This window comes from Alteriqipengyuania triglochinis (assembly GCF_054655655.1).
In genome coordinates, this window is the sequence record NZ_BAAHNC010000001.1 from 108,763 (window position 1) to 1,007,478 (window position 898,716).

The window sequence follows — 898,716 nt, forward strand, 5'->3', positions numbered from 1 at the left end:
GGATCGTGGAGGTGCCGATGCTCTCGTAACTGATCCAGCGGAACAGCTCGCCGAAGCCGGGGATGTCCTTGTCTTTCACTTGCTCGAGCGCTTCGGGCGTCACGTCGCGCCCGGTCAGGCCCGTGCCGCCCGTGGTGATGACGCAATCGACATCGACGCTGGCGATGAAGCGGCGTAGCAGCTCGTAGATTTCATGCGCGTCGTCGGGGCTGATCGTCCGTTCGATCAGGATATGGCCGGCATCGCGCACACGCGCCTCCAGCAGATCGCCCGAGGTATCGGTCGATGGGTCGCGCGTGTCCGATACCGTCACCAGCGCGATGCCGATGGGGGTGAACTCGCGGCTTTCGTCGATTGCCATCGCCCGGTCAGCGCTGCGTGAAGCGTTGCGAGGACGGGGTCGCTTCGGGGAAGCCCGGCCAGCGGTTCATCGCCAGCGCCTGCCTGCTGGGCGAGGGGGCGGCCGCCTGCCGCTCGTACATCCAGTAGTTCCGCGTGACGATCGCGACATAGCCGCGCGTTTCCCAATAGGGAATCGATTCCATGTAGAGCAGGGGGTCGCCCTGGTCGCGGACCTCGGTATTCCAGCGGCCGATGGGGGTGAGGCCGGCATTATAGGCGGCCATGATCTTGGGCAGCTTGCCTTCGGTGTAGGAATGGTCGCGCAGCATCTGCAGGTGCCGCTGGCCAAAGGCGAGGTTGACCTCGGGCTGGTTGAGCGAGCGTGGATTGGTGCTGACGCCCAGGCTCGGCCCGTGGTCCTGCGCGGCGGCGGGCATGATCTGCATTAGGCCGCGCGCGCCCGCCGGGCTGACCACGGCGGCACGGAAGTTCGATTCCTGCAGGGCGTGGGCGTAGGCGAGCGCGGGGTCGACCTGCCAGCCGGTCACCGGCTCCCACCGCGCCACGGGGAAGCGCAGTGCCGGATCCGGCCGGCCGCCGCGCGGGGCGTTGTGCGCCATCCACAGCTGTGTGGAGGGCAGGCCCAGTTCGCGCGCGAGGCGCGAGAGCGCCGTGAATTCCGACGGATCGCCGATCCGGGCCTGGTGGCGCAGGACCTCGTCGGCGAGGTCGTCCTGCCCGATCTGCGCGAGCGCGACCGCAACCCGCACGTTCGCTTCCCCGTTCAGGGTCCGCCAGTCGGCTTCGCTCAGGTCGGGCGTCTCGCCTGCGCGCGGCAGCTGCTGGCCGAGCTGTTCGCGGGCGAGCATGCCGTAGAGCGTTTCATCCATCATCGCCGCGCCGCGCAACCGCTCGGTCGCCTTTTCGGGCTCACGGCAGCGGATATAGGCGCGGCTGGCCCAGTAATAGCTGGCCGCCGCAAGCTCGGGGTTGATCGCGCTCGCGCCCGCGCGCTCGAACCCGTCGGCGGCGGTCGCGCAATCGCCCATCCGCCACGAGGCGAGGCCGATCACCCAGTCGCCTTCGGGCACCCACGGGCCGCTGCCCTCGCGCACGGTGCGCGCCATCGCAAGCGCGGCGGCGTCGTTGTTCTCGATGTAGTAGCTCCACGCGACGCGGCGCCGCCATTCGGCGCGCGCTTCGCTGCTGAGCCCCGCGTCCACCCCGTCGAGCAGCTGGCGGGCACCGTCGGGATCGTCATTGCTGATCCGGTCGAGGATCGCCGCCTTGATATCGCCGGGCATCGTCCCGTCGTCGATATCGCGCGGCAGGATGCGCTTGCTGGCATAGCCCTGCGGCACGAAGCTCTGTTCCTGCGGCAGGTAGGGCGCGCTCATCAGGCCGCGCTTCAGCGCCAGGTCGGTGATCTGCTGCGCCTGCGGCAGGCTGCTCCCCTTGGCGAGCCATTCCTGCAGTCGAGGCAATTCGATCCGCGGGCTGTTCGCGTCGAGATAATATTCCGCCAGCGCCACCAGTTTGAGAGGTTCGTCACCCCGCTGGGCAAGCAGGCTTTCGACGTCGTTCCAGTTGCCATCCTCGAGCGCGGCGAAGACGCGGGCGTAGAACTGCCGGTCGGCCTCGTTCAGGACCTGCGGGATATTCTGGCTGGCGGCGCGGGCGCGGAAATAGTCCGCCGCGGTCGGCACGCTGCCGTTCTGGGCGAGCGCGGGCGTCGCGACGCCCAGGGTGGCGAGCGCGGCGGTAAGGGGGATGAGGATGCGATTCATCGGGTCTTTTCGGTCCAGTCGAGCCATCTGTTCCAGGTCTGTGCGCGCTTTGCCGGGCTGCGCAGGAGGGTCTGCAAGTCCGGTATCGCGAAGGCCGCTGCCTTAGCAGAGCCGGATTCGATTGTGGTTAACACAGCGGGTTCCTGCGCCGCAGCGTGTGCCATCAGCGACCAGACGCGATTTCCGCAGCCGATGATCCGTTCCGGGCGCACCAGCCCGATATGGTGGAGCAGCAGCGCGCCGTATCCCGCCTCGCCGACCGCTTCCCAGTCGGGCCGCAGGTTATGGCGTGGCAGGATGCTGGCGAGATAGCGTGCGTCCGGCGCAAAGCCCATCGCGCGCAGCATGTTGGCGGCAACCGTTCCGGCCGGCCCTTCGAGCAGCGCCTCACGATCATCCGCCAGCGGCTGGTCGACGATCAGCATGACCTGCGCCCCGGCGGTCCCGCGCGGCGCAATGCGCGGATAGGCACCGGGCGGATCGAGCGTGTCGCTCTCCATCCACCAGCCATGAAAATTATCGAGCGTGTCGGGCCAGTGCTCCGGATCGCCCGGATGCGCGCCCTGCGTTTCGGCATCGAGGAATCGCGACAGCGCTCCGCGAGCGTGTGCGGGTGCTGGTGCGTCAGCCGGGGTGGGGGACGGCGCTTCCGCTACGGCAGCGGCGGGATCCGGCGCGGCTTCGGGCTTGCGCAGCCAGCCGTCGGGGGCGTCCGACACGTGTTCTTCCACGCCCGCTTCGCGCCACCAGTCGAGCGTGGCGGAGAAGGCTTCGCGTATCGCGTTGGGTTCGGAGGAAATTTGGGGCATCCCGAGGGGGGTCTTGACCTGTGGCGCGCAGGCAATCAAGTCGGAAGCAACGAGAATACTGCCGGGAAAGGGCATTGAGGGCACTATGAGCGAACGTGAATCCATGCCGTGCGATGTGCTGGTGGTCGGTGGAGGCCCCGCCGGGCTCTCCGCAGCCATCCGCCTGAAGCAGATCAACGAGGATCTGGAAGTCGTCGTACTCGAAAAGGGCTCCGAAATCGGGGCGCATATCCTTTCGGGCGTCGTTCACGATCCCAAGGCGCTGAACGAACTGTTCCCCGACTGGCGCGATATGGACTGCCCGATCGGCGAAGTCCCGGTGACCGACAACTGGCACTGGATGCTGCGCAAGAACGGCAAGTTCCCGATGCCCCACGCGCTGATGCCGCCGCTGATGAGCAACAAGGGCAACTATGCCGGCAGTCTCGCCAACCTCACCCGCTGGCTGGGCGAGCAGGCCGAGGGCATGGGTGTGATGGTATTCCCCGGCTTCCCGGCCGCCGAAGTGCTGTACGACGATAATGGCGCAGTCGCCGGCGTGGTGACGCAGGACATGGGCATCGCTGGCGATGGTTCGAAGAAGGACGACTGGCAGCCGGGCATGGAAATCCATGCCAAGTACACGCTGTTCGCCGAAGGTGCGCGCGGCAGCCTGACCAAGCAGCTCAAGGCGAAGTACGACCTCGAGAAGGATTGCCAGCCGCAGACCTATGGCCTGGGCATGAAGGAATTGTGGGAAATCGATCCCGAGAAGCATGTTCCGGGCCGGGTGATCCACACGCAGGGCTGGCCGCTCGACAATGACAGCTGGGGCGGCGGCTTCCTCTACCATATCGGCGACAACCAGGTTGCGCTCGGCTTCGTGGTCGCGCTCGATTACGCCAACCCGTACCTCTCGCCCTACCAGGAATTCCAGCGCTGGAAGCACCACCCCGATATCTGCGCGATCATCGAGGGTGGCAAGCGCGTGGCCTATGGCGCTCGCGTGATCAACGAAGGCGGCTGGCAAAGCGTGCCGCAGCTCGCCTTCCCGGGCGGCGCGCTGGTCGGCTGTTCGGCGGGCTTCGTCAACGTGCCCCGGATCAAGGGCAGCCACACCGCGATGAAGAGCGGGATGCTGGCCGCCGAAAGCGTCGCTGCAGCGATCGCTGCAGGCAAGGAGCACACCCAGCTCGACGAATATGACGAGGCGGTGCGGACCAGCTGGATCGCGACCGAGCTGAAGAAGGTGAAGAACGCGCAGCCCGCGATCGCGAAGCTGGGCGGCGACCTGGGCACGGTGATGGCGGGCATCGACATGTGGATGCGCACGCTCAAGATCGGCCTGCCGTTCACTCTTAAGCACACCCCCGACTACAAGCACACGCAGCGCGCCGACCTGCACGATCCGATCGTCTATCCCAAGCCCGACGGCGAAATCAGTTTCGATCGCCTGACCAGCGTGGCCTACAGCTTCACCAACCACGCCGAAGACCAGCCCAAGCACCTCAAGGTGCTGGACATGGAGCTGCAGAAGGAAAGCGAGTTGGGCGTCTATGCCGGCCTCTCCCAGCGCTACTGCCCGGCGGGCGTTTACGAATGGGTGACGGACGAGGATACGGGCGAAGACAAGTTCGTCATCAACGCCCAGAACTGCGTCCACTGCAAGACCTGCGACATCAAGGACCCGAACCAGAACATCGTCTGGACCGTGCCCGAAGGCGGCGGCGGGCCGAACTATCCGAATATGTGAGGCTGGACAGAGCGGTTCGCATAACGCCGGATCTATCTCGTGGATCGTTGGCCGGGGAATATGATCAATGTCCGTTGTCTCGCTTATTGAAGCCGAACGAAATCGGTATGTTGCGTACTTTGAATCTGTTGTCGCTGACTTCGCGTCTTCCCCCCAAGATGTAGTCCGGGAACTGCTGGTCGCGGTGAACACCGAAACATTGCCGTACCCTTACAGATATCTCCGCGCCGACCTGGTGTCCAAAACCGACGACAATTCGCCGGTATTCCATGAGATTTGGCTTGATCCGGCCTCAGGTTCCGCAGCACGGGGCTTTCAACTCGGTCCGGTCCGTATTGAGATTTACCCGTTTACCTGGTGCTCAGTTCAGATCGCCTTCGACCGACCGCTTCAGGACCTGAATAAGTTTGAGGCGTTTGTAACGCATTTGTTAGACATCGCAGATGAATCGACCGATCCTCTGCGGGTTGCGAACGCAATTCATTCAGTAACGCCAATCGAAAACACTGGTGATCTCTGGTATTTCACAGTCGACTTTGGAACTGCTTCTGCCGATGCCTTGCTGGATATGATTGATTTCCTGGCAAATGAGGCGATGGCCGACCGTATAATTATCCAAAGCCAGTCAGGGGAATGAACGAAACCGCCTACGCCAAGCTCAACCTTGCGCTGCATGTCCGCAGGCGGCGTGAGGATGGCTATCATGAACTGGAGACGCTGTTCGCCTTCTGCGAGCATGGCGATGTGCTGAGTGCTTTGCCTGCGGAGGCGGATAGCTTGCAGGTGGTCGGCGAGTTCGCCGATGTGCTCCAACCTTCGCTCCCCTCCGTTGGGGGAGGGGCCGGGGGTGGGGGCTCTGCCGCAGCAACCGAAGCGCACCCCCCTCCCAACCTCTCCCCTCAAGAGGGCAGGAATAATGCGGACAACCTCGTTGCGCGCGCGCTCAATGCGCTGCCGCATCCTGACGGCCTATCCATCACCCTCGAAAAGAACCTCCCCGTCGCGGCGGGGCTCGGCGGGGGCTCGGCGGATGCTGGCGCCGTTTTCAGGCTGGTCGAGCAGCGCTACGGCCTGCCCGACGACTGGCAGCGCCGTGCTCTGGAACTCGGCGCGGATGTGCCTGCCTGCGTGCGCTCCGAAATGGCGGTCGGGCGCGGGGTGGGGGAGGAGCTTGCCCCGCTCGAAAACGATCTCGCGGGTACGCCCGTGCTACTGGTCAATCCGCGCATCGCGCTCTCGACCGGGCCGGTATTCGCGGCATGGGACCAGTTCGATCGCGGTCCGCTGCCACAGGGCACCGCGCGCGAGATCGCGTTGCAGGGGCGCAACGATCTGGAACAGCCCGCGATCTCGATCTGCCCGACGATTGCGCAGGTGCTTCGATCGCTTGGTGCGACCTCGCCGCTGCTCGCGCGCATGTCCGGTTCGGGCGCGACCTGTTTCGCGCTCTATGAGGATGCCGAGATGCGTGACGCGGCCGAGCGGGAGATCGCCTTACGACAGCCGGGGTGGTGGAGGATGACGAGCGTTCTTAGATAGAACCGCATGAACGAAGCGCATACTCCCTTCATCCGCATTGGAACTCCCACACGCGGCGGCGTCATCGCCATCGCCGACCACGCCAGCAACGCTGTGCCCGAGGGTATCGAGCTCGGCCTGCCGCCAGAGCTGATGGAAGAGCATATCGCGATCGACATCGGGACGGCAGGCGTGGCCGAGCGGCTGGCGCGCAAGCACGCAATCGCGGCGCAGATCGCGCAGGTCAGCCGCCTGGTGATCGATCTGCATCGCAACGAAGGCGACGATGGCCTCGTCGCAATCACCAGCGACGGGCACACCATTCCCGGCAATATCGGCGCGGATATCGAACGGCGCACGGCGCTCTATCACCGCCCCTATCACGAGGCGTTCGCGCAGATGGTGGCCGAGACCCAGCCTTCGCTGATCCTCGCGATCCACAGCTTCACGCCGCAGATGGCCTCGACCGGGGAGCAGCGCCCGTGGGATATCGGCCTGCTCTACAATCAGGACGATCGCGCGGCGCGCGTCGCGATCGATTCCCTCACCGATATGGGCTTCACCGTCGGCGATAACGAGCCCTATTCGGGCAAGCAGCTCAACGCCACGATGGACCGCCATGCGGAAGCCAACGGCATTCCCTATCTGACGATCGAGCTGCGGCAGGATCATGTCGCGCGCGAGAGCCACCAGGCCGTGTGGGCAGACCGGATCGCGCAGGTCGCACAGGACTTGCAGGCCGTTCTCGGCACGATCTGATCGTGGCAACGCAATAATTACCATTTGCCGCTAGCACCGGCGGCTCTCCGGGTCGCAGGAGACGATCAAGCCGGGCCGGGCGAAGCCGAGGGCAAGCCGCCCCCGGCAGGCGCAAGCGGAAAGGGCCACGAAGATGCGAATTGTCGGTGCCCTTTGCCTTGCCGGGCTGGCTCTGGCGATTGCCGGATGCGACGCGCAGGCCGTGCCCGATGGCTCTGCCGACGCGCGATCCGCCACCGCGGCCGGACCTGGCCCTTTCACCATTCCCTGCGCGCTCGATGGCGCCGAAAATTTCGAGAGCACCTGCAGCGTGGAACGCCAAACGATGGACGATGCGGTGCTGCTGGCGGTAATCCATCCCGATGGCGGTTTCCGCCGGTTCGAGCAATTGCCGGACGGTGCAGGCCTCGCAGCGGTTGCAGGCGCGGACACAGTGGCGCAAACGCTCGCGGGTGACACACTCGAAATCGCCCTCGCCGGAAACCGATACCGCTTCCCCGCCGCCCGCAAGTAGCGCGCCGGAGCAGGTCCTCACCACTGCGCAGATGCGCGATGCCGAAACGGCGCTGTTCGACAGCGGGGTGGAGGAATGGGCGCTGATGCAGCGCGCCGGGCAGGGCGCGGCCGAGTGGATCGCGCGGCTCGCAGCAGGCAATCCGGTCACGATCCTGTGCGGCCCCGGCAATAATGGCGGCGACGGCTATGTCGCGGCCGCTGCGCTCAAAGCGCGCGGCGTGCCCGTTCAGGTGGTGGCGCCAATCGAGGCCAAGACCGAGCAGGCCCGACAGGCTGCAAGCACCTTCGATGGCGATGTACGCGAAAATGGCGAGGGGCTGCACGGCGCGGTCTTCGTCGATGCGCTGTTCGGCATCGGTCTCTCGCGTCCCCTGTCCGAGGATCTGCGCGCGCTGCTGGCAGGGCTGCGCGCTGCGCACCGCCTCGCGGTCGCGCTCGACGTGCCGAGCGGGGTCGATGCGGACGGTGGGAGCGGGCCTGACAATCTGCCGGCCTACGACCTTACGCTTTCCTTCGGCGCCTGGAAGCCTGCGCATTTCACGGGCGATGCTCTCGGCAAGCTCGGCGCGGTGCGGCTGGTGGAGATCGGGGTGCCCGACCGGGGTGGAACAATGCACCTGTCGCTGCCGCAGCCGCTCGCCACGCCAGCTTACGATGCGCACAAATATACGCGCGGGCTGGTCGCGGTGGTGGGCGGCGCGATGCCGGGCGCAGGCCTGCTCGCCTCGCGCGCAGCCGCGCTGGCGGGGGCGGGGTACGTCAAATGGATGAGCGATCACGATCATCCCGGCCATTCGCCGGACCTCGTGCGCGACGATTCCCCGCTCGGCGATGCGCTGGGCGACGATCGCATTTCCGCGCTGCTCGTCGGCCCCGGTCTGGGCCGCGACGATGAAGCCGAGGTGCGGCTCGCGGCGGCGCTGGCTGCGGGCAAGCCGATGGTGCTCGATGCGGATGCTCTGCATCTGCTGACGCCCGACATGCTGCGCGGTGGCGACCAAGCCATTCTTCTCACTCCGCACGAGGGCGAGCTTTCGCGCCTGTGTGACGCCTTCAAGGTGGGCGGTGACACCAAACGGGAGCGTGCGACGGCCCTCGCGAAAGCCAGCGGTGCCGCCGTGCTCGCCAAAGGTGCCGACACCGTGCTCGCAGCGGGCGATCGGGTGCGCTTCTTCTCGCCCGGTTCGCGCTGGCTCTCGGTCGCGGGGAGCGGCGATGTGCTGGCAGGGATCTGCGCCGCGCGGCTCGCGGTGACGGGCGACGTACTTAGCGGGACGTGCGAGGCGGTACACCTGCATGGCCGTGCCGCGCGTCTCGCCGGAGCCGGCTTTACCGCCGCGATGCTGGCCGAGTCGGTCCATCAGGCACTGGGAGAAGCGCTGTGAGCGACACCGTCGTCCGGATCGCCGCCAAGGGCGATGGCCTGACGCAAAGCGGCCGCCACATCGCGGGCGCCGTGCCGGGCGACGAGATCGCGCCCGATGGCACGATCATGCCCGGCCCGCATCATGTCGACCCGCCATGCCGCCACTTCCCGCAATGCGGCGGGTGCCAGCTCCAGATGGCGGACGAGACCGCGCTGGCGCAATTCGTGAGGGAGCGGGTCGCCTTCGCGGCCGAATCGCAGGGGGTGGAGGCGGAGACGCTCGCCCCCGCGCACCTTTCGCCGCCGCGCAGCCGTCGCCGGGCGACGCTGCACGCTGCGCGGCTGGGCAAGAAGATCGTCATCGGCTTTCGCGAGGGCGGTTCGCACCGGATCGTCGACATGGCCGAATGCCACATCCTCGCGCCCGAGCTCTTCGCGCTGGTTTCGCCCCTGCGCGTCTTGCTGGCCCAGTGGCCGGGCAAGCTGGCCGCCGACATCCAGCTGACCCGGATCGACCGCGGCGTGGCCGTGGAGATCAAGGGCATTTCCGCCGAAAATCTCGCCCAGACCGAGGCCTTGCTCGAATTCGCCCGCGATCACGCGCTGGCACGCCTCTCTATCGACGAGGGCTTCGGGCCCGAGCCTGTGTGGGAGCCTCAGCCGGCGACGATCACGCTCGGCGGGGTGCCAGTCGGCTTCCCTCACGGCGCGTTCCTCCAGGCGACCGACGATGGCGAGGCGGCACTGCTGGCGGCTGCGCGCGATTGGTGCGGCGAGGCGCGCACCATCGCCGACCTGTTTTCGGGATTGGGGACCTTCGCCTTCGCGCTCGCGGGTCCGGCAAAGGTGCTGGCGGCGGAAGCCGACCGGGCCGCGCATCTCGCCTGCCAGGCCGCTGCGCGCCAATCGGGCAGGCCGCTCCATGCGCTCCACCGCGACCTGTTCCGCGATCCGCTGACGGCTGACGAACTCTCGCGCTTCGATTGCATCCTGCTCGATCCGCCGCGCGCAGGCGCGCGCAGCCAGATCGACCGGATTGCCGAAAGCACCGCCTCGCGCGTGGTCTATATCAGCTGCAATCCGCAAAGCTGGTCGCGCGATGCCAAGCGGCTCGCCGATGCGGGGTTCCGGCTGGCCGAACTGCGCCCGGTGGGCCAGTTCCGCTGGTCCACCCACGTCGAACTGGCGAGCCTGTTCCTGCGCGACTAGGCGCGCAGGGCTTCGAGAATTCGGGCTTCGAGCCATGCACGCGACTCCGGCTCGACAAAGGCGTGGCTGGCGCCCTTGCAGCGGGCAATGCGCGAATCTTCTGCCGGCCAGGCGCTGTCGAACACCTGTGCGGTGCGATCCGCTTCCGCCAGCAGGATGTGCACCGGCCCGTCGAAGCGGGCGAGTTCGCGCTGCATGCGGCTGGCGAGGTTGCTGGCGGCCGGGGCGGGGCGCAGCGTGCGCAGCAGCCCGCCGCCGAGCTTGCGCAGGTTGACCCCGCCGCTCAGCAGGCGCGCAACCTCGCGCGGATTGCGCAGCTTTTCGGCGTAGCGCGCGCGGATCGCAGCGGGCGGCGGCGTGCCGTCTTCGTCGTCTTCGATAGTCCACGGGTTGGAGAGAACCAGCCCGTCGCAACCCGCGCCACCCGCCAGCATCAGGGCGCTGGCGGCGTCGCAATTGCCGAGGCCGATCACGCGGTTCACCTGAGGGGTGATCGCACGGAATGCTTCCAGCGCGGCGCGGATATCGGGCTCCGACTGTTCGAAGCCGAGGTTCTCGCCCTCGCTGTCACCGACCCCGCGCCGGTCGTAGCGGAAGACGGGGAAGCCGCGCTTGGCAATGGTCTGTGCCAGCCGCGCCTGTCCACGGAAGGCACCGCTGCGAATCTCGTTGCCGCCGCTCACCAGCAGCAGCCCGGTGGTCAGCGGCGCGGTGTCCAGCGTGGCCGCCAGCGTGCTGCCTTCGCAGGCGAAGGTGAGGTGCAGGCGTTTCATACAGGATGGTTCATCGTGTTGGCGATGGTCGCGGCGAGCGCGTTGGCCTGGGCGGCGTCATGGTCCGGCTCCGCCCGCAGCCACAGGGGACGCCCGCCGACGGTTTCCTGGTCGATTAAGGCGACGCCTTCTTCGCGCGGTGCCAGCTCGGCCTGCTCCAGCGCGGTGAACATGGGCGCACCCAGTTGCCATCCGGCAAGTGCGATCCCTTCGCTCCTGCCCAAGGCCTCGATCTCTTCGCGTGTCTCGGCATCGCCCGCTTCCTTGCTGGCGATGATTCGCGCGCGGACCATATTGCGCAGGATTTTCGCGCCATCCTGCGGTGCGTAGTCCCATCCGGGAAGCCCTGCGGGCCGCAGCAGCGCGCCGCCGCGGACCGTCAGCACGGCGGTCGCGCGGAAATGCCGGGCCGCCGCAGCTGCGCTTTCGCGCCAACCGTCGAGCGTCTGCTCTGCCAGGATAGCGAGGCTCTCGTTGCAACCGGGCAGGTCGGGCAGCACGCTGTCGATGCCCGCGGAATCGAGCCGTCGCATGACCTCCACGATCAGGTGCCGCAGCTTGTTCGCTTCTTCGAAAAGGGGCGGCAGGACCACCAGCCGCTTCTCGCGCCCGCCTTCGAACACCAGCGCGGCTTCCGCACGTGTGCCGTCATCGGCTGTCGGGCAGGGCCATTCGACGAATCGCGCGGGCGTGGTCATACCCCGGACATGCTATTGGCTGGCAGTCTTCGCCTCGGCGAGCGTGAGCAGGCCGCCATATGTCTCCAGATGATCGCCGTCGATCTCGTCATCCTCGATGATGATGTCGAACCGGTCTTCGATCTCGGTGAGTAGGTCGGCGACGGCCTGGCTGTCCAGTTCGGGCAGGTGGCCGAACAGGCCGCTATCGGGCGTCAATTCTTCGATCCGTTCCTCGGACAGGCCGAGCACGTCGCGCAGAATCGCACGAAGCGTCTGGTCGATCTTGGTCCGGGAAGGGCCGGTCGGGTCCGTCGGCGCTGAGGTCTGGGCGGTCATCTTTACCGTAAAACTGCCGTGAAAGTGGCGGCTGCCTAGCGCCGGGGCCGCGCGCTGGCAAGGATGCTGCGGATCCGGCGCTTGGCCAGCGGCATCCACGCCGCCGGTTGCGCAGGGTCCAGCGCGTCGAGCCGGAAGCGCGGGCGGACCTGTTCCATCCAGTCCGCCTTGTAGGCATCGCTGCCGGTGCCAAAGTCGACGAGGTGCACACGATCGCGGTCGATCACATGTTCGAACAGGGCTGCGGAGAGCGTGGTGCCGGGCGAAATCGGCTTGGCGCTTTCCAGATGGGCCAGCTTGTGGATGTAGGCGACGCCATCCTCGACCGTCCAGAACTGCGCGGCGACCGGCGTTCCCTCCGCACGGGCGACGCCGAGGCGGATCCGCCCTGCCGCGCCTTCGGCATTGGCGAAACGGCGCAGCAGTTCGCCTTCGTCCTCGCGCGGCTTCCAGCTTTCGGCGTAGATCGTTTCGTATGCATCCCAGAGGCTTGCATCGAAATGCTCGACGATTTCGACCTCGACCTTCCTGGCCTTGCGCTTGAGCGTGGTGCGCAGGCGACCGGGGCGGCTGTCCCAGTAATCCGCGAAACTGCGGCCGTTCACCGGCAGCACGTGGTTCTCGTCGCACCGGGTCAGCGCGACCGCCCATCCGGCCCTGCGGAAGGCGCGCTCCAGTCGGGTGGCCGAGCCATCTTCGTCGGGCAGGGGGGAAAGGGTCACGCGTGCCGCCTCGCGCTTCAGGTCGCGCGCCAGCCGTTCGAGCAGCGCATCACCTTCGATCCCGGCGGGTGCGGCAGGTCGCCAGGTGAAAGAGTACCAGTTGCGCAGCGATTCGATCCGCCCGTCCACGCGATGGAGGGCCATGCCCGCGACAGCGCCATTCTGCGCGGTCTCGGCCCGGAATGCGCCGGGGCGGGCCTCGGCAAGCAGCGCGAACCATTCGACGCGGTCGAACGGCGATACGGGCGCGGCTACACCTGCGGTGTGCTGCGATTCCCGCACGCCGTCAGTTTGCACGCCTGCGGCTTGCACAATGGTAACCTCCTTGTGATAGCCAGCTGCTTCCGCGTTCACGAGGCCCGACACTCCCATCTCCATGACCCAGCCCGACCCGACCCCTCAACCGCTCGATCGTCTCGTCGATCGCGGCGCGGATGCCGACCCTGCTTTGGTCTTGCGTGAAGCCACCCTTAGCTATGCCGACTTAAGAACCCGTGTCGGTCAGCTGGCGTCATGGCTGCGATCGCAGGTGGCCGAGCCGGAGGCGCGGGTCGCCTCGTGGGGCGCGAAGGGCGAACTGACCTGCCTGCTGCCGCTGGCCGCGCCGCGGGCGGGGCTGGTTCACGTTCCCGTCAATCCCATGCTCAAACGCGCGCAGGTGGCGCATATTCTGGCAGACAGCGGTGCGAGCCTGCTGGTCGGCACGCCAGCGCGGCTGGGCACGCTGGAGCCGGGCGACGCGCTGGAAGGCTGCGCGGTGGTGGAAGAGGGCGCCGCGCTGGATGCCTCGCGCGCCTGCGACGCCATGCGGCCATCGCAGGCCGATCCGAACGATCTCGCTGCGATTCTCTACACCTCGGGTTCGACCGGCAAGCCCAAGGGCGTGGTCCTGAGCCATGCGAACATGTGGCTCGGCGCGGTCAGCGTGGCGCATTATCTCGGCCTTCGAAGCCATGACGTCACGCTCGCGGTCTTGCCGCTGGCGTTCGATTACGGCCAGAACCAGCTGTTTTCGAGCTGGTATGCGGGCGCCAGCGTCGTCCCGCTCGATTACCTGATGCCGCGCGATGTCACCAAGGCGGTGGCGAAGCATGGCGTCACCACGCTCGCCGCCGTGCCGCCGCTATGGCGCCAGCTGGTTGAGGCGAAGTGGGAGAGTGGCGCGGGCGACAGCCTGAAGCGCCTCACCAATTCGGGCGGCGCGCTGACGCCGGACCTGATCAAGGCGATGCGCGCAACCTGGCCCCAAGCCGACATCTACCCGATGTACGGCCTGACCGAGGCGTTTCGCTCAACCTTCCTCGATCCCTCGCTCGTCGCCACGCACCCTACCTCGATGGGCACGGCCGTGCCTTTTGCCGAGGTGCTGGTGGTGAACGCAGCAGGAGGCCCTGCCACGCCGGGCGAGGAGGGCGAGCTCGTTCATTGCGGGCCGCTGGTGGCGCAAGGATACTGGCAGGACCCCGCGCGCACGGCGGAGCGGTTCAAGCCGGCTCCCGCGCATTCCGAATACGGCGGAATGGCGGTGTTTTCGGGCGACTATGTAAGGCGCGCGGAGGATGGGCTGCTGTATTTCGTGGGGCGGCGCGACGCGATGATCAAGAGTGCGGGCAACCGGATCAGCCCGCAAGAGGTCGAGGATGCGGCGCTGGCCACCGGGCTGGTCGCCGATGCGGTCGCGTTCGGCGTTCCGGACGACAGGCTGGGGCAGGCGGTGCATCTGGTGGTGCGCGGCGATGCAGCGCAGCAGAATGGCCTGCGCAGCGCGTTGAAACGCGATCTGCCCAGCTTCATGCAGCCGCATGCGATCGAATGGCGCGAAAGCCTGCCGCTCAATCCCAATGGCAAGATTGATCGCGCCGCACTCTACCGCGAGATTTCGGAAAGGGCTGCCGCATGAGCCGCCGCGAAGCACGCAATAGCGGCCCCAAGCCGCTCGGCCCGATCCCGGCGGGATACGTGGCGAAGGATGGCGAACTTGCCATTGGCGGCCGGACCGCAAGCGAGCTGGCCGAAGAAGCGGGCGACACGCCGCTGTTCGTCTATTCGCGCGACTTGCTGGGTACCCGCATGGCGCAGCTGCGGGCGGTTATGCCGGAACGGCTGGCGATCCATTATGCGGTGAAGGCCAACCCTCACCCCGAGGTGATCCGCCACATGGCAGGGCTGGTCGACGGGTTCGACCTCGCCTCGGGCGGCGAACTTGCGATCCTGCAAGGTGTCGGCATCGATGGCGCACACATCAGTTTCGCCGGGCCGGGCAAGCGTCCGCGCGAGATTCGCGCGGCGATCGCAGCGGGCGTGACGCTCAATTGCGAAAGCGAGACCGAGGCGGCGCGCGCTCTGGAAATCGGCGCGCAGCTTGGCGTGCAGCCCAGGGTTGCGGTGCGGGTGAACCCCGATTTCGACATGCGCGGATCGGGCATGAAGATGGGCGGCGGGGCCAAGCAGTTCGGGCTCGATGCGGAGCGCGTGCCGGCACTGATCGCGACACTGATCGCGGGCGGGGCGGACTGGCGCGGCCTGCACATCTATACCGGTAGCCAGACGCTGGAGGCCGATGCGGTGATCGAGACACAGGGCCATGTGCTTGATCTGGCCGCACGGATCGCGCGCGAGGTGGGCCAACCGTGCCCCGCGCTCAATCTCGGTGGCGGCTTCGGCATTCCCTATTTCGCTGGCAACGAGCCGCTCGACATCGCCGCCGTCGGCGCCGCGTTAGGCGAGCGCTTTGCAGACCTGCCCGCCGAACTGGCCGAGACCGATATGGCGATCGAACTGGGCCGGTATCTTGTTGGCGAGGCGGGGGTGTACCTCACCCGGATCATCGACCGGAAGGAGAGCCATGGCGAGATCTTCCTGATCACCGACGGTGGGCTGCACCACCAGCTGGCGGCCTCGGGGAATTTCGGTGCCGTCGTGCGGCGCAATTACCCGCTCGCAATCGCCACCAGGTTCGACGCGCAATCTGTTGAAATCGCGAATGTTGTCGGGTGCCTTTGTACGCCGCTGGACCGGCTGGCGGACCGGGCCGAACTGCCCCGCGCCGAGGTGGGCGATCTCGTCGCGGTGTTCTGCGCCGGGGCCTACGGAGCGAGCGCATCGCCGATGCATTTCCTCGGCCAGGGGCCTGCGATCGAGATGCTGATCTAGCGCATCTCTCCGGAAAGGGGTGTCGGGACGACCAGGACCCGTCGCGTTAACACTTCGCACGCGCGTGTCCCGCAGCGGGACCGGGTAAAGACCGGGCGATTGGCTAACGGGATATTCACCCTTTTTCGCGAGGAACGATCCCAAATCGTCGGCCAGATGAATCGCGCGCTTCGCAGGCGGGCAATCCGGCGGACACGAACGGAAGGATCGATCCCATGCGCAATGGCGCGTTTGCGAAATTTGTCGGCCTCGTGCTCGGCCTTGCCGCCCTTGCAGGGTGCATGGGTGCCGGCGGGCCGGAGCTGCCCCCGGCGGACTTCGTCGCCACGCAGGAAGGGCCGAGCCAGGAATATGTGATCGGTCCGCTCGACGAATTGTCTATCAATGTCTGGCGCAATCCGGAACTCAGCGCGCAAAACGTGCAGGTCCGCCCCGACGGGCGCATCTCGATACCGCTCGTCACGGACATGCCCGCCGTGGGCAAGACCCCGGCCATGCTGCAGGAGGATATCCGCCTGCACCTGTCGCAGTTCATCGAACAGCCGATCGTGTCGGTGATCGTGAACAAGTTCGCGGGCACGTTCAGCCAGCAGGTGCGCATCATCGGCGCGACCGAGAAGCCCGCATCGATCCCCTACCGCGCCAATATGACGGTGCTCGACGCGATGATCGCGGTCGGCGGGCTGAGCGAATTCGCCGCCGGCAACCGCGCCAAGCTGATCCGCTTCGACCCGCGCCTCGGCCGGCAGCGTGAATATTCGCTGCGTCTGAACGATCTGCTGCGGCGAGGCGACAGCAAGGCGAACGTGATGCTCGCGCCGGGGGATGTGATCATCATCCCCGAAAGCATGTTCTAGGGGAGCGCCGCGGAAGTGAACGAACTCTTCGACGAGGTACGCTCGGCGCTGTATTCCGCCTGGAGCCGCAAATGGCTGGCTCTGGGCGTGGCGTGGGCCGTGTGTCTGGCGGGCTGGCTGTTCGTCGCTTCCATTCCCAACACGTATGAGAGCCACGCGAAGATTTTCGTGCAGCTGGACGATCTGCTGTCGAAGCAGATCGGCATCGCGGGCAGCGACATGACCGACATCGCGCGTGTGCGCCAGCGGCTCACCAGCGCTTCCACGCTCGGGCGGGTGGTCGAAACGACCCGGCTGGGCAAGGGCATTACGACACCGCGCGGCATGGAGCGCGCGATCGGCGGCCTTGCGCAAAACGTGAAGGTGAAGAGCGAGCAGGATAATCTTTTTGAGATTACCGCGCAGATGGGTCACGCCAATCTGACCGACCGCGAGAATGCCGAACTGGCGCAGGATGTCGTGAACAAGCTGCTCGAGACCTTCTACGACGAGAATGTCGCGGGCACACGCGGCGAAGTGAGTTCCGCGCTCGAACTGCTCGACCAGCAGCTGGATCAGCGCGCGGCGGAGCTGGAAAAGGCCGAGGCGCGGCGGACCGCATTCGAGGCCGAACATCCCGAGCTGATCGGCGGCGCGGCAGGCATTTCGACCAAGCTGCAATCGGCGCGTACCGAAATGCGCGGCGTCGAAGCCGATCTGGCCGCTGCGCAAAGCGCCCTGGCGGCGATCAACGGGCAGCTCGCAAGCACCCCCAAAACCATTCAGGGCATGGGCGGCAATGGCGGCGGCAGCGCGCTCCAGCAGGCGGAAACGCAGGTGGCGCAGCTGCGCGCACGCGGACTGAAGAACAGCCATCCGGACATGCAGGCGGCCCTGCGGCAGGTACAGCTGATGCGGCAGATGGGCGGCGATGCTGCGGCACCGAGCGGCATGCCCAATCCGGCCTACAGCTCGCTCGTCTCGATCCGGGCGGAACGGCAGGCCAACGTACAGGCGCTGCTCGCCCGCAAGGCGGCGTTGCAGGCGGACATTTCGATGACGATGGCCGATCAGGTGAGCGAGCCGGCGCTGGCCGCAGACGCACAGCGGATCGGCCGCGATTACGAGGTGCTCAAGAAGAAGTACGACGAGCTTTTGCAGGACCGCGAGGAAATCCAGCTGCGCAGCCAGGTCGAAGCCGAACGCAGCTCGTTCCGGTTCGACGTGATCGATGCGCCCGCCGTATCGACGCGGCCTGCGGCACCCAACCGGCCGCTGCTGCTGATTGCGGTCGCGGTGATCGGGGTTGGGGCAGGGCTGGGATCGGCGATCGCGCTGACCTTGCTGCGCTCCACCTTCTCGACCAGCGCTGGGCTCAAGAAAGCGCTCGGCCTGCCGGTCATCGGCACGATCACGCGGACCGTGCCGCCTGTGCGCCAGGCGGCGGAGGCCCGCAAACTGCGCCTGTTCTTCGCGGGCAGCGGCGTGCTGGCGGCCCTGCTGGTGGTCCTGCTGGGCATCGAGTTCATCCAGGTTGGCCAAGTGGTGGCGTGAGGAAGCTGATATGACCGAACATCGCCCCATCAAGCCGGCCGAAGAGGACAAGGCCAAGGACGAACGCAGCTCCCTGCTGGAGCGGGCGAGCGGTGCCTTCGGCCTCGACAATCTGGGTGCTGCGCCCATGCCGACGAGCTTCGACGAAGTGCCGATGAAGCGCGCACGGCCCCTGCGCAAGGCGCACCCGACCGACGAAAGCGCGCCGCAGGCAGAATCCGCATCGGCACCCGCGCCCCCCGTTCCGGTCGAGCCGGCGGCGGATGAAGCCCGGCTGCCGGTGCCTGCACGGCCCGCTGCGCCGACACCTGCCGTGATCGACGCCGACGCAAGGGCGATTGCGCTGGCGGGTGAGACGGTGAGTGTCGACTATGCCCGCCTGCGGGAGCGCGGATTCATCGACCCGAACGGCCAGTCCTCGTCGCTGGCGGAGGAATTCCGCATCGTGAAGCGTCAGGTTCTGGAGGCTGCGCGCCTTGCGGGCACGGGCCGCGCGCGCCGCATTCTCATTACCTCGCCGCACCAGAACGAGGGCAAGACCTTCTGCGCGGTCAACCTCGCGCTGTCGCTGGCGGCGGAGCGCGATCTGGAAGTGGTCCTGGTCGACGCCGACATCGCCAACCCCTCGCTCAAGGAGGTGTTCGGCCTGCCCGAGCGCGCTGGCCTGATGGATGTTCTCGCCGATGAGGAGTGCCCGGTGGAGCGCAATGTCCTCCAGACCGACATTCCCGGCCTGTTCCTGCTGCCGCCGGGGCGCGAGCCCAGCCACGCGAGCGAGGCGCTGGCCAGCCGTCGCACGGCCGAGGTGTTCGAACGCCTGACCGCGCAGGCCCCCAATCGCATCGTGCTGGTCGACAGCCCGCCCGCGCTCGCCGCGTCGCCCGCAGCCGAGCTTGCCAAGCATGTCGGCCAGACGATCCTCGTCGCGCGGGCCGACCGTACTGCCAAGACCGCGCTGGAAGACGCCGCCCAGCTGCTGGCTGCGTGCCCGGACATCAAGCTCGTCCTCAATGGCGCGAATTTCAGCCCCAGCGGTCGCCGCTTCGGGAGCTATCAAGGATGAGGTATCCTGCCATGACCCGTCTGCCCGTTGTCGCCGCGCTGCTGGCCGGCGGGGCCCTGCTGCCTGCGCCCGCGCTCGCCCAGTACTGGGGCGACGACGAGGTGACGTCCAGCGGATCCACCAGCCAGCAGGGGCAGGCCCCGTCGGGCTATCCCGCGCAGGGCGATGGATATGGCGACGGTTACGGCGAGGCATCCGGCGATGGTGCGCGTCCGACCGGCGCCCCGGTCCGCCAGCGGCTGCAGATCGATCCCTATATCGAGGCGGCGCAGGTTTACACGCGCGAGATTTCGCCCGGCGGCGATGATGCCGCCTATGCGCAGGTTGCCGCGGGCGTCGACGCGTCGGTCCAGGGACGCCGCGGCGGCGGCTCCGTCTCGCTGCGTTACGACCGGGTCATCAGCTATGGCGACGACCAGGCGGACGCCGACGCGGTGACCGGCATCGCGCGCGGATACGCCGCGCTGGCGCCCGGCCTGCAGGTGGAGGCGGGCGGTCTCGCCGCGCGCACCCGGACCAACGGCGGTGGTGCGGCCATTGCCAGCGGCCAGCCGATCGATCCCGATAACGAGGCGCGGATCTATTCGGCCTATGCCGGGCCGACATATTCCTCCCGCGTGGGCGCGGCGGATGTCTCCGCCAGCTACCGCTTCGGGTACAACCGGGTGGAAGAGCCAGCCGTGGGCGCGGTCGACAATACGCTGACCCCGATCGACGTGGCGCAGGAAACCTATGTCCATTCGGCCAACGCGCGCGTCGGCGTCGCTCCGGGCAGGGTCCTGCCGGTGGGCATGGCCGTGGGCGGTGGCGCCTATCAGGAGGAAATCTCCAATTCGGACCAGCGGGTGCGCGACTTCTACGCGCGCGGCGATGTTACCGTGCCGGTGGGGCCCACGCTCGCCGTGGTCGGCGGGGCGGGCTACGAATATGTCGAGATTTCCAACCGCGATGTCGTGCGCGACGCCGATGGCGATCCCGTCGTCGGCTCCGACGGCCGGTTCCAGACCGACGAGAACAGCCCGCGCAGGATCGCCTTCGAGACCGAGGGCCTGATCTGGGATGTCGGCGTAGTCTGGAAGCCTTCGCGCCGGACCCAGCTGGAGGCACATTACGGCCGCCGCTACGACAGCGATACCTATTACGGTACGTTCTCGTGGCAGCCGTCCTCGCGCACCTCGATCAACGCTTCGGTGTATGATTCGGTGAGCGGCTTCGGCGGCGCAATCACCAATGGGCTGGCGAACCTGCCGAGCGGTTTCTTGGCTTCGCGCAATGGGCTGACCGGAGACTTCACCGGCTGCGTCAGCGGTACCGATGCCGATGGTTCGACAGGGTGCCTCGGCGGTGCGCTGTCCTCCATCCGCGGAGCGGCGTTCCGCAACCGTGGCGGGCAGATTGCCTTTTCGAATCAGCGTGGCCGGATCAGCACCGGACTTGCCCTCGGTTACGACCGGCGCACCTTCTTCGGGGCGGAGGGGACCGCACTGGCCGCCGCCAACGGCGTCGTCGACGAAAGCTACTACGGCAATGCCTCGCTCGGCGTCGCGCTCGATTCGCTCTCCGCGCTCAGCGTGAATGGCTATGCCAGCTATTACGACCCGAGCGGCGCCGAACTGAGCGACGCTCTGCTGCTGGGCGTTTCGGCAGCCTATTCGCGGACGCTCTTCCGCAGTCTGTCCGCCCGCGCCGCCGTGTCGCTCGACGCTATCGACAGCGACACCGTGGACCAAAGCAATGCCTCGGCCCTTCTCGGCCTCCGTTACGACTTCTAGCTACCCAGGGAACCGCACTTCACCATGTTCGACCAGTATTACGGTTTCACGGGCCGCCCCTTCCAGCTGACGCCCGACCCGAAATTCTATTTCGAGAGCATCACGCATCGAAAGGCACTGAGCTATCTCGGGTACGGGATGGCGCAGGGCGAAGGCTTCATCGTCATCACCGGCGAGATCGGATCGGGCAAGTCGACGATGGTTGCCCACCTGATGAAGAAGGTGGATCCGAACCAGATGACCGTGGGCCAGGTGGTGACCAGCAACCTCGACGGGTCAGAGCTGGTCCACCTCGTCGCGCAGAGCTTCGGGCTGGATGTCGCCGGGCAGGACAAGGCGAGCGCGCTGGGCGCGATCGAGGCGTTCCTGCACGAGGAAGCCCGGGATGGTCGCCGCTGCCTGCTGATCGTCGACGAGGCGCAGAACCTCAGCTTCGAGGCGCTGGAAGAACTGCGGATGATGAGCAACTTCCAGCTCGGTTCGCATCCTCTGCTCCAGCAGCTGCTGTTGGGCCAGCCGGAATTCAAGCAGATGCTCGCTCAGCACGACCGGCTCGAGCAGCTGCGCCAACGCGTGATTGCGGCGCATCATCTGCGGCCGATGGAGGTGCAGGAAATCGCGCCCTATATCGAGCATCGGCTGGGGCTGGTGAACTGGCAGGGCAACCCGTCGTTCGAACCCAGGATATTCCCCGCGATCTATGAAGCGAGCGGCGGCATTCCGCGCCGGGTCAACCAGATCGCCACCCGCCTGCTGCTGATGGGCGCGGTCGAACAGCGCAGCCAGATCGACTGCGCAATGCTGAGCCAGGTCGTCGATGAAATGGAGCGGGACAACCGCAGCGACGAGGAAGGCGAGGGCAAGCGACCCTTTGCGAACCCGGCCCGGGATACCGCGCCGGCTCCTGCCCCTGCTCCGGCACCGACCCGGAACTTCTCTGCGCCGGCCTCTGCGCCGGCCTCTGCGCTTGACCCTACACCTACACCTACACCGGCACCGACGCCGGACCCCGCACCGACGCCGGCGCCAGCCCCTTCCGATGACAAGCCGGACCGCCCGGAGGGCGAACAGGTCGACGATCTGCGCGCCGCCATCGCCATGCTGTCACGCGCGATCGAGGGTTCGCCGCGCGCCGACGGCGATCTCGCGCAGCGCGTGAAAACGCTCGAAGCGCGCCTCGAAGAGCAGGAGCAGAGCGTGCGTTATCTCCTCCAGCTGCTGATCGAATGGCTCGACAAGGATGGCCGCCGGAAGGACGACCGGGCGGCCTGACCATGGACCTCGCGCCTGCCCATCAGCCTCGGTCCCCCGGGATCGTCAACGGCCTGTCGGTCGATGTCGAGGACTGGTTCCAGGTGGGCGCGTTCGAGACCACGATCGCGCGCGCCGACTGGGACGGGTGCGATCTGCGGGTGGAGCGCAACGTGGATGCGATCCTCGCGCTGTTCGATCGGGCGGGCGTGAAGGCAACCTTCTTCACCCTCGGCTGGATCGCGGAGCGCGTGCCGCAGACCATCCGCAGGATCGCCGAGGCAGGTCACGAAATTGCCAGCCATGGTTACGATCACCAGCGCGTGTTCACCATGAATCCGGCTGCCTTCGCCGAGGACCTGCGCAGGTCGCGCGGCATTCTGGAGGATACGGGCGGGACGAAAGTGACCGGCTACCGCGCGCCCAGCTTCTCGATCGATGCGCGCAACCCGTGGGCGCATGAAGAACTGGCGGCGCAGGGCTATGCCTATTCCTCCAGCGTCGCGCCGATCGCGCACGACCATTACGGCTGGCGCGAGGCGCCGCGCTTCGCTTTCCGGCCGGTCGAGGGAGCGGACCTTGTCGAGCTGCCGGTGACCACCGCAATGCTGCGCGGTCGCAGGCTGGCGGCGGGCGGAGGCGGGTTCTTCCGCACGCTGCCCTATGCATTTTCCCGCTGGGCGATCTCTCAGGTCAATCGCGAGGAGGGCGCCCCGGCGATCTTCTATTTTCACCCGTGGGAGGTCGATCCCGGCCAGCCGCGCGTGACGGGCGCGCCGCTGCGCTCGCGCTTGCGCCACTACACCAACCTGACGCGCATGGAGGCCAAGCTGGAGCGGCTGCTGCGCGATTTCGCATGGGGCCGGGTGGACGAGGTGGCCGGAGCGGTCACGCTTCCGACCCACCGGGAGGCGGCATGAACGCGCCTTTCCGACCCGATGCGGCGTCCGACGCCACGCTCCTGCGCCGTGCCGATCTGCACGATGCGCAGGAGGCCGCCCGGATCTCTGCATTCGTGCACGAGCAGGGCGGGAGCCCGTTCCATCTGCCCGAGTGGCTGACCGCCATAGAGCGCGGGACCGGCCAGCGAGCATGCGGCTTCGTGGCGGACCGCGAGGGGCGGCTGATCGGCTGGCTGCCGCTGACGCTGGTCCATTCGCTACTTTTCGGGCGTGCGCTCGTCTCCAGCGGCTTTGCGGTCGATGGCGGAGCGCTGGCCGGGGATACGCAGACGGCTGAGGCGCTGGCCGACGCGGCGAGCGAATTTGCGCTGCGCCAGTCGTGTACGGAAGTCGAACTGCGTGGCGGAGCGCTCCCGGCGGGCTGGGAGACGATTGCCGGCAAGCACAGCGGCTTCGTGTGCGACCTGGCGCAGGACGACGAGGCGCAGCTTGCCGCGATCCCGCGCAAGCAGCGCGCCGAAATCCGCAAGAGCCTGAACAACTCGCTGACGATCACCATCGGGACGCAGGAGCGCGACCGCGCTGCGCACTATGCCTGCTACGCTGCCAGCGTGCACAATCTGGGCACGCCGGTCTTCCCGCGCAGCCTGTTCGACGCGGTGCTCGAAGGCTTCGGCGATCGCGCCGACATCCTCACCGTATGGGAAGGGGACCAGCCGCTCGCCAGCGTGCTGTCGCTCTATCATGGCGGCACGGTCTATCCCTTCTGGGGCGGCGGCGTGTGGCGCGCGCGTGAAACCCGCGCGAACGAGCGGATGTATTACGCGCTGATGTGCCATGCGCGTGCCGAGAAGGCGTGCGAACGGTTCGATTTCGGTCGTTCGAAGACCGGTAGCGGGCCGTATTCCTACAAGAAGAACTGGGGCTTCGATCCGCAGCCGCTCACCTATGCGCGGTGGTCCGCACCGGGCGAAAGCCCGCGCGATGTCGATCCGACGAGCGATGCCTATGCGCGCAAGATCGCCTTGTGGAAGAAACTCCCGCTGCCGGTGGCGAACCGGATCGGCCCCATTATTGCGAAAGGTCTGGCCTGATGGGCGAAACCCTCTTCCTCGCGCATCGCGTGCCGTTCCCGCCCGATCGCGGCGACAAGATCCGCTCGCACCACATCTTGCGCGCGCTGGCAGAGCTGGGTCCGGTGCATGTCGGCACGTTCGACGATGGGTCGGGCTATGGCGACCAGTTCCTCTCCGGCATTGCGGCTAGCCATTTCCTCGTCCCGCAGCGCAAGTCCGACATGCGCGCCGCTGCGCAGGCGATGGTGCGCGGCCAGCCGGTCAGCCTCACCGCCTTCGCCCATGACGGGCTGCGCAAGTGGGTGGAACAGGTGCTAAACTATCGGCCGATCGATGCGATCTACGTGTTCTCGGGCCAGATGGCGCAATATCTCCCGCCGCACTTTCCGGGCCGCAGCGTGCTCGACCTGTGCGACGTCGATAGCGCGAAGTTCGAAGCCTATGGCGATAACGGACACGGGCCGAAGGCGTGGGTCCATGCGCGCGAGGGACGGTTGTTGCGCGCGGCGGAGGAACGGTTCGCCCGGACCGCCGATACCACGCTGCTGATCAGCGAGAACGAGGCGAACCTGTTTCGCACGCGCGTCCACGGCATGGACCAGATCGATCTCAAGGTGATGCGCAACGGGATCGATGCGGAGTTCTTCGCGCCCGGTGCCGTGGCCGCGCAGCCTGCGCTCTACGGGGCGGGGCCGAACATCGTCTTCACCGGGCAGATGGACTATGCGCCCAATGTTGTTGCGGTCGAGCGGATGGCCCAGCGCATCCTGCCCGGCATCCGCGACGTTCATTCGCAGGCCGAATTCCATATCGTGGGCCGCGCGCCGACGGCTGGCGTCAGGGCGCTGGGCAGGCGGCCGGGCGTGACCGTGTGGGGCGAGGTCGACGATGTGCGGCCCTTCCTTGCCGAGGCGGACCTCGTCGCGGCGCCGCTCACCATCGCGCGCGGCATCCAGAACAAGGTGCTCGAAGCAATGGCGATGGCCCGGCCGGTGCTGCTGTCGCCCGAAGCCGCCACCGGCATCGATGCCGAGGACGGCGTGCATTTCGCGGTGGCCGAGGGGGATCGCATGATGGTCGGCCGTGCGCTTGCCCTGTTCGACGATCGCGCCAAGGCGCAGGCCATGGGTGAGGCGGCGCGCGGCTTCGTGCTGGACCGGCAGAGCTGGCCCGCGATGCTTGCGGGACTGGGCGAGATGCTGCGCCCGCCTCAGGCATCGAATGGAGCCCCGGTACGCAATGCCGCGTAAGGCGCTTCGCCAGCGCCGCTCCTCGGGTCTTGGCGCCGCGTTCCGCCGCGTTCCTGCGGCGTGGGCGCGCGCGCTCGGCTGGCTTGCGCTGGCCTGGACCGCCGCGATCCTGCTGACCGCGCCGCAATGGCTCGACATGGCGCACCAGTGGCTGACCGTTTCGGCCTATCAGCACATCCTGTTCATTCCGCCGATCATCGGCTGGCTCGTCTGGAACCGCCGCGAGGTGCTGGGGCCGATGGTCCCGCGAGCATGGTGGCCGGGCCTGCCGCTCGTCATGGGCGCACTCGCGATATGGCTGGTCGGATCGCTGACCTCGATCGACATCGTCGCGCAGGCGGGCGCGGTGCTTGTTATCCAGACGATCGCGTTTGCGCTGCTCGGCCCGCGTGTCGGCCTGGTCCTGCTTTTCCCGCTGGGCTTCGCGGCATTCCTCGTGCCTTTCGGGGAGGAGATCGTGCCCCCCCTGCAGATGCTGACGGCCGAGATGACCATTGCGCTGACCCATCTCAGCGGCATCCCGGCCGAGATCGAAGGGGTCTTCATCGATACCCCTGCCGGCCTGTTCGAGGTGGCGGAGGCCTGCGCCGGCGTTCAGTTCGTGGTCGCGATGGTGACGCTGGGCGTATTGGCCGCCAAGCTCGGCATGCGCCGCTGGCCGCGCCGGATCGCGCTGATGGCCCTGTGCGTCGTCGTGCCGATCCTTGCCAACGGGGTGCGCGCGTGGGGCACCATCGCGATCGCGCAGGTCATCGGAGCCGAGCGTGCGGGTGGGGTCGATCACATCATCTACGGCTGGGTGTTTTTCGCGCTTGTGGTGGCGCTGGTTCTCGCCCTGGCATGGCGCTGGTTCGACCGCGACCCGCAGGCCGAAGCGCAATCGAGTGCGATCTGGGCCACGCATCCTTTCGCCGATGCGCTCGATCGCCTTCCCGCACTGGGAAGCACGCTGGCGCCGCTGCTCGTCTCGCTCATCCTTCTGGTCGGTCTCTGGGGCGGGCTGGCACGCGCGTCCGAGAGTGCAGCACCGGTGCCGGTCGCGCCGCAGATCGATGGCTGGACGCGCGTCGATATGCCATCTTCCCCCGACTGGCAGCCGCGCGCCACCTCGGCGAGCGAAGCCGTCCAAGCGATCTATCGCGATGGGGAGGGGCACACGGTAGACCTCTATCTTGCCGCCTATAGCGGGGAGGCGGACCCGACTGTAGCAAGCGAGGGGGCGGTGCCGCCCGATACCGCCTGGCGACGCCTCGGCCCGACATCGGCGCCACGGGCAATGCGCGGGGACGAATTGCTGGCCTATGGGGTCGACCGCAGGATTGCCTGGACTAGTTATGTCGCATCGGGTCGCGCCACCTCGGACCCCCTCGCCGTGCGGCTGTCAGGGCTCGGCGACCGATTGCGGCTGCGCGCACAGCCGCGCTGGCTGGTCATCATCTCCGCGACCAGCGGCCCCGACGGTAACGCGCCCGAAAGCCTGCGACTTTTCCACGAGTCCTCGGGCGGAGCGGCAGCGCTGGTGAAGTCTTCTATACCACGCTAGGGGGGGCCCGATGTGCGGAATTGCCGGCCTCTCCTCGCGCGATCCTCACGCAGCGATCGATCGTGAAGTCCTTTTGGAAATGCGGGACGCGATGGTTCATCGCGGTCCCGATGGCGCGGGCCTGTGGCTGGCCGATGGGGTTGGGCTCGCCCACCGGCGTCTGTCGGTCATCGATGTAGAAGGCTCCCCCCAGCCGATGCATTCGCCCGACCAGCAGGCCGTGATCGTCTTCAACGGTGAAATCTACAATTACCGCTCGCTGCGGCGCGAACTTCTGCAGGTCGGCCACGATTTCAAAACCGATGGCGACACCGAAGTCATCCTGGCAGCGTGGCGCGAATGGGGCCCCGATTGCCTGAAGCGTCTCGACGGCATGTTCGCGTTCGCGATCTATGATCGACCTACGCGCAAGCTCTTCCTCGCGCGCGACCGCTTCGGCGTGAAACCGCTGTTCACTGCGACCCTGCCCGACGGAACCTTCGCGTTCGCTTCCGAACTCAAGAGTTTGCTCGAACATCCCTCGATCGAGAGGCGGATCGATCCGTTCGCGATCGAGGATTACTTCGCATGGGGCTATGTTCCCGACCATCGTTCGATCCTGACCGGGGTGCAGAAACTGCCCGCCGGGCACTATCGCATCGTGGAGCACGGGAAAGCCCTCGGCCCGCCTGTGCAATGGTACGACATCAGCTTTGTCGAGCGCCACAGCATGCACGAGGCGGACGAGGCGGAAGAGATCCTGCAGCGGCTGCATGATGCGGTCGAGGCGCGGATGGTGAGCGATGTGCCGATCGGCGCATTCCTCTCCGGCGGCGTCGACAGTTCCACAGTCGTCGCACTGATGTCCGAATTTTCGGACTTCCCGGTGACGACCTGTTCGATCGGATTCGACGTTCCCGAACTGGACGAGACCGCCCATGCGCGACGGATCGCGGAAATGTTCGCGACCGATCATCATGAACGACTGGTGGATCCGGCGATGTTCGACCGGCTGAGCCGACTGGCCGACATGTTCGACGAACCCTTCGCCGATGCCTCCGCGCTGCCGACTGCCGAAGTCTGTGCGCTCGCGCGTGAACATGTGACGGTCGCACTTTCGGGCGACGGCGCGGACGAGGCCTTTGCCGGCTATCGCCGCCACGTCTTCCATTCGGTGGAAGAGCGCGCGCGCAATTCCGTCCCGCTGGGCGCCCGCCGGGCCGTTCTCGGCCCGATGGCTGCGCTTTACCCCAAGGCGGACTGGGCCCCGCGTCCCTTTCGGGCCAAGGCCACATTACAGGCGCTCTCCATGTCGGGGGACGAGGCATATGCCCGCGCCCTGTGCGTTATGCAGCCGTCCGCCCGCGCACGCATCTTTTCGTCAAAGATGCAACGCGAGCTGGGCGGATACCGGGCCGAACAGCCGCTGCTCCAACTGATGCGCAATGCGCCCGCCCGGGACGGGCTCGACCGCGCGCAATATGCCGACCTCAAGTTCTGGCTGCCAGGCGATATCCTGACCAAGGTCGACCGAACCAGCATGGCGGTGAGCCTCGAAGCGCGTGAACCCCTGCTCGACCACCACCTGGTCGAATTCGCCGCCTCCCTGCCGCTGTCTCGCCGCATATCCGGCAGGGAAGGAAAGCTTGCGCTGAAGCGGGCGATGGCGGGCGAACTGCCACGCGATATCCTTTACCGCGCCAAACAGGGCTTCGTGATGCCGATCGCCCACTGGTTTCGGACCGATCTCAAGGATGCGGCCCGCGCCGCTACCCGCAGCGAGTATCTTCTCGACACCGGCTGGTTCAATGCCGAAGCGCTCGCCAAGCTGGCAGAAGAGCACATCGCGGGGCGTCGCGATTACGCCCGCGAGCTGTGGCAACTGCTGATGCTGGAGCGCAGCCTCCGCCAACTCGCCGCCTAGGACCATATCTTCCGCGCGACAGGGCGTGAGTCTTTCGAGCAACATTTTGACTCGGCTCATCGCAAAAATGACCCAGAATTGGGCTTATGGTAAATAAATCGTTGCCGCGGAGTCCGCTGGAGGGGTAGTTTCCAGCACGGGGCACGAATTCATGCCGTAGTCAGGCGAGCGGGGGTCGCAGTGAACCGTATCAGCACCGATTTCGAACAGCACATCATCCTCGACGAAGCGGGTGATCCGATCATCAATCGGGCCACGCCCAGGATTTCACCCGCACTCTTCGCCCTGCGCGAACTGCGGGTCGAATATGATAGCGATACCAAGGCGCTGTGGACTCACATGCTGCCCAAGGGACGGCCCAGTTTTACTCCGTCGATGCTCGCCGATTTCGAAAGCTGGCAGGATCTGATCGAACGGAGCTTCGGCCCGGAGGACCTGCGCTTCCTCGTGCTGGGCAGCCATGCGCCGGGCGTGTTCTGCTATGGCGGAGACCTTGCGTTGTTCCGCGAGCTCATCATCTCCGGCGATCGCGAGGCGCTGGTGAACTACGGCCACCGCTGCTGCCGGATACTCCACCGCAACCTCGCCACGCTCGGTCTGCCGCTCATCACGATCGGGATGGTGCAGGGCGATGCGCTGGGCGGCGGATTGGAGGCGCTGCTGTCGTTCGACTTCATCATTGCCGAGGAAAGCGCCACTTTCGGTCTGCCGGAGATCATGTTCGGCCTGTTCCCCGGAATGGGCGCCCATGCTTTCCTCACCCGCCAGCTCGGCAGTGTTGCGGCCGAACGGCTGGTGACCTCGGGCAGGAGCCTGTCCGCGCACGAGATGCGCGATCTGGGAGTCATCCACGAGGTCGTGCCCGACGGGCAGGGCGAAGCGGCGGTGCAAAGCTTCATCGAGAAGAACACCCGCCGTCACGCGGGCCTGCTCGGTTCGCGCCGGGCGACCAAGCGGACCTGGAACCTCTCGCTCGAAGAGCTGACCGAGATCACCGAGATCTGGGCCGAGACCGCGCTCAAGCTGAGCGAGCGCGATCTCAAGCTGATGGGCCGGCTGGCGGACAAGCAGCGCCGGTCCGCCGTGAAAACGCCAGAGCCGGCCTGATCCGCTAGCGCGAGTCGACCAGCACCACTTCGGCGTCTTCCAGCGCCTCCACTGTCAGCACGCCCTCGTCCTTCGCCGCGATCCCGTCTCGAGGCGCGGCTTCCACGCCGTTGACGCGAATGCGACCGGTCGGCGCGACCAAGTACTGATGGCGTCCGGGTACGGCCTGCCACTCAGCAGTCTGCCCGGCCTTCAGCGTTGCCGCCGCGACCTTGGCATCGGCACGGATGGAGAGCGCGTCATCGGCTTCGGGCGTGCCGCTGGCCAGCACTTCGAACCCGCCGTCGCGGCTTGCCTTGGGGAAGGCGCGCTGGTCCCAGGCGGGGGCCTCGCCCTGGCTGTCCGGCAGGATCCAGATCTGGAAGATCGTGGTCGTCTCGTCCTCGTCATTGAATTCGGCATGGCGAATGCCGGTGCCCGCGCTCATCACCTGAACGTCGCCGGCGGCCGTGCGGCCCTTGTTGCCGAGCGAATCCTGGTGCGTGATCGCGCCGCTGCGCACGAAGGTGACGATTTCCATGTTGTCGTGCGGGTGGGGCGGAAAGCCGCTCTTCGCCGCAATCGTATCGTCGTTCCACACGCGGATGCGGCCCCAGCCCATACGGGCGGGATCGTAATAGTTGGCGAAACTGAAGTGGTGTTTGGCGTCGAGCCAGCCGTGGTTGGCAGCGCCAAGGCTGTCGAAGGGACGAAGTTCGATCATCGTCTATTCCTGCATCGGCGGGGAAGAATGGCCGCCGGAATGGCGCCGATCTAGGGCGTTCCGCCCCCGTTTCAATACGGCCCTTGCGTCACTGCGCCGGGATCACTCGGGGCCGTGGCCCTTCGCCATGTAGTCCGCGCTCTGCATTTCGCGCAGGCGGCTCACCGTGCGTTCGAACTCGAAGCTGCCGTCGCCTGCCGGATAGAGCGCTTCGGGCTCCGCCGCTGCGGTGGCAAACAGCTTCACCTTGTGTTCGTAGAGCGCATCGATCAGCTTGGTGAAGCGGATCGCCTCGTTGCGGTTTTCCGGGCTGAGGATCGGAATGCCGACCACGATCGCCGTGTGGAAGGCGCGCGCGATCGCGAGGTAGTCGGCCGAGCCGCGGTTCTCCCCGCACAGTCGCTTGAAGCTGAACACGCCGACGCCCTTCAGGCTCTTTGGAACGTGCAGGCTTCGCCCGCCCCCCAGATCGATTTCTCCGCTGGGCACATGGGCCGCATCTTCCGGTTCGTAATCGGTGAGGCGGAAGAACGCTTCGCGCACCTGCGCGGTGGCCGTGTCGCCGAGCGGCACGTGCCAGCTCTCCATCCCGCCGAGCCGGTCCATCCGATAGTCGGTCGGCCCATTGAGCGAGAGCGTGTCGAGCTCACGCTCGACCAGTTCGATGAAGGGCACGAACAGCGATCGGTTGAGCCCGTCCTTGTAGAGGTCGTGGGGAGGGCGGTTGCTGGTGGTGACGATGGTGACGCCGTGATCCTCGATCAGCGGGGTGAACAGCCGCGCCATGATCGCGGCATCGGCGGTGTTGTTCACCACCATCTCGTCGAAGGCGAGGCAGCGGGCGTCTTCTGCGATGCGGGCGGCGACACGACGGACCGGTCCTTCCGCCTTCTTCGCGCGCTCTTCCGCAATCATCGCATCGACTTCCAGCATGAAGGCGTGGAAATGGACCCGGCGTTTGCGATCGACTTCGAGGCATTCGAAGAACAGGTCCATCAGCATGGACTTGCCCCGTCCGACGCCGCCCCACATGTACAGGCCGCGCACCGGCTGCGCCTTCTTGCCCAGCAATCCGCCGAGCAGCCCCTTGCGCGAACTGCCCGATTCCAGATCGCTCTGCACGCGCTCCAGCTCGACCACCGCCGCTCGCTGGTCGGCATCCTCGCGCAGTTCGCCGGCGGCCAGAAGCTCTTCGTATCGGGTCAGAACGCTTGTCACGTGGCGGGCTTGTCCTTGGATGAGCGCTTGCGGATGATGCCGGAATAGCTGGCAACCACGTTGTCTTCCTGCACGACCTGTCCGCGCACGAAGACCATGCGGCCCGTCTCGCGTACGATCTCGGACACGGCATCGAGTGGTTTTTCAGGGTCGCCCGCGCCGACGAATTGCGTGGAAAGCTCCAGCGTCAGCGACGGGCCGGGTTCGCCGCCGCCCACCACATGCACCGTGGCGAACAGCGCGATGTCGATCAGGCCGAGAATGGTCGCCCCGTGGAGCATACCCTGCAGGTTGGTATGCCTGTGTTCGGGCACCATGCGCAGGCGACACGCATCGCCTTCCCGCCGGGTGACGAGATCGCCCATGACGACCCCGTTGAACCGCGTCTTGTCGTGCGGGTTCCAGCTAAACCAGCCGTCACCGCCCGGGATTTCCCGGTAGTCGAAGAACGGGTGGGTGCGCGGCACGCTCAGACGGCGCGTTCGGCCATCATCTTCTTTGTTTCGGCGATCGCCTTGGCCGGGCTGAGGCCCTTGGGGCACACGTTCGCGCAGTTCATGATCGTGTGGCAGCGATACAGGCGATACGGGTCTTCCAGCTGGTCGAGCCGTTCGCCGGTCATTTCGTCACGGCTGTCGGCCAGCCAGCGGTAGGCCTGCAGCAGGATCGCCGGGCCGAGGAATTTGTCGCTGTTCCACCAGTAGCTGGGGCACGCGGTCGAGCAGCAGGCGCACAGGATGCACTCGTACAACCCGTCGAGGTTCTCGCGTTCTTCCGGGCTCTGCAGCCGTTCCTTGCCGCTCGGCGTCGGGGTGACGGTCTGCAGCCAGGGACGGATAGAGGCATACTGCGCGTAGAAATGCGTGAAATCGGGGACGAGGTCCTTCACCACTTCCATGTGCGGCAGCGGCGTGATGCGGATTTCGCCGCCCAGATCCTCGATCGCGGTGGTGCAGGCCAGCGCGTTCGAACCGTTGATGTTCATCGCGCACGAACCGCAGATGCCTTCGCGGCACGACCGGCGGAAGGTCAGCGTCGGGTCGATCTCGTTCTTGATCTTGAACAGCGCGTCCAGAACCATCGGGCCGCAGGCATCCAGATCGACCTCGAACCGGTCGTAATGCGGGTTGTTGCCGCTGTCCGGGTCGTAACGGTAGATCTTGAATTTCTTGACCCGCCCGGCGCCCTCGGCCGCAGGGTGCACCTTGCCCTTGTCGCGGATCTTGGAGTTTTTAGGGAGGGTAAAGGTCGCCATGGGAAAATCCTGAGTTCTGCTTGGCTCTCACCTAGCGCCTGCGGCGCAAGGTGCAAGGGCACTAAAGCCTGTCTGTGCGCATTGCCTGACACACCTGACACAGTGTCTTAAGCGAGAAAACCCCGGCGGCCGATCCGCAGGAGGTACCGAAGGGGCAGTGCGGGAGGTTTAGGCGCGATGGCGGATGTAGGACAGGCGATAGAACGCGCGATCGTCTTCGGGGCGAGCGGGGGCATCGGTGCGGCGCTAATAGACCGCCTGATCGCGCGCGGGGCGGGCCATGTGGTGGCCGCGTCGCGCGATCGACCCGCCGCGTTGCCGGCTGTGGCGCAGTGGGTCCGTTTGGATTTCGATGACGAGGACAGCATCGCGGCCGCGGCGGCACAGGTGGGCGGCCCACTCGACTGCGTGATCGTGGCGACTGGCGTGCTCAGCCTGCGGGACAGTGGGCCGGAGCGCAGTTACAAGCAGGTTCAAGCAGACGCGATGGCGAGGGTGTTCCACCTCAACACCATCGGCCCCGCCTTGATCGCGAGGCATTTCCTGCCGCTGCTGCCGCGCGATCGGCGCGCCGTGTTCGCAGCGCTTTCCGCGCGGGTAGGCTCGATCTCGGACAACCGGATCGGCGGATGGCATTCCTATCGGGCAAGCAAGGCGGCGCTCAACATGCTGGTGCGCAATTACGCTATCGAGCTGAGGCGCACGCACAGAGAGGCGATCTGCGTGGCGCTCCATCCGGGTACGGTCGATACCGCGCTGTCCGAACCATTCCAGGCGAACCTGCCCGAAGGCCAGCTCACTGCGCCCGCGGCGGCGGCCGACAATCTTCTGGGCGTGCTCGACGGGCTGACCCCGGAAGACAGCGGCCAGCTGTTCGATTGGGCAGGAAAGCGCGTGGAGTTTTGAGTCTGCCCTCCAAAAGGCCATCACCCTGAACTTGTTTCAGGGTCGAGCGCGCAGACGGGCGGGAGCGTCGCAATCGCGGAGTAATCTGGTGCGAGGCTGCGCCTCGGACATCCGATGCCGCACGGGCCGATGGCTGATTCTGAAACGAGTTCAGGATGACCGACGGGGCTGTACCTAAACCCCTGCCTGCCGCGCGGTCTCGATGATCGCGGCGGCAAAGCCTTCGGGATCGTCTTCCTGGATGAAGTGATGCCCCTTCAGCGTGCGGTGCAGCGGATTGCCCTTGGCCCCCGGCACGCGCGCGCGGAATTTTGCATCGCCGCCGCGCGTGATCGGGTCGCGATCCGAAAAGGCGCAGGTGAACGGCTTGTCGAACCGTTCCAGCGCTTCCCACGCCTTGCGCTGATCCGGCACTGCCGCGTTCTGCCCTAGCGGGACGAGCGAGGGGAACATGCGAGCGCCCGCCTTGCTTGCGCGGGTGGGGAAGGGCGCGTCGTAGGCCGCGATCTCCGCCCTGCTCAACTCGCGCGCGGTCGCCCGCTGGAGGATTTTGCTGATCGGAAACACCGGGCTGTAGCGCGAGAACCTGCGCCACTTGCCGAACGCGGGTGGCGGAGTTTCGCCCGCCGGCAGCCCGCCATTCGACAGCACCACGGCGGCAAAGGCGTCGGGCGTGTCGGCGACCAGCCGCAGCCCGACGAGCGAGCCCCAGTCCTGGCAGGCGAGCACGACGTTCTGCAGCTCCATCGCATCCAACCAGTCGCGCATCCACGCGACGTGCAGGGCATAGGAATAGGCGCTCTTGCGTGTCAGCTTGTCGGACTTGCCGAACCCGATCAGGTCGGGGGCCAGCACGCGGTAGCCCGCTTCGACGACGGGGCCGATCATGTGGCGGTAGAGATAGCTCCAGCTCGGCTCGCCATGCATCATCAGCACGGGGGGCGCATCGCGCGGCCCCTCGTCGATATAGTGCACCCGAAGCCCTTCGCGCAGCGTGTAATAGTGCGGCTTGAAGGGGAAGTCGGGAAGGTTGGCGAAACGGCTGTCCGGCGTGCGGTAGGCGAGGGTCATCGACGATGACCCCCGTGAGTTTCCTGCCGCACGCCGTGCATATTGTGCCGTGCCATCAGGCGTTGCCGATCAGGCGCCGAAGGTGCGCTGCCACCAGCCGCGACGCGGCTTGCCGTCCGCATCATTGCCGTCCTCGTCATCGCCATCGTCGCCGGCAGTGGGCGTGGGAGCAGGCACCGGAGTCGGAGTTGGCGTCGGAGCCGGAGTGGGCGACTTGTCGGCCGCTTCCTGCGGTTCGCTCGGCGTGTCCTCGGGCCCTGCGACGACGGCGATATCGTCGGTCAGCTGCTCCTTGGTGTCCTTCTTGGCTGCAGGCTTGCGGGCACGCGAAGCGGGCTTTTTGGCGGGAGCTTTCTTCTCGCCAGCCTCGGCCTTATCGGCCTTGCCGCCCTTATCCGCGCTGTCTTCGCCTTCGGTCGCCTTCTTGGCGCGGCTGCGACGCTTGGGTGCGGGCTTTTCCTCACCCTTGTTTTCGCCCGTGTTATCGCCAGCCGTTTCTTCTGCAGGCTTGTCTTCGGCCTTCTTGGCACGGCTGCGACGCTTGGGGGCGGGTTTCTGCTCCGCCTGGTCGTCGGCCTTGTCGTCAGGCTTGCCCTCGCTCACTTCGCCATCGGCCTTGGGTTCGGCCTTCTTGGCGCGCGAACGGCGCTTCGGCTTCTCCTGCTGCTCGTCGCCCTCGGCAGTGGCGGCGTCGGCAGTCGCGGGCGCATCGTCGGGTCCTGCGACCACGGCCATGTCTTCCACGACATGTTCGGAGATCTCCTCCTGCGCTTCGCTGGGCGAGGTGTCGTCGTGCTTCTTGCGCCGGCCCCGGCCGCCACGGCTGCGGCGCTTCTTCGGCTTGTCGTCGCCATCATCATGCGACGAATCGTCCGACCCGCCTTCATTCGAACGGTTGTCGTTCGAACTGCCGTCGTTCGAGCGGTCGTCGTCGGACCGGTCATCCGACTGATCGTCCGGATTCTCGCCGTTCTCGTTCTCGTTTTCGTTGTCGCGGCGCTTGTTGCGGCCACGTCCGCCACGCCGACGCCGGCGCTTCTTTTTCGGGCGACCGTCTTCATCGTTGCCGTCGTCCGAATTGTCGCGCGAGCGGCGGCTCCGCTCGTTGCGGTTGTCGCCGTCATCGTCGTCATCATCGTCGGAGTCGGCCTCGTCCTCGATGTCGTCCTCGGCATCGTCGATCACGATCGGTTCGAACTTGGGCGCTTCGGTCGGCTTGGGACCGGAGCTGGAGACGCTCATCTTGGCGCCTTCGTCCTCGCCTTCGGGGACGATCTCGACCTTGACGCCGTAGCGCTCCTCGATCTCGACCAGGTCGGCGCGCTTCTCGTTCAGCAGGTAGACCGCCGCCTCGGTGCTGGCCGACAGGGTGATGATGGTACCCTTGCCCTTGGCCGCTTCGTCTTCGATCAGGCGCAGCGCGGAAAGGCCCGCGCTGGATGCCGTGCGAACCAGGCCGGTGCCGTCGCAGTGCGGGCATTCGCGGGTGGTCGCCTCGAGCACGCCGGTGCGGAGGCGCTGGCGGCTCATTTCCATCAGGCCGAAGCCGGAAATGCGGCCGACCTGGATGCGCGCGCGGTCGTTCTTGAGCGCGTCCTTCATCGCGCGCTCGACCTTCCGGACGTTGGAATTGTAATCCATGTCGATGAAGTCGATCACGACCAGCCCGGCCATGTCGCGCAGGCGCAGCTGGCGGGCGATTTCCTTCGCCGCTTCGAGGTTGGTCGCGGTCGCGGTCTGCTCGATCCCGTGTTCCTTGGTGGAGCGGCCCGAGTTGATGTCGATCGAGACCAGCGCCTCGGTCGGGTTGATCACGAGATAGCCACCCGACTTCAGCTGCACCACCGGCTCGTACATCGCACGCAACTGGTCCTCCGCGCCGTAGCGCTGGAACAGCGGCACGGGGTCCGAATAGGCTTTCACCCGCCGCGCGTGGCTGGGCATCAGCAATTTCATGAAGGCGCGGGCGGACTTGTAGCCTTCCTCACCTTCTACGATCACCTCTTCGATCTCGCGGTTGTAGATGTCGCGGATCGCGCGCTTGATGAGGTCGCTGTCCGAATGGATCAGCGATGGCGCGCTGGAGCCCAGCGTACGTTCGCGAATCTCGTCCCACAGGCGCGCGAGATAGTCGAAGTCGCGCTTGATCTCGGTCTTGGTGCGGCTGAGACCCGCAGTGCGCACGATGAGGCCCATCGAACGCGGCAGGTTGAGATCGCCGACGATCGTCTTGAGCCGCTTGCGGTCGCTCGCGGAAGAAATCTTGCGCGAAATGCCGCCGCCATGGCTGCTGTTGGGCATCAGCACCGTGTAGCGCCCGGCGAGGCTGAGATAGGTGGTCAGCGCCGCGCCCTTGTTGCCGCGCTCTTCCTTCACGACCTGGACGAGCAGCACCTGGCGGCGCTGGATGACGTCCTGGATCTTGTAACGGCGACGCAGCGCCTGGCGCCTGGCGCGAGCCTCATCGACTTCCTTCGCGCGGCTGCGGTTGCCCTGGCCCTGACGGCGCGGGCCGCCACGGCCCTTGCGGCGACCGCGGCGGCCGCCATTATTGTCGGACGCATCGTCGTCGTCGTCGGAATCATCGTCGTCGTCATCGGAGGAAAGCTGGCCTTCCTCGATCGTCGAGACCTTGTCCTTGTCGGACGTGTCGATTTCTTCAAGCCCGTCTTCGGCGAGGTCTTCGGCGAGCGCTTCGGAGGATTCCTCGTCCTCGGCGTCGTATTCGTCGCCCGGCAGGTGGCCTGCGTCTTCCTCTTCGTCGCGCAGACGCTCTTCCTCGGCCGCGGCTTCCGCCTCTTCGGCGAGCAGTGCGTCGCGGTCTTCCTTGGGGATCTGATAGTAATCCGGGTGAATCTCGCTGAAGGCGAGGAACCCGTGGCGGTTGCCGCCGAAATCGACGAAGGCTGCCTGGAGAGAAGGTTCTACCCGCGTTACTTTCGCGAGGTAGATATTGCCCTTGATCTGCTTGTGTTCAGCCGATTCGAAGTCGAATTCTTCTATCCGGTTGCCTTTGAGAACGGCCACACGGGTTTCTTCCGTGTGGCGCGCATCGATAAGCATGCGCTGTGCCATGTATAAGTCTCCACGCGCTTCGCGCGCCGTAGCTGCCCTGGGGGCCGGTCGCGGCGAAACGCGTTATCTGTGATGAAAAATCGCTCGGCCGTGCGGCCCGCGCGTGATGGGAAATCCGTCGCCGGCCGCTTGCGGGGCCTGCGGGGAGCGTATGTGTCTGCGGCCAGGTGCCTGTCTGCCTGCACGCGTGCCATCTTGTCGGCAGCGTGCCCGGCCCCCGCAATGCACAGGTCCGCGCGGCCGTGAGGCCTGGCGGTTTCAAGTGTGCGGGGAGTGCGCATTGGTCGCATCAACCTGTAATCTTCGTGGGCGACCGCGAGAACAAAATGCCGCGCGGCCATTCGTGTTGTCCCGATCGCCATGCACCCGCAGGAGTGAATATTTCGCTCCGTTCAAGGGTCTGGCGCCTCGTGACCCATTATGGCTAGCATCGTGTGCAAGGTGCGGCAACTCTATTGCGCTGCCGACCTGCGGCCTTTTACACGACAGGCCACATGGCGCGGTTCTTCCAAATCCTGGCGATCTTCCTGCTGCCGGTCCTGCTGGTGGGTGGATTGCGTGTTTTCGGGTTTACCCTGCCGGTGCCGCACTTGGGCCGCGACTATGTGATCGGCATGGTCCTGCCCGAGGCGGGGCAGCCGGTCGACCTGCCCGAAATCTACGGCCCGGCCGACAAGTCGCGCCCCCTCGTGCTGATCGACGCGGGCCACGGAGGGAAGGACCCCGGCACGGTTGCAGGCGACAGGTTCGAGAAGGACGTCGTGCTCGAACTCGCCCTCGCCGTGAAGGACCGCCTGATAGAAGAGGGCGGTATTCGCGTCGCCCTCACACGCGAGGACGATACTTTCCTCGTACTGCAGGAACGCCCCGAAATCGCCCGGCGGATGAATGCCGACCTGTTCATCTCGATTCACGCGGACAGCGCGGGCGACGCAAGCAGCGCCTCCGGCGCGAGCATTTACACCTTGTCGAGCGAGGCATCGAGCGAAGCGGCCGCCCGCTTCGCCAACCGCGAGAACAATGCCGACCTGCTGAACGGCGTGGTGGTCAAGAACCAGAGCGATCCGGTGAACGACATCCTCGTCGAACTCTCGCAGCGCCGGGTGCAGGAGACCAGCCGCGAGTTCGCCGAGCTGATCGAGCGGGAAGGGCGGGGCAGGCACCGCTTCCACTCGCAAACCCAGCGCGCCGCCGCACTTGCCGTGCTGCGTGCGCCCGATGTGCCCGCGGTGCTGTTCGAAGTCGGCTTCCTGACCAACGCCGATGATGCGGCGCAGCTCTCTTCCCAAGAGGGGCAACGCGAGTTCTCCGAATTCGTCGCGCGGGCGATCCGCGTCTTCTTCGCCCGCCAGTCGGCGAGCTAGAGCGGCCACGCGTGCACCGCCCGACAATGTTCACGTTTGGTTATGGCGATCTGCGCGAGGGGCGTGCTAAGGGCGCTGCCGCATCATGACCGAAACCAACGTCGAACCTAACCGTTACCGCGTCCAGCGCGGATCGTCGGACGCCTTTGCCGAGTTCCGGCAGACCTGGCACGATAACTGGGCCGTGCGCTGGATCGTCTATGGCACCGCCGCGCTGCTGGTGCTGTTCGCGGTCGCGTGGTTCCTGATCGGGCGCGACCTGCCCGATGCCACCGCCCTGCAGGATTACGAGACCCCGCTGCCCACCGTGGTGCGCGGCAATGACGGCGAGATCGTGGGCACCTATGCCCGCGACCGCCGCGTTCAGCTCGACTTCGGCGATTTTCCCGAACCGCTGATCAACGCGTTCCTCTCCGCCGAGGACGAGACTTTCTGGAGCCATAACGGCGTCGACATTACCGGTACGCTCAACGCCGTGCTCGACTATGCGCGCAAGGCGGGGACGGACGAGCGCGCGGTCGGCGGTTCCACCATCACCCAGCAGGTCGCCAAGAACGTGCTGCTGAGCGATGAGTACTCGGTCACCCGCAAGCTGCGCGAAATGCTGGTTGCGCGCCGGATCGAGCAGACGCTGACCAAGCAGGAAATCCTCACGCTCTACCTCAACGAAATCCCGCTGGGGCGGCGCAGCTTCGGGGTCCAGGCCGCCGCGCGCGCCTATTTCGACAAGGATGTCGGCGATCTCGAGCTGAACGAGATGGCGTTCCTCGCGATCCTGCCCAAGGCGCCCGAGCGCTATGGGCGCGAGCGGTACGAGGACATGGCCATCCAGCGCCGCAACTGGGTGCTTGGCCAGATGGAAGAAAATGGCTGGGCCACGCCGCAGCAGGTCGCAGAGGCGAAGGCCAAGCCGCTGGGGCTGACCTCGGGCGCGGGCTCGATCCGCAATGCGGATGCAGGCTATTTCATCGAAGCGGTCCGTCGCGAACTGCTCGACCGTTTCGGCGAGACCGCCGACGACGGGCCCAACAGCGTCTATGCGGGCGGCCTGTGGGTGCGCACCTCGCTCGACCTCGATTATCAGGACGCGGCGCGCGATGCGCTGCGCAAGGGCATGCTGCGTTACCACGGGTCGCGTGGCTGGAGTGGCCCTGTCGCGACGCTCGACCCCAGCAAGGGCGACCTGGGCAGCCAGCTGGCCAGCGCCAATATCGGGATCAATTACGAAGACTGGCGCACGGCGGTGTTCACCGGCTCGGGCGCGATCGCCTTCGCCGACGGGCAGAGTAGCACGCTGACCGGCGCCCCCGGATCGCTGCAACCCGGCGACGTGATCGCGGTGCGCCCGTCGGGCAATGCATGGCGCGTGGCGATCATCCCCGATGCCTCCGGCGGGCTGATCGCCGAGGACCCGCAGACCGGCCGCATCCTCGCGATGCAGGGCGGGTTCGACAGCCGCCTCGAAAGCTTCAATCGGGCGACCCAGGCCGAACGCCAGCCCGGTTCGACCATCAAGCCCTTCGTCTATGCCGCCGGGCTGGACCAGGGCATGACCCCTGCGACCCAGATCGAGAACGGCTCCTTCTGCGCCTACCAGGGCGCGCAGCTGGGTGAGAAGTGTTTCCGTGGCGGGCGCGGCGGGACCTACCCGATGCGTTACGGGCTCGAGCAGTCGCAGAACATCATGACGGTTCACATCGCGAACGATGCGGGCATGCCCAACGTCATCAAGACCTACGAGAAGGTCGGCATCGGATCCTACGATCCGTATCTCGCCTTTGCGCTGGGCGCGGGCGAGACGACGGTCGAAAAGATGGTCAACGCCTATTCGACGCTGGCCAACCACGGTCGCTACAATGACCCGACCGTGATCGACTACGTGCAGGACCGGCGCGGCAAGGTGATCTGGCGCGCCGACGAGCGCGCCTGCGAAGGCTGCAACAGCGCCGAATGGGACGGCTCGGCCATGCCGCGCCTCGGCCCCAAGGGGCGCCAGGTGATCGACGCGCGGACCTCCTTCCAGGTGACTCACATGCTCGAAGGCGTGATCACCCGGGGCACGGCCAAGGTGCTGCGCGACCAGAACCTGCCGCTGTTCGGCAAGACCGGAACGACCACCGGGCCCAAGGACGTGTGGTTCATCGGCGGGACACAGCAGCTGATGGTCGGCACCTATCTGGGCTTCGACCAGCCGCGCAACATGGGTGGTTACGCGCAGGGCGGCACGGTGGCGGCCCCGATCGTGAAGACCTTCATCGAGGAAACGCGCGATCGCTGGCGCGACAACCCGCCCGTCGCCCCCGCAGGGGTGCGCATGGTGCGGATCGACCGGCGCACCGGCGGGCGCGTGTTCGATGCGTGGCCGGGTACGGAAGACAATGCGGCGATCATCTGGGAGGCTTTCAAGCCCGATACCGAGCCACCCCGGTCCACCCGCGCGTCGGAAATCGCGGCCCAGCGGCAGGAGCTGCTCGACCTCATCCGCCGTGCACGGCGGGCCGAAGCGAGCCTCAGCCGGGCGGCCGAACGCGAGGAGCCGCCGGAGAATTTCGCCGAGGAGCAGGGCGGCATCTACTAGCCGCCCGTCGTCCCCCGGCGGCATCGCGCCTTGCCATGCGAGGCAGCCACGCCTAGCGCTGCCTGCCCATTTTCGGAGACTTTGCCATGCGTGCCGAAGGGCAGGCCCATATCGACCGGATCGAAGCCGCGCTGGCGCTGGTGCGCCAGTCGCTGGACTGGGAGCGCGCGCTGCGCGAGCTGGACGAGCTCAACGCCCGGGTCGAGGACCCGACCTTGTGGGACGATCCCAAGCAGGCGCAGGCGATCATGCGCGAGCAGAAGCGGCTCGAAAGCGCGATCGGCACGGTCAATACAATCTCGTCGGAAATGTCCGACGCGATCGAATTCGTCGAGATGGGCGAGGCCGAGGGCGATGACGATGTCATCAACGAAGGACTGACCAGCCTCGAAAAGCTCGCCGCGCGCGCCGATGCCGACAAGGTTCAGGCGCTGCTCTCGGGCGAGGCGGACGCGAACGACGCCTATCTGGAAGTGCATGCCGGCGCCGGCGGGACGGAGAGCCAGGACTGGGCAGAAATGCTCATGCGGATGTATGTCCGCTGGGCCGAAAAGCGCGGCTTCAAGGTCGAGACTGTCGAATATCAGGCGGGCGAGCAGGCGGGTATCAAGTCGGTCACGCTGCTGATCAAGGGCGAGAACGCCTATGGCTACGCCAAGACCGAAAGCGGTGTGCACCGCCTCGTGCGGATCAGCCCTTACGACAGCTCAGCGCGGCGGCACACCTCGTTCAGTTCGGTCTGGGTCTATCCGGTGATCGACGACGATATCGAGATCGAGATCAACGAAAGCGACCTCAAGATCGATACCTACCGCGCGTCGGGCGCGGGCGGGCAGCACGTCAACACGACCGATTCGGCCGTCCGCATAACCCACCAGCCGACCGGCATCGTGGTCGCCAGCCAGAATGATCGCAGCCAGCACAAGAACCGCGCGACCGCGATGAACATGCTCAAGGCGCGCCTGTTCGAACGCGAGATGGCGGAACGCGAGGCGGCGGCTTCGGGCGAGTATCAGGAAAAGACGGAAATTGGCTGGGGCCATCAGATCCGCAGTTACGTCCTCCAGCCGTACCAGATGGTGAAGGACCTGCGCACGGGCGAAACCTCGACCGCACCGGGCGACGTGCTCGACGGCGCGATCGACCCGTTCATCTCCGCCGCTCTGGCGCAGCGCGTGACGGGCGAGGCGGTCGACGTGGAAGACGTCGAGTAAAGTCAAAACCCGCTTTGCCAAGCGGGCGATGCGCGGTTAAGTGCCGCCCACGATGATGGCGAGGCTCGGTCCCCTGTTCTTTGCATGTGCGGCGCTCGCTCTCACGGGCTGCGGCGGCGGCGAGTCCGATTCCGACAGGCCAGAGACCGCCCGCGCTTTCCCCGAACCCGACCGCCCGGTGTCCGATCTTGGCGCCAACGAGTTTTCGAACGAGGATGCGCGCGACAGCCAGGGCGAAGCGCAGAAAGTGATGGACATGGCCGCGATCCAGGCGGGCATGACCGTGGCCGATATCGGCGCAGGCGAAGGCTATTACACCATCCGCCTGGGCGAGCGCGTGGGGGAGAACGGCCGGGTGCTGGCGCAGGATATCGACCGCAGCGCGCTCGAACGGCTCGGCCGCCGCGTGGAGCGGGAGCGGCTCGACAATGTTTCGATCAAGCTGGGCGCGCAGGACGATCCGCGCCTGCCCGACGACAGTTTCGACCGGGTCTTCCTTGTCCACATGTACCACGAGGTGGCCGAACCTTACGCATTCCTGTGGCGCCTGTGGCCGGCGCTGGTAGAAAACGGCAAGGTGATCGTGGTCGATATCGACCGACCCACCGACCGCCACGGGATTGCGCCCGCGCTGCTCGCCTGCGAGTTCGAGCGGGTCGGCTACCGGCTCGACCGGATCGAGCAGGGTCCCGAACTCGCGGGGTACTATGCACAGTTCAGTCGCGGCGCTACAAGGCCCGGACCAGACGAAATCGTGCCCTGTACGGGGCAGAAAAGCGCGGCCGATGCCGCTAGTGGCAATGCCGAAGGTACGGCGCGCGCAGCTCAATAATTGGAAGTTTGATGGCATTTAAAGGACTGCGACCAATCCAGTACGGCGGTCGCGAGGTTTGGCCGCTGATTGAAGGCGGGAAGGGCGTTTCGGCGACCAATCACGCAAGTTCGGGCGCATGGGCCGCCGCGGGCGGCATCGGCACCGTGTCTGCGGTCAACGCCGACAGCTACGACGAGGATGGCAATCCCATTCCGCAGGTCTACCCGCAGGCCACGCGCAAGGAACGCTTCGAACAGCTGGTCCGCTATGCGATCGACGGTGCGACCGAGCAGGTCAATCGCGCTTACGAGATCGCCGATGGCAAAGGCGCGATCAACATCAATGTCCTGTGGGAACAGGGCGGCGCGCAAGCCGTGCTCGAAGGCGTGCTGGACAATTGCGCCGACAAGATCACCGGCGTCACCTGCGGCGCGGGCATGCCTTACAAGCTGGCCGAGATCGCCGCGCGGTACAACGTGCACTATCTGCCGATCGTGAGCTCTGCCCGCGCCTTCCGCGCGCTGTGGAAGCGTAGCTATTCAAAGGTGCCGGACCTGCTGGCGGCGGTGGTCTATGAAGACCCGTGGCTGGCAGGCGGGCACAATGGCCTGTCCAATGCCGAAGACCCGACCAAGCCCGAAGACCCCTATCCGCGCGTGAAGGCACTGCGCGACACGATGCGCAAGGAAGGCGTCTCGGAAGAGACCGCCATCGTCATGGCCGGCGGCGTGTGGTTCCTGCGCGAGTGGGAAGAGTGGATCGACAATCCCGAGCTGGGCAAGATCGCCTTCCAGTTCGGCACGCGGCCCCTGCTGACCGAGGAAAGCCCGATCCCGCAGGTGTGGAAAGACATGCTGCGCACGGTCGAGCCGGGCGACGTGCTGCTGCACAAATTCTCGCCCACCGGGTTCTATTCCAGCGCGGTGAAGACGCCGTTCCTCTATGATCTGATGCACCGCAGCGAGCGGCAGATCCCGATCTTCAAGCGCGACGAGGAAGAGGGCACGATCCCGCTGTCGGATCACGGCAAGGCGAAGTATTTCTTCGTGCACCCCGGCGACCAGCGCAAGGCGCAGGCGTGGATGCACGAAGGCTTTACCGAAGCGCTCAAGACGCCCGACAGCACGGTGGTCTTCGTGACCCCGGAAAGCGCCGAGCAGATCCGCGCCGACCAGCAGGGCTGCATGGGCTGCCTGTCGCACTGCCAGTTTTCGAGCTGGAAGGATCATGACGATCACACGACCGGCCGCCTCGCCGATCCGCGCAGCTTCTGCATCCAGAAGACTTTGCAGGATATCGCGCATGGCGGTGACCCGGACGAAAACCTCGCCTTCGCCGGTCACGCAGCCTATCGTTTCAAGCTGGACCCGTTCTATTCCAATAACTTCACCCCCACCGTGAAGCAGTTGGTGGATCGCATCCTGACCGGAGATTGACCCGATGGCCAAGCCGAAAGACGCGATGCGAGATGACCATCTGGCACCGCCTTTCGGCTATTGGCTCCGCGAACTGCCGAACCTGCCGAAAATCTGGTCGAGCCCGATCCGGCGCGTGCGCCTGCCCCAAGGCGTGAAGCCTGCACCGAAGGACGCGCCGCGCCCTCCGGTGTTGATCATCCCCGGGATCATGTCGAACGACAGTGCGACCTCGCTCATGCGGCGCACGCTCGATGCGGCGGGCTACGACCCTTATCCTGCGCGGATCAGCGCGATGATGACGGGCATTACGGAAGCCTTCTTCGCCCGCGCGGAGGCCCGGCTCGACGAGGTTTATGAGCTGACCGGGCAGAAGGTCGCGCTGATCGGGATCAGCCTGGGCGGCCTCTACGCTCGCGTGCTGGCGCAGCGACACCCGGAAAAGGTTGCGCTGGTGATGACGCTGGGCACGCCGTTTTCGGGAGACCGGCGCGCGAACAACGCATGGCGGCTGTACGAGGCGATGAACGATCACAAGGTCGATGATCCGCCGCTGAGCGATGATCCCCGCCAGAAGCCTCCGGTGCGCACCATCGCGATCTGGTCCCCCCACGACGGGATTGTCGCGCCGGCCTGTTCGCGCGGGGAAGAAGGGGAGTGCGACCGGGCGATCGAAGTGCCCGAGCGGCATTTCGAATTTTCCGCCAGCCGCGCTTCGATCGAACGGATCCTCGCTATTCTGGACGAGGAACTGCCGCTAGCGGGCTAATCGCCAGCGTCCTCGCCGAAATGCCAGCCCCGCTCGCCATGACGGGTCATGTCCAGCCCTGCGATCTCGTGCTTCTTCTTGACCCGCATGGGGGCGACGATGCCGATCGCCAGCGCGAGGATGCCGGTCAGCACCGCGCTCCACAGCGCGACCACCGCGATCCCCACGGCCTGCGCGCCAAGCTGGCCGAGCGGGCTCATGCCTTCCGGATAGCCCGTGCCGCCCAGAGCGGAGGACACGAACAGGCCCAGCAGCAGCGTGCCGACAATGCCACCGGCTCCATGCACCGCGAACACGCCTAGCGAATCGTCGATGCCCCATTTGCGAACCTGCAATATCGCCGCGTAGCAGACGACCGAGGCGAGCGCCCCGAACAGGATCGCCGCACCGGGCGAGATATAGACGGCCGCTGGCGAGATTGCCGTAAGTCCGGCAAAGGCGCCGGTCGCCCAGCCGAATGTCGTCGCCTTGCCAAAATTGATCCGCTCGATCAGCAGCCAGACCAGTGCAGCGATGCTCGCGGCGACGTGGGTATTGATGATCGCGGTCGAGGCATCGTCGGTCGCGGCGAGCGCGGATCCGCCGCTCATGCCGAACCAGCCGACCCACAGCATTGCGGCGCCGACCATGGTCAGGGCGGGCGCATGAGGGGGCATGGGCGTGTCGGGAAAGCCCCGACGCTTGCCCATCATGATCGCGACGATCAGTGCGGAAACGCCTGCCGTGGTGTGCACCGCCAGTCCGCCCGCGAAATCGAGAGTGCCGACACTGCTCGCCAGCCAGCCGCCACCCCAGACCCAGTGGGCGACAGGGGCGTAGACGAGCAGGCTCCAGGCGGCGCAGAAGACCACGACCCATGTGAAGCGCGCCCGGTCCACCCACGCGCCGATCATCAGCGCGGCGGCGAAGATCGCGAAGGCCATCTGGAGCGATACGAAGGCGCTTTCGGGGATGGTCGTGCCGATGCGCACATTGGTCAGCTCGATCAGCATCCACGCGCGACCATCGCCGATCCAGCCGTTTCCGGCATTTCCGAACGCGAGCGTGTAGCCAAGGATAACCCACAGCACAGACACGATGCAGGCCACCGCGCCGGTCTGCAGCGCGACCGAAAGGACGTTCTTCGCACGAACCTGCCCGCCGTAGAACAGCGCAAGGCCGGGCAGCGTCATCATCAGGACGAGCGCGCAGGACGCGAGGATCCAGGCCGTATCGCCCGTATCGTTGGCGACGAGCTCACCGATTTCCTGTGCCGAGGCAGGGGCGCCGAACAGAGCGGCGAGCAAGAGCGGACCTGCAATGCTGCGGCTGCGGATAAGATCGATCATGTGCCTTCGGCCCCCGGTATCGGCGCGCCCCGGAATCGGGTGCCGGCGCGCATTCGGCAAGGGCTTAGCGGGAAATGTCCGTATATCCGGTAAACCCGATGGTTAATCGGTGGGCGCGATCAGATCAGCGCGTCGAGCACCTGGTCGGGCGGGCGATGGCCGTCGGCCCAGAAGCGGATATTCGCGATCACTTTCTCGCCCGATGCAGCCCGTCCTTCCGCCGTGGCGGAGCCGATATGGGGCAGGGTCATGACATTGGGATGGGCGAGCAGGCGCGGATCGACCGCGGGCTCGTCCGGGTAGACGTCCAGTCCGGCCCCCGCGAGGTGGCCGCTTTCCAGCGCGCCGACCAGCGCGTCCTGATCCACCAGATCGCCGCGCGCGGTGTTGATCAGACAGGCGTCGGGTTTCATCCGCGAGATCGCCTGCGCGTCGATCATGTGGTGGCTCTCCGGATTGGACGGACAGTGCAGGGTGAGGATGTCGGTCTGGGCCAGCAGTTCGTCGAGACTCTCGACATAGGTCGCACCGAACATCCGCTCGATCGCCCCGGGCAGCCGCTTGCGATTGTGATAGACGATGTCGAGCCCGAAGGCCTTGGCGCGGTGCGCGACCGCTTGGCCGATCCGGCCCATGCCGACGATGCCAAGTGTCTTGCCCGCCAGCTTGCGGCCAAGCAGCGCGGTGGGTGCCCAGCCGCTCCATTCGCCGCTGCGTATGAGCGACACGCCCTCGCGCATCCGGCGCGGCACCCCGATGATCAGCGCCAAGGCGAGGTCGGCGGTATCCTCGGTAAAGACGCTCGGCGTGTTGGTCACTGTTATACGCCTGGCTGCCGCGGCCTTCAGATCGATATGGTCGGTCCCCGCGCCGAAGCTGGCGATCAGGCCCAGCCGGTCGCCCGCCTGTGCCATCATCTCGGCGTCGATCCGGTCGGTCACGGTTGGGACGAGCACGTCGGTCTCGTTCATCGCCTCGATCAGTTGCTCGCGCGTCAGGGGCGCGTCGCGTTCGTTGAAGCGGCAGTCGAACAGCTCGCCCATGCGGGCCTCGATCTGAGGAGAGAGCGCGCGGGTGACGATAACGCGGGGCGTACCCTCGATGCGGCGGGTGGATTTGTCGGATGTGCTGGCCATTGCGCCTGCCTGCTTGGCGCGTGGGGCAGGGGTGGTCAAGCGGGCGCTAAGCCAGCTTGCCAGCGAGCGGCGCGATGCGGTAATCTTCGCCCCTATGCTGAGACGCGCCACATTGCTCGCCACGGGCCTTACCATCCTCGCCGCGACGCCGGCCGACGCTCAGAACAGGGATACGCCCTATTGGGCGACGATCGACGTGACGGAAGCCTACATGCGCGTGGGGCCGAGCCAGGAATACCGGATCGAATGGGTCTACAAGCGCAAGGGGCTGCCGGTGAAGGTGCTGCGCATGCGCGATGGCTGGCGTCTGGTGGAAGACCCGGACGGCGCCAAGGGCTGGATCGCGGCACGGCTGCTCAGCCGCAAACGCGGCGCGATCGTGACAGGTGCCGATCTGGTGGAAATGCGCGCGGACGATAGTGCCGGATCGCCGGTCAAATGGCGTCTGGAGCCTGGCGTCGTCGGCGAGCTTGGGACTTGCGAGGCCAGCTGGTGCGAATTCTCGGTCGGGGAGCACAACGGCTTCGTCGAGGCGAGCCGTCTGTGGGGACCGGGCGAGCCCTGAAGCCCCATCAATCGTAAAATAAATGCCGCCCGCCCTGCGGCAGGGCGAGCGGCCGATCCCTTTCGGTCGTGTTCTAGACCATCTCTACCGCAACGGCGGTGGCTTCGCCGCCACCGATGCACAGCGATGCGATGCCGCGCTTCTTGCCCTGCTGCTTGAGCGCGTTGAGCAACGTTACGATGATCCGCGTGCCGCTGGCGCCGATCGGGTGGCCCAGCGCCGTGCCGCCGCCGTTCACGTTGATCTTGTCGTGCGGGATGCCGATGTCGCGCATCGCGAACATCGCCACGCAGGCAAATGCCTCGTTCACTTCCCACAGGTCGACGTCGTCCGCGTTCCAGCCGGTCTGTTCGAGCAGTTTCTCGATCGCGCCGATCGGCGCGACGGTGAACTTGCTCGGCTCCTGGGCGTGCGCGGCGAGGCCGACGATCTTGGCTACCGGCGTCTGGCCGTTTTCCTTGGCCACGCTTTCGCGGCTGAGGACTACGGCCGCTGCGCCGTCCGAAATGCTCGACGAGGTCGCCGCGGTGATCGTGCCATCCTTGGCGAAGGCGGGGCGCAGGGTCGGGATCTTGTCGGGCTTGCCCTTGCCGGGCGCTTCGTCATGCTCGACCAGAGTTTCGCCCTTGCGGGTCACGATCGCCACTGGAACGACCTCGCCATCGAAGGCGCCGCTTTCGATCGCGGCATTGGCGCGGCGCAGCGATTCGATGGAATAGTCGTCCATTTCCTCGCGCGTCAGCTGATATTCGTTGGCGGTGTCCTGCGCGAAGGTGCCCATCGCGCGGCCTTCCTCGTAGGCATCTTCCAGCCCGTCGAGGAACATGTGGTCGTACGCAGTGTCATGGCCGAGCCGTGCGCCGCTGCGGTGCTTCTTGAGCAGGTAGGGGGCGTTGGTCATGCTCTCCATGCCCCCGGCAACCACGTAGTTCACGGTGCCGCTGGCAAGTGCTTCGGAGCCCATGATGACGGTCTGCATGCCGCTGCCGCAGACCTTGTTCACCGTGGTCGCCTGGACCGACTTGGGCAGGCCGGCCTTGATCGACGCCTGGCGCGCGGGGGCCTGGCCGAGGCCGGCGGGCAGGACGCAGCCCATGTAGGTGCGGTCGAAGCTTTCCACCGGCACGCCCGAGCGGTCCACCGCCGCCTTCACCGCCGTCGCGCCCAGATCGGTCGCAGTGGCATCGGCCAGCGCGCCCTGCATGCTCCCCATCGGGGTGCGCGCGTAGGAAAGGATGACGATCGGGTCGGCGGAAGAAAACTGGGCCATGGGTGTGTGCGTGCCTCTCTGCTTGTTGCAACTCTTTGGCGTGATGTCGCGTTCGATGTAATAAGCCAGCCAAGAAACACAATCGGAGAGCCGTGACATGAGCGATACCTCGCCCCAGACCCTTGAGCGCATTCTTGAAACGCAGCGCAGGGCCTTCACCGCGGCGCGGCCCGAGCCGCTCTCTGTCCGGCGCGACCGGATCAAGCGGGCGATGTCGATCCTCTCCGAACACGGCGAATCGCTGGCCGAGGCTATGAACACGGACTTCGGCAGCCGCAGCCACGAAGGTTCGATGATGACGGACATCGTCAGCACGATCGGCTTCGGCAAATATTGCCTCAAGAACCTCGATCACTGGGCCGCGCCCGACAAGCGATCGGTCCGGTTCCCGCTGGGCCTGATGGGCGCGAAGGCGGAGGTCCGCTACGAACCCAAGGGCGTGATCGGGATCATGAGCCCGTGGAATTTCCCGGTGAACTTGAGCTTCGGACCGCTGATGCAGGTGCTGGCGGCGGGCAACCGCGCGATGATCAAGCCGAGCGAGTTCACCCCCGCGACGAGCGAGCGGATGCGCGAACTGGTGGGCGATCTGTTCGACGAGAGCGAAGTGGCGGTGGTAACCGGCGGGCCCGATGTGGCGCAGGCGTTCTCCTCGCTGCGGTTCGACCATCTCGTTTTCACCGGATCGACCGAAACCGGCCGCAAGGTAATGGAGGCTGCGGCGAAGAACCTCGTCCCCGTCACGCTGGAACTGGGCGGCAAGAGCCCCACGATTATCGGCAAGGGCGCGGACCTTACCCGTGCGGGGGAACGGATTGCGCTGGGCAAGATGCTCAACGCGGGCCAGATCTGCCTTGCGCCCGATTATCTGCTGGTGCCCGAGGATCAGGAGGAAGGCGTGGTCGCCGCCGTCCAGCTCGGCGTGCATGAGATGTACCCGACGCTGCTCGATAATGATGATTATACGGCGGTGATTTCCGACAAGCATTTCGAACGGCTCAAGGGAATCGTCGAAGATGCGAAGGCCAAGGGGGCCGAGGTGACGGTGGTGAACCCTGCGAACGAAAGCTTCGTCAGCGCCAATACCCGCAAGATGCCGCTCACCATCCTGCGCGGCGTCACCGACGACATGCAGGCGATGCAGGAAGAAATCTTCGGCCCCGTCCTGCCGGTGAAGACCTACAAGGCGATCGACGAGGCGGTCGATTATATCAATGATCACGATCGCCCGCTGGGGCTCTATTATTTCGGCAGCGACAGCACGGAGCGCGAGCGGGTGCTGGAGCGCACGATCTCGGGCGGGGTGACCGTCAACGACGTGATCTTCCACATTTCGGTGGACGACATGCCTTTCGGCGGGGTCGGCCCGTCGGGCATCGGGTCTTATCACGGGCCCGAAGGTTTCCGCGAATTCAGCCACGCCCGCAGCATCTACCAGCAGCCGAAAATCGACATTGCCAAGCTGGCGGGGCTCAAGCCGCCCTATGGTGATACCGCGAAGAAGGCGATCGCGCGCGAGATGAAGTAGGAACGCGCGTACGATTGTTGCGAAAAAACCAACGGGAGTTGCGCCGCAGGCTCCCTTGCGCCGCGGCGGCGTGCGCCCTAGAGGCATGCCGCGAAAGCCAGACTTTTGGAATCACGCGTGATCGACCTCGAACAATACCTGCCCATCCTCCTGTTTATCGGCGTCGCCCTGGCGATTTCGTGCGTCTTCGTGTTCCTGCCGATGGGCGTTTCCCGCCTCACCGGTACGCACAACCCGACGGCGGAAAAGCTGAGCGAGTATGAATGCGGCTTCCCCGCGTTCGAGGAACCGCGCAGCCAGTTCGACGTGCGTTTCTACCTGGTGGCGATCCTGTTCATCATCTTCGATCTCGAAGCGGCCTTCCTGTTTCCCTGGGCGGTCAGCCTCGATTTGACCGGATGGACGGGCTGGGCGACCATGATGGTCTTTATCGGCGAGCTTGCCATCGGGCTGGCCTATGCATGGAAAGTGGGCGCGCTGGAGTGGGAGTAGTCCCCGGTTTCGGCAGGCCCGATTGGATTTGACATGAGCGAGAACCAGACGATCACCCCTGCGGGCCGCGACCCGCACCTGCAGCCCACGGCGCAGCCGGGCGAGGTGCGTGCGCCCGACCAGGACTATTTCAACGCTCTGCAGACCGAGGTGAACGACAAGGGCTTCCTCGTCACGTCGACGGAAGAGATCTTCCAGTGGGCGCGCACGGGCAGCCTGTGGTGGATGACCTTCGGCCTTGCGTGCTGCGCGGTGGAGATGATCCACGTCAACATGCCGCGCTACGACATGGAGCGGTTCGGCGTCGCCCCGCGCGCCTCGCCGCGGCAGAGCGACGTGATGATCGTCGCGGGCACGCTGTGCAACAAGATGGCGCCTGCGCTGCGCAAGGTCTACGACCAGATGTCGAACCCCAAGTACGTCATCTCGATGGGCAGCTGCGCCAATGGCGGCGGCTATTACCACTATTCCTACAGCGTCGTGCGCGGCTGCGACCGGATCGTGCCGGTCGATATCTACGTGCCCGGGTGCCCGCCGACCGCAGAGGCGTTGCTTTACGGCGTAATGCAGCTGCAGCGGAAGATCCGCCGCAGCGGGACGGTGGAGCGCTAGGATGGCCGTTCTCCACTCCGCCCCCCGGTTTACCCGCATTGACGGGCTGAAGGATACGCTTTCCGGCGCACTCGGCGCGATGCTGGTCGAGGCGCGCGAAGAGCACGGCGAGCTGTCGCTGACTGTGCAACGCGACCGGATCGAGGACGCGCTGCGTCTGCTACGGGACGATCACGGCTACCAGCAGCTGATGGAGATCGCCGGGGTCGACTACCCGAGCCGCGCGGAGCGGTTCGAAGTTGTCTACATGCTTCTCTCGCTCACGCAGAACAGTCGCATTATGGTGAAGGTATCAGCTGCCGAGGCGACGCCGGTGCCGACCGTGACGACGCTCTGGCCCAATGCGGGCTGGCTCGAACGCGAGGTGTTCGACATGTTCGGCGTGGTCTTCGCAGGCAATGCGGACCTGCGCCGCATCCTGACCGACTACGGCTTCGAAGGGCATCCCTTCCGCAAGGACTTCCCGCTGACGGGCTATGTCGAACTGCGCTATTCCGAAGAGGAGCAGCGCGTCGTCTACGAACCGGTCGAGCTGGCGCAGGACCTGCGCAGCTTCGATTTCCTCTCCCCGTGGGAGGGTGCGGATTACGTCCTGCCGGGCGACGAGAAGGCGGAGACCCCGCCGGTCGACGAATCCAAGACGACCGATTCGCCCAAGGAAACCGGCGCCGGCAAGAAAACCGACGAGAAGGCCGACGAGAAGGTCAGCAAGGGCGCGCCTGCCGAGGAAGGCACCGGCGAGGACCGCACGCCTGCACCCGAGCCGACCGAGGATCGTCCCGACCGGCCCGAACGCAAGGGCGATGCGAAGGATACCGCTGCGGCAACGCAGCCCAAGGCGAAGAACAAGGATTGATCCGCTACGGCAGGCGATTGCGCGCTGTCCGTGAGATAACGCGACGATGGAGAAGGTTTGGATGAGAACATTGCCGATGCTTTTCGCCGCAATCCTTCTTGCGGCCTGCTCGCAGGGTGAAGACACCGCGCAAGGTAGCGACGATTTCGCCGCGCGTGTCGCTGTAGGCGAGGGTGAGCCCGCGCCGCAGGGCAGCGTTGCCGCAGCCGACAGCACCGTGGCGCGCACGTCCGCCGCGCCCGAAGGAGCGGACCCGATGGAGCTCGAAAAGCTGGGCAATATCGGCCGCGTCGATCTCGGCCCGCGCGACGGGGGCTGCACCTTCTCGCAGGGCGGCACCGAGATGCTGCTGGTCGGCGCGCCCAACGATGCCGCCGTGCAGGGCAGGGGCGTGATCCGCGTCGGCGGCGAGTTGGTCAACATGACCGCGCAGGACGGCGGGCTCGATGCGATCTACGCCGGGCCCACGCTGACGGCGGAAGGGCTGACCGTGAAGATCGTCCCCGCAGCGGGCGAGGGCACGGTGCGGACCGCCGACCTCTACGTCGCGGCGGACGGCAAGCAGCGCAAGTTTGCCAGCGGGCAATGGGCCTGCGGATAGGAAACGAGATGGCACACGGACTGACGATCGAGGAATCGCCGACCACCGGCGACGAGAAGATCAGCAACTACACGATCAACTTCGGCCCGCAGCACCCTGCGGCGCACGGCGTGCTGCGCATGGTGATGGAGCTCGACGGCGAGATCGTCGAGCGCGTGGACCCGCATGTCGGCCTGCTGCATCGCGGCACTGAGAAGCTGATCGAGCACAAGACCTACCTGCAGGCGCTGCCCTACTTCGACCGGCTCGATTACTGTTCACCGCTCTGCCAGGAGCATTCCTACGTCCTCGCGATCGAGAAGCTGCTCAATCTCGAAGTCCCGATCCGCGCCCAGTATCTGCGGGTGCTGTTCGCCGAGCTGACGCGCATGTCGAACCACTTCCTCAACATCGGCGCGCACGTGATGGATGTCGGCGCGATGACGCCGAACCTGTGGATTTTCGAGCTGCGCGAAGACTGCATGAACTTCTTCGAGCGGGCAAGCGGTGCGCGAATGCACTCCGCCTGGTTCCGCCCCGGCGGCGTGCACCAGGACGTGCCCGAGAAGCTGCTGGTCGATATCGGCGAATGGCTCGACAACCGCGTGCCCGAACTGTTCGGCGACGCGATGAGCCTTGTGATGGACAACCGCATCTTCAAGCAGCGCAACGTCGACATCGCCGTCGTCAGCCGCGAAGACGCGATCAAGTGGGGCTTCTCCGGCCCGATGCTGCGCGCCGCGGGTGTGCCGTGGGACCTGCGCAAGGCGCAGCCCTACGATGTGTACGACCGGATGGATTTCGAGGTGCCCGTGGGCACCAATTCGGACTGCTATGACCGCTTCATGGTCCGCGTGCAGGAAGTCTACCAGAGCGCCAAGATCATCAAGCAGTGCCTTGCCGAGATGCCGTCCGGCCCGATTGCTTCGGACGACCGCAAGGTGGTGCCGCCCAAGCGCGGCGAGATGAAGCAGTCGATGGAAGCGCTGATCCACCACTTCAAGCTCTACACCGAAGGCTTCCACGTGCCTGCGGGCGAAGTCTACGTCGCGACCGAGAGCCCCAAGGGCGAATTCGGCGTGTACCTGGTCAGCGACGGGTCGAACAAACCCTACCGCTGCAAGATCCGCCCAACCGCGTTCTCGCACCTGCAGGCGATGGACATGATGACCAAGGGCCACATGCTGCCCGACGCCACCGCCATCCTCGGTGCGATCGACGTCGTGTTCGGGGAGTGCGACCGGTGAGTAAAAAGACCTCATTTGAATTTGGTGGCTTGATCGTTGCGTTTGTCCTGATGGCTTATCTGCTAGGCGACATCGCCGGTTTCTGGGAATCTTCACTTGTGTATTCGATGGCTCTAGTCTTCCTCGGATTGCTTTCGTTCGGTCTTGCGAAGCATTTCTCAAACCGGGAGATGCAAAATGGCTGATCGTTCAACCGCACCCGACACCCCCGAACTGCGCGAGCGCTGGGGTAATTTCGCCTTCAACGCGGCCTATGAGGCGAGGGCGAAGAAGGCGCTCGCCCGCTATCCCGAAGGGCGCCAGAAATCGGCGGTTATGCCGTTGCTCGACCTTGCCCAGCGGCAGGTCGGCGAGGAAACCGATACGCAAGGCTGGCTGCCGCTGCCGGTGATCGAGTATGTCGCGAACTATCTCGACATGCCAGTGATCCGCGTGCTCGAGGTCGCGACCTTCTACTTCATGTACAACCTCAAGCCCGTGGGGAAGTACCACGTGCAGGTGTGCGGCACGACGCCGTGCATGCTGCGCGGCAGCGACGACATCATCGCCGCGTGCAAGGCGCATGGCATGAAGAAGGGCGAAGTGTCCGAGGACGGCCTGTGGACACTCACCGAAGTCGAATGCATGGGCAATTGCGCAACCGCGCCGATGGTTCAGATCAACGACGACAACTATGAAGACCTGACGCCCGAACGGCTCGACGCCGTGCTCGACGCGCTGGCCAAGGGCGAACAGCCCAAGACGGGCACGCAGGAGCCCGGTCGCCACACGTCCGAACCGAGCGGCGGGCCGACCACGCTGAAGGACATGGTCACCGAGAACCACGATTACCGGGGCGAATGGTGATGGGTGGGGCTGCCAAGAAAGGATTTCCGGTCATCGGGTTCGTCTTCCTGGTGCTTGCACTGGTAAACGCGCTCAGAGGCGACGACTGGGTCGTGTGGATCGCCCTGGGTATCGTGTTCGGAGGCCTGGGTATTTTCAGCCGCGGCAAGCAGACCGACGAGGTGCGCAATGGAAACTAACATCGTCACCATCGTCGTCGCGCTGATCGCCATTGCCATCGCGTGGAAGGTGCTGAGCGGTATTTTCAAGACGCTCGCGCTGCTTGCGATCCTCGCCGTGGCGGCCTTTGTTGTGTTTGGAGTTATGGCATGAGCCTGGCCGATAAGGACCGCATTTTCACCAACCTCTACGGCTTCCAGTCCGCGGGCCTGAAGGCCGCGCAGGCGCGTGGCGACTGGGACGATACCAAGGCGCTGCTCGCCAAGGGGCAGGACGCGATCATCGAGGATGTGAAGGCTTCGGGCCTGCGCGGGCGCGGCGGCGCGGGCTTCCCGACCGGCATGAAGTGGTCCTTCATGCCCAAGGAAAGCAAGGACGGCCGGCCCAGCTTCCTCGTGATCAATGCCGACGAATCCGAACCCGGTTCGTGCAAGGACCGCGAGATCATGCGGCATGATCCGCACAAGCTGATCGAAGGCGCTCTGGTCGCGGGCTTCGCGATGCGCGCGCGGGCGGCCTATATCTACATTCGCGGCGAATATATCCGCGAGGCGGAGACGCTGCAGAAGGCGATCGACGAGGCGTATGACGCCGGCCTGATCGGCAAGAATGCGAGCGGTTCGGGCTACGACTACGACGTCTTCCTGCACCGTGGTGCAGGAGCGTATATCTGCGGCGAGGAAACCGCTCTGATCGAAAGCCTCGAAGGCAAGAAGGGTCAGCCGCGGCTCAAACCGCCGTTCCCGGCGGGTGCGGGCCTCTATGGCTGTCCCACGACGGTGAACAATGTTGAGAGCATCGCGGTCGTGCCCACGATCCTGCGGCGCGGCCCCTCGTGGTTCGCGGGCTTCGGGCGCGAGAAGAACCAGGGTACCAAGCTGTTCCAGATCAGCGGGCATGTCGAAAAGCCCTGCGTGGTCGAGGAAGAGATGGGCATTCCCTTCCGCGAACTGATCGAACGGCATTGCGGCGGCATTCGCGGCGGGTGGGACAACCTGCTGGCGGTGATCCCGGGCGGTTCGTCCGTTCCGCTGGTCCCGGCCGAACAGATCATGGACGCGCCGATGGATTTCGACGGGCTGAAGGAGCTGGGCTCCGGTCTCGGCACCGCCGCCGTGATCGTGATGGACAAGTCGACCGATATCGTCCGCGCGATTTCGCGCATCAGCTACTTCTACAAGCACGAGAGCTGCGGCCAGTGCACGCCCTGCCGCGAAGGCACCGGGTGGATGTGGCGCGTGATGAAGCGGCTCGAGACGGGCGATGCCGATCTTGACGAGATCGATATGCTCCACACCGTCACCAAGCAGGTGGAAGGCCACACGATCTGCGCGCTGGGTGATGCCGCCGCGTGGCCGATCCAGGGCCTGATCCGCCATTTCCGCCCCGAGCTCGAGCGGCGGATCAACGAACGCGAAAACACTCTGCAGGAAGCTGCCGAATAATGCCTAAAGTCACCGTAGACGGACAGGAAATCGACGCGCCCGAAGGCGCGACCGTGCTGCAGGCGTGCGAGCTTGCGGGCAAGGAAATCCCGCGTTTCTGCTATCACGAACGCCTGAGCATCGCGGGCAATTGCCGCATGTGCCTGGTCGAAGTGAAGCCCGGGCCGCCCAAGCCGCAGGCAAGCTGTGCGCTGCCCGCGACCGAAGGGCAGGAAATCCGCACCGACAGCGAAATGGTGCGTGCGGCGCGTGAAGGGGTGATGGAGTTTCTCCTCATCAACCACCCGCTCGATTGCCCGATCTGCGACCAGGGCGGCGAATGCGACCTGCAGGACCAGGCAATGTATTACGGCCGCGGCGCGTCTCGCTATCACGAAAACAAGCGTGCGGTGACCGAGAAGTACATGGGCCCGCTGATCAAGACGATCATGACCCGCTGCATCCACTGCACCCGCTGCGTGCGCTTCTCCGAAGAAATCGCGGGCGTGGACGAGATCGGCGCGCTCTATCGCGGCGAAGACATGCAGATCACGACCTATCTCGAAAAGGCGGCTAGCCACGAAATGAGCGCCAACGTGATCGACCTGTGCCCGGTCGGTGCGCTCACCAGCCGCCCCTATGCCTACGAGGCGCGGCCGTGGGAGCTGAAGAAGACGCTGAGCATCGACGTGTCCGATGCGGTCGGCGCGAATATCCGGCTCGACAGCCGCGGCCGCGAAGTCATGCGCGCGCTTCCCCGGATCAACGACGACGTCAACGAAGAGTGGATCTCGGACAAGGCGCGCTACCAGGTCGAAGGCCTGACGCGGCGTCGGCTTGACCAGGTGTGGATGCGCGCCGTGGGGGGCGATAACGCGGGCAAGCTGCAACGCGCGAGCTGGGAAGAGGCGTTCGACGCGATCGTGAATGCGGCGAAGCAGGGTGGCGAAGGCTCGATCGCAGCGGTCGCGGGCGATCTGGTCGATTGCGAGACGATGTTCGCTGCCAAGCGTCTGCTGGCCGAACTCGGTTCGGACAAGCTCGAAGGGCGCCAGACCGGGCTCGACTACGATTGCTCCAGCCTCGCCGGGATCGCCTTCAACTCGACGCTGGCCGGGATCGAAACCGCCGATGCGATCCTGATCGTCGGCAGCCAGGTCCGCCACGAGGCGCCGCTGATCAATGTCCGCCTGCGCAAGGCGGCGAAGCGCGGGGCGAAGATCTTCGTGGTCGGGCCCGAGTGGGACACGACCTTTGCCTGTGAATTCCTCGGCGAGGATGCGGGCCTGCTGCACGACCTGCCGGGCCATGTCGGCGAAGCGTTCAAGGACGCGAGCCGTCCCGCGATCATCGTCGGCCCTGGTGGCCTTGCGGCGAACGCGCTGCATCCGGCGCTGGCGCTGGCGGGCGAGTGGAACCTGGTTCGCGACATCGACGGAGAGGCCTGGAACGGCTTCAACGTGATCCACACCGCTGCTTCGCGAATGGGCGGGGTAATGCTCGGCTACGCGCAGAAGGGCGGCATCAAGGACATCGTCGATGCAGCGCCTGCGGTGCTCCTGTCGCTGGGCGCCGATTCGCTCGATTTCGGCGCGTTTGAGAAGAGCCTGAAGGTCTATATTGGCCACCATGGCGACGCGGGCGCGCATGCGGCGGATATCATCCTGCCTGCAGCCTCCTATGCGGAGAAGGACGGGACCTACGTCAACACCGAAGGTCGCGTACAATTCGCCGAGAAGGCGGTGTTTGCTCCCGGTGACGCGCGCGAAGACTGGACAATCCTGCGTGCGCTGGCCGATGCCTTCGGTGTGACCGTCGGGTTCGACAGCTTCGCACAGCTTCAGTCGGCAATGATCGAGGCCGTGCCCGCTCTGGGCGAGGAAGGCATCGCGCCGCTGGGCACGCTGCCCAAAGGCAAGAAGACGCCCAAGGCGAAGGGTGCAATCGCTTACCCGATCACGGACTTCTACCTTACCAACCCCATTGCCCGCGCGAGCGAGACGATGCAGCGCTGCTCGGCCGAACTGGTCCATGGCGAAGACATGTTGGAGGCCGCGGAATGACCGACTTCTTCCAATCCCTCGGCATGAACTACGAATGGGCGTGGTTCGTCGCGACCATCGTGGGTATCCTGCTGATCGCGCTGCCGGTGATGCTGGCGGTTGCTTACGTCATCCTGATCGACCGCAAGGTCTGGGCCGCGATCAACTTGCGGCGCGGGCCCAACGTGGTCGGCCCCTTCGGGCTGCTGCAAAGCTTTGCTGACGGGCTGAAGGTGTTCCTGCAGGAAACCATCATCCCGAGCGCGGCGAACAAGGGCATCTTCATCATCGCGCCGATCGTGACCTTTACGGTCGCGCTAGCGGCATGGGCGGTGATACCCTTCGCGGATGGCTGGGTGCTGGCGGACATTAATGTCGGCCTGCTCTACATCCTCGCGATCAGCTCTCTGTCGGTATACGGCGTTGTGATGGCCGGGTGGGCGTCCAACTCCAAATACCCGTTCTTCTCCGCCATGCGCGCCGCCGCGCAGATGATCTCGTACGAGGTCTCGATCGGCTTCATTCTCGTGTGCGTCGTGTTGTGGGCGGGCAGCTTCAACCTGACCGCCATCGTCGAGGCGCAGCGTGGCCATGCCTTCGGTATCGTCAACGGGTTCTATTTCAACCTGATGCTGTTCCCGATGTGGGTGGTGTTCTTCATCAGCTCGCTGGCGGAAACGCAGCGCGTCCCGTTCGACCTGACCGAGGCGGAGAGCGAGCTGGTCGCAGGCTACCAGACCGAATATTCCAGCATGGCCTTCGCGCTCTATTGGCTGGGTGAATATGCCAACATCCTGCTGATGTGCAGCCTCAACACGCTGCTGTTCTTCGGTGGCTGGCTGCCTCCGATCGACTGGGCACCGCTGTACCTGGTGCCCGGCTTCATCTGGTTCTTCCTGAAGACGCTGTTCTTCTTCTTCTGCTTCAGCTGGGTCATGGCGACCGTACCGCGCTACCGCTACGACCAGCTGATGCGGCTTGGCTGGAAGGTCTTCCTGCCGATGAGCCTGATCTTCGTTTTCGTCATCAGCGGTTACCTGATGGCCACCGGACACTTCGGAACCCCCTCATGAGTATCGCCCAGACCATCAAGGCCTTCACCCTCTGGGAATTCGTGAAGGCCCACGCGCTGACCCTGAAGTATCTCTTCAAGCCCAAGGTCACGATCAACTACCCGTACGAGAAGAACCCGATTTCTCCTCGGTTCCGGGGCGAGCATGCGCTGCGCCGCTATCCCAATGGGGAAGAGCGCTGCATCGCGTGCAAGCTTTGCGAGGCGGTGTGCCCCGCGCAGGCGATCACCATCGAGTCGGAACCGCGGGCCGACGGCAGCCGCCGCACCACGCGCTACGACATCGACATGACGAAGTGCATCTATTGCGGTTTCTGCCAGGAAGCGTGCCCGGTGGATGCGATCGTCGAAGGGCCGAACTTCGAATATTCCACGGAAACCCGCGAGGAATTGCTCTACGACAAGGCCAAGCTGCTCGCCAATGGTGACAAATGGGAACGCGCCATCGCGGCGAACCTTGAAGCCGACGCGCCCTACCGCTAGGCGCTCCGCACAAGTGGGGCACCAATGAACCAACCTCTCGTCGCTCCTGCGCAGGCAGGGGCCCAGCTAACGGACATGGATTGCATGACGACAGCTTACATGGACCTTCGCCTGCGCGAGGGTGACGATCAGGGAAAATCGTCATGATTCAGGCCATAGCCTTTTACCTTTTCGCGTTTCTCGTGATCGCCAGCGGCGTGCTGACGATCATGAGCCGCAACCCCGTGCATTCGGTGCTGTGGCTGATCCTTGCATTCTTCAACGCGGCGGGCCTGATGGTCCTGCTGGGCGCGGAATTCATCGCCATGCTGCTGGTCGTCGTTTACGTCGGCGCCGTGGCGGTGCTCTTCCTGTTCGTGGTCATGATGCTCGACGTCGACATGGCGGAGCTGCGCGCCGGGTTCATCAAGAACTTCCCGCTGGGCATCGCGATTGCGCTGGTGCTGCTGGCGGAGCTGGTGCTGGGCATCGGTGCGCTGCAGGCCGGCGCGCTGGAGCTGGGCACGGCGAGCGGTGCGAATGCGCCCGACCTGGCACGCAGCAATATCGAGAATGTCGGCGCGCTGCTCTATTCCAGGTACGTCTTCGTGTTCGAGGCGGCGGGCCTGATCCTGCTGGTGGCGATGATCGGTGCGATCGTGCTGACCCACCGCGACCTCAAGACCACACGCGGCCACCAGAACATCACAAAGCAGGTTCGTCGCAACCCGAAGGAAGCAACGCAGATGAAACGGCCCACCGTGGGCGAGGGGGTCGAGCTGTGATCGGCATCGAGCATTACATCATCGTCAGCGCGATCCTGTTCGTGCTTGGCGTGCTGGGGATCTTCCTCAACCGCAAGAACGTGATCGTCATCCTGATGGCGATCGAGCTGATCCTGCTGGCGGTGAACATCAACCTCGTCGCGTTCAGCTCCTTCCTCGGCGACCTGACCGGCCAGATCTTCGCGATGTTCGTGTTGACCGTGGCGGCGGGCGAAGCGGCCATCGGCCTCGCGATCCTCGTCATCTTCTTCCGTGATCGCGGTACGATCGCGGTCGACGATGTGAACCGGATGAAGGGCTGAACCACCCGTGCAGTCTTCGATCCTCATCATCGTATTCCTGCCGCTGCTCGCGGCGATTGTCGCCGGCCTGTTCGGTGGGGCGCTTGGCAAAACCGTGTCCAAGGTCATCACGACCGGCGGGCTGTTCGTCTCCTGCGCGCTTAGCTGGCCGATCTTCCTCGCCTTCCTCGGCGGTGGAGCGGAGGCGCAGGTCGTACCCGTGCTGCAGTGGGTTGCCTCGGGCGACCTCAGCTTCGACTGGGCCCTGCGCGTCGACACGCTGACCGCGGTCATGCTGGTGGTAATCACCAGCGTTTCGGCGCTCGTCCACCTCTATTCGTGGGGGTACATGGACGAGGACCCGTCGCAGCAGCGCTTCTTCGCGTATCTGAGCCTGTTCACCTTCGCGATGCTGATGCTGGTGACGGCTGACAACCTCGTGCAGATGTTCTTCGGATGGGAAGGCGTCGGCTTGGCGTCCTACCTTCTGATCGGCTTCTGGTACCACAAGCCGTCCGCCAACGCCGCAGCGATCAAGGCCTTCGTGGTCAACCGCGTGGGCGACCTAGGCTTCATGCTCGGCATTTTCGGCACCTTCCTCGTGTTTGGCACGGTATCGATTCCCGAAATCCTCGAGATGGCTCCGGCGATGAGCGGCAGCAGCATCACGTTCATGGGCATGCGCCTGATGACGATGGATATCCTTTGTATCCTCCTGTTCATCGGCGCGATGGGCAAATCCGCGCAGCTTGGGCTGCACACTTGGCTGCCCGATGCGATGGAAGGCCCGACCCCGGTGTCGGCCCTGATCCACGCCGCGACCATGGTGACCGCAGGCGTGTTCATGGTCTGCCGCTTGTCGCCGATGTTCGAAACCGCACCGGTCGCGCTGACGATCGTGACGGTAGTCGGCGGCGCGACCTGCCTGTTCGCGGCGACGATCGGCACCACGCAGTGGGACATCAAGCGTGTCATCGCCTATTCGACCTGTTCGCAGCTGGGCTACATGTTCTTCGCTGCTGGCGTCGGCGCCTACGGTGTGGCGATGTTCCACCTGTTCACGCATGCTTTCTTCAAGGCGTTGCTGTTCCTCGGCGCGGGCGCGGTGATCCATGCGATGCACCACGAGCAGGACATGCGCTATTACGGCGCGCTGCGTAAGCGGATCCCGATCACTTTCTGGGCGATGGTGGCGGGTACGCTGGCCATTACCGGCGTCGGCATCATCGACGTGTTCGGCTTCGCAGGCTTCTATTCGAAGGACGCGATCCTCGAAGCGGCGTTCGCCCGCGGGACCGCTGCATCGAACTTCGCTTTCTGGGCGGGCGCGTTCGCGGCACTGCTGACCAGCTTCTACTCCTGGCGCCTCATGTTCCTGACCTTCTGGGGCAAGCCGCGCTGGGCCGATAGCGAGCATATCCAGCACGCCGTCCATCACGGGCATGACGAACCTGAAGATCACAATCCTGCGGCGCAGGAAGACGCAGGCGAAAGCGTTGCGCACCACGTTCCCTCGACCGAGGAGAATGACGGCACGGCGGGTTATCACCCGCACGAGGCGCCGTGGGTCATGCTTCTTCCGCTGGTCGTGCTCAGCCTCGGTGCGGTGTTCGCTGGCTTCGTGTTCTACGAACCCTTCGTGGATTCCAAGGAGTTCTGGGACGGCGCGATCTTCTTCAACTACGATCTCGTCCACTCGATGCACGGCGTTCCGCTGTGGGTGAAGCTGACCGCGACGGTGGCCATGCTGCTCGGGCTGCTGACCGCCTGGCTTGCCTATATTCGCAACCCGAAACTGCCTGCTGCGGCGGCAGACCAGCTGGGGCCGATCTACCGCCTGTTCCTGAACAAGTGGTACTTCGACGAGCTGTATAACTTCCTGTTCGTCCGGCCCGCATTCTGGTTCGGCCGGGTGTTCTGGAAGCAGCTGGATATTGGTGTGATCGACCGCTTCGGGCCCGATGGCGCGGCCTGGGTGGTCAAGCAGGGCGCGGCGGGTGCCAAGCGCATCCAGTCGGGCATGCTCAACACCTATGCTCTGATCATGCTCCTGGGCCTGATCGCCGCCGTTACCTGGGTACTGCTGTGATGGAAGGCTTTCCCATTCTCTCGATCATGCTTGCCGTACCGCTGGTCGCAGCGGTGCTCTGCCTGTTTTCGAACGCGACCAATGCTCGCTGGATCGCGCTGATCGCCACGCTTGTCGATCTGGCCTTGGGCATCGCCCTGTGGCTGAATTTCGACATTGGCGGCGCGCAGTGGCAGTTCACCGAACGCGCGAACCTGTTTGCGGGCTTCGAATACAAGCTGGGCATCGATGGCATCGCCCTGATGCTGATCATGCTCAGCGTTTTCCTGATGCCGATCTGCATCCTCGCCAGCTGGACGAGCGTAACCAAGCGGGTCGGCGAATACATGGCGGCGTTCCTCGTCATGGAACTGCTGATGATCGGCGTGTTCGCGGCGCAGGACATCCTGCTGTTCTACATCTTCTTCGAAGCCGGCCTGATCCCGATGTACCTAATCATCGGCATCTGGGGCGGGACGGACCGTAAATACGCCAGCTACAAGTTCTTCCTCTACACGCTGCTCGGCTCGGTCGTGATGCTGATCGCGATGCTGTGGATGATGAGCACGGCGGGCACCAGCGACATCCCGACGCTGCTGCAGTACGATTTCTCCCCGCAAGCGCAGACCTGGCTGTGGCTCGCCTTCTTCGCCAGCTTCGCGGTGAAGATGCCGATGTGGCCGGTCCACACGTGGCTTCCCGCCGCGCACGTCCAGGCTCCGACCGCAGGCTCGGTTATCCTGGCAGGCGTGCTGCTGAAGCTGGGTGGCTACGGCTTCATCCGTTTCAGCCTCCCGATGTTCCCCGAAGCATCCGCGCAGTTCGTCTGGCTGATCTTCGGTCTCAGCATGATCGCGGTGGTCGTCACCAGCCTGATCGCGCTGGTCCAGCAGGACATGAAGAAGCTGATCGCCTATTCTTCGGTCGCCCACATGGCGATCGTGACGGCGGGCCTGTTCGCGTTCAACGTGCAGGGCCTCGAAGGGGCGATGGTCATGATGCTGAGCCACGGCCTCGTCTCTGGCGCGCTGTTCCTGTGCGTCGGCGTGATCTACGACCGGCTGCATACCCGCGAAATCTCCCGTTACGGCGGGCTTGCAACGAACATGCCCCGCTACGCGCTGTTCTTCCTGCTGTTCACCATGGCGGCCATTGGTCTGCCGGGGACGAGCGGCTTCGTGGCCGAGTTCGTGAGCCTTGCGGGTATCTACAAGGCATCGAGCGCGACCACCTTCGTGCTGACGACGGGCATCATCCTTGGCGCCGGGTACATGCTGTACCTCTATCGCCGGGTGGTCTTCGGCGTGCAGAAGAACGAAGACGCTGCTGCCATGCCCGATCTGAACGTTCGCGAATGGCTGATGCTGGCGCCGGTGGCCGCCGCCGTCCTGTGGATGGGCGTCTATCCGGAGAGCTTTATTGCACCGATGCGCAGCGACATTGCTGCGATCGAAGCGCGGATCGCGCGCGCCGCCCCAGCGGGCGACGCGGCGCTGGTCGCAGGCGAACCGCGCGAACATGCCGCCAACTACCTCCCGCATGAAGGCGGTGGCGCGGGCGAACACGGTACCGATGAAGGGGGCGCAGTGGCGTCCGAGGGCGAACACTAATGGACTACGCGACTTCCTTTGCCCTTGTGATTCCAGAGCTGGTGCTGACCGGCTCCGGCCTGATCCTGCTGCTGATCGCCGCCTTCGGGGGAGAGAAGACGGGCCGTCTCGTGTCGATCCTGGCCGCTGTCGCGCTGGGTGGGGCTGCCTCCCTGTCGATCCCGGCGCTCACCGAAAGTGCGGGCGGCGTATCGGCGATGGCCTTCTACGGGCAGATCAGCGCCGACGCCTTCGCGGCCTTTGCCAAGCTCCTGATCTTCATCGCGGCGATCGGTTGCCTGATGGTCGCGCCCGGCTTCTTCGCCGCGCGCCGCGCGATGAAGCCCGAATATCCCGTGCTGGTCCTGTTCGCCGCGCTCGGCATGAGCATCATGGTTTCCGCAACGGATCTGATGACGCTGTATATCGGGCTCGAACTGAACAGCCTCGCCGCGTATGTGCTGGCCAGTTTCCTGCGCAACGACAGCCGTTCGGCAGAGGCGGGCCTCAAGTATTTCGTGCTCGGCGCGCTGGCCAGCGGCATCCTGCTATACGGGATTAGCCTGACCTACGGTTTCACCGGTACCACGAGTTTCGCGGGCATCCGCGCCGCGCAGGAGGCCGGGCTTTCGACCGGCGCGCTGTTCGGCCTGATCTTCGTGCTGGCGGGCCTCGCCTTCAAGATCAGCGCGGTGCCGTTCCACATGTGGACTCCCGACGTGTACGAAGGTGCGCCGACGCCGGTGACGACCTTCTTCGCGACCGCGCCCAAGGTGGCGGCGATTGCGCTGACCGCGCGCGTCGCGCTCGACGCCTTCGGTTCGCAGACCGACGCATGGCGTCAGATCGTCATCTTCGCCGCCCTCGCTTCGATCGTCGTCGGTGCGCTGGGGGCGATCGGGCAGAGCAATCTCAAGCGTCTGATGGCCTATTCCTCCATCAACAACGTCGGCTTCATCCTGATCGGCTTGGCTGCTGCCAATGCCGACGGCGCCAGCGCGATGCTGTACTACCTCGCGATCTATGTCGTGATGTCGCTCGGCAGCTTCGTCGCGATCTTGATGCTGCGCAATGGCGACGGCGAGTATCTGGAAGGTCTGGATGACATTGCCGGTCTTTCTTCGACCCGTCCCCTGATCGCGCTGTGCCTCGCGGCGTTCATGTTCAGCTTGGCCGGGATCCCGCCGCTGATGGGCTTCTTCGCCAAGGTGGCGGTGTTCAACGCGGTGGTGGAGGCAGGTCTCCTGCCGCTCGCGGTAATCGGCATCGCGGCCAGCGTGATCGGTGCGTTCTATTACCTCAAGGTCGTGAAGGTCATGTATTTCGACGAGCCTGCGGGCCGTGCGACCAAGAGCGGGACCGCTTCGCAATGGGCGATCCTCGCGCTGTGCGCGCTGCTGATCTCCCCGCTCGGCCTGCTGCTGACGCGCGGGCTCGAGATGATGACCGACACTGCGGCTGCCGGGCTGTTCGCGGGCGTCTGACGCGCGCGGCGCTGACGAGGTCTTGATCCGCACCATACCTGAAACCGGCTCCACCAATGCCGATCTGCTGGACGCGCTGCGTTCCGGCGAGGGCTGGGCCGAGGGCGACTGGCTCGTCGCCGACCGGCAGAGCGCGGGGCGGGGCAGGCAGGGCCGTGGCTGGCACGACGGGCACGGCAACTTCATGGGCTCGACCGTCGTCCGCATGGCGGCGGGTCAGCCGCCCGCACATACGCTCGCGCTGGTCGTCGGCGTGGCGCTGTACGAGACGGTGCTGGGCTTCGTCGATGCGGCGCAGTGCCCGCTGCAGCTCAAGTGGCCCAATGACCTGCTGGTGCGCCGGGCCAAGCTTTCGGGCATCCTGCTCGAGGCGAGCGGCGATGCGGTGGTGGTCGGGGTCGGCGTCAATCTGGTTGCTGCGCCCGATCTGCCCGACCGGCCTTCGGTTGCGCTGACCGCGTTCGGCCCCGCGCCGGACCGTGATGCCTTCGCCGCCAGCCTTTCCGCGCATTTCGCGACCGAGCTGGAGCGCTGGCGGACCTACGGCCTTGAACCGCTCCTTCGCAGCTGGCTCGCCGCGGGCATGCCCGAGGGCACGCCAGTCGGTGTTCACGAGCCCGACGGGAGCCGGGCAGAGGGCCGGTTTGGAGGACTGGAACCGGACGGATCGATGCGGCTGCGCTTGGCCGATGGTTCGGTGCATGTCATTCATGCAGGCGACGTGATGCTGGCGGAGGATAGCTGATGCTTCTCGCAATCGATGTGGGCAACACCAACCTCGTCTTCGCGCTGTTCGACGGGGATACCCTTCGCGCGCGCTGGCGCATCTCCACCGACGGGCGGCGCACGGGCGATGAATACGCCGTGTGGCTGTTTCAGCTGCTGGGGATCGAGGGCGTCGCCCGCGAGGATATCACCCACATCATCTTCGGCTCGGTCGTGCCCCGGGCGGACCACAACCTTTCTGTCCTGTGCGAGAGATATTTCGGCATCGTCCCGATCGTCGCAGGGCGGGGTGCCGCTTCGTGGGATTTCGAGATCGATGTCGACCTGCCGAGCTCGCTGGGCGCGGACCGCGCGCTCAACTGCATCGCGGCGCATGCGCTGGTGGGGGGCGACATGATCGTGGTCGATTTCGGCACCGCGACCAAGTTCGAGGTGGTCGACTATCATGGCGCGTACAAGGGCGGGATCATCGCGCCCGGGATCAACCTTTCGCTCGATGCGCTGGTAGGCAAGACCGCCAAGCTTCCCAGGATCGCCATCGGCGCGCCCTCGACCGACAGCGTGATCGGCCGCAACACCGAGGATCAGATGCAGATCGGGGTGTTCTGGGGCTACGTCGCGATGATGGAAGGCCTGATCGGGCGGATGAAGAAAGAGATCGGCCGCCCGACCAAGGTGGTCGCGACCGGCGGCCTGTCGGTCTTGTTCGACGACCATACAGACATATTTGATGTGGTAGACACAGATCTGACGATCCGTGGCCTGCACCTGCTCGCCAAACGGACGATCAGCAAAGGATGATATGAAAAAGAACTTCAAGCCGGAGAACGAACTCCTCTTCCTCGCCCTTGGCGGATCGGGCGAGATCGGGATGAACGTCAACCTCTACGGCTGTGATGGCAAGTGGCTGATGGTCGACCTGGGCATGACCTTCGGCGCCAACGAATACCCCGGCATCGAACTGGTTTTCGCCGACCTCGAATTCATCGAAGACCGCGTCAAGGATCTGATGGGTATTGTCATTACCCATGCCCACGAGGATCACATTGGCGCGGTCCCGTACTTCGCCGCCGATCTGGGCGTGCCGCTGTACGCCACCCCCTTCACCGCAGAGCTCGTCCGCCGCAAGCTGCAGGAGGCCGATCTGGTCGACGAGGTGCCGCTGCACATCGTGCGCGAAGGCGATGAGGACATGCAGATCGGGCCTTTCGGGATCCGGTATCTGCCGCTTGCGCACTCGATCGCGGAAGGCAACGCACTGCTGATCGACACGCCTTACGGACGCGTCTTCCATACCGGCGACTGGAAGCTGGACGAAGACCCCATCATCGGCGAACCGACCACCGAAGAAGAGCTGCGCTCCATCGGCGAAGAGGGCGTGCTGGCGCTGGTGTGCGACAGTACCAATGTCTTCAATCCCGAACCGAGCGGCTCCGAAGGCGCGGTCTTCAAGGGCCTGCTCGAGGAGGTCCGGAACTGGCCGGACCGGCGGGTGGTGGTGACCACCTTCGCCTCCAACGTCGCGCGCCTCCATACGCTGGGCGAGATCGCCAAGGAGACGGGGCGCGAAGTTGTGGTCGCCGGCCGTTCGCTCGACCGGATCATAGAGGTCAGCCAGGCCAACGGCTACCTCACCGATTTTCCCGATCGGGTTGACTGGAACACCGCGATGAACATGCCGCGCGGCAAGGTCCTGATCGTTGCGACCGGCGGGCAGGGCGAACCGCGCGCCGCGCTGGGCCGGATGGCGGACAAGAACCATCCGCTGGAACTGTCGCGTGGCGATGTGGTGCTGTTCTCCAGCCGCCAGATCCCCGGCAACGAGATTGCGATCGGCAAGGTGATGAACCAGCTGGCCGAGCGCGGGATCGAAATGGTGACCGATCGCCAGAGCATGATCCACGTTTCGGGCCATCCGGGGCGCCCCGAACTGCAGGCACTCTACGAATGGCTCAAGCCCGAGATACTGGTCCCGGTCCATGGCGAAGTGCGCCACATGCAGGAACAGGCGCGGCTCGGCCTTGCCGAAGGTATTCCGCACGCCGTGTTCCAGAAGAACGGCGATATCGTGAGCCTTGCGCCGGGCGAACCGGGCAAGATCGGCCAGGTGCCGACCGGCCGCCTCGTGCTGGACGGAGACATCATCGTGCCCGCCGATGGCAGCGCGGTGACCGAGCGGCGACGTCTCGCCCGCGATGGCGTGCTGATCGTCGTGGTCGGCTCCAGCGGCAAGCCCCAAGCGAAGCCCGAGGTGACGATGCGTGCGCTGGGCATGCCGCTGGACGAGGACTTCCCCGATTTCGTTGCCGAGGCGACGCGTGACGTGCAGGAAGCGCTGCGGCGGCTTCGCGGGCGCGATGCGAAAGACGCCGGTGCCCGGCAGGAGGCTGTTCGGCTCGCCGCACGCCGGGCCGCCAATCGCTGGTCCGGCAAGCGCCCGCAGGTGCAGGTCGTGATGGTGGAGGACTGACGTGAGCCCTTGGTCGATCCTGGCGATCTACTTTCTGGTATGGATCTTCGTCGCCTTCGTGATGCTGCCCTTCGGAGTCCGCACGCACGAGGAGATGGGGCTGGAACTGACGCCGGGGCAGGCTGAAAGCGCGCCCGCCAATTTCCGGCCGGGCAGGCTCGCCCTGCGCGCGGCCGTGATCGCCGCATTTCTGACCGCGCTTTGGGTGATGAACTGGGAGCATGGCTGGGTCACCCGCCATGCTTTCGATTTCCTGCTGCCGCCGGGACAGCGGGGCGACTAGCTGAAGGCTAGCTCGTCCGCAGCCGTTCCAGCGCCTGCGCCATCGCGACGTAGAGCTTGCCGACTTCCGAGCCGAGCAGCGTCACTGCCAGCGCATTGCCATCGCGGGTGGAGAGCAGCGTGCGCAGCATCGCCTCGAAATCGTGGATATAGCGGTTCACATGGGCGCGGAAATCGTCGTCCTCGTCGTACAGTTCGGCAATCTCGCGGGCCTGACGATTGTCTAGCAGGCGCACCGCGCGGCGGGTGAAGACCCCGCGATCGCCGCGCAGGTAGCTTGCCCAGGCGATGTCAGACACCTCGCTCGAAAGCGATTTCGCAATATCGATGGCGTTCGAATTGAGGCTTTCGGTGATGAGCGCCACGCGCCGGGCGAAGTCGTTGTCGACCTGTTCCTCGGCCCGTTCGCGCGCGACAGAGACACGGTTTTCGAGATTGCCTGCCAGTTCGTTCACCAGCGATAGCTGGTCGCGCAGCTGGCGGGCGGCGTCGCGGGCCGCCTGCGCCGACCGCTCGGTCGCCTTGCGCAGTTCGTCCAGCGCTTCGTCGGCCTGCGCACGAATGGCGGAACCGACCGCGTCGGCGGCATTCTCGCCGATCCGGGCCCCGATATCGCGGCCATCGTCGCTCGCGTACCGGTCGAGAGCCCTGCGTGCCTTATCGGCGGCGCTTTCCAGCTGTTCCACCGCTTCGGAAATCCGCCGGGTGGTTGCTTCGGACACCACTCCTGCTTCCTCGTCCAGCAGGGCGAGCGAGGTGCGCAGCGAAGCGATGTTCTCGGTCATCGTGTCGCGCGTTTTGGCCAGGCGATCGTCGATCCGGTCGGCGACGCTGAAGATTTCCTCGCCCTGGTCGCGGGTCTCTACGATGTATGCAGAGAGGCGTTCGCTGCGCTCCGCGCCTTCGTCGATCGTCCGCCGCAGCTTGTCGCCGCTTTCGCGCAGGGCCGCCAGCCGATCCTCGGCGGCTTCCATCGCGCCCGGCAGTACCTCGCGGCTGTGTTTCGCGCTCGCCTGGATAAGTTCGAGCAGCCGGACACCCGCTTCGGTCGCTTCCTTCAGCGTATCGTGCAGCGCGTCGAGCTGGCTGCCCCCGCTGGCGAGACGTTTCTCGATAGTGTCGGTCGCATCGAGCAGGATGTCGCGCGACGAGGAGGCGTTCGCTGCGATGTCGGCAATGCGATCGCTCGCCTCGGCCAGCCGATCGGCAGCGGAGGTGCTGTCTTCGGCAATTTCGCGCGCGACCGCCCGGTGCTTTTCGTGCCGTTCTTCCAGTGCGGTGTCGATGGCGGTGAGGCGGGCCTCCAGCTCGCCCAGCGCACGTCGCTCCAGATCTTCCATGCTGGTGCGCCGTTCGGAGACCCACTGGCCGAAATCCTTGTCGCGCGCGCGCATCGATTCATCGATCGCGACGGCTTCGTCGCGGAGCGAAGCGAGGCGGTCCTGTGCGGAGCCCATCGCCTTTTCGTCGATCTCCTGCACCTCGCCGATGGCCTCGGCCAGCCGTTCGCGCAGCGTCTCGATCCGCGCCTGCGCAGCGGCGAGGGCTTCCACCTCGCGCCCGTCGAGCTCGCTGCGGAAGCTTTCGCTCTGTTCGCGCAGCGTGGTGAAGCGCGCATCGGCCATGGCCTCGAGCTCGGAAACGCGATCGCCGAGCGTGGTCAGCGTCCGGTCGACCTGAGAGCGGAAATGATCCACATGCCGTTCGCCCGCCTCGCCGAATTCATTGAGCTTTTCGAGCCCGCTGCTCAGCCCCTCGAGCGCGCCCTGCGCCCGCTCGCCGACGGAACCGACCGCATTGGCCGCGTCGCGCGAGGCATTGGTGATCACCGGCAGGTGGTCGCGCAGGCGCGCCATGTTGCCCAGCGCGGTTTCGGAGACCCTGGCGATCCGTTCGACCTCTTCGCCATTCTCGGCCACCAGCGCCTCGATCCGGTCGGCATTCTGCGACAGGCGCGAGGCAGCGACGCGTCCGTGCGATTCCAGCTCGCGCGTCTGCTGGGTCAGGAATTCGCGGGCGAGGCCCAGTTCGCGGTTGATCGTGACCAGCCGCGTTTCGAGTTCGGCAACGTCGCCCGCCGCGGCTCTGGCGGCTGCACGGAACCGGGCGCTCTGGCGGCCGAGGCGCTGGCTCGCGGCGAACCACGCGAACAGGATGAGCAGCGCGGGCACCGACCATTCGGCGATCGCCGCGCTCCAGCCATCGGGGCCGAGCGATCCAAAACTCGCGATCCCGCGCGCCATGATGAACAGCACCGTCCAGCCGAGCAGAGCAAGCAGCGCAATGGCGGTGGCGATGGGGCTGGCGAAGAGGGGCATCCGCTCGGCAGCAGGGTCGTCCCCGCCCACAAACCACTCTTCATCGGAGTGGATGGGGCCCGTGTCCGCAGCTTCCGGCACATTGTCGCCAGCGCTGGTGGCGCCGTTTTCCTCGACTGCCCTGATAGACGAATTTCCGGTCATATCCCGCGACCTATCACCTTTCCTGCCCCGTTAAACCCCGCCTTAACCCTCCGGTCCATAGGGAAGAGCTTATGGCCATCGAAAATGCTGCCTTTACCGCGACGCTCGCCGCAGCCGCGGGGGACGATCCGGAGCTCCTGACCGAGCTGCGCGGAGCGTTTCGCGATAGCCTGGCCCAGCAGATCGATCTTCTGCGCCGGTCGCGCTGCGATGGCAATTGGCTGATCGCGGCCCAGCGGATCAAGGGGCTGGCGGCAAGCTTCCATGCGGGGGAACTGATCGTGCTGGCGCAGGGCGCGATCGATGCGGCACCCGGCGATCCCGTCGCCCTGCGCAAGCTCGGCGGCTTCCTGGCAGATTTCGACCGAGTTTCGGCCGCCTGACCGGATCTCGGGCCCTGTCCAACCCTTGGACGGAGGCTGTTTTTCCCTAAATCGCCTAGCGAAAACCACGTAAGCGGGCATGCATGGCGCATTCGCTTGTGCTAGATGCCTGCGCCAGTCGGTCAGGGATAATTTGCCCTTAACGATAACGGGCTAAGCAGGGACGGTGATAGACGGCCAGATGACCAGCGTGCCGGACAGGATCCCGGAGACGATGCGCGAAGACCAGCCGGTCGGCGCGGACCTGCGTGCCGAACTGGCGCGCGGGGACATGGCGCTGTCCACGCTCACCCCGGTCCTGACCCATTTCCTCAACACCCAGGATCGTTCGCTGTTCAGCGATTCGATTATCGCCCGCGTGCGGGGCATGCTGCGAAGCGCCTCGTTCCGCCTGCTGCGCGTCGAAGCGGAGGAGATCGGGGCGAACGATGTGTTCGTCTATGCCGAGGCCCGAACCGACGCCCTCGCGGAGGAACTGGCACGCCATGCCTCCTTCCTCGGCCATTGCCACGCGCTCGCCATCGAATGGCAGCTGGCCGACCGGCTGCGCCGCCGTAACGGGATCGATCCGGTGCTCTCGCCCCTGCTGCAGTCGTTGATCGGGTCGGACGAGGCGGAACTGGCGGATGCGGCGATGGGCACTCTGGCTGCGCAGGCCCGCTTCATCGAACAGCAGAAGCGGATGGAGATGCCGCTCGCCGAGCTACCCGAAGACCAGTTCGTCAACATGGTCGGGGTCTGGTGCCGCCAGCGCGAGGATGTCGATGAAGATCTTGCGACCAGGGTGGAGGATCGCATCCGCCGGATGCGCGCCGAGAGCGAGCCACGCCTCTCCCTGCTGGATCGCACGGTAGCGGGCTTGCGCGCGCGGGCGGGCGCCGCCCTTTCGCTGGCCCATGCCGGCGCGGCGGTGTTCCTGACGGCGCTGGCGCACAAGGCCGGGCAGGAACGCGATGTCGCCGTGGTTTCGACGAATGATCGCCAGCTCGTCCGCTTTGCTCTCTCGTTACGCGCGGCGGGGCTCAGCGCGGCCGAAGCGCGCGCGCAGCTGCGCTGCCTCCACCCGGACGCGAGCATGCCCGCAAGTATCGAACGGGTCGGTTCGGCGGATGCCCGGGCACTCCTGGAATCATCGCCCTACGGGCATGTAGAGTAAGCCGACATGCCACAGGACGAACAGACCTACATCGCGCGTGCGCGCACCGATGCGAAGGACCGGCTGATCGCGGCCGACGAACCGCTTGCTGCACTTCAGCGTCGCTGCGGCGGGGAGATTCCCGGAACGATCGCCATACCCGAACTGCGCGAGCAGGTGCGCAAGGCACGCCGTACCAATCTGCGCCTCGGCCGGACGATCCATGCCTTCGACGGTTCGGACCGGATCAAGTCCTGGATGGAGATCATCCCTGCCGACGAGGGGACGCAGCCCGATGCCGACGGGTCTTCGGGCTGTTCCATCGGCATCGTCACGTGGCAGGCTGCGCCCCCGCCGATCGAGCGGGACGACGATGCCGCTGCGCGCCGCGACGCGATCGACGATGCTCTTGCGGAACTGCACGCCCGGCTCGACCCGCAGCAGCGCGTGCTGACCGTGCATACGGAGGCGGAAGACCTCCAGCCGCTCTACAGGCGCATGAGCGCAAATCTGGGTCAGCCGTGGACCGATTTCGTCAATATAGAGGGAAGTCAGCACGCGCAGCCATTGCACTGGCGGCTGATCGACCAGGCGCGCGTTTCGATTGAGGACAGCCCGCGTAACTGGACCGTACGCCTGATCCCGCTGGGCGAGCCGAACCCGGGTTCGCAAGGCTTCGAGCTGTATCTGATCGCCAACCGCGCATGGGTGCGGCGCGAGCAGCGCCGCGACCGGCGGGCCGACGATGGCGCATCGGTCGGTCGTGATCTCACGCCGATCCTGCGCCAACCGATCGCGCGCATCGTGGCCAATGCCGAGACCATCCGTTCGCGCCTCGCCGGACCCTTGGGGGACGAATACAGCGATTACGCCCGCGACATCGTCAACGCAGGCCAGCACCTGTTGTCCCTGGTCGACGATCTGACGGATCTCGAAGTGGTGGAAGCCGACGGGTTTCGCGCTGCGCCCGATCCCATCGATCTGGCGGACGTCGCCCAGCGGGCCGCGGGTATCCTGGCGGTTCGCGCGCAGGAAAAGTCGATCGGGATCGCAGCGCCGCCTGCCGGCCAGAGCCAGCCTGCGATCGCCGAGTTTCGCCGCGTCCTGCAGGTCCTGCTCAATCTTATCGGCAATGCCATTCGTTATTCGCCCGAAGACTCGACCATCACGATCTCGCTCGGCGAGGAAGGGGGCGAGGCAAAGGTTTCGGTGACCGACGAAGGCCCGGGGCTCGATGCACAGGCGCAGCGGATCGTGTTCGACAAGTTCGAACGGCTCGGCCGCGGCGATGGTGGCGGGTCCGGGCTGGGACTTTACATTTCCAAGCGCCTCGCGCAAGCGATGGGGGGCGACCTCACCGTCGATAGCAAGCCGGACGAGGGCGCGACCTTCACGCTCACGGTGCCAGCCGGACGCTGACAGCAAAAAGGCCGCAGCTTTCGCCGCGGCCCTTTTTTACATCATATCGCCGTGGATCAGCGCTTGTCCACCGGCACGTAATCGCGCTGCGTCGGCCCGGTGTAGAGCTGGCGCGGACGGCCGATGACCTGGGCGGGGTCCGAAATCATTTCGTTCCACTGCGCCACCCAGCCGACGGTACGAGCAAGGGCGAACAGCGCGGTGAACATCGTGGTCGGGAAGCCGATCGCCGACAGGATGATGCCCGAGTAGAAATCGACGTTCGGGAACAGCTTCTTCTCGATGAAGTAGGGATCGTTCAGCGCCATCTCCTCCAGACGAAGCGCGGTTTCGAACACCGGATCGTCGACCTTGAGCGCGTTGAACACTTCGCGCACGGTTTCCTGCATCACGGTCGCGCGCGGATCGTAGTTCTTGTACACGCGGTGGCCGAAGCCCATCAGGCGGAACGGATCGTCCTTGTCCTTCGCACGCTCGATATAGTGCGGGATCTTGTCGGGCGTGCCGATCTCGCGCAGCATGTTGAGCGCCGCTTCGTTGGCGCCGCCGTGGGCGGGGCCCCACAGGCAGGCAATGCCCGCCGCGATGCACGCGAACGGGTTCGCACCCGACGAGCCGGCGAGCCGCACGGTGCTGGTCGAAGCATTCTGTTCGTGATCGGCGTGGAGGATGAAGATCCGGTCCATCGCCTTCTCGACCTCGGGGATCACCTCGTATTCCTCGGCCGGAACACCGAAGGTCATGCGCAGGAAATTGCCCGTGTAGCTGAGCGAGTTGTCCGGCTGCAGGAACGGCTGGCCGATCGAGTACTTGTAAGCCCAGGCTGCGATCGTCGGCATCTTCGCGATCAGGCGGTGGCTGCTGATCTTGCGGTGCTCGGGATCGGAGATGTCGGTGCTGTCATGGTAGAACGCGGACAGCGCGCCGACCACGCCGCACATGATCGCCATCGGGTGCGCGTCGCGGCGGAAGCCCTGGTAGAACTGGCGCAGCTGATCGTGCAGCATCGTGTGCCGGGTGATCGTGTAGGTGAACTCGTCGAGCTCTTCCTGCTTGGGCAGCTCGTCGTTCAGCAGCAGGTAGGCGGTTTCCATGAAGCTGGACTGTTCGGCCAGCTGGCCGATCGGGTAGCCACGGTGCAGCAGCACGCCTTCTTCGCCATCGATGAAGGTCAGCGCGCTTTCGCAGCTCGCGGTCGACTTGAAGCCCGGGTCGTAGGTGAACTTCCCTGTCGAGCCGTAGAATTTGCGGATATCCATGACCTCGGGGCCGCAGGTGCCTTCCAGCACCGGGAAGTCCTGGGTCGTGCCGCCGATTTCCAGTTTTGCGTTGGTGTCTGCCATGGAGGTCTCCTTCAATCCTGTGTGCGGTTCGCCGAAACAGCCTGCGCTTCGATCCGCGCGAGCGACTCCTCTTTGCCGAGGAGGGCGAGAACGTCGAAAATTCCGGGGCTCGTGGTCGTCCCGGTGAGGGCAGCGCGAAGCGGCTGGGCAAGCTTTCCGAGCCCCAGTTCGAGCCGCTCTGCAAGCGATTTGGTAGTGGCTTCCAGCGCCTCGATTGTCCAGTCGTTTTCGGCCTTCAGACAGGCATGAACCTCGGCCAGACGGGCACGCGCCTCGTCGTCGAGCAGTGCAGCGGCCTTGTCGGTCAGTTCGAGCGGGCGCCGGAGGAACAGGAACCGGGCGTTGTCGGCCAGTTCGTGGGTGTCTTTCGCGCGGATCTTGAGCACGGGCATCGCGCGAGCCAGCAGATCGCGGTCGATCTCGCCCGCCACATCGCCTGCCAGTTCCCCGGCAACAAGGCCCGCAAGACGGGTGTCGTCGGCCTCGCGAATGTAGTGGCCGTTGAGGTTCTGCAGCTTCTTGATGTCGAAGCGCGCGGGGCTGCGCCCCACACCGTCGAGGTCGAACAGCTCGATCGCCTCGGCTTGCGTGATTTCCTCGCGGTCGCCGTGGCCCCAGCCGAGGCGAAGCAGGTAGTTAAACAGCGCTTCGGGCAGAATGCCCAGTTCGTCGCGATAGGCTTCCACGCCCACCGCGCCATGGCGCTTGGAAAGCTTGGCGCCGTCGCTGCCGTGGATCAGCGGGACGTGGGCATAAACCGGATCGGGCCAGTTGCCCTCGATCTCGTGCATCGCGCGATAAATCGGCAGCTGGCGGAAGGCGTTGTTGAGATGGTCGTCGCCGCGGATGACATGGGTCACGCCCATGTCGTGGTCGTCGACCACCACTGCCAGCATGTAGGTCGGCGTGCCGTCCGCGCGCAGCAGGATGTAGTCGTCGATCTCTTCGTTCTTGACCGTCACGCGGCCCTGAACGGCGTCTTCGATCGCCGTTTCGCCGTTCTTGGGCACCTTCAGGCGGACAGTGAAGGGCATGCCCTCCTGTTCCGGGCCGGGCTCGCGGTCGCGCCAGCGCCCGTCATAGCGCATCGGCTGCTTGTTGGCCCGCTGCTCTGCGCGCATCGCCTCGAGTTCCTCGGAGGTGGCGTAGCACCGGTAGGCATGGGCGTTTTCAAGGAGCGTGTTCGCGACCTCGGCATGGCGATCGGCGCGCTGCGACTGGAACACGGTATCGCCATCGAAATCGAGGCCGAGCCAGTCGAGACCTTCGATGATCTTGTCGATCGCGTCCTGGTTGGAGCGCTTCTTGTCCGTATCCTCGATGCGGAGCAGCGCCTTGCCGCCGTGATGCCGCGCGAAGAGCCAGTTGAACAAGGCCGTGCGTGCGCCGCCCAGATGCAGATAGCCGGTCGGCGATGGTGCGAAGCGGGTAATGATCGTGCCGGTTTCGCTTGCCATCGAAGCGCGCTTCCTTTCCATTTCCGTGCATGGCTGCGCAGCACCTATCCGATGCAACGACCCGGGCCGACAGACGATCCGAAACCGGTGCGGATGCGAGCAATGGTGCAGCGCAGCGGCGGCTTTGGCAGGCTGATGGGCGCATGTCCAGCCTGCTCGCAAGACTGCCGCTCGCAGCGGATGGAGCGCTGGGGCGGGCGGGGCTGGAGCGCGGGCCGTGGCTGGTGGTGGCGGTGATCGCAGGCATCGCCATGTGGTTCGCCCTGGCTGCTCCGCAGGCATGGCTGCTTGCCGCTACGGCAGCGCTGGGCTGCGCGGTCTGTGGGGCGATCCTGCTGCGGTTCGGGCGGGTGCCCGACCTCGCGCTGGCGCTGCTCGCGCTGGGGCTGGCAATGGCTTTCGGGATCGGCCTGATCTGGGCACGCTCGGCCACGGTCGGCGCGCCCGCCATCGAATATCCTCAGATACGAACGATCAATGCGCGCATTCTCGAGCGGGAGGAGCAGCCGGCGCGCGATCGTATCCGCCTGGTCGTCGCGGCGCGCGATGCGGAGACCGGCGAGGCGATCAAGCTGAGGATCAATGTGCCGCTGGATCGGGCGCAATCGGACATGCAACGCGGTGCGGTCGTCCGTCTGACCGCTCGCCTGATGCCGCCTGCCGCGCCGCTGGTGCCCGGCGGATATGATTTCGCCCGAACGGCCTGGTTCGAAGGACTGGCCGCGACCGGATCCGCCGTCGGCGAGATCGAGCTGGTCGAACCGGCCCCTCCGGGCTGGGGCGGGATCGCCGGGATCCAGCGGCGGCTTTCCGCGCATGTTCGCCAGCAACTGGGCGGATCGGCCGGGACCATCGCCGCCGCTTTCGCCAGCGGTGACCGGGGGGCCATTGCCGAGGCGGACGAGGATGCGATGCGCGACGCAGGGCTCACTCACCTGCTTTCCATCAGCGGGCTGCATGTGAGCGCGGTGATCGCGGCGTCCTACATCCTTGCGCTCAAGCTGCTGGCGCTGTGGCCGTGGCTGGCCCTGCGGGTTCGGCTGCCGGTGGTCGCGGCCGCGATCGGGGCGCTGGCAGGAGTAGGATACACGCTGCTCACCGGCGCGGAGGTGCCGACGGTGCGCAGCTGCGCGGCGGCGGTACTGGTGCTGATCGCGCTCGCCCTGGGGCGCGAGCCGCTGACCTTCCGGCTGCTGGCGGTGGCGGCGGGCCTCGTGCTGCTGCTGTGGCCGGAAAGTGTTGCGGGGCCGAGCTTCCAGATGAGCTTTGCCGCCGTGCTTGCGATCGTGGCGCTGCACAACAGCGCGCCCGTCCGCGCGTTTCTGGCCCCGCGCGAAGAGCCCTGGTGGATGCGCCCGGTGCGCGGCGGAGCGATGCTGCTGGTGACCGGCTTCGTGATCGAGATCGCGCTGATGCCGATTGTCCTGTTCCATTTCCACCGGGCCGGGATGTACGGCGCGTTCGCCAACATGATCGGCATTCCGCTGGTAACCTTCGTTTCGATGCCGCTCATCGCCCTCGCGCTGGTCGCCGACATCGTTGGCCTCGGCGCGCCGGCCTGGTGGCTGGTGGGCAAGTCGCTGGACCTGTTGCTGGGCATTGCGCATTTCACCGCGAGCCAGCCTGGTGCGGTCAAGCTGGCGCCGCATATGGGCGGCCTTGCCTTCTTCGCGTTCGTGGCGGGTGGCTTGTGGCTCGCGCTGTGGAGCGGCCGCGCCCGGTTCTGGGGGTTCGCGCCGGTTGCCGTCGCGACCATCCTCACCATCGCGACGCCGCGGCCCGATGTGCTGGTCTCGCGCGACGGGCGTGACGTCGGCATCCTCGAGGATGGCGAGCTCCTGACATTGCGGGAGAGCCGGTCTTCCTACGCCACCGATACGCTGGCCGAGCTGGGCGCCATGGACGGCCCGCCCGTCCCGCTGGCTCAATGGCCGGGTGCCCAGTGCAGCCCTGAATTCTGCGTCGCGAGCGTCGAGCGGGAAGGGCTGGTCACGCACCTGCTGCTGGCACGCGGTCGGGAATACGTGACCGAGCGCGACCTTGCCGCAGCCTGCGCGCGGGTCGACATCGTGGTGGCGGACCGCTGGCTGCCGCGCAGCTGCCGGCCACGCTGGCTCAAGGCCGATCGGCGGATGCTCGATAAGACGGGTGGTCTCGCCATTCGCTTTGCTTCACGCGAGGTCGAGACGGTGGCCGAAGGGCAGGGCGCCCATGGCTGGTGGCACGGGCAGGGCGGCGTGGAGCGCGAACCGAGGTCCGCGCCCCGCACCGGCAATCAGTGATAGCGGCGCAGCAGCCCCGCCAGCTTGCCCTGAACCTGGACTGCGCGGCTGTCGTAGACCTGCGGCTCGTAGCTCGCGTTGGCGGGGTCGAGGCGCACCCGGCCGCCTTCGCGCCAGAGGTACTTGAGCGTCGCTTCCTCGTTCTCGACCAGCGCGACCACGATGTCGCCATCGCGCGCGGTGTCGGACTTGCGGATCAGCGCATAGTCGCCATCGAAAATGCCGGCCTCGATCATTGAGTCGCCGGACACTTCCAGCGCGAAGTGCTCGCCCGGGCCGAGCAGGGCTGCGGGGACGGGCAGGCTCTGGTGATCCTCCAGCGCCTCGATCGGGGCACCGGCGGCGATCCGCCCGTGGAGCGGTATCTCGATGACATCGTTCGCCGCCTCGGGCAGGCTGGCGGGTACGTTGGTGGTGCGCGCCCCCGCATCATTGGCGGCCTTGGGCATCGAGCCGGCGACCGCGCTCTCGGGCAGTTTCAGCACTTCGAGTGCGCGTGCCCGGTTCGGCAGGCGGCGGATGAAGCCACGTTCTTCCAGAGCGGAAATCAGCCGATGGACGCCCGACTTGCTCTTGAGGTCGAGCGCATCCTTCATTTCCTCGAAAGAGGGCGAGATGCCGGTATCTTCCAGACGCTCATGAATAAACCTGAGCAATTCATGCTGTTTTGCCGTCAACATCGCGTGCACTCTCCGCGTAACCTGTTCGCACAAACGCGAACGAATGCGGAACAATTAGGCAACCCTTTTTTCCAAGTCAAGCATATCCGCCACTTTCCAGCAGGTAGCATGGAACCGATGCTCCCGCTGCGGATGCTTGTGCCTGCGCAGCCCGGTCGACCAGCAGCTGGGCATGGGCGAGCGGAAGGAGGGCGGAACTGTCCTGCACCCCGGCCGGAACCACGCCCGCGCCGGTCCACGACGCGCGCATGAACTCGCGCCTCGTGCCTCCGCGCGGCAAGCTTTCTGCCAGCGGCATCGAGATGGGGCGGGGCAGGCAATGGGCGGCCCCGGCAAGCTTGCGGATCGCGGGTGCCATGAACAGGAAGCCGGTGACGAAGCTGGACACGGGATTGCCCGGCAGGCCGAGCACCACCGTCTGCCCGCGCGTCGCGACCAGCAGCGGCTTGCCCGGCTTGATCGCCACCCGCCAGAAATCGAGCGAAAAGCCCGCCGCTTCGAGCGCCGGCTTGACGAGATCGTGCGGCCCGACCGATGCACCGCCACTGATCACCACCAGCGCGGCATCTTCGCTTGCGGCAAGGATGGTGCGGGTAATCTCTTTCGCATCGTCGGACACCGGGCCGAGCCGGCGCACCATGGCCCCGGCCTTGTGCGCCATCTCCCCCAGCATGGCGCCGTTGGTCGACGGGATCTGATCTGCCGTGCAGCTGGCCGGATCGGCGCATAGCTCGTCGCCACACTCGATGACCGCCACGCGCGGCGCATCGTACGCGACCACGTCGCCCACGCCGCCTGCACGCGCGAGCGCGATCTGCGCGGAGCCGATGCGCGTGCCGCGCTCCAGCAGCGTATTGCTCGCCGCGAAATCGAAGCCCGCACGGCGGATGTAAATTGGCGTTGGCGGCTCGGTCGCGAAGAGGCGATCATCCTCGAGCCGCGCATTTTCCTGGATGAGCACGGCGTCGGTATTGAGCGGCATCCGTGCACCGGTCGAGATGCGCACCGCCATGCCGTTGCTCGCGACCTTCGGAAAGGGGGCGCCCGCGCGCGATTCTCCGACAATATCCCACGGGCCGTCGCCCGCCGTCGCGTAGCCGTCCATCGCCGAGAGGTCCGCGGCGGGCTGGCCGCGGCGCGCGATGACCGGCTCGGCAAGGAAGCGTCCGGCGGCGTCTTCCACCGCAAGGCTCTTCGAGGCACGCGGTTCGAGCAGCGCGAGCAGCCGAGCCTGGGCGTCCTCCAGTTCCAGCGGCGCACTCATGCCGGTACCCCGTCCGCGTGCCAGTCTCCCGATTTGCCGCCGGTCTTGGCCAGCAGCCGGACCTGTTCGATCACCATGCTCTTGTCGAGCGCCTTGGCCATGTCGTAGATCGTCAGCAGCGCGATATTGCAGGCAACCATCGCCTCCATCTCCACGCCGGTCTTCCCGGTGAGCGAGGCGGTCGCGGTGACTCGCACGGCGTACTCTTCAACCGTGCACTCCACGCTCACGCTATCGAGCGAGAGGGGATGGCACAGCGGGATGAGCTCGCCGGTCTTCTTGGCGGCCATGATCCCGGCGATGCGCGCGGCGGCGAGAACATCGCCCTTGGGCACGTTGCCATCGCGAATGGCAGTGAGCGCGGTTGCGTTCATCGCGATCCGCCCCTCGGCCACTGCCGTCCGCGCGGTTTCGCGCTTGCCGCCGACATCGACCATGCGCGCGGCACCGTTTTCGTCGAGATGGGTGAGGGCGCTCACATCATCGCTCCCGCGTGGCCCCTGACACACCTGACACAGTGTCCAGGGGAGAAAAACCTGCCCCTGCGGATTGCGCCTGAAGGCAGGCGGTACGGGCGGGATGTGGGCTGAAATGCAGTCATCCGCCGAACATGCCACGGGCGTCGGCTGTAGGACAGCCTCAGCGTATCAGCAGGTCGCGCGTTGCGGCTTCCACATCGGCCTGTCGCATCAGGCTCTCGCCGACGAGGAAGCCCTTGGCGCCCGCCGCTTCGAGCCGGGCGCAGTCGGCGGCGGTGGCGATGCCGCTTTCGGAGATGAGGAACGCGCCTTCGGGCGCGAGCGGGATCAGCGCCTCGGTGGTGGCGATGTCCGTTTCGAAGCTGCGAAGGTCGCGGTTGTTGATGCCGATCAGCCGCGACTTGAGCGTGTGCGCGCGCTCCATCTCGGCGGCGTCGTGGACCTCCACCAGCACGTCCATATCGAGTTCGAGCGCGGCCGCTTCGATCTCGGCTGCCTGCTGGTCGGTGAGTGCGGCGACGATGATCAGGATCGCGTCCGCACCCATCGCGCGGGCCTCGCCACACTGCCACGGATCGACCATGAAGTCCTTGCGCAGCGCGGGGAGGGCGCAGGCTTTGCGCGCGGCGATGAGGTAGTCGGCGTGGCCCTGGAAATAGGGCGCGTCGGTGAGGACCGAGAGGCAGCTTGCGCCCGCAGCGGCATAAGCCTGCGCGTGTTCGGCGGGCTGAAAATCCTCGCGGATCAGCCCCTTGGAGGGCGAAGCTTTCTTGATTTCTGCGATCAGCGCGCGGTGACCATCCGCATGGGTCGTGCGTAGCGCAGCCTCGAACCCGCGCGGCGGGGCCTGCGCGGTGATTTGCGCTATCAGTTCGCTGACTTGCGTGGCGGACTGCCGCTCTCGCACTTCGTCGCGCTTGGTGGCGCAGATTTCTTCGAGTTTGTTCATATCAAACTATCGTCACACCCGCGAAAGCGGGGGCCATATGGCGGTGGTGCACATTCGACGGGCTCATCTGGATTTCCGCCTTCGCGGGAATGACGAAAAAGGGAAGGCCGCGAGTCACTTCGCCAACGCGATCCAGCGCTCAAGGAGCCGCTGCGCGCCACCGCTGTCGATCGCTTCGGCAGCAGTAGCCACCCCGTCTTTCCAGTCCTCGGTCTCTCCCGCCGCGATCAGCGCGGCGGCGGAGTTGAACAGCACTGCGTCGCGATACGGCCCCGGCGTTCCTTGCAGCAAGGCGCTCAATGCCTTGGCGTTATGCTGCGGATCGCCGCCGCGAATGGCTTCGACCGGCGCGTGTTCGAGGCCCGCCATGCCCGCATCGACGCGCTTCATCGCGAATTCGTGGCCGCTCACGTCCGCCATCTCGTTCCCCGCGGCGAGGCTCAGCTCGTCGAGCCCTTCATCGCCCGAAACGATCAGCGTGCGTTCGGTGCCGAGGCGCGCGGCGGCCTCGCCATAGATCGGGACATAGCCGGGGCGCGCGATGCCGATCAGCTGGCGCTTCACGCCCACCGGGTTCGACAGTGGCCCCATGAGGTTGAAGATCGTGCGGCGGCCCAGTTTCTTGCGGATCGGCTGAATACGCCGCATCGCCGGATGGTGGTTGGGCGCGAAGAGGAAGCAGATGCCGATCTCGTTCAGCGTCTTTTCCGCCGTGCGCCCGGCGGCTTCCATGTCGAGGCCGAGCACCTCCAGCGTGTCCGCCACGCCCGAGAGCGAGGAGATAGCCCGGTTTCCGTGCCGCGCCACCGGCACGCCGCAGGCCGCGACCACCAAACCCACGGCGGTCGAGACGTTGAGCGTGTGGTGCCCGTCGCCGCCGGTGCCGCACACGTCGATCGCATTGTCCGGCCCGTCGACCGGGATGTAACGTGCGCGCAATGCTCGCGCCGCGCCCGCGATCTCGTCGGCGGTTTCGCTGCGCTCGGTCATCGCGAGCAGGAAGCGGGCGATTTCCTGATCGGTGGCTTCCCCGTCGAGGATCCAGCCAAAGACCTCCTCGGCCTCGGCCTCGTTCATGTGCGGAACGGCGAGCGGGAGGGACTTCATGCCGCCTGCCTTTCGCGCGCTTGGATGCCGCAAATGGCAAGGAAATTGGCGAGCAGCGCGTGGCCGTGCTGTGTAGCGATGCTTTCCGGGTGGAACTGGACGCCGTGGATCGGCAGCTCGGCATGGCGGAAACCCATCACGCTGGTGCCGTCGAGCCCGGGCGTTTCGCTGGTCGCGTTGACCTGCAATGTGTTCGGAATATCCTCGACCACCAGCGAGTGATAGCGGGTGGCGTCGAAGGGGCTGGGGAGCCCGGAAAACACGCCGCTGCCGTCATGCGTCACCGCGCTGGTCTTGCCATGCATCAGCCCGCCCTGAACCACGCGCCCGCCGAAATGCTGCCCGATCGCCTGATGGCCGAGGCACACACCCAGCAGCGGGAGTCTCGCATCGGCGCAGGCCGCCACGGTATCGAGCGTGATGCCCGCCTCGTTCGGCGTACGCGGGCCGGGGGAGAGGAGGATACCCTTCGCCCCGCCGCCCACCGCCTCGCGCGCGGTGATGGCGTCGTTGCGCTCCACCCGTACCTCGGCGCCCAGTTCCTGCAGGTAGTGGACCAGGTTGAAGGTGAAGCTGTCGTAATTGTCGATGACGAGGATCATTCAAGAGGCTCTGTGCCATGTTCGCGCTTCGACAGGCTCAGCACGAACGGGTTTGCTTGGAAGTGTCCCTATCCGCTCGTCCTGAGCTTGTCGAAGGGCGAGTGGATAGGGTGGACGATCAGCCCGCCAGCTTGTCCGTCGCGCGCACGAGCCCGTCGATGATCCCCGGCTCGCTGGCCGAGTGGCCTGCGTCGTGGACGATCCACAGCTCGACCTCGGGCCAGGCCTTCTTTAGATCCCATGCGGAGGTCGGCGGGGTGCAGATGTCGTGGCGGCCCTGCACGATGATGCCGGGAATGCCTTGCAGCTTGCCCACGTCGCGCAGCAGCTGGTTTTCTTCCAGCCAGAACTTCTCGCGGAAGAAATGCGCCGCGATGCGCGCCATGGGGACGGCCTTGGCGGCGTCGGCGTAATCCTCGACCAGTTCGGGCTTGGGCAGCAGCGTGGCGACCTGGCCTTCCCACACCGACCATGCGCGCGCGGCCTCGTGCTTCGCATCCTCGTCGTCGCCCGTCAGGCGCTGGTAGAAGGCGTCGATCAGTTTGCCGCGCTCGGCTTCCGGGATGACGGAGACGAAATCGTCCCACGCCTCGGCCATGATCTCGCTCGCGCCATAGCGGTACAGCCAGTCGAGCTCCTTCTGGCGGCCGAGGAACACGCCGCGCAGCACGATCTCAGTGGTCCGCTGCGGGTAGGTCTGCGCATAGGCGAGCGCTAACGTAGCGCCCCAGCTGCCGCCGAACACCTGCCATCCCTCGTGCCCGCACATCTGGCGCAAGCGCTCGATATCCTCGACGATGCGCCAGGTGTCGTTGTTCTCGATCTCCGCGAAGGGCGTCGACTTGCCGCAGCCGCGCTGATCGAACAGCAGGACGTCGTATTTCTCCGGGTCCCACTGGCGGCGATGGACAGGGCCCATCCCGCCGCCCGGGCCGCCGTGGAGGAACACCGCGGGCTTCGCGCCCGGCGTGCCGACACGCTCGTAATACAGCGAGTGCCCTTCGCCGACATCGAGCATGCCGGTCTCGTAAGGTTCGATTTCGGGATAGAGCGTGCGTTCGTATTCCATCATCATTCCTTGAATTCGACGACCACCAGCGGGCCCAGATCGGCGCGGGTATCCATCCGGCCGCGCGCAGGATCCCACAGGCTGGACACGCTGCCATCGAGATAGAGCGCGTTGGGCGTCTTCGCCACGTCGCGGAAGAAGCGTGCGAACTGGCCGAAACTGACAGGGCGGTTGGTGATCACGAAGTGCGCCTTGCCAGCCTGATCCACGCCCACGCCGTTGCGGATACGCTTGGAGGGGCCATCGTCCGAGATATCCGGGTGCAGCTTGCCGTCGATCAGCAGCATCGGGCCGCTCTGCGTGCCGAAATCGGGGCGGTCGCCCACGGTGCTGTAGAAATTGTCGCTGGTCTTGATCCGCCACGTGCCGCCGGTGCCGTAGAAGACGCCGTTGGGCTTCATGTGGAAATTGCCCGACCCGTCGTTGCGGTTGAGCTCCTGCAGACGTTCGCGGTTCTCGACGTAATAGCCGATCGGCTTGCCTTCGCCGTCGTACATGCCCGCATTCATTGCGAAAGCGACGCGCGGCGCGTCCTTGGCGCGCGAGGACGAGAACTTGGCAAGGCTGCGGTAGGGCGGGGAGCCGAGCGCCATGCGTACGCGATGTTCGGCCGGGTCGGCGACGCAGTGGGTGAAGACGACGTCCTCGAAGCGTACCGGCTCGCAGGCCGAATCCTCCGGCGTGCCGGTTTCGCTGGGCGTCGGCGTGGGGGTCGGCGAAGGCTCCGCCTTCTGCGGTGCGTTGCTGGCGACCTCGACGCCCTTTTCACCGCTGATATCGGTTCGGATCACCGGCTCGCCCGGCTGCGACTGTTCGCAGGCGGGGAGGGCGAGGAGCGCAAGCGCGAGGATCGAGGTGGACCGCAATGTCACTGGCCGAACCCCACTTCGTTCGCGACGCGCGCCGCTTCGCGTGCGGCGGCAAGCAGGGCACCTGCCTTAGCCTCGCATTCGCGCTGTTCGGAGGCCGGATCGCTGTCGGCGACGATGCCCGCTCCGGCGGTCACGTGCAGCGTGCCGTCCTTCACCAGTCCGGTGCGCAGCACGATGCATGAATCGAAGCTTCCATCCGGCGCGAAATAGCCGACGCCGCCCGCGTAGGGCCCGCGCTTTTCGGCCTCCAGCTCGGCGATGATCTCGCACGCGCGCAGCTTGGGCGCGCCGCTGACGGTGCCTGCGGGGAAGCCCGCAAACAGCGCGTCGAGCGCGTCCTTTCCGGCATCGAGACGGCCCTGAACATTGCTGACGATGTGCATCACGTGACTATAGCGTTCCACCATGAAGCTGTCCGTCACCTCGACGGATCCTGCCTGCGCCACGCGTCCCACATCATTGCGCCCGAGGTCGAGCAGCATGAGGTGTTCCGCCCGCTCTTTGGGGTCGGCGAGCAGTTCGCGCTCCGCCGCACGATCCTTCTCGGGCGTCGCGCCGCGCGGGCGCGTGCCCGCGATCGGGCGGACCGTGACCTCGTCGTCGCGCAACCGCACGAGGATTTCCGGGCTGGAGCCGACGAGACCGACATCGGGCAGGTCGAGCAGATAGAGGAAGGGCGAGGGATTGATCCGCCGCAACGCGCGGTAGAGGTCCATCGCGGAATGCGCGAAGGGCGCGGTGAAGCGCTGGGCGAGCACGACCTGGAAGATGTCGCCCGCGACGATGTAGTCCTGCGCCTTCGCCACCCGCGCCGCGTAATCGCCCGCGTCCACGGTCGGCTGAAACCGGACCTCCTCGGGCGAAAGCCCCGCGCCCGTATCGGGTCGGCGAGGGCGCTGGGGCACGGGCTGCGACAGGCGCCGCAGCGCTTCGCCGATCCGCTCTCCCGCTGCGTCGAGCGCCAGCTCGACATCGGTCTCGGACGGCCAGACCGGCGCGATCACGAACACTTCGTCGGTCAGCGCATCGAAGACCAGCACCAGCCCGGGGCGGGTGAAGACCATGTCGGGCAAGCCCAGCGGATCGTCGCTCGCCCGGGGCAGCTTTTCAACCAGGGCGATCGTCTCGTAGCCGAAATAGCCTACCAGCAGCGCGAGCGCGGGCGGCAGGTCGTCGGGCGTCGGCATCGCGATTTCGCCGAGCAGGCCGCGAAGCGCGGCCAGCCCGTCCCCTTCGACCGGGGTAAAGGCATCGCGGTCGCGCCGCCAGTCGCGGTTGATCTGCGCGGTTTCGCCATCGGCGCGCAGCACGAGGTCGGGGTCGAGCCCGAGCATCGAGTATCGCCCCCGGATCTCCCCGCCTTCGACCGATTCGAGCAGGAAGTCTCCGCGGCCCTCTTCCATCAGCGCACAGGCCGCGCCGACCGGGGTCAGCGTATCGGCGATGTGGCGCTGCCAGACGAGTGCCGGGAGGTTCTGCGACAGCCGTTCGCGAGCTGCGTCGAGATTGCGCGTCACGCTCAGTTTGCTGTCTGGCCGGTCAGCTCGCGGCGCACCGCGTCGATCGCTTCCGGGTTCCGCTCGACGCCGACCACGCCCTGAATCGCCTTGCGCAGCTGGTCGCTATATTCGCGCGAGAGGATTTCGCCGTAACCGGAGCGTGCCTGGGCAATCAGGGGATCGTCGTTTTCGATCTTGCCGGCGGTGATCTCGTCCAGCGCGACGAGGAAGAAGCCCTGGTTGTTCGGCGCGGCAATGCGCTTGGCAGAGCCTTCCGTCATCGAGAACATCAGCGCGACCGGCGGATTGGGGCGCTGCTGCCGCATCAGCTCTTCACGCGTCACGTTCAGCGGCCGTGCCGGGGGCAGGGGTTTGTCCTCCGCGCGCATCGCGGCGGCCAGCGTGCTGCCCGAAGCGACCCGCTTGAGGATGCGATCGGCGGCCTTCTTCGCCGCTTTCGATCCTTCGTCCAGCTTCCACACCAGTTCGACCTCTTCGCGGATGTCCTTGAGCGGCGGGGCGGCGGACGGCGTGATCGAGGCGGCCTCGTAGAGGACGAAAGCCTGTCCGGCCTCGGCGATCTGCGGGCGGCCTTCCTGCATCTGGAAAACCGTCTGCACCAGCGGCTGGACGGCTTCGGGCACGGTTTCGCCCTGTGCGCCATTGAAGATCGCGCCCGATGCGGTGATCGGCCGGGTGGTTTCGATCTCGAGGTCGAGATCGTCCGCGACCTGGCGGAGCGATTCACCGCTGTTGAGCCGGCTTTCCACTTCCGCTGCGAACTCGCTGATGACGCGCCGCTGTTTCTCGGCGCGGATCGTCTGCTCGATTTCGGGCCGGGCCTCGGCGAGCGAACGGGCGGGGATGGAGGTGACGTCATCGATCCGCACGACATGGAAGCCGAGCGGACTGCGCGCGATTTCGGCGACCGTCCCTTCATCGGCGGCGAACACGGCGCTGGCGACCGCGCCGTTCACCTGCTGGGCGTAATCCTCGCGCGGGATCGGGCCGACTTCGGACGGCTCGAGCCCCGCCTCGCTGGCGACCGATGCGATCGACGTGCCGTTCGCGACCCGCTGGCGGAAGCTTTCCGCAGCCTGCCGGGTGGGCACGATCAGCTGGGTGAAGGTGCGTTCCTCGCTCGCGCTGTAGAGATCGGCGTTCTCTTCGTAGCGCGCGCGAATTTCGGCGTCGGTCGGGGTGGCGCGGTCGCCCAGCGCATCGGTGCCGAACACTGCGTAGCGAACCGTGCGCCGCTCCGGCAGGACGAAGTCGGAGCGGTTGGCGCGGTAATATTCCTGCAGCTGCTTGTCGCTCGGCCCCTTCTCGGGAACGAACAGTTCGGACGGGACGATGGCGATCGAACCTTCGCGTCGCTCGCGCAGCTGGGCGGCGTAGCGCTTGATGATCGAGTCGGGCAGCTTGGCGCCGAAGGCAGCGGGGATCAGCACCTGCCGCGCGACGAGGCCGTCGGTCAGGTCTTCGCGGACCACGGCATCGGTCAGCCCCTGGCTGCGGATCGCCTGGCGGTAGGTATCTTCACTGAAGTTGCCGTCCGGCCCGCGGAAGGCGGGAATCTGGATGATCTCGCTGTTGACCAGGTTCTCGCCCGCGCGCAGCCCCAGCATGCGACCGAATTCGGTGATCGAAACCCGTTCCAGGAGCGTATCGAGCACCTGCGAAAGACCGCCTTCCTCGACGAACCCTTCCATCGACAGGGTCGGGTCGTTGGCCTGCACCTGCCGCAGGGCATTGCTGGCCGACTCGCGCAGGTCCGCCGTTGTCAGCTCTTCGTCCCCGACCACGGCCACGTTGTTGGTGCCCGACAGGCCGCCGAAAGTGCCCGTATTGCCGATGTCGCCGGCCGCGAAGGCCAGCGCGATCAGTACCAGGAAGCCAATCGTGACCCCAAGGCCGAGCTTGGACTGGAAGAAGGAGCGGAAGAAATTGATCATCGATTGATGGGCCTTGGCGATTCAGAAGGGGCGATTCAGGAGAGTATTGCCCATAGGGGGTGGCGGGCGCGCACCGCAAACGGCACGCGCACACCGTTTGGCGCGATCCTTAATTCGCCAGCCCTATCGCCGCAAGGCGCGCGTGGGCCTTTCGGGACACGCTGGCAGGGAAATCGTCCGCGGGGGTTTTGACTGTCCGCCAGTCCTTCGCTACCGACCCGCTTCTGCGTTGCGGGCGAAATGCCGCGTCGCGAACCAAGATACCGAAAAACAGCAGGATACTTTCCGAAATGGCGCAACGCCCTTTCATCGTTGGCAATTGGAAGATGCATGGCACCCGCGCCATGCTGTCCGAAGCGCGCGCGATCGACCGCGCCGCACAGCGTCTGATGCAGGTGGAGATCGCTCTCGCTCCGCCGTTCACGCTCATCCACCCCGTCCGGCGCGAGGCCGAGCAGATCGGCGTCGGCGCGCAGGACTGCCATCCCGCAGATGGCGGTGCCTATACCGGCGATATTTCCGCCGCGATGGTGGCCGATGCGGGCGCGGGATTCGTCATTCTCGGCCATAGCGAACGGCGCGAGAGCCATGGCGAGAAGGACAAGCTGATCGCCGAAAAGGGTGCGGCCGCGCTCGATGCAGGGCTCAAGCTCATCCTGTGCTGCGGCGAACCGCTCGACAAGCGCGAGGCGGGCAAGGCGGTCGATCACGTGCTGCGCCAGATCAAGGCGTCGCTTCCCGAACAGATCGAAGAGCCGGGCGAGAAGCTGACCATTGCCTACGAACCCATCTGGGCCATCGGCAGCGGCAAGGCGGCGGGGCCCGACGAAATCGTCGAGATGCACACCGCGATCCGCGAGTTCCTGGTCAAGACCTTCGGCGAGGAAGACGGCGCGGCCATTCGCATCATCTATGGCGGATCGGTCAATGCGGAGAACGCTGCGGAGATCATGTCGTGCGACGAGGTGAACGGCGCGCTGGTCGGCGGGGCGAGCCTGTCCGCCGAAAGCTTCATGAATATCGTGCTGGCGGTGCAGGAAGTCATCGCCAACAGAGACTGACCGGTACGGGCACGCTTGCGTGCGGGCCCGCCAGTTCCTAGCTCTCTCCCCATCATTTCTCGAAAGCGGTAACCTTCGATGTTTCTCTTCCTCACCGTTCTGCAGGCCCTGATCGCGGCGTCACTGGTCGGCGTCATCCTGATGCAGCGTTCCGAAGGCGGGGGCCTTGGCATCGGTGGCGGCGGTTCGCCCGGCGGAATGATGAGCGCGCGCGGTGCGGCGGACTTCCTGACCCGCGCCACCCGGTGGCTGGCGGCGGTGTTCGTCGTCCTGTCGATCGTGATGGCCGCGATTGCGGTCGACATGTCGGGCGGCGATGCGATCGAATCGACGCTCGATCGCAACGTGACCGCTCCTGTTCCTGCCGATCCGCTGGCCGAAGACGGTCCGCTCGATAGCGAAGGGCTCGACGGCGATCCGCCGGTCGATTCGGTCCCGCAGGGCGACGATAGCGCGGCAGCAGATCCGCTCGAAGGCGCAACCGAGTAAAATTCCAACGCAAATGCGGGGATTGAGCGTGCATTCGCGCCGCGATGGCTTGCGCTCGCCCGCACTCGACACGTAAGGGCCAAATCCCATGGCGCGGTATATTTTCATCACCGGCGGCGTGGTCTCGTCGCTCGGCAAAGGTCTCATGGCGGCATCGCTCGGCGCGTTGCTGCAGGCGCGCGGCTACAAGGTCCGCATCCGCAAGTTCGATCCTTACCTGAACGTCGATCCGGGCACGATGAGCCCGTATCAGCACGGCGAGGTCTACGTGACCGACGACGGGGCGGAGACCGATCTCGACCTGGGGCACTACGAACGCTTCACCGGCGTGTCGGCGCACCAGGGCGACAACATCACTTCGGGCCGGGTCTATCAGGACATCATCGCCAAGGAACGGCGCGGCGACTACCTCGGCGCGACCGTCCAGGTGGTTCCCCACGTCACCGATGCGATCAAGGCGTTCGCGCTGGCCGATCAGGGCGATCACGATTTCATCCTGTGCGAGATCGGCGGGACGGTCGGCGACATCGAATCGCTGCCCTTCATGGAAGCGATCCGCCAGCTCAGGAACGAACTGGAGCCGATGCAGACGCTCAGCGTGCACGTCACGCTGGTGCCCTACATCGCCGCGGCGGGCGAGCTGAAGACCAAGCCGACGCAGCACTCGGTCCGCGAACTCGCCGCGCTCGGCATCAAGCCCGACATCCTGCTGTGCCGGTCCGAGCATTTCCTGCCCGAGGCCGAGCGGCGCAAGATCGCCAATTTCTGCAACGTGCGGCCCGAAGCGGTCATCCCCGCGCTCGACGCGAAGTCGATCTACGCGGTGCCGCTGCAGTACCACCAGGAAGGCCTCGACCGCGAAGTGCTGCGCGGGTTCGGCATTTCCGACGCGCCCGAGCCCGATCTGGCCCCCTGGCGCGAGGTGACCGATCGCTACTTCTACCCTGAAGGCGAAGTGACGATCGGCGTGGTCGGCAAATATGTCGGCCTGAAAGACGCGTACAAATCGCTCAACGAGGCGCTGATCCACGGCGGCATGGCGAACAAGGCCAAGGTCCACCTCAAGTGGATCGACGCCGAAGTGTTCGAGCGCGATCCGTCCGAGATCGTCGCCGAGCTGGAGCCGCTGCACGGCATTCTCGTGCCCGGCGGCTTCGGCGAGCGCGGGAGCGAGGGCAAGATCGCCAGCGTGCGCTTCGCGCGCGAGCGCAAGGTGCCGTTCTTCGGCATCTGCCTCGGCATGCAGATGGCCTGCATCGAGAGCGCGCGCGCGGCGGGTGTCGCCAATGCATCCTCGACCGAGTTCGGCGAGACGGACGAGCCCGTCGTGGGCATCATCACCGAATGGATGACCAAGGAAGGTCTGGAAACCCGCGCTGCCGACGGAGACCTCGGCGGTACGATGCGGCTCGGCGCCTATGAGGCGAAGCTGTCCGAAGGGAGCCGCATTGGCGAGATCTACGGCGGTGCGAGCGAGATTTCCGAACGCCATCGCCACCGCTACGAGGTGAACAACGCCTACCGCGAGCGGCTCGAGAATGACGGTCTGGTCTTCTCCGGCATGTCGCCCGACGGCCTGCTGCCCGAAATCGTCGAACGGCCCGACCATCCGTGGTTCGTGGGGGTTCAGTTCCACCCGGAACTGAAGTCGCGCCCGTTCGATCCGCACCCGCTGTTCGCAGGCTTCGTGGCCGCTGCACTCCGGCAGTCGCGGCTCGTCTAGGCGTAGACTGGGCTTACAAAGCATAGCCTGAACTGCATTGGGCTATGCTTAAATCGAAGCCCTCTTTATCTTTATCCTGTTTTGCGCCATAGCTCACGACGCACGCGTTGTGGGGGCAACGCTTCTTGGGTGTTTCCTTTAAGAGCTTGTCCCGGGTTTGACCGTCTTCTGCGACCCGGACGGGCAGACCCGGCCAAGGCGGCCTATGCCGTGGGGCGGCTCCTTGCGGGGTCGCCCCAAACACTCACGAAATTCGTCGAAAAAAGAAAACCCGCCCCGTCATCTGTGATGAGGGGCGGGCCGGATTGTCGGTGTTTGGCGTGTTGCCTTAGGCGGCGTCGCGATCCGAATCGGTTTCCGATCCGTCCACGATGCTTAGCGAGGTAGCCTGCTGGCCGTTGATCGCGATTTTCTTCGGCTTCATGGCCTCAGGCACTTCGCGCACCAGGTCGATCACCAGGAGACCATCGGCCAGATCGGCGTTGGAAACGCGGACGTGATCGGCCAGTTCGAAGCGCCGCTCGAACCCGCGGTTCGCGATGCCGACATGGAGCATCTCGCTCTCCTCGCTCCGCGCTTCTTCCTGCTTGCGACCGGTGACGGTCAGCAGGTTCTGCTGGGCGGTGATGTCGATATCGTCTGCGCGGAAGCCCGCGAGCGCCAGCGTGATGCGGAAATCATCGTCGCCGCGCTTCTCGATGTTGAAAGGGGGATAATTGTCGCCGGAATTGCGGACCGAACTTTCGAGCAGGTCGAACAGGTGATCGAAGCCAACGGTGCTGCGGCGATAGGGGGTGAAGTCGATACGTGCCATTGAAACAAATCCTCCATTGAGCGATTCTGTCAGTTACATGGTGTCCGCAGCGACCCGTTATGGCATCGCCGGACACATCGAATGTAGGGAGCGCCCCGATGGGTGCAAGAGCTCCCTCGCAGCGCAAAAAGAAGGATTTTACCAGTGGCAGCGAACGTCGATATCTACACCAAGTTCGGTTGCGGTTACTGCTTCCGCGCCAAATCGCTGCTCGAGAAGAAGGGCGTCGATTTCAACGAGTACGACATCACCATGGGCGGCGAAAAGAAGGACGAGATGCAGCAGCGCGCGCCGAATGCGCGCACCGTGCCGCAGATCTTCATCGGCGATACCCACGTCGGCGGGTCGGACGAGCTCCATGCGCTGGAGCGCGAGGGCAAGCTCGACGCGCTGCTGGAAGGCTGACGCGGATCTCAGGATGAGCAAGCTTGCCGTCTTCCAGATGACCTCGGGCATCGACCCGCAGGCCAATGCCGATGCTCTAACCGATGCCATGGCCGAGGCGCGCAAGGGCGGGGCGGACCTGCTGTTCGCGCCCGAAATGGCGCTGTTGCTCGACCGGGATCGCAAGCGCGCCGCCGAGACGATGGCGAGCGATGGCTATGCCGGATTGGTCGATCGGTTGTGCGCTGCTGCGCGCGAACACGCGATCTGGGCGAGCTTCGGCCTGCCGGTCCGGCTGGCAAACGGGATGCTCGCCAACCGCTCCCTGCTGATTGCGTCCACGGGCGAAATCGCGGGCCGGTACGACAAGCTGCACATGTTCGACGTCGACCTCGATAGTGGCGAGAGCTGGCGCGAATCCAACGCCTACCAGCCGGGCGAGGCGCTGTCGGTGACCGGGGACACGCCGGTGGGGCGGCTCGGCCTCACGATCTGCTACGATATTCGCTTTCCCGCGCTGTTCGACGCGCTGGGACGCGCAAAGTGCGACATGATTGCGATTCCGGCCGCGTTCACCGTGCCCACCGGCTCTGCCCACTGGCACACGCTGGTGCGGGCACGGGCGATCGAGGCGAGCGCCTTCGTGGTCGCCGCCGCACAGGTGGGCGAGCATGCCGATGGCCGCAGAACCTACGGCCACTCGCTGGTGGTCGATCCGTGGGGGGAGGTTCTGCTCGACATGGGCGATGAAGCCGGTGTCGGTTTTGCGCAGATCGATGCCGAGCGGATTGCGAAGGTGCGCGCGCAGGTGCCCAGCCTTGCCAATCGGCGCGCGATTCCTGATCGGGCGCAGCCATGATCGTGTTCGACCTTTCCTGCGATGCGGGCCATCGATTCGAAGGCTGGTTCCGCTCGTCCTCCGCGTTCGAGGATCAGGGCGCAAAGGGCCTGCTCGCGTGTCCGCAATGCGGATCGGCCGATGTGGCCAAGGCCCCGATGGCGCCAGCCGTGCCCGCCAAGGGCAATGCTGCGCGTGCTACGGTCGCGGAGGCGGACGACTCCAGAGACGAGGTCGCCAGCCAGGGCGGGGCGATTCCGCCCGCGCTGCGCGAGGCGATGCAGAAGCTGGCGCAAATCCAGGCCGATACGATCAAGGACAGCACCTATGTCGGCGATCGTTTCGCCGAGGAAAGCCGCGCGATGCATTATGGCGAGAAGGACGCGGCGCTGATCCACGGCAAGGCCGATGCCAGGCAAGCGCGCGAATTGCTGGAAGAGGGAATTGCCCTTGCTCCGCTGCTGATCCCGTTCACCCCGCCCGAAGAGACCAACTAAGCAGGATTGCAGGCTGGCGGAGGGCTGGCTAATGCTGCTGCCGGCGCGCCCGTAGCTCAGTCGGATAGAGCATCAGATTCCTAATCTGGGGGCCACAGGTTCGAATCCTGTCGGGCGCACCATCATTCCGGCATGCGGGGGCGCAGGCATGACTCACAAATTCACCCGGGGTCTTTCGTGGCTCGCCCTGCTGCTGGCGGCCTGCGCGACGATCGCTGCGTTTACCGGGATGACGCTGGCGCGCTACGACACGATTGGTAAGCTTGAGGGCTTTGGTTACCTCGTAAACTCGGTGCCTTTCGCGCTCGCCGCGCTCGTCATCGGTCTGATCGCGCTGCTCCTCAACTGGCGCACAGGATGGCCCGCGCGCCGCGCCGCGACGCTCGGTTTCCTGATCGCACTGGGCTTCGTCGGAACCGTGGGGATCCGTGTCGCAATGGGGGCCGATGCGCCGATGATCCACGATGCGAGCACCGACCTTGCCGATGTGCCGCAATTCGAGGCGATTACCCTGCCGGACGACAATATGCGCGGGCTGATGGAGCCGTCCGAGTGGGTTAAGCTGCACCAAATCGGCTACCCGGACCTGCGCAGCGTCGTGCTCGATCGCCCGGTTGAACAGACGATCCGCGATGCCGAGACGCTGGCGGCGGCACGCGGGTGGACAATCCGTGCCGTATCCCCGGATGAAGGCCGCCTCGAAGCGACCGCCTACGCCTCTTACATCCGGTTCGAGGATGAGGTCGTCATCCGCGTACGCCCCGACGGGCCGGGCCGCAGCCTCGTCGATATGCGTTCGGTCAGCCGGGTGGGGGTGGGCGACCTCGGGGTGAACGCCCAGCGCATCCACGACTTTCTCGAAGATCTCGCAGCGGTGAGATAGCCGGCGAGCGCGGCTTACTCCGCGCTCTCGCCCGGCTCACGCCCCAGCGGAACCCGCTCCTTGAAGGTGTGGGTGACATAGGGGAAGGGAATCTCGATCCCTGCTTCGTCCAGCCCGCGCTTGATCGCGCGCACGACCTTATCCTTCGATTGCCACCCATCGCGCGGGGTAGAGCCGGCGTGCCAGCGCACGAGGAAATCCACCGAGCTGGAGTTGAAGGTGGTCGCGAAGATGTCGACGCCCTTGTCCATCTCGATCCCTTCGACGGCTTCCACCGCCTGGCGGATCACCTCGGCCGCGTGGTCCAGATCGGTGTCGTAAGAGACGCCGGCGATCACTTCGTGGCGGCGCAGGTTCTCGTCGGTCAGGATCTCGACCGGGTTCTTGAAGATCATCGAGTTGGGCACGATCGTCAGCTCGCCCGACAGCTTGCGCACGTGCGTTTCCCGAAGGGTGATGTGCTCCACCTTGCCCTTGATCCCCTCGCACTCGATCACGTCGCCGATGCGCATCTTCTCGCGCAGCATGATGAGCACGCCGGCGAGGAAATTCTCGAAGATGTCCTGAAATGCGAAGCCTATGGCGACCGCGCCGATGCCTAGCCCGGCAATCAGGCTGGCGGGGGTCATGCCCGGCATGACCACGATCAGCGCGATCATCAGCCCGATGATCCAGATGCCCAGCTTCACGACGGTGTCGATCAGGTTCTGGAGCGAGGGGCGCATCTCGGTCTTGCCGATCGCGCCGCCGACCGCGCGCACCGCGATGCGGGCGACGATCCAAGTGATCAGCAGAATTACGACGGCAATGGCAATGTTGGGGAGGGCGCGGATGAAGCCCTCCGCCATGTCGACCAGCTGGTCCTGCAACGTGCCCAGCGTGTTGACGTTTTGGTCGTAGGTCTCGCCCGCGGGCGTGGTGTTCGGTACGCTCATGAAACTCCCCGTTTTGCGCCACTAACGGCGCAAAAGCGGGGCAGGTTCCGGAATGCCCGAAAGCCGGTATCGCAGATTCGGGCTACTCGCCCTTGGCCTTGGCGTGCTCGCCGCGCGCGATTTCGTGCAGCCAGGCGGCGTGCTGCGGGGCCTTTTTGGTCTCGCTCCATTCGTCGAGCATTGGCATGGCGACGCGCTTGAGTTCGGCATACTGCTCGTCCGTGCCGATATCGGCAGCCAGTTCCACGCGGTGGCCATTGGGGTCGAAGAAATAGATCGACTTGAAGATGCCGTGGTGCGTCGGGCCGAGCACGTCGATGCCGAGGCCTTCGATGTGATCCTTTGCGCCGACCAGCGCATCCTCGTCCGCGACCTTGAAGGCCAGGTGCTGCACCCATTGCGGCGTATTCTCGTCGCGGCCCATGTCCTTCTGGTTGGGCAGCTCGAAGAAGGCGAGGATGTTGCCATTTCCCGCGTCGAGGAAGACATGCATGTACGGATCGTACTCGCCGGTGGAGGGCACATGGTCCTCCGAAAAGGCGCTGGTATATTCCATACCCAGCACCTTCTCGTACCACTCGACCGTCTCTTTAGCGTCTTTGCAGCGGTAGGCGGCGTGGTGCACGCCGCCCAGTTTTACGGGGTGGCTCGCTTCGTTCATTCTGCTGGCTCGGACACGGTCTTCGCGTCTTCGACATTCAACACACCGCGGCGCACCTGATCGCGCTCCATGCTTTCGAACAGGGCCTTGAAGTTGCCTTCGCCGAAGCCTTCGTCACCCTTGCGCTGGATGAACTCGAAGAACACCGGGCCGACCTGCGCTTCTGCAAAGATCTGCAGGAGCAGGCGGGGCTGGCCGCCTTCGGTCGTCCCGTCGAGCAGGATGCCGCGGGTCTTCAGTTCCTCAACCGGCTGGCCGTGATCGGGCAGGCGGCCGGGCAGCATTTCGTAATAGGTTTCGGGCGGTGCGGTCATGAACGGCACGCCGAATTCCTTGAGCTTGTCCCACGCCGCGATAAGATCGTCGCAGATCAGGGCGATGTGCTGGATGCCTTCACCGTTGAATTCGCGCAGGAATTCCTCGATCTGGCCGCCGCCGCCTTTGGCTTCCTCGTTGAGCGGGATGCGGATCTTGCCGTCGGGCGCGGTCAGCGCCTTCGAGGTCAGGCCGGTATATTCGCCCTTGATGTCGAAAAAGCGAATTTCCTGGAAGTTGAACAGGTTTTCGTACCAGTCGGCCCAGTACTTCATCCGTCCGCCGTAGACGTTGTGCGTCAGGTGGTCGATCCGCTGGAAGCCCGCGCCTTCGGGGAATTTCTCGACTCCGTCGAGATATTCGAAATCGATGTCGTAGATCGACAGATCGTCCGCGCCTTCATCGGCATAGCGATCGATGATGTAGATCAGCGCGCCGCCGATGCCCCTGATCGCGGGGATCGAGAGTTCCATCGGGCCGGTCTGCGTATCGACCGGCTCTGCGCCGGCATCCATCAGCCGGGCCCAGGCTTCGGCGGCGTCCTTCACGCGGAAACCCATGCCGCAGGCGGCCGGGCCATGCTCGCGGGCGAAATACCACGCCGCGCTCATCGGTTCGTAATTGGTGACGAGATTGATGTTGCCCTGGCGCCAGAGCTGCACATCCTTCGAACGGTGGTTGGCGACGTGGGTGAAGCCCATCGCCTCGAACACCGGCTCAAGCGTGCCCTTTTCGGGGGCGCAGAATTCCACGAACTCGAAGCCGTCGAGGCCCACGGGGTTTTCGAACAGGTCCGCCATATCGGCATCCTCCATCACAATGCGTTGTTTCGTGACGGGCGGAGGCAGCTCATAGTCGGGGAGGCGCGCCCATCGATGGCGTCGAGCTAGGTCTGCCGCGTCCGCCTGTCAATGTTAGGGAACGGGCGGGCAGGGCGTGCGGTTCCGTGGGCGCAGGGCGGAAATCCGTGCGGTCGGCACCTTCCGGTTCGAAGGCGCGCAATTGGGACTTGCCTGGGGCGAGTCCTTGTGATTCAAGGGAAACCAATGAACATCGCCAAGCAGATGACTGCCAAACAGGCTATCCTCAAAAAGAGCCGCGCCGCCCGGCGGGAACGGGTGACGCAGGGGCTCGCGCTCGCCGCACTGCTGCTGATGGGCGGCATGGCGATTGCGGGGCCCAGCGGAATTTTCGCGTGGAGCGATGCGTCCAACGCGCTCGCCCAGCGCGAGGCGCGGATCGCTGCGCTGCGAGAACAGCGCGACGGGCTGCGCCAGCGGGTCGACGCACTCGACCCGGACAACGCCGATCCGGACATGGTGGTGGAAATGATGCGGCGTAATCTCAATGTCGTGCACCCGGACGAGGTGATCCTGCCCAAGCCGGACTCGCCTGCGAAGCGCGATTGACCGGCTGATCGGGCCGCCGCCGTTGACGGATCGGGACGATCGGCGGTAATTTTGCCCCGACCCAATCATCCCGCACCCCCCAATCGCTGCGCAACCATTGCAAGCTTGCTGACGTTACGTCATGGGCGTTGGCGAATATGGTCGCCAGCCTGCGAAGGAGCATCACTTGGCCAAGAAACCCGCCACGAACAACAAGGCCCCGCAGGGCGAAAACCTGGCTGCGATCGACGATCCCGATTTCGCGCTGAACTCGCTGCAGGACGCGTTCGAGAAGAACAAGACCTTCGACGCGAGCGACGATCAGATGCTGCGTTTCTACGAGCAGATGCTGCTGATCCGCCGTTTCGAGGAACGCGCGGGCCAGCTATACGGCCTCGGCCTGATCGGCGGCTTCTGCCACCTCTATATCGGCCAGGAAGCGGTTGCGATCGGGCTTCAGTCCGCGCTCGACAACGACAAGGACTCGGTCATCACGGGCTATCGTGACCATGGCCACATGCTGGCTTATGGGATCGATCCCAAGGTGATCATGGCGGAGCTGACCGGCCGCCAGGCCGGCATCTCCAAGGGCAAGGGCGGCTCGATGCACATGTTCAGCACCGAGCATAAGTTCTATGGCGGGCACGGCATCGTCGGCGCGCAGGTGCCGCTGGGCGCAGGGCTGGCCTTTGCGCACAAGTACAACGAGGACGGCGGCATGACGCTCGCCTATTTCGGCGACGGGGCTGCCAACCAGGGCCAGGTGTACGAAGCGTTCAACATGGCCGCGCTGTGGAACCTGCCGATCTGCTTCGTCGTGGAAGACAACCAGTACGCGATGGGCACCGCGACCAAGCGCAGCTCCGCCGAAACGCGCTTCTACCGCCGCGGTACGAGCTTCCGCATTCCCGGCATGGAAGTCGACGGCATGAACGTGCTGGAGGTCCGCCAGGCCGCCGAAGTCGCGTTCAAGCATGTGCGCGAGGGCAACGGCCCGGTGCTGATGGAGTGCAACACCTACCGCTACCGCGGGCACTCGATGTCCGACCCGGCGAAATACCGCACCCGCGAAGAGGTGCAGGACCAGAAGGATCACCACGACCCGATCGAGCGGATCAAGAAGACGCTGATCGAGCAGGGCAAGAGCGAGGACGAGTTGAAGGAGATCGACAAGGGCATCCGTTCGCGGGTTTCCGAAGCCGCGGACTTTGCGGAGAATTCGCCCGAGCCGGAAGGCAAGGAACTCTACACCGATGTTCTGGTGGAGGAGTATTGAGCGATGGCAACCGAACTGAAGATGCCCGCGCTTTCCCCGACGATGGAAGAAGGCACCCTCTCCAAGTGGCTCAAGTCCGAAGGTGACAAGATCGAGATCGGCGACATCATCGCGGAGATCGAGACCGACAAGGCGACGATGGAATTCGAAGCAGTCGACGAAGGCACGCTGGCCAAGATTCTCGTCGAGGAAGGCACCGAAGGCGTATCTGTAGGTGCGGTCATCGCGATGATGGCCGACGAAGGCGAGGATGTCGGCGATGTCGAAGCGCCCGCCGCCAAGTCCGATGACGCATCCGGCGAGAAGGACGATGTGGAAGGCGAGGGCAAGGATGTCGGGCGCGAACCGTCCGAGGCCGACGTGACCGACACCGCCGAGAAGCCGACCCGCTCGCCGGCCAGCGATCCTGCGATCCCCGAAGGAACCAGCATGGTCTCGACCAGCGTGCGCGAAGCTCTGCGCGACGCCATGGCCGAAGAAATGCGCCGGGACGAGCGCGTGTTCGTGATGGGCGAGGAAGTCGCCGAGTATCAGGGCGCCTACAAGGTCACGCAGGGTCTGCTCGACGAATTCGGCGCGCGCCGCGTGGTCGATACGCCGATCACCGAATACGGCTTTGCCGGGCTGGGCACGGGCGCAGCGATGGGCGGTCTGCGCCCGATCGTCGAGTTCATGACCTTCAACTTCGCGATGCAGGCGATCGATCACATCGTGAACTCGGCTGCGAAGACCAACTATATGAGCGGTGGCCAGATGCGCTGCCCGATCGTGTTCCGCGGGCCCAACGGTGCAGCATCGCGCGTCGGTGCGCAGCACAGCCAGAACTACGGACCGTGGTACGCCAGCGTCCCCGGTCTGATCGTGATCGCGCCCTACGACGCGGCCGATGCCAAGGGCCTGATGAAGGCCGCGATCCGTTCCGAAGATCCGGTCGTCTTCCTCGAAAACGAGCTGGTCTATGGCCGCAGCTTCGACGTGCCCGATATGGAGGATTATGTCCTTCCCATCGGCAAGGCGCGGATCGTGCGCGAAGGCAGCGATGTCACAATCGTCAGCTACTCGATCGCGGTCGGCCTGGCGCTCGAAGCGGCGGAGAAGCTGGCCGAGGACGGTATCGACGCCGAGGTGATCGACCTGCGCACGCTCCGCCCGCTCGACCGGGAAACCGTGCTCGAAAGCCTGAAGAAGACCAACCGCATGGTCGTGGCCGAAGAAGGCTGGCCGACCTGCTCGATTGCGTCGGAAATCGTCTCGATCTGCATGGAAGAGGGATTCGACTATCTCGATGCGCCCGTCCTGCGGGTCACCAACGAGGACGTGCCGCTGCCCTACGCCGCCAATCTCGAAGCGATGGCGCTGATCGACACGCCATCGATCGTGAAGGCGGTCAAGAAGGTCTGCTACGTCGAGGAATAGGCGGGACAAAGTGGCTGGCGGGCGTCTGTGCCCGTCAGTCGCGCCGACTGACGCTCGTCCAGAGCGTCAGTGGCAATGATAACCATCCTTCTTGGTGGTGTGGCACACGCCTGGTGCGGCATTGTCGTTATAGGGACCGCCAGGCGAAGGCGAAGGCGAAGGTGACGGCGATGGGGCGTTGCAGGTGGCCGGTGTCACCCCAGAGACGGGATAGAGCCCGCCGTTGGCGCCCGCGGTATCGCGCCGTTCGCGCACCATCATCGATGCGAACTCGGTGATTTCGATACTGGGGACCAGTTCGGCGGAGACCAGCGGGCGGTACTCGTAGTAGATTTCCACGAACATCGTCACCCCGTCGGGCTGCACCTCCGCCTGCCTGCCGTCAGGGCCGATCCCGTCGAGATTGGTCTTCCGGTCGTCATAGGGCGAATCATACGTCTTGCCGCCCTTGCAGCGCTGCCAGCGGATTTGCGCCTTGTTGTTCGGATTGTTCCCGGACATCGGTTCAAGACTGGTCACGACGATCCGGCCGCGGTCGTAGAGAGCGAGGCCGCCTGCCTGCAGTTCCGCCCCGTCCATCAGGTCGAGAATATCGGATTCGTAGACCTTCTTCGCCTCGCGCGGCCCGCCCACGCCGACGCGCGCGGCGTTGTCTGCCAGGTGCAGGGCAAGCTGGCTCAGCCGCATCCGGGTCGTGATGTAATTGGCCAGTTCCGCCCCGGTCAGCGTCAGCGTCAGCAACACCGGCAGGGCGATTGCGAACTCCATCAATGCGAGGCCGCTGCGGTCCTGCGCAAGATCGCGGAGCCTGCGAAGCCTGCGGGCAATCGAGACGATCATGGGCAGTTCTTCCACACGGGCTCGGCGTAGCTGCCCTGTTCGTTGTAGGGCTGGTTGCGCAGGATCGTGGACGCGGTGACGGTCCGCTTCTGGCTGCCGTTGATCATCTTCCAGAGCGGAAACAGCGCATCATATTTGACGGTCACAGTGTAATACACTGCATCCTTTGCGCCGCCCTGGCCCTGATTGCCGCCGTCATCGTCCCACACGTTATTGCCGTTGGCGTCCTCGTACGCCTCGCCTCCGTTGCAGCGACCATTGCCGTCGGTATCATTGAAGGTTTCGGGCTTGGCCGCTTTCGCCTCGGCGAAGCTACGATAGTAGCGGCGGTCGAAATCGACATCCGCGCTTTTCACAAGTTTGAGGACCTGGGATTCGACCCTGTCGTCGAGCGCGTCCTGGGCGCTGGTGTTCGAACTGGTCTCCAGCGTGGAATCGCGCCCGGCCTTCTGCATGATTCCTTCGGTCACCGTGCGCAGGTAAAGCGCATGTCCGATGTCGAATGCGCCCATCAGCATCAGGCACAGGACCGGCGCGACGATCGCGAATTCGACCAGCGCAGCGCCAGTCTCCTCGTCCCGGAGACGGCGAAGAAGGGCGCGGGGCCTCACCGCGTCAGCCTCAGCTGTGAAATGTCGTCCGCGATTTTCTTGAATGTCTTTTCGAGCTCGGCGGAATCTGCCGCGTGGAAGTAATATGTGTCGGCCGTCGCACATTTCTTGAGGCGCGTTTCGGTATCATTGCGAGTGCCGTCGCCATAGGACACCACCCACAAGGTGATACCCTCCGGGGTCATGTTCTTGATCTCGTTGCACAGCGCCTTGAAGCGATCATTGACCTGTTCGTTATAATTGTTGCCCTTGGTTGTTCGCTGGTCGAACCAGCCAACGCCGTATGCGGTGTAGTCGTAGTTATTTGCTACAGTATCCCCATCGGTCATGAAGATGATGTGCCGGTCGATCTCGCCGCCCTTCGGCGTCAACTTGTTTTCCGACTGGAAAATGCCATTGGCCGAGATAAGCCGGGCACCCCAGAGCAGGCCGATATCGTGGTACGTGTTGCCGTTGGGCGTAAGGCTGTCGACGTAGTCTTCAAACTTTCCCGCGTCGGGCCATTCCTGAAGCTTCCTCGCTTCCGTTGGGCAGTAATCGGCGGGTTGGCCGTATTCATCGTTGGTGTTTTCTATCGGATCTCGCTCAAACCTATTCGACTCCCTTGGGTCGGGAGAACCTCGCGTATAAATAAGGCTGGGCAGCGCGGGGGCCCAGCGCGTCCGGTCGCTGGTGGGTGCCAGGTCGATCTGGAGATCATATGCGCCCGAAGGTATCGGCCAGTAATTGCCGGACCGCACCGTCTCGCGTTCCTCGATGCATCCGGCCCAGTCCACGGTCCGCGTGAAATCTCCGCCGATCGTGACTGTCGCGGATTTCGGCTCGCCGGTTTTGAAATCGCCGATCTTGAAGCCGCTCACGTCGACGGTGAACTTATTGTATGTGTACGTCGCAGCCGTGCGTTCGCGCTTATTGTATCGGCATGTCCACCAGTCACGTTCGATACGTTGGTATTGTTCCGTCCACGTATTCTGCTGGTTGCAGGATGTCCAGTCAGTCTCGTACCACTCACCCCAAGGTCCGTATGGTATTATCGTCTTGCGCGTCTGATAGTCGTGGGTGTTCTTGAAATAGGAAGCCGGCACCAAGCGACCGACATTCACATTCGTGTTGTAAGGCACGAAACCGAAGCGGATCTGCACATCGTTGCTCGTGCCGCCACTCGGCGTGCCAGTCGCGCAATTCGCCTCTGTGTCGCGCCGGGCGACGATTTCGTAAAAGCATTTGACCGAATTCTTCAGGCTGTCGATCTTCTTCGTGTACTCACCCGAGATTCTGTCGTTCATCGATCCGGTCACGTCGAGCACGAACATGATGTCTGTGTTCGGCAGGCGCATTTCGGCGTCGCAGGTGACGGTCATGGTCTCCTGCTGGATCCCGAAAATGCTCATCAGGCTCATCGGCACGTCGGCCGAAGCATTGCCGGTGACCTTGCCCGCGCTTTCGACAAAGGTGCGGGTCATATCCCTGGACCCGTACGCGTCGGACGCGATGTTCGCGTCGAAGAACTTTTCCGCCGCGCGCCGCGGAGCATAGTTGGACTGGCTCCACTGGCCGCTACCCATGGCCTTGCGCCCGGCAAGCGCGCCGGCGTCGCACGCGTGCTGAAGGCGCGTCTTGATGATGTAGAGCCGGCTCATGTCGACCGCACCGCCCACGATCCCTATCAGCGGGATCATTGCAGCGGCTGCCAGCGCAAGGGTGTTGCCCGCGACATCGCGGCGCAGGCGCATCAGAAAATTCACGTCTGCCTTTCCCTTATCGTCGATGGCAACGGCTCTCTCCACCCATAATAGCGGGCGATGTGCGCCTATTGACCGATCGGGGTTGAAGCGAGGTTAAGACCCGAGCATTGCAATCACCGTGGAAAGCCCGAAAAACCCGGCCCATTCGTCGTTACGAGACGATCCTGCGATCATCCTGGCGCTTGCCTACGCGCGGCGGACGGACCGGCCCGTGTTCGAAGATCTCTTCGCGCTCGACCGGCGGCTGGCCGACGCGGTGCGCCAGGCGAGCGAGCCGATCATCGCGCAGCTCAAGCTGGCCTGGTGGCGCGACCGGTTCGCGCAGGATCGCACGGACTGGCCCAGGGGCGAGCCCTTGCTGGCGCGGATGGCGCAATGGGATGCGGATGTCGCGCAGCTCGGTGAGCTGGTCGATGGCTGGGAAGCCCTGCTGGCCGAAGGACCGCTGGGTAAGGAGGCGATCGCCGCCTTCGGGCGCGGGCGTGCGAAGGCCTGGGCCGTGGCGGCGCAGGCGCTGGGCCAGCGGGGGGCTTCGCCAACCGATCATGCGGCGCTGCTGTGGTCCTCGGCCGATCTTGCGCAGCACTGCTCGTCGCCGGAAGATGCAGGTCGTGTTCGAACCCTGGCGCGCAAGCAGACCTTGTCAGAGCGGCCCGGCCCGCGCCTTCCGCGTACCTTGCGGCCGTTCGCGGTGCTCGGTGCGCTCGGCGGGCGCAGCCTCGCGGGCGAACGCCCTATCCTGGGCGGCCCAGGCGACTTCCTCGCCGCGGTCCGTGCAGGTATGCTAGGGCGCTGAGACGATAGCGAACAGGGCGGGGGGATACGCCGATGAAGGGACAGGGGCTGGACCGTCTGGTGCTGGGAACGGTGCTGGGCCTCGCAATGGCCGGGATCGGCCTCTTCTGGTGGCAGGGGCGCGCCCAGGTGGAGGAAGCCGCACCGCCTCCGCCCGAGCCGGTCGAACTTCCGGCCGAGCCGACCCTGCCACAGGCCGATGTCGCGGACATGACGGGCCCCGCGCCGCCGCAGGCGACCGAGCTCACTCGCGAAGAGCGCCGCTTCTTCCGCTATGATCGCAACCGCGACCGCAAGATCACCCGCAACGAAATGCTCTCCAGCCGGACCGACGCGTTCCGCAAGCTCGACAGGGACGGTAACAACCTGCTGACCTTCGAAGAATGGGCGGTCGCCACGGCGGAGCGGTTCGATGGCGCCGACGCGGATGGCGACCGGGTGCTGAGCCAGGCCGAGTTCGCGACCACCGCACCCAGCCGCAAGCCGAAAAAGCCGCGCTGCAGCTGCTAGGCGGGCACGCGCTCGCGCGCCGCAAGCCAGTCACCCAGATCCGCCTTTGCGCGGCTCGTATAGGCTTCCTTGCGCTGCTTCTTCTTCACCTCGTGCAGCGGCGGGAAGAGGCCGAAATTGACGTTCATCGGCTGGAAGGTGTCGGCCTCCGCATCGCCAGTGACGTGGCTTAGCAGCGCACCCAGCGCGGTGGTGGCGGGGGGTAGGGTCCAGTCTTCCCCACGATGCTCCGCCGCGGCCATCAGGCCTGCCATCAGACCGATTGCCGAACTTTCGACATAGCCTTCGCACCCGGTGATCTGCCCGGCGAAGCGGATATGCCCCGCGTTCTTGAGCCTCAGCTGCCGGTCGAGCACGAGCGGAGAATTGATGAAGGTGTTGCGGTGCAGCCCGCCCAGCCGCGCGAACTCGGCATTCTCGAGCCCCGGAATGGTGCGGAACAGCTCCACCTGCGCGCCGTATTTGAGCTTGGTCTGGAAGCCGACCATGTTCCACAGCGTGCCGTGCTTGTTGTCCTGCCGCAGCTGGACGACCGCATAGGGCCAGCGGCCCTGCGGATGCTCTTCGGTGGTGTCGTAGGGATTATCGAGCCCGACGCCCTTCATCGGGCCGTAGCGCAGGGTCTCGATCCCGCGCTCCGCCATCACCTCGATCGGCATGCAGCCGTCGAAATAGGGGGTGTCTGCCTCCCATTGCTTGAATTCGGTCTTTTCGCCGTCGACCAGCGCCTGCACGAAGGTTTCGTACTGCTCCTTCGTCATCGGGCAGTTGATGTAGTCGCCATCCTCGTTGCTCGCCTCGGTCCGCTTGTTCCAGCGGCTCTGGATCCAGCACTTGCTCATGTCGATCGAATCGCGATGGACGATCGGGGCGATCGCATCGAAGAACGCCAGACGGTCCTCACCGGTCGCCTCGACGATGCTGCCCGCCAGTGTCTGCGCGGTCAGCGGACCGGTCGCGACGATAGTGAGGCCCGCGTCGGGCAGGGTATCGATCCGCTCGCGCACGATCTCGATATTCGGATGGTTCGCCAGCGTGCGCTCGACCTCTTCGGAGAACACATCGCGATCGACCGCCATCGCCGATCCGGCCGGAACCCGGGCTTTCTCGCCCGCCGCCATCACGATGGAGTCGAGGCGGCGCATCTCGTCGTGCAGCAGGCCGACCGCGTTCTTGTCGCTGTCGTCGGAGCGGAAGGAGTTGGAACAGACCAGTTCGGCCAGCCCGTCGGTCTGGTGTGCGGGCGTCATCTCGCCGCCACGCTCTTCGGGGGCGCCCCGCATCTCGGAGAGGCGCACCTTCAGCCCGGCCTGCGCCAGTTGCCACGCCGCTTCGCTGCCTGCGAGGCCGCCACCGATGATGTGTATGTCGTATTTCATCCCGCGCACGTAGTCGCTGGCCGACGAAAGTTCAAAGGACGGTAGCGGGTCGATCGTCCGCGCGTTAGACGATGCCGCCATGCCGCGCCGCGCCCTTGTCCAGAGTCGCCCCTGGTTTGCCCTGAGCCTGCTTGCTGCGATCGTCTTCCCCTTCGCGGAGGACACCGCGCTGGGCGGCGTCTGGTTGATGCTTCTCAAGACAAGCGCGGTCGGCTTTCTCGCGCTCTATGCCGCGCAACGCGCCAAGGGACTTAGGGCGGGGTTGTTCGTTTCGGCACTGGCGCTGAGTGCGCAGGGCGATTTCGCGATAGAATTGTCCTTCACCGCCGGAGGCATCGCCTTCCTTGCCAGCCACATCTGCGCGATCCTGTTCTATCGCCGCTACCTGCGCCCGGAGCCGAGCGTGACGGCCACCTGGGGCACGCTCGTCCTGCTGGTGGCCGTGCCGGCTGTCTCGTGGTGGCTCAGCGGCGATATGTTCGTCGCGCTCTACAGCGTCGGGCTGGGCGGTATGGCGATGGCCGCATGGCTCAGCCTGTTCCCGCAATGGCGGGTCGGGCTGGGCGCGCTGCTGTTCGTCGTCTCGGACTGGCTGATCTTCAGCCGCCTCGGGCCGTACGACCTTGCCCCGGTCCCCGACCTGCTGATCTGGCCGTGCTACTATATCGGCCAGTTGCTGATCGCGACCGGGGTGGTCCAGACGCTCCGCCGGTTTCGGCGCTAACGCCTACACGTCGGTCGGCGTCGGATCGTCGCGGTCGAGCGTGGTGTGCGGGCTGGTGGTCTGATCCTCGCGCGCCATGCGCTCGTCCATGATTGCCGCCTCCGCGTCGTTCTCGGGATCGGCATCCTCGTCGATCCGCGCCGCGCCGACGATATGCTCGCCCTTGGCGACGTCGAACACCTTCACGCCCGAAGAGCCACGACCGTAGATCGACCAGCCCTTGTGGTTCTCGAACCCGTCGGGGATGAGATGGCGGAAATCGATCGGCAGGCGGATCAGCTTGGCCTGATCGGTCACCAGCATCAGCTGCATGCCGTGACGCACGGGGAAGCTGGCCACCACGGGCCCGTTGCGGCTCGCGTCGCTCGGCTCGCCGATATTGGTGATGCCCTGGCCCCCGCGGCCGATCGTGCGATATTCGTAGGCCGAGGATATCTTGCCGTAGCCATTCGCGGTGAGGGTCAGGATGAACTCCTCGTTCTCTTCCATCGCCTGCGCCAGATCGGCGTCGAGCGTGTGGTCGGTGTCGTTGTTCTTCCACACCGCACCGCGCAGATACGCCTCGCGCGTCTCCATGTCGTGGCTGAGCGGATGAAGCACCGCGAGGCTGACGACCTTGTCGCCTTCCTTCAGCTTCATGCCCCGAACGCCGATGCCGGTGCGGCTCTTGGTCTCGCGCGCGTCGGTGGCGGCGAAGCGGATCGCCTTGCCCGCGTCGGAGGCGAGGAAGATTTCCTGCTCCTCGTTCAACAGACGCACCCCGATCAGCCGGTCGCCGCTGCCTTCGACGAAGCCCATCGCGTATTTCCCGTTCGACGGGATGTTCGTGAAGGCATCCATCGAATTGCGGCGGACCATGCCCTGTTCGGTCGCGAAGACGATGTTGAGCTTGCTCCACTCGGCCTCGTCCTGCGGCAGGGGAAGCACGTTGGTCACGCGCTCGTCCTCGCCCAGCGGCAGCAGGTTGACCATCGGGCGGCCCTTGGTGGTCGGGCTACCTTCGGGCAGTTTCCAGACCTTGAGGCGATAGACGCGGCCTTCGCTGGTGAAGAACAGCACCGGATTGTGCGTGCTGGTGACGAACATCTCGACCACCGCATCCTCGTCCTTCGTCGCCATCGAGCTGCGGCCCTTGCCGCCGCGCGCCTGCGCACGGAAGGCGTGCAAGGGCGTGCGCTTGATGTAACCGCCGTGGGTGACGGTGACGACCATGTCTTCCTGCTCGATCAGGTCTTCGTCGTCGACGCCGTCCCACGCAGGTGCGATCTCGGACATGCGCGGCGTCGCGTACTGATCGCGGATGGCCTGCAATTCCTCGCGCATGACCTGGTACAGCTTGCGCCGGTCGGCGAGGATCGAAAGGTAGTATTCGATCTGGGTCGCCAGTTCCTTCAGCTCGTCGCCGATCTCGTCGCGGCCGAGTGCGGTCAGGCGGTGCAGCCGCAGGTCGAGGATCGCCTTCACCTGCCGTTCGGACAGGCGATAGGTCCCGCCATGCTCGTCCGAGGACGGCTCGATCGCTTCGACCAGCGCGATATACTGCGCGATGTCGCCGATCGGCCATTCCTTGCGCAGCAGCTTTCCGCGCGCTTCGGCGGGGTTGGAGGCGCCGCGGATGATCGCCACGACCTCGTCGAGGTTCGAGACCGCGACCACCAGGCCGAGCAAGATATGCGCCCGGTCGCGCGCCTTGTTCAGTTCGAACTTGGTGCGCCGCGTGATGACCTGTTCGCGGAACTGGATGAACGCCTGGATGATGTCGCGCAGGGACAGGACTTCAGGCCGCCCGCCACGGATCGCGAGCATGTTGGCCGGGAAGCTCGCCTGCGCCGGGGAATAGCGCCACAGCTGGTTGAGCACGACCTCGGGCGAGGCATCGCGCTTCAGGTCCACGACGACGCGCACGCCCTCGCGGCTGGATTCGTCGCGGATGTCCGAAATGCCTTCGATCCGCTTTTCCTTCGCGGCATCGGCGATCCGCTCGACCAGCATGTTCTTGCCGACCTGATAGGGAATCGAGGTAAGCACGATGCTCTGCCGGTCGTTGCGGCCGGTCTCGATCTCGTGCCGCGCGCGCATCATGATCGAACCGCGCCCGGTCAGGTAGGCGGAGCGAGCGCCGGACTGGCCCAGGATCAGCGGCGCGGTGGGGAAATCGGGGCCGGGGATGTATTCGATCAGCTCTTCCGACGTGATACCGGGATTGGCCATGTAGGCCATGCAGCCGTCGATCACTTCGCCAAGATTATGCGGCGGAACATTGGTGGCCATGCCGACCGCGATCCCGCCCGCGCCATTGACCAGCAGGTTGGGGAAGCCGGCGGGCAGGACGGTCGGCTCTTCGCGCGAACCGTCATAGTTCTCTGCGAAATCGACGGTGTCCTTGTCGAGATCGTCGAGCAGGGCATTGGCGACCTTTTCCAGCCGCGCCTCGGTATAACGCATCGAGGCGGGCGGATCGGGGTCCATGCTGCCGAAGTTGCCCTGGCCGTCGATCAGCGGAACCCGCATCGACCAGCTCTGCGTCATGCGTGCGAGCGCGTCGTAGATCGCGCTGTCGCCGTGGGGGTGGTAGTTACCCATCACGTCGCCGACGATCTTGGCGCTCTTGCGGTAGGGCCGCCCGGCGACGAAGCCGCCTTCCTGGCTGGCGAAGAGAATGCGGCGATGGACCGGCTTCAGACCGTCGCGCACATCGGGCAGGGCGCGGCTCACGATCACGCTCATCGCGTAATCGAGATAGCTCGTCTTCATCTCATCGACGATGTCGATGCGGTCGTACTCGCCCATGGGGCTGGGCGGGCTCAGGGTGTCGGTATCGTCGCTCAAGGAAAATCCGCTCTTTTGTAATTTTAGCGACCGCTCTGCGGCGGGGTGCCGGGAAGGTTAGGGGAAAGCCGCCACAGGTGCCAGCAACTGCGCTGCAAGATGGGGGATGCGAACGTGTTTTTCCACATTTTCCGCCACTTTAGGCCGCGGATTTCCTGTCCGTGCCATTCAAGCGGCGTTCAACGCACATGACGCACTGTCTGGACGTTCGCGAGGCACTATCGCATGGGCCGCGCGTTATTCCCATAACACAAGCACTATCCGGTTTGCGCGTCGACGCGCGACCCCAACAGGAGAGACACATGGCAACCTTCACACGAACTTCGCGGAAAGCCTCGCGCCTCGCGCTCGCAGCGGCGCTCATGGGTGCCGGCGCGCTCGGCGTGGCTGGCCTCGGCACGCCCGCGGTCGCTCAGAAGAAGGACAAGCAGGAAACCAAGGCGAAGTATTCCGAAGGCTTCGTCAAGGCGTTCGGCCCGATCGACGAGGCCGTGAAGGGTGAAAACCCCGATTATGCCGCGCTGCTGACGCAGGCGCGCGCCGCCCAGAGCTCGATCGAAACGGGCGCGGATCGCTTCGCGTTCGGCAGCACGCTCGAAAAGATCGGCGCGCAGACCAAAGATACCGCGGTGCGCCGCGAAGGTATGGAAATGATGCTGGAAAGCGGTCTCGTTCCGCCCGAAGCCCTGCCGCAATATACCTATATCGCAGGCCAGCTTGCCTTCAATGACGAAGACTATCTCGTCGCACGCGAGCGGGTGCAGAAGGCGCTGGAACTGGGTTACGAAGATCCGCAGGCCGAAACCCTGATCGCCGCCACCTTCACTCGCACCGACGATTCGCAAGGCGCTCTTCGCTACTACGCGCAGCAGATCAACACCCAGGTCGGCGCGGGCCAGAAGCCCAGCGAGGATTCCCTCAAGCGCGCGTTCCAGATCGCTGCGAACAACGACTATCTCGACGATGCGTCGGCCTTCGCAAGGCTGCTGGTCGAATATTATCCAAGCGAGATCTATTGGGCCAATGCGATCGCGATGGAGCGTAATTCGGCCCGCTATACCGAAGCCGAACTGCTGGATCTGATGCGGCTGCTGCGCACCACGGGGGGGATGAGCAATGCACGCGACTACGCCGATTACATCGACGCCGCGAACTACCGCAGGCTTCCTGCCGAAGTCTCGGCGGTGGCAAACGAAGGGGTGAGTGCCGGCGTGTTGCAGTCGGGCGATACCTTCGTGCGTGAAGCGATGACCGAATCGGAGAACCGCATTTCGGGGCTGCGCTCCGACCTCGCCGAGCTTGAGCGCGATGCCAGGGCTTCGGGTGCGGAGGCGAGCCTGGCGCTGGCCACGGGTGACGTCTATCTGAACTTCGATGAGCCGTCCAAGGCGGCCGAGCTGTACGAAGTCGCGCTCTCGCGCCCGGGGGTCGAAACGGCCACCGCGCTGACGCGCCTCGGCATCGCTCAGGTCAAGATGGGCGACTATGCCGCTGCGCAGGCGACGCTCGACAAGGTCGACGGCAATCGCAAGAACATTGCCGACCTGTGGGCGAGCTATGCCAAGCAGCAGGCTTCCGGTTCCGCGACCGTCGCGGGCTAATCGCTCACTTTTCTTCGGGGAACCCAATGCTGGCGGCGCGGAAAGGGATGCCTTTCCGCGCCGCCTTTGCGTTCAGCGCAGGCGCTTGACGTAAACCTGGTTGTCGCCGCGCGTTTCGACGGCGAAATTGTCGAACGTATCGAACATTTCCTTCAGGCTTTTGAAGCCGTAGTTGCGAACGTCGAAGCTGGACCGGTTGCCCGCGATCTGGCCGAGCTGGGAGAGGCGCGCGAAGCCGCCTTCGCCCTTCGCTTCGGAATAGGCGGCGGTGATCAGTTCGAGCAGGTCGTCGTCGACCACGTCGGAAACGATCGCGGACCCCTTCTTGCGCTCGTTCGAACGGTCTGCCGCATTGGTCGCGATCAGCTTGCGGATGTCGATGAAGCGCGTGCACACCGACTGGAAGGCCATAGGCGTCTTGGCTTCACCGAAACCGTAGACGACGATCCCGTCCTGCCGCAGGCGCGTGACCAGCGGGGTGAAATCGCTGTCCGAGGTCATGATGCCGAACCCGTCGACCTTGCCCTGGTACAGGAGGTCGATCGCATCGATGGTCATCGCCATGTCGGTCGCGTTCTTGCCGCGCGTTACATCGAACTGCTGCTGCGGGCGGATGCCGAACTTGTTGGTGATCTTGTCCCAGCGCGAAAGGTTGTCCTTCGCGAAATTCCCGTAGGCGCGGCGGATATTGACCTGCCCCAGCTCCGCCATGACGGTCAGCACGGGGTCGATACCGTCGGGCGTCGTGTTGTCGGCGTCGATCAGCAGGGCGATGTTTTTGAGGGTTGTGTCAGACATGCCCCGCACATGGGCGAGCGGACGCGGGCTGGCAAGGCACGGCTTCATTACCTCGCAAGCGTGGCGCGGCCCATTGCCTCGCAGCGGTGCGGGCCCTAGATGGCGCTGCATGAACGATCTGTCCTCCGCACCCGCCCCGGAAGAGAACCGCGCCCCGCGTGCACGCAAGCCTGACTGGATCCGGGTGAAAGCCCCGGTGAGCAAGGGCTATCAGGAAACGCGCCGCCTGATGCGCGATCTCGGCCTCAACACCGTGTGCGAGGAGGCGGCCTGCCCCAATATCGGCGAGTGTTGGGAGAAGAAGCACGCCACCGTCATGATCCTGGGCGATGTCTGCACCCGCGCCTGCGCGTTCTGCAACGTCAAGACCGGGATGCCGCGCCTCGTCGATCCGATGGAGCCGGAAAACGTCGCCATTGCAGCGGGGAAGATGGGTCTTGAACACATCGTCATCACCAGCGTGGACCGCGACGACCTGCCCGACGGCGGGGCGGGCCAGTTCGTCAAGGTGATCCAGGCGCTGCGGCGCGAAACCCCCGGCACCACGATCGAAATCCTGACCCCCGATTTCCGCGGCAAGATGCGCCCCGCGATCGAGGCGATCTGCGAAGCGGGCCCGGACGTGTTCAACCACAATCTGGAAACCGTGCCGCGGCTCTATCCCACGATCCGCCCCGGGGCGCGATACTACGCCTCGCTTCGCCTGCTTGAAGAAGTGAAGGTGCACGATCCGCTGATCTTCACCAAGTCCGGCATCATGCTGGGGCTGGGCGAACAGCGGCTGGAAGTGCATCAGGTGATGGACGACATGCGCAGCGCGGGCGTCGATTTCATCACGATGGGCCAGTATCTCCAGCCGACGCCCAGACACGCCAAGGTCGAGGATTTCGTGACCCCCAAGGCGTTCGACGCGTTCGGTTCGATCGCGCGCGCCAAGGGCTTCCTGCAGGTCGCATCGAGCCCGCTCACCCGCTCGAGCTATCACGCGGGCGACGATTTCGCGCAGATGAAGGCCGCCCGCGAAGAGCGTCTGGCCCGTGAGGCTGCACGCGCCGAGGCTGGCTGATGCCCGGCATCCACCAGAAGCGCACGCTGCCCTACACGCCGGAGCAGATGTACGACCTCGTCGCGGACGTGAAGGCCTATCCCGAGTTCCTGCCGTGGGTGATCGCGACCCGGATCAAGTCCGACAGCGAAACAGAAATGGTTGCCGACATGGTGGTGGGCTTCAAGGCGATCCGTGAGAAGTTCACCTCGCGGGTCGAGAAGCACCGGCCCGAGGCGATCAATGTCCACTATGTCGACGGTCCGCTCAGCGATCTCGACAACGACTGGAATTTCAGGGCGGTGGAGGGTGGCTGCGAGATCGACTTCCGGGTCGATTTCACCTTCAAGAACAGGATTTTCGAGGCGCTTGCCGGGGCCTATTTCGACCGTGCCTTTCGCCGCATGATGACCGCTTTCGAAGAGCGCGCGCGCGACCTTTACGGCAGCAGCAGCTCCAGCGCGCAAAGCGTCGCCTGACGGCGGATTTCGCCTCGGCCAAGGTCGCCGAACGACCTGAGTTCGCCCTCCGGTTCGCCATCATCGCCGCGCCGTGCGCGGGCGAAGACCACCGTGCCGACCGGCTTGGTGGCGGTTCCGCCGCCGGGCCCAGCCACTCCGCTTATCGCCACTGCGATATCCGCATCGCTGTTCGCGAGTGCGCCCTGTGCCATCGCCCACACGCATGCGATGGAGACCGCCCCGAAGGTTTCGATAATGTCCTGCGAGACGTCGAGCAGTTCGATCTTGGCTTCGTTCGAATAGGTCACGAAGCCACGGTCGAGGACCGAGGATGAGCCGGAAATCTCGGTGAGCGCACCGCACACCAGCCCGCCCGTGCAGCTTTCTGCCACCGCGACCTTGCGTCCCGCATCGCGATTTGCCGCGACGACGCGGGTGGCGAGTTCGATGACATCGTCGGGGAGGAGCGAATCGGTCATTGCGCGGGGCAGATCTGCAACTTGTCGTCGCCGTCGGCAACCAGGCCGAGGATGGTCGACATCAGACCGCCATAGTTTTCAGGCGGGAGGGGGGCGAGCAGTGGCAGCACCGCCTCGATATCGCCACAGGTTGCAGGCTTGATCTCTTCGGCAATCATCTGGGTCGCCATGGCATCGACGAAGGGGCGCAATTCCTCGCCCTTCATCTCCATGAGCATCTCGACCACACCGCTCATGTAAGGCTTCGCCTCCTGCGCGCCCTCGCTGTTCTTGCTGCTCTCGCTTTCGATGAAGCCGAACAGAATACGTCGCATTCCCGGCCATGCCTCATCGCGCAATGGCTCGAAGCGCTGTCCGAGTTCGGCACTTTCGCCGAGAACGAAGCTGTCTTCCTGCAGCACTTTGGCGCACTTCGTCCGCAATCCGTCGAGGAACAGCGGCATGGCATAGGTCGTCGCATCCGCGAGATCTGCCCGCGCAATGCACTGCGGACCCTGCGCCATCACCGGTTGCGAGAGCGCGAGGAACGCGGCCGCAGCGGCAAGCGATCGAGTGGCGATCTTCATGCGAAATCTTCCCTGACAAGCGTTGCCGTGGCCTGCGCGGCAATACCTTCCCCGCGCCCCGTAAAGCCGAGCTTTTCGGTCGTCGTCGCTTTTACGCTTACCGCGTCGGCCTGAACAGCCGCCAATTCGGCGATCTTTTCACGCATCGCGTCCTTGTGCGGGCCGATCTTCGGCGCTTCGCAGATGATTGTCAGGTCCAGATTGCCGATCCGGTAGCCCGCCTCGCTCGCCAGCGAGACCGCGTGGGCGAGGAACTGGCCTGAGGATGCCCCCCGCCACCGCTCGTCGCTGGGCGGGAAATGCGTGCCGATGTCGCCGTTGCCGATCGCGCCGAGAACCGCGTCGACCAGCGCGTGTAGTGCCACATCGGCGTCGCTGTGCCCGGCAAGGCCCTTGTCGTGATCGATCTTCAGCCCGCCGAGCCACAGCTCCTCGCCTTCGGCAAGGCGATGAACGTCGAACCCGGTTCCGGTCCGTACGGGAGGTGCCTGCATCGCGAAATCCTCTGCGAAGGTAAGTTTGGCGAGCCGTTCGTCGCCCGCCACGAGGGCCACGGTGCCGCCATTCGAACGCAGGACCTGCGCATCGTCGGTCGGCTCGCTGGCGTCGTCCCACGCCCGGTGGGCGTGCAGGATGTCGGCATAGCGAAAGCCCTGCGGCGTCTGCACGCGGGCAAGGGCGGCGCGATCTTCCTGGCCGGTCATCACCCCATCCCTGGACCGCGCGATGGTGTCCACCACCGGCATTGCGGGAATGGCGCCGGGATGATCGTCCAGCGCGGCGAGCACGCGGTCGATCACCGGATGGGGCAGGGTGGGGCGCGCGGCGTCGTGGATCAGCACACGCTCCGGCGCGTCGCCTGCCAGTGCTTCCAGCCCTGCGGAAACCGAGGCGCGGCGGGTGTCGCCGCCATCGACGAGGATGATCGAGTCGAGCCCCGCCAGAGCGTCGCGGGCGCGATCGGCCGCATCGGAGGCGATCGCGACCACCAGCGGCTCGGCCCCGGCGGCCAGCAGCGCTACTGCCGAATGGCGCAGCACGGCCTTGCCGCGCCAGCGGACATATTGTTTCGGGATCGCCTGTCCGGCGCGGGTGCCGGTGCCCGCCGCGACGATGATCGCGGCGAAACGCGCCGGGTTTGCGGGAGTGTGACGGAGGTTGGCCATCGGTGCCGGGGCTACGCGCTTGCGGGAGGCGCGGCAATCCACTATTTGGCGCGCTTCCCCATGCTTGAAGTTCCAACCCCTCCCTCGGCTCCGAAGCCGATCGCCATCGGTGACGTGCGCGTCGCAACGCCCGTGATTCTTGCGCCCATGACCGGCGTAACGGACATGCCTTTCCGCACGCTGGTGCGTCGCTATGGCTCCGGCCTCAACGTGACCGAGATGATCGCCAGCGAGGCTGCGATCCGTGAGACTCGCCAGAGTGTCCAGAAAGCCGCGTGGGACCGGATCGAGGAACCGGTCAGCATGCAGCTGGTCGGCTGCGATCCGGCGAGCATGGCCGAGGCTGCGAAATTGCAGGAAAGCAACGGCGCGGCGATCATCGACATCAATTTCGGCTGCCCGGTGCGCAAGGTCGTCGGCCAGCTGGCGGGCAGCGCGCTGATGCGCGAGGTGCCGCTGGCGACCAAGCTGATGGAAGCGACGGTCAAGGCGGTCGATGTGCCGGTGACCGTGAAGATGCGCATGGGCTGGGATCACGCCAGCCTCAATGCGCCCGAACTGGCGCGGATTGCGGAGGATCTGGGTGTGAAGATGATCACCGTCCACGGCCGCACGCGCAACCAGATGTACAAGGGCAGCGCCGACTGGTCCTTCATCGCCAAGGTGAAGGAGGCGGTGAACATTCCCGTGATCGTCAACGGCGATATCTGTTCGATCGACGATGCGGCACAGGCGCTGGAGCAATCGGGTGCGGACGGGCTGATGATCGGGCGCGGTGCCTATGGCCGCCCATGGCTGCTCGGCCAGGTGATGCACTGGTGGCAGACGGGAGAGAAGCGGGCCGATCCGCCGCTGAACGAGCAATATGCCGTCGTGGTGGAGCATTTCCGCCGGATGCTCGACCACTACACCCCCGAAGTCGGGGTGAAGATCGCGCGCAAGCATCTGGGCTGGTACGTGAAAGGTCTCTACGGCTCGTCCGAGTTCCGCAAGGCGGTCAACTTCATCGACGATCCGGCGCAGGTACTGGGCGAGATCGAGCGCTTCTACGAGCCGTTTCTGGTACGCAGCGCTGCCTGAGCCACGGCACGCCCGTCCGCAAATCTGCGAAGCGTTGCCGATTTGCGACGCGAGGTGCGCGGTGCCGGGGTTTGTAACTTGTATTCCGGCAACAGCGATGTTGTAACTTCGCAACGATGACGGTTTCCACGACAAGGACGATACGCGGTTCGAGATTCGCGCGCAGGCTCGTCGTGGTCTCGCGCCGCGCCAACCTGTTCGGCTGGCTCGAGATCGGCGCGGCCGTCGCCCTCGCGATCATGGTATTCGCCACGTGGACGGCCTTTACCGGCACGGCGGAAGGGGAGACGAGCCTGCTGCCCACGCAACAGGTTTCCATCCTGCTGGTCGGCACGCTCCTGCCGGCCATGGCCCTGCTGGTGCTGCTGGGCCGCAGGCTGGCCTTGCGGCGCGCTGCGGGCAGCACGGCCCGGCTCCACGTGCGCCTCGTTTTCGTGTTTTCCCTCATCGCTGCCGTGCCGACGTTGCTGGTGGCGGTGTTTGCTGCCGTACTGTTCCAGTCGGGCGTGGACTTCTGGTTTTCCAGTAGTTCGCGCGGCCTGTTCGAAAATACCAACAGGCTGGCCGAAGGCTTCTTTCAGCAGAACCAGCTGGAGGTTTCGCAGGAAACGCGGACGATGGCGGGGGACATGCTCTACCTGCTTCAGGGGCGTCAGGCCGCCGACCTGGCCGATCGCGACTTCCTCGAAGACTACACCTACCAGATGCAAGCCCGCGAGATCAGCGAAAGCGCCATTCTTCAGGCATTCGACAATGGAACCGTGAACACGGCAGTGGCGATCGGCCTGGTCGAAGGAAACGATCCGGCGAAGGTTGGCGAGCGCGCGATCCCGCGCCTGAACGAAGGCGAGACCGACGTGGTCTACGCCAATGAGGAGCGGATCGAGGCGGTGACCCCGATCGACCGGACGGCGGGTATCTACCTCTACAATGCCCGCAACGTGGAGGTGTTGTCGTTCAACAACTTCCAACAAGCCACCGATATCATGGCGCAGTATCAGCAGCTTACGCAAAGGGCGCGCGCGCTCCAGCTGCGTTTCAACCTCGCGCTGTTCTTCGTCAGCCTCGCGCTGGTCGGCTTCGCCGTGTGGTTCGCGCTGCGCTTTGCCGACCGGCAGGTGGAACCGCTGACCGATCTCGTCGCGGCCGCGCGCAAGGTGGGGGCGGGCAATTTCTCCCTGCGCATCGAAGGGCGCACCGGGGCGGACGAGATCGGCCTGCTCAACCGCGCCTTCAACCGAATGACCGCCCAGCTCGAAGCGCAGACCGACGATCTGATGCAGGCCAACCGCCAGCTGGAAGAGCGGCGCGCCTTCATCGAAGCGGTGCTCGAATCGATGAGTGCGGGCATCGTCTCGATCGACCGCGACGGGGTGATCCAGTTGATGAACACCTCGGCCCGCACGCTGCTGTTCGACGACGAGGAGAGCGAAGGGCGGGGCAGGGCCTTTGCCGGCGTCGCGCCCCAGATTGCGGCACTGCTGGAACAGGGGGCGCGCAGCGGGATCGTAACCGTCAACAAGGGGGCGGACCTGTTGACCCTCGCGGTGCGGATCGCGCCCGCCACCGGCGGCCATGTTATCACCTTCGAGGATATTACCCGCCAGCTGCTCGACCAACGCCGGGCGGCATGGTCCGATGTGGCGCGGCGGATCGCGCACGAAATCAAGAACCCGCTCACTCCGATCCAGCTCGCGACCGAGCGCCTGAAGCGCCGTTATCGCAAGCAGGTGGTCGAGGACGGCGAGCTGTTCGACGAGCTGACCAGCACCATCGTGCGGCAGGTCGGTGCCCTGCGCACGATGGTGGACGAATTTTCCTCCTTCGCGCGGCTGCCCAAGCCGGTTTTCCGGGACGAGGACGCACTCGATCTCGTGCGGCAGGCGGTCTTCCTGCAGGAGGTGGCGCATCAGGACATCGCCTTCGGCCTCGAGACGCCGGGCGGCCAGATCTCTCTCAGCTGCGATAGGCACCAGTTCGGCCAGGCGATGACCAACGTACTGAAGAACGCGGTCGAGGCGGTCCAGGCACGCGCCGCCGAAGAGGGCGAGGGTTTTGCCGGTCGGATCGGAGTGACGATTTCGCCGGACGAGGACTTTGTGGACGTCTGCGTCGCCGACAATGGTGTAGGCCTGCCGGCCGACCGCGACCGGATTGCCGAACCTTACGTGACGACACGTGAGAAGGGCACCGGGCTCGGCCTCGCGATCGTCAGCAAGATCGTAGAGGAACACGGGGGCGAAATGACCTTTGCGCCCGTTGCGGAAGGGGGGACCGAGGTGGTCTTGCGCTTCGCCCGAGACCCCGAACCTGCGGCGGAGGACACGGCCGCATGATCCAATTGCACCAAACGAGGAGACGCTGATGGCGCTCGATATTCTGGTTGTCGACGACGAACGCGACATCCGCGAGCTGGTTTCCGGCGTGCTGAGCGATGAAGGCTACGAATGCCGGACGGCAGGCGACAGCGACACCGCGCTGCGCATGGTCGACGAACGCCGGCCCAGCCTCGTCCTGCTCGACGTGTGGCTCCACGGAAGCCCGATGGACGGGCTCGAGGTGCTCGATGCGATCAAGGCGCGCGAGCCCGAGCTGCCGGTCATCATCTTCTCCGGCCACGGCAATATCGACACCGCCGTCTCCGCCGTCAGCCGCGGGGCGATGGATTTCATCGAAAAGCCCTTCGAGACCGAGCGGCTGATCCTGCTGGTCGAACGGGCGACCGAGACCGAACGGCTGCGGCGCGAAAACACGCGGCTCAAGCAGGACAATAGCGGGGCAGGGGAGGAGTTTACCGGCAATTCCGCACCCGTGAACCAGGTCCGCGCGACGCTGAAACGCGTCGCCAATACCGGCAGCAGGGTGCTGATCAGCGGGCCGGCCGGGTCGGGCAAGGAGGTCGCGGCCCGCCTGCTGCACAGCTGGAGCCAGCGGGCATCGGGGGCCTTCGTCATCGTCAATTCGGCGCGGATCACCTCCGAGCGGTTCGAACAGGAGCTGTTCGGGGAAGAAGCGGACGGCAAGCTGGTGCGGCCCGGCCTGCTGGAGACGGCCGATGGCGGGACACTGTATCTCGACGAGGTGGCCGACATGCCGCTGTCGACGCAGGCGCGGATCCTGCGTGTGCTGACCGAGCAGAGCTTCGTGCGCGTCGGTGGCAACCGGCAGATCGGGGTCGATGTGCGGGTGGTGTCCTCCACCTCGCGCGATTTGCAGAGGGAGATCGAGGAAGGGCGCTTCCGCGAAGACCTGTTCTACCGTCTCAACGTGGTCCCGGTCGAAATCCCGTCGCTGGCCGACCGGCGCGACGATATTCCCGCACTCGCGACGCATTTCTTCGCGCGTTACGCCGCCGAGCAGGGCCTTGCCCCGCCGGAGGTGAGCGAAGAGGCGCTGGCCGCGCTGCAGGCCTACGACTGGCCCGGCAATGTCCGCGAACTGCGCAATGTGGTCGAGCGCACCGTAATCCTGAGCCCGCGAGACAAGATGAACGTGATCGAGCCCGACATGCTGCCGGGCGAAATCACCGAAGGCGGCGGCAAGGGCGGGATCGGCCTTTCCGGCCTGATGGGCGTCCCCCTGCGCGAGGCGCGCGAGGAGTTCGAACGTGAATATCTCGCCATCCAGATCCGGCGGTTCTCGGGCAATATCTCCAAGACCGCCAGTTTCATCGGGATGGAGCGTTCGGCCTTGCACCGGAAGCTCAAGATCCTGGGGATGACCGATCGCAAGGACGAGGATTGAGATACGGGCGTACGGGTCGTGAACTTGAAGCGCGCGGGCAGGTCTGGCTAAGCCCTTGGCGATGAACGACAAGGCTGCGAGGCCGGAACGCTACGGCGAGGCGCGCATTTTTTTGTTAGCTGTGCGGTTGTCAGCAAGGCAGCAGCACCCGATTTGAGCGACGCGGCAACGCCCATTCTCAGTGCCGCCAAGAACAGGAACAGGGTCATGCCCGAAGGAAAAACGCTCTCGATCCGCACCAAGGCAACGCCAGAGGTCGAACCGGAGGATGCGCCGCGCGTCCGCAAACCGGCGCCGGCACCTGCGCGTGCCAGGGCGAAGAAAGCTCCCGACGACAAGCATCCCGGCCTGCAGGACAGTTTCCTGAACATCCTCCGCCGGGAAAAGGCGGCGGTGACGGTCTTCCTCGTCAAGGGCGTGAAGCTGCAGGGCATCATAACTTGGTTCGACAATTTTTCGCTCCTGCTGCGGCGCGATGGGCAGTCGCAGCTGGTCTACAAGCACGCGATCAGCACGATCATGCCCGCCCAGCCGATGGACGCGGAGCAGTTCTCCAGTCAGGAGGGCGGAAAGAAGCAGCGCCAGCTGCAGGACGTCTTCCTCGGCCGGGTGAGCGAGGCCGAGGTGCAGGTCACCATGTTTCTCGTCAATGGCGTGATGCTGCAGGGCCGGATCGCCGCCTACGACCTTTTTTGCACCCTGCTGGAACGCGATGGTTACGTCCAGCTGGCCTACAAGCACGCCGTTTCCACCATCCAGCCTGCCGAACCGGTCGACCTGAGCGACTGGGAAGATGCCGATGACGGCGACGACGATTGACGGGATACTGCTAGATTTTCGAAGATGACCTTGAAGGCGAGGTGACGCGCGGGGCACGTGCGCTCGTCGTGTGCCCGGACATTCGTGGAGCCGCCCAGGATCTGCCCGCGCAGGAGCGGCTTGCGGAAGCGATCGGCCTTGCCAACGCGATCGGTATTGTGGTCGCCGAAAGCTATATCCAGCCGGTGCGCGACGTGCGTCCGGCAACGCTGTTCGGGGCGGGGCAGGTCGAGAAGATCGCAGCCGACGTGGAACTCTCCGAGGCGGAGCTCGTGATCGTCGATGGTGCGCTCACCGCGATCCAGCAGCGTACGCTCGAAGAGACGATAAAGCGCAAGGTCATCGACCGGACGGGCCTGATCCTTGAGATTTTCGGCGAGCGCGCCGCGACCGCCGAGGGCCGTCTGCAGGTGGAACTCGCCCATCTCGATTATCAAGCGAGCCGTCTGGTGCGCAGCTGGACCCACCTGGAACGTCAGCGCGGCGGCTATGGCTTCCTCGGCGGCCCGGGCGAGACCCAGATCGAAGCCGACCGCCGGATGATCCGCACGCGTATGGCGCGCCTGCGCAAGGAACTGGAACAGGTCCGTAAGACCCGCGCGCTCCATCGCGAGCGCCGGACCCGCGCGCCTTGGCCGGTCATCGCGCTGGTCGGCTATACCAACGCGGGCAAGTCGACCATTTTCAACCGCCTGACGGGCGCCGACGTGATGGCCGAAGACCTGCTGTTCGCCACGCTTGATCCCACCATGCGGGCGATCGGCCTGCCGGGGGTCGAGAAGGCGATCCTGTCCGACACGGTGGGCTTCATCTCCGATCTGCCGACCCAGCTAGTGGCCGCATTCCGCGCCACGCTGGAAGAAGTCACCAATGCCGACCTGATCCTGCACGTGCGCGACATCGCCAACCCGTCGAGCGCGGCGCAGAAGCGCCAGGTGCTCGAGGTGCTGCGCGGTCTGGGCGTCGTCGGCGAAGCGCCCGAAGAGGCGGTGGATGGGGCGAACCAGCCAAGCGTGATCCCGATCCTCGAGGTCTGGAACAAGTGGGACCTGCTGGCCGAGGACGCGCGCGACGACCTTGCCGTGCGGGCGGAAGAAGACGAAGGCGTCGTGCCGCTTTCCGCCGAAACCGGGTTCAACATGGACGCGCTCGAAGCGCGGATTGCGCAGATTCTGACGCGAAGCGCGACGGTGCGTGAATTCGTGCTGCCGGTCTCGGCGGGCCGCGAGATCGCGTGGCTCCATGCGCATGGCGATGTGCTCGAAGAGGAAGAGATCGCCAGCGGGGAAGGGGAGCCGCGCCAGCGCATCCTCGTCCGGCTCGGCCCGAAAGAACTCGGGCAGTTCGAGAGTTTCGACGTCGATTCAGCCGCCGGCTGAGTTCGCCTTTTCGGTTCGCTTTACCGCCTGCCATAGCGCTTCCTGGGCCTCGAGATCGAGCTGCGCGAATTCACCCTCGGCGAGCGTTTCCATCCCGCGGTAGCGCCGTTCGAACTTGTCGTTGGCGGCACGCAGCGCGCCCTCGGGCTGGATGCCGTGGGCGCGGACCAGATTGACCGCCGCAAACAGCAGATCGCCGGCTTCCTCTTCGCGCGTCGCGTCGTCTGCATCGGCCAGCTCGCGCGCTTCTTCCGCCACCTTGGCTGCCGCGCCCGAGGGATCGGGCCAGTCGAAGCCATCGCGCGCAGCGCGTTTCTGTAGCTTTTCCGCGCGCAGAAGCGCGGGAAGGGCGCGGGCGACCCCGTCCATCGCGCTTGCCTGGCCCTTGGCTTCGCGTTCCTGCGCCTTGAGCTCTTCCCACCGGGATTCGTCCATGACGCCATCGGCCGCGCCGAAGATATGCGGATGGCGGGCTTCCATCTTGTCCGAAATGCTCTGCGCGACATCATCGAAGGCGAACAGCCCGCGCTCCTCCGCCATGCGCGCGTGGAACACCACCTGGAGCAGCAGGTCGCCCAGTTCTTCGCGCAGCTCCGCCATGGCGTCACGCTCGATTGCGTCGGCGACCTCGTAGGCCTCCTCGATCGTATAGGGCGCGATCGTCGCGAAATCCTGCGCCAGATCCCACTCGCAGCCGCGTTCGGGATCGCGCAGCCGCGCCATGATGGAAAGCAGGCGGTCGATCTGCGAAGGTTCGGTCTTGCTCATGGCAGGGGCATAGGCTGGCCGAGCCCAAGCGTCAGCACATCCATTAGATGGATAATATATATTATGTTAAATTGCGAATGGGCTCGCGCGGGATCGTGTGCGGCCATCGGCCGCAATGTGGGAAAGCGTGTTCCTAACGCACCATCGTCACGAGCATCATCAGTCCGGTGATGATGACGGCCCAGATCAGTGCGTGGCGAAGCGACGTCTTCCAGTTGAGACCGTGCGACGCGAAAGCCGTGACAGCCAAGACGAGCCAGCCGACCAGCGCGATGGTCTGCACGACCTCGAATTCGTTCATGGCGACACCTGCAGCCCGTCATAACCAACGATGACACCCTTCGGAACTTCGGTCGACAAAGTCTTGTAATCCATGCTTTTATCGAGATGCGTCAGGACAAGCTTACGCACCCCGCAGCGTTTCCCGAGCTCGAGTGCCATTGCGAGGTTCGCATGGGTCGGATGCTCCTCGCGTCGCAGGCAATCGCAGACCAGCACGTCGACGCCATCGAACAGCGTCAGCATCTCGCTGGTTATTTCACTGAAATCAGTGGCATAGCCGATGGACTTGCCGTCGAATCCGAACCTGTAGCCGGTGCTTCTCGCAGGCCCGTGCGGCATGACGCACCAGCCCACGGTGAAGCCCGCGAACAGCCGCAGACGATCGAGCGTCTCCAGCTTCACGATCGTAGGATAACCGTGCTCGCCCGCAAAGACATAGCTGAACCGCGCGCGCAGGCGCCGGACGGTTTCTTCGACGCCATAGCCGGGCAGCGGGCCGCTGCGCCCGTATCGCAGCGCGCGCAGATCGTCGATTCCGTGGCAGTGGTCGGCATGGTCGTGGGTCCAGAAGACGCCGTCGATGCTGTCGATCCCGCACCGCAGGAACTGCTCGCGCAGATCGGGCGGCGTATCGACCAGCAGCCGTGCGCCCTCGTCGTTCTCGATCAGCACGGAAACGCGCGTGCGGCGGTTGCGCGGTTCGGATGGATCGCACGCGCCCCAGTCGCCATTGATGCGCGGGACGCCGGTCGACGTGCCCGAGCCGAGCAGTGTGACCTTCACGCCGTTGCCCGCGTCTTAGCGAACAGCGCGTGGAAATTACGCGTCGTCTGCTCGCCGAGATCCTCCACGCTGGTATCGCGCAAATCCGCCACGAATTGGGCGGTATTGGCGACGTAGGCGGGCTCGCAGGTCTTGCCGCGGTGCGGCACCGGGGCGAGGAAGGGACTGTCGGTTTCAACCAGCAGGCGGTCTGCGGGAATTGTCTTCACGACCTCCTGCAGGTCTTTGGCATTCTTGAAGGTCACGATGCCCGAGATCGAAATCGACAGGCCGAGATCCAGCACGCGCTGGCCGAATGCGGCCGATGCGGTGAAGCAGTGGATGAGGGCGGGATAGCCCCCCTTCCCCATCTCTTCCTCGAGGATCGCGGCGGTATCTTCTTCCGCGTCGCGCGTGTGGATGATCAGCGGCAACCCGGTCAATCGCGCGACGTCGATATGCATGCGGAACAATGCCTTCTGCACGTCGCGATCCGACTTGTCGTAAAAGTAATCGAGCCCGGTCTCGCCGATCCCGACCACCTTGGGGTGCCGGGTCGCCTCCAGCAGCGTTTCGCGCGCCAGGTCGGCATGCTCATCGGCATTGTGCGGATGGATGCCGACACTGGCCCAGACGTCGTCCTCGCGCGCTGCGGTGGCCACGACTTGGTCCCATTCGGCCTGCTTCGTCGAGATGTTGAGAAAACCCTGTACGCCGGCCTCGCGCGCCCGCGTCAGCACTTCGCCCTGGTTGTCGACCAGACCTTCGTATTCGAGATGGCAGTGGCTATCGATCAGCATCAGCCGGCCTCCCCATCTTCCGCAGGCGCCTCCGGCAACTCGAGCCGCGGGAACAGCGGGTCGGGCTTGGGCACGCGGTAGCCGGTGGCGATCAGCGCGCCATACCAGCCCTCGTCCGCCAGATCGGCGTAGCTCCGCGCGTCTTCGGCAATTCCCAGCATGGTCAGCAGGTGGCCTGCCTTCTCCGGAATGACAGGCTGGATCGCTATGGCCAAGTCGCGCAACGCGATGAACAGCGTCTGGAGCACGGTGCGCATCCGCTCCGGATCGGTCTTCTTGAGCGCCCAGGGCGCCTGTTCGTCGACATACTGGTTGCAGGCGTAAACCGCCTTCATCCACGCGTCGATGCCGACAGAAAATGCCAGCTTTTCAAACTCTTCCGGCAAGGACTTGCGAACCGCCGCCTGTACGGTGCCCAGCAGGTCCTTGTCGTCGCCATTCGGCTCGTATGCACCCAGTTCGCCATCGAGGTTCTTGGCGATCATCGAGAGCGTGCGCTGCGCCAGATTGCCGAAACTATTGGCCAGTTCCGCATTGGCGCGTGTGACGATCGCTTCGGGCGAATAGCTGCCGTCCTGCCCGAAGGCGATCTCGCGCATCAGGAAGTAGCGGACGGCATCGACGCCGAACTGGTCGGCGAGCACCATCGGGTCAGTCACGTTGCCGAGCGACTTGCTCTCCTTCTGCCCGCGGTTGAGCAGGAAGCCGTGGCCGAAGACCTGTTTGGGCAGTTCCACGCCCGCGCTCATCAGGAAGGCGGGCCAGTAGACCGTGTGGAAGCGCACGATATCCTTGCCGATCAGGTGCAGGTCAGCGGGCCAGTACTTCCAGTCCGCGCCCTCTTCCGGGTAGCCGAGCCCGCTGATGTAGTTGGTCAGCGCGTCGACCCACACGTACATCACGTGGTCTTCGCTGCCGGGCACCTTTACCCCCCAGTCGAAGCTGGTGCGGCTGACCGAAAGATCGCGCAGTCCACCCTCGACGAAGCGCATCACCTCGTTCCGGCGGCTGTCGGGCTGGATGAAATCGGGCTGCCGATTGTAGAGGTCCAGCAGCTTGTCCTGGTATTTCGAGAGGCGGAAGAACCAGCTTTCCTCCACCGTCCATTCGACCGGAGTGCCCTGCGGGGAAAGCTTCTCCCCGCCCTGCCCCTCAACAAGTTCCTTCTCGTCGTAGAAGGCCTCGTCGCGAACCGAGTACCAGCCCTCGTACCGATCGAGATACAGGTCGCCGCGCTCTTCCATCTTGCGCCACAGCGCCTGGCTGGCGGTGTGGTGATCGGGCTCGGTCGTGCGGATGAAGCGGTCGTAGGAAGTGTTCAGCCGGTCGAACAGGCGCTGGAAATGTGCGCTCATCTCGTCGGCGAGCTCTCGCGGGGTCTTGCCTTCGTCCTGCGCCTTGCGGGCCATTTTGAGCCCGTGCTCGTCGGTGCCGGTCTGGAAGCGCACGTCGCGGCCCTTGAGCCGCTGGAATCGGGCAATGACGTCGGCGGCCACGGTCTCGTAGGCATGGCCGATATGCGGCTTGCCGTTGGGATAGTGGATCGCGGTGGTGATATAGTAGGGATCAGACATTGGCGGTGGCTCTATGCGGGGCAGCCGAGGCGAGCAAGGTGCCGATTTCCATTGCTAGGAAGCCGGGGTCGAAATTGTAGCTTTTCGCCTGGCCTGAAATGGTCACCAGTCGGGCATGCGCATCGACCAGTGCAGGAATGTCGAGACCGTCGGGTTGCTCCAGCTTTTGCGCAAGAACCGTGCGCGCAAGATCCAGCGTCGTCGCGAGCCGCGCACGATCGGGCCGTGCGCCGATTTCCTCGCCCAGCTTGCCGCGCAAGACGAAGTCCGGATCGCCCTCTGCCGCAATTTTGCGCATCAGTGCCTCGGCCGGGCCAAGTTCCTGCGCGAGGAAAGCGATCCCCGCGCCGGGTGCACCGCCGCTCGCCCGCGCCGCAAGCGCGATATCGGCCGGATCGGCCATCTCGTCCTCGGCGCGCAACACCTCTTCCACCCGCGCTGGCGGCAGCGTGTTGAAGCGCAGGATGCGCGCGCGTGAGCGGATCGTGGGGAGCAGCAACCCGGGGCGATGGGTCACCAGCAGGAAGAACGTCCCCTGTGGCGGCTCTTCGAGGCTCTTGAGCAGCGCATTGGCGGCGTTGCGCTCCAGATCGTCCGCCGGGTCGATGATGATCGCGCGCCGGTCGCCAAGGGTCGGGCGGGTGTTGAGCCGCGCCTGCATCGTGCGCACCTGCTCGATCGAGATATTACGCTTGGTCTCGAACGGCTCGCCCTTTTCCTGCTTGCGCGCTTCCTTGTCGTCCTTCGGCAGATGCGTCAGCAGCTGGATGTCGGGGTCGTTCTCCGCAACCGGAGCCTCTCTCCCGATGGCGACCAGTTCGCTCGCCGCGGCGCGTGCGAAGTCATGCTTGCCCAGCCCCCGTCGGCCCGCGAGAATCCACGCGTGGTGCATGCGCGGGCTGGCGAGCGCTGCGCGCCATTCGCGCCACTGGCCTGCGTGGAATTCGTTCACGAAACCGCCGCTAGCAGGGCTTCGACATGCGGCATGATCGCGGCGTGCACCTCGTCCTGCGTGCCCGAGGCATCGATCTGGACAATTGTCTCGTCACCCTGCGCAAGCCCTGCGAAGCCCCGCGCCACATCGCCATGGTAGCGTTCGTTGCGGCCGCCGATGGCATCCGCCTTGTCCCCGTCGCGCCTGCGCAGCCGCTCGGCCACGTCATCTCCCGGCGCTTCGAGCAGGAAGGTGAGGCATGGCGTCAGCCCGCCACTGCCGATCCGGTGCAATTCGCGAACCTCGGCATCGCCGAGCCCCCCCGCGAGGCCCTGGTACGCACGGCTCGACAGGACGAAGCGATCGCACACGACCCACTTGCCTGACAGCAGTGCCGGCTTGATCGCTTTGGCGACATGGTCCGATCGGGCAGCGGCGAACAGCAGGGCTTCGGCCTGCACCTGCCAGCCCGTGCCGGGCGGATCCAGCAGCAGCTTGCGGATCGTTTCCGCACCCGGCGTGCCACCGGGTTCGCGGGTCAGCAGCGAATCGATCCCGCGCTGCGCCAGCGCATCGACCAGACGCTTCGCTTGGGTCGACTTACCAACGCCTTCACCGCCTTCGAACGCGATGAAACGCGCCCTTATCGCTTCTTGGGTGCCGTATTCCTTCATCGCAGCAGCCCCGTAAAGCCGTTGGCTATGCGGCGGAAAATGCCCGCCTCCTCGATGTCCTGCGCGGCATAGAGCGGGACGGTCGAACGCTCCATTCCGGGCACCGCGATTTCCAGCGAGGCGACCGCTTCGCCCTGCCGGATCGGCGCACGCAACGGCCCGTCGTAGCGCACCGTCAGCGTCGGATTGGCATTGTCGCCGCGCGGCATGGCAACGCGGATATCCTGCGCCGCAACGAGCTTCACCTCGGCGACGCTGCCGTTCTGGACCTGCGCGACAGCCGCGGTCTGTCCGCGTTTTGCGAGCAGGCGGCTGTCGAAGGCGGAGAAGCCCCACTCGATGAAGTCGCGCGCTGCGCGATCGCGCTCGTAGCCGCGGTCCGCGCCGGCGACGACCATGACCAGCCGCCGGCCCTCACGCTCGGCCGTGCCGAGGAAGCCGTAGCCTGCCTGGTCGGTGTAGCCGGTCTTCATCCCGTCCGCGCCATCGACGCGGCCGGTGATCGGATCGTGGTTGTCCTGCGCGATGCCATAGGCCTTCAGGCCGCGGCGACCGAAGTAGAAATCGAACTTCTCGGGATGGTGGCGCACGATCTGCTTGGCCAATGTAGCGAGATCCCGCGCGGTGGTGAAGGTGCCCCCCTCGTCCGGCCAGCCATTGGGGGTCGAGAAATAGCTGTCGTGCATGCCGATGCGGTGCGCGGTCGCGTTCATCCGCCCGGTCCAGTTCTCCACACTGCCGGCTGCGCCCTCTGCCAGCACGACCGATGCATCGTTGGCGGAGACGGTCGTGATCCCGATGAGCAGCTGCTGCACCGTGGGCCTGGCGCGCGCGGGCAGGAACAGGGTGGAGCCCTTCTGGTGCCATTCGTCGAAGGTGGCGTCGCGGTAGGGGATGCGCTGGTCGGGCCGCAGCTTGCCGCCGGCCAGCATGTCGAAGGCCACCAGAGTGGTCATCACCTTGGTGATCGATGCCGGGACGAACCGCCGGTCGATATCGCGCGCGTACAGCGTCTGCCCGCTCGAAAGGTCGACCATGTAGGCGATCGGCGCCTGCTCGGGCGTCGGTGGGGCCGGCTCTGCCTGAAGGCCGGCCGGCAAGACGAGTGCCATCGCGGCAAGCAGGGCTGCCGCACGCTGTCGCCTCGCCAATACTCCCGGCAATGTCGTGCTCCTGATACAGCGGCCGGAGCCGCAATCAGGCGGCGTACGCGGCGGTTATCCGCTCGTGTCTACGAAAGCGTCCCTATAGCCCGCCGCGCGCGCTTTGGCGAGGGCCGCATCGGCTTCTCCACGAGTCACGTAGGGCCCCATGCGGACCCGGAGATACTGACCGGAGCGGACGACGAAGCCCGCCAGCTGGTCGGCTGCGTCGATGGCATTGTTCCTGCTGGAAAAAGACGCGACCTGTACGATGTAGCGCCCCGTCCGCGGCGCCGGGCGAGCGACCTGCGCGGGGGCGACCCGCGGCGCAGGTGCGGGCGCGGTGCGCTGCGGAGCGGGCGCTTGCCGCGTCTCGCGCGGCAGGCGCGCGACTTCGACCGGTCCCGGCCGGGCCGCCGCACCGGTCGGTGTTTCCCCGATCGGGGGCAGTGCATAGGTGGTGCGGGCGGCAGGCTCGGCCGGTGAAGTGGGGTAATCGTCGGCATCGTCGACCACGGCGGTCGAGGGCCCGGGTTCGACCTGTGCGAAAGCCTGGTCGAAGGATTCGTCGAGAGAATCGGACGCATCGGCCGACGCCGCCGGACCGCGCGGCGCAAGGCTGGAAGCTCCTGCGGCCGGTAGCTGCTTGCGCAGCACGGCAAGCAGGGTGTCCGGTGTGTCGAGACGGTTTCCGGCGGGCTTGCCCGAACGCAGGGCGGCACGTTCATACTCAGGCGGGTTCACCCGGCGGATGCGGACCGGCGCGCCCTCCCTCACGCCCAGCTCCTGCGCGGCGCTCTGGGACAGGCCGACGACCCGGCTTGCGGTCATCGGGCCGCGCCGCTCGGCCCGGGCGAGGATCGTGCGCCCGGTGTCGAGCGCGGTCAGCTCGACATAGCTCGGCAGCGGAAGCGTCTTGTGCGAGACGGTCACTCCGCCCGCATCGGTCATATCGAGCGTGGCGTAGCCCACGGCGTCGTAGCTGAGCACGTCTTCGGGGGTGAAGGTCTGCCCGTCGACCACGAAGGGCTCGCCCAGAACCTGCGGATAGTCCGCCTGCGGACCGATCGTGGCTGCCGCAGGCGTCGGCACGGCGCGGTCCACCGCGTAGTAATCGGTCGCCGGGGCGAGGCCGTTATCGCCCGAGCCGGCGGCGCATGAGCCCAGCGTGGCCAGCAACGCGAACCCCACGGGCAGTTTCATCACATTATCGGGCAATCTCATCGGCTAGCAGCCCCACACTCATCGCGTAGTAATTGGAGCAGTTATATTCGAGGATAACGCGATAATTTGAGGTTAACAGCCACGCAGGGGCCCCCGGGCCATCGGGCTGGAACAGGCTGACCAGCGTGTCCGACGGCAGGCCGCTATAGGGCGTCACACCCAGCGCGCGCCATTCGGCGACGGTTTTCCACTGGCTGTGCCGCTCGTGCACGCGCGGGCAGACCGGCGCGACAAGTTCTGTGCGATAGGCATCGACGTTAAAGCCGCTCGGCACGCTGGCCCGCACGCCCCAGGGAATGCCCGGGCGCCAGCCCGCATCCTGGAAATAGCGTGCGATCGAGGCCATCGTATCGGCCTGATTGGTGAAGATATTCGCCATCCCGTCGCCGTCGCCATCGGTGGCGAGGCGCAGGTAGACGCTCGGCAGGAATTGCGGATTGCCGAAGGCTCCGGCCCAGCTGCCGACCAGCCGATCGCGCGAATAACCCTTGTCCGCCACCTTCAGCAGCGCGATGAATTCGCTTTCGAATAGCGCGCGGCGCCGCCCTTCCCATGCGAGAGTGGCGAGCGAGCGGGCGAGATCGAAATTGCCCCGATAGCCGCCGTAATTCGTCTCGTGCCCCCAGATCGCGATGATGATTTCGGGCGGTACGCCGTATTGCTGGCGGATCGGGCCGTGAAGCCGGGTCGTCTCGTTATAGACAGCGCGCCCGCCGTTGATGCGCGCCGTATCGACGTGCCGGTCGAGATAGGGCTGCAGGGGCGGGTAGCCCGGAGAGGAGGACGAGCCGGGCTGCCCCTGGTCCAGCTCGATCACCCGCGGATTGGGCGTCAGGTCCGACGTCATGCGCTGGATCGTGGCTTCGCTGACACCTTCGGCCCTCGCCTTCGCGATCACGAGCTGCATATAGGCGTCGAAAGGCATATCCTGCGCGGCGGCGGGGACGGCGGAGAGCGCGGAGCAAGCGGCTGCCAGCGCGAGGATCGGGCGGGGGAATTTCATGCGCATTTGTCTGTCATACCAAAGGTTACTCGCCAATGACCCAGAGGGTCCCGCGATCGATTGTCTGACCTGGCGTGACAAATGCGGGCCGAAGCGTTAGCCGACATTCCGCACAAGGACAGGTGGCCGAGTGGTTTAAGGCAGCGGTCTTGAAAACCGCCGTGGGTTTACGCTCACCGTGGGTTCGAATCCCACCCTGTCCGCCATCATTTGACGTCGCGGCAACTCGCCTCGCTCCAGCCTCCGGGAGGACGGCGGGTCGAGCACCCGCTCCTTCCCTAGAGGCCGTGCTTCGCGCCGAGTTGTGACCCTGCACCTTTGCTGGGTTGATAAATGTTAAGCGGGAGCCCTCCCATCGCCGTCCGGCATATGCCAGTGACCACACTGGGGAGAATACTAATGCTTCGTTGGGCTATCATCTTTCTGATTATCGCGCTGGTCGCTGCCGTGTTGGGCTTCGGCGGTATCGCCGGGGTTTCGTCCAACATCGCGTGGATCCTGTTCGTGGTCTTCCTGATCCTCGCGGTGATCGCATTCCTGCGCCGCAAAGCGTAATCTGAAAGAAACAGGAACGGCGGCGCGATCAGTCCGACTGGTCGCGCCGCTTGTCCTTGTTCACCAGCGACTGCGCGTCACGTTCGTCCGCCGGATAATCCTCCGGCTTGGCGGAACCTTGGTTCATCAGCGCGCGATGCTCGTGCGTGATTTCGCTGTCGTTCTTGCCATTGGGCTTGTCGCCGCGGGGCGGCGTTTTCTTTTCTTCGCTCATACGCACCCAACGCCCGGCGACCCGCCGGTTTCCCATAATCAGATGTGCAGCGCGCGTCCGTAGCTGGCGAGCACGCTTTCGTGCATCGATTCCGAGATCGTCGGGTGCGGGAAGACCGTCTGCATCAGTTCCGCTTCCGTGGTCTCCAGCGTCTTGCCGACGACGAAGCCCTGGATCATCTCGGTCACTTCCGCGCCCACCATGTGCGCGCCCAGCAGTTCGCCGGTCTTGGCGTCGAACACGGTCTTGGTGAAGCCTTCGGCCTCGCCCAAAGCGATCGCCTTGCCGTTGCCGATGAAGGGGAAGGTGCCCGCCTTCACGTCGTAGCCGGCTTCCTTCGCTTTTTCCTCGGTCAGGCCGACGCTGGCGATCTGCGGGTGACAATAGGTGCAGCCCGGGATGTTGCGACGGTCGAGCGGGTGCGGGTGGACATCCTTGTCGCCCAGCTCCTGCGCGATCGCTTCGGCCGCGGTCACGCCCTCGTGGCTCGCCTTGTGCGCCAGCCACGGCCCCGGCGTGCAATCGCCGATCGCCCACAGGCCCTTGCTCTTGGTGCGGCCATAGTCGTCGACCTGAATGAAGCCCTTCTCCATCTCGGCAAGCTTTTCCAACCCGATATTCTCGGTATTGGGCACGATCCCGATGGCGGTGATGCAGTGCGAGAATTCGCTCTCGCTCACCTTGCCGTCCTTGTCCTTGATCTTGGCCTTCACGCCCTTGCCGTCTGCCTTGATGTCTTCGACACCCGCGCCGGTCATGATCGTGATGCCCTGCTTGGTCAGGCTCTTGTGAAGGAAGGCGGAGACGTCCTTGTCTTCCACCGGCACGATCCGGTCGAGCATTTCGACCACGGTCACGTCCACGCCCATGTCGTTGTAGAAGCTGGCGAATTCGATCCCGATCGCGCCCGATCCGATCACCAGCAGTTTCTTCGGCATGTCCTTGGGCGTCATCGCGTGGCGATAGGTCCAGATCCGTTCGCCGTCGGCCTTGGCGAAAGGCAGGTCGCGCGCCCGCGCGCCGGTGGCGACGATGATGTGCTTCGCCTCCAGCTTCTCTTCACCCTTCTCGCCTGTGACCGTCAGCGAGGTAGGGCCGGTCAGCTTACCCTCGCCCATATGCACCGCGATCTTGTTCTTCTTCATCAGGTGCGTGACGCCCTGGTTGAGCTGCTTGGCCACGCCGCGCGAGCGCTTCACCACGGCTTCCAGATCGGCCTCGATTGCGCCCGCGATCTTCAGGCCGTAATCCTTCGCGTTCTGCGCATAATGCAGGATTTCGGCCGAGCGCAGCAGCGCCTTGGTCGGGATGCAGCCCCAGTTGAGGCAGATCCCGCCGAGCAGCTCGCGCTCCACGATGGCGACCTTCAGCCCCAGCTGCGCCCCGCGAATCGCGGCGACGTAGCCGCCCGGTCCGCTGCCCAGAACGATAAGGTCGTATTTCTCAGCCATGGAAGCCTCTTGCTGGTTTGTCTGACACGCCTGACACAGGGGTCAGGCGCTAAAAATGTGCCACCCGACAGGCGGCGGAAAACGGTCGGCGAGAGATGCAGGTCAGCGCCTCAGCCATCATTGTCCGATGAAGGCGTCGCGGCCGCGGCGGCCTGCATGCGCACGGGGCGCGGATTGCCATCGTCGTCGGCGAGCACGAACACGAAGGTGCCCTTGCACACCAGCTTGGTCTCTTCGCCATGGCGCGCGCGAGCGATGCCTTCGGCGGCGATCGTGATCGAGGTGTTCCCCTCTTTCACGATCTCGCAGTAGATATTGAGCTCGTCACCCAGCGCCATTGCGGCGGGGAAGCCGAAATCGCTCGCGGCGACCACATTCGCGCGGCCCTGCCCTTCGCGGCTCGCCAGCGAACCGGCACCGAGCGCCATCTGGCTCATCAGCCACCCGCCGAACACGCCCCCATAGGGGTTCATGTCGGTCGGCATCGCGGTGACGCGGATCTGGGGTTGGGCCTCGGTCATCATCCTGCCACGATGGTGACGAAATCCGCCTGGACCCAGCCCTGCGCACAGGGGCCGGTGTAATTGGTCGGCTCCGACACGGGCTCTTCGATGCCGCATTCCTGCGCCTCGTCCGAATTGTCGTAGACGATGCCGTACCAGCCCCCGCTTTCGCCGCAGATATGGACGCCCTGCCCGGCATCGAGCCGATCACGCTCCTTCACATCAAGGCTCGGCGCGTCGCGTACAGAGAGATAGGTTTCGCCCGCCGCATCGAGGCCGGTCACTTCGCCGTAGCTGGCACACGAATCGGCATCGGGGCCATTGGTGCCGATCCGGATCGGCATCGGGATGGGGCCGTCGTAAGGCGTGGCGGAGGCTCCGGCGGTCTGCGCGTCAGGCGCGGGTTCTTCTTCCGTACCATCCGCAGGTGCCCGCTCGCACGCGGCGAGCGAGAGCGCCAGAGTGGTGAGTGTGGCGAGTGCGATCCTCACAGCATCATCCCCATCGGCTGTTCGCACATCTGCTTGAAGGCTTCCATCAGCTGCGCGCCTTCCGCACCGTCGATCGCGCGGTGATCGAACGAGCCCGAGGCGGTCATGATCGTCGCCGGAGCAATCTGCCCGTCGACCACCCATGGGCGCTGCTCGCCGGCGCCGACCGCCATGATCATGCCCTGCGGCGGGTTGATGACCGCGTCGAACTGCTTGATCCCGAACATGCCGAGGTTGGAAATGCTGGCGGTGCCGCCCTGGTATTCGTGCGGCTGCAGCTTGCCTTCGCGCGCCTTGCCCGCGAGGTCCTTCATCTCGGTCGCGATCTCCGCGAGGCTCTTGCGATCGGCACCACGGATGATCGGGGTGATGAGGCCCTTGGGCGAGGCCACCGCGACCGAGATATCCGCCCGATTGTAACGATGCAGCGTGTCGCCCTGGAAGCTGACATGCGCCTGCGGGGTGCGCATCAGCGCCTTGGCCAGCGCCTTGATCAGCAGGTCGTTGACCGACAGCTTCACGCCTTCGGCCTCCAGCATCGCGTTCAGATCCTTGCGCGCGGCGAGCAGCGCGTCGAGCCGGATGTCCACGCTGAGGTAATAGTGCGGCACTTCCTGCTTGGCGGCGGTAAGCCGCTTGGCGACGACCTTGCGCACGCCCGAGAGCTTTTCCTCGTTGAACGGCGCGTCGCCGTCCATCGCGGCGTCGACCGGGCCTGCGACCGCGCCGGGCTTCGCCTCGCTCGCGGGTCGACCGACCTGTGCATCCTCGACGTCGGCCTTCACGATTCGCCCGTGCGGCCCGCTTCCCTTCACATCGGTGAGGTCGAGGCCCTTCTGGTCCGCGATACGCCGGGCGAGCGGGGAGGCGAACACGCGGTCGCCGCTTTCATCGGTCGGCGCGGGGCCCGCCTTGCCGCTTTCGGGGACCGTGCCGGTCTTGCCGGTATTCTTGGCCCGGGTCGGCTCGGCACTCTCGCGCGGCTGCGCCTTGGCAGGTTCGCTCGCGGTTTCGTCACCGGCGGCCTTCTCGGCTTTGCCGCCGGGCTGTGCCGCGTCCTCATCGGCAGCGGGGGCGGCCTTGGCGGCGTCTTCCACGCTCTCGCCCTCGCCCGCCATCATCGCGATGACCGTGCCGACGGCGACGCCCTCGGTCCCCTCGGCCACTTCGATCGAGGCGATGGTGCCTTCGTCGACCGCCTCGAATTCCATCGTCGCCTTGTCGGTTTCGATCTCGGCCAGGAGGTCGCCGGCTGATACCGTGTCGCCTTCCTTCACCAGCCATTTGGCCAGCGTCCCCTCCTCCATCGTCGGTGAAAGCGCGGGCATCTTGATCGGTGTGGGCATTTACGTGTCCTGCAATCTGCGTCAGCTTTGACCGCGCCGTAGCGGCAACCGGCCCTTTGCCTCGCTTTGGCCAATTTGGGCACACGGGGCAAGCGCCTTGCCATCATTACGAATTTGTGCCGAAAGCGGGGCCGGGAGATTTCCAATGGGTAAATACCTGGTCATCATCGACGAGACGAAGGAAGCGCGTAAGGCGCTGCGCTTCGCCATGCGCTGGGCGGAATCGAGCGGCGGGTCGGTGCAGATCCTCGCCATCGTCCAGCCGCAGAATTTCAACGCTTTCGGCGGCGTGCAGGCGACGATCGAGCAGGAGGCGCGCGACCGGGCGGAGGCTATCGCCACCAGCGCGGCGGGCAACGTCTTTTCCGAAAGCGGCAAGATGCCGAACATCGCGGTGAAGGTGGGCGATGGCGACCGGATCGTACGCGAATACCTCGCCGAGAACCCCGATGTGCTGGCGCTCGTGCTGGGTGCCGCATCGGAGGGCCCGCCGGGGCCGCTTGTCCACCACTTTTCCGCCAACCCGGGCGGCCTGCCCTGCCCGCTCGTGATCCTGCCGGGCTCGCTGACCACCGAAGACGTGGACCGGATCGGCGGAGCCTGACCGTTTCGGGGCCTGCCACGGTCAGGTCGCGGTGCCGCGCACCGGATAGTCATCCTCCCGAACGAATTCGATCGCATCGAGCAGGTCGTCGAGCGGCGGGCGGGCGAAAGGCCCGCTCTGCACATCCTCGAAATAAAGAGTGCGGTCGGGCCGGATCAGGAACAGGCCGGGTTCGGAAAACAGCTCGGGCTCGTCGCTTTCCGGGCGCTTTTCCGATAGGAACAGGCCCCACTCGCGCGCCTGCTCTTCGGACAGGTTGTAGGCGAGGGGGAGGTCGTGCGTCGCCCACTCCTCGTGCGCGACCATAGCGCGGTCCTTGCTGTCCATCGAGATCGCGAAGGGTGCGACGCCGAGCGTGGTGAACTTCTCCAGCTTGCCGCCCAGCTCTTCGAGATATTTCTTGCAGATCGGGCAGTGACTGCCGCGATAGAAGACCAGCATGGTGAAGGCGTCGGGCTTCTGCTTGGCGAGCTGGAAACGCGCCTCGATCGTGAGTTCGAGGTCGAGATTGGGGACTTTGCGGCCGGGGACGAGCGTGGGCATGAGGCGTTCTCCTTTGCCCTACCAACGGGGCCCCGCTCGCCCGCGTTCCCCCATGCTTTAGCCGGTATGCGCGGCCCGTATCACTTCTTCTTGCGCCCCTGGTGGCGGATATTGCCCGGCCGACCGCGCTTGCCGACCTGGTGCTTGCCGGCCTTGTCTTTCCTTGGGCCATCCTTCTTGGGACCGCCCTTCCGGGGCCCATCCTTGCGCGGCCCCTTGGGCGTGCTGCGCAGCGGGCGCCCCTCGCGAGCCTTGGAGGCATCGCCGCCGGGCACTTCGAAGCGCAGTGCGCCGGTCAGCGCATTGGCCTCGACCAGCTTCATCTCGAGCCGCTGCCCGGTTTCATAGCGGGTGCCCGTGTCCGACCCGACCAGCGCCTTGGCCGCCTCGTCGAAATGGAAATACTCGTCGCCGATGGTGGAGATCGGCACCAGCCCGTCGCCGCCCAGCCCCACGATGGTGGCGAAGAAGCCGAAGTTCTGCACGCCGGTGATCCGCGTTTCGAAGGTTTCGCCCACCCGGCCTGCCAGCCATGCCGCGACATAGCGGTCGATCGTATCGCGCTCTGCCTCCATTGCGCGGCGCTCTGTCCGGCTGATCGCCTCGCTGATCTTGCCCATATCGCTGCGGTCGACATCGCTCAGCCCGCTGCTCTCGGGCAGTTTGCCCTTCGGTTTGGGCTGCTCGAGCTTGAAGGCATCGACCAGTGCGCGGTGCACCAGCAGGTCGGCATAGCGGCGGATCGGCGAGGTGAAGTGCGCATAACTGCCCAGCGAGAGACCGAAATGCCCCTGATTGTCCGGCCCGTAATAGGCCTGCGTCTGCGTGCGCAGCACCGCTTCCATCAGCAGCGCCTTTTCCTGCTCGTCTGACACATCCTTCAGGAAGCGGTTGAACAGCGTGGGCGTGATCACCTGCCCCATGGCAAGTTTCATATCGAGCGTGCCGAGATATTCCTTCAGGGCCAGCAGCTTCTCGCGGCTCGGCTGTTCGTGAACGCGGTAGACGACGGGCGAGTTCTTGTTCTCCAGCGCCTTAGCCGCCGCGACATTGGCCGCGATCATGAATTCCTCGACCACGCGGTGCGCGTCGAGTCGTTCGCGGATCGCGATTTCCTTGATCCCGCCCTCCTCGTCGAGGATCACGCGCCGCTCGGGCAGATCGAGGTCGAGCGGGTCGCGCGCCTCGCGCGCTTTCCACAGCGCTCCCCAGGCTTTCCACAGGTTGTCCAGCTTTTCGTCCCCGACGGACTCGTCGATCCGCCGCTGCGCTTCCTCGTAGGCGATCACCTCCGCGATTCGTACGATCGCGCGGGTAAAGCGCCAGTCGAGCAGCTTGCCCTTGGCGGAAATCCGCAGGTGGCAGACCATCGCCGCGCGGTCTTCGTCCGCCCGTAGCGAACACACGTCGGCGGAGAGCACCTCGGGCAGCATCGGCACGACCCGGTCGGGGAAATAGACCGAATTGCCGCGCTTCCTCGCTTCCTTGTCGAGCGCGCTGCCCGGCCGGACATAGTGCGAGACATCGGCGATCGCGATGATCGCGCGGAAGCCGCCCTCGTTGTCCTGCGCCGTATCGGGTTCGGCCCAGATCGCGTCATCGTGGTCGCGCGCGTCCGCCGGGTCGATTGCGATGATCGGCACATGGCGCAGGTCTTCACGCGTATCGGCGGAGACGGGCAGCTTTGCCGCCAGCTGCGCCTCGTCGAGGACTTCCTGCGGGAAGACGTGGGGGATGCCCTGCTTGGCAATCGCGATCATGGAGAAGCTGTTGGGGGCCAGCGGATCGCCGAGCACCTCGGTCACCCGCACGCCCGCGCGCGGGCCGCGCCCGGTCGGCTCTGCGGAGACCAGCTGCCCTTCCTCGGCCGTGCCGACATCGGAGATGGGCGAGGAATTGCGCACCTTCTTGTCGACCGGAGCAAGCCAGAACTTGCCGCGCCCGTCCTTCTCGACCACGCCGATAAGGCCCTCCGTCTGCTGGGCGAGCTTCTTCATCGGATGCGCGCGCCAGCCGCGGGGCGTTTCCTCGGTGCGGGCGAGCACGCGGTCATTGACCTTGAGCGCGGGCATGCCTTTCGAGCCGCGCCCGCGCGATTTTTCCACGATGGTGAGGCGCGGCGGCTTGGCGCCGTCGTCGGGCTCCCACTTCTCGGGCACGGCGACCGGCTCGCCATCTTCGATCTCGACCACGCGCAGCACGGTGACCTTGGGGATGCCGCCCATGCGGTGATAGGCGGTCTTCTTGCCGTCGATCAGGCCTTCCTCGGCCATGTCCTTCAGCAGTTTCTTGAGCGCGATCTTCTCCTGCCCCTTCAGCCCGAAGGCCTTGGCGATCTCGCGCTTGCCGACCGTGCTATCGGAGGTCTGGATGAATTCGAGGACCTGCTTCTGCGTCGGCAGGCCATGGGGGTGCTTGGGTTTTGCGTTTCGAGCCATATGGGCCCGCACCTAGCAGATGCGGAGGCTATTCGTCGCCTTCTTCCTTGCCGACCGGCGCGAATTGCCCGGCGGGGACCGCGCTGGCGACGGGCGAGCACAGGCCGCCAGCGGCGCAGGCGCTGACACCGAAGAACCAGTCGTCGCCGCGAACGCCGTCGAGCACGATCGAGAAGTCCGCGCCCTGCGGCTCCATCTCCGCGAGGTGCGTTCGTACCGGGCGTGGGGGGTGCGAACGCACCACGCGTGCGGGCTCGGCGGGCCATGCAGGATCCATCGTGCGCCGCTGGAAAAGTCGGTACTCCTCTGCCCCCGGCACTTCGTCCCACTCCACGAGAGTATCGGTGCGGACCGCGGCCTGTGCGACGGGCGCGGGCGGCGGTGGCGTGCGGGAAAGAGCGTCGGCGACGCGCACGTTCAGCTCGGTGACGCGGGCGAGGTAGGCGAAGTCCATCTCGTCGATCGTATCGCCGTAGTCCGTCCCGTCTTCGGTGCGCAGGTCCTGATGCTGGTGGTCGTAATCCTCCACCCCGACGGTGAAGCGCACCGCAGGATAGCCTGCTTCGAGGAAGCGGATCTGGTCGCCGCCGCGGCCCATCCGGTCGACCCGCCAGATCTGCCGCACGTCGAGGCTCCCCTCTTTCCCATTTGCCAGACGATCGATGAAGCGCGAAAGATTGCGGCTCGGGCTGTCGTTTTCGCCCCCGTCGCGGCGCTGCGCTGCGCGGATATCGTCGGTCAGATCGGCGCGCGGTCCTTCTGAGAACACGCGCACTACATCGGGCTCGCAATAGCCGTCCGCCCCGCACGAATTGCCGACGATGTCGTTGTTGAGCACCGCCTTGACGTCCCAGCCTTGCTCGACCGCATAATCCGCCATCAGCTGCCCGCCATAGAGCCCCTGCTCCTCGCCCGAGAGCAGCGCGTACACGATGGTGACGGGGTACTGCTGCTGGCTGAGAACCCGCGCGGCCTCGATCGCGAGCGCGGTGCCCGAACCATCGTCGTTGGCGCCGGGGGCTTCGGCTTGGGCATCCATCACGTCGCTCGCGCGGCTGTCGATATGGCCCTGGATGATGATGACCTCACCCGGCCGTTCACTCCCACGCTGGATCGCGACCGCGTTGCGTAGCCGCGTGGGCTGCGGAATGCGCCGCCCGTCGACGGTGGTTTCGGGCGCGACCACGGTGAGGCAGCCGCCGCAGTCGGCGGAGATCGCCCGGAAGGTTTCGAGCCCCCAGTCGACCGCCGCGCCAATGCCGCGCTCAGGATTGTCCTGTTCGGAGAGGGTATGGCGGGTGCCGAAGGCGACCAGCCGCTCCACATCGGCGCGCAGGCGCTCCTGCGAAACATCCTCCGCCGGATCTGGCGCAGGAGTTCCCGGTTGCGCGGCCAGCGGTGCGGTGGAAACGAGCAGGGCGGCGGCGAGGATGCGTTTTTTCATCCGCACACAACAGCTTGCTCGCGGCCCTGGGTCAAGGTGCCTCTTGGTGGGCGCGCTAGTCGGCGGCCCGCGTCGGGATGAGGCCGCACACGATCACGACGAGATAGCCGATATAGGCGACCATGCCGAGGCCGGGATCGGCCGCAGCCTCGTTCATCGCCTGCTGGTCACCGCTCATCATCAGGGCCTGCATTTCCTGCACGCCCGCCACGCTCGCATAGGCAGCGATCAGCGTGGTAATGACCGGGATTACCGCGATGAGTACGGGCAGCCCTGCATCGCGCAGGCGGCGCACGAAGGACGCGATCAGCAGGACCAGACCGATGAGCGAGATTGCCACGCCGATCCAGGCCTGCGTGCCAAGGCTGCCCGCCATGCTGCGCATCATCTCTGCCTGGATCTGCGCCTGGTCCACCTCTCCCGAAGCGGCCTGGAACGCGGTGCCCATCGATCCTGCGGCAAACACGATCCCGGAAATGAAGCTGATCGCGAAGGTGATGACGACGATCAGCAACACCCACCACCAGAACAGCGTGCGGCTGTCCCGACCCGAAAAGTTCGTCAGGTTCGCAAACCCGTGCCTGATCGCATTGCCCATGAAATTCCCCCCAAAAAATCAGTATGCGCGTGCGACGTAAATCCGCTCTACCGCCGGCTCTCCGGTGAAGATGCAGGCGCCGTCGGCAGGTGCCGTGTCGCGCGGCACGTTGCGCACGGTCAGCTTTTCGGCCTTGAGCCGCTCGACGACCTTCTCCAGCGTATCGCCGGTCGGTTTCGACCACTGCACCTCGACCCAGCCGGGATACTTGCCGTTGCTGGCGAAGAACTCGACCACGCCATCCCAGCTGTCGATCCCGGTCGCGATATTGGCATCGCGGCGTTGGGCGGCCTGCGCGAAAAGTGCCTGCTGGATGTCGCCGAGCAGGCCGGGAATGGTCTCACCCGCACTCTCGCGCGTCAGCGCCTGCGAGTTGAGCTTGCCGGTTTCCATGTCCCACAGATCATCGCGGCGGATCAGCGTAACCACGCCGTTCTCCATGTCGCGTCCGCCGACTTCGACGATGACGGGCGCGCCCTTGCGGACCCAGTCCCACCGCTTCTGCGCAGGCTTGCCGGGCTTGGTGTCGAGCAGCACGCGGACCGGCTCGCCCAGCGCCTGCTGGCCGGTCAGGGTGGCGCGCAGCGCTTCGCAATATTCGATCAGCGCAGCATCATCGTCATTGCCGCGCAGCATCGGCAGGATCACGACCTGCCACGGCGCGATCCGGGGCGGCACACGCAGCCCGTCATCGTCGCCATGGGTCATGATGACACCGCCGATCAGCCGGGTCGAAACGCCCCAACTGGTGGTGTGTGCGAACTGCTCGCCGCCTTCCTGCGCCTGGTACTTGATGCCCGATGCCTTGGCGAAATTGGTGCCGAGATAGTGGCTCGTGCCAGCCTGCAGCGCCTTGCCGTCCTGCATCATCGCCTCGATCGACCACGTCTCGACCGCGCCGGGGAAACGCTCATGCTCGGGCTTTTCGCCCGCGATTACCGGCAGCGCGAGATCGTCCTCGGCCATCCCGCGATAGACTTCGAGCATGGTCAGCGTGTGGTCCTTCGCCTCCTCGGGCGTGGCGTGCGCAGTGTGCCCTTCCTGCCAGAGGAATTCGCTGGTGCGCAGGAACATGCGCGTGCGCATTTCCCACCGGACCACGTTGGCCCACTGGTTGAGTTTGAGCGGCAGGTCGCGCCAGCTCTGCACCCAGCGCGCCATCGCATCGCCGATGATCGTTTCGGACGTGGGCCGCACCACCAGCGGCTCTTCCAGCTTCGCTTCGGGATCGGGGATCAGCCCGCCCTTCCCGTCCGCGATCAGGCGGTGGTGCGTGACGACTGCCATTTCCTTGGCGAAGCCTTCGACATGGTCGGCCTCGCGCTCGAAGTTGCTCAGCGGGATGAACAGCGGGAAATAGGCATTGTCGTGGCCGGTCGCCTTGATCCGGTCGTCGAGCAGGCGCTGGATACGTTCCCAGATGCCGTAGCCCCACGGCTTGATGACCATGCAGCCGCGCACCCCCGATTCCTCGGCCATCTGCCCTTCGGCAATGGCGGCCTGATACCAGGCGGCGAAGTCGTCTTCGCGTTTGACGGAAAGGGCGTGACGGATCTTGGACACTGGGATTTTGCCTTGCTCATGAAGCGCCGCAGACCCGCACATACTCGTGCTGAGCCTGTCGAAGCACTGCGTTTTCTTCGGACGCCGCTCTTAGGAAGAAGGACCACCCTTCGACAAGCTCAGGGTGAGGGGATGGTCCGTTTTTCCTACTTGCCGAGTTCGTCGAGCTTTTTCTGCATCGCGGCCATCTGGTCGCGCATCGAGGCAAGCTCCTGCGCGGTATCGTCGGCCTTGGCCTCGGACCGCGCCGCGCCCCTGCCCGCGCCGCCCTGTCCGGTGAACGCGTCGGTCGCCGCGCGCATCATAGCAAGGTTGGTCTCGGCCATCTTGGCCAGCGGATTGCCTGCCATTCCGCTCTGCCATGCCTCGGCAATCTTCGCCTGGTTGGCGCGGAAATTGGCCATGCTCGCTTCGAGATAGCTCGGCATCATCGATTGCATCGAATTGCCGTACATCGAGATCAGGTCGCGCAGGAAGCTGACCGGGAGGATATGCTCGCCATTGGCCTCTTCCTCGACGATGATCTGGGTCAGGATCGAATGGGTGATGTCGTCCCCGCTCTTCGCGTCGACGACCGTGAATTCGACGCCCTCGCGGGTCATCTTCGCCAGATCCTCCAGCGTGATGTAGCTCGAACTATCGGTATTGTAGAGCCGACGATTGGCGTATTTCTTGATGACGATCGGGTCGCCTTCGACATGTTTCTTGTTGGCCATGAACGCGATCGGGCTCCACATTAATGCTGCGCAGCATCTCGCTTAGCATTTGCAGCATCCTAAGCGCAATCCGCGCTGATATTCCTGCCGAAGCGGGTTCCGAGGACGGTCAGCAATTCGTACTGCGACAGGCCCGAATATTGTGCAGCATCGGGCAGGTGATAGGGCACGTCGAGCCAGTCGCCGACCGCAAGATCTGGGCTCGGGCCAAGGTCCACCACGACCATGTCCATCGAAACCTTGCCGAGCAGCGGGAGACGACGCCCGCCGTGGGTGAGGAAGCCGCGCGCCCCCCAGCTGCGCAGGAAACCGTCGGCATAGCCGAGCGAGACCGTGCCGACGCGCATCGGCCGCTCGGCGGTGAATTCGCGGTTGTAGCCTACGGTCTCGCCCGCGCCCAGTTCGTGCACATGGATGATAGCCGCCTGCGGATAGGCGACTTGCCGGATATGATCGGCGAGCCCGGGCGTCGGCACGCCGCCATACAGCGCAAGGCCGGGCCGCGTGAGGTCGCAGTGATAATCGGCTCCCAGCGCGATGCCGGCGCTGTTGGCAAGGCTCGTCTCGCGGTGCGGAATGCGCGCCTGTGCTGCGCGAAACGCCGCGAGTTGCTGCGCATTGGCAGGCGTGTCCTCTTCGGCGGATGAAAGGTGCGACATCAGCACCTGCACATCGAGTACGGCGAGCGCCGGATCGTCGAGTTCGGCCAAGGTAACGCCAAGGCGATTGATCCCGGTATCGACCATCAGGTTGCAGGCGCCGCCACCCGCCTGAGCCCACAGCCGCGCCTGATGGAGCGAGTTGATGACGGGTCGCACGCCGGTTGCCCTGGCGTAAGCCGCTTCGCCCGCGTTGATCGGCCCATGCAGCACAGAGAGCTGCTCGGGTGCCACGAAGCGCAGCACCGGCGCGACCTCGCTCCAGTGCGCGACGAAGAAATCGCGTGCGCCTGCCTCGATCAGTGCGGGCACGCAGTTCTCCACGCCGAGGCCGTAGCAATCGGCCTTCACCGCCGCCCCGGCGCGGGCGGGCTTCGATAGCGCATCGAGCGCGCGCCAGTTGGCGGCGAGCGCATCGGTATCGATTGCGAGGCGAAGAGTCGGCGGAGGGGGTTCGGGGAATGCGGTCACCGATCCTCGAAATCACGTGGCGGCCCGCTCGGCAAGCCCCACCATGCGACAAGCAGCCCAAAAGCCATCACAACCCAGCAATACCACAGCCCTGCATAGGCATTGCCGGTGCTGGCGACGATGTATCCGGCGATCAGTGGCAGGAACCCGCCAAGATAGCCGGCGCCGATATGGTAGGGGATCGACATCGAGGAATAACGGATCTTGGGCGGAAACATCTCGGCCAGCAGCGCGGCGACCGATCCGTAGGTCAGTGCGGAAAGCATACCGAGGCAGCACAGCAGCGCGACGATCCCGATCAGATTGGCAAGCGGCGGGTACTGCGTGGAGAAATCATAGCCCCGATCCTCCAGCGCCGATCGCAATGCATTCCTGCGGTTCGCATCGTCCGCCAGATCGATCATCAGCGCCGCGCTTCCCGCATCGACCCGCGCGGGGCCGATGTCCCGCCCGATGTCGTAGTTCACGCCGAGGGCGGTGAGGTCGGACAGCAGCCGCCCGCAGGCGGTCGCCTGAACATCCGCGAAAGGATCGAATTCGCACCCCTCGCCAGAGACCATGACCGGCACCTCGCGCGAGCTTTGCGCAAGGCTGGGATTGCTGAGCGCACCCAGCCCCCAGAAGATCGGAAACACCAAAAGCAAAGTCGCGACCGCGCCGATGATGATCGGCTTCTTGCGGCCCACCCTGTCGGACCAGCGCCCGACGAGGACGTAGAAGCTCATCGAGATAAGGCCCGAGACCAGCATCAGAATCTCGGTCACCCCCTCGTCCACCCGCATCGGCCCGCGCAGGAACGACAGGCCGTAGAAAAAGGCGGTGTACCAGATCACCGTCAGCACGCCCGCCACGCCGAACAACGCGACGAAGATGCGCCGCTTGTTGCCGGGGTAGGTGAAGCTTTCGACGAAGGGATTGCCGCTGGTCTCGCCCGCCTCCTTCATCGCCTGGAAGACCGGGCTTTCGGAGAGCTTGAGCCGCATCCACAGCGAGACGAGCAGCAGCACGATTGAGAGCAGGAAGGGCACACGCCAGCCCCATGCGGCGAAATCGTCCGGTGGAATGATCGCGCGGCAGCTCAGCACCACGGCGATCGAGAGGACGAACCCGCCGACCACGCTCGCCTGGATGAAGCTGGTGTAGAAGCCGCGCTTTTCCGGCGGCGCGTGCTCGGCGACGTAGATTGCCGCGCCGCCATATTCACCGCCGAGGGCGAGACCCTGCAGGACGCGGAATGCGATGACGATGATCGGTGCCGCGATACCGATGCTCGCCGCGCCGGGTATCAGGCCCACGCCCGCGGTGGCGATGCCCATCAGGGTCACGGTGACGAGGAAGGTATATTTGCGCCCCAGCCGGTCGCCGAGGAAGCCGAAGAGGATTGCGCCGAGTGGACGGAAGCCGAAGCCGACTGCAAATCCCGCCCACACGAGAAGGATTTGCAGCGTTTCGTTTCCACTTGGGAAGAAGGCCGCGCCGATAAGGCTCGCAAGCGTGCCGTAGATGAAGAAATCGTACCACTCGAAGATTGTCCCGGCGCTCGACGCGCCGATTACAAGGCCGATTTCGCGTCTGGTCGGCTCACGCGGAGTGGCCGTGGCGGCTGGCGCGCTCATTTCTGCAATTTCCCCTCGGCTATATTTATAGCGGGGAAGACTAGCGCGCTGTCTGCTCCTTGCAAAGCGCTTGGACGGCTGCCTTCCAGGGCAGCATGATCGCGCCGTGGCGCGCCGGAAATGCCACCGCAGGAGCCAGCACGGCGATGCCCGGCCAACGCGGTTGTATCGCCCCGCCGTCCAGCCAGGTCTCGATCTCGCCCAGCGCGGCGAGCATTTCCTCCGGCCCGCGTCCGCGTGCCTCGCGCGCGAAGATGGCGGCCGACGCTTGCCCGATGGCGCAGGCCGCCGCCGTCAGGCCGATCGTCTCCACCCGGCCCGCCTCGTCCAGCGCAAGGTCGAGCGTCAGCGTGCCGCCGCAGGTGCGCGAGCGGACTTCGGCACTCGCATCGGGATCGGGCAGGCGGGGATAGTCGCCCAGCTCGACCGCGAGGGCCAGAATTTCAGGGGTGTAGAGCTTGGTCAAATGCCGCTCGGCTCCGCCCCGTCATCCTCGCGCAGGGACTCTCGTTGCTCGCTGATATAGCTCACCATTTCCTCGCTACCCGCATTGATCGAAGGGTAGGTGCGCGCCGTTACGATCCACGAGGGACGGCCTTCGTAGCCCCAGATCGTATCATAGCCGAGCACCAGCAGCGCGAACCCGAGCACCACGATGATCGCGCCCTTCACTGCACCGAAGCCGAAGCCGAGCACCCGGTCGAGCGGGCCGAGCATCGATTCGCGCGCTCTCCTGCCGAAGAACGAGGCGATCAGCTTCATCGCTGCATAAGGGATCAGCAACAGCAGCGCGAAGGCGAGGATCGCCGAAGGGGTTGGCGTGCCGATGTGCGGTTCGAGCAATTGCTGTACCGGCGTGTGCAGGTTCTGGATCGCCAGGATGGCAAGAATCCATGCGGCAAGCGACAGGATTTCCTGCACGAAACCACGCATGAAGCCGCCCGCTGCGGTGACCGCGACGATCAGCAGCACGATGATGTCGAAACCGGTCATAACCGCGCCCGTACCATGAATTCCCTACTGCATCACCCGATCGACCAGCTGGGAAAGCTGCCTAAATCCCCCGAATTGAATGTCCAGTGAAGCCTTTTCTTCACGCAGCGGGCCATACGCGCTCGAAAAGCCAAGCTTGGCCGCTTCGCGCAGCCGCAGGCCGGAGTGGGCGACGGGGCGGATTTCGCCTGCCAGCGAGACTTCGCCGAACCAGACGGACCTGTCGGGCAGCGGCTTGTCCGCGAGCGCGGAAACCAACGCGGCGGCCACTGCAAGATCCGCCGCCGGGTCCGCCAGCCGGTAACCACCCGCCACGTTGAGGTAGACCTCCGCCGCGCTGAAATTGAGGCCGCAGCGCGATTCGAGAACCGCCAGCAGCATCGCGAGGCGGCCATTGTCCCACCCAACCACCGCGCGGCGGGGTGTGGCACCCGATTGCAGCCGTACGATCAGCGCCTGAATCTCGACCAGAACGGGCCTGGTTCCCTCCATCGCAGGGAACACCGCGCTGCCTGCCAGCGGCGCGTCACGCCCGGAGAGGAACAGCATCGATGGGTTCTCGACCTCTTCCAGCCCCTCCTGCGCCATTGCGAAGACGCCGATCTCGTCGACCGCGCCGTACCGGTTCTTGAGCGCGCGCAGGATGCGGTACTGGTGGCTGCGCTCCCCCTCGAAGCTCATCACCACGTCGACCATGTGTTCGAGCACGCGGGGCCCCGCGATGCTGCCGTCCTTGGTTACATGGCCGACCAGCACCAGCGCAGTGCCCTGCTCCTTGGCGTAGCGGATCAGTTCGAACGCACAGCCGCGCACCTGGCTGACCGTGCCTGGCGCGCCCTCGATCGTGTCCGAGTACATCGTCTGGATCGAATCGACGATCAGCAGGTCGGGCGGATCGCCAGCGCCGAGCGTCGTCAGGATGTCGCGCACATTGGTGCTGGAGGCGAGCCGGACGGGTGCATCCGCCAGCCCCAGCCGCTCGGCCCGCAGGCGCACCTGCGCCGAAGCTTCTTCCCCGCTGACATAGACGACATCGCCGCGTTTGCGCGCGATCGCCCCGGCGGTCTGGAGCAGCAAGGTCGACTTGCCGATCCCTGGATCGCCGCCGATCAGGATCGCCGCGCCGGGTACCAGCCCGCCACCCAGCGCCCGGTCAAATTCCTTGAGGCCCGTCGTCTCCCGCCTGGGCGGCTCCACCGCATCGGAGAGCGAGACGAATTCGAGGCGTCTCCCGCCGCCCGAAAGATCGTGTTTCTGGCTGAATACGGTTGCGGGCGCATCCTCCACCAGCGTGTTCCATTCCGAACAGTCGGCGCATTGCCCCTGCCATCGCGGGGAGACGCTGCCGCAGTTCTGGCAGACATAGCGTTTCTTAGGCTTGGCCATGGGCGGGGAACTAAGCAGAACATTTGCGGAACGCAAGTTGCTTTCCAGCGCCCTCCCCCGCTAGGCATGTCGGCATGCGTCAGAAGGAACTGAGGATCGGGCTCGTCTGCTACGGCGGGGTGAGCCTTGCCGTCTACATGCACGGCGTCACCAAGGAAGTGTGGAACCTCGCCCGGGCAAGCCGGGCCTTCCATTCCGACGCCCCCAGGATGAGCGGCGTCGCGGGTGCCTATCGCGACCTGCTCGACTTGCTTGCGGACCAGCACGAGCTGCGCCTGCGGGTGCTGCCCGACATCATGAGCGGGGCGAGCGCGGGCGGGATCAATGCCGTCTTCCTCGCCCAGGCGATCTATTCGGGCCGCTCGCTCGAACCGCTGACAGACCTGTGGCTCGACAATGCGGATATCGACCGGCTGACGGCGGAGGATGCGCGCATGGGCTGGCGCTTCGCCAAGGTCTGGGCACAGCCGCTTGCCAATTTCGTGCTGCGGCGACCAGGCAACCTCGTTTCCGAGAGCGTCGCCCCCGAAACCCGCGAGGAAGTACGCGAGAAGGTTTCCAAGCTGGTGCGCGGGCGCTGGTTCCAGCCGCCCTTTTCGGGTGAGACGATGTCGCGCATGCTGATCGAGGCGCTCGACGCGATGGACGCCACGCTGGCGGACGGGCCGCTGCTGCCGCCCGATCACCCGATCGACCTCTACGTCCCGACGACCGATTTCCACGGATATCTGTCGCGCCTGCGGCTCAACAGCCCGCCGGTGGTGCGCGAGAGCGAGCATCGCATGCCGATCGGCTTTACCGCCAAGACGCCCGATGTGTCCGGCGCGTGGCTGGCCGACCCGCTCGAACTGGCGTTCGCCGCGCGGGCGACCGCCAGTTTCCCCGGCGCTTTCCCGCCGCTGCAAGTGAGCGAGATCGACGCCCTGGCAAAGGAACGCGATCACGACTGGACCAATCGCGGCGCCTTCCTCAAGCGGGTCATGCCAGCCCATTTCGAGGATGAAACGATCGACGGCGTCTCGCTGATCGACGGGTCCGTGCTGGTCAACCGCCCCTTCGAAGGAGCGATCGACGCGCTGCGCGGGCGGCCCGCCGTGCGCGAGGTGGAGCGGCGCTTCGCCTATATCGATCCCCGGCCCGAACGCTACCAGCGCGACGAGGACCGCAAGCATGCGCCCGTCGGCTTCTTCGAGAACATTTTCGGATCGCTATCGACCCTCCCGCGCGAGCAGCCGATCCGCGACAACCTGGAATCGATTGCCGAGCAGTCGCGCCATGCCGCGCGCCTCCAGTCGATGATCGCGGAGCTTCGCCCGCAGGTGGAAGGGGCGGTCGAAAAGCTTTTCGACCGCACGGTCTTCTTCGATCGCCCCACCCCCAGGCGGCTCGGCAACTGGCGGCAAAAGGCGCAGCAGGCGGCGGCCGAGCAGGCGGGCTATACCTTTGCGGGCTACGCCGAGCTCAAGTTCGTCGGCATCCTCGAACGCCTTGCCGAACTGGTGAAGCGCGCTGCGCCGAAGGATGCCGAAAGCGACACGCAGCTGATCGCGTCGCGGCTGCGCGATGCGCTGCGCGAGCGCGGTCTGGAAAGTCTGGCCGGAGCCAGTGGCGGGGCGAGCCCCGAGGCGGTTGCGTTCTTCCGCAGCTTCGATCTCGCCTACCGCATCCGTCGCCTGCGCCTGCTCGCGCGCCGGACCGCGCGCGACTGGGAGGCGGATCCCGACATTCCGAACGACGCGCTCGATCATGCGCGCGAGGCCATCTACGCGATCCTCGCCGAATATTTCGAGCGCGACGGGGTCGGCCCGCTGGGGTCTGAATTTCCGGGAATCGCGCGCGAGGTGATTGCGGAGCCGGGCGAGGTGCTCGACCATGTGGCCGCCAAACGCGACCTCATGGAACTCGATATGCGCAGCGAAGCCGCGCTGTGCCTCGCGCTCAGCGACATGCCGCGCGAGCTGCGGCGGCGGATGATGTACGCCTATCTCGGCTTCCCGTTCTACGACGTGGCGACGCTACCGATCCTCGGTACGCAGGGGATGAACGAGTTCGAGCCGGTGAAGGTCGACCGGATCAGCCCCGAAGATGCGCAGGCGATCCGCGAAGGCGGGGCCAGCGCCACCTTGCGCGGGATCGAATTCTACGATTTCGGCGCGTTCTTCAGCCGCGCCTACCGCGAGAACGACTATCTTTGGGGCCGCCTGCACGGGTGCGAGCGGCTGATCGACATCGTGCTGTCGACCAGCGACAAGCTGGTCACCTTCGAGGAACGGCGCGAGATCCTGCGCCGTTCCTTCCTCGCCATTATCGAGGAAGAACGCAGCGCCCTGCGCTGTTCGGACGCCTTGCTCGACGAGCTCCACGCGGAGATCGAAGCGCGTATGGCGATCTGACCGGACGGGTCCCGCAGCATCCGCTCAGCAGCGGATGCCGTAGGACTAGGTTCGGAAACTAGGCCCCGAAGGCATCCTTGATCCGGTCGAAGAAGCCACGGCTTTCCGGGCATTCTTCCCCGGTTTCGGTCTCGCGGAATTCTTCGAGGATGTCGCGCTGCTTCTTGGAAAGCTTGGTCGGCGTCTCGACCGTGATCTCCGCCACCAGGTCGCCCCGCCCGCGCCCTTGCAGCACCGGCATGCCCGCGCCGCGACGGCGCAGCTGCTTGCCCGACTGGATGCCCGCGGGAATATCGATCGTGTTGCTCGACCCGTCGAGGTCGGGAATGTCGACCGTGCCGCCGAGTGCAGCGGTGGTGAAGCTGATCGGCACACGCGCGATCAGGTTCGATCCCTCGCGCCCGAACACGGCGTGCTGGCGGACGTGGATGAAGATGTAGAGATCGCCCGAGGGCGCGCCCCGCGGCCCCGCCTCGCCCTTGCCGGACAGGCGGATGCGGGTGCCCGTGTCGACCCCGGGCGGAATGTCGACCGAGAGCGATTGCGGCGCATCGACGCGCCCGTCGCCGCGGCAATTGCGGCACGGGCTTTCGATCACCTCGCCGCGGCCGGCGCAGTTGGGGCACGGACGCTCGACCACGAACAGGCCCTGCTGCGCGCGGACCTTGCCGTAGCCTGCGCACATGTTGCAGGTGCGCGTGCCGGTGCCCGGCTCCGCGCCGCTGCCGGTGCAGACATCGCATTGCTGCGAGACTTCGATCTCGATCGTGGTCGACTTGCCGTGGAAAGCCTCTTCGAGCGTGATTTCAAGGTCGTAGCGCAGATCCGCGCCGCGCCGTGCGCCCTGGCGCATCCCGCCGCCGAAAGCGCTGCCGAAGATCGTTTCGAAAATATCGCCGATATCGCCGAAATCGGCGTGATGGCCGCCGTGGCCACCGCTCCCGCCCTGCTGGAAGGCGGCGTGTCCGTACTGGTCGTAGGCGGCGCGTTTTTGCGGGTCCTTGAGAACCTCGTAGGCGGCACCGACCGCCTTGAAGCGCGCCTCCGCCTCGGGATCGCCCGGATTGCGGTCCGGATGGTACTTCATCGCCATCTTGCGATAGGCGGCCTTGATCGCGGCGGCGTCCGCGTCGCGCGACACGCCGAGCAGTTCGTAAAGATCGGGTTCGGAAGCCATTATTCAGAGCACCGGTGCAGCAAGCGTGAGCGGGCCCGCGCAGACCTTGTGGCCTGCGCGGTGCCCGTTTTTCATGACAGTCCGGCTCAGGACCGGTCGGCGTTGTCGCTGTCGCCAGCGCCGTCGTCGACCTCGGAGAACTCTGCATCGACTACGTCGTCGTCCTGCGAGGACGCGGCATCCGCATCGGAACCGCCCGCCGCAGCTTCGCCGCCGCTGGCCTGTTCCTTCTCGTAGATCTGCTGGCCCATCTTCATGGCCACTTCGGTCAGCGCCTGCGCCTTGGCATTGATCGCGTCGACATCGTCGCCTTCGAGCGCGGTCTTGGCTTCCGCGATCGCGGCTTCGACATCGGACTTGAGCGAAGCGTCGATCTTGTCGCCGTTCTCCTGAACCTGCTTCTCCGTCGCATGGACCAGGTTATCCGCCTGGTTGCGCGCTTCGGCAGCTTCGCGCCGCTTCTTGTCTTCCTCGGCGAAACGCTCGGCGTCCTTAACCATCGATTCGATATCGCTGTCGTTGAGACCACCCGAGGCCTGGATGCGGATCTGCTGTTCCTTGCCCGTGCCCTTGTCCTTGGCGGACACGTTCACGATGCCGTTGGCGTCGATGTCGAAGGTGACTTCCACCTGCGGCACGCCGCGCGGTGCGGGCGGAATGCCGACGAGGTCGAACTGGCCGAGCAGCTTGTTGTCGCCCGCCATCTCGCGCTCGCCCTGGAACACGCGGATCGTCACCGCCTGCTGGTTGTCCTCGGCGGTCGAGTAGACCTGCGTCTTCTTGGTCGGGATCGTCGTGTTGCGGTCGATCATCTTGGTCATGATCCCGCCCAGCGTTTCGATGCCGAGCGAAAGCGGCGTCACGTCGAGGAGGAGCACGTCCTTGACGTCGCCCTGCAACACGCCCGCCTGAATGGCGGCGCCCATGGCAACGACTTCGTCCGGGTTCACGCCGGTGTGCGGCTTCTTGCCGAAGAACTCTTCCACGACTTCGCGGACCTTGGGCATGCGGGTCATCCCGCCGACCAGGATCACTTCGTCGACTTCACCGGTCTTCAGGCCAGCGTCTTCGAGCGCCTTCTTGCACGGGTCGAGCGTGCGCTTGACCAGATCGCCGACGAGCTGTTCCAGCTTCGAGCGGGTCAGCGTTTCGACGAGGTGCAGCGGCGTGGAGCTGCCGCCTTCCATGCGTGCGGTGATGAAGGGCAGGTTGACTTCGGTCTGCTGCGCGCTCGAAAGCTCGATCTTCGCCTTTTCGGCGGCTTCCTTCAGGCGCTGCAGGGCCAGCTTGTCGGTCTTCAAATCCATGTTTTCCTTGGATTTGAACTGGTCGGCCAGATATTCGACGATCGCGCTGTCGAAGTCTTCGCCGCCCAGGAAGGTGTCGCCGTTGGTCGACTTCACCTCGAACACGCCGTCGCCGACTTCGAGGATCGAGATGTCGAACGTACCGCCGCCAAGGTCGTAGACCGCGATGGTCTTGTTCTCGTCCTTGTCGAGGCCGTAGGCGAGCGCGGCAGCCGTCGGCTCGTTGATGATGCGCAGGACTTCGAGGCCTGCGATCTGGCCGGCGTCCTTGGTCGCCTGGCGCTGCGCGTCGTTGAAGTAGGCAGGTACGGTGATGACCGCCTGCGTGACGTTCTCACCGAGATAGCTCTCGGCGGTTTCCTTCATCTTCTGCAGGATGAAGGCGGAAATCTGGCTGGGCGAATATTCGTTGCCGCCCGCTTCGACCCATGCATCGCCGTTGTTGCCCTTGACGATGTCGTAGGGGACGAGCTCCATGTCCTTCTTGGTCATGGGATCTTCGAACCGGCGCCCGATCAGGCGCTTCACCGCGAAGACGGTGTTGTCCGGGTTGGTGACCGCCTGACGCTTGGCCGGCTGGCCGATGAGGCGTTCGCTGTCCTTCGTGAACGCGACGATCGACGGCGTCGTGCGCGCGCCTTCCGCATTCTCGATGACCTTGGGCTTGCCCCCGTCCATGACCGCGACACACGAGTTCGTCGTACCGAGGTCGATACCGATTACTTTTGCCATGATACCCCGCATCCTAATTGGCTTCGTTGGACACTGCCATGCGCGCCACCCCATCCAAGGGCGATGACGCTCGGCAGCTCAGTTGAGCCGCGGATATAGGTGCGCTTGTCCTTGGCACAAGAGACGGTTGCGCCTAGTCGTGCGGCGGGACGTTTAAGAGGGAGCTGCCTGACATGAAATCGATTTACGCCGCTATCGCCCTTGGCCTTGGCACCATTGCCGTCGCGGGCTGTTCCGAAGCACCTGCCGAAACCGAAGAACCGGCCGCACCGCTTGCCGCCAGCAATGCACAGCTGTTCCTGCCTGCGGTGGAGGGCAATCCGGGGGTCGTCTATTTCGACCTCGCAAACGATAGCGATCGTGCGATTTCGGTTCGCCGCGCAGACGTGGAAGGATCCGCAAGGGCCGAACTCCACGATTACATGGAATACGACGATTCCGAGATGGGATCGATCGGGCAGGTCACGGTGCAGCCCGGCGAAACCGCCTCGTTCGAACCGGGCGAGCAGCACGTCATGGTGTACGAGCTCGATCCCTCGCTGCAAGCGGGCGGCAAGGCCCGGGTCACGCTGACGATGGTCGGCGGGAAGACCATGGATTTCGACGCCGACATCATGCCGGCCGACGCGGAGCGCTGATCGCATCCAGTCGACGCGCGTCATGGACCATCCCGTAGTTGCCGAGGCGCACGACAAGCCCGTTGCTCCCTGCCCCGCAGGCGGGGAGCGGCGGCTGACCACCGGCGAAATTGCGCTGGCGCGCAGCGTGTTCGGCACCGCGATCGATTACGCCAAGGTGACGATCCGGCGCCGCAAGTGGGCGTTCTTCCAGCCGAAGAACACGACGATGGCCCCGCGCGGGCACCTGCATTTCCACCCCGACGCGGCAGGATATTGCGACGATTTCTCCGCCGGAAATCACCACCGGCAAGGCCACTTCATCCACGAGATGACGCATGTGTGGCAGACCCAGACCAAGGGCGAATGGTACCTGCCGCTCCACCGCCATCCGTGGTGCCGCTACGATTACAGCCTCAAACCTGGGTGGAGTCTCGACAAATACGGGATCGAGCAGCAGGCCGAAATCGTGAAACACGCTTTCTGGCTGAGGAACGGCGTACGCGTGGCGGGGATCGCCGACCGCGAAGCCTATGATCTCCTTGTCCGTTTTCCCGGAGCGGGTGCGTGACCGAGTTCGAGTTCATCTTTGCGCTCTATGCGCTCGTCCTCGGCCTTTCGCTGGTCGAGATCCTCTCCGGCCTCGGGCGCACGCTTGAAATCCGGTTTGCCAGGGACGCGAGCGGGGAGCGCTTTTCGATCGGTTGGCTGACCCCGCTGCTGGCGGTGTTCGTCATTCTCGACCTGCTCTCGTTCTGGAGCTTCGCCTGGAGCGTGCAGAACCGGGTTGCCGTAAATTCTGCCACCCTGCTGGGCGTGGTCGGCTTTGCGAGCGCCTATTACCTCGCCGCGCGGCTCGTCTTCCCGAGCGATCCGGAGCGGTTTCGTGACCTCGACACGCATTATTTTCGCGTCTGCCGCACGGTAATGGCCATGCTGATCGGGCTGGTTGCGGTGCAGTGGGCCTATCTGCTCAGCCTGCCGCAGGTGCTCGACCAGCTGCTGACGCCGGCGATCGTCGGTTCGACCGTCCTGTTCGTGGCGATGATGGCAGTCCTGCTTGTCGTGCGAAACCGGCGGGTCCATGCGATCGTGCTGGTGGCGCTGATCATCCGGTATCTCGCGGTCTACCTCACTTGAAAAGCCTCATATGAAAAGGCCGCCCCTGCGGGACGGCCCTTCCACTTTGCTTCTCAGCTTAGCGTTAGCGCTTAGCGCGGATCGGCCGGATAACCGCGCGTTCCGAAGCAATCCTCGTCGAGATAGCCGTCGCGGTCGTAACCGTCGCAATTGTCGTTCTTGTCGACGAAATAGCCGGCAAGGGCACCGGCGGCGGCCCCCGCAAGCGCATAGCGCGCCACATCCCCACCGGTGATGGCGGCGATGCCGGCCCCAACGGCTGCGCCGCCGATGCCGCCTTCGGCGGAGTAGTTTTCCGCACACGCGCTGAGCGACAGGGCGGAAATCATGGCAACGAGGATAAGGGCAATACGGGATTTCATGGGGTGTCTCCTCTGAACTTCGTACTCAACAAAGTTCCACACCCGCTCCCGGTTCCGCCCTTCCCCTCAGTCCGGCTTTTTCGCGACACCGACCAGCGCAGGCCGCAGCAGCCTATCCCGGATGAGATAGCCCGCCTGCATTTCCTGAATCACGGTGCCCGGTTCGGCATCCTCGTTCGGGATTTCCATCATCGCCTGATGAACATTCGGGTCGAGCGGCAGGCCCATCGCCGCCACCCGCGTTACGCCGTGCTGGCTGAAAACACGGTCCAGCTCGCGCTGGGTCGCCTCGATCCCGGCGACCAGGCTCTTGAACTTGGCGTCCTCGCGCAGATCCTCGGGGATGGAATCGATCGCGCGCACGAGATTGTCCGACACCGACAGGATGTCGCGGGCGAACCCGGTCGCGGCATAGGCGCGGGTATCGGCCACGTCCTTTTCGAGCCGGCGGCGCACGTTCTGCGTCTCGGCGCGGGCATAGAGGACTTCCTGCCGCGCGGTTTCCAGCTCGTCGTTCAGCCTGGCGATGGTTTCGGCAGGTTTGTCGGCGGCACCATCATCATCCTCGCTCTGGTCGCGAAGATGTTCGGGCACGCCAGCCAGCTCCTTCTCCGCTTCCTCGTCCAGATGGTCGCGGCCGCGTACGGGCTCGTCGTCTTGCTTGTTTTCGTCTTGCATAGGTCTTCGTGAATTGCCCTGTTAGCCGGTCAATCGGCCCAGTGATTGTGCGGTGAAATCGACCATGGGAACGATGCGCGCGTAGTTCAAGCGCGTGGGGCCAATAACCCCCAGCACGCCCACGATGTTCCCGTCCCGGTCGCGGAAGGGGGAGGCGATAACAGAGGAACCGCTGAGCGCGAAGAGGCGATTTTCACTGCCGATGTAGATGCGCGTCGCCTGCGCTTCGCGCGCGCGCTCCAGCACCTGCGCCACCGCCTGCTTGTTCTCCAGCTCGTCGAGCAGCTGGCGCACGCGCTCGACATCGCCGACCGCCTCGTCGTCGAGCAGCTTGGCCTGCCCGCGCACGATCAGCACCGGACTGCGATCGGGCGCCTCGCTCCACATGGCGATCCCGCGCTGGACGAGGTTCTGGCTGGCTTCGTCGAGCGCGCTGCGCCCGCTGGCGATCTCGCGCTCGATATCCCCCAGCGCTTCGCCGAGGCTGCGATTGGCGAGCCGGGCGGAAAGATAGTTCGAGGCCTGGTCCAGCGTGGAGCCATCCACCCCGTCCAGTTCGATCAGGCGGTTCTCGACCTGGCCACTGGCGTCGACCAGTACGGCAAGCGCGCGCCTTGCATCGAGCGGGACGAAGCTCATCTGCGCCAGTCGCCGCTCGGCCGTGGGCACGAACACCATGCCCGCCGCGCCCGACAGGTCCGAGAGCATGGCACTCGCCGCCTCCAGCCTCTGTTCGAGCGGGCCGGGATCGCCCAGCTTGGTCTCGATCGCGCGCCGCTCCTCGGCGCTCGGCTGCGTGATCTGCATCATCCCGTCGACGAACAGGCGCAGCCCGCTCTCGGTCGGTTTGCGGCCGGCGGAAACATGCGGTGCGGCCAGCAGGCCGAGCTTTTCGAGATCCGCCAGCACCGAGCGGATCGAGGCGGGCGACAGGTCGACCGCCCCGCCCTCGGCCAATGTCTTTGAGCCGACCGGCTGCCCCGTCGCCAGGTACTGCTCCACCACCACGCGGAAAATATCGCGCGTGCGGGTGGTCAGTTCGGTGAGGGGCGGTGTGCTCATTCTGGCTATCTAGTGTCGCAACGCGATCATTCGTACCCGGCGTATTGCTGGCGGTTCTCGTCGGTGCCGACCAGATCTGCCAGCGGCAGTTCCTGCCACGCCTTGTACAGCGCCTCGCGGTTCTGGGTCAGGCCGGGCTGGCGGCATCCCATGTACCAGTCGAGAGTGACCGGTTCGGCCCCGGCTTCATGCCAAGTGATCTTCACCGAAGGGGAATCGGTTGCCACCGGACCGTCGCAATTCTCGTACCCGTATTGCACCGACTCTTCGGGCCGGAACGGCGCAATGCGATCGAAGAACGCCGCGACCTCTTCCGGGCTCGCGGAAAACGCCGCCGTTCCCTGCTCCTTCACGAAGCGTTCGCCATCGTAGGTGCCCTTGCCGTCCGCCGACACGGACATCGAAAAGGACGGGCAGAAGCCGAAGCACGGCGTAACCGTGTAGTCGACGGAGGCGGGCGGTGGGGCGCTTCCGTCGCCCATGCCCGGGGTCGCACACCCGGCAAGAGCCAAGGTCAGGGCGCAGATCGGAACGGTCTTGAGCATGGAGGGCCTTTCATTCTTGTTCTGCGCCTAGCTTGCAGCGAGTCCACTGGCCACCCGATGAATAGGCCGCTACGGCGCGTGCGAACAATAGAGACCAGAGGAAAACCCCATGCGACCTTCCGGCCGCGCGCCCGATCAGATGCGCGCTATTTCAATCGAAACCGGCTTCACCAAGCACGCCGAGGGCAGCTGCCTGATCAGCTTCGGCGACACCCGCGTGCTGTGCACCGCGAGCGTGGAAAACTCCGTGCCGCCATGGATGCGCGGCAAGGGCGCAGGCTGGGTCACCGGCGAATATTCGATGCTCCCGCGCGCCACGCACACCCGTGGCAGCCGTGAGGCGGCACGCGGCAAGCAGTCGGGTAGAACGCAGGAAATTCAGCGCCTTATCGGGCGCTCCTTGCGCGCAGTCGTAGACATGAAGAAGCTCGGCGAACGTCAGATCACGCTCGATTGCGACGTGATCCAGGCCGATGGCGGCACGCGCACCGCGGCAATTTCAGGCGCGTGGGTCGCGCTGCGTCTGGCGATCGATGGCCTCAAGAAATCGGGCGCGATTGTGGAAGACCCGATCACGGGGAAGATCGCCGCGGTTTCCTGCGGCGTCTACAAGGGCACGCCGGTGCTCGACCTCGATTACGACGAGGACAGCTCGGCCGATGCCGACGCCAACTTCGTCCTGATCGAAGGCGGCCAGATCGCCGAAGTCCAGGCCACCGCCGAAGGCGCGACCTATGACGAAGAAGCGCTGCTGCGCCTCCTGCGCCTTGCGCAGATGGGCTGCGGCGAAATCTTCAAGGCGCAGGACGCGGCGGTGCGGGGATGACTTTCCCCACTCCTCGTCATCCCCGCGAAGGCGGGGATCCAGATAAGCTATCCGCTGGTCGGCAAACTTACATGGGCCCCTGCTTTCGCAGGGAGGACGAAAGGGATTGGAAATGACCAGACGCATCGGTTCGGGCAAGCTCGTCATCGCGACGCATAATGCAGGCAAGCTGAAAGAGATTTCGGCCCTGCTCGCGCCCTACGGGGTCGAGTGCCTGTCCGCCGGATCGCTCGGCCTGCCCGAGCCGAAGGAGACGGGCACGACCTTCGTCGAGAATGCCCTGCTCAAGGCGCGGGCGGCGGCGGAAGCCTCGGGCATCGTCAGCCTCGCCGACGACAGCGGCCTGTCGGTCGCGGCGCTGGGCGAGAGGCCCGGCGTCTACACCGCCGACTGGGCGGAACGGCAGTGGTTCGAAGGCGAACCGGGCCGCGACTGGTACATGGCGATGGGCAAGGTCGAAGGCCTGCTCGCACAGCAGGGCCCCGACGTCGACCGCAGCGCGGCGTTCCATTGCGTGCTCGCCCTCGCCTGGCCCGACGGCGAGCATGCGGTGTACGAAGGCACCGCCCCCGGCTCGCTCACCTGGCCGCCGCGCGGCGAGCTGGGCTTCGGCTATGATCCGGTGTTCGTGCCCGAAGGCCGCGAACAGACCTTCGCGCAGATCGATCCGGACGAGAAGCACCGGATCAGCCACCGGGCGGATGCCTTCGCCAAGCTGGTCGCAGAGCAGTTCGGCCAATAGAAAACGCCGATTGAACACGGGGCGCGCTGGCCTTTGCGGTCTGCGCCCCCTAGATTCGCGTCATGCCTGCTGCGGACGATCTTGCGCTCTATATCCACTGGCCCTTCTGCCTGAAGAAGTGCCCCTATTGCGACTTCAACAGCCATGTTCGCGACAATGTGGACGCCGATGCATGGCAGACCGCGCTGCTGGCGGATCTCGCATACGAGCATGCGCAGACCGGCCGCCGCCGCGTAGGGTCGATTTTCTTCGGCGGCGGCACGCCATCGCTGATGCCGCCAGCACTGGCGGGCGCGCTGATCGACCAGGCTGAGCACCTGTGGGGCCTCGCCCCCGATGCCGAGATCACGCTGGAGGCCAACCCCACCTCCTACGAAGCCCGCAAGTTCGCGGACTTCCGCGCCGCCGGGGTCAACCGCGTGTCGCTGGGCGTGCAGTCGCTCCATGACGAGGCGCTCGCCTTCCTCGGTCGCGAACACAGCGCCGCCGAAGCGATGGCGGCGCTCGCGGGCGCGCAGAGCCTGTTCGGCCGCGTGACCTTCGACCTGATCTATGCCCGCCCCGGACAGACCGCGGCGGGATGGGAAGCGGAACTGGCGCGCGCCCTTTCCTTCGGGACCGAGCATCTCTCGCTCTACCAGCTGACGATCGAGCCGGGCACGGGCTTCGCCGGAGCCGTCGCACGCGGTCGCCTGATCCCGATGGATGCCGACGACGCGGCCGATCTGTTCGCGCAGACGCAGGAGCAGACGGCGGCGGCGGGTCTGCCCGCGTACGAAATCAGCAACCACGCGCGCGCCGGCGCGCAGAGCCACCACAACCTGACCTACTGGCGTTACGGCGACTATGTCGGCATCGGCCCGGGCGCGCATGGCCGTCGCGGCGGCATGGCGACGATCCGCCACAAGAAGCCCGAAGCCTTCCTCCGCCGGATTGCGGAGAATGGCCACGGCATGGCCGAAGAGCACGCGCTGGGCCGCGAAGAGCAGTTGAGCGAGGCCCTGCTGATGGGCCTGCGCCTCGCCGAGGGGATCGATCTCGCCGCGCTCGCCAAGCGGTTCGGCACCGCGCCAGATGCGCTGATCGATGGCGGGCGCGCCGCCTTCTACGCCGATCTTGGCTTCGTAGAGCAGGACGGCGACCGGATCACGATCACGCCGCAGGGCATGCCGCTGCTCGATGCGCTGCTTGCCGAACTGGTCCCGGCGGATCTGTGCGCGGCATGAGCAGCGTGCTCACCCGCTGGGAACGCCACCTTGCGGACGAGCGCCGGCTGTCCCCCCATACCGTACGCGCTTACGTGCGCGCGGCGGAGCGTTTGCTGGAGGCGACCGGACTGGGCGACTGGCAGAAAATCGCCGCACTGGAGGCCCCTGCCCTGCGCGCACAGCTGGCCCGCCGCCGCGCCGATGGCCTCTCCAACCGTTCGGCCGCGCGCGAGCTGTCTTCGCTGCGCGCATTCCTTGCCTTCGCCCGGCGCGAAGCGGGGGTGGCCGATGCACAGGCACCGCGCCTGCGCGGGCCGCGGATCAAGCGCACCCTCCCCCGGCCGGTGACGCCGGACGAGGCGGTCCATATCGCGGAAAAAGTTGGCGAGAAGCGGCGCGAGGAGTGGACCGGCCTGCGCGACCGTGCGGTGCTGCTGCTGCTCTATGGTGCAGGAATGCGACTGGGCGAGGCGCTTTCGCTCACCGGAGAGCATGCCGCGCCGGGCGAAACGCTCCGTGTGACCGGCAAGGGCGGGAAGACGCGGGTGGTGCCGATCCTGCCGGTGATCCGCGAGGCGCTCGCCACCTATGTCGCCGCCTGCCCGCACGATCTTGCTCCCGACAAGCCCTTGTTCCGGGGTACACGCGGCGGTCCGCTGTCGCCCGGCCTCGTGCAGAAGGCGATGGCCGAGGTGCGCGCCGAGATCGGCCTGCCCGCCAATGCGACGCCCCATGCGCTGCGCCACTCCTTTGCGTCCCACCTGCTGGGTGCTGGGGCGGATCTCAGGAGCCTGCAGGAACTGCTCGGCCACGCGAGCCTCGGCTCGACGCAGATCTATACCGAGGTCGATTCAGCGCGCCTGCTCGACACCTATCGCAACGCGCATCCGCGCGAGAAACGCAGCTAGCGCTCGGCGCGCGGCTTCCACGTATACAGCCGCCAGCCATAGGCTGCCGCAGCGAGCAGCAGCGAACCGATCACGATCCACCCGACCAGATCCTGCACCTGCGCGAAAGTGCCGACCAGCCAGCGCATGCCGTAGATCAGAAAGGCATTCCAGATCGCCGCGCCTGCCGTGGTGAAGACCAGGAATTTCCAGAGGTTCATGTGCGCGAGCCCCGCGGGGAGGGAGATCATCGTGCGCATAACCGGGAAGAACCGCAGGAAGAAGACCGCCCATTCGCCGCGCCGCTTGAAGAAGCGCGAGGCGCGCTCGATGTCTTCCCATTCCAGCGTCAGCCACCGGCCCCAGCGTTCGATGAAGGGCCCCAGTTTCTCGTAGCCGATCCGGTCCCCGAACCAGAACCACCCATAATTGCCGGCGACCGTGCCCAGCGTGGCGAAGATGAGCAGAGGCCAGAAGCTCATGGTGCCATTCTCTATGGCGAGCGAGCCTGCGCCCATGATCGCCTCGGACGGAAGCGGGGGGAAGATGTTTTCGAGGGCCATGAGAATGGCGATGCCGAAATAGCCGAGCCGCTCGACGATGGAGACAATGATCTCGTCCATGGGGCACCAATGCACGGGAGGCTGGAAAGTTACGAGAGCAGCCGACAGATTTTTTGCGCAACGGGAAATCAGCTTGCCGCTGACAAAGCACGTTTCATCGCTCGTTCACATCGGTTCATCGATAGAATTGCACGGTTGGTCGCTCTAGCGACACGGTCAATGGGGGCCGCGCCGCGCCGGCCTGTGAGGAGAACGAGGAATGGCCGGGTTTGTCGAAGACAATCGTTTCGTGGTGCTGGGGTCGGTGGCGATCGTGATGGTCGGCCTGATGGGAAGCGGTTTCCTGCTCGGCGACGGCTTGCGCCGCGCGAAGGAGGCCGACCGCGAGGTGACCGTAAAGGGCGTGTCGGAGCGCGACGTTACTGCGGACATCGCCACCTGGTCGATCCGGTTCTCCGACACCGGCAATGATCTGGCCAGCGTGCAGGGTTCGGTCGACCGGCAGGCGCAGGCGGTGCGCAAGTTCTTTATCGATTCAGGCTTCAAGCCCAGCGATTTCACCGACAGCGACATCTCGCTGATGCGCGACCAGCCGCGCGACTCCTATGGTAACCCGCTGCCCGAGAACCTGACCGTCTCGCGCACGATCCAGCTGCGCACGAATGACGTCATGAAGGCACGGGCGGCTTATGCGAAACAGGCGGACCTGCTGCGCGCCGGGGTCGAGATGGGCGGCGGATCGGTCAACTACACCTTCACCGGCCTGAACGGGCTGAAGCCGGAGATGATCGCCGAGGCCAACCGCAGCGCCCGCGAAAGCGCGCAGCAATTCGCGAACGACAGCGGCGCATCGGTCGGCAAGATCAAGACCGCCAGCCAGGGCTATTTCTCGATCAGCGCGCGCGACGGGGTGGACTGCGAATACTGTGACTCGAGCGGCGCGAACACGCCGTTCCAGAAGGTCCGCGTGGTGACGACTGTGGCGTATGAGCTGAACTGAATCTCCTCCCCCTTCAGGGGGAGGTCGGGTGCGGGTGTACTGCGGCCGATGGCCGGGAGCCCCCTCCCCCAACCCCTCCCCATTAGGGAGGGGAGTTTGATCGTTACATCGCCGCGTGCCGCCGCTCGGTCGTATCCCACAGCGCGCCCGCAGTGTCGGTACCGTTGAAACGGTCGATCGCAACGATGCCGGTGGGCGAGGTGACGTTGATCTCGGTCAGCCACTCGCCGCCGATCACGTCGATCCCCACGAACACGAGGCCGCGCCGCTTCAGCTCCGGCCCCATCGCGGCGCAGATTTCTTCCTCGCGCGCGGTCAGGCCTGCGGCTTCGGCCGATCCGCCCTGCGCGAGGTTGGAGCGGAACTCGCCTTCGCCCGGCTTGCGGTTGATCGCGCCCGCGACTTCGCCGTCGACCAGCACGATGCGCTTGTCGCCCTCGCTGACGGTGGGGAGGAACGCCTGCACCATGTGCGCCTCGGGCCACTGGTTGTCGAAGACTTCGGACAGCGCAGAGAGGTTGGTACCTTGCTCGTCGATCTTGAAGATCGCCTTGCCGCCATTGCCGTGCAGCGGCTTTACCACGACCGCGCCGTGTTTCTTCTGGAATGCCTGAATGTCAGCCAGCCTGCGCGCGATCAGCGTGGGCGGCATGAAGCGCGCGTAATCGAGGACGAACATCTTTTCCGGCGCATTCACCACTTCGCGCGGATCATTGACCACCAGCGTGGTGCCCTTGAGCCGGTCGAGCAGGAAGGCGGCGGTGATGTAGCCCAGATCGAACGGCGGGTCCTGCCGCAGCCAGATGACATCGATGTCCCTGGCGAGGTCGATCACCCGCCTCTCGCCAAGCCATTGGTAGTGATCGCCCTCCACGCGCTGGACGCGTAAAGGTCGCGCGAAGGCGGTGATCTTGCCGGCGGGCGAGCCGTCGCTTTCCCACGCGAGGCTCTTCACATCGTAGTGCCAAACCTCGTGCCCGCGCTCCTGCGCCGAAAGCATCAGCGCGAAACTGGAATCGCCCGCGATCTTGACGCTTTCGATCGGGTCCATCTGGAAGGCGGTGCGTAAGGTCATAATTGCTCCATTCGTCACCCCTGCGAAGGCAGGGGTCCAGGTACGCGTGCCTGGTTGTGCATCGGGTGAGGTCGGCTGGGCCCCTGCCTGCGCAGGGGCGACGGCCGGTTCATGGCATCCAGGCGTTGGCGATGTGGCGAGGCTGCGCGCCGGGTGCAAGCAGGATCACGTCGATCCGGATATCCTCGCCATTGGTGGCATACTCGTGTGCCACCGCGCCCACCGCTGCGGCGACCCGCGCCAGCCGCCGCTCGTCGATCGCAAGGTCGAGGTCGGGAACGGCGCGTCGCCATTTCACCTCGACGAAGGCGATCAGGTTCTCGCGGCGCGCGATCAGGTCGATTTCGCCGAGCTTCGTCTTGCGGCGGCGCGCTACGATCTCCCACCCCTCGCCCTCCAGCCAGCGGGCAGCCTCTTCCTCCCCGCCGCGACCGGCCTTCTCGGCCCGCTCGCGTTTCGCACTCATCCGCGCAATTCCATCGCGCGGGCATAGAGCGTCTTGCGATCCGCGCCGGTCGCCTTGGCGACCTTGGCCGCGGCCTGCGAAGCCTTCTCGGTCTTTAAAGCCTCTCGCAGCAAGGCATCGACATCCTCCGCGCTTGCCTCGGTCTCGTGTGGCGGCTCGACCAGCAGCACGATCTCGCCCTTCGGAGGCTTCGCTTCGTAATGCGCAATCAGCGCGGCCGGAGTATCGACCCGGCATTCCTCGTGCATCTTGGTCAGTTCGCGGGCCACGCCGACCCGGCGGCCGGGCAGCACCTCGGCGATCGCCGCCAGCGCCTTGGCCAGCCGCCCCGCGCTCTCGTAGAACAGGAGGGTCGCATCGATCCCGCCGAGTTCGGCCAGCATGTCGGCCCGCGCTTTCTCCTTCACCGGCAGGAAGCCTGCGAACAGGAAGCGGTCGCTCGGCAAGCCGGCCAGCGTGATCGCGGCGATGGCGGCGCACGGGCCGGGGATCGTCTGCACTTCGATGCCCGCCTCGCGCGCAGCATTCACCAGCCGGTATCCCGGATCGGAGATCAGTGGCGTGCCCGCATCGCTTACCAGCGCCACCGCGCGGTTCTGCATGCTTTCGACCAGCCTTGTCCGGTCGCGCTCGTCGGCATGGTCGTTGTAGCGCCACAGGGGTTTCGACAGCCCGAGGTGGCGCATGAGCTTGCCCGTCACGCGCGTATCCTCGCACGCGACACCATCGCACCGCGAAAGCACGTCGACTGCCCGCAAGGTAATGTCGTTCAGATTGCCAATCGGCGTCGCGACGATATAGAGGCCCGGCGCAAGGGCGGCGTTCAAGCTGGCGTCGCTGCTGTTTTCCACTTTTGCTGCCATGGACCAATCGAGGGGATTTTCGCAAGCATGACCGGCCCCACCAAAGTGAATTTCGGCTCCGGCTTTTTGCATGTGCGGCGTTTGCTGCTCGCGCTGGGCGCGGGCCTGCTGCTCGCAGGGTGCCAGATCATTCCCCAGGTAGACGGTCCTCGCACTCCCCCTCCGCCGACCGGCCAGTCCGGCGGCACCTCCACTCCCGGCCCGATTACCGGCGACGATTCGCGCAGTCCGCCGCCCATTCCCCGCGACCGGCCCGCGCCGCTCCCGCAGGACGGGTCGCGCCACAGGATTGCGCTGCTGGTGCCGACCAGCGGCGACAACGCGCGGGTCGGCCAGGCGATCGCCAACGCGACGACCATGGCCCTGCTCGACACCAATGCCGAAAACCTGCGGATCACTACCTATGATACGGGCGCCGATCCGCGCGGCGCGGCGCAGCGCGCGATTGCCGATGGCAACCAGCTGATCCTCGGCCCGCTGCTCGGCGGCAACGTGGCCGACGTGGTGGCGGAGGCCCGCCCGGCAGGCATTCCGCTGATTTCCTTCTCCAACGATATCAGCGTTGCTTCGCCCAACGTCTATCTGATGGGTCTGTCGCCCTCGCAATCGGTCGCGCGCACGGTCGATGTGGCGCGTGCCCAGGGCGCCCGGGATTACGGCGCGCTCGTGCCGGAGGGCGAATATGGCCGCCAGGCCGAGCTCGCTTTGATCGAGGCGCTGCGCGATGTCGGCGGGACGCTGGTCGCGACCGAACGCTATTCGCGCAACGAAGGCTCCGCCGCCAGCGCCGCCCGGCGGCTGCGCGCACGCGGCGGGTTCGACACCGTGTTGATCGCGGACAGCCCACGGCTTGCGATCGTCGCCGCTGCCGAACTGCGTGACGAGACCGGGGCCGGTCCGCGCCTGCTCGGCACCGAATTGTGGAGCGGCGAGAGCGCCATTCCCGCAGCCGGCGTCATGGATGGCGCGCTGTTCGCGGCGCTTTCCGACGGGCGGTATCGCAACTTCTCGGAAAGCTACCGCAGCCGGTTCGGCAATTCGCCCTACCGGATCGCGACGCTCGGCTACGACAGCGTGCTGCTGGCCCTGCGCGTTGCGGGCGGGAATACCTGGCGGCCCGGCACGCCCTTCCCCACGCGCGAACTGACCGCGCAGGGCGGGTTCCTCGGCCTCGATGGCGCCTTCCGCTTCCGGCCCAATGGGACCGCACAGCGCGCGCTGGAAGTGCGTGAGGTGCGCGACGGGCAGGTCGTGGTCGTCGCCCCCGCGCCGGACGCATTCTGAGGCCGGATCGCCTGCGACCATTGAATCTGCGGAAAGGGGCGGGTTGCGGCTTGTGAAGCGACGCGCCCGCGCCCACTGTTTGTTCCATGTCCGATGATCTGTTCGACGGTACGCCGACCTCCAGCGGCGATTACGATTCCTCCTCCATCGAGGTGCTCGAGGGGCTCGAGCCCGTGCGCCGCCGCCCCGGCATGTATATCGGCGGGACCGACGACCGCGCGCTGCACCATCTCGCCGCCGAAGTGCTCGACAACGCGATGGACGAGGCGGTGGCGGGCCACGCGAGCCGGATCGAGGTCAAACTGGAAGAAGGAAACCGGCTGAGCATCGCGGACAACGGCCGCGGCATGCCGGTGGACGAGCACCCCAAATATCCGGGCATGTCGACGCTCGAAGTCATCATGTCGAAGCTTCACTCGGGCGGGAAGTTCTCGGGCAAGGCCTATGCGACCAGCGGCGGCCTGCACGGCGTCGGCGTCAGCGTGGTCAACGCCCTGTCGGATCACACGCGGGTCGAGGTTGCGCGCGACAAGACGCTTTACGCTCAGGAGTTCTCCAAGGGGCAAACGCTCGGCCCGATCGAAGAGATCGGGGCGACGCCCAACCGGCGCGGCACGACGGTCAGTTTCACGCCCGACCCGGAGATCTTCGGCTCGCGCCAGTTCAGCGCCAAACGCCTGTTCCAGCTCGCCCGGTCGAAGGCCTACCTGTTCGCCGGGGTCGAAATCCGCTGGAAATGCGCCGAAAGCCTTGCGGGCGAAGACGTCCCTGCCGAGGAGACCTTCAAGTTCCCCGGCGGGCTGGCCGATCACCTCGCGCAGCGGATCAACGGCCGCGAGTGCGTCACCGCAGAACCCTTCGCCGGAAGCCAGGATTTTCCCGAGATCGACGGCACCTCGCAGGGCCGGGTCGAATGGGCGATCGCCTGGCCGCTTTTCTCCGAAGGTGCGACCAGCTGGTACTGCAACACCGTGCCGACGCCCGATGGAGGCACGCACGAACAGGGCCTGCGGTCCGCGCTGACCAAGGCTTTGCGCGCCTTCGGCGATCTCGTGGGCCAGAAGAAGGCCAAGGATATCTCGGCCGATGACGTGATGACCGGCGCCGAAGTGCTGCTGTCCGTCTTCATCCGCGATCCGCAGTTCCAGAGCCAGACCAAGGACCGGCTGACCTCGCCCGAGGCTGCCAAACTGGTCGAGAACGCGGTGCGCGACCATTTCGACCACTTCCTCACCGATAATATGGAGCGCGGCAAGGCGCTGCTGGGTGAGGTGATGGAGCGCATGGACGAGCGCCTGCGCCGCCGGGCCGAGCGCGAGGTAAAGCGCAAGACCGCCACGAACGCCAAGAAGCTGCGCCTGCCCGGCAAGCTGACCGACTGTTCGGGGGAAACGGGTGCGGAGACCGAACTGTTCATCGTCGAGGGCGATTCCGCAGGCGGCAGCGCCAAGCAGGCGCGCGACCGCAAAACGCAGGCGATCCTGCCGATCCGCGGCAAGATCCTCAACGTCGCCAGCGCCTCTGCCGACAAGATCCGCGCCAACAGCGAGATCGCGGACCTCATCCTCGCGCTCGGCTGCGGCACCCGCAAGGATTGCGACGCCGATCAGCTACGCTACGACCGCGTGGTCATCATGACCGACGCCGATGTCGACGGCGCGCATATTGCGACTCTGCTGATGACGTTCTTCTTCCAGGAAATGCCCGACCTCGTGCGCAAGGGGCACCTCTTCCTCGCCCAGCCGCCGCTCTACCGCCTGACTGCCGGCAAGGAGAGCCGGTATGCGCGAGACGAAGAGCACCGGCGCGAGCTGGAAGAGACCGTTTTCAAGGGCAAGAAAATCGAGATTTCGCGCTTCAAGGGTCTCGGCGAAATGAACCCCGCGCAGCTGCGCGAGACCACCATGCACCCCGACAGCCGCAGCCTGATCCGCATCACCCTGCCGACCGAGTTCGAAGATCGCGCGGTGGTGAAGGAACTGGTCGGCCAGCTGATGGGCCGCAATCCGGAGCATCGCTTCCAGTTCATCCAGAACAAGGCGGGCGATCTGGATCGCGAGCTGATCGATGCGTAACGAACATGAGGATTTCGGCCAGTGGCCCGACGACCACAAGGATGATATCATCTATGGCGGCCGTCGCCTCTCGAGAGGCGACAGTTCGCTATCGGATTGGGAAATGCCCGACACGGCGTACCGACCTGTACCGATCGTATGGTTCACCGGTGCGTTTTTCATTCATTTCATCGTCGGCTGCCTGCTTCTTGTAATCGTGCCGACGAAGTTACCCGCTATTTCCACGGCATTGTGCGGACTTCTGGCCGCAGCTGTGGCAAAATGGACATGGGACCGCGGGATGAGTTCGGCAGGGACGGGATGGAAGGCCGCGACCCTGATCATGTTGTCCTTCAACGTTTTCCTCATGGCTGTGATTGCCTACAGTGTGTAAAAGTCTTCGCCCCTTGTAAGAAATCCCCCCGCTCGGCGACTAAAGGGGCATGACCGGGCAACAGGCCACTCTTTACCACCAGGCGGGCGAGCAGTTCGCCCCTGCCATCGCGCGGCTCGCGCGGGCCATGGAACGCGATGCCGACAAGGCTCGCGATCTGGAGCAGGACATCCACCTCGAACTGTGGCGAAGTTTCGCCCGCTTCGATGGCAACTGCGCGCTCAAGACCTGGGTCTTCCGCGTCGCGCATAATGTCGCGGCCGATCATGTCGGTCGGGCCAGCCGCAAGCCAGCGACCGTCGATATCGACGAAGTCGAGACGCGGCCCGCCCTCGATGCCGATGAAACGGCCGCAGCAGACGCGCACGCCCTCACCCGGCTCCACGCGATCATCCGCACCCTCCCGCTGCTCGACGCGCAGGTCATCCTGCTGTGGCTCGAAGGCCATTCGGGGGCGGAGATTGGAGAGGTTACGGGGCTCACGAGCGGTGCCGTCGCCACCCGTCTTTCGCGGCTGAGGGACAAGCTCGCCGCGCAATTTGAACTTCCGGAGGTCGACCATGACCGATGATCTCAGGCACATCTGGCAGGCCGAAAGCGCTGCCCAAACCTTCACCGATCCCGAGGAACTCGTGAGGCGCAGTACCGGCTTCGAACGGACCATCCGCCGCCGCAACCTGATCGAGTATGTAGCGGGCGCCCTGCTGCTGTGCCTTGAGGTGCCCGCCTTCGTCATGTTCGTTGCGATCGGCGAGCCTATGATGGCAGGCGCCATGGTCCTGATGGCCCTCGGCACGCTGTTGGTGCTGTGGAACCAGTACAAGCGCGCATCGATGCAGCGCCGCCGCCCCGAAGAGGACTGTCGCAGCCACCTCGTCTCGCAATATCGCCGTCAAGCCGAGGCGCTGCGCACGGTGCCGCTGTGGTATATCGGGCCGCTGCTGCCCGGCGTGCTGGGCGTCTACGGAACGGTCGTTTTCAAGGCGATCGGCGAGGTCGATGCGTGGGACATCCTCGCAGAGATGGGACCGCCCTTCGGCGCGACCCTCGCCTTCTTCGGCTTCGTCATCTGGCTCAACCTGCGCGCCGCGCGCAGCCTCCGGCGTCAGGCCGAGGAACTGGAGGCGGCGTGACGCCCCGCCCCGCCCTAGTCTTCGTGCGCGGTATGGATGTGCAGATGTCCTTCGAGGGTCCTGTGCACCGGGCACTTGTCGGCGATCTCGATCAGCCTGTCGCGATGCTCGGCGGTCAGATCGTCGCCCAGAAGCGTGATCGTGCGGTGGAGCGCCTGGACCTGGTTGCCTTCCTCTTCGCAGTGGTCGCAGTCCTTCCCGTGGTCGCGATCGTGCGTCACCGCCACCCGCGCACCCTCGAACGGCAGGCCCTTGCGCTCGGCATACATCTTCATCGTCATCGCGGTGCAGGTGCCCAGCGCGGCGAGCAGCAGGTCGTAGGGTGTGGGCCCGGTATCGTCGCCGCCATAGCTGGTCGGCTCGTCGGCGACGAAGCGATGCCCGGGTGTGTGCACCTCGGTGCCGAACTTGCCATGACCGGTGCATGCGACGACGCCCTTCTCCGGCATTGGCCAGTCCTGCCGCATCGGGATGTAACGCGCGCCCCAAGCGGCGATCATGTCGGCGATGAAATGCGCGTCATCGGGATTGGTCAGCAGGTGATCGGCCCCGGCGAGGCTGACGAAGCTCTTGGGATGCTTGGCCGCCTCGAACAGGGTGCCGGCATTCTCGATCCCGACGATCTCGTCGGTCGGCGAATGAGCGATCAGGATCGGCAGCTTCAGGCGCGCGACTTCGGCAGGCAGTTCGATCGCGCGGGTCTTGGCGAGAAATTCGCGGCTCAGCTGGAACGAGCGCCCCGCGATCGTCACCTCGCCCTGCCCGTCGCGCTCGATTGCGGCAAGGTCGCCCTTGATGTTGCCGAGCACGTGCGGAACGTCGGCCGGAGCCCCAATAGTGGCGATCGCCGCGATCCGGTCGCGCCCGATCATGTCGGCCGCCGCGAGCACCGCCGCCCCGCCAAGGCTGTGGCCGATGAGCAGGATCTTCCCGCCGAAGCGATCGCACAGGTGCCCCGCCGATTCGACGAGGTCTTCGACATCGCTGGCGAAGCCCGCGCGGCCGAAATCGCCGCCACTGCCGCCCAGTCCCGTGAAATCGAACCGCAGGCAGGCAATCCCCTGCCGCGCCAGCGCGCGCGTCACTTCCACCGCCGCGCGGCTCTGCTTCGTGCAGGTGAAGCAATGCGCGAACAGCGCCACGCCGCGCACGAGCCCGGTGGGCATTTCCAGCGATCCCGCCAGTTCATAGCCGCGAGCGCTGGGGATGGTGATCGGTTCGGTCGGCATTGGTCGGATGGCTCCAGCAGAAGATTGAGCTGGGATTTAGTCGTTTCGCTAAATCCCGTAATTTGTTAATAGGTTCGGAAAGGGAGGACTATCATGCAGGTCAAGACAACGCGCGCAATGATGATGGGTGCCGTGCTGGCGCTGGGAACGCTCGGCACAGTGGCAACGCCGGCCCACGCGCAGGAGATACAGGCCGGAGCGCCCGCCGAAGCGACGAAGTTCGAAACCCGCGCGGCCGATATCGTGAGCCTGATCAACGGCGACAAGAAGGCAGAGGAGGTCATCGCGGACATCTTCCTCGCCGAAGTCTCGGCAGAGCAATTCGCCGAAATCAGTGCGCAATTGAAGGCACAGTTTGGTGCCGTCGTCGGCGTAGAAAGCGTCGATCCCGTGAACGCCGATGGCGCAAACATTACCCTGCGGTTCGAAAAAGCGCTCGTCGGTGGGCCAATGAATCTTCAGGCTTCGCCTCCCTTTCTGGTGGACGGGCTCCTGCTGAACGACATCAAGCCGGTTGCCAGTGGCGCCGAGAGCATTTCGGCGGATATGGAAGAGCTATCGGGCGACGCGGCAGCGTGGTTCGGGCCTCTCGATGGCGATCCCGTCTTCACCTATGGCGATAGGACGAAGCCTTTCGCCATCGGTTCCACCTTCAAGCTCTACGTGCTCGCCGCCCTTTCGCGCGCGGTGAGCGAGGGACGCCTCGCATGGGACGATGTTGTGGCCCTCGACGCCAAGAGCTTTCCCAGCGGGGTGATGCAGACCTGGCCCGACGGTGCGCCGGTGACGCTGCAAACCGCGGCGACGCTGATGATCTCGATCAGCGACAACACCGCGACCGATCTGGTCATGCGCACCGTAGGGCGCGAGGCGGTTGAGAAGGAAATGCGCGCAAGCGGGCATTCCGATCTCGGCAAGACGCTGCCTTTCCTGACCACCCGCGAGATGTTCGTCCTCAAGTCGGGCGACCTTGGCGAAGCCTACGCCCAGGCCGACGAGGCGCAGCGGCGCGCGATGCTCGGCTCGCTCGACCTCAAGGACATCGACGAGGCGCGGTTTCTCGAAACCTTCACCTCGGGCACGCCGGTGCTGATCGAGGATATCGAGTGGTTTGCCAGCATGAACGACCAGCTGGCGCTGATGCGCATGCTGGCCGCCCTGCCCGGGGATACCGCGCGGCGGATCATGGCCGTGAACCCCGTGTTCGAAGAGGACGAGACCGCGAACTGGGACTATATCGGCTACAAGGGCGGGTCCGAAGCCGGCGTGCTCAACATGACCTGGCTGCTGAGGGACAAGGCGGGCCGCTGGCATATGCTCGCGATCAGCCAGATGGACACGGCGAGCGAGGTCGACACCTCGATCCTGCTGCTGATGGCGAAGCGGATCCTCGCGCTGGCCGAGTGACTTCGCCCCCTTGCGAGGCGTCGCCTGTCCCCGTAGCAGGTTTCCAAACGAGACTTGAAAGGTGGGGCATGGAACGCTTCGAAGGCACGCAGGACTATATCGCGACCGACGATCTGAAGGTGGCGGTCAACGCGGCGGTGACGCTGCGCCGACCGCTGCTGGTCAAGGGCGAACCGGGCACCGGCAAGACGGTGCTGGCGCACGAAATTGCCAAGGCGGTGAATGCTCCGCTGATCGAGTGGAACGTGAAGTCCACCACCAAGGCGCACCAGGGCCTCTATGAATACGACGCGGTCGCCCGCCTGCGCGACGGCCAGCTGGGCGACGAGCGCGTCCACGATATCTCGAACTACATCAAGAAGGGCAAGCTGTGGGAGGCGTTCGAGGCGCCCGAGCTGCCGGTGCTGCTGATCGACGAGATCGACAAGGCCGATATCGAGTTCCCTAACGACCTGCTGCAAGAGCTCGACCGGATGAGCTTCGACGTTTACGAAACGCAGCAGCGGATCGAGGCGAAGGAACGCCCGATCGTGGTCATCACCTCGAACAACGAGAAGGAGCTGCCCGACGCCTTCCTGCGCCGCTGCTTCTTCCACTACATCTCCTTCCCCGACCGCGAGACGATGCGCGAGATCATCGAGGTGCACTTCCCCGGCATCCAGAAGAACCTCGTCTCCAAGGCGATGGAAATCTTCTACGACATCCGCGACGTGCCCGGCCTCAAGAAGAAGCCCAGCACCAGCGAACTGCTCGACTGGCTCAAGCTGCTGCTGAACGAGGACATGCCGGTCGAGGTGCTGCAGGACGCGAACCCCAACAAGGCGATCCCCCCGCTGCACGGCGCGCTGCTGAAGAACGAACAGGACGTAATGCTGTTCGAACGCCTCGCCTTCATGTCGCGGCGGCAGAGCTGAGTTCTGCCGAGCCACTGCTGACGGCCGCTTCCCCTCCCTTTCCGCGAAGAGCAGGTCCGCACATCAGGCCGTCGGAAGATCGGCCCGCTAGCTGACGGGGAAGCAGTCGCCTCCCGAACGTTTGATCGATACGCATGTGGCCCGGGCCCCCGGCCCGGTCACCCGCAAACGATAATATTGGCGAGAATTGACGACAGCCGGGATGATGACCTTCTGGTAGCGATCGAGTTCGGGATACCGGGTTTTGATGCGCGACCAATAGGCCTCGGCTTCGCCGGGGCTCCCTTTGGCCGCCAGCTGGATCGTCGGTCCGCTGACGCGCGGTCGCGCCTGCTCCAGCAGGTCGACCGGACGCTTGATGGTCGCATCGGCCACCGCACCTGTAACCAGCTCATCTTCTCCGAAGAGTTCGGGCGTAACTGCCGCTAATTCTGGCATGTCCTGACCCGCCAACTGCGGCAGAGGCGGCTCGCGCCGTTGCACCAGGTGGCCGCGCTCCCCCGGAAGCGGCGCGGGCATGTTGAGCGCAACCCTTTGGGCCTGCGAAACCGATCCGACCGGCAGATCGGTCACGACCACCGCAGTGGTCTGCGGCCGGGTCAGGCTGAACAAGGCCCGCGCGACATCCTTCGGCAGGCGGATGCAGCCGTGCGACGCAGGATACCCCGGCAGCCGCCCCGCATGGATCGCAATCCCGCCCCATGTCAGCCGCTGCATGTGCGGCATCGGTGCGTTCGAATAGATGTTGGAGCGGTGATGGACGCGTTTCTGCAGGATCGGGAACAGGCCCGCAGGGGTTTCCTTACCCCGCTTGCCGGTCGAGACGGGCGAGGAATCCCACAGCTCGCCATCCTGGAACACGTACATCTGCTGCGACGGCTTGCTGATCACGATCAGCACCCCCGATTTCAGAACTTGGGCGACCGCCGGCGGCAGGGTCGCCCCGCCCACCCTGGTCGCGGTTGCGGCAGGAGGCGGAGGCGTCGGCGAAGGCGGAACCTCCTGTACCACGGGGCTCGACACATAAACGATATTGTCGGTCGCGCTGGCCGGACTGTCGATGCGCGAAAGATACCCCATCGGATTCAACTGGAAAAACGCCACCGCCAGAACGGTCGCCAAGCCGATTATGGTAAATCCCCCTTTAACCATGTTTCCGCTTTTGAACCGCTGGCCGATTCGGTTCAATGCGATTCCCGGCCCGATCGCGATTGGGAGGCGGCCTGTTGCCCCATTCCCTCCATCATCCTAGGCATGCAGGCTGCTGAAGGAGCGGTTGCCAGTGTTTTTGAATTTCGTCGACGAACTGCGCGCGGCAGGCATTTCCGCGAGCCTGAAAGAGCATCTCACCCTGCTCGAGGCGCTCGACAAGGATGTGATCGAGCAGACGCCCGAGGCGTTCTACTACCTCGCGCGCGCCACTTTCGTGAAGGACGAAGGCCTGCTCGACCGGTTCGACCAGGTGTTTTCCAAGGTCTTCAAGGGGATCATGACCGATTACGGCCAGGAACAGGTCGACATCCCGGAAGACTGGCTGAAGGCAATCGCCGAAAAATACCTCACCGAAGAGGAAATGGCCAAGATCGAGAAGATGGGCTCGTGGGACGAGCTCATGGATACGCTCAAGAAGCGCCTGGAAGAGCAGAAGGAGCGGCACGAGGGCGGCAACAAGTGGATCGGCACGGGCGGCACCTCGCCCTTCGGCCACTCGGGCTACCACCCGGAAGGCGTCCGGATCGGTGGCGAGTCGAAGAACAAGCGTGCCGTCAAAGTGTGGGAAAAGCGCGAGTTCAAGAACCTCGACAACACCAAGGAACTGGGCACCCGCAACATCAAGATGGCGCTGCGTCGCCTGCGCCGTTTCGCGCGCGAAGGCGCGGCGGACGAGCTGGATATCGACCGCACGATCCGCGGCACCGCCAAGCAGGGCTGGCTCGACATCCACATGCGTCCCGAGCGGCGCAATGCGGTAAAACTGCTGCTGTTCCTCGACGTCGGCGGGTCGATGGACCCCTTCATCAAGGTCACCGAAGAGCTGTTCAGCGCGGCCACGTCCGAGTTCAAGAATCTCGAATTTTTCTACTTCCACAACTGCCTCTACGAAGGCGTGTGGAAGGACAACCGCCGCCGCTGGCAGGAGCGGACCAAGACCTGGGACATCCTCCACAAGTTCGGCCACGACTACAAAATCGTGTTCGTCGGCGATGCCGCGATGAGCCCGTACGAGATTTCGCATCCCGGCGGCTCGGTCGAGCACATGAACGAGGAGGCGGGCGCCACCTGGATGCAGCGGATGACCAATACCTATCCGGCGACCGTCTGGCTCAACCCGATCCCCGAACGGCAGTGGAATTACTCGCAATCGACCAGCATGATAAAGCGACTGGTCAATGACCGGATGTATCCGCTCACACTCGACGGGCTGGACGACGCGATGCGCGAGTTGAGCCGCAAGCAAGGCTAGGGTATACTGCGCGGCTGAGGAGAGACCCCAATGCGTATCGCCATCGTACTTGCCGCGCCTCTGGTCATGGGCTTCGCACCGGCCGAGCAGGCCCCGGTTTCGCCGGAGGCGCTGCCCTTCGACATGCCCGGCTATTCGAAGCCTGCCCCGCTCGCCACGGGCGGCCTCAAGGATTTCGTGAACCGCGCCACCTGCCGCGACACGATCGAGCAGGCGCGCGAGGAAAGCGGCCAGCCCAAGCTGGAAACGCAGCCTGCCGAGGCAGCCGAGCCGCTGCTCTACAAGGCGGTCGACCGCGATGTGGACGGGTGCGACGTGCTGGTAATGACCGACGATATGGACGATATCCGCCCGGTGCCTGAAGGCGGCCCCGCGGTGATCCGGCGTGCCGACGCAAACTGATCGTTCGATCTGTCTGCATAGGTACTGGAAATGTCAGCCCGTAGTTCTGCGGTTTTGTTGTTTGCCATTTTGACAGCTTGCTCGAGCGATGGCGGATATGATGCCGACGCGCTTCGCATGGCAGTTCCGACCGATCCGAGCGATCAGATTGATGGCATCGACACGACCGCATTTGCTGGCCCCGGTGTAGTCTGCGGGGGCGCTTTTGCGATTGCTCTGGAACCGGGTGAAGTTCTTGAGCGGTATGATCGTCAGATGGATTTCTTCACATACCGTCTATTCGACCTAGAGAGATCGGCTGTTATTTATGAGGGCACTGCTCCGCAAGAAGCGGATTTGGTCATAGAAGCTCAAGAAAAATGGCCGACGAAGATCGCCCTCCACCTCAAAGATGGTGGCTATAGCAAAGATCTTAGTAAACGGGTGTTCGTAAGGGGTAGTTTCCCTGCGGTCTGCCGAAACCAAATCACAAGTGATAACTAGGCTTCACGGCGCGAGCCGCTTCCAGCAGATTCGCGCCCGGCTCGAAGCCTTCGATCCCGGTGAAGGCTGGCGGCTGTGGATCTACGAATTCCTGCTGTTCGGCTTCAAGCAGGGCTGGGCCTGCCTGTTTGGCGGCCTCCTTCTCACGCTGCTGCTGGCGACGCATTTCCTCTATCCCGCTGACGCCCCCCTCGCCCGCTACGATTTCCTGACGCTCGCGGCGCTGGCGATCCAGCTCGGCATGCTCGCCTTACGGCTGGAGACGTGGGACGAGGCGAAGGTGATCCTGATCTTCCACGTGGTCGGCACCGCGATGGAGGTGTTCAAGACCTATGCCGGGTCGTGGGTCTATCCCGAGCCTTCGCTGCTCAGGATTGCGGGCGTGCCGCTGTTCTCCGGCTTCATGTACGCCGCGGTGGGCAGCTATATCGCGCGGGTGTGGCGGATCTTCGATTTCCGCTTTGCCCATTACCCGCCGCGCTGGGCGACATGGCTGTTGGCGGTCGGGGTCTATGCCAACTTCTTCCTCCACCATTACTGGCTCGACCTGCGCTGGCTGCTGTTCGGCGCGACGGCGCTGATCTTCTGGCGCACGAGCGTGCATTTCCGCAATTTCCGCGTCCATCGCTGGATGCCGCTTCTGCTCGGCTTCGGGCTGGTTGCGCTGTTCATCTGGTTTGCCGAGAACATCGGCACATTCGCGCGCGCCTGGTCTTACCCCGGGCAGGAGACGGGCTGGAAGATGGTCAGCCTCGCCAAGTTCGGCAGCTGGTACCTGCTGATGATCATCAGCTTCGTGCTGGTCGCGCTGGTGCAGCCGATCCGTCGGCCGGACAAATCGACGCACGGTCATGCGAAACCGATGGCGGAAGCCCCCGCACGCGCCTAAGGCGGCGCGCAATGGACGCCCAGCTGCTGGTCATCTGCCTGTTGACCTTCGTCATCCACCTGATCGGAACGCTGGCCTATGCCGCCCGCATCGCAGGCGTGCGCACGCGCCGCATCGCGATGAGCTTCGCGCTCTTCAACGTTCTCGTGCTGGTTTCGCGCACCGCCAACGGCTTCCTCGGCCCCTTCCTTGCCAAGCGGGTGGAGAACCGCATGCAGTTCGGCGGGGGCGAGGCGCTGGTCGCGGATTTCCGGATGGTGCTGGTCTCGGCCAGCCTCGCGGTGCTGATCGGGATCGTGCTGGTGCCGACCGCGCAGCGCCTGTTCGCGGTCGCGATCGGCCATTTCCAGCACCATCGCTCGATGGGGCGGATGCTGCTGCGCACCGCCTCGCCCACCGGGCTCAGGGTCATCCGCGAATCGATCGCCGCGCCCGCGCGCGGGACCTTTACCGGGCTGGGCAAGCCGCGCGGGGTCAGCTGGAGCGTGCTGGTCGCCAACGCGCTGGCGCAGGCGCTGCTGGTGGTGGGCGTGCTCGCCTCGATCTACGCGGGCTATCTCAACCCCGAATTCCGGGTGACCGCATCGCAGCTTTCCGCGGTGATCAACGGCGTCGCGACGATCCTGCTCTTCGCGCTGATCGATCCGCAGGTCTCCGTGATGACCGACGACGTGGTCGACGGGAAGACGAGCGAGGCGGAGTTCCGCCGCACGATCGTGTGGATCAGCTTCAGCCGCCTTGCGGGCACGCTGATCGCGCAGGCTGTGTTCGTGCCCGGCGCGCTGGCCGTGGCGTGGATCGCGGGCGCGTTCTGATCCCGGCTCAGTAGAGCAGGTGCCGCGCGACGCTATCGCGCCACTCGGTTTCGTCATTGGTCGCCATGCGATCCAGATCGACCGGCGAGGCGGCGGGATCGTCAACCCATTCGCGCAGTGCGGGGCCGCCGTTGATAACGTCGATCGCCAGCCGGTCGAGCTCGTATTCGTAAGGAAAATCGCGCCAGAGATCGTAATCCGGGTAGAGCGTCCGGATCGCCTTGAACGCCAGCGCCTGCAACCGCCACGGGCGGAATTGCGCATGGTCGTAGAACGGGCCCTCGGCGTGGATCATCAGCCCGTTGCACAGCGTGCCGGCGTGCTTGTGGAAGGTGGGCTCGAACCAGCATTCGCGGATCGCGCAGCCCTTGAGCCAGTGCGGCGAGATCCGCTGCATCTCGGCCAGCACGGCCTTCGCGTCGACATCGGGCGCGCCGAACAGAACCTCGAGCGGGCGGGTCGTCCCCCTGCCCTCGCTCAGCGTCGTGCCCTCCAGCATCACCGTGCCTGCATAGGCGCGCGCCATGTTGACGTTGGCGGCATTGGGCGACGGGTTGATCCAGACCCGGTCCTGCGGCCAGCCCTTCCCCGGCCCGGCGGGCTGCCAGCCATCCATCGCGATCACCCGGTAATCGACGTCGAGCCCGAAGTGGTCGATGAACCAGTGCCCCATTTCGCCCATCGTCACGCCGTGCCGCATCGGCATGGGGCCGGCTCCGACGAAGCTTTCCTCCCCCGGCACCAGCAGCGTGCCTTCCGCCGGACGCCCTGCGGGGTTGGGCCGGTCGAGCACCCACACGCTCTTGCCGCTCTTCGCTGCCTCTTCGAGCAGGTAGAGCAGCGTGGTGACGAAGGTGTAGATCCGGCAGCCGAGATCCTGCAGGTCGAACAGGAACACATCCGCGCTCGACATCATCTGACCCGTGGGGCGGCGGACCTCGCCGTAAAGGCTGAACACCGGGATATTGTAGACGGGGTCGGTTTCGTCCGCCGTCTCCACCATATTGTCCTGCTTGTCGCCCTTCAGCCCGTGCTGCGGGCCGAACGCGCTGGAAACATTCACCCCCGCAGCGACCAGCGCATCGAGGCTGTGTTCGAGCGACTCAGTGACCGACGCCGGATGAGCAACCAGCGCGACCCGTTTGCCTTCCAGGGGCTTGCGTAGGTCCGGCTCTGACAGGAGGCGGTCGATTCCGAATTTCATGGTGCGTGAGGTGCCGCAAGGCGCGCGGTGAAGCAAGCAGGATCGTGGAAATCCGGCGCATCCGAGCCGTGCGCGAGCGCCCAGTAGCTTTTGCGGCCGCCGTGCTCCTCGATCACGCAGGTCAGACCCATGCTGCACGCGAGCGGTGGCAGCCCGCCCGTCGGGATTGCTGCATCGAAGATCGTGGAACTGCCCTCGCCGCCAATCCTGCACTGGGGCTCGCGCGGCATCGGGCGCGGCTTCATCTCCTCGCGCCGGTCGGTGAAATCATACGCATTCCACCGGAGGGAGGGAGAGAGGTTGAACTCGGCGTAGGCCGGCCCGTCGCCCGGCATCAGGAACAGCTCGAAACAGGTGGTCTTCCAGAGCTCGTCCGCCCTGCCCGGGCCGGCCAGCGGCGGGAGGACAAGCTGCTCCGCCCCCGCGACCCGCCAGCTGAGCCGCAACCAGTCGCGATCGCTCCTGTCCAGCCGAGTTGCCACCTGCGTGACCTCGAGCGGCGGAAAAGCGGGATGCGGGGCCAACCGATACGTTTCCATGCCGCCCCTTACCTGCTAGCGCGCCGATCGTCATGAGCAACTACACATCCGATCTGCTGCGCCTGCTGGAAGAGCGCGGCTATATCCACCAGGTCACCGATGCGGCGGGCCTTGATGCGCGGGCCAGCAAGGGCATCGTGCCGGGCTATGTCGGCTTCGACGCGACGGCGCCTTCGCTGCATGTCGGCAATCTTGTGTCGATCATGCTGCTTCGCCGCCTGCAACAGGCGGGCCACAAGCCGGTCGTGCTGATGGGTGGAGGCACCACGCGGATCGGCGACCCGACGGGCAAGGACGAGGTCCGCAAGATGCTGACCGACGAAGAGATCGAGGGCAATATCGCCTCGATCCGGACCGCGTTCGAGAATCTGCTGACCTTCGGCGACGGGCCGACCGACGCGGTGATGGTGAACAACCACGACTGGCTGCGCGAGATCGGTTATATCGAGATGCTGCAGAAGGTCGGCACGCATTTCACCGTCAACCGCATGCTGTCGTTCGATTCGGTGCGGCTGCGGCTGGAACGCGAACAGCCGATGACCTTCCTCGAATTCAATTACATGATCCTGCAGGGGTACGATTTCCGCCATCTCAACCAGGAGATGGGCGTCTCCCTGCAGATGGGCGGCAGCGACCAGTGGGGCAATATCGTCAATGGCGTAGAGCTGGCACGCCGGATGGACGGCGAGGAAGTGTTCGGGCTGACGACACCGCTGATCACTCGCGCCGACGGGACCAAGATGGGCAAGTCGGTCGCGGGCGCGGTCTGGCTCAACGAGGACATGCTGCCGGGCTACGATTTCTGGCAGTTCTGGCGCAATACCGACGACCGCGACGTGGGCCGCTTCCTGCGCCTGTTCACCGATATCCCGCTGGAGGAGATCGAGCGGCTCGAACGGCTCGAGGGAGCCGAGATCAACGATGCCAAGGTCGCGCTGGCCAATGCGGTCACCGCGCTTGTCCGGGGCGAGGACGCGGCCGCGAAGGCGGAAGCAACCGCGCGCGACACCTTCGCCGGCGGCGCGGGCGGCGATCTGCCGACCCTGGCGGTAGGCGATGGCATGGCGCTGCCCGCCGCGCTCACCGCGATCGGCTTCACCGCGTCCAACAAGGAAGCGAAGCGCAAGATCGCCGAAGGCGCGGTGCGGGTGGACGATGAGGTCCAGAACGATGCCGCGAGCATCCTGACGGTTGCGGATGGTGCACAAAAGCGCCTGTCGCTCGGCCGCAAGAAACACGGGATCGTCACGCGGTAAATCGCCCGGTTTGCGCCGTTCGTCTCGATTCAGGACAGGGCGGTTTAACCGAACGTCAGCCTTTTGAAACGATAACCGGTCGCGGAGACTGGGCCGGATCGGCCCGTGGAGGAATTTATACGGTGGCTTCGCATCTCAGCGTGACCGATCAGCGCGCTTCGGTCCGGCATCCGGTCGACTACAACGTCATCGCCGATTATTTCGGCCGTGGCGACGTACCCTTTCACATCAGCAATGTGTCGGCCAACGGCTTCATGATCGACAACGCGACCGGCGGAAACCGCGGGGACCGGGTGATCGTCAGCTTCCCGATCATCGGTCGGATCGAGGCTTACCTGATCTGGACCAAGGACAACCGTGCGGGCTTCCAGTTCGAACGGATCATCCGGGTGGACGATTTCCTCGAACTGATCGACCAGCTGCAGCCCAATCCGCGCCTGCGCCGCCCCCGCTGATCCCGGCGGGCCCCACCAGCCTGGCCCCACCAGCCAGGCCCAAGCAGCGCTTGATCCCACCCATCGAGAATTTGCTTTTATCGCCGTGATGCGCCTGTCATGGCGTACCGCGTGAACGACGCCGAAACCGCACCCCAAGCCTCTCCCCTGCGAATCCATAATTTCCGCGCGTATCTGCTCGCGCGGTTCTCGATGATCGTCGGGCAGTACGCCATGATGCTCATCATCGGATGGCAGACCTACACGATCGCGCGCGGCAATGGCCTCAACGCGTTCGAGGCGTCGGGCCAGCTCGCGCTGATCGGGCTGCTGCAGTTCCTGCCGCTGTTCGTGCTCTCGCCCTTCTCCGGCCTCGCGGCGGATCGCTTCAACCGCAAGACCGTGTCGCGCCTGACCATCGGCCTCCAGTTCCTGGGCGCGGCCTACCTCGCGTGGACGACCTATTCCGGGCATATCGACCTGCCATCCCTGTTCTCGGTCGCGGTGCTGCTGGGCGTGGTGCGCGCGTTCAACGGCCCTGCATTGTCCGCCCTCGCCCCCAACCTCGTTCCCAAGGCGATCCTGCCCAACGCCATCGCACTGTCCTCCATCGCGTGGCAGACCGGGATGATCGTCGGCCCGGCGGTCGGCGGCTACGCCTACGACGCACTGCCCGCCCTGCCCTACATGGTCGCATCGGGGCTGTTCCTGGTCTCGATCATCGCGATCAGCACGATCGGCAAGGTGCCGCGCTCGCCGATCAATGGGGCCCAGCATCCGATCGGGCAGATCGTCGATGGCTGGCGCTACGTGATCCATAACAAGATGGTGCTCGGCGCGATCACGCTCGACCTGATGGCGGTGTTCCTCGCCGGCGCGACCGCGCTGTTCCCGCCTTTCGCCCACGACATCCTGAAGGTGGGCGAGACCGGCCTCGCGCAGCTCGCCGCCGCCCCCGCGATCGGCGCGGCGGTGACCGCGCTGTGGTTCAGCTTCCGCCCGCTTAAGACAAATGTCGGGCCCAAGATGCTGTGGGCGGTGGCTGCCTTCGGTGTCGCCACCATCGTCTTCGGCTTCTCGCGCTTCATGCCGCTGAGCCTTGCGATGCTGGTGATCGTGGGCGCGGCGGACATGTTCAGCGTCTATATTCGCCAGTCGCTGATCCAGCTTCACACGCCGGACGAGAAGCGCGGGCGCGTCTCCTCCGCCAGCCTGCTGACGATCAGCGCGTCGAACGAGGGCGGCGATGCCTTCTCCGGCTTCCTCGCCAGCGTCATCGGCCCGGCAGGCGCGGTGATTTTCGGCGGGGTCGGCGCGATCGTGACCGTCGCGATGTGGAGTCGGATATTCCCCGTTCTGCGACACACCCGGACCTTCGACCCGCCTGCATCGTTGGAAGAGGAAACCCCTGAACAGACCTTGCAGGAGAAGATCCCATGAAAGCCGACTCGATCCTCGAAACCATCGGCAACACGCCGCATATCCGCCTCTCGCGCCTGTTCCCCGACCATGAGGTCTGGGTGAAGAGCGAACGCGCGAACCCCGGCGGTTCGATCAAGGACCGCATCGCACTCGCGATGGTCGAGGATGCGGAGAAGGCCGGCAAGCTCAAGCCCGGCGGCACGATTATCGAGCCGACCAGTGGCAACACCGGCATCGGCCTCGCGATGGTCGCCGCGGTCAAGGGCTACAAGCTGGTGCTGGTGATGCCCGAGAGCATGAGCCTCGAACGCCGCCGCCTGATGCTCGCCTATGGCGCCACCTTCGACCTGACGCCCAAGGAAGGCGGCATGAAGGGAGCCATCAGCCGCGCGCAGGAACTGGTCGAGCAGGACTCCAGCGCCTGGATGCCCAGCCAGTTCGATAACGACAGCAACTGGCAGGTCCATGCCCGCACCACCGCCAAGGAAATCCTCGGCGATTTCACCGACCGTCCGATCGATGCGATGATCACCGGCGTGGGAACCGGGGGCCACCTGACCGGCTGCGCCGAAGAACTGAAGCGGCACTGGCCCGAGATGAAGGCATGGGCGGTCGAACCGGCAGGCTCCCCCGTCATCAGCGGCGGCGAGCCCGGTCCGCACCCGATCCAGGGCATCGGCGCGGGGTTCGTGCCTGAGAACCTGCACACGAAATCGATCGACGGCGCGATCCAGGTCGATCCCGAGGATGCCAAGGACATGGCCCGCCGCGCGGCGAGCGAGGAAGGCATGCTGGTCGGCATCTCCAGCGGCGCCACGCTCGCCGCGATCGCGAAGAAGCTGCCCGACCTCGCAGAAGGCTCGCGCGTCCTCGGCTTCAACTACGACACCGGCGAGCGCTATCTGTCGGTGCCGGACTTCCTGCCGGAGGCGTGACCCTTACCCCCTCCCCCGCGCGGGGGAGGGTCGGGGTGGGGGCGTTCGGCACTCACTGCCCGTGCCGTACACCCACCCCCAACCCCTCCCTCAAGGGAGGGGAGTTTTTTCAGACATCCCTCCCGATCACGAGCCGCAACGGCCCGTCGAAAAACGGCTGCCTGCGCAGGGCCCCGTGTTTCTCGTCCCAGCGCCCGCTTTGCAGGTCGGCGGCGAGCGCCGCCTCGAAGCGTTCCACCGCTTCCCGGGGCACGAGGCTCCAGCTTGAACAGGCGAGGCGTGCGTTCTCGTCGAGAAATGCCTCGGGTCGCCCGTAATACGCCTCGTTAAAGCCGTCCCGGCAGTCGAGCGGCACCGGCACATTCTCGACCACCACCTCGCCGCCCAACGCGGCAGCGATGCGCTCCAGCGACGGGAAACGGCTTGCCTCGATCTCCCGAACCTCGGGGATGTACTCGGCCAGCCAGTAATCCATCATCGCCGCAGGATCGCACACCAGCAGGACCACGGGCCCGCGCGTCACCCGCCGCATCTCGGCAAGCCCCGCCTCGAGGCCGGACCACTGGTGGGCCGTCACCGATGCCATCGACGCATCGAAGCTCCGATCCTCGAACGGCAGGTTTTCCGCGACGGCGTCGATCGCCCGTGCGAGGTGCGCAGGCCGCTGCGCCCGCATCGCGGCCGAGGGCTCGACCGCGGTGACCGCGCAGTGCGTGGGCTCGTAGGAACCCGTACCGGCGCCGACGTTCAGCACGGTCTTCGCATCGCCGAGCGCGCGATGGATCTGCGCCGCGATCACCGGATCGGGCTGGCGGTAGCGGCTGTAGGTCCCGCCGATCTCGCCGTAGTCGACATCTCCCGCGCTGCCATCGCTTCCTCGTACTCGGCTCACGCCCGTGCCCTCTCTGTAGTCCCGGCTGCGATTTTCCTACTCGCCCCGCCGCTGCTAGCTTCGCATCGGCTCTTTCAACCCTGAATCAAACGAATAACGCGGGATGCCCTTTGTTGAGGGCACCCCGCGTGTGTACTTCATCAACTAAGTCCCAGCGTGACGCTGCGACTCGGGCGTCAGGCGGCCGTGGCGAAGGCCTCTTCGCCCAGCGCCATCATCGACTCGCTGCCGCTTTCGATCTTGCGGCGCAGCGCGCCGGCATCGGGCACGAAGCGGTCGGCGAAGTAGCGCGCTGTGGCGACCTTGCCTTCGTAGTATGCCTTGTCGGTATCGCCCTCGGCCAGCGCAGCCTTGGCGACGCGGGCCATCTTCACCCACATCAGCATGAGGCAGGTGATGCCCATGATGTGCATGTAGTGGTGGGCGCCTGCGCCCAGGTGGTTGGGGTTGGCCATCGCGTTCTGCATGAACCACATGGTGGCGGCCTTCTGTTCGCCAACCGCCTTCTCGAGCCCTTCGGCGAGCTCGGACATGCCCTCTTCGTCCTTGGCTGCGGCGACTTCATCGTCGACCAGCTTGAAGAACGCCTGCACCGCGCGGCCGCCATGCTGGGCGAGCTTACGCCCGCACAGGTCCATCGCCTGCACGCCATTGGTGCCTTCGTAGATCATCGCGATGCGCGCATCGCGGACGAACTGCTCCATGCCCCACTCGGCGATGTAGCCGTGGCCGCCGTAGACCTGCTGCATGTTGTTGGCGACGTCGTAGCCCTTGTCGGTACCGTAGCCCTTGATGACCGGGGTCATCAGCCCGACGAGGTCATCCGCGAGCTGCTTCTCGTCCTCGTCCTGCAGAGCGTGGCTGAGATCCTGCTGCAGCGCGGTCCACAATGCGAAAGCGCGCATGCCTTCGTTGAAGGCCTTGGCGTCCATCAGCATGCGGCGCACGTCGGGGTGGACGAAGATCGGATCGGCCTTCTCGTCCGGCTCGGCCGGACCGGTCAGCGCGCGGCCCTGACGGCGGTCGAGCGCGTAGGTCACGGCGTTCTGGTAGGACACTTCGGCCTGGCTGAGGCCCTGGATGCCAACGCCGAGGCGCGCCGCGTTCATCATGATGAACATCGCGGCGAGACCCTTGTTCTCCTCGCCGACCATCCAGCCCTTCGCTTCGTCATAGTTCATGACGCAGGTCGAGTTGCCGTGGATGCCCATCTTGTGCTCGATCGAGCCGCACATTACGCCGTTGCGATCGCCGATCGAGCCGTCGTCGTTGACGAGGAACTTGGGCACCACGAACAGCGAGATACCCTTGGAGGAATCGGGCGCGCCCGGCGTCTTCGCCAGCACCAGGTGGATGATGTTTTCCGCCATGTCGTGCTCACCGGCGGAGATGAAGATCTTGGTGCCGGTGATCGAATAGCTGCCATCGTCCTGCGGCTCCGCCTTGGTACGGATGAGGCCCAGATCGGTGCCGCAATGCGGCTCGGTCAGGTTCATGGTGCCGGTCCATTCGCAGGACACCATCTTGGGCAGGTACTTTTCCTTCTGCTCCTGGCTGCCCTTGGCGATCAACGCCGAAATGGCGCCGTTCGTCAGGCCCGGGTACATGCCGAAGGACTGGTTGGCGGAAGAGATCATCTCTTCCATCGCGAAGGCGACACAATGCGGAAGGCCCTGCCCGCCGAATTCCTCGGGCATGGAAAGCGTGCCCCAACCCGCCTCGCGGAACTGGTCGAATGCCTCCTTGAAGCCGGTCGGCGTGGTCACCGAGCCGTCATCGTGCCGCGTGCAGCCTTCCTGATCGCCGATCTGGTTGAGCGGCTGAAGGACTTCGGCGGTGAACTTGCCCGCCTCGTCGATGATCGAGGTCACCATGTCGGTGCTCGCGTTCTCGAAGCCGGGCAGGTTGGCGTAGCTTTCAAGCTTCAGCATCTCATTGATGATGAAGCGAAAGTCGCGGGTGGGGGCGGTATAGCTGGGCATCAGGATGTCCTTTGCGGATGGGGGATTTTGGTGGTTAGTCCTGTTCGATCTCTTCGATATGATCGATGAAATCGGTCAATTCGGTGATCGAGGAATCGATATCGTCGCGCTGCTGCTTGAGCTTGGCGACATGCGCACGGCACCGCTCCAGCGTGACACGGCGCTGTTCGACGCGGCCATCGCCAAGATCGTAGAGATCGATCATCTCCTTGATCTCGGCCAGGCTGAAGCCGACGTTCTTGGCGCGCATGATCCAGGCGAGGCGCGCGCGGTCGCGCTTGGAGTAAATCCGCGACAGCCCGTTACGGGTCGGCGCGATCAGACCTTCGTCCTCGTAGAAGCGCAATGCGCGTGCAGTGCAGTCGAATTCCGCCGTAAGATCGGAAATCGAGTAGGATTCGCGCTCCTGCGCATCGGGCCGGTCGAGATGGGCACCTGCGCCGCGGTAGGAGCTTTTGACGGTGGCTTGGCTCATACCCTCTATTTAGTGCCCTTTACGTAAAGGTCAATCTGAAACCGGTTTGAGTCGCCCATTCGTGTCCAGCTTGCGGTAGAAACAGGTCCGCGCGCCGGTGTGGCAGGCCGGACCGGCCGGCTCGGCCACGATCACGAGCGCATCCTGATCGCAGTCGACCCTGATCTCCTGCACACGCAGAACGTTGCCGCTCGTCTCGCCCTTGCACCAAAGAGTCCCGCGCGACCGCGAGTGGAAATGCGCCAACCCCGTCTCGCGGGTCGCGTCGAGCGCCTCCTGATCGAGGTGGGCAACCATCAGCACCTCCCGGGTCGCCGCATCCAAGACCACACCGGTGAGCAGCCCGTCGGCCCCGAACTTCGGCATGAAGCTATCGCCGGTTTCTCGCGCGTCGGCATCGCTCTGGCCCATGGTTTGCAATCCTTTCGTAACTCGTGCGGTCCGTGGCCATGTTGTTGCCAAAGCACAACACCAAGACGTGATTCCTTTCAATTTCACAACGAGAGCGTTGCAAGCAGCCACCGGTTTGGAAAGACTGCGTTCTGTGGCCGGAGACGGTCACCCTTCAGGCCGAGGCGCCGCGCAGACGCGCCGGGTTCAGGGGGAACATCGCCGGATGGGGGTTTTTCCGGCGATGTCACGACGAGGGTTTTGGGTTGCGGTTCGGCTTTTCGGGGGAACGGCCGGGCAACCCATGAAAAATTCGTCACGCGGCGCCCGGGATCGATCAGGTCCCGGGCGTTTCGCTTTTTGGGTCGGCGACACGCGCGAAGCACGCGATACGCACGCTTCGGGCCCCTGCATCGAGCAGCGCCGCGGTGCAGGCAGAACTCGTCGCCCCGCTTGTCAGCACATCGTCGACCAGAATCATGTCACTACCCCGGATTCGGGGCGCGGCCTTGCTGCTGACGGCAATCGCATCGCGCAGCATGCGCGCCCTCGCCACCCGGCCCAGCCCGCCGAGCTTCGGAGTCGCGCGCGTTCGCCGCAGCCCGTCGACCAGCACCACGTGCCCCGTCTGGTGCGCGATCGCCTGGGCGAGCAGCGCCGCCTGATTGAAGCCGCGTCCCCAGAGACGCCGGGGATGCAGCGGCACCGGTACGAGCAGGGCGTGCGCTGGCGCATCCGACAGCTTGCTCGCGATCAGCCTGCCCATCAGCTTTGCGAGCCCGATCCGCTTGCCGTGCTTGTAGCGCAGGACGAGCTGGCGCGCCGCCTCGTTGTAGAGCGCGGCTGCCGCGATCCCCGCGTGGCGTGGAGGATGGGCGCTGCAGGAACCGCACACACTCTCGACCGCTGCCGAGGGTAACGGTATCTGGCATCGCGCACAGCCAGGCTCTCCCGGCAGGCCCAGCTGGGCCCAGCAATCGGCGCACAGCCCCGGCCCGGCGGCCACCCCCTCCCCGCACAACGGACAACGCGGCGGGTAGACGAAATCGACCAGCGGGCCGAGCGCTCGCGCGGTTGTGCCGATCATCATCCGCCTCCCGCTTGCAACTCGCCGCCCGGCCCGCCACCTGTCGCGAGATGAGCGCCTCCCCCATTCCGCAGATCTTTTCGCAAACCCGCCGTGCGACACGCTGGCAGCGGATGCGTGCGCTCCAGCAGCACGACGATGCGCCGCGCTTCATTCAGGAGGCGATGGTCGAGGAGATCGTTGACCGGCTCGCCTTCATGCGGTTCGAGCCGCAGACCGCATTGATTCTCGGCGACGCCCATCGTGCGCTCGACACACATCTGCCTGATAGCACCATCACGCACGCCGCGCCGGACACGATCGACGAGGAAGCGCCCGTTCCCGACGGCTCCTACGACCTTATTGCCAGCCTCGGCCTGCTCGACACGATCAACGACCTGCCCGGTGCGCTGGTCCACATGCGCCGCGCGTTGACGCCCAACGGCATCGCCATCGCGATCCTCCATGCGGCGGGCAGCCTCGATCCGCTGCGCCGCGCGATGCTTGCCGCCGAGCCCGACCGCCCTGCCCCCCGCATGCATCCGATGGTCGATGCCCGCGGGGCGAGCGCTGTGCTGAGCCGGGCGGGCTTTGTGCGCCATGTGGTCGACACGCCGCTGCCCATCACCGCGCGCTACGGCTCGCTCGACCGTCTGGTGGCGGACCTGAGGGCGCAGGGCATGGGCAACGTGCTGCGTCAGTCCGGCCCGCCGCTGGGGCGCGGCGCACTCGAACGGGCCCGCGCCGCCTTCCTCGACCACGCCGACCCGGACGGCAAGGTGCCGGTCACCTTCGAAATGGTCGCGCTGACCGGTTGGGCGTAACCGACCGCGCGCCATCGTCAGTCCTTGCGGAGCGCCGAAGCCTTCAGCGCAGCCTGGGCCGCCGCGAGCCGCGCGATCGGGACGCGGAAGGGAGAGGCGCTGACATAGTCGAGCCCCACCTTCTCGCAGAACCCGATGCTGGCGGGATCGCCGCCGTGTTCACCGCAAATGCCGAGCTTGATGTCGCGCCGCGTTGCGCGCCCGCGCTCGGCGGCGATCTCGACCAGTTGGCCCACGCCATCAATATCGAGGCTGACGAACGGGTCGCGGGCGAAGATGCCGCGGTCGACATAGGTGTTGAGGAACCGCCCCGCATCGTCGCGGCTGAGGCCCAGGGTCGTCTGCGTGAGGTCGTTGGTGCCGAAGCTGAAGAAGCGCGCTTCCTCGGCAATCTCGCCCGCCATCAGCGCGGCGCGCGGCAGTTCGATCATCGTGCCGACCAGATATTCGACCCGCGTGCCCTTCTCCGCAAACACGTCTTCCGCCACGCGGTTCACCAGCGCGCGCAAGATTTCCAGCTCGCGCTTGGTGGCGACCAGCGGGATCATCACTTCGGGCAGCGGCGCCTCACCGCTCTTTTCCTTCACCGCGCACACCGCTTCGAAGATGGCGCGCGCCTGCATCTCGTAGATTTCGGGGAAGGTGATGCCGAGGCGGCAGCCGCGATGGCCCAGCATCGGGTTGAACTCGTGCAGCTCCGCCACCCGGCGCTTCAGGCGCTCCTCATCCATCCCCGTCGCTTCGGCCAGTTCGGCGAAATCGCCGTCGTCGGACGGCAGGAATTCATGCAGCGGCGGATCGAGCAGGCGGATCGTGCACGGCAGCCCTGCCATCACTTCGAAGATCGCCTCGAAATCGCTGCGCTGTTCGGGCAGCAGCTTGGCGAGCGCCGCGCGGCGGGCATCCTCGCGTTCGGCCAGGATCATTTCGCGCACCGCCATGATCCGGTCGGCGTCGAAGAACATATGCTCGGTCCGGCACAGGCCGATGCCTTCCGCACCGAAGCTGCGCGCTGTCTTGCAGTCCTCGGGCGTTTCGGCGTTGGTGCGCACGCCCATCCGGCGCGCTTCGTCGGCCCATTCCATGACCTTGGCGAAATCGCCCGCCAGCTCGGGCTCGATCGTGTCGACCTGGCCGCGCATCACCTGACCGTTCCCGCCGTCGAGCGTGATGATATCGCCTTCGGACAACTCGGCCTGGCCGATCCGCACGGTCCGCGCCTTGCGGTCGATCGAGACGCCGCTGGCGCCCGAGACGCAGGGACGGCCCATGCCGCGAGCGACCACGGCCGCGTGGCTCGTCATCCCGCCGCGTGCGGTCAGGATGCCCTTGGCGGCGTGCATCCCGTGGATGTCTTCGGGACTGGTCTCGACCCGCACGAGGATCACCGCATCGCCGCGATTGGACCACAGCTCTGCCGTGTCCGCATCGAGCGCGATCTTTCCGCTCGCCGCGCCGGGCGAAGCAGGCAGGCCGGTCGCCAGAATATCGCGCGGAGCTTCGGGGTCGAGCGTGGGGTGGAGCAGCTGATCCAATGCCATCGGATCAATCCGCAGCACCGCCGTCTTGCGGTCGATCAGCCCCTCGCCTTCCATCTCCACCGCCATCTTCAGCGCAGCCTTGGCGGTGCGCTTGCCATTGCGGGTCTGGAGGAGGAACAGCTGGCCCTGCTGCACCGTGAACTCGATATCCTGCATGTCCTTGTAGTGCTTTTCGAGCAGGTCGAACACGTGGGCGAGCTCTGCGTAGGCATCGGGCATCGCCTCTTCCATGCTCTGCTTGTCGGCCCCGGCTTCCTCGCGCCGCGCCTTGGTGAGGTATTGCGGCGTGCGGATGCCCGCGACCACATCCTCACCCTGCGCGTTCACCAGCCATTCGCCGTAATAGTACTTCTCGCCGGTCGAGGGATCGCGGGTGAAGGCGACGCCGGTCGCGCTGTCGTCACCCATATTGCCGAACACCATCGCCTGCACGTTCACGGCCGTGCCGAGATCGTGCGGAATGTCGTTCAACCGGCGGTAGATCTTCGCCCGCTCGCTGTCCCAGCTTTCGAACACCGCGCGGATCGCGCCCCACAGCTGCGTATCGACATCCTGCGGGAACGGCTTGTCCTGCTCGCGCTCGACGATCTTGAGGTATTCGCCGACCAGCGTTTCCCAGTGTTCGGCCTGCATCTCGGTATCCGAGAAGAAGCCGTGATCCTCGCGCATGATCTCCAGCGCTTCCTCGAACAGGCCGTGATCGATGCCGAGCACGACATCCGAGTACATCTGGATGAACCGGCGGTAGCTGTCCCACGCAAAGCGCGCGTCGCCGCTCGTCTGGGCGAGGCCCTTCACCGTCTCGTCGTTGAGGCCGAGGTTGAGGACCGTGTCCATCATCCCGGGCATCGAGATCGCCGCGCCCGAGCGCACCGAGACGAGCAGCGGATCGGCCGCATCGCCCAGCGTCTTGCCCACGGTCGCTTCGACATGGGCGACGCCCCTGGCCACCGCATCCTGCAGCCCGTTCGAGAAGTCCCCGCCAAGGTCCAGATAACGCAGGCATTCCTCGGTCGTAATCGTGAAACCGGGGGGAACCGGCAGACCGATGCTGGCCATTTCGGCAAGGTTCGCGCCCTTGCCGCCGGTGATGGTCTTGTCCTTCTGGCGCGAGTCCGAATGGTCTGCGTTGCCGCCGAAGTGGTAGACTGTCTGGGTCATGGCGATGCGATGTTCCTTGTCGATCACTGCTGCTTACACTTTTGCTGACGGGAGGGTGACACGTGTCACCCATGTGTCACCCTGAGCAAAGCCTTGTATTACAACACCAATCTGCCCTCAGGGTGACAGATGGCGCTTTTCGGTACGCTTACCCCTCGATCTTCGAGAAATCGGCCACCTTGTGCACTGCGTCGCGGAAACGCGCGAGCAAGGCAAGACGGGCCGATCGCTTGGCGGCGTCTTCGTCATTCACGGTCACACTGTCAAAGAACGCATCGATCGGCGCACGCAAGCTGGCGAGCGCGGCCATCGCGCCTTCGAAGTCCTCGGCCTCGATAGCGGTGGCAGCTTTCGGCTCGGCTGAATCGAGCGCGTCGATCAGGTCCTTTTCGGCAGGTTCGGGCGTGTAGGACAGCGATTTCGCACCCTTGCGCCGCTCTTCCAGCTGCGCAGCGACGATGTCCTTCATGTCCGGATCGTCGACCAGCACCAGCGGGTCTTCCTCGCCCGTATGCGGGGCTTCGTCCTCGCCCTGCCAGCCTTCCTTCTTGAGGATGTTCGCCGCGCGCTTATAGCCCGCGAGCAGGTTGGTCCCGTCCTCGGTTTCCATGAATGCCTGGAGCGCGTGGACGCGGGCGAGCAGGCGAACGAGATCGTCTTCCCCGCCGAGTGCGAACACCGCGTCGATCAGGTCGTGACGGACTCCGGCTTCGCGCTGCTGGACCTTGAGGCGGTCGGCGAAGAAGTCGAGGAGGTCCATGAAGCTTGTTCTGACCAAGTCGTATTTGCGCTTGCTCGCGTACTCCAGTCGCCCCTTGAGGTCGCCCCAACTTTCGGTTTCGAGAATATGGTTCACGTCAAAGACGTTCATATCTCCGATGAAGCGGATGGTTAAATCATTGTACTGCCGCTTTACCTTAGTGTCGGGATCATAAGTTTTAGGGATATCGAGTGCAGCGGAAAGCCAACGCCATGCGGCTTCCGTTAGATTGAGCCGATATCCGGAGGCGGTTAGAATTGAATTCACTGCAAGCGCTGCTCGACGAAGCGCAAAAGGATCCTTCGATCCGGTAGGGCGCTCTTCAGCAAAATAGAATGCGAACAGCGTATCCAGCTTGTCCGCCAGACTCACCGCCACAGTCACCGGAGCAGTCGGCACATCGTCGCCCTGCCCGACCGGCTTGTAGTGATCGCGGATCGCGTCGGCGACGGCATCGGGCATGCCCTCGGCGCGGGCGTAGTAGCCCCCCATCAAGCCTTGCAGCTCGGGGAATTCGCCGACCATCTCGGTGACGAGATCGGCCTTGCACAGCTTGGCAGCATCTTCTGCCATCTGCGCCAATTCCTCTTTCGTCACCCCCGCGGAGGCGGGGGTCCCGCTTCCTTCCGCGCCCGCATCCGAAGAAGCGGGACCCCGGATCAGGTCCGGGGTGACGATCCCCTCTTCCACCAGCCAGCGGGCGAGCTTCGCCACACGCTCGACCTTGTCAGCGACGGTGCCGAGCTTCTCGTGGAAGGTGATGCGCCTCAGCCCCTCGGCGTGCTGTGCCAGCGTCTTCTTGCGGTCCACATCCCAGAAGAAACGCGCGTCGGAAAGCCGCGCGGCGAGCACCTTGCGGTTGCCGTCGACGATTCTCTCGCCGCCGTCTTCCGCCTCGATATTGGCGGTGCAGATGAATGCGTTGGCGAGCTGGCCTGTGCTGTCCTCGCACACGAAATACTTCTGGTTGACCCGCGCGGTGAGCTGGATCGTCTCGGGCGGAACTTCGAGGAAATCCTCCTCGAACCGGCCCAGCAGCGGGATCGGCCATTCGGTCAGCCCGGCATTTTCGACCACCAGCCCTTCGTCCTCGACAAGGCTAAGCCCCGCTTCGGACGCGACCTTCGCCGCGCCTTCGCGGATCAGCGCGGCGCGTTCCTCGTGGTCGACGATCACGTGGGCAGCGCGCAGCTTCACCGCATAGTCGTCCGCATCGCCGATGGTGATGTCGCCCGAGTGGTGGAAGCGGTGCCCCAGCGTGACCGCGCCCGACGTGACACCATGCACTTCGCATTCGACCACGTCGTCACCCAGCAGTGCGACGATGCCCGACAGCGGGCGGACCCAGCGCATGCTCTCGGTGGAGATCGACGCCGCGCCCCAGCGCATCGACTTGGGCCATGCGAAGTCGCGGATGATCGTGGGGATTGCTTCGGCCAGCACATCGCGCACCGCCCTGCCCGGCGTGTCGATCACCGCGAAATAGGTCTCGCGGCCTTTCACGTTGCGCACCTCCAGCTGGTCGCGCGTGACGCCGTTCTTCCGGCAGAACCCGTCCACCGCCTGATCGGGAGCGCCCACCGGCGGCCCCTTGGCCTCTTCGCTGACGGCCTGCGTCTCGGTCGGCAGCCCGCGCGCGATCAGGGCGAGGCGGCGCGGTGTGGACCACACGGTAACCTCGCCCATCGCGACGGCCGCCGCTTCCATTTCGCGGCGGAACAGCTTTTCGAGCTCGGCGCGCGCACCCGCCTGCATCCGCGCGGGGATTTCTTCGGAGCGCAGTTCGAGGAGGAAATCGGTCATCGGCCCGCCTCCGTCGCCCCTGCGAAGGCAGGGGCCCAACCGGGCGCAGTGGCACGGGCTTCAAACGTCATCTGGACCCCCGCCTGCGCGGGGGTGACGGTGTTGGGAATGGAAATCACAGCGACCACTCCGGATATTTCTCGGCCCACTCGGGCGCTTTCAGCTCGGCGTATTTCTCGCAGGAGCCGCGTGCCAGATCGCGCACGCGGCCCATGTAGCTCGCGCGTTCCTGCACGGAGATCACGCCGCGCGCCTGCAGCAGGTTGAAGATGTGGCTCGCCTCCACCGCCTGCTCGTAGGCGGCGATGGGGACGTTGGCGTCGAGCGCGTTGCGGCATTCTGCTTCGGCCTTGGCGAAGAGGTCGAACAGCGCGTCGGTCTCGGCGACCTCGAAGTTCCACTTCGACATCTGTTTCTCGTTTTCGAGAAACACGTCGCCATAGGTCGTCCCGCGGCCGTTGAAGTTCAGGTCGTACACATTGTCGACGCCCTGGATGTACATCGCAAGCCGCTCGAGCCCGTAGGTCAGCTCGCCCGCAACCGGTTTGCAGTCGAAGCCGCCCATCTGCTGGAAATAGGTGAACTGGGTGACTTCCATACCGTCGCACCAGACCTCCCAGCCCAGGCCCCAGGCGCCGAGCGTGGGCGATTCCCAGTCATCCTCGACGAAGCGGATATCGTGCCCCAGCGGATCGATCCCGATCACCCGCAGCGATTCCAGATAGAGGTTCTGGATGTCGGGCGGGCTCGGCTTCAGAATCACTTGGTACTGGTAATAGTGCTGCAGCCGGTTCGGGTTCTCGCCATAGCGGCCATCCGTAGGCCGGCGGCACGGCTGCACGAAGGCGGCGTTCCACGGCTCGGGCCCTAGCGCGCGCAGGGTGGTTGCGGTGTGGAAGGTGCCTGCCCCCATCCGCATGTCGTAGGGTTGCAGGATCACGCATCCATTGGCGCTCCAGAAATCGTGGAGCGCGAGGATCATGTCCTGAAAGCTGGTGGTCGGATCGCGGGTCGTCATCGTGCCAGTGGCCATGGCGAAGGCCGTGCGAAGCGTCAACGGGCGCGCGTGCGGGGAGCGGCTTGAATGGCGGGATTTGGTGCAGGACATAGTCGCCGAGCGTAAAATGGACGCAGAGGCCATAAATTTAAAAACTAGTATTTCAATTGCTTAGGCGAAATTCCGAGTCAGTTTTGTCGCGCCGGCACGACCTTTTGTCAGGATGTGTTGACATGGACAGCGAATCGCGACATAAAGTCAGCACAACCTGACATAACGGAAGGTTGGCCCGACCACTGGACCCAATATCCAAGATGGAGTGATACCAATGAAGATCCGTTTCGCAGTTCTCGCCACCGCCCTCACCGCTCTCGCCATTTCCGGCGCGACCCCTGCCGCAGCTGCCGGTCGTTCAATCTCGGTCGCCACGAGCGATCTCGACCTGTCCGCCAGTGCCGATCGCGCCACGCTGAATCGCCGGATCGAAACCGCCGCCCGCATGGCATGCGACAGCGGCGCCCGCGATGCGGCCTCGCTGCGGGCGGAGCGTGAATGCCGCACAACGGCGGTCGCCGAGGCTTCGACCAAAGCGAAAATCGCCATCGCCAGCGCACGTGAAACCCGTCTCGCGACGATCGCTCTCGACCCCGAGGCGTAAGGAGCGAGGATGTGGTGGTCGGGCGTCCCTGCCCCAACAGGGTTCGTCCGACCGTCCCTCGACCATACTTGCCGGAGAAAAAGATCATGCAAATCGAGATCGATCTTAAGAACTCGCCCCTGGGCAAAGCCGCACTAGTCCTCGCGACGATTTTCCTCGCCGGCTACGGCGCGGGCAATATCGCCGCCAAGCTGGTGCTCGCGGCCCCCTTCTGATGGCTGACAAGAGCACCCTCGTCCGGCGGCACACGGTCGCCTGCTGGCTGGCGCTACTGGGTTTTGCGGCCTGGTCGACAACGGATCTCCTGGGTGCGCCGGATGCCTTCGCTTTCGTGGGGCTCGTCGTCCTGCTGCCGGCGATCATCGTGATGTTCGCGACCCGAAAGGCGGACGAATATGTCGCCTCGCTCTGGGCCGCCGGCGCGAATACTGCCTTCCTCGTCGGCGTTGCCTACCTCGTCTTCGCACCTTTCACCGTGGGTTTCTATGGCGGCCTGACCGGCAACGAAGAGGCGGCAACCTTCCCTGCAGAATATGCGAGTGCCGTCGTGCTTGGCGCGTTCTTTCTCGGCTATTTCATCAAGCGTTTCCGCGGTTTCTGATGCGGGCCGCCCATCGCATTCCCATTCATTCCGTCCTCTCTTGAGAAAGCAACATATGATGACCCGTTTCGCCCCAGCCGTTTCGTCCAACCGCAAATCGCGCGCGGTGTATATCGCGCTCATGTCGGCGTGGATCGTCCTGATGCTGCTCAACCACACCTACTGAGGTGCAATCGTGAAGAACGGCCTCTTGGTTTCGCGCGGTTCCGGAAGACAGAGACCGGATCGAGGCAGCCGCGCGCTTCGATCCGCCGCGACTGGCCGACCGGTGTGCGCCCCCGCTTCGCAAACGGATGATTGCTGATGCCCTACGATCCCAACGCCCTCACTGCCGAAGGTCGCAGCTTCCAGTTCAAGATCATGTGGCTGGGGCTCGTCACGACGATCGCCTGCCTGGTCCAGTATTTCCTGGCTCCCGATCTTCTGTGGCTGAACATCGGATACGGGATCATGATGGGCGCGCTTGGCAACGCCGTGTTCTCCTACAGGTCAGACGACTATTTTCGCGCGCAGTGCCATGTGGGGATGAGTTGGAGCACCGCTGTGCTTGCGATCTATCTGTTCGTCCTCACCATATTGCGGGTTTCGGACATCGCATTCGTGTCGGGCTATCGCGCCGTTGCCGATGGCGAGGTGGAGCGCATCCCTATGACCGCTGCCGGTTACACCAATGATGCCAGCCTGCTGGCCATGCTGCTCGCCCTCGCCTTCTATTGCGGCTTCGCATTCGCGATGCTGCGTGACCGGTTCCTGATGGGAGGCGATGAGGAATGATCGAGAAGCCACAGAAAACTCATGAATTTCGCTATCGGCTCTATTTCTGGCTGATGGATGCGTGCCTGGTCGGCGTTGCGATCGGGTCGATCGATGCGATCCTGGATAGCGGTTTCGGTGTCCACGAGTTCGGTCTGACCGCCGCACAGAGCTTGCCCATCGTGATTCTCGTCAATCTTTTCAGCTTTATCGTTCCCGTCTTCCTGATGGTCGCAAAATTCATGCGGGACGAATACGCAGACCAGCTTTGGCGCCGTTCCGTAGTCGTGCTTGCCTATGTGGCTGCGACCGTTCCGCTGACAATCCTGCTCATCGAGAATATTGCATTTTTTGCGCTTGGCCAGCCTGAAAAGGCGCCTGGCTGGCTGAGATGGTGGGTCGATGAGCTTCCATTGAGGCTCGCGGTCCTGCAAATCTGGCAAAGCTACGTTCTGATCTTCGTCGCGATATTCCAGTTCCTTCGCTGGAGGGACTCGCGTTGAGGAATCGCCTCAAAGTCCTGCGCGCTGAACGCGACTGGAGTCAGGCCGAACTGGCCGGACGGCTCGACGTGTCGCGCCAGGCGGTCAATGCGATCGAGACGGGCAAGCACGACCCCTCGCTGGGGCTCGCGTTCAAGATTTCACGCCTGTTCGATATGCCGATCGAGGACGTTTTTCAGGATGATGACTCATGAGCATGGATACCGACAAATTTCGCGAAGATGAGTTCTCGCCCAAACGCTATTGGTTCCATCTCGCCCTGTGGTCGCTCGCCCTGATTATTCCCCTTACCGCCATCGTGGTGGTGGTGGTCGCGATCAGGAGCTATCTCGATGAAGGAGCGGTTGGCGACCTCTGGACCGCTCTGATCGCAGGTGTAATCTTCGCGGTTGTGGCCTATCCTCTGTGGAAGACGGCGCCCGACTTCACGATGGGCGAACCGCATACGCCCCGCGGCAACCGGGTGCGCTGGCAAATTGCAGCCATCGTGATTGTCGGGATCGCCGCCTCGGTCCCGATCACGACCACGGACCCCGGCGGCGACGCGCTCTGGAGCAATTCGCCTTTGCCCCCAGTGCGCGCGCTGATTGCCTGCATACTGTGGGGTATAGCGATGCCCGTGCTGATCCTGTTCGGTCGTCGCAATGCGGACGAGCACGCCCGTGCTTCCCATGACTTCGCGATGATGGTCGGCGGGCAGGTCTTTACACTCGTCACCCCGATCTGGTGGATTGGCTGGCGCGGCGGTTTCCTGCCCGAACCCGATGCCATGCAGCTGTTCGTCGCCTTCCTCGCCATCGTCTTGATCGCCAATATGTGGAAGCTGTATAAATGACCGCCGACGAGAACACTACAGGATCCGGCGAGGAGCGGCTGAAGGTTCGCCGCCACCGCTTCATTCGGTACTTTGTCATCGCAATCGCGCTCAGTGCGCTTGCCGGGTTGCTGAGTGGCGCGCTCTCGAAGTTTTACGAGGCGGGCGACGTGCCGCTGTGGGTTCCCGTTCTCGCCTGCCTGACAGTCGTGGTGGGCCTCGTCTGGGCCACCTGGGACTACTTCAGGCGGATCGACGAGCTCGATCTGATGGATAACCTGTGGGCCCATACCATCGGGCTTTATGGTGGGATCATCGCGTTCGGCGTCTGGTTCTTCCTTGCCGATCTGGGCGTGGCGGAAACGCCGAACGCGCTCGCCATCGTCGCCGTCGCATTGATCGTCACTTTTGCAGCCTACGGGTTGCGCAAGCTGGGCCTGCGCTGATGCAGGTCTCCTCCCTCACCGATACGAACCTGCATCCTGAAAACAGCAGCAAAGGACACGTTATGACCAGCATGATGAAAAAGCTCGCCGCCGGCTGCGCCGCCATCGCCCTCTCCTTCGGAACCGCGGCCTGCGCGCAGGAGGCGAACACCTCCGATGTAGCATCTGCCTCGACCGCGATCGCCGACAGCGGATCGGGTGCCCCCGCCCTATGGCGCGTCGCCGACGAGGACACGACGATCTACATCTTCGGTACGGTCCATGCCCTGCCCGACGATGTCGAATGGTATTCCGGCCCGGTGAAGACCGCGCTGGATGAAAGCGACACGCTGGTGACCGAGGTCGATATGACCCCCGGTGCGCAAGCCGAAATCGGCGCGCTGGTCGGGCAGATCGCTGTCCTTCCCGAAGACACCACCCTGCGCAGCCTGCTGACCGACGAGCAGCGCCTGGTCTACGAAGCGACGCTGACCGACATGGGCCTGCCGGTGGCCGCTCTCGACCGCCTGGAGCCGTGGATGGCCGCGCTGTCGATCTCGCAGATCGCCCTGCAGCAGGCGGGCATTACCGGCGAGAACGGAACCGAAAAGGTGCTGGAAGGGATCGTGGGCGAGGCCAAGGGCCGCGACGCACTCGAAACGGCGGCCTTCCAGCTCGCCATTTTCGACGAGCTGCCGCAGGAAGCGCAGATCGACTACCTCATGGAAATGATCGCCGAAATCGATCAGATGGTGCCGATGCTTCAGGAGATCATCGGCGAATGGTCCGAAGGCGACGTCGCGCAGCTGGGCGCGCTGATGAACGAGGCGCTCGAGGCCGATCCGGTGCTCGCCGAGCGGTTGCTCTATGCGCGCAACGCCAACTGGGCGGTGTGGATCGACGACCGGCTCGATGCACCCGGCACGATCTTCATGGCCGTGGGCGCGGGCCACATGGCCGGCAACCAGAAACTGCAGGACAAGCTGGCCGCACGCGGCATCGAAATGGTCCGCGTACAGTAGCAGCCAGGGCCGGCACGGGTCTCACTTCAGCAAGGGAAAACGCCTATGTTTCGCGCAGCCATTCTCGCGCTCGTCGCCTGTCTGACCGCTGCCTGCGGGCAGCCGGATCAGCAGCGGCAGGGCGAAGGTGACGCCGCCAATCCCTTGCTGTGGGAGATTGCCCGCGCCGATGGCGATGGCGAAGATGAAGGTGAAGGTGAAGGCACCGTCGAGGGCTGGTTGCTGGGTACGATCCATGCCCTGCCCGACGGTGCCGACTGGCGCGGCCCGGCGATCGACCGGGCCGTGGCCGAGGCCGATGTGCTGGCGGTGGAAATCGCGGATGTGGCGGACCCAAAGGCCATGTCGAGTGTGTTCATGGCACTCGCCTTTTCGGCAGGCCAGCCACCGCTAACCGCGCGCGTTCCCGCCGACCAGCGCGAACAGCTTGCCGGGCTGGTCGATGAAACGAGCTACCGGCTGGAGGATTTCGGGCATATCGAAAGCTGGGGCGCGGCGCTGATCCTGTCGCAGGCAGTGCGTAACAACAATGCCAGGACGAGCAACGGGATCGACCGTGCCCTGATCCGCGATTTCGGGCGGCGGCAGGTGGTCGAGCTGGAAGGCGCGCGTGCCCAGTTCGAGGCGTTCGACGGTCTTTCCGAACCCGCGCAGCGCGCGATGCTGACCGCCATCGTCGAGGAATCGGAGGCCGATGAGGCCGCCACGATGCGCCCGATCAAGCTGTATCTTGCAGGCGATGCCGACGGGCTCGACCAGTTGAGCCGCGAAGGCATGCTCGGCACGGCGGAAATCCGCGAGGCGCTGCTCACGCGCCGCAATGCTGAATGGGTGCCCAGGATCGAGACATTGCTGGCCGCAGACGCGCGGCCGCTGGTTGCGGTGGGCGCAGCGCACATGGTTGGCGACGACGGACTTGTCGCGCTGCTCAGGGCGAAGGGCTACCGGGTGACCCGGCTGCGCTGATCGCGCTTGCTTTCCCGCCGCTTTGCCCGTAACAGCGCGCGCTTCGGCGCCATGTGCATCCCTGGAGGCGTGGCGGACCGAAGCAGATATCAGCATTTCGAAAGGTAGTATACGATGAGCGACGCTCTGACCCTGCCGGCCGAGACGCGCGACCGGGCTGGCAAGGGAGCCTCCCGGGCACTGCGTCGCGAAGGCCGTGTCCCCGCCGTAATCTATGGCGGCAAGGAAGAACCCATGCCGATCCACGTCGAAGAACGCGAACTCGTTCGCCAGCTCGACCTGGGCCACTTCATGAACTCGATCATCGAGATCGAAATCGGCGGCAAGAAGGTGCGCACCCTGCCTAAGGACGTTGCGCTCCACCCCGTCTCCGACCGGCCCGAGCATGTCGACTTCCTGCGCCTCTCCAAGGGTGCAAAGGTGGATGTGAGCGTCCCCGTCGTGTTCGCCGACGAAGAAGAATCGCCCGGCCTCAAGAAGGGCGGCGTTCTCAACGTGGTCCGTCACGAGCTGGAACTGGTCTGCGAAGCGGACAAGATCCCCGGCGAGATCACGATCAGCGTCAAGGGCAAGGAAGTCGGCGACTCGATCCACATCAGCGAAGTCGATCTGCCTGCAGGCAGCACTTCGGCGATTACCGATCGCGACTTCACGATCGCCACGCTGGTTGCTCCGTCCGCCCTCAAGAAGGCCGAAGGCGCCGAGGGTGAAGACGAAGTCACCGAAACCGAGGTGATCGAGCAGCACGCCGAGACCGTGATGGGCGAAGACGACCAGGTCGTCGACGGCGAATAAGCCGAATTTCACGAACAGCGCGAGCGCCGGGCATCCTGCAAGGGGATGTCCGGCGTTTTGCTTTTAAAGCGACCTGTCCTTTTGACCGGGAGCGCAAAAATCCGCTGGCGGCAGGGTGACGCCGCCCCGTTGCCGCTCTAAAGCCCCACCCCATGCAAATCTGGACCGGCCTCGGCAATCCCGGACCGCGCTACGCGCTCCACCGGCACAATATCGGCTTCATGGCGTGCGACGTCATGGCCGAAACGCATGACTTCGGCCCCGTCCAGAAGAAGTTCCAGGGCTGGATCCAGGAAGGCCGCATCGGCAACGAGAAGGTCCTGCTGCTGAAGCCCGCCACCTTCATGAACGAAAGCGGGCGCTCGGTCGCCGAGGCGATGCGCTTCTACAAGCTGGAGCCCGATGCGCTGACCGTGTTCCACGACGAGCTCGACCTCGCGCCGTTCAAAGTGAAGGTGCGCACGGGCGGCGGGCTGGCCGGCCACAATGGGCTGCGCTCCATCAACCAGCACCTCGGCCCCGATTTCCGCCGCGTGCGCATCGGCATCGGCCATCCCGGCCACAAGGACCGGGTGACCGGCCACGTGCTGGGCAATTACGCCAAGGCCGAGATGGACGATCTGGCTGACATGCTGGGCGCGATGGCAAGCGAGGCGCAATGGCTGGCCGAGGGCGACGACGCACGCTTCATGAACGACGTCGCGCTCAGGATGCAGGATTGAAGCGGACCATGCCGGGCCGCGGTACCGTGCTTGTCCTGCTGACCGCGCAAACGCTGTTCTTCGCCGTGATCGGCCTGGCACTCTGGGTGTTGTCGGGCCGCCCCGCCCGTTCCTTCGTCACCTTCGGGTCGGACGAGTTCGTTGCCGGAGGGCTGCTTGCCGCAGTCCTGATCGTGCTGGCGGCGGCGACCTTCTACGGCCTGCCGAAGCTCGCCGAATACCTCGTGCGGGCACAGGCGGATAACTTCGCCTTCCTCGAAAAGCCGCTGCCCTTCCCCGCCGTCATCTGGGTCTCGCTGGGTGCAGGAATCGGCGAGGAAGCGCTGTTTCGCGGCGGCGTGCAGACGCTCGCGGGCGATTACATCGCCGCACCGCTCGCCATTGCCTTCGCCGCGGTGCTCTTCGCAGTCGTCCACTTTGCCAGGCCAGTGGTCGCAGCGATCATCTTCGCGATCGGGATCCTCTTTGGGTGCGTATTCTGGATGACCGGCTCGCTGCTGACGGTGATGCTGGCCCATGCGCTCTACGATGTGTTCGCCTTGTGGTACGTCCAAAAGGAGATGCACCGGCTCCGCGTGTTTGCGGGTAAGGAGGTATCGAGCGACGAGCCGATCACGGAGTAGACCATGCCCCAGCTATCCCGCCGTAGCCTGTTGGCCGGAGCCGCCGCGACCGGCGTGCTGACTGCCACGGCCGCCCGCGCTCAGCGCGACCTTGCAGCCACCACGCCTAATCTTTTCGGCAAGAGCGTGCTCATCACCGGGTGCTCCTCGGGCTTCGGACGCCTCGGCGCGGAGCATTACGCGCGTCTCGGCGCGAAGGTTTTCGCAACCATGCGCGGCCTCCCTCGGCCCGAGGGCGAGGAACTGCGGGCGCTGGCCGCCGATGAGGATCTCGACATCACCGTCCTCGAGATCGACGTCCTGTCCGATGCGCAGGTGGCGGCAGGCGTCGCCGAGGCGGAGCGGCTCAACGGCGGCGGGATCGACGTGCTGGTCAACAATGCCGGGATCGGCATTTCCGGCCCCATCGAAGTGCAGGACATGGAGGCCACCGACCTGATCTTCGGCACCAACGTGCTCGGCGCGCACCGCATGGCGCGGGCGGTTCTGCCGGGGATGCGCAGGAAGGGCGGCGGGCTGATCGTGCCGATCTCCAGCCAGCTGGGCCGTGTGATCCTCCCCTATTCGGGCCACTACTCGCCCACCAAGTTCGCACTGGAAGCGATGAGCGAGGTGATGGCCTACGAGCTGGTGCCGCATAATATCGAGGTCTCGATCATCGAGCCCGGCGGCTATCCCACGCAGGTCTGGGTCAATCGCAATATCTACACTGCCGCGCTGAAGGAGCGGGCGCAGGATATCCACACCGACGGCTACCCTCAGGTGGTCGCCAGCATGGGGACCGAAGACGGATCGGGCCGCAGCGCGGACCCGATGGATGTGCCCCGCGCGATCGCGCAGATCATCGCCATGCCGATGGGCACCCGCCCGCTTCGCACCGAAGTGCATCCGGGCACGAAACCGCAGATGAAGATCAACGACGTCACCGCGCAAACGCAGGTCGGGTGGCTCGGCGAATCCGGCTACGGTCCGCTCATCAAGGCGGTGCACAACGTCGAGTGATCCGTCGACCGCTTCGCTAGACAACGGCACGGGGGCTAGGCACGGGCGGGTGCGGGCGTTACTTGCGGGCGAGCTTCATCACACCATGGCGGGCCCGATGCCCGCCTGTCCGGACCAAGGATCATCATGGGTTTCAAATGCGGTATCGTGGGCCTGCCCAATGTCGGCAAGTCGACGCTGTTCAATGCTCTGACCGAGACGCAGGCCGCGCAGGCTGCGAACTATCCCTTCTGCACGATCGAGCCCAACGTGGGCCAGGTCGCGGTGCCCGACGATCGGCTCGACAAGATTGCGGCCATCGGGGGCAGCGCGAAGATCATCCACACCCAGCTGGCGTTCGTCGACATTGCGGGCCTCGTGAAGGGTGCCAGCAAGGGCGAGGGCCTCGGCAACCAGTTCCTCGCGAACATCCGCGAGGTCGATGCGATCGTCCACGTGCTGCGCTGCTTCGAGGATGACGACATCCAGCATGTGAACAACAAGGTCGACCCCATCGCCGATGCCGAAGTGGTCGAGACCGAGCTGATGCTCGCCGATCTCGAAAGCGTCGAGAAGCGGGTCGAAAATGCCAAGCGGCGCGCGACCAGCGGCGACAAGGAGGCCAAGGCGCTTGCCAGCGTGCTCGGGCAGGCGCTCGACCTGCTCAAGGACGGCAAGCCTGCCCGTCTGGTCGAGCCGGGTGACGACGAGGAAGCGCGCCTGTTCGAACAGGCCCAGCTGCTGACCGCCAAGCCGGTGCTCTACGTGTGCAACGTGGCCGAGGAAGACGCGGCCGAAGGCAATGCGCTGTCCAAGCTGGTCGCCGAGAAGGCCGAAGCCGAAGGAGCCCAGTCGGTGGTCGTCTCCGCTGCGATCGAGGCTGAGCTGGTCGAGATGGAGGCCGCGGACCGCAGCGAATACCTGAACGAACTGGGCCTCGAAGAAAGCGGCCTCGCGAAGATCATCCGCGCCGGGTACAAGCTTCTCGGCCTGCAGACCTTCTTCACTGTCGGCCCCAAGGAAGCCCGTGCGTGGACCTTCCCCGCCGGGGCCAAGGCACCGCAGGCGGCGGGCGAGATCCACACCGATTTCGAACGCGGCTTCATCCGTGCCGAAACCATCGCCTACGAGGATTACATCGCGCTAGGCGGTGAAGCCGGTGCCAAGGAAGCGGGCAAGCTGCGGCAGGAGGGCAAGGAATACCTCGTGCAGGACGGCGACATCATGATGTTCAAGTTCAACGTGTGACGCGCAGGCCCACCGCATCGGCGTTTGCCCTTGGAGTGCTGATGCTCGGCTTCGCGTGGGGCACCTTCACCCACGCGCTCGACTTCGTCACCTACGGCTGGATGCCCTACCGCATGGCGGCCCCGGCGATGAACGCCTTCTGGAATGCGCTGGTATTCCTCGATGCGATCGTGCTGGCCCTGCTGGTTTCGCCGTGGCGGCGCATCGCGCTGTGCGCGGCGGCCTTGCTCATGATCGGCGATGTCGGCGTGAACAGCTACGCCGCCTTCGTGCTCGGCCTGGAGGGGGTCGACGTGGGGGTGGCGGTTCAGGCCGCGTTCCTCGGCTTTATCATCGGCGCGCTGCCATTCCTGTGGCCGCGCGCCGAACGCGACGACCGGGCCGGCCCGCCTTTCTCGGCACCATAGTGCCTGATCGCCGTTGGATCGAAAACAACGGCAGAAACAGGGGCTCACACAACATGGTCGATAAATCCGAGAAGTTCAGCTGGCTCGTACGCGTGGGCTATTTCAGCCGCGCGATCCTTTATACCGTGGTCGGGTTGATCGCGCTGACCAGTGCGGGCCGCATCGCCGAAGGTACGGCAGGTATCTTCAAGGCGATCGAGGATTTCCCGGCCGGGGCTGCAATCCTGTGGATCATGGTGCTGGGCCTGTTCGGCTATGCCCTGTTCCGCTTCTGCTCGCCACTGTTCGATATCGAGAACGAAGGCGCGGACGCCAAGGGCTGGGGCAAGCGGATCGGCCATGCGGGTAGCGCGATCGGTCACCTTGCGCTTGCGTGGTCGGCCTTCAAGTTCGCGACCGACAGCAATTCCGGCGGCGGCGGCGCACAGGAAGCGGCAGCCGGTGTGCTGGGCGTCCAGTTCGGCGGCATCCTGCTCGGCCTGCTGGGCCTGACCTTCTTCATCGCGGCCTTCAGCCAGGGCAAGAAGGGCATCACCGGCAGCTTCATGAACCGGATCAGCCCGCAGGCACCCGACTTTACGCGGTGGATCGGCGGCGCGGGCTATCTCGCGCGTGCAATCGTGTTCGTCGTCATCGGATGGTCGCTGGTGAGCGCCGGCTTCATGTCCGGGGGCAGCGATCAGGTGAAGACCATCGGCGATGCGCTGGCGAGCCTTGCCGATGATGGCATCTGGTTCACCATCACCGCCGTAGGCCTGCTGCTGTTCGGCCTCTTCAGCTTCATCCTTGCCCGCTACCGGATCATTCCGGACCTGGGTTCGGACGGCAAGGTGCCGGAATTCCGCGCCGGGTAACAACGCCCTGGACTTGTAACACGAACGCCCTAGCGGGTCTGGCATGACGATGATTGCCAGGCTCGCCGGGGCGCTTCTGTTTGCAGCGCTCGCCGCTTTTCCGACCTTTGCAGGCGCCCAGCCCGCTGCCGTACAATCCGCGCCCGCGCAGGCCGCGCAAGGCCGGGCGCAAGACCGGCCGGTGACCATCCTGATCTCGATCGACGGGTTCCGTGCCGATTACCTCGATCGCGGTCTTACCCCGAACCTCTCGGCCCTTGCGGCGCGCGGCGTCACCGCACCGATGCAGCCGTCCTTTCCGACCAAGACCTTCCCCAATCACTATACCATCGTGACGGGCCTGCGCCCCGATCGTCACGGCATCGTTTCGAACAACATGCTCGATCCGCGGCGTCCGGACGTGCGCTTCAGCCTGGGTAATCCGGGCCAGGCGCTCGATCCCTTCTGGTGGGAGGAAAGCGAGCCGCTGTGGATCACCGCGGAGCGCGCTGGCATCCGTACCGCCACCGAATTCTGGCCCGGCAGCGAGGTTGCGATCCACGATCTACGCCCGTCGGACTGGCACCGGTTCGACGAGCACGTGACCAACCGCCAGCGCGTGGAAACCGTGCTCGACTGGATGCGCCGTCCGGCCGATGTCCGCCCGGAATTCGTCACGCTCTATTTCGATATCGTCGACACCCAGGGCCATCGCTTCGGCCCCGATAGCGCGGAGCTGAACGCGGCGCTCGCCGAGGTGGACAGCCAAATCGGCTATCTGACAGGCGGTCTCGCCGCGATCGACCGGGCGGCCGACATCGTCGTCGTCTCGGACCACGGCATGCGCGCGGTGGACGAAGCGCGGGTCATCCAACTCGACGACATGCTCGATCCGCAAAGCTACCTGCTGATCGACGGAGGCCCCTTCGCATCGATCGAGCCTGCGGCGGGCACCGACCGGATCGTCTACGAGGCTCTTCTGACCCCACACGACCATATGAGGTGCTGGGAGCGTGAGGATATTCCCGCGCGGTTCGCCTATGGGCGCAACCCGCGCGTCGGCGCGATCCTGTGCCTCGCCGATCCGGGCTGGCTTATCATCCAGGGCACGCCGCCCCATCCGGTGGCGGGCGGCAGCCATGGTTGGGACAATGCGGACCCGCAGATGCAGGCGCTCTTCATCGCGGCGGGCCCGCGTCTGTCCGCCACGACGCCGGTGACCAGTCTCGAGAATGTCGATGTCTACGCGCTGCTCGCCGCGCTGGTAGGGGTACCCCCCTGCCCCATGACGGCGACGATGATGCGCTGGTGCTGTTCGCGCCCTGACTGGAGTTCTCGCCCCCGCTTGAATAATACCCCTGTGGGGTATATTTCGGTGCCATGGCAAAGACCGCAAAACTCCACCGCATGGTGATGGAAAAGCACGTGTGCCCCTACGGCACGAAGTCCAAGTGGCTGCTCGAAAAGGCCGGCTACGAGGTCGAGGACCATCACCTGACGACCCGCGAACAAACCGATGCGTTCAAGGAAAAGCACGGGGTGAAGACCACCCCCCAGACCTTTGTCGATGGCGAGCGGATCGGCGGATACGAGGCGCTGCGCAAGTTCCTCGGCAAGTCGGTCAAGGATCCGGACGAGACCAGCTATCGCCCCGTCCTCGCGGTGTTCGCGGTGGCGGCGGCGCTCGCCGTCTCGCTCAGCCTCGGGCTGGGCGAGACGGGCGTGCGCACGGCGGAGTGGTTCGTCGCGTTCTCGATGGCAATGCTCGCGATGCTCAAGCTGCAGGATGTCGAACAGTTTTCGACCATGTTCGTGGGTTACGACCTGCTCGGCCGCAAATTCGTGCCCTACGCCTATGCCTACCCCTACCTCGAGGCGGCGGCGGCGGTGTTGATGGCCGGGCGCATCCTGCCGTGGCTTTCCATCCCCATCGCGCTCTTCATCGGGACGGTCGGCGCGGTCAGCGTGTTCTACGCGGTCTATGTGCAGAAGCGCGAGATCAAGTGCGCCTGCGTCGGCGGGGGCAGCAACGTCCCGCTCGGCTTCGTTTCGCTGACCGAAAACCTCGCCATGATTGCCATGGGAATCTGGATGCTGCTACGCCCCGCGCTCTGAACAGCGAAGGGCGCGTAGCATGCAGTATTTCGAGGATCTGGAAGTCGGCACCAGGGTCTCTTTCGGCCATTACGAGGTGACCCGCGAGGAAGTGCTCGAGTTCGCCTCCAAGTACGACCCGCAACCCTTCCACCTCGATGACGAGGCGGCGGCGAAGACGCATTTCGGCCGGATCTCGGCCAGCGGATGGCATACCTGCGCGATGACCATGAGCATGATGGTCGCACAGTTTTCCAAGGATAAGGCCGCCTCGCTCGGCTCGCCCGGGATCGACCAGCTGCGCTGGATCAAGCCGGTCTATCCCGGCGATACGCTCAGGGTGGAATCCGAACTGATCGAGAAGCGCCAGAGCAGGTCGAAGCCGCACATGGGCTTCACCAAGAACCGCCAGACCGTGTTCAACCAGCACGACGAGCCGGTGATGGAGATGGTCTCCAACGGCATCATAGAAGTGCGCAATCCCCAGGGCTAGCCTCCGCAGGAGACCCGGCCCTCACCCCCGGCCACCGGGCGGTCGTAGCCGTCGACCACCGCGATCTTCGCAGGCGCCGTCCAGAAGCCTTCACCCTCGCCGTCTTCCCGTGCTCCATCGTCGATATCGATGCGCAGCGAATATTCGCGGCCGTCGTACTTGACGTTCGTGCCCAGGGGGCCCGCAGCGCTGCCCGCATCGGGGGCGAGCCGGTGCACGCTGCCTTCGAACTTCAGGAAGCCGCCCTTCCCGCCCATGATGAAGGCGGGCTCTTCCCCGCGCCCTGCGTAGAAGGAACAGCCCGCACCTTCGCCCAGCGCGGGATTATGGGCGATGTCGTCGGCCCCGATGGGCTGGAGTCGTAGAGGGATCGGCGGCGGGGTCTGCTGAGCGATCACCTGCGAGATCGCCTCCGCATCGGCCCGCTCCTGCTCCGCGCTCTTTTCCGCAGATCCGTCACCGCAAGCCGAAAGCCCCAGCGCGACGAGCAGCCCCATCGGCATTGCCCAGCCTGTTTCCCGTCCCATCAATGTCTCCCGAACAGTTTTTCGACTTCTTCCATGCTCAGCTTCACCCAGGTCGGGCGGCCGTGATTGCACTGGCCCGATCGCGGGGTGCGCTCCATCTCGCGCAGCAGGGCGTTCATTTCCTCGACCCGCAAGGTGCGCCCCGCCCTGACCGAGCCGTGGCAGGCCATGGTCGCGAGGACATATTCGATCTTCTCGTTCAAGAGCAGCGATCCGCCTCCGCCCCCGTTGGACGTGTCGACCCCGTTGGTGGCGAGGTCGTCCGCAATGTCGCGCAGCAGCGCGTGGGGATCGGCCTTCGGCAGCGCGTGCGGCAGGCTGCGCACCAGCATCGCGGCGGGCCCGAACCGCTCGACCGCGAGGCCGAGCCGGTCGAGATCTCCGGCAATTGCTTCGAGCCGGTCGCACTCGGTTTCGGACAGTTCGACCACCTCGGGCATCAGCAGGGCCTGGCTGCGTGCGGCGGCCTCGCTCGCCCCGGCGGTACGAAGCCGCTCCAGCATCAGCCGCTCGTGCGCGGCGTGCTGGTCGACCAGCACGAGGCCGTCGGCAGCTTCGGCGACGATATAGGTATTGGCGACCTGCCCGCGCGCAATGCCGAGCGGGTGCTCGGGTGCAGGCTCGGCGGTGTCGTCCGCCTCGATCGCGCGGCCCGAAGGCAGCGCGTCGGACGACGAGCGATGGCCCCAGTCCATGCGCGGCTCGCGCACCGATGCGGCGCGCCCTGCGGCGAGACCATCGAAGATCGAGCGTGCCTCGCCGCTCGCCTCGGTGCCGGCCGAGCCGGAAGCGAACGGCGCGACCGGCTCCGCCTGCCATTTCGCCATGGCGGAGGCATCGGGTGCCTGCGCGCTGCGCTTGTCGCCCGTCGCCAGTGCGGCGCGCAGGCCGCCCACGATCATGCCGCGCACGCCCTGAGGATCGCGGAAGCGCACCTCGCTCTTGGCCGGGTGGACGTTCACATCGACGTCTTCGGGCGGCAGGTCGAGGAACAGCGCCAGCACCGCGTGCCGATCGCGCGCAAGCATTTCGGCATAGGCCCCCCGCACTGCGCCCACCAGCAGCCGGTCCTTCACCGGGCGGCCGTTGACGAACAGGTACTGGTGATCCGCCACGCCCCGGTTGTAGGTCGGCAGTCCTGCAATGCCAGTGAGCGTCATCTCTCCTCTTGCGAGGTCGATCGGCACGCAGTTGTCCTTGAGATCGCGCGAGACGAGGCGGACCACACGCTCAGGCAGTTCCTCGCCGCGTTGCAGCTGGAGGATGCGGCGGCCGTTGTTGGAGAAGATGAAGCCGATGTCGGGCCGGGCCATGGCGAGGCGGCGCACGATGTCCTGGCAGGCGGCATATTCGCTGCGCGGCGTGCGCAGGAACTTGCGCCGGGCGGGCACCTCGCGGAAGAAATCCTCGATCCGCGCGCGGGTGCCGGGTGGAATGGCGGCCGGCTTCGCCTCGATGACGCGGCCATGGTCCACCACGCGGCGCCAGCCTGCATCGGCATCGTGCGGGCGGCTTTCGAGCGTGAAACGCGCGACGCTGGCAATGCTCGGCAGCGCCTCGCCCCGGAAGCCGAGCGTCGCGACCCGTTCGAGCGCATGGCCATCGCCGACCAGTTCCTCGGGCAGTTTGGAGGTCGCATGCCGTTCCAGCGCGAGAGCGAGGGCCGCCTCGTCCATCCCACAGCCATCGTCGACCACCTCGATGGCACCGATGCCGCCATCTTCCAGTGCAATGGTGATGCGAGTCGCGCCTGCGTCGATCGCGTTTTCGAGCAGCTCCTTGAGCGCGGCGGCAGGACGTTCGATTACCTCGCCCGCGGCGATGCGATTGATGAGCGCTTCTGGCAGTCGTCTGATCGTGGGCATTCCACGCGATGTAGCCAAGGCGGTGGAAAAATTCGACGGGCCCCACGAACTTACGCCCGTTTTTTGCTTAAAGGCGTCGCGTTTTTCGTTAGGGGACGCTAGGGGCCTTGTTCTGGTGGACTCGCACCAATGGCCCGTCCCTTCAACCTCTGAAAAGGCCGACCGCAAGATCGGCACGGAAGCATACTACCTATGGGTTTCTTCTCGAATCTTCTGAAGTTCGGCACTCAGAACATGGCGATCGATCTCGGCACCGCGAATACGCTGGTTTACGTGCCCGATCAGGGAATCATCCTCAACGAGCCTTCCGTGGTCGCGATCGAGACCCTCAACGGGATCAAGCGGGTCAAGGCCGTGGGCGACGATGCCAAGATGATGATGGGCAAGACGCCCGACTCGATCGAAGCGATCCGCCCGCTGCGTGATGGCGTCATCGCCGACATCGAAATCGCGGAAGAGATGATCAAGCACTTCATCCGCAAGGTGCACGGCAAGAAGAGCCTGTTCCGCTATCCCGAAATCACCATCTGCGTCCCCTCGGGCTCGACCTCGGTCGAGCGGCGCGCGATCCGCGACGCGGCCAGCAATGCGGGCGCCAGCGCGGTGTATCTGATTCTCGAGCCGATGGCCGCTGCGATCGGCGCGGACATGCCGGTTACCGAACCGGTCGGTTCGATGGTCGTCGATATCGGCGGCGGCACGACCGAAGTCGCGGTGCTCTCGCTGCGCGGCCTCGCCTACACCACGAGCGTGCGGACCGGCGGCGACAAGATGGACGAAGCGATCGTCTCCTACGTTCGCCGACACCACAACCTGCTGATCGGCGAATCGACCGCCGAACGGATCAAGAAGGACTACGGCGTGGCCGTGGCCCCCGCCGACGGGATCGGCGAAGCGATCACGATCAAGGGCCGCGACCTGGTCAATGGTGTTCCGAAAGAGATCACCATCAACCAGTCGCATATCGCCGAAGCCCTTTCCGAGCCTATCGGTGCGATCGTCGAAGGCGTTCGAATCGCACTCGAAAACACCGCGCCCGAACTCGCTGCCGACATCGTGGACCAGGGCATCGTCCTGACCGGTGGCGGCGCGCTGATCACCGGGCTGGACGAACATCTGCGCGAAGAGACGGGCCTTCCGGTCAGCATCGCGGAAGATCCGCTCTCTTGCGTGGCGGTCGGCACCGGTCGCGCCATGGAAGATCCGATCTACCGCGGCGTGTTGATGACGGCGTAAGGGAACCGGGCCCTTACCGGACGGAGGTTGTATGCCCCTGTCGGGGTCGAAACAGAGGATTTCAGGGCATTCCAAGAAGGCCCAGTTCGGGGCCTTTACGGGCTACGTGCTGGTGGTGCTCGCCATCCTTCTCGGCATCATCCTGCTCGCCATCTCGCTGATCCAGCCCGCGTCCTTCAACGGACTGCGCGGCCTGTTCTCCGATGCGACGTCGCCCGCTGCGCAGGTTTCGGCCAGCACGCGCAGCGGCGGACGCGGCTTCGTGGAATCGGTGCAGGGCTATCTCGAGGCGGGCCAGCAGAACGCCGAACTCAAGAAAGAGGTCGAGATCGCGCGCATCCGCCTGGCGGAAGCGCGTGCGGTCGAGCAGGAGAACGCGCGTCTCAAGGCCCTGCTCGGCCTGCGCGAGACCGATGTCGCACCGGTTGCGGTCGCACGGCTCGTCGGATCGAGCAGCGTGAGCACGCGGCGCTTCGCCTATCTGGGTGCAGGGCGTGCCGATGGCGTCCGGCCCGGCATGCCCGTGCGCAGCGAGCGCGGGATCGTGGGCCGCGTGCTGGAGGCTTCGCGCCATTCCGCGCGCGTCCTGCTGATCACCGATAGCGAAAGCGTGCTGCCGGTGCGCAGGGCGGGCGACAACACCGTGGCCTTTGCCGAAGGGCGCGGCGACGGCCTGATCAATATCCGCCTCATCAATCTCGGCATCAATCCGCTCGAACGCGGCGACGTGTTCGTCACCAGCGGCGCGGGTGGACTGTATCGGCCGGGCATCGCGGTCGCCATCGTCACCCGCCTGACCGACGATGGTGCGGTCGCCCGGATCATCAGCAATCCGGCGGCGACCGATTACGTGGCGATCGAGCCGATCTGGCAGCCCGCGGCCAGGCGCGCGGTCAACACGCCGATCGAGGAAGCGATCGGGTCCAACGAAACCGTGGCCGAAGACGACGATGCGGAGGGCACCCGCGATCCGGGTATGGTAACGCCATGATCGAACGGCGCGGCGCAAGTGCACGCCAGATCAACCGCGACCATTCGCCCTTCCTGCTGGTGTTCGTGCCGTGGGCGACGATCATGCTCGCCTCCTTCCTCCAGAGCATTCCGATCGCAACCGCGGGGCCGCTGCTGCCGCCCATCGGCTTCCTGTTCCTGCTCGCGTGGCGGCTGCTGCGGCCGGGCGTGCTGCCGATCTGGTCGGGCATCATCTTCGGCATGTGGGACGATCTGTTCAGTGGCCAGCCATTCGGCTCCGCTATACTCCTGTTTTCGGCGGCGATGCTGACGATCGAGTTGATCGACATCCGCTTCCCGTGGCGCGGTTTTGCGCAGGACTGGCTGATCGCAGCCGCGATCGTGGTGGTCTATATCCTCGTCTCGACGCTGGTCTCGGGCAGCCGGCTCAGCCTGCCGCTCTTCGCCGTCATCGTCCCCCAATTGCTGCTATCGATCATCGCCTACCCCTTCATCGCCTTCATCGTCTCCCGCCTCGACAAGCTTCGCCTCATGCGTTTCCGGACCGCCGTCTGATGCCCTTCGGACTCACCAAGCAAGTGCTCAACGAAAGCACGCTGACCAACAGTTTCGACCGGCGCAGCTTCGTGCTCGGCGTCGGCGGGCTGTCGGTCGGCATGCTGCTGGCCGGACGGATGGGCTATCTCGCGATCGCGGAGAACGACAAGTACAAGGTCGAAAGCGAGAGCAACCGGGTCAACCTGTCGCTGATCCCGCCGCGGCGGGGCTGGATCCTGGACCGCAACGGCGCCCCCCTCGCCTCCAACCAAGCCGACTTCCGCGTCGATATCATTCCCGAGCGGCTGCAGGACGAGGACCGCGAGCTGGAGACGCTCGGCACCCTGCTGAAGCTCGACGACGCGAAGATGCGCGACCTGCGCAAGAAGATCGAGGAATCGGCCGGCTATGCGCCGATCGAGGTCGCCAGCGGGCTCGACTACGATCAGTTTGCAGCCGTGAGCATTCGGCTGCCCGAACTGCCCGGCGTCGTCCCCCAGCGCGGCTTTTCGCGCTATTACCCCACCGGCCCTTCGGTCGGCCACCTGCTCGGCTATGTCGGCGCGGCGAGCCGCGAGGAGTTCGAGGAAGATCGCAACCCGCTGCTGATCACACCGGGATACAAGATCGGCAAGGACGGGATCGAAAAGCAGTTCGAGCAGGTCCTGCGCGGCAAGCCCGGCGCGCGCCGTGTGGAGGTCACTGCCTCAGGCCGGATCGTACGCGATCTGAGCACCCGGCCCGATGTCCAGGGCGATCCCGTTCAGCTTACGATTGACGGCCCGCTGCAGGATTACGCCGCGCGCCGCCTCGGGCTCGAGAGCGGGTCGGTAGTCGTGATGGATTGCCGCAGCGGCGACCTGCTGTGCATGGCATCGATGCCCAGCTTCGACCCCAACAGCTTTTCCGACGGGATCGGCAGCGTCGAATATGCGATGCTGAGCGAGAACGATCGGGTTCCGCTGCGCAACAAGGTGCTCAAAGGCCTCTACCCGCCCGGCTCCACCGTCAAGCCGATGCACGCGATGGCCTTCATGCACGAAGGGATCGACCCCAACGAGTCGATCATGTGTGGCGGCGGGCGACGGATCGGCAACCGCTTCTTCAACTGCTGGAGCAACCACGGCCGGGTCGACATGGCCAAGGGCATCTACCAGTCGTGCGACAGCTATTTCTACCACTTCGCGCAGAAGGTCGGGTTCGACAAGGTGGCCGCCTATGCCCGCCAGTTCGGCCTCGGACAGGAATTCGATCTGCCGGTGGCGAGCCAGTTCTACGGCACCGTGCCCGATCCGGCGTGGAAGCTGAAGAAATACGACCAGAAGTGGCAGCCCTACGATACGGTCAATGCCTCGATCGGTCAGGGCTACTACCTGACCAGCCCGTTGCAACTGGCAGTGATGGCGACGCGCATTGCCACCGGCCGCCATTTCGAGCCGGCCCTGATCAAGACCGACAAACGCAAGCCAGCGCCCTCGCTCGACTTTCAGGCGGACCAGATCGCCTATATCCGCAAGGCGATGAGCGACGTCGTAAACGGCCCCGGCACCGCCGGACGCGCGCGTCTGCCGATCGACGATGTGCTGATCGCGGGCAAGACGGGGACGGCGCAGGTCGTCTCGCTCAGCGTGTCGAACGGGAAGACCGGCCCGTGGAAGTACCGCGACCACGGCCTCTTCATTTTCTTCGCCCCGTTCGACAACCCGCGCTATGCCGGCGCAGTGGTGATCGAGCATGGCGGCGGTTCTGGTGCGGCCTATCCGATCGCCCGCGATGTGATGACCTTCATGTTCGACCCGCAAAAGGGCATGGACGCCCTGCGCGCGCTTGAAAAGGAATGGGGCGGCACCGCCCAGCAGCGGCTCCAGAATCGCTACGCCGAATATGCGCGCGCTGCGGGCGAGACGGTTCCGCCCAGCGCCCCGCTCGACCATGAGATACAGGCGCGGGTCGATGCCGAAGCCCGGATCGAGGCGCAGCGCAGCGAAGCCTTCGCGCGCGACAATCCGCGCCGTGCCCGCCGCCCCGATCCCGGCGCAACGGACTCCGCCGGCGCACCGTCGCAGGAAGAAACGCAATGAGTTCGGTCATCCCCGCCCCCATCGCGCGCCAGCCCTGGTCTATGCTGTTCCCGCTGCTCCTGCTGACCTGTTTCGGATCGGCGGTCCTCTATTCCGCCGCCGGAGGCAGCTTCTCGCCCTATGCCGACACGCACCTGCTGCGCTTCGGAATTTTCGTGGTCGTCGCGCTCGTGATTTCGGCCATGCCGCGCGATTTCGTCAAGTTCGCGGCCTACCCCTCCTACATCATCATCCTGCTGCTGTTGCTCGCGGTGGAAGCGGCCGGGGCCATGGGCGGCGGCAGCCAGCGCTGGCTCGAGGTCGGACCGATCCGCATCCAGCCCTCCGAACTCATGAAGCCGGCCATCGCGCTCGCGCTTGCGCGTTTCTACGATACGCTGCCCACAGGCATGATAGGATCGTGGCGCGCGCTGGTGCCCGCAGGCGTCATCATCGCCCTGCCCGTCGGCCTGGTACTGATGCAGCCCGATCTCGGCACCGCGCTCGCGATCCTGTTCTCCGGCGCGGTGGTCATGTTCCTCGCCGGCCTGCCGCTAAGCTGGTTCCTCGGCGCGGGGGCCGCCGGAGCGATCGCGGTCCCGCTGGCCTACAGCTTCGCGCTCAAGCCCTATCAGCAGCGCCGCGTGACGACCTTCATGGACCCGGAGAGCGATCCCCTGGGCAGCGGCTATCACATCACCCAGTCGAAGATCGCGATCGGCTCGGGCGGTTTTTCCGGCAAGGGCTTCAACGAAGGTTCGCAGAGCCACCTGCAGTACCTGCCCGAGCCGCATACCGACTTCGTCTTCGCCACGATGGCGGAGGAATGGGGCTTCCTTGGCGGGTTGTTCGTGATCGTGTCCTTCGGCCTGATCCTCTACTGGGGCCTCAAGGTCGCCCGCAACGCGCAGAATCGCTTCGACCGCCTGCTGGCCGCAGGCATGGTGGCGACGATGTTCTTCTACATCGCGATCAACCTGCTGATGGTGATGGGCCTCGCGCCCGTCGTCGGCATTCCCCTGCCCTTCATGAGCCATGGCGGGTCCTCGATGATGACCAACATGCTGTGCATCGGCGCGCTGATGATGGTCTATCGCTGGCACACGCAAGGCCGCAGCGGGGGCCTGATGGCGAGCTGATCGCGTTCGTGTCGAAAAAGGGGTTGCACGTTTCGCCAGAGGCTCTATTTGCACCGCTCCGCCGACGAATCGGCACGCGGTTTTGCCCGCATGTGGACGCATAGCTCAGTTGGTAGAGCAGCTGACTCTTAATCAGCGGGTCCTAGGTTCGAACCCTAGTGCGTCCACCATTCCCCCTCCTCGCAAGACCGTCCGGCGGGATGCTTTCTCGCCTCGCCGATCGCATTGCTGAAACCTCCGCCAGTCTACTAGCGGCACGGTTATCGGTCTTAGTGGGGGCACTGATCTCGTCAGAGATTCCGCGGGCGCTACGCCGAGGCGGCAGCCGGTAGCGTTATCTCGCATATCGGCATTCCAGTAAGCGCCGTTTTCCACTCTTTCGGTGCGGAGTCCGCGATGGCCGGATCGTCGGTTTGAATACCAGAAGAGGGACCATGTCGGTTTACACATCCCGCGATGGAAATGGCGGCATCTCTTGTTCCGGCAGCGACCACGAGAAGTTCAGATCTATGCGCCTTTCCGATGCTCGCGCAGGGAATTCGGGCATATTGTGCAGGTGCACAACTACTCGCGAGTAACCACCTTCGTAAGCCCTGACTCCGTGACAGAAAGACGCGTTCTATACTGCGGCATGATTGCCCGTCCGTGTATAAAATGACAGCTTCTGAAATGCAGTGGGATTGACATCGTAACTATAATACGCGTAACCCCGATGATAGCGCTACCAAGGAATAATACCGACGAGCGCTTGGGCCATTTATCGGCCATGGGGAGAATTGGGATGCTTGAACCAGTGCGCCGCGCTGCGCGTAATAAGAATAGTTTTTCCGGGAGCCGTTCGGTCGGCTGGAAAGCCGGCGTGTCGTGTCTTGCGATCGCCTGCATGGCCGGGCCTGCCCTTGCTCAGGATTCGGGCGAAGCGGATCAGCCACTCGAAGAAGAAAACGTCATCGTGGTGAGCGGGATCAGGGCCAGCCTCGATCGTGCAATCGACATCAAGCGCAATGCCAGCGGCGTCGTCGATGCCATTTCGGCCGAAGACATCGGCAAGTTTCCCGACACGAACCTGGCGGAATCGCTCCAGCGGATCCCGGGCGTGTCGATCAACCGCGTCAATGGCGAAGGCTCGCAGGTGACCGTTCGCGGTTTCGGCCCGCAATTCAACCTCGTGACGGTCAACGGACGCCAGCTCGCGACCTCCTTCGTCAACGCAGCCGGTGGCGACGGCGACGTCGATTTCGCCCGCGCGACCAGTCGCTCCTTTGATTTCAACAATCTTGCGTCGGAAGGCGTCCAGCGCCTTGAAGTCTACAAGACGGGCCGCGCCGCGATTCCGTCGGGCGGCATCGGTGCGGCGATCAACATCGTCACCACCCGGCCTCTCGATGTGGTGGGCGAAGGCCTGCGGGGAAGCATCGGCGCGAAGGCGCTCTACGATCTCAGCAACGACGATTTCCGCGTCGACCCCGAGCTTTCGGGCGTCATCACGTGGACCGATCCGGAAGAGACGTTCGGGGTGTCGCTGTTCGGTGCCTACCAGAAGCGCGAGAGTACGGCCGCGAGTGCCACCTCGAACGACTGGAACATCACGCCGTTCTCGTCCTTCCCGGGCCGCAGCCCGACCACCGAGGTGAGCGGCGCACCGGAAGATCCGGAAACGCTGGTCGCGGTGCCGAACGACAGCCGGTATCACTATTCCGAGCTCGAGCGCGAACGGATCAACGCCTCGGCGACGGTCCAGTTTCGTGCGTCCGACACGCTCACCTTCACCGCCGATGGCCTGTATGCACGCAACGATCTGAACGAAGAGCGCTCGGACCAGACGAACTGGTTCAACCGCCCGTTCGATTCGATCACCTTCGATAATACCGATGCCGTGCCGACCGCGGTCTTTATCAGCGAGGGCAGCGGGTACGGCACGAAGGATCTCGGCATGGAGCAGAACTATCGCTCCACGCGGACCGAGCTCTATTCACTCGGGCTCAATGCGGAATGGGAAATTGCCTACGGCCTGACCCTGACGCTGGACGGCAACCACTCCGAATCGGAATCGAGCCCGAATGCCGCGAATGGCGCCAGCTCCACGCTGGTGTCTTTCGGCGCCCCCGTGGTCGACGCGCACTCGGTCGATTACAGCGGCAAGATCCCGCAACAAAGCTGGGTCCTGAACGATGGCGGTGCGGGCACCGACGGCATTCTCGGCACGGCGGACGATCGCGGCAACAACAACGGCGTCCTCGATATCGGGGATCTGGGTACGCAGGTTCAGCGCACCAATGCGGCGAACCAGCGCCAGCGGGTCGACCAGGTCAGTGCGAACCTGGGCTGGGAGTTCGAAGGCGACAGCCGCTTCGACATCGGCATGAGCTACATCGACTCGCAGATGACCAGCGCCCGCGTGCAGACGCAGCAGACGCTGGGCGACTGGGGGATCAACAATGTCGGTGACGTGGAAGCGATCGCCGGCGACCTGATCGAACAGTACTGCCTTTCCTGCCAGTTCGATGAGTACAACGCCACCAATGCGGACATCGCTTTCCGTGGCAATGCGGTCGACCTCTATCAGGCCTTCGCCTCTTATTACGAAGGTCTGGGCAATCCCATCAACGTCACCAGCAACGACTATGACGAGGTGTCGGAGAAGATATTCGCGCTCTATGCCCAGGTCACCTGGGATGGCGAACTCTTCGGCCGCCCGGCCGCGCTCGTCGCGGGTGCCCGGTTCGAGAATACCGAGGTCGATTCGCTGGCCGTGGTCGCCGCACCGGAGCGTATCGAGTGGGACTCCGATAACGACTTCACCGTCGTCATCGGCGACAGCACGACCGACCTGACGGCCAATGGCAGCTACAACAACCTGCTCCCGGCCTTCGATTTCCGGATCGAACCTATGGACGACGTGGTTGCCCGCATCTCGTACAGCAAGACGCTGGCACGGGCCGATTACGGCAACCTGTTCGCTTCGCAATCGGCAGGTGCGCCCAACCGGCCTGTTGCGCTTGGCGGGGTGACCGGCGGCTCTCAGGGCGATCCCAACCTGCTTCCGTTGGTATCCGATAACTTCGATGTCTCGCTGGAATGGTACTTCGCGCCGTCCAGCTATGTTTCGGGCGCATTCTTCTTCAAGGATGTGAAGAACTTCGTCGGGGTCGGCCGTACCGGGATCAACCTGTTCGGCCTGCGCGATCCGTCCTCGGGCGCGCCCGGGACCCGGTCGGGCGATGCCCTGGCCGAGATCGAGCGTCTGGGCGCGGTGCTGAGCGATGTGAGCCTGTTCACGCTAACCGCGCTGATCGATGCCAATGGCGGCGATGTGGCTGCGGCTTCGGCGCAGTTCCAGGCCAACCTCGGGCCGAACGGCCAACTGGACCAGGCATTCGTCGATACCATCCTCGCCGAGCGGGACATCATCGCGAATGGCGAGGACCCGCTGTTCGAATTCGATGTGACGACGCCGATCAACAACCAGAACGGCAACATCCACGGGTTCGAAATCCAGGGCCAGCACTTCTTCGGTACGACCGGTTTCGGCGTGTCGGGGTCGTTCACCAAGGTCTACGGCGACGTCAATGTGGACATCCTTTCGGATCCCAGCACCAACGTCTATGCGCTCGTCGGTCTCGCCGACAGTTTCAACGTGACGGCGATCTACGAACAGGGCCCGCTATCGAGCCGGGTCGCGTACAACTGGCGCGACAAGTTCCTTGCGGGCGTCAACCGCGGGGGTGGCCGCAGCCCGGTGTTCTTCGAGCCGTTCGGCACGCTGGATGCCAACGTCAGCTACGATGTTAACGACAGCTTCTCCGTCTCGCTGGAGGCAATCAATATCCTCAGCGAGCCAGTGCGTTCCTATGGCCGCGACGAGAAGCAGCTGTGGTTTGCTCAAGAGCTGAAGCCACGCATCTTCCTCGGCGCGCGCTATCGTTTCTGAACATCTCCCGACTTGGGCCGCTACGCGAGTAGCGGCCCATTTTTGTTTCTTGAGCCCGACGTTCATGCGCGGCACAACCGTGCATGGAAAGAGGAGGTCGCCTGGGCATCGATGACCATGGAATTGCTGAACAACGTCGGTCATCATGACCTGCGAATCGTCACTGCGCGTGATCGACAGCCCGATGAGGCGGTCAACCAGGTCCTCGCTCTTCCCTCAGAGTTCGAAGCTCTCCAGCGCCATTATCCGATCGTCTTCCGCAAGAGCGCGGAAGGGCCGCTTCGCCCGGTCGCCATTCTCGGCCTCGATCGCGACGAGAATCTTTTCCTCGCAGAGGATGGCTCTTGGGATGCCAGTATCTACATCCCCGCAGCCCTACGTCGCGGGCCATTCGCGATCGCCGAGGATCAGGCAGGCGAACCGAAGATACTCGTCGATATCGATGACACGCGCCTTTCTCGCTCCGAGGGGACGCCGATATTCCTCCCTCACGGGGGCAATTCGCCCTACCTCGAAGAAATCGCCGAGGTGCTGCGCACGATCTATACCGGGCAAGCCATGCTCGACGGGCTGATGACGGCACTGGAGCGACTGGAGCTTCTGCGCCCGGTCGATCTCCACGTGCGCGTGTCCGAGGACGAGGTGTTTGCCATCTCGCAAGTCTTGGTCATCGACCGCGAGCGTTTGGCGAACCTCGGCGGCGCCGACCTGGAAGCCTTGCACCGGGACGACTTGCTGGCGCCCGTGTTCTTTGCTGCCGCATCGCTCGACAACATCCAGCGCCTCGCAAATCGCAAGGCGCAGGCCGGCGGTGCTTCGACGCATACCGGAGCATGACGAAGGCCCCCACCCCGGCGCGGCGTCTGGCGAATGTCCCGGCTGACGCCATCCCGTTCGGCGATCTCTTCGCTGCGCAGGAACCTGTGGTGATGGAAGGTCTGGCGTCCAACTGGCCGCTGGTCGAACAGGGGCGCAAGTCGCCCGGGGCGGCGGTGCGGTATCTGACGCAGTTCGGGTCGGGTCAGGCGGTCACGGTCTTCCACAGCCCCGAGGGCGAAGGCGGGCGCCTGCACTACGGCCCCGGCGGGCGCGGCATGAATTTCACGGCGGGCCGCGCCGATTTCGCGGACACGCTGGCCGCGATGATCGCGAATGTGGATGGTGACGTGCGCTATATCGGATCGACCGATATCGACCGGTTTCTGCCCGGCCTGCGACAGGCGAACGACCTGCCGCTCGATCATCCCGATTTCGCGCATCGCCCGCCGCTGGCGAGCATATGGATAGGCAACGGCACCATTGTCCCTGCGCATTACGACATCTCGAACAACCTTGCCTGCTGCATGGTCGGGCACCGGCGTTTCACGCTCTTCCCACCCGACCAGGTCGCCAACCTGTACCCCGGCCCGCTCGACCCGACGCCCGCAGGGCAGGTGGTCAGCATGGTCGATTTCCGCGCGCCCGACCTCGACGCGTTTCCGCGTTTCGAACAGGCGCTCGAAAACGCGATCGTCGCCGAACTCGCGCCGGGCGACGTGCTCTTCTACCCGGCCCTGTGGTGGCATCAGGTCGAGGCGCTCGACGCGTTCAACGTGATGATCAACTACTGGTGGAATGCCGTGCCCGCCCACATCGATACGCCCGAGACGACGCTGCTTCATGCGCTCCTCAGCCTGCGCGACCGGCCCGAGCACGAGAAGCGCGGATGGGCTGCGCTGTTCGACTACTACGTCTTCGGCAAGGCGGAACGCGCCGGTGCGCACCTGCCCGAAGATGCGCGCGGTCCGCTGGGCCCGATGACCGATCTCGAGGCGCGCAAGCTGCGCGCGCGCCTGCTCCATCGCCTCAACCGCTAACCGGATACATTCATGACGGATCGGCAGAGAATCAGAAACGTCGTCATTGCCGGCGGCGGAACCGCGGGATGGACGGTCGCGGCGGCCCTGGCGAAGAACCTAGGGCAGGCCCTCAATATCACGCTCGTCGAATCGGACGAGATCGGCACGGTCGGCGTGGGGGAATCGACCATCCCCACCGCGCGCCGCTTCCACGAACTGGTCGGCGTCGACGAGCGGAATTTCGTCAAGGCCACGGGTGCCAGCTTCAAGCTCGGCATCCTGTTCGAAGGCTGGGGCGTCGAGGAGGAGAGGTATTTCCATTCCTTCGGCACCACCGGGCGATCGACGTGGCTGGCGGACTTCCACCATATCTGGCTGCGCGCGAAGGAGCTGGGGCTGGCCGAGCCCTTCGGCCACTATTGTACCGAGCATCAGGCGGCGCTTGCCGGCAAGTTCGCGGGCGGCCCCGACACCCCTCTCAACTACGCGTACCACCTCGATGCGACCGCCTACGGTAAGTTCATGCGAAGCCATGCCGAGAGCCTTGGCGTCTCGCGCCGCGAGGGCCGGATCGCGCGGGTCGAGCGCAGGCCCGGGAACGGGCATATCGCAGCGCTCGAACTGGAGAATGGCCAGCGGGTCGAAGGTGATCTCTTCATCGATTGCACCGGCTTTCGTGCGCTGCTGATCGAACAGGAACTCGAGACCGGCTTCGAGGACTGGAGCCAATGGCTGCCCACCGACAGGGCGCTGGCGGTGCAGACAGAACGCGTCGGGCCCGCCCAGCCCTACACGCGGGCATCGGCCCACGCGGCAGGCTGGCAATGGCGCATCCCGCTCCAGGATCGCGTCGGCAACGGCCTGGTCTATTGCAGCGAATTCCTGTCCGACGACGCCGCAAGTGCGATGCTGAAGGATCGAACCGAAGGCGCGTTCACGACCGAGCCGCGCCTCATCCGCTTCCGCACCGGAATGCGGCGCAAGGTGTGGAACGGCAACTGCATCGCGGTCGGCCTGACCGCGGGCTTCGTCGAACCGCTCGAATCGACCAGCATCCATCTGATCATGATCGCCGCCATCCGGCTGCTGCAATTCTTCCCGGTGAACGACATCTCCCCCGCGATGGTCGAGCGGTTCAACGATGTGTCGCGCCGCGAACTGGAGCATGTGCGCGACTTCATCATCCTCCACTACTGTCTCAACCGCCGGGACGAACCCTTTTGGCGGCGGCAGGCGGAAATGGACCTTCCGCCCAGCCTGCAGGAAAGGATCGCCGCGTTCCGCGAACGGGGCCATGCATATCAGGACCAGGACGAGCTGTTCCGCGTCGATTCCTGGGCGCAGGTCATGCTGGGTCAGGGGCTCGTTCCCGAAGCCTACCATCCCTTTGCGGGCCTGATCGGCACCGAAGACCTGGAGCGCTCGCTAGGCGCGCTCGCCCAGGGTTCGAAGCAGCTCAGCGCCAGATTGCCCGGACACGACGAGTACCTGAAGTCCTTCCTTGGCTGAGTAGCTGCCTGCCCGACCGCCCGCGCCGAATCAGAACCAGGCGCGGACGCCCAGCACCACCTTCAGTCCATCCGGGTCTTCCCCCGCAGCGCGCGCAATGTCGGCGGTTTCGCCCAGCTTGGCTTCGTATTCCACGCCGACATAGGGCGCGAATTCGCGGACGATTTCGTAGCGCAGGCGCAGCCCCGGCTCGACCTTGGTGACGCCTGCGCCGATTTCGCGCTCCGGAATATCCTGCGCGGCGAACTCTGCTTCGATCCGGGGCTGGAGGATCAAGCGCTGCGTGATCTTCTGGTCGTATTCGGCTTCGGCGCGCGCGGTCAGGTCGCCGCGGTCGGAGAGGAACAGCGCCCCGTCGACATGGAACATGTAGGGCGCAATCCCCGCGACGCCGAGGACGAGGTGTGTGCGGTTATCGGGTTCGGGATCGAACCTCACACCCGCCTGCAAATCGAAGAAGGGGCCGATCGCGCGGCTGTAGAGCGCCTGGATCTCGGCATCCTCCAGTTCGCCATCGAAGGCACCCTCGCCCTCGGTCTTGAGCACGAAGCGGTTGAGATCGCCGCCGTACCAGGCTTGCGCATCCCACAGGTAGCCGGTCTCGTCCCCATCGACGGGAATGCGTGCCTCGAGCCGCTCGACCAGCACCATGCCGGTAGTCATGCCGCCATTTCCGCGCGCGAGTTCCCCGCGCGCGGGCGCCATTGCGTCTTCGCCCCAGATCGCATCGGCGGCATGACGCGGCCCCTCCAGCGCACGGGTGGGAACGGCATCTTCCGGAGCGGCTCCCCGCGCGGCCTTGCCGGTCATCGCTGCGTGAGAGCCATGGTCCATCCCTGCCATGCCATCGTCCATCGCCGGGGCCGGTTCGCTCTCTTCCTGCTTACCGCACTGCTCGGGCGGCAGATGCCCCATCGCGCAGTGATCCATCTCGGGCGCGGGCTCGCTCTTGCTGCCATGCCCCGAATGATCCTGCGCGGCGAGCGGAGCGGGCAGCAGCACGGCTCCGGCGAGAAGCATCGCACGGATCATGCGCCGTCTCCTGCGGGGAACGGGCGCACCGTCACCACCTGCATCATGCCGGCATGCATGTGGTAGAGCAGGTGGCAGTGGAAGGCCCAGTCACCCGGCTCGTTCGCGGTCAGGTCGAAGGTCGCGGTGCCGCCCGGCTGGACGACCACGGTGTGCTTCAGCGGCTGGTGCATGTGGTCAGCGCCATTGACCAGTTCGAAGAAATGGCCGTGCAGGTGGATCGGGTGCGCCATCATCGTGTCGTTGACGAGCGTTACGCGCACGCGCTCGTCGAACCCGAAGCGGATCGGATCGTCGGTGACGGCGGTGAATTTCCTGCCGTCGAAGCTCCACATGTAGCGTTCCATGTTGCCGGTGAGATGGATGCGCATCTCCCGGTCCACCTCGCGGTGCGGGTTCATTCGCTTCGCCTTGAGATCGGTATAGCGCAGCACGCGGTGCTTGACCGCGTCGAGGCCGAGGCCTGGGAAATCCATCCGGTCCATCGGCATGGGCGAAACCATGTCGAGCCCGGGGCCAACCTTTACATCGTCCGGCAGGGTGGAGGTATCGCGCATGGAGTGATCCATGCCTTCCATACCGGCCATGCCGCCGTGATCCATCATGCCCATGTCGGCCATGGTCAGCGTCACCGGCTCGCGCAGCGGCGGAGGCGTGGCGGTGTGCCCCGCATGCGAAGTCAGGCTGGCAACACCCATGCCGCTGCGGTCCATTGCCTCGGCGACGATCGCATGGCTGCCGTCGGGCGGGCTGACGATCACGTCGTAGGTTTCCGCGACGCCGATCTGGAACTCGTCCACCTCGACCTCGTCGACATCCTGCCCGTCGGCGGCGATCACCGTCATGGGCACGCCGGGGATGCGCACATTGAAGAACGTCATCGCCGATCCGTTGATAATCCGCAGCCGCACGCGCTCGCCTGCACGGAACGCAAATTGCAGGTCGTCTGCCGGGCCGTGGCCGTTGACGAGGAAGGTGTAGGTGCTGCCTGTCACGTCCGAGATGTCGCGCGGGTTCATCCGCATCTGGCCCCACATGCGGCGCATTGCGCCGGACATCTCGCCCTCGGTCGCGGTCTGCATCTGGGTGTTGAAGTAGTGCTCGCCCACCTTGAGCTTGCGCATGATCTCGTGCGGATGGATCGGGGTGAACTCGCTCAACAGCACTACGTAATCGCGGTCGTAGCGCGGGTCCGGATCGGCGCTTTCGACCACGATCGGGCCGTAGTGCCCGGCCTGTTCCTGCAAGCCCGAGTGCGAGTGCCACCAATAGGTGCCGCTCTGCCGGATCGGAAATTCATAGGTGAAGCGCTCGCCCGGGCGAATGCCGGGGAAGCTGACGCCGGGCACGCCGTCGAACTGGAACGGCACCAGCAGGCCGTGCCAGTGGATCGAGCTGTCTTCCTCGAGGCCGTTGGTGACGTGCAGCCGAACATTCTGCCCTTCGCGCAGGCGGATCAGCGGGCCGGGCACCGTCCCGTTTACCGCCACCGCATGGCCAGACCGCCCTCCGGTGGTGAAGTGGTGGTTGCCGATGGCAAGCTCGATATCCTCGCCCGAGACTTCGCCGAAACCGTTTGCGGCATGGCCGAGCGATGCGCCGCGCGCCCAGGCGGGCATGGGCAGCGCGCTGGCTGCGGCAAAGGCGGCAGTGCTCTGGACAAAGCGGCGGCGGGAGATGGGGGGCATGGCGTCTTGCAAATGATTGATCCTGTGCCACAACTTATATATACCCCCATGGGGTATGACAACTGGACCTAGGGCCATGGCTGAAACCAAGCTTTCCAAAGCCGGATCTGCAGACGCGAAAAGCGCCAAGATCAACCGGCTCAACCGCATCGCCGGGCAGGTGCGCGGGCTCGCGCAGATGATCGAGGACGACCGGTACTGCATCGATATCCTGCACCAGATGCAGGCGGTCAAATCCGCCCTCGCCAAGGTCGAGACCCAGGTGCTGAAGGATCACGCCGCCTGCTGCGTGGCCGAAGCGATCGCGAGCGGGGACGAGGCCGACCAGCGCGAGAAGTTCGAAGAACTGGTCGAACTGTTCGCCAAGGCACGCTGAGCGAGCGGCATCCTCGCGGTGTGATACGCTTCGCTTGTCATCACATCACAATGTGATAATCGCCCCGCCATGAGCGAATCGACCATTGACCGCGTCCGCACCGCCATCGCCTCCGGGAAGATGACGCGTGCCGCCCTTGCCCGCGCGGCAGGGCTTCATGCCAACACGCTGCGCGACTGCACCGAACCCGACTGGAACCCGACGAGCGAGACGCTGCGCAAGCTCGATGCGTTTCTCGACGCGCAGGAAGACGCGCCCGTGCTCGTCGGGATCGAGGAGATCATCGAGGAAGCGCGCAACGGCCGCATGTTCGTGCTGGTCGACGACGAGGATCGCGAGAACGAAGGCGATCTCGTGATCCCCGCGCAGATGGCGACGCCCGATGCGGTCAACTTCATGGCGACCCATGGTCGGGGCCTCATCTGCCTCACACTGCAACGCCAGCGGGTCGAGGCGCTCGGCCTCGAACTTATGAGCCGCAGCAATGGCAGCCGTCACGAAACCGCCTTCACCGTCAGCATCGAAGCGCGCGAAGGTGTCACCACCGGCATCAGTGCGGCGGACCGCGCGCGGACTATCGCGGTCGCGATCGACCCGACGCGCGGCGCGCAGGACATCGTCACGCCCGGCCATGTCTTCCCGCTGATCGCGCGCGATGGCGGCGTGCTGGTCCGCGCGGGTCATACCGAAGCCGCGGTCGACATCTCGCGCCTCGCCGGGCTCAATCCCTCGGGCGTGATCTGCGAGATCATGAACGAGGATGGCACGATGGCCCGCCTCGACAATCTGATCGACTTCGCGCGTCGCCACAGGCTCAAGATCGGGACGATCCGCGACCTGATCGAATACCGGATGAAGCACGATCATCTGGTGGAGCGCGCGGGCGAAAGCAGCTTTACCAGCCAGCACGGCGGCGAATGGCGCGCAATCAACTATCGCAGCACGGTCGACGGCAGCGTTTCCGTGGTGCTCCAGAAGGGCCGCGTGCTGCCCGATCAGCCCACGCTCGTCCGCATGCACCGCATCTCGCTGTTCGACGACGTGCTGGGCCGCGAGGGCGACCGGCGCGACACGCTCCAGCGCGCGATGCGCGTGATGGGCGAGGAAGGCAGCGGGCTGATCGTGTGCCTGATGCCCGGCCAGCCCGAAAACCTGCGCCGCGAGGTGGCAGGCACGCCCGAACCGGGCGAGACCCTGCGCGAATACGGCATCGGCGCGCAGATCCTTGCCGATCTCGGCGTGTCCGAGATGACCCTGCTTTCCAATTCCCACCGCAATGTCGTCGGCATCGAAGGCTATGGCATCACCGTGGTGGGTGAACGCCCTATTCCGGAGTAATTCTGTGGCCAAATTTCTTATCGTCGAAGCGCGTTTCTACGCCGAGCTCAACGACAAGCTGATCGAAGGCGCGCGCGCCGCATTGACCGAGGCGGGGCACGAGGCCGATGTCCTGACCGTCCCCGGCGCGCTCGAAATCCCCGGCGCCATCGCGCTGGCGGCGGAGAGCGGGCAGTACGATGGCTTCGTCGCCATCGGCGTGGTGATCCGGGGCGAGACCTATCATTTCGAGATCGTCGCGGGCGAAAGTGCGCGCGCGATCATGGCGTTGACGATGGACGGGATTGCCATTGGCAACGGCATCATCACGGTTGAGAACGAGATCCAGGCGCGGGTCCGCGCCGACCCGGCGCAGAAGGACAAGGGCGGCGAAGCGGCCAAGGCCGCGGTCGCGCTGCTCGACATCGCGGGCAAGTTCGCCCGCTGATCGACGGGTCCCGCAGGTGGCGGAGGCGGTGCTGGCCGCCCCCGCCCTTGCGGACTTTACCAGACCTTCACGCGCTTTTCGGGCGGCAGGTACAGCTTGTCGCCTTCTTTCACGTCGAACGCCTTGTACCAGGCATCCATGTTGCGCACGGTCAGCGCGCGGTATTGACCCGGCGCGTGGCCATCGGTCGCGATCCGCTGGCGCAGCGCCTCTTCGCGCATCTTGGTCGCCCAGGTCTGCGCATAGGCGATGAAGAAACGCTGATCGCCAGTGAAGCCGTCGATCACCGGCGCTTCCTTCCCGCCGAGCGAGGCGTGATAGGCGTCGTACGCAGCCTGGAGCCCTGCGATGTCGGCGATATTTTCGCCCAGTGTCAGCTTGCCCTTCACGTTCAGGCCGGGGAACGGCTCGTAGGTGTCGTACTGGTCGGCGAGCGCGGTGCCCGCTTCCTCGAACTTCTTACGGTCGGCATCGGTCCACCAGTCGCGCATTGCGCCGGTGGAATCGAATTCCGCACCGTTATTGTCGAAGCTGTGGCTGATCTCGTGGCCGATCACCGCGCCGATCGCGCCGTAATTATAGGCCGGGTCCGCTTCGGGATCGAAGAATGGGGGCTGCAGGATCGCGGCGGGGAAGTTCAGCGCGTTCTGCACCGGCAGGTTCACCGCGTTGACCAGCTGCGCGTTCATCCACCACTCGCGCTTGTCGAGCGGCTTACCCACCTTGGCGAGCTGCTGGCGATAGCGCAGCTGTTCCGCAGCCTGCACGTCAGCATAGGCATTGCCGTCGGCAATGTTCAGCGTGCCGTAGTCGGTCCACTCGTCGGGATAACCGACGCCGACCGCCATGGTCTCGACCTTCTTCTTGGCCTCGGCCTTGGTCTCGGGCGCCATCCACTCGACCGCTTCGATACGATCGGCAAAGGCATCCTTGATATTGTCGACCATGCCCTGGATCTCGGCCTTGGCCGAAGCGGGGAAGTACTTCTCGACGTAGAGCTTGCCCAGCGCATCGCCCATATATGCGTTGACCGCAGCCAGCGCGCGCTTGTCGCGCGGGCGCTGTTCCTGCGTGCCGTACAGCTTCTTGCCATAGAAATCGAAGCTCAGCCGGTCGAGCTTGGTCGGCAACACGGCGGTGTTGGCGTTGATCTGGTGGAACACGAGCCAATCCTTCCACGCCTCCAGCGGCTCGCTTTCGACGAGTTTGGAAAGCCCGGTGATGGCGCTGGGGTGATAGGCGTCGAAGGTCTCGAAACCGCCCAGCTGCGCGGCCCGGAAGAAGGCGTCCCAGTCCATGCCGGGGGCCTTCGCCTTGAAGTCATCGTGCGACCAGAGCGAGCTGGCGGTCGCCCAGTCGTCGCTATCCTCGCGGCTGACGTGCGCCTTGGCGATCTTCATTTCCAGATCGTAGATGCGCTTCGCCCTCGCTTCGGCATCCGCGACATTCGCTTCGCTCAGCAGCTGTGCGATATAGGCCTTATAGTCGCTGCGCAGGCCGGCCATCTTGGCGTCGGACGAGAGGTAATATTCGCGCTCGGGCATGCCGAGGCCGCCCTGCAGGATATAGGGGACCACCTCCCCGCCCTTCAGCGCCTGCGTCACGAAGACGCCGAACAGATTCTCGGTCTCGAAATCGGTCGCGTTGAGCGGGTCGACATCAGCCCGCACCTGGCTGCCGAGCACCTTCGCAAGCTGCTTTTTGTCCGAAATGCCTTCGAACCGCTTCAGGTCGTTCTGGATCGGCTTCATGCCCGCGGCATCGATCGCCTTGGTGTCGAGATAGGCCTCGTAGAACGTCTTCACCTTGGCCGCGTCGCTGTCCGGCTCGGGATCGGACTTGACGATCTCGTCGATCAGCGCGGCGAGGTTCTTCTCGGTCTGCTGGTCCGCGATGTAGAACCCGCCCACGCTGGACCGGTCCGCCGGAATCTCGGTCTCGTCGTACCATTTGCCATCGGCGTAGCGGAAGAAGTCGTCCCCCGGACTGGCCGAGGTGTCCATCCAGTCGGTGCGGATGCCAAGCTCGGTACCGGGCGTGGTGGCGACTTCGCTGCCGTCGATATTCTGGCAGGCGACGGGGCCCAGCGTGGCGACGGCGGTGCCGAGCATCAGCGCGGCGATAAGGCGTGTTTTCATTGAAAATCCTCGCGGCCCGGCGGCGTGTCGGGTCTTCTGCGAGGGCCGATCTACCCCCCGGTCTTCACCGTCGCAATCGCGGCTTGTCGAATGAACGGCGGGCTTGGTCGAAAATCCGCGCCCGCCATCCGTCCGCTCTTAACGCGCCAGGCGCCCGAAGCAGGCGTGGCCCGCATAATGCGCGCTGTCGCCCAGCTCTTCCTCGATCCGGATCAGCTGGTTGTACTTGGCAAGCCGGTCCGACCGGGCGAGGCTGCCGGTCTTGATCTGCCCGCAGTTCGTCGCGACCGCGAGGTCGGCGATGGTCGAATCCTCGGTCTCGCCCGAACGGTGGCTCATCACGGCGGTGTAGCCCGCACGATGCGCGATATCGACCGCGTCGAGCGTTTCGGACAGCGTGCCGATCTGGTTCACCTTCACCAGCAGCGAATTGGCGAGGCCGCGGGAAATGCCGTCGCGCAGGCGGGCGGGATTGGTCACGAACAGGTCGTCGCCGACCAGCTGGACTGTGTCGCCGATCTTGTCGGTCAGCGCCTTCCAGCCTTCGAAGTCGTCTTCGGCCATGCCGTCTTCGATCGAGCGGATCGGATAGTCGTTGCACAGCGCGGCGAGGTAGTCCGCCATATCGCTCGCACCGTAAGTCGTCCCCTCGCCCGAGAGGACGTACTGCCCGTCCTTGAAGTATTCGGTCGCCGCGCAGTCGAGCGCGAGTGCGATATCGCTGCCCGGGGTGAACCCGGCCTTCTCGATCGACTGCATGATGAGATCGAGCGCATCGCGCGTGCTGCCGATGTTCGGCGCGAAACCGCCTTCGTCACCCACCGAGGTCGACAGACCGCGCGAGCTCAGCTCTTTCTTGAGCGTGTGGAACACTTCCGCGCCCCAGCGCACCGCCTCGGCCAGCGTTTCCGCGCCGACCGGCATGATCATGAATTCCTGGATGTCGATCGGATTATCGGCATGTTCGCCGCCGTTGATGATGTTCATCATCGGCACCGGCAGGACATGCGCCGACACCCCGCCGACATAGCTGTAGAGCGGCAGGCCGCGCGCATTGGCGCCCGCCTTGGCGATGGCAAGGCTGGTGCCGAGCAGCGCGTTCGCACCGAGCCGGCCCTTGTTCTCCGTCCCGTCGAGCGCGATCAGCATCGTGTCGACGTCGCGCTGGTCTTCGGCATCAATGCCCAGCAGTGCATCGGTAATCTCGCCGTTGACGGCATCGATCGCCTTGAGGACGCCCTTGCCGAGATAGCGGTCGGCATCGCCGTCGCGCAGCTCCACCGCCTCGTGCGCACCGGTCGATGCGCCGGAGGGAACGGCGGCACGGCCAAAGCTTCCGTCTTCCAGCAGACAATCCACTTCAACGGTGGGATTGCCTCGGCTGTCGAGAATTTCACGCGCATGCAGATCGATGATGGCAGTCATTTGGCCTCCGCTCGGACTATGCTGATCGGGCCGGGGAAATACCCGTCCGGCCCTTGTCTGGCGCGCGGCTTATGCGGTGGAACGAACCCATGCAAGCTGCGTTGCAAAATGGAGGACGGCACAAGTTTTGGGCCTGTCGAATATTAATTGCAAAAAGAGGGAAATCCCATGGCTACTAACGACAAGACGACTGAAACCGGCGCCGTTCCCCTGACGACCGACGCTGCAGGCGCTGCAACCGGCTCCGCCGAAGCGCAGGGCGTCGGCGGTAAGGAAGAAGCCAAGTCGCACTTCAATTCCGCTGTCGACGAAGCCAAGGCTGGTGCGCAGGCACTGCGCGGCGAAGCTGCCACCCGCGCGCAGGCCTACAAGGAACAGGCCAGTGCAAAGGGTTCGGCCTATGCCGACCAGGCGAAGGCCAAGGGCGGCGAACTGGCGGTCGAGGGTAAGCACAAGGCGAGCGAAGCGCTGACCTCGCTTAGCCGCGTGGTCGCGGAAAACGCGGTGAAGATCGACGACAACTTCGGCCCCAAATATGGCGACCATGCGCGCAACGCGGCGCGCAGCCTGCAGGACGCCGCAGCCCATATCGACACCAAATCCTACGACGAACTGGGTGACGAGGCGCGCGAATTCGTCAAGAAGAACCCCGGCCTTTCGGTCGGAATGGCCGCTTTCGGCGGTTACGTCCTCGCACGCATCTTCCGGCGCTGAGCTGGGCCGGCTGAGAAGGGGTCGTGCCGGATGTCACAGATCATATGCCGCTAAATCGTGAAGGCACTGCTGCGCCACATGGCACAGCGGTGCCTCCGATTTCGGATACCACGCGCGCGGACGAGGAGCCTTTGGGCTCCCTGTTCGACGATGCCTATGCGCTTTACGAAGACGGGCGCACCTATGTCGAAGCCGAAGTCGCCTTCCAGAAATCGCGCGCAAGCTATGCTTCGCGCGAGACGGGATCGGGCATCGTCTTCGCCCTCGGTGCGCTTGCCTTTCTTCATCTTGCGCTGATCGGCCTCGTCGTCGGTCTCATCATCGCGCTCGCGCCGATCATCGGGCCCTTAGTGGCGACCGCCGTGGTCGTTGGCACGTTGCTGGTGCTGATGGCGATCGTGGGGCTCGTCGCGCGGTCGCGCTTCCAGCGGGTAAGCCGCGCCTTCAAGGAGGACCGGCCATGAACCCGCGCAAGCTCCGCATGGAAGAAGACCGCGCGCTGCGCGATGCCGCCCGTGCGCTGGTGAAGGATGATGTCGATCACCTGAAGGGCGATGTCGAAGAAAAGGGGATCGGCGCGCGGATTGCCAGTTCCGCCCTGCTCGGAGCGGGCGACATCTTCGCCGAAGGTAAGGAGCTGGTCGATAAGCACAAACCCGCATCCTACGGCGTCGGGGCGATCGTCGCGATGATCCTCGGCTGGTGGGCGTTCGGCGGGTCCGACAAATCGGACAACGAGGACTATGCGTGGGACGAAATCGATTGATTCGCTGCGCAACTCCGGAACTCTAAGCCCCTCCCAGCGCTTGATTAATAACGCACACACCGGTTGGAGACCAAGCATGAGCACCCAGGAACAGCGCGACGAACTACGCCGCAAGATCGAAGAAAGCGAACGCCGCAACGAAGAGCGCAGCATCGCCGACATGGCGCGCGACGCCACCGACACGGCGACCGAATTCGTCAAGGCGCACCCGATCCTGACGGTCAGCGCGGTCGCCCTGATCGGTCTCGCGATAGGTTCGCGCACACGCAAGGGTCGCGAACTGACCGGTCGTGCGGCAGGCTTTGCCGATCACCTGGCCGATATCGGTCTCGCCTATGCCTCCGGCATGGCCGGCAAGGTGAGCGATGCGACCCGCCATAGCGGCGACCGTCTGGTCGATTTCGGCGACGACGTTGCCTATGGCAGCCGTACCGCACGCCGCAATGCCCACTATTTCGCAGAGCGCCAGAAGGACGCCGCGCGCCACGCAGGCCGTCGCGCCGCGCGCAAGGCAGGCCGGGGCTATCGCGATCTCAAGAGCGCCCTTCCCTTCTAGGATCGAACAGCACCCGGTCGTAAGGGATTGTCCCTTGTGAGACGTTGTTGTTTTTGAGCCCGCACGCGTTAATGCGTGCGGGCTTTTTCACATCCAGCAGAGAGTCCCCCGATGTCCGAGAATACCGTTCAGGAAACCACCAGCCCGCAGCTGCTCCATCTGGTGATGGGCGGGCGGGTCAAAGACCCGCGCTCGGTCGAGTTTCAGGATCCCGAGAGCATCCATGTGGTCGGCGTCTTCAGCAGCTACGAACAGGCCGAGGAAGCCTGGCGCGCAAATGCCCAGCGCACGGTCGACGATGCGGAAATGAAGTACGTGATCGTCCATATTCACAAGCTGCTCGAACCCGCGGCCTGAGAGCTGCGTGCCCTATCGTATCCGCCTCTTCCGCGAGGATGACGCGGATGCGCTGGCCGCGCTTGCCGTGCGTTCGATCGAACAGATCGGACCGCGCGCCTATTTGCCTGCGCAGGTCGCAGCATGGGCGGGCCGTCATGGCGATGCGGCGCGCTTTGTCGAGCGAGCGCGCGCCGGGCACATTATACTGCTAGCCGTCGACGAAAACGATGCGGCCTGCGCCTACGCACTCCTGGAATCGACTGCGGAGGCCGGTGGCCATCTCGACCACCTTTATTGCGACCCGGCGCATACCCGCCGCGGGCTGGCCGAGCGCTTGCTGACCGAGGCCGAGACACAAGCGCGCGCAATGGGCGCACGGCGTCTCTATAGCGAGGCGAGCGAACTCGCCCGGCCCGCTCTCGAACGGGCCAGCTACCTCGTCACGCACAGACGCGACTTCGAAGTGGACGGCGTGCCGATCCACAATTTCGCGATGGAAAAATCGCTCGCCTGAACGCGCGGGTGCGCGCGCAGGCGGGCAATCCTACAGGAATTCGATCTTGTCGAGCAGGTAGAACTTGTCGCCCGAAGGGACCGTCACCTCAATCTCCTCGCCCACCTTCTTGCCGATCAATGCGCGGCCAAGAGGCGAGTTGTAGGATATGCGGCCCGATTTCGCGTCCGCTTCGGTCTGTCCGACAATCTGGTATTTCACCGGCTTGTCGTCCTCGTCGAGCAGGGTCACGGTCGCGCCGAACACCACCTTGTCGCCCGAAAGGGTCGTCGGATCGATGATCTGCGCACGGGTCACCCGGTCCTCGATCTCGGCGATCTGCGCCTCGACCTGGCCCTGCCGCTCCTTCGCGGCGTGATATTCGGCGTTTTCCGAAAGATCGCCATGTGCACGCGCTTCTTCAATCGCGTCGACGATTTTCGGACGTTCCGCGCGCAGGGCTTTCAGATCGGCGGTGAGCCGCTCATAGCCTTCTGCCAGCATCGGAACTTTTTCCATGGGTACCCCCGATCTATCCAAATTGGCCCTGTTGAGGCTCTTTTCCCGAAAGTCCGCCCCTGCCGCGCCCTTGCGGGGCGGTAAGACGAGGAGGAGTTTTCGGGAGAAGTACCGTCGTCAGGTCGCCGAATAATAGGACTGCAAGGACCGAACTTCAAGCGTGTGCGATGCAAGGGCGGTGATCGCCTCCACAGCTGCGCGTCCGGCAGAGGCCGTCGTGAAGTACGGCACCTTGTGTTCCAGCGCGCCGGCCCGGATCGACTGGCTGTCTCTCAGCGACTGCCAGCCCTCGGTCGTGTTGAGAATCAGGTCGATCTCGCCATCGATGATCCGGTCGACGATATGCGGCCGGCCTTGGGCAACCTTGTTGACCTGCGTGACCGGCAGACCCTGGTCGCTCAGGAAATCGTGCGTGCCGCCGGTGGCCACGATTTCGAACCCGGCATCCACCAGGCCGCGTACCGCATCCACGATCGTGGGCTTGTCGCTATCCTTGACCGAGACGAAGGCCCGGCCCTCGCGCGGCAGCATCATCCCTGCGCCCAGCTGGGCCTTGGCGAAGGCCATCGCGAAATCGCGGTCGAGCCCCATCACCTCACCGGTCGATTTCATCTCGGGCGAAAGGACGGGGTCCACGCCGGGGAAGCGGCCCCACGGGAACACCGCTTCCTTGACCGCAACATAGTCCAGCTCGCGATTGATCGGCGGCAGGTCGGCCAGCTTCTCGCCCGCCATGATCCGCGCCGCGTACTTGGCGATCGGCTGCCCGATGGTCTTGGCGACGAAGGGCACCGTACGGCTCGCGCGCGGATTGACCTCGATCAGGTAGACCTCGCCATCCTTGATCGCGAACTGCGCGTTCATCAGCCCGACGACCTTCAATTCGCGCGCCAGCGCTTCGGACTGCCGCTCGATCTCCTCGACAACTTGCGGGTCCAGCGAATAGGGCGGCAGGGTGCAGGCACTGTCGCCGGAGTGTACGCCCGCCTCCTCGACATGCTGCATCACGCCGGCGACGACGATATCCGTCCCGTCGCACAGCACATCGACATCGCATTCGATCGCATCGCGCAAATACTGGTCGACCAGCACGGGGCTCTCGCCCGACACCTTCACCGCGCTGGCGATGTAGTCATCCAGCTGGGCCTCGGAATCGACCACCTGCATCGCGCTGCCGCCGAGCACGTAGGACGGGCGCAGCAGCACGGGGTAGCCGATGGTGCGTGCCGCGGCGGCGGCCTCGTCGCGGCTCTTGGCGATGCCGTTCTCGGGCTGTTTGAGCTTCAGCTTGTTGACCAGCTTGGCAAACCGCTCCCGGTCTTCGGCGAGGTCGATCGCGTCGGGGCTGGTGCCGAGGATGGGAATACCCTCGTCCTCCAGCGCCTGCGCCAGCTTGAGCGGGGTTTGCCCGCCATACTGGACGATCACGCCGACCAGCTCGCCCTGCACCATCTCGCGGCTGAGGATTTCGAGCACGTCCTCCGCCGTCAGCGGCTCGAAATAGAGGCGGTCCGAGGTGTCGTAGTCGGTCGAGACGGTCTCGGGATTGCAGTTGACCATGATGGTCTCGAACCCGGCCTCGCTCAGCGCGAAGCAGGCATGGACGCAGCAATAGTCGAACTCGATGCCCTGCCCGATCCGGTTGGGCCCGCCGCCGAGGATCACGATCTTGCGGCGGTCGGAGGGGTCGGATTCATCGGCCGGAGCGCCGAATGCGGGCGCCTCGTAGGTCGAGTACATGTAAGGCGTGGCGGCCTCGAACTCGGCGGCGCAGCTGTCGATCCGCTTGTAGACTGGCAGCACGCCCAGCTTGTGGCGCAACTGGCGGACTTCGGCCGCGCTGGTCGCGCCGGCCATCGCCTGCATCGCGTCGTGCAGGAGGCCCGAACGCGCAGCGACCTGGCCGCGCGGCGCGCCGACCGACTGGACCGCCAGGCGCGCAAGCTGCGCGTCCGAGAAGCCGAGCGCCTTCAGCCTGCGCAGGTCCGCCGCCTCGCGCGGAAGGCCGTCGGCGGCGACGCCCTTCTCGGCCTCGATGATCGCCTCGATCTGGCTCAGGAACCACGGGTCGTAGGTGGTCGTTTCGCGGATCGTCTCGAACGGGATCCCGGCGCGGAAGGCCTGCCCGATGCCGAGCAGGCGGCTCGGCGTGCGGCGGCTGATCGCGGCAAGGATCTGGTCGTGCGAGGCATCTTCCAGCTCTTCCACCGGGTCCAGCCCATCCAGCCCGGTTTCGAGCCCGCGTAGCGCCTTCTGCAGGCTTTCCGCAAAGCAGCGCCCGATCGCCATGACCTCGCCAACCGATTTCATCGCGGTCGACAGAACAGGCTCGGCCCCCTTGAACTTCTCGAACGCGAAGCGGGGAATCTTGGTAACGACATAGTCGATCGTCGGCTCGAAACTGGCGGGCGTGGCGCCGGTAATCTCATTGGTGATCTCGTCGAGCGTGTAGCCCACCGCCAGCTTCGCCGCGACGCGTGCGATGGGGAAGCCGGTCGCCTTGGACGCTAGAGCGGATGAACGCGAAACGCGCGGGTTCATCTCGATCACGATCAGGCGGCCGTCCTTGGGATTGACCGCGAACTGCACGTTCGAGCCGCCCGTCTCGACGCCGATCTCGCGCAGCACCGCGATGCTGGCGGAGCGCATGATCTGGTATTCCTTGTCGGTCAGCGTCAGCGCGGGCGCGACGGTGATCGAATCGCCCGTGTGCACGCCCATCGGATCGACGTTCTCGATAGAGCAGATGATGATGCAGTTGTCCTTGCGATCGCGGACAACCTCCATCTCGTATTCTTTCCACCCGAGCAGCGATTCCTCGATCAGCACCTCGGTCGTCGGGCTGGCGTCGAGGCCGGAGCGCACGATCTGCTCGAACTCCGCCTTGTTGTAGGCGATGCCCCCGCCCGTGCCGCCCAGGGTGAAGCTGGGACGGATGATCGCAGGCAGGCCGGTGAAGTCGAGCGCATCGAGACTGCGCTGGATACCCGCGGCGACGTATTTCTCCTTGCGGCGCTGCTCCCCGCGGCGCCATTCGGTCTCGAACTTCGCCAGTTCATCGCCGGAAAGGTCGGCGGCGCGGCGCGTGTATTCGGCGCGGTCCTCGGCCAGCAGATCATCGGCATTGATCGTGCGCGAGCGGGCGCTTTCCAGCCCGATCTTGTCCATCGCCTCGCGGAAGCGCTGGCGGTTCTCCGCCTTGTCGATCGCGTCGGCATCGGCGCCGATCATCTGCACCCGGTGCCGCTCCAGCGCGCCGCTTTCGAACAGCTTGAGCGCGCAGTTCAATGCGGTCTGCCCGCCCATCGTGGGCAGCAGCGCGTCAGGCTTTTCCTTGGCGATGATCTTCTCGACCACCTCGGGCGTGATCGGCTCGATATAGGTCGCGTCGGCGAACTCGGGATCGGTCATGATCGTCGCCGGGTTCGAATTGACGAGGATGACGCGATAGCCCTCCTCCTTCAGCGCCTTGATCGCCTGCGTGCCCGAGTAATCGAACTCGCACGCCTGCCCGATGATGATGGGCCCCGCGCCGATGACGAGGATGGAGGAAATGTCGGTACGTTTGGGCATTAGTTTTGCCTCTGAATTGTAGTAAATCGCCGCAAGGAAATTCCATCGCGAAGCCGCTTGCAGCCCGCGCCGATCGCTTGCGTGAATGATACTTTCTGGGACGAATTGACCCTAAAGAGCGTCATGTCATTTGTCCTGAAGACCTCGGTATCGCCCTCCGGTTCGCTCTCCAGAAACTCCTGTTCGTTGAAGCCGTCAGAGGCGCCTTCAACGACAACGACAGAATGCTTCCCGCTCTTTGCCGGGTTCGATCCCCAGAACCGCTCGATCGCCCCGTCGCCTAAAGCAGTTATCTCGTAAGTGAAACTGGCATCGACCGCCTCCTCCGGAGACGAGAACGTCTGGCTCTTTAGCCTTTCCAGACACTGATCCTCGGTAACGACATCATCGGTATCGAAATTCCTGTTGGAAGTGATTGTGGTCGTCGGAACCGCGTTTTCGGAACAAGCCGAAACCGAGGCGACTATGATCAGGGCACTGGTGAGGCTGATACGGATCACCCCAGCATCCCCACAAACTTCTCGAAGAGGTAGAAACTGTCCTGCGGCCCCGGCGATGCCTCGGGGTGGTACTGCACCCCGAATGCCCGCTTGCCCGTAATCGCGATCCCACAATTGGTGCCGTCGAACAGCGAGACGTGCGTCTGCTCGACGCCGGCGGGCAGCGTGTCGCCGTCGACCGCAAAGCCGTGGTTCATGCTGGTGATCTCGACCAGGCCGGTCGCATCGCCCCACCCTTCGCCGACGCGCTGGACGGGGTGGTTCGCGCCGCGGTGGCCCTGGAACATTTTCGACGTTTTCGCGCCCGCAGCCAGCCCCAGCAACTGATGCCCGAGACAGATGCCAAAGATCGGAATGTCACGCTCGAGCAGACCCTGGATCACCGGCACCGCATAGACGCCGGTCGCAGCCGGATCGCCGGGGCCGTTGGAAAGGAACACGCCGTCGGGTTCGTGCGCCAGCACTTCCTCCAGCGTCGTTTCCGCAGGCACCACCGTCACCCGCGCGCCCGCGCGAACGAGCTGGCGGAAGATATTGTCCTTCGCGCCGAAGTCGATCGCGACGACGTGCGGCTTCTCCGCCGCGCTCTCGCTGTAACCCTTGCCCAGTTCCCACGCGCCGCCGCGCCAGCCTTCGTGCGCCTTGCGCGATACCCGGCGGGCGAGGTCCATGCCTTCGAGCCCAGGCCACCCGCGCGCCATTTCGAGCAGGGCGACCATGTCGAAAAGCCCGTCCTTGCTGTGCGAGATCACTGCGTTGGGCGCGCCGTTCAGGCGGATCAGGCGGGTCAGCGCGCGCGTGTCCACACCCGCAAGGCCGATCTTGCCCTCGGCCTTGAGCCACGTATCGAGATCCTCGGTCGAACGGAAATTGCTCGGCCCCGTGGGCACTTCGCGCATCACGCAGCCGACCGCGCTTTCGACCTTGCTCTCAATGTCTTCGGGGTTCGCCCCGACATTGCCGATATGCGGGAAAGTGAAGGTGACGATCTGCCCGGCATAGCTCGGGTCGGTCATCACTTCCTGGTATCCGGTCATCGAGGTGTTGAAGCACACCTCGCCCACGGCGGAGCCTTCCGCCCCGCATCCGATTCCCCACAGGGCCGTGCCATCGGCCAGCAACAGAACCCCCGTTGCTCCTGAAGGCTGCGCAGGGGTGATGTCGGCTGAAGCCATGGGCTTATCCGTTCCTCGTAAAAAGTGTTTCCGGCGATGTGCGCTAAGCCATCCGGCTAGGCCCACGGTCCCGACCCGTCAAGCGCCCAACCCGCCCTTTTGTGCATCGGCGGTTGGCAATCGGAACATTTGTTATATGCGGGCGTCTGTTGAGTCAGACACAAAGGTAAATCGGCAAACCATGATACGCGAGACGATCCAGAAGGAAGTCATCGCCGCGATGAAGGGCGGCAACAAGGAACGCACGGCCGCGCTCCGGCTGATCCAGGCGAAGATCAAGGACCGGGATATCGAACAGCGCACCGCCAAGGGCGAGGTGAACGACGACGAGCTCGTGACCGACGTCCTTCTCAAGATGGCGAAGCAGCGCAAGGAATCGATCGCGATGTACCGCGATGGCGGGCGCGACGAACTGGCAGAGAAGGAAGAATACGAACTCTCGGTGATCGAGGAGTTCCTCCCCAGGCAGATGGACGAAGCCGAAACCCGCGCCGCGATCGACCAAGTGAAGACCGATCTGGGCGCGGCCGACATCAAGTCGATGGGCAAGGTCATGGCCGAACTGAAGACGCGCCACGGCGCCACGCTCGATATGACGCGGACCAGCGGCTGGGTGAAGGAAGCCCTCTCGTGAGGCGGGGGCTCGCCTTGCCTGTCGCGCTCGCGCTGTGTGCGGGGCTCCCGGCATGTTCGGACGAGCCCGACACCGCGGCCCCTGCGCCCACGCCCACCGCCAGCGCGACCAGCGATGCGCCCTCCGATCCGCGAAGCCTCGTGGCGGCGGACTTTGGCGAGCTCGACCTTGGCGCGAAGATCGAAGGGCCCGTCGGCCCCGAGGTCGAGGCATCGATCGTGTTCGATCAGCGCTCGATCGGTGACATCGTCAGCTATGTCGCCTGTCCCTCCGAATACCGGGACGAGTGCAATCCGGAAGATCTGCCCGAGGGCACGATCTACACCTATGTCCACACAATCCGCCCCGGCGTGGACGACCCGAACGATCCGCCCTTCAACCGCCCCGTCGGCCTCGACGAGGTGCAGATGGCGACCGCCTTCGCCACGCTGCGCGAAGCGAGCGGCTTCACCGGCGCGATCGGTTACGACCGCGACGAGGTGGCCAAGGCGCTCGGCCCCGATGGCCGAATCCGCGTGCTCGACGACAATGGCACGCTCGTCTGGCGTGTGGTGGGCGGCGATGGCTGGGGCACGGGTGAACAGATCACCTTCTTCTGGCAGAGCACGCTGCCGCCCGAAGGCCCGGCGGAGGTCTTCTCGCTGCGCGCGGACGAGAAGATTGGCCTTGCATCCGGCCCCTTCCCGCCCCGCGAGGATAAGGCCAAAGACGCCGCCGCCGACTAGGAAATGGCGGATGGTCGACCGCGAAGGCTAGCGTGCAAGACCGCGCGCATCTAAGGTCCGCTACGCGATGGCGCTTTCCCCACAATGGCTCGATCAGCTGCGGACCCGTGTGACGCTGTCCAGCGTCATCATGCGGACGACCAAGCTGCAGCGCGCAGGGCGCGAATGGAAGGCGTGCTGTCCGTTCCATGACGAGAAGACGCCCAGCTTCACGGTCAACGACCAGAAGGGCTTCTACCACTGCTTCGGCTGCGGCGCGCATGGCGATGTGATTCGCTGGATGACCGACCAGCGCGGCCTCACCTTCATGGATGCGGTGAAGGAACTCGCGGTGCAGGCGGGGATGGAAATGCCCGCGCCCGACCCGCAGGAAGCGCGCAAGGCCAAGCGGCGCGCCGGGCTTCACGATGCGATGGGCGCGGCGCAGGAATTCTTCGTGCGCGAACTGGCGGGCCCGCGCGGCAATGCGGCGCGCGACTACCTTGCCAAGCGCGGCTTCTCACCGGCGATCATGCGCGAATTCGGCTTCGGCTATGCCCCCGACGAACGGCAGGCGATGGCCCAGGCGCTCGGCTCCCTGCCCCCGCAGCTGCTGGTCGAAGGCGGGCTGCGTATCGCGATCGACGGCAAGGAGCCGTACGACCGTTTCCGCGACCGGCTGATGCTGCCGATCCACGATGTGCGCGGACGGGTGATCGCGTTCGGCGGGCGCATCCTGACGGCGAAGGAAGGCGCGCCCAAGTACCTCAACTCGCCCGAAACGCCGTTGTTCGACAAGGGCCGCACGCTTTACAACATTCACCGTGCCAGCCCGGCTTCGCGCAAGAGCGACCGGATCATCGTGGTCGAAGGCTATATGGATGTCATCGCGCTCGCGAATGCGGGGCTCGCGGAAGGCGTCGCCCCGCTCGGCACCGCGCTGACCGAGAATCACATTGCGGAGCTGTGGCGGCACGTCCCCTGCCCCATCCTGTGCTTCGACGGTGACGCCGCCGGCCAGCGCGCTGTGCGCCGCGCGATCGAGCGTGCGCTGCCGCTGCTGGGACCCGGCCACTCCCTCGCGATTGCATGGCTGCCCGCCGGGCTCGATCCGGACGACCTCATCAAGGCCAAGGGCGTCGCGGCGTTCGAAAAAATTCTTGGCGATGCGCAGCCGCTGCTCGAGGCGCTGTGGACGCTGGAGGCGCGCGCCGCGCCGCTCGATACGCCCGAGGCGAAGGCCGGGCTGAAGGCGCGGCTGATGGCCCATATCGAGTCGATCGAAGAGCCCGACGTACGCGCGCTCTATCGCCGCGACCTGCTCGACAAATTTTCCGCCTTTGCCTTCCCGAAGCGCGAAAAACCGCCGTTTCAGCCGCGCAAGCAATGGCGCCGCGATGCGCCCGAACCGCTCTCCCCGGAGCTTGCGAAGCGCCTCGCCAACCTCGCCGAAGGCGGCCAGCGCCAGCGTCTCCTGGCCGAAGTCATGGGCCATCTTGCTGCCTTTCCCGAACTCGTCGAAGGCCATCGCGAAGCCCTGGGCGAACTCGCGGAAATCGACCCCGCGACGATTTCTTTGCTCGATCCTGTGCTCGAACGCGCGGAAACGCTTGAAGCCGACGACAAAAAGGCCATATTCGATCCGCGCTGGGGCTCCCGGTCCGCTGAACAATCCGCACCTGGCTTGTCTAGAGAAGCCAAAGATGCAGCGACCGCGCGCGAAGACCTGGCCGAAGCCATCGAGTTGCTGGTCGAAGGACCGGCGCTCGAGAAAGCATTGGCCGCTGCGACGGAGCGTTTCGAACACGATCCCGAAGGCGCGTTCGCCGAACAACAGCGTCTGCTCAAGCGGAAGCTGGCTTTCGACGCACGCTTGAGCCAGATGGCGACGAGGCGGATCGCGAGAGCGACACCGGCAAGAGATTCAAAAGCCGTTGCGGCTTCACCGGAAGATGGTGAACGCATCGGACAGAAAACGGATTAGCAGAGGCCCATGGCGTCGGACGCGAAAACCCAAGAAACCGAAGATGCACCCCTGATCGATCTCAACGAGGCATCGATCAAGAAGCTCATCACCAAGGCGAAGAAGCGCGGCTACGTTACGTATGACGAGCTGAACGAAGCGCTGCCGCAGGGCGAGATGAGCTCGGACCAGATCGAGGATATCCAGGCCGCGATCTCCGAAATGGGCGTGCAGATCGTCGAATCGGACGACGAGGTCGAGGCGGAAAAGGACGAAGTCGAGGAAATCGCCCCCGATTCGACCGCCAAGAAGGACGCCAAGCCCGCCGCCGCCGCGCCCAAGAAGACCGTCGATGCCCGCACCGACGATCCCGTCCGCATGTATCTGCGCGAGATGGGTGCGGTCGAACTGCTCAGCCGCGAGGGCGAAATCGCCATCGCGAAGCGGATCGAGGCCGGTCGCGACACGATGATCATCGGGCTGTGCGAAAGCCCGATCACCTTCCACGCCATCATCCAGTGGTCCGACGCGCTCAACGAAGGTGAAATGCAGCTGCGCGAGATCCTCGATCTCGACGCGATGCTCTCCAAGGAACCTCCCGTCGACAAGATGGAGGAGGAGAACGAGGACGACAGCGGCGAGATTTCCGAGGAAACCGCCGGGCCGACGATCCGCGAAGACGACGAGGATGACGACGAGTCGGAAGACGGCGACGAGGACGGCGATGGTGAAACCAAGCGCCGCGACGACGACGAAGAAGAAGACAATACGATGTCGCTGGCCCAGATGGAGGCCGCGCTCAAGCCCGACGCGCTGGAGCGTTTCGCGCGCATCACCGACCTGTTCAAGAAGTTCGAGAAACTTCAGGGCGAACGCGTCGACACGCTGGGCCGCGGCGACGTGTTCCCGGCGGCGAAGGAAAAGAAGTACGAGGACCTGCGCGAGCAGCTGACGGCGGAAGTCGAAAGCGTGCAGTTCCACGCGACCAAGATCGAATTCTTGGTCGACAACCTCTACGCCTTCAACCGCCGCCTGACCGCGCTGGGCGGCCAGATGCTGCGCCTGGCGGAGCGTCACAAGATCAAGCGGATCGACTTCCTCGATGCCTATCTCGGCAACGAGATGGACGACGACTGGCTGACCAGTCGCACCAAGGACAAGAAATGGGGCGCCTTCGCCGAGAAGGAAGCCGATTCGATCGAGCGCATCCGTCAGGAAATCAGCGACATCGCCAGCCAGACCGGCATGGCGTTGCCGGAATTCCGCCGGATCGTGAACATGGTCCAGAAGGGCGAGCGTGAGGCGCGCATTGCCAAGAAGGAAATGGTCGAGGCGAACCTGCGCCTCGTGATTTCCATCGCCAAGAAATACACCAACCGCGGGCTGCAGTTCCTCGACCTGATCCAGGAAGGGAACATCGGCCTGATGAAGGCGGTCGACAAGTTCGAATACCGCCGCGGTTACAAGTTCAGCACCTATGCGACCTGGTGGATCCGGCAGGCGATCACCCGCTCGATCGCCGACCAGGCGCGCACGATCCGCATTCCGGTCCACATGATCGAGACGATCAACAAGCTGGTTCGGACTTCGCGCCAGTTCCTGCACGAGCAGGGCCGCGAGCCCACGCCCGAGGAAATGGCCGAGCGTCTTTCGATGCCGCTCGAAAAGGTGCGCAAGGTGATGAAGATCGCCAAGGAGCCGATCAGCCTCGAAACGCCGATCGGTGACGAGGAAGATTCGCACCTAGGCGATTTCATCGAGGACAAGAACGCGATCATCCCCGTCGATGCCGCGATCCAGAGCAACCTCAAGGAAACCGTCACCCGCGTGCTCGCCAGCCTGACGCCGCGCGAAGAACGCGTGCTGCGCATGCGCTTCGGCATCGGGATGAACACCGATCACACGCTGGAAGAAGTCGGCCAGCAGTTCAGCGTGACGCGCGAACGTATCCGCCAGATCGAGGCCAAGGCGCTGCGCAAGCTCAAGCACCCGAGCCGCAGCCGCAAGATGCGCAGCTTCCTCGATCAGTAGCAATCAAGAGGCCCCGGCAACCCCGGGGCCTTTTTCTATCCTACTTCAGCCACCCAGCTGTCGGCGCTTTGGCTCAGACATTGCTGGTGAGAAGGTACTGATTGGCTCTCACGAAGGGCATCGGCTTGGCAAAGTGGTATCCCTGCCCATACCGCACCCCCAAGTCGCACAGGCTTTCCAGCTCTTCCGCACGCTCGATCCCTTCGGCGACGACATCGCTTCCGATAGCGTTCGCGAAGTGAACGATCGCGGAAGCGAGTGCCTGGCGCGCCGGATCTATATCGATGTTCGTCGTCAGGCTCATGTCGAGCTTGAGCAGGTCCGGCGCGAGATCGACCAGATAGCGCAGGCCTGCATAACCCGCACCGACATCGTCGATTGCGATCTTGGCGTAGGGCCTGATTTCCTTCAGCGCGGCAGCCAGCTTCGCGAAGTCCCCCACCTGCTCGTGCTCCGTTACTTCGAGCACGATCCGCGCATTGCCGGCTTCTTCCAGAGCCCGCGCGACGCGACCGCTCATGATGGCTTCGGGTGATGCGTTGATCGAGATGTAGAGGTCGCCCGGCATCTTCGCGGCTTCGGCCAGCGCCGTTTCCAGCGCGAGCATCTCCAGGTCTGTGCCCAGTTGCACGCTCTTCGCCTGATGGAACCAGTCAGCGGGCGTTCGCCCGGTTGCGCAATCGAACCGGGCGAGGCACTCGAAACCAGCAACGCTTTTCGCGTGCAGGTCGTGAATGGGCTGCAACACGATGCTCAGCGACCGCTCGGCGATGACATTCTCGACCATACGCTGCGTGACCAGGCGCTGCTCGTCCCGGGCCAGGGTCGACTCGATCTGTTCTGCGGCTAGCTGGCCGAATGCGCGCAGGACGTCCATGTCGCGCTGGGTGATGCTGCGATCGGCATCTCGGCTGACGCAGCAGAAACTGCCGAACACGCTGCCGTCCGAAAGGCGCAGCGGGACGTTGAGATGCATGCCCACGGGCAGCATGTCCGTAATCGGCAGTTCGCGGGCGAACGGGATTTCCTGCGCATCATGGATCAGTTCAGGCAGGCGCCCTTCGAGGATGTGCCAGCAGAAGCTGTCCTTGCACGGTTCGCGAAATCCCGCGCCCATCGGTAGTTCGAGCTCGGTATCGACATGCATCAGTTCGCGCTGGTCGTCATCGACATAGCGCCCCACAAAGGCGATTTCCGCATCGAGATGCTGCCGCGCTGCCTTCAGGATCCGCTTGATGGAATCGTTCTCGATCGCCTCGAACCGGAGAGGCTGCGTATCGTCGGGAATGGCCACGGCAAGATTCTTGGTCATGCCATTCCGATACGGCGTAAATCTCTAAAACTGGTGAACTTTACCCCTTGCCCTGCACCATGATCTCGATGCCCCGCAGGGCAATGGCCGTGGTGATCGACCGCATGCCCGATCTGATGGAAAGGCTCGTCGCGAGGCGCGAAGCGGAGCAGACGGGCGAGTAACCGCTCTTAGCGCCACCCTCCGATTTATTGCCGCGCAGTTCGTGGATGCGGGCCTAGATGCGGGTAGCGCCCGAGCGCGCCAGCGACTATGTGCCCCTCCATGCGTATTGCGATAGCTTCAGACCATGCCGCGCTCGACATGAAGGCGGCGCTCCACGAATGGCTTGTCGAGAAGGGGCACGAGGTTGCAGACCTTGGCCCGCACACTCCCGACAGCGTCGATTATCCCGATTACGGGTACAAGCTGGCCAGTGTCGTGGCCGATGGAACCGCCATGCGCGGGATCGCCCTGTGCGGCAGCGGTATCGGCATTTCGATGGCGGTAAATCGCAATCCCGGCGTGCGCTGCGCGCTGGTGTCCGAACAGCTGTCCGCTCAACTTTCACGCGAACACAACGATGCTAACGTCATCGCGATGGGCGCGCGGCTGATCGGGATCGAGCAGGCCAAGGCCTGCGTGCAGACCTTCCTCGAAACGGCGTTCGCCGGCGATCGTCACCAGCGCCGCGTCGACAAACTCTCCAACCCCACCGCTACCGAAAGCGCCTGACACCATGGCCACACAGACCGCGCCCGCCACTGCCCAGACCCGCGATCCGATGGACCGCTTCTGGCACGATTCGCTCGCCGATGCCGATCCTGAGATCGCCGCCGCAATCGACAGCGAATTGGGCCGCCAGCGCGACAAGATCGAGCTGATCGCGTCGGAAAACATCGCCAGCAGCGCGGTGCTGGAGGCTGCGGGCAGCGTGTTCACCAACAAGTATGCCGAAGGCTATCCGGGCAAGCGCTATTACGGCGGCTGCGAATATGCCGACGTGATCGAAACGCTCGCGATCGACCGCGCGAAGGAGCTGTTCGGCTGCGAGTTTGCAAATGTGCAGCCCAACTCGGGCAGCCAGATGAACCAGGCCGTGTTCCTCGCCATGCTGCAGCCGGGCGACACCTTCATGGGGCTGGACCTCAATTCGGGCGGGCACCTGACGCACGGGTCGCCGGTCAACATGAGCGGCAAGTGGTTCAACCCGGTGGCCTACGGCGTGCGCGAAGGCGACGAGCTGATCGACATGGACACGGTCGCGGCCACGGCGCGCGAGCACAAGCCCAAGCTGATCATCTGTGGCGGCACCGCCTATTCGCGGACCTGGGATTTCCCGGCGTTTCGCAAGATCGCGGACGAAGTGGGCGCGATCCTGCTGTGCGACATGAGCCATATTTCCGGCCTCGTCGCGGGCGGCGCGCACCCTTCCCCCTTCCCGCATTGCGACATCGTCACCACCACGACGCACAAGAGCCTGCGTGGCCCCCGTTCGGGCGTGATCCTGTGGAACGACGAGAAGTATTCCAAGCCGCTCAACATGGCGGTCTTCCCCGGCATGCAGGGCGGCCCGCTGATGCACATCGTCGCGGCCAAGGCCGTTGCCTTCCGCGAGGCGCTGCGGCCCGATTTCAAGGATTATGCGCAGCGCGTGGTCGAGAACGCGCGCGCCCTTGCCCAGAGCCTGGAGACGCACGGCCTGCGGATCGTCTCGGGCGGGACGGACAACCACTCGATGCTGGTGGACCTCTCCGCCAAGGACGTCACCGGCAAGGATGCAGAGAAAGGCCTCGATCGCGCCTACCTCACCTGCAACAAGAACGGCATCCCGTTCGACACACGCAGCCCCTTCGTCACTAGCGGTCTTCGCCTCGGCAGCCCGGCGGGCACGACGCGCGGTTTCGGCACCGACGAGTTCACCAAGATCGGCGAACTGATCGCGCGCGTGATCGAAGGGCTGGCAAAGAACGGCCCCGAAGGCGATGCGCAGATCGAACAGGCCGTACGCGCCGAAGTCGGCGAGCTGTGCGCGGCATTTCCCGTGTATCCCGGACGATAGGAGCAGCCCCCATGGACGAACGTGAACCCGGCAACGGGCAGGACTGGGTCGAAGATGCCCGCACCGAAGTTTCCGGCATGTTGAAGGACGGGATGCAGCATCCTTCCACCAAGCCCGTGCTAACCGGCGCGGCCGTGGGCGCGGTCGGCGCGGCGATCCTCCCGCTGGTCACCTGGCCGGTCGGCCTCGCGGCAGGGGCCGGCTACATGCTCTATCGCCGGATCAAGCGCTGAGCGAGAAACCCGTCATCGTTCTCGTCCGCCCGCAACTGGGCGAGAATATCGGCAAAGCGGCGCGCGCAATGGCCAATTTCGGCCTTGGCGAGATGCGGCTCGTCACCCCGCGCGACGGCTGGCCCAACCCTTCGGCCGGGCCTGCCGCGGCGGGAGCGGACTTCATTCTCGACCGGGCGCAGGTGTTTGAAAGCACGGCCGAGGCGGTGGCCGACTGCGCGCATGTTTTCGCCACCACCGTGCGCAAGCGCGGCGTGACAAAGCCGGTGGTGACACCGGAAGAGGCGGCCGACGCGATCCACGCCGAACCCGGCCGCAGCGCGTTTCTCTTCGGGCCCGAACGATCGGGGCTCGAGACCGAGGATGTGGCGCTGGCCCGCACCATCGTGACCGTGCCGATCGATCCCGATTTCGGATCGCTTAACCTCGCGCAGGCGGTCATTCTATGCGCCTATGAATGGTCCAAGCGACGCGGGCTGGCGCAGCCCCCCAAGGAAGACCTGCTGCCACCCGGCCCGCAGGAAGAGCTCGACGGGCTGATCGCCCATCTCGAGCGGATGCTTGAGCCCAAAGGCTATTTCCTGCCGCCCAACAGGGCCGAGGCGACGCGGCGCACCCTGCGCGGCGTGCTGACCAAGCCGGGCTGGAACCATCTGGAGCTGCGGACCCTGCGCGGGGTTCTGTCCTCGCTCGAAAGAGGGCCGAAGCCGGACTGAAAGCTTTTGTCGCCGCAGGAAGAGCGTGATCGTCGGCCGTGGCCGCCCGGTTACGCCCGCCGGCCGTCCCACTCCACCATTTCATAGGCGATCGACGTTTCGACCAGCGCGTCCCAGATGTCGCCCAGCGCCTCTTCGGGAAGGTTCTCGCGCCGCGCATCCTCGCGCACATTGGCGATCACTTCTGCCTTGCGGGCCTCGTCGCGCACATGCCCACGCTCGGGCTTGATCCGTGCGGCGGCGCGCATGTAGCCGAAGCGGACTGCAATCATGCGCATCAGCTCACGGTCGAGCGCGTCGACTCCCGCGCGCACCTCGGCCATGGTTTCGCAATCTTCGGGCGGCTTCACGGTTTCGTTCATCGCAATGGCCTCTGCCCTGACGGCGTGATCCTGTCTATCCCTTGACCCGCGCACGAATATTGCTATGTGCGCGCTTCGCTTCGCGAGCTTTCCTAAAAGCCTCACGAGATTGGCCCCGCACCCCGGTGAAGCGGTGGCCGCGACGTGGATGTCCTCCCGTCGGTGCGATGCCGGGTTCGATGCCTGACTTCAGTTCGATTCTCGGATTGCGGGGCAGGTCAGCAAATTGAAGGAATGGATTATGTCGAAGCGCAAAAGCGCCAAGTACAAACTTGATCGTCGCATGGGCGAGAACATCTGGGGTCGCCCGAATTCGCCCGTCAACAAGCGTTCCTACGGCCCGGGCCAGCACGGCCAGCGCCGCAAGGGCAAGATGTCCGACTTCGGCCTGCAGCTGCGCGCCAAGCAGAAGCTCAAGGGCTACTACGGCGACGTGACCGAAAAGCAGTTCAAGCGCACCTACAAGGACGCCGCGTCCATGAAGGGCGACACCGGCCAGAACCTGATCGGCCTGCTCGAACAGCGCCTCGACATGGTCGTCTATCGCGCCAAGTTCGCACCGACGATCTTCGCCGCGCGCCAGCTGGTCAACCACGGCCACATCACCGTCAACGGCAGCAAGTGCAACATTCCGAGCCGCCGCGTAATGGTTGGCGACGTGATCGGCCTGGGCGGCAAGGCCAAGGACATGGCGCTGGTCATCGAAGCGCAGAGCCTGCCCGAGCGTGACATTCCCGATTATGTCGCGCCCGAAGGCGACGACAAGGTGACCTTCACCCGCGTTCCCAAGCTGGACGAGGTGCCCTACCCCGTCACGATGGAACCCAACCTGATCGTCGAATTCTATTCGCGCTGATCGGTTCGATACGGCAACAAGCCAAGCGAGGGCGGTCCATCTGGGCCGCCCTTTCTTTTTGCGACGAACGGACGTGAAATCAGACGGTTAGAGGGAACGGCCGGGGCAATCCGGCATTCGCCAAGTGCGATGATCCAGTACCGATTTCTGACCCCCAAACGCCGCGGCAAATGGTATTCCACACTCGGCCAGGCACAGGCCGGCGCGAGGGCCATCGGCGCGGGATTTCTCGACCCCGGCGGCACCTTCGTTCCCTATCGCGGAACGGTGCTGGAAATGCGTGAAAAGCCGTGACCCGGCGTCAGCGTCGCGCGCGCCCGAAGGCGTAGCGGAAACTCCACCACAAAAGCAGAACGTTGAGCGCGCTCAGCGCGATGCCCCAGAACCAGTAGGGTAGCAGCAGAGCATCGGCGATCGCGCCGGTGTCGGAGACCTGCGGCCTGCCATCCAGCGTGCCGCCTTCGGTGAACAGGTAGCCCGACTGCGCCCACACGCTGATGATCGCCTGCACGCCCAGCAGCTGGATTGCGAAGCGCTGCTGGTCGGCATGGGCCTGGCGCGCAACCAGTAGGATCGCCAGCCCCATCGGCACCAGCACGGCCCATCCGGTGATACTGCGGACCCAGATCGCGGTGGTCAGGATCAGCGCCGCGCCGAGCGCTGCCAGCGCGATCTGCGTGCCCTTGAGCGTGCGCGACGAGGCGATCAGCGCCGCGCCAGCCAAGGCGGGGCCGATCGGCCCGCCGGCAGCGATGATCGCATCCTCCACCACATTGCGGCCGGGCGATACCTCGGACACTGCAACGCCCGAGCCGTCGGGATAAATCACGAGGTGATCGAACCTTTCGCCCATGAAAATCGCGGCGATCCCGTGTCCCATCTCGTGGAACCAGGTCGTCAAGATGGTAAAGGGGTAGAGCAGCAGCGCGCCAAACGGCGTGCTCCAGAGCATGATCGAGCCGAGGCCGAGGATCACGAGCAGCGCGACCCTTTTCTGCCGATCCTGTTCTGCGAAGTACGAACTCATCCCTTGCGAAGATAGGTATCGCGAAAACCGGCTGCAAAGGTGGCGAACCTGTCCTGCGCAATCGCCTCGCGCATGGTCGCCATCAGCTGCTGGTAGAAACCGATATTATGCTCGGTCAGCAGGATCGCGCCCAGCATCTCGCCCGACTTGATGAGGTGATGCAGGTAAGCGCGGGAGTAGGTCGTACAGGTGGGGCAGGTGCAGCGTTCGTCGAGAGGGCCGGTGTCTTCGGCAAAGCGCGCATTGCGCAGGTTGAGCGGCCCGTTCCAGGTGAACGCCTGCCCGTTGCGGCCCGACCGGGTCGGCAGCACGCAATCGAACATGTCCACGCCACGCTCCACCGCGCCGACCAGATCATCCGGCTTGCCGACACCCATGAGGTACCGCGGGGCCTCAACAGGCAGCTGGCCAGGCGCAAAGTCGAGCGTGGCGAACATCGCCTCCTGCCCTTCCCCCACGGCGAGGCCGCCAATGGCATAGCCGTCGAACCCGATCTCGGTCAGCGCGTCGGCGGAGCGCCTGCGCAAATGCTCGTCGAGTGCGCCCTGCTGGATACCGAACAACGCCGCACGGATCGCGTGTTCGCCACCGGCATCGAAGGCATCGCGGCTCCGCTTTGCCCAGCGCATCGACATTTCCATGCTCGCCTCGATCTCGGCCATGGGGCGATCGGCCCGCGGGCACTCATCGAAGGCCATCACGATATCGCTGCCGAGCAGGCGCTGGATCTCCATGCTCCTTTCGGGCGTGAGCATGTGTTTGCTGCCGTCGAGATGGCTGCGGAATTCCACGCCTTCCTCGGTCAGCTTGTTGAGGTCGGACAGGCTCATCACCTGGTAGCCGCCGCTGTCGGTCAGGATCGGGCGATCCCAGTTCATGAATGCGTGCAATCCGCCCAGCTTGGCCACCCGCTCCGCCCCCGGGCGCAGCATCAGGTGGTACGTATTGCCGAGGATGATGTCCGCCCCCGCTGCGCGCACGGCCTCGGGCTTCATGCCCTTCACCGTGGCTGCCGTGCCGACGGGCATGAAGGCGGGGGTGCGGATCTCTCCGCGCAGCATGCGGATCGTGCCGGTGCGCGCGGCACCGCTGGTGGCGGAGATCGTAAAATCGAAACGTGTCGTCATCGGCCAGTCCGCTAGTGCAGCATTCAACGTGAGTCGATGCATGCGTTCACGCATTGCTCACTGCTGCAGGGGCAGAGGTCGGGTTCTACTGCAAAGGTATAGCCCAAAGATGTTCCGCCAGATCGCCGCCGCCACCTGCCTGCTGGCGGTCGGCTCCACCGCCGCCGCACAAACGCAGGCGCGACCCTGCATCACCGCAGTGGAGAACGAGGCGGTGGTCGCCTACGTCATGCCCGATCTGATCGGTGCGCTGGAGAATCGTTGCGGGCGCGTACTGCCTGCCGATGCATTTCTCGGCACGGGATCTGCAGCGCTCCAGAAGAAGCTTCAGCCGCAGGCGAGCCGCGCCTGGCCCAGCGCTCGCAAGGCAGCGCAGAGGATCACGGGAACGCCAGTGCCGGTCGAGGGGCCGCTCGCGAATATAGCCAAAAGTGCGCTCGCACCGGCTGCCGCGCTATCTATCGCGCAGGGCTTCGATGCGGAGCGCTGCCGGATCGCCGATCGCCTGCTCGCCGAACTCGCGTCACTGCCGGCCGAAAACCTCGCGCGCGTGATGGCACTGTTCCTCGAACTGGGCAGCGCGACGAGTGAGGATGTGCCGTTCCGCGTCTGCCCCTGACGCCGGCGCATTGCCCAATAAAAAAGGGGCCGCCCATCCTTCCGGACAGGCAGCCCCGAGAAGCTCTGGCCGAATGCCTTAGAACTTGAAGCCAACGCCAGCGGTGGCACGCAGCGTGTCGAACGAGATTGTGTCGACGTTCACACGGACCACGGCCTTGCCCAGCGGCACATCGACGCCAGCGCCGACGAGGTAGTCGCTGAACGTGTCGTCGAGATTGGCGGGGATCGCCGATTCATCGACATTCAGGATCTTGGCGTAGTCGAGCTCCACCCACTGGTAGCCGCCACGGACATAGACCTTGGTGCCGGTTTCGGTACGATATCCGAAACGGGCCGAAGCGCCGTAGTCCGAATCGATAGCGTCGGTACCGAGGTTCAGGTTGCCTTCGACACCGGCGAACAGGTTGTCGCTAACCGGGAAGTCGACAGAGGCGAAAGCGCCGAAAATCGGGCTGCCATCGTCGACCGAAATGCCGGTCAGGTCTTCGACTTCGTCGGAAATGCCGAGATCGTGGTAACCGGCAGTCGCGCCAATGGTCACTTCTGCGGCGCTTTCGTCCTGGGCGAATGCAGCGGAGGGAAGAATCGCAACGGCAAACGCTGCCGCGACGTAATATACGGATTTCATTATTACTTTATATCCTTAAAAGATACCGTCATTATGACGATAGAGCCGGGTTATTCGGATCGTCCAACGTCCACAATACTTCCAAATGAGCGGGAGTTATTTTAACTCGACCCTGTTGCGCGATGACAACACTGTGATTATCTGCGAAAAGAAAGTCGTTGTCATTACGGTGCACCGTCTATGCTTACGCTTGACCCAGCAGAATGAAGGCTAGCGATTCCCTGCCAATGCAGGCCGGGCCGTGCCTTCTGGGTAACGATCCGATCAGAACCCGTAGACGAGCGTGAAGCGCGTTAGCGTATCGGTTTTTTCCTGGTTCGGGCGCACGGCGCTGTTGTATTCCAGCTGGTACGACAGCCGCGAACGCAGGCGGTCGTTGATCTTGAAATCGATCCCGCTGAGCAGGTTGAGCGTGGTGTTGCCGCTCTCGACGATCACCAGTGCTTCGCCGCCAGTCTCGGTCACGGCGTTGGCATCCTGCGAAAAGGTGACGCGGTCGGCGATCTTCCAGTCGAAGTCGGCACCGAACAGCGCGGCGAGCCTGTCCAGACTGACCCCGTCGGTCCGCTCGGTCACGCGGTAGGCCGGGCCCGCCTTGATCGAAAGCGTCGCGGAATCGCTTTGGATCAGCGTGTAGCCCACCCCGCCCGACACCGCGTAGCGATGGTCGAACCCTTGGAACCGGTCATGCTCGTACTGGGCGAGGCCATAGGCGAACAGGTTTTCGCCCATCTGGAAGCGCGGTTCGTAGGCCACCAGATACCGCTCGCGACTGGTGACGCCGTTCGAGCGCTGGTAATCGGCCGTCGCACGCAGGGCATGCGTCCAGTCGATCCCTTCGCGCTTCATCGTCACCGCGACCGAAAGCCCGGTGTCCTCGCTGTTGCCGGTGGACACGAAAGCGCCGACCTGCCCTTCCCCGCTCCACAGGTCGAGCACGCCGGCCTGGCGGATCTCTTCCTGCTTGTGTTCCTCGGCAAGCCGCTGCGCCTCGGCCTGGTCGGCGCGCCAGGCCGATTCGATTTCCTTGATCTCGTCGACGCTAGCCGGCTGGGTCTGCTTGGCCAGCTCGAGCACCGTCTCGATCTTCTTTGCATCGCCCGTGGCCATCGCCGCATCGATCATCGCCTGCACATCGGGCGGAATCGCGGCGGTGGCGGGGGTGGCAATCAGGCAGACGCCGGCGGTGGCGAGCAAGGCAGGTCGGAACATGGCGTCGGGGAATAACCGCTCAATCGCGCAATCGCCAGCCAGTCTTGAAGATGTACGCGATCACCGCGACGCATCCGGCCAGGAAGGCGCAGGTAATGCCGAGCGAGACCCAGATGCTGACGTCGGCCGATCCGTAGAATGTCCAGCGCAGCCCGCTGACGAGATAGACGATCGGGTTGATCAGCGCGATCTGGTTCCACGGTTCGGGCAGCTGGTCGATCGAGTAGAAGGTGCCGCCGAGGAAGGTCAGCGGGGTCAGGATCAGCAGCGGGATGATGCCCAGCTTCTCGAAACTGTCGGCCCAGATGCCGAGGATGAAGCCGAACAGGCTGAAGGCCGAGGCGACCAGCACGATGTAAAACAACGCGTAGACCGGGTGCGCGATCGAATAATCGATGAACAGCCGCGCCGTCAGAAGGATGACTGCAGCGAGGATCAGGCTCTTGGTCGCCGCCGCGCCGACGAACCCGGCGAGCGTTTCTGCCACGCCCACGGGTGCGCTGAGCAGTTCGTAGATCGTGCCGGTGAAGCGCGGCATGTAGATGCCGAAGCTGGAATTGCTGGTCGTCTCGCCCAGCAGGGTCAGCATCAGCAGGCCGGGGATGATGAAGGCACCGTAATCGACCGAGCCGACATCGGGCATCCGGTCGCCGATCGCGGAGCCGAAGACGAGGATGTAGAGCGAGGTGGTGAGCACCGGAGCGAGCACGGACTGGAACGCCGTGCGCAGGAAACGCCACAGCTCGCGCCGATAGATAGACCATGCGGATCGTGCGTTGAAGATCATGCCGCTGCGTCCTCTTCCTCGCCCAGCAGCGAGACGAAAATGTCTTCCAGGCTGCTTTCACGAATGTCGATCCCGACATAGTCGATCCCGCTCGCGATCAGTGCCTTGGTCAGGTCGGCCACTTCCTCGCGGCCCTTGCCCGTACCGTCGCCGCCGCGATAGCAGATCGTGCGCCCGTCCTCCTGCAGCTCGACCGGGAAGGCGGAGATCGCCGGCGGCAGCGCAGCGACCGGATCGGCGAGCGTCACATGCGCTTCGGTCCGCCCGAGCCGGGCCATCATCGCGTCCTTCTGGTCCACCATCAGGATCTTGCCGCCGCGGATCACGCCGACCCGGTCGGCCATTTCCTCGGCTTCCTCGATATAATGCGTGGTCAGGATCACGGTGACGCCGCGCGCGCGCATCGCGTCGATCTGGTGCCACATGTCCTTGCGCAGTTCGACATCGACGCCCGCGGTCGGCTCGTCGAGGAACAGCAGGTCGGGCTCGTGCGCCATCGCCTTGGCGATCAGCACGCGCCGCTTCATCCCGCCGGAAAGCTCCATAATGCGATTGTTGCGCTTGTCCCACAGGCTCAGCGAGCGCAGAATTTCCTCGATCCGCGCCGGGTCGGGCGCAAGGCCGAACAGGCCGCGCGAATATTCCACCGCGTGCAGCACCGGCTCGAACATGTCGGTGCTCAGTTCCTGCGGCACCAGCCCGATCCGCGCGCGGGCCTTCCGCCAGTTACCCTGCAGATCGTGGCCGAAGGCGCGCATCGTTCCCGACGTCGGCCGGACCAGTCCGCACACGGCGCCGATCAGCGTCGTCTTGCCCGCGCCATTAGGCCCGAGCAGCGCAAAAATCTCGCCGCGATTGATGGTCAGATCGACATCGTCGAGCGCCTTGAGCCCTCCGGAGTAAATCTTGGTGAGGCCGGACAGCTCTAGGATCGGATCGGACATGAGCGCCTATTTGGCCGAACCGGAAGGTTTTACAAGAGAACCCGATCGAAGGTTGCGCGGCTTTCGATCGATACCGGCCAGACGGCGCCGGTGTAAGCCCTTGGCACTATTGAAAGATGGTGAGCTGACGCCGGAGGATTACCCCGGCAGCAGCAGCGAGGAATCGCCGTAGGAATAGAAGCGGTACTCGTTCGCGATGGCGTGGGCGTACACCTCCATCATCCGTTCGCGCCCCATCAGGGCGCTGACCAGCATCATGAGGGTCGATTTGGGCAGGTGGAAATTGGTCATCAGCCCGTCGACCGCACGGAAGCGGTAGCCGGGGGTGATGAAAATGTCGGTATCGCCCGAGAACGCCTGGATCGTGTGGGCGCCTTCTCCAGCCCCCGAGCCGGAGGCGGCAGCGCTTTCGAGCAGGCGCAGGCTGGTGGTGCCCACCGCGATCACCCGGCGGCCCTCGGCACGTGCGGCGTTCAGCCGATCGGCGGTGTCGGGCGCGATCTCGCCCCATTCCGCGTGCATCCTGTGCGCGGCGGTATCCTCCGCCTTCACCGGCAGGAAGGTGCCCGCACCGACATGCAGCGTGAGCGTTTCGCGCCCGATCCCTGCCGCATCGAGCCGCGCGACGAGGTCGGGCGTGAAATGGAGCGCGGCGGTGGGCGCGGCGACAGCGCCCGGCTTGTCCGCGAACAGCGTCTGGTAATCGTCCGCATCCCGCGCGTCGGTCGTCCGGCGCTGGGCGATGTACGGGGGCAGCGGCATCGCGCCCGCGCGCTGGAGCAGCACCTCGACCGGTTCCTCCCCCTCGAAGGCGAGGGACCAGCTGCCGTCATCGCCGCGCGTTTCGGCAATGGCGGAAACGCCTTCGGGAAACGCGATCCGGTCGCCCGCGCGCAGGCGTTTGGCATTGCGCACGAAGGCCTGCCAGCGGCGCGCGTCGATCCGCTTGTGGAGCGTCGCGCCGATCGCCGCCCCGCTCGCGCCTTCACGGATACGCTCGCCTTCCAGCTGCGCCGGGATCACGCGGGTATCGTTGAAGACCAGCACGTCGCCTTCGCGCAGCAGGTCGGGCAGGTCGCACACCTGCCGGTCGGCGAAGGGCGCGTTGCCATCCACCACCAGCATTTTCGCAGAATCGCGCGGGCTGACCGGGCGCAACGCGATGCGATCGGCCGGCAGTTCGAAATCGAACAGGTCGACCTTCATCGTCAGACGCCCATCACTAGCAGGAGGTCACGGCCCCGGACGGCGCCGGGACGCGCGATCGTCATTCCCCGGTCGGCGCGTTCAGCTGATCGCCGATGATGGAGACGGGCTCTTCCGCCTGGCGCAGCTGCGCAGGGCTCGGCGCGGGACGGTTGTCCGCCGCGATCGATGCCTGGACGATACGGGTCGGGTTGCCGGGCGGCTCGCCGCGCGCGATCGCATCGACTGCATCCATCCCGGCGATCACCCGGCCGAAATTGGTGTAGTTCTTGTCAAGGCTGAAGCGCGGGTAGAACACGATGAAGAACTGGCTGTTCGCGCTGTTCACATCATTGCCGAGCCGCGCCATCGAAACCGTACCGCGCACGTGCGGCATCGGGTTGAATTCCTCGTTCAGGTCGGGGAGCTGCGAACCGCCCTGCCCCGTGCCCGTCGGGTCGCCGGTCTGCGCCATGAAACCGTCGATCACGCGGTGGAAAACAACCCCGTCGTAGAAGCCCTGCCGGGCAAGCGTTTTGATCCGCTCGACATGAGCGGGCGCCCAGTCGGGCATCAGCCGGATCGCCACGCGCTGCCCGTTGGAGAGGTCGAGGAACAGAATGTCCTCGCGATCTTCCTGCAGGCTGTAATTGATCGGCGCATAGGACATTGCGGAGCGCGGTGCCGGTGCTGCCTCGGCCTCGGCCGCGACATCGGCCGCATCCTGCGCCTGGGCGGAGGTTGCGGCCAGCGCCATCAGCGCTGCGGCGGAAAGAATGGTCTTGAACATGGTTCTCACGGATGAAATTCCTGAATTGCCGGGGCGATACAAACCCGGCGCTGTCCGCGCAATGAACGATTTGGCGCGCGCCGCGCGCGTCAGTAGTCGCCTTTCATGCCGATCTTCTCGACCCGGGCGACCACATCCTCGCGCACCGACGGGCTGACGAAGGCCGAAATGTCCCCGCCATAGACCGCGATTTCCTTCACCAGCTTGGACGCGATCGGCTGCAGCGAGACATCCGCCATCAGGAACACCGTCTCGATATCGTCGTCGAGCTGCTGGTTCATGCCCGCCATCTGGTATTCGTATTCGAAGTCCGCGACTGCGCGCAGGCCGCGCACGATCACGTTGGCACCTTGCGCGTTGGCGAACTTCATCAGCAAAGCATTGAAGCCGACCACCTCGACATTGCCGATGTCCATCGCCGCCACCTCGCGCTCGACCATGGCGAGGCGTTCGTCCGTTTCGAACATCGGGTTCTTGGACGGGTTGGTGGTCACCCCGATGATCAGCCGGTCGACGAGCCGCGAGGCGCGGCGGATGATGTCCGCATGGCCCAGCGTGATCGGGTCGAAAGTGCCCGGATAGATGCCTATGCGTTCGCTCACCGGTCTCTCTCCACAATATACCGCGCCAGGTCGCACAGGACGCCCGCGTCCCCGCCGTAATGCGCGAGGTGCCCGCAGGCCTGTTCGACCAGCGCCCTGGCCTGGCTGCGCGCGCCATCCGCGCCCATCAGCGAGACGAAGGTCTGCTTGCCCTGTTCCTCGTCCTTGCGCAGCGCCTTGCCCGCCTTGTCCTCGTCCCCTTCATGGTCGAGCAGGTCGTCGGCGATCTGGAAGGCAAGGCCGATATCGCGCGCATAGTTGATCAGCGGGCTGCGCGCATCGGGCGGCACCCGGCCGAGGATCGCGCCCATCTCCACGCTCGCGGTCAGCAGCGCGCCGGTCTTCAATTGTTGCAGGCGGGTGATCGTGTGCAGATCGTACGTCGTGCTGTCGGCGGCCATGTCCATCGCCTGGCCGCCCGCCATGCCGCCCATCCCGCTCGCAAGGGCGAGGCAGCGGACCAGTTCGGCCTGGATGAAGGGATCGGCCGACACGCCCTCGAAGGTCAGGATTTCGAACGCCAGCGCATGCAGCGCGTCGCCCGCCAGCACCGCGGTCGCTTCGTCGAACGCCTTGTGCAGCGTGGCCTTGCCGCGCCGCATGTCGTCATCGTCCATGCATGGCAGATCGTCGTGGATGAGCGAATAGACGTGGATCGATTCGACCGCCGCGCCCGCCAGCACCGCGGCCTTACGCGAGACGCCCAGCATCGTCGCGGTGGCGACCAGCAGCAGCGGGCGCACCCGCTTGCCGCCGCCGATGGCGGCGTAGCGCATCGCCTCGAACAGCGGTGCGCGCGTATCGTCGGGTACGGGCAGCAGGCCGTCGAACGCCTCGTCGACCTCGGTCTGGATCGTGGCAAGCGCCACCTTCAGCCGCGCGCCGTTGGTATCCTCGAAGTCCATCTCAGGCGCCCCTCACCCTCGCCGTCAGTCCGCGCCGTCGAAGGTTTTCGTACCGCTCGGCTGACCGCTGGAATCGAGCACGATCGCCTCGATCCGGGCCTGCGCGGCGTCGAGCCGGGCCTGGCAATGCGCGCGCAGCTTCTCGCCGCGTTCGTAGAGCGTGATCGACTGATCGAGCGGAACCTCGCCGTCCTCCAGCTGGCGCACGACCTGCTGGAGCGCACGAAGCGCCTCTTCGAAGCTCATTTCGGAAATGTTGGGAGTGTTGTCCTCGGTCATCGCGGGCGAGCATTGACGGGGTGCCGGTGGCGGGTCAAGCAGAGCGATGCGGCGCTGGGGGAGGAACGCACATGTTTATCGGGCACTTCGCCCCCGCCTTCGTGGCAGCGGCGGTGACGCCGGCCAAGCCGCGGCTGGGAATGTATTTCCTCGCAGCACAACTGGTCGACTGGGCGTTTTTCCTGTTCGTGCTGATCGGCGTGGAAGACCTGCGGATCGTGCCGGGCATCACCGCGATGAACCCGCTGGACCTGTATCACATGCCCTATACGCACAGCCTGCTGGGCAGCGCGGGCTTTGCGCTCGGCTTTGCGCTGCTGGCGCTGGTCACAACACGCGACAGGCTGGCGAGCCTGCTGGCGGGCACGGTGGTGCTCTCGCACTGGCTGCTCGACCTGCTGGTCCATCGCCCCGACCTCACGCTCGCCGGCGATCCCCCGAAATTCGGCCTGGGCCTCTGGAACATTCCGGCGATCGAGATGCCGCTTGAGCTGCTGCTGACCTTCGGCGCGATGGCGTGGTTCATCTCCCGCACGCGCGGCTATCTGCTGCCCGCGCTCCTCCTCGCCGGGCTGTTGTTGGCTCTCCAGGCGGTCAACTGGTTCGGCCCGGAGCCGGATGCGGTGACGGGTGCGCTGGCCTATACCGGGTTCTTCGCCTTCGGCCTCCTGACGCTGGCCGCATCGTGGCTCGGCCAAAAGAGGCGTGTGAAACCCCGAGACGGGGGACTGGCGCTCAAACGCGGAGCGGTTTAAGCGGCCTCGCATGGCTACCAACGCATCCCAGATCACCCCCGAAGTCGTCGAGCAGCACGGGCTGAGCCCCGAGGAATACGAGCGCGTGTTGAACGCTCTCGGCCGCGAGCCCAACCTGCTCGAACTCGGCATATTCTCCGTGATGTGGAGCGAGCATTGCTCGTACAAATCCTCTCGTCTGCACCTCAAGAAGCTGCCGACCGAGGCCGATTGGGTCATCTGCGGCCCGGGCGAGAATGCGGGCGTGATCGATATTGGCGACGGTCAGGCGGCGATCTTCAAGATGGAGTCGCACAACCACCCATCGTATATCGAACCCTATCAGGGCGCGGCGACGGGCGTGGGCGGCATCCTGCGCGATGTCTTCACCATGGGCGCGCGGCCGGTGGCCAATGCCAACGCGCTACGCTTCGGGCGACCCGATCATCCGAAGATGAAGCATCTGGTCCAGGGCGTGGTTGCGGGGATCGGCGGCTACGGCAATTGCGTGGGCGTGCCGACCGTTGCAGGCGAGACCAATTTCGACCCCGCATACGACGGCAATATCCTCGTCAACGCGATGACTGTGGGCGTCGCGGACGCGGACAAGATTTTTTATTCTGCCGCGACCGGCGTGGGCAATCCCATCGTCTATGTCGGCTCCAAGACCGGGCGCGACGGCATCCACGGGGCGACCATGGCGAGCGCGGATTTCGAGGAAGATGCCGAAGCCAAGCGCCCCACGGTGCAGGTGGGCGACCCCTTCACCGAGAAGCTGCTGATCGAAGCTTGCCTCGAACTGATGGCGACCGACGCGATCGTCGCGATTCAGGATATGGGCGCGGCGGGGCTGACCAGCTCCAGCGTCGAGATGGCCACCAACGGCAAGGTGGGCATCCGGCTCAAGATGGACGACGTGCCCCAGCGCGAAGAGGGCATGACCCCTTACGAAATGATGCTGAGCGAGAGCCAGGAGCGGATGCTCATGGTCCTCAAGCCCGGCAAGGAAGACATGGCCCGCGCCATCTTCGAGAAGTGGGAACTGGACTTCGCGGTGATCGGCGAAGTGACCGAGCCCGGTCCGTCCGGGGGCCGCATGGTGCTCGAATTCGAAGGCGAGACCGTGTGCGACATTCCGCTCGGGCCCTTGGCCGACGATGCGCCGCTCTATGACCGGCCTTACCTGCCGCTCGACGAGTACAAGACCTGGGCGAAAATCACGCCCATGAAAAACGTGCCCGACAGCGAGGATGTCGGCGCGGACCTGCTTAAGTTGATGGGCAGCCCCGCCCTCGCCTCGCGTCGGTGGATTTCGCAGCAATATGACAGCCAGGTCGGCGCGGACACGCTCCAGACCGGCGGCGATGCGGGCGTGGTGCGCGTGCACGGCACGAAGAAGGCGCTGGCGATCAGCACCGATTGCACCCCGCGCTATGTCTACGCGAACCCCTTCGAAGGCGGCAAGCAGGCGGTCGCGGAAGCCTACCGCAACCTGTGCGCAGTCGGCGCGAAGCCGCTCGCGATCACCAATTGCCTCAACTTCGCCAACCCCCAGCGGCCCGAGATCATGGCACAGATCGTCCACGCGCTGGACGGCATGGGCGAGGCGTGCCGCACGCTCGACTTCCCCGTCGTGAGCGGCAATGTGTCGCTCTATAACGAGAGCAAGGCGACCGGCGGCGGCTCCGCCATCCTGCCCACGCCCGCCATCGGCGGAGTCGGGCTGATTGCCGATTACGACAAGCTCGCCAGCATCGGCTTCAAGAGCGAGGGCGACGCGATCTATCTCGTCGCACCCGAGTTCTGGGCCAAGCCCGATCCGGTCCGCTCGCACCTCGGCAAGTCGCTGTGGCTCAAGGAAGTGCACGGCCGCGACGAAGGCCGCGCGCCGCCGGTCGACCTGCTGGCAGAGCGTGGCGCGGGCCAGATCGTGCTCAAGCTGATCGACGAAGGCCTGCTGAGCGCAGTGCACGATTGCTCGGACGGCGGCCTCGCCGTGACGCTGGCGGAAATGGCGCTTGCGGGCGGCGTAGGTGCGGACGTCACCGCGAACGACGCCTACACGAGCGCCCAATGGTGGTTCGGGGAGGACCAGAGCCGCTACGTCATCACCGTCAGCCCGGACAAGGTCGAGGCGTTCAACGCCATCGTCGCCGAGGGGCCCGAGAGCGAAGCGGCTGCGCTGGTGGGCTTCCGGCGGCTGGGCACGGTCGGCGGCGACAGCCTGCTGGGCGTCAAAGTCGAAGACCTGCGCGCTGCAAACGAAGCGTTCTTCCAGGAGTGGATGGAGGGGTAGTCACCGCCCCTCCCCCCGTCCGCAGGTGACGATCAGGCGACGGCCTGCGCGCCCTCTTCGGCGGGCGGATTGCCCAGCAGGTCGTAGGGATCAATCCCTTCTTCGCGCCAGACGCGATGGCATTCGCGATACCAGTGCGGTTCGGGAATATTGAGCATCCGGCGCGCTTTGGTGAGATCGGTCGCCAGAAGTTCGCGGATCGACATGCCGACCAGCGCGGGGCACGCGGTGCCCGTCTTCTGCGCCTGCCGCACCGCCTTCAGCACCGGTGCCCGGCTGCCCTTCACGTTCTGCTTGATGTTGAGCGCGCCGGCATAACCGATCAGCAGGTGGCCATGGCTGGGCTGCTGGCCGTAGGTGAACAGCAGCACGCACTGCTCGCCCAGCGCATCGCGCCCGTAGCCGGTCAGAACATGCATCAGGTCATGCGTGTCGCGGCTGCGGAAGCCGAACCATTCGACCAGATCGCCGAACCGGCGCCGGCCCAGCTTGTCGGCCTCTGCCACCAGCCCGGCGGCAGAGAGCCCTTCACGCTCCATGAAATCGCAGTAGGCATGCGCGACGGTGCCCCTGGGCAGCTGGCGCAGAGCGTCATGATCATCGAGGATCGGCGGCAGATAAGGCTCTTCCGCGCGCAGTCGCTCGCCCCGCTCGCTCAACGTCAGTTCGCGGACGCGCGGCATAAAGCTCTTGTGCGGCAGGGCCTCGAAGATGCGGAAGACATGGCTGGTGTCTTCCTTGTCCTTCAGCAGTTCGCGGAAATGGTGGATCGCGGTCAGCGGCCGGTATTTCGGAACGGGTCGCTCCGGATGACGCAACAGCGTTCCGTCGCGCGCAGCCTCGACCGCGTCGGAAATAGAGATGACAGGCTTGGCTTCGCTCATGACGGCATTCCTTACTGACATCGGTGTAAATAGTCGATGCGCGCGGAAGTTCCAAGCCCTATCTCATCACCCACCTTGCGCGATCGATCCCGAGCAGCAGGAGCATCGCGGTCAGGTTCTCGCCATCGATCCAGCCATTGGCTGCGGCGCGCGTCTGGGGCTTGGCGCGGTAGGCCATGCCGTAATCGGCCGCGACCAGCATCGGGGTATCGTTCGCCCCGTCGCCCAGCGCCAGCGTGCGCGCGTTCTCACCCAGCTGCGCCGCTTCCTCGCGCAGGGTGCGTTCCTTGGTCGAACTGTCGCAGATCGGCTCCTGCACCTCACCGCTCAACGTGCCATCGGCGACCAGCAGGCGATTGCCGACGACCCGGTCGAATCCAAGCCGCTCGGCAACCGGATCGGCGAAGCGGTGGAAGCCGCCTGTAACAAGCACGCAGCGCGCGCCGTGCGCCTTGAGCGTCGCGATCAGCGTGGCCGCGCCGGGGGACGGAGCAATCCGTTCCGTTAGGCAGCGCGCGATCGCATCTTCATCGAGCCCCTTCAGCAGCGCCACCCGCTCTTTGAGCGCACCCTCGAAATCCAGTTCGCCGCGCATTGCGCGTTCGGTGATCTCGGCCACCTTCGGCTTGACCCCCGCGAAGTCGGCCAGCTCGTCGATGCATTCCTGGCCGATCATGGTCGAATCCATGTCGCTGACCAGCAGGCCCGGAATGCGGATCGTATCGTCGGCGAAGAGCGCGGCACCCGGGGCCAGATGCTGTTGGACCAGCGGCGCGACCACTTCCCGCGTGCCTTCGGGGATCGCGATTTCGAGCACTTCGCCGCAGTGATCGAGCATGGATGCCCCGGCAAGCGGCTGGCCAGCGTTGGCCAATGCACTTTCCAGTGCGGTGAGACTTGCCTCGGACGGCACTGGCTCTGCTAGGACGCGGGCGATGAGCACGAATGCATTCTCCGAAACTGCGGCAAAGGCGCCACTTGCGCTCATCGCAGGGCCGACGGCCAGCGGCAAGAGCGGGCTCGCGCTCGACCTGGCAGACAAACTCGGCGCGCGCGGACGCACGGGCGTGATCGTCAATGCCGACAGCGCGCAGGTCTATGCCGATCTCGACGTGCTCAGCGCGCGGCCTCCGGCCGAAGATCTCGCGCGGGCCGAACATCGCCTCTACGGTGCGTGGGACGGTGCGCAGGCGTGCTCGGCAGCCGAGTGGGCCGAGGCTGCGAAGCGCGAGATTGCCGCCATCCACCAGGCAGGGGCGGTGCCGATCCTCGTTGGCGGGACCGGGCTCTACATCCGCACGCTGCTCGACGGGATCGCACCGGTCCCCACCATCCCCGCCCATGTCCGCGATGCGGTGCGCGCGATGCCGACCGCCGAAGCCTATGCCGAGCTAGCGCTCGAGGATCCGGCGAGCCACGCGCGGCTCGATGCCGCCGATTCGCAGCGGATTGCGCGCGCACTGGAGGTGGTCCGGGCGACCGGGCTGACGCTGGGCGAATGGCAGCAACGCAAGGAAGGCGGGATCGGTGACGACGTTGCCCTCGCCCCGGTCATCCTCCTGCCCGAACGGAGCGAACTTTACCGCCGGTGCGACATCCGCTTCGAGGCGATGATGGATCAGGGCGCGGTGGCCGAGGTCGATGCGCTGCTCGCGCGCGATCTTGCCCCCGATCTGCCGGTGATGCGGGCGATTGGCGTGCGCGAGATTGGCGGCCTGCTGCGCGGCGAGCTGTCGCGTGAAGAAGCGATTGCGAAGGGCCAGCAGGCGACCCGAAACTACGCCAAGCGGCAATATACCTGGCTGCGGCACCAGCCCCCGCAGGACTGGCCGCGCGTGGCGAACACCGCAGACGCGCTCTCTGTGTTGGGTTGAGGCCCTTTCCTACCGGGCCATGATGCGGCAGGCTCTCTTCTATGGATCTGCTTCACAAAGAAGCGACCGGACAGAGGATGCTTTTGATGTGTCGTGTGGCGATCGCGGAAGGTGACACGTCGTATCGTGGATACGCCCGCAATCCCTTGATCCAGGGGGATGCACACAGCCCGGCGAATTTCAAAAATGCACCCCGTCCGTGTGCCACACCTGGACAGGAGACCGCATGACCGCGCGCGAAGAGATACTCGATCCCGATCTGCCGATCGTCGATCCTCATCATCACCTTTGGGATCTGCGCCCGCTGATCCCGGTCTTCCCCGAACCGCGCCACCCCTTCATCGAAACCGTCGCGCGCTCTGCCTACTACACCTTCGACCAGTTCGCCGCCGATACCGGCAGCGGCCACCGGATCGTCGGCACCGTCTTCATGGAATGCGGCGCCTTCTACGATGCGGCGCGCAGCGAAGCGATGAAGGTGGTCGGCGAGGTCGAGTTCGCGCGCGGGGTCGCCGCGCAGGGAGCGAGCGGCCTGTATGGCGAGGTGCGGCCCTGCGCCGGGATCGTCGGCCACGCAGACCTGCGTCAGGGTGCTGGCGCGGGCGCGGTGCTCGATGCGCTGGCCGAGGCGGGCGGCGCGCGCTTCAAGGGCATCCGTCATGCCGGTGCGTGGGATGCGGACCCCACCGTTCTTGGCCCCGCGTTCCACCATCCCGAAGGCCTTTATCGCAACGCGGCCTTCCGTGAGGGCTTCGCCGAACTTGGCAAGCGCGGGCTGAGCTTCGACGCCTGGGTTCTCGAGCCCCAGTTGGACGATGTGATAGACCTTGCGCGCGCCTTCCCCGAGCAGGCCATCGTGCTCGACCATTGCGGCACGCCTTTGGGAAGCGCCTGCTACAGCGGCCAGCTGGACGAGCATTTCGAGCGCTGGCGCGCCTCTATCCGCGAACTCGCCGCCTGCCAGAATGTGGTCGTGAAGCTCGGCGGGCTGGCGATGTCCTTCTGCGGCATGCCGCCCGATGGGCCGACCGAGAGCGTCTCCTCGCAAGACCTTGCGGAGATGTGGCGGCCCTACGTGGAAACCTGCATCGACGCCTTCGGCCCGGATCGCGCGATGTTCGAAAGCAACTACCCGGTCGACAAGTGGGCAGGCAGCTATGCGACGCTCTGGAACGCCTTGAAGCGGCTCGCGTCCGGGGCATCTTCGGACGAAAAGCGCGCGCTGTTCTCCGGCACGGCGGCGCGGGTCTACCGCCTCAAAGGGCTGCCCGGGTTGACGTAACGGCAATCTCGACAGGGGCGAACCCTGCGCATAGACCCCACCCAAACACATTGTCCGGAGAGAACATCAATGCCCCTTCCCGCACCGTTCGATCGCCTTCGCCTGCCCATCATCGGTTCGCCGATGTTCATCGTGTCAGGCCCCGAACTGGTCATCGCGCAGTGCAAGGCGGGGATCGTCGGCAGCTTCCCGGCGCTCAACGCGCGGCCCTCTGGCGTGCTCGACGAATGGCTGCACCGGATCACGGAAGAGCTGGCGGCGCATAACCGCGACAATCCCGATCGCCCCGCCGCACCCTTCGCGGTCAACCAGATCGTCCACCGCTCCAACGCTCGGCTCGAGGAAGACATGCAGGTGTGCGAGAAGTGGCAGGTGCCGCTCGTCATCACCTCATTGGGCGCGCGCGAGGAAGTCTTCCAGGCGGTCGAAAACTGGGGCGGGATCACGCTGCACGACGTCATCAACAACCGCTTCGCCCACAAGGCGATCGAAAAGGGCGCGACCGGGCTGATCCCGGTCGCCGCCGGGGCCGGTGGCCATGCTGGCACGCTCTCGCCCTTTGCCCTGATGCAGGAAATCCGCGAGTGGTTCGACGGGCTGATCGCGCTTTCCGGCTCGATCGCCAGCGGACGCTCGGTCCTCGCGGCGCAGGCCATGGGCGCCGATTTCGGCTATATCGGCAGCGCCTTCATCGCGACCGAGGAAGCCAACGCGGAACAGGGCTACAAGCAGGGCATCGTCGATGGCAGCGCGGACGGCATCGTCTACACCAACCTCTTCACAGGGGTACACGGCAACTACCTGCGCAGCTCGATCGAGGCGGCGGGGCTGGACCCGGACAACCTGCCGGAGAGCGATCCGTCGAAGATGAACTTCGGCAGCGGCGGCAATTCCAAGGCCAAAGCATGGAAGGACATCTGGGGTTCGGGCCAAGGCGTCGGCGCGGTCAAGAATGTCGCGAGCGTGGCCGATATGGTCGACCGGCTGGAGCGGGAGTACAAGGACGCCAAGGCCGCGCTGGACGAGGCGTCGAGGCCTTACTGAGCGCCCTCCCGCGCGGCATCGCGCGGTCAGCCGGGCCAGACCCGCAGGAAACGCCGGTTGCCCGACGGCTCGAGCCGCAGGGGATAGCCTTGGGGCGCTGCCAGTTCCACGCTGCGCTCCTGCATCCCGGCGTAGAACAGGTGGGTGAAGATCAGCCGTGCAAGGGCCGCCTCGTCGCCTTGCAGCAAGGGCGCTTCGATGCGGAACTCCTGCCCGGTGAAGTAGGCGAGGCCGTGACTCTGCAGCGCCCCGTCGAGCGTCAGGCGGAAGCTCGCCAGCAGGTTGACCGGAACGTCGGCCCGCGCATCCCATGCGCGCAGATGGGCGGCGACCTGTGCGCTCTCCATGGCGATGCCGCCGGGCACCCAGCACAGACCCTGCGCGCCGAAGGTCGTGGCGATGGCATTGCCGAGGCGAAACCACTCGCGCAGGATCGTGAGGCTGCGCCTGCCCGCCGCGATATGTGGCCCGAGGCGAAGCGAGCTTGCATGCGTGACCGATCGTCTGGCCGCCTGGTCGATCACGTCGCCGTCGCCGATGTCGGGCACCGGTACGGACGGTCCGGGCGCCAGTCCGACGAGGTCGAACCCCAGCCCCGCCCTCTGCAACGAAAGCCCGTCCGGCGGGGCGATATCGACCTGGTGCCCATAATGGACCAGATCGGGCCCGAGCGCATCGACCAGTCCGGCGATCCGCTCGTGCGCGCGCACCTGCCGCAAGGTCGGCCGCGTATTGCGCGGGAACAGGATCAGCAGATCGTCGCCGATCTCCGGCGCGGCGTGCAGCTTGCGGTCTTCCGACATGCGCGCCTCCCTCCCTTCCTGACGTCCGTTGGCGGGCGGACCTTTGCGCAAGTCCCGCACGCGCGTCGAGAGGCAGGGGCGCGGTTTACTCCGAATTGGAGCGATCTGCGTCGATCCGCCGGTTCAGAAAACTCCCATGGAGAGCCCTTCGGCCATCGCCTCGCCCAGCGCCGCGCATTCGTCCAACCGGTTTTGTGGCACAGATTTGGGGGCAAGAATGGCTTCAGGGGTCTGCGCGTCCATGTTGATGATGATCGGATCCGCCACCCGCTTGAGCCGCCAGCCCGTGGCAATCCGGTCGATCTGCGCCTGCGCGCCCTCTCCGTCGGACCCGGCGGAGATGGCGGTGGCGAAGGCGCGCCCCTCGATCCGGCCGAGCACGGGGTAATAGCAGCGGTCGAACATCTCCTTCATCATGCCGCTCATGCTCGCGAGATTTTCGGGGCAGACGAACAGGTAGCCACCCGCCCCCAGCAGATCGTCAGGCTGGGCATCCGCAGCGGCAAACAACCGCGCAGTCTCGCCCGCGCCTTGTGCGGCAGCCTGCGCCATCGCCTCGCTCGCGCCCGTACGGCTGTGCCAGATGATAAGCAGGGTCGTATCGGCCATGCGCCCAACCTCGGCCCGGCCTGTCGAAAGTCAACCGCCGCGCGCTATGATGCGCAGGTCGGGCGCGCTAGTATCGGATGATGGCCACCACAGCTCCCACACATGTTTTCGGCGTCGAACGCTCGCTGGCAGGGCGCAGCTGGCGCTGGCGCGGCGGGCGCAACCAGTACGAAGGCGCAGCGGCCGGGCTCGGCGACGATATCCTGACCCAGCTCTTGCTCGCCCGCGGCGTGACGCGCGACGATCTCGACCGGCAGCGCGATCCCAAGCTGGCCGCCTTCCTGCCCGATCCGGCGATCTTCCAAGACATGGAGGTCGCCGCAGAGCGTCTGGCGCAGGCGATCCTGACGCGCGAGACCGTGACGATCTACGGCGATTACGACGTCGACGGCGCGACCTCCGCCGCCTTGCTGATTCGCCTGTTCCGCATGCTGGGCCACCAGGCCGGCTACTACATCCCCGACCGACTGCTGGAAGGCTACGGCCCAAGCGGCGAGGCGCTGGTCCAGCTGGGCAAGCAGGGCTCCAGCCTCGTGGTCACCGTCGATTGCGGTGCCATGGCGCATGAAGCACTGGCGGCGGCTCGCGATGCGGGCGTCGACGTGATCGTGATCGATCATCACAAATGCTCGCCCGAACGGCCCGCCGCAGTCGCGCTGGTCAATCCGAATCGGCTGGACGAGGCCGACGCCGCTGCGGCTCACGGCCATCTTGCCGCAGTCGGCGTGGCCTTCCTCGTAGCCATCGCGCTGGTCCGCAAACTGCGAGAGGGCGGCTATTTCGCATCACACAAGGAGCCGGATCTGCGCGCCCTGCTCGATCTGGTGGCGTTGGGCACGGTCGCCGATGTCGCGGCGCTGCACGGGCTCAACCGGGCCTTCGTCTCGCAGGGCCTCAAGGTGATGGCCAAGCGCGCCAATACCGGAATGAGCGCGCTGATCGACGCGAGCCGCCTTACCCGCGCCCCGGTGGCGTCCGATCTCGGCTTCGCGCTCGGCCCGCGAATCAATGCCGGGGGCCGGGTCGGCGAATCGACCCTGGGCGTGCGGCTGCTGACGACCGAAGATCCTGAAGAAGCCGCGCAGATCGCAGCCCAGCTCTCGCAACTGAACGAGGACCGCCGCACGATCGAGGCTGAAGTGCAGGAAGCGAGCGAGGCACAGCTGCCGCGCCAGGCGAATCGCAGCCTGCGAATCGTTCACGGCGAAGGCTGGCACCCCGGCGTGATCGGCATCGTCGCCGGGCGAATCAAGGAAAAGACCGGACGGCCGACGCTGGTGATCGCACGCGATCGCGAATCGGGGCTTGGCAAAGGCTCGGGCCGCTCGATCCCCGGGGTCGATCTGGGGGCGGCAATCATGGCGGCGCGGGAAGAAGGCCTGCTCGAGGCGGGCGGCGGCCATGCGATGGCGGCGGGCCTGACAGTGCGCGAGGACAAGATCGAGGCACTGGAGGAATGGCTCGAGGCACGGCTCGAAAGGCAGGTCGCGGCGGCCAGCGCCGAAGCTTCGCTCGGATTCGATCTCTCGCTCGGCCCTCGCGGCCTGACGGTCGATCTTGTCGAAACGCTCGAGCGGGGCGGGCCCTACGGCATGGGCTGGCCCGGCCCGCGCCTCGCCATCGGCCCGGTGCATGTGGTCAAGGTCGATCGCGTGGGAACGGACCATGTCCGGCTTGTCGCCGGATCGCGCGATGGCGGGTCGATCAAGGCGATCGCCTTCCGCATTGCCGATACCGACTGGGGGCAGGCCCTCCTCGCCCTTCATCCGGGTACGAAGCTGTGGCTCGCTGGCCGTGCGAAGGTCGACACTTGGGCCAATACGCCGCGTGCGGAACTGCATCTGGAGGACGCAGCTCTGGTCGAAGGATAAAATTGCAAAAACCGGGCTTGACCGTTTTGGCCGCCCCCCCTAGATGCGCGGCTCGCTTCGGCGCTAACGGCTTTTTCGCCGCTTCGCCATGAAGCTTCTTCGGATGTGGCCCCTTCGTCTAGCGGTTAGGACGCGGCCCTTTCACGGCTGAAACACGGGTTCGATTCCCGTAGGGGTCACCATCCGGAATGGCCGGCACTCGGTGCCGGCCCATTACCCCCACAACAGACCACTCCCCGCCCTCGCCCCCGAGAGATCGGGCGGCGCTATCGCTTTTCGGGGAGCCACCGCAACCGGCACTGGCGCACGCGCGCGAAACGCCCTAGGCGCCCCTCCATGCACAAGCCGCTCGCATTCCCGTGGCCCGGCATCGTGATCGCCACCTGCAGCGCGCTGTTGCTGATGCTCGCGGGCATCCCTGTCGCCTATGCGCTCGCCGTGTGGCTGGTCTGGGCGCTGACGCTGTGGATCAGTCAGCCGCCCGAGCGGAAGGTGGCTGTCGATTCGCGGGCCGAGGGCCTGTCGCGCGAGAGCCTGACCGAGATGATCGAGCACGCGCACTCCCCCCTGCTGCTGACCGATCGCAAGCGCGTGGTCATCGCCAATGCCTCGGCCCGACGCCTGCTCGGCCCGCACGTGATCGGACAGGACGTGCGCGTCGCGATCCGGCACCCGCGCGCCATCGCGCTGATGGATGGCGAACGGCACGGCGAGGCGATCGTGACCGGGCTCGTGCGGCGCAAGGACGTATGGCGGGTCAGCCGTTACGAGATCGACGACCGCACCGCCGTCATCGAACTCATTTCCAAGACCGCCGAATCGGACGTCAGCCGCGCGCATACCGACTTTGTGGCCAATGCCAGCCACGAACTGCGCACGCCGCTTTCCTCGATCATCGGCTATGTCGAAACGCTCAGCGAACATCCCGAGGATATCGACGAGCATACAGCGCGCAAATTCCTCGACACGATCCACCGCGAGGCGCGGCGCCTGCAGAATCTGGTCAGCGACCTGATGTCGCTTTCGCGCGTGGAGGCGGAGAAGCACGACCGGCCGGACACCGCGGTCGATCTCAATTCTCTGGTCGAGCGTGCGGCGCGTGAAGGTGCCGGGATCGAACGGGCGGGCCGGATCACTTTCGAGGCGGATGGCGATTATCTCGTGCTGGGTGATTCGCAGCAGCTCGAACAGCTGGTGCGCAATCTGGTCGACAATGCGCTGAAATATGGCGGGCCCGATGCGCCGGTCAGCGTGCGCCTTAGCGAATCAGCTCTGGGCGAAGCGAGGCTGGAGGTCGAGGATCGCGGCGAAGGGATCGAGCCCGAGCACATCCCGCACCTCACCCGCCGATTCTATCGCACCGATCCCGGCCGCAGTCGCCTCTCGGGCGGCACGGGCTTGGGGCTTGCCATCGTCAAGCACATCATCGAACGCCACCACGGACGGCTCGATATCGACAGCGAGGTCGGGCGCGGGACGATCGTGACCGTCAGGCTGCCGCGCGAAAGACTAAGCGAAAGCGATCTGCCGACACCGGAATTACCCAAGCCGGACGCCACCAACGAAACCACGAATGCGACGGAGGAACCGCGATTGTCATGAGACTGCCACATAGTTTCAACAACGGGGTTTGCATGCCGCTTGCCGAGCGGCAATTCAGGTGATTTCTGGACGAACACACGGGGGCATAGTCGCATGGGCGATACCAAGCCCCCGCAGGACGTAAGGGGTCCGCCCACAGCATGTCTCCCGCTTTTCTGTTCTTACTTGCCATCGGCCTCGGCCTTGCCGGGTGGCTCGCCGGCCGCGCGAGGGCGCGGGCGTTCGACCGTACGCCCGATGCGCCGCGAATCGTGTCGCGCCCGGGCTACCACGCATGGTTCGTGGCGATCTGGGTCGCCGCGCCGCTGGCGCTGTTCGCGCTGGTGTGGAGCGTGCTCTCGCCCGTTCTGGTCGAACAATGGGTCCTCGCCTCGCCCGCGGCCCAGGATCTTCCGGCCTTCGGCTTCCAGCGCCAGTCCATCTTGGCGGAAGCGCGCGCAGTGGCGAACGGCAATGCCGACGCGGTGTTCAATCCCGCAGCGCAGGCCCTGATCGAACCGTTCCGCGAAGCGAGCCAGTTCTATAGCTTCGTCGGCCTCGCTTTCGGGCTGGTGATGGCGATCATCCTCGGCCTGTGGGCTTTCAGCCGCCTGAAACCGCAATTCACCGCCCGGGTGAAGGTGGAACGCATCGTGATGGGCGTGCTGCTGTTCGCATCGCTGGTCGCCATCCTGACTACGTTCGGCATCCTTGCCAGCCTGGTGTTCGAGACGATCCGCTTCTTCGGCATGGTCTCGCCGATCGATTTCCTCTTCGGCCTGAGCTGGAATCCGGACCCGATGGCCAATCCTGCCGCACCGCAGGGCGATCGCTACGGCGCGATTCCGCTGTTCTGGGGCACGATCTTCATCGGCGCGATCATCGCCATGATCGTCGCGATCCCGCTCGGCATGATGAGCGCGATTTACCTGACCCAGTATGCCAGCACGCGCTGGCGCAAGATCATCAAGCCCGCGCTGGAGGTGCTCGCCGGCGTCCCGACCGTGGTTTACGGCTATTTCGCCGCGCTCACCGTGGCCCCGGCAATCCGCGATGCGGCGCAGGCGGTGGGCATCACCAACGCCTCGTCCGAAAGCGCGCTGGCCGCGGGCCTCGTAATGGGAGTGATGATCATTCCCTTCGTCTCTTCGATGGCGGACGACAGCATCGCCGCCGTACCCGGTTCCATGCGGGACGGCAGCCTGGCGATGGGTGCAACCAAGTCCGAAACGATCAAGAAGGTGCTGATCCCCGCGGCGCTTCCGGGCATCGTCGGCGGCGTCATGCTGGCGGTCAGCCGCGCGATCGGCGAGACGATGATCGTGGTGATGGCGGCCTCCACCGCCGCCAACCTGACGGGCAATCCGCTCGAAGCGATGACCACCGTCACGGTCCAGATCGTCGCCCTGCTGACGGGCGAGGGAAGCTTCGACCATCCCGCAACGCTCAGCGCCTTCGCGCTCGGCTTCGTGCTGTTCATGGTGACGCTGCTGCTGAACTTCATCGCCTTGCGCGTCGTGAAACGCTTCAGGGAGGCGTATGAGTAATGAGTGATCCTGCAGCACTCGAGGGCGGACGGCCCACCCGCTCGGAGGCGTTCGAGAAACGCCTCAAGAAGCGCTACGCCTCGGAGAAGCGTTTCAAGCTGTTCGGCCTGTTCGCGATCCTGGTGTCGATCGCGATCCTGTTCATCCTGCTCGGCAACATGACCATCAACGGGGTCGGCGGCTTCCAGCGCGCCGAGCTCGAGGTGCCGATCGACTTTTCCGCATCGGGCCTTGCGGGCGACGAAGCGACGCTCAGCCAGCCCACCGCCGTCCAGACACTGGAAATGCAGGGCCTGCCGCAGATCGTCGCCTACTCGGCCGAACAGGCACTGGGCGAGGCGGGCGCCGCGCAACTGAGCGAGGATGCTTGGCGCCAGGTGGCTGAGGAGCTACGCGGCAATCCGTCGCTGATCCAGGGGCAGGAGAGCTTCTGGCTGCCGGCCAGCGGCGATCTTGCCATGGGCCTCGACGGCGAAGGTTCGGCCGAGATGCAGGCGCTCGCCGCACGGCTGGTGAGCGAGGGCCGTCTCGCCAAGCGGCTGGACTGGGGCTTCCTCGTCCGTTCCGACGCGACCGATCCGCAACAGGTCGGGGTTTGGGGCGCGCTCAAGGGGTCGATCCTGACAATGATCGTCACCCTCGTCCTAGCCTTCCCGATCGGCGTGCTGTCAGCGCTCTATCTGGAAGAATACGCGCCGAAGAACCGCTGGACCGAAATCATCGAGGTATCGATCAACAATCTTGCTGCGGTGCCTTCGATCATCTTCGGCCTGCTCGGCCTAGCGGTGTTCCTGTGGATCTTCCCCAATATGCGCTCCGCCCCGCTCATCGGCGGCATGACATTGGCGCTGATGACCATGCCGGTGATCGTCATTTCGGGCCGCAACGCGATCAAGGCGGTGCCGCCGTCGATTCGCGACGGCGCGCTGGCGGTCGGCGCATCGCCCGTGCAGGTGGTGTTTCACCATGTCCTGCCGCTCGCCCTGCCCGGCATCCTTACCGGCACCATCATCGGCATGGCCCGCGCGCTGGGCGAAACCGCGCCGCTCCTGCTGATCGGCATGCGCGCCTTCGTGGCGACCCCGCCTGACGGGTTCACTTCGCCCGCCACCGTGCTGCCGGTGCAGATATTCCTATGGTCGGACGAAATCGACCGCGGCTTCATTGAGCGGACCAGCGCGGCGATCATCGTCCTGCTGGTGTTCCTGCTCGTCATGAACGCCCTCGCCATCTACCTGCGTAACAAGTTCGAGAAAACCTGGTGACCGTAATTCACGACATGGACGACAAGGCCGAGACCAAGATGCGCGCCCGCAATGTCTCCGTTTACTACGGGGACAAGAAGGCCATCGACGACGTCTCGATCGACATTCCGATCAAGTTCGTCACCGCTTTCATCGGGCCGTCGGGCTGCGGGAAGTCGACCTTCCTGCGCACGCTCAACCGCATGAACGACACGATCGCCTCCGCGCGGGTCGAGGGCACTATCGAGCTCGACGGAGAGAACATCTATTCCAGCGGCATGGATGTGGTGCAGCTGCGCGCACGCGTCGGGATGGTCTTCCAGAAGCCCAACCCCTTCCCCAAGTCGATCTACGAAAACATCGCCTATGGCCCCAAGATCCACGGCCTGGCGGACAGCAAGAGCGAACTGGACGAAATCGTCGAGCGTTCGCTCCAGCGCGCAGGTCTGTGGAACGAGGTGAAGGACCGGCTCGGCGAATCGGGCACCGCGCTTTCGGGCGGGCAGCAGCAGCGCCTGTGCATCGCCCGCGCGATCGCGGTCGACCCCGAGGTCATCCTGATGGACGAGCCGGCCTCCGCGCTTGATCCAATCGCGACCGCCAAGATCGAGGAACTGATCGACGAACTCGCGGGCCGCTACGCCATCGTGATCGTCACCCACTCGATGCAGCAGGCTGCCCGCGTGTCGCAGCGAACCGCTTTCTTCCACCTCGGAAAGATGGTGGAATACGGACCCACTGACGAGATTTTCACCAATCCGCGCGAAGAACGCACCAAGGATTACATCACGGGACGTTACGGATGAACGCCGAGCACACCGTCAAAGCCTTCGACGAAGACATCACGCGCCTGCGCGGCCTCATCACCGAGATGGGCGGCCTGGCGGAGACTGCGCTCGAAGGTTCGCTCGACGCGCTTATCCGCGGCGACGAGGATTTGGCGGAACGCATCGTCTCGGACGATCGCAAGCTCGACCTGCTGGAAGCCGAAGTCGACAAGCTGGCGGTCAAGATCATTGCCCTGCGCGCCCCGATGGCGGACGACTTGCGCGAAGTGATCGCCGCGCTCAAGATCGCGGGCGTGGTCGAGCGGATCGGCGACTATTCGAAGAACATCGCCAAGCGCGTCGGCCGGATCGAAGGGCGCACCCGGTTCGAACCGCTGACCCTGCTGCCCGCCATGGGCGAGGTCGCGGCGGAGATGGTTCACGACGTACTCACCGCGTATGCCGCACGCGACCCTGCACTGGCGCGCGAGGTGATCGCGTCGGACAAGAAGGTCGATGCCTTCTACAATTCCGTTTTCCGCAATCTTGTCAGCCACATGGTCGAGAATCCTGCGACCATTTCAAGTGCTGCGCAGCTGCTGTTCGTGGCCCGCAATATCGAGCGTATCGGCGACCATGCCACCAATGTTGCCGAAATGGTCTATTTCGCCGCGACCGGCTCCTACCCACTCGACGACGACGGTTGACTCCGGTTCGCCGCGTTCTACCACCCAGTAAATCCATCGATTAGCGAGAGTTCCCAGTGCCTTCAGCCAAGCTGATCCTCGTCGAAGACGATCCGGCGCTTGCCGAACTTCTCGAATTCCGGTTCGCCAACGAAGGCTATCAGGTCCGCGTCACCGCCGATGGCGACGAAGCGCTGCTGATGGCGAGCGAGGACGTGCCCGACCTCATCATTCTCGACTGGATGATTGAAGGGACCAGCGGGATCGAAGTATGCCGCCGCCTGCGCCGCGACAAGGAAACCGCGCACGTCCCCATCATCATGCTGACCGCGCGAGAGGCCGAGGATGACCGGGTGCGCGGCCTGGAAACCGGTGCGGACGATTATCTGACCAAGCCGTTCTCCCCGCGCGAACTGCTCGCACGCGTCGCCGCCGTCATGCGCCGCATCCGCCCTGCCCTGGCAGGCGAGACGATCGAAGTGGGCGACATCCGGCTCGATCCGGTGGCGCACAAGGTAGAGCGGCGTGGCCACAGCCTGCAGCTTGGCCCGACCGAATACCGTCTGCTCAAGTTCTTCATGGAAAGCCCGGGCCGGGTCTTCAGCCGTGGCCAGCTGCTCGACGGGGTCTGGGGCACGGGGAGCGACATCGAGCTGCGGACGGTCGACGTGCACATCCGGCGGCTGCGCAAGGCGCTCGAACAGGAAGGCTCGAAAGACCCGATCCGGACCGTACGTTCGGCCGGATACGCACTCGAAGCGGTGTGAAGATGTTGCGTTACGCCGTCCCGGGCCTGCTAATCGCCATATGGGTCGCGACACTGTTCCTCCCGGCCGTGACGGTCGAACACGTCAATGAAGATCAGACATTCCCGGGATTGTCGGTCATGCTCCTTGGCATGTTTCTTGGCTGGGCGATCTTTCAGTTCGCTGCCTTTGCCAACCCGGTGTTCCTTTTCGCTCTCGGATATGGCGCCTGGCGCGGTGATGCGGCGGGGCGGAGGATGATGCGGGGCTTCGCAGTGCTTCTTATGCTTGCCATCGTGAGTGCGGCATTCTGGCGCATTCTGCCCGACGATTCCGGTCCCAATCCCATTATCGCCCATCATGCGGGATTTTATCTCTGGTTAGCGGTCATGGCATGCGCGGCCCTGTGGCTGTGGTTCACGGCGCCGCGCCCGCAGGAGACCTAACGACACACCCCGCCGAAACCCCTGCCTTGCTGGTCGAGGTGGAAGTGATCGGCATGGGCCGCATTGTAATCGGGAGACAGGACCGTGCCGAAACTCGCGCACGCGCCATCACGCACCGCGCGCAGGTAGCGCGCCTTGTCGCCATCGCCCTGCCAGTCATTCACCAAAGATATCCGCGTGCCGTCTTCCAGCACGAAGCCCGCAATGTCGATCGCATTGGCGGTCGCATGCTCGCTCCAAGGCCCTTCGTCGCGGCCGTAAAGGCGGCGGCAACTGAAGCTGCCGAAATGCTCGATCCGGGCGACATCGTGCCCGAAAATCTCCTGGGCAGCGGGCTGCACGCTGTCGCGCCGCCAGATCTCCAGCGCAGCGGCCATCGCGCAGGTCGTGTCGGGCCGCGCGCCCGCATAGGGAAAGTCATCGAGCCGGGTGCGGTTGTCGCGCAGGCATGGTGCCTCGCCCGCCGGGTCGAGCGCGGTGAACGCGACCTCGCTGCGCTCCAGCACCGCGCGGCATTGGGCCGGATCGTCGCGCAGGGCGAGGATCTTCGCCTGCGCCGTCCAGCCAGGCGGGTCGCGCAGGTCGAGAGGCGCCCACGGATTGCTGCCGGGATTCGCCGCCAGCCACCCTCGCCCGCCGACCAGCAGTGCGAGCAGCAGGAGCGCGGCAATCCATCGCTTATCGTCGGCGAAGTCGGGTGCGGGGCGCGCGATCCGGGCATTGCGTGCGAGACGTTCGAGGAGGCGGAAGCGTTCGGCCATCCTCAATGAAAGTCGCGCGATTTGGGAATGATCCGGACATTGCGCGGATGGCTGCCGGTATTGGGCAGTTCGTCGATCAGGTCGCGCGGGCGGATCGCGCCTTCGCGAGCCGGATCGTCGGCCCCATCGCGCAGATCGTCGCGCGGGTTGATCTTGCCGCTCGGCAGCGGGCTGTTCACATGGTCCGCGCGCGCCAGCTGGTAATTCAGCGTGTCTTCGGAAAGCCGGGCGAGCATGTGCGTCGCGTCGGTCATGTGGTGGGCGATGACGTGGATCACCTCGTCGTCGTACTCCACCCGGCCACGCACCTCCATTAGCCGCGATCCCATCACCACCTTGCGCTGCTTTTCCTTGAGGTCGGGCCACACGACGAGGTTCACCACCCCCGTTTCGTCCTCCAGCGTGATGAAGCACACGCCCTTGGCGCTGCCCGGCCGCTGGCGGATCAGCACCACGCCCGCAACCTGCACCATGCTGCGGAACTTGCGTGTCCGCAGGTCGCAGGCCCGCACGAAGCCGCGCTGCGCAAGGTCGGCGCGCAGGAAGGCCATCGGATGCGCCTTCAGGCTGAGGCGGGTGGTCTGATAATCGGCGACCACTTCTTCGCTGAGCGGCATGACGGGCAGCGCGGTGCGCGCTTTCTCCGCCCCCTCGTCGCGCTCGTCCGCCGCGCGGAACAGCGGTAGGTCGGGCGATGCAATCAGGCTGCGCGCATCCCACAGCGCCTGGCGCCGCGGCAGGCTGAGCGACTGGAAGGCGTCGGCACTGGCGAGCCGCTCGACATGCGAGGGAGCAAGCCCCGCGCGGTCGCGCAGCTCGGCGACATCGCGGTAGGGGCCGTTCTCGACCCGCTCCGCCACCAGCTTGGCCGCGACATGCTCGGGCAGGCCGTCGATCTGGCGTAGGCCGAGGCGCAGGGCGATGTGCTTGTCGAGTCGGCCCTTGTCCGCCCCTTCCTCGCTTCCCTCGTCATCATCCCTGTTGCCATCACCTTCCCCGTCATTCCCGCGAAGGCGGGGATCCAGATGAGAGTTGCGATCTTCGGATAGGGCAGCTGGGCCCCTGCCTTCGCAGGGGCGACGGCTGACGTTTTTGGCAAGCTCCCGCCGCATATCCTCCAAAGTACAATCCCAGTCCGAAGCGTTCACATCCGCCGGCAGCACCGCAACGCCATGCTCGGCCACATCGCGCACGATCTGCGCGGGCGCGTAAAAGCCCATCGGTTGCGAGTTGAGCAGAGCGCACGCAAAGGCCGCCGGGTAGTGGCACTTGAGCCAGCTCGACACATAGACGAGGTGCGCAAAGCTGGCCGCGTGACTCTCCGGAAAGCCATATTCCCCGAAACCCTTGATCTGGTCGAAGCAGCGCTGCGAGAAGTCGGGGTCGTAGCCGCGCTCTATCATGCGCCCGACCATCATTTCCTCATGCGCGTGTACCATTCCCCGGCTGCGGAACGTGGCCATCGCCCGGCGCAGGCGATTGGCCTCTGCCGGAGAGAATTTGGCCGCATCGATGGCGATTTTCATCGCCTGTTCCTGAAAGATCGGCACCCCGAAAGTACGCCCGAGGATCGAGGAAAGCTCGTCTGACGGACCATGCTCGGGCGCGGGCGCAGGAAGCTGGAAATCGGTCTTTCCCGCGCGCGCCAATCGCCGCTGCTTGAGATAGGGGTGGACCATATCGCCCTGGATCGGGCCGGGGCGCACAATCGCGACCTGAACCACCAGATCGTAGAATTGGCGCGGTTGAAGGCGCGGCAGCATGTTCATTTGCGCCCTGCTCTCGACCTGGAATACGCCGAGCGAATCGCCCTTGCACAGCATGTCGTACACCGCCGGATCCTCCTGCGGGACGGTGGCGAGCGTCAGCGGCCGGTCGTAGTGGTCCTCAAGCAGGTCGAGGCACTTGCGAATACAGGTCAGCATCCCGAGCGCGAGCACATCGACTTTGAAGATGCCAAGATCGTCGATGTCGTCCTTGTCCCATTCGATGAAACTGCGATCGGGCATTGCGCCATTGCCGATCGGCACGGTCTCGTTCAGCAACCCATCGGTGAGGATAAAACCACCCACATGCTGGCTAAGATGCCGTGGCATTCCAATCATTTGGCTAGTGAGCGTGAGAACCCGCCTCAGGTGAGGATCGGTAATATCCATACCCGTTTCCGCCACGTGATCCTCGCCGATCTCGCGTCCCCAGGCACCCCACACGGTGCGTGCGAGGGATGCGGTGACGTCTTCCGACAGGCCCATCGCCTTGCCCACCTCGCGGATCGCCATACGCGGGCGATAGTGAATCACCGTGGCGCACAGCCCGGCGCGGTGCCGCCCATACTCCCTGTAAATGTGCTGGATGACTTCCTCGCGCCGCTCATGCTCGAAATCGACGTCGATATCGGGCGGCTCGCTGCGCTCTTCGGAAAGAAACCGGTCGAACAATAGCTGGTGCTCGGCAGGATCGACACTGGTGATGCCGAGGCAGAAGCACACGGCGGAATTGGCCGCACTGCCGCGCCCTTGGCACAGGATCGGTGGCGTCTGACTACGCGCGAAATCGACGATTTCCTTGATAGTGAGGAAATAGGGGGCGAGATCGAGTTTGCCGATCAGCTCCAACTCGTACTCAAGCGTGGCCTTAACTTTGGCAGGTATCTCATTGGAATAGCGCCAGTTTGCACCCTGCCACGTCTGCCTCTCCAGATATTGCTGCGGGGTCATGCCATCCGGATAGGCACGCCTTGGATATTCGTATTGCAACTGGTCGAGGCTGAAACTGCAGGCATCGGCGATATCGCGTGACGCCATGATTGCATGCGGCCAGCGCGCGAACAGGCGGACCATCTCTTCGGGCGATTTCAAGTGCCGTTCGGCGTTGGCGTGGAGCAGGTGCCCCGCGGCTTCCACGGTCGTCTTGTGGCGGATTGCCGTCATGACGTCATTCAACGGACGCCGCTCGGGCGCGTGGTAATGGACATCATTGGTGGCGAGCAGCGACAGGCTGTGCTCGCGCGCCATCGCGTCGAGCCGGTCGATCCGGGCGATATCGTCTCCGCGATAGAGGTAGGCGGCGGCAAGATGGCGCAGTGTGGGGAGTTGCGCGGTCAGGTGGGGAAGGAGCTTCGACAACGCGCCGGTGACCTCTTGGTCCGGAAAGCCCGATTCGACGCTTGGAAACGGCACGACGTTGCTCGGCACCGCAATCGTGAACTCGACATCCAGATCGCCGGGAGGCAGCAGCACCAGCTGCACATCCTCGCTATGCGCGGCGAGCATCGCGAGTGATATCTCGCACACGCCCTTGCCTTGCCACCCGCCGCCCAGCGTCTGCATCCGTCCGGCGGAGATCAGCCTGCACAACCGCCCATAGGCGGCGCGATCGCGCGGGAAAGCGAGGAAAGCCAGGCTCTCGACCGTCTCGATCCGTGTGCCAATAACCGGTCGTACTTTCACCCTCTTCGCCTCGGTATGTACGCGCACCACACCCGCCATGGTGTTGGCATCGGCAATGCCGAGCGCGTCGTAGCCGAGCGCGCGCGCGGTCAGCACCAGATCGACCGCGTCCGAACTGCCGCGCAGGAAGCTGAAGCACGAGACGAGCCCCAGTTCGACGAAAGGCGCGTGCGACGGCGGATCGACGTCATCGGGGTCGATCTCTATCCGGCGCTTGTCGGGGGTGAGCGGTGCCTCGGGCATGGTCGCACCCTCGCATCATCCCTGCGCAGGCAGGGATCCATCCACCCTCACCGACCGGCGCGAGGTGAACTGGACCCCCGCCCTCGCGGGGGTGATGGGATAGAGGGAGTTTCTCATTGCCCGGCCAGCTCCGCCAACCGCGCACGCACTGCGGCGAGGTCGGTATCGAACAGCGCGGCCTGTTTTTCGCGCGCCTCGCCATCGAGACGCAGGAGGTAGGAAGGGTGCGCGGTGACCCACAGCTCGCTTGCCCCCAGTCCATCAATGGCGTCCAGCGGAATGGCCTGCCCACGAACCTTGGAAATGCTCACCGTCTTGCCTAGCATCCCGCGCGCAGCACTCGCGCCCATGGCGAGCACCAGCTTGGGCTTCACCAAGTCGCGCTCGCTCTCGATCCACCAGCGGCAGGTGTCGATCTCCTTGGCGGTGGGCGACTGGTGCAGCCGCCGCTTGCCGCGCATCGTGAACTTGAAGTGCTTGACCGCATTGGTGACGTAGGCCGCACCGCGGTCGATACCCGCGCGTTCCAGATGCACGTCGAGCAGTTGCCCGGCGGGACCGACGAAGGGCCGCCCCTCTTGGTCCTCATGATCGCCCGGCTGCTCGCCCACGATCATCAGCGCCGCATCGGAAGGCCCCTCGCCCATCACCGCGCGGTTTTCGAGACAGCCGATCGGGCATTTGCGGCATCCCTCGATCGCAGCGCCGATCGCCTCCAGGCTTTCGGGACGTACGCCGTCATCGCGTTCGCCCGCTGCCACCATGGCGCTTTCGCGCTGCTGCGCACCCGCGATCAGTTCCGGGATAAGCGCGGCCTCCGGCAGGTTCTTCCAGTATTTGCGCGGCATCTCGGAAAGCATCGCGCCCACCTTCAGCCGTGCGGGATTGAAGATCGACGCGTAATAGGTGCGCCACAGGTCCTCGACCGGGTCGCCGTGGGGCGCGTCAGATTTTTGCGCGGGCGGCCCTTCGCGCATCTTCTCGCCATCCCAGTGGAGTGTGCCCTGCGGGGTCAGGATCGACCAGCGCATGCTCGCGAAACGGCGTCTGAAGAAGCCCGCATTGGCGCGCAGGATATGATGCTCGGGCTCGAACCACGCGATGTAGTGCTCTTCGCCGCTTTCCTCTTCCACCTGCCGGAAGCGGACGAAGGCGTGCATCTTATGGCTGTCGCGCCGCACGTTCTTGTCGAGTTCCTCCACGCGGCGGACATCCGGATCGGCTTTGTCCTCCATGATCTGCGGATTGCGCTGGAGCCGCCAGAGCAGGCGATAGAGCAGCGCGAAACGCGCGGGATCGCGATGCAGCGCGGCGTTCTGCGCGAGGCTGAGGTAGCGCTTGCTGGCGCGGACCGGAGGGGCATCGGCGGGTGGCTCTGGCAGGCGCATGCCGCCGCTCGAAAAGAGATCGCCGCTGCCGCCCGGCTCGACCCAGGCGAGCTTGTCGGGCGGGATATCGCACTGGATCAGCGCGCGCGCCCGCTCGCGCCAGAAGGCGAAGTCGTCGCTGCGCGGCAGCTGGACGGTGTAGTGCGCGTGGGGCTTGACGTGTTGGAGCGCGGTCATGAGGTCTCCCCCAAATCGTCACCCCCGCGCAGGCGGGGGTCCGGATGACGCTGCCGCTCCAGGCCACCTGTGTTATCTGGGTCCCTGCCTGCGCAGGGGTGACGGGAGAAGATGGTCATGCCGCGAACAGCTCCAGCTGCTCGGTCTTCGGCGCGAGCAGGCTGCGCAGGTCGGCGCGGTCGGTCAGCAGGGTGGGCCGCCAGTCGACCGTGCAGATAAAGGGCCGCACCTTGGTCAGCGACACGGTCAGCCGCGCCACATCGTCGAGGCGCAAGGTCCGGTGACGGCGCGAGGCGAGGATGCGCTGCACCGCCTTCACGCCCAGCCCCGGCACGCGCAGCAGATCCTCGCGGCTCGCGCGGTTGACGTCGACCGGGAAGCGCTCGCGAAACTTGAGCGCCCAGGCGAGCTTTGGGTCGATATCGAGCGGCAAATTCCCGTCGACCCCGGTCGCCTGCATAATCTCCTGCGGGCGGTAATCGTAGAACCGCATAAGCCAGTCGGACTGGTAGAGGCGGTGCTCGCGGATCAGCGGCGGGCGCTTCAGGGGCAGCACGGCCGAGGCATCGGGGATCGGCGAGAAGGCGCTGTAATAGACGCGGCGCAGGCCGAAACTGTCGTAGAGGCGGCTCGCCCGGCCTACGATATCCGCATCGCTCGCCGCATCGGCACCGACGATCATCTGGGTCGACTGGCCCGCGGGCGCGAAGCGCGGCGCGTGTTTGAAGCGCTTCTTCGCATCCTTCGCCTCGACGATGTCGCTGCTGGTCTTGCCCAGCGCGCCCTCGATCTGGCGCGCATTCTTGTCCGGCGCGAGACGCGTCAGCCCGGCATCGGTCGGGAGTTCGACATTGATCGAGACGCGATCGGCATAGAACCCGGCGCGGTGAATGATCTCCGGGTCCGCCTCGGGGATCGTCTTCAGGTGGATATAGCCGCGAAAATCATGCTCCTCGCGCAAGATCCGCGCGGCTTCCACGATCATCTCCATCGTGTGGTCGGAGCTCTTGATGATGCCCGAGGAAAGGAACAGCCCCTCGATATAATTGCGGCGATAGAAGCTGAGTGTCAGGTCCGCGACTTCCTGCGGCGTGAAGCGCGCGCGCCGCACGTTCGAGCTCTTGCGGTTGATGCAGTAGTGGCAATCGAAGATGCAGTGATTGGTCAGCAGCACCTTGAGCAGCGAGATGCACCGCCCGTCGGGCGCGTAGGCGTGGCAGATGCCCATCCCCTCGGTCGAGCCGATCCCGCCCTTGGTGCTGTTGCGCTTCGCCGTGCCCGACGACGCGCAGGAGGCATCGTATTTCGCCGCATCGGCGAGAATCTTCAGCCTGTCGAGGATCGGTGCGGAGCCCATATGTTCTTTATATGTTCACTTCCAGCCGATGACCAGACCCGTTGGCCCGGAACATAAAAAAACGATTTCAGCCGCTTGGCCTTATACACAGCTGCGAGGCATGATATTGCTCTTGCATCGACAATCGCGCATGATCCGATTGAAGGGGAGACAGAATGAACGATCTTTCGATCAATTCCGGTCTCGGCAATCGCCTGTGGCGGGTCGCATTGTGGGGGGCTTTCGTCGCCATTCTCATCGCGCCGCTCGCGGCGATGCAATTTACCGGCGAAGTGCACTGGACCTTTGGGGACTTCGGCATGGCGGCGCTGCTTTTGGGCACAACCGCGCTCGCCATCGAATTCGCGATCCGCAATATCGGGCGGCCGACATTTTGTGTCGCAACGGTTCTCGCGATTCTCGTGGCGCTGGTGCTTGTATGGGCAGAGCTTGCGGTGGGCGTGTTCGGAACCCCGTTCGCAGGCAGCTGACCGGCACCCTTCGCGCGCCTGGCATCAGGCGCAAAGCCCCTGCATGAACCATTCGGGCGCCCCTCCGCGCCCGTCTCCGGCAATGCCATAGCGATAGATCCAGTACCGCCGCCCGGCATCGTCCTCGATCCGGTAATAGTCGCGCAGGCGGGCAGTGCCGCGTTCGCGCCACCACTCGGGCGCGATCCGTTCGGGCCCCTCAACCCGGGCAACCTCGTGCACCTCGCCCCGCCAGCGAAACCTCTGCGGATAGCCATCAGGAGTCGCGTAGAGCACCGCGATGGGTTCTGCCCGGTCGAGCAGCTTGAGAGGCCTTGCATGGAAGCGCAGCTCGTCCTGCGCGGGCGGTTCGGGCTCAAGCGGCGGCTGCCAGCGCTGCGCGCGTTCGGGCACATGGCTGCCGCGCAGGATCGGGCGGCTGACGGCCCTGGCCCCGAGCCGGGTGGTCAGCCGGTCGACGAAGGCGGACAGCGAGGTGCCGTGGCGTTCGGCGGCCGCTTCCATATCGGCCTGGTCTGCGGCCACGGGCTCGGCCCAGCTGGCGCGCAAGCGAACCAGCTCGATCCCGAACCCCGCGTCGATATCGGCCAGCTTTTCCCCGAAGAGCCGCACAATATGCGCCGGGTCGCGCGTGGCGGCGGCCAGCTCTAGCGTTCTGACCACGACTTCCCCGTCGACCCGCCACAGCCCGAGGTCGAGGCGGCGCGCGCCCTGCCCCGCTCCTTCGAGTTCGCGGACCATGTCGCCGGCCAGATCGGCCAGCACGGTATCGAGCAGCGCGCGGTGGCGGATCGGCTCCATCAGACGGCGCTGCACCAGCGGCACCGATTGCGGTACGACCGGCAGCAGCGGTTCCGGCACCCGGCCGTGAAGTTGGTCCATCCGGAGCAGCGGGTTGGCGGCGGGCGACTTGCGGTTGCGGAAGCGGCGATGCAGCGCGTCGCGGCCAACCGTGCCCAGCTCGCCTAGCCGCTTGAGGCCGAGCCGCCGCAGCACGGTGAGCACGTCGTCGTCGAGCCGCAAGGCGGCGGCCGGCAGTTCGGACAGGCGTGCCTCCATGTCGTCCTGAGGCGCAAGAATGCTGCGATTCGGCCCGTAATGCGCCAGCGCCCACGCCGCGCCGGCGGTGGGCGCGATCGCCGCGCGGATTGCGAAGCCGCGCGTATCGAAGGCGTGATGCACATCCGCCAGCAGCTTCGCCTCGCCGCCGAACAGGTGCGCGACCGCAGTGACATCGACCAGCAGCCCGTCGGGCGGATCGAGCGCCGACCACGGCCCCCATCGACGCGCCCAGGCGGCAAGCTTTTCCAGCGCGACCAGATCGCCTGCCGGATCACCCGGCACGGCGGCGATGGATGGGCACAGCGTGCGCGCATCGGCGAGCATGGTGCCGGTCCGCGCGCCTGCCTGCCGCGCAGCGCCGTTCATGGCCTGAATGCGCGGACCATGCGCGGTCTCGGTAATCAGGACTAGCGGCTGCGCATCGGCACCTTCACCGTGCGGGCAGCCCTCACCAAGCCGCCAGCGGTCGATCGCGAAAGCGGCGAGCCAGATCGAGAGGATGCGACGGGGCGGTGCCATGCTCAACCAAGAACCCTCTCCCCATTCGGGGAGAGGATGGCGACGCTTGCTCCGAAGGAGCTAGCAAAGCCTGAAGAGGGGGATGCGGCGTTCGAAGCCTCAGTCCGCCCCTCTCCAACTTCGGCTAGGCCGCTACGCGACCAAACCTTCGTATCCTCTCCCCGCACGGGGAAAGGGATCTGCCGCTCCACCACCAGTTTACCGCCATCCTCGCTCAACCGCCATGTGCCCGGCGGATGGCTGCGTGCGCGGAACAATTCGGCCTGCCACGCTGGAACGCCCGGTGCCTGCTGGTTCCATTGCGGCTTTGCCGAGGGTGCAGACTGCACCGCCCATCGCTGCCGCGCGGAGGAAAGATCGCGCGTGCCGTCGAGCCGCACCAGCGTCAGCGGGACGCCGTGCCGTTCCGCCGCCAGCGTCAGCCGGCGCGACGCGGTGAAATCGAGCGCGCGCGCAGCCCCGGCGATCTCGCCGATCACAAAGGCAACATCGCGGCAACGCACCGCCTCTTCCAGCGCAAACAGCGCGTCCTCGTCTTTCTCGACCAGCACATGGATCAGGCGATGTCGAAGCTCTTGCGGCAGACCGGGGCGGAACGGGCGGCCGCCGCTCTTCACCGCGGCGCGGGTCTGCACCCACACCACCGCCCGGCGATCTTCCGCCTCCTCCGCCTCCCCTCGCGCACGACAGCGCCATGCATCGCGCGCAAGCGCGAGCGCCGCTCCCGCCCCGCTCCCCTCGCGCGAGGAGGCGAAAATCTCGACCTGTGCAACCGCGCCCAGCCCCGGCCGCCAGCGTCCTTCGCGGGCGACGCGGGCAAGCCCGGCGGCTGTATCGAGAGCAGGTATGGGAAGGTCTGGGATCATAGCGGAACGACTCATTTGTTCTTATTATGTTCCTATCCGCCCGCTTCGGCAAGCCTCCGAAGACTACCGTCCTTCGTCCATGTCGAAACAATCTCCCCACTTCGTCCGTTGCAAACCCAAAGGAGACGATAATGCGATACAAAGAAGGCAACGCCGACGAACTGCGCAAAAAATTCTGGAAGGCCCTGGCCGACAGTTCCTTCCTGTTCCTCCAGCTCGATAGCGACCCGAAGAGCGCGGTGCCGATGTCGGCGCAGCTCGACAAGGATGCCAACAGCTCGATCTGGTTCTTCACCCACACCAAGAGCGATTTCGCCAAGTTGGGCGCGGCGACCGCGACCTTCGAAGGCGAAGATCACGACATGTTCGCGCGCTTCCACGGCACGCTGGTGAAGGAAACGAGCAAGGAACGCTTCGACCAGTTCTGGAACAACTTCGTCGAAGCCTGGTATGATGGCGGCAAGGACGATCCCGACATCCTGTTCCTGCGCATGGACCTGGGCGATGCCGAGATCTGGAACGGCGACATGAACCTGCTCGAAGTCGGCAAGATGGCGCTGGGCATGAACGTCCATGAGGACGCAGAGAAGAAGCACGTCAAGGAAACGTCGCTGTAAGGCTGGCTTTCATCGACCGTCAGAAGGGGCGCCGCTCACCAGAGCAGCGCCCCTTTTTCATGCCTCACGCAGACGCAGACGGAGGATCGATCGGGACCAGCGCAGGCTCGCCCGCCACATCGTCCACTACTTCCACGATCCCGCGCGCCAGATGGCTGCGCGAACGGCTGTAGGCGAAATAGATCACGATCCCGATCAGCCCCCATCCGGGCAGGAACAGCATCGCCTCGATCGGCAGGTTGAGGAACAGGAATACGCACCCTGCGATGGTCAGCGGCGCGATCACCCATGCCAGCGGCACCCGGAAAGCCCGCGTCCGGGCCGGATCACGCCGCCGCAACACCAGCAGCGCAACCGCTACCATCATGAAGGCGTAGAGCGTGCCCGCATTGGAAATATCGGCTAGCTTGCCGACCGGGAAAAACGCCGCACCCAACGCCACGGCACCCCCGGTCAGCATGGTGACGACATGCGGCGTCCGGAACTTGGGATGCACCCGGCTGAGCCTCTCCGGCAGCAGACCGTCGCGCGCCATCACGAAGAAGATGCGCGTCTGCCCATAGATCAGCACCAGGATAACCGATGGCAGCGCCAGGAAGGCAGCGATGCCGAGAAGGTTGCCAACGCCCGACCATCCGATCTGGCGCAACACATGCGCCAGCGCCTCGTTGGAGCAGACCAGCGGCAGCTGGTCGGCCGCATAGGTCGCGCATTGGCGGGCCAGCTCCTCCGACCCGGCAGGAAACGGCACGCCATTCGGGCCCATGATCGGCTGCCCGCCAATCGTGCCGATCGCACCGGCCGCGACCAGGATATAAAACACCGTGCAGAACAGCAGCGATCCGACGAGGCCGATCGGCACATTGCGCTGCGGGTTCTTGGTCTCCTCCGCTGCGGTGGAGACCGCATCGAAACCGACATAGGCGAAGAAGATCGTCGCCGCCGCACCGACCGCGCCCAATCCCGAACCGAACCCACCGAACACGCCGGCTGGCAGGAACGGATTGAAATGGCTCGCATCGAAGGAGGGGCTGGCGAAGGTCAGCGCGATAAACGCGGTCAGCGCGGCGACCTTGATGAGGACCAGCACTGCGTTGACCTTCGCGCTCTCGCTGGTGCCGACCACCAGCAGGCCGGTCACCAGCAGCGCAATGATGAGCGCGGGCAGGTTGATCAGCCCGCCCGGTGCACCGCCCAGAACCAACGGCCCGGCAGCAAGCCACGGCGGCAGCTGGACGCCGAGTATCTCGTTAAGGAAGGTCCCGCTGAAATAGCCCGACCAGCCGACCGACACCGCGGCGGCCGCGATCGCATATTCCATGATCAGCGCCCAGCCCACGGTCCAGGCGAGAACCTCGCCCACGCTGGCGTAGCTATAGGTATAGGCGGACCCCGCGACCGGGATCATCGAGGCGATCTCGGCATAGCAGAGCGCTGCGATGATGCAGACCGCCCCCGCAATCGCGAAGGCGAGCATGAGGCCGGGACCGGCCTTCTGCGCACCTGCCGCCGTCAGAACGAAAATCCCGGTGCCGATCACGCAGCCAATGCCGAACAGCATCAACTGGAACCAGCCGAGAGTACGATGGAGAGACTTATTCTCCGCCGTCGCCAGAATAGCGTCGAGCGGCTTCACGCGGCCGAAAATCATGGGCGCAGATCCACGGTCCGGTTGCGAGACCCCCTCGCCCTGCCGACCGCGTCTGCGCCAATATTACAACTCGAAGACCTCGGGAAGCCGGATTCTTGCTCAGCCGAGCAGGCTGGGGAACAAACCCGTGAGCAGAATGGTCGCCACGGCGAGCGGACACAGCCATGCAAGCAGGAAGCGCCACAGCACAAAGACCGGTGCGGAGAGCCCGGTGGTCGCCGCCAGCAGCCGCCGATCTGCCTTCCAGCCGATGAAGATCGAGGTCAGCAGCGCGCCGAGCGGCAGCATGATCTTGCCGGTAAACCCGTCGACCGTGTCAAGGATATCGGTTTCCGCGAAGATCGGCCAGAACGACAGGGGCCGCACATCCGACCACACGTTATAGCCCAGAAGACAGGCGATCCCGATCACGAAGGCGCCCCCGCCGAAGATCAGGGCGGACATGGTCCGGCTCCAGCCAAGCTCGCCGATCCCGTAGGCAGTCGGCACTTCCAGCAGTGAGATCGAGCTCGTCACTGCGGCGACCAGAACGAGGATGAAGAACAGCAGCCCGATGAGCGAGCCGGCCGGCATCGCTTCGAAGGCGAAGGGCAGCGTCTGGAACACCAGCGTGGGACCCGCCGCAGGGTCGAGACCAACCGCAAATACGATCGGGAAGATCATCAGCCCGGCGATCAGCGCCACGGCGGTATCGGCGATCGCGATGGTCACTGCGGTCGATCCCAGCGGCGTGCCTTCGCGGATGTAGGAGCCATAGGTAATGATCCCCGCCACCCCGAGCGAGAGCGAGAACAGCGCCTGCCCCAGCGCGGAATTCATCACATCCGGGGTCAGGCGCGACCAGTCGGGCGTGAACAGGAAGGCTGCCGCCTCGCTCACATCACCGACGATGGCGCCATAAATGGTGATCCCAATCAGCAGCACGAAGAAGGCAGGCATCAGCCAGGTCGCAGCCTTCTCGATCCCGCCGGAAACGCCGCGCGCCACAATGAACAGCGTCGCGCCCATAAAGGCGAAGTGCATCGCGATCAGCAGGCCGGGATTGGCGAACAGGTCGGTCAGGCGGGTGGCGATCTCTTCCTGGCTCTGCCCCTCCAGCGCGCCACGGAACGGATCGCCCGCCGCGACCGCCGAGGCGAAGTCGCCCGCGAAGACGCCGGCATAGTAAAGCACCCAGCCCGCGACGACCGAATAGAACGATACGATCAGGAACGCCGCCAGCGCACCGATCGCGCCGAAAGAGACCCACCCTCTCGACACCCGCGATTGCTGCGCAACCCGCCGGATCGATCCGATCGCGTCGGTCTGTCCCGCGCGGCCGATGAAGATTTCCGCCAGCAGCAGAGGTAGGCCTAGCAGGAAGACGCAGCCGATGTAGAAGATCACGAAGGCCCCGCCCCCGCTCTCGCCAGCCAGAGTGGGGAAGCGCCACAGATTGCCGAGGCCAACCGCAGCACCGATCGCAGCAAGAATGAATGCCGAGCGTGAGGACCAGCCCTCACCCGTCGAAGTTGCGACCATCGAAAATCTCTCCCTACCGTCTTGATGGGAACGGCATGCCCTGTGCGTCGGCGACGCTTCTGCAATGATTTTGCGCTCGCGCCAAGACCTGCGCTTTGCGTTTGCCCCACAGTCGGTCTAGCAAGCGCCTCATGTCGACAACCTTCCAGATCGATACGGCCACGAGCCGCGCGACCCCCACCCCGCAGCCGATGAAGCGGCTCACGGTCCCCAAGATCCAGAACCGCAAGGCGGACGGGCAGACCGTGGAACCGCTGGTCATGCTCACCGCATACACAGCGCGGCAGGCGCAACTGCTCGACGAGCATTGCGATCTGCTTCTGGTGGGAGATTCGCTAGGGCAGGTTATCTATGGCCTGCCCTCCACCCTCCAGGTGACTCTCGACATGATGTGCGCGCACGGCGCTGCAGTCGTGCGCGGCAGCTATCACTCGGTGGTCGTGGTCGACATGCCTTTCGGCGCGTACGAGGCAAGCCCCCAGCAGGCCTTCGAAAGCGCGAGCCGGATCATGGCCGAAACCGGCTGCGCGGCGGTGAAGCTTGAAGGCGGCGAGGCGATGGCGGAGACGATCAGCTTCCTCTCCCAGCGCGGCATCCCGGTGATGGCGCATATCGGCCTGACCCCGCAGGCGGTCAACGCGCTGGGCGGCTATGGCGCGCGCGGACGCAGCCAGGAAGAACACGCCAAGATCATCTCCGACGGCAAGGCCGTGCAGCATGCAGGTGCCTTCGCGGTCGTCGTTGAAGGCGTGGTGGAACCGATCGCCGTGGCGCTGACCCAATCGCTCGAAATTCCGGTGATCGGCATCGGTGCCTCCGCCCAGTGCGACGGGCAGGTGCTGGTGGTGGACGACATGCTCGGCATGTTCGAACGCGTGCCGCGCTTCGTGAAGAAATACGGCAACCTCGCCGACGAGATCACCGACAAGGTGGCCAAATACGCGAGCGAAGTGCGCGAGCGGACCTTCCCCACCGCCGACCAGACCTACCAACCCAAATAAGCAGCCCCGCCCGGCCCTACCCTTCGGAAACAGACAACGTGAACACACTCCTGCGACATTACTGGGGATCGCTCCTCTTCACGGCGGTGTGCTTCATGGCGGCTGCGTTCTACGCCTGGAACGCGAACGGCAGTGTCGGGAGCGTGGCCCATGTTCTGTGGATCGTGCTGGTGCTCTCGATCCTTGAAATCTCGCTCAGCTTCGACAATGCCGTGGTCAACGCCACCGTCCTGCGCGAGATGGACGAGAAGTGGCAACGCCGCTTCCTGACCTGGGGCATCCTGATCGCGGTGTTCGGGATGCGGATCATCTTCCCGCTCGCCATCGTGGCCATTGCAGCCAATCTCGATCCGCTTTCGGCGATCGACCTCTCGCTCAACGATCCGGAGCGCTACGAGGCGATCGTCTCCTCCGCGCATGTCGGGATTGCCGGCTTCGGCGGCGCCTTCCTGACCATGGTCGGGCTGAATTTCTTCTTCGACGGCGACAAGGATGTCGACTGGATCCGCGGGCTGGAGCTGGCGCTGCGCCGCTTCTCCGAAATCCGCGCGGCGGAGATCGGCATCCTGCTTCTGCTGCTCTACGGCATCTCGACCATGCTTTCCGATGCCGATGCGATGGTCTTCCTGACCGCGGGGATCCTCGGCCTGATCACCTATATCGCCGTCGATGCGATCGGCACGGTGCTGGACAAGGTGGAGCGCAGGAAGATGGCCGAAGGCGCGGTGCGATCGGGCCTCGGCGGGTTCCTCTATCTCGAAGTGCTCGATGCGAGCTTCAGCTTCGACGGCGTGATTGGCGCCTTTGCGCTGTCCAACAACATGCTGATCATCGCGGTCGGGCTGAGCATCGGCGCGCTGTTCGTACGCTCGATGACGGTCCACCTCGTGCGGGCGGGCACGCTGACGAAGTATCGCTTCCTCGAACACGGGGCCTTCTGGGCGATTATCGCGCTGGGCTTGATCATGCTGTTGTCCGCGAGATTCCACATTTCGGAAAGCGTCACCGGGCTGATCGGCGCGGTGCTGATCGGCATCTCTCTGCTGTGGTCGATGCGCTACAACCGCAAGTACGGGGTCGAGCGCGAAACCGCCTAGTTCTGCAGATCATACTGCTTGAGCAGGTCGTAGAGCGTCGGCCGCGACACGCCGAGCAGCTTGGCCGAGCCCGAGATATTGCCCTCGGTCCGGGCCAGTGCCTTGCGGATTACCTGCCGGTCCACCTGCTCTCGCGCACCTTTGAGATTGAGCGGCGCTGCGTCCTCCATCTCCGCTGTTTTCAGATCGAGATCCTCGGCGCTGACCAGCTTGCCATCGGCCATGATGACCGCGCGCTTCACCCGGTTTTCCAGCTCGCGCACATTGCCCGGCCAGTCATGCGCGTCGAGCGCGGCCATTGCATCGGGCGCAAAGCCCTTCACCTGCGGGTTCATCTCGGCTGCGAAGCGGGTCAGGAACGCCCTTGCCAGCAGGGCGGCATCACCCGCCCGCTCCGCCAGCGTGGGAATGGGAACGACGATTTCGGCGAGCCGGTAATAGAGATCTTCGCGGAAGGTCTGGTTCGCGATCATAGTATCGAGATCGCGGTGGGTCGCGCACACGATCCGGGTGTCCACCGGGATCGGCTTGCGCCCCCCGATCCGCTCGATCGTGCGCTCCTGCAGAAAGCGCAGCAGCTTGACCTGCAATGGCAGCGGAATGTCGCCCACCTCGTCGAGGAACAGCGTACCGCCGTGGGCGCACTCGATCTTGCCCTCGGTCGTTTTGACCGCCCCCGTGAAGGCCCCCTTCTCGTGCCCGAACAGCTCGCTTTCGAGCAGGTTTTCCGGAATGGCGGCGCAGTTGATGGCGATGAAGCGTCCCTCACGCCGCGGGCTTGCATCGTGCAGCCCCCGCGCCAGCAGTTCCTTGCCGGTACCGCTCGCGCCCAGCAGCATCACCGAGGCATCGGTGTTCGCCACGCGCTCGATCGTTCGGGCGACCTTCACCATTTCCGGCGCGCCGGTGATCAGCGTGCCCAGCACGGTCTTGTTCTTGCCGACCTTCTGCGCAAGGCGCCGGTTCTCCGCCTCGATCCGGTGCAGGTTGAGCGCCCGGTTCACGATCAGTTCGAGCGCTCCGATATCGACCGGCTTCTGGTAGAAATCGTAAGCCCCTGCCGCGATCGCATCGAGCGCGCTTTCACGCGCGCCATGCCCGCTGGCGACGATCACCTTCGTGCCGGGCGCTTCGGCCATGATCGCATCGAGCACGGCAAATCCTTCGCGCGTGCCATCGGGATCGGGCGGCAGGCCGAGGTCGAGCGTGACCACCGGCGGCATTTGCGCGCGCAGCATGGTCAGCGCCTCGTCCCGGGTGCCCGCAATGAGCACCTCGAACCCTTCGAAAGCCCACTTGAGCTGGGCCTGCAGCCCCTCGTCATCCTCGACGATCAGCAGCTTGGGTAGCGCTTCGGTTTTCCTGTCGCTCATCAGGCGGCCTCGTTGGTGAGAGTATGGGGTGCCGCATCGGCTGCGGGCGTCGGCAGCTGGATCGTGAAGCGGGTGCCCAGCCCCGTCCGGGATTGAACCGCAAGGCGCCCCCCCATCGCGCGGACCAGATCGCGAGCCTCCAGCGCGCCGATCCCGAACCCGTCGGGCTTGGAGCTGACGAAGGGGGCGAACAGTTTCTCGCGCACGAAGGCCGGGTCCATCCCTTCTCCCACGTCGACGATGTCGAGCGTTGCCAGGCTCCCATCGGATTGGACGGCGAGACACACCGGAGCGTTTTCGGGGCTGGCATCGATCGCATTCTGGATCAGGTGAACCAGCGCCTGCTCCAGCCCTTCGCGGTCCGCCCGTACTGGGCACGCGCCGCTCACCGCGACATCGACCCTGTGCAGGGGTTCGAACCGCGACGCCAGATCGCGCAGCAGGATGGCGAGATCGACGATCTCGAGCCGCGCCTCGCGCCCCGTGCCATAGCGGCCGAGACGCTGGATCAACGCGTTGAGCTTGGCGGTACTGGTCTGCAAGGTCTTGAGCATGTCGGCGCGGAAGGCGGGATTGTCCGCATGCCGCCCGGCATTGTGCGACAGCAGAGAGAGCTGGCTGGCGAGATTCTTGATATCGTGCAGCACGAAGGCCATGCGGCGGTTGAACTCGTCGAACCGCGCGGCCTCCATCAGCGCGCGCTGGCTCGTCTGTTCGGACAGGTAACTGGCAAGCTGCCGCCCGACCACGGTGAGGAGGTCGAAATCCTCCCAGTCGAGCTTGCGGTCGATCACCGGCCGGGCCAGCAAGACGGCCCCCTGCAAGCGGTCGAAATGCCGCAGCGGGACGATGGCCCAGGCCGCGCTCTCGCTGTCGAGCCACGCCGGCACAGGCTCGGTGGGCCCGGCGGCGGAGCGTCCCTCGCGCCATTCCTCCAGATCGATCACATAGTCGCGGGAGCCGAGGAAGCGCACCATCTCTCCCGGCAAGACCTGGGCGTCCTCATCCAACGTGGGCCACCGCCAGCTTTCAGCCAGCACCAGGCGGCCGTCTCCATCGGGTACGAAGAGCGCGGAGGACGGGCTTTCGGTGATGTCGGCCATGGCCTTGGGAATGCGCAGGTGCAGCCCGTCGCCCTCGTCCACCCCACGGCCGATCGTCTCGGCCAGGCGCAGCCATTCGGCACGGTAATCGTATCGATGGCTGAAGAGATGCTTTTGCAGCGTGACCTTGAGCCAGGCGCGAAAGCGCGTCGAGGGCAGCCAGAGCACCGCGACCGTCAGCAGCGCGACGAGGAAGCCGACCTGCGCCAGTCGCGCGCCATTGGCGTCCATCGCGTTGAGCAGGCTCGCCAGGCCCGCCATCGCCAGCAGGTAGCCGCCGATCAGCATCAGCGAGAGAGAACGGAACGCGACGGAGCGCGAGGCGCGAAAGCGCAGCGCATGAACATCCGCCCCCAGCGCTATGGAAAGCGGAACGAAGGCGATCCCCACCACCAGCCCGCGCAGGCTGGCGATCTGGCCGGGGAAAGAGCCTGCAAACCAAGTCACCGCGTAATAGTTCAGCTCGAACACCCACAGGGCCGACAGCGAGACCGCGACCCAGCGCGTGCTCGCACGATCCTGTTGCGATGCGCCGGTATACAGGTTGTGCAGCAGCACCAGCGCCCCGATCGCCACCAGCATGTGCAATAGCGCGGAGGCGCGGAGGATCGCTTCGCCGAGCTCGACCTGTGAAAACTGCAACACATGGGCGGCGAGGACAGCGCTTTGCAAAAGCTCCGCAAATACGAGGCTCGCGAAGACCACGCTGACGCGCCGAGCCGCTTCCCGCTCCACACCGCTCGCAAACAGCGCATGCAGCAGCGCAAGCCAAGAGAGGTTGCGGGCGCATTCGGTCGCGGCGCTCGCTAGACTAACTGGCCCCAGCGCGGCGAACACCCCGGCCCACAGCGCGGTGAGACACAGTGCGACAACGCCGGCAACCCTCGGCCGACGCCACGGCAGCGGACGCCGGACGAGCCATATCGCCGCGACCGAGCATGCAGCGGCACAGGCCGTGCTGCTCGCAAGGCCGATCACCTGCCACATCGCATCCGGGCCCATTACCGGGCCCCCTCCGGCCACAGGATCACCCGCAGGGTCTGCAGCAGGATCAGCAGATCGAGGAAGGGCGTGTAGTTCTTGGCGTAGTACAGGTCGTATTCGAGCTTGTGCCGCGCATCCTCGATGCTGGCGCCATAGGGATAGTTTATCTGCGCCCACCCGGTGATGCCGGGCTTCACCATGTGGCGTTCGGCATAATAGGGCAGCCTGTCTTCCAGATCGCGGACGAATTGCGGAACCTCGGGGCGCGGCCCGACGAAGCTCATCTCGCCTCTCAGCACGCTCCAGGTCTGCGGCAGTTCGTCGATCCGAACCTTGCGGATAAAGCGCCCGAGCCGGGTGATGCGCGGATCGTTTTCGCAAGCCCACCTGGCCCCGTCCTTCTCGGCATCGGTCCGCATCGATCGCAGCTTGAGGACCGAGAAAGGCTTGCCATAGAGCCCGACCCGCTGCTGGCGGAAGAAAGCCGGCCCCTTGCTGTCGAGCTTCACCAGAATCGCGAACAGCGCGATGACGGGAAACGCCACGATCAGCAGCAGGCCGCTGACAATGACGTCGAACAGCCGCTTTGCGATGCTCGAAAACCGGCGGGTGGCGGAGAACCCGTCGGAGAAGATCAGCCAGCTCGGGTTGAGCGTGTCGAGATCGACGCGGCCCGTCTCCCGTTCGAGGAAGCTTGAGACTTCCTGCACGGGAACGCCGCGCGTGCGCACCCGCAGCAGATCGGCCAGCGGCAAGGCGTTGCGCCGTTCCTCGAGTGCCAGCACCACCTCGCTGGCCTTCAGGCGCGCGACATAGTCCCCCAGATCGCCGCACTCTTCCCGCCCAACCGCTTCGGGCAGCAGGCGCTGCGCCTCGATCGCGATGAAGCCTACGATGGCGAAGCCGCTGTCTTCCTGTTCGGCAAGCGCCTTGAGCCGTGCCGCGCGTGCACCAGCACCCAGCACGACGACCCGCCGCTTGAACTTCTCGCGATCGACCGCATAACTGAGGGCGAGCCGGACGATCCCGATCAACGCGAGTGCGACGCCGAGCGCATAGAGCAAGGTTGAACGCCAGAAGCCGACGGTCGGTAGTGCGAAGTCCATCACGGCGAGCGCGACACCGCCGATGGAAAGCGCGACCATCGCCCGGGCGAAAGCATAGCGCGGACTGCGCAGCGCTTCGGGGCTGTAGAGCCCGACCCCGACAAGCGACAGCGAGCAGACTATGGCGAAGCCTAAAATCGGGCGCAGGCGGCTGGTCCAGTCGCCCACATCGGTCCCGATCTGGACCGCCCGCAAATGCCACGCGAGGTCGCCTGCCAGCAGCAGCAGTGCGAGATCGCACAGTGCATACAGCAGCACCGCATGCGGGATGTAGTGCTTGAACAGGCGGATCATTCGCTTGGCCGGGCCTCTTGTCTACGATTTGCCGCGAATTCTCGCGACTGTTCGCTTGAGGCCCGGCTTACGCCGCAGTGGTGAAATGTCGGTAAACTTTACAGGAGGTCGCCGCTCCCCCGGAAAGCCCTACTCATTGGGCGCTACCCGGTCCGCCGCATCTTCCACCGCCTGTCCGGCATCATCGACCGCATCGCCCATCTGTCCCGCGGCATCTCCGATGGCATTGTCCTTCGCGGCTTCCGCGTTCGACATGTGGGCGAAGATGTAGACCGCAGCGATGATCGCGATCACCGCAGCGATGAGCAGCAGGATCTTCGCGCCGCCGCCACCCTTGCTCTGTCCATCGCTGACGATGGTGTGCGTGGTATGGGTGTGGCCATCCTCGTCGACATGCCTGGTGATGCGTTCTTCGGTCATTGGATCTGCACCTTCATGGTCCGTGTGAGGTCCAAAAGGCCCGAAAGGCCCACCGGTTCCTCGCAACAGCTACTCGACCGGGCTCCGGACAGGCCCGCGCAGGGATCGTGCGGGGCATTCGGTCCGGCGGCAAGAACGGCAACCAGGGCCGATCGGCGTTGCATCCTCGGCCCGCAGGGAAACACCGCGGGCCAGCGCGAAGCTCTCCGCAAAGCGTGCCTCGATGCCGAGGATCAGCACATCGGTTCGCGGTTCGTCGGAATAAGGGGGCGCCGCGATATGCGCGATCAGCCAGTGAGCGGGGCCCAGCGCACCACCTTCCATCATCACCGCCTGCGAACCCCATTCGGGCTGGCGGTGGAAGCCGAGCCGCGGGCAGCCCGGTCGGCGATCGAGCAGGCTCGCATCGCTCGCCCCCAGCAGTCGCTCCACCAGCTGCACCGATCCGTCGATCCGCCCGGCGAAGAACGGCAGGCCGCGCTGGCTGACCCGCTGGAGCGTAGTCAGACGCCGTGCGACTTCGCCCACATCGGTGGCGAAGCGGCGTGCAAGGATATGCGGCTCGTACCCGGTCGCCTCGCACGCACGCTGGAAGCGACCGTAGGGCATGATGAGTGCCCGGGCGAAATAGCTGCGCAGGTAGCTGGCGAATGCATCGCGCGCGGCGCCATGTTCGAAACTGGCACCATCGGCGATATCGGCGATCGCGTCGCGATGCTCCAGTTCCGCAACCTGCTTGGCAAGTTCCAGATTGCGCGCGGCGGGCGAAAGCATTTCCGACAATTGCACCTGCCGGGCATGCAGATCGAGCCGGCGGTTCGCTTCGGGCAGCACCGCACGGGGAAGGAAACGGATCGCCAGATCGTGCCGCTCGCGCAGGTAGTCGGTCAGCGCCGCCCCGATGTCCGCCCGGGCAAGGCGCAGTTCGTCGGCGAGCGTTTCGGCTGCCTCGTCCAGATCGGCGAAGTGGTTGCGCCAGCGCTCAATGGCTCGCCACACCTCTTCCTCGAACGGGCGCGAGTGTGGGCTAGCGGCGCCGCGCTCGTCGAACAAGCGGGCGAAGGCGGCAGCGGCCTGCGGCGCGGCGGCGAGGAATTCGGTCACCTCGGCGCGGTCGATGCCGAGATCGGCAAACCGCTCGTCCCCCAGACGCCGGGCGAGCCCGTCGACCCCGCCGATCGCGCTGTTTTCCTGCAGGGATCGCGGATCGTAGTCGAACTGGTCGACCAGTTCGAGCACCACGCGCGCCGTGACCGGGCGCTGGTTGCGTTCGATGAGGTTGAGATAGCTGGGCGATATCGAGAGCCGCTGGGCCATGCTCGCCTGGGTCAGGCCTTCGCGGCGTCGAAGACGGCGAAGGGCCGCGCCCGCATAGAGGGAAGGTTCGCTCATAAGCGGAGGCCTCGGCTTTCTTTGTAAATATCATTACAAAACGACAAATCATATCTAGCGATTCACCGGCGAGAGACAAGATAGTTTGTAATTATCCCTGTGCGAACACCCATGCCGAGCGTAAATTGAACGTCACGAACGCAAATCGGACGGAGTTCCCCAATGACCTACACACGTGAAATCGACGACCTGAAGAACCGCATCGCGCAGGCTGGCGACAGCTGGGCTGCTATCGACCCCGAATCCGCCGCCCGCATGCGGACGCAGAACCGCTTCCGCACCGGGCTCGACATCGCGAAGTACACCGCGAAGATCATGCGCGAGGATATGGCCGCGTATGACGCCAACCCGGCCGACTACACCCAGTCGCTCGGCGCATGGCACGGCTTCATCGGCCAGCAGCAGATGGTCGCGATCAAGAAGCACTTCGGCAGCACCCAGCGCCGCTACCTCTACCTGTCGGGCTGGATGGTCGCCGCGCTGCGCAGCGAATTCGGCCCCCTGCCCGACCAGTCGATGCATGAAAAGACGAGCGTCCCGGCGCTGATCGAGGAGATTTATACCTTCTTGAAGCAGGCCGATGCTCGCGAACTGGGCGGAATGTTCCGCGATCTCGACGCTGCGCGCGAAGCAGGTAACGACACCGAAGCAAAGCGCATCGAGAATGCGATCGACAATTACGAAACGCATGTCGTGCCGATCATCGCCGACATCGACGCCGGCTTCGGCAATGCCGAGGCGACCTACCTGCTCGCCAAGCAAATGATCGAGGCGGGTGCCTGCGCGCTCCAGATCGAGAACCAGGTTTCGGACGAGAAGCAGTGCGGCCACCAGGACGGCAAGGTTACGGTGCCGCACGAGGACTTCCTCCAGAAGATCCGTGCGATCCGCTACGCTTTCCTCGAACTGGGCGTGGAAGACGGCATCATCGTCGCGCGTACGGACAGCCTGGGTGCCGGCCTGACCAAGCAGATCGCCTACTCGACGCAGCCGGGCGATCTGGGCGACCAGTACAACGCCTTTCTCGACGCAGAACCGGTCGATCCGGCGGACGTCAAGAATGGCCAGGTCTTCATCAGCCGCGACGGGCAGCTGATGGCGCCCAAGCGCCTGCCGTCGAACCTCTACCAGTTCCGCCCGGGCACCGGTGTGGACCGCGTGGTTCTCGACTGCATCACCAGCCTGCAGAACGGCGCGGATCTGCTGTGGATCGAAACCGAAAAGCCGCATGTCGAACAGATCGCCGAGATGGTCGACAAGATCCGTGAAAGCGTGCCGAACGCCAAGCTGGTCTACAACAACTCGCCCAGCTTCAACTGGACGCTCAACTTCCGCCAGCAGGTCTACGATGCGTGGGAGAAGGACGGTCGCGACCTGTCGGACTACGACCGGGCCAAGCTGATGAGCGTCGACTACGATGGCACCGAGCTGGCGCAGGAGGCCGATGCCAAGATCCAGAGCTTCCAGGCCGATGCCGCGAAGCGTGCGGGCATCTTCCACCACCTGATCACGCTGCCGACCTACCACACGGCCGCGCTGAGCACGGACAATCTCTCCAAGCGCTACTTCGGCGAAGAGGCGATGCTGGGCTACGTCAAGAACGTCCAGCGCGAGGAAATCCGTCAGCAGATTGCCTGCGTGCGGCACCAGAACATGGCCGGGTCCGATATCGGGGACGACCATAAGGAGTATTTCGCCGGCGAGGCTGCGCTGAAGGCCGGCGGCAAGGACAACACGATGAATCAATTCGCGGCTTGAGCCCGGCCCCCTGTGAAGGGGGCCCTGCAAAAGGGGCCCTTGTCACCGGATCGCTGGGGCGGCATGTCTGCCTCAGCACACGGGACCACCCAAGCTGCCGATGGAGCGGATGTACTTATTATGACCGACCAAACCGACACCCCGAAGGAACCGGGACGCGCACGCGCCCTGCTTTCCACCGCCGATTTCCGCCTGTTGCGCGCCGCCTTGGCGAGCCACGCGCGGACCACGGAAGACCGCGAGGAACTGGCCAAGATCAACGCTTTGCACCACCGGCTGGGGACCTACGTTCCGGACGCGGAATAACCGCGCGGAGAGGATGCGAGCGGCGGGCGCGCGGGGGCTTTCCCTGCGCGCCCGCTTGCTTTGGGCGATCCAGCGGCTAGAGCCCACTTCCTGAACCTTCCTGTTTTCAGCGAGAAAAGCCTGCCTATGCCCCGTTTTGCCCGTGGTGTTCTCAAGTTCCAGAACGATGTCTTTCCGGGTCGCAAGGAGCTGTTCGAGCGGCTGAGCGAAGGCCAGTCTCCCGAAGCCCTGTTCATCACCTGCTCCGATTCCCGGATCGAAACCGGGATGATGACGCAGACCGATCCGGGCGAGCTGTTCATCTGCCGCAACGCGGGCAATATCGTGCCCCCGCACACCAACCAGACCGGCGGCATGACCGCGAGCATCGAGTTCGCCAGCGCCGCGCTGCAAGTGCCCCACATCGTCGTGTGCGGCCATACCGAGTGTGGTGCGATGAAGGGCGCGATGGACCTGCATCGGGACCGCAGTTCGCTCGACACCCTGCCCCACGTGCGCGAATGGCTCGGCTACAGCCGCGCGGCGGTCGATATCGTCGACGCCCGCGGCGCAGGGATGAGCGATGCCGACAAGATGCGCATGCTCCTGGAGCAGAACGTCGTGCTCCAGTTGCAGCACCTGCGCACGCACCCAACTGTCGCCCTGCGGCTGGCGCAGCGCGAGGTCGAACTGCACGGATGGGTCTACGACATCCGCACAGGCAAGGTCGACGCCTACGATCCGGAGCAGGACCGCTTCATCCCTATCGCCGAGCGCTACGCGCTCTAGCCCTCAGCCGCCGCTGGCGGGCATCAGATCGATCGCGGCCGCGGCCAGTGCTTCGGCGCCGGTTGCGATCACCTTCTCAGCGTCGGGCGCCCAGAACGGGCTGTGGAGCGAAGGCAGCGTGGCCTCTCCCGATTGCGCCGCCTGCCACTCATCCTCAGGCACCCCGCCGATCCAGAAGATCAGCGATTCGACCCCATCGGGGTCGGCCCGGCGGTACTGGCTGAAATCCTCGCCCCCCATCACGCTGGGCACCTGCATCACGCGCCCTTCGCCGAAGCGCGAGCGGAAGCCCGTCATCACGCTTTCGGTGAAATCGGGGTCGTTGAAGGTCGAAGGCGTATAGGGATCGGCTACGGTCACCACCGGCAGCTGGTCCTCTGCAATACCCGCAGCAATCGCCTCGCCCCGCGCGATCCGCGCAATCCCGTCGAGCAGCAGCTTGCGCGCCTCGTCGGTATAGCTGCGCACGGTCAGCTGCAGCTTCGCCTCGTCGGAGATGATGTTGTGTTTGGACCCGGCGCGGAAGCTGCCGACCGTCACGACGCCGGGCTCGAGCGGCGAAAGCTCGCGGCTGACCAGCGTCTGCAGCTTCATCACGATCGCGCTCGCCAGCACGACCGGATCCTTGGTCGATTGCGGATAGGCGCCGTGCCCGCCGATGCCCTTCACCGTGATGTCCACGCTGTCGACATTGGCGAGCGCATAGCCGGGCGAGTAGCCGATCGTCCCGGCAGGAAACTGCGCCGCATCGTGGAAAGCGATCGCATAGTCGGGCTTCGGGAAGCGGGTAAACAGGCCGTCTTCAAGCATCGCGAGTGCGCCCTCGCCCACCTCTTCGGCGGGTTGCAGGATCATCACAAGCGTCCCGCTCCAGCTGTCTTTCATGTCGACCAGCTGCTGCGCCGCGCCGATCCACGCAGTCATGTGCGTGTCGTGACCGCAGGCGTGCATCACGCCGGTCTCCACACCCGTGGCCGGCGTGGCGGTGACCGTGGAGGCGAAGGGCAGCCCGGTCTGTTCGACCACCGGCAGGCCATCCATGTCCGCGCGCAGCAGCACGGTCGGCCCCTGCCCGTTCTCCATCACCGCAACCACGCCGGTGCGGCCCACGCCCTCGGTCACATCGAACCCCAGCGCACGCATCCGCGCGGCGAGCTTGGCGGCGGTCTGCGTTTCCTCGAAGCTGAGTTCGGGGTTGGCATGGAGATCGCGATACAGCTCCATCAGTTCGGGCATGTCCTGTTCGACGCCCGCCCGCAGACCATCATCCTGCGCAAATGCAGCGGTCGCGCACAGCAGCGCGCTGGCCACTGTCCCAAGCGCTGCGCCCGTCTTCCGAACCTGCCTATGCATCCCCGTTCCTCCTTTTGCCCCGGCTTGCCTGACACACCTGACACAGTGTTCAGACGTTAAATTCCATCCGATCGTACGCGGCCCTTGTGATCGCCCCGGTCGATGAGTGGCAGGCTGCGCGAAAGATCATCCCGCATCAATCGCAAATTTTCGGCCGGTAGGAAATGGGCCGGCCGCGATCGCTAGAGGCGATAGGTCAGCACCAGCAGGATCGACAGGGTCGTCACCATCAGCGCCACCAGCGGCACGCCGGTGCGCAGATAGTCCGAAAATTCGTACGATCCTTCGGCCATGATCAGCATGTTGGTCTGATAGGCGATCGGCGTCGCGTAACACAGGTTGCAGCCGAACAGCACGGCCAGCACCAGCGGTTCGGGCGGCAGGCCCAGCTCGGTCGCGATGCTGAACGCGATCGGCGTGCCGACGGTGGCGGCGGTCGCGTTCGAGGCAAAATTGGTCAGTACGGTCACGAACAGCATGATCGCCGCCAGCACCAGCGCGGGAGGGAGCGCCGCGAGGCCTAGCGACAGGGCCATGCCGAGCCACGCGGCTGCACCGCTCGCCTCGACGATGGAGCCCACCGCGATGCTCGCCGCGACCAGCACGATGACCTTGGCAGACAGCGCGCGGCCGACACGGTCGAACTTCACGCAGCCCGTCACGAACATCAGGATCGCGCCCGCCAGCGCCGAAATCGCGATGGGGAACAGGCCGATCGAGGCGGTGAAGACCGCCCCACCCATGATGACTGCGGAGAGCAGCGCCTTGGACCGGCGCGGCAGTTCGCGCATCCCTTCGAGCATCAGCAGACTATCCCCGCGCGCGAACTCTTCCAGCTCGGCCCGCAGGCCGGTTACCATCAGCACATCGCCCTCGGCGAATTGCAGGTCGCCTTCGGAATAGCCGGACAGGCTCTGCTGCCCGCCCGCGCCCGACCACCGTTCCGGCCGATGCACGCCCAGCACCGCTACGCCATAGCGATCCGCGATCCCCGATCCCGGCAGGGTCCGCCCGATCAGGCGCGAATCCGCGGTGACCGCCATTTCGACCACGATCACATCCTCGCGCCGGGAATCCGCCTGCCGCCTGATCTTTGACAGCACCCAGTCGGGCGCCGCCTCGCCGCGCAGCGTGCGCATCGCGGCCTCGATCCCTTCCTGCGTGCCGGAGATGAGCAGGCGCTGCTGGGGCTGCAAGTTCCCCGTCGGCGCATCGTGCACGACCACGTCGTTCGATATCCTGGGCAGGATATCGGTAATCGCCTCGCCCGTCAGCGGTCCGTCATCGCTCACCCGCAGACGCGCCTGAAAGCGGCGCTGGGGGCGCGTGTCTTCCTGCCGGTTGTCCTTGAGCAGCCGGGGCATCACCAGCCACAGATAGGGCAGCGCAATCGCGGCGGCGAACAGGACGATCGGCGTGTAGTGAAACACGCTCATCTCCGGCATCCCCAGGTCACCGGCGATCGAGACGACGAGGATATTGGTCGAGGTGCCGATGGTCGTCGCCATCCCGCCGATCAGCACGGCCGCGTTGAGCGGGATCAGCGTCTTGGATGCGGGCAGCGCACCGCGCGCGGCCAGGCTGACGAAGATCGGCAGCAGCAGCACCAGCACGGGCGTGTCGTTGACCGCCATCGACAGCGCCATGGCCGCCACCAGCGACACCAGCAGGCCGATCTGCAAATTCCACTTGAACAGCCGCTCAAGGATCTGCGCGGCAGGCTCCAGCGCCCCCGTGACCACCAGGCCGCGGCCCATGATCATCAGCGCGCAGATCGTGATCAGCGCGTAGTGCCCGAAGCCCGAGAAGGCGAGTGACAGCCCGTCGGTCGGCTGCGTGTCCGGCAGCGGGAAGAAGTAGAGAAACACCGCGATCACGGCGATGGTCATCAGCGAAACGATCTCGGTCGACAGCTTGCTGCGGGCAAAGCCGAAGAACATCGCGATCGTGACGATCATTGCGGCGATGGCGTGAAAGGATGGGGCTTCGAGCATCGCTGACGCTAGCGATAGCGCGTCATGGCGGCGTCGCGCAATCGCGCAGCACAGGTCATCGGTTCACAGCCGTTCATTTGTCGAAAGTGGTGCCCCTGGCCCGACTCGAACGGGCACTCCGTAAGGAACTCGATTTTGAGTCGAGCGCGTCTACCAATTCCACCACAGGGGCGCCTGCGTGATGCGGGTGCTGCCTAGCCGAGCGTGCAATCCGCATCAACGGGAAAGCCGGGGGTCATTGAATTAGAGCTCATTCGTGTCCGGTCGCGCCGTCAGGCGATGGCACCGACATCGGGCTGCTGGTCTTCTTCGTCGTAGCCCAGCCCTTCGGCAGGCAGCGGCTTCCCGTAAAGAAAGCCCTGCCCGACGTCGCAGCCATATTCGCGCACGCTCTTCGCACTCGCCGCGTCCTCGATCCCTTCGACGATGACTTTCAGGCCAAGGTGATGCGCCATTGATGTTACCGCGCGCACGATCGTCTGGCTGTCCTGATTGGTCTCGATATCGGCGATGAAGGACCGGTCGATCTTGAGCTTGTCGAACTGGAGCTCGCTCAGATGGCGCAGCGAGGAATACCCGGTGCCGAAATCGTCGAGAGAGACCTGGATCCCCTGGTTCTTGAAATTCGCGATGACCGCGCGCGCGGTGTCCATTTCGGCGACCAGCGCGGTTTCGGTGATCTCCACCTCCAGGCGCCGCGTGGGAAAACCGGCGCGCTGGACGGTCTGCAAGGTCCGTTCGACCAGCCAAGGGTCCGAAAACTGCAGGGGTGAGATATTGACCGACAGGATGCAGTGATCCTCCCAGCTCAGCGCCTCGTGAGCAGCCTTTTCCAGCAACTCGAAATACAGCTCGCCGATGAGGCCGCATTCCTCGGCGATGGAGATGAACTCCTCGGGGTTCTTCACCGTCCCGTCCGGCTGCGGCCAGCGCGCCAACGCCTCGTAGCCGAGCAGTTCGCCGGTGCACAAATCCACCAGTGGCTGGAAATAGGGGTCGATCTCGTCTTTCTCGATCGCTTCGCGCAACAGCCTCTCGGTCTGTGCACGCTGCGCTACCGCCTCGTCCATCCCGCGTTCGAAGAAGCAGAGGGAATGCGACGACGATGCCTTTGCCCGGTACATCGCGGCATCGGCCTGGGTGATGACCCGGTCGATATCGATGCCCGCATTTTCCACGAGGGTGACGCCGATCCGCGCGCTGAGGGCCAGCTTCGCCCCGGCGGAGGGGAGATCGATCTGCTCGGTAAGAGCCCCGAGAAGCTCCTCCACCCTGACGAGCAGTGCGTCGTGCGATTCGAACCCGGCGATCAGAACCACGAACTCGTCCCCGCCGAGCCGGGCGATGAAATCGTGCGCATGCGCGTGGGCGCACAGCTTCTCGGCGACGGTCAGCAGGACCTCGTCGCCCGCGACATGTCCGTAGATGTCGTTGATCCACTTGAAGCGGTCGAAGTCGATCATCGCCACCGCGAACGGCGCCGTATCGGCATTGTCGATCGCGGCCTTGATCGCCTGATAGGCCTTGCGCCGGTTGGGCAAGCCGGTCAGCGGATCATGAAAGGCAAGCTCGTTCGCTTCGTTCTCCGCCGCAATCCGGCGCCGAAATTCGCGGCGCAGTTCCAGCAGGCGCCTGACCGAGTAGACCGCAAACGCGACCGACATGACCATCAGCACCGTCAGGATTTCGTCGAGCTCCCAGGATTCGTGGGATTCGGAGAATTCGACGAGCCGCTCGAACCCTTCGAATGCGATCGACACGGCGAGAACCAAGCCGAAGAGCCCGAATATGACGAGCGCCTCGATCTTGGCGGATCGGCTGAGAAATGTCTTTTGGTCGACGGCCTTCATCGCTGGGAGCTTCCTTACAGCGTTCCTTAGATCAAAGGGCCGTTAAGATTCCCTTGATAATGAACGTCTTGCAGGATGCTCCGCTCAGCGCAAGGCGGCGGCGACCACCTTGTGCATCTTGGAATGCAGCCGGTCGTTCCCGGCCAGAACCTGTTCGTGCAGGACCGGCTGGCTGCGCCCGCGATAGTCGGTCACGAAGCCGCCGGCCTCGCGCACCAGCAGGCACCCGGCAGCGGTATCCCACGGCTTCAGATCGCTTTCCCAGAACCCGTCGAAACGCCCGGCTGCGACCCACGCGAGGTCGAGCGAGGCGGCACCGAAGCGGCGGATACCCGCCACTTCCGGTCCGAGAGCGCCGTAGATGCGGCTCCATTGCGCAAAGTCGCCATGGCCCTGGAACGGCATCCCGGTCGCGATCAGCGCCTCGTCCATGCGCGATCGCGCGGACACGCGCAGGCGCGCATCATGCAGCCAGGCACCGCGGGTCTTCTCTGCCCAGAAGGTTTCGTCGGTGATCGGCTGGTAGACCACCGCAGCCGTCACATCGCCCCAGCCCGAACCGTCCAGCTTGCGCTCCTGCACAGCGATCGAGACCGCGAAGTGCGGGATGCCGTGGAGGAAATTGCTCGTCCCGTCGAGCGGGTCGACCACCCAGCGCGGCGCATTCTCGTCCTCGCCTTTGATCTCGCCCGCCTCTTCCAGCAGGAATCCCCAGCCCGGGCGCGCCTGCAGCAGATCGTCGTAGAGCGAGCGTTCGGCCCGCATGTCCGCCTTGCTGACGAAGTCGGCGGGTCCCTTGCGGCTCACCTGGAGATGTTCGATTTCGCCGAAGTCGCGCCGAAGCTTGCCGCCTGCACGGCGTGCGGCGCGTTCCATGACGCGGATCAGACCGGTAATCGCTGCCATTGTCTGTTCCCGTTACTCGGACTGTGCGGGCGCTGCATCACCAGCAGCCGCACCGGCTTCGCGCGCACCGCAGGCGACTGCCGCGACGACATAAACGTTGACCGGCTCGCTTGCGTCGATCTCCGGGTTCTGGGCCAGCAGCTCGCCGGTAGCCTTGCTGACGTCTTCGAGCGTGTTGGCGTAGAGGCACGCGATCAGCCCGTCCTTCTCGGCATCGGGGATGTCGTCGCTCCGCAGGGCCTGCGCGAACATGCTGAAGATCAGGCCGGCACGGTCGATCTTTGCCTTTTCTTCGGGGGCAGGCGCGGCGGCGGGCGCATCCTGGGCGATGGCAGGCGCGGCGAGAACGAGGCTCGCGGCGAGTGCGAAAATGGGGTGCGAACGCATGCTCAGCCTGCCTTTCCGACGTAGCTCTGTTCGTAGACGTCGACGATGATCCGCGTGCCGCTTTCGATATGCGGCGGGACCATGATGCGCACGCCATTGTCGAGGATCGCGGGCTTGTAGCTGGACGAGGCGGTCTGCCCCTTCACCACCGCGTCGGCTTCCACGATTTCGGCTTCGATCTGTTCGGGCAGAGCGACCGAGATCGGCTTTTCTTCCCACAGTTCCAGCGTCACGGTCATGCCATCCTGAAGGAACGGGCGCGCATCGCCCAGCAGGTCGCTCGGCAGGTTGATCTGTTCGTAGGTGTCGGTGTCCATGAACACCAGCATGTCGCCATCCTCGTAGAGGAACTGGTAGTCCTTGGTATCGAGCCGGACCTTTTCGACCGTGTCGGCGCTGCGGAAGCGCACGTTGGTCTTGCGGCCGTCCTGCAGGTTCTTCATCTCGACCTGCATGTAGGCCCCGCCCTTGCCCGGCTGGGTATGCTGGATCTTGGCGACCTTCCAGATGCCGCCTTCGTATTCGATGATATTGCCGGGGCGGATATCGACGCCGCTGATCTTCATGGTGGGTACCTTGGCTCTGAGCGAATGAGGGCTGCGGCCCGGGCGATGACGCACCGATGCAGCGAAGGCGCGGGCCTTAGCGGAGCGCTCATGGTCATTCAAGCTAACGCGTACTATATGCCGCGCCATGGACAGGATTACGTATTTCTTGAGGCCGCTCGCCTTGGCGGGCGCGCTTGCCGCGACCGTGATGCCCGCAGCGGCTTTCGCCAGCCATGCGGACAGGCCGCAATCGGACCGCATCGATACGCTGCCGATCGGTCACTACCAGTGCACGCTACCCGGCAATGCTGCAGGTCCGGCGTGGCTTCGCGTTCCCGAGAGCGATTTCACCATCCTCAACGCATCGAGCTACGAGGCGGAGGGCAAGCGCGGCGTCTACCTGCTGCGCGGCAGCGAGCTGACGTTCACGCGCGGCCCCCTGAAGGGCAAGAGAATGGAACGCGCGGGGCGGCGCATCCTGCGCGAAAAGCTGGCTGACGGAACGCTGGGGCGGATGCGCTGCGTACGCAGCGGCCCCGCCGACTGACCGCGAAGCCGGGTCAGTCCGCCTTATCGGTCAGGTAAGGAAACGGGTTGATCGCATTGGTGGGCTCCCACCACTCGGCATCCTTGGTCGTGCGCATGATCGCGAAGTGGAGGTGCGGCGCATCGGGTGCGGCGTTGCCGGTGGTTCCGACCGTGCCGATCCGCTGTCCACGCCGGACCTTCTGCCCTTCCTTGAGCCCGGGTGCGTATTTGTCGAGATGCGCGTAGTAGAAGATCGTCTCCCTGTCGCGCGAGCGCACGTAGAGCGAATTCCCGCCCTTTTCGGAGCGATAGATCCGCTCGATCGTACCCGGGGCCGCGGCAACGACCGAGGTTCCCCGGGGAGCCATGATGTCGATCGCCTCGTGCAGGCGCGAAGCACCGTCACGTTCGGCCATGAAGCTGTCGGAAAGGTCGCCCTGGCGTACATTGAGAACCGGAATGACAAGCTGGCCCAGATCGGTGCTGCGGGGCCGCGTCGCACTGGCACTGTCCGGTGAGGCGACATTTGCGGCGCGCTGTGCGAGCGCCGGTGCGCGCTCGTCCCCGGAAACCGTTTCCTGCGTGATCGGCTGCTCAGCTTCGGCCACGGCCTGACCCGGGCGGGTCTTTTCGATCTGGCTGTCCGAGCCGGCGAGATCGAGCAGGCTGCCGCCGGCAACGATCCAGACCATCGATGTGATGGTCGCGGTCACGATGATCGTAAGGATACGATCGACCGCGCCCATCATCGTGTGCTTTGCAGATTTCCGCCCCGAAAACATGATGGCCCCTCAAGCATCCTGCACAGCGTCCAGCACGCGTACGAAAGCTTCAACGGCCGCCACCTCGTCACCGTTCCACACGGCGCCCGACACGGCGAGGAAATCGGCGCCTGCTTCGATCAGCGGGCCGCAATTGTCCGGGGTTATTCCGCCGATCGCGACGCATGGGAGTTCGAAAATCTGCGACCACCAGGCGAGGATTTCGGGTTCGGGCCGTTCGGCATCCCCCTTGTCTTTCGTGGTGCTCGGGAAGAACGCACCGAACGCGACGTAATCGGCCCCGGCGTCGCCCGCTTCCATCGCGAGATGACGTGATGCGTGGCAGGTTACGCCGATCTGCACCTGCATGCCCAGCGCATCGCGCGCTTCTTCCACCGTGCCATCCTCCTGGCCGAGATGGACGCCGTCGGCCTTCAGCCGCTTGGCGAGGGCAATGTCGTCATTGACGATGAAGGCGACGTCGTGCGCGGCGCAGATTTCCTGCAAGGGCGCGGCGAGCGCGGCAGCTTCGTGCTGGCCGGCCGATCCGTCGAAGCCTTTCACCCGGAACTGGAACGCGGTGACATGCCCCTTCCCCGCCTCCAGCGCGCGGGCGAGCCGGTCGGGAAAATCGCCGCCGACTTCGAGCGGGGAGATCAGGTAGAGCTGGGTGGGAATGCGCGGGGTCGCGCCATCGGACTTGGTCATAAGGAACCGCCTAGCGCGCGCCGCACGGTTCGTCGATATTCAGGCGCAGGCAAGCTGCCCGCGCGCTAATCGGCGGATGATGAAAAACACCCTCCTCCTTGCCGCCATCCTGCCGCTTTCCGCCTGCGCGATCGTGCCCAATGCGCCGATCGTCGATTCGCCGCACGAGGTCGCCCAGCAGGGCGCGTCGGTCGGGCTGCTGCGCCCGGTCCAGCTGGGCCGCGTGGTGGTGACCCCGATGCGCGTGACCGAAGACAGCCGCTGCCCGCAGGGCGTGCAATGCGTGCAGGCCGGCCGCGTCGTCGTGGAAACGCGGATCGACGGCGCGGGCTGGGGACAGACGCAGCCGCTCGTCTTGGGGGAGCCGCACAGCGTGCGCGGCGTCACCGTGAAACTGGCCGAGGTTCAACCCGCCGTGCGGACGGACCCGCGCATCACCTCGGCCGAATATCGCTTACGCTTTACCGCCGAATAGCGATCAGCCGGCGACGCTGGCGGAGTAAATTTCGTCGATCGCGGTTTCGAGCGCGTTGTTGAACTTCTCTTCGTCCATATGCGCGCGCAGCTCTTCCAGAAGAGCGCGGCTGAAGCTTGCGATCATGCCGGAGTTCTTGGCCAGCTCGCGGCAGGCTTCGTCGCGCTCGTAACCACCCGACAGCGCGACCACGCGCAGCACCTTGGGGTGTTCGACCAGCGGCAGATAGAGGTTCGGCTCGCTCGGAATGGTGAGCTTGAGCATCACCTGCTGGCCTTCGGGCACCCGCTCGAGCTGGTCGAGGAAAGCGGCCAGCAGGTGGGCTTCGGCGGTCCCGCGGCTGTCCGACTTGAGACTCACTTCGGGTTCGAGGATCGGGACGAGGCCATGGCCAAGGATCTGCAGCCCGAAATCCATCTGCTGGCGAACCGCATCGGCGATCCCCTGCTGGTTCGCCTCGTGCACGACCGAACGCATCTTGGTGCCGAACACGCCCAGTTCCTTGGCACGGGCGCACTGATCGGCCAGCTGCGGCATGTCCTTCATCAGCTGTACGCCGTTTTCGGTGTCGTGCATCCCCTTGTCGACCTTCAGGAAGGGCACGATTTCCTTGCCCGCGAGCCGTTCGGGGATCGGCATACCTTCGGGATTGCAGCCTTCCATCGTCTTTTCGAACAGGATCGCGCCGACCACCTTGTCGCCCGTGAAGGCGGGGCTTTCCACGATGCGGCAGCGCATTTCGTGGATCTTGGCGAACATCTCGTCGTCGCCGGAATATTCGCTCTCGGCGACGCCATAGCCCGCCAGCGCCTTGGGCGTGGAGCCGCCCGACTGGTCCAGCGCCGCGATAAAGCCGTTACCTTCGGCGATCTTCGCCTTCATCTGTTCGAAGTTCATGGACTGCGCGCCTTTCAAAAAAATGTACCGATACGCGCGGCTTAGCCAGCAGACCAAGGGGCTGCAAGCAGCGCCCGGGATGTTACCGTTACCATTCGGGATGCGCTCAGGCAGGGCGCCTGGCGGTTCGGACGGCGCCTTCGTGCGGTGCCTTAGCGGCTGCCCCGGACCTTGCGGATGATCCCGTCGAGCCGCAGGACCGGATTGCCGTCCGCGCGCACGATCCCGGCGACGAAGATCGTCTTGCCCCCGGCACGCACGACCTCGCCCGTCGCCTCGACCAGCTGGCCGACGCGCACCGGATCGAGGAAATCGCCGGTCAGCGTCAGCGTCACGCCATGGCTATCGCCCATCGCATCGCGCGCGATGGTGAAAATGGCCGAATCGGCGAAGGTCATCAGGCAGCCGCCATGCATGAAGCCCGCACCGTTCATGTGGCGCGGTTCGGCGCGGAACGCGGTCACCATCGTACCGTCGTCCTGCCGCTTCTCGTAGAAGGGCCCGGCGCGCTGCTCGAACGCATCGCTCTGCCAGACCTGCCAGCCCGCGAACTCGCCTTCGTGCACATCGACGAGGCCGTTGCCGCCCTCGCCCACTCCCTGGTTTTCGCTCATACCGCCCCCTTCAGCGCCTCGACACCAGGCAGCGGCTTGCCTTCCATCCATTCGAGGAAAGCGCCGCCAGCAGTTGAAACATAAGTGAAATCACCTGCCACACCGGCCGCGTTGAGCGCGGCTACGGTGTCGCCTCCGCCCGCGATCGAGACGAGCGAGCCTTCCTTGGTCAGCGCGGCAGCGGTACGCGCAAGGCTCACGGTCGCCTGGTCGAACGGCTCGGTCTCGAACGCGCCCAACGGCCCGTTCCAGACCAGCGTCTTGCAGGTCTTGAGCACGTCGGCGAGCGCTTCGGTCGCCTGCGGCCCGATATCGAGAATCATCTCGTCCGCCGCGACCTCGTGCACGTTGCTGGTGCGCAGCGAGGCCGGGTTGGCGGTGAATTCCTTCGCCACCACCACGTCGTAGGGCAGGTGCACGGTGCAGCCCGCATGGTCCGCTTCGTCCATGATCGCATTCGCCTTGTCGACCAGGTCGTGCTCGCACAGCGACTTGCCGACGTCGGCCCCGCGCGCGGCGAGGAAGGTGTTGGCCATCCCGCCGCCGATGATCAGGTGCTGCACCCGGCCGACCAGATTCTGCAAGACGTCGAGCTTGGTCGAGACCTTGGCCCCGCCCACGACCGCCGCCACCGGCTGTTCCGGATTGCCGAGCGCCGCGTCGAGCGCCTTGAGCTCCGCCTCCATCGCGCGGCCCGCATAGGCAGGCAGGATATGTGCCAGCCCCTCGGTGCTCGCATGCGCGCGGTGCGCGGCGGAGAACGCGTCGTTGACGTAGAGGTCAGCGTGCTGCGCCATGCCAGCGGCGAATTCGGGATCGTTCGCCTCTTCACCCGGCCAGAAGCGGACATTGTCGAGCAGGCCGATATCGCCATTGCCGAGGATGCCAATCGACTGCGCTACCACCGGGCCGGAGACTTCGGAGATGAACATCAGCTCCTTGCCCAGCACATCTTCCACATCGTCCTGCACAAAACTTGTGCTCATAGTCGAGTGACGCTGGCCCTTCGGTCGCCCGAAATGGGCGAGCAGCAGCACTTTCGCGCCCTTTTCGCACAGTTCGAGGATCGTCGGCTTAGCGGCCTCAACCCGCGTGACGTCGGTGGCGGAGCCGTCCTTCATCGGCAGGTTCAGGTCCACGCGCACCAGTACGACCTTGCCGGAGAGATCGGCAGGCAGATCGTCGAGGGTTTTGAATGTACTCACGATAAAAAACTCCGCTCGCCCTGAGCCTGTCGGAACCGAAGGTGGGCAACGCCCAACGGCTGTTCTTTCTTTCGAACCGCAGCTCAGCAAGAAGAGCAGTGCTTCGACAAGCTCAGCACGAGCGGTGCTATTCTCGATGAACTAGATCAGCTTCGCCATCACGCCGGCGGTGTCGATCATCCGGTTGGAGAAGCCCCATTCGTTGTCGTACCAGCTGACCACGCGCGCCAGCTTGCCTTCGAGCACCGCGGTTTCGAGGCTGTCGACCGTGCTGCTGGCGGGCTGGTGGTTGAAGTCGCTGGAAACCAGCGGCTGATCGGTGAAGTCGAGCACGCCCTTCATCGGACCATTCGCTGCAGACTTCAGCGCTTCGTTCATTTCTTCCGCGCTCGTGTCGCGGCCCGGCGTGAAGACCAGGTCGATCAGCGAGACGTTCGGCGTCGGGACACGGACCGAAGAGCCATCCAGCTTGCCGTTGAGTTCGGGCAGCACCAGGCCGACCGCGCGGGCAGCGCCGGTGGTGGTCGGGATCATGTTCTGCGCACCGCCGCGTGCACGGCGCATGTCGCTGTGCATCTGGTCGAGCATGCGCTGATCGTTGGTGTAGGAGTGGATCGTGGTCATGAAGCCACGCTCGATCCCCACCAGATCGTTCAACACCTTCGCCACCGGCGCGAGGCAGTTGGTGGTGCAGCTGGCGTTGGAGACGATCAGGTCGTCCGAGGTCAGCACGTCGTGGTTCACGCCGTAGACCACCGTCTTCAGGTCGCCCTTGGCGGGCGCCGAGATCAGCACGCGCTTGGCGCCTGCATCGAGGTGCGGCTTGGCCGCATCGACCGACTGGAAGAAGCCGGTGCATTCGAGCACGATGTCCACGCCCATGTCGCCGTGCGGCAGCTTGCCGGGCTCACGCTCGCTCGTCACCGCGATTTTCTTGCCGCCGACCACCAGGGCATTGCCGTCCACGCTCACCGAGCCGGGGAAGCGGCCGTGCGTCGAATCGAACTGGAACAGCAGCGCATTGGCATCTGCATTGGCCAGGTCGTTGATCGCCACCAGCTCCAGATCGTGATCGCTGCGCTCCAGAATAGCGCGCGCGACGAGCCGTCCGATGCGGCCGAAACCATTGATTGCTACCTTGGTCGCCATGACGATTTTCTCCTGACTTTATGCTTCTAGCTTGGCGATGATCTTCGGGACGATCGCCTCGCTGGTGATACCGAAATGCTCGTATGCATCCTTGGCCGGGGCCGAGGTGCCGAAGCTGTCGATGCCGATCCGCAGCCCGTTGAGCATGGTGTAGCGTTCCCACCCGAAGGTGGTCCCTGCCTCGATGCTGACCCGAAGGATTTCCTCGGGGCCGACATTGGGCAGCAGGTTGTCGCGATAGGTCGGGCTCTGTTCGTCGAACAGCTCGGCGCAGGGCATCGAGACCACGTCAGTGCCGATATCGCGCGATTCGAGTTCGGCCGCACACTCAAGTGCGAGGCCGACTTCGGACCCGGTCGCGATCAGGATCACGCGGCGTTCGCCCTGCGCATCCTTCACCCGGTAAGCCCCGCGCGCCGAGCGGTTTTCTTCCGCCTCCTCGGTGCGGAACTGGTCGAGGCCCTGCCGCGACAGTGCGAGCACGGTGGGGCGCTTCTTCTGCTGGAGCGCCACTTCCCAGCACTCCGCAGTCTCGACCGCATCGCCCGGGCGCATCACCAGCAGGTTCGGGATCGCCCGCAGCGATTGCAGGTGCTCGATCGGCTGGTGGGTCGGCCCGTCTTCGCCAAGCCCGATCGAATCGTGAGTCATCACGTAGACGACGCGCGCTTCCTGCAGCGCAGACAGGCGGATCGCGGGGCGGCAGTAGTCGCTGAACACGAGGAAGGTGCCGCCATAGGGGATCACGCCGCCATGCAGCGCCATCCCGTTCATCGCGGCGGCCATGCCGAACTCGCGGATGCCGTAATAGACGTAGCGCCCGGACCCGTCGTCCGCGGTGAAGGGCTGCAGCGATTCGGTCTTGGTGTTGTTCGACCCGGTGAGGTCGGCCGATCCGCCGATCGTCTCCGGCAGGTGCGTGTTGATCACCGCCAGCGCATTCTCGCTCGCCTTGCGGGTCGCGACCTTGGCCGGTTCGCGCACCAGCTCGGCAACGAATTCGGAAAGATCGAAGCCTTCGGGCAGGTCGCCAGCCATGCGGCGCTCGAACTCGGCCTTCTGCTCGCTCGCGTCGAGTCGATTGGCCCAATCGGTCCGCACCTCGTAGCTGCGCGATCCGGCAGAGTGCCATTCGCTGCGAATCTGGTCGGGGATCTCGAACGGTTCCGCCTGCCAGTTGAGCTCCTTGCGTGCCGCGGCAACTTCGTCCGCGCCCAGCGGAGAACCGTGCGTGGCCGAGGTGCCCTGCTTGTTGGGCGCGCCGTAACCGATCATCGTCCGGCACGCGATCAGAGCGGGGCGATCTTCGGCCACCGCCTCGTCGATCGCGCGGGCGATGTCGGCATAGTCGTGGCCGTCGCACGCATTGACGAACCATCCGGTCGCCTCGAAGCGGGCGCGCACGTTCTCGCTCGTCGAAAGGTCGGTGCTGCCGTCGATAGTGATCTGGTTATCGTCCCAGAACACGATCAGGCGGCTGAGTTTCAGGTGCCCGGCCAGGCCGATCGCCTCGTGGTTGATGCCTTCCATCAGGCACCCGTCGCCCGCGATCACCCAGGTGCGGTGGTCGACCAGATCGTCCCCGAACTGCGCGTTCAGGTGCCGCTCCGCCATCGCCATGCCGACCGCCATCGCCAGCCCCTGACCCAGCGGGCCGGTGGTGCATTCGACGCCGGGAAGCAGGAAGTTCTCCGGGTGGCCCGCGGTCGGACTACCCAGCTGGCGGAAATTCCGGATCTCATCCATCGTCGGATGCGCGAAGCCCGACAGGTTGAGCAGCGAATAGTGCAGCATCGATCCGTGGCCCGCACTCAGCACGAAACGGTCGCGGTCGGCCCAGCCCGGCGCGCTGGCATCGTACTTGAGGTAATTCGACCACAGGACCGTGGCGACATCGGCCATGCCCATCGGCATGCCGGGGTGGCCGCTTTGCGCTTTCTGCACCGCATCCATAGAAAGGGCCCTGATGGCATTGGCCATCGGGATCATGCGTGCGGGATCGAGACTCATGTGCGGGAATACTCCTGAACGGCGCGCTGACGCCGCGATTCGATTTTGCGTGTGCCTTCGACAAGGCAGGCGCTCAGGTCAAGGCGGGGCCATGCATTGCGCCGCTATGATAGCGCAACCTGTCCAAAAAGATGCGTCCGCTCTTGGGGATAGCGGCTTTGCATATTACACATTTCCCGCATGAGAGACCAACGGCTCGAACAGACCATCCAGCGGATCGAACGCGCGCTGGCGCGCATCGCGGCCGCCGCCGATGCCGCCCCTGCCCGCAGCGGGCCGGAATCCAGCGAACTCGAAGCGCGGCACGATGCGCTGCGCAACAAGGTGCGCGCCCAACTGGCGCGGCTGGATAATGTGATCGGCGAGTTCGAGGAATGAGCAAGGTCGAAATCAGCATTGGCGGGCGCGACTTCTCCTTTACCTGCAGCCCCGAGGATCAGGAGCGGGTGCGCGGGCTGGCCACCGCGATCGACGAGCATTTTCAGCCGCTGGCCCCGCGCTTCTCGCAAAACCTGCTGTTCGCGTGCCTGCGGGCCGCCGACGACGTGTTCGAACAGGCAGGCGTCGCCCCGGGCGAGGATCCCGAGGCCAAGCGCATGCGCGAACGGCTCGCCGAGGTGGAGGAGGAGCGCGATCGGCTGGAAACCGCGCTGTCCGCCGCCACCGACGCTCGCGGCCGGCTGGAACGGGACATGCGCATCGCGCGCGACGAAGCAGCGAACCGCGACGAGGCGGAGCGCAAGGCCCAGGCAGAGCGGATCGCGATGCTGGAAAAGCGCTGCAGCGAGCTGCAGGACCGGCTGGAAGCGGCCCAAAGCCACGAATTGCCTTTCGCGAAGAACGGCGAGGACGACGACCCCGATCTGCTTCCCGCGCTGGAGCGGTTCGCCACCCTGCTCGAATCCTGTGCAGACAAGCTTGAGACACGGCAGGGCAGCGCCTAGATAGGTACCCGGCGGGACTGCCCGGCACGAGCCGAATGAACATCCCTGGGGCTATAAGCAATCCAAGGGAGCTGTCCCTACCGAGGTCACGGGTTCGTCCTGCGGGCCTTGGATATACGGCGCCCACCTGACGTAAAGGCGTCAGAGGATTTTCCGGCAACGACCCATGGTGGTTCCGCCACTTTCTTACCGATCGAGGGAAGCAGGACTGCAATGACCGCGAGCGACAAGGCCCGCCTGCGGCGCGAGATGCGCGCCACCCGCAAACAGACGGTCACCCAGCTTCCCGAAGCGGTGCGTGCGCTGGTCTTCTCGCGCCCCCCTGCCCCGGTGCTGGAGCATATTGGTGGGGACGCGGTCGTGGGGCTCTATCATGCCAGCGGCAGCGAGGCGCCCACCCAGCGTTACGCGCAGTTCTTCCTCGAACAGGGGCATCGCATCGCCCTGCCGCGCCTGCTGGCCGATGATGGCGCGATGCGCTTTGCCCAACACACCGACCCGCTGGGCGGCAGCGACCTCGGAACCGGCCCGCACGGTCTGATGCAGCCGGGTATGGATGCGGACGACCTCGTGCCCGACGTCATCTTCGTGCCCCTGCTCGCCTTCGACGAGGCGGGCGGCAGGCTCGGCCAGGGCGGCGGCTATTACGACCGCTGGATGGCCCAGCATCGCCACACGTGGCGGATCGGGATGGCGTGGGACACGCAGGAGGTCGACCGCGTGCCGAGCGAATCCCACGATATGCCGTTGCACATGATCATCACCCCTACCCGGGTTCTCGGCCCGATCGAGCAGCGAGACATCGCATGAGGCAGGAACCCAATTGGCGCATTCCCGTCGGCATCCTCGGCCTGCTGCTGGGCCTCGCCGTCTACGCCATCGTGATTGCGCGCTACGTGCCCGAACTGGTCGGCGGCTGGCCGATCCTTGCGCAGATGGTGGTCTACATCTTCTTCGGCCTCGTCTGGCTGCTGCCGCTCAAGCGGTTCCTGATCTGGATGGAGACCGGCCGCTGGGGCTGACGCGGAACCGCCTGCGCGCGGCGACCGTTTCGACCCCATGCCCGAACTTCCCGAAGCCGAAGCGAATCGCCTGCGGGTTGAGCGCGAATGCCTCCACCGCACGATCGAGGCCGCCGAGCCGGGCGAGGATACCGAATATATCGAACTGCCCGGCGACAACGAGCGCGCCCGGCTGGTCGGCCACCAGTTCACCGAAACCTACCGGCATGGGAAGCTGATCTTCGCCGGTTCGAAGACCGGCCCGTGGATCTGCGTCCATCTGGGCATGAGCGGCTCGCTGCGCCCGTTCGACGACGATGACGATCCGCCCGATTACATCAAGTTCCTGATCCGCTTCGAAGGCGACCGCCGCCTCGCCTTCCGCTGCCCGCGCAAGCTTGGCTGGGTGCGCGTGGTCGACAGCGCGGAGGCGGAGATCGAACGAATCGGGTTCGGACCCGACGCGTTGGAGATCGACCGCGAGACTTTCGTCGATGTGATCGGATCGACGCGCGGGGCTATCAAATCGGCGCTGATCGAACAGACAAAGCTCGCCGGAGTGGGCAACCTGTGGTCGGACGAGATCCTGTACCGCGTGGGGATCGATCCCCAGCGCAAGGGCTCCGACCTGACCGAGAGGCAGCTGGGCGACCTCCACACCGCCATGCGCGACATCCTGAAGGCCGTCGTCGACACGGGCGCGCATTACAGCGACCTGCCGGACGACTGGCTGATCCACACCCGAGACGAGGGCGCCGAGTGCCCGCGCTGCAGTGGCGAGATCGTCAGGACCAAGGTTGGCGGGCGCAGCGCCTATCACTGCACCAGCCACCAGGAATAGCGCCTAGAAGCTAAAGACGAACGTCTCGCGGCCGTCCTTCTCCATCGCGCGCTGGAACGACGGCGTGTCGCGCATCTGCTTCAGCCAGCGCTGGCAGTTCGGACGATCCTGCAACCGCCCCTGCGCATCGGCGGAAGCGATCGAATAGCACATCGAGATGTCGGCCGCGGTCAGCCGGTCGCCTGCCAGCCAGGTGTTGCGGCCCAGATCGCTCTCCAGCTTGTCGAACAGCGTCTTGAGGCGCGGTGCGACCAGCATCTCGCGCACCTTGTCGGTCGCGATACCCACGACCGACTTTACCAGCGCGGGCGAGCGTGCCTTCATCATGGTCAGGATGCCGTTCATGAACTGCATCGGCATCAGGCTGCCCACGCCCGCGTGAAACCAGAACAGGTAGTCGGCGCGGCTTGCATCGCCTGGAGCAGGCCGCAGCGGGCTCTCGGGATGCGAATCGAGGATGTAGTCGATCACCGCATTGCTTTCGGCCAGGACGAGGCCCTGATCGTCTGTAATGACCGGCGCGGTGCCGATGGGTGATAGCGCCTTGTAGTCCGCCGGCGCGAGGCGGCTTTCGGGATCGCGTTCGTAGATCTTGAGCTCATAGGGCGCGCCCAGCTCTTCCAGCAGCCACAGGATGCGGAAGCTCTGCGAATATTCGAGGTGGTGGAGCGTGATCATCGAAAAGGGCCTCCTGCCAAGCTGACGGAGCAGCACGTGCACAAACTCGGTTTCGCGCGCAAGAGTGCCGACCCGGCAGCGCCCATGCCTATTGCGTTAGGCACAGCGAAGGGAGTGCCAGTTCTATGCCTCCTCCTGTAGCCTCTGACCGACCCGCTGGCACACGAGCGCATTCTTGCTCAGGAAAGCCTCCCGCAGGCTATCGGTGCCAATCCTGTCGGCAAGCCCGCTGAGAATGGTCAGGCAGTTCGCGACGGCCGAACCCTCGGTAAGATTCTGCGCCGCGATACCGGTTGCGAACACCTTGCCTGCAGTCAGGCCTCCGCCCTCGGCATCTCCCGCGCCGCTTCCGCTGAACTTGCCATAGATCGAATAGGAATCGTCACGTGTCGAGTTGCTGTCGGCGCCTAGCTGTGCGCTGAGCTGAGCGCGCAGCGCCAGCAGGCCGTCGATCTCGTTCTTCCTGGCGGGGATCGCGCTTTTCAGGGCCGTGACCCTGTTCTGCACCTGCGCCTGATCGATGCTCGGCCGTTGCTCCACCCGCGATCGCAGCTCGGTAATCCGGGCCTGATCGGCGCCTTCGGCGCTCATGAGCGTGGTCAGTTGCTCGTTCGCGGCCTCGGCCTCGTTGTAGGCCTTCAGCTGGGCCTCGAGCGACGCGAGCGTGCTGCTGTCGTCGGATTGCTCTTCGCTCTTGGCGGTGATCTGATCCGAAAGTTTTTCGATCTCGCTCTCGATCGGCGACGAGATGATCGCATCGCCTTTCTTGCCCTGGATCGTCTGCAGTTCGTAAATCGCGTTTTCGCAGTTGGTGCCCGTGCCGCGATAACACGCCTTGGCGACCGCGACCGGGACGAAGGCCACGTTCTTGTCGTCGAATCCGATCGTCAGGTCGATGCCCGGCGTGTCCGGAGTCCCTGCGGACAGGCTCAGGCCTGCGGTCGTTTTCGATACATAGGTTAGCGATGCCGATTCCATCGGGACGCAGGCTGCCGCGAAGATCCCGATCGACAGGACGATGGCCACGTTTTTCATTCGTATTCTCCCCCAAGAACACAGATATTCGGATTGGCCGCGAATTGTTCGCGCCAGAATTCGAACTGCCGGTGGTTCCCCTCTACGATAATCACGGCGGTGCATCCGACCGACGGCGGCACTATGACCGTGTAGCTTTCGCGATAGCCAAATACAGCAGAGCCCCGATCGGCGACGAAGCCGTAATCGCGCTTCCGAACGGCGACCGGACCGGCTAATTCTCTAGTATTTATAGCCAGATGGCCTGCATATCGGCGCACCTCGGCACCATCGACATGGACGACTGTACAACTCGCGAGAGCGAATGCGAGCGAGAGGCCACCAATTTTCATAGGCTTTACGGGCAACACCCCCTCCCCCGGAGCGGCGGATAGTATAGTATTTATCTACACTCAACAAGCCGATCTGTAGTCTGGGGGCTACATCGACGCCGTATGCGCGCGAACGAGCGCTTGAAACGGGTGACGACGATCGGAGAGAGGAACACCACGCCCCCGCCTGGAGCGGGGAAAGTGGCGCGAGTGACGGGACTCGAACCCGCGACCTCCGGCGTGACAGGCCGGCGCTCTAACCAACTGAGCTACACCCGCGCAAACACGTGGGAGAGAGTGTCTCCGCTGCGTGGGAGGGGCGCGATTAGGCCAGCATTCGCAGGGTGTCAATCGATTCGCGCGCACCTTTTTCACTTCTTTTGCGAAAACACGGTTAGGCGCGGTTTAACCGCATTTTGAGCTTTTGCTGCGAGCCCTCCGACGACCTTGGAAATCGGCAGGGGGAGCCGTTTCATGCGTACCGGATTGATGATCGCCAGCGCCGTGTTGTTCGCCGCGAGCAGCGCCCACGCGCAAACCTCGGTCGAGATCGACCGCGAGGTTTTCCTCGAAAGAGCGCAGGAGCGTAACGGGCGTACGCAGCGCGTCCTCGCGCCCGCAGAGACGCTGGAAAGCGGCGATACCGTCGTCCTGATGCTGAGCTGGCGCACCCCGCACGAGCAGCCCTTTACCATCACGAGCCGCGTGCCCCGCGCCCTCGCCTTTCGGACGACCGGCGGAAATGCTCCACAGGTTTCGGTGGATGGCGGGCGGACCTGGGGCCGTCTTTCCGACCTGCGGGTCAACGGACGCCCCGCGACATCGGCGGACGTCACCAACATCCGCTGGGACGTCGGCAATCCGCGCGCTGCGCGCGGGCGCGGCGTGTTCACCTACAGCGCGGTGGTCCGCTGATCAGTTCGCCCTGACAATCAAACGAGGATCGTGGCGGGCGCTTCGAGGCGCTTCTTGAGCGCCTGAATGAAGCTCGCCGCATCCCAGCCATCGACCACGCGGTGGTCGCAGCTGATCGAGATGTTCATCAGCAGGCGCTTCTCGACCCGCTCGACGCCATCGGCTCCGCGCACGAACATCGGACGCTCGACGATCTTGTTCGGTCCGATGATCGCGACTTCGGGCCGGTTGATGACCGGCGTGGTCGCGATCCCGCCAAGGGGGCCGAGCGATGTGACTGTCAGCGTGCCGCCCTGCATCTCGTCCGACTTGGCCTTGCCGGTGCGCGCAGCCTCGGCCAAGCGGCCGATCTCGCGGGCGAGCTGCCACAGGTTCTGGCTCTGCGCGTCCTTGATCACCGGCACCATCAGCCCCGCATCGGTCTGCGCGGCCATGCCCATGTTGACCGATCCATGCCGCGTCACGACGCCTTCTTCGTCGTCGTAAGTGGCATTGATCATCGGGAATTCGGGCAAGCACTGGCAGATCGCGGTGATCAGCAGCGGCAGGATCGTCAGCTTGGGCCGATCGCCGCGGTTCTCGTTAAGCTGCGCGCGCATCGCTTCGAGGTCGGTCACGTCGACCTCGTCCACATAGGTGAAGTGCGGGATGTTGCGCTTCGACGCGCTCATGTTCTGGGCAATCCGGCGGCGCATGCCGATGACCTTCACGGTCTCGTCGCTGCGCGGCTGGCTGGCAGGCGAATAACCGCCCGAATAGCTGATGAACTGGTCGAGATCGCCGTGGCGGATGCGGCCATCATCGGCTGGCTTCACCTGCGCGAGATCGATCCCGATATCCTTGGCGCGCTTGCGCACTGCCGGGCTGGCGAGGACTTTGGCTTCAGTCGGCGCGGGCGCACTCTTTTCGACCGGCTGCTTGGGAGCGGGCTCGGGCTCGGGGTCGGCTTCGTGCGCGTCGTCGGCGTCGCTCGCATCGGGGTTCTCGACCTCGATCCGTTCCTCGACCTCTTCGTCCTTGGGAGACGGTGCGGGCGCAGGCTCGGGCGCGGAATTGTCCGCCTCGGCGGCAGCTGCGTTCTCTTCCGCAACATCATCCGGAATCTCGCCCTCGACCTCGATCGTGACGAGCATCGAGCCGATCGAGATGGTGTCCCCCACCTCGCCCGCAATCTCGATCACCTTGCCCGCAACCGGGCTTTCCATCTCCACGGTCGCCTTGTCGGTCATCATGTCGGCCAGCGGGCCGTCTTCCTCGACCGTGTCGCCGACGCTGACGTGCCAGGCGACGATCTCGGCCTCGGCGATGCCTTCGCCGATGTCGGGCAGGTTGAAGGTGAATTTCGCCATGTCGGATTTACTCGCTCAGAAGCTTGTCGAGGGCCGCGCCGATGCGCACCGGGCCGGGGAAGTAGGCCCATTCGAGACTGTGGGGATAGGGCGTGTCGAAGCCGGTCACGCGTTCGATCGGGGCTTCGAGATGATAGAAGCAGCGTTCCTGCACCAGCGCGGAAAGCTCCGCACCGAAACCCGAGGTGCGCGTCGCCTCGTGGACGATCAGGCATTTCCCCGTCTTCTTCACAGACTTTTCCACAGCCTCGATATCGAGCGGGACGAGCGTGCGCAGGTCGATGACATCCGCGGAAACGCCGCGCTCTTCCATCACTGCCTTCGCGACATGGACCATCGTGCCATAGGTCAGCACGGTCAGCTGGTCGCCTTCGGTCACGAGCCGCGCCTTGCCGAGCGGGATCGAGTAATGGCCTTCGGGCACGACGCTGTCGGGGTGGGCCTTCCAGTTCTGCACCGGACGGTCGAAGAAGCCGTCGAACGGGCCGTTGTAGATCCGCTTGGGCTCGAAGAAGATGACCGGGTCGTTATCCTCGATCGCCGCGATCAGCAGGCCCTTCGCGTCGTAGGGCGTCGCGGGAATCACGGTCTTGATGCCGGAAGCATGGGTGAACAGCGATTCGGGGCTCTGGCTGTGCGTCTGCCCGCCGAAGATTCCGCCCCCGAAGGGGGAGCGGATCGTTATCGGCGCAACGAATTCGCCCGCGCTGCGATAGCGCAGACGCGCTGCCTCGCTGATGATCTGGTCATATCCGGGATAGATATAGTCGGCGAACTGGATTTCAGGGACCGGGCGCAGGCCATAGGCGCCCATGCCGATGGCCGCCGCGACGATCCCGCACTCGGAAATCGGCGTGTCGAACGCGCGCGACTTGCCGTATTTCTCCTGCAAGCCAGCGGTGCAGCGGAAGACGCCGCCGAAATAGCCAACATCCTCGCCAAAGACGACGACGTTCTCGTCCCGGCCCATCGACACGTCTAGCGCATCGTTGATCGCCTCGATCATGTTCAACCGGCGGTCGTCACCGGTCGCGTCCCGGCCCTGCTTGGGCTTCTCTTTCGTCTCGCTCATCAGTGCGGCACCCCGTCCGGATATTTCTTGTCGCGCTCGCGCTGGGACTGCTCGTTCTGCTCCTTGAGGTGCCAGGGCTCCTCTTCGAACACGTCTTCGAACATCGTATGGAAGGGCTGATGCATGCCGTGGCCGAGGATGCCGTTCTTCTCGGCCTCCTTGGTGTCCTTCTTGACCTTCTCGGCCGCCTTCAGGTCCATCTCGGCCTGCCGCTCCTCGTCCCACTCACCCAGTTCGATGAGGTGGTTTTTCAGCCGCACCACAGGATCGCCGAGCGGCCATGCCTCGCGTTCCTGCGCGCTGCGATAGCCGCTGGGATCATCGGAGGTGGAATGCCCTTCGGCGCGGTAGGTGAAGAACTCGATCAGCGTCGGCCCACTGTTGGTCCGCGCGCGGTCCGCCGCCCATTTCTCCGCCGCATAGCACGCCAGCGGATCATTGCCGTCGACCCGCAGCCCGGCAAGGCCATAGCCGATCGCGCGGCTGGCGAAGGTCGCCTGCTCGCCGCCCGCAAAGCCGGAGAAGCTGGAGATTGCCCACTGGTTGTTGATGACGTTGAGGATCACCGGCGCCTGATAGACGCTGGCGAAAGTGCAGGCGGCGTGGAAGTCGCCTTCCGCGGTGCTCCCCTCGCCCACCCATGTCGCGGCAATGCGGCTGTCGTGCTTGATCGCGCTGGCCATCGCCCAGCCCACCGCCTGCGGCGTCTGCGTGGCGAGGTTGCCGGAGATGCTGAAGAAGCTGTGCTCGCGGCTCGAATACATGATCGGCAGCTGGCGGCCCTTCAGCTTGTCGCCGCTGTTCGAATATATCTGGTTGATCATCTCGATCAGCGGATAGCCGCGCGCAATCAGCACGCCCTGCTGGCGATAGCTGGGGAAGACCATGTCGTCACCCTGCAGCGCCATCGCGGTGGAGATGCTGGTCGCCTCTTCCCCCGTGCACTTCATGTAGAAGCTGGTCTTGCCCTGCCGCTGGCCGCGGAACATGCGTTCATCGAAGGCACGCACCAGTGCGAAATGGCGAAGCATCTCGCGCAGCGTATCGGGGGAGAGCTTGGGGTCCCACGGGCCGTGCGCCCGATTATCGTCACCCAGCACCCGGATCAGGTCGGTACAGAGCGCAGTCGTCTCGCTCGGCTCGCACGCCTCGTCGGGGCGCGGCTGGACGCCGGCTTCCGGAATCTCGATCGCCGAAAAGTCGACTTCGTCCGCCTCGGGCCGATATTCGGGCTCGGGCACATGGAGCGACAGCTTCGGCTTGTTGTCACCCTTGTTGGTTCGCTCGGGCCGATCGGCCATCCATCTCTCTCCCGGCATCTCGCCATGCGAGACGCATTCTTTCATTCCAGCGACCGTTTATTGCGCGTGACCTTTTCGGTCAAGCGATGCCACGGTTACACCGCCACCGGTGCCTTGATCGGCGGATGCGGGTCGTAACCGCTGACCGAGAAATCCTCGATCGTGTAGTCGAAGATGCTCGGCGGACGCCTTGTGATCTCAAGCCGCGGGACCCCGCACGGTTCCCGTTCGAGCTGCTCTTCGATCAGGTGCGCGTGGTTGAGGTAGAGGTGCGTATCGCCCCCCATCCAGACCAGTTCGCCAGGCTCCAGATCGACCTGCTGTGCGATCATGCGGGTGAGCAACGCCGCCCCGAACAGGTTGAACGGCAGGCCGAGCGCAACGTCGCAGCTACGCTGGTAGAGCACGCAGTCGAGCTTGCTGCCCTTCCCGCTCACGTGGAACTGATAGGTCTTGTGGCACGGCGGCAGCGCCATCCGGTCCAACTCGGCCACGTTCCATCCTTCGATGATGTGGCGGCGGCTGCCCGGATTGGTCCGCAGGCTCTCGATCACCTGGCTGACCTGGTCGATCCCCTCGCCCTTCTCGTACAGCCCGTCGGGGCGGTAGCGGTAGGTCGGCCAGTCGACCCACTGCTTGCCGTAGACCGGGCCGAGATCGCCCCAGCGCGCCGCGAATCCTTCGTCCTGTGCGATTCGTTCGACGAAATCCTCCAGCGACAGCACCTCACCCGTCTCGCGCAGGTAGCGTGCGTGCGGCCATTCGTTCCAGATCTTCACCCCCTGCAGCACCAGCGGGCGGATATTGGTCTCGCCTGTGAGGAACCACAGCATCTCGCGCGCGGCGGTCTTCCAGTACACGCGCTTGGTCGTCAGCAGGGGAATCGCATTCTTGGCCAGACTGAAGCGCAGTTGCGTGCCGAAAACGGCCCTTGTGCCGACTCCGGTGCGGTCGACCCGTTCGTCCCCGTCGCGCCAGATGCGCGCCATAAGGTCGAGATAGTGCTGTTCGTAATGCGATTCGGACACGGAAAACTGCTCTTTCAGCTGCTGTGCACGCATTAGGGCAATTTCTGCACGAATGTCCGCTTGCGTGTGCGGTGATCCACACCTATAGGGCCGCCTCTGCCTCGCGGGGTCCGCCCCGCAAGCATCCGGTCGGGGAGTAGCTCAGCCTGGTAGAGCACTGTCTTCGGGAGGCAGGGGCCGGAGGTTCGAATCCTCTCTCCCCGACCAATTACACCGCGCCACGGCGCGTTGGGCACAGGCCCGGCCAAGCGGTTATTGCGCCGCCAGTCTGCGACAAAGCTTCATTCTGCGATAGGCGGATCGCCCTCTGCAGCGTGTGTCTGCGCGCCGGCGTGCGCCAACGCACGCTAGCTACTTGCTACGGCGGACAGCCAGTCCCTCTTTATGTTTTAGGGCCGAGCAGAGCCTAGTGACGGCGCATCGTTGCGTTCCCTAGCCGCTTCAGCAGCGTGGAGAGCGACGAATAGTTCGCGTCTCGGTAGGCGGAGCTCACGGGCAGAGCGGCGGCAAGGCGGCGATGAGCCTCGGGAAGCGAATGATACGGCAATCGCGGCACAAGATGATGGAGCGCGTGGAAGCGCAGCCCCACAGGCGCCCATAGCGCCCCGGGGAAAGCGGCCGGGACATTGGTGCTGTCGCGATACTGATCTGTGAGCGACAGCTGCGCACCGTCGTTCTCCCACAAATGCGCGACCAGGGTGCGCGTCTGGTTCAACACCGCAACGCCGGCGACGATCGCGCAGTACAGGACGAAAGCCCGCAGCGGCACCAGGCCGGTTACGGTGCTTGCGAGGATGGCGATGGCCGCGATGCTGGCTGCCGCCTCCTGCAGATGCCAGCGGCGGGCGAACGCGCCCTCCGGCTCGGGACGGCGATAGGCCGGGTTCACCTCGAGCGCGGAGAACCGCTCGACCAGCCCACGACGCAGCGGCGGGATGAACCACGAGAGAGGGCCCAGAATGCCGAAGCGCAGCAGCAGCAGGAACGGCATTGCCAAGGCCGCCAGCGTGAACAGCGGCAGCGTCCACGGGCGCATGTGCGCAAGTGGGAGATATTCGGGATCGCGCCGTGTCCCGTAATGTCTGCGTGAATGGTGAACCGCGTGAATCCCTTCATAGAGGAACGATGGCAGCAGCAGCGGCGCGCCGATCGCAATGTTCCAGGCGGTGCGGAAGCCGGGCAGCAGGCGATGGTCGAGATGGGTGATCTCGTGGATGAACAGCACCGCCCGGTAGAGCGTGAGGATCGATAGCACGCCCAACGCAGCCGCGAGCGCGCCACTATCGCTCACGATTGCGCCAACCAGCGCGGCATAGCCGACCGTCGCCGAACCGAAGCAATCGGTCCAGTACCGCACGGGATTGGGCCGATGAAGGTTGCGCGTCAGCAGCGCTGCCTGACGCAGCATCTCCTTGTCCTCGGCTCGGGTGGGGGTCGATTGCGGCGGCATTGGTCTGTGCTCTTTATAGGAAGCGATGCGCACGCTCGCCACGATCAGTGGCGCAGCAGCATCCGGGTAATGGCGGTGTTGACGGGCACAAGATGCGCGGCTGCGCCCAGCGCGGCATGGCGCGCCAAGCGGGCGCTGCGGTCCTCAGCCGTATACAGACGCACGAGCAGGTTCGTGCCGCTGTAGAGCGGCCGGGTAGCAAGCCGGTGGCGCGCTTCGTAACGGCGCAGCAGCAGTGGCGAGGCGATCGACCGGCGCTTTTCGGCAGCGTTGCGCACAAGTCCGGCGAGGGTCGCCCCCGATTGCAGGCCAAGGTTGAAGCCGTGCGCGGTGACCGGATGCATCCCCACCGCCGCATCGCCGATCAACGCTGCGCTGTCGCTAGAGAAATGGCGGGCATAGGTGGTGGCGAGCGGATAGACATGCGGGCCGGAGACGTGGCGCATCGCGCCCAGACGCCCGTCGAAGCGCTGCTCGATCTCGGCGGCGAGCACCTCGGGCGGATAGGCCGCGATCCGCTCGATCGCGGCGCTCGGCGAGGTAAGGACGGCGGAGGACTGATACTCGCCCAGCGGAAGCATCGCGATCGTGTGGCCGTAATCGAACCATTCGGTCGCGATGCCGTGATTGGGCCCGTCGTGCGCCACCCGCGTGACCATCATCGAACGGCCGAGCCGGTTCACCTCCGCCGCTATGCCGAGCTGGTCCCGGATGGCCGAGAACCGCGAATCGGCTGCGACGAGCAGCTTGGCCGTAATGGTGCGGCCATCGGCGAGCATCACGCGCGCACCCGCCCGGTCGGCCTGGACATGTTCGACCCCCGTGCCGGCAAGCAGTGTCACACCCCCCTGCCCTTCCAGCGCGGCGAACAGGCTCTGCCGGATGAGGTGGTTCGATACGAGGCAGCCGAGGCGGTCTTCCCGCGCGCCGTCCGGATCGAAGCCAAGCACCAGTGCCGAACGGCCATTATAGACCCGCGCGCCGCGCAGGGCGAAGATGTGATTGTCGTCGATCCGGTGCCACGCACCCAACCGCCTCAGCGTGTCGACCGAGCGGTGGGTGAGCGCGATTTCCCGCCCGTCGACCGGCGGCGCGGCCAACACCGCCTCGGGCTGCCGTTCGACCAGCGCGATGCGAAGTCCGCATCCGTCGAGCGCGCGAACAAAGGCGAGGCCGCTTGGGCCCGCCCCGACCACGATAATATCGAATTCTGGCATCGCCTGTCCTGCCGCTGTCGGTTGGACGCGCGGGTTAGACACGGCATGCGGAGCGATCATTGCGATGGATCAAATCGGCGCGCCCGGCGCGCCGGTGAATCCTGGCGCCCGCATCAGGCTTAACCCGGGCTGCCGAGCACCGAAAACGGGATAACTACCCGACTCGCCTTTGCGCACCGCCGCTTGCCACCTATTCGCTGGGAGCATGAGGTCGCAGATCGAAATGGGCACGGATTCGTCCGGGCAAGGCGTGTCCGTCGATATCGCGGAGCTTCTTGCGACGCGGCTGCTCGTGCAGGGCAATTCGGGATCGGGCAAGTCGCACCTGCTGCGCCGCCTGCTCGAACAGACTGCCGGCCTCGTGCAGCAGGTGGTGATCGACCCTGAGGGTGACTTCACCAGCCTGGCGGACGAATTCGACCATATCGTAATCGACGGGGCGGCCCATTCGGTGCGCGAGATAGAGGCGCTGGCCGGGCGCGTGCGCCAGCACCGCGTCTCGGTCGTTCTGGCGCTCGACGAACTGGAGGTGGAGCAGCAGATCCGCTGCGCCGCGCTGTTCCTGGCTGCGCTATTCGATGCCCCGCGCGAGCATTGGTATCCCGCCCTCGTGGTGGTGGACGAGGCGCAGATGTTTGCGCCCGCCGCTGCAGGCGAGCTGGCCGAGGATACGCGCCGCATGACGCTGTCTGCCATGACCAATCTGATGTGCCGGGGCCGCAAGCGTGGGCTCGCCGGGATCGTCGCCACGCAGCGGCTCGCCAAGCTGGCCAAGAACGTCGCCGCCGAAGCCTCGAACTTCCTGATGGGGCGCACCTTCCTCGACATCGACATGCAGCGCGCGGCCGACCTGCTGGGCATGGACCGCAAACAGGCCGAGCGTATCCGCGATCTGCAGCGTGGCCATTTCCTCGGCCTGGGCCCCGCGATCAGCCGCCGTCCCGTCGCGGTCCATATCGGCACCGTGCGAACCGGCGGGAAGAACGCTGCCGAAGGACTGATGCCGCTGCCGGAAGCAAAGGGCGAGGAACTGGAGGCGCTGCTCCATTCCGAACTGGCGGAGGAAGTCGCCAAGCCCGCTCCGCCGCCCGCGCCCGCGCCGGCCCCGCGCGCACCCGAAATCGAGCAGGCGATTTCCGAGCGTGCCGCAGCGAATGCGGCGGGTGGCAGGGGCCCGCAGGACGGGGAGACGGGCGAGGCCCCGGCCGACGAGATGCAAGCAGCGAACGCGCAGGATAACGAGGAAGCTCTCGCGCAGATCATTGCCAAACTCGCGGCCGAGGACGGCGCGACCTTCCAGTCCTCCGCATCGCTGTTCCGCGATTTCGCGCTCCGCTGCCGCCAGCAGGGCGTGCCCAGCGCGCATGTCGACATGCTGTACTTCCGTCGCCTGTTCGCCTTTGCGAGCGCGGGCCTGCACCAGTTGCGGCCCGAACTGCGCGCGGTGATCGAACGCCTGGCGAACAATGTGCCCGAAGATGTGCTCGCCCCCTATCTCGCAATAGCGGTCGCCGCCGCGCAGGGCCGCACCTCGCCCGACGAAGACGAACTGGCGCGCGTCTACGGCAGTTCCTCCCCAAGCCGCATCCGGCGCCTGCTGGAACATCTGGAGCGACAGGGGCTGATCGTGGTGCGCGAGGAATTCGGCGGCGGGCGCACGGTCATCGTTGTCGGGCTCGACGAACCGGAGGGTGCAGCGGGCGGTTCCTGATGCGAATAGTTCGCATGGGCGGAACAGTGAGGGGGCGGTTTGGTTGATGAGGCAAAGGAGAACTACCTAAATGCCTATTATCATCCTCATCGCCACGATTCTTCTACCCCCGCTCGGCGTCGCGCTGAAGCATGGCCTGGGCACGCAATTCCTCATCAGCCTGGTCCTGACGCTGATCTTCTACATCCCCGGCCTGATCTATTCGCTCTACGTGAACTACGCCTAAGGCTGGCGACATGGCGCGGGAGGATGACGACAAGGGACGGCATCGCGCCGTCCCCTCTTCCCGCTTCGGGCGCCTGAGCGGCTTCGGACGGCTCGCCGGTGGCGTCGCGGGCGGGATGCTGGTCGAAGGCGCGCGCCGCGTCGCCTCGGGCGAGCGGGTGCGGATGAACGACCTCGTCCTCACTCCCGGCAATATCGGCCGCCTGACCGAACGATTGTCCCACCTGCGCGGCGCGGCGATGAAGATGGGCCAGATGCTCTCGATGGACGCGGGCGATGCCCTGCCGCCCGAGCTGTCCGAAATCCTCGCCAAGCTGCGCGACAATGCCGATTTCATGCCCCCGCGCCAGCTCGACCGGGTGCTGGCCGAGGAATGGGGAAGCGACTGGCGCACCAATTTCCGTCGCTTCGAACCACGACCGATCGCCGCCGCAAGCATCGGCCAAGTTCACCGCGCGCTGACCCGCGACGGGCGCACGCTGGCGATCAAGGTGCAATATCCCGGCGTCGCGCAGAGCATCGATTCCGATGTCGATAACGTCGCGACGCTGCTGCGCGTCACCGGTCTTCTTCCCAAGGAACTCGACATCGCTCCCCTGCTGGCGGCAGCGAAGGAGCAGTTGCACGAGGAAGCCGACTACCGCCGGGAAGGCCGCATGATGCAGCGCTACGGCGAACTTCTCGCCGGGCACGAGGCGTTCGTGGTGCCGACACTCGACAAAGAGCTGACCCGCGATCGCATCCTTGCGATGTCGTACGAAGAAGGCCGCCCGGTCGAAAACCTGCGCGACCAGCCGCAGGAAGTGCGCGACAGCGTGTTCGCGGAACTGATCGAACTGGTCGCGCGCGAACTGTTCGAATGGGGCCTGATGCAGACCGACCCCAATTTCGCGAACTACCGCTATCGCGAGGCCGACCGGAAGATTGTGCTGCTCGATTTCGGAGCGACGCGCGAGGTCGATCCCGATGTGCAGCAATCCTACCGCAACCTGCTGAAAGCCGGGCTCGACCGGGACCATGCGGGCGTGCGCCAAGGTGCGATCGACGCCGAGTTCATGTCACCCGCCGTGATCGAAAAGCATGGCGAAGCCATCGACCGGATGATCGCGATTATCCTCGGCGAAATGGCCAAGGATGCCCCCTTCGACTTCGGCGACCGGGGCTTCGTGCCAGCGTTGCGCGACGAGGGCATGGCCATCGCGCAGGACAAGGCCATCTGGCACATCCCGCCCGCCGAGACCTTGTTCGTCCAGCGCAAGGTCAGCGGCACGGCGCTGCTCGGCGCGCGGATCGGCGCGGTGGTCAATATTCACGCCATCGTGCGCGATGTGCTGGCGCGGACGGAAGTCTAAACCAAGGCAGAATTCCGCTAACCGTCTCCGTTCGTGCTGAGCTTGTCGAAGCGCGAACAGGCACTCCGCTCACCACTCGCCCTTCGACAAGCTCAGGACGAGCGGACTTCCGAGAGTTCGCTAGGAAGCCTGCTCCGCGATCCAGCGGTCGATGTGCTCTTCCAGCACATCCAGCGGCACCGCCCCGTTCTCCAGCACCGCATCGTGGAACGCGCGCAGGTCGAACCGGTCGCCCAGTGCCTCTTCCGCACGCCCGCGCAGTTCTCGGATCTTCAGCTCGCCGATCTTGTAGGCGAGCGCCTGGCCCGGCCAGGTGATGTAGCGGTTGACCTCGGCGTCGATATTGGCCGCCGAAAGCGCGGTGTTGTCCGTCATGAAATCGACCGCCTGCTGCTTGGTCCAACCCTTCGAATGCAGGCCGGTGTCGACCACCAGCCGCGCCGCGCGCCACATCTCGTAGCTCAGGCGTCCCATCTGCTTGGCGGGCGTATCGTAGAGCCCCATCTCGATCCCGAGGCGCTCGGAGTAGAGCCCCCACCCCTCGACGAAGGCCGTGAAGAAAGTGCCGTTGCGGCGTAGCGGGTGCAGGTCGAGTTCCTGCTGCAACGCGATCTGGAGGTGGTGCCCCGGCACCGCCTCGTGCACGCCGAGCGCGGGGAGTTCCCACAAGGGCCGCTGGTCGAGCTCGGTCAGATTGACGCGGTAGATGCCCGCCTGCCCCGTCTGCAGGGAACCGGGTTCGTAATAGGCGGTGGTGTTGCCCGGAGCCTGCGCCGCCGGGATCGGCAGCACGGTATAGGGCAGGCGCGGGAGCGTGCCGAACAGCTTGGGCAGCCAGCCGTCGATTTCCTTGGCGAGCGCGGCGGCGTAGCGCTGGTACGCGCCCGCATCGGTCATGTAATATTGCGGGTCGGTACGCAGGTGTTCGATGAAGGCCTCACGGGTGTCGAAGCCAGCCTCGGCGGCGACTTCTTCCATCTCGGACCGGATACGCGCTACTTCGGACAAGCCCAGCTGGTGGATCTGGTGCGGCGTCATGTCGGTGGTAGTGAAGCTGCGCACGCGGTAGGCGTAGTAGTCATCGCCATTGGCGGTTTCGGCGACACCGGGCAGGCCGGCGCGGCATTTTGGCACGTATTCCTCGGTATAGAAGCTGAGGAAGTCTTCGTAGGCGGGGAACACCACATCGGTCAGCGCCGCCCGAGCGCGCGCCTGCAAGGCTGCCCAGTCGCTTTCCGAAATGGTCGAGGGGCGTTTTTCGAAGGGGCGCCAGAATGCCGATTCTTCGGGGCTGTCCGCCATCTGGCCGGTAATCTGGTCCTCGACGCCTTCCATCGGCCCGCATGCCTGCGTCAGCCCGCGCGCCACCGCCTCGCTGCTGCGGGCGATCCCGGCAGCATTCTGCGCTCCATACGCTTCGAGCCGCGAAACGTAGCTTTCGTAGTCGGCCTTGGTGAAGAACGGTGAGCCGTAAGGCAGCGATGCGATCCAGCTGAACCAGCCGCCGCGATTGGTGAACAGGACGTAGCGGGTCTGATCGAACTGCGAACCCTCGATCCCGTCTTCAAGCGAGCTTTTGAGGATCGCATAGTCCACCCGCAGATCCTCGGGCAGCGCGCTTTCGTCGATGGCATTCAGCCGCGCGAGGAAGGCGCGGTCTTCGGCGACGTTGCGATCATAGGCGGCCATGCTCAGGTCGCCCAACTGCCCGTCCCCGCGCCGATCGCCCACCGAGGTGGCGAGCGTGGGATTGTCGTCGAGCATGTCCTGCCAGACGTCCTCGCGCAGCTCGGTGTAATCCTCCACCGGTCCGGCCGTCAGCGGGCTGGCGATGGTAAGGGCGAGTGCGGTGGCGGCAAGCAGGTGCTTCATGGTGACTGGGTTCCCCTTGTTTGCGGTAATCCCTATTGCGCGCATCATTGTGCGTCCAGTACGCCGACGGAATGCAAAAACCCGCGATCCTGTTCGTCTGCCTCGGCAATATCTGCCGTTCTCCCCTTGCCGAAGCTGCGTTTCGCGACGCTGCGGAGAAGGCAGGACTGGACGCCGAGGCCGACAGTGCCGGCACGGCGGACTATCACGTCGGCAGCCCGCCCGACCCGCGCAGCGTTGACGAAGCGGCAAAGCACGGGATCGACATCTCGGGCTATGCGGGCCGCCAGCTTGCGGTCGAGGATTTCGAGCGCTTCACGCATATCTTCGCGATGGATCACCAGAACCTGCGCAATATCGAAGCGCTGCGGCCCGAGGGATCGCGCGCGCATGTCTCACTGCTGATGGACCTCGTGCCGGGGCGCGAGGGCGCGGCGATCGCGGACCCGTACCATGACGGCGAGGAGCAGTTCGAGGCGACTTGGGAAGATGTCGACGCGGCGGCGGGGGCGCTGGTGGAGCGGTTGTCGGTGCCGAACTGAACTCCTGCCCCTTGAGGGGGAGGTTGGGTGGGGGTGTGCGAGGACCGATGGCTTGGAGCCCCCACCCCCGACCCCTCCCCCAAGGGAGGGGAGTGACACGATAGAGGTGACAGAGGGTGACACGTGTCACCCAGGTGTCACCCTCAGAAAATCATTACCTCTCATCGGGTTAGGCGACGCCGAGTAACACTTTTCGCTTTTGGGCCGCGAAATTCTGCGTGCGTGCGCGAGGTGGACGACAATGCGAAAGAGCTGCCGCCACCCTAGCCTGTGCGGGTGAAGTAGGAAAATCCTCGCTGAGGTACGAGACTATATGCTCCTCCCCCTTGAGGGGGAGGCTGGGTGGGGGTGTGCCGAGGCCGATGGGGAAGAACCCCTCCCCAAAGGGAGGGGAGTTTTTCTCACCCACCCCGCAGCGTGCGCACGCCCATGTCGCGCTCCATCAGGTAGAGCAGGATGCGCGCGGCCTCGCCGCGTTCGCCTTCCAGCCCGGCGTCGCGATCCATCAGCAGTTTCGCATCGGCAGTCGCGGGGTCGAGAAAGCGCTGCATCTGTTCCAGCGTCGCGATCCGGAACGGCGTGTCGCCCGACTGCCGCGTGCCGAGCAGTTCGCCCCCGCCGCGCAGCTCCAGATCTTCCTCGGCAATGCGGAACCCGTCCTGCGTCTCGCGCATCAGCGCGAGGCGGCGCTGGCCGGTCTCGGACAGCTGGTTACCGCGCAGCAGCAAGCAGACCGATTTCTCGCTCCCCCGCCCCACGCGCCCGCGCAGCTGGTGGAGCTGGGCGAGGCCGAAGCTTTCCGCCTGTTCGATCACGATCAGGGTCGAGGCGGGCACATCGACACCGACCTCGATCACGGTGGTCGCGACCAGCAGTTTCGCCTGCCCGCTGGCGAAGCGCGCCATTGCGGCGTCCTTCACCTCGGGGTCCAACTGCCCGTGGACCATCACCACGGCATCGTCGAAGCGCGCCTTGAGCGCAGCGTAGCGCTGCTCGGCGGCGGCCTTCTCCATGTCCTCTTCATCGCGGACCATCGGGCACACCCAGTATGCCTGCTGCCCGCTCGCGAGATGCCGCCCGACCGCCTCGACCACTTCGGGCAGGCGATCCATCCCGACCACACGGGTATCGATCGCCTGCCTGCCGGGCGGCAATTCGTCGAGCCGGCTGACCTCCATCTCGCCATAGTTGGCAAGCGTCAGCGTGCGCGGGATCGGGGTGGCGGTCATCGAAAGCGTGTGCGGCGGGCGCTTGCCCTTCCCCGCCATCTGGAGCCGCTGTGACACACCGAAGCGGTGCTGTTCGTCCACCACCACCAGCCCGAGGTCGCGGTACTGCACCGCCTCCTGGAAGATCGCGTGCGTGCCGACGACGATCTGGATGCTGCCATCCATCAGCCCCATCAGGATGCTCTCGCGCGCCCGGCCCTTGTCGCGGCCTGTCAGCAGCGCGACCTCGACCCCGGTGGGTCGCGCCATCTCGCGCAGCGTCTCGAAATGCTGGCGGGCGAGGATTTCGGTCGGCGCCAGCAACGCCGCCTGCGCGCCTGCCTCCACCGCCACCAACATTGCGTGCAGCGCCACCACGGTCTTCCCCGCGCCGACATCGCCTTGCAGCAGGCGCAGCATCGGCGCGTCCTGCGCGAGGTCGCCTTCGATCTCGCGGATCGAACGCTCCTGCGCTCCGGTCAGCGGGAACGGCAGTTGCAGCTTGTCGCGCAGGCTCCCGTCGCCTGCCAGCGGACGGCCACGCTTGCGGCGGTTATCCGCGCGCACCAGTTGCAGCGCGAGCGCATTGGCCAGCAACTCGTCGTAGGCGAGCCGGTCCTTCGCGGTCTCGTCGTCGCGCGCGTGCACGCTGCGCAGCGCGTCGGCCCAGGCGGGCCATTTCTGCTGCGCGAACATGCCCGGCTCGATCCATTCGGGCACCACTGGCAGCCGCTCGAGCGCCTGCGCCGCGAGGCTCGCCATGCGCGGCTGGGTGAGGCCTTCGGCCAGCGGGTAGATCGGTTCGCGCATTGGGCCGAGCGCGGCGTCCTCCATCGTCAGCACATGGTCCGGATGGACCATCTGGAGCATGTCGCCATAGCGTTCCAGCTTGCCCGCCACGCGGCGCTTCTCGCCCACCGGCAGCTGCTTTTTCGCGGTGTAGCTCGACCTTCCGAAATAGGTCAGCGCCAGCATGTTGCCCGCGCTGTCGGTCGCGAGGATCTTGTACGGCGCGCGCCGCGATGCACCTGCGCGGTGCTCCGTCACGGTCAGCGCGACGATGATCTGCTCGCCCTCGCCCGCCTCGTCCAGATTGTCGACCGGGCGGCGCGTCACGAAGCGGTCGGGCCAGTGATAGGCGAGGTCGCGCACCCGCGTGCAGCGCAGTTTTTCGAGCGGCTTCTTCAGCTTGGGGCCGACCCCGTCGAGCGTGTCGACCTCGGCAAACAGGGGATTGAGGATTTCGGGGCGCATGCGTGTCCTCTACCCCAGCGAAAAACCCCTCGTCACCCCCGCGCAGGCGGGGGTCCAGATAACCTGTCGATATTGCTACCCCGGCCAACGTCATCTGGATCCCTGCCTGCGCAGGGATGACGAATGAAGGCGTAGGGGTTAAAGGGCGCTCATGACCTCCCCCACCTTCGAAGCCCGCCTCGCCCGCGCGAAATTCCGCAGCTGGCACCGCGGCACGCGCGAAGCCGATTACATGATCGGCGGCTATTTCGATCGCTACCACGCCGACTGGGCCGAGGAAGACCTCGTCTGGTTCGAAAGACTGCTCGATTACGACGATGTCGACATCATGGCCTGGGCGCTCAAGACGCAGCCCGTGCCGGAGGAAATGCAGGGCAAGCGGATCGTCATCATGCAGAAGCTCGATTACGTCGATATTCCGCGATAGGGACATCCCGCGCTAGCGCGCGCCCGTTAAGGCTGGCGCATGCCCCACCGGGCCGCTAGTCGACAACCCAGACACAACCCACCCCCTTCTCGGCCGAGCAGGGGGTTCTTTTCGTTTGCGCGGAAACCGCGCGGCCCGGACCGGATTAGACCATAATGCCCGACCTTTCCCGCATCCTTTCCGCGCAGCAGCCGCTCACCTTTGCGCAGCTGGCGCGCGGGGCCCAGCCGCTCGTCATGTCCGACCTCGCCCGCGCGGCGCAGAAGAAGAATGGCGCCCGCCGCGCCGTGTTCATCGCGCCCGACGATACCGCGATGCGCGCCGTCGCCGATGCCGCACGCTATTTCGCGCCCGAACTCTCGGTCATCGAATTCCCCGCGTGGGACTGCCTGCCCTATGACCGCGCGAGCCCCGCGCTTTCGATCAGCACCCAGCGCCTCTCCGCCCTGCACCGCCTGCAGGCCGAGAAGGACGCCCCGCAACTGTTCGTCACCACCGCCAACGCGGTTCTGCAGCGCATGCTCACCCCGTTCCGCATCCGCGAGGCGGTGCGCGAGCTGAAGCCGGGCGTGCATATCGGCCACGAAAGCCTGACCCAGCTGCTGCAAAAGCAGGGCTACAGCCGCACCGACACGGTGATCGACGCGGGCGAATTCGCGGTGCGCGGGTCGATCTTCGACATCTTCCCTTCCGGCCTCGACCAGGGCCTGCGGCTCGACTTCTTCGGGGACGAGCTGGAAAGCCTGCGCCTGTTCGATCCATCGACCCAGCGTACCACCGGCACGCTCGATTCCTTCCTGCTGCTGCCCGCCAGCGAGGTGCTGCTGGAGGACGCGACGATCAAGCGCTTCCGCTCCGGCTATCGCGAGCGGTTCGGCGCCAATGCCACGCAGGACCCGCTCTACGAAGCGGTGAGCGAGGGGCGGCGGCAGGCAGGCATGGAGCATTGGCTGCCGCTGTTCGAGGAGAAGCTGGCAACGCTGTTCGACCATCTGGGCGATAGCGACCCCGTCGTGATCGACGTCGGCGCGCTGGCCGCGTTCGATGAGCGGATCGCCGACATCTCCGAATATCGCCGCACGCGCACCGAAACTGCCGGGCAGAAGGCGGGCAGCTACCGCCCGCTCGACCCGCAAGCGCTCTACCTGAGCGAAGACGAGATCGGCACCGTGCTCGACCAGCGGCCGGTCCACCGCGCAACCGGGTTCGACGAGCCCGAGAGCGAGACGGTCATCGATTTCGGCTTCCGCTCCGCGCGCGATTTCGCGCCCGAGCGTGCCCGCGGCGACAATGTGTACGAGGCCGCTGCCGAACACTTCAAGGCCATCGCCAAGGCTGGCAAGCGCCCGCTGCTGGCCGCCTATTCCAAGGGCAGCCGCCAGCGCATCGCCTCGATCCTCGGCGAGGCGGGCACCAGCGTCACGCTCGCCGATAGCTGGCAGGGAGCGCTCGGCAAGGCGGCCAAGGGCACTGCCACGGCGATGATCCTTCCGCTCGACAGCGGGTTCGCCACCGACGATATCGAGCTGGTCACGGAGCAGGACCTGCTGGGCGACCGGCTGGTCCGCCGACGCAAGAAGCGCAAGGATTCCGATGCCTTCCTGAGCGAGCTACAAGCGCTCTCGCGCGGTGACCTGGTGGTCCATACCGAGCACGGTATCGGCAAGTACCTCGGCCTCGAACCGATCACCGTCGGCAAGTCCAAGCACGACTGCGTGATGCTGGAGTACAAGGGCGGCGACAAGCTCTACATTCCGGTCGAGAACCTCGAAGTCCTCTCGCGCTACGGATCGTCCGAGGAAGCCGTGATGCTCGACCGGCTGGGCGGCGAGGCATGGCAGAAGCGCCGCGCCCAGCTGCGCGAACGAATCCGCGAAATCGCGAGCGAGCTGATGCGCACCGCGGCTGCCCGCGCGCTCAAGAAAGCGCCGGTGCTCGAAGCGGATGAAGCCAGCTACAACCAGTTCGTCGACCGTTTCCCGTGGGAGGAAACCGACGATCAGGAGCGCGCGATCGAGGACGTGCTGCGCGATCTGGAGAGCGGCAAGCCGATGGACAGGCTCGTCTGCGGCGATGTCGGCTTCGGCAAGACCGAGGTTGCCCTGCGCGCCGCTTTCGTCGCGGCGATGGGCGGCCAGCAGGTCGCGGTCGTGGCACCGACCACCCTGCTCGCCCGCCAGCATTTCCAGCATTTCAGCGAACGGTTTGCTGGCTTCCCGCTCAAGATCGGGCGCCTCAGCCGCCTCGTGCCGCCCAAGGAAGCGAGCGAAACGCGCGACGCGCTGGCCGACGGCACGATGGACATCGTGGTCGGCACGCACGCGATCCTCAGCAAGTCGACGAAGTTCAAGGACCTGGGCCTCGTTATCGTGGACGAGGAACAGCGTTTCGGCGTGACCCACAAGGAAAAGCTCAAGACGCTGCGCGCCGACGTCCACATGCTGACGCTCACCGCCACGCCGATCCCGCGCACGCTGCAGATGGCGATGACCGGCCTGCGCGAACTTTCCACTATCCAGACCCCGCCGGTCGATCGCCTCGCCGTGCGGACCTACGTGATGGAATGGGACGACATGGTCATCCGCGAAGCTCTGCTGCGCGAACACCATCGCGGCGGGCAGAGCTTCATCGTCGTGCCCCGGATCTCCGACATGGAGGCCCTCGAAGCGTGGCTGCACGAAAACGTGCCCGAGGTGAAAGTCGTCCCCGCACACGGCCAGATGAGCCCGAGCGAGGTCGAGGACCGGATGAGCGCCTATTACGAGAAGAAATACGACGTCCTGCTGTCGACCACGATCGTCGAAAGCGGGCTCGATATTTCCAGCGCCAATACGATCATCATCCACCGTGCAGACCGCTTCGGCCTCGCCCAGCTCTACCAGCTGCGCGGCCGCGTGGGCCGCGCGAAGCTGCGTGCCTATGCCTATCTGACCACGCCCGAGGATCAGGCCCTGTCCGAAGTCGCGGAGAAGCGGCTCAAGGTGCTGAGCGATCTCGACAGCCTGGGCGCGGGCTTCCAGCTGGCCAGCCACGATCTCGACATTCGCGGCGCGGGCAACCTGCTGGGCGACGAGCAGTCGGGCCATATCCGCGAAGTCGGCTTCGAACTTTATCAGTCGATGCTGGAGGATGCGATCCTCGCCGCCAAGGCGGGCGAGATGGGACTGGAGAAACCGGCCGAAGATTTCAGCCCGCAGATCACGGTCGATGCGCCGATCATGATTCCCGAGGAATACGTGCCAGACCTCGCCGTGCGCATGGCGCTCTACCGCCGTCTCAACCAGGCGAGCGACAAGGCCGAGATCGAAGGGCTGGCGGCCGAGATGATCGACCGTTTCGGCGAACTGCCTTCGGCCACACAGAACCTTGTCCGCCTGATCGAGATCAAGCATCAGGCCATCGCCGCCAACATCGCCAAGATCGATGTCGGCGCGCGCGGCACGCTGGTCACATTCCACCAGGACAACTTCCCCGATCCGGTGGGCTTGCTGGCTTATGTCGACAAGCGCGCCGAAGCGGTGAAGCTGCGGCCCGACATGAAGCTGGTGGTCAACCGCGCGTGGGGCGATCCGCAAAGCCGCCTCAACGGCCTGTTCCAGCTGACCAAGGGCTTGAGCGCGATCGCCCAAAGAGCAGGCAAGCGGGCGAAGAAAGGTGAAAAGGCCCCGGCCTAGCGCGCTTCTGGCTGGAGCCGCGCGACCAGCCACGCCGTGACGAGGTTGAGCACTTCAGGTGCCGAGACCGGCCAGCCCATATCGGGCCGGGCCTCGCCGTCGGGCGAGCGGATCAGCCAGTGGTCGACCCCGCCTATGGTGACGACGGCAGCATCGGGATTGGCGCGCAGCGCATCGACCGCGGGCTCCACGCTGGTGTCGGGGCGCACGATGAGATCGCGCGAGCCGTAGACCATCAGCACGGGCGCGCGCAGCCGCGACAGATTGTCGGACGGGTCGAGGGCATACATCTGCTGGATCTGCCGCGTGTCGATGCTGGCGAGCGTGGCCGGCGCGGCGACCCGGTCGAAGCCGACCTGCTCGAACGCTGCCACGGCAGCGGCGCGCAGCGCAGCGAGACTCGCCTCGTCGAGCCCGGCGATCCGTCCTTCCAGATATCTGCCAACCGCTTCCCCTGCCGCCCGCGCCTTCTCCGCATCCTTGCCGGAGGCCACCAGTGATGCGGCCAGCGAATCGCGGAACATTTGCCCACGCTTCCCCGCCGGACCAGCCAGCGACACGAAAGCGGCAAGGTCATTCCGATCGCGCAGAAACATCGGCGCGGCCGCCGCGCCTTCGCTGTGCCCCGTCACCGCGATCCGGGCCGGATCGACACGCGGGTTGGCGTGCAGATATTCGAACACCGCACGCCATCTTCCGCCGCTTCGGTCAGCAACGGCGCAAAGGTGCCGGCGGACGCGCCTGAACCGCGCTTGTCGTATTCGAACGTGGCAATGCCTTCGGCCAGCAACCGTTCGGACAACAGGTGGTAACCGCCGCGCGGATTGGGCCCGTCGCCTGACATCGAGATCACCAGCGGGAACGGCCCCTCGCCTCGCTCCTTCGGCAACCGCAATGTGCCAGCGATGACGACGCCGGGTGCGGAGGGTATGGCAAGCTCCACGATCTCGCCACTCGTGGGCACGTCCACACTGTCGAGCGCCATCTCCTGTGCCGAAGCCGGCGCGCCAAGCGCCAGGCTCGCCATCGTGAAGCAAATCAGAAATCGTTTCATCGTCGCCTGCCCTCGAACCACTCCGATCATGCCAGCACCGGTCCAGTGCCACCAGCTAAGAAAAACTCCGGCTCCGGCGACGGCCTGCCGCCTTGATCCGCGGTCGGGTTTGGGCGAAGCACTCGCACGAACGGAGGACTATCTTGATGCGATCGACCAAATTCGCGGCAAGCGCGCTTGCGCTTGCTATCGGCCTTGCCACGACTGCCGCGCCTGCGCTGGCGCAGGACGAGGGTTACCAGACGCCGCCGCAGGACGTGACGGACATCGTGACCCGCGCGCCCAGCCCGGGCGTGTCGGTTTCACCCGATAACGACCAGATGCTGCTGCTCCAGCGCGAGGCGCTGCCGCCGGTCGCGGAACTTGCCAAGCCGATGGAAAAGCTCGCCGGGCTGCGGCTCGATGCGGCGATCAACGATCGCTACGGCACGCGCGCGACCGTGGGCCTCACCCTGCAGGATATCGAGAGCGGCACCGTGCGGCAGGTGGCCCTGCCGGCCGAGGCGGACGTCGCGGATATCTCGTGGAAGCCCGACGGGTCGATGGTCGTCTTCACCAATACCCGCGCCGATGCGATGGACCTGCACGTGCTCGACACGCAGACCGCGACCGCGCGCAAGATCATGACCGGCGGGGTCAATCCGATCTTCCAGACGCCGCGCTGGATGCCCGACGGATCGCTGCTAATGCTGACCATTCCCGAAGGCCGCGGGACCCGGCCGGTCGAATCGCTCACCCCCGCAGGTCCGGCGATCCAGGACGCTTCCGGCGGGGCGGAGGCGCAGACCCGTACCTATCAGGACCTGCTCGAAAATCCGTATGACGAGGCGCTGTTCGAGTGGCTGACGACCAGCCAGCCGATGGTGATGAACGCCGACGGCACCGGCAAGCGCGCGATCGGCACGCCGCGGGTCTACACCAGCGTCACCCCCTCGCCCGATGGCGAATACCTGCTGATGGAATGGCTCGAAAAGCCGTTCTCCTACCAGGTGCCCTACTACCGCTTCCCGACGACCACCGCCGTCTTCACCAAGGACGGCCGGCTGGTCCAGACCATCGCCGAGCAACCGCTGGCCGACGCGCTGCCCGTGCAGGGTGTGGTGACCGGCCGGCGCAATATCCAGTGGCACCCGACCGAGGATGCGCTGCTGATCTGGGCCGAGGCGCAGGACGGCGGCGATCCGCGCGTCGAGAGCGACAACCGCGACAATCTCCTCGCGCTGGCCGCACCCTTCGAAGGCGAGGGACGCGTGTTTGCAAGGCTCGAGGATCGTGCCTCCGGCTCGGAGGGGATCGAGGGGACGGACGACATCATCGCCTATGACTACGACCGCGATACGCGCGAAGTGCGCCAGACGCTGGTCGACGTGACGGGCAGCAACCCGCCGCGCGTGCTCAACCTGCGCAATGTGCAGGATGCCTACAGCGACCCGGGCAGCCCGCTGGACACCTATACCGACCGCGGCTTCAAGGTGGCGCGCAATGTCGACGGGAAGCTGCTGCTGACCGGCGCCGGCGCGACGCCTGAGGGCTTGCGCCCGTTCCTTCGCCGCTTCGACCTGACCACGCTGGAAACCGAGGAGCTGTGGCGCAGTTCGGGCGAGCATCTGGAATCGGTGATCGACGTGCTGAGCGACGATGGCAGCGAATTCCTGACCGAGTACGAGAGCCCGACCAACCCCGGCAACATCAAGCTGTATGCGGACGGGCAGGACCGCTTCCTGACCGATTTCCCCGATCCCCATCCCGAACTGACCGGGATCAAGCGCGAACTGGTGACCTACACGCGGGCCGACGGAGTGGAGCTGACGGCTACCCTCTACCTGCCGCCCGACTACAAGGAGGGCGACAAGCTCCCGGTCGTCGTGTGGGCCTATCCGCGCGAATTCAACGACGCCGCCACCGCCAGCCAGAACCGCGATTCGCCATACCGCTTCACCCGCATCGGCGGTTATTCGCACCTGTTCTTCCTGACCCAGGGCTACGCCGTGCTCGACCGGGCGGCGATGCCGGTGATCGGCGACGATCCCGAAACGGTGAACGACAGCTTCATCGAACAGATCGTCTCCTCCGCCCAGGCAGCGGTCGATTTCACGGTCGAACGCGGCTTCGGTGACGGGGTGCGCGTGGGCGTTGGCGGGCACAGCTACGGCGCGTTCATGACCGCGCACCTGCTGGCGCAGAGCGACATCTTCAAGGCCGGGATCGCGCGATCGGGCGCGTATAACCGCACGCTGACGCCCTTCGGCTTCCAGTCCGAACGACGGATTTTCTGGGATACGCCTGACACCTACTACATGCTCAGCCCGTTCATGGCGGCGGACAAGATCAACGAGCCGATCCTGTTCATCCATGGCACGAACGACAGCAACTCGGGCACCTTCCCGCAGCAGTCCGAACGCATGTTCGCGGCGGTCAAGGGCACCGGTGGCACCGCACGACTGGTGATGCTCCCGCACGAGGACCACGGCTATCGCGGGCGCGAGTCGGTTCTCCACACGCTGCACGAGATGTTCGACTGGTTCGACACGCACGTGAAGAATGCCGAGGTGCCCGCAGCCCCCGCCGCAGCGGACTAGGTTCCGGCCGATTGCTGGCGCAGCTTCCTGGGCATGCCCCCGGAGGCTGCGCTACCTCTCGCGCGCCAGCGCGAGAAAATCCTGCTGGGTCAGCGGCTTCGACCGCAGGAAACCCTGATAGGCGCTGCAGCCTTCCTCTGCCGCGATCCGGCGCTGGGCCTCGTTCTCGATCCCCTCGGCCACCACTTCGAGATCGAGCGCGCGCGCCATCGCGACCATGGCGCGCAGCACCGCCCGGTCGCGCGGGTTCTCGCCCACCCCGTCGAGCATGATGCGATCGAGCTTGAGGATGTCGAGCGGCAGGAACTTCAGGTATCCGAAATTGCAGAAGCCCGCGCCGAAATCGTCGAGCGCGATCCGCATCCCCGCGTCGCGCAGCAGGCCGAGCGAGCGCGCCGCAAGGTCCAGATCGCCGAGCAGCGCCTGTTCGGTGATTTCGAGGGTGAGCCGGGTCGGATCGACCCCCATGTCGCTCACCATGTCGAGGATTTCGTTGGGAAAGCGCGCGACCGCCAGATCGGCGGCGGTGATGTTGATCGAGCACTTGAGACCCTCGGGCCAGTCCAGCACCGCATGCAGCGCCGCCCCGAACACCCGCCGGGTCAGCTGCGTGGTGAGATCGGCCCGCGCGGCAATGCGCAGCAAAGTCTCGCCGCCGATCAGGCCCAGCAGCGGCTGATCCCACCGTACCAGCGCCTCCGCGCCGAGCATCCGGTCATCGGCCAGCGCGAATTGCGGCTGGAACCGCAACGAGACCGCCCCTTCGTTGAGCGCGTGGCGCAGCGCGGCCTCGACCTGCGCGGTGTTGATCCCCGCGGGCGCTTCGTCCCGATCGATCCACACGATCCGCCGCCCCGGCTCCCCCTTCAGGCCGATCTGCGCATCGCCGAGACGGCCCAGCACGCTGGCAGGATCGTCCCCGGCCAGCGCCCGGATCAGCGCGACATGCGGCCATAGCTGCGGCAGCCCGGCGCTGGCCCCTGCCAGCGGCTGGGCGATCCCGTCGGCCAGCGCCTCGGCGAGGAACTGCCACCGCTCCCGGCTGCACGGCTCCCGGGTGGCGAGCAGGAACTTGCCCCCGTCGAGCCGCGCGGCGAACCACGCGCCACCGGCGAATTCGTCCTGAGCGAAATGGGTGATCCTGCGCGCGGTCTCGGTCAGCGCGAAATCGCCTGCGAGGAGTCCGTGGGCCACGTTCACGCTGTCGAAACGGCCCAGCGCCACGAGCATGGCGTGGACGTGCGTCTCGTCCTGGCCGAGCCATTGTTTCAAGGTCGCACGGGCATATGCCGCATTCGCGAGCCCCGTGAGCTCATCCTGATCGGCTTCAGCCTGCATGAACCCCCTATTACAAGCGGTTTGCCGATGGGAAAGCCCGCGCTGCATGCAAATACCACGCTGGGACGCTCAGCGATTGCCAAGCGCCTCCATGCTCCATAGGCACGCAGCAAGGTTGGGAAGAGGACTCAATGGCCGGAGAACCGACATTCGAGCGGCTGGCGCTCGCCATTTCGAACACGGCGCAGGCGCAGGACACGGCCGAGGTTCTGCGTGAGGCGCATGACTGGGTGCCGCAGGAAGATGCCGATGCGGTCGTCGTGCTCGGCGGCGACGGCTTCATGCTGCAAACGCTGCACGGTATGCTGGACAGCGGGAGGATCCTGCCCGTCTACGGCGTCAACCGCGGCACGATGGGCTTCCTGATGAACAAGCACCGGCCCAAGGGCGCGCTGATCGAGCGGGTCAACCGCAGCCGCCCGCTCGGCATTTCGCCCCTGCGCATGGAGGCGGTGACGCAGGACGGGCAAACCCGCGTCGAATGTGCGCTCAACGAAGTCTCGCTGCTGCGCGAAACGCGCCAGACCGCCAAGATCGAGATTCTGGTGGATGGCAAGACCCGGATCGAGGAACTGGTGGCCGATGGCGTCCTTGTGGCCACCCCGGCGGGCTCCACGGCCTACAACCTGTCGGCCAACGGACCGATTCTCCCGCTCGATTCGAAGCTGCTTGCGCTGACTCCGATCAGCGCATTCCGCCCGCGGCGGTGGCGCGGGGCGATTCTGCCCGACCGCGCGCGGGTAACCTTCCGCATCAACGAGCCCGCAAAGCGCCCGGTCGCAGCCGTGGCGGACCAGAAGGAAGTGCGCGACGTGGCCGAGGTTCACGTTGAAATTGCACGAGATTCCGAGCTGACACTACTGTTCGACAAGGGCCATTCGCTCGACGATCGAATTGTTGCCGAACAATTCATGACCTGAGGGCTTGCACAATCCGAAGCACCCCCATATAGGCGCGGGCCTGCCGACATGGCTGCTCCCCGATAGCTCAGCGGTAGAGTAGGTGACTGTTAATCACTTGGTCGTTGGTTCGAATCCAACTCGGGGAGCCATTTTCCGCTAGATAGCCGGAAAAACGCCGCGCGCGATTTCCTTCAAAGAGAGCAAGACTGCAGGCTGGCACGCCGGGCCCGTCGTCGCTGGCCTCTGCAAAGCCTGCCTGCATCGTTTCAAGTGGTATCGCCCCGGGAGGGAAGCCGAGCGCGCAGGCATCCTGCATCTGGACACTGAGTCAGGTGTGTCTGGCAGCTGCGCTCCCGCCGGTTGGGATGGAAACGTCTCGCTTTTCGCAACACGGATTGGAATGTCGGGCGCCCGAGCACGGCCCGGGCGCCGCCCTCACGCGATCCAGACGGTCATCTCGGTAATCTGTCGCAGCCCGCCGAAACCGATCATCCGCGGCGGCTCGAGCAGTTCGATATGCGGCACCGCCTCGATCAGCGCAGCAAGCGCCTCTTCCATCTCGAACCGCGCCAGCACCTCGCCGATGCAGTGATGCGGGCCCTGGCCGAAGACCGGGTGAAGGCGAGGATGGTCCTGCCGCCGAATATCGAAGCGATCCGGATCAGCGTAGGCATCGGGGTCGCGCATCGCGGACATCGTGTTGACGCTGATCGCCTGGCCCGGCGCGATGTCGTATCCACAAAGCGAGATCGGCTTGACCGGCACCCGCGTGATCGATGCCACCGACGGTTCGTAGCGCAGCGCCTCGGAAACCGCGCCCGGGATCAGGCTGCGATCGTTGCGCACGGCCTGCCATTGCCGATCGTGCTGCAACAGCAGGCTGACCATGATGGCGAAGGATGCGCGCGTCGTATCCACTCCGCCCACGATCATGCCCATCACCTGATGGACAAGATAGGCGAAGGGCAATGCGTCGTCTTCCGCCCAGGTCGCGGCGGTTTGCGAAAGCAGATCGCCGGTAGGGTGATCGAGCCGCTGACGAAGGTGCTGCGCGACATAGTTGTACAAATCGCCAACCGCCGCATCGATCTCGGCATGGAGGTGATGCGGATAGACCGGGTTCAACCCTCGCGACAGGGTGTAGACAAGGTGCGAGAACTGCGGCGTGTCAGTGACGTCGAGCCCGAGCAGTCCGGCGATCATTTCGGACGGCACACGCGCCGCCATCAGGTCGACGAAGTCGAACGGTTCCTCTCGCGGCAGCTGGCGCACGATCCGGTCCGCGACCGCGCGGATATCGCCCTTGCGCGCGCGGATGTTGCCCAGCGAGAAGGATCGCGCGAACAATCCGCGCGCAGTGCGATGCGTCTTGCCGTTGGAGAAAAGGAACACATCGGTGAAGAAATCCCGCGTCGGCCCGTCGGGGAGTTGTTGCAGAGCGGCATAGTCGCGCCCCTCGATCTGCTTGACGTCCGGATCCGTCAGCAGGGTGGCCACGTCGCGGGCGCGCAGGGCCATCAGCCTGTGGTCGCCCAGCCGGATCAGCGGATGCGTTTCGCGCAGCATGTGAAAGCTGGCGTGGGGGTTGCCCATGAGCGCGGGCGGGTCGATCAGCGGTGGCGCGTCACGGCGTAGCTTGGCGAGATTGGCACTTACGGTCGTCATGGCGGGGGCTCTCCTCTTGCGTCCCGGGGGAACGGACGCGTTTGCGAAGGAGCGGCCTACCGAGGCAGCGTTGGAACGAGCGTGTGAGTAACCGTGTGAATGAGCGTGGAAATTTACATCCTTGCGTGAAGCGCGCTCGCTCGCATCACATCCCGAGGACGAGCCGCGCCCCCACGACGATGGTAAGCGCGGCCGTCAGCCGGGCGATCAGCTGCGGACGGAAGAGGCGCACGGCAAAGAGGCTGCCGATCTGGCCGCCGATCACGACCGCGATCATCAGCGGCAGGCTGGTCTGAGCGGCCGCGCCGAGCATTTCGAGGCCGTTCTTGGCGAGCTGTCCCAACAGACCGAACAGCGAATTGACGAGGATGAAGAGGCTCGCGGTGGCGGCGATGGCGCGGGGGCGATCCCACCGCACCAGGTGCAGCAGCGGGGCGAGAAAGATGCCGCCGCCAATGCCCACCAGCCCTGCCAGATAGCCCAGCGGGGCCGCGGCGAGCATCATCGCGCGTCCGCCACCCGCTGTCCCCGCAGCCTCGTCCACCGGGCGGCGCGGCAGCAGCAATAGCGCGCCTGCAACGCACAGGCACGCACCGAGCAGGATGAGGAAGGCGCGCTCCCCGATCGGCGTCAGCCCGCCGAGCAGCGCGGCGGGTGCGGCGATCGCGGTCAGCGCCAGCGCGCCGCGCCACGGCGTGATGCCGGCACGGGCGAAGCGCAGCGATCCGCCGGTGACGACGACGAGATTGCACAGCAGGGAGACCACCGGCAGCAGCCGGTAGTCCATCCCCGCCAGAGCCAGCAGCGCGCTGTAGGTCGATCCGCCCCCGAAGCCGACCGACGCATAGAGCAGCGCGGTGGCAAGGAATGCGGCGAAAAGGCCTACGAGGCCGACCGGCCTGCTCCACCCGCAGGGGCGACGGCTGCACCATGGCAATGCTTGTACTTGTTGCCCGAGCCGCACGGGCACGGCGCATTGCGGCTGATCTCCTGCCCGGCCCACGGGTTCTCCGCCGCGCCGGTCGACCGGCCGGGGCCGGCGGAGGCACGCGGACTGCCCGCGAGCGAGCCGAACATCGCCGCCTCGCGCTCGGAACCGTCGCCGTCATTGCTGTCGTCGATGCCCGTCAGCGGATCGATATGTCCGGTCAGGAAATCGGGCAGGTCGGGCAGCTTCTGTTGCGGCGGCGCGATGCGGAGCTCGTTGCGCAGCAGGATCTTGGTGACGTCTTCGCGCAGCGTATCGAGCATCTTCTCGAACAGGCCGAAGGCTTCCTGCTTGTATTCGTTGATCGGCGTCTTTTGCGCATAGGCCCGCAGGAACACCACCTGGCGCAGTGCATCGAGCGTGGCGAGATGCTCCTTCCAGTGGAAATCGAGCCGTTCGAGCAGGATGCCTTTTTCGACCCGGCGCCACAGCTGCGGATCGGTCTGCTCGATCTTCGCGTCCATTCGGGCGTCGGCTTCCTCGCGGATGCGCTCTTCGAACAGCTCGGGTTCGACCGCGTCCTCTTCCAGCCACTGGTCAATCGGCGGGGTCAGGCCCAGCTGCTCCTCGACGCGAGCCTTGAGGCCTTCGATGTCCCACTGTTCGGGATAGGACCCCGGCGGGCACGCTTCGCCGACGATGGAGGAGATGGTGTCATGCCGCATGTCGACCACCACATCGTCGACCGCTTCGGCATCCATGATTTCGGCGCGCTGTTCGTAGATGACCTTGCGCTGGTCATTCATCACGTCGTCGTATTCGACGACCTGCTTGCGCGTGTCGTAGTTGCGCGCCTCGACCTTCTTCTGCGCGGTCTCGATCGCCTTGGAGAGCCACTTGGAGCCGATCGCCTCGCCATCGGCGAGGTTGGAGTTCATCATCCGGGCGAACAGCGTGTCCGGCCCGAAGATGCGCAGCAGGTCGTCTTCGAGGCACAGGTAGAAGCGCGAAAGGCCCGGGTCGCCCTGACGGCCCGAGCGGCCGCGCAGCTGGTTGTCGATCCGGCGGCTTTCGTGGCGTTCGGTGCCGAGCACGAACAGCCCGCCCGCTTCGAGCACCTTGGCCTTGTCCTCTGCGACCTGTGCCTTGATCTTCTCGATCGCCTTGTCGCGTTCCGGGCCCTCCGGCATGTCGCCGACCTGATCCTCGAGCAGGAAGTCGAGGTTGCCACCGAGCTGGATGTCGGTGCCGCGGCCGGCCATGTTGGTCGCGATGGTCACCGCGCCCGGGCGGCCCGCCTGCGCCACGATATGCGCCTCACGCTCGTGCTGGCGGGCGTTGAGCACCTCGTGCTTCACGCCTTCCTTGTCGAGGAACTGGCTGAGCAGTTCGGACTTCTCGATGCTGACCGTCCCGACCAGCACCGGCTGGCCGATCTCGGCCTTCTCGCGGATCGCCTTCGCGATCGCCTGGAACTTGTCCATCGTGTTCTTGTAGAACTCGTCGTCCTCGTCGATCCGCTGGACGGGGACATTGGTCGGGATCTCGACCACGTTCATCTTGTAGATGTCCCAGAATTCGGCCGCTTCCGTCGCCGCGGTGCCGGTCATGCCGGACAGCTTGGGATACATGCGGAAATAGTTCTGGAAGGTAATCGAGGCCATCGTCTGGTTCTCGGGCTCGATCTTCACGCCTTCCTTGGCTTCCACCGCCTGGTGCAGGCCGTTGGACCAGCGGCGGCCGTCCATCATGCGGCCGGTGAACTCGTCGATGATGACGACCTTGCCGTCCTTGACGATGTATTGATCGTCCAGCCGGAACATCAGGTTGGCCCGCAGGCCCTCGTTCATATGGTGGACGACCTGCGTGTTCTCGACGTCGTAAAGATTGTCTGTTTCGAGCAGTCCGCTCGCCACCAGCCGCTGCTCGATCTCTTCCGCGCCTTCCTCGGTCAGGGACACGGTGCGCGATTTCTCGTCGGTATCGTAAAAGCCGACCCCCTCGCTGCTGGAATCGGGCAGCGCCTTGTGATCGGCGACGAACTTTTTCACGACCTCGTCGATCGCGACATAGAGGTCGGTCTTGTCCTCGGTCGGGCCGGAGATGATCAGCGGGGTGCGGGCTTCGTCGATCAGGATCGAGTCGACCTCGTCGATGATCGCGTGGTTGAAGGCGCGCTGCACCATCTGCCCGCGCTCGTGCTTCATATTGTCGCGCAGGTAGTCGAAGCCGAATTCGTTGTTGGTGCCGTAGGTGATGTCCGAGGCATAGGCTTCGCGCCGCTCGAACTCGCCCAGGTTGGGCACGATCACGCCGACCGAGAGGCCGAGCCAGCGGTACAGCTGCCCCATCCACTCGGCATCGCGCTTGGCCAGATAGTCGTTCACCGTGATGACGTGGACGCCCTTGCCCTCGAGCGCATTGAGATAGGTCGCCAGCGTGGCGACCAGCGTCTTGCCCTCACCCGTGCGCATTTCCGCGATTTCGCCGCGGTGGAGCACGATCCCGCCGATCAGCTGCACATCGAAGTGCCGCATGCCGAAGACGCGCACCGAAGCTTCGCGCACGGTGGCGAAGGCTTCGGGAAGGATATCGTCGAGCTTGGCACCCGCCGAAAGCCGCTCGCGCAGCTTGGGGGTCTGCGCCTGCAGATCCTCGTCGCTCAGCGCCTGCATGGCCGGTTCGAGATCGTTGATCTGGTTGACGATCTTCTGGAGCGACTTGACGTAACGGTCGTTGGACGAGCCGAAAAAGGACTTCATGACGGACTGGAGCATGGACGTATCGGACCTTGGAAATGCGAATTATAACGAGCAGCGCCCATGCACTTGGAGTGCCGGGCGCTCTTGCGAAGGGATCGAATTTTAAGGTGGCGCTATTCGAAAGCGCGATCGGCCCCGAAATAGACGGTCGGCACGAAGATCATCGGTTCGCGCAGGTGGCACTTGCGCTCCACCACGATTCGCCAGTCGCGCAGGCGAATGCTCGTCTGGCAAACGCACCGCGCATCCTCGCTATCGTCTTCGCAGACGTCCGCCGACGCGCGCGTGACCGTGCTTTCGGCGTACATTGCACTTGCAGGCGTACCGACGGCGACGAGGCCGGTCAGGAACGCAAGGCAAGTGAGCAAAAGCCGCAGCATATCGCGCAACATAACCATTGCGTCGCGTTCCGTCCAGCCGCATGCGGCACGGGAGCGGGCCGACCGCTCTTGCCGCAAGCGCCTATGCAAGGCCGCTCGTCTCGCGCAGCGCCTGCTCCCAGAGGTCGGCGACGTGCGCATCGCCATAGTTCGCATCGATATGGGCGAGCGCCTTCGACAGCCGATCGCGCTCTGCGGCCCAGTCGGACGCATATCGCCACAGCCCGCCCTGCCAGTCGTCGATGGGCACGAAATCCTGCAGCTCCCGATAGGCGGGCAAAGGGTCGGCAACCACACCGAGCCCGGCACGAAGCGCGGTCGCGGGCCGATTGATCGATTTGCCAAGCGTGAACTGGTTGCGCCCCACCGGGATGATCGCCACGCGGTGAGCGCGAAGCGCGGGCAGGAATCCGGCCAGCGACCAGCCGATGTAGTGGGTCGGGATCCCGAATTCGGGGGCCATCCGCCGATAGGCGAGCCAGGTATTGCTGATGATCGTCAGCGTGACCGGGTGGCGCTTCGCGAACCTTTCCAGCTCGGGCATGCGTTCGCGTACATGGACCAGCCCCGCCTGCGCGCCCGAACTGTTGCCGAACCAGACGCAGTGCAGTGCATCCTCGTGGCGGGCGAGGAAGCGTCGCAGGCTTGCCAGCCGCCACTGCTCGACGAGCGAAGGGCGCAAACCGGCGAGGAACTGCGTGTTTTCGAGCAGATCGGGAATGACCTGGCCGGGCACGCCGGGCACCTGCTCTTCCAGCCGCTCGAGCAGGCCGGGCGTCGGGGCGGTGATCCGGGCGGCCCTGTGCAGCGCGGACACCACCCGTCGCTCCGCCCGCTCGTCACCCTCGGCCCGGGCCTTGGCGACCAGATTGTCGCACATGTCGTAGAGGACCGGGACACCCGCGGCCGAGGAGCGATCCAGCACCCTCTCCGCGCGGCGCGTAAAGCTCTTGGATATGACGATGCAGTCGAGGCCGTCCGGCGCCCTCGCCCCGTCGTAGAACACGCATTCATGGCCGCGCGCTTCGAGCAGCGCCATCGGCCCACGAACCCGCAGGCGGGCGCTGGCGTGCCTGGGATGGGGGCGCTGGGTATGCCAACCGATACGCATTCGGCTCTCGTCAAATGACTGGGCGCGTCATTCATCCTGCGGGACGAAATGGACGATCCGGGCCCGGATAACGTTCGGCAGCGCGAGCGCAAGGAAGAAACCGGGGCGCGCAGACGCGACGTGGGGCAGCGGAACGGGCTTGCCTCGCCCAGCGCCCGAACCTAACCGCCGGTATCATGGACCTCTCCCGCTCACCCCTCGCCCTGCCCTTCCCCGCCATTCCGCCGATCGCAGGCGTGACGCTGCGCATCGCGCGGGCGCGATACAAGGAATGGGACCGGTGCGACCTGACCTTTGCCGAGCTGGCCGAAGGCACCACCGTCGCGGGCGTGTTCACCAAGAACGTCTGCTGTTCGAGCGAGGTCGAACTGGGCCGAGAACAGATCAAGGGCGGCAGCGCGCGGGCGCTGATCGTCAACGCCGGCAATTCCAACGCCTTCACCGGCTATCGCGGACGCGAGGCGGTGGAGCAGATCATGGGCCAGGTCGCGCAGCATCTGGGCTGCGATGCCGACGAGGTCTTCGTTTCCTCCACCGGCGTGATCGGTGTGCCGCTGCCAAAGGACAAGGCGCGCGCGGGCGTCGAAGCGGTTCTGGATGTTGAACCCTGCGGTTGGGAGGACGCGACCAACACCATCGGCACCACCGATACCTTCGCCAAGGGCGCACACGCCAGCGCGATGATCGGCGACAGGCGGGTCGAGATCGGGGGAATCGTCAAGGGCAGCGGCATGATCGCACCCGACATGGCCACCATGCTCGGCTACATCTTCACCGATGCGGCGGTCTCCCCCGCCTTCCTGCAGGAATGCCTGTCCGCCGCAAACCGGCAGACATTCTCCTGCATCACCGTCGATTCGGACACCTCGACCAGCGATACCGTTCTCGCTTTCGCGACCGGCAAGGCGGGCCATGCGCGGCTGACCTCAGTGGACGATCCGGGCGCCGATGCCTTCATGGCCGCGCTGCACGACGTCTGCCGCCAGCTCGCCCACCTCGTGGTGCGCGACGGCGAAGGCGCGCAGAAATTCATCGGCGTGAGCGTGAGCGGCGCAGTGTCGGACGACAGCGCGCGCACCATCGGCCTCGCGATCGCCAACTCGCCGCTGGTCAAGACCGCGATCGCGGGCGGCGACGCCAACTGGGGCCGCGTGGTCATGGCCGTCGGCAAGGCGGGCGAACCCGCCGATCGCGACCGGCTTTCGATCGGCTTCGGCGGCCACTGGGCCGCACGCGAGGGCCAGCCGGTCGAAGACTACGACGAGGCGCCGGTTGCTGCGCATCTGGCGGGCGAGGAAATCGACATCGCGGTCGATCTCGGCCTCGGCGATGGGCGGGCCACGGTGTGGACCTGCGACCTCACCCACGGATACATCGACATCAACGCGGATTATCGCTCCTGAGGAGATATTCATGAGCGTACTCGACCGCGAAGTCCTGGCCCTGATGCGCGACGTGGCAGAGCGGATCATCATGCCGCGCCACCGGACGCTGAAGGCGACCGAAATCATCGAAAAGGCGGACGACGACCTCGTCACCATCGCCGATCGCGAAGCGGAGGTCGCGCTGGCCGAGGGGCTGGCGAAGCTCCATCCCGAAGCGGCCATCGTCGGCGAGGAATCGGTTCATGCCGATCCTTCGGTGATGGATCGCCTTTCCGGCACATGCTGGATCATCGACCCGATCGACGGGACGAGCAATTTCGCCGGCGGCACGGGCCACTTCGGGATCATGATCGCGCTCGCCGAAGAAGGCTTCGCGCAAGGCGGGTGGATCTACGATCCGCAGCGCGACCGGCTATGCGCCGCGCATCGCGGACAAGGCGCCACGATCGACGGTGAAACGGTCACCGCACGGCCCAGCGGGGCCAACCCGCCGCGCCTTGCGGCGATGACGAAATTCATGAGCCCCGCCCAGCGAAAGGCGTTCGATCGCGACATCGCGTTGCACTACACGCTCGCCGAGGCGCCCGGCGCGGCGTGCGAGCAATATCCGCTGACGGTCCTGGGCGAGCATGACCTCGCTATCTACGAGCGCACGCTGCCGTGGGATCACGCGGCGGGATCACTGTTCCTGAACGAGGCGGGCGGCGCTTGCCTGCGCCTCGACGGGTCGCAGTACCGCGTCGACGATAGCAGGCGCGGCATGATCGGCGCGGCGAACCGCGGTCTGTACGACCAGCTGGTCGCGCGGCTGGCGGCAGCGGGCTACGCGCCCGCCGCCTGACCCCGGATCAGAGCTGCTCTTCGAGCCACGCCTTGAGCTGGCTCTTGGGCCGCGCGCCGGTCAGTTCGGCGGCGCGTTCGCCATTCTTGTAGAGCACCAGGTACGGAATGCCCTGCACGCCCAGCTGGCCGGGGGTGTCGGTGTTTTCCATGATGTCCATCTTGGCGATGGTCACCTGGTCGGCCAGTTCGTCGCTGATTTCCTCCAGCGCGGGTGCGATCATCTTGCACGGGCCGCACCACTCGGCCCAGAAATCGACGAGCACGGGCTTGTCGCTCTGGAGCACGTCGGACTGGAAGCTGGCATCGGTGACGGTCTTGGTGGCCATGGGGGAATCTCCTTTATCTTGGCACCGTATCTAGGGACGCAGGCGCATTACGCAAAGTCGGGGAGCGGCAAGCTCTCCTGCTTGTCCCCCAAGCGAGGCTTGTGCTGCGCCAGCAATGCCTCCGGCAGGACGATCAGCTGAGGGGTGTGGGTATAGAGCAAGGCGGCGGAAATCCTGCGCCCCGGATAGATCGTGGCCAGTGCGTGCGCATAGGCGGACATTTGGCGCAATGTCGCACCCGGCACCTGCTCCACCGATTGCGGCGGGCGGCGCGTGGTCTTGTAGTCGACCACCAGCACCGCATCCTCGCCCACGCACAGCCGGTCGAGCGTACCGGTGACGACCTGTCCCTCGACCGTCGCGGCGATCGACACTTCCGCCAGCGCGCCCGGTGCGAAGAGATCGGCGAAATCGGGATGGTCGAGCACGCCGACCGCCTGTTCGATCATCTGCGCGCGCGCGTCTTCGTCAAGCGTACCCGCCTGCGCCTCCAGCCAGCGGGCCGCACGATCCCGCCGGGCCACGGGGGCGATGTCGGGCAAGCGTTCGAGCAGGCGGTGGATCAGCGTGCCACGCAGCGCAGCCTCACTGGTGGAGAACAGACCCGGTGGATTGGGCGCGCGATCCTCGCCCGCCGCAGACGGTGCGAGCGGGCGGGGCGGCGTCGGTTCGGCAGCGGGCGCGCGCGTCGCCCAATCGGGCAGCGTAGCGCGGTCCGCCATGTCCGACCGCTCTGCCGCAGGCGCGCTCGCCTGCTGCAGCGTGCCGATGTCGTGCCGTTCGCCCCAGATCGGGTCCGCGACGCCATCGCCTGCAAACAGCGCAGCGGCCTGCGCATACCAGCTCGCCTCGGGCACGTCCTTGTCGCTCGGCAGCAATGCGCCGCCGATATAGAGCGCTTCCTCCGCGCGGGTCATCGCGACGTACATCAGCCGCCAGTGTTCCTCGCGTTCGCGGGCCGCCTTGGCCTCTTCGGCTGCGAGCACCGGCCCTGCCTTTGCTTCCTTCGGCAGCGGGGGGAGAGGCACGGGGCGGCCATCGGAGGTTTCCAATTCGCCCGCCCGCACTGGCCCGCGATCCGGATTGCCCGTTGCATCGGCAAGGATCACGATCGGCGCCTGCAAGCCTTTCGAGCCGTGCGCGGTCAGCACCCGCACCGCATCGCCGCTGCCTGCAGCCTCACGCTTCAGTTCTTCGTCCGAGGCATCGAACCAGTTGAGGAAGCCCTGCAAGCTGGGCGTATGCTCGGCGCAGAAGGCGAAGGCTGCGCCGACCAGTTCATCGATCGGATCGTTCGCCTCGCGCCCCAGCCGCGCGACCAGCTTGCGCCGCCCGTCCCACGGGCCGGTCAGCAGCCATTGCAGCAGCGCCTGCGGCGGTTCGTAATCGACCTTGGCCAGCAGCGCCCGCAGCCGGTCTGCGGTTGCCCTGCACAGCGGCGCATCGCTGCGGCGGATATGATCCCACAGGCCCATGGTCCGCTCGCGCAGGCCATGCTCCAGCAGGTCGTCCTGCGACCATCCGCCCAGTGGGGAAACCAGCAGGTTGGCGAGCATCAGGTCGTCCCTCGGCTGCGCGGCGAAGCGCAGCGCGGCGAGCAGGTCTTTCACCGCCAAGGGAGACCCCAGCCGCAGCCGGTCGACACCCGCCACCGGCACCCCCGCCGCATGGAGCCGCGCGACGATCAGCCCGGCGAGCGCGCGGCGCTTGCGCACGAGGATCATGATATCGCCCGCCCGCGCCCGGCGCGTGCCACCCTTGGTGAGCGGGTGGCCCCCTTCAGGATCATTGGCGTCGAGCCATTGCCTGACCTGCGCAGCGATCCGGTCCGCCATGCGGCGTTCGGGCGCAGGCAGCCAGGTTTCGGCCCCTTCTTCCTCCACCGCTTCGGGATCGTCTCCCTCGTCGGCGCGGATCGGTGCCCACAGCGTGACCCGGCCGGGGCGATCCTCGCCCGTGTGGCGAACCTCCTCGCCCGCCATGCCCATCGCCCCGGTCCCGACATGCGCAACCGCGCGGTCGACGAAGTCGAGAATAGTCTGGGAGGAGCGGAAATTGCGTTCCAGCCCCAGTCTGGCCAGCGGGGTGAGCGGCACCAGCGGCGTCTCCCGCGTTTCCAGCGCCAGCGCCTCCGCATTGCGGATCGCGGCGTTGATTCGCGTGTCGTATTCCTCGCGCTTTTCCACGAACAGACGTGGCTCGGTGCCCTGGAAGCCGAAGATCGCCTGCTTGTAGTCGCCGACCACGAAGATCGTCCGCAGCCGCGCGCCGGCGGCGCCCAGCCCGTCGAAATAGTCCTGCGTCAGCGCATCGATGATCGCCCACTGACTTTCGTTGGTATCCTGCGCCTCGTCGACGAGGACATGGTCGAAGGCCCGGTCCAGCTTGTAGCCGATCCATTGCGCCATGTCCGAATTGCCCAGCAGCTTCGCCGCCCGCGCGATCTGGTCGTCGAAGTCGACGAGGCCCCGGCTGCGCTTCGCCTCGTCCCACATGATCGCGAACCGCCGCCCGAGCTCGAGCGCGGGGGTGAGGTATTCGGCCAGCGCCAGCAGCGCGAATTTATCGCGGATTGCATCGAGGCTCGCCTGCACCGCCGCGACATTGCCTTCGTAGGAAGGATCGCGCTTCACGAGATTGGAAAGGTTCTTGGGCTTGGACCCGTCGGCGACCAGCAGGCTGCCGTTGAAGCAGGCGAGCGTCGCCAGCCGTTGCCGGGCATCCCCGGCAAGCCAGGCCGCGATCGGTTCGGCCGCCTCGCGCCCGCTCTTGGTGTTCCAGTCCTGCAAGGTGGCAAGGCAGGCGCGCAGCGATCCGCAATCGAAGCGATCGTCGGCGCATTCGTGCGCGAGATCGGCCTCGCTAAAGTCGCTCGGCAGGCCGAGCAGCTGCATGATTTGCGGGCGCATCGGGCTTTGCCACCCGGCGGGGCCTTCCCACAGCTCGCGCGCCTTGGCGCAGGCCATCAGCCATGCCTTCGCACCATCGGGCGACAGCCTGAGCGAGAGCATCTCCAGCGCGCTGCGGTCGGTTTCGTCCGCACCGCTAACGAGCTCGGTCAGCACCTCTCGTGCCAGCAGTTCGCGCGTCCGGTCGTCCATCGCAACCGTGCCGGGTTCCAGCCCCGCCTCTTCGGGGAAGGCAGCAAGCAGGTATTGCGAGAACGCGTGGATCGTATCGATGCGGAGCCCGCCGCCGGGGCAGTCGAGCACCCTGGTGAACAGCGTACGCGCACGCGCCTGCGCCTCGGGATCGAACTTTGCGCCGATCGCGCGCAATTCGGCCGCCAGCGCATCGGGCTTCATCCGCACCCAGCGCGCCAGCGTCTCGTTGACGCGGGTCGCCATTTCCGCCGCGCCCGCCTTGGTGAAGGTGAGGCACAGGATCGATTCGGGCGCCACGCCGGGTTGCAGCAACAGGCGCAGGACGCGGGCGGAGAGAACCTGCGTCTTGCCGGTGCCCGCGCTGGCCGAGAGCCAGACCGACCGGGCAGGATCGGCAGCATGCGCCTGCTCGGGCAGAAGCGGATAGACCTTGCTCATCGACCCGCTCCCGCATCGGCTTCCCGGCCGAGCCATTCCTCGAGCCGCATCAGCTGGTCGTAGGTGGCGTAAAGCTTCAGGTCGGGGTTGGGCCGCGCGGTGAACGGTTCGCTTCCGATGATCCATCGGCCCAGCGCATCGTCGAGGAACGCGCGCGTCTTGGGCAGGAAGTCGTCCGGCTCCATTCCCGTGCGCGCGGACCCCACCTTCAACGGCGTGGTGACATAGCCGAAGCCGGTATCCGACTTCGCATCGCGCCCCAGCGACCAGTATTCGAACCGCGTCGGTGTGCCGGAAACGCCCGCATCCGCAAAAGCGCCCTCTTCCAGCAGCACGCCCAGCGTGCCGAGCTGGAGCGCGAAACCTTCGGCCACCATCTTCTTCGATGGCGGTCCGCCGGTCTTGTAATCGACGATCGCGTAGGTGCCGTCGGCAAGCCGGTCGATCCGATCGGCGGTCCCGGTGATCTCGACGCCCATCACGACATGCGTCGCCTTCTGCTCGACCGCGACGATCTGGCGTTCGGGATCGGACGCGACCTCGTTTGCGATCCATTCGAGCGCGGCCATCAGGCGCGGCTCCCACAGCGCGCGGGTCAGCGGGTGGGCGTCCATCGCGCCAAGGTGCTTGCGCGCGAGATCGACCAGCGCCCCACCCTCCTTGTGCCATTCCTCGAGGATCGCATGCGCCAGCGTGCCCTGCCACGCCGGACTCGGCTCCGCGTCGAGCGTGTCGCGCTCCTTCAGTCGCAGGATCGCATTCGCATAGAACTGGTAAGGGTCGGATCGCAGCCGGTCGAGCGCGGTCGCGCTCACCCGCACCCGGCGCGCATCGGCAGGCGGGCACGGCTCGGGAATCGGATAGAGCGGCGCGGCGTCGGCATCGCGCAGGGCATGAACCAGAGCGGACAGCTCGGTCTCCTCATGCCGCTTGACCAGATCGCCGAGCAAGGCCTTGATCCGCAAGAAGAAACGCGACGGAATTGCCGGGCCGTCGACATCCCGCTCGGCCCGCGTCAACAGGACCTGCGGGGCACCGAGCGCGCCCGCCAAATCGTGCGCCGCAAGGCCGATGCGAAACTCGCCGCCCGGGACGCCGAGAGCGCGCAGCACAGGCGGCGCGAGCAGCGGATCGGGCGATGCACCGCCCGGCCACGTCCCTTCGTTGAGGCCGGCACAGATGACGAGGTCCGCGCGCGCCATCCGGCTTTCGAGCAGGCCGTACACCGCCACGCGCGGGTGTCCGCCGTAGGCGGGGCGGACCGCGACGCGCTCCATCGCGTCGGCGAGGACATCTTGCAGGTCGCGCGGGTCGACCATGGTCTGCGCGGCGACGGCCTGCTGGCGCAGGTCGTCGACGAAGCTGCCGAGCGCGCGGCCGTCCTCGCGCGACCAGATGTCCTCCCCGCAGAACCCTTCGAGCACCTGTGCGACCCGGACGAGCAGATCCGCCAGCGGCTCTTCGGCATCGGCGCCCATCAGCGGATCGAGCAGGCCGGAGACATCATTCCACCAGTCCGCGACGCCTGCACCGGCTGCGATCGCGTGCAACGGCGCAAGCCCGGGGGCGGGACGCGGGCCGCGCAACCGATCCTCGAAGCGGCGCAGGGCATCGAGCCAGTCGGCACGGGCGCGGCCTTCGCCCTGCTCCCCGCTCTCGGCCACGCCGACCGCCGGGTGGCCGAGGAACGCGACGAGCGGCACCGGCGCGGCATTCTCTGCAATGACCTGCGTCAGCAGCAGCAGCGCGCGGCCCGCCGTCGTCTCGCCCAGCGGCGCGCCAGCCGAATCATCCGCCTCGATCCCCCAGCGGCGCAGGTGATGGACGATACGGCGCGCTAGTCCCCGGTCCGGCGTCACCACCGCAATCCGCTTGCCCGCCGTCTCCAGCGCGCGCCGCACGGCGAGCGCGACGGCCTGCGCTTCCTCCTCCGGATTGCCGGTTTCGAGCAGTTGAACGGCGGCGAGCCGCCGCTTGTCGGCCGGCAGATCGACCCAGCTCTTGCTGGCTTCGGGCGGCAGGAACAGCGCGCTGACCGCATGGGTCCGGTCGGGATTGGCGGCACCGATCCCGCGCCGGTGCCACTGCTGCACCTCGCCCCGGTTCACCCCCATGCGGTTCAGCAGCAGCTTGAGATGATATTGCGGATGGGTCGGCGCATCGTCGCGGCCCAGAGTCTCCCCCTCCGCCTCGTCCGACTGGCCCGCCCGGCCCAGTTCGCTCCACGCTTCGTCGGACAGCGACAGATCGAGATCGGGCAGGATCACCGCGCCCTGCGGCAATTCGCTGATCGTGCGCAGCAGCCGCGCAAGCGCGGGTGCAGAGCTGGTGACGCCCGCCGCGACGATGGGCGTCGCGGGCGGATCGGCGCGCCAGCTCTTCGCAGCATGGCGGAACAAGAGGTTGCGGCGCGTCGCGGCATCGACGCGGCCCATCGCCTGCAGTTCGACCAGCCAGCGCGCCTGCACCCGCGCGAAGCGGCGCAGGCTGTTCTGCCAGTGCCCCGCGACCGAACCGACCACGTCGAGCACCCGCTCGCCCAGCAGGTCTTCGGGCGCGATCTCCTCCACCAGCAGGCGGTCCATCGTCTCGGCAATCATCCGTGCCTGGCGGAACAGCGGCGGCCCGCCAACGTCTTTGGGCGGCGCGTCGTCGCCCATTTCCTCGGCCAGCAGCGCCGCCAGCCGCAGCCAGCGAAATGTCGGATCGACCGCCGGAGGAATGTCGCTCGCCCCGTCGGATAGCGGATCGAGCAGCGGGCCCAGCGCCTCGTCGAGCGATAGGTCGCCTATTGTGATCATGCGGGGGAGCAGAAGGCCGGCCCCGCCGTCCTCGCCCATCTGGCGCACGAAAGCCTCCCTCACGGTGCGGATCGCGCGCCCGCTGGGCAGCAGCAGCGTCAACCGGGCGAGGCCCAGCCCATCCTCGGCGTATCGCGGCACCAGCCCCGCGACCAGCGCATCGGCGAAACCGCGGTGCGCGGCGATGGAATAGGTCTGCGGCCGCTCGCGTTCAGCCACGCACCACCTCAGCCACGCGAGAGCGCTTCCTCGGTCGGGCGGATCGCCTGCGGGTTGCCGACCTCGAACCACTCGCCGGTGAACTGCAGCGCGAACAGCCGCCCTTCCTCGATCGCGCGGTCCCACAGGATGTTGGTCGAGAACTTGCCTTCGGGCGCGTCGCGCAGCAGGCGGTGGGAGACAAGCTGGATGCCGGTGTAGATGAACGGCGCGATCCGTCCGGCCCTGCGCCGGGTTACCGCACCCATGCCGTCGAGGTAGAAATCGCCCGGCCCGTCGAAATTGCTCGCCCGCTTGTGCGGGACGACCAGCAGCAGCGCATCCATCGCATCGTCATCCCAGCGGTCCGACAGTTCGTGGAATGCGTTGCGCGGCCCGTCGAGCCAGATGTTGTCGGAGTTGAGGCAGAAGAACGGATCGGGCAGCTTGTCCTTCGCCTTCACCATCCCGCCGCCGGTTTCGAGCAGCTCCGCACGCTCGTCGGAAATGTCGACTTTGGGGCTCTTGCGCTCGGCAACATGCGCCTCGAGCGCATCGGCGAGATAGTGGACATTCACCACCGCCCGCGCGAGGCCCGCATCGGCCAGCCGGTCGAGCGTGTGGTCGATCAGCGGCTTGCCCGCCACGCGCACCAGCGGCTTGGGCATGGTCGCGGTGAGCGGACGCATGCGCTTGCCCAGCCCGGCCGCCATGACCATCGCGGTATCGGTGACCAGCTCGCTCATGCCGGCACCGCTCCGCGCTTCGCGCGCAGATCCGCCGGGATATTGGCGTCGAACCATTGCGCCACCGGGGCGAGCGCCGGATGCGCCAGATCGCGTTCCAGCGCCTCCCAAACCCGCGGGATCATGCCGAGATAGCGCGGCTTGCCGTCCCGCGCGTTCAGCCGCGCGAAGATGCCGACGATCTTGGTGTTCCGCTGCGCGCCGAGCCGGGCGTAGTCGGCTTCGAACTCCGCCGCGCAATCGGCGCATTCGCGATATCTGGCGAGCATCCTGGCCTCCAGCTCGGGCGAGACGTCGCGCCGCGCATCCTGCAGCAGCGAGACGAGATCATAGGCCGGGTGGCCGACCAGAGCATCCTGGAAATCGATCACCCCCTGCTCGCGCGCGCCCCGATGCGGCGAGAGCAGCATGATATTTTCCGCGTGGTAATCGCGCAGCACGGTGACGCCCGGCTGCTGGTTGTCGATCAGCGGGCCGAGAACCTCGCGCCACGCCGCATCGAACCCCTTGGCATCGACGTCGAGGTCCAGCGCGGGGCAATACCATTCGGTGAACAGCTGCACCTCGCGCAGATAGGTTTCCTCGTCATACGGCGGGAAAGGCCCGGCAGGCTTGCGGTGCAGATCGGCCAGCGTCTCTATCGCCGCGGTATAGGCTTCGTCCTCGGCCTGCGCGTTGTCGTCCAGCCAGTCGCGCATCCGCGCATCGCCGAAATCCTCGATCAGCACCCAGCCGGCGTCTACATCCTCGGCGAGGATCTGCGGCGCGCGCACCTGCTGGTCGAGCAGCCAGCGTCCGACATGGAGAAATTCGCGCGGCTCTTCGGGCGGCGGTGCATGCATCAGCATCGCGCTGCGGCCATCGTGGCGCAGGCGGAAATAGCGGCGGAAGCTCGCATCGCCGGTGAGCGGCGCGATCTCCGCCCCCGCCCAGCCCGCAGCGCCCAGAAATTCGTGAATACCATCCGGCAGGTTCGTCATGGCTCGCGTCCTAGCCAATCGGAGCCCGCTTCGACAATCGCCTTGCGACCGCCGTGCGCATTTGACTGCGCAAAGTCGATCGCGACCGAGAGGCAGGCGGTCTCGTGGGCGAAGCCGCCCGCATGTTCGGGCCATTCCGCCACGAGCACCGCGCCGTCGCGATAATCCTCCAGCCCCAGTTCCTCCACCTCGGCCGGGTCCTCCAGCCGGTAGAAATCGGCATGGGCGACCGGGGGGCTGAGCGCATCGTACATCTCGATCAGGGTGAAGGTCGGCGACGGCACCTCTCCCCGGTGGCCCGCCCCGCGCAGGATGGCGCGGGCGAGCGTGGTCTTGCCGGCCCCCAGCGGCCCGCTGAGCGCGATGACATCGCCCGGTCGCATGGCCGCCGCGATCCGCGCGCCGAGCGCTTCCATCGCAGCAAGATCAGGCAGATCGCGGGTCACGGCAGCCATATCGTCACGCTCGTCCCCACGCCCTTGCGCGACTGGATATCGAACCGCCCGCCATGCGCTTCGATGAACTGCTTGGCCAGCGGCAGGCCGAGGCCCTGGCGGCGGCTGTCGTCGGGGTCAGTGGCACTTGAATCGCGCATCCCGTCGAGCGCGCGGGCCAGCGCTTCTTCATCCATCCCGCGGCCATTGTCCGAAATCACGATGCGAATGCCCTTTTCGTGCTTCGCCATGTCGACCAGGATACGGCTCTTCTCGTCACAGGCCGCAATCGCATTGTCGAGCAGCTGGCCGATCGCCCGGCCAAGCTGGCGCGGATCGGCCCAGACCTTGAGCGACTGGCTGCCCCGCAGGTCCAGCGTGATGCTCTTGGCATCGACCGCTTCCTCGCGCGCGCGCGCCACCCCGGCGACGAATGCCAGCAGGGACAATTCGCGCCGCGCGAGAGGCAGCAGGCCCGCCTCGCTCTGCGAGAGGTCGAGCACGTTCTCCACCTGGTCGGTCAGGCGCGCGACCGATTCGAGGATCGCGGAAACATATTCCTTCGCCCCGTCGCTCAGCGGGCCTGCAACCTCGGCCTGCAGCAGCTCGGCGAAACCACCGATCGAGGTCAGCGGCGTTCGGAATTCGTAGGACATATTCGCGAGGAAGCGGGTCTTCATCTTGTCCGCCTGCTCCAGCGCCTCGGCCCGGTCGCGCAGCGCGGTCTCCGCCTGCTCGTTCGCGGTCACGTCGAGCGTGGTGAGCAGGCCATTGCCATCGGGCAGCGGAATTCCGGCAAACTCGATCGTGCGGCCATCGGCGAGCTGGAGGCGCCCCGCGCGCTCCTTGCGGTCGAGCGTGGCGGAACGGATCACCTCACCGACCCCCTTGGCCTGCCTGGGGCGCGCAAGGTTGGGCTCGATCAGCGCCAGCAGTTCGTCGGCGGGAGGATGCCGGTCGAGCGAACCGGGCTCCAGCCCCCATGTTTCGGGGAATCTGTGGTTCCACAGCTGCAACGTGCCATCGGGCGCAAACACCGCCAGCGCCTCGAACAGGCTGTCGAGCATCGCGGTCCGCGTGCGCAGCAGCGTATCGCGATTGGCCGCGAGCGAGAGCTGTTCGGTCCGGTCTTCCACGATCAGCGCGAGGCCGCCATCGGGCATCGGCTGTCCCACCACCGCAAGGTGCGTCCCGTCGGGCAGCGGCCAGTCCTCTTCCTTCGTGCTGCCCGCCCCGAACCATGCGACATGGTCCTTGCGCCAGCTCGGGAAGTCGCGGACGGAGGGAATACGCCCCTCGTCGCGGGCATCGCTCAGCAGGCGTTCGAAGGGTGTGCCGATCGCACCGGCGCCGGGGCGGACCGCCAGCAAACGGCGGAACGGCTGGTTGGCGAAGGTGAGCTTGCCCTTCCCGTCGAACTGCCCGACGCCGACCGAGAGCCGATCGAGCATCGAACGCTGCGCCTCGCGATAGGCGCGATGTTCGCGCGCCTGATCTTCCTGTTCCTGGATATCGACCGCGTAGCCCGCGACCCCTTCTTCGCCCAGCGGCAGGTCGGACACACGAAAGCGTCGCCGCACACCATCGACGCTGGTGACGGATACGGTCCGCTCGATCGGCTCGCCCGTCTCCAGGGCCTGACGTGCGACATCGCTCGGCGGTGTGCCGTCGATCGTTTCGACCAGTTCGATCTGTGCGTCGATGACGCTCTGCGCGCTGTCGGCCCCCACCGCGGCGACATAGGCCCTGTTGACCAGCTGAAGCCGCATTTCGGGGCTGCGGAACCACATCGGCGTGGGCGCGGCTTCGATCAGGCCGACCAGCGCTGCAAAGTCCGACTTCGCGCGCGCCGCCTGATGGCGCATCCGCGAGAGTTCGAGCTCGCTTTCACTGAAATCGAACACCCAGATCAACGCGGCCCCGCCGGGCGAGACCTGCGGATCCGCCAAGCTGCCGCGCAGCGCGAGCGCGCGCGAAGAGCCCGGCAGGGTCACCGCCATGCGAAACGGGACTGCCGTCTTCTGCGCCAGCCGGACCTTCTCGGTCAGCTCGGCCAGCTGCTCGCTCGTCAGGCCCCGTTCGGGATCCTTCGCCAGTTCGCTGAGGAACTGCGGCAATTGTTCGAACCCCAGCCAGTGGGCCAGCCGCTCGGGCCCTTCGAGCCGCCCGTCGCTGCGGACCAGCAATGCGGCTGCCGGGGCCTCATCGAGGAGACGCCCCAGGCGCTTCGCCGTCCGGCGGACCGTCTCGGCCCCGCGCGTACGCGCGCCTGCGGCGATCATCAGCCATGCCGCCCCGGCGGTCCAGGCTGCCAGCAAAAGGCCGAGTAGTGCCAGCGCGGTTGAGCTGAGGTCCATGAGAATCAGCTAGGCCCGGCAATGGTCGCTTGGCAACCACGCCGGGCCTGCAATTTGCGCGGTTTTCACCGTGCTTGGTGTCGATATCGACTTAGTAGCGGTAATGCTCGGGCTTGTAGGGCCCTTCCTGCGGCACGCCGATGTAGTCGGCCTGCTCCTTGCTCAGCTCGGAAAGCTTCACGTTGAGCTTCTGGAGGTGGAGCGCGGCGACCTCTTCGTCGAGGTGCTTGGGCAGCACGTGCACGGCGTTGTCGTACTCGCCGGCCTTGGTGAACAGTTCGATCTGCGCGAGCACCTGGTTGGTGAAGCTGGCGCTCATGACGAAGCTGGGGTGGCCGGTCGCGTTGCCGAGGTTGAGCAGGCGACCCTTCGAGAGAAGGATCATCCGCTTGCCGTCGGGGAATTCGACCATATCGACCTGTGGCTTGATCTCGGTCCACTTCATGTTGGCCAGGCCTTCGACCTGAATCTCGTTATCGAAGTGGCCGATGTTACCGACGATCGCCATGTCCTTCATGTCGCGCATGTGGTCGACGGTGATGACGTCCTTGTTGCCTGTCGTGGTCACGAAGATGTCGGCGCGCTTGGTCGCCTCTTCCATCGTGACGACTTCGAACCCGTCCATCGCCGCCTGCAGCGCGCAGATCGGATCGATTTCGGTGACCATGACGCGCGCACCGGCACCCGCCAGCGAAGCGGCCGAGCCCTTGCCGACATCGCCGTAGCCCGCGACGCAGGCGACCTTGCCGGCCATCATTACGTCGGTGCCGCGACGAATGCCGTCGACCAGCGATTCCTTGCAGCCGTACTTGTTGTCGAACTTCGACTTGGTGACGCTATCGTTCACGTTGATCGCCGGGAACGGCAGCTTGCCCGCCTTGGCCAGCTGATAGAGGCGGTTGACGCCGGTGGTGGTCTCTTCGGACACGCCGCGGATCGTCTCGACCGTCTTGGTCAAGTAGCCCGGCTTGCGTTCGATGAAGGCCTTGAGGGCGCGCTGCATTTCGCGCTCTTCCTCGTTGGTCGGCGCGGGCATTTCTTCGCCCGCTTCGATCCGTGCGCCCCACAGCGCGAACATGGTGGCATCGCCGCCATCGTCGAGGATCATGTTGCAGGGCTCGTCGCCCCAGTCGAAGATCCTGGCAACGTAGTCCCAGTAGTCGGCCAGCGTCTCGCCCTTGATCGCGAACACGGGGATGCCCTTGTCGGCGATGTAGGCGGCGGCGTGATCCTGCGTCGAATAGATGTTGCAGGTGGTCCAGCGCACGTCCGCGCCCAGTTCCACCAGCGTCTCGATCAGCACGCCGGTCTGGATGGTCATGTGCAGCGAACCGGCGATCTTGGCGCCCTTCAGCGGTTTGCTTTCGCCATACTGTTCGCGCAGCGCCATCAGGCCGGGCATCTCGGTCTCCGCGATTTCCATTTCCTTGCGGCCGTAGTCCGCGAGGTCGATGTCCTTGACGATGTAGTCCTGTTCCTTGGTAGCCATGCTCGGCTTGCTCCTTCGGCTGTCTTGGGCATACGCCGCATGAGGCGCAGGGAACCCGGGGGAAAGTTCATCTGCGGGGGCTGCATGAGTCCCGCTGTCTCGAAGCCACATATAAAGACTTCTTTATATCCGCAAGCGCAGAGCGCCGTGGGCGGTGCGGCAAATCCGCCGGACGGACGCCAATCGCCGGTGTACGCCGGAAAGAAATGCGCCCCGGCCCGTAGTCAGGTTGACGGACTTCTGTCTCGCACGAACCGTCAAGGGCATTGCCCACGTGCGTGCAGGAGGCCAAAGAAAGCCAACCGCGATAACAACAGGACATATCCGATGAAGATTTCCGAAGGCGACACCATCCCCCAGGTCAAGATCTCCAAGGCTGGCGAAAGCGGGCCCGAGCCGGTCGATACGAAGGAATTCTTCGCCGGCCGCAAGGTCGCGCTGTTTGCGGTGCCCGGGGCCTTCACCCCGACCTGTTCCGCCAAGCATCTGCCCGGCTTCGCCGAAAAGGCCGAAGAGCTCAAAGCCCAGGGCATCGACGAGATCGCCTGCATCTCGGTCAACGATCCCTTCGTGATGGGCGCGTGGCAGAAGGCCGACGGCAGCGATGCGATCACCATGCTGGCCGACGGCAATGGCGACTTCGCCGAAGCTGTGGGCCTGACCATGGACGGATCGAACTTCGGCATGGGCAAGCGCAGCCAGCGCTATTCGATGATCGTCGACAACGGCGAAGTGCGCAAACTCAACGTCGAGCAGCCCGGCGACTTCAAGGTTTCTAGCGCAGAGCACATGCTCGGCCAGCTCTAGGCCCGCGCCCGTGGACATCACGGACGGCGGAGCCGGAGGCAGCATGCCTCCGGCTCCCGCCAATGAGTCTTCCACATCGTCTGCCAGCAGGCAGGCTAACGGTTTCGTGCGTCTGATCGACACGGTGTTCCCGGGCGATGCCAACCATCACGGCACGCTGTTCGGCGGCGTCGCCCTCGCCCACATGGACAAGGTGGCGTTCCTCTCCGCCAGCCGCCATGGGCGCGCGCCCTTCGTTACAGCGTCCTGCGACCGGATCGATTTCGCGGCTCCCGCGCGGGAGGGCGAACTGGTCGAAGTGACCGGCCGCGTCGTACGCGTGGGCACCAGCTCGCTCGACGTGAAGGTGGAACTGGTCGCCGAAGCCCCGGTGCTGGGAGAGCGAAGGCTGTGCACCTGCGGCACCTTCACCCTCGTCGCGAAGAAGGGCCCCGATACCAGGCTCCCGCTGCCTCCCTTGGCGGATGCGCCGGACGGGGAGCCCGATCCGTCGGTCCTCCACCTCGCCGAAATGGTCTTTCCCGGGCAGACCAACCACTACGGCACGCTTTATGGCGGTGACGCATTGCGGATGATGGGCAAGGCCGCCTTCATCACCGCCACCCGCCATGCGCGCGCCGTGCTGGTTATGGCCTCGTCCGACCGCATCGATTTCGTCGCCCCGATCGTCGAGGGCGACATGGTGGAAATGGTCTGCGCGGTGACGATGACCGGCCGCAGTTCGATCCGCGTCGGCGTCGAGCTGTGGTCCGAAGGCGTGTTGAGTGGGGAGCGCCGCCGCGCGGCCTCCGCATTGTTCACGCTCGTCAGCGTCGATGAAACCGGAAAGTCGGTGCCCCTCAAGGCCTGACCAAAGGGTCGAGCCAAAAACGGAAGGGCGGCGCGCTCCTCGATCGTGCGCGCCGCCCTTTTGCATGCCCATGGGCAAAAGGCGTCAGAAGCGGACTTCGGCCTGCACGAAGACCCGGCGCGGGTCACCATAGAAGCCCGTCAGCGTGCCCTCCAGCCCGAGCGTCGGCGAGAATGGCGTTCCGCGACCGTCGCCGGCGACGAAGTTGTAGCCCGACACGATGTAGCGCTTGTCGAACAGGTTCTTGCCATGAACGCCGATGCTGAACCGGTCGGAATCGGCGGTCCACACGACACTCGCATCGACCAGGGCAAAACCGTCCTGATCGAGGAAGCTGTTGGGCACTTCGAACTGGCTTGCATCTGAGCGGAGCGAGACGGCACCGATCAGGTCGAGCATCCCGCTGGCAGCCGGCAGGCCGAGATCGAAGCCTGCATTCACGGTGTATTCGGGCGTGTTCTGGAACACGCGCTGATCCGCGACGTCGTTGCCGAAATTGTCGATATACTCGTTGAACGTCGCATCGAGGTAGCCAAACGCCCAGTTCACGCCGAAGCGGCTGCCGGCGCCTGCGAAGTTCTGCCCCACCAGCAGGTCGCCTTCGAACTCGATCCCGTTGATGTCGGCGTCGGCGGCGTTCGTGGTGACGCCGATGAAAGTCTCGTTGATACCGTCGCCATTGGAATCGATACCGACCGAGCCGGGGATCTGGACGTCGCTGTATTTGCCGAGGAACCCGGCCAGCGCGATCTGCATCCGCCCGTCGAACAGCGACGCCTTGTAGCCCAGCTCGTAACTGTCGACCGTTTCCGGTGCGAAGCGCAGGAACTGGAACTGGTCGTCGTAGTCGATATCGGCGTCTCCATCGAGATCGGGCGCAGCGGAGGTCTGCCCGCGCGGATCGAAGCCGCCGCCCTTAAAGCCCTTCGAGTAGGTGAAATAGAGGTTGTGATCGGGGCTCGGCTTGAAGCTGATCGAGGCGCGCGGCGTGAATTCCTCGAAGGTGTCGCTTCCCTCGAAGCCCGACGTGACCGCAATCGGGGTCGCCCCGGTCGCGAAAAGGTCCGAATAGCCGCCGACGAAGGTCGTGCGCAGGACTTTGCTGGTCCGCTTGTCGCTGGTGTACCGGCCCCCCACCGAAACGCTCAGCTGGTCCGTCAGATCATAAGTGAAGTCGCCGAAGACCGACCAGGTTTCGGTGTTCACATCGCCCAGCGTCTGCGCATTGTACCCGCGCAGATCCGTGCTCGGGTCGAGCAGGTAGAGCAGGTCCCCGGTGGTGAAGAGCGCCACGTCGAAGGCGGTAAAGGCGCTGGCGTCGAGGTAGTAGAAGCCGAGGACGCCGTTCAGCCGATCGCTCTGGTATAGGAACTGCAGTTCCTGGCTGAACTGGTCGTTTTCGTAGATCGCGGGGACATCGACATCGGCTGCCGGGAGGCTGTCGAAATCGATCGGGCTGGTCGAGCTGTCCTCGCGATAGCCTGTGATCGACTTGAGCGTGATCGTGTCCGACACATCGAGCGAGATGGACAGCGCCCCGCCATAGGCTTCCACTTCCTGGTCGACCACGTTCAATCCGGCGCGGGTGTCGTAGACATCATCTAGCACGGGCGCGCCGGTCAGCAGGCTCGGGATCAGGCGATGGCCCTGGCGGGCGAAGCTGTCGTCCTTCACGTAGTCGCCCGAAAGACGCACGAACAGCGGCCCGCCGTCGTATTCGATCGTCCCGCGCGCGGCCCACACGTCCTTGTTGTAGTTGTCCACATCCGGCAGGTTGAGGTTCTCGCCGAAACCGCCGCGGCTCAACCGCGCGCCGCTTGCGCCGATCTTGAACCCGCTGTCGCCGATAGGGGTCGATGCGGTGACGATCAGGTCCGCCTGGTCGTAGGAGCCGTAGGCGGCGCGTACCTTCACGCTAGTCTCGTCAGGCAGGCGCGTGGTCACGTACTTGATGGCACCGCCGATCGTGTTGCGGCCATAGAGCGTGCCCTGCGGTCCGCGCAGAACTTCGATCCGTTCGAGATCGTAAATGTCCAGCACGGCGGCCTGCGGACGGTTGATATAGACGTCATCGACATAAAGGCCGACGCCCGCCTCGAACCCGGCGACCGGATCCTGCTGGCCCACGCCGCGGATGAACGCGCTGAGCGTGGTGTTCGTGCCGCGGCTGACTTCCAACGTGACGTTGGGGACGTCCTTGGCGACATCGACGATGTCCAGCGCGCCGCCCTTGATGAGTTCGTCCCCACTCAGTGCGGTGATCGAGACGGGAACATCGGTGATCCGTTCTTCGCGCCGCCGCGCGGTTACCGTGATGACTGCGCCGCTCGGCCCGGTGTCTTCGGCGATCGCATAATCGTCGGCCTCCTCCGGCGCGTCCTGCGCCATTGCCGGAGCCGCCATGCACGCCGCGAATCCGACGCCCGCCATCAGGCCGGCGCGCACGCCGAAACCGCCTCTGCTGAAGCTATGCATCATCAAATACCCTCTCCGGTTCGTTGTTATGCCTTCTCCATATTGAAACCTGAACCATGTTTCAAGTTACGGCTTGTCGCGCTGCTCGCTTGGCCATAGAACGTGACCAAGATGGCACGGAACGATCCCGATATTTCACCCACCCCGCCCGCAACCGAACGGGGGCGACGGACACGGCGCAAACTGCTCGACGCAGCGACGATCGAATTCGGGGAGCGCGGATTTCACGAAGCTTCGATCGCCTCGATCACCCGCCGCGCGGGCGTCGCGCTAGGCAGCTTCTACACCTATTTCGGCAGCAAGGAGGCGATCTTCCGCGATCTCGTGCGCGACCTGAGCGAGGGGGTGCGGCGTGCCGCTGCCGAACGCCTGGCCGAACGTGATCTCGACGCGCTCGATACCGAGCGCGCTGCCCTCGCCGCGTTCCTCGCCTTTGCGCGCGAGCATCACGAAATCTACCGCATCATCGACGAAGCCGAGTTCGTCGACCCCGAGAGCTACCGCGCACATTACGAAAAGACCGCAGAACGCATCCTCGGCCGCCTGCGCGCCGGTGCCACAGCGGGCGAGCTGCGCGACGATCTGGGCGAAGCGCATGCCTGGGCGATCATGGGGATGAACGTCTTTTTGGGGCTGCGTTACGCCGTCTGGGCCGACCGTGAGGATTCCGCCGACACCGCCAAACTTGCGGAGCAGGCCGCCAGCGACATTCTCTCCCACGGGATCGGCCCCGAGAACGGCGCGCCCTGACTGGCAGGTATCGCCCCGGCCACCAGGTGGCCGGGACGTTTCAGTGGCCCATCAGCCTCAGCACTTCCTCGCGACTGCGCTGATCTTCGCGGAACACGCCCATCATTCTGCTGGTGACCATGGTGACGCCCGGCGTGCGCACGCCGCGCGCGGTCATGCAGGCATGGCTCGCCTCGATCACGACCGCCACGCCTTCGGGGTTGAGATTGTTCCAGATGCACTCGGCCACCTCGGCGGTCAGGCGCTCCTGCACCTGCAAGCGCCTTGCAAAGCCGTGCAGCACGCGCGCAAGCTTCGAAATGCCGACAACGAAATCGGTGGGCAGGTAGGCGATATGCGCCACCCCGATGATGGGCGCCATGTGATGCTCGCAATGCGACTGGAAGGGGATGTCCTTCAGCAGCACGATATCATTGTAGCCACCCACTTCCTCGAACACCCGGCTAAGGTGGACCGCAGGGTCTTCCTGGTACCCCATGCAGTATTCCTTCCAGGCGCGGGCCACACGCTTGGGGGTGTCGAGCAGGCCTTCGCGCGAGGGATCGTCGCCCGCCCACTCGATCAGCGTCCGGACCGCCGCCTGCACATCCTCTGGCACCGCGGGCTTGCCGTCGTCCCGATCTTCGTCGGGTCCAACCAGACTACTCATTTAAGCAACTTCCTCTTCGCCTTGTCGCGCAACCGTTTGAGCCGCCCGCCTTTGCCGAAAAGACCGCCCCGCGCAAATGGCATGAGGATGCCCGAGGGACGCTCTGGATCGAGCATCGCCGACTCGGCGAGCCATTGCTCGAACTCGGTCTTGGTCGGCGGCACGTAGGGTTGCAGCGTCCTTCGCCCTTCCGATCCGAGCGCCGCGATAGCCTTCTGCATCGTCGCGTGTTCTTCGAGCGCGGCCTTCATCACCGGCTCCTCGACACCGCAATGCTCGGCCAGAAGCGACACGCGGATCGCATGAATCCGCTCTTCCAGCCCGCGCCCGGAGTTGTGCGGGCGCGTGGCGTCGAGCACCGTATCGCACTCGCTGTCGAGCCCCAGCGAGCGATTGTTGAGATTGGCCGATCCGATCCGCAGCACCTCATCGTCGACGATCATCAGCTTGGCATGGACGTAGATCGACGTTTTGCCCGTATAGGGCACGTAAACCTCGAACCGGTCACGCGCATCGGCGGCTTCGACCGCTTCGGCGATCAGGTCGCGCGCGTGGTCCATCGCCTGTTGCTCCAGCCAGCCATCGGCATGCCGCGGATGCACGATGATGATTTCCGGCGGATCGGCTTCGCTCAATCGCTTCGCGATGGCTTCGGCGATCTTGCGCGAGGTGAAGTACTGGTTCTCAATATAGATGAACCGCTTCGCGCGCGCGAAATGGGCCAGGAACAGCTCTTCCACCTCGCGCACTTCGGTCACCTCACCGCATTCGGTGCGGGTGCGTGAAAGGCCGATTTCGACATCCTCGAAATCCGCACGAAGCTTGTCCGGCCACGGGTTCTTGTCAGGCCGGGCCGGCCGGTCGAGCGGGTCACCGCCCGCCACCTGCCAACGCGTGTCGCACAGATCGAACAGCGCGCCGGCAATCGGGCCGGTCATCATGACCGTGATGTCATGCCAGGGCCCGTGCGTGCTGCCCGGCCAGTTCATCCGCCGCGGGTCTTCTTCCAGGTGCTCGCGCGTGTCCCACCTGTCATAGGTCAGGTCGATCCCGCCACACACCGCCAGCTGGCGGTCGAAGACCGCAATCTTCTGGTGATGGCTGCAGGCCGGCGGATGATGGCTGTCGAAGCGGAAGCTGATCCCCTTCACCATCCACATCCGCGCAATGTCGTAGGCCATCCGCCCGCGCTTGAGGAACTGCACCCATGACAGGCCCCATTTGAGGATGCGAATGTCGAGCCCGTCGTGCTCCTTCACCAACCATGTGAGGTACTTGCCGAGCTTGGCGGGCCGATCGACACCGCCGTTCTGCCACTCTTCGCCCCGGCGGAGCGATATGCGCGTGTCGAAGTCCCACCCGATCAGGACGATCTGGGTGCGGGCGTTGAACATCGCATTGTGTACGTGGGCAAAGTAATCCTCGCCGTCGATGACGACCGCCATCCGCTCCGCAATCGCGTAGCGCCAGATTCCCGGCTCGACCGATGCATCTTCCCCCTCGCCGGCGGCGATCGCCCGCTTGAGTTCAGAGCTGCCCCCTCGCCCGGACACTATTCCTTGGCGTCTTCTTGCTTTTCGGGAGTCACTTCGGCCTCGTCCTTTTCTGCCGCCTTACGGCGTTCGAACACGGTCGCCATATGCTCGACATCCTGTTTGTCGAGATAGTTCCTGAAGTCGGGGAAGTGGTCTTCCTCTTCCTCGTCGATGTGATGGCGATAATCGTGGTCGAAGGTCTTGAACTTCTGCAGCCACGCCCCTTCGGACATGTCGGTCGCGGCGAGATCGTTGAGCATCTCGTCGATCTCGTGATGCTCGGCGACCGAGTGGCGGGTCTCGTCCGTCGTGGGGGGCTTGCGCAGCATGGTGGAATAGAGCGCCTGCTCTTCCGCCGCTGCGTGGCTCTTCAATTCCTTGGTCAGCTCGGTGAACAGCCGCTCTCGCTCCGCGCTGTCGCCGTGCGTCTCCATCAGCCGGTCGAGCAAGGCGCGATGCCGGTCATGATCCTGTTTGAGCCGATCGAAAATGGCTTCGGCGCTGCTCATGGCAATATCTCCTGAATGGTGCTGCCCTTGTAACCGGGTGCGGGTGCACCGGTTCCGGGTATCGCACCGTCCGGCACCCTTATTGTGCGACAAATCCACAACCCGGCAACGCCGCCCCGTTCGGCGGAGCTCGCTGTCAGGCATCCGGCCAGCCTATGCAACCGGTTTGAACGTATCGGGATCGGCCATCCGCCAGTATTCGGCGAAGGGGGTGGCGTCCGGTTCGTGCAGCAGCCTGCCGGGCTCCACCTCGTTCACGATCTGCGACCACGGAACCATCTCCGCGTTGTTCTTCCACTGGCGCAGGTGACGCGGGGTGAACTCGTCAGGCGATGCGAGGCCGCAGGCGACCACGATATCATGCAGGCTGTCGAGGGTTCTGGACTGGAAATTGGCCACGCGCTGCGCCTTCTCCGGGATCACGAGCCCCCGCTGGCGGGCGGGTGAGCTGGTCGCAACACCCGTCGGGCAGGTGCCGGTGTGGCAGCGCAGCGATTGTACGCACCCCAGCGAGAACATGAAAGCGCGCGCCGCATTGCACCAGTTCGCCCCCAGCGCGGCGTTCATCGCGATCGAACTGCCGGAGAACACCTTCTCCGACGCCGCCAGCTTGATCTTGTCCTTCAGGCCGGTCCCGATGAGCGCATTGTTGACGTAATAGAGTCCGATCCGCAGCGGCAGGCCCACATGGTCTGACAGTTCGAGCGGGGCCGCCCCGGTGCCCCCGCCGCCGCCGTCCACGACGATGAAATCGAGCGTGATGCCGCTGTCGAGCATCGCCTTGCAGATCGCGAACACCTCGTGCGGCATGCCCACGCACAGCTTGATGCCGACCGGCTTGCCACCCGACAGCTCGCGCATTCTCGCCGCGAATTCGAGCAGTTCGCGCGGGGTCGAGAATGCCGAATGGCCGGGCGGCGAAAGGCAATCCTGATGTGCCGGGACCTGCCGCGTATCGGCGATTTCCGGCGTCACCTTGGCGGCCGGCAGCAGCCCGCCATGGCCGGGCTTGGCGCCCTGGCTCAGCTTGATCTCGGTCATCTTGACCTGGTCGTGCTGCGCCTTGTCGCGGAAACTTTCAGGATCGAAATTGCCGTCCTTGTCGCGCGCGCCGAAATAGCCCGAGCCGATTTCCCAAACGATGTCCCCGCCATGCTTGAGGTGATAGGGCGAAAGGCCCCCTTCCCCCGTATCGTGATAGAAATCGCCGATCTTCGCGCCCATGTTGAGCGCCTCGATCGCGTGATCGCCGAGGGCGCCGAAGCTCATGGCGCTGATGTTCAGGCGGGCGGCGTCATAGGGCTTGCTGCACTGGTCCGTCCCCACATGCACCCGCGTGCGCTTGGGCGCCTTGGGGTTCGGATTGATCGAATGGCACAGCGCCTCGTATTCTTCCGAATAAACATTCAGCTCGGTTCCGAACGGATGCGCATCTTCCTGCTTCTTCGCACGGGCGTAGACGAGCGAGCGCGAGACCAGGTCGAAGGGCCGCCCTTCCAGCGGACCTTCGACGATGTAGCTGCGCAGGAAGGGGCGCAGATCCTCGAACAGCCAGCGGAAACGCGCGATCAGCGGGTAGTTGCGGCGCAGCGAGTGCCTTGTCTGCACCATGTCCCACAGCGCGATCAGCAGCAGCGGGCCCACGACGACGAGGCCCCAGAAGAAGCCGTGGTGCACCAGCACCCCCAGGACGACGATCGCCACCGTCAGCGCGAGCGGCACCCAGAAACCGAGATTTCTTTCCAGCCCCTCTTCGCCAAATAGTCCGCGCACCAGCATCCGAAATCCTTCCATCGCGTCCACCATGACCGGTAGTCGCCGGGAGCGGCATGTAAAGGCCCAGACCTTCGCCCCTTCGCCGCTCGCGCAGCCCATGCACGCTTTTACGCCAGATGAATTGTGGAAGGGGGAAACTGGCGCGCCCTGCAGGATTCGAACCTGCGGCCTCAGGATTAGAAGTCCCGTGCTCTATCCAACTGAGCTAAGGGCGCTCGCGCGTTGCCCATAGCGCCATCGCCATGGGTCGCCAATGCATAGGCTCGCATAAGTTCGCGGCCCGCCCACGCATCTAGGCGGCATCGCAAAACCGGGATATGCGCAAGTTGCAAACGGGGGCAGTACGATGAGGGACGATCGAGTGACAGCTGCTGGCACGCCCAGTGCGGTGCGCTTCAAGCATTACGACCGGGTGATGGCGGCGTTCGTCACCATCCTGCTGCTGTCCAACCTGATCGGCGCATCGAAACCCAGCTATGTCACCCTGCCCTTCGTCGGCGAATGGTCGTTCGGCGCGGGCGTGCTGTTCTTTCCCGTCAGCTACATCATCGGCGACGTGCTGACCGAGGTGTATGGCTATGCCCGGGCGCGCCGCGTGATCTGGACCGGGTTCGCCGCGCTGCTGTTCATGGCCTTCATGGCCTGGGCGGTCGTCGCCCTCCCCGCTGCCGAGGGGTGGGACGGGCAAGAGGCGTACGAGAAGGTATTCGGGAACACCTGGCGGATCGTCGCTGCGTCCATGATCGCCTTCTGGGCGGGCGAATTCGCCAATTCCTACGTGCTGGCGAAGATGAAGGTCTGGTCGAAGGGCAAGGCGCTGTGGACGCGCACGATCGGCTCGACCGTCGTCGGCCAGGGGCTCGACAGCCTGATCTTCTACCCGCTCGCCTTCTACGGCCTCGCCGGCTGGCCGCCCGAGCTGCTGTGGCAGGTCGTGATCTCGCAATGGCTGATCAAGACCGCGTGGGAAGCGATCCTGACGCCCTTCACCTATGTCGCCGTCAATTGGCTCAAGCGAGAAGAAGGCGTCGATATCTTCGATACCGACACCGACTTCTCTCCCTTTGCGAGCGACAAGCGCGCGCTTGGCGACTAGCGCTTGGTCGGGTGATCGACCGGCAGCGCGGTCTCGCCCTTCTCCGGCAGTTTCTTCTCGCCCATCACGCGCACCTCTGGCTCGAGCCCGAGATGTCCCGCGAGCAGCGCAAGATCGCGCTCGGTCGGCGGCCCGTAAAGCGCGGCGTGGCTCTTCGCGAGCGTGAGGACGAGCGATTTCTTCTCGCGAACCAGTCGGCTGGCGTCGAGCGACCGGGCCGAGCCGGCGCCGAGCCTGCGGGCAAGCCGGAGCCCGAGCCCCCAGGAAACGCCCTCTTCCAGCGCCTCTGGCGAGGCAATCTCGCGCAACGAATCCGGCAGGTCGAGCGCATTGGAATTGGCGCAGATCGCGGCGGCGATCATCGCTCGCCCTTCGCGCGAGATCGCGATCCAGCGCTTGTGCAGGGCCCAGTCGACCCCTTGCGCCACCCGCAGGTTGGGTTCGGTCTGCATCGCCGCCATGCCGAGCAGGATCGCCGCGAGCCGCAAGCGCTCCGCACCCTGACGCGTGGAGGCCACGGTATCCACGGTCCAGCCGGCCACCCGCGTCGCCTGCATGGGCGAAGCCCCGCGGCTTTCGGCGAAGTCGATCGTGCCTGCCAGCAGTGGATCCTGGGCCAGCTGGTACTTGTCCAGCCGGCGCATCATCAGCCCCTCGCGCAGCCCCCACGCGGAGACCACGATCCTGGCGGGGTCGTAATGCTTGAGGAGCACGTGCAGCAGCTGGCTCGCATCGGGCAGGCTCTCGATCCGCGACGAGGCGACCTGCGGCACCGCCCTGATCGTATCGAGATCCGCCTTGGCGAGCGTCTTGGCCAGCGCCGCCGCTTCTTCGCGGGTCAGCGTGAAGCCGTGCGGATCCTTCAGTGGCGAGTCCGACCGGCCCTGCGCGAAAGCCGCAATCGCACGCCAGGTGCCCCCGACGAGGTAGAGGTCGCCCTTGCGATCCTCGAACGGGCCCATCGCAGGTGCCTCTTTGGCGACAATCTTCTTCAGCTTCTCGCGCAGCTCGTCGCGGTCGCCCCCGCCCAGCCGCGGCAGGCGCAAAGTGCCGACCGGCAGGCTGCAGCCATCGCCGACCGCGCCGTCCGCCACGGGCACCAGTTCAAGGCTGCCCCCGCCGATATCGGCGACGATCCCGCATGCCTGCGGAAAGGCACCGAGCGCCCCGTCGGCACTGATCGCGGCTTCGTCGAGCCCGCTCAGCAGCGTCGGCTGCAGGCCCAGCGAAGTGACCTGCGAAAGAAAGTCACTGCCGTTCTTGGCATCGCGCACGGCAGCGGTCGCGACCGTATCGATCTTGCTGATGCCAAGGTCGGACACGATCAGTGCGAACCGTTCCAGCCCGGCCATCGCCATCTCGATCGATTCATCAGCCAGCAGGCCATTCTCGTCTAGATCACGCCCCAGCCGCGCGGTTACCTTTTCGTTGAACAGCACGGTCGGCGCGCGTGGCGGCCCGCCATAAATGACCAGCCGCACAGTGTTTGAGCCAATATCGATAATCGCGCCCAGCGGCTCGACGCCCGAAATCCGCCCACGATCGCTTTTCTTCTTGCGCCCCATCAGGTGGCCCCTTTCCGCAGCGCCAGCTTGGGCACCGCCCCTGCCTCCAGCGCGCCCCCGCGCCCCGAGAGCGAAGGGTTGGTCATGAAATAACGGTGACAGTTGAACGGTTTCTCACCCGGTTCGGTCCGATCATACGTACCATCGGGCTGCAACACCCAGCTGCGCTCCGTATCGAGCAGATTGGCGAGCAGCACCTGCTGCAGCACCTGATCGTGCACGGTCTGGTTCTCGACCGGCACCAGCTGTTCCACCCGCCGGTCCAGATTGCGCTCCATCATGTCCGCGCTCGAGATATATACTTTCGTCTGCTTGCCCGGAATGCGTCCGCCATTCGCAAAGGCGTAGATGCGGCTGTGCTCCAGGAAACGGCCGATAATCGATTTCACCCGGATATTTTCGGACAGGCCCGGCACGCCGGGTCGTAGATTGCAGATGCCGCGCACCACCAGCTGGATTTCGACCCCCGCCTCGCTCGCCGCATAAAGGCGTTCGATCATGCCGGCATCGGTCAGCTGATTCAGCTTGGCCCAGATGCCGGATGGTTTGCCCTGCTGTGCGTTCCGAGCCTCAGCGTCGATCCGCGCGTAGAGCGTTTCGCGCAGGTCGATCGGGCTGATCGAGAGCATTTCCGTCTCGTGCGGTTCGACATAGCCGGTCACGAAATTGAACAGCTTGGCGGCATCGCGGCCGAAGCGCGGATCGGCAGTGAAGTAGCTGAGATCGGTGTACACCTTCGCGGTGACCGGGTGATAATTTCCGGTGCCGAAATGGCAGTAGGTGCGAAAGCCATCGTCCTCGCGCCGCACAACCATCGCCACCTTAGCGTGGGTCTTCCAGTCGACGAAACCGTAGATCACCTGGACGCCCGCACGCTCCAGCTTGTTTGCCCAATAGAGGTTCTGTTCCTCGTCGAAGCGCGCCTTCAGCTCGACCACGGCGGTGACCGACTTACCGTTCTCTGCCGCTTCGACCAGCGCCTCGATCACTTCGGACTGAGTGCCCGCGCGGTAGAGCGCCTGCTTGATCGCCACCACGTTGCGATCGGCTGCGGCCTGGCGAATGAAATCGACTACCACGTCGAAGCTTTCGTACGGGTGGTGGATAATGATATCCTTCTCCCGGATCGCGGCGAAGCAGTCCCCGTCATGCTCCAGAATCCGCTCCGGATAGCGCGGCTGGTAGGCATCGAACTTGAGGTCGGGCCGATCCTCTTTCACGATGTCGGACAGGCCAGCGATCCCCAGCATCCCGTCGATCTTGACGAAGGTGGCACCCGGCGTCGCCAGCCGGTCGCGCAGCAGGGCCTCGGCGGTCGGATCGAATTCCTCTTCCAGCTCCAGCTGGATCACCTGGCCGCGCCGACGCCGCTGGATCGCGCTGCGGAAGGTGCGGACGAGATCTTCGGCCTCTTCCTCGATCTCGATATCGCTGTCGCGCAGCACGCGGAACACGCCGCTGCCCCGCATCTCGAACCCGGGAAACATATGTTCGGCAAAGCGGGTGATGAGGTTCTCGATACCGATATAGATCGCCTCTTCCCCCGGCACGCGCAGGAAGCGGGGGAGCGCGGAGGGGATGAGAACCATCTCCACCAGCTCTTCCTCCTCGTTCGCCTTGATCTCCTTGCGGCGGACCGTGAACAGCACGCCCAACCCTTCGTTGGCGATGAACGGGAAGGGATGCGCCGGGTCGAGCGCCTGCGGCGTGATCACCGGCATGATCTCGTCGAGGAAATGCTGCCGCAGCCATTCATGCGCCTTGCGGTCGATCCGCCGGTCGTCGGCCATGTGGATGCCCGCATCGGCGAGCAATTCGCGCAGGTCGCGCAGCGTATCCTGCTGGCGGTCGTTGATGCGGGAAAGATGCGTGCGGATTTCGGCGAGCTGCTGCGCAGGCGTCAGCCCGTCGACACTCGGCTTGTCGATCCCGCGCTGGACCTGCCCAACCAGCCCGGCCACGCGGATCATCATGAATTCGTCGAGATTGCTGCCCGAGATCGAGAGGAAACGCAGACGCTCCAGCAGCGGGTAATCGGGATTGCACCCTTCGGCCAGGACACGGTCGTTGAAGGCCAGCCAGCTCAGTTCGCGATTGAAGAAGCGCGGGCTGGAATCGAGGTTCGAATCGGCGCTCAGCGGGGATGGCATAGGGCTGGTGGCTCTCGCTTCCTGTGGCTGACAAAACTTATGCGCGATGACGCTGCGCCGTTTCGCCGCGGCCTTTATCGCCTGGTGGGAGGGCATGCCAGCCCGTTTGGTCGTCGATGGTTAGCAATCCGCCGATTGCAGAAGGTCCGCACTGCGGGCAATCTCGGCGATGCCGCGCTTGCCGTCCGCCCCGCGGCCCAGTTGCACCATCACGTCGATCACACTGGCGGCGTAGGCGATGATGTCCTTGCGGCTGAGCCCGATGCCGGTCTGCATGACCATCAGCGACAATTGCTCGAGCGCGCCCTGCAGCGAGTTGGCGTGGATCGTCGAAAAGCTACCCGGGTGGCCGGTGTTGATCGCGCGCAGGAAGCTGACGCTTTCCGCGCCGCGCAGCTCGCCCAGCACGATCCGGTCGGGCCGCAGGCGCAAAGCCGCCTGCAACAGCTCGTTCGCGGTCACCTTCGCCTCGCCCAGCTCGCCCTTCACCGCGACGAGCCCCGCACCATTCTCGCCCGGAAGGCGCAGTTCGGGCGTGTCTTCGACGAGGATTACGCGCTGATCCGTGGGAATCTCACCCAGCATGGCGTTGAGGAAGGTCGTCTTGCCGGTGCTGGTCCCGCCCGAGATCAGGATGGTCTGCCGGTTCACGATCGCCTCGCGCAGGAAGGCGATCGGCTCTGCCTGCGGATCAGGCATGTCGGGCGCGGCGCGCTGCTTGAGCGGGCCGGTATCGTAGGCGTCCAACGGCAGGTCCAGCCGCCGGTGGCGGCGGATCGCCATGACCCAGTGCCGGCGGCTCGCGGGCGGGCCGCAGAACTGAACGCGCGCACCATCGGGCAGCGTCGCGCCGAGCAGCGGATGTTCGCGGTTGATCCCCTGGTGGCTGACCCGCGCGACCTGTTCTGCCAGCCGCTGGACGAGGATGTCGGTGATCGCCGCATCCTCGATCCGCTGCATTCCGCCGGGCTGCGCCGCATCCTCCACCCAGACCTCGCCCGGACGGTTGACGATGATCTCGGTCACCGTGTCGCGGTCGAGCCACTGGCGGAACGGCGCAAGATAGGCCTCGAGATAGACGCTGCGCTCGCGCGCCTGCGGATCGCGCGGTTCGGGCGCGATCGGCGCTATGGTCGCGCTGGAGGTCTGCGGATCGGCCTCGGCCAAGGGATCACACGCCCGAGAAGTCGAGATCACGGGCGGTAAAGACGCGGATCGGCTCGCCCTGACGCACGCGGACCACGGGGCCAAGCTGCCCGTCCTGTTGCGCCGCGGCAGCCGCTGCAGCCTGCCCGCCGCCGCCGATCACGACCGAGGCCCCCCCGGTGCCGATCGCGGAGAGGCCGCCGACCACAGAGAGCAGCATGGCCGAACCGAAGCGCTGGAAGAAGCGGCTGTCGACATCGCCCGGCAGGCCGGTCTTCCCATCGAAGCCGATCCCCGGCGATTGCAGGTTCACGCTCGCGCCATCCGGGCGGATCACGCGGGTCCAGATCACGTACGCGCGCTTCTGGCCCGCCTGCAGGCCGGACTGGTACTGGCCGATCAGGCGGCTGGAGCGCGGGATCAGCACGTTCTTGCCGTCGAAGCTCTTCACATCCTGGCTCACCACCGCGCGGACATAGCCGGGCACGTCGGTATCGATCGCGGTTTCGAGGATCGCCGGGATCAGCGTGCCCTGCGTCACCGTAGTCGCCGGATTGGTCATCGGTCTTGCCTGCGCTGTCGCGCCGCCGACCCCGCCCACACGGCTGGCGAAATCGCCCGCAGCGGTGCCGGTTGCGACCTCGCCGCCGGGCGCCGTCGCGCCTTCCGGAAGCGCGGCGGTCGGTACGCTGGCGACCGCCCTGCCCGTGGCGTCGAAGACGAGAGAGGGGCTGTTATAGGGGTTCGCTGCGGTGCCAGGCGCAAGGCTCGGATTGTTGGCGAAGACCGGCGACGGGGCCGGATCCGCCCGCACGACCTGCTGCGGCGGGGCGACGGCCGCGACCGGCGCGGGATCGACGGTCACCTGCGCCGGACTGGTGTCGCGCACCGGAGCCGGGCCCACAGCGGCGGAATCCTCGGGATCGAGACGCGCGCTGTTCATGCTCCAGAGCGTGACGAGGCCCAGCGCCGCGACGATCGCGATCCCGGCGACCATGCCCATCGCATCGCCGCCGCCCTTCTTGGCGGCGACCGCGGGAAAGGCGCTGCGGCTGGCAAGGTCGATGACCTCCGCGCTTTCGCTTTCACGCGGATCGTCGCCGCGCGCGTCATTGGCGGCGTTCCCGGCTCCTTCACCCTTCTTGGGCGTCATTTTCATCGCGAGGCGCATAACGTTTCGCTTCCCTTATTGGCCGGCCCTAGCGGCCCCCACTTACCGGCCCGCTCGCGGCGGTAGCGCGCGCCGGACCATTATTGACCAGTGTGGCTTTTTCACGACCCGAGCGCAGGATGATCTGCCGGGGCACGCCGTCGACGATCACCGTATCGCCGCGCACGGTGGAGTTTACCGGGCCTTCCTCACCCTCGTAATTCTGGATCAGGATGGCGGGCACCGGCCGGTCCTGCTCCCAGCGCAGGTAGGTGGAGCGGCCATCGTCGTAGACCTCGTCGGGCTGCAACGCCGCCTCACCTTCTACCTGCCACTTGAAGTTGAGCATCGCCGGATCGATCACCGCCAGTGGATCCTTTGCCGCTGCCAGTTCGAGCGCGCTCGCCTGCGCGGCCATATTGTCCGCGACCTGCTCCGCCTCTTCGGGCGGCGGATCGGGATAGGTGAAGCGCAGCACATACAAGGGCTTGGCGCGCGGACTTGCGACGAGATCGAACAGGTAGGTCCGCTCGTTGGTGACCACGGTCATATTGGTCTGCGCCGTCGGCTCGAGTGGTTTGACAAACAGCAGGTTGGCCCGCTGGTTGGGCGTGACCTGCCAGGCGTTGGAATCGCCGATCGCGACATTCTCGATCGCTTCGCCTTCGCCGAACTCGATCGTCGCCTGAACCTTGGTCTTGCCCTGGATCACCACGACCTCGTTCGGGTCGTAGAGGCGTTCGACCAGCCGCGGATCTTGCGCGAGCGCGGGGCTCGCAACCATCGCCGCAAGGGCAACCAGCGCGGTGGTGCGCACGCGAATCATTTCATTTTCTCCGTCTGCCGGGCCGCGCCGGAAGCGCCCGTTCCCGAACCATTCGATACCGATTTGAACCGCATGCCAAGGCCGCTGGTGCGCGAGGCCGCCTTGCTGGTGGCCACCGACTGTCCATCGCCCGAAGCGGTCGCGTAAACCTTAGTCACGCGGCTGCCGCCTCCACCCGACGAGCCGCCGCTGGCATCGTTCGCGGCCATCGGCGGGGTGGCCGCCACCACGGCGGTGCGCCGCGCCGCGCTGGACGGCGCGGGCTGCGAACCGGTGGCGGAATTATACGCACTCGCCGGAGCGGGCGCAGGTACCGGCGCGTTTGCGGAAAAAGCCCCGCGCGCCTGGTCGCTCTCGCGATTGGCGAGGCCGAACACGGTCCACCCCCCGACCACGGTGCTCATTACTTTTAGCACCATCGCCATCAGCGCAACGTGCACCGCACCGATCATGAAGAAGGCCATTGCTGCGCGCGCCGGGATCTCGCCGGGGATCGCGTTGAGCGCGGCCAGGATCGGGACCGACATCTCGAGCATGATCGACCCGCCGAGCACCGCGAAAAGCGGAGTCAGCGCCATCATCGTCAGGCCCTTGAGCCAGCCGACGAAGAGCCCGCGCGTCCCATCGAATAGCGCCAGCACGACGAAGATCGGTCCCAGCGCGACCAGCAGCGCGAGCGCGATCCGCGTGGTCACCAGCAGGCCAACCGTGCCGAGCATGAACAGCAGCGCGCCCATCCACAGCATCCCGGCGGGAGAGAAGGTTTCGATCTCGGTCTGCCCGGCGGAGGCCTGCTGGACCGCGGCGAAGACGATATCGATCTTGTTGGCGAAGGTCTGCGTCGCCGATCCCCGGTCGCCTGTCAGCGCGCTGGCGAGCCAGTCGGGCCCGTCGACGAAGACGCCCCAGACGACCGACTGGTAGGCGACCCAGCTGGTCGCGAAGGTCAGGACGAGGCCCAGCGTCAGCATGCGCGGCGTCAACGCCCGCACGCCGAGGACTGAGCGGCCAGTCAGCAGGTTGATCGCGAAGAATGCGACGTAAAGCGTCAGCAGGATGGTCAACGCGCTGACGAGGATGCCGCCCGGCGCGAACAGCCGCCCGAAGGTGGCGCCCGTCACCTCGGCGGCGACGCAATTGACCGCCTCCAGCGCGGCGGCAACGCCGCCGGCGGCTTCGGACATCGCCAGGTCGCAGGTTGCCGAGGGCGTCATTCGGCGGCCTGCCGGAAGGGCAGCACGCTGGCCTCCCCTTCGTCACTGGTGCCACCCGGCCAGGCATGGCCGGTGAGCGCGGGGAACCAGTCGGCGGGATTGTCGCCCACCGCTTCGCGCAGCAGATCAAGCCGCCGCACGCTGCTCTCGCGGCCCGAGAGGATCGTGAGCACTTCGGGCGCATTCGACAGGTCGAGTCTCACGACCACGCTCGCATCGGGCTGGCGGACCAAGAAGCAGCGGCTGTGTGCGGGCAGCGTGCGGATCAGTGCGAGTTCGTGCTGCGTCAGGCCGAACCCGTCGCAGTAGTCTTCCGGCCGCGCACGGCTGTTGGGCATGAAGACCATCGTCGCCGTCTGTTCGACCAATGCGGTGGAGATGCGGCTCTCGAGCGCATCGCGCGCGCTCTGCGTTGCAAACCCGACCAGCGCATTGCGTTTCCGAAGCGTCTTGAGCCAGTCGCGAATACGCGCAGCGAAGACTTCATCGTCGAGCGCCTTCCAGCCCTCGTCGATCAGGATCATGGTCGGTTCGCCGTCGAGCCGCTCCTCGATCCGGTGGAACAGATACATCATCGTCGGCGTGCGCAGGCGCGGGTTTTCGAGCAGCGCGGTCATATCGAAGCCGAGCGTCTTGCGGTCGAGGTCGATCTCGTCGCGCTCGTTGTCGAACAGCCAGGCGTGTTCGCCACCGTGAATCCATGCCGATAGGCGATCCGCAAGGTCGCCCGGCTCTGGGCGGCGCGTTCCGCTCAGCAGTTCGCGGAAATTGCGCAGGCGGCGAAGGCTCGCGTCGTTCTCGTAGGCAGCGTCGACCGCGTGGCTGACGGTCTGCAGTTCCTCCGGCCCTTCGGCCTTGAGCATCACGCCGAGCCAGTCGCGCAGGAAGGCGCGGTTGGCGGGGGTATCGGGCAGCGAGAGCGGATTGAACCCCGAAGGCTCGCCCGCATAGATCCGGTCGTAGCGCCCGCCGATGCCGCGCACGAACAGCTCCGCGCCGCGATCCTTGTCGAACAGGATGGTGCGCGGATTGAACTTCTGCGCCTGCGCGGCGAGGAAGTTCATCACCACCGTCTTGCCCGACCCCGACGGCCCGATGACCGAGAAATTGCCGAGGTCGCCATTGTGGAAGTTGAAGAAAAACGGCGTCGCGCTGGTCGTCTCCAGCAGCGTCACCGCCTCGCCCCAGTGGTTGCCCTCGGCCTGCCCTAGCGCGAAGCCATGCAGGCTGCCGAAGCTCGCCATATTGGCCGAAGAGATCATCGCGCGGCGCACGATATACTGCTCGTTGCCCGGGAACTGCGCCCAGAAGGCAGGCTCAAGATTGGTATCCTCGCGCACGACGATAGCGCCCGTGTCGGCCAGCGCAGCGGCGCAGGCGGCGGTCGCATCGTCGAGCCGGGGCAGCGTGCGTTCGCGCACCAGCACGGAGAGGTGGTGATCGCCGAAGCCGACCGCGCCATTGCCCAGCGCATCGCGCGCGGCGAGCATGTCGTTGCGTTCGGCCTGCGCCTCCTCGTCGACCGACCGTAAGCGCCGGATCGCAAGGTCCATCCGCTCGCGCGCGGTGGTCCGCTCCGCCGGGGCGTAGCTTTCCGAGACGACCATTTCGAACGGCAGCCGCAGCAGCGAATCGAGCAGGCCCGGGCTGGTCGCGTCGGGATAGTCCTTGAGGCTGAGCATCGCTGCGAAATCGGGGTCGCCCGAACCGCGCAGCTCCATCGCGTCGATGCCGAAGCTCGCGCGGCGATAGGGCAGGAAATGGCCGATATCGCGGTCCTCGGCCGGACGGCGCACCGGCCGCATCTCGCCATTGTAAAGCGCGGAAAGAAGCTCGAGAATCTCCGAATTCACGTGGCCCGTGGGGCCGGTGTAGTCGCCCAGTAGCGCCGCGCCGTAGGTCTGGAGCGAAGCGACGAGGCCGGTCGCGGCCGCACGCAGCGAACGCAGGTCCTTCGGATCGACCTCGACCGCGTCCTTTTTGCGGCTGCTGAGCTTCTTGCTCACTTTCTCGACCCAGCCCGCCTTGCCGCGAGCAGGGCGGCGGATGAGCGTTACGAACTGGTCGTTGATGAACAGCGCCCCTGAACCGAGCCGCTCCTTCCACCGTGCGTCGATATGACGGGCGAGCGGATCGTCGAACTCCGCATCGAGTTCCACCTCGACCCGGCGACGGATCACGTGGTGGTACATCACGAAGCGGCTATCGAGCGTGGAGCGCAGCATCACCTCGCGCGTCGCGGCATGCGCGTTGAGCGCTTCAGTATCCTCGGTCTCGAAGAGCAGGCCGGGCACCTGGATCGCGGTCATCAGCGATCCGTCGCGCAGCAGCAGCGTGTTCTCGTCCACGAGACGCGCAAAAGGCAGCCGGTCGCCCACACGGGCTTCCTTCGCGCTCCAGGCGGCGGCACCTTTCCATTTGCTCATTGCGTCATGCCCCTTTCTGGGTGGCGCTCAGGCGGCGTAGCTGTTGCAGCCCCACCGCTTGTAATTCTTGATCCGCGGGCACTTGCTGACCTTGGTGATCCACAGGTCGAAAATCCGCGGCTCGCGCATGCAGGCGAAATATCCGATGCCGTGCATCACGACCGCGACCGGCAAGGCCAGCCAACTGCCGGTGATCAGGAACACCTCGGTCGTGACGCCGATATTGATGATGAAATAGTTCATCGTCACGCCCGCGAACATCTGTGGACGGGTTAGCGCGCGGTGCACCGGGTGGCGGATGAGTTGATCCATGACCGCCGCTCCTCCCCTTCCCTAGGCCGCTGCCGCCTGGATGCCCGAGACGATCGAAGCCGCGCCGAACAGGATGAACACGCCGATGATCACAGTCGCACCGAAGCGCCAGTTGAGGCGGCCGGTCAGCATCATGAAGCCTACCGCAGCCACCGCCATCACTGCGACGGCCGTAGCGACGTTGCCCAGCAGCGTGCCCTGCAGCCACGCCAGCGCATTGACGATCGGGCCCGAACCGGCGGGATCGGTCTGCTGGACCTGCGCCATGACCGCACTCGGCGAAAGAAGCGCAAACAGCGCGCCAAGGCGAGAAAGCGATTTCATTTTCATACCTTTAGTCGTTTCGTGAATGATTGGCGAGACGGCCCATGATGGCCGCCACGTAAAGCTGCGTCTCGCGAATGCGCGGCACGCCATCGGCGCGGATGACCCGCCCAGGCCCCGCGTTGTAGGCGGCCAGCGCCTTTTCCAGATTGCCGTCGAACCGGTCGAGCTGTTCGCGCAGGTAGCGCGCGCCGCCTTCAAGATTGGCGTAGGGATCGTCGGGATCGACGCCCAGATCGCGCGCAGTGCCGGGCATCAGCTGGGCAAGACCGCGCGCGCCAACGGGCGACACCGCATTCGCCTGCCAGCGGCTTTCCTGCCACACCAGCGCTTCGATCAGGCTCGGGCTCAGGTCGAACCGGGCGGCAAGCTCGGCCACCTTGACCTGATAGGTCTCGGGAATTGCCCGCGCCGTCTCGCGGGGATTCGAGGTCACGTGATCGGGCACATCCTCGAGAAGGTCCGTGCCATCGAGCGCGGCGAGCTGGGCCGGTGTCATCGCCAGGTCCCCGGCGGGCATGCCTGCCTGCTGGCCCGCGATCCAGCGCGCGCCATCCGATCCGATTTCCATTACGTCGGCCCGCGCCGGGGCCGTAAGCAGGGTCAGCATCGCGAAAACCGCCAGCCGACCCGATGTCCCGAGAATCATCGCGCCCTCCGTCCCGCCGCATTGCGCATCATACATGACAGCGCAGTGACAGACGAGCGAAGGGTTCCCGCAGGTTGTCTCTGAAAAATCACGCTTTGCCGTGCAAAACGTGCGTGACGAGGGCCTCAAGAAACGGCCCGAAACGTCATAAAAATGCGTCATGGCCCGGCCGCACCGGGCCGGACACACGACTGCATACCGAAATCAGCGGCGCGCGATTTTCTCGCGCTGTGCGGCAAATGCGCCCTTCTCGAGCATCGCGAGACCCTGCCGCGCGAGGTCCGCCGGATGGACGAAGCGCCCGTCGGTGGTTTCAAGCGTATAATCGATGCGCATGCCCCGGACCTTTTCGAAAGCCGCGCGCGCCGCCTCCGTCTCGCCCGCCATCGCGAGCTCGACGCCGAGATTGAGCAGCGCCGCCGGATCCTGCTCCGCTTCGACCATGGCGATCGGCTGGAGCTTCATCGGTTCGCCAGCCTGGGGGCTCTGCAACATCATTGCGCCCACCATCAGTGCCTGGATCATCATGTATCACTCTCCTCTGTTCTTTGAGCACAGGATACATATTTTAGGCGAAAATGCAACAAAACTGTAACATTGTCATTTTTTCGTAATACTGAGGATAGCGACCGGGCGCATTTCCGGCATTTTACCGCACGACCCGAACTGTCACAAACACGGACACGAAAAAGGCCCGCCGGACAGGCGAGCCTTTTCATGGTTGGTCGTACCCGGACGAGATTCGCGCTCAGTCCTCGGTGGTGCGCTTCATCTGCAACCCGCTGCGCTTGCAGCTGGCGACCAGATCGCCGTGCTGGTTGAAGGCGCGGTGTTCGAAGGTGACGATACCGGCATTCGGGCGCGACTTGCTTTCACGCAGCGAGACGATCTCTGTCTCGATACGGATCGTGTCGCCATGGAACAGCGGCTTGGGGAAGCGCACTTCGTCCCACCCGAGGTTGGCAACCGCCGTGCCCAGCGTCGTGTCATTGACCGAAATGCCGACCATTACCGACAGCGTGAAGCACGAATTGACGATCCGGGTGCCGAACTCGGTGCCCTTCATGTATTCTTCGTCGAGGTGCAGCTGCGCAGGATTGTGCGTCATGCAGGTAAACATGACATTGTCCGTCTCGGTCACCGTGCGGCGGATCGGATGATCGATCACCTGCCCCACTTCCATATCGTCGAACCAGATCCCGGCCATGTACGTCTCTCCTAGGTTAGTGCGTCGGCACCGGGACTAGCGAGGCGTGGAAGAAGCGAAAACCATTTTCCTACACGAACCGATATGGTTAGCGGTCATCACTCCAGAACACCGGAGTCATGCCATGCCCATCCTCGCCATCCCCCTTGTGGAAAGCCTTATTGGACCGGTCGCCTCGATCATCGACAAGATCATCCCGGACAAGGAGGCGCGCGCGAAGGCCAAGCTCGCACTGCTCGCGCTCGAAGGATCGCAGGAGCTGAAGGCAATAGAGGCGCGGATGGCAGCGATCGTGGCGGAGGCCCAGTCGGCCGACCCGTGGACCAGCCGGGCGCGGCCCAGTTTTCTCTACGTGATGTATGCGATGATCCTGTTCGCCATGCCGATGGGTGTCCTTTCGGCCTTCGATCCGCGCATGGCGGTGAACATCGGGAATGGCATGACGGCCTACCTGCGCGGGTTGCCGGAGGAATTATATGCCCTCTTCGGCACCGGCTACCTCGGCTACACCGCCGCGCGCCAGTGGGGGAAGGTCAAAGGCGTAGAGCGATGATCATCGCGCTACGCGAACACTACGGTCTGCGATCCATTGAGGAACACCTTCTGCTCGGCAGTCCAGCGAACCGCCCGGGCGAGCACCCGCGCCTCGATGTCGCTGCCACGATGCCGACGGTATCGCGGTAGGAAAGCGTGACGATGTAGGAATTGGCGGGATTGTTGGCGCTCATGCATCGCACAATGTCACTCTTGCCGAGACTCGCAAAGCGGAAAGCCGGAGGCATGGGATGTGGGCCGATGGCTATTCCGCAAGGCGCATCGGCACGCTAAGTGCGGGTGATGTCCGCCACCCTCTTCATCCTCAACGGCCCCAACCTCAATCTGCTCGGCACTCGTGAGCCGGAGATTTACGGCACGACCACGCTGGCCGAGATCGAGGCGGCGTGTGTCGACAAGGCGCGCGCGCACGGCCTCGCGGTCGATTTCCGTCAGACCAACCACGAAGGCACACTGGTCGACTGGCTGCACGAGGCGCATGAAGCAGGCGCGAGGGCGGTGATAGTTAACGCCGCTGCCTATACCCACACCTCCGTCGCGCTGCTCGATGCGGCCAAGGCGATCGCCCCGCCGGTGATCGAAGTGCACCTGTCGGACCCGCAGACGCGCGAGGATTTTCGGCACGTATCCTTTATCGGTCAGGCCGCCGCGCGCTGCTTCAAAGGGCGCGGTCTGGCATCCTATCTCGACGCGATCGACGCGGTTTCCACGCTGTAAACCTTGCAAGGCCCGCGTTGCGGGAGCATACGCGGCGCTTTCCGAACAACTGGATCAGGGTCGTCCATGGCAGAGCATAGCCGCAATTCCGGTCGCAAAACGAAGATGAACGTCGATATCGAGCTCGTGCGCGAGCTGGCAGAACTCCTTTCCGAAACCGGCCTGTCCGAGATCGAGGTGGAGGACGGCGAGCGCAAGCTGCGCGTCGCACGCGAACTCCATGTCGCCGGCTATGCCGCGCCCGCACCGCAGGCGCTCGCGCCCGCCGCTGCGCCGGCTGCGGCCCCCGCCGAGGCGCCGCAGGCATCGAGCGGACCGGATCTTGCCAATGCCGTCCCCTCCCCGATGGTTGGCACGGTCTACCTCGCGCCCGAACCCGGCGCGGCGGACTTCATTTCGGTCGGCGCCAGCGTGAAGGAAGGCCAGACGCTGCTGATCGTCGAAGCGATGAAGGTCATGAACCCGATCACCGCGCCGCGCAGCGGCACCGTGAAGGCGATCCTCGTCGACAACGCCCAGCCGGTCGAGTTCGACCAGCCGCTCGTCGTTATCGACTGAGGACGCTGACCATGGCCATTAACCGCATCCTGATCGCCAACCGCGGCGAGATCGCCCTGCGCATCCATCGCGCCGCGAAGGAAATGGGGATCGAGACGGTAGCAGTGCATTCCACTGCCGATGCCGATGCGATGCACGTGCGGCTGGCGGACCATGCGGTCTGCATCGGCCCGCCGTCCGCGACCGACAGCTACCTTAACGTCGCCAACATCATCTCGGCCGCCGAAGTCAGCCAAGCCGATGCCATCCATCCCGGCTACGGCTTCCTGTCTGAAAATGCCAAGTTCGCGGAAATCGTGGAGGCGCACGACCTCGCGTGGATCGGGCCCAAGCCCGAACATATCCGCACGATGGGCGACAAGGTGACGGCCAAGGCCACCGCCGGCGAACTAGGCCTACCGCTGGTGCCCGGCAGCCCGGGCGCGGTCGGATCGGTCGAGGAAGCAAAGCGGATTGCCGCCGAAATCGGCTACCCGGTGCTCGTCAAGGCCGCGAGCGGCGGCGGCGGGCGCGGTATGAAGGTCGTGCCGAGCGAGGACCTGCTCGAAGGGCTGATGAGCCAGGCCAAGTCCGAGGCGAAGTCCGCCTTCGGCGACGACACCGTCTATCTCGAGAAATATCTCGGCAATCCGCGCCATATCGAATTTCAGGTGTTCGGCGACGGCAAGGGTAACGCGATCCATCTGGGCGAGCGCGACTGTTCGCTCCAGCGGCGGCACCAGAAAGTGCTGGAGGAAGCGCCCTCCCCCGTCCTGTCGACCGAAGAGCGCAACCGCATGGGCGAAATCTGCGCACAGGCGATGCGCGACATGGCCTATCGCGGCGCAGGCACGATCGAGTTCCTGTGGGAAAACGGGCAGTTTTTCTTCATCGAGATGAACACCCGTCTGCAGGTCGAACATCCGGTGACCGAGGCGATCACCGGGGTCGACCTGGTGCGCGAGCAGATCCGCGTGGCCGAGGGTAAGCCCCTGTCGGTGACGCAGGACGAGATCCGCTTCGAAGGCCACGCCATCGAATGCCGGATCAACGCAGAGGACCCGTTCACTTTCGCGCCGAGCCCCGGCAAGGTCTCTGCCTACCACGCGGCGGGCGGCATGCACGTGCGCGTCGATAGCGGGCTCTACGCGGGCTATTCGATCCCGCCCTACTACGATTCCATGATCGCCAAGCTGATCGTCTACGGCCGGACGCGCGAGCGGTGCATCATGCGCCTCAAGCGCGCGCTGGAGGAAATGGTGGTCGAAGGCGTGAAGACCAACACCCCGCTGCACCAGGCATTGCTGCAGGAGCCCGACATCCTCAACGGCGACTACTCGATCAAGTGGCTCGAAGAGTGGCTCGCCGAGCGTGAGAGTTGATACGGCGGACGGAGAGGATCGCTTGATCGCGTTCTCTCCGTTTCGCGCACCCGCCGCCTAGCCGAGCTCCTTTCAGGCATGCCAGCCCCGGATGATGAACGCCTGGAAGAACGGCACCGGAAAGCCTGCCGCGCGCCTAATCGAAGATGAAGCCTGCCGCCTTGGCTTCGGCGATCACTTCCTCTCCCGTCTGGCGCGGGTGATCGCCCTTGATCAGGCACCAGTCGGCGCGTTCGTCGACGAAGATTTCCTTCCCAATCGCGTGGTGCGTCGCACCGTCGAACAGACCGGCAGAAAAACTGCGCGTTCCGGTCGGCAGGAAGCGGAACCACAGCCCGCTACCGCAATGTTTGCAGAAGGCACGGCTGGCCCAGTCGCTCGACTTGTATTCGGTGACCGCATCCTCGCCGGTTACGGTCGCTTCGGAGCCTCTTTGCGCGGCGTAGAATGCCCCACCCCAGCGGCGGCACATGTCGCACTGGCAGATTTCCACTTCGCTCGAAGGCTCGGCCAGAGCGATCGAGACCTTGCCGCACAGGCAATGGCCGGAGAGCGCACTGGTCGTATTCACTGCCTCGCGCCGACTACCGCAGCGGCACGCCCGGCGTGTACTTGCTGGTGCGGATCGTCAGCGAGGTCTTCACGCTCGCCACGTTGGGCGCGGGCGTCAGCTTGCTGGTCAGGAATTCCTGGAAGCTTTGCAGGTCGCGGCTGACGATCTTCAGGATGAAATCGATCTCGCCGTTGAGCATGTGGACCTCGCGCACTTCGGCCAGGTCCTGCATCGCCATTTCGAATTCCTTGAGCGCATCTTCCGCCTGGCTCTTCAGGCTCACCATCGCAAACACGACGATCGCGAAGCCGAGCTTGGAGGGTTCCAGATCGGCGTGATAGCCGCGGATAACCCCCATGTCCTCGAGCGCGCGAACCCGCCGCAGGCATGGCGGTGCCGTCAGCCCGACGCGGCGCGCCAGCTCGACATTCGTAACCCGTCCTTCGGCCTGCAATTCCTGCAACAACTGCCGATCGATCTCGTCCAGATTGGCCATCCAGGCAATGCTCCCTCGCCGCTATTTCCCTGTCGCCGCCCTGGCTGTTCCTGAAAGGATCACCTTTGTTAATGACAGGCGCGGCTAACATTGTTGTTCATGACAGCGAATGTCCCGCTTTGCAACGTGGGGACTGACTGTCATTCCCCCACCGTGGTAAAGGGTTATGAACCATCCACGTCGTGGCACGCGGGCCCGGCGGATAGCCCAATCTACCGCGCCGGAGGCTTTCCCCCAAGCGCCATGCAGTTCGATGATCGCCTCGCTACAGTTCTGCGCCAGAAGGCTGGCGCGAATGCGGGCGCGCGTACGCAGTATCGCCAGTTGCTGGATCTGCTCGGCCGTCCGCGCGACGGCCGCGACCCGGGCCTGCTGGAGGCTGCACGCATGCGGCTCGATTCGCTTGCCGACGTCGTTTCGGTCCGCGAACGGTCGCAAATCATTCGCGAACAGGGGCCACGCCTCAAGGATCCCGCGCTGGTCGCGCAACTCGCCGAGGCCGAGCCCGACATTGCGTCCGCCACGCTGTCCACCGCCCGCCTGACGCAGGACGAATGGCTGGCGCTGATTCCCGAACTGCCGGTGCGCGCGCGCGGTTTCCTGCGCCTGCGCCGCGATCTGCCGGGCAGAGTGGAGGACCTGCTCCATCGGCTGGGCGTGCGCGACCGCGCGCTGCCACTGCCCTCAACGCCCGAGCCGCTGGTGGAGCACCGCGATGCCGGGGATCGGGACGAAACGCAGCCCGCGCCGGAGGTCGAAGACGAGGAGATCGTCGAGGGCGAATACACCGAGGTCGAAGAAGAAGAGCGGGTTGTGACGGAACGGGTGCCCGCGTCCGAGCCCGAACCGCACCCGGCCGCGAAGTCTGCCGGCGCGGCGGTGGTGGGCACGTTCGGCGCGAAATCGCCCCACGACCCCGAAGAGGTGCCCGCGGCGGTAAAGGCCCAGCCCCTGCCCGAAGGAAAGTCCGACACCCCGCCCCAGGGCGAGATCGCCGCTCTGCGCGAGCGCATCGACGCATTCCGGCGCGCGCGTGAAGATCGCAAGGCCGCCGTAGCGGCGGAACCCGCAGAAGATCCCGCACCCACCCTGCCCTTAAGCGAGGCGGATAGCGAACATGAAGAGCTGACCGGATTCGGTTTCTCGACCGACACCGCCGGAACGATCGACTGGGCAGACAGCTATGCCGCCTCGCGCGTGCTCTACCTCGCGCTGCCCGGCGTCCTGCCCGAAGAATATGCCGGTGCGATCGAGGAGCAGCAGCCGCTAAGCGGGGTCGAGGTGATGCTGGAAGGGGGTCCCGCACTCGCCGGGGCATGGGTGCTCGACGCGCAGCCGCGATTTTCAAGCCCCGACGGGCGCTTCCTCGGCTTTGCTGGCGGTATGCGGCGCGCGCTGGAGGCCGAAGATCCCGACAGCCAGAGCGATCGCCTGCGCCAGCTGCTGCACGAACTGCGCACACCGGTGAACGCGATCCAGGGGTTTGCCGAGGTCATCCAGCAGCAGGTCATGGGGCCCGTGCCGCACGATTACCGCGCCCTCGCTGCGGGAATCGCGGGTGACAGCGCACGAATGCTGGCGGGTTTCGACGATCTGGAGCGGCTCAGCCGGCTCGAAAGCGATCGGTTGCGACCGACCGGGGGCGATGCCGATCTTGCCGCGATCTTCCGCCAGCAACTCGCCCAGCTGATCCCGCTGCTGCAGCCGCGCAACGCGGGTTTCGTCGCCACGCTCGGCGGAAGCTGCCAGGTCGATCTCGCCCGGGCGGAGGCAGAACTGCTCAGCTGGCGCATCCTCGCCACCCTCGGCTCGGCCGCCGCGCCGAGCGAGAAGCTTGCCCTCATTTTCGATCATGAAGACGGCAACGCGCAATTCGTGGCGGACCTGCCCGCTTCGCTCAACGGGAGCGAGGATATCTTCGCCGCGCGGGGCAAGCCGCTCTCGGTCGCGATCAGCGCTGGTCCCTTCGGCCCGGGCTTCGCGCTGCGGCTCGCCCGGGCGGAGGCGCGCGCCATCGGCGGCAACCTGCGGCGCGAGAACCGTCAGTTGATACTCACCCTGCCCGCTTTGACCCCGTGCGAGCCCGCCGCTACGCAGGCTGTGGAAGAGCCCGAACACGCGGCCTGACGCGGTCGGCGCTCGCAGGAACGGGGCGAACACCATGCTGACCTTGCCGCAGCCGGAACAGGCCGCGCGTTTCGCGCCCGGATTCGCCCCCGCTTCGCTGCTGACCGTCGATACCGAGGAAGGGTTCGACTGGAACGGGCCTTTCACGCGCGATCGGCACGATCTCACCCATCTCGACGGACTGCCCGCCTTCCAGTCGATGTGCGAGGAACTGGGCGTGTCGCCGGTCTATCTCGTCGACTGGCCAATCGTGCAGTCTGCGCAGGCGCAGGAGATCATCGGCGACGCCGTGCGGCGCGGCGCGGCGGAAGTTGGCGTGCAGCTGCACCCGTGGGTGAACCCGCCGTTCGACGAAGAGGTCAACGCGCACAATTCTTTCGCCGGCAACCTGGCCCCCGAACTGGAGCGCGCCAAGTTCGTCGCGCTGCGCGACGCGATCGAGGAAAACTTCGGCACCGCTCCGATGATCTACCGAGCCGGGCGCTACGGCCTGGGGCCCGGCACCAAGGCGGTGCTGCACGATACCGGCGTGTGCGTGGATAGCTCGGTACGGGCGCTGTACGATTATTCGCCCGGCGACGGCCGCGATTACAGCGCCTTCCCGAACACCCCCTACTGGGTGGCGGGGGACAAACCGCTGCTCGAACTGCCGCTGACCACGGTCTATCGCGGGGCGCTGGCACGGCATGGCGCGGCGCTGTTTCCGAAGCTGGCGAAAATTCCCCGTGCCCCGGGCATCGCGGCGCGCACCGGCCTACTGGAACGGATCGCCCTGACGCCCGAGGGCACGCCGCTCTCCTCCGCGATCAAGGCGGTCGACGCCGCGCTCGATGCAGGCCTGCCGCTGCTGATTCTGTCTTTCCACAGCCCCTCGCTCGCGCCCGGCAATACGCCCTATGTGCATACCGAGGCGGATCTCGCCGAATTGTTCGACTGGCTGCGCGGTATCCATGCGCATATGGCCAGCCGCAACGTTACGCCGACCACGGTCGCGAAGCTGTGGGATGCAGTATATGAAACCTCACCGCTTGCGCCTGCGCCCGTTCGCAGCTAGCGGCAGCAACTTGCGATGGCATCGTTCCGGGGGGCCTGTAGCTCAGCGGTTAGAGCTGGCCGCTCATAACGGCTAGGTCGCGGGTTCGAATCCTGCCGGGCCCACCGGAAGGGGCCGTCATCGCTTGTATCGTGTCGGGGAGTGGCGCAGTCCGGTAGCGCGCTTGCTTTGGGAGCAAGATGTCGCAGGTTCGAATCCTGTCTCCCCGACCAGATACCCACCCGTTCACGGTCAATCTTCAGAGACAACGGCGCCCGTCGCGCGCGCGGACCCCGCTTCAGATGCCTTGCGCGAGAGTGTAGACGAGCAGGGCCGCCGTGATCGCGCTGAGGCCCAGGACAGTGCCCTTGCCGATCTGTCTCAACCGGCGATCCTTGCGCGCCAGTTCCCGACGTCCTTGGTCGCTATTGGGGATTATACGGGGCAAAGTTACCTCTCGTCGCACCTAAGCTTCCCTCCGGAAGCCTTTGAAAGGGCATCTACCTATCGACAGTTCGTTAACGTTGTCTAGCTATCGAAAGGACCAGGTCGAGTGTCTTTCAACAGCTAGGAAGCTGCCTCTGACTCGCTCTCCCGCTCGCCTTCATGGGTCGCCGCCCAGACCACACTGCCGGCGGAGAAGCCATGGACGATGGTCGACAGCAGGATGGTGAAGGTGACGGTTGCCCAAAGCACCCCTTCGTCGACCAGCTCCAGCTGGGCGCCCGCATAGGCGAGGTAATAGATCGAACCGATTCCGCGCACGCCGTAGAAGGCGACCACACCGCGCTGGCGGATCGACAGGTTGGTGCCCCATAACGCCGCCATGCCGGTCAGCGGCCGGAAGACGAAGATCAGCGCCACGCCGAGCGCGGCGTGTTTCCAGTCGAGATAGCCGAGCAGCGAGGGGATGGCCCCCCCCAGCAGCACCAGCAGGATCGCGGTGACCGAGTGTTCGAGCGCGCTTGAAAAACTGTGCAGCCGCCCGTGATACTCATGCTCCGCCTCCTCGCGGCGCAGCACGATGCCCATCGCGAAGGCGGCAATGAAGCCATAGCCTTCGATCAGTTCGGTGAGCCCGTAGGTGACGAGCACCCCTGCCAGCGCGATCACCCCGGTGCCCGCATTGGCGAGAGGGTTGCGGCTCGGCAGGGAGAACAGGATCTTGCCCAGAAGCCAGCCCGCTGCGGCACCCGCTGCGACCCCGACCAGGATCTTGTAGCCGACGTAAAAGCCCAGCCACTCGCCGATCCAGTCGCTCGTGCCGCCGGTTGCGGCGACAATGAAAATAGCGAGGTAGACGAAGGGAAAGGCGAGCCCGTCGTTCAAGCCCGCCTCGGTCGTGAGCGCGAAGCGCACCGGATGCTCCCCACCCTCGGTCGGCGCGCCGACCTGGACATCGGCCGCGAGCACGGGGTCCGTCGGGGCGAGCACCGCAGCGAGGAGCACCGCCCCCGCGAGTGTCAGGCCTATGCCCAGCCCCAGCGCGACCACCGCCATGATGCACAGCGGCATGGCGATCGCCAGCAGGCGGACGGTCGGATTCCACAAGCCCTTGCCGGCAATCCGGTCGATCCGAAGGCCGGTGCCGAACAGCGCCACGATGACCGCGAACTCGCTCGCCCGCTCCCACACGCGCGGATTGTCGAGCGGACTGAGCGCCTCAGGCACGCCCGGCAGCAGGCCGAACACCGCCAGCCCGCCGAGGATCAGCAGGCCCGATGCCGCGGGCTCGCGCCCATGAAGGAAGCGTGGCAGCCAGTAGGCCAGGATAATTGCGATCCCGCACCCGGCCAACAGCACGTGATAGGAATCGAATCCGAAGGTTTCACCGTCCATCCCAGGCTAACGCCCGGGATGGGTACAAGGTGCCGGGCGAGTTTTACTCCGCCGGTTTGATCGGCTCGCGCTCGTTGGCGAGGATGCCGACCACCTGCGTCCAGACCGCCACGTTCTGGCGCAGCTGCGCGGGGTCGATCTTGTCGAGCGTGTCGTTGTTGGTGTGGTGCAGTTCGAAATAGCGGCTGCCGTCCTGCTGCAGGTCGATCAGCGCGCCGCCCTGGTCGCGCACGATGTTGAGATCCGCCCCGCCCCCTGCGACTTCGCGCGAGGGAGCGACCCCGAAGCGCGCAACCGCCTTTGCCAGCTTGCCGTACAGGTCGGGATTGCTCTGCGTGAAGTTCGTGTCGATCCGCCAGATGCGATCGGCCCCGAAGTCGCTTTCGATCCCGACGGCCATCGGCTCGTCGGGATGCGCCTTCGAATAGGCGCTGGAGCCGTACAGGCCGACCTCTTCGGCGCCCGCGAACAGCACGCGGATGGTACGCAGCGGCTGGCCCGCAGAGGCAACATTGCGCGCGGCGGCGGCGATGATACCGCACCCTGCGCCATCGTCGAACGCGCCGGTGCCGTTCCACCAGCTGTCGAGATGGCAGGCGAGGAGCACGGGCGGAAGCGACGGATCGCTGCCGACCACCTCTCCCACGACGTTGCCGCTGGTTGTCTCGCCGAGGCTGCGCGGGGTCAACACCAGCTTCATGGTGATCGGCGTGCCGCCTTCCGTTTTCGCGGCCCGTGCAAACATGCGCTCAAGGTTATCGGCGTCCGGATTGGAGAGCGCGCCCGCTGGGGTCGGCGCAATGCCTTCGGGGAAGGATGTGCCGCCGGTATGTGGCGTACGCTCCGTCTCCGTACCGATCGAGCGGATCACCGTCGCGACAGCGCCCTTGCTCGCCGCGAGGCCCGCGCCGGTCCACCGCACGGGGCCAGCGAAGCCGTAGCCCGAACCGTCCTGCGTCGGGCGCATGTCATGGCTGATGAAAGCGATCTTGCCCTTCAGGCTGCCTTCGGGCGCCGCCGCGAGATCGCCATAGCTGGGGAAGTACACGACTTCGGCTTCGATCCCTGCGTCGCCGGTGCTCGCGCTGTTGCCCAGCGGCACGATCATCAGGTCCTGCGCGTAAGGCGCGGTGACGCGGGCGGTGGCGTTGTCGCCGGGCACCCAGGTCTGCATCCGGTAGGGCTCGTCCGCCACATTGTGGAACCCGTTTGCGCGCAGCCACTGGACCGCCCAGTCACGTCCTCGCTGCTCTGCTTCGGTGCCCGCCTGCCGCGAGCCGACCTCTGTGGTGATCCCCTCGACGAAATCCCACGCCAGTTCGTCGCTCTCCAGCGCCCTGTCCGCAGCGCAGGCCAGCGCGCTTTCGCATGATCCGGGCCCGGACTGGGCGGCGGCGGGGACGGCGGCGATAGCCGAGAGCGAGAGCGCGGTCAGCGCGAGGAGCGATGTCTTCATGAGCCGCAGCGCTAGCGCCAAGCCTGGCGCCTGCCAAGCCTCACCAGAAGCGGCTGCCGGGTATGCCCTTGAACGGGCCCACGACCTTGCTGGTGATCCAGCCGCCGTAGAATTCGCCCGGCTGCGGCGTGACCACTTCGCCATCCAGCGTGATGCGTTCGAAAGGCGCCGGATAGAACCCGACGTAATCGGTCAGGATGCGGAAACCCGGCGTCGGGTCGGGATAGCTCCAGCCGACCTTGGCCAGCCGATCGCCGCCTGCAACCACATCCCAGTAATGCGCCTGACCCTTCCACTCGCACAGCGAGCGGCCCGGTGCCCGTTCGAGCATGCCGGCGGCGATGTCGTCGGGCGGGATGTAATATTGCGGCGGGTGGCTGGTTTCGAGCACACGTACGGCATGGCGGGTATCCGCAATCCGCACACCGCGATGTTCGATGACGATATACGCGCTCGATGGTTCGGCAATCGCGGGGCGCGGGTAATCCCACACACTTTCCTGACCGGGACAGGGCACAATGGGATCGGGCCGCTTCATGAGCGAGGGCATGCCCCAGGAAGCGGACCGAAAGCGATACGGACCTTAGACGAAGCGGACAGTGATGCCGCTGCCAATCGCCTGTGCAAGCGCGGCGGCGTTCCAGTTGGTCAACCGCACGCAGCCATGGCTCCCGCTCTTGGCGATCAGCGCCGGATCGGGGGAGCCGTGGATTCCGTAACCATCCTTGGCGAGGTCGATCCACGTGCCGCCGACAGGATTGTTCGGCCCGGGCGGGAGAACATATGTGCCCTCCGGCCCCCACTCGCGCCCTTCGCTTTGGAAGGTGTAGTTCGGCGCCGGTGCGACCGCGACGATCTCCATCGTCCCGCTTGGGCTTGGGAACTGCGCGCTGCCGATGGTCGCCGGGTAGCTCGCGACGATCTCGTCCGCGTCGTTGAAGGCGACGAGCCGGTCGTCGCCCTTGCGCACTTCGATCCGCGCGATGTCGCCTTCAACCTTGCTGTCGCCGTGGCTGACGATCACCAGCTTGGTCCCCGCCTTGCCGAAATCGGCATTCGGGTTCAGCGCTTTGAGGAAGTCCTGATCCATGTGGAAACGCTCGGCCAGCATCTCCAGCGGGGTTTCGTACCCAAGCTTGTCAAGCTTGGACATCGCCGCGAAGCCCTCAGGCACGTTGCCGAACGGGCCCTTCGCATCGGTTTCGGTCACGGTATAGCTGCGAAAGATGTCGCCGCTCTGATCGTCGAGCAGCGATTGCAGCAACGCCTGATCCACTTTGCTGCCCGTGCCCAGCCCGTGGGCCTCGCGGTAATAGCGGATCGCGCTGTCGGTGTTGCCGCCACCCCGCCCGTCGATCACGCCCGGCGCATGCGCGCTCCGGTCGAGCATGACCTGCACCGCGATCATTTCCGCCGTGCGCTCTCCGAGCATGTCTTGCGTAATGCCCTCGGGCAGCGTGAGGGAGACCTTGCCATCCTCGATCTTCGCCTCGGGCCGGCTCGCCGAGCGTGCGTCGTCGTAACCCTCGGGCTCGGGCGCGCTGGTCTGGCTCTCTTCGGCCTGCGCGTCCTTGTTCGCGGCGGCGTCATCCGGGGAGCCGCATGCCATGATGGACGACGTGGCGAGCAGAAGGGCGAGCGATTTCAGAATTTTCATACCAGCCGAACGGCGCGCCGCGCACCCCGTTCCCCGCTCAGGCTCCGATCAGCGCGGCAAGCTGAGCGCCGGAGAGAAACGCATTCTCCACCCGCGGGCCAGACAGCCAGTCTCCGCACGCGCCGAGCCTTAGCGTGGTGTCCCACAGCGCGTCCTCGTCGTTCTTCTCGACCATCGCGTACCGCCAGCGGTGCGCATCGCGAACGATCACTGGCGGCAATGCCCCTACCTGCTGTACAAAAGCGTCGACGAGCTCCGCGCAGACATCGGCCGGGCGCTCCTCCAGATGGGTGCGGGACCAGTCCGGCGATGCGTGAATTGTCCAGCACTCTTGCGCCGCGTCCCGTCCGGGTTTCGCGGAATTGCGCGCCGCCCATCCGATGGTACCGCCATCAGGCAGCACATCGGAAAGCGTATCGGGCGCATCCACGCGCCCCGCAAATACAACCATCGCCGACCAGCACGGCGCACTGCCGACCCAGTGCGCTGAATCGCCCATCTCGCGCGAATGGGGTTCCAGCAGCGGCGCGGCCTGTTCTGCCGGGGTGGCCACGACCACCGCATCGAACAGACCCGAAGGCAGGTCCTCCCCCGCCAGCCGCCAGCGTGAATCCACGCGGGCCACCGCATAGACGCGGCGTACGAAACGCACTCCCAGCGCATCCGCCATCGCACGGATCGGCGCATTCATGCCCGGCGTGCCGACCCAGACGTCCTGGCCCGCAGCAGACCAGCGGTCGACCACGCCGTTGCGCGACCAATCTTCTACCTGCTGGACAAAATCGGGGTCGCGCGCGGTGAAATACTGCGCGCCGTGATCGAAATGGAAAGTCTGTCCGTCGTGCTCGATACGGCGGGTCGCCATGCGCCCGCCAGCCCCCCGGCCCTTGTCGAACAGGGATACCTCGTGCCCGCTATCGCGAAGGCGCAAACCACAGGTGAGACCGGCCATCCCGGCCCCGATAATAGCTATCTTCATCTTACTATATATAGTGATTAATACGCATTAACGATCCCAGCTGGCCTAAAGTCTATCGCGGCACCGCGCCCCGCGCTTGCCCCTGCGTGTGTCTGTCCCTATCTGCCAGACCAAATTCCAGAACCCAGCCAGACCCGAAGGACCATCCGATGGCCGCGCAATACGCTTACGTCATGAAGAACATGACCAAGACCTTCACCGGCGCCCCGAAGCCCGTGCTGAACGACATCAACCTGCAGTTCTATCAGGGCGCGAAGATCGGCATCGTCGGGCCCAACGGCGCGGGCAAATCCACCCTGATGAAGATCATGGCGGGCATCGATACCGATTACGCGGGCGAAGCATGGCCGGGCGAGAACATCACGGTGGGCTACCTGCCGCAGGAGCCCGAGCTCGACCCCAACAAGACCGTGCTCGAAAATGTGAAGGACGGCGCGCGCGAGACCGCCGACATGGTCGAACGCTTCAACCAGATCGGGATCGAAATGGGCGAGGAAGACGCCGATTTCGACGCGCTGAGCGAGGAGATGGCCGAGCTGCAGGACAAGATCGACGCGGTCGATGGCTGGACGCTCGACAACCAGCTCGAAATCGCGATGGAAGCGCTGCGCTGCCCGCCCTCGGACGCGAGCGTCGAGAACCTCTCGGGCGGTGAAAAGCGCCGCGTGGCGCTGACCCGCCTGCTGATCCAGAAGCCGGGCATCCTGCTGCTGGACGAACCGACCAACCACCTCGATGCCGAAAGCGTCAACTGGTTGGAAAACCACCTCGCCGAATATGCCGGCGCCGTGCTGATGATCACCCACGATCGCTACTTCCTCGATAACGTGGTGGGCTGGATTCTGGAGCTCGATCGCGGATCGTACTACCCGTACGAAGGCAACTACTCGACCTATCTCGACAAGAAGGCTAAGCGCCTTGCGCAGGAAGAGCGCGAGGATTCGGGCCGCCAGCGCGCGCTGTCCGAAGAACTCGAGTGGATCCGGCAGACGCCCAAGGGCCGCCAGACCAAGTCCAAGGCCCGCCTGCGCAAGTTCGAACAGCTGCAGGACTCGCAGAACGATCGCAAGCCGGGCAAGGCGCAGATCGTCATCCAGGTGCCCGAACGGCTCGGCAGCCAGGTGATCGAAGCGCACAACATCTCCAAGAGCTTCGGCGACAAGCTGCTGTTCGAAGACCTCAGCTTCACCCTGCCCCCCGGCGGCATCGTGGGCATCATCGGCCCCAACGGCGCGGGTAAATCGACGCTGTTCAAGATCATCACCGGTCAGGAACAGCCCGACAGCGGCACGATCAAGATCGGCGACACCGTGCACCTTGGCTATGTCGACCAGAGCCGCGACGACCTGACCGCGAGCAACAATGTGTGGGAGGAAATCTCCGACGGGCTCGATTACATGAAGGTCAACGGACACGACATGAGCACGCGTGCCTACGTGGGCGCGTTCAACTTCAAGGGCCAGGACCAGCAGAAGAACGTCGGCAAGCTCTCGGGCGGCGAACGCAACCGGGTGCACATGGCCAAGATGCTGAAAGAAGGCGGCAACGTGCTGCTGCTGGACGAACCGACCAACGACCTCGACGTGGAAACGCTGCGCGCGCTGGAAGACGCGATCGAGAACTTCGCCGGCTGCGCCGTGGTCATCTCGCACGACCGCTTCTTCCTCGACCGGTTGGCGACGCACATCCTCGCGTTCGAGGGCAATAGCCACGTCGAATGGTTCGAGGGCAACTTCGAAGCGTATGAGGAAGACAAGCGGCGGCGTCTGGGCGATGCGGCGGATCGGCCTACGCGGTTGGCTTATAAGAAGCTGACTAGGTGAGCCAAGATCTCTCTAGGCTGCGCCGCTTGGAAGCAGACATCGTCGGTCTGCAGAAGAAGGATGCATCTGCGGCCGCGAAGGTTGCCGACAAAAACAAGCGAATGAACGCCGCTATGGCTGCGGCATCTAGATCATCCAGCGCGTCGATGGCGCAATCAAAAGCACGCGAAGCGGAGAGATACTCGCGTGAGGTTGAGACCGCTCATAACGAGCGTGCGAAATACGCGACTGATATAGCTCGAAAAGGTGATGAAATTGCACGTCTACGGAAGCGGATCGCAGACGCTGACCTACGGCAGCAGAAAGAGCGAGAAAGGATCGAAAAGAAGCTTGCGAGAGAGCAAGAAAATCGACTCAGAGCACTAGAGGTACGCAGTACCCCGTCCATACCCGGATCTATGTCGGAGGCACGGCCTCACGACGTTTTCATCTCCCATGCCTGGGAAGACAAAGAGGGCTTCGTACGTGAGCTGGCCGAAAAGTGCCATGAAGTCGGAGTTGATGCTTGGTACGACGAGACCGCAGTCAAGTGGGGTCAAAGCTTACGCCAAGCAATTGATCGAGGGCTAGCCAACGCATATTTTGGCGTAGTCATCCTGTCAGAGAATTTTTTTAAAAAACAATGGACGAACTACGAGCTTGACGGCCTCCTTCAAAAAGAGTCCAGCGGATCTGGTGCCGTCCTACCTATTTGGCACAAGGTCACTAAAGATGAAGTTGAAAGTTTTTCTCCCTCCCTTGCAAATAGACTTGCCCTAAACACGGCGATTGTCACCGTTGACGAGATAGTAGATGAGCTCAAGAGGCGGGTAGACGAGCTAAGACCGATTTAACAGACGGCCGTGATCTACAGAATGACGTCTTTCACACCGTCCGATATGTTCCAATCCTGCTGAAAAAGACAGCGTTGCTCCCTATCAAGCATAAGGCGACGTAGGTAGACAAGGTTGCCCCCAACCCTCCCCTCCGCTAACCAACACCCGTCATCTGGGGAGTAGCCCGCCGCCGCCCACGCGCAGCGGTTCCCTCGCGTCAACATACTCGGCCGAGAGGTCGTGGCGCAGGGGCGCGGAGTGATCCGCACGGGCAAGACCAATGGCACCTGACTTCCGCCTGGCCGGGCGGGAGGTCATGTGCCGTTGCTGTCTTGTTCGCCCGGCCCGGAGATACTCAAGTGGACGCCATCCTCACCTCTACCGCCGTGGTCGCGCTGGCCGAGATCGGCGACAAGACCATGTTGCTCGCCATCGTGCTCGCCGCGCGGTTTCGCAAGCCGGTGCCGATCATTCTCGGCATCCTTGTCGCCACGCTCGCCAACCATGGCATCGCCGCGTTCCTCGGCCATGCGATCGCGGGCCTGCTCGACGGGACATGGTTCCGCTACGCCGTGGGGATCGGGTTCGTCGCGATGGCGGCGTGGACGCTGGTGCCGGACACATTCGATGACGACGACGAGCCCAAGACGGGCCGCTTCGGCGCGTTCCTGACCACCACGATCGCCTTCTTCCTCGTCGAGATCGGCGACAAGACGCAGATCGCCACCATCGCGCTGGGCGCACAGTTCGGCAGCGTGGCTCTGGTCACCATCGGCACCACGCTGGGCATGATGCTGGCGAACGTGCCTGCGGTGTGGTTCGGCCAGAAGATCATCGAGCGGGTTTCGCTCAAGGCCGTGCGGATGGTCGCCGCGCTGCTGTTCCTCGTCATCGGGCTGTGGGTGATCGCGGAGGCCGCGGGAATGCTGGCCGGATAGGCCATCGCGAAGGCCCATTCAGTCTCGGAGAACAGACGGTTGCGGACGGGAGGCAGGCGCAGGGACCCTACTCAGGAGCCAATAAAATGGCGGTCTTCCGCCGAAAGCGGCGCTTCTCTTCTAGAATGGGGTGATATTTCCATTCTGGCTGAAAAGAAGATCGTTCCGGATGACCCTAAAGAGCAAGCTCTTCGTCTGCCTCGCCATCTTGAGCGTGGCCCTGCTGGCGCTCGCAGGAGCGTTCTATCACACTGCGCGGACCAATAAGGCGGCGCTTTCCACGATCCTCGTGGACCGCGTGCAGCCGCTCGAAGACCTGAAAACGGTCGCCGATACCTATGCAGTGCTGATCGTCGACAATGCGCACAAGGCGCTGAACGGCAATGTCGGCTACGATGAAGCGGCCGACAATGTGCGCGCCGGCGCCGCCGCGATCGACGAAGCCTGGCAATCCTATCGCGCGACCGAGATCGACGGCGAAGAGGAACAGCTGGCGCGGCAAGCCGAAGCGCAGATGACCACCGCCGATGCGGCTGTCGTGCGGCTCGAGGCGATCCTCGATTCGGGTGATGCCGAAGCGCTGGAGCGGTTCGTCCAAGGCAATCTGTATCAGACCATCGATCCGCTCTCGGAGACGATCGCTGCCCTGTCGAAGATGCAGATCGACATCGCCAGCTCCGTGACCGAGCAGGCATTGAAGGAAACGACGATCGCGCTGACCGTGGTGGTGGTGCTTGCCATTCTCGCGGTGGCCGCGATCGCCCTGTCGATCTTCATCGTGACCCGCAAGGTCGTCCGCCCGATCACCAACCTGTCGAGCGTGGTCCACGATCTCGCCAAGTCGGGCGACGGGCCGCTGCCCCATCTCGAACAGAAGGACGAGATCGGCGACATGGCCCGTGCGATCGACGCCTTCCTCAACGCCGTGCTGGAGAAGGAACGCGCTGCCGCCGCAATTATCGCGCGCGAGCAGAAGATGGTGACCGATACGCTGGCCGAAGGCCTCTCCGCGCTCGCCGCCGGGGACCTGACGGTCGAGGTGACCGCCGCCTACCCGCCTGCTTACGCGGGCCTCAAATCCAACTACAACGACGCCGTCAAATCGCTGCGCACGCTGATCGAGAGCGTCGCCAAGGGCACCGATTCGATCCGCCTGAGCTCCGGCGAAATCGCGCAGAGTTCCGAATCGCTCGCACGCCGGACCGAAGCAAATGCCGCCAGCCTCGAACAGACCTCGGCAGCGCTCGCGCAGATGAACGACCGGATCTCGAGCGGGGCTGCCGCGGCCCGGGATACCGCTGCCAGCGCCAACGAGGCCAACGGAGTGGTGCACGAAGGACGTTCGCTGGCCGAACAAGCGATGCAGGCCATGGGCCGGGTGCAGGAAAGCGCGGAGGGGATCGACACCGTGATCGAAGGGCTCGACAAGATCGCCTTCCAGACCCGCGTGCTCGCCATGAACGCCGCAGTCGAAGCAGGCCGCGCCGGTGAGGCGGGCCGCGGCTTCGCGGTGGTCGCCGATCTCGTCTCCGCACTCGCCATGCGGGCCGAGGAAGAGGCCGGCTCTGCGCGCGAACAGCTCACCACCACGCAGGAAGAGGTCGGCAACGCCGTTGGACGCGTACAGAGTGTCGATGCGGCGCTGGAACAGATTTCTACGAGTGTTGGCAATGTGAACCAGCTGCTTGAGACGATGGCGGCGGACAATCAGGCGCAGGCCTCGGCCATTTCGGAGATCGTCACGGCGGTCAGCGACATGGACACTTCTACGCAGCAGAATGCGGCGATGGTCGAAGAAACCTCCGCGGCATCGCGCCAGCTGGCCTCCGAAGTGACCGTGCTGGCCGAAGAGGCGGGGCACTTCCGCACCCATGCCGACACGCCGAAGATGGCCTCGCTGGCACAGGAGCGGCAGAGCGCGTCGCTGCACTGAGGACCGCTGAACCCCGTGGCGGACATGGGATAGCTGTCGCGCGCCTGTGGGCGATTACAAAAGCTGCTGGTAAGCAGGGGCCATGCCCCGGAAGACGCACACCGCCCGCCACCTCATCCTCCACGGCAAGGTCCAAGGCGTGTTCTATCGCGACTGGACGGTGGAGACGGCGCGTGGGCTGGGCCTTGAAGGCTGGGTCCGCAACCTGCCCGATGGCACGGTCGAGGCATATCTGGAGGGTGATGGGACAGCGGTTGCACGCATGATCGAAGCGATGCGCGACGGCCCTCCCCGCGCCCGTGTCGACCGGATCGAGCAGTCCGATGCCGACGCGCAGGGCTGCGAAGGTTTCGAGCGTCGCTAGCCCCGTTTTGCCCGCCAGGGCGCGCCAATGCCGCTCTTCACGTGGGGCATCGCGCGAAGCCCGATCACGCCGCGTCGGCGATCCCGTCATAGGCAGCGCGGTTGGCGTGGATCAGGTCCATGTTCTCGAAGGTCCAGTCGGCCAGCGCCATCACCGGCACGGCGAGCGAATGGCCGAGATCGGTCAGACGGTAGTCGACCTGCGGAGGCACGGTCGGGTGCACGGTGCGCGCGACCATCCCGTCCCGCTCCAGCGCGCGCAGCGTGCGCGTCAGCATCTGCTGCGAGATTCCCCCGATGTCGCGTTTCAGTTCATTGAAGCGACGCCCATCATCGGCCGCAGCTTGCAGCGATTTGACGATCAGCACGGTCCACTTGTCGCCCACGCGGCTGAGCACTTCGCTCACCGCGCGGCAGCCGGGTTCGGAATGGGGATGGGTATCGGCAGTCATAGCGATGTGACCTGGTCATAAAATTCTGCGTTCTTGCCCGGCTCATGTGGTCACTTAAGTGGTGCTGGTCAACATTAGTGACCCCATTCAGGACCGGAGCAAAGACCCATGAACATTCTCCATATCGACAGCAGCATCACCGGCGACGCATCGGCCAGCCGCGAACTCACTGCCGCCATCGTCGCCAGCCTCAAGGACAGCAACGCGGATGCGGACGTGACCTATCGCGACCTCACCGCAGAGCCGCTCTCCCACCTCACCCTGCCCGCTTTCGGTGAAGACGATTCGGCGCAGGCGCTGGCCCAGTTCAAGGCGGCGGACACGGTGGTCATCGGCGCGCCGATGTACAACTTCACCATTCCCAGCCAGCTCAAGGCGTGGATCGACCGCGTGCTCGTTGCCGGAGAGACCTTCCGCTACACCGAAACCGGCGCCGTCGAAGGGCTGTCGGGCGGCAAGCGGGTGATCGTGGCGATCGCGCGCGGCGGGCTCTACGGCGAAGAGAGCGAACAGCGCAGCGTCGAACACGCCGAGCGTTACCTTTCCAGCGTGCTGGCCTTCATCGGCATCACCGATCCGGTCTTCGTGATCGCTGAAGGGCTGAAGATCAGCGAGGACGACGCCCGGGCGGCGATGGCGCAGGCGCATGACAACGTGCGCGACCTGCTGGCCGACGCCTGATCGCGGAATAGCGCGGGGCGGCCTTTGTCACCCCGCGCATGCATTGCGGCGGTCGCGCGTGCGATTTTCCTACAGCGTCGCGCTCCGCTAGGGCTGGTGGCGGCTCTTTCTCCCGTCGATACCCATGCCGCCGGTGCGCGGCCGACACATTATACGGCGCGGGTGTTTTTTACCCCTTGGACACTGTGTCAGGTGTGTCAGGCCAAGGCGGAAACGCGCGAAAACCCTCAATTGTCGGTTTGGGAGCTATTTGGTCTGCCATCCGCTGCATGGGGCATGACCGACAAACACACGATCCTGTGGCCCGCCCTCTCCTTCTCCGCCTTCTGCCTCATCGGCCTTGGCGCACGCGAGGCCATCGGGACGGTCTACGGCACCGCCGAAGCGCGCGACCTGCTTGAAGCGCTGTCACGCGCTGGGCTCTATCTCGGCTCCGCGATTGCGACCGCTTCGGCGACCACGCTGGCCCTGATGCTGACCCTGATCGGAATGCTCCGCCGGATCGAGACCGAGTTCGACCGCCAGACCTACGCGCAGGTGAGCCGGATCGCGAAGATCTCCACCGCCACGCTGATGCTCAGCTTCCTCGTCCTGCTCGCCTTCACGCTGCCGATGGGCGAGTTCGAAAACCTGCCCGAGGGATGGTACAACTACCTGTACACGGCGCTGTTCGCGCTGACCGTGTTGCTGGTGGCGCTGGCCGCAGCGAGCGTGACGATCGTGTTCATGACGATCCGCTCGATCGTGACGCACCTTACTCCGGGGGACGAAGTGTAGCGGCTCAGGCGTCCTTCGCGGCTGCCGGATCGCCCTTCCCGGCATCGGCATCGTCCGCATCCTTGCCCGCCGGGAGGAAGTCGCGCGCCAAGGCATGGTAGAGCCGGTCCTTGCAGACCATCGATCCCGCCCAGTCGCCGATCAGCGCGGTGGCGAACAGCGGCAGGATAGCGTGGCTGCTGTTGGTCGCCTCGCTCAGGATGATGACCGCAGTCAGCGGGGCACGAACCACGCCGGTGAAATAGCCGCCCATGCCGATGAGGATGATCAACCCGGCCTGCTCGGGCGGAAACAGCGGCGTCAGCAGCTCGCCAAAGCCCGCACCCACGGCGAGCGAAGGGGCGAAAATGCCGCCGGGAATGCCGCTGGCACTGGTTGCCAGCGCGGCAACGAACTTGGCGGGGCCGAACCAGTACTCGGCATCCTCGCCTGCGAGCAGGTCGCGCGTCGGCTCGTACCCGGTGCCCGAAGTCGCGCCTGCGGTGAGGTAGCCCAGCACGCCAACGATGACGCCGCAGACGAGCGCGGTCAGCAGCGGGCGTGCCTTGAGCCGAGAAGCGAAACGTCCGCCCGGGCCACGCAGCGCCAGCACAAGGCGGGAGAACAGGCCGCCCAGCGCCCCGCCTACCAGCCCTGCAAGAGGCGCCGCGACCAGCACGGTCAGGACCGGCAGGCTGCCGCCGATCTGGCCGAAATAGACATAATCGCCCGCGATACCCTGCGCGGTGAGACCGGCGATCATCACCGCGCCCATGACCAGCACGGCGACGCGCTGTTCGTAGGCGACGGCCAGTTCCTCGATCGCGAAGGCAATCCCGGCGAGCGGGGTGTTGAAAGCCGCAGCAACGCCTGCCGCGCCGCCTGCGATGAACACGCCGGCGCTGGCCGGCACGCGGAACAGGCGGTGCACCTGCACCATGATCGCCGCGCCCAGCTGCACCGTCGGCCCTTCGCGACCGACCGACGCGCCGCCCAGCAGCGCACCGACGGTCAGCGCCATCTTGGCAAAGGCGGTGCGGACCGAAACCAGCCGGTTCGCGGTCTTGCTTTCCGAAATACGGCTGGCGGCGATCACCTGCGGAATCCCGGATCCGCGGGCCTCGGGCGCAATCCGGTTGGTAATCGCGGCGATGGCCACAAATACGAGCGGTGCGGAGAACAGATAGACGATCGGATAGGTCGCGGTCGTGCGGGTGAAGAGCGAACTCGCCCAGTCGCCTGCGAACGCGAAGCCGAGCGCGATCAGGCCGACCAGCACCGCGCCCACCACGGTGGCGGCTCTCCGGCTCCAGTCCTGTGGGCTGATGAGTTCTTCGCGCATCCCCGGCAGCAGGTCTTGTCCGGGCAGTCGAAGGCGCTTCATGCCAAGCCCTCTATGCCACGCAGCCGCTCGCGTAAAGGACTGGGGGCATGAGCGTCAGCGCCCGATCAGGGCGTCACCCAGCGCGCTTCGCCCGTTACCAGGTCGAACTGCGCCCGGCGATGGCCGTCATGAGCGAGATGGAACCAGTCGAGATGGGTCAGCTCGACCAGCAGGACCGCGAAATGCTCGCGCGCAGGCAGCAATTCCGCGTCCGATGGTTCGATACCTTCGAAAGCCGCAGGCAGTCCGGAGGACGCTTCGGGAGAGACCGTGCCGGGCCCCTCGCCAAGGTAGCACCGGCGGGCGAAGTTATCGCCTGCCTCCCACGCGCCCTGTGCAATCTCGCTCTCCCGCTCGATCCGGCCGGTGCCGCGCACGCGGATCTGCACCTTGCCGGCCTTGTCGTAGAACAGCACGCCGATCCGCTCGTCGGCCTCGATCGCTGCAACCTTCGGCGCCCGGGCATCGGTGTGGAAGCGCAGGGTCCATGGCTGGAAGGCGCGCAGCACCATGACCCGGGCATCCGCATCGGCGGTCGCGACCACAGGCGTATGCATGGCAGAGCGACGGTTGCTCGCGGCCTCGGACAGCCGTCGTGCCGCATCGTCGCGGATCGTATCGAGCGTGTTCAACATCGCGCTTCTTCACGCACGAGGCCGGCCGCAATGTCAATTTCGGCTGGGCGAAAGTTCGTCATTCAGCAATCAGTGCGCAAACATTAACAAAAACCCTTACCGAATGTTCAGATTTGCGTCAGTGCGTATCAGGCAGGTATCGGATCGGGACAACGAAGCCGCATGGTGGGCGCGGCGCAACTCCCATTGAACGGTGGGCCAGAAGCAACGAAGGGAGCCGCACACACCATGTACGATCTATCAGACCTTTTCCGATACGGCGGGCTGACCTCGCTCGGGCTGGCTCTCGCCGCGACCGGCCTGCCTGCCAATGCTGCAGTCGCGCAGCCGCAGTCGAGCAACGTCCTGACCTATGTCGGCACCACCAGCGCCGCGGCCGCTGCGGCACAGCCCGAGCGGCGCGCCGACCGCGAGCGCGGCGAACGCCGCGGCAATCGGCGTGAGGCTCGGCGTGAGAACCGCAGTCAGAACCGCGCCGAACGCAGGGAAGGGCGCCAGAACCGCCAGACGCAGCAGCGCAGCGCGTCGCAGCAGGCGATGGACAATCGCCTCCGCGCTCGCGCAGCCTATCGTGCCCAGCAATCTCGCGAACAGCGGCGCGATGCCCGGCAGGACCGGCGGGAGAACCGCTGGGACAACCGCGACCAGCGCCGTGCGGAACGCCGGGCGGACAGGCGCGAGGACCGGCGGGCCGAAAGGCGCGCGGATCGCCGCGAAGCACGCCGCGAGGCCCGGCGCGACTATCGCCGGGCAGACCGTCGATTCGAACGTCGGCAGGCACGCCGCGAACACCGGCGGTGGAACCGCGCGTGGCGCAACAACAACCGCTACAACTGGCACCGCTACCGGGCGCAGAACCGGCGGCTATACAGCCTGGGCCGCTATTACGCCCCCTATCGCAACTACAATTATCGCCGCCTGAGCATCGGCTTCACTCTGGGCAGTCTGTTCTTCGGCAATCGCTACCGGATCGATGATCCGTGGCGCTATCGCCTGCCCGAAGTGTACGGCCCCTACAGGTGGGTGCGCTACTACGATGACGTCCTGCTGGTGAACACCTACAGCGGCGAAGTGGTCGATGTGATCTACAACTTCTTCTGGTAGGCCAGCCGCCGGCCAGACGCAGCACGCCCCGCCGGTCAGTACCGGCGGGGCGTTTGCTATTCGCGGCTCTTGCCTCCGAAGGGCAGCATCCGGAAGATGCCAAGGTCCTTGTCCACGAAGGTGTGCTTGAGCGCGCCGAGGATGTGTAGCGCAATCAGGTAGATCATGATCGTCCCCGCGGTCTTGTGCACATCGAAGATCGTGCCGCCCAGTTCCTTGTCCATCCCCACCGGCAGCACCGGAATGGTGAACAGGCCGAAGAAATCGATCGGCCGCGCAACCAGCGAACTCGCCAGCCACCCACCCAGCGGCAGGCCGATCAGCAGGACGTAGAACAGGAAATGCGTCGCACGGGCCAGCGTGCGCTCCCAAGTCGCATAGTTCTGCGGCAATCGCGGCAGCGGATGCGTGAAACGCCACGCAACCCGCCCCAGCGTCAATGCAAGGATCAGCATGCCCAGCGCCTTGTGATTGGCAAAGACTGCGCCCTTTTCCGCGCCCTGCAGATGTTCGGCGCTCTCGGCGATCCGCCAGTTCACGATGACCAGGATCGCGATCAGCCAGTGGAAGATCATCGCACCAATGCTGTAGCGTGTCCGATTCTCTATTTTCATGGCTCTTCTCCCAAAGCCGTCAGGTCCCGCAGCACCTAGCAGTCGGACGAGGGGCTTGCTAGAATTCCGGCATGACAGATTCCGCCACCAGCACCACCAAAGTCCCCGATCAGGATGCGCTTGCCCGGGTCGGGCAGATCGTGCGCACCCGGCTCGATGCCGATCCCAAGGCCTACAAGGTGCCCACAGACAAGGCGGAAATCTACGCCATCGGCGACTTCCTGCGGGCGAGCGAATATCGCAAGCTGATCGAGATGATCGACGTCGTGGCCTCGCCCAGCAGGCTTTACGAAGGCACGTACAAGGACGGGTACCGAACATCCTACACCGGAAACTTCGACCGTGACGACCTGACGGTGAAGATGATCTCGCGCCGGATCGACGATGCCCTGGGGCTTCCCGGCGAATATGGCGAGACGATGCAGGGCCAGCGATACCTGCCGGGCCAGCAGTTCAAGGATCACCACGACTACTTCTATCCCACGGAAGAATACTGGAAGCAGGAGCGCAAGAACGGCGGGCAGCGCAGCTGGACCGCGATGCTGTTCCTGAACGATGTGGAGGGCGGAGGGGACACCTCCTTCCCCGAAGTTGGCATCACGATCGCACCCAAGGCCGGCGTCCTGCTCACATGGAACAACGCCAATCCCGATGGAACGCCGAACGAGGACACTCTGCACGCCGGCACGCCGGTGACCGCAGGTAGCAAATACGTGATTACGCGGTGGTATCGCAGCCGCACATGGGGCTGACGCACACGTCGTCAGCCCCACGATGCGCTAAAGATGATCAGGCGGCCTGGGCCAGAGCCTCGGCGATCAGGTCGCGGGTGTTAGCCACGCCATAAAGCGCGATGAAGCTGCCCATGCGCGGGCCCTGTTCCGACCCCAGAAGCGTCTCGTAGAGCGCCTTGAACCAGTCGCGCAGGTTTTCGAAGCCGAACTCTTCGCGCTTGCCGATTTCGTAAACGATGGTCTGCAGATCTTCCGCGCTGATATCGGCGGGCACCTGCGAAAGCTCGCCATCGAGTGCCGCCAGCGCCGAAGCCTCGTTCGGCGTCGGGGCCCGCCGCTTGAGCGTCGTGGCGATGAAGTCGCGATTATAGGCGAGCGCGGTGCCGACCAGCAGATCGAGCTCGGGGTGCTTCGCCGGATCCGGGTCGGCGATGTAGTTCCCGAGGTAGGACCATACCTGATCGCGCGTCGCGGTGGCGCCCATCACGCCCACGAGGTTTAGCAGCAGCCCGTAGGTCACCGGAAGGCTGTCGCCGGCGCCCGGAGCCTCTTCCGCCTGATAGCCGCCATTGGCACGTAGCAGGTGCCACGCGGCATTGCCCAGCTGCTTGTCGAGCGCCTGTTCGGTCAACCGTTCGCGGAACTGCCAGTAATCATCGACCGCGCGCGGGATCACGCCCACGTGTAGCTGCTTGGCGCTCTTGGGATTGGGGAAGATGTAGAAGCCGAGCGATTCCTCGCTGCCGTAGGTCAGCCACTCGTCGATCGTCAGACCGTTGCCTTTGGACTTGGATATCTTTTCGCCCTTCTCGTCGAGGAAGAGTTCGTAGATCAGCCCCTCAGGCTTGCGGCCGCCCAGCACCTTGGCAATCTTGCCCGACTGGACGCCGGTGTCGGTCAGGTCCTTGCCGTACATTTCATAGTCGACGTCCAGCGCCACCCAGCGCATGGCGAAGTCGACCTTCCACTGCAGCTTGGCCTGCCCGCCAAGCGCGGATTGCTCCACCACGGTGCCGTCCTCATCGGTGAAACGGATCGTGCCTGCCCCCGCATCCACCACCTCGACCGGCACCTGCAGCACGCGGCCGGTCACCGGGCTGATCGGCATGATCGGCGAGTAGGTCGCCGCGCGTTCCGCGCGCAGCGTGGGCAGCATGATGTCGAGGATCGCCTGGTTGTTGGCCAGCACGCTCCGGAGCGCATCGTCGAATGCCCCGCTCTCGTACCTCTGGTGACTTGCGACGAATTCGTAGTCGAAGCCGAACCGGTCGAGGAATTCGCGCAGCATGGCATTGTTATGCGCGGCAAAGCTCTCGTGCGCGGTACCGAACGGGTTGGGAATGCGGCTCAGCGGCTTGTGCAGGTTCGCCTCGAGCAGTTCCGGGTTAGGCACGTTGTCCGGCACCTTGCGCAGCCCGTCCATATCGTCGCTGAACGCCACCAGCCGCGTCTTGCCATCCTCGGGCCGCGCACCGATCAGCGCTTCGAACGCGCGGCGCACCAGCGTGGTGCGCAGCACTTCCTGGAAGGTCCCGATATGCGGCAGGCCTGACGGGCCGTAGCCCGTCTCGAACAGGACTGGCTCACCATTGGGTTTTACGCCATCGGGGTAGCGCTTGAGCAAGCGCTGCGCTTCCTGGAAAGGCCAGGCCTTGGAGGTGCGGGCGGCGTCGATCAGGTCTTGCATGCTCATGGGTAGCGCCTGTTGCGCAGGCTCCGCGATGTTGCAAGCGCGAATGGCCGGAGCGCCAGGGCTCCGGCCAACCGGATCAGTCGTAGTTGACCACTTCGAACTCGATCCCGTCCCAGTCGAAGAAGTAGAACCTGCGTCCCGGTTCGTAGTCGGCGTGGTTGAATGGCTTCAGCCCATGCGCCTTGACCACTTCCTCGGCCGCATCGAGATCGTCGACGACGAAGGCGATATGGTTGAGCGGATGGCCCTTGGCGAAATCGCCGGACACATGGCCGCCGGTGTAGAGCGCCAGATAATCGACTTCACCTCCGATATGGACCGACCGCCCATCGTTCATGGAAGGCCCGCTCCAGCGCTCTTGCCACCCGAGCAGATCGATCAGCAGCGCGGCACTCCGCTCCGGATCGGTGACGGAAATATTGGCGTGTTCGAGGTACCCTTTGGGCATCGCGTTTCTCCTTGTCAGGCGGAGCACACGAGCTCCGCGGTTGCGATGCGCATCTCAATGCAACCTTAACCTCACTTGAGGTCAAGCATCAATCTGCCTATTCCCGTAATCGATGGAAACGATGATGAAGAAACCGGACGATATCCTGACGATCGGGGACCTTGCACGGCGCACCGGGCTCAGCGTGTCGGCAATCCGCTATTACGAAGACAAGGGCCTGCTCGAACCGCACCGGTCGGGAGGGAACCAGCGCCGTTTTCTGCGGTCCGACATCCGCCGACTCAGCTTCATCCAGATTGCCCAGCGGCTTGGCCTGTCGCTGGGCGAAATCGAGGCCGAGCTGGCGCACCTACCGCAGGGGCGCACGCCCACCGCACGCGACTGGGCAGCGATCAGCCAAGCGATCCGGGAACGGCTCGATGCACGGATCGCGGAGCTGGAGCGCGCACGCGACACGCTCGACGGGTGTATTGGCTGCGGCTGTCTGAGCCTGAAGAAATGCGCGCTCTACAACCCCGACGATTCGCTTGCGGCGAAGGGGCCGGGGCCGCGCAATGTTCTGGGCTGAAAGCTAGTCTTCCGGCCCCAGATCGGGGTCCAGATCGCGCGGGCGCGTGAAATGGACGAGCCTGCCATTCTGCGATCCCACCTCGCTCCAGTCGTCGATCGGCAGTTCGAGTACCGCGAAAGATGCCGTCGGGAACTTGACCATCGCCTCGCGGAAGTCGGGCGTCTCTTTTTCGGGCGAAACGAGCGCCAGCAGCAGATCCTGCAACCCCGGGTTATGCGCCGCAATCAGCACTGCATCGGCACTGCCGCCCAGTTCCTTCAGAAGGTCGAGATGCGTTTCCGCCCCGGCGAGATACAGCCGTTGGTCGAACACCGGCTCGATCCCCAGCGCGGCCTCTTCCAGCGTCAGCCGGACGCGCTGCGCCGGACTGGCGAGCACGCACTCCCAAGCCGTGTCGCCTCTCCGGATGTGCCGCCCCATCAGCGCCGCCCCCCTGAGGCCGCGCGCGTTGATGCCGCGATCGAAGTCGCGCTGATCGTGGTCGCCCCAGTCGGACTTGGCGTGCCGGAAAAGGCCGAGATATTTCACCAGTCGTGCCTCACGCTCGCCATCCCTCGCATCCTCAGCCTGCCGCCACATCGATATTCGCGGTCGTATCCCCTCCCTGCATTGCAGGAGGGCCCGCCGCAAGCCGCGATACCGCTTCGTCGAGCGTAATGCGATGGATCGGCGTGCCCGGGGGGAACGCGCTGAGCAACCGGGACGGGAAGGCCGCCGAAAGCACGACGAAATGGCCCGAGTCCTCGCGACTGCGGATCAGCCGTCCGAAAGCCTGCGCCAGCCGGGCACGGATGATCCGGTCGTCATAGGCCCCGCCCCCACCCGCCGACTCAGCAAAGGCGGCCCGGCGCGCGCGATGGAGGATCGTGGGCCGCGGCCATGGGACGGCTTCCAGTACCACGCTGCGCAGCGAATCGCCCGGCACGTCGATCCCGTCGCGCAGCGCGTCCGTGCCCAGCAGGCTGGCGCGCGGATCGTCCCCGAAAATATCGGTCAGCGTGCCTGTGTCGATCGGGTCGACATGCTGCGCGAAGAGCGGCAGCCGCGCCCTCGCCAGCCGGTCGGCGATCCGCGCATGAACCGCGCGCAGGCGCTTGATCGCCGTGAATAGGCCGAGTGTGCCGCCGCCCGATGCCTCGATCAGCCGCGCATAGGCTCCGGCGAGCCCCGAAAGGTCGCCGCGCCTGATGTCGGTCACGATCAGCACTTCGGCCTTGTTCGCATAGTCGAATGGGCTCGGCTGACTGGTGAGGTGGGGCTGGAGCCCGATATGTTCGGTACCGCTGGCCGCAATGGCACGCGCCCAGTCGGGTTCGCCCCCCGGATCGCGATCGGCCAGCGTCGCACTGGTCAGCATCACGCCATGCGCAGGCTCGAGCACGATCTTGGCAAAGGGCTTCATCGGGTCGAGCCAGCGGCGGTGCAGCCCCATGTCGTATTCGCGCGATTCGAACCGGTCGACCGCCAGCCAGTCGACGAAATCGGGATCGGTCGGCCCGCCGATCCGGCCGAGCAGTGCCTCCCATGCGGAGATCAGATCGATCCGCCAGGCAAGCGAATGGCGCGCCCCCTCGATCCGGGCGCGTCCCTGCGAATCGAGCCAGTCGGGTGCTTCTTCCAGCACCGCTTCGAGCCTTTGCCCCAGCGTCAGCAGCGGCTTGCGCAGTGCGGCAAACGCGCCCTGCGCCTCCTGCGCGGCATCGACCAGGGGGCCGGGCGGATCGGCAATCTCCGTCTCGATCCCGTAGCCCGCTTCGGACCCGCCGCTTTCATCGCGCGCAAAAACCGTTGCGCGAACCTGCGCCAGCAATTCCTCGAGCGGACCCGACGGCGCGCCCTCCACGATCCGGCCAATCCAGCCGTCGGCGGGCAGCGCCTGCGCGGCTTCGATGGCAGCCTCTACCGCCTCCCCGCTCGCATCGTCGTACGAGGCGACATCCGCCAGCCGTGCGGCCAGCCCGCGCCTGCGGCCGCGCGTGTTACGCTCCGGCCCGATGATCCAGCGGCGCAGCTCGATCGCCTCCTGCCCCGTCAGCGCGGCGGCGAAGGTGCTGTCGGCGGCGTCGAATACGTGGTGGCCTTCGTCGAACACGATGCGCGTCGGCGGCTGGCCATGATGGCGCCCGCGCGCTGCGTTGATCATCACCAGCGCATGGTTGGCGATGACGAGATCGGCCTGCGCGCTCGTCCGCGCGGCGCGTTCGATGAAGCACTTCCGGTAATGCGGGCACCCGGCATAGATGCATTCGCCGCGCTGGTCGGTCAGCGCGGTAATGCCGCGCCTGGGGAACAGCGTGCCCAGCCAGCCGGGCAGGTCGCCGCCGATCATGTCGCCATCGCGCGAATATTGCGCCCAGCGCGCGACCAGCTGCGCAAGCACCGCGCCCCGGCCCGCGAACCCGCCCTGCATCGCGTCTTCGAGGTTGAGCAGGCACAGGTAATTCTCCCGCCCCTTGCGCACCACGACGGGCGCAGAGCCATCGGCGCGTTTCTCAGGCCATGCGCGACGACTCTCGCGCCGCAGCTGTCGCTGGAGGTTCTTGGTGTAAGTGCTGACCCACAGCGTGCCCTGCGCCCTTTCCGCCCAGACGCTGGCGGGCGAGAGGTAGCCGAGCGTCTTGCCGATCCCCGTTCCCGCCTGCGCCAGCAGCACATGCGGCCTGCCCTTCCCCTCGCGCGGAGCGAAGATGCGCGCGACCTCGGTGGCGTAGGCCCGCTGCCCCTCACGCTTCTCCGCGCCCTCTCCGGTCAGCCGGGCAAGCTGGCCCAGCACCTCTTCCTCCCCGATCGAGACCTGCGCGGGCTGCGGGCGTTCGGGCGCATCCTCCCATTCGGGCAGGGTCGCAAAGAGCCAGCGCTCGGCCCGCTCCGGCTTCTCGACGAAGGGGGCGAGCACTTGCGCCCATGGCCAGCGCGCCCGGGCGAGCGATTGCAGCGTGCTCCATGCGCCGTGCCGCTCCGCCCAATCATCCCGGCCGCACACCGCCAGCATCGCCGCCAGCGCTTCGCGCAGGAAACTGGGCGTGTCGGCTTCATCTTCTGGCGGCTCGATCGACAGCGCCGCAGCGAGCCCCTTGGGCGTCGGCACGCAGAAGCGCGCGGGATGGAGAAAGGCGTACAGCTCCAGCAGGTCGAGGCCGGAGAGATCGGGATAGCCCAGACGCGCGGCAACTAGCGGCGCGTTGAGCATCAGAACCGGCGTATCGGCACAGGCATTGATCGCCTGACCCTTGCCGATCTCTTGCGTGGTGCCGTCCGGTGCGGCGAGCCACAGCCCGGCATGGCTGGCGTGGAGCGCGGGCAAAGCAGGAGGTTCGGGGGTCGGCGCGGCCATCGCGGGCTAGTTTCGGGTCCGTGGAACGAAAAGTAAACAGCTGCGAGGACGTTCGGTGAACCTAAGCGCCGGCGTTACCCACCACGAAGCACGCGGCCGCGAACAGGAATCCGGCCCAGCGGTTCGCGCGGAAACGGTGCAACGGGTTGCCCGCGTCCGTCTCGTCCAGCGTGAGGACCTGCCAGGCGAGGTGCCACGCAACCGGCAGCAGCGTCAGCCACGCGACCGGATCCTCACGCAGCAACCAGAAGCCTGTCGCCCACAGCGCGATCGCCAGCGCGTAGCATGCCGCCACGCCCTGCTTGACCTTGCCGCCCATGCGCAATGCGCTCGACCGGATACCGACCAGCGCGTCGTCTTCCTTGTCCTGCACCGCGTAGATCGTGTCGTAGCCGACCGTCCATGCAACGCAGCCCAGGTAGACCGCGATCGCCACGCCCCAATTCCCTCCGGCCAGTGTCGCCCAGCCGACCAGCAGGCCCCAGTTGAAGGTGAGGCCAAGCCATGCCTGCGGCCACCAGGTGATCCGCTTCATAAAGGGATAGGCGGCGACCAGCAGCAGGCTCGCCAGCGCGATGATCTGGGCCTGCAGCGGGAGTTGCAGCAGCACGATCAGGCCGACGAAGCTGAGCGCCGCGAGCCAGATCCACGCCGTGCGCTTGCTGACCCGCCCGCTCGCGATCGGGCGGCTGGCGGTGCGCGCGACCTTTGCGTCCAGCTCTGCATCGGTGATGTCGTTATAGACGCACCCTGCCCCGCGCATCGCGATCGAACCGGCGAGAAGCCACAACAGAAGGCCGAACTGCCAGCCGGCACCGGTCAGCCACACGCCGAAGACGCACGGCCAGAACAGCAGCCACCAGCCGATCGGCCGGTCGAACCGGGCAAGCTGCGCAAGATCGCGAGGAAGCTGGGGCAACCGCTCGATCAGGCCGCGATGCTCGCTGTCGGGGACGATCGTCTCGGCGGAGTCGCTGGTGCTCATGGGCTTGCTCCCTAGCGCGCCGCGTGGCACCTGCCCAGCCATGCCCGCAACCCCCGCCTGGCCCCCGAAAAGCGCGCCGCGCCTGTTCGTCGAGGACGAACTCGGCAAAGCGCGTTTTGTCGCGCTCGAGGGCAATCACGCGCATTATTTGGGCAAGGTCATGCGGGTGGCAGAGGGCGACACGATCATTCTGTGCGATGACCGGACCGGCGAATGGGCCGCGCGGGTGGTGCAGGTCGGCAAACGGCAGGTCGATGCGGAAGTCGTCGAGCGCCTTCGCCCGCGAGAGGCGGTGCCGGACCTGTGGCTGTGCCCCGCCCTGCTCAAGAAGGACCGCTTCGACCTCGTACTCGAAAAAGCGACCGAACTGGGCGTCGCGGCGATCCGCCCGGTCGTCACCCGCCGCTGCGTCGCCGACAAGCTCAACCCCGATCGCGCGCGGACCATCGTGACCGAGGCGGCCGAGCAATGCGCGCGCACGGCGCTCCCCGAATTGGCCGATCCGGTGAAGCTGGACGCGCTGCTGGCGGAATGGCCGCAGGATCGCGCGCTGTTCTTCGCCGACGAGGAAGGTGGTCAGCAAGCCACCAGTGCCTTCGCCTCGCACGGCGCGCCCGCCGCAATCCTGATCGGCCCCGAGGGCGGCTTCGACGATGCCGAGCGCGCAGCGATTCGTGCGCTGCCGCAAGCCGTGCCCATTACGCTGGGCCCGCGCATCCTGCGCGGCGAGACCGCCGCCATCGCGGCCCTGGCGGTCTGGATGGCCCAAGCCGGCGACTGGCAGCCCCAAGAATAATTTCCTTCCCTCGTGCCGGAGGGTTACCTATCTCGCCCGCCATGAGTACGCGCAACGCTTCGAGCCAGGACGATCCCGTCATCGAGAGCCGCGACCAGCTGGTCGCCCCGATGCAGAAGGGCGAGAAGCCCAAGGCCGACTGGCGGATCGGCACCGAGCACGAAAAGCTCGTCTACAAGCGCAGCGATCACCACGCCCCGAGCTACGACGAAGAGGGAGGTATTCGTGATATCCTCCTGTCGCTGAAGGATTTCGGGTGGGAGCCGGTCGAAGAAGGTGGCAAGGTAATCGCCATGGCGGGGGCTGACGGGACCGTCAGCCTCGAACCGGCGGGCCAGCTCGAACTTTCGGGCGCGCCGCTCAAGACGCTGCACGAGACCTGCAACGAGGCGGGACGGCATCTCAGCCAAGTGAAGGAAATCGGGGAGCGGTGCGGAGTCGGCTTTCTCGGCCTCGGCATGTGGCCCGACAAGACCCGCGAAGACCTGCCGATGATGCCCAAGGGGCGTTACGACATCATGGCCCGGCATATGCCCACGGTCGGCGATCTCGGGCTCGACATGATGCTGCGTACCTGCACCATCCAGGTAAACCTCGATTATTCGAGCGAGGCGGACATGGCGCAGAAATTCCGCGTCGGTCTGGCGCTGCAGCCGCTCGCGACCGCGCTGTTCGCGAATTCGCCTTTCACCGAAGGCAAGCCCAACGGCTACCTCAGCTACCGCAGCCACATCTGGTCCGATACGGACCCGCACCGCACCGGCATGCTGCCTTTCGTCTTCGACGAGGGCTTCGGTTACGAGGCTTACGTCGACTACATGCTCGACGTACCGATGTATTTCGTCTTCCGCGACGGGAAGTATCTCGACGCGGCGGGCCTCAGCTTCCGCGATTTCCTCGATGGGAAGCTGTCGATCCTCCCCGGCGAAAAACCGACCGAAGGCGACTGGTGGGATCATCTTTCCACCGCCTTCCCGGAAGTGCGCCTCAAGAGCTTCCTCGAAATGCGCGGTGCCGATGGTGGACCGTGGAGCCGGATCTGCGCCCTGCCCGCGCTCTGGGTCGGCCTCCTGTACGATCAGGGCGCGCTCGATGCCGCATGGGATCTGGTCAAGGACTGGTCGATGGAAGAGCGCGAAGCGCTGCGCAATGCAGTGCCCAAGGAAGGGCTCGCCGCCGCCGTTCCCGGCGGGCGCACCCTGCAGGAATTGGGCAAGGACGTTCTCGCAATCGCCCGCGATGGCCTGACTGCGCGCGGCCATCTCAACACCGGCGGGGACAATGAAGCTGGCTTCCTCCAAACGCTCGACGAGATCGTGGAAAGTGGCAAGTCGCCCGCGCAGCGCATGCTCGATCGCTATCACGGCGAATGGGGCGGCGATATCAGCCGGGTCTACAAGTACAGCTTCTAGCGCCGGACCGAGCGCCGCCTATTCGGCAGGATGCAGGTCCTGCTGGCTGCGGCCACGCCGGATCGCCTTGCCCAGAGCCGCGAGCGGTGCGGTAATGATCCCGTGTTCGCCCATCCATGCGTGGTATTCGCGGTATTTCGGGTCTTCGCGCCACAGATGCGCCTCCTCGGTACGCGCGCGCCAGTAGTAGATGCCCGAAACGAGGATGAGCGCGATGACGTTGCGCAGCGCCTCGACCGGGCCGCCCGCGGTGACCAGGAACGGGAGCGATGCGCTCCACCAGAAGAGGTTCTTGGAAACATAGGCCGGGTGACGCGTGAAGCGGTACGGACCATGCGTGATCACCCCGCGATAGGTCAGGTTCGAGAAGCGCAGGCCGAAAACCACGGTGGCCCAGGCATAGGTTCCGGTCAGGACGACCAGCCAGCCCCCCCAGATTGCGAGGAGCATGGGGCTGTCCGCCAGCCAGTACCGCCAGCCAGGCGCGTTCGCCTGGTAGTCCAGCAGACCCCCGGCGCTCAGCAAGCCGTGATTGATCGGAGGATAGCACAGCAGTGCTGCCAGCCACCCGGCTAGGAAGGGATTGCCACTGCGAATCTGGCTGTCGAGCGGGCGCATGGTCATGACGTAGCCGACCGTTCCGATCTGGACGTCGATGACGAAGAGCAGCGCGATGAGGGCGAGCGCCAGTGCACCCGGCTCCCCCGCCAGCGTGGCGATGTCTGCATTGACGACCTCGGCAAAGCCGCCGGGAAGGATCGAGATCATGAAGGCCCCGAAGAAGCCCTTGATGATCCAGGTCCGCCAGTGGCCGACGATCTTCTCGCGATCCCAAGGCTCGCGCGCCAGCAGGAAGGCGCCGAAATGCCAGGTGCCGTCGCGCGGATCGACCAGGCGCCGGTCCAGCCAGAGGATATAAGGTACCGACAGGACGAGCATCGGAATGGCCGCCGCGCCCAGCACCTCCATGGCGAACAGGTAATTGCCGTTCCAATACCAGCGTGCGATGCCGTAGATCGCGGCGATAACCGCCCAGGTCGCCCACAATCCGGTCAGCTTGGTGAAGGAAATCTCACGCGTGTGCGGCGCCTCGGCCGGCTTGCTCCAATCGAGGCCAGTCGACTCGCGGCGATGAACCTTGTCGATCAGGACCGACCACAGAACCATCGGCAGCGCCGCCGCGACGAGGCCACACAGGGCGGCATAAGGACCGTCGAGCCGGCCCGTCGTGACGTCCGGATCGAGCGCGGCGGCGATCTGCGGGAAGGCCCGGCAGAACGCGATCCAGCCAAGCAGCCCCACGAGCCCCACGAGCCCGACGGCCGAGGACACATCGCTTCGCGGAATATCCTCGGGCGGGGCGGAGCTGATGGCGGCATCGCGCATGCCGCCGCTGTAGGCCGTAATTGGTTAAATGCCCGGTAACGCCGCGCTACGCAGCGATCATCCTAGCGGAAGGCGGTGATCGTCCCGCCATCATCCAGTACGTAGAGCGTGTTGTTGGCGACGATCGGCGGCAGGCTGATCGGCTTCTTCAGCTCGGTCATCAGGCTGGCCGCACCTTCGGAAACACTCACCTGCCACAGCTCGCCGCGCGAGTTGCCGACATAAAGCATGTTGTTGGCGAGCACGGGGCCGGTCCAGGAGATCGGCCCCTTGCGGTCCTCTTCATCCTTGTACCGAGCAAGCTGGGTGATCCAGCGCACCTTGCCGGTCGAACGGGCAATGGCCAGCAGGCGGGCATCGCTGGTCAGTGTGAACAGCCATTCGCCCGCAAGCGCCGGGGTGGAAATCCCGGAAAGGTTGAGTTCCCACACGCGCTGGCCGGTCACCAGTTCGTAAGCGGCCATACGGCCGCCCTGGCCGAGCGCGTAGACCCGGCCCTGATCGATGATCGGATCGGCGTCGATGTCCGAGATGCTGCCCACCTCGGTCGAGATCGAGGTCCGCGCGAGCGCGTCGGACCACAGAATCCGGCCGTTCTCGTAACGATAGGCGACCAGTTCGCCGGAGCTGTAGCCCGCGACGACCGTCCCCTGCCCGGCGGCGGGCGAGGCAACTCCGAACACCCCGGCCTGCGCGACCGAACCCGACTCCTGCCAAGCAAGCGTGCCGTCGTTCTGGTTGAGTGCGATGATGCGGTTGTCCTGCGTCATCACGAGCACGAGGTTGAAGGCCAGCGTGGGCGCATCGCGCAGCGGGCCCGCCGGATTGGCGCTCCACACCACCGCACCATTGCTGACATCGAGCGCGACGACTTGGCCGGTGCCGCTGGTCGCGAACAGGCGGTTGCCCGCCACGGCAAGTCCGCCGCCGAAGACCACGCCGCGCATGTCGGACGCGACATCGGGGCGATACTCCCACTCGCGCGCGCCGGTTTCCGCGTTCATCGCGTAAATCGTGCCTGCCGTGTCGACCGCATAGAGCGTGCCATCTGACACGATCGGTGCCGCGCCCAGCCGACGGCTGCTGCTGGATCCTTCGATCTGGGCGGTCCATGCACGGGTTGGGCTGGCCCCCAGTGCCAGGTGGCCGTAGTTCTTGCTCGGCGTGCTGCTGGCCATCGCCCAGCTTTCATTGACGCGGGCCGGCGGCAGCACGACCGAAACCCCTGCCAGAGCGGGATCGACGCTGGTCCCGTTCTCGATCCGCGAGAGGACGGGCTCACGCTCGCCGAGCGTCGGAGTAACCTTCTTGTTGCCGTCTCCACCGCCGAACAGACCGCCCGAGCAGCCCGCCAAGGCGAGCGCGGTGAGGAAAAGCGGGATCGCACCAGTGGCTCGCAAGGTCATCCTCCGGGAAAGTCGCAAGGTATTCATTTTGTTATCTCTTATTGCGCCGACGGCCCGACCGGACGGCCGCCTGCGGCAGCCCCCCGCAGGTTTTCGACCAGTTCGTCCGTATCGCCGACCGCATCAATCCCGAGCACGCTCGCCATCTGCCGGGCACGTCCACGGATCGTTTCGGAGACGTCCTCGTCCTTGGCGATCTTCGCGAAGAGTTCGCCCGCCTTCTTCTCATCGCCCGCATCGAGGTGTGCCATGGCGACCATCTCTCCCGCGCTGCCGAAGTAGGGCTCGCCTTCCTGCGCCAGCGGCGTCAGGCGGCTGATGACCTCGGCGGGTTTGAGCGAATCGTACGCCGCGACCACGGCGCGCAGCTGGGCCAGATCGCGCAGCGGCTCGGGCAGATCGCCATCGGTGGCAACCTCTTCGAAAAGCGCTGCTGCATCGGCATTCCGCCCGTCTTCGAGCGCAATGCCTGCACGCAGCATTTTTGCCTGCGCCTGCGCCCCGCTCTCGCCGTCGTCCGCCAGCGGCGCGAGCCGCGCGTCGGCCTCTTCCAGATTGCCCGCTTCGAGCTGGTCCAGCGCGGTCACGATAATCTCTGAATCGGCTTCACGATCGCTGTCGCTGCGGTGGGTGAAGAACAGCACCGCCGCGAAGGCGAGCAGGGCCAGAATGACCACACCGATGATATAGCGACCGTAATTGGTCCAGATGTGGTGGTACTGATCGGTGCGGACGGCATCGTCCACCTCACGCAGAAGCGCCTCGTCCTGGGCGGCTGCTGCCTTGGCCTTGCGGTCGGCCGCCTTGTCGCTGTCGCGGTTGGGTAACAGGGCCACGCCTGAGGGACTCTCTCTGCTAGAAACTGCCGGGAATGGCGGGCGTCTTTAAACCATGATGCGCCGAACTCAATAGGAGCGTACTCAAGCAAGCAGCGGGTGAACGCCCGGTGAAAGGCTTCTTCCCGCCGCAGGTCACCCCAGCACACCTCCGCCCAGCGCACTGTCGTACAGCCGCCGGTAGGACGCGATCATCTTCGTCTCTTCGAACTGGCTGCGGGCTCTGGCGCGGTTCGCAAGACCGGTCGATTTGCGCAAATCCTCGTCCCCGGCCAGCGCGAGGAGAGACCCGGCAAGGGCGTCCTCGTCGTGTGGGGCGACGATGAAGGGGGCGTTCTCCTGCGCCACCATGCTCGCAATGTCGCCCACGGCGGGCGCGGCGACCGGGAGGCCCGCCGCCATCGCCTCGACCACCGAGAGCGGAAACTGTTCGGACCGCGACGAGAGCGCGAAGATATCGAACAGGCCGATAAATGTGCGCGGATTCGCGACGAAGCCGGGCATGTGGAGGCGGTGGGCGATCTCGGCCTCCTCGGCCGCGTCGCGGATCGCCTCTTCCTCGGGCCCCTCCCCGACAATCACCAGCTGCCATTCCTCCGGCAGCCGAGCCACCGCGCGCACGAGCGCGGGCAAATTCTTCACCGAGCGCAGACCGGCCAGCGTACCGACCCACTTTTCGCCCTTGTGCTTGATGACCCCGCGCAGTGCATCGGCGCGGGGGCGGGTGGCGAAACCCTTGGTATCGATGCCGTTGGGGAAATGCTTCACCCGCCCGATCGGCTGCTGCCACGCTTCCAGCGCGATTCCTTCCAGCACTTCCGACGGGACGACCAGCCCGCTCGCCTTGCCGAGCGCGATCCGGCGATACCAGTTGCGGCTTGTCTTGAGCTTTTCCTGCTCGTCCTCGTTGAAGCCATCCTCGTGGTGGATCAGCGGCGGGAGGGCGAGCGAATCGCTGAACAGCGTGTGCGCCATCACCGCATCCATTGCGCCCCAGTTGTAGGTCAGCACGAGATCGTAGGGCTTCATCGCCTTGGCAAGCGCGTGCAGACGGCCGGGCCAAGGCTTGCCGGTGAGCGAGGGGAAGTTGCGGGGATAGCGGACGTCGCGGTCCTTCGCGATGTGCTCGCTCGCCCCGTAGGCATTCGGATCGGCAGACACGATCGCATGCGAAAGGCTGCTGCCAAACGCATTGATCAGCTGCACGGCGCGCAGTTCCTTGCCCCCGGCGGCGAAGGTCGAATGCAGATGGAGCACCCGCGGCACCCCCTCGCGCGCAAGAGCGGCCATCAGGCGGTTTCCTGTGCCGTGACCCGGGCCAGCAGCGCATCGACCGCAGCCGCTGCCTCGGCTTCCTCCAGGGTCGGAGCATGCCCGGTGTCGGGCACGGTGACGACTGCCAGAATCGGGTTGCGCGCTTCCATCTGGCGTACGGTATCCTCGGACAGGAGATTGGAGAGCGCCCCGCGCACCAGCAGCGTCGGCGTACCGGAAAGCGATTCGAACGCCGCCCACAGGTTGGCCGCAGGCGCGCCGCCGCTGTCGTCCGCCTCGCGGAAGGCATCGCCCACCGCCATGTCGTAGTCGAAGCTGATGCGCCCGTTCTGGCCCAGCACCATCACGCGCTTGGCCGCTTCCAGCCAGTCTTCCAGCCGATAGGTCGGGTGCGCATCATGGTGCACTTCCTCCAGCGCGCGGGCCGCGTGCATCCAGGTCGGGAAACTGCGCCCCTGGCCCACATAGCTGCGGATCTTTTCGAGCCCACCCTCGTCGATCTCGGGCCCGATATCGTTCAGGACGGCGCCCGCGATACGCCGGCTGTCCTTCTGCGCCAGCAGGATCGTCATCAGGCCGCCTAGCGAGGTGCCGATCGCAATGAAGCGCCCCACCCCAAGCTCGGTGAGGAGACGCTCGACATCGTCCACATACTGGACCGGATTGTAGGTGCCCGCATCGTCGGCATAATCGCTCTCTCCGCGCCCGCGCATCTCGGGCACGATGACCCGCCATTCGGGCGCAAGCCGCTCGGCAACGCCCGCAAAATCGCGCGCGTTGCGGGTCAGCCCGTGCATGCACAGGATCGGCAGGCGGCTGTCATCGCCGCCGGGATAATCGCGGTAATGCAGTTTCAGGCCATCGGCGCTGTGCCAGTAACCATCGGTAAAGCGCTGATCCATGGCCCTCTTTTCGGCCCAAAACGCGGCCTTGGCATGTGACGTTCGGTTGCGCGAAGCTGCGCGCGGGCCCACTATTGCCGCGATGGCCGACAAACCGCAACCGCACCGCGCCGCTCAATCCAGCGATGCCGCCTCCCCCCCGATCCTGCGCCTTGCCGACTGGATCGCCGATCCGGTGGAGCCAGCCGATTTCCCGCGCACCGATCTGCGCTGGCGCAATGATCGCGCCGCGAAGCAGATCGGGCTGGATCGGCTGAGCGACGCCGACTGGCTCGCCCATTTCGGCAGGTTCGAACCGCTGCCCGGCAATCTGGAGCGACCGCTCGCCCTGCGATATCACGGGCACCAGTTCCGCGTGTACAATCCGGACATCGGCGACGGGCGCGGGTTCCTGTTTGCGCAGTTCCGGGACGAGTCGGGCCGCCTGCTGGATCTGGGCACCAAGGGGTCGGGCCGCACGCCCTACAGCCGCACTGCCGACGGGCGTCTGACACTCAAGGGCGCGGTCCGTGAACTGCTGGCAACCGAAATGCTCGAAGCTCTGGGCGTGGAGACGTCGAAGACCTTTTCCATCGTGGAAACGGGCGAGGCGCTGATGCGGGGCGACGAACCCTCGCCCACCCGCTCTGCCGTCCTGACCCGCCTCAGCCACGGCCACATGCGCATCGGCACCTTTCAGCGGCTGCTCGCGCATGACGAGCCGGATCATATGCGCGAACTGGTCGAATACTGCCTCGCGACGTTTCCGGGCCCCATGCCGCCCGAAGATGCGCCGGACCGCGATGACCCGGCGGTGCAATTGCTCCATCAGGTGGTCGAACGGCTGGCGGATCTCGCAGCCAGCTGGATGGTCGCGGGTTTCGTGCACGGGGTACTCAATACCGACAACATGAATGTCTCGGGCGAAAGCTTCGACTACGGCCCCTGGCGCTGGCTGCCCCGGTGGGAACCGGGCTTCGTGGCGGCCTATTTCGATCATGCGGGGCTCTATGCCTTCGGTCGTCAGCCCGAAGCGCTCGGCTGGAACTGCGCCCAGCTGGCGACCGCCTTGCGCCTGGTCGCGCCTGCGGAAGGACTGATAGCGGCGCTGGAAAGGTTCGGGCCGCTCTATGGCGAGCACCTGCGCCGCCGGTGGTTGTGGCGACTCGGGGTCGAGCCGCGCGGCGAACAATCCGATGCAGCGCTGATCGCTGCTTGCGAACGCGCCATGCGCGAGAACGGGACGCAGCCCGATGCCTTCTTCTTCGCCCATCGGCGCGGACAATCGGCGGGCGAGGAACTCACGGCGACCCTTGCGGATTACGATGCGATACCGACTGAACACCCGTACTGGCAGGAGGACGCGCCGCAGAGCATGCTGATCGACGAGGTGGAGGCAATCTGGTCCGCCATCGACGAACGCGACGACTGGCAACCGCTCTACACCAAGGTCGATGCGTTGCGCCGGATGGGCGAGGCGCACGGTCCCGCACCCCAACCTGCTGCAAACACCGCCTGAGCAACTAAGGTGACGAATTCATGAAACCGCGCTAGTGCGCGCGTGCCACCCATCAGGAGCGGCACAGAATGCCGTCACGAAGGAACCGAGGAACTGCCCGGAGTGCCACTTTCCGAAATCGCTTCGTTCGAACCCGCCAGCGGGCGGGAACTTTTCCGCGCGCCGATCGGCGACGTGGATGAAACCATCGCCAGGGCGCGCGAAGCCTTCCCCGGCTGGGCCTCGCGCCCCGTTGCCAACCGGATGGAAGTGCTGCGCCGCTTCGCCAACGAGGTGCGGGCCGCCGCCGATGAATTCGGCGAACTGATCGCCCGCGAAACCGGCAAGCCCCTGTGGGAAGCCAAGACCGAGGTCGAGGCCGTCATCAACAAGGTCGAGATTTCGATCAGCGCCTATATGGAGCGCACGGGGCAGAAGAAGCTCGACAGTGCGCTTGGCGGCACCGCCGCGCTGCGCCACAAGCCGCACGGCGTGATGGCGGTGCTCGGCCCCTATAATTTCCCGGCACACCTTCCCAACGGCCACATTGTCCCCGCGCTGATCGCGGGCAACACGGTCGTGTTCAAGCCGAGCGAGAAAACCCCTGCGGTCGGCGCGATGCTGGTCGAGTGCTTTCACCGCGCCGGGATCGACAGGAACGTCGTCCAGCTGCTGGTCGGCGGACCCGACGAAGGCAAGGCGCTGGTCGCGCATCCCGAAGTCGATGGCATCCTGTTTACCGGCAGCGCGCAGGCGGGCATCGCGATCAACCGCAAATGCGCGACCAATCCGGGCAAGATCCTGGCGCTGGAAATGGGCGGCAACAACCCGATCGTTGTCACCAGGACGCCCAAGATCGAGGACGCGGCACTCATCATCGCCCGGTCCGCGTTCACCACCGCCGGCCAGCGCTGCACCGCCGCCCGGCGCCTGATCGTGACCGAGGACATGTACGACGAGACGGTCGACGCCGTGAAAGCGCTGACCGCGAAGATGATCGTGGACGAACCCTTTGCCGATCCCCAGCCCTTCATGGGCTGCGTGATCGACAACCAGGCCGCCGACCAGCTGACCGAGAGTTTCCTCTACCTGCTGTCCAACGGCGGCAAGGCGATCCGTCACCTGCGTCGTTTGAGCGAGGATACGCCATTCGTCGCGCCCGCGCTGATCGACACGACCGCGATGGAAGAGCGGCCCGACGTCGAGCTGTTCGGGCCGCTGCTGCAGGTGATCAAGGTCCCCGATCTAGACGCCGCCATCGTGGAGGCGAACAATACGCGCTTCGGCCTGTCGGCATCGCTGGTCGGTGGCTCTCCGGAAGACTACAACCACTTCTGGGCCAATATCCGCGCCGGGATCGTCAACTGGAACCAGCCGACCAACGGCGCATCGTCCAAGGCACCGTTCGGCGGCCTCGGCCTGTCGGGCAATCATCGCCCCGCAGCCTATTATGCCGCAGATTACTGCGCCTACCCCGTCGCCAGCAGCGAGATCGGGCAACCCCGCGCCAGTCTTGGTGTCGGCTTCAAGGTCGACTGAATTGCCGGGCAAAGTGAAAACGCCCCGACACAGGCAGTGCCGGGGCGCCTTCCGCGACGCTGGTGGGACGCCGCGCTCTGGCCCTCGCGGACGAAGGCCAAGATCGTAAATTCATGCCGTATCCGGAGAGTTGCGCCGCAGCGGCCTCGAATCGGTAGGCGTTCATAAATAACCAACCCAACATGAACGGATAGCAACGCTTGTTCGGGCTTTCGTACAGGACTAGGGCGCGCGGGTGACCGATGATCCCACCGCCCGGCCGCAGGGCTTGCCATATGCGCTTGGCGCGTACCTGATCTGGGGCTTCCTGCCCGTATACCTGCTGCTGGTGAGGCAGGTGCCGGCCTTCGAATTCGTCGGTTGGCGAATCATCTGGACGCTGCCGATCTGCCTTCTCATCGTGGCTTTTCGCGGCCAGATGCCGGCGCTTCGCGAAGCGATGGCCGATCGCCGCGCGCTGCTTATCCTCACGCTCAGCGCCACGTTGATCGGGATCAACTGGCTGGTCTATGTCTGGGCGATCCAGAACAACCAAGTGCTCGCCGCGAGCCTTGGGTACTACATCAACCCGCTGGTCAACGTGCTGCTGGGCACGCTGGTCCTCAAGGAGAAGCTCAGCCGCGCGCAGTGGGTGGCGGTGGGCCTCGCTGCGGTGGGCATCGTCGTGCTGGCCGCCGGTGCGATCACGACCCTTTGGATCAGCCTCACCCTCGCTTTCAGCTTCGGCACCTACGGCTTGCTCAGGAAACAGGTGACGGTGGGCGCACTGCCGGGCCTGACGATCGAGAGCGCGGTCCTTCTCTTTCCCGCCATGGGCGTCGCGGCGTGGTACTGGGCGAGCCCGCAAGGCTCTTCCTTCGACGATTCGCTCGGGCTGTCGCTTGCCATCATGCTCGGCGGGCTACTGACCGCGATCCCGCTGCTGATGTTCGCCATCGCCGCGCGGCGGATGGACTATTCGGTCCTCGGCTTCGTGCAGTTCCTTGCGCCGAGCATCGTCTTCATCCTCGGCCTGACGCTTTTCGGCGAGGAACTGCGCCCCGCGCAGGCCTTCTGTTTCGCGTGTATCTGGCTGGCCGCGGGCGTGTTCGTGTGGGACCTGCTCGCGAGGCGACGCGCGGCGCGCAAACCACCCGCGATCGGCTAAGCCGCCGCTAGCCTTCGAAACTCCACGCCATCGCGTGCCCGGCCATGAAGGGCACGACCTGCGATCCGGCAGCTGGAATGCTCTGCGGCACATCCTGCTTGCGCCGGGCCAGCGTCACCGTACCGGCATTGGGCTCGAGCCCGTAGAACCGCGGCCCGTTGAGCGAGGCGAAGGCTTCGAACCGGTCGAGCGCGCCTTCCTCGTCGAAGACCTGCACATAGGCCTCGAGCGCATGGGGCGCGTTGTAGATGCCCGCGCAGCCACATGCGCTTTCCTTCGCATGCTGTTCGTGCGGCGCGCTATCGGTGCCGAGGAACACCTTGCCCGAGCCGGAGGTCGCGAAACGGCGCAGCGCCAGCCGGTGCTCCTCGCGCTTGGCGACCGGCAGGCAGTAGGCGTGCGGCCGCATCCCGCCGACCAGCATCGCATTGCGGTTGATGTGGAGGTGGTGCGGCGTGATTGTCGCAGCCACAGTTCCCCCACTGCCTTCGACGAAATCGACCGCATGGCGGCTGGTGATATGCTCGAAGGCGATCTTCAGCTGCGGCAAATCGCGGTGCAGCGGCGCGAGAATCCGTTCGATAAACACTGCCTCGCGGTCGAAGATGTCGATTTCTGCGTCGGTCACCTCGCCGTGGACGCACAGCACCATGCCGACCTCGGCCATCGCCTCGAACACAGGGCGCAGCTTGCCGATATCGGTCACGCCATGCGCCGAGTTCGTCGTCGCATTGGCGGGATAGAGCTTCGCCGCGGTGAACACGCCATCGCGATAGCCGCCGATCAGATCGGCCGGATCGGTATCGTCGGTAAGGTAGGCGGTCATCAGCGGGGTGAAGTCCACGCCTTCAGGCACCGCCGCCACGATCCGTTCGCGATAGGCGCGCGCCGCCTCTGCCGTGGTGACGGGCGGCGTGAGGTTGGGCATCACGATCGCGCGGGCGAACTGGCGCGCGGTCGCGCCCACCACGCCTTGCAGCATCGCGCCATCGCGCAGGTGCACATGCCAATCGTCGGGGCGGCGGATCGTGAGGCTTGTCGTCATGCCCTGCGCCCTAGCCCAACACGCCTGCGCAGGGGAGCCCTGACACACCTGACACAGTGTCCTGGAGCGAAAAAATCGACCCCGCCCGTCCTGCTGGAAGAAGCGGCGGCAAAGTCGGATGGATGCTCATCCCCGCGACACTACCGGCGCAGCCAGATGTAGGACAGCGGGCTGGCGTGAGACGTGCACCGCCCCTATCTCCCCTGCATGACCTCAACCCGCCTCGAAAACCGCGCCGTGATCCGCCTCAGCCCGACCGAACCGGGGGAAGATGTCGCCGGGTTCCTGCAGGGCCTGCTGACCAACGACGTCACCGGGACCCTGCCCGCCTATGCCGCGCTGCTGAGCGCGCAGGGCAAGACGATGTTCGACATGATCGTGTGGCCGGGCCGCGCGGGTGAGCATGGTGCGACGATCCTGCTGGATTGCGAGGCGGATGTGGCGGACGACCTGGCCAAACGCCTGTCGCTCTACCGCCTGCGCCGCAAGATCGAGATCGTGCGTGACGAGAGCCTGGCGGTGCACTGGAGCGCCGAACCGGCCGGGCCGCACCCGGCCGACCCGCGCCTGCGCGATCTCGGCGCCCGATGGATCGCGCCTGCCGACCACGGCGAGCCTGCCGACGCGGCATGGCTGGCGCACCGCCTCTCGCTCGGCGTGCCGGAGGGCCGGGCCGAGCTGGGCGACATCCTGTGGCTGGAAACCAATGCGGTGGAACTGCACGGGGTCAGCTTTTCCAAGGGCTGCTATATCGGGCAGGAAAACACCGCGCGAATGAACTGGCGCCAGAAGGTCAACCGACGGCTGGTGGTGGTCCCGCTCGACCGGTCCGAGGAAAAGCGGCGCAAGGCCGCATATCCGGATCTGGGACTTGCCGTCGATCACCTCCGGGTGGCGGATATTCCTGCCGACGTCGTGCCATCGTGGATGCGTCTCGAGGCGGCGGAGTAGCGGCAATCGCAAAATTACGCGTCACCCCGGGTCTGACCCGGGGTCGGTGCCGCTTCTTTTCTGCGAACCAGAAGGAAAGCACTGGCACGGATCAAGTCCGGGCCGACGTATGCGCATCGGTGCATTGGTAACACGAAGCGGCGAGGCTAGACCGCTGTCCGGCCCGATTCCGCGAGCGAGTCGACCACGAACCGCTCGGCAATGTCGCGGGCGGTCTGGTCAGGCAGTTTGAGTGCGGATGCCAGCGGCGATCCTATCAGCGACTGGCCCAGCGCCAGCAGCACCACCGTCAGCGTCGCCTCCAGCGCATCGCGATCCGCCGGGTGGCCGGTGCCCTGCTCTTCCGCCTGGATCGTCTCGATCATCTCGTGGATCGCTTTTGCGAAAGGATCGAGCGCGTCCTCGTGCCCTGTGGCCAGCAGCCAGCTGACCAGCGCGCCGCCGCCCTCGCCATCGAAAGCGTCGAAGGCCTGATCGACGATCATGCGTGGGGACGCGGCGCCCACCCTGCCTGCGCGGATTGTCGCCGCGATCCGGTCGCACACGTTCTGCGCCAGATAGGCGCCCAGCGCGTGCTGCAGCCCCGCCGCAGACCCGAAGTGGTGCAGCAGATTGGCATGGGTGCGCCCGACACGCGCACCAACGGCTTTCAGGGTTACGGCCTGCGGCCCGGCCTCGATCAGCAGATTGCGGGCAGCTTCGAGCGCTCCGGCGCGCGATTCCTCGGGACTCAGACGTTTACGGGTTGCCATCGCGGTTTCGTAGTCTGGCGGGGCCTGCGCAGCAAGGAACCTCCTACTGACATGTCTGTTAATGCTACTGACATTGGTGTAAGTTAGACTGGCGCCACGCAGCAGATAGTATGGATTCGTCATCATGACCGCACCCCACCCTGCCCTTCCCGATCCCGCCGCGGTCACCGTTCGCGACGAGCGCTTCAACCGCACGAGCACGCCGCCGCGCTGGTGGGCGGGCGAGCCCTTCGGCACCGCCTGGCACAATGCGCTGTCGGGCACCTTTCCGCGCGGCGAGGCTTTCTTCATCGAATCGGTAAAGGCCTTCCGCGAAGGCACCGATGCCAAGCTTGCAGGCGAGATCCGGGCCTTCGTGAAGCAGGAGATCAACCACACGCGCGAGCACATCGCGTTCAATCGCCTCGCCGCCGATGCGGGTTACGACATGGACATGGTCGACCGGCGCACCGCCGAACTGCTGGAGCTGGCCAAGGGCCGGCCCGCGATCGCCAAGCTCGGCGTGACCATGGCGCTGGAACACTATACCGCGATGATGGCGCACGAATTCCTCGCCAATCCGCAGCATTTCGCGGATTCGGACGCGGAAGTGCGCAAGATGTGGGAATGGCACGCGGTCGAGGAGATCGAGCACAAGGGCGTCGCCTACGACGTATGGAACCACGCGACTCGCGAGTGGAGCGGCCTCCAGCGCTACCTGCGCCGCAGCATCATCATGCTTGAGGTGACGCGGCGCTTCATCAACAACCGCTGGATTGATGCGACCGAGCTGCTGGCGCAGGACGGGATCACGGGTGCGCAGGCCCATTGGGGGCTGGCGAAGTACCTGTTCGGCTCGCCCGGCGTGCTGCGCCGCTGCTTCCCCGCCTGGCTCGACTACTTCCGGCCCGGGTTCCATCCGTGGGACCACGACGATCGCGAACTTATCGGCAAGTACGAGGGCGATTATGCAGACGCGCTGCTGCCCGCCTGATCCGAAGATCAGGCGGGACGGCGCACGGCATCACGCCGCCGCCGGCAGCGCACGCTCCACTTCCAGTTCGAGCGCGTAGCCGATCGTCTGCGCTTCGTAGCCGCGCGCGAGGCTGTAATGCCCGCCGGTCTTCCCGGTCGGGCAGAAGCCTGCCTTGCGCAGCACCCGGCCCGATGCGGGATTGTCGAGGAAATGGCTCGCGACGACCCGCGGATGGCCGGTGGCACGGGCGATCTCGACCATCGCGCGGGCGGCCTCTCCGGCATAGCCGCAGCCCCAGTGCCGCCGGGCGATCCAGTAGCCCATCTCCATCGTGCCGTCTCCGCCGCCCTCTTCAGGCGGGAGCGGACCGATTCCGATGCAGCCGATCACTTCGCCGGTGTCGGCAAGGGTGATGACGAAACGCGGGGCGTGGCCTGCGAAGGGCGTCGCGCACCATTCGCGCGCGTCCGAATCGGCATAGGGCCACGGCGCGGTCGCGAGATTGCGCACGATGCCCTCGTCGGCGATGCCTGCGCGCACCGCCTGCCAGTCTTCGGGCCAGGGTGGCCGCAACAGCAGCCGTTCGCTTCTGTGAAACATCGTGACGTCTCCCCGGGCCCGGTCCTTCCTGAAAGAACCGAACCGACGAGGGAGACGAAAAAAGGGAGACGGGGCCGGCCCCCTCTCCCTCGATGGCCGGATGCTACCTCCGGCGGGGCCGCCTCGTTGGACGGCCCTGTTCGTGAACCGTCCGCTTATTCTGCCGCTTGCGCCAGCATGTCGACCGATACGTATTTGCGGCCAAGCTTCCCGTCGTGGAAGCGTACAATACCGTCGGTAAGTGCAAAGAGGGTGTGGTCCTTGCCCATGCCGACATTGCTGCCCGCATAGAACTTGGTCCCGCGCTGGCGCACGATAATGTTGCCCGCGACAACGCCTTCGCTGCCGAACTTCTTCACGCCGAGGCGGCGGCCTGCCGAATCGCGACCGTTGCGCGAAGAGCCGCCTGCTTTCTTATGTGCCATTGGTCCTGGTCCTTACCTACGTGGGGCCGCGCGCTTACGCGTCGCCCGAATCCTTGTCCGCCGCCTTCTTGGCGGGAGCCTTCTTGGCCGGAGCCTTGGTGGCTGCGGTCTTCTTCGGCGCGGCCTTCTTGGCTGCGGGCTTGTCTTCCGCAGGCGCTGCGTCGGCCTTCTTCGCGGCGGGCTTCGCGGCAGCCTTCTTGCTGCCTTCACCCACATCGAGGATGCGCAGCAGCGTCATCTGCTGGCGATGGCCGGCCTTGCGGCGATAGTTGTGACGGCGGCGCTTCTTGAAGACGACCACCTTTTCACTCTTCGCCTGGGCGATGATTTCCGCCGAGACGGACACCTTGCCGGCATCGGCCAGGCTGTCGCCTTCGCCTGCGAGCAGGACGTCGCCCAGGGTGATCGTGTCGCCGGCTTCGCCAGCAAGCTTCTCGACCGCGATTTTGTCTCCGGCGGCAACCCGGTATTGTTTGCCGCCCGTGCGCACCACTGCGAACATCGGTTTCAACACTTTCAATCGTTTTGCTGTGACGCCAACCCTAACGGGAAAGCGTATCGGCAGGCAACACATCAGTGTGCCCCCCAAAGAAAGGCGCGCTTACGGTATGGTCTGGGCAAAGTCAACGCCGGGGGCGCGAGAAAAGCCACCAAACACGCCATCGCCCCTACCGCCAGCCCCAGCGCATGCTAAGGACACCGGCATGAACGCCTACCGCATAGCGATCGCGCTTGCCAGCGCCCTGCCCCTCGCGGCCTGCGCCACCGCGCCCGACAGCGCCTACCCCTCGCTCGCGATCCGCGATGCGGAGCGGGCGACCGGCCATTATCCCGCCGCCGGTGGAGACTGCGCGGGAATGGAAACAGGCGCAGAGACCGGCGCAGACGGCGTGGAAGGCCAGTTCGACCCTGCCGAGCCCGCGCCTGCGCCGCCGCCGCCGCCGGAACTCTCTTCCGATCTCGCGGAACGGGTCGCGCAGCTGGAGGCCATGGCGCGCGAAGCGCATGCCGATTTCGAGCGCGCGGTGCCCGCCACCCGCGCCGCCTTGCGCGGGCGCGGCTCGGTCGGCTCCAAGAGCTGGGGCCGTGCCGAGGTCGCCTACGCAAATCTCCGCTCGATCCGCGCGAGAACCGCAATCCCGCTGGCCGATCTCGACACGCTGGTCGCCACGCGATCGGTGGCAGACGAGCCGATTGACGAGATCGTGTCCTCGCGCGACGCGATTGGCGCGCTGCTTACCCAGGAAGACGCGGTGCTGAGCGAACTCGCCCCGCGTTAGTCGCACAAAAAAGCGCGGGGGCGGTGGCCGCCCCCGCGCCTGTCGCGCCGATGTACCCCCATCAGGCAGCGACAATTCCCGCGATCACCAGCACGGTCATGCCCCAGGCCACGATGAGGACCGGCAAGATCATCATCTGCACGACCGCGTCGCGGCCCTTGAGCAGCCCGGTATGGGTCGCAATTCCGCCCTGCATCAGCTGGCCGATCGTCTTGGGCTTGCTGGTGCGCACCGGAGCGGCCTTCAGCCACAGCGCGGGTGCCGCGAACAGAGCCACTATGAAGAACGCGAAGATCGCCATCGGCAGGGCAAGGCCCGGGGTGGAGAGGCCGAAGCCCAGCACCGCGATGAAGCCGAGGTAGAGCGCCACGGTCGTCGCATAGAGCGCGGTGGGCATCTCGAAGGTCCGGTCGACGTCCTGTCGCAGGTTCGGCAACGCCGCCGCCGCTACGGGCGGTTGGTAAGCCGAGATCGCTTCGCGCAGGCCCAGATCGTGCTCTTCGAACAGCGCATGCTGCCCGGGCAGTTCCTTATGGACAATCGCCTTTTCGGCGACGAGTTCGCTGTGCAGGCGTTCCGACATGATCTTGCTCCTCACTATGTGTGAGAAGCTTTTGCCCCAGGGCGCGCATCCGCACCTTGATCTGGATCAAGTCCCGTCGGCTATTCGATTATTTTCACTGCCACCGGTTGCGGTCCGCGAAGTCGGTCGCGCGCGGCTCGACCCAGTGCCAGCCATCGGCCCGCTTTTCGCGCTTCCACAGCCACGCGGCGCTCTTGAGATAATCCATCAGGAAATCGACCGCGTGGAAGGCATCACGCCGGTGGCGCGCCGCAGCCGCGACCAGCACGATTCCCCCACCCGGGCGCATCACGCCGACCCTGTGCCACACGAGCACGCCATCGAGCGGCCAGCGGGTAAGCGCCGTGTCGGCAAGCTCGCGCATGCCCGGCAGGGTCAGCGGTTCGTAATGCATGAGTTCGAGGACGCGGACGTCCTCATCGGGCCGCACCTTGCCGAGGAAGGTCGCGACTCCGCCTGCCTCGGGGTGCGCGGCGTTGAACGCGGCCAGCGCCTCGCCCACCGAGAGCCCGCTTTCGAGCAGACGCACATCGGCGGGGGATTCGAGCGACAGGCGTGCCATCAGCCGCCGCTTACCGGAGGCAACAAAGCCACCTCTTCACCTGCCTGCGCCATCAGCGTGGTCTTGTCGGACAGCAATGTCCCGCCGGAGGCCACGTGGATTTGCGAATCCTTCAGCCGATCCGCCACGACGCGTGGAACCGCGCCGAGCAATCCTTCCCAGCACAGGGGTGCGGGCAGATCGAGCTGCTCCGTCTCTGCGAGATCGCGCAGGGGGCCCAAAAATACGACACGCACGGTCATTGGACGACTATCCTATCCTCCGGTCATAGACATGTGACGCGGCTGCGCGGGCCCGATCCCGGCACCGATGCGGAAATCGTGGGCATAGGGCTTAATCGCCATCGCTCGGTCCAGCGCCTCGGCAACCAACCGATCCGGCGAATCGGCGCGTAGCGCCGCGCGCAAATCGACCCGCTCTCCCCCGCCGAGACAGGGGTAGAGTTGGCCCGTGGCAGTCACCCGCAGGCGATTGCAGTCCGCGCAGAAATTCTCGCTCATCGGCGTGATGAAGCCGATCCGCCCGCCAGTTTCCTCGATGTCGAAATAGCGCGAAGGGCCGGGCGTGCGCGCACCGCTCTGGCGCAGCGTCCAGCGCGACTCGAGATCGCGGCGGACATCGGACAGCGAAACGAAGCGGTCCTCGCGGCGCTCGTCCACCTCGCCCAGCGGCATGGTCTCGATCAGGCTGATCGCATGGCCCTGTTCGTGCGCCCAGGCGATCAGATCGGGAAGCTCGGCGTCGTTCACCCCGCGCATGGCCACGGTGTTGAGCTTGACCTTCATCCCGGCATCGCGCGCAGCGGCGATCCCTTCGAGCACTTGGGGCAACGCATCGCGGCGCGAAAGCGCACGGAACGTCGCCGGGTCGCGCGTGTCGAGCGAGACATTGATCCGCCGCACCCCTGCCCTCGCCAGCGCATCGGCGTGGCCGGCAAGTTGGGTGCCGTTGGTGGTCAGCGTCACCTCGTCCAGCTCAGACCCGACATGGCGGCCGATCGCGCGCACCAGATCGACGCAGTCGCGCCGCACCAGCGGCTCGCCGCCGGTCAGGCGGATCGTGCGCACGCCGCGTGCCATGAAGCTGCGCGCCAGCACGTAAAGTTCTTCGAGCGACAGGACCTCCGCCTTGGGGAGGAACTGCATCCGCTCGGGCATGCAATAGGTGCAGCGCAGGTCGCAGCGATCGGTGACCGACAGGCGCAGGTAGGTGATCCGCCTCTGGTGCGTGTCGACCAGCGGCGCGCCCGTGCTCCGGGCGCCTGCGTCGAGGCGATCAATCGTCCGTGTCATCATCCCCAAGTCGGCCATCGCTGCCGCTCTCGCAAGGGGCGGTGTCCGCAAGCGGCAGATATTGCCCGGTAATGGCGGGCGCACGGGCGAGGAATTCCACCATCCGCGCCATCGCACCGCCTTCAAGGCCCGCGACGATATTGATGCAATTGTCCGGATGCGCGCGCGCGAGATCGCGTGCAGCGGCCCGCCGCCAGTCGGCATGATCGAACGGAGCGGGCTGCATCAGCACCATTACGAATTCGCTGTGGGCCGCAGCGCTGCGCACCTGTTCGACATAGCCGGCATGAAACGCCGCCGCGGCATCGAGCGCGGGTTCGGGCAGCGGCTCCACCCGGATCATCGCGGGTGCGGGGGTGGCCACCTCAAGGCCGCTCGCGGTGCAGCGTGATGCCGATCTTCTCGGCCCCGATGCCGATCGCCAGCTTCACGATATGCACGCTGACCGCCTCGATCCGCTGGTCCTGCAGGAACAGCGTTTCGCAGATATGGTCCGCCACCGCTTCGATCAGCTTGAAATGCACGCCTTCTGGCAGGCCTTCGACCGCGGCATGGCGCAGGTCCATGTAATTCTTGCTCGCATCGAGCGTGGTGTCCGCCTCGTAGCGCGGCTGCGGTTTCATCCGCACCTCGATCGTGATCCGCAGTGGCTGCGGCTTGCCCGTCTCTTCGGAATAAATGCCGGTGAGGACATCGGTCTCGATATCGGCAACGCGCAGGATGAGGGTGTCGGTCATGGTTTTCCTATCAGGCCGGATTGGTCCAGCGCGCGAAGATCGCGGTCGGGAGGACACGCCCCTCCCCTTCTTCGCGCACGCCCAGATCGCCGTGTTCGATCGTGCCCGGCGCATCGGCAAAAGCTTCGTCGAGCAGCGCGGCGAGCGCAAGGCTGCTCATCCGCACGGCATAGACGGTCAGGAACAGGAACCGGCTGTTCTCGTCGAGCAGGCGGCGGCAATCGGCGATCAGCGCAGGCAGGCCTTCCTCGATCCGCCACGTCTCGTTCTTTGGCCCGCGGCCGAACTTTGGCGGGTCGAGGATGATCCCGTCGTAGCGGTTCTCCCGCCGGACCTCGCGCGCAGCGAACTTGGCCGCATCATCGACCAGCCAGCGGACCGGGCGGTCCTCCATTCCGGCGAGCGCGGCATTGTCGCGCGCCTGCGCAACCGATTTCTTGCTCGCGTCGACATGGGTGACCGGGCCGCATTGCGAAAGCGCGAGCGTGCCGACGCCGGTATAGCCGAAGAGGTTGAGCGTCTGCGCATCCGGTCTGCCCGCCAGCTCGCCGCGCATCCATTCCCACACCGGGGCCATGTCGGGGAAGAAGCCGAGGTGGCGGAAGGGGGTGCACTGCGCGCGGAAGCGCACGTCGTCCCATGCGAGCTCCCACGAATCGGCGACTTCCGGCGACAGATCCCAGCGGCCACCGCCATCCTCGTCCGCACCGGGGACGAATTCGCCGTCCGCGTGCCAGTCGCTGTCGCGCGGGCTCCACATCGCCTGCGGCTCGGGCCGGACGAAGCGGTACCGGCCGAAGCGCTCAAGCTTGCGGCCGTGCCCGCTGTCGACCAGCCCGTAGTCCGCCCAGGGCTCGCCGATCATCAGCCGCGGTTCGAGGCGCAGCCGGGCCATCAGCGCGCCGCCGCGCCGGCGATATGATCGCGCACCGCCTCGTATTCGCCGGGCAGCGTCTCGTAACGCTCCTCCAGCGCGAACAGATCGCCCACGCGTGCAGGCAACGGAGCCTCGCGTTCAATCGCCTGCCCCACCGCGTCGGGGAATTTCGCCGGGTGCGCGGTGGCGAGCGTGACGATCGGTGCCTGCGGCTCAAGTTCTCCGGCCAGTGCGCGCGCTGCATGCAGGCCCACCGCCGTGTGCGGATCGATCACCTCGCCGCACTTTGCGTGCGCCCATTGCATCACCGCCAGCGTTTCTTCGGGCGTCGCCCGTTCGGCGGCGAACATCTGCGCAATCGCCTCGCGCTGCTGCGGATCGAGTGCGAGGCGGCCGGTCTCGGCAAAACCCGCCATCTGCGCGGCGAGCGCGCCAGCATCGCGTCCGTTCGCTTCGAACAGCAGGCGTTCGAAATTGGAACTGACCTGGATATCCATCGACGGGGTGATCGTGGCGAAGCTTTCACCGCGTGAGTAATCCCCGTCGCGGATCGCGCGGGCCAGAATGTCGTTCTTGTTGGTCGCAACGATCAGCCGCTCGACCGGCAGGCCCATCTTGGCCGCGACATAGCCCGCGAAGACGTCGCCAAAATTGCCGGTGGGGACCGAAAACGCCACCTTGCGCTCAGGCGCGCCCAGCTGGAGCGCGGCGGCGAAGTAGTAGACCACCTGCGCCATCAGCCGCGCCCAGTTGATCGAATTGACCGCGCCGATATCGAGCGTGTCGGTCAGCACGCTGTCCGCAAACATGCGCTTCACCATCGCCTGCGCATCGTCGAAACTGCCGCGAATCGCGATATTGTGCACGTTGCCTGCGCTCACCGTGGTCATCTGGCGGCGCTGGATCTCGCTCACCCGGCCTACCGGATGGAGCATGAAGATTTCGACATTGTCGCGCCCAGCCACGGCATGGATCGCGGCCGAACCGGTATCGCCGCTGGTCGCGCCGATGATCGTCAGCGGGCGCTCGCGCTTCTTCAGAAACCTTTCGAACAGCAGGCCGAGCAATTGCAGCGCGACGTCCTTGAAGGCCAGCGTGGGCCCGTGGAACAGTTCGAGCAGCCAGTGCTGCGCGTCGAGCTGGACCAGCGGCGTGACGGCCGCATGATCGAACCCGCCATAGGCCTTCGCGCACAGCTCGCGCAGCTCGTCTTCGGACAGGCTGCCTTCCACGAACGGAGCCATGATCCGCACGGCGAGTTCGGCATAGGGCAGCCCGCGCATCGCGGCGATCTCTTCGCCGGAGAATTGCGGCCATTCCACGGGCAGGTAGAGCCCGCCGTCGCTGGCGAGACCGGTCAGCGTCACGCCTTCGAAATCGAGCACGGGTGCGGTCCCGCGAGTGGAAACATAGCGCATCAGCTTTCCTCTACTTCACCCTGCCCCTCGTCCCGGGGCGCGCTTTGCCGCACGGTCCGCGAGGATTGCCCCAGCACCCGCTTTCTCACCGCAAGGCCGTAGATCACCAGCGCGGTGAGCGCGAAGAGAAACCATTGCCAGGCATAGGCCATGTGGTTGTTGGGCAGTTCGGAAGGATCGGGCCGCTGGAGCGGGAGCAGGCCTGCACGCGGCGGATCGGCCACGAGGCGCGGGCCCGGCGCGAGGATTCCCGTCACCTCGCCCCCGTTCCAGATCGGCCCGTTCGGCACACGGGTCCAGCCCAAGGCGATCCGCGCCGTGCCTCCGCCGGCTAGCTCGCATTCGGCCATCTGCGCCCAACCCTTCGATCCGCGCGCGTTGGTGCCGGCTACGGCGGTCAGTTCGGTAACGCGCGCGCACTCTACCGAACTGCGCCGGTAGAGTCGCTGTTCGAGGGCGTCGGCGTCATCGCCCGGCCAGGCGACCGGCTCCTCGTTCGAGCCTGCCGCGGCGTAGCGCGCCAGCAGCGCGTCCTTCTCGTCCGCGCGGCCCAGCTGCCAGAAGCCGAGCGCGATCATGATCGCAACGGCGAGCAGCACGATGATCGTGGCGACGGGCGGCAATCGGCGTAGGCTATTCATCATCACGCTTCGCCCGCAGCGGGGCCTTTTCCGGATTTCAGAGAGACGTTCAGTTCGCAACCAAGAGCGAAAAGGGCAGCCACGCGCACTGCGGGCTGCCCCTTCGTGTCGGCCCTGCGGCCAGCATCGGTCATCACCGGCTCATCAATGAACTTCGGCGCCCCAGCCACCCCAGACGTAGACGCTGATGAACAGGAACAGCCACACGACGTCGACGAAGTGCCAGTACCACGCAGCCGCTTCGAAGCCGAAGTGCTGGCGGGGCGTGAAGTGGCCCAGATAGGCGCGGCGCAGGCACACGATCAGGAAGATCGTCCCGACCAGCACGTGGAAGCCATGGAAGCCCGTGGCCATGTAGAACGCGCTCGAATAGGTGTTGCCACCGAAGCCGAACGGCGCGTGCATGTATTCGTACGCCTGGATGCAGGTGAACAGCACGCCGAGCGCGATCGTGGCCCACAGGCCCAGCTTCAGGCCGTCGCGGTCGCCATTGATCAGGCAGTGGTGCGCCCAGGTGACCGTGGTGCCCGAGCACAGCAGGATCAGCGTGTTGATCAGCGGCAGGTCGAACGGATCGATCACGTGCAGCCCTTCGGGCGGGAAGGTAGCGAGTAGCGCCGCGCCTTCCTGACCGATCACGTTCTGCCACAGGCCCTCGCCGATCGACTGGAGCGGCGCGGGGAACAGGGCGAAGTCGAAGAAGGCCCAGAACCAGCCCACGAAGAACATCACTTCGGACAGGATGAACAGGATCATCCCGTAGCGCATGTGCAGCTGCACGACCGGCGTGTGATCGCCCGCCTGCGCTTCTTTCACGATCTTGGAGAACCAGCCCCAGAAGGTCGCGATCAGGCCGGCAATGCCCAGCCCCAGGATCACCTGCCAGCCCGACAAGACGTCGTTGTGCATGTAGAACACCATGCCGGTCGTGAAGACGAGCGCCGACAGCGCACCCATGAAGGGCCAGATGTCGGGGGCGAGAATGTGATAATCGTGGTTCTTGGCGCCGGCCATTTTTCGTCTTTCCTATTCAGCGGCTCCGCCCTTACCGGGGCGGACAGCCGCGGTCCAGAGGGTCAGCTGTCTTCGGACGGTTTGCGGTGGAAGGTGTAGCTCAGGGTGATCTGCTCCACCCCTTCCATGTTGGGATCGTCCAGCGCCGCCGGGTCGACATAGAACAGCACGGGCATGCGTACTTCCTCGCCGGCCTGCAACGTCTGCTCGGTAAAGCAGAAGCACTGGATTTTGTTGAAATAGGGTGCGGCCTGTTCCGGCTCGACATTGAAGGTCGCCGTTCCGGTAATCGGCACGTTCGAATTGTTGCGCGCGATGAAGAAGGCGAGGTCGCGCGTGCCGATCTGCACGGTGTCGGTCGTATGCTCCGGCCGGAAGGTCCACGGCATCCCGCTCGCCGTGCTGGCATCGAAACGAATCGAGATCGGCGGCGCGCCGGAACTTTTGGCAATACGCTCTGCAATGGCCGCGTCGCTTTCGGATGCAACCTGCGTCGTCCCGCCGAACCCGGTGACCTGGCAGAACATGCGGTAAAGCGGCACCGCGGCAAAGCCCATGCCGACCATCACGGCCGCCATGAAGAACGCCATCACCCCTATGCGAAGGTTCTTCTTTTCGAGCGTACGGCCCGCGTTCTCGATCGCCGCACTCGCCATTAGTCACCCATCCTGACGATGGTGATGGCGTAGAACAGGATCGCGAAGAACAGCAGCACCCCGCCGATGGCGAGATTGCGGCCCTTGCGCGCTTCCTTGAAACGAGCCTCTTCCTCCGGCGTCATGCGGGGTGGACGGTTCTCTTCGCTCATCCGGTCGCTCCTGCGATTAGCCCTGCATTCTGCGCCAGACGATCGACCACCAGCGCCGCAAACAGCGCGAACAGGTAGATGATCGAGTAGGCGAACAGACGCTTTTCGGGCTTCATGGTGTCGTCCTGCCCAGTCGTGCGCGTGCCTACCGGCACTGCAAGAAGGGCGAAGAAGCCGGTCAGCACCAGCGAGACGACCCCATAGAGCATACCCGCCGTACCGAGATACCAGGGCGCGGCGGCCAGCGGGACCATGAAGATCGAATAGGCGAGGATCTGGTGGCGCGTGGCCCGTTCGCCACGGACGACCGGCATCATCGGGACGCCCGCCTTCGCATAATCGCTCTTTACGAACATCGCGAGCGCCCAGAAATGCGGCGGCGTCCAGAAGAAGATGATCGCGAACAGCAGGACCGGGGTCAGCGTGATGTCGCCCGAAACCGCGACCCAGCCGATCAGCGGCGGAAAGGCACCTGCCCCGCCCCCGATCACGATGTTCTGCGGCGTGCGCGGCTTGAGCCACATCGTGTAAACGACGACGTAGTAGAAGATCGACACCGCGAGGATCGCGGCGGCGAGCCAGCCGATCGCAAGCCCCATCGTCAGCACCGAGGCACCGCACAGGACGGCGGCGAAATCGCGCGCATCGTTCCTGCTGACGCGACCAGAGGGGATCGGGCGCTTGGCAGTGCGCTTCATCCGCGCGTCGAGATCGGACTCGTACCACTGGTTGAAGGCAGCCGCGCCGCCCGCTGCCAGCGCGATACACAGGATGGCGGTGAAACCGAGCACGGGATTGATGCTGCCGGGCGCAGCCAGCAGCCCGCACAGCCCCGTGAACACGACGAGACGCACGACGCCCGGCTTCGTCAGCGCGTAGAAGTCGCGCCAGTGGCTCGACATCGGCGTCGCTGCGGTCGGGGTCAGAAGAGTGGTGGTCGTGGTCATGGCTCAGTCGTTGTCGCGGGCGATCCGGCACGGCGTCGTGCCGAACCGGATCGCCAATTCTGCCACCCGCCCGCGAGTATCCCCCGCGGAACGGTGCAACTCGATCACGCCGTGGTCGGCTGGCCGTCGCCGGTCTGCGACAGGTGATCGTGGTAATCGTGGTGGTCTTCGATCACCGGCAGCGTCTCGAACTGGTGGAACGGCGGCGGGCTCGACAGCGTCCATTCGAGCGTCGTCGCACCCGGACCCCAGTAGTTCCCTTCGGCCCTACGTCCGACCGTGAAGGCGTAGATCAGGTTGACGAAGAAGATACCGACCGAAACCGCGGTGATCATGTAGCCGAGGGTCGAGATGTGGTTCCAGAACTCGAACTGGCCCGGATAGTCGGGGATGCGGCGCGGCATCCCGTTCACGCCGAGGAAGTGCATCGGGAAGAACACGAGGTTCACGCCGATGAAGAACACCCAGAAGTGGATATGGGCCAACAGTTCGGAGTGCATCCGCCCGCTCATCTTCGGGAACCAGTAGTAGAAGCCCGCGAAGATCGAGAAGACTGCACCCATCGAGAGCACGTAGTGGAAATGCGCGACCACATAGTAGGTGTCGTGAAGGTTATCGTCGACGCCGCCATTGGCGAGCACGACTCCCGTCACGCCGCCCACGGTGAACAGGAAGATGAAGCCCATCGCCCAGACCATCGGCGATTTGAACTCGATCGAGCCGCCCCACATGGTCGCGATCCAGCTGAAGATCTTCACGCCCGTCGGGACTGCGATGACCATCGTGGCAGCGGTGAAGTACATCTTCGTGTTCACGTCGAGACCGACGGTATACATGTGGTGCGCCCACACGATGAAGCCGACGACGCCGATCGCGACCATGGCGTAGGCCATGCCGAGGTAGCCGAACACCGGCTTGCGGCTGAAGGTCGCCACGATCTGGCTGATCATGCCGAAGCCCGGCAGGATCATGATGTACACTTCGGGGTGGCCGAAGAACCAGAACAGGTGCTGGTAAAGAACGGGATCGCCGCCACCGGCCGGATCGAAGAAGGTCGTGCCGAAGTTACGGTCCGTGATCAGCATCGTGATCGCGGCTGCGAGCACCGGCAGCGAGAGGAGCAGCAGGAAGGCGGTGACCAGCACCGACCACACGAACAGCGGCATCTTGTGCAGGGTCATCCCCGGCGCGCGCATGTTGAAGATGGTGGTGATGAAGTTGGTCGCACCCAGGATCGAACCCGCGCCTGCGAGGTGGAGCGAGAAGATCGCGAAGTCGACCGCCGGGCCGACCGAACCGCTGGTGGAAAGCGGCGCATACACCGTCCAGCCGGTACCCGCGCCCGGCCCGACGCCGCCGGGAACGAACATCGAGAACAGCAGCGAGCAGAAGCCCGCCACGGTCAGCCAGAACGACACGTTGTTCATGCGCGGGAACGCCATGTCCGGCGCGCCGATCATCAGCGGGACGAACCAGTTGCCGAAACCGCCGATCATCGCGGGCATGACCATGAAGAACACCATGATCAGCCCGTGCGCGGTGATGAACACGTTCCACAGGTGGAGCGTCTGGTCCATCTGCGCGGGATCGGCGCCGAGCCACGGCGCAACCATGCTGAGGACCTGGATGCCAGGCTCCGCCAGCTCGGCGCGCATGATGCCCGAGATCGCACCGCCGATCAGGCCAGCCATGATCGCGAAGATCAGGTAGAGCGTGCCGATGTCCTTGTGGTTCGTCGACATGAACCAGCGGGCGAAGAAGCCCGGCTTGTGGTCGGCATCATGGTGATGATGCTCGTCCGGGTGGGCCTGGAAGGTGTCAGCGGTGGTAGCCATGTCGCTCTTGATCTCTTCGGTTCTGCTATTCGGTCAAATTGCTTGAAGGGCGGGCGCCGTCAATTGGTGCTTTGGGCCCCGTCCGCATCGGAAGCGCCGGCCGGCACCGACGGCGCATTGCCATCGTCTGCAGCGGTCACGCCATCGCCTGCGGCAGGCGCGCCCTCAACGGCGCTCGCGGGGGTCTGGATATCGACGCCTTCTTCCGTCTCGGCTTCTTCGCCGAAGCTGCCACCCTTGGAGGCGACCCACTGACGGAAGCGGTCCATCGGCACCGCTTCGATCGCGATCGGCATGTAGCCGTGGCGCGCGCCGCACAGTTCGGAGCACTGGCCGTAATAGATACCCGGCTCCTCGATCGTCAGCAGACGCTCGTTCAGGCGGCCCGGAATCGCGTCCAGCTTGAACCACAGGCTAGGTACCGAGAACGAGTGGATCACGTCCGCGCCGTAGGTCTGGATGCGCAGCGGCACGCCGACCGGCACGACCATGCGGTTGTCGACGGCCAGCTGGGCCGGCTCACCGCGCGACAGCGCTTCTTCCTTGGGCAGCATGTTCGAAATCACTTCGAACCCGCCCTGGTCGGGATAGGTATAACCCCAGTACCACTGGTAGCCGGTCGCCTTGATGGTGATCGCGTCTGCCGGCGGCGTCTTGTACTGCCGTGCGAGCAGCGTGATCGACGGCACCGCGATAACGACGAGGACGATCACCGGCACGATGGTCCAGATCACCTCGATCAGCGTGTTGTGCGTGGTGCGCGACGGCTCGCGGCCCTCGCGGCGGCGATAGCGGACCACCACCACCAGCAGCAGGAAGAACACGAAAGCGCTGATCGCCACGATCACCGGGATGAGGATGTAGTTGTTCATCCCCAGCGCGTACCGGCCATCCTCGGTGTACTGATCCTGGAAGTGCATGCTCTTCCACGCATCGTCTTCGAAGGCGGTCGGCTGGCCCTTGATCATCTCGGGGCCGTAATATTCGTAGGAACCCTCCGCATCGGCAGCGGCATCGCCCGCGCCCGCTGCGGCGTCTGCGTCGGTGGCATCGGTGGTCTCGCCCGCCTCTGCGGCGGCATCCGGCGCGGCCACGGTGGGCACTGCGGCGGAAAGGCCCTGCACAGCAAAGGCAAGGCCGGCAAGGGCGAGAAGCCCGATCACAAGACGGCGGATATCGCGATAGGCGGCGGCAATCGGCATTGTCGGTCTGCTTCCTTCGAACCTTGCAGAGAACCGCGCAGATGGCCTGAACAGGCGACTGCACGTGATTTTGGGCTCGCGCTATAGGCGCGCTTGCCGCGACTCTCAAGCGCCTCTAGACGGGAATTCACGGGTCGTCCAATGCGTTCGGCGCAAGACCTGTTCAATCAACCCGAAGGACCGCCCTGGATGACGGACGAAGAGATCATCGGCGAACTGCGCGCCTGCGACGCGCTGCTGGAAGGGCATTTCCTGCTCAGTTCCGGTCGCCACTCCGCACATTACCTGCAATGCGCAAGGGTTCTGATGGACCCGGAACGCGCCAGCCGCATGGCTTTCGCGCTCAGCCAGAAGATCCCCCGCGACATTCGCGGCAAGATCGACGCCGTGGTCAGCCCGGCAATGGGCGGGCTCATCATCGGGCACGAAATGGGCCGCGCACTCGGCAAGAACGCGATGTTCCTCGAACGGCCCGAAGGCACGTTCGAACTGCGCCGGGGATTCGCGCTGGAAAAAGGCGCCAAGGTGCTGATGGTCGAGGATGTGGTCACCACCGGCAAATCGAGCATGGAAGCGATCGAGGCGGTGAAGCGCGAAGGTGGCGAAGTGATCGCCGAAGCCGCGCTGGTCGATCGTTCTTCCGGCACGGTCGACCTCGGCGTGCCCTTCATCCCGCTGATCCAGCTTTCCTTCCCGACCTATGCGGACGACGAAGTGCCCGACGAGCTCAAGGCCGTCCCGGTGACCAAGCCGGGGAGCCGCAAGGGGTGAGCGAACAGCTGGCCCGAAGCAAACTGAGACTCGGCGTCAATATCGATCACGTCGCGACGATCCGTAATGCGCGCGGCGGCGATCATCCCGATCCCGTGCGCGCGGCGGAAATCGTCGCTGCGGTGGGCGGCGACGGCATTACCGCGCACCTGCGCGAAGACCGCCGCCATATCCGCGACGACGATCTGAAGCGCATCCAGGATGCGACGAACCTGCCGCTCAACCTCGAAATGGCGGCGACTGAGGAAATGCTGGCGATTGCGCTGCGCCACAATCCGCACGCGGCCTGCATCGTCCCCGAAAAGCGCGAGGAGCGCACGACCGAAGGCGGGCTCGATGCCGCAGGGTTGCACAACCAGCTCGCGCCGATCGTCTCGCAGCTGACCGATGCGGGCATCCGCGTCTCGCTGTTCATCGAAGCGAATCCAGCACAGCTCGAAGCGGCAATGCGTCTCGGCGCGCCTGTGGTAGAGTTCCACACCGGCGAATATGCGCACGCAACCGGCGAGCAGAGATCGGTCGAGCTGAAGAGAATTGCGGACATGGCGGCACTGGCGGTGAAGAACGGGATCGAACCCCATGCGGGCCACGGACTGACCTTCGACAACGTGCAACCGATTGCCGCGATTCCCCAGCTCGCCGAGCTCAATATCGGGCACTACCTGGTGGGCGAGGCAATTTTCACCGGCCTTGAACCCGCAATCCGCCGGATGCGCGAGCTGATGGACGAAGCGCGGTGAGGCCAACTCTTCTGGAGAGAGCACCATGATCATCGGCCTCGGCTCCGACCTGTGCAATATCGAGCGGATCCAGAACTCGCTCGACCGCTATGGTGAGCGGTTCGAAAACCGCGTCTTCACCGAGAAGGAGCGCGCCAAGGCGCGGCGGCGGCCCTTCACCATTGCCGGCACCTACGCCAAGCGGTTCGCCGCGAAGGAGGCGTTCTCCAAGGCGGTCGGCACGGGGTTTCGCCGCGGCGTCTATATGAAGGACATCGGGGTGGTTAACGCCCCCTCGGGTGCGCCCACTCTCGAACTGGCACATGGTGCCGCCAAGGCGCTTGCGCAAATCACGCCTGCGGGCCATGTGGCGCATGTTCACCTTACCCTCACCGACGATCACCCATGGGCACAGGCCTTCGTGATTATCGAGGCCTTTCCCCAATGAGCAATGTTACCGGCATGAGCAAAAGCAAGACCGCCAGCGAAGACGACAAGGTCAACTGGTTCGCCGAATTCCGCGGGCTCGCGCTTATGCTGCTGGCCGTGCTGGCGTTCCACAGCTTTGTCGCTAAGCCGTTCTATATCCCCTCCCCCAGCATGATGCCCAACCTGCTGGTCGGCGACAGGCTGATCGTCAGCAAGTATCCTTACGGCTACTCGTGGGCCTCGATCACCTTCCACCTGCTGCCACGCGGCCAGTGGCGCCTGTTCGGCGGGACCCCCGAATACGGCGACATCGTGATCCCCGTGCATCCCGAGCGCAGCGAGGACTACATCAAGCGCGTGGTCGGCCTTCCGGGAGACCGGATCGCGGTAAGCAACGGGCAAATCATTCTCAACGGGAAACCAGTGAAGCAGGAAGTCGAGCCCGACATGCTGCTGCCCTACGATCTCAACACCCCCTGCGTGGAGCCGGGTTTCCAGGTCGTCACGAGGCCCGACGGCGTCCAGAAGTGCCAGGTGCCGGTGATGCGCGAGACCATGCCCAATGGCGTGAGCTACCTGATCATCGATGCCCTGCCCGACCAGCAGCTCGACAATTACGACGAGATTCTCGTCCCCGACGATGCCGTCTTCGTAATGGGCGACAACCGCGACCATTCGGCCGATAGCCGGGCCAGCATCGCCCAGCAGGGCCTCGGCGGCCCGGTGCCGCTCGCCAATATTGGTGGCCGCGCGGAATTCATCACCTTCTCGCTCGACGGGACGGCCAGTTGGAATCCGCTCACCTGGTTCGGCGCCATGCGCGGCGACCGGGCCTTTACGACCCTGCGACCGACCCACACCGAAACCCCTGCGGTAGCGGACTGACCGCGCTCGATGGGCAAGGACACCACATCCGACGACCAGGGAAGCGAGCAGACGCCCGCAACCGTGCCGGCAAGCATCGATGCGGATGAGTGGGGCGGTGCCAGCCCCGCCTATATCGCCAGCCCGCGACTTCGACACGAGGTCAACAAGGCGCTGATCTGGGTCAGCGTGATCGGCCTGGTAGCGCTGGCCATCTACATCTCGCAGTCGCTGCTGGTGATTTTCGCCGCGCTCGTCTTTGCATCGCTCGTGGATGGCGGATCCCGATTGATTGGCCGCTACGTCCCCCTGCCCCGTCAGCTGCGTATCGCGATCGTACTGCTCGCGGCAGTCGGGTTTCTGCTCTGGCTGGGCTACTTCGCGGGTTCCCAGATTGCCGAACAGGCAGCCACCCTTCCCTCGATCGTGGAAGAACAGCTGAACCGGCTGATCGCACTGGCCCGCGCCAACGGCTTGGCCATCTCGTTGTCGGACGCGCAATCGCTCCTCAATCCGGCCGTCAGCGGTGTGGGCACCGTCACCCGGGCGATCGGCGGTATCGCGGGCGCGATCGGCACAACCGCGATCATCCTGGTTATCGGTATTTACGTCGCCCTGGAGCCCAATCTGTACGAGCGCGGCGTCGAATGGATGGCTCCCCGCGGCGAACGCGGCGAACTGCGAAAGACGCTTGCGCAGATGGCCGATACCATGCGGCGTCTGATGGCTGGCCGCGTGGTCGGGATGGTGTTCGAAGGGTTCTTCACCTGGATCGCACTGGAGCTTTTCGGTGTGCCGATGGCCGCGCTGCTCGGCATCCTGACCGGCCTGCTTGCGTTCATCCCCAATCTGGGCGCGCTGATCTCCGGCATCCTGATGGCGATCGTCGGATTTTCGGCAGGGGTCGAAACCGGGATTGCCGCGGTCGCGATCTATTTCGTTGTCCAGACCTTCGACGGCTACGTCGTCATCCCGATGATCGCGCGCAAGACGGTCGACCTGCCGCCCGCGCTGGTGCTGGGTGCGCAGCTGATCATGGGCATCCTGTTCGGCATCATCGGCCTGCTGCTGGCCGACCCGCTGCTCGCGATGCTGAAGGTCGCGCTGGTCCGCCGGTCCGAAGCGAACGACGCGGCCCAGGCCGCCGCCAGCGCGGAGGAACGCGCGAGAGCCGGGCTCGCGCCGGTCGAACTGACACCGCCGAACCTCTCGCAAGGGGTATAAGACGGGGACGATATGGTACGCGCATTTCTCTACTTCGTCGCCACGATGACCGTGCTGGTTATCGCCGGCCTATTCGCGCTCAATTACTGGTCCGACAAGGCGACCGAGATCGCCTTCGTCCCGAATACCGCGTTCGTCGAGCAGGACCCGCTGGCCGACAACGCCTATAACGACCCCGACATGTGGTATTCGCGACCCGGGATCGGCACCAATGATCCCTCGCGCTACCAGCCCGCAATCGCCGAGACCCAGAACCCGCTGCCCCGGGAAAGTGGCGAAGCTACGCTGGTCGAGCAGGCGAGCGAGGCGGGATCGCGCCGGATCACCGCCGAAGAGACCACGGATGCCCCGCCCTTCGCGGTCTTCTTCGTCCACCCGACCAGCTACATCCCGACCAATATGGATCGCGATATCCGCTGGAACGCGGCGTTCGGCAACGAAGAGGCCGAACAGCGCGCGAGGCTGTTCCTGCGCGGGCTCGCGAGCCCGTTCAACAGTGCGGCGGAGATCTGGGCGCCCAAGTATCGCCAGGCCACCGTCGGCGCATTCATTACCGACAAGCCTGAAGCCGAACAGGCGATCGATGCGGCCTATCGCGATGTCGAGAAGGCGTTCGACTATTTCCTCGAAAGCGTGGCCGAAGACCGCCCGATCATACTCGCCGGGCACAGCCAGGGCTCGCTCCACCTGCTCCGCCTGCTGCGGGAGCGCGTGAAGGGCCGCGAGCTCGAGAACCGGATCGCCGCCGTCTACGCGGTCGGCTGGCCGATCTCGCTGGACCACGATCTGCCGGTACTTCCGCTGCCCGGGTGCGAGCGCGCCAACCAGGCCGGCTGCATCCTCAGCTGGGTGAGCTTTGCCGATGATGGCGACCCCACCCAGCTGCTCAGCCGCTACAAGGCGAGCCCTGGTTTCGACGGTGAACTGCGCGGCGATGGCGCGATCCTGTGCGTCAACCCGATCACCGGCTTCCAGAGCAGCGCCGCCCCGGCTGACGACAACAAGGGCACGCTGGTGCCCAGCGAAGACCTCGCCTCGGGCGAACTGGTGGCCGGCGCGGTCGGCGCGCGGTGCGACGAACAGGGCGTCCTGCGGATCGGCGATCCGCCGGAAATGGGGTCTGCCGTCCTCCCCGGGCGCAATTATCATGTCTACGATATCCCGCTGTTCTGGCGGAACGTGCAGGAAGACGCGGTGACGCGGGTGCGTGAATGGACAGCCGCGAACTCGTAGGCGAAAGTGCCGCAGGCTTGGCCGATGCGCTGCCCGATGGCGGCGCCCTGATCGGGCTGGACCTGGGCACCAAGACGATCGGCGTGGCGGTTTGCGATGCAGGTTGGCGGTTCGCCAACGCGCTCAGGACGCTCCCGCGCGGCAAGTTCGGCCGCGACCGCGAAGAGCTCCGCAGCATCATGGACGGGCGCGCGATTCGCGGGATCGTGATCGGCCTGCCCCGCAATATGGATGGCAGCGAAGGGCCGCGCGCGCAGGCCAGCCGCGCCTATGCCCGCAACCTTGCCGAAGCGTTCGGCCTGCCGGTGCTGCTGTGGGACGAGCGCTGGTCGACCAAGAGCGCAGATGACGCGATGATCGGACTGGACGTGAGCCGCCGCAAGCGCGCCGAGCGGATCGACGCTGAAGCGGCCTCGGTCATCCTGCAGGCTGCGATCGACGCGGCTTCCAACGATCCGCTGATCTAGCCAGCCAGCTGGCCCGCCACCCGGCGGATAGCTGCACTGGGGTGATGCTGCGCGAAATGTACCGCGCAATCCTGCGCGCCTTCCGCCCCCAGCGCCACGCCGAGCCGCAGCATCACCTCGTTCGCGCCCGGGTTCAGTATGCCCGCGATTTGCCCTGTATCGGTGTCGAAGCGATACTGGTCGAACCATCCTTGCGCCGGGCCCGCCGCGCATATGTTGAGCGATACCGAAAGGCTCCGTGGCGGGTGCTGGCAGTGCACGTCGCGATGCGCGCGGTAGTGGAGCACCCTGCCCTCGTGCAACGCCGAGCGTTCGATGAAGCGCAGGTCGACCGGCTCGCCCATCTCACCGCGGACCGAGGCATAGTCGTATTCCCAATAATCGCTGACATAGCCCGGCCCGAAATAGCCGACCGTCAGGAAGTCGAAATTATGGTCGTGTGGCAGGCCATAAGCGAAGCTTGCCGCGCCGCTCGAGCGGAAAGCCGGATCGTCGCGCGCCGGCCAGATATTGGCGCGCACGAAGTAGCCGTTACGCGGCCCGGCCAGCATGATCGCCTGCGGCCCATAGGCAGTGGCCGATTCAGGCATCGTACCGGACATCTGCTCGATCAGTAGGTCGCCGAGAAACGTGCGATTGACGGCCAGTCCCGCAAGCGCTTCGGCAGCGTTGCGAAGCGAAGCTTCGTCACGCAGATCGAAGCCCACGCGATCGATGCGCGCAAGGCACTCATGCAGCGATAGCGGCCATGAGACCGCAGGTGTCAGCTCGCGCGGCACCGGTCCCTCCGCCACTGGGCAAGCTGTGGATAAGCTGTGCGCAGGCTGTGACGAAGTGCGGCGGCCTGCGGCTGGAGTGGGTCCTCGGGCCGGTCCGCTATCTCGCACAATGCCGCGAATCCGGTTGCTGTATCGAGCGCGAGGGCGTTGCGCATCGCTTCCCACCGCGCACCTTCGCCAGTTTGTCCACAGCCTCCCGCCTCGCCGCTCGCATAATCGGCCAGCGTGGTCGCCGCATCGCGCCGCCCCATGGCTCCAAGCAGAGCTGCGGCAAGCTGCGCCCGCCCCTCGGCAAGGCTGGCGGACGCGCGATGGACGATCCGACCGGTCGCGATCTCGATTTCTTTCGTCGGCACCGCCTGCACGCGATCGCGCGCCAGCCGCAGCAATACAAGCGGCGCATCGAGTGCCACGAAAGCCCGCGAGTGCTCCCCGTCGCACGCGATCTGCGCGCCCGGTTGCACTGACAGCCGCTGCACGAGCGGTGGCGCGCCCGCGACATGCCGGTAGATGATCGCCTGCCCTTCCCCCGCCAGCACGCGCTCGCGCCGCTCGCAGTCGGTGAAGGCGATGGTCGCAGGCGCAACCGCGGCTCGCGGCTCGACCAGCAAGGCCGCCAGCGTCACGCGCCCCACACGGTGCAGATGGATCGCACCCACGCCTCCGGAATAGCTGTGACGAAACGGCAGCTGCGCGAGCGGCACCATTTCCCACGCCTGCGCCATCGCCACAAACCAGTGGCTTACGAAGGGCAGCGCCCCCTCGTCATCCAGCAGCGCGCGCAGGTGACTACAGCTTTCGAAGCTAGCCCCTTCAGCCAGCCGCCCGCACTCGGCAAGGACCGGCGCTACGTCCGGACGGTGCCGCCACCTGTCGCGCGCGGCCAGCATGCGATCCTGCGCCCCGGCCTGCGCCGCCGGGTCCGCAGCGAAAGCGGACAGCACAGGATCGACATGCATTGGCGGTGCGATCTCTCAGGAGAACATCGCGCCCCCGTCGGGCGGATAGGTCTCGTAGAGGTAGATCATCAGGTAGATCAGCCGGTCGTCGGTCGACGCGCTGGCAAGATCGGACAGGCTGCCGATGAGGCCCGGCGCATCGGCCAGGTCCGGCAGATTTTCGAGCAGTATTCTGGGCAGATTCATTGGTGCTAGGCCCCCGTTGCCTGGCCTTATTCTGGCCATTGCGTTGCGCGCGGCCTCCCGCCGCCGCACGAGCCCACCGTCCCCGAGAAGCCCCTGGCGGTCGAATTAAAATATTGTCATCACGGCTTTCACCGGACAGATGGCAAGGCATGGAAAACCAGCCATCCCCGCGGGATCCCTCCACCCGGTTCGACCCCGAAGCTGCATCGCCCTTCCTTTTCGCGGGCGGGCATCCGGGCTGGCTCGGCCTCGCCTACCGCGACCACGGTGCCGACTGGACCGAGCTGGTCCTGCCCTGGCGCGACGATCTCGTCGGCGACGATGTGCGCCGCGTCATCGCCTCGGGCCCGATCTTCTCGATGCTCGACATGGCGGGCGGCATGGCGATCTGGACGCGCGAGAAGCATTTCGTTCCGGTCGCCACGCTGGACATGCGGGTCGACTACCAGCGTCCGGCGGGCGAGAAGGCGGATGTGATCGGGCGCTGCGAATGCTACCGCACCACACGCTCCGCCGCCTTCGTGCGCGGCATCGCGCATGACGGGAATCCGGACGATCCGGTGGCGACCATGGCGGCGGTCTACATGACCATCGGCGGAAAGGCGGCTCCCAATGGCTAAGCACGACCGGCCCGACCTTCTTTCCAACTACGCCCGCTCGCTCGGCATCGAAGTCTCCGGTTTCGAGGACGAGGTTCCGGTGCTGTGCGTCTCCGGCATCGACGCGATCGAGGGTCGCCCCGGCCATTTCCACGGCGGCGCCACCAGCGGGCTGATGGAAACCGCGGCCTACGCCGCGCTGCGTGTCGCGCTGAGCGAACGGGGCGAGGAAGCACAGCTCAAGCCGATCAACATCACGGTCCAGTTTCTCGCCGCAGCGAAGAAAGCACCGCTGTTCGCCAAGGCCCGGATTACCAAGCTGGGGCGACGCAGCGCGAATGTCACCGTCGAAGCATGGCAGGACGAGCGCGAGCGGCCCCGCGCCAGCGCGGTGATGAACGTCATGATCCAGCGGACCGAGCCCGCCGCCGACTGACCAGCCGCGAGCCCGGGCTCAGTTCGCCGGCGCGTCCTCTTCCTGACGCACAGGAGCAAGCTCCGGCGCGGGGCGAGGCGCATCGGCCGGCGCGTCGAGCGGCGGTGCCTCACGCGTCGTCACGCCGCTTTCGTCGATGGTGATTGCCGCGCCCTCTTCCGCGATCGGCGCGGGAATGTCGCTTCCATCGGGCACATCGAGTGGTTGGACCGGCCCCGCCGGGTTCTGCCGCCGAGGCGCAGGTGCGGCGCCGGAAATGCCCTGTGCACGCAGCATGAAGCTCTTCCAGATCCGCGCGGGCAGCCCGCCCCCGCTGATCCCTTCGAGCGGGGTGTTGTCGTCGTTGCCGATCCACACGCCCACCACCAGATCGCCAGCATAGCCCACGAACAGCGCATCGCGGTTGTTCTGCGTGGTCCCCGTCTTGCCGAAATTGGGCCCGGGCAGCTGCGCGGCTCGGCCGGTCCCCTGGTTGATGGCACTGCGCAGCAGCTGTTCCATGTCGCGATGGGTGGAGTTGGACATGCTGCGCGGGGCGTTGAAGATGCGGTCCCACAGGCCCACCGGCTCGCGCACGAAGGCGGTCGGCCGCACGGGATAGGAATTGCCCGCGATCCCGGCATAGGCGGCGGTCAGCTCCATCAGCGACATGCCCGCCGTGCCCAGTGCCACGCTCGGATCGCCGCGCGTTATCGGACTGGAAATGCCAAGATCGCGCGCCAGCTCGATCACTTGCGCGCTGCCCACCTCGTTGAACATGCGCACCGCAGCCACATTGCTGGAGCGTGCGAAGGCCTGCTCCAGCGTCAAGAAGTCGGAATACTTACCGTCGTAGTTCTCCGGACGATAGCTGCCCTGCGTGAAGGGCCGGTTGCCGACCGGGTCATCGGGTTCGTAGCCGTGCTGGAGCGCGGCGAGATAGACGATCGTCTTGAAGGTAGAGCCCGGCTGGCGGCGCGCCTGCGTCACCCGGTTGAAGGCGCTTTGCGAATAGTCCTTGCCGCCGATCATCGCCACGACCTCGCCATTGGGACGCATTGCGACCAGCGCCGCCTGCGCATCGCCCAGCGGTGCGCCGGCGATCACGTCGCGCGCAATGCCCTGCAAGCGCGCGTCGAGCGTGGTGGAAAGCGACTGCGAGCCATAGCCCGGAGGAGCGCGGTCGCGCGCCTCGGGCAGCGCCCAGTCCGCGAAATAGGTCCCCGTCGGCAGGTCGTTGGTCAGCCGCATGTCGATTTCGGGCGGGCGCATGCGCGCAGCCTCCTGCTCGGTTATGTAACCCGCCGAGACGAGGCTCGCCTTGACCGCCTCCATCCGCGCTGCCGCGCGTTCGTAATGCTTCGAAGGGGCGTAAGCCGAGGGCGCCTGCAGCAGCCCCGCCAGCATCGCCGCCTGGTTCGGCTTCAGCTTTTCCGGCTGGCGGTAGAAATAATGCAGGCTGGCCGCGCGCAGACCATAGGTGTTGTCGCCGAAATAGGCATTGGAGAGATAGCGTTCGAGGATTTCATCCTTGGTCAGCCAGGTCTCCAGCCAGAACGCGATCAGCATCTCGCGCGCCTTGCGCGAGAGTGACTGTTCGGGCGTGAGGAAGGTGAACTTGGCCAGCTGCTGGGTGATCGTGCTGCCGCCCTGCGTCGACCCTCCGGTCCAGTTGTTGATCGTCGCACGCGCGAGCCCACGCGGGTCGACCCCCCAGTGGCTGTAGAACCGGCGATCCTCGATCGCGAGGAACGCGTTTACCACGTGATCGGGCAGCTGTTCTATCTTGACCGGTTCGTCATAGACCGCGCCATTGCGGGCGATCGGCGTTCCGTCGGCGGCAAGCAGCGTGATCTGCGGCGGTGCAATCGGTTCGAGCGATTTGGACAGCGGCGCGGTGATCGCCAGCCAGATGATGATGACGATCAGCAGCAGCAGCAGGCCCGCCGCCGCACGCACGGCCCAAAAACGCGTCCTGTGCGCCCGAACAACGTCGTAAATGCGTCGCGCGATACTCTGGCGATGGTTGGGCTCGGCGAAATCGGGATCGTCTTCGTCCCACGGGTCGGCGGCCATACTTTCGTGCAGTGCGTAATAGCCGCGGTGCCCCGCGGGGCCGCCTTCGGCCTTGGCCCAGTCGTCGTTTGGGGAGCCGCGCCCTGCCATCACAATGCCCTACTCCAAGCCCTGCGGGAGCGCCAGCCGAAGCGTGCGCTCCAAGCACAGACAATAATAGGCTGGGGTTGGAAAGAAGGCATTTACCAATTTTTCCTATGACACCACTTGCCACATGGACGCCAATACCATCCCGAGATGAGCAAACTCGCCCATAACCCTCTCCTGCGACGGGGTGGCTTACTGTACAAGCTGCTCTACCTACGGTTGGTCGACCACCAGCCGGAGAGCAAGGATCGCGAGTGGTGGGCGCGCTGCCGCATCGAGCATGTCTGCACGACGCCCTACTTCATTTACGACATCGTGCGCACCGGCGTCGCGGCGATTATCTTCTTGTCCTTCATGCCGTTGTTCTTCGTCGCCGCAATGGCGGTGACCGGGCTCGCAATCGCCGCCGGACAGATTGCGGTCGATCTGCGCGTCAAAACCCAGAAGCGTCCGCATAGCGAGACCTTTGCGAAGGTGAAGCGCCTGGTCATCCTTCGCAGTCTGCACTGGGCCCTGTTCAGCGGCATCGCACTCTACTGCGCCACGCCGGACCTGCTGGTTGCGCTGGTCCCGATGGCGGTCATGATGATGTGGATCGAGGCGATCGCGCTGATCGCAGTGCCCGGACGCGCGATGGCGAATGCCGCGATCAATGCGCTGGCCATCGCGATCCCGCTGACCCTTTCGGGAAGCGATGCGGCGTTCGGTGGCGCATTGGTGAGCATTGCCAGTTTCTTCGGCCTGCACTGGCTGGTCTTCAACCTGAACTACATGTTCGCCACCCGGCGCCTGCGCACCCGCAACCTGTCCGATGCCAACGACACGATCCAGCTCCTGCTCAACCAATACGACGAGGACGGCAGCGACTGGCTGTTCGAATGCACCGAGGAGGGGTACATCCTGCGTCCCAGCAGGCGGTTTTGCGAAGCCGCCGGGCGGACCGCCCGGCAGCTCGAAGGGATGCAGCTGCTCGACCTGTTCTATGATTCGCCTGAACGGGACGAACTGCGCAAGATGGGCGGCCAGGACGAGAATTTCCGTCGGTTGGTGGTACCCCTGCAGGTCCGCCAGCAGCAGCGCTGGTGGTCGATCTCGGCACGCAAGGTCACCTCGATCGACGGGACGCGTCGCTATTGGCGCGGCTTCGTGGCGGATGTTACGCGAGCTCGGGAGGCGGAGGCCAAGGTCTCCTACATGGCGCATTACGATGTGCTGACCGGCCTGCCGAACCGCGCGCTGTTCAACAACCGGCTGGCCCATGCCTTCGAGCGGCGCGGGAAAGACCAGATGGTTGCAGTGCTCGGGATCGACCTCGATCACTTCAAGGACATCAATGATACGTTCGGCCACGCCGGGGGCGATGCCGCCCTTCGCGAAGCGGCGCGGCGGCTTGAAAGGTCCGTTCCGAAAGGCGCGGTGGTCGCCAGGCTGGGCGGCGACGAATTCGCCGTCCTGATCGAACGCCCCGCGTCGCGGGAAACCGCGATCGCCTGCGCGCATGCGATCGTCGACGCGGTCGGCCAGCCGATCGAGCTGCGCGGGCAGCGCGCCGCCCTCGGCGCGAGCGTGGGCGTCGCCTTTGCGCCCCATCACGGTACGCGCAGCGAGGATGTTATCCTCGCTGCCGATCTCGCGCTGTATGACGCGAAGGCGAGCGGTCGGAACGCCGCCAGCGTCTTCGACCGGCAGATGCAGCAGCGGGTGCAGGAAAGGCGCCAGCTCGAAATCGACCTGCGCGACGCCCTGGCCAATGGCGAGCTGGAGCTGCACTACCAGCCGCTGGTCGACACCCAGAGCGGCGAGCCGGTGGGTTACGAGGCGCTACTTCGCTGGACCCACCCGGAACGCGGACCGATCGCCCCGGACGTTTTTGTGCCGATTGCAGAAGAAAGCGGCCTGATCGTCCAGATCGGCAGCTGGGTCCTGCGCGAGGCATTGCACGAGGCATCGCGCTGGCCATCGCATCTGTCCGTCTCGGTCAATCTTTCACCCGTGCAGACGACCGATTGCGGGCTCTATGGCGCCATCGTCCACGCCCTTGCGACCAGCGGCGTCGATCCCAAGCGGCTGGAGCTGGAGATTACCGAAAGCGTCCTTCTGCGCGAGAGCGAGGAGACGGCAGCCCTGCTGCACAAGGTCCGCGCGCTGGGCGTGCGCATCGCGCTCGACGATTTCGGGATGGGTTATTCCTCGCTCAACTACCTGCGCGCCTTCCCCTTCGACAAGATCAAGATCGACCGCTGCTTCGTGGCCGACATGACCCAGCGGGAGGAGAACGAGACGATCGTGCAGGCGGTAATCGCGCTCGCCGCGCGGCTCAACATGAAGACCACCGCAGAAGGCATCGAAACCGCCGAGCAGCTGGCGATGATCCGTGCCACCGAATGCGATCAGGTACAGGGTTTCTACTTCAGTGGCGCAGTGCCGGCGGACGAATTGCAGCACACTTGCAGCCTGCCCGTCAGCGAGGGAGCGAAGATCACCCGGCTACGTTCGGGCACACCCGGCGCGTCCGAAGATCAGGCCACGGGGGTAACACGCTCGGGAAAAAGCGCACCCGACAGGGCCATCCGTCGGCGCCTCGGCTAGGCGTCAGGCCGACGCCACCACGCTTTCGGGCAGTTCGGTCCCGAACACGCGCTGGTAGTATTCGGCCACCAGCATCCGTTCCGCCTCGTCGCACTTGTTGAGGAAAGTGACGCGGAAGGCGAAGCCGATATCCTTGAAGATCGCGGTGTTCTGCGCCCAGCTGATCACGGTCCGCGGGCTCATCACGGTCGAGATGTCGCCGTTCATGAAGCCCTGACGGCTGAGGTCCGCTACCTTCACCATGTCGGCGATGGTCGCCTTTTCGATCTCGGGCACCTTGGCCGCAACGATCGTCTGCTCGGTCTCGGCGGGCAGGTAGTTGAGGCCGACGACCACGTTCCAGCGGTCCATCTGGCCCTGGTTGATCTGCTGCGTGCCATGATACAGCCCGCTGGTATCGCCCAGGCCCACGGTGTTCGCGGTGGCAAACAGGCGGAAGCCCGGGTTGGGACGGATCACGCGGTTCTGGTCGAGCAGGGTGAGCTTGCCCTCCGCCTCCAGCACGCGCTGGATCACGAACATCACATCGGGCCGGCCCGCGTCATATTCGTCGAACACCAGCGCGACCGGGTGCTGAAGCGCCCACGGCAGCAAGCCTTCGCGGAATTCGGTGACCTGCAGCCCGTCACGCAGCACGATGGCATCGCGTCCGACAAGGTCGATCCGGCTGATATGCGCGTCGAGGTTGATGCGCACGCACGGCCAGTTCAGCCGCGCGGCAACCTGTTCGATATGAGTCGACTTGCCGGTACCGTGATAGCCCTGCACCATAACCCGGCGGTTGAAAGCGAAGCCTGCGAGAATCGCCATCGTCGTGTCCGGATCGAACACGTAGGTCTCGTCGACATCGGGCACGCGGTCGTCCGCCTTGCTGAAGGCGGGTACCTGCCAGTCGATATCGACGCCGAAGGTCTCTCGCACGTCGACCTTGGTGTCGGGTGCGCCAAGAATGGTGTTGTCGGTGGGGTTGAATGTCTTTTCGTCGCTCATCGCCCGCCGACCTATAGGTGTTGCGCGACGCCCGCAAGCGGGCTTTGGGCCGTGGATTTCCAATCGCCGCCCGCGCGCTATAATCGAATCCGCCATGGCCCCACCCGCTCCCCGCCCCGATCCGCTGGATCCCTTGCGCAATGCGATCCTGCGGCAGGTCCGCGCCGCCTTCAACCAGGGCAAGGTGCCACAGAACCACGTGCCGCCGTCGGACGAAGCGCTGTTCGTGAAGGACAGCCCGGTCCGGATGGTCCACGCCGATGTCATGGGGATGATGATCGGCGGCATCCGGGGGCTCTTCCTCCAGATGCTTCATCCGGCCGCGCTTCAGGGCGTGCTCGACTATTCGAACTTCCGCGAGGATGCGCAGGGGCGCTTCCACCGCACCGCGCAGTTCATTTCCGTGACGAGCTTCGGCCACCGCGACCGCGCGCAGGAGGCGATTGCCAGGGTCAACCAGATACACCGCAAGATTACCGGCACGCTGCCCGATGGCACGCCCTACTCGGCAGGCGACCCGCGCACGCTGGCGTGGGTTCATATCGCCGAAGCGTCCAGTTTCCTGGAGGGATATCTGCGCCATGCCCGGCCCGACATGCCGCGCGCCGAACAGGACGAATACTACGCCCAGATGGCGGTGATCGGACGCGCACTTCACGCCGATCCGGTACCGGAAAGCGTGGCCGAAGCGCAGGCGATTATGCGCGAATTCCGGCACGAACTGACGACCTCGCGCGAAGCTCGCGAAATCGCGCAATTCGTCCTCGCGATCCGGCCACGCGGCTTCCCAGCCCCGCTCCAGCAGGCGATTGCGGCGGAAGCGGTGCTGATGCTGCCGCCGTTTGCGCGTTCGATGCTGGGGCTCAGCCGCCCCGGCCTCACCGCGCTGCCCGCGCGCGCCACCAGCTGGGGCCTCGGCAAGACATTACGCTGGGCGATGCGGCAGTAGCCCGCTCAGCGTGGCAGGTGGAACAGATCGATGAAGCGTTCCGCCACCTTTGCATCGCCTTCGATACTCGCGCCAACCGCGCTTGCCGGCTGCTTGCCATAGAAGACCGCCGCCAGATGGGCGGCTTCGGCGGCAGTGAAGAGGCAGTCCGCGCCGTCCGGCTCGCCCCGCTCTATCGGTAGGTCGCCATTGGCAAGCCGCGCGACGAAGCTGTCCTCGCCGATGCTGAAACAGATGGTCGCGGACCAGTCGCCCGCCCTCGCCCGGTCGATCATCGTGCGCAGCGAGATCATGAAAGAGACTGCAGAAAGCGGTAGCGTAGGATCGTGCAGCGGCGAGGTCGCAGCCCAGCGGCCCAGCTCCTGGATGATCGTCTCTGCGGAATAGCCCCACTCGGTCAGTTCGTAGACCTGCGATGCGGCGGGCGGCGGCAACTTGTGGCGAGTCAGCACGCCCGCATCGGCCAGCGTCGCCAGCCGCTCGGTCAGCACCTTCGCGCTGATCCCCGGCAGCGTCGCGCGCAGGTCCGAGAATCGCCGCGGCCCCAGCAGCAGCTCGCGAATGATCAGCAGCGACCAGCGTTCACCCACCAGTTCCAGTGCAAATGCCGTCCCACAGGCGTCGTCATACCAGCGACCATGCACCTTAGTTTCTTTTTGTAACTTCATTGTTGCCTTATGTAATCTCAGGGCGCATTGTTTTCAACATCGAGTCGGGGCGCAGGAGAGGGCAGCACCATGGCCAGGATGATTTTCGTGAACCTGCCCGTCACCGACGTGCCGGAATCGACCGCGTTCTATGAAGCGCTGGGGTTCGAGAAAAACCGGCAATTGAGCAACGAACAGGCATCGGCGATGGTCTGGTCCGAAGCGATCTTCGTGATGCTTCTCGACCATGCGTTCTATGCGACCTTCACCGACAAGACGATCATCGACGCGAAGATCACCAGCGGCGCGCTGCTGTGCTTGACCTTCGACGACAAGGCTGCGGTCGATGCGATCCATGCCGCTGCGCGCGCCGCCGGTGGCGCGGAGCCCCGCCCGATCAAGGACCAGGGCTTCATGTACGGCGGCGCTTTCGAGGATCCCGACGGGCACACCTGGGAAACCGTCTGGATGGCCCCGGCAGCCGCCAGCGACGGCCCGCCCGCCGAAGCCGAAATCGACGCCTGAGGAGACGGCACCATGACGATGATCGGTCCCGACGCCGCGATCGAAATCACCGGCTACCAGTGGGTCCCGCCGTTTGCGCGCGGTTTCGTGCGCGACCTGCGCCCGCGCTGGGCGTGCGAGGAAGCGGACATCCCCTATCGCGAGCGGCTCGCCGATGTGACCGACAAGCCGGACTGGCTGCTCGAAGCGCAACCCTGGGGCCAGGTCCCGGTGCTGCGCGAGGGCGACATCGTGCTGTTCGAAAGCGGGGCGACACTCCTGCACCTGGGCGAGAAGAGCGAAACGCTGCTGCCCAGCGATCCGCAGCAGAATGCCGAAGCGATCTCGTGGCTGTTCGGTGCGTTCAACTCGGTCGAGCCGTGGCTGTTCGAATGGACCAATGTCACGACTTTCGCTCGCGACGAGGAATGGGCCAGGCTCCGTCGTCCGGGCCTGGAGGAGTTCATCGCCAAGCGCCTTGCCCCGCTCGAACAGCGGCTGCGCACGCAGGACTGGCTGGGCGACGCCTTCTCCATCGCCGATATCGCCATGGTCACCGTGCTGCGCGCGATCGGCGGCAGTCAACTGCTTGCCGATCATCCTGCAACGCAGGCCTACGTCGCGCGCGGCGAAGCCCGCCCGGCATTCCAGCAAGCGATGGCCGACCAGCTCGCCGCCTTTGACCGGCACGAACCGCCAAAACCACAGGGAGAGTAAGAATGTACGTGAACGGATTCGTCCTCGCCGTGCCGGAAGGCAACAAGGCCGCCTATGTCGACGTCGCCAGGAAGTTCTGGCCGCTGGCCAAGGAGTTCGGCGCGCTGAGCCAGATCGAGTGCTGGGAAGCCGATGTGCAGGACGGCCACACCACCGATTTCCGCCGCGCGACCAGGGCCGAAGATGGCGAGAAGATCGTCTTCAGCTGGGTCACCTGGCCCGATCAGGCAACCGCCAAGGCCGCGGAAAAGAAGATGATGGAAGACCCGCGGATGGCAGAGTTCGGCGAGATGCCGTTCGACGGCAAGCGCATGATTTTCGGCGGGTTCGAGCCGATCGTCGAAGAACACGCCTGAGGAGGCCGTCATGTCCGAAGATTGCGGAAGCTTCATCTGGTACGAACTGATGACCGACGATCCGACAGGTGCGCGCGAATTCTATCGCGCGGTCGTCGGCTGGGAGATCGAGGCCGAAGGGCAGGCAATGCCGACGGGCGGCACCTATCGCATGATCGTCCGATCGGACGGCGGCTTTGCCGGCGGGGTGCTCGAAATCACCCCCGACATGAAGGCGGGCGGCGCGGCCCCGGGCTGGCTCGGCTATATCCATCACCCTGATGTCGATAGTGCCGTATCGGCGCTGAAGGACGCGGGCGGCGCGGTCCACATGCCCCCGATGGACATGCCCGGTGTAGGGCGAATGGCGATGGTCGCCGATCCGCAGGGCGCGGTCTTCTACGTCATGAGCCCTACCCCGCCCGCCGACGATCCCGAGGCGAAAAGCGACGCGTTCTCCGTCGATCACGCGCAGCACATGCGCTGGAACGAGCTGTGGACCACGGACCAGGACGCCGCCGTCGCCCTCTATGCCGAGATCTTCGGGTGGGTGCAGGAGGGCGCGATGCCGATGGGCGAGATGGGCGACGATTACCGCTTCATCGAGAACGATGGTGTGGGCCTCGGCGCGATCGGCAAAGCTGAGGCCGAGGGCGAAGGATCGCGCTGGCAGTACTTTGCAGGAGTCGACAATATCGACCGCGCCTGCGCGGCCGTGATTGAGAACGGCGGCAAATTGCTCGGCGACCCGCAGCAGATTCCCGGCGGCGAATATACGGTCTATGCCAAAGATCCGCAGGGCGCGACCATCGGTTTGGTCGGGCCCAGAAACTGAGGGACGCGAGGGACTGAGGATGGCCGACTACACATTCTACACCAACCCGGCGAGCCGTGGGCAGATCGCGCGCTGGGCGTTGCACGAAGCGGGCGCGGATTATGAGCAGGTGCTGGTAGAATATGGGCCCGATCAACCCGAGGCCTTCGTGAAGGCCAATCCGATGCGCAAGTTCCCAACGCTCGTGCATCACCACGGCGGCCATGACCACGTGGTGACCGAAGCCGCGGCCATCTGCCACTATCTCGCCGAAATGCACCCCGACGCCGGGCTGCTCCCCGACGCGCACGAGAAGGCGGATTACTTCCGCTACCTGTTCTTCGCGGCGGGGCCGGTCGAGCAGGCGGTGGTCGCGAACAGCATGGGGTGGAGCGCGGGTGATGATGCACAGAAGCAGGGCATGCTCGGCTACGGCAGTTTCGACCGCACGGTTGACGCGTTCGAAGTCATGCTGACCGGGCGCGACTATGTGTGCGGCGATCGGTTCACGATGGCGGACGTCTATGTCGGCTCGCACGTCGACTGGGGCATGCAGTTCGGATCGCTGCCGAAGCGCGACGTGTTCGAAGCCTATGCCGACAGGCTGAAGGAGCGGGACGCGTACAAGGCCGCCAAGCAGATCGACGCCGACCTCATCGCACAAGGCCATGCCACGGCGGGGTGAACGGGCCGGGCCTCTAGGCGATCGCCGCGCTTTTCCTGAGCAGCTGGTACGCCTCCACCACGCGGCCCAGACGCGCCTCGTGCGTGCGGTCGCCCCCGTTGCGATCGGGGTGGTAGCGGCGCACGAGCTCGGAATAGCGCTGGCGCAGCCGCTTGCGGTCGGTCGCCTCCCCGAGGCCGAGCGTTTCGAGCGCGCGCGCCTCTTCCTTCGAGAAGCGCCCCTCCATCGCCATGCGTGCCTCACGTTCGGCGCGGCTTCGGATGCCGCCCGCGCGCGCGGAAATCGCATCGAGCGGATCGCTGAAATCGGCCCAGCGGGGCATGCCGTCAACACCGCCGGTGGGGCGAAACGCCGGACTTTCGGTCTGCCAGCCGGCGGCAGGGGATTGCGCGCGCAGGATCTCGTCCGCGCTCATTCCGTCGAACCAGTCGTAACCGGCATTGAACTCGCGTATGTGATCGAGACAGAACCAGCGCCACTCCCCCGGCCCGTCGAAGCTATTGCCGTAGGCGCCGGGTGCGCGAAATTCCCCGGGCTCGTCGCAGGCGGGGTGGGAACATAGTCTGCCATTCGCTTCATAGCGTCCATGGAACCGGGTCTGTCGCATAAGCCTTTAGGATGGGCAGCCGGTTCGAAAATTGCAAAGGGATCGAAGACCAGATGGCGGAAACAGTAGCCGAAGAGATGGAGCGGCGCTTGCGCAAGGCATTCTCGCCGACGCAGCTCGAGATCATGAACGACAGCGCGAAGCATCGCGGCCACACGGGCGACGACGGCACCGGCGAATCGCATTTCACCATTGTGATCGAAGCGCCCGCCTTCACCGACAAATCGCGGCTCGAACGCCAGCGTATGGTCAATGGCGCGCTCGGCGACATCCCCGGCGAGCGGGTCCACGCGCTGGCCATCAAGGCCACCGCACCGGCGACACCGGGGTGAGCGCGATGGCATACGACCTCTGGTACTGGCCGGGCGCTCCCGGCCGCGGCGAGTTCGTGCGCGTCGCGCTGGAAGCGGCAGGCGTGAGCTACCGCGACCGCGCGCGCGAAGACGGCGTCGATGCGCTGGTCGACGATCTGGACGGGCGCACGGGAATCCGTCCTTTCGCCCCACCCTATATCGTCGATGGCGACAACTGCATCGCCCAGGTCGCGCATATCGTGACCTGGCTGGCGGGCCGGCACGGCTTCGGGACGGAGGATGAGCAAGCCAATCTTGAGCTCATCATGCTGCAGCTGACGATCACCGACATCGTGGCCGAAACCCACGATGTGCATCACCCGATCGCCGACGGGCTCTATTACGAAGACCAGAAGGATGCGGCCAGCCGCGTGGCGGAAGACTTCCGCGAAAAGCGCATTCCCAAGTTCTTCCGCTATTTCGAAGACGCCCTCTCTGCCAGTGACGGGCCGTTCGTGCTGGGCGAGAAATGGAGCCATGTGGACACCTCGCTGTTCCAGCTGGTCGAAGGGCTGCGCTACGCCTTTCCCAAGCGCATGAAGGCCATCGAAGGCGACTACCCCAAGCTGATCGCGTGCCGCGATGCGGTGGTGCAGCTCGACGGGATAAAGGCCTATCTTGCCTCGGACCGCCGGATGGCGTTCAACGAAGATGGCATCTTTCGCCATTACCCGGAGCTCGACGCAGCATGATCGCAGGACCTATCGAGGCGACCATTACGCCCACCAACCACGATCTGGGCGATTTCGAGGTCCGTCGCGCGTTGCCTTCGAAGCACCGCAGGATGGTCGGCCCCTTCATCTTCGTCGACGAATTCGGCCCGGCCCACCTGCCGGCCGGCGGCGGCATGGATGTGCGCCCACACCCGCATATCAACCTCGCCACGGTCACCTGGCTGTTCGAGGGGGCGATCGACCATCGCGACAGCATCGGCACCTTTTCCACCATCCGCCCCGGCACGGTGAACCTGATGACGGCCGGCAGCGGGATCGTCCATTCCGAACGCTCGCCAGAGAGCGAGCGGACCGGCGGCCCACGCATGTTCGGCATGCAGACCTGGCTCGCCCTGCCCGACGGCAAGGAAGAGATCGCCCCCGCTTTCGAGGCGATCGATGATCTGCCGGTGGTCGAGGATGGCGGGGCACGCGCCATCGTCATCATGGGCGAATTGTGGGGCGCGCGTGCCGCGACCACCACCTATGCCGACACGATCTATGCCGAGATCGTGCTCGCCCCGGGCGGCCAGCTGCCGATCGATGCCGAAGCGGACGAACGTGCACTGATGGTGGTCGACGGCGAGGCGACGCTCGATGGCGAGGAACTGCCTCGCTACAGCCTGATGGTCGTCAGGCCCGGCGATGCCCCCGCTCTCAAATCGGAGAAAGGCGCACGGGTCATGCTGATGGGCGGGGAGAGCTTTAAGACCGAGCGCCATGTCTTCTGGAACTTCGTCAGTTCGGATCGTGAGCGGATCAACCAGGCGAAAAAGGACTGGAAGGCGGGGAATTTCCCTAAGGTGCCGGGTGACGAAGAGGAATGGATTCCCCTGCCCGAGAAGCCCAAGACCGTGACCTATCCGTGATCGGCGCGCGATGAGCAGCATTTTCACGGGCAAGGTCGCGTGGATCACCGGCGCATCGTCGGGAATCGGCGCGGCGCTGGCGCGCAAGCTTTCGGCCGAGGGGGCGCACATCATCCTTTCCGGGCGTGACGAAGCGCGGCTGCAGGGTGTGGCCGCTGCTCTCGGCACCGAAACGCTTACCCTCCCCTTCGATGTGACCGACGAGGCAGCGATGCATGCCGCGACTGAACGGGCAACGGCGTGGCGCGGCGGGGTTGACATCTTCGTCGCCAATGCCGGGATTTCCCAGCGCAGCGCGGCAGTCGATACCGATATGGAGGTTTATCGGCGGATCATCGCGGTCGACCTCACCGCGCAGATTGCCGCCGCGCAGGCCCTGCTGCCGCACATGGCGGCACGCGGCAGCGGGCGGTTTGTCTTCATATCATCGGTCGCGGGGAAGATCGGGATTCCGCTGCGTACCGCCTATTGCGCGGCCAAGCACGGGCTGGTCGGTTACGCCGACGCCCTGCGCGCGGAACTCTCCCAATCGGGCATTGCAGTGCATGTCGCGTGCCCTGGATCGGTCGCCACCGACGTCAGCCGCAACGCCCTGACCGCCGATGGCAGTGCCCGCGGGCGCAGCGACAGCGTGATCGACAATGGCATGCCGCCCGACGAGGCGGCGCAGATCATCCTCGACGGCATGACCACCGGCGAGCGCGAGATCATCGTCGCACGCGGCGGAGAAAGCAGCTGGGGCGAACAGCGCCGCACGCCCGACGCCCTGTTCGATCAGGTGGCGCAGCGGGTTGCCGACGGATACATGGAACGGATCGTGGGGGAGCAATGAACATGGAACAGACGCGCGTCACACTGGCGAACGGGATCGAGCTGGACGTGGTCGACGAAGGGCCGCGCGATGCGCCTGCCCTGATCTTCCTCCATGGTTTTCCCGAAAGCCACCGGACCTGGCGCCACCAGATACCCCATTTTTCGGATCGCTACCGCTGCATCGCGCCCGACCAGCGCGGCTATCGCGGATCGTCGAAACCGCAGGAGGTCGAGGCCTATACGCCCGACAAGCTGATCGGCGACATCTTCCTGCTGGCTGCCGCACTGGATATCGACGACTTCACGATCGTCGGCCACGACTGGGGTGGTGCGATTGCCTGGGGCGTCGCGCTTGCCGGCCAGAGAGGCGCCGGCACGGGCCGGGTCAGCCGGTGCATCATCGCCAATGCGCCCCACCCGGCGATTTTCCAGAAGCTGCTGTTCCTCGACCCGCACCAGCGCGAGAGCAGCCAGTATATTCGCGGTTTCCGCAATACGGACAACGACGGTCTGGTGCGCGACAAGGGCCTCGTCGGGATTCTGCTGCAGGAGGTCAAATGGGACCGTTCCTCTGCGATGGAAGACGAAGAGCGCGCCAGTCTGCTGGAGGACTGGCAGGATCGCGACGCCGCCTTCGGCATGCTCAACTGGTATCGCGCCAGCCCGATGATCGTCCCGCCGATGGACGCGCCTTTCGAGATTCCGAAAACCTACTCTGCGCGGTCCCTGCCCAATCTGACCATTCCCACACTGGTCGTCTGGGCGATGGACGATATCGCTTTGCCGCCGGGAAACATGGTGGGAATGGAAGACATCATCGACGATCTGACGATCGAGCAGGTCTCCGGCTGCGGGCATTTCGTCCCGTGGGAGGCACCCCACAAGTTTAACGCCGCAGTCGATGCCTTTCTGGCGCGAACGGCCTGAGAGCAGATTATCGGCAACCCGCCCGGTTGCCTAACCCAGCCACTCCACCCATTCGCCGTGCGGGTGCGCGACCGCGAGCAGCCTGGGCTCTTCGCCGTCGGGCCAGAAGCGCGCGTGAAGTTCGTGGCGGAAGGTTTCGCGATTGGTTTCCAGCGTCAGCCAGGCGAGCGGGCGATCCGGGGTAGCAGCCTTTCCCGCCGCCGCCATCGCCTGCGTGATCGCCGCCTGTTCGGCTGCGGGAATATATTGCCATACGATCGTGTGGAACAGCACGCGCGTGGTGCCTTCGTCCTGCGGCCGGGCTAGCGCCCCCTCGACCCACGGACCTGCACGCTCGCGGTCGATTTCCGGCGGCATGCGTTCGGCCATCGCGGCTGCGGTATCGAGGCGCGCCATGCGCTGGCGCGCTTCGGGCCAGACGTAGCTCTTTAACTTCAGCACCGCATCCGCATCGGACAGATCGACCGGCTTCATATCGCAGCCGCGTGCATCGATAATCTGCGGATCGCTCGCCGGCGGCGCATCGCCCTTCCACTCGGGGTGGATCGCCATGCGACTGCCCGACGGCCCGATCGACACCGAATCGAGTTCGAATCGATAGCGGCCCATCATCGTGTTGATCCCGGCGCTTGCCCCGATCTCCAGCATTTCGAAGCGCGGCTGCACACGCTCGGCCAGCCAGCAAAGACCGGCCATGATGCTTGCCGAACGCCCCGCCTCGTTGGTCTGGGGTGGCCCGTCGAGCCACGGCATCAGCACCGCGTCATATCGCTCCACGGTTTCACGCACCAGCGCATCGACCTGCCCCTGGTCACTGATCCGGCCCGCATAGATATCGGCGAGACGCGGCTCCTCGCCGCTCAGCAGGAGATAGTGCAGGCCGCCCGCAACCCGCAGCGGCATCGCATCTGCCAGGCTGAGCCCATGCCAGCCGAATATGCGCCGGGCGGTGGCCGCATGGCTGTTTTCCAGCGCCAAGAGCCCGCGGATCAGCCGCGCCGTGCCGGGGGCACCCGCCTCCGCTGCATGGTCCGCTTGCCACGCGATTGCCTCGGGGATCGAGACGATGTCCATCACAGCCGCTTTATCCGTCATGCTTCGTGCAATTGCCCTTTCGTGCCGTGCGTCCTATCTGGCGCTCCATGCCGCAAAGCGAACTCACATTTGCCGTGCCCAAGGGGCGGCTTCTCGACGATGCCCTGCCCGTCATGGAACGCGCGGGCGTGGTGCCCGAGCCTGGCTTCCACGACAAGGGCAACCGTGCCCTGTGCTTCGCCACGACCCGCGAGGACCTGCGCCTGATCCGCGTGCGCGCGTTCGACGTGGCGACCTTCGTCGCGCACGGTGCGGCGCAGATCGGCATCGTCGGATCCGACGTGATCGAGGAGTTCGACTATTCGGACCTTTATGCGCCGGTCGACCTCGACATCGGGCACTGCCACCTTGCGGTAGCGCAGGAAGTCGGCGAGGCGGGCGACGCCGCGCTGGGCAGCCACGTGCGCGTCGCGACGAAGTATCCCAACATCACCCGCCGCTATTACGAGCGGCAGGGCGTGCAGGCCGAATGCGTCAAGCTCAACGGTGCGATGGAGCTCGCCCCCTCGCTGGGCCTCGCCCGCCGCATCGTCGACCTCGTCTCCACCGGGCGCACTCTCAAGCAAAACGGCCTCGTCGAAACCACGCGCATCCTTGACATCACCGCGCGCCTGATCGTCAACCGCGCCGCCCTCAAGACCGACAGCCGCGTGGCCGAACTGGTTGAGACCTTCCGCCGCGAGGCGGAAGCGCGCGCAAATACGAAGGCTGCCGCCTGATGCAGATCCTCGACGCCAGCGCCCCCGAATTCGCCGAACAGTTCGACCGTGTAGTCAATGCCCGGCGCGAAAGCGCGGACGATGTGACCCGCGACGTCACCGATATTCTAGCCAAGGTGAAGGCGCACGGCGACCGGGCCCTGGCCGAGCTGACGATCAAGCATGACGGGCACCACTTCGCCAGCGACGATGACTGGAGCGTCCCGGCGGCGCAGTGCGAGCAGGCCTATAAAGCTCTCGATGCCGAGCTGCGCGATGCGCTAAACCTCGCGGCAGATCGCATCCGCGCCTATCACGAAGCGCAAAAGCCCTCGCAGCGTGACTATACCGACGATGCCGGCGTGCGCCTCGGCCACCGCTGGACGCCGGTCGACGCGGCGGGGATCTACGTTCCCGGCGGGCGGGCAGCCTACCCCTCCTCGCTGCTGATGAACGCCATCCCTGCGCGGGTCGCCGGGGTGGAACGGCTGGTCGCCGTGACGCCGACGCCCCGGGGCGAGATGAACCCGCTGGTCCTTGCGGCCGCGCACATCGCCGGGATCGACGAAATCTGGCGCGTCGGCGGGGCGCAGGCCGTGGGCGCACTGGCCTATGGCACCGAAAGAATCGCTCAGGTCGATGTGATCACCGGCCCCGGCAATGCCTGGGTTGCCGAAGCCAAGCGGCAGGTGTTCGGCACGGTCGGGATCGACATGATCGCCGGGCCGAGCGAGATTCTCGTCATCGCCGACGGGGACAATAATCCCGAATGGATCGCTGCCGACCTGCTCAGCCAGGCCGAGCATGATCCCAGCTCGCAAAGCATCCTCATCACCGACAGCGCCGATTTTGCCGCGCAGGTCGAAGACCAGGTCGATGTGCAGGCCGCCATGCTCTCCACCGGCAAGACGGCGCGCACCGCATGGGATGCGCATGGTGCGATCATCGTCGTGCCGAGGCTGGACGATGCCATGCCGCTCGCCAACCGGCTCGCCGCCGAGCATGTCGAACTCGCGGTCGCCGATCCCGAAGCGCTGTTCGCGCAGTTGCGCCATGCGGGCAGCGTGTTCCTTGGCCGGATGGTCCCCGAAGCCGTCGGCGATTATGTCGCCGGCCCGAACCACGTCTTGCCGACCGGCCGCCGCGCGCGTTTCGCCAGCGGCCTCTCGGTGCTCGATTTCATGAAGCGCACCAGCTTCATCGAAGCCGATGCGGATGCACTTTCCGCGATCGGCCCCGCCGCCATCGCCCTTGCCGAAGCCGAAGGGCTTCCGGCCCACGCCCAGTCCATCAGGTTGCGTCTCAAGTAATGTCCCATCAGCGTTCCACCGCACGTTCCGCCGCACGCCTCGCCGCCGTCCAGGCGCTCTATCAGCGCGACATGGAGGGCACGGCCCTGCCCAAGTTGCTCGACGAGTTCCACCAGCACCGGCTGGGCCGCGAGATCGAGGGCGATACCTATGCCGACGCCGAGGTGCCATTCTTCGACGACATCGTGCGCGGCGTGGATGCGCGGGCCGAGGAAATCGACCTGCTGCTGAGCGACAAGCTGGCCGAAGGCTGGAGTCTCAAGCGGCTCGACAAAACGATGCTGCAGGTACTTCGCTGCGGCTCCTACGAGCTGATCGCCCGGGTCGACATTCCCAAGGCTGCGATCATCAACGAATATGTCGACGTGGCGAAGGCCTTCTTCGACGACCGCGAAGCCAAGTTCGCCAACGGCGTGCTCGACGCCGTCGGCAAGTCGGCACGCCCCTAGGTAGACGCGTAGATATTGCAGGTGAGGTAGGTCATCCCCGGCTTCGCGCTGCTTTTGACCAGCTGCACGACGGTGTTCATCGCGTATGTGCCGATCTGTCGGCCGTCGACCTCGGGAATGCCGCTCGCGCTCCTGTTCGCCTCGGCGTCGTAGTCGATCGGCTTTGCCAATAGTTTCTGATCGCCATCGAGGTAGTATTGCTGGGAAAATGTCGCGACGGGCATCGCCTCGTCATGTTCCGGGTCGACCTCCGACAGCGTCCAGCCTGCCGATTCCAACTTGCTCACCAGCTCGGGCGTGTCCGCAAAATACAGCCGAATCTCGACCCCATCGTAGGGAATTGTTCCGGTCAGTGCCGCGCGCGCCGCCGAGTTGGCCCACAGGCCCCGCAGCGGCAGACCGTTCCAGTTCTGCTCCAGCGGCAGGAAGACGCCCGGTGACTGGTACGGATCGTCGGCCAGCTCCGCCGCGCGAATTGGCGCGCCGCCGCCTGGCAGTGTCGCACTGGCGGGCTTGGAGACAAGCATGCCGGAAGGCTCGCCGTCGCGCCCGGTATGCATCATCGCCTCGACCACTTTTGCCGCCTGCGGCGCAAGCTCGCACTTGTCGCGATCGCTGAACGCGAGCCAGGACGTGCTCGACAGCGCATCGGTCTGTTGCGCGTCGGGAGTGCCGCTTGCCTGTGGTCCATCGGGATCGGCTCGGGCATCGCCGCAGGCCGTCAGCAGCGACGCCAGCGCAACCATCATCACAAAGCGCACAACTCATTCTCCAAAAGGATCCAACCCGGCGGCACTAGCCTGCCAATATGCGCCTCGTGTCAAGCCTTCCGACGGGCGGCGGTGAGGTGACGGACGGCGCCTCCGCTGGCATAGCGGGCGACGATGACCGACGAACCTGCCTTCATCCGATCGCTTCGCGCCCTCGCCTGCCACTCTGCGGCACGCGGCCTCGCCGACGATGCTGCAGTGCTCCAAATAGGCGGCGAAACGCTGGTGCTGACGAAGGACATGATGGTCGAAGGCGTCCACTGGCCGCCACAGCAATCGCTCGCGGACGTCGCATGGAAACTGATCGCGGTGAACCTGTCCGATCTCGCGGCCAAGGGCGCGGAGCCGGTCGGCGTGATGCTCGGCTACAGCCTCGGCACGGATGACGCGGCGTTTCTCGACGGGCTCAAGAGTGCGCTCGCCACCTTCGGCGTGCCGCTGCTTGGCGGCGATACCGTCTCGGGCGACGGTCGGCGCACCTTCAGCCTCACCGCGATCGGCCGCGCGACGCACTGCCCGGTGCCATCGCGCAGCGGCGCGGCAGCCGGGGATGCGGTGTGGCTGTGCGGATCGGTCGGCGCGGCGATGATGGGGTTCGAGGCGCTGACCGGATCGGGGAGCGCGGACATCGCGCCTTTCACCCGCCCCACCCCGTTGCTGGCGGCGGGCCGCGCTCTCGCCCCGCATGCCACCGCGATGATGGATGTGTCGGACGGGCTGCTGATCGATGCGTGGCGCATGGCCGAGGCGAGCGACGTCACCTTCGCGATCAAGAGCGCGGCCGTGCCTTTGGGTGCACCCGAAACCCGGCGGCAGGACGCCATTCGCTGGGGGGACGATTATGCGCTGCTCTTCACCGCGCCCGTCGATGCCGGTTTGCCGGCCGAAGCAACGCGGATCGGATCGGTCGAGCCGCGCGGCACAGGCGCGCTTAGGCTCGACGGGGAATGGCTGAGCGGCCCCGGGGGCCTCGGCTACCAGCACTGACCGCTACAGCGCCGAACAGTCGACTCCGCGCTTCTCGAGGATCGGCTTCATCTCCATGTAGGCGGCCTTGGTCTTGTGGTTCGGAATCCCCGGATGCAGGTGATGGATCAGGTGGGTTTCCATGCACATCGACAGGAAATGGCCGACATGGCTCTTGAAGATGTTGGCCTGTTCGTAGCGTTCGGTCTTGCCCGCGCGCGGATGATGCGGCGCCCAGCTGAGGAAGTAGCGGATATAGCTGAGGCCAAGCTGGCGTGGCAGCCACCAGCACACCGCCGCGGCGATCGCATAGCCATTCCATGCCATGGTGAAGAGCGTGGCGAGATAGATCAGCTGGACGATCAGAGTCTGCTTCAGCGCCGTCCGCGCTTCGGCCGTGTTCAGTTCCTGGCACACGGTCTTGTAACGGTTGATCGTGCCATCGACGCGCGGCTGGCGGTTCCACCAGGTCTTGTACCAGGCCATCCACCAATTGGGCGCCTCGTCGGTATAATCCGGGTCCTTGTGCGGATGGTTGCAGTGCTTGTGATGCTCGAGATGCGTCACCCGCCCCATGCTGAACGGTACCGCGATCGGCAGCAGCGAGACTTCACCGACCATCTGGTTCGCCCAACGATAGCGGCTGCCGCGCTTGGCAATATTGTCGTGCATCGCCTCGTGACAGGTCACGTAGCCGGCCACAGTCAGGAAGGTGGAAACGACCAGCGTGATCAGCGGATGGACCACCCCGAGCATCGTCAGAGGGAACAGCGCGAGCCACACGGCGAAACCGCCGAGCGCGGCGACCACATAACCCCACATCGGCCCGCCCTGGTATTTCGCCGCGATCGCGCGTTCCTGCTTCAGCAGGTCGACCCGCGTATGCCGGTCCAGCCCGTCGCCCCGGGCAAGCGGGAGCGCGGGAGCATAGGCTTCCGGCGTATCGATGGTCTCAGGCGCCGGTGCATTCGTGGCGGACATATTCTCGGTCATACCCAGCGCCCCCTGATGGTTGCGTACAGCCCCCATACCGCGCCGATGACCAGTCCGAAGCCGATCCGTTCCATCCCGAACGGAGCGTCCCAGCCCCCCGCCGCCATCGCTTGCGCGATCAACGGAGCGATGAAGCCGATGCCGAACAGAAGCGGCATGATGACGAACAGTTTCTGAAGCGCGACCTGCATGGCGTTAACCTAGTACTAACCATGGATTCCGGCAAGAGTCCGTGAGTGCCGCGAGCAGCCACCGCCCAAATGCAGGCAGGGCTTGCACCCCGCCCCCGCCCGATCTAGCCATGACGGTATTAAACACCGCTACGAAGACGGTGAGTATCCGAATGCTCTTCGGGACATAAAAATGGGGAGGGACTGGACGTGAATCTTGTTCTTGTCGCTATCGGGCTGGGCCTGCTGGCTGTGGTCTACGGAATTTTCACGAGCCGACAGGTGCTCGGCGCCGGAGCCGGTAACGAGCGGATGCAGGAAATTGCGGGCGCTATTCAGGAGGGCGCGCGCGCCTACCTTAACCGGCAATATACCACGATCGCGATTGTTGGCGTGATCGTGGCGGCCGCCGTCTTTTTCTTCCTCAACTGGATCGCGGCAGCGGGCTTTGCAATCGGTGCGATCCTTTCCGGTGTTGCCGGCTATATCGGGATGAATATCTCGGTCCGCGCCAACGTTCGCACAGCTGCCGCCGCGCAGAGCGGGCTGCAGCAGGGCCTCACCCTTGCCTTCCGCGCGGGCGCGATCACCGGGATGCTTGTGGCGGGCCTCGCGCTGCTCGCGATCGCCGTGTTCTTCTACCTCCTCGCTGGCCCACTCGACTTCGAAGCAAACAGCCGCGAAGTGGTCGACGGGCTCGTCGGGCTCGCCTTCGGCGCCTCCCTGATCTCGATCTTCGCGCGGCTCGGCGGGGGTATTTTCACCAAGGCGGCGGACGTCGGTGCCGATCTCGTCGGCAAGGTCGAGGCAGGGATCCCGGAAGACGATCCCCGCAACCCGGCCGTGATTGCCGATAATGTGGGCGACAATGTCGGCGATTGTGCGGGTATGGCCGCCGACCTGTTCGAAACCTACGTCGTCACGGTCGGCGCCACCATGGTGCTGACTGCCTTGCTGCTGACCGAGCTGGGTGATCTCCTGCTACCCATGATGGCGCTGCCGCTGCTGATCGGCGGGGCCTGCATCGTCACGTCGATCATCGGCACCTATTTCGTAAAGCTAGGCCGCAAGCAGAACATCATGGGGGCGATGTACAAGGGCTTCATCGTCACTGCTCTGCTCTCCATACCCGCAATCTACGGCGTGATGGCCTGGGCTCTCGGCGATATGAGCGCCGTCATCGCAGGCGGATCGGAAACCGTCACGGAAACGATCGACGCAGCCACCGGCGAAGCCGTGACCGAGGTCGTCATCGGCCTCGGCTTCAGCGGCAACAGCCTCTTCATGTGCTGCCTGCTGGGGCTCGCGATCACCGGGCTGATCATCTGGATCACCGAGTATTACACGGGCACCAATTACCGCCCGGTTCGCTCGATCGCGAAGGCATCGGAAACGGGCCACGGCACCAACGTGATCCAGGGGCTCGCGATCTCGCTTGAATCGACCGCGCTGCCCACTCTGGTGATCGTTGCCGGGATCATCGTCGCCTATGGTCTCGCAGGGCTCATGGGCATCGCCTACGCAGCCACTGCAATGCTGGCGCTCGCGGGCATGGTCGTCGCGCTCGACGCATATGGTCCGGTGACGGACAATGCGGGCGGGATCGCCGAAATGGCCGGGCTGGACGACTCGGTGCGCGAGAAGACCGATGCGCTCGACGCGGTGGGCAACACCACCAAGGCCGTCACCAAGGGCTATGCCATCGGTTCGGCGGGACTCGCCGCGCTGGTGCTGTTCGCGGCCTACACCACCGATCTCGAGGAGTTCTTCCCCGATGTGGTGGTCGACTTCAGCCTCAAAAACCCGTTCGTTATCGTCGGCCTGCTGCTCGGCGCGCTGCTGCCGTACCTGTTCGGTGCGATGGGCATGACCGCCGTCGGCCGCGCGGCGGGCGACGTGGTGAAGGACGTGCGCGAACAGTTCGCGGCGGACAAGGGCATCATGGATGGAACCAGCCGCCCGGACTATGCCCGCACGGTCGACCTCGTCACCAAGGCCGCGATCAAGGAAATGATCGTCCCCAGCCTGCTGCCGCTGCTGGCCCCGGTGGTGGTCTATTTCGTCATCCTGCTGATCGCGGGCCAGGCCAATGCCTTTGCCGCGCTGGGTGCACTGCTGCTGGGCGTTATCGTCGGCGGGCTGTTCGTCGCGCTTTCGATGACCGCCGGGGGGGGCGCATGGGACAATGCGAAGAAGTACATCGAGGACGGCAACCACGGCGGCAAGGGCTCCGAAGCGCACAAGGCTGCGGTGACCGGCGATACCGTGGGCGATCCGTACAAGGACACGGCGGGCCCGGCGGTGAACCCGATGATCAAGATCACCAATATCGTCGCGCTGCTGCTGCTGGCCGCACTCGCGGCGGGCGGTGCCGGATAACCTGATCCTCGCCCGAGGATGATCCGACGCAAGAGGGCGCGGCTTCGGCAGACGAAGTCGCGCCCTTTTTTGCTGTGGGGAGACCGCCGAACCGCCCGACTTAAGCAAATTTCAGCCTTTGGGGCCTAGCCCACGCCTGCAGGACAAGGTCCGACCGGACGAAAGGCGACAAGGCGGCGATGGTGCTGGTAGATACCCGGCTGGAAGGTACCGGCGGCTGCGCGCCGCAATTCGCCGTTGCGCCCTGGCGGGACGCAATGCCCGACGCGGCACAGTGGGATGCGCTTTCATGCAGCGCGAGCGAGCCCAACCCCTTCTTCGAACGGTGGTTTCTCACCCCCTCGCTTGAAGCCTTCGACGCGAAGGGCGATGTCCGCCTCGCGCAGTTGCACGTCGATGGTAGGCTGGTGGGTCTCGTTCCGCTCAGATACCACTCGAGCTACTATTATCGCCCGGTTCCGCACTTGGCCGTGTGGCTGCACGACAACGCCTTTTGCGGCGTACCGCTGATCGCGCCCGGCTTCGAAGCGATGTTCTGGGACAAGCTGCTGCGCTGGGCGGACGCCCATGGCGGGCTCGCCGCGTTCCTGCACCTGCCGGGGCTGCCACTTGGCTGCGCGTCCGATACCGCCCTCGCCGAACTGACGCGCGACACGGCGCGCACCGCCGCCGTGGTCGGCCGGACCTCGCGCGCCCTGCTCGCCTCCGACCTCGCGCCGGAGGACTATTACAACGAGTACCTCCCCAACAAGAAGCGCAAGGAACTGCGCCGCCAGGCTCGCCGTCTGGCTGAAGAGGGCGAGGTCAGTGTCGAGCGCGCCCATTCGCCCGAAGACATTGCGCGATTTGCGGAGGAATATCTCGCGCTCGAGGCAGCGAGCTGGAAGGGTTCCGAGGGGTCCGCGCTCGCCATGGACGATGCCCACGCCCGCTTTTTTCGCGAAAGCCTGATCGGCGCGGCGCGGCAGGGCCGTGCCGAGGGGCTTTCCCTGCGGCTCGACGGGAAGGCGGTCGCCACGCTTGCGATCTTCCTCGCCCCGCCGGGCAGCTTCACCTTCAAGACCGCTTTCGACGGACGCTACGCCCGCTTTTCGCCCGGCGTGCTGTTGCAGAAGGAAAACCTCGATCTGCTGGCACGCGATGGCATCGAGTGGTGCGATAGCTGCGCCGCGCCCGACCATCCGATGATCGATCATTTCTGGCGCGGTCAGCGCGAACTCGTTGCGCGCAACATCGCCATCGGCGGCACCGTCCGCCGCGCGCTCGGCGCGAGACTCATCGATTACGAAAGCCAGCAATTCGCACGAAAGGCAGTCGCATGAATGCCGTGACCGGTTTCAACGCCGAAGAAATGCCCGCCTCCGGAGCCGAAGTCTTCCCCGACGCATCGCGCCGGGCCTTCGCCGAGGCCTACCCGGAAACCCCGGTGGTGATCGGGCACAGGCTGCACGACCACCCGCTGCTGGGGCTAGACGCCCTCGCCGCACTTGCCGGCCGCCTGCCGGAAAGCTCGATCGAGTATAATCGCGGCGATCTTCCCATCGGGATCGAGGACAAGCCGGGGCATAACGGGCTTTCGATCACCGAGACCATTCGCACAATCGCGGAGGCCAACAGCTGGGCGGCGATCAAGAACATCGAGCAGGACGAAGGCTATCGCGCCCTGCTCCACGATCTGCTGACGGAAATCCGGCCTGTTATCGAGGAAAAGACCGGCGAGATGCTGACCCCGCAGGGCTTTGTCTTCATCTCCAGCCCGAACGCGGTGACGCCCTATCATTTCGATCCCGAGCACAACATTCTGCTGCAACTGCGCGGCAGCAAGAAGATGACGCAGTTTCCCGCCGGCGATGGGCGCTTCGCGCCCGACCGGATGCATGAAAGCTACCACCTCGGCGGACCGCGCGAACTGCGCTGGAGCGACGATCTGGCGCCATATGGGGCCGAGTACGCCATAGAGGCGGGCGAGGCGCTGTTCGTGCCCGTCATGGCGCCGCATTTCGTGCGGAACGGGCCGGAAAGCTCGATCTCGCTCAGCATCACCTGGCGGTCCACCTGGAGCTACCACGAATCGGACGCGCGCTGTTTCAATGCGCTGCTGCGCAAGCTGGGTTTCGACCCGGCACCGCCGAAACGCTGGCCCGGATCGAACCGCGCCAAATCCTACGGCTTTCGCGCCTATCGCAGGATTTTCGGTCCGCCGAGCCCACCAGCCGCCCCGGCGTAAGAAGCCGCCTATCCCAACCGCCCGAGGGTTCGTACCGATCGATGTAGCGGTCGCACGCACTGCCTGGCTGGCGCAGTCTCGCAATCCGCCCGGGCCGCCGAGACACGCCTGAAGGCAAGCGGGCCCGTCCGCTGCGAATTGCACGGCGCGTTGATTTTGACTCGCCGAGCCCGCAAGGAATGCAGCATGACACAATCATCGACGAACGATCGCGACCTTCCCGTCCACGACCAAGCCGACCCGCAGGCGCTGACCGACCAGCTGGTCGAGCTGCTGACGGTGGAGCGCATCGGAGACGACAAGGTTCGCGGCAAGCCGCAGGTGGACGGCATCGGCCGCGTGTTCGGCGGGCAGGTGATCGCGCAGGGCTTGCAGGCTGCGCAGGCCAGCATCGGCGACGGCAAGGAAGCGCATTCGCTGCACGCCTATTTCCTGCGCGGGGGCGAGGAAGGCCCGCCCATCGACTATGCCATTGCGCGCGATTTCGACGGTCGCAGCTTCTCCAACCGCCGCGTGGTGGCGAGCCAGAACGGCACGCCGATCCTTAACCTCACGGCCAGCTTCCAGACGCCCGAGGACGGTCTCTCGCACGAGAACATGCCTTTCCCCGATGTGCCGGCCCCCGAAACGCTCAAGTCCGACCAGCAATTGCGGCACGAGCTTTTCACCGACAAGCTGGACATGATGAGCGATGCGCAGCGCCAGTTCATGCTCCGCCCGCGTCCGATCGAGATGCGCCCGGTCGACGGGCTCCACTGGATGAATACGCAGCCGCGCGAACCCCAGTCGCAGACATGGTTCAGGACGGTGGGTGCCCTGCCCGACGATCCGGCGCTGCATCGTGCGATCATCGCCTATGCCAGCGACTACACCCTGCTTGGCACGGCGGCGATCGCGCACGGGCTCTCGTGGATGCGCAACGAACTGGTCGGCGCCAGCCTCGACCATGCTGTGTGGTTTCACGCGCCCGCCCGCGCCGACGAATGGCTGCTTTACGACACCGACAGCCCGTGGTCGGGCAATGGTCGCGGATACAACCGCGGGCGCATCTTCACCCGCGACGGTACGCTGATCGCCAGTGTCGCGCAGGAAGGGATGATGCGCAAGCGGCGCGAAAAGACGAACTGACCCACGCATTGCGACGGACCTCGTGCATGCGGCATGATGCAAAGGTGGCAGCCGGTATCAACTAAAGTTGGTTCCGGAACGAGGCGGTCCACTGCCCGTTCGCGCTTCATGGACTTTGAAAAACAGCAGCAAGCGTACCGCACCTCCAAGCCATCGCTTATCGGGCGCGGGTTCGAGAAGATCACCAGCCCCGTCGGCGGCGCGGTCGCCGGGTTCGTCCCCAACGGGCTGGTTCGCGGAGTCCTCAAGGGCATCGACCAGGCAGTCGGCACGCCGCAGCTGGTCAAGTTCGATCACGACCTCAGCGATCTGAAGGCCTGCCACGATGCGGCGGAGCGTGTTGCCATCGCCACCCGCGCGATCAGCGGCACTACCGGCGCAGCCTCGGGCATCGGAGGCATCCTGACCATGGGGCTAGACATTCCCGCCACCATCGCCCTCGCCCTGCGCTGCATCCGCGATACGGGCCGCGCCTACGGCTATGACGGCAAGGGTGCGCGCGAGCGGCTCTTCCGCCTCCAGGTGCTCGAGTTGGCCAGTCTCAACGACAAGAAACAGCGTGTCGAACGCCTTGCCGCGCTCGAGGCCGGTATCGGGGTCGACGGCAGCCTGTCGGAAATGCCGCACGAAGAGATCGATCCCGTCATCGAACAGGCCATTGAGCGCGTTTCGCGCGCACTCGCCATCGCGCTGTTCCGCCGCCGCGTCGGAGCGGTGGTCCCGCTTGTCGGATCGGTGATCGGTGGCGCAGTGAACATCTCCTTCCAGGGCGATGTGGGCGAAGCGGCGCGGTTCGCGTTCCAGGAGCGCCGCCTGCGCGCGGGCGCTGCCTGAGCTGAGCTGATTAAATTCTCGCGGCGTTTGCCACGCCGCTAATTCCTTGCATAAGGGCCCCGCAACCGGGAGCCCTAGCCAGATGAATTTCGTCAAGACCGGAGCGTTGGTGCTCCTGCCCTGTGTTCTCTCCGCCTGCGCACAGGTAACAGCGCAGGAGGCGCCGCCCGCTCCGCAGATGCCGGTGGCCGAGGCACCGGCTGGCGAAGCTGCCCTCGCCCCTAGCACCCCGCTCGACTATGATGCAGCCTTGCGCCGGACGGTGCAGGCCTATGATTCGACCGGGATGGTCGCCGCCGTCTCGATCGGCGGCGGGACCGTGTGGGACGGCGCGCAAGGCCTGGCCGAGGAAGGCACCGGCCGCCCGGTCACGCAGGACATGCTGTTTCCCATCGCCAGCATTTCCAAGGCCTTCACCACGACGGCACTCGCGATCCTCGTCGAGCGCGGATCGGTGGAATGGGACGCGCCGATCCGGACCTATATTCCCGAATTCGCGATGTCCGATCCGTGGGTGAGCGAGCATTTCACGGTGCGCGACGCTCTCACCCACCGTTCGGGCCTGCCGCTGGGTGCGGGCGACCTGCTGATCTGGCCCGATGGCGATGCCGCTCCGGAGGATATCATCGCGGCCCTTCCGCACCTGCGGCCAAGCGCGGGCTTCCGGTCCGAATATGCCTACGACAACCTGCTCTACATCGTGGCCGGGGAGATCGTGGAGCGTGTCTCGGGCAAGAGCTGGGCCGACTTCGTGACCGACGAGATCCTCGACCCGGTCGGCATGGAGCGCTGCGTCGCCGACAAGAGCCGCATTCCCGCCAGCGCGCGGTTCGTCACCGGCCATGAACGCGCGGCGGGTGCGGATGCCGGCGTGCCGATCGACGAACGGCTCGCCTTTTCGCAAACCTGGAACGCGGCCGGCGGTATCTGGTGCGATACCGAGGGTATGATGAAGTGGGGCCGCTTCTGGCTCGACGGCGGCGTGACCGAGGACGGCAAGCGGCTTGTCAACAAGGAGCAGGCGCGAGAAGTCTGGCAGGGCGTCACGCCCACCGGCGTGAACGGCCGGCTGCGCGCGGCGGGCCTTTCGCACCTCTCGGCCTATTCGCTGGGCTGGAGCACGCAGGATTTCGCAGGCCGGCTGCTGGTCAGCCATGGCGGGGGCGCGCCGGGCGTTGTCAGCAATTTCATGATCATCCCGGAAGAGAAACTGGTGCTGTTCAGCGCGACCAATGATTATCGCGGCGCGCCCTCGACCTTTAATTATCACGTCGCCGCAGCGCTGCTCGGCCACCCGGAGTTCGACTTCATCGCCGACTGGGGTGGCGCTTTCGCCAAGGCCGAAGCCGAGGGCACGAAGCTGATCGCCGAGACCGCGTCGAGCGCACCCGAGGATGCCGCCTCGCCCAGCCTCCCGCTATCGGCCTATGCCGGGACCTATCACGATCCGTGGTACGGCGATGTGCGCATCAGTCTGACCGATAAAGGCGGGCTGTTTATCGACATGGGCCGAAGCGAAATCCTCGACGGCAACCTGACGCACTACGATGCGGACCGCTTTGCCGCCTTCTGGCCGGACAGCTCGCTGAAGGCCGACGCCTTCGTCGACTTTACGGTCGAGAACGGCCGCGTGACCAGCATGAAAATGAAAGCGATTTCGGAGCTGACCGACTTTTCCTACGACTTCCACGACCTCGACCTGAAGCGCGTGAAGGACTGATCGCGCGCACGCGATTCAGTTCGCGTGATAGAAATCGTAGATCTGCTGCGCGACGGCATCGCTGATCCCCGGCGCGCGCTTGAGATCATCCAGCGCGGCCGCGCGCACCTTGCTTGCTGTGCCGAAATGCAGCAGCAGCGCGCGCTTGCGCGACGGGCCGATGCCGGGAATCTCATCCAGCGGTGAGGCGGTGATCGCGCGGCTGCGCTTGGCGCGGTGCGCGCCGATCACGTAGCGGTGGACCTCGTCGCGCAGGTTCTGGAGGTGGAACAGCAGCGGCGAGTTGACCGGCAGCGTCTTCTCGCGCCCATCGGGGAAATGGAACACCTCGCGCCCCTCGCGCCCGTGATCGGGCCCCTTGGCGATCGCGATCAGCGGCACGTCCTCAATCCCCATTTCGGCCAGCGTATTGCGCACGGTCGACATCTGTCCCTTGCCGCCATCGAGCAAAACGAGGTCGGGCCATACGGTTTCATGCGTGTTGCGCTTGCCCTCTTCGCCGTCCGGATTTTCGGCGAGATTGCGGAAGCGGCGCTGCATCACCTCGCGCATCATGCCGAAGTCGTCATTGGTCTGCGCGGACTTGATGTTGAACTTGCGATACTGGCTCTTCTCGAACCCCTCCGGCCCTGCGACCACCATCGCGCCCACGGCCTTCGCACCCTGGATATGCGAGTTGTCGTAAATCTCAATGCGCTGCGGCGGCTCTTCCAGTTCGAGGAATTCGGCGAGGTCGCGGTTGAGCTTCGCCTTGGTGCCGGTCTCCGCCAGCCGCCGGTCGAGCGCGTCGATTGAATTGCGCTGCGCCTGCTCCATCAGCCGGCGCCGGTCGCCGCGCTGGGGCACCGAAATCTCGACCTTGTGTTCGGCCATTTCGCACAGCGCCTGTGTCAGCAGCTCCGCCTCGGGCAGCTCCCGGTCGACCAGCACGGTGCGTGGGGGGGGCACTTCCTCGTAAAATTGCATGATGACGCGGGCGAGCACTTCGTCCTTGTCGACATCCTGCGTGTGCGTGGGGAAGAAAGCGCGGTGGCCCCAGTTCTGCCCGCCACGAATGAAGAAGGCCTGCACCGCGATCTGCCCGCCCTTGGCGGCAAGCGCGAACACGTCTGCATCGCCCACCCCGCTCGCATTGACCGCCTGGCTGCCCTGAATAAAGGTCGCCGCCCGCAGCCGGTCGCGCAGGATCGCAGCGGTTTCGAAGTCGAGCTTCTCCGCCGCCTGTGCCATCTGCTTTTCGAGATCCTGCTGCACCGATGACGATTTCCCGCCGAGGAAATCCTTCGCCTGCCGGACGAGATCTTCGTACCCGTCCTCGTCGATGCGGCCCACGCACGGCGCCGAGCAACGCTTGATCTGGTAGAGCAGGCAGGGCCGGTCGCGATTGTTGAAAAAGCTGTCCGTACAAGACCTTAGCAGGAACAGCTTCTGCAGCGCATTAAGCGTCTTGTTGACCGAGCCCGCGCTCGCGAAGGGCCCGTAGTAATTGCCCTTCGCGCGCCGTGCCCCGCGATGTTTGTGGATGCGCGGGAAGGCGTGGTCGGCGCGCAGCAGAATGAAGGGGAAGCTTTTGTCGTCGCGCAGCAGCACGTTATACGGCGGGCGGTAGCGCTTGATGAACTGCGCTTCGAGCAGGAGCGCCCCCGCCTCCGAATTGGTGGTGACGATCTCCATCCGGCGCGTCTGACTGACCATCCGCTGGAGCCGGTTGGTGAGCGCGGCCACCTGCGTGTAATTCGCCACCCGCGCCTTCAGGCTGCGTGCCTTGCCCACGTAGAGCACGTCGCCGCGCGCATCGAGCATGCGGTAGACGCCCGGCCGCGGCGGCAGCGTTTTCACCGTCTCCCGGATCGCGTTGACACCCGCTTCGAGGTCGGGCTGCGCGCTGGCCACGGTGTAGGCCGCGCGTTCCTCGTTGAAGCGCTCTTTACCGCGCGGATCGTGGGGTCGGTCTGCCTTGCTGTCTGACATCGCCAGCTAGATAGGCCTGGAAACCGACCCGCGCCAGTTCGCGCCTAGAAAAGCTTGCGGAACTCGATCTCGAACGTGCGCCCCAGCGGGTCGGTAAGCGCCGGCTGGAAGCGCACCGGGGTTTGGCCCGTACCGTCGACAACGCCCTGTCGCGTGTCGAAAATATTATCGAGCCGCAGCGAAACCCGGGTGCCCTTGAAGAAGCCGGGATCTTCGCCGGTGAGCCACTTCTGCCGCTCCAGATCCATGAAGAAGCGCAGGTCGAAGGTGACCAGATCGCCGAAGGTCAGGTCGCTTGCCCCTGACGGATCGCTGCCGTCGATCGTGTAGCCGCTGGTGTAGCGACCGCTCAGCCGCGTGCCGAAACCTTCGTAAAACACGCCGCTTTCCATCTCGACCGAGTGGCGGGCGAGGCCGAGGTCGAAATAGTCGATCACCGGAATGCCGGGCGCGATCAGCGCTTCGTTCTGCAACTCGATCGTGTGGTAGAGCGACAGGAACCAGCGGCCCTGCCCGTCATCCTCGCGCCCGCCACGGCGGCCGCCACCGCGGCGTCGTTCCCCGCCCGAACGCTCGCCCTGCTGCTGCTGGGCACCTTCGGCCTGACAGACGGCCTCGCGCAGGCGGGCCAGCCGATCTTCGTTGATCGTGCCGTCCTCGTTGGTGAGGCGCGCGCGCAGCCCCTCGGGCAGGGCCGACAGGTCGATCGGAGCGTCCGTATCGGCACACAGCGCATTGCGGATCGCGGCCGCCTGCTCCGGGTCGAACATGGCCGGGCCGCCCGGCCCGACGGCACCGGGCTTGCCATCGGCGTTGCAGAGCCGCTCGCGCGCGGCGTCCACCGCCTCCTTGTTAACCGAACCGTCTTCGTTGGTCAGGCGATCGCGGATGAACGGGGGGAGCGCGGCAAGATCGGGCACGGTGCCCGGTTCGGAAGCGCAGAACTTGTCCCGCATCTGCTGGAACTGTTCCGGCCCCATGCGCATCTGGCCGCCACCGCCCTGGCCGCCTGCCTGGGCCGCACCGGTCCCACCGCCCGGGCCGCCACCGCCGGGTGCCTGTTCGCGAGCCTTGCCGACCTTGCCGAACATGTTGAAGCCGTAGCGAATGCGCTCGCTATTGCGCTCCGCGAAAGTGATCGGCCGCTGGTCGAGTGCGGTCAGGCGACCGGCGCCGTCTCGCGTCACCCGATCGGGAAACGCTTCTTCAATCTGGGCGGTGAGCAGCGGGAAGGACTCGCTCGTATCCTCCGCCCGGTTGCGGTTGTATTCGACCAGGATATTCGTGCGTTCGAACAGGTCCAGCTCGTAGTTGGCACTGAATTTCCAGTCGTTCTGCTTCGAAGCGGGCAGCGAAGGATTGCCTCCGCTGACGATCGTCGCCAGCACGTTGTCCCCGGTCGCGAAATCGAACAGCGGCACGTTGAACGTCTCAACCACCGGATCGCCGAGCTGCGACAGGCTGGGTGCCTCGTCGCGGTTCACCCAGGTCGCGCCCAGCGTCAGCCGGTCGGTGAGATTCCACGTAAGGCCGAGCGTCAGGTCGGTGAGCGTGCCGAAGTCGGAAAGGTGATCGACCCCCGCAGCCAAATTGAGCGTGACGTCGCCGATTGCGCCCAGGAAATCGTCACGCCTGCTGGTGATCGGCACGGCAAGGTTGACCCCGCCATTGATCCGCCCGCGCGTCAGCTGCACCGCGCCAAGCGTGGTGCGGGTGTCGGAACTTTCGATCCGGTTCCACTTGTAGCCACCGTCGACGGTAAGATTCACGTCGCCCGCAGGCAGGGCGAGCGGCACGCCGCGAACCGTAGCCAGCGAATTCACGGTATAGGTGTCGCTGGTCGAACGATCCGCGCCGAGCGGAGCGATCGCCGGCAGGGGGCCGTCGATGGCTAGCGAGCCTGCATCGACCAGATCCTGCAGAACCGAGAGATCGCGCCGCCGGTCGATATCGCTCTCGCTGCCGGTATAGACGGCATCGAGCGTCAGGTTCAGTTCGTAGTCGCCCAGCGACTGGCGGTAGGAACCGCCGCCGGAGAGGACGGTATTTCGTGAGCGGCGCATCAGAGGATCGGCATCGATCGCCCGGACTTCGCTGGTGCCGCCATTCGTCAGCGTCACGGTTTCAAGGCCCGAAAGCGAACGCGAATAGTTCTGCTGCGCCGAAAGATTGCCGGTGATCGCCTTGGCGTTCGCCCCCTCGCCGATCGCAGTGCTGAACGATCCTTCGAGCTGATAGCGTTCGGTTTCGGCGCGCAGGCTGCGGAATGCTGCGGGATCCGGATCGTCCGCAACGGTCGGCTGTGCACTCTCCGTCTGCTCGATATCGCGCTCGGCCTCGGTCAGCATGCCCTCGGCCGTGGCCTGACCGGAAATGTTGAAACGGGTTTTACCGGCAATGACCAGCTGCGAAACCTCGAGCTCACCATTGGGAGCGCCGCCCTGGAACGAGTTGCCGTATTCGGTCTCGATCTCGCTGGACTTGAAGTTCTCCTTCAGGATGATGTTCACGACCCGCTGATCCGCGCTGTAGCCGTATTGCAGCGCCACCTCTTCGGGGAAAACCTCCACCTTCTGGATCGCCTCGGGCGGATAGTTGCGCAGTTCGCGGAAGCTGGCGACACGTTGGCCGTTGACGAGGATGACCGGCTGGCCGTCGCCCCGGCCCCGCCCCGAACCCGTCTGCGGAGAAAGCTGGGAGATCAGATCGGCCAGCGAATCCGCGCCGTAGGCGGCGATGTCCTCTTCACCCAGCTCGACGATCGGGGCGACATCCGTATCGACCGAGCCGCGCATGCGCTGCGCAGTGACGAGGATCTCGACCTCGAAGTCTGTATCGCTTCCCGGGTCTGCCTGATCCTGCTGGCCAGCCTCGGGCGCATCTTCCGGCGCATCCTGCGCGATCGCCGGGACGCAGATCGATGCGGCCAGCGCAAGTGCGGAAACCCGGTAGGCATTGCGGGGGGAAAAGTGCATTATCGGTGTCGTCCCTCGATCGGATTGGGGCCCCCGCCGCCGCGTTGTCTGGCGGGCGAGAAGGCCAATGGCAAACGTCGTTCGGTAACGGATTGTCGCCGGAACCTTGCTCGCTGCTGACGCGCACTTCCCTTTTCGATGCATGATCGCTAAATCGCGGCAGAATTCGACGAACTGCATAAGGACACGATTAATTCCATGGCGAAAGAAGAGCTCCTCGAAATGCGCGGTCGGGTTGTCGAGCTGCTGCCCAACGCGATGTTCCGGGTAGAGCTTGAGAACGGCCACGAGATTCTGGGCCACACGGCCGGCAAGATGCGCAAGAACCGCATTCGCGTTCTGACCGGCGACGAAGTGCTGGTCGAACTGACGCCCTACGATCTGACCAAGGGGCGCATCACCTATCGCTTCATGCCGGGTCGCGGCGGACCGGGTCCGCAGTCCAGCTCCTCTTCCTGATCGTTAGCAGGCACTCCGCGACATGACGGCGCGGTCCGACCTTACCCTCGTTCTCGCCAGCTCGAGCCCGCGACGGCGCGATCTGCTGGCCCAGATCGGCGTGACGCCGGACGATATCCGCTCGCCCGATATCGACGAAACCCCGCGCAAAGGTGAACTCGCCCGCCCCTATGCCGAGCGGATGGCGAGCGAGAAGGCGCTTGCCGTTCCGCGGCAGCAAGGCGAGGTCATCCTTGCGGGGGACACCACGGTCGCGCTCGGCCGCCGAATCCTGCCGCAGGCGACGGACGAGGCGGATGTGGCCCGCTTCCTCCGCCTGCTTTCGGGACGGCGCCACCGCGTCCATTCGGCAATCTCGGTCATCGATGCGAACTCTCGGCAGCGGACACGTTGCGTGACCTCGCAGGTTCGCTTCAAAAGCCTCTCCCGAGAGGAGATCGCCGCCTATGCCGCCAGCGGCGAAGGCATCGGCAAGGCAGGCGGCTATGCCATCCAGGGCCGCGCGGCGGGCCTGATCGACTTTCTCTCCGGCAGCCATTCGGGCGTTGTCGGCCTCCCTCTCTTCGAAACGCGCGCGCTGCTGAAATCGGCGGGGATCGCCCTTGGCTGACTGGCTTGTCGAGCACGGGATCGGCGAGACCCGTGCCCTGCTGGTAGAGGATGAGCGCGTACTGGCTGCCCGGCTGCACTGGCCGGGCGAGAGCATTTCTGGCGACGTCACCGCCCGGCTCGTCCGGCGTGCCAAAGGCGCATCGCGCGGCCTGGCGCAGACGCCCGAGGGGCTGGAGATCAACGTCTCGGGCCTCGCCAAGGAGGCGAGCGAAGGGCGCGACGTCCGGATCAGGATCACGCGCACTCCGATAGCCGAGAAAGGCCGTCTGAAGCGCGCCCAGGGCACCTATCTGCACGACAACGAGCCTGATCGCCCCGCCCCGTCCTTCATCCCCCATGGCAAGAGCGTCCGCAGCCTACCGTCCGGCCTGTGGGACGAGGTCTGGTCCGATGCGTGGGACGCAGAGGTCGCCTTTGCGGGCGGATCGCTCCTCGTCAGCCCCACGCCCGCGATGACGCTGATCGATATCGACGGCGATCTGCCCGCGCGCGACCTCGCCCTCGCCGCAGCGCCCGCCGTGGCGCGGACCATCCGCCGATTCGATCTTGGTGGGTCGATCGGGATCGATTTTCCCACCCTGTCCGAAAAAGAGCAGCGCCGTGCGGTCGACGAAGCGCTCGGCGAAGCGCTGGACGGCTGGCCGCACGAACGCACGGCCATGAACGGCTTCGGCTTCGTCCAACTGGTCGCGCGGCTCGAAGGCCCGTCCTTGCTCCACCGGCTGCACTTCCAGCGCGCGGGCGCCGCCGCCCGCATGCTGCTGCGCCGCGGGGAGCAGGCCGAGGGCATAGGGCCGCGCCTGCTGCTGCGCGCGCACCCGGCGGCGATCGAGCGGCTCGAATCGGGCTGGCTCACAGAAGTGGCGCGTCGCAGCGGACGCGAGGTGGTGACACAGGCCGATCCCGCGCTTGCGCTTCACGCCGGCCATGCCCAGATTCTCGCGTCATGAGCGAGACCACACGCCCCATCCCGAACCGACCCTGCCCGATCTGCCGGTCGACCCTGCGAACCGCCGAATTCGCGCCGTTCTGCTCCGCGCGCTGCCGCGACAAGGACCTCGCACGCTGGTTCAACGATGGATATTCCGTGCCCGGCCGCCCCGCCGATCCCGAAGAGATCGCCCGCGAACAGGATTGAGTGGAAAACAGGTGACGGATAGGGCTTGCCAAGCGTCCGCAGCTTCGCCATAGGCGCGCACTCATTCGCTCGCCGGACCATCCGCCGCAAGGCAAGGTCCGCCGTCGTGGCGACGCCCGGGTAGCTCAGTGGTAGAGCAGACGACTGAAAATCGTCGTGTCGGTGGTTCGACTCCGCCCCTGGGCACCACGCCCCTCCTTTCGCTTTTGAGACCGCCCCGAGTCCCGTCCGGCGGATAGCGGTCGATCCGCGTTTCGCATCGCGGCCCGGGGCACGGTATTGCCGCGCTAGCCCTTTGGAGCGCGGTGAGCGACAGGGTGACACCTGTCACCCTCGTGTCACCCCATAGGCCGACGAAAATTATCGCTCATTTTAAGCCCTTTGCCGGGACACCTCGTTCGCAGGGGTGACAGATCGGCGTTTTGCCGGATTGAGAGCGCTCACATGGGACGCAGCGCCCCGCAAAGAGCCGCATGCATTGGCGAAAACGCCGACGGTGGCGATGGTGACTGACGCTGTGAAAGAACGTCCATCGGCATAGCTGATCGCGGATCTGTAGGAAAATCGGGATGCAGCGCGCCCGAAACACCTGCGCGCCCCGCGCATTGATCGGGCAGACACCGGACAATCCGAAGAAGGGAAGCCCATGACCAAGATCCTCGTCCTTTACTATTCCTCGTACGGCCACACCTCGGCAATGGCGGAAGCCGTTGCGCAAGGCGTGCGCGACGCAGGTGCCGAAGCGGTGATCCGCCACGTGGCCGAAACCGCCCCCCAGGAGGTCGCGGAGAGCGCAGGCTTCACGGGCATGCCGGGCCACCAGGAGATCGACGGGCCGGACGAGCTGACCGAGTATGATGGTATCGTAGTCGGCTCCCCCACCCGATACGGCCGGATGACCAGCCAGATGGCCGCCTTCTGGGACACGACCGGCGGGCTGTGGATGAAGGGCGCGCTGGTCGGCAAGGTCGGCGCCGCGTTCACCTCCACCGCCAGCCAGCACGGCGGGCAGGAAACCACGCTGTGGTCGATCCTCAACAACCTGCTTCACATGGGCATGACCGTGGTCGGGCTGGATTACGGCTACGAAGGACTCGTCGGGGTGGACGAGGTCAAGGGTGGCACGCCCTACGGCGCAAGCACGATCGCCGACGGCGACGGCAGCCGCCAGCCGAGCAAGGTCGAGCTGGACGGCGCACGCTATCTCGGCAAGCGCGTCGCCGAAACGGCCGCCAAGCTGCACGGCTGACGCCCTTGCCCTGACACACCTCACACACCTGACACACCTGACACACCTGACACACCTGACACACCTGACACAGTGTCCTGAGCCCAAAAACCGCGCCGCCCCTTCCCTGCCGTTCAAGAGCAGCCCGAAGGGGTAGGCGCGGTTTGTCATGGCCCCGGTCTAGCGCGCAGCATCGCCGGTAGGACAGCGATGAATGGCGGGGCGCTCAACGAAAGGCGGCGTGGCAAATCTTGCATATACAAGCACTTTATGTTTTAAAGTAGCTATCAGAAAAAAGGAGTTTGCCATGATTCGCATGTCCATCATCACCGCAGCCGCGCTCGCCACGGCTGCTTTCACCACCCCCGCGCTGGCGGGCGAGGTTACCGTGACCCTCACCAATGTTCGTCCCGACGCTGGCGACCTTTACGTCAGCCTGCAGGGCGAGGCGCAGTTCATGCAGGCTGAGTCCGTAGCCGGAGAACTGGTCGAGAATCCGCAGGACGGCACGGTCACCGTGACCTTCGCCGAGGTGCCCGACGGCCGCTACGCGCTGATGGTGTGGCACGATATCGACGGCGACGGCACGTTCAGCATGGGCCCGCAGGGCCCGGCGGACGGCTGGGCGATGATCGACGCGGGCGACCTGCGGGGCATGCCGACCTTCGCGGCGCAGAGCTTCACGCTCGAAGGCAGCGCAAGCGTCACCGAACCCGTGATCTATTCGGCGGACGGGCAATGAGCGCCGCACCGTCATCAAGCGCGCAGGACGATCTGCGCATGATGCGCGAACTGGCGGAGGAGGGGCGCAACCGCCCCCTCCTCTCCGGTCGCCACCTCGTGCTGTTCGGCGCAGCGATCGCACTGGCAAGCCTGCTCCACGGCCTCGTGATGCTGCGCGTCCTCGCGTGGTCGCCCAATGCCTTGCCGGTCATCTGGCTCGGCCTGATCGCGCCCGCGATGGTGGTCAGCAGGCTGTGGCGCTCGGGCGAGGCCTATTGGCAGCCCTCGCTCGGCCACAAGGTCGAACAGGCCGTGTGGCAGGCGGGCGGTGCATTCCTCGGGATCATCTCGGTCTCGACGCTGGCGCTTGCCTATCTGCGGCTGGAACGCGATGGGGAGACGATCACCTTCTACCTGATGAGCATGATCGCACCCGTGACCTTCGGCGTCTATGCCACCGCCCTCGCCGCGAGCGCGGCCGCCGGGCGCGTCCCCGCATTGAGGCCCTTCGCCGCGCTCTCGATGGCTTTCGTGGTGGCAACCGCGCTGACCGCAGGCATCCCCGCCCAGTTCGCGGTGATGGCCGCGGGCGTGCTGCTCGTCTCGGTCGTCCCCGGCTTCATGCTGATCAGGCGCGAGAACACCCGTCGTGGATGATCCTCCGCCCGAACCGTCAATGGATTACCGGACGATCGACGATACGATCCACGGGCGCGTCCGGCTGGCCACGATGGCCTATCTCTCCAGCGCGGAATGCGCCGACTTCGGCGAGCTGCGCGTGCGCACCGGTGTGAGCGACGGCAACCTGTCGGTTCACCTGCGCAAGCTGGAGGATGCGGGCTATGTCCGCATTGAAAAGCGCTTCGAGGCCAGGAAGCCCGTCACCACCGCCTGCCTGACCGAGGCGGGCCGCGAGGCGTGGATCGCCTATCTCGACCGGATGAAGGCGATGCTGTTCGGGGACGAGGGGGCGTAGGCTTCGCAACGCCTCCCCTTCCCGCTGGCCCCAAGCGCGAGTAGGCAGTGCGGATGCACGAACCCGCCGCAGCCGCGCTTTCACCCTTCGACATCGCCGCCATCCTCGTGGTGGCGGCGGCGATCTTCGGATACGTGAACCATCACTTCATCCGCCTGCCGCATGTCATCGGGCTGACCGTGATGGGCGCGCTGGCGTCGATCCTGCTGATGGCGGCCAATGCGCTAGTGCCGTGGATCACGCTCGACGACAGTGTCGCCCAGCTGCTCGAGCAGATGAATTTCACCGAGACGCTGCTGGAAGGCATGCTGAGCTTCCTGCTGTTCGCGGGCGCACTGCATGTCGACCTCGACCGGCTGAAGGCTGACTGGTTGCCCGTACTGCTGCTCTCCACCGTGGGGGTCATCATCTCCACCGCGCTGGTGGGCGCCGCGGCGTGGGGGCTGGGCCTGCTGCTGGGCGTGCAGATCGCACCGATCTGGTATTTCGTGTTCGGCGCGCTGATCTCCCCCACCGATCCCGTTTCCGTCCTCGGCGTGCTCAAGACCGAAGACGTGCCGCTCTCGCTGCAAAGCGCGGTCGCGGGCGAGAGCCTGTTCAACGATGGCGTGGGCATCGTGGTCTTCACCATCCTGCTCGGCGCGGCAGTCACCGGCGCCGATTTCAGCCTCGGCGAAGGTGCGCGGCTTTTCCTGTTCGAGGCGGGCGGCGGCGTGCTGGTCGGCTTCGTGTTCGGCTGGATCGGCTTTCGCGCCCTGCGGTCGATGGACGAATACACGCTGGAGGTGCTCATCACGCTGGCGGTCGTGATGGGCGGCTATGCGCTGTGTTCGCAGCTGCATATCTCGGGCCCGCTCGCGATGGCGGTGGCCGGCCTGCTGATCGGCAACCACGGGGCGAACCTGGCGATGAGCGACGTCACGCTCGATTACGTCAACAAATTCTGGGAGCTGGTCGACGAACTGCTCAATTCCGTGCTGTTCCTGCTGATCGGGCTGGAGCTGATCGCACTGATCCCCGGTTGGACCGAACTGATCTTCGGCCTCGCTGCCATCCCGATCACGCTCGCGGCGCGGGCGATCGCAGTCGGTGGGGCCACCAAGGCGATCCCCGCAGCACGGCTCTCCACCCCCGGTTCGGGGCGCGTGCTGTGGTGGGGCGGCCTGCGCGGCGGCATCTCGATTGCGCTCGCCCTGTCGCTTCCTTCGGGCGAGACGCGCGACCTGCTGCTGGCCGCGACCTTCGCCGCGGTGCTGTTCTCGGTCCTCGTGCAGCGTGCGACGCTGGGCAGGCTGATCGACAGCCTGAGGGCGAGCCACTCGCCCGCGATGGAGGAAAATGCGACGCCGTCCAGCGCGGATTGAAGACGCACGCATTTGGCTGTAGGGCCTGCCGAATTCGCCCCCGGCAGGGCGGCGCCGCGCAGGTGCCGTTCGCGATGCCGGGGCAATCCTTTTTGAACAGCGCAGGTAAGCTCCATGTCCCGTCGTCGCCAGATTTACGAAGGCAAGGCCAAGATCCTCTACGAAGGTCCCGAGCCGGGCACGCTGATCCAGTATTTCAAGGACGACGCGACCGCCTTCAATGCGGAAAAGAAGGGCACGATCAACGGCAAGGGCGTGATCAACAACCGCATCAGCGAACATGTGTTCACGCGGCTGGCGAATATCGGCATCCCGACGCACTTCATCCGTCGCCTCAACATGCGCGAACAGCTGGTCCGCCAGGTCGAGATCATCCCCTTGGAAGTGGTCGTGCGCAATGTCGCCGCCGGATCGCTGTGCAAGCGGCTGGGCCTCGAAGAAGGCGAACCGCTGCCGCATTCGCTGATCGAGTATTACTACAAGGACGATGCGCTGGGCGATCCGCTGGTCGCCGAGGAACACATCGCCTGCTTCAACTGGGCCAGCCAGGAAGAGATGCAGGACATGTCGGCCATGGCGATCCGCATCAATGATTTCATCGCCGGCATGTTCGCCGCGGTCGACATCCGGCTGGTCGATTTCAAGCTGGAATTCGGCCGCCTGTGGGACGGCGACTATGCGCGCGTGATCCTGGCGGACGAGATCAGCCCCGACGGCTGCCGGTTGTGGGACATGAACTCGGGCGAAAAGCTCGACAAGGATCGCTTCCGCCGCGACCTCGGTGGCGAGGAAGAAGCCTACCAGGAAGTCGCACGGCGGCTCGGCGTGCTGCAGAACGACGACAACGCACCGGGTGAGGTGTTCGACCTGTCCGCCCACCGCGGCCGGATGCGCGGCGTTCCCAAGAAGAAGTAGGTTCGAGGAGAAATCGGCGCTGCCCTTGCGCGAGCAATATCGCTCCCGCATGGTCGCGCCATGATTTCATTCCCGAAAACCCGCCTCGCCTGCACTGCCCTCCTCCTCGGCTGCGCTCTCCCCGCCCTTGCGCAGCAGACCGCCGAGAGCCCTGCCGCCACCAAGGATGCCGCCGTGCCAGCGGACGACGGGTGGGACCCGGTCGAATGGGATCTGGAAGACAGCGATTTCGCGCCCGAGGCCGGGTGGACCTTCGGCATGCTCGACAACGGCATGCGCTACATCATCCGGCCCAACGACCGGCCCGAAGGCACCGTGCTGGTGCGCATGCTAATCGACGCAGGATCGCTCGACGAACGCGAGGACGAGCGCGGCTACGCGCACTATGTGGAGCATATGGCCTTCAACGGCTCGACCAACGTGCCCGAGGGCGAGATGGTCAAGCTGCTCGAGCGCCTCGGCCTCGCCTTCGGCGCGGACACCAACGCCTCGACCGGTTTCGAAAGCACGCAATACAAGCTCGACCTGCCGCGCGCGGACGAGGAGCTGCTCGACACGGCGCTGATGCTGATGCGCGAGACCGCGAGCGAGCTGACTTTCGACGAAGAGGCGGTGCAGCGCGAAAAGGGTGTGATCCTGTCCGAACGGCGGGTGCGTAACAATTACGCGCTGCAGAACACGATCGACCAGCTCGAATTCCTGTTCCCCGAATCGCGCCTGTCGCGCCGCATGCCGATCGGCACGATCGAAACGCTCGAAGCCGCCGATTCCGAAAATGTGCGCGCTTTCTGGGAGCGCGAATACGTGCCTGCCGACACCGTGCTGGTGGTGGTCGGCGATTTCGACCCGCAAATGGTAGAGCGCAATATCGTGGAGCGCTTTGCCGACTGGCAGGCCGCCCCCAGCCCCGAGCAGCCGGGCGCAGGCCCGGTCGATCCGGCGCGCGCGGGCAAAACCGATATCTACATCGACCCCGCGCTGACCGAAAGCATCACGCTGGTGATGAACGATCCCTACGTGGATCGCCCCGATACCGCACAAGAGCGCGTGAAAGGCCTGCTGCGCTGGATCGGCGGCGCGGCGATCAGCCGGCGGCTCCAGCGGCTCCAGCGGGTCGAGGATCCGCCCTTCCGCAATGTGTCCTTCAATGCCAGCGACTTCCTCGAAGCCGCGCGCAGCATCACGCTGGGCGTCGCGACCGAGGACGGCGAATGGCAGCGCGGACTCGACACCGGGCTCGACGAATTCCGCCGCGCGCTGATCTTCGGCTTCGACGAGAGCGAGATCGCCGAACAGGTGACCAACATGCGCACCCGTCTGGAAAATCAGGCCGCGAACATGGAAACCCGCACCAACGGAAGCTTCGTCAACGATGCGCTGGCCATCGCGCACGGCGACGCAGTACCGCTGAGCCCGCGCGAGGAGCTGGCGCTGTTCGAAGCTGCGGTTGGCGAGGTGACGCCCGCAAAGGTTCTCGCCGAAATGCGCGAGACGTTCCGCACCTTCGACGATCCGCTGATCCGCTTTACCGGCAAGTCCGCACCCGAGGGCGGCGAACAGGCGCTCAGGTCGGCGACCGCCAGCGCGCTGGCCCGCGACCTGCAACCGCCCGAAGCGACCGCCACCGCCGAGTTCGCCTATACCGATTTCGGCAAGCCCGGCACGATCGTGGAAGACACGGTTTCGGACGACGATCTGGCCATCCGGACCATCCGCTTCGCCAATAATGTCCGCCTCAATCTGAAGCAGACCGATCTTTCGGAAGACCGGGTCAGCGTGCGCCTGTCGATCGACGGTGGCGACATGCTCGCCTCGCGCGAAGCGCCGCTAGCGGTTGCGCTCACCGGGCTGGTGCCCTCGGGCGGCCTCGGCAAGCACAGCACCGACGAACTGCAGTCGATCCTCGCGGGCCGATCCGTCGGCCTGGGTCTGGGATCGAACGAGCATAGTTTCGATTCGGGGGCGACCACCACGCCGCGCGATCTCGAACTGCAGCTCCAGTTGATGGCAGCGCTGGTGACCGATCCCGGCTACCGCGCCGAAGGCCTGGGGCCCTGGCGCGCAGGGCTGGACGATTTCTTCGCCCGGCTGGGCCGCACGCCCGATTCGGCACTCGCCGAAGCGCTCGGCGCGCGCTTGTCGGATGGCGATCCGCGCTTCACGCGCCAGCCGGTCGAGGCCTATCGCGCGCTCGATTTCGACCAGCTGCGCGCGACGATCTCGGACCGGCTCGCCAATGGTGCGATCGAGATCGCCATCGTCGGCGACTTCGACGAGCAGCAGGCGATCGACGCGGTCGCGGCGACCTTCGGCGCGCTGCCCGAGCGCGAGGCGGAATTCCGCGACTACGACGACGTCTCCCCCCCCACCTTCACCGATGACCGGCGGTCCTACGAAGTGTTCCACGACGGCGAGCCGGATCAGGCCATCGTGCGACTGGTCTGGCCGACTACGGATAACGAGGACTGGGATACGACCTCTCAGTTGACCATGCTCGAACGCGTCACCCGGCTGATGCTGACGGACAAGCTGCGCGAAGAACTGGGGCAGACCTATTCGTCCTTCGTCGATTCGAGGCCGTCTTCGGTGTGGGATGATTACGGCACCTTCGCGGTCGGCGCGTCGGTCGACGTGGGCCAGGTAGAGCCCGCGCGCGAGGCGCTGCTGGAAGTGATCGCCGCGCTGCGCTCCGCCCCGGTGTCCGACGATCTGATGCAACGCGCGCGCCAGCCGGTGCTCGAATCGCTCAACAACCGCCTCAAGTCGAATGACGGGTGGATGGGGCTGGTCGGCGAAGCCCAGAGCGAGCCGGAGGATATCGAGCGCTTCCTGACCGCACACGCACGCTACGAGGCGATGACGGGCGAGGAATTGCAGGCGCTCGCCCAGAAATATCTCGTCCCGGACGAGGCCGTCGGGTTCACCGTTCTCCCGCGAGAGCAGGCCGAAGGCGCGACGGGCGGTGAAACAACCGCCCAGTGACCATTGCCCCTGCGGCACGGTCAGCTAAAGGCACGCGGTAACCCATCGGTTCGCGGCCCAAGGAGCATGTCATGAAGAAGCGCGTATTCGTCACCCTCAAACCCGGCGTGCTCGACCCGCAAGGGCGCGCGGTGCATCACGCGCTGGACGGGCTCGGCTTTTCCGGGGTCGAGGATGTCCGCATCGGACGTCTGATCGAACTCGACCTTGCCGACGACGTCACCGACGAAAAGATCGCCGAAATGTGCGAGAAGTTGCTGACCAACATGGTGATCGAGAACTACCGTATCGAGGATGCCCAAGGCCACGGGGAGTAAGCCGCGATGAACACTGCTGTCGTCACCTTCCCCGGCTCCAACTGCGATCGCGACATGCAGGTCGCGATCGCGCAGGTCTTCGGCAAGGAGCCCGCGCGCGTCTGGCACCGCGACACCGCCCTGCCCGACGGGCTCGATTTCATCGCCCTGCCCGGCGGTTTTTCCTACGGGGACTATCTGCGCGCGGGCGCGATGGCTGCCAACAGCCCGATCATGCGCGAGATCGCCAAGGCGGCGGAGCGCGGTGTGCCGGTGCTGGGCGTGTGCAATGGCTTCCAGGTGCTGTGCGAGGCCCAGCTGCTGCCCGGTGCGCTGATGCGCAACGCGAACCAGCGCTTCGTCTGCCGCGATGCCGTACTCAAGGTGGAAAACGCCGCCACGCGCTTCACCGGCCAATTTTCCGAAGGTGAGAAGATCACCATCCCGGTTGCCCACCACGACGGCAATTTCTTTGCCGACGAGGCGACGCTGGACGCGCTGGAAGGCGAAGGCCGGGTGGTATTCCGCTACACCCAGGCGACAAACGGCTCGCGCCGCGACATCGCGGGCATCGTCAACGATCGCGGCACGGTGCTGGGCATGATGCCCCATCCCGAACGTGCAATCGACGCCGCACATGGCGGGACCGACGGGCGCCGCCTGTTCACCTCGCTGATGGAAAGCCTCGCCGCAGCGGCGTAGGGATTTTCAGCGCAGACATCCCGCCCCGCAGGAAGGGCGCTTGAACAGCGCTACGCGCGCAGCTCGCGGTAATCGACCTCGAACAGTGCGCGCGCATCCACGCTGCTCATCGGGCGACCGAAGTGGAAGCCCTGGATGCGGTCGCAGCCCATGTTGCGCACCAAGGCCGCTTCCTCTTCCGTTTCCACGCCTTCGGCGGTCGTGCGCATCTCGAGGCTCTTGGCCATCGCCACGACCGCGCGCACGATCGCGAGGCTCTCGCTGCTGCCCTGCGCCGCGCCCTGCACGAAGCTTCGATCGACCTTGATGGTCGAGAATTGCAGCTTGCGCAGGTACCCAAGCGAGGAATAGCCCGTCCCGAAATCGTCGAGCGCGACCTTGCAGCCCAGCGCCATGACCCGGGCCAGCGCGATGCGGGCTACCTCGGCATCATTGAGGAAGATGCTCTCGGTCACCTCGATCTCGAGCCGCTGCGGGTCGAGCCCGCTGGTGGACAGCGCCAACACCACGATATCGACGAACTCGGGCTGGACCAGCTGTTCGGGCGAGACGTTGACGTTGATCTTGACGTGCGCGGGCCAGGCCATCGCCTCGCGGCAGGCCTGGTTCATCACCCACGTGCCGATCGGCAGGATCAGGCGCGTTTCCTCCGCGACCGGGATGAACTTGCTCGGGCTGACGAGGCCATGCTCCTCGCTTCGCCAGCGCACCAGCGCCTCGAAGCTGACCACCTCTTCCGACTGCGCGTCGACCACCGGCTGGAAGTTGAGGTGCAGCTCGTCCTTCTCCAGCGCCTTTCGGAGCGCGAATTCGAGCTGGCGGCGTTCTTCCGCATGGGCATGGAGCGAAGGCTCGTAGGCGAAATGGACGCCGCGCCCGTCGTCCTTCGCGCGGTACAGCGCGAGGTCGGCATTGCGCATCAGTTCCTCGACGCCCTTACCGTCGCGCGGAGCGAGCGCCGATCCCGCGCTGGCACCGACGAACAGGGTGTGCCGGTCGACCTCGTAGGGTTGCGAAAGCCGCTCGATCACCCGGCGGGCGATGGCGTCGATCTTGCAGAAATCCTCGGCGTCGCGCACGACGATCCCGAATTCGTCACCGCCCAGACGCCCGCAGATCTCGTTGTCACTCGCGATCTCGCCAAGGCGTTTGGAGACCTGTTCCAGCAGCCGGTCACCGACCTGGTGGCCGAGCGAATCATTGACCGCCTTGAACCGGTCCAGATCGACCATGATGAACGCGCAGCGGCGGCGCTGCTGGCGTGCATGATCCATTGCCTCGCCCAGCGTTTCATGCAGCATCAGCCGGTTCGGCAGGCCGGTCAGCGTATCGTAGCGCGCGAGATAGGCGATCTTTTCGGACGATCTGCGTTGCTCGGTGACGTCCGATCCCACTCCGCGGTAGCCCAGATATTCGCCCTTGTGGCCCATGATCGGGGTGCCCGAAAGCTCCCACCAGCGGGGTTCACCGCCGACATCGACCTGCACCAGCAGGTTGGAGAAGCTCTGCTGCGCCTTGATGTACTCGGCAAGTTCACGCAGCGACTGCGTCGAGGGGCCGTTTTCCCAATGCTCGCCCGAAATCAGTTCGAAGAAGGGCCGCCCTTCCAGCGCACCGGCGGACTCGCCCAGCGCAAAGGCGAAGCGGGGCGAGGCGGAGCGGACCCGGCGGCTCTTGTCGATCTGCCACAGCCAGTCCGCCTCGTTCTCCTCGAACTCGCGCAGCAAGAGAGACACGGTGTCGCTCTTCTCGGTCATCGTGGTCTGCGCCATCGAGAGGCGCAGAAAGGTCTCGGACCGGACCCATGTCGCAGCCAGTCCGAACATGACATGCAGCGCGACCATGCCGAGCAGCGAAGGATAGCCTGCCAGAACACAGCAGATGGCCCCCGAGGCACCGATCAGGAGGAAGAAGATCGCCGAGGCCATCGGCACGGCACCAATGGCGAGAACGACGCCAAGCGAAGCGATGGTGACGAGCGTCCAGCCCACGGCCAGCCATTGCAGGCTGGACGTGTAGAACAGCAGCGGCAGCAGCATGGCCCAGCCAAGGCCGAGGATCACGGCACCCGCCATATGGACCGCTGCCTCGCGCGGGCTGACCCGGGGCCGATCCTTCACGCGGCGCCTCTTGTCGCGGAAGAGATAGCACAGCGGAACAACCGCCATGAAGAGCAGCCAGAGGAACATCGCCCACGCCGGCAGGACATGCCAGAATACGGAGACCCCGACCGCGACCGCAACGAGATGTCCGAACAGGAACATTGGTGACAGCCGCAAGACATGCATGTGCTGGCAATAGCGCAGCCTCTGCCAGTCAGCCTTCACTGCCTCGCCGACACCGAAAACCGCCAGCAGCGGGAGGTGCTGCAGGAGGGGAGTTTCCAAGGAAGCAGGCACATCTCGCATGGCGAGGCTGGGTAGAGAGCAAAAGTTAGCCGCGCGTAAATCGGCGGACTTTTCTGTATTTATTCGACTGTCACCGATTTGGCGAGATTGCGCGGCTGGTCAACGTCAGTGCCTTTGACCAGAGCCACGTGGTAGGCGAGCAGTTGCACCGGTACGGCGTAGACCAGCGGCGCGATAAGCGGGTGGACCTTGGGCATCTCGATCGTGGCGAGGCACCCCTCGCCCGCTTCGGCCAGCCCGTCGGCATCGGAGATCAGCACCACCTGCCCGCCGCGTGCGCGCACTTCCTGCATGTTGGAAACGGTCTTTTCGAACAGCGGGCCCGACGGCGCGATGACGACCACGGGCACATCCTCGTCGATCAGCGCGATGGGGCCGTGCTTCATCTCGCCGCTGGCATAGCCTTCGGCGTGGATATAGCTGATTTCCTTCAGCTTCAGCGCCCCTTCCAGCGCCATCGGGAAATCGGCCCCGCGTCCGAGGTAGAGCACGTCGCGCGCGGGCGCGATCGTGTGCGCCATGGCCGCGATGTCGTCATCATGGTCGAGCGCCCGGTTTAGGCACGCGGGCGCTTCGAGAAGGTGGTGAACGACCTCCTGTTCTTCATCACGATCCATCTCGCCCTTCACCACCGCCAGTTTGGCGGCAAGCGCCGCGAGCACCGCGAGCTGGCAAGTGAACGCCTTGGTCGAAGCGACCCCGATCTCGGGACCGGCATGGATCGGCAGCAGCAGATCGGCCTCGCGCGCCATGGTGCTGGTGGGCACGTTGACGATCGCGGCGATGGTTTGGCCCTGCGCCTTGCAGTAGCGCAGCGCGGCCAGCGTATCGGCGGTTTCCCCGCTCTGCGAAATGAACAGCGCGAGGCCGCCCTTGGGCAGCGGCGGCTCGCGGTAGCGAAACTCGCTCGCGACATCGATGTCGACCGGCACACGCGCGAACTGTTCGATCCAGTAGCGCCCGACCATGCCGGCGTAATAGGAGGTTCCGCAGGCGACGATGGTCATCCGGTCGATGGCGGAAAGGTCGAAATCCATCTGCGGCAGGGCAACGGTCTGGTCCGCCTGGCGCACGTAGCTGGCGAGGGTCTGCGCCACGACCGTCGGCTGTTCGAAGATTTCCTTTTGCATGAAGTGGCGGTAATTGCCGCGCTCCACCGCGGCAGCGCTGGCACCGGAGGGGACGATATCCCGCTCGACCGCTTTGCCCGCCTCATCGAAAATCTGCGCACCCTCGCGGGTGACGACCGCCCAGTCGCCCTCTTCCAGATAGGTGATCCGCTGGGTCAGCGGCGCAAGCGCGAGCGCGTCCGAGCCGATGAACATCTCACCGTCGCCATAGCCGAGCACCAGCGGCGAGCCGAGCCGCGCACCGATGATCTTGCCCGGATGCTCGGGGAAGACGATGGCGAGCGCGAAAGCACCGCGCAGGCGCGGCAGCACGGCTTGCACCGCCTCTTCGGGCGTCGCCCCGCGCTCGACCTCGCGGCTGACCAGCAGGGCCACAACCTCGCTGTCGGTCTCGCTCTCAGCTGAGTATCCTTCCGCCTCCAGCTCGTCGCGCAGCGGGCGGAAATTCTCGATGATGCCATTATGGACCAGCGCGGCGGCCTTGCCGGCGTGCGGATGGGCATTGGCCTTGGTCGGCGCGCCGTGGGTCGCCCAGCGGGTGTGGGCAATGCCGATGGTCCCGGGTGCGGGATCCTCGCGCAGCACCTCGACCAGATTGGCGAGCTTGCCCTGTGCCCGGCGGCGCACCATGGCGCCGTCGTGCAGCGTGCACACGCCGGCACTGTCGTAGCCGCGATACTCCATCCGCCTGAGGCCATCAACCAGCCGGTCGACCACAGGATCACCACTTACGATTCCGATAATGCCGCACATGTCAGTCGCTATTCCCGCTCTTGAATACTTCGTCATCTAGCGTTTCGGGCTGGCCTTGCAATGCACGCGGCATCTGCGCGGGCCCGCACGGCGTGCTGATCCAGAGGAACAGCCCCGCGCCGATGATGATCCCCCCGCCGCCGATCGTTGGCAGGTCCGGCACGTCCCCGAACAGCAGGTAGCCCAACGTCACCGCGACGATCATCTGGACATAGACCATCGGCGCGATCGTCGCCGCGCCGGCACGCGTGGTCCCCAGAAAAGCAAGCCAGTGCGCCGTGCTCGCGGTCACCGCGATCACCGCGCAGCGCGCGACGATCGTCCAGTCGGGCAGGCCCACCTGCAGCGCCGGCACGCCGGTGGCGTGGCCGATGGCGGCCGCGACGATCAGGAAGGGCGTGGCAATGCAGGCGATGAACACCTGCATCGAAAGCGCGCTGCCGTCGCCTGCCGTCGCCCGGTTGCAGATCACCATCAGGCCGAAGAACGAGGCGGAGATGATGGGCAGGCACGCCAGCCAGCCCAACTCGGCGAAATTGGGCCGCAGCACCAGCAGCACGCCGATCAGCGCGACGGGGGACGCGATCCAGACCGCCGGGCGAACCTTTTCCTTCAGCAACGGCCCGCTGAACAGCGCGACGAACAGCGGCGAGATGAAGGCGAGCGCCATGGCCTCTGCCAGCTGCATCACAAATACGGCGGAAAAGAAGCACAGCGTCGCCCCCGCCAGGCAAGCGCCGCGCGCAACCTGCAAAAGCGGGCGGCGCGGGCGGAACGCGGCCGGCCCCTCGGCCCGCAGGAGCAGGATCGAAAGGCCGATCGCGCCGATGGTGAAGCGCAGCGCGGCCACCGCCAGCGGCGACCATTCGCCCGCCATCGTCTTGACGATCGCATCGCCCACCGAAAGCGAGCTGAAGCCCGCCACTGCCAGCAGGATGCCGGTGCGTTCGTCGTCTCTCACGTCAATCCAGGTCCTTCCCGATGTGCCGCTCATACGCGATCGGCATCGTCTTGCCAGCGCTGTGCGGGTGGCTGTGGTGGACGGGGCACGCGCTTCGCCCAGACGTGCCCGGGCAGGACCCTCCCGGTTTAGGAAATTCCTAAGGTTTCGATCATATTCACCATTTCCGAGAAGGCGTTGTTGGCCATCCCGACCGCACGCCGCAAACCAATCGCTTCCACTTTGGGGGATACCGCAATGAGCGCTTTCGGACGCAGGAACGGCCCCGGGGGCATGACGCCCGGCAGCCGTCCCGCATTCGGCAACGCGAAGCCCATGAAGGGCCCCGGACCTTCGCGCGACACCAGCGACGAGGGGGGCGACCAGTTCCCCCCGATCCCCGAACCCGTCGACGGGTCGGACGATGCGGACAAGACTTCCAGCCCCGCCCCCGCAGGCAACCGGCACGCCGACGCGCACCGCCGCCTGAACGAGCGGTCCAATGCGGTCCACGTCAAGGAAGAGGTCACCGGCTTCGAGGCGAGCGTCCACAAGATCAAGGAACAGGTGCTGCCGCGCCTGCTCGAACGGATCGATCCCGAGGCTGCGTCGACGCTGAGCAAGGATGAACTGGCGGAAGAATTCCGCCCGATCATCATGGAAGTGCTGGCGGAGCTGAAGGTCACGCTCAACCGGCGCGAGCAGTTCGCGCTGGAGAAGGTGCTGATCGACGAGCTGCTCGGCTTCGGCCCGCTTGAAGAGCTGCTGCAGGACCCGGACGTTTCCGACATCATGGTCAACGGCCCGGACCAGACCTACATCGAAAAGAAGGGCAAGCTGACCCTTGCCCCGATCCAGTTCCGCGACGAACAGCACCTGTTCCAGATCGCACAGCGGATCGTGAACCAGGTCGGCCGCCGCGTCGACCAGACCACGCCGCTGGCCGACGCCCGTCTTAAGGATGGCAGCCGTGTGAACGTGATCGTCCCGCCGCTCAGCTTGCGCGGCACCGCGATTTCTATCCGTAAGTTTTCCGAAAAACCGATCACCATCGACATGCTCCGCAACTGGGATTCGATGGACGAGAAGATGGCGACCGCGCTCAAGATCGCGGGCGCGTGCCGGATGAACATCGTGATCTCCGGCGGTACGGGCTCGGGCAAGACGACCATGCTCAACGCCCTGTCGAAGATGATAGACCCGGGCGAGCGTGTGCTGACGATCGAGGACGCGGCCGAACTTCGTCTGCAACAGCCGCACTGGCTGCCGCTCGAAACGCGCCCGCCCAACCTCGAAGGCCAGGGCGCGATCACCATCGGCGACCTCGTGAAGAACGCGCTGCGCATGCGCCCCGACCGCATCATCCTGGGCGAGATTCGTGGCTCCGAGGCGTTCGACCTGCTCGCCGCGATGAACACCGGCCACGACGGTTCGATGTGTACGCTCCACGCCAACAGCCCGCGCGAGGCGCTGGGGCGTATGGAGAACATGATCCTGATGGGCGACATCAAGATCCCCAAGGAAGCGATCAGCCGCCAGATCGCGGAGTCGGTCGACCTGATCGTTCAGGTCAAACGTTTGCGCGACGGTTCGCGCCGCACCACCAACATCACCGAAGTGATCGGAATGGAAGGCGAGGTCATCGTCACCCAGGAACTGTTCAAGTTCGAGTATCTGGAAGAAGGCGAGGACGGCAAGATAGTGGGCGAATACCGCAGCCAGGGCCTGCGCCCCTACACGCTGGAAAAAGCGCGCCAGTTCGGCTTCGATCAGGCGTACCTGGAAGCCTGTCTGTAGGCCATCATCCCTGCAACAGCGCGGGGATGGCGGTCGCCAGAAGGCCGCCGCCGATCACCGCCGCGAACAGGAAGATCGTCATCCACGGCATGCAGCCGACGCGATCGATCCGCGCGCGCTTGCCCCGGCGCCGTTCGGCCACCATCGCGACCAGCGCCACGACGATGCACGCAGTCCCTGCCAGCGCCACGCGCCCCGCATCGCTCAGAAATATCAGTTGGTGCAACCAGTCCATCGGCGGCCAAGTGGCGATGCGGTTGCGAAAGCGCAATCGCCTATCCCCGCTTGAACCTGCGCCGCCAATCACTACCAGCAGCGCATGGATGCAAGCGTTGCCCAATCCCGCCCCCTGATGGCGATCGGCCTGCGTCTGCTCGCCGCCCTCGCCCTCACCACCCTTTCCATGCTGGTAAAGCTGACCGGAGAGCAGGACGTCCACCTGTTCGAGATCATCTTCTGGCGCCAGGCGGTCACGCTGCTGGCAATGATCGGCTTCGCCGCCGCAACCGTCGGCTTCGCCACCCTGCGTCCGGTCCGTTTCAAGAGCCACGCGATCCGCAGCGCCTACGGCATCGTCGGCATGGCGCTGGTCTATGGCGCGGTCATCATGCTGCCGCTGGCGGAGGCGACCACGATCAACTTCACCGCACCGATCTGGGCGGTTATCCTGTCTATGCTGCTGATGAAGGAGCGGATCGGCCGCTATCGCTGGAGTGCGATCGTGATCGGCTTCGTCGGCATCCTGATAGTGGCACAGCCGGGCGGCAACCCGGTCGACCCGGTCGGCATCGCGGTCGGGCTCGGCGGGGCGTTCATGGTCGCGTTGACCTCGATCCAAATCCAGGATCTGAACAAGACCGAAAGCTCCACGAGCATCGTGTTCTGGTTCTGCCTGCTGACCGTGCCGCTGCTGTCGATCGCCCTACCCTTCGTCGGCAAAGCCCATTCGGCCGAAACCTGGCTGCTGCTGGGCGGCGTGGGGGTAAGCGGCGCGGCCGGCCAGCTGCTGCTGACCAATTCGCTACGCTATGGCTCGGCCGCGACGGTGATCGTGATGGATTACACCGCGCTTTTATGGGCCACGATCTACGGCTGGCAGGTCTTCGGCGATCTGCCCGTGCCCAACACATGGATCGGCGCGCCGATCATCATCCTTGCAGGCACGATCATCGTGGTCCGCGAAGGCCATCTGGCGCGCAAGGCACGGCGTGAAGCCACGCCCGTTGCCGCCCCGGAGGAACCGCTTGCGCAGCAGTAGCGTTGTGATGCCTACCGGGCGACCTGCGCAGGATGCGCGACCGCCCTCAACACAAGGGACCGCACCATGATCCGCAAGATTGTCCTCGCCATCGGCATCTCCACCATCGCCCTGACCGCAACCGCCTGCAACACCGTGCAGGGTCTCGGCCGCGACGTTGAATCGGTCGGCAAGGCCGGTGAAGAAGCCATCGACTGACCGTTAGCGAAGGGGTGGGCCGCAGCCCGCCCCCCCCCCGCCCGTGCCGCCAGACTCGCCATCGAAGGCTCAGGCTTTCCGGTAGACGAGCACGAGATTGTTGGCGGGCATCGGCACCCGTAACGTGCGGGTGAAGCCGTTCTTTTCGGCCAGCGCATCGACTGCGGCCCTATCGCGCAGGCCCCAGCGCGGATCGCGCGCCTTCAGGCTCTGGTCGAACCCCAGGTTCGACTCCGCCGTCTCCACATCGCTTTCCAGATAGGGCCCGTAGAGCACCAGTGGCCCGCCCTGCGGCGGCAGCAGACGCGCCGCGCCTGCAAACAGCCCCTCGGTCGCCGCCCATGGGCTGATGTGGATCATGTTGATGCACACGAGCGCATCGGCCGCGTCGATCGGCCATTCGCTCGCCGAAGCGTCGAGCGCCAGCGGAGTCTCGATATTCTCCGACCCGCTCTCTTTAACATAGGCAGCTATCGAGGCCCGCGCACCCGGATCGGGATCGCTCGGCTGCCAAGTAAGATCGGGAAAGCGGGCCGCGAAATGCACCACATGCTCGCCCGTACCGCTCGCGATTTCGAGCACGCGGCCATGATCGGGCAGCACCGATGCCAGCACATCGGCGATTGGCGCACGATTGCGCTGCGCTGCCGGGCTTTCCCGCTTGCCGCTCACACCATCCCCCTCAGAGCCAGCGCCGCACGCGTTTGCAGTACCCGCGATACTGATCGCCGAAGGTCGCCAGCAGGTGCGGCTCCTCGCGCGCGATCACGAAGCGGTCGACCAGCACTATGGCCAGTGGCACAGATGCCAGAGCGCCGATGTTCCGCGCGAACAGCGCGATTCCGAGCTGGACCATCACCATGCCGAGATACATCGGATTGCGGGTGATCCGGTACAGGCCCGAGGTAACGAGCGCGGTATCCCGCTTCCACGGTTCCGGATCGGTGCCCGCCCGCAAGAACCCGGTGAGGCCCGAGCCGAGGATGGCAAGGCCCAGCGCTGCAATCACGACCCCGATCGGGCGCAGGACCACAAGCTCGATCGGCGCCAGGCCCAGCAGCCGGTCTGCCGCGAAGCCCAGAAGCAGCGATCCCAGCACGATCACGGGTGGCGGAAAGCGGACCTTCGCGCTGTCGTCGTCAACCAGCGCCATAAGTATCCTTTCCGAAGAATTGTCGCGCGATCAGCCAAGCGAAAAGTCCGGCCGGACCCGCCATGAAGGTCGCCAGCAGGAACGGCACCTGCACCAGCCGGTGTGCGCCATGCCTGTCCGCGTCACGCGCGATCCACAGGCCCGCGAACAGATCCAGCGCGAGATAATGCGTCCAGCCGACCACGATCGCCCCTTCGGAGCGGAACATCGCCATCAGGCCCTGCACGCTGTATTCGAATTCCCGCTGCGGCACGCTTCCCGGCGCCGCCACCGGATCGACGAAACCGCCCGCCAACGCCACCAGCATCACCACATAGGTCGCACACAGCAGGCCGACGGCCCCGTAACGCACCCCAAGGATATTGCTTTCGCGGCGGGGCAGCAGGATCAGCAGCGCCCAGCCCGCCAGCGCGATGACATTGGTGATATCGAACAGTGTCTGCCACATGCCGTGCTAACGCCCCTGTGCCCGCTGCGGGCCTGTGCCCTGGTCGCCGTGTTCGCCATGATCCGGGTTCGCCGACGGCGCGCGCGAGAGCATCGCGGCGGCGCGCTCTATCCCCTGCTCCTCGTGTACGAACCTGCCCGGGGTACGTCGCAGACTGAGCGTAAGGATCGCCTGCGCCAGCATGTGCACATCGGTGCCGCGGCCACGCAGCGCGCCAATATCCGACACCGGCCCATCATCCTTCAGCCCGCGCTGCGAGAGCGGGCCGGGCCGCACGATGTCGAGCCGCTTGAACCCCAGCCGCGAAAGCTCGGTCTCGGCCTTGCCCTTGGCGCTCAGATGCCGGTCGCGCGACCAGCGGTCTGCCCCTTCCGAACTGATCGCGACCAGCCTTTCGACCTCCGCGAATCGCGCGTTCCTGGCAATCTCGACCACAGCTTCCTCCTCGTCGATCGCTCGCAGGGGACTCTCGTCCTTGCCGACGAGGTTGAGTGCAGGGCCGAGCCCGACGACGAAGACCCTGGGCTTCATCGCCCGCATCACGCGCGGCCAGCGGTCGGCATCGGCGACGAACACCTCCATCCGGGCGCCCGCGGGAATCTCGACCTCGCCCAGCGTCAGGCCGACCAGGCGAATCTGCGCCTGGTAACGGGCAAGGTGCATCAGGCGCAGCCCGATCGGCTCGCTCACACCGCCCATCGCCACGCGAAATCGACTGCTCATGCCCCCCACCAAGAATTGTCCGGGCGCTTACACGTTGCTCAGATCGTCCGGCGCGCCCCCGAATATCTCCCGTGCACGCTCTAGCGCAAATTTGTCCGTCATGCCTGCAATATAATCGGCGATATGACGGCTGCGGTGCGGTTCTTCTTCGGGCAGGTTATCCGCCCAGTTCGATCCCATTCTCGACGGATCTTCGCAATAGGCGCACCAGAGCTGTTCGATAACGGTATTGGCCTTGTCGGCCGTCGCCGTCTGATCCGGATGGTAATAGAGCTTGGCGTACATGAACGCCTTCAGCCGCCGTTCCGCCGCCAGCATGGCAGGGGAAAATCCGCCGAGCGCCCTGCCCGCGCCCGCGATACGCGCCGGATCGGAAATCCCTGCGGTCGACGCCTTCGTGTGCGCGATCACATCATTGACCATCCATCCGATCTGGCCGCGTACAAGTTCGCGCAGCTGGCGGTCGCGCGCCGCCCTGGGGAAGCGCCGTTCCACCTCGCGCCACTGGTCGGCGATGAAATCGAGCGTCAGCAAATCGTCGAGTTCGAGGAAGCCCGCGCGCAGTCCGTCGTCGATATCATGGTTGTCGTAGGCGATATCGTCGGCCACCGCGGCAACCTGCGCCTCCAGCGTAGGCCAGCTTTCGAGGTCGAGCGGAAAGTCTGCGTCGAGTTCGGCCAGCGCCCAGTGCGGCGCTTCGACAGGGCCGTTGTGCTTGGCGAGCCCTTCCAGCACCTCCCAGCTCAGGTTGAGCCCGTCGTGCGTGCAATAGGGGCTTTCCAGCCGCATCAGCGTGCGCAGCGTCTGCGCATTGTGATCGAACCCTCCATGCGGAGCGAGCGCCTTGTCCAGCGCTTCCTCCCCCGCATGGCCGAAGGGCGGATGGCCGATATCGTGCGCGAGGCACAGCGCTTCGGTAAGGTCTTCGTCCAGCCCCAGCGCGCGGGCGATCACCCGCCCGATCTGCGCCACTTCCAGGCTATGGGTCAGGCGGGTGCGATAATGATCCCCCTCGGGCGCGACGAAGACCTGCGTCTTGCTGCGCAGCCGCCGGAACGCGATCGAGTGGATGATCCGGTCGCGGTCGCGCTGGAAAGCGCTGCGAGGACCGCGGGTTTCATCCGAAGTGCCCGGAAATTCTCGCCCGCGCGAGGTAGCGGGATCGGCGGCAAGGGGGGAACGGCTCATGCCGGTGCCCTCTATTGCGCCGCGCGCCACCCGGCAACCGCCGCCGCTAGCCTTCCCCGTCCAGCATCCAGTCGACGATCTTCTCGCAATGAATGCGCGCGGAATCGAAAATCGGCAGGACATTCGCGTCGACATCGATGACCATGTCGAGCTCGGTACAGGCGAGCACGATGGCTTCGGCCCCGTCCTTCTGCAGGTTGGTGATCATCGTGCGGAAGAAACGCTCCGCATCGCGGCTCGCCTTGCCGTGCATCAGTTCGTCATAGATGATCGCGTTGGTCCGTTCGACATGGGTCATGTCGGGCGGCAGCAGATCGACGCCGTGCGAGACCAGATGCTTGCGATAAAAGCTCTCGGTCATGACATTGCGGGTGCCGATCAGCGCGGCGTTGACCGCGCCTTTCGCCTTCATTTTCTCACCCACCGCATCGGCGATGTGCAGCACCGGCACATTCACCGCCTCGGCCACCTGATCGTACACGCGATGCATCGAATTCGCCGCAATGGCGATCGCCTGCGCTCCGGCATCTTCGAGGCGCTTGGCCGATGCGACGAGGATGTCGGATGCGCGCCCCCACTCGTCTTCATTGGTGATGCCCGAGAGTTCCGCGAAATTGAGACTTTCGATCAACAGCTCGGCGGACACCATCGGCCCCATGCGCCGGCTCACACCCTTGTTGATCCAGTTGTAATACATGCTGGTGGAAACCCAGCTCATTCCGCCGATCAGGCCAACCTTGCGCAAATGTCCATCCTCGAATTCTGAAACCGTGTCTTGACGGCCTTACCGAGGAAGCGCGCGCCCCGTCCATAGCTGCGGGGCCGCTTTGCCGGTCAATTGGCTCCGGTCGTCAAATCCTGCTCGCCGAGCCATTGCCGAACATAGGCGGCACTCCTTCGCGCAGCCTCCTCGTGCGGGAGATGGCCGATACCGGAATAGACCACCAAGCGGCTGTCCGGCAGGTGGGTATCGTACCACAGGCCGGCTTCGACCGGAATCAAACGGTCCTCCTCGCCCCACAGGATCAGCGTCGGCACGGCAATGGCTTCGACTTGCTCCGCGCTGAAGCTGTGGCGCTCGCCCGAGAAGCGGATGCGCGTGGCATTACGGTTGCCGGGAAAGCGCAACAGTTCCCAGTACCGATCCACCGCCGCATCGGTGACGATTGCCTGATTGGACACCGATCCGCGCAGCGATTGCTCGACCAGCGAACGCGGGGTGATGTAGTTGACGATGCGGTTGAGCACCGGCGTGCGCGCGATCACGAAGCCGATATTGCCGCCGCCCTTATCCCCGTCTTCATCCTTCTGCGTGCGTGCGACATCGGGCGCCCCGCCCGCATCGACCAGAACCAGGCCATCCAGCCGTTCGGGATGGGCAAGCGCATAGGCAACCGCGTGACCGCCGCCCATCGAATTGCCACCGAGCGCGAAGCGACCCAGCCCCAGCGTATTCGCCACCTCGTCGATATCTTCGACGAAGCTGCCTTGCGAATAATCGTCCGCCGGATCGGGGCCGGTCAGGCCATGACCGATCTGGTCGAAGCGGATGACGCGGTAGTCGGCTTTCAGCGCATCGACCCACGGCTGCCACGTGTGCAGATCGGCGTTGGAGCCGTGCAGCAGCATGATCGCGGGCGCATCTCTCGGCCCCTCGTCGCGCAGGTGGACGGTCACACCATCGCCGATTTCGACGAACTGCGATGGCTCGCCGCCGTATTTGGCGCGCATCTGCGCCGGATCGGTGTCGGGAGTCCGAAAGACGAGAAATGCGACCACGAGCAGCGCGGCGATCAGGAGGACGACGACCAGCGCCCACTTCAGCATGCGTTTCATGTCGCGGGCATGCCCGCAATCCAGCGCTCGACCATCGCGACGCCTTCTTCATGCACGGTCGCCTTGCCCAGCTCGGGCATGGCCACCCCCGGCTCGTCGCTTGTCATGCGGTAGACGAGGATCGAGGCCTCGGGATCGCCCGGCACGATGTCGAACATCAGCCCGCCAGAGCCGCGTCCGGCGGCAACGGGGCGCTTGTTGATGCCGATGGCATGCGGGTCGTCGGTCTCCCACCTCAGGTCGAGGCCCGAATTGGAGGCTGTCGAACCGGGGCGATGGCAATGCGCGCAATTGACGTCGAGATAGGCACGCGCGGCGGCGGTGGGGTCTGCGGAAGCGCGCTCCTCCCACAGCGGCATCGTGTCCGCGCCCTCGGGCACCCTGCCGAGGACACTCTCCAGCCACGCGGCGGACATGTTGCGCACCTTGGGCCCGATCGGCGTCAACGCGCCTTCCAGCCCGTGGCATTCCTTGCACTGGTTCTTGTTGGGCACGCGGTAGCTGATCCGCTCGCCATGCGGCGTAGTCACGGGCACCCGCTTGCCCGCAAGCGCCAGTGTGGCATCATATTGCTCTTCATCCCAGACATACGGCAGCGCGAGCCAGCCGTCCGCGCGGTGGAGCAGAACGCGCGTTTCGATCAGGCGACGATTGTCGCCCTCGCCGAACGCGAAAGTCTTGATGAGCGCGCTGCCGACCGGGAGCTGCAGCAGGCCCTGCTCGCCGATGTCGACATCCGCACCTTCGGGCAGGTAAACGAAGCGCAGCTTCTCGGCCCCGTCCGAAAACAGCGGCATATTGAGCCGGTAAGGCGTGACTCCCGCATCGGGTATCTGCGCAGCAGGATCGCGAAAGAAGCCGAACTCGCGAAGCGATTTGGGCAGGGTGTCACCCGCGATCACGCCATCACGGTCGATCATCGGGGCGCTCGCGTTCGCACCGATGCTCGCCCCTAGCGTCAGCGCTGCGCAGGCCAGCAGGAGAGAGGCTTGCTTCACTTCAACCGCGCTTCCAGCTCTTCCGACGCACCCCAGTCCTCGATGCTGACCGGCTGACCGATCGGGCCCACGTTAAGCGGACCGGGCCGCGCGGATTCGATGCCCGTGCCCTGCGCGGGAAGGTTGACCGACCAGCCCGCCATGTCCGGGTGGACCATCAGGGTGGTCATGTCCGGATCTTCGAGCCCGTCCCACATCACCGGCGGCAGCGCGCCGCCGAACGCGGCAAGCAGCTGTTCGGACCCTTCGAACTGCGGATCGGTACCGCCCTCGTCCACCTGGTTGGTATCGATGCTGATGCCGCGCGGGTACGGATTGTATTCGGCATCCTCGAACGCCAGCGGATAGGCGATGACCATGATCGGCGCGGTCGGGTTGTCGTAGAGCATGTTCTGCCCGACCCAGACGGTGTCGTTCGCCATCACCATGATGCCGGTGCCGCGCCGTACGCTGGCGACGATATTGCCCTCGGGCGCGAAGTTCGGCGTGGTGTTGTTGGCAACAAGATTGTTCCGCACCAGCACTTCGCCCCCGTTCTTCACCGGCAGGCCGGGCAGGTCGAACACCAGGATGCCCCCGGTATTGCCGGTGACGTAGTTCCGCTCGACGATCGCCTTGCGGCTGTTCTCTATCTCGATCCCCGCCACGTTGTGGCTCGCGATCGAATTGCGCACGGTGATACGGCTCGACTGGCCGACATAGATGCCTGCGTCCGACGCGCCCGACACTTCCACCCCGTCGATCAGGATGTTGGTGCTTTCAACCGGATAGACGCCGTAGGCGCCGTTGGTCGGCGCGGGCCCGTTGGTCCAGGTGACGCGCACGCCGTGATAGACGATGTCGTCCGCACCCTTGGACTTGATCCCGTCGCCTTTGGGGTTCTCGACCGCGAAGTCGCGCAGGGTCACGCCGTCGCTGGTGACCAGCAGCCCTTCGCCTGCGCCTTCCTGCGCAGTGAAGTCGAGCACGCTGGCATGCATCCCGGCACCGCGCAGGGTAACATTGTCGGCATCGAGGCTGAGCCCGTCGATGAGCATGTATCGCCCCGCCTCCAGCACGATCTCGTCGCCCGGCTCGGCCAGGATCAGCGCTTCCTGCAATCGCTCCTGCGCGCCCTCGCCCGGTGCAACGGTGATGATTTCGGCAAGCGCAGGCGAAGCACCGACGACACACGAAGCCAGCAGGCTGGCAGCCATAAGCGTACGGATCATGTCTCTCTCCCTTGCGTTGCATTGTGCCACGCAATCGAAGGAAGACAAGAGCCGCGGCTGGTGCGTCAGAGGCTCCCGAATATCCCGCCGAATGCACACGCGGCGGCCGCGCGCACCGTCACCTCGACCGCTTCGGGGTCGTCGACCCGGCGGATTCGATCGAGCGCCTCGCCCGCATTGCGCGGTAGCTTCGCTTCGCCTTCCTGCGGCGCGACGTTCTGCAGCTTGCGCAGCTGTTCCTGGCTGAGCTGATCGGTCATGCGCGGAGCCATACAGGCCGCCTGTTGTTCCGGCACGCCCGCCTCGATCAGCGCGACCTCGACGCTGCGTTCGGTGACGATGCGCAGCCCGTCACCGAAATAGAGCCACGCGCCCACGCCCAGCGCGGCGAGCAGCGCCAGCAGGAGAAGAAAGCGGCCCATCGCCCTAGTCCAGCGCCTTGACGATTTCCTCGACCATCTTCTTCGCGTCGGACAGCAGCATGGTCGTCTGGTTCAGGTAGAACACGTCGTTGTCGACGCCCGCATAGCCCACGCCGCCCATGCTCCGCTTGATGAAGAAGACCTGTTTCGCATTGCCCACGTCGAACACCGGCATTCCGTAGATCGGGCTGGACTTGTCGGTCTTCGCCGCCGGGTTCACCACGTCGTTCGCCCCGATGATGAAGGCGATGTCGGCCTGCGCGAACTCGGAGTTGATATCCTCCAGCTCGAACACCTCGTCATAGGGCACGTTCGCTTCGGCCAGCAGCACGTTCATGTGGCCGGGCATACGGCCTGCAACGGGGTGGATCGCGTATTTGACCTCCACGCCCTTGGCTTTCAGCACATCGCCCATCTCGCGCAGCGCGTGCTGCGCCTGTGCAACCGCCATGCCGTAGCCGGGGATGATAATGACCTTTTCCGCCTGTTCGAGCATGAAGGCCGCATCATCGGCGCTGCCCTGCTTGTAGGGGCGCTGTTCGCGCGCCTCACCGCCGCCAGCCGCGCTGTCGTCGGCCCCGAAGCCACCCGCGATCACGCTGATGAAGCTGCGGTTCATCGCGCGGCACATGATGTAGCTGAGGATCGCACCCGAGCTGCCGACCAGCGCACCCGTGATGATCATCGCGGTGTTGCCCAGCGTGAAGCCCATCGCGGCTGCAGCCCAGCCGGAATAGCTGTTCAGCATCGACACCACGACCGGCATATCCGCGCCACCAATGGGGACGATCAGCAGGAAGCCGATGATGAAGGCGAGCACCGCGACCGCGATGATCATCCAGCCCTCGCCCGGCCCAGCCGTGGCGGACATCGTATAGGCAGCGATCAGCGCGATGATGGCCGCGAGTGTGCCCAGGTTGATGATATGGCGCCCGGGCAGCATGATCGGCTTGCCGCCCATCCGGCCCGAAAGCTTGAGGAAGGCGATGATCGAGCCGCTAAAGGTGATCGCACCGATGGCGATGCCCAGCCCCAGCTCGATCCGGCTGACCGTCAGGATCTGTCCATCGAGGTCCAAAATATCGAACGCGCCGGGGTTCATCCATGCGGCAAGGCCGACCAGCACGGCGGCTAGGCCGACGAGGCTGTGAAAGCCTGCCACCAGTTCGGGCATCTGCGTCATCGCGATCTTGCGCGCGATGGTGAAGCCGATCAGCCCGCCGATCGCGATGGCGATCAGGATCTCGACGATATTGGCAACGCTGTGGGTGGCGAGCACGGTGACGACCGCGATCAGCATCCCGATCATCCCGTTGCGGTTGCCCGCACGGCTGGTCGCGGGGCTGGAAAGGCCGCGCAGCGCGAGGATGAAGAACACCCCCGCCACCAGATAGGCGAGCGCAACCCACGGATTGGTCGGGCCGTGTGCGGCAGCGGTTTCGACCGCGTGGCTCACGCCGTAATCCGTACCCGGAGGGGCAGCGAGAGGTTCGATGTCGCGAGGAAGGCTCATGCGTCCTCCCCTGTCAGGATGGCAGCGTCACGCGCATTGCCGCGCTGTGCCATGTCTTTGCCCAAGGAATAACCAGACACCACGAACACGACGAGCACTGCAAAGAACAGCCAGAGCGCCCACACCGCCTTTTCCCGACGAACGGTCGGCTTGCTTCCCGCCCCGCTCATTTGCCGTCCTTCTTCTTGTACATCGCGAGCATCCGCTCGGTCACGGCGAAGCCGCCGAAGATGTTGATGCTGGCGAGCACCACGGCAGCAAGGCCGAGCCATTTGGCGACCGCGCTACCCGCTTCGGCGCTTGCGATCAGCGCACCGACGATGATCACCGAAGAAATCGCGTTGGTGACTGCCATCAGAGGCGTGTGCAGCGCCGGCGTAACCGACCACACCACGTAATAGCCGACGAAACACGCCAGCACGAAAATCGACAGGACGGAAATGAAGTCCATCTTAAAAGCACGCCTCCCCCGAGGATTGGATTGGGCTGCGTTATTGCAAGGCGATGCCGCGCTGTCGATGGCCTTGGCGAAAAGCCGGATGTTTCGCGCGGCGTCCCTAGGGCAGGACGACCCCGTCGATCACATGCATCATGCCGTTGGCCTGGGTCAGATCGGCCATCGTCACCGTTACCGCCTGGCTGCCGGGACTCGCGATCACGATGGCATCGCCCTGACGGCTGAAGGTCAGCATCCCGCCCGCAAGGCTCTGTGCCCGGTAGGCCCCGCCGCCGGTTTCTATCCGCGCCGCGAGCTCAGCAGCGGTGATCGTCCCGGGAATGACGTGCCCGGCCACGATATCGCGCAGCTTCTGGGCATTTTCGGGACGGGCCAGCTCGTCGCGGAGCGCCGTCGGCACCTGCGCGAAGGCGGCATCGGTCGGCGCAAAGATCGTGTAGGGGCCCTCGCCGCCCAGCTGGCCGGCCAGGCCGGTCCGTTCCACCAGCACGGCCAGATGAGAGAACGTGTCCGCCGCCGCGATATTCTCCGCGATGGTCGCATTGGGATAGATCGGCGTCTCGCCGAGCCATGCGATATCGTCGGGCGCGACATTCTCCAGATTGACGTCGTCGCCAAGGCTCGGTGCGCAGGCGGCAAGAGCGAAAGCCACCGCCAGCGGCAGCATGGGGACGCGGAACTTCATCGGATCGGATCTCTCAAATCACTTTATCAGTCGCCGTCTTTCAGTCTGGCGTTCACTACCTGGCCGCCCTTTGTCAGCCGCACCGCATCGCCGATCTCCTCGTCGAGGACCGGCCCACCTGCCTCTTCGTCCCAGAAGGCCGACAGAAAATTGTAGAGGTTGCGTGCGAACAGCGCACTTGCATCCGGTGCCAGATGCGCGGGCGTGTTGGCATACCCCATGATGGTGACACCGTGCCGGTTGACCAGTTCGTCCGCCACTGCGCCTTCGACATTGCCGCCTTGCGGTACGGCCATATCGAAGATGACGCCGCCGGGCTTCATGCTCGCGATCTGCTCGTCGGAGATCAGCCGGGGCGCGGGGCGGCCCGGGATCAGCGCGGTGGTAATGACGATATCCTGCTTGGCGATGTGTTCGGAGACCAGCTTGGCCTGCGCCGCCTTGTACTCCTCGCTCATTTCCGAGGCGTAGCCGCCAGTGCCCTCGCCCTCGATCCCGCCTTCCTCGACGAAGATCGCCTTCGCGCCGAGCGATTCGATCTGCTCGCGCGTGGCGGAGCGGACGTCGGTGGCGGAAACTTGGGCGCCCAGCCGCTTGGCGGTGGCGATCGCCTGAAGCCCTGCGACGCCCACGCCCATGATGAAGACACGCGCGGCCTGCACCGTGCCCGCAGCGGTCATCATCATCGGGAAGGCGCGGCCATACTGGTCGGCCGCGGCGATCACCGCCTTGTAGCCCGAGAGGTTCGACTGGCTGGAGAGTACGTCCATGCTCTGCGCGCGGGTGATGCGCGGCATGAATTCCATGCTGAGAGCTTCGAGGCCCGCGGCGGCATAGGCGTCCACCCGCTCTCGCTCGCGGAAGGGATCGAACAGCGCGGCGACGAAAGCGCCATCCTTCGCGCCCTTGAGCGCCGCCGGATCGGGGGCCTGGATGCCGAGCACGATCCCGGCATCCTTGAGCACGTCCTGCGCCACGCCTACCGAAGCGCCCGCATCGGTATAGGCCGCGTCCGGGATGGACGCGTGTTCGCCCGCCCCCGCCTCGATCGCAACGTCCGCGCCCAGCGCGATGAATTTCCTGGCGGTCTCGGGAGTCAGCGCAACGCGCGTCTCGCCTGCCGTCCGCTCCCTGAGAACCGCAATCTTCATACGATCAGGTCGCGATCAGCGAGACGACGATCAGCACGATCACCGCGATGACCGGGATCGCGAACTTCAGGCTCGTCATGAACCGCTCGTAGGTCGCTTGCGCCTTGTTGATATCCTTTGTGACGGCTTCATTCTGCGGTGCCATGGCGGGCAAGTACTCCGTTGGGGATGATGTTTGGGAGCGGTCTATCGCCCCAATCGGCCATGCTCAAGCACTTGCTGGCCCGCTTCCCCCGCGCCGCGCCGGCGAAGGCCACTCGGATTGCCGCGCAAACTAGCCTTAAGCTGCTCTTTACCGATGTGCCGTAAACCTCCGCCCTGCACCGCAATGGGACGGTTCCCTTGCACTTTGGATGCCTGTTGGCGGGGATAAATGGCCGATCAAGAAGAACGCCTGCTGATGCTGATCGACGACGAGCCGGCACAGAGCCGCCTCGTCTCCGCGCTCGCCGCGCGCGAAGGCTGGCGCACCCTGGTCGTCAACGATGCCGAAACCGCCATCGCCACGCTCGGCACGCGGCAGGGCATGCAATTGTCCGCGATCATCCTCGACCAGTGGGTGCCCGGCGATGCGGCTTGCGACCTGATCGCCGAACTCAAGCAGCGCCGCCCCGCCCTGCCGATCCTGATGCTGACGACCAGCGCCAGCCCGCTGCAGGCGGTCGAGGCGATGCGCGCCGGCGCCACCGACTATCTCATCAAGCCCGTCGCGCCCGAACGGCTGATGCGCGCCCTGCGCAGCGCCACCCGCGTGGAATCCCCGCGCAACGAGATGCAGCCGCTGACCGAGAAGATGCCCGCGGTGCTCGATTTCGACGCGATGATCGGGACCGACCCGGTCTTCCGCATCGCGCTCGCCCGCGCCGCCAAGGCCGCCCGCGCGCACAGCCACGTGCTGATCGAGGGCGAGAGCGGCACCGGCAAGGAGATGCTGCTGCGCGCGATCCACGCGACCAGCCCGCGCGCCCGCAATCCCTTCCGCCTGATCAACGTGTCGGGCGTGCCCGTCAACTCGATCGATTCCGCGCTGTTCGGCCACGAGAAGGGCGCCTTCCCCGGTGCCTTCGAAAGCCAGACGGGCGCGCTTCAGCACTGCGACACCGGCACGCTGGTGCTCGACGAGATCGACCGTCTTTCCACCGACCAGCAGGCGCGACTTGCCACCACGCTGAACGACGGGATCGTCCGCCCGATCGGCGCGACCCACGGCTTCCGCATCGACACCCGCCTCCTGTCCGCGAGCAACCGTCCGCTGTCCGAACTCGCGGCGAAGGGCGAGTTCGATCCCGACCTGCTCGCCGCGATATCTTCCACCCGGATCACCCTGCCGCCTTTGCGCGAACGCCCGGGCGACATTCCCGCGCTGGCTCGCCACTTCCTCGCCCGGATCGGCGAGGAACCGGGCCTGCGCCACCTCTCTCTCGCCGACAGCGCGCTCAACCTGCTGTGCGCCTTCGACTGGCCGGGCAACGTCCGCCAGTTGCAGGCCGTATTGTTCCGCGCCGCAGTGTTCTGCGACGCCGAGATGCTCACCGCGAGCGATTTCCCCCAGCTTGCCGAACTGGTCGGCGAACGGGCGGAAACCGGCCACCACGTACACGAGGCGGTCGGCGTGATGCTGTACACCGACGACGGCAACCTGCGCCCGCTCGAAGAGATCGAGGCCGACATCATCCGCCTCGCCATCGGGCACTATCGCGGGCGGATGACCGAGGTCGCCCGCCGGCTCGGCATCGGGCGTTCCACCCTTTACCGCAAGCTGAGCGATCTCGGGATCGACAACGCGGCCTAGGCACACTCGCGCTCGCCTACCCGGGCAGGTCCGCAAAATCGGTCAGCGCCGCGTCGCGCAGGCCGCGCCACACGTCGCGCGCCTGCACGGTCTCCGGCACGTCGTGGACCCGCAGCAGCTGCGCCCCCGCATCCATCGCCGCGAGCGCCAGCGCGATGCTGCCGCCCAGCCGCGCTTCCGCGGCGGCCTCCTTGCTCAGCGCGCCGATCATCCGCTTGCGGCTCGCCCCGAACAGGATCGGCTGGCCCAGCGCGTGGAACAGCGGCAGCGCGTTGATGAGCGCGAGATTATCGCTGAGCGACTTGCCGAAGCCGAGACCGGGATCGAGCAGGATCTTCTCGCGCGAAATGCCCGCCGCAACCGCTGCATCGCGGCGTTCGCGCAGAGCGTCGAACACGTCGAACACCACGCTCTCGTACGTCCCGCCCTCGTGCAGATCGCTGCCCTCGCCCGGCGCGTGCATCAGCACCACGGGGCAGCCCGTCTTCGCGACCAGTTCGGCCGAGCGCGGGTCGTAGCGCAGGGCGGAGACATCGTTGACGATCCCCGCCCCCGCCTGCAGCGCAGCTTCCATCGTACCCGCGCGGCGCGTATCGATACTGACCGCCGCACCCATGCTGGCAGCTACCTCTACCGCGGGGACGACGCGGCGGATTTCCTCTTCTTCCCACACGGCTTCCGCACCGGGACGCGTGCTTTCGCCGCCAATGTCGATGATAGCCGCGCCCGCCTCGACCATCGCAGCAATCGCGTCTCGCGTGCCGGCAGGATCGCCGACATGTTTGCCCCCGTCGGAGAAGCTGTCGGGCGTGACGTTGAGGATGCCCATCACCTGCGGCTGGTCGAGGCGCACGGTTCGCGCGCCCAGCTCAAGCGGAGGATGCGCCTTGCGCAGGTTGCCCCACTGCGCCTCCGCCTCGGCAGCAACGCTGTCGGGCAATGCCCCGAGCACCTGAGCAATGCTTTCGGGGGAGGCCCGCCACCGCTCGATCACTTCGCCATTTCGGCGCAGGATCACCGCAAAGCGGCTGGCATAGACGAGCCCCCCGGCAAGCCGGATGGCATCGCCCTCCTCGCTCTGCGGACCCGGCGCGAAGCCGATCGGGCGGATGTAGACCTGTTCGCTCATGCGCCGATTTCCGCCAATCGGGGGGCGACATGGGTGACACGTGTCACCCTAGTGTCACCCTGCGAGGCGGCGAGCGAAGGCATTGAAAAATAGCGACAAAAGCCGCGGAAGATGTGTGCGGGGCGACACATCGGCGATCTGAGGGGCAAAAAATCGCACGCGCTTTGGGCCGGAAGAGTCGTCTTGGTCATCCGCGAAGTGGTAGCCTCGTATGGGCCGGTAGGACACCCATACGGCCCTCAGTCGTCACAGATGCTGCTCGAAATCCATCCTGTGGTGTAGGACACGGACGATCAGAACCGCCTCTTCGGAGGGTTCGTAGAATACGACATGCGCCTGTTGCCGGATGCGCCGCAATCCGGGCGCGAGCTCGTCCGCGCTTCGCCCAAGCATGGGATTGTCGAGCAGCGAGGCGAAGCACTTGGCGAACTGATCGCGATATTTGCGCGCCTGTTCGATGCCGAACTCGGCAATCGTGAAATCGGCTATGTCGGAGAGATCGGCGGCCGCCTTCCGGCTGAGCCGCAGCTCACGCATCGGCGGCAGCGCTGCGCTTTTCCGCCTCGGCCCAGATATAGTTGAGCGACCTGTCGCTCACCCCGCTGTCGAGCCCCTCGGCAATCGCCTGCCGCAATCCCGCAAGCTTCGCCTGCCCCTCCTGATCGCGCCGCACGAGATCGCGGATATATTCGCTGTCATTGGTGAAACCGCCCTCAGCGATCTGACGCTTGATCCACGCGTCCTGCGTGTCGCTGAGTGTAATGGTTTTGCGGATTGTCGCCATGAGGTGCTCCTGATCGGAGCGGTGTATCATACTATTGGTGCTGGCAGCAACGCGGTAGCCAAATCAAAGTCTCGGCCGGCCTATTGTTAGCGACGCGGTTTGCCTGAGAAGGCGAGTGGCCCCCCATTCGTCATTGTATAAGACGCTGCAGTCGAAAAGGCGCTCTCGAATGGCGAGAGCGGTCGCACGATCTCCGGTGAGAGCTCATCAAAAATCTTCGATTCAACCGGTTTATAAGCCCATGAACCGAACGCCCCGTGGCTGTCAGCAAAATCCTTGAAGTTGGGATTATCAGTCAACGTAGCAGCACCAATCCGTAGTCGGATAGAACGGAGGTCTGCGATCATTAATTCTAGGTCTTCGATTGCAAACAAAAACGCTTTTGCTTTGTGGCGCTCTTTAGCCTGACCCAAGTCAGATGTGAGGAATTTCCATCCGTCTACGTACACTGGTGCAGCTCCTGAGTGAACGATCCGATTACGCAAAGTTGCTATTGAGCCGAAATGGACCAAAGCGTCCTTTGCAAGCTCCTGTGCATCGCCGGGGCTGTTTGCTATTCTCATCAAGAGTTTGAGGGCTTCAGACAAGTTAGACACTGTCTGAGAACCAAGCAACGCGCGCACTACATCAACTTGCCTTTTAGTTCTTGCCCAAAATTCGGTTCCTGGCGTGAAGGAATTTACATCCTCAGCTAACAACCCACTTGCAAATCTATCGACAATGAAACGGAGTCCTGACTCCGCATTGGCGTATTCTTGAAGGAATCTCCCCAGCGCAAAATAATAGGCGTCTACGACTGCTTCCGGCCATTCCGTAGTACTCACAGGCTCGCTTAACTCGGGTGTTGGCATTTTAAGTCGCACACTTCCGCTGGTTGGCAGCCCTTAATCCTCCGTCGCGAGCAGATACAGCTGCCGCGCGGTGTCCAAAGGCTTTACCAGCCCCTCGTCCTCGAAGTGCCAGAAGGTCCAGCCGTTGCAGCTGGGGGCGCCTTGCAGGTCCTTGCCGACCTGGTGGATCGAGCCGTTGAGCTTATCGCAGACGAGCGATCCGTCGGCCCGCACCGTCGCGGTCCAGTGCCGCTTTTTGTCGAACACCTGCGTGCCGGGTTTGACGAAGCCCGCCTCCACCAGCGTGCCGAAGGCGACGCGGGGTGCGGTGCGCTTGCTCTGCATCGTGATCAGCGCGCTTTCGTCGAGCGGGAGTTCCTTTTCGATCCGCGCGCGGGCGACCGTGCGATAGGCCTCCTCGCGCTCGCAGCCGATCCATTCGCGGCCCAGCCGCTTGGCGATCGCTCCGGTGGTGCCGGTGCCGAAGAACGGGTCGAGCACCACGTCGCCGCGCTCGGTCGTGGCGAGCAGCACGCGGTAGAGCAGCGCCTCGGGCTTTTGCGTCGGGTGCGCCTTATGGCCGGAATCGTCCTTCAGCCGCTCGCCCCCGGCGCAGATCGGGAAGGTCCAGTCGCTGCGCATCTGAAGTTCGTCGTTGAGCGTCTTCATCGCGCGATAATTGAACTGGTAACGCGCCTTTTCGCCCTGGCTCGCCCAGATCAGCGTCTCGTGCGCATTGGTGAAGCGCGTGCCGCGGAAATTGGGCATCGGGTTGGTCTTGCGCCACACGATGTCGTTGAGGATCCAGAAGCCCAGATCCTGCAAGGTCGCGCCGAGGCGGTAGATATTGTGATAGCTGCCGATCACCCACAGCGCGCCATCGGGCTTCAGAACGCGTCGGCACTCCGCCAGCCAGGCCTTTGAAAAGTCGTCGTAAACCTTGAAGCTGTCGAACTGGTCCCAGTGATCGGTCACGGCATCGACATGGCTGCCGTCGGGGCGGTTGAGATCGCCGCCGAGCTGCAGGTTGTAGGGCGGATCGGCGAAGACGAGATCGATGCTGCTATCGGGAAGTTCGCGCAGCCGCTCGACGCAATCGCCGTCGAGGATTTGGCCCAGCGGCAATGCTGGCGCGGGCGCCGCCGCTGCCTTTGCGCGGCGTGTCGCAGGCTTCGTCGCCGGCCTCGTTTTCGTTTCAACGACCATGATCTGCGTGCATCCCCCAAAAACCGGTCGGTCGGGTGCCCTGATTGGCCCGCCGAGTTATCCACAGGGGGACTCGATGATTCCTCGGCGACTCCGCGTCAAGTCATTCTTGGTAAACCATCCTTTTTTCGTGCCTGAAACGCCGCGAAAAACGCTTTGGAATCAAGCGAAAGCCAGTGCCGTATTGGCCGCGAATGCGCCCAGCATCAGCAGCGCGAAGGGCCGCCCGATGCGGTTCATGAAGCGGCACATCAGCACCAGCAGCAGCGCGGAGGCGGCCATGACCGGCCAGCCGTACAGCAGCAGCTCGCCCGGCAGCGGCTGGCCCGAGATGGTCATCGTGACCCCGCCGATCAGCAGCAGGTTGAAGATGTTCGAACCCAGCACATTGCCTAGCGCCAGCTCGGCATGGCCGCGGAAGGCGGCCACTGCCGAAGCGGCGAGTTCGGGCAACGAGGTGCCCACCGCGACGATGGTGAGGCCGATCACCGCCTCGCTGACGCCCAGATCGCTGGCGATGTCGATCGCCCCGCTCACCAGCCAGCCACCGCCCAGCACCAGCGCGGCGACGCCGGCGGCGAAGAACAGCAGCGACAGGAGGAAATTGGGCGGCGTGGCGGTCTCTTCCGGCTCGGCCTCGACCGTCGCGGGCGGATGGCGGTATCGCCATACGATGTAGACCACCAGCGCGACCAGCAGGCCTACGCCGATATACTGCGCGCCGAGGCCCCACCAGGCGATCGCCCAGACCGCCAGCGTCGCCATCAGGGCGACCACGGAATCGCGCCGCCCGATGCCCGCCAGCACGATCGGCGCGATCAGCGCCGCGCCGCCGAGAATCAGGAGCGAATTGGCGATGTTGGAGCCGACGATATTGCCCCATGCAATCTCCGGCGAACCGCTCAGCACGGCCTGCACGCTGGCGACCATTTCGGGCATGGAGGTCGCCGCGCCGACGATCACCAGCCCGGTGAAGAGCGTCGACATGCCCAGCTTCCCGGCAATGCCGACCGCACCGCGCACCAGCAGCTCGCCTCCGCCGGCCAGTGCGACCAGGCCGATGGCGACGAGGATCAGTGCACCGGTCATGCGCGGCGCCCGCGCAGGAGGATCGCGACGCCGAGCAGCGCGGAGATAATCGAGCCCGAAAGCACGCCCAGCTTCACCGCATTGATCTGCTCGGGGCTGGCGAAGGCGAGGTTGCCGATGAACAGGCTCATCGTGAAGCCGATCCCCGCGATCAGCGAGAGGCCCCAGACCTGCAGCCAGCCGACCCCGTCGGGCAGCCGCGCGATGCCCGATTTCACCGCCAGCCAGGCAAGGCCGAGGATACCCGCCTGCTTGCCGACCAGCAGCCCCAGCGCAATGCCGAGCGGCAGCGGCGCGAGCAGCGCGGCAGGCTCCATCCCTTCGAAGGAAACGCCCGCATTGGCGAGCGCGAAGATCGGCACCACCATGAAGGCGACCCACGGGTGCAGGCCGTGCTCCCAATGCTCCAGCTTCGCCTCGCCGCGCCGGTCGGTCATTGGGATGCACATCGCCAGCGCGACGCCCGCGAGCGTGGCGTGGACGCCCGACTTGAGCACGAAGTACCACAGCGCCACGCCAAGGATCGCGTAGGGGATCGAGGAGCCCACGCGCATGTATCCGAAGCCCGCGAGCAGCACGAGCACGACGGCGGCAGAGCCCAGCATCGCAAGGTCCACGCCGGGAGTGTAGAACAGCGCGATGATCGCGATCGCGCCGATATCGTCGATCACCGCCACCGCCAGCAGCAGCGCCTTGAGCGCCACGGGCACCCGGCTGCCAAGCAGCGCGAGAATGCCGAGCGCGAAGGCAATGTCGGTCGCGGCGGGGATCGCCCAGCCCTGGATATTGCCCGGCTGGCCGAGATTGATGGCGACGAACACCAGCGCCGGGGCGGCCATCCCGCCAAGCGCGGCAAAGATGGGGAGCGAGGATTGCTGCCAGCTGGAGAGCTGGCCCACCAGCACTTCGCGCTTCACCTCCAGCCCCACGAGCAGGAAGAACAGCGCCATCAGCCCGTCGTTGATCCACAGCAGCGCCGATTTCTTGACGCCTTCGCCACCAACCGTCGCCGCGACTTCGGTGCCGAGCATCCCGAAATAGGCGGATGACAGCGGACTATTGGCCCACAGCACCGCAATCGCAGCGGCGACCATCAGCACGATCCCGCCCGCGCTTTCCTGTTTCAGGAAGTCGCGCAGCGACCGCCCGGCACGGGCAAGGATTTCTGGCGGTCTGGGTGCAAGCTTCGGCTCGGTGGTCATGAAAGGCCCCGGATAATCTGTGTGTCAGCCCGTCTGGCAGGCCGCTGGATACGAAACAAGCGCCACACGATCCGCGCGGCGCCTGCTCGGGTTGGCTTGATGCGGCGTCAGGCGCTGCGCGTGGCGCGCCTGCCGGTACCGTTCGCGATGCGATCCTTGAGCGCGAGGCGCATTTTCTTGAGCTGCTTCACGTCTTCCTGCCGAGCGGCCGCGCGGGTCGTATCGATCGCGCGGTTGAGGTCGCGATGCGCCTGACGAAGCTTGTCGATATGGCCTTGCATGATCGTCTCCTTTCAATCGGTACGTCAGCGAGTATCGCAAGTCCGCCGCGATGAAGCCAATTGAAAGGCTGGCACTGTTTCGATAGATTTTATCTATGGCCGTCACCCTGAAGCAGCTGCGCTACCTCGTCGCGATCCAGCAGGAACGCCATTTCGGCCGCGCGGCGCAAAGCCTGCACGTCACCCAGCCCACGCTCAGCCATCAGCTGCGCAAGCTGGAACAGACGCTGGGGGCGGAGCTGGTCGAACGCGGCCAGCCGGTCGCGCTGACGCCGGTCGGGCGCGAGATCGCGCGCCGTGCCCGCGGCATTCTGGGAGAGGTATCGGACATCCAGCGGCTTGCCTCTCGCGTCGGCGGACTGCTGGTGGGTACGATCCGCTTCGGCGTGACCCCCACGCTCGGCCCCTATCTCATGCCGCAGGTCGTCATGCGACTGCATGGCGCGCACCCGGACTTGAAGCTGCACGTGCGCGAGGGGATTCCCGACGATCAGGCACAAGCGCTCGCCAATGGGGATATCGACATGCTGCTCGCCCCTCTGCCGATCGACGATCCGCGCCTGACCATCGAACCGCTGTTTCGCGAACCGCTGCTGCTGGTCGGGCCGACCGACCATCCCTTCCACGCGCGCAGCGATCTCACCATCGCGGATTTCGAGGGCGCGGACATGCTCACGCTCGACCGGAGGCACCACTATGCGCGGCAGGTGCGCGACATCTGCGAGCGGATCGGGGCGAAGGAGTTGCGCGATTACGAGGGCACCAGCCTCGACGGATTGCAGCAGATGGCGGGCTCCGGCCTAGGCCTGGCGATCCTGCCCGAAACCTACCTTCGGTCCGAAAGCGGCGGCGAACACATGGTCCGCCGCTTCGATGTTCCCGACTGGAAGGCGCACCGGTCGATCGCCGCGGTCTGGCGCAAGGGAAGCGTGCTTGCCGATGCCTATCGCCAGATCGCCGCAACCATCACCGAGGAAGCACGGCGGATGCTGGACTGAGCCTCAGGTCGCCGGTTTCAGCCCCGGATCGATACCGGTCATGTCCTTGGAGATTTCCCACAGGCGCGCGGCCAGCAGCGGATCGCGCGCGGTCGCAGTGGCGACCGCCCGGCCCGAGGACGCCCCGGTCGCCTCCATGAAGCCATATGGTCCGAAATACTCGCCGCCCTGCGCGGCCGGATCGGTCGCCGCCTGCAATGCGGGCAGCGCGCCCTGACGCGGCGTATTGAGCAGCGGGGCGGCGAACGGCATCACGATCTTCGCCCAGCCGACCTGCCGCGTAAGCTCGGTCTTCGCGACCCCCGGATGGCACGCGATGCTGGCAATCGGCGATCCCGCCGCACGCAGCCGCCGGTCCAGTTCCAGCGCGAACATCAGGTTCGCAAGCTTGCTCTGGCCGTAGAATTTCTGGCGCGCATATTTGCGCTCGCCCGCGAGGTTGTCGAAATCGATCGTCGCGGGGCGGTGCGCGATGCTCGACTGGATGACGACGCGCGGGTCCGTGCCCTTCGCAAGCTTGGGCAACAGCAGCGACGTGAGCGCGAAATGGCCGAGGTGATTGACGGCAAAGTGCCGCTCGGCCCCGCCCGTGCCGGTCTCCTGCGGCACCCACATGATCCCGGCATTGTTGACCAGCAGATCGAGGCTGTCGACCTGCTCCGCCGCCAAGCGCACTGAGGCGATGTCTTCCAGGTCCAGCTCGACGATGTCGATCTGCGCCCCGGGCACGGATTTGAGCATGGCAGTGCGCGCGCCGCTCGCCCTCTCGCGGTTACGGCACCCCATGAGGACATGCGCGCCATGGGCGGCGAGCACTTGCGCAATGTGATAGCCGATGCCCGTGTTGGCCCCGGTGACGAGCGCTTTGCGCCCGGTCTGGTCGGGAATATCGTCGAACGTGAAGCCCTTCATGCGCGCATCTCCAGTTGCATTTCCAACTGAGCCACCGGTGCGAAGCTGCGGCGGTGCAGCGCGCATGGCCCATGCACCCTCAATGCATCGAGATGCTCTGCGGTCCCGTAGCCCTTGTTCCGTTCCCACCCGTAATGCGGATGGGCGCGCGCGGCGTCGGCCATCAGGCGGTCGCGCCATTCCTTCGCGACGATGCTGGCAGCGCCGATCGCGGGCTCCTTCGCGTCACCGCCCACGATCGCGCGCGCCGGCCAGCGCCAGCCCTCGCAGCGACCGGCGGGGGTCAGGTTGCCGTCGACCAGCACCATGTCGGGCGCGCGACCCATCGCTTCGGCCACGCGCGCGACCGCCAGCGTCATCGCCAGCATGGTCGCACCAAAGATGTTCAGCCGGTCGATCTCTTCGGGCTCGATCTGGGCGACGGCCCATGCGCACCGCCGCCGGACTTGCTCGTCGAGAGAGGAACGCTTGGCCGGGCCGAGCTTTTTGGAATCGTCGAGCCCACCCGGGCGCGGCTTGCACAGCGCCACCGCAGCGGCCACAACGGGACCCGCAAGCGGACCGCGCCCTGCCTCGTCGACACCGACGATCAAGGCACCGGGCGGACAAGACGCCGCGAATTCGGGAAAAGGACTTTTTGCGAACATGACCATGAGCCGCCTAGTTTCGCTTGCCGCCGCTACCAGCTTCGGCCTCGTCCTCTCAAGCTGCGGCAATGCCGCGACGGGGGAGAACGGCCCCAACACCGCCGCGTCGACCGCCAGCGGCGCCCCCGCCAGCGGGCAGGCAGACGAGACCGTCGGCCCCTTCGCGGTGCGCGACATGGGTACTTTCGAGGAGCCATGGGCCGCCGATTTCGTGCCGGGCACGCAGATTCTCATAATTACCGAGAAGGCGGGCACCATCAAGGCGGTCGATACCCAGACCGGTCGCACGATGACCGTCTCCGGCGCGCCGGAGGTCGATTACGGCGGCCAGGGTGGGCTCGGCGATGTCGCCTTCCTCGCCAGCGAAGCCTCGGACACGCTCGGCACGCGCACGATCTACCTCAGCTGGGTCGAGGCCGGTGACGGCGATACGCGCGGCGCGGTGGTCGGGCGCGGGCAGATGGTCTGCGACGGAATGGATTCATGCGCCATCCAAGGCCTCGACATTATTTGGCGGCAGACCCCCAAGGTCACGGGCCGCGGCCACTACTCGCACCGCATCGCCTTCAGCCCGGACGGGAAGTACCTGTTCGTCTCCAGCGGCGAGCGTCAGAAGCAGGACCCCGCGCAGGATACCTCCAATACGCTGGGCACGGTCGTGCGCCTCAATCTCGACGGCTCGCCCGCCGCAGGCAATCCGCTGGCCGACCAGGGCAGCCCGAGCGACCAGATCTGGAGCTGGGGCCACCGCAACCTGCTGGGCCTCCAGTTCGACAGTGCCGGGCGGCTGTGGGATCTTGAACATGGGCCGGCCGGTGGCGACGAGCTGAACCACGTGCAGCGTGGCCACAACTATGGCTGGCCCGTGCGGTCCGAAGGGGACAATTACGACGGCAGGCCGATACCCGATCACACGCCGGACGACGGCTTCACCAAGCCCGCGATCGAGTGGACCCCGGTGATCGCGCCGGGCGACTTCCTGTTCTATTCGGGCACGATGTTCGCCGACTGGCAGGGCGATGCGCTGATCGCGAACCTCAAGGAAGAGAACATCGTGCGGGTGGACATGGACGGCACCAGGGCGACCGAGGCCGCCCGCTACCCCTTCGGCAAGCGCCTGCGCGAGATCGTGCAGGGACCCGACGGTGCGTTGTGGGTGCTGGAAGACGGATCGGGCGGGCGGCTGCGCAAGCTGACGCCTGCGGGGTAGCGGCGCGATCGGGATCGACAGCGGGCGCAGTTGAGACTACCCGGCCCGCCACCATGCCCACCATCGTTCCCATCGAGGCAGTTCCCGACGAACTGCATGAGCAACTGCTCGACGCCGTGTTCGGGCCGGACCGCACCACCCGCACCGCCTATCGCATCCGCGAAGGGCTCGACCGGCTGGACGGGCTGAGCTTCGCCGCGCTCGACGACGAGGATTACCTCGCGGGCACGATCGAGCTGTGGCCTGTCTCGCTGACCGACGAGGACGGGCGGCAATATCCGCTGCTGATGGTCGGCCCGGTCGCGGTCGCGCCGAGCCGCCAGAACGAAGGCTATGGCCGCGCGCTGATGGCGGCTGCGCTGGGCGCGATCGAAGGCCCCGCCACGGTCGAAAAGCCCGCCCTGCCGCAGGTCCTGATCGGCGACCCCGAATATTACGACAAGTGGGACTTCACCGCCGCCCCCACCGGCGGGTGGGACACGCCGGGCCCGGTCGAACGCCACCGGCTCCTCGTGCGCTGCACCAACCCGGCCGTGCTGCCTGCGCGCGGCATGCTGGGGCCGTGGCGGAACGAGAACGGTCGGGACGGCGTATAGAGGCTCTTGCCAATGGCCGCAGGGCCGATTGCGCGCGCCCTGCCCTTCTGCCAGAGAATCGCCGATGCCCTACGAGCCCCCGCCCCACCTCGCCTCGCTCACCCTCTCGCAGATCGCGGAGCAGGTCGAGGCGCGAAAGCTGCCGCCGGTCGATGGCTGGGCCCCGCAGCAGGACGGCGATTCGAATATGCGGATCGCGGCGGACGGCACCTGGTTCCACGAAGGATCGCCGATCAACCGGCAGGGAATGGTTCGCGCCTTTTCCGGCCTGCTGATCCGTGACGGGGACGGCGCGCATTTCCTCGTGACCCCGTTCGAAAAGCTCTCGATCGAGGTGGAAGATGCGGCCTTCATCGCAACCGACATGGTCGTGCGCGAGGAGGAGGGCACCACGGCGCCCCAACGCGCGCTGGCCTTCCGCCTCAATACCGACGAGCTGGTGATCGCCGGCCCCGACCACCCGATCGTGGCGCGCGGCGATGCCGAGACCCCGGCACTCTATCTCGGCGTGCGGCGCGGGCTCGAGGCGCGGCTGAACCGCAGCACCTACCAGCAGCTCGCCGAACATGCGCTTGCTACCGGCGACGACTGGAGCGTCTCCAGCATGGGCGAGACGTTTCGTCTGAAGCCGTGACCTCGCTCGTCGAACGCCTGCAGACGATTTTCGACGAAGGCCACGGCGTCGAACTGCCCGACCTGCTGACCGACCGGCAGTTCGCCGATCGCAATCCGCGCCCGGCAGCTGTGCTGATCCCCGTTACCGATCGCCCTGAACCCGGCGCGATCCTGACCCAGCGCCCCGCCGACATGCGCAGCCACCCCGGCCAGGTCGCCTTCCCCGGCGGCAAGCTCGACCCGGGCGAGGATGCGGTCGAAGCCGCGCTGCGCGAAGCGCACGAGGAGCTGGCCATCCATCCCTCGCACGTGCGCGTAATCGGCGCGACCGACCGCTACCACACCGGCACCGGGTTCGACGTGACGCCGGTGCTCGGCGTGGTCCCGCCCGACCTGCCGCTGGTGCCCAATCCGGGCGAGGTCGAAAGCTGGTTCGAAGTGCCGCTTTCGGTGCTGTTCGACCGCTCGAACTACTCCGAGCATCGCGCGATGTGGAAAGGGGCGGAGCGCCGCTATTACGAGATGCACTACGAAGGCTACCGGATCTGGGGCGTAACGGCGGCGATCATCTTCAACCTTTCGCGCCGGCTGGAAATAACGGAGATATTCGGTGGCTGATCGCTTGCCTGCGGCAGACTGGACGGCGCGCGAAGACCTTGCCGCGCTCGTCGCCGCGCTCGGCGAAGGCAATATCCGCTGGGTCGGCGGCGTGGTGCGCGACACCCTGCTGGGGCACCCGGTGAAGGACATCGACGCGGCCACCCCGCTGCCGCCGGAACAGGTGATCGAGGCCTGCACGGCGGCGGGTATCCGCACCATCCCCACCGGGATCGACCACGGCACGGTCACCGCCCTGCCCGCTGGCGCACCGATCGAGGTGACGACCTTGCGCCATGACGTGAGCACCGATGGCCGCCGCGCGACCATCGCCTTCGCGCAGGACTGGCGCGAGGATGCGGCGCGACGCGACTTCACGATCAACGCGCTCTACGTCGATCCGAAGACGCGCGAGATTTTCGACTATGTCGGCGGGCTGGCGGATCTGGAGGCGCGGCGGGTGCGCTTCATCGGCGATGCGCACGAACGCATCCGCGAGGATCACCTGCGCATCCTGCGCTATTACCGCTTCCAGGCGCGCTTCGGGACGAAGCTCGACCAGACGGCAGAGGATGCCTGTGCGCAGCTTGCGCCGACCATGAAAGGCCTCAGCCGCGAACGGGTGGCGATGGAGCTGCTTGCGATCCTCGCCCTGCCCGATCCCGCGCCCACCATCGCACGCATGCATGCGCGCGGTGTGCTGCCAGTTATCCTGCCCGAAGCCGGGAAGAGCGAAGTCGCCGCACTCGAAGCGTTGATCGCGCACGAAAGGCACAGCGATGCGCCTGCGGGGCCGCTCGTCCGTCTTGCCGCGCTCTTGCCAGCGGTCGAAAGCGTGGCGGAAGGTGTTGCCGCGCGCCTGCGGCTGTCACGCCGCGATCGCGACCTGTTGACCTGCCTCGCGCAGCGCCAGCCGGAAGACGGGAGCGAACCGGAAGCACTCGCCTACGCCCAGGGGCACGCATGCGCCGTCGGTCGATTGCAGCTTGCCGGCCATGATCCGCGCGGGGTTGCGCAGTGGGAAATTCCTCAACTGCCGCTCAAGGGCGGAGAAATCGTACAGCGCGGGCTCGCCGGGGCCGACGTCTCGCGCACGCTACGCGCGGTCGAAGCGCGCTGGATCGCGGAAGGCTTCCCCGACCGGGGGCGGGTTCTCCAACTGCTCGACACCGTGCTGGCGGAGCGCGACTGAATACAACCGGGTACGGCTTGCTCCGCAATCCCTTGCGAATTATCAACCCCAACAACCTCTTAAGCTTACCTTCAGGCGCAAGATTCCAATTATATCTCACCGGATCAGGAAGGCACTGTTGAGCAATCGCCCATGCGGTTGACATCATTTTGCCGCATTTCCATACCGACCGAGCCCGGAAAGCACCTTTTTGGCGCTTTGGTGGCCGCCACGTGCGGACCCTCTTTCGGGAGAAATCGTATTGTGGGGAAACCCCATGCCGCGTCCTCGACGGTCGTGGCCAGCAAGGAGAAGACTTTATGAAGTTCAAGACCGCTTTCGCCGCCGCTGCCGCCCTGACGCTGGCGACCACCGCCCACGCGCAGGTCGGCCCCGAAGTCGGCGCCACCATCTACACGTCCGAGGGCGAAGAAGTCGCGACCATCGAATCGCTCGAAAACGGCATTGCCGTGGTCAACACCGGCACGCACACCGGCTCGATCCCCGCACAGGCTCTGGGCGAAGGCCCCGACGGCCCGGTGATCTCGGTCACCAAGGCGCAGCTCGACCAGCTGTTCGAACAGCAGGAAGCGCAGACCATGGCTGCCCGTGACAAGGCGCTGGTTGCCGATGCCGCGGTGACGACGCCCAATGCGGTCGCCGTGGGTACGGTTGAATCGGTCGAAGGCGATAACGTCGTACTCGCCATGCCCGAAGGCAGCGTCGCGCTGATGCGCGAAAACTTCTCGGCCGATGCGAATGGCGGCTTGGTCGTGCTGTTCACGCAGGCGCAGCTGGTCTCCGCGCTTGAAGGCGGTGTCGCGCCCGAAGCCAGCGAGATGGCCGAAGGCGGCGAGATGGCCGGAGCCGACGCCGAATAAGCGAGCTTGTTGTTTCCCTCGGGGCCACCAGTCCGAGGGTCGCAAGGGGCGGGTCGCATGCCGAAAGGTATGCGGCCCGCCTTTTTTAATACCGGGCCCGTTCCGCGCCGCGTCCGGGGGTGAGATGTCTGACGCTGATGCCTAGAATCGGTTATCCCGCGGGAAGCCCTGCGGCGGCATGCGGCCCATGCCTCCGCGCGCGACCTTCCACTGCCACATCTCGGTCTCGGTCCGGGTGCGCTCGCCCGAGCCGCCCATTTGCCAGCTGAGGCCTTCCTCCAGCTTGAAGGTGGTAACGTCGGACATGCCGCCGTCCTTGTAGCGCTGCAGCTGGACGCCCTGACCGCGCTGCATCTCCGGCATTTCCTCGAGGTTGAAGACCACCAGCTTGCGGTTGTCGCCGACGACCGCGACGTGATCGTGCCCCTCGCCGATATGCGCCACCTTGGCGAGCTTCGCATCGCCTTTGAGGTTCATCACGGCGCGCCCCTTGCGCGTTTCGGCGAGCAGATCGTCGCTCTTCACGACGAAGCCCTTGCCCGGCGTGCTCGCCAGCAGCAGTCGCTCACCCGGCTTGTGCGCCCATGCGGCGACGATGTGCGCCGCGTTGTCGATATCGAGCATGGTGCGCACCGGCTCGCCGAAGCCGCGCGCACCGGGCAGCTTGTCCGCACCCATGGTAAAGAAGCGCCCGTCGTCGGTCGCGATCAGCAGCTTGTCGGTGGTCTGCGCGTGGAACACGAAGGCAAGCTCGTCGCCTTCCTTGAATTTCCATTCCTGCGTCAGATCGACATGGCCCTTCGCCGCGCGGATCCAGCCGCGGGCCGAGAGGATCACCGTGATCGGCTCCTTCTCGATCATCGCGTCCATGCTGAATTCGACCGTCGGCTCGGCCTCGTGGATCGTCGTGCGGCGCGCGCCCAGCGCCGTGTCCTTGCCGTATTCCTTGAGCAGGGCGTTGAGGTCGCGTTTCAGGCGCGTGCGCTGGCGGGCGGGACTGTCGAGCAGCTTGTTCAGCTCCTCCTGCTCCTTCAGCAGTTCGTCCTTCTCCTGCCGCAGCTGCATTTCCTCCAGCTTGCGCAAGCTGCGCAGCCGCATGTTGAGGATGGCTTCCGTCTGCCGGTCGGTCAGGCCGAACTCGGCCATCATCACCGGCTTGGGCTCGTCCTCGGTACGGATGATCTCGATCACGCGGTCGAGGTTGAGGAAGGCGATGATATAGCCTTCGAGCAGTTCCAGCCGGTCCGCGATCTTCGCCAGCCGGTGGCGGCTGCGGCGCTGGAGAATGTCGATCTGGCTCGCGACCCAGTTCTGCAACAGCTCCTTGAGGCCCATCACCATCGGCGTGCGCGTCGCGTCGAGCACGTTCATGTTGAGGCCGAAGCGCGTTTCGAGGTCGGTCAGGCGGTAGAGCGACTCCTTGAGCAGCTCAGGGTCGACATTGCGGCTGCGCGGGACGAGCACGATGCGGATCTGCTCATCGCTTTCGTCGCGCACATCCTCGAGGATCGGGACCTTCTTGTCCGCGATGACCTGCGCGATCTGTTCGATCAGCTTGCCCTTTGGCACCTGGTAGGGGATTTCGCTGATGACCAGCTGCCACTGGCCGCCGCCCAACCGCTCGATCCCCGCCTCGCGGTCTGCCGCGTTCTCCGCCTCGGCGGCATGGAAGCGCGCGCGGATACGGAAGCTTCCGCGCCCGGTCTCGTAGGCGGCGCTGATGGTTTCCGGGCTGTCGACGATCAGACCACCGGTGGCGAGGTCCGGGCCCTGCACCAGCTGCATCAGCTCGGCATGCTCGATCGCGGGGTTCTCGATCACCGCCAGCGTCGCGTCGATCACTTCGGCGACGTTGTGGCTGGGGATGTTGGTCGCCATGCCCACCGCAATCCCGCTGGCCCCGTTGGCGAGCAGGTTGGGGAACAGGCCGGGGAAGATGACCGGCTCTTCTTCCTCGTTATTGTAGGTGGGCACGAAATCGACCGTGCCCTCGTCCAACCCGGACATCAACGCCATCGCGGTCTTGGTCAGGCGCGCTTCGGTGTAGCGGGCGGCGGCGGCGTTATCGCCGTCGATATTGCCGAAGTTGCCCTGTCCTTCGACCAGCGGATACCGCAGCGCGAAAGGCTGCGCGAGGCGGACCATCGCATCGTAGACGGCGGTGTCGCCGTGCGGGTGGTACTTGCCCAGTACCTCACCCACCACGCGAGCGGATTTCTTGTAAGCCGTATCCGGCCCTAAGCGCAGCTGGCGCATCGCCCACAGCAGGCGACGGTGAACCGGCTTCAGCCCGTCGCGCAGATCCGGCAGCGAGCGCGCGGTGATCGTCGACAGCGCATAGACGAGGTAGCGCTCCGACAGCGCAGTTTCGAACTTCGCATCGACGACGGCAGCAGGGGAATCGGGCTCTTTCGAGCCAGGATCGGAAGAAGGCATCGGCTCGCCCTACCACCGGCTCGCCCTGGCCAGAAGCACGGAACGATGGTCTTTCCCCGCCCGTTTACCTCGTGAAACCGCAATTCGACACGAAAGGTAATTTCCATGACCAAGCGCGTGATGATCCTCGCCACCAACGGCTTCGAGCAATCGGAACTGTTCGACCCCAAGCAGAACCTCGAAAATGCCGGCATCGAAACCGAGGTGGTCAGCCTCGAAGCCGGTGAAATCAAGGCTTGGGACAAGGACGACTGGGGCAAGACGATCAAGGTCGACAAGACCGTGGACGACGTCGCCAACTGCGAAGGCTACGACGCCCTTCTCCTCCCCGGCGGCCAGATCAATCCCGACCTGCTGCGCGTCAACGATCGCGCGGTTGCAATCGTTCGCGAGTTCAATGCCGCGGGCAAGCCGATCGCCGCGATCTGCCACGCACCGTGGCTGCTGATCGAAGCCGATCTGGTAAAGGGCAAGACGCTGACCAGCTACCACTCGATCCGCACCGACATGCAGAATGCAGGCGCGAACGTGGTCGATCAGGAAGTGGCCGAAGACGGCAATCTGATCACCAGCCGCAATCCGGATGACATCCCCGCCTTCTCCGAACGCCTGATCAGCCGTGTGAAGGAGCGCGTTTCCGAAAACGCATAACCTCCCCACACTTCCGATTATCGAGAGCCCCGTCGCAGCACTGCGGCGGGGCTCTCGTCCGTCTGGCCAGGGCCCCTTCGGACCCATCGTGCCGCCACCGCATTGAAAGGGCATGGTTTCATCTCGCCTTGCCCCGGCCATCGCGGCGTTCGCCCTCCTGCTCACCGGGCTGCTCGCCCCAGCCCAAGCGCAGTCGGAAAGGCAGGTCGCACAAGACTCTTCGCCCCTTGTCTACCAGGTGGAAAGCGCGCCGAACGTCGGAGGCACCGGCGATCCCGAGCTGTTCCTCGACACGCCCATGGGCCTGATCGAAAGCTTCATGACGGCGGGGGACCGAGAGGACTGGCGCGCGGCGAGCCAGGCGCTGGACTACACCAGTATCGAGCGCGAGGGCACGCAGTTCACGCGCGAGGAACTCGCGGCGCAGCTCTATCACCTGATGAACCGCACGGTGGCGATCGATTGGGCGCAGTTGCCCGATCGCCCCGATGCGATGGATACCGATGCCAGCAGCAAGAACCCGATGGCCGGGGTTGCGCGCCGATCGCTTAGCGTGGCGATGCTCGAACTTGGTAATCGCCGCGTGCCCGTCCGCCTCGCACGGGTGCAGGCGCCCGAGGGCGAGCCGGTATGGGTCTTCAGCCGCCAGACGGTCGACAACGTGCCCGCGCTCTACCGCCAATATGGCCCGACCCGGTTCGAGAAGATGCTGCCCGCCACGCTACGCGAGCCCGCCGTCTGGACTCTGGCCTGGTGGGAACTGATCGCGCTGCCGCTGGTGCTGATCGTCGCCGCGCTGGCAGGGCTGGCGACCTATCTCGCGATCCGCCGCTGGCGCACCCATCATGATACGGACACCAAGCTCGGCGGCGTGCTGCAGGCGGTCCACCTGCCCGCAACCCTGTTCGCCTTTGCCGGCACCTTCGCGCTGGTGCGCAACACGGTGCTGCGGCTTTCCGGGCCCGCGAAGGACCTGCTCGACCCCTTCCAGCTCATCCTCGTCATCGGCGCGATCCTCGGTATTGCCCTCGCCGCGATCGAGGCGCTGTTCGAACTCGCGACCAACCGCCGGACCGACGCACTCGAAGCGCCCGGCAATCACGAGGACCGTAATTTCTACACCAAGATGAGCGCGATCCGCCGCATCGTGACCGCGCTGCTGCTCCTCGCCGCAGTCGGCTTCCTGCTTGTGGCGAGCAACATTGCCGACACGCTCGGCTTCTCGATCCTCGCTTCGGCAGGGGTGCTCGGCCTGGTGCTCGCCTTCGCGGCGCGCAAGGTGCTGGGCGACATCATGGCGAGCGTGCAGATCGCCTTTGCCCAGACCGCGCGGATCGGCGATGCCGTGCAATTCGACGGGCAATGGTGCTTCGTCGAGAAAATCGGCTTTACCCACCTGCGCCTGCGCACATGGGACGAACGCCGCGTGATCGCCCCGGTCAGCACCTTTACCGGCGAAAGCTTCGAAAACTGGACCAAGCAGGACGCGAGCCTGATGACCCATGTCGAGCTGGAGCTGGACAACCGCGCCGATGTGGACGCGCTGCGCGAGGAATTCCTGCGCTTCGCGCAGCAGGACGAGGACGTGATCGATCACGAGGATGCGGTCTGCGAAGTCGTCGGTCAGGACGCACGGGCCAAGACGGTACGCTTCATGGCGCGCGCGTCAGACCCGAAAACCGGTTGGTCGATGCACTGCCGCGTGCGCGAACACATGCTGGCCTACGCAGCACGACTCGACGCCACAAACGAGCCGATGCCCGCCTTTTTCGCGCGCGAACGCGAAGTGAGTTTCGGCAGCCAGAACGAATAAGCTCCTTAAAAGGAACGGCAATCTCTCTCCCATGCACCGCGCTTGAGATTGTGTCTAAATCAAGGCATGATTATGGCCATAATGTGATGGGAGAGTGTTCATGCCTGCTCGACGTTCCTTGCTGATCGTATCCGGCGCCGCGCTCGCGCTGGCCGCGTGTTCGGACAACAGCTCCTATGAAACGACCGAAGCGGTCACGACCGCGGACATCGCGCAAGAGCGGATCGCCGATATGGCGCCCCCGCCCCCGGCTGCGCAGAGCGAGGCCGGAGCAGTGCCAGCGGATGGCTCCGCGCCTGAGACCGCCTCGATCCCCGAAATTCCGGCCGCCGCACCCAAGATCGCCTATGTCTATTCCTACGGCTTCCGTGTCCCACGCGAAGAAATCGCGCCCTTGCAGGAACGCCATGCCGACATGTGCGAAAACTTGGGCCCGCTGACCTGCCAGGTCCGCTCGCTCGAACAGAACGGCGCAGAAGACGAGTACGGCTACGGCCGGCTGGAGCTGTCGGTCGCGGCGGACAGGGCGCGCGATTTCGGCCGCGAACTGGCACAAGCGGTCGAGTCCGAGGGCGGCAGCCAGATCTCGTCGAGCATCGGGGGAGAGGATCTGTCCAAGCAGATCGTCGACACCGAAGCGCGCCTGCGCAGCCGCGAAGTGCTGCGCGATCGTTTGATGGAAGTGCTGCACACCCGCAAGGGCAGCGTGCAGGAACTGGTCGAGGCCGAACGCGGCGTGGCACAGGTCAACGAGGAGATCGACCAGGCGCGCAGCTGGCTGCAGGAAATGCGCGGCCGCGTGGCCTATTCACGGATCACCGTAACCTACCAGAGCGAGGGCGCACGCCCCGGCGGTTTCGTCGAGCCGATCCGCAGGGCGGTAAGCTCGATCGGGCCGGTCGCAGGCAATGTGATCGGCGGGCTGATCCTGCTGCTGACGATTTTTCTGCCGCTCGGCCTGATCGGGTACGGCCTCTGGCGGCTGTTCCGCTGGCTGCGGCGGCGCGAGGAAAGAGCCGCCAACACGGACTAGCCCCGGCTCATGTCGTGCGCATCGGCAGGGATGGTGACTTCCAGCCCGTCGAGCGCGTCGGTCAGCGTGATCTGGCACGACAGACGGCTGGTCGGGCGCACGCCATAGGCGAGGTCGAGCATGTCTTCCTCGTCCTCGCTCGCTTCGGGCAGCTGAGCGAACCAGTCCTTCGCGACGAGCACGTGACAGGTGGAACAGGCCATCTGCCCCTCGCAGGTGCCCTCCAGCGGCATCCCCGCCGCCTGCGCGACGCGCAGCAGCACGTCGCCCGCCTGCCCCTCGGCCTCGACGCGCTGCCCGTCTGCCTTGTGAAAGATGACCTTCATGCCTGGCTCTCCGCCATATCGAGTATGAGTGTGCACGCACGCTGCATATCCTCGCGCGTGGTGTAGCGCCCCCAGCCGAGGCGGATCGACGATTTCGCCTGCGCGTCGGTGAGCCCGATCGCACGCAGTACATGGCTCGTCCGGCCCGATCCGCTGGCGCAGGCCGACCCGGCGGAGAACATCACTTCGCGGCATTCGCTCATCAGCCGAGAGACGTCTAGGCCGTCCTTCCGGATGTTGAGATTGCCGTGCCAGCGCTGCTCGGCACTGCCATTGAGCGTGCAGCCGGAGAAGGCGTCGCGGGCGATGTGCCACAGCTCTTCCACATGCGCGGCGTCTTCCTCCTGCCACTCGACCCCGAGCGCCGCCGCCGCGCCGAACCCGGCGCACAGCGCGGGCGAAAGCGTACCCGAGCGCAGCCCCTGCTCCTGCCCGCCGCCCTCGATATGCGGAGTCAGCGACAACCCATCGCGCACCCACAGCGCGCCAATACCCTTGGGACCGTGCAGCTTATGCGCGCTGACCGCGATCATGTCGGCTTCTTGCGGGAGGGCCATCTTGCCCGCCGCCTGTACCCCGTCGACCAGCAGCAGCGCGCCGGTCTCCTTGGCGCGCTTTGCCATTTCGGTGATGGGCTGGATGGTGCCGATCTCGTTATTGAGCTGCATCACGCAGAGCAGACCGACATATTTAGGCATATCGACGTCCGGCACGATCACTCCGTCCGCGCCGACCGGCAGTTCGGTCCAGTTGCCGATCGCCTTGACGGTGTCGATCACCGCCGCATGCTCGATCGCGCTGAAGGCGATGTGCTCGCCCGAGCGGACAGCGGCAGTGCCCCGGATCGCCAGATTGAGCGCTTCAGTCGCGCTGCCGGTTAAGATCACCTGCCCGCCCGGAGGAAACAGCGTCGCAATCTGTTCGCGCGCCACCTCGACCGCCGCCGCCGCCGCGCGGCCCATGCGGTGCGGGCTGTGCGGGTTGCCGAAGGTTTCGGAGTCGGGTCCGCCGAGCCACGCCAGCATCGCCTCACGCGCTTCCGGCGCGAGCGGGGTGGTGGCCTGGTAGTCGAGGTAGATCATACTGTTGCTCTCATCCTACCAATACGTCGCCCCGGACATGATCCGGGGCAAGGCTTTCTTGCGGCGCGCTGGAAAGAAGAAGCCCGCCCCCGGATCAAGTCCGGGGTGACGGGGGAGGCTAGGAGAGGCTCCGCCACCCTCCGGCAAACGCATCCAGTTCCTCGCCCGTCGTACTCCACCCAATGCTTACCCGGATCGTGCGCGCGGCGACATCGTCGGGCACGCCGAAGGCACCCAGCACACGGCTTTTCTTGAGCGTGCCGGAAGAACACGCGCTGCCCGCCGACACCGCAAAGCCCTTCGCGTCGAGCCGGATGAGCTGGGCCTGTGCGCTCATCGTGGGATGGGAGACGGCGATGATATGCGAGCAGTGCATCCCCATCCGCAGGACTTCTCCATGCCGGAAGAGTTCGTTCTTGAAATCCAGCTGCTGCTCGACCGTCGTGGCCCAATTCTCAATTCCGCCGGCTTCCAGCGCCGCCGCCATGCCGAGAATTCCGGGCAGGTTCTCCGTCCCCCTCCGGTAGCCGCGTTCGTGACCACCCGTCGGCTTGAGCATCGCGAAATTACGGACCAGCAGCGCGCCCACGCCGATCGGACCACCGAACTTGTGGGCCGAGACGATCGCCATGTCGCAATCTGGCAGCGGCAGTTTCCCCGCACTTTGCGCGCAATCGACGAGCAAAAGCCCGCCGTGGGCGTGAACCACGTCCGCTATCGCCCCGATGTCCTGAATCGTACCGGTTTCGGAATTCACGTGCTGGACTGCAACGAGCGAGCGGCTCTCCCGCCCGTCCACCACCGGTGATGGCTCGATCAGCTCGCCCAGCACCTCAAGGTCAACGTTCCCTTCCCCATCAACCGGGATCGAGGGAAGGTCGCGAGCCTCGCAAAAGCCGTAAATCGCATCATGCTCGACGACGCTTACCGCCTCGTGGGTCACGGCGGCATGGTCGAACGCAAGCAGCGCACTTTCACTCGCGCCGCTGGTAAAGATCACCTCGCCGTCCCACCCCAGCGCCGCCTTCACCCGCGAGCGGGCATCCTCCAGCGCCTGCTTGGCGCGGCGGCCCTCGGCGTGGGGGGAACTCGGGTTGGCCCAGATCGCGAACCCCTCGTCCATCGCCGCTTTGGCCTCGGGCCGGAGCGGGGAGGTGGCGGCGTGGTCGAGATAGATACGGCTACACGCCATCAGATACGCACCTGGATGCTCGAAGTAATTGCGAAATGCGGCATAAAGCCTATATAGCCGCCCTCCTCGCGCGCGCCACCGCCGCTTGTGCCAGCTTAGCTATTTCCGGATCACAGCACTCATGCCCACCGTCATCTTCCCCGGCCCCGAAGGCCGCCTCGAAGGCCGTTTCTCGCCCCCGCCGCGCCCGCGTGCGCCGGTCGCGCTGATCCTCCACCCGCACCCGCAGGGCGGCGGCACGATGAACGAGCGGATCACGCAGAGCCTGTACAAGACCTTCGTCGATCGCGGTTTCGCGACGCTGCGGTTCAATTTCCGCGGCGTGGGCCGCAGCCAGGGCAGCTTCGACAATGGCATCGGCGAATTGTCCGACGCGGCCAGCGCGCTCGACTGGATTCAGTCGATCCATGAAGAGGCGCAGGTCACCTGGGTGGCTGGCGTCAGCTTCGGTGCATTGATCGGCATGCAACTGCTGATGCGCCGCCCAGAAATTCGCGGCTTCATCTCAGTCGGTGCGCCGGCGAGCATGTACGACTTCAGCTTCCTCGCCCCCTGCCCCGCCAGCGGCATCTTCGTCCACGGCGCGGCCGACACGGTGGTGCCTCCGCCCGCCGTCACCAAGCTGGTCGAGAAGCTGCGGACGCAGAAGCACATCACCATCCACCACGAAGAAATCCCGCGTGCCAACCACTTCTTCGAGAAGGAGCACGACGAGATGATGGGCGCGGTGAACAACTACCTCGATTTCCGCCTCGATCCCTCCTGCCCGATCCGCTGAGCGCGCTGGCGGCGCAGGCCGCCAGGCTTTCCTGACACATCGAACCCCGCAGTTGCGGGGCTTCTAGTCGTGTCTCTATTCGATCTCTTTTTGAAACGTTATACCATCTATACTGCATTCATAGTAATGCTGTATCATCTCTCTTGAGTCGGCAGAAAGTCGGCCGCCAGAAAACAGGAGAGATGTCCATGGCTTACGCCTATGCCAACCAATCGCAGAACCGGTTGCCTGCAATCGCGGCAGTGGCAGGAATCCATGCGGGGATCGGCGCGCTGCTGATCTACGGCCTTGCGACGGGCGAGTTCGCGAAGTCCGACCCGCCGCCGCTGGTGGGTGGCCAGATCGAGCTGCCCCCGGCCCCGCCGCCGCCCGATCCGGTCGAAACGCCGCGGCCCGACACGCCGACCTCCTCGCGCGAAATCATGACTCCCATGCCGCCGGTCACCCTCAACAACAATCCGCCGCAGGTCGACACCACCGACATCATCCTTCCGCCCGCTCCGCCGATGCCGAACGTGATTCCATCCGTCCTGCCGACGCTGGACCCGCCACCACCACCGCCAAGCCCCACGCCCAGCTTCGATCCGGTGGCAGCGCGCCCGTCGAACAGTCCGGGCAGCTGGGTGACGCAAAGCGATTATCGCAGCGCGTGGATCTCACGCGACTACGAAGGAACGGTGGGCTTCCGCCTCAAGGTCGGCGCCAGCGGCAAGGTCGAGAACTGCGCGATCACGAGGTCCAACGGGATTTCCGCGCTCGACCAGGCGACCTGCCAGCTGGTCGAGCGGCGCGCGCGCTTCTCGCCCGCCCAGAACGCCGATGGCCGCGCGGTCGCAGGCAGTTACAACGGCGCCGTGCGCTGGCAGCTGCCTGACTGACAGGACAGTCTAGTCCTGCCCGGCTTCGGGGGCCGACGCGCTGTCGATCGGCGCGCGGCCCTCGGAATCGGGGATCGTCCAGATCGCGACATTCATCAGCGCGACCAGCGCCGCGAGCACCATCAGCCCCGCCTGCTTGCGCTGCCCCTTGCGGAACAGGATAACCGCCCCGACGATCAAGACGATGGCAGCAAGGACGAGCAGCGAGAGAACCATATCGAGCATTCTTTCGCCTTAGCCGCTCCCCGATTGACGCGAAAGCGGGCGCAGCGCATCGTGGACGTCATGACAGCATTTTCCCTGACCCGCCGCCAGACGCTGGCCGGCCTCGCCGCTTCTTCCGCCCTCACCATCGGCGGCTGCACCGCCACCGGCAGCTCCCCCCGTTTGCGCGACATGACGCTCGCGCCCGGCGAATGGCTCGACGATGTCGCCTACGCAATGCTGAGGTACGAACCCGAGCGTGCGACCAGCCTCGGCGTCGATACGGGCGAATATGCCAGCCTGCGCGGCCAGATCGAAGACCAGTCGCCCGCCGGCCAGCGCGAATATGCGTCCTATCTGCGCTGGGTGGTCGGCCAGATGGACGGGCTCGACGAAAGCGGCCTGTCGCCCGAACAGCAGACCAGCTTCCAGGTGGTGCGCAGCGCCTTCTCGACGGCGGTCGAAGGGTTCGAACAGCCCTATGGCGATGTCGCGGTCGGCAGCTGGCGCAATGCGCCCTACGTCGTGATCCAGAACGTCGGCACCTATCTCGACATGCCGCGCTTCCTGGATTCCTCGCACCCGCTCGAGGATGCGAGCGATGTCGGTTACTATCTCGAACGGCTCGACAGCGTCGATACCGCGCTCGACGGCGAACTCGAGCGCCTGCAGGCGGCGCGCGCGCTGGGCGTGATCCCGCCCGACTTCCTGCTCGACAAGGCTATCGCCGCGATGGAGGCGAGCATCGCATCGGCACCGCAGGACTATGTCAAACCGCTCGAAAAAGCGCCCGAGGGCGCGCGCGATGCGGCAATGCGCACCGCCGGGAGCATCGTCGAGCGCGATATCGTCCCCGCGCTCCAGCGCCAGCTCGCCGAGCTGAAGACCGAACGCGCGCGTGCCACCTCCAATGCCGGCATGTGGGCGCAGCCCGGCGGGCCCGAATGGTATCGCTGGGCGCTGAAGGCCAGCACCACCACCACGCTCTCCCCCGACGAAATCCACGAACAGGGGCTGGAAGAGCTGGAATCGCTGCACGCACGGATGGATCCGATCCTGCGCGACATCGGCTACGACAGCGGCACGGTGGGTGAGCGGATGCAGGCGCTCAGCACCGACAAGCGCTACCAGTTTGCCGAGGGCGATCCGGGCCGCAAGCAGATCATGGACTTCATCCATGACCGGATCGACTGGATCACCGCGCAGATGCCGCGTGCCTTCAACCAGCTGGTCGATCCCAATGTCGAGGTGCGCCGCCTGCCGCTGGCCGAAGAGCCCGGGGCGCCGGGTGCCTATGGCGGCGCGGGCAGCAAGGACGGGTCGATCCCGGCGCGCATGTGGATCAACCTGCGCACCACGGACCTGCACCGCAAATACGACCTCGCCGACCTGACCTATCACGAGAGCATTCCCGGCCATGCGTGGGAAGGCACCTTCTCCAACCGCCTGCCGCTGATCCGCTCGATCCTCGCGTTCAACGCCTTTTCCGAAGGGTGGGCGCTCTATGGCGAGCAGCTGGCCGACGAGCTTGGCGCCTACGACGATTTCCAGGTCGGCCGCCTCGGCTATCTCCAAAGCCTCGCCTTCCGCGCATGCCGACTGGTGGTCGACACCGGCATGCACCACAAGCGCTGGACGCGCGAACAGGGGCGCCAGTTCTTCGTCGAGCGCAACGGCAGCAAGGCGGAGGAAGTGGCGAGCGAGGTCGATCGCTATTGCAGCTGGCCGGGCCAGGCCTGCGGCTACAAGATCGGCCATTCGCAGATCGTGGCCCAGCGCGCCCGGGCGAAGAGCGAACTGGGCGATGCCTACGACTTCAAGGCGTTCAACACCGCCGTGATTCTCGGCGGCAACTCGCCGCTCGATGTCATGGAAAAGACGGTTTCGCGCTATATCGGGAACGCTGCCACATAGGATACGGGGGCAATGGGGGTACATGGCCTGGAAGGGAATTTTGTTCGCCGCCTTGCTGATCGGCCTGCCGTCGGGCGCGCAAGCGCACTGGCGCAAGGCCGAAAGCGAGCATTTCGTGATCTACGCCGACGACAGCGAGCGCGATCTGCTCGCTTTCGGAGAGGCGCTGGAACGCTATCACGCCGCGATGGCCTTCATCACCGGGCGCGATCAGGCGAGCCCCAGCCCATCCAACCGGGTGACGATCTTCGTCGTCGGTGGCGAGCGCGACGTGCAGAAGCTGTACGGGGGCGATGCCAAGTTCGTCGGCGGCTTCTACGTTCCGCGAGCGGGCGGCTCGCGCGCCTTCGTCCAGAAGATCGGTTCGATCCGTCGTGATCCCGATTTTTCGCTGACGGTCCTCCTGCACGAATACGCGCATCATTTCCTGATCAGCAGCTCGCGTTTCGCGATGCCGAGGTGGATTTCGGAAGGGGCCGCAGAATTTTACGCCTCCGCCAATTTTCCGCGGGACGACGGGGTTGGTATCGGCAGGCCCGCGGTGCATCGCGCCGGTGAACTCTACCACGCACGCGACGTTTCGGTTCGCGAACTGTTCGATCCCGACCTTTACGAGGAGAACCGGCGCAATGGCTACGATGCGTTCTACGGACGCAGCTGGCTGCTGTATCACTACCTCTACTTCGAGGATGAGCGTCGCGGCCAGCTGCAGACCTACTGGGCTGCGCTGATCAATGGCAAGCCGCCGCTGGAAGCCGCGCAGGAAGGCTTCGGCGATCTCGACGAACTGCAGGACGATCTCGACGATTACCTCAACTCCTCGCGCATGAGCTCGTTTGCGCTTTCGGCCGACATGCTGCCGATCAGGCCGGTTTCGGTCAGCACGTTGAGCGAAGGGATGGACGAGATGATCGCCGTTCAGATCCGCTCGCAGCGCGGCGTAAACCGCGAACAGGCGCTGGAACTGCTCGTCGATGCGCGCGAGATCGCAGCGAAGTACCCGGACGATCCGGGCGTGCTGGCGGCGCTGGCCGAAGCGGAATACGACGCTGGCCATCCCGACGAAGCGATCGCCGCGGCGGACCGGGCGATCGCGATCGATCCCACGCTCACCAACCCCTACGTCCAGAAAGGGTTCGCACTGTTCGCGAAGGCGAGCGATGCAGGGGCGGACGCGGACTGGGATGCCTCGCTGCAACCCTGGGTTGCGCTGAACAAGCGCGAGAACGATCACCCGCTGCCGCTGATCTATTTCTACCGCATCGCGCAGATGCGCGGCAAACCGGTGCCCGATCTGGCTCGCCAAGCGCTCGAATGGGCGTTGGAACTGGCGCCGTTCGATCTCAGCCTCATCTTTCAGACCGCGCTGATGCAGGCCGAACAGGGCCGGATCGCAGATGCCCGGCAGACGCTATTGTCGCTGACCTTCAATCCCCACGGCGGCGAGCTTTCGGACCGGGCCCGGAAGCTGCGCGAGGCGCTGGCGAAGTTCGACGAGGGAACGCCCGTCGGCCCCGACCAGCTGCCGATGTCCCTCTACTTCCAGATCGAGGAAGGGTCCGGCGGAGACGGCGGCGAGGAGAACGCGGGCTAGGGTTTCACGGTCCCGCGCGGCACCAGCCTCACCTCGAACAGGGTCGGCCACAGCTTGCCGGTGACGAACCAGCGATCCTTTTCGGGATCATGAGCGATGCCGTTGAGTACCCCGCCCGGATCGGCCGCCGCGACCTCTTCCACCAGCGGGCTCAGGTCCACGATCTTGCGGATCGCGCCGGTCTGCGGATCGATGCCTACGATCACCTGGCTATACCACTGGTTCGCCCAGATGAGCCCGTCGACCACTTCCAGCTCGTTGAGACGCGGGACCGGCCGGTCGTCGAGCGAGACTTCGATTTCGCGCTCGACCGAGTAGGTTTCGGGATCGAGGAACCGCAAGGTTGCGCTGCCATCGGATGCGACCAGCTGGTCGCCCAGCACCGCGAGCCCCCAGCCTTCGAACGCGAAGGGATCGCTGCGCACCGGCGCCAGCGTGCCGAGTGCCCAGCGGTGGATGACCCCGTTGCGCCATGTCAGGCTGACCAGTTCGTCGCCCCACAGGGCAAGCCCTTCGCCGAACTGATCGGTGGGGATGTCGCTCGCGGCGAGCACCTCGCCGCTGGCGAGGTCCACGCGCCGGACCTGCGACTGGCCTTCGCGACCCGTACTCTCGTACAGATGCCCGTCATGCCACAGCAGCCCCTGCGTATAGGCAGTCGGATCGTGCGGAAACCGCGCGACGACCTGCGCATCGTAGACGACGGGCCCGGTTTCGGCAGGAGCCGCGGACTCTGCAGGTGCAGACTGGACCGGTGTGGACTGGGCCAGCGGTGCAGTCTGCGCGGCGACCGGCGTCGCGAGTGCGGCTAGGGCGAGCGAGAGCGACAGGATCGGGTGGATCGGCATAGTTTCCCATCAAGCTCCATCGCGCCTGACCATGCGCTGAAGCACACTGCCCGTGTCGCATGGCCGCGATCGAAGGTCCATATCGTCAGTGAAGCCGGGCCTGACGGCGGCCGCAGCCTCAAGGCTTGCGGATGATCCACAGGTCCTTGTTGGTGCGCGAACGCTTCAGCCTGCACAGGGGCTTGGCATCGGCAGTGATGCCGATCTCGCGTCCGTCGTTCGTTTCGGGAAGCCAGAAGACGAAGGCGCCATCGTCCTTCTCGAAATCGAGGGTCTGGACCGGCTGCCCACCATCGGTATCGAACCTGAGCTTGAAGCGCGTCATTGCGCACGTCCCTCGCACCGCATCGCCCGTCCCCCGTGCTCCAGATGCCCTGTTGGATCCATGGCGTGACTACGGCGGAGCAGGCCCTGCCGGACCCAAACTAACCTTGCGCAATATGCCGCTGAATATGGCCCTTGCGAAAAGGGCCGACGCCCGTCGGCAGGACGGATAAAATTAGGGCCCCGCTCCGGCTTTTACCGTGCGGGGCCCCTCCTCTCCAGCTCGGAAAGTCGTGTCGGCTCAGACGTCCTGCGTGTCCGCGTGCGGCGCGGCATCGCGCACGCCCTGGTCCACATAAGGTGCGAAGGGCTCGAAATTCTCGACGAACAGCTTCACCAGCTTGCGCGCGGTCGCGTCGTACTGTGCTGCATCGTCCCATGTCGAGCGCGGATCGAGGATGGCGGTGTCGACACCCGGCACGCTGACCGGGACTTCGAAACCGAAATTCTCGTCCGTGCGGAACTCGGCGCTGTTCAGCGATCCATCGAGCGCAGCGTTGAGCAGCGCGCGGGTCGCCTTGATCGGCATGCGGTGGCCCACGCCGTACTTGCCCCCGGTCCAGCCGGTGTTGACCAGCCAGCACTGCACGCCGCCCTCGGCAATGCGTTCCTTGAGGAGGTTGCCATAGACGCTGGGATGGCGCGGCATGAAAGGTGCGCCGAAGCAGGTGCTGAAGGTCGCCTCGGGCTCGGTCACGCCGATTTCGGTACCCGCGACCTTGGCGGTGTAGCCCGAGAGGAAGTAGTACATTGCCTGGTCGGGCGTCAGCCGCGCGATCGGAGGCAGCACGCCGAAGGCATCGGCGGTCAGCATGATGACGTTGCTGGGCGGCGGGCCCATGTTCTCGTCCGAGGTGTTCGGGATCGAGGACAGCGGATAGGCGCCGCGCGTGTTCTCGGCGAGTGTCGCGTCGTCGAGATCGATTTCGCCATTCTCGTCCATCACCACGTTTTCGAGGACGGTGTCCTCCATCTTGGTGGTGGCGTAGATTTCGGGCTCGGCCTCGGGGTTGAGGCGGATCATCTTGGCGTAGCAACCGCCTTCGAAGTTAAAGACTGCGGTATCCGACCAGCCATGCTCGTCATCGCCGATCAGCGTGCGGCTGGCATCGGCGGACAGCGTGGTCTTGCCGGTGCCCGACAGGCCGAAGAACACCGCGCTCTTGCCATCGGGCCCGATATTGGCCGAGCAATGCATCGGCATCACGCCCTTGGGCGGAAGCAGGTAGTTGAGCACGCCGAAGACGCTCTTCTTCATCTCGCCGGCATATTTCGTGCCGCCGATCAGGATCAGCTTTTCCTCGAGATTGACCGCGATTACCGTCTCGCTGCGGCAGCCATGACGCTCGGGATCGGCCTTGAAGCTGGGCAGATCGATGATCGTGTATTCGGGCACGAAACCTTCGAGCTCGTCCGCCGTCGGGCGCACCAGCAGCGTGCGGATGAACTGGTTGTGCCACGCGAGCTCGTTGATGACGCGCACCTTCACGCGATATTCGGGCTGCGAACCACCGAACAGGTCGGCGACGTAGAGCGTTTCCCTGTCCTTCACCGCGGCGAGGAAATCTTCCTTGAGCGCAGCGAAGTGCTCCGGCGACATCGACGCGTTGTTGTCCCACCACACCGTCTCTTCGGTCTCGGCGTTGCGGACGATGAACTTGTCCTTCGCGCTGCGGCCGGTGTGCTTGCCGGTCTCCACCACCAGTGGGCCATCCTTGGCGCGCTTGCCTTCGCCATTGTCCAGCGCCGCGCGAGTCAGCGCAGCGCTATCGAGGTTGGCGTGGATCGTGGCGTCGGTCGCGATCCCCTGGTCGGCCAGACTGTGGGACAAAGATGCAGGCACTTTCGCCAATCTCCTGATATCTAATCGCGAATGCGGAAACGCTCGGCTGTCCGCAAACGGCTCCTTCGAATCCATAAACGGATGCATGAGCAACTGACCACGCGCATAATCGCGGGCGCAAGGTCCGTCAAATTCGTGCCATCCCCGCGCAGCAATCCGTGCACCACCATCCCTGCATGCGTTGTGACTTGCGGTTGCACACGCTAGTTTGATCGCGCACGAAACCGCCTACGCACTGGACCCCATGGACCCGACGACCGACAGCAGCGAAACGCAATCGCCCACCACGTCGCCCCTGCGCCGTACCGACCGGCGCGTCGTCGCGCTGGTGGACGATGATCGCAACATCCTGACCACGGTCTCGATCGCGCTGCAGGCCGAAGGGTTCGAGACCCGCGTCTATTCCGACGGCGAGACCGCGCTGCGCGCGCTGACCGAGAATCCGCCCGATCTTGCGGTGTTCGACATCAAGATGCCGCGCATGGACGGGATGGAACTGCTCGCCAAGCTGCGCGAGCGTTCGCCCCTCCCCGTCATCTTCCTGACCAGCAAGGACGACGAGCGGGACGAGGAAGCCGGATTCGAAATGGGCGCGGACGATTATATCTCCAAGCCCTTCTCGCTCCGCCTGCTGGTTGCGCGCATCCGCGCGATCCTGCGCCGCAGCGGGCTCGACGACGGAGCCCCGGGAGCGCCCGGCGAGGAAGGCGAATCTGCCCAGTCGCGCGCCAGCTTCAGCCGCGGGCGGCTGACGATGGACCCGGCACGCCACCAGGTGACCTGGGATGGCAAACCGGTGTCACTGACCGTCACCGAATTCCTGCTGCTGGAGGCGCTCGCGCACCGCCCGGGCGTGATCAAGAGCCGCAACCAGCTGATGGATGCGGCCTATCCCGACGACGTCTTCGTCGATGACCGCACGGTCGACAGCCACATCAAGCGGATGCGCAGGAAGTTCCGCCAGGTCGATTCGGAGTTCGGCGCGATCGAGACCCTCTATGGTGCCGGCTACAGCTTCAGCGATGGCTGACCATGGCCGCTGACAAGGGGGGCGTGCGGCGCATGGCGCGCCCGCTGGAGCGGGTGGGCTTTTTCTCCCGCATATCGCTCACCACCCGTATCCTGCTGGTGAACATCCTCCCGCTGGTTTTGCTGGGCGGCGGGATCGTCTATCTCGATTCCTACCGCGCCCAGCTGCTGGACGAGCGGTACAAGCTCGCCCGGATCGAAGCGCAGATCACCGCCGAAGCGCTGGCCGGGGCCACCCGTGCACGCCAGGACGCGCTACTGCTCCAGATCGCGAAGGAGCAGGACATGCGCCTGCGCCTGTTCGACCCCGAAGGGCAGCTGATCGCCGACAGCTTCCAGCTGGGCGAGCCCACCTTCACCCTCGACGACCCGACCGACGATCCGTTCAACCTGCGCTTCGCGCGCTTCCTCGATCAGATCGTGGACACCGTGGTCAGCGCCCAGCCCGTGCCCCGCTATATCGAGCCCGAATCGAACATCGCCGATTCCTGGCCTGAGCTACAGCGCGCGCGCGAACTCGGCATTTCGCAGATCGAACTGCGGCAGGCGGCGGACCGCACCCCGGTGATAACCGCCGCCGCGCCCGTCGGCCTGCAGGGGACGACCCTGCTGACCACGCGAAACGCGATCGATATTACCGAATCGGTCCGCCGCGCGCGCTCTACGCTGGGTACCGGCGTGTTCTTCGCGCTGGTCGCGTCGATCCTGCTCTCGCTGTTCCTCGCCCGCACCATCGTTACGCCGCTGCAGACCCTGTCCAAGGCAGCACAGCGCGTCCGCCTGGGGCGCGAACGCGAGGTGCAGGTCCCCCGCCTGCCCGATCGGCAGGACGAGATCGGCATGCTCGCCCGCGCGGTCGCCGACATGACCGATGCGCTGCGCCAGCGGATCGACGCGGTGGAGCACTTCGCGGCCGATGTCGCGCACGAGATCAAGAATCCCCTCGCCTCTCTGCGCAGCGCAACCGAATCGCTCGGCACGGTGGAAGACCCCGAATTGCGGGCCCAGCTGCTCGACATCGCGACCCACGACGTACGCCGGATAGATCGGCTCGTGACCGAGATTTCCGATGCCAGCCGGATCGATGCAGAGCTTTCGCGCGCCACCTTCGAGCCGGTCGACCTTGTCGCGCTGATCGCCAACATCATCGAAAGGCGGCGCAACCGCGGGATCGATCTGGGGCGCGAAATCGTGTTCGAGCATCGGCCGCAGGACGCGTGGACGATGGGCGTGGCCGACCGGCTCGAGCGGGTGATCGACAACCTGCTGGACAATGCGGTGTCTTTCTCCCCCGCAGACGGAATGATACGGGTCGTGGTGGAGCATGATCGGGGGGCCATCGTCGCGATGGTGATGGACGAAGGCCCCGGAATTCCGCCGGATGCGCGCAGCAAGGTGTTCGAGCGTTTCCATTCCGATCGCCCCGCAGCAGAGAGTTTCGGGGACCACAGCGGGCTGGGCCTCGCCATCGCGCGAACGATCGCGGAAGCACACGGCGGCACGCTCAACGTACAGGACCGGCCTGATGGTGGAGACGGCGCGTGCCTCGTGCTCGACCTGCCCGCTCTGCCGGAAGACAGCACGAATAGTGGCTGAGCCGCGCTTTAACGGCAATATTGCGCTACATAGGGATCATGGTGCCGACACGAGTGCCGCACCACAATCAGCGACGAGGAAGGCAAGGCTTTGAGCGAACGCCAGAAAATCATGCTCGTCACCGGCATGTCGGGGGCCGGCAAGACCACCAGCCTGCGCGTGCTCGAAGACCTGGGCTGGGAAGCGATCGACAATTTCCCCATCCGCCTGCTTCGCCCGCTGGTGATGGAAGTGCTTGCGGGCGAGGACCGCACGCCGATGGCGATCGGGTTCGATGCCCGCACGCGCGGCTTTGCGCCCGCGACGATCATAGCGCTCGTAAAAAGCCTGAGCGAGCAGAGCGATCTGGAACTGACAACCCAGTTCATCGACTGCAACAGTACCGAGCTGGAACGGCGCTATAACGAGACGCGGCGACGCCACCCGCTTGCCAATGGGCGCACCGCGATGGACGGGATCCGGGCGGAGCGCGAGTTGCTGGAGCCGCTGCGCCGCTGGGCGGACATGCTGATCGACACCAGCCAGCTCACTACCAACGAACTGCAGCAATTCGTCCGCCAGAATTTCGAAACCCAGACCGCCGCCGATCTCGCCGTGACCGTGAGCAGCTTCGGCTTCGCGCGCGGGATGCCGCCGCTGGCGGATCTGGTGTTCGACATGCGCTTCCTCGACAATCCGCACTGGCAGCCGGGCCTGCGCGAACAGACCGGACTGGACGAGCCGGTGGCGTCTTTCATGCGGCAGACCGACGGGTTCGAAGAGAATTTCGAACGCATCCGGGTGCTGCTGCTCGACCTGCTACCCCGATACCGAGCGCAGGGAAAAAGCTATGTCCACATCGCATTCGGCTGCACCGGAGGGCGCCATCGGTCGGTCTATACCGCACAGCGAATGTCGCAAACATTGGGCGATGCGGGCTTCGCGACCACCGTTTCGCATCGCAATCTCGCCAGCCGCGCAGCCGACACGGTGGAGATGCAAACCGCCTGATTGCTTCGTTCCCCCTTGTGTTGGGCGAAACTGCTTATAGACACGTCGCCCATGATTGGGCTCATTCTGGTTACCCACGGACAGCTTGCGCGCGAGTTCGTGTCCGCAATGGAACACGTGGTCGGCCCGCAGAAGGCGATCGCGTCGGTCTGTATTGGTCCGAACGACGATGCGCAGGTCCGGCGCGATGAAATCAGCGACAAGATTTCCGAAGTCGACCAGGGCAAGGGCGTCATCATCCTGACCGACCTCTTCGGCGGCACGCCTTCCAACCTCGCGATCTCGCTGCTCGATGAAGGCCGGGTGGAGGTGATTGCGGGCATCAACCTGCCGATGCTGATCCGCCTCGCCCGTGCGCGCGAGAGCATGGATGTGGCCGATGCGGTCCGCGCGGCGCGCGATGCGGGCCGCAACTACATCACCATCGCGTCCGAGTTCCTGGCCCGGCCGGGTGAGGAACTGAAGGAAGCGGGCAAATGAGCGGGGCCGGGGGCGCGCTGCGCAAGACCATAATCATCGTCAACGAACGCGGCCTTCACGCACGCGCCAGCGCCAAGCTGGTCGAAGTGGCCAGCCGCTGGCCCGACACGACCGTGATTCGCGTCGCCAAGGGCGAGCGTGAGGTGGACGGACGCTCCATTCTCGACCTGATGATGCTGGGCGCGGCGAAGGGCGACGAGATTGTCGTGATCGTCGATGGCGAGGACGCACCTGCCGCCATGGACGAACTGGCGGGCCTGGTGGAAACCGGCTTCGGCGAGGAATAGGCGCGCGCGCCGGTCCCTGATTTTCGATGCCCCGTCGCCAGATCACCAGCTATTCGAACCCGTCGGTCAAGTCCCTTCGGGCCCTGCGCGAAAAGAAGCATCGCCAGCGCGAAGGCCGCTTCCTGGCCGAAGGGCTACGCCTGCTGACCGACGCGCGCGAAAGCGGGCGTGTGCCCGAAACGCTGGTGATGGCGCAGACGCGCGATCCCCATCCGCTGCTCGACACGCTGGAGCGCGCGGTGGAGGATGCCGGCGGCGACGTGATCGAGACGACACCCGACATCCTTTCCAAGATCACCGGCAAGGACAATCCGCAGGCGGTCGCCGGGGCCTTCGCGGAATGGGACACCGGCCTCGACCGGATCGACCGGGAGGCCGCGCCGATCTGGCTGGTGGCACAGGCACTGCGCGATCCCGGCAATCTGGGCACAATGCTGCGCACCGGCGATGCTGTGGGCGCAGGTGGACTGATCCTGATCGACGATTGTGCCGATCCGTTCGGTGTGGAGGCCGTGCGGGCGAGCATGGGCGCCATCTTCACCCAGCAGCTGGTGCGCGCACGGTGGGAGGATTTCCTGCCGTGGCTGCGCAGCGGCAGCGGCCAGCTGGTCGCGGCATCGCTGCGCGACGCGGTGCCGTTTCGCGGCGCGCCCTACACGGCCCCGTGTTTCGTGCTGGTCGGCAATGAATCGCAGGGACTGCCGCTCGCTTACGAAGAAGCGTGCGACCTCAGGGTGACGATGCCGATGCGCGGCCGGGCGGACAGCCTCAACGCAGCGGTCGCCGCCGCCGTGCTGGCCTACGAAGTGCTCGCCACGCTCGACTGAGCGCGCGATGGCGGCACCCGCGCCGCGCCTCAGTCGTCCAGATGTTCGCCGGTGATGATATAGTGGACGCTGCCGGCAATGATCTTTGCGTAATCGCCGACCCGCTCCAGCTGCTTGGCAATGAAGAGCAGCTGGACGCCGTTGGTCACGAACGCCTCGTCCTTGCGCATTTCACGGGCGACCAGTTCGGTCAGCTCGTCGAACAGCTCGTTCAGCCGGACATCGCGGTCGCGCACGACCGCCGCGAGGCTGGCCTCGCCCCGGTTGAAGCACTCGACCGACTGGGCGAGCATCGAGGACCCCAGTCGGTTCATCTCGCGGATCTTGCGCATGATCGGGGCGGCATCGCGGAAATCGACCAGCCCCACTCGCTTTGCCATGTTCTTGGCATGATCGCCCGAGCGTTCGAGGATCGCGCCGATGCGGATCGCCATGACGAGGTAGCGCAGATCGTCGGCCACCGGCGCACGCAGCGCGATGCTGCGCATGGCCTTCTTCTCAAGCTCGCTTTCCAGCTCGTCGAGATGGAGATCCTGCGCGATCAGTTCTTCCGCGCGCGCCTGATCGTTTTCCACGAGCGCATCGATCGAAGCCTCGAGCGCGCGCGTCGCCGCATCGGACATCGCATTGATGGCGATCGCAATTTCCGTGAGCTCGTTGTCGAACGCGGTAACGGTGTGCGCGCTTTTTACCTGTGACATTTCCATGTAACCAATATGACTCTTTGGTTACAATTTTCAATCGGTATCCTTGCGCAATCCCCGAAATGCGACAGTTTCTTGCCCGCTCCACCGCGGCTCAATTGTCACATTTGCCAGCACGAGTGGCTCGGTCGCCCACGATGATCGCCCCGGTCTGCGCGCCACCGAGGAGGCCCGCCCCGACCGGTCGCGTCGCACCTTTCCCGCTGGCAGTCCCCTATTCCGCGGCGTCGCGCGTATCCTCGATCGCGGCGGCATCCTCTGCCGTATAGGTGGGCGTTTCGGCGATCTGCGGGATTTCCTCGATCTCGCGCTTGCCGATCTCGATGCCCTTTTCGGACAGACGGCGACCGGCGGACAGCACATTGCGTTCGAAGCTACCGACGAACTTGTTGTAGTTCTTCACCGCGCTTTCGAGCCCGCCGCCCACGCGCTTCATGTGCTCGGCGGCGATGGCGAGACGGTCGTAGAGTTCGCCCCCCGCCTTGCCGATCTCCATCGCTTCCTTGGCGATCGTATCCTGCCGCCAGACCTGCGCCACGGTCCGCGCGATCGCCACGAGGTTTGTAGGAGTGGCGAGCAAAACCTTGTTGCGGAAGGCAAAATCCCACAGTTCGGGATCGGCGTCGAGCGCGGCGGCGACGAAATGCTCGCCCGGCACGAACATCACCACATAGTCGGGCGCGTCGTCGAACTGGCTCTGGTAGCTTTTCGATCCGAGCGTCTGGACATGGCCGCGCATGGACTTGGCGTGCAGGTCCAGATGCCGCTTGCGTTCCCCCTCGTCCTCCGCCTCGAACGCGGCCTGGTAGGCGTTGAGCGAGACCTTGGCGTCGATAACCAGTTTCTTGGAGCCGGGCACATTCACGATCGCGTCGGGGCGCAGCCTGCCCTCGGCCGTCTCCAGCGACTGTTCGAGCATGAAGTCGGTATGTTCGGACAACCCGCACTGCTCAAGCACGTTCTGCAGCGCCCGCTCGCCCCAGCGGCCGCGCGCCTTGGGCGCGTTGGTGAGCGAATTGCCCAGTCGCTGCGCCTCGCGCCGGACCTCTTCCTGGCCCAGCCGCATCTGCTCGATCTGCGCGGCGAGCGAGGAGAAGGCGTTGGTGCGCTTTTCCTCGAGGTCGGAAACCTGTTTCTCGTACTTCGCCAGCCGCTCCCCCACCGGGGCGAGCAGCGCGCGGATCTTCTCTTCGGACGATTTCTCGGAATGGCCGAACCGCTCGCTCGCGCGCTCTAGGAAGGATTCCTGCGCCTTTGTCAGCACCGCCGACCCGGTGTTCTGGAATTCCTTGAGCAGCTCCTCGCGCGCTTCGACCAGCAGGCGTTTCTGCTCGTCGAAATTGGCGGTCTTTTCCTTGAGCGTCGCCAGTTCGGATGACAGCGCACCATTGGCCCGCCGCGCCTCTTCCAGCACGGTTTCGTGCCGTGCGCGCGTTTCCTTCAGCTCGGCATCCAGCGCATCGACGCGCGCGCCCTTTTCGCGCGCCGCCTCAAGCTCGGCATAGGCGCGCAGGTACTTGGCGTCGGTCTCCTTCGCCTCCCGCTCGCTCTCGGCCAGCCGCGCCTTCAGCTCGGCTGCCGGCCTGCCGCCGAGATACCACCCGACGCCCAGCCCGATGAGCAGCGCCACGACACCCAGAATCGAATATTCCATGGCCGGAACATAGCTGGAACGACGCCGCGCGCCAAGCCGCCGCGGGAACTATCCCCCGCCCGCTCCGCTCCCTTAGCAGAGAAGGAGAAAAGCCGATGTCGATCAAGGAAATGATCAGCGAGCACCCGTCCGTCGGGGCCGATTACAACGAACAGCTTGCCGAGGCGGTCAAGCATGCGATGTATTGCGCGGCGATCTGCAATTCGTGCGTGGATGCGTGCAATGCGGAAGAAGGCGACATGTCCGAATGCATCCGCAAATGCTCGGACTGCTCGGACATCTGTCAGGCGGTGAGCACGGTCGCGGCGCGCCGGACACATGGCAACACGGCGGTGATCAAGTCGCTGCTCGAAGCGTGCATCCTCGCCTGCAAGGTCTGCGCGGAAGAATGCGCCAAGCACGACGATCCGCACTGCAAGCGCTGCGAGAAAATGTGCCGCGAGTGCATGGAAGACTGCGTGAAGGCGCTGCAGGGCATGGTCGAAGCGGCCTGAGGCCAGCCCGATCAAATACTCGTCGCCCCGGACGTGATCCGGGGCAAGGTTACTTCATGGCTGGCACATAGAAGGAAGCCCTGCCCCGGCTCGTAGGCCGGCGCGACGAGGAGATTAAAGGATGGACTAAGCCGCCACCCTCAGCTTTTTGAGCTTCTTGAGCGCCATCTGGCGCTTGAGGCGGCTGAGGTGGTCGATGAACAGGATGCCTTCGAGGTGGTCCATTTCGTGCTGGATGCAGGTGGCGAGCAGCCCCTCCATCGCCTCGGTATGTTCCTTGCCGTCGAGGTCCTTCCACCGCACCGTGCAGGTCGCGGGGCGATCCACGTCGGCGTAGATCTCGGGCACCGACAGGCAGCCTTCCTGATAGGTTGCCAGTTCCTCGTTCGGGTCGAGGATTTCGGGGTTGATGAACACCTGCGGCTCTTTCTTGGTCGCCGGGTGCGTGTGCGCGTGCCCGTCATGGTCGCATTCGACCGGCTCCGCATCCGGATCGTCGGGCTGCAGATCGATCACGAGGATGCGCTTGGGCACACCCACCTGGATCGCCGCCAGGCCGATGCCGTGCGCGGCATACATCGTCTCGAACATATCGTCGACGAGGGTGCGCAGATCATCGTTGAACTCGTCGGCGGCGACGGGTTCGGACACGGTTTTCAGCCGGGGGTCCGGCACTTCAAGGATTTCGCGGATAGCCATGGGGCGTCAGATAAGCGCGGTTCGCCCCGCTATCAAGCGGTTAGCCGAGCGGCCTCCTCGCCCGCAAGGCCTGGGCCAGCGTGCCCTCGTCGAGATAGTCGAGCTCGCCGCCCACCGGCAGGCCATGCGCGAGCTGGGTGATGCGGACGGGGAAATCCTCCAGCCGCTCGGCGAGGTAATGCGCGGTGGTCTGCCCTTCGAGCGTCGCGTTCATCGCCAGCACGACCTCGTCCACGCCCCCGGCCTCGATCCGCGCCAGCAGGCCGGGGATCGCGAGGTCTTCCGGCCGCACGCCGTCGAGCGCGGAAAGCTTGCCGCCGAGCACGTGGAACGTGCCAGAAAACAGCTTCGCCCGGTCGAGCGCCCACAGGTCCGCCACGTCCTCCACCACGCAGATCGACTTCGCATCGCGCCTGGGATCGGCACAGATGCCGCAGGGATCGCGCGTGTCGACATTGCCGCAGATGTGGCACTCCACCAGCGTGTCCTGAACGCTGAGCAGCGCATCGAGCAGCGCAGGTAGCGCGGTTTCGCGCTTCTTGACCAGATGCAGCACCGCACGCCGCGCCGAACGCGGCCCCAGCCCGGGCAGGCGGGCGAGTGCGGAGCTCAATGCTTCGATTTCTTGCGATGCCATTGCGATCACCTAACCGCTCACCCTGAGCTTGTCGAAGGGCCGTACTTTCTTCTAGCGCGGTTCCCAAAGGAAAAGCGGTCCTTCGACAAGCTCAGGACGAGCGGGGACCTTCAAGGGAAGCTGGCATATGCGCATCGTCTTCATGGGAACCCCCGATTTCGCGGTGCCGACGCTCGAGGCGCTGGTCCACGCCGCGCACGACGTGGTGTGCGTCTACACCCAGCCGCCCCGCAAGGCCGGGCGCGGCAAGAAGCTCCAGCCCACGCCGGTGCACGCGGCGGCGGAGCGGCTGGGGATCGAGGTCCGCCATCCTCCCGCGCTGAAACCGCAGGAAGAGAAGGACGCCTTCGCCGCGCTGGAAGCCGATGTCGCCGTGGTCGCGGCCTATGGCCTGATCCTCCCACAGGCCGTGCTCGACGCGCCGGCGCACGGCTGCCTGAACGTCCATGCCAGCATCCTGCCCCGCTGGCGCGGTGCCGCACCGATCCAGCGCGCGATCCTCGCGGGCGATACGGGCACCGGCGTCACCATCATGCAGATGGAGGCCGGGCTCGACACCGGGCCGATGCTGGCGACCGTGCGCACGCCGATCGAGCGCAAGACCGCGGGCGAGCTGACCGACGAACTGGCGCAGAAAGGCGCGCAGCTGATGGTCGGCACGCTGCGCGATCTGGCGATCCATATCGCGGTAGCTCAGGACGACGGCGAGGCGACTCATGCGCCCAAGATCGACAAGGCCGAAGCGCGGATCGACTGGACACAGACTGCCGAGCAGGTCGAACGGCAGGTGCGCGCCTTCACGCCGTGGCCGGGCGCGTTCTTCGAGCATGAGGGAGACCGGGTGAAAGTGCTCGCGGCACAGGTGGCTGATGGTGGCGGAGCGCCCGGCACCGTGCTCGACGAGGCGCTGACCGTCGCGTGCCGAACCGGCGTGGTTCGCCTCACCCGCGTGCAGCGGGCGGGCAAGCCGGCGATGGACACTTCCGATTTCCAGCGCGGGCGTGCGATTGCGGAAGGGTCGGTGCTGTCATGAATGCGCTGCCCCCCTCTCCCCGTAAGGGACAAGGATACGAAGGCTTGGCCGCGCAGCGGTCTAGCCACAGTTGGAGAGGGGCCCGCGACCCCGCGAATGTGCGCATGCCCCTCCCCCAACCCCCTCCCCGCGCGGGGAGGGGGCTTTGAAGCGCTACGCCCTCACCCTCGAATTCGATGGCACGCCCTTTTTCGGGCTTCAGCGGCAGAAGGACGGGCCGAGCGTGCAGCAGGCGGTCGAAGAGGCCGTTCACGGCGTGACCGGCGAACAGGTGACGCTGCACAGCGCGGGCCGCACCGATACCGGGGTCCACGCGCTCGCCATGCGCAGCCATTTCGATGTCGACAGCAAGCTTGCGCCCTTCCGCATGGGCGAGGCGATCAACGCGCATCTGCGCCCTGCCCCGGTCGCGGTGACGAAATGCGAAGAGGTGCCCGAAGACTGGCACGCGCGGTTCAGCTGCATCGGGCGGCGATACCTCTACCGGATCGCCAACCGCCGCGCCCCGCTGACACTGGAGAAGGACCGCGCCTGGCTGCTCTCGCCCGATTGCGATGCCGAGGCGATGCATCGCGCGGCGCAAAGCCTCGTCGGGCATCACGACTTTACCACCTTCCGCTCGGTCCATTGCCAGGCGGCCAGTCCGATCAAGACGCTCGACCGGCTGGATGTCAGCAGGCACGGCGAGGAAATTCGCATCCACGTGGCCGCGCGCAGCTTCCTCCACCATCAGGTCCGTTCGATGGTCGGGTGCCTCGCACTGGTCGGCATGGGGCGCTGGAACGAAGCGCGCATCGCGCAGGTTCTGGAAGCGAAGGACCGGCAGGAGCTGGGTCTCAATGCCCCATCGCACGGGCTCTATTTCGTCGAGGCGATCTATCCGGACGACGACGCGTCGACCAGCTAAGTTGCAAAGCGAAACTGCACTGCTACGTCCTGTGCCAACGAATTCAGAACACCAAGGAGAGCTACTTATGGCCACGACCGGCAAGCAGATATTCACGACGCTGGAAAGCGACGGCACCCTGACCGTTGAACTCGCCGAAAGCCAGTTTCACGAGCCCAAGGGCAACCAGGTGCTGGTCAAGATGGAAGCCGCGCCGATCAACCCGAGCGACCTTGCGCTTCTGTTCGGCCAGGCGGATCTCGAAAACGCGGACTATTCGGACGGCAAGATCGTCGCCAAAATGCCCGAGCCCTACGCCTCGGGCGCCAAGGGCCGCCATGGCCAGCGCCTGCCCGTGGGCAATGAAGGCGCGGGCGAAGTGGTCGCCACCGGCGATTCTGACGCGGCCAAGGCGCTGATGGGCAAGCGCGTCGCCTGCGTGCCTGGCACCGCCTTCAGCGAATATGCGATCGCCGATGCCGGCATGTGCATCCCGCTGGGCGATGTCTCGTCGAAGGACGGGGCGAGCGCCTTCGTCAACCCGATGACCGCGCTGGGCTTCGTCGAAACCGCCAAGATGGAAGGCTTCGGCGCGATCCTGCACACCGCCGCGGCCTCCAACCTCGGTCAGATGCTTGTGCGCATCTGCCAGGAAGACGACATGCCGCTGGTCAACATCGTCCGCCGCAAGGAGCAGGTCCACCTGCTGCAGGAGATGGGGGCCGAGCATATCGTCAACTCGTCCGACGACGATTTCATGAAGCAGCTGCGCGAGAGCATCGACGCGACCGATGCTTTCATCGGCTTCGATCCGATCGGCGGCGGCAAGGCGGTCGACACCGCCTTCAAGGCGATGGAGCAGGTCGCGGTCTCCAAGATGACCGAATACAGCCGCTACGGTTCGAACCAGCAGAAGCGGATGTACATCTACGGCCGGCTGGACCTCGGCCCGACCGTGCTGACCCCGTCCTACGGCTTCGGCTGGACGCTGTCGGGCTGGCTGCTGTTCCCCTTCCTGCAGAGCGCGGGCAAGGAAACGGTCGCCCGCATGCGCAAGCGCGTGCTCGACAACCTGACCACCACGTTCAAGAGCGACTATGCCGAGACGGTAACGCTCGAAGGCATGCTCAAGCGCGACGCGGCGCTCCAGTACGCCAAGATGCGGACGGGCGAGAAGTATCTGGTGACGCCCAACACCTAGTCGGGATCGCCGTCACCCCTGCGCAGGCAGGGGTGACGGACAGTTTTCAACGCTCGTCGAAATGCCGCTGGGCCTCGCCCGGGTCCGTAATCCCGTTGGCGAGCAGCAGGGCGAGCAAAACCCGCGCCTTGGGCACGCCGAGCGCGCGGGCGGCGACGAAGCCGTTGGCGTCGTCCTCGGGTTCGCGATCGACCAGACCCTCATCGGTCCGGCTTGCACGCACCACCAGCGCCCCCTTGCGGGCATGCTGCATCAGCACCCGGCGTACCGGATCGGGCATGTTGCCCTCCCCCAGCCCAGAGACGACGATCCCCGGCGGCCCCTCATTCTCCGAATCGCCCGCCAGCTGGCGCGACGCCGCCCCTGCGCTCATCCCGGCATAGACCGCCAGGATCGGCACTTCGGGCAGCGGCAGAAAGGACAGACGGGGAACATCGTCCACCCGCCACGGCGCGCCGAACCAGTCGAGCCGCGAAGGCGTCACGATGGCGACCGATTCGCGCGGGAAGCCGCGAAATGCCTCGGTCGCGCGGGTCTGCGCCTTGCGCACATCGCGCGCCGAATGAACCCGGTCGCCCATCACCACCAGTACCCCGCGCCCGGCGGCATCCGGATCGCCCGCGACCCGCACCGCATTGGCGAAATTGCGCATCCCGTCGTATCCGACCGCATCGGCGGGCCGCATCGCACCGACCAGCACCACCGGCTTGGTGCTGGGCAGCGTCAGGTCGAGCAGGAAGCCGGTTTCCTCCGCCGTGTCGGTTCCGTGGGTAACGATGATCGCGTCGACACCGTCGTCGCGCATCGCCAGATCGATCTCCGCATGGAGGCGCGACCAGATCGAGGCGTCGATATCTTCCGACCCAATATTGGCGATCTGTCGCCCGGTGAACTCGGCCGCGACACCCAGCCCGCTGGCCTGGTCCAGATAGGTCTCGATCCCGATCTGCCCGGGGCGGTAATCGGCGCGCATGGCATCGCCGGCCTGGCCTGCAATAGTACCACCTGTGGCGAGAACGAGGATGCGGGGAAGCGTCATGAAAGCCGCCCTAACCTGCCCGCACATGCTTTCAATCGAATTTCTGGCAATTGATTTTCACGTTTATGCCGCTAGATAGCGCCCTCCCGAATGTGATCGGGCGATTAGCTCAGTTGGTAGAGCGCTTCGTTTACACCGAAGATGTCGGCAGTTCGAGCCTGTCATCGCCCACCATTCCTCCGATTCCATGCTTGTCGCCGCGATGCCGACGCGTCAGTACGGCCCGCGATGAGCCGCTTCGACATCGCGATTGCCGGATGCGGTCCGGCGGGCCTCGCCGCCGCATTGCTTCTGCACCGGCAGGGGCACGCGGTCACGCTGTTCGAACGCTTCGACCAGCCGCGCCCGATCGGATCGGGCCTGATGATCCAGCCGAGCGGACTCGCCGTGCTCGATGCACTCGGGCTTGCGCCGGAGATTTTCGCCCACGGCGCGCCGATCCGCGCGCTCCACGGGCTCAACCATCAGGGCGATCTCGCGCTCGACGCGCGCTACGAAAATCTGGGCGTGGCCGGGGCGTGCGGGATCGGCATCCACCGGGGCAGCCTGTTCGCGATCCTGTTTCATGCCGCGATGGCCGAAGGAATCGCCATCGAAACCGGTTTTCCCGTCGCCGCATCCGACCTCGCGAGCCCCGGTCGAACGCTGACCTGCGATGACGGCCGCACGACGCGCGGCTTCGATCTGGTGGTCGATGCGCTGGGCACCTCTTCTCCCCTCGCCCCGCCCTGCGGCGAATGGCTTCGTTTCGGTGCGCTCTGGGCCACGCTCGACTGGCCGGAGGATGCACCGTTCGATGCAAGCCTGCTCGAACAGCGCTACACCCACGCAGCCCAGATGGCCGGCGTGTTGCCGACCGGTATGCGGGTCGGAGGCGAGCGGCGGGAACTGTCGTTCTTCTGGTCGCTGAGGGCGGCGGATTATGGAAGCTGGCGGCGTGCGGGGCTGGATGCCTGGAAGCGCCAAGTATGCGCGCTGTGGCCCGATTGCGACCGGCTGCTCGAACAGATCGCCGACCCGGACCAGCTCACCTTCGCGCGCTACGCGCATCGCCGCGTGCCCGAGCCGGTGGGCGAGCGACTGATCCACATCGGCGATTCGTGGCACTCCGCCAGCCCGCAACTAGGCCAGGGCGCGAACATGGCGTTGCTCGATGCCTTTGCACTGGCGCGCGGTCTTGCCAGCGATGGCAGCCTGACGGAGCGCCTCGCGCTGACGAAACGCCTGCGTTCGCGCCACGTGAAGCTCTACCAGGCGCTGACCTGGGCCGCGACGCCGCTCTACCAGTCCGACAATCGCTGGCACGCCGCGGTCCGCGATCTGCTGCTGACACCGCTGGGCCGCGTACCGCCGGGCCCGGGCATCCAGGCGCGGCTCGTCGCCGGGCTGGTCGGCAATCCGCTTGCGCCGCTGGGTCTCGCCGCGCCCGATTACGCGCAGCTCATAACGGCCGCCTAGCGTTCGACCGGCCGCAGCCGGAAGACCGCCGTGTCGCGCGGAGCCAGCTCGCGCGTCAGCGGAGTGCGCGTGTCGCCCGCATCCTCCCCCGACCACGCATCGGTCAGCGCGTAAGTCCGCCCGGCGAACTCCGCGCGGCGCCCGAAGGTATCGTCCTTCAGTTCCACCGCCGCCCATTCGATCTCCACGCGCTGCGGCTCGCCACTGCGGTTGAGCATGGCAATCGCCCATTCGCCCTCGGCGAGCGGCTTCGCCCAGATTTCCCACTCCGGGGTCGCGATCCACTTCATCGCGCCATGGCCGAGCCGGTCCCGATCGATCGCGATAATGCGCGGATTGGAGAGGATGGCGGTGATCTGCGGCGTCATGCCCGGCACATCGGTACCGATGACGAGCGGCGCGGCGAGCATCGCCCACATCGCGAAGTGGGACCGGTTTTCCGCCAGCGTGGGCAGGTTGCCGACCTCCATCATGTCCGGGTCGTTCCACCCGTCGGGCCCGCCGAATTCACGCAGCTTCTCCTGCTGGTCGAGGATCGGCAGGATGCCGGAACTCGCCCAGCCCCCGTGCCCGACGGTGCAGTCCCAGCAATTGATGATGTCCCCGGTGGTGCGCCAAAGGTGGCCGTACTGCCCCGCCCACAGCCACGGCTTGTTCTCGCCCCACTCGCACACCGACAGGATCATCTCGCGGCCCGATGCGGCGATCGCGGCGCTCATCGTGCGATAGGCCTCGCGCGGGTTGCGCTGTTCCTCGCCCTTGCCGGTATTGCACCAGTCGTACTTGATATAGTCGACACCCCATGCGGCGTAGCGGCGCGCGTCCTTGAACTCATGGCCCTGGCTGCCCGGACGCCCCGCGCAGGTCTGCGTCCCCGCATCGCTGTAGATCCCGAACTTCAGACCGCGTGCGTGCAAGTAATCGCCCAGCGCCTTCATCCCCGACGGGAAACGCTCAGGATCGGGCTGGATATTGCCGTCGGCATCGCGTTCGCCATGCCAGCAATCATCGACGTTGACCGAAACGTAGCCCGCATCGCGCAGGCCCGAGGAGACCAGCGCATCGGCGGTCTGCCGGATCAGGCTTTCGTCGATATCGCAGCCGTAATGATTCCAGCTGTTCCACCCCATCGGCGGGGTGAGCGCGAGCCCCTCGATCTTCTGGGCCGAGGCGGGATTGGCCACAAGCCCCGCACAGGCCGCGGTCAAAACCGCAATCAGGCGCACACTGTTGCGCCCATTCACCCTCGCCATTCCCATCGATTCCCTCCCCCTCGAACTGGTCGCAGGGGTTCGAGCAGCTAATCTCGCCGGCGGCAATCCTTGCGTTGTGTATGGTCGCGCACGTTATGGCACTTCGGGGGTTTCGGCGACTTCCTCGATCGCGGCGCGCGCCTGCTCGCTCGACCAGTCGAAATCGCCGGTCACCCGCCACACCTCCTGCCCCTGACGATCGTAGAGCACGGTCGTCGGCAGGGTGGCGGCCCCCATCGCCTCGCCCAGCGCGAGCTGCGGGTCGATCCATTGCGGCAGGTTTTCGAGGCCATTGTCGGCGAAGAACGCCGCAACATTGGCCGGATCGCCCATGTCCTGACTGATCGTCACCACGTTCAGCTCGCCCTCGTAGTCGGCGGCCAGATCGTCGAGCAGCGGCATTTCCTTGACGCACGGTGCGCACCACGTCGCCCACAGGTTCACCAGCACCGGGCGGCCCTGCAATGCGCCGAGGTTGAGCACGCCGTCTTCGGTGTTCACGAGATTGGCAGCGGGCATCAGATCGCCTGCGCGGCTCCGGTCGATCTCGCCCGCCTTCGCAGCCTCACCGGTGCTGGCGGCGCTCCCGCTCTCTTGCGGGGCCTCGTCGGTCTCCCTATCGCACCCGCCAAGCAAGAGCAGCACGGCGAGCGCAGGCAGAATGGCAGATCGAAACATGGACACCTCGGACGACAAGCGCGGCAACGCGATGTGGGGCGGCCGCTTCGCCGACGGGCCTAGTGCCATCATGCGCGAAATCAATGCCTCGATCCCCTTCGACAAGGCGCTCTGGCGGCAGGATATCGCGGGAAGCCGCGCGCATGTGAGCATGCTGGCGGCGCAGGGCATCCTCTCCGCCGGAGATGCGCAGACAATCGATGACGGCCTCCAGCAGGTCGCCGCCGAGTACGAGCGCGACGGCGTGCCCGAGGACTGGGACCTCGAAGACATCCACATGACGGTCGAGTCGCGCCTGACCGAGCTGGTCGGCCCGGTCGCCGGTCGCCTGCACACCGCGCGCAGCCGCAACGATCAGGTGGCAACCGATTTCAAGCTGTGGACGCGCGAAGCGATCGACGAGATCGACGGCGGGCTCGCCGCAGTGCAGGCCGCGCTCGTCACCCGGGCGGACCAGCACGCGGGCGACATCATGCCCGGCTTTACCCACCTGCAGGCGGCACAGCCGGTCACGCTCGGCCATCACCTGATGGCCTATTACGAAATGCTGCGGCGCGACCGGATGCGGTTTGCGTCGGCGAAAGAGCGCCTCGATGAATCGCCGCTGGGCGCTGCCGCGCTGGCGGGCACCGGGTTCGACCTCGACCGCGAGGCGACCGCGAAGGCACTCGGCTTCGCGCGGCCCACCGCCAACAGTCTCGACACGGTATCGGATCGCGACTTCGCGCTCGACTACCTGCACGCAGCCAACCTTGCGAGCATCCACCTGTCGCGCCTCGCCGAAGAGATCATCATCTGGGCCAGCCAGCCCTTCGGCTTCATCCGCCTGCCCGACAGCCTCTCCACCGGCAGCTCGATCATGCCGCAGAAGAAGAACCCCGATGCGGCTGAGCTGGTGCGCGGGCACGCGGGGCGGATCATCGGCGCCGCGACCGCGCTTTCGATCACGATGAAGGGCCTGCCGCTCGCCTATGCGAAAGACATGCAGGACGACAAACCGCCGGTGTTCGAGGCGCACGGCCTGCTGGTCCTCTCACTCGCCAGCATGGAAGGCATGATCGCGGGCGCGGAGTTCAACACCGACCGTATGCTCGCGCTGGCAGGCAGCGGCCACGCCACCGCGACCGACCTCGCCGACTGGCTGGTGCGCGAGGCGAATGTGCCCTTCCGCGAGGCGCACCACATCACCGGCGCTGCGGTGGCGCGCGCCGACGCGAAAGGCTGCGCGCTGGCGGATCTTACGCAGGAAGACCTCGCCGCAATCGACGCGCGCGTGACTCCGCAAGCACTCACGCACCTGACGCTCGAAGGCTCCGTCGCCTCGCGCCGCAGCTATGGCGGAACCGCACCGGATCGGGTACGCGAACAGGTGAAAGCCGCGCGCACGGCGCTCGGCCTCGACAGCTGATGCGAGAAACCATGCGCACACGCCTGATCCCGATCGGTCTCCTCCTGCCGCTGGCGCTGGGCGCGTGCGGGCAGCGTGCCGAGCTGACGCCGCCGCCGGGCGAGGCCCTGCCGCCCGCCCCCTATGGCAGCGAGGTCAAACCGACCGCCGAGGAACTGCTCGAGCCCGATGTGATCGCCGTGCCCGAACGCGATACCGAGCTGCGCACCCGCTCCGAAGAGCGCGAAGACGATCCTTTCGACCTGCCCCCCGAATAAGCGCGGATAGCCATGGACCATTTCACCACCATCGACGGCATCATGCATGCCGAGAACGTCCCGTTGCCCGCAATTGCCGAAACGGTGGGCACGCCGGTCTACGTCTATTCACAGGCAACGCTGGAGCGGCACGCGCGCGTCTTCAAGGAAGGGCTTTCAGCGCTCGAGAATCCGCTGATCCTGTTCGCCGTGAAGGCCAACCCCAACCTCGCGGTGCTGCGCGTGCTGCAGCGCGAAGGCTTCGGCGCGGATGTCGTCTCGGGCGGCGAACTGCGCCGCGCGCTGGCGGCAGGCATGGCGGCCGACAAGATCGTGTTCTCGGGCGTCGGCAAGACCCGCGCCGAGCTGGAGCTGGGCCTCGACACCGGGATCGCCCAGTTCAACATCGAATCGCGCGAGGAAGGCCGCGAGCTGGCCGAGCTGGCGAGCGCGCGGGGGGAGAAGGCGCGCTGCGCGCTGCGGATCAATCCCGATGTCGACGCGGGCACGCACGAGAAGATCAGCACCGGCAAGGCGGACAACAAGTTCGGCGTGCCGCTGCACCGCGCAGGCGACGCCTTTGCCGAACTCGCGGCGCTCCCCGGCCTCGCGCTGGAAGGGCTCGCCATCCACATCGGCAGCCAGCTGGCCGATCTCGCCCCGCTCGAAGCCGCGTTCGAGAAGATCGGTACGCTGCTGGCGGACCTGCGCGCGAGCGGCCAGAAGATCACCCGCGTCGATTTGGGCGGCGGGATCGGCGTGCCCTACAAGGCAGGCGAGACCTTCCCCAGCCCCGCCGAATACGGCGCGATGGTCGCGCGCGTGACCCGCGACTGGGGCGTGCAGCTGGTGTTCGAACCGGGCCGCGTGATCGCGGGCAATGCGGGCGTGCTGCTGACCCGCGTGGTGCGCGTGAAAAGCGGGCTTTCGGCCCCCTTCGTGATCGTCGATGCCGCGATGAACGACCTTGCGCGCCCTGCCCTGTACGGCGCGTGGCACGATTTCGAGGCGGTCGCCGCAACCGATGAGCGGATGACCGCCAATATCGTCGGCCCGATCTGCGAGACGGGCGATACCTTCGCCACCAATCGCGACAGCCCCGCGCTGAAGGCGGGCGACCTTGCGGTGTTCCGCACCGCCGGGGCCTACGGCGCTACCATGGCCTCGTCCTACAACTCCCGCGGCTTCGTCGCCGAAGTGCTGGTCAGCGGCGATCGCTACGACACGGTGGCGGATCGGATCGATGCCGGCGCGATCATGGATGCCGAGCGGGTCCCCGAATGGCTGGACTGACGCCCGCGCCGCTCGCTTCGCTGCCGCTGTTCCACAAGGTCGCGGGCAGCCGGATCGTGGTGGTGGGCGATGGAGCGATGGCCGAGGCGAAAACGCGGCTCGTGGAACGCGCGGGCGCAATCCCCGTGGGCGAGCCGGAGGCGCATCACGCCGCGCTTGCCTTCGTCGCGCTGGAAGATGCGGACGAGGCTGCGGCGGTGCGCCAGCGCCTCAAGGCCCGGGGCCTGCTGGTCAATGTCGCGGACAAGCCCGCTCTGTGCGACTTCACCACGCCAAGCATTCTCGATCGCGACCCGCTGCTTATTGCGATCGGCACCGGCGGGGCTTCGGCAGGGCTTGCCAAGCATGTTCGCCTGCGTCTCGAAGCGATCCTGCCGCAGCGACTGGGCGAACTGGCGCGGGCACTGGCACAGGGCCGCGCCACGCTGCGCGCGAAACTGCCCGACGGCGATGCCCGCCGCCGCGCGGTGGACACGGCGCTTCGTTCGGGCGGCGCGCTCGATCCGCTGGACGACACCTCGCTCGACCGGGTCGAGGCCTGGCTGGCCGATCCCGCCGCCGATGCACCGGCGCGGGTGGAAGCCATCACGCTGGCCAGCGACGATCCCGAGGACCTGACCCTGCGGCAGGCGCGCTGGCTGGGCGAAGCCGATGCGATCTTCCATTCGGCGGACGTGCCTGCCGCGATCCTCTCGCGGGCCCGGGCCGATGCCACCCGCCACCCGCTGGACAACGCGCCCGATACGGCTGACGAGGGTTTCGCACTCATCATCCGGCGCGGCTGAACGTGCCAGGCCGGTTCGTCATCTCGGGATGCTCGGGTGGCGGCAAATCGACCTTGCTCGCCGAATTGGCACGGCGGGGGTTCGTCACCATTGCCGAGCCGGGCCTGCGGGTCGTCGAGGAACAGCGCAATTGCGGCGGCAGAGCCCTGCCCTGGGTGGATCTGGCGGCGTTTGCGCGCCGGGCGCTGGAACTGGCGAAGAGCGATCTTGCGCGGGCCAGCAAGGTCGATGGCCCGGTCTTCTTCGACCGCGGGATCGTCGATGCCGCCGCGCTCGCCCATCTCGGCGAAGGCGAACTCGCCTCCCTTGCCGAGGGACAGGACGGCTACAGCCGCATCGCCTTCATCGCACCCCCGTGGCCCGCGATCTATTGCAGAGACGAGGATCGGCAGCACGGCTTCGAGGAGGCCGTGGCCGAGTACGAGCGGCTGGTGCCTGCCTATCGCGCCCTCGCCTTCGAGGCGGTCGAACTGCCACGCGAAACCGTCGGCACACGGGCCGACTTCGTCATCCGACACATCGGCGCAGGCTAGATTCCGGCACAATCGCAGCTGCCCGCCGCATCGAAGTAGCGCGCCATCGCCTCGACCGCCTTGTCGCTCAGGGCGACGAACGCCCGCCGCCGGTCGACCATGTCCTCCTCGCGCAGCAGCAGGCCCTGCTCGGTCATCTGCGCGATCCAGCGCAGCGCGGTGGTGGGCGGGACGCCGCTGGCGATGCATAGCGAGGTGACCGAAACGCGGCGCCCCTCGGCCCGTGCGGCAGTCAGATCGAGCAGAATGTCCCACGCAGGATCTGCGAACAGGCCATCCGCAAAGAACCGGCTGCGCATCTGCCGCTTGCGGATCGCCGCCCGGACCACTCGCGGATCGGGCAGACCCGGCTTGCCGGCGCCGCCCTGGCCCGGCTTGTGCTCGCGCAGCGTACCGCCGCCCGCTGCGCCGGTCCCGAAGGCGAAGGCGGCCCCTCCATCGCGCGGCGTATCGTCGCCCATCAGGCCGTCGAGGCGCTCGGCCAGCGTCGTCACCCGCTCCACCAGTCGTATCACCGCCACGCGATCCTCATCCGACAGCTCCCGCACCCGCGCGCCCACCAGACCGGCGAGCGCTTCGCCGAAGGCGACCAGTCGCTCGGCCCGGCCCGGCTCGACCAGCATTACCGGGTCGCCCGCAGCGGCCGCGACCATAACCGGCTCAAGCGCGCCGATGGTGGTCGAGACGATCAGCCGCGCACCCGATCGTGCAACCCGCTCCACCAGCCGATCCAGCGTCGCGAGGCCCGCGGCGTCGGCGACCGGCGCATCGACGAACACGATGTCGCCCAGCGATCGCGCAGCCTCCGCGTCCAGGCCGTCCGCCCGCGCGACCTGCGCCAGCCGGAACCCGGCGAGTTCGGCATCGGCCTGAACCGTCTCGCGCACATGCGCGCGGTCGGCGAACAGCGAGATAGCGACCGGCAGCCCTGCCGCGTCGCGGGGCGCACCCGCAGGCGCATCGTAGCTGACATCGGCATCCGGGCGAGCGACAGGCCGCGACTCGGCTTCGAGCATTTTCATTCCCCTTATGTTCCCCTCTTCTTTTGAGAACAAACGGAGAATGTGTCAATTGCCTCCAGATCGGAGCGAAAGGCGCGCACGCCGCGGGGCCCTGCCCCGGACGGCGCGCCTCGCAAGGCTAGTCCTCGAAAGGATCGCGCACCAGGATCGTGTCCTCGCGCTCCGGACTGGTCGAGACCAGCGCCACCGGGCACTCGATCAGCTCCTGGATACGGCTGATATACTTGATCGCATTGGCGGGCAGGTCGGCCCAGCTGCGCGCGCCGGCGGTGCTTTCGCTCCAGCCTTCCATCTCTTCGTAGATCGGCTCGCAGCGCGCCTGGCTGGCCGCATGGCTCGGCAGGTAGTCGTAGATCTTCCCGTCGAGACGATAGCCGGTGCAGATCTTCACCTTGTCCATCCCGTCGAGCACGTCGATCTTGGTCAGCGCGATGCCGGTGACGCCCGAAATCGCGCAGGTCTGGCGCACCAGCACCGCGTCGAACCAGCCGACGCGCCGCTTGCGCCCGGTGACCACGCCGAACTCGTGCCCACGCTCGCCCAGCCCCTGGCCGATCTCGTCTTCCAGCTCGGTCGGGAAAGGCCCGCTACCCACGCGCGTGGTGTAGGCCTTGGTGATGCCGAGCACGAAGCCGGTCGCATTGGGGCCCAGGCCCGAACCGCTCGCCGCGGTACCGCTGACCGTGTTGGAGCTGGTGACGAAGGGATAGGTGCCGTGATCGACATCGAGCAGCACGCCCTGCGCGCCTTCGAACAGCACGCGCGCGCCCGCCTTGCGTACCTTCTTCAGCCGCTTCCACACCGGCTGCGCGAATTGCAGCACGAAGGGCGCGATTTCCTTCAGGTCCGCGACCAGCTGTTCGCGGTCGATCGGCGCTTCGTCGAAGCCCGCGCGCAGCGCGTCATGATGCGCGCACAGCCGATCGAGCTGCGGCTCAAGCTCGTCGAGATGGGCGAGGTCGCACACGCGGATCGCGCGGCGGCCGACCTTGTCTTCGTAGGCCGGGCCGATCCCGCGCCCGGTGGTGCCGATTTTGCCCTGCCCCGCCGCAGTCTCGCGCAAGCCATCGAGGTCGCGATGGAGCGGCAGGATCAACGGGCAGTTGTCCGCCACGGCGAAATTGTCCGCCGTGATCGTCACGCCCTGCCCTTCGAGCTTCTCGATCTCGGACTTCAGCGCCCACGGGTCGAGCACCACGCCATTGCCGATCAGCGACAGCGTGCCGGTGACGATGCCCGAAGGCACCAGCGAAATCTTGTAGGTCGTGCCATCGACCACCAGCGTGTGGCCCGCATTGTGTCCGCCCTGGAAACGCACGACGGCATCGGCGCGGCTCGCCAGCCAGTCGACGATCTTGCCCTTGCCTTCGTCGCCCCACTGGGCACCGATTACGGTCACATTTGCCAAAATAGCACTCCTTCAAAGCTTCGCACGTGCCACCCGAAAGGCGAGTCTGCCAGGCGGGCCTGACACACCTGACACAGTGTCCAAGAGAGAAAATCCCCGGGCCCGAAATCGCCGGACGCACAAGCGCCGCCCTATGGCATGGGCAGGCAGCGTAGGAAACGCCTTATCGTGAGCGGATGGGACATTTTGGCGGGCTTGTTGGTTAGGAAATCAAAAGGAGATTTCATGAGCAAAGACTACCCCACCCTCACCCTCAACGACGATCGCCAGATTCCCCAGCTCGGCTTCGGCACTTGGCAGATCGAGGAAGAAAACGCGGCAGAAGCGGTCTCCACCGCGCTCGAAACCGGCTACTGGCTGATCGACACGGCGGCGATCTACAAGAACGAGAAAGGTGTCGGCCAAGGCATCGGCGAGTGGTCCGACATCTTCCTCCAGACCAAGATCTGGAACGAGAGCCAGGGCTACGACCGTACGCTGAAGGCGGCGGACAAGTGCCTTGAACGGCTCGGCCGCGACCATGTCGACATGCTGCTGATTCACTGGCCGCAGCCCGAGCGGGGCCTGTTCGTCGACACGTGGAAAGCGCTGATCGAGCTGCGCGACCAAGGCAAGGCCAAGTCCATCGGCGTGTCCAACTTCCGTGAGGAAGACCTCAAGCGGATCGTCGACGAGACGGGCGTGGTGCCCGCGCTCAACCAGATCGAACTGCACCCCAGCTTCCAGCAGCGTCCCATGCGCAAGGTGCATGAGGACATGGGCATAGTCACCCAGAGCTGGTCGCCGCTGGGCCAGGGCAACGGGATGGACAACGACACGGTCAAAGCGATCGCGGACGAGACCGGCAAGTCCGCCAGTGCCGTGATCATCCGCTGGCATATCCAGCATGGCCTTTCCGTGCTGCCGCGCTCGACCAATCCCGATCACATTCGCGACAATTACAGCGCACTGTCGTTCGAACTGAGCGACGACCAGATGGCGAAGATCGACGCGCTCGACAGCGAAGACGGCCGAATGGGGCCCGAACCGGGCAAGTTCAACGACTAAGTGCTTGACCGCATTATAACACCATAGCACATAGACGGCCTTCGCACAGGAGGCCGCCCATGTCGTTTCTGCTTGCTGTCACGTTATTCGCCCAGACCGCCGGATCGGCCCCGCCCCCGCAGGATCTCGTCGATATCGTCGATACGGCGGCGCAGGAGCGCGGCGATCCCATCCCGGTTCTGGTGCTCGGCACATCGCACCTTTCTTCGCTCCCGGATGATTTTCCCGCCGAACGCTTCGATCCGCTGCTCGATGTGCTGGCGCAGTGGGCACCCGAAGCAATCGCGGTGGAAGGCATCGTCGGCATGCAATGCGACGATCTGCGGGCCTACGGGTCGGACAATGCCGATACCTATTGCCCCGATCCTGCGCCCGCGCGCGCCGCGCTGGGCCTTACCGGGCCGGCCGCGATGATCGAAGCGACAAAGCTGCTCGCCCGCCCCGCTGACGAACGGAGCGTGGTCGAGCGGCGTCGGCTGGTCGGCCTGTTCCTCGCCGTCGGAGAGCCCGAATCCGCGCTGGTGCAGTGGCTCCGCCTGCCCGAAGCCGAACGGACGGCGGGCGAGGACCTGCCTGCGGGACTCGTCTCCTATCTCGAGAAGTACGACACGCACCAGAACGAGAACGTCATCATCGGCGCACGCCTGGCCGCGCGTCTGGGACTTGACCGGGTGTACCGGGTGGACGACCAGATGAGCGACAGCGTGCCAATCGACCCGGAAGCCTACGGCGCGGAAATCAGCGAAATCTGGGACAATGCACCGACACAGCGTCGCATCGCAGAGTACACTGATTGGGACGCTGAGCTGTTCGACGGGTCGCTATCGATCCTCGAATGGTACCGGCGGTACAATTCGCCCCCCTCGCTCGCGCTGGCCATGCAAGGCGATTTCGGTGCGGCCGCCGGGGCACGCACACCCACCAACGCCGGCCAGACGTACCTTGCCTATTGGGAAACGCGCAATCTGCGGATGGTCGCCAATATCCGGCAGGTGATCGGCACGGACACGCGCACGCTCGCGATCGTGGGCGTGTCGCATAAGCCCTACTACGATCGCTACCTCGGCATGATGAGCAATATCGAGCTGGCCGATACGCTGGAAATGCTGGCCGAGGACTAGAGCGGCTTCGCCTCGCCGCCCTCCAGCCGGTGCGTGCAGCCCAGCGCGCGCGGGTCTTCCTCCCCGGACAGCGCGGCGAGCGTGCGCCAGCCTTCGCTCCGCAGGCTTTGCGCCGTATCGCGATCATGGCCGAGCGGCAGGTAAAGCATGTCTCGCGCAGGGCCTTCGTCCAGCAGTGACAGCGCCTGTCCGAGATAGATCGAGAAGCCCGTCGCAGGCTCGTCTGTCCCGCGGATCAGGTAGGTGCCACCCCGGCCCAGCGCGCCGCGCGCATTATTGGCGTAGAGCGTGAAGCCGAACCAGCTCTGGTATTCGAAGCCATGGCGCTCGGTCGGGTCGAGCGTGATGCGCGCGCGGTCGCCAACGGCCTGCGCAATCTCCTCCAGCCCCGCGATCCGGCTGGCGAGCGCGCCGCCCGCATCGACCGCGCGCAGGCGGTCGAGCGCGTCGGGGAACGGTCCCGCCGCGTGGATCAGCGGTAAGAAGGCTTCGCCCCCGACCGCCTTCAGGCCCCCCGCATCCTTGGTGTCGAGCTCGCGCCGGACGGCCTCGGCCTGATCCTCGGACACGGGAAAGGCGCTGTTGGCGAGGGTTGTAACGAGGTCGGGCAGTGTGAAATCGACCGAGAGCGGGCCGACACCAACCGATTCCAACGCATGGATCGCGGTCAGCACCACTTCTGTCGCCGCGGCGACGCTGTCCGCCCCGATCAGCTCTGCCCCGACCTGCAGGCGCTGGCGCACCGGATCGAGCTGGTCGGCGGCGATCCGCGCGATCTCGCCGGCGTAGCACAGGCGTAGAGGACGCGGCCGGTCGGCCAGCGCAGTCGCCGCGATGCGCCCGATCTGCGGCGTGATGTCGCTGCGCAGAGCAAGCGTGCGCAGGCTCGCCGGGTCGACGAAGCGGAACATCGCGCGGGTCTGCAACCCGTCCATCCGGCTGCCGAGAGACTTCTCGAACTCGATCAGCGGCGGGCTGACCCGGTCGTAACCATGCGCATCCATCGCATCGAGCGCGGCGCGCATCGCACGGGTCAGCAGCGCAGACTGCGGCGGCAGATTGTCGGCAAGCCCTTCGGGCAGAAGATCGTCGGTAGAAGTCACAAAAATTCCGTTCGTCCTGAGCCTGTCGGAAGCGTAGCTGGCCGAAGGCCTACCACTGTCCTTCTTAGTGCGCGGCGGCGCTAAAAGAAGTGCAGCCCTTCGACAAGCTCAGGCCGAACGGGAAGTAAAGGATGCGCTCTGCCTAGAAGCTCAGCGCGGTCACGGTCCGCACGCCTTCCAGCGCTTCCGCCTCGGCGATGAGAGCATCGTCGACCGGCTGGTCGAGGCTCAGCAGCAGCACCGCTTCCCCGCCCGCCTGCCGGCGCCCGAGGTTGAACGTGCCGATGTTGATGCCCCGGTTGCCCAGCAGCGAACCGATACGGCCGATGAAGCCGGGCGCATCGTCGTTGACGACATAGATCATGTGGCCATCGAGCTCGGCCTCGATACCGATGCCGAAAATCTCGACCAGCCGCGGCGCTTCCTTGCCGAACAGCGTGCCCGCGACCGAGCGCTTGCCAGCGTCGGTATCCACCGTGACGCGGACCAGGGTCTGGTAGGTTCCCTCGCGGCTGTTGCGAATCTCGCGCACCTCGATCCCGCGATCCTTCGCGAGGTAAGGCGCGTTGACCATGTTCACGCTCTGCGAGAAGCGGCGCATCAGCCCGGCCAGCACCGCGCCGGTGATCGGCTTGGGATTGAGCTCCGCCGCATCGCCTTCCAGCTCGATCGAGATGGTCGGCAGGCTGCCGTGCGCCAGCTGCCCGACCAGCGAGCCGAGCGCTTCGGCCAGCTGCATGTAGGGCTTCAAACGCGGCGCTTCCTCCGCGCTGAGGCTGGGCATGTTGAGCGCGTTGGTGACCGCGCCGGTCAGCAGGAAATCGCTCAGCTGCTCGGCCACCTGAAGCGCGACATTCTCCTGCGCCTCGCGGGTCGATGCGCCGAGGTGCGGCGTGCAGATGAAGCCGGGCTTGCCGAACAGCGGGCTCTCGGTCGCAGGTTCGGTCTGGAACACGTCGAGCGCGGCGCCCGCGACGTGCCCGTTGTCGAGCGCTTCGGCCAGCGCCGCCTCGTCGATCAGCCCGCCGCGCGCGCAGTTGACGATCCGCACGCCCTTCTTGGTCTTGGCGAGATTTTCGCGCGAGAGGATATTGCGCGTCTCGTCGGTCAGCGGGGTGTGCAGCGTGATGCAGTCGGCGCGGGCCAGCAGGTCGTCCAGCTCGACTTTCTCGACCCCCAGATCGACCGCGCGTTCCTCGGTCAGGAAGGGATCGAAGGCGATCACTTTCATGCGCAGACCCTGCGCGCGGCTGGCGACGATCGAGCCGATATTGCCTGCGCCGATCAGCCCGAGCGTCTTGCCGGTCAGCTCGACGCCCATGTAGTCGCTTTTCGGCCATTCGCCGTTCTGCGTACGCGCATTGGCCTGCGGGATCTGGCGGGCGAGCGCCAGCAGCATCGCGATCGCGTGTTCGGCAGTGGTAATCGAATTGCCGAAGGGCGTGTTCATCACCACCACACCGCGTTCGGACGCGGCGGGAATATCGACATTGTCGACCCCGATCCCGGCGCGGCCGATGACCTTGAGGTTGGTCGCGGCTTCCAGGATTTCGGGTGTCACCTTGGTCGAGGACCGGATCGCAAGGCCTTCATATTCGCCGATAATCGCTTTCAGCTCATCGGGCGAAAGGCCGGTCTTGGTGTGGACCTCGCAGCCGCGATCTTCGAAGATCTTGGCGGCTTCGGGGCTCATCTTGTCGGAAATCAGGACTTTGGGCTTGGTCATGTTACGTCACTCCCGCGAAGGCGGGAGTCCATCCCACCTGTCGCTCATCTCTACGATGGTATCTGGATCCCCGCCTGCGCGGGGATGACGGGGTAGATTGCGGGCGAGAGCCTACTTCTGCAGCTCGGCGTAGGCCCACTCGATCCACGGCAGCAGGCGCGCGATATCCTCGGCCTCGACCGTGCCGCCGCACCAGATGCGCAGGGACGGCGGAGCATCGCGGTAGCCGTTGAAGTCGTAACCGACGCCTTCGGCCTCCAGCATCTTGTAGATCTTGCCGGGCACCGCCGCCTGGTCTTCTGCCGAGAGGCCGTCGAACCACTCGCCTTGGAAGACGAAGCACACGCCGGTGTTGGTCCGCTGCGCGGGGTCGGAGACCATGTTGCGCAGCCACGGCGTCGCCTCGATCCAGTCGGTCAGCACTTTGGCGTTGGCATTGGCGCGTTCGATCATCGCAGGCAGCCCGCCGATCGACTTCGCCCATTCGAGCGCGGCGATGTAATCTTCGGTTGCCAGCATCGAGGGCGTGTTGATAGTCGCCCCGTCGAAGATCGCGGTGTTGATCTTGCCGCCCTTCTTCAGGCGGAACAGCTTGGGCAGCGGCCATTCGGGATCGTAGCTTTCGATCCGCTCGACCGCCTTGGGGCTGAGGATCAGCATCCCGTGCTGCGCTTCGGAGCCCATCACCTTCTGCCAGCTATAGGTCGTGGCATCGAGCTTCGCCCAGTCCATCTCCTGCGCGAAGACGGCGCTGGTCGCGTCGTTGATGGTGATGCCCTTGCGATCGGCTGCCAGCCAGTCGGTGTTCGGAATGCGCGCGCCTGACGTGGTCCCGTTCCAAGTGAAAACGACATCGTTTTCCTGCGGGATCGAGGCGAGATCGGGAATTTCGCCGTAGGGCGCGTCGAGAACCTGCAGGTTCGGCAGCTTCAGCTGCTTGACCGCGTCCTGGATCCACACATTGCCGAAGCTTTCCCACGCGGCGACGGTCGCGGGGCCTGCGCCCAGCATCGTCCACATCGCGCATTCGAGCGCGCCGGTATCCGAACCCGGCATGATGCCGACGAGATAGTCGTCGGGCACGCCCAGCAGTTCGCGGCTGAGGTCGATCGCGTATTTCAGGCGCGCCTTGCCGACCGAAGAACGGTGCGAACGGCCCAGCGATTCGGTTTTGAGTTTGTCGAGCGACCAGCCGGGAAATTTGGCGGTCGGCCCGGACGAAAAGAAAGGACGCTCAGGCTTGAGCGCAGGTTTGTCAGTCATGTATTCTCTCCTTGCAGAGAGCTCGCGCGGCGTTGGGACCGCGTGGCCCGTCGGCGGCAATAAAGTTGCGCTGACAGGAGTCAACGTGAAACACTGCACTATCGACAGGCCGGACACGGAAAACGTCGGGCCGAGCCCCCAATGCTTTCCGGCCCCCCTCGCCAAGCGGGCGTGCGGGCATTAAGTCGCGGCCGATGGAAGCATCCGATCTCCGCGTCGCCCTGGTCACCGGCAACTACAACATGGTCCGCGACGGACCGACGCAGGCGCTCAACCGCCTTGTCGGCCACGTGCTGGAGCTTGGCGGAGACGTGCGCGTGTTCGCACCGACGGTGCAAAATCCGCAGGTAGAGGCGGTGGGCGAGCTGATCTCGATCCCCTCGATCGCGATTCCCGGCAGGTCCGAATACCGTGTACCGCTGGGCCTCAAGGGCAAGGCGAAGGAGAAATTCGAAGCCTTCCGCCCCAACGTGGTCCATGTCGCCAGCCCCGATCGCGCCAGCCGGCAGGCTGTCGACTGGGCGCGCAAGCATGGCGTGCCCGTGCTCGGATCGGTCCACACCCGGTTCGAGACCTATCCGCGCTACTACAAGCTCGGCTTCCTCGAGCCTGCTGTCGAAGCATGGCTGCGCGCGATGTATCGCAAGTGCGACGCGCTCGTCGCGCCGTCCGAGGGGATGGTCGAGGTGCTCCGCTCGCAAAAGATGAACGATGATATCGGCATCTGGACGCGCGGGATCGACCGGTCGATCTTCCACCCCGGCGCGCGCGACATGGAATGGCGTCGCGAACAGGGGATCGCAGACGACGAGGTGGTGATCTCCTTCCTCGGCCGGCTGGTGATGGAAAAGGGCCTCGACGTTTTCACCGATTCGATCATCGAACTGCGCAAACGGCAGGTGCCGCACCGCGTGATGGTGATCGGCGAAGGCCCTGCGCGCGGCTGGTTCGAGAAAGCGCTGCCCGGCGGCGTGTTCGTCGGCCACCAGGGCGGAAAGGACCTCGGCCGCGCGGTGGCGAGCAGCGACATCTTCTTCAATCCTTCGGTCACCGAGACCTTCGGCAACGTCACGCTCGAACACATGGCCTGCGCCAAGCCGGTCGTCGCGGCGAATGCCACCGGAAGCTCCAGCCTGGTCGCGGATGGAGAGACGGGCGCACTGGTGACGCCCGGCGATGTGCAGGCCTTTGCCGACACGCTCGCCCGGTACTGTACCGACGCAGGCCTGCGCGCGCGGCATGGTGCTGCGGGGCTCGAACGCAGCCAGCCCTATACGTGGGAAGCGATCAACGCCTCGATGGTGGAGACCTACCTGCGGCTGGCTAGCAAGGGGGAGCGGCGCGGTTAGCGCGGCTGTACGCGTCGGGGCTGTACGCGGCGGGGCTGGGCGCGGCGGCGCTTCGCCGGTTGGCAAGCGGGCCGCGCAGTCCCTATCTGCTCCGCATGGCTGACCTGTTCGGGGACGATCCCCCTCCCCCGCAATCTTCCTCCCCCTCTGCCGAGGCTCCGCGTGAGGACGCGCCGCTGGCCGACCGGCTGCGCCCGCGCAATCTGGGCGAGGTCGTAGGGCAGGAGCATCTTACGGGCGCGGAAGGCTCGATCGGGCGGATGGTCGCGGCGGGGCGGCTGTCGAGCATGATCCTGTGGGGGCCGCCCGGCACCGGCAAGACCACGATCGCGCGCCTGCTCGCCGATAGCGTAGGCATGCGTTACGCCGCGGTGAGCGCGGTGTTCAGCGGCGTGGCGGACCTCAAGAAAGCGTTCGCGGAGGCGGAGACCGCCGCCAAGGCCGGTCAGAAGACGCTGCTGTTCGTGGACGAAATTCATCGCTTCAACCGCGCGCAGCAGGACGGCTTCCTGCCCTTCGTCGAACGCGGCACGGTGACGCTGGTCGGCGCGACGACCGAGAACCCCAGCTTCGCGCTCAACGCCGCGCTGCTCAGCCGCGCGCAGGTGCTGATCCTCGAGCGCCTGGGGCACGAGGCGCTGGGCGAATTGCTGACCCGGGCCGAAGAGCTCGAACGCCCCCTCCCCCTCACCGACGATGCGCGCGCGGCATTGATCGCGAGCGCCGACGGCGATGGGCGCTTCCTGCTCAACCAGGCCGAAACGCTGTATAATGCGGGGCTGAGCGAGCCGCTCGATCCCGCAGGGCTCGGCAGCTTCCTGCAGCGCCGGGTGGCGGTGTACGACAAGGATCGCGACGGGCACTACAACCTCATCTCCGCGCTGCACAAGGCCGTGCGCGGGAGCGATCCCGACGCCGCGCTCTATTACCTCGCGCGGATGCTGACCGCGGGTGAAGAGCCGCGCTATCTCGCGCGGCGGCTGGTACGCATGGCGGTAGAGGATATCGGCCTGGCCGATCCTGCCGCGCTGACCCAGTGCGTCGCCGCGCGCGACGCCTACGAATTTCTCGGCAGCCCCGAGGGCGAGCTGGCGCTGGCACAGGCGTGCGTCTATCTCGCCACCGCGCCCAAATCGAACGCGGTCTATGCCGCACAGAAAGCCGCGTGGCGCAGCGCGAAGGAGACGGGCAGCCTCCAGCCGCCCAAGAACATCCTCAACGCGCCGACCAAGCTGATGAAGGATATCGGCTACAGCAAAGGTTATTCCTACGACCACGCGAGCGAGGACGCGTTCTCGGGCGACAATTACTGGCCCGACGAGATGGAGCCGCAAAGCTTCTACGAACCGACCGGGCGCGGCTTCGAGAAGCGCCTTGCCGAGCGGATGGAGTTCTGGGCCGCACGGCGCAAAGGGCGCGATTGAACCGCTTTTGCCACTTCCTTGCGATCGACTGGTCGGGCGCGCGCGGCGAATGGCACAAGGGCATTGCGCTGGCTATGGCGGACCTCGGCGATGGCGCGCCCCGCCTGCTCCAACGCGCAAAGCCGTGGAGCCGGGAAGATGTGCTCGCCCTGCTGCGTGATGACCTGCCGCCGGATACGCTGGTCGGGATGGACCTGGGGATTTCGCTACCCTTTGCCGATTGCGGTGCGTTCTTTCCCGGCTGGGAGAAATCCCCGCCGGACGCCAAGGCGCTCTGGTCGCTCATCGACGAACTGTGTGTCGACGATCCTTACCTCGAAGCGGGCGGCGTGCTGCGGCACCCGGAACTGGCGCGCTATTTCCGGCATGGCGGCGCGAACGAAGGCGACCGCTTCCATGCTCCCGGTGCCGCCAGCCGCGAAGGGCGGTTCCGCGTTGCCGAGGAAACCCAGCGCGCGATGGGCTGCCGCCCGGTCTCGAACTTCAACCTCGTCGGCGCGGCGCAGGTCGGCAAGTCCAGCCTCACCGGCATGCGGCTGCTCAACCGGCTGGACGGCGTGCTGCCCGTCTGGCCGGTCGACCCGCTGCCCCGCGAAGGCTCGGTGCTGGTGGAAATTTACACCGCGCTCGCCTCGCTGGAGGCGCTGCCGGGCCATCGCGGGCGCAAGATCAGGGACCATGCGCTGCTGAGCGAGGCGCTCGGCGCGCTGGGTTCCGCCCCCGTAGCAGGCCACGGGCCGATCGACGACCACAGCGCCGACGCCCTGCTCACCGCCGCATGGCTGCGTACGGCGGGAGAGGACGCCGCGCTCTGGACCCCGCGCGCGATGACGCGGGAGATTGCGCGAACCGAAGGCTGGACCTTCGGCGCGCGATGAAGGCTCGGGCCCGAAGCGCGCGAGGATCGGCGAAGATGCCATGTCCGTCGACCAGCGTTCTCGGACTGGACGCGGAGGCGATTTTGCCCCAATGCGCTTCGCCGAAGATCGGCCGGTTTAGCTCAGCTGGTAGAGCAGCGGTTTTGTAAACCGAAGGTCGGGGGTTCGATTCCCTCAACCGGCACCACGGCCCGCAGGACGCCGCCTCCGTGCGAACAGCTTGGGGAAAGCCTGCCCTCCTCCACCCGAATGCTCCCGCCCGGCAATGCGCAGGTATCATCTGCAGCGCATGCGCCCTCTCCACGCGCCGTTGAATGGGATATGCGCTGCACCCGCACATCCCGCCCTTGTCATTTACATTGCGCACAATATATTTGTGCGAACGATAACGAAGGAGCAGATGATGAGCACATTATATAGCACCGAGGTAACCGCAGTCGGCGGCCGCTCGGGTACGGTCAAAAGCGATGATGGCCTGGTCGATCTCCCGCTCGCCATGCCCAAGGCGCTCGGCGGCAAGGGCGGCGCCACCAATCCGGAACAGCTCTTCGCGGCGGGTTATTCGGCGTGCTTCGGCAACGCGGTGATCCATGTCACCCGCGCTTCGGAAACCAGGATCAACGACGACGATGTCGTCGTTGTAGCGACGGTGGGAATGGAACCGAAAGACCAGGGCGGTTTCGGCCTCACCGTCGCACTCGACGTGACGATCACCGGGGTGGACCGGCAGGTCGCAGAGGATATCGTAGCCAAGGCGCATGCGGTATGCCCCTATTCGAATGCGGTCAGGGGCAATATCGACGTTGCGATCACGGTGAACGCGAACTGAGACTGGAAGATATGGATCTGCCTGACGACAGCGACCCTCTCGATCTCGACAGGCAGATCTGCTTCCCCCTCTACGCCGCGTCGAACCTGCTCAACCGGATGTATCGACCGATCCTTGCCGAGCTTCAGCTGACCTATCCGCAATATCTGGTCATGCTGGCGCTCTGGAAGCAGGTTCCGCAGACCGTCGGTTCGCTCGGCGAAGCGCTCTATCTCGACAGCGGGACGCTGACGCCGCTGCTGAAACGGATGGAAAACGCGGGTCTCGTCACGCGCACGCGGGATCCGGCCGATGAACGCCGCGTCCTGATCGACCTGACGCCGAAGGGCCGCGCCTTGCGCTCGCAAGCCGTGCACGTGCCCCAAACGCTTGGCGAAGGGCTCGACATCGATGCCACCGATGTCGTGCAACTGCGCGATCAGGTGCGCAGCCTCGTGGCGGCCCTGCACGGCTCGCCCCACCTGAAATCCTGATCGGCTAGAAAGGGCTTTCGGGCGTGGCCGAATCGGACTCTTCCGCCCCCTCGCCGTCGGACGTTTGCTCGGCAGAGGGCGCGATCGGGGGCGGCCGATCGTGCCAGACCCCTTCCTGCCCGCGCTCGAAACCGTAGTCGTAGAGCGCCTGCATGTAATCCTGCGCGAAAAGTTCGTGATCCCCCCCATCGTACTCCTGGCCGATATAGGTCAGGTGATAGGGCGCACCGACGGTCTGCGCCCAGACATAGGCCGAATTGACCCGGTCCTGCAGCCCGGTGAAGAGGATCACGTCGATCGTGCGCGCGGCGATATCGGGCAGCGCGCCGTCGATCATCTCGAAATCGGCGGTCATCTTGCCGTTCACGAGCAGATAGAGCTCGGTCCGCTGCCCTCCCCTGTCGCCCTGTCCTTCCGCGAGCGAGGGCGAGGCCAGCAGGGTCGCGATGGTCCCGCCATCGACATGCAGTTCGCTGATGGCCCGGCCTTCTGTCCGGGTCTCGATCAGGACCGGCGGGAAGAGCACCGGGACCGAACTGCTGGCGAGCAGGATGCGGCGGAACAGATCGTAGCGGTCGGGCGCCCTGCTCGCCGCGATTGCGCCCATGTCCCAGATTGCATTGCCCGGACGATCTAGATTGACCGTGCCGACGAACAGGCGCCTGCCTGAGCGGTGCTCTTCGGCCACCGCATCGATCACCGCATTGGTGGCGAAGCGCGCGATCAGCTCCTCGAGCGGGCCCGTCGTCGCGGCGCTTGAGGAAAATGGGATCTCGAGCGGGAAGCGCGCCTTGTAGACGTCGTCAGGGGTGATCTGCGTGTAGGCGGCCTTCAGATCGTCGTCATAGTCGGATCCCAGCAGCGCGAAGGGCGCGATGAGTGCGCCGGTGCTGACGCCGGTGACGATCGAGAAGCGCGGGCGCTCTCCCGATTGGGTCCAGCCGTTGAGAAAGCCTGCGCCATACGCGCCCTTGTCCCCGCCGCCCGAAATCGCGAGCAACCTCTGCGGTTCGCCGGCCGATGGGGTGGGAAGCTCCATCTGCTGGATGAGATCGGGCGCATCGGCCCAATAGCGCACCCGCGGCATGTCGGGCAGCTGGGCGGCCTCCAGCTGCGCGGCCTCGAAAGGCGCGCGATCGATGCTGGCGCAGCCGCCCAGCAGCAGTGCGGGGGCGACCAGCAGCAGGCCGAACCATTGCAGCACCGCGCCGCGCGAGGCGGCTGCAGCTTTCGTCTTCTGAGCGCTCCATGCCATTCCCGTCTCCGCTGCCGCCATTGCCGAACCCATGCCCGCTACCGTCCAAAGAACCGCCGGACGCACAAAACCAAGCGTCCCATGGCGCAAATGACAAGTCGCGGGCGCTGAAATATCATGGGAAGCGCCCGTCGCGAAGCATGCCCCGGCATACTGGCTCGCAGACGCGCTGTCTGTCCCAGGGTTCGGCGCAATCTGGTGTCGGAGACGGAACAAGCGGGTTTCTCCCGCTTTTTCACACCACAGCACCCTCTGCCGCCCTTGCAGGCCCGACAGAGTTCGTGAACCCTGCCTTCCATGATAGCGGATCTACACACATGACAGACATCCTGACTTGCGACGTGGCGGTGATCGGCGCCGGCACGGCGGGTCTGGCCGCCGAACGCTCGGCGCGCCAGAACGGCGCGAGCACCCTGCTGATCGATCCGTATTTCAAGGGCACGCTGTGCGCCAATACCGGCTGCATGCCTTCCAAGCTGCTGATCGCGGCGGCGGAAGAAGCGCACCGGATCGGCAAGGCCGATACCTTCGGGATCGAAGTGGGCGATGTGCGGATCGACGGGCCGGCAGTGATGCGCCGCGTCCGATCCGAACGCGACCGCTTCGCCCGCCTTACGCGCGAAGGGTTCGACGATATTCCCGACGGCATCATGATCGAAAGCCGCGCCCGCTTCCTCGGCCCGACCCGGCTCGGGCTGGAAGACGGGCGCGAGGTCGAGGCGAAACGGATCGTCATCGCCACCGGCGGAGATCCCGTGCTGCCCCCCGGCTTTGCCGAGCTGGGATCGCGGGTGGTGACGCACGAGGACGTCTTCGAGCTCGAGGATCTGCCCCGGCGCCTAGCCGTGGTGGGCGCGGGCCCGATCGGCCTCGAACTGGCGCAGGCCTTCGCGCGTCTCGGCGTGGAGGTATCGCTGTTCGACAGGTCCGATACGATGGCCAAGGTGCGCTGCCCGCGCGTTCACCAGGCACTGCGCGAAGCGATCGGAAACGAGATGGAGGTCCATCTGGGCTGCGACGTAGAGCCCGAACTCTCGCAGGATGGTGTCACTCTGCGCTGGAGCGGGGACGACAACGCAGAGGCGGAGTTCGACCTGATCCTCGCCGCGCTGGGCCGCCCGCCCGCGCTGGACGGTCTCGACCTCGAAAAGGCGCAGCTTGGATGCGACGACAAGGGCGTGCCGTGCCATGACCGCTCGACCATGCGCTGCGGCGAGAGCGCGGTCTTTATCGCGGGCGACGTCGCGGCGGACCTGCCGCTGTTGCACGAGGCATCGCACGACGGTGCCATCGCGGGTCGCAACGCCGCCGCGTTTCCCGCGCATATCGAGACCGGGCGCCACGTGTCCTTCAGCATCACCTTCACCGATCCGACCCTCGCCAGCATCGGCAGTGCCGAAGACGAGAGCGCGATCACGGGCACGGTCGATTTCTCCGATCAGGGCCGCGCCCGGGTGGAAGCGCGCAATCGCGGCACCCTGACGCTCTATGCCGCCGCGCCCGATGGCAAGCTGATCGGGGCGGACCTGTTCGCGCCGGCCGGAGAGCACCTGGCCCACATGCTCGCCTGGGCGATCGAAACCGGGACCACGGCGAGCGAACTGCTCGAACGGCCGTTCTACCACCCCACCATCGAGGAGGGCCTCAAGAGCGCGCTGCGCACGATCTGTGCGGCAACGCCGATTCCGCTGCCGCAGGATCAGGATACGGGAACGCCTCCCGGAGCATGAAGCGACTGCACGCCCTTGCCGGGATGGCCGCGATCCTCGTCGCGGGGTTGGCGCTGCGCAAGGCGAGCGGCCTGCCCGAACGCCGCGCGTGCGACGGCGAGCCCATGCCCGATGCCTCAGACACATGGCTGGCGCGCGCCGTGCGCCAGCAGACGCAGGAGAATCCCGGCCTCTCCGGCGTGCATTTCCTCGAAGACGGGATCGACGCCTTCGCCGCACGCCTGCTGCTGATCCGGAACGCCGAGCGCCGGATCGATGTGCAATACTATGTCTGGCACGGCGACCGGACCGGAACGCTGATGCTGGAGGCTATCCGGCAGGCGGCGGAGCGCGGCGTGCAGGTGCGTATGCTGCTGGACGATAACGGCATATCGGGCCTCGACCCCGTGCTCTCCGCGCTTGGCCGGCATCCGAATATCGAAATCCGCCTGTTCAACCCCTTCCCGATCCGCTTCCCTAAGGCCCTCGGCTTTCTGGTCGACTTCCAGCGCCTCAACCGGCGCATGCACAACAAGAGCCTGACCGTGGATGCCTGCGCGACTATCGTTGGCGGACGCAATATCGGGGACGAGTATTTCGGCGCGGGCGACAAGGCGCGTTTCGCCGATCTGGATGTCTTCGCCGTGGGCCCGGTCGTTGGTGATGTTACGAAGGACTTCCAGCGCTACTGGGACAGCGAATCCGCCTATCCTGCGCAGCAGATCCTCGCCAAGGTCGGCGCGGCGCACCAGCGCAGGCTGGCGTCGCGTGCGGCCAAGGTCGAACAGGATGCAGCGACCCGCCGCTATATGGAGCGGGTCGAGAAGCTGCCGCTCGTCTCCAAGCTGTCGGCGAACGCGCTGGAACTTGTGTGGGCCGAGGTGCGCCTGCTCAGCGACGATCCGGCCAAGGGCCTGGGCAAGGTGGCGCAGCAGGACCTGATGCTGGCGAACCTGGAAAGAACCATGGGGCCGGTTACGAGCGAGATCGGCCTTGTCTCCCCCTATTTCGTGCCGGGCGAGGAAGGCGCGGAGTACTTCGCCGGGCTGGCTGAATCGGGCGTGTCGGTCACCGTCCTGACGAACGGCTACGCGGCGAACAACATTCGCCTCGTTCACGCAGGCTATGTCCCTTTTCGCAAGCGGCTGGTGGCCTCGGGCGTGCGCCTGTTCGAGATCCAACCGTGGTCCGAATCGGGCGATCTGCCGGAAAAGCCGAAGACCAAGGGCACGCGCATCGGCGTCGCCTCGCGTTTTCGCGGGACCGGCACCGGTTCGACAGCAGGCCTGCGCGCCGGCGCGACGACGCTTCATGCAAAGACTTTCACCGTGGACCGCAAGCGCGTGTTCGTCGGCTCGTTCAATTTCGATCCACGATCCTTCGCCCTCAATACCGAACTCGGCTTCGTCATCGAAAGCGCGGAACTGGCGAGCTGGGCCGCGGATACCTTGGCCGATCAGGAAACCCGCAGTGTCTGCGAGGTGGTGATCGGGGCCGATGGCGATCTGCAGTGGAAGGCCAAGCGCCACGGGACGAGCGTGAGGCTGGACAGCGAACCGGGTATGGGCGTGTTCGATCGGCTCTTCGTCGCAGTGGCCAGCCGCCTACCACTCTCGCGGTTGTTGTGAAGGTTTCCGAAAAGAACGGACCGCAGGGCGCGTCATGCGCCATCCAGCCAGGCGCGCGCGAACGCGCCCTATCCTAACCGCACTCGATCCTAGCCGCGACCGCGATAGTTCTGCACGCCCTGGTCGGGCACCCACAGCCCCCCGGGCGGGGCACCGCTCTGCCAGAATACGTCGATCGGGATCCCGCCGCGCGGATACCAGTAGCCCCCGATGCGCAGCCAGCGTGGGGCCATTTCGTCGAACAGGCGCTGGCCGATGCCGACCGTCACATCCTCGTGGAAACCGCAGTGATTGCGGAAGGAGCCGAGGAACAGCTTGAGGCTCTTGGATTCGACGATTCGTTCGCCCGGGGCGTAATCGATCACGAGGTGCGCAAAGTCCGGCTGGCCGGTGACCGGGCACAGCGAGGTGAACTCGGGCGCGGAAAAGCGCACCGTGTACAACGCGCCCCCGCGCGGGTTGGGGACGTAATCGAGCACCGCCTCTTCGGGTGACGAGGGGAGCGGGCTGGACTGGCCGAGAAACTTTGGGCTGGGTGTGTCGCTCATGCCGCGTCCATGCCTTTATCGTGCAGCGCGCACAAGCGAGCCTTTGCACGCACGCGATTAACCGACTATTCAGCGCCGCCCTGCCCGAAAGCAGGGCCGTTTCCCGCTACCCCGCGGGCCCCACCCCGCTTCCAACCCGATAAGTCGACCAGATGCGATCGCTCCTTTTCCCTGCCGTGCTCCTGCTTGGCGCCACTGGTGCCGACGCCCGCTCGCCGAGCACCTTCCAGTTGCCGCCCGATCCGGATGCGACGCCGACCTCGCGCCCGCAGGCCGAAGGGCCGGTGGACACCGAAGGCAATACGCGCAGCGCGCCGCGCGTGATCGGATCGCCGACACCGAGCCCGAGCCCCACGCAGAGCGCCCCTGCGCCCCGCCCGAGCGCACCCGCCTCGCCTGCGCAGACCGCCAGTCCGACGCCTCGCCCGAGCCCTAGCGGAAACACGCGCGCGCTGCCCACGACCGAGCGATCGGTGGCGACGCGCGAGGTTCTCAGCCGGGAAGAGACGCAGCCTTCCGCACCCGAACGCACCCAAGCAGAAAGCGCCGCACCGCAGGCAACACCGGAAGAAACCGCGTCCGCCCCTGTCGGATCGCAGGCCGAGCCCTTGGCGCAGCGCGACCCCGAAGATGGCGAAGCCGACACCACGCCCCCGGCCCGCGAAGTGGCGCGGCCCGCCGACACGAAGGCCTCGCTTCCCTGGGCATTGCTGGCGGCGGGCCTCGTCGGCCTGCTGGCGCTCGGCGCAATCCTGTTCGCCCTCCTGCGCCGCAGGCGCAGCACGCGGCCCGATAAGTCGGAGCCTGCCCCGATTGCCGCCGCACCAATCATCGAGACGACCGAACCGGTCGCCGCGCGCCCCGCCCAGGCCGGGGCGCTGGACATCGAGGTCCAGGCCATGACGCTGAGCCGCAGCCTCATGAATGCCTCGATCTCGTACCGCATCAGCATCGTCAATCGCGGACGCGCCGTCGAGGGGCTGGCGATCCACGGCGATGTAACGACCGCGCACGGGCGCGCTGCGACCGAGCAGCAGCTCGCCGATATCGGCCAGACCTTCCCCGAACTCCACACGCTGCCGCGCCTCGACATGGGCCAGCGCACGACCCTGCGCGGCGAATTGCGGCTTCCGCTGCGCGAGGTCCGCCCCCTGCGGCAGGGCGATGTGCCGGTATTCGTCCCGCTGCTGCGGCTGACGATGCGTGCCGCCAACATGGATCCGCGCGCGTTCACCTATGTGATCGGTACCAAGAGCACGCAGAAGAGTTCGCGCCCCAGCCCCTTCCGGCTCGACGGGCCGCCGCGCAGCTATGACCAGCTGACGACCCGCGCGGTCGCCTAGACGCCGGGTCGACAAGCACTGCTCAACGCCGCTATTCGCGCGGTCCATGGACAAGCTCGTTTCGACGGAGTGGCTCGCAGCACAGGCGGACGCTCCCGACCTCGCCATCCTCGATGCATCGCTGCACCTGCCTGCGGCGGGTCGCGACGCGCGTGAGGAGTTTCTCGCCGCGCATATTCCCGGCGCGCGCTTCCTCGATCTCGCGGGCCTCCACGATCCGGCGTCGGTTCTGCCGGGCAAGGTGCCCGACGGGGGTCGGATCGCGCAGTGGCTGGGCGATCGGGGGATCGGCCCGCAGACGCGGATCGTGCTCTACGACGATTCGACGCTGCGCAGCGCCTGCCGCGCGTGGGTGCTGCTCGATCTGGCAGGGCTCGCCAATATCGCGGTGCTCGACGGCGGGCTCGCCAAATGGCAGGCCGAGGGCCGTGCGACGCAGAGCGGACCGTCCGAAACGTCGCCGGTCGAACGCCCGCCGACCGCAGTTCGGATCACCGATATCCGCGACAAGGCCGCGATGCTCGCCAATCTGGACAGCAAGGCCGAACAGGTGGTCGATGCACGCGACGAAGCCCGCTTCACCGGCAGCGAGGAAGACGCGGTCCATGGCCTGCCCGGCGGTCATATCCCCGACGCACGGCACCTGTTCTTCCGCGACCTGCTGCGCGAGGACGGGACCTTTCGCGCGCCAGAAGACCTGCGCACGCGCTTCGCTGAGGCCGGCCTCGATATCGAACGGCCCATCGTCGCCACATGCGGCAGCGGCGTGACCGCGTCGGTGGTCCTGTTCGCAGCCCGTCTTGCCGGTGCGCCCCGGACCGCGCTCTACGATGGCAGCTGGAGCGAATGGGGCGCAGACCCCGAAACCCCCAAGGACATTGGAGAAGCGCGCTGAGCACCCCGAAAGACAAGCACGGCAACGGCACCCGCGCCGTTCTGGCCGGACGGCGCGAGGAATGGACCGGACCGGTGGTCAACCCGCCGGTCTGGCGCGCCAGCACGCATCTCTATGAAAGCGAAGCCGCGCGGGTCGACAACCTCAAGCATAACGAGGACGGACGCTTCCACTATGGCCGGCGCGGTGCGCCCACCCAGTGGGCGCTGGCCGAGGCGCTGACCCAGCTCGAGCCCGGCGCCGATGGTACGATGCTGTACCCCAGCGGCACCGCAGCATTGGCGGGGGCGCTGATGAGCGTGCTGGAACCAGGCGATATCCTGCTGGTGCAGGACAATGTGTACGAGCCGACGCGCGCGATTGCATCGGGCCTGCTCAACCGGTGGGGCGTGGAGGCCCGCTTCTTCGATCCCGCCGACCATGAGGCTTATGCCGCCGCATTCGACGAACGGACGAAGGCGGTGATGCTCGAAACCCCCGGCAGCCTGACGATGGAGGTGGCGGACGTGCCGCATCTCGCCTCTGTCGCCCGCGCCAACGGCGCCAGCGTGCTGGTCGACAACACGTGGGCGACCGGCCTCGGCTTCCCTGCGTTGGAGCATGGCTGCGATATCACCATCACCGCGCTGACCAAGCATGCCGGCGGGCACTCCGACGTCATGATGGGCGCGGCGAGTGGGGGCAAACAATACTACGCGAAGCTGCGCCATACCGCGCAGAGCCTCGGCCAGTATGTCTCGCCCGATGACGCCGCGCTCGTCTCGCGCGGGCTGCGCACGATGCCGCTGCGCCTCAAGCAATCCACCGCCAGCGCGATCCGGATCGCGCAGTGGCTGCGCGAGCGGCCCGAAGTGGCGCATGTGCTGTGTCCGATGCTGGAGGGTTCGCCCGGCCACGACATCTGGGCGCGCGACTTCACCGGCGGCTGCGGCCTGTTCAGCTTCGTGCTGGCCGGGCACACCGACGCGCAGCGCACCGCCTTCGTCGATACGCTGGAACTGTTCGGCATCGGCTACAGCTGGGGCGGGTTCGAAAGCCTCGCCCTGCCCTTCGATGCCGCCCGAATCCGCAGCGCCAGTGCTTGGCCCAAGCGCGGCTGGCGGGAGGAGGACACCCTCGGCGTGCGGCTCGCCATCGGCCTCGAAGATGCGGATGACCTGATCGCCGACCTTGACCGCGCCTTCGCCGCGATCAAGCATAAGTAATGTCCAGCTCCGCCCTCAGCCCCAATGCCGCAACCGAAGCGGTTCTCAACCCGCAAAGCACCGCGAGTCCGACGCCCCAGCCAAGCGGAGAGGTCTTGCAGGCGGGCGAGCAGGTGATCCTGCAACCTGTCCCGGCCGACGGATCGTCTCCGATGCCCGCCACCACGCCGACACCCGCAGCCTCACCGAGCGAAGGCGTGAAGGCCGCCGACGAGCTTGCTCAGGCGGTCGGCGAGCAGAGCCAGACAATCGGCGACGTCATCCAATCGCTCGACGGAATGGCGATCGATGTCGGGTCGATGCACATTTCCGTGTGGGACGGGATCGTGTTCCTCACCGTGGTCATCGGCGTGTTCGCTTGCGCCTTCTTCGGCAGCAAGCTGGCGCATCTGGGCCTTGCGCGGGTGACCCGGCTCGACCAGACGCGCCGCCTGCTGGCCGAGAAGATCGTCAGCATCCTTGTCTGGGGCATGGCATTCTTCATCGGGATCGATCTGCTCGGGATCGATCTTACCGCGCTCGCGGTGTTCTCCGGCGCGTTCGGCCTTGCTATCGGTTTCGGCCTGCAGAAGACCTTCGGCAACCTGATCGCGGGGATCATCCTGCTGATGGACAAGTCGATCAAGCCGGGCGACGTGATCGCGATTGCCGACCAGGCGGGCGTTTCCACCTTCGGCCAGATCCGCAAGATCGGCATCCGCGCGGTTTCGATCACCACACGCGACCAGAAGGAATACCTGATCCCGAACGAGAACCTGATGATCAATCAGGTCGAAAACTGGTCCTACTCCAGCCGCAACGTGCGCATGCAGGTGCCGGTCGGAATCAGCTACAACGCCGATATCGTGCGGGCCGAAGAGCTTATGCTGGAGGCCGCGCTGTCCTGCAAAAGGGTGCTCAAGACCCCGCCGCCAACCGTCTGGCTGGACGGTTACGGCGACAGTTCGGTCAACTTCATCATCCACGTCTGGATCACCGATCCCGAAGCCGGCACCGGCAATGTGAAGAGCGAGGTGCTCAAAAAGCTGTGGCACCTGCTCAAGGAAAACGACATCGAGATTCCCTTCCCGCAGCGCGACATCAACCTGCGCAGCAATAACGGGCTCGACCAGCTGATCGCCGCACTGCAACAGCGGCGCGGCGAACCGCAGGCGACCCCGCCTAAAGAATAGCTAGTCCGCCACCAACCGTTTCTCGTTCGCGCGCTGCCCACGCCCAAGCCATGTTCGCCTCATGGAAAATACCGGTACCATCTATCTCGTGGGCGCGGGCCCTGGCGACCCCGACCTGTTGACGCTGCGCGCCGCGCGGCTGATCGAAAACGCGCGGCTGATCGTTCACGACGGGCTGGTCGATCCGGCCATCCTCGATCTGGCACGCAATGACGCAACGCTGATCTCGGTCGCAAAGCGTCGTTCCAGCCACACGCTGCCGCAGGAAGATATCTGCGCGCTGCTGGTGCGCGAGGCGCTTGCCGGGCGCGACGTCATCCGCCTCAAGGGTGGCGATCCGCTGATCTTCGGGCGCGGCGGCGAGGAAGCCGAGGCCGCGCATGCGGCGGGCGTGCCGGTGGAGATCGTCCCCGGCATCAGCGCGGCAAACGGCGCGGCGGCAGCGGCGCAGATCGCGCTGACCCACCGCGACGCCGCCAGCACCGTCAGCTTCGTCGCCGGCCAGTGCAAGGGCCTGTCCGATCAGGACTGGTCCGGGCTCGCCGGCAAGGACCGCACGCTGGTAATCTACATGGGCGTGAAGACCGCCGGCCAGATCGCGGACAAGCTGATGGCCGACGGCCTTTCCCCCACCATGCCCATTGCGGTGATCGAGAACGGCGCGCGTCCCCATATGCGCGTGCTGCGCGGGCTGCTTGCCGGCCTGCCGGACCTCGTCGAACACGAACGCGTCACTTCCCCGGCGCTGATCGTGATCGGCGAGGTCACGGCCCGCGCGGACGCGGTGCTTGCCGCGCATGCAGTGGAGGCAGCACAGTGAACCTCGTCACCGGAAACGATTTGAAGACCGGCGCGGTCACTTGGTGGACCGGCCATGGCTGGTCGACACGGATCGAAGACGCGGTCGATGTGGGCCAGGCGGGCGATGCGATCATCGCGGCCGAGGAAGCCGCCCGACGCGTCAACGTGCCCTACCTAGTCGCGGCCGAGCCGGGCCCCGACGGCGCTCCCCGGCCTGAACATATCAAGGAGCGCGTGCGCGCCCTCGGCCCCACGGTCCGCCCCGATCTCACCCTGAAGCCCGACGACCCGACGGCCGTCGAAAAGGTAATCTGATGTACGCCTACGACCAATACGACCAGGCGATGGTGGACGCGCGCGTCGCCGAGTTTCGCGACCAGTGCGAGCGGCGGCTCGCGGGCAAGCTGACCGAGGACCAGTTCAAGCCGCTGCGGCTGATGAACGGGCTCTATCTGCAGCTCCATGCCTACATGCTGCGCGTGGCGATCCCTTACGGTACGCTCAATGGCGGCCAGATGCGGGTGCTGGCGGACATCGCCGAGAAGTACGATCGCGGCTATGGCCACTTCACCACGCGGCAGAACATCCAGTACAACTGGATCAAGCTGGAAGATGCGGGCGACATTCTAGCCGATCTCGCCGCGGTAGAGATGCACGCGATCCAGACCAGCGGGAACTGCATCCGCAACATCAGCTCCGATCATTTCGCGGGCGCTGCGGCAGACGAAGTCGCGGACCCGCGCCCCTATGCCGAGCTGCTGCGGCAGTGGTCGAGCTTCCATCCCGAGTTCAGCTACCTGCCGCGCAAGTTCAAGATCTGCGTGATCGCGAGCGAGCAGGATCGCGCGGCCATGCGCCTGCACGATATCGGCATCCGGATCGTGGAGCGTGACGGAGAGCTTGGCGCGCAGTTCTATGTCGGCGGCGGCATGGGCCGTACCCCGATGATCGCGCCGCTGGTGCGCGACTTCGTGCCGCTCGACCAGCTGGTGACCTATTCGGAGGCGTGCCTGCGCGTCTACAATCGCTACGGCCGACGCGACAACAAGTACAAGGCGCGGATCAAGATCCTCGTCCACGAACTCGGTGCGGAGGAATATACCCGCCAGGTGGAGGAGGAATTCGCCCACCTGCTCGATCAGGGGGTCGAACCGCCACTGGCCGAGCTGGAGCGGATCAAGGGCTACTTCGCCGCTCCGGCATTCGATGCCGATAACAGTACGGAACCCGATCGGTCCGACCCCGATTTCGCGGTCTGGCTCGACCACAACACCCATGCCCACCAGAAGGCGGAATACGTTTCGGCCATCGTCAGCCTGAAGCCCGTCGGCGGTATTCCGGGCGACGCGACGGCGCAGCAGATGCGCGTTCTCGCCGATCTGGCGGAACGTTATTCCTTGGACGAACTGCGGATCATGCACACGCAGAACGTGGTCCTGCCGCATGTCAGCAAGGCAGACCTGCATGCGGTGTGGCAGGCGCTGAACGAGGCCGGCATGGGCACCCCCAATGCGGACCTGCTGGGCGACATCATCGCCTGCCCGGGCCTCGACTACTGCTCCCTCGCGAATGCCCGCTCGATACCCATTGCGCAGCGGATTTCCGAACGCTTCGCCGCCAACGGCAAGGAAGCCGCACTGGGCGAACTGAAGCTGAAGATTTCCGGCTGCATCAACGCCTGTGGCCACCACCACGCAGGGCACATCGGCATCCTCGGCGTCGATCGGAAGGGCAAGGAGAACTACCAGCTGCTGCTCGGCGGGAGCGAGGCGGAGGACGTAAGTCTTGCCAAGATCACCGGCCCTGGCTTCGATGAACACGGCATCGTCGATGCGGTGGAAGTCGCCGCCGATATCTACCTGCGCGAGCGCGAGGATGGCGAACGCTTCCTCGATACCTATCGCCGGATCGGCATGGCTCCGTTCAAGGAGGCGCTTTATGGCTGAGCAGGAAACCCTGCGCTTGCGCGATGACGAGGCCTGCATGGAGCCGGCCGTCACGCTCGATGCCTTTGCCGGGCAGACCAATGCGGTCGCGGTGCGGATCGAACCGGGCGAGGACACGCGCGAGCTTCTGCCGCACCTCGATCGGCTGCGGCGGATCGATATCGCCTTTCCCGCCTTCACCGACGGGCGCGGCTATTCTGCCGCCCGCATCTTGCGCGAAGCGGGCTTCATCGGGGAGCTGCGCGCGGTGGGCGACGTGCTGGTCGACCAGCTGGCCTATATGCGGCGCTGCGGCTTCGATGCCTTCACGCCCGATGCGCCGCTCGATCCGGCAGATGTCGAGGCCGCGCTTTCGCGCTTCCCCGACGTGTATCAGGCTGCGGCCGACAGCCGCACGCCGATCTGGGCGCTTCGCCACGGGGGCGGGTGATGAACGCGCTGAGCCCCCTCCGCCGCTCCGCGGACCGGCTCGATACGGGGCCGCGCTTCACGCAGGAGCAGGCGGACCTGCTCAATACGCGGTTCGCGGATGCCGATACGGTCACGCTGCTCGACGCGGTGCTGACGGGTGGGCTGGCGGGCAAGGTCGCCATCGTTTCCAGCTTCGGCGCCGAAAGCGCGGTGCTGTTGCATCAGGTCGCACAGGTCGCTCCGGACACGCCGGTGCTATTCCTCGATACCCGCAAGCACTTTGCCGAGACGATTGCCTATCGCGACGATCTCATTGCGCATCTCGGCCTGACCGATCTGCATGTCCTCACGCCCGACGAAGCCGAACTGGCGGAGCGGGACGAGAGCGGCCTGCGCTGGTCCTACGACCCGGATGGCTGTTGCGACCTGCGCAAGGTCCGCCCCCTGGCGCGCGCGCTGGCCGGTTTCGATGCGACGCTGACCGGGCGCAAGGCGTTCCAGGCCGCGACCCGCTCGGACCTGCCCCGGTTCGAGATCGATAACAGCGATGCCGCCGGAAGGCTCAAGATCAACCCGCTGATCGACTGGGATGCGGCGAGGATCGACGCATATTTCGAAGCGCACGCCCTCCCCCGCCATCCGCTGGTCGCACGCGGTTTCCCCTCGATCGGCTGCGAGCCGTGCACCCATAAGGTCGCACCGGGCGAAGACCCACGCTCGGGCCGATGGAAAGGCTGGGACAAGGTCGAATGCGGCATCCACAAGCCGGGCGAAGAACCGTTCCTGTAGGGTGGCGGCGAGGTTAGCGCTCGATCAGCGGACGTGCCATCGTCACGCAGGATGCCGGCTACAGCATTCCCGCTTCGCGATACCATTGCGCCGTGTCGCGCAGGCCTTCGCGGGTGAGGATTTCGGGCTGCCAGACATCGCGCGGCACCGTGTGGTCGGCCCGAGCCGTCCAATCCTTGTGGGCAAGATAGCCCGCGCGATCCCGGGTCAGCCGGGCATTACGGCCGCGCAGCTTTTCGTCGATCGCCGCAGCCGCATGCAGCGCGAACGCAGGCAAGGGGATCGGATGCACCTTCTTGCCCACCGCATTGCCAATGGCCGTGGCCAGTTCCGGGTGTGTCCAGCCACCCTCGTGCCCATCGTCCGGCTCGAAGAGCTCGTGCGTGATCCCCTCCCCGCCGTCGCGCAAGGCCAGCAGCAGGCGCGCAAGGTCGCGGACATGAATCATCGAGCTGCGCCCGCCCGCCGGTACGGGCAGGACGCCTTTGCGCGCAGCGCGGAACATCTCAAGGTAGTCGGTGTCGCGCGGGCCGTAGACTCCCGGAGGACGCACTATGGTCCAGTCGAGACCGCTGGCCGCGACGATCGTCTCCGCGCGCCGTTTCGAGGCGCCATAGGCCGATAGCTCGGGCTCACGCGCGGCAAGCGAGGAGACGAGCACCAGCCGCTTGGCGCCGGAACGCACCGCTGCCTCCACCACGTTGAGCGTGCCGGTGACATTGACGATCTCGAAATGGTCGTTGTTGACCGAGCGGGTCAGCCCGGCGATGTGGATCACGCATTCGGCGTCCGCGACCAGATGGGCCAGCTTGAACGGCTCGTTCAGGCTCCCTTCGACCCAGCGGAAGTCCCGCCATTCGTTCGGCACATTGCGCGCAAGCACGCGCACCCGCTCGCCCGATCCTTCCAGCAGATCGAGTACCGCCTGCCCGACAAAGCCGGTACCGCCGGTAAGCGCAAGCGTCATGCGTGGCGGGCCCTCTCAGCTGCGATCAGATCGGCGACCACGAAGCCTCTCCGTCATCGCCATCATCTTCTTCATCGGGGTCGACACCGCCGCTCTCATCCTCGAGTGCGGTACGCTCCGGCAGGTAGCCGAGCACCGCGTCGAGCAGCGCCTCGACCCCCGCACCGGTCGCACCCGAAACCGGGTAGACCGCGTCCGCGCCGGCCGCTTTCAGCTCGTCGCCGAAGGCATCGGCGAGCTCGGCATCGGCGAGGTCCAGCTTGTTGAGCGCCACGATGCGCGGCTTGTCTTCCAGGCCAGCCCCGTAGGCTGCAAGCTCATCCTCGACCGTGCGCATCGCCTCGGCCGGGTCGTCGCCCGCAATGTCGATCAGGTGGATCAGCACGCGGCAGCGCTCGATATGGCCGAGGAAACGGTCGCCGATCCCTGCGCCATCCGCCGCCCCTTCGATCAGGCCGGGAATGTCCGCCAGCACGAAGTCGCGGCCCTTGTGGCGCACCACGCCCAGCTTGGGTACCAGCGTGGTGAAGGCATAATCGCCCACTTTGGCGCGCGCATTGCTGACCTGGTTGATGAAGGTGGACTTGCCCGCATTGGGCAGGCCGACCAGGCCGACGTCGGCCAGCAGTTTGAGCCGCAGCCAGACCCACATTTCCTCGCCCGGCTCGCCCGGCTGGTGCTGGCGCGGCGCGCGATTGGTGCTGGTCTTGTAGCTGGCATTGCCGCGACCGCCCATGCCACCTGCGAGCAGCGTGATCCGTTCGCCGACCTTGGTGAAGTCGGCGAGGATTTCTTCCTTGTCTTCGGACAGGACCTGCGTTCCAACGGGCACCTGCACGACCAGATCGGACGCCCCCTTGCCGGTGCGGTCGCGGCCCATGCCGTGCCCTCCGCGCGCAGCCTTGAAGTGCTGCGAATACCGGAAGTCGATCAGCGTGTTCAGCCCGGCCACGGCTTCCAGGACGATATCCCCCCCGCGTCCGCCATTGCCGCCGTCGGGTCCACCGTATTCGATGTACTTCTCACGCCGGAAACTGACGGCACCGGGGCCGCCCGCGCCGGACTTGAGATATATCTTTGCCTGATCGAGAAAATGCATTGTGCCGCAGGTAAGCCGAATTGACGGGGATTGCCAGCTATTCGCCTGCGCCCGGCAGAGTATCGACAAGCCCGAAGGCCGATCGACCGGATCGCAGCGGCCAGCGGGACAAGAAAAAGGCCCGCACATATCTGCGCGAGCCCTGTCGAAAGACCGTCACCTGGTGGAGCCGAGCGGGATCGAACCGCTGACCTCGTCATTGCGAACGACGCGCTCTCCCAACTGAGCTACGGCCCCGTTCAGGTGTGGTTGGCGAAACAGGCGCAATACCTGTCTACTCAAGAGCGCGCCCAAATAGCGAACCCTTCGCCAGACGCAAGGCCTTTCGACACCGGCCCGCGGATTACTTCGACGGATCGGCTTCCGACGCCCCCTGCGGATCGCTTGCTGCGGTCTGCGGCAAGACGACCTTGGGCAGATCCTTGCTCGAGGTATCCTCGGCCACCGCGCCCGGGGCTGACTCGGCCTCGCTACCCAGCGTCACGCTACGCGGCTCGTTGCCGGTCGGTTCGATCGGCGCGTTGAGAAGCACGGTCCCGTCCCCGTTCCCGGCCGACTGGTTGCCCGCCACCTGCGTGGCAGGGCGATAGCTCGGATAGAGACCTGCCGGGGTGCCATAGAGGCGATCCCAGGTCGCCAGATTGGTCTGGTAACGTTCGAACGAGCGGAAGAAATCCTCGAACACGCCTTCGAAGCGCACCAGCGCCCGGGCGGAGAAGCTCTCCAGATCCGCAGGTGCGACGCTCACGGACTCGTTGCTCAGCTCCAGCGCCGCATCGCAGAATTCGGCCTTGGCCGGCGGCAGCGTGAAGTAGTTGTAGACCTTGGTCATGTAGATATCGAGCTCGGTCCGGCCCGTCCTGCGGTCCCCGAAACGCTCACGAAACTCCGCCTCGACCTTGTCGTTCGCCTTGTCGAGCGGCTTGTCGAAAGCCTCGAGAAACAGCTTGTAGTTTTCCAGGATGGGCGCGTGCCTGGGCTGCATGCAGTTGAGCGCCGCGACGTTGAGCGCAGAACGCACGTTCCACGTCGTCTGCGCAGGCGTGATATAGGCATTGACGGTCTGGCGAACCCCGTCTGCACCGACCTGCGGCACGACCATCGCAATGCTCGCGCCCATCGGCGGCACCGGCCGCGAGGGGATCGGCGGCGGAGGCGGCGGCGGCGGAGGAGGGGGCGGCGGTGGCGGTACGGCGGTTGCGCAAGCAGCGAGCACGCTAAGCGCCCCCACGGTAAAAGTGATGCGCAACGGCGACTTCAAGTCGGCGAACATAACAAAGAGGCTCCCATCGCGGACCGGCTCACACGCTTCGGGGGAAGCGCGGCGATCCGTTTTCGCATAATCAGCCTTAACGCATTAGATCGCAAACGAAAATGCCCGAGACGGCAAAACCGGCCCGGGCATCTCGTTTGGCAATATTATTGCTGTAGCGGCGTCAATCGCGGGCAACGCCCATGAAGCGCAGCAGGAACAGGAACATGTTGATGAAGTCGAGGTAGAGACTCAGCGCCCCGAGAATGATCGACTTGCCTTCCCAGCTGGTGCCACGCAGGCGCTGGTAATCGCTCTTCAGGCGCTGCGTGTCGTACGCGGTCAGCCCGGCGAAGATCAGCACGCCGAGGATGCTCACCGCAAGTTCCAGTGCAGCGGACTGCAGGAACATGTTGATCACCATGGCGATCACGATGCCGATCACGCCCATGATCAGGAAGCTTCCCCAGCCGCTGAGGTCCTTCTTGGTCGTGTAGCCGTACAGGCTGAGCCCGGCGAAGGCGCCGGCCGTCGCGAAGAACGTCGTCGCGATCGAACCACCGGTATAGACCAGGAACAGCGTCGAGAGCGACAGCCCCATCAGGAAGGCGAAGCCCCAGAACATCAGCTGCAGGGTGCCCTGGCTGAATTTCTGCGCGCCGAAGCTCATCGCGAACACGATCGCCAGCGGCGACAGTGCCACGATCCACATCAGCGGACCGCTCGCGAACGTATAGGCCAGACCGCTTTGCGCGGTCAGCAGCGCGACGATGCCGGTCAGCAGCACGCCCGAGGTCATGTAGTTGTAGATCGAGAGCATGTACTTGCGCAGACCCGCGTCATAGGTCGTGCGCGAGGCGACATCGCCCCCGGCGCGCGGCACAGAGCCGAAACCCTGCCGTGTGCGGTCGTCCCAGTTAGCCATTTTCAAGCCACTCCGTTTGCCGGCAGCGATAGTGTGCCGGTTCACCGGAGAATATCGCGTCAAACGGGCGAAAATTCAAGGTCTGGCTGTCGATTTTAGCCTTAACGACGGTTCAGGTTCACCCGCGCGATTCCGCGACTTTTTTCAGGCTTCGCCCGCCGCATCGATCATCGCCGCTTCCAGCGCCTCGGCGGGACTCTTGTTGCCCCACAGGACGAACTGGAAGGCGGGATAGAAGCGATCGCATTCGTCCACCGCATTCTCGATCAGCGCCTGCGCCTGGCTGACGCTGAGCATGCCGTCGTCCGCCAGCATTGCACCGTGGCGATAGACCAGCACGCGGCCCTGGCTCCAGATATCGAAATGGCCGAGCCAGACCTGCTCGTTGACCAGTGACAGGAGTTCGTAGGCGACAGGCAGTCCATCTTTCGAAACGCGGATATCGGGCAGGCAGATCAGCTGCAGGACGCCGTCCTGCGGACGGAGCACCGCGCGCACCTGGTATTTCACCCAGGCGCCCTGCACCTCTCCGCCAAGCTCGTCTTCCGCATGGGTGTCCAGCGCCCAGCCGTGCGCGTTGAACAGCGCGGCCAGCACATCCATCGGTGAGCCATATTCGCTGCCGATATTGTCGTTCAAAGCGGTTTCCATCTGCGATCCCTGTACCCGTCCGTCTTTACAGGACGCCTTGTGGGGGATCGACGGGGGGACACGCAAACCGCAAAGCCAAGCGAGTAGTGTATAAGAATTAACGCTGTTCACGCCTTGTGGGAAACATAGTTTTTCGGCGAAAATTCGAAGGGTTCAGCGCAGGTCTTCGACGTCCTGCCCCTGCGGGCTGGTCCATACGAAGGCATCGACATTCTCCGCCGTGAGCACATTGAGCGCCGCGCGCGCATCGGCCTGGCTGTCGAACGGACCGGCGAGCAGCCGGTTGGTCTGGCCCCACGGCGTCACGAAGGGGCCCTTGTCCTTCAGCACGTCGAACTTGCTATATCTGAGCCGCCAGTCGTTGCGCAGCAGGTTGCGGTTCTGGCCGATACCGAGCTGCAGCCAGATACGGCGCGGCGCGGGCGGTGGCTCGGGCTTCGCTTCTTCGCGCACCGGTTCGATCGCGGAGATATCGACGACGTCCTTGCCGGAAACCGCAACCGTGGTCGGCTCGGCAAACTCGGCGAAAGCGTCTGCCAGGCCCATCTGCCTGGGCGCTTCGCTCGCCGGCTGCGCAGCCGCGTTCGTCGCTCCGGCGGTGACTGTCTGGGCCGGCGACGCCTCGACGACCTCGACCGGCTCGCGCGAACGCGATTCAGGCTGGCCGAGATTGACAGCGGCGAGCTGCGTGGCCTGCGCCGGTGCAGGCGGACTGGGCGGAGCTGCGGCCGGGCGCTGCGCCTGCTGCGGGCTTGCCTGCGCAACACGAACCGCGGTCGTTTCCTCCTGCGCGCCGGTTGCCGGGAGCTCGCCCGATGCGGATCGCGAGCTTGCGGCGGGCTGCGAGGGTGCCTGGGACGTCGGCGCCGGCACCGGCGCGAGGCCCGGATCCGGCGCGCTCGCGCCCTGCGACGGCTCTCGCATGATCGTGCGCTTCAGCGGATCGCGCACATCGGGCACTTGCCGCGGAGCCTGCGCCAGTGCGGTGCTGCGGGGCGCCTCGCCCTGCGGCTGGACTGCGATGGCGGGCGCATCCAGCGCGCCTGCCGCGCTGGCGATGCGCGGATCGTCGCGGCCGATGCGCGAGGCAGAGGGATAGATGCCGAGATTGGCGGCCGCAGCCTGCTGCGACCGGGTAAGGCGCGGCATGAAGCGCAGGTAGGGTTCCATCCGCCCGGCCAGGTCGCGCGGCATCACGGCACGGGCAATCTCGATCGCCTCGTCAGCCTCGCCGAGCATGGCGAGCCCGAAGGCGCGGGTGCGATAGGCACCGAAATCGCGGGTTTCGAGCAAGGGTTTGAGCGTTTGTTCGAAGGCTTCGCGGTCGCCGCCGATCGCCTGGCTGAGCGCCAGACGTTGGCGCACCGAAACATCATCCTTCAGCGAGAGCGCCCGATCATAGGCGGTCTGCGCAGCGGCATTCTGGCCGACGAGATCATAGGCAAGCCCGCGATCCGCCCATAGCGAACCGGTGTTGATGCCCGCCTGCTCCGCCTCGTCGAAGAACTTCAGCGCTTCGACCGGGCGGCCGCTGCGGACATAGGCAGCGCCCATCCCCTCAGCGATCCGTGCATTCTGCGGAGAAAGCTCCTTTGCCCGGCCGAAGAAGCCGATCGCGGCCTCTATATCGTCGAGTTCGAGCGAGGCGAGCCCGGCGGTAATCAGCGCATCGACATCGCGCCGATCCTTGGCGAGGCGCAGGAGCGCGCCGTTGAGATCGTCCGCGGCGGCGGGCGGCAGCGGCTGGACGACCGCGCGCGACACGCTTTCGGGCGGCTGCGCAGCCGCGGGAGCGGCCACGCCGATGAAACCCGACGACAGCGTGAGGAGCGCCGCACGCGAAAGCTTGGATGGTCCCGTCATGCTTGGGAACCTAGTATCGCGCGCCCGGGCTGAACAGCCCTTGAGCGTCCAACCCGGCGCCGTCCACCGTATCTACTGGTTGTTCTGTCGCCCGAGGAAACGCGGGATGTTGAGCGAGGAACCGTCATCGTTCTCGTCGTCATCCTCGGCTTCCGGTGCTCCGCTACGCGACAGCTTGGCCATGCGTTCGAACAGCGTGCCGCCACCGCCGCCTTGCGGCAGGGGAGGCGCAGGCTTCTTGCCGCCGCCTTCCTGGCCAGACACGAGGCTGCGCCGGCGACCGGGCGCGGGCTCTTCCTTCGCCGGAGCCTCGGGTGCGCGTTCGGCTGCATCCTCGCCCAGCACGAGCTCGTCCGAATCGTCCTCGACCGGGGCCTCCATCGACCCGAGGTCGAGCGTGTCATCCTCGTCGCGGCCGCGTGTACGCTCCGCAGGTACGGCAAACGGCTTGCCGCCCGCCGGAGCCGAACGGGTGTCGCGGTCTTCATCCTCGCCATTGCGAAGCCCGGCGAGCGGATCGACGATGCCGTCGACATCATTCCCGCCGTCTTCGTCTTCATCGCCATAGGTCGCGGAAGGCGCGGTGCCGGCGGACCGGTCCGTCGCATCGACCGTCGACGCTTCGCCGAAGGACTGCGGCCTGAACGTGTCCTCTTCCCCGCGGCCGGAGGGAGCATCGGTGGGGGTTTCGTCTTCGCCCTGAGCGAAATCGATCGCCGGACGGCGGGCCGGGCGGGGTTCCGCCGCAGGCGCGGCACGCGGCCCGGCGCTGACGCCCTCGCCGGTCTCGTCGATCCCGGTGGCGACCACGGAGACGCGAATCTTGCCTTCGAGGTTCGGGTTGAAGGCCGAGCCCCAGATGATGTTCGCGTTCTCGTCCACGAGTTCGCGGATGTGGTTGGCGGCCTCGTCGACCTCCAGCAGCTTCATGTCTTCGCCGCCGATGATCGAGATGATGACGCCCTTGGCGCCGGCCATGGACACGCCTTCGAGCAGCGGGTTCGCAATCGCCTGTTCGGCGGCTTCGCGGGCGCGGTTCTCGCCCTCGGCCTCGCCGGTGCCCATCATTGCCTTGCCCATCTCTTCCATCACCGACTTCACGTCGGCGAAGTCGAGATTGATCAGGCCCGGCATGGTCATGAGGTCGGTGATCGAACGCACGCCCTGCTGCAGCACTTCGTCGGCAAGCCGGAAGGCTTCCTTGAAGGTCGTGTCGCGGTTGGCGATCAGGAACAGGTTCTGGTTCGGGATGACGATCAGCGTGTCGACCTGGCGCTGAAGCTCGTCGATCCCGGCTTCGGCAGCGCGCATGCGGCGCGTACCTTCGAACAGGAAGGGCTTGGTCACCACGCCCACGGTCAGCACGCCCTTGCGGCGGGCGGCTTCCGCAATCACGGGCGCTGCGCCTGTGCCGGTGCCGCCGCCCATCCCGGCGGCGATGAAGCACATGTTCACCCCGTCGAGCGCTTCCTCGATCGCCTCGACCGTTTCCTCCGCCGCAGCCTTACCCAGTTCGGGACGTGCGCCCGCGCCAAGGCCGCCGGTGCTTTCCGGGCCAAGCTGGATGCGGTTTTCTGCAGGCGAGGAACTGAGCGACTGCGCGTCGGTGTTGGCGACGATGAAATCGACACCCTCGATCTCGGCTTCCATCATGTTGGCGATGGCATTGCCGCCCGCGCCGCCCACGCCGATAACCGTGATGCGGGGGCGCAGCTCGTCCTGGGGGTCGGGGCCGATATTGATACTCATAAGATCTTAAACTCCGCGAAACCGGACCTGTGCCGGTTTCTCAAGAAACCAGTGTGGCAGAAAAGGCACCCCGCTTTAATCGAAGCGGCGAGGTTTTTCCACATAACTCACCGTTCCGGCAGGGCTTTCGACCGCTAGAAGTACTCGCGCCCGGCACGCCAGACGCGGCTGACGAGGCCAAGCCCGCCCAGCCGCGTCTGCGACTGGTACTTGGCCTTGACCGTTCTGATGTCGACCGGGTCCTTCGCCGCGTAAAGACACAGGCCGACAAGGGTCGAGAAGCCGGGCGTCGCATGGGCTGGCGGCAGGCCGCGCAGAACCTGCGGCTTGCCGATCCGTACCGGGCGCCCGAGCGCATTCTGGACGAACTCGGCGCTGCCTGCCAGCTCCGCTCCGCCACCGGTCAGAACGGCGGGACCGCCCTTCGCGCCCGAGAAATCCATCGCCTTGAGCGCCTTGCCGATCTCGTCGGTCAGGCGCCCCAGCTGTTCGGTAATCACCGCGATGAGATCGGCCCGGTTGACCGAACCGATGCGCGGATCGTCCGGGTCGACCGGCACCTGCTCGCGGTGGTCGGACGGGCTCGCCAACGCAGAGCCGGATACGCACTTGAGGCGCTGCGCGTGCTGCCGCCTGATCCCGAAGGTGCTGGCGATGGCATCGGTGATATCGCCCGAACCCAGCGGGATCGCCCGCATCGCCTGGACCATGCCGTTGCGCAGCACGGCGACGTTGGTCACATCGCCGCCGATCTCGATCAGGGCTGTGCCAAGCTCACGCTCTTCGGGCGTGAGGCACGCATGGGCCGAAGCAATCGGCGCGGCGACGACGCCTTCGACGGTGAGGTGCGCGCTCTGCACCGCAGTAATGATGTTGCGGATCGGCGCCCCGTCGGCGAGCAGGATGTGCACGTCCACGCCCAACTGCTCCGCATAGAGGCCGACCGGATTGGCGACTCCGTGCGGACCATCGACCGAGTAGTGCGCGGGCTGTGCATGCAGCACCATCCGCCCGTCGGGCTCCAGCGTGTCGCGCGCGGTCACCAGCAGGTGGTCGACATCCTCCTCCTCGATCCGGCGGCCGTGGATCGGAATCTCGACCCGCGAAATGCGGCTCGCAAGGCCGGCGCCCGCGCAACCGACCCATACGCTCTCGATTCCCGTCCCGGCGTCTTTCTCCGCCCGCTCGACCGCTTCGCGGATCGCATGGGTCGCCGCCTTGCTGTCGGTCACGTAGCCGCGCCGCACACCCGCGCTGGCCCTGTGGGAGGAACCGAGGACGATCAATTCGCCGCCTTCGGTAAGCCCCATGATCATCGCCGAGACCCGGAAAGAGCCGAGATTGACCGCGCCGAACACGCGGGAAATGCGCGCCGTACCCATCTTACTGCGAACTCCCATTGTTTTCCGCGAACCGGTCTGCCCGGCCCGGCTCGCGCAGGACGTAGCGGTCGGGCACGCGCAGATCGATCACCGTCGCCTTGCCGCCCAGCAGGCGATAGAGGCCGTCCATCCGTGCGAAGTCGATGAAGGCTTCGGCCGCCTCGTCCTCGCCCTGCGGCAGCGCCAGGATCTGGCCCGTCTTGAACACGATGTTCCAGCGCCGTTCTCCGATCCGGTGCGCGCTGGCGATCTGTGGCTGCAGTGCGGGCGCGGCGGCCAGCACGCGGTCGAGCGAGTCGATCTGATCCTTCGCCCCGGCGCCGGAAATGCGCAGCATGCCCTGTGCGTCATTCTCGCCGATCGGATCCAGCTCGATCCCGTGGCGATCGACCAGCACCAGCCGGTCGGGCCTGACCAGCACGGCGTGCGGCGTGCGCTCGTCGATGTCGATCACCAGCTTGTCGGGCAACTGGCGCGAAACCCGCGCTTCGGCGACCCACGGCATCTGCTTCAGGTCGTTGCGAATGGCCTGGAGATCGAGCAGCGGCATCGGCGTACCGCGATGCTCCATCACCTCTTCGTAGATCTTGAGGCGGTTCATCCGCTCGACCCCGGTCAGGTCGATATTGCGCATCTGGAAGCCCGCCGAACCGGCACTGACCGCCATCTGCTGATGAAGCAGCGCGGGCACGCCCGCCGCGCTCGCGACCCACCAGGCAAGCGCCGCCGCAACCGCGAGGATCAGCGCGAGGAAACCGCCCTGCAACTGGCGCTGGCTGATCGGCAAGGCGGAGAGCGCGGTGTTCACCGCGCCCTTGCCCTGCCGGGAAGCGGCCCGCGCCTTGGACGCGCGCGAGCGGGAATTGGCAGCGCGGCGAACGCCCTGCGCCTTACGCTTGACCGTGCGCGCCATCGTCTCCTCCAGTGCTATCGGAAGCCTTCGTACCCAAGGCGTCTGCGATGATCGTTTCGACCAAATCCTCGTAGCTCATGCCGATGTGCCGCGCCTGTTCGGGCACCAGGCTGAGCGGGGTCATTCCCGGCTGGGTGTTGGTTTCGAGCACGAACAGCCCATCGAACCCCTGCTCGTCATCCCAGCGGAAATCGGTCCGGCTGGTGCCCTTGCAGCCGAGAATGCGGTGCGCTTCCAGCGCGTAGTGCAAGCAGGCCTCCGCAATGTCCTCGGGGATTTCGGCGGGGCAGACATGGCGCGTGCGCCCATCGGTATACTTGTTCTCGAAATCGTAGAAGCCGCTCTCGACGATCAGTTCGGTAACGCCCAGCGCCCTTGTTCCGACCACCGCCGTCGTCAGCTCGCGCCCACGAATATAGGGTTCGGCCAGCAGTTCGGCGAACTCCTGCCACGGGCCTTTCGCATCGCGGGAGATCGGATTGCCGTAGTTGCTCTCGTCGGTGACCATCGCGACGCCGACCGAGGAGCCTTCGTTGACCGGCTTGAGCACGTAGGGGCGCGGCAGCGGATCGCCGTCGTAAAGATCTTCGGACTTCACGATCCGGCCGCCCGGCATCGGGATACCGCGCGGTACCAGCGCCTGCTTGGTCAGTTCCTTGTCGATCGCGATCACCGAAGTGGCGAGGCCGCTATGCGTATAGGGCATGCCCATCAGGTCGAGCATGCCCTGCACCGTGCCGTCTTCGCCGGGCACGCCATGGAGCGCGTTGAAGACGATATCGGGCTTCGCCTCGGCAATCCTTGCGGCGACCTGCCGGTTCATGTCGATCCGGGTGACTGTGTGCCCGCGCGCTTCCAGCGCCTTGGCGACGCCCTCCCCGCTCATCAGCGAGACAGGCCGCTCGTTCGCCCAGCCGCCCATCAGCACGGCGACGCGGAGCTTCTTCGGGAGGATGGCACCAGCACTCATTTCCGCCCCACCCGCTGGATTTCCCATTCGAGCTCAATCCCTGAATTCGCTTTTACCTTCGCGCGCACATCCTCGCCCAACTGCTCGATATCCTCGCTCGTCGCATCGCCGGTATTGATGAGGAAGTTGGTGTGCTTCTCGCTCACCTGCGCGCCGCCGCGCCTCATCCCGCGACAGCCCGCCGCATCGACCAGCTCCCACGCCTTCTCGCCCGGGGGATTCTTGAAGGTCGATCCGCCGGTCTTGGTGCGCACCGGCTGACTGTCTTCGCGCGCCTGCGCGATCCGGTCCATCTCCGCGCCGATGACCTCGGGATCGCCCGCCTCGCCCTTCAACCGCGCGCCGACCACGACCGCGCCTTCGGGCAGTTCGGAGTGGCGATAGGTGTAGTTCAGATCGCCGACGGCCAGCGTCTTGAGCGATCCGTCGCGCAGCACGACATCGCACTCGACCAGCACATTCGCCGTCTCACGCCCGTAGGCTCCGCCGTTCATGCGGACGAAGCCGCCCAGCGTACCGGGAATGCCGCGCAGGAATTCGAGCCCGGCAATGCCATTGTCGCGCGCGGTCGAAGCGATCAGGACACCATGCGCGCCCGCCCCGCAGTACAGCGTGTGGTCGCTCTCCGCGGAAATCTTGGCGAATGGCTTGCCCAGGCGAATGGTCACGCCCGGAACGCCGCCGTCGCGTACGATCAAGTTGGAGCCCAGCCCCAGTGGCACGACCGGTACGTCAGGGGCCAGCGCGGCCAGAAAAGCGCGCAGATCGTCGATATCGGCGGGCTCGAACAGCCAGTCCGCCGCCCCGCCGGACTTGAACCAGACCAGCTTGGCGAGCGGCGCATGCTGCGACAGCGTGCCGCGCGTTTCGGGAAGGGTCCGCGCTTCGCTCATGCCGACACCGTCTCCCTTGCGGATTGCAGTTCGTCGGGAAGTTTCGCCGCCCACTTGGTGATGTCGCCCGCGCCGAGGCACAGGACGAGATCGCCCGGCTGAAGCTCCGGCGCGAGCGCGCGCACCAGACTCTCCCGGTCCGCAATCGTCTGCGCGTGCCGGTGGCCGAGCGACTTGATCCCGGCGACCAGCGAGGCCGCATCCACCCCTTCGACCGGGTCCTCACCCGCAGCGTAGACGGGCGTGACATAGACCTGGTCGGCAGCATCGAAGCAGCTCTGGAAGTCGCTCATCAGCTCTCCGAGACGGGAGAAACGGTGCGGCTGCATCACTGCGATCACCCGCCCGCCCATCTCGGCGGCGTCGGCGCTTTCGCGCGCGGCCGCCAGGACCGCACGGATCTCGACCGGGTGATGGGCATAATCGTCGATCACCGTGGCCTTGCCGTTCTCCACCTCGACCGTGCCGACCTTGGTGAACCGGCGGCGCACACCGCCGAAGCGGGCGAAACCTTCGCGGATCACCTCGTCGGAGCAGCCCATCTCGAGACTGACGGCGATCGCTGCGAGCGCATTCTGTACGTTGTGCTTGCCCGGCATGGGCAGGAACACATTCTCGATCCGGCGGTCCGCCGCCTGATCGCGCGGGCCGCGCTGGCGGACGATGACATCGAAGCGGTTGCCGCCGGTCTCGGGCGTTACATTGACCGCGCAGATGTCGGCCTGAAGCGAGAATCCGTAGGTGATGACCCGCCGGTCACGGACCTTGGCGATCACCGCCTGCACTTCGGGATGGTCGACGCACAGGATGGCCGCGCCGTAGAACGGCACATTGTGGATGAACTCCACGAAGGCGCGCTTCACCCCGTCGAAATCGCCGTAATGTTCGAGATGTTCGGGGTCGATATTGGTGACCACCGCGATGGTACCGTCGAGCCGCAGGAAGCTGCCGTCGCTCTCGTCCGCTTCGACCACCATCCAGTCCGAATCGCCCAGCCGCGCATTCGACCCGAACTGTTCGATGATCCCGCCATTGATGACCGTGGGATCGATCTCGCCGCAATCGAGCAGCCCGGCGATCATGCTGGTGGTGGTGGTCTTGCCGTGCGTGCCCGCGATGGCGATCGTCGATTTCAGGCGCATTAGCTCGGCCAGCATTTCCGCGCGGCGGACCACCGGGATGCGGTTTTCGAGCGCGGCTTCCACTTCCGGATTGGTCCGCTTGACCGCGCTGGAGGTCACCACGACCGCGGCACCTTCCACATTCTCGTACGCGTGGCCGATGGCGATCTCGATGCCGCGTGCCCGAAGCCGCTCCACCGTCGGGCTTTCGGCAATGTCGGAGCCCTGCACGCTGTAGCCCAGGTTCTTCATCACCTCGGCGATGCCGGACATGCCGATCCCGCCGATGCCGACGAAGTGGATCATACCGATATCGGTTGCGACACCCTTCACGAAGCAGGCTCCTCTGCGGCTTCGCGCGCCGCACCCTGGCCCACGGGCACGCCCTGCGAGGCACCGCGCGCATTGTTCTTGCCCACGCGGATCACGTCCATCAGCTCGGCCCCGCCGAAACTTTCGACCAGGTCGGCCAGATCCTTCACCGCATCGGGTCGTCCGCAGTTCCACGCCTTGTGGGCCGCGGTGCCGAGCGTGCCGGCCCGCTGGCTGAGCACCTGGATCTGGCGAGCAAGCTCCTTCGGGGTGAACGAGCTTTGCCGGATCATCCGCGCACCGCCCGCTTCCACGATCTCGCGCGTGTTGGCCGCCTGGTGGTCGTCGGTCGCGATCGGCAGCGGGACGAGGATCGCGGGGCGACCCACCGCGGTGAGTTCGGCAATGGTCGAAGCCCCTGCGCGCCCGATGAACAGGTGCGCATCGGCCAGCCGTTCGGCCATGTTTTCGAAATAGGTCGCCAGTTCGGCGGGAATGTCGTGGTTGCGATACCGCTCGCGCACCGCGCCGACATCCTCTGGGCGACACTGCTGCGTCACCTGCAGCCGCTGGCGCAGGGCGGGCGGCAGCATGGCGAGCCCGTCGGGCACGACCTGCGCGAGAATGCTCGCGCCCTGACTGCCGCCGGTCACCAGCACTTTCAGCAGGCTGTCTTCGGTGAAGGTTGGAAACGGCTCATCGCGTAGCGCAAGCACCTCCGCCCGCACCGGATTGCCGACCAGGTGGGCCTTGCGCGCCCAGTTCGCCTTCATCCGCGCAACCTTGGGGTAGGCGGTCGCGATCGCATCCACGCCCGGCGCGAGCAGGCGGTTGACCCGCCCCAGCACCGCGTTCTGTTCGTGGATCAGGCTCGGGATCTTGGAACTGCGCGCCGCGAGCAGCGCGGGCAGCGTGGGATAGCCGCCGAAGCCGACGACCGCGCTCGGCTCGAAGCTCTCGAACAGCTGCTTCGCCATCCGCCGGCCTTCCATCACCTTGGCGGCGCCCTTGATCCAGCGGACCGGGTTCTTGCCGAAGCGGCCCACCGGGATGATGTGCGCAGACATGAAATCGGGCTTGCCCGGGATGTTCGCGCCCCGCTCGTCCGTAATCAGCGCGACATGGTGGCCGCGCCGGTGCAGCTCTTGCGCGAGTGCGAATGCGGGCAGCATGTGGCCGCCGGTGCCGCCTGCGGCGAGCACGTAATGTCGATTGGCGCCGCTCATCTGTCCCTTTCCTTGTCGAAGAACATGGTGCGAAGACCTGCCGGATCCCGGGTGAGGAACGGGTTGCGGCGCGTAAGCGCGAGCAGCAGGCCGAAGCTCATGCATACCGCGATCGTCGACGAGCCGCCATAGCTGACGAGCGGCAACGTCATCCCCTTGGAGGGGAAAAGCGAGAGATTGACGAGCATGTTGATGAATGCCTGCCCGCCGAGCTGCGCGGTGAGGCCGACGGCGGCGAGCAGCGCAAAGAAGTTTTCCTCGTTCGCGACGCGGATCAGCACGCGCAGGACGATGGCGAGAAACAGCAGGACGATGCCACCACAGGCAAGCAGCCCGAATTCCTCGCCCACGACCGAGAAGATGTAGTCGGTCTGCGCTTCGGGCAGGCGCATCTTCTGCGTGCCGACCCAGAAGCCGACCCCGTCCCAGCCACCTGCCAGCAGCGTGCGCTGGGCAAGATCGACCTGGTCGAAGTCGGTCCCGCCGAACAGCCAGGAATCGATCCGGTGGCGGGCATTGTCATAGAAGGCATAGGCGAGGCTCAACCCGACCAGCCCGGCCGCGATCAGCGCGGCAATATGGCGGAAGGAGACGCCGCCGAGCAGGACGAGGACGAACCACACGCCCGCGAACAGGATTGCGTCCCCCAGGTTCGGCTGCGCCATCAGCAGCACCACCACCAGCCCGAGCGCCGCAGTGACAAGCCCGAAGACCGGCATGTTGGGGTCTTTCAGGCGCCAGCTCATGATCCATGCGAGTGTGATCGCGAACACTGGCTTGAGGAATTCCGACGGCTGGAAGGAGAAGCCCAGGTTCAGCCAGCGGCGTGCGCCGTTCACCTCGGTACCGATGAACGGCACCAGCAGCAGCGCGCCGACCATCGCGAGGGATAGCAGGATGGCGAAGCGGCGGGCGGTGTCCCGGCTCAGCATCGAAAGGCCCAGCATCGCCGTGAGGCCGACCGCGAGCCAGCGCAGGTGCAGCCACAGGAAGTGCAGCGGGTCGAGCGTGACGGTATCGCTGGAAAGGCGGTCTGCCGCAGCGGGCGACGCGGCCGAAATTGCCGCACAACCGACCGCGATCAGCAGGATGACGAGGCCCAGCAGCACATGATCCAGCTCGCGCCACCAGATTTTGGCCCGCGCGCGCATGGTCGGCTTCTGGGTGCCGCGACCGGGCAGATCGTTCGCGATCGCAGTGGCCGGAGCGATGTTCATAGTGTGTGTCCCGTAGTGTCCAGACCATGGACCAGCGCGCGGAAGGCATCGCCGCGATCTTCGAAATCGCGAAACTGGTCGAAGCTGGCGCAGGCCGGGCTCAGCAGCACGGTCTCGCCCGCACGCGCGGCATCGGAGGCGATCTGCACAGCCTTGGCGAGGGTCTCGCAGCGGCTCACCGGGCAATGCGGGATCAACGCATCGGCAAAGGCATCGCCCGCTTCGCCGATGGTATAGGCGGCGGCGACATGGCCGAGATGCTGTTCGCATTCTCCCAGCCCCGGCTCCTTGGCGAGGCCGCCAACGATCCAGTGGATCTTGTCGAACGCGGCCAGCGCGGGCGCGGCGGCGGCGGTGTTTGTCGCCTTGCTGTCGTTGACGTAGAGCACGCCCGAACGCTCGCCGACCCGCTCCATCCGGTGGGGAAGGCCGGGGAAAGACCGCAGGCCGGCACGTATTTGTTCGATCGAGAGCCCCAGAATATCGCACGCCTCGATCGCCGCCGCTGCATTCTGGAGATTGTGCGGGCCTTGCAGCGAGGGCCACCGCGCCTGTTCGGACGGGTCGATGCCGCGGTTTGCCAGCACGTCCTCGAGAATACTCGCGACCGATCCTTCAGCGAACTTCCCCAGCGAGCGCGCATCGGTGAACCGCGCGATCGAGTTCTGCCCGCGCTTCTGCATCGCGAACAGACGCGACTTGCTCGCGGCGTAGGCTCCGAAATCGCCATCGTAGCGATCGAGGTGGTCGGGCGTGATATTGAGCAGCACCGCCACATCGCAATCGAGGCTGAAGGTCAGGTCGATCTGGTAGCTCGACAACTCAAGAACGTAGACACCACCATTGGGCAGCGGCTCCTGCTCCAGAATCGGGAGGCCTATATTGCCGCCCATCGTGGTCGGCACGCCCGCTTCCCGCAGGATATGATGGACCAGCGCGGTGGTCGTGCTCTTGCCGTTGGTCCCGGTGATGCCGACGACCCGGTGCGGCGGCAGGTGCGTGCGGGCCTGCGCGAACAGCTCGATATCGCCGATCACCGGCACACCGTAGGTGTCCGCATGTGGCTTGATCGGATGCGTGTTGAGCGGAACGCCCGGCGACACCGCGACGCCATCGAAGCCGGTCAGATCGGCATCGACCGGATCGGCCAGCGTCACCCGGTTCGCGAACGCCTCCCGCGCATCCTCGCGCTCGTCCCACGCAGTCACCTGCGCGCCAGCGGCGAGCAGCGCCTCGACGGTCGCCCGTCCCGACCTCGCCAGGCCGAGGACCGCATATTTGCGGCCCGTCCAGGCGGGGTTCGTGATCACCGCAGCTTCAGGGTGCTGAGCCCGATCAGCGCGAGCACGATGGCGATAATCCAGAAGCGCATGACGACCTTCGTCTCGCTCCAGCCGAGCTGTTCGAAATGGTGGTGGACGGGCGCCATACGGAAGACGCGCTTGCCCGTGCGCTTGAACCAGAAGACCTGGATCATCACGCTGAGCGCTTCGAAAACGAACAGCCCGCCAACGATGGCGAGGACGATTTCGTGGTGGCTGGCGACGGCGATCGCGCCCAGCGCGCCGCCGAGAGCAAGCGACCCGGTATCACCCATGAAGACGGCAGCGGGCGGCGCGTTGAACCACAGGAAGGCGAGGCCCGCCCCCATGATGCACGCGCAGAAGATCGCCAGCTCGCCCGCACCCTCGACATAGGGAATGCCGAGATAGCTCGAAAAGTCAGCGCGGCCTGCAAGGTAGGCGATAATCGCGAAAGTGCCTGCCGCAATGATGACCGGCATGATCGCAAGCCCGTCCAGCCCGTCGGTCAGGTTCACCGCATTGCCCGCGCCCACGATCACGATCGCGGCGAACACGTAGTAGAACGGGCCGAGCGGAATGGCCCGGTCGGATACGAAGGGCACGTAAAGCCACGTGTTGATCTGGCTGACGATGATGTAAGCAGCGATACCTGCGACGATGAATTCCATCGCCAGGCGGACCTTGCCCGATACGCCCTTGTGGCTGTTCTTGGTGACCTTGTCGTAATCATCCATGAAGCCGATCGCGCCGAACCCGATGGTCACGGCAAGGCAGGCCCACACGAACGGACTGGTCAGGTCCATCCACAGAAGCAGGCTGATGAGGAGCGCGATCAGGATCATCAGCCCGCCCATCGTCGGCGTGCCGCGCTTGGCAAGGTGGCTCTGCGGGCCGTCTTCGCGGATCGGCTGGCCCTTGCCCTGCCGCACGCGCAGCACGGCAATCAGCTTCGGGCCGATCAGCAGGCCGACGAACAGTGCCGTCAGGATCGCGGCACCCGCGCGGAAGGTCTGGTAGCGGAAGAGATTGAAAATCCCTTCGAATTCAAGCATTTCCGCGATTAAGTAAAACATTGTCCGCCGGTCCCGGTCCCTTGCTAGCCTCGGCTGACGAAGTGATCGACAAGGCGGCCAAGTCCGACAGAGTTGGATCCTTTGACGAGGATCGCATCGCTGGCGACGAGGCCGAATTCTTCGAGGGCGGCAATCGCTTCGGCAGGCCCTGCGCAATGGGCGAAGGCGATGCCATTGCCAAGCGCATTGGCCCCGCCCGTCCCCAGCCGGGTCGCCAGCGGCGCCATTTCCTCGCCCACCAGGACCACGAAATCGACCCGCGCGTCGGCCAGGGGCTCGGCCAGCTGCTCGTGGAACGCCGGGCCGAACTCACCAAGTTCCTTCATCGCACCCAGAACGGCCACACGGCGGTGCGCCGGGGTCTGCGCCAGCTGGGCCAGCGTCGCGCGCATCGATGCGGGATTGGCGTTGTAGCTCTCGTCGATCAGCAGCGCGCGGCCACCAGCAGCGGAAATCGTGTGACGCGCGCCGCGCCCCTTCAGGCCGCCCATCTCGCCGAGCGCAATCCCCGCAGCGCCCAGATCGCCGCCGACCGCATAGACGGCGGCCATCACGGCCAGCGAATTGTCGATCCAGTGTTCGCCCGGTTCGGCCACCGAGTAGCACAGGCGCGTATCGTCGATCTGCGCGGTGACGAGCGATGCTCCCCCATTGGCCGCCGGAATCGCGTCGAGCAGCCGCACCCGCGCATGGGCCGAACGGCCGAACGAGAAGACTTCGGCCCCCGCGGCCTCGGCATGCGCCCGCAAACGCTCGTAATGCTCGCTGTCGGCGGGGATGATCGCCGCGCCACCGGACTTGAGACCGGTGAAGACCTGCGCCTTCTCATCCGCGATCGCCTCAAGACTGCCGAGGTTCTCGATATGCGCCGGCGCGATCGTGGTGATGACCGCGACATCGGGACGGACATGGTCCACCAGCGGAGCGATCTCGCCCGCGTGGTTCATGCCCATCTCGAACACGCCGTATTTTGCCCGCGCACCCATCCGCGCAAGGCTGAGCGGTACGCCGACGTGATTGTTGTAGCTGCGTACCGAACGATGGGCCTGCCCCCGGCTCGATCGGTCGAGCGCAGTGAAAATGGCTTCCTTGACGCCGGTCTTGCCGACCGATCCGGTGACCGCGATGCGCTTGGCATCGGTGCGCACACAGGCGGCTTTGGCGAGCGCACGGAGCGCGGCCGTGGAATCCTCCACCAGCACGTGCGGCCAGTCGATCGGACGATCGACGATAGCGGCGGCGGCTCCGGCGGCGAAAGCCTTGTCGATAAAGCGATGGCCATCCATCGCCTCTCCCTTCAGCGCGACGAACAGGTCACCCGGACGCACATCGCGGCTGTCCATTTCCACACCGGCGCACTGGAACTCGCCGGAGGCGACACCGCCGGTCGCTTCGGCGATTTCGGCAGAGCTCCACAGCGCGAGCGGCAGGGTATCGCGCCTGGTGACGGGCCATGCGCGCAGGTTCGGATGGGCGAAGGCGACGACGCTCATTGCTTGTGCTCCAGAGTTTCGCTGTCGATCCGCGCGGCTTCCTCACGCGCAACCTGGACGTCGTTGAACGGCAATACCCGCATGTTCTCTCCCGACCCGATGATCTGGTCTTCCTCGTGTCCCTTGCCCGCGATCAGGACGATATCGTCCCGCCCGACCAACCCGATGGCCTGCGCGATCGCTTCGCGACGTCCCGCAACCTCGTGCACATTATCGCCGGCGCCCTGCAAGACGGCTGCGCGAATGGCGGCAGCATCTTCCCCGCGCGGATTGTCGTCGGTCACGATGCCGATATCCGCCAGGCGCGAGACGACTTCGCCCATCGGCCCGCGCTTGCCGGTATCGCGATCGCCGCCTGCGCCGAAAACCACGATCAGGCGCCCCGCGACGTGCGGGCGCAGCGCCTTGATCGCGGCTTCCAGTGCGTCGGGCGTGTGCGCGTAGTCGATATAGACCGGCGCGCCGATCTGGGTGATGACCGCCCGCTCGAGCCGCCCGCGCACCGGCTGCAGCCGGCCCACCGCGTCCCACAGCCGCGCCTCGTCGGCCCCGGTCACCAGCGCGAGCGCGGCAGCGGTCAGCGCATTGGCCGCCTGATACGCGCCGATCAGCGGCAGGCGGATCGTGCGCCGATCGCCCTGGCGGGCGATCTCGACCCCCTGGCCCAGCTGCGTCGGTTCCTGCGCGATCAGCCGGATGTCGTCCCCCTCGGGGCCGACCGTGAACACCGCAAGGCCGCGCTTTTCGGCGTGCGCCTTTGCCCTGCCGGACCATTCGCTGCCGTCGGACCAGATCACCGCCGTGCCATCATCCGCGACAACCTCGTCGAACAGCCGCATCTTGGCTTCGAAATAGGCGTCCAGGCTCTCGTGATAGTCGAGGTGATCGCGGCTGAAATTGGTGAAGGCCCCCGCGATCACGCGCGCGCCTTCGTTGCGATACTGGTCGAGCCCGTGGCTGGATGCCTCGAACGCGACATGGCTCACACCTTCGCGCGCAAGCCCGGCGAGGTTCGAATGGAAGGTAACGATATCGGGCGTGGTGAGCCCGGTGGAGACGCTTTCTTCTGGTGTCGTCACGCCGAGCGTGCCGATGCTCGCCGCCCGCTCGCCAAGCATGCGCCATAGCTGGCGCGTCATCTCGACGGTGGAGGTCTTTCCGTTGGTCCCGGTCACGGCAACGACGGTTTGCGGAATGGGCGTGAAGAAGCGCGCCGCGATCCGTGCGAAAGCACGCCGCGGCATATCGTCGGCAATGTGAAGCGCACCTTCGACTTGGGCTTCCGGCCGGGCGACAATCGCAACCGCGCCAGAGGCCACGGCGGCATTGATGAAGTCCTCGCCATTCACGCGTGCGCCCCGGAAGGCACCGAAGATCGTGCCCGGCGCGACCTTGCGGTGGTCGATCGCGAAACCGGTGACGATGGCATCGCCACCTGAGCGCTCGGCACGGCCTGCCTGGTCGAGAAGTAGGTCGAGCTTCACTTGATCTCGCTCCGGATAAGGGGGCGCAGGTCCGAGATGTCGATATCGCGGCTGAGGTCGGGCCGCACATCCAGCATCGGCCCGATCCGTGGGATCAGCTTGCCGACGATGGGGGCGGCGTTCCACGCAGCCGTGCGCTGGTAGGAACTGGCAGTGGTCCCCTTGGGCTCGTCGAGCATGGCAACCACGACATAGCGCGGATCGTCCATCGGGAAGGCCGCGGCGAAGGTCGAAACCAGCAGCTTCTCGCGATAGCCGGAACGGGACGGCTTCTCGGCGGAGCCGGTCTTGCCGCCGACGCGATAGCCGGGGGCGTTGGCACTGCGCCCGGTGCCGTAGATCGCGACCATCCGCAGCAGCTGGCGCATCCGCGCGCTTGTATCTTCCTTGAAGACGCGGCGGCCCGCCACTTCCTTGCCCGGCTCGACCTTGCGCAGGGTCGCAGGCCGCCAGACGCCGCCGTTGACCATCGCGGCATAGGCGCTCGCCAGGTGCAGCGGCGTCACCGCGATGCCGTGGCCGTAGCTGACCGTCATCGTGGTGATCCGCGACCATTTCTCGCCCGGCCAGATCGGCGCACCGCGTGCGGGCAGTTCGATATAGGGGCGCTCCGCGAGGCCGAGGTCGCGCATGGTATCGCGCAGCCGGTCGCCGCCAAGCTTGTCCGCAATGCGGGCCGTCACGGTGTTGGAGGAGTGAATCAGCGCTTCGGGCACATTCAGCGTATCTCCGAGCGAGTGACTGTCCGAAAGGGTGCGCCCCGCAACTTTCACCGGTTTTGCATCGTAGCGCGCACCGAGATCGCGCACTATGCCCGCATCGATCGCGGCCGCAACCGAGAGCGGCTTGAAGGTGGAGCCGAGTTCGTAGACTTGGTTGGTTACGCTGTTGAACGCGCGGGCAACCTCGCCGCGCTTGCCCGCCTCCTCACTGATGACGAGATCGCTCGTCTTGATATCATTGGGATCGAACGCGGGGAGCGATGCCAGCGCAACGACTTCGCCGGTGTCGACATCCAGCACCACGCCCGCCGCGCCGCGCGCGTTGACCGCCAGCATGCCCTTGCGCAGCTCATCTTCCAGCGCGCCCTGGACCCTGAGGTCGAGCGCGATCGCTTGCGGCTGCGCGCGCGAGGCTGCGTCGGTCAGTTCGGCGTCGAGCACGGATTCCATCCCGAGATTGCCCTTCCCGTCGCGCACGTAGCCGAGCACATGGGCCGCCATCGAGCCTTGCGGGTAGAAGCGGTCCTTCTCCGCCGGCAGTTCGAGAGCGGGCTCGCCAATGTCGAACACGCGGTTGGCCTCTTCCGGCAGCAGGCGACGGCGCAGGTACTGCGCCTTGCCACTCGCCAGCCGCTGCGCGACGTCGGCCCGGTCGAGTTCGGGGAAGATCTGCGCCAGCGAGGCCGCCACCTCTTCGGGTGTGTGGACCAGCGGGCTGCCGCCGTCCTTCATCGCCTTGGGATTGAACCACAGCGCGAAGGCATCGTAATTGCGCGCCAGCGGCAGGCCATTGCGATCGGTGATCTCGCCGCGCGGCGGCAGCAGGCGCTGCTCCATCGACATCGGCGTGTCGGGCGCACCGAGCAGACCGAAGGACGCGATCCGCAGCAGCGCGACGACCGCGACCAACCCGAAAGCGGGCATGAGAAGAAGCGCGCGCATGCGCGCCACCAGCAGCGTCTCGAGCCGCTTGTTGGCCACCCGCATGGGGCCCGCTGCCACCATGGAATCGATGGCAATGCTCGCCATTAGTCGAGCCTCGCGAGCGCGAGATGCGCGTCCCGCTCGGCCTTGGCGAGTTCGGCTTCGGTCGAACCCTCGCCTTCCTCTCCTTCGTTTTCCGAGCCCGTCAACGGAGAGACGAGCGCGGGATAATCGCTCGCTTCCATTTCACGCGCAAAGCGGATCGGTTCGGGCGATCCGGGCGCGCGCGGTGCGCTGAAACTTGCAAGCTCGCGCTCGGCGCCGAGGAACTGGTCCGCCCGCGGCGGCGCATAGCCGAACTCGATCGCGTTCCAGTCAGCCAGTTGCTGCTGGTTGGCGCGCGTTTCGAACTCGGTTTCCAGCGCCAGCTTCTCACGCTCGAGGACGACGATCGTGCGTTCGGCCCGGACGACCTCGCTCTTCACCGCGTTGACGCGAAAGGTCAGCAGCATGAAGCCGCCGAAGACGATACCGATGCAGATGGCCCAGCCAATCTGCCGCAGGCGGCTACCTCTAGCCATAGGTCAGTTCCTTTCTGGCGGGGGCGTCGGTCCGGGTGGCGGCGCGCAAAATGGCCGAACGTGCGCGGGGGTTGCGCGTCAGTTCGGCTTCGCCTGCGCGCACCGCCTTGTCGGGCCGGTTGAACGTGGACGGCGGCTGCTCCGTGAGGGGAAGATGGCGGGAGCCGCCGCCGACCTGACCGGACGCGTCTCGCAGGAAACGCTTCACGATCCGATCTTCGAGCGAATGGAAGGACACGACCACGAGCCGCCCGTCGGGAGCGAGCAGGCGTTCGCCCGCGCCAAGCGCCTCGCGCAGCTGATCCAGTTCGCCATTCACGTGGATCCGGATGGCCTGGAAGGTGCGCGTCGCCGGGTCTTTCTTGTCGTGCGGCTTGTGCCCGGTCGCCTTGCGTACGATGCGCGCGAGTTCGCCCGTCGTCTCGAGCGGGCGCGCGGCAACGATCGCGCGGGCGATCCTGCGCGACTGACGTTCTTCGCCGTACTGATAGATGACGTCCGCGATCTCGCCTTCGGCGGCGGTATTAAGGAAATCCGCAGCGCTCTGAAGGTCCGGATCCATCCGCATGTCGAGCGGGCCGTCAGCAGCGAAGGAAAAGCCGCGCTCCGCCTGATCGAGCTGCATCGAGGATACGCCGATGTCGAGAACGATGCCCTGCACCTGCGAGATTCCACGCTCCGCCAGCGCATCCGCCATTTCGGAAAACGGCCGGCGATGGAGCACGAGGCGCGGCGGCGTCTCGCCGAGCTCGGACCAACCTTCCGCCATCGCCAGCGCCGAGGGATCCCGGTCGAATGCATGCACGGTGGCGCCCGCGGCCAGCAGCGCGCGGGTGTAACCGCCCGCACCGAAGGTGCCGTCGACAATCAGATCGCCGGGCGCGGGTTTCAGCGCCGCGACCACCTCGTCGAGCAGGACGGGGACGTGCGGGGATGGCGAGGAAGCAGTCATGCCTTCTTCTTCCCCTTGGCGCGCGCATCTTTCTCCAGAACTTCGCAGGCCGCCTTCGCGACCGCGAGCTCAGGGCCCATTTCGTACAGGTGAACGGGGTTCCACACGGTGAAGAACTTGCCGCCACCCTGGAAAAACAGCTCGTCGTCGATCTTGCCGAGGCCGCGAATATGCTCGGGCATGATGAAGCGCCCGCTGTCGTCGAACGGCATGGTGGCAAAGCTGTTGAGCTGGATCGCGCGCGTGTCGCGGTCGAAGTCGCGGTTGAACTTGAACGCCGACTCCTCCTCACGGTCGAGGATCGCTTCGAACTCTTTCACCCGCTCGGTGCCGAAGCCGACGAGGCAAGGCCAGCGTTCGTGCGCCGTCAGGCACAGGGTGCGGTTTTCGGTGGAGGCCTTCACCGCGTTCCGGAATGCGGGAGGCAGCGTGAACCGGCCCTTTTCGCTGCGAAGCGAAAAGGCCTGACCGCTATATCCCTGGAACGCCTCCGACACGCTTCGCTCTTCCCCTGTGAGCGTTCAAACCTCGCAGACAGAGCTTCTCCGTTCCGGGACGCGCATAAGCGCATCCCGGCTCGCGCGGGGTCCGCGCGCGGGTCGACTCCTGTCCAATTACGCCATTCGTAATATAACGGGATGGTTGGGGATTAAAGGGGAAAGTTGGGAATCTTTGTGGAGAGATTACCCTCGTGGCCGATTTGCCGCAGTTTAGCGTGCCTCACAAGCCACAAAATCCCGCCCCAGACGCGCGAGCGGAACCATACCGGAAAATCTCCGGGTATTTTCAAACTATTGATTTTAGGTGCTAATTTTGAGAATGAGCGGGAGCGTCCCCAAACATCCCGAGTATTGACCACAGGCTTCCCGCCGCATCCCCGGACCCGCCGTGTCCCTCGAACAAGGTCGCATCGGCGATCAGCACCGCGCTTCCCTCGCCGATGGCACACACTGACACGAGCCCCTCGTACCGGAGCTCACAATCCGCAGAATCCCCGCCTGCAGGCGCGCGCTTCACGAAACTGCCGCCCAAGGCCACCGGGAGCGTGCCCTCGCCGATCCGCACCTGCCGTTCCGCCTCATCCCCGGATTTTCCCGGTTGAAGCTCAAGCCCCCAGCGGGCCTCGATCGGGCCGGTCACCGCGATCGCCTGAGGGTTGCGCGGATCGCCCAGCGCGAAGTGCGGTTCGCTGACCAGCATGGGGTCCGCCACCAGCAGCACCTGCCCGCCCTCGCGCACCCATGTGTCGAGCGCGACATTCTCCGCCGGGGTCAGCGCACGCGGCTGGATCAGCAGCAGGATATCGGTGCCCTCCAGACCTGCCGCGTCGATCGTGTCGAGGGGGTGGAGCGTATTGCGTGCTTCCAGTTCGGTCCGCAGCCAGTGCGGCTGATCCTGCCCTGCGTTCGAGAGCGCGTCGGCCACGCTGGCCTGCGGCGCGCGATAGATGGGCAGCGAGGTCAGCAGGCCGAAGCGCTTCCCCTCGACGTCGGGCGATGCCTGCGATGTCCCCGCGCATCCCGCGCCCGAGAGGCCTATCGCCAGCAGAGCGCCCAGCCCCAGGCCCCAGCCACGCCTACTCAACCGGCACGCCCTCGCCCGTTTCGGGCAGGACCGGACCTTCTGGCACCGGCTCGTCTTCCGCCTTTTCGGGAAGATCGGGGACGACGCCCGCATCGCTTAACGGATCGCGGGCGGCCTGGGTCGCGCTCGGCTCCACCGTGGGGGCGGCCTGCGGAACTGCGGTCTCCTCGTTTTGCAAGGCGCGCGTCATGATGACATGCGCGATGCTGACCGCGACAATCACCGCAAGAATCCCGCCGAGCCCGGCCCGCAGACGCTGCATCACCTCGGAATCGAGCTGCGCGCCTCTGGCGTCCTGAGCGTCCTTGCGCTGGCTGTCGGGGATCAGTGCCATGTCGGAGAGAGTAGGCCGCTGTCGCGCCGCGTCAATCGACCGCAGGCCGGTCGGCCAGCCAGTCGAACACCGGCAAGCCTTTCGCGCGCAGCCACTCGGCATCGAAGATCGTGGAGAGATAGCGGAAGCCGCTATCGCACAGGATCGTCGCCACCCGCGGGTTCTCGCGCCCTTCTGCGACCAACTGCTTGCCGAGGGCAACCGCGCCCGCAACATTGATGCCGGACGAGAGGCCGAGGCACAGCCCCTCTTCCTTGAGCAGGCGGGCAACCCATGCCAGCCCGTCTTCATCCGAGATGCGGAACTGCGTGTCGACCGGTGCCCCGTCGAGATTGGCAGTGATCCGCCCCTGCCCGATCCCCTCGGCCACCGACGATCCCTCCGATGAAAGCTCGCCGTGGGCGTAGTAGTTGTAGAGCGCCGCCCCGTGCGGATCGGTCAGCGCGATGCGGATATTGTCGTCCTGCGCCTTCAGCCCCAGGCCGACGCCCGCGATCGTGCCGCCGGTGCCTGCCGCGCAGGTGAACCCGTCGACCCGGCCCTGCAACTGCGCCCAGATTTCGGGAGCAGTACTTTCGATATGCGCCTTGCGGTTGGCGGTATTGTCGAACTGGTTGGCCCACACCGCCCCCTCGGTCTCTTCGGCGAGGCGGCGCGAGGTGTGGACGAAGTGCCCGGGATTGGCGAACTTGGTCGGCGGGACCAGCACCAGTTCGGCCCCCAGCGCGCGCAGCGTGTCCATCTTCTCGCGCGCCTGGTTGTCGGGCATGACGATGATGGTCTTGTAGCCGAGCGCGTTGGCGACCAGCGCGATACCGATGCCGGTATTGCCCGCCGTCCCCTCGACCACGGTGCCGCCGGGCTTGAGGACGCCGCGCGCTTCGGCATCGCGGATGATCCACAGCGCCGCGCGGTCCTTCACCGATCCGCCGGGATTGGCGAACTCGCACTTGCCGTAGATATCGCAACCCGCCTCCGCGCTCGGCCCTTCGAGCCGGACGAGCGGGGTGTTGCCAATGAGGTCGAGCGCCCTGCCGAGCGGGCGGGACGGAAGCGGAGCGTCAGCGTTCATGCGCCTTGTCTAGCTCTTATGGGGCAGCGCCAGCAACCGGGATAAACTATCCTGCAGGCAAACAGGCCTTGGCTTGCGATCAATCCTCGGGGGCGATTTGCACCTTCAGCCCGTCGAGTTCGGAAGTGAAATCGATCTGGCACGACAGGCGCGAGGTTTCGACCCGGTGATCGCTGCTTTCGAGCAGGTCGTCCTCGTCCTCGCTCATCGGCGGAAGCTTCGCGGTGTGGGCCGGGTCGACGTGCACATGGCAGGTGGCGCAGGAACAGCAGCCGCCGCACAGCGCCAGCAGCTCGTCGAAACCGTTATCGCGGATCGCTTCCATCACGGTCAGGCCGTCCTCGACCTCGATCGTGCGTTCGGTTCCGCTGCGGTCCACCACGGTAAGCTTGGGCATCGAGTGTCCTTTTCATCGCATCGACCGGAGCATCGGCCGACCATTGACGCGGCTGCTAAAAGCTGCGTTTCGGATTGGCAAGCAAAGGCGGCCCATGGAGGCAGGAGGCATGGGCCTCAGCGCAAGGCAGATCAGGCACGGGCTGGACACGGTCGCAGCGGACGATCCCCGCGTAGCGCGCGCGCTGGAGATCGCCGGCTATCCCGAACCACGCATCCGCGAACGCGGGCATCGCACCTTGCTGCGCACGATCGTCGGCCAGCAGGTCAGCGTGGCGGCGGCGGACAGCGTCTGGGCCAAGCTCGAAGCGGAAATCGGCAGCGACATGCCCCCCGAACGGATCATAGAGGCGGACTTCGACGCACTGCGCGCTTGCGGCCTGTCACGCCAGAAGCAGGGTTATGCGCGCTCCCTGTGCGAACTTGTCGCGGCGGGCGAGCTTAATCTCGACAACCTGCCCCAAGACGACGAAGCGGCCATTGCCGAGCTGACGAAGATCAAGGGGATCGGCCGCTGGTCTGCCGAAATCTACCTTCTGTTTGCCGAGGGACGTCCCGATATCTGGCCCGCCGGCGACCTCGCGGTGCAGAAGGCCACCGGCAAGATCGTCGGCCTGGAGGGCGCGCCGAGCGAGAAGGAGACCCGCGCAATTGCAGAGGACTGGCGCCCGCACCGCGGCGCGATGGCAGTCTTCACATGGCACGCCTATTACGTGCCGACCCTCTGACCGGCACGTCGCGGCACGGCTCCTTGCGTCCAATCTTCTTTGGCCGGTGGAAAGGTTCGTTTACAAGGTGGTGTGCCAACCTGGAGGAGAGGTATCATGATTCCGTCTCGCAAGCTTGCCCTGTCGATCGGTTGCGCGCTCGCCACGCTCACGCTAGCCGCCGTGCCAACCACCGCCCATACGGATGACAGCATGACCGCCACCACCCCCGCCACTTCCGCCCCGCTGATCCCGCGTGACGCGCTGTTCGGCAACCCGACCCGCGCCGCCGGGCAGATCAGCCCCGACGGCAAGTGGCTGTCGTGGCTCGCGCCGTCGAACGGCGTGCTCAATGTCTGGATGGCCCCCGCCGACAATCCAGACTCGGCGAAGGTGATGACCAGCGCGACCGAGCGCCCGATCCGCGAGTATTTCTGGGCCCCCGACAGCCAGAGCCTGCTCTACATTCAGGACAAGGGCGGCGACGAGAACTTCCTGCTCTACGGAATCGATGTCGAAACCGGGGCGGAAACCACGCTGACGCCGTTCGAGAACACGCGGGTGATGCTCGTCGGCGGATCGAACGAGATCAAAGACAAGATCCTCGTCGGGCTCAACAACCGCAATCCGCAATATCACGACGTCCACCTGCTCGACCTCAACACCGGCGAGCTGACGCAGGTGATCGAGAACGACAGCTATGCGGGCTTCGTCGCGGACGACAATCTCGACGTGCGCGTTGCGCTGCGCCCCAATGCCGGCGGCGGGATGGATTTCTTCAAGGTCGTGGACAACGAAGTGGAGGCAGAGCCCTTCGCTTCCACCGACCTCGCGGATGCACTGACCACCAGCCCGGCCGGGTTCACCCATGACGGCAAGACGCTGTATTGGCTCGACAGCCGAGGCCGCAACACCGCCGCGCTGGTCGCGATGGACTTCGACACCGGCGAAACGCGCGTGATTGCGGAGAACGACAAGGCCGATATCGGCGGCACGATCCGCGATCAGGAGACCGGCGAAGTCGAGGCCTATTCGGTCTATTACCTCAAGCGCGAATGGACCGCGAACGATCCCGAGATCGAAGCGGCACTGAATTTCCTCGACGAGAACCTCGAAGGCGAGTTCGGCATCGGTTCGCGCACCGACGACGACCGCAAGTGGATCGTCGGAAACGACCCGGTCACCGGGCCCAGCGCCAGCTACCTGTTCGATCGCGATGCGGGCACGTTGACCAGGCTCTACGTCACCCGGCCCGAGCTGGAAGGCGCACCGCTCCAACCGATGTACCCGGTCGAGATCGAGAGCCGCGACGGCCTCACCCTGCCCAGCTACCTGACCCTGCCGCCCGGCAGCGACAGCGACGCCGACGGCGTGCCGGACAAGCCTGTGCCGATGGTCCTGCTGGTCCACGGCGGCCCGTGGGCGCGCGACGGTTACGGCTATAACGGCTACCACCAGTGGCTCGCCAACCGCGGCTATGCCGTGCTTTCGACCAATTTCCGTGGCTCGACCGGCTTCGGGAAGGACTTCATCTCCGCGGGCAACCTCGAATGGGGCCGCAAGATGCACGACGACCTGATCGACGCGGTCAACTGGGCGGTGAAGCGCGGTGTCACCTCGCAGGACACGGTCGCGATAATGGGCGGCTCCTACGGCGGCTACGCCACCCTCGCCGGGCTCACCTTCACGCCCGAGGAATTCGCCTGCGGCGTCGACATCGTCGGCCCGTCCAACCTCGAGACGCTGCTTTCGACTATTCCGCCCTACTGGGCTCCGGTCGTCGCGCAGTTCCACGAACGGATGGGCAACCCCAACACCGAAGAGGGTCTTGCGCTGCTCAAGGAACGCAGTCCGCTCTATTCGGCGGACAAGATCATCAAGCCGCTGCTGATCGGCCAAGGTGCCAACGATCCGCGCGTGAACCAGGCGGAAAGCGACCAGATCGTCGGCGCGATGAAGGACAACGACATTCCGGTCACCTACGTGCTGTTCCCCGACGAAGGGCACGGCTTCGCGCGGCCGGTGAACAACATCGCCTTCAACGCGATTACGGAGAACTTCCTCGCCACCTGCCTCGGCGGGCGCGCCGAACCGATGGGCGAAACCGTGGAAGCCTCGACCGCGCAGATCGTGGAAGGTGCCGACTTCGTACAGGGCCTTGCCGAGGCAGTGTCCGACGAATGAGTGCACGCAAGGCCATCTTCGTTACCGGTGGCGCGTCGGGTATCGGGCGCGCCATCGCACAACGGTTTGCCAAGGGCGGCTGGTTCGTCGGACTCGGCGATATCGACGAACAGGGGATGGTGAAAACCCAGCACCTGATCGGGCTCGGCTTCAGCTTCGCGCACAGGTTCGACGTGCGCGACCGTGAGGCGTGGGACGAAGCGCTCGACGCCTTTTCGATGGCTGCAGGCGGGCGGATCGACGTGGTAGCCAACAATGCCGGCATTCCGCTGGGCGGCACGCTCGAACAGAACAGCGTCGCCGAGATCGAGCGCTGCCTCGACATCAACCTGAAGGGCGTGCTGTTCGGTGCGCAGGCCGCGCTGCCGCACTTGAAGAAGACCGCGCCGGGATCGTGTCTGCTCAACACCGCGAGTGCGGCGGGCATTTACGGCACCAGCGGCGCGAGCGTTTATTCGGCCACCAAGTTCGGCGTGCGCGCGATCACCGAAAGTCTCGACGGCGAATGGGCCGAACATGGGATCAACGTGCGCTCGATCATGCCCGGCTTCATCGAGACCCCGCTGATCGATCAGGTGCCCAACGCGCAGTCCAATGAAGCAATCAGGGACCGCGTGCTGGCCGCCGGACTGGAAATCACCCCGGTTGAGGAGGTTGGTGAAGCGGCATGGGCGGCGGTGCACGGAGACAGGCTGCACACGATGGTGGGCAAGACCGCCAGGCGCGCCGCGTTCGCCGCGCGTTGGATGCCCGGCAAAATGCGCAAGATCGCCCGCTCGCGCGCGGGCGGGCCGATGGGCGGCAACTGACCGAAGGAGGCCGCCCTCCGACCGATTAGAGCGCGTCGATCGCCTTCGCCATCTTCACATCGCGGAGCGAAAGGCCGTCCGCATCGTGCGTCGTCAGGGCGATTTCGACCGTGTTGTAAACGTTCGACCATTCGGGGTGATGATCATGCTTTTCAGCCAGCAGGGCGACGCGGCCCATGAATCCCCAGGCTTCGCTGAAATCTTCGAATTTGAAGGTCCGCTCGATCGCCTCGCGGCCATCGGCCATTTTCCAGCCGTCGAGCGCGGCCAGCCAGGTCGTGCGTTCTTCTTCGCTCAGTTTTTCGACCGTCATGGGCTTTCCTTTCGCGTCGCGTGATATTGCCGTGACGCGTCCCCTCGCCTAACCCGCCCAGCCATGCAAGCCCGCCTCTTCGCCAAGGATCTCGCCTGCCGCCGCGGCGAGCGGCTGCTGTTTCGCAAGCTGTCGCTCGACCTTGGGCCGGGCAGCGCGCTCCAGCTGCTTGGCCCGAATGGCATCGGCAAGACCAGCCTGCTGCGCATTCTAGCTGGGCTGGCACAGCCCTTCGCGGGGACCGTGGAGCATGGCGGCGAGATCGGCCTGATCGATGGCAAGCATGCCCTCGATCCCGATCGCACGCTGGCGCAGACGCTGAGCTTCTGGGCCCGGCTCGACGGGTGCAAGACACCGGCGGAGGCGATGGAGCGTCTCGGCATCGACATGCTGGGCGACATTCCCGTTGGCTATCTCTCGACCGGGCAGAAGCAGCGCGCCGCCCTCGCCCGGCTGCTGCTGCGCCCGCGACCGATCTGGCTGCTCGACGAGCCCTTCGCCGGGCTCGATGCAGCTTCCCAGTCGCTGCTGACCGAATTGATCAGCGAGCATTGCGAAACAGGCGGCCTGTGCCTGTTCGTGTCCCACCAGCCGGTCGATCTGTCCGCGCAGACGCTCGACCTTGCGGATTACGCGGCATGAAGGCTTTCGCGATCCTGCTGCGCCGCGACCTCGCGATCCTGCTGCCCGGCGGCGCAAGAGGCTCTGCCTTCCTGCCGCTGATCTTCTTCCTGCTGGTGGCGGTCCTGTTCCCCTTTGCGGTCGGGCCAGCACCGAGCCTGCTCGCCCGGACCGGCGGCGGCGTATTATGGATCGCCGCGCTGCTCGCCAGCATCTTGCCTCTCGACCGGCTGGTGGCAGCAGACCGGGATGCCGGCATGTTCGACCAGCTGCGCCTTCGCGGCGTGAGTGAGGAGGTGGCGATGACCGCGCGGCTGCTGGCGCACTGGCTCAGCTTTGGTCCGCTGATGATCCTCGCCTGCCTGCCGGGTGCCGCACTGCTTTCGCTGAGCGGCAACACCCTGGGGCGCCTGATGCTGAGCCTGCTCGCGGGCACCCCCGGCCTTGCCGCCATTGGCCTGATGACTGCCGCCCTGCTCGCGAGTCTTCGTGGCGGCACCGCACTCGCCGGACTCATGCTCGCGCCGCTCGCGGTGCCGCTGGTAATTTTCGGCGCAGGACACCTCGCGCGCGATGACATCTCCGGCGCGCTGTTCGCCGCAGCCTTCAGTCTGGTCCTGTGCGCCATCGCCCCATTTGCCGCAGCTGCGGCCATCAGGGCTGCGCGGGATTAGGAGTAAGGCGGCTTGTCGCGGCCCGTCGGGCTCAGCGTGAAGATCTCCACCCCGTCCTCGGTAATGGCAAGCGAGTGCTCGAACTGCGCGGAGAGCGACTTGTCGCGGCTCACTGCGGTCCATCCGTCGCCCAGCACTTTCGCCCACGGCTTGCCTGCATTCAGCATCGGCTCGATGGTGAAGAACATGCCGGGCTTGAGTTCGGGGCCGGTGCCCGCAACACCCACATGGACCACCTCGGGCGCATCGTGGAACAGCCGCCCGAGCCCGTGGCCGCAGAATTCGCGGACCACGCCGTAGCGATGCTGCTTGGCAAGCGTCTCGATCGCGGCGCCGATATCGCCGAGCCGCGCGCCGGGCTTGCTGGCCGCCTCGATCCCGATCATCAGCGCCTCGTGCGTCACCTCGACCAGCTTCTTCGCCTTGAGCGGCGGATCGCCGGCGAAGAACATACGGCTGGTATCGCCGTGCCAGCCGTCGAGCAGCGGGGTCACGTCGATATTGAGGATGTCGCCATCCTTCAGCGTCTTCTCGCTCGGGATGCCGTGACAGATGACGTGATTGATCGAGATGCAGCAACTGTGGGTGTAACCGCGATAGCCGAGCGTGGCGGGAACCGCGCCTGCATCCAGCATCATGCCGCGCACCGCATCGTCGATGCTCGCGGTGGTAACGCCGGGCCGGACGAACTCGGGCATCGCGTCGAGAATCTCTGCTGCCAATCGCCCGGCCTTGCGCATGCCCTCGAAAGCTTCGGGGCCGTGCAGCTTGATGGTGCCGTCGCGATAGACGTCGGAATCGGCGGTGATGGTCTGATATTCTGTCATGAGGGGTCAGATACGCACGAATCTCTGAAAATGCGAGATCAGGGGATGAAATCGTCGCGATATCGCGCCTTCACCGCCTGCCGCATCGCATCGTCTACGCTCAATTCGACCTCGTAATCGCCTTCCACATAGGGCCCGGCGACATAGGGCGCTGCATAGAGCATGATCCGGTCGAACTTCTGCCCGTTGGAGAGCAGCACCAGTTCCAGCTCTTCCAGATCGGGGCAGCGGTTGAAGGTATCGTCGCCGTCGTCCAATTCTCCTCCGCGCCGCGCCATGCGCTGGGTATCGAGTGCGTCGCAGTACCTGTCACCCAGCGCATCGCGCAGTGCGGCCCGCGATTCGAACAGCATGATCGGTTCGAGCAGGCGCTGCGAGGCCCGGTTCCACAGCACCGAGCTAAGCCCGTAATTGCCGTGCGCACCACCGAAATAGGTCGCTCCGTTCTCGATCAGGCTGAACCATTCGTCCGTCTGTCCGGCGAGCTTCCACTCGATCGTGACCATGTAGCGGTTGTAGGGGAACCCTTCCTCTCGCGCCTCTTCGCTCGCCTCTCGAGCCGCGCGCTGGAGATCGGCCTCCTCGCGATTGGCCTGTTCGTCCAGCCGGTCCTTCAGCGCCGGGACCGCGCCGAGCGCGCTCGGGTAAGAGAAGGAAAAGGCATAGAGATCGGTCTCTTCCGAGATTTCCCGGGCGGCACCGGCCTGCGCGGGCTGGTCGCCGGTTGCGGCTTCGCCATCCGGCTGCGCGGTTGCCGCGTCATCGCCTTCTACGCCGGCCTCGCGCTCGAGCTCTTCGGGAGAGGTGCAGGCGGCGAGAGCGATGCAGCTTGAAATCAGAAGCTTCGCGAAACTTCCGGTCATTTTTGTTCGAATCCCTTACAGCGACGCGAATCCGGTTGAGCCGGCGCGTCATCCTCGCCATGCTCGATACAATGACCGACACAGCTTTGATACAGGCCGATAGGGGCCAGGACGCAACCGAACTTCACCTCGTCGACGAAAGCGGCTTTGCCGAGTGGACGAAAAAGCTCAGCGACACGCAGCGCGCGATGCTGGAAGCGCAGGGATTCACCGGCAAGGGCTACGAAACCGCAATCGTCCCCGCGACCCCCGGCAACGGCGCCCAGTGGTTCGCCGTAGGCGGCGTGGCGAACCCGCAGGATCTTTCCAGCTGGTGCCTGGCGCGTCTGGCCGAAATCCTGCCTGCGGGCACCTATCGTCTGGCGCACGGGGAGCCCGGCCCGGCGCTGCACGGGTGGCAGACCGCGCAGTATAAAAACATCGCCTATCGCAGCGATGCCGAGCCTGCCGGAGCGAAGGTGCTGCTGACCAAGGACGCCAACGCGATCGAGCCCGCCATCGCCGAAGCCCAGGCCGTCAACCTGGTCCGACGGCTGGTCGACACTCCGCCCGAGGATATGGGCCCGGCAGGGCTGGAGGCGGAGGTCGAAGCGCTCGCCAAGGCGCACGACGCCAAGGTGGAAGTGACACGCGGCGACCCGCTCGAACAGAATTACCCGCTGGTCCATGCGGTGGGCCGCGCGGCCGCGCGCCATCATGCGCCCCGCCTCCTGCACCTCACCTGGAGCCCAAAGGGGGCCAAGGCCGATCTTCCAGTGGTCGCGATCGTCGGCAAGGGAGTCACATTCGATTCCGGCGGGCTCGACATCAAGTCCAGCTCCGGCATGGCCCTGATGAAGAAGGACATGGGCGGCGCCGCGCATGCGATCGCTCTCGCCAAGCTGGTGATGCAGAACGCCCTGCCGGTGCGGCTCCACCTGCTCGTCCCCGCGGTCGAGAACGCGATTTCGGGCAATGCGCTGCGTCCCGGCGATATCGTGAAGAGCCGCAAGGGCCTGACGGTCGAAATCACCAACACCGATGCCGAGGGCCGGCTGATCCTCGCCGACGCGCTGGACCGCGCGAGCGAGGAGAAGCCCGACCTGCTGATCGACTTCGCCACGCTGACCGGCGCGGCACGTGTCGCGCTGGGGCCGGAGTTTCCTGCGCTGATGACCCGGCTCGGCGAAACCGCCGATGCCCTGATCGCAGCCGGCAAGGCGCATGACGACGAGCCGTGGCGCCTGCCGCTGCCCGATGCCTATGCCGAATGGCTGGATTCGCCGCTTGCCGATTGCATCAACGCCCCGACGAACGGGTTTGCCGGGGCGAGCGTCGCTGGCCTGTTCCTCGACAAGTTCGTGGGCGACGGCATCGACTGGGCGCATTTCGACACCTACGGCTGGCGCCCGACGGCCAAACCGGGCCGCCCCAAGGGCGGCGAGGCATACGGCCTGCGCGCCAGCTGGCACATGCTGCGCCAGCGTTTCGGGGCATAAGCCAGGCTGTAGCGACGCGCCGAATGCCACGAGGTTGTCTGCAAGGCATGCTCGGGCTAAGCGCGCAGGCGATAATCATGACACTCGACACAACCCAGTGAACGCTCCTGAAACCTATTCGGTCGATATGCGCCTTCTCGGCCTGACCGGTCCTGTCGCCTGGCCCGACAAGGGCACCCTGCCGCTGCGGCGCGATCTCGCTCACATAGCGCTCGCCTCACGGTTCCTCGTGGCGCACTATGCCGTGCCATCGGTGATGCATATCGGCGCGGACCCCGCGCCGCTTGTGCGTTCGACCAGCGGCGTGGAAGACGTGCTGACGACCCTCGAGCCGGGCACCGCCTTCGAAGCGCTCGACGTCACGACCACGTGGGTCTGGGGCTGCCTCGGCCCCGACGGGCCGTCGGGCTACGTCAAGCGGTCGGCCTTCGCCTGATGGCCTGCTGAGATGGCAACGCAAGTCTTCATCGACGGTGCTGCGGGCACCACGGGGCTCGAGATTGTCGCGCGGCTGACTGCCCATCCCGAATTCGAGCCGCTGGTGCTGGACGAGGCACGTCGAAAAGATGTCGTCGCGCGACGCGAGGCGCTGAACGACACGCCTTTCGCCGTGCTATGCCTGCCCGACGACGCCGCCCGCGAAGCGGTGGCGCTGGTCGATCCGGCAAGCGGGACACGCATCGTCGATGCGTCCTCCGCACACCGCGTGGCAGACGGCTGGACCTACGGCTTTCCCGAGATCATCGGGCGCGATCGCATCGCTGGGGCCGACCGGGTCGGCAATCCGGGGTGCTACCCGACCGGCTTTCTCGGTCTGATCGCGCCGCTGGTGGGTGCCGGGCTGCTGCCCGCCGACTGGCCCTACACCGTCAATGCGGTGAGCGGCTATTCGGGCGGCGGCAAGGCCCTGATCGAGCGGTTCGAACAAGAGCCCGACATTGCCTTTCGCACCTATGGCCTCACGCTCGATCACAAGCACCTGCCCGAGATGCAAACACATGGCGGGCTCGACCATGGCGTGCTGTTCTCCCCTTCGGTCGTCCCCGCCCTGCGCGGCATGATCGTCGAGGTTCCGCTCCATCTCGGGGCGATGGCAGCCGGACCGGACGCCGCATCGCTCGAGGCCGCATTGCAGAACTTCTATTCGGGCTCTCAGGTGGTGTCGGTGGAAACCGGCGACACCCCTGCCGAAATGCTGCTGCACCGAGATGCCGCGCCTTGGGACGGGATGACCCTGCATGTGTTCGGCAATGACGAGCGCGAGACTGCACGGCTTGTCGCCCGGCTCGACAATCTGGGCAAGGGTGCGAGCGGGGCGGCGATCCAGAACCTCAACCTGATGGCGGGCTTTTCTGAAACTGCTTCGCTACAGCTGAAGCCGTTATAATCGGAACGCGCACCTCGCTCTCGACGCAACGAGCTTGCCCCTTTATCGCAGTGCAACATTCCACTACGCTTTGTGTGACAGTTCGCCGACTCGCGTCGGTTAACGCTTTTGGAGGCAGACTTTCGCGGTGAAAAAGATCGAAGCGATCATCAAACCCTTCAAGCTCGACGAAGTGAAGGAAGCGCTACACGAAGTCGGCGTATCGGGGATCACCGTGATCGAGGCCAAGGGCTTCGGTCGGCAGAAGGGCCACACGGAGCTTTACCGCGGTGCCGAATATGTCGTCGATTTTCTGCCCAAGGTGAAGCTCGAGGTCGTCGTGCCCGACGCGCTCGCCGAACGCGTAGTGGAGGCCATTTCCGGCGCGGCGCAGACCGGTCGCATCGGCGACGGCAAGATTTTCGTCTCCTCGATTGACGCCGCGCTGCGTATCCGCACCGGCGAGCGCGACGACGACGCCCTCTAAGAATTTCCCGGAATCCACGTCCAGTCACCATCGGAAAGGAGCACTATGTCAACTGCCAGCGAGATCCTCAAACAGATCAAGGAAAACGATATCGAGTGGGTCGACCTGCGGTTCACCGACCCCAAGGGCAAGTGGCAGCACCTGACCATGGTGGCCGGCATCCTCGGCGAGGACGAGCTTGAAGACGGCCTGATGTTCGACGGTTCGTCGATCGCCGGGTGGAAGGTCATCAACGAGTCCGACATGATCCTGCGGCCCGACCTCGAGCGGACCTATATCGATCCGTTCAGCGCCACGCCGATGATGATCATCTTCTGCGACATCGTGGAACCGGCAACCGGCGAATGGTACGCGCGCGACCCGCGCTCCACCGCCAAGCGCGCCGAGAACTATCTCAAGTCGACCGGTATCGGCGACACGATCTATGTCGGCCCGGAAGCCGAATTCTTCATGTTCGACGATGTGCGCTTCGAAGACGGCTATGCCGGTTCGGGCTTCCAGATCGACGATATCGAGCTGCCGACCAATTCGGGCCGCGAGTACGACGCAGGCAACATGGGCCACCGTCCGCGCGCCAAGGGCGGCTATTTCCCCGTCGCTCCGGTAGACAGCGCAGTCGACATCCGCGGCGAGATGGTCGCCACGATGATCGAAATGGGCCTCAACTGCGACAAGCACCACCACGAGGTCGCGGCCGCGCAGCACGAGCTGGGCCTGACCTTCTCGACCCTTGTCGAAACTGCCGACAACATGCAGATTTACAAGTACGTCGTGCACCAGGTCGCGCATGCCTACGGCAAGTCGGCCACCTTCATGCCCAAGCCGATCAAGGACGATAACGGCAGCGGCATGCACACGCACATGTCGATCTGGAAGAACGGCGATCCGACCTTCGCGGGCACAGGCTATGCCGGCCTGTCGGACAACTGCCTCTACTACATCGGCGGCGTCATCAAGCACGCCAAGGCGCTCAACGCCTTCACCAACCCGACGACCAACAGCTACAAGCGGCTGGTCCCGGGCTTCGAAGCACCGGTGCTGCTGGCCTACTCGGCCCGCAACCGTTCGGCCTCCTGCCGCATCCCCTATGGTGCGGGCGAGAAGGCGAAGCGCGTCGAGTTCCGTTTCCCCGATGCGATGGCCAACCCCTACCTCGCCTATTCGGCGCTGCTGATGGCGGGCCTCGACGGGATCCAGAACAAGATCCACCCGGGCGAAGCGATGGACAAGAACCTCTACGACCTGCCGCCCGCCGAACTCGCCGACGTGCCGACCGTGTGCGGTTCGCTGCGCGAAGCGCTGATGGCGCTGGAAGAGGACCACGAGTTCCTGCTGGCGGGCGACGTGTTCACCAAGGACCAGATCGAAGCCTATATCGAACTCAAGTGGGAAGAGGTCGTCCGCGTGGAGACGACCCCCGCCCCGGCCGAGTACGACATGTACTACTCCGCCTGATCGGGCGGATCAGCCATCACCAAGAGAGGGCCGCCGGAGCGATCCGGCGGCCCTTTTTCTTGCGCTTCAGTTGGGCCCCCGATTCAGCAATCCGCGCCGCGCGGTCTGCCAGAAGGCTGCGATCATCAGCGCGACAGCAAACATCGTCAGCCAGTCGAGCGGCTCCGCCGGAACGAGGAAGCCGAGATGTGCGAACAGCGCCCAACCGCCGCCGACGAAGAACACCAGGTAGAATGCCGTGGCCATCGCGTCCGCAGAGAGCGCGCGCTGCAATTCGTCAGTGTAGCGTTTCGACCGGATGCTGAGCACGCTCGCCACCGCGATCATGGCGACCGCAAGGATCGCTGCGACGCCTGCGGGGACGAAGGCAACAGAGCCCGCGACGGCCAGCAGCATCAGCGTCGCGCCCAGCAGGATCATGGCGATACCGCTCAATCGTAAGTTGGGCCGCATCTCGCGCAGTTCGTCCGCGTCTTCGACATTGAGGAACTTGGCGCCAAAGCCGGGATTGATCGCGCCGATCAGGACCATCAGCCCGGTCAGCGCGTAGAGCATGCCTACCAGCCCGGCAATTTCCCGCGACGTGCCGAGCCCATCGCTGCGGCCGAGTTCGGCGAGCTCCATGAACCCGGCTGCTCCCAATCCGCCGACGACGGCTCCGCCGAGAAGCGGAAGCACGAGACGGCGCCAGAGCGGTTTCTGCTGGATTTCGGTCGTCATTCGGATGGCTCCCAGTCGTCGATGAACAGGTCCGGCACCGCCACGGCGAACAGTTTCGCCATCCGCAATGCCAGCGGGAGGGAGGGATCGTACTTGTCGGTTTCGACCGCATTGATCGTCTGGCGTGACACGCCGAGCCGCCGGGCAAGCTCGCCCTGGCTCCAGCCCGCGCCTTCGCGGTAATGCTTCACGCGGTTCTTCACCGGCCCATTCTCCCGGCAGCCCCCTCATGGGCGCTGACAAGAGCTCTTTACAGTCAAGAACTCTTGTCAGTCAATAGCTCTTTACCGCACGCTCATTCATAGCACCATTCGAGCAGGTCGATCGCCGCAAGCGTCTCTTCCACTGGAGTGTAATTGCGCGCGATGGCCTGGCCAGCCTTTCGGAAATCACCACGCAGATAGGGTTTGAGCTGTCCCTCGATCGCGCTTGGATCATGATCGTTGAGCGCAGCCGCCAGAGCGGCCGCGGTGACAAGTGCCTGTTCGGAGAGGTAGCCGGAAGCGGACGAATGCCAGCCCGACCATACGCCATCGGTGAACTGTTCGAAATGCCGCGCCGAGTTCGCGAGAAAGACGCCGAATCCTAGGTAAGCGGCGCAGCAATCGGTCGCATGCTCCGATAAGTCGCGGCCACCGGGCGGATCGCCCTTCCCCTCCAGCAGATAGTGGGCAAGTTCGTGCGCAAAGGTCGCGACGAGCGCGTCGGGCGTGCGCAGCAAACCGGCGTGATAGCGGATAACGAATTTCCCGCACTCGTGCGAAAACATGCCCAGTGGAGCGCCGCCTACACGCACTTCGCGAAAATCGGCCATGTCCTGTTCGTCGATCCGTTCGAGCTGGCACGGCCAGTCCGCCATATCACACCGCGCGCGCACTACCTCGAACAACTCCGAAGCGGTTTTGGCCGCGAGCAATTGCGGATCGTCCGGCAGCACGAGCGGGACCCAGCGGTCCGCGTCCTCCAGCACCTCGCGCAACCACGCAAAGCACGCGAGAAGCCACTCGAATTCGTCGCGAGAAACCGGTGGCTTGGTCTTGAATAGCGCCATTATAGTGGCTTCAGGCCGTGCCGTTGAGGAACTTGTAGACCGGGCGGAAGCCCAGAGGCCCGCGCCGGACGCGGGCCTCTGCGGCAGCCAGTGCCTTGGGGTAGATCGTGTTGAACAGGTGGTGGAAGGTCGCGTCCCAGCTGTATTCGCGCTCGACCAGCGCGCGTGCCGCGCGTCCCATCGATTCGACCTCGCCCGGCCAGATGTCCAGCACTGCCTGCGCCATCGCATCAGTGTCTTCGACGGGCACGAGAACCCCGTTGTCCGGCGACACGCGGCTCGGCATGGCACCGCTGTCGACGCCGATCACTGGCAACCCGCAGGCCTGCGCCTCGATCACCGAGATGCCGAAGGTCTCGCTCGCCATCGCGGACACGTAGATGTCCGATGACGCGAGCGCGCGCGCCAGTTCCTCGCGATCGTTCATGAAGCCGGGGAAGACGACGTTCATGCCCCGCGCAGCCTCGCTCAATTCGCCGGTCAGCGCGCCGTCGCCCATCATCACGAGGCCCGCATCGAGCTCGCGCGGGAGCTTGCGGAACATCTCGATCAGCTGGTCCGCGCCCTTTTCGTAGTCGATTCGCCCGGCGTAGATCAGCAGGGGGCCTGTGGTGTGGCCCAGCCCGATCTCCTTGCGGAAGGCAGGGTCCGCCTTCGCCGGGCTGAAGATATCGGTGTGCACGCCCAGTTTCAGCTGGTCGACATGCTTCACCTTCATACGGTCGAGTGTGGGCTTGCTCACGTCGCTCAGCGAATAGACCCAGTCGAACTCACGATAGGTAATCTCGCCGTAGCAGCAGCTTTGCCAACGCCAGAAGCGGCCCAGCTGGTGGCCAAACAGCTTGCTCGCCACGCGATAGACCTGCGCTTCGGGAAAATCAGTGTGGTAGCCCGCCACCAGCGCGGTTTCGGGATGGCGGCGGCGATGGTTGATGGCAGTCCAAGGCAGGATCCACGGGCACATCGATTCGATGAGGTCGGGCCGGTAGCGCTCCAGCACCTCGCGCACGGGGCCGGTCTTGGTAATGAAGCGGTAATTGGGGCTGTTCTCGACCCCGCCTGCCTCGATCTCGCACCAGATCAGGCGACCGTCCTCGACCACCTTGGTCTCGGGCCCTGGCACGATCTGGAGCAGGCGATGCCCCGTATGCTCGGCGACATAGCTGCGTTTTTCCCTGAGATACGTGCTGATCCCCCCGCCACCGCGCGGGGAATAGCTTTGCGTCAGGTCGCAAAGCAGCAGCTGATCGGAAATGGTGGCCATCTTATGTCGCTCGAAATTTCGCGGGAATGCGCGCGGAATGTGCGCGCAGATGGTCCCTGCCTGTCACATAGTCCATGCATCTTCCCCTCGCCCGGCCCCTAACAGCCCGGCGCTGTTGCGGGAAGGCCACGCGATCGCCGGTCCCGCCAGCGATCAGTAATCGCGGCTCGCCTCGATCGCCACGCTGTTGCGCCCGATGGTCGACACGGTCGCGAGCAGCGAGAGCCAGTTGGTGATGCGGAATTCGGCATCGGTGGCGCTGTAGCCCTGCCCGTCGGTGATCAGTTCGACGTAGAAACGCCGCCCGATGTTCTTGCCCAGTGCGATCGACGTGCCGCGGTCCAAAACCGGATCGGCGGAGACGATGCGCAGCCGGTCGAGCCCGATGGCACTGCGCAGCTGATTGATCGGATCGAGCCCACCCCCGCCGCGCAACGAGGCGACTGCGGCACCCAGCTGCAGCGCATCGGTTGCCGAGAGGCTGGTGATCGAGCCGCCGAACAGGAGCCGCGCGAGAATTTCCTCATCGGGCAGTGCGGGGACCGAGCTGAAGGCGATTTCGGGCTGCATCGCATTGCCAGTGATGTTCACCGTCACAGCGATGCCGTTGCTGTCGGTTTCCGCCTCGATATCGAGCCGCGGGTCGATCGCCTCGTTCTCGTCGAATTCGATACGCCCACGCGTCACTTCGAAGCGGGCACCTGCGAAGCTGTAGATCCCGCGCACGAGATTGGCTTCGCCTCCGATCCGCATTTCATCGGTCGTGCCGCGTACGCGCACATCCGCGCTCCATTCGCTGTCGAGGCCCATCCCGTCTACATCCACGCGGCTGGGAGCGCGCGCATCGATCAGGAAGCGCCACGGCGCTCCCGGTGCTTTCGCCTGATAGCGATCGCGCGGCAGGTTGACCTCACGCGTCGGGATTGTCGGGATTTCGGCGGTGTTTTCGGCTGAAGTACCGAGGCGCCAGCTCGCACGCTCGACCTGCAGGCGCCCGGCGATCGTTCCGCCCGATCCGTTCGACACGATCCGCAGCGGTCCGGTGACGGACGCTTTCAGTCCGCGCGCATCGACCAGCTGGGCGTTGCGCGCGCCGGCACGGATATCGATCTCCGGCCCGCGTCCGGCACCAAGGTTGGCCAGATCTACCACACCGCTGCCGTTGATCTCGCCGCCATTGGGCGCCTTGCCGCGGAAGCTTTTGATCCTGAGCCGGGAGCCGGCGAAGTCTCCGCGAACGCTCGCATCGCGGATATCCGTGCCCGAAATTGAACTCTGCACGCGCAGGTCGTCGCTCGACAGCGATCCGCGCACGCGCGGATCGGAGAGGGTGCCGCGCACGTCCGCCGCGATGGCCACCGGGCCGGAGAAATCCAGCAGGTCGATGGCCGCAAGCCGCCACAGCGATTGCGCGGGGCCGCGATATCTCAGCTGCGCGAACAGGTCGCCGCGCTGCAGCCGCTCAATGAGCGAGCCGTCGCGCGGGAGTTCCGAAATCAGCGCCTGGATGCGGCCACCCTGAGTGCCATTATCGTTGAGAACCGCGCGCATCTGCAGACGGTCTGCATCTAGATGCGCGACCAGCGACAGATCGACCGGTCGCGAGGCCAAGATGACGCCCGAACGGGTAAAGCTGTCTACCTTGATCCGGGCCTCGCCGGTCGGCAGGCCACCATCGGTGCCGGCATAGGTGATCGTACCGGAAAGGCTACCGCCCAGCCCTGCATCGCCCACGGCGATATCGGCCAGCGATAGGGGAATATCGCGCACATTCAGGTCCAGACGGGTCTGCCCGCCACCCAGCTGCCCCTCTGCGATCAGGAAACCGTCGCCATAGCTGATCTGGGAGCGCTGGAGACTCCAGCCGCCGCCTTCGACATTGGTAAGGACCGCCCGGCGCGGCATGGAAAGCTCACGCCCGGCAAGATTGCCGCGCGCCGCAATCGATATCCGTTCGCGCGCAATATCGGCGGCGAGCTGCAGCGCGAAGCCTCTGCCGCGACGCCCGGCAACTGCGGCGTTCACCTTGCCCTGCCCGTTCACGAGCTGCGCATCGGCGTTCATCCGGCCGATGAAGACCGTGCCATAACGAAGGCCCTGCGCCTGCGCTTCTCCCTGAATGGTGGTGTCGCCATCGGCGATCAGGCCGCTCACATCGATATCGGCGGTCGCGATTTCGAGCGCGGTGGTGCCACCGAAGGTCGCATCGCGCGCGGCAAGAGCGACATCGAACGCCTGCCCGCCGCCGCGCGGAGAGAGAGAGATCGTCCCGTCGAGCCCGCCACCGGCCAACGCCAGCTCACCGGTCGCGCCACCGTCGCCGAGCGTAATGTCGCCGGTAACTTCGGTTTGGTATACGGTCAGGCGTTCGACAGCGAGCCGCGTAGGCCCGCCAGCGGGTGAGAACAGACCGAGGGTGCCATCGAACTCGCCGAGCACCGATTGCCCTTCGGTCTCGATCCGGAAGCCTTCTTTGATCGGGCTCAGCGCGACGCGCACATCGCGCAGGCCGACTGCGGGAAGCGGCTCGGCGAAGACGAGCACGGCTTCAGGCCCTGCATCGGTAAGCGCGGCCTCGACCGTGAACGGGCCATAGTCGGCCTGCCGCCCCCGGCCCGCCACGCGCGTGGTGCCCGGTGCAACCCGGCCGTCAATCACAAGGTTGAGCTTGCGCGAATCCACCCGCACCCGGCGGAAATCGATCGGCGCGTTCTGCGCAAGCGAGACGCCTCCGGAAAAGTCGATCAGCGGCCCGGCAAGGTTGGCCAGCGTATCATTGGTGACGCGCGGAACCTGCCCGCGCACATCGGCGGCGAGGCGCCAGGCACCATCGTAGACGAAGTCGATCGTGCCCCCGGCATTGACCCGGCCCACCTGCTCGAACTGCAGGCCGTTGACGGCCACCGGCCCGCGCACCTGCCAGCGATTGTTCGCGAAATTACCGCGCAGCGAGAGCTGCGCGCTCGCGTCGGGGAAATTGATCCTGATCGCTTCGGACACGAGCTCGCGCCCGGTGAACACCAGCCTGCCATTCGCGGTCCCGCCGATCAGACGCGGATCGGCCATGGCATTCCCGGTCGCAATACGCCCGACGTTCGCGTCCACCGGGATGACCCAGCGGCTGCCGTCGTAGGTCGCGGTCCCTTCCTGCACGATGTCGGTAATGGTGGTCGTTCCGGCCTCGAAGCGATCGGCGACGAGCCGGAAGGGAATCGAGAGATCGCCGAACTCGCCCTCGATCGTCCCGCTCGCCCGTGCTCCTTCGAAACGCAGGCTCTCGCCGAACAGCGTAGGGTCGCGCACATCGGCGACGAATTCGACTCCGTTTACCCGGTTGTCGGCGAGATCGGCAGCCCCTTCGGCCACCAGACCGAGGCCCTGCCCCAGCACTTCAAGCCGCCCCTCGAGAACGCGATCGACCAGCGTGCCCGATGCCTCTACCTGCGTATCGGCCCCCAGCGCGCGCTGCGGAATGCCGGTGAGGAAGGGGGTGGTATTGGCCGTACCCCTGATGGCGTAGGTGCCGTCTTCGACAGACAGCCGGAAACGGGCGAGCGATTCGCCATTACGATTGACGAGCAGGTCGCCAGCCCACTCTTTCCACGTGCCGTCACCATCGATGCGCGCGACGTAATCGCCTTCGAGACCGGCAAGAGCGGTCAGTACGCCGCCATCGGGCGCATCGATCCGAACGTCGGCATCGAACACATCGCCGTCCGGCTCTGCGGTCAGGTCGACCACCAGCCGGTCGCCCTCGCCGAAGCGGCCGTTGGCCTTTACGATCGCACGCCCATTGCTGATATCGGCGCTGCCCAGCAGGTTCACCTGCCGTCGCTCGTCCCCCGCAAGCCCTGGCGCGATCGTCCAGTCGACAAGTTCCAGCCGTCCGATCTCGATGTCGAAACCCGGCAGGGTCGGCGAGTCCGGATCGCCCGGATTGAGCTCGGGCAGACGCTTCAGCTCGCCCCGGCGCGCTTCGAGCGACTGGATGTCGAGCCCGCTGGCGAACCATGCGAAGGGATTCCAGTCGAGGTCGATCTCGGGCACGGTCAGGAAAACGCCCTGCGGATCGGCCAGGGAAAGATCGTGCAGCGTCATCTCGTCATAGATGCTGCCATCGATCCGCCCGATCGAGATGCGCAGGCCCGATTGCGGTTCGATCTTCGAAACCTGATCGACGATCCAGCGCTTGCCCACCGGCGTATCGAGCCCGAACAGGAGCCCGGCCACGACCAGCGCGAGAAAGACGAGAATTCCGCCCGCCCACTTCACGATTGTGCGTCCTGCGCGCTTGCGCGGCGCGGCCTCGTTCGGGGCGGCGGGGGTGTCTTCGCGGGTGTCCTCTTGCGACATCAGAACGCCTGACCAAGCGATACGTAAACCGCGACGAAGCTGTCGTCCGGACGCGGAGTGAGGGGGAAGGCAACATCGAGCCGCAGCGGGCCGAAGCCTGTGATGTAGCGCACGCCCACGCCCGCCCCTATGCGGATATCGTCGAAGTCGGGATATTGTTCAGTACCGACCGACCCTGCATCGACGAAGGGAACGACCTGCACCGCGCCGTCGAACAGCGGGGTGGGAATGCGCGCCTCGGCCGAAAGTTCGATCAGCGAGCGCCCGCCGATGGGATCGCCGGAGTCATCGCGCGGGCCGATCTCGCGATAGCCGTAGCCGCGCACCGATCCGCCGCCGCCGGCGAAGAAGCGCCTTGAGGGCGCGATAAAGCCGAGCCGCGCCCCGGCGATCGAGCCGAGCCTCACGCGTCCGGCCAGGATCGGCCCGTTATCGCCGATCTGGTTATAATACGAAGCATCCGCCTGATTGCGGACGTAGAAGCTTTCCGTCCCCTCGGTATGCGAGACCTCGGGCGAGACGCGAAGCGAGACGCGGAAGCCTTCGGTCGGGTTGAGCAGATCGTCGCTTGTGTCGATCTGCGCATAACCCGGCAGGGCCGCGACGAAATAGGCCTGCCGGCCCGGCGGGTCGGGGTCCGTCTCGTCGCTATTGTCGAGATCGTAGGCCAGCCGCTCGTCCGAGGCGATCAGTTCGAGGCCGAAGGACCAGCTGAAGGGCTTCTGGAACAGGAGCGTCGAAAGCTGCTCGTAGGTGGCGATGAAGCCCGCGGTATCAGCAGCGAAGGCCCTGTTGTCGAGCGAGCTGGCATAGGCGTCGAGCGTCAGGATACGGTCGCGCGCACCGAAATTGCTCTTGCGGAAGGTGACGCCGAACAGCTGTTCCTGCGTGCCGGCAATGCCCCGCACCCGCAGCGCCCCCTCGGGCGGGAAGAGATTGCGGTGTTCCCAGCTCGCCGAGAGCCGGATGCCTTCTTCCGTGCCATAGCCGATCGCGCCCGCGATGGTACGCAGCTCGGCTTCGGTGAGGCCGACATTCATGTTCACCACGCCGGGTTCGCCGTTCGCGGGCGCCTCGGTCTCGACCGGAGTGATGGTGACCGACGAAACAAGCCCGGTGGCGATGATTGCACGGCGCAGGTCCAGTTCCAGCTCACGCTGGTAGAGTTCGCCCGGCTCGAACCGCGCGATCGTTTCCAGATGCTTGCTGGAGAGGAAATCGGGCTTGTCCGAGATCACGTTGCCGAACACGTACTGCCCGTTGTGCCGCACGGGCATCGTCAGATCGCCCTCTGTCCGGGCGTGGTCGATCAGCAGTTCGGGCCCATCGATCTCGGCGAAGGGGAAGCCGTTATTGCCCAGTGCAATATCGAGATCGGCCCGCTCGCGCGTGATGGCGTAACTGTCGACCGGATCGCCGGGATAGAGCTCGAAGGCACGGCGCAGCTCCTGTCCGTCAGGCGCCTGCTCCAGATCGCCGAGGTCGATGGCGCCGAACCGGAAACGTTCGCCCGGAAGGATGTTGAAACGCACCTGCGGACGCTCGTCCGAACCATCGATAAGATTCGGGCCGACTTCGCGGATGATCTCGCCATCATAATAGCCATAGGCGCGGAGCAGCTGGGCAAGGATTTCCTGGTCTTCGCGCGCGCGCGCGCCCAGCTGGCCGACATTGCTTTCGGTGTCGCCATAGGCCTCGATCGAAGACAGCTGCTGGAACTGTTCGACGAAGGCATCCTGCTGCGGGAAGGCTCCTTCCTCCGAGGGGAACGCCAGCGCCAGCTGTTCGGTCAGGTCGACGACCACGGGATCGATCAAGAGCGGCCCCGATTCGAGCGGATTGGCCTCCGCAAAATCGGCCGTGCCATCGTCCGCGACCTGTTCCACCTCGGCCAGATCAAGCGGGTCGGGCCAGTCGATCGTCAGACCGGGCAGTTCGGCCAGAGGGCTTTCCGGGCCCAGATCGATGGTTTCGTTCGCGAAGGGATCGGGTCCGTCGATCGGCGATGGCTCTTCGGGCGGCACGCCGTTGGCGGCCCAGCCTTCCGGATTGTCCACCGCCTCGTCGGGGATGAGCGCTTCGAGTTCGGGAACGGTATCGCGATCCTGAGCATGGGCCAAGCCCGACTGGCCGGCCATTACGATGGCGATCGCGGAGAGGCACGCGCCGCGCGCGAGCTTAGCGGGTGACTGCGAGAGCCTTGTCGCCGCTGCCCGCGAGGGCTGAGGACTTTTCACTCCGAACGGCAGCACGAATAAGGACATCCTGTTCTTCGGTCCCCAACCTGCGCCAACCGCGCGGTCCAAGCCGTTCGAGCGGGCGGTAGCGGATCTTGTACTGCATCTGCGCCGATCCATCGACCCAGTAGCCGAGGTATACGTAAGGCAGGCCTTCGTCCGCAGCGCGGCGGATGTGATCGAGAATGATGAAATTGCCAAGCCCAGAACGCGTCCCATGATCCGGGTCGTAGAAGCTGTAGATCATCGACAGCCCATCGCCCTGTCGGTCGGTAAGGCAGGCACCAACCAGTCGTCCCGACGAGCCATCGCACGTCGGCTCCCTATATTCAACGATATAGCTCGACACGGGTGTATGCTCAACCATGTCGGCGTAGTCGACATCATCCATCCGGCTCATACCGCCTTCCGGATGGCGCTTCGCGAGGTAACTGCGCAGCAGCTCGAATTGTTCCGACGTCGCCCACGGGCGACATTCGGAGACCACGAGGTCGCCGTTCCGCTTGAGGATGCGCTTCTGAGAGCTGGACGGGGCGAACTCGCCCGCGACGACGCGAACAGACACACAAGCCTGACAATCGGCGCAGCTGGGCCGGTAGGCAACCGTCTGGCTACGCCGGAAGCCGATCCGGCCGAGCGCCTCGTTCAGATGGTCCGCATGCGGCCCCTTCAGTTCCGTGAACACCTTCCGCTCCGTCTTCCCTGCAAGATAGGGGCACGGCGCGGGGCTCGTAACGAAGAAGCGAGGGAAGCGAACCGGGGCAGTCACGGCGAGAGTGGCGCTCCTGTCGAGGGCGTAGAAATGAATCGTTCGGTCAATGCCTGGCGACCGATATGCCCGAGAGGCCACCTGCGTAAAAGGGGCTTAACCACGAACTTGCATTCATCGGGGCTTGTTTTGCACATGTGCACCCCGGCGGGACGCCTACTCCAGCTCGATCGCATGCACGTTGTAGCCTTTGCTGCGCATGTCGGCGATCAGCGCATCGACCTGGCTTTTGTTGCGCGCTTCGCACTCGATGTCGGTGATCAGGCCCTTGGCCGGCAGCTTGGTGAAGATGCGCTGGTGGTACACCTCGATGATGTTCACCCCGTGCCGTTCGAACAGGCTGGCGAGCTTGTGGAGCGAGCCCGGCTGATCCTTCAGCGCAATCCGCAACCGCGCAAGACGCCCCTCGCGCGCCAGATCGCGCAGCAGCACCGTCGCCAGCAGCCGGGAGTCGATATTGCCGCCGCACAGCGGCAGGCCGATCGTCTTTCCGGCGAACTTTTCCTTGTTGGCGAGAACCGCAGCAAGACCGGCCGCACCGGCGCCCTCCACCACCGTCTTTTCGATCTGCAGCAGCAGCGCGACTGAGCGTTCCAGATCGGGTTCGTCCACCAGGAGGATCTCGTCGACCAGCTCCTTCACGATCGCGCGGGTGAAGGTGCCCGGCTCCTTGACCGCGATCCCTTCGGCCAGCGTGTCGCCACCACAGGGCAGATCATTGCCAGACACGGCCAGATGCATCGAGGGGAAGAGCGCCGCCTCGACCCCGACGACCGTGATATCGGGCACCAGCGCCTTGGCAGCTGTCGACATGCCGCTGATAAGGCCCCCGCCGCCGATCGGCACGACCAGGCAGTCGAGGTCCGGCTTGTCCTCCAGCATTTCCAGCGCGACCGTGCCTGCGCCCGCGGCGACATTCGGATCGTCGAACGGATGCACGAAGGTCAGCCCACGCTCTTTCTCCAGCTCGCGGGCGTGGGCGTAGGCCTCGTCGAAGGTATCGCCGTGCAGCACGACCTGGCCGCCGACCGCTTCGGTCTGCATTACTTTGACCGCCGGCGTGGTGCTGGGCATCACGATCGTCACCGGCACGTCGAGCCGCGTGCCGTGATAGGACAGCCCCTGGCTGTGATTGCCCGCCGATGCCGCGATCACGCCGCGCGCCCGCTGCTCCTGCGACAACAGCAGCAAGGCGTTGAGCGCGCCACGCTCCTTGTAGGCGGCGGTGAACTGAAGGTTCTCGAATTTGAGCCAGATGTCCGCCCCGGCAATCTGCGACAGCGTCTGCGAGTGGAGCATCGGGGTCCGTACCACCGCGTCGCGAATGCGATCATGCGCGGCTCGCACATCGTCGAGGGTCAGCATGGAAAGCGGATTTGAGGCTGCATGAGTCATGGCGGTGACGCCTATCGCCGGTTTGGACGCCCCGCAATGGAGCTTTGACCGTCGGGCAGGACACACGCCCCCCCCCGGATCGCCCCGACCGGACCGATCGTGCCCATTGGCAGGTCCTTGCGTTGGCGTTACGCCGCACCAAAACATCCTCCGGGCAAGAAGTTGAACCGATTCATGAAGCTGAACGCAATCAAGGGTGCCCTGCTATGCGCGGCAGCCCTCGCCGCGACCCATGCGCCCGCACAGGCGGATGTGCTGATCGACAATGTCGATGGCTACCGGATCGACGAGGACGGCGATCTCGACCGGTTCACCGGCTTGTGGCTGGAAAACGACGGCACCATCATCGAGGTGCTCGACAAGCGCGACAAGCGGCCGGAGAGGACCGACTTCCTGGCCGACATGGATGGCAAGATCATCGTGCCGGGCATGATCGATGCGCACGTCCACGTGATGGGCATCGGTTTCGGCGCGCTCACGCTGGACCTGTCGCAGACAGAATCCCTCGAAGAAGCGCTCGCGCTGATCGAAGAGTTCGCGCGCGAGAACCCCGGGCGGCCGTGGATCCTTGGCCGGGGCTGGAACCAGGAGAAATGGGGTCTGGGCCGTTTCCCGACGGCCGAGGAGCTCGACCGTGCGGTCGGCAATCGCCCGGTCGCGCTCGAACGGGTGGACGGCCACGCGACCTGGGCCAACACGCTGGCGATCGAAACCGCCGAGGTCACGGCCGATACCGAGGACCCGCGCGGCGGGCGGATAGAGCGCGATGCGTCCGGCGCGCCTGGGGGCGTGTTCGTCGACGCGGCCGCCGATCTCATCGCCAAGGTGGTGCCCGAGCCGCGCGCAGTCGACCGCGATGCGGCGCTGCAGGAGGCGCAGGAAATCCTTTTGTCGCAGGGAATCACCGCCGCAGCGGACATGGGCACAACCCTGGACGACTGGCAGACCTACCGGCGCGCAGGCGATACCGGCCGGCTGCGCATGCGGATCATGGCCTATGCCGCCGGGATAGAGGCGATGGAGGTGATCGGCGGAACGGGCCCCACGCCCTGGCTTTACGACGATCGACTGCGGCTGAACGGGGTGAAGCTCTATCTCGATGGGGCCCTGGGATCGCGCGGGGCCTGGCTCAAGGCCCCCTATGCCGACGATCCGGACAATAGCGGCCTGCCCCTGCTCAGCGATGCGCAGTTGCGCAACATGATGAGCCGGGCAGCGATGGACAATTACCAGGTGGCGATCCACGCGATCGGCGATGCCGCCAATTCCGAAGCGCTCTCCGCGATCGAGGAATTGTCGGAGAGCTATCGTGGCGACCGCCGCTGGCGGATCGAGCATGCGCAGATCGTGTCGCCGGAGGATATCGATCGGTTCGGCGAATACGGGATCATTGCGTCGGTGCAGCCCGTCCACCAGACATCCGACCGGCTGATGGCGCAGGCCCGCCTCGGCGCCGATCGCCTGGCCGGGGCCTATGCCTGGGCGAGCCTGCAAGACGCTGGCGCACGGCTTGCCCTTGGCTCCGACGCGCCGGTCGAATCCCCCGCCCCCTTCGTCGGCCTGGCGGTCGCGATGAGCCGCGTCGATGCAGACGGCATGCCGCCCGGCGGCTGGCTGCCCGAGGAACGCCTCTCGCGCATGGAAGCATGGCGCGGCTTTACCAGCGATGCAGCCTTCGCTGGCTTTGCCGAAGGTCGCTTCGGGCGGCTGATCAAAGGTGAGCGCGCCGATTTTCTGGTCATCGACCGGGACATTACCCGGGCCAGCCCCCAGTCGATCCGCGAGACTCAGGTTCTCGAAACCTGGGTCGGCGGTACGCAGGTCTACCGGCGCCGATAGAATCCTGCCGCGCCCCTGATTATTACGTAGGCCGGTTTGCGTAATCAAATTTTCACAAGCGGCGCATAGGAGCACGCGTGAATGAAGGAGCGCGACGACCTGCCCTCCTGCTTTTCGAGAAACGGCACCTCGTGCCCGACAATGCACCGGGGCCGAGGATCGCATGGAGAGACGAGAAATGCGCAAGATTGCAATCGTGGCCACAGCGATGGGCCTGCTCGCCGCACCGGTCGCCGCCCAGAGCGCGGCGCGCGATGTCGCACCGGTCGAGGGAGAGAGCGAATTGGCTGGCGGCGGGGCATTTCTGGGTGCAGTGACGGTTGCGGCCCTGATCGCCGGGATTATCATCGCGACCGATGACGACGACATCGACCTTTCGGTCAGCGCCTGAGAAGATCGCCCAGGCAACGTTGCCCAAAGGCCACAAAAGCCGTTCGATTGGCGCTTTCGTTGAAATTAGGCACTTTTCAGGTTGCAAATCGCTTTCAAGAAAACCAATAAGCCGCTCAACGTATTGAGCATGCTAATTATCCTGCAAGGAGGACCTACCCTATGAAGATTCGTAATCTGGCCGCTGCCGCCGCCGCTCTGTCGCTCGTCGCGGCTCCGGCCGTCGCCGAAGTGAGCTTCGATCGCACCTCGGCTCCCGTAGAAGGCGAAAGCGAAATCGGCGGCGCACCGGTCCTCGGCGCACTCGCTGTTGCGGCGATCATCGCTGGCGTACTCGTCGCGACCGACGTGATCGGTGATGACGATGATGGCGTTAGCGCCTAAGTCTAAAGCGACTTTACCTTAAGAAAAGGGCCCCTTCCGGGGCCCTTTTTTTGTGCAAGCCGTTCATCCTGGACCAACGCCACAAGTACCGCGCCGGATTCAACACGAAATTTTCGGCATTGGCATGGGCAAGAACGAGCGATTGACTGGCGCTTTCGCTTGGCGACTACACCGGTCGAATGAATATGCCCCGTCACACTTTCTGACCTCGCGAACCAATTTTATTAAAATTGGTTAATGTTCTTTGTCATTTGCATCTCTGCGAAAAGTGCTGCACGATAGCGACCGAATCACGAACTAATTTCGTTATTCTGGAGGAGAATATTATGAAGTTTCGGAATGTTGTAGCTTCTGCTGCTGCCCTTTCGTTCGTTGCGGCCCCGGCCGTCGCAGAAGTGAGTTCCGACCGCGCTTCGGCGCCGATGGAGCAGGAAAGCGAACTCGGCGGCGGCGCCCTGATCGGTGCGCTGGCAGTTGCTGCGGTCATCGCTGGCATCGTCATCATTGCCGACGATGACGACGACGGCGCCAGCGCCTAAGTCCACAGCGGCTTTCAATGAGAAAAGGGCTTCCGCTTCGGGAGCCCTTTTTTTGCGGCCTGCAGCGCGCGCACCAAGCTACGCAATCTGCCCTCGCAGCAAGCGACTAGGCTCCGTCGGGTGCCTCGCCATCCCCGGCCTGAGCGCGCTTCTCCTTCCGCTCGAGGATAAGCATCAGCAGCAGCGACCCTTCGAACAGGAAATAGAGCGGAGCGGCAAGGATCAGCTGCGAGCCAGGATCCGGTGGCGTCACGACTGCTGCAACCGCCACTACGCCGACAATCACGTAACGGCGCACTTTCGAAAGCGACTGGCGCGAGACGATCCCGGCACGTTCGAGCAGCAAAAGCAGCACAGGCAACAAGAAGCTGATCCCGAAGGCGAGGATGAACTGCATCACCAGGCTGAGGTAATCGCCCGCGCTGGGAAGAGCTTCGATCGGCAGACCGCCCGCCTCCCCCTGGAAACCCAGGAAGAAGCGGAACGCGGTGGGCATCACCACGAAATAGGCAAGGCACGCGCCGAGCGTGAAGAGCACCGGCGTGGCAATGAGGAACGGGAGGAAGGCCTTCTTCTCGCGGGCATAGAGCCCGGGCGCGACGAATGCCCATAACTGGTTGGCGATAAACGGAAAGCTGACGCAGAAGGCCGCAAACAGCGCAACCTTCATCTCCACGAAGAAGACCTCGTAAAGCTTGGTATAGACCAGCCGCCCCTCCCCTTCGGGGAACGCTTCCGCCAGCGGGCGGGCCAGAAATGCGAGAATCTGATCGGCGAAGTAGAAGCAGATGCCGAATGCGATCGCGAGCACGAAGACGGAGCGCAGCAACCGTCCGCGCAACTCCACGAGGTGCTCCATCAGCGGAGCCTGGGTCTCGTCAATGTCGCGAAGCAGGCTCACGGTCGCTCGTCACCGCGCTTGTGCGTATCTTCATTGCCCAGCGGCAGGCGCGGTTCTGCGGCGCCTTCCCTCTCATCGTCCTGCGGGGCCGTCCGCGCTTCGGCCGAAGCCGAAGCGGGCGTTACGCCCGGCACAGGGTCGTCGGCATCGGGATCGTGCGCGGTATCCGTAGGCGGAGCGGGCGGCAGCGGCGTCATCTCGTCTGCCGGATGATCCCGCATGATCTGCGCGTTGCGCTCCTGCCACTTCTTTTCCATGTCCTCCAGCTCGGCCTCGCGCACCATGGCATCGATGCCGGCGCGAAAATGGCCGGACACGCGCCGCACCTGGCCGATCCAGCGGCCTGCGGTCCGCATCGCCAGCGGCATGTCCTTGGGCCCGATGACGAGGATCGCAACGATCGCGATCACCAGGATTTCGGCGGCACCAATGTCGAACATGGGCTCAGCAGGCCCCTTTCAGATCAGGACGTGCGGTCGCCGGTCTCGGCCGTCTTGCTTTCGCTCACGGTTTCGCCGGCGGGCTTGGCGTCGTGCGCCGGGCCTTCGATGCGGGGGGCAGGCTCGTCCGCCTTCTTCCCGTCCTCTTCGTTCAGGCCCTTCTTGAAGCTGTTAATTCCCTTGCCGAAATCGCCCATCATCTCGGAGACACGTCCGCGCCCGAAGAAAACGAGCACGACGAGCGCCAGGATGAGAATTTGCCAGATACCGATTTGTCCGAACATGATTGCCTCTGCGTGACCTTGCGCGAACCTATAGGGATTGCCGGAGGTAACTTCCAGTCACGACAGCCAACGAACCGTCGCAATCAATCCTCTTCCGGATCTCCCTCTTCGGGGGATGGGCCGGCCATCTCCGCCTCGAACGCCTCTTCGACCGGATCGAGCATGCCGGTGGCCCGCAATTCGTCGATACCCGGCAGATCGCGGCGCGATTCGAGCCCGAAATGGCGCAGAAATTCGGGCGTCGTCGCATAAATGACCGGGCGGCCGGGCACTTCACGACGCCCCGCAGGCTTCACCCAGCCTGCCTCCATCAGGACGTCGAGCGTCCCGCCCGAGGTCTGAACCCCGCGGATCGATTCGATTTCGGCACGGCTGACCGGCTCGTGATAGGCGATGATGGCGAGCACTTCGGTCGCAGCACGGCTCAGCTTGCGGAGCGATTCGCGTTCCTTGCGCAACAGGTGCGCACAATCAGGTGCGGTCTGGAAATGCCAGCGTTTGCCCCGCTCCACCAAGTGGATGCCGCGCGGAGCATAGAATTCCGCCAGACGCGCCAGCGCCGCACGCAGCTCTGTCTTGTCCGCGTCGCCGAGGTGGGTCGCGAGCTGGTCGACCGTGAGCGGCTCTTCGGCGGCGAAAAGCGCCGCCTCCAGCGCACGGTCGAGGCTTTCCGGCTCCGCGCTCACGCGGCAACGCTTCCGCGCACACGGCGAAGCCGCAAGGGGCCGAAGATATCGTCCTGCGCCAGCTCCGCGCGGCCCGTGCGCGCGAGCTCCAGCGCGGCGACGAAGCTGCTCGCCATGGCGGACCTGCGCAGGCGCGGATCGGAGCCGGGCGGCAGGAAATCTGCCAGTTCCATCCAGTCGAGCGTCACACCCAGCATCGAGGAGACACGGTCGAGCGCGCTTTCCAGCGTCATGACCTTCCGGTCGCGCACGGTATGCAGCGCAGGCGCATTGCGCGCCTTCACCTGCCCGTAGGCGCGCACGAGATCGTACCAGTCCACCTGCCAGCTGATCGTGCGATCGGTGCGCAGCCCCTCGGGCGCGCCGCGGAGGAAGACATCGCGCCCAACCCGGTCGCGCCCCATCAGGCGTCCCGCCGCCTCCCGCATCGCGCCGAGGCGCTGGAGGCGCAGTTGCAGCCGCAGCGCCAGTTCCTCGGGACTCGGGTCTTCCTGTTCGTCTCGGGGCAGCAGCAGCGCCGATTTGAGAAAAGCGAGCCACGCAGCCATCACGAGATAGTCGGCGGCGACCTCGAGCTTGAGCTGTTCTGCGCCGTCGAGAAAGCCGAGGTACTGATCGACCAGCGCGAGGATCGAAATCTCGCGCAGGTCCACCTTCTGCTTGCGTGCCAGTTCGAGCAGCAGGTCGAGCGGGCCCTCCCAGCCATCGAGCGCGAGATAGAGCGCGTCGTTCTCGCCACCCGACGGCGCGGCGACACCACGCCATTCTTCATCGTCGGCTGCGCCCATCCCCGAGCCGGGAATGGTCCCGCCCTCGGCATCGTCGCTCATGTCGCGAGCCCTGCGGCGGACAGCAGTGCGTCGCGCATCCCTGCCAGCGCGTCGATATCCGCGCGCTCGGCGGGGGCGTCGACGCTGGTCAGGGCCCGTTCGAGCCGCTCGGCGCCTTTGTCAGTAATGGTGCCGCACGCCTCGGCAATGCCGACCATATCATCCATTTTGGCCCAGCAGTTGAGCACGATGTCGCAGCCTGCCTCGAGCGCGCGGACCGCACGCTCGGAAATGGTCCTGTCGAGCGCCTGCATATCGATATCGTCGGTCAGCAGCAGACCATCGAAGCCGATCCGCTGGCGAATGATGTTCTCGACCACCCAGGGCGACTGGGTGGCAGGCCGATCCGCATCCCATTGAGTGAACACGATATGCGCGGTCATGCCGATGGCAGCGCGCGGGGCCAGCGTTGCGAAAGGCGCGATATCCGTCGCGAGCTCCGCATCCGGCGCATCGACCACCGGCAGGTGTTTGTGGCTGTCCGCCGTCGCACGCCCGTGGCCGGGCATATGCTTGAGGCAGCCGACCACGCCGCCCGCCGCCATTCCTTCGAGGATCGCACGGCCCAGCGCGGCGACCTGCATCGGATCGGAACCCAGCGCCCGGTCGCCGATCACATCGTCGGTTTCGGGCCGGGAGACGTCGAAGGGGGCATGAAAATCGACGCTGATTCCCGCCGCCGCGAGTTCGGCGGCCATCGCCTCGCTGTTCAATCGCAAAGCCTCGATGGCGGACGCCGGCGCGATGTCGTAAAGTTGGGCGAAGCGCGCGGGCGCAGGCCATTTGCGCCATTCGGGCGGGCCTAGCCGTGCCACCCGGCCCCCTTCCTGATCGATCGAGACCAGCAGCCGGTCGCGCCCGTGGATTGCGCGCAGGCTATCGGTAAGCTTGCGCAGCTGTTCGGGATTTTCGCAGTTGCGCTTGAACAGAATATAGCCCGCGGGGTCGGCCTCGCGGAAAAATGCTTGCTCGTCGGCGGTCAGTACGGGGCCGGAACAGCCGAAAATTGCTGGCGTCATGATGGGACGAAATCTTGCAGCAAAGCGGCACGCCCGCAAGCTGGCGAGGCCCCGCGACGGTGGAAAGCCGGGCAGGCCGCAGCCGCCGGGCGCGGGCGATCACTGCTTGATCTGGCTCGCTACGCCGTCGTCCTCCAGCGCGCTGCGCAGGCGCCGCGCCGCGGCCATGTTCCCCGGCAGCGCCTGGAGACGGTAGACCGTGCCAATATCGGCCTCGCCCTTCACGATCCGGTACTGAACACCCGAAAGCGCATCGGTCTGCCGCTGGAGCTGTCGCCAGCCCGCTTCGGCCGTCGCCTTGTCGCGGTAAGCGCCGACCTGCACCGCAATGCGGTTGTCGCGGGCAGCGGGCGTGCTGGGTTCGGGTTCGGACTTATCGGTGGAGTCCTGCTTCGCCTGGTCCTCGGCAACGGGTTCGGGCGTGGCCGTGCGTTCGGCCAGCCGGCCTTCGCGCGTTTCGCCTTCTCCCACAGCCGGGGCCATGTCGCCGGTGCCTTCGAAGGTCTTGCCGCCGGGATCCTCGGGCCGTTCCTTGTAGGGACCCTCTGGCGCTTCGATCACGCTGCCATCGGCCTGAGGCGCGCCCGGATCATTTCGGCTGACAACATACCAGATGCTGCCAACCAGCAGTGCGAACGCAACCAGGCCGAGCACCACGAAGCCGGTCACCCGCCACGCATCGACGCTTTCAATCTCTTCGTAGTCGGACGATTCAAGCCACGGAAGCGCATCGTCGTCACTCACCAGGCCGAGATCGTTCTCATCGTCGAGAACGGGGTCTTCCTCGTCTATGTCGGCGAAAGCCTCGGGATCCCGGGCAGGCTCTCTTTTCACGCCGTCCCCGTCATTTTCGACGGTACCTGCGATTTCAGCGTCATGGGCGAAAGTGCCGCCTTCGTCAGAGCCACTCTCGAGCGTCATGGCAGGCTTTTTCTCCGGGGCACCGGCGCGATCGGCCGGGTGCGTATCATCGGGCGTGCGGGCGCCGGTTTCGGCTTCGGGGTTGCCCGAAGGCTCGACAGGGGACGCGTTTCCCTCAAGATGGCGGTCATCCAGATCCCGATCGCGATCGTCCCCGTCGATCATGCTCACATCTCCTCGACAGCCTCCACCCCGAGGAGACCCAGACCATTGCGGATAACCTGACCTATTTGCGCGACCAGATAAAGCCTTGCCCCGCTGAGGCTTCGGTCCTGTGTCAGTATGACCCTTTTCGCAGGATCATCATTACCGGCGTTCCAATAGGCATGAAATGCCGCCGCGAGATCGTAGAGATAGAAGGCGATGCGGTGCGGTTCGCGCGCCTGTGCCGCCGCTTCGACGATGCGCGGATACTGCGCCGCCAGCTTGACTAGCGCAATGTCGTCTTCGGTCAGGCTGTCCAGCGCTTCGCCAGACGGCGACAGGTCTTCGTCGGCGGCCTTGCGCATGGTCGAGCGGATCCGGGCGTGCGCGTACTGGACGTAGAAGACCGGATTGTCCTTGCTCGCCTCGACCACCTTGGCGAAGTCGAAATCCATCTGCGCTTCGGGCTTGCGGGTCAGCATGGTGAACCGAACGACGTCCTTGCCGACTTCATCGACGACATCGGCCAGCGTCACGAAGTTGCCGGAGCGCTTGGACATCTTCACCGGCTCGCCATCGCGCATCAGCTGGACCATCTGGACCAGCTTCACATCGAACGGCACCGGCGTGCCCTTCCCCTGGCTGAGCGCGGCAACGGCGGCCTTGATCCGCTTGACCGTGCCCGCGTGATCCGCACCCCAGATATCGATCAGCGCATCGGCGTTCTCCGCCTTCTGCATGTGATAGGCGAGATCGGCGCCGAAATAGGTCCACTTGCCGTCCGACTTGCGGATCGGGCGATCCTGATCGTCTCCGAACTGGGTAGAGCGGAACAGCGGCAGTTCGACCGGCTCCCAGTCGTCAGGCGTCTTGCCCTTGGGCTTTTCAAGCTCGCCGTCATAGACCAGCCCCTGCTCGCGCAGCCATTGCTCGGCCTCGGCAGGCTTGCCTGCGGCCTGCAGTTCGGCCTCGGACGCGAAGACATCATGCGCGATGCCCAGCTTGGCGAGGTCGGCACGGATCAGATCCATCATCGCAGCGACGGCGCGTGGACGGAACAGAGGCAGCCATTCGCTTTCCGGTGCGGCGGCATACTTGTCCCCGAATTCCTCGGCCAGCGCCTTGCCGACCGGGACCAGGTAATCGCCCGGGTAGAGGCCTTCGGGGATTTCGCCGACCTCCTCGCCCAGTGCCTCGCGATAGCGAACATGCGCCGACCGGGCGAGCACGTCGACCTGCCCGCCGGCGTCGTTGACGTAATATTCGCGGGTGACCGCATGGCCCGTCGCATCGAGCAGGCTGGCGAGCGCATCGCCGACCACCGCGCCGCGGCAATGCCCCATGTGCATCGGCCCGGTCGGATTGGCGGAAACATATTCCACGTTGACGCGCGTGCCCTCGCCCATTGCCGAGCGGCCATAGGCGTCACCAAGCGTGGCGATCGCGCCCACCTCGTCGATCCATGCGCGGTCTGCAATCCGTAGATTGATGAACCCCGGCCCCGCGATGTCCGCGCTCTCGATGTCGGGTTCACGCTTCAGGTGCTCGACGATCTGCTCGGCCAGCGCGCGTGGATTGGTCTTGGCGGGCTTGGCCAGCACCATTGCGGCATTGGTGGCGATGTCGCCATGCGATGGATCGCGCGGCGGTTCGACCGTGACATTGGTACGGCTGACGTCGGAAGGCAGCACGCCCTCCATCTCGAGTGCGGCGAGCACGGCGTCGATCCGCTCTGCATAGGCGGCGTATATGGTGTTCGGTTTGGACATGAGCGCCCGCTTAGCCGGTTTGGCGCGCCCTGCAAGGTGGAGCGGTTCGCTCCCCCTGCCTCATGCGATCAGCGCGTGGCGTTGTACGCCAGCTGCGCTTCGGACAGCTGGAAGCCGACCAGCAGTTCGAAGCTGGCCGCCTGCACCGCTGCGCGCACTTCCGGATCGGCCAGCGGATCGAGCGCGGCATCGACGTCTCCCGGCTTGCGATCGCGCGTGATCTTGTCTCGCACCTCTGCGGGAAGGGTCGCATCGGCGCGGTTGATGAAGGCGCCCGCCTGGCCGCGGCCCACAGCCCGGTCCTGACCGTCGGCGAAGGTGACGCTCACCGTGCCGACCCGCTTGGTGACGACCGAACTGCCACCGCGCAGGACGACCGAGAAATAGGGCAGCTCGACCGTCCGCGCGCCGTTGGTGTCGCTACGGCTGGCGTAAACGTCGAAAGTGGCGTTGGCATAGATGCGCTCGCCCGCTTCGTCGCAGGTGGTGCGCAGGTTGGTCATGCTCGCCTCGATATCGAGGTCGCTCGCAAGACGGCTGTCCGGCGTGCGGAAAGTGGTGATATCGCCGGTGTAATCGGGAATGCCGACTGCCGGGCACAGGCTACGAACGGAGTTCACCCCGACGCCCTGGTTCAGCACGAGATCGCCTTCCTTCGCACACCCTGCGAGGGCGAGCGCGATAAGGGTCGGGGCGATGATGCGGGCGGCAGGATGCATTGTCTTCACGGTTCCCTGATCGGTCTTGTATTCAAACTGGTCCCGGCCACCTAGCGGCGCGCGAGCATAATGGCTAGATAGGGCGGTATGAACGCCGCCTTTCCCGCCGAGCTGCCGAGCACCGACGTCCCGTCGGACCGCCCGGGCCTGACCATCCTCATCGCCGCGCCGCGCGGGTTCTGCGCTGGCGTGGACCGCGCGATCGAGATCGTCGAGCGCGCGCTCGAGAAATATGGGGCGCCGGTCTACGTCCGGCACGAAATCGTGCACAACCGCTATGTCGTCGACGGATTGCGCGCCAAGGGCGCGATCTTCGTCGAGGAACTGGACGAAGTGCCCGACGATGCACCGGTCGTCTTCAGCGCCCATGGCGTGCCCAAGGAAGTCCCCGCCGAGGCCGAGCGGCGCAAGCTCCTCTACGTCGATGCGACCTGCCCGCTGGTGAGCAAGGTTCACCGCCAGGCCGAGCGGCAGTTGGAAAAGGATCGGCACATCATCTTCATCGGGCATGAAGGCCATCCGGAAGTGATCGGCACGATGGGCCAGGTGCCGGACGGCAACATGACGCTGGTCGAAACGGAGGAAGATGTCGCGAGGCTCCCCTTCACCGAAGAGGACGAGCTCTCCTTCCTCACCCAGACCACCCTGTCGGTCGACGATACGCATGGCATCGTGCAGGCCTTGCGGGCGCGGTTCCCGCAGATCGTCGGACCCAAGGCGGAAGACATCTGCTACGCCACGTCCAACCGGCAGGCGGCGGTCAAGCAGCTCGCCCCCGCCAGCGACCTGGTGCTGGTGATCGGCGCGCCCAATTCCTCCAACTCGCTGCGGCTGGTCGAAGTGGCGCAACGGTGCGGCACAACTGCCAGGCTGATCCAGCGCGCAAGCGAAATCCAGCCCGAATGGCTCGAAGGAGTGGGAACGGTCGGCCTCACCGCTGGTGCCTCCGCCCCGGAAACGCTGGTACGCGAAGTGGTCGCCAGGCTGAGCGAGTGGCGCGAGGTTGAAGAACGCCCGGTGCTCTTCACCGAAGAGAAGATGACCTTCAAGCTGCCCCGCCAGCTGACCGACTGACGCAGCGACAAGGGCTCTCCCTGTGGCCGTCTACACCCACCTCACCTCGACCGAAATCGCGCGCCTGCTCGACCGCTACGACGTCGGCGCACTGCGCACGGCGAAAGGTATTGCCGAAGGCGTCTCGAACAGCAACTGGCTGATCGAAACCGATCACGCCGGCGAGGCGCGCCGGTTCATCCTGACGGTGTTCGAAGCGCGGACCGAAGAGAAGGACCTGCCCTTCTTTCTCGGGCTGCTCGATCATCTGGCCGCGCAGGCCCAGCCGGTGCCGCGCACGATCCACACGCGCGACGACGAGCGGATGATCGTGGTCCGGGGCAAGCCCGCCGCGCTGATCGAGTTCCTGCCCGGCGTGTCGATCGACGAACCCGATGCGGCCGAGGCGCACGCGGTCGGCGTTGCGCTGGCGCAGCTGCATCTGGCGGCACGGGATTTCCAGCAGCAACGCGCATCCTCGCTATCGATTCCGACCTGCGTCGGCATGCTGCGCGAAGAAGCGCCGCGGTTCGACCGGATCGATCCCGCCCTCGCGAAGATCCTGCCCGATTGCGGGGCCGGCGTGCAGGCTGCATGGCCCGATGCGCTACCCGAGGGCACGATCCATGCAGACCTGTTTCCCGACAATGTCCTGCTCGTCGACGGCCGGGTGACCGGCCTGATCGATTTCTACTTCGCCTGCTCAGGCATGTTCGCGTTCGATCTGGCGGTGACCCATGCGGCGTGGACCTTCACCATGGCCGATAACCGCTTCCGGCGCGATATCGCCACCAGCCTGATAGAAGGGTACGAAAGCCGCCGTGCGCTGTCCGATGAAGAGCGGGCCGCGCTGCCGATCCTTGCGCAGGGCGCATGCCTGCGGTTCATCGCGACGCGGGCGGTCGACTGGTTCGCGACGCCCGAAGATGGCCTCGTGCGCCGCAAGGATCCGATGCAATTCGCACAAAGGCTTGCATTCTACCGCGACCAGGGCGAAGCCGCGTTCCATTCATGAGTGACGTACAGATTTTTACCGACGGGGCCTGCAAGGGCAACCCCGGACCGGGCGGCTGGGGTGTGCTGCTGCGCAAGGGAGCGACCGAGAGGGAGCTTTCGGGCGGGCAGGCGGATACCACCAACAACCGCATGGAGATGACCGCCGCGATCGAAGGGCTTTCCGCCCTCAAGCGCGCGTGCGCGGTCGACCTCTATACCGACAGCAAGTACCTGATCGACGGGATCACCAAGTGGCTGCCCGGCTGGCAGAAGCGCGGCTGGAAAACCGCGAGCAAGCAGCCGGTCAAGAACGAGGACCTGTGGCGCCAGCTGGCCGACCTCAATGCCCGCCACCAGGTGACGTGGCACTGGGTCAAAGGCCATTCGGGCCATGCGGAGAACGAGCGGGTCGACCGGCTCGCCAGCGACGCCGCCGCCGCGCTTCGCTAGCTGTTGTCGACCACCTCGGCGGCGGGGCCGTTGGTCTTGATCGAATCGATCGCGTTCTGCGCGCTCGCCTTGCTCGAATACCCTTCGGTCGAGAACATGATCTCCGAATTGTACTTGAACCGAACGCGAAATTCTTCGGCCTTGTCGCGATAAATCTCGAAACTATGGGCCATTCTGGCGTCTCCTGTGGGTTGATGTCGGACAGCGCAGGCTAACAAATCGGCCCGCGTGCCTCTACCCGAAGCGGTCCGGAGAGAAGCGCGAGGCGTCGAGCGCATGGGTCATCTCGTCGCGCGGCCCGTCGAGAAAGAGCTGCGCCCCGAGCCGCGCGGCGGCGGGCGCGGTCTGGATCCCGAAGCCGCCCTGCCCGGCGAACCAGAAGAAGCCCGGCACGCGCGCGTCCCAACCGATCACCGGCTTGCGATCGGGCGCGAAGCTTCTGAGCCCCGCCCACGTGCGCTCCACCCTTTCGATCCGCGCATCGAGCGCCTGTTCGAAACGCTCCAGCCCCTGCGCCACCGCCAACTCTTCCGGCGCGACGTCGGCCGGCGGCATCGGCGTCTCGTCATGCGGGCTGAACCATAGCGAGCCTGCGCCCTCCGGCTTGAAATAGAACTGACCCGAAATATCGATCGTCAGTGGCCCGCCGCGCGGCAGCGGCGGCTCGATCCGCAGCTGCAGCATGGTACGCTGGAGCGGCTGAATGCCGAGCGGGCGCACCCCCGCAAGCTGCGCCACACCGTCCGCCCATGCCCCGGCCGCATCGACAATCGTCCGCGCGCGCCATTCGCGGCCATCCGCAGCACGCAGCAGCCAGCCGCCCCCGGCCCGTTGCAGCGTCTGAATTCGAGCACGGGTATCGAGCTCCACACCCGCCTTCTTTGCAGCCTTGAGGTAGTGCTGGTGCAGTCCGGCGACATCGATATCGGCGCAATGCGGCTGCCAGATCGCCTCGTGCCAATCCTTCTGCAACAGGGGGACCCGCTCCCCGGCGGCTCCGGCGGGCAGACGCTCGATCCGCGCATCCGTATCGGCAAAGCGCGCCTCGAACGCATCGAGCTTCGCCTCGTCCTGGGCGCGCCCGATATAGAGCGCACCGCGCTGCGTCAGGAAGCCGCCGTTGCGCAAATAGGCTTCCGACGCGCGGCTGAGGGGGACGAGCTCCGGCCCGCCGTAGCATTCCTCCCAGAACGCCGCCGAGCGCCCCGTGGTATGATAGCCCGGCATGTCCTCGGCCTCGAGCAGCAGGGTGCGCCGCAAACCACCGATCTCTGCGGCAATGCTCGCGCCCGCCATTCCGGCCCCGATAATGGCAATATCATAGTCGCCCATAGGGGCCATCTAGGCGCTTTGCGGCGCTTTGCGATCGAGGAAATCGGCGATCCCGTCCATCGCGCGCCCGCGCACCGCGTCCACCTCGCGGAAAATCTCGTGATGGGCTTCGTCGCCGAAGCGCAGCAGCTCGGCGTAGGGCAGGCGCGATACAGCCCGATCGATCGCCTTCCATGCGACCAGCTGGTCGTTGGTGGTACCGAACAGGAGGACCGGGAGCGCCACGTCCTCCAGCGCGCCCTTGGCTTCGATCACCTTCATCGATTCTATCGCCGCAGCGACCCAGCCCCAGCTGGCCGGCCCCATCGCGACTTCGGGCCGGGCATTACGCCACCACAGCTCGTCCTGGTAGCGCTCGACATGATGAGTCAGCAGCGCGCCGCGATCTTCCGGCAGCGCGCCGGGCTTCTCGCTCGTCTTCCATGCCGGACGCCGCGGATCGCCGAGCCGTGCCATGCCCTTCGACACCGCGCCAAGCAGCCAGAGCGGCCCCGGTGTGCCAACCAGCCCCAGCATCGGCGCGGACAGCACCGCCGCATCGGGCATGACGCGTCCTTCGACCAGCGCACGCAGGACGAGATGGCCGCCCATCGAATGGCCGATCAGGACATGCGGCCCCGGCGTCTCGGCCACCCATTGCTCCCACAGCACGGCGATGTCGCGGGTCCAGATTTCGAAGTCGTCGATATGGCCGGTATGCGCGTCGGTGCCGAGGCGCCCCGACATGCCCTGCCCTCGCCAGTCGCTGGCGGTGACGCGCCAGCCCTCGCGCGCCCATTCGTCGAGCGTTTCGAGATATTTCTCGTAGTGATCGCCGCGCCCCGGCATGAACAGAATGGAACCGCGCGCAGGTGTACCGCCCGCCCAGTCGATCCGCCTGATCTTCGCGCCGTCGGCGGTCTGCCAATGGCTCTCGCTCGCGGCCTCGGGGATCACCCTGCGATCGAAGGCGGCCTCTCGTGCGGCACTGGCGTTCATTCTCGATCTCCCGCGGTCCGAAACTCGTGGTTACTATTTGGTAAGCGCCGGCGCGTAGCACGGACCTCACACAAGGGAGACCGGGCGCCAACATCATGAGCGACTACCTGCAATATGCACTGCTCGTCGGGCTGGCAATCGCGCTGGTGACAGCCGCGATCACCGACCTCAAAGCGCGGCGGATCGACAACTGGCTGACCGGAGCGGTCGCGCTGGGCGCTCCGCTGTTCTGGTGGGCGAGCGGGCTGGATCTGTGGCCTGGCGTCGCGTTGCAACTGGGTATCGCCGTTGCCGCCTTCGCGATCCTCGCGGTCCTGTTCGCCCTGCGCGCGATGGGGGGCGGAGATGTGAAACTGCTGACTGCCCTGGCCCTGTGGATCGAACCGGTCCAGTTCGGGCAGCTGATCGTGCTGATGGCGCTGCTGGGCGGTGCGCTGACGCTGGTCATGGCGATCGGCCACGCGATGCGGCGCCGGAAGGATCGCCTCGCGATCCCCTATGGCGTCGCGATCTCGGCTGCGGGCCTGTGGGTGCTGGCAGCGCACTATTTTCCGGCTGCGGGGCACGCCATCGGGCTGAACGCCTGACATCGCGAAGTGAACTTCATTTTAACCACTCACCCCATAAGCAACGCAAGCTTGCCGGCCACGGGTCGGCGATTGTTCGATCTTGGGGACTGCTAAGTCATGGATAGAAAGAAGCTGGTTCTGCTGTTGGCGGCGCTTGTCATCGCGGCAGGGACGGCCTTTATCGCCCGCAGCATGTTCACCGGGACGAACGCGCCCCAGGCGGCGGCGGCTACCGCCCCGCAGCCGAACGGCCCGCGCGTACTAGTGGCGCAGCGCAGCCTCCCTGTCGGCACGATCATCACGCAGGATGCGATCGGCTTCCAGGCGTGGCCCACCGAACTGGTGCGCGATGCCTATTTCATCGACGGCGAAGCCGATGTGACCCAGCTTCTGGGCACGGTCGTGCGCTATCCGATTACCGCCGGCGAGCCGGTGACGCAGGGCGGCCTCGTTGCGCCCGGCGATCGCGGCTTCCTCGCCGCGGCGCTCGGCCCTGGGATGCGCGCCGTCACCGTGCCGGTCAACGCCAACACCGCGGTGGCCGGGTTCGTCTTCCCGGGCGACCGGATCGACCTGATGATGACCCACGATGCCGGCGGCCTCAAGGCGACCGAAACCATCCTGCGCAACCTGCGCGTACTCGCCACCGACCAGTCGACCACCCAGGAGACGGTCGAGGGCCAGACTTCGGTGCGCGCCTTCAGCACGGTCACGCTCGAAGTGACGCCCAAGATCGCAGAGAAGATCGCGGTCGCCCAGACCGTCGGTACGCTCAGCCTCTCGCTGCGCTCGATCGCCGATAGCGCCAGCGACCTCGAACGTGCCCTCGCCTCCGGCGATATCGCCATTCCCGACGACGCTACGCCGGAAGAGGAAGAGCGTCTGCTCGCCCGGGCCCGCGCGATGCCGAGTGATGGCGGATCTTCCTACGTTACCGGGGCGGATGTCTCGCGGTTCTCGACCCGCACCTCCCAGCCCCAGCAGCAAAGCCAGCCGCAGTCGGGCGGCAACCGCGCTATGCCGCAAGTACCCGAAGGCCTCTCGGTCTCGCCGCGAAACGTCGATCCACAAGGCGCGCCCAGCCTCCCGCGCGGCCCCGTCGTGCGTGTGATGCGCGGCGAACAGAGCACCGCCGTGGCAGCCGGCAAGAGCGGAAGCGTTGCGACCGATACCGCGACGACCACCCCGATCGGTGGACGCGACTGATCATGAAAAAGGCAACCACAATGACCGTCAAGCACAGCAAGGCAGAGCCCGCCAGGGGTGCCCGCATGCGGCGACGCTTCCGGCCGATGCTGCTCTGCGCCGCCCTGGTCGGCGCACCGCTGGCCACGATGCCCGCCATGGCAGACGCGCAGTCCGTGGTCCGTCCGACGCAGGACATCGTGCTCTCCATCGGCAAGGGCGAACTGATCAACGTGCCCGGTTCGATGAGCGATGTGTTCATCGCCAATGATTCGATCGCGGATATCCAGGTGAAGTCCCAGCGGCAGCTCTACCTGTTCGGCAAGTCCGGCGGGGAAACCACTGTCTATGCAAGCAATTCGGCGGGCGACGTGATCTGGGCCGCCAATGTGCGGGTCGGATCGAACATCGGCAGCCTCGACCAGATGCTGGCGATGGCGATGCCCGACGCGAAGATCTCCGTCGCGACCATGGGCAGCAACACCGTGCTGCTGACCGGCACCATCGCCTCGCCTGAAGATGCGGCCGAGGCGGAGCGGCTGGTCGAAGCCTTTCTGGGCGACGAGGCGAACGTGATCGCCCGGCTGAACACGGCGACGCCGCTGCAGGTCAACCTGCAGGTCCGCTTCGCCGAGGTCAGCCGCTCGCTCGTGCGCAGCCTCGGTGCAAATCTTGCGACCTTCGACGGGACGGGCGGCTTCCAGTTCGGGGTGACGCGCGGTCGCAGTGCCTTTCCGGAATATGCGCCCGGCGGCACTGGCACCTTCACCGGTTTTGAGTCCTCGAGCGAGGGTACCAGCCGGGTCACGGGTGGCGACGGCACCACGCTGGCGGGTCTCGGCAACCTGTTCGGTCTCGATATCGGGGCCGCGCTGGACCTTGCGGAAACCAACGGGCTCGTCACGACGCTCTCGCAGTTCAACCTGTCGGCCCTGTCGGGCAATACTGCCGACTTCCTTGCCGGCGGCGAATTCCCGATCCCTATCAGCCAGGGCCTGGGCGCGACTTCGGTCGAATACCGCAACTATGGCGTCAAGCTGACCTACACGCCCACCGTCCTGTCCGACGGGCGGATCTCGATCCAGGTAGCTCCGGAAGTTTCTGAACTGTCTTCGCAAGGTGCCGTCCAGCTCGAGGGCGTACAGATCCCCGCGCTGATCACGCGCAGGGCATCGACCACGGCAGAACTCGGTTCGGGCCAGAGCATGATGATCGCCGGGTTGATGAGCAACAATGCGCAGAACACGATCGACAAGGCCCCGGGTCTGGGCGACGTTCCGATCCTGGGCAACCTGTTCAGGTCGACCAGCTTTCGCAAGGGCGAGACCGAACTGGTCATCGTCATCACGCCGTACTTGGTGAAGCCGGTCGACGCGAGCGAGATCCGCCTGCCGACCGACGGGTACAACAGCCCCGACGTGCTGAGCCAGCTCGGCTTCAAGGAAAACGTGCGTCAGAACGGCGAGCCTGGCCGCCCGGTCCCGCGTGCACGCGACCGCGAGGCTGCCAGCCCAGCCGTCTCGCAGGGCCTGCAGCAGAATGGTGACCGTCAGGCCACGAAGCAGCGTCGCAAGGAACGCAGCGCATCGGCCGCCCCCGGCTTCAGCATCAACAATTGAGAGGACACATGGCCATGACCAATATCAAACGGCTTGCCGCCGGCCTGTTCGCCTCCACCCTCGCGCTCTCGCTCGGTGCGTGCAGCGGAGACATGAATCGCTCGCTCTACAGCACCGCCCAGCCGGTGGTGGAGCGCACGCACTACACGCTCGATCTGGCGGCGGGGCCCGGTGGCCTCTCGATCCCCGAGCAGCGGCGTCTGGCCGGCTGGTTCGAAGCTCTCGACCTCAAATACGGCGACCATGTCGCGGTGGAAGAGGATATTGCCAGCCCCGCGACGATCGAAAACGTCGCGGCCATTCTCGGCCGCTACGACCTTGCGCTGAGCGAGACCGCACCGGTGACCGAAGGCTTTGTCGAGCCCGGCCGCGTGCGGGTCGTGGTCACCCGCTCGATCGCGAGCGTCCCGGGCTGCCCCGACTGGTCGGACGATTACGACGGCAATTACATGAACACGACCAGCCGAAACTACGGCTGCGCCACCAACAGCAATCTCGCGGCGATGGTTGCCGATCCGGAGGACCTGATCCGCGGCAAGGAGAGCGACGGCAAGCCCGTGGTCACCACCTCCAGCCGCGCGATCGAAGCCTATCGCAACGGCCAGGGCGGCGGCGGTGCAGTCACAGCCGGCGGCCCCGATTAAGATAGCAGAGCGAACGAGGACAGACGATGAACGCACCCTGGAATTCAGGAATGTCGGGTAACCGCGATCCCTTTGCCGCCTTTGTCTGCGACGATGCCGCGCTCGATACGCTGCGTCCGGTTGTCGCCGAGCTTGGCTGGGCGCCGGAGAAATGCGCCAAGGGCGGCCTTCGCAATGCGATCCAGAGCCTGTCGGTCAGTGCCAGCCCCAATATTCTGGTCGTCGACCTGTCCGAATGCAGCGATCCATTGACCGAGATCAACGGCCTCGCCGAAGTCTGCGAACCGGGCACGGTGGTGATCGCGCTCGGCCAGGTGAACGATGTGCGCCTCTACCGCGATCTGCTGGCAAGCGGGATCCACGATTACCTCCTCAAACCGCTCGCCTCGAGCCAGGTCCGCGATGCGCTTAACGATGCGCAGGCCGTGTTCAGCGCGCCCAAGCAGTTCGACTCGCAGAGCGCGAAGCGGCACGTTTCGACCGCCGTTGTCGGCACCCGCGGCGGCGCGGGTGCATCCACCGTGGCCACCTCGCTCGCATGGCTGTTCAGCGACGAACAGAAGCTGCCGACCGCCCTGCTCGACCTCGACGTGCATTTCGGCACCGGCGCCCTGACACTCGATCTCGAACCGGGTCGCGGACTGACCGACGCGATCGAGAATCCCAGCCGGATCGACGGGCTGTTCATCGAACGCGCGATGATCCGCGCGAACGACAACCTCGCAGTGCTCTCCGCCGAGGCGCCGATCAGCTCCCCCCTGATGACCGACGGGGCGGCCTTCGTGCAGCTCGAAGAGGAATTCCGCCAGGCGTTCGAGATCACCGTGATCGACATGCCGCGCAACATGCTCATCAACTTCCCCCAGCTTCTGGCGGATGTGAACATTGTTACCGTGGTGTGCGAGTTCACCCTCGCCTCGGCCCGCGATGCGATCCGCATCCTCAGCTGGCTCAAGAGCTATGCGCCCCATGCGCAGCCATTGGTTATCGCCAACAAGGCGCAAACCAGCAACATCGAGATCGGCAGGGCCGACTTCGAATCCTCGATCGAGCGCAAGGTCGACTTCATCCTGCCCTACGATCCGAAGGCCGCGACCCATGCCGCCAAGCTGGGCCAGGCCTTGGTCGAGGCCAACGAGTCGAGCAAGGTGACCAGCCAGCTTCGCAATGTCGTCAGCCGCATCCTTGCCGCCGGCGACGAGTCGATCGAGGCCGAGGAACCGTCGGGAGGCAAGAAATCCCTGCTCGGCGCGTTCGACCTCAAGTCGCTGCTGTCGACCTCCCGCAAGGGCAAATCCGGCAGCGACGCATCGACCAGCACCAAGGGGGCAGCGAAGACCGACGCCTAGCGGCACCGCGCGGCTCGCTCCGCGCGTTCGCAGGGACATCGGCGCAAGATCGCAACGATGGATCAAGTGCAGCTCTTCATCCTGGCCATTGGCGCCTGCGCGGCGATCGGCCTCGGCTACGCCGCGCTGTCCGGCCCTTCGACCCGCAAGCAGCTCGAACGGCGGCTCAGCGGGGTTCGTTTCCGCCACTCGGACAGCTCCGAGGCGAAGGTCGAATCGCAGATGAAGAAGGCCATGGCGGCGCGAAAGCCCAAGGTGCAAAAGGCCGCCGGCGCAGGCTCGCGGTCCGAAGCGCTCGCCATCCGTCTCCAGCGCACGGGCAAGGGTTGGAGCGTTTCGCAATATCTCTACGCCAGCCTGGGCCTCACCGTCTTCGTCGCGCTGATCCTGTTCCTGCAGACCGGCGCCCTTGCGCTGTCGGCCATCGGCGGCCTGATGATCGGTGCCGGGCTGCCGCATCTGGTGGTCAATTTCTTCATCAAGCGCCGGACGGCCCAGTTCAACGCCAAGTTCCCCGACGCGATCGACCTGCTGGTCCGCGGCCTGCGCTCCGGCCTGCCGGTGACCGAGACGCTGGCGGTGGTCGCGCAGGAAATCGAGGGGCCGGTGGGCATCGAGTTCAAGGGCATCATCGAGCGGATCCGGATCGGCCGGTCGATGGACGACGCGATGCAGGTCAGCGCCGACCGGCTCAATATTCCCGAATTCAACTTCTTCACGATCTCGCTCGCGATCCAGCGCGAGACGGGCGGCAACCTGGCGGAAACCCTGTCCAACCTGTCCGAGGTGCTGCGCAAGCGATCGCAGATGAAGCTCAAGATCAAGGCGATGAGCTCTGAATCCAAGGCCTCGGCCTATATCGTCGGCGCCCTGCCGTTCCTCGTGTTCTTCATGATCCTGTGGATCAATCCGGACTATATCGGCGCCTTCTTCGAGGACGAGCGGCTGATCGTGATCGGTCTGGGCGGGCTCGGCTGGATGGGCATCGGGGTGTTCATCATGGCCAAGATGGTGAGCTTCGAGATCTGATGGCCTTTTCACCTGCCCTCCTAATGACCGCAGCCAACAGCAACCCGACCCTGCTGGGCTTCGATGTGATCGCGGTCGCGACCGTGATGGCGGGCATTGCGGCGCTTGCCGTGATGCTGGCGATCTATGCTGCGGTGACCGTGCGCGATCCGATGGCCAAGCGTATCAAGGCGCTCAATGCACGGCGCGACGAGCTGAAGGCGGGCATCGTCAAGGAGCACGGGCGCAAGCGCAAGAGCCTGGTCCGGCGCACGCAGAAGACCGACAGGGTCAAGGACACGCTGAGCAACTTCAACGTGCTGCAGGCCAGCCAGGTGGAGCAGGTGCAGCAGAAGCTGGCCCATGCAGGCATCCGGAACAAGGAATACGCGGTCTACGTCATCGGTGCGCGTGCGGTGCTGCCGGTCGTCCTCGGGCTGCTCGCCTTCTACGTCTTCTACCTGTCCGGCTCCTTCGACGACTGGAGCGCCCTGAAGAAGTTCGGCGCGCTCGCCGCTGCCGGCATCCTGGGGTACAAGGGGCCCGAACTCTATATCGACAACAAGGCGAAGAAGCGCACCGACGCGATCCGCAAGGGGCTGCCCGACGCGCTCGACCTGCTGGTGATCTGCGCCGAGGCGGGCCTGACGGTCGACGCGGCCTTCAACCGGGTCGCCAAGGAACTGGGCCGCGCCTATCCCGAACTGGGCGACGAATTCCTGCTGACCGCGATCGAGCTTTCCTTCCTCAACGAGCGCAAGAATGCGTTCAACAACCTCGCCTACCGCGTGGACCTCGAAGCGGTGAAAGGCGTCGTCACCACGCTGATCCAGACCGAACGCTACGGCACCCCGCTGGCATCGGCCCTGCGCGTCCTGTCCGCCGAATTCCGCAACGAACGCATGATGCGTGCAGAAGAGAAAGCCGCGCGCCTGCCCGCGATCATGACCATTCCGCTGATCATGTTTATCCTGCCCACGCTGTTCATCGTCATCCTCGGCCCGGCGGGCTGTTCGATCGCGGACGCGTTTTCGAACTGATCGAGCGTTCCTTCCCGCCGCACCTCCCCGGGTGAGGCGGGAAGTCTCATCCCAAGTGCCCTAACCCAGCACCCGCCCGGCAATTGCGTCGAGCTTGGCCATCAACGCCTTGTCGCGCATCTCGGGCGCGGTGATGATAGCGTGCTCCAGCGCGGTATCGACCGGGCTCGGCGCGCGAGTCTCGGGCAGGGTCGCCACAAGTTCGTCGAGCATGGCCCGCGCACGGTCGGCATTGCCCTTGAGCACGGCGAGGATATCGAACGCCTCGACCCCCGCTTCATCGTCGCGCCAGCTGTCGTAATCGGTCACCATGCCCAACATTGCGTAAGGCAGCTCCGCCTCGCGTGCGAGGCGTGCTTCGGGCATCCCGGTCATCCCGATCACATCCCCGCCCCAGCCGCGATACATGCGGCTTTCGGCGCGGGTCGAAAATTGCGGACCTTCCATCGCCACATAGGTACCGCCGCGATGCACGGTCGACCCGCTCGCCTCCGCAGCACCTGCCACCAGCGCGCCCAGCCGCGGGCACACCGGATCGGCCAGGCTGACATGCGCGACCAGCCCTTCACCGAAGAAGCTGCCCGCCCGCCCGCTCGTGCGATCGATGAACTGGTCGACCGCCACGAAGTGCGTCGGCGCCATTTCCTCCCGCAGAGAGCCGATCGCGCTGATCGCCACGAGGTCGGTCACCCCGCAGCGCTTCATCACGTCGATATTGGCGCGGTAATTCACGCTGTCGGGCGATTTCGCATGCCCGGCTCCATGGCGCGCCATGAAGGTCAGGCGCACATCGCCCACCCGGCCCGTGGTCACCGGGCCCGAGGGTTCGCCGAAGGGCGAGGAGACCTCGATCTGCTGCTGATCGTCCAGTTCGATGCCTTCATAGAGGCCCGATCCGCCAAGGACGCCGATATGCCAGGCATTGCTCATGTGTTCGCGCTCATTTGTATTCGGGCTCCTGCCACCAGGGATAGAAATCGGGCATGTCGGTGCTGACCTTGCCGGTGAACTCGGGGGGCCGCTTCTCGAGGAAGCTGGCAATGCCTTCTTTCGCGTCGTCCCCGCGCGAGAGGCGATAGATCGACCGGCTGTCGATCCGATGCGCCTTCATCGGGTGATCTTCGGCCGAGAGGCGCCACAACATCGCCCGCATCATCGCGACCGAGAGGGGCGAGGCGTTATCGGCAATTTCGCGCGCCAGTTCGCGCGCGGCATCCATCAGCTCGTCCTTCGGGTGGACCGAGCGGACCAGCCCTGCGTCGAGCGCTTCGGACGCATCGAAGATCCGCCCCGTCATGCACCATTCGAGCGCTCTCGACATGCCGACGAGGCGCGGCAGGAACCAGCTGGAGCAGGCCTCCGGCGTGATCCCGCGCTTGGCGAAGACGAAGCCGAAGCGCGCATTGTCCGAACACAGCCGGATGTCGAAGGGCAGCTGCATCGTCGCACCGACCCCCACGGCCACACCGTTGCACGCGCCGATCAGCGGCTTTTGCGAGTTGAACAGGCGCAGGACGAGCCGCCCTCCACCATCGCGCACAAGCGGATCGGACAGGTCGTCGACCGTGGTGGGATCGGAGAACACGTGCTTGTCTGTGCCATCGGGGTTCTTCGGCGGGGTCAGGTCGGCCCCGGCGCAGAACGCGCGCTCCCCCTCCCCGGTCATGATCACCGCACGCACCGCATCATCCGCATCGGTGATGTCGATCGCCGCGATGATCTCGTCGCGCATCACATTCGTGAAGGCGTTCATCTTTTCCGGGCGATGAAGTGTGATCGTGGCAATGGGGCCGTCGATCACAAGCTTGATCTGGGTGAAGTCAGGCATCCGCGGCGTCTCCTCCCTGACACACCTGACACAGTGTCTTAGAGGAGAAAACAGGCCCTCCAAACGCAATGCCCGATTGATGGTTCGAACAAGGCTCTGGAGCGCGCGTCATCGCGTGGCGATACAGGAGCCGCAGCGCCGTAGGAAAGGCTTCATTCCGATACACGCGCACCAAGAAAAAGGGCTCCCGCAACGAAACGGAAGCCCAATTTCTACCACAAGGCGGCGCCGGTCAGCGCGGCGCCATGCGGATCGCGCCGTCGAGGCGCACGTCCTCGCCGTTGAAGTACGTGTTCTCCAGCATCACCATCGCCAACTTGGCGTATTCTTCCGGGTTGCCGAGGCGCTTGGGGAACGGGACCGATGCGTTGAGCGCTTCGATCGCCTTTTCGGGCAGGCCCATCAGCAGCGGGGTGTGGAAGATGCCGGGCAGGATCGTGTTCACCCGGATGCCCTCGCCCATCAGGTCGCGCGCGATCGGCAGGGTCATGCCGACGACGCCGCCCTTGGATGCCGAATAGGCAGCCTGGCCGATCTGGCCGTCTTCGGCGGCGACGCTGGCGGTGTTCACGATCGCACCGCGCTCGCCATCGTCGTTCAGCGGATCGAGCGTCAGCATGCCGGCCGCCGCATGCGCGATGCAGCGGAAGGTGCCGACGAGGTTCACCTGGATGACAAAGTCGAAGGCAGCCAGCGGGAAGTGCTTGATGCTGCCATCTTCCTTGGAGCGGCTGGCGGTCTTGATCGCGTTGCCGATCCCGGCGCAGTTGACGAGGATACGCTCCTGCCCGTGGGCGTCGCGCGCCTTGGCGAAGGCGGCGGCGACCTCTTCCTCGCTCGTCACGTTGACCTTGCAGAAGGTGCCGCCGAGTTCCTTGGCAACCTTCTCTCCCTCGTCTTCCTTCATGTCGAAGATCGCGACCTTCGCGCCCTTTGCGGCGATGGCGCGCGCGGTGGCAAGGCCGAGGCCGGATGCGCCACCGGTCACGACGGCGGGGGTGTTTGCGGAAATTTCCATTCTAGAGCTACCTCTCTTGTCCGTTCGCCCTGAGCTTGTCGAAGGGCTGCACTTCTCTTCCGGTCCCGTGCTTAAAGAAAAGCAGGGCTTCGACAAGCTCAGCCCGAACCGGGTTTTGGATATCCAAAATTGCTACAATGCCTCGATGATCGTCACGTTGGCGACACCGCCGCCTTCGCACATCGTCTGCAGCCCGTATTTCTTGCCGCGCGCGTGCAGCGCGTGGACCAGCGTTGCCATCAGCTTGGTGCCCGATGCGCCCAGCGGATGGCCGAGCGCGATCGCCCCGCCGTTCACGTTGAGCTTGGCAGGGTCCGCGCCGACATGCTTCATCCATGCCATCGGCACCGGCGCGAACGCTTCGTTCACCTCGTACAGGTCGATATCGTCGATGCTCAGCCCGGCGCGCTTCAGCGCCTTGTCGGTCGCGAACAGCGGCTCTTCCAGCATGATGACCGGATCGCCCGCGGTCACCGTCAGGTCGACGATCCGCGCCAGCGGCGTCAGCCCGTGTTTCTTCAGCATCGCTTCGGACACGATCAGCGCCGCGCTCGACCCGTCGCAGATCTGGCTGGCCAGCGCGGCGGAGATGCGGCCGTCGGGGCTCAGCAGCTTGACGCCAGCAATCCCTTCGAGGCTGGCATCGAAGCGGATCCCCTCGTCTAGCGTGTGCATCTGCTCGCCATCCTCGGTCTGGATCGGGATCGGCACGATTTCCTTGTCGAACGCGCCCGCCTTGGTGGCGGCGGCGGCTTTTTCGTGGCTGGCGAGCGCGAAGCGGTCCATCTCGTCCTTCGAGATATCGTGCTTCTTGGCCATCATCTCGGCGCCCATGAACTGGCTCCACTGGACGCCGGGATACTTCTCCTCGAGGCCGGGCGACTTATAATTGCCCAGCCCTTCCTTCATGTGGAACATGGCCGACGAACCCATTGGCACGCGGGTCATGCTTTCGACCCCGCTGGCGATCACGACATCCTGCGTCCCGCTCATCACCGCCTGCGCGGCGAACTGGATCGCCTGCTGGGAAGAACCGCACTGCCGGTCGATCGTGACGGCGGGCGTTCTTTCGGGAAGATGCTTCGTGGCGAGGACCGCGTTGCGGCCCACCTGCATCGCCTGCTGACCCGCCTGGCTGACGCAGCCCATGATCACGTCGTCGACCGCCTTGGGATCGATCCCGGTCCGCTCGATCAGCGCGTCGAGCGTCTGCGCGGCGAGGTCCACCGGGTGTACATCGGCCAGTTTCCCGCCACGCTTGCCCCCTGCGGTACGCACCGCATCAACGATATATGCATCTGCCATTGGTCTCTCTCCCGTATTCTTTCCGTTGAAAGTTTCTTTTGGCAACTGAATTGGCGGGGCGGCAAGGACGTGTCAAGCATCCGCCAATGCTCCCGGCTTGCTTCGCGAACCGACCGGCGCGTAAGGATGGTTCATGGGAAGGACGCTCTTCGAATTGAATCCCTCGCTCGACCGCGAGGCACTTGCCGAAAACTTCGCCGAGCACCGGCGCGTACAGGTGCGCGACCTGCTGACGCGTGAGGCGGCAGAAGAAATCCAGTCGATCCTGATGAAGGGAACCCCGTGGGGCATGGCGGTGCGCGCGGGCAACGGGGCGGACACGCCCCCGCGCGGCTTTTCCAATGCCGAGATCGCGGCCCCCGGCGGCGCCGAAGCGGTCAACCGGATGGCCAATGCCGCCGCACAGGCGAGCGCGCGCGGCGACTACGGCTTTCGCTACGCCCAGTTCTCGCTGGTCGAGGCGGTGCAGAACGGCTGGAACCCGGGCGGCCCGCACGAGCTGCTTCTGGAATATCTCAACGCGCCGGAGATGATGGAGTTCGTCCGCGCGGTCACCGGGTTCGACGCACTGGCGAAGGCGGACGCGCAGGCGACCATGTTCGCCCCCCAGCACTATCTCGGCCGCCATTCTGACAGCCATGTGGAAGAAGGCTGGAAGGTCGCCTACGTGATGAATTTCGCGCGGGAGGACTGGCATCCCGACTGGGGCGGCTACCTGCTGTTCCTGGATGAAGACGGCGACGTCGTGCAGGGCTTTCGCCCGCGGTTCAATGCGCTCAACATGTTTGCCGTGCCGCAGACCCACCTCGTCACCTACGTGCCACCCTTCGCCCCGGCGGGACGGCTGGCGATCACCGGCTGGTTCCGCGATCGCTGATGGCAAGCGCGCGCGACTGGCACGAACGCGCCAGCGCGGCGGAGCGTGGCGGATCGCCGGAAGAGGCCGAACGGGTCATTGCGCATGGCCTCGCGGAACATCCGCGCGATCCCGAACTGCATAACAGCGCGGGCAATATCGCGATGCGGCGCGGCGATTATGCCCTCGCCGCGGAGCGCTTCAGCGCCGCATCCCGCCTTGCGCCCGCGCATCTGCCCTTCGCGATCAACGCCGCAATTGCGCGCACCAGGGAAGGCGCGCCCGAAGCGGCGCTGGCAGCCCTCGATCCGCACGTGGCGGCGGGACGCGGCAATGCGCGTTTCTGTTCGACCCGCGCCAATGCCGCCCGCCTTGCCGACGATCTGCCGCAAGCCAGCGAGTGGTACGACCGGGCGCTCACGCTCGAACCCGCGAATCCACGCGCACTCGCGGGGCGTGCGCGGGTCGCGCTCGAGCGGACCGAGGGCGATGCGCTCGCCCGGATCGATCTTGCCCTCTCGCGCGATCAGGCCGACCCCCATCTCTGGCTGGCAAAGGCACAGGCGCTCGACATTGCGGGGGACACTGCCTCGGCGCTCACGATCACGCGGCAGCTCGTCGAGCAGGCGCCTGCCTGGCGCGATGGCCTCGACTTTCTCGCTCAGCTGAGGCTGGCGGCAGGCGATCCCGATTTCGACGATCATTTCCGGGTCGCGGCAAGCAAGGCTCCGAACGAGCCTGTCATTCCGACCGCGCATGTCGCCGCGCTCGCCGCGGTCGAACGCTTCGCCGACGCGGCCGAGGTCGCACGCGCGGCACAGGCACGCTTCGCCACGCCGGAGCGTTTCGTCCTGTTCGAAGCCGCCTTCGCCAGCGCGGCGGGAGAGGATGCGCGCGCGCAGGCAGCATTTGCGTGCCTCGAAACGGATTCGCTGGATCGCGCGCTGCACGAGGCGCGCCATGGCCTGCGTACGCAGGACTGGGCCCTCGCTGACAAGGCGCTGGAGCGGGCGCGGAGCTTTGCCCCGTTCGATGTCATCGCCTGGGCGTTCACCGGGCTGCTGTGGCGCGTGACGCAGGATCCACGCAGCGAATGGCTGGACGGCCAGGAAGGGCTGGTTCGGCTGTTGCCGCTGGCCGACGCGGAGCAAATCCTGCCGCCCGCAATCGCCCTGCTGGAACGGACGCATGCCACCTCCGCCTTCCCCATCGGCCAGTCGCTGCGCGGAGGTACGCAGACGCGGGGCATCCTGTTCCACCGCACAGAGCCCGAGTTGGCCCATCTCGCAACCGGCATCGCGGCGACGCTGGAGGACTACCGGGCAGGCCTGCCCGCGGTCGACGCCGCGCATCCGACCCTGCGCGCACGCAGCAGGCCGTGGGCGCTCGCCGGATCGTGGTCGGTCAGGCTGACCGGGGGCGGCGATCACCATGCATCGCACATCCACCCGCAGGGCGTGCTCTCCTCCGCCCTATACGTCCTTCTGCCAGAGGTCGACGATCCGGCATCCGACGCCGTCCTCGAACTCGGGCGTCCGCCACCCGACCTGCGACTCGATTTGCCGCCCTTGCGCACGATCCGCCCAGAAGAGGGTCACCTCGCACTGTTCCCAAGCACGCTGTTTCATGGCACCACTGGTTTTGCACGTGGCGACCGGATGACGGTCGCCTTCGATGTCATCGCGAAGGGGGGGCCCGGATGACCGACAAAGCAGCGGCGTGGAACGATTTTTGGGCCAGGCACGGGCCCGGCGGTGCCACCGGGTGCCTTCCCGCACGCTGGCAGTCGGTCTATTCCCGCCTCGAGAGCACTTGGCAGACGTTCGCCGCAACATTGCCCGAGCGTGCCTGCGTACTCGACTTGGCGACCGGCGATGCACGCGTGCTCAACTGGATGGGCCGGGAACGCACCGACCTTGTGCGCATGGGCGTGGACCTTTCGCCCGACCTTCCGCCGCCGCCGCCCGGGATCGAAATTCATGCCGGGGTCGCGATGGAGGACCTGCCCTTCGCGGACGACAGCCTCGACGCGATCGTGAGCCAATTTGGCGTCGAATATGGCGATACTCCGAAGGTCGCCAGCGAGATTGCACGGGTGGCAGACGCCGACGCCTCGATGGCCTTCGTGATCCATCGCGAGGATGGTGCCATCCTTTCGCATAATCTTGCCCGCGTTGCGCAGATCAGGTGGGTGCTCGACGAGATTGGCCTGATCGACGCGACCCGCGCGGCCATCGCTCAGGAGGCGCCTCCGTGGGAGGAAGCCACAGCGATGGTCACAGCACGCGTTGCTGAGGGCAGACAGCGCTACGGCGACCATTCGGCCGGCTGGGAAATCCCCGAAGCCATTCGCCGCTCGCTGCTGATGGGCGCGAGGGCCGGCGACACTGCGCAGGGCGTCGCCGAACTTCTCGGAAGGATCGAGGTTCAGGCGCGCAACGAGCTTGCCCGGATCGCCTCGCTCGAAGAGGCCTGCCGCACGACAGGAGCGCGCGACAGCTTCCTCGGCGCCTTCGATGACGTCGGCCTCGAACTGACCGATAACGAGGAGCTGCACGACGCAGCCGGGCGACTCTTCGCGGAAATGCTGCACATGCGGCAGGGCTGAGCACGGCTTTTTCGCCGCCTGAGAGGCATCATGCGGTTCCGGCCTTAGGCTGGCAGCTTTGCCGCTTCCCGGCCTGCACCGCCGGCCCCGTTCTCGACTGCGCGTTACAGCATGGACCCGGAGTCCAGCGATGTTCCGAAAGGCGCCACGGGCCCCGTCCTGCGCCCGAAGGCGGCAGCCAGCTGGCGCGACCATGGGCAAGGACCGGGCGCGGCCGATAGCGAACGGCACCACGCAATCCGGGCACAAAAAAACGGCGGGCTCCGAAGAGCCCGCCGTCCTTTGTTCGGCATGTGCCTGACGCGATTAGAACTTCAGCTTCGCGCTGATGAAGTAGTCGCGGCCCAGCGTGTCGTAAACGCTCGGGTAGGTGTTGGCCTGTTCCTGGTTGTCGCCGAGCAGAAGGCTGTTCGGCGAGTTGCTCACCGTACCATCGGCGGCAAACGTCGGCGTGCCCGGCAGGGTGTCAAACAGGTTGCTGACACCGGCAGTCAGGGTAAGCGATTCGTTCGCGGCGAACGAGAACGTCAGGTCGATCAGGTCGTAGGCGTCGATCTTCTCCACGCCGTTGAAGTCGGCGAAATCCGTATCCGGATTGTCGTCCGTGACGCTGCCGAGGTGACGCCACCGGATCGAGGTCGTGACCGGCCCGTCGATGAAGTTGACGCGGGTCGTCCACTTGTACTCGGGGATCGGCTGACCAAACGGCGTCGCGCTGCAGGTCGTGCCGAACTTGCCGGCGCACTCGGTAACCTCGTCCGGGAACTCGGCGACCGGCGTGAAGTCGGCCTTCTCGGTCCAGGTTCCGAGGAACGAGACCTGGAAGCGCTGCTCACCCGTATCGGTGAAGAGCGAGAACGGGATCGCCGTTCCGTAGCTCACACCGAGGTCGATACCCGAGGTGCTCAGGTCCGCAGCATTGTCCTGCAGGAAGAGCGGCGGGTTGTCGACGGTGATGGCACCGGTCGTCGGATCGCGGAAGCCGGCAAAAGCCTGACACAGCGGATCGTTGATGTCCTGGATCTGGTTGTAGCAAAGACGCAGGGCATTGTTCAGGCCGCCACCGAAGGTCGAGATCGCGTTCTCGATTTCGATGTTGAAGTAGTCGACCGTGATCGACAGGCCCGGGATGAACCGCGGCTGCAGAACTGCACCGACGGTCCAGCTGTCCGAAGTTTCTTCCTCAAGGTTCGGGTTGCCACCGAACAGGCCGGGAATCTGCGTGTTCAGCTGGAGCGTGTCCGCATCGCCGACCGAACCCGAAGGCACACCGGTTGCGATACAAAGCGCACGGATCGTCGCGTCGGTCGCAGCGTTGTCCAGCCCACAGGGGTCGGTTGCCGCCGGGAAGCCGATTGCCGAACCGCCGAACAGTTCGCCGACGTTGGGCGCGCGGATCGCACGCTGGTACTGACCACGCAGGGTCACATCGGGGATCGGCGCGAATTCGACGCCACCGGCATAGGTCCACACACCGCCAACCGCATCGAGCGAATAGTCGGAGTAGCGGGCCGCACCGGTCAGGTCGAGGCGAGCCGAACCGAAGCGGACCGGAATGGCCAGCTCGGCGAACAGTTCGCGTACGTCGTACTCGCCCTGGGTCGGCTCACCGGCGTTGAAGCCGATGACGTCGCCCGAAGCCAGCGCGGTGTCCGGAATGTACTGCGAGGACACCTTGCGGTACTCGCCGCCGAACGCGAACGCGACCGGATCAGATGCCTCGGTGATAGCGAAATCGCCGAACGTGCCCGAGATGGCGGCGGACGCGACCTGCATGGCCGAAACGTCGCTGTTCTGCGCACGGATGGTGATCGCATCGACCATTTCGGGCGTCAGCGTGTTCGGGCCGAAGATGTTGATCGCGGTGCCCGTGCCGTCGAGGCCTGCCTGGAAGGCCGAGCCCGAGATGTTTCCGTTCTGGAGCTGCGAATTCCGCGTCCGCGAGTACATGTAGTACGCATCGTACGTCAGGTAGTCGCCGATCGGGCCGGTCATGCCGCCGAGAATGCGGAAAGCGTTACGCTCGTCCACGTTCTCGCGCAGGCCGGTTTCGGTGATACGACGCTGCACGAAGGTGCTGACGGTACCGAGTTCGGCAGAAGCAAGCGGGTCGAGGCCGTTGGCAACGCGCGCGGCGCTGGCAGCCGCTTCACGCTGGTCGAGTTCCTGGAACGCCTGGAAAGTAGCGGCGTCCACGAAGGGCTGGATGGTGTCCAGATCGATGTTGAACGTGCCCGTCACCGGGGTCGCTGCCAGAGCGGCTTCGACGCGGTTGTTGACGTAGGACACTTCGGCATAGGCGCGGTGGCCGTCGCCGATCTCGTAATCGGCATAACCGCCGAGAAGGTAACGTTCCTGCGGCAGCTGCAGGTAGTTGACCGGCGCGTAGTTGTAGAGATCGCCGGCGCGGCGACGACCGACACCCGCGACGTCGAACACGGCGTCGTCGATCACGAGGCCCTGGCCGAGGACGGCGCAGCCTTCACCCGGATCGCACTGGCCGTTGTCGTTGGCATCGGCGGCGGTCGGCGAGATACCGACCGAGCCCGCGGTATTGATGCGGCCGAACGGAACGGTCGACGAACCGAACTGCTGCAGCGGATCTCCGGTGGTTTCGCCGCCCAGGGCGAAGCGCGAGAAGTCGCGGTCGCCCTGGAAGACCGAATCGCGGTTGTAGTAGCCGGCGTAGACCGTCGCGTTGCCGCGACCGTCGGCGAAGGACGTGCCGATCGCACCGTGCACTTCGAAGCGACGGCCATCGCCGCGCTCGGTGATCCCGTACTGGCCACCGACTTCGACGCCCTCTACATCCTTGAGACGGAAGTTGACGACGCCCGAAAGCGCGTCCGAACCGTAGACGGCGGATGCACCGCCGGTCACCACGTCGACCGAGTCGAGCAGGAACTGCGGGATCGTGTTGAGGTCGACCGTCTGGTTGGTATCGTAGAACATCCAGCGGCGGCCGTTGACGAGCACCATGGTGCGGGTTTCGCCGAGGCCGCGCAGGTTCACCGAAGCGGTGCCGTTGCCGGGGTTGTTCGAGTTGGAGCTGAAGCCGGGAACGACCTGCGGCAGCGTGTTCACAACGTTCTCGACGTTGACCGTGCCGGACAGTTCGAACTCTTCTTCGTTGACGACGGCGATCGGCGCAGCCGATTCGAGGTCACGGCGCGCGATGCGCGAACCGGTGACGACGATCAGGTCGCTGTCGTCGGCGTCCTGAGCGGCCTCGATCGACGGCTCGTCGGGCGTCTGCGCGGCGGCGGGAGTCACCACCATTGCGCCGGCCATAATCGTGCCGGTCAGCAAGGCTGCCTTGTTGAAGCGGTTGGTCATTATATTCCTTTCCTAAGGATGGAGCACCACGATGCGGCGCCCCGAGAATACACTTCGGGGTACATTCGACGGCTGTCGTTTACGCCAGCAGAATCGTCGGCATCAAGCGTCGGAGCGTGGACACGCGCCCTTCCCCTGTACTCTGTGACTTTTCGGTGACAGATCGCCTTCCGGTTCCCGACCCTGTAGATAGCTGAGACCGCATCGTAAGGCAGTCGAGAACACCAATGCACTTCCACCGCCATTCGGCCACAGCCGCCATCGCAATCATCATAGCCGCCACCTTCGGCGCACCGGCTGCTGCCGAGGACGAAAAGCCTGATTACCTCGAACAGTTGGCCGAGTGCCGCGCCATTGCAGACGCTGCGGAGCGACTGACATGTTACGACCGCGAGGTCGGCGTCATCGTGGCCGCCACCCAGGAAGGCGAAGTGCGGCTGGTCGACCGCGAAGAAGTGCGCGAGACGCGCCGCAGACTGTTCGGATTCGCGCTGCCCAAGAACATTTTCGGCGGCGGCGACGAGGAAGAGCTCGATACGCTGGAGACCACGATTGCCCGGGTCGATCCCTATGGCCGCAAGGGCTACGTGATCACCACGCAAGAAGGTTCGGTCTGGCGCATCAGCAGCCCGCCGCTGCGCTTCGCACCGCCCAAGGCCGGGCAGAAGGTCGAATTCAAGACTGCAGCGCTCGGATCGTTTTTCATCCGCGTCAACGGCCAGTTGGGCGTCAAGGGCGTGCGGATCGAGTAGGCCACCCCGACCTCGCGTGTGCGGGAGCGGTTGGCAGTAACGAATTTCGGCATATTCTCGACCGCGCGCCCGGTGGGATAGCGTGGGACCGCCGGTATTTGCACACGAACCCCTGCGATCCGCGGGCGACTTTTTCAAGGAAACAGCGCCAGCAGGTCCCGTCGCGCAGCCGCTCGAGCGGGAGGTCCTGCCACAACCCCGCATGACGCCCGCATGACTAAACTGCCGCGCTCCCCCGTCGCGATCGCCGCGCAACCTGTTGCGTAAGGCGGTCTTTCGGAGAACTTTCGATGCGTGCCACGGCCCCAACCGAAACGGCCCCGCAACCGAAGTTGCGGGGCCGTCGCCCTGTCCGGAAAGGACAGTCAGCTTATCAGAAGCGGACGCTGACCGACCCGAAGTATTCGCGGCCATCCAGGTCGTAGCCGTTGCCGATCGGGACGTTCGAGACCTGGAAGATCTCGTCGCCATCCACCTGCGGCGGTGCGGTGTCGAACACGTTCGTGATACCGGCACGCAGCGTGATGGAGTCGTTGAGGTCATAACGCAGCGACACGGTGTGGACGAAGTAGTCGTCCGCAAAGCCGACGTCGCGGCAGTAGATGCCGTCACCTTCGACGACACCATCGGGGTTGCCGTCCGCATCACGCGAACCGCCACCGAGGCAGGTGTCACCGATGAAGCCGGTCTCTTCGCCGTCGGGGCCGTACCCGAAGGCATCGCTCAGCGCGTCGATACCCGGCTGATCCTGCTCGGTCCGGCCGATCCAGCGGGTCTGCCAAGTCAGTGTGAAGTCGCTGTATCCAACCGTAGCGATCGCACGACCCGTCCAGCTCGGGTAACCGAACTCACCCGTCGCATCATCGAAATCGGGGTTGTCCGGATCGATCAGGAACAGCGTGCTGCGCTCGATCAGGTTGTTCGCCTGCAGGTTGAGGCCGAGTTCGACCACATCGTTGCCCACCGGGATATCATAGCCGAAGTTGGCGTTGATATCGATGCCCTTCACGGTTTCCTTGTCCTGGTTCAGGAAGGTCGGGAAGGCCTGGCTGATCAGCTGACGACCGCCCGGCGAGTACCTGAGCTGGTCACAGTAGACGCTGCGGATATCGTCGTCGTCGTTGTAACACTGATCGACTGCGAAACCTGCGGTGATCTCGCCGATCGAGTCTTCGACGATGATCGAGTAGTAGTTGAAGTTCAGCGAGTAATCGAACGCCCCGAAATTATCGGTAACCGAGATACCCGCGGTGAACGAGCGCGAGGTTTCCGGGCGGAGTTCCAGGCTACCCTGGTTTGCCACCTCGATGCTGTTCCCAGTGACCGTATTCGAGCCAGCGGGGTTGATCCCGACCGCGGTGGGATCGCGCCCTTCACGGCGGCAGATTTCGAGGACCGACTCTTCACGGTCATCCAGATCGGCCTGGTAGCCTGCATCGCGGCCATTACCGGGCAACGCCTGGAAGGCTGCAGCGGGCACCGCACAGGGATCGGTCACGGACACGAAGCCGGTGATCCCGCCCAGGAAGTTCTCGCGCAGGTTGGGCGCACGGAACGACGTACCATAGCTTGCCTTCAGGAGGACTTGGTCCACCGGACGCCAGCCCGCCTTGATCGAGTAGGTCCCTGCCCGACCGTAGAACTCCTCGTCGCTCACACGCCCCGAAAGGTTCAGGTCGAAATCGCCCCAGTAATCGTCGTCGAACAGCGGGATATCGAGTTCGGCGAAGCCTTCGAGGATATGCTTGCTGCCATTCGTGCCGAGATCGCGGAAGTAGCCGAAGAACAGGCCATTGCTGGCGACGGCGTTCGGCGTGGTTGCAATCTTGTCGTTCCGGAATTCGGCACCCACCACCAGGCTGACCGGGCCGGCAGGCATCTCGAAGAGATCGCCGGTCGCGTAAGCTGACACGAGAACCTGTTCGTAGGTCGTATCGACGACACGCTCGCCGAACAGATAGTCGCGCTCTGCCTGCGTGGCGAAATCTCCGAAGGGCAGCTGGAAGATGCTGTCTGCGAACATGTTGACGGGCACACAGCCCTGTACCAGGTCCGGAGCCGCGAGGTCGGGGTTTGACAGCGTCCCGCACGGGCCGATCCAGAGCGGATCATTGCCCACGAAATTGGCATTGGGAGCACCGGGGCGCGTATCGCCGATATTGACCAGCGGCTGACCGAAAACGTCGACATCATTGTTGTAATCGTCCGCGATGCCGTCGCCATTATTGTCGATCAGGCCATCGCCATTGAAGTCGCCGGTCGGATCGATACCCAGGGCATAGGCCAGGCGATCTTCACGGATACCCCGACGGATCGAAAGGCCTTCGGAACGCGAATACACGCCCGATGCTTCGAAGGTCCAGGTGTCGCCCACGAAGGGAAGGTCGCCACGCACACCGAGCACTGCGCGATACTGTTCTTGCGTCACGTCGGTGTTGTTGCGGTCGCCGCGGATTTGGGCACTTGCATCGACCGGCAGGCTGATGCCGTAGGTGCCACGCCCGAAAGCCGTGCCTCGAGGTGCATAGACGGGGAAACCGTCGGCCTGCGCGTTGTCGATCAGACGGCAGTCGACACCGTTCGGGTTCGTGTCGATGTTACAGACGTTGAACGGATTGAGGTCTGGCACAGAAGGGAAGACGCTTATCGTCCCAGTGTTGTCAGACTGAATTTCCGCACGGCTATACAGCGCTTCGAAGAACGGCGTTATGTTCATCGAACCGCCGAGCTCATACTCACCGTAAGCCATCACGTTGTAGAGCTTCTGCTCAGGGATGAACGACGCCCCCGGGTTCTGGCCGTTGGTATTGTAATCGGCAAAATCGACGTCACGGACCCCGTCGCCATTGCGATCGAGGTATTCACCAAGCGCATTAGCGCTGTCGGCGAACGGGAAATCGGGATAACCGGGATAATTCCCGTTACCGCCGCCTTTGTAGTAGGCCGACCCGCCATAGTTGTAGTTCTGGAAAATCCGGCCCGAATAACCGGAGATTACACACTGATTTTGCGGAATCGTAAGCTCACCGCCGGTTTCTTCCAGCAGAATCGCTTGCTCGTATACACCAACCGTACGAATATTGCCGTTCTGATCGATCTCGTAGGGTGTTTCACATCCCGCGAGGTACGAGCGATCGGCCAGCCTGATCTCGTCGCGATAGGAATATTCCGCGCCGATACCGATCATGCCACGGTCGAAGACCTTACCCCAAGCGCCACTGATGGTGTAGTCATCGCCACCATTGCTCTGCTCGTTCTTGTTGCCCGAGAAGAACAGCTCGAAGCCGTCGATATCGTTCCGCAGAACAACGTTGGCCACGCCAGCGACCGCGTCCGAACCGTAGACCGACGACGCACCGTCGAGCAGCAGGTCGTAGCGAGCGATCAGCGATGCTGGCAGAAGGTTGATGGAGGGGTTGGTCGGCGCGCCCTCCACACCGGCCGGCGCAAGACGGCGGCCGTTGATGAGCAGCAGGGTGCGGTCGGCACCCAGACCGCGCAGGTTCAGCGTCTGCGAACCCGGGCCATTGTTGAGCACGAAGCCCTGGAATGTAGAGTCGATCTGCTGACCGGAAGCCGCTTCCGAACGCTGGAGGATCTGCGCGGCGTCGAAGTTACCGACGTCACGCGAAGTTTCCGAGGAGAGAATCTGCAGCGGCGAGATGCTGTTGAAGGTGTCGCGCTTCACGCGCGAACCGGTGACGACGATCAGACCGTCTTCGCTGCTATTGCCGTCGGCACCTTCGGTGATGTCGATATCGCCGGGATCGTTCGTCGAGGCACCGTCGGGCTGCTCGTCTTCCGGCAGTTCGTCGGCCGTCTGCGCAAAGGCAGGCGCGCCGATGACGAGCGCCAAAGCCGAGACCGAACCCCCAAGTCCGATCAGCCTAGTCCGATTAATCTTTCGCATGTCTTCTCCAGTCTTGCGCTAAGCTGGAGCCCCCAATGACGAACAGGAGAATGCCGCCCCCAAGCGGCACCCGACCAAACGTCGTCTGTATTGGAACCCCCAAATTCCTAGTGACACTTTTTTTGCAGGAAACCCGCACCCTTGTCAAAGAGCAAAACAACTTTGGCTATGATTGTTGCGAGAATCACACACGATCGTTGCGTCGCGACGGGGGATTGGCGACATGCCGCACTGCAGCAGCTCGTTAAGCGACATTTCCAGCAGGCGCCACAACCGCTGAATGTCGCGGATTTGCAATGATTTTGTCATGCGCCTTACACAAGGCGGAGGGCGAGAATTCCGCATCGCAACATCGGCCTCAAGGGGACGCCCGGCGCATGGCAGATACCCTCCGGCGGGGGTGGTCGGGGTCGGGAAGGGGATCGAATTGGAACATGCGTTGCCGATATGCCACGCACGACTCCGGCCCGCCTCACACAGAGCATGAAGCGGATCCGGCTCCGCGTGATCGGTCGCGTCTCACCCCACCGTAATCGAAAGCTCGCCATCGCCTTCGTCGATATTCACGGTGCTGCCATCGGGCACTTCGCCTTGCAGCAGCCGTTCGGCGAGCGGATCCTGGACATAGCGCTGCACCGCCCGCTTGAGCGGCCGCGCGCCGTAGACCGGATCGTAGCCGACCCGCCCCAACCAGCGCTTGGCCGCATCGGTCAGGGCAAGCTCGATCTTGCGATCGGCCAGCAGCTTCTGGACCCTGGCCACCTGCAGCTCGACGATCGGCTCCATGTCCGCCTGGCTCAGGCGGTGGAACAGGATGATCTCGTCCAGCCGGTTGAGGAATTCGGGGCGGAAATGCCCGCGCACCACATCCATCACCTGCGGCTCGACATCGCTGACCTGCTGGTCGTCGGTCATGTTGGACAGGTACTGGCTGCCCAGGTTCGACGTCAGGATGATGAGGGTGTTGGAAAAGTCGACCACCCTGCCCTGCCCGTCGGTCAGGCGCCCGTCGTCGAGGACCTGCAGGAGCACGTTGAACACGTCGCTATGCGCCTTCTCGACCTCGTCGAACAGCACGACCTGATAGGGTCTGCGCCGCACGCTTTCGGTCAGCACGCCGCCTTCCTCATAACCGACATAGCCCGGAGGCGCGCCGATCAGGCGGGCGACCGCGTGCTTCTCCATGAATTCGCTCATGTCGATGCGGACCATCGCGTTGTCGTCGTCGAACAGGAACTGGGCGAGCGCCTTGGTCAGCTCGGTCTTGCCGACGCCTGTGGGGCCGAGAAACAAGAAGCTGCCCAGCGGGCGGCCCGGGTCCTTCAACCCCGCGCGCGCACGGCGTACGGCCTTGGACACGGCCTCGACCGCAGCCTCCTGCCCGATGACGCGCTTGCCCAGCACTTCTTCCATCTTGAGGAGCTTCTCGCGCTCGCCTTCGAGCATCCGGTCGACTGGAATACCGGTCCACCGCGCGACGACGCCGGCGATATCCTCTTCCGTGACTTCCTCGCGCAGCAGCGCGTTCGCGGTGTGGCCGGCGGCGTCTTCCAGCTTCTTCTCGAGCTCGGGAATGCGCCCGTATTGCAGCTCACCCGCCTTGGCGAGGTCACCCGCGCGCTGCGCCTGCTCCAGCTCGAGCCGCGCTGCGTCCAGCTCTTCCTTCAGGCGCGATTCGGCGTGGATCTTGTCCCGCTCGCCCTGCCAGCGCGTGGTCAGCTCGGCGGAGCGCTGCTCGAGATTGGCGAGGTCTTCGCGCAGGTTCTCGAGCCGCTGCGCGCTGGCCTCGTCGCTCTCCTTGGCGAGCGCCTGCTCCTCGATCTTGAGCTGGATGATCCGCCGGTCGAGGCCTTCGATTTCCTCGGGCTTGCTCTCCACCTCCATCCGGATACGGCTGGCCGCCTCGTCCATCAGGTCGATCGCCTTGTCGGGCAGGAAGCGGTTCTGGATATAGCGGTTGGAAAGTTGCGCGGCGGAGACGATCGCCCCGTCGGTGATCCGCACGCCGTGATGCAGCTCGTACTTGTCCTTGATCCCGCGCAGGATCGAGATCGTGTCCTCGACGCTGGGTTCCTCGATATAGACCGGCTGGAAACGCCGCTGCAGCGCCGGGTCCTTCTCGACATATTTCTGGTATTCGTCGAGCGTGGTGGCGCCGATGCAGTGCAACTCGCCGCGCGAGAGCGCAGGCTTGAGCAGGTTCGACGCATCCATGCTGCCTTCCGAGGCCCCTGCCCCGATCAGGGTGTGCATCTCGTCGATGAACAGGATGATCTGCCCGTCCGAACCCTTCACTTCGTCGAGCACGGCTTTCAGCCGTTCCTCGAACTCGCCGCGATATTTCGCGCCCGCGATCAGCGCGCCCATGTCGAGCGCCATGAGCGTGCGGTTCTTCAGGCTGTCGGGCACGTCGCCATTGGCGATGCGCAGCGCGAGACCTTCGGCAATCGCCGTCTTGCCGGTGCCGGGTTCTCCGATGAGCGCGGGGTTGTTCTTGGTCCGCCGCGCGAGGATCTGGATCGTGCGACGGATTTCCTCGTCGCGCCCGATCACGGGGTCGAGCTTGCCGTCCCGCGCCGCCTGCGTCAGGTCGCGGGCGTATTTCTGCATTGCGTCATAGGCTTGCTCTGCATTGGCGCTGTCCGCAGTTCGCCCGCCGCGCAGGTCCGCAATCGCACGCTCGAGCACCTTCACGTCGACGCCTGCATCGGCGAGAACGGAGCCGGACTTGCTGTTGGACGCCAGCGCGAGCGCCACCAGCAGCCGTTCCACGGTGACGAAACTGTCGCCCGATTTCTCCGCAACCTGCTGCGCCTGGTCGAGCACGCGCACGGCATCATTGTCGAGCCCCGGGCTCTGCTGCGCCCCGCCGCCGGTCACCGCCGGAATGCGCGCCAGTTCTTCGTCGACGCGCTGTTCGGCCCTTACCGGATCGGCGCCCGCACGCTTCAGCAGCCCTGCGGCCATGCCTTCGCTATCGTCGAGCAGAACCTTGAGGATGTGGAGCGGCGTAATCCGCTGGTGGTTGAGGCGGATCGCAGTCGTCTGGGCGGATTGGAGGAAGCCCTTTGCGCGATCGGTGAACTGTTCGAGATTCATGCGGCCCTCCTGTCAAACTACCCACAAAAGGTAGGTTTGGGACGGCATAAGACAAGCGAGCCGGGCGGATTTTTACCGCCGTTCGTCGAGCTGCGCGATAGCCTTTGAAAATGTGTCGAGATAGGCGCGCGCGCTGGTCAGGGGGGTGCCGGTGTCCCGCCGGGGGTCGGGACGGGGGGCAAGCAGCACCTGTTCGATCGCGCGGGCGACTGCCCTTGGCTCGCGGTCAGGCAGCAGGCGTCCCGAGGCCGGGTCGGCCAGAAGTTCGCGCATCGCAACGCTGCTTTCGGTCGCGACCACCGGGCTACCCGCCGACAGCGCTTCGATCACCACATTCGGCCGCCCTTCATAACGCGAGGTGAGCAACAGCAGGTCGGCATTGCCGATCACGCGCTCCAGGCCTTCGACAAAGCCGGGAAGGTGGATGCGGTCGTTCATGCCCAGACGGTCGATCAGGGCGGTCAGCCGTGCACGCTCGCTCCCTTCGCCATAGATGTAGAGCGAGCGCCCGCCCGTATCGGCCTGTGCGAAGGCGCGGATGGCGAGGGCCCAGTCCTTCTGCGGCTCGAGCCGGCCGATGCCCAGAACGTATCTTCCCGGCGGCGGCTCGGCCACCTGCCCGCCCCCTACCGCCATGTGCGGGTTCTCGATAATGTCGATGAATTCCCGGGAGATTCCGGTGCGCATCACCGCATCGTCCGCCATTGCGCGCGACATCGCCACCACGCGATCGGTGAAGCGATGGTGCTGGCGCACCCACAGCCCGTTGGCGAAGCGCATTGGCCAGGCGAAATCGCGGCGGGCGAGATCGTTCGATATCTTCCACACGATCGGCGGACTGCGATCCTTCAGATGCAGCCGGATCCGCGCAGCGGTAGAGGTGTAGTGGTTGCCCGGGCAAAAGAAGACATCGGGCGCGACCTCCCCGATGGCAGCGGGCGCGGTCTTGCGGCCACCGAAATGCGGCACCCACTCCACGTCCGGCGGCAGGCTGGCGCGCAAATGCTCCTCCACCGGGGAGGCGAGGATCGCGACGTGGTGGCCCAGTTCGGCCCAGTCGCGCGCAAGGCGCACGGCGACCCGTTCCACCCCTCCACCCTTGTAGTGTTCGAGCCAGGTGGCAATCTTCACGCGTTAGCTCGCGACTGGATGGCCACGCGGCAGAGCGTGGCGGAGACCCGATATCGCGCGCTCCGTCCCATGCGCGCAGGACGCGCGCGGTGACCATGCGCCGCCCCCTGCGCGAGGGCCGCGGCGTAGTCGGGACGATGCGTGGCGACGAGGGCGATCTTCATAACGAGAGCGGCGCCTTAGCCATCTGCCACTATTATTGACAGTCTTGTAAAACCGTCCATAGCCTGCCCGCATGTTGGAGAGGCCGGAGGGCGAAGACGATCTTGCAGCCCGCGCCTGGCCTTGGGTGCGGCGCGCGTTCAGCGTCGGGATCGTTGCATTCATCCTCTGGCGGCTGACCCATTTCGGCTGGGGCGAACTGCTCGCCAACCTGCCGCAGAACCCCGCCTTCTACCTGGTCCAGATCGTCTCCTATTCGGTCCTGCCGATCTGCGAAGTGCTTATCTTCTCACGCATTTTCGGGCACTCGCTCTGGCGCGACTGGCCGGTCTTCCTGCGCAAGCGCGCGCTCAACAACTCGGTGCTCGGCTATTCGGGCGAGGCGTATCTCGTGTTTTGGGCCAAGGAGCGGCTCGGCATGCGCCGCCGAGCCGCCCTTTCCTCCATCAAGGACAACGTGCTGCTGTCCGGGTTCACCACCGCCGCCTTCGCGATCGGCGCGGCAGGCGTGCTGATCGTGATCCACCCCAAGCTGCTCGATGCGAGTGCGATGGCCGAATCGGGTGAACGCAGCTTCCTGCTGTTCGCCGCGCTCTTCACGCTTGCGCTGGTGGTGGGCCATCTGTTCCGCAAACGCCTTTTCGGCATCGGCTCCAAGCTGATCCTCGCCCTCATCGCGATCCACGCGACCCGTCTGATCGTCAGCTATTCGCTCCAGATGATCCAGTGGAATATCGGCATTCCCGAGGGCACGCTGATGCTGTGGTTCACGCTGATCACCGTGCAACTGCTCATCTCGCAGCTGCCGCTGCTGCCCAATCGCGACCTGCTGTTCGTCGCCTTTATCCTCGAATTCGCGCCGGCCAGCGGCGTCGACCCGGCAGCGCTGCGGGCGATGATCCTCGTGATCTTCCTGATCTACCAGCTTTTCAACTACTTCGTTCTGCTGGTAACCACTGCCCTGCCGACCGCGCGGGCCTACGACGAAGCTGCCAAGGAACCGATATGATCCGCATCGCGAAATGGACCGGAACGATCGTGGCCCTGCTGCTGCTGATTGCCGCCATTGCGCTGATGACATGGGAGCCGTTCTTCGCCCGCGATGGCGTCGCACCTGCAGGAAACCGAACGTACACCGCGCAAATCGTCCGCGATGAATTCGGCGTTCCGCATATTTACGGCAAGACCGATCCGGACGTCGCCTACGGGGTCGCCATCGCCCATAGCGAGGATGACTTTTCCACCCTCCAGGATGTGATCGCGATGAGTCGCGGACGCTACGGCGCGATCGAGGGGCAGGACGGCGCGGCGGTCGATTACGTGTATCACCTTCTCGACGCGCGCGGCACGGCGGAGCGCGAGTGGCCCACCCTGCCCGAAGATACGCGCGCGCTGATCGACGCCTATGCCGTCGGCCTGAACGACTATGCCCGCGATCATCCGGGCGAGGTAAAGCTGGGCAACCTGTTCCCGGTCGACGGGATCGACGTTGCCGCTGGCTTCGCGCTGCGCCAACCGTTCTTCTTCGGGCTCGACCGCTTCCTCGGCCCGCTGGCCGCAGGCGAGCCGCTGCCCGCGGAATACGGCCCGCGCATCCCCGCGCCCGGAGAAACCGCCACCTTCCCGATCAGCGACGTGCCCACCCTGGGCGATGACGCTTCGGACCAGGCCCGCGCGCCGCTGCGCCCCACGGGCCGTTACGGCGACGATTTTCGCCAGGCCGGGTCCAATGCCTTCGCGGTCGCCCCGCAAAAGTCCGGCGGACCGACGATCCTCGTCTCCAATGCGCACCAGCCCTGGCGCGGGCCGGTCGCGTGGTACGAGATGGTCGTCGAAAGCGGTGAAGGCTGGCACTTTGCGGGCGCGAACTTCCCGGGCAGCCCGTTCCCCTTCCTCGGCCACAACGAAAACCTCGGCTGGACCAACACGGTCAACACGCCCGACATGGTCGATATCTACCGGCTGGAGCTGGACGAGAGCGGTACGCGCTATCGCTTCGACGGCGAATGGCGCGATCTCGAGCACGAGAGCGTCCGCCTGGCGGCGCGCGTAGGGCCCTTCACGATCCCCGTGTGGCGCGACGTCTGGCGCAGCGTCCACGGGCCGGTCATCAAGAACGACGACGGCGCCTTCGCGGTCCGCTTCGCCTCGATCGGGAGCATCGACCAGCTGGACGCCTATTACCGGCTGAACAAGGCGAAGGACTTCGCCGAATGGCGCGCGATCATGGCGCGCGGCCAAGTGCCCTCGACCAATTTCATCTATGGCGATGCGGCGGGGAATATCGCTTACATTTACAATGCGGCGATCCCCGACCGACCCGAAGGCTACGACTGGCGCACCGTCCTGCCGGGCGACACCAGCGCGACGCTATGGCGCAGCAAGGTCCCCTACGAACGCCTGCCGCAATACATCAATCCCGCCAGCGGCTGGGTGATGAACGCCAACAACACGCCCTTCGTCGCCGCCGGCCTCGGCAGCGATCTGAACCCCGCCGATTTCGCACCCGAGATGGGCGTCGAGCTCAAGATGACCAACCGCGGCAGGCGCGCTTGGAAGCTGATGAGCGAGGCCGAGCGGCTCGATCGCGAGACGCTCGAATCGATCAAGTTCGACACCGGGTACGAGAACGCGGGCTACGTGCGCCGCATGATGGACGACATCGCGGCGATCGACGTGGCCGAGCATCCCGATCTGGCCGAGGCGCGCAGGCTGATGCTCGAATGGGATTTCTCGGCCGACAATATCGGACGCTCGGACGCGATCGCGCTGCTGATGATCCGCGAATTCATGTCGTCCAGTTACCAGAAGACGCCGTGGCCGGACGCGGTCGAGGAACTGACCAAGGCGCGCGACCATCTGCAGGAGCATTTCGGGCGGCTGACCCCGCCGATGGGCGAAGTGCTGCGGCTGCGGCAGGGCGACGTGGACCTGCCGCTCGACGGAGGATCGGATACGCTGCGCGCCTCGACCACGTGGGACGTCGAGGACGACGGCCGACTTGCGGTCCGGCATGGCGACAGCTTCGTGATGTGGGTCGAGTGGCTGAACGGCGAGCCGGTTTCGTCACGATCGATCCAGCCCTTCGGCGCGGCGACCACCCGTCCCGGCAGCCCGCACTTCGTCGATCAGGCTACGCTGTTCATCCAGCACCGCTTCAAACCGGTCCATTTCTGGCGCGATGATGCGCTGGCCTACGCCGCGAGTCGGAAGACCGTTTCCAGCCGGCCGTGAGAGTGCTTATATATTGTACGATTTCAGTTCGTTAGACCAAACAGGGGAAATTTCATGCTTCGCACACCCAAGACCAGCCTCGCTGCGCTGGCCGTTGCGCTGGCCGCTCCGGCCTATATCGCCGCACCGGCGCACGCCCAGGAAACCGTCGCCCAGGATGTCGCACCGCTGGAAAAGCTGGTCGACCAGGTCGCCATCCCCTACGAAAAATTCGAGCTCGCCAACGGCCTGACGGTAATCGTGCACGAAGACCGCAAGGCCCCGATCGTGAGTGTGGCCGCCTGGTACAATGTCGGCTCCAAGGACGAGCCGAAGGGCCAGACCGGCTTTGCTCACCTTTTTGAACACCTGATGTTCAACGGATCGGAAAACGCGCCGAACGACTATTTCCAGTACCTGCAGGAAATGGGCGCGACCGATTACAACGGCACCACCGATTTCGACCGCACCAACTACTTCCAGACCGTGCCGAGCGGTGCGATCGAGCGCGCGCTGTGGCTGGAAAGCGACCGCATGGGCTATCTGCTCGGCGCGATCACGCAGGAAAAGCTCGATAACCAGCGCGGCGTCGTCCAGAACGAGAAGCGCCAGGGCGACAACCAGCCGGGCGGCCTCGTCTTCTACGAGATCATCAAGACCCTGTATCCCGACGGCCACCCCTACGATCACACCCCGATCGGTTCGATGGCAGACCTCGACCAGGCATCGATGCAGGACGTACGTAACTGGTTCACCAGCAAGTACGGCCCCAACAACGCCACGCTGGTGCTGGCAGGCGACATCTCCGCCGCCGAGGCCCGCCCGCTGGTGGAAAAGTACTTCGGCGACATCGCTCGCGGCCCGGTGAACAACCCTGCCCAGGCCGAAGTGACGGAGCTCAAGGAAGACGTTCGCGAGGTCATGCAGGATCAGGTCGCGGCGACCCAGATCAGCAAGTACTGGTCCGTCCCCGGCATTACCAGTGAAGACCTGACCGCACTTTCGGTCGGCGCGAGCATCCTCGGCGGCCTCGCCTCGAGCCGTCTCGACAACATCCTGGTGCGCGACGAGCAGCTCGCCGTGGGCGTTTCGGCCGGCAACTATGCCTTCCAGCGGGTCGGCATCCTCAACCTCGACGCGACCGTGAAGCCGGGCGTCGACGTCGAAACGGTCGAAGCGCGCCTGAACGAGATCGTAGCGCAGTACATCGCCGAAGGCCCGAGCGAGGACGAAGTCCGCCGCGCAGCGACCGCAGACCTCGCAGGCACCATCCGCGGGCTCGAACAGGTCGGCGGCTTCGGCGGCAAGGCGGTGACGCTGGCACAGGGCGAAGTGCTGGCGGGCGATGCCAGCTTCTTCGAACGCCAGCTCGAAATCCTCGCCTCGCTGACGCCTGCGCAGGTGCAGGCGGCGATGCAGAAATGGATGACCAAGCCGAGCTTGACCCTGGTCCTCCAGCCGGGCGAGCGCACCGGCGAGTACGAGGAAGCGGCCTCGGTCGCAGCCGAGAGCGGCGCCGACGAAGCCGAGCCCGGTTCGAACGAAATCACAGTGACCAAGGTGCGGCCGGCACCGGAAATCAACGCGCTGGCCGAACTCGACTTCCCCGATGTGACGCAGACCACGCTCTCCAACGGGATCACCGTCCACTACGCGCAGCGCGACACCGTGCCGGTGACCCGCGTAGCGATCAGCTTCGATGCCGGTTCGGCCGCCGACCCGGTGGACATGCGCGGCCTCGAAGGGATGACGCTGGGCCTGATGGACGAAGGTACCACCAGCCTCACCTCGCAGGAAATCGCCGAGGCCAAGGAGCGGCTGGGCGCGATCATCTCGACCGGCGGCGGGTCCGACCGGTCGACCTTCACGCTGACCGCGATGAGCGCGAACCTCTCGCCATCGCTCGGCCTGATGACCGACATCGTGCGCAACCCCGCCTTCAACCCGAACGAACTCGAACGGGTGCGGACGCAGACCGTCACGAGCATCAAGCAGTCGCTGAAGTCGCCGGGTGGCCTCGCATCCTACGTCGCGACCCCGCTCATCTACGGGGAAAGCAACCCCTATGGCGGTTCGGCCACGGTGGAATCGGTCTCCTCGATCACCCGCGAAGACCTGGTCGACTTCAAGCAGACCTGGCTGCGGCCCGATAACGCGGAGATCTTCGTGGTGTCGGACATGGCGCTGGCCGAAGTGATGCCGGGTCTCGAAGCGGCATTCGGCAACTGGCAGGCCCCCGCCACCGCCAAGGGGACCAAGACCTTCGGCAATCTTGCCTCCGTGCCCGAAAGCGCGCGCGTGGTGCTGGTCAACCGCCCCAATTCGCCGCAGAGCTTCATCCTCGGCGGTCTGATGACCGAAACCGATCCCAAGGATCCTACCCTCATCGACCTCCAAAACGCCAACAATGCCCTCGGCGGCAACTTCCTCGCCCGGCTCAACATGAACCTGCGCGAGACAAAGGGCTGGAGCTATGGCGTGCGTGGCGGGACGGGCGTCAACGAAAATGCGGTCGCCTATTTCGTCCAGGCGCCGGTGCAGGCGGACCGCACGGGCGATGCGCTGGCCGAACTGATCCGCGAAGTCGGCGAATTCGTCACCACCAAGGGCGTGACCGATGACGAGCTGACCCGCATCGTCAATGCCGAAATCGCCGAACTTCCGGGCCAATACGAGACCTCCAGCGCGGTGCTCGGCGCGATGCAGAGCAATGTGCTCTACGGGCGCCCAATGAACTACCAGGAAACGCTGGCCGAAAAGTATCGCGCCCAGACCCGCGAGAGCCTGGATGCGGCCGCACGTGCGGCGATCGATCCGGATCATTTCACCTGGGTCATCGTCGGCGATGCCGAAAAGGTCGGCCCGCAGCTCGAATCTCTCGGCCTGCCGGTGGAAACCATTGAGGTAGAGTAAGCATTATTGACATGAATGTAGGTGCGGGCGATGGCCCGCCCTACCCACACACGCGAGAGGAGTACCGCTTATGTCCGTAGCCGGAACCTATGACACCGTCGTCAAGAGCCCGATGGGTGACCAGAAGGGCACCTTCACCGTCGTCCCCGGCGACGATGGCAACACCTTCACCGGTTCGATGGCCGGCGGCATGGGCTCGATGGACGTGAAGGACGGCACCATTGCCGGCGACACGCTCAAATGGAAGATGGACATGACCGTCCCGATGCCGATGGAGCTCAACTGCGAAGCGACCGTCAATGGCGACCAGCTGACCGGCAAGGTCAACGCGGGCGCCTTCGGCGACATGCCGCTGACGGGCGAACGCCAGGGCTGATCCCAGGTATCACCGAGCACGAAGGGCCGTCGGAGCGATCCGGCGGCCCTTTTCTTTTGTGGCTTCCCCGATCCGCATTTTCTCGACTAAAAATCGAGTGGCTCGTTCGGTCTCCCCCCCGAATGGCGAGGACACGATGAAGATCAATCGCACCACCGCAGTGCTCATCGCGCTGATCCTACTGCTGGCGGGCGCCGTCGCCTTCCTGTTGGCACAGCGCGGCTCCGACGATGACGAGCCGGCATCGGCCGCCGTCACGGGCGGAATCATATCGTCGCGCGACATGGACGAGGCGGACTATCCCGAAGAGCCCGCTTCGGTTGCCGCGCAGGGACCGCTCGCCGTCAGGATCGGCCGCGACGGGCCGCTTCAAAGCGCGTGCGACAGGGTCGGCCGGGTCGGCAATCTCCCCCGCGGGGCGGAGGATATCCTCGCCGTGATCGAGGCCCCGACGACCGATGCGATCGCGATCGACGGTCTTTACGAAGACGATCCCTTCTATGTCTGCGACCGTCAGGGGGACTGGTACGGGATCATCTATCCCGGCGACGGCACGCTGGGCGATGGGGAAGAATGCGACCTGTCGTACCCGGTCGAGTCGCCGCGCGCCTATCCGGGATCCTGCCTGACCGGCTGGGTGGACAGCCGCTATGTCGATGCCGGCGGCGCGCAGGATTCCGATGAGGCCTATGCCGGGGAAGAAACCGCCGACGCCGCGGAGCCTGCGGAGCGCGCGGTTCAGGTCAGCGCGACCGGCCCCACACGGGTCGCCGCCGCAACGCGCCTGTCTGCCAAGGCCCATAGCGAGTACGACCAGCCCGTCGGCCAGCGTCCCGACGGCAACCGGGTGAGCTGCCGCGAGACCGGCAGCGGCGATGCCACGTGGACCTGCACCGCGACCTACACGCTCTCGAACTAGGGCCGCATCGCCTGATAGGCGGCCGCCGCCACGGTATTAGCCAGATTGAGCGAGCGCACCTTGTCGCTCTTCATCGGCAGGCTGACCATCTGTTCGCGGTGCGCCTCCACGATGTCACGGGGCAGGCCCTTGGTCTCACGCCCGAAGACGAGGTAGGCATCCGCCGGATAGTCGGGCTCGTAGAAGCTGCGCGGGGCATATTCCTCGAACAGGAACAGCTGGTCGCCGCGCGGCGTGCGCTCGGCGAGAAACGCCTCCCAGCTCGCAAATTCCGCCAGCCGGATATGCTGCCAGTAATCGAGGCCGGCCCGCTTGAGCCGCGTATCGGTGATCGTAAAGCCCAGCGGATGGATCAGGACGAGTTCCATATCGAGCGCCACACATGTGCGCCCGACTGCGCCCGTATTGCAGGGAATTTCGGGATGGACGAGAACGATCGCGGTCATCGGTAAGCGCTCCCTGCGCGCATTAGCACCTTCAGCATTCGGACGAGGACGCTTTCGAATGGTACCTCCCGTTAGGAGCGTACATTGCTCTGGTTGCGGACCAGTCCCCAAACGAACATCGCCCACCCTGCAGCCAGCGATGCACTCGATGCCAGGATCACCATAGTGACGGTGCCCTCGGTCGTCGGCCGAGCGCTATGGCCCTCGCCCGCCATCGGCAACGCCTCGCTAGCCCCGGTGATCGCCGCGAGCGTGATACCTAGCCACAGGCCGACCATGCCGATCGCCAGCGTCCAGCGGGCGAATGCTTCCGCACGCGCAGTCAGGCCTGCCGCATGCCACAAAAGGCCCGCCAGCATCACCGCCATGCCGCTCTGCACAGCGTCCAGATGCGCCGAGAGCGCCACGCGCGGATTGGCGTGCAGGTCGACGACCGCGCCTTGGGCGACGCCGACCAGAAACAGCGCTGCCCCCGTTACGACCAGCGCGCGGCCGGCGGGGGACAGCGTCAGATGCATCACCCCAGCTTGTCCTTCAGGATCTGGTTCACCACCGCCGGGTTCGCCTTGCCCTGCATCGCCTTCATCGTTTGGCCGACGAAGAAGCCGAACAGCTTGCCCTTGCCGGCCTTGTACTGCTCGACCTTGTCTTCGTTGGCGGCGATGATCGCGTCGATCGCCTCCTCGATCGCGCCGGTGTCGCTGACCTGCTTGAGGCCTTCGCTATCGGCGATTTCCTCGGGGTCGCGGCCGGTCTTGAGGACGATTTCGTAGATTTCCTTGGCCTGTCCGCCCGAAATCTCGCCCTTGTCCTGCATCGCGAGGATGCTCGCCTGCGCCTCTGCCGTGGCGTTCGCGGGATCGGCTTCCTCGCCGAGCGACTTCAGCACGCCCGGCGCCACGGACAGCGCCCAGTTGGCGACCTGCGTGGCGACTGCCTTCTCGGGCTTGCCGATCTTCGCTGCGGTAGCGGAGAGCAGCGTTTCGAAGCGGCCGAAGGTTTCCACCTCGGCGGTGAGTTCGCGCGCGTTGTAGGGCGTCAGGCCCAGCTCGCCTTCGTACCGCGCGCGCTTGGCGTCGGGCAGTTCGGGCAGGCTCTCGCGGCATTCGCTCAGGAAGGCATCGTCGAGTTCGAGCGGCAGGAGATCGGGATCGGGGAAGTAGCGATAATCGTGCGCGTCTTCCTTGCTGCGCATGGTCCGCGTGGTGCCGGTGGCGACATCGAACAGGCGCGTTTCCTGGTCGACGCTCCCGCCGCTTTCCAGCACATCGACCTGGCGGTTCGCCTCGTATTCGATGACCTGCATGACGAAGCGCACGCTGTTCACGTTCTTCGTCTCGGTCCGCGTGCCCAACTCTTTATCGCCGACCTTGCGCACCGAGACGTTGACGTCCGCGCGCATCGAGCCTTCTTCCATGTTGCCGTCGCACGATCCGACATAGCGCAGGATCGACCTGAGCTTGCGCACGTAAGCCCCTGCTTCTCCAGGAGACGTCATGTCCGGCTTGGAAACGATTTCCATCAGCGCGATGCCGACGCGGTTGAGATCGACGTAGGACATCGTCGGATGCTGATCGTGCATCAGCTTGCCCGCGTCCTGCTCCACATGGATGCGCTCGATCCCGATGATCTTGTCTTCGGGGATACCCGCCTTCTCGTCCGCCTCGATCAGCAGCTGCCCCTCGCCCACGATGGGGTGGTAGAGCTGGCTGATCTGGTAGCCCTGCGGCAGGTCGGCGTAGAAGTAGTTCTTGCGGTCGAACCGGCTCCACGCGTTGATCTGCGCTTCGATGGCCATGCCGGTGCGCACCGCCTGCCGAATGCACTCGCGGTTGGGCACGGGCAGCATGCCCGGCATCGCGGCGTCGATCAGGCTGACCTGCGTGTTGGGCTCGGCCCCGAACTCGGTCGACGCGCCGCTGAACAGCTTGGCGTTGGAGGTGACCTGCGCGTGGACTTCGAGGCCGATCACGACCTCCCATTCGCCCGTCGCGCCCTGGATGGTATATTTTGCCATTGATTACTTAACTCGCTCTTCTCGCAGCTATTCCCCAACAGAGCGCCATGCCGGGCACCAAGAGCCACGCTACCAATACACAAAAGATCACATCGGTATCAATTCCAACCCGATCCGCAAACTCAACCAGAACGAAGGCAGACGGGATCAGGCAAAACAAGCTGAATGCAATGCCTGGGAGGAGCAACAGGAGGTTTGCGCGAGTGAGAAGGTAGATTGAACTGGCAACTAGGATGGCCGTGATGAACATTCCAGTCAGGTAGAAGTACTGTGTGATAGTCGCCTGTGAGCCTACTTGGACGCCAAGATACCCCGCAAAAATTCCGCCACAGGTGATTGATGCAGCATCGAGCATGTGATCGGCTGCTGCTTCATACTCTGATTTCACCACCACCGCTCCGGCGTCGCGTCGAACCCGCTGCGCTGCTCGATCGCCAGCCCGGCGTTGAGCACGCCCTGCTCGTCGAACGGCTTGCCGACGATCTGGAGGCCGAGCGGCAGGCCGTCGCCATTCAGCATTGCGGGCACGCTCATCGCGGGCAGCCCGGCGAGGCTGGCAGGCACGGCGAACACGTCGTTCAGGTACATCGCCAGCGGATCGCCGTCGAAGCCGCCCAGGGGGAAGGCCGCATTGGGCGTGGTCGGCGCGAGGATCAGGTCGCACTCGTCCCAGGCCTTTTCGAAGTCCTGCGCCACCAGCGTGCGGATCTTCTGCGCCTGCGTGTAATAGGCGTCGTAGAAGCCCGCGCTGAGCACGTAGGTGCCGATCAGGATGCGCCGCTTCACCTCGTCGCCGAAGCCCGCCGCGCGGGTTGCGGCGTACATGTCCTGCAGGCCGGCACCCTCGGGCAGATCGCGCAGGCCGTAGCGCACGCCATCATAGCGCGCGAGGTTGGAGGAGGCTTCTGCCGGGGCGATGATGTAGTACGCGGGCAGCGCGTATTTGGTGTGCGGCAGCGAGATATCGACGATCTGAGCGCCCGCATCGCGCAGCCATTCCTTGCCGCGTTCCCAACTGTCGAGGATCGCCTGATCGGTCCCGTCCATGCGGTATTCGCGCGGGATGCCGACCTTCTTGCCGGTGAGGTCCGCACTCAGCCCCGCTTCCCACTGCGGCACGGGCATGTCGAGGCTGGTCGAATCCTTCGGATCGAACCCGGCCATCGCCTCCAGCATGATCGCGCAATCGGTGACGTCGCGCGCCATCGGGCCCGCCTGGTCGAGGCTGGACGCAAAGGCGACCACGCCCCAGCGGCTGCACCGCCCGTAGGTCGGCTTGATCCCGGTAATGCCGGTCACGGCGGCAGGCTGGCGGATCGAGCCGCCGGTGTCGGTGCCCGTGGCCGCCGGAGCGAGCCGCGCGGCAACGGCGGTGGAGGAACCGCCCGAAGACCCGCCCGGGATCAGCGCGGCATTGCTGCCCGCCTTCTTCCACGGGCTCAGCACGTTGCCGAAATAGCTCGTTTCGTTCGACGAACCCATCGCGAACTGGTCGAGGTTGAGCTTGCCGAGCATCCCCGCACCAGCCTTCCACAGGTTGGCGGACACGGTGCTCTCGTACTGCGGCACGAAGCCTTCGAGGATGTGGCTGGCAGCGGTGGTCTGCACGCCGTCGGTGCAGAACAGATCCTTCATGCCGATCGGCACGCCGCCCATTGTGCCCAGCTCTTCGCCTTTGGCACGCTTGGCATCGACTGCGTCTGCAGCTTCGAGCGCCTTTTCGGGCGTGACGACGATGAACGCGTTGAGCGCTTCGGCGGCGGCGACATTGGCGTTGAAGGCTTCGGCCACTTCGCGCGCGGTAAAATCGCCCTTGGCGACCCCGTCGCGGATGGCCTTGACGCCGAGTTCGGTAAGATCAGTCACAAACATCTCCGTCGCCCCGGGCTTGCCCCGGGGCCGGGCTTACTTCGAGTGCTGCAAAGGCAGCCTTGCCCCGGATGAAGTCCGGGGCGACGAGAAAGGAGGATTGGCGCACTACTCGATCACCTTGGGCACGCCGAAGAAACCATGCTCTGCCGCGGGCGCGTTGGCGAGCACATCCTCGCGCCGCCCACCGGCGGTCAGCGGATCGGCATCGACCACGTCGTCGCGCAGGCGCGTGGCCTGCGGGATCACGGCGGTCATCGGCTCGACCGAGGACGTATCGACCTCGCCCAGCTGCTCGACCCAGCCTAGGATATTGTTGAGTTCGGGGACCATCCGATCCAGCTCCGCATCATCCATCTGGATGCGCGCGAGGCTGGCAATCTTGGCCACTTCTTCGCGGGTGATTGACATGAGGCTGCGTTAGCCGCGCCGCAGCGCACCATCAAGCGGGCAGATTATTCGAACGGCTCGCCCACCGGCTTTCCATCGACATAAAGCTGGCGCCCCTCGAATGGGCGCAATTCGAGATCGAGCTCTCCTCCCAGGTCCGGATTGCGCTGGGGATCGAAGCGCTCGCTCTCGGGCACCAGTCGACCCTGAACAACGAAATACTGCCCGATTTCGCCCTCCGCATCCTCTCCGTAATATTGAACGCTACGGCCATCGGAGACCACCGCAAGCGCCCCGCCCGCCTCCAACCGCCCCGCCGCGATGGCAGTGCAGTTGCGCTCGGGTTCGCAAACCGGATTATTGGCAGCCAGATAATCCGCGATTTTCCTGCGAAAAGCCGGGTCGCCACCCTGCCAATCGAGCGCGATGTCGGAGCGCTCGTCGCGCGCACGCACCGAGCGATAGGGGCGCGTCTCCTCGAGCTTAGCGATCCATGCCGCCTTGGCAATCGCCGTTTCCTCCGACTTTGCGAGCCGCTCCAGCGCGTTGCGCCCCGGCTCACCGAAGTCCCAGCGCAGGGCGGAGAAATCGAACTCCTCCACAGAAATTGCGCCGCTGTTCAGCCGTGCAATCTGGTCGCCCGTGGAAATCGCGCCGAAATTCAGGATCGGCAGCGCGAGGAACAGCGCGAAGGCCGCCGTCGCCAGCCCAAGCCGCAGGTTGGATGCGCGAAGGCGTTCGCGCCACGAACCACGAAAGCCGAGCACCGCATCGACGAAATAGCCGAGCCCGAAGGCCACCGCGACCACCAGCGAGCACAGCGCCCACAGACGTTCGGGCGAGAGGCCATGCTGGTCGATCCGCGCTCCGGTGCTGATCGCGGCAAACATCGCCAGCGGCAGGATGCCGAGCGCAAGCGCATAGCCCGACCATTTCAGCACCGCGCCACCGACCATGTCCGCGTCCCGGTCGCGCAAAACCGCGTTGGCGAGCACATAGGCGCCGATCGCAATTGCCAGCAGCACCGGGGTCGCCGAGTCGGTCGCATTCCACAGCACGCTCGGCCCCGAGACCACCACCGCGCCCAGGAACACCGCAATCGCGATGGCGAGCGGCAGCGCAAGGATCGACAGGACCAGCAGCACGACCGATTGCAGCGTGCCGATGATCTTCAGCTGGTTGCGGAGCGTGCCCAGCCCCGCGCCCAGCGTGAGGCCGGTGAAGGTCGGCGCGAACCAGTCGGCCCGCAGCAGGTCGTTGAGCGGGATGCCGACGAGGTCAAGCAGGGACGCGACCAGCCAAGTCAGTAGCCAGGAGAGCCCCATGAAGGCGACCGCACCCGCGCCGGTGATCGCGTCGGTCCAGACGAAATAGTGGATGTCCTTGTAGTCGGTCCGCATCCGGCGATGGACAAAATCGGCCTGGAACAGTGGCACCGCCAGCAGGCAGGCGAACACGCCCGCTGCCACGGCATAGCCGCTGTCCGCGACATCATTGCCCGCGCCGACCGCGCGCCAGGTCAGCCCGCCGACGACGAGCCCGGTAACGACCGAGAAGATCGCAGGGGCGCCATATCGCCCGCGCTCTGCGGTGAAGACGAAGGCCCCGCAGGCGAAAGCAATGAAGGCGGCGGCGGCGAAACGCGGACCGCTTTCGTACGCATTATCGGTGAGGAGATGGATCGCGAGGCCTGCCAGTGCCAGCAGGCCCGCGAAGATCCAGGGGCGCAAGGGCCAGTCGGTTTCGACCCGACTGCGCGCGCTGTGCCGCTCGCGTTCTGTGTCCGCGACAGCGCCCGATTCGACGCCGTCCTCGAAAACGCTCTGTTCGGCCATCGGCCCCTCCCTTTCCGGAAAGGGGCCCATAGCCGTCTTATTGCGGCGGGACAGCCCCTTCGGGCATCGGAGCGCCGCCGGGCGCGCCCATCATGGCGCCCTGCTGTTCCTGCATCATCTGGGTGATGACCTGGACGCGCTGCTGGAACTCGGGTCGGCTCATGAAGTCGACCAGCTCGATATCGAAAGTCAGATCGGCATTCGGCGGAATCGGCGCGCCGGGAGGCGGCGTTGCGCCATAGGCCTGATCCGCCGGAATGCGCAGTTCGTACTTGCCGCCCTTCTGCATCTGCAACACGCCTTCGGTGAAACCGGGGATCATGTTTTCCAGCGGGATCGGATTGCCCTCAGGGAACAGGCCCTGGGCCTGCGGCGGCAGCGGCAGCGGCTGCGTTTCCTCGAATACCGTGCCGTCGTCGAGCTTGCCGGTATACTTCACGAACACGACATCCTCGGTCGTCGGGTTCGGCCCTTCGCCTTCCTCGATCACGGTGAGGCCGTAGCCCTGCGGCACGAGGCTCCAGGCGAGCAGCACGGCGAGGCCGATGGCGACGATGACGCCGATCCACAGCTTGGTGAGCGAGCCCTTCGCGATCGGGCGGAGGGGGACGCGCGTGATTTCGGTCATGTATCAGTTCCCGGAAGACTTGAAGGCATGCGGCTGAGCCGGATTCGTGCGGCGCAGAAACGCCGAACGGCTTGCAACCCTCTGGCGCAAGCCGTTCGTCGGTTCAAGGTCGTCTTGAAGGCCACCTGCATCCGGGCCGGCGGGCGGCCCGGCAGGTCCGGTGCAAACCTAGCGGCCGTCGCGCTCGGCGCGCTTGCGCTCCATCTTGCGTGCGCGGCGAACGGCGGCAGCCTTTTCACGGGCGCGCTTTTCGCTCGGCTTTTCGTAGTGGCGGCGCAACTTCATCTCGCGATAGACGCCTTCACGCTGCAGCTTCTTCTTGAGTGCCCGCAGCGCCTGGTCGACATTATTATCGCGAACGATGATTTGCATAAAGTAAAACGCCTTTCTAAACAGATACTTGCGAGCACGCACCGTGGTGCGGACCCGCGAAAATTGTCACGTGGAAACGGCCGGCAACGCCGAAGCGGCCAGCTCCGATAGAGCGGTTATAGTCGAAAAGCGGCGCGCGTGCAAGGCACATACGCGCAGGCTCGGCGCGCACGGCCGGGGACGCGTATCTCACGCGCAGCGCCGCGCGTGCCGGGTTGGCGCGAGCCTTCGGGCACTATAGAGAACGGCGCACGAATGACCAGTCTTTCCCCCATCACTGCATCGCTTGGCGTTGGCCTTGGCGGTGCGATCGGCGCCGTGTTGCGCTATCAGCTCAGCCGCGCGATGACCGCATGGCTGGGCGAGCCTGTGCTGGGCGCATTTCCGTGGGCGACGCTCGCGGCCAATGCGATTGGCGGGCTCGCGATGGGCATCCTCGCAGGATGCCTTGCGCGCGGATTCGGTGGAAGTTTTGCGGAGCCGGTGCGGCTGATGGCGGGCGTCGGCCTGCTGGGCGGCTTCACCACCTTTTCCGCCTTCACGCTGGAAACCTGGCTGTTGATCGAGCGTGGACAACCGACCACCGCGTTTCTTTATGTGCTGATATCGGTTGCGCTGTCGCTCGGCGCGCTGGTCCTCGGCCTCACCATCACACGAGTGTTCTGACCAATGCCGGAGAATGAAAAACGCCCCGAAAAGGGAGAAGTCCGGCAATATATCGTCGCGCAGGACGATGACGATATCCGGCTGGACCGCTGGTTCAAGCGGAACCTGCCGGAAGTCGGCTTCGCCACCGTGGCGCGCTGGGCCCGGACCGGGCAGATTCGTGTCGATGGCGCGCGTGCCAAGCCCGACGACCGACTCGCCACCGGCCAGACGCTGCGAATCCCGCCCGGCAATCCGGCACGAGCGAAGGCCGCCCCGCGCCGCCGCGAGCTGACCGAGGACCAAAAGGCGCAGGCGCACGCGATGGTCATCAAGGAGACTCCCGCGGCGATCGTACTCAACAAGCCGCCGGGCCTCGCCACGCAGGGCGGCAGCAAGACCCACAGCCATGTCGACGGCCTGCTGGATGCTTTCGTCGAAGGCGAAGGGCCCCGCCCCCGCCTCGTCCACCGGCTCGACAAGGACACTTCGGGCGTGCTGCTGATCGCGCGCACGCCGGGCAGCGCCGCCGCCTTTTCCAAGCGATTCTCCGGCCGCAGCGCCAAGAAGGTCTACTGGGCGCTGGTCGTCGGGGTGCCCGAACAGCACGTCGGCGAGATCGACGCCCCGCTCGCCAAGCAGCCGGGCACCGGCGGCGAGAAGATGCATGTCGACGTGGAAGGCGGGCAACCCGCCAAGACGCGCTATCGCGTGGTCGAGCGGGCGGGCAATCGCGCCGCATGGCTCGAACTCGAACCGCTGACCGGGCGCACCCACCAGCTGCGCGTGCATTGCGCGGCGATGGGCCATCCGATCGTGGGTGACGGCAAGTATGGCGGGCAGGAAGCCTTCCTGACCGGCAGCATAAGCCGCAAGATGCACCTCCACGCGCGCCGCCTGATCATCAGCCAGCCCGGTGGCGGCCAGCTCGACGTCACTGCCGAACTGCCCGAGCATTTCGCGACGACGATGGAGCAGATGGGCTTCGACCTGTCGCTGAGCGATGCCGAGCCGCTGCGCGAAGAGGCTCCGCCCAAGACCAAGGCGGAAAAGAAGCAGGACGCAAAGCAGCACGCCAAGCAGTATCGCAAGGCACGCCGGGGCGAACGGCGTTCGCGCGCAACGTCCAAGCCGGCGGCCAAGACTCTCGCACGCGGGAAAGGAAAAGGCCCGGGCAAGGCGAAACCGAAACCCAAGGGCAAGCGCTGATGCATCCCAACCCGCTCTTTCGCAGTGAAGACCGGGCGCTGTTCGAGGCACTGATCGACCAGATCGGCTTCGGCATGGTCTTCCTGACCACCCCCGACGGCCCGCGCGTGGCGCACACCCCGCTGCTCTCCACCGGAGACGGCGCGGTGCAGTTCCACCTCGCGCGGGGCAATGCACTGACCCGCCATCTCGACGGCGCGACCGCGCTGGTAACGGTCAACGGGCCCGACGCCTACGTCTCGCCGCGCTGGTACGACAACCGCGATACGGTGCCGACCTGGGATTACGTCGCGCTCGAGATGGAAGGCCGCGTGCGCCGGATGGCAGACGAGGGACTCGAAGCTTTCCTCCTTGCCGTCATCGCCCGGCAAGAAAGCCGGATGGAAGGCGATCCTTGGCGCGCCGGGGAATCGAGCGATGCGACCTGGAGCAAGCTGTTCCGGGGCATCGCTGGGTTCGAGATCGAAGTGCAGACATGGCGCCCGACGCTCAAGCTGTCACAGAAGAAATCCGCGGCGGAACGCACGCGGATCGCGCAGGGCCAGATCGCCGCCGGGCGGCCGGCCATCGCCGCTATGATGGGGATGCCGGGCGTATGACCGTGAAGCTCGCGGTGTTCGATTGCGACGGCACGCTGGTCGACGGGCAAGCGGCGGTGTGCGATTCGATGGAAGCCGCATTCGCGCAGGGCGGCCTGACCGCGCCCGATCGCAATGCCGTGCGCCGGATCGTCGGCCTCAGCCTGCCGCAGGCGGTAATGCAGCTCGCCCCGCATGCGACAAGCGACCAGTCGGTCGCGGTGGTCGATGCCTACAAGGCGCATTTCCGTGCAACGCGCGAAAGCGGCGCGCTGCGCGAACCGCTCTACCCCGGTATCCGCGAGATATTGCAGGCGCTGAAAGCGGCTGGCTGGACGCTCGCCGTCGCCACCGGCAAGTCCGACCGCGGCCTTGCCTCCACCATCGCCACCCACGGCCTGACGGGTATGTTCGAGAGCCTGCAGGGTGCCGATCGCTATCCCTCCAAGCCCCATCCCGAGATGCTGGAAGCGGCGCTGGTCGAATGCCTTGCGGAGCCGGTCGATACGGTGATGATCGGCGACACCAGCTTCGACATGGAAATGGGCAAGGCCGCGCACGTCACCCCCATCGGCGTCGCCTGGGGCTACCACGAGCCCGACGAGTTGCGACGCGCTGGCGCCGCCTTCATTGCCGAGACGCCCGAACATCTGACGGAGTATCTGCTTGAGCGATAAGCGCCCCCCCGATGCCGCAGAAAGCCGCGCGGCAAAGCGTTACTGGACATTGCAGTTCATCCGCCTCGCCGGAATCCTGATGGCCATGGCCGGTGGCCTGATGGTCGCAGGCCGGACGCAAGGCGACGGTCCCCTTGGCCCGGTGCTGTTCATCGGCGGCGCGCTGTTGTTCTTCGTTGTGCCCATCCTGCTCGCCAAGAAGTGGAAGCGCGAACAGCCATGAAGCGATTCTGGAAGGATGCCGAACTCACGCAGGTTGACGGCGGATGGCAGGTCACGCTCGATGGCAGGCCGGTCAGGACGCGCGAGGGTGCACCGCAAGTCGTGCCGACACAGGCGCTGGGTGAGCTTCTCCGGAGCGAATGGGCTGCCGCCCCCGAAGACGTCCGGCCCGAAGATTTCCCCTTGCGCGACCTTGCCGATCGCGCGCTCGATTCGATCGCCGCCGATCCGGAACCGGTCGTGACGCGCCTGCTCGGCTTCGCCGACGGCGACACGCTTTGCTACCGGGCCGAGCCGGACGAGGCGGTGGCGCGCAGGCAGGCGCAGGTGTGGGAGCCGATCATCGGCGAGATCGAAGGCGAGCTCGGCATTGCGCTGACCCGCACGCACGGCATCCTGCATCGCCCGCAACCGGCCGAAAGCCTGACTGCGATACGAAAGCGTATCGAAAAGGAGAACGCCTTCGTTCTTGGCGGTCTGGACGTCGCCGGATCGCTCGCCGCGTCGCTGTGCATCGCGCTCTCTGGATTACGAGACGATACCGACCCGAAAGAACTCTGGGCCGCCGCGAACCTCGAAGAGGACTTTCAGGCCGAGCAATGGGGCATCGATCCTGAAGCACAGGCCCGCCGCGACGAGCGCGAGGCCGAGTTCACGCAGGCGCTGGTTTTCGCACGCGCGGCACGGTCCGAATAAGCGGGAAGTCCAGCCGCGCGGCGACGTGTCGCGAAGCCCTCTTCGATAGGTTCTGGAAAAGCCAGAACAAGTGATCGCCCCGCTCCCGATTCTCGCTAGCGACGCTGCGGATCGCCAAGGGCGTAGAAGGCAGTGCGTTTCGAGACGCTGCTGTCGCGAAAAGACCGGTAAAGTAAACTTCCAGATCTACGCCCGCCGCCATGCGCGCGTTGCCCGGTGTTCAGCCCGCAGGCCTTCCTTCGTGCCCCGGGTTGAGTCTAGCTAGCCGCCGATCCAGTCGGCCACGTCCAGCGCAACCTGGTTAGCAGCTTCGTTCAACGCGGAGCCGACCGGGCTTGCCTCGGCGGGAACGCCGGGGATGCTCGCGGTGAAGCGGCGCGTTTCCAGCCGCCCGCCATTCTCGCGGATCGCGTCATAGGTGACGACGGCGGCGCCGCTCTGCGCGTCGTAGCCGAATTCGCGCAGCGTACCGCGCAGCATCGTGGACGTGCCCGTGCGGCTCTCGACATCGTCGAGGACGAGCCGCCCGGTACGCTGCCGCAAAGTCGTGACCAGCAGGTTCTGGAACAGCTTGGCCGGCCGATCGACCCACACCGCATCTTTGAGATAGGCGATGGTCGAGGGGTCGACCTGCACCGGAACGCGGGTAACAGAGAGGCTGCCCGGCACTTCGGGCTGCATCACGGTGAGCGCGCCGGAGGCCTCGCCCTCGGGCCCGGTGCCAACCTCTACCTGCGCGGCGGGCGTCAACGTCAGCAGTGCGGGCGGCGGATCTTCGCCGATGCTGATGCAGCCAGCCAGCGCGAGCGGTGCAGCGACAAGAAGCGAAAGGCGCAGGATCGTCAGGCGGGAAAAGGGCATCGCTCTCAATCCTTCGGTTCGTAGTCGGGCAGCTTGGGCGAGGAGAGAAGGTCGGTCGCGCCCTTGTCCTCCAGCCGCTCGGTCAGGCTGCGCAGCGAACGGCTGGTCGCCTGCAGGTCTTCCAGCGTGGCATTCGCGGTGGGCAGCGTACGGTCGTTGAGCGTGCGGACGGCCGGCTGCGCCTGCTCCAGCGTCGCGTTGAGCGTTTCGGCGGTCTTGTTCGCCTTGCTCAGGGTGTTGCGCAGTTCGTCCGCGATGGACTCGCCTTCGCGGTTGATCAGGTCGTTGGTCGACTCGGTGGTTTTCTCGAACGCGTCGAGCGCTTCACTTGCCTCGCGCAGGGTGATCTGCATTTCGGCCAGCGCGCCCTGCAATTGCGGCGATGCGTCCGCGACCTCTGCCGAAATCGCGTTGGTGTTGCGCAGGATGCCCGCAAGCTGCCGCTGGTTCTCGTCCGACAGCAGCATGGTCAGCCGCTCCGTCAGGGTCGCCAGCCGCTCCAGCAGCAGCGGCGCATTGGCGAGGATTTCGCCGAAGCCACCTGCCTTGGGCGGAATCACGGGCACGCCTTCGGGGCAGGCCGTGGTCTCGCAATCGATCGGCGGACGGCCCTTGCGCGCCCCGTCGAGCAGGATGGTCGAAACCCCGGTGAAAGAGCTTTGCACGGTCGCGGTGGTCCCGACCAGCACCGGCACTTCGGTCTTCACCGCAACCCGCACGCGGACGAATTCGGGGTCGGTCTCCCACAGCGAGATATCGCGCACCTGGCCCACCGGCACCCCGGCGAAGGACACCTGACTGCCATTGGCGAGCCCGGACACCGACTGCTTGAAGAAAATGTCATATTCCTTGCGGTCGGTTTCACCCAGCCGCGCGATCCAGACGATGAACAGCGCCAGCGCGACGAGGATGGCAAGCGTTACCGCACCCACCCACACATGATTGGCTCTCGTCTCCATATGCGGCCCCTATGCCTCGCCCTTGGCGTTTTTGTCCAACGCTTTGAGCGTCTCGGCGGCGATGGGCATGTCCATGTGCCGCCGCAATTCGTCGAGCGCCTGCGCCGTCAGCGCGGCGCGGCCACGCGGGCCGTTGAAATATTCCTGGATCCACGGATGGTCCAGTTCCATCAGCTTGGGCACGGTATCCACCGCGATCACCTTGTGGTCGGCCAGAACCGCCACCCGGTCGCAGATTTCATGCAGCGTATCGAGATCGTGGGTGATCAGGAATACGGTCAGGCCCAGCGTCTCCTTGAGGCCCTTGGTCAGCTGGTCGAAGGCGGAGGCACCGATCGGGTCGAGCCCGGCGGTCGGTTCGTCGAGGAACAGCAGTTCGGGATCGAGCGCGAGCGCACGGGCAAGGCCGGCGCGCTTCTTCATCCCGCCCGAAAGCTCCGATGGATACTTGGCGGTCGCTTCTTCGGGCAGGCCCGACATCACCACCTTGTAGCGCGCGATCTGCCGGATCATTTCGGCGTCGAGATCGGGGTAGAACTGCTTGAGCGGCACCTCCACATTCTCGCCCACGGTCAGCGTGGAGAACAGCGCGCCGCCCTGGAACAGCACGCCCCAGCGGTTGCGCACGCCCAGCGCCTCGTCCGGCTCGGCGTCGGTCATCGACTGGCCGAAGACCTCGATCTCGCCCGCATCGGGCTGCTGCAGCCCGATGATCGAACGCATCAGAACGGACTTGCCGGTGCCCGACCCGCCCACCACGCCGAGAATCTCGCCGCGCTTCACATCGAGGTCGAGATCCTCGTGGATTGTCTGGTCGCCGAAGCGGTTGACCAGCCCGCGTACACGGACGGGATACTCGCCCCGGAAACGCTCGTGATGCTCGGGTTTGTCCTCCCCGAAGATCTCTTCCACCAAGTTGTTCATGCCCAGCCCACCTTGGTGAAGAACACTGCAAAGAAGGCATCGAGCACGATCACGGTGAAGATCGCCTGCACCACCGCCTTGGTCGTGCGCTTGCCGACTTCCTCGGAATTGCCGCTTACCTGCATGCCCTGGTAGCAGCCTGCCATGCCGATGATCAGGCCGAAGACCGGGGCCTTCACCATGCCGACCCACACATCGTAGGTCGGCACCACTTCCTGGATGCGCATCAGGAAGGTCCAGAACGGAATGCCCAGCATCAGGTCGGCAATCACCGCGCCACCCACGACCGCCATGATGGAGGCGTAGAAGCCCAGCAGCACCATCATGAAGACGCAGGCGAAGATGCGCGGAATCACCAGCACCTCGATCGGGGATATGCCGATCGTGCGCATCGCGTCGATTTCCTCGGTCAGCTTCATCGTGCCGATCTGCGCGGCGAACGCGGAGCCGGAGCGGCCAGCAACCATGATCGCGGTCATCAGCACGCCCAGTTCGCGGAAGGTAATCCGCCCGACAAGGTTCACGGTGAGCGATTCGGCCCCGAAATACTGCAGCTGGGTGGCTCCCTGCTGCGCGATCACGATGCCGATCAGGAAGCTCATCAACCCGATGATCGGCAGAGAATTGACCCCGACCGATTCGAACTGGTGCACCAGCGCCCGGTAGCGAAAGCGGCGCGGGTGGCGGACCAGCGCGGCAACGCCGACCAGTATCTGTCCCAGGAAGCCGACGATGCTGCCGACACCGCGCCCGGCCTCGAACACCTTGTCGCCCGTCGATTCGGAAACGCGCTGGAACAGCGCGGAGCGCGGCGCCTGCATCGGGAACTTATTCTCGCTCTGCCCCACGGCCTTCATCAGCCGCTCGGCCCGCTCGCTGGCGTTGATCACCTCGGCGGAGTTTTTCTCCGCCAGATTGCAGGTGAACCATGCCCCGACGGTGTCGATCTCGCTGACGTCGGCAAGGTCGATCGCATCGAAATCGGAGTCGAGCTTGCGCAGGTCCTTCTCGATCTCGCCGATGCTGGACAGCAGGTAGGGGCCGGAGAGCCGCAAAACGGTGCGCCCCCCGTCGTTCTTGTCGAGCGTATACTGCGCTGCGGTGCCCATCGGGGTCGCTATGCGGGCAAAGTGCCGTCATCACAAGCCATTGGGTGCGGCGATGGGTGACAAGCGCGCGGCGGGCTGCTTATGGGATGTCCCATGACGAACACGCTTTCGACCACTTTCGAGCCCGCCGACATCGAAGCCCGCTGGTATGCGCACTGGGAGGAGACCGGCGCTTTCCGGCCCGAGCGCCCCGATGCCGCCCCCTTCACCATCGTCAATCCGCCGCCCAACGTCACCGGCAGCCTGCATATCGGCCACGCGCTGGACAACACGCTGCAGGACATCATAGTCCGTTACGAACGGCTGCGCGGCAAGGACGCGCTGTGGGTGGTGGGCATGGACCACGCAGGGATCGCCACGCAGATGGTGGTCGAGCGCCAGCTGGAGGCGAAGCAGGACAAGCGCACCAACTATTCGCGCGAGGATTTCGTGCAGAAGGTGTGGGACTGGAAGGCGGAAAGCGGCGGGGCGATCACCGGCCAGCTGCGGCGGCTGGGCTGTTCGATGGACTGGTCGCGCGAGCAGTTCACGATGGACGAGCATTTCTCCAACGCCGTCACCAAGGTGTTCGTCGACCTGTATAACGAGGGCCTGATCTACCGCGACAAGCGGCTGGTGAACTGGGACCCCAAGCTGAAGACCGCGATCTCCGACCTCGAGGTCGAACAGCAGACGATCCCCGGCCACTTCTGGCACTTCCGCTACCCGCTCGAAGAGGGCGTGACGCTCAGCGACGGGCGCGATTACATCGAGGTCGCAACCACGCGGCCCGAGACGATGCTCGCCGACATGGCCGTGGCTGTGCATCCGACCGACGAGCGCTACCGGTCGGTGGTCGGCAAGCACGTGATCCTGCCGATCACCGGGCGCCGCATCCCCATCGTGGCGGACGAACACGCCGATCCCGAGCTGGGTTCGGGCGCGGTGAAGATTACGCCGGGGCACGACTTCAACGATTTCGAGGTCGGCAAGCGCGCAGGGATTGCCCCTGTCGAAATGCTCAACATGCTCGATGAGAACGGCGATGTCGTGCAGACCGCCGACGGCTTGGTGCCAGAGGAATTCATCGGCCTGCACCGCTTCCGCCGTGACGAGCTGAACGGCGCGCGCGAAGCGGTCGTCGCGCGGCTGAAGGCCGACGGCTACCTGATCCCGCACATCGCCAAGACCAAGAAGGGCGAAGAGGTCGAGCACGACGCCGAACCGCGTACAATCGCGACCCCCTTCGGCGACCGTGGCGGCGTGGTGATCGAGCCGTGGCTGACCGACCAGTGGTATGTCGATGCCGAAAAGCTGGCGGTAAAGCCGATCGAGGCGGTGCGCAGCGGCGAGGTCGAGATCGTCCCCAAGACGTGGGAGAAGACCTTCTTCAACTGGATGGAGAACATCCAGCCGTGGTGCGTCAGCCGCCAGCTGTGGTGGGGCCACCGCATTCCCGCGTGGTACGCCGATGACGGCCGCGTGATCGTGGCCGAAGATGCCGAGGCGGCGCAGAGCCTCGCCGGGCCCGGCGTGAACCTGAGGCAGGACGACGACGTTCTCGACACGTGGTTCTCTTCCGCGCTGTGGCCCTTCGCCACGCTCGGCTGGCCGGACAACACCGACCTCGTTGAAAAGCACTACCCCAACTCGCTGCTCATCAGCGGGTTCGACATCCTGTTCTTCTGGGACGCGCGGATGCTGATGGCGGGCTATTTCAACACCGGCACCAAGCCATGGGAGAAGCTGTATCTCCACGGTCTCGTGCGCGCCGCCGACGGCTCGAAGATGAGCAAGTCGAAGGGCAACGTGGTCGATCCGCTGATCCTGATCGACCAGTACGGCGCCGATGCGCTACGCTTCTTCATGGCGGCGATGGAAAGCCAGGGCCGCGACATCAAGATGGATGAGAAGCGGGTCGAGGGATATCGCAACTTCGCGACCAAGCTCTGGAACGCGGTGCGCTACTGCCAGACCAACGGGATCGGCGCATCGCAGAGCGTCGCCGCGCCCAAGGCCACGCTCGCCGTCAATTCGTGGATCATCGGCGAGGTGATCGAAACCAAGGCGACGATCGACAAGGCGCTGGCCGACCTGCGCTTCGATGCCGCAGCGAATACGATCTACCACTTCGTGTGGGATCGCTTCTGCGACTGGTATCTCGAACTCATCAAGCCCGTCTTCGCCACCGATGGCGCGGATGCGGACAGCCCGCCCGCGCAGGAAACCCGCGCGGTGGCCGGCTGGGCGATCGACCAGATCCTCGTCATGCTGCACCCCTTCATGCCCTTCGTCACCGAAGAGCTCTGGCATGCGCAGGCGCAGTTCCAGGGCGGCGAACGCCCCTACGACCTGATCCTCGCCCAGTGGCCCGAACCGCAGGCCGAAGTGGACGCGGACGCGGTCGCCGCGATCGACTGGGTCATCCAGCTTACCACCGCGATCCGCGCGGCGAAGAACGAGCTGGGCATCGCGCCCGGTGCCAAGCTGGAAGCATGGCTGCCCGCCCCCTCCCCGCTGGGCACCCGCGTGGTCGAACGCAGCGCCGCCGCCATCGAACGGCTCGCGCGGCTCACCCCGCTGCATGTCGGCGAGGAAGCGCCAGCAGGCCCCGCCATGCAGGTGGCGGCAGGCGAGGATGCATTCGTCCTTCCGCTGGAAGGCCATGTCGACGTCGAGGCGGAGAAAGCCCGCCTCGCCAAGGCGATGGAGGCGAGCCAGAAGGAATTCGGATCGCTCGACAAGCGGCTTTCCAACCCGTCCTTCGTCGAGAAGGCCAAGCCCGAAGCGGTCGAGAAGGCGAAGGCCGACGCGGCCTTCCACGCCAGCGAGATCGACCGGTTGCGCGCGGCACTGGCGCGGCTCGGGTAGACATGAGAGGGCAACGGGTCCTCGGCAAGATCTCTTCGTTCAGCTCCAGCAGCGGCGAACTGTTCGGTCGCCCAGGCTGGGAGTTTGGCGTCGTACTGCAGCCCTGGCGCATGCAGGGTGAAGCTCCGAATGACGCACCGCTTCGTATCGGCGTTTACGGTTTGGAGCGTGCCGAAGCCGATAGCATGATGGCAATGTTCGAGACCGGCACGACCATTGCCGCCTCTGTTTCAAACCTCGCTGAAAACAATAGTGCGAAATGGTCAGCGATCGTGACCCAATTCGAGGGCGAAGTAGAAGACGACGCAATCGCCAACTTTGTCCCGTCCGAGCAACTGCTCTTCGCACATCCGCAACTGGGCGAATTCACCCGCGACCGGCGGATCGGCTGGTACGAAGGTTACGCCCAATGGCTGGGCAAAGCGATACGGTTGACGCTTGATTGCCAGCTTGAAGATGCAGAGGTTGCAGCCGCAAACGCGTTGGCCCTGCTGGAAAGACAACAACCTTGCCACTCCGAGTGCGTCAACCGCGCCTACGCCGACCTTCACCCCACCTGGCGGCAAAGCTGGGCGGATGTAGGGGAGGAATTGTCTAAGGAAAGCTGGCAGGCCCGTCTGACGGTGACCGATCTAACGGTCGCCCCAGATGGCACTTTCTCCATTTGGTTCAGCGACGGCGACCTTTTCTTGGGCCACGCCATCAAGGTTTCCGGTAACATCGACAAGGGCGCAATCTCGGCGGAATTGATGGGTTAGGCGGGGTTGACGCCATACGCACGGTCGAGTTCCTCAGGCGCTCGTCCAACCGAGGTGAGCCTACGCCACCCCCTAGCCAAGTCGCACCTCCTACCAAAGCCGCAACCGCGATCCTACTTCTGCACGATGGCGCTCTGGATCATTCTCGGCACTCCGCTGCTTCTTGCCGCGTTCGTGCTTTACCGTCGGCACGCGAAACAGCGGAAACGCGAGAAGGTGCTGGCGTCCTCGCTTACGGCCGAGCAGCGTGCGGTGGTCGAGAGGCTGGTGCCGCTGGTGCGTCGGTTGCCGCCAGACGTGCGGTCCGCGCTGGAGGGGAAGATGAACCTCTTCCTCGACCAAATCACCTTTCGCGGCGAGAACGGCGTTGAAGTTAACGAGGAGATGAAGCTCTCCATCGCAGCGCAGGCCTGCCTTTTGGTGGTCAACAGCCCGGTCTGGTACGAAACGCTCAGGAACGTGCTGCTCTACCCGTCGGCCTTCCTCACCAATCGCGATACGCACGGCGACGGCGTGGTTTACGAAAACCAGCACGCGACGCTCGGCGAAAGCTGGGCACGGGGGCCTGTGATCCTGGCATGGGACCACGCGCTGCAGGGCGGCCTCGATGCCGAGGATGGGCACAATGTCGTGATCCATGAATTCGCGCACCAGCTCGACGGGCTCTCAGGCCACACCAACGGCATCCCGATCCTGCGCAAGGGGCAGGCCTATGCGGGCTGGGAAAAGGCCATGCTCGATGCGTTTCAGGACCAGGTTCGGCGGGTCGAGAATGGGCAATCCACGCTGATCGACCCCTACGGGGCGACCAGCCATCAGGAGTTCTTCGCCGAAGCCATCGTCACCTTCTTCGAACGTCCGCGCGCGATGCGCGACCAGATGCCGTCGCTCTACGAGCAGTTGGCGAGGCTTCTGGCGCTGGACCCCGCCCGGTGGAACTGACCGTGCGTTCGGACAGCGTCCCTGTACGCATCGTGAGCAGCCAATTTCCTACCCGGCCGATTTCTGCCAAGACCAGCCGATGACCGCCCTTGGCACCACCTTGAATATCCGCGTTTCGCCCCCCGCCGGGGCGAGAGGTTTTTCTCCTCCTGAACACTGTGTCAGGTGTGTCAGGGAGGCGTGCGCTTGAACCTCGTCCTCGCCACCGACGATACCGGCGGACCCGAACTGTTCGCCTCCGTGCAGGGCGAAGGGCCGAGCGCGGGCGAGCCGACCGCCTTCGTGCGCCTGTCGCGCTGCAACCTTGCCTGCGTGTGGTGCGACACCGCCTATACCTGGCACTTTACCGGCGACGACCGTCCGCACCGCTCCGGCGAGACGTTCGAGCGCAAGGCGAACCAGGTGACGCTTGATGTGGAGGACGTCGCCGCGCGGATTGAGGCGCTCGGCCAGCGGCGGCTGGTAGTGACCGGCGGGGAGCCGATGCTGCAGGCGCCCGCGCTTGCTCAGCTGCTTGCGCTGCTGCCCGACATCACGGTCGAGATAGAGACCAACGGCACCGCCTTCCCGCCGCCCAAGCTCGAGGTCTGGATCGACCAGTTCAATATCAGCCCCAAGCTTTCCCATTCGGGCAATGCGCGCGAACTGGCGATCGTGCCCCAAGTGCTGCGGACCTATGCCAGCGACCCGCGCGCCTTCTTCAAGTTCGTGGTGGCCGAGCCTGCCGATGTCGGCGAGGTGCGCGAGGTCGTGCGCGCCAACGCCCTGCCCCGCGGACGCGTGTTCGTCATGGCGGAGGGCACCGATTCCGCCACGCTGCGCGCACGGCAGGACTGGCTGGTGCCGCTCTGCCTCGAACATGGTTTCAGGCTGTCCGACCGGCTCCACATCCACCTGTTCGGCGATACGCGGGGGACGTAGCCTGCTGGTCCCTCAAGTGCCGGGCGCGGGCCATTCTGCCCTCTTGGCTTGCGCGATCAGGCGTGCGTGCGCCAGCGGTGCACGATCCGCTCGATCGCCTCTTCCTCGCCGCCGGTCTCGCACCATAGCGCGCTGAAGCTGGGATCTTCGGATGCCGGCCGCTTGGCCTCCGCCAGCGTGTCGAAGGTCACGCGCATCGGCACCGAGGTCCCCTCGCCGCAGATGATGCATTCGCGGTTGCGCAGCGCGGGGATCGAATCGAGGAAGCCGCGCGCGCCTTCGGGCATGGCGGCCTTGACGAAGGCCTGGTCGCGCTCGTTGTTGAGCCGCATCGAGATGATCGTGCCGCATTGCGAGAGCACGCCTTCGGCGAGGTCGGAAGGACGCTGCGTCACCAGACCCAGCGCAACGCCATACTTGCGACCTTCCTTGGCGATCCGGCTGAGCACCCTGCCGACCGAGGATTCGTCGAAGTTCTTCTCGTTCGGGACGTACCGGTGCGCCTCTTCGCACACCAGCAGGATCGGGCGCGAGCGTTCCTCGCGCGCCCAGCTGGCGTAGTCGAACACCAGCCGGCTGAGCACCGCGACGACGGTGCTGGTAATGTCCGACGGCACGCCGGAGACATCGATGATGGAGATCGGCTTGCCATCGGTCGGCAGGCGCAGGACGCGTGAAAGGAACTCCGCCATCGTATCGCCCACCAGCATGCCGGAGAACATGAACTGGTAACGCGGATCGGTCTTCAGCTCGTCGAGCTTGGACTTGATCCGCATGTAGGGCGCAATGCCGGTCGCCTTGTCGAGATCGCCCATCTCGCGCGAAAGCGCGGCCGACAGGTCGGACAGAAGATAGGGCACCGGGGAATCGACCGTGACCTTGCCGATACTCTCGGCAAGGCGGTTCTTGCTCCGCGCCTCGAGCAGGCACTTTGCCAGGATGTCGGCATCGACCTGCCGGTTGCTGCCTTGGCTGGTCAGGATGATTTCGCAGTGTTCCTCGAAGTTCATCAGCCAGTAGGGCATCTTGAGGTTGCTTACATCGAGGATCGCACCGTTGGTCTCGAACGCGCTGCCATATTCGCCGTGGGGGTCGATCATGATGATGTGCCCCTGCGGCGCGGCCTCGCAGATGCGGTGCAGGATCAGCGCGGTGCTGGTCGACTTGCCGGTGCCGGTCGAACCGAGCAGCGCGAAATGCTTGCCCAGCAGCGTATCGATATAGAGGCCCGCGCGGATGTCGCGGGTAGGGAAGACCGTGCCGACCTCGATAAACGCGCGGCCATCGCCCGCGTAGACATGATGCAGATCGTTGGTGCTGGCGGCGAAGACCATCGCACCGGGTACGGGATAGCGGGTAATGCCGCGACGGAAGCCGCGGATGCGGCCCGTCAGCTTTTCCTCGGTGCCCTCGCCCAGAAAGTCGATCTCGGCGATGATCCCGCCAGTGCCGCGACGGTCGCGCCGCTGGTTGCGCACGCTGCCGAGCAGCCAGCTGTTGCCCGCCCGCAGCTTCACCTGGCTGCCGACCTGCCCGGCGAGCACGATCGCGGGATCCTCGTCGCCGCTGCACTCGTCCAGCCGCTCGCAATCCAGCGCGAGGATCGCGCCCGCCCCGGTCACGTCGAGCACCACGCCTATCGGGCTTTCCTGATGGCCGGTCGTGGAGTGCCGAGCCGGATAAGCATCGGGTGCATCGCTGCGACGCTCCGCCCGCCTGAATTCTTGAGTACCGCTGTCAGTCATGCGCGAAATCATGCCCCTTCACCTTGGCGTCGTTCGCTTCGAAGCCGGCACCGGCCTAGGCAGAGACGGTTAAATTGGCGTCAATATCGCGCGGGCTCGACTGGCGATGATCCGCGGTCAGCGGTTGAACAGACGCCCGGCCAGCCACCCCATGCTGAGCGACAGGAGGATCGCGACAAGGCCGTAGAACAGTGGCTGGCGATCCGCGAAGACTTCCACGAACCGCTCGAACCCCACCTTGCGGACCGCAACTTCCGCCACCGCCGAGGCGACCACGCGTCCGTCGCGGACGGCGAAGGTTTCGGCGGTATAGGCCCCGGTCTGGACGTTGGACGGCAGGCCGATCCGGGCCTGATAGAGCACCCCTTCGCGCACCGTGACGCCATCCTCGATCGTGCGGTACAACCCCTGCCGCTCGCGCAAGTCGACCAGCCCGGCACGCATCCGAGCCTGCTCCTCAAGATCGATCGAGCCCGAGGGGCTCAGCTGGATGAACTCGGTGCCGAATTCGAAGATCGCCGCAGTGCGATCGTCGACGATCTGGTCGATCGGGCGGCTCGATGCGACCGCGAAGTAGGACGGGGCCGAACGGAAAGACGTGCTCTCCGCATTCATCCAGATGCCGCCGATCTGGCGCTTCTCGCGTAGGCGGATCGGCTGGGCCGGGCCTTTGAGAATCACGATGATGTCGAAATCGTCGCCTCGCTCCGTCGGATCGATCACCGCACCGAACAACAGCAGCTCGGTTCCGGTAAACCCCTGACGAACCTGCACTTCCTTCTGCGAAACCTCGGGCACCAACACGGGGTCGCGATCGCCATCGGTCTGCGCCGACAGGGCCAGCAGGCACAGCAGGGCCAGGGCGATCCGCCGCAAGCTCACAGATTGACCACCGAGTACACTTCGTCGGGCTGGATGCTGAGGCCGAAGAGCATCCGCAACGCCACCAGCAGCACCACAGTCGCGAGGGCGAGGCGCAGCCAGTCGGGCTTCAGCTTCAGTGCGATGCGCGTTCCGAACTGCGCGCCCAGCACCGATCCGACGAGCAGCAGCGCGGCGAGCACCAGGTCCACCGCCTTGGTCGTCAGGGCGTGGGTCATGGTGCTCACCATCGTCACGAACAGGATGTTGAACAGCGATGTGCCGACCACGACCTTACCGCTCATCCCGAGGATATAGAGCATCGCAGGCACCAGCATGAAGCCGCCGCCCACCCCCATCAGCATGGTCAGGATGCCGACGCCGGTCCCGAGGATCAGCGGTGCGAGCGGAGAGATGTAGAGGCCCGAGGCATAGAAGCGCCAGCGATAGGGCAACGCGGCGACCAGCGGGTGGTGGCGCCGCTTGGCCGCGCGCTGCTGGCTCTTGGATTTGCGGATATTGAGCGCAGCGAGCGCCTCCTTCATCATCAGCGCGCCGATCGAGCCGAGCATGAAGACATAGAGGATGTTGATGACCACATCGATCTGTCCGATCGCCTGGAAGAAGCTGAACAGCCCCGCCCCGATCAGCGCGCCGAGTATCCCGCCGACCACCAGCACCCCGCCCATCCGGTAGTCGACGCCGCCGCGCCGGTTCTGCGCGAGCACGCCTGATACGCTCGCCCCGGTCACCTGGGTAGCGGCCGATGCGGCGGCGACCGTGGGCGGAATGCCGTAGAAGATCAGCAGCGGCGTGGTCAGGAACCCGCCCCCCACGCCGAACAGGCCCGACAGAATGCCGGTCAGCGCGCCGAGCGCGACGATAACCAGCCCGTTGACCGAGAGGTTTGCGATGGGGAGATAGACATCCATGAGCGCGCCGAGCCGTAATACGCTCGCAACCGCTAATAAAGCACTAGACGCGAGAAAAGCGCGTCAGAAAGATGCAGCGAGCGTCAGGGCCACACCATCGCCCGGAACCGCGTCGCCCGCGACCCGGAAGCGGTAGTCGACCGAGGCCCGCAGGTTTGCCCTGCCGGTGGAGAGCCTGACCCCTGCCGTCGGCCCGATATCGAGCCGTGAAGCATCGCGCTGCGCCCCGCCCCAGGCACCGCCGCCAACCGTTACCCGGCCGCTCGCGGATTTCAGGACCGGCGCTTCGAGGGTGGCCTTGCCATCGACGAACCCCGTCTCGAAATCGCCGCCGACATAGCCTGCCTGCAGATAGCCGTCGGCTTCCACCCCTGGGACAACCTCGCGCCGCGGCAGGCCGGTGACCACGAACGCCGCCGGGCGTACTTCCGTACCGCCCGGCCGGTGGGTCACACGGACTTCTCCATGCGCCCGCAGCGGGAAGGCACGCGCAAGGCTCACGCTGAGGCCGGCAGCGCCTTCGGTCTCGCCATTGCGGACGAGCGCCTTGCTCGCGCGGGCATAGGCGCTCGGCCCGAGCGGGGATTGCGGGGGCGAGCGAATAGCGCATGACGGCGCCGAGCTGATCGCCCCCATAGCTCGCCGGATTGACGCTCGTCAGCCGAGCGCTCCCACCGTCTTCGCGTATGAGCAGCCACGCATCGGCCGACCAGCGGACCGGAGGCCTTGCGCGCCGCGCAGCACCGCCCGGTTGCATTGCGACAATGCCGGGGGCGGACAGCAGAGCTTGCGGTCGCTGCCAGTCGGCAGACCCGATACGCCGTGCGCGGCCGGGCGATATGGCTCCCGATCCTGTCAGAGCCCCATAGCCCGGCAAGGAGGCGAAAGCTGCGGCGTAGAGCAGCTGGTGGCTGGCCGATCGCTGCGAACGCGAAAGCTGCCCCACCACCGCGGGCCGCATGAGCACCAGGCCACCTGCAGAGATGGGGTCCAGTGCTCGGGCTGCCGGCGTGACCTCGTGAGCACGGTGGACGCGGCGATTATGCGGAACAATCCGGCGGACGGCAGCCCCCGATCCGGCGGCAGCAAAGCTAGCAGGTGGCAGCGCGTGGTTCGCGCGCCCCTCGGCAAGCAGCTCTCGCGCCGATGGCATGGGGAACGGCGGCTCCCACACACTCGCACGGATCGCGACCCACGCGGACAGGAGCGCGATCACCGCCACCAGCGGCCTGCCCGCTACCCCGCGCGCGCTCATGCTAGCTCCTGCCGGGTGATAGAGGGATGGCCGGAATGCTCGGTCTTGTCCCACGCCAGGATCGCTCCCCGAAGGCTGGCGAGATACTGCACCACGGCGCGACGCCCCGCCACGATCGCGATGATGTTGCTCAGCGGAATGCGCAGCACCGCGCGCACGCCCTCTCCCGGCCCGTATTCGCGCGCGGTAAACGCGCCGCGCCACACAGCTCGCCACACCAGGCTCGCCGCGTTGACGAACAGCAGCGCTTCGGTGAGCGGCGTAAGGACCGGCCCCCGTGCGACGTGGGCGACTGCCAGCACGCCGCTCAGCACAAGAAGCAGATAGGCGGAAAACAGCACCAGCGCAGAGAGCGGCCCGCGCCGGTCGCGCATCCGCATCCATCCGTCGACAAGGTTGCCCGTCCAGCCCAGCCGGTCCCACCCCTGCAGGGCAATCCCGCACACCCACCGGGTCTTCTGGCGCACCGCAGTGTCCAGCTTTTGCGGGAAGAACGCACGCGTCGCCACAAGATGGCCTTCCTCTCCCCGCACCCGCAGGAAGGATGTCCTCCCGCCCTGTTCGGCGACCCTGAGGCCCAGTTCGTAATCCTCGGTCAGGCTCTCCCGGTCGAAGGGGCCCTGTCCCTGCGCAACGATATCGAGCATTGCCAGCCGGGCGCGCGCGATAGCACAGCCTACGCCTGCCGAGGGGAAGCCGACGCCCAGCCAGTCCCTGACGACCATCGCCTTGGCATGCGCCTCTGCAAATTCGTCGAGATAATGGCCCGCAACCCAGCGCGACTCCGCCTGCGGCACCGGCAGGACCGGGATCTGCATGAGATCCGCTGTGGCCAGTCCTGCGTCGAACAATGGAAGTGCGGCCGGATCGACCATGTCTTCCGCATCGTGCATCAGAACCATGCGGTAAGAAACACGCTCGCGCCGCTCGTCCTCCTCTATCGCGCGATAGAGGCGGTTCATGCAGTCCGCCTTGGTGGTGGGGCCCGCCACCTCGTTGACGACGATCCGCGCCCTTCCATCACCGCGCACCGCCGAACTCGCGGCAGCGATGGTTTCCGGATCATTGGCATAGCAACCGACGTAAACCCGCAGCTGCGCCTGAGGCCAGGCACGCAGCATGTGTCGCAGCGTGGCTCCGATCACGTCGTCTTCCCGCCAGGCAGGTATGATGACCGCAACCGGGCCGCTCAGCGCCCGTCCCTCCACCTCCTCGCGCGCGATCCGCGGGGTGCGGATGCGCCCACGGATGCGGCCGAGCGCATAGAGAAAATCGATCGCCAGCTCGTCGAGCGTTCCGACAAGGAAGAAAAGGCTCGCGAAGAGCAGCAGTTCGTGATGGATAACCACCAGCCAATCGACTGGCGTGAATACCGCCGCATCCATGCCCCGTTGCCCCCCATGGCCCCTGTCGCTCAATCTATCCGAGCCAACCGGGCCTTGCAACGCGCGAAAGATTGAGAAAGAGGGAGCGCATGCTCGAACCGATCCGCCGACCCATCCGCCGCGCCATCGCTCCTGTGCGGGCGCTTTTCGTCAGCGACGCCTCTGCCGGTGTCCTCCTGATCCTGGTGGCGGCTGCCGCGCTGATCGTGGCCAATTCCCCGCTCTCGGCGGAATACGAGACGCTGTTCAACGGCTACTTGTGGCCGAAGGACACGTTCTACCTCAATACCTTGCACCTGTGGATCAACGACGGCCTGATGGTCGTGTTCTTCTTCGTCGTCGGGCTCGAGGTCAAACGCGAGGTCATCTGCGGTGAACTGTCGAATGCCGAGAAGCGACGCCTCCCCGTCATGGCCGCCATTACCGGCATGGCTGTGCCTGCCGCAATTTTCGTCACAATTGCGGGCGGCCAAGGCGATCTGACCCGCGGCTGGGCCATTCCTGCCGCGACCGACATCGCTTTTGCAATGGGCGTGCTCGGCCTGCTCGGCAGCCGGGTGCCGGCATCGCTCCGTCTGTTCCTGCTGACCGTCGCGATCGTCGACGATATCGGCGCGGTGCTGGTGATTGCGGTGTTCTACACCGCCCATCTCGACGTGATGTGGCTCGCCATCTCGTTCGTCATCTTCGGCGTCTTGGTGGGCATGAACCGCTTTGGCGTGAAGCAGTTCTGGCCCTTCGTGCTGGTCGCGGTCGCCCTGTGGTTCGCTGTGCTGTTTTCCGGCGTGCACGCGACCATTGCCGGGGTCCTCGCCGCGCTGACAATCCCCATGCGCGGCGACAGCGGGCACACCATGCTCGAACGGGCCGAACACAGTCTCGCCCCGTGGAGCGCCTATCTCGTGGTGCCGATCTTCGGCTTCGCCAATGCCGGGGTCAGCTTTGCCGACATGGGACTGAAGCAGGTGTTTGCACCGCTGCCGCTGGCGATCGCCTGCGGCCTGTTCCTCGGCAAGCAGCTCGGCATCTTCACGATCATCGCGGTCGCCTCGAAGCTGCGAATCGCACCTAAGCCGGAAAATGCGAGCTGGACGGAAATCTGGGGCGTTTCGGTGCTGACCGGGATTGGCTTCACGATGTCGCTGTTCATCAGCGAACTCGCCTTCGCCGGCCAGCGAATCTATATCGAGGAAGCCAAGATCGGCATTTTGGGCGGCTCGATCCTGTCCGCCATTCTCGGCTACGTCGTTCTGCGCCTGACCACGCGGCACCCGGAGGAGGCGCCACTGCACGAGGAAGCGCGATCGGCAACTCCCTGAGCCGCCAGCGGCTTGCGGTCGCCGCCGCTAGCCCCTATCTGGCGGCTCCCGAGCCCAGCGAGCATAGTGCCCGCGCGCCGATGGAAATCCGGACAGCCCTCCCCGCCGCATGCTCCAGCCTCTTCGCAAACTTTTCCGCAAAGCGCCCGCCGGTCCGCGGCCTTCGACCCCGCCAGGGACGCGCTATTATGCGATCGGCGACATTCATGGCTGCGATGCGCTGTTCGACGCGCTGATCGCGGCCATCGAGAACGACGACGCACAAGCTCAACCCGCCGACAGTACCGTGGTCCTGCTGGGCGATCTGGTCGACCGGGGTCCGGGCAGCGCGCAGGTGATCGCCCGCGCGCGCGAGTGGGGACAGCAGCGCAAGGTCCGCTATCTCGCGGGCAATCACGAGGAAATGTTCCTCGAAAGCTTCAGCGAGATCGGCGTCCTGCGGCATTTCCTCAAGCATGGCGGACGCGAGACCATCCTGAGCTATCCGATCAAGAAATCGGAGTACAACAAGCTCAAGCTCGACGAATTGCAGGACCGGCTGCACAGTCTGGTGCCGGCGGAAGACCGCGATTTCCTCGCGAGTTTCGAAGAGATCATCATCGCGGGCGACTATGCCTTCGTCCATGCGGGCATCGATCCCTCGCGCACGATCGACGATCAGGCGCGCAAGGACCTGTTATGGATTCGCGAGCGATTCCTCGGGCACGATGCGCCGTTCGAAAAAATCATCGTCCACGGCCACACGATCTTCGAAAACGTCGAACAGCGTCCGCACCGCATCGGTATCGATACGGGTGCGTTCCGCTATGGCCGGTTGACGGCGCTGGTGCTGGAGGGCGAGACGCGCCGCTACATCCAGGCAGTCGAAAAAGACGGCACGATCGGCATCGAGACGTGGGTCGACGCGTCTTGACGCCGTGGCAATTCTTGAAAGGTAACTGCGCATGAAAATCGCGATGGTCGGGTCGGGCTATGTCGGCCTCGTTTCCGGGGCATGCTTTGCCGATTTCGGCCACGAGGTGGTCTGCATCGACAAGGACGATTCCAAGATCGAACGGCTGCGCGACGGCATCATGCCGATTTACGAGCCGGGCCTCGCCGAACTGGTCGAGAACAACGCGCGTGCGGGCCGCCTTTCTTTCACGACCGACCTCGCGGACGGCATTGCGGGTGCCGGCGCGATCTTCATCGCGGTGGGCACGCCCAGCCGCCGGGGGGATGGCCATGCGGACCTGTCCTTCGTCCATGCCGTCGCCAAGGAGATCGGCGAATCACTGGTCAATGATGCGGTCGTCGTGACCAAGTCGACCGTGCCCGTGGGCACCGGGGACGAGGTCGAGCGCATCTTGGCCGAAAGCCCTGCCGTGAAGGAACGCGGCCTTCAGGTCACGGTCGTCTCTAACCCTGAATTTCTGCGTGAAGGCGCGGCAATCGGCGATTTCAAGCGGCCCGACCGGATCGTGATCGGGGCGGAGAACGATTTCGGGCGCGATGTGATGCGCGAAGTCTATCGCCCGCTGTTCCTCAACGAATCGCCGATCCTGTTCGTGGGCCGGCGCACCAGCGAACTGATCAAGTACGCCGCCAACGCCTTCCTCGCGACCAAGATCACCTTCATCAACGAGATCGCCGACCTGTGCGAAAAGGTCGGCGCAAACGTGCAGGACGTCGCCCGCGGGATAGGGATGGACAACCGAATCGGCTCCAAGTTCCTCCACGCCGGGCCGGGCTATGGCGGGTCGTGCTTCCCCAAGGACACGCTCGCGCTGCTCAAGACGGCGGAGGACTACGACAGCCCGACCCGGATCGTGGAGGCGGTGGTCAAGGTCAACGACAGCCGCAAGCGCGCGATGGGCCGCAAGGTCGTCGATGCGCTGGGCGGCCACGACGCGGCGCGGGGCAAGCGGGTCGCGATGCTGGGCCTGACCTTCAAGCCCAATACCGACGACATGCGCGATTCGCCCGCCATCGCGGTGGCGCAGACGCTGGCCGACGCGGGCGTCGCAATCGCCGCCTACGACCCGGAAGGCATGGAAATCGCCGCGCCGCTTATGCCCGAGGTCGAGATGAAGGACGATCCCTATGCCGCCATCGAAGGCGCAGATGCGGTCGTCATCGTGACCGAGTGGGACGTGTTCCGCGCGCTCGACCTCGACCGGGTCAAGCAGCTGGCCAAGGCACCCGTGCTGGTCGACCTGCGCAACATCTACAAGCCCGACGACATGCGCGAGGCGGGCTTCCACTACACCAGCGTGGGCCGAGAATAGCTGCAAACAGGGGTGCCAGGAGGCCTGTAAGCCGGGTTCTGTCCCTGCCCAGAAAGGCAGGGGGCAGCCATTCATCTAGACCGCCTGTTGCCAGACGGTTCCAGCAGCCAACCCGGACCTCCTCGGAACGAAGCGTTCCTGCCATTTCTGGCGCGGGATCCCTATTCGGCCTTGCTCCGGGTGGGGTTTGCCATGACGGGACCTGTTACCAGGCCCCCGGTGCGCTCTTACCGCACCCTTTCACCCGTGCCTGTGCCCTTTGACAGGCCATCGGCGGTATACTCTCTGTGGCACTTTCCCTCGGGTTGCCCCGGGCGGGCGTTACCCGCCACCCTTGCTTCGTGGAGCCCGGACTTTCCTCGGTGCATAAAGCAACGCGGCTGCCCGGCCTCCTGGCGCGGCCGATATAGCGCTCAAATCGCGAATAGATAGACTACCTCGCAAGCCCCCGGTCGCGGTCGAGCAGCAACTGGAACAGGATCGCCCGGATCTCCCCGTCGATTTCGCCATCGATCTGCTCGGGCCGCCAGCGCCGCTGGAACGCCTCGACCACCTTGTGCCCGTTGCTGACGTCGTAACCGAACCGCTCCAGCGCGAGGTAGAACGCCCCGTCATTGTCGAACGGATCGCCCAGCTCCAGCTTCGTAGGCCGCGGCAGGCACAGGCCCAGCTCCGCCAGACGGGCCCAGGGGAACAGTTCGCCCGGATCGATCTTGCGCTGCGGCGCGACGTCCGAATGGCCAACCACGTTGGCGCGCGGCACGTCGTGCCGCTGCACGATCGCGTGCAGGAGGGGCACCAGCGCGCCGATCTGCGCGTCGGAGAACTTGCGGTAGCCGTAGGCATGGCCGGGATGGTCGAGCTCGATGCCCACGCTCACGGCGTTCACGTCGGTCTCGCCGCGCCAGTAGGAAACACCCGCGTGCCACGCGCGCTTCTCCTCGGGCACCAGCCGGGTCACCTCGCCCGCCTCGCTGATCAGGTAATGCGCGGAAACCTTGGCCTCGGGGTCGGTCATCCGCTCCAGCGCTGCGGCGGCGCTTTGCATCTCGGTATAATGGATCACCACCATGGAGACGGCGGCGTTGCGCTCGTCGTAGTTGGGCGAAAGCCGCTCGTGATGGATCAGTTCGCCCATGTCCCGGGCCCCCTCGCCTGCCACACTCATTCGGTGTGCGGCAGCGTTGCGCCGAGCAGCAGCGTGCCCTGATCGGCGTGGGTCTGGATCACCCCGCCCGAACGCGCGGCGATCAGCGAGAGCAGGTGCGCAGGCGCCGTTCGCCCCGTGAGCTCGGCAGGATCGAGCTTCCCAGCCAGCGCATGCCCGATCTGCGGATCGAAACCGATCTTGGCCCCGGTCGCGCGGACCACGATCTCGGTCGCATCGTCGCGCTCCTCTGCGCCGATATCGAGCGTGCCGCCGCGCACCAGCGCGTCGAGCCCGATATGCGCGAGGTTGAGCATTACCTTGACGCCGGTCTTGGTCAGCGTCGGGGCCTCGATCTGCCAGCGCAGCGCAACGCGCTTTGCATCGGCGGCCAGGGTCTCGATCACCGCCTTGGGCTCCTCGACCGATACCTGTTCGCCGAAGCCGCCGCCCGCACCATAGGCGAGGCGGAAGAATTTCAGCTTGGCCGCGCTGGTGCGCGCACTCTGTTCCAGCAGCTCGAAGCAGCGCTGGCGCATCTGCGGGTCCTTCTCGTCCACCAGCAGTTCGAGCCCGTTGGAGAGCGCGCCCACGGGGCTGAGCATGTCGTGACACAGCCGCGAACATAGCTGGCTCGCCAGCAGAAGCGGATCGGTCTCGCTCATTCGCAGCCCTCCCGGCGCGAAGCCCTGACACACCTGACACAGTGTCCAGGGGCCAAATGTTCACCCGCGCTGAGGGCGGGCCTTCCTGCGGTGTCGGTCAAGATCGGGAAATGCAGCATCGCCGCCTGCCTAGCGCGGGTCGAGCGCGTAGGAAAGCGCCTCGAATCGTTCCGGCCCATCGCGGAAGAGGCGGACCTCCCCATTCGCGACGATCGCCCAGACTTTGCCGTCGTGCGCGGCCCGCTCGCGGTCGGTCGGCGAAGGTTCGGCGCGCCCGTTGGGGTGCGAGTGGTAGAAACCGACGATGCACGGCCCGCCCGCACGCTCCGCCTTGTATGCCGCGATCAGCGCGGCGGGATCGATCTCGAACTGGCGTTTGGGATCGGGGTGGACGTTGGGCGTGGGTTGCGCATGCGTGATCTGGCCTTGGTCGCCGAGCAGCAGCCCGCAGCATTCGCGGGGGTGAGCCTCGGCGGCGTGGGAGAGGATGGCGTTGAGCGCTCCATCGCAAATTGAACCGCTTATCGTTTGCTCCAATCCCATCCGCCTGCCCTGAGCTTGTCGAAGGGCCGCACTTCACTTAACCGCCGCCCATGCCATTCTGGGCCTACATGCTACATTGCCGCGGCGGCGCATTCTACACCGGTCAGACCGATGATCTGGAGTTTCGCATCGCGCAACACCAGGCTGGCAAGGGCGCGGCCTTCACTGCCGAACGCCTGCCCGTCGAACTGGCCTGGTCGCAGGAATTCGGAACCCGGGACGAGGCGAAGGAGGCCGAGGCTCGGATCAAGGGCTGGTCGCGAGCGAAGAAGCTCGCCCTCATCCGGGGTGATTGGAATACAAGCTCGGCGCTCTCCAAGCAGAAGGGCGGTCCTTCGACAAGCTCAGGACAGGCAGGGGAAAAACCTGTTTCAAAAACCGCTGACTCGATGCCTGTCGGACGCGGAGAGGGCACAGATCGCCAGCGGCCTTCCTTGCCCACGCCAAAGAAATCGCAGGTTCTCGAAGGCACAATCCCCACCTCCGCACGCCTCGACAAGGCGCTGGCAGACGCCACCGACCTCTCGCGAGAGCGGATCAAGGGGCTGATCGCACAGGGCGCGGTTGTGGTGGGCGGCGCTCAGGCAACCTCTCCCTCCGCCAAGGTAGAGGCTGGCACACCCTTCTCGATCGTCCTGCCCGCCCCCACCCCGCTGGAGGCCGAGGCTCAGGACATCCCGCTGACCGTGGTCTTCGAAGACGCGCACCTGATCGTCGTCGACAAGCCTGCGGGCATGGTCGTCCACCCGGCGGCGGGCAACCGCGACGGCACGCTGGTCAACGCGCTGCTGCACCACTGCCGGGGCCAGCTTTCGGGGATCAACGGGGTCGAGCGCCCCGGCATCGTCCATCGGATCGACAAGGACACCTCGGGCCTGCTGGTGGTCGCCAAGACCGATGCCGCGCACGAAGGGCTTGCCCGCCAGTTCGCCGATCATTCGATCTCGCGCCGCTACATCGCGATCTGCGCGGGCCAGCCGCGGCCTGCCAACGGGACGATCGACGCGCGGCTGGGCCGATCCGACCGGGATCGCAAGAAGATGGCTGTGCTCCCTGCCGATGCGTCGCGGGGCAAGCACGCGATCACCCATTACCGGACAATCGAATCTTGGGGGGTGGCAACCAAACTTGAATGTCGGCTCGAAACGGGCCGTACGCACCAAGTGCGCGTTCACTGTGCGTCAATAGGTCATCCGCTATTGGGGGACCCACAATATGGACGCGATCCCAAGGCCTTGCGGCCGATTCTCGAGAAACTGGGCTTCCGGCGGCAGGCGCTCCACGCCGCCAGCCTGGGCTTCATCCATCCCGCGACCGGCGAACCGCTCGATTTTCAGGCCGACCTGCCATGGGACATGACGGAACTGATCGACGAAATCGCTCGTTGAAATCGATGAACATACCTCGAAAAAATCCGGGAAGCGGCCTATAAAGCAAAGTGTGGCCTCGCCTCCCGAATGCCCAGCAGGGGTTCGGGCCCGAAGTCGGGATTGGGGCTGACACAGAAAGGTTAGGGACGAAGTGAGTAAAAGCAAGGCAGTAGCCATACCGGCCCTTGGTGGTGAGCAGAGCCTCAACCGCTATCTGGCCGAGATCAAGAAATATCCCGTGCTGACGGCTGAGCAGGAATACATGCTCGCCAAACGCTACGAAGAACATGAAGACCCGGAGGCAGCGGCACAGCTCGTGTCGAGCCACCTGCGGCTCGTGGCCAAGATCGCGATGGGCTATCGCGGCTACGGCCTGCCCGTGTCCGATCTGATTTCCGAAGGAAACGTCGGCCTGATGCAGGGCGTCAAGAAGTTCGAGCCCGATCGCGGCTTCCGCCTCGCGACCTATGCGATGTGGTGGATCAAGGCGAGCATCCAGGAATATATCCTGCGTTCGTGGAGCCTGGTGAAGATGGGGACCACTGCCGCGCAGAAGAAGCTGTTCTTCAACCTGCGCCGGATGAAGAAGCAGCTTGAAGCCTACGAGGATTCCGACCTGCATCCCGATGACGTGACCAAGATCGCCACCGATCTGGGCGTTCCGGAGCAGGAAGTTGTCAACATGAACCGCCGCATGATGATGGGCGGCGACAGTTCGCTCAACGTCTCGATGCGCGGTGAAGAGGAAAACGCCAGCCAGTGGCAGGACTGGCTGACGGACGATCGCCCGTTGCAGGACGAGACGACCGCCGACGCGCAGGAAAAGCACGTGCGCCACGAAATGCTGCTAGAAGCGATGGATGCCCTCAACGAGCGCGAACAGCACATTCTGACCGAACGCCGCCTCACCGAAGACCCGCAGACGCTCGAAGAGCTGAGCAAGGTCTACGACGTTTCGCGCGAGCGGATCCGCCAGATCGAGGTGCGCGCGTTCGAGAAGTTGCAAAAGGCGATGCAGCGCATCGCTGGCGAGAAGCTCTTGCCGGTTGCGGCGTAACGCGAAGATCGCTGCAAGATAAGGAAAAACGCCGCCCCGCCATCGTGCAGGGCGGCGTTTTTCGTTTCAGCGGTTGACGAGCATCTCCATGAACTCGCCCACCTTGCCGTTTGTCTCCGCGTTGCGGAACGGGCGGACAAACTCGACGCACACTTCCTCCGGCGTCGGCCGCTGCTGGAACAGCGTCATCACCTCTTCGATATAGTCGTCGAGTGGCATGTAGCCTTCGCGCTCAGACTGGCCCGGGGTCAGTTCGGTCTGCACGCCGGGCGGCACCAGCTCGATCACCTCGACCTGGCCTTTGAGCTGCTGGCGCAGTGACAGGGTATAGCTGTGCAGCGCGGCCTTGGTGGCGCTGTAGGTCGCCGCCCGGGGCTGCGGCACGAAACCGAGGCCGGAAGTGACGTTGACGATCACGGCGTCCGCACGCGTCTTGAGATGGTCGATCAGCGCATCGGTCAGCCGAATGGGACCGAGCAGGTTGATCATCACTTCCCCCTCCGCGTCCGAGAGATCCCGAGCGGCAGTAATATCCTCGTACTTCATGATCCCGGCATTGTTGAACAGGACGTTCAACGCGGGGAAGCGATCGGTGATTTGCTTCGCGAAACGCTCAACTTCGCCCGGCTTCGCCACGTCGAGCGTCATCGTGTGGATGTTCTCGAAGCCCTTCGCGGTCTCCTCCAGCGATTCGAGCGTGCGCCCGGCGACGATCACCGTGTTGCCAAGGTTGTGCCATCGCTGCGCCAGCTCGCGCCCGATGCCGCTGCCGCCGCCGGTCATGAGGATGGTGTTGCCGCTGGTCTTCATAATCCCGTTCTCCGCTTCAGTGTGGATGTGCGCGATTTAGGATGCCGCCCTCGGTTCGGAAGTAGGCCCCTCGCGATAACCGGCCGAACGGAGGGGCGCACCCGGCAGGATACGCACCTCCGTTCGGCGAGGCTCAGAACTGCTTGGTCATCTCCAGCGCCTTGTCGAAATGACCGTCCGCTTCCGCGTTGCGCAGAAAAAGCACGGTCTTCGTGAGGACCTCGTCCGGCACATCCTCGGTCGCGAACCCTTCCATCGTCTCTGCGATGAAGGCATCGAGCGGCATGTAGCCCTCGCGCGTCGACTGGCCCGGCGTCAGCTCGGTCTGCACTGCGGGCGGCGCGATCTCGATCACCTCGACCCGTCCTTCGAGCTTGGCGCGCAGCGAGATAGTGTAGCTGTGCAGCGCGGCCTTGGTGGCGCTGTAGGTCGCGGTGCGGGGCATCGGCACGAAGGCGAGGCCTGAGGTCACGTTGATGATCGCCGCGTTCGGCTGCGCCTTGAGATGCTCGACCAGCGCGTCGGTCAGCCGGATGGGGCCGAGCAGGTTGATCGCAACCGTGGCTTCGGCATCGGAGAGATCACTCTTCTCGCCGATCTCCTCGAACCGCATGATCCCGGCATTGTTGACCAGTACGTTGAGATGGGGGTGCTGCTCGATCACGTCGGCGGCGAACCGCGCGATGTCCTGCGCGTCGCCCACGTCGAGCGTCATGGTGTGGATATTCTCGTACCCGCTCGCCGTTTCCTCGAGCGTGGCGGGCGTGCGGCCTGCCACGATCACGGTATTGCCGCGATCGTGCCACTGCCGGGCAAGCTCGCGCCCGATCCCGCTGCCGCCGCCAGTGATGAGGATGGTGTTGCCGCTTGTCTTCATGTCGCATTCTCCACTTTTGCGTCTGGATATGCGCGATGTACGCCCCTACTCTCTTGTGGAAAGTAGGCACCTTTTGGTGCGGTACGCACCCAGGAGTGAGAATTGGCGAACGCGACGGTCACGAGCTATCATCCCGATCCGAAAGTGGACGCGCTTGTCGATGAAACCATCGGCCGCGTGGCGGACAAGTGGACATTGCTGATCATCGAAGCGCTCGAAGAAGCGGGCGCGACTCGGTTCAGCGCGCTCGGCCGGACGCTTCCCGGAATCAGCCAGAAGATGCTCACCCAGACACTGCGCCAGATGGAGCGCGAGGGGCTCGTCTTGCGCACCGCCTACCCCGAAGTTCCGCCGCGCGTCGAATATGCGCTGACCGATCTGGGCCACGAACTGGCGGAGGCCTTCTGCGGCGTATGGACGTGGGCGGAGAAGAACATCGCCAGGATCGAACAGGCCCGCGCGGATTACGACGGACGACAGCAAAACCGGTGATTGTCGGGTCGCGACCAGCCCCCTAAATACCCGGAGGTGTTTCGACTCCTCCAGATTCTTACCGCGATCGTCGCGACGTTCATCGGGCTCAGCCTGTTTCTCACCGTACTGTGGCGCTTTGTGCCGCCGCCCTTCACCGCAACCATGCTGATGGACGAGAACGGCTATACCAAGGACTGGCGAAGCCTGGACAATATCGACCGCAGCCTGGTGCGCGCGGTGATCGCGGCGGAGGACCAGAATTTCTGCACGCACGCAGGGTTCGACTATGCCGCGATCGAGGCCGCAATGCGCGAGAACATGGCGGGCAAGCGCCAGCGCGGCGGCTCCACGATCAGCCAGCAGACCGCCAAGAACGTGTTCCTGTGGCAGGGCGGCGGTTTCTTCCGAAAGGGGCTGGAGGCTTGGTTCACCGTGCTGATCGAGAACCTGTGGACCAAGCGGCGGATCATGGAGGTGTACCTAAACGTCGCGGAAACAGGGATCGGCACCTACGGCGCGCAGGCGGGATCGCTGCGCTATTTCGGTCACGGTGCCGACCGGCTGAGCAATAGCGAAGCGGCGCGCATGGCAGTCGCCCTGCCCAGCCCCAAGAAGCGCGAGGTCAAGAACCCCCAAGGCTGGCTGCGCCGCCATGGCGACCGGATCGCCCGCGCGGTCGACACGATGGCGCGCGAGGGGCTGGATGGGTGCGTCTATGAGTAGGACGGGGATAGGCGGCCAGTTTCAGCGACTTGCTCTGCCAGCGCAGCCTTTTTTATTATACAATAACGGCTGATGATATTCCATATCCAACTGTTTTCTAACGATTTTTCTTGAGAAACAGCGACAACTCCGCCTATCGAAGCGGCGTTGCACGGGGTTTTTCTGAAAGCGGGGACGGCGCAAGGATGGGTCACGATCACTCTCACGACCATTCCCACGGACATGCGGGGGGCCACAGCCATGCCCCGGCCGATTTCGGACGCGCCTTCGCGATCGGGGTCGCGCTCAATACCGTGTTCGTCGTGGTCGAGGCGACCTTCGGCTATATCTCGGGCTCGATGGCGCTGGTGGCCGATGCGGGCCACAACCTGTCCGACGTGCTCGGTCTGCTGATCGCCTGGGGCGCCAGCGCCGCGGCCAAGCGCCCGCCCTCCCCGCGTTTCACCTACGGCCTCAAAAGCTCCACCATCCTCGCCGCACTGGCCAATGCCGCGCTGCTGATGATCGCCATCGGCGCGATACTCTTCGAAACGGTCGACCGGCTGATGAACCCGGTAGAGCCCGAAGGCTGGACGATGATCTGGGTCGCCGGGATCGGCATCGTCATCAACACCGCCACCGCCCTGCTCTTCGTCAGCGGGCGCAAGGACGACCTGAACATCCGGGGCGCCTTCCTGCATATGGCGGCGGATGCGCTGGTCTCCGTCGGAGTGGTCATCGCCGGTGCGGCAATCCTGCTGACCGGCGCGGTCTGGCTCGATCCCGTGACCAGCCTCGTGATCCTCGCGGTGATCGGCTGGGGCACATGGGGCCTTGCCCGCGACAGCCTCAAGCTCGGCCTGCTGGGCGTGCCCGAGGGGGTCGATGAAGCGGCAGTACGCGCCACGCTGGAGAGCGAGCCCGGCGTCACCGAGGTCCACGACCTGCACATCTGGCCGATGTCGACCACCGAGACCGCGCTGACCGCGCACCTCGTGATGCCGGAGGGGCATCCGGGCGACGCCTTCCTTGCGGAAGTGGCGCACCGGCTTTCGCACGATCACAAGATCGGCCATGCGACCTTGCAGATAGAGCGTACGCGCGATTGCGAGGTGGGGTGCTGATAAGGCGAAGGCCGTGGGCATGGGGCGGGCTCGCGATCCTCGCTCTTGCCGCCCTGCTCTTCGGCCTCAACAGCCTCTCTAAGGCCCCGTGCTTCCAGTTCGTGGGCGATCTGACCTGCCGGATCGACACGGATCAAAATATCGTGGCGCTGACCTTCGACGATGGCCCGACGCCTCGGAGCGTCGCCGCCGTCCTGCCGATCCTCGATCGGTATGACGCGAAGGCAACCTTCTTCCTGATCGGGCATGATATGGAACGCCATCCCGAAGCCGCACAGGAGATCCTTGCCGCAGGCCACGAGCTGGGCAACCATACCTACAGCCACAAGCGCAATGTCGGTCGGCCCCGCGGCTTCTATCGTGAAGAGATCGACAGAACCGCCCGGCTGCTGCGTGCGGCCGGATCGAACAGCGACCTTTTCCGTCCCCCCTATGGTCGCAAGCTGGTGGGCCTTCCGCTGGAGCTGGAGCGCGCAGGGCTGAGGACGATCACCTGGGATGTGGAGGACCGAGCGGATCGGTTCACCGACCCTGCCGACTACGCACAGGATATTCTCGGGCGCGTTCAACCCGGTTCGATCATCCTGATCCATCCGATGTATCGCCGCAACCGCACCGCGCGCGAGGCTCTGCCCTTGATACTGGCCCGCCTGCGCGATCGCGGGTATAGGATCGTCACCGTGAGCGAACTGTTGAACCACAAGCCGTCTGCGGCCGTTCCGGCGCGATGACCCCCTCAAGCCCCGAGGCTAGTGAACGGTTGAAGGCTGCGATGGTGCGGCTGGCGAAAGGCGATCGCGAGGCGCTGGAAGAGGTCTACCGACTTACGAACGTGAAGCTTTTCGGCATTTGCCTGCGTATCTTGGGGGACAGGAAAGAAGCCGAAGACGCCTTGCAGGACGTATACCTCACCCTCTGGCGCAATGCCGCCCGCTACGACGCGAAACGTGCCAGCCCGATCGCATGGCTGGCGACCTTTGCCCGCAACCGCGCGGTCGACCGTCTACGCACCGGCAAGGTCCGGCGCGCTGCAGTGCCGGTGGCGGAAGCCGCTGTGCTTCCCGCTGGCGGCCCGTCCGCCGAGACCATGCTGATTGATGCGGAACGCAGCGCCCGGGTGCATGCCTGCCTCGAAGCGCTGGACGCGAAACAGCGCGGTTCGATCCGCGCCGCCTTTTTCGAAGGCCGCACCTATGCCCAGCTGGCCGAGGGCGAAGGCGTGCCGCTTGGCACGATGAAAAGCTGGATCCGGCGCGGGCTTGCGCGCCTCAGGCAATGCATGGAGCGCGGCGAATGACCGGGCCCGACGATACGACACCCGAACTGACCGTGGACGAGCGGCTCGCCGCCGAATACGCGATGGGTCTGCTCGAAGGCGAGGACCTGCTGGAAGCCCGCGGACGCCTCTCGTGCGAGCCGCAGCTGGCGGGGATGGTCGCGCGGTGGGAGCAGCGGCTGGCCCCGATGCTGGACGATGTCGGAGGTGCGACCCCCTCGCCCGACCTGTGGGAGCGTATCGCTGGCGAGATGGAGCAGGAGAGCGAAGCGGCCAGCCCCATAGTGCTCCTCCAGCGGCGCGTCACCTTCTGGCAGCGTATTGCGGCGGGCAGCGCAGTCGCCGCGGTCGCCGCAATCGCCCTGCTGGCGCTCGATCCCGCAACCGGCCCGTCCCCTGCGCCCGGCGTTGCTCCGGACGCTTCCGCACCGCTGGTCGCCTCGATCCCGCTTGCCGACACGGCCCTGCGTATCGGTGTCACCTTCCTGCCCGAACGGGAAGAGCTGCTGGTTGCAGCCGACGGGCTCAGCGCGGATGGGGTGCATGACCATGAGCTGTGGCTGATCCCTGCCGAGGATGGCGCAGAGCTGCAATCGCTCGGCCTGATCGCGCCGGGCGAGCAGCGGCGCGTGCCGCTCGACCCCGCACTCGCGGCGCTGATCCACGACGGGTCCCGGATGGTGCTTACGCGCGAGCCGCTGGGCGGCAAGCCGCCCGCAGAGCCCGCCGGGCCGGTCGTGGCCGAGGGCGCGTTCGACGCCATCTAGTCTCCCGCCCAGGCCCGCCGATGATGCCCGGAGGGACCTCGGCCCCAAAAAATACGCATCCGGCTGCATCCGCGCGTGCGCGGCCTTCGTAACTCCACACGCAAGCGAGGGAGGGGCTTGCGAGATACGAGGAGATACGAAGCGATGCGTAAGACCGGAAAGATCACCACCGCCCTGTTCGCCGCCGTTGCTGCTGCCGGGCTCGGCCTCACCGCCACGAGCCCTGCGCTGGCCGACCATCATATGGAAAAGAGCCAGCCCAACATCGTGCAGGCAGCGATGGGCACGGGCGTACACGACACTCTGGTCGCAGCCGTAAAGGCGGCGGGCCTGGTGGAAAAGCTCTCCGCACCCGGCCCCTTCACCGTCTTCGCGCCAACCGACGATGCCTTCGCGAAGCTGCCTGCGGGCACGGTCGAAACCCTGCTGGAGCCAGCCAACAAGGGTACGCTGACAACGATCCTGACCTATCATGTCGTGCCCGGCGCCATCGACGCGGCCACGCTGACCCAAGCGATCGGGGATGCAGGCGGTGCCTATGAATTCGATACGGTCGCGGGCGCGACGCTGACCGCAATGATCGACGGGCACGGCGCGATCGTGATCACCGACAATGCGGGCCGCGAGACCAAGGTGACGCAGGCCGACGTGAAGGTCTCCAACGGGGTCATCCACGTGACCGACGGCGTCTTCCTGCCGAACTGATCCCCTTGCGGCGCCGGTTGCATGCCACCCCGCAACCCGGCACCGGCGTCGCATCCCAGGCCCCGCTCGGCGTTCCCTCCCGCCGGGCGGGGTTTTTGCGCCGCTAGTGCGTGGGCAGCCGCTTCCACATGCGCGTCTTGAGCAGGCGGACAAGCGCTTCGTCCATGAATTCGAACTCGTCGGGTATGGCGAGCACGATCACGCGCGTGTTTTTCATCGCGGCCTTGTGCTTCTTGCGCAGCTTGTTGCGATGGGTGTTCTCCATCGCGAAGATCACATCCGTCCACTCGACCAGCTCGTCCGAGAGCAGGGTCTCCGCGTCGTTATTGGTCCCGGCAGACAGGGTGTTGATGCCCGGGCGGTCGGCGAAGACATGCTCCGCCGTCGGGCTGCGCAGCTTGTTCTGGCTGTCTACGAACAGCTAGTTGCGCTCGCTCACCCCTGCGTGCGCACCCAGCGCTCAACAAGCCAGATCAGCAGCAGCTCCAGCGCCGGACAGAACGCACCGATCGCAACGAAGGCCACCGCCGGGTTTCCGTTCGCGGGAAGGAAGGCGAGCGAGAAGCCCGTCAGGACGAGGAGCAAGACTCCCAGCCACGGCGTAAAATACAAAAACAGCCTACGCGGACCGAAATAGGTGGGCTCGCCAGCAAGCCCGAATTGCCACGGAATGCGCTCGAAGCGCGCCAGGCGTCGATCAGCCCGGCGCGCCAGAACGAAGGTTGCGGCGCAGCAGATGAGCGCGAAGACGACCGAAGCTATCAGCGCGCCCATCTAAGCCTGCAATCCTATGCCGCGTCCGACGCGGTGCGCTTGCTGCCTTCGCCGTCGAACACGCGGATCGGTTCCTTGCGGCCTTCGACCACGTCCTTGTCGATCACGACTTCGTTGCAGCCTTCGAGATCAGGCAGGTCGTACATCGTGTCGAGCAGCAGGCCCTCGACGATCGAACGCAGGCCACGTGCGCCGGTCTTGCGCTTGATCGCACGCTCGGCGATCGCACGCAGCGCTTCGTCGTTGAAGGTCAGCTCCACGCCTTCCAGCTCGAAAAGCTTGGCGTACTGCTTGACGATCGCGTTCTTCGGTTCCTGCAGGATCGTCACCAGCGCATCGACATCGAGGTCGTGCAGCGACGCGATCACCGGCAGGCGGCCGACGAATTCGGGGATCAGGCCGAACTTGAGCAGATCTTCCGGCTCGCTCTTTTCCAGCAGTTCGCCGATGCGGCGCTTGTCGGGGTCGGCGACATGCGCGCCGAAACCGATCGAGCGCTTCTGCAGGCGATCGCCGATGATCTTGTCGAGCCCGGCGAAGGCGCCGCCGCAGATGAACAGGATGTTGGTGGTGTCCACTTGCAGGAATTCCTGCTGCGGATGCTTGCGCCCGCCCTGCGGCGGCACGCTGGCAGTGGTGCCTTCCATCAGCTTGAGCAGAGCCTGCTGCACGCCTTCACCCGACACGTCGCGGGTGATGGAGGGGTTTTCCGCCTTGCGGGTGATCTTGTCGATCTCGTCGATATAGACGATCCCGTGCTGCGCCTTCTCGACATTGTAGTCCGAGGCCTGGAGCAGCTTGAGGATGATGTTCTCCACATCCTCGCCCACGTAGCCCGCTTCGGTCAGCGTGGTTGCATCGGCCATCGTGAACGGCACGTCGAAGGTGCGCGCCAGCGTCTGCGCGAGCAGCGTCTTGCCCGAGCCGGTCGGCCCGACGAGCAGGATGTTGGACTTCGCCAGTTCGACGTCGCCCTGCTTGCCCGCGTGCTTCAGACGCTTGTAGTGGTTGTGCACCGCAACCGAGAGGACGCGCTTCGCGCGCTCTTGCCCGATCACGTAATCGTTGAGCGTGGCGCAGATTTCCGACGGCGAAGGCACTTCGCCTTCCTTGCGCCCGGTCAGGCCCGCCTTGGTCTCTTCGCGAATGATGTCGTTGCACAGCTCGACACACTCATCGCAGATGAAGACGGTCGGCCCGGCGATCAGCTTGCGCACCTCGTGCTGCGACTTGCCGCAGAAGCTGCAGTACAGCGTGCTCTTGCTATCCGTTCCGCTCAATTTGCTCATATTCCGTATTCCTCGAATCCCCGCAACGGCGGAGAACCTTTCGAATGTAACTTTCGCGCGCGCCATTGCAACCAATGGCGATCATGCACGAACATGCTTGCGAAGCCCTGAAAATCGCCTCGGCAAAGCGCGCCGGGCGAAAACAACGCCCCGGTTTTCAGACACGTGTGGCAGCAAGGCAACGCACGATGCGCTGCCCGGACACGGCGAGCGATCAGTCGGGCGCGCCGCCCGATCCGCTCTCGTCATCCGACGAATCGCCCTGGGGCCGGGTTTCGAACACCTTGTCCACGATGCCGAACTTCATGGCTTCCTTGGCATCGAGGAAGGTATCCCGATCCATCGCTTCCTCGATCTCGGACAGCTCCTTGCCGGTATACTTGGCATAAAGCTCGTTCATGTTCTTGCGAATCCGCAGGATCTCGCGCGCCTGGATCTCGATGTCCGAGGCCATGCCCTGCGCCCCGCCGGAGGGCTGGTGGACCATGATGCGTGCATTGGGCAGCGCGATCCGCATGCCCGGCTCGCCCGCGGCCAGCAGGAAGCTGCCCATCGACGCCGCCTGCCCCACGCAAACCGTGGAAATGCGCGGCTGGATGTACTGCATCGTATCGTGGATCGCCATGCCGGCCGTCACCACCCCGCCGGGCGAGTTGATATACATGCTGATCGGCTTGGACGGGTTCTCGGACTCGAGGAACAGCAGCTGCGCCACCGCGAGGCTGGCCATGCCATCTTCCACCGGTCCGGTGATGAACACGATGCGCTCGCGCAAAAGGCGGCTGAAAATATCGAAGCTGCGTTCACCGCGGCTCGTCTGTTCGACCACTACGGGCACCAGGGCACCGGTGGCGGGATCGCGGAAATAGCCGGATTCGTCGAATTGCATGAAAGGTCCTTATCTCTCGTGACCGCCTATATCTGGTCTCCCCTCTTGATCATCAAGGCTTGAATGGGAAGCCCGGCCACGCCAGTTGTGCCGCAACAACATGCGCAAGGCCGAATTTTTAAAGGCGAAGCGCCGAAGGAGCCCGATTATGCCGCTGCCCAGCAACCCCCTCCCCTTCCGTGCCGACGACGAAGAGGAGAAGGACAAGGATATCTCCAACGCCGGCGCGGCGATGATGAACAAGTTCCTCGACGCGCGCACCGTGCTGATCTTCGGCGGGGTCGACCAGAAGATGGCGGAGCGCATCTCGATGCAGCTGCTCTATCTCGACCATGTCAGCAACGAACCGATCCGCGTGATCGTCAATTCCCCCGGCGGCCATGTCGAATCGGGTGACACGATCCACGACCTGATCAGCTTCATCGCTTCGCCCGTCGCCATGATCGGCACCGGCTGGGTCGCCAGCATCGCAACGCATATCTTCCTGAGCGTTCCGGCAGAGCGTCGTTTCTGCCTGCCCAACACGCGCTTCCTGATCCACCAGCCCTCCGGCGGTGCGCGCGGCCCGGCGAGCGATATTGCCATTCAGGCGCAGGAAATCGTCAAGATGCGCGAACGCATTGCGAAGAAGATCGCCGATGCGACCGGCCAGCCGCACGAGAAGGTGCTGAAGGACATCGATCGCGACTTCTGGATGAACACCAAGGAAGCCAAGGACTACGGCATCCTCGGCACGGTGATCGACAGCGCGAAGGACGTGACCTTCGGGTAATTGGGGCCTCAGGGCCGTGGCAACCCGGCCCTGAGGCGAATTGACCGCGTCGCCAATCCGACGCAGATTCGCGGCTATGCAAATCCGTACCTCGCTTGCCGCGCTCTCACTCGCCATCCTTGCCGCACAGCCCGTCTCTGCAAAGACCACCATTCCCGGCGACGACCCTCAGGCTCCTCCCAGCCGCGTAGAGGCCTTCGATGTGCCGGACGTCGAGCTTCCGCCTGGCGTCGAGCCGGCCACGTCCCTCGCGGAAGCCCACGCGCTCGGCTTTGCCTCCCGAATTGTCCATTTCGATGGCGGACCGGACGGTCTGAATGCCGTCATCGCGCTCGCCCCCGATATCACCGCACAGGTGCGCACCACGACAGGCCTGCCGCTCGGTGGACGCACCGTGCTGGTGAAGGACAATATCGAGACGCGCGAGTTGCCGACCACCGCCGGGTCGCTCGCTCTCGCAGGCAACATGACTGGTCGCGACGCGCCAATGATCGCCAACCTGCGCGCGGCAGGCGGCGTCGTGCTGGGCAAGACCAATCTTTCCGAATGGGCCAATATCCGCGATTTCAACTCGACCAGCGGGTGGAGCGCAGTGGGCGGCCTGACCCGCAATCCACACGCGATCGACCGCAACACCTGCGGATCGTCCTCGGGCAGCGCCGCGGCCGTCGCCGCAGGCTTTGCCTGGGCCGCAATCGGCACAGAAACCAATGGATCGATCACCTGCCCTGCCAGCATCAACGGCGTGGTCGGGTTCAAGCCGACCGTCGGGCTGGTCAGCCGCACGCATGTGGTGCCGATTTCGAGCACGCAGGACACTGCCGGGCCGATGGCGCGCAGCGTGGCCGACGCCGCCATGCTGCTGGGTGCTCTTGCCGGGAGCGACCCTGCCGATCCGGCCACGGCCGAGGCGGATAGCTACAAGCGCGATTTTACCGAGGGGCTGGCGGACGCCTCGCTCGACGGTGTGCGGATCGGCGTGATGCGCAACCAGATCGGCGATCGGGCTGACCTGCGCGAGGTGTTCGAAGCCGCGCTGGCGGACATGGAAGCTGCGGGCGCGGTGCTGGTCGATATCGAGTTCGAGCCCGATGACGAGATGTCGCGCGACAGCTTCCAGGTCCTGCTGTTCGAACTGCGCGAGGAGATGGGCAAATACCTCGCCTCGATTCCACCGATCGAGCGCGGCGATACTCCGCGCAGCCTCGCGGACCTCATCGCCTTCAACGAAGCCCATGCCGACGTCGAAATGCGCTGGTTCGGGCAAGGCATCTTCGAACTGGCGGAGACGACCACCGACCGCGCCGCTTACGAGGCGGCGCGCAGGAACGCGGTGCACCTTGCGGGAGAGCGCGGCATCGATATGCTGCTCGCCGAGAACGACGTCGCTTTCCTCGTCGCGCCGACGCGCGGGCCCGCTTGGATGAGCGATCTGGTCAACGGCGACAATTTCAACGGCAGCGTGGGCTTCGGCTCACCCGCCGCCATCGCGGGCTACCCTCACCTGACCGTCCCGATGGGCGGGATCGAGGACCTGCCCGTGGGCCTGTCGATCATCGGCGGCAAATGGCAGGACTGGGAGGTGCTGAAGGCGGGCGCGGCTTACGAGCGGGCGCGGACGGCAACGCTCCCCACGGTCGATTTCGAACGCTGGATGCCCGACGCGGGCGACCCGGCCGAATAGCGGGACACCTCTTCCTACGAAAAAGGGGGCCAACGAAAAAGGGCGACCGGTTCGCACAGATCGCCCTTTTCGATTGTTCATGATCGAACCGATCGCGGCCCGGATCAGTCCTTCTTGGCCGCCGGCTTCTTGGCAGGAGCCTTCTTCGCGGCGGGCTTCTTGGCCGGCGCCTTCTTCGCGGCAGGCTTCTTGTCTTCAGCCTTGTCGTCGCTCGCCGTCTTCGCGGGCGCCTTCTTGGCAGCCGGCTTCTTGGCGGGCGCCTTCTTCGCGGCAGGCTTCTCGTCTTCGGCCTTCTCGTCCGCCTTGGCGTCGTCTGCCTTCTTGGCCGGAGCCTTCTTGGCCGGAGCCTTCTTCGCAGCGGGCTTCTTGGCCGGGGCCTTCTTCGCCTTGGCGGCTTCCGCCTCGGTGCTTTCCTCCGCTTCGATAGCGGCTTCCAGTTCCTCGCGCGTCACTTCGCGCTCGGTCACTTCGGCCTTATCGAAGAGGAAGTCGACGACCTTGTCTTCATACAGCGGGGCGCGCAGCTGGGCGGCGGCCATCGGATCGTTCTGGATGAACTGCATGAACCGCTCGCGGTCTTCCGCACGGTACTGCTGGGCCGCCTGCTGCATCAGCATCGACATTTCCTGGTTGCTGATCTGGACCTTGTTGGCCTGCCCGATTTCGGACAGCAACAGGCCCAGACGCACGCGGCGCTCTGCAATCTTGCGGTAATCGTCGCGCTCGGCTTCGATTTCCTTCATCGCCGCTTCGGGATCGTCCTCGCGCGATGCTTCCTGCGAAAGCTGGTTCCAGATCTGTTCGAACTCGGCGTCGACCATGCCTTCGGGCACCGGGAAGTCGTGGCCCGCAGCCAGCGTGTCGAGCAGCTGGCGCTTCATCTGCGTGCGGGTGAGGCCGGCGGTTTCCTGCTCCAGCTGGGCCTTGACCAGCTCGCGCAATTTGTCCGCGCTCTCGAGGCCGAGGTTCTTGGCGAACTCGTCGTCCACCTTGGTTTCGGTGGGCGTCTTGACCGCCTTGACGGTGACCGCGAATTCGGCGTCCTGGCCGGCGAGGTCGGCAGCCTGGTAGTCGGCCGGGAAGGTCACCTTGACGACCTTCTCGTCGCCGGTCTTCACGCCCTTCAGCTGGTCTTCGAAGCCGGGGATGAAGGTGCCCGAGCCGATCACCAGCGGAGCGTCTTCCGCCTTGCCGCCGGCAAATTCGGTGCCGTCGATCGAGCCGACGAAATCGATGATGACCTGGTCGCCTTCGGCCGCCTTCTTGGTCTTGGCCGCGTCCTTGTAGGACTTGTTCTGCTCCGCGATGCGGCCGAGCGTTTCCTCGATCGCCGATTCGTCGACCGGAACGGTCAGCCGCTCGAGCTTGATGCCATCGACGCTCGGTGTTTCGATCTCGGGCAGGATTTCGAGGCTGACGTCGATCTCGGCGTCCTTGCCCTGTTCGTAGCCGTCACCCAGCGAAATCGCGGGCTGCATCGCCGGACGAATGTTCTTTTCCTTCATCAGCTCGTCGACCGAGGACTGAATCGTGTCATTCACAACCTGCGCGTGCATCTGTTCGCCGTGCATCTTGCGCACGAGGTTGGCGGGCACCTTGCCGGGGCGGAAGCCGGGCATGCGCACCTGCGGGGCGATACGCTTCACCTCCGCCTTGATCTTGTCGTCGATCTCGCTCGCGGGGATCGTGATCCGATAGGCGCGCTTGAGGCCCTCGTTGGTGGTCTCGTTTATCTGCATGGGTGGTCTTACGTGCTTTCCGACAAGATAGGTTGTGTCTGCCAACGCGGCGTGGATCTGGTGCGGGCGAAGGGACTCGAACCCCCACATCTTGCGATACTTGGACCTAAACCAAGCGCGTCTACCAGTTCCGCCACGCCCGCAATTCGAACGAGGTCGCGCGAACGACGGAAGCCGTCCACGACAGACCGGCGCGTCTAGAGCGTCTCACGCCAAAGGGCAAGCGTCGCGCCTTCCCCGCACCGCTACGCGGCACAAAACTTGATTGTGACGCTTTGGTTACATATATCGTGCTATATGTAATATAACTGTAAACTTTGGCGGATCGTATGATGAAGAAGCGGGCCGAAATGATTGGAAAACTGATGGCACCGCGGGTCAATCCGGCCAACGGGCGGCTGTCTTCGAAGGAACTGGAAAAGGACGGGCCGGGCGGCAACCCGCTGCTCGAACGCGGTTCGTGGACGAGCGGCATCGATCGAGAGCGGCTCGACGCTGGCCTGCGCCCTCTGCAAACGCGCCGTTTCTCGCTCTATCAGGCCGGCATGGCCCCCGACTGATCGCAACATGCGGCCCGAAGGGGCCGACAGGCATATTGTCAGCTTGTGCAGGTCTGTCTATCGGCCTGCACCATGACCGACGAAACCCCCGAGAACAGCCCCGAGAAAGCCCCCGCCAAGGGAGGCGCCGACATTCCGCCGATGGAACTGTCGGTCAATCCGCGCAGCAAGCACTTCGATCAGGCGGCGCTGCAACGCGGGGTCGGCATTCGCTTCAAGGGGCGCCAGCGCTCCGATATCGAGGAATACTCGATTCCCGAAGGCTGGGTGCGCGTTCAGGCAGGCCGGACGATGGACCGCAAGGGCCAGCCGCTGACGCTGAAGCTCAACGGACCGGTCGAAGCCTGGTTCGAGGATCTGGGCGAGGACGCGCCGGTCGCCAAGGCGACCGACTGAGGCGTCCTGAGGCTAGAGCGCCACCCCGCGCTGACTAGTCGTACATCGCCACCGCGCGCTGCACGCGGTCTTCGCGACTGTTTCCATCATAGCTCGCGTGCTCGCGGCGTGGCGTAAGCGGCGTTGCCGTGGCGTATGCCGTGCGCGCGACCGGACGCTGCGCCGGAGCGCGGGATACCCGCGCGCTCGCGACAGGCGTACTCGCCTGGGCCAAGCGGGCCTTGGGCGCGTCAGTGAATGCCGAGAGAAACGCCTTCGAAGGCTCTTCCCGCGTCGGCTGTGGACGGACGGGCTTCGCCTGTGCGAACTGCTGGCGCGGGCGCGCCTGGGGCGTGCCGTCGGGATAGATGAAGCCGTGGACCGGCCACGCCGTCTTGCCGAGGCCCTGCAGCGGATCGTACCACACGCGCACCGCGCTCCAGTCATTATCGGGCGACACATCGACGGCTTTCACATTGCGCTCGATCTGGCCCCGGCGCCCGTCGATGGGCGACCAGTTCGCGTGGTCGAGCAGCACCGTGCGCGAATCGATCACGCGGGAAACGGCGGCCACATGGCCAAGCTGCATGTTGCCATAGGGGATGAAGGCCATCACCGCCCCGACCCGCGGCGTATGCCCGCGCTCGAATCGACCGGCAGCCTTTTCCCACCAGGAGCGCGCATCGCCGTAAATATCGATGCCCGAAACCTCGCGGGCGTAAGGCACGCATTGCAGGTAAGGCGGCAATTCCTGGCCGCTTGCAGCAGCGTTGGCGAGGGGAATTGCCGCTGGCTGAGCGTAGGAAACCCCGGTAATTCCGAGGCTTAGAGCCGCAACCGTTAGCGGGATGAAGAGGTTTTTGGGGGCGGGGTTCATGCGGCAAGTATTTGCCGCCCGTCTTTCGATCACCCTTGCAACTAGGGTTAATGCCCCATTTACCTTTGCATGCCGCCCCTACGGCAAATCACTGTGAGTGCTTGCCAAGTGGTGCCCGAAGCGCCACCTCCGCAGCAACAATGCTACCTCGTGTCATCATCATCGGTCGCCCCAATGTGGGCAAGTCCACGCTCTTCAACCGGCTGATCGGCAAGCGCCTCGCGCTGGTCGACGATCAGCCGGGCGTCACCCGCGATCGTCGCTTCGGCGACGTTACGCTGGCGGGAATGCGCTTCACCGTCGTCGACACCGCCGGGTGGGAAGACGACGACCCCAGCACACTACCGGGCCGGATGCGGATGCAGACCGAAGTAAGCATCGAGGATGCAGACGCGGTGCTGTTCGTCATCGATGCGCGCGCGGGTCTCACCCCGCTCGACAAGGAAATCGCCAACTGGCTGCGCACCGCGGACGTGCCGGTGATTCTCGTCGCGAACAAGGCAGAGGGACGCAGCGGCGATGCCGGGATCTTCGAATCCTACTCGCTCGGCCTTGGCGAACCGCTCGGCATTTCGGCCGAGCATGGCGAAGGCACGGCCGACCTGTTCGAAGCGCTGTGGCCGATTATCGGCGAGAAGAGCGAGGCAGCCGACGCTGCCGAACTCGAAGACGATGACGAGGATGAGGACGGCCTCCCGCGCGGTCCGCTCAAGCTCGCCATCGTGGGACGGCCCAACGCGGGCAAGTCGACGCTGATCAACCGCATGCTGGGCGAGGATCGCCTGCTGACCGGGCCCGAAGCCGGGATCACGCGCGATTCGATCGCGATCGACTGGGAATGGACCGACCCGCAAAGCGGCGACATGCGCGAAATCCGCCTGATCGACACAGCAGGCATGCGCAAGAAGCGCAACGTGGTCGAGAAGCTGGAAAAGCTCTCCGTCGCGGACGCCCGCCGCGCGGTCGACTTTGCAGAGGTCGTGGTGCTGCTGCTCGATGCGACGCAAGGGCTCGAGCACCAGGATCTCAAGATCGCCAGCCTCGCGCTCGAAGAAGGGCGCGCGCTGATGATCGCGATCAACAAGTGGGACATCGCGGCCGAACCCAGCAAGCTGTTCAACGGCATCCGCGCCGCACTCGACGAAGGACTGGCACAGGTGAAGGGCCTTCCCGTGCTCGCCGTCAGCGCCAAGACCGGCAAGGGGATCGACCCGCTGCTGACCGCAGCGTTCGAACTGCGCGAGGCGTGGAGCAAGCGCGTCTCCACCTCGGCGCTCAACCGCTGGTTCGACCACGCGATGGAGGCGAACCCGCCCCCTGCCCCCGGCGGCAAGCGGATCAAGCTGCGCTACATCACGCAGGCAGGCACCCGCCCGCCCCGCTTCGTCGTGTTCGGCACCCGGCTGGACATGCTGCCGACCTCTTACGAGCGGTATCTCGTCAACGGCATCCGGCGCGAACTGGGCTTCGGTGCGGTCCCCGTGCGGGTCGTGCTGAAAGCATCGAAGAACCCCTACGCGAACGAGCAATGATCGACCTTCTGTCCGTCGCTGCGCCGCAAGCGGCGCTGGATTTTCTCGAGAGGACCGCCAGCACGCCGCGAGTATTGCAGATGCTGCAGTTCAGCCTTGCCCCGGCCTTCCTGTTGGTCGGGATCGGGTCGACCATGAATGTGATGATGGCGCGCCTGACCTGGGTCGCGAACCGGATCGAGCGGCTCGAACAGCGTTTCGAGGATCGCCCAGAGGAGCCGTGTGCCGACGAGATCGCATGGCTCACCCGCCGCCGCGGGATCGCGCAGCGCGCGGTGATGTTCTCGACCGCGGCTGCGGGACTCATCAGTGTGCTGATCGCCGCGCTGTTCGTGTCCGCCTATATCCATTTCAAGATCGGCACGTTCGTCGCCGTGCTGTGGGTGGCCACGATGGCGCTGCTGATCACGGGGCTGTCGCTCTTCTTCCGCGAGACGTGGATCGCAGCGAAAGGCCCCGCAACCCGCGTCTCGGACAAGCGCCCGCAATAGGCGCTACCGGCTAGGGTGCGCCCGCGCCCGTCTCGCCCTCACCCGCCGGGTGGCTTTGCAGCTGGACATAGTTCTGAAGGCCCATTCGCTTGATCATGTCGAACTGGGTTTCGAGGAAGTCGACATGCTCTTCCTCGCTCGCGAGGATTTTGTCGAACAGTTGCTCCGACGTGTAATCGCGCACGCTCTGCGCGTACTCGGCGGCGTCGCGCAGCAGCGGGATCGCTTCCATTTCGATCGCGAGGTCGGCCTTGAGGATTTCCTCGACCGTCTCGCCCACCTTCAGCTTATGGATCGCCTGGAAGTTCGGAAGCCCTTCGAGGAACAGGATGCGCTCTGCCAGCCAGTCGGCATGCTTCATCTCGTCGATCGATTCGTGGCGTTCGTACTCGGCCAGCTTCGTCACACCCCAGTCGGCGAGCACTCGATAGTGTAGCCAGTACTGGTTGATGGCGGTCAGCTCGTTGGTTAGCGCCTGGTTGAGATAATCGATGACCTTGGGGTCGCCCTTCATGGCAGCGGCTCCTGATTGTTTCTGATACGTGCCATCCTCATGCGCGCACATCAGCGCGCCGACAAGGGGCAGTAGCGAAAAAACCGCAGAATTCAGGGCTTTTGAGAGCGCCTCGCAGTGGCAGCGCGGGTGCTGCGAATGCGATCAGGCCGCAGCCTGGGTGAGGCCCATCTCGCGTTCCTCGAACACGATATCGTCCGCAGCGTCGAGGCAGGAGCCGCAGTTGGGACGCTTGCCCAGCGCCGAATAACAGGCTTCCGCATCGCCTCCACAGCGCCGCGCGACGCGGCGAAGATCGGTTTCACGAATGGCATTGCAAACGCAGATGTACATTGGCGGGCAGACCTCCTGCGAACGACTCGCAAGGCCATTGTTAATGCGACTTGTTCTCACAAACAAGAGGGAAAGTGCGGTTCGGCACATTCGCCGGCACGCGACGCCACCTAGCGGTGTTTCACGAACACATGATGGACGCCCGCTGCGTCGACAAAATCGAGCTCCAGCGAACCCCGGCCGGTCCGCTTCGCACCGGCCTCGTAAGTCGCGCAGGCGCCATCGGGGGTGATGCAAAGCAGTGGAAACCTGACGATCGACTTGGCGCCCAGCCGGACGACCTGATAGCTTCCCAGATGCTCGGGATCGGCGCATTTCGCATCGTCCGGGCGGCAGAAGCGATAATCCAACCCCTCGCTCATCTCGAGGCGATAGGTCTGCCCGTCTGCAAGCGTTCCCCTGTAGACGCCCGGAATGTCCTGCCTGCCGACAGGCTGCGAACACCCGGCGACAAGGGCCGCGAGGACGATCGCGAGCCCGGCCCTTGTCACCGGGCGCCCCGCTCGCGCCGGATCGGGAATAGCTTCCCATAGGTCAGGCAGCGCCACAGCCATTCAAGCGGACCGAAGCGGAAGGCGGACAGCCACGCCTTGGACCAGATCAGCATCAGCGCCCATGCAGCCAGCATCACGAGGTAAAGCTGCGGGCGGGTCAACTCGCCGAACAGCCCGAGCGCAAAGCCGTGGAAGACGAACAGCATGAGGATCGATGTGCCGAGGTAATTGGAAAACGCCATCCGCCCCGCCGCGCTAACCCGGCTTCCGAGCCAACCGGTCGCGCGGGGCCCCCACAGCGCCAGCAGCGCGGCGAGCCCGATCACGAAGGGCAGGCGCACGAAGGCGCTGGTGCCGACGAAAGCCAAGAAGGTGGCGTAGTAGCCAAGCCCCTGTTCCAGCGCCCACATGCCAATCAGGAGCGACCCTGCGAGGCCGACCGCCACACCGATGGCACCCCAGATCGCCTGCTTCTTCGCAGAGATGCGGCCATCGAACAGGCCATAGCGATACAGCGCCATGCCGATCAGGATGAGCGGGATGGTTTCGAACCCCGAAACGAACAGTCCGCTGAGCTGATCGGCCCAATGCTCGTGCAAATTGTGCTGGACCCAGCCGAAATAGTCGCCCGCCTGGATAAGCGGCGTTTCGACCTGACCGTCTGTCACGCCATGGACCTTCATTTCCCCGAACTGCGCGCGCACCTGCTCGGCACTTTCCATTTCCGGGTTGCTCTGCGCCATGATCTCGGCCCCGTCCTGGGCCATTACCCAGTAGAAGAAGCCGGCCATGGCGGTGAAGATCGCCGCCCCGACGAGATAGAAGGTGATTCCCACCCCCATCATCGTCCCGGGCTTCCACTTGACGAACAGCAGGCAGACGATGCCGCACAGCGCGTACAACGTCAGGATGTCGCCCTTCCAGATGAAGAAGAAATGGATCAGGCCGAACGCCAGCAGCCACAGCAGGCGCCGGAACTGGAGCCAGCGCCCCCGCCCGCGCTCCCACGCCCTTTCGAGAAACAGGATCATGCCTGCACCGAACAGCAGGGTGAACAGCCCGCGCATCTTGCCGTCGACCAGCACGAACTGGGCGACCCATAGCTGGTCCGATGTTTCGCCGTGCGGCGTCAGGAAGCCCTCGGGCCACATATAGGCGACCATCGGCTGACCGAAGGCGACGATATTCGCGGCAAGAATCCCCATCACCGCGATCCCGCGGATAAAATCGAGGCTCAGCAGGCGGTTGCCTCCGCCGGCGGAAAGCGGCGCGGCCCCTGCGGGCGGCAACTGATCCGGCGTGGCTGCGGCAGACGCATCTGTCATGTAGTAATCCCCCTTGTCGAAGAGGGGCTTAGCATCGGCACCCTTACAAGGGAATCGCGTTCGACCGGCGATACACCGCCGCCGACGAAAGGCCTATCTGGTGACGAGGCAGTCCTGCCCGCTACGCTTGAGCGAATTGCAGGCGTTCTGGGCATCGGCGCGGCTGGCATAGCCGCCTGCGAGCAGCTTGGTCACCCGGCCCGCCGGTTCGAGCACGCGGGTCGCCCCGGCCAGCTCGCTTCGGCCCGAAAGGCGCACCCAAAGACGCTCTGCATTGCCGTCGACCGCGAAAGCACCAAGCTGGACCTTCCACGGACCTGCGCCGGCGCGCACCTGCGTGCCAGCGGTCGGTCGCGGCTCGGGACGCGCCACAGTACGCGGTTCGGGCCGCACGACCACCGGCGTGGTGGGCTCGGCTTCGACCCGGCGCCCCGCATCGGCCTGCGGCATCGCATCGGGTGTCGAGCGGCTGGCGAAGGTCGCCCCTGCATCGGCGGGGCTTTCGGTGCCCGTCACCCGGCTCGCCTCGGCGATCGCGGACTGCGCGGCGGTAACCGACGGCCGCACGCTGGTTTCGACCACCGAACGCGGAATGCGCGCCTCACGGCTCGTTGCCAGCGCGGCCGAAGGTGCGGCTGCCGTGCCAGCATTGGTCACCGGGCGTGCAGATTCAGCTGGCGACGCGTCGAGATCGGCCGCGGCAAGGCGGCTGGTGCGACGCGCATCGGCCTCGCGCTTCAGCTGCGGGACGAGCGCCTGCGCCTGCTGGCGCTGCTCGAGCGGAATGTAGGAATCCATCTGCTGGACCGCACCGGCCGCTTGCGGGAGACCGGCGGAGTTGGCGAGCGTCAGCAGCGCATAGGCACGCACCCAGTCACGCTCCACCATGTCGCCGTTGAAATGCGCGACGCCCAGAAGATACTGCGCACGCGGATCGCCACGGCTCGATGCGTCGAGCACGTAGGGCATCGCCTCTTCGCGCCGCCCGTTCTGGAACAGGAGCAGGCCCAGATTGTCGGCGGCTTTCAGATGGCCCTGCGCGGCGGCCTTGGCGTAATAGACTTCGGCCTGGCGGGTGTTCTGTTCCACGCCGCGCCCCAGCCGGTAGGCCTGGCCCATGTTGAACTGCGCATCGGCATCGCCCTGTGCGGCGGGCCCGCGCCATTCGGCAACGGCAGTGGCGTAATCGCCCTGCTTCCACGCGGCGACACCGGTATTCACATCCGCCAGCGCAAGACCGGGCACGCTAAGAAGCGCACCGGCAATGGCGATCCTAAAGGCCGGTATTCGGGTCTTTTGCGTGGTCTGCCGCATGGTCATGGTGTTCCCCGTACTAGGTCAACGCAACACGTCATAATCGCGCTAACGCGCCTTGGTTAACGCGTAATTACCACCCGTTTACCCTCCCGGTCACGCATTCCCTCATACGCGCCCCGTTTCGCAACGCTTCGCACGAAGCGTGCACGAAGGAGTGCGGGACACGGGGAGGCGCGCAAGCCGCGCAAGACGACACTTAACCCAAAATAAACGACATCCTGCAAAACCTCCGGCGTGCATGGACCCGTTTTCGGGCCCCGCTGCAACACAATGGACGTTAGATCAGGGGGAACCGACCCGTGCGGGTTCTGGCATTGGCATCGCAGAAAGGCGGATCGGGCAAGACCACGCTGTCTGGCCACCTGTCGGTGCAGGCCCAGCGCGCCGGCGCAGGCCCGGTCGTCCTGATCGACATCGACCCGCAAGGCTCGCTCACCGACTGGTGGAACGAGCGCGAGGCCGATTACCCGGCCTTTGCGCAGACCACCGTCGCGCGGCTGGCACACGATCTCAACACGCTGCGCGAACAGGGCTTCAAGCTTGCCGTGATCGACACCCCGCCCGCCATCACCCTGGCGATCCAGTCGGTGATTTCGGTCGCCGAGCTGATCGTCGTCCCGACCCGTCCCTCCCCCCACGATCTGCGTGCGGTGGGTGCCACGGTCGAGCTGTGCGATCGCGCGGGCAAGCCGCTGGTCTTCGTGGTCAACGGCGCGACGCCCAAGGCGCGGATCACCACCGAAGCCGCCGTCGCGCTCAGCCAGCATGGCACGGTCGCCCCCGTCACGCTGCATCAGCGCACCGATTTCGCCGCCTCGATGATCAACGGGCGCACGGTGATGGAAGTCGACGAGAACTGCCGCTCCTCTGCCGAGGTCGGCGCGCTGTGGAACTACGTCGCAGACCGGCTGGAAAAGAACTTCCGCCGTACGGTCTTCTCTGCCCCGGGCACCGCCGTCCACGTCCCCCATGCCCCGCGCCAGGGCGGCTTCGGCCGCCGGGTCGCGCGGTAGAGGCCCCGGGCAATGAGCGATATGACCTTCGCCCCGCTGTCGCCGACGTTGCTCGCCCGCAAGGGCAGCGCGACGCCTGCCATGCGCCGCCAGTCGCTCACGGTGCCGGGCGCGCAGGCATGTCGGCCCGAAGCTGACACCGCTCTGGAGGATCTGGGCTGGAACGATCTTGGCGAGCCGCAGGAGCCGGCAAGGGCCGGCCAACCCGGGCATACTGCGGCGCAACACAGCCGCGAAGATGATTCCGCCACGCTCGCCCACCATGCCAAGAGCACTGCGAACCTGGCCCGGCCGAAGGGCAAGCGCGCTGCCTTCACCCTGCGGCTCGATCCGGAACGCCATCTCAAGCTGCGCCTCGCCTGCACGCTTGCAGGCCGCAGCGCCCAGTCGCTCGCCACCGAGGCCCTCGACGCCATGCTTGCCGACATGCCCGACCTCGAAACCCTTTACGCCCGCGTGCAATCGCGAACCCATCAGGAGGGATAATCCGATGAACCGCCCTAAACTCACCAAGGCCCTTCTTGCCGCCACTGCCGCGCTCGCTTTGACCGGCTGCGCAGGCGGGATCGGCGGATCGCGCAGCGCATCGGCCTCCGATGCCGCCGCCGCGCGCGCCGACGGCAAGATCGACAAGGCGATCGCGCTGGCCGAACAGGCCGCGCTCGCCGCACCGCAGGATCCGGTCGCGAAGGCAGAGCTGGGTTCCTCCTATCTCGCCGCCGGCCGCTTCGCCTCGGCGCAGCAGGCCTTCGACGATGCGCTGGTCCTGGGCGATGTCTCGCCGCACACCGCCCTCGGCTTCGTGCTCTCCTCGATCGCGCTGGGCGAAAACCGCGTGGCTCTCGGGACGCTGGACGAATGGCGCGATGCCATGTCGGCGGCCGACCTCGGGCTCGCCTATGCGCTCGCCGGTAACCCGGAATTGGGCGCCCAGGTACTCACCAACGCGCTGCGCAGCGGAGAGAACACCCCGGTGGTGCGCCAGAACCTCGCCTATACGCACGCGCTGGCCGGCCAGTGGGCCACTGCGCGGATCATCGCCGCCGAGGATGTCGATCCCGCAGAGCTCGACGCGCGCATCTCGTACTGGGCCGGCATGGCGAGCCCGGAAGACTATACCACGCGCGTGGCCGCACTCCTCGGCGTCGAGCCGCAGGCCGATGATGGCATGCCTGCGCAGCTGGCGCTGAACGGCGCAACCGATGTCGATGCCCTGCTGGCCGCCGCTGATGGCGCGCGCAAGGCTGCCCCGGCACCGAAGGGCGGCGAACTGCCGCCGGTCGATCTGCTCGCCGCGAGCACCGGGGCCCGCAAACTGCAGCCGCTCGACGAACCGGTCGGCGCGCGCGCAACCACCTCTGCTCCCAAGAGCGACTTTGCCAGCGCGTTCGTTGCGAACAACGGCGCGGTAGCCGCGCGCGCGGTCAGCACCCCTGTCGTGCAGTCGGCGCCGTCGAAACCGGCCGCTGCATCGGCCCCTGCCACCAAGCCTGCTGCGGCCAAACCGGTCCCGGCGCGCGAAACCCGCACCGCCGCGAGCGCGCTCGCCAGCGGATCGCATCTGGTCCAGCTTGGCAGCTATGGCAGCGAGGCGGACGCGAAGCGCGGCTGGGCGATCTTCGCCAAGCGTTTCCCGCAGATTTCGGATCGCGAGCAGGTCATCACCCGCGCCAAGGTGCGCGGCAGGATCTACTACCGCCTATCGGCCGGCAACTTGGCCGCATCCAGCGCGCGCTCGTTGTGCAAGACCGTGAAGGCGAGCGGTCAGGGCTGCATTGCGTGGGAAGAGAGCAAGCCGCTGCCCGGTTCGCTCGATACCGGCCGCCGCGTCGCAAGCAGGTAACACGAGCGCGCGTCAGTCGACGCGCGTTCCGCCTTTCCAGAGGCCGAGCACCCGGCCCTCCATCGGCTGGCCGTCGAACGGCGTATTGTCCGCCGTCGCCGCCATCTTGCGCCGGTCGACAACCCACGGCTTCTCCGGATTGACGAGGGCAATGTCGCCTTCGCAGCCTTCGCGGATCGCTCCTGCCTCTACGCCAAGCAGCCGCGCTGGCGCACCGGCGAGCAGGTCGAACGCCCGGACAAGGTCGATCACTCCGTCGCGCACCAGCGTGAGTGTGCTGGACAGCAGGGTTTCGGCCCCGGCCATGCCCGGCTCGGCATCGCTGAACGGCAAGCGCTTGTCCTCCGGCCCGCGCGGATCGTGCCCGCTGGCAATCACGTCGATCGTGCCATCGCCGATGGCGGCGACCACGGCATGCCGATCATCCTCGCTGCGCAAGGGGGGCGAGAGCCTGCCGAAAGTGCGGAAGTCGCCGATTGCGAGATCGGACAGCATGAAATGCGCCGGGGTCACCCCCGCAGTCACCGCAAGGCCGCGCGCTTTCGCCGCGCGCACGAGGTCGAGCGCGGCGGCGGTCGTCACCTGCCGGAAGTGGAGCCGCGCGCCCGCCATCTCGGCCAGCGCGATATCGCGTGCAACCGCCAGCGCCTCGGCTTCGGAAGGGGCGCTTGGCAGGCCCAGCCGCGTCGCCATCTCGCCTGAGGTCGCGACAGCATCGCCTGCGATCCCGCTGTCCTCCGCATGGGAGACCACCACGAGGTCGAGCATGGCGGCATAGCGCAGCACGCGCAGCATTACGCCGCTGTCGGCGATCCACCTGCGGCCCGTAGCGATGCCGCGCGCGCCCGCTTCGCGCATCAGTGCGACCTCGCCCAGTTCCTCGCCCGCCAGCCCGCGCGTCGCGGCGGCGAGCGGATGGACCCACAGGTCGGGCTTGCCGCTCTTGGCGATGTAGTTGACCCGGCTCGGCAGATCGAGCGGCGGGCTCTGGTCGGGCATCAGCGCTGCACGGGTGATCCCGCCGAAGTGAAACGCGGGCTTGTCGATCGCGAAGACGCCCAGATCGACGAGGCCCGGCACGATCAGCGCGCCTTTGGCGTCGACGATCTCGTCGTCGTCTCGCGCCACCCCCTCACCGACAGCGGCGATCGCACCGTCGACGATCCGTACGCCCGCGGCCTTGCCACCTTCGCCGACACCTTCGGGTGTGACGATCCTGCCATTGACGATCGCGAGAGGCCGTATCTGCTTCATTGCCACTGCCCCGTGCCCAGCGGGCGTTCCCAGCCCGGCACGCCGCGCGCCCGCCGCGTCAGCACGTCGAGGCAGGCCATCCGGACCGCGACACCCATTTCCACCTGCCGGGTGATGATCGAGCGGTCGAGCATGTCGGCCACGTCGCTGTCGATCTCGACCCCGCGGTTCATCGGGCCCGGATGCATGACCAGCGCGTCGGGCGCGGCGCGCTGCAGCCTTTCCTGCGTCAGCCCGTAGAGGTGGTGGTATTCGCGGGTCGAGGGGATGAATTGCCCGCTCATCCGCTCCGCCTGCAGGCGCAGCATCATCACGACATCGCACCCTTCGAGCGCGGCATCGAAGTCGACGAAGGGCTGCGCGCCCATCATCTCTATCCCGGCGGGCATCAGCGCGGGCGGCGCGCAGACCCGCACGCTCGCCCCCATCGCCTGCAGGCACAGGATGTTGGAGCGCGCAACGCGGCTGTGCGCGATATCGCCGCAGATCGTGACGACGAGCCCGGTAAAATCCTCCGCCCCCTCGCCCCGCTCGTCCAGCGCGTTGCGCAGCGCAAGCGAATCGAGCAAGGCTTGCGTCGGGTGTTCGTGGCTGCCGTCGCCCGCATTGAGCACCGGGCAATCGACCTTGCCGTCGATCAGGTCCACCGCGCCGCTCGACGCATGGCGGATCACGATCGCATCGGCGCGCATCGCATTCAGGGTGATCGCGGTGTCGAGCAGCGTCTCGCCCTTCTTAACGCTCGACTGCGCGGCGTGCATGTTGACCACGTCCGCCCCAAGCCGCTTTCCCGCGATCTCGAAGCTGAGCAGCGTGCGCGTCGAATTCTCGAAGAAGGCATTGATGATCGTCATGCCCGACAGCAGGTCGCAGTGTTTTTCGGGCTGTCGGTTGAACTCCACCCACTGCTCCGCCTCGGCGAGCAGGTAGAGAATCTCGTGTCTTTCGAGCTGTGCGATGCCGGTCAGGCTGGGATGCGGAAAAGCGTTGCCCCCTGCGGGGAAACGACCGGAGCCCGCGCCGGAACCGGGAGGAGTGCCTGTGGATGCCATCGAAGCCATGCCACTAGTCGAGCCAGGTAGGCCGCTCAAGCACATTCGGCTGGCGGCCGTCCTTAACCCTCCTTAGGTATGGGAAGCTAAAACCAACGGGGAAATTACGCATTATGGCTTTCGCGAAGAATGTCTGGAAACTGCTGGTCGCCATCAAGGACGGCCTCTCGCTCGTCTTCCTGCTGCTCTTCTTCGCGCTGCTGTTCGCAATCCTGACCGCACGTCCCAACGCCGCCGCCGTCACGGAAGGCGCGCTGATGATGAAGCTGGACGGCTTCATCGTCGAAGAGCGGGCCCCGATAGACCCCTTCGCCGCCCTGCTTTCGGGCGCGGCCCCCACCGGGGAGCACGACGTGCAGGACGTGGTCCACGCGCTGGAAACGGCCGCCGATGACAATCGCATCAAGGCCGTCGTGCTCGACCTGCGCACATTCCTGGGCGCGGGCGCGGTGCACCTGCGCGAAGTCGGCGCCGCGATGGACAAGGTCCGCACGGCCGAGAAGCCGGTGCTGGTTTACGGCACCGCCTATACAGACGATTCGATCCGCCTGGCCGCGCATGCCAGCGAAGTCTGGCTCGATCCGCTGGGCGGCGCGCTGATTTCCGGGACCGGCGGCAACCGACTCTATTACGGCGAACTGCTCGACAAGCTCGGCGTCAATGCCCGCGTCTTCAAGGTCGGCACCTACAAGTCGGCGGTGGAACCCTACATGGGCAATTCCATGTCGGAGCCCGCGCGCGAAAATGCGCAGGCGCTCTATGGCGAGCTGTGGGCCGAATGGCAGGCCCGCGTAAAGAAGGCTCGCCCGAAGATCGACATCGATCGCGTTGCGCAGACGCCTGCTCAATGGGTCGCGTCCTCCGATGGCGACATCGCCAAGGCCGCGCTCAACGCAGGAATCGTCGACAAGCTCGGCAGCTGGACGATGTTCGGCGAACGCGTGGCGCAGATCGCGGGTGAGGATCCGGGCGACAAGGCGCCAGGGGCCTTCGCGCAGACCGATATGACCACATGGCTGGCCGACAATCCGCTGGACGAGAGTGGCGATGCCATCGGCGTCGTCACCATCGCGGGCGAGATCGTGGACGGGGATGCTGGCCCCGGCACCGCCGGCGGGGATAGGATCGCGAAACTGCTGGACGACGCGCTGGACGACGATCTCAAGGGCCTCGTCGTGCGGGTCGATTCGCCGGGCGGCTCGGTCCTCGCGTCCGAAGCGATCCGCGAGGCGATCCTGCGCCACAAGGCGATGGACATTCCCGTCGCGGTCTCGATGGCCAATGTCGCGGCGAGCGGCGGCTACTGGGTGTCGACTCCGGCCGACCGCATTTTCGCCGAGCCCGAGACCATCACCGGCTCGATCGGCATCTTCGCCGTGCTGCCGACTTTCGAACGGCTGGCCGACAGGGTCGGCGTCAGCGCCGACGGCGTGACCACCACGCCGCTCTCGGGCCAGCCCGACTTCGTCGCCGGGTTCAATCCCCAGACCGAGGAGATTCTGCAGGCCTCGATCGAGAACGGCTACGACCGCTTCCTGCGAATCGTCGCCCAATCGCGCGGCAAGAGCACCGCGCAGATCGACGCGATCGGCCAGGGCCGCGTGTGGGATGGAGGAACCGCGCGCCAGAACGGCCTCGTCGACCAGTTCGGCGATCTCGACGATGCGCTGGCATGGGTTGCCGGCCAGGCCAAGCTCGAGGATGGCGACTGGCATGCCGCATTCCTCGGTGGCGAGGTGAACGAATACCAGACCCTGCTGCGCCAGCTCTTGGGCGCCGACAGCGCGCAGTCCTCGGGGGGCGATCTCTTCGCCCTGATTGCCGAACGCGAGGCGCAGACGCCCGCGCGTGTCGCGCGCGACATCCAGCGGCTGACCGAAACGCCGGGGATGCGCGTCTATTGCCTCGGGTGCCCGGAACAGCCGGTGGCGGTGCACGACAGCGCCTCCCCCCTGCGCCAGGGCAACTGGTTCGCGACGCTGATGAGAACATTGGGCAATTAAAGCGCTTGCGCTGCGGCGCGAGGATTGGCAAATGCGCCGCTCGACCCGCCGCTCAGGCGGCTGTCGGGCGCGTAGCTCAGTGGTAGAGCACACCCTTCACACGGGTGGGGTCGCAAGTTCAATCCTTGCCGCGCCCACCATTTTTCAATGATTTAGAAGAGATGGCGCTGTCCTTAGGCCGGCCCATCGCTGCGCGCGAGCCGCCTTGTGGCGGCCCCGCCTCGCAGCGGGCTTCACCGTCTAAATACTTGAGCTCGGGCTCGGGCCGATGCCTGCGCCTGCGATAAAGAAGTCGATTCGCGCGCGCAGGCGCTCAGGCGAATGGTCGGCCGCGATGCCGTGGCTGATCGCCTCCGCATGCACATCGCTGACGAACAGGCCCAGAAACATCTCGGCAAGCAGTCCCGGCGCACCCCTCATGGCAATTCCCGACCGCTGCCATTGCACAAACAGCGTCTCGAGCGACATCCGGGTTCGGGAGGCAGTGCGCTCGAAGAAAAGCGCTGCAAATTCGCGGTCCTGAATGCTGCGGGAGATCACGATCCTGACCAGCGCAACCACGTCGGGCTTGAGGAAATGCGCATGCAGCCCGCCCCCGACACGATGGAGCACCTCCGCCGGGGAGCCTCCGTCGCTGGCCGCATCGCGAACGATGGTGTCCCCCGACTCGGCCTTGTCGAACACGACGGCTTCCAGCAGAGATTCCTTGTTGCCGAACAGCTTGTAGATGGTCGCCAGCGATCCGCCCGAGAGGGCTACGATCTCGCTCAGGGTGGTGCTCTCGAACCCCTGCTCCACGAAGAGCGTGCGCGCTGCCTCGACGATCGCTCTCTTTCGACGATCCAGGCGGCAACAGTCGGAAACACTGATCATCGGTAGAAATCTCTATCAAAGCAGGTTGCGGCACAAGGGTGTAATCCTTATTACACCTTCGCACCTGCACAAGAGCTGACTGAAAGCCCCCACATGAAGCCCATCCTCGCCGGCCTCGCCGCCTGCCTCCTCCTTGCTGCCTGTTCGGATGCGGAACCGCCGCCCCCGCCGCAGGAGGTTCCGGTCAAGACGATCAAGGTGACGCGCCAGTCGGTGCCCAACGTCATCGAGCTCCCCGGCAGGGTCGAGCCGGTACGCTCGGCCGAGGTGCGCGCGCGTGTTACGGGCATTGTTCAGGCGCGTCTCTATGAAGAGGGTACCGATGTGCGCGCCGGCCAGCCGCTGTTCCGGATCGATCCGCGCGAACTGCGCGCCAGCTACGCGCAGACACAGGCGGCGCTGACCCGAACGCGGGCCACTGCGGCGAACGCCCGCGCGGTGGTCGATCGCTATCGCCCGCTGGTGGAAGAGAATGCGATCAGCGGGCAGGAATACGACGCCGCGCTTGCTGCAGCGCGGGAGGCCGAAGCCAATGTCGCGCAGATCCGCGCGCAGCTCGACGCGGCATCGCTCCAGCTGGGCTACACCACCATCCGCGCCCCGATTTCGGGTCGGGTGGGCCGCGCGCAGGTGACCGAGGGTGCTCTGGTCAGCCAGACGGAGGGCACGCTGATGACGCGGATCGAGCAGATCTCGCCGGTCTATGTCAGCTTCGCGCAGGCGGCGAGCGAGGTGCTGAAGCTGCGCCGCGCGATCACGGCGGGCGAGGTCGAACTCGGCGACAATGATCGGGTGGAAGTCCGCCTGACCTTCTCCGACGGGACCGAATACCCCGTTCCCGGCTACATCGACTTCCTCGCCTTCTCGGTCGACCAGCAGACCGGCACGGTGGAGCTGCGCGCCGAATTCCCGAACCCCGACGGCCTGCTGCTGCCCGGCGAGTTCGTCCGCGCACAGATTTATGCCGGTGCGGTCCAGAACGGCATCATGGTCCCCCAGCGCGCGGTCTCGCTGAACGAGAATGGCGGATCGGTGTTCGTCGTCGATGGTAATGGCCAGGCAGCCGTGCGTCCGGTCAAGCTGGGCGCGATGGTCGATGGTCGCTGGATCATCGAAAGCGGCCTCCAGCCCGGTGACTCGGTCATCGTGAGCAACCTGCAGAAGATCCGCCCCGGCGCGCCGGTGAAGGTCGCCAACGCACCGACCGGACGCAAACCTGGGACCAAGCCCTCCGGAAAACCATCTGGCAAACCGTCCGCCCGCGCGACCGGAGCGGAGTAACTCATGGCACGCTTCTTCATCGATCGCCCCATCTTCGCATGGGTCGTCTCGCTCGGCATCCTGCTCGCCGGCTTCATGGCCCTGCGGGCCCTGCCGATCGAGCAATATCCCGAGGTCGCCCCGCCCTCGCTCGCAATCAACGTCGTCTATCCCGGTGCCGATGCGGAAACGCTGGAAGAAAACGTCACCCAGGTGATCGAGCAGCAGCTCAACGGCGTCGACGGCTTTCTCTACATGTCCTCCTCCAGTGCCTCCAACGGCACGGCCAGCATCACGCTGACCTTCGAGGCCGGGACCGATATCGATATCGCCCAGACCGAGGTGCAGAACCGACTGAGCACGGTCGAAGCGCGGCTGCCGGAAGAGGTCCGCCGCCAGGGCATCACCGTGCGACAGGCCAATGCGGGCTTCCTGCTGATCGTCGCGCTGACGTCCGAAAGCGGCGCACTGAGCACGACCGACTTGGGTAATATCGCCTCTACGCGGGTGGTGGACGAATTGCGCCGGGTGAACGGGGTCGGCGATGTCACCCTGTTCGGGTCGCAATACGCGATGCGCATCTGGCTCGATCCCGACGCGCTGGCGTCCTACAATCTTTCACCCTCGACCGTGCTGGCCGCGATCCGCGAACAGAACGCGCAGACCGCAGGGGGCTCGATCGGGGCGAAGCCGCTGGCCGACGACCAGCAGATCACCGCAACCATCTCCACCGATGGTCGCTTCACGACCCCGGAAGAGTTCGAGAACATCATCCTGCGCGCCGACAGCGGAGCAGCGGTGGTGCGGCTCGGCGAAGTCGCCCGGGTCGAGATCGGGGCACAAAGCTACGCCACCTCGACCACGCTCAACGGGCAGCCGATGGCCGGCATGGCCATCCAGCTTGCCACCGGCGCAAATGCGCTGGCCGCGGCCGAGGGCGTGAAGGAACGCATGGCTGAGATCGCGCCCGGCCTGCCGGCCGATGTCGCCTGGTCGATTCCCTACGACACCACGCCTTTCGTCGAAGCGTCCGTCCACGAAGTGGTCAAGACGCTGGTCGAGGCGATGGTCCTCGTCTTCCTCGTCATGTTCCTGTTCCTCCAGAACTGGCGCGCGACGCTGATCCCGACCCTCGTGGTGCCCATAGCCCTTGCGGGCGCGTGCCTCGGCCTTTGGATGTTCGGCTTTTCGATCAACGTGCTGTCGCTGTTCGGGATGGTTCTGGCGATCGGTATCCTGGTCGACGACGCGATCGTTGTGATCGAGAATGTCGAGCGGATCATGCGCGAAGAAGGCCTGCCGCCCGTGCAGGCGACGCGCAAGGCGATGGGTCAGATCACCGGCGCGATCATCGGTATCACCGCCGTGCTTATCGCGGTGTTCCTGCCGATGGCATTCTTCCCCGGATCGACGGGCGGAATTTATCGCCAGTTCTCGGTCACGCTAGCTATCGCGATCTTCTTCTCCGCATTTCTGGCGCTGTCGCTCACGCCCGCGCTGTGCGCGACCTTCCTCAAGCCGATCGAGAAGGGGCACGACCATCTGGCCGAGCCCGCGATCGACACCGAGGCGGAAGCCCAGCCCGGCTGGCGCGGTCGCGTCGCGAAGGCGCGCAACCTGTCCACGCGCTTCTTCGGCGGCTTCAACCGCTGGTTCTCGCGAATGCAGGACAAGTATGGACGCGCCAACGACCGGATCCTGTCGCGCCCCTGGCGTGCCTTCGCAATCTTCCTTGCGCTGGGCCTCGTCACGGTCCTGCTGTTCATGCGTCTGCCTTCCGCCTTCCTGCCGACCGAGGACCAGGGCTACCTGATCACCGCCGTGCAGGCCCCGCCGGGGGCCACGCAGGAGCGGACCGACGAGGCGCTCAAGCCGATCACCGATTACTGGATGGGTCGCGAAGAGGTCGAAAATCTCGTCGTCGTGCGCGGCTTCAGCTTCTTCGGCCAAGGCCAAAACAACGCCCTGATGTTCTCCCCCTTCAAGCCCTGGGAGGAACGCACCGGAGACGGCAGCAGCGCCGAAGCGATGCTCGCCGATGCAACCGGGCGCTTCAGCCAGATCGACGGCGCGATGGCCTTCGTGATCCAGCCGCCCGCGATCCAGTCTCTCGGCCAGGCGAGCGGCTTCACCCTGAAGCTGCAGGACCGTGGCGGGGTCGGGCGTGAAGCGCTGACCGCGGCACGCGACCAGCTGCTGGGGATGGCGTCGCAAAGCCCGATGATTGCCAACCTGCGTCCCGAGGACCAGGGCCCCAGCCCCGAGGTCGAAATCGACATCGACCGCGTGCAGGCCCGTGCGCTCGGCCTGTCGTTGTCGGACGTGAATGCCGCGCTCTCGATCACTTTCGGTTCGGCCTATGCCAACGACTTCAACCGGCAGGGCCGGGTCTTGCAGGTGCTGGTGCAGGCCGATGCGCCCTACCGGATGACGCCCGAGGACGTGCTGGCGCTGCGCATTCCCAACGCGCAGGGCGAACTGGTGCCCTTCAGCGCCTTCGCCACCGCCGAGTGGTCGGCAGCGCCTGCCAGCCTCTCGCGCTACAACGGCTACCCGGCAATGACCCTGTCGGGCATGGCTGCACCGGGCAAATCGTCGGGCGCCGCGCTCGCCGAGATGGAGCAGCTCGCCAGCCAGTTGCCGCAGGGCATCGGTTACGAGTGGACCGGCATTTCTTATGAGGAAAAGCAGGCTGGCGGCCAGATCGGCCTGCTGCTGGGCCTGTCGGTCGTGATCGTCTTCCTCGTGCTCGCCGCGCTGTACGAAAGCTGGGCGGTTCCGCTCGCCGTGCTGCTGATCGTTCCGATGGGCGTGCTGGGCGCGGTGCTGTTCTCGATGCTGCGTGGATTGTCGGCGGACGTCTATTTCAACGTCGGCCTCATCACGATCATCGGCCTCGCCGCGAAGAACGCGATCCTGATCGTCGAATTCGCGATCGAGGAAGAAGAGCGCGGCCTGCGCCGCATCGATGCGGTCAAGGCCGCCGCACGCTTGCGCCTGCGCCCGATCATCATGACCTCGCTCGCCTTCTCGATGGGCATGGTCCCGCTGGTTCTGGCCAGCGGCGCGGGTGCCGCCAGCCGTATCGCGGTCGGCACCGGGGTGATGGGCGGCATGATCGCGGCGACCGTGCTCGGCATCTTCCTGATCCCGATGCTCTACCTGCTGGTGCGCCGCAACGTCAGCCGCAAGCAGCCGCATGCTGCCGGCCATATGGACGATCCGGCGGACGAAAACTCCGGCTCGCAGACCGAAGGAAAGCCCGCGTGATGAACCGTCCCGTCCGAAACCTGTTCGCCCTCGCGCTTGCGTCCACCGCCCTCGCGGGGTGCGCGAGCATGGCGCCCGAACATGTCCGCCCGGAAGCGGCCACCGCACCCGCCTTCGATCCCGAGTACCGGCCCGATGGAGAGGTCGTCGCCTCGCAGCTGTCCTATAGCGAGTGGTTCGCCGACCCCCGTCTGGTCGGGCTGATCTCCAGCGCGCTGGAGAACAATCGCGACCTGCTCGCCGCGACCGCGCGGATCGAACAGGCGCGCGCGCGCTACCGGATTCAGGACAGCCGCACCCTCCCGACGGTGGTCGCCAATGGCAGCGCCACCCGGTCGCGCCAGCCTCTCGGCGTCAATCCCGCGCTCGATGCGGGCGATGTCGAGGGGGCACCCGATTCGATTACCTCGAACCGGTTCGAGGTCGGCGTGGGGGTCAGCTCGTTCGAGCTCGACTTCTGGGGCCGTGTCGCCAGCCTGCGCGATCAGGCGCGGGCCGAATACCTCTCGACCGTGGCGGCGCAGCGCGCGTTCTACCTCTCGCTCATCGCCGATACGGCAACGACCTATTTCGAGATCGTGGAGACCGAAGAGCAGATCGCGCTCGCGGAGCAGACGGCCGAAAGCCGCCGCGAGGGCCTGCGGATCGCCGAATTGCGGCTTGCCAACGGCGTGACTTCCGCCCTCCCCTATCGCCAGGCGGAAACCCTGCTGACCCAGGCCGAACAGCAGTTGGCGAGCGAGAAGCTCGCGCTGGCGCAGCTGCGCAACCAGCTCGCCGTGCTGGTCGGCGGGACCGTGCCTGCAGGCCTGCCCGACGGGCTGTCCCTCGAAGCGCAGGGCGACAAGCGGCGGCTCGCCGCGGGCCTGCCCTCCGATCTCCTGCTGGTCCGGCCCGATATCATCGCCGCCGAAGAACAGTTGCGCGCGGCCCGCGCCAATATCGGCGCTGCGCGTGCGGCGTTCTTCCCCACGATCTCGCTGACCGGGAATGCCGGGTTCTCCTCCAACAGCCTCGACGGCCTGTTCTCGGGCGACGGGTTGGGGTGGAGTTTCGGGCCGAGCATCTCGCTGCCGATCTTCGACTGGGGCGGCCGCGAGGCCGATCTCGATCTCGCGCAGGCGCTGGAGGTGGAGCAGGTCGCCACCTACGACCGCACCGTGCAAGGCGCGTTCCGCGAAGTATCCGATGCCCTCGCCGGGCGTCGTTACCTCGCCGAACAGGTCGCGACGCTGGAGCGCGCGGTCGAGGCGCAGGAGCGGATCGCGCGCATCGCACGGCTGCGCTATCGCGAGGGCGTGGCCGACTACCTCGAAGTGCTCGACGCCGAACGCAACCTGTTCAGCGCGCGCCAGCAGCTGCTGGCGACCGAACGTGCCTGGCTGCAGAACCGCGCGACGCTGTTCGTGGCGCTCGGCGGCGGTGCCGGTCCGGTCTCCGCGCCCCCAGCCCCCTGACCTGCGGACGAAGCACGCAAATGAAAGGGCGACGGGCTTCCACCCGCCGCCCTTTTTTCTTTCCCGTCGAGAACGTGCGCTGCCGCCCCAGGGTCGGGTTCAGTTTCCGCTCGCCTCCTTGGCGCGCCCGAAGGCCGCCAGCGCGGTCTCGACGTCTTGCTCGCTCAGCGCGGAAGACATCTGCGTGCGAATGCGCGCCTTGCCCTTGGGCACCACCGGGTAGGAGAAGGCGGTCACGTACACGCCTTCGTCCATCGCGGCAGCGGCGAAGCGCTGCGCCTTGTCGGCATCGTAGAACATGATCGGAATGATCGGGTGCTCGCCCGGGATCAGGTCGAAGCCCAGCTCTTCCAGCCCTTCGCGGAACCGCGTCGTGTTGCGCCGCAACCGTTCGAGCGCGGTCCCTTCGCGCACCCGCTCCATCGACTTGAGGCTGCCCGCCACGACCGGCGGCGCAACCGTGTTGGAGAACAGGTAGGGGCGCGAACGCTGGCGCAGCAGCGCCACGATTTCTTTCTTGGCGGAGGTGTAGCCGCCGCTCGCCCCGCCCAGCGCCTTGCCCAGCGTACCCGTCGTAATGTCCACCCGGCCCATGCAGCCGCGATATTCGTGCGTCCCGCGGCCGGTTTCGCCGAGGAAGCCGGTCGCGTGGCAATCGTCGAAATGGACCAGCGCGCCGTACTTTTCCGCAAGGTCGCAGATCTTGTCGAGCTGGGCGATATGCCCGTCCATCGAGAACACGCCGTCGGTCGTGATCAGCTTGAAGCGCGCACCCGCCGCGTCCGCCGCCTTCAGCTGCGCTTCCAGATCGGCCATGTCGTTGTTCTTGTAGCGGTAGCGCTGCGCCTTGCAGAGGCGCACGCCGTCGATGATGCTGGCATGGTTAAGCTCGTCGGAAATCACCGCATCTTCCGCGCCCAGCAGGACTTCGAACAGACCGCCATTGGCATCGAAGCAGGAGGGATAGAGGATCGTGTCCTCCATGCCGAGGAAATCCGACAGTTCGGCCTCTAGCTGCTTGTGGATGTCCTGCGTGCCGCAGATGAAGCGGACAGACGCCATGCCGAAGCCGCGCTCGTCCAGCCCTGCGTGCGCCGCCGCCATCACGTCGGGATGGTTGGCGAGGCCGAGGTAGTTGTTGGCGCACAGATTGATCAGCTCGCGCCCGTCCACCTCGACCTTGGCATCCTGCTGCGAGGCGATGAAGCGCTCGTTCTTGGTCAGGTTCTGGGCCTCGATCGCGTCGAGTTCGCCCTGGATATGGGCCTGGAATTCACCGTACATGTTGTTCTCTACTCCCAGTTCAGCACGACCTTGCTGGCCTCGCCCGAAAGCATGGCGGCAAAGCCCTGCTCGAAATCGTCGACCGGCAGGCGGTGGGTGATGATCGGCGAAAGGTCCAGCCCGCTCTGGATAAAGACGGACATCTTGTACCAGGTCTCGAAGATCTCGCGCCCGTAGACGCCCTTCAGCGTCAGCATGTTGAAGATGACCTTGTGCCAGTCGATCCGCACGTCACCCGCGGGCAGGCCGAGGATGGCGACCTTGCCGCCGTGGCACATGTTGTCGATCAGCGAGGCGAAGCCGGGTTCGCTGCCCGACATTTCGAGGCCGACATCGAAGCCTTCGGTCATGCCCAGCTCCTGCTGGACAGCCGCCAGGTTCTCGCGCGTGACGTTGACGGTGCGGGTCGCGCCCATCTTCTTGGCGAGCGCCAGCCGCTCATCGTTGAGATCGGTGATGACGACATGGCGCGCACCCGCATGGCGGCACACGGCGGCGGCCATGATGCCGATCGGCCCCGCGCCGACCACCAACACATCCTCACCCAGAACATCGAACTGCAAGGCGGTGTGGACCGCATTACCGAAGGGATCGAACAGCGAAGCGACGTCGAGATCGATCCTGGGATCGTGCACCCACACATTGGCAGCAGGCAAAGCAAGATATTCGGCAAACGCACCGGGACGGTTGACCCCGATGCCCTTCGCATGGGCGCACATGTGGCGGCGGCCGGCCATGCAGTTGCGGCAGCGCCCGCACACCACGTGGCCCTCCCCGGAGACGATCTGCCCGATCCGGAAGTCACCGGCATTGTCGCCGATCTCCACGATCTCGCCCACGAACTCGTGACCGACGATCATCGGGACGGGAATCGTCTTCTGCGCCCACTCGTCCCATTTCCAGATATGCATATCTGTGCCGCAGATTGCGGTGCGGCGTACTTTGATGAGCACATCGTTGACGCCCACTTCCGGTTCCGGGCTATCCTGCATCCAAAGGCCGGGTTCCGCCTTGGCCTTGACCAGACTTTTCATCGTTTGCTCATCTCCTGTAACACCGCTGGCTCACCTAGTCCTTTCGCGCCTCAATCCAACGCTGAATGTGACAATCCTGCACGATCTTTCCCCCACTTCTCCCGCCGCCGCAGATGCGTCGCATCGACGTCACGATCCGGTCACAACCGGCAGGCAGGCGTTCGCGCAAGAAGCGGACCGTAAGAGCAATGCGCAAGGTCAATATCCTGCTGACCGGGGCTGTCCCGGTTGCCGATCATAACGCCGGCGAAGACCGGCTCTTCGACTTCCAGACCATTGGTCCGGAGGGGCCCGACAAGCTCGTCGACGGCCCGACCTGGATTTTCGTCGACTGGATCATGCCGGAAATGTCGGGGCTGGAGATGGTCCGCCGCCTGCGTGCGGACGAGCGCCTTGGCGACGCGCACATCACCGTCGTGCTCGAGCGTGACAGCGACGATGACCGGCGGCGCACGATCGAGGCAGGGGCCGACGATTACGTTATAGGCCCGCTGGATCGCAACGGCGTGCTCGACCGGATCCTCGCGCTGCAATCCCAGCGCGGGATCCGCCGCTCGCCCCCGCGCGAGCGCCACGGCCTGCTCGAGGTCATCCCGTCGGCCGAACAGGCCCGCTGGGATGGCGAGCCGCTTCGCCTCAGCCCCAACGAGTTCCGCCTGCTGCGCTATCTCCTGACCCACCGCAGAGAGGTCATCTCGCGCCGCGAAATCATCGCCGGGCTCGGCAAGCTGGAACCGCCGATCGACGAGCGCACGGTAGATGTATGGATCGGACGCTTGCGGCGGGCCCTGCGGGCCGTGGGCGCACCCGACCCGATCCGGACGGTGCGCAACAAGGGCTACGTGCTCGACATCGACGGCTGAGCGATCCCGCCGCGCGCCCGGTTTCGGGCAGCGGCGATCGACTGCCCAACGGAAGAAGGGCCCGCCGCCTTCCGGCCGCGAGCCCTTCCCCTGAAATTTCCGATCGCCAAGACGGTGTCCTAGAACTCCGCCGACAGCGACAGCGCGAAGCTCTGGCCGACCTGGTAGCTGTTGGTGTCGACCCGGCCGGTCTCGTTCTCGATGAAGGTGTACTTGTCCGTGCCCGTCAGGTTGCGGGCCTCGAACTTCAGCTCCAGCGGCAGGCCCACCACGTCGAGACCCTGGCGGACCACCAGGTCGAGACTGGCGCCCGGCTTCTCGATCTCGTCGGGCAGACCGCCGGCATTGATGCCGAGGCGGCTGGCCACCCGCTCGCTCGCATAGGAGAACAGCAGGGTGATCTGGTTGAGCCGGTCGGTATCCTCGAGCCCGATCTGGAAGTTCACCAGATGATCGGACTGGCCGGTCAGCGGGTCTCCGTCACGGAAAAGGTCGGTCGCGGCCACTTCGAACGGGTCGGCATTGGACGTCGGGATCAGCGCGATGTCGTCCTCCCCGACCTTCAGTTCGGACTGGGTGTAGGTGTAGTTCGCGATCAACAGCGCCTTCTTGCTCTCGAAGAAGCCACCCAGATCGTACAGATCGTAGTTCCACACCAGTTCGGCTTCCGCACCATAGAGCTGGGCTTCGGGCGCATTGGCGAAGCTGCTCGACTGGGTGTTGTCCGTGAACTGCGAGAAGACTTCGATCGGCCTGTCGATCTTCTTGTAGAAGCCGGCCAGCGAGACCCGGCTGCCCTGCCCGAAGTAGTACTCGGCCCGCGCTTCGGCGTTGAACAGCTCGCTGTCCTGCAAGGCAGGGTTGCCGCTGAACGAACGCTGGCTTTCGGGGTCGATATAGGTCTGCAGCAGCAGTTCGCGGAACTGGGGCCGCGCGATGGTCTTGGACGCACTCGCCCGCAGCTGCAGGCCGTTTTCGAACTGGTAGGTGATCGTGGCAGACGGCAGCCAGTAATCGTTCGATATGTTGGTGAAGGCATTGAGGTTGGGCTGGTTGGTGAAGATCTGTGCAGGCGTGACCGTCTGCTTGCCGTCTTCGTAACGTAAGCCCGCATCCACCGTCAGACCGTTGAGCAGCGAGAGATTGCCCTTGAGGTAGCCGGCCAGCACTTCGAGCCCCGCGTTGAAGGCCGGGGTATCCTCGGTCAGTTCGCGCAGGTCGATCGGCGCCGCCACGCCCGGGCTGACGAAACCTGGAACATTCGATGCTTCGATGATCGTCGGCGTGATCAGCAGGTCCGGGCGCAGCAGTGCAATTCCGTTCGGGAAGTTGCTCGGCGCGTTGAACTGAAAGAAGCGCCTTTCCGAATACCGCTGGGTATCGGTGTAGGCCGCACCCGCCGTGACCGACAGGGCGTCGGTCAGCGGCACGGTCAGGTCGCCGCCGCCGTAGTAGACCTTCTCGGTCAGGTCGGAGAATGCGACGCTCGCCGCCCCGCCCGGCAGGTTGTTGTCGAGCGGGTTGATGAAGAAATCGCCGAACGGCTGGTTCGGGTTGTTCGTGCGCACGTAGGTGAAGCTGTATTCGTAGGGGCTTTCGCGATCGGTCTGCGCATACCCGGCACGAAGATCGAGCCCGATGTCGCCGAACTTGAACTCGCCGACCACCTGGCTGTCGATCAGCTGGCGCTCGAACCAGGCATTCTGCTGGACGATCTCGTCGAACCCGTCATTGCCCGAGCCCACGACGATGCGGCCCTGGTTGAGCGAGGACTGCTTCAGGCTGTCGCGAATGAACAGGTTGGTCCAGCGGATCTTCTGGTCGCCATATTCCAGCGCCAGGCCGAGCAGACCGTTGGCGAGAATGCGGTTGTCGGTCACGAAGCGGCGGAAGTCGTCCGCCGGTGTAACCTCTGCCTGGCGCACCGGCGTCTGGTTGAGCACGTTGCGGTTGCTCAGCGAGTTGCTCAGGTTGAGCGTCGCAACGATCCCCAGTTCGGCATCGTCGCCGACGAGGAAGCTCGTCCCACCGGTCAGCCCGCCGGAGAAATTGGGCCGCAGGTGGTCAGTCTTCTGCAGCAGGTTGAGGTTGGGCTTGTTCAGCGTGCCGGCGATTGCCTGACGCTCGGCAAGGGGCAGCTCTTCCAGCTCGGTCGAGCCGTCGAGGTAGTTCGCTAGGACCGGCGGAGGATCGCGCCGGCCATTGTCGAAACCGAACCAGTCGAAGTCGCTGCCGTAGTAGAGCAGGCCGTTCTCGAACGTCGTTTCGGTATCGCCGCTGACGCCCAAGCTCAACTTGAGGAAGCTTTCGTCCGGAATCGCCTGGGTGGTCAGGTTGATCACACCGCCGCCGAATTCGCCCGGGAAGTTGGCGGAATAGCTTTTCTGGACGAGCGAAGACGCGATGATGTCGGTCGGGAAGATGTCGAGCGGGACGACACGGCTCAGCGGCTCGGGCGACGGCAGCGGCAGACCGTTCAGCAGCGCCAGCGAGTAGCGATCGCCGAGGCCGCGGACGAACACACGCCCGTTGCCGGTGTTGGAGAGGCCGGTCACGCGGCTCAACGCGCCGGCGATGTCGCCTTCGCCGGTGCGCGCGATGTCTTCGGTGCTGAGGACGGAGACCACCTGGGCGGAGCTGCGCGTGATATCGCGCGGCCCGCGACGGCCGGTCACCGTGATGACGTTGCCACCGGGAACCGAAACATCGACATCGTCCTGCGCAGGATCGATATCGTCATTGTCCGCCGGGTCGATCGGCTCTTCGGCCGGGGTCTGCGTGTCTGGTTGCGAAGCCGCATTGCCGGACGCGGCCGACCCGGTGCTTTGTGCGAAAGCGACACCCGGGAAGGTGAGCGCGGTGGAGAGCAAGAGCAGCCCTGCCAACTGCTTACCGGTGGACATGGTATTAGACCCCCTCATGCTTAAGGTCCGTAAATCTGGGTGCATCCGGCACCTGCGTGCCGATGGTCGCGAAAAAACGGGAAAGGGAGGTGCCCGGCGACAGCCCGCCGGACATCTCCCAACTCATCCCGATCAGGGCGTCGGCAGCGAGTCGCAGCTGCCGGTGTTGTCGGCGCCCAGGACGACGACAGCCGAGTTACAGGTCCAGCCTTCGGCCCAGTTTTCGGCTTCGCTGGTGATCGCGCCGATGTAGGTGCGGGTCGTGAAGAAGCTCGACACCGCCGCCGCATCGAAGATCGGGGTGTAGCCGTTCTCGTTCGCGCCGTTGATGAACGGGGCACCCGTGGTCACGCCCGAAAGGCGCTGCAGCGTGTTGCTGAAGTCCTTCGTGTTGCCCGTGCCAGCATCGAAACGGGTTTCGACCTGCGCTGCGGTGTTGCCGCCACCGTCGCGGAAGTCAGTGGCGCAGTCGAGCGCGACCGAGTTGAACGCAACCGGACCCGATTCGTCGTTTGCACCGGCAGCGCGGTTGAGCGAAACCCCCTGCACGTTGAGGCACGGGGTCGAACCGCCCTGATCCCAGATCAGCGAGTTGAAGAGCGAGAAATCCGAGCTGCCGCGGATGCGGATGCCCCGGTCGCCATTCGCGCTGTTGACCACGAAGGTCGCGTTGTTGATCTGCGTGTTGGTGCGCGGAGCGGATTCTTCGTTGCCGTCCGAGTCCTGCTCGATAACGGTGTCCGAAGCGGTAGAGCGCTGTACGATCAGCAGTTCGTCGAAGAACGCCTTCACGCCGGTATCGGTATCGAGCGAGTCGTCTTCCGCGCCAACCATGATGAACCGCTTGCCCCGCACGGTCCCGCCGAAGAACTCGGCACCGTCGTCGGAGCTGTTGTAGGTCATGATGTTGTTGAAGGTGGTGCCGCTGCCGACGCCGCCGGTCGTAAGCGACTGGAGTTCGTCACCATTCGACAGTGCGAAGCCGGAGAAACGGATCTGGACGTAGCTGAGCGAGCCCGAGCTGTCGGCGGAGTCGGTACCGCCGTACAGGATCTGGTTGGTCGCGCCTTCCACGATGCGCTGGCAGGTGTTGGCGGCTTCGTTGCCGACGAAGCAGTCGGTCACGGGAGCGCGGCCCGAAAGGATGATGCCGCCCCACTGACCCGACGTGTCGGCGCTGGTGCTGCCTTCCACGTTCTGACGGCTGGTGAAGATGATCGGCTGGCTTGCGGTGCCATTGGCGACCAGCTTGTTGCCGCGGTTCACATTCAGGAAGTCGTTGCCCGAGGCGAACACGATCACGCCCGGCTCGATGTCCAGCGTGACGACCGTTCCGGTCGAAGCGAAGCCCTGGTCCACGCCGACATCGGTCTGGCCGTTGAGTTCGTACAGCACACCTTCCTGGTACGGCAGGGTCGACGACGCGGTGAAGCTCGCCGGCAGGCGACAGCGACGATATTCGCCAGTCGGGCCGGTGATCGTACCGAGGTCGAGCAGCTGCACCGGGTTGGCGATCTGCGGGCAATCGGCCGCCGGGGTCACCAGCGACGAGGTGGGGGCCGGCGTCGGCGACGGTGCCGGCGGCGGAGTGGGATTGTTGATCGTCACGTTGCCGCCCGTGCCGGGCGAAACGATTTCGTCTGCGCCGCAGCCGGCAAGTGCCAGCGCGCTGCAGCCGAGTACGAGCGTGCGATGGAGATTTTTCACAGCGAGCGGTCCCCTCAAAAAACCGAAGAATCGAACATACGGACGCGAATTTTGATCGCATGAGAGGCGCTAGGGATGAGGAGTGACAGTTTCGGGGCCGGTCCATGACAGTTTAAGGACCGATCCGTGACAGTGCGGTTGCAGCGGCCGGGCCACGCCTTCTTTACTGCCATTTTTCTTCGCGTTTTTGGGAGCGAAACAATTCTTTCGTCTCTGCAACGCGATCTCGCAATCGTTGGTAAGCGATTTTGCGCTTCAGATCGTCGCCCGCTCCCGCCGCAGCTTCTGTGCAGCAGACATCGGCGAGCTTTCTTCGGGAATTGCGAAACGCGCGGCGTAAGGCGTAAAGCGCTGGCGCACCTCGTCTTCGACCAGGCCGAACTGTTCGAGGCTGTAGGTGTGCGGAGTGCGTTTGAGTTTCTGCGACCGGTCGAGAAACTGGCGCATCGCGGGCAGCGCAGGCTCGATATCGAGATCGAGAAAGGCATAGATGCGCGCCATCGTACCTTGCCAGTCCCGGTCCATCGCGTCGTATCCGACGTCGATCCGGCGATCGGCGGGGACGAGCGAACGTGCCGCCATCATCCGCTCCACCTGGAGCACGCTCTTGCGCATCCATTCCTCGCCGACGTCGTGCGGCGTGACTTCGTCCGAATAGATCGCGGTCTGGTTCCACGCGAGCGAGGCGGCGCTGCCGACGATCTTCTTGGGATCTCTATGCGTGAAGATGATGCGTGCGTCGGGAAAGACGTTGAGCAGTGCGGGCAGGTCCAGCATGTGCTGCGGGGTCTTGAGGATCCACGGGCGGATCTCGCTCACCTGCTGCGACCAGCCCACCAGCCGCAGAAGATCGGCGAGGTGGCAATAGGCGGGTGTCGCGTCGATCCGTTCGCACCAGCGGCCATAGGTGGGTACGCGCCACTGCGCCTCGTGCTTCATGCCGTACATCGAGTTGACCAGCAGGCCCAGCTCTTCCTCCGGCTCGAACGGGCCGGTCGGATGTATTGAAAGCGTGCGCGGATTGGCGAGCCGCGCGACGCGCATGATCCGCTTGGCCAGTATCGGGCGAAAATCGCGCTTCTCGCCGGCGAGCACCTGTTCGAAATCGAGCTGCGGGATCGGCGAAATGGTTTCGAAGCTGCGCATGTGGCTGAAGCGGTGATCGCTCGCGAGCAGGCGATGCAGGCGCGTGGTACCCGATCGCATCGGCCCCACGATCACCACCGGGCGCCTGATCGACCGTTCGAGAATCTCCGGGCGGCGCTTAAACCACTCGCGTGCGATCAGGCGGTCGCGCAGGACCTTGCCGAACTGCAGCCGCGCCGCGAATTCGCCCGCAGTGTTCAGGCCTGCTTCCGCGTGGATCGAATCGAGCAGGACGGAAAAGGGCTGTTCGAACCAGGGACCGCCAAAATCCTCGAGCCCCGTCTCCGCCACCGCGCGATCCATCAGCACGTCTTTTTCAAGGCGGGATGGCGCGACGAGGCCGACCCGCTGACCAAGACCGATGGCGCCCTGCAGAATGTCTATGAAGGGAGTGCGCTGCGGGGCCGCGTTGGTTGTCATTTATAAAGCACTCTATTTGCGCATGTTGCAGCCTCCCGTCCCCAACGGCCCGACACGCGGTTGGTGCCCCCAAGTTGCCACTGGTCAAGCCCCGCCATGCCCGCCATATGCGCGGCCATGCACGATATCGCCATGATCCGACAGGCCCCCGAAGCCTTCGACGCAGGACTTGCACGACGCGGAGCGGAGCCGGTTTCGTCCCGCCTGCTCGACCTCGACACCCGCCGCCGCGCGGTGCTGACTGAACTGCAGGATGCGCAGAACCGACGCAATGCCGCCTCCAAGGCGATCGGGCAGGCGATGAGCAAGGGCGACACCAACGAGGCGGAGCGGCTGAAGGCGGAAGTCGGCGAACTCAAGGCGACCACCCTGCCCCAGCTGGAAGAGCAGGCGCGCGCAATCGGCGGCGAACTGGACGAACTGCTCGCCGGTATTCCCAACCTGCCCGCCGGGGACGTCCCGGAAGGTGCGGGCGAGGACGAGAATGTCGAAATCGCCAAATGGGGCGAAAAGCGCGAATTCGATTTCGATCCGAAGGAGCACGCCGATATAGGCCCGATTCTGGGCCTCGATTTCGAGATCGGTGCCGACATCGCGGGTGCGCGCTTCACCTTCCTGCGCGGCGGCATCGCTCGCCTGCACCGCGCGCTCGGCCAGTTCATGCTCGACCGGCAGACGACCGAGAACGGCTATCTCGAATGCAATCCGCCGCTGCTGGTGCGCGATGAGGCTCTTTTCGGCACGGGACAACTGCCCAAGTTCGCCGAGGACCTGTTCCATACCACCGACGGCCGCTGGTTGATTCCCACCGCCGAGGTCAGCCTGACCAACGCGGTGCGTGGCAAGATCGTCGAGGAGCAGTTCCTGCCGCTGCGCATGACCGCGCTGACGCAGTGCTTCCGCTCCGAAGCGGGCGCGGCGGGCAAGGATACGCGCGGCTTCATCCGCCAGCACCAGTTCGAGAAGGTCGAGCTGGTCAGCATAGTGCGTCCCGAAGACAGCGAGGCGGAGCATGAGCGCATGACGCAGTGCGCCGAAGGCATCCTGCAGGCGCTCGGCCTGCCCTATCGCAAGATGCTGCTGTGCACCGGCGACATGGGCTTCGGCGCGAGCAAGACCTACGATCTGGAAGTCTGGCTGCCCGGGCAAAGCGCCTATCGCGAGATTTCCAGCTGCTCCAACATGGGTGATTTCCAGGCCCGCCGGATGAGTGCACGCTATCGCCCCGAAAGCGGCGGCAAGAAAACCGAGTTCGTCCATACGCTCAACGGCTCCGGCCTCGCGGTCGGGCGCACGCTGGTGGCGGTGCTGGAGAACTACCAGAACGAAGACGGCAGCGTCGACGTGCCCGAAGCGCTCCATCCCTACATGGGTGGGCTGACCCGGATCAGCCCCGAGTAATTAGTTCGTCACCCCGGCACTGACCCGGGGTCGGTGCTTTTTTCCGCACCTTCGGACCGCTTGGCGCGCTTGGACAGAAGAAGCACCGGGCCCGGATCAAGTCCGGGCCGACGCTTAAATTGAAGGTGCCGGTCGGAAACGACATGAACTGCATTAAAGGACGCAGCGAATGAAAATCCTCCTCACCAACGACGACGGCGTGCATGCCCCCGGTATCGAGGTACTCGAAGAGATCGCTCGGGCGTTCTCCGACGATATCTGGATCTGCGCCCCGGACGAGGAGCAGTCGGGCATGGGCCACGCGCTCACGCTCACCCGCCCCGTCCGCCTTCGCAAGCATGGCGAGCGGCGCTTCTCTGTCACCGGCACGCCGACCGACGCGGTCACGATGGGCTTGCGCCAGGTTATGGGCGGCGAGCCCGACGTGATCCTCTCAGGCGTCAACCGCGGCGCCAACCTCGCCGACGACATCACCTATTCGGGGACGGTTTCTGCCGCGATCGAAGGCGCGCTGGCGGGCATTCGTTCGATCGCACTGAGCCAGGTGACGAGCAAGGACGGCGCGGCGACCGAAGACACGTTCGAAGCCGCGCGCGCCTGGGGCGCCAAGGTTCTCGGCCCGCTGCTCGACACGCCGCTGCCCAAGCGCACGCTGGTCAATGTCAACTTTCCCGCCCTGCCCGCCGATGCGATCAAAGGCATTCGCGCCGTGAGGCAGGGTTTTCATGACTATTCGCGCGGGACGGTAGTGGAAGGGCGCGATCCGCGCGGCTTCCAGTATTACTGGTTCGGCCTGCAGGCGATCGAGCACACGCTCGATCACGGCACCGATCTGGAAGCGATCGACGAAGGCTACGTCTCGGTCACCCCGCTCCAGCTCGATCTCACGCACCATGCCTCGCTCGGCGAGCTTGGCGAGCGGTTCGGCTGACCTGCGCCGCATCGCGCATGTTGCCGCGCCGTGCCTGCCTCGCTAACCCATCCTTCCCGATGATCGAGCACCAGTCATGAGCCGCGAGAAACAGCAGGTCGAACGTGTCGGCAGCGGCGCGAGCGCGCGCGATGTGCGCGGGCCGAGCTTCCAGCCGCTGCGCCGAGCCCTCAAGGTCCCCGTATGGGGCGACCTGTCCATTCGGCTAGGCCTGGCGCTGGGCCTCATCTTCCTCGTCATCATGATCCACTGGTGGGATCGCGACGGCTTGGTCGACAATCTCGACGGCGAGATCAGCTTTTCCGATGTCGTCTACTTCACCATGATCTCGATCACCACGACCGGGTTCGGAGACATCGCACCGATCACCGATCGCGCCAGACTGGTCGAAGCGTGGATCGTGACGCCGGTCCGCTTCGCGGTCCTCTTCATTTTCGTCGGCACGGCCTACAACTTCCTCATTCAGCGCAGCTGGGAAAAATTCCGCATGAAACGCATCCAGGAGAAACTGTCGGACCATGTGGTGGTGCTCGGCTACGGAGTGTCCGGCTCCGAATCGGTCAACGAGCTGATCGACCGCGGCACGGATCCGCACTGCATCGTCGTCATCGATCCGAACGAGGACCGGCTGTCAGATGCCGAAGCGCTGGGCTGCAATGTCATGGCCGGCGATGCGACCCGCGACGAAACCCTCAAGGCGGTCAAGATCGACCGCGCGCAGAGCGTGCTCGTATCGGCAGGACGCGACGACACCTCGATCCTGATCGTGCTGACCGTACGCGCGCTGGCCCCCAGCGTGCCGATCAGCGTGGTCGTTCGCGCCGCCGATAACGAGAGCATCGCGCGTCAGGCGGGCGCCAACAACGTCATTAATCCCGTCCACTTCACCGGCCTGCTCCTGGCAGGCAGCGTGCGGGGTGCGCATATCGCGGATTACCTCGCCGATCTCGCCTCCGTCGCGGGGCGCGTCCAGCTGGTCGAACGCGCGGTGACGGCGGAGGAATGCGGTCTGCCGATCAGCGACCTCAAGACTGGCGGGCGCGGCCTGCGTATCTACCGCAACGGCGAGGCGCTGGGCTTCTGGGAAGACGAGTGCCAGAACCTGCGCGCGGGCGACATCGTGGTCGAGATCGTGCCGACCGTCGACGGGGAGGAACGCGGCGACGGGCACAACGGGCATTCCATGCCCAGCTGACCGGTCAGCGCAGCAGCACGAAGACCGCGCCCATTGCCGCCATCGCGGTGACGAAGAATCCCGCGTCGATCGCGAACACGCGGCCCGGCACGTTGAGGTAAAGGTAGCGGATGCCTACCGCAGGCACCATCAGCATCAGGCCGTAGCCGACCGCGATCATCATCATCGCGCGCACGCTCGGCGTGCTCATTGCGAACTGGTGTGCCAGCGTCAGCGAAATCAGCAGCGCGAAGGCAAAGGTCAGCCCGAACACCAGCCAGATAGGCCGATCGCCGCTGAACTCGGCATCCTCGCCGCGGCCCACCGCGCGCTTCCACACCTTGCCGAACAGCACGCCGTACCAGACCATGCCGACGAGGAAGAACGCGGCTGCGCCCAGCAGCACTTGCACAAAATCGATTCCACCCAAGATCATATCCTTCCCGCCGGTTTCGCGAGGCGCCCTAGCCTATTGCGAAGTTCGGGTGTAGAGGCGCGCGCAATCATGGCCACAACCACCACACCGATCCCCGACCCCAAGAAGGTCGGCATGGTCAGCCTCGGCTGTCCCAAGGCGCTCGTCGATAGCGAACGCATCCTCACGCGCCTGCGCGCCGACGGCTACGCGATGAGTGCCGATTACGCGGGCGCAGATATCGTGCTGGTCAACACCTGCGGCTTCCTCGATTCCGCCAAGGAAGAAAGCCTGCAGGCGATCGGCGAAGCGATTGCGGAGAACGGCCGCGTGATCGTGACCGGCTGCATGGGTGACGAGGCGGAAGCGATCCGCGCCGCGCATCCGCAAGTGCTCGCGGTGACAGGCGCACACCAGTACGAGCAGGTCGTGGAAGCGGTGCACGAACATGCTCCGCCGAGCCAGGGGCCCTATGTCGACCTGATCCCCCAGCCCGATCTGGCCGACATTAAGCTGACCCCGCGCCACTACAGCTACCTCAAGATTTCCGAGGGCTGCAATCACTCCTGCGCCTTCTGCATTATCCCCGACCTGCGCGGAAAACTCGCCAGCCGGCGGATCGACGCAGTGCTGCGCGAGGCGGAAAAGCTGGTCGCGGCGGGCACGAAGGAACTGCTGGTCATCAGCCAGGACACCTCGGCCTATGGCGTCGACACGCGCCACGAGGCGCGCGACTGGAAGGGCCGCGAAGTGCGCGCGCATATGACCGACCTGGCGCGCGAGCTGGGCCAGCTGCGCACCGATCAGGGCAGGCCGCCATGGGTTCGGCTGCACTATGTCTATCCCTATCCGCATGTCGACCAGGTCATCCCGCTGATGGCCGAGGGGCTGCTGACGCCCTATCTCGACATCCCGTTCCAGCACGCGGCGCCGTCGGTCCTCAAGCGCATGAAGCGCCCCGCGAACGAAGCAAAGGTGCTCGAACGGCTTAAGAGCTGGCGCGACATATGCCCCGACATCGCTGTGCGCTCCAGCTTCGTGGTCGGCTTCCCGGGCGAGACCGAGGAAGACTTCGAATACCTGCTCGAATGGCTCGAAGAAGCCCAGCTCGACCGCGTGGGCGCCTTCCGGTTCGAACCGGTCGAAGGTGCGGCGGCCAATGCCCTGCCCGATCCCGTGCCCGAGGCGGTAAAAGAAGAACGCTACGCCCGGATCATGGAAGCGACCGCGCGGATCAGCGCGGCGAAGCTTCAGGCCAAGATCGGTCGCACGCTCCCGGTCATCATCGACGAGGTCGGCGAGCCGGACGAGGACGGCGATATCGGTGCAACCGGGCGCAGCCAGGCAGACGCGCCGGAAATCGACGGAAACGTCTTCCTGCGCAATGTTCCCGCCAGTCTCGCGCCCGGCGATATCGTGGAAGTTTCGGTCGAAGACGCCGATGAGCACGATCTTTTCGGCGCGATTGAATAGAACATTTGCGTAATCGGGGCACAGAACGCTTCCCCCTCGGTTCACGAGCATGACCATTTCGATACAGTCCAGCTTCGTCTTTACGGCCGAGCAGCCAACCGATTGTCTGCTTCAGTTCGAGGTGGCGGAGATTCCCGAGCAGGATGTGCTCAAGACGCACACCAGCCTCACGAAGACAGAGCGCTGCACGCGGATCCCGGCTCATGAGGATATCGGCCAGCGCATCTGGGTGCGCTCCGATGGCCGTTTCGAGGCGTCGCATGAGGCCGAAGTTCACATCCAGCGGCAGATCGTCGACCTTGCCGGTCTCGGCCAGCTCGAAGCGCACCAGATGCCGGCCGCGCCGGTACAATATCTCTTCGATTCCGCGTTCTGCCCGGCCGACAGGTTCCAGAGCTTCGTCGAATCGCAGTTCTCCGGCACCTCGGGCGGCGCACGGATCGAGGCCATCCGCGAGTGGGTCTCCGACCGGTTCACCTACGCACCGGGCAGTTCGGACGCGCATACCACCGCGCTCGACAGTTTCGTCGAACGGCGCGGTATCTGCCGGGATTTCGCCCATGTCGTGATCTCGCTCGCCCGGGCGAGCACGATCCCGGCGCGCTATGTCGCCTGCTACGGGCCCGACGTCACCCCGCAAGATTTCCACGCGGTGGCGGAGGTTTTCCTGCACGACCCGGAGAGCGAGAGCGGCGGAACCTGGCAACTGGTCGATGCGACCGGCATGGCCACGGCCGACGAAATCGTGAAAATCGGCGTCGGCCGCGATGCCGCCGACGTCAGCTTCTTGACCAGTTTCGGCATGGTCGAACTCTGCGAAAAGGAGGTCCGCGTCACCCGGGCCTAGGCACGGCCCGACCGGCCGGATCCACGCACGTTAACCTTTGATCGCTATACCGTCCCCAAAAGGGACCCGCACCGACCCCACGGTCGGATTCTCCGCGCGCGCGAGGCATGAAGGAATTCATGAGCAAAACTGTTTTATGGATTGGTGGTGCCACGCTGGCGACCGTGCTGCTGTTCGGTGCCATCTCGTTCGGTGCGCGCTACCTCGGCGCGGATAACGTGGATGCATCGCACGCTGCCGCACCGACGATCGAGGATGCGATTCCCATCGATCCCGCGAAGTTCGGCGATACCGCGCAAGACGCCGAACAGATCGATCCCGAAGCGGCAATCGACGCAGGCCTGACCGACGAGACGGTCGATTCAGGCCAAGACCCGGCCGCCGGCACCGCAGGGCGCGCTCCCGCCGCTTCCGAGGCCACTGCTGCCGATGGCGAAATGATCTACGACGCGCGCGATCGTCCCGCCCGATCGGCCAGCCGCTCCACCCCGGCTCGCTCAGGCCGGGCCGAGCCTATGGTGGTCAAGCGCGTGCTGCCGATCGACGGACCGATCCGGTACGGCGAATGGCATTGGGACACCGAAGGCGTGCCGCCGGGCCGGATCGTGATTACGGTCGACCTCGATGCGCGGGTGATCTCGGTCTTCCGCGGCGGTTACGAAATCGGCGCGGCGGCGGTTCTCCTCGGCACGCAGGAGCATCCGACCCCGCTCGGCACCTTCCCGATCCGCTACAAGATGCGGCACAACGTGTCCGAAAAGTACAACAACGCACCGATGCCCTATTCGATGTTCCTGACGAGCGACGGCGTCGCGCTGCACGGTTCGCAGGTCGAAAACGGCTACGCCAGCCACGGCTGCATTGGCCTGCCGAACGAGTTCGCCGCGAAGGTCTTTGCGGTCGCCAAGAAGGGCGACAAGGTCATCATCACGCGCGGTGAGACCCTGAAGATGGGCGAGCCGATTATCTGACCTGCGTGCCGTCAGCCCTGCGCGGGGGCTCGCGTTCGAAGCGGATGCCGACCGAATGAGTATTGGCCCCGGTGTCGACAATCGCGCGCCGGGCAAGCACGCCGCCGAGCGAGGCGTTTTCCCCTTCCACGACCCGGTCTAGCAGACGGGCGATTTCCGACTTGCGCGGATGAGGCGCCCCCATGCGTTTCAGAACATGCGCGACCACGCCGATCTCGACCGGGCGCGGATGGCCGAGGATGAACCGGCACCCCTCCTCGTCCCAAATCAGCGTGCGGATCGCGGCGTCGACCTGTTCGGTGATCGCGGATTCGGCCTCGGCGAGATGTGCTGCCGAGCGCGCCATCGCCAGCGGATCGAGCCAGTCCAGTTCGGCGATCGCCTTGCGCATGCGGGCGCGATCATAGGCATCGTCGCTATTGCTCGGGTCCTCGACCGGATCGATGCCCGCATCGGTGACGACCTGCCGCAGTTCCGCCCTCCGCCAGCCGAGCAGTGGGCGCACCAGAGCCAGCTTGGCGGCGACCGCATCGGGGGAAACGATGGTCAGGGGTCTGACCCCGGCAAGGCCGGAGAGCCCGCTACCCCGATTGAGCCGCATCAGCAGCGTTTCGGCCTGATCATCGGCGTGATGGGCCGTGGCAAAGGCTGCGATGCCCAGCCGCGCGAAATGGCCGCCGAGCGCCTCGTACCGGGCCGCCCGCGCATTGGCCTGCAGGTTGCCGGGATCGACCTGTACCGCGAGCGTCGCGTGCGGCAGGTCCAGACCGCCGCAGACCGAGGCGACGAAGGCCGCCTCTCCTGCACTCTCGGGTCGCAATCCATGATCGACCGTCGCCGCCGAGACCCGGCCCGGCAGCGCGGCATGCGCCAGCAGCAGCAGGGCCACACTGTCCGGCCCGCCCGAGACCGCGATCCCCAACCGGGCCTCCGCGAGCCCGGGATCGTCTGGCCAGACCTGCGCCAGGTCGGCGGCAAACCGCCGGACCAGAGCCGGGTCGGGCGCGCTGTCGATCAGGAGCAGCTGACCTTGCGGCGGTTCGCCTCGTACTGGTCGCTCAGGCGCCCGGCGGCGATGGCGGGATAGGTCTCGGCAAACTCGGAGAGTGCGATGCACGCGCGGTCCGTATCGCCCAGTTCGATCATCGCCTCGGCCAGGAACAGCAGGCTGTCCGGCGCGCGCGCCGCGTCGTTGTCGGCCTGGTAGTTCTGCAGGAACCACGGCGCAGCCTCGCGCGCCTGTCCGTTGTCGAGAAACGCGCGGCCCAGCAGGTTGCGGCCATAGGTCATGCGCCAGTGATCGGGGTATTTCTCCACGAACGCGGCGAGCGCCTGCTGCGCCTCGGGATAGAGCTCCGCCTCCCACAGGCGGAACCCGTAGGAATAATCGTCGTCGCCCGCATCGTCGGTCGACGGTTTCGCGATCGCACGCACGGCGGCCAGCCGCTCGGCACTCGGCCCCGTGCTCTGCGCGGGGGCGGGGGCGGGGGCAGGCGCCGGCGTCGCGGTCCGCGCAGGCGCGGTCGCGCCTGCACCGCCCTGGTTCGGGAGGATTGTGGCAGGCGCGGCCGATGCGGCGCGCGCGGCCTCCCCGCTCTCGAGCGCGGAGAGACGCTGTTCGATATTCTGCTGCTTGTTGGCCGCCAGCTCGACCTGACCGGTCAGCCCCTGGATCGACGCCTCGAGCGCGTCCAGACGGGCCAGGATGTCGGTCACGGCAGTGGTCTGCGTGGCGGTGCTGGGGCCGCTGTTCGGCTGGCCGGAAATCTCGGGTTCGAAATAGCGGCCGTCGCCGCCGGGGAAGACCCGCCGCTGGAGCGCGCGAATCTCGGCCTCCAGCTTGCGGATGCGCGCCTCTCCGTTGTCCTGCGCGATCGCCGGCGTGCCGGTCGTGACCAGCATGGCGGCCAGCCCGGCGATCAGCACCGCACGCGGTTTCGCGGAAGCGTTAAGCAGTTTCATTTTGTCCCTCTTGATCATGTCCATCCTCGCAGTGCTGCCCCGTCTCTTTCGAACCGGGCCTGAACCACTGCCCCCCTTTCACGCCTTGCGCACGTCAGTGCGCTGTGCGGCCTCAATCGTTATCGGCCCCGCCGTCTTCGCCCGGAAGGCCGACGCCGTCGCGCGCCAGCAGCGCCTCTGCGCTTACCTCCACATCGCTGACCACCGCGTCATCCTCGGCAAGAGGGGGAACGCGCTGGCCGCCAACCGTGATCGTGAACGCGTCGGGCCGCCCCGTCCGCATCTGCGGATCGCTCGCGGTTTCGGGGATGGTATAGCTTTCGCCCTTCCCCATCAGACTTTCCATCAGCACGTTCGATTCATCGCCGTCATAAAAACGGACCCACATGCCTTCCTCGGCCGAGGTGAAGACCACCGGGCCATCCGCCACGGGGCGCGCACTGGCGCTGCGGGTCGCTTCGGCCTGGGCCTGCTCTTCCGCCAGCGAACGCTGCTCTTCCGCCGCAAGCAATGAATCGGGCTCGCCACCGGGATCGAAGAAGGTGCGAGAGAAGGCGAACAGGCCGGCCAGCAGCACGACGGCCGCGATGATCGAAGCGATGACCAGCCCGCGCGACGGCAGGCGTGTGGGATCCTCCGTCTGAATCGTGCCGTCGCGCACGCGTTCGCTCGGATCCTCGATGCCCAGCTGTTCGCGCACTTCATTGACGATCTCGTCGTCGTTCAGGTCCACCGCCTTGGCATAGCTGCGCGAGAACCCGATGGCATAGGTGCGCGCGGGCAGCTCTGCGAAATCGCCGACCTCGATCGCTTCGAGATGGCGTCTGGGGATGCGGGTCGCATCGCTCACGTCATCCACGGACATGCCCTTGGCCTCGCGCGCGGCACGCAGCCGCTCGCCCGGGGCCTTGGGCTGGGAATTGTCAATCTCGAAACCGGCTTCGTCTTCAGCCATCAAAGGTCCTTAACCGCCCCTGCTGCAGGTAACGCCGGTCTAGCGGCCTTCGCTGCCGAAGCCAACGCCCACAGAGCGGGATTCCAAGGCTTTTTTCGTCTTTCTAACGGGATCAGTCGACTTCGATCCCGCGCTCCTGCGCCCACTCGGCAATCGCTGCGCGAGGATCGGCCGGGGCCTGGGCGACGAGCTGATTCATGAAAGCGGTGATCTCGGCCAAGTCGATCTGGCGGATCAGTTCCTTTATCGGCCCGACCGAAACGGGGGTGATCGACACCCGGCGATAGCCCAGCCCCAGCAGGGCGAGCGCTTCCAGCCGACGTCCGCCCATCTCGCCGCACAGGCCCAGCGTCACCCGATGGCCGGCGGTCGCATCGACGATCCGTTTCAGGAAGCGCAGGATCGCCGGGCTGAGCCAGTCGTACCGGGCGGCCAGCTTGGGGTTCGCGCGGTCGGCAGCGAACAGGAACTGCGTCAGGTCATTGGTACCGACCGAGAGGAAGGACACCTTCGGCACTAGCACGTCGAGCACTTCGACCAGCCCGGGCACTTCGATCATCGCGCCGTACTCGATCGCATCGGGCAGCATGATCCGCTTGCGCGAACGCAGGAATTCCTTCTGCTCCTCGAACACGGAACGCGCGGCATCGAATTCCCACGGCTCCGAAATCATCGGGAACATGACCCTGAGCGTGCGTCCGCCCGCAGCTTCGATCAGCGCGCGGGCCTGGGCTTTGAAAAGTCCTTCGCGTTCCAGCGCGAGCCGCAGCGCACGCCAGCCCATCGCAGGGTTCTCGTCCGCCAGGCTGCTGTCATTCGAGAGATAGGGCACTGCCTTGTCCCCGCCGATATCGACGGTGCGGAACACGACAGGCTTGTCGCCCGCCGCCTCCAGCACGTCCTTGTAGAAGCGCGTCTGCTTCTCGCGCTGCGGGAGGGTGGCGGAGACGAGGAACTGGAATTCGGTGCGGAACAGGCCGATGCCGTCGGCCCCCACCATAGAGAGCGTGGTCAGATCGTCGCGCAGACCTGCGTTCATCATCACCTGAATGCGGGTGCCGCACCGCGTGAACGGTTCGACATCACGCAATTCGGCATAGGCCGCGCGGCGCTCCTTCGACTTGGCGAAACGGGCTTCGAACGCCTCGACGACAGACGCCTGCGCACGCACATGGGCGAGCGCCGCGTCGGCATCGAGCAGGATGTGATCGCCTTCCCCGATGACGCCGCGCAGGCCGCGCACGCGACCGAGCACGGGGATGCCCATCGCCCGCGCCACGATCACCACATGCGCGGTGAGCGAACCTTCCTCGAGGATCACGCCCTTGAGCCGCCGCCGGTCGTATTCGAGCAGTTCGGCAGGGCCAAGATTGCGGGCGATCAGGATCGCGTCGCCCTTCAGCCCGGAGCTCGCCGCAGTGCCCATCTGGCCCGAAACGATCCGCAGGAGGCGGTTAGACAGGTCTTCCAGATCGTGCATCCGGTCGGCCAGCAGCGGATCGTCGATCTCGCGCATGCGCATCCGGGTGCGCTGCTGCACCCGCTCGATCGCGGCCTCGGCGGTCAGTCCGGCATCGATCGCTTCGTTGATCCGGCGGCTCCAGCCCTCGTCGTAGGCAAAGGCCTTGTACGCGGCCAAAACCTCGCCGGTTTCTCCGCCCGCGCCGAATTCGGCCTGCTGCGCCATCTGGTCGATCTGTTCGCGCATCCGTTCGAACGCGCGGTAGACCCGCTGGCGTTCGAATTCGGTATCCTCCGCCACGACCTTGTCGATCGTGACGCGCGGCTGGTGGAATACCGCGGTGCCGCTGGCGAGCCCCGCAACGAGCGTGAGGCCCGTCAGCTGCGCCGGGCCGGAGCGCTCCGGTGCCGCCTCGTCCGCCGAATGCTCGTCGATCAACCCGGCATTCACGATCAGCTCGCTCAGCACCATGGCGGTGGTCTGCAGCGCCTCGATCTCGACATCCTCGTAACGGCGCGGATCGACATGCTGCACGTTGAGAGCGCCCACCGCACGTTCGCGGTAGACAATGGGGACGCCGGCGAAGCTGGAAAATTTCTCCTCGCCCGTTTCGGGGCGGTACTGGAAATCCGGGTGGGCTTTTGCCTGGGCAAGGTTCAGCGTTTCGCCATTGGCGACCAGCGAGCCGGTCAGCCCTTCGCCCACGGCCATGCGGGTCACATGAACGGCAGACTGGTTGAGGCCGCGGGTGGCCGACAGCTCCAGCATGCCGCCGCGCAGCAGGTAGATCGAACAGACTTCGCTATCCAGCGCCTCACCAACAACTTCGACCGTGCGGTCGAGCTTGCTTTGCGCCGATTGGCGCGTCGCCATCAATCCATGAAGGCCGGTCAGGATCTGTCGGGCAGCTGCTGTCGCACTCATGCCTCGGGAACTAGCCGATTGCGGCGCGAAGGGGAAATGCCTTCACATCCCCCTTCGCGCGTGAGCAGGTCTTGCGGAAACGTCAGCCCCCCATTTCCTGCTTCAGGAGGAGCTTGCGTTTCTTGAGGCCTCTGAGCGTCACATCATCCGGCGCGGCCTTGCGCATTTCCTGGGCAATGGCCGCGTCGAGCGTGGCATGCTTGGTCTTGAGGGCGGTGATGTGCGAAGCGTTCATGAGCCTCTTCTCCTCTGCTGTGTCGAAGCCGCTCGCGGGGGATGCGAGCGACGCGGGGACACCGAGGGACTGTTACGGCCCACCGGGCCTCCGCTGATCCGAATGAACCACAGAATCGCTTTCCTGCGAAGGGGTGATATGAGGCGTGCGCGATCGGTCCGGCCTCGTGTACGCCGGACCGCGCATTTGCGTGCGTTTGACTTGGATAAAGGGCGGTTCGACGTGACCGAAGCGGAATTGCGCAAGCGGCTGGAGCAGCTGCGGATCGAGCATCGCGACCTCGATGCGGCGATCGCCGCCCTGTCCGCGCTCGAGTCGCCCGACCAGTTGCAGATCGCCCGGCTCAAGAAGCGAAAGCTCCAGCTGCGCGACCGGATGACGGCCATCGAGGATGAGCTGATCCCCGACATAATCGCCTGAACCGGGAAGACAGTATCCGCAGTGCGCCCGTCGCGAGCGGTGGGCCGCCCGATCCGGATGCAAGCCCTGGGTGAGTCCCGCGTGCCACATATTCACAAGTCAGGCGCGTTCGCCCCTTCGCGGGACAGGGGCAGCGAGCGGCTTATTCGAAGGCCGCGAACCGCCTAGGCCGGGCGTTCATGCAAGCGACTACCGACATTACGGCGTTGATCGTCGAAGAACTGTACTGCGAGGCCAATGTACTCGCAGACGAAGTGCGGGCCGTGTTCGCCCCGGCCATCAGCGAGATGATGCCGGTCGACCAGCCGCTGCGCCGCGCGCTGGAGTGCGAAGGTCTGAAAACGACCACCCGCATCATGCATGTGCTGGCATGGCTGCTCAACCAGCGCGCGTTCCTTTCTGGCGAGATGAGCGCGCTGCAGTGGGAGCGGAACTCTCCCTTCCCCCCCAACCGCGCGCCCTCGCCCGAACTGATGCACATGCTGGATTTGCCAACCCAGTCGCTGGTGGCCGAGACGCAGCGCCTGCATGCCCGCGTCGCGCGGCTGGACCACGAATATCGCGCGCGTCGAGAGCCGCCGTCCCGGTCCGGCCTGCCGTCGATCGATACGCTCCACCAGCGCCTCGACCGGCACTTCGCCGAAGGCTGATCGCGCGGCCGCCGTCACCCGCGCAGGCGTGACATGTGGCCACCGGGTGCCCATATGGGCGGCGATGGTCGATATTCCGCCCCGCCCCTGGCCCGTAGGCACACCCGAACGGCCCGAGCCGCTGGTGACGCGCGTCCTCGCGCCCAACCCTTCCCCCTACACCTTCACCGGCACGCAGACCTACTTGGTCGGCAATGGCGCGGATCGCGCGGTGATCGACCCGGGTCCGAACGAGGCCGAGCATCTCGACGCGATCCTGGCGGCAGCAGGCGATGCGCGAATTTCCGCAATCCTGTGCACCCATACCCACCGCGACCATTCGCCCGGCGCGATCCCGCTCGCAGAGCGGACCGGCGCCCCGGTGATGGGCTGCGCCAAGCTGGTGATCGCGGACAACGGCCCCCGGCTCGACGAAGCTTTCGACACGACCTACGAGCCCGAGCGCGTGCTCGCCGATGGCGAGGCGGTGTCGGGCGACGGCTGGACCCTGGGCGCGGTCCACACACCCGGCCACACCTCCAACCACCTGTGCTTCGCGCTGGAGGAAAGCGGCGCGCTGTTCACCGGCGACCATGTGATGGGCTGGTCGACCAGCGTGATCGTGCCGCCCGATGGCGACATGGGCGACTATCTGGCGAGCCTAGACAAGCTCTATGCCCGTGAAGACCGCGTCTATTACCCGGCGCACGGCGCCCCGGTGACGAAGCCGCAGCAACTGGTCCGCTCGATGCTCGGCCATCGTCGCCAGCGCGAGCGGCAGATTCTGCGGCTCCTCGAAGAGAGCCCCCGGAGTCTGCCGGAGTTCATCCCCATCATGTACAAGGGGCTCGACCCCCGGCTGGAAAAAGCCGCGCAGATGTCGGTGCACGCGCACCTGATCGATCTGGAACGCCGCAACATTGCTAGCCGTTCTGGTGAGCGATGGACCGCCCTTTAGTGGAGACGAATGCCTGTGAGTGACCACCAGACCGAGACTGCAGTAAAAAGCGAGACGCCTGCAAAGAAGGCACGTCCGCAATTCCTGCCGTGGTTCCTCGTGATCCTGCTGATCGCCGTGATCGCGTGGATTGGCTGGCGTACTTACGGGCCGAACCGCATGGGAGACCCGATCGGCACCACGCTGGTTTCGTTCGAGAAGCAGAACCGCCTGGTCGTCTTCACGGCCGAGTTCGCGCCCGTGGTTGCCAGCAAGGACAGCCGCTTCTTCGGCGCATTGCAGAGCCGCCAGATCGCGGTGATCCCCGCGCGGGTCGACTATTCGCTCGACCTGTCGAAGATTGATCGATCGCGCCTGTCATGGAATGCGGACACGCAGACGATGGATGTGCGGCTGCCCGCGCTAGAACTGAGCAAGCCCAATCTGGACGAAGCGCGCGCCAAGTACATGCGCGAAGGCCTGTGGATCACGCGCGATGCGGAAGACGACCTGAGCCGCAACAACACCCAGATCGCCGAGCGCGAAGCACTCGACAATGCACGCAGCCCGGCGCTGATGGAGCTCGCGCGCGCCTCTGCCCGTGCAGCGGTGCAGCAGAACATCGCCGTGCCGCTCGCCGCAGCAGGCTATCGCGGGATCACGGTCGATGTCAGCTTCGACGGTGACGGGCCGAGCGCACCCGCTTCACCTGCTGCGACCAGCGAAAAGGCTCCGACCCGCTAGCTTTTTAAGCGGTTCAGGCCAGCCGGCGCGCGTGCCTGAAGTGCGCGTAGCGGTTGAGCAGGTCGCCGATCAGCTGCTCGGTCGTGTAGCCCGTCACATCCAGCGGATGGCCGCCTTCCGAACTGCGCGCCATTGCGCGGAAGTGACGCTTGTCGTCATCCCCCGGGCGGTGCGCTTCCGCCCATGCGAAGCTCGGCGGGCGGAAGGACCGCGCGCGCACTTCGTAGCTGAAGGTCCCATGCTCGCCATGCGGCACGGATAGCAGCACATCGCCGCCATCGCGGGTGACTTCGGGGGCCAGGCTCCGCCGACGCATCTCCGCGGCCACGTCTTCGAGTGCCGGCAGTGCTTTCTCCTCGAGGAACTCGGCGACCTGCTCCTTGCGGAACGAACCGGTAATCGTGGACAAGCGCTTCTTCCAGCTCACGTCCGGGTCGAGCGGCTGGCTGGGCAGAACGCCGTAATCGGGCACGCCGCCGTTCTTTTCCATGGCAAGCGCCTTGAGCAGGCCGTAGCAGATGAAGATCATCACCACCGCGAAGGGCAGCGCGCTCGCGATTGCAGCGGTTTGCAAGGCCTGCAATCCGCCAGCCACCAGCAGGACCGCCGCAATCGCGCCCGCGCAGATCGCCCAGAAGACGCGCTGCCAAACCGGCGGTGCCTCGGCTGCGCCATTGGTGATCGTATCGATCACCAGCGCGCCCGAATCCGCCGAGGTGACGAAGAAGGTCACGATCAGCAGAGTGGCGGCAACCGAGGTTATCGACGAGAACGGAAGCTCGGCCAGCGTAGCGAACAGCGCGGTGGGCACGTTTTCCTGAACCATCTGCGCGATGGGGGCGACTCCCGCCATGTCCAGCGAGATCGCGGTGTTACCGAACACCGTCATCCACAGGAAGGTGAACAACACCGGCACCACCAGCACGCCGCCCACGAACTGGCGGATCGTGCGCCCGCGCGAGATGCGCGCAATGAACATGCCGACGAAGGGCGACCACGCGATCCACCAGCCCCAGTAGAACAGCGTCCAGTTGGCCAGCCAGTCGTTCGGCTCGTAGGCATAGAGACGGAAGGTGCGCTCCACCACCTGGCCGAGATAGGCACCCGTGTTCTGGACGAAGGCCTGCAGCAGGAAGATCGTCGATCCGGTGACCAGCACGAAACCGAGCAGGAGTGCCGCCAGCAGGATGTTGAATTCGGACAGGCGCTTTACGCCCTTATCGAGGCCAAGATAGACCGACATCGTAGCAAGAAGCGTGATACCCGCGATCAGCGCGATCTGGATGCCTGCCGACTGCGGCACCCCGGCAATATAGGCGAGGCCTGCATTGACCTGCAGCACCCCGAGGCCGAGCGAGGTGGCGACGCCGAACATAGTGCCCAGAACCGCGAAAATGTCGATCGCATGGCCGATCGGCCCGTGAATGCGCGACCCCAGCAGTGGATAGAGTGCGGAACGCGGAGTGAGCGGCAGGCCGCGACGGAAGGCGAAATAGGCCAGCGCCAGGCCTACGACCGCGTAGATCGCCCAGGCGTGGACGCCCCAGTGGAAGAACGTGAGGACCAAGGCCTGACGGGCGGACTGGACGCTCAGTGGATCGCCGCGCGGCGGCTCCGCATAATGCAGCATTGGCTCTGCCACGCCAAAGAAGACCAGGCCGATCCCCATGCCCGCGCTGAACAGCATCGCGAACCACGAAAGGTGGCTGTATTCCGGCTCGCTCCAGTCGGGCCCCAGCTTGATATCGCCGTATTTGCTGAGCGTGAGGAACACCACGAAGACCAGAAAACCGGCGACGGAGAGAATGTAGAACCAGCCGAAGTCGGCCACGATCAGCGCCTGCAAGCGATCGAAGACCTGCCCTGCCGTTGCCGAGAACAGCGCACCGAAAAGTGCAAAGGCCAGGATCAGTATAGCCGAGCCGAAAAACACCGGCCGATTGGCGACCAGGCGCAGATTAGAAGGATCTTCGGCTGCTTCTGTCAGTACGGGATCGGTCATCGAGCGCGCTTTTGCATTCCCTGTTCCCCGGGGCAAGGCAAACGACGCCCCTGCCCACCTCGCGCCACCTCTGCGGTATCACGCAATCTGGTGCGGAACACACTCGCACGCGGGCCCGTTCGTCCTATATGCGTCACCCAACCAGAACGCGCGTTCAAAGAAAATTCGGGGCCGAATAGACCATGACAGACCAGACCCGCCCGCCAACCGGCGACGACCTGCTCGCCGAGATCGAGCGCCTGCGCAAGGATCGCAACGCCGTGATCCTGGCGCACTACTACCAGAAGCCCGAGATTCAGGATCTCGCCGATTTCGTCGGCGACTCGCTGCAATTGAGCCAGATGGCAGCGGAAACCGATGCGGACGTAATCGCCTTTTGCGGCGTGAAGTTCATGGCCGACACCGCCAAGATCCTGAGCCCGGAAAAGATCGTCGTCCTGCCCGATATGGACGCCGGCTGCAGCCTCGAAGACAGCTGCCCGCCGGAAAAGTTCAAGGCTTTCCGCGAGGCGCACCCGGATCATATCGCGCTGACCTACATCAACTGCTCGACCGAGGTGAAAGCCCTGTCGGACGTGATCGTGACCAGCTCTTCCGCCGAGACGATCCTGCAGCAGATCCCCGAGGACCAGCCGATCATCTTCGGGCCGGACCGGCACTTGGGCGGCTATCTCAATCGCAAGTTCAACCGCGACATGTTGCTGTGGCCGGGCGTGTGTATCGTGCACGAGGCGTTCAGCGAGACCGAGCTGCTCAAGCTCAAGGCCCAGCACCCCGGCGCGCCGATCGCCGCGCACCCCGAATGCCCGCCCGCGATTGTCGAGCACGCCGATTATGTCGGATCGACCAGCGGCATCCTGCAATTCGCCGAGACCTTCCCCGGCCAAACGCTGATCGTCGCGACCGAGCCGCACATCATCCACCAGATGGAAAAGGCGCTGCCGGAGAAGAACTTCATCGGCGCACCGGGCGCGGACGGCAACTGCAACTGCAACATCTGCCCGTACATGGCGCTTAACACGCTGGAGAAGCTCTACACCGCGCTGCGCGACCTGGAGCCGCGGATCGAGATCGAGGAAGGCCTGCGCATCCAGGCCAAACAGAGCCTCGACAAGATGCTGGAAATGGCCAGCGGCACGATCGGCAAGGGTGATCTGGGCAAGATCGACTGACAAGCTGCCGCTCCCTGATGACGGAAAAGAGAAGGCCGGGGCGAACTACCTCCCCGGCCTTTTATGTGCACCGTCAGGGAGACGATCGGAAACTCTTGGCTGCAGATCTATGGGGTGTGGCGCGGGCCCGGACCGCCGGTATTCGGCACGGTGATCTTTACGACCTGTCATGACGAGACAGAGACGTCGCGAGTCCCTAACGCCTGGATGCTACGATCCCGGACGACGCGGGAAATCGAAGAAAGGACATTGCCGCATCATGATGGCCGACATCCGCAAGCTGTTGAGCGACATCAACGCGAGCTACTGGTTCTTCCCCGCGCTGTTCGCTGTGGGCGCGTTGCTGCTGGCGACCTTGACGATCGAGCTCGACCGGGCGGGGCATACGACATGGATCAACGATGTCGACTGGCTCCAGCCCGCACGGCCCGACGGCGCGAGCAACATGCTCAGCGTGATTGCAGGTTCGATGATCGGCGTCGCATCGACGGTCTTTTCAATCACCATCGCGGCGGTCGCCTACGCCAGCGGCAATTACGGCCCGCGGCTGCTGACCAATTTCATGGAAGACCGGGGCAACCAGATCAGCCTCGCAACCTTTATCGGCACTTTCGTCTACGCGATCACCGTGCTGCGCTCCGTCCGCATGCCGGACGAGGTCGGCAGCGTTGCAGTGGGCACGACCTATCCCGGCTTCGTGCCACAGCTATCGCTCCTAATCGCCTACATCCTGATGGCGGTGTCCGTGATGGTCCTCGTCTTCTTCCTCAACCACGTGCCCTCCTCGATCCGGATCAACTCGGTGCTGGAAGGTATCGGACGCAGGCTGCTTTCGGCGATCCGCGACAGTTTCGACGAGCCGATGAAGGTCCGGGTCGAGTCCGAAGCGCGCGGCGGCATCCCGATAAGGGCCGAGGCCGAGGGCTACATCCAGGTGATCGACTGGCAGCAGTTGCTGAAGGTGGCGAAGAAAAGCGGCACCACGTTGCAAATGGCCGTTCGCACCGGCGACTTCCTGCACCCCGGAGTTCCGGTGGGCTACTGGACCGACAAACCCGATGAGAGTTGCGACCAGAAGGTGCGCGATTGTCTGGCCCTCGGCGAGACGCGAACGCCGACGCAAGACCTGCACTTCATGATCGACGAACTCGCGGAAATCGGCCTGCGCGCGCTCTCTCCTGGCATCAACGATCCTTTTACGGCGATCTCTGCGTTGCACTGGATCGGCGCCGCCACTGCCGAGCTCGGCAGGCGCGATCTCAACTGGTCGATCGGCGAACCCGACGAGGACGGACGGCGGCCGCTGCGCACCATGGCGGACGACTTCCATCATTATCTGGCGCGCGGTTTCGGCACCATCCGCAACGGGGTCGCCACCAGCCCCACCGCGGCCTCCGTGATGTTCGACACGCTCGAGAATGCCGCTGCAGTCATCGAAGACCCCGTGAGGCTGAAGAACGTGCGGGACGAGGCTGCGCAGCTGATGCGTCAGGCGCAGGCGAACCTCGCCGGCCCCGATCTGGAGCTGGTCGAGGCACGCTACGCGCTGTTCCGCAAGCGGATGGAGGATGATCGCCCCTAGACTGGTGACGCCGCGGTCCCGCGCGATCGCCATCGCCAGCGGGAGCGGGAGTGCGCAGGCTTTCCCTTGCAGGCCCAAAAGCCGATCTATCCTGCGCGTCGCTTGTCGTCCCGGTGATGCCCTCCTAACTCCGCCCTACTCATACGGGTCAACCAGATAAGGAGACCGCCTCCATGCACGACGCCCTTTTCCAGCCGCTGCGCCTCGGCGCGATTACCGCGCCCAACCGCATCCTGATGGCCCCGCTCACCCGCGGACGCGCCACCCCGCCGAACTTCGTCCCCAACGAGATGATGGAGACCTATTACCGCCAGCGTGCGGGTGCGGGCCTGATCATCAGCGAAGCGACCGGCATCAGCGTGGAGGGGCTCGGCTGGCCCAACGCGCCGGGCATCTGGAGCGAAGAGCAGACGGAAGCGTGGAAGCCGATCACTGCAGGCGTGCACGAGGAAGGCGGGCGGATCATCCTGCAGATGTGGCACATGGGCCGTATCGTGCATCCCGACTTCCTCGGCGGCGAGCCGCCGGTCTCCGCCAGTGCGACCACCGCGCCCGGCCATGCCCACACGCCCACGGGCCGCAAGGATTACGAACAGGCCCGCGCGCTGTCGGTCGATGACATCAAGCGCGTAGTCGAAGATTACCGCAAGGCGGCCGAGAACGCGAAGGAAGCCGGGTTCGACGGGGTGCAGCTGCACGGCGCGAATGGCTACCTGATCGACCAGTTCCTGCGCCGCAGCACCAATCTGCGCGAAGACGAATATGGCGGCTCTGCCCAGAACCGCGCCCGTCTGCTCGGCGAAGTGCTCGACGCGCTGATTGATGTCTGGGGCGCGGACCGGGTCGGCCTACGGCTATCCCCCAATGGAGAGACGCAGGGTGCGGACGATCCCGATCCCGCCGAAACCTTCGGCGCGGCGGCGCAAGTCGCGCAGGATCGCGGGATCGCCTTCCTCGAGCTGCGCCAGCCGGGGCCCGACGGCACCTTTGGCAGTACCGACGTCCCGCAGCAGGACGCGCATATCCGTGCGATCTACAAGGGTCCCCTGATCCTCAATAGCGACTACACGCCGCAGGAGGCCGCGGACGACGTCGAGAGTGGCCGGGCGGATGCGATCAGTTTCGGGCGTCCCTTCATCTCCAACCCGGACCTGCCGGAGCGGATTGCCAAGGGCGCGCACTTGGCGGAAAACGTCAATGTGCCGCAGAGCTGGTACCTGCCCGGTGCCGCCGGCTATATCGATTATCCGACACTGGAAGAGGAAAACGCCGCTGCTTCGGCGTGATCCGGGCGGAAGGCGGCGCTAACCGGCGTCGCCTTCCCCATTGTCTTCTTCACCGTCTTCTTCGGCATCACCATCTTCGGTCTCGCCGCCGCGCTGGGGCGATTGCGACTGGACCATCGCGACCGGCAGCATCGCATCGGTGATCGATCCGCCGCGCACCTCGCCCTGCGGGCCGGCCGCTTCGCTTGCCTCGGGCTTGGCGGTCTCTTCGCTGCTGCCGCAGCCGGCGAGCATCAGGGCTGCTGCCGATAGGCCGATCAGTGTGCGCGTCATCATCCGTCCTGCGATTCGAGAGCTGCGAGAAAGGCGGGTGCCTCGGCATATAATGCCTCATCCCATGCCGCAGGCGCAAGGTCGATACCCAGATCGGCAAGGCTGGTAACGCCGAATTCCTCGATCCCGCACGGCACGATGCCGGTGAAATGGGAGAGGTCGGGCGCAAGGTTGACCGCAAAGCCATGCATCGTCACCCAGCGCCGCACGCGCACGCCGATCGCGCCGATCTTCGCCTCACGTCCGTCGGGCCCGTTGGTCCAGATGCCGACCCGCTCGGGCACGGTCCAGCTTTCGACCCCGAAGCGCGCGAGCGCTGCGGCGGCCCATCCCTCGAGCGCATGGACGAAGCGGCGCACGTCCTTCCCCCGCCCGCGCAGATCGAGCAGCACGTAGGTCACCCGCTGGCCGGGACCGTGATAGGTATAGCGCCCGCCGCGCCCCGCCTCGACCACTTCGAACCGCGGGTCGAGCAGCTCATCGGCGGCAGCGCTGGTTCCCGCCGTGTACACCGGCGGATGTTCGAGATTCCATACCAGCTCGCGCGCTTCGCCCGCCTCGATCGCGGTGTTGCGCGCTTCCATCGTGGCCAGCGCCTCGCGATAGGGCACGCGCTGCGTGTCGCCACGCCATTCAATGTCAGACAAATCGGGCATTTTCGTTTGCGTGGCCGATGCCCCGCCGCTTATCAAGAGCCGAAAATTTCACGAGGGGTGGCAAATGAAGCTCGATATCAATCGCGCGTGGACCGACGCGCTTACTCTTATCCAATCCAATATCGGCGTGGTGGCCATCGTCGGCGGGGTGTTTTTCTTCCTCCCCTATTTCGCAATGATGCTGCTGATGCCCGACATGGCGCAATCGATGACGTTCGAGCCCAATGAGGATCCCAGCGTCGCGATGGAGCAGATTACCGCGCTCTACGCCGACATCTGGCTGCCAATGCTGCTGGTTTTCATCGCCCAGGCCGTTGGCACCCTTTCCCTGCTTGCCCTGCTGCGAGACCAGAATCGCCCTACGGTCGGCCAGGCGCTTGGCATCGGGGGTGTCGGATTGCTGACCTATATCGCAGCAACGATCCTTCTGTATCTGGCCTTCGTGGTGGTCGTGGGCATCGTCATGGGGATCGCAATCGCCAGCGGCATTACCGCTCTGGCCGTCGTTCTCGGCATCCTTGCCTTCATCGGCTTCGTCTATGTGGCGATCAAACTCTCGCTGATGGCGCCGGTGATCGCAATCGATAAGGTGTATAATCCTCTCACGGCGATTACGCGGTCCTGGCGACTGACCAAGGGCAATTCGCTGCGGCTGCTGGCGTTTTACGTCCTGCTGACCATCGCGCTGGCCGTGGTGAGCATGGTCCTTGGCCTGATCGTGATGCTGGTGTTCGGCCTGATGGGCGAGGAAGTGGCCCTGATCGGCAGCGGGTTCGTCAACTCCGCGCTCAATGCGGTTTACGTCGTGCTGTTTCTCGGCATTCTTGCCGCGATCCATCGCCAGCTGGCGGGCCCCGATGCCGAAACGGTGAGCGAGACCTTCGAATAAGGCATTGCAAACAGGAGTTGTTGCACCCGACGCCGATTGCCAGCCGGGCATCTGACGCGTAGCGCCTGATGCCTATGGCCGACGCCCCGGACCCCGCCCTGCACCACCCGCCCACGCCCGATGCCGGAATACCGCGCGGGCGCATGGCGCTGCTGTTCACCGTCGTGCTCGTCTCCGCGGCGGGCAACACCGCGATGCAATCGGTCATGCCGTCGATCGGCACCGCACTGGGCGTTGCCGACGTATGGATCAGCCTCGCCTACAGCTGGTCGGCACTGCTGTGGGTCGGCTTCGCGCCGTTCTGGGCAAGCCGGTCGGACCGGCGCGGGCGCAAGGCGATGATGGCGCTCGGCCTTGTCGGCTTCGTCGCATCGATGGGCCTGTGCGGGCTGGTGCTCTGGATCGGCCTGAAAGGCCTGATCCCGCCGCTGATCACCCTGCTGGTGTTCGCACTCTGCCGCTCGCTCTACGGCCTACTCGGTTCCGCCGCGCCGCCTGCGGTGCAGGCCTACGTCGCCAGCCGCACGCCGCGTGCGGAACGGACGCAGGCCCTGTCGCTGATCTCGTCGAGCTTCGGGCTGGGCACCGTCATCGGCCCCGCGCTCGCACCGCTGATGATCATGCCCTTTCTCGGCCTGACGGGCCCGTTCTTCGCCTTCGCGCTGATCGGCATCGTCGCGATCATCGCCCTGCGCCTGCGCCTTCCCAATGACGAGCCGCGCTTTGCCGCGCGCGGCATCGCGTACGATGCGCCTTACGGTGGAAGCGGTGCCGGCCGCCACGCCACCGATCCGGACCGCACCGATGGCGACGACGATGTGCCTTTGCCCAAACCGTCCACCGGCCAGCATTTGGCTGCCGAAGCCTCCGCCGCGCCCAAGCTCGCATGGAGCGACCGCCGGATCCGCCCATGGCTGCTTTCGGGCCTGCTGGGCGGGCATGCGCAGGCGATGATGCTGGGCATCGCGGGCTTCCTCGTGCTCGACCGGCTCGGCTTGCGTGACGATCCGCTGGCCGGCGCCGGTCCGGTCAGCATCGTGCTGATGATCGGTGCAGTGGCCACGCTGCTGGCGCAATGGGGCCTGATCCCGATGATGCACCTCGGCCCGCGCATCTCGACCTTGTCGGGCATGGCGCTGAGCATCGTCGGCGCGAGTATCTTCGGCACTGCCGGAGAGCTGCACGGCATTGCCCTAGGCTTTGCCATCGCCGCGCTGGGCTTCGGCCTGTTCCGACCCGGCTTCACTGCGGGCATGTCGCTTTCGGTCAGCAGGCCCGAACAGGGCCAGGTCTCCGGCAAGGTCGCCAGCGTCAACGGGGCCAGCTACATCTATGCGCCCGCGCTGGGCGTATGGCTGTACGGCCACAGTGACTGGCTGGGCTTCGCCGCGATCATCGGCTTCTGCGTCGCGGTGATGGCGATCGGCTGGACCCGTCTGGACAGCGACGCGGCCCTGATGGCGCGCGCGGAAGATTGATCCTTTGGCGTCGAGGGCGCGCTTCATCGCCGATGGAGTGCGCTCTCGCGAAACGCTCACCTGATCAGAGGATTTCCAGCATCCGGTCCTGCGGGCGGCACAGGCGCGAGCCCTTCTCTGTCTCGACCAGTGGGCGTTCGATCAGGATCGGATCGGCAACCATCGCGGCGATAATCGTATCGGCATCCGCGTCAGGCAGGCCACGGTCCTCCGCATCGGTGCCTCGCGTGCGCAAACCCTCGGCAGGCGTGATCCCCGCATCCTTGTAGAGCTGGGCCAGCTTTTCCCGGCTGGGCGGATCCTTGAGATACTCGACCACGGTCAGGTCGATGTTCTTGAGGTTTTCCAGTATCGCCAGCGTCTTGCGGGACGTGCCGCATTTCGGGTTGTGCCAGATGGTCGCCTTCATGGCTGCCTCTCCTTCATTTGATCGGTTTCAGGCGGCCTAGCCTCGCTGGTATCCCCAACCAAGCCGAGAAATGCGTTGCGACCGGGATTGTTCTAAGGCCAGCGATGAGCCGCGGATCGTCTTCGACGCTAACCGCATGAGCGGGGGGAGAATACGCGGCCCTATTCGCGCGGCGCCGCGTCGGTGGGCCGCGTCGTCGGTCTCAGGGCAGGCACATCGCGCGCCGCCTCTTCCGGATCGATCGCGGGTGGCGGGGCGGCCTCGATCGCTTCTGCACCGCTCGCCGCTTCGCTCGCGCGGGTGATTGCCCGCACCAGACGCGGATAGACCCCGCAGCGGCAGATATTGGGGATCGCGGCATCCATATCCTCTCGCGAGGGCGAGGGATTGCTCTCCAGCAGCGCCGCAGCGGCCATCGCGATGCCCGGCGTGCAGAACCCGCACTGGATCGCCTGCTCGGCGACAAGCGCCTGCTGCACCGGGTGGGACCGATCGCGCGAGAGCCCTTCGATGGTCGTCACCAGCCGCCCTTCGGCCTCCGCGATGGTGACGAGGCAGGACCGCAGCGCGACCCCGTCGACCAGCACCATGCACGCGCCGCAATCGCCGGTGCCGCAGGCATACTTCGTGCCGGTCAGGTTGCTCGCATCGCGCAGCGCCCACAGCAGCGGGGTTTCGGGATCGAGCAGATATTGCACCGGCCGGTTGTTGACCGTCATCTTCGTCACGGCTGGCAGTCTCTAATCGGCATAGAATTCGACCAGATGGCACCGCTCGCACCGAAAGGCACGCAGCGGTTTCAATACTCTCTGGTCGTGGCGGGCCTCTGCGGACGCAGGATCGCTCACTGTTGCCAGCTATCGTCGATCCGGGTGGCCTTGCGCTTCCACGCTTCGAAATCGAACACGCCCGCGCCGCCCTGGGTCTGCATCACCGCAAGATCGCGCTGGTGCACGTCCACCACGTCCTGCTGCACGGCCACGGCCTCTCCCTGGCTGAGCGTGGCGACCTGGATCTCGCAGGCGCGCTGCAAGGACCACATCATCACGAACATCTGCTGGATCGTCTTGCCCATCACCACCGGGCCGTGGTTGCGCAGCATCAGGATCGACTTGTCGCCCAGATTCTCGAGCAGACGATCGCCCTCCTCGGCGCGCACGGTGACGCCTTCGAAGTCGTGATAGCCGATCTGGTTCTGGAAATTGCAGGCATAGAAATTGGTCGGCAGCAGGCCGTCCTTGTGGCTGCACACCGCCATCGTCGCGGTCGTGTGGACGTGGCAGATCGCGCTCGCCCGCTCGCCCAGATGCTTGTGGAAATGCGCGTGCTGCGTGAAGCCCGCCTTGTTCACCATATAGGGCGAACCGCCGATATTATTGCCCTCCACATCGATCTTGACGAGATTGGAGGCGGTCACTTCCTCGTACAGCAGGCCGAAGGGGTTGATCAGAAACGCGCCCTCTTCGCCCGGCACGGCGACCGAAATGTGGTTGTAGATCGATTCCGACCAGCCGAGGAGGTCGAAGATGCGGTAACACGCCGCCAGATCGAGCCGCGCCTGCCATTCTTCCTTCGAACATTCGTAATCGAGCTTCGCCTGGGTCGCCATCGTGCCTCTCCTTCGTTTCTCTTTGCGGCGTATGATAGGGCAACGCGTGGCACGCGCACAAGCGCGGGGATTTGGCGCTTTAGCTTGCGCGACGTTCGGTCTACCGACGCGCGCAATGAGCAAACAAGCAAAGCTGACGCGCGGGAGCATTCCGGGCCATCTCGTGACGCAGACACTGCCGATGATCATCGGTGTCGCCGCGATCATGTCGATCAGCCTGATAGACGCCTATTTCATTGGTCAGCTGGGGCCCGACCCGCTCGCCGCGATCAGCTTCATCTTCCCGATCTCCGTCGCGCTGACCAGTCTTGGCGTGGGGGTGATGGTCGGCATCAACTCGGTCGTCGCGCGTTCGCTGGGCGCGGGCGATCACGATCAGGCCGCACGCCGGGCGAACCTGGGCGTCGTGTTCGCCACGGTGGTCGGCGTGGTGCTGGGCATCGCGCTGTGGTTGCTGCAGGAGCCGCTGTTCCGGCTGATGAATGCGCCGGACAACCTGCTGCCGCTGATCCGCGATTATATGGACCCGTTCGCGCTCGCCTTCCCGTTTTCGCTCGTGCTGATGGGCTTCAACGGCGTGCTGCGCGGACAGGGCGAGGCGAAGATGAGCAGTTTCATCAACATCGCCTACGCGGCGGTGAACTGGGTGCTCGATCCGCTTCTGATCACCGGCGCATTCGGGATCGAAGGGTTCGGGATCGCTGGCGCCGCCTATGCCACGCTGGTCGGCTGGGCGATTGCGGTGGTGCTGGCGGTCGTGTGTGTCGGGCGGACGCATCTGCCGTTTAATCCGGCGCTGATCCGCGATTGCGAGAACCCGCGCGAACCGATCGTGGCGATCATGAAGGTGGCAGGCCCGGCCTCCTTCTCCAATGCGATCAACCCCATCGGCCTGTCGGTGCTGACCGCGCTGATCGCGCTGGAGGGCCAGTCCGCGGTCGCCGCCTTCGGTGCGGCGGGCCGCTTGCAGAGCTTTGCGATCGTCCCGCTGCTTGCGCTGTCGGGCTCCATCGGAGCGATCGTGGGCCAGAACTGGGGCGCAAACCTGCCCGAAAGGTCGCGCGCCGCGGCGCGCGGTGCGGGGCTGTTCAGCGTGATCTACGGTCTCGTCGTCGCGGTGGCGCTGGTCGCCGCGGCGAAGTGGTTTGCAGGCTTCTTCACCGACGATCCGGCCATTGTCCGCCAGTTCTCCCGCTATCTGGAGATTGCGGCATGGGGTTATGCCGGGTTCGGCCTGCTGATCGTGGGCAACGGGATCCTCAACGCGGTCGACAAGGCGGGCCTCGCGCTCGCCCAAAGTTGCGCGCGCGTGTTCCTCGTAATGCTGCCCTTCGGCTGGCTGCTGCGCCCGCTGTGGGATTCGGATGCGATCTATGCCGCCGAGCTTGCCGCCAACGTGATCGGCGGCCTCGTCGCGGTCGTCCTCGTACGCAAAGTGCTGAACGGCGAGCCAAAAAACGCGCCGCATGCGGAGAAGACGGCCGAACCGGCTACTGCGAGCTGACGGCGCCCGGCGGCAAGGGCTGCGGCGCCGGCCGGAACGGCGCGGTCAGGCTGTTGCCGAGCGGCAGGTCCGCCAGCGTTGCCCGATCCGCCACGCCGATACTGATCGCCTCCTGCGGCTTCCTCCGCAAGGTGCCGTGCAGCCAGTCCCACAGGCTGATCCCGCTCGACCAGTTGCTGTCCATCTCTTCCGGCACCCGGGAATGGTGCACCCCATGCATTTTGGGCGTCGTCAGGAGCAGCGACAGCCGATCGTCCCACGCCCCAGGCAGGCGCAGGTTCGAATGGTGGAACAGGACCGAGGCGTCGAAGAACCGCCGGTGCGCCGTCAGAATGCCCGGGTCCGACCCGGTCAGCACCACCTGCGCGACACGAAAGGGCAGCGATATGACCATATCTGCCGCGTGGAAGCGCACCGCCGTGGTCATGTCCATGTCGGGGTCGATATGATGGACGCGGTGGAAGCGCCACAGGAATGGCACGCGGTGTGTCGCGACATGCCACCAGTAATAGGCGTAATCCATCGCCGCGACGCCGAGGATTACTTGCAGCGGGCGCGGTAGCGGAAGAACCTGCACCAGCCCGCGCCGCGCCACGACGTTGCCTCTGGATATCCGCTTGAGCAGCGGCATTTCCACCGCGACGACGACCAGCATCGTCCCCGCCCCCATCGCGACATTACGCACCTGCCGCCGGGTGGTATTGTGCGTCTGTCGGCGCAGCGGCCGGGCACGCTCGGCCAGCCACAGCCCGCCGAGCAGCGCCGCGCCGACAAGCGTCAAAGGGGAAATGCGAGGCATGCGACGGACAGCTTATGGGAAATCGCGCGGCTTGTCGCTATGCCGGGACAATGACGCCCGAAATCGCAATCTTCGCCCGCTGGCCCGAGCCCGGCAAGGCCAAGACAAGGCTGATCCCGGCGCTTGGCGCACAAGGTGCGGCGGACCTCTACCGCAAGCTGCTGGAGCTGACGGTGCGCGAAGCCCGCGCAAGCGGTCTGCCGTTCCACCTGCGCGTGACAGGCGACGATCCGGCGCGATTCCGCGATTGGCTGGGTGACGATCTCGACGTGCGCGACCAGGGCGGCGGCGACCTTGGCGAGAAGCTGACCCGCGTACCCGCACCCGGCATCATGATTGGCAGCGACTGCCCCGGTCTGACTGCCGCGCTGCTGCGGGAGGCGGCCAGCGTATTGCCAAACCGCGGCGCGGTTATCGGACCCGCCAGCGATGGCGGGTACTGGCTGCTCGGCCTTGCCAGCCCCTGCCCCGCCCTGTTCACCGACATGGCGTGGAGCACGCCCGCGGTCCTGCCCGAAACGCTTCGTCGGCTGGAAGCGCAGGGCGTCAGCCCGCACCTGCTGCCCGAGCTGACCGATATCGACACTGGCGAGGATCTGGCCGCCTGGCCCGAGCTGCTGGCGTGAACGCGCCGGGCGTTGCGATTATCGTGCCGATGCTGAACGAGGCGGCAGCAATCCCCGCGCTGGCCGCGCATTTCGCGACGCTCCATCCCACGCCCGCCGAGATCCTCGCGGTCGACGGCGGGAGCGAGGATGACAGCACCGCTCTGGCACGCGAGTCGGGCTGGCGCGTGATCTCGACCGAGCGCGGCCGGGCGCGGCAGATCAACGCAGGCGTCGAAGCCGCAAAGGCCCCGCTTGCCTGCGTGGTCCATGCGGACAGCTTCCCGCCTGCGGACATGATTGCGGTCATCCGCGATACGCTCGCCAATCCGAAAATCGCGCTCGCCAGCTTCACGCCGCTCATCACCGGCGCGAAGATCCGCTGGCTGACCAGCGCGCACAACTATGTGAAGACCTGGTACGCGCCGCTGCTGTGCCGCCCGCACCTGTTCTTTCGCGGGGTGCGGCTGCTGTTCGGGGACCACGCGATGTTCTTCCGCCGCGCCGACTTTCTCGCCGTCGGCGGCTGCACCCCCGGCGACATGGTGATGGAAGAGGCGGATCTGTGCGTGAAGTTCGCCCGGCTGGGCCGCATCCGCATGGTGCCGCGTGTTGTGCGTACGTCCGACCGGCGGATCGCCGCCTGGGGTCCGCTGAAAGCCAACTGGATTTACTTCAAGGTCGGGATGCTGTGGGCCTTCGGCCTGCGCGGGCGGATGGCCCGCGACTATCCCGATATTCGCTGAGCCCGCGGCATCGCTGGCGCGGCAGGCAGGAAACCTTCGTCGATGCAGAAGTCGATCAGGCGGGAAAGATAGGCGCTGTCTGCGGGAGGCGATGCGATGCCGGTCACCTCGCGAAAACGCCGGTCGTCGAATTGCGGGCTACGCTGGAAATAGCTGGCATAGAGCGCGGAGACACGGCTGTGCAGCCTGCGTTCGAGCGGGGGCAGAGCCTGGGAGTTGAACTCCCCGAACTCGACCAGAGTCGGCGCGTGCAATCCCTCCACGCTCCCGATACCTGCCGCGAAATCCGCCATCGGCAGCGGCGAGGACGGCGCGAGGTGATACGCGCCGCCCTTTGCCGCCTCCCAGTTCTCGACCAGCGCCACGATCCCGCCCGCCACATGATCGAGCGGCACGAAGGCCAGTGTCGCGTCGCGGGCTGCCGGGACCAGCCGGATGCGCCCTTCGGCGATCAGTTTGAAGGCGAGATACAGCGCATCGAATTGCCGAATCCGCCCGCTTTCGTACTCGCCTAGGGTGATGCCGGGGCGTGCGATCGCCCATTCCACTTGAGAGGTACGCACCAGCGCCTCGCCCGCCGCCTTGCTTGCCTCGTAGCCATTGGCGAATGCGGCAACGTCGGGCAGCGGGTCGTCTTCGAGAATAAGGCCGCTCCGGCTTCCGCTTACGTAAGCAGTGCTGACATGCAGCAGCCCGGCTCCGCCCGCCTCTGCCAGCCCGATCACATGGGCCGTGCCCACAGTGTTGACCGCGGCATATTCCTCGTCGGTCAGGTCGAACCGGATCGTCGCGGCGCAATGAACCACCAGATCGTGATCGTACGCGAGCCTTGCGTAGGTGTCCTCATCCAGCCCCAGCCGGGCCTTGCGAATATCGCACGCTACCGCCTCGGCAATCGCGACCTCGTGCCCGTCATTGCCGCGCACGGTGCGGTTGCGGTGCACCAGCGCGGTGACCGTGTGTCCGGCGGCGACCAGCCTTGCGCAGACCTCGCCGCCGATCAGTCCGGCAGCGCCCGTTACGAGGATGCGGCTCAACAGCAGCCGCCGCTGGTCGGAGCCGGGGAGGCGGTCCCGGCGAGCGGAAACAGCGTCCCGCAATCGGGATAGATGCCGTAATGCGTGCCGAAATCGCCGAAGAATTCGAAATGTTCGGCAAAGCGCGTGTCGGCCAGCATCTTCCAGCTATTGCCGCACAGCGGGTACACCCTCCCGCGCTCGATCCGGTGATGATCGTCGAGCACAAAAACGCGCTCCTCACCGGCGACGGTGCCCTTGTAGCGCACTGCCTGCCCATAATCCTCGCACAGGGGCTCCAGCCCGGGCAGCTTGAAGAGGCGCGCCGTGGCCGAATGGAAGGCGATCCCGTCCAGCTTCGCTTCCACCGCCGGGTCGTTGATGGCCAGCGGTCGACTGGTGACGAGGCGCGGATCGATGAAGCCGGAAGCCTTCGCCGACGCGATAAAATCGAACCAGTACATCGCGCCAGAAAGGCATTCGCCATGCAGCACCGGGTCGTCCCGCAGGTCTTCGGGCACGCGCCGGTCGGCATAGACATCGGAGAAATAGAGTTCGCCGCCGGGCTTCAGCAGGCGATAGGCTGCATCGAACACCGCACGCTTGTCCGCCACGAGGTTGATGACGCAATTGGACACGATGACGTCGAAACCTCCCTGCGCCAGATCGAGGTCGTCCAGTTTCTCGATATCCCCTTCGAGGAAGCGCACATTGCTTTTCGCATAGCCGAAACGCTCGCGGTGCCACTCTTCGTGCTCGCGCGCGACCGCCAGCTGGGCCGGCGTCGCATCGACCCCCGTGACACAGCCATGCTCGCCCACCATCTGCGCCAGCAGGTAGGCGTCCTGCCCGCTGCCCGATCCCAGATCGAGCACATGGGCCCCCTCGATCGCCTGCGGCGCGACCAGCCCGCAGCCGTAATAGCGCGCTCGCACATCCTCGTGCACATTGCGCAGGCGCGCCATCATCGCCGGTGGCGGGGCTTCCGTCGTGCAGCAGGCATCGGTCTTGAGATCGGCAGATCCCTGGAGCACTTCGCCATAATAATTTTGCGAGTTTTCGAGATTCATGAAACGCTTGGACCTGTGGCTGCGAAAGTGGCCTACACAGCAGGCGTACGCTTGACCGACAAGGTGGGTTTCAGGGGCAGGTATGAAATTTACGCACGATGTGATCGTGATCGGCGCGGGCGCCGGGGGGCTGACTGCGGCCGGTGGCTGCGCCATGTTCGGCCTGAAGGTGGCGCTGATCGAGCGGGCCGAGATGGGCGGAGAGTGCCTCAATAACGGCTGCGTTCCATCGAAAGCCCTGATAACCGCCGCGCGCCGCGCTGCCGTTGCGAACGAGGGCCAGAGGTTCGGCATCCAGATGGCAGCGCCGCGCGTGGAGTGGAGCGGCGTCCATGCCCATATCCACCGCGCCATCGCCGAAATTGCCCCGCACGACAGCCAAGAGCGGTTCGAGGACATGGGATGCGACGTCTATCGCGGCGATGCATCCTTTATCGGTCCGCGCTGCGTGCGCGTTGGCGAGCATGAGCTGTCCGCCCCCAAGATCATCATCTCGACCGGGTCCGAGCCTCTGGTGCCGTCGATCGAAGGGCTCGGCGAGGTTCCCTACCTGACGAACGAGAATATCTGGAATCTCGAGGTATTGCCCCAACATCTCGTCATCGTTGGCGGCGGCGCGATCGGTATGGAGATGGCGCAGAGCTTTCGCCGTCTCGGAAGCGAGGTCACCGTGATCGAACCGGACCGCCCGATGGGCCGCGACGACCCGGAATCGGTCGAAGTGGTGGTCGAGGCGATGGAGGCCGAGGGCGTGATGTTCGTCACCGGCAAGGCCGCCAAGGTCACGCCCGACGCGCTGGAAAGCTTCACTCTCACGCTGGAGGACGGGCAGGACGTCTCCGGCACGCACCTGCTGATCGCGACCGGGCGCAAGGCGCGCACCCGCGGCTACGGGCTGGAGGCAATCGGGGTCGAGACCGGGGCCAACGGCATCAGCGTCGACGATCGCCGCCGCACGAACCTGAAGCACATCTACGCGATCGGCGACTGCCGCGAAGGCCCCCGCCTGACGCATGTTTCCGGCTACGAAGGCAGCAATGTCGCGCTCGAAATCACCATGGGCCTGCCCACCAAGGTCGACTGGTCGGCCCTGCCCTGGTGCACCTACACCTCGCCCGAAGTCGCGCAGATCGGAATGACCGAGAAGGACGCCCGGGCCAGGTACGGTGACCATGTGACAGTGGTCCGTGAAGGGTTCGACCACAACGAACGCGCCATTGCGGAAGGCGACACGAAGGGCCACCTCAAGGTGGTGATGAAAGGCAAGAAGGTTCTGGGAGCGAGCATCGTCGGCAAGAATGCGGGCGAAATGCTGTTGCCCTTCACCCAGCTCATCACCGGCAAGGCGAGCACATTCGCGCTCGGCTCGGCGATCGTCGCCTATCCGACCCGCAGCGAGATCAGCAAGGCCGCCGCTTTCTCCGCCTGGGAAGGTACGGTCTTCGGCAGCGTACCAAAAGGTTACGCGAAGAGCCGTGCGTGGCTCAGGAAGACGCTGCGCTGATGACCTCGCGTTCGAAGAGCCGCAACGCGCCGCAGGGCCCCTCGCCCTTCGCGATCGAGGCGGATGCCCTGCGCGAGGGCAAATTCACCGATCCCGACGTGACGGCAGATGGCCAGCAGCGCGCGCAGGTGCCGCTGATGGACCTCGAAACCCTATGGTTGTGCACCGGAACGCTGTGCAACCTCGCCTGTGCGACCTGCTATATCGAAAGCAGCCCGACCAATGACGCGCTGATCTATCTGACAGCCGAGCACGCCGCGCGCTATTTCGACGAGATCGAGCGCGATGGCTGGAACACGCGCGAGATCGGCTTCACCGGCGGCGAGCCATTCATGAACCCGCATTTCCCGGCAATGCTCGAGGACGCGCTTTCCCGCGGTTTCGACGTGCTGGTGCTCTCCAACGCGATGAAACCGATGCGCCGGCACGAAGACAAGCTGCTGGCGCTGCGCGAAGCGCATGACAGCAGGCTGACCATCCGGGTCAGCTTGGACCACCATACCAAGGCCGCGCATGAAGGCGAGCGTGGGCCGAACAGCTGGGCCGTCGCGATCGACGGGCTCAAATGGCTATCCGACAACGGCTTTTCCATTGCCGTCGCAGGGCGTCTGTTGCCGGGCGAAGGCATGGTCGACGCGCGCAATGGCTATGCCGCGCTCTTCGCGCGGGAGAATATCCGCATCGATGCGCACGACCCCGCGCGATGCGTGCTGTTCCCCGAGATGGACGAGGACAAAGACATCGCCGAGATCACCACCGGGTGCTGGGACATCCTCGGCAAGTCTCCATCGGACATCATGTGCGCGACCAGCCGCATGGTCGTCCACCGCAAGGGCGAACCGGCCCCGCGCGTCGTCGCCTGCACGCTTATTCCCTACGACGAGGAATTCGACTTCGGCGAAACGCTCGCCGAAGCCAATGTCGCGGTGAAGCTCAACCACCCGCACTGCGCGCGCTTCTGCGTCCTCGGCGGAGCGAGCTGCTCGGGTTGAGGGGCTAGCCCTCCGCCTTCACCTTCTGGCGGTATGCATGCAGCAGCGGCTCGGTGTAGCCGCTGGGCTGCTCGGTCCCTTCGAAGATCAGCGCGCGCGCGGCCTGGAAGGCGAGGCTGTGATCGGGATCGTCTGCCATCGGGCGATAGGCCGGGTCGCCCGCATTCTGGGCATCGACCTTCTTCGCCATATCAAGCAAAACCTCGTCGACCTGTTCGGGGCTGACGACGCCATGCTCCAGCCAATTGGCAATATGCTGGCTGGATATGCGCAGCGTCGCGCGGTCTTCCATCAGGCCCACATCGTTGATGTCCGGCACCTTGGAACAGCCGACGCCCTGATCGACCCAGCGCACGACATAGCCGAGAATGCCCTGCGCATTGTTCTCGATCTCGGCCCGAACCTCCTCGGCGCTCCAGTTGGCACCTTCGGCGAGCGGGATCGTCAGGAGGTCCGACAGCGGCGCGATGACTTCCTTTGCCCGCTCTTCCTGACGGGCAAACACGTCGACCATGTGGTAATGCGTGGCGTGCAGCGTCGCGGCGGTCGGCGACGGCACCCATGCGGTGTTCGCGCCCGACATCGGATGGCCGATCTTCTCCGCCAGCATGTCTGCCATCCGGTCGGGCATGGCCCACATGCCCTTGCCGATCTGCGCCTTTCCGGAGAGCCCGCAGGCAAGCCCGATCTGCACGTTGCGATCCTCGTAGGCGGCGATCCACGGGGTCTGCTTCATCGCTCCCTTGCGCAGCATCGCACCACCGCGCATCGCGGTGTGGATCTCGTCGCCCGTGCGGTCGAGGAAGCCGGTGTTGATGAACATGATCCGGTCGCGCACCTCGTAGATACACGCCGCCAGATTGGCCGAGGTGCGCCGTTCCTCGTCCATCACGCCGACCTTGATCGTATGGCGTTCCAGCCCGAGCATGTCTTCCACCGCGTCGAACAGGTCGTTGGTCATCGCGCATTCCTCGGGCCCGTGCATCTTGGGCTTCACGAGGTAGATCGAGCCGGCGCGGCTATTGCCGAGGCCGGCCGTGCGGCGCAGGTCGTGCATCGCGATGGCCGCGGTCATGATCGCATCAAGGATCCCCTCGGGCGCTTCGCCGCCATCGGGCAGCACTACCGCAGGCGTCGTCATCAGGTGGCCGACATTGCGCGCCAGCAGCAGGCTGCGCCCCGGCAGGGTCAGCGTCCCGCCATCAATGGCGGTGTACTCGCGATCGGGGTTGAGCGTGCGGGTCATTTCCTCGCCGCCCTTCGTGAAGGTTTCCGACAGATCGCCCTTCATCAGGCCGAGCCAGTTGGAATATCCCAGCACCTTGTCTTCGGCATCGACCGCCGCGACCGAATCCTCGAAGTCGCAGATCGTCGAAATCGCCGATTCCAGCACCATGTCGGCCACACCGGCCTTGTCGGTCTTGCCGACCGGATGGTCGCGATCGATCACGATCTCGATATGCAGGCCATTGTGGCGGATCAGCCAGTTGTCGCCAGAGCGCCCGACGACTTCGGCCGGCGCCTTGAGCTTCGGCTCGCTACCGTCCCAGTTGCGCCACAGCGCGCCTTCGAGCGGAACTGCACGGTCGAGGAACTGGCGCGCCCAGTCGATCACCATCGCGCCGCGATCCGCGTCGTACCCGCCGCCCTTCGGCTCGCCGGGGATCGCGTCCGTGCCGTAAAGCGCATCGTAGAGGCTGCCCCAGCGCGCATTGGCCGCGTTCAGGAGGAAGCGGGCATTGAGCACCGGAACCACCAGCTGCGGCCCCGCGATGCTGGCGAGTTCGGGGTCGACATTCTCGGGGTCGACTGTGAACACGTCCGGTTCCGGCACGAGATAGCCGAGATCGGTCAGGAAGGCGCGATAGGCGTCGCCGTCGACCGGCGCCGGGTTCGCACGGTGCCAGTCGTCGATCTTCGACTGGATCGCCTCGCGCTTCTGCAACAGGTTGCGGTTGATCGGTACGAACCGTTCGAAGATTCTCGCCGCGCCCTGCCAGAAATCGTCCGCCGCAAGGTCGAGCCCGGGCAGCACCTGCGCCTCGACGAATTGCGCCAGTTCCTCGGCAACGGTCAGTCCTGCCAGTTCGCGCGTGCCCATTCCGGTTCCTTCTTCCATGGTTTATCTCTTGGATTGCCGACGCGCTTGGCGCGGCGACACCGGCCAAGTCAATTATAGCCTGTGCTTTTCTTAAAGTTCACGCACCGGACAAGCCCTGCCCGATCATGTCATCAGGGCGGACAATACGGTCATAATCTTCCGCACTCACCTTGCCGCTCGCGATCGCTTCTTCGCGCAGAGTGGTGCCATTTTCCGCTGCGGCCTCCGCGATATGCGCGGCATCCATATAACCGATCTCGGGCACCAGGGCGGTGACCAGCATCAGCGATTGTTCGCGCAGATGGGCGATCCGGTCTCGATCCAGCTGGGTCCCCTCGATCGCATTGGTCCGGAAGCTGGCGCACCCGTCGGCAAGGATGCGGATCGCGTGCAACACGTTGGCGGCGATCACCGGGCGCATCGCATTGAGCTGCAGGTTACCCCAGCTGCCAGCCATCGCATTCGCGGTATCGTGGCCGATCACCTGCATCGCGACCATCAGCAGCGCCTCGCTCTGCGTCGGGTTCACCTTGCCCGGCATGATTGAGGACCCCGGCTCGTTCTGCGGCAGCTTCAGTTCACCGATCCCGCTGCGCGGCCCGCTGGCCAGCCAGCGGACATCGTTGGCAATCTTGATGAGGGCAACCGCGAGCCCTCGCAGCGCGGCGGAGAAGCGCACGAAGGGATCGAGCGTGGCCTGCGCGTAGAACTTGTTGGGCGCGGTGCGGATCGGGAGGCGCGTCAGCCGCGCGATCTCACTGGCGACATCTTCGGCAAAGCCATCGGGCGCGTTGAGCCCGGTGCCGACTGCCGTACCGCCCAGCGCGATCTCGAACAGGCCTTCTCGCGCCCGCTCGACCTCGGCACACGCATAACGCAAGGCCTCAGCCCAGGCGGACCATTCCTGACCGACCGACAGGGGCACTGCATCCTGTAGATGGGTGCGGCCGATCTTGACCACCTCCATCCACTGCTCCGCCTTGGTTTCGATCGCCTCCGCCAGCGACGCGACTTCGGGGATCAGGCTGGCATCCGCCTCGCCAATCGCGGCGAGGTGCATGGCAGTGACGAATGTGTCGTTCGAAGACTGGCTCTTATTGACATCGTCATTCGGCGCGACGGGGTTCTGGCTGCCAAGCTCTCCGCCCAGCAGCTGGATCGCGCGGTTCGCGATGACCTCGTTCACGTTCATGTTGGTCTGGGTGCCGGACCCCGTTTGCCAGACCCGCAAAGGAAAATGATCGTCGAGATCGCCCGCCACCAATTCATCGCATGCCTGGGCGATGGCATCGCGCTTTTTCTTGCCCAGCAGCCCCGCGCGCGCATTCACGATCGCAGAGGCCTTCTTAAGGTAGCCATAGGCGCGGCACAGCTCGATCGGCATGCGATCATCGCCGATATCGAAATGGTCGAGCGAACGCGCGGTCTGCGCCCCCCAGTAGCGATCGGCAGGGACGCGGACCTCACCCATTGAATCGAACTCGACACGCTCGCCCTCGGTCGCGATGCCGACCGGAATCTCGCGATAAGTCAGACTCTTTTCCGCCACGATGATCCTCTTCGATACTTCCCTCAGAAAACCGGGTGCGTCGCTCCTCGTTCCCGGGAAAGGCGGGCTGGCGCGCACCGATTGTGCTCGCTCGGCGGTCTCGCTATGCCTCCCGGCCATGGGGGCAATGCGGCAGGCATGGCAGCAGATCTACTACGCCATCGCGATGGTGCGGTGGAGCGTGCTGATCGCGATCATCCTGCTCCACGCGCTGCTTTCCTACATCGTGCTGGCGGCGACCGGCGAGACGGAGCTCGTGTCCGACCCCTCCGTCTTTTTCTACTATTACGTCACGACCGCCACGACCGTGGGCTACGGCGACCTCAGCCCGCAGACCGAAGCGGGGCGTACGGCCGCCGCGATCCTGGTCCTGCCCGGTGCGATCGCCCTGTTTACCGCGGTGCTGGGCAAGGCGGTCAGCGATATCGGCAACCATTGGAGGCGAGGCTTGGAGGGCAAGGGCAACTATTCGCGGCGCACCGATCACATCGTGATCGTCGGCTGGCAAGAACGCGCGACCAAGCGCCTGATCGAAACCCTGCTGGAGGATCGCAACTACCCGGTCCGCCCGGTACTGATGGCGGCGGCGGTGGAGGAAAACCCGATGCCCGAAGCCATCGATTTCGTGTTCTCCCAGACGCTGTCCGATTTCGATGGCTATGCGCGGGCCGGCGCCGCGCGAGCGCACTCGATTCTGATCCGCGGGACAAACGACGACGATACGCTGGCGGCCACCCTTGCCGCGCGGTCAGCGGCCCCGGATGTACGCATAGTCGCCCATATGGAGAACGAGGATACCGCGCGCCTGATCGAACATCAGGTCGACAATATCGAGGTCTTCTCGTCCATTTCGATCGACATGATGGTCCGTGCAGCGCACGATCCGGGAGCCTCGCGGCTCGCCAATCTCATGTTCTCATCGCGCACCGAAAGCACTGCCTTTTCGCTCAGGGTGCCCAAAGGCACGACCTCGATGGCCTATCTCGATGCATTGGTGGCACTCAAGCGATCGCACCGGATCACGCTGATCGGTGTGAGCGAGGATGACGGCAGGCAGCTCGATCTCAACTGCGTCGGCGACCGCCAGATCGAAGGCGGCGACACGCTGTTCTACATCGCCAACGAACGGCGCGAGCCGACCGCGGACCAGTGGCGCGCGCTGGCTGCGGAATTGTCATAAGGCGCGCCACTGTCGTAAATCTGAAGCAGGGAGCCCGTACCCGGTCGGGCCGCCCCCCTTGTCAGACCCTCCAACCGAGCAAGAAAGATACCTCCGATGCGCCCTGCCCTGACCGATCGCCGCAAGTTCCTCGCCGGGACCGGAACCGCCTTTGCAGCGCTGATCGCCAGCGGCTGCACCACGCGGGGCGTCGCACCGGTCCAGACAAGCGCCAGCGTTCCGGCCTACGGCCCGCTGGTCAAGGATCCGGCAGGGATGCTCGATCTCCCGCCCGGTTTCTCCTACCGTCTGCTGTCGAGCCTCGGCAATGCGATGTCCGACGGCGGCACCGTGCCCGACAAAGCCGACGGCATGGGCTGCTTCGACCTCGGCAACGGCGAGATTGCGCTGGTTCGCAACCATGAACTGGTCCCCACCGACAAGGCGGGCGGGCCGATCGCCTTGGGCTTCGGCACCCGCGATGGGGAGATCGTGCCCGGCGGGACGACGAACATCGTGCTCGATGCCGCCACGCTGGAGGTGAAGCGCGAATTCCGCACGCTGGGCGGGACGATCCGCAACTGTTCGGGCGGGGTGACCCCGTGGAACAGCTGGCTGACCTGTGAGGAAGCGCCGACCGGTCCCGGACAGCGCTACGGCGAAGGCCTCGCCCGCAACCATGGCTGGGTGTTCGAAGTACCCGCCAACGCGACCGGCCTGGTCGATCCCGTTCCACTGACCGCGATGGGTCGCTTCAACCACGAAGCCGCCTGCGTCGATCCGGCGACCGGCATCGTCTATCTGACCGAAGACCGCGACGAGGGCGTGCTTTATCGCTTCCTCCCCAACCAAAGCGGAAATCTGCGCGCAGGCGGCAAGCTGCAGGCCATGGTGGTCGAAGGAATCGAGGATACGCGCAACTGGTCGTCCGCGACGATGCCGCTCAAGCAGCTGTTCGAGATCAGCTGGGTCGACCTCGACAACGTCGAGGCGCCCGATGACGACCTGCGCCTGCGTGCTGCCGCGAAAGGCGCAGCGCTCGTGGCCCGCGGCGAAGGCATCCACATGGGGACGGACGAGCTGTTCGTCTGCTCGACCAGCGGCGGACAGAAGAAGCTCGGCCAGATTTTCAAGCTGATCCCCGGTCGCGACCGCCGGCCGGACATGGTCGAACTGTTTTTCGAGAGCGAGCGGGAAGACCAGTTCAACTTCGGCGACAACCTGACCGTTTCGCCGCGCGGTCACCTGATCGTGTGCGAGGACCAGTATACCGACGTGGTCGACAACCACTTGCGCGGCATCACGCCGGATGGGCGGGCGTACGATTTCGGGCGTCTCACCATGCAGACCGAACTGGCAGGCGGCTGCTTCTCGCCCGATGGCAAATGGTTCTTCGTCAACGCCTACTCGCCCACGCGCACGGTGGCGATCACCGGCCCGTGGGACAGCTTCGTCGCCTAAGCGCGCCGGAACGGCCGGTGTGTGCGACGCGCCGGCCCGCGGCGATCACTCCTGCGAAGCGGGTTCCTCGCCCGCGAATTCGAAGGCGGGCAGGCTGTTGACGGCTTCGCGCAAAGACAGGCTCCACTGCGCGGAAATGCGGCGGAAATAGGGATCGTTCTCCTCGATCCTCTGCTCGTGGCCGACCCGGCACGCATCCTTCTCGTGCGTCGCGAGATCGAGCGGCAGGTCGACCGCGAGGTTGGATCGGATGGTCGAATCGAAAGAGACCATCAAGAGGCGGATCGCATCCTCGAACGGCATCGCAGGATCGAAGGTCCGCACGATGATCGGGCGGCCATACTTGGTCTCGCCGATCTGGAAGAAAGGCGAATCGTCCCCGGCTTCGATGAAGTTGCCTTCCTGGTAGATGCGGAACAGGCGCGGTTCGCTGTCCTTGATCTGCCCGCCGAGGATCAGGCTGGCACCGAAACCGGCGCTGGCTTCCTGCCCTTCGTTGCGCAGGCTCGCGATGACCTCGCGCAGGGTATCGCCGACGATGGTAGCGATCTGGAACATCGAGGGCGCAGACATGATGGAAGGATCGCGGTCAGACGGGGCCTTGGTCCGCTCGTCCAGCAGGCTCACCACCGCCTGCGTGGTCGCAAGGTTACCCGCGGAGAGCAGGGTGATCACCCGCTCTCCGGGATTTTCCCAGTGCCGCATCTTGCGCACCTGCGAAACGTCGTCGACGCCGGCATTGGTGCGCGTATCGGACATGAAAACCAGGCCACGGTTGAGCCGCAGTCCCACGCAATAGGTCATTTCAAAACTAACTCACTTTGGGGACAGGAATGGTTATTGCTCGACCCTGAGGCTGACAACCACGCCTTCTCCGGTTCCCCCCATCCGCATTCCGCTGATCGGGGCCGCTTCGCGAAAATCGATACCCGTCGCGACACGGATATACCGCTCGTCTGGCGAATAGCCGTTCGAAATATCGAAGCCGACCCAGCCGATACCTTCGAAAAAGGCTTCGGCCCAGGCGTGGCTGGCATCCTGTTCGACCCGGTCGTTCATCATCAGGTACCCAGAAACATAGCGGGCTGGCAGCCCGATAAGGCGCGCAGCAGAACAAAAAATATGCGCATGATCCTGGCACACGCCCGTACCGCCCTCGATCGCCTGTTCCGCAGTGGTGCCGGTGTGCGTGTTGCCACCCTCGTACGAGACCGCTTCGAGTATGGCACTCGACAGGCGATGGCCGGTGCCTACATCGTCCGTACCGACATCGCCTAACGAATCGACAATCCGACGCACGCCGTCGCCCGGCATCGTCAGGTCCGATCGGCGCCGGAAATGCCATAGCGGCAGGAAGCCGCGGTGCTCGCCGAGCACTCCGTCGCTTTCGGTGTTCTCTATGAGACCGACACAGCGGATGGCGGTTTCCCGCCGACCCGGTTCAATGCCGATCAGGTCCACCGCGTTGCCGTTATGATCGTCGTAGCGCAGTTCGTCGGTGCCGCCTTCCACGCTGATCGTCCAGTCGAGCACCTTCTGCCCGCGCGAGTCCTTGGGCCGCATGCGCAATTGCTGGAGGCCGTAAACGACCGGCGCATCGTAGGAATAGCGCGTTTCGTGATCGACCCTCAGCCTCATGACGTCACCTCGAAGGAATAGTCCGCCGCGATCTGGCTGGCTAGGCGACCGTTCGCGCCGAGGAAGCCCTCGATATATTCGTGCAGCCCGTCGTCGAAGATCTTCTCCATCGAGCGGCCAAGGTAATCGAGGTGGATGCGGTCCGCCATCTCGCACGCCTCGGTCTTGAGGTCGTAGTCCTTGGCGAGATAGCCGAGATTGTCGCAGATCTTGTTGTAGCAGAAAGCAAGGCTGCGCGGCATCTGATCGTGCAGGATCAGGAATTGCGCGATGTCGCGCGGATTGACCGTGGCCCCGTGGAGCCACTGATAGCTGCGCAGGGCCGAGACCGAACGCAGGATCGTCTCCCACTGCTTGATATCCAGTGTCGAGCCGACCTGGCTGATTGACGGGAGCAACAGGTAATATTTGACGTCGAGGATGCGTGCGGTGTTGTCCGCGCGTTCGATGAAGGTGCCCAGGCGCAGGAAGTTGTAGCCGTCATTGCGCAGCATGGTGCCGTTGGTGGCGCCGCGCACGAGCGCATTCTGCTGGCGGATGCTGGTCAGCACGTCCGGCAGGTCGGCCTCGGGGATCTTGCCCGAAAGCAGCTTGTCGAGCGTCATCCAGCTTTCGTTTGTCGCCTCCCACACCTCACGGGTCAGCGCGATGCGTACGGTACGCGCATTGTCGCGTGCGGACTTGACCATGGAGATAATGCTGGAGGGATTGCTCCGGTCGCTGAGCAGGAACTCCATCACCTTCGATGATGTCGCATCGCCATGGCGTTGCTTGAATGCCTTGATCTGGCCGACGGTGGTCAGCACCGACTCCCATTCCGAGCGCGAGGAGCCCGCACGCGTCAGAGCAATGCGGAAGCCCGCATCGAGCAGACGTGCCGTCGCCTCAGCCCGTTCGAGGTAGCGGAACATCCAGAACAGGCCGGCTGCAGTCTTACCAAGCATGGCGGGCCTCCGTGATCAGGTGGTTGCTGGTGCGATCAGTCATCGAGCACCCAGGTATCCTTGGTTCCGCCGCCCTGGCTCGAATTCACGACCAGCGATCCTTCGTTCATGGCCACGCGGGTGAGCCCGCCGGGCACGATGTCGATTGAGTTCGGCGCCATCAGGACGAAGGGCCGGAAGTCGACATGGCGCGGGGCAAGGCCCTGCTCGGTGAAGATCGGCACGGTCGAAAGGGCCAGCGTCGGCTGGGCGATGTAGCCTTCGGGCTTGGCCTTCAGCTTCTCCCGGAAATCGGCGATTTCCTGCTTGCTGGCGGTGGGGCCGATCAGCATGCCGTAACCGCCCGAACCGTGCACTTCCTTGACCACCAGTTCATCCAGTCGATCGAGCACCTCGGCCAGCTGGTCGGGTTCGGAACAGCGCCAGGTGGGCACGTTTTCCAGCAGCGGGCGCTCGCCCGTGTAGAACTCGACGATGTCGGGCATGTAGCTGTAGAGCGCCTTGTCGTCCGCAATCCCCGTGCCCGGAGCGTTGGCGATGGTGACGCCGCCAGCGCGGTAGACATCGAAGATGCCGGGCACGCCCAGCATCGAGTCCGGGTTGAAGTTGAGCGGATCGAGATACTCGTCGTCGATCCGGCGGTAGATCACGTCGACCGGCTTGTAGCCCTGCGTGGTCCGCATCGCGACGCGCCCGTCGATCACTCGCAGGTCCGAACCCTCGATCAGCTCCGCGCCCATCTGGTCGGCGAGGAAACTGTGCTCGAAATAGGCGGAATTGTAGGTGCCCGGCGTCAGCACGGCCACGGTCGGCTTGTCGAGGCAGGCGGCAGGCGCACAGGCCGAGAGGGACCGGCGCAGCCAGCTTGGGTAGTCGCTCACCTCGCAGATCGGGATGTCCGCGAACAACTCTGGAAACATCTGGAGCATGATTTCGCGGTTTTCGAGCATGTAGGAGACGCCCGAAGGGGTGCGTGCGTTGTCTTCCAGCACGTAGAACTGGTCGGGCCCGGTGCGCACGATGTCCGTGCCGATGATATGCGTGTAGATGCCGCCCGGCGGATCGAAGCCCATCATCTTGGGCAGGAACGCCTCGTTATTGGCGATCAGTTCCTGCGGGACGCGGCCGGCACGCAGAATTTCCTGCCGGTGGTAGATGTCGTGCATGAAGGCGTTGATCGCCCGCACCCGCTGTTCGATGCCCTTGGAGAGCTTGCGCCACTCCTGCCCCGAGATGATCCGGGGCACGACGTCGAAAGGGATCAGCCGTTCGTCCGCCTCGTCTTCGCCATAGACATTGAAAGTAATGCCGATTTTGCGAAAGAAATTTTCGGCCTGTTCGGACTTGCGGGAAACACGGTTTTCCGGCTGCCGATCGAGCCACTCGCGAAACGCCCTGTAGGCGGGGCGGATTTCCTCCTGCCCGTCGGACCCTAGCATTTCGTCGAAGCTCAATTCGGACCCCCCGGCTCGGCTCTATTTCCGTTGTCTTTTGTTTCAGAGGCCGGTCACCGGCATCAAACCCACAACATCTGCCACCTTCTATTTGTTCCGCAAGTGCGAATTCTTCACCTCATTCGGCCACCCTGCCTTGGATCAGGCGATCGACCAGGGACGGGTCTGCCAGGGTCGAGGTATCGCCGAGAGAACCATAGTCGTTCTCGGCGATCTTGCGGAGAATCCGGCGCATGATCTTGCCGCTGCGGGTCTTGGGCAGCCCGTCGGTGAAGTGAATCCGGTCCGGCGTGGCCACCGGCCCGATTTCTTTGCGGACCTGCTGGCAAAGTTCGTCCGCCAACTCGTCCGATCCGTCTTCGCCCGCGTTGAGTGTGACGTAGCAATAGATGCCCTGCCCCCTGATGTCGTGCGGGAAGCCAACGACCGCAGCCTCCGACACCTTGGGGTGGAGGACCAGTGCGCTCTCGACCTCGGCGGTGCCCATCCGGTGGCCGGAGACGTTGATGACATCGTCGACCCGCCCGGTGATACGGTAATATCCGCGCTCGTCGCGCAGGCATCCGTCGCCGGTGAAATACTTGCCCCTGTAGGTGCTGAAATAGGTCTGCACGAAGCGGTCGTGGTCGCCATAGACCGTGCGCGCCTGGCCGGGCCAGCTCGCGACGAGACACAGGTTTCCTTCTGCCGCGCCTTCAAGGACCTTGCCTTCGTTATCGACCAGTTGCGGCTGCACGCCGAAGAAGGGCAGCCCTGCGCTGCCCGGCTTCATGTCGTGCGCGGCAGGCAAGGTGGTCAGCATCACTCCGCCCGTCTCGGTCTGCCACCAGGTATCGACGACCGGGCAGCGCCCCTCGCCGACGACCCGGTGATACCAGCGCCAGGCTTCGGGATTGATCGGCTCGCCCACCGTTCCCAGGAGCCGCAGCGAAGACCGGTCGTGCGCGGTCACGAAGCTGTCGCCCTCGCGCATCAGAGCGCGGATCGCGGTCGGAGCGGTGTAGAATATGGTCACGCCATGCCGTGCGACCACTTCCCAGAAACGACCGTGGTCGGGATAGTTAGGCACGCCTTCGAAAATCACCTGCGTCGCGCCGTTCAACAGCGGGCCATAGGTGACGTAGCTGTGCCCGGTGATCCAGCCGATGTCGGCCGAGCACCAGAAGATGTCGTCCGGCCCGTGATCGAACACATAGTGGAAGGTGGCAGCCGTCCAGACGCCATAGCCGCCGGTGGTATGGAGCACGCCCTTGGGCTTGCCGGTAGAGCCGCTGGTATAGAGGATGAACAGCGGGTCTTCCGCCTTCATTTCCTCGCAGGGGCAATCAGCGTCCGATGCGAGATCGGCATACCAGTGATCGCGACCGTCCTTCATCGCGACGTCCGCGCCGATATGCGCGATAACCAGCACGCCTTTCACCGGTGTGTCATGCTCGTCGACCGCCGCATCGACATTGGCCTTGAGCGCGATAGGCTTGCCGCCGCGCCGGCCCTCGTCGGCGGTAATCACGAAGTGGCTGTCGCAATCGATGATGCGACCGGCCAACGCCTCCGGAGAGAAGCCGCCGAAAACGACCGAATGGATCGCGCCCAGTCGCGCGCAGGCGAGCATTGCGACCACGCCTTCGAGCACCATCGGCATGTACAGCGTGACGCGCGCTCCCCGGTTGACGCCCATTGCCTTGAGCGCATTGGCCATCCGTACGACTTCGCGATGAAGTTCGGCGTAGGTCAATGTGCGGACCTCGCCCTCGGGATCGTCGGGCTCGAAGATCAGCGCAGTCCTGTCCGCCTTGTCGGCCAGATGGCGATCGACGGCATTGTGGCACAGGTTGAGCGTGCCGTCGGCGAACCATGTAATCTCGACCGGATCGAACGACCAGTCGCCGCCCTTGGTGGGGGCATTGATCCAGTCGAGCCGCTGCGCATGCTCCAGCCAGAACCCGTCCGGGTCGGATAGCGAACGGGCATAGTCCGCCTCGTACTGCTCTGCGGTGCAATTCGTCGTCGCGGTCTGCGGCGGGTCGATAAATTCGCTCACGGCGCTGGCTCTCCCAATCGTGTTTTCCGAATGGCTAACCCATCGTCACGGTTTTGGCGACTGGGCAGCTTTCACATGGCTCCGCATGCGGTGATCGACTGCTGACGAACGCCCCTGCCAGACCGACAAACGACATGGCGCCGCCTTGCGCCATCCGGACAAGGCCAATAGCCAGTGACCCTGTAACATCGGCGCGAGTCGCGCGCCGTCGAATTTCAGGGGAAACAGATGCGTAACAAGGTGTTTTTGATGGCCGCCCTCATGGCCGGCGTCGCGGTGCAACCGCTTGCCGCCAAGGAAGGGATGTTCACCCCCGAGCAGCTGCCCGAGATTGCCGACGATCTGAAAGAGACCGGCCTCGAGCTCGATCCCGAAGCGCTTAGCGACCTGACCGGCTTTCCGATGGGCGCGGTCGTCAGCCTCGGCGGGTGCTCCGCCAGCTTCGTCTCGCCCCAGGGCCTCGTGGTCACCAACCACCACTGCGCGCGCGGTTCGGTCCAGTACAACTCGACCGCCGAGAACAACTATCTCGAAAACGGCTTCCTCGCGAAGACCATGGGCGCAGAGCTGCCCGCCGCACCCGGCTCGCGCATCTATGTTACCACCGATTTCAGCGACGTGACCCAGCGCATGCGCGAAGGCACCGACGCGATGACGCCCAACGCGCGCTATGACGCGATCGACCAGCGCGCGAAGGACATCACCGCGGAATGCGAACAGGAAGCCGGTTATCGCTGCCGGGTTGCGAGCTATTACGGCGGCGACGAATACAAGCTGATCAAGCAGCTCGAAGTGAAGGACGTGCGCCTCGTCTACGCGCCGGCGGATTCGATCGGCAAGTATGGCGGCGACGTCGATAACTGGATGTGGCCGCGCCACACAGGCGACTTCTCGTTCTACCGCGCCTATGTCGCGCCCGACGGGTCGTCCGCCGAATATTCCGAAGACAATGTGCCCTACCAGGCCGAGCATCATCTCAAGGTCAGCAAGAGCGGCCTCGACAATGGCGATTTCGTGATGGTGGCGGGCTATCCGGGCTCGACCTCGCGCTATGCCATGCTCGCCGAAGTCGAGAACACCTTCGGCTGGGAATATCCCACCTTCCAGAAACTGCTGACCGACTGGATCGGCACTATCGAAGCCGCCGCCCCCGAGGGATCGGATGCGCGGGTCAAGTACGAAGCCCGCCTCGCCGGGCTCAACAATTACGAGAAGAACCTGCGCGGCCAGATCGAAGGCGCGCGCCGTGTCGGCCTGATCGAACGCCGCCGCGAACGCGAAGCCGCGCTGGCCGACTGGATCGCCGCCGATCCCTCGCGCGCAGCCTACGGCCCTGCGATCAACGACCTTGCCGAACTGTCGCAGGAAAGCGCCACGGCGGCGCGGACCAGCTTCTGGTACGGCAACGCCACCCGCGCCCAGCTGCTCGGCGTCGCCCAGCGGCTCTATCGCCTCGCCAAGGAGCGCGAGAAGCCGAATGCCCAGCGTGAATCGGGGTACCAGGAACGTGACATGGCGTTCTTCCGCCAGGGTATGCAGGCGCTCGACCGCCGGTATGACGCGAGCGTCGACAAGGCCGAGTGGAAGCTGTTCCTCGACGGCTATCTCGCCCAGCCGGAGGCGGAGCGGGTCGCCGTATTCGACAACGCCCTGGGCCTGACCGGTATCGACGACGCCAAGCAGCTCGATGCGATCCTCGACGGCTATTACGTCAACACCTCGCTGGACGAGACCGAAACCCGCCTTGCGCTGATGGATGCCAGCGTCGCGGATCTGGAGGCGAGCGACGATCCCTTCATGAAGCTCGCGATCGCACTCTACGATTACGAGCGCGGGCTGGAGGACGAAGCCGAGGAACGCGCCGGTCGCGCCCTCGCCCTGCGCCCAGCCTATATGGAGGCGATTACGCAGTGGCAGGCGCAGCAGGGCATGCTGCCCTATCCCGATGCCAATTCGACGCTGCGGATCACCTACGGCAATGTGATGGGCGGATCGCCGTTCGACGGGATGGAATACCTGCCCTTCACCACGCTCGAAGGCATCACCCAGAAGGACACCGGGATCGATCCCTTCAACGCTCCCGAGCGTGAACTCGCGCTGATCGAAGCGAAGGATTACGGCCAGTACGAACTCGCTTCGATCGGTTCGGTCCCGGTCAACTTCCTGTCCGATCTCGACGTGACCGGCGGCAATAGCGGATCGGCCACTCTCAACGCCAAGGGCGAGCTTGTCGGCCTGCTGTTCGACGGGACGTTCGAAAGCGTCAACTCGGACTGGGATTTCGACCCGCGCACCACGCGTTCGATCCATGTCGACACCCGCTACATGCTGTGGGTGATGGAAAAGGTCGACGGTGCGACCAACCTGATCGAGGAAATGGACATCGTCGAATAGGCGAATATCCTCGTCTCAAGCGAAGGGGCGGCCGATGGGCTGCCCCTTTTTGCATGGGGACCCAATGCCTGCCGCACTTTCAGCCAATCTTAGTGACTTGGGGCTAGAGTGTGCGACGATGAGAAGAGATCATGCCAGTGCCGCGCCGGGGGCGTTCAGGCCCCCCGGAGTGCTGCGCGCGCGGCGGGGTCCGCTGGCATGGTTACTGCAATGGCGGGGGGAAGAGCCGGAGAATATCCGCCCGGCGATGATCGGCGCGCTTCTTGCCTCCCCGTTCGCCATCATAATGGGTGCACTAAACGGCCTGCTCGTCGCCGGTCTCGCCCACTACGCCATCGGCGGGTCCGCCTTTTTGCTGATCATCATCGCCGAGGTGGCGATCCTGATAATTCGGCTCGAAAGCCTCCGACGGATTCGAAGGGCTCGCAAGCGCGGTTTGACGCCAAGCGTCGATGGGCCGGCAACCCTCTCCATCCTGTGGTGCCTGCTGCAGGGAAGCCTGTTCTACCTCGGCATGAAGAGCGGCGAGCCAGTGATCATGGTGATCGTCACGGCGCACTGCATGGGGCTCGTCGGCCCGATAAGCGCGCGCAACTACCCCGCCCCGCGTCTTGCGCTGTTGCTTGTGGTGCTGTGCATTGCCCCGCTGGTTGCGGGTGCGATCGCCCTGGGAGAACCGCTGCTGTTCGCGCTGCTCGCTCTTACCCCCGGCTTCCTGCTCGGCGCGATCCAGCTGATCCTGAATTATCGCCGCGCCATGGTCGCGGCGCTGTCCGCGGAGATGGCGAACGACGAGCGCGCCAAACACGATCCGCTGACCGGCCTGCTGAACCGCAACGGTCTGGAAGCGGTCCTGAAGAACCGCCAGGCCGACCGGCCGTTGTGTCTGGTGTGCTTCGATCTGGACGAGTTCAAGCCGATCAACGACCGTTTCGGGCACGCGGCGGGCGACCGTCTGCTGTGCGAGGTCGCCCACCGGATGGCGCAGGTCATGCCTGAAGAGCAGGCGCTCGCCCGAGTCGGCGGCGACGAGTTCTTCGCCGTCCTCGAAGATCACGGGCCGGAGGCGACCGAGGCCGTGATCGGGAAAGTCATCTCCTGCGTGTCCGACAAGCCCTATGTCGCCGAAGGGACCCGGCTGGTAGAGATCGGCATCAGCGCAGGGTTCGCCTGCTACCCGGAGGACTCGACCTCCATTGACGAATTGCAGCTGCTCGCCGACCGGGCGCTGTACGCCGCGAAGAATGCGGGCAAAGGAGTGAGCGCCCGGCACAATCCGCGCGAAGCCGCCTGACCGCAACGTCCCTGCCGGAGGCCATGTTGCGCAAACCGCAACAAACAGTGTTTGATCCGCGCTGGAGATTGGGCCGGATGATCAGTATGGAGCCCGCATGTTCGATACTGTCGATCCCATCATCCTGGCCCGGATCCAGTTCGCGTTCACGGTCAGCTTCCATTTCATCTTCCCGGCCTTTTCGATCGGTCTGGCAAGCTATCTGGCGGTTCTGGAAGGCCTGTGGCTGAAGACCGGCAAGACGGTCTACATGGACCTGTTCAAATACTGGCTGAAGATCTTCGCGATCGCCTTCGCGATGGGCGTCGTCAGCGGTATCGTGATGTCCTACCAGTTCGGGACCAACTGGTCGGTGTTCTCCGACAAGGCTGGCGGGGTAATCGGCCCGCTGATGGCGTACGAGGTGCTGACCGCCTTCTTCCTCGAAGCCGGTTTTCTGGGCGTCATGTTGTTCGGCATGAACCGCGTGGGCAAGAAGCTGCATTTCGCCGCCACGCTGATGGTTGCGATTGGCACCTTTATCTCGGCGTTCTGGATCCTCAGCGCCAACAGCTGGATGCAAACCCCGGTGGGTTACGAAATCGGTGCCAACGGCCAGTTCCTGCCCGGCGACAGCTGGCTGACGATCATCTTCAACCCCAGCTTCCCCTACCGCCTCGTGCATACCGTGCTCGCAGCTTACCTCACCACCGCCTTCGTGGTCGGCGGCGTCGGCGCATGGCACCTGCTGAAGAACCGGGACAACGGCCACGCCCGCAAGATGTTCTCCATGGCGATGTGGATGGCCGCACTGGTCGTGCCGATCCAGATCTTCGCGGGCGACATGCACGGGCTCAACACGCTGGAGCATCAGCCGCAGAAGGTGATGGCGATGGAAGGCCATTACGAAAGCCACCCCGACGGCGCGCCGCTGATCCTGTTCGGCATTCCCGACAGCGAGGCGCGCGAGGTGAAATACGCGGTCGAGATTCCCAAGGCATCCAGCCTGATCCTCAAGCACGATCTCAACGCGCCGCTCGACGGGCTCGACACCATCCCGCTCGACGAGCAGCCGCCCGTGGGCATCGTCTTCTGGTCGTTCCGCGTCATGGTCGGCCTGGGCTTCGCGATGCTCGGCGTCGGTCTGTGGAGCCTGCTGGCGCGCTGGCGTGGCAAGCTTTACGAATGGCGCTGGCTGCACCGCGCCGCGCTGGTGCTGGGCCCGGCAGGCTTCGTCGCGGTGATCGCCGGGTGGATCACCACCGAAGTCGGCCGTCAGCCTTACGTCATCTACAACCTGCTGCGCACCGCCGATGCGGCAAGTCCGCTCGACGCGCCTGCAGTCGGCGCATCGCTGATCGCCTTCGTGGTGGTCTATTTCGCGGTTTTCGGCACCGGCACGTGGTACATCCTGCGCCTGATGAGCCAGCCGCCCCACGCCCGTGAAACCGGGGTCAAGCGCGGCGATACCGGCCCGATCCGGACCGCCGGGATCACCCCGGGGCTGACGCAGGATCCGGGCAACCTCAGCCCTGATTCGCTCAGTTCCATCCAGTACATCGAGCCCGAGAGTAAGGAGGACGACCAATGATCGACCTCACCACAGTCTGGGCCTTCATCATTGCCTTCGCGATCTTCGCCTATGTCGTGATGGACGGGTTCGACCTGGGGATAGGCGTGCTCTTCCCCAGCTTCGCGGTGGGCCGCGAGCGCGACCGTGCGATGAACTCCATTGCGCCGGTGTGGGACGGCAACGAGACCTGGCTGGTGCTGGGCGGTGGTGGCCTGTTCGCGGCCTTCCCGCTGGCCTACGCGGTCATCCTGCCCGCCACCTATCCGCTAATCATCGCAATGCTGCTGGGCCTCGTCTTCCGCGGGGTCGCGTTCGAATATCGCTGGCGCGATCCCTCGCATCGGCGGTTCTGGGATGCCGCCTTCAGCGGCGGATCCATCGTCGCCGCGCTGGCGCAGGGAATGATTCTGGGCGCGCTGCTGCAGGGCATCGAGGTTACCGACCGCGCCTATTCGGGCAGCTGGTTCGACTGGTTGACGCCCTACACGCTCCTGACAGGTATCGGCACGGTTGCGGGCTACGCCCTGCTCGGTGCGACGTGGCTGGTCTGGAAGCTCGACGGCGACGTGCAGGCCCATGCCCGCAAGCTGGGCAAGATCGCGGCAGTGGCGACCCTCGCGCTGATGGGCGCGGTCAGCCTGTACAACCTCGTCCTGCGTCCGGAATACGCCGATCGCTGGTTGAGCACGCCCGAGATTTACTGGGCCGCGCCGATCCCGATCGTGACGCTGATCATAGCTGGCTTCCTGTGGCACGCTCTGTCGTGCGACCGGCACTCCAAGCCGTTCTGGCTCTCGCTCGGTCTCTTCCTCGGCGGACTGGCCGGTATCGGCGTGACCATTTGGCCCTATGTCGTCCCCCCCGGGCTGACGATCTGGGATGCCGCTGCACCCGAACGCAGCCAGATCTTTATGCTGGTCGGCGTGGCGATCACCATGCCGCTGATCATCGCCTACACCGCCTGGGCCTACTGGGTGTTTCGCGGCAAGGTGGGCGACGAAGGCTACCACTGATGCGCCGCGACGAAGCAGGAAGGACGGCGGACGAGGCGCCCCTTTGGAAGCGGCTGGGCTGGATGGCGGCGATCTGGGGCATGAGCGTTGGCGCGCTCGGCATCGTCGCCATGCTGATACGCTGGTGGCTTGGCCTCTGACGCATCCAGGTTGCATTCGCGACACGATCGGTCGCTAAAGGAAACCTGTTTTCGGCCGCCCTCTCGCCATTCGGCGGGCCGTCGCGTAGGTCGCACTGCATGCGCCGTGCGTTTCTTCCCGGCCTCATGGGCCTTTTCCTTGCTGGCTGCGCTAGCCTGGCGCCCGATCCTGCCCAGCCCGAGATTACGGCAAGCCTGCCAGAGGACTTCGCCAACACCGAAGCGGACGGCGCCTATCGGCCCGAGGCATGGTGGACCGCTTTTGACGATCCCGTGCTCGATGCGCTGGTAGAGGACGCTCTGGCGGACAATCTGGACATCGCGGAAGCCTCCGCCCGCGTCGCTCAGGCAGCGGCGCAGGCGCGCGTCGCACGTTCGGCACTGTTTCCCGGCATCAATGCCAGCGCCGATGCGAGCTATTCCAACACGCCGCTGAGCGGCAATGCCTTCGGCAGCCTCGCCGGTGCAGGCGGCGGCGGACAGAACGCGCCGACGCGGATCGAGAACGATTCATATTCGCTCGGCCTCGGTGCCTCCTACGAACTCGACCTGTTCGGCCGCATCCGCAACGATTTCGCCGCCGCGCGCGCCGACGCCATCGCTGCCGAGTACGATTTTCGCAGCGTTCAGCTGGCCGCCGCCGCCGAAACCATCGCGACCTATTTCGAGATCGTCGACGGGCGCCGCCAGATCGAGCTGACGGTGGAGACGATCGACCTGCTTGGCGAACGATCAACGCGGACGGAGGAGCGGTTCCGGCGCGGCCTCTCGCAGAGCTTCGAACTCTACCAAGTGCTGCAGGATCAGCGGAACACGCAAGCCTCCCTCCCGCAGGCCGAGGCCGCCCTCGACGATGCGGAGGGACGGCTGGCGCTGCTGGTGCGCGAATACCCGCAGACGATGCAGGCCAGGCTCGACCGCAAGCTGCTGCCGCGCCTGGTATTCGACGAGGTGCCGCCGGGACTCCCCGCACAGCTGCTGGGCCAGCGGCCTGATGTGGCTGCGGCGTGGGCGCGGCTGGAGGCGGCGCGCCTGCGGATCGGCGCCCGCCGGGCCGAACGGTTTCCCTCGATCACGCTCTCGGCCCAGCCCGGCACCCAGAGCGGGACGATCGGCGAAGCGCTGGATGTCGCCAACAACTGGGCGGTCAACCTTGCGGCGGGAATCACCGCGCCGATCTTCCAGGGCGGACGCATTTCCGCCAATATCGAGGCTGCGCGCGCCGTCTACGACCAGAGGGCCGCGAATTACGCGCGCACCGTCATCGATGCCTACCGGGAAGCGAACAGCGCGATCGAGGATTACGAAGAGAACCGCCAGCGCTACGCACTGATCCTCGCCCAGCGCGACGAGGCGCGCTTTTCCGCCGATCTTCAGGCGCGGCGCTTCGAAGCGGGTGTGGGCGATTATGTCAGCTATCTCGACGCGCTGCGCGCACTCTATCAGGTGGAAGCCGCACTCTCCTCCGCCGGTCGCGCGGTCGCACTCTCGCGCCTCGGCGTGCATCGCGCACTCGGCGGCGACTGGGCTGCTGGCGCACGCACGAACCCGGTCGCACTGGTACCTGCCCCACAGGAAGGACAAGACCCATGAGCCGTCAGGCCATCCTCGCACTCGCCGTGCTCGGCGGCGCCATTCTGGTTGCGGTGCTGATGGTCGCCTTGCGTCCCGAGCCCGAAGAGCAGGAACGGGTGGAGCAGGCACCGCTGGTCGAAACCGTCGCCTTCGAACAGGCATCGGGCCCGATCGAGGTGCGTGGCAGCGGAACGGTCCAGGCCCGCGAAACCGTGACCGTGGGGGCGGAAGTGGCAGGACGCCTCGTCTACGTGAACCCTGCGTTCCGTGAAGGACGCATGGTCTCGCGCGGCGCAACGCTGTTTCGGGTCAATCCGGTCGATTTCCAGAATCAGGTCCGCACGGCGCGCGCCGATGTCGCAGCGCAGGATGTCGCGGTTCTACAAGCGCGCGAAGAGGTCGAGATCGCACGAGACGAGCTCGAACGCTTCGCGCAGCGGCAGGCGACGCGCGACGTGCTGCACGCCGGGATCGATCCGGACGATTATGCCGCGCGCATCCTCCCGCCGACCTCCCTCGCCCGGCAGGGAGCCAACCCGCCGGAGGGCCGCTCGACAGCCGCTCCCAGCCGTCTCGCTACGCGCGAACCGCAGCTGCGCTCGGCCCAGGCCGCGCGCGAGCGCGCCGCCGCCAATCTCGAAGCCGCACAGATTTCGCTGTCGCGCACGCGCATTTCGGCCCCCTTCGCCAGCCTCGTGCAGGAGGAAAGCGCGGCGGTCGGCACGCTGGTCCAGCCCGGACAGGCGCTTGGCACGCTGGTAGCAACTGACGCCTTCGAAGTCCGCGTCGCCTTGACGGAGGATGAGGCGGCGCTGATCCCTTCGCTGCTGAGGTCCGGCAACGGGCGCATCCCGGCCAGCGTCTTCTTCGATTATGGTGGCCTTACCTATCGGTGGGAGGCCTACGTCGACCGTGCCGACCCGATTCTCGATCCCGAGACGCGCACGATCGACATATTCCTCCGCGTCCCCTCGCCGTTACAAGGCGGCACGCCGGTCGACGAGGATGCGCCCGCCGGGCCGCCGCTGCTGCTCGGCAGCTTCGTGGAGGCGCGGATTACCGGCGAGGTGCCGGTGCCTTTCGTGCGCATTCCGATCACCGCCCTGCGTCCGGGCAACGAGGTCTGGGTCGTGCGCGACGGGCGCCTGCGGATCCTGCCGGTGCGCGTGATCCAACGGACGGACGAAATCGCCTATGTCACCACGCCCACCCTCGCCCAGGGTGGACAGCTCGTGACCAGCAACCTGCGCGCGCCGACCGATGGCATGCCGGTTCGCACGGGTACGCAGTCCAGGCGCTCCTCGCCGGAACCGGAGCAGCCGCGCGGTGAGTGATCCGCCAGACCACAGCAGCGCGATCGACCGCTTCGGCAACGAGGCGACCGATCGCGCACGCGACCGGAAAGGGCCGATCGCATTCATGGCGCGCAATGGCGTCGCCTCCAACCTCCTCCTGCTGCTGATGCTGGTGGCCGGCTACTTCTCCTACACCAGCATCGTGCAGGAGGTGTTCCCCGAAAGCAGCCTCGACACGATCTCGGTCTCGGTCACCTATCCCGGCGCGACGCCCGAAGAGATCGAGGAATCGATCGTCCAGAAGATCGAGGAAGCGGTCGAAGCGATCGAGGGCGTGAAGAAGATTTCCTCCACCGCCTCGGAAGGCGGCGGCGTGGTCAATGTCGAACTGGAGCTTGGCGCCGATATCGCGCGTGCGCTGGACGAGGTGAAATCCGAGGTCGACCAGATCCAGACCTTCCCCGACGAGGCGGAAGAGCCCGACGTGCGCGAGCTCACCACGCGTCAGGTCGTGCTGCGGATCGCGCTGTTCGGCGATGTCGACGAGCGCACGCTCAAGGAAACTGCCTACCGGCTGGAAGATGCGGCATCCTCCCTGCCCGAGATCAGCTATGTCGAGACCTCGGCGGTCCGCAATTACGAGATTTACGCCGACGTCCCCCAGTCGCGGCTGCGCGCGCTTGGCCTGTCGCTGCCGCAGGTTGCGCAGGTGGTCGGGCAGTCCAGCCTCGACAGTCCGGCCGGCTCAATCGAGACCGGGACCGAGGAAGTGCGCGTGCGCACCATCGGCCAGAACTACGACCAGCAGGATTTCGAGAATATCGTCGTCCTGACCACCCGCGGAGGCGCCACCCTGACGCTGGGCGACATCGCGGATGTGCAGGACGGCTTCGAGGATTCCGACCTCATCACCCGTTTCAACGACCAGCCGGTTGCCTTCGTCGATATCTACCGCACCAGCGACGAACGTGTGCTGGACGTTGCGCACGCCGCCAAGACGCTGATCGACGAGGATTTCAACCTCCCGCCCGGCATTTCGCACGCAATCTGGGAAGACCAGTCCGAACTGCTCCAGGACAGGCTCGACCTGCTGCTGCGCAATGCGGCGTTCGGTCTGGTCCTCGTGCTCGCCGCGCTGACCCTGTTCCTCGACCTGCGGCTCGCCGCATGGACCGCGGTGGGCATCGGTGCGACCTTCGTGGGGGCGATCTTCATACTCGACTGGGCGGGGTCGAGCATCAACATGTTCTCGCTGTTCGGCTTCATCCTCGCGTTGGGTCTGGTGGTCGACGATGCGGTGGTCGTTGGCGAGAACGTCTATGCCGAGCGAGAGCGGGGACGCACCGGGATCGGCGCTGCCATTGCGGGCGCGCAGCGCGTGAAGGTGCCCGTCTTCTTCGCCGTCGCCACGACCATCACCGCCTTCCTGCCGCTGCTGGCGGTAGGCGGTGTGATAGGCAAGATCCTTGCCGACATTCCCTTGGTGGTCATAGCGGTGCTGAGCCTGTCGCTGATCGAGGCGCTGTACGTCCTGCCCCACCACCTCAGCACCCTTCCCGATCCCGATCACAAGGCTGGCAACCGGGTCACCCGCTTCTTCGAAAAGATCCAGACCTGGGTCGACGAGCGCTTCAAGAGGTTCGTGGACGGCCCGCTGGACCGGGCGCTGAAGTTCGTCGTCGCGATGCCCTATCTCGTGCTGGCCAGCGGGGTGGCACTGCTGATCCTGTTCGTGGCGATGCTGCCTGCGGGGATCATCAAGTTCTCCTTCTTCCCCGAGATCGAAGGCGATATCGTGGTCGCCACGCTGGAGATGCCGCCCGGCACCACGGTGGAGCGGACCGCCGAGATCACCGACCGGATCGAAGCTGCGGCAGATCGTGCGATCGCGCGCTTCGCCGGCAACCCGCCGGGCGATGCGCCCGACAATGGCGTGGGCCCGTATTTCCTCGAAGCGATCTACACCACGATCGGACAGGCACAGACCGGCCAGGGCCCGGGCGGCCCCGAACGTACCCTGCGCCCCAACCTCGCCAATGTGCAGCTGAGCCTGATCCCTGCCGCGCAGCGCGAAGAGATTTCCGCCCGCGCGATCGAGGAGGCCTGGCGCGAGGAACTTGGGCCGGTGCCCGAAGCGCGGTCCCTCTCGATCTCATCCTCGCTCCTCGCGATTGGCGAGCCGGTCAATGTCCAGCTCAGCCATCCGGACGATGCCGTCCTCGACGCTGCGTCGGACCGGCTGATGAACCAGCTCGCGCGCGTGACCGGCGTGTTCGATATCGAGAGCGATCAGGACGCGGGCCAACAGGAAATCGAGTTGCGGCTAAAGCCCGCTGCACGCACCCTCGGCGTCACGCTGAACGATGTCGCGACCCAGGTGCGCGCCGCATTCTTCGGCGCGGAGGCCGTCCGCGTTCAGCGTGGGCAGGAGGACGTGCGGGTCTATATCCGCCTGCCGGAAGACGAGCGTGATTCAATCGCCGATATCGAGCGCTATCGCGTTCGCGTCCCCGGCGGGGAGGTAGCGCTGTCGAGCCTTGCGGACGTATCGTTCGGAGAAGCTCCGTCGGTCATCCGGCGCGAGGAAGGCCACCGGATCGCCACCATTACCGCCGATGTCGACAGCGACACGATCACCGGTCAGGAGGTCGCGAGACTGCTGGACGAAGACATCATGCCGCAACTGACTGCCGACTATCCGGCGCTGGAATACGACTTCGGTGGAGAGCAGGAAGAACAGCAGGAAAGCTTCGGCGACCTCGGCAGCGCCTTCCTGCTGGCGCTGGTCGCAATCTATGCGCTGCTGGCGGTGCCTTTCCGCTCATACGTCCAGCCGCTGATCATCATGGCCGCGATCCCCTTCGGAATGATCGGCGCGCTGATCGGGCACCTCCTGCTGGGTATCCCGCTGGGCATATTGTCGATGTTCGGAATTATCGCGCTGTCGGGGGTCATCATCAACGGATCGCTGGTGATGATCGACTTCCTGAACGAGAATCTCGCCAACGGAATGGCACCGGGCGAGGCGATGATCGATGCGGCGAAGTCCCGTTTCCGGCCGATCATGCTGACGGCCATCACCACGTTTCTGGGCGTCGCGCCGATCACCTTCGAGACCAGTCTGCAGGCGCAGTTCCTGATCCCGATGTCCGCCAGCCTCGGCTTCGGCGTCCTGTTCGGAACCGCCTTGCTCGTGCTTCTGATCCCCGCGCTGGCGGTGATCCAGATGCGCGCGGCGGCCAAGGTCGAGCGCTGGCGTGGAAAGAGCCGCGACGAGATCGACCACGGCGGAGAGCCGATGGCACCCTGACGCGGCCCTTGTCTGGTGCCCGTAACCGGGAGTGTCAGGCGATCTTGCGACGCAGCATGACCGCACCGGCCGCGAGGCCGAACAGCAGCGCCACGGGCGGTGCCGGAACTTCGGTCGGATTGCCGCGATCGCCGCCGGGGTTGCCGTCGGGCGGATGGGTGTAGGCTACCGCAGGCGTCGCGACCGTCATAATCGCGAGCCCGACCAGTCCTGTGAGCATCTTCATGGCTTGCTTCCCTGCACTATCAATGCACGGAATTTGGCCACGCGAGGCTGCGAGTCCAGATCAATATCGAACCTGCCCAAGATCGGTACGCCTGTGCTGGCGGAAATTACTCCGCAGCCTCGGCCGGTTCGCTCTCGAGTTCCAGCGGATGCTCCAGCTTGCCCAGCATGTCCTTGGGGCACACCTGCCAGAACCGTCCGAGCGTCTCCTCCCACCGATCGAGCAGCGCCGTCGAAAACGCGCTGCCGGTCAGATCCGCGTGGCGTTCGACCAGCGAGCGCAAATGCATCTCCCAATGGTCGGTCGCGACACGCTGCCACAGGATCGAACCCGGATTGGCAAAGCGTTTGAAGCGGTTCTCCGGATCGTACACGAAGGCCATCCCCCCGGTCATCCCGGCACCGAAATTGCTGCCGATCCGCCCCAGGATAACCGCCGTGCCGCCGGTCATGTATTCGCAGCCATTCGCACCGCAGCCTTCGACGACGGTTACGGCCCCCGAATTGCGGACCGCGAAGCGCTCGCCCGCCTTGCCTGCGGCGAACAATGCACCCGAAGTGGCACCATAAAGCGCGGTATTGCCGATGATGCCATTGTCGCTGCTCTTGCGCGGTACCCCTTCCGGCGGATGAAGCACGATCATCCCGCCCGACAGGCCCTTGCCGACATAGTCATTGGCATCGCCCGCCACCCTCAGGGTAACTCCCTTGGCAAGGAACGCGCCAAAGGACTGGCCTGCACTGCCGGTGAGTCGCAGGTCGAGAGTGCCATCGGGCAGGCCTTCCGGCCCGTACCGTGTGACGACTTCGGACGAGAGCCGCGTGCCGACCGCACGATGAACATTGCGCACCTGCGAACTCACCGTGGTCTGCTCGCCACGTTCCAGCGCGCCGCGCGCCTGCTCCAGCACCTCCGCGTCCAGGCTGTCGGGCACCGGATTGCGATGCTCGGGAATGCTGAAGACCCGCGGTTCGTCCGTCTGCACCTTCTGCAGGATCGGGTTGAGGTCGAGATCGTCGAGATGCTCGGCCCCGCGGCTGATCTGGCGCAGCAGTTCGGTGCGCCCGATAACCTCGTCGAGCGAGGCGACCCCCAGCTGGGCAAGGATGCGGCGGACATCCTCCGCCAGGAAATCCATCAGCTGGATCACCTTTTCCGGGCTCCCCCCGAACATCGCACGCAGGCGCGGATCCTGCGTGCAGACCCCGACCGGGCAGGTGTTCGAATGGCACTGGCGTACCATGATGCAGCCCATCGCGACGAGGCTCATCGTGCCGATGCCGAACTCTTCCGCGCCCAGGATTGCGCCGATCACGATTTCGCGACCGGTCTTGAGGCCACCATCGACCCGCAGCTTCACCTTGTGCCGCAACCCATTGAGCGCCAGCACCTGGTTGACCTCTGCGAGGCCCATTTCCCAAGGGGTTCCGGCAAACTTGATGCTCGTCTGCGGGCTTGCACCGGTGCCACCGGTGTGGCCGGAGATCAGGATCGCGTCGGCATGCGCCTTCGCCACGCCCGCGGCAATCGTGCCGATGCCCGCCGCGCTGACCAGCTTCACGCACACCCGGGCACGCGGATTGATCTGCTTGAGGTCGTAGATCAGCTGCGCGAGGTCTTCGATCGAGTAGATATCGTGGTGCGGCGGCGGCGAGATCAGCGTGACGCCCGGGGTCGAGTGCCGCAGCTTGGCGATCACCTCGTCCACCTTGAAGCCGGGCAGCTGCCCGCCCTCGCCGGGCTTGGCACCCTGCGCGACCTTGATTTCGATTTCTTCGCAGTTGTTCAGGTAGTGCGCGGTCACGCCGAAGCGCCCGCTGGCTACCTGCTTGACCCCACTATTGGCCAGATCGCCATTCTCGCGCGGGGTGAAGCGTTCGGCGGATTCGCCGCCCTCGCCCGAAACTGCCTTCGCCCCGATCCGGTTCATCGCGATGGCGAGCGTTTCGTGCGCTTCTGGCGACAGCGCGCCGAGGCTCATGCCGGGGGTCAGGAAGCGCGTGCGGATATTCTCGCCCGGCTCTACCTGCTCCAGCGCCAGCGGTTTGGCACCCTCGTCGAAGCCCAGCAAATCACGCAGATAGATCGGCGGTTGGTTTTCCACCACATCGACGAAACGCCGCCACTGCTTTTCGTTGCCGGTGGCGCAGGCGGTCTGCAGCGCGTGCATGCCTTCCGCGCCCCACGCGTGCTGTTCTTCGCCCGAGCGCTCGCGATAAAACCCGCCGATCGGCAGCTGCGCATCGCGCTTGCCGAAAGCGCGCGCGTGGCGGCCCTCCGCACTCAGATGCAGCGATTCGTAGCCTTCGCCCGAGATCTTGTTGGGCATTCCCGGCATCAGGTCCGCCGTGATCGCGCGGCTGAGGCCGACCGCCTCGAAATTGTATCCGCCGCGATAGCTGGAGATCACCGAGATCCCCATCTTGGCCATGATCTTGAGGAGACCATCCTCGAGCGAGGTGCGGAAATTCGCCAAAGCCTGTTCGCGACTGATATCCCCGTACAGGCCGCGTTCGTGGCGCGAAATCAGCGCCGCTTCGGCCAGGTATGGGTTCACCGTGGTTGCCCCGACGCCGATCAGCACGGCCAGCGTATGTGTGTCGAGGCACTCGGCCGAGCGGACGTTGATCGAGGTGAAGCTGCGCAGCCCCTTGCGGGTGAGGTGCGTGTGCACAGCCGCCGCGGCAAGGATCATCGGGATACCGATCCGGTCTTCATCCATGCCTTCGTCGGACAGGAAAATCTCGGACTTCCCGCTGCGCACCAAGGACTCTGCCTTTGCGCGGACGCGTTCTATGGCGAGCCGCAGATCGGCAGGCTCGCCCCGTGCGCGGAAGGTGCAGTCCACATCGCCGACATGCGTGCCGAAGCCCGCCCGCAGCCGCGCCCATTCGCGAGACGTCAGCACCGGACTTTCCAGTACCAGCACATTGTCGTTCTGGTCATCCTCTTCGAGGATATTGGCGAGGTTGGCGAAGCGCGTGCGCAGGCTCATCACATGCCGTTCGCGCAAACTGTCGATCGGCGGGTTGGTGACCTGCGCGAAGTTCTGGCGGAAGAACTGGCTGACATTGCGCGGCTTGTTGCTGATGACGGCGAGCGGCGTATCGTCGCCCATCGATCCGATGGCTTCTTTCCCGTCGAGTGCCATCGCGTCGAGGATCAGCTCCATATCCTCGTTCGTCATTCCGGCCGCCCCCAGCCGGCGCAGCATTTCCTCCTCGCCGTAAGCCGGCACAGCGTCCTCGTCGGGATGCGGCAGGTCGTCGATCCCACGGAAACCTGCGACCAGCGCCCCATAGGGCGCCTCACGCGCGATCCGCGCCTTCAGTTCCTCGTCGCGCAGCAGCTGCCCGTGTTCGAGATCGATCGCGATCATCTGGCCGGGGCCAAGGCGGCCCTTCTCGACCACCACGTGTTCGTCCAGCGAAACCATGCCGCTTTCCGAGCCGACCACCAGCAGGCCGTCCTCGGTGCGCGAGAAGGCCAGCGGGCGCAGCGCGTTGCGATCGAGCCCGGCGACCGCCCAGCGGCCGTCGGTCATCGCGAGCGCGGCGGGACCATCCCACGGCTCCATCACGGACGCCATGTACTGGTACATCGCGCGGGTTTCGTCCGGCATGTCGGGCGCAGCCTGCCATGCCTCCGGGATCAGCATCGACTTGGCCGTGGGCATGGCCTTACCCGAGCGGACCAGCAGTTCGATCGCCGCGTCGAGACTGGCGGTATCCGACGCGCCGACCGGGATCACCGGCTTGATGTCGTCCGCCACGTTCGCGAACGCGAGGCTCGCCATCTTGATCTCGTGCGTGCGCATCCAGTTCTTGTTGCCGCGGATGGTGTTGATCTCGCCATTATGCGCGAGCGTGCGGAACGGCTGGGCCAGCCACCATTGCGGGAAGGTGTTGGTCGAATAGCGCTGGTGCAGGATCGCCATCCGGCTGGTCATCAGCGGATCGCGCACGTCGGGATAGAAGGTCGGAAGGCTTTCCGCGAGGAACAGGCCCTTGTAGACAATCGACCGGGCGGAGAGCGACGCGATGTAGAAATCGCGCAGCTGCGCTTCCACGATCCGCCGCTCGATCCGCCGGCGCACGATGTAGAGCTGCTTCTCGAACTCATCCAGCGACTGCGCGTGCGGCTCGGGCCCGGCGATCATCACCTGCTCGATCTCCGGTCGGGTCGCGCGCGCCTTGCGCCCGATGACCGAGATATCGATCGGCACCTGGCGCCAGCCATAGACGAAGAAACCGGCGCGGATCAGCTCCGCCTCGACGATCGTGCGGCAGGCATCCTGCGCGCCGAGATCGGCCCCTGGGAGGAAGATCACCCCCACCGCAAGCCGTCCGTCGCGCACGGCGTGGCCACTGGCGTTGATCGCGCTGGTGAAGAAATCCACCGGCAGGTCGAACAGCAGGCCGGCGCCATCGCCGGTCTTCCCGTCGGCATCCACCGCGCCGCGATGCCAGATGGAGGACAGCGCCTCGATCGCCGCATCGACCACGCGCCGGGTCGATTTGCCGGAGGTTTCGCCGATCAGACCGACGCCGCAGGCATCGTGTTCGCTGTCCACGTGATACATCCCGTCCCGCGCGAGGCGGAGGGCTTCTGCTTCCTGGTGGGTCATGCTGCTGCCGCGCTTTGCTTGCGTTGGGCGACGAGGTAGTTGTCGATATTCTCGGCGACGTCGCGCCCGTCGCGCACCGCCCAGACGACCAGGCTGGCACCACGCGAAATGTCACCGCCGGCGAACACGCCGGGAAGCGAGGTCATCATGGCATCGTCGCATTCGAGCGTGCCCCAGTCGCTGACCTTGAGATCCTCTTCACCGAAGATGGCGGGCAGCGGCTCGGGCTCGAAGCCGAGCGCCAGCACGACCAAATCGGCATCGAGGGCAAAGCTGCTCGATGGGTCGACCACCGGCCTGCGGCGGCCATCCGCGTCGGGTTCGCCAAGCTGCATGCGGTTGGCCTGGACGCGCTCCGCACGCTGCCCCCCCTCGATCGAGGCAGGGCCGGAGAGCCACAGGAATTCCACGCCTTCCTCTTCGGCATGGGCCACCTCGGTGCGGCTGCCCGGCATGTTGTCACGATCGCGCCGGTAGAGGCAATTGACGCTCTTCGCGCCCTGCCGGATGGCGGTGCGCACGCAGTCCATTGCGGTATCGCCCCCGCCGATGACGACGACGTCGCGGTCTTTCGCCAACAGGCTGCCATCCGCATGCGCGGGAACTTCGTCGCCGAGCCCGCTGCGGTTCGACGCGGTGAGGAAGTCGATTGCGCGGACCACGCCGTCCTTGTTCGCGCCCTCGACGGTCAGCTCGCGCGACTGGTAGACGCCCGTAGCGACGAAAACGGCATCATGTCGCTCGCGCAGCTGCGAAAGCGTCACATTCTTGCCCACCTCGACCCCGCGATGGATACGGATACCGCCTTCCTCGACCCGCGCGACGCGCCGGTCGACCACGCTCTTGTCGAGCTTGAAGTTGGGAATGCCGTAGATCAGCAGTCCGCCCGCCCGGTCGTGCCGGTCGTAGATGTCGACCTCGTACCCGGCGATCCGGAGGTATTCTGCCGCCGTCAGACCCGCAGGGCCCGCGCCGATCACCGCGACCGACTGTCCGGTCGGCTGGCCCGGCACGATCGGGCGCACCCAGCCGTTTTCCCACGCATTGTCGCCGAGATACTTCTCGATGCTACCGATGGTAACCGCGCCGTGGCCGGAGAATTCGATCACGCAATTGCCTTCGCACAAACGGTCCTGCGGACAGATCCGGCCACAAATCTCGGGCATGGTCGAGGTGCGGGCGGAAATGTCGTACGCTTCGCGCAGGCGCCCTTCGCTGGTCAGGCGCAGCCAGTCGGGAATGTGATTGTGCAGCGGACAATGCGACTGACAATACGGCACCCCGCACTGCGAGCATCGGCCCGCCTGCGCCTGTGCGGCGTCATCGGCGAAAGGCGCGCCGATTTCGAGGAAGTCGGCGCGTCGCGAATCCGCCGACCGCTTGGCCGGATAGGCCTGTTCACGCTCGACGAATTTATTGGTGGAATTGCGTTCTATCGATCTAACCCGGTTTTGCGTTTGTTAAAGTCAGCGCCGCTTTCAGCGCATTTCTAGGATAGCCTTGGCCATACACGGCGAAACTTTCAATGCATAATGTTGCGGCTGCGAAGGTGCCGGCGCAATTTGCGTGCATAGCCGACAGGCCGGGAGAATAAAGCCCCCTGCCCCTGCCAGCGCGGAGGAGCCCCGCACCGCGCTCGCCGACGAGGCCTTGCGGGATCGTGCGGCGAGCAATAGTCCGTCGCACAAGACGCAGCATGGTTGTCGGCCAGCCCGTCGATTCTGCAACCGCTGCGCAAGCGAATGATCGGCAGTTGGGCGCCCCCGGAAGCGAGTGAACCTGCAACTTGGCACACACCGACGATCCTGACAGCGGATTGGAGGCGGTTTTTCTCGCCAACCGCAGCGCATTGCTGCGCTTCCTCGTCGCCAGAGGCGCGGGAGACGAGGCTGAAGATGTGCTTCAGGAAGTGTGGCTGAAGATCTCCCGCAGCGCAACCGGACCCGTCGGCACCCCCCTCCCCTATCTCTACCGCGCGGCCAACACTGTCATGATCGATCGCTATCGCTCGGCCCGTCAGGCCCGATTGCGCGATGCCGCGTGGACCGAGGAGAATTCTGGCAATGCGGATATCTCCGAAAGTCCGTCCGCCGATCGCGTCGTCGCTGGACGGCAATTTGCGCAGAAGGTCGAGGCCGCGCTGGCCCAATTGCCGTCCCGTGCTTCGGCCATCTTCCGGCGCAGCCGCATGGACGGGGTCGCCCAGCGTGAAATCGCAGCCGAATTCGGGGTGAGCGTGAGCACCGTCGAAAGCGATTTGCGCGCGGTCTACCGCGCTCTCGCAGAGCTCAGGGAGCGATGGGATGAGGAATAGGCGCGAGGACTCCGTCTTAGGGGCAGGAGCAGCAGAACATGGCGGTTGACCCGAAGATGATGGATGATGCCGCAATGTGGGCGGTGCGAACCTCGGAGCCAGACTTCGATCAGTGGGACGCGTTTACGGTGTGGCTGGAGGCATCGCCCGACCACGCCGAAGCCTACGACCGCGCGGTGCTGGCAGCGCAAGAAGGGGCGAATGCGCTCGCATCCGCTCCCGCCAACGATGTCGACGAGCACACCCGCGCGGGACGAACTGCAAGGCGCTGGTTCGTCCCCGCAATCGCTGCTTGCCTCGCGATGGTCGCGGCGCTGTGGGTCTGGCAGGTCGATCAGGGGCCGGAGGTGTACCGCACGGCTCCCGGCGAAACGCGCACCATCGCGCTCGAAGATGGCAGCACCATCGTGATGGCAGGCGCGTCCGAGCTTGCGCTCGATCCGGACGAGGCGCGCTTTGCCCGCCTCGAAACCGGGCGTGCCCTGTTCGAAATCCGCCACGACGAAAGCGATCCCTTCCGCCTCGCCGTGGGCAATGCCCGCCTGGTCGATGCCGGCACGGTCTTCGAAGTGAATATCCGCACCAGGGATGTGGTCGTCGGCGTCGCCGAAGGGGCGGTGATTTACGAGCCAGACGGGCGATCGGCGCGGATCGAGCCGGGCGAGGCTCTCACCTTCGACAAGGCCAGCCGATCCTACCGCATGGCCAGCGTCCCGGTCGATCAGGTCGGCGAATGGCGTCATGGGCGGCTGACCTTCCGGAACGTGCCCCTGGCCGAAGTCGCCCGCGATCTGGCACAGGCGAGCGGAGTCGCCTACCGCGTTGCCGAGGGAGGTGGTAGCGATCCGATTTCCGGAAGCGTCGCACTCGACCCGCTGCGCAGCGATCCGGCCTCGCTCGGCCCCCTGCTGGGCGTGGACGTTCGCCGCGAGGGCGAGGAGTGGATGATCGACGCCAACTGACTATGCGTGCTGCCCCCTTTCTTGTTGCCGCCATCGTGGCGAGCGCCGCCTATCCGGCGAGCGCGAAAGAGCACGTGGTCGATGTGCCTGAGGGGACGGTTGCAGACTCCGCGATCTCGATCGCCCGGCAGACCGGGTCGAGCGTGGTGGTATCGGGGACGACTCTGGCCGATCGTCATGTTCCTCGGATCAATGGACGGATGAGCGCATCGCAGGCCGTCCGGCGGCTCGCCGAGGCGGCCGATGCGCGTGCCGTCCGGATCAACGGCTCCGCCTGGCGGATAGAAGCGCGCCCTTCGCGCGTTGCTCGGCGCCCAGCGCCCAGGCCACGCGCTGACCGTCCGGCGAACCGCCCCGTACACACCGCACCGCCTCCCCCGCCCCCGCCGCCCGTCGAGATCGTGGTGGTGGCGACCAAGCGCGACCTCGCTCTGCGAGACGTTCCCGCGCAGGTCTCCCTTATCGAAGGCGAAGACCTCGAACTCGGCGGCGTCGGCGGTACGGAGAAGATCACCCAGCGCGTCGCCACGGTCTCCTCCACCTATCTCGGCAGTGGGCGGAACAAGCTGTTCATCCGCGGCATAGCCGATTCCAGCTTCACCGGTCCGACGCAGGCGACCGTGGGCCAGTATCTCGGCGATATCAGGCTGAGCTACAATGCGCCCGATCCCGACCTGCGTCTGTCCGATCTCGAACGGGTCGAGGTGCTCGAAGGGCCGCAGGGCACGCTCTACGGCGCAGGCTCTCTCGGCGGGATCATCCGCCTGGTTCCCAATTCGCCCCAGCTCGACCAGACGTTCGCCCACGGGACCGTCGGCGGCGCGCTGACCCAGCATGGGGCCGGCAGCGGTGATATCGGCTTGGTCGCAAACCTGCCGATCGCGAAGGACACGGCTGGCCTGCGCGTCGCGCTCGATGCCGCAAGCGAAGGCGGCTACATCGACAAGCCGATGCTGGATCGCGAGAACGTCAACCGGACCGGCATCCTCTCCGGCCGCGCGATCCTGCGCGCAGAGGTCGCCCCGCGATGGACGGTCGACCTAATCGGACTCGCCCAGACAACCAATGTCGACGACAGTCAGTACGCCGCGCGCAACCAGCGGGACTACGACAGTGCTGCGAAGGTGCGGGAAGGCTCGGACGCCGACTACATGCAAGGGCAGTTCGTGGTCGACGGACGGCTCGGCAAGATCCGCCTGCGCTCGTCCACCGCGATCGCGAGCCAGAAGCTGGAAGAACGCTACGACGCGACGGTGCCCGATCGGCGCGAGCGCGTGTTCATACAGCACAACGAAACCCGCATGATCGCGCACGAGACACGCCTGTGGCAACCGGCCGACGATCGCCTCGGCTGGGTGGCCGGGATCAGCCTGGTCGACAACCGGTCCGAACTGACCCGTTCGCTGGAACAGGATGTCCTCTATTCGACCACCCCCGGCGTGCTTAACACCGTGGCGGAGGCGACGGCCTACGGCGAAGCATCCTACCGGGTGCGCGAAAGCCTGATCGCGACGCTTGGCGCGCGCTACACGCATGTGCGGCTGGGCGGCAGCGCGGAGGATGTGCCCTTCGCTCTGTCGATGGCAGGCGCGGCGATCACGGTGAGCCGCACCCAATCCGCATTCCTGCCATCCGCGTCGCTGATGGCGCAGCTGGCGCCTGAGACCAGCATCTATGTCCGCTATCAGGAGGGCTTCCGCCCCGGCGGGCTTGCGATCGAGGGAGAGTTCGTCCGGCGGTTCAGCCAGGACGACGCGGCAACCCTGGAGGTCGGCGCGCGGCATGGCACCCCCGGCTCCGGACCTTTCGACCTGTCGGTCAATCTGTCTTACACCCGCTGGAACGACATTCAGGCGGATTTCATCGATATCGTCGGGCTGCCGAGCACCGCGAATATCGGCGACGGCCGCGTGTGGACCGTCAGCGCGTCAGGCGGTGTGCTGCTGGCAAACGACCTGCGCCTGACCGGCGGGGCAAGCATCAACAAGAGCAAGATCGACGAGCCTGCAATGCTGGTGGAGAGGCGCACTAGCCACGTGCCCAACATCGCCGAGTTCTCCGGTCGCATCGGCCTGGAATATGCCCGCCCGATCCGCGACGAGCTCCACCTCGATGCGCGCCTGTGGGCCAGCTACGTCGGCAAATCGCGGCTCGGCATCGGCCCCGAGCTCGGCGATCCGCAGGGCGATTACCTCGATAGCGGCCTGACCATCCGGGTCGGCAAGCCGTGGTTCGGGGGGACGCTCTCGGTCACCAATCTTGCCGATGTCAAAGGCAACCGCTTCGCGCTCGGCACGCCATTTGCGGTGTCGCGCGCGCAGGAAACCCCGCTGCGCCCGCGCACGATCCGCCTCGGGATCGACTTCTCGTTCTAGCCGGCGAGACAGCCGCAAAAATTTCTGCCTCCGGTACCAAGGCAAGTCGCCTGTGCCTCCGTCTCTCCCAAGACCTAGACGGAGGATTTGAATGTATCGCTACCTGCTGGCCGGGACCGCCCTCGCAGCCCTGGCAACCCCGCTTGCCGCCCAGACCGTGATCTCGACGGATCGCACGCAACCGGTGCGCACGTCGCAGCTGAACAATGGTGCCGGCGGCTCGGTGAAGGTCACGAAGGACGGATCTGTCAAGCCGACCAGCGGAACCGCGATCACGATGGATTCGGATCACGATGTGACCAACGAAGGTGAGATCGCGGTCGCCAATGCAGATGGAGCGAGCGGGATCGAGACGGTTGGCGACAGGGTGGCCGACATCGTCAACTCGGGCGACATCACGATCGACGAGACCTATACGCCCACCGACGACGACAAGGACGGGGATCTCGACGGCCCCTTCGCCGTGGGTGAGGACCGTGCCGGCATTCGGGTTCGCGGCGACCTGACCGGGAACATCACGCACTCGGGCAAGATCGTCGTCGAAGGCAACCAGTCGGCGGGGATTATCGTCGCCGGGACGCTCGACGGCAATCTGGTCCACGACGGTACCACCGGGGTGCTCGGCGACGACGGAGTCGGCGTTTCCGTCCAGGATGTAACCGGCGACGTCAGGCTCGCAGGGACCGTGCAGGTCGTCGGGGAGAACTCCACCGCCGCGCGCTTTTCCGGCGATGTCGGCGGCACGCTGGTCGTCCAGGGTGCCATCTCGTCGACCGGCTATCGCGGCACGGCGGCCGCAACCGATACGTCCAAGCTGGACGCCGACGATCTGTTGCAGGGCGGCAGCGCGATCGTGATCGAAGGCAACGTCGCCGACGGCATTCGCTTTGCGGTCGCGCCGAAAAACGCCAACGCCGACGATAACGACGAAGACAAGGACGGCATCCCCGACGACAAGGAAGGGAACGCCAAGATCACCACCTATGGTGCCGCGCCGGCGGTGGTTATCGGGTCGGAGACCCGCGACATTTCCATCGGCGCGGTCCCGGCGACAGGCACCGGCTTCGGTCTGATCGTCGATGGCACGATCCTGGGTTCCGGTATCTATGCCGGGGTCGACGGCAATGGAATGGTGCTCGGCGGCCGGGGCGGTGACGTCACGATTGCAGGCGGCATGTCGGTCACCGGTTCGATCGCGGCGCAATCGCCCAACAGCAATGCCACCGCCTTGCGCTTCGGCGATGGGGCATCGGCTCCCGAGCTGCGCAATTCGGGCTCGATCGTGGCGAAGGGCTCCAAGCTTGCGTCAACCCGCGCCACCGCCGTGCAGATCGATCAGGGCGCAAACCTGCCGTACCTGCGCAACAGCGGCGAGATCGACGCGACTGCGGCGGACAAGGCCGGCGCGGCAACCGCCATCATCGACGAAAGCGGCACGCTCGCCCTGATCGAGAACAGCGGCAAGATCATCGCAAGCGGCGCGGAAGCCGATAGCGGCCGCAACATCGCGATCGACGTCTCGAGCGTGACCTCAGGGGCCACCGTGCGCCAGACAGTTGTCGCCTCGGGCGTTACCGCTCCGACCATCACCGGTGATATCCTGTTCGGGACCGGCAGCGACCGCCTCGAAATCCAGGACGGCGGGGTTACCGGAACCGTGACCTTCGGCGCGGGCGACGACGCCTTTCTGCTGTCGGGCGACGCCGCCTTCGCCGGCCGCGTCAACCTTGGCGGGCAGGCCGACACGATGTCGCTTTCGGGCACCTCGAGCTTCTCGGGGAAGGCCGATTTCGGCGGCGGTGCGGCAAGCTTCACGATGGCCGACAAATCGGTCTTCATCGGAAGCTTCATCGATAGCCAGAACGTAGCGGTCGCGATCAACGGCGGCACGCTCGACCTGCGCAGCGCGGCGACGGTTTCCTCGCTCACCGTCGGTGAGGAAGGCATCCTCGTCGCGACGCTGGGCCCGGACACGACGGGTCTGACGGTCAACGGAGCGGCAAGCTTCGCGGATGGGGCCAAGCTCAGGCTCAGGCTGACCGACCTCGCCGAGGCGGAAGGCAGCTACACCGTCTTGAAGGCGGGCAGCCTCAGCGGTGCAGACGATCTCGAAACCGACGCGGCGCTCGTTCCCTTCATGTACGATGCGGCGCTGGCGATCGATCAGGCCGCTGGCCTCATCAAGGTCGATATCGACCTCAAGGCGACCGAAGATCTCGGCCTCAGCCGGGCGCAGAGCGCTGCCTACCAGCCGCTCTATGCCACCCTTGCAGAGGACGAGGAGATTGCCGGGGTCTTCCTCGGCATCACGAACGGCGATGCGTTCCGCGCGACTGTCGCGCAGACCCTGCCCGACCACGCCGGCGGTTCGTTCGAAGGAATCAGCCTCGGCATTCGTACCTTTGCGCGCCAGCAGGCGAACCCGAGCGGTCCGATTGATCGCGAAGGCAAGCTGCGGATCATCGCCGACGCCGCCGCATGGGATTCGAGCAAGGGCGAGGCCGAAACCGCAGCCTATGATCTCGACGGCCTCGGCTTCTCGGGCGGTGCCGAACTCTCGACCGGCCTCGGCACGGTGGGCGCAAGCGCAACGTGGCTGTGGAACCGCCACGATACTCTGGCCGACAACAACGTCGTCTCCAACACCTACGAGGGCGCGGTCTACTGGCGTGGCAAGTGGGGGCCCGTCGCGGCGTTCGCACGCGGTGCCTATGGCTTCGCGGACTTCGACGGCGCGCGCTATTTCAGCGGCAGGGATGGCGATGACGTCATCAGTCGCACCATGGATGGCCAGTGGTCCGGCAACACGACCAGCTTCGTCGCCGGTGCGTCGGTCGAAGCGGGATCGCAGTACCTCTTCCTGCGTCCATCGGTGGTGTTCGACTATGTCCGCCTGAGCGAAGACGGCTATACGGAAACGGGCGGCGAGGCGCTCGACCTGACGGTCGAAGAACGCACCAGCGACGAAATGGCGGTCAACGTGGCCACTGCGGCCGGGGTCGACCTGCTCGGCATGGGCCGGGGCGACAACAACTGGCTGCGGATCGAAGCCGAAGGCGGCTGGCGCGAAGTTCTGTCCGGCGAAATGGCGGCGACCACGGCACGCTTCGGCGAGGGGGACAGCTTCACCCTGCTGCCCGAAGAGCGCGAAGGCGGCTGGTTCGCCCGCCTGCGGGGCATGGGCGGCGACGAGTTCTACACGATCTCCGGCGAAATCTCCGCCGAGGACCGGAACGACAGGATCGGATACGCGCTGCGCGCCTCGATCAATTTCTCGATGTAGGCCGAAAGGCTGCAAGGAACGGTCTCGGCCCTGATCCATCCACCCCTAGGATCGGCCGAACCGGGGCCCGGGCGTGCCAGACGCGCCCGGGCCCTTTTTATTTCGGCCACAAAAGCGATCAGCGCACCACCGCTCCGCTCGCATCTCGCACTTCAACCGGGCCGAGGTTCAGCGCGCGCACGTCGTCCTCGATCTGCGAAAGATCGCCAACGACGACCCAGGTCATCGCGTCCGGCTGCAGGTACCCGGTGACGTCATCCAGCGTCTCGGGCGTCAGGGCGGCGTAGCGTTCGGGCAGGCCTTCGATCCAGTCGATGGGCTGGCCGAAGCGGTCGACGTAGCGCAGGTACCAGAGCATCGCGCTGTTGGTTTCGTAGCGGTCGGCGAGCGTCAGCACATCGCCCCGCCGGACAAGTTCCAGCTCTTCCGGCGTCGTGGTGCGGGTTGCTGTGATCTCGCTCAGCTCCCTGGCAATTTCGGACAGGGCATCGGCGGTTTTGTCGGTCTGGACACTCGTCGCGATCTGAAAGGTCTGCGGTCCTACGGCAGAGGATATTCCGCTGCTCGCCCCGTAGGTCCAGCCCTTGTCTTCCCGCAGGTTGGAATTGAGACGTGCGGTGAAGCCGCCGCCGAAGACCGAGTTAAGCACCCGAAGATCGAAATTCGCAGGGTCGCGCCCGTCGGGCACGATCCGTCCGACCCGCAGGGCCGACTGGATGGCGCCGGGCTTGTCGATCAGGATGACGCGCGGCGTGCTCTGCGGCTCGATCGGTGCGATGGCCTTCGTGCCGAGCGGGACTGCGGGCGCTTCCCAGCCGCCGAAAGCCCCCTCCAGCTCATCGATCAGGGTTTCGTAGTCGATCGCCCCGGCGGCGTAGATCGTGGCGTTGTCCGGCCTGAGGAAGGCTTGGCGAAACTCCTCGAAATCGGCGCGGCCATAGCTCTCGATCACCGCACGCCGGTTGCCCAGTTGCGTCGCATAGGCGTGATCGCCGCCGTAAATCACGCTGCCGAACGCGTTGGACGCAAGCGCGTCGACGTTGGTTTCCGACTGGGCGAGTTGCGAAAGAGCCTGCGACTTGATGCGGGCGACATCGTCTTCGCGGAAGGCCGGATGGCGAATCATGTCCGCCCACAGGTCGACCGTCTCCGGAAGATTGCGGACCAGCGCCGACGCGACCACGGTGGTCGTATCGACGTCGCCGGTGCTGTAGATGCGCGCGCCGAGCCTTTCTTCCCTGTCGGCGAGCTCGTTCGCGGTCAGGCTCTGCGTGCCCTCCCCCAAAAGCGAGTTGGTGAAGCCTTCGATCCCGTCCTTGCGGCCCAGATCGGCGCTGCTTCCCGCATCGAAGCTCATCGCCAGGTCCACCGTCGCCGTACCCGGACGTTCCGCGAAGAATATTCTGATGCCGTTCGAAAGCGTGCCTTCGCGAACCGCAGGCAGCGCAAGTTCGGGGTATCCTTGCAGAGGGGGCAATTGCGTCCGGTCCGCACCATCGACACCCGCCTGTCTGTCCGGCCGGGGCACAACCGTCAGCTGATAGCTGGGGCGCGACAGCCACTCGCGCGCGGCATCGCGTACTTTCTGCACCGTGGTCGCCTCGATCTGCGCCCGATCCTTGAGGTAGCTGCCGGGATCGTCTTCGAACACGAGACCGCCGGCCAGCATCATCGCCTTCACGAACAGCGATTCCTGCGCACGGACATTATTGCTGTACCAGCCCGTCTTGGTCCGTTCCAACTCGCTCTCGCTCGGCCCTTCCTCGATGAAGCGGTCGAGCTCTTCGCGCAGGACGGCTTCGACCTCGGCCGGGTCGACGCCCGGCTTCAGTCGCACGCCGATCTCGAACACACCGGCCAGCTGCATGCTTTCGTAGTTGGCGAAGACTCCGGTCGCGAGTTCACGTTCGACCACCAGCGCCTGGTTGAGGCGCGAGAGGCGGCCCGAGCCGATCAGATTGGATGCGAGGCGCAAAGACGAGCTGACCTCACTGCCCTGCCCCGGCACCGGCCAGCTCCACGAAATCGCGGTCTGCGGGACCGCTTCCTCCACGATCTGAACCTTCGTCGCGTCGAGCAGCGGCAGATCCTGGGTAAGCCGCGACACGGGCGGGCCCGGCGGCACCGCGCCGAAGTACTTCGTGACGAGCTTGCGCGCGTCCTCGACGGAAATGTCCCCTGCCACGCTGACGACCGCATTGGATGCGCCGTAGTATTCCTTGAACCAGCTATGCATGTCGTCGAGCGAGGCCGCATCGAGGTCTTCCATCGAACCGATCACCGTGTGGTGATAGGGGTGCTCGGGAGGGAACAGCGCTTCGTTGCGCAAGCGGTCCATCGAGGAATAGGGCCGGTTCTCGTAGGTGCGCTTCTCGTTCTGGACCACGCCGCGTTGCTCATCGAGCTTGGCTTGGGTGACCGCGCCCAGCAGGTTGCCCATGCGATCGGATTCCAGCCAGAGCACGCGCTCCAGCCCTCCCGTAGGCACGACTTCGTAGTAGTAGGTCTGGTCGAAGCTCGTCGCGCCATTGACCGCCGATACGCCGATTTCCTGCAGTGGCGGCATGTATTCATCGTCGCGGTTCTCCGACCCGTTGAACATCAGATGTTCGAACAGGTGGGCATAGCCGGACTTGCCATCCGGCTCGTTCATCGACCCCACGTGATACCACACGGCGACCGCCACCTTGGGGACGCTGTGGTCCTCATGAACGACCACGCGCAGCCCGTTGGGCAGGGTGAACTCCTCGTAGGACAAGGCGTCCTGGGCAGCGGAGGCGGCCTGCGCGAGCGCAGGTTCCGGCTGGGCGAGCGCAAGGCCTGCCGCGAGCAGCGGCAGGGCGAGGAAATGCTTGGTCATCGAAGTACTCCCGTGAAGGGGGAAAGAGGAAAGGGCGTCGGCGCCACAAACGCGCGCCGACGCGGCAGGCAGGATCAGAAGGTCGCCGAAATGCCGAGCTTGAAGCGCCGGCCGCCGAGGTAGGTCGCGCGGTGGAAATAGGCCGGCACGCCCTGCTCGCCGCCGAAGCTGGAGGCGACGTCGGGATCGCCGGTGCCGTTCAGCAGGTCGTTTGCCTCGAAGAACACCCGCAGCTGCGCAAAGTCGGGGCGGAGGTAGTATTCGGCCCGGAAGTCGAGCGTTTCGACCGCCTCGGTATAGTTGCTCAGGCCGCGCGGACGGAAGGAGGAGAGCGCCCGCGACTGGTAGCCATAGGTCAGGTTCGCATCGATATCGTACTTTGCGTAGGTCAACGCCGCGGTGCCCGAGTGCTTCGGCTGCTGCACGAACGGCAGGCCGGTGAACTCGTACACATTGTCGGGCGCAGGCTCGTAAGCGTAGGTGTAGCGATCGGTGCGCGAACTCTCGGTATAGGTGTAGTTCACGTAGACGCCGAAGCCGCCCCAGATGCCGGGCAGGAAATCGAACCGGCGCTCTGCCTGCGCCTCGACACCCCACAATTCGGCCACATCGTCGCTGTTTACGGGACTCCCCCCGGTGATGAAGACCGAGTCCGGATTGGCCGGATCGAAATAGGGGGCCCCGTTGAAATAGGGGTAATCGGGCAGCGTGATCGCATCCAGAACGGCAGGGCCGTTGGTGATGTTGGTCTGCAGCAGATTGTCGATCCGTTTGTAGAACGCGCTCAGCTTGAAGATCCCGATGCCTGAATAATACTCGGCGCTAATGTCGAAATTGTCGGTCTTCGCAGGCTTCAGGTTGGGGTTGCCGCTGTTGATCTGGAGGATCGGCTTCACACCCTCCGGGCCAGGAATCGGGAAGTTGATGAACGCAATCCGTGTCTCCGACGAAAGCTGGCCGATGGAGGGGCGCGCGACCGACAGGAAGTAGCCGCCACGGAAGATCAGATCGTCGCTTGCGCGGTAATTGAACAGCACGCGCGGCAGGAAGTCTTCCGACACGGTCTCTTCGGTCACCAGCTTGGTGAACTCATTCTGGAAAATCAGGTCGTTGCCTACGCCGCCGCCGTTTTCCGGCAGGATCGGCCCGGTATAGACGGGGAAGACCAGGTTGGTCGCTGCAAGCTTCGTGCGGTTGAAACGCACACCGCCGACGATTTCGAGCTTGCCGATATCGATTCGCGCCTGAAGGTAGGCGGCGAGATTTTCCTCCTCGGTCTTCTCGTTCTCTTGGTCGGGATTGGGAACGATCGGGGTGAGCGTCAGCCCGCTGCTGGAGATATAGCTTTCAAGATTGTCGGCCAGATCGCGCACCGAATCCTCGCTCAGGACGAGCAAACCCGCATCGTCGATTCCGATGCGCGACAGGTCCGAGGGCACGAATTCCAGCCCCAGCGAGGTCACCGGCACATTGCCGCCGATCTGGCTGCGCACCAGATTGCTGGTGAAGGAGGTGTTTTCGTAGAACACCCCCGCTTCCAGATAGTTGAGGAAGCCTTCCCCCGGCGTCCAGCGCACCGATCCGCTCGCCGTGTAGCGATCATTGCTGCCAGAATAGTCATCGAACTGGCCCGACGCATTGTCGATCGTGAAGCCCGACGGGTCGTTGATCAGCGCGCGGCCGGCATCGCTCAGGAGCGGAAGGGGGATGCCCTCCCCGGTCCGTGGGCCGAACCCGGTAAGGATGCGCCCGGTCACCGGGTCGATCGCCCCGGGTGTGAACAGATCGGCAGTCGCATCCGCTTCAGGCATGCGGAATTGCACCCCGAACTGGCGCGGGTGGCGTTCGGTCCCCCGTGCATAGCCCGCAAGGTAATTGAGGGTGAAGCGCCCGGCTTCGGTGCGGCCCTTGAAGCTGAACGTGTCTGTGATTTGCTTTACGTCGGGATCGTAGCTGTAGGACTGAGTGCGCTGAATCGCCTCGTTGCCGGGCTCCAGAGGCAAGACCAGCTCCGCCTCCCCGCCACCTTCGGGCACGACATATTCGGCCAGGGTCGTGAAGGTATCGGTGAGCGAAAAGAACGTCGAGGTAGACTGGGAGCGCTGGTAGTCGAGCTTGAGGTTGGTCCCGTCACTCACCTGCCATTCGGCGGACAACGTACCCGCGAAGGTCTCATTCTCGTTGTTATAGAATGATGTGTTCACGCCCGAGGGGAAGACCCTGTCGTCGCCCGGAACGAAGGGGAAGATGGCCAGCGGATCGACGGCCTCGGGCGCGGTGATCGGCTGCCCCTCGGCATCGAGCGGCAGCGCGGTGCCGAAGGCCAGTCGTCCTCCGTTCCCCCCGGCATCGTAGCCGATCGAGCGGTTGCTGTTACGGCGGTACTGGACTGAGGCGCTGATCCCGAAATTGCCGCCGAACGTGCCCGAAACCGTCCCCGAGGTAAGGAAATCGTCGCCGAAGTCTTTGGGCGTAAAACCCCCTTCGACGAGCAGGCTGGCATAACGCTGCGGCCGGTCGAGCGGAGACAGCGTCTCGATCTCGATCAGGCCGCCCGTGCCCGAGGAATCCTGGCTGGGCAGCAGCGACTTGTGGATCGTGATCTGGCCGACCGAATCCGCCAGCAGGTTCGAAAGATCGGCCGAGCGGCCGGTTCCGCTGCCGACCGGCAGGTTGAGGCCGTTCAGCTTCACCGCGTTCATGTCCGGCTCGAGCCCGCGCACGATCACGTTGGTGCCGTCGCCGGTCACGCTGTTGCGCTGGAACGACACGCCTGGCGCGCGGCGCAAGGCTTCCGAAAAGGTCGTGCCGGTGAAGTTGCCGAGATCGTCCGCCGAGATCACGTCCGAACTGTTTTCCGCCGTGCGCTGCACGTTGAGGGCGTTGGCGCGCGCGCTGCGCGAGCCGTAGACGACGATTTCGGCGCCTTCTGCAGCGGGTTCGGCCAGGGCGAAGGAAAGATCGCGTGCATCCGTGCCGCCTACCTGTACCGTGCGGTACAGCGTCTCGTAGCCGAGAAACGAGATTTCCAGCGTGTACTCGCCCGCCGGGACACTGGCGAAGCGAAAGTCGCCGAAGCTGTCGACCGAAGTGGTCTGCCCGGTCTCGACGATCCGGACCAACGCCCCTTCCAGACCTCGTCCGCCGTTGGCGGCTGTGACCGAGCCCGAGATCGCCCCCCTGCCCGATTGCGCGCTGCTCCGCGCCGCCGGAGAAACGATGAACGATCCGCCAGCGGTCTGCGTCAGCGTCAGTCCCGACCCGGCCAGAATGCGCTCGAACACAGCCTTCGCGGTCAGCGCTCCGCGGACGGCCGGCGCGGTGCGCCCATCCACATCCTTCGCATTGTAGACCACGTTGGTGCTCGTGCGGTCGGCCACCGCCGTCAGCGAAACGCCCATCGGCTGGCTCGGAAGATCGAAGCTGTAGGTCGTCTCGGAAGCGGTCTGGGCCTGCGCCGGAGCGGCAATGCAAGCAACACTCGCAAGCAGTGTGGAAGCGATGGTGCGGTTCATTATTCCCCCTTTGTACCGGGGGCAGATCCCATACGCCCCCACCAAGCAAGACGATGCCGCACTGCAAAACCGACATTGCCGGCGAAATTATTTTTCAGTTTTAAGACGCGGGACGTTCGATAATGAGCGTTTGGCCGGAGTTTCGGACATCGAGGCCGTGCAGGGCGGCTACCGCCTGCGCGAACTCCGCCGGAGACCGCGCGGAGAAACTGCCCGAAATGGCGATTGCCGCAACGTCGCGGCCCACCGCCAGCCGGGGCCCGCCATAACGGTTGATCTCGGCCACCGCTTCTCCCAGCGGAACATCGTCGAAGGCGACCCGCCCCCGCCGCCAGGCAAGCACATCTTCGGGCGCGCGCACATCGCTTTGCACACCCCCATCGGTGGTCAGGCGCAGGCGTTCGCCCGAACGCAGCGCCGTTCCGCCCTCCGCGATCGGAACGGGTCTCATGCGTCCGTCCCCGTCCAGCCGGGAGACCGAAATCCTGCCTTCGATCAATGTCACCGACGTATCCGTGCCCACCCGCCGGACGACGAAGCGCGTTCCCACCGCGCGCACCCGCAGATCGCCCGCCTGCACCACGAAGGGCCGGCCCGCATCATGCGCCACCGCGAATTCTGCTTCCCCATCCTCCAGCACAACCGTGCGCTGTTCGTCCGAATAGTCGACCTGCAGCCGCGTCAGCGTGTTGAGCGATGCGGTGCTGCCATCGGCCAGCTCGCGAACGGCCTGCTCCCCAGCCTGGGTTTCCAGAACCCGCTCCGCGCCGGGCTGTAGCGACAGCGTAACGGAAATGGCCACGACCAGCGCCAGACAGGCAGCAAGCGCCATTGCGACGCGTGCATACTTCCGGGCCACGCCGTCCCGGGCGGACGCGGCGAGGGTATCGGTCTCGGCCAGTGCAGCAGCCCGGGGCAGCATCGCCCAGATTTCTTCGGCCTGATCGAAGGCCGCGCGATGATCGGCATCTTCGCCCAGCCAGTCGCGATGGGCAGAACGGCTCGCCGGCGAAGCCTCCCCGTCCAGCCGGACCTGCCAGGCCGCCGCCTCGGCCTTCGCCGGAGAAGATCGACGAGCGCTTACCACGAATCCATCCATTCCATGAGACGCAGCGTGGCGCGCGCGACCTGCTTTTCCACCGCTGCCACGCTCATACCCTCGTGCTCGGCAATTTTGGCGTAGGACAGATTGTCCAGCCGGCGCATCAGCAGGATCCTGCGGCTCCGTTCCGGCAGCGTGGCCAGTCCTGCGGACAGGTGCTTCAGCCGGGCGCGCGCTTCGGCAACTTCGGATGGATCGGGTTCGTTTTGCGAAACGAGGTGGATGTTCTCCTGCGTCACGAACGGCGCGCGCGCCGTGCGGCGCTGGCGATCTATCGACAGGTTCACCGCGGTAGAAACCAGCATTGCCTCGCGCGAACGCACTTCATGCTGCCGCTCGTAGGCATCCAGTTTGAGGAAGGCTTCGTGCACAATCTCGTCCGCATCCTCGCTTGCGACGCCCCGGCGCAGGACCGCGCGACGCGCCTTGGCCAGCAATTTTGGCAGCTCGGTCATCCGCCGTTTCACATATCCAGACGTTTCGGGAGACGGAAACGGACATTACAAATCCGCCAAGCGATTGGAAGAGGGCGGACACAGGGTGCAGGCAGGTGTCCGCTCACGGCACGCAGGACATCCCTCTGGGCCGAAACCGCGCCGGTCAGGTCACGCGGAGGCGAAGGGATGGAAGGATGGTGAGCCGTGCTGGGTTCGAACCAGCGACCTACTGATTAAAAGTCAGTTGCTCTACCGACTGAGCTAACGGCCCGACCAGCCGCGCTCCCTAAGGAGGGGGCGCGGGCGGGTCAAGCGGGCGTGTAGCTGACGTACACAAAGCCCGGTGACGGGGTCGCGCCAACCAGGCGCAATCGCGACCGCAGGGGCAAGCACGAAATCGCGCGCCGCAAGGCCGCCGTGCGGAATGCGCAGCCTGCGCGAATGCCACGCTCCGCCGCTCCACAGCACGATATCGAGGTCGAGCACGCGGTCGCCCCACGCCTGCCCCGCTCGCCTGCCGAAATCGCGCTCGATCGCCTTGAGCTCGCGCAGCAGCGCAGGTGGCGAGAGATCGCTCTCCAATTCCGCCACCGCATTGGCGAAGGTGCGCCGGGCCGCACCGATCGGTGCGCTGTCGATCACAGGACTGCGCGCGGCGACGGTGCCCAGCGCCGACAGCTCTTCCATCGCCGCCCGCACGACGCCGCGCGGCTGCCCATGTTCGCCATGGCGCCTGTTAGAGCCCAGCGCGACGAGATAGCGATTCGGCAGGCTCAGATGTCCTGTGCCAGCCGACCGTAGAGTTCGGGCCGCCGGTCGCGGAAGAAGCCCATACCCGCGCGGTGTTTGGCCGCGGTATTGAGGTCCAGCGTTGCGACCAGCACGCCGTCTTCCTCACGCCCGAACTCGACCAGCTTGTCGCCCCACTCGTTGGTGATGAAGGAGTGGCCGTAGAAGGTCTGGCCGTCTTCGGTGCCGATCCGGTTGGCGGCGATCACCGGCATGCAGTTGGAGACCGAGTGCCCTTGCATCGCGCGCTGCCACATGCGGCTGGTATCGAAGCTGGCGTCGTATGGCTCGGAGCCGATCGCGGTCGGGTAGAACAGCAGTTCCGCCCCCATCAGCGCCATCGCCCGCGCGGTTTCGGGATACCACTGGTCCCAGCACACGCCCACGCCGATCCGCGTTCCGAAAACGTCCCACACCTTGAACCCGGTATTGCCTGGGCGGAAGTAGTACTTCTCCTCGTAGCCCGGCCCGTCGGGAATGTGGCTCTTGCGATAAACGCCCATGATCTCCCCATCGGGATCGATCATCGCGAGCGAGTTGTAGTGGTGCGGCCCGTCCTTCTCGAAGAAGCTGGTCGGGATTGCCACGCCCAGCTTCTTGGCCAGCTTGGCCATCGCGCGCACGTTAGGGTGCTCGGCGGTCGGCGCGGCACGGGCGAACAGCGCCTCGTCCTCGTGCTTGCAGAAATACGGCCCGTCGAATAGCTCGGGCGGCAGGATCACCTGCGCGCCGCGCGAGGCCGCTTCCTCGACCAGCGAGGACACTGCCTCGATATTCTCTGCCTCGTCTTGTGCTCCAAGCTCCAGCTGGAGCGCGGCTACGGTGAGTTCACGCATGGCCGCCGGTTACTTTGGCACCAGCGCGAAGTCCACCTGCACGGAGACGCGACTGGTCGTCTGGCCGGGCTGGATCACCCCGCCACCTTCCTCCGGCATGGCCTGCGTGCGGACCACCGGCGCGACGGGCGGTGGCGGAGGCGGCGCGCCGGGGATGTAGCGATCGCCCTGCGATCCCCCGCCATCGCGGATGGTGAGCACGCGCGCGATTTCCATGTCGGCGGCATCGGCATAGGCCTGTGCGCGGGCCTTCGCAGCCTTGAACGCCTCGCCATAGGCGGTATTGGCCGCCTTTTCGCTGTCGGAGATGCGCAGGTCCGGTCCGGAGAACACGTTGGCGCCCGCCTCGGTCGCGGCTGTCACCGCGTCGCCCGCCTTGTCGATATCGCGCACGGTCACCGCGACGATGTTGTTCGCCTGGTACTGGCCTTCGCGATCGCCGTACTGGATTCGTTGGATGCCCACGGTGCGCGTCTGGATATCGTCCGCAGGTACGCCCGCCTCGCGCAGCGCAGCCACCACTTCGCGGATATCCTCCGCGTTCGCATCGCTCGCCGCCTTGCCGGTCCGTGCGAAATTCTCGACCCCGACCTGAAAGAAGGCCTCGTCGGGGCGGATATCGGATTCGCCGGTCGCACTGACCGACAGGAGCGTTTCATCGTGATCGACCCCGCGCGGATCATAGGCTTGGTTGCAGGCAGCCAGCGCGAGCGGGGCGGTGATCAGAGGCAGGCAGGTCTTTCGCATGTGCATATCCCAGTTTTCACACCATGGTGCTGCAAAGCTGCCCCTGAACCGGTGAACGGCGCCTGACAGGCCCTAGCGCTTCTTGAACAACAGCGTCATCCGGTCGCTTTCGCCCACCGGCGCCGCTTCGGCCACGTTGCCGCTATTGCTCGGCGCCAGCGTCCACACACCGCCTTCCCAGTTGGCAGGGTCGGCGGGGTTGGCGTTGATGTCGCTCATCCCGACCAGCTCGAACCCGTGCGCCTCGACCAGAGCGATCACGTCGTCCTGCCGCAGGTAGCCCTTGGAGCCATTGGTGTAGTCACCCGGCGCATCGGCCTTCGCGCGGTGCTGCACGATGCCGAGCATGCCGTCGTCCTTCAGCATCGAACGGATGCGGGTGAGCTCGGTATAGAGCACGCCGGAGCGCAGCAGGTTGTGCATCTCGCGGAAGATCAGCGCGCGATCCACCTGGCCCGCTATTGCTTCCGGTACGTCCTGCGAGGCGTAGATGCTGACCGGCGCGCCGGCGAGGTTCCAGCCTGGGGAGACCTCTGCGAACTTGCCCGGCAGGCCGCCGAAATACTCGCCGAAGCGCTCCGCATCCGCAGCAGCGGGATCGGGGGTGAGGCCGACATAGCGCCCCTCGCTGCCAAGGTACGGCACCAGGATGCGCGTGTACCAGCCGCTCGCGGGCATGTAATCGACCACGGTCATGCCCGGCTTCACGCCGAAGAAGTCGAGCGTTTCGAACGGGTGGCGCCATTCATCGCGGGCCGCGTCCTCACCCCGAACGTCCGAAGCGACCGCCGCCTTCAGCGCGGGATGGTGGGCATGGCTTTCGCCCATCCTCGCTTCGCCATGATGATCGGCGAGCGCGGGCGTGGCGGTGGCAAAGGCGGCGAGCGCGAGCAGGCTGGTGAAACGGCGCATCAGGTATTCTCCCCCGGGAGGTTGTGTGTGCCCGGCATTCTAGGCCCGCGACGGGGCAAGGCAAGCTGCCCCAAGGTCGGGTCATGGCAATCGCCTGCATGCTTCCTATCTGCGGACCAAAGGAGAACGACGATATGACGGAGACCGCAATTTTCGGAGGCGGCTGCTTCTGGTGCACCGAGGCCGTGATGAAGGATGTGATCGGCGTGCAGAGCGTCGAGAGCGGCTATATCGGCGGCGAGGTGGAAAACCCGACCTACAAGCAGGTGTGCACCGGCAATACCGGCCATGCCGAGGCGGTGAAGGTGACCTACGATGCCGACGCGATCAGCTACGCCGAACTGCTCGACATGTTTCTGGGAACGCACGATCCGACCCAGCTGAACCGGCAAGGCAACGACGTCGGCACGCAGTATCGCAGCGCGATCTTCCCGCTGGATGCCAGCCAGGCGGAAGAGGCCGAAGCCGCGATCGGGCGCTGGAACGCCGCCAACGGCGCGATGGCCGTGACCACGATCGAAGGCATGTCCGACGGCCAGCAGATGGCGACCTGGTATTCGGCGGAAGGCTACCACCAGGATTACTGGGACGGCGAAGGCCAGCGCAATCCCTATTGCCAGGCGACCATTCCGCCCAAGCTGATGAAGCTGCGCAAGAGCTTCCAGAAATACGTCAAGGACGACGCGTAAGGCGCAAACTGGCCTGCGCGGTGTAGGGTATCTGACACACCTGACACAGTGTCCTAAGGTCAAAAAACCGCCGCCGGTCCGGGCGCCATAAATGGTGGCCCAGGCCGGCGTTTTCGTTTGGCTGCGCATCGCGCGATCCTTGCCAGCAGTCTGGGCTGTAGGACAGCACGAAGCCCCCGATGACGGCTTGTGCCGCTCCGCTTGCGCACACTCTTGCGCACAGACCCGATTGGCCTAGGCTGTCCTGGTTCCGCCACAGCGGAAAAGCGAAGGAGGCCCGGTGCCGACAGGACGCGTAAAGTTAGGATTTCTGACAGCGGCGCTCGCCTTCCTCACGGCCAGCCCCGGCTTCGCAGCGCCCCCACCCCCTCCCCCACAAGCGTCCGCGCAAAGAGCCTTCTTCGCCGCGCTTCCGCAAACGGCCCCGGCCGAATACCCCGCCGAATTGCGCGCCATGCTCTCCGAAGACCTCGAAGTGACGTGGGAGGGGGAGCCATTCCTCAAGGGCCCCGATGCCTGGATCGACTGGCGCGAGAGCACTTTTTACGATCCCAGTCTCGATCGCCATCAGATGCTGATCGAGAATTTCTACTGGGACGAAGACGGTCGCGTGGTGACGGAAGAGTTCTGGATGCCCATCCGCAAGGGCACGGTTTTCCATCCTGTGCGCCCCCTCAAGATCGTGCGCTACACCTTCGCACACGGGCAGGTGACCCGGATCGAGTACCTCCTCAATCTCGACAGCGCGGCGGTCCTGAACCCGCGCGACTAGGGCGGCGCAGAACCGGCCCGGCGAACTTCGCATCAGGTTCGGGGTTGCGCCTCGCGCGAGGGGCCCCACGTTGGGGGGCATCGAATTCCCCGTGGCCGCGTAAGCGTGCGGCCCTCACCCCTCAGTCAGAGAGGACAATCGAAATGCCTACAGCCAAGAACGGCGACACCGTCGCCATCGATTTCGTGGTCAAGACCGATGCCGGCCAGGTGGTCGGAAACACGGAGGAAAGCGGCCCGCAGGTCGTCACGCTCGGCAAGCAGGAAATCTTCCCGGCGATCGAAGCCGCGCTCGACGGAATGGAAGTCGGCTCGGTGCAGCAGGTCAAGATCGAGAGCGAGAATGCCTTCGGCCCGCGCAACGAACAGCTCGTGATCGACGTTCCGCGCGAAAACCTGCCCGCAGAGCCCGCCCCGCAGCCGGGCATGCAGCTTTCGGCGCAGGGCCAGGACGGCCAGCCGATCCAGCTCGTCATCACCGAAGTGCACGACAACTCGGTCAAGGCCGACGGCAACCATCCGCTGGCAGGCGAAGACCTGACCTTCGGCGTGACGCTGGTCGAGATCAAGGAAGCCGCGTAACCCGCGCGAGCCCTGTGACGGGCCGCGCTTCGATGCGGTCTGAGGACCGACGAACTCCGTCCGATCCGGGCGGAATTTCGAACACGAGAAACGGCCTCGGGCGAATGCCCGCAGGCCGTTTTTCTTTGCGGGGTTGGCAGGTTCCGACCCCATTGCAGCCGATTTGCCAATCGCTAAACTGGCTCGATGGGAGAACACTCAAAGATTGTGGCTGATGGCATGAAGCGCGTTTGCAGCGCGATTACCCAAATTGTGCACCCAATTGGCTTCACTCGAGGCAACGGTCGTAAATGGGAGCGAGAGGTCGACGGTTTCAAGGAAACCTTATGGCTTTCCCGGAGCGGTGCTACCTATGGCGCGCCGTACTCACCAAGCATCAAGCTCGAAATAGCCCTTGTTTCAATTCGAGCAAGTGACGGAAAGCGAACTGATCTTAGTAGCCATACTACTCAGATGATACGAAGAAATACAGGCTACTGCTATCACCATCGCTTCAATGCAAAGACCAATAGCACTTATGATCGGTGCGTTGACGAATTGGGGCTATTCATCGTAGAGGTCGCGGAACCTTGGTTCGAGCGACAGCGCGGCGCATTAGAATGATGCGATGCAGACCTTCAGCACACCGCCCCGGAGCTGTCACTTCTCTTCCGCGCGCTAGCGCCAAGAGCGCGACACCTTTCTCCTCCCCCTTGAGGGGGAGGTTGGGTGGGGGTGTGCCAAGGCCGGTGGCGTCGAGCCCCCACCCCCAGCCCCTCCCCAAGGGAGGGGAGACAGGGGAAGGAAGTTCTCCCGCCCGCTAAGTGGGCCCGGCGGTTGCCCCTCCGCTCTACGGGGTTCCGAGCATGCCCGGATTGCATGAGGTGACTTCGACCACGAACGCGCGCTAGACCCGAAACGTGCTCAACAGCCTGCTTCTCTCCCTCCCTATCTTGTCCATACGAACCGCGAGTTCGGCCTGATGATAGCGGGCCGCAAACCGATGGCCGTGTTCGTCGATGGGAAAGACCGCTTTCCCGAAGTCGTCGCACGCTACATCCGGCTGTTCGACAGGCATGTGGCGAGCGGACGGTTTGTCCGCGCCGATCGCCTTTGCCCCTGTGCAGGTGCAAGACCCTATGCGGCGCACCGGATATTCCTCACTCTTCCCGGTGAGGAGTGGCGCGTCGACGCCTATACCGCACTCTTCGATGGCGACGATCACTGGACCGGCGGGCACGAGCGGCGTCAGGGCGAATTGCTCCGCTACGAAGACTGGATGAACGACTATTGGATCAAGCACATTTACTCGGGCCTATAGGTTATCCCAGAATGCCCCACCGGACCGGCACCGGGACGTCGACAAACCCATGTCGAATATGAGGAACGTAGCGTCCTCGCCGCAAGTTAAGTCCGTCAGATACAAAAGGAATCTGCCGGATGCCCAAGCCTCACAAATCGATGATCGCCAAGACCATGCGCAGCATGGATCTGTGCATGATGACGACGCATGGCGAGGGTGGCTCGCTCACCAGCCGCCCGATGAGCAACAATGCGCAGGTCGATTACGACGGCGACAGCTACTTCTTCACCGCGCCCGATACGCGCAAGCTGCGCGATATCGAACGCGACGATCATGTGGCGCTCGATTTCCAGAACGAGGGCGTGTGGCTGACGATCCGCGGCACCGCGAGCGTCCACGACGATCCCGAGCTCATCAAGGAACACTGGACGCCCGACATCGAGAAATGGTTCGGCCATGGGCCCGACGAGCAGGACGGCGTGCTGATCATCAAGGTGACCGCCAGCGAGGCCGAGCTCTACGGCGAGAACGAGGGCGTGGTCGATATGGGCGGTTGAACGCGATGCTCCCCCCCCTTGAGGGGGAGGTCGGGTGGGGGGTGGTCCGAGGCCGATGGCGTGGAGCCCCCACCCTCAACCCCTCCCCCCAGAGAGGGGAGCTTTTCGTTTAACCTTTCCGCCAGCGCGAGACGAAGAAGCCGTCGAGTCCGCCCTGTTCGAGCAGCATTCCGGGATCGCTGCGCAGAAAGCCGTCTGGCGTGGGTGACAGGCTTTCGGGCAATTCCTCGGCACGGATCGGGTCTGGCGTGAGCGATACCTTCTCGGCCTGCGCCTCGCCCTCCTCGCTCTCCAGCGAACACACCGCGTAGACCAGCGTCCCACCGGGTGCGAGCCAACCGCTCGCGCGCTCGATGAGTCGTTCCTGCACCTCGGCGAGGTCGGCGATCTGGCGCGGGCCGATACGGTGGAGCACGTCGGGGTGGCGGCGAGCGGTCCCCGTTGCGGTGCAGGGCGCGTCGATCAGGATCGCGTCGAACGGGGTTTCAGGCTCCCACTTGAAGGCATCGGCGGCGATCACCTCCGCTTCCAGACCGGTGCGTTTGAGGTTTTCCTCCAGCAGCTTCAGCCGCTTGGCCGAGATATCCAGCGCAGTGACCTGCCACCCCTGCGCCGCCAGTTGCAGCGTCTTGCCGCCCGGCGCGGCGCACAGGTCGAGCGCGCGCCTGCCCTGCCCCTCGCCCAGCAGACGCGCGGGAAGCGAGGCGGCGAGGTCCTGCACCCACCATGCGCCATCCTCGAACCCTTCGAGCCCATGCACCGCCTGCCCGCGCGAGAGGCGCAGGTGGCCCGGCATCAGGCTGTCCGCACCCAGCTTCACCGCCCATTCGGCGGTCTGCGAAGGATCGCGCAGCGTCAGGTCGAGCGGGGGCGGTTCGGCGAGGCCTGCGACGATGGCTCCGGCGCGTTCGCCCCAGC

Annotated in this window: 849 protein-coding genes, 18 tRNA genes, 1 other RNA gene and 3 pseudogenes (2 of these 871 cut by a window edge); 436 read left to right on the forward strand and 435 right to left on the reverse strand. The window is 65.4% G+C overall.

Annotated elements, in window-relative coordinates; translation table 11 throughout:
• The 3 genes in view from moaB to ACYQ0L_RS00620 are tightly spaced (at most 7 nt apart) and all read right to left on the reverse strand, a layout consistent with a single transcriptional unit that may run on beyond the window.
• A protein-coding gene (moaB, locus tag ACYQ0L_RS00610; protein WP_459786989.1) for a molybdenum cofactor biosynthesis protein B crosses the window boundary here: on the reverse strand, positions 1-361 show its 5' portion. Its footprint begins 167 nt before the window's first position; 361 of the gene's 528 nt are visible here — the first part of the coding sequence; its start codon is at positions 359-361; its stop codon lies off the left edge, out of view.
• A 7-nt stretch (positions 362-368) separates the two neighbouring features.
• On the reverse strand, positions 369-2,129 hold the full coding sequence (locus ACYQ0L_RS00615; protein ID WP_459786990.1) for a transglycosylase SLT domain-containing protein: 1,761 nt from the start codon (positions 2,127-2,129) through the stop codon (positions 369-371).
• Positions 2,126-2,938, reverse strand: coding sequence for a uracil-DNA glycosylase family protein (locus ACYQ0L_RS00620; protein ID WP_459786991.1), 813 nt, complete (start codon positions 2,936-2,938; stop codon positions 2,126-2,128). The genes ACYQ0L_RS00615 and ACYQ0L_RS00620 overlap by 4 nt, the downstream gene beginning before the upstream one ends.
• Positions 2,939-3,023: 85 nt before the next feature.
• Between ACYQ0L_RS00620 and ACYQ0L_RS00625 the strand changes: the two genes are divergently transcribed.
• The 7 genes from ACYQ0L_RS00625 to ACYQ0L_RS00655 all read left to right on the forward strand — a co-directional run bounded on the left by ACYQ0L_RS00625 (position 3,024) and on the right by ACYQ0L_RS00655 (position 10,038).
• Positions 3,024-4,670 (forward strand): electron transfer flavoprotein-ubiquinone oxidoreductase, encoded by a 1,647-nt coding sequence (locus ACYQ0L_RS00625; RefSeq protein ID WP_459786992.1) that lies wholly within the window; start codon positions 3,024-3,026, stop codon positions 4,668-4,670.
• A 67-nt stretch (positions 4,671-4,737) separates the two neighbouring features.
• Positions 4,738-5,307, forward strand: a complete 570-nt coding sequence (locus ACYQ0L_RS00630) for a hypothetical protein (protein WP_459786993.1) — start codon at positions 4,738-4,740, stop codon at positions 5,305-5,307.
• Positions 5,304-6,209: a 4-(cytidine 5'-diphospho)-2-C-methyl-D-erythritol kinase gene (locus ACYQ0L_RS00635; RefSeq protein WP_459786994.1), complete on the forward strand. Its 906-nt coding sequence runs from the start codon at positions 5,304-5,306 to the stop codon at positions 6,207-6,209. The genes ACYQ0L_RS00630 and ACYQ0L_RS00635 overlap by 4 nt, the downstream gene beginning before the upstream one ends.
• A gap of 6 nt (positions 6,210-6,215) precedes the next feature.
• A complete protein-coding gene (locus ACYQ0L_RS00640; protein WP_459786995.1) occupies positions 6,216-6,947 on the forward strand; it encodes an N-formylglutamate amidohydrolase in 732 nt (243 codons plus the stop codon).
• 133 nt (positions 6,948-7,080) lie between these two features.
• On the forward strand, positions 7,081-7,461 hold the full coding sequence (locus ACYQ0L_RS00645; RefSeq protein WP_459786996.1) for a hypothetical protein: 381 nt from the start codon (positions 7,081-7,083) through the stop codon (positions 7,459-7,461).
• Positions 7,400-8,848 carry an NAD(P)H-hydrate dehydratase gene (locus tag ACYQ0L_RS00650; RefSeq protein WP_459786997.1) on the forward strand — a complete coding sequence of 483 codons (1,449 nt, stop codon included), beginning with the start codon at positions 7,400-7,402 and terminating at the stop codon, positions 8,846-8,848. The genes ACYQ0L_RS00645 and ACYQ0L_RS00650 overlap by 62 nt, the downstream gene beginning before the upstream one ends.
• Positions 8,845-10,038 carry a class I SAM-dependent RNA methyltransferase gene (locus ACYQ0L_RS00655; RefSeq protein WP_459786998.1) on the forward strand — a complete coding sequence of 398 codons (1,194 nt, stop codon included), beginning with the start codon at positions 8,845-8,847 and terminating at the stop codon, positions 10,036-10,038. Before ACYQ0L_RS00650 ends, ACYQ0L_RS00655 begins: the two co-directional genes overlap by 4 nt.
• On the opposite strand, the gene ACYQ0L_RS00660 is transcribed toward ACYQ0L_RS00655, so the two are convergent.
• Genes ACYQ0L_RS00660 through ACYQ0L_RS00675 form a run of 4 tightly spaced genes read right to left on the reverse strand, consistent with a single transcriptional unit; the run spans position 10,035 to position 12,915 of the window.
• Positions 10,035-10,811, reverse strand: coding sequence for a hydrolase 1, exosortase A system-associated (locus ACYQ0L_RS00660; protein ID WP_459786999.1), 777 nt, complete (start codon positions 10,809-10,811; stop codon positions 10,035-10,037). The genes ACYQ0L_RS00655 and ACYQ0L_RS00660 overlap by 4 nt on opposite strands.
• Positions 10,808-11,509: an alpha/beta hydrolase family protein gene (locus tag ACYQ0L_RS00665; protein WP_459787000.1), complete on the reverse strand. Its 702-nt coding sequence runs from the start codon at positions 11,507-11,509 to the stop codon at positions 10,808-10,810. The genes ACYQ0L_RS00660 and ACYQ0L_RS00665 overlap by 4 nt, the downstream gene beginning before the upstream one ends.
• 12 nt (positions 11,510-11,521) lie before the next feature.
• Entirely contained in the window at positions 11,522-11,827 is a 306-nt protein-coding gene (locus ACYQ0L_RS00670; protein ID WP_459787001.1) for an acyl carrier protein, read from the reverse strand.
• A gap of 35 nt (positions 11,828-11,862) precedes the next feature.
• Positions 11,863-12,915, reverse strand: coding sequence for a GNAT family N-acetyltransferase (locus ACYQ0L_RS00675; RefSeq protein WP_459787002.1), 1,053 nt, complete (start codon positions 12,913-12,915; stop codon positions 11,863-11,865).
• A gap of 10 nt (positions 12,916-12,925) precedes the next feature.
• On the opposite strand from ACYQ0L_RS00675, the gene ACYQ0L_RS00680 reads away from it, so the two are divergent.
• The 13 genes from ACYQ0L_RS00680 to ACYQ0L_RS00740 all read left to right on the forward strand — a co-directional run bounded on the left by ACYQ0L_RS00680 (position 12,926) and on the right by ACYQ0L_RS00740 (position 29,959).
• The gene (locus ACYQ0L_RS00680) at positions 12,926-14,449 is read left to right on the forward strand and encodes an acyl-CoA ligase (AMP-forming), exosortase A system-associated (RefSeq protein ID WP_459787003.1); all 1,524 of its coding nucleotides are present in this window, start codon (positions 12,926-12,928) and stop codon (positions 14,447-14,449) included.
• Entirely contained in the window at positions 14,446-15,702 is a 1,257-nt protein-coding gene (locus ACYQ0L_RS00685; RefSeq protein WP_459787004.1) for a pyridoxal-dependent decarboxylase, exosortase A system-associated, read from the forward strand. The genes ACYQ0L_RS00680 and ACYQ0L_RS00685 overlap by 4 nt, the downstream gene beginning before the upstream one ends.
• A 215-nt stretch (positions 15,703-15,917) precedes the next feature.
• On the forward strand, positions 15,918-16,559 hold the full coding sequence (locus ACYQ0L_RS00690) for an XrtA/PEP-CTERM system exopolysaccharide export protein (RefSeq protein ID WP_459787005.1): 642 nt from the start codon (positions 15,918-15,920) through the stop codon (positions 16,557-16,559).
• A 15-nt stretch (positions 16,560-16,574) separates the two neighbouring features.
• Positions 16,575-18,092 (forward strand): XrtA system polysaccharide chain length determinant, encoded by a 1,518-nt coding sequence (locus ACYQ0L_RS00695; RefSeq protein ID WP_459787006.1) that lies wholly within the window; start codon positions 16,575-16,577, stop codon positions 18,090-18,092.
• Positions 18,093-18,102: 10 nt separating this feature from the next.
• Positions 18,103-19,155, forward strand: a complete 1,053-nt coding sequence (locus ACYQ0L_RS00700) for a P-loop NTPase (RefSeq protein WP_459787007.1) — start codon at positions 18,103-18,105, stop codon at positions 19,153-19,155.
• An 11-nt stretch (positions 19,156-19,166) separates the two neighbouring features.
• Positions 19,167-20,927 carry a preprotein translocase subunit YajC gene (locus ACYQ0L_RS00705; RefSeq protein ID WP_459787008.1) on the forward strand — a complete coding sequence of 587 codons (1,761 nt, stop codon included), beginning with the start codon at positions 19,167-19,169 and terminating at the stop codon, positions 20,925-20,927.
• Between the two features lie 24 nt (positions 20,928-20,951).
• Positions 20,952-22,199: an XrtA/PEP-CTERM system-associated ATPase gene (locus ACYQ0L_RS00710; protein WP_459787009.1), complete on the forward strand. Its 1,248-nt coding sequence runs from the start codon at positions 20,952-20,954 to the stop codon at positions 22,197-22,199.
• A gap of 2 nt (positions 22,200-22,201) precedes the next feature.
• On the forward strand, positions 22,202-23,098 hold the full coding sequence (locus tag ACYQ0L_RS00715; RefSeq protein WP_459787010.1) for an XrtA system polysaccharide deacetylase: 897 nt from the start codon (positions 22,202-22,204) through the stop codon (positions 23,096-23,098).
• Positions 23,095-24,174, forward strand: a complete 1,080-nt coding sequence (locus tag ACYQ0L_RS00720) for a FemAB family XrtA/PEP-CTERM system-associated protein (RefSeq protein WP_459787011.1) — start codon at positions 23,095-23,097, stop codon at positions 24,172-24,174. Before ACYQ0L_RS00715 ends, ACYQ0L_RS00720 begins: the two co-directional genes overlap by 4 nt.
• A complete protein-coding gene (locus tag ACYQ0L_RS00725) occupies positions 24,174-25,406 on the forward strand; it encodes a TIGR03087 family PEP-CTERM/XrtA system glycosyltransferase (RefSeq protein WP_459787012.1) in 1,233 nt (410 codons plus the stop codon). The genes ACYQ0L_RS00720 and ACYQ0L_RS00725 overlap by 1 nt, the downstream gene beginning before the upstream one ends.
• A complete protein-coding gene (gene xrtA, locus ACYQ0L_RS00730; protein WP_459787013.1) occupies positions 25,396-26,949 on the forward strand; it encodes an exosortase A in 1,554 nt (517 codons plus the stop codon). The genes ACYQ0L_RS00725 and xrtA overlap by 11 nt, the downstream gene beginning before the upstream one ends.
• A 10-nt stretch (positions 26,950-26,959) precedes the next feature.
• The gene (locus ACYQ0L_RS00735; RefSeq protein WP_459787014.1) at positions 26,960-28,852 is read left to right on the forward strand and encodes an XrtA/PEP-CTERM system amidotransferase; all 1,893 of its coding nucleotides are present in this window, start codon (positions 26,960-26,962) and stop codon (positions 28,850-28,852) included.
• 180 nt (positions 28,853-29,032) lie between these two features.
• A complete protein-coding gene (locus tag ACYQ0L_RS00740; protein WP_459787015.1) occupies positions 29,033-29,959 on the forward strand; it encodes a crotonase/enoyl-CoA hydratase family protein in 927 nt (308 codons plus the stop codon).
• 4 nt (positions 29,960-29,963) lie between these two features.
• Here ACYQ0L_RS00740 and ACYQ0L_RS00745 read toward each other — a convergent pair whose 3' ends face one another.
• From ACYQ0L_RS00745 to ACYQ0L_RS00760, 4 genes are all read right to left on the reverse strand, one after another.
• Positions 29,964-30,662: a pirin family protein gene (locus ACYQ0L_RS00745; protein ID WP_459787016.1), complete on the reverse strand. Its 699-nt coding sequence runs from the start codon at positions 30,660-30,662 to the stop codon at positions 29,964-29,966.
• Positions 30,663-30,764: 102 nt separating this feature from the next.
• Positions 30,765-31,880: a cell division protein ZapE gene (zapE, locus tag ACYQ0L_RS00750; RefSeq protein WP_459787017.1), complete on the reverse strand. Its 1,116-nt coding sequence runs from the start codon at positions 31,878-31,880 to the stop codon at positions 30,765-30,767.
• Positions 31,877-32,347, reverse strand: a complete 471-nt coding sequence (locus ACYQ0L_RS00755) for a PaaI family thioesterase (protein ID WP_459787018.1) — start codon at positions 32,345-32,347, stop codon at positions 31,877-31,879. The genes zapE and ACYQ0L_RS00755 overlap by 4 nt, the downstream gene beginning before the upstream one ends.
• 2 nt (positions 32,348-32,349) lie before the next feature.
• A complete protein-coding gene (locus tag ACYQ0L_RS00760) occupies positions 32,350-33,135 on the reverse strand; it encodes a succinate dehydrogenase iron-sulfur subunit (protein WP_459787019.1) in 786 nt (261 codons plus the stop codon).
• Between the two features lie 177 nt (positions 33,136-33,312).
• On the opposite strand from ACYQ0L_RS00760, the gene ACYQ0L_RS00765 reads away from it, so the two are divergent.
• Positions 33,313-34,041: an SDR family NAD(P)-dependent oxidoreductase gene (locus ACYQ0L_RS00765; RefSeq protein ID WP_459787020.1), complete on the forward strand. Its 729-nt coding sequence runs from the start codon at positions 33,313-33,315 to the stop codon at positions 34,039-34,041.
• Positions 34,042-34,215: 174 nt separating this feature from the next.
• On the opposite strand, the gene ACYQ0L_RS00770 is transcribed toward ACYQ0L_RS00765, so the two are convergent.
• A complete protein-coding gene (locus ACYQ0L_RS00770; protein ID WP_459787021.1) occupies positions 34,216-35,112 on the reverse strand; it encodes a haloalkane dehalogenase in 897 nt (298 codons plus the stop codon).
• A gap of 69 nt (positions 35,113-35,181) precedes the next feature.
• Positions 35,182-38,187: an Rne/Rng family ribonuclease gene (locus ACYQ0L_RS00775; RefSeq protein ID WP_459787022.1), complete on the reverse strand. Its 3,006-nt coding sequence runs from the start codon at positions 38,185-38,187 to the stop codon at positions 35,182-35,184.
• Between the two features lie 494 nt (positions 38,188-38,681).
• On the opposite strand from ACYQ0L_RS00775, the gene ACYQ0L_RS00780 reads away from it, so the two are divergent.
• The 6 genes from ACYQ0L_RS00780 to ACYQ0L_RS00805 all read left to right on the forward strand — a co-directional run bounded on the left by ACYQ0L_RS00780 (position 38,682) and on the right by ACYQ0L_RS00805 (position 46,341).
• The gene (locus ACYQ0L_RS00780; protein WP_459787023.1) at positions 38,682-39,551 is read left to right on the forward strand and encodes an N-acetylmuramoyl-L-alanine amidase family protein; all 870 of its coding nucleotides are present in this window, start codon (positions 38,682-38,684) and stop codon (positions 39,549-39,551) included.
• Between the two features lie 85 nt (positions 39,552-39,636).
• A complete protein-coding gene (locus ACYQ0L_RS00785) occupies positions 39,637-42,129 on the forward strand; it encodes a penicillin-binding protein 1A (RefSeq protein WP_459787024.1) in 2,493 nt (830 codons plus the stop codon).
• Positions 42,130-42,215: 86 nt separating this feature from the next.
• The gene (gene prfB, locus ACYQ0L_RS00790) at positions 42,216-43,343 is read left to right on the forward strand and encodes a peptide chain release factor 2 (RefSeq protein WP_459787025.1); all 1,128 of its coding nucleotides are present in this window, start codon (positions 42,216-42,218) and stop codon (positions 43,341-43,343) included.
• 52 nt (positions 43,344-43,395) lie between these two features.
• The gene (locus ACYQ0L_RS00795; protein ID WP_459787026.1) at positions 43,396-44,175 is read left to right on the forward strand and encodes a class I SAM-dependent methyltransferase; all 780 of its coding nucleotides are present in this window, start codon (positions 43,396-43,398) and stop codon (positions 44,173-44,175) included.
• Positions 44,176-44,186: 11 nt separating this feature from the next.
• On the forward strand, positions 44,187-45,593 hold the full coding sequence (locus tag ACYQ0L_RS00800; RefSeq protein ID WP_459787027.1) for an NAD(P)H-dependent flavin oxidoreductase: 1,407 nt from the start codon (positions 44,187-44,189) through the stop codon (positions 45,591-45,593).
• Positions 45,594-45,597: 4 nt separating this feature from the next.
• Entirely contained in the window at positions 45,598-46,341 is a 744-nt protein-coding gene (locus tag ACYQ0L_RS00805; protein WP_459787028.1) for an alpha/beta fold hydrolase, read from the forward strand.
• Here ACYQ0L_RS00805 and ACYQ0L_RS00810 read toward each other — a convergent pair.
• Positions 46,338-47,669: an ammonium transporter gene (locus ACYQ0L_RS00810; protein ID WP_459787029.1), complete on the reverse strand. Its 1,332-nt coding sequence runs from the start codon at positions 47,667-47,669 to the stop codon at positions 46,338-46,340. The genes ACYQ0L_RS00805 and ACYQ0L_RS00810 overlap by 4 nt on opposite strands.
• A 119-nt stretch (positions 47,670-47,788) precedes the next feature.
• Positions 47,789-48,805, reverse strand: a complete 1,017-nt coding sequence (locus ACYQ0L_RS00815; RefSeq protein WP_459787030.1) for a 2-hydroxyacid dehydrogenase — start codon at positions 48,803-48,805, stop codon at positions 47,789-47,791.
• 94 nt (positions 48,806-48,899) lie between these two features.
• Here ACYQ0L_RS00815 and ACYQ0L_RS00820 point away from each other — a divergent pair, with 94 nt between their 5' ends.
• Entirely contained in the window at positions 48,900-49,370 is a 471-nt protein-coding gene (locus ACYQ0L_RS00820; RefSeq protein WP_459788000.1) for an SH3 domain-containing protein, read from the forward strand.
• Positions 49,371-49,443: 73 nt separating this feature from the next.
• On the opposite strand, the gene ACYQ0L_RS00825 is transcribed toward ACYQ0L_RS00820, so the two are convergent.
• Positions 49,444-50,640 carry an acetyl-CoA C-acyltransferase gene (locus tag ACYQ0L_RS00825; RefSeq protein WP_459787031.1) on the reverse strand — a complete coding sequence of 399 codons (1,197 nt, stop codon included), beginning with the start codon at positions 50,638-50,640 and terminating at the stop codon, positions 49,444-49,446.
• 64 nt (positions 50,641-50,704) lie between these two features.
• Here ACYQ0L_RS00825 and ACYQ0L_RS00830 point away from each other — a divergent pair.
• The 23 genes and pseudogenes from ACYQ0L_RS00830 to ACYQ0L_RS00940 all read left to right on the forward strand — a co-directional run.
• Positions 50,705-52,168: pseudogene (locus ACYQ0L_RS00830) on the forward strand (coniferyl aldehyde dehydrogenase); the annotation flags it as partial.
• A gap of 117 nt (positions 52,169-52,285) precedes the next feature.
• A complete protein-coding gene (gene ndhC / locus ACYQ0L_RS00835; protein ID WP_459787032.1) occupies positions 52,286-52,660 on the forward strand; it encodes an NADH-quinone oxidoreductase subunit A in 375 nt (124 codons plus the stop codon).
• 33 nt (positions 52,661-52,693) lie between these two features.
• Positions 52,694-53,272, forward strand: a complete 579-nt coding sequence (locus ACYQ0L_RS00840; protein WP_459787033.1) for a NuoB/complex I 20 kDa subunit family protein — start codon at positions 52,694-52,696, stop codon at positions 53,270-53,272.
• Position 53,273: 1 nt separating this feature from the next.
• On the forward strand, positions 53,274-54,128 hold the full coding sequence (locus ACYQ0L_RS00845; RefSeq protein ID WP_459787034.1) for an NADH-quinone oxidoreductase subunit C: 855 nt from the start codon (positions 53,274-53,276) through the stop codon (positions 54,126-54,128).
• Between the two features lie 61 nt (positions 54,129-54,189).
• Positions 54,190-54,729, forward strand: a complete 540-nt coding sequence (locus ACYQ0L_RS00850) for a hypothetical protein (RefSeq protein WP_459787035.1) — start codon at positions 54,190-54,192, stop codon at positions 54,727-54,729.
• 8 nt (positions 54,730-54,737) lie between these two features.
• Positions 54,738-55,955: an NADH-quinone oxidoreductase subunit D gene (locus ACYQ0L_RS00855; protein WP_459787036.1), complete on the forward strand. Its 1,218-nt coding sequence runs from the start codon at positions 54,738-54,740 to the stop codon at positions 55,953-55,955.
• Positions 55,952-56,140 carry a hypothetical protein gene (locus ACYQ0L_RS00860; RefSeq protein WP_459787037.1) on the forward strand — a complete coding sequence of 63 codons (189 nt, stop codon included), beginning with the start codon at positions 55,952-55,954 and terminating at the stop codon, positions 56,138-56,140. Before ACYQ0L_RS00855 ends, ACYQ0L_RS00860 begins: the two co-directional genes overlap by 4 nt.
• Positions 56,133-56,801 carry an NADH-quinone oxidoreductase subunit NuoE gene (gene nuoE / locus ACYQ0L_RS00865; protein WP_459787038.1) on the forward strand — a complete coding sequence of 223 codons (669 nt, stop codon included), beginning with the start codon at positions 56,133-56,135 and terminating at the stop codon, positions 56,799-56,801. Before ACYQ0L_RS00860 ends, nuoE begins: the two co-directional genes overlap by 8 nt.
• Positions 56,801-56,980 carry a hypothetical protein gene (locus tag ACYQ0L_RS00870; protein WP_459787039.1) on the forward strand — a complete coding sequence of 60 codons (180 nt, stop codon included), beginning with the start codon at positions 56,801-56,803 and terminating at the stop codon, positions 56,978-56,980. The genes nuoE and ACYQ0L_RS00870 overlap by 1 nt, the downstream gene beginning before the upstream one ends.
• The gene (locus ACYQ0L_RS00875; RefSeq protein WP_459787040.1) at positions 56,970-57,113 is read left to right on the forward strand and encodes a hypothetical protein; all 144 of its coding nucleotides are present in this window, start codon (positions 56,970-56,972) and stop codon (positions 57,111-57,113) included. The genes ACYQ0L_RS00870 and ACYQ0L_RS00875 overlap by 11 nt, the downstream gene beginning before the upstream one ends.
• A complete protein-coding gene (gene nuoF / locus ACYQ0L_RS00880; protein ID WP_459787041.1) occupies positions 57,110-58,405 on the forward strand; it encodes an NADH-quinone oxidoreductase subunit NuoF in 1,296 nt (431 codons plus the stop codon). The genes ACYQ0L_RS00875 and nuoF overlap by 4 nt, the downstream gene beginning before the upstream one ends.
• Positions 58,405-60,447, forward strand: a complete 2,043-nt coding sequence (nuoG, locus tag ACYQ0L_RS00885) for an NADH-quinone oxidoreductase subunit NuoG (protein WP_459787042.1) — start codon at positions 58,405-58,407, stop codon at positions 60,445-60,447. The genes nuoF and nuoG overlap by 1 nt, the downstream gene beginning before the upstream one ends.
• A complete protein-coding gene (gene nuoH, locus ACYQ0L_RS00890) occupies positions 60,444-61,499 on the forward strand; it encodes an NADH-quinone oxidoreductase subunit NuoH (RefSeq protein WP_459787043.1) in 1,056 nt (351 codons plus the stop codon). The genes nuoG and nuoH overlap by 4 nt, the downstream gene beginning before the upstream one ends.
• Positions 61,496-61,981 carry an NADH-quinone oxidoreductase subunit NuoI gene (gene nuoI, locus ACYQ0L_RS00895; protein ID WP_459787044.1) on the forward strand — a complete coding sequence of 162 codons (486 nt, stop codon included), beginning with the start codon at positions 61,496-61,498 and terminating at the stop codon, positions 61,979-61,981. The genes nuoH and nuoI overlap by 4 nt, the downstream gene beginning before the upstream one ends.
• A gap of 143 nt (positions 61,982-62,124) precedes the next feature.
• Positions 62,125-62,745 (forward strand): NADH-quinone oxidoreductase subunit J, encoded by a 621-nt coding sequence (locus tag ACYQ0L_RS00900; protein WP_459787045.1) that lies wholly within the window; start codon positions 62,125-62,127, stop codon positions 62,743-62,745.
• Positions 62,742-63,047 carry an NADH-quinone oxidoreductase subunit NuoK gene (nuoK, locus tag ACYQ0L_RS00905; protein WP_459787046.1) on the forward strand — a complete coding sequence of 102 codons (306 nt, stop codon included), beginning with the start codon at positions 62,742-62,744 and terminating at the stop codon, positions 63,045-63,047. Before ACYQ0L_RS00900 ends, nuoK begins: the two co-directional genes overlap by 4 nt.
• A 7-nt stretch (positions 63,048-63,054) precedes the next feature.
• On the forward strand, positions 63,055-65,115 hold the full coding sequence (nuoL, locus tag ACYQ0L_RS00910) for an NADH-quinone oxidoreductase subunit L (RefSeq protein ID WP_459787047.1): 2,061 nt from the start codon (positions 63,055-63,057) through the stop codon (positions 65,113-65,115).
• Complete coding sequence (locus ACYQ0L_RS00915; protein WP_459787048.1) at positions 65,115-66,704, forward strand: NADH-quinone oxidoreductase subunit M; 1,590 nt, start codon at positions 65,115-65,117, stop codon at positions 66,702-66,704. Before nuoL ends, ACYQ0L_RS00915 begins: the two co-directional genes overlap by 1 nt.
• A complete protein-coding gene (gene nuoN, locus ACYQ0L_RS00920) occupies positions 66,704-68,167 on the forward strand; it encodes an NADH-quinone oxidoreductase subunit NuoN (protein WP_459787049.1) in 1,464 nt (487 codons plus the stop codon). Before ACYQ0L_RS00915 ends, nuoN begins: the two co-directional genes overlap by 1 nt.
• A gap of 22 nt (positions 68,168-68,189) precedes the next feature.
• Positions 68,190-68,912: a biotin--[acetyl-CoA-carboxylase] ligase gene (locus ACYQ0L_RS00925; protein ID WP_459787050.1), complete on the forward strand. Its 723-nt coding sequence runs from the start codon at positions 68,190-68,192 to the stop codon at positions 68,910-68,912.
• Positions 68,912-69,694, forward strand: a complete 783-nt coding sequence (locus tag ACYQ0L_RS00930) for a type III pantothenate kinase (RefSeq protein ID WP_459787051.1) — start codon at positions 68,912-68,914, stop codon at positions 69,692-69,694. Before ACYQ0L_RS00925 ends, ACYQ0L_RS00930 begins: the two co-directional genes overlap by 1 nt.
• 1 nt (position 69,695) lies before the next feature.
• A complete protein-coding gene (locus ACYQ0L_RS00935) occupies positions 69,696-71,363 on the forward strand; it encodes a ribonuclease J (RefSeq protein ID WP_459787052.1) in 1,668 nt (555 codons plus the stop codon).
• A 1-nt stretch (position 71,364) separates the two neighbouring features.
• Positions 71,365-71,646 carry a DUF1467 family protein gene (locus tag ACYQ0L_RS00940; RefSeq protein ID WP_459787053.1) on the forward strand — a complete coding sequence of 94 codons (282 nt, stop codon included), beginning with the start codon at positions 71,365-71,367 and terminating at the stop codon, positions 71,644-71,646.
• 7 nt (positions 71,647-71,653) lie between these two features.
• Here the strand turns inward: ACYQ0L_RS00940 and ACYQ0L_RS00945 are convergent, their stop codons facing one another.
• Positions 71,654-74,107 (reverse strand): coiled-coil domain-containing protein, encoded by a 2,454-nt coding sequence (locus tag ACYQ0L_RS00945; protein WP_459787054.1) that lies wholly within the window; start codon positions 74,105-74,107, stop codon positions 71,654-71,656.
• Between the two features lie 71 nt (positions 74,108-74,178).
• Between ACYQ0L_RS00945 and ACYQ0L_RS00950 the strand changes: the two genes are divergently transcribed.
• The 3 genes from ACYQ0L_RS00950 (at position 74,179) to ACYQ0L_RS00960 (ending at position 77,044) form a co-directional block, all read left to right on the forward strand.
• Positions 74,179-74,490, forward strand: coding sequence for an Hpt domain-containing protein (locus tag ACYQ0L_RS00950; RefSeq protein WP_459787055.1), 312 nt, complete (start codon positions 74,179-74,181; stop codon positions 74,488-74,490).
• A 181-nt stretch (positions 74,491-74,671) separates the two neighbouring features.
• Complete coding sequence (locus ACYQ0L_RS00955) at positions 74,672-75,646, forward strand: hypothetical protein (protein ID WP_459787056.1); 975 nt, start codon at positions 74,672-74,674, stop codon at positions 75,644-75,646.
• Between the two features lie 6 nt (positions 75,647-75,652).
• The gene (locus ACYQ0L_RS00960) at positions 75,653-77,044 is read left to right on the forward strand and encodes a sensor histidine kinase (protein WP_459787057.1); all 1,392 of its coding nucleotides are present in this window, start codon (positions 75,653-75,655) and stop codon (positions 77,042-77,044) included.
• A 56-nt stretch (positions 77,045-77,100) separates the two neighbouring features.
• Here the strand turns inward: ACYQ0L_RS00960 and ACYQ0L_RS00965 are convergent, their stop codons facing one another.
• The gene (locus tag ACYQ0L_RS00965) at positions 77,101-78,387 is read right to left on the reverse strand and encodes a citrate synthase (protein ID WP_459787058.1); all 1,287 of its coding nucleotides are present in this window, start codon (positions 78,385-78,387) and stop codon (positions 77,101-77,103) included.
• A gap of 11 nt (positions 78,388-78,398) precedes the next feature.
• Positions 78,399-79,844 (reverse strand): glutamate--tRNA ligase, encoded by a 1,446-nt coding sequence (gltX, locus tag ACYQ0L_RS00970; protein WP_459787059.1) that lies wholly within the window; start codon positions 79,842-79,844, stop codon positions 78,399-78,401.
• A gap of 143 nt (positions 79,845-79,987) precedes the next feature.
• On the opposite strand from gltX, the gene ACYQ0L_RS00975 reads away from it, so the two are divergent.
• Entirely contained in the window at positions 79,988-82,126 is a 2,139-nt protein-coding gene (locus ACYQ0L_RS00975) for a ComEC/Rec2 family competence protein (protein ID WP_459787060.1), read from the forward strand.
• Here the strand turns inward: ACYQ0L_RS00975 and lexA are convergent.
• From lexA to ACYQ0L_RS01025, 10 genes are all read right to left on the reverse strand, one after another.
• The gene (gene lexA, locus ACYQ0L_RS00980) at positions 82,120-82,806 is read right to left on the reverse strand and encodes a transcriptional repressor LexA (protein ID WP_459787061.1); all 687 of its coding nucleotides are present in this window, start codon (positions 82,804-82,806) and stop codon (positions 82,120-82,122) included. The two genes, ACYQ0L_RS00975 and lexA, sit on opposite strands and share 7 nt — an antisense overlap.
• A gap of 76 nt (positions 82,807-82,882) precedes the next feature.
• Positions 82,883-84,070: a molybdopterin molybdotransferase MoeA gene (locus ACYQ0L_RS00985; RefSeq protein WP_459787062.1), complete on the reverse strand. Its 1,188-nt coding sequence runs from the start codon at positions 84,068-84,070 to the stop codon at positions 82,883-82,885.
• Positions 84,067-84,549 carry a cyclic pyranopterin monophosphate synthase MoaC gene (gene moaC, locus ACYQ0L_RS00990; protein WP_459787063.1) on the reverse strand — a complete coding sequence of 161 codons (483 nt, stop codon included), beginning with the start codon at positions 84,547-84,549 and terminating at the stop codon, positions 84,067-84,069. Before moaC ends, ACYQ0L_RS00985 begins: the two co-directional genes overlap by 4 nt.
• A gap of 160 nt (positions 84,550-84,709) precedes the next feature.
• Positions 84,710-85,498: an indole-3-glycerol phosphate synthase TrpC gene (trpC, locus tag ACYQ0L_RS00995; protein ID WP_459787064.1), complete on the reverse strand. Its 789-nt coding sequence runs from the start codon at positions 85,496-85,498 to the stop codon at positions 84,710-84,712.
• A 114-nt stretch (positions 85,499-85,612) separates the two neighbouring features.
• Positions 85,613-86,605, reverse strand: coding sequence for an anthranilate phosphoribosyltransferase (trpD, locus tag ACYQ0L_RS01000; protein ID WP_459787065.1), 993 nt, complete (start codon positions 86,603-86,605; stop codon positions 85,613-85,615).
• The gene (locus tag ACYQ0L_RS01005; RefSeq protein WP_459787066.1) at positions 86,602-87,207 is read right to left on the reverse strand and encodes an anthranilate synthase component II; all 606 of its coding nucleotides are present in this window, start codon (positions 87,205-87,207) and stop codon (positions 86,602-86,604) included. Before ACYQ0L_RS01005 ends, trpD begins: the two co-directional genes overlap by 4 nt.
• Before the next feature lie 118 nt (positions 87,208-87,325).
• The gene (pip, locus tag ACYQ0L_RS01010; protein WP_459788002.1) at positions 87,326-88,279 is read right to left on the reverse strand and encodes a prolyl aminopeptidase; all 954 of its coding nucleotides are present in this window, start codon (positions 88,277-88,279) and stop codon (positions 87,326-87,328) included.
• Positions 88,279-89,148 (reverse strand): phosphodiester glycosidase family protein, encoded by an 870-nt coding sequence (locus ACYQ0L_RS01015; RefSeq protein WP_459787067.1) that lies wholly within the window; start codon positions 89,146-89,148, stop codon positions 88,279-88,281. Before ACYQ0L_RS01015 ends, pip begins: the two co-directional genes overlap by 1 nt.
• Complete coding sequence (trpE, locus tag ACYQ0L_RS01020; protein ID WP_459787068.1) at positions 89,145-90,665, reverse strand: anthranilate synthase component I; 1,521 nt, start codon at positions 90,663-90,665, stop codon at positions 89,145-89,147. Before trpE ends, ACYQ0L_RS01015 begins: the two co-directional genes overlap by 4 nt.
• 2 nt (positions 90,666-90,667) lie before the next feature.
• Positions 90,668-92,602, reverse strand: coding sequence for a peptidyl-prolyl cis-trans isomerase (locus ACYQ0L_RS01025; RefSeq protein WP_459787069.1), 1,935 nt, complete (start codon positions 92,600-92,602; stop codon positions 90,668-90,670).
• 290 nt (positions 92,603-92,892) lie between these two features.
• Between ACYQ0L_RS01025 and tpiA the strand changes: the two genes are divergently transcribed.
• From tpiA to pyrG, 3 genes are all read left to right on the forward strand, one after another.
• On the forward strand, positions 92,893-93,663 hold the full coding sequence (tpiA, locus tag ACYQ0L_RS01030) for a triose-phosphate isomerase (RefSeq protein ID WP_459787070.1): 771 nt from the start codon (positions 92,893-92,895) through the stop codon (positions 93,661-93,663).
• Positions 93,664-93,741: 78 nt separating this feature from the next.
• A complete protein-coding gene (gene secG, locus ACYQ0L_RS01035; protein ID WP_459787071.1) occupies positions 93,742-94,152 on the forward strand; it encodes a preprotein translocase subunit SecG in 411 nt (136 codons plus the stop codon).
• 88 nt (positions 94,153-94,240) lie between these two features.
• Positions 94,241-95,875, forward strand: a complete 1,635-nt coding sequence (gene pyrG / locus ACYQ0L_RS01040; protein WP_459787072.1) for a CTP synthase — start codon at positions 94,241-94,243, stop codon at positions 95,873-95,875.
• Positions 95,876-96,203: 328 nt separating this feature from the next.
• Here the strand turns inward: pyrG and ACYQ0L_RS01045 are convergent, their stop codons facing one another.
• Entirely contained in the window at positions 96,204-96,689 is a 486-nt protein-coding gene (locus tag ACYQ0L_RS01045) for an Hsp20 family protein (protein ID WP_459787073.1), read from the reverse strand.
• Positions 96,690-96,833: 144 nt separating this feature from the next.
• Here ACYQ0L_RS01045 and grxC point away from each other — a divergent pair, with 144 nt between their 5' ends.
• From grxC to ACYQ0L_RS01070, 5 genes are all read left to right on the forward strand, one after another.
• A complete protein-coding gene (gene grxC, locus ACYQ0L_RS01050) occupies positions 96,834-97,094 on the forward strand; it encodes a glutaredoxin 3 (RefSeq protein ID WP_459787074.1) in 261 nt (86 codons plus the stop codon).
• Between the two features lie 13 nt (positions 97,095-97,107).
• The gene (locus ACYQ0L_RS01055) at positions 97,108-97,932 is read left to right on the forward strand and encodes a carbon-nitrogen hydrolase family protein (RefSeq protein ID WP_459787075.1); all 825 of its coding nucleotides are present in this window, start codon (positions 97,108-97,110) and stop codon (positions 97,930-97,932) included.
• Positions 97,929-98,408 (forward strand): DUF1178 family protein, encoded by a 480-nt coding sequence (locus ACYQ0L_RS01060; protein WP_459787076.1) that lies wholly within the window; start codon positions 97,929-97,931, stop codon positions 98,406-98,408. The genes ACYQ0L_RS01055 and ACYQ0L_RS01060 overlap by 4 nt, the downstream gene beginning before the upstream one ends.
• Positions 98,409-98,453: 45 nt before the next feature.
• Positions 98,454-98,530 (forward strand) — tRNA-Arg (locus ACYQ0L_RS01065).
• Between the two features lie 26 nt (positions 98,531-98,556).
• Positions 98,557-99,291 carry a DUF1499 domain-containing protein gene (locus tag ACYQ0L_RS01070; protein WP_459787077.1) on the forward strand — a complete coding sequence of 245 codons (735 nt, stop codon included), beginning with the start codon at positions 98,557-98,559 and terminating at the stop codon, positions 99,289-99,291.
• 14 nt (positions 99,292-99,305) lie between these two features.
• Here ACYQ0L_RS01070 and ACYQ0L_RS01075 read toward each other — a convergent pair whose 3' ends face one another.
• The 3 genes from ACYQ0L_RS01075 to hppD all read right to left on the reverse strand — a co-directional run bounded on the left by ACYQ0L_RS01075 (position 99,306) and on the right by hppD (position 102,017).
• Positions 99,306-100,226, reverse strand: a complete 921-nt coding sequence (locus tag ACYQ0L_RS01075) for a mechanosensitive ion channel family protein (RefSeq protein WP_459787078.1) — start codon at positions 100,224-100,226, stop codon at positions 99,306-99,308.
• Positions 100,227-100,308: 82 nt separating this feature from the next.
• Positions 100,309-100,887 carry a VOC family protein gene (locus tag ACYQ0L_RS01080; protein ID WP_459787079.1) on the reverse strand — a complete coding sequence of 193 codons (579 nt, stop codon included), beginning with the start codon at positions 100,885-100,887 and terminating at the stop codon, positions 100,309-100,311.
• Positions 100,884-102,017, reverse strand: a complete 1,134-nt coding sequence (gene hppD, locus ACYQ0L_RS01085) for a 4-hydroxyphenylpyruvate dioxygenase (protein WP_459787080.1) — start codon at positions 102,015-102,017, stop codon at positions 100,884-100,886. Before hppD ends, ACYQ0L_RS01080 begins: the two co-directional genes overlap by 4 nt.
• A gap of 231 nt (positions 102,018-102,248) precedes the next feature.
• Between hppD and ACYQ0L_RS01090 the strand changes: the two genes are divergently transcribed.
• From ACYQ0L_RS01090 to ACYQ0L_RS01100, 3 genes are all read left to right on the forward strand, one after another.
• Entirely contained in the window at positions 102,249-102,611 is a 363-nt protein-coding gene (locus ACYQ0L_RS01090; RefSeq protein WP_459787081.1) for an FtsB family cell division protein, read from the forward strand.
• A gap of 166 nt (positions 102,612-102,777) precedes the next feature.
• Entirely contained in the window at positions 102,778-103,866 is a 1,089-nt protein-coding gene (pdhA, locus tag ACYQ0L_RS01095; protein ID WP_459787082.1) for a pyruvate dehydrogenase (acetyl-transferring) E1 component subunit alpha, read from the forward strand.
• 3 nt (positions 103,867-103,869) lie between these two features.
• On the forward strand, positions 103,870-105,282 hold the full coding sequence (locus ACYQ0L_RS01100; protein ID WP_459787083.1) for a pyruvate dehydrogenase complex E1 component subunit beta: 1,413 nt from the start codon (positions 103,870-103,872) through the stop codon (positions 105,280-105,282).
• Between the two features lie 66 nt (positions 105,283-105,348).
• Here ACYQ0L_RS01100 and ACYQ0L_RS01105 read toward each other — a convergent pair whose 3' ends face one another.
• The 3 genes from ACYQ0L_RS01105 to ACYQ0L_RS01115 are packed head-to-tail and all read right to left on the reverse strand — an operon-like array spanning position 105,349 to position 108,478.
• Positions 105,349-106,122 carry a TadE/TadG family type IV pilus assembly protein gene (locus ACYQ0L_RS01105; RefSeq protein WP_459787084.1) on the reverse strand — a complete coding sequence of 258 codons (774 nt, stop codon included), beginning with the start codon at positions 106,120-106,122 and terminating at the stop codon, positions 105,349-105,351.
• Entirely contained in the window at positions 106,119-106,733 is a 615-nt protein-coding gene (locus ACYQ0L_RS01110; protein WP_459787085.1) for a TadE/TadG family type IV pilus assembly protein, read from the reverse strand. Before ACYQ0L_RS01110 ends, ACYQ0L_RS01105 begins: the two co-directional genes overlap by 4 nt.
• Positions 106,730-108,478: a pilus assembly protein gene (locus ACYQ0L_RS01115; protein ID WP_459787086.1), complete on the reverse strand. Its 1,749-nt coding sequence runs from the start codon at positions 108,476-108,478 to the stop codon at positions 106,730-106,732. The genes ACYQ0L_RS01110 and ACYQ0L_RS01115 overlap by 4 nt, the downstream gene beginning before the upstream one ends.
• 118 nt (positions 108,479-108,596) lie before the next feature.
• On the opposite strand from ACYQ0L_RS01115, the gene ACYQ0L_RS01120 reads away from it, so the two are divergent.
• Together ACYQ0L_RS01120 and ACYQ0L_RS01125 are read left to right on the forward strand one after the other, a co-directional pair.
• On the forward strand, positions 108,597-109,274 hold the full coding sequence (locus ACYQ0L_RS01120; RefSeq protein ID WP_459787087.1) for an isoprenoid biosynthesis enzyme family protein: 678 nt from the start codon (positions 108,597-108,599) through the stop codon (positions 109,272-109,274).
• Positions 109,275-109,306: 32 nt separating this feature from the next.
• Positions 109,307-109,783: an EF-hand domain-containing protein gene (locus ACYQ0L_RS01125; RefSeq protein WP_459787088.1), complete on the forward strand. Its 477-nt coding sequence runs from the start codon at positions 109,307-109,309 to the stop codon at positions 109,781-109,783.
• Here the strand turns inward: ACYQ0L_RS01125 and trmFO are convergent.
• A complete protein-coding gene (trmFO, locus tag ACYQ0L_RS01130) occupies positions 109,780-111,162 on the reverse strand; it encodes a methylenetetrahydrofolate--tRNA-(uracil(54)-C(5))-methyltransferase (FADH(2)-oxidizing) TrmFO (protein ID WP_459788003.1) in 1,383 nt (460 codons plus the stop codon). The two genes, ACYQ0L_RS01125 and trmFO, sit on opposite strands and share 4 nt — an antisense overlap.
• A 79-nt stretch (positions 111,163-111,241) precedes the next feature.
• Here trmFO and ACYQ0L_RS01135 point away from each other — a divergent pair, with 79 nt between their 5' ends.
• Complete coding sequence (locus ACYQ0L_RS01135; protein WP_459787089.1) at positions 111,242-111,886, forward strand: lysoplasmalogenase family protein; 645 nt, start codon at positions 111,242-111,244, stop codon at positions 111,884-111,886.
• Positions 111,887-111,889: 3 nt separating this feature from the next.
• Here ACYQ0L_RS01135 and gyrA read toward each other — a convergent pair whose 3' ends face one another.
• On the reverse strand, positions 111,890-114,715 hold the full coding sequence (gene gyrA / locus ACYQ0L_RS01140; RefSeq protein WP_459787090.1) for a DNA gyrase subunit A: 2,826 nt from the start codon (positions 114,713-114,715) through the stop codon (positions 111,890-111,892).
• Between the two features lie 302 nt (positions 114,716-115,017).
• Here gyrA and ACYQ0L_RS01145 point away from each other — a divergent pair, with 302 nt between their 5' ends.
• Positions 115,018-116,316 carry a hypothetical protein gene (locus ACYQ0L_RS01145; RefSeq protein WP_459787091.1) on the forward strand — a complete coding sequence of 433 codons (1,299 nt, stop codon included), beginning with the start codon at positions 115,018-115,020 and terminating at the stop codon, positions 116,314-116,316.
• Between the two features lie 72 nt (positions 116,317-116,388).
• Here the strand turns inward: ACYQ0L_RS01145 and ACYQ0L_RS01150 are convergent, their stop codons facing one another.
• Positions 116,389-117,114, reverse strand: coding sequence for an NYN domain-containing protein (locus tag ACYQ0L_RS01150; RefSeq protein ID WP_459787092.1), 726 nt, complete (start codon positions 117,112-117,114; stop codon positions 116,389-116,391).
• Positions 117,115-117,223: 109 nt separating this feature from the next.
• Here ACYQ0L_RS01150 and lipA point away from each other — a divergent pair, with 109 nt between their 5' ends.
• Both lipA and ACYQ0L_RS01160 read left to right on the forward strand, forming a co-directional pair.
• Entirely contained in the window at positions 117,224-118,180 is a 957-nt protein-coding gene (gene lipA, locus ACYQ0L_RS01155; RefSeq protein ID WP_459787093.1) for a lipoyl synthase, read from the forward strand.
• Entirely contained in the window at positions 118,180-118,638 is a 459-nt protein-coding gene (locus ACYQ0L_RS01160; protein ID WP_459787094.1) for a type II toxin-antitoxin system RatA family toxin, read from the forward strand. The genes lipA and ACYQ0L_RS01160 overlap by 1 nt, the downstream gene beginning before the upstream one ends.
• Here the strand turns inward: ACYQ0L_RS01160 and ACYQ0L_RS01165 are convergent.
• The 3 genes from ACYQ0L_RS01165 to ACYQ0L_RS01175 are packed head-to-tail and all read right to left on the reverse strand — an operon-like array spanning position 118,599 to position 120,831.
• Positions 118,599-119,099, reverse strand: a complete 501-nt coding sequence (locus ACYQ0L_RS01165) for a CinA family protein (protein ID WP_459787095.1) — start codon at positions 119,097-119,099, stop codon at positions 118,599-118,601. The two genes, ACYQ0L_RS01160 and ACYQ0L_RS01165, sit on opposite strands and share 40 nt — an antisense overlap.
• Entirely contained in the window at positions 119,096-119,665 is a 570-nt protein-coding gene (locus tag ACYQ0L_RS01170) for a hypothetical protein (RefSeq protein ID WP_459787096.1), read from the reverse strand. The genes ACYQ0L_RS01165 and ACYQ0L_RS01170 overlap by 4 nt, the downstream gene beginning before the upstream one ends.
• Positions 119,662-120,831 (reverse strand): bifunctional 2-C-methyl-D-erythritol 4-phosphate cytidylyltransferase/2-C-methyl-D-erythritol 2,4-cyclodiphosphate synthase, encoded by a 1,170-nt coding sequence (locus ACYQ0L_RS01175; protein ID WP_459787097.1) that lies wholly within the window; start codon positions 120,829-120,831, stop codon positions 119,662-119,664. The genes ACYQ0L_RS01170 and ACYQ0L_RS01175 overlap by 4 nt, the downstream gene beginning before the upstream one ends.
• A 60-nt stretch (positions 120,832-120,891) precedes the next feature.
• Between ACYQ0L_RS01175 and dusB the strand changes: the two genes are divergently transcribed.
• From dusB to hflX, 5 genes are all read left to right on the forward strand, one after another.
• Positions 120,892-121,911, forward strand: coding sequence for a tRNA dihydrouridine synthase DusB (dusB, locus tag ACYQ0L_RS01180; RefSeq protein ID WP_459787098.1), 1,020 nt, complete (start codon positions 120,892-120,894; stop codon positions 121,909-121,911).
• A 116-nt stretch (positions 121,912-122,027) separates the two neighbouring features.
• Positions 122,028-124,247, forward strand: a complete 2,220-nt coding sequence (locus tag ACYQ0L_RS01185; RefSeq protein WP_459787099.1) for a sensor histidine kinase — start codon at positions 122,028-122,030, stop codon at positions 124,245-124,247.
• 28 nt (positions 124,248-124,275) lie between these two features.
• Positions 124,276-125,655: a nitrogen assimilation response regulator NtrX gene (gene ntrX / locus ACYQ0L_RS01190; RefSeq protein ID WP_459787100.1), complete on the forward strand. Its 1,380-nt coding sequence runs from the start codon at positions 124,276-124,278 to the stop codon at positions 125,653-125,655.
• 207 nt (positions 125,656-125,862) lie between these two features.
• Entirely contained in the window at positions 125,863-126,474 is a 612-nt protein-coding gene (gene hfq / locus ACYQ0L_RS01195; protein ID WP_459787101.1) for an RNA chaperone Hfq, read from the forward strand.
• Between the two features lie 41 nt (positions 126,475-126,515).
• Positions 126,516-127,853, forward strand: a complete 1,338-nt coding sequence (hflX, locus tag ACYQ0L_RS01200) for a GTPase HflX (RefSeq protein WP_459787102.1) — start codon at positions 126,516-126,518, stop codon at positions 127,851-127,853.
• Here the strand turns inward: hflX and mazG are convergent.
• The 10 genes from mazG to ACYQ0L_RS01250 form a co-directional block, all read right to left on the reverse strand.
• The gene (mazG, locus tag ACYQ0L_RS01205; protein WP_459787103.1) at positions 127,839-128,621 is read right to left on the reverse strand and encodes a nucleoside triphosphate pyrophosphohydrolase; all 783 of its coding nucleotides are present in this window, start codon (positions 128,619-128,621) and stop codon (positions 127,839-127,841) included. The two genes, hflX and mazG, sit on opposite strands and share 15 nt — an antisense overlap.
• Before the next feature lie 133 nt (positions 128,622-128,754).
• Positions 128,755-128,922 (reverse strand): hypothetical protein, encoded by a 168-nt coding sequence (locus tag ACYQ0L_RS01210; RefSeq protein WP_459787104.1) that lies wholly within the window; start codon positions 128,920-128,922, stop codon positions 128,755-128,757.
• Positions 128,919-129,686 (reverse strand): MBL fold metallo-hydrolase, encoded by a 768-nt coding sequence (locus ACYQ0L_RS01215; protein ID WP_459787105.1) that lies wholly within the window; start codon positions 129,684-129,686, stop codon positions 128,919-128,921. The genes ACYQ0L_RS01210 and ACYQ0L_RS01215 overlap by 4 nt, the downstream gene beginning before the upstream one ends.
• Positions 129,683-130,465, reverse strand: a complete 783-nt coding sequence (locus tag ACYQ0L_RS01220; RefSeq protein ID WP_459787106.1) for a TatD family hydrolase — start codon at positions 130,463-130,465, stop codon at positions 129,683-129,685. The genes ACYQ0L_RS01215 and ACYQ0L_RS01220 overlap by 4 nt, the downstream gene beginning before the upstream one ends.
• Entirely contained in the window at positions 130,465-132,039 is a 1,575-nt protein-coding gene (gene metG / locus ACYQ0L_RS01225) for a methionine--tRNA ligase (protein ID WP_459787107.1), read from the reverse strand. Before metG ends, ACYQ0L_RS01220 begins: the two co-directional genes overlap by 1 nt.
• Positions 132,032-132,991, reverse strand: coding sequence for a DNA polymerase III subunit delta' (locus ACYQ0L_RS01230; RefSeq protein ID WP_459787108.1), 960 nt, complete (start codon positions 132,989-132,991; stop codon positions 132,032-132,034). The genes metG and ACYQ0L_RS01230 overlap by 8 nt, the downstream gene beginning before the upstream one ends.
• Positions 132,988-133,647: a dTMP kinase gene (tmk, locus tag ACYQ0L_RS01235; protein WP_459787109.1), complete on the reverse strand. Its 660-nt coding sequence runs from the start codon at positions 133,645-133,647 to the stop codon at positions 132,988-132,990. The genes ACYQ0L_RS01230 and tmk overlap by 4 nt, the downstream gene beginning before the upstream one ends.
• The gene (locus tag ACYQ0L_RS01240; RefSeq protein WP_459787110.1) at positions 133,644-134,747 is read right to left on the reverse strand and encodes a D-alanyl-D-alanine carboxypeptidase family protein; all 1,104 of its coding nucleotides are present in this window, start codon (positions 134,745-134,747) and stop codon (positions 133,644-133,646) included. The genes tmk and ACYQ0L_RS01240 overlap by 4 nt, the downstream gene beginning before the upstream one ends.
• A gap of 117 nt (positions 134,748-134,864) precedes the next feature.
• Positions 134,865-136,013 (reverse strand): SPOR domain-containing protein, encoded by a 1,149-nt coding sequence (locus tag ACYQ0L_RS01245; protein ID WP_459787111.1) that lies wholly within the window; start codon positions 136,011-136,013, stop codon positions 134,865-134,867.
• Positions 135,997-137,016, reverse strand: coding sequence for a lytic murein transglycosylase (locus tag ACYQ0L_RS01250; protein ID WP_459787112.1), 1,020 nt, complete (start codon positions 137,014-137,016; stop codon positions 135,997-135,999). The genes ACYQ0L_RS01245 and ACYQ0L_RS01250 overlap by 17 nt, the downstream gene beginning before the upstream one ends.
• A 116-nt stretch (positions 137,017-137,132) precedes the next feature.
• Between ACYQ0L_RS01250 and ACYQ0L_RS01255 the strand changes: the two genes are divergently transcribed.
• Positions 137,133-137,222: transfer RNA gene (locus ACYQ0L_RS01255), tRNA-Ser, on the forward strand.
• A gap of 193 nt (positions 137,223-137,415) precedes the next feature.
• A complete protein-coding gene (locus ACYQ0L_RS01260; protein ID WP_459787113.1) occupies positions 137,416-137,571 on the forward strand; it encodes a DUF1328 domain-containing protein in 156 nt (51 codons plus the stop codon).
• Between the two features lie 28 nt (positions 137,572-137,599).
• On the opposite strand, the gene ACYQ0L_RS01265 is transcribed toward ACYQ0L_RS01260, so the two are convergent.
• From ACYQ0L_RS01265 to ACYQ0L_RS01285, 5 genes are all read right to left on the reverse strand, one after another.
• A complete protein-coding gene (locus ACYQ0L_RS01265) occupies positions 137,600-137,785 on the reverse strand; it encodes a hypothetical protein (protein ID WP_459787114.1) in 186 nt (61 codons plus the stop codon).
• A gap of 38 nt (positions 137,786-137,823) precedes the next feature.
• A complete protein-coding gene (lpdA, locus tag ACYQ0L_RS01270; protein ID WP_459787115.1) occupies positions 137,824-139,236 on the reverse strand; it encodes a dihydrolipoyl dehydrogenase in 1,413 nt (470 codons plus the stop codon).
• Positions 139,237-139,346: 110 nt separating this feature from the next.
• The gene (locus tag ACYQ0L_RS01275) at positions 139,347-139,757 is read right to left on the reverse strand and encodes an acyl-CoA thioesterase (RefSeq protein ID WP_459787116.1); all 411 of its coding nucleotides are present in this window, start codon (positions 139,755-139,757) and stop codon (positions 139,347-139,349) included.
• Complete coding sequence (locus tag ACYQ0L_RS01280; RefSeq protein ID WP_459787117.1) at positions 139,757-140,230, reverse strand: SH3 domain-containing protein; 474 nt, start codon at positions 140,228-140,230, stop codon at positions 139,757-139,759. The genes ACYQ0L_RS01275 and ACYQ0L_RS01280 overlap by 1 nt, the downstream gene beginning before the upstream one ends.
• Complete coding sequence (locus ACYQ0L_RS01285) at positions 140,227-141,576, reverse strand: pyruvate dehydrogenase complex dihydrolipoamide acetyltransferase (protein ID WP_459787118.1); 1,350 nt, start codon at positions 141,574-141,576, stop codon at positions 140,227-140,229. Before ACYQ0L_RS01285 ends, ACYQ0L_RS01280 begins: the two co-directional genes overlap by 4 nt.
• Before the next feature lie 145 nt (positions 141,577-141,721).
• Between ACYQ0L_RS01285 and ACYQ0L_RS01290 the strand changes: the two genes are divergently transcribed.
• Positions 141,722-142,180 carry a universal stress protein gene (locus tag ACYQ0L_RS01290; RefSeq protein ID WP_459787119.1) on the forward strand — a complete coding sequence of 153 codons (459 nt, stop codon included), beginning with the start codon at positions 141,722-141,724 and terminating at the stop codon, positions 142,178-142,180.
• 21 nt (positions 142,181-142,201) lie between these two features.
• On the opposite strand, the gene ACYQ0L_RS01295 is transcribed toward ACYQ0L_RS01290, so the two are convergent.
• From ACYQ0L_RS01295 to radA, 11 genes are all read right to left on the reverse strand, one after another.
• Positions 142,202-142,723 (reverse strand): redoxin domain-containing protein, encoded by a 522-nt coding sequence (locus ACYQ0L_RS01295; RefSeq protein ID WP_459787120.1) that lies wholly within the window; start codon positions 142,721-142,723, stop codon positions 142,202-142,204.
• Between the two features lie 80 nt (positions 142,724-142,803).
• Positions 142,804-145,161, reverse strand: a complete 2,358-nt coding sequence (gene rnr / locus ACYQ0L_RS01300; RefSeq protein WP_459787121.1) for a ribonuclease R — start codon at positions 145,159-145,161, stop codon at positions 142,804-142,806.
• 28 nt (positions 145,162-145,189) lie between these two features.
• On the reverse strand, positions 145,190-146,605 hold the full coding sequence (locus tag ACYQ0L_RS01305) for a M20/M25/M40 family metallo-hydrolase (protein WP_459787122.1): 1,416 nt from the start codon (positions 146,603-146,605) through the stop codon (positions 145,190-145,192).
• A 55-nt stretch (positions 146,606-146,660) separates the two neighbouring features.
• Positions 146,661-147,203, reverse strand: a complete 543-nt coding sequence (locus ACYQ0L_RS01310; protein ID WP_459787123.1) for a DUF805 domain-containing protein — start codon at positions 147,201-147,203, stop codon at positions 146,661-146,663.
• 18 nt (positions 147,204-147,221) lie between these two features.
• Positions 147,222-148,766: a proline--tRNA ligase gene (proS, locus tag ACYQ0L_RS01315; protein ID WP_459787124.1), complete on the reverse strand. Its 1,545-nt coding sequence runs from the start codon at positions 148,764-148,766 to the stop codon at positions 147,222-147,224.
• A 146-nt stretch (positions 148,767-148,912) separates the two neighbouring features.
• Positions 148,913-149,482, reverse strand: coding sequence for a polyhydroxyalkanoate synthesis repressor PhaR (gene phaR, locus ACYQ0L_RS01320; protein ID WP_459787125.1), 570 nt, complete (start codon positions 149,480-149,482; stop codon positions 148,913-148,915).
• Positions 149,483-149,541: 59 nt separating this feature from the next.
• Positions 149,542-150,612 carry an alanine racemase gene (gene alr, locus ACYQ0L_RS01325; RefSeq protein WP_459787126.1) on the reverse strand — a complete coding sequence of 357 codons (1,071 nt, stop codon included), beginning with the start codon at positions 150,610-150,612 and terminating at the stop codon, positions 149,542-149,544.
• Complete coding sequence (locus tag ACYQ0L_RS01330; protein WP_459787127.1) at positions 150,609-152,228, reverse strand: MFS transporter; 1,620 nt, start codon at positions 152,226-152,228, stop codon at positions 150,609-150,611. Before ACYQ0L_RS01330 ends, alr begins: the two co-directional genes overlap by 4 nt.
• A 40-nt stretch (positions 152,229-152,268) precedes the next feature.
• On the reverse strand, positions 152,269-152,694 hold the full coding sequence (locus ACYQ0L_RS01335; protein WP_459787128.1) for an iron-sulfur cluster assembly scaffold protein: 426 nt from the start codon (positions 152,692-152,694) through the stop codon (positions 152,269-152,271).
• Complete coding sequence (locus ACYQ0L_RS01340; protein ID WP_459787129.1) at positions 152,691-153,221, reverse strand: CvpA family protein; 531 nt, start codon at positions 153,219-153,221, stop codon at positions 152,691-152,693. The genes ACYQ0L_RS01335 and ACYQ0L_RS01340 overlap by 4 nt, the downstream gene beginning before the upstream one ends.
• Before the next feature lie 24 nt (positions 153,222-153,245).
• Positions 153,246-154,607 carry a DNA repair protein RadA gene (gene radA, locus ACYQ0L_RS01345; RefSeq protein ID WP_459787130.1) on the reverse strand — a complete coding sequence of 454 codons (1,362 nt, stop codon included), beginning with the start codon at positions 154,605-154,607 and terminating at the stop codon, positions 153,246-153,248.
• A 74-nt stretch (positions 154,608-154,681) separates the two neighbouring features.
• Here radA and ACYQ0L_RS01350 point away from each other — a divergent pair, with 74 nt between their 5' ends.
• On the forward strand, positions 154,682-157,000 hold the full coding sequence (locus tag ACYQ0L_RS01350; RefSeq protein WP_459787131.1) for a patatin-like protein: 2,319 nt from the start codon (positions 154,682-154,684) through the stop codon (positions 156,998-157,000).
• A gap of 58 nt (positions 157,001-157,058) precedes the next feature.
• On the opposite strand, the gene dnaJ is transcribed toward ACYQ0L_RS01350, so the two are convergent.
• Both dnaJ and dnaK read right to left on the reverse strand, forming a co-directional pair.
• Positions 157,059-158,177, reverse strand: coding sequence for a molecular chaperone DnaJ (gene dnaJ / locus ACYQ0L_RS01355; protein ID WP_459787132.1), 1,119 nt, complete (start codon positions 158,175-158,177; stop codon positions 157,059-157,061).
• A gap of 86 nt (positions 158,178-158,263) precedes the next feature.
• Positions 158,264-160,216 (reverse strand): molecular chaperone DnaK, encoded by a 1,953-nt coding sequence (dnaK, locus tag ACYQ0L_RS01360; RefSeq protein WP_459787133.1) that lies wholly within the window; start codon positions 160,214-160,216, stop codon positions 158,264-158,266.
• A gap of 173 nt (positions 160,217-160,389) precedes the next feature.
• On the opposite strand from dnaK, the gene ACYQ0L_RS01365 reads away from it, so the two are divergent.
• The 3 genes from ACYQ0L_RS01365 to ACYQ0L_RS01375 are packed head-to-tail and all read left to right on the forward strand — an operon-like array spanning position 160,390 to position 161,973.
• The gene (locus tag ACYQ0L_RS01365) at positions 160,390-160,854 is read left to right on the forward strand and encodes a copper chaperone PCu(A)C (RefSeq protein WP_459787134.1); all 465 of its coding nucleotides are present in this window, start codon (positions 160,390-160,392) and stop codon (positions 160,852-160,854) included.
• Positions 160,855-160,876: 22 nt separating this feature from the next.
• Positions 160,877-161,404: a vgr related protein gene (locus ACYQ0L_RS01370; protein WP_459787135.1), complete on the forward strand. Its 528-nt coding sequence runs from the start codon at positions 160,877-160,879 to the stop codon at positions 161,402-161,404.
• Entirely contained in the window at positions 161,401-161,973 is a 573-nt protein-coding gene (locus ACYQ0L_RS01375) for a hypothetical protein (protein WP_459787136.1), read from the forward strand. Before ACYQ0L_RS01370 ends, ACYQ0L_RS01375 begins: the two co-directional genes overlap by 4 nt.
• Before the next feature lie 71 nt (positions 161,974-162,044).
• Here ACYQ0L_RS01375 and ACYQ0L_RS01380 read toward each other — a convergent pair whose 3' ends face one another.
• The 4 genes from ACYQ0L_RS01380 to ACYQ0L_RS01395 all read right to left on the reverse strand — a co-directional run bounded on the left by ACYQ0L_RS01380 (position 162,045) and on the right by ACYQ0L_RS01395 (position 164,620).
• A complete protein-coding gene (locus ACYQ0L_RS01380; protein ID WP_459787137.1) occupies positions 162,045-162,335 on the reverse strand; it encodes a YMGG-like glycine zipper-containing protein in 291 nt (96 codons plus the stop codon).
• 66 nt (positions 162,336-162,401) lie between these two features.
• Entirely contained in the window at positions 162,402-163,013 is a 612-nt protein-coding gene (gene grpE, locus ACYQ0L_RS01385) for a nucleotide exchange factor GrpE (RefSeq protein WP_459787138.1), read from the reverse strand.
• Between the two features lie 21 nt (positions 163,014-163,034).
• Positions 163,035-164,075 carry a heat-inducible transcriptional repressor HrcA gene (hrcA, locus tag ACYQ0L_RS01390; RefSeq protein ID WP_459787139.1) on the reverse strand — a complete coding sequence of 347 codons (1,041 nt, stop codon included), beginning with the start codon at positions 164,073-164,075 and terminating at the stop codon, positions 163,035-163,037.
• A gap of 26 nt (positions 164,076-164,101) precedes the next feature.
• On the reverse strand, positions 164,102-164,620 hold the full coding sequence (locus ACYQ0L_RS01395; protein WP_459787140.1) for a DUF6438 domain-containing protein: 519 nt from the start codon (positions 164,618-164,620) through the stop codon (positions 164,102-164,104).
• A 109-nt stretch (positions 164,621-164,729) separates the two neighbouring features.
• Between ACYQ0L_RS01395 and rph the strand changes: the two genes are divergently transcribed.
• From rph to ACYQ0L_RS01415, 4 genes are all read left to right on the forward strand, one after another.
• Entirely contained in the window at positions 164,730-165,446 is a 717-nt protein-coding gene (rph, locus tag ACYQ0L_RS01400; protein ID WP_459787141.1) for a ribonuclease PH, read from the forward strand.
• 112 nt (positions 165,447-165,558) lie between these two features.
• Positions 165,559-166,188, forward strand: coding sequence for an RdgB/HAM1 family non-canonical purine NTP pyrophosphatase (gene rdgB, locus ACYQ0L_RS01405; protein WP_459787142.1), 630 nt, complete (start codon positions 165,559-165,561; stop codon positions 166,186-166,188).
• 62 nt (positions 166,189-166,250) lie between these two features.
• Entirely contained in the window at positions 166,251-167,414 is a 1,164-nt protein-coding gene (gene hemW, locus ACYQ0L_RS01410) for a radical SAM family heme chaperone HemW (RefSeq protein ID WP_459787143.1), read from the forward strand.
• Positions 167,411-168,304 carry a tyrosine recombinase XerC gene (locus ACYQ0L_RS01415; RefSeq protein WP_459787144.1) on the forward strand — a complete coding sequence of 298 codons (894 nt, stop codon included), beginning with the start codon at positions 167,411-167,413 and terminating at the stop codon, positions 168,302-168,304. The genes hemW and ACYQ0L_RS01415 overlap by 4 nt, the downstream gene beginning before the upstream one ends.
• Here ACYQ0L_RS01415 and ACYQ0L_RS01420 read toward each other — a convergent pair.
• Entirely contained in the window at positions 168,301-168,906 is a 606-nt protein-coding gene (locus ACYQ0L_RS01420; protein ID WP_459787145.1) for a DedA family protein, read from the reverse strand. The genes ACYQ0L_RS01415 and ACYQ0L_RS01420 overlap by 4 nt on opposite strands.
• Before the next feature lie 199 nt (positions 168,907-169,105).
• Between ACYQ0L_RS01420 and ACYQ0L_RS01425 the strand changes: the two genes are divergently transcribed.
• Positions 169,106-169,846: an SIMPL domain-containing protein gene (locus ACYQ0L_RS01425; protein ID WP_459787146.1), complete on the forward strand. Its 741-nt coding sequence runs from the start codon at positions 169,106-169,108 to the stop codon at positions 169,844-169,846.
• Between the two features lie 103 nt (positions 169,847-169,949).
• Here the strand turns inward: ACYQ0L_RS01425 and gshB are convergent, their stop codons facing one another.
• The 3 genes from gshB to rsmI all read right to left on the reverse strand — a co-directional run bounded on the left by gshB (position 169,950) and on the right by rsmI (position 172,250).
• A complete protein-coding gene (gene gshB, locus ACYQ0L_RS01430) occupies positions 169,950-170,921 on the reverse strand; it encodes a glutathione synthase (protein WP_459787147.1) in 972 nt (323 codons plus the stop codon).
• A 109-nt stretch (positions 170,922-171,030) separates the two neighbouring features.
• Positions 171,031-171,387, reverse strand: a complete 357-nt coding sequence (locus tag ACYQ0L_RS01435) for a YraN family protein (protein ID WP_459787148.1) — start codon at positions 171,385-171,387, stop codon at positions 171,031-171,033.
• The gene (gene rsmI / locus ACYQ0L_RS01440; RefSeq protein WP_459787149.1) at positions 171,384-172,250 is read right to left on the reverse strand and encodes a 16S rRNA (cytidine(1402)-2'-O)-methyltransferase; all 867 of its coding nucleotides are present in this window, start codon (positions 172,248-172,250) and stop codon (positions 171,384-171,386) included. The genes ACYQ0L_RS01435 and rsmI overlap by 4 nt, the downstream gene beginning before the upstream one ends.
• Positions 172,251-172,277: 27 nt before the next feature.
• Between rsmI and ACYQ0L_RS01445 the strand changes: the two genes are divergently transcribed.
• The 5 genes from ACYQ0L_RS01445 to ACYQ0L_RS01465 all read left to right on the forward strand — a co-directional run bounded on the left by ACYQ0L_RS01445 (position 172,278) and on the right by ACYQ0L_RS01465 (position 177,115).
• Positions 172,278-173,534, forward strand: a complete 1,257-nt coding sequence (locus ACYQ0L_RS01445) for a penicillin-binding protein activator (RefSeq protein WP_459787150.1) — start codon at positions 172,278-172,280, stop codon at positions 173,532-173,534.
• An 86-nt stretch (positions 173,535-173,620) separates the two neighbouring features.
• Positions 173,621-175,609: a DNA topoisomerase IV subunit B gene (gene parE, locus ACYQ0L_RS01450; RefSeq protein WP_459787151.1), complete on the forward strand. Its 1,989-nt coding sequence runs from the start codon at positions 173,621-173,623 to the stop codon at positions 175,607-175,609.
• Complete coding sequence (locus ACYQ0L_RS01455; RefSeq protein ID WP_459787152.1) at positions 175,602-175,982, forward strand: hypothetical protein; 381 nt, start codon at positions 175,602-175,604, stop codon at positions 175,980-175,982. Before parE ends, ACYQ0L_RS01455 begins: the two co-directional genes overlap by 8 nt.
• Before the next feature lie 49 nt (positions 175,983-176,031).
• Positions 176,032-176,553, forward strand: coding sequence for an RNA polymerase sigma factor (locus ACYQ0L_RS01460; RefSeq protein WP_459787153.1), 522 nt, complete (start codon positions 176,032-176,034; stop codon positions 176,551-176,553).
• A complete protein-coding gene (locus ACYQ0L_RS01465; RefSeq protein ID WP_459787154.1) occupies positions 176,543-177,115 on the forward strand; it encodes a hypothetical protein in 573 nt (190 codons plus the stop codon). Before ACYQ0L_RS01460 ends, ACYQ0L_RS01465 begins: the two co-directional genes overlap by 11 nt.
• A gap of 14 nt (positions 177,116-177,129) precedes the next feature.
• Here the strand turns inward: ACYQ0L_RS01465 and ACYQ0L_RS01470 are convergent, their stop codons facing one another.
• Complete coding sequence (locus ACYQ0L_RS01470) at positions 177,130-178,344, reverse strand: bifunctional alpha/beta hydrolase/OsmC family protein (protein ID WP_459787155.1); 1,215 nt, start codon at positions 178,342-178,344, stop codon at positions 177,130-177,132.
• Between the two features lie 93 nt (positions 178,345-178,437).
• Here ACYQ0L_RS01470 and ACYQ0L_RS01475 point away from each other — a divergent pair, with 93 nt between their 5' ends.
• Both ACYQ0L_RS01475 and ACYQ0L_RS01480 read left to right on the forward strand, forming a co-directional pair.
• Positions 178,438-179,751 carry a serine hydrolase gene (locus ACYQ0L_RS01475; RefSeq protein WP_459787156.1) on the forward strand — a complete coding sequence of 438 codons (1,314 nt, stop codon included), beginning with the start codon at positions 178,438-178,440 and terminating at the stop codon, positions 179,749-179,751.
• A gap of 68 nt (positions 179,752-179,819) precedes the next feature.
• A complete protein-coding gene (locus ACYQ0L_RS01480) occupies positions 179,820-180,665 on the forward strand; it encodes an AAA family ATPase (protein WP_459787157.1) in 846 nt (281 codons plus the stop codon).
• 87 nt (positions 180,666-180,752) lie between these two features.
• On the opposite strand, the gene ACYQ0L_RS01485 is transcribed toward ACYQ0L_RS01480, so the two are convergent.
• Positions 180,753-181,817, reverse strand: coding sequence for a L,D-transpeptidase family protein (locus ACYQ0L_RS01485; RefSeq protein ID WP_459787158.1), 1,065 nt, complete (start codon positions 181,815-181,817; stop codon positions 180,753-180,755).
• A 130-nt stretch (positions 181,818-181,947) separates the two neighbouring features.
• On the opposite strand from ACYQ0L_RS01485, the gene ACYQ0L_RS01490 reads away from it, so the two are divergent.
• From ACYQ0L_RS01490 to ACYQ0L_RS01510, 5 genes are read left to right on the forward strand one after another with little or no spacing between them, the layout of a single operon-like run.
• Positions 181,948-183,129 (forward strand): vWA domain-containing protein, encoded by a 1,182-nt coding sequence (locus ACYQ0L_RS01490; RefSeq protein WP_459787159.1) that lies wholly within the window; start codon positions 181,948-181,950, stop codon positions 183,127-183,129.
• Positions 183,130-183,159: 30 nt separating this feature from the next.
• A complete protein-coding gene (locus tag ACYQ0L_RS01495) occupies positions 183,160-183,531 on the forward strand; it encodes a hypothetical protein (RefSeq protein WP_459787160.1) in 372 nt (123 codons plus the stop codon).
• A gap of 30 nt (positions 183,532-183,561) precedes the next feature.
• Positions 183,562-184,014 carry a hypothetical protein gene (locus ACYQ0L_RS01500; RefSeq protein ID WP_459787161.1) on the forward strand — a complete coding sequence of 151 codons (453 nt, stop codon included), beginning with the start codon at positions 183,562-183,564 and terminating at the stop codon, positions 184,012-184,014.
• Entirely contained in the window at positions 184,007-184,903 is an 897-nt protein-coding gene (locus tag ACYQ0L_RS01505) for a DUF817 domain-containing protein (RefSeq protein WP_459788005.1), read from the forward strand. The genes ACYQ0L_RS01500 and ACYQ0L_RS01505 overlap by 8 nt, the downstream gene beginning before the upstream one ends.
• An 11-nt stretch (positions 184,904-184,914) precedes the next feature.
• Entirely contained in the window at positions 184,915-185,718 is an 804-nt protein-coding gene (locus ACYQ0L_RS01510; protein WP_459787162.1) for a lipid II flippase Amj family protein, read from the forward strand.
• A 7-nt stretch (positions 185,719-185,725) separates the two neighbouring features.
• Here the strand turns inward: ACYQ0L_RS01510 and ACYQ0L_RS01515 are convergent, their stop codons facing one another.
• Together ACYQ0L_RS01515 and ACYQ0L_RS01520 are read right to left on the reverse strand one after the other, a co-directional pair.
• A complete protein-coding gene (locus ACYQ0L_RS01515; protein WP_459787163.1) occupies positions 185,726-186,922 on the reverse strand; it encodes an exo-beta-N-acetylmuramidase NamZ family protein in 1,197 nt (398 codons plus the stop codon).
• Positions 186,919-187,461, reverse strand: coding sequence for a DOMON-like domain-containing protein (locus ACYQ0L_RS01520; RefSeq protein ID WP_459787164.1), 543 nt, complete (start codon positions 187,459-187,461; stop codon positions 186,919-186,921). The genes ACYQ0L_RS01515 and ACYQ0L_RS01520 overlap by 4 nt, the downstream gene beginning before the upstream one ends.
• Positions 187,462-187,493: 32 nt before the next feature.
• Between ACYQ0L_RS01520 and tyrS the strand changes: the two genes are divergently transcribed.
• The 4 genes from tyrS (at position 187,494) to cysK (ending at position 191,508) form a co-directional block, all read left to right on the forward strand.
• Positions 187,494-188,717 (forward strand): tyrosine--tRNA ligase, encoded by a 1,224-nt coding sequence (gene tyrS, locus ACYQ0L_RS01525; protein WP_459787165.1) that lies wholly within the window; start codon positions 187,494-187,496, stop codon positions 188,715-188,717.
• A gap of 122 nt (positions 188,718-188,839) precedes the next feature.
• On the forward strand, positions 188,840-189,172 hold the full coding sequence (locus ACYQ0L_RS01530) for a PilZ domain-containing protein (protein WP_459787166.1): 333 nt from the start codon (positions 188,840-188,842) through the stop codon (positions 189,170-189,172).
• A 99-nt stretch (positions 189,173-189,271) separates the two neighbouring features.
• On the forward strand, positions 189,272-190,591 hold the full coding sequence (locus ACYQ0L_RS01535) for an MFS transporter (protein WP_459787167.1): 1,320 nt from the start codon (positions 189,272-189,274) through the stop codon (positions 190,589-190,591).
• A complete protein-coding gene (cysK, locus tag ACYQ0L_RS01540; RefSeq protein WP_459787168.1) occupies positions 190,588-191,508 on the forward strand; it encodes a cysteine synthase A in 921 nt (306 codons plus the stop codon). Before ACYQ0L_RS01535 ends, cysK begins: the two co-directional genes overlap by 4 nt.
• Positions 191,509-191,617: 109 nt before the next feature.
• Here the strand turns inward: cysK and ACYQ0L_RS01545 are convergent, their stop codons facing one another.
• The 5 genes from ACYQ0L_RS01545 to ACYQ0L_RS01565 all read right to left on the reverse strand — a co-directional run bounded on the left by ACYQ0L_RS01545 (position 191,618) and on the right by ACYQ0L_RS01565 (position 196,337).
• Positions 191,618-192,400: a class I SAM-dependent methyltransferase gene (locus ACYQ0L_RS01545; RefSeq protein WP_459787169.1), complete on the reverse strand. Its 783-nt coding sequence runs from the start codon at positions 192,398-192,400 to the stop codon at positions 191,618-191,620.
• Between the two features lie 176 nt (positions 192,401-192,576).
• The gene (locus ACYQ0L_RS01550) at positions 192,577-194,382 is read right to left on the reverse strand and encodes an acyl-CoA dehydrogenase C-terminal domain-containing protein (RefSeq protein ID WP_459787170.1); all 1,806 of its coding nucleotides are present in this window, start codon (positions 194,380-194,382) and stop codon (positions 192,577-192,579) included.
• A gap of 34 nt (positions 194,383-194,416) precedes the next feature.
• Positions 194,417-194,857: a MerR family transcriptional regulator gene (locus tag ACYQ0L_RS01555; protein ID WP_459787171.1), complete on the reverse strand. Its 441-nt coding sequence runs from the start codon at positions 194,855-194,857 to the stop codon at positions 194,417-194,419.
• A 30-nt stretch (positions 194,858-194,887) separates the two neighbouring features.
• Entirely contained in the window at positions 194,888-195,268 is a 381-nt protein-coding gene (gene hisI / locus ACYQ0L_RS01560) for a phosphoribosyl-AMP cyclohydrolase (protein ID WP_459787172.1), read from the reverse strand.
• A gap of 316 nt (positions 195,269-195,584) precedes the next feature.
• On the reverse strand, positions 195,585-196,337 hold the full coding sequence (locus ACYQ0L_RS01565; RefSeq protein WP_459787173.1) for a ComF family protein: 753 nt from the start codon (positions 196,335-196,337) through the stop codon (positions 195,585-195,587).
• Between the two features lie 110 nt (positions 196,338-196,447).
• On the opposite strand from ACYQ0L_RS01565, the gene ACYQ0L_RS01570 reads away from it, so the two are divergent.
• Complete coding sequence (locus tag ACYQ0L_RS01570) at positions 196,448-197,137, forward strand: methyltransferase domain-containing protein (RefSeq protein WP_459787174.1); 690 nt, start codon at positions 196,448-196,450, stop codon at positions 197,135-197,137.
• 17 nt (positions 197,138-197,154) lie between these two features.
• Here the strand turns inward: ACYQ0L_RS01570 and ppdK are convergent, their stop codons facing one another.
• From ppdK to ACYQ0L_RS01585, 3 genes are all read right to left on the reverse strand, one after another.
• Positions 197,155-199,839, reverse strand: coding sequence for a pyruvate, phosphate dikinase (gene ppdK / locus ACYQ0L_RS01575; protein ID WP_459787175.1), 2,685 nt, complete (start codon positions 199,837-199,839; stop codon positions 197,155-197,157).
• 148 nt (positions 199,840-199,987) lie between these two features.
• Entirely contained in the window at positions 199,988-202,402 is a 2,415-nt protein-coding gene (gene glyS / locus ACYQ0L_RS01580; RefSeq protein ID WP_459787176.1) for a glycine--tRNA ligase subunit beta, read from the reverse strand.
• 115 nt (positions 202,403-202,517) lie between these two features.
• Positions 202,518-203,384, reverse strand: coding sequence for a glycine--tRNA ligase subunit alpha (locus ACYQ0L_RS01585; RefSeq protein WP_459788007.1), 867 nt, complete (start codon positions 203,382-203,384; stop codon positions 202,518-202,520).
• 343 nt (positions 203,385-203,727) lie between these two features.
• Here ACYQ0L_RS01585 and ACYQ0L_RS01590 point away from each other — a divergent pair, with 343 nt between their 5' ends.
• The 20 genes from ACYQ0L_RS01590 (at position 203,728) to ACYQ0L_RS01685 (ending at position 217,337) form a co-directional block, all read left to right on the forward strand.
• The gene (locus ACYQ0L_RS01590; protein ID WP_459787177.1) at positions 203,728-204,057 is read left to right on the forward strand and encodes a UrcA family protein; all 330 of its coding nucleotides are present in this window, start codon (positions 203,728-203,730) and stop codon (positions 204,055-204,057) included.
• Positions 204,058-204,143: 86 nt separating this feature from the next.
• A complete protein-coding gene (locus ACYQ0L_RS01595) occupies positions 204,144-204,272 on the forward strand; it encodes a hypothetical protein (RefSeq protein WP_459787178.1) in 129 nt (42 codons plus the stop codon).
• Positions 204,272-204,658, forward strand: a complete 387-nt coding sequence (locus ACYQ0L_RS01600) for a hypothetical protein (protein WP_459787179.1) — start codon at positions 204,272-204,274, stop codon at positions 204,656-204,658. The genes ACYQ0L_RS01595 and ACYQ0L_RS01600 overlap by 1 nt, the downstream gene beginning before the upstream one ends.
• A 303-nt stretch (positions 204,659-204,961) precedes the next feature.
• The gene (locus ACYQ0L_RS01605; RefSeq protein WP_459787180.1) at positions 204,962-205,432 is read left to right on the forward strand and encodes a hypothetical protein; all 471 of its coding nucleotides are present in this window, start codon (positions 204,962-204,964) and stop codon (positions 205,430-205,432) included.
• Entirely contained in the window at positions 205,429-205,914 is a 486-nt protein-coding gene (locus tag ACYQ0L_RS01610) for a hypothetical protein (protein ID WP_459787181.1), read from the forward strand. The genes ACYQ0L_RS01605 and ACYQ0L_RS01610 overlap by 4 nt, the downstream gene beginning before the upstream one ends.
• Positions 205,911-206,108 carry a helix-turn-helix transcriptional regulator gene (locus ACYQ0L_RS01615; RefSeq protein WP_459787182.1) on the forward strand — a complete coding sequence of 66 codons (198 nt, stop codon included), beginning with the start codon at positions 205,911-205,913 and terminating at the stop codon, positions 206,106-206,108. Before ACYQ0L_RS01610 ends, ACYQ0L_RS01615 begins: the two co-directional genes overlap by 4 nt.
• On the forward strand, positions 206,105-206,749 hold the full coding sequence (locus tag ACYQ0L_RS01620; protein ID WP_459787183.1) for a hypothetical protein: 645 nt from the start codon (positions 206,105-206,107) through the stop codon (positions 206,747-206,749). Before ACYQ0L_RS01615 ends, ACYQ0L_RS01620 begins: the two co-directional genes overlap by 4 nt.
• Positions 206,746-207,174 (forward strand): hypothetical protein, encoded by a 429-nt coding sequence (locus ACYQ0L_RS01625; RefSeq protein ID WP_459787184.1) that lies wholly within the window; start codon positions 206,746-206,748, stop codon positions 207,172-207,174. Before ACYQ0L_RS01620 ends, ACYQ0L_RS01625 begins: the two co-directional genes overlap by 4 nt.
• A gap of 62 nt (positions 207,175-207,236) precedes the next feature.
• A complete protein-coding gene (locus ACYQ0L_RS01630) occupies positions 207,237-208,175 on the forward strand; it encodes a TraB/GumN family protein (RefSeq protein WP_459787185.1) in 939 nt (312 codons plus the stop codon).
• A 45-nt stretch (positions 208,176-208,220) separates the two neighbouring features.
• Positions 208,221-209,141 carry a TraB/GumN family protein gene (locus ACYQ0L_RS01635; RefSeq protein WP_459787186.1) on the forward strand — a complete coding sequence of 307 codons (921 nt, stop codon included), beginning with the start codon at positions 208,221-208,223 and terminating at the stop codon, positions 209,139-209,141.
• A 114-nt stretch (positions 209,142-209,255) separates the two neighbouring features.
• Positions 209,256-209,936 carry a 50S ribosomal protein L25/general stress protein Ctc gene (locus tag ACYQ0L_RS01640; protein WP_459787187.1) on the forward strand — a complete coding sequence of 227 codons (681 nt, stop codon included), beginning with the start codon at positions 209,256-209,258 and terminating at the stop codon, positions 209,934-209,936.
• A 152-nt stretch (positions 209,937-210,088) separates the two neighbouring features.
• A complete protein-coding gene (pth, locus tag ACYQ0L_RS01645) occupies positions 210,089-210,658 on the forward strand; it encodes an aminoacyl-tRNA hydrolase (protein ID WP_459787188.1) in 570 nt (189 codons plus the stop codon).
• Positions 210,655-211,281, forward strand: coding sequence for a CPBP family intramembrane glutamic endopeptidase (locus ACYQ0L_RS01650; protein ID WP_459787189.1), 627 nt, complete (start codon positions 210,655-210,657; stop codon positions 211,279-211,281). Before pth ends, ACYQ0L_RS01650 begins: the two co-directional genes overlap by 4 nt.
• Before the next feature lie 3 nt (positions 211,282-211,284).
• The gene (locus ACYQ0L_RS01655; protein WP_459787190.1) at positions 211,285-212,283 is read left to right on the forward strand and encodes an SDR family oxidoreductase; all 999 of its coding nucleotides are present in this window, start codon (positions 211,285-211,287) and stop codon (positions 212,281-212,283) included.
• Positions 212,284-212,409: 126 nt separating this feature from the next.
• A complete protein-coding gene (gene ychF / locus ACYQ0L_RS01660) occupies positions 212,410-213,510 on the forward strand; it encodes a redox-regulated ATPase YchF (protein WP_459787191.1) in 1,101 nt (366 codons plus the stop codon).
• A gap of 41 nt (positions 213,511-213,551) precedes the next feature.
• On the forward strand, positions 213,552-213,917 hold the full coding sequence (locus ACYQ0L_RS01665) for a hypothetical protein (RefSeq protein ID WP_459787192.1): 366 nt from the start codon (positions 213,552-213,554) through the stop codon (positions 213,915-213,917).
• 53 nt (positions 213,918-213,970) lie between these two features.
• Positions 213,971-214,771, forward strand: coding sequence for a DUF1206 domain-containing protein (locus ACYQ0L_RS01670; RefSeq protein WP_459787193.1), 801 nt, complete (start codon positions 213,971-213,973; stop codon positions 214,769-214,771).
• 43 nt (positions 214,772-214,814) lie between these two features.
• Positions 214,815-216,164, forward strand: coding sequence for an alkaline phosphatase family protein (locus ACYQ0L_RS01675; RefSeq protein WP_459787194.1), 1,350 nt, complete (start codon positions 214,815-214,817; stop codon positions 216,162-216,164).
• Complete coding sequence (locus tag ACYQ0L_RS01680; RefSeq protein ID WP_459787195.1) at positions 216,131-216,865, forward strand: MauE/DoxX family redox-associated membrane protein; 735 nt, start codon at positions 216,131-216,133, stop codon at positions 216,863-216,865. The genes ACYQ0L_RS01675 and ACYQ0L_RS01680 overlap by 34 nt, the downstream gene beginning before the upstream one ends.
• A 19-nt stretch (positions 216,866-216,884) precedes the next feature.
• On the forward strand, positions 216,885-217,337 hold the full coding sequence (locus tag ACYQ0L_RS01685; RefSeq protein WP_459787196.1) for a MaoC family dehydratase: 453 nt from the start codon (positions 216,885-216,887) through the stop codon (positions 217,335-217,337).
• On the opposite strand, the gene ACYQ0L_RS01690 is transcribed toward ACYQ0L_RS01685, so the two are convergent.
• Positions 217,334-217,864: a hypothetical protein gene (locus tag ACYQ0L_RS01690; RefSeq protein ID WP_459787197.1), complete on the reverse strand. Its 531-nt coding sequence runs from the start codon at positions 217,862-217,864 to the stop codon at positions 217,334-217,336. The two genes, ACYQ0L_RS01685 and ACYQ0L_RS01690, sit on opposite strands and share 4 nt — an antisense overlap.
• Entirely contained in the window at positions 217,864-219,729 is a 1,866-nt protein-coding gene (gene mutL / locus ACYQ0L_RS01695) for a DNA mismatch repair endonuclease MutL (RefSeq protein ID WP_459787198.1), read from the reverse strand. The genes ACYQ0L_RS01690 and mutL overlap by 1 nt, the downstream gene beginning before the upstream one ends.
• A 192-nt stretch (positions 219,730-219,921) precedes the next feature.
• Between mutL and ACYQ0L_RS01700 the strand changes: the two genes are divergently transcribed.
• The 10 genes from ACYQ0L_RS01700 (at position 219,922) to ACYQ0L_RS01745 (ending at position 232,951) form a co-directional block, all read left to right on the forward strand.
• Positions 219,922-220,965 carry a rod shape-determining protein gene (locus ACYQ0L_RS01700; RefSeq protein ID WP_459787199.1) on the forward strand — a complete coding sequence of 348 codons (1,044 nt, stop codon included), beginning with the start codon at positions 219,922-219,924 and terminating at the stop codon, positions 220,963-220,965.
• A 31-nt stretch (positions 220,966-220,996) separates the two neighbouring features.
• Positions 220,997-221,956, forward strand: a complete 960-nt coding sequence (gene mreC / locus ACYQ0L_RS01705) for a rod shape-determining protein MreC (protein ID WP_459787200.1) — start codon at positions 220,997-220,999, stop codon at positions 221,954-221,956.
• Positions 221,953-222,492: a rod shape-determining protein MreD gene (gene mreD / locus ACYQ0L_RS01710; RefSeq protein ID WP_459787201.1), complete on the forward strand. Its 540-nt coding sequence runs from the start codon at positions 221,953-221,955 to the stop codon at positions 222,490-222,492. The genes mreC and mreD overlap by 4 nt, the downstream gene beginning before the upstream one ends.
• On the forward strand, positions 222,492-224,555 hold the full coding sequence (gene mrdA, locus ACYQ0L_RS01715; protein ID WP_459787202.1) for a penicillin-binding protein 2: 2,064 nt from the start codon (positions 222,492-222,494) through the stop codon (positions 224,553-224,555). The genes mreD and mrdA overlap by 1 nt, the downstream gene beginning before the upstream one ends.
• The gene (gene rodA, locus ACYQ0L_RS01720) at positions 224,552-225,673 is read left to right on the forward strand and encodes a rod shape-determining protein RodA (RefSeq protein ID WP_459787203.1); all 1,122 of its coding nucleotides are present in this window, start codon (positions 224,552-224,554) and stop codon (positions 225,671-225,673) included. The genes mrdA and rodA overlap by 4 nt, the downstream gene beginning before the upstream one ends.
• A gap of 94 nt (positions 225,674-225,767) precedes the next feature.
• A tRNA-Lys gene (locus ACYQ0L_RS01725) sits at positions 225,768-225,843 on the forward strand.
• Positions 225,844-226,556: 713 nt separating this feature from the next.
• Positions 226,557-229,604, forward strand: coding sequence for a TonB-dependent receptor (locus ACYQ0L_RS01730; RefSeq protein ID WP_459787204.1), 3,048 nt, complete (start codon positions 226,557-226,559; stop codon positions 229,602-229,604).
• 12 nt (positions 229,605-229,616) lie between these two features.
• Entirely contained in the window at positions 229,617-230,441 is an 825-nt protein-coding gene (locus ACYQ0L_RS01735; RefSeq protein ID WP_459787205.1) for a SapC family protein, read from the forward strand.
• The gene (locus tag ACYQ0L_RS01740; RefSeq protein WP_459787206.1) at positions 230,438-231,460 is read left to right on the forward strand and encodes a cupin-like domain-containing protein; all 1,023 of its coding nucleotides are present in this window, start codon (positions 230,438-230,440) and stop codon (positions 231,458-231,460) included. Before ACYQ0L_RS01735 ends, ACYQ0L_RS01740 begins: the two co-directional genes overlap by 4 nt.
• Positions 231,461-231,472: 12 nt before the next feature.
• On the forward strand, positions 231,473-232,951 hold the full coding sequence (locus tag ACYQ0L_RS01745; RefSeq protein ID WP_459787207.1) for a tryptophan halogenase family protein: 1,479 nt from the start codon (positions 231,473-231,475) through the stop codon (positions 232,949-232,951).
• 30 nt (positions 232,952-232,981) lie between these two features.
• Here ACYQ0L_RS01745 and ACYQ0L_RS01750 read toward each other — a convergent pair whose 3' ends face one another.
• Together ACYQ0L_RS01750 and ACYQ0L_RS01755 are read right to left on the reverse strand one after the other, a co-directional pair.
• A complete protein-coding gene (locus ACYQ0L_RS01750) occupies positions 232,982-233,983 on the reverse strand; it encodes a copper resistance protein B (protein ID WP_459787208.1) in 1,002 nt (333 codons plus the stop codon).
• Positions 233,980-235,671 carry a copper resistance system multicopper oxidase gene (locus ACYQ0L_RS01755; protein WP_459787209.1) on the reverse strand — a complete coding sequence of 564 codons (1,692 nt, stop codon included), beginning with the start codon at positions 235,669-235,671 and terminating at the stop codon, positions 233,980-233,982. The genes ACYQ0L_RS01750 and ACYQ0L_RS01755 overlap by 4 nt, the downstream gene beginning before the upstream one ends.
• Positions 235,672-235,747: 76 nt before the next feature.
• Between ACYQ0L_RS01755 and ACYQ0L_RS01760 the strand changes: the two genes are divergently transcribed.
• The 3 genes from ACYQ0L_RS01760 to ribH all read left to right on the forward strand — a co-directional run bounded on the left by ACYQ0L_RS01760 (position 235,748) and on the right by ribH (position 237,812).
• Entirely contained in the window at positions 235,748-236,047 is a 300-nt protein-coding gene (locus tag ACYQ0L_RS01760) for a metal-sensitive transcriptional regulator (RefSeq protein ID WP_459787210.1), read from the forward strand.
• A gap of 69 nt (positions 236,048-236,116) precedes the next feature.
• Positions 236,117-237,385: a 3,4-dihydroxy-2-butanone-4-phosphate synthase gene (gene ribB, locus ACYQ0L_RS01765; protein WP_459787211.1), complete on the forward strand. Its 1,269-nt coding sequence runs from the start codon at positions 236,117-236,119 to the stop codon at positions 237,383-237,385.
• 4 nt (positions 237,386-237,389) lie between these two features.
• Positions 237,390-237,812 (forward strand): 6,7-dimethyl-8-ribityllumazine synthase, encoded by a 423-nt coding sequence (gene ribH, locus ACYQ0L_RS01770; protein ID WP_459787212.1) that lies wholly within the window; start codon positions 237,390-237,392, stop codon positions 237,810-237,812.
• A 56-nt stretch (positions 237,813-237,868) separates the two neighbouring features.
• Here ribH and ACYQ0L_RS01775 read toward each other — a convergent pair whose 3' ends face one another.
• Together ACYQ0L_RS01775 and eno are read right to left on the reverse strand one after the other, a co-directional pair.
• Positions 237,869-239,950, reverse strand: coding sequence for a M13 family metallopeptidase (locus ACYQ0L_RS01775; RefSeq protein ID WP_459787213.1), 2,082 nt, complete (start codon positions 239,948-239,950; stop codon positions 237,869-237,871).
• Positions 239,951-240,088: 138 nt separating this feature from the next.
• Positions 240,089-241,375, reverse strand: coding sequence for a phosphopyruvate hydratase (eno, locus tag ACYQ0L_RS01780; RefSeq protein WP_459787214.1), 1,287 nt, complete (start codon positions 241,373-241,375; stop codon positions 240,089-240,091).
• 168 nt (positions 241,376-241,543) lie between these two features.
• Here eno and ACYQ0L_RS01785 point away from each other — a divergent pair, with 168 nt between their 5' ends.
• The 6 genes from ACYQ0L_RS01785 (at position 241,544) to ACYQ0L_RS01810 (ending at position 244,264) form a co-directional block, all read left to right on the forward strand.
• Complete coding sequence (locus ACYQ0L_RS01785; RefSeq protein ID WP_459787215.1) at positions 241,544-242,089, forward strand: hypothetical protein; 546 nt, start codon at positions 241,544-241,546, stop codon at positions 242,087-242,089.
• Between the two features lie 89 nt (positions 242,090-242,178).
• Complete coding sequence (locus ACYQ0L_RS01790; protein ID WP_459787216.1) at positions 242,179-242,553, forward strand: phage holin family protein; 375 nt, start codon at positions 242,179-242,181, stop codon at positions 242,551-242,553.
• Positions 242,550-242,855 (forward strand): hypothetical protein, encoded by a 306-nt coding sequence (locus ACYQ0L_RS01795; protein ID WP_459787217.1) that lies wholly within the window; start codon positions 242,550-242,552, stop codon positions 242,853-242,855. Before ACYQ0L_RS01790 ends, ACYQ0L_RS01795 begins: the two co-directional genes overlap by 4 nt.
• Positions 242,856-242,931: 76 nt before the next feature.
• A complete protein-coding gene (locus ACYQ0L_RS01800) occupies positions 242,932-243,411 on the forward strand; it encodes a hypothetical protein (RefSeq protein WP_459787218.1) in 480 nt (159 codons plus the stop codon).
• A 111-nt stretch (positions 243,412-243,522) separates the two neighbouring features.
• Positions 243,523-243,768: a DUF4170 domain-containing protein gene (locus ACYQ0L_RS01805; protein WP_459787219.1), complete on the forward strand. Its 246-nt coding sequence runs from the start codon at positions 243,523-243,525 to the stop codon at positions 243,766-243,768.
• Between the two features lie 7 nt (positions 243,769-243,775).
• A complete protein-coding gene (locus ACYQ0L_RS01810; RefSeq protein ID WP_459787220.1) occupies positions 243,776-244,264 on the forward strand; it encodes a GNAT family N-acetyltransferase in 489 nt (162 codons plus the stop codon).
• 30 nt (positions 244,265-244,294) lie between these two features.
• Here ACYQ0L_RS01810 and greA read toward each other — a convergent pair whose 3' ends face one another.
• From greA to carA, 4 genes are all read right to left on the reverse strand, one after another.
• Positions 244,295-244,762 carry a transcription elongation factor GreA gene (gene greA, locus ACYQ0L_RS01815; RefSeq protein ID WP_459787221.1) on the reverse strand — a complete coding sequence of 156 codons (468 nt, stop codon included), beginning with the start codon at positions 244,760-244,762 and terminating at the stop codon, positions 244,295-244,297.
• 117 nt (positions 244,763-244,879) lie between these two features.
• Positions 244,880-248,335, reverse strand: coding sequence for a carbamoyl-phosphate synthase large subunit (gene carB, locus ACYQ0L_RS01820; protein WP_459787222.1), 3,456 nt, complete (start codon positions 248,333-248,335; stop codon positions 244,880-244,882).
• Positions 248,335-248,835: a hypothetical protein gene (locus ACYQ0L_RS01825; RefSeq protein ID WP_459787223.1), complete on the reverse strand. Its 501-nt coding sequence runs from the start codon at positions 248,833-248,835 to the stop codon at positions 248,335-248,337. The genes carB and ACYQ0L_RS01825 overlap by 1 nt, the downstream gene beginning before the upstream one ends.
• Positions 248,832-250,010: a glutamine-hydrolyzing carbamoyl-phosphate synthase small subunit gene (gene carA, locus ACYQ0L_RS01830; RefSeq protein ID WP_459787224.1), complete on the reverse strand. Its 1,179-nt coding sequence runs from the start codon at positions 250,008-250,010 to the stop codon at positions 248,832-248,834. The genes ACYQ0L_RS01825 and carA overlap by 4 nt, the downstream gene beginning before the upstream one ends.
• Positions 250,011-250,191: 181 nt before the next feature.
• Between carA and ACYQ0L_RS01835 the strand changes: the two genes are divergently transcribed.
• From ACYQ0L_RS01835 to rpoD, 4 genes are all read left to right on the forward strand, one after another.
• Entirely contained in the window at positions 250,192-250,644 is a 453-nt protein-coding gene (locus ACYQ0L_RS01835; RefSeq protein ID WP_459787225.1) for a GatB/YqeY domain-containing protein, read from the forward strand.
• Positions 250,641-251,369, forward strand: a complete 729-nt coding sequence (locus tag ACYQ0L_RS01840) for a hypothetical protein (RefSeq protein ID WP_459787226.1) — start codon at positions 250,641-250,643, stop codon at positions 251,367-251,369. Before ACYQ0L_RS01835 ends, ACYQ0L_RS01840 begins: the two co-directional genes overlap by 4 nt.
• A gap of 67 nt (positions 251,370-251,436) precedes the next feature.
• On the forward strand, positions 251,437-253,332 hold the full coding sequence (gene dnaG / locus ACYQ0L_RS01845) for a DNA primase (RefSeq protein WP_459787227.1): 1,896 nt from the start codon (positions 251,437-251,439) through the stop codon (positions 253,330-253,332).
• A 9-nt stretch (positions 253,333-253,341) separates the two neighbouring features.
• Positions 253,342-255,342 (forward strand): RNA polymerase sigma factor RpoD, encoded by a 2,001-nt coding sequence (gene rpoD / locus ACYQ0L_RS01850; protein ID WP_459787228.1) that lies wholly within the window; start codon positions 253,342-253,344, stop codon positions 255,340-255,342.
• 73 nt (positions 255,343-255,415) lie between these two features.
• On the opposite strand, the gene ACYQ0L_RS01855 is transcribed toward rpoD, so the two are convergent.
• A complete protein-coding gene (locus tag ACYQ0L_RS01855; protein WP_459787229.1) occupies positions 255,416-256,654 on the reverse strand; it encodes a sensor domain-containing phosphodiesterase in 1,239 nt (412 codons plus the stop codon).
• 264 nt (positions 256,655-256,918) lie between these two features.
• Between ACYQ0L_RS01855 and rpiB the strand changes: the two genes are divergently transcribed.
• The 4 genes from rpiB to ACYQ0L_RS01875 are packed head-to-tail and all read left to right on the forward strand — an operon-like array spanning position 256,919 to position 259,644.
• A complete protein-coding gene (gene rpiB / locus ACYQ0L_RS01860; RefSeq protein ID WP_459787230.1) occupies positions 256,919-257,368 on the forward strand; it encodes a ribose 5-phosphate isomerase B in 450 nt (149 codons plus the stop codon).
• A gap of 4 nt (positions 257,369-257,372) precedes the next feature.
• On the forward strand, positions 257,373-258,695 hold the full coding sequence (gene glyA / locus ACYQ0L_RS01865; RefSeq protein WP_459787231.1) for a serine hydroxymethyltransferase: 1,323 nt from the start codon (positions 257,373-257,375) through the stop codon (positions 258,693-258,695).
• A gap of 11 nt (positions 258,696-258,706) precedes the next feature.
• On the forward strand, positions 258,707-258,928 hold the full coding sequence (locus ACYQ0L_RS01870; RefSeq protein WP_459787232.1) for a hypothetical protein: 222 nt from the start codon (positions 258,707-258,709) through the stop codon (positions 258,926-258,928).
• A 14-nt stretch (positions 258,929-258,942) separates the two neighbouring features.
• Positions 258,943-259,644: an RNA methyltransferase gene (locus ACYQ0L_RS01875; protein ID WP_459788009.1), complete on the forward strand. Its 702-nt coding sequence runs from the start codon at positions 258,943-258,945 to the stop codon at positions 259,642-259,644.
• Between the two features lie 50 nt (positions 259,645-259,694).
• Here ACYQ0L_RS01875 and ACYQ0L_RS01880 read toward each other — a convergent pair whose 3' ends face one another.
• Positions 259,695-260,006: a chorismate mutase gene (locus ACYQ0L_RS01880; RefSeq protein ID WP_459787233.1), complete on the reverse strand. Its 312-nt coding sequence runs from the start codon at positions 260,004-260,006 to the stop codon at positions 259,695-259,697.
• A gap of 241 nt (positions 260,007-260,247) precedes the next feature.
• On the opposite strand from ACYQ0L_RS01880, the gene rpsD reads away from it, so the two are divergent.
• A complete protein-coding gene (gene rpsD / locus ACYQ0L_RS01885) occupies positions 260,248-260,862 on the forward strand; it encodes a 30S ribosomal protein S4 (protein WP_459787234.1) in 615 nt (204 codons plus the stop codon).
• A 129-nt stretch (positions 260,863-260,991) separates the two neighbouring features.
• Positions 260,992-261,156, forward strand: coding sequence for a hypothetical protein (locus ACYQ0L_RS01890; protein ID WP_459787235.1), 165 nt, complete (start codon positions 260,992-260,994; stop codon positions 261,154-261,156).
• A 7-nt stretch (positions 261,157-261,163) separates the two neighbouring features.
• Here the strand turns inward: ACYQ0L_RS01890 and ACYQ0L_RS01895 are convergent, their stop codons facing one another.
• Both ACYQ0L_RS01895 and tgt read right to left on the reverse strand, forming a co-directional pair.
• Positions 261,164-261,889: a M50 family metallopeptidase gene (locus ACYQ0L_RS01895; RefSeq protein WP_459787236.1), complete on the reverse strand. Its 726-nt coding sequence runs from the start codon at positions 261,887-261,889 to the stop codon at positions 261,164-261,166.
• Complete coding sequence (tgt, locus tag ACYQ0L_RS01900; RefSeq protein ID WP_459787237.1) at positions 261,886-263,016, reverse strand: tRNA guanosine(34) transglycosylase Tgt; 1,131 nt, start codon at positions 263,014-263,016, stop codon at positions 261,886-261,888. Before tgt ends, ACYQ0L_RS01895 begins: the two co-directional genes overlap by 4 nt.
• A gap of 109 nt (positions 263,017-263,125) precedes the next feature.
• Between tgt and ACYQ0L_RS01905 the strand changes: the two genes are divergently transcribed.
• Positions 263,126-263,635 carry a hypothetical protein gene (locus tag ACYQ0L_RS01905; protein WP_459787238.1) on the forward strand — a complete coding sequence of 170 codons (510 nt, stop codon included), beginning with the start codon at positions 263,126-263,128 and terminating at the stop codon, positions 263,633-263,635.
• Positions 263,636-263,713: 78 nt separating this feature from the next.
• On the opposite strand, the gene ACYQ0L_RS01910 is transcribed toward ACYQ0L_RS01905, so the two are convergent.
• From ACYQ0L_RS01910 to ACYQ0L_RS01950, 9 genes are all read right to left on the reverse strand, one after another.
• Positions 263,714-264,265: an outer membrane beta-barrel protein gene (locus ACYQ0L_RS01910; RefSeq protein WP_459787239.1), complete on the reverse strand. Its 552-nt coding sequence runs from the start codon at positions 264,263-264,265 to the stop codon at positions 263,714-263,716.
• A gap of 264 nt (positions 264,266-264,529) precedes the next feature.
• The gene (locus tag ACYQ0L_RS01915; protein WP_459787240.1) at positions 264,530-265,477 is read right to left on the reverse strand and encodes a DUF481 domain-containing protein; all 948 of its coding nucleotides are present in this window, start codon (positions 265,475-265,477) and stop codon (positions 264,530-264,532) included.
• Between the two features lie 19 nt (positions 265,478-265,496).
• Positions 265,497-266,264, reverse strand: a complete 768-nt coding sequence (locus ACYQ0L_RS01920; protein WP_459787241.1) for an ABC transporter permease — start codon at positions 266,262-266,264, stop codon at positions 265,497-265,499.
• Positions 266,261-267,208 carry an ABC transporter ATP-binding protein gene (locus tag ACYQ0L_RS01925; RefSeq protein WP_459787242.1) on the reverse strand — a complete coding sequence of 316 codons (948 nt, stop codon included), beginning with the start codon at positions 267,206-267,208 and terminating at the stop codon, positions 266,261-266,263. The genes ACYQ0L_RS01920 and ACYQ0L_RS01925 overlap by 4 nt, the downstream gene beginning before the upstream one ends.
• A 138-nt stretch (positions 267,209-267,346) precedes the next feature.
• Positions 267,347-268,414 carry a tRNA preQ1(34) S-adenosylmethionine ribosyltransferase-isomerase QueA gene (gene queA / locus ACYQ0L_RS01930; protein WP_459787243.1) on the reverse strand — a complete coding sequence of 356 codons (1,068 nt, stop codon included), beginning with the start codon at positions 268,412-268,414 and terminating at the stop codon, positions 267,347-267,349.
• 61 nt (positions 268,415-268,475) lie between these two features.
• Positions 268,476-269,183: a peptidylprolyl isomerase gene (locus tag ACYQ0L_RS01935; protein WP_459788011.1), complete on the reverse strand. Its 708-nt coding sequence runs from the start codon at positions 269,181-269,183 to the stop codon at positions 268,476-268,478.
• Between the two features lie 89 nt (positions 269,184-269,272).
• Complete coding sequence (gene coaD, locus ACYQ0L_RS01940) at positions 269,273-269,785, reverse strand: pantetheine-phosphate adenylyltransferase (RefSeq protein ID WP_459787244.1); 513 nt, start codon at positions 269,783-269,785, stop codon at positions 269,273-269,275.
• On the reverse strand, positions 269,782-270,690 hold the full coding sequence (locus tag ACYQ0L_RS01945) for a polyprenyl synthetase family protein (RefSeq protein ID WP_459787245.1): 909 nt from the start codon (positions 270,688-270,690) through the stop codon (positions 269,782-269,784). Before ACYQ0L_RS01945 ends, coaD begins: the two co-directional genes overlap by 4 nt.
• Before the next feature lie 24 nt (positions 270,691-270,714).
• On the reverse strand, positions 270,715-270,969 hold the full coding sequence (locus ACYQ0L_RS01950) for an exodeoxyribonuclease VII small subunit (protein WP_459787246.1): 255 nt from the start codon (positions 270,967-270,969) through the stop codon (positions 270,715-270,717).
• 71 nt (positions 270,970-271,040) lie between these two features.
• Here ACYQ0L_RS01950 and ACYQ0L_RS01955 point away from each other — a divergent pair, with 71 nt between their 5' ends.
• Complete coding sequence (locus ACYQ0L_RS01955) at positions 271,041-271,724, forward strand: hypothetical protein (protein ID WP_459787247.1); 684 nt, start codon at positions 271,041-271,043, stop codon at positions 271,722-271,724.
• A gap of 10 nt (positions 271,725-271,734) precedes the next feature.
• Positions 271,735-273,999 (forward strand): phosphoribosylformylglycinamidine synthase subunit PurL, encoded by a 2,265-nt coding sequence (gene purL, locus ACYQ0L_RS01960; RefSeq protein WP_459787248.1) that lies wholly within the window; start codon positions 271,735-271,737, stop codon positions 273,997-273,999.
• A gap of 32 nt (positions 274,000-274,031) precedes the next feature.
• On the opposite strand, the gene ACYQ0L_RS01965 is transcribed toward purL, so the two are convergent.
• Both ACYQ0L_RS01965 and serB read right to left on the reverse strand, forming a co-directional pair.
• Positions 274,032-274,883 (reverse strand): Coq4 family protein, encoded by an 852-nt coding sequence (locus ACYQ0L_RS01965; protein ID WP_459787249.1) that lies wholly within the window; start codon positions 274,881-274,883, stop codon positions 274,032-274,034.
• Between the two features lie 58 nt (positions 274,884-274,941).
• On the reverse strand, positions 274,942-275,721 hold the full coding sequence (serB, locus tag ACYQ0L_RS01970; RefSeq protein WP_459788012.1) for a phosphoserine phosphatase SerB: 780 nt from the start codon (positions 275,719-275,721) through the stop codon (positions 274,942-274,944).
• 97 nt (positions 275,722-275,818) lie between these two features.
• On the opposite strand from serB, the gene miaA reads away from it, so the two are divergent.
• The 3 genes from miaA (at position 275,819) to ACYQ0L_RS01985 (ending at position 279,083) form a co-directional block, all read left to right on the forward strand.
• Entirely contained in the window at positions 275,819-276,757 is a 939-nt protein-coding gene (gene miaA / locus ACYQ0L_RS01975) for a tRNA (adenosine(37)-N6)-dimethylallyltransferase MiaA (RefSeq protein ID WP_459787250.1), read from the forward strand.
• A gap of 226 nt (positions 276,758-276,983) precedes the next feature.
• Positions 276,984-278,039, forward strand: coding sequence for an amidohydrolase family protein (locus ACYQ0L_RS01980; protein ID WP_459787251.1), 1,056 nt, complete (start codon positions 276,984-276,986; stop codon positions 278,037-278,039).
• A gap of 69 nt (positions 278,040-278,108) precedes the next feature.
• Positions 278,109-279,083, forward strand: a complete 975-nt coding sequence (locus ACYQ0L_RS01985) for an NAD(P)H-dependent flavin oxidoreductase (protein WP_459787252.1) — start codon at positions 278,109-278,111, stop codon at positions 279,081-279,083.
• Positions 279,084-279,109: 26 nt separating this feature from the next.
• Here the strand turns inward: ACYQ0L_RS01985 and ACYQ0L_RS01990 are convergent, their stop codons facing one another.
• Both ACYQ0L_RS01990 and ACYQ0L_RS01995 read right to left on the reverse strand, forming a co-directional pair.
• A complete protein-coding gene (locus ACYQ0L_RS01990; protein WP_459787253.1) occupies positions 279,110-279,886 on the reverse strand; it encodes a hypothetical protein in 777 nt (258 codons plus the stop codon).
• A 123-nt stretch (positions 279,887-280,009) separates the two neighbouring features.
• Complete coding sequence (locus tag ACYQ0L_RS01995) at positions 280,010-280,495, reverse strand: flavodoxin family protein (RefSeq protein WP_459787254.1); 486 nt, start codon at positions 280,493-280,495, stop codon at positions 280,010-280,012.
• A gap of 80 nt (positions 280,496-280,575) precedes the next feature.
• On the opposite strand from ACYQ0L_RS01995, the gene recJ reads away from it, so the two are divergent.
• The 9 genes from recJ (at position 280,576) to ACYQ0L_RS02040 (ending at position 289,383) form a co-directional block, all read left to right on the forward strand.
• Entirely contained in the window at positions 280,576-282,366 is a 1,791-nt protein-coding gene (gene recJ, locus ACYQ0L_RS02000) for a single-stranded-DNA-specific exonuclease RecJ (protein ID WP_459787255.1), read from the forward strand.
• Between the two features lie 107 nt (positions 282,367-282,473).
• Positions 282,474-282,548: transfer RNA gene (locus ACYQ0L_RS02005), tRNA-Glu, on the forward strand.
• Between the two features lie 154 nt (positions 282,549-282,702).
• Positions 282,703-283,968, forward strand: a complete 1,266-nt coding sequence (locus ACYQ0L_RS02010) for an ATP-binding protein (RefSeq protein WP_459787256.1) — start codon at positions 282,703-282,705, stop codon at positions 283,966-283,968.
• A gap of 140 nt (positions 283,969-284,108) precedes the next feature.
• Positions 284,109-285,494, forward strand: a complete 1,386-nt coding sequence (gene pstC, locus ACYQ0L_RS02015) for a phosphate ABC transporter permease subunit PstC (protein ID WP_459787257.1) — start codon at positions 284,109-284,111, stop codon at positions 285,492-285,494.
• Positions 285,494-286,759 carry a phosphate ABC transporter permease PstA gene (gene pstA / locus ACYQ0L_RS02020; protein ID WP_459787258.1) on the forward strand — a complete coding sequence of 422 codons (1,266 nt, stop codon included), beginning with the start codon at positions 285,494-285,496 and terminating at the stop codon, positions 286,757-286,759. The genes pstC and pstA overlap by 1 nt, the downstream gene beginning before the upstream one ends.
• A 14-nt stretch (positions 286,760-286,773) precedes the next feature.
• On the forward strand, positions 286,774-287,544 hold the full coding sequence (gene pstB, locus ACYQ0L_RS02025; protein WP_459788014.1) for a phosphate ABC transporter ATP-binding protein PstB: 771 nt from the start codon (positions 286,774-286,776) through the stop codon (positions 287,542-287,544).
• The gene (gene phoU, locus ACYQ0L_RS02030; protein ID WP_459787259.1) at positions 287,541-288,212 is read left to right on the forward strand and encodes a phosphate signaling complex protein PhoU; all 672 of its coding nucleotides are present in this window, start codon (positions 287,541-287,543) and stop codon (positions 288,210-288,212) included. Before pstB ends, phoU (ACYQ0L_RS02030) begins: the two co-directional genes overlap by 4 nt.
• A gap of 56 nt (positions 288,213-288,268) precedes the next feature.
• Positions 288,269-288,958: a phosphate regulon transcriptional regulator PhoB gene (phoB, locus tag ACYQ0L_RS02035; RefSeq protein WP_459787260.1), complete on the forward strand. Its 690-nt coding sequence runs from the start codon at positions 288,269-288,271 to the stop codon at positions 288,956-288,958.
• A 2-nt stretch (positions 288,959-288,960) separates the two neighbouring features.
• On the forward strand, positions 288,961-289,383 hold the full coding sequence (locus tag ACYQ0L_RS02040) for a hypothetical protein (protein WP_459787261.1): 423 nt from the start codon (positions 288,961-288,963) through the stop codon (positions 289,381-289,383).
• Here ACYQ0L_RS02040 and ACYQ0L_RS02045 read toward each other — a convergent pair.
• The 4 genes from ACYQ0L_RS02045 to ACYQ0L_RS02060 form a co-directional block, all read right to left on the reverse strand.
• The gene (locus ACYQ0L_RS02045; protein ID WP_459787262.1) at positions 289,380-290,144 is read right to left on the reverse strand and encodes an extensin-like domain-containing protein; all 765 of its coding nucleotides are present in this window, start codon (positions 290,142-290,144) and stop codon (positions 289,380-289,382) included. The genes ACYQ0L_RS02040 and ACYQ0L_RS02045 overlap by 4 nt on opposite strands.
• Before the next feature lie 2 nt (positions 290,145-290,146).
• On the reverse strand, positions 290,147-293,836 hold the full coding sequence (locus ACYQ0L_RS02050) for an error-prone DNA polymerase (RefSeq protein ID WP_459787263.1): 3,690 nt from the start codon (positions 293,834-293,836) through the stop codon (positions 290,147-290,149).
• Positions 293,837-293,949: 113 nt separating this feature from the next.
• On the reverse strand, positions 293,950-295,401 hold the full coding sequence (locus ACYQ0L_RS02055) for a UdgX family uracil-DNA binding protein (protein WP_459787264.1): 1,452 nt from the start codon (positions 295,399-295,401) through the stop codon (positions 293,950-293,952).
• A 115-nt stretch (positions 295,402-295,516) separates the two neighbouring features.
• Positions 295,517-296,758 (reverse strand): putative DNA modification/repair radical SAM protein, encoded by a 1,242-nt coding sequence (locus tag ACYQ0L_RS02060; protein ID WP_459787265.1) that lies wholly within the window; start codon positions 296,756-296,758, stop codon positions 295,517-295,519.
• A 155-nt stretch (positions 296,759-296,913) separates the two neighbouring features.
• Between ACYQ0L_RS02060 and ACYQ0L_RS02065 the strand changes: the two genes are divergently transcribed.
• Positions 296,914-297,228: a hypothetical protein gene (locus ACYQ0L_RS02065; protein WP_459787266.1), complete on the forward strand. Its 315-nt coding sequence runs from the start codon at positions 296,914-296,916 to the stop codon at positions 297,226-297,228.
• A 24-nt stretch (positions 297,229-297,252) separates the two neighbouring features.
• Here the strand turns inward: ACYQ0L_RS02065 and ACYQ0L_RS02070 are convergent, their stop codons facing one another.
• Positions 297,253-298,809: a DUF6504 family protein gene (locus ACYQ0L_RS02070; RefSeq protein WP_459787267.1), complete on the reverse strand. Its 1,557-nt coding sequence runs from the start codon at positions 298,807-298,809 to the stop codon at positions 297,253-297,255.
• A 2-nt stretch (positions 298,810-298,811) separates the two neighbouring features.
• Complete coding sequence (locus ACYQ0L_RS02075) at positions 298,812-299,675, reverse strand: hypothetical protein (protein ID WP_459787268.1); 864 nt, start codon at positions 299,673-299,675, stop codon at positions 298,812-298,814.
• Between the two features lie 131 nt (positions 299,676-299,806).
• Here ACYQ0L_RS02075 and ACYQ0L_RS02080 point away from each other — a divergent pair, with 131 nt between their 5' ends.
• Positions 299,807-300,292, forward strand: coding sequence for a pyridoxamine 5'-phosphate oxidase family protein (locus tag ACYQ0L_RS02080; RefSeq protein WP_459787269.1), 486 nt, complete (start codon positions 299,807-299,809; stop codon positions 300,290-300,292).
• 64 nt (positions 300,293-300,356) lie between these two features.
• Here the strand turns inward: ACYQ0L_RS02080 and ACYQ0L_RS02085 are convergent, their stop codons facing one another.
• Complete coding sequence (locus ACYQ0L_RS02085; protein WP_459787270.1) at positions 300,357-301,943, reverse strand: amino acid permease; 1,587 nt, start codon at positions 301,941-301,943, stop codon at positions 300,357-300,359.
• A gap of 99 nt (positions 301,944-302,042) precedes the next feature.
• A complete protein-coding gene (locus tag ACYQ0L_RS02090; RefSeq protein WP_459787271.1) occupies positions 302,043-303,464 on the reverse strand; it encodes a sodium-dependent transporter in 1,422 nt (473 codons plus the stop codon).
• A gap of 131 nt (positions 303,465-303,595) precedes the next feature.
• Between ACYQ0L_RS02090 and panB the strand changes: the two genes are divergently transcribed.
• Together panB and ACYQ0L_RS02100 are read left to right on the forward strand one after the other, a co-directional pair.
• On the forward strand, positions 303,596-304,465 hold the full coding sequence (gene panB / locus ACYQ0L_RS02095) for a 3-methyl-2-oxobutanoate hydroxymethyltransferase (protein WP_459787272.1): 870 nt from the start codon (positions 303,596-303,598) through the stop codon (positions 304,463-304,465).
• Positions 304,466-304,503: 38 nt separating this feature from the next.
• Positions 304,504-305,562 (forward strand): DUF475 domain-containing protein, encoded by a 1,059-nt coding sequence (locus ACYQ0L_RS02100; protein ID WP_459787273.1) that lies wholly within the window; start codon positions 304,504-304,506, stop codon positions 305,560-305,562.
• Here ACYQ0L_RS02100 and prsR read toward each other — a convergent pair.
• From prsR to ACYQ0L_RS02125, 5 genes are all read right to left on the reverse strand, one after another.
• Positions 305,559-306,935 (reverse strand): PEP-CTERM-box response regulator transcription factor, encoded by a 1,377-nt coding sequence (prsR, locus tag ACYQ0L_RS02105; protein ID WP_459787274.1) that lies wholly within the window; start codon positions 306,933-306,935, stop codon positions 305,559-305,561. The genes ACYQ0L_RS02100 and prsR overlap by 4 nt on opposite strands.
• Positions 306,935-309,040: an XrtA/PEP-CTERM system histidine kinase PrsK gene (prsK, locus tag ACYQ0L_RS02110; RefSeq protein ID WP_459787275.1), complete on the reverse strand. Its 2,106-nt coding sequence runs from the start codon at positions 309,038-309,040 to the stop codon at positions 306,935-306,937. The genes prsR and prsK overlap by 1 nt, the downstream gene beginning before the upstream one ends.
• Positions 309,040-310,422, reverse strand: a complete 1,383-nt coding sequence (locus tag ACYQ0L_RS02115) for a TIGR03013 family XrtA/PEP-CTERM system glycosyltransferase (RefSeq protein WP_459787276.1) — start codon at positions 310,420-310,422, stop codon at positions 309,040-309,042. The genes prsK and ACYQ0L_RS02115 overlap by 1 nt, the downstream gene beginning before the upstream one ends.
• Before the next feature lie 129 nt (positions 310,423-310,551).
• Positions 310,552-310,842: a hypothetical protein gene (locus tag ACYQ0L_RS02120; RefSeq protein WP_459787277.1), complete on the reverse strand. Its 291-nt coding sequence runs from the start codon at positions 310,840-310,842 to the stop codon at positions 310,552-310,554.
• Positions 310,843-310,911: 69 nt separating this feature from the next.
• Complete coding sequence (locus tag ACYQ0L_RS02125) at positions 310,912-312,234, reverse strand: helix-turn-helix domain-containing protein (RefSeq protein ID WP_459787278.1); 1,323 nt, start codon at positions 312,232-312,234, stop codon at positions 310,912-310,914.
• A gap of 162 nt (positions 312,235-312,396) precedes the next feature.
• Here ACYQ0L_RS02125 and ACYQ0L_RS02130 point away from each other — a divergent pair, with 162 nt between their 5' ends.
• The 3 genes from ACYQ0L_RS02130 (at position 312,397) to ACYQ0L_RS02140 (ending at position 315,066) form a co-directional block, all read left to right on the forward strand.
• On the forward strand, positions 312,397-313,992 hold the full coding sequence (locus ACYQ0L_RS02130; RefSeq protein ID WP_459787279.1) for an isocitrate lyase: 1,596 nt from the start codon (positions 312,397-312,399) through the stop codon (positions 313,990-313,992).
• Positions 313,993-314,112: 120 nt separating this feature from the next.
• Positions 314,113-314,298 carry a hypothetical protein gene (locus tag ACYQ0L_RS02135; RefSeq protein WP_459787280.1) on the forward strand — a complete coding sequence of 62 codons (186 nt, stop codon included), beginning with the start codon at positions 314,113-314,115 and terminating at the stop codon, positions 314,296-314,298.
• 126 nt (positions 314,299-314,424) lie between these two features.
• A complete protein-coding gene (locus ACYQ0L_RS02140; protein WP_459787281.1) occupies positions 314,425-315,066 on the forward strand; it encodes a carbonic anhydrase in 642 nt (213 codons plus the stop codon).
• A 3-nt stretch (positions 315,067-315,069) separates the two neighbouring features.
• On the opposite strand, the gene ACYQ0L_RS02145 is transcribed toward ACYQ0L_RS02140, so the two are convergent.
• From ACYQ0L_RS02145 to efp, 7 genes are all read right to left on the reverse strand, one after another.
• Positions 315,070-316,419, reverse strand: a complete 1,350-nt coding sequence (locus ACYQ0L_RS02145; protein WP_459787282.1) for an amidohydrolase — start codon at positions 316,417-316,419, stop codon at positions 315,070-315,072.
• A gap of 182 nt (positions 316,420-316,601) precedes the next feature.
• Positions 316,602-318,413, reverse strand: a complete 1,812-nt coding sequence (locus tag ACYQ0L_RS02150; protein WP_459787283.1) for an SLC13 family permease — start codon at positions 318,411-318,413, stop codon at positions 316,602-316,604.
• 87 nt (positions 318,414-318,500) lie between these two features.
• Positions 318,501-318,585: transfer RNA gene (locus ACYQ0L_RS02155), tRNA-Leu, on the reverse strand.
• Positions 318,586-318,685: 100 nt separating this feature from the next.
• On the reverse strand, positions 318,686-320,263 hold the full coding sequence (locus ACYQ0L_RS02160; RefSeq protein ID WP_459787284.1) for a putative bifunctional diguanylate cyclase/phosphodiesterase: 1,578 nt from the start codon (positions 320,261-320,263) through the stop codon (positions 318,686-318,688).
• An 84-nt stretch (positions 320,264-320,347) separates the two neighbouring features.
• Positions 320,348-321,169: an inositol monophosphatase family protein gene (locus tag ACYQ0L_RS02165; protein ID WP_459787285.1), complete on the reverse strand. Its 822-nt coding sequence runs from the start codon at positions 321,167-321,169 to the stop codon at positions 320,348-320,350.
• Positions 321,170-321,181: 12 nt separating this feature from the next.
• Positions 321,182-321,556, reverse strand: coding sequence for a hypothetical protein (locus ACYQ0L_RS02170; protein ID WP_459787286.1), 375 nt, complete (start codon positions 321,554-321,556; stop codon positions 321,182-321,184).
• Between the two features lie 2 nt (positions 321,557-321,558).
• Positions 321,559-322,122, reverse strand: coding sequence for an elongation factor P (efp, locus tag ACYQ0L_RS02175; protein ID WP_459787287.1), 564 nt, complete (start codon positions 322,120-322,122; stop codon positions 321,559-321,561).
• Between the two features lie 148 nt (positions 322,123-322,270).
• Between efp and ACYQ0L_RS02180 the strand changes: the two genes are divergently transcribed.
• Positions 322,271-322,651 carry a hypothetical protein gene (locus ACYQ0L_RS02180; RefSeq protein WP_459787288.1) on the forward strand — a complete coding sequence of 127 codons (381 nt, stop codon included), beginning with the start codon at positions 322,271-322,273 and terminating at the stop codon, positions 322,649-322,651.
• 13 nt (positions 322,652-322,664) lie between these two features.
• On the opposite strand, the gene ACYQ0L_RS02185 is transcribed toward ACYQ0L_RS02180, so the two are convergent.
• Positions 322,665-323,414 (reverse strand): M23 family metallopeptidase, encoded by a 750-nt coding sequence (locus ACYQ0L_RS02185; RefSeq protein WP_459787289.1) that lies wholly within the window; start codon positions 323,412-323,414, stop codon positions 322,665-322,667.
• A gap of 9 nt (positions 323,415-323,423) precedes the next feature.
• Entirely contained in the window at positions 323,424-324,101 is a 678-nt protein-coding gene (thiE, locus tag ACYQ0L_RS02190; RefSeq protein ID WP_459787290.1) for a thiamine phosphate synthase, read from the reverse strand.
• 79 nt (positions 324,102-324,180) lie between these two features.
• On the opposite strand from thiE, the gene ACYQ0L_RS02195 reads away from it, so the two are divergent.
• Complete coding sequence (locus ACYQ0L_RS02195) at positions 324,181-324,576, forward strand: hypothetical protein (protein WP_459787291.1); 396 nt, start codon at positions 324,181-324,183, stop codon at positions 324,574-324,576.
• Between the two features lie 3 nt (positions 324,577-324,579).
• Here ACYQ0L_RS02195 and ACYQ0L_RS02200 read toward each other — a convergent pair whose 3' ends face one another.
• From ACYQ0L_RS02200 to tkt, 5 genes are all read right to left on the reverse strand, one after another.
• Positions 324,580-325,473, reverse strand: coding sequence for a fructose bisphosphate aldolase (locus ACYQ0L_RS02200; RefSeq protein ID WP_459787292.1), 894 nt, complete (start codon positions 325,471-325,473; stop codon positions 324,580-324,582).
• 152 nt (positions 325,474-325,625) lie between these two features.
• Complete coding sequence (locus tag ACYQ0L_RS02205; protein ID WP_459787293.1) at positions 325,626-326,087, reverse strand: PaaI family thioesterase; 462 nt, start codon at positions 326,085-326,087, stop codon at positions 325,626-325,628.
• On the reverse strand, positions 326,084-327,292 hold the full coding sequence (locus ACYQ0L_RS02210; RefSeq protein ID WP_459787294.1) for a phosphoglycerate kinase: 1,209 nt from the start codon (positions 327,290-327,292) through the stop codon (positions 326,084-326,086). The genes ACYQ0L_RS02205 and ACYQ0L_RS02210 overlap by 4 nt, the downstream gene beginning before the upstream one ends.
• A 141-nt stretch (positions 327,293-327,433) precedes the next feature.
• Positions 327,434-328,441: a type I glyceraldehyde-3-phosphate dehydrogenase gene (gene gap / locus ACYQ0L_RS02215; protein ID WP_459787295.1), complete on the reverse strand. Its 1,008-nt coding sequence runs from the start codon at positions 328,439-328,441 to the stop codon at positions 327,434-327,436.
• 18 nt (positions 328,442-328,459) lie between these two features.
• Positions 328,460-330,451, reverse strand: coding sequence for a transketolase (gene tkt / locus ACYQ0L_RS02220; protein ID WP_459787296.1), 1,992 nt, complete (start codon positions 330,449-330,451; stop codon positions 328,460-328,462).
• 180 nt (positions 330,452-330,631) lie between these two features.
• Here tkt and ACYQ0L_RS02225 point away from each other — a divergent pair, with 180 nt between their 5' ends.
• The 5 genes from ACYQ0L_RS02225 (at position 330,632) to ACYQ0L_RS02245 (ending at position 333,237) form a co-directional block, all read left to right on the forward strand.
• A complete protein-coding gene (locus tag ACYQ0L_RS02225; RefSeq protein WP_459787297.1) occupies positions 330,632-330,829 on the forward strand; it encodes a hypothetical protein in 198 nt (65 codons plus the stop codon).
• The gene (locus ACYQ0L_RS02230) at positions 330,826-331,395 is read left to right on the forward strand and encodes a cell division protein ZapA (RefSeq protein WP_459787298.1); all 570 of its coding nucleotides are present in this window, start codon (positions 330,826-330,828) and stop codon (positions 331,393-331,395) included. Before ACYQ0L_RS02225 ends, ACYQ0L_RS02230 begins: the two co-directional genes overlap by 4 nt.
• 213 nt (positions 331,396-331,608) lie before the next feature.
• The gene (locus ACYQ0L_RS02235; protein ID WP_459787299.1) at positions 331,609-332,205 is read left to right on the forward strand and encodes a 5-formyltetrahydrofolate cyclo-ligase; all 597 of its coding nucleotides are present in this window, start codon (positions 331,609-331,611) and stop codon (positions 332,203-332,205) included.
• Positions 332,202-332,417 (forward strand): DUF2842 domain-containing protein, encoded by a 216-nt coding sequence (locus tag ACYQ0L_RS02240; protein WP_459787300.1) that lies wholly within the window; start codon positions 332,202-332,204, stop codon positions 332,415-332,417. The genes ACYQ0L_RS02235 and ACYQ0L_RS02240 overlap by 4 nt, the downstream gene beginning before the upstream one ends.
• Before the next feature lie 37 nt (positions 332,418-332,454).
• The gene (locus tag ACYQ0L_RS02245; RefSeq protein ID WP_459787301.1) at positions 332,455-333,237 is read left to right on the forward strand and encodes a DNA-formamidopyrimidine glycosylase family protein; all 783 of its coding nucleotides are present in this window, start codon (positions 332,455-332,457) and stop codon (positions 333,235-333,237) included.
• Between the two features lie 3 nt (positions 333,238-333,240).
• Here ACYQ0L_RS02245 and ACYQ0L_RS02250 read toward each other — a convergent pair whose 3' ends face one another.
• From ACYQ0L_RS02250 to ACYQ0L_RS02260, 3 genes are all read right to left on the reverse strand, one after another.
• Complete coding sequence (locus ACYQ0L_RS02250; RefSeq protein WP_459787302.1) at positions 333,241-333,915, reverse strand: glutathione S-transferase family protein; 675 nt, start codon at positions 333,913-333,915, stop codon at positions 333,241-333,243.
• 123 nt (positions 333,916-334,038) lie between these two features.
• Positions 334,039-334,950 carry a hypothetical protein gene (locus ACYQ0L_RS02255; RefSeq protein ID WP_459787303.1) on the reverse strand — a complete coding sequence of 304 codons (912 nt, stop codon included), beginning with the start codon at positions 334,948-334,950 and terminating at the stop codon, positions 334,039-334,041.
• 513 nt (positions 334,951-335,463) lie between these two features.
• A tRNA-Asp gene (locus ACYQ0L_RS02260) sits at positions 335,464-335,540 on the reverse strand.
• A gap of 195 nt (positions 335,541-335,735) precedes the next feature.
• Here ACYQ0L_RS02260 and ACYQ0L_RS02265 point away from each other — a divergent pair.
• Positions 335,736-336,176, forward strand: coding sequence for a hypothetical protein (locus ACYQ0L_RS02265; protein ID WP_459787304.1), 441 nt, complete (start codon positions 335,736-335,738; stop codon positions 336,174-336,176).
• A 17-nt stretch (positions 336,177-336,193) separates the two neighbouring features.
• Here ACYQ0L_RS02265 and ACYQ0L_RS02270 read toward each other — a convergent pair whose 3' ends face one another.
• The 4 genes from ACYQ0L_RS02270 to thyA form a co-directional block, all read right to left on the reverse strand.
• Positions 336,194-337,525, reverse strand: a complete 1,332-nt coding sequence (locus ACYQ0L_RS02270) for a dihydrolipoamide acetyltransferase family protein (protein WP_459787305.1) — start codon at positions 337,523-337,525, stop codon at positions 336,194-336,196.
• 7 nt (positions 337,526-337,532) lie between these two features.
• Positions 337,533-338,597, reverse strand: coding sequence for an alpha-ketoacid dehydrogenase subunit beta (locus ACYQ0L_RS02275; RefSeq protein WP_459787306.1), 1,065 nt, complete (start codon positions 338,595-338,597; stop codon positions 337,533-337,535).
• A complete protein-coding gene (locus ACYQ0L_RS02280; RefSeq protein ID WP_459787307.1) occupies positions 338,597-339,898 on the reverse strand; it encodes a thiamine pyrophosphate-dependent enzyme in 1,302 nt (433 codons plus the stop codon). The genes ACYQ0L_RS02275 and ACYQ0L_RS02280 overlap by 1 nt, the downstream gene beginning before the upstream one ends.
• A 95-nt stretch (positions 339,899-339,993) precedes the next feature.
• Positions 339,994-340,959, reverse strand: a complete 966-nt coding sequence (thyA, locus tag ACYQ0L_RS02285) for a thymidylate synthase (RefSeq protein ID WP_459787308.1) — start codon at positions 340,957-340,959, stop codon at positions 339,994-339,996.
• 97 nt (positions 340,960-341,056) lie between these two features.
• Here thyA and ACYQ0L_RS02290 point away from each other — a divergent pair.
• Positions 341,057-341,133, forward strand: a tRNA-Pro gene (locus tag ACYQ0L_RS02290).
• Between the two features lie 199 nt (positions 341,134-341,332).
• On the opposite strand, the gene ACYQ0L_RS02295 is transcribed toward ACYQ0L_RS02290, so the two are convergent.
• Together ACYQ0L_RS02295 and ubiM are read right to left on the reverse strand one after the other, a co-directional pair.
• Positions 341,333-342,376, reverse strand: coding sequence for a fatty acid desaturase family protein (locus ACYQ0L_RS02295; protein WP_459788016.1), 1,044 nt, complete (start codon positions 342,374-342,376; stop codon positions 341,333-341,335).
• A 44-nt stretch (positions 342,377-342,420) separates the two neighbouring features.
• Entirely contained in the window at positions 342,421-343,593 is a 1,173-nt protein-coding gene (gene ubiM / locus ACYQ0L_RS02300; protein WP_459787309.1) for a 5-demethoxyubiquinol-8 5-hydroxylase UbiM, read from the reverse strand.
• Between the two features lie 205 nt (positions 343,594-343,798).
• On the opposite strand from ubiM, the gene ACYQ0L_RS02305 reads away from it, so the two are divergent.
• From ACYQ0L_RS02305 to ACYQ0L_RS02315, 3 genes are all read left to right on the forward strand, one after another.
• A complete protein-coding gene (locus tag ACYQ0L_RS02305) occupies positions 343,799-345,304 on the forward strand; it encodes a helicase HerA domain-containing protein (protein ID WP_459787310.1) in 1,506 nt (501 codons plus the stop codon).
• A gap of 70 nt (positions 345,305-345,374) precedes the next feature.
• Positions 345,375-345,530, forward strand: a complete 156-nt coding sequence (locus ACYQ0L_RS02310; protein WP_459787311.1) for a YqaE/Pmp3 family membrane protein — start codon at positions 345,375-345,377, stop codon at positions 345,528-345,530.
• Positions 345,531-345,540: 10 nt separating this feature from the next.
• Positions 345,541-346,881, forward strand: a complete 1,341-nt coding sequence (locus tag ACYQ0L_RS02315) for an ABC1 kinase family protein (RefSeq protein WP_459787312.1) — start codon at positions 345,541-345,543, stop codon at positions 346,879-346,881.
• 120 nt (positions 346,882-347,001) lie between these two features.
• On the opposite strand, the gene ACYQ0L_RS02320 is transcribed toward ACYQ0L_RS02315, so the two are convergent.
• Positions 347,002-348,753, reverse strand: a complete 1,752-nt coding sequence (locus ACYQ0L_RS02320) for a DUF885 domain-containing protein (protein ID WP_459787313.1) — start codon at positions 348,751-348,753, stop codon at positions 347,002-347,004.
• Positions 348,754-348,824: 71 nt separating this feature from the next.
• Between ACYQ0L_RS02320 and ACYQ0L_RS02325 the strand changes: the two genes are divergently transcribed.
• Positions 348,825-349,295, forward strand: a complete 471-nt coding sequence (locus ACYQ0L_RS02325) for a low molecular weight protein-tyrosine-phosphatase (RefSeq protein ID WP_459787314.1) — start codon at positions 348,825-348,827, stop codon at positions 349,293-349,295.
• Positions 349,296-349,696: 401 nt separating this feature from the next.
• Here the strand turns inward: ACYQ0L_RS02325 and recG are convergent, their stop codons facing one another.
• The gene (gene recG, locus ACYQ0L_RS02330; protein ID WP_459787315.1) at positions 349,697-351,757 is read right to left on the reverse strand and encodes an ATP-dependent DNA helicase RecG; all 2,061 of its coding nucleotides are present in this window, start codon (positions 351,755-351,757) and stop codon (positions 349,697-349,699) included.
• 151 nt (positions 351,758-351,908) lie between these two features.
• On the opposite strand from recG, the gene ACYQ0L_RS02335 reads away from it, so the two are divergent.
• Together ACYQ0L_RS02335 and mfd are read left to right on the forward strand one after the other, a co-directional pair.
• Positions 351,909-352,184, forward strand: a complete 276-nt coding sequence (locus ACYQ0L_RS02335) for a succinate dehydrogenase assembly factor 2 (protein ID WP_459787316.1) — start codon at positions 351,909-351,911, stop codon at positions 352,182-352,184.
• 155 nt (positions 352,185-352,339) lie between these two features.
• Positions 352,340-355,858 carry a transcription-repair coupling factor gene (mfd, locus tag ACYQ0L_RS02340; protein WP_459787317.1) on the forward strand — a complete coding sequence of 1,173 codons (3,519 nt, stop codon included), beginning with the start codon at positions 352,340-352,342 and terminating at the stop codon, positions 355,856-355,858.
• Here the strand turns inward: mfd and ACYQ0L_RS02345 are convergent.
• A complete protein-coding gene (locus tag ACYQ0L_RS02345) occupies positions 355,855-356,541 on the reverse strand; it encodes an alpha/beta hydrolase family protein (RefSeq protein ID WP_459787318.1) in 687 nt (228 codons plus the stop codon). The two genes, mfd and ACYQ0L_RS02345, sit on opposite strands and share 4 nt — an antisense overlap.
• Complete coding sequence (locus ACYQ0L_RS02350) at positions 356,487-356,912, reverse strand: alpha/beta hydrolase family protein (protein ID WP_459787319.1); 426 nt, start codon at positions 356,910-356,912, stop codon at positions 356,487-356,489. The genes ACYQ0L_RS02345 and ACYQ0L_RS02350 overlap by 55 nt, the downstream gene beginning before the upstream one ends.
• A 146-nt stretch (positions 356,913-357,058) precedes the next feature.
• On the opposite strand from ACYQ0L_RS02350, the gene ACYQ0L_RS02355 reads away from it, so the two are divergent.
• Entirely contained in the window at positions 357,059-359,491 is a 2,433-nt protein-coding gene (locus ACYQ0L_RS02355) for a S9 family peptidase (RefSeq protein ID WP_459787320.1), read from the forward strand.
• A gap of 51 nt (positions 359,492-359,542) precedes the next feature.
• Here the strand turns inward: ACYQ0L_RS02355 and ACYQ0L_RS02360 are convergent, their stop codons facing one another.
• Positions 359,543-360,829 (reverse strand): EAL domain-containing protein, encoded by a 1,287-nt coding sequence (locus tag ACYQ0L_RS02360; RefSeq protein ID WP_459787321.1) that lies wholly within the window; start codon positions 360,827-360,829, stop codon positions 359,543-359,545.
• 131 nt (positions 360,830-360,960) lie between these two features.
• Here ACYQ0L_RS02360 and ACYQ0L_RS02365 point away from each other — a divergent pair, with 131 nt between their 5' ends.
• On the forward strand, positions 360,961-361,749 hold the full coding sequence (locus tag ACYQ0L_RS02365) for an NAD kinase (protein WP_459787322.1): 789 nt from the start codon (positions 360,961-360,963) through the stop codon (positions 361,747-361,749).
• A 56-nt stretch (positions 361,750-361,805) separates the two neighbouring features.
• Positions 361,806-361,880: transfer RNA gene (locus ACYQ0L_RS02370), tRNA-Asn, on the forward strand.
• Positions 361,881-362,166: 286 nt separating this feature from the next.
• Here ACYQ0L_RS02370 and ACYQ0L_RS02375 read toward each other — a convergent pair.
• From ACYQ0L_RS02375 to ACYQ0L_RS02395, 5 genes are all read right to left on the reverse strand, one after another.
• Positions 362,167-363,396 (reverse strand): cytochrome P450, encoded by a 1,230-nt coding sequence (locus ACYQ0L_RS02375; RefSeq protein WP_459787323.1) that lies wholly within the window; start codon positions 363,394-363,396, stop codon positions 362,167-362,169.
• A gap of 145 nt (positions 363,397-363,541) precedes the next feature.
• The gene (locus ACYQ0L_RS02380) at positions 363,542-364,333 is read right to left on the reverse strand and encodes a sulfite exporter TauE/SafE family protein (protein WP_459787324.1); all 792 of its coding nucleotides are present in this window, start codon (positions 364,331-364,333) and stop codon (positions 363,542-363,544) included.
• Complete coding sequence (gene secA, locus ACYQ0L_RS02385; RefSeq protein WP_459787325.1) at positions 364,279-367,101, reverse strand: preprotein translocase subunit SecA; 2,823 nt, start codon at positions 367,099-367,101, stop codon at positions 364,279-364,281. Before secA ends, ACYQ0L_RS02380 begins: the two co-directional genes overlap by 55 nt.
• A gap of 98 nt (positions 367,102-367,199) precedes the next feature.
• Positions 367,200-367,484 (reverse strand): hypothetical protein, encoded by a 285-nt coding sequence (locus ACYQ0L_RS02390; protein WP_459787326.1) that lies wholly within the window; start codon positions 367,482-367,484, stop codon positions 367,200-367,202.
• A gap of 64 nt (positions 367,485-367,548) precedes the next feature.
• Entirely contained in the window at positions 367,549-368,577 is a 1,029-nt protein-coding gene (locus ACYQ0L_RS02395) for a hypothetical protein (protein ID WP_459787327.1), read from the reverse strand.
• 176 nt (positions 368,578-368,753) lie between these two features.
• On the opposite strand from ACYQ0L_RS02395, the gene argJ reads away from it, so the two are divergent.
• Positions 368,754-369,980 (forward strand): bifunctional glutamate N-acetyltransferase/amino-acid acetyltransferase ArgJ, encoded by a 1,227-nt coding sequence (argJ, locus tag ACYQ0L_RS02400; protein WP_459787328.1) that lies wholly within the window; start codon positions 368,754-368,756, stop codon positions 369,978-369,980.
• Between the two features lie 10 nt (positions 369,981-369,990).
• Entirely contained in the window at positions 369,991-370,803 is an 813-nt protein-coding gene (locus ACYQ0L_RS02405; protein ID WP_459787329.1) for an inositol monophosphatase family protein, read from the forward strand.
• A gap of 7 nt (positions 370,804-370,810) precedes the next feature.
• Here the strand turns inward: ACYQ0L_RS02405 and trxA are convergent, their stop codons facing one another.
• The 8 genes from trxA to ahcY form a co-directional block, all read right to left on the reverse strand.
• Positions 370,811-371,131, reverse strand: a complete 321-nt coding sequence (trxA, locus tag ACYQ0L_RS02410) for a thioredoxin (protein WP_459787330.1) — start codon at positions 371,129-371,131, stop codon at positions 370,811-370,813.
• A gap of 47 nt (positions 371,132-371,178) precedes the next feature.
• Positions 371,179-374,673 carry a double-strand break repair helicase AddA gene (gene addA, locus ACYQ0L_RS02415; RefSeq protein ID WP_459787331.1) on the reverse strand — a complete coding sequence of 1,165 codons (3,495 nt, stop codon included), beginning with the start codon at positions 374,671-374,673 and terminating at the stop codon, positions 371,179-371,181.
• Complete coding sequence (locus tag ACYQ0L_RS02420) at positions 374,670-377,693, reverse strand: PD-(D/E)XK nuclease family protein (RefSeq protein ID WP_459787332.1); 3,024 nt, start codon at positions 377,691-377,693, stop codon at positions 374,670-374,672. The genes addA and ACYQ0L_RS02420 overlap by 4 nt, the downstream gene beginning before the upstream one ends.
• An 8-nt stretch (positions 377,694-377,701) precedes the next feature.
• Positions 377,702-378,418 carry a nucleotidyltransferase family protein gene (locus tag ACYQ0L_RS02425; RefSeq protein WP_459787333.1) on the reverse strand — a complete coding sequence of 239 codons (717 nt, stop codon included), beginning with the start codon at positions 378,416-378,418 and terminating at the stop codon, positions 377,702-377,704.
• Entirely contained in the window at positions 378,415-379,398 is a 984-nt protein-coding gene (locus tag ACYQ0L_RS02430; RefSeq protein ID WP_459787334.1) for an aminoglycoside phosphotransferase family protein, read from the reverse strand. The genes ACYQ0L_RS02425 and ACYQ0L_RS02430 overlap by 4 nt, the downstream gene beginning before the upstream one ends.
• Positions 379,395-379,853: a tRNA (adenosine(37)-N6)-threonylcarbamoyltransferase complex ATPase subunit type 1 TsaE gene (gene tsaE, locus ACYQ0L_RS02435; RefSeq protein ID WP_459787335.1), complete on the reverse strand. Its 459-nt coding sequence runs from the start codon at positions 379,851-379,853 to the stop codon at positions 379,395-379,397. The genes ACYQ0L_RS02430 and tsaE overlap by 4 nt, the downstream gene beginning before the upstream one ends.
• Positions 379,841-382,189, reverse strand: a complete 2,349-nt coding sequence (locus ACYQ0L_RS02440; protein ID WP_459787336.1) for a PAS domain-containing sensor histidine kinase — start codon at positions 382,187-382,189, stop codon at positions 379,841-379,843. Before ACYQ0L_RS02440 ends, tsaE begins: the two co-directional genes overlap by 13 nt.
• A 91-nt stretch (positions 382,190-382,280) precedes the next feature.
• Positions 382,281-383,678: an adenosylhomocysteinase gene (gene ahcY / locus ACYQ0L_RS02445; protein WP_459787337.1), complete on the reverse strand. Its 1,398-nt coding sequence runs from the start codon at positions 383,676-383,678 to the stop codon at positions 382,281-382,283.
• Between the two features lie 327 nt (positions 383,679-384,005).
• Here ahcY and ACYQ0L_RS02450 point away from each other — a divergent pair, with 327 nt between their 5' ends.
• Both ACYQ0L_RS02450 and ACYQ0L_RS02455 read left to right on the forward strand, forming a co-directional pair.
• The gene (locus ACYQ0L_RS02450) at positions 384,006-384,485 is read left to right on the forward strand and encodes a peroxiredoxin (RefSeq protein WP_459787338.1); all 480 of its coding nucleotides are present in this window, start codon (positions 384,006-384,008) and stop codon (positions 384,483-384,485) included.
• A gap of 106 nt (positions 384,486-384,591) precedes the next feature.
• Positions 384,592-385,335 carry an acyl-CoA thioesterase gene (locus tag ACYQ0L_RS02455; protein WP_459787339.1) on the forward strand — a complete coding sequence of 248 codons (744 nt, stop codon included), beginning with the start codon at positions 384,592-384,594 and terminating at the stop codon, positions 385,333-385,335.
• Between the two features lie 84 nt (positions 385,336-385,419).
• Here the strand turns inward: ACYQ0L_RS02455 and ACYQ0L_RS02460 are convergent, their stop codons facing one another.
• Entirely contained in the window at positions 385,420-387,810 is a 2,391-nt protein-coding gene (locus ACYQ0L_RS02460) for a TonB-dependent receptor (RefSeq protein ID WP_459788018.1), read from the reverse strand.
• Positions 387,811-387,921: 111 nt separating this feature from the next.
• Between ACYQ0L_RS02460 and ACYQ0L_RS02465 the strand changes: the two genes are divergently transcribed.
• A complete protein-coding gene (locus ACYQ0L_RS02465; RefSeq protein WP_459787340.1) occupies positions 387,922-388,560 on the forward strand; it encodes a TetR/AcrR family transcriptional regulator in 639 nt (212 codons plus the stop codon).
• A gap of 40 nt (positions 388,561-388,600) precedes the next feature.
• Here the strand turns inward: ACYQ0L_RS02465 and folE are convergent, their stop codons facing one another.
• The 5 genes from folE to ACYQ0L_RS02490 form a co-directional block, all read right to left on the reverse strand.
• Entirely contained in the window at positions 388,601-389,209 is a 609-nt protein-coding gene (gene folE / locus ACYQ0L_RS02470; protein ID WP_459787341.1) for a GTP cyclohydrolase I FolE, read from the reverse strand.
• On the reverse strand, positions 389,206-390,762 hold the full coding sequence (locus ACYQ0L_RS02475; RefSeq protein ID WP_459787342.1) for a phospholipase D-like domain-containing protein: 1,557 nt from the start codon (positions 390,760-390,762) through the stop codon (positions 389,206-389,208). The genes folE and ACYQ0L_RS02475 overlap by 4 nt, the downstream gene beginning before the upstream one ends.
• Complete coding sequence (locus ACYQ0L_RS02480; protein ID WP_459787343.1) at positions 390,762-391,253, reverse strand: hemerythrin domain-containing protein; 492 nt, start codon at positions 391,251-391,253, stop codon at positions 390,762-390,764. Before ACYQ0L_RS02480 ends, ACYQ0L_RS02475 begins: the two co-directional genes overlap by 1 nt.
• Positions 391,254-391,406: 153 nt before the next feature.
• Complete coding sequence (locus ACYQ0L_RS02485; RefSeq protein WP_459787344.1) at positions 391,407-393,047, reverse strand: FMN-binding glutamate synthase family protein; 1,641 nt, start codon at positions 393,045-393,047, stop codon at positions 391,407-391,409.
• A gap of 120 nt (positions 393,048-393,167) precedes the next feature.
• Positions 393,168-393,244, reverse strand: a tRNA-Arg gene (locus ACYQ0L_RS02490).
• A gap of 131 nt (positions 393,245-393,375) precedes the next feature.
• Between ACYQ0L_RS02490 and ACYQ0L_RS02495 the strand changes: the two genes are divergently transcribed.
• On the forward strand, positions 393,376-394,125 hold the full coding sequence (locus tag ACYQ0L_RS02495) for a queuosine precursor transporter (protein ID WP_459787345.1): 750 nt from the start codon (positions 393,376-393,378) through the stop codon (positions 394,123-394,125).
• On the opposite strand, the gene ACYQ0L_RS02500 is transcribed toward ACYQ0L_RS02495, so the two are convergent.
• From ACYQ0L_RS02500 to ACYQ0L_RS02555, 12 genes are all read right to left on the reverse strand, one after another.
• Positions 394,122-395,690, reverse strand: coding sequence for a Ppx/GppA phosphatase family protein (locus ACYQ0L_RS02500; protein ID WP_459787346.1), 1,569 nt, complete (start codon positions 395,688-395,690; stop codon positions 394,122-394,124). The genes ACYQ0L_RS02495 and ACYQ0L_RS02500 overlap by 4 nt on opposite strands.
• On the reverse strand, positions 395,690-397,840 hold the full coding sequence (locus ACYQ0L_RS02505) for an RNA degradosome polyphosphate kinase (RefSeq protein ID WP_459787347.1): 2,151 nt from the start codon (positions 397,838-397,840) through the stop codon (positions 395,690-395,692). The genes ACYQ0L_RS02500 and ACYQ0L_RS02505 overlap by 1 nt, the downstream gene beginning before the upstream one ends.
• Positions 397,841-397,960: 120 nt before the next feature.
• Positions 397,961-398,971 (reverse strand): P-type DNA transfer ATPase VirB11, encoded by a 1,011-nt coding sequence (gene virB11 / locus ACYQ0L_RS02510; protein WP_459788020.1) that lies wholly within the window; start codon positions 398,969-398,971, stop codon positions 397,961-397,963.
• A 40-nt stretch (positions 398,972-399,011) separates the two neighbouring features.
• Complete coding sequence (locus ACYQ0L_RS02515; RefSeq protein ID WP_459787348.1) at positions 399,012-400,145, reverse strand: TrbI/VirB10 family protein; 1,134 nt, start codon at positions 400,143-400,145, stop codon at positions 399,012-399,014.
• Between the two features lie 40 nt (positions 400,146-400,185).
• Positions 400,186-400,962 (reverse strand): TrbG/VirB9 family P-type conjugative transfer protein, encoded by a 777-nt coding sequence (locus ACYQ0L_RS02520; protein ID WP_459787349.1) that lies wholly within the window; start codon positions 400,960-400,962, stop codon positions 400,186-400,188.
• Positions 400,959-402,176, reverse strand: a complete 1,218-nt coding sequence (locus tag ACYQ0L_RS02525; RefSeq protein WP_459787350.1) for a TrbL/VirB6 family protein — start codon at positions 402,174-402,176, stop codon at positions 400,959-400,961. The genes ACYQ0L_RS02520 and ACYQ0L_RS02525 overlap by 4 nt, the downstream gene beginning before the upstream one ends.
• On the reverse strand, positions 402,173-404,602 hold the full coding sequence (locus ACYQ0L_RS02530; protein ID WP_459787351.1) for a VirB4 family type IV secretion/conjugal transfer ATPase: 2,430 nt from the start codon (positions 404,600-404,602) through the stop codon (positions 402,173-402,175). Before ACYQ0L_RS02530 ends, ACYQ0L_RS02525 begins: the two co-directional genes overlap by 4 nt.
• Before the next feature lie 27 nt (positions 404,603-404,629).
• Positions 404,630-404,914 (reverse strand): VirB3 family type IV secretion system protein, encoded by a 285-nt coding sequence (locus ACYQ0L_RS02535; RefSeq protein WP_459787352.1) that lies wholly within the window; start codon positions 404,912-404,914, stop codon positions 404,630-404,632.
• A 21-nt stretch (positions 404,915-404,935) separates the two neighbouring features.
• Positions 404,936-405,244 carry a TrbC/VirB2 family protein gene (locus tag ACYQ0L_RS02540; protein ID WP_459787353.1) on the reverse strand — a complete coding sequence of 103 codons (309 nt, stop codon included), beginning with the start codon at positions 405,242-405,244 and terminating at the stop codon, positions 404,936-404,938.
• A gap of 4 nt (positions 405,245-405,248) precedes the next feature.
• Positions 405,249-405,887: a lytic transglycosylase domain-containing protein gene (locus ACYQ0L_RS02545; protein ID WP_459787354.1), complete on the reverse strand. Its 639-nt coding sequence runs from the start codon at positions 405,885-405,887 to the stop codon at positions 405,249-405,251.
• 204 nt (positions 405,888-406,091) lie between these two features.
• Positions 406,092-406,415: a hypothetical protein gene (locus ACYQ0L_RS02550; protein ID WP_459787355.1), complete on the reverse strand. Its 324-nt coding sequence runs from the start codon at positions 406,413-406,415 to the stop codon at positions 406,092-406,094.
• Between the two features lie 220 nt (positions 406,416-406,635).
• Positions 406,636-407,094, reverse strand: a complete 459-nt coding sequence (locus ACYQ0L_RS02555) for a MaoC family dehydratase (protein WP_459787356.1) — start codon at positions 407,092-407,094, stop codon at positions 406,636-406,638.
• 139 nt (positions 407,095-407,233) lie between these two features.
• Between ACYQ0L_RS02555 and ACYQ0L_RS02560 the strand changes: the two genes are divergently transcribed.
• Entirely contained in the window at positions 407,234-407,647 is a 414-nt protein-coding gene (locus tag ACYQ0L_RS02560; protein WP_459788022.1) for a holin family protein, read from the forward strand.
• Between the two features lie 8 nt (positions 407,648-407,655).
• On the opposite strand, the pseudogene ACYQ0L_RS02565 reads toward ACYQ0L_RS02560, so the two are convergent.
• Positions 407,656-407,754: pseudogene (locus ACYQ0L_RS02565) on the reverse strand (formyltetrahydrofolate deformylase); the annotation flags it as partial.
• A 177-nt stretch (positions 407,755-407,931) separates the two neighbouring features.
• Between ACYQ0L_RS02565 and ACYQ0L_RS02570 the strand changes: the two are divergent.
• From ACYQ0L_RS02570 to accC, 3 genes are all read left to right on the forward strand, one after another.
• Positions 407,932-408,366, forward strand: a complete 435-nt coding sequence (locus ACYQ0L_RS02570) for a type II 3-dehydroquinate dehydratase (RefSeq protein ID WP_459787357.1) — start codon at positions 407,932-407,934, stop codon at positions 408,364-408,366.
• A 66-nt stretch (positions 408,367-408,432) separates the two neighbouring features.
• Entirely contained in the window at positions 408,433-408,924 is a 492-nt protein-coding gene (accB, locus tag ACYQ0L_RS02575) for an acetyl-CoA carboxylase biotin carboxyl carrier protein (protein ID WP_459787358.1), read from the forward strand.
• An 11-nt stretch (positions 408,925-408,935) separates the two neighbouring features.
• The gene (gene accC, locus ACYQ0L_RS02580; RefSeq protein WP_459787359.1) at positions 408,936-410,285 is read left to right on the forward strand and encodes an acetyl-CoA carboxylase biotin carboxylase subunit; all 1,350 of its coding nucleotides are present in this window, start codon (positions 408,936-408,938) and stop codon (positions 410,283-410,285) included.
• 136 nt (positions 410,286-410,421) lie between these two features.
• Here the strand turns inward: accC and ACYQ0L_RS02585 are convergent, their stop codons facing one another.
• Both ACYQ0L_RS02585 and ACYQ0L_RS02590 read right to left on the reverse strand, forming a co-directional pair.
• Entirely contained in the window at positions 410,422-410,856 is a 435-nt protein-coding gene (locus tag ACYQ0L_RS02585; protein ID WP_459787360.1) for a GFA family protein, read from the reverse strand.
• Positions 410,857-410,869: 13 nt separating this feature from the next.
• Positions 410,870-411,334 carry an Lrp/AsnC family transcriptional regulator gene (locus tag ACYQ0L_RS02590; RefSeq protein ID WP_459787361.1) on the reverse strand — a complete coding sequence of 155 codons (465 nt, stop codon included), beginning with the start codon at positions 411,332-411,334 and terminating at the stop codon, positions 410,870-410,872.
• Between the two features lie 243 nt (positions 411,335-411,577).
• Between ACYQ0L_RS02590 and ACYQ0L_RS02595 the strand changes: the two genes are divergently transcribed.
• The 4 genes from ACYQ0L_RS02595 (at position 411,578) to ACYQ0L_RS02610 (ending at position 414,727) form a co-directional block, all read left to right on the forward strand.
• The gene (locus ACYQ0L_RS02595) at positions 411,578-413,461 is read left to right on the forward strand and encodes a sensor histidine kinase (RefSeq protein ID WP_459787362.1); all 1,884 of its coding nucleotides are present in this window, start codon (positions 411,578-411,580) and stop codon (positions 413,459-413,461) included.
• Between the two features lie 34 nt (positions 413,462-413,495).
• On the forward strand, positions 413,496-414,515 hold the full coding sequence (locus ACYQ0L_RS02600; RefSeq protein ID WP_459787363.1) for a polysaccharide deacetylase family protein: 1,020 nt from the start codon (positions 413,496-413,498) through the stop codon (positions 414,513-414,515).
• Between the two features lie 31 nt (positions 414,516-414,546).
• Positions 414,547-414,619, forward strand: a tRNA-Ile gene (locus ACYQ0L_RS02605).
• Between the two features lie 31 nt (positions 414,620-414,650).
• Positions 414,651-414,727, forward strand: a tRNA-Pro gene (locus ACYQ0L_RS02610).
• Positions 414,728-414,792: 65 nt separating this feature from the next.
• Here the strand turns inward: ACYQ0L_RS02610 and ACYQ0L_RS02615 are convergent.
• From ACYQ0L_RS02615 to ACYQ0L_RS02640, 6 genes are all read right to left on the reverse strand, one after another.
• Entirely contained in the window at positions 414,793-414,942 is a 150-nt protein-coding gene (locus ACYQ0L_RS02615) for a hypothetical protein (protein ID WP_459787364.1), read from the reverse strand.
• A 119-nt stretch (positions 414,943-415,061) separates the two neighbouring features.
• Positions 415,062-416,333, reverse strand: a complete 1,272-nt coding sequence (locus ACYQ0L_RS02620; RefSeq protein WP_459787365.1) for a cation:proton antiporter — start codon at positions 416,331-416,333, stop codon at positions 415,062-415,064.
• A gap of 43 nt (positions 416,334-416,376) precedes the next feature.
• A complete protein-coding gene (locus ACYQ0L_RS02625; RefSeq protein WP_459787366.1) occupies positions 416,377-417,789 on the reverse strand; it encodes a M20/M25/M40 family metallo-hydrolase in 1,413 nt (470 codons plus the stop codon).
• A gap of 40 nt (positions 417,790-417,829) precedes the next feature.
• Positions 417,830-418,327, reverse strand: coding sequence for a DUF427 domain-containing protein (locus tag ACYQ0L_RS02630; protein WP_459787367.1), 498 nt, complete (start codon positions 418,325-418,327; stop codon positions 417,830-417,832).
• A gap of 45 nt (positions 418,328-418,372) precedes the next feature.
• Entirely contained in the window at positions 418,373-419,446 is a 1,074-nt protein-coding gene (locus ACYQ0L_RS02635; protein WP_459787368.1) for a L,D-transpeptidase family protein, read from the reverse strand.
• A gap of 37 nt (positions 419,447-419,483) precedes the next feature.
• Positions 419,484-420,425, reverse strand: coding sequence for an NAD(P)/FAD-dependent oxidoreductase (locus ACYQ0L_RS02640; RefSeq protein ID WP_459787369.1), 942 nt, complete (start codon positions 420,423-420,425; stop codon positions 419,484-419,486).
• 149 nt (positions 420,426-420,574) lie between these two features.
• On the opposite strand from ACYQ0L_RS02640, the gene ettA reads away from it, so the two are divergent.
• The 5 genes from ettA (at position 420,575) to ACYQ0L_RS02665 (ending at position 426,298) form a co-directional block, all read left to right on the forward strand.
• Positions 420,575-422,248 (forward strand): energy-dependent translational throttle protein EttA, encoded by a 1,674-nt coding sequence (gene ettA / locus ACYQ0L_RS02645; protein WP_459787370.1) that lies wholly within the window; start codon positions 420,575-420,577, stop codon positions 422,246-422,248.
• Entirely contained in the window at positions 422,245-423,081 is an 837-nt protein-coding gene (locus ACYQ0L_RS02650) for a toll/interleukin-1 receptor domain-containing protein (protein ID WP_459787371.1), read from the forward strand. Before ettA ends, ACYQ0L_RS02650 begins: the two co-directional genes overlap by 4 nt.
• A gap of 341 nt (positions 423,082-423,422) precedes the next feature.
• Positions 423,423-424,001, forward strand: coding sequence for a TMEM165/GDT1 family protein (locus ACYQ0L_RS02655; RefSeq protein WP_459787372.1), 579 nt, complete (start codon positions 423,423-423,425; stop codon positions 423,999-424,001).
• Positions 424,002-424,170: 169 nt separating this feature from the next.
• Positions 424,171-425,934 (forward strand): methyl-accepting chemotaxis protein, encoded by a 1,764-nt coding sequence (locus ACYQ0L_RS02660; RefSeq protein WP_459787373.1) that lies wholly within the window; start codon positions 424,171-424,173, stop codon positions 425,932-425,934.
• An 82-nt stretch (positions 425,935-426,016) separates the two neighbouring features.
• Complete coding sequence (locus ACYQ0L_RS02665; protein WP_459787374.1) at positions 426,017-426,298, forward strand: acylphosphatase; 282 nt, start codon at positions 426,017-426,019, stop codon at positions 426,296-426,298.
• Between the two features lie 64 nt (positions 426,299-426,362).
• Here ACYQ0L_RS02665 and ACYQ0L_RS02670 read toward each other — a convergent pair whose 3' ends face one another.
• On the reverse strand, positions 426,363-426,749 hold the full coding sequence (locus ACYQ0L_RS02670) for a winged helix-turn-helix transcriptional regulator (RefSeq protein ID WP_459787375.1): 387 nt from the start codon (positions 426,747-426,749) through the stop codon (positions 426,363-426,365).
• Between the two features lie 108 nt (positions 426,750-426,857).
• Between ACYQ0L_RS02670 and ACYQ0L_RS02675 the strand changes: the two genes are divergently transcribed.
• Complete coding sequence (locus tag ACYQ0L_RS02675; RefSeq protein WP_459787376.1) at positions 426,858-427,430, forward strand: FMN-dependent NADH-azoreductase; 573 nt, start codon at positions 426,858-426,860, stop codon at positions 427,428-427,430.
• Positions 427,431-427,706: 276 nt separating this feature from the next.
• On the forward strand, positions 427,707-428,207 hold the full coding sequence (locus tag ACYQ0L_RS02680) for a hypothetical protein (RefSeq protein ID WP_459787377.1): 501 nt from the start codon (positions 427,707-427,709) through the stop codon (positions 428,205-428,207).
• Positions 428,208-428,211: 4 nt separating this feature from the next.
• Here ACYQ0L_RS02680 and ACYQ0L_RS02685 read toward each other — a convergent pair whose 3' ends face one another.
• On the reverse strand, positions 428,212-429,570 hold the full coding sequence (locus tag ACYQ0L_RS02685; protein WP_459787378.1) for a chloride channel protein: 1,359 nt from the start codon (positions 429,568-429,570) through the stop codon (positions 428,212-428,214).
• A 65-nt stretch (positions 429,571-429,635) separates the two neighbouring features.
• Positions 429,636-430,205, reverse strand: coding sequence for a pyridoxamine 5'-phosphate oxidase family protein (locus ACYQ0L_RS02690; RefSeq protein WP_459787379.1), 570 nt, complete (start codon positions 430,203-430,205; stop codon positions 429,636-429,638).
• Between the two features lie 228 nt (positions 430,206-430,433).
• Between ACYQ0L_RS02690 and ACYQ0L_RS02695 the strand changes: the two genes are divergently transcribed.
• Positions 430,434-431,309 (forward strand): RcnB family protein, encoded by an 876-nt coding sequence (locus ACYQ0L_RS02695; protein ID WP_459787380.1) that lies wholly within the window; start codon positions 430,434-430,436, stop codon positions 431,307-431,309.
• 56 nt (positions 431,310-431,365) lie between these two features.
• On the opposite strand, the gene ACYQ0L_RS02700 is transcribed toward ACYQ0L_RS02695, so the two are convergent.
• Complete coding sequence (locus ACYQ0L_RS02700) at positions 431,366-431,923, reverse strand: cytochrome b (RefSeq protein ID WP_459787381.1); 558 nt, start codon at positions 431,921-431,923, stop codon at positions 431,366-431,368.
• Between the two features lie 71 nt (positions 431,924-431,994).
• Here ACYQ0L_RS02700 and ACYQ0L_RS02705 point away from each other — a divergent pair, with 71 nt between their 5' ends.
• On the forward strand, positions 431,995-432,675 hold the full coding sequence (locus ACYQ0L_RS02705; RefSeq protein ID WP_459787382.1) for a prolyl hydroxylase family protein: 681 nt from the start codon (positions 431,995-431,997) through the stop codon (positions 432,673-432,675).
• Between the two features lie 37 nt (positions 432,676-432,712).
• Here the strand turns inward: ACYQ0L_RS02705 and ACYQ0L_RS02710 are convergent, their stop codons facing one another.
• Together ACYQ0L_RS02710 and ACYQ0L_RS02715 are read right to left on the reverse strand one after the other, a co-directional pair.
• On the reverse strand, positions 432,713-434,350 hold the full coding sequence (locus ACYQ0L_RS02710) for a lysine--tRNA ligase (protein WP_459787383.1): 1,638 nt from the start codon (positions 434,348-434,350) through the stop codon (positions 432,713-432,715).
• Positions 434,351-434,426: 76 nt separating this feature from the next.
• Positions 434,427-434,798: a VOC family protein gene (locus ACYQ0L_RS02715; protein ID WP_459787384.1), complete on the reverse strand. Its 372-nt coding sequence runs from the start codon at positions 434,796-434,798 to the stop codon at positions 434,427-434,429.
• Between the two features lie 121 nt (positions 434,799-434,919).
• Here ACYQ0L_RS02715 and soxR point away from each other — a divergent pair, with 121 nt between their 5' ends.
• Positions 434,920-435,366 carry a redox-sensitive transcriptional activator SoxR gene (soxR, locus tag ACYQ0L_RS02720; protein ID WP_459787385.1) on the forward strand — a complete coding sequence of 149 codons (447 nt, stop codon included), beginning with the start codon at positions 434,920-434,922 and terminating at the stop codon, positions 435,364-435,366.
• A gap of 3 nt (positions 435,367-435,369) precedes the next feature.
• On the opposite strand, the gene ACYQ0L_RS02725 is transcribed toward soxR, so the two are convergent.
• From ACYQ0L_RS02725 to ubiA, 3 genes are all read right to left on the reverse strand, one after another.
• Positions 435,370-435,897: a SixA phosphatase family protein gene (locus ACYQ0L_RS02725; RefSeq protein WP_459788024.1), complete on the reverse strand. Its 528-nt coding sequence runs from the start codon at positions 435,895-435,897 to the stop codon at positions 435,370-435,372.
• Positions 435,898-435,931: 34 nt separating this feature from the next.
• Entirely contained in the window at positions 435,932-438,703 is a 2,772-nt protein-coding gene (locus ACYQ0L_RS02730) for an ATP-dependent DNA helicase (RefSeq protein ID WP_459787386.1), read from the reverse strand.
• A 61-nt stretch (positions 438,704-438,764) separates the two neighbouring features.
• Positions 438,765-439,688: a 4-hydroxybenzoate octaprenyltransferase gene (gene ubiA / locus ACYQ0L_RS02735; protein ID WP_459787387.1), complete on the reverse strand. Its 924-nt coding sequence runs from the start codon at positions 439,686-439,688 to the stop codon at positions 438,765-438,767.
• A 40-nt stretch (positions 439,689-439,728) separates the two neighbouring features.
• Here ubiA and ACYQ0L_RS02740 point away from each other — a divergent pair, with 40 nt between their 5' ends.
• Together ACYQ0L_RS02740 and ACYQ0L_RS02745 are read left to right on the forward strand one after the other, a co-directional pair.
• Positions 439,729-440,484 (forward strand): 16S rRNA (uracil(1498)-N(3))-methyltransferase, encoded by a 756-nt coding sequence (locus ACYQ0L_RS02740; RefSeq protein WP_459787388.1) that lies wholly within the window; start codon positions 439,729-439,731, stop codon positions 440,482-440,484.
• Between the two features lie 41 nt (positions 440,485-440,525).
• Positions 440,526-441,896 (forward strand): glutamate--cysteine ligase, encoded by a 1,371-nt coding sequence (locus tag ACYQ0L_RS02745; RefSeq protein WP_459787389.1) that lies wholly within the window; start codon positions 440,526-440,528, stop codon positions 441,894-441,896.
• Positions 441,897-441,914: 18 nt separating this feature from the next.
• On the opposite strand, the gene ACYQ0L_RS02750 is transcribed toward ACYQ0L_RS02745, so the two are convergent.
• The 5 genes from ACYQ0L_RS02750 to ACYQ0L_RS02770 form a co-directional block, all read right to left on the reverse strand.
• Positions 441,915-443,282, reverse strand: a complete 1,368-nt coding sequence (locus ACYQ0L_RS02750) for a methyltransferase family protein (RefSeq protein ID WP_459787390.1) — start codon at positions 443,280-443,282, stop codon at positions 441,915-441,917.
• Between the two features lie 62 nt (positions 443,283-443,344).
• Positions 443,345-444,688 carry an outer membrane protein assembly factor BamB family protein gene (locus tag ACYQ0L_RS02755; protein WP_459787391.1) on the reverse strand — a complete coding sequence of 448 codons (1,344 nt, stop codon included), beginning with the start codon at positions 444,686-444,688 and terminating at the stop codon, positions 443,345-443,347.
• Between the two features lie 38 nt (positions 444,689-444,726).
• A complete protein-coding gene (locus ACYQ0L_RS02760) occupies positions 444,727-445,524 on the reverse strand; it encodes a tetratricopeptide repeat protein (protein WP_459787392.1) in 798 nt (265 codons plus the stop codon).
• Between the two features lie 135 nt (positions 445,525-445,659).
• Entirely contained in the window at positions 445,660-446,814 is a 1,155-nt protein-coding gene (locus ACYQ0L_RS02765; RefSeq protein ID WP_459787393.1) for a glycosyltransferase family 4 protein, read from the reverse strand.
• A complete protein-coding gene (locus ACYQ0L_RS02770) occupies positions 446,814-447,701 on the reverse strand; it encodes an alpha/beta fold hydrolase (protein ID WP_459787394.1) in 888 nt (295 codons plus the stop codon). Before ACYQ0L_RS02770 ends, ACYQ0L_RS02765 begins: the two co-directional genes overlap by 1 nt.
• Before the next feature lie 82 nt (positions 447,702-447,783).
• Here ACYQ0L_RS02770 and ACYQ0L_RS02775 point away from each other — a divergent pair, with 82 nt between their 5' ends.
• The 3 genes from ACYQ0L_RS02775 (at position 447,784) to rarD (ending at position 451,864) form a co-directional block, all read left to right on the forward strand.
• On the forward strand, positions 447,784-449,199 hold the full coding sequence (locus tag ACYQ0L_RS02775; protein WP_459787395.1) for a protein adenylyltransferase SelO family protein: 1,416 nt from the start codon (positions 447,784-447,786) through the stop codon (positions 449,197-449,199).
• A 102-nt stretch (positions 449,200-449,301) separates the two neighbouring features.
• Positions 449,302-450,717 carry a succinylglutamate-semialdehyde dehydrogenase gene (gene astD, locus ACYQ0L_RS02780; protein ID WP_459787396.1) on the forward strand — a complete coding sequence of 472 codons (1,416 nt, stop codon included), beginning with the start codon at positions 449,302-449,304 and terminating at the stop codon, positions 450,715-450,717.
• A 235-nt stretch (positions 450,718-450,952) separates the two neighbouring features.
• Positions 450,953-451,864 carry an EamA family transporter RarD gene (rarD, locus tag ACYQ0L_RS02785; protein WP_459787397.1) on the forward strand — a complete coding sequence of 304 codons (912 nt, stop codon included), beginning with the start codon at positions 450,953-450,955 and terminating at the stop codon, positions 451,862-451,864.
• A gap of 7 nt (positions 451,865-451,871) precedes the next feature.
• Here the strand turns inward: rarD and pyrC are convergent, their stop codons facing one another.
• The gene (gene pyrC / locus ACYQ0L_RS02790) at positions 451,872-452,909 is read right to left on the reverse strand and encodes a dihydroorotase (protein ID WP_459787398.1); all 1,038 of its coding nucleotides are present in this window, start codon (positions 452,907-452,909) and stop codon (positions 451,872-451,874) included.
• Between the two features lie 207 nt (positions 452,910-453,116).
• Here pyrC and ygfZ point away from each other — a divergent pair, with 207 nt between their 5' ends.
• Complete coding sequence (gene ygfZ, locus ACYQ0L_RS02795; protein ID WP_459787399.1) at positions 453,117-453,860, forward strand: CAF17-like 4Fe-4S cluster assembly/insertion protein YgfZ; 744 nt, start codon at positions 453,117-453,119, stop codon at positions 453,858-453,860.
• A gap of 146 nt (positions 453,861-454,006) precedes the next feature.
• On the opposite strand, the gene ACYQ0L_RS02800 is transcribed toward ygfZ, so the two are convergent.
• Entirely contained in the window at positions 454,007-454,612 is a 606-nt protein-coding gene (locus ACYQ0L_RS02800) for a TetR/AcrR family transcriptional regulator (RefSeq protein ID WP_459787400.1), read from the reverse strand.
• A 124-nt stretch (positions 454,613-454,736) separates the two neighbouring features.
• Here ACYQ0L_RS02800 and ACYQ0L_RS02805 point away from each other — a divergent pair, with 124 nt between their 5' ends.
• Positions 454,737-455,585, forward strand: coding sequence for a metal-dependent hydrolase (locus tag ACYQ0L_RS02805; protein WP_459787401.1), 849 nt, complete (start codon positions 454,737-454,739; stop codon positions 455,583-455,585).
• Positions 455,586-455,615: 30 nt separating this feature from the next.
• Here the strand turns inward: ACYQ0L_RS02805 and ACYQ0L_RS02810 are convergent, their stop codons facing one another.
• The 3 genes from ACYQ0L_RS02810 to rplU all read right to left on the reverse strand — a co-directional run bounded on the left by ACYQ0L_RS02810 (position 455,616) and on the right by rplU (position 457,094).
• Entirely contained in the window at positions 455,616-456,167 is a 552-nt protein-coding gene (locus ACYQ0L_RS02810) for a GNAT family N-acetyltransferase (protein ID WP_459787402.1), read from the reverse strand.
• A gap of 155 nt (positions 456,168-456,322) precedes the next feature.
• Positions 456,323-456,592 carry a 50S ribosomal protein L27 gene (rpmA, locus tag ACYQ0L_RS02815; protein WP_010414272.1) on the reverse strand — a complete coding sequence of 90 codons (270 nt, stop codon included), beginning with the start codon at positions 456,590-456,592 and terminating at the stop codon, positions 456,323-456,325.
• Positions 456,593-456,626: 34 nt separating this feature from the next.
• A complete protein-coding gene (gene rplU / locus ACYQ0L_RS02820; protein ID WP_459788026.1) occupies positions 456,627-457,094 on the reverse strand; it encodes a 50S ribosomal protein L21 in 468 nt (155 codons plus the stop codon).
• Between the two features lie 202 nt (positions 457,095-457,296).
• Here rplU and ACYQ0L_RS02825 point away from each other — a divergent pair, with 202 nt between their 5' ends.
• The gene (locus ACYQ0L_RS02825; RefSeq protein WP_459787403.1) at positions 457,297-457,872 is read left to right on the forward strand and encodes a hypothetical protein; all 576 of its coding nucleotides are present in this window, start codon (positions 457,297-457,299) and stop codon (positions 457,870-457,872) included.
• A gap of 61 nt (positions 457,873-457,933) precedes the next feature.
• Here the strand turns inward: ACYQ0L_RS02825 and ACYQ0L_RS02830 are convergent, their stop codons facing one another.
• From ACYQ0L_RS02830 to coxB, 15 genes are all read right to left on the reverse strand, one after another.
• Complete coding sequence (locus ACYQ0L_RS02830) at positions 457,934-458,455, reverse strand: hypothetical protein (protein ID WP_459787404.1); 522 nt, start codon at positions 458,453-458,455, stop codon at positions 457,934-457,936.
• Between the two features lie 94 nt (positions 458,456-458,549).
• Positions 458,550-459,017 (reverse strand): molybdenum cofactor biosynthesis protein MoaE, encoded by a 468-nt coding sequence (locus ACYQ0L_RS02835; RefSeq protein ID WP_459787405.1) that lies wholly within the window; start codon positions 459,015-459,017, stop codon positions 458,550-458,552.
• Positions 459,017-459,259, reverse strand: coding sequence for a MoaD/ThiS family protein (locus ACYQ0L_RS02840; protein ID WP_459787406.1), 243 nt, complete (start codon positions 459,257-459,259; stop codon positions 459,017-459,019). Before ACYQ0L_RS02840 ends, ACYQ0L_RS02835 begins: the two co-directional genes overlap by 1 nt.
• Before the next feature lie 12 nt (positions 459,260-459,271).
• Entirely contained in the window at positions 459,272-460,312 is a 1,041-nt protein-coding gene (gene moaA, locus ACYQ0L_RS02845; protein WP_459788028.1) for a GTP 3',8-cyclase MoaA, read from the reverse strand.
• Positions 460,293-460,673, reverse strand: a complete 381-nt coding sequence (locus ACYQ0L_RS02850) for a Rossmann fold domain-containing protein (RefSeq protein WP_459787407.1) — start codon at positions 460,671-460,673, stop codon at positions 460,293-460,295. The genes moaA and ACYQ0L_RS02850 overlap by 20 nt, the downstream gene beginning before the upstream one ends.
• A gap of 1 nt (position 460,674) precedes the next feature.
• Positions 460,675-461,046, reverse strand: a complete 372-nt coding sequence (locus ACYQ0L_RS02855) for a dihydroneopterin aldolase (protein ID WP_459787408.1) — start codon at positions 461,044-461,046, stop codon at positions 460,675-460,677.
• A 10-nt stretch (positions 461,047-461,056) separates the two neighbouring features.
• A complete protein-coding gene (locus tag ACYQ0L_RS02860) occupies positions 461,057-461,941 on the reverse strand; it encodes a class I SAM-dependent methyltransferase (protein ID WP_459787409.1) in 885 nt (294 codons plus the stop codon).
• Positions 461,941-463,341 (reverse strand): threonine synthase, encoded by a 1,401-nt coding sequence (gene thrC / locus ACYQ0L_RS02865; RefSeq protein WP_459787410.1) that lies wholly within the window; start codon positions 463,339-463,341, stop codon positions 461,941-461,943. Before thrC ends, ACYQ0L_RS02860 begins: the two co-directional genes overlap by 1 nt.
• Positions 463,341-463,982: an SURF1 family protein gene (locus tag ACYQ0L_RS02870; RefSeq protein WP_459788030.1), complete on the reverse strand. Its 642-nt coding sequence runs from the start codon at positions 463,980-463,982 to the stop codon at positions 463,341-463,343. Before ACYQ0L_RS02870 ends, thrC begins: the two co-directional genes overlap by 1 nt.
• Positions 463,983-464,126: 144 nt before the next feature.
• Complete coding sequence (locus ACYQ0L_RS02875; RefSeq protein ID WP_459787411.1) at positions 464,127-464,996, reverse strand: cytochrome c oxidase subunit 3; 870 nt, start codon at positions 464,994-464,996, stop codon at positions 464,127-464,129.
• Between the two features lie 62 nt (positions 464,997-465,058).
• Complete coding sequence (locus ACYQ0L_RS02880; protein WP_459787412.1) at positions 465,059-465,652, reverse strand: cytochrome c oxidase assembly protein; 594 nt, start codon at positions 465,650-465,652, stop codon at positions 465,059-465,061.
• Positions 465,652-465,804 (reverse strand): hypothetical protein, encoded by a 153-nt coding sequence (locus tag ACYQ0L_RS02885; protein WP_459787413.1) that lies wholly within the window; start codon positions 465,802-465,804, stop codon positions 465,652-465,654. Before ACYQ0L_RS02885 ends, ACYQ0L_RS02880 begins: the two co-directional genes overlap by 1 nt.
• Complete coding sequence (locus ACYQ0L_RS02890; RefSeq protein ID WP_459787414.1) at positions 465,801-466,751, reverse strand: heme o synthase; 951 nt, start codon at positions 466,749-466,751, stop codon at positions 465,801-465,803. The genes ACYQ0L_RS02885 and ACYQ0L_RS02890 overlap by 4 nt, the downstream gene beginning before the upstream one ends.
• A gap of 104 nt (positions 466,752-466,855) precedes the next feature.
• A complete protein-coding gene (gene ctaD, locus ACYQ0L_RS02895; protein ID WP_459787415.1) occupies positions 466,856-468,586 on the reverse strand; it encodes a cytochrome c oxidase subunit I in 1,731 nt (576 codons plus the stop codon).
• Positions 468,587-468,645: 59 nt separating this feature from the next.
• Positions 468,646-469,788, reverse strand: coding sequence for a cytochrome c oxidase subunit II (gene coxB / locus ACYQ0L_RS02900; protein WP_459787416.1), 1,143 nt, complete (start codon positions 469,786-469,788; stop codon positions 468,646-468,648).
• A gap of 189 nt (positions 469,789-469,977) precedes the next feature.
• Between coxB and pyrE the strand changes: the two genes are divergently transcribed.
• The 7 genes from pyrE to ruvX are packed head-to-tail and all read left to right on the forward strand — an operon-like array spanning position 469,978 to position 475,495.
• Entirely contained in the window at positions 469,978-470,559 is a 582-nt protein-coding gene (gene pyrE / locus ACYQ0L_RS02905; RefSeq protein WP_459787417.1) for an orotate phosphoribosyltransferase, read from the forward strand.
• The gene (locus ACYQ0L_RS02910) at positions 470,556-471,299 is read left to right on the forward strand and encodes a pyridoxine 5'-phosphate synthase (protein ID WP_459787418.1); all 744 of its coding nucleotides are present in this window, start codon (positions 470,556-470,558) and stop codon (positions 471,297-471,299) included. The genes pyrE and ACYQ0L_RS02910 overlap by 4 nt, the downstream gene beginning before the upstream one ends.
• A 25-nt stretch (positions 471,300-471,324) precedes the next feature.
• A complete protein-coding gene (gene acpS / locus ACYQ0L_RS02915) occupies positions 471,325-471,726 on the forward strand; it encodes a holo-ACP synthase (RefSeq protein ID WP_459787419.1) in 402 nt (133 codons plus the stop codon).
• Positions 471,723-472,592: a signal peptidase I gene (gene lepB, locus ACYQ0L_RS02920; RefSeq protein WP_459787420.1), complete on the forward strand. Its 870-nt coding sequence runs from the start codon at positions 471,723-471,725 to the stop codon at positions 472,590-472,592. Before acpS ends, lepB begins: the two co-directional genes overlap by 4 nt.
• Positions 472,593-472,601: 9 nt before the next feature.
• Positions 472,602-473,795, forward strand: coding sequence for an AI-2E family transporter (locus tag ACYQ0L_RS02925; RefSeq protein WP_459787421.1), 1,194 nt, complete (start codon positions 472,602-472,604; stop codon positions 473,793-473,795).
• A 12-nt stretch (positions 473,796-473,807) separates the two neighbouring features.
• A complete protein-coding gene (locus ACYQ0L_RS02930) occupies positions 473,808-475,028 on the forward strand; it encodes a DUF3089 domain-containing protein (protein ID WP_459787422.1) in 1,221 nt (406 codons plus the stop codon).
• Positions 475,007-475,495: a Holliday junction resolvase RuvX gene (gene ruvX / locus ACYQ0L_RS02935; RefSeq protein ID WP_459787423.1), complete on the forward strand. Its 489-nt coding sequence runs from the start codon at positions 475,007-475,009 to the stop codon at positions 475,493-475,495. The genes ACYQ0L_RS02930 and ruvX overlap by 22 nt, the downstream gene beginning before the upstream one ends.
• On the opposite strand, the gene ACYQ0L_RS02940 is transcribed toward ruvX, so the two are convergent.
• From ACYQ0L_RS02940 to ACYQ0L_RS02950, 3 genes are read right to left on the reverse strand one after another with little or no spacing between them, the layout of a single operon-like run.
• Positions 475,492-476,289 carry a transposase gene (locus ACYQ0L_RS02940; protein WP_459787424.1) on the reverse strand — a complete coding sequence of 266 codons (798 nt, stop codon included), beginning with the start codon at positions 476,287-476,289 and terminating at the stop codon, positions 475,492-475,494. The two genes, ruvX and ACYQ0L_RS02940, sit on opposite strands and share 4 nt — an antisense overlap.
• Complete coding sequence (locus ACYQ0L_RS02945; protein WP_459787425.1) at positions 476,259-477,233, reverse strand: hypothetical protein; 975 nt, start codon at positions 477,231-477,233, stop codon at positions 476,259-476,261. Before ACYQ0L_RS02945 ends, ACYQ0L_RS02940 begins: the two co-directional genes overlap by 31 nt.
• A gap of 15 nt (positions 477,234-477,248) precedes the next feature.
• Positions 477,249-477,419, reverse strand: a complete 171-nt coding sequence (locus tag ACYQ0L_RS02950) for a hypothetical protein (protein WP_459787426.1) — start codon at positions 477,417-477,419, stop codon at positions 477,249-477,251.
• Between the two features lie 149 nt (positions 477,420-477,568).
• On the opposite strand from ACYQ0L_RS02950, the gene ACYQ0L_RS02955 reads away from it, so the two are divergent.
• The gene (locus ACYQ0L_RS02955; RefSeq protein ID WP_459787427.1) at positions 477,569-478,039 is read left to right on the forward strand and encodes a PaaI family thioesterase; all 471 of its coding nucleotides are present in this window, start codon (positions 477,569-477,571) and stop codon (positions 478,037-478,039) included.
• Positions 478,032-478,454, forward strand: coding sequence for a PaaI family thioesterase (locus ACYQ0L_RS02960; protein WP_459787428.1), 423 nt, complete (start codon positions 478,032-478,034; stop codon positions 478,452-478,454). The genes ACYQ0L_RS02955 and ACYQ0L_RS02960 overlap by 8 nt, the downstream gene beginning before the upstream one ends.
• 18 nt (positions 478,455-478,472) lie before the next feature.
• On the opposite strand, the gene ACYQ0L_RS02965 is transcribed toward ACYQ0L_RS02960, so the two are convergent.
• Positions 478,473-480,599, reverse strand: coding sequence for a transglycosylase domain-containing protein (locus ACYQ0L_RS02965; RefSeq protein WP_459787429.1), 2,127 nt, complete (start codon positions 480,597-480,599; stop codon positions 478,473-478,475).
• 147 nt (positions 480,600-480,746) lie between these two features.
• Between ACYQ0L_RS02965 and ACYQ0L_RS02970 the strand changes: the two genes are divergently transcribed.
• Positions 480,747-483,185 (forward strand): putative bifunctional diguanylate cyclase/phosphodiesterase, encoded by a 2,439-nt coding sequence (locus ACYQ0L_RS02970; protein WP_459787430.1) that lies wholly within the window; start codon positions 480,747-480,749, stop codon positions 483,183-483,185.
• 3 nt (positions 483,186-483,188) lie between these two features.
• Here ACYQ0L_RS02970 and cobS read toward each other — a convergent pair whose 3' ends face one another.
• The gene (gene cobS, locus ACYQ0L_RS02975) at positions 483,189-484,175 is read right to left on the reverse strand and encodes a cobaltochelatase subunit CobS (RefSeq protein WP_459787431.1); all 987 of its coding nucleotides are present in this window, start codon (positions 484,173-484,175) and stop codon (positions 483,189-483,191) included.
• A 94-nt stretch (positions 484,176-484,269) separates the two neighbouring features.
• Here cobS and ACYQ0L_RS02980 point away from each other — a divergent pair, with 94 nt between their 5' ends.
• A complete protein-coding gene (locus ACYQ0L_RS02980) occupies positions 484,270-485,124 on the forward strand; it encodes an oxygenase MpaB family protein (protein WP_459787432.1) in 855 nt (284 codons plus the stop codon).
• Between the two features lie 5 nt (positions 485,125-485,129).
• Here the strand turns inward: ACYQ0L_RS02980 and ACYQ0L_RS02985 are convergent, their stop codons facing one another.
• Complete coding sequence (locus ACYQ0L_RS02985; RefSeq protein ID WP_459787433.1) at positions 485,130-485,792, reverse strand: winged helix-turn-helix transcriptional regulator; 663 nt, start codon at positions 485,790-485,792, stop codon at positions 485,130-485,132.
• A 69-nt stretch (positions 485,793-485,861) separates the two neighbouring features.
• Here ACYQ0L_RS02985 and ACYQ0L_RS02990 point away from each other — a divergent pair, with 69 nt between their 5' ends.
• From ACYQ0L_RS02990 to ACYQ0L_RS03010, 5 genes are read left to right on the forward strand one after another with little or no spacing between them, the layout of a single operon-like run.
• Positions 485,862-486,296: a VOC family protein gene (locus ACYQ0L_RS02990; RefSeq protein ID WP_459787434.1), complete on the forward strand. Its 435-nt coding sequence runs from the start codon at positions 485,862-485,864 to the stop codon at positions 486,294-486,296.
• Between the two features lie 12 nt (positions 486,297-486,308).
• A complete protein-coding gene (locus ACYQ0L_RS02995; protein WP_459787435.1) occupies positions 486,309-486,992 on the forward strand; it encodes a glutathione S-transferase family protein in 684 nt (227 codons plus the stop codon).
• A gap of 2 nt (positions 486,993-486,994) precedes the next feature.
• Complete coding sequence (locus ACYQ0L_RS03000) at positions 486,995-487,348, forward strand: DUF1428 domain-containing protein (RefSeq protein ID WP_459787436.1); 354 nt, start codon at positions 486,995-486,997, stop codon at positions 487,346-487,348.
• 10 nt (positions 487,349-487,358) lie between these two features.
• The gene (locus ACYQ0L_RS03005; RefSeq protein WP_459787437.1) at positions 487,359-488,162 is read left to right on the forward strand and encodes a VOC family protein; all 804 of its coding nucleotides are present in this window, start codon (positions 487,359-487,361) and stop codon (positions 488,160-488,162) included.
• Positions 488,163-488,181: 19 nt separating this feature from the next.
• A complete protein-coding gene (locus ACYQ0L_RS03010; RefSeq protein ID WP_459787438.1) occupies positions 488,182-488,826 on the forward strand; it encodes a glutathione S-transferase family protein in 645 nt (214 codons plus the stop codon).
• 13 nt (positions 488,827-488,839) lie between these two features.
• On the opposite strand, the gene ACYQ0L_RS03015 is transcribed toward ACYQ0L_RS03010, so the two are convergent.
• Complete coding sequence (locus tag ACYQ0L_RS03015; protein ID WP_459787439.1) at positions 488,840-489,433, reverse strand: J domain-containing protein; 594 nt, start codon at positions 489,431-489,433, stop codon at positions 488,840-488,842.
• Positions 489,434-489,486: 53 nt separating this feature from the next.
• Here ACYQ0L_RS03015 and ACYQ0L_RS03020 point away from each other — a divergent pair, with 53 nt between their 5' ends.
• From ACYQ0L_RS03020 to ACYQ0L_RS03040, 5 genes are read left to right on the forward strand one after another with little or no spacing between them, the layout of a single operon-like run.
• Positions 489,487-489,765, forward strand: a complete 279-nt coding sequence (locus ACYQ0L_RS03020) for a BolA family protein (RefSeq protein WP_459787440.1) — start codon at positions 489,487-489,489, stop codon at positions 489,763-489,765.
• A 5-nt stretch (positions 489,766-489,770) separates the two neighbouring features.
• Positions 489,771-490,478 (forward strand): glutathione S-transferase, encoded by a 708-nt coding sequence (locus ACYQ0L_RS03025; protein WP_459787441.1) that lies wholly within the window; start codon positions 489,771-489,773, stop codon positions 490,476-490,478.
• Positions 490,475-491,368 carry a pirin family protein gene (locus tag ACYQ0L_RS03030; protein ID WP_459787442.1) on the forward strand — a complete coding sequence of 298 codons (894 nt, stop codon included), beginning with the start codon at positions 490,475-490,477 and terminating at the stop codon, positions 491,366-491,368. The genes ACYQ0L_RS03025 and ACYQ0L_RS03030 overlap by 4 nt, the downstream gene beginning before the upstream one ends.
• A 10-nt stretch (positions 491,369-491,378) precedes the next feature.
• Positions 491,379-492,200 carry an SDR family NAD(P)-dependent oxidoreductase gene (locus tag ACYQ0L_RS03035; protein WP_459787443.1) on the forward strand — a complete coding sequence of 274 codons (822 nt, stop codon included), beginning with the start codon at positions 491,379-491,381 and terminating at the stop codon, positions 492,198-492,200.
• The gene (locus ACYQ0L_RS03040) at positions 492,197-493,108 is read left to right on the forward strand and encodes an alpha/beta fold hydrolase (protein WP_459787444.1); all 912 of its coding nucleotides are present in this window, start codon (positions 492,197-492,199) and stop codon (positions 493,106-493,108) included. The genes ACYQ0L_RS03035 and ACYQ0L_RS03040 overlap by 4 nt, the downstream gene beginning before the upstream one ends.
• A 30-nt stretch (positions 493,109-493,138) precedes the next feature.
• Here the strand turns inward: ACYQ0L_RS03040 and ACYQ0L_RS03045 are convergent, their stop codons facing one another.
• Positions 493,139-494,203, reverse strand: coding sequence for a DUF2332 domain-containing protein (locus ACYQ0L_RS03045; protein WP_459787445.1), 1,065 nt, complete (start codon positions 494,201-494,203; stop codon positions 493,139-493,141).
• 47 nt (positions 494,204-494,250) lie between these two features.
• Between ACYQ0L_RS03045 and hisG the strand changes: the two genes are divergently transcribed.
• The 3 genes from hisG to nusB are packed head-to-tail and all read left to right on the forward strand — an operon-like array spanning position 494,251 to position 496,660.
• A complete protein-coding gene (gene hisG / locus ACYQ0L_RS03050; RefSeq protein WP_459787446.1) occupies positions 494,251-494,922 on the forward strand; it encodes an ATP phosphoribosyltransferase in 672 nt (223 codons plus the stop codon).
• Positions 494,922-496,211 carry a histidinol dehydrogenase gene (hisD, locus tag ACYQ0L_RS03055; protein ID WP_459787447.1) on the forward strand — a complete coding sequence of 430 codons (1,290 nt, stop codon included), beginning with the start codon at positions 494,922-494,924 and terminating at the stop codon, positions 496,209-496,211. Before hisG ends, hisD begins: the two co-directional genes overlap by 1 nt.
• A complete protein-coding gene (gene nusB, locus ACYQ0L_RS03060; RefSeq protein ID WP_459787448.1) occupies positions 496,211-496,660 on the forward strand; it encodes a transcription antitermination factor NusB in 450 nt (149 codons plus the stop codon). The genes hisD and nusB overlap by 1 nt, the downstream gene beginning before the upstream one ends.
• Here the strand turns inward: nusB and ACYQ0L_RS03065 are convergent.
• Entirely contained in the window at positions 496,657-497,409 is a 753-nt protein-coding gene (locus tag ACYQ0L_RS03065; RefSeq protein WP_459787449.1) for a hypothetical protein, read from the reverse strand. The two genes, nusB and ACYQ0L_RS03065, sit on opposite strands and share 4 nt — an antisense overlap.
• Before the next feature lie 135 nt (positions 497,410-497,544).
• Between ACYQ0L_RS03065 and thiL the strand changes: the two genes are divergently transcribed.
• Positions 497,545-498,417 (forward strand): thiamine-phosphate kinase, encoded by an 873-nt coding sequence (thiL, locus tag ACYQ0L_RS03070; RefSeq protein WP_459787450.1) that lies wholly within the window; start codon positions 497,545-497,547, stop codon positions 498,415-498,417.
• 3 nt (positions 498,418-498,420) lie between these two features.
• On the opposite strand, the gene ACYQ0L_RS03075 is transcribed toward thiL, so the two are convergent.
• Both ACYQ0L_RS03075 and ACYQ0L_RS03080 read right to left on the reverse strand, forming a co-directional pair.
• A complete protein-coding gene (locus ACYQ0L_RS03075; protein WP_459787451.1) occupies positions 498,421-499,389 on the reverse strand; it encodes a fatty acid desaturase in 969 nt (322 codons plus the stop codon).
• Complete coding sequence (locus ACYQ0L_RS03080) at positions 499,386-499,580, reverse strand: hypothetical protein (protein ID WP_459787452.1); 195 nt, start codon at positions 499,578-499,580, stop codon at positions 499,386-499,388. Before ACYQ0L_RS03080 ends, ACYQ0L_RS03075 begins: the two co-directional genes overlap by 4 nt.
• A 189-nt stretch (positions 499,581-499,769) precedes the next feature.
• On the opposite strand from ACYQ0L_RS03080, the gene ACYQ0L_RS03085 reads away from it, so the two are divergent.
• The 6 genes from ACYQ0L_RS03085 (at position 499,770) to ACYQ0L_RS03110 (ending at position 507,847) form a co-directional block, all read left to right on the forward strand.
• On the forward strand, positions 499,770-501,938 hold the full coding sequence (locus ACYQ0L_RS03085; RefSeq protein WP_459787453.1) for a sodium-translocating pyrophosphatase: 2,169 nt from the start codon (positions 499,770-499,772) through the stop codon (positions 501,936-501,938).
• A 179-nt stretch (positions 501,939-502,117) separates the two neighbouring features.
• The gene (locus tag ACYQ0L_RS03090) at positions 502,118-503,260 is read left to right on the forward strand and encodes a GNAT family N-acetyltransferase (RefSeq protein ID WP_459787454.1); all 1,143 of its coding nucleotides are present in this window, start codon (positions 502,118-502,120) and stop codon (positions 503,258-503,260) included.
• A complete protein-coding gene (locus tag ACYQ0L_RS03095) occupies positions 503,257-504,165 on the forward strand; it encodes a cupin-like domain-containing protein (RefSeq protein WP_459787455.1) in 909 nt (302 codons plus the stop codon). The genes ACYQ0L_RS03090 and ACYQ0L_RS03095 overlap by 4 nt, the downstream gene beginning before the upstream one ends.
• 186 nt (positions 504,166-504,351) lie before the next feature.
• Entirely contained in the window at positions 504,352-505,293 is a 942-nt protein-coding gene (locus ACYQ0L_RS03100; protein ID WP_459787456.1) for an acyl-CoA thioesterase, read from the forward strand.
• 108 nt (positions 505,294-505,401) lie between these two features.
• Positions 505,402-506,127 (forward strand): EcsC family protein, encoded by a 726-nt coding sequence (locus ACYQ0L_RS03105; RefSeq protein WP_459787457.1) that lies wholly within the window; start codon positions 505,402-505,404, stop codon positions 506,125-506,127.
• An 82-nt stretch (positions 506,128-506,209) separates the two neighbouring features.
• Positions 506,210-507,847, forward strand: a complete 1,638-nt coding sequence (locus ACYQ0L_RS03110; protein ID WP_459787458.1) for a serine hydrolase — start codon at positions 506,210-506,212, stop codon at positions 507,845-507,847.
• Positions 507,848-507,862: 15 nt separating this feature from the next.
• Here ACYQ0L_RS03110 and uvrC read toward each other — a convergent pair whose 3' ends face one another.
• Positions 507,863-509,818 carry an excinuclease ABC subunit UvrC gene (gene uvrC / locus ACYQ0L_RS03115; RefSeq protein ID WP_459787459.1) on the reverse strand — a complete coding sequence of 652 codons (1,956 nt, stop codon included), beginning with the start codon at positions 509,816-509,818 and terminating at the stop codon, positions 507,863-507,865.
• Positions 509,819-509,862: 44 nt separating this feature from the next.
• Complete coding sequence (locus ACYQ0L_RS03120; protein ID WP_459787460.1) at positions 509,863-512,793, reverse strand: TonB-dependent receptor; 2,931 nt, start codon at positions 512,791-512,793, stop codon at positions 509,863-509,865.
• Between the two features lie 198 nt (positions 512,794-512,991).
• Between ACYQ0L_RS03120 and infA the strand changes: the two genes are divergently transcribed.
• The 14 genes from infA to purQ all read left to right on the forward strand — a co-directional run bounded on the left by infA (position 512,992) and on the right by purQ (position 524,188).
• On the forward strand, positions 512,992-513,252 hold the full coding sequence (gene infA / locus ACYQ0L_RS03125) for a translation initiation factor IF-1 (RefSeq protein WP_459787461.1): 261 nt from the start codon (positions 512,992-512,994) through the stop codon (positions 513,250-513,252).
• Between the two features lie 22 nt (positions 513,253-513,274).
• Positions 513,275-513,862: a Maf family protein gene (locus ACYQ0L_RS03130; protein WP_459787462.1), complete on the forward strand. Its 588-nt coding sequence runs from the start codon at positions 513,275-513,277 to the stop codon at positions 513,860-513,862.
• Positions 513,855-514,814 carry a ribonuclease E/G gene (locus ACYQ0L_RS03135; RefSeq protein ID WP_459787463.1) on the forward strand — a complete coding sequence of 320 codons (960 nt, stop codon included), beginning with the start codon at positions 513,855-513,857 and terminating at the stop codon, positions 514,812-514,814. The genes ACYQ0L_RS03130 and ACYQ0L_RS03135 overlap by 8 nt, the downstream gene beginning before the upstream one ends.
• Positions 514,811-515,002: a DNA gyrase inhibitor YacG gene (locus ACYQ0L_RS03140; protein WP_459787464.1), complete on the forward strand. Its 192-nt coding sequence runs from the start codon at positions 514,811-514,813 to the stop codon at positions 515,000-515,002. The genes ACYQ0L_RS03135 and ACYQ0L_RS03140 overlap by 4 nt, the downstream gene beginning before the upstream one ends.
• Positions 515,003-515,116: 114 nt before the next feature.
• Positions 515,117-515,191, forward strand: a tRNA-Phe gene (locus tag ACYQ0L_RS03145).
• Positions 515,192-515,648: 457 nt separating this feature from the next.
• Entirely contained in the window at positions 515,649-516,251 is a 603-nt protein-coding gene (gene wrbA / locus ACYQ0L_RS03150; protein WP_459787465.1) for an NAD(P)H:quinone oxidoreductase, read from the forward strand.
• 286 nt (positions 516,252-516,537) lie between these two features.
• Entirely contained in the window at positions 516,538-516,972 is a 435-nt protein-coding gene (locus ACYQ0L_RS03155; RefSeq protein WP_459787466.1) for a DUF2141 domain-containing protein, read from the forward strand.
• Entirely contained in the window at positions 516,969-517,610 is a 642-nt protein-coding gene (locus ACYQ0L_RS03160) for a hypothetical protein (protein WP_459787467.1), read from the forward strand. Before ACYQ0L_RS03155 ends, ACYQ0L_RS03160 begins: the two co-directional genes overlap by 4 nt.
• Positions 517,603-517,929: a winged helix-turn-helix domain-containing protein gene (locus ACYQ0L_RS03165; protein ID WP_459787468.1), complete on the forward strand. Its 327-nt coding sequence runs from the start codon at positions 517,603-517,605 to the stop codon at positions 517,927-517,929. Before ACYQ0L_RS03160 ends, ACYQ0L_RS03165 begins: the two co-directional genes overlap by 8 nt.
• Before the next feature lie 53 nt (positions 517,930-517,982).
• Positions 517,983-519,293, forward strand: a complete 1,311-nt coding sequence (locus ACYQ0L_RS03170) for a cation:proton antiporter (RefSeq protein WP_459787469.1) — start codon at positions 517,983-517,985, stop codon at positions 519,291-519,293.
• Between the two features lie 114 nt (positions 519,294-519,407).
• Positions 519,408-520,208 (forward strand): phosphoribosylaminoimidazolesuccinocarboxamide synthase, encoded by an 801-nt coding sequence (gene purC, locus ACYQ0L_RS03175; RefSeq protein ID WP_459787470.1) that lies wholly within the window; start codon positions 519,408-519,410, stop codon positions 520,206-520,208.
• Positions 520,209-520,268: 60 nt separating this feature from the next.
• The gene (locus ACYQ0L_RS03180; RefSeq protein WP_459787471.1) at positions 520,269-523,190 is read left to right on the forward strand and encodes a M16 family metallopeptidase; all 2,922 of its coding nucleotides are present in this window, start codon (positions 520,269-520,271) and stop codon (positions 523,188-523,190) included.
• 71 nt (positions 523,191-523,261) lie between these two features.
• Entirely contained in the window at positions 523,262-523,507 is a 246-nt protein-coding gene (gene purS / locus ACYQ0L_RS03185; protein WP_459787472.1) for a phosphoribosylformylglycinamidine synthase subunit PurS, read from the forward strand.
• 6 nt (positions 523,508-523,513) lie between these two features.
• Positions 523,514-524,188, forward strand: a complete 675-nt coding sequence (gene purQ / locus ACYQ0L_RS03190) for a phosphoribosylformylglycinamidine synthase subunit PurQ (RefSeq protein ID WP_459787473.1) — start codon at positions 523,514-523,516, stop codon at positions 524,186-524,188.
• A 50-nt stretch (positions 524,189-524,238) separates the two neighbouring features.
• Here purQ and ACYQ0L_RS03195 read toward each other — a convergent pair whose 3' ends face one another.
• The 4 genes from ACYQ0L_RS03195 to ACYQ0L_RS03210 form a co-directional block, all read right to left on the reverse strand.
• The gene (locus ACYQ0L_RS03195) at positions 524,239-526,575 is read right to left on the reverse strand and encodes an EAL domain-containing protein (RefSeq protein WP_459787474.1); all 2,337 of its coding nucleotides are present in this window, start codon (positions 526,573-526,575) and stop codon (positions 524,239-524,241) included.
• A gap of 80 nt (positions 526,576-526,655) precedes the next feature.
• Positions 526,656-528,479, reverse strand: a complete 1,824-nt coding sequence (gene glmS, locus ACYQ0L_RS03200) for a glutamine--fructose-6-phosphate transaminase (isomerizing) (protein WP_459787475.1) — start codon at positions 528,477-528,479, stop codon at positions 526,656-526,658.
• Between the two features lies 1 nt (position 528,480).
• Positions 528,481-529,440, reverse strand: a complete 960-nt coding sequence (locus tag ACYQ0L_RS03205; protein ID WP_459787476.1) for a DMT family transporter — start codon at positions 529,438-529,440, stop codon at positions 528,481-528,483.
• Between the two features lie 128 nt (positions 529,441-529,568).
• Entirely contained in the window at positions 529,569-529,757 is a 189-nt protein-coding gene (locus ACYQ0L_RS03210) for a hypothetical protein (RefSeq protein WP_459788049.1), read from the reverse strand.
• Between ACYQ0L_RS03210 and ACYQ0L_RS03215 the strand changes: the two genes are divergently transcribed.
• Entirely contained in the window at positions 529,678-531,216 is a 1,539-nt protein-coding gene (locus ACYQ0L_RS03215) for a TadA family conjugal transfer-associated ATPase (RefSeq protein WP_459787477.1), read from the forward strand. The genes ACYQ0L_RS03210 and ACYQ0L_RS03215 overlap by 80 nt on opposite strands.
• Positions 531,217-531,220: 4 nt before the next feature.
• Here the strand turns inward: ACYQ0L_RS03215 and ACYQ0L_RS03220 are convergent, their stop codons facing one another.
• Positions 531,221-531,487 (reverse strand): hypothetical protein, encoded by a 267-nt coding sequence (locus tag ACYQ0L_RS03220; RefSeq protein WP_459787478.1) that lies wholly within the window; start codon positions 531,485-531,487, stop codon positions 531,221-531,223.
• 48 nt (positions 531,488-531,535) lie between these two features.
• On the opposite strand from ACYQ0L_RS03220, the gene ACYQ0L_RS03225 reads away from it, so the two are divergent.
• Positions 531,536-532,474 (forward strand): DMT family transporter, encoded by a 939-nt coding sequence (locus tag ACYQ0L_RS03225; RefSeq protein ID WP_459787479.1) that lies wholly within the window; start codon positions 531,536-531,538, stop codon positions 532,472-532,474.
• A gap of 66 nt (positions 532,475-532,540) precedes the next feature.
• A complete protein-coding gene (locus ACYQ0L_RS03230; protein ID WP_459787480.1) occupies positions 532,541-532,672 on the forward strand; it encodes an entericidin A/B family lipoprotein in 132 nt (43 codons plus the stop codon).
• 69 nt (positions 532,673-532,741) lie between these two features.
• Here ACYQ0L_RS03230 and ACYQ0L_RS03235 read toward each other — a convergent pair whose 3' ends face one another.
• From ACYQ0L_RS03235 to ACYQ0L_RS03310, 16 genes are all read right to left on the reverse strand, one after another.
• Entirely contained in the window at positions 532,742-533,344 is a 603-nt protein-coding gene (locus ACYQ0L_RS03235) for a DUF938 domain-containing protein (protein ID WP_459787481.1), read from the reverse strand.
• A gap of 10 nt (positions 533,345-533,354) precedes the next feature.
• Positions 533,355-533,825, reverse strand: coding sequence for a methyltransferase family protein (locus ACYQ0L_RS03240; RefSeq protein ID WP_459787482.1), 471 nt, complete (start codon positions 533,823-533,825; stop codon positions 533,355-533,357).
• Positions 533,812-534,273 (reverse strand): ABA4-like family protein, encoded by a 462-nt coding sequence (locus ACYQ0L_RS03245; protein ID WP_459787483.1) that lies wholly within the window; start codon positions 534,271-534,273, stop codon positions 533,812-533,814. Before ACYQ0L_RS03245 ends, ACYQ0L_RS03240 begins: the two co-directional genes overlap by 14 nt.
• A gap of 6 nt (positions 534,274-534,279) precedes the next feature.
• Complete coding sequence (locus ACYQ0L_RS03250) at positions 534,280-534,996, reverse strand: Rossmann-fold NAD(P)-binding domain-containing protein (RefSeq protein WP_459787484.1); 717 nt, start codon at positions 534,994-534,996, stop codon at positions 534,280-534,282.
• 27 nt (positions 534,997-535,023) lie between these two features.
• Entirely contained in the window at positions 535,024-536,184 is a 1,161-nt protein-coding gene (locus tag ACYQ0L_RS03255) for a deoxyguanosinetriphosphate triphosphohydrolase (RefSeq protein ID WP_459787485.1), read from the reverse strand.
• Positions 536,185-536,230: 46 nt separating this feature from the next.
• Positions 536,231-536,929, reverse strand: a complete 699-nt coding sequence (locus ACYQ0L_RS03260; protein ID WP_459787486.1) for an aspartate/glutamate racemase family protein — start codon at positions 536,927-536,929, stop codon at positions 536,231-536,233.
• An 89-nt stretch (positions 536,930-537,018) separates the two neighbouring features.
• Entirely contained in the window at positions 537,019-538,020 is a 1,002-nt protein-coding gene (locus ACYQ0L_RS03265; protein WP_459787487.1) for an alpha/beta fold hydrolase, read from the reverse strand.
• Positions 538,017-539,018, reverse strand: coding sequence for an SO2930 family diheme c-type cytochrome (locus ACYQ0L_RS03270; RefSeq protein ID WP_459787488.1), 1,002 nt, complete (start codon positions 539,016-539,018; stop codon positions 538,017-538,019). Before ACYQ0L_RS03270 ends, ACYQ0L_RS03265 begins: the two co-directional genes overlap by 4 nt.
• A complete protein-coding gene (locus ACYQ0L_RS03275; protein ID WP_459787489.1) occupies positions 539,015-540,229 on the reverse strand; it encodes a parallel beta-helix domain-containing protein in 1,215 nt (404 codons plus the stop codon). Before ACYQ0L_RS03275 ends, ACYQ0L_RS03270 begins: the two co-directional genes overlap by 4 nt.
• A gap of 65 nt (positions 540,230-540,294) precedes the next feature.
• Positions 540,295-540,651 carry a hypothetical protein gene (locus tag ACYQ0L_RS03280; protein WP_459787490.1) on the reverse strand — a complete coding sequence of 119 codons (357 nt, stop codon included), beginning with the start codon at positions 540,649-540,651 and terminating at the stop codon, positions 540,295-540,297.
• Positions 540,652-540,655: 4 nt separating this feature from the next.
• A complete protein-coding gene (locus ACYQ0L_RS03285; protein WP_459787491.1) occupies positions 540,656-542,164 on the reverse strand; it encodes an NAD(P)(+) transhydrogenase (Re/Si-specific) subunit beta in 1,509 nt (502 codons plus the stop codon).
• Entirely contained in the window at positions 542,161-542,334 is a 174-nt protein-coding gene (locus tag ACYQ0L_RS03290; protein ID WP_459787492.1) for a hypothetical protein, read from the reverse strand. Before ACYQ0L_RS03290 ends, ACYQ0L_RS03285 begins: the two co-directional genes overlap by 4 nt.
• Positions 542,331-542,615 (reverse strand): NAD(P) transhydrogenase subunit alpha part 2, encoded by a 285-nt coding sequence (locus ACYQ0L_RS03295; RefSeq protein ID WP_115491896.1) that lies wholly within the window; start codon positions 542,613-542,615, stop codon positions 542,331-542,333. Before ACYQ0L_RS03295 ends, ACYQ0L_RS03290 begins: the two co-directional genes overlap by 4 nt.
• A gap of 106 nt (positions 542,616-542,721) precedes the next feature.
• Positions 542,722-543,306, reverse strand: a complete 585-nt coding sequence (locus tag ACYQ0L_RS03300; RefSeq protein ID WP_459787493.1) for a fasciclin domain-containing protein — start codon at positions 543,304-543,306, stop codon at positions 542,722-542,724.
• A 26-nt stretch (positions 543,307-543,332) separates the two neighbouring features.
• Positions 543,333-544,457, reverse strand: a complete 1,125-nt coding sequence (locus ACYQ0L_RS03305) for an NAD(P) transhydrogenase subunit alpha (RefSeq protein ID WP_459787494.1) — start codon at positions 544,455-544,457, stop codon at positions 543,333-543,335.
• Between the two features lie 4 nt (positions 544,458-544,461).
• Positions 544,462-544,602, reverse strand: a complete 141-nt coding sequence (locus ACYQ0L_RS03310) for a hypothetical protein (protein ID WP_459787495.1) — start codon at positions 544,600-544,602, stop codon at positions 544,462-544,464.
• Between the two features lie 228 nt (positions 544,603-544,830).
• On the opposite strand from ACYQ0L_RS03310, the gene ACYQ0L_RS03315 reads away from it, so the two are divergent.
• Positions 544,831-546,249, forward strand: coding sequence for a sigma-54-dependent transcriptional regulator (locus ACYQ0L_RS03315; protein ID WP_459787496.1), 1,419 nt, complete (start codon positions 544,831-544,833; stop codon positions 546,247-546,249).
• A 16-nt stretch (positions 546,250-546,265) separates the two neighbouring features.
• Here the strand turns inward: ACYQ0L_RS03315 and folP are convergent, their stop codons facing one another.
• From folP to ACYQ0L_RS03355, 8 genes are all read right to left on the reverse strand, one after another.
• The gene (gene folP, locus ACYQ0L_RS03320) at positions 546,266-547,378 is read right to left on the reverse strand and encodes a dihydropteroate synthase (protein ID WP_459787497.1); all 1,113 of its coding nucleotides are present in this window, start codon (positions 547,376-547,378) and stop codon (positions 546,266-546,268) included.
• Positions 547,379-547,624: 246 nt separating this feature from the next.
• On the reverse strand, positions 547,625-547,915 hold the full coding sequence (locus ACYQ0L_RS03325; RefSeq protein WP_459787498.1) for a type II toxin-antitoxin system RelE/ParE family toxin: 291 nt from the start codon (positions 547,913-547,915) through the stop codon (positions 547,625-547,627).
• Complete coding sequence (locus ACYQ0L_RS03330; RefSeq protein WP_459787499.1) at positions 547,908-548,162, reverse strand: type II toxin-antitoxin system ParD family antitoxin; 255 nt, start codon at positions 548,160-548,162, stop codon at positions 547,908-547,910. Before ACYQ0L_RS03330 ends, ACYQ0L_RS03325 begins: the two co-directional genes overlap by 8 nt.
• 86 nt (positions 548,163-548,248) lie before the next feature.
• Positions 548,249-548,986 (reverse strand): hypothetical protein, encoded by a 738-nt coding sequence (locus ACYQ0L_RS03335; RefSeq protein WP_459787500.1) that lies wholly within the window; start codon positions 548,984-548,986, stop codon positions 548,249-548,251.
• A 60-nt stretch (positions 548,987-549,046) separates the two neighbouring features.
• Positions 549,047-550,198, reverse strand: coding sequence for a site-specific DNA-methyltransferase (locus ACYQ0L_RS03340; protein ID WP_459787501.1), 1,152 nt, complete (start codon positions 550,196-550,198; stop codon positions 549,047-549,049).
• 162 nt (positions 550,199-550,360) lie between these two features.
• On the reverse strand, positions 550,361-551,287 hold the full coding sequence (locus tag ACYQ0L_RS03345) for a calcium/sodium antiporter (protein WP_459787502.1): 927 nt from the start codon (positions 551,285-551,287) through the stop codon (positions 550,361-550,363).
• Positions 551,284-552,489 (reverse strand): Na+/H+ antiporter NhaA, encoded by a 1,206-nt coding sequence (gene nhaA, locus ACYQ0L_RS03350; RefSeq protein ID WP_459787503.1) that lies wholly within the window; start codon positions 552,487-552,489, stop codon positions 551,284-551,286. Before nhaA (ACYQ0L_RS03350) ends, ACYQ0L_RS03345 begins: the two co-directional genes overlap by 4 nt.
• 107 nt (positions 552,490-552,596) lie before the next feature.
• The gene (locus tag ACYQ0L_RS03355; protein WP_459787504.1) at positions 552,597-552,770 is read right to left on the reverse strand and encodes an HP1242/YdcH family protein; all 174 of its coding nucleotides are present in this window, start codon (positions 552,768-552,770) and stop codon (positions 552,597-552,599) included.
• 95 nt (positions 552,771-552,865) lie between these two features.
• On the opposite strand from ACYQ0L_RS03355, the gene ACYQ0L_RS03360 reads away from it, so the two are divergent.
• On the forward strand, positions 552,866-553,768 hold the full coding sequence (locus ACYQ0L_RS03360) for a hydrogen peroxide-inducible genes activator (protein WP_459787505.1): 903 nt from the start codon (positions 552,866-552,868) through the stop codon (positions 553,766-553,768).
• 3 nt (positions 553,769-553,771) lie between these two features.
• On the opposite strand, the gene ACYQ0L_RS03365 is transcribed toward ACYQ0L_RS03360, so the two are convergent.
• Positions 553,772-554,680 (reverse strand): oxidoreductase, encoded by a 909-nt coding sequence (locus ACYQ0L_RS03365; RefSeq protein ID WP_459787506.1) that lies wholly within the window; start codon positions 554,678-554,680, stop codon positions 553,772-553,774.
• Positions 554,677-555,327 (reverse strand): ribonuclease HII, encoded by a 651-nt coding sequence (gene rnhB / locus ACYQ0L_RS03370; protein ID WP_459787507.1) that lies wholly within the window; start codon positions 555,325-555,327, stop codon positions 554,677-554,679. The genes ACYQ0L_RS03365 and rnhB overlap by 4 nt, the downstream gene beginning before the upstream one ends.
• Between rnhB and ACYQ0L_RS03375 the strand changes: the two genes are divergently transcribed.
• The 6 genes from ACYQ0L_RS03375 (at position 555,326) to ACYQ0L_RS03400 (ending at position 560,397) form a co-directional block, all read left to right on the forward strand.
• Complete coding sequence (locus tag ACYQ0L_RS03375; protein ID WP_459787508.1) at positions 555,326-556,537, forward strand: PQQ-dependent sugar dehydrogenase; 1,212 nt, start codon at positions 555,326-555,328, stop codon at positions 556,535-556,537. The two genes, rnhB and ACYQ0L_RS03375, sit on opposite strands and share 2 nt — an antisense overlap.
• Positions 556,538-556,590: 53 nt before the next feature.
• Complete coding sequence (locus ACYQ0L_RS03380; protein ID WP_459787509.1) at positions 556,591-557,133, forward strand: GNAT family N-acetyltransferase; 543 nt, start codon at positions 556,591-556,593, stop codon at positions 557,131-557,133.
• 64 nt (positions 557,134-557,197) lie between these two features.
• Positions 557,198-557,767 (forward strand): DUF1285 domain-containing protein, encoded by a 570-nt coding sequence (locus ACYQ0L_RS03385; protein ID WP_459787510.1) that lies wholly within the window; start codon positions 557,198-557,200, stop codon positions 557,765-557,767.
• On the forward strand, positions 557,764-558,366 hold the full coding sequence (locus ACYQ0L_RS03390; protein WP_459787511.1) for a CoA pyrophosphatase: 603 nt from the start codon (positions 557,764-557,766) through the stop codon (positions 558,364-558,366). Before ACYQ0L_RS03385 ends, ACYQ0L_RS03390 begins: the two co-directional genes overlap by 4 nt.
• Complete coding sequence (locus tag ACYQ0L_RS03395; RefSeq protein WP_459787512.1) at positions 558,359-559,537, forward strand: CCA tRNA nucleotidyltransferase; 1,179 nt, start codon at positions 558,359-558,361, stop codon at positions 559,535-559,537. Before ACYQ0L_RS03390 ends, ACYQ0L_RS03395 begins: the two co-directional genes overlap by 8 nt.
• Before the next feature lie 299 nt (positions 559,538-559,836).
• Positions 559,837-560,397 (forward strand): hypothetical protein, encoded by a 561-nt coding sequence (locus tag ACYQ0L_RS03400; protein WP_459787513.1) that lies wholly within the window; start codon positions 559,837-559,839, stop codon positions 560,395-560,397.
• A 141-nt stretch (positions 560,398-560,538) separates the two neighbouring features.
• Here ACYQ0L_RS03400 and parC read toward each other — a convergent pair whose 3' ends face one another.
• Positions 560,539-562,833 (reverse strand): DNA topoisomerase IV subunit A, encoded by a 2,295-nt coding sequence (parC, locus tag ACYQ0L_RS03405; RefSeq protein WP_459787514.1) that lies wholly within the window; start codon positions 562,831-562,833, stop codon positions 560,539-560,541.
• Between the two features lie 105 nt (positions 562,834-562,938).
• On the opposite strand from parC, the gene ACYQ0L_RS03410 reads away from it, so the two are divergent.
• The 3 genes from ACYQ0L_RS03410 to ACYQ0L_RS03420 all read left to right on the forward strand — a co-directional run bounded on the left by ACYQ0L_RS03410 (position 562,939) and on the right by ACYQ0L_RS03420 (position 566,330).
• The gene (locus ACYQ0L_RS03410; RefSeq protein WP_459787515.1) at positions 562,939-563,484 is read left to right on the forward strand and encodes a type 1 glutamine amidotransferase domain-containing protein; all 546 of its coding nucleotides are present in this window, start codon (positions 562,939-562,941) and stop codon (positions 563,482-563,484) included.
• Positions 563,485-563,596: 112 nt separating this feature from the next.
• Positions 563,597-565,297, forward strand: coding sequence for a mechanosensitive ion channel family protein (locus tag ACYQ0L_RS03415; RefSeq protein ID WP_459787516.1), 1,701 nt, complete (start codon positions 563,597-563,599; stop codon positions 565,295-565,297).
• Between the two features lie 100 nt (positions 565,298-565,397).
• The gene (locus ACYQ0L_RS03420; protein WP_459787517.1) at positions 565,398-566,330 is read left to right on the forward strand and encodes a DUF4349 domain-containing protein; all 933 of its coding nucleotides are present in this window, start codon (positions 565,398-565,400) and stop codon (positions 566,328-566,330) included.
• Here the strand turns inward: ACYQ0L_RS03420 and ACYQ0L_RS03425 are convergent.
• From ACYQ0L_RS03425 to ACYQ0L_RS03435, 3 genes are all read right to left on the reverse strand, one after another.
• Positions 566,327-566,656 carry a 2Fe-2S iron-sulfur cluster-binding protein gene (locus tag ACYQ0L_RS03425; RefSeq protein ID WP_459787518.1) on the reverse strand — a complete coding sequence of 110 codons (330 nt, stop codon included), beginning with the start codon at positions 566,654-566,656 and terminating at the stop codon, positions 566,327-566,329. The two genes, ACYQ0L_RS03420 and ACYQ0L_RS03425, sit on opposite strands and share 4 nt — an antisense overlap.
• On the reverse strand, positions 566,653-567,738 hold the full coding sequence (locus ACYQ0L_RS03430; RefSeq protein ID WP_459787519.1) for a cysteine desulfurase family protein: 1,086 nt from the start codon (positions 567,736-567,738) through the stop codon (positions 566,653-566,655). The genes ACYQ0L_RS03425 and ACYQ0L_RS03430 overlap by 4 nt, the downstream gene beginning before the upstream one ends.
• Before the next feature lie 118 nt (positions 567,739-567,856).
• A complete protein-coding gene (locus ACYQ0L_RS03435; protein WP_459787520.1) occupies positions 567,857-568,930 on the reverse strand; it encodes a cysteine desulfurase family protein in 1,074 nt (357 codons plus the stop codon).
• A 121-nt stretch (positions 568,931-569,051) separates the two neighbouring features.
• Between ACYQ0L_RS03435 and ACYQ0L_RS03440 the strand changes: the two genes are divergently transcribed.
• Positions 569,052-569,708, forward strand: coding sequence for an alpha/beta hydrolase (locus ACYQ0L_RS03440; protein ID WP_010238692.1), 657 nt, complete (start codon positions 569,052-569,054; stop codon positions 569,706-569,708).
• Between the two features lie 188 nt (positions 569,709-569,896).
• Positions 569,897-570,586, forward strand: a complete 690-nt coding sequence (locus tag ACYQ0L_RS03445; RefSeq protein WP_459787521.1) for an energy transducer TonB — start codon at positions 569,897-569,899, stop codon at positions 570,584-570,586.
• A gap of 9 nt (positions 570,587-570,595) precedes the next feature.
• Here ACYQ0L_RS03445 and ACYQ0L_RS03450 read toward each other — a convergent pair whose 3' ends face one another.
• Entirely contained in the window at positions 570,596-570,811 is a 216-nt protein-coding gene (locus tag ACYQ0L_RS03450; RefSeq protein WP_459787522.1) for a hypothetical protein, read from the reverse strand.
• A gap of 60 nt (positions 570,812-570,871) precedes the next feature.
• On the opposite strand from ACYQ0L_RS03450, the gene ACYQ0L_RS03455 reads away from it, so the two are divergent.
• Both ACYQ0L_RS03455 and ACYQ0L_RS03460 read left to right on the forward strand, forming a co-directional pair.
• Positions 570,872-572,704: a DUF885 domain-containing protein gene (locus ACYQ0L_RS03455; RefSeq protein ID WP_459787523.1), complete on the forward strand. Its 1,833-nt coding sequence runs from the start codon at positions 570,872-570,874 to the stop codon at positions 572,702-572,704.
• Between the two features lie 22 nt (positions 572,705-572,726).
• Entirely contained in the window at positions 572,727-574,298 is a 1,572-nt protein-coding gene (locus tag ACYQ0L_RS03460) for a hypothetical protein (protein WP_459787524.1), read from the forward strand.
• Here the strand turns inward: ACYQ0L_RS03460 and ACYQ0L_RS03465 are convergent.
• From ACYQ0L_RS03465 to ACYQ0L_RS03475, 3 genes are all read right to left on the reverse strand, one after another.
• Positions 574,295-575,146, reverse strand: a complete 852-nt coding sequence (locus ACYQ0L_RS03465; protein WP_459787525.1) for a glutaminyl-peptide cyclotransferase — start codon at positions 575,144-575,146, stop codon at positions 574,295-574,297. The genes ACYQ0L_RS03460 and ACYQ0L_RS03465 overlap by 4 nt on opposite strands.
• A gap of 118 nt (positions 575,147-575,264) precedes the next feature.
• Positions 575,265-575,471 carry a hypothetical protein gene (locus ACYQ0L_RS03470; protein ID WP_459787526.1) on the reverse strand — a complete coding sequence of 69 codons (207 nt, stop codon included), beginning with the start codon at positions 575,469-575,471 and terminating at the stop codon, positions 575,265-575,267.
• A gap of 240 nt (positions 575,472-575,711) precedes the next feature.
• A complete protein-coding gene (locus ACYQ0L_RS03475; protein ID WP_459787527.1) occupies positions 575,712-577,313 on the reverse strand; it encodes a phosphoenolpyruvate carboxykinase in 1,602 nt (533 codons plus the stop codon).
• Between the two features lie 244 nt (positions 577,314-577,557).
• On the opposite strand from ACYQ0L_RS03475, the gene ACYQ0L_RS03480 reads away from it, so the two are divergent.
• The 6 genes from ACYQ0L_RS03480 (at position 577,558) to ACYQ0L_RS03505 (ending at position 582,522) form a co-directional block, all read left to right on the forward strand.
• A complete protein-coding gene (locus ACYQ0L_RS03480) occupies positions 577,558-578,343 on the forward strand; it encodes a response regulator transcription factor (protein WP_459787528.1) in 786 nt (261 codons plus the stop codon).
• A 2-nt stretch (positions 578,344-578,345) separates the two neighbouring features.
• The gene (locus ACYQ0L_RS03485; RefSeq protein WP_459787529.1) at positions 578,346-579,938 is read left to right on the forward strand and encodes a stimulus-sensing domain-containing protein; all 1,593 of its coding nucleotides are present in this window, start codon (positions 578,346-578,348) and stop codon (positions 579,936-579,938) included.
• Between the two features lie 90 nt (positions 579,939-580,028).
• Positions 580,029-580,928: an RNase adapter RapZ gene (gene rapZ, locus ACYQ0L_RS03490; protein WP_459787530.1), complete on the forward strand. Its 900-nt coding sequence runs from the start codon at positions 580,029-580,031 to the stop codon at positions 580,926-580,928.
• A 51-nt stretch (positions 580,929-580,979) separates the two neighbouring features.
• Positions 580,980-581,408 (forward strand): PTS sugar transporter subunit IIA, encoded by a 429-nt coding sequence (locus ACYQ0L_RS03495; protein WP_459787531.1) that lies wholly within the window; start codon positions 580,980-580,982, stop codon positions 581,406-581,408.
• Entirely contained in the window at positions 581,405-581,695 is a 291-nt protein-coding gene (locus ACYQ0L_RS03500) for an HPr family phosphocarrier protein (RefSeq protein ID WP_459787532.1), read from the forward strand. Before ACYQ0L_RS03495 ends, ACYQ0L_RS03500 begins: the two co-directional genes overlap by 4 nt.
• 26 nt (positions 581,696-581,721) lie before the next feature.
• Positions 581,722-582,522 (forward strand): TrmH family RNA methyltransferase, encoded by an 801-nt coding sequence (locus tag ACYQ0L_RS03505; RefSeq protein ID WP_459787533.1) that lies wholly within the window; start codon positions 581,722-581,724, stop codon positions 582,520-582,522.
• A 29-nt stretch (positions 582,523-582,551) separates the two neighbouring features.
• On the opposite strand, the gene phoU (ACYQ0L_RS03510) is transcribed toward ACYQ0L_RS03505, so the two are convergent.
• Positions 582,552-583,223 carry a phosphate signaling complex protein PhoU gene (gene phoU, locus ACYQ0L_RS03510; protein WP_459787534.1) on the reverse strand — a complete coding sequence of 224 codons (672 nt, stop codon included), beginning with the start codon at positions 583,221-583,223 and terminating at the stop codon, positions 582,552-582,554.
• A gap of 217 nt (positions 583,224-583,440) precedes the next feature.
• On the reverse strand, positions 583,441-584,880 hold the full coding sequence (locus ACYQ0L_RS03515) for a DNA recombination protein RmuC (RefSeq protein WP_459787535.1): 1,440 nt from the start codon (positions 584,878-584,880) through the stop codon (positions 583,441-583,443).
• Positions 584,881-584,975: 95 nt separating this feature from the next.
• Between ACYQ0L_RS03515 and ACYQ0L_RS03520 the strand changes: the two genes are divergently transcribed.
• On the forward strand, positions 584,976-585,374 hold the full coding sequence (locus tag ACYQ0L_RS03520; RefSeq protein ID WP_459787536.1) for a four-helix bundle copper-binding protein: 399 nt from the start codon (positions 584,976-584,978) through the stop codon (positions 585,372-585,374).
• A 126-nt stretch (positions 585,375-585,500) separates the two neighbouring features.
• On the opposite strand, the gene def is transcribed toward ACYQ0L_RS03520, so the two are convergent.
• Entirely contained in the window at positions 585,501-586,073 is a 573-nt protein-coding gene (gene def, locus ACYQ0L_RS03525; protein ID WP_459787537.1) for a peptide deformylase, read from the reverse strand.
• A 40-nt stretch (positions 586,074-586,113) separates the two neighbouring features.
• Positions 586,114-586,710, reverse strand: a complete 597-nt coding sequence (gene recR, locus ACYQ0L_RS03530) for a recombination mediator RecR (protein WP_459787538.1) — start codon at positions 586,708-586,710, stop codon at positions 586,114-586,116.
• Positions 586,711-586,837: 127 nt separating this feature from the next.
• Here recR and fmt point away from each other — a divergent pair, with 127 nt between their 5' ends.
• The 3 genes from fmt (at position 586,838) to ACYQ0L_RS03545 (ending at position 589,830) form a co-directional block, all read left to right on the forward strand.
• Positions 586,838-587,743 carry a methionyl-tRNA formyltransferase gene (fmt, locus tag ACYQ0L_RS03535; RefSeq protein ID WP_459787539.1) on the forward strand — a complete coding sequence of 302 codons (906 nt, stop codon included), beginning with the start codon at positions 586,838-586,840 and terminating at the stop codon, positions 587,741-587,743.
• Positions 587,744-587,888: 145 nt separating this feature from the next.
• Positions 587,889-588,650: a tRNA pseudouridine(38-40) synthase TruA gene (gene truA, locus ACYQ0L_RS03540; RefSeq protein WP_459787540.1), complete on the forward strand. Its 762-nt coding sequence runs from the start codon at positions 587,889-587,891 to the stop codon at positions 588,648-588,650.
• A gap of 67 nt (positions 588,651-588,717) precedes the next feature.
• The gene (locus ACYQ0L_RS03545; RefSeq protein ID WP_459787541.1) at positions 588,718-589,830 is read left to right on the forward strand and encodes a zinc-binding dehydrogenase; all 1,113 of its coding nucleotides are present in this window, start codon (positions 588,718-588,720) and stop codon (positions 589,828-589,830) included.
• A 46-nt stretch (positions 589,831-589,876) separates the two neighbouring features.
• On the opposite strand, the gene ACYQ0L_RS03550 is transcribed toward ACYQ0L_RS03545, so the two are convergent.
• A complete protein-coding gene (locus ACYQ0L_RS03550; RefSeq protein WP_459787542.1) occupies positions 589,877-590,869 on the reverse strand; it encodes an asparaginase in 993 nt (330 codons plus the stop codon).
• A gap of 98 nt (positions 590,870-590,967) precedes the next feature.
• Here ACYQ0L_RS03550 and ACYQ0L_RS03555 point away from each other — a divergent pair.
• Both ACYQ0L_RS03555 and ACYQ0L_RS03560 read left to right on the forward strand, forming a co-directional pair.
• Positions 590,968-591,043: transfer RNA gene (locus ACYQ0L_RS03555), tRNA-Val, on the forward strand.
• 54 nt (positions 591,044-591,097) lie between these two features.
• The gene (locus tag ACYQ0L_RS03560; RefSeq protein ID WP_459787543.1) at positions 591,098-592,327 is read left to right on the forward strand and encodes an FAD-dependent oxidoreductase; all 1,230 of its coding nucleotides are present in this window, start codon (positions 591,098-591,100) and stop codon (positions 592,325-592,327) included.
• Here ACYQ0L_RS03560 and ACYQ0L_RS03565 read toward each other — a convergent pair.
• On the reverse strand, positions 592,324-593,580 hold the full coding sequence (locus tag ACYQ0L_RS03565; RefSeq protein ID WP_459787544.1) for a glycoside hydrolase family 27 protein: 1,257 nt from the start codon (positions 593,578-593,580) through the stop codon (positions 592,324-592,326). The two genes, ACYQ0L_RS03560 and ACYQ0L_RS03565, sit on opposite strands and share 4 nt — an antisense overlap.
• A gap of 93 nt (positions 593,581-593,673) precedes the next feature.
• Positions 593,674-594,258 carry a TlpA family protein disulfide reductase gene (locus ACYQ0L_RS03570; RefSeq protein WP_459787545.1) on the reverse strand — a complete coding sequence of 195 codons (585 nt, stop codon included), beginning with the start codon at positions 594,256-594,258 and terminating at the stop codon, positions 593,674-593,676.
• Between ACYQ0L_RS03570 and argH the strand changes: the two genes are divergently transcribed.
• The 5 genes from argH to ACYQ0L_RS03595 are packed head-to-tail and all read left to right on the forward strand — an operon-like array spanning position 594,257 to position 598,513.
• Positions 594,257-595,666, forward strand: coding sequence for an argininosuccinate lyase (gene argH / locus ACYQ0L_RS03575; protein ID WP_459788032.1), 1,410 nt, complete (start codon positions 594,257-594,259; stop codon positions 595,664-595,666). The two genes, ACYQ0L_RS03570 and argH, sit on opposite strands and share 2 nt — an antisense overlap.
• An 11-nt stretch (positions 595,667-595,677) precedes the next feature.
• Complete coding sequence (locus ACYQ0L_RS03580; RefSeq protein ID WP_459787546.1) at positions 595,678-595,923, forward strand: hypothetical protein; 246 nt, start codon at positions 595,678-595,680, stop codon at positions 595,921-595,923.
• A gap of 12 nt (positions 595,924-595,935) precedes the next feature.
• Positions 595,936-597,195 carry a diaminopimelate decarboxylase gene (lysA, locus tag ACYQ0L_RS03585; protein WP_459787547.1) on the forward strand — a complete coding sequence of 420 codons (1,260 nt, stop codon included), beginning with the start codon at positions 595,936-595,938 and terminating at the stop codon, positions 597,193-597,195.
• Positions 597,183-597,980 (forward strand): precorrin-2 dehydrogenase/sirohydrochlorin ferrochelatase family protein, encoded by a 798-nt coding sequence (locus ACYQ0L_RS03590; RefSeq protein WP_459787548.1) that lies wholly within the window; start codon positions 597,183-597,185, stop codon positions 597,978-597,980. Before lysA ends, ACYQ0L_RS03590 begins: the two co-directional genes overlap by 13 nt.
• A 2-nt stretch (positions 597,981-597,982) precedes the next feature.
• A complete protein-coding gene (locus ACYQ0L_RS03595; RefSeq protein WP_459787549.1) occupies positions 597,983-598,513 on the forward strand; it encodes an AAA family ATPase in 531 nt (176 codons plus the stop codon).
• On the opposite strand, the gene ACYQ0L_RS03600 is transcribed toward ACYQ0L_RS03595, so the two are convergent.
• Complete coding sequence (locus ACYQ0L_RS03600; RefSeq protein WP_459787550.1) at positions 598,510-599,529, reverse strand: MarR family transcriptional regulator; 1,020 nt, start codon at positions 599,527-599,529, stop codon at positions 598,510-598,512. The two genes, ACYQ0L_RS03595 and ACYQ0L_RS03600, sit on opposite strands and share 4 nt — an antisense overlap.
• Positions 599,530-599,653: 124 nt before the next feature.
• Positions 599,654-600,943, reverse strand: coding sequence for an adenylosuccinate synthase (locus tag ACYQ0L_RS03605; RefSeq protein WP_459787551.1), 1,290 nt, complete (start codon positions 600,941-600,943; stop codon positions 599,654-599,656).
• Positions 600,944-601,168: 225 nt separating this feature from the next.
• Here ACYQ0L_RS03605 and ACYQ0L_RS03610 point away from each other — a divergent pair, with 225 nt between their 5' ends.
• Complete coding sequence (locus tag ACYQ0L_RS03610) at positions 601,169-601,990, forward strand: aldo/keto reductase (RefSeq protein ID WP_459787552.1); 822 nt, start codon at positions 601,169-601,171, stop codon at positions 601,988-601,990.
• 59 nt (positions 601,991-602,049) lie between these two features.
• Positions 602,050-603,111, forward strand: coding sequence for a DUF5694 domain-containing protein (locus ACYQ0L_RS03615; protein WP_459787553.1), 1,062 nt, complete (start codon positions 602,050-602,052; stop codon positions 603,109-603,111).
• On the opposite strand, the gene ACYQ0L_RS03620 is transcribed toward ACYQ0L_RS03615, so the two are convergent.
• From ACYQ0L_RS03620 to ACYQ0L_RS03630, 3 genes are all read right to left on the reverse strand, one after another.
• Positions 603,108-604,214: an ATP phosphoribosyltransferase regulatory subunit gene (locus tag ACYQ0L_RS03620; protein ID WP_459787554.1), complete on the reverse strand. Its 1,107-nt coding sequence runs from the start codon at positions 604,212-604,214 to the stop codon at positions 603,108-603,110. The two genes, ACYQ0L_RS03615 and ACYQ0L_RS03620, sit on opposite strands and share 4 nt — an antisense overlap.
• Positions 604,215-604,356: 142 nt before the next feature.
• A complete protein-coding gene (gene serA, locus ACYQ0L_RS03625; protein WP_459787555.1) occupies positions 604,357-605,940 on the reverse strand; it encodes a phosphoglycerate dehydrogenase in 1,584 nt (527 codons plus the stop codon).
• A 111-nt stretch (positions 605,941-606,051) separates the two neighbouring features.
• Positions 606,052-607,203, reverse strand: a complete 1,152-nt coding sequence (locus tag ACYQ0L_RS03630) for a phosphoserine transaminase (protein ID WP_459787556.1) — start codon at positions 607,201-607,203, stop codon at positions 606,052-606,054.
• 194 nt (positions 607,204-607,397) lie between these two features.
• On the opposite strand from ACYQ0L_RS03630, the gene ACYQ0L_RS03635 reads away from it, so the two are divergent.
• From ACYQ0L_RS03635 to ACYQ0L_RS03660, 6 genes are all read left to right on the forward strand, one after another.
• Complete coding sequence (locus ACYQ0L_RS03635; RefSeq protein ID WP_459787557.1) at positions 607,398-608,552, forward strand: glycosyltransferase family 4 protein; 1,155 nt, start codon at positions 607,398-607,400, stop codon at positions 608,550-608,552.
• A 95-nt stretch (positions 608,553-608,647) separates the two neighbouring features.
• Positions 608,648-609,976 (forward strand): replication-associated recombination protein A, encoded by a 1,329-nt coding sequence (locus ACYQ0L_RS03640; RefSeq protein ID WP_459787558.1) that lies wholly within the window; start codon positions 608,648-608,650, stop codon positions 609,974-609,976.
• Positions 609,973-610,854 carry a hypothetical protein gene (locus ACYQ0L_RS03645; protein ID WP_459787559.1) on the forward strand — a complete coding sequence of 294 codons (882 nt, stop codon included), beginning with the start codon at positions 609,973-609,975 and terminating at the stop codon, positions 610,852-610,854. The genes ACYQ0L_RS03640 and ACYQ0L_RS03645 overlap by 4 nt, the downstream gene beginning before the upstream one ends.
• A 111-nt stretch (positions 610,855-610,965) precedes the next feature.
• Positions 610,966-611,041, forward strand: a tRNA-Thr gene (locus ACYQ0L_RS03650).
• Positions 611,042-611,257: 216 nt separating this feature from the next.
• The gene (locus ACYQ0L_RS03655; protein WP_459787560.1) at positions 611,258-611,683 is read left to right on the forward strand and encodes an organic hydroperoxide resistance protein; all 426 of its coding nucleotides are present in this window, start codon (positions 611,258-611,260) and stop codon (positions 611,681-611,683) included.
• Positions 611,684-611,694: 11 nt separating this feature from the next.
• Positions 611,695-612,156, forward strand: a complete 462-nt coding sequence (locus ACYQ0L_RS03660) for a MarR family winged helix-turn-helix transcriptional regulator (RefSeq protein ID WP_459787561.1) — start codon at positions 611,695-611,697, stop codon at positions 612,154-612,156.
• A 4-nt stretch (positions 612,157-612,160) separates the two neighbouring features.
• Here ACYQ0L_RS03660 and ACYQ0L_RS03665 read toward each other — a convergent pair whose 3' ends face one another.
• Positions 612,161-613,411 carry a patatin-like phospholipase family protein gene (locus ACYQ0L_RS03665; RefSeq protein ID WP_459787562.1) on the reverse strand — a complete coding sequence of 417 codons (1,251 nt, stop codon included), beginning with the start codon at positions 613,409-613,411 and terminating at the stop codon, positions 612,161-612,163.
• 317 nt (positions 613,412-613,728) lie between these two features.
• On the opposite strand from ACYQ0L_RS03665, the gene ACYQ0L_RS03670 reads away from it, so the two are divergent.
• Entirely contained in the window at positions 613,729-615,141 is a 1,413-nt protein-coding gene (locus ACYQ0L_RS03670; RefSeq protein WP_459787563.1) for a dihydrolipoyl dehydrogenase, read from the forward strand.
• Positions 615,138-616,748: a phospholipase D family protein gene (locus tag ACYQ0L_RS03675; protein WP_459787564.1), complete on the forward strand. Its 1,611-nt coding sequence runs from the start codon at positions 615,138-615,140 to the stop codon at positions 616,746-616,748. Before ACYQ0L_RS03670 ends, ACYQ0L_RS03675 begins: the two co-directional genes overlap by 4 nt.
• An 89-nt stretch (positions 616,749-616,837) precedes the next feature.
• On the opposite strand, the gene queF is transcribed toward ACYQ0L_RS03675, so the two are convergent.
• Positions 616,838-617,296, reverse strand: a complete 459-nt coding sequence (gene queF, locus ACYQ0L_RS03680; protein ID WP_459787565.1) for a preQ(1) synthase — start codon at positions 617,294-617,296, stop codon at positions 616,838-616,840.
• A gap of 152 nt (positions 617,297-617,448) precedes the next feature.
• Between queF and ACYQ0L_RS03685 the strand changes: the two genes are divergently transcribed.
• From ACYQ0L_RS03685 to ACYQ0L_RS03725, 9 genes are all read left to right on the forward strand, one after another.
• Positions 617,449-618,639 carry a hypothetical protein gene (locus ACYQ0L_RS03685; RefSeq protein ID WP_459787566.1) on the forward strand — a complete coding sequence of 397 codons (1,191 nt, stop codon included), beginning with the start codon at positions 617,449-617,451 and terminating at the stop codon, positions 618,637-618,639.
• A gap of 46 nt (positions 618,640-618,685) precedes the next feature.
• Entirely contained in the window at positions 618,686-619,534 is an 849-nt protein-coding gene (locus tag ACYQ0L_RS03690; RefSeq protein WP_459787567.1) for a sulfurtransferase, read from the forward strand.
• Positions 619,486-620,739: a cystathionine beta-lyase gene (gene metC / locus ACYQ0L_RS03695; protein ID WP_459787568.1), complete on the forward strand. Its 1,254-nt coding sequence runs from the start codon at positions 619,486-619,488 to the stop codon at positions 620,737-620,739. Before ACYQ0L_RS03690 ends, metC begins: the two co-directional genes overlap by 49 nt.
• A complete protein-coding gene (locus ACYQ0L_RS03700) occupies positions 620,739-621,911 on the forward strand; it encodes a mechanosensitive ion channel family protein (protein ID WP_459787569.1) in 1,173 nt (390 codons plus the stop codon). The genes metC and ACYQ0L_RS03700 overlap by 1 nt, the downstream gene beginning before the upstream one ends.
• 61 nt (positions 621,912-621,972) lie before the next feature.
• Positions 621,973-622,731, forward strand: coding sequence for a uroporphyrinogen-III C-methyltransferase (gene cobA, locus ACYQ0L_RS03705; RefSeq protein ID WP_459787570.1), 759 nt, complete (start codon positions 621,973-621,975; stop codon positions 622,729-622,731).
• Positions 622,728-623,027, forward strand: coding sequence for a DUF2849 domain-containing protein (locus tag ACYQ0L_RS03710; protein WP_459787571.1), 300 nt, complete (start codon positions 622,728-622,730; stop codon positions 623,025-623,027). The genes cobA and ACYQ0L_RS03710 overlap by 4 nt, the downstream gene beginning before the upstream one ends.
• Positions 623,027-624,658 (forward strand): nitrite/sulfite reductase, encoded by a 1,632-nt coding sequence (locus ACYQ0L_RS03715; RefSeq protein WP_459787572.1) that lies wholly within the window; start codon positions 623,027-623,029, stop codon positions 624,656-624,658. The genes ACYQ0L_RS03710 and ACYQ0L_RS03715 overlap by 1 nt, the downstream gene beginning before the upstream one ends.
• The gene (locus tag ACYQ0L_RS03720; RefSeq protein WP_459787573.1) at positions 624,651-625,088 is read left to right on the forward strand and encodes a DUF934 domain-containing protein; all 438 of its coding nucleotides are present in this window, start codon (positions 624,651-624,653) and stop codon (positions 625,086-625,088) included. Before ACYQ0L_RS03715 ends, ACYQ0L_RS03720 begins: the two co-directional genes overlap by 8 nt.
• Positions 625,088-625,858 (forward strand): phosphoadenylyl-sulfate reductase, encoded by a 771-nt coding sequence (locus tag ACYQ0L_RS03725; RefSeq protein ID WP_459787574.1) that lies wholly within the window; start codon positions 625,088-625,090, stop codon positions 625,856-625,858. Before ACYQ0L_RS03720 ends, ACYQ0L_RS03725 begins: the two co-directional genes overlap by 1 nt.
• A 58-nt stretch (positions 625,859-625,916) precedes the next feature.
• On the opposite strand, the gene ACYQ0L_RS03730 is transcribed toward ACYQ0L_RS03725, so the two are convergent.
• The 27 genes from ACYQ0L_RS03730 to ACYQ0L_RS03860 all read right to left on the reverse strand — a co-directional run bounded on the left by ACYQ0L_RS03730 (position 625,917) and on the right by ACYQ0L_RS03860 (position 654,318).
• Positions 625,917-626,825, reverse strand: coding sequence for an NAD-dependent epimerase/dehydratase family protein (locus ACYQ0L_RS03730; RefSeq protein WP_459787575.1), 909 nt, complete (start codon positions 626,823-626,825; stop codon positions 625,917-625,919).
• Between the two features lie 25 nt (positions 626,826-626,850).
• A complete protein-coding gene (gene obgE / locus ACYQ0L_RS03735; protein ID WP_459787576.1) occupies positions 626,851-627,924 on the reverse strand; it encodes a GTPase ObgE in 1,074 nt (357 codons plus the stop codon).
• Positions 627,925-628,085: 161 nt separating this feature from the next.
• Positions 628,086-628,161, reverse strand: a tRNA-Ala gene (locus ACYQ0L_RS03740).
• A 106-nt stretch (positions 628,162-628,267) separates the two neighbouring features.
• Complete coding sequence (locus tag ACYQ0L_RS03745) at positions 628,268-629,044, reverse strand: hypothetical protein (RefSeq protein ID WP_459787577.1); 777 nt, start codon at positions 629,042-629,044, stop codon at positions 628,268-628,270.
• Between the two features lie 316 nt (positions 629,045-629,360).
• Entirely contained in the window at positions 629,361-630,101 is a 741-nt protein-coding gene (locus tag ACYQ0L_RS03750) for a Bax inhibitor-1/YccA family protein (RefSeq protein WP_459787578.1), read from the reverse strand.
• A 144-nt stretch (positions 630,102-630,245) separates the two neighbouring features.
• A complete protein-coding gene (locus ACYQ0L_RS03755) occupies positions 630,246-630,752 on the reverse strand; it encodes a type III secretion system chaperone family protein (protein WP_459787579.1) in 507 nt (168 codons plus the stop codon).
• A 153-nt stretch (positions 630,753-630,905) separates the two neighbouring features.
• Positions 630,906-632,615, reverse strand: coding sequence for a tetratricopeptide repeat protein (locus ACYQ0L_RS03760; RefSeq protein WP_459787580.1), 1,710 nt, complete (start codon positions 632,613-632,615; stop codon positions 630,906-630,908).
• Between the two features lie 72 nt (positions 632,616-632,687).
• A complete protein-coding gene (ftsZ, locus tag ACYQ0L_RS03765) occupies positions 632,688-634,364 on the reverse strand; it encodes a cell division protein FtsZ (protein ID WP_459787581.1) in 1,677 nt (558 codons plus the stop codon).
• Positions 634,365-634,498: 134 nt separating this feature from the next.
• Entirely contained in the window at positions 634,499-635,746 is a 1,248-nt protein-coding gene (ftsA, locus tag ACYQ0L_RS03770) for a cell division protein FtsA (RefSeq protein WP_459787582.1), read from the reverse strand.
• A gap of 1 nt (position 635,747) precedes the next feature.
• Positions 635,748-636,659 (reverse strand): cell division protein FtsQ/DivIB, encoded by a 912-nt coding sequence (locus ACYQ0L_RS03775; RefSeq protein ID WP_459787583.1) that lies wholly within the window; start codon positions 636,657-636,659, stop codon positions 635,748-635,750.
• Positions 636,637-637,629, reverse strand: a complete 993-nt coding sequence (locus ACYQ0L_RS03780; RefSeq protein WP_459787584.1) for a D-alanine--D-alanine ligase — start codon at positions 637,627-637,629, stop codon at positions 636,637-636,639. The genes ACYQ0L_RS03775 and ACYQ0L_RS03780 overlap by 23 nt, the downstream gene beginning before the upstream one ends.
• On the reverse strand, positions 637,626-638,522 hold the full coding sequence (gene murB / locus ACYQ0L_RS03785) for a UDP-N-acetylmuramate dehydrogenase (RefSeq protein WP_459787585.1): 897 nt from the start codon (positions 638,520-638,522) through the stop codon (positions 637,626-637,628). Before murB ends, ACYQ0L_RS03780 begins: the two co-directional genes overlap by 4 nt.
• Positions 638,519-639,976, reverse strand: a complete 1,458-nt coding sequence (gene murC, locus ACYQ0L_RS03790) for a UDP-N-acetylmuramate--L-alanine ligase (RefSeq protein ID WP_459787586.1) — start codon at positions 639,974-639,976, stop codon at positions 638,519-638,521. Before murC ends, murB begins: the two co-directional genes overlap by 4 nt.
• Positions 639,973-641,181 carry an undecaprenyldiphospho-muramoylpentapeptide beta-N-acetylglucosaminyltransferase gene (gene murG / locus ACYQ0L_RS03795; RefSeq protein ID WP_459787587.1) on the reverse strand — a complete coding sequence of 403 codons (1,209 nt, stop codon included), beginning with the start codon at positions 641,179-641,181 and terminating at the stop codon, positions 639,973-639,975. The genes murC and murG overlap by 4 nt, the downstream gene beginning before the upstream one ends.
• A complete protein-coding gene (locus ACYQ0L_RS03800) occupies positions 641,178-642,398 on the reverse strand; it encodes an FtsW/RodA/SpoVE family cell cycle protein (RefSeq protein ID WP_459787588.1) in 1,221 nt (406 codons plus the stop codon). Before ACYQ0L_RS03800 ends, murG begins: the two co-directional genes overlap by 4 nt.
• A complete protein-coding gene (gene murD, locus ACYQ0L_RS03805; RefSeq protein WP_459787589.1) occupies positions 642,395-643,708 on the reverse strand; it encodes a UDP-N-acetylmuramoyl-L-alanine--D-glutamate ligase in 1,314 nt (437 codons plus the stop codon). The genes ACYQ0L_RS03800 and murD overlap by 4 nt, the downstream gene beginning before the upstream one ends.
• Positions 643,705-644,775 carry a phospho-N-acetylmuramoyl-pentapeptide-transferase gene (gene mraY / locus ACYQ0L_RS03810; RefSeq protein WP_459787590.1) on the reverse strand — a complete coding sequence of 357 codons (1,071 nt, stop codon included), beginning with the start codon at positions 644,773-644,775 and terminating at the stop codon, positions 643,705-643,707. The genes murD and mraY overlap by 4 nt, the downstream gene beginning before the upstream one ends.
• Before the next feature lie 23 nt (positions 644,776-644,798).
• Positions 644,799-646,268, reverse strand: a complete 1,470-nt coding sequence (locus ACYQ0L_RS03815) for a UDP-N-acetylmuramoyl-tripeptide--D-alanyl-D-alanine ligase (protein WP_459787591.1) — start codon at positions 646,266-646,268, stop codon at positions 644,799-644,801.
• A complete protein-coding gene (locus ACYQ0L_RS03820) occupies positions 646,265-647,752 on the reverse strand; it encodes a UDP-N-acetylmuramoyl-L-alanyl-D-glutamate--2,6-diaminopimelate ligase (RefSeq protein ID WP_459787592.1) in 1,488 nt (495 codons plus the stop codon). Before ACYQ0L_RS03820 ends, ACYQ0L_RS03815 begins: the two co-directional genes overlap by 4 nt.
• Positions 647,749-649,503: a peptidoglycan D,D-transpeptidase FtsI family protein gene (locus ACYQ0L_RS03825; protein ID WP_459787593.1), complete on the reverse strand. Its 1,755-nt coding sequence runs from the start codon at positions 649,501-649,503 to the stop codon at positions 647,749-647,751. The genes ACYQ0L_RS03820 and ACYQ0L_RS03825 overlap by 4 nt, the downstream gene beginning before the upstream one ends.
• Complete coding sequence (locus ACYQ0L_RS03830) at positions 649,503-649,979, reverse strand: hypothetical protein (RefSeq protein WP_459787594.1); 477 nt, start codon at positions 649,977-649,979, stop codon at positions 649,503-649,505. The genes ACYQ0L_RS03825 and ACYQ0L_RS03830 overlap by 1 nt, the downstream gene beginning before the upstream one ends.
• A complete protein-coding gene (gene rsmH / locus ACYQ0L_RS03835) occupies positions 649,972-650,931 on the reverse strand; it encodes a 16S rRNA (cytosine(1402)-N(4))-methyltransferase RsmH (RefSeq protein WP_459787595.1) in 960 nt (319 codons plus the stop codon). The genes ACYQ0L_RS03830 and rsmH overlap by 8 nt, the downstream gene beginning before the upstream one ends.
• Complete coding sequence (locus tag ACYQ0L_RS03840) at positions 650,928-651,428, reverse strand: division/cell wall cluster transcriptional repressor MraZ (RefSeq protein WP_459787596.1); 501 nt, start codon at positions 651,426-651,428, stop codon at positions 650,928-650,930. Before ACYQ0L_RS03840 ends, rsmH begins: the two co-directional genes overlap by 4 nt.
• 310 nt (positions 651,429-651,738) lie before the next feature.
• Entirely contained in the window at positions 651,739-652,515 is a 777-nt protein-coding gene (locus ACYQ0L_RS03845) for a motility-associated ABC transporter substrate-binding family protein (protein WP_459787597.1), read from the reverse strand.
• Positions 652,508-652,849, reverse strand: coding sequence for a hypothetical protein (locus ACYQ0L_RS03850; protein ID WP_459787598.1), 342 nt, complete (start codon positions 652,847-652,849; stop codon positions 652,508-652,510). Before ACYQ0L_RS03850 ends, ACYQ0L_RS03845 begins: the two co-directional genes overlap by 8 nt.
• 31 nt (positions 652,850-652,880) lie before the next feature.
• A complete protein-coding gene (locus ACYQ0L_RS03855) occupies positions 652,881-653,921 on the reverse strand; it encodes a cysteine synthase A (protein WP_459787599.1) in 1,041 nt (346 codons plus the stop codon).
• Positions 653,922-654,000: 79 nt separating this feature from the next.
• Positions 654,001-654,318 carry a 2Fe-2S iron-sulfur cluster-binding protein gene (locus ACYQ0L_RS03860; protein WP_459787600.1) on the reverse strand — a complete coding sequence of 106 codons (318 nt, stop codon included), beginning with the start codon at positions 654,316-654,318 and terminating at the stop codon, positions 654,001-654,003.
• Positions 654,319-654,427: 109 nt separating this feature from the next.
• On the opposite strand from ACYQ0L_RS03860, the gene ACYQ0L_RS03865 reads away from it, so the two are divergent.
• The 3 genes from ACYQ0L_RS03865 (at position 654,428) to ACYQ0L_RS03875 (ending at position 658,017) form a co-directional block, all read left to right on the forward strand.
• Complete coding sequence (locus ACYQ0L_RS03865) at positions 654,428-655,045, forward strand: DNA-3-methyladenine glycosylase family protein (protein ID WP_459787601.1); 618 nt, start codon at positions 654,428-654,430, stop codon at positions 655,043-655,045.
• A 96-nt stretch (positions 655,046-655,141) separates the two neighbouring features.
• The gene (locus tag ACYQ0L_RS03870; RefSeq protein ID WP_459787602.1) at positions 655,142-657,208 is read left to right on the forward strand and encodes a S9 family peptidase; all 2,067 of its coding nucleotides are present in this window, start codon (positions 655,142-655,144) and stop codon (positions 657,206-657,208) included.
• Positions 657,205-658,017: an SDR family oxidoreductase gene (locus ACYQ0L_RS03875; RefSeq protein WP_459787603.1), complete on the forward strand. Its 813-nt coding sequence runs from the start codon at positions 657,205-657,207 to the stop codon at positions 658,015-658,017. The genes ACYQ0L_RS03870 and ACYQ0L_RS03875 overlap by 4 nt, the downstream gene beginning before the upstream one ends.
• A 25-nt stretch (positions 658,018-658,042) precedes the next feature.
• On the opposite strand, the gene ACYQ0L_RS03880 is transcribed toward ACYQ0L_RS03875, so the two are convergent.
• A complete protein-coding gene (locus tag ACYQ0L_RS03880) occupies positions 658,043-658,330 on the reverse strand; it encodes a 4a-hydroxytetrahydrobiopterin dehydratase (RefSeq protein ID WP_459787604.1) in 288 nt (95 codons plus the stop codon).
• 63 nt (positions 658,331-658,393) lie between these two features.
• On the opposite strand from ACYQ0L_RS03880, the gene ccmA reads away from it, so the two are divergent.
• Positions 658,394-658,972: a heme ABC exporter ATP-binding protein CcmA gene (gene ccmA, locus ACYQ0L_RS03885; RefSeq protein WP_459787605.1), complete on the forward strand. Its 579-nt coding sequence runs from the start codon at positions 658,394-658,396 to the stop codon at positions 658,970-658,972.
• Positions 658,969-659,625 (forward strand): heme exporter protein CcmB, encoded by a 657-nt coding sequence (locus tag ACYQ0L_RS03890; RefSeq protein ID WP_459787606.1) that lies wholly within the window; start codon positions 658,969-658,971, stop codon positions 659,623-659,625. Before ccmA ends, ACYQ0L_RS03890 begins: the two co-directional genes overlap by 4 nt.
• On the opposite strand, the gene map is transcribed toward ACYQ0L_RS03890, so the two are convergent.
• Positions 659,622-660,452 carry a type I methionyl aminopeptidase gene (gene map, locus ACYQ0L_RS03895; protein WP_459787607.1) on the reverse strand — a complete coding sequence of 277 codons (831 nt, stop codon included), beginning with the start codon at positions 660,450-660,452 and terminating at the stop codon, positions 659,622-659,624. The two genes, ACYQ0L_RS03890 and map, sit on opposite strands and share 4 nt — an antisense overlap.
• A 38-nt stretch (positions 660,453-660,490) precedes the next feature.
• Positions 660,491-661,315, reverse strand: a complete 825-nt coding sequence (locus ACYQ0L_RS03900; protein WP_459787608.1) for a PdaC/SigV domain-containing protein — start codon at positions 661,313-661,315, stop codon at positions 660,491-660,493.
• Between the two features lie 71 nt (positions 661,316-661,386).
• Here ACYQ0L_RS03900 and ACYQ0L_RS03905 point away from each other — a divergent pair, with 71 nt between their 5' ends.
• From ACYQ0L_RS03905 to glnA, 5 genes are all read left to right on the forward strand, one after another.
• On the forward strand, positions 661,387-662,793 hold the full coding sequence (locus ACYQ0L_RS03905; RefSeq protein WP_459787609.1) for a leucyl aminopeptidase family protein: 1,407 nt from the start codon (positions 661,387-661,389) through the stop codon (positions 662,791-662,793).
• Positions 662,794-662,890: 97 nt separating this feature from the next.
• Positions 662,891-663,229 (forward strand): hypothetical protein, encoded by a 339-nt coding sequence (locus tag ACYQ0L_RS03910; protein WP_459787610.1) that lies wholly within the window; start codon positions 662,891-662,893, stop codon positions 663,227-663,229.
• A 12-nt stretch (positions 663,230-663,241) separates the two neighbouring features.
• Positions 663,242-664,180 (forward strand): N-acetyl-gamma-glutamyl-phosphate reductase, encoded by a 939-nt coding sequence (argC, locus tag ACYQ0L_RS03915; protein WP_459787611.1) that lies wholly within the window; start codon positions 663,242-663,244, stop codon positions 664,178-664,180.
• Between the two features lie 127 nt (positions 664,181-664,307).
• Positions 664,308-664,646, forward strand: coding sequence for a P-II family nitrogen regulator (locus ACYQ0L_RS03920; protein ID WP_459787612.1), 339 nt, complete (start codon positions 664,308-664,310; stop codon positions 664,644-664,646).
• Positions 664,647-664,691: 45 nt separating this feature from the next.
• Complete coding sequence (glnA, locus tag ACYQ0L_RS03925; protein ID WP_459787613.1) at positions 664,692-666,101, forward strand: type I glutamate--ammonia ligase; 1,410 nt, start codon at positions 664,692-664,694, stop codon at positions 666,099-666,101.
• 66 nt (positions 666,102-666,167) lie between these two features.
• On the opposite strand, the gene ACYQ0L_RS03930 is transcribed toward glnA, so the two are convergent.
• The 8 genes from ACYQ0L_RS03930 to ACYQ0L_RS03965 form a co-directional block, all read right to left on the reverse strand.
• The gene (locus tag ACYQ0L_RS03930; protein ID WP_459787614.1) at positions 666,168-666,821 is read right to left on the reverse strand and encodes a hypothetical protein; all 654 of its coding nucleotides are present in this window, start codon (positions 666,819-666,821) and stop codon (positions 666,168-666,170) included.
• Positions 666,818-667,024 (reverse strand): helix-turn-helix transcriptional regulator, encoded by a 207-nt coding sequence (locus ACYQ0L_RS03935; protein ID WP_459787615.1) that lies wholly within the window; start codon positions 667,022-667,024, stop codon positions 666,818-666,820. The genes ACYQ0L_RS03930 and ACYQ0L_RS03935 overlap by 4 nt, the downstream gene beginning before the upstream one ends.
• A gap of 92 nt (positions 667,025-667,116) precedes the next feature.
• Positions 667,117-667,872 carry a hypothetical protein gene (locus ACYQ0L_RS03940; RefSeq protein WP_459787616.1) on the reverse strand — a complete coding sequence of 252 codons (756 nt, stop codon included), beginning with the start codon at positions 667,870-667,872 and terminating at the stop codon, positions 667,117-667,119.
• A gap of 10 nt (positions 667,873-667,882) precedes the next feature.
• Positions 667,883-669,136: a glycosyltransferase gene (locus ACYQ0L_RS03945; protein ID WP_459787617.1), complete on the reverse strand. Its 1,254-nt coding sequence runs from the start codon at positions 669,134-669,136 to the stop codon at positions 667,883-667,885.
• A gap of 153 nt (positions 669,137-669,289) precedes the next feature.
• Complete coding sequence (locus ACYQ0L_RS03950) at positions 669,290-673,489, reverse strand: translocation/assembly module TamB domain-containing protein (protein WP_459787618.1); 4,200 nt, start codon at positions 673,487-673,489, stop codon at positions 669,290-669,292.
• Positions 673,489-675,627 carry an autotransporter assembly complex protein TamA gene (locus ACYQ0L_RS03955; protein ID WP_459787619.1) on the reverse strand — a complete coding sequence of 713 codons (2,139 nt, stop codon included), beginning with the start codon at positions 675,625-675,627 and terminating at the stop codon, positions 673,489-673,491. The genes ACYQ0L_RS03950 and ACYQ0L_RS03955 overlap by 1 nt, the downstream gene beginning before the upstream one ends.
• A gap of 40 nt (positions 675,628-675,667) precedes the next feature.
• Positions 675,668-676,495, reverse strand: coding sequence for an arginyltransferase (locus tag ACYQ0L_RS03960; RefSeq protein ID WP_459787620.1), 828 nt, complete (start codon positions 676,493-676,495; stop codon positions 675,668-675,670).
• A 156-nt stretch (positions 676,496-676,651) separates the two neighbouring features.
• Positions 676,652-677,890 (reverse strand): threonine ammonia-lyase, encoded by a 1,239-nt coding sequence (locus ACYQ0L_RS03965; RefSeq protein WP_459787621.1) that lies wholly within the window; start codon positions 677,888-677,890, stop codon positions 676,652-676,654.
• 174 nt (positions 677,891-678,064) lie between these two features.
• On the opposite strand from ACYQ0L_RS03965, the gene ACYQ0L_RS03970 reads away from it, so the two are divergent.
• The 4 genes from ACYQ0L_RS03970 to ACYQ0L_RS03985 all read left to right on the forward strand — a co-directional run bounded on the left by ACYQ0L_RS03970 (position 678,065) and on the right by ACYQ0L_RS03985 (position 681,042).
• Entirely contained in the window at positions 678,065-679,729 is a 1,665-nt protein-coding gene (locus ACYQ0L_RS03970; RefSeq protein ID WP_459787622.1) for an amidohydrolase, read from the forward strand.
• Between the two features lie 178 nt (positions 679,730-679,907).
• Positions 679,908-680,120: a hypothetical protein gene (locus ACYQ0L_RS03975; RefSeq protein WP_459787623.1), complete on the forward strand. Its 213-nt coding sequence runs from the start codon at positions 679,908-679,910 to the stop codon at positions 680,118-680,120.
• A gap of 161 nt (positions 680,121-680,281) precedes the next feature.
• Positions 680,282-680,503, forward strand: coding sequence for a hypothetical protein (locus tag ACYQ0L_RS03980; protein ID WP_459787624.1), 222 nt, complete (start codon positions 680,282-680,284; stop codon positions 680,501-680,503).
• 326 nt (positions 680,504-680,829) lie between these two features.
• Positions 680,830-681,042 carry a hypothetical protein gene (locus ACYQ0L_RS03985; protein ID WP_459787625.1) on the forward strand — a complete coding sequence of 71 codons (213 nt, stop codon included), beginning with the start codon at positions 680,830-680,832 and terminating at the stop codon, positions 681,040-681,042.
• Between the two features lie 106 nt (positions 681,043-681,148).
• On the opposite strand, the gene tatC is transcribed toward ACYQ0L_RS03985, so the two are convergent.
• The 9 genes from tatC to ACYQ0L_RS04030 all read right to left on the reverse strand — a co-directional run bounded on the left by tatC (position 681,149) and on the right by ACYQ0L_RS04030 (position 688,755).
• Positions 681,149-681,901: a twin-arginine translocase subunit TatC gene (gene tatC, locus ACYQ0L_RS03990; RefSeq protein ID WP_459788034.1), complete on the reverse strand. Its 753-nt coding sequence runs from the start codon at positions 681,899-681,901 to the stop codon at positions 681,149-681,151.
• A 38-nt stretch (positions 681,902-681,939) separates the two neighbouring features.
• The gene (tatB, locus tag ACYQ0L_RS03995) at positions 681,940-682,383 is read right to left on the reverse strand and encodes a Sec-independent protein translocase protein TatB (protein WP_459787626.1); all 444 of its coding nucleotides are present in this window, start codon (positions 682,381-682,383) and stop codon (positions 681,940-681,942) included.
• 23 nt (positions 682,384-682,406) lie between these two features.
• Positions 682,407-682,667, reverse strand: coding sequence for a twin-arginine translocase TatA/TatE family subunit (gene tatA, locus ACYQ0L_RS04000; protein WP_459787627.1), 261 nt, complete (start codon positions 682,665-682,667; stop codon positions 682,407-682,409).
• An 83-nt stretch (positions 682,668-682,750) separates the two neighbouring features.
• On the reverse strand, positions 682,751-683,353 hold the full coding sequence (scpB, locus tag ACYQ0L_RS04005; RefSeq protein WP_459787628.1) for an SMC-Scp complex subunit ScpB: 603 nt from the start codon (positions 683,351-683,353) through the stop codon (positions 682,751-682,753).
• Positions 683,350-684,183 carry a segregation and condensation protein A gene (locus ACYQ0L_RS04010; protein ID WP_459787629.1) on the reverse strand — a complete coding sequence of 278 codons (834 nt, stop codon included), beginning with the start codon at positions 684,181-684,183 and terminating at the stop codon, positions 683,350-683,352. Before ACYQ0L_RS04010 ends, scpB begins: the two co-directional genes overlap by 4 nt.
• A complete protein-coding gene (gene nagZ, locus ACYQ0L_RS04015) occupies positions 684,180-685,202 on the reverse strand; it encodes a beta-N-acetylhexosaminidase (protein ID WP_459787630.1) in 1,023 nt (340 codons plus the stop codon). The genes ACYQ0L_RS04010 and nagZ overlap by 4 nt, the downstream gene beginning before the upstream one ends.
• A 99-nt stretch (positions 685,203-685,301) precedes the next feature.
• Positions 685,302-686,288 (reverse strand): SPOR domain-containing protein, encoded by a 987-nt coding sequence (locus tag ACYQ0L_RS04020; RefSeq protein WP_459787631.1) that lies wholly within the window; start codon positions 686,286-686,288, stop codon positions 685,302-685,304.
• Between the two features lie 2 nt (positions 686,289-686,290).
• Positions 686,291-688,036: an arginine--tRNA ligase gene (argS, locus tag ACYQ0L_RS04025; RefSeq protein ID WP_459787632.1), complete on the reverse strand. Its 1,746-nt coding sequence runs from the start codon at positions 688,034-688,036 to the stop codon at positions 686,291-686,293.
• A 68-nt stretch (positions 688,037-688,104) separates the two neighbouring features.
• Positions 688,105-688,755, reverse strand: a complete 651-nt coding sequence (locus tag ACYQ0L_RS04030) for a hypothetical protein (protein ID WP_459787633.1) — start codon at positions 688,753-688,755, stop codon at positions 688,105-688,107.
• 87 nt (positions 688,756-688,842) lie between these two features.
• Here ACYQ0L_RS04030 and ispH point away from each other — a divergent pair, with 87 nt between their 5' ends.
• Genes ispH through rnhA form a run of 3 tightly spaced genes read left to right on the forward strand, consistent with a single transcriptional unit; the run spans position 688,843 to position 691,254 of the window.
• Entirely contained in the window at positions 688,843-689,829 is a 987-nt protein-coding gene (gene ispH / locus ACYQ0L_RS04035; protein WP_459787634.1) for a 4-hydroxy-3-methylbut-2-enyl diphosphate reductase, read from the forward strand.
• 22 nt (positions 689,830-689,851) lie between these two features.
• Positions 689,852-690,823 carry a homoserine kinase gene (thrB, locus tag ACYQ0L_RS04040; RefSeq protein ID WP_459787635.1) on the forward strand — a complete coding sequence of 324 codons (972 nt, stop codon included), beginning with the start codon at positions 689,852-689,854 and terminating at the stop codon, positions 690,821-690,823.
• Positions 690,820-691,254 (forward strand): ribonuclease HI, encoded by a 435-nt coding sequence (gene rnhA / locus ACYQ0L_RS04045; protein WP_459787636.1) that lies wholly within the window; start codon positions 690,820-690,822, stop codon positions 691,252-691,254. Before thrB ends, rnhA begins: the two co-directional genes overlap by 4 nt.
• Here rnhA and ACYQ0L_RS04050 read toward each other — a convergent pair.
• From ACYQ0L_RS04050 to ACYQ0L_RS04060, 3 genes are all read right to left on the reverse strand, one after another.
• A complete protein-coding gene (locus ACYQ0L_RS04050; RefSeq protein WP_459787637.1) occupies positions 691,251-691,427 on the reverse strand; it encodes a YegP family protein in 177 nt (58 codons plus the stop codon). The two genes, rnhA and ACYQ0L_RS04050, sit on opposite strands and share 4 nt — an antisense overlap.
• A 61-nt stretch (positions 691,428-691,488) precedes the next feature.
• Complete coding sequence (locus tag ACYQ0L_RS04055) at positions 691,489-692,586, reverse strand: NAD(P)/FAD-dependent oxidoreductase (RefSeq protein WP_459788036.1); 1,098 nt, start codon at positions 692,584-692,586, stop codon at positions 691,489-691,491.
• Positions 692,587-692,595: 9 nt separating this feature from the next.
• On the reverse strand, positions 692,596-693,564 hold the full coding sequence (locus ACYQ0L_RS04060) for an alpha/beta fold hydrolase (RefSeq protein WP_459787638.1): 969 nt from the start codon (positions 693,562-693,564) through the stop codon (positions 692,596-692,598).
• A 95-nt stretch (positions 693,565-693,659) separates the two neighbouring features.
• On the opposite strand from ACYQ0L_RS04060, the gene ACYQ0L_RS04065 reads away from it, so the two are divergent.
• The 7 genes from ACYQ0L_RS04065 (at position 693,660) to ACYQ0L_RS04095 (ending at position 700,978) form a co-directional block, all read left to right on the forward strand.
• Positions 693,660-694,151 (forward strand): A24 family peptidase, encoded by a 492-nt coding sequence (locus ACYQ0L_RS04065; RefSeq protein ID WP_459787639.1) that lies wholly within the window; start codon positions 693,660-693,662, stop codon positions 694,149-694,151.
• Positions 694,152-694,250: 99 nt separating this feature from the next.
• Entirely contained in the window at positions 694,251-695,339 is a 1,089-nt protein-coding gene (gene cpaB / locus ACYQ0L_RS04070; RefSeq protein WP_459787640.1) for a Flp pilus assembly protein CpaB, read from the forward strand.
• 65 nt (positions 695,340-695,404) lie between these two features.
• Positions 695,405-696,937, forward strand: a complete 1,533-nt coding sequence (locus tag ACYQ0L_RS04075; RefSeq protein ID WP_459788037.1) for a type II and III secretion system protein family protein — start codon at positions 695,405-695,407, stop codon at positions 696,935-696,937.
• 14 nt (positions 696,938-696,951) lie between these two features.
• Complete coding sequence (locus ACYQ0L_RS04080; protein ID WP_459787641.1) at positions 696,952-697,581, forward strand: CpaD family pilus assembly protein; 630 nt, start codon at positions 696,952-696,954, stop codon at positions 697,579-697,581.
• Positions 697,582-697,607: 26 nt separating this feature from the next.
• Complete coding sequence (locus tag ACYQ0L_RS04085; protein ID WP_459787642.1) at positions 697,608-698,930, forward strand: pilus assembly protein CpaE; 1,323 nt, start codon at positions 697,608-697,610, stop codon at positions 698,928-698,930.
• Between the two features lie 57 nt (positions 698,931-698,987).
• Complete coding sequence (locus ACYQ0L_RS04090; protein ID WP_459787643.1) at positions 698,988-699,959, forward strand: type II secretion system F family protein; 972 nt, start codon at positions 698,988-698,990, stop codon at positions 699,957-699,959.
• Positions 699,959-700,978: a type II secretion system F family protein gene (locus ACYQ0L_RS04095; RefSeq protein WP_459787644.1), complete on the forward strand. Its 1,020-nt coding sequence runs from the start codon at positions 699,959-699,961 to the stop codon at positions 700,976-700,978. The genes ACYQ0L_RS04090 and ACYQ0L_RS04095 overlap by 1 nt, the downstream gene beginning before the upstream one ends.
• Positions 700,979-701,038: 60 nt before the next feature.
• Here ACYQ0L_RS04095 and mtnP read toward each other — a convergent pair whose 3' ends face one another.
• The 4 genes from mtnP to ACYQ0L_RS04115 all read right to left on the reverse strand — a co-directional run bounded on the left by mtnP (position 701,039) and on the right by ACYQ0L_RS04115 (position 705,129).
• Entirely contained in the window at positions 701,039-701,908 is an 870-nt protein-coding gene (mtnP, locus tag ACYQ0L_RS04100) for an S-methyl-5'-thioadenosine phosphorylase (RefSeq protein WP_459787645.1), read from the reverse strand.
• Between the two features lie 10 nt (positions 701,909-701,918).
• Positions 701,919-702,806, reverse strand: coding sequence for a crotonase/enoyl-CoA hydratase family protein (locus ACYQ0L_RS04105; protein WP_459787646.1), 888 nt, complete (start codon positions 702,804-702,806; stop codon positions 701,919-701,921).
• 232 nt (positions 702,807-703,038) lie between these two features.
• Positions 703,039-703,824, reverse strand: a complete 786-nt coding sequence (locus ACYQ0L_RS04110) for an SDR family NAD(P)-dependent oxidoreductase (RefSeq protein ID WP_459787647.1) — start codon at positions 703,822-703,824, stop codon at positions 703,039-703,041.
• Between the two features lie 132 nt (positions 703,825-703,956).
• The gene (locus ACYQ0L_RS04115; RefSeq protein WP_459787648.1) at positions 703,957-705,129 is read right to left on the reverse strand and encodes an acetyl-CoA C-acetyltransferase; all 1,173 of its coding nucleotides are present in this window, start codon (positions 705,127-705,129) and stop codon (positions 703,957-703,959) included.
• Between the two features lie 133 nt (positions 705,130-705,262).
• Here ACYQ0L_RS04115 and ACYQ0L_RS04120 point away from each other — a divergent pair, with 133 nt between their 5' ends.
• Genes ACYQ0L_RS04120 through ACYQ0L_RS04130 form a run of 3 tightly spaced genes read left to right on the forward strand, consistent with a single transcriptional unit; the run spans position 705,263 to position 708,593 of the window.
• Entirely contained in the window at positions 705,263-706,006 is a 744-nt protein-coding gene (locus ACYQ0L_RS04120) for a 2OG-Fe(II) oxygenase (protein WP_459787649.1), read from the forward strand.
• Entirely contained in the window at positions 706,006-707,688 is a 1,683-nt protein-coding gene (locus tag ACYQ0L_RS04125; RefSeq protein WP_459787650.1) for a 2OG-Fe(II) oxygenase family protein, read from the forward strand. The genes ACYQ0L_RS04120 and ACYQ0L_RS04125 overlap by 1 nt, the downstream gene beginning before the upstream one ends.
• A complete protein-coding gene (locus tag ACYQ0L_RS04130) occupies positions 707,685-708,593 on the forward strand; it encodes a class I SAM-dependent methyltransferase (RefSeq protein ID WP_459787651.1) in 909 nt (302 codons plus the stop codon). Before ACYQ0L_RS04125 ends, ACYQ0L_RS04130 begins: the two co-directional genes overlap by 4 nt.
• Before the next feature lie 306 nt (positions 708,594-708,899).
• Here the strand turns inward: ACYQ0L_RS04130 and ACYQ0L_RS04135 are convergent, their stop codons facing one another.
• Complete coding sequence (locus ACYQ0L_RS04135; RefSeq protein ID WP_459787652.1) at positions 708,900-711,929, reverse strand: TonB-dependent receptor domain-containing protein; 3,030 nt, start codon at positions 711,927-711,929, stop codon at positions 708,900-708,902.
• Positions 711,930-712,156: 227 nt separating this feature from the next.
• Here ACYQ0L_RS04135 and ACYQ0L_RS04140 point away from each other — a divergent pair, with 227 nt between their 5' ends.
• A complete protein-coding gene (locus tag ACYQ0L_RS04140) occupies positions 712,157-712,681 on the forward strand; it encodes a hypothetical protein (protein WP_459787653.1) in 525 nt (174 codons plus the stop codon).
• Between the two features lie 373 nt (positions 712,682-713,054).
• Here ACYQ0L_RS04140 and ACYQ0L_RS04145 read toward each other — a convergent pair whose 3' ends face one another.
• From ACYQ0L_RS04145 to ACYQ0L_RS04155, 3 genes are all read right to left on the reverse strand, one after another.
• Complete coding sequence (locus tag ACYQ0L_RS04145) at positions 713,055-716,591, reverse strand: TonB-dependent receptor domain-containing protein (protein WP_459787654.1); 3,537 nt, start codon at positions 716,589-716,591, stop codon at positions 713,055-713,057.
• Positions 716,592-717,110: 519 nt separating this feature from the next.
• Positions 717,111-719,690: an ATP-dependent chaperone ClpB gene (clpB, locus tag ACYQ0L_RS04150; RefSeq protein ID WP_459787655.1), complete on the reverse strand. Its 2,580-nt coding sequence runs from the start codon at positions 719,688-719,690 to the stop codon at positions 717,111-717,113.
• A 72-nt stretch (positions 719,691-719,762) separates the two neighbouring features.
• Positions 719,763-720,821, reverse strand: coding sequence for a glycosyltransferase (locus ACYQ0L_RS04155; protein WP_459787656.1), 1,059 nt, complete (start codon positions 720,819-720,821; stop codon positions 719,763-719,765).
• A gap of 235 nt (positions 720,822-721,056) precedes the next feature.
• Between ACYQ0L_RS04155 and ACYQ0L_RS04160 the strand changes: the two genes are divergently transcribed.
• The 5 genes from ACYQ0L_RS04160 to ACYQ0L_RS04180 all read left to right on the forward strand — a co-directional run bounded on the left by ACYQ0L_RS04160 (position 721,057) and on the right by ACYQ0L_RS04180 (position 728,404).
• Positions 721,057-721,992 carry a hypothetical protein gene (locus ACYQ0L_RS04160; protein WP_459787657.1) on the forward strand — a complete coding sequence of 312 codons (936 nt, stop codon included), beginning with the start codon at positions 721,057-721,059 and terminating at the stop codon, positions 721,990-721,992.
• Positions 721,989-724,217 carry an acylase gene (locus ACYQ0L_RS04165; protein ID WP_459787658.1) on the forward strand — a complete coding sequence of 743 codons (2,229 nt, stop codon included), beginning with the start codon at positions 721,989-721,991 and terminating at the stop codon, positions 724,215-724,217. The genes ACYQ0L_RS04160 and ACYQ0L_RS04165 overlap by 4 nt, the downstream gene beginning before the upstream one ends.
• Positions 724,218-724,271: 54 nt before the next feature.
• A complete protein-coding gene (locus ACYQ0L_RS04170; protein WP_459787659.1) occupies positions 724,272-727,109 on the forward strand; it encodes a M16 family metallopeptidase in 2,838 nt (945 codons plus the stop codon).
• Positions 727,110-727,179: 70 nt separating this feature from the next.
• A complete protein-coding gene (locus ACYQ0L_RS04175) occupies positions 727,180-727,485 on the forward strand; it encodes a hypothetical protein (RefSeq protein WP_115491741.1) in 306 nt (101 codons plus the stop codon).
• A gap of 136 nt (positions 727,486-727,621) precedes the next feature.
• Entirely contained in the window at positions 727,622-728,404 is a 783-nt protein-coding gene (locus ACYQ0L_RS04180; RefSeq protein ID WP_459787660.1) for a hypothetical protein, read from the forward strand.
• On the opposite strand, the gene ACYQ0L_RS04185 is transcribed toward ACYQ0L_RS04180, so the two are convergent.
• The 9 genes from ACYQ0L_RS04185 to rpsU all read right to left on the reverse strand — a co-directional run bounded on the left by ACYQ0L_RS04185 (position 728,401) and on the right by rpsU (position 735,961).
• Complete coding sequence (locus ACYQ0L_RS04185; RefSeq protein ID WP_459787661.1) at positions 728,401-728,850, reverse strand: tRNA (cytidine(34)-2'-O)-methyltransferase; 450 nt, start codon at positions 728,848-728,850, stop codon at positions 728,401-728,403. The genes ACYQ0L_RS04180 and ACYQ0L_RS04185 overlap by 4 nt on opposite strands.
• 71 nt (positions 728,851-728,921) lie before the next feature.
• Positions 728,922-729,368: a styrene oxide isomerase gene (locus ACYQ0L_RS04190; protein WP_459787662.1), complete on the reverse strand. Its 447-nt coding sequence runs from the start codon at positions 729,366-729,368 to the stop codon at positions 728,922-728,924.
• Positions 729,368-730,867: an Asp-tRNA(Asn)/Glu-tRNA(Gln) amidotransferase subunit GatB gene (gene gatB / locus ACYQ0L_RS04195; RefSeq protein ID WP_459787663.1), complete on the reverse strand. Its 1,500-nt coding sequence runs from the start codon at positions 730,865-730,867 to the stop codon at positions 729,368-729,370. Before gatB ends, ACYQ0L_RS04190 begins: the two co-directional genes overlap by 1 nt.
• A 7-nt stretch (positions 730,868-730,874) precedes the next feature.
• Positions 730,875-731,255: a hypothetical protein gene (locus tag ACYQ0L_RS04200; protein WP_459787664.1), complete on the reverse strand. Its 381-nt coding sequence runs from the start codon at positions 731,253-731,255 to the stop codon at positions 730,875-730,877.
• Complete coding sequence (gene gatA / locus ACYQ0L_RS04205) at positions 731,252-732,733, reverse strand: Asp-tRNA(Asn)/Glu-tRNA(Gln) amidotransferase subunit GatA (protein ID WP_459787665.1); 1,482 nt, start codon at positions 732,731-732,733, stop codon at positions 731,252-731,254. Before gatA ends, ACYQ0L_RS04200 begins: the two co-directional genes overlap by 4 nt.
• A gap of 111 nt (positions 732,734-732,844) precedes the next feature.
• Positions 732,845-733,147 (reverse strand): Asp-tRNA(Asn)/Glu-tRNA(Gln) amidotransferase subunit GatC, encoded by a 303-nt coding sequence (gatC, locus tag ACYQ0L_RS04210; RefSeq protein ID WP_459787666.1) that lies wholly within the window; start codon positions 733,145-733,147, stop codon positions 732,845-732,847.
• A 44-nt stretch (positions 733,148-733,191) separates the two neighbouring features.
• Complete coding sequence (locus tag ACYQ0L_RS04215; protein WP_459787667.1) at positions 733,192-734,961, reverse strand: ABC transporter permease family protein; 1,770 nt, start codon at positions 734,959-734,961, stop codon at positions 733,192-733,194.
• Positions 734,962-734,998: 37 nt separating this feature from the next.
• Complete coding sequence (locus tag ACYQ0L_RS04220) at positions 734,999-735,589, reverse strand: FKBP-type peptidyl-prolyl cis-trans isomerase (protein WP_459787668.1); 591 nt, start codon at positions 735,587-735,589, stop codon at positions 734,999-735,001.
• A gap of 168 nt (positions 735,590-735,757) precedes the next feature.
• Complete coding sequence (rpsU, locus tag ACYQ0L_RS04225) at positions 735,758-735,961, reverse strand: 30S ribosomal protein S21 (RefSeq protein ID WP_342516902.1); 204 nt, start codon at positions 735,959-735,961, stop codon at positions 735,758-735,760.
• Between the two features lie 255 nt (positions 735,962-736,216).
• On the opposite strand from rpsU, the gene ACYQ0L_RS04230 reads away from it, so the two are divergent.
• From ACYQ0L_RS04230 to ACYQ0L_RS04255, 6 genes are read left to right on the forward strand one after another with little or no spacing between them, the layout of a single operon-like run.
• Entirely contained in the window at positions 736,217-736,627 is a 411-nt protein-coding gene (locus ACYQ0L_RS04230; RefSeq protein ID WP_459787669.1) for a fluoride efflux transporter FluC, read from the forward strand.
• Positions 736,628-736,630: 3 nt separating this feature from the next.
• Positions 736,631-737,815 (forward strand): RluA family pseudouridine synthase, encoded by a 1,185-nt coding sequence (locus tag ACYQ0L_RS04235; protein WP_459787670.1) that lies wholly within the window; start codon positions 736,631-736,633, stop codon positions 737,813-737,815.
• Positions 737,815-738,414: an FMN-binding negative transcriptional regulator gene (locus tag ACYQ0L_RS04240; RefSeq protein WP_459787671.1), complete on the forward strand. Its 600-nt coding sequence runs from the start codon at positions 737,815-737,817 to the stop codon at positions 738,412-738,414. The genes ACYQ0L_RS04235 and ACYQ0L_RS04240 overlap by 1 nt, the downstream gene beginning before the upstream one ends.
• Positions 738,411-739,070 carry an HAD-IA family hydrolase gene (locus ACYQ0L_RS04245; RefSeq protein WP_459787672.1) on the forward strand — a complete coding sequence of 220 codons (660 nt, stop codon included), beginning with the start codon at positions 738,411-738,413 and terminating at the stop codon, positions 739,068-739,070. The genes ACYQ0L_RS04240 and ACYQ0L_RS04245 overlap by 4 nt, the downstream gene beginning before the upstream one ends.
• Complete coding sequence (locus ACYQ0L_RS04250; protein ID WP_459787673.1) at positions 739,060-739,293, forward strand: hypothetical protein; 234 nt, start codon at positions 739,060-739,062, stop codon at positions 739,291-739,293. The genes ACYQ0L_RS04245 and ACYQ0L_RS04250 overlap by 11 nt, the downstream gene beginning before the upstream one ends.
• The gene (locus tag ACYQ0L_RS04255; RefSeq protein ID WP_459787674.1) at positions 739,290-739,988 is read left to right on the forward strand and encodes an ATP12 family chaperone protein; all 699 of its coding nucleotides are present in this window, start codon (positions 739,290-739,292) and stop codon (positions 739,986-739,988) included. The genes ACYQ0L_RS04250 and ACYQ0L_RS04255 overlap by 4 nt, the downstream gene beginning before the upstream one ends.
• A gap of 261 nt (positions 739,989-740,249) precedes the next feature.
• On the opposite strand, the gene ACYQ0L_RS04260 is transcribed toward ACYQ0L_RS04255, so the two are convergent.
• The 4 genes from ACYQ0L_RS04260 to ACYQ0L_RS04275 are packed head-to-tail and all read right to left on the reverse strand — an operon-like array spanning position 740,250 to position 743,841.
• The gene (locus tag ACYQ0L_RS04260; protein WP_459787675.1) at positions 740,250-740,849 is read right to left on the reverse strand and encodes an ABC-type transport auxiliary lipoprotein family protein; all 600 of its coding nucleotides are present in this window, start codon (positions 740,847-740,849) and stop codon (positions 740,250-740,252) included.
• Between the two features lie 5 nt (positions 740,850-740,854).
• A complete protein-coding gene (locus ACYQ0L_RS04265) occupies positions 740,855-741,808 on the reverse strand; it encodes an MlaD family protein (protein WP_459787676.1) in 954 nt (317 codons plus the stop codon).
• 9 nt (positions 741,809-741,817) lie between these two features.
• Positions 741,818-742,732 carry an ABC transporter ATP-binding protein gene (locus tag ACYQ0L_RS04270; protein ID WP_459787677.1) on the reverse strand — a complete coding sequence of 305 codons (915 nt, stop codon included), beginning with the start codon at positions 742,730-742,732 and terminating at the stop codon, positions 741,818-741,820.
• Positions 742,729-743,841, reverse strand: coding sequence for an MlaE family ABC transporter permease (locus ACYQ0L_RS04275; protein WP_459787678.1), 1,113 nt, complete (start codon positions 743,839-743,841; stop codon positions 742,729-742,731). The genes ACYQ0L_RS04270 and ACYQ0L_RS04275 overlap by 4 nt, the downstream gene beginning before the upstream one ends.
• Positions 743,842-743,934: 93 nt before the next feature.
• On the opposite strand from ACYQ0L_RS04275, the gene ACYQ0L_RS04280 reads away from it, so the two are divergent.
• The 4 genes from ACYQ0L_RS04280 (at position 743,935) to ACYQ0L_RS04295 (ending at position 749,312) form a co-directional block, all read left to right on the forward strand.
• Positions 743,935-746,691 carry a valine--tRNA ligase gene (locus ACYQ0L_RS04280; protein ID WP_459787679.1) on the forward strand — a complete coding sequence of 919 codons (2,757 nt, stop codon included), beginning with the start codon at positions 743,935-743,937 and terminating at the stop codon, positions 746,689-746,691.
• Between the two features lie 2 nt (positions 746,692-746,693).
• The gene (locus tag ACYQ0L_RS04285) at positions 746,694-747,449 is read left to right on the forward strand and encodes a DUF2262 domain-containing protein (RefSeq protein WP_459787680.1); all 756 of its coding nucleotides are present in this window, start codon (positions 746,694-746,696) and stop codon (positions 747,447-747,449) included.
• Positions 747,450-747,575: 126 nt separating this feature from the next.
• Positions 747,576-748,391: a M90 family metallopeptidase gene (locus ACYQ0L_RS04290; RefSeq protein ID WP_459787681.1), complete on the forward strand. Its 816-nt coding sequence runs from the start codon at positions 747,576-747,578 to the stop codon at positions 748,389-748,391.
• Positions 748,392-748,577: 186 nt separating this feature from the next.
• Entirely contained in the window at positions 748,578-749,312 is a 735-nt protein-coding gene (locus tag ACYQ0L_RS04295) for a 7-carboxy-7-deazaguanine synthase QueE (protein ID WP_459787682.1), read from the forward strand.
• 56 nt (positions 749,313-749,368) lie between these two features.
• Here the strand turns inward: ACYQ0L_RS04295 and ACYQ0L_RS04300 are convergent, their stop codons facing one another.
• From ACYQ0L_RS04300 to ACYQ0L_RS04320, 5 genes are all read right to left on the reverse strand, one after another.
• Complete coding sequence (locus ACYQ0L_RS04300; RefSeq protein ID WP_459787683.1) at positions 749,369-751,057, reverse strand: ATP-binding protein; 1,689 nt, start codon at positions 751,055-751,057, stop codon at positions 749,369-749,371.
• A 117-nt stretch (positions 751,058-751,174) separates the two neighbouring features.
• The gene (locus ACYQ0L_RS04305; RefSeq protein ID WP_459787684.1) at positions 751,175-751,933 is read right to left on the reverse strand and encodes a TIGR02186 family protein; all 759 of its coding nucleotides are present in this window, start codon (positions 751,931-751,933) and stop codon (positions 751,175-751,177) included.
• A gap of 2 nt (positions 751,934-751,935) precedes the next feature.
• On the reverse strand, positions 751,936-752,850 hold the full coding sequence (locus tag ACYQ0L_RS04310) for a sulfite exporter TauE/SafE family protein (RefSeq protein WP_459787685.1): 915 nt from the start codon (positions 752,848-752,850) through the stop codon (positions 751,936-751,938).
• A 63-nt stretch (positions 752,851-752,913) separates the two neighbouring features.
• Entirely contained in the window at positions 752,914-753,486 is a 573-nt protein-coding gene (locus tag ACYQ0L_RS04315; protein WP_459787687.1) for a hypothetical protein, read from the reverse strand.
• A gap of 615 nt (positions 753,487-754,101) precedes the next feature.
• On the reverse strand, positions 754,102-755,490 hold the full coding sequence (locus ACYQ0L_RS04320) for a glycosyl transferase family protein (RefSeq protein WP_459787688.1): 1,389 nt from the start codon (positions 755,488-755,490) through the stop codon (positions 754,102-754,104).
• 89 nt (positions 755,491-755,579) lie between these two features.
• On the opposite strand from ACYQ0L_RS04320, the gene nhaA (ACYQ0L_RS04325) reads away from it, so the two are divergent.
• The 3 genes from nhaA (ACYQ0L_RS04325) (at position 755,580) to ACYQ0L_RS04335 (ending at position 759,076) form a co-directional block, all read left to right on the forward strand.
• On the forward strand, positions 755,580-756,809 hold the full coding sequence (gene nhaA, locus ACYQ0L_RS04325) for a Na+/H+ antiporter NhaA (protein ID WP_459787689.1): 1,230 nt from the start codon (positions 755,580-755,582) through the stop codon (positions 756,807-756,809).
• Positions 756,810-756,918: 109 nt separating this feature from the next.
• A complete protein-coding gene (locus ACYQ0L_RS04330; RefSeq protein ID WP_459787690.1) occupies positions 756,919-757,722 on the forward strand; it encodes a metallophosphoesterase family protein in 804 nt (267 codons plus the stop codon).
• A 31-nt stretch (positions 757,723-757,753) separates the two neighbouring features.
• A complete protein-coding gene (locus ACYQ0L_RS04335; RefSeq protein WP_459787692.1) occupies positions 757,754-759,076 on the forward strand; it encodes a UDP-glucose dehydrogenase family protein in 1,323 nt (440 codons plus the stop codon).
• An 11-nt stretch (positions 759,077-759,087) separates the two neighbouring features.
• On the opposite strand, the gene rnpB is transcribed toward ACYQ0L_RS04335, so the two are convergent.
• The 4 genes from rnpB to ACYQ0L_RS04355 all read right to left on the reverse strand — a co-directional run bounded on the left by rnpB (position 759,088) and on the right by ACYQ0L_RS04355 (position 761,425).
• An RNA gene (gene rnpB / locus ACYQ0L_RS04340) (RNase P RNA component class A) lies at positions 759,088-759,472 on the reverse strand.
• Between the two features lie 37 nt (positions 759,473-759,509).
• Positions 759,510-760,214, reverse strand: coding sequence for an N-acetylmuramoyl-L-alanine amidase (locus ACYQ0L_RS04345; protein WP_459787693.1), 705 nt, complete (start codon positions 760,212-760,214; stop codon positions 759,510-759,512).
• A 26-nt stretch (positions 760,215-760,240) separates the two neighbouring features.
• Positions 760,241-760,888 (reverse strand): histidine phosphotransferase family protein, encoded by a 648-nt coding sequence (locus tag ACYQ0L_RS04350; protein WP_459787694.1) that lies wholly within the window; start codon positions 760,886-760,888, stop codon positions 760,241-760,243.
• Between the two features lie 129 nt (positions 760,889-761,017).
• A complete protein-coding gene (locus ACYQ0L_RS04355) occupies positions 761,018-761,425 on the reverse strand; it encodes a M67 family metallopeptidase (RefSeq protein WP_459787695.1) in 408 nt (135 codons plus the stop codon).
• 74 nt (positions 761,426-761,499) lie between these two features.
• On the opposite strand from ACYQ0L_RS04355, the pseudogene ACYQ0L_RS04360 reads away from it, so the two are divergent.
• From ACYQ0L_RS04360 to rpoH, 3 genes and pseudogenes are all read left to right on the forward strand, one after another.
• Positions 761,500-761,643, forward strand: a pseudogene (locus tag ACYQ0L_RS04360) (GIY-YIG nuclease family protein); the annotation flags it as partial.
• Between the two features lie 222 nt (positions 761,644-761,865).
• Positions 761,866-762,819 carry an RluA family pseudouridine synthase gene (locus ACYQ0L_RS04365; protein WP_459788038.1) on the forward strand — a complete coding sequence of 318 codons (954 nt, stop codon included), beginning with the start codon at positions 761,866-761,868 and terminating at the stop codon, positions 762,817-762,819.
• A gap of 133 nt (positions 762,820-762,952) precedes the next feature.
• Positions 762,953-763,858: an RNA polymerase sigma factor RpoH gene (gene rpoH / locus ACYQ0L_RS04370; RefSeq protein WP_459787696.1), complete on the forward strand. Its 906-nt coding sequence runs from the start codon at positions 762,953-762,955 to the stop codon at positions 763,856-763,858.
• A gap of 66 nt (positions 763,859-763,924) precedes the next feature.
• Here rpoH and ACYQ0L_RS04375 read toward each other — a convergent pair whose 3' ends face one another.
• Both ACYQ0L_RS04375 and ACYQ0L_RS04380 read right to left on the reverse strand, forming a co-directional pair.
• Positions 763,925-764,668, reverse strand: a complete 744-nt coding sequence (locus ACYQ0L_RS04375; protein ID WP_459787697.1) for an SDR family oxidoreductase — start codon at positions 764,666-764,668, stop codon at positions 763,925-763,927.
• A 133-nt stretch (positions 764,669-764,801) separates the two neighbouring features.
• Positions 764,802-765,545 (reverse strand): SDR family oxidoreductase, encoded by a 744-nt coding sequence (locus tag ACYQ0L_RS04380; protein WP_459787698.1) that lies wholly within the window; start codon positions 765,543-765,545, stop codon positions 764,802-764,804.
• 102 nt (positions 765,546-765,647) lie between these two features.
• Here ACYQ0L_RS04380 and ACYQ0L_RS04385 point away from each other — a divergent pair, with 102 nt between their 5' ends.
• The 7 genes from ACYQ0L_RS04385 (at position 765,648) to ACYQ0L_RS04415 (ending at position 770,593) form a co-directional block, all read left to right on the forward strand.
• On the forward strand, positions 765,648-766,037 hold the full coding sequence (locus ACYQ0L_RS04385) for a winged helix-turn-helix transcriptional regulator (RefSeq protein ID WP_459787699.1): 390 nt from the start codon (positions 765,648-765,650) through the stop codon (positions 766,035-766,037).
• Between the two features lie 36 nt (positions 766,038-766,073).
• A complete protein-coding gene (gene mtgA, locus ACYQ0L_RS04390) occupies positions 766,074-766,742 on the forward strand; it encodes a monofunctional biosynthetic peptidoglycan transglycosylase (protein WP_459787700.1) in 669 nt (222 codons plus the stop codon).
• Positions 766,743-766,927: 185 nt separating this feature from the next.
• Complete coding sequence (locus tag ACYQ0L_RS04395; protein WP_459787701.1) at positions 766,928-767,845, forward strand: cation diffusion facilitator family transporter; 918 nt, start codon at positions 766,928-766,930, stop codon at positions 767,843-767,845.
• On the forward strand, positions 767,839-768,576 hold the full coding sequence (locus ACYQ0L_RS04400) for a polysaccharide deacetylase family protein (RefSeq protein ID WP_459787702.1): 738 nt from the start codon (positions 767,839-767,841) through the stop codon (positions 768,574-768,576). The genes ACYQ0L_RS04395 and ACYQ0L_RS04400 overlap by 7 nt, the downstream gene beginning before the upstream one ends.
• A complete protein-coding gene (locus tag ACYQ0L_RS04405) occupies positions 768,573-769,142 on the forward strand; it encodes a sigma-70 family RNA polymerase sigma factor (protein WP_459787703.1) in 570 nt (189 codons plus the stop codon). Before ACYQ0L_RS04400 ends, ACYQ0L_RS04405 begins: the two co-directional genes overlap by 4 nt.
• Positions 769,139-769,888, forward strand: coding sequence for an anti-sigma factor (locus ACYQ0L_RS04410; RefSeq protein ID WP_459787704.1), 750 nt, complete (start codon positions 769,139-769,141; stop codon positions 769,886-769,888). Before ACYQ0L_RS04405 ends, ACYQ0L_RS04410 begins: the two co-directional genes overlap by 4 nt.
• Before the next feature lie 144 nt (positions 769,889-770,032).
• Positions 770,033-770,593, forward strand: a complete 561-nt coding sequence (locus ACYQ0L_RS04415; protein ID WP_459787705.1) for a fasciclin domain-containing protein — start codon at positions 770,033-770,035, stop codon at positions 770,591-770,593.
• 103 nt (positions 770,594-770,696) lie between these two features.
• On the opposite strand, the gene ACYQ0L_RS04420 is transcribed toward ACYQ0L_RS04415, so the two are convergent.
• The 4 genes from ACYQ0L_RS04420 to ACYQ0L_RS04435 all read right to left on the reverse strand — a co-directional run bounded on the left by ACYQ0L_RS04420 (position 770,697) and on the right by ACYQ0L_RS04435 (position 773,545).
• Positions 770,697-770,858 (reverse strand): hypothetical protein, encoded by a 162-nt coding sequence (locus tag ACYQ0L_RS04420; protein WP_459787706.1) that lies wholly within the window; start codon positions 770,856-770,858, stop codon positions 770,697-770,699.
• 170 nt (positions 770,859-771,028) lie between these two features.
• A complete protein-coding gene (locus ACYQ0L_RS04425) occupies positions 771,029-771,367 on the reverse strand; it encodes a hypothetical protein (RefSeq protein ID WP_459787708.1) in 339 nt (112 codons plus the stop codon).
• Positions 771,368-771,381: 14 nt separating this feature from the next.
• A complete protein-coding gene (gene clpX / locus ACYQ0L_RS04430) occupies positions 771,382-772,656 on the reverse strand; it encodes an ATP-dependent Clp protease ATP-binding subunit ClpX (protein WP_459787709.1) in 1,275 nt (424 codons plus the stop codon).
• Positions 772,657-772,870: 214 nt separating this feature from the next.
• Positions 772,871-773,545 carry an ATP-dependent Clp protease proteolytic subunit gene (locus ACYQ0L_RS04435; protein ID WP_459787710.1) on the reverse strand — a complete coding sequence of 225 codons (675 nt, stop codon included), beginning with the start codon at positions 773,543-773,545 and terminating at the stop codon, positions 772,871-772,873.
• A gap of 148 nt (positions 773,546-773,693) precedes the next feature.
• On the opposite strand from ACYQ0L_RS04435, the gene ACYQ0L_RS04440 reads away from it, so the two are divergent.
• Positions 773,694-774,317 (forward strand): ATP-dependent Clp protease proteolytic subunit, encoded by a 624-nt coding sequence (locus tag ACYQ0L_RS04440; RefSeq protein WP_459787711.1) that lies wholly within the window; start codon positions 773,694-773,696, stop codon positions 774,315-774,317.
• Positions 774,318-774,393: 76 nt separating this feature from the next.
• Positions 774,394-776,001 carry an amidase gene (locus ACYQ0L_RS04445; protein ID WP_459787712.1) on the forward strand — a complete coding sequence of 536 codons (1,608 nt, stop codon included), beginning with the start codon at positions 774,394-774,396 and terminating at the stop codon, positions 775,999-776,001.
• 104 nt (positions 776,002-776,105) lie between these two features.
• Here the strand turns inward: ACYQ0L_RS04445 and tig are convergent, their stop codons facing one another.
• Positions 776,106-777,740 (reverse strand): trigger factor, encoded by a 1,635-nt coding sequence (gene tig / locus ACYQ0L_RS04450; RefSeq protein ID WP_459787713.1) that lies wholly within the window; start codon positions 777,738-777,740, stop codon positions 776,106-776,108.
• Positions 777,741-777,798: 58 nt separating this feature from the next.
• Positions 777,799-777,883: transfer RNA gene (locus ACYQ0L_RS04455), tRNA-Leu, on the reverse strand.
• A gap of 186 nt (positions 777,884-778,069) precedes the next feature.
• Here ACYQ0L_RS04455 and ACYQ0L_RS04460 point away from each other — a divergent pair.
• Positions 778,070-778,300, forward strand: coding sequence for a hypothetical protein (locus ACYQ0L_RS04460; protein ID WP_459787715.1), 231 nt, complete (start codon positions 778,070-778,072; stop codon positions 778,298-778,300).
• 72 nt (positions 778,301-778,372) lie between these two features.
• Complete coding sequence (locus tag ACYQ0L_RS04465; RefSeq protein WP_459787716.1) at positions 778,373-778,696, forward strand: DUF3297 family protein; 324 nt, start codon at positions 778,373-778,375, stop codon at positions 778,694-778,696.
• A gap of 34 nt (positions 778,697-778,730) precedes the next feature.
• Here ACYQ0L_RS04465 and ACYQ0L_RS04470 read toward each other — a convergent pair whose 3' ends face one another.
• Positions 778,731-779,552, reverse strand: a complete 822-nt coding sequence (locus tag ACYQ0L_RS04470; RefSeq protein WP_459787718.1) for a CHAP domain-containing protein — start codon at positions 779,550-779,552, stop codon at positions 778,731-778,733.
• A 140-nt stretch (positions 779,553-779,692) separates the two neighbouring features.
• Between ACYQ0L_RS04470 and der the strand changes: the two genes are divergently transcribed.
• Together der and ACYQ0L_RS04480 are read left to right on the forward strand one after the other, a co-directional pair.
• The gene (gene der, locus ACYQ0L_RS04475) at positions 779,693-781,084 is read left to right on the forward strand and encodes a ribosome biogenesis GTPase Der (protein ID WP_459787719.1); all 1,392 of its coding nucleotides are present in this window, start codon (positions 779,693-779,695) and stop codon (positions 781,082-781,084) included.
• Positions 781,081-781,575, forward strand: a complete 495-nt coding sequence (locus ACYQ0L_RS04480) for a DUF2721 domain-containing protein (protein ID WP_459787721.1) — start codon at positions 781,081-781,083, stop codon at positions 781,573-781,575. Before der ends, ACYQ0L_RS04480 begins: the two co-directional genes overlap by 4 nt.
• Before the next feature lie 10 nt (positions 781,576-781,585).
• Here the strand turns inward: ACYQ0L_RS04480 and bfr are convergent, their stop codons facing one another.
• From bfr to ACYQ0L_RS04505, 5 genes are all read right to left on the reverse strand, one after another.
• On the reverse strand, positions 781,586-782,089 hold the full coding sequence (bfr, locus tag ACYQ0L_RS04485) for a bacterioferritin (protein WP_459787722.1): 504 nt from the start codon (positions 782,087-782,089) through the stop codon (positions 781,586-781,588).
• 144 nt (positions 782,090-782,233) lie between these two features.
• Entirely contained in the window at positions 782,234-782,422 is a 189-nt protein-coding gene (locus ACYQ0L_RS04490) for a (2Fe-2S)-binding protein (protein ID WP_459787723.1), read from the reverse strand.
• A gap of 110 nt (positions 782,423-782,532) precedes the next feature.
• The gene (locus ACYQ0L_RS04495; protein ID WP_459787724.1) at positions 782,533-782,913 is read right to left on the reverse strand and encodes a hypothetical protein; all 381 of its coding nucleotides are present in this window, start codon (positions 782,911-782,913) and stop codon (positions 782,533-782,535) included.
• The gene (locus tag ACYQ0L_RS04500) at positions 782,910-784,241 is read right to left on the reverse strand and encodes a DUF418 domain-containing protein (protein WP_459787725.1); all 1,332 of its coding nucleotides are present in this window, start codon (positions 784,239-784,241) and stop codon (positions 782,910-782,912) included. Before ACYQ0L_RS04500 ends, ACYQ0L_RS04495 begins: the two co-directional genes overlap by 4 nt.
• Positions 784,242-784,334: 93 nt before the next feature.
• Complete coding sequence (locus ACYQ0L_RS04505) at positions 784,335-785,561, reverse strand: SPOR domain-containing protein (protein ID WP_459787726.1); 1,227 nt, start codon at positions 785,559-785,561, stop codon at positions 784,335-784,337.
• 296 nt (positions 785,562-785,857) lie between these two features.
• Here ACYQ0L_RS04505 and ACYQ0L_RS04510 point away from each other — a divergent pair, with 296 nt between their 5' ends.
• The 3 genes from ACYQ0L_RS04510 to ACYQ0L_RS04520 are packed head-to-tail and all read left to right on the forward strand — an operon-like array spanning position 785,858 to position 788,414.
• Complete coding sequence (locus ACYQ0L_RS04510; protein WP_459787727.1) at positions 785,858-786,571, forward strand: AAA family ATPase; 714 nt, start codon at positions 785,858-785,860, stop codon at positions 786,569-786,571.
• A gap of 12 nt (positions 786,572-786,583) precedes the next feature.
• A complete protein-coding gene (locus ACYQ0L_RS04515) occupies positions 786,584-787,057 on the forward strand; it encodes a hypothetical protein (protein ID WP_459787728.1) in 474 nt (157 codons plus the stop codon).
• Positions 787,058-787,061: 4 nt separating this feature from the next.
• Complete coding sequence (locus tag ACYQ0L_RS04520) at positions 787,062-788,414, forward strand: SPOR domain-containing protein (protein ID WP_459787729.1); 1,353 nt, start codon at positions 787,062-787,064, stop codon at positions 788,412-788,414.
• Positions 788,415-788,426: 12 nt separating this feature from the next.
• Here the strand turns inward: ACYQ0L_RS04520 and ACYQ0L_RS04525 are convergent, their stop codons facing one another.
• Positions 788,427-789,668: a dihydroorotase gene (locus tag ACYQ0L_RS04525; protein WP_459787730.1), complete on the reverse strand. Its 1,242-nt coding sequence runs from the start codon at positions 789,666-789,668 to the stop codon at positions 788,427-788,429.
• Entirely contained in the window at positions 789,665-790,720 is a 1,056-nt protein-coding gene (locus tag ACYQ0L_RS04530; protein ID WP_459787731.1) for an aspartate carbamoyltransferase catalytic subunit, read from the reverse strand. The genes ACYQ0L_RS04525 and ACYQ0L_RS04530 overlap by 4 nt, the downstream gene beginning before the upstream one ends.
• A 113-nt stretch (positions 790,721-790,833) precedes the next feature.
• Between ACYQ0L_RS04530 and sppA the strand changes: the two genes are divergently transcribed.
• Positions 790,834-792,723 carry a signal peptide peptidase SppA gene (sppA, locus tag ACYQ0L_RS04535; RefSeq protein ID WP_459787732.1) on the forward strand — a complete coding sequence of 630 codons (1,890 nt, stop codon included), beginning with the start codon at positions 790,834-790,836 and terminating at the stop codon, positions 792,721-792,723.
• 65 nt (positions 792,724-792,788) lie between these two features.
• A tRNA-Val gene (locus ACYQ0L_RS04540) sits at positions 792,789-792,863 on the forward strand.
• Between the two features lie 100 nt (positions 792,864-792,963).
• Here ACYQ0L_RS04540 and ACYQ0L_RS04545 read toward each other — a convergent pair.
• Positions 792,964-793,596 carry a TetR/AcrR family transcriptional regulator gene (locus ACYQ0L_RS04545; protein WP_459787733.1) on the reverse strand — a complete coding sequence of 211 codons (633 nt, stop codon included), beginning with the start codon at positions 793,594-793,596 and terminating at the stop codon, positions 792,964-792,966.
• A gap of 93 nt (positions 793,597-793,689) precedes the next feature.
• Between ACYQ0L_RS04545 and ACYQ0L_RS04550 the strand changes: the two genes are divergently transcribed.
• From ACYQ0L_RS04550 to ACYQ0L_RS04560, 3 genes are read left to right on the forward strand one after another with little or no spacing between them, the layout of a single operon-like run.
• Positions 793,690-794,877 carry an efflux RND transporter periplasmic adaptor subunit gene (locus tag ACYQ0L_RS04550; protein ID WP_459787734.1) on the forward strand — a complete coding sequence of 396 codons (1,188 nt, stop codon included), beginning with the start codon at positions 793,690-793,692 and terminating at the stop codon, positions 794,875-794,877.
• A 3-nt stretch (positions 794,878-794,880) separates the two neighbouring features.
• Positions 794,881-798,126, forward strand: a complete 3,246-nt coding sequence (locus ACYQ0L_RS04555) for a multidrug efflux RND transporter permease subunit (RefSeq protein ID WP_459787736.1) — start codon at positions 794,881-794,883, stop codon at positions 798,124-798,126.
• Positions 798,126-799,583 (forward strand): efflux transporter outer membrane subunit, encoded by a 1,458-nt coding sequence (locus ACYQ0L_RS04560; protein WP_459787737.1) that lies wholly within the window; start codon positions 798,126-798,128, stop codon positions 799,581-799,583. The genes ACYQ0L_RS04555 and ACYQ0L_RS04560 overlap by 1 nt, the downstream gene beginning before the upstream one ends.
• A 99-nt stretch (positions 799,584-799,682) precedes the next feature.
• On the opposite strand, the gene kbl is transcribed toward ACYQ0L_RS04560, so the two are convergent.
• Positions 799,683-800,867, reverse strand: a complete 1,185-nt coding sequence (kbl, locus tag ACYQ0L_RS04565) for a glycine C-acetyltransferase (RefSeq protein ID WP_459787738.1) — start codon at positions 800,865-800,867, stop codon at positions 799,683-799,685.
• An 8-nt stretch (positions 800,868-800,875) separates the two neighbouring features.
• Complete coding sequence (gene tdh, locus ACYQ0L_RS04570; protein WP_459787739.1) at positions 800,876-801,901, reverse strand: L-threonine 3-dehydrogenase; 1,026 nt, start codon at positions 801,899-801,901, stop codon at positions 800,876-800,878.
• Positions 801,902-802,089: 188 nt separating this feature from the next.
• Here tdh and ACYQ0L_RS04575 point away from each other — a divergent pair, with 188 nt between their 5' ends.
• Positions 802,090-802,764 (forward strand): response regulator transcription factor, encoded by a 675-nt coding sequence (locus ACYQ0L_RS04575; protein WP_459787740.1) that lies wholly within the window; start codon positions 802,090-802,092, stop codon positions 802,762-802,764.
• Between the two features lie 119 nt (positions 802,765-802,883).
• Here the strand turns inward: ACYQ0L_RS04575 and ACYQ0L_RS04580 are convergent, their stop codons facing one another.
• From ACYQ0L_RS04580 to ACYQ0L_RS04590, 3 genes are all read right to left on the reverse strand, one after another.
• Complete coding sequence (locus ACYQ0L_RS04580) at positions 802,884-805,667, reverse strand: TonB-dependent receptor domain-containing protein (RefSeq protein WP_459787742.1); 2,784 nt, start codon at positions 805,665-805,667, stop codon at positions 802,884-802,886.
• A gap of 132 nt (positions 805,668-805,799) precedes the next feature.
• Positions 805,800-807,374 (reverse strand): hypothetical protein, encoded by a 1,575-nt coding sequence (locus ACYQ0L_RS04585; RefSeq protein ID WP_459787743.1) that lies wholly within the window; start codon positions 807,372-807,374, stop codon positions 805,800-805,802.
• A 255-nt stretch (positions 807,375-807,629) separates the two neighbouring features.
• Positions 807,630-808,940: a sulfotransferase family protein gene (locus ACYQ0L_RS04590; protein ID WP_459787744.1), complete on the reverse strand. Its 1,311-nt coding sequence runs from the start codon at positions 808,938-808,940 to the stop codon at positions 807,630-807,632.
• A gap of 117 nt (positions 808,941-809,057) precedes the next feature.
• On the opposite strand from ACYQ0L_RS04590, the gene serS reads away from it, so the two are divergent.
• From serS to ACYQ0L_RS04605, 3 genes are all read left to right on the forward strand, one after another.
• On the forward strand, positions 809,058-810,341 hold the full coding sequence (serS, locus tag ACYQ0L_RS04595; RefSeq protein WP_459787745.1) for a serine--tRNA ligase: 1,284 nt from the start codon (positions 809,058-809,060) through the stop codon (positions 810,339-810,341).
• Positions 810,342-810,510: 169 nt separating this feature from the next.
• On the forward strand, positions 810,511-811,272 hold the full coding sequence (gene surE, locus ACYQ0L_RS04600) for a 5'/3'-nucleotidase SurE (RefSeq protein WP_459787746.1): 762 nt from the start codon (positions 810,511-810,513) through the stop codon (positions 811,270-811,272).
• A gap of 76 nt (positions 811,273-811,348) precedes the next feature.
• Positions 811,349-812,467, forward strand: a complete 1,119-nt coding sequence (locus ACYQ0L_RS04605) for a potassium channel family protein (RefSeq protein WP_459787747.1) — start codon at positions 811,349-811,351, stop codon at positions 812,465-812,467.
• Positions 812,468-812,471: 4 nt separating this feature from the next.
• On the opposite strand, the gene ACYQ0L_RS04610 is transcribed toward ACYQ0L_RS04605, so the two are convergent.
• Complete coding sequence (locus ACYQ0L_RS04610; protein WP_459787748.1) at positions 812,472-812,876, reverse strand: DUF1761 domain-containing protein; 405 nt, start codon at positions 812,874-812,876, stop codon at positions 812,472-812,474.
• Between the two features lie 75 nt (positions 812,877-812,951).
• Between ACYQ0L_RS04610 and rimO the strand changes: the two genes are divergently transcribed.
• From rimO to ACYQ0L_RS04625, 3 genes are all read left to right on the forward strand, one after another.
• Positions 812,952-814,334: a 30S ribosomal protein S12 methylthiotransferase RimO gene (gene rimO, locus ACYQ0L_RS04615; RefSeq protein ID WP_459787749.1), complete on the forward strand. Its 1,383-nt coding sequence runs from the start codon at positions 812,952-812,954 to the stop codon at positions 814,332-814,334.
• A 49-nt stretch (positions 814,335-814,383) separates the two neighbouring features.
• Entirely contained in the window at positions 814,384-815,181 is a 798-nt protein-coding gene (locus tag ACYQ0L_RS04620; protein ID WP_459787751.1) for a transglutaminase-like domain-containing protein, read from the forward strand.
• 119 nt (positions 815,182-815,300) lie between these two features.
• A complete protein-coding gene (locus ACYQ0L_RS04625) occupies positions 815,301-816,152 on the forward strand; it encodes a L,D-transpeptidase family protein (protein WP_459787752.1) in 852 nt (283 codons plus the stop codon).
• Here ACYQ0L_RS04625 and tilS read toward each other — a convergent pair.
• From tilS to ACYQ0L_RS04650, 5 genes are all read right to left on the reverse strand, one after another.
• Complete coding sequence (tilS, locus tag ACYQ0L_RS04630) at positions 816,145-817,074, reverse strand: tRNA lysidine(34) synthetase TilS (protein WP_459787753.1); 930 nt, start codon at positions 817,072-817,074, stop codon at positions 816,145-816,147. The two genes, ACYQ0L_RS04625 and tilS, sit on opposite strands and share 8 nt — an antisense overlap.
• A 92-nt stretch (positions 817,075-817,166) precedes the next feature.
• A complete protein-coding gene (locus ACYQ0L_RS04635) occupies positions 817,167-818,114 on the reverse strand; it encodes a tetratricopeptide repeat protein (protein WP_459787754.1) in 948 nt (315 codons plus the stop codon).
• Between the two features lie 112 nt (positions 818,115-818,226).
• Positions 818,227-819,069, reverse strand: coding sequence for a helix-turn-helix domain-containing protein (locus ACYQ0L_RS04640; RefSeq protein WP_459787755.1), 843 nt, complete (start codon positions 819,067-819,069; stop codon positions 818,227-818,229).
• 112 nt (positions 819,070-819,181) lie between these two features.
• Positions 819,182-821,455: a phosphoenolpyruvate--protein phosphotransferase gene (gene ptsP, locus ACYQ0L_RS04645; RefSeq protein ID WP_459787756.1), complete on the reverse strand. Its 2,274-nt coding sequence runs from the start codon at positions 821,453-821,455 to the stop codon at positions 819,182-819,184.
• 82 nt (positions 821,456-821,537) lie between these two features.
• Positions 821,538-821,690 (reverse strand): DUF465 domain-containing protein, encoded by a 153-nt coding sequence (locus ACYQ0L_RS04650; RefSeq protein WP_459787757.1) that lies wholly within the window; start codon positions 821,688-821,690, stop codon positions 821,538-821,540.
• Between the two features lie 222 nt (positions 821,691-821,912).
• Here ACYQ0L_RS04650 and ACYQ0L_RS04655 point away from each other — a divergent pair, with 222 nt between their 5' ends.
• The 4 genes from ACYQ0L_RS04655 (at position 821,913) to ACYQ0L_RS04670 (ending at position 824,420) form a co-directional block, all read left to right on the forward strand.
• Positions 821,913-822,110 (forward strand): YdcH family protein, encoded by a 198-nt coding sequence (locus tag ACYQ0L_RS04655; RefSeq protein WP_459787758.1) that lies wholly within the window; start codon positions 821,913-821,915, stop codon positions 822,108-822,110.
• A gap of 179 nt (positions 822,111-822,289) precedes the next feature.
• On the forward strand, positions 822,290-822,760 hold the full coding sequence (locus tag ACYQ0L_RS04660; RefSeq protein ID WP_459787759.1) for a DUF1465 family protein: 471 nt from the start codon (positions 822,290-822,292) through the stop codon (positions 822,758-822,760).
• 64 nt (positions 822,761-822,824) lie between these two features.
• The gene (locus ACYQ0L_RS04665; protein ID WP_459787760.1) at positions 822,825-823,697 is read left to right on the forward strand and encodes an MBL fold metallo-hydrolase; all 873 of its coding nucleotides are present in this window, start codon (positions 822,825-822,827) and stop codon (positions 823,695-823,697) included.
• 9 nt (positions 823,698-823,706) lie between these two features.
• Complete coding sequence (locus tag ACYQ0L_RS04670) at positions 823,707-824,420, forward strand: DUF4230 domain-containing protein (RefSeq protein ID WP_459787761.1); 714 nt, start codon at positions 823,707-823,709, stop codon at positions 824,418-824,420.
• 13 nt (positions 824,421-824,433) lie between these two features.
• On the opposite strand, the gene ACYQ0L_RS04675 is transcribed toward ACYQ0L_RS04670, so the two are convergent.
• Positions 824,434-826,422, reverse strand: coding sequence for a BCCT family transporter (locus ACYQ0L_RS04675; RefSeq protein WP_459787762.1), 1,989 nt, complete (start codon positions 826,420-826,422; stop codon positions 824,434-824,436).
• 182 nt (positions 826,423-826,604) lie between these two features.
• On the opposite strand from ACYQ0L_RS04675, the gene nadA reads away from it, so the two are divergent.
• The 3 genes from nadA to ACYQ0L_RS04690 all read left to right on the forward strand — a co-directional run bounded on the left by nadA (position 826,605) and on the right by ACYQ0L_RS04690 (position 830,462).
• Complete coding sequence (gene nadA / locus ACYQ0L_RS04680) at positions 826,605-827,594, forward strand: quinolinate synthase NadA (RefSeq protein WP_459787763.1); 990 nt, start codon at positions 826,605-826,607, stop codon at positions 827,592-827,594.
• A 259-nt stretch (positions 827,595-827,853) separates the two neighbouring features.
• A complete protein-coding gene (locus ACYQ0L_RS04685; protein ID WP_459787764.1) occupies positions 827,854-829,176 on the forward strand; it encodes a DUF2254 domain-containing protein in 1,323 nt (440 codons plus the stop codon).
• A gap of 173 nt (positions 829,177-829,349) precedes the next feature.
• Positions 829,350-830,462 (forward strand): alkene reductase, encoded by a 1,113-nt coding sequence (locus ACYQ0L_RS04690; RefSeq protein WP_459787766.1) that lies wholly within the window; start codon positions 829,350-829,352, stop codon positions 830,460-830,462.
• 18 nt (positions 830,463-830,480) lie between these two features.
• On the opposite strand, the gene ACYQ0L_RS04695 is transcribed toward ACYQ0L_RS04690, so the two are convergent.
• Positions 830,481-830,738, reverse strand: coding sequence for a hypothetical protein (locus tag ACYQ0L_RS04695; RefSeq protein ID WP_459787767.1), 258 nt, complete (start codon positions 830,736-830,738; stop codon positions 830,481-830,483).
• Entirely contained in the window at positions 830,735-831,391 is a 657-nt protein-coding gene (gene lipB / locus ACYQ0L_RS04700; protein WP_459787768.1) for a lipoyl(octanoyl) transferase LipB, read from the reverse strand. The genes ACYQ0L_RS04695 and lipB overlap by 4 nt, the downstream gene beginning before the upstream one ends.
• Positions 831,392-831,455: 64 nt before the next feature.
• Between lipB and ACYQ0L_RS04705 the strand changes: the two genes are divergently transcribed.
• Both ACYQ0L_RS04705 and ACYQ0L_RS04710 read left to right on the forward strand, forming a co-directional pair.
• Entirely contained in the window at positions 831,456-832,280 is an 825-nt protein-coding gene (locus ACYQ0L_RS04705) for a glycerophosphoryl diester phosphodiesterase membrane domain-containing protein (RefSeq protein ID WP_459787769.1), read from the forward strand.
• Positions 832,281-832,348: 68 nt separating this feature from the next.
• Positions 832,349-833,758: an MFS transporter gene (locus ACYQ0L_RS04710; protein ID WP_459787770.1), complete on the forward strand. Its 1,410-nt coding sequence runs from the start codon at positions 832,349-832,351 to the stop codon at positions 833,756-833,758.
• 64 nt (positions 833,759-833,822) lie between these two features.
• Here the strand turns inward: ACYQ0L_RS04710 and arsC are convergent, their stop codons facing one another.
• The 3 genes from arsC to ACYQ0L_RS04725 all read right to left on the reverse strand — a co-directional run bounded on the left by arsC (position 833,823) and on the right by ACYQ0L_RS04725 (position 835,776).
• Positions 833,823-834,167: an arsenate reductase (glutaredoxin) gene (gene arsC / locus ACYQ0L_RS04715; protein ID WP_459787771.1), complete on the reverse strand. Its 345-nt coding sequence runs from the start codon at positions 834,165-834,167 to the stop codon at positions 833,823-833,825.
• Positions 834,168-834,328: 161 nt separating this feature from the next.
• Positions 834,329-834,895 carry a (2Fe-2S)-binding protein gene (locus ACYQ0L_RS04720; RefSeq protein ID WP_459787772.1) on the reverse strand — a complete coding sequence of 189 codons (567 nt, stop codon included), beginning with the start codon at positions 834,893-834,895 and terminating at the stop codon, positions 834,329-834,331.
• A 116-nt stretch (positions 834,896-835,011) separates the two neighbouring features.
• Positions 835,012-835,776, reverse strand: a complete 765-nt coding sequence (locus ACYQ0L_RS04725; protein WP_459787773.1) for a class II aldolase/adducin family protein — start codon at positions 835,774-835,776, stop codon at positions 835,012-835,014.
• Between the two features lie 115 nt (positions 835,777-835,891).
• Here ACYQ0L_RS04725 and ACYQ0L_RS04730 point away from each other — a divergent pair, with 115 nt between their 5' ends.
• A complete protein-coding gene (locus ACYQ0L_RS04730) occupies positions 835,892-837,280 on the forward strand; it encodes an MATE family efflux transporter (protein ID WP_459787774.1) in 1,389 nt (462 codons plus the stop codon).
• Here the strand turns inward: ACYQ0L_RS04730 and ACYQ0L_RS04735 are convergent.
• Positions 837,267-838,079, reverse strand: a complete 813-nt coding sequence (locus tag ACYQ0L_RS04735; RefSeq protein WP_459787775.1) for a sterol desaturase family protein — start codon at positions 838,077-838,079, stop codon at positions 837,267-837,269. The genes ACYQ0L_RS04730 and ACYQ0L_RS04735 overlap by 14 nt on opposite strands.
• A gap of 50 nt (positions 838,080-838,129) precedes the next feature.
• Between ACYQ0L_RS04735 and ACYQ0L_RS04740 the strand changes: the two genes are divergently transcribed.
• Both ACYQ0L_RS04740 and ACYQ0L_RS04745 read left to right on the forward strand, forming a co-directional pair.
• Complete coding sequence (locus ACYQ0L_RS04740) at positions 838,130-838,705, forward strand: TIGR04282 family arsenosugar biosynthesis glycosyltransferase (RefSeq protein WP_459787776.1); 576 nt, start codon at positions 838,130-838,132, stop codon at positions 838,703-838,705.
• Positions 838,702-839,430 (forward strand): glycosyltransferase, encoded by a 729-nt coding sequence (locus ACYQ0L_RS04745; protein WP_459787777.1) that lies wholly within the window; start codon positions 838,702-838,704, stop codon positions 839,428-839,430. Before ACYQ0L_RS04740 ends, ACYQ0L_RS04745 begins: the two co-directional genes overlap by 4 nt.
• On the opposite strand, the gene ACYQ0L_RS04750 is transcribed toward ACYQ0L_RS04745, so the two are convergent.
• Together ACYQ0L_RS04750 and ACYQ0L_RS04755 are read right to left on the reverse strand one after the other, a co-directional pair.
• Positions 839,412-840,467 (reverse strand): SDR family oxidoreductase, encoded by a 1,056-nt coding sequence (locus tag ACYQ0L_RS04750; RefSeq protein WP_459787779.1) that lies wholly within the window; start codon positions 840,465-840,467, stop codon positions 839,412-839,414. The two genes, ACYQ0L_RS04745 and ACYQ0L_RS04750, sit on opposite strands and share 19 nt — an antisense overlap.
• Positions 840,464-841,516: a methyltransferase domain-containing protein gene (locus tag ACYQ0L_RS04755; RefSeq protein WP_459787780.1), complete on the reverse strand. Its 1,053-nt coding sequence runs from the start codon at positions 841,514-841,516 to the stop codon at positions 840,464-840,466. Before ACYQ0L_RS04755 ends, ACYQ0L_RS04750 begins: the two co-directional genes overlap by 4 nt.
• A gap of 82 nt (positions 841,517-841,598) precedes the next feature.
• On the opposite strand from ACYQ0L_RS04755, the gene ACYQ0L_RS04760 reads away from it, so the two are divergent.
• Entirely contained in the window at positions 841,599-843,020 is a 1,422-nt protein-coding gene (locus tag ACYQ0L_RS04760) for a dihydrolipoyl dehydrogenase family protein (protein WP_459787781.1), read from the forward strand.
• Entirely contained in the window at positions 842,996-844,012 is a 1,017-nt protein-coding gene (locus ACYQ0L_RS04765) for a radical SAM protein (RefSeq protein ID WP_459787782.1), read from the forward strand. The genes ACYQ0L_RS04760 and ACYQ0L_RS04765 overlap by 25 nt, the downstream gene beginning before the upstream one ends.
• Positions 844,013-844,016: 4 nt before the next feature.
• Here ACYQ0L_RS04765 and ACYQ0L_RS04770 read toward each other — a convergent pair whose 3' ends face one another.
• Both ACYQ0L_RS04770 and ACYQ0L_RS04775 read right to left on the reverse strand, forming a co-directional pair.
• Entirely contained in the window at positions 844,017-846,131 is a 2,115-nt protein-coding gene (locus ACYQ0L_RS04770; protein ID WP_459787783.1) for a malate synthase G, read from the reverse strand.
• 79 nt (positions 846,132-846,210) lie between these two features.
• The gene (locus tag ACYQ0L_RS04775; protein WP_459787784.1) at positions 846,211-847,662 is read right to left on the reverse strand and encodes a class II fumarate hydratase; all 1,452 of its coding nucleotides are present in this window, start codon (positions 847,660-847,662) and stop codon (positions 846,211-846,213) included.
• Between the two features lie 127 nt (positions 847,663-847,789).
• On the opposite strand from ACYQ0L_RS04775, the gene ACYQ0L_RS04780 reads away from it, so the two are divergent.
• The gene (locus tag ACYQ0L_RS04780; RefSeq protein WP_459787785.1) at positions 847,790-848,842 is read left to right on the forward strand and encodes an ion channel; all 1,053 of its coding nucleotides are present in this window, start codon (positions 847,790-847,792) and stop codon (positions 848,840-848,842) included.
• A 96-nt stretch (positions 848,843-848,938) separates the two neighbouring features.
• Positions 848,939-850,282 carry an alkaline phosphatase PhoX gene (locus ACYQ0L_RS04785; RefSeq protein ID WP_459787786.1) on the forward strand — a complete coding sequence of 448 codons (1,344 nt, stop codon included), beginning with the start codon at positions 848,939-848,941 and terminating at the stop codon, positions 850,280-850,282.
• 45 nt (positions 850,283-850,327) lie between these two features.
• Here the strand turns inward: ACYQ0L_RS04785 and ACYQ0L_RS04790 are convergent, their stop codons facing one another.
• The 5 genes from ACYQ0L_RS04790 to acs all read right to left on the reverse strand — a co-directional run bounded on the left by ACYQ0L_RS04790 (position 850,328) and on the right by acs (position 856,359).
• Positions 850,328-851,086 (reverse strand): proteasome-type protease, encoded by a 759-nt coding sequence (locus ACYQ0L_RS04790; protein ID WP_459787787.1) that lies wholly within the window; start codon positions 851,084-851,086, stop codon positions 850,328-850,330.
• 33 nt (positions 851,087-851,119) lie between these two features.
• Positions 851,120-851,920, reverse strand: coding sequence for a transglutaminase family protein (locus ACYQ0L_RS04795; protein WP_459787789.1), 801 nt, complete (start codon positions 851,918-851,920; stop codon positions 851,120-851,122).
• The gene (locus ACYQ0L_RS04800) at positions 851,917-852,864 is read right to left on the reverse strand and encodes an alpha-E domain-containing protein (RefSeq protein ID WP_459787790.1); all 948 of its coding nucleotides are present in this window, start codon (positions 852,862-852,864) and stop codon (positions 851,917-851,919) included. Before ACYQ0L_RS04800 ends, ACYQ0L_RS04795 begins: the two co-directional genes overlap by 4 nt.
• A gap of 35 nt (positions 852,865-852,899) precedes the next feature.
• The gene (locus ACYQ0L_RS04805) at positions 852,900-854,303 is read right to left on the reverse strand and encodes a circularly permuted type 2 ATP-grasp protein (protein ID WP_459788039.1); all 1,404 of its coding nucleotides are present in this window, start codon (positions 854,301-854,303) and stop codon (positions 852,900-852,902) included.
• Positions 854,304-854,436: 133 nt separating this feature from the next.
• The gene (acs, locus tag ACYQ0L_RS04810) at positions 854,437-856,359 is read right to left on the reverse strand and encodes an acetate--CoA ligase (protein ID WP_459787791.1); all 1,923 of its coding nucleotides are present in this window, start codon (positions 856,357-856,359) and stop codon (positions 854,437-854,439) included.
• Positions 856,360-856,587: 228 nt separating this feature from the next.
• Between acs and ACYQ0L_RS04815 the strand changes: the two genes are divergently transcribed.
• From ACYQ0L_RS04815 to ACYQ0L_RS04850, 8 genes are all read left to right on the forward strand, one after another.
• The gene (locus ACYQ0L_RS04815) at positions 856,588-858,753 is read left to right on the forward strand and encodes a S46 family peptidase (protein ID WP_459787792.1); all 2,166 of its coding nucleotides are present in this window, start codon (positions 856,588-856,590) and stop codon (positions 858,751-858,753) included.
• A 247-nt stretch (positions 858,754-859,000) separates the two neighbouring features.
• On the forward strand, positions 859,001-860,047 hold the full coding sequence (locus tag ACYQ0L_RS04820; RefSeq protein WP_459787793.1) for a GGDEF domain-containing protein: 1,047 nt from the start codon (positions 859,001-859,003) through the stop codon (positions 860,045-860,047).
• A 97-nt stretch (positions 860,048-860,144) separates the two neighbouring features.
• Complete coding sequence (locus ACYQ0L_RS04825) at positions 860,145-861,617, forward strand: cytochrome ubiquinol oxidase subunit I (protein ID WP_459787794.1); 1,473 nt, start codon at positions 860,145-860,147, stop codon at positions 861,615-861,617.
• Positions 861,614-862,612, forward strand: coding sequence for a cytochrome d ubiquinol oxidase subunit II (gene cydB / locus ACYQ0L_RS04830; RefSeq protein ID WP_459787795.1), 999 nt, complete (start codon positions 861,614-861,616; stop codon positions 862,610-862,612). The genes ACYQ0L_RS04825 and cydB overlap by 4 nt, the downstream gene beginning before the upstream one ends.
• A complete protein-coding gene (locus ACYQ0L_RS04835; protein ID WP_459787796.1) occupies positions 862,612-862,752 on the forward strand; it encodes a DUF2474 domain-containing protein in 141 nt (46 codons plus the stop codon). The genes cydB and ACYQ0L_RS04835 overlap by 1 nt, the downstream gene beginning before the upstream one ends.
• Positions 862,753-862,851: 99 nt before the next feature.
• Positions 862,852-864,345 (forward strand): efflux transporter outer membrane subunit, encoded by a 1,494-nt coding sequence (locus tag ACYQ0L_RS04840; RefSeq protein ID WP_459787797.1) that lies wholly within the window; start codon positions 862,852-862,854, stop codon positions 864,343-864,345.
• Positions 864,342-865,661, forward strand: a complete 1,320-nt coding sequence (locus ACYQ0L_RS04845; RefSeq protein WP_459787798.1) for an efflux RND transporter periplasmic adaptor subunit — start codon at positions 864,342-864,344, stop codon at positions 865,659-865,661. Before ACYQ0L_RS04840 ends, ACYQ0L_RS04845 begins: the two co-directional genes overlap by 4 nt.
• Positions 865,654-868,932: an efflux RND transporter permease subunit gene (locus ACYQ0L_RS04850; protein ID WP_459787799.1), complete on the forward strand. Its 3,279-nt coding sequence runs from the start codon at positions 865,654-865,656 to the stop codon at positions 868,930-868,932. Before ACYQ0L_RS04845 ends, ACYQ0L_RS04850 begins: the two co-directional genes overlap by 8 nt.
• 34 nt (positions 868,933-868,966) lie before the next feature.
• On the opposite strand, the gene ACYQ0L_RS04855 is transcribed toward ACYQ0L_RS04850, so the two are convergent.
• The 3 genes from ACYQ0L_RS04855 to ACYQ0L_RS04865 form a co-directional block, all read right to left on the reverse strand.
• Positions 868,967-869,158 carry a PEP-CTERM sorting domain-containing protein gene (locus tag ACYQ0L_RS04855; RefSeq protein ID WP_459787800.1) on the reverse strand — a complete coding sequence of 64 codons (192 nt, stop codon included), beginning with the start codon at positions 869,156-869,158 and terminating at the stop codon, positions 868,967-868,969.
• A gap of 106 nt (positions 869,159-869,264) precedes the next feature.
• A complete protein-coding gene (gltB, locus tag ACYQ0L_RS04860; protein WP_459787802.1) occupies positions 869,265-873,785 on the reverse strand; it encodes a glutamate synthase large subunit in 4,521 nt (1,506 codons plus the stop codon).
• A complete protein-coding gene (locus ACYQ0L_RS04865; RefSeq protein WP_459788041.1) occupies positions 873,782-875,221 on the reverse strand; it encodes an NAD(P)-dependent oxidoreductase in 1,440 nt (479 codons plus the stop codon). Before ACYQ0L_RS04865 ends, gltB begins: the two co-directional genes overlap by 4 nt.
• Before the next feature lie 350 nt (positions 875,222-875,571).
• Between ACYQ0L_RS04865 and ACYQ0L_RS04870 the strand changes: the two genes are divergently transcribed.
• The 4 genes from ACYQ0L_RS04870 (at position 875,572) to ACYQ0L_RS04885 (ending at position 882,719) form a co-directional block, all read left to right on the forward strand.
• The gene (locus ACYQ0L_RS04870; protein ID WP_459787803.1) at positions 875,572-876,099 is read left to right on the forward strand and encodes an RNA polymerase sigma factor; all 528 of its coding nucleotides are present in this window, start codon (positions 875,572-875,574) and stop codon (positions 876,097-876,099) included.
• Positions 876,100-876,137: 38 nt separating this feature from the next.
• The gene (locus tag ACYQ0L_RS04875; RefSeq protein WP_459787804.1) at positions 876,138-877,061 is read left to right on the forward strand and encodes a FecR family protein; all 924 of its coding nucleotides are present in this window, start codon (positions 876,138-876,140) and stop codon (positions 877,059-877,061) included.
• 2 nt (positions 877,062-877,063) lie between these two features.
• Entirely contained in the window at positions 877,064-879,436 is a 2,373-nt protein-coding gene (locus ACYQ0L_RS04880; protein ID WP_459787805.1) for a TonB-dependent receptor, read from the forward strand.
• A gap of 91 nt (positions 879,437-879,527) precedes the next feature.
• The gene (locus ACYQ0L_RS04885; RefSeq protein WP_459787806.1) at positions 879,528-882,719 is read left to right on the forward strand and encodes an autotransporter outer membrane beta-barrel domain-containing protein; all 3,192 of its coding nucleotides are present in this window, start codon (positions 879,528-879,530) and stop codon (positions 882,717-882,719) included.
• Positions 882,720-882,837: 118 nt separating this feature from the next.
• Here ACYQ0L_RS04885 and ACYQ0L_RS04890 read toward each other — a convergent pair whose 3' ends face one another.
• The 9 genes from ACYQ0L_RS04890 to ACYQ0L_RS04930 all read right to left on the reverse strand — a co-directional run bounded on the left by ACYQ0L_RS04890 (position 882,838) and on the right by ACYQ0L_RS04930 (position 893,917).
• Positions 882,838-885,579 carry a M16 family metallopeptidase gene (locus ACYQ0L_RS04890; RefSeq protein ID WP_459787807.1) on the reverse strand — a complete coding sequence of 914 codons (2,742 nt, stop codon included), beginning with the start codon at positions 885,577-885,579 and terminating at the stop codon, positions 882,838-882,840.
• Positions 885,580-885,653: 74 nt separating this feature from the next.
• Positions 885,654-889,094, reverse strand: a complete 3,441-nt coding sequence (locus tag ACYQ0L_RS04895; RefSeq protein ID WP_459787808.1) for a TonB-dependent receptor — start codon at positions 889,092-889,094, stop codon at positions 885,654-885,656.
• Positions 889,095-889,194: 100 nt separating this feature from the next.
• Entirely contained in the window at positions 889,195-890,181 is a 987-nt protein-coding gene (locus ACYQ0L_RS04900; RefSeq protein WP_459787809.1) for a FecR family protein, read from the reverse strand.
• Entirely contained in the window at positions 890,175-890,651 is a 477-nt protein-coding gene (locus tag ACYQ0L_RS04905; protein WP_459787810.1) for an RNA polymerase sigma factor, read from the reverse strand. Before ACYQ0L_RS04905 ends, ACYQ0L_RS04900 begins: the two co-directional genes overlap by 7 nt.
• A gap of 177 nt (positions 890,652-890,828) precedes the next feature.
• Positions 890,829-890,904 (reverse strand) — tRNA-Lys (locus ACYQ0L_RS04910).
• Positions 890,895-891,380, reverse strand: a complete 486-nt coding sequence (folK, locus tag ACYQ0L_RS04915; protein ID WP_459788042.1) for a 2-amino-4-hydroxy-6-hydroxymethyldihydropteridine diphosphokinase — start codon at positions 891,378-891,380, stop codon at positions 890,895-890,897. The genes ACYQ0L_RS04910 and folK overlap by 10 nt, the downstream gene beginning before the upstream one ends.
• Positions 891,381-891,406: 26 nt before the next feature.
• On the reverse strand, positions 891,407-892,258 hold the full coding sequence (aguB, locus tag ACYQ0L_RS04920; RefSeq protein ID WP_459787811.1) for an N-carbamoylputrescine amidase: 852 nt from the start codon (positions 892,256-892,258) through the stop codon (positions 891,407-891,409).
• A gap of 9 nt (positions 892,259-892,267) precedes the next feature.
• Positions 892,268-893,005, reverse strand: a complete 738-nt coding sequence (locus ACYQ0L_RS04925) for an SIMPL domain-containing protein (protein ID WP_459787812.1) — start codon at positions 893,003-893,005, stop codon at positions 892,268-892,270.
• 72 nt (positions 893,006-893,077) lie between these two features.
• The gene (locus ACYQ0L_RS04930) at positions 893,078-893,917 is read right to left on the reverse strand and encodes a class I SAM-dependent methyltransferase (protein ID WP_459787814.1); all 840 of its coding nucleotides are present in this window, start codon (positions 893,915-893,917) and stop codon (positions 893,078-893,080) included.
• Positions 893,918-894,051: 134 nt separating this feature from the next.
• Here ACYQ0L_RS04930 and msrA point away from each other — a divergent pair, with 134 nt between their 5' ends.
• The 5 genes from msrA (at position 894,052) to ACYQ0L_RS04955 (ending at position 897,798) form a co-directional block, all read left to right on the forward strand.
• Positions 894,052-894,606, forward strand: coding sequence for a peptide-methionine (S)-S-oxide reductase MsrA (gene msrA / locus ACYQ0L_RS04935; protein ID WP_459787815.1), 555 nt, complete (start codon positions 894,052-894,054; stop codon positions 894,604-894,606).
• Positions 894,607-895,060: 454 nt separating this feature from the next.
• Positions 895,061-895,378: a hypothetical protein gene (locus ACYQ0L_RS04940; protein ID WP_459787817.1), complete on the forward strand. Its 318-nt coding sequence runs from the start codon at positions 895,061-895,063 to the stop codon at positions 895,376-895,378.
• A gap of 143 nt (positions 895,379-895,521) precedes the next feature.
• A complete protein-coding gene (locus ACYQ0L_RS04945) occupies positions 895,522-895,959 on the forward strand; it encodes an FKBP-type peptidyl-prolyl cis-trans isomerase (protein WP_459787818.1) in 438 nt (145 codons plus the stop codon).
• Positions 895,960-896,920: 961 nt separating this feature from the next.
• Positions 896,921-897,259, forward strand: a complete 339-nt coding sequence (locus ACYQ0L_RS04950; RefSeq protein WP_459787820.1) for a hypothetical protein — start codon at positions 896,921-896,923, stop codon at positions 897,257-897,259.
• A 119-nt stretch (positions 897,260-897,378) separates the two neighbouring features.
• On the forward strand, positions 897,379-897,798 hold the full coding sequence (locus ACYQ0L_RS04955) for a pyridoxamine 5'-phosphate oxidase family protein (protein ID WP_459787822.1): 420 nt from the start codon (positions 897,379-897,381) through the stop codon (positions 897,796-897,798).
• Between the two features lie 109 nt (positions 897,799-897,907).
• Here the strand turns inward: ACYQ0L_RS04955 and ACYQ0L_RS04960 are convergent, their stop codons facing one another.
• Positions 897,908-898,716: the 3' portion of an RsmB/NOP family class I SAM-dependent RNA methyltransferase gene (locus ACYQ0L_RS04960; protein WP_459787823.1), read on the reverse strand. The gene runs 451 nt beyond the window's last position; only the last 809 of its 1,260 coding nucleotides appear in the window; the start codon falls outside the window, past its right edge; it ends in the stop codon at positions 897,908-897,910.

Coding starts and splice junctions, on each gene's coding strand:
- ACYQ0L_RS00800 (WP_459787027.1), top strand. CDS start 44,187: ATGGCATTTAAAGGACTGCGACCAATCCAGTACGGCGGTCGCGAGGTT.
- ACYQ0L_RS03430 (WP_459787519.1), bottom strand. CDS start 567,738: ATGATCTACCTCGACTACCAGGCCACCACCCCGCTCGCGCCGGAAGCG.
- cpaB (WP_459787640.1), top strand. CDS start 694,251: ATGGATAGAAAGAAGCTGGTTCTGCTGTTGGCGGCGCTTGTCATCGCG.
- ACYQ0L_RS02295 (WP_459788016.1), bottom strand. CDS start 342,376: ATGCCGCCGCAATCGACCCCCACCCGAGCCGAGGACAAGGAGATGCTG.
- ACYQ0L_RS02675 (WP_459787376.1), top strand. CDS start 426,858: ATGAACATTCTCCATATCGACAGCAGCATCACCGGCGACGCATCGGCC.
- ACYQ0L_RS01340 (WP_459787129.1), bottom strand. CDS start 153,221: ATGACCGGTTTCGACATCATCGTGCTGCTGATCGTCGCGGTCACCGCA.
- thiL (WP_459787450.1), top strand. CDS start 497,545: ATGACCGACGAACCTGCCTTCATCCGATCGCTTCGCGCCCTCGCCTGC.
- ntrX (WP_459787100.1), top strand. CDS start 124,276: ATGGCGCTCGATATTCTGGTTGTCGACGACGAACGCGACATCCGCGAG.
- ACYQ0L_RS02680 (WP_459787377.1), top strand. CDS start 427,707: ATGACCGACAAACACACGATCCTGTGGCCCGCCCTCTCCTTCTCCGCC.
- ACYQ0L_RS01025 (WP_459787069.1), bottom strand. CDS start 92,602: ATGATCAATTTCTTCCGCTCCTTCTTCCAGTCCAAGCTCGGCCTTGGG.
- ACYQ0L_RS02980 (WP_459787432.1), top strand. CDS start 484,270: ATGGCCCCACCCGCTCCCCGCCCCGATCCGCTGGATCCCTTGCGCAAT.
- ACYQ0L_RS01665 (WP_459787192.1), top strand. CDS start 213,552: ATGCTCGGCTTCGCGTGGGGCACCTTCACCCACGCGCTCGACTTCGTC.
- ACYQ0L_RS04135 (WP_459787652.1), bottom strand. CDS start 711,929: ATGACCAACCGCTTCAACAAGGCAGCCTTGCTGACCGGCACGATTATG.
- glyA (WP_459787231.1), top strand. CDS start 257,373: ATGGCCACACAGACCGCGCCCGCCACTGCCCAGACCCGCGATCCGATG.
- ACYQ0L_RS03290 (WP_459787492.1), bottom strand. CDS start 542,334: ATGAGCGGGGCGGGAAGCAAGCCGACCGTTCGTCGGGAAAAGGCGGTG.
- ACYQ0L_RS03815 (WP_459787591.1), bottom strand. CDS start 646,268: ATGAGCGTCGTCGCCTTCGCCCATCCGAACCTGCGCGCATGGCCCGTC.
- ACYQ0L_RS00900 (WP_459787045.1), top strand. CDS start 62,125: ATGATTCAGGCCATAGCCTTTTACCTTTTCGCGTTTCTCGTGATCGCC.
- ACYQ0L_RS02620 (WP_459787365.1), bottom strand. CDS start 416,333: ATGGACGGTGAAACCTTCGGATTCGATTCCTATCACGTGCTGTTGGCC.
- ACYQ0L_RS03160 (WP_459787467.1), top strand. CDS start 516,969: ATGAGCGCCGCACCGTCATCAAGCGCGCAGGACGATCTGCGCATGATG.
- ACYQ0L_RS02705 (WP_459787382.1), top strand. CDS start 431,995: ATGACAGATTCCGCCACCAGCACCACCAAAGTCCCCGATCAGGATGCG.
- ACYQ0L_RS03600 (WP_459787550.1), bottom strand. CDS start 599,529: ATGCTCGAAGCCGAGTCGCGGCCTGTCGCTCGCCCGGATGCCGATGTC.
- ACYQ0L_RS01985 (WP_459787252.1), top strand. CDS start 278,109: ATGCCCCTTCCCGCACCGTTCGATCGCCTTCGCCTGCCCATCATCGGT.
- ACYQ0L_RS04410 (WP_459787704.1), top strand. CDS start 769,139: ATGACCGGGCCCGACGATACGACACCCGAACTGACCGTGGACGAGCGG.
- ACYQ0L_RS03880 (WP_459787604.1), bottom strand. CDS start 658,330: ATGACGGTCGAAAAACTGAGCGAAGAAGAACGCACGACCTGGCTGGCC.
- ahcY (WP_459787337.1), bottom strand. CDS start 383,678: ATGGCTACCAAGGAACAGGACTACATCGTCAAGGACATCGACCTCGCG.
- ACYQ0L_RS01170 (WP_459787096.1), bottom strand. CDS start 119,665: ATGAAGATCGCCACTCGATCGCTTGCCGCTGCGGCCGCGTTCCTCGCG.
- ACYQ0L_RS01880 (WP_459787233.1), bottom strand. CDS start 260,006: ATGAACGAAACCGTGAAGCCGCCCGAAGATTGCGAAACCATGGCCGAG.
- ACYQ0L_RS01955 (WP_459787247.1), top strand. CDS start 271,041: ATGTTTATCGGGCACTTCGCCCCCGCCTTCGTGGCAGCGGCGGTGACG.
- soxR (WP_459787385.1), top strand. CDS start 434,920: ATGATGAAGAAACCGGACGATATCCTGACGATCGGGGACCTTGCACGG.
- ACYQ0L_RS03580 (WP_459787546.1), top strand. CDS start 595,678: ATGCGCACACGCCTGATCCCGATCGGTCTCCTCCTGCCGCTGGCGCTG.
- ACYQ0L_RS02425 (WP_459787333.1), bottom strand. CDS start 378,418: ATGAGCGAGCTGGTCACCGATACCGCGATGGTCATGGCGGCCGGGCTG.
- ACYQ0L_RS04835 (WP_459787796.1), top strand. CDS start 862,612: ATGCGCCGCGACGAAGCAGGAAGGACGGCGGACGAGGCGCCCCTTTGG.
- ACYQ0L_RS03240 (WP_459787482.1), bottom strand. CDS start 533,825: ATGGCGCTGGTTGACGACGACAGCGCGAAGGTCCGCTTTCCGCCACCC.
- ACYQ0L_RS02840 (WP_459787406.1), bottom strand. CDS start 459,259: ATGACCGTGCGTGTCGTATTTTTGGGCCCCCTGCGCGATCTCGCAGAG.
- ACYQ0L_RS03750 (WP_459787578.1), bottom strand. CDS start 630,101: ATGGCTAACTGGGACGACCGCACACGGCAGGGTTTCGGCTCTGTGCCG.
- ACYQ0L_RS03640 (WP_459787558.1), top strand. CDS start 608,648: ATGGCTGACCTGTTCGGGGACGATCCCCCTCCCCCGCAATCTTCCTCC.
- rpsU (WP_342516902.1), bottom strand. CDS start 735,961: ATGCAAATCATCGTTCGCGATAATAATGTCGACCAGGCGCTGCGGGCA.
- ACYQ0L_RS02685 (WP_459787378.1), bottom strand. CDS start 429,570: ATGAAGCGCCTTCGACTGCCCGGACAAGACCTGCTGCCGGGGATGCGC.
- parE (WP_459787151.1), top strand. CDS start 173,621: ATGTCCGATGATCTGTTCGACGGTACGCCGACCTCCAGCGGCGATTAC.
- miaA (WP_459787250.1), top strand. CDS start 275,819: ATGAGCACGAATGCATTCTCCGAAACTGCGGCAAAGGCGCCACTTGCG.
- tatB (WP_459787626.1), bottom strand. CDS start 682,383: ATGTTCGACATTGGTGCCGCCGAAATCCTGGTGATCGCGATCGTTGCG.
- ACYQ0L_RS02810 (WP_459787402.1), bottom strand. CDS start 456,167: ATGTTTCACAGAAGCGAACGGCTGCTGTTGCGGCCACCCTGGCCCGAA.
- clpX (WP_459787709.1), bottom strand. CDS start 772,656: ATGAGCAAATTGAGCGGAACGGATAGCAAGAGCACGCTGTACTGCAGC.
- ACYQ0L_RS01675 (WP_459787194.1), top strand. CDS start 214,815: ATGACGATGATTGCCAGGCTCGCCGGGGCGCTTCTGTTTGCAGCGCTC.
- ACYQ0L_RS03030 (WP_459787442.1), top strand. CDS start 490,475: ATGATCGCAGGACCTATCGAGGCGACCATTACGCCCACCAACCACGAT.
- ACYQ0L_RS01755 (WP_459787209.1), bottom strand. CDS start 235,671: ATGCCCCCCATCTCCCGCCGCCGCTTTGTCCAGAGCACTGCCGCCTTT.
- ACYQ0L_RS03380 (WP_459787509.1), top strand. CDS start 556,591: ATGCCCACCATCGTTCCCATCGAGGCAGTTCCCGACGAACTGCATGAG.
- rpsD (WP_459787234.1), top strand. CDS start 260,248: ATGTCGAAGCGCAAAAGCGCCAAGTACAAACTTGATCGTCGCATGGGC.
- ACYQ0L_RS04050 (WP_459787637.1), bottom strand. CDS start 691,427: ATGGCCCATAGTTTCGAGATTTATCGCGACAAGGCCGAAGAATTTCGC.
- argJ (WP_459787328.1), top strand. CDS start 368,754: ATGGACCTCTCCCGCTCACCCCTCGCCCTGCCCTTCCCCGCCATTCCG.
- addA (WP_459787331.1), bottom strand. CDS start 374,673: ATGAGCAAGGTCTATCCGCTTCTGCCCGAGCAGGCGCATGCTGCCGAT.
- ACYQ0L_RS02875 (WP_459787411.1), bottom strand. CDS start 464,996: ATGGCCGGCGCCAAGAACCACGATTATCACATTCTCGCCCCCGACATC.
- phaR (WP_459787125.1), bottom strand. CDS start 149,482: ATGGCCAACAAGAAACATGTCGAAGGCGACCCGATCGTCATCAAGAAA.
- ACYQ0L_RS02275 (WP_459787306.1), bottom strand. CDS start 338,597: ATGAGCGAGACGAAAGAGAAGCCCAAGCAGGGCCGGGACGCGACCGGT.
- trpC (WP_459787064.1), bottom strand. CDS start 85,498: ATGAACAAACTCGAAGAAATCTGCGCCACCAAGCGCGACGAAGTGCGA.
- pip (WP_459788002.1), bottom strand. CDS start 88,279: ATGATGGAATACGAACGCACGCTCTATCCCGAAATCGAACCTTACGAG.
- prsR (WP_459787274.1), bottom strand. CDS start 306,935: ATGAGCGACAGGAAAACCGAAGCGCTACCCAAGCTGCTGATCGTCGAG.
- ACYQ0L_RS02500 (WP_459787346.1), bottom strand. CDS start 395,690: ATGGGGCGCAAGAAGAAAAGCGATCGTGGGCGGATTTCGGGCGTCGAG.
- ACYQ0L_RS01945 (WP_459787245.1), bottom strand. CDS start 270,690: ATGGACTTCGAGGATACCAACGGCGCGCGGCTGAAGGTGGCGCTTGCC.
- ACYQ0L_RS03045 (WP_459787445.1), bottom strand. CDS start 494,203: ATGACGGATAAAGCGGCTGTGATGGACATCGTCTCGATCCCCGAGGCA.
- ACYQ0L_RS00685 (WP_459787004.1), top strand. CDS start 14,446: ATGAGCCGCCGCGAAGCACGCAATAGCGGCCCCAAGCCGCTCGGCCCG.
- ACYQ0L_RS04145 (WP_459787654.1), bottom strand. CDS start 716,591: ATGCGAAAGATTAATCGGACTAGGCTGATCGGACTTGGGGGTTCGGTC.
- ACYQ0L_RS04020 (WP_459787631.1), bottom strand. CDS start 686,288: ATGATCGACGGGGACGATCGCGATCGGGATCTGGATGACCGCCATCTT.
- nhaA (WP_459787689.1), top strand. CDS start 755,580: ATGCTCGAACCGATCCGCCGACCCATCCGCCGCGCCATCGCTCCTGTG.
- ACYQ0L_RS03500 (WP_459787532.1), top strand. CDS start 581,405: ATGAGCGGGGCCGGGGGCGCGCTGCGCAAGACCATAATCATCGTCAAC.
- nagZ (WP_459787630.1), bottom strand. CDS start 685,202: ATGACGCCAGCAATTTTCGGCTGTTCCGGCCCCGTACTGACCGCCGAC.
- ACYQ0L_RS01125 (WP_459787088.1), top strand. CDS start 109,307: ATGAAGGGACAGGGGCTGGACCGTCTGGTGCTGGGAACGGTGCTGGGC.
- trpD (WP_459787065.1), bottom strand. CDS start 86,605: ATGAAGTCCCTCCCGCTCGCCGTTCCGCACATGAACGAGGCCGAGGCC.
- ACYQ0L_RS04825 (WP_459787794.1), top strand. CDS start 860,145: ATGTTCGATACTGTCGATCCCATCATCCTGGCCCGGATCCAGTTCGCG.
- ACYQ0L_RS00850 (WP_459787035.1), top strand. CDS start 54,190: ATGAGAACATTGCCGATGCTTTTCGCCGCAATCCTTCTTGCGGCCTGC.
- ACYQ0L_RS04165 (WP_459787658.1), top strand. CDS start 721,989: ATGATCCGCATCGCGAAATGGACCGGAACGATCGTGGCCCTGCTGCTG.
- ACYQ0L_RS00775 (WP_459787022.1), bottom strand. CDS start 38,187: ATGGCACAGCGCATGCTTATCGATGCGCGCCACACGGAAGAAACCCGT.
- der (WP_459787719.1), top strand. CDS start 779,693: ATGCTACCTCGTGTCATCATCATCGGTCGCCCCAATGTGGGCAAGTCC.
- ACYQ0L_RS03690 (WP_459787567.1), top strand. CDS start 618,686: ATGGACAAGCTCGTTTCGACGGAGTGGCTCGCAGCACAGGCGGACGCT.
- ACYQ0L_RS01485 (WP_459787158.1), bottom strand. CDS start 181,817: ATGGTTAAAGGGGGATTTACCATAATCGGCTTGGCGACCGTTCTGGCG.
- ACYQ0L_RS00690 (WP_459787005.1), top strand. CDS start 15,918: ATGCGCAATGGCGCGTTTGCGAAATTTGTCGGCCTCGTGCTCGGCCTT.
- ACYQ0L_RS04690 (WP_459787766.1), top strand. CDS start 829,350: ATGCACGACGCCCTTTTCCAGCCGCTGCGCCTCGGCGCGATTACCGCG.
- pyrG (WP_459787072.1), top strand. CDS start 94,241: ATGGCGCGGTATATTTTCATCACCGGCGGCGTGGTCTCGTCGCTCGGC.
- nuoN (WP_459787049.1), top strand. CDS start 66,704: ATGGACTACGCGACTTCCTTTGCCCTTGTGATTCCAGAGCTGGTGCTG.
- ACYQ0L_RS02630 (WP_459787367.1), bottom strand. CDS start 418,327: ATGAAGCGGCCCGATCCCATTGTGCCCTGTCCCGGTCAGGAAAGTGTG.
- ACYQ0L_RS01245 (WP_459787111.1), bottom strand. CDS start 136,013: ATGAGATTGCCCGATAATGTGATGAAACTGCCCGTGGGGTTCGCGTTG.
- acpS (WP_459787419.1), top strand. CDS start 471,325: ATGATCATCGGCCTCGGCTCCGACCTGTGCAATATCGAGCGGATCCAG.
- ACYQ0L_RS02745 (WP_459787389.1), top strand. CDS start 440,526: ATGAGTACGCGCAACGCTTCGAGCCAGGACGATCCCGTCATCGAGAGC.
- serS (WP_459787745.1), top strand. CDS start 809,058: ATGCACGATATCGCCATGATCCGACAGGCCCCCGAAGCCTTCGACGCA.
- ACYQ0L_RS01990 (WP_459787253.1), bottom strand. CDS start 279,886: ATGTCGGAAGACCGCAAGCTGCACGCCGCGCCGGAGATCGGCGACGAT.
- ccmA (WP_459787605.1), top strand. CDS start 658,394: ATGCAAGCCCGCCTCTTCGCCAAGGATCTCGCCTGCCGCCGCGGCGAG.
- tpiA (WP_459787070.1), top strand. CDS start 92,893: ATGGCGCAACGCCCTTTCATCGTTGGCAATTGGAAGATGCATGGCACC.
- ACYQ0L_RS04875 (WP_459787804.1), top strand. CDS start 876,138: ATGGCGGTTGACCCGAAGATGATGGATGATGCCGCAATGTGGGCGGTG.
- ychF (WP_459787191.1), top strand. CDS start 212,410: ATGGGTTTCAAATGCGGTATCGTGGGCCTGCCCAATGTCGGCAAGTCG.
- ACYQ0L_RS03280 (WP_459787490.1), bottom strand. CDS start 540,651: ATGGGCCGCTTTCTTCTCCTGCTGGCGCTGCTCGCCGCGCTGGGCGTG.
- grpE (WP_459787138.1), bottom strand. CDS start 163,013: ATGCAAGACGAAAACAAGCAAGACGACGAGCCCGTACGCGGCCGCGAC.
- ACYQ0L_RS01570 (WP_459787174.1), top strand. CDS start 196,448: ATGCGTGCGCTCCAGCAGCACGACGATGCGCCGCGCTTCATTCAGGAG.
- ACYQ0L_RS01905 (WP_459787238.1), top strand. CDS start 263,126: ATGTTCCGCCAGATCGCCGCCGCCACCTGCCTGCTGGCGGTCGGCTCC.
- ACYQ0L_RS02930 (WP_459787422.1), top strand. CDS start 473,808: ATGGTACGCGCATTTCTCTACTTCGTCGCCACGATGACCGTGCTGGTT.
- ACYQ0L_RS03660 (WP_459787561.1), top strand. CDS start 611,695: ATGGATCTGCCTGACGACAGCGACCCTCTCGATCTCGACAGGCAGATC.
- ACYQ0L_RS04140 (WP_459787653.1), top strand. CDS start 712,157: ATGCACTTCCACCGCCATTCGGCCACAGCCGCCATCGCAATCATCATA.
- ACYQ0L_RS04330 (WP_459787690.1), top strand. CDS start 756,919: ATGCTCCAGCCTCTTCGCAAACTTTTCCGCAAAGCGCCCGCCGGTCCG.
- pstC (WP_459787257.1), top strand. CDS start 284,109: ATGTCTCCCGCTTTTCTGTTCTTACTTGCCATCGGCCTCGGCCTTGCC.
- ACYQ0L_RS00720 (WP_459787011.1), top strand. CDS start 23,095: ATGAACGCGCCTTTCCGACCCGATGCGGCGTCCGACGCCACGCTCCTG.
- ACYQ0L_RS01585 (WP_459788007.1), bottom strand. CDS start 203,384: ATGATCCTCGCGCTCCACGATTTCTGGAGCGCCAATGGATGCGTGATC.
- gltX (WP_459787059.1), bottom strand. CDS start 79,844: ATGGCAAGCGAAACCGGCACGATCATTACCCGCTTCGCACCATCGCCG.
- ACYQ0L_RS03860 (WP_459787600.1), bottom strand. CDS start 654,318: ATGCCCAAGCTTACCGTGGTGGACCGCAGCGGAACCGAACGCACGATC.
- ACYQ0L_RS01965 (WP_459787249.1), bottom strand. CDS start 274,883: ATGAGCGAAGCCAAGCCTGTCATCTCTATTTCCGACGCGGTCGAGGCT.
- ACYQ0L_RS00870 (WP_459787039.1), top strand. CDS start 56,801: ATGGGTGGGGCTGCCAAGAAAGGATTTCCGGTCATCGGGTTCGTCTTC.
- ACYQ0L_RS03665 (WP_459787562.1), bottom strand. CDS start 613,411: ATGGCATGGAGCGCTCAGAAGACGAAAGCTGCAGCCGCCTCGCGCGGC.
- ACYQ0L_RS04575 (WP_459787740.1), top strand. CDS start 802,090: ATGCGCAAGGTCAATATCCTGCTGACCGGGGCTGTCCCGGTTGCCGAT.
- ACYQ0L_RS01350 (WP_459787131.1), top strand. CDS start 154,682: ATGCGTCAGAAGGAACTGAGGATCGGGCTCGTCTGCTACGGCGGGGTG.
- ACYQ0L_RS02995 (WP_459787435.1), top strand. CDS start 486,309: ATGACGATGATCGGTCCCGACGCCGCGATCGAAATCACCGGCTACCAG.
- bfr (WP_459787722.1), bottom strand. CDS start 782,089: ATGAAGGGCGACCCCAAGGTCATCGATTATCTCAACCAGGCGCTAACC.
- ptsP (WP_459787756.1), bottom strand. CDS start 821,455: ATGAGTGCGACAGCAGCTGCCCGACAGATCCTGACCGGCCTTCATGGA.
- ACYQ0L_RS04735 (WP_459787775.1), bottom strand. CDS start 838,079: ATGCCTCGCATTTCCCCTTTGACGCTTGTCGGCGCGGCGCTGCTCGGC.
- ACYQ0L_RS04105 (WP_459787646.1), bottom strand. CDS start 702,806: ATGCCTGACTTCACCCAGATCAAGCTTGTGATCGACGGCCCCATTGCC.
- ACYQ0L_RS03325 (WP_459787498.1), bottom strand. CDS start 547,915: ATGCGTGAGCTGCGGCTCAGCCGGAAGGCGGCCGCCGATCTCTCCGAC.
- ACYQ0L_RS03890 (WP_459787606.1), top strand. CDS start 658,969: ATGAAGGCTTTCGCGATCCTGCTGCGCCGCGACCTCGCGATCCTGCTG.
- hisG (WP_459787446.1), top strand. CDS start 494,251: ATGCCGCAAAGCGAACTCACATTTGCCGTGCCCAAGGGGCGGCTTCTC.
- ACYQ0L_RS03875 (WP_459787603.1), top strand. CDS start 657,205: ATGAGTGCACGCAAGGCCATCTTCGTTACCGGTGGCGCGTCGGGTATC.
- ACYQ0L_RS04380 (WP_459787698.1), bottom strand. CDS start 765,545: ATGAAGACAAGCGGCAACACCATCCTCATCACTGGCGGCGGCAGCGGG.
- ACYQ0L_RS02550 (WP_459787355.1), bottom strand. CDS start 406,415: ATGATGATCCAGGCACTGATGGTGGGCGCAATGATGTTGCAGAGCCCC.
- prsK (WP_459787275.1), bottom strand. CDS start 309,040: ATGGGCCCGGATGCGATGTGGCAGGTGATCGGCCTTGCGAGCAGCACG.
- ACYQ0L_RS02880 (WP_459787412.1), bottom strand. CDS start 465,652: ATGGCGAGTGCGGCGATCGAGAACGCGGGCCGTACGCTCGAAAAGAAG.
- ACYQ0L_RS00960 (WP_459787057.1), top strand. CDS start 75,653: ATGCCACAGGACGAACAGACCTACATCGCGCGTGCGCGCACCGATGCG.
- ACYQ0L_RS02670 (WP_459787375.1), bottom strand. CDS start 426,749: ATGACTGCCGATACCCATCCCCATTCCGAACCCGGCTGCCGCGCGGTG.
- wrbA (WP_459787465.1), top strand. CDS start 515,649: ATGACCAAGATCCTCGTCCTTTACTATTCCTCGTACGGCCACACCTCG.
- ACYQ0L_RS04375 (WP_459787697.1), bottom strand. CDS start 764,668: ATGAAGACCAGCGGCAACACCATCCTCATGACCGGCGGCGGCAGCGGC.
- ACYQ0L_RS04940 (WP_459787817.1), top strand. CDS start 895,061: ATGCTCTCCGAAGACCTCGAAGTGACGTGGGAGGGGGAGCCATTCCTC.
- hrcA (WP_459787139.1), bottom strand. CDS start 164,075: ATGAGCACACCGCCCCTCACCGAACTGACCACCCGCACGCGCGATATT.
- ACYQ0L_RS04800 (WP_459787790.1), bottom strand. CDS start 852,864: ATGCTTGGTAAGACTGCAGCCGGCCTGTTCTGGATGTTCCGCTACCTC.
- pyrC (WP_459787398.1), bottom strand. CDS start 452,909: ATGACGACAAGCCTCACGATCCGCCGCCCCGACGATTGGCATGTGCAC.
- ACYQ0L_RS04215 (WP_459787667.1), bottom strand. CDS start 734,961: ATGGCCGAACAGAGCGTTTTCGAGGACGGCGTCGAATCGGGCGCTGTC.
- ACYQ0L_RS04190 (WP_459787662.1), bottom strand. CDS start 729,368: ATGCATCTGACGCTGTCCCCCGCCGGCCGCGCGCTGGTCGTAACGGGG.
- ACYQ0L_RS03590 (WP_459787548.1), top strand. CDS start 597,183: ATGGCTGGACTGACGCCCGCGCCGCTCGCTTCGCTGCCGCTGTTCCAC.
- ACYQ0L_RS03485 (WP_459787529.1), top strand. CDS start 578,346: ATGGCCGCTGACAAGGGGGGCGTGCGGCGCATGGCGCGCCCGCTGGAG.
- ACYQ0L_RS04895 (WP_459787808.1), bottom strand. CDS start 889,094: ATGAACCGCACCATCGCTTCCACACTGCTTGCGAGTGTTGCTTGCATT.
- ACYQ0L_RS01310 (WP_459787123.1), bottom strand. CDS start 147,203: ATGGGCAATGCGATCAGGCACGGGTTTGCGAACCTGACGAACTTTTCG.
- ACYQ0L_RS04660 (WP_459787759.1), top strand. CDS start 822,290: ATGCAAGCGACTACCGACATTACGGCGTTGATCGTCGAAGAACTGTAC.
- ACYQ0L_RS02730 (WP_459787386.1), bottom strand. CDS start 438,703: ATGGCCGCGCCGACCCCCGAACCTCCTGCTTTGCCCGCGCTCCACGCC.
- ACYQ0L_RS02390 (WP_459787326.1), bottom strand. CDS start 367,484: ATGGTTATGTTGCGCGATATGCTGCGGCTTTTGCTCACTTGCCTTGCG.
- ACYQ0L_RS00785 (WP_459787024.1), top strand. CDS start 39,637: ATGACCGAAACCAACGTCGAACCTAACCGTTACCGCGTCCAGCGCGGA.
- ACYQ0L_RS03975 (WP_459787623.1), top strand. CDS start 679,908: ATGCGCAAGATTGCAATCGTGGCCACAGCGATGGGCCTGCTCGCCGCA.
- glnA (WP_459787613.1), top strand. CDS start 664,692: ATGTCAACTGCCAGCGAGATCCTCAAACAGATCAAGGAAAACGATATC.
- ACYQ0L_RS04945 (WP_459787818.1), top strand. CDS start 895,522: ATGCCTACAGCCAAGAACGGCGACACCGTCGCCATCGATTTCGTGGTC.
- ACYQ0L_RS00930 (WP_459787051.1), top strand. CDS start 68,912: ATGCTTCTCGCAATCGATGTGGGCAACACCAACCTCGTCTTCGCGCTG.
- ACYQ0L_RS01460 (WP_459787153.1), top strand. CDS start 176,032: ATGACCGGGCAACAGGCCACTCTTTACCACCAGGCGGGCGAGCAGTTC.
- ribB (WP_459787211.1), top strand. CDS start 236,117: ATGAGCGAATCGACCATTGACCGCGTCCGCACCGCCATCGCCTCCGGG.
- ACYQ0L_RS00640 (WP_459786995.1), top strand. CDS start 6,216: ATGAACGAAGCGCATACTCCCTTCATCCGCATTGGAACTCCCACACGC.
- pstB (WP_459788014.1), top strand. CDS start 286,774: ATGGACGACAAGGCCGAGACCAAGATGCGCGCCCGCAATGTCTCCGTT.
- ACYQ0L_RS03010 (WP_459787438.1), top strand. CDS start 488,182: ATGGCCGACTACACATTCTACACCAACCCGGCGAGCCGTGGGCAGATC.
- ACYQ0L_RS00935 (WP_459787052.1), top strand. CDS start 69,696: ATGAAAAAGAACTTCAAGCCGGAGAACGAACTCCTCTTCCTCGCCCTT.
- ACYQ0L_RS01590 (WP_459787177.1), top strand. CDS start 203,728: ATGAAGATCCGTTTCGCAGTTCTCGCCACCGCCCTCACCGCTCTCGCC.
- ACYQ0L_RS03415 (WP_459787516.1), top strand. CDS start 563,597: ATGGTTTCATCTCGCCTTGCCCCGGCCATCGCGGCGTTCGCCCTCCTG.
- ACYQ0L_RS01610 (WP_459787181.1), top strand. CDS start 205,429: ATGATCGAGAAGCCACAGAAAACTCATGAATTTCGCTATCGGCTCTAT.
- ACYQ0L_RS01835 (WP_459787225.1), top strand. CDS start 250,192: ATGATACGCGAGACGATCCAGAAGGAAGTCATCGCCGCGATGAAGGGC.
- infA (WP_459787461.1), top strand. CDS start 512,992: ATGGCGAAAGAAGAGCTCCTCGAAATGCGCGGTCGGGTTGTCGAGCTG.
- fmt (WP_459787539.1), top strand. CDS start 586,838: ATGCGCATCGTCTTCATGGGAACCCCCGATTTCGCGGTGCCGACGCTC.
- ACYQ0L_RS04270 (WP_459787677.1), bottom strand. CDS start 742,732: ATGAACAACTTGGTGGAAGAGATCTTCGGGGAGGACAAACCCGAGCAT.
- ACYQ0L_RS03245 (WP_459787483.1), bottom strand. CDS start 534,273: ATGTGGCAGACACTGTTCGATATCACCAATGTCATCGCGCTGGCGGGC.
- ACYQ0L_RS02640 (WP_459787369.1), bottom strand. CDS start 420,425: ATGAAGATAGCTATTATCGGGGCCGGGATGGCCGGTCTCACCTGTGGT.
- ACYQ0L_RS03375 (WP_459787508.1), top strand. CDS start 555,326: ATGACCATGAGCCGCCTAGTTTCGCTTGCCGCCGCTACCAGCTTCGGC.
- mrdA (WP_459787202.1), top strand. CDS start 222,492: ATGCCCTTCGGACTCACCAAGCAAGTGCTCAACGAAAGCACGCTGACC.
- secA (WP_459787325.1), bottom strand. CDS start 367,101: ATGCTCCAGTCCGTCATGAAGTCCTTTTTCGGCTCGTCCAACGACCGT.
- ACYQ0L_RS03855 (WP_459787599.1), bottom strand. CDS start 653,921: ATGAACGCTGACGCTCCGCTTCCGTCCCGCCCGCTCGGCAGGGCGCTC.
- ACYQ0L_RS03300 (WP_459787493.1), bottom strand. CDS start 543,306: ATGAAGTTCCGCGTCCCCATGCTGCCGCTGGCGGTGGCTTTCGCTCTT.
- argH (WP_459788032.1), top strand. CDS start 594,257: ATGGACACCTCGGACGACAAGCGCGGCAACGCGATGTGGGGCGGCCGC.
- ACYQ0L_RS02515 (WP_459787348.1), bottom strand. CDS start 400,145: ATGAAAATGACGCCCAAGAAGGGTGAAGGAGCCGGGAACGCCGCCAAT.
- mutL (WP_459787198.1), bottom strand. CDS start 219,729: ATGCCCACGATCAGACGACTGCCAGAAGCGCTCATCAATCGCATCGCC.
- trmFO (WP_459788003.1), bottom strand. CDS start 111,162: ATGAAATACGACATACACATCATCGGTGGCGGCCTCGCAGGCAGCGAA.
- carB (WP_459787222.1), bottom strand. CDS start 248,335: ATGCCCAAACGTACCGACATTTCCTCCATCCTCGTCATCGGCGCGGGG.
- cobA (WP_459787570.1), top strand. CDS start 621,973: ATGGAAAATACCGGTACCATCTATCTCGTGGGCGCGGGCCCTGGCGAC.
- lipA (WP_459787093.1), top strand. CDS start 117,224: ATGAACGATCTGTCCTCCGCACCCGCCCCGGAAGAGAACCGCGCCCCG.
- rpmA (WP_010414272.1), bottom strand. CDS start 456,592: ATGGCACATAAGAAAGCAGGCGGCTCTTCGCGCAACGGTCGCGATTCG.
- ACYQ0L_RS04415 (WP_459787705.1), top strand. CDS start 770,033: ATGCGTAAGACCGGAAAGATCACCACCGCCCTGTTCGCCGCCGTTGCT.
- ACYQ0L_RS02890 (WP_459787414.1), bottom strand. CDS start 466,751: ATGACCACGACCACCACTCTTCTGACCCCGACCGCAGCGACGCCGATG.
- ACYQ0L_RS04845 (WP_459787798.1), top strand. CDS start 864,342: ATGAGCCGTCAGGCCATCCTCGCACTCGCCGTGCTCGGCGGCGCCATT.
- ACYQ0L_RS04310 (WP_459787685.1), bottom strand. CDS start 752,850: ATGGATGTCTATCTCCCCATCGCAAACCTCTCGGTCAACGGGCTGGTT.
- ACYQ0L_RS03090 (WP_459787454.1), top strand. CDS start 502,118: ATGGTGCTGGTAGATACCCGGCTGGAAGGTACCGGCGGCTGCGCGCCG.
- ACYQ0L_RS00985 (WP_459787062.1), bottom strand. CDS start 84,070: ATGAGTGCGCCGCTGGAACTGGAGGACGCCCAGGCTCGGCTGCTCGCG.
- ACYQ0L_RS01295 (WP_459787120.1), bottom strand. CDS start 142,723: ATGCCCACGCTCGTCCCCGGCCGCAAAGTCCCCAATCTCGACCTCGAA.
- ACYQ0L_RS03020 (WP_459787440.1), top strand. CDS start 489,487: ATGGCGGAAACAGTAGCCGAAGAGATGGAGCGGCGCTTGCGCAAGGCA.
- ruvX (WP_459787423.1), top strand. CDS start 475,007: ATGGACAGCCGCGAACTCGTAGGCGAAAGTGCCGCAGGCTTGGCCGAT.
- ACYQ0L_RS02625 (WP_459787366.1), bottom strand. CDS start 417,789: ATGAAGACATCGCTCCTCGCGCTGACCGCGCTCTCGCTCTCGGCTATC.
- ACYQ0L_RS00620 (WP_459786991.1), bottom strand. CDS start 2,938: ATGCCCCAAATTTCCTCCGAACCCAACGCGATACGCGAAGCCTTCTCC.
- ACYQ0L_RS04445 (WP_459787712.1), top strand. CDS start 774,394: ATGCAAATCCGTACCTCGCTTGCCGCGCTCTCACTCGCCATCCTTGCC.
- ACYQ0L_RS03180 (WP_459787471.1), top strand. CDS start 520,269: ATGATTTCATTCCCGAAAACCCGCCTCGCCTGCACTGCCCTCCTCCTC.
- ACYQ0L_RS03505 (WP_459787533.1), top strand. CDS start 581,722: ATGCCCCGTCGCCAGATCACCAGCTATTCGAACCCGTCGGTCAAGTCC.
- ACYQ0L_RS00795 (WP_459787026.1), top strand. CDS start 43,396: ATGATGGCGAGGCTCGGTCCCCTGTTCTTTGCATGTGCGGCGCTCGCT.
- ACYQ0L_RS04730 (WP_459787774.1), top strand. CDS start 835,892: ATGAGCAAACAAGCAAAGCTGACGCGCGGGAGCATTCCGGGCCATCTC.
- ACYQ0L_RS03545 (WP_459787541.1), top strand. CDS start 588,718: ATGGCCACGACCGGCAAGCAGATATTCACGACGCTGGAAAGCGACGGC.
- argS (WP_459787632.1), bottom strand. CDS start 688,036: ATGTCCAAACCGAACACCATATACGCCGCCTATGCAGAGCGGATCGAC.
- ACYQ0L_RS01150 (WP_459787092.1), bottom strand. CDS start 117,114: ATGTCTGACACAACCCTCAAAAACATCGCCCTGCTGATCGACGCCGAC.
- ACYQ0L_RS04675 (WP_459787762.1), bottom strand. CDS start 826,422: ATGACCGATCCCGTACTGACAGAAGCAGCCGAAGATCCTTCTAATCTG.
- ACYQ0L_RS03400 (WP_459787513.1), top strand. CDS start 559,837: ATGAAGTTCAAGACCGCTTTCGCCGCCGCTGCCGCCCTGACGCTGGCG.
- nuoE (WP_459787038.1), top strand. CDS start 56,133: ATGGCTGATCGTTCAACCGCACCCGACACCCCCGAACTGCGCGAGCGC.
- ACYQ0L_RS02310 (WP_459787311.1), top strand. CDS start 345,375: ATGCCTATTATCATCCTCATCGCCACGATTCTTCTACCCCCGCTCGGC.
- ACYQ0L_RS03410 (WP_459787515.1), top strand. CDS start 562,939: ATGACCAAGCGCGTGATGATCCTCGCCACCAACGGCTTCGAGCAATCG.
- ACYQ0L_RS02010 (WP_459787256.1), top strand. CDS start 282,703: ATGCACAAGCCGCTCGCATTCCCGTGGCCCGGCATCGTGATCGCCACC.
- ACYQ0L_RS02195 (WP_459787291.1), top strand. CDS start 324,181: ATGAAAAACACCCTCCTCCTTGCCGCCATCCTGCCGCTTTCCGCCTGC.
- ACYQ0L_RS00630 (WP_459786993.1), top strand. CDS start 4,738: ATGTCCGTTGTCTCGCTTATTGAAGCCGAACGAAATCGGTATGTTGCG.
- ACYQ0L_RS02250 (WP_459787302.1), bottom strand. CDS start 333,915: ATGATCACGCTCCACCACCTCGAATATTCGCAGAGCTTCCGCATCCTG.
- surE (WP_459787746.1), top strand. CDS start 810,511: ATGAAAATCCTCCTCACCAACGACGACGGCGTGCATGCCCCCGGTATC.
- ACYQ0L_RS02205 (WP_459787293.1), bottom strand. CDS start 326,087: ATGAGCGAAAACCAGGGAGTGGGCGAGGGCGGCAACGGCCTCGTCGAT.
- cydB (WP_459787795.1), top strand. CDS start 861,614: ATGATCGACCTCACCACAGTCTGGGCCTTCATCATTGCCTTCGCGATC.
- ACYQ0L_RS04685 (WP_459787764.1), top strand. CDS start 827,854: ATGATGGCCGACATCCGCAAGCTGTTGAGCGACATCAACGCGAGCTAC.
- ACYQ0L_RS00825 (WP_459787031.1), bottom strand. CDS start 50,640: ATGGCCCAGTTTTCTTCCGCCGACCCGATCGTCATCCTTTCCTACGCG.
- ACYQ0L_RS01210 (WP_459787104.1), bottom strand. CDS start 128,922: ATGAACGAATTCGAGGTCGTGCAGACCATCGCGCTGGTCGGCTGGCTC.
- ACYQ0L_RS02990 (WP_459787434.1), top strand. CDS start 485,862: ATGGCCAGGATGATTTTCGTGAACCTGCCCGTCACCGACGTGCCGGAA.
- ACYQ0L_RS02045 (WP_459787262.1), bottom strand. CDS start 290,144: ATGGCCGAACGCTTCCGCCTCCTCGAACGTCTCGCACGCAATGCCCGG.
- ACYQ0L_RS04620 (WP_459787751.1), top strand. CDS start 814,384: ATGACCATTTCGATACAGTCCAGCTTCGTCTTTACGGCCGAGCAGCCA.
- ACYQ0L_RS01510 (WP_459787162.1), top strand. CDS start 184,915: ATGGACGCCCAGCTGCTGGTCATCTGCCTGTTGACCTTCGTCATCCAC.
- ACYQ0L_RS03155 (WP_459787466.1), top strand. CDS start 516,538: ATGATTCGCATGTCCATCATCACCGCAGCCGCGCTCGCCACGGCTGCT.
- ACYQ0L_RS03985 (WP_459787625.1), top strand. CDS start 680,830: ATGAAGTTTCGGAATGTTGTAGCTTCTGCTGCTGCCCTTTCGTTCGTT.
- ACYQ0L_RS03305 (WP_459787494.1), bottom strand. CDS start 544,457: ATGAAGATTGCGGTTCTCAGGGAGCGGACGGCAGGCGAGACGCGCGTT.
- serA (WP_459787555.1), bottom strand. CDS start 605,940: ATGACCAAGCCCAAAGTCCTGATTTCCGACAAGATGAGCCCCGAAGCC.
- ACYQ0L_RS01805 (WP_459787219.1), top strand. CDS start 243,523: ATGTCCGAGAATACCGTTCAGGAAACCACCAGCCCGCAGCTGCTCCAT.
- hemW (WP_459787143.1), top strand. CDS start 166,251: ATGCCTGCTGCGGACGATCTTGCGCTCTATATCCACTGGCCCTTCTGC.
- murG (WP_459787587.1), bottom strand. CDS start 641,181: ATGAGCGGCGCCAATCGACATTACGTGCTCGCCGCAGGCGGCACCGGC.
- ACYQ0L_RS03465 (WP_459787525.1), bottom strand. CDS start 575,146: ATGCCGATCCACCCGATCCTGTCGCTCTCGCTCGCCCTAGCCGCACTC.
- ACYQ0L_RS03655 (WP_459787560.1), top strand. CDS start 611,258: ATGAGCACATTATATAGCACCGAGGTAACCGCAGTCGGCGGCCGCTCG.
- ACYQ0L_RS02805 (WP_459787401.1), top strand. CDS start 454,737: ATGACCGCACCCCACCCTGCCCTTCCCGATCCCGCCGCGGTCACCGTT.
- ACYQ0L_RS01730 (WP_459787204.1), top strand. CDS start 226,557: ATGGCCGGGCCTGCCCTTGCTCAGGATTCGGGCGAAGCGGATCAGCCA.
- ACYQ0L_RS04725 (WP_459787773.1), bottom strand. CDS start 835,776: ATGGCGACCCAGGCGAAGCTCGATTACGAATGTTCGAAGGAAGAATGG.
- ACYQ0L_RS01870 (WP_459787232.1), top strand. CDS start 258,707: ATGGACGAACGTGAACCCGGCAACGGGCAGGACTGGGTCGAAGATGCC.
- rnr (WP_459787121.1), bottom strand. CDS start 145,161: ATGGCTCGAAACGCAAAACCCAAGCACCCCCATGGCCTGCCGACGCAG.
- ACYQ0L_RS01365 (WP_459787134.1), top strand. CDS start 160,390: ATGAAATCGATTTACGCCGCTATCGCCCTTGGCCTTGGCACCATTGCC.
- ACYQ0L_RS04790 (WP_459787787.1), bottom strand. CDS start 851,086: ATGACCTATTGCGTGGGACTGCGGCTCAACCGTGGCCTGGTTTTCATG.
- mraY (WP_459787590.1), bottom strand. CDS start 644,775: ATGTTTTACTTAATCGCGGAAATGCTTGAATTCGAAGGGATTTTCAAT.
- ACYQ0L_RS02970 (WP_459787430.1), top strand. CDS start 480,747: ATGAGCAAACTCGCCCATAACCCTCTCCTGCGACGGGGTGGCTTACTG.
- ACYQ0L_RS03480 (WP_459787528.1), top strand. CDS start 577,558: ATGGACCCGACGACCGACAGCAGCGAAACGCAATCGCCCACCACGTCG.
- hisI (WP_459787172.1), bottom strand. CDS start 195,268: ATGGGCCAGAGCGATGCCGACGCGCGAGAAACCGGCGATAGCTTCATG.
- ACYQ0L_RS03955 (WP_459787619.1), bottom strand. CDS start 675,627: ATGGCCGGCCAGTCGGGCTTGGCCCATGCTCAGGATCGCGATACCGTT.
- ACYQ0L_RS00700 (WP_459787007.1), top strand. CDS start 18,103: ATGACCGAACATCGCCCCATCAAGCCGGCCGAAGAGGACAAGGCCAAG.
- ACYQ0L_RS00625 (WP_459786992.1), top strand. CDS start 3,024: ATGAGCGAACGTGAATCCATGCCGTGCGATGTGCTGGTGGTCGGTGGA.
- ACYQ0L_RS02305 (WP_459787310.1), top strand. CDS start 343,799: ATGAGGTCGCAGATCGAAATGGGCACGGATTCGTCCGGGCAAGGCGTG.
- ACYQ0L_RS00965 (WP_459787058.1), bottom strand. CDS start 78,387: ATGGCAGACACCAACGCAAAACTGGAAATCGGCGGCACGACCCAGGAC.
- ACYQ0L_RS02050 (WP_459787263.1), bottom strand. CDS start 293,836: ATGCCCGAGGCACCGCTCACCCCCGACAAGCGCCGGATAGAGATCGAC.
- ACYQ0L_RS01395 (WP_459787140.1), bottom strand. CDS start 164,620: ATGCTCAAGACCGTTCCGATCTGCGCCCTGACCTTGGCTCTTGCCGGG.
- purS (WP_459787472.1), top strand. CDS start 523,262: ATGAAGAAGCGCGTATTCGTCACCCTCAAACCCGGCGTGCTCGACCCG.
- ACYQ0L_RS00725 (WP_459787012.1), top strand. CDS start 24,174: ATGGGCGAAACCCTCTTCCTCGCGCATCGCGTGCCGTTCCCGCCCGAT.
- ACYQ0L_RS03905 (WP_459787609.1), top strand. CDS start 661,387: ATGACCGACACAGCTTTGATACAGGCCGATAGGGGCCAGGACGCAACC.
- ACYQ0L_RS02160 (WP_459787284.1), bottom strand. CDS start 320,263: ATGAAGGCCGTCGACCAAAAGACATTTCTCAGCCGATCCGCCAAGATC.
- ACYQ0L_RS03345 (WP_459787502.1), bottom strand. CDS start 551,287: ATGACCGGTGCACTGATCCTCGTCGCCATCGGCCTGGTCGCACTGGCC.
- ACYQ0L_RS03130 (WP_459787462.1), top strand. CDS start 513,275: ATGACGGCGCGGTCCGACCTTACCCTCGTTCTCGCCAGCTCGAGCCCG.
- ACYQ0L_RS01480 (WP_459787157.1), top strand. CDS start 179,820: ATGGAACGCTTCGAAGGCACGCAGGACTATATCGCGACCGACGATCTG.
- ACYQ0L_RS02060 (WP_459787265.1), bottom strand. CDS start 296,758: ATGGGCTCCGCACCGATCCTCGACAGGCTGAAGATTCTCGCCGATGCG.
- metG (WP_459787107.1), bottom strand. CDS start 132,039: ATGTCTGATCCCTACTATATCACCACCGCGATCCACTATCCCAACGGC.
- ACYQ0L_RS04185 (WP_459787661.1), bottom strand. CDS start 728,850: ATGACCGCGATCGTTCTCGTCCATCCCGAAATTCCCTGCAATACGGGC.
- nhaA (WP_459787503.1), bottom strand. CDS start 552,489: ATGACCACCGAGCCGAAGCTTGCACCCAGACCGCCAGAAATCCTTGCC.
- ACYQ0L_RS02830 (WP_459787404.1), bottom strand. CDS start 458,455: ATGTCGGAACGCCTGCACAGCGAACTCGTCGCCGAAAAGGCGATTGTC.
- ACYQ0L_RS04300 (WP_459787683.1), bottom strand. CDS start 751,057: ATGACTGACAGCGGTACTCAAGAATTCAGGCGGGCGGAGCGTCGCAGC.
- ACYQ0L_RS00875 (WP_459787040.1), top strand. CDS start 56,970: ATGGAAACTAACATCGTCACCATCGTCGTCGCGCTGATCGCCATTGCC.
- ACYQ0L_RS02140 (WP_459787281.1), top strand. CDS start 314,425: ATGCCCCGTTTTGCCCGTGGTGTTCTCAAGTTCCAGAACGATGTCTTT.
- coxB (WP_459787416.1), bottom strand. CDS start 469,788: ATGCCGATTGCCGCCGCCTATCGCGATATCCGCCGTCTTGTGATCGGG.
- ACYQ0L_RS02270 (WP_459787305.1), bottom strand. CDS start 337,525: ATGGCGAAATTCACCTTCAACCTGCCCGACATCGGCGAAGGCATCGCC.
- ACYQ0L_RS02690 (WP_459787379.1), bottom strand. CDS start 430,205: ATGTTGAACACGCTCGATACGATCCGCGACGATGCGGCACGACGGCTG.
- tkt (WP_459787296.1), bottom strand. CDS start 330,451: ATGAGTCTCGATCCCGCACGCATGATCCCGATGGCCAATGCCATCAGG.
- ACYQ0L_RS01220 (WP_459787106.1), bottom strand. CDS start 130,465: ATGCTGATCGATAGCCACTGCCATCTCGAATACGAAGGTCTGGTCGAC.
- ACYQ0L_RS04550 (WP_459787734.1), top strand. CDS start 793,690: ATGAAGCCCATCCTCGCCGGCCTCGCCGCCTGCCTCCTCCTTGCTGCC.
- ACYQ0L_RS02440 (WP_459787336.1), bottom strand. CDS start 382,189: ATGGACCTCAGCTCAACCGCGCTGGCACTACTCGGCCTTTTGCTGGCA.
- ACYQ0L_RS00715 (WP_459787010.1), top strand. CDS start 22,202: ATGGACCTCGCGCCTGCCCATCAGCCTCGGTCCCCCGGGATCGTCAAC.
- ACYQ0L_RS00735 (WP_459787014.1), top strand. CDS start 26,960: ATGTGCGGAATTGCCGGCCTCTCCTCGCGCGATCCTCACGCAGCGATC.
- ACYQ0L_RS04530 (WP_459787731.1), bottom strand. CDS start 790,720: ATGGCATCCACAGGCACTCCTCCCGGTTCCGGCGCGGGCTCCGGTCGT.
- ACYQ0L_RS03365 (WP_459787506.1), bottom strand. CDS start 554,680: ATGAAGGGCTTCACGTTCGACGATATTCCCGACCAGACCGGGCGCAAA.
- ACYQ0L_RS04605 (WP_459787747.1), top strand. CDS start 811,349: ATGAGCCGCGAGAAACAGCAGGTCGAACGTGTCGGCAGCGGCGCGAGC.
- radA (WP_459787130.1), bottom strand. CDS start 154,607: ATGGCCAAGCCTAAGAAACGCTATGTCTGCCAGAACTGCGGCAGCGTC.
- ACYQ0L_RS04160 (WP_459787657.1), top strand. CDS start 721,057: ATGTTGGAGAGGCCGGAGGGCGAAGACGATCTTGCAGCCCGCGCCTGG.
- ACYQ0L_RS04545 (WP_459787733.1), bottom strand. CDS start 793,596: ATGATCAGTGTTTCCGACTGTTGCCGCCTGGATCGTCGAAAGAGAGCG.
- ACYQ0L_RS02860 (WP_459787409.1), bottom strand. CDS start 461,941: ATGGCCCGGCTGCGCCTCGAACCGCGGCTGATGATCGGCGAGCCCTGG.
- ACYQ0L_RS03670 (WP_459787563.1), top strand. CDS start 613,729: ATGACAGACATCCTGACTTGCGACGTGGCGGTGATCGGCGCCGGCACG.
- ACYQ0L_RS01445 (WP_459787150.1), top strand. CDS start 172,278: ATGACCGGCCCCACCAAAGTGAATTTCGGCTCCGGCTTTTTGCATGTG.
- ACYQ0L_RS03800 (WP_459787588.1), bottom strand. CDS start 642,398: ATGAACATCGCTCCGGCCACTGCGATCGCGAACGATCTGCCCGGTCGC.
- thrC (WP_459787410.1), bottom strand. CDS start 463,341: ATGCGCTATGTTTCCACTCGCGGGACCGCACCCGTGCTCGATTTCGAA.
- ACYQ0L_RS04130 (WP_459787651.1), top strand. CDS start 707,685: ATGACCGACAAAGCAGCGGCGTGGAACGATTTTTGGGCCAGGCACGGG.
- ACYQ0L_RS03520 (WP_459787536.1), top strand. CDS start 584,976: ATGTCGATCAAGGAAATGATCAGCGAGCACCCGTCCGTCGGGGCCGAT.
- ACYQ0L_RS00820 (WP_459788000.1), top strand. CDS start 48,900: ATGCTGAGACGCGCCACATTGCTCGCCACGGGCCTTACCATCCTCGCC.
- ACYQ0L_RS01090 (WP_459787081.1), top strand. CDS start 102,249: ATGAACATCGCCAAGCAGATGACTGCCAAACAGGCTATCCTCAAAAAG.
- ACYQ0L_RS03040 (WP_459787444.1), top strand. CDS start 492,197: ATGAACATGGAACAGACGCGCGTCACACTGGCGAACGGGATCGAGCTG.
- ACYQ0L_RS02825 (WP_459787403.1), top strand. CDS start 457,297: ATGAACGCCTACCGCATAGCGATCGCGCTTGCCAGCGCCCTGCCCCTC.
- ACYQ0L_RS03015 (WP_459787439.1), bottom strand. CDS start 489,433: ATGCGACAGACCCGGTTCCATGGACGCTATGAAGCGAATGGCAGACTA.
- ACYQ0L_RS04840 (WP_459787797.1), top strand. CDS start 862,852: ATGCGCCGTGCGTTTCTTCCCGGCCTCATGGGCCTTTTCCTTGCTGGC.
- ACYQ0L_RS02885 (WP_459787413.1), bottom strand. CDS start 465,804: ATGAGCGAAGAGAACCGTCCACCCCGCATGACGCCGGAGGAAGAGGCT.
- ACYQ0L_RS02405 (WP_459787329.1), top strand. CDS start 369,991: ATGAGCGTACTCGACCGCGAAGTCCTGGCCCTGATGCGCGACGTGGCA.
- ACYQ0L_RS02325 (WP_459787314.1), top strand. CDS start 348,825: ATGCAAAAACCCGCGATCCTGTTCGTCTGCCTCGGCAATATCTGCCGT.
- nuoH (WP_459787043.1), top strand. CDS start 60,444: ATGACCGACTTCTTCCAATCCCTCGGCATGAACTACGAATGGGCGTGG.
- ACYQ0L_RS04650 (WP_459787757.1), bottom strand. CDS start 821,690: ATGAACGCTTCGCACATCACCGCCCTCAAGACCAAGCATGCCACGCTC.
- tatA (WP_459787627.1), bottom strand. CDS start 682,667: ATGTTCGGACAAATCGGTATCTGGCAAATTCTCATCCTGGCGCTCGTC.
- ACYQ0L_RS02170 (WP_459787286.1), bottom strand. CDS start 321,556: ATGCGTTCGCACCCCATTTTCGCACTCGCCGCGAGCCTCGTTCTCGCC.
- ACYQ0L_RS04240 (WP_459787671.1), top strand. CDS start 737,815: ATGCATCCCAACCCGCTCTTTCGCAGTGAAGACCGGGCGCTGTTCGAG.
- ACYQ0L_RS03745 (WP_459787577.1), bottom strand. CDS start 629,044: ATGGGCGCGAGCATTGCGATGGTCGTGCCGCAGGTCGGTGCAGACGGG.
- ACYQ0L_RS03275 (WP_459787489.1), bottom strand. CDS start 540,229: ATGATCCGTACGCTTATGGCTGCCAGCCTGCTGGCTTCGTGTGTCGTC.
- ACYQ0L_RS01555 (WP_459787171.1), bottom strand. CDS start 194,857: ATGAGCCAAGCCACCGTCAAAAGCTCCTACCGCGGCGCAGGTGCCCAT.
- ACYQ0L_RS01535 (WP_459787167.1), top strand. CDS start 189,272: ATGGCGTACCGCGTGAACGACGCCGAAACCGCACCCCAAGCCTCTCCC.
- ACYQ0L_RS04590 (WP_459787744.1), bottom strand. CDS start 808,940: ATGACAACCAACGCGGCCCCGCAGCGCACTCCCTTCATAGACATTCTG.
- ACYQ0L_RS01655 (WP_459787190.1), top strand. CDS start 211,285: ATGCCCCAGCTATCCCGCCGTAGCCTGTTGGCCGGAGCCGCCGCGACC.
- ACYQ0L_RS01995 (WP_459787254.1), bottom strand. CDS start 280,495: ATGGCCGATACGACCCTGCTTATCATCTGGCACAGCCGTACGGGCGCG.
- ACYQ0L_RS00615 (WP_459786990.1), bottom strand. CDS start 2,129: ATGAATCGCATCCTCATCCCCCTTACCGCCGCGCTCGCCACCCTGGGC.
- ACYQ0L_RS04515 (WP_459787728.1), top strand. CDS start 786,584: ATGAGCGATATGACCTTCGCCCCGCTGTCGCCGACGTTGCTCGCCCGC.
- ACYQ0L_RS03730 (WP_459787575.1), bottom strand. CDS start 626,825: ATGACGCTTGCGCTTACCGGCGGTACCGGCTTTGTCGGGCAGGCGGTA.
- ACYQ0L_RS00710 (WP_459787009.1), top strand. CDS start 20,952: ATGTTCGACCAGTATTACGGTTTCACGGGCCGCCCCTTCCAGCTGACG.
- ACYQ0L_RS04640 (WP_459787755.1), bottom strand. CDS start 819,069: ATGGCTGAAGACGAAGCCGGTTTCGAGATTGACAATTCCCAGCCCAAG.
- ACYQ0L_RS00705 (WP_459787008.1), top strand. CDS start 19,167: ATGACCCGTCTGCCCGTTGTCGCCGCGCTGCTGGCCGGCGGGGCCCTG.
- ACYQ0L_RS04560 (WP_459787737.1), top strand. CDS start 798,126: ATGAACCGTCCCGTCCGAAACCTGTTCGCCCTCGCGCTTGCGTCCACC.
- ACYQ0L_RS02075 (WP_459787268.1), bottom strand. CDS start 299,675: ATGATCCCAGACCTTCCCATACCTGCTCTCGATACAGCCGCCGGGCTT.
- ACYQ0L_RS00760 (WP_459787019.1), bottom strand. CDS start 33,135: ATGGCGACCTTTACCCTCCCTAAAAACTCCAAGATCCGCGACAAGGGC.
- ACYQ0L_RS02145 (WP_459787282.1), bottom strand. CDS start 316,419: ATGCATAGGCAGGTTCGGAAGACGGGCGCAGCGCTTGGGACAGTGGCC.
- ACYQ0L_RS04125 (WP_459787650.1), top strand. CDS start 706,006: ATGGCAAGCGCGCGCGACTGGCACGAACGCGCCAGCGCGGCGGAGCGT.
- dnaK (WP_459787133.1), bottom strand. CDS start 160,216: ATGGCAAAAGTAATCGGTATCGACCTCGGTACGACGAACTCGTGTGTC.
- ACYQ0L_RS01595 (WP_459787178.1), top strand. CDS start 204,144: ATGCAAATCGAGATCGATCTTAAGAACTCGCCCCTGGGCAAAGCCGCA.
- ACYQ0L_RS01980 (WP_459787251.1), top strand. CDS start 276,984: ATGACCGCGCGCGAAGAGATACTCGATCCCGATCTGCCGATCGTCGAT.
- ACYQ0L_RS03900 (WP_459787608.1), bottom strand. CDS start 661,315: ATGACCGGAAGTTTCGCGAAGCTTCTGATTTCAAGCTGCATCGCTCTC.
- ACYQ0L_RS04085 (WP_459787642.1), top strand. CDS start 697,608: ATGAACGCACCCTGGAATTCAGGAATGTCGGGTAACCGCGATCCCTTT.
- ispH (WP_459787634.1), top strand. CDS start 688,843: ATGAACGCCGCCTTTCCCGCCGAGCTGCCGAGCACCGACGTCCCGTCG.
- ACYQ0L_RS01520 (WP_459787164.1), bottom strand. CDS start 187,461: ATGGAAACGTATCGGTTGGCCCCGCATCCCGCTTTTCCGCCGCTCGAG.
- ftsA (WP_459787582.1), bottom strand. CDS start 635,746: ATGGGTACGGCGCGCATTTCCCGCGTGTTCGGCGCGGTCAATCTCGGC.
- serB (WP_459788012.1), bottom strand. CDS start 275,721: ATGCTCGATCACTGCGGCGAAGTGCTCGAAATCGCGATCCCCGAAGGC.
- purC (WP_459787470.1), top strand. CDS start 519,408: ATGTCCCGTCGTCGCCAGATTTACGAAGGCAAGGCCAAGATCCTCTAC.
- ACYQ0L_RS03675 (WP_459787564.1), top strand. CDS start 615,138: ATGAAGCGACTGCACGCCCTTGCCGGGATGGCCGCGATCCTCGTCGCG.
- ACYQ0L_RS04175 (WP_115491741.1), top strand. CDS start 727,180: ATGTCCGTAGCCGGAACCTATGACACCGTCGTCAAGAGCCCGATGGGT.
- tmk (WP_459787109.1), bottom strand. CDS start 133,647: ATGAAGGAATACGGCACCCAAGAAGCGATAAGGGCGCGTTTCATCGCG.
- ACYQ0L_RS02595 (WP_459787362.1), top strand. CDS start 411,578: ATGCAGTTCGATGATCGCCTCGCTACAGTTCTGCGCCAGAAGGCTGGC.
- gap (WP_459787295.1), bottom strand. CDS start 328,441: ATGGCGACCAAGGTAGCAATCAATGGTTTCGGCCGCATCGGACGGCTC.
- ACYQ0L_RS04555 (WP_459787736.1), top strand. CDS start 794,881: ATGGCACGCTTCTTCATCGATCGCCCCATCTTCGCATGGGTCGTCTCG.
- ACYQ0L_RS01760 (WP_459787210.1), top strand. CDS start 235,748: ATGGCTGAAACCAAGCTTTCCAAAGCCGGATCTGCAGACGCGAAAAGC.
- ACYQ0L_RS03775 (WP_459787583.1), bottom strand. CDS start 636,659: ATGGCGCGCACGGTCAAGCGTAAGGCGCAGGGCGTTCGCCGCGCTGCC.
- ACYQ0L_RS02240 (WP_459787300.1), top strand. CDS start 332,202: ATGAGGCAGGAACCCAATTGGCGCATTCCCGTCGGCATCCTCGGCCTG.
- ACYQ0L_RS03435 (WP_459787520.1), bottom strand. CDS start 568,930: ATGGCGTGTAGCCGTATCTATCTCGACCACGCCGCCACCTCCCCGCTC.
- ACYQ0L_RS02465 (WP_459787340.1), top strand. CDS start 387,922: ATGGCACGGAACGATCCCGATATTTCACCCACCCCGCCCGCAACCGAA.
- ACYQ0L_RS01060 (WP_459787076.1), top strand. CDS start 97,929: ATGATCGTGTTCGACCTTTCCTGCGATGCGGGCCATCGATTCGAAGGC.
- ACYQ0L_RS04120 (WP_459787649.1), top strand. CDS start 705,263: ATGGGAAGGACGCTCTTCGAATTGAATCCCTCGCTCGACCGCGAGGCA.
- ACYQ0L_RS02150 (WP_459787283.1), bottom strand. CDS start 318,413: ATGCTCGAAGCCCCATCCTTTCACGCCATCGCCGCAATGATCGTCACG.
- ACYQ0L_RS02125 (WP_459787278.1), bottom strand. CDS start 312,234: ATGAGCGAACCTTCCCTCTATGCGGGCGCGGCCCTTCGCCGTCTTCGA.
- ACYQ0L_RS02555 (WP_459787356.1), bottom strand. CDS start 407,094: ATGGCCGGGATCTGGTTCGACGATATGGAAGTGGGGCAGGTGATCGAT.
- aguB (WP_459787811.1), bottom strand. CDS start 892,258: ATGCGTGAACTCACCGTAGCCGCGCTCCAGCTGGAGCTTGGAGCACAA.
- ACYQ0L_RS02065 (WP_459787266.1), top strand. CDS start 296,914: ATGAACGATCTTTCGATCAATTCCGGTCTCGGCAATCGCCTGTGGCGG.
- ACYQ0L_RS03940 (WP_459787616.1), bottom strand. CDS start 667,872: ATGGCGCTATTCAAGACCAAGCCACCGGTTTCTCGCGACGAATTCGAG.
- ACYQ0L_RS04905 (WP_459787810.1), bottom strand. CDS start 890,651: ATGACCGAGCTGCCAAAATTGCTGGCCAAGGCGCGTCGCGCGGTCCTG.
- ACYQ0L_RS01290 (WP_459787119.1), top strand. CDS start 141,722: ATGGGTAAATACCTGGTCATCATCGACGAGACGAAGGAAGCGCGTAAG.
- ACYQ0L_RS04115 (WP_459787648.1), bottom strand. CDS start 705,129: ATGGCAGATGCATATATCGTTGATGCGGTGCGTACCGCAGGGGGCAAG.
- ACYQ0L_RS01500 (WP_459787161.1), top strand. CDS start 183,562: ATGTCAGCCCGTAGTTCTGCGGTTTTGTTGTTTGCCATTTTGACAGCT.
- ACYQ0L_RS02540 (WP_459787353.1), bottom strand. CDS start 405,244: ATGAAAATGAAATCGCTTTCTCGCCTTGGCGCGCTGTTTGCGCTTCTT.
- ACYQ0L_RS02800 (WP_459787400.1), bottom strand. CDS start 454,612: ATGGCAACCCGTAAACGTCTGAGTCCCGAGGAATCGCGCGCCGGAGCG.
- dusB (WP_459787098.1), top strand. CDS start 120,892: ATGCTTGAAGTTCCAACCCCTCCCTCGGCTCCGAAGCCGATCGCCATC.
- ACYQ0L_RS03100 (WP_459787456.1), top strand. CDS start 504,352: ATGACACAATCATCGACGAACGATCGCGACCTTCCCGTCCACGACCAA.
- ACYQ0L_RS03110 (WP_459787458.1), top strand. CDS start 506,210: ATGAATTTCGTCAAGACCGGAGCGTTGGTGCTCCTGCCCTGTGTTCTC.
- ACYQ0L_RS01080 (WP_459787079.1), bottom strand. CDS start 100,887: ATGAACGAAGCGAGCCACCCCGTAAAACTGGGCGGCGTGCACCACGCC.
- ACYQ0L_RS01890 (WP_459787235.1), top strand. CDS start 260,992: ATGATCCAGTACCGATTTCTGACCCCCAAACGCCGCGGCAAATGGTAT.
- ACYQ0L_RS01105 (WP_459787084.1), bottom strand. CDS start 106,122: ATGATCGTCTCGATTGCCCGCAGGCTTCGCAGGCTCCGCGATCTTGCG.
- tyrS (WP_459787165.1), top strand. CDS start 187,494: ATGAGCAACTACACATCCGATCTGCTGCGCCTGCTGGAAGAGCGCGGC.
- uvrC (WP_459787459.1), bottom strand. CDS start 509,818: ATGTCAGACAGCAAGGCAGACCGACCCCACGATCCGCGCGGTAAAGAG.
- ACYQ0L_RS01435 (WP_459787148.1), bottom strand. CDS start 171,387: ATGAGTGCGAAACGCGAGCGGGCCGAGAAGGCCGGTCGCGGCGGGGAG.
- ACYQ0L_RS04425 (WP_459787708.1), bottom strand. CDS start 771,367: ATGGGCGCGCTGATAGCTTCGGTCGTCTTCGCGCTCATCTGCTGCGCC.
- ACYQ0L_RS03075 (WP_459787451.1), bottom strand. CDS start 499,389: ATGACCGAGAATATGTCCGCCACGAATGCACCGGCGCCTGAGACCATC.
- ACYQ0L_RS04855 (WP_459787800.1), bottom strand. CDS start 869,158: ATGAAGATGCTCACAGGACTGGTCGGGCTCGCGATTATGACGGTCGCG.
- ACYQ0L_RS01005 (WP_459787066.1), bottom strand. CDS start 87,207: ATGATCCTCGTCATCGACAATTACGACAGCTTCACCTTCAACCTGGTC.
- ACYQ0L_RS02740 (WP_459787388.1), top strand. CDS start 439,729: ATGCCCGCAACCCCCGCCTGGCCCCCGAAAAGCGCGCCGCGCCTGTTC.
- ACYQ0L_RS01250 (WP_459787112.1), bottom strand. CDS start 137,016: ATGAAATTCCCCCGCCCGATCCTCGCGCTGGCAGCCGCTTGCTCCGCG.
- ACYQ0L_RS04110 (WP_459787647.1), bottom strand. CDS start 703,824: ATGGAAATTTCCGCAAACACCCCCGCCGTCGTGACCGGTGGCGCATCC.
- ACYQ0L_RS03440 (WP_010238692.1), top strand. CDS start 569,052: ATGCCCACCGTCATCTTCCCCGGCCCCGAAGGCCGCCTCGAAGGCCGT.
- cobS (WP_459787431.1), bottom strand. CDS start 484,175: ATGAGCGACGAAAAGACATTCAACCCCACCGACAACACCATTCTTGGC.
- pyrE (WP_459787417.1), top strand. CDS start 469,978: ATGACGGACGAAGAGATCATCGGCGAACTGCGCGCCTGCGACGCGCTG.
- ACYQ0L_RS04220 (WP_459787668.1), bottom strand. CDS start 735,589: ATGACCGAAATCACGCGCGTCCCCCTCCGCCCGATCGCGAAGGGCTCG.
- ACYQ0L_RS01515 (WP_459787163.1), bottom strand. CDS start 186,922: ATGAAATTCGGAATCGACCGCCTCCTGTCAGAGCCGGACCTACGCAAG.
- lpdA (WP_459787115.1), bottom strand. CDS start 139,236: ATGGCTGAGAAATACGACCTTATCGTTCTGGGCAGCGGACCGGGCGGC.
- ACYQ0L_RS04760 (WP_459787781.1), top strand. CDS start 841,599: ATGAAATTTACGCACGATGTGATCGTGATCGGCGCGGGCGCCGGGGGG.
- lexA (WP_459787061.1), bottom strand. CDS start 82,806: ATGTTGACGGCAAAACAGCATGAATTGCTCAGGTTTATTCATGAGCGT.
- ACYQ0L_RS03930 (WP_459787614.1), bottom strand. CDS start 666,821: ATGACGACCGAAATCCAGCAGAAACCGCTCTGGCGCCGTCTCGTGCTT.
- ACYQ0L_RS00770 (WP_459787021.1), bottom strand. CDS start 35,112: ATGACCCTCGCCTACCGCACGCCGGACAGCCGTTTCGCCAACCTTCCC.
- tgt (WP_459787237.1), bottom strand. CDS start 263,016: ATGACGACACGTTTCGATTTTACGATCTCCGCCACCAGCGGTGCCGCG.
- ACYQ0L_RS03700 (WP_459787569.1), top strand. CDS start 620,739: ATGTCCAGCTCCGCCCTCAGCCCCAATGCCGCAACCGAAGCGGTTCTC.
- ACYQ0L_RS03035 (WP_459787443.1), top strand. CDS start 491,379: ATGAGCAGCATTTTCACGGGCAAGGTCGCGTGGATCACCGGCGCATCG.
- ppdK (WP_459787175.1), bottom strand. CDS start 199,839: ATGACCCAGACAGTCTACCACTTCGGCGGCAACGCAGACCATTCGGAC.
- glmS (WP_459787475.1), bottom strand. CDS start 528,479: ATGTGCGGCATTATCGGAATCGTAAGTGGTGATCCTGTGGTCGACCGG.
- ACYQ0L_RS02590 (WP_459787361.1), bottom strand. CDS start 411,334: ATGGCCAATCTGGACGAGATCGATCGGCAGTTGTTGCAGGAATTGCAG.
- ACYQ0L_RS04705 (WP_459787769.1), top strand. CDS start 831,456: ATGAAGCTCGATATCAATCGCGCGTGGACCGACGCGCTTACTCTTATC.
- ACYQ0L_RS02225 (WP_459787297.1), top strand. CDS start 330,632: ATGAGAGACCAACGGCTCGAACAGACCATCCAGCGGATCGAACGCGCG.
- ygfZ (WP_459787399.1), top strand. CDS start 453,117: ATGACCTCAACCCGCCTCGAAAACCGCGCCGTGATCCGCCTCAGCCCG.
- ACYQ0L_RS04395 (WP_459787701.1), top strand. CDS start 766,928: ATGGGTCACGATCACTCTCACGACCATTCCCACGGACATGCGGGGGGC.
- rpoD (WP_459787228.1), top strand. CDS start 253,342: ATGGCGTCGGACGCGAAAACCCAAGAAACCGAAGATGCACCCCTGATC.
- ACYQ0L_RS00645 (WP_459786996.1), top strand. CDS start 7,081: ATGCGAATTGTCGGTGCCCTTTGCCTTGCCGGGCTGGCTCTGGCGATT.
- ACYQ0L_RS01685 (WP_459787196.1), top strand. CDS start 216,885: ATGCAGTATTTCGAGGATCTGGAAGTCGGCACCAGGGTCTCTTTCGGC.
- ACYQ0L_RS04795 (WP_459787789.1), bottom strand. CDS start 851,920: ATGAGGCTGAGGGTCGATCACGAAACGCGCTATTCCTACGATGCGCCG.
- folE (WP_459787341.1), bottom strand. CDS start 389,209: ATGAGTAGTCTGGTTGGACCCGACGAAGATCGGGACGACGGCAAGCCC.
- murB (WP_459787585.1), bottom strand. CDS start 638,522: ATGAGCGAAGCGCGGACCCTTCCCGAAACGCGCGGCACGCTGTCGCAG.
- rplU (WP_459788026.1), bottom strand. CDS start 457,094: ATGTTCGCAGTGGTGCGCACGGGCGGCAAACAATACCGGGTTGCCGCC.
- ACYQ0L_RS03945 (WP_459787617.1), bottom strand. CDS start 669,136: ATGGCCACCATTTCCGATCAGCTGCTGCTTTGCGACCTGACGCAAAGC.
- ACYQ0L_RS02700 (WP_459787381.1), bottom strand. CDS start 431,923: ATGAAAATAGAGAATCGGACACGCTACAGCATTGGTGCGATGATCTTC.
- ACYQ0L_RS02350 (WP_459787319.1), bottom strand. CDS start 356,912: ATGAAACGATTTCTGATTTGCTTCACGATGGCGAGCCTGGCGCTTGGC.
- ACYQ0L_RS00845 (WP_459787034.1), top strand. CDS start 53,274: ATGGCCGTTCTCCACTCCGCCCCCCGGTTTACCCGCATTGACGGGCTG.
- ACYQ0L_RS02055 (WP_459787264.1), bottom strand. CDS start 295,401: ATGACCGCGCTCCAACACGTCAAGCCCCACGCGCACTACACCGTCCAG.
- ACYQ0L_RS03495 (WP_459787531.1), top strand. CDS start 580,980: ATGATTGGGCTCATTCTGGTTACCCACGGACAGCTTGCGCGCGAGTTC.
- ACYQ0L_RS00810 (WP_459787029.1), bottom strand. CDS start 47,669: ATGATCGATCTTATCCGCAGCCGCAGCATTGCAGGTCCGCTCTTGCTC.
- ACYQ0L_RS02395 (WP_459787327.1), bottom strand. CDS start 368,577: ATGCGTATCGGTTGGCATACCCAGCGCCCCCATCCCAGGCACGCCAGC.
- ACYQ0L_RS03980 (WP_459787624.1), top strand. CDS start 680,282: ATGAAGATTCGTAATCTGGCCGCTGCCGCCGCCGCTCTGTCGCTCGTC.
- ACYQ0L_RS03065 (WP_459787449.1), bottom strand. CDS start 497,409: ATGATGGTTGCGCTGGCGTCGCTGCTGACGGCCTGCGGCGATGCCCGA.
- tatC (WP_459788034.1), bottom strand. CDS start 681,901: ATGGAGCACCTCGTGGAGTTGCGCGGACGGTTGCTGCGCTCCGTCTTC.
- ACYQ0L_RS02090 (WP_459787271.1), bottom strand. CDS start 303,464: ATGGTCGCAACTTCGACGGGTGAGGGCTGGTCCTCACGCTCGGCATTC.
- ACYQ0L_RS03755 (WP_459787579.1), bottom strand. CDS start 630,752: ATGGAAACCGCTTTGAACGACAATATCGGCAGCGAATATGGCTCACCG.
- ACYQ0L_RS01100 (WP_459787083.1), top strand. CDS start 103,870: ATGGCAACCGAACTGAAGATGCCCGCGCTTTCCCCGACGATGGAAGAA.
- ACYQ0L_RS00855 (WP_459787036.1), top strand. CDS start 54,738: ATGGCACACGGACTGACGATCGAGGAATCGCCGACCACCGGCGACGAG.
- xrtA (WP_459787013.1), top strand. CDS start 25,396: ATGCCGCGTAAGGCGCTTCGCCAGCGCCGCTCCTCGGGTCTTGGCGCC.
- ACYQ0L_RS04505 (WP_459787726.1), bottom strand. CDS start 785,561: ATGACCATGCGGCAGACCACGCAAAAGACCCGAATACCGGCCTTTAGG.
- ACYQ0L_RS03340 (WP_459787501.1), bottom strand. CDS start 550,198: ATGGTCGTTGAAACGAAAACGAGGCCGGCGACGAAGCCTGCGACACGC.
- ACYQ0L_RS03000 (WP_459787436.1), top strand. CDS start 486,995: ATGTACGTGAACGGATTCGTCCTCGCCGTGCCGGAAGGCAACAAGGCC.
- ACYQ0L_RS04815 (WP_459787792.1), top strand. CDS start 856,588: ATGCGTAACAAGGTGTTTTTGATGGCCGCCCTCATGGCCGGCGTCGCG.
- ACYQ0L_RS02080 (WP_459787269.1), top strand. CDS start 299,807: ATGCGATACAAAGAAGGCAACGCCGACGAACTGCGCAAAAAATTCTGG.
- ACYQ0L_RS01135 (WP_459787089.1), top strand. CDS start 111,242: ATGCCGCGCCGCGCCCTTGTCCAGAGTCGCCCCTGGTTTGCCCTGAGC.
- ACYQ0L_RS02985 (WP_459787433.1), bottom strand. CDS start 485,792: ATGAAGTTACAAAAAGAAACTAAGGTGCATGGTCGCTGGTATGACGAC.
- ACYQ0L_RS04930 (WP_459787814.1), bottom strand. CDS start 893,917: ATGCGCCGTTTCACCAGCCTGCTCGCGCTCGCCGCCTTTGCCACCGCC.
- ACYQ0L_RS02230 (WP_459787298.1), top strand. CDS start 330,826: ATGAGCAAGGTCGAAATCAGCATTGGCGGGCGCGACTTCTCCTTTACC.
- ACYQ0L_RS01075 (WP_459787078.1), bottom strand. CDS start 100,226: ATGAGCGTACCGAACACCACGCCCGCGGGCGAGACCTACGACCAAAAC.
- ACYQ0L_RS03825 (WP_459787593.1), bottom strand. CDS start 649,503: ATGGCGAGCATTGCCATCGATTCCATGGTGGCAGCGGGCCCCATGCGG.
- ACYQ0L_RS01855 (WP_459787229.1), bottom strand. CDS start 256,654: ATGACCAAGAATCTTGCCGTGGCCATTCCCGACGATACGCAGCCTCTC.
- prfB (WP_459787025.1), top strand. CDS start 42,216: ATGCGTGCCGAAGGGCAGGCCCATATCGACCGGATCGAAGCCGCGCTG.
- ACYQ0L_RS02695 (WP_459787380.1), top strand. CDS start 430,434: ATGTACGATCTATCAGACCTTTTCCGATACGGCGGGCTGACCTCGCTC.
- rimO (WP_459787749.1), top strand. CDS start 812,952: ATGGCCACAACCACCACACCGATCCCCGACCCCAAGAAGGTCGGCATG.
- ACYQ0L_RS04470 (WP_459787718.1), bottom strand. CDS start 779,552: ATGAACCCCGCCCCCAAAAACCTCTTCATCCCGCTAACGGTTGCGGCT.
- ACYQ0L_RS03870 (WP_459787602.1), top strand. CDS start 655,142: ATGATTCCGTCTCGCAAGCTTGCCCTGTCGATCGGTTGCGCGCTCGCC.
- ACYQ0L_RS03140 (WP_459787464.1), top strand. CDS start 514,811: ATGAGCGAGACCACACGCCCCATCCCGAACCGACCCTGCCCGATCTGC.
- ACYQ0L_RS01640 (WP_459787187.1), top strand. CDS start 209,256: ATGAGCGACGCTCTGACCCTGCCGGCCGAGACGCGCGACCGGGCTGGC.
- mtnP (WP_459787645.1), bottom strand. CDS start 701,908: ATGAGCAATGCCTGGCATATCGGCGTCCTTGGCGGATCGGGCCTCTAT.
- ACYQ0L_RS04805 (WP_459788039.1), bottom strand. CDS start 854,303: ATGCTAGGGTCCGACGGGCAGGAGGAAATCCGCCCCGCCTACAGGGCG.
- ACYQ0L_RS02040 (WP_459787261.1), top strand. CDS start 288,961: ATGTTGCGTTACGCCGTCCCGGGCCTGCTAATCGCCATATGGGTCGCG.
- ACYQ0L_RS02335 (WP_459787316.1), top strand. CDS start 351,909: ATGACCTCCCCCACCTTCGAAGCCCGCCTCGCCCGCGCGAAATTCCGC.
- ACYQ0L_RS03460 (WP_459787524.1), top strand. CDS start 572,727: ATGGCCTGGAAGGGAATTTTGTTCGCCGCCTTGCTGATCGGCCTGCCG.
- ACYQ0L_RS03970 (WP_459787622.1), top strand. CDS start 678,065: ATGAAGCTGAACGCAATCAAGGGTGCCCTGCTATGCGCGGCAGCCCTC.
- ACYQ0L_RS02430 (WP_459787334.1), bottom strand. CDS start 379,398: ATGACGAACCTGCCGGATGGTATTCACGAATTTCTGGGCGCTGCGGGC.
- ACYQ0L_RS01330 (WP_459787127.1), bottom strand. CDS start 152,228: ATGAGCGCGCCAGCCGCCACGGCCACTCCGCGTGAGCCGACCAGACGC.
- ACYQ0L_RS04520 (WP_459787729.1), top strand. CDS start 787,062: ATGAACCGCCCTAAACTCACCAAGGCCCTTCTTGCCGCCACTGCCGCG.
- ctaD (WP_459787415.1), bottom strand. CDS start 468,586: ATGGCTACCACCGCTGACACCTTCCAGGCCCACCCGGACGAGCATCAT.
- rdgB (WP_459787142.1), top strand. CDS start 165,559: ATGACCAGACGCATCGGTTCGGGCAAGCTCGTCATCGCGACGCATAAT.
- ACYQ0L_RS02950 (WP_459787426.1), bottom strand. CDS start 477,419: ATGAATCTGCCCAGAATACTGCTCGAAAATCTGCCGGACCTGGCCGAT.
- ACYQ0L_RS01565 (WP_459787173.1), bottom strand. CDS start 196,337: ATGATGATCGGCACAACCGCGCGAGCGCTCGGCCCGCTGGTCGATTTC.
- mreD (WP_459787201.1), top strand. CDS start 221,953: ATGATCGAACGGCGCGGCGCAAGTGCACGCCAGATCAACCGCGACCAT.
- ACYQ0L_RS02460 (WP_459788018.1), bottom strand. CDS start 387,810: ATGCATAGCTTCAGCAGAGGCGGTTTCGGCGTGCGCGCCGGCCTGATG.
- ACYQ0L_RS01740 (WP_459787206.1), top strand. CDS start 230,438: ATGACGAAGGCCCCCACCCCGGCGCGGCGTCTGGCGAATGTCCCGGCT.
- ACYQ0L_RS04095 (WP_459787644.1), top strand. CDS start 699,959: ATGGCCTTTTCACCTGCCCTCCTAATGACCGCAGCCAACAGCAACCCG.
- ACYQ0L_RS03025 (WP_459787441.1), top strand. CDS start 489,771: ATGGCATACGACCTCTGGTACTGGCCGGGCGCTCCCGGCCGCGGCGAG.
- ACYQ0L_RS02115 (WP_459787276.1), bottom strand. CDS start 310,422: ATGATCCGCCTGTTCAAGCACTACATCCCGCATGCGGTGCTGCTGTAT.
- ACYQ0L_RS04315 (WP_459787687.1), bottom strand. CDS start 753,486: ATGGGGGCGATCAGCTCGGCGCCGTCATGCGCTATTCGCTCGCCCCCG.
- mfd (WP_459787317.1), top strand. CDS start 352,340: ATGCCCGACCTTTCCCGCATCCTTTCCGCGCAGCAGCCGCTCACCTTT.
- msrA (WP_459787815.1), top strand. CDS start 894,052: ATGACGGAGACCGCAATTTTCGGAGGCGGCTGCTTCTGGTGCACCGAG.
- ACYQ0L_RS03965 (WP_459787621.1), bottom strand. CDS start 677,890: ATGACTCATGCAGCCTCAAATCCGCTTTCCATGCTGACCCTCGACGAT.
- ACYQ0L_RS04665 (WP_459787760.1), top strand. CDS start 822,825: ATGGTCGATATTCCGCCCCGCCCCTGGCCCGTAGGCACACCCGAACGG.
- ACYQ0L_RS04695 (WP_459787767.1), bottom strand. CDS start 830,738: ATGATGACGCGCACACTGATCGGCCTATCGGCAGCAGCCCTGATGCTC.
- ACYQ0L_RS03685 (WP_459787566.1), top strand. CDS start 617,449: ATGCGATCGCTCCTTTTCCCTGCCGTGCTCCTGCTTGGCGCCACTGGT.
- ACYQ0L_RS03215 (WP_459787477.1), top strand. CDS start 529,678: ATGAGCGCTTTCGGACGCAGGAACGGCCCCGGGGGCATGACGCCCGGC.
- ACYQ0L_RS01145 (WP_459787091.1), top strand. CDS start 115,018: ATGGCAACCTTCACACGAACTTCGCGGAAAGCCTCGCGCCTCGCGCTC.
- nuoF (WP_459787041.1), top strand. CDS start 57,110: ATGAGCCTGGCCGATAAGGACCGCATTTTCACCAACCTCTACGGCTTC.
- ACYQ0L_RS04955 (WP_459787822.1), top strand. CDS start 897,379: ATGCCCAAGCCTCACAAATCGATGATCGCCAAGACCATGCGCAGCATG.
- ACYQ0L_RS02135 (WP_459787280.1), top strand. CDS start 314,113: ATGACCGACCAAACCGACACCCCGAAGGAACCGGGACGCGCACGCGCC.
- ACYQ0L_RS02965 (WP_459787429.1), bottom strand. CDS start 480,599: ATGGCAGGGCGCGGCTCCCCAAACGACGACTGGGCCAAGGCCGAAGGC.
- ACYQ0L_RS02750 (WP_459787390.1), bottom strand. CDS start 443,282: ATGCGCGATGCCGCCATCAGCTCCGCCCCGCCCGAGGATATTCCGCGA.
- tdh (WP_459787739.1), bottom strand. CDS start 801,901: ATGAAAAGTCTGGTCAAGGCCAAGGCGGAACCCGGCCTTTGGATGCAG.
- gshB (WP_459787147.1), bottom strand. CDS start 170,921: ATGACCTTACGCACCGCCTTCCAGATGGACCCGATCGAAAGCGTCAAG.
- lepB (WP_459787420.1), top strand. CDS start 471,723: ATGAGCAATGTTACCGGCATGAGCAAAAGCAAGACCGCCAGCGAAGAC.
- ACYQ0L_RS01795 (WP_459787217.1), top strand. CDS start 242,550: ATGAACCCGCGCAAGCTCCGCATGGAAGAAGACCGCGCGCTGCGCGAT.
- recJ (WP_459787255.1), top strand. CDS start 280,576: ATGGCCACCACAGCTCCCACACATGTTTTCGGCGTCGAACGCTCGCTG.
- metC (WP_459787568.1), top strand. CDS start 619,486: ATGGGGCGCAGACCCCGAAACCCCCAAGGACATTGGAGAAGCGCGCTG.
- mazG (WP_459787103.1), bottom strand. CDS start 128,621: ATGAGCAAGACCGAACCTTCGCAGATCGACCGCCTGCTTTCCATCATG.
- ACYQ0L_RS04290 (WP_459787681.1), top strand. CDS start 747,576: ATGGCGCTCTGGATCATTCTCGGCACTCCGCTGCTTCTTGCCGCGTTC.
- parC (WP_459787514.1), bottom strand. CDS start 562,833: ATGCCTTCTTCCGATCCTGGCTCGAAAGAGCCCGATTCCCCTGCTGCC.
- ACYQ0L_RS01950 (WP_459787246.1), bottom strand. CDS start 270,969: ATGACCGAGGACAACACTCCCAACATTTCCGAAATGAGCTTCGAAGAG.
- ACYQ0L_RS02765 (WP_459787393.1), bottom strand. CDS start 446,814: ATGGCCGCTCTTGCGCGCGAGGGGGTGCCGCGGGTGCTCCATCTGCAT.
- ACYQ0L_RS01275 (WP_459787116.1), bottom strand. CDS start 139,757: ATGACCGAGGCCCAACCCCAGATCCGCGTCACCGCGATGCCGACCGAC.
- ACYQ0L_RS02925 (WP_459787421.1), top strand. CDS start 472,602: ATGGGCAAGGACACCACATCCGACGACCAGGGAAGCGAGCAGACGCCC.
- ACYQ0L_RS04950 (WP_459787820.1), top strand. CDS start 896,921: ATGATAGCGGGCCGCAAACCGATGGCCGTGTTCGTCGATGGGAAAGAC.
- nuoI (WP_459787044.1), top strand. CDS start 61,496: ATGAGTATCGCCCAGACCATCAAGGCCTTCACCCTCTGGGAATTCGTG.
- ACYQ0L_RS02485 (WP_459787344.1), bottom strand. CDS start 393,047: ATGGAAGGATTTCGGATGCTGGTGCGCGGACTATTTGGCGAAGAGGGG.
- ACYQ0L_RS01285 (WP_459787118.1), bottom strand. CDS start 141,576: ATGCCCACACCGATCAAGATGCCCGCGCTTTCACCGACGATGGAGGAG.
- pth (WP_459787188.1), top strand. CDS start 210,089: ATGCAAATCTGGACCGGCCTCGGCAATCCCGGACCGCGCTACGCGCTC.
- ACYQ0L_RS04235 (WP_459787670.1), top strand. CDS start 736,631: ATGCCGGAGAATGAAAAACGCCCCGAAAAGGGAGAAGTCCGGCAATAT.
- ACYQ0L_RS02665 (WP_459787374.1), top strand. CDS start 426,017: ATGCCCCGGAAGACGCACACCGCCCGCCACCTCATCCTCCACGGCAAG.
- ACYQ0L_RS00945 (WP_459787054.1), bottom strand. CDS start 74,107: ATGACCGGAAATTCGTCTATCAGGGCAGTCGAGGAAAACGGCGCCACC.
- ACYQ0L_RS02315 (WP_459787312.1), top strand. CDS start 345,541: ATGGCGCGGGAGGATGACGACAAGGGACGGCATCGCGCCGTCCCCTCT.
- ACYQ0L_RS02185 (WP_459787289.1), bottom strand. CDS start 323,414: ATGTTTTCGGGGCGGAAATCTGCAAAGCACACGATGATGGGCGCGGTC.
- ACYQ0L_RS04275 (WP_459787678.1), bottom strand. CDS start 743,841: ATGGGCACCGCAGCGCAGTATACGCTCGACAAGAACGACGGGGGGCGC.
- ACYQ0L_RS03720 (WP_459787573.1), top strand. CDS start 624,651: ATGGCTGAGCAGGAAACCCTGCGCTTGCGCGATGACGAGGCCTGCATG.
- ACYQ0L_RS02495 (WP_459787345.1), top strand. CDS start 393,376: ATGAGGGACGATCGAGTGACAGCTGCTGGCACGCCCAGTGCGGTGCGC.
- ACYQ0L_RS02355 (WP_459787320.1), top strand. CDS start 357,059: ATGCGATCGACCAAATTCGCGGCAAGCGCGCTTGCGCTTGCTATCGGC.
- ACYQ0L_RS01070 (WP_459787077.1), top strand. CDS start 98,557: ATGACTCACAAATTCACCCGGGGTCTTTCGTGGCTCGCCCTGCTGCTG.
- ACYQ0L_RS02715 (WP_459787384.1), bottom strand. CDS start 434,798: ATGCCCAAAGGGTACCTCGAACACGCCAATATTTCCGTCACCGATCCG.
- ACYQ0L_RS02235 (WP_459787299.1), top strand. CDS start 331,609: ATGACCGCGAGCGACAAGGCCCGCCTGCGGCGCGAGATGCGCGCCACC.
- efp (WP_459787287.1), bottom strand. CDS start 322,122: ATGAAGATCAGCGGCGTCGATATCCGCCCCGGCAATATCATCGAATAC.
- ACYQ0L_RS03615 (WP_459787553.1), top strand. CDS start 602,050: ATGTCGTTTCTGCTTGCTGTCACGTTATTCGCCCAGACCGCCGGATCG.
- gltB (WP_459787802.1), bottom strand. CDS start 873,785: ATGACCCACCAGGAAGCAGAAGCCCTCCGCCTCGCGCGGGACGGGATG.
- ACYQ0L_RS03265 (WP_459787487.1), bottom strand. CDS start 538,020: ATGAAACGCATGCTGAAGTGGGCGCTGGTCGTCGTCCTCCTGATCGCC.
- ACYQ0L_RS02085 (WP_459787270.1), bottom strand. CDS start 301,943: ATGATTTTCGGCCGCGTGAAGCCGCTCGACGCTATTCTGGCGACGGCG.
- purQ (WP_459787473.1), top strand. CDS start 523,514: ATGAACACTGCTGTCGTCACCTTCCCCGGCTCCAACTGCGATCGCGAC.
- ACYQ0L_RS00635 (WP_459786994.1), top strand. CDS start 5,304: ATGAACGAAACCGCCTACGCCAAGCTCAACCTTGCGCTGCATGTCCGC.
- ACYQ0L_RS04090 (WP_459787643.1), top strand. CDS start 698,988: ATGGATCAAGTGCAGCTCTTCATCCTGGCCATTGGCGCCTGCGCGGCG.
- ACYQ0L_RS02530 (WP_459787351.1), bottom strand. CDS start 404,602: ATGAGCAAATGGAAAGGTGCCGCCGCCTGGAGCGCGAAGGAAGCCCGT.
- ACYQ0L_RS04440 (WP_459787711.1), top strand. CDS start 773,694: ATGCCGCTGCCCAGCAACCCCCTCCCCTTCCGTGCCGACGACGAAGAG.
- ACYQ0L_RS04780 (WP_459787785.1), top strand. CDS start 847,790: ATGCGGCAGGCATGGCAGCAGATCTACTACGCCATCGCGATGGTGCGG.
- ACYQ0L_RS04635 (WP_459787754.1), bottom strand. CDS start 818,114: ATGAAACTGCTTAACGCTTCCGCGAAACCGCGTGCGGTGCTGATCGCC.
- rnhB (WP_459787507.1), bottom strand. CDS start 555,327: ATGTTCGCAAAAAGTCCTTTTCCCGAATTCGCGGCGTCTTGTCCGCCC.
- ACYQ0L_RS02255 (WP_459787303.1), bottom strand. CDS start 334,950: ATGAAAAACGTGGCCATCGTCCTGTCGATCGGGATCTTCGCGGCAGCC.
- ACYQ0L_RS02710 (WP_459787383.1), bottom strand. CDS start 434,350: ATGAGCATGCAAGACCTGATCGACGCCGCCCGCACCTCCAAGGCCTGG.
- ACYQ0L_RS01920 (WP_459787241.1), bottom strand. CDS start 266,264: ATGATCTTCAACGCACGATCCGCATGGTCTATCTATCGGCGCGAGCTG.
- ACYQ0L_RS03210 (WP_459788049.1), bottom strand. CDS start 529,757: ATGGGCTTCGCGTTGCCGAATGCGGGACGGCTGCCGGGCGTCATGCCC.
- ACYQ0L_RS03635 (WP_459787557.1), top strand. CDS start 607,398: ATGGAAGCATCCGATCTCCGCGTCGCCCTGGTCACCGGCAACTACAAC.
- rsmH (WP_459787595.1), bottom strand. CDS start 650,931: ATGACTGCTTCCTCGCCATCCCCGCACGTCCCCGTCCTGCTCGACGAG.
- ACYQ0L_RS02660 (WP_459787373.1), top strand. CDS start 424,171: ATGACCCTAAAGAGCAAGCTCTTCGTCTGCCTCGCCATCTTGAGCGTG.
- dnaG (WP_459787227.1), top strand. CDS start 251,437: ATGGCGCTTTCCCCACAATGGCTCGATCAGCTGCGGACCCGTGTGACG.
- ACYQ0L_RS04080 (WP_459787641.1), top strand. CDS start 696,952: ATGACCAATATCAAACGGCTTGCCGCCGGCCTGTTCGCCTCCACCCTC.
- rodA (WP_459787203.1), top strand. CDS start 224,552: ATGAGTTCGGTCATCCCCGCCCCCATCGCGCGCCAGCCCTGGTCTATG.
- ACYQ0L_RS01680 (WP_459787195.1), top strand. CDS start 216,131: ATGGCAAAGACCGCAAAACTCCACCGCATGGTGATGGAAAAGCACGTG.
- ACYQ0L_RS01895 (WP_459787236.1), bottom strand. CDS start 261,889: ATGAGTTCGTACTTCGCAGAACAGGATCGGCAGAAAAGGGTCGCGCTG.
- ACYQ0L_RS04890 (WP_459787807.1), bottom strand. CDS start 885,579: ATGACCAAGCATTTCCTCGCCCTGCCGCTGCTCGCGGCAGGCCTTGCG.
- ACYQ0L_RS04460 (WP_459787715.1), top strand. CDS start 778,070: ATGATGAAGAAGCGGGCCGAAATGATTGGAAAACTGATGGCACCGCGG.
- ACYQ0L_RS01785 (WP_459787215.1), top strand. CDS start 241,544: ATGGCTACTAACGACAAGACGACTGAAACCGGCGCCGTTCCCCTGACG.
- ACYQ0L_RS02450 (WP_459787338.1), top strand. CDS start 384,006: ATGAAGATTTCCGAAGGCGACACCATCCCCCAGGTCAAGATCTCCAAG.
- ACYQ0L_RS01495 (WP_459787160.1), top strand. CDS start 183,160: ATGCGTATCGCCATCGTACTTGCCGCGCCTCTGGTCATGGGCTTCGCA.
- phoU (WP_459787534.1), bottom strand. CDS start 583,223: ATGTCACAGGTAAAAAGCGCGCACACCGTTACCGCGTTCGACAACGAG.
- ACYQ0L_RS00975 (WP_459787060.1), top strand. CDS start 79,988: ATGTCCAGCCTGCTCGCAAGACTGCCGCTCGCAGCGGATGGAGCGCTG.
- ACYQ0L_RS00950 (WP_459787055.1), top strand. CDS start 74,179: ATGGCCATCGAAAATGCTGCCTTTACCGCGACGCTCGCCGCAGCCGCG.
- glyS (WP_459787176.1), bottom strand. CDS start 202,402: ATGACCGATTTCCTCCTCGAACTGCGCTCCGAAGAAATCCCCGCGCGG.
- eno (WP_459787214.1), bottom strand. CDS start 241,375: ATGACTGCCATCATCGATCTGCATGCGCGTGAAATTCTCGACAGCCGA.
- ACYQ0L_RS02545 (WP_459787354.1), bottom strand. CDS start 405,887: ATGATTCTCGGGACATCGGGTCGGCTGGCGGTTTTCGCGATGCTGACC.
- ftsZ (WP_459787581.1), bottom strand. CDS start 634,364: ATGAGTATCAATATCGGCCCCGACCCCCAGGACGAGCTGCGCCCCCGC.
- ACYQ0L_RS01915 (WP_459787240.1), bottom strand. CDS start 265,477: ATGTTCCGACCTGCCTTGCTCGCCACCGCCGGCGTCTGCCTGATTGCC.
- ACYQ0L_RS02480 (WP_459787343.1), bottom strand. CDS start 391,253: ATGAGCAGCGCCGAAGCCATTTTCGATCGGCTCAAACAGGATCATGAC.
- ACYQ0L_RS02360 (WP_459787321.1), bottom strand. CDS start 360,829: ATGCAGGCTGAAGCCGATCAGGATGAGCTCACGGGGCTCGCGAATGCG.
- ACYQ0L_RS03455 (WP_459787523.1), top strand. CDS start 570,872: ATGACAGCATTTTCCCTGACCCGCCGCCAGACGCTGGCCGGCCTCGCC.
- ACYQ0L_RS04755 (WP_459787780.1), bottom strand. CDS start 841,516: ATGAATCTCGAAAACTCGCAAAATTATTATGGCGAAGTGCTCCAGGGA.
- gatB (WP_459787663.1), bottom strand. CDS start 730,867: ATGGCAAAATATACCATCCAGGGCGCGACGGGCGAATGGGAGGTCGTG.
- gatC (WP_459787666.1), bottom strand. CDS start 733,147: ATGTCAATCACCCGCGAAGAAGTGGCCAAGATTGCCAGCCTCGCGCGC.
- ACYQ0L_RS03385 (WP_459787510.1), top strand. CDS start 557,198: ATGCCCTACGAGCCCCCGCCCCACCTCGCCTCGCTCACCCTCTCGCAG.
- ACYQ0L_RS02775 (WP_459787395.1), top strand. CDS start 447,784: ATGGCCGACAAACCGCAACCGCACCGCGCCGCTCAATCCAGCGATGCC.
- ACYQ0L_RS01600 (WP_459787179.1), top strand. CDS start 204,272: ATGGCTGACAAGAGCACCCTCGTCCGGCGGCACACGGTCGCCTGCTGG.
- ACYQ0L_RS02960 (WP_459787428.1), top strand. CDS start 478,032: ATGGCTAAGCACGACCGGCCCGACCTTCTTTCCAACTACGCCCGCTCG.
- folP (WP_459787497.1), bottom strand. CDS start 547,378: ATGAGCGAACAGGTCTACATCCGCCCGATCGGCTTCGCGCCGGGTCCG.
- ACYQ0L_RS01910 (WP_459787239.1), bottom strand. CDS start 264,265: ATGAAATCCGTATATTACGTCGCGGCAGCGTTTGCCGTTGCGATTCTT.
- ACYQ0L_RS03445 (WP_459787521.1), top strand. CDS start 569,897: ATGGCTTACGCCTATGCCAACCAATCGCAGAACCGGTTGCCTGCAATC.
- ACYQ0L_RS03105 (WP_459787457.1), top strand. CDS start 505,402: ATGGACTTTGAAAAACAGCAGCAAGCGTACCGCACCTCCAAGCCATCG.
- ACYQ0L_RS03120 (WP_459787460.1), bottom strand. CDS start 512,793: ATGCACTTTTCCCCCCGCAATGCCTACCGGGTTTCCGCACTTGCGCTG.
- ACYQ0L_RS01045 (WP_459787073.1), bottom strand. CDS start 96,689: ATGGCACGTATCGACTTCACCCCCTATCGCCGCAGCACCGTTGGCTTC.
- dnaJ (WP_459787132.1), bottom strand. CDS start 158,177: ATGGCTTCCGAACCCGATCTTTACGAACTGCTCGGCGTGTCGCGCGAC.
- ACYQ0L_RS04260 (WP_459787675.1), bottom strand. CDS start 740,849: ATGCCCTTTTCCCGCCTGACGATCCTGCGCCTTTCGCTTCTTGTCGCT.
- ACYQ0L_RS03950 (WP_459787618.1), bottom strand. CDS start 673,489: ATGTCGCAAGAGGACACCCGCGAAGACACCCCCGCCGCCCCGAACGAG.
- ACYQ0L_RS03830 (WP_459787594.1), bottom strand. CDS start 649,979: ATGGCTAGAGGTAGCCGCCTGCGGCAGATTGGCTGGGCCATCTGCATC.
- ACYQ0L_RS00670 (WP_459787001.1), bottom strand. CDS start 11,827: ATGACCGCCCAGACCTCAGCGCCGACGGACCCGACCGGCCCTTCCCGG.
- ACYQ0L_RS01305 (WP_459787122.1), bottom strand. CDS start 146,605: ATGAAAAAACGCATCCTCGCCGCCGCCCTGCTCGTTTCCACCGCACCG.
- tig (WP_459787713.1), bottom strand. CDS start 777,740: ATGCAGATAAACGAGACCACCAACGAGGGCCTCAAGCGCGCCTATCGG.
- ACYQ0L_RS03230 (WP_459787480.1), top strand. CDS start 532,541: ATGATCCGCAAGATTGTCCTCGCCATCGGCATCTCCACCATCGCCCTG.
- tsaE (WP_459787335.1), bottom strand. CDS start 379,853: ATGGCTGCCGTGACCCGCGATCTGCCTGATCTTGCTGCGATGGAAGCG.
- ACYQ0L_RS04030 (WP_459787633.1), bottom strand. CDS start 688,755: ATGCATCCTGCCGCCCGCATCATCGCCCCGACCCTTATCGCGCTCGCC.
- ACYQ0L_RS03420 (WP_459787517.1), top strand. CDS start 565,398: ATGCCTGCTCGACGTTCCTTGCTGATCGTATCCGGCGCCGCGCTCGCG.
- ACYQ0L_RS01425 (WP_459787146.1), top strand. CDS start 169,106: ATGGCCGGGTTTGTCGAAGACAATCGTTTCGTGGTGCTGGGGTCGGTG.
- ACYQ0L_RS01175 (WP_459787097.1), bottom strand. CDS start 120,831: ATGGCCAACCTCCGTCACACTCCCGCAAACCCGGCGCGTTTCGCCGCG.
- ACYQ0L_RS00955 (WP_459787056.1), top strand. CDS start 74,672: ATGACCAGCGTGCCGGACAGGATCCCGGAGACGATGCGCGAAGACCAG.
- ACYQ0L_RS00915 (WP_459787048.1), top strand. CDS start 65,115: ATGGAAGGCTTTCCCATTCTCTCGATCATGCTTGCCGTACCGCTGGTC.
- ACYQ0L_RS03355 (WP_459787504.1), bottom strand. CDS start 552,770: ATGCAAGGCCATATCGACAAGCTTCGTCAGGCGCATCGCGACCTCAAC.
- accC (WP_459787359.1), top strand. CDS start 408,936: ATGGCCATTAACCGCATCCTGATCGCCAACCGCGGCGAGATCGCCCTG.
- ACYQ0L_RS01455 (WP_459787152.1), top strand. CDS start 175,602: ATGCGTAACGAACATGAGGATTTCGGCCAGTGGCCCGACGACCACAAG.
- ACYQ0L_RS02200 (WP_459787292.1), bottom strand. CDS start 325,473: ATGAACTTCGAACAGATGAAGGCGAAGATCGCCGAAGGTAACGGCTTT.
- ACYQ0L_RS02600 (WP_459787363.1), top strand. CDS start 413,496: ATGCTGACCTTGCCGCAGCCGGAACAGGCCGCGCGTTTCGCGCCCGGA.
- hppD (WP_459787080.1), bottom strand. CDS start 102,017: ATGGAGGATGCCGATATGGCGGACCTGTTCGAAAACCCCGTGGGCCTC.
- ACYQ0L_RS04245 (WP_459787672.1), top strand. CDS start 738,411: ATGACCGTGAAGCTCGCGGTGTTCGATTGCGACGGCACGCTGGTCGAC.
- ACYQ0L_RS02855 (WP_459787408.1), bottom strand. CDS start 461,046: ATGACCGACACCCTCATCCTGCGCGTTGCCGATATCGAGACCGATGTC.
- ACYQ0L_RS03330 (WP_459787499.1), bottom strand. CDS start 548,162: ATGGCGACAATCCGCAAAACCATTACACTCAGCGACACGCAGGACGCG.
- ACYQ0L_RS03450 (WP_459787522.1), bottom strand. CDS start 570,811: ATGCTCGATATGGTTCTCTCGCTGCTCGTCCTTGCTGCCATCGTCTTG.
- sppA (WP_459787732.1), top strand. CDS start 790,834: ATGGCTTTCGCGAAGAATGTCTGGAAACTGCTGGTCGCCATCAAGGAC.
- ACYQ0L_RS02320 (WP_459787313.1), bottom strand. CDS start 348,753: ATGAAGCACCTGCTTGCCGCCACCGCACTCGCCCTTACCATCGCCAGC.
- ACYQ0L_RS04075 (WP_459788037.1), top strand. CDS start 695,405: ATGCGGCGACGCTTCCGGCCGATGCTGCTCTGCGCCGCCCTGGTCGGC.
- ubiA (WP_459787387.1), bottom strand. CDS start 439,688: ATGAGCACCAGCGACTCCGCCGAGACGATCGTCCCCGACAGCGAGCAT.
- ACYQ0L_RS02835 (WP_459787405.1), bottom strand. CDS start 459,017: ATGGCACGCCTGTCGCTCGAATCCCCCGCCGATGTGCGTCTGCTCGAA.
- ACYQ0L_RS04770 (WP_459787783.1), bottom strand. CDS start 846,131: ATGGAAGAAGGAACCGGAATGGGCACGCGCGAACTGGCAGGACTGACC.
- trxA (WP_459787330.1), bottom strand. CDS start 371,131: ATGGCCACCAAGACCGTCACCGATGCCAGCTTCCAGTCCGACGTGCTC.
- hfq (WP_459787101.1), top strand. CDS start 125,863: ATGCCCGAAGGAAAAACGCTCTCGATCCGCACCAAGGCAACGCCAGAG.
- ACYQ0L_RS03780 (WP_459787584.1), bottom strand. CDS start 637,629: ATGAGTGCTGGTGCCATCCTCCCGAAGAAGCTCCGCGTCGCCGTGCTG.
- ACYQ0L_RS04580 (WP_459787742.1), bottom strand. CDS start 805,667: ATGTCCACCGGTAAGCAGTTGGCAGGGCTGCTCTTGCTCTCCACCGCG.
- ACYQ0L_RS01265 (WP_459787114.1), bottom strand. CDS start 137,785: ATGAGCGAAGAAAAGAAAACGCCGCCCCGCGGCGACAAGCCCAATGGC.
- ACYQ0L_RS04420 (WP_459787706.1), bottom strand. CDS start 770,858: ATGGAGAACACCCATCGCAACAAGCTGCGCAAGAAGCACAAGGCCGCG.
- ACYQ0L_RS03850 (WP_459787598.1), bottom strand. CDS start 652,849: ATGGCACTGATCCCCGACAGCCAGCGCAAGGACGCTCAGGACGCCAGA.
- ACYQ0L_RS02505 (WP_459787347.1), bottom strand. CDS start 397,840: ATGCCATCCCCGCTGAGCGCCGATTCGAACCTCGATTCCAGCCCGCGC.
- ACYQ0L_RS04465 (WP_459787716.1), top strand. CDS start 778,373: ATGACCGACGAAACCCCCGAGAACAGCCCCGAGAAAGCCCCCGCCAAG.
- ACYQ0L_RS03005 (WP_459787437.1), top strand. CDS start 487,359: ATGTCCGAAGATTGCGGAAGCTTCATCTGGTACGAACTGATGACCGAC.
- ACYQ0L_RS03715 (WP_459787572.1), top strand. CDS start 623,027: ATGTACGCCTACGACCAATACGACCAGGCGATGGTGGACGCGCGCGTC.
- ACYQ0L_RS02070 (WP_459787267.1), bottom strand. CDS start 298,809: ATGGCACCGCCCCGTCGCATCCTCTCGATCTGGCTCGCCGCTTTCGCG.
- ACYQ0L_RS04285 (WP_459787680.1), top strand. CDS start 746,694: ATGAGAGGGCAACGGGTCCTCGGCAAGATCTCTTCGTTCAGCTCCAGC.
- ACYQ0L_RS03515 (WP_459787535.1), bottom strand. CDS start 584,880: ATGGAATATTCGATTCTGGGTGTCGTGGCGCTGCTCATCGGGCTGGGC.
- ACYQ0L_RS04350 (WP_459787694.1), bottom strand. CDS start 760,888: ATGAGCGAGACCGATCCGCTTCTGCTGGCGAGCCAGCTATGTTCGCGG.
- ACYQ0L_RS02280 (WP_459787307.1), bottom strand. CDS start 339,898: ATGGCCGATCGGCCCGAGCGAACCAACAAGGGTGACAACAAGCCGAAG.
- lysA (WP_459787547.1), top strand. CDS start 595,936: ATGGACCATTTCACCACCATCGACGGCATCATGCATGCCGAGAACGTC.
- ACYQ0L_RS02265 (WP_459787304.1), top strand. CDS start 335,736: ATGCGTACCGGATTGATGATCGCCAGCGCCGTGTTGTTCGCCGCGAGC.
- ACYQ0L_RS01415 (WP_459787144.1), top strand. CDS start 167,411: ATGAGCAGCGTGCTCACCCGCTGGGAACGCCACCTTGCGGACGAGCGC.
- ACYQ0L_RS02770 (WP_459787394.1), bottom strand. CDS start 447,701: ATGGATCAGCGCTTTACCGATGGTTACTGGCACAGCGCCGATGGCCTG.
- rpiB (WP_459787230.1), top strand. CDS start 256,919: ATGCGTATTGCGATAGCTTCAGACCATGCCGCGCTCGACATGAAGGCG.
- ACYQ0L_RS01690 (WP_459787197.1), bottom strand. CDS start 217,864: ATGGGACGGGAAACAGGCTGGGCAATGCCGATGGGGCTGCTCGTCGCG.
- ACYQ0L_RS03425 (WP_459787518.1), bottom strand. CDS start 566,656: ATGAAGGTCATCTTTCACAAGGCAGACGGGCAGCGCGTCGAGGCCGAG.
- ACYQ0L_RS00665 (WP_459787000.1), bottom strand. CDS start 11,509: ATGACCACGCCCGCGCGATTCGTCGAATGGCCCTGCCCGACAGCCGAT.
- ACYQ0L_RS00815 (WP_459787030.1), bottom strand. CDS start 48,805: ATGGCCAGCACATCCGACAAATCCACCCGCCGCATCGAGGGTACGCCC.
- ACYQ0L_RS01925 (WP_459787242.1), bottom strand. CDS start 267,208: ATGTCCGATCCGATCCTAGAGCTGTCCGGCCTCACCAAGATTTACTCC.
- ACYQ0L_RS03285 (WP_459787491.1), bottom strand. CDS start 542,164: ATGAGCCTTCCTCGCGACATCGAACCTCTCGCTGCCCCTCCGGGTACG.
- ACYQ0L_RS00780 (WP_459787023.1), top strand. CDS start 38,682: ATGGCGCGGTTCTTCCAAATCCTGGCGATCTTCCTGCTGCCGGTCCTG.
- clpB (WP_459787655.1), bottom strand. CDS start 719,690: ATGAATCTCGAACAGTTCACCGATCGCGCAAAGGGCTTCCTCCAATCC.
- ACYQ0L_RS04335 (WP_459787692.1), top strand. CDS start 757,754: ATGAAAATCGCGATGGTCGGGTCGGGCTATGTCGGCCTCGTTTCCGGG.
- recR (WP_459787538.1), bottom strand. CDS start 586,710: ATGGCATCGCAAGAAATCGAAGCATTGAGCTCCGCACTCGCCCGCCTG.
- ACYQ0L_RS01745 (WP_459787207.1), top strand. CDS start 231,473: ATGACGGATCGGCAGAGAATCAGAAACGTCGTCATTGCCGGCGGCGGA.
- greA (WP_459787221.1), bottom strand. CDS start 244,762: ATGGAAAAAGTTCCGATGCTGGCAGAAGGCTATGAGCGGCTCACCGCC.
- accB (WP_459787358.1), top strand. CDS start 408,433: ATGGCAGAGCATAGCCGCAATTCCGGTCGCAAAACGAAGATGAACGTC.
- ACYQ0L_RS01185 (WP_459787099.1), top strand. CDS start 122,028: ATGACGGTTTCCACGACAAGGACGATACGCGGTTCGAGATTCGCGCGC.
- ACYQ0L_RS02520 (WP_459787349.1), bottom strand. CDS start 400,962: ATGATTCGCGTGCGCACCACCGCGCTGGTTGCCCTTGCGGCGATGGTT.
- ACYQ0L_RS04055 (WP_459788036.1), bottom strand. CDS start 692,586: ATGGGCGACTATGATATTGCCATTATCGGGGCCGGAATGGCGGGCGCG.
- ACYQ0L_RS03570 (WP_459787545.1), bottom strand. CDS start 594,258: ATGTTTCGATCTGCCATTCTGCCTGCGCTCGCCGTGCTGCTCTTGCTT.
- ACYQ0L_RS01470 (WP_459787155.1), bottom strand. CDS start 178,344: ATGCCGACCGAACCGATCACCATCCCCAGCGCTCGCGGCTATGAACTG.
- ACYQ0L_RS04500 (WP_459787725.1), bottom strand. CDS start 784,241: ATGACAGATGCGTCTGCCGCAGCCACGCCGGATCAGTTGCCGCCCGCA.
- ACYQ0L_RS04065 (WP_459787639.1), top strand. CDS start 693,660: ATGAGCGACTACCTGCAATATGCACTGCTCGTCGGGCTGGCAATCGCG.
- ACYQ0L_RS04255 (WP_459787674.1), top strand. CDS start 739,290: ATGAAGCGATTCTGGAAGGATGCCGAACTCACGCAGGTTGACGGCGGA.
- ACYQ0L_RS01935 (WP_459788011.1), bottom strand. CDS start 269,183: ATGTTCAAGACCATTCTTTCCGCCGCAGCGCTGATGGCGCTGGCCGCA.
- ACYQ0L_RS03095 (WP_459787455.1), top strand. CDS start 503,257: ATGAATGCCGTGACCGGTTTCAACGCCGAAGAAATGCCCGCCTCCGGA.
- phoU (WP_459787259.1), top strand. CDS start 287,541: ATGAACGCCGAGCACACCGTCAAAGCCTTCGACGAAGACATCACGCGC.
- ACYQ0L_RS01370 (WP_459787135.1), top strand. CDS start 160,877: ATGGACCATCCCGTAGTTGCCGAGGCGCACGACAAGCCCGTTGCTCCC.
- ACYQ0L_RS02120 (WP_459787277.1), bottom strand. CDS start 310,842: ATGACCGAAGAACGCATCACCAGGCATGTCGACGAGGATGGCCACACC.
- ACYQ0L_RS01625 (WP_459787184.1), top strand. CDS start 206,746: ATGACCGCCGACGAGAACACTACAGGATCCGGCGAGGAGCGGCTGAAG.
- ACYQ0L_RS04820 (WP_459787793.1), top strand. CDS start 859,001: ATGATCGGCGCGCTTCTTGCCTCCCCGTTCGCCATCATAATGGGTGCA.
- carA (WP_459787224.1), bottom strand. CDS start 250,010: ATGGCTTCAGCCGACATCACCCCTGCGCAGCCTTCAGGAGCAACGGGG.
- ACYQ0L_RS04265 (WP_459787676.1), bottom strand. CDS start 741,808: ATGGAGACGAGAGCCAATCATGTGTGGGTGGGTGCGGTAACGCTTGCC.
- ACYQ0L_RS02870 (WP_459788030.1), bottom strand. CDS start 463,982: ATGAATAGCCTACGCCGATTGCCGCCCGTCGCCACGATCATCGTGCTG.
- ACYQ0L_RS00805 (WP_459787028.1), top strand. CDS start 45,598: ATGGCCAAGCCGAAAGACGCGATGCGAGATGACCATCTGGCACCGCCT.
- ACYQ0L_RS04060 (WP_459787638.1), bottom strand. CDS start 693,564: ATGAACGCCAGTGCCGCACGAGAGGCCGCCTTCGATCGCAGGGTGATC.
- moaA (WP_459788028.1), bottom strand. CDS start 460,312: ATGATGACACGGACGATTGATCGCCTCGACGCAGGCGCCCGGAGCACG.
- ACYQ0L_RS04710 (WP_459787770.1), top strand. CDS start 832,349: ATGCCTATGGCCGACGCCCCGGACCCCGCCCTGCACCACCCGCCCACG.
- argC (WP_459787611.1), top strand. CDS start 663,242: ATGGCAACGCAAGTCTTCATCGACGGTGCTGCGGGCACCACGGGGCTC.
- ACYQ0L_RS03550 (WP_459787542.1), bottom strand. CDS start 590,869: ATGACGCTTCCCCGCATCCTCGTTCTCGCCACAGGTGGTACTATTGCA.
- ACYQ0L_RS04480 (WP_459787721.1), top strand. CDS start 781,081: ATGATCGACCTTCTGTCCGTCGCTGCGCCGCAAGCGGCGCTGGATTTT.
- map (WP_459787607.1), bottom strand. CDS start 660,452: ATGACAGAATATCAGACCATCACCGCCGATTCCGACGTCTATCGCGAC.
- nusB (WP_459787448.1), top strand. CDS start 496,211: ATGTCCCATCAGCGTTCCACCGCACGTTCCGCCGCACGCCTCGCCGCC.
- nadA (WP_459787763.1), top strand. CDS start 826,605: ATGACAGACCAGACCCGCCCGCCAACCGGCGACGACCTGCTCGCCGAG.
- ACYQ0L_RS04345 (WP_459787693.1), bottom strand. CDS start 760,214: ATGGGCGAACTGATCCATCACGAGCGGCTTTCGCCCAACTACGACGAG.
- purL (WP_459787248.1), top strand. CDS start 271,735: ATGGCTACCAACGCATCCCAGATCACCCCCGAAGTCGTCGAGCAGCAC.
- ACYQ0L_RS00680 (WP_459787003.1), top strand. CDS start 12,926: ATGACCCAGCCCGACCCGACCCCTCAACCGCTCGATCGTCTCGTCGAT.
- ACYQ0L_RS03865 (WP_459787601.1), top strand. CDS start 654,428: ATGGGCCTCAGCGCAAGGCAGATCAGGCACGGGCTGGACACGGTCGCA.
- ACYQ0L_RS02535 (WP_459787352.1), bottom strand. CDS start 404,914: ATGGATCAACTCATCCGCCACCCGGTGCACCGCGCGCTAACCCGTCCA.
- ACYQ0L_RS04885 (WP_459787806.1), top strand. CDS start 879,528: ATGTATCGCTACCTGCTGGCCGGGACCGCCCTCGCAGCCCTGGCAACC.
- arsC (WP_459787771.1), bottom strand. CDS start 834,167: ATGAAGGCGACCATCTGGCACAACCCGAAATGCGGCACGTCCCGCAAG.
- ACYQ0L_RS03360 (WP_459787505.1), top strand. CDS start 552,866: ATGGCCGTCACCCTGAAGCAGCTGCGCTACCTCGTCGCGATCCAGCAG.
- lipB (WP_459787768.1), bottom strand. CDS start 831,391: ATGCCCGATTTGTCTGACATTGAATGGCGTGGCGACACGCAGCGCGTG.
- ACYQ0L_RS01620 (WP_459787183.1), top strand. CDS start 206,105: ATGAGCATGGATACCGACAAATTTCGCGAAGATGAGTTCTCGCCCAAA.
- ACYQ0L_RS01605 (WP_459787180.1), top strand. CDS start 204,962: ATGCCCTACGATCCCAACGCCCTCACTGCCGAAGGTCGCAGCTTCCAG.
- ACYQ0L_RS02945 (WP_459787425.1), bottom strand. CDS start 477,233: ATGCATGTCGATCCTGTGCTGTCCGCTTTCGCTGCGGACCCGGCGGCG.
- ACYQ0L_RS02245 (WP_459787301.1), top strand. CDS start 332,455: ATGCCCGAACTTCCCGAAGCCGAAGCGAATCGCCTGCGGGTTGAGCGC.
- ACYQ0L_RS01800 (WP_459787218.1), top strand. CDS start 242,932: ATGAGCACCCAGGAACAGCGCGACGAACTACGCCGCAAGATCGAAGAA.
- ACYQ0L_RS04785 (WP_459787786.1), top strand. CDS start 848,939: ATGCGCCCTGCCCTGACCGATCGCCGCAAGTTCCTCGCCGGGACCGGA.
- ACYQ0L_RS03170 (WP_459787469.1), top strand. CDS start 517,983: ATGCACGAACCCGCCGCAGCCGCGCTTTCACCCTTCGACATCGCCGCC.
- ACYQ0L_RS01630 (WP_459787185.1), top strand. CDS start 207,237: ATGACCAGCATGATGAAAAAGCTCGCCGCCGGCTGCGCCGCCATCGCC.
- rsmI (WP_459787149.1), bottom strand. CDS start 172,250: ATGGCAGCAAAAGTGGAAAACAGCAGCGACGCCAGCTTGAACGCCGCC.
- ACYQ0L_RS03310 (WP_459787495.1), bottom strand. CDS start 544,602: ATGGCACCGCAGAATGAAGCCGTCACAAAGGATATCAACAAGGCGCAA.
- ACYQ0L_RS01055 (WP_459787075.1), top strand. CDS start 97,108: ATGAGCAAGCTTGCCGTCTTCCAGATGACCTCGGGCATCGACCCGCAG.
- ACYQ0L_RS01775 (WP_459787213.1), bottom strand. CDS start 239,950: ATGAAAACACGCCTTATCGCCGCGCTGATGCTCGGCACCGCCGTCGCC.
- ACYQ0L_RS03610 (WP_459787552.1), top strand. CDS start 601,169: ATGAGCAAAGACTACCCCACCCTCACCCTCAACGACGATCGCCAGATT.
- ACYQ0L_RS04405 (WP_459787703.1), top strand. CDS start 768,573: ATGACCCCCTCAAGCCCCGAGGCTAGTGAACGGTTGAAGGCTGCGATG.
- nuoG (WP_459787042.1), top strand. CDS start 58,405: ATGCCTAAAGTCACCGTAGACGGACAGGAAATCGACGCGCCCGAAGGC.
- ACYQ0L_RS02130 (WP_459787279.1), top strand. CDS start 312,397: ATGACCTACACACGTGAAATCGACGACCTGAAGAACCGCATCGCGCAG.
- ACYQ0L_RS01380 (WP_459787137.1), bottom strand. CDS start 162,335: ATGAAATCCCGTATTGCCCTTATCCTCGTTGCCATGATTTCCGCCCTG.
- ACYQ0L_RS04880 (WP_459787805.1), top strand. CDS start 877,064: ATGCGTGCTGCCCCCTTTCTTGTTGCCGCCATCGTGGCGAGCGCCGCC.
- rnhA (WP_459787636.1), top strand. CDS start 690,820: ATGAGTGACGTACAGATTTTTACCGACGGGGCCTGCAAGGGCAACCCC.
- ACYQ0L_RS04280 (WP_459787679.1), top strand. CDS start 743,935: ATGACGAACACGCTTTCGACCACTTTCGAGCCCGCCGACATCGAAGCC.
- ACYQ0L_RS02635 (WP_459787368.1), bottom strand. CDS start 419,446: ATGAAAATTCTGAAATCGCTCGCCCTTCTGCTCGCCACGTCGTCCATC.
- ACYQ0L_RS03565 (WP_459787544.1), bottom strand. CDS start 593,580: ATGGCGAGGGTGAATGGGCGCAACAGTGTGCGCCTGATTGCGGTTTTG.
- rph (WP_459787141.1), top strand. CDS start 164,730: ATGCGACCTTCCGGCCGCGCGCCCGATCAGATGCGCGCTATTTCAATC.
- ACYQ0L_RS01750 (WP_459787208.1), bottom strand. CDS start 233,983: ATGATCCGTGCGATGCTTCTCGCCGGAGCCGTGCTGCTGCCCGCTCCG.
- ACYQ0L_RS04625 (WP_459787752.1), top strand. CDS start 815,301: ATGAGCAAAACTGTTTTATGGATTGGTGGTGCCACGCTGGCGACCGTG.
- ACYQ0L_RS04740 (WP_459787776.1), top strand. CDS start 838,130: ATGACGCCCGAAATCGCAATCTTCGCCCGCTGGCCCGAGCCCGGCAAG.
- ACYQ0L_RS03315 (WP_459787496.1), top strand. CDS start 544,831: ATGGCCGATCAAGAAGAACGCCTGCTGATGCTGATCGACGACGAGCCG.
- ACYQ0L_RS00745 (WP_459787016.1), bottom strand. CDS start 30,662: ATGATCGAACTTCGTCCCTTCGACAGCCTTGGCGCTGCCAACCACGGC.
- panB (WP_459787272.1), top strand. CDS start 303,596: ATGTCGACAACCTTCCAGATCGATACGGCCACGAGCCGCGCGACCCCC.
- secG (WP_459787071.1), top strand. CDS start 93,742: ATGTTTCTCTTCCTCACCGTTCTGCAGGCCCTGATCGCGGCGTCACTG.
- ACYQ0L_RS03760 (WP_459787580.1), bottom strand. CDS start 632,615: ATGACGGGACCATCCAAGCTTTCGCGTGCGGCGCTCCTCACGCTGTCG.
- ACYQ0L_RS02755 (WP_459787391.1), bottom strand. CDS start 444,688: ATGACCTTGCGAGCCACTGGTGCGATCCCGCTTTTCCTCACCGCGCTC.
- ACYQ0L_RS04230 (WP_459787669.1), top strand. CDS start 736,217: ATGACCAGTCTTTCCCCCATCACTGCATCGCTTGGCGTTGGCCTTGGC.
- ACYQ0L_RS03225 (WP_459787479.1), top strand. CDS start 531,536: ATGGATGCAAGCGTTGCCCAATCCCGCCCCCTGATGGCGATCGGCCTG.
- cysK (WP_459787168.1), top strand. CDS start 190,588: ATGAAAGCCGACTCGATCCTCGAAACCATCGGCAACACGCCGCATATC.
- ACYQ0L_RS01670 (WP_459787193.1), top strand. CDS start 213,971: ATGGTCGATAAATCCGAGAAGTTCAGCTGGCTCGTACGCGTGGGCTAT.
- ACYQ0L_RS03470 (WP_459787526.1), bottom strand. CDS start 575,471: ATGACGCGCTTCAAGCTCAGGTTCGATACCGATGGTGGGCAGCCGGTC.
- ACYQ0L_RS02955 (WP_459787427.1), top strand. CDS start 477,569: ATGGAAAACCAGCCATCCCCGCGGGATCCCTCCACCCGGTTCGACCCC.
- ACYQ0L_RS03725 (WP_459787574.1), top strand. CDS start 625,088: ATGAACGCGCTGAGCCCCCTCCGCCGCTCCGCGGACCGGCTCGATACG.
- ACYQ0L_RS04490 (WP_459787723.1), bottom strand. CDS start 782,422: ATGTACATCTGCGTTTGCAATGCCATTCGTGAAACCGATCTTCGCCGC.
- ACYQ0L_RS03295 (WP_115491896.1), bottom strand. CDS start 542,615: ATGGACTTCATTTCCGTCCTGTCGATTTTCGTGCTGGCGTGTTTCGTC.
- ACYQ0L_RS02525 (WP_459787350.1), bottom strand. CDS start 402,176: ATGACGCCCTCGGCAACCTGCGACCTGGCGATGTCCGAAGCCGCCGGC.
- queA (WP_459787243.1), bottom strand. CDS start 268,414: ATGAAGGTCGACCTGTTCGATTTCGAACTGCCGGCCGATCGCATCGCG.
- ACYQ0L_RS04180 (WP_459787660.1), top strand. CDS start 727,622: ATGAAGATCAATCGCACCACCGCAGTGCTCATCGCGCTGATCCTACTG.
- ACYQ0L_RS01550 (WP_459787170.1), bottom strand. CDS start 194,382: ATGCCCAGCTATACCGCCCCCACCCGCGACTTTCGCTTCATCATCAAT.
- ACYQ0L_RS04525 (WP_459787730.1), bottom strand. CDS start 789,668: ATGAAGCAGATACGGCCTCTCGCGATCGTCAATGGCAGGATCGTCACA.
- ACYQ0L_RS02570 (WP_459787357.1), top strand. CDS start 407,932: ATGTCCGCCACCCTCTTCATCCTCAACGGCCCCAACCTCAATCTGCTC.
- ACYQ0L_RS01700 (WP_459787199.1), top strand. CDS start 219,922: ATGGGTTTCTTCTCGAATCTTCTGAAGTTCGGCACTCAGAACATGGCG.
- ACYQ0L_RS02375 (WP_459787323.1), bottom strand. CDS start 363,396: ATGACGACCGTAAGTGCCAATCTCGCCAAGCTACGCCGTGACGCGCCA.
- thiE (WP_459787290.1), bottom strand. CDS start 324,101: ATGACCAAGTCCGATGGCGCGACCCCGCGCATTCCCACCCAGCTCTAC.
- ACYQ0L_RS01260 (WP_459787113.1), top strand. CDS start 137,416: ATGCTTCGTTGGGCTATCATCTTTCTGATTATCGCGCTGGTCGCTGCC.
- ACYQ0L_RS04170 (WP_459787659.1), top strand. CDS start 724,272: ATGCTTCGCACACCCAAGACCAGCCTCGCTGCGCTGGCCGTTGCGCTG.
- ACYQ0L_RS04925 (WP_459787812.1), bottom strand. CDS start 893,005: ATGCGAAAGACCTGCCTGCCTCTGATCACCGCCCCGCTCGCGCTGGCT.
- ACYQ0L_RS00765 (WP_459787020.1), top strand. CDS start 33,313: ATGGCGGATGTAGGACAGGCGATAGAACGCGCGATCGTCTTCGGGGCG.
- ACYQ0L_RS01160 (WP_459787094.1), top strand. CDS start 118,180: ATGCCCGGCATCCACCAGAAGCGCACGCTGCCCTACACGCCGGAGCAG.
- ACYQ0L_RS03560 (WP_459787543.1), top strand. CDS start 591,098: ATGAGCCGCTTCGACATCGCGATTGCCGGATGCGGTCCGGCGGGCCTC.
- ACYQ0L_RS02165 (WP_459787285.1), bottom strand. CDS start 321,169: ATGGCAGCGATTACCGGTCTGATCCGCGTCATGGAACGCGCCGCACGC.
- ACYQ0L_RS03080 (WP_459787452.1), bottom strand. CDS start 499,580: ATGCAGGTCGCGCTTCAGAAACTGTTCGTCATCATGCCGCTTCTGTTC.
- ACYQ0L_RS00660 (WP_459786999.1), bottom strand. CDS start 10,811: ATGAAACGCCTGCACCTCACCTTCGCCTGCGAAGGCAGCACGCTGGCG.
- obgE (WP_459787576.1), bottom strand. CDS start 627,924: ATGCATTTTCTCGATCAGGCAAAGATATATCTCAAGTCCGGCGCGGGC.
- mreC (WP_459787200.1), top strand. CDS start 220,997: ATGCCCCTGTCGGGGTCGAAACAGAGGATTTCAGGGCATTCCAAGAAG.
- ACYQ0L_RS01165 (WP_459787095.1), bottom strand. CDS start 119,099: ATGACCGATTCGCTCCTCCCCGACGATGTCATCGAACTCGCCACCCGC.
- thyA (WP_459787308.1), bottom strand. CDS start 340,959: ATGCGTGCACAGCAGCTGAAAGAGCAGTTTTCCGTGTCCGAATCGCAT.
- ACYQ0L_RS03250 (WP_459787484.1), bottom strand. CDS start 534,996: ATGAGCAGTCGATTTCGCGTGGCGATGGGCGGTGTGAGCGAGCCGATC.
- queF (WP_459787565.1), bottom strand. CDS start 617,296: ATGAGCGACACACCCAGCCCAAAGTTTCTCGGCCAGTCCAGCCCGCTC.
- ACYQ0L_RS01465 (WP_459787154.1), top strand. CDS start 176,543: ATGACCGATGATCTCAGGCACATCTGGCAGGCCGAAAGCGCTGCCCAA.
- ACYQ0L_RS04670 (WP_459787761.1), top strand. CDS start 823,707: ATGCCTGTGAGTGACCACCAGACCGAGACTGCAGTAAAAAGCGAGACG.
- ACYQ0L_RS01475 (WP_459787156.1), top strand. CDS start 178,438: ATGCAGGTCAAGACAACGCGCGCAATGATGATGGGTGCCGTGCTGGCG.
- ubiM (WP_459787309.1), bottom strand. CDS start 343,593: ATGCCAGAATTCGATATTATCGTGGTCGGGGCGGGCCCAAGCGGCCTC.
- ACYQ0L_RS04435 (WP_459787710.1), bottom strand. CDS start 773,545: ATGCAATTCGACGAATCCGGCTATTTCCGCGATCCCGCCACCGGTGCC.
- ACYQ0L_RS03630 (WP_459787556.1), bottom strand. CDS start 607,203: ATGACTGACAAACCTGCGCTCAAGCCTGAGCGTCCTTTCTTTTCGTCC.
- def (WP_459787537.1), bottom strand. CDS start 586,073: ATGGCTATCCGCGAAATCCTTGAAGTGCCGGACCCCCGGCTGAAAACC.
- kbl (WP_459787738.1), bottom strand. CDS start 800,867: ATGTACGGTGAATTCCAGGCCCATATCCAGGGCGAACTCGACGCGATC.
- ACYQ0L_RS01420 (WP_459787145.1), bottom strand. CDS start 168,906: ATGGACGAGATCATTGTCTCCATCGTCGAGCGGCTCGGCTATTTCGGC.
- ACYQ0L_RS02365 (WP_459787322.1), top strand. CDS start 360,961: ATGGCCGGAGAACCGACATTCGAGCGGCTGGCGCTCGCCATTTCGAAC.
- ACYQ0L_RS04010 (WP_459787629.1), bottom strand. CDS start 684,183: ATGAGCGACGATGCCGAGGGCGGGACCATTCCCGGCTCGGGGATGGGC.
- hisD (WP_459787447.1), top strand. CDS start 494,922: ATGCAGATCCTCGACGCCAGCGCCCCCGAATTCGCCGAACAGTTCGAC.
- ACYQ0L_RS04320 (WP_459787688.1), bottom strand. CDS start 755,490: ATGGATGCGGCGGTATTCACGCCAGTCGATTGGCTGGTGGTTATCCAT.
- pstA (WP_459787258.1), top strand. CDS start 285,494: ATGAGTGATCCTGCAGCACTCGAGGGCGGACGGCCCACCCGCTCGGAG.
- ettA (WP_459787370.1), top strand. CDS start 420,575: ATGGCCGCGCAATACGCTTACGTCATGAAGAACATGACCAAGACCTTC.
- ACYQ0L_RS03255 (WP_459787485.1), bottom strand. CDS start 536,184: ATGAGCCGTTCCCCCCTTGCCGCCGATCCCGCTACCTCGCGCGGGCGA.
- ACYQ0L_RS01635 (WP_459787186.1), top strand. CDS start 208,221: ATGTTTCGCGCAGCCATTCTCGCGCTCGTCGCCTGTCTGACCGCTGCC.
- recG (WP_459787315.1), bottom strand. CDS start 351,757: ATGCGCCCCGAAATCCTCAATCCCCTGTTTGCCGAGGTCGACACGCTC.
- ACYQ0L_RS00840 (WP_459787033.1), top strand. CDS start 52,694: ATGAGCGAGAACCAGACGATCACCCCTGCGGGCCGCGACCCGCACCTG.